This window comes from Streptomyces sp. JH34 (genome assembly GCF_029428875.1).
Taxonomy (GTDB): domain Bacteria; phylum Actinomycetota; class Actinomycetes; order Streptomycetales; family Streptomycetaceae; genus Streptomyces.
In genome coordinates this window covers 2,910,614-3,820,605 of record NZ_JAJSOO010000001.1, presented here as the reverse complement: position 1 = coordinate 3,820,605, position 909,992 = coordinate 2,910,614, and the positions used below count along the sequence as shown (strand labels likewise).

General features: G+C 70.6%; 833 protein-coding genes, 23 tRNA genes, 3 rRNA genes, 1 other RNA gene, 17 pseudogenes and 3 riboswitches (2 of these 880 running past the window's edge). Of the genes and pseudogenes, 473 read left to right on the top strand and 404 right to left on the bottom strand.

Annotated features, from left to right (window positions below; all coding sequences use genetic code 11):
* The 3 genes from LWJ43_RS16985 to LWJ43_RS16975 form a co-directional block, all read left to right on the top strand.
* Positions 1–231: the 3' end of a trypsin-like peptidase domain-containing protein gene (locus LWJ43_RS16985; RefSeq protein WP_277333082.1), read on the top strand. The gene continues 2,721 nt to the left of window position 1, outside the view; only the last 231 of its 2,952 coding nucleotides appear in the window; its start codon lies beyond the left edge, outside the window; the stop codon is at positions 229–231.
* Between the two features lie 370 nt (positions 232–601).
* Entirely contained in the window at positions 602–2,266 is a 1,665-nt protein-coding gene (locus LWJ43_RS16980; protein ID WP_277333081.1) for an ABC-F family ATP-binding cassette domain-containing protein, read from the top strand.
* Positions 2,267–2,345: 79 nt separating this feature from the next.
* Complete coding sequence (locus tag LWJ43_RS16975; protein ID WP_277333080.1) at positions 2,346–3,029, top strand: class E sortase; 684 nt, start codon at positions 2,346–2,348, stop codon at positions 3,027–3,029.
* Between the two features lie 13 nt (positions 3,030–3,042).
* Here the strand turns inward: LWJ43_RS16975 and LWJ43_RS16970 are convergent, their stop codons facing one another.
* The 3 genes from LWJ43_RS16970 to LWJ43_RS16955 form a co-directional block, all read right to left on the bottom strand.
* A complete protein-coding gene (locus tag LWJ43_RS16970; protein ID WP_277333079.1) occupies positions 3,043–5,472 on the bottom strand; it encodes a glycoside hydrolase family 65 protein in 2,430 nt (809 codons plus the stop codon).
* Positions 5,472–6,233 (bottom strand): HAD family hydrolase, encoded by a 762-nt coding sequence (locus LWJ43_RS16965; protein ID WP_277333078.1) that lies wholly within the window; start codon positions 6,231–6,233, stop codon positions 5,472–5,474. Before LWJ43_RS16965 ends, LWJ43_RS16970 begins: the two co-directional genes overlap by 1 nt.
* A gap of 434 nt (positions 6,234–6,667) precedes the next feature.
* Entirely contained in the window at positions 6,668–7,549 is an 882-nt protein-coding gene (locus LWJ43_RS16955) for a LysM peptidoglycan-binding domain-containing protein (protein WP_277333076.1), read from the bottom strand.
* Between the two features lie 125 nt (positions 7,550–7,674).
* Here LWJ43_RS16955 and LWJ43_RS16950 point away from each other — a divergent pair, with 125 nt between their 5' ends.
* Positions 7,675–8,040: a PH domain-containing protein gene (locus LWJ43_RS16950; RefSeq protein ID WP_277333075.1), complete on the top strand. Its 366-nt coding sequence runs from the start codon at positions 7,675–7,677 to the stop codon at positions 8,038–8,040.
* A gap of 3 nt (positions 8,041–8,043) precedes the next feature.
* Here the strand turns inward: LWJ43_RS16950 and LWJ43_RS16945 are convergent, their stop codons facing one another.
* Both LWJ43_RS16945 and LWJ43_RS16940 read right to left on the bottom strand, forming a co-directional pair.
* The gene (locus LWJ43_RS16945; RefSeq protein ID WP_277333074.1) at positions 8,044–8,799 is read right to left on the bottom strand and encodes a peptidoglycan recognition protein family protein; all 756 of its coding nucleotides are present in this window, start codon (positions 8,797–8,799) and stop codon (positions 8,044–8,046) included.
* 94 nt (positions 8,800–8,893) lie between these two features.
* Entirely contained in the window at positions 8,894–9,535 is a 642-nt protein-coding gene (locus LWJ43_RS16940; RefSeq protein WP_277333073.1) for a ScbR family autoregulator-binding transcription factor, read from the bottom strand.
* Positions 9,536–9,640: 105 nt separating this feature from the next.
* Between LWJ43_RS16940 and LWJ43_RS16935 the strand changes: the two genes are divergently transcribed.
* Positions 9,641–10,552, top strand: coding sequence for a ScbA/BarX family gamma-butyrolactone biosynthesis protein (locus LWJ43_RS16935; protein ID WP_277333072.1), 912 nt, complete (start codon positions 9,641–9,643; stop codon positions 10,550–10,552).
* Between the two features lie 15 nt (positions 10,553–10,567).
* Here LWJ43_RS16935 and LWJ43_RS16930 read toward each other — a convergent pair whose 3' ends face one another.
* Positions 10,568–11,332: an SDR family NAD(P)-dependent oxidoreductase gene (locus LWJ43_RS16930; RefSeq protein ID WP_277333071.1), complete on the bottom strand. Its 765-nt coding sequence runs from the start codon at positions 11,330–11,332 to the stop codon at positions 10,568–10,570.
* A 262-nt stretch (positions 11,333–11,594) separates the two neighbouring features.
* Between LWJ43_RS16930 and LWJ43_RS16925 the strand changes: the two genes are divergently transcribed.
* A complete protein-coding gene (locus tag LWJ43_RS16925; protein ID WP_277333070.1) occupies positions 11,595–12,503 on the top strand; it encodes a quinone oxidoreductase family protein in 909 nt (302 codons plus the stop codon).
* Between the two features lie 25 nt (positions 12,504–12,528).
* Positions 12,529–13,605 carry an acyltransferase family protein gene (locus LWJ43_RS16920; protein ID WP_277333069.1) on the top strand — a complete coding sequence of 359 codons (1,077 nt, stop codon included), beginning with the start codon at positions 12,529–12,531 and terminating at the stop codon, positions 13,603–13,605.
* 62 nt (positions 13,606–13,667) lie between these two features.
* Here the strand turns inward: LWJ43_RS16920 and LWJ43_RS16915 are convergent, their stop codons facing one another.
* The 3 genes from LWJ43_RS16915 to LWJ43_RS16905 all read right to left on the bottom strand — a co-directional run bounded on the left by LWJ43_RS16915 (position 13,668) and on the right by LWJ43_RS16905 (position 16,393).
* Positions 13,668–15,236 (bottom strand): DEAD/DEAH box helicase, encoded by a 1,569-nt coding sequence (locus LWJ43_RS16915; RefSeq protein WP_277333068.1) that lies wholly within the window; start codon positions 15,234–15,236, stop codon positions 13,668–13,670.
* Between the two features lie 304 nt (positions 15,237–15,540).
* Positions 15,541–15,744, bottom strand: a complete 204-nt coding sequence (locus LWJ43_RS16910; protein WP_014155340.1) for a cold-shock protein — start codon at positions 15,742–15,744, stop codon at positions 15,541–15,543.
* Positions 15,745–16,048: 304 nt separating this feature from the next.
* Complete coding sequence (locus LWJ43_RS16905; protein WP_277333067.1) at positions 16,049–16,393, bottom strand: MerR family transcriptional regulator; 345 nt, start codon at positions 16,391–16,393, stop codon at positions 16,049–16,051.
* 333 nt (positions 16,394–16,726) lie between these two features.
* Between LWJ43_RS16905 and LWJ43_RS16900 the strand changes: the two genes are divergently transcribed.
* Together LWJ43_RS16900 and LWJ43_RS16895 are read left to right on the top strand one after the other, a co-directional pair.
* Positions 16,727–17,311: a hypothetical protein gene (locus LWJ43_RS16900; protein ID WP_277333066.1), complete on the top strand. Its 585-nt coding sequence runs from the start codon at positions 16,727–16,729 to the stop codon at positions 17,309–17,311.
* Positions 17,312–17,488: 177 nt separating this feature from the next.
* Positions 17,489–17,668, top strand: a complete 180-nt coding sequence (locus LWJ43_RS16895) for a hypothetical protein (protein ID WP_277333065.1) — start codon at positions 17,489–17,491, stop codon at positions 17,666–17,668.
* 10 nt (positions 17,669–17,678) lie between these two features.
* Here the strand turns inward: LWJ43_RS16895 and LWJ43_RS16890 are convergent, their stop codons facing one another.
* The 3 genes from LWJ43_RS16890 to LWJ43_RS16880 all read right to left on the bottom strand — a co-directional run bounded on the left by LWJ43_RS16890 (position 17,679) and on the right by LWJ43_RS16880 (position 20,668).
* Positions 17,679–18,086: a YunG family protein gene (locus LWJ43_RS16890; protein WP_277333064.1), complete on the bottom strand. Its 408-nt coding sequence runs from the start codon at positions 18,084–18,086 to the stop codon at positions 17,679–17,681.
* Positions 18,087–18,169: 83 nt separating this feature from the next.
* Positions 18,170–19,864 carry a SpoIIE family protein phosphatase gene (locus LWJ43_RS16885; RefSeq protein WP_277333063.1) on the bottom strand — a complete coding sequence of 565 codons (1,695 nt, stop codon included), beginning with the start codon at positions 19,862–19,864 and terminating at the stop codon, positions 18,170–18,172.
* Positions 19,865–19,924: 60 nt separating this feature from the next.
* Positions 19,925–20,668 (bottom strand): alpha/beta hydrolase, encoded by a 744-nt coding sequence (locus LWJ43_RS16880; protein WP_277333062.1) that lies wholly within the window; start codon positions 20,666–20,668, stop codon positions 19,925–19,927.
* Positions 20,669–20,829: 161 nt separating this feature from the next.
* On the opposite strand from LWJ43_RS16880, the gene LWJ43_RS16875 reads away from it, so the two are divergent.
* From LWJ43_RS16875 to LWJ43_RS16850, 6 genes are all read left to right on the top strand, one after another.
* Positions 20,830–21,315, top strand: coding sequence for a peroxiredoxin (locus LWJ43_RS16875; protein WP_277333061.1), 486 nt, complete (start codon positions 20,830–20,832; stop codon positions 21,313–21,315).
* Positions 21,316–21,421: 106 nt separating this feature from the next.
* The gene (locus LWJ43_RS16870) at positions 21,422–21,943 is read left to right on the top strand and encodes a hypothetical protein (protein WP_277333060.1); all 522 of its coding nucleotides are present in this window, start codon (positions 21,422–21,424) and stop codon (positions 21,941–21,943) included.
* 77 nt (positions 21,944–22,020) lie between these two features.
* Positions 22,021–23,454, top strand: coding sequence for a flotillin family protein (locus tag LWJ43_RS16865; RefSeq protein ID WP_277333059.1), 1,434 nt, complete (start codon positions 22,021–22,023; stop codon positions 23,452–23,454).
* Positions 23,455–24,000: 546 nt separating this feature from the next.
* The gene (locus LWJ43_RS16860; RefSeq protein WP_277333058.1) at positions 24,001–24,414 is read left to right on the top strand and encodes an ATP-binding protein; all 414 of its coding nucleotides are present in this window, start codon (positions 24,001–24,003) and stop codon (positions 24,412–24,414) included.
* A 163-nt stretch (positions 24,415–24,577) separates the two neighbouring features.
* Entirely contained in the window at positions 24,578–25,048 is a 471-nt protein-coding gene (locus LWJ43_RS16855) for a cation:proton antiporter regulatory subunit (protein WP_277333057.1), read from the top strand.
* A 2-nt stretch (positions 25,049–25,050) separates the two neighbouring features.
* The gene (locus LWJ43_RS16850; RefSeq protein WP_014155328.1) at positions 25,051–26,298 is read left to right on the top strand and encodes a cation:proton antiporter; all 1,248 of its coding nucleotides are present in this window, start codon (positions 25,051–25,053) and stop codon (positions 26,296–26,298) included.
* A 45-nt stretch (positions 26,299–26,343) separates the two neighbouring features.
* Here the strand turns inward: LWJ43_RS16850 and LWJ43_RS16845 are convergent, their stop codons facing one another.
* Together LWJ43_RS16845 and LWJ43_RS16840 are read right to left on the bottom strand one after the other, a co-directional pair.
* The gene (locus LWJ43_RS16845) at positions 26,344–27,306 is read right to left on the bottom strand and encodes a M56 family metallopeptidase (protein WP_277333056.1); all 963 of its coding nucleotides are present in this window, start codon (positions 27,304–27,306) and stop codon (positions 26,344–26,346) included.
* Positions 27,307–27,317: 11 nt separating this feature from the next.
* Positions 27,318–27,794: a BlaI/MecI/CopY family transcriptional regulator gene (locus LWJ43_RS16840; protein ID WP_277333055.1), complete on the bottom strand. Its 477-nt coding sequence runs from the start codon at positions 27,792–27,794 to the stop codon at positions 27,318–27,320.
* Between the two features lie 134 nt (positions 27,795–27,928).
* Here LWJ43_RS16840 and LWJ43_RS16835 point away from each other — a divergent pair, with 134 nt between their 5' ends.
* A complete protein-coding gene (locus tag LWJ43_RS16835; RefSeq protein WP_147958667.1) occupies positions 27,929–28,384 on the top strand; it encodes a tellurite resistance TerB family protein in 456 nt (151 codons plus the stop codon).
* A gap of 48 nt (positions 28,385–28,432) precedes the next feature.
* Here the strand turns inward: LWJ43_RS16835 and LWJ43_RS16830 are convergent, their stop codons facing one another.
* Positions 28,433–29,500: a PucR family transcriptional regulator gene (locus LWJ43_RS16830; protein ID WP_277333054.1), complete on the bottom strand. Its 1,068-nt coding sequence runs from the start codon at positions 29,498–29,500 to the stop codon at positions 28,433–28,435.
* A 291-nt stretch (positions 29,501–29,791) separates the two neighbouring features.
* On the opposite strand from LWJ43_RS16830, the gene LWJ43_RS16825 reads away from it, so the two are divergent.
* The 4 genes from LWJ43_RS16825 (at position 29,792) to LWJ43_RS16810 (ending at position 39,670) form a co-directional block, all read left to right on the top strand.
* Positions 29,792–30,430 (top strand): hypothetical protein, encoded by a 639-nt coding sequence (locus tag LWJ43_RS16825; RefSeq protein ID WP_277333053.1) that lies wholly within the window; start codon positions 29,792–29,794, stop codon positions 30,428–30,430.
* Between the two features lie 103 nt (positions 30,431–30,533).
* The gene (locus tag LWJ43_RS16820) at positions 30,534–32,660 is read left to right on the top strand and encodes a flotillin family protein (protein ID WP_277333052.1); all 2,127 of its coding nucleotides are present in this window, start codon (positions 30,534–30,536) and stop codon (positions 32,658–32,660) included.
* 105 nt (positions 32,661–32,765) lie between these two features.
* The gene (locus tag LWJ43_RS16815) at positions 32,766–37,649 is read left to right on the top strand and encodes a DNA repair ATPase (RefSeq protein ID WP_277333051.1); all 4,884 of its coding nucleotides are present in this window, start codon (positions 32,766–32,768) and stop codon (positions 37,647–37,649) included.
* Positions 37,650–37,666: 17 nt separating this feature from the next.
* Positions 37,667–39,670, top strand: a complete 2,004-nt coding sequence (locus tag LWJ43_RS16810; RefSeq protein ID WP_277333050.1) for an NAD-binding protein — start codon at positions 37,667–37,669, stop codon at positions 39,668–39,670.
* Between the two features lie 68 nt (positions 39,671–39,738).
* Here the strand turns inward: LWJ43_RS16810 and trpS are convergent, their stop codons facing one another.
* Positions 39,739–40,797, bottom strand: coding sequence for a tryptophan--tRNA ligase (trpS, locus tag LWJ43_RS16805; protein ID WP_462100888.1), 1,059 nt, complete (start codon positions 40,795–40,797; stop codon positions 39,739–39,741).
* Between the two features lie 423 nt (positions 40,798–41,220).
* Between trpS and LWJ43_RS16800 the strand changes: the two genes are divergently transcribed.
* From LWJ43_RS16800 to LWJ43_RS16790, 3 genes are all read left to right on the top strand, one after another.
* Complete coding sequence (locus tag LWJ43_RS16800; RefSeq protein ID WP_277333049.1) at positions 41,221–42,321, top strand: LLM class flavin-dependent oxidoreductase; 1,101 nt, start codon at positions 41,221–41,223, stop codon at positions 42,319–42,321.
* A 5-nt stretch (positions 42,322–42,326) separates the two neighbouring features.
* On the top strand, positions 42,327–42,986 hold the full coding sequence (locus LWJ43_RS16795) for an FMN reductase (protein WP_277333048.1): 660 nt from the start codon (positions 42,327–42,329) through the stop codon (positions 42,984–42,986).
* 95 nt (positions 42,987–43,081) lie between these two features.
* A complete protein-coding gene (locus tag LWJ43_RS16790) occupies positions 43,082–43,504 on the top strand; it encodes a universal stress protein (protein WP_277333047.1) in 423 nt (140 codons plus the stop codon).
* A gap of 186 nt (positions 43,505–43,690) precedes the next feature.
* Here LWJ43_RS16790 and LWJ43_RS16785 read toward each other — a convergent pair whose 3' ends face one another.
* The gene (locus LWJ43_RS16785; protein ID WP_277333046.1) at positions 43,691–44,101 is read right to left on the bottom strand and encodes a hypothetical protein; all 411 of its coding nucleotides are present in this window, start codon (positions 44,099–44,101) and stop codon (positions 43,691–43,693) included.
* Positions 44,102–44,178: 77 nt separating this feature from the next.
* Between LWJ43_RS16785 and LWJ43_RS16780 the strand changes: the two genes are divergently transcribed.
* The 3 genes from LWJ43_RS16780 to LWJ43_RS16770 all read left to right on the top strand — a co-directional run bounded on the left by LWJ43_RS16780 (position 44,179) and on the right by LWJ43_RS16770 (position 46,393).
* Entirely contained in the window at positions 44,179–45,087 is a 909-nt protein-coding gene (locus LWJ43_RS16780) for a hypothetical protein (RefSeq protein WP_277333045.1), read from the top strand.
* A 94-nt stretch (positions 45,088–45,181) separates the two neighbouring features.
* A complete protein-coding gene (locus LWJ43_RS16775) occupies positions 45,182–46,123 on the top strand; it encodes an NADP-dependent oxidoreductase (protein WP_277335908.1) in 942 nt (313 codons plus the stop codon).
* A 24-nt stretch (positions 46,124–46,147) separates the two neighbouring features.
* On the top strand, positions 46,148–46,393 hold the full coding sequence (locus tag LWJ43_RS16770; protein ID WP_277333044.1) for a DUF2630 family protein: 246 nt from the start codon (positions 46,148–46,150) through the stop codon (positions 46,391–46,393).
* Here LWJ43_RS16770 and LWJ43_RS16765 read toward each other — a convergent pair.
* From LWJ43_RS16765 to LWJ43_RS16755, 3 genes are all read right to left on the bottom strand, one after another.
* The gene (locus LWJ43_RS16765; RefSeq protein WP_277333043.1) at positions 46,390–46,806 is read right to left on the bottom strand and encodes an RNA-binding S4 domain-containing protein; all 417 of its coding nucleotides are present in this window, start codon (positions 46,804–46,806) and stop codon (positions 46,390–46,392) included. The two genes, LWJ43_RS16770 and LWJ43_RS16765, sit on opposite strands and share 4 nt — an antisense overlap.
* A 37-nt stretch (positions 46,807–46,843) precedes the next feature.
* The gene (locus LWJ43_RS16760) at positions 46,844–48,520 is read right to left on the bottom strand and encodes a hypothetical protein (RefSeq protein WP_277333042.1); all 1,677 of its coding nucleotides are present in this window, start codon (positions 48,518–48,520) and stop codon (positions 46,844–46,846) included.
* Positions 48,521–48,687: 167 nt separating this feature from the next.
* Positions 48,688–50,748, bottom strand: a complete 2,061-nt coding sequence (locus LWJ43_RS16755; protein ID WP_277333041.1) for a PhoX family protein — start codon at positions 50,746–50,748, stop codon at positions 48,688–48,690.
* 291 nt (positions 50,749–51,039) lie between these two features.
* On the opposite strand from LWJ43_RS16755, the gene LWJ43_RS16750 reads away from it, so the two are divergent.
* Positions 51,040–52,731: a VWA domain-containing protein gene (locus LWJ43_RS16750; protein ID WP_277333040.1), complete on the top strand. Its 1,692-nt coding sequence runs from the start codon at positions 51,040–51,042 to the stop codon at positions 52,729–52,731.
* Here LWJ43_RS16750 and LWJ43_RS16745 read toward each other — a convergent pair.
* Entirely contained in the window at positions 52,665–53,927 is a 1,263-nt protein-coding gene (locus tag LWJ43_RS16745) for a sensor histidine kinase (RefSeq protein ID WP_462100887.1), read from the bottom strand. The two genes, LWJ43_RS16750 and LWJ43_RS16745, sit on opposite strands and share 67 nt — an antisense overlap.
* A complete protein-coding gene (locus LWJ43_RS16740; protein WP_277335906.1) occupies positions 53,924–54,577 on the bottom strand; it encodes a response regulator transcription factor in 654 nt (217 codons plus the stop codon). Before LWJ43_RS16740 ends, LWJ43_RS16745 begins: the two co-directional genes overlap by 4 nt.
* Positions 54,578–54,724: 147 nt before the next feature.
* On the opposite strand from LWJ43_RS16740, the gene metG reads away from it, so the two are divergent.
* Positions 54,725–56,329, top strand: coding sequence for a methionine--tRNA ligase (metG, locus tag LWJ43_RS16735; RefSeq protein WP_277333039.1), 1,605 nt, complete (start codon positions 54,725–54,727; stop codon positions 56,327–56,329).
* An 85-nt stretch (positions 56,330–56,414) separates the two neighbouring features.
* Here the strand turns inward: metG and LWJ43_RS16730 are convergent, their stop codons facing one another.
* The 3 genes from LWJ43_RS16730 to aspS all read right to left on the bottom strand — a co-directional run bounded on the left by LWJ43_RS16730 (position 56,415) and on the right by aspS (position 60,351).
* Positions 56,415–57,179: a hypothetical protein gene (locus tag LWJ43_RS16730; RefSeq protein ID WP_277333038.1), complete on the bottom strand. Its 765-nt coding sequence runs from the start codon at positions 57,177–57,179 to the stop codon at positions 56,415–56,417.
* 228 nt (positions 57,180–57,407) lie between these two features.
* Entirely contained in the window at positions 57,408–58,325 is a 918-nt protein-coding gene (locus LWJ43_RS16725; protein WP_277333037.1) for an intradiol ring-cleavage dioxygenase, read from the bottom strand.
* A 208-nt stretch (positions 58,326–58,533) separates the two neighbouring features.
* Positions 58,534–60,351 carry an aspartate--tRNA ligase gene (gene aspS, locus LWJ43_RS16720; protein WP_277333036.1) on the bottom strand — a complete coding sequence of 606 codons (1,818 nt, stop codon included), beginning with the start codon at positions 60,349–60,351 and terminating at the stop codon, positions 58,534–58,536.
* A 184-nt stretch (positions 60,352–60,535) separates the two neighbouring features.
* Here aspS and LWJ43_RS16715 point away from each other — a divergent pair, with 184 nt between their 5' ends.
* Positions 60,536–62,659: an ATP-binding SpoIIE family protein phosphatase gene (locus LWJ43_RS16715; protein WP_277333035.1), complete on the top strand. Its 2,124-nt coding sequence runs from the start codon at positions 60,536–60,538 to the stop codon at positions 62,657–62,659.
* On the opposite strand, the gene LWJ43_RS16710 is transcribed toward LWJ43_RS16715, so the two are convergent.
* The 3 genes from LWJ43_RS16710 to LWJ43_RS16700 all read right to left on the bottom strand — a co-directional run bounded on the left by LWJ43_RS16710 (position 62,654) and on the right by LWJ43_RS16700 (position 65,353).
* The gene (locus LWJ43_RS16710) at positions 62,654–63,730 is read right to left on the bottom strand and encodes an AI-2E family transporter (protein ID WP_277333034.1); all 1,077 of its coding nucleotides are present in this window, start codon (positions 63,728–63,730) and stop codon (positions 62,654–62,656) included. The two genes, LWJ43_RS16715 and LWJ43_RS16710, sit on opposite strands and share 6 nt — an antisense overlap.
* An 89-nt stretch (positions 63,731–63,819) precedes the next feature.
* Positions 63,820–64,776: a pirin family protein gene (locus tag LWJ43_RS16705; RefSeq protein ID WP_277333033.1), complete on the bottom strand. Its 957-nt coding sequence runs from the start codon at positions 64,774–64,776 to the stop codon at positions 63,820–63,822.
* A gap of 139 nt (positions 64,777–64,915) precedes the next feature.
* On the bottom strand, positions 64,916–65,353 hold the full coding sequence (locus LWJ43_RS16700; protein WP_277333032.1) for an SseB family protein: 438 nt from the start codon (positions 65,351–65,353) through the stop codon (positions 64,916–64,918).
* Between the two features lie 171 nt (positions 65,354–65,524).
* On the opposite strand from LWJ43_RS16700, the gene LWJ43_RS16695 reads away from it, so the two are divergent.
* From LWJ43_RS16695 to LWJ43_RS16675, 5 genes are all read left to right on the top strand, one after another.
* A complete protein-coding gene (locus LWJ43_RS16695; protein WP_277333031.1) occupies positions 65,525–67,351 on the top strand; it encodes an acyl-CoA dehydrogenase in 1,827 nt (608 codons plus the stop codon).
* A 164-nt stretch (positions 67,352–67,515) separates the two neighbouring features.
* Entirely contained in the window at positions 67,516–68,814 is a 1,299-nt protein-coding gene (locus LWJ43_RS16690) for a M18 family aminopeptidase (protein WP_277333030.1), read from the top strand.
* Positions 68,815–68,919: 105 nt separating this feature from the next.
* On the top strand, positions 68,920–69,141 hold the full coding sequence (locus tag LWJ43_RS16685; RefSeq protein WP_031090542.1) for a DUF6458 family protein: 222 nt from the start codon (positions 68,920–68,922) through the stop codon (positions 69,139–69,141).
* Between the two features lie 130 nt (positions 69,142–69,271).
* Positions 69,272–72,073, top strand: a complete 2,802-nt coding sequence (locus LWJ43_RS16680; RefSeq protein ID WP_277333029.1) for an AfsR/SARP family transcriptional regulator — start codon at positions 69,272–69,274, stop codon at positions 72,071–72,073.
* 211 nt (positions 72,074–72,284) lie between these two features.
* The gene (locus tag LWJ43_RS16675; RefSeq protein ID WP_277333028.1) at positions 72,285–73,001 is read left to right on the top strand and encodes a DUF4232 domain-containing protein; all 717 of its coding nucleotides are present in this window, start codon (positions 72,285–72,287) and stop codon (positions 72,999–73,001) included.
* 4 nt (positions 73,002–73,005) lie between these two features.
* Here the strand turns inward: LWJ43_RS16675 and LWJ43_RS16670 are convergent, their stop codons facing one another.
* Positions 73,006–74,817 (bottom strand): NHL domain-containing thioredoxin family protein, encoded by a 1,812-nt coding sequence (locus LWJ43_RS16670; protein WP_277333027.1) that lies wholly within the window; start codon positions 74,815–74,817, stop codon positions 73,006–73,008.
* A gap of 64 nt (positions 74,818–74,881) precedes the next feature.
* On the opposite strand from LWJ43_RS16670, the gene LWJ43_RS16665 reads away from it, so the two are divergent.
* Positions 74,882–75,388 carry an LURP-one-related/scramblase family protein gene (locus tag LWJ43_RS16665; RefSeq protein ID WP_277333026.1) on the top strand — a complete coding sequence of 169 codons (507 nt, stop codon included), beginning with the start codon at positions 74,882–74,884 and terminating at the stop codon, positions 75,386–75,388.
* Positions 75,389–75,488: 100 nt separating this feature from the next.
* Here the strand turns inward: LWJ43_RS16665 and LWJ43_RS16660 are convergent, their stop codons facing one another.
* The gene (locus LWJ43_RS16660; protein ID WP_277333025.1) at positions 75,489–76,286 is read right to left on the bottom strand and encodes a carbon-nitrogen family hydrolase; all 798 of its coding nucleotides are present in this window, start codon (positions 76,284–76,286) and stop codon (positions 75,489–75,491) included.
* A 199-nt stretch (positions 76,287–76,485) separates the two neighbouring features.
* Between LWJ43_RS16660 and LWJ43_RS16655 the strand changes: the two genes are divergently transcribed.
* On the top strand, positions 76,486–77,310 hold the full coding sequence (locus LWJ43_RS16655; protein ID WP_277333024.1) for a maleylpyruvate isomerase family mycothiol-dependent enzyme: 825 nt from the start codon (positions 76,486–76,488) through the stop codon (positions 77,308–77,310).
* 77 nt (positions 77,311–77,387) lie between these two features.
* Here LWJ43_RS16655 and LWJ43_RS16650 read toward each other — a convergent pair whose 3' ends face one another.
* Positions 77,388–78,695, bottom strand: coding sequence for an MFS transporter (locus tag LWJ43_RS16650; RefSeq protein WP_277333023.1), 1,308 nt, complete (start codon positions 78,693–78,695; stop codon positions 77,388–77,390).
* Positions 78,692–79,375, bottom strand: a complete 684-nt coding sequence (locus LWJ43_RS16645; protein ID WP_277333022.1) for a GntR family transcriptional regulator — start codon at positions 79,373–79,375, stop codon at positions 78,692–78,694. Before LWJ43_RS16645 ends, LWJ43_RS16650 begins: the two co-directional genes overlap by 4 nt.
* 194 nt (positions 79,376–79,569) lie before the next feature.
* Between LWJ43_RS16645 and LWJ43_RS16640 the strand changes: the two genes are divergently transcribed.
* Entirely contained in the window at positions 79,570–80,469 is a 900-nt protein-coding gene (locus tag LWJ43_RS16640) for a D-alanyl-D-alanine carboxypeptidase family protein (protein WP_277333021.1), read from the top strand.
* Positions 80,470–80,553: 84 nt separating this feature from the next.
* Here the strand turns inward: LWJ43_RS16640 and LWJ43_RS16635 are convergent, their stop codons facing one another.
* From LWJ43_RS16635 to pdhA (LWJ43_RS16625), 3 genes are read right to left on the bottom strand one after another with little or no spacing between them, the layout of a single operon-like run.
* A complete protein-coding gene (locus tag LWJ43_RS16635) occupies positions 80,554–81,954 on the bottom strand; it encodes a dihydrolipoamide acetyltransferase family protein (protein WP_277333020.1) in 1,401 nt (466 codons plus the stop codon).
* A 10-nt stretch (positions 81,955–81,964) separates the two neighbouring features.
* The gene (locus LWJ43_RS16630) at positions 81,965–82,945 is read right to left on the bottom strand and encodes an alpha-ketoacid dehydrogenase subunit beta (RefSeq protein WP_277333019.1); all 981 of its coding nucleotides are present in this window, start codon (positions 82,943–82,945) and stop codon (positions 81,965–81,967) included.
* Positions 82,946–82,947: 2 nt separating this feature from the next.
* Entirely contained in the window at positions 82,948–84,105 is a 1,158-nt protein-coding gene (gene pdhA / locus LWJ43_RS16625; protein WP_277333018.1) for a pyruvate dehydrogenase (acetyl-transferring) E1 component subunit alpha, read from the bottom strand.
* Between the two features lie 347 nt (positions 84,106–84,452).
* Here pdhA (LWJ43_RS16625) and LWJ43_RS16620 point away from each other — a divergent pair, with 347 nt between their 5' ends.
* The 3 genes from LWJ43_RS16620 to LWJ43_RS16610 all read left to right on the top strand — a co-directional run bounded on the left by LWJ43_RS16620 (position 84,453) and on the right by LWJ43_RS16610 (position 86,884).
* Positions 84,453–85,112, top strand: a complete 660-nt coding sequence (locus LWJ43_RS16620) for a response regulator (RefSeq protein ID WP_277333017.1) — start codon at positions 84,453–84,455, stop codon at positions 85,110–85,112.
* A 121-nt stretch (positions 85,113–85,233) separates the two neighbouring features.
* On the top strand, positions 85,234–85,803 hold the full coding sequence (locus LWJ43_RS16615; protein ID WP_277333016.1) for a pyridoxamine 5'-phosphate oxidase family protein: 570 nt from the start codon (positions 85,234–85,236) through the stop codon (positions 85,801–85,803).
* Positions 85,804–85,828: 25 nt separating this feature from the next.
* Positions 85,829–86,884 carry a phosphotransferase gene (locus LWJ43_RS16610; RefSeq protein WP_277333015.1) on the top strand — a complete coding sequence of 352 codons (1,056 nt, stop codon included), beginning with the start codon at positions 85,829–85,831 and terminating at the stop codon, positions 86,882–86,884.
* Between the two features lie 147 nt (positions 86,885–87,031).
* Here LWJ43_RS16610 and LWJ43_RS16605 read toward each other — a convergent pair whose 3' ends face one another.
* The gene (locus tag LWJ43_RS16605; RefSeq protein ID WP_277333014.1) at positions 87,032–88,639 is read right to left on the bottom strand and encodes a protein kinase domain-containing protein; all 1,608 of its coding nucleotides are present in this window, start codon (positions 88,637–88,639) and stop codon (positions 87,032–87,034) included.
* 294 nt (positions 88,640–88,933) lie between these two features.
* Here LWJ43_RS16605 and LWJ43_RS16600 point away from each other — a divergent pair, with 294 nt between their 5' ends.
* From LWJ43_RS16600 to LWJ43_RS16590, 3 genes are all read left to right on the top strand, one after another.
* Complete coding sequence (locus tag LWJ43_RS16600) at positions 88,934–90,556, top strand: protein kinase domain-containing protein (RefSeq protein ID WP_277333013.1); 1,623 nt, start codon at positions 88,934–88,936, stop codon at positions 90,554–90,556.
* A 465-nt stretch (positions 90,557–91,021) separates the two neighbouring features.
* Positions 91,022–91,258, top strand: coding sequence for a hypothetical protein (locus LWJ43_RS16595; RefSeq protein WP_277333012.1), 237 nt, complete (start codon positions 91,022–91,024; stop codon positions 91,256–91,258).
* A gap of 717 nt (positions 91,259–91,975) precedes the next feature.
* Positions 91,976–92,521: a bacterial proteasome activator family protein gene (locus LWJ43_RS16590; protein WP_385449656.1), complete on the top strand. Its 546-nt coding sequence runs from the start codon at positions 91,976–91,978 to the stop codon at positions 92,519–92,521.
* A 228-nt stretch (positions 92,522–92,749) separates the two neighbouring features.
* On the opposite strand, the gene LWJ43_RS16585 is transcribed toward LWJ43_RS16590, so the two are convergent.
* The 7 genes from LWJ43_RS16585 to pdhA (LWJ43_RS16555) form a co-directional block, all read right to left on the bottom strand.
* Positions 92,750–93,736: an NAD(P)H-quinone oxidoreductase gene (locus tag LWJ43_RS16585; RefSeq protein ID WP_277333011.1), complete on the bottom strand. Its 987-nt coding sequence runs from the start codon at positions 93,734–93,736 to the stop codon at positions 92,750–92,752.
* A 242-nt stretch (positions 93,737–93,978) separates the two neighbouring features.
* The gene (locus LWJ43_RS16580; RefSeq protein ID WP_277333010.1) at positions 93,979–95,121 is read right to left on the bottom strand and encodes a potassium channel family protein; all 1,143 of its coding nucleotides are present in this window, start codon (positions 95,119–95,121) and stop codon (positions 93,979–93,981) included.
* The gene (locus tag LWJ43_RS16575; protein WP_277333009.1) at positions 95,079–96,824 is read right to left on the bottom strand and encodes a molybdopterin molybdotransferase MoeA; all 1,746 of its coding nucleotides are present in this window, start codon (positions 96,822–96,824) and stop codon (positions 95,079–95,081) included. The genes LWJ43_RS16580 and LWJ43_RS16575 overlap by 43 nt, the downstream gene beginning before the upstream one ends.
* Positions 96,821–97,696 carry an NTP transferase domain-containing protein gene (locus LWJ43_RS16570; RefSeq protein ID WP_277333008.1) on the bottom strand — a complete coding sequence of 292 codons (876 nt, stop codon included), beginning with the start codon at positions 97,694–97,696 and terminating at the stop codon, positions 96,821–96,823. The genes LWJ43_RS16575 and LWJ43_RS16570 overlap by 4 nt, the downstream gene beginning before the upstream one ends.
* A gap of 94 nt (positions 97,697–97,790) precedes the next feature.
* Positions 97,791–99,221 (bottom strand): dihydrolipoamide acetyltransferase family protein, encoded by a 1,431-nt coding sequence (locus LWJ43_RS16565; protein WP_277333007.1) that lies wholly within the window; start codon positions 99,219–99,221, stop codon positions 97,791–97,793.
* Complete coding sequence (locus LWJ43_RS16560; protein ID WP_277333006.1) at positions 99,221–100,252, bottom strand: alpha-ketoacid dehydrogenase subunit beta; 1,032 nt, start codon at positions 100,250–100,252, stop codon at positions 99,221–99,223. Before LWJ43_RS16560 ends, LWJ43_RS16565 begins: the two co-directional genes overlap by 1 nt.
* Positions 100,249–101,421 carry a pyruvate dehydrogenase (acetyl-transferring) E1 component subunit alpha gene (pdhA, locus tag LWJ43_RS16555; protein WP_277333005.1) on the bottom strand — a complete coding sequence of 391 codons (1,173 nt, stop codon included), beginning with the start codon at positions 101,419–101,421 and terminating at the stop codon, positions 100,249–100,251. Before pdhA (LWJ43_RS16555) ends, LWJ43_RS16560 begins: the two co-directional genes overlap by 4 nt.
* A 208-nt stretch (positions 101,422–101,629) precedes the next feature.
* Here pdhA (LWJ43_RS16555) and LWJ43_RS16550 point away from each other — a divergent pair, with 208 nt between their 5' ends.
* A complete protein-coding gene (locus LWJ43_RS16550) occupies positions 101,630–102,154 on the top strand; it encodes an Lrp/AsnC family transcriptional regulator (protein ID WP_277333004.1) in 525 nt (174 codons plus the stop codon).
* 43 nt (positions 102,155–102,197) lie between these two features.
* Here the strand turns inward: LWJ43_RS16550 and LWJ43_RS16545 are convergent, their stop codons facing one another.
* On the bottom strand, positions 102,198–102,788 hold the full coding sequence (locus LWJ43_RS16545) for a TetR/AcrR family transcriptional regulator (protein ID WP_277333003.1): 591 nt from the start codon (positions 102,786–102,788) through the stop codon (positions 102,198–102,200).
* 123 nt (positions 102,789–102,911) lie between these two features.
* Here LWJ43_RS16545 and paaN point away from each other — a divergent pair, with 123 nt between their 5' ends.
* Entirely contained in the window at positions 102,912–104,612 is a 1,701-nt protein-coding gene (paaN, locus tag LWJ43_RS16540) for a phenylacetic acid degradation protein PaaN (protein ID WP_277333002.1), read from the top strand.
* Between the two features lie 54 nt (positions 104,613–104,666).
* Here paaN and LWJ43_RS16535 read toward each other — a convergent pair whose 3' ends face one another.
* Genes LWJ43_RS16535 through LWJ43_RS16525 form a run of 3 tightly spaced genes read right to left on the bottom strand, consistent with a single transcriptional unit; the run spans position 104,667 to position 107,565 of the window.
* Positions 104,667–105,377, bottom strand: coding sequence for a TrmH family RNA methyltransferase (locus LWJ43_RS16535; protein ID WP_277333001.1), 711 nt, complete (start codon positions 105,375–105,377; stop codon positions 104,667–104,669).
* Positions 105,374–106,645 (bottom strand): HTTM domain-containing protein, encoded by a 1,272-nt coding sequence (locus tag LWJ43_RS16530; RefSeq protein ID WP_277333000.1) that lies wholly within the window; start codon positions 106,643–106,645, stop codon positions 105,374–105,376. Before LWJ43_RS16530 ends, LWJ43_RS16535 begins: the two co-directional genes overlap by 4 nt.
* Positions 106,642–107,565, bottom strand: coding sequence for a DUF5819 family protein (locus tag LWJ43_RS16525; RefSeq protein ID WP_277332999.1), 924 nt, complete (start codon positions 107,563–107,565; stop codon positions 106,642–106,644). Before LWJ43_RS16525 ends, LWJ43_RS16530 begins: the two co-directional genes overlap by 4 nt.
* A gap of 88 nt (positions 107,566–107,653) precedes the next feature.
* Between LWJ43_RS16525 and paaA the strand changes: the two genes are divergently transcribed.
* From paaA to LWJ43_RS16500, 5 genes are read left to right on the top strand one after another with little or no spacing between them, the layout of a single operon-like run.
* Positions 107,654–108,673 carry a 1,2-phenylacetyl-CoA epoxidase subunit PaaA gene (gene paaA, locus LWJ43_RS16520; protein ID WP_277332998.1) on the top strand — a complete coding sequence of 340 codons (1,020 nt, stop codon included), beginning with the start codon at positions 107,654–107,656 and terminating at the stop codon, positions 108,671–108,673.
* Positions 108,670–108,960: a 1,2-phenylacetyl-CoA epoxidase subunit PaaB gene (gene paaB, locus LWJ43_RS16515; RefSeq protein WP_069171673.1), complete on the top strand. Its 291-nt coding sequence runs from the start codon at positions 108,670–108,672 to the stop codon at positions 108,958–108,960. Before paaA ends, paaB begins: the two co-directional genes overlap by 4 nt.
* A complete protein-coding gene (paaC, locus tag LWJ43_RS16510; RefSeq protein WP_277332997.1) occupies positions 108,957–109,658 on the top strand; it encodes a 1,2-phenylacetyl-CoA epoxidase subunit PaaC in 702 nt (233 codons plus the stop codon). The genes paaB and paaC overlap by 4 nt, the downstream gene beginning before the upstream one ends.
* Positions 109,652–110,152: a 1,2-phenylacetyl-CoA epoxidase subunit PaaD gene (gene paaD / locus LWJ43_RS16505; protein WP_462100886.1), complete on the top strand. Its 501-nt coding sequence runs from the start codon at positions 109,652–109,654 to the stop codon at positions 110,150–110,152. The genes paaC and paaD overlap by 7 nt, the downstream gene beginning before the upstream one ends.
* Positions 110,153–111,214: a 2Fe-2S iron-sulfur cluster-binding protein gene (locus tag LWJ43_RS16500; protein WP_277332996.1), complete on the top strand. Its 1,062-nt coding sequence runs from the start codon at positions 110,153–110,155 to the stop codon at positions 111,212–111,214.
* 473 nt (positions 111,215–111,687) lie between these two features.
* On the opposite strand, the gene LWJ43_RS16495 is transcribed toward LWJ43_RS16500, so the two are convergent.
* From LWJ43_RS16495 to LWJ43_RS16480, 4 genes are all read right to left on the bottom strand, one after another.
* Positions 111,688–112,032 carry a rhodanese-like domain-containing protein gene (locus tag LWJ43_RS16495; RefSeq protein ID WP_277332995.1) on the bottom strand — a complete coding sequence of 115 codons (345 nt, stop codon included), beginning with the start codon at positions 112,030–112,032 and terminating at the stop codon, positions 111,688–111,690.
* 45 nt (positions 112,033–112,077) lie between these two features.
* Positions 112,078–113,085, bottom strand: coding sequence for a J domain-containing protein (locus LWJ43_RS16490; protein WP_277332994.1), 1,008 nt, complete (start codon positions 113,083–113,085; stop codon positions 112,078–112,080).
* A 59-nt stretch (positions 113,086–113,144) separates the two neighbouring features.
* Positions 113,145–114,617 carry a DUF2252 domain-containing protein gene (locus LWJ43_RS16485; protein ID WP_277332993.1) on the bottom strand — a complete coding sequence of 491 codons (1,473 nt, stop codon included), beginning with the start codon at positions 114,615–114,617 and terminating at the stop codon, positions 113,145–113,147.
* A gap of 247 nt (positions 114,618–114,864) precedes the next feature.
* Positions 114,865–115,938: a hypothetical protein gene (locus tag LWJ43_RS16480; RefSeq protein ID WP_277332992.1), complete on the bottom strand. Its 1,074-nt coding sequence runs from the start codon at positions 115,936–115,938 to the stop codon at positions 114,865–114,867.
* Between the two features lie 82 nt (positions 115,939–116,020).
* On the opposite strand from LWJ43_RS16480, the gene LWJ43_RS16475 reads away from it, so the two are divergent.
* Complete coding sequence (locus LWJ43_RS16475) at positions 116,021–116,470, top strand: MarR family winged helix-turn-helix transcriptional regulator (RefSeq protein WP_277332991.1); 450 nt, start codon at positions 116,021–116,023, stop codon at positions 116,468–116,470.
* Between the two features lie 28 nt (positions 116,471–116,498).
* Here the strand turns inward: LWJ43_RS16475 and LWJ43_RS16470 are convergent, their stop codons facing one another.
* Complete coding sequence (locus tag LWJ43_RS16470; protein ID WP_277332990.1) at positions 116,499–116,843, bottom strand: winged helix-turn-helix transcriptional regulator; 345 nt, start codon at positions 116,841–116,843, stop codon at positions 116,499–116,501.
* Positions 116,844–116,999: 156 nt separating this feature from the next.
* Here LWJ43_RS16470 and LWJ43_RS16465 point away from each other — a divergent pair, with 156 nt between their 5' ends.
* Positions 117,000–117,611, top strand: a complete 612-nt coding sequence (locus LWJ43_RS16465) for an FMN-dependent NADH-azoreductase (protein WP_277332989.1) — start codon at positions 117,000–117,002, stop codon at positions 117,609–117,611.
* 467 nt (positions 117,612–118,078) lie between these two features.
* Here LWJ43_RS16465 and LWJ43_RS16460 read toward each other — a convergent pair.
* A tRNA-Leu gene (locus LWJ43_RS16460) sits at positions 118,079–118,161 on the bottom strand.
* Between the two features lie 314 nt (positions 118,162–118,475).
* On the opposite strand from LWJ43_RS16460, the gene LWJ43_RS16455 reads away from it, so the two are divergent.
* From LWJ43_RS16455 to pknB, 6 genes are all read left to right on the top strand, one after another.
* The gene (locus LWJ43_RS16455) at positions 118,476–119,330 is read left to right on the top strand and encodes an FhaA domain-containing protein (protein WP_277332988.1); all 855 of its coding nucleotides are present in this window, start codon (positions 118,476–118,478) and stop codon (positions 119,328–119,330) included.
* A 10-nt stretch (positions 119,331–119,340) separates the two neighbouring features.
* The gene (locus LWJ43_RS16450) at positions 119,341–119,856 is read left to right on the top strand and encodes an FHA domain-containing protein FhaB/FipA (RefSeq protein ID WP_099173299.1); all 516 of its coding nucleotides are present in this window, start codon (positions 119,341–119,343) and stop codon (positions 119,854–119,856) included.
* 129 nt (positions 119,857–119,985) lie between these two features.
* Positions 119,986–121,473: a Stp1/IreP family PP2C-type Ser/Thr phosphatase gene (locus LWJ43_RS16445; RefSeq protein ID WP_277332987.1), complete on the top strand. Its 1,488-nt coding sequence runs from the start codon at positions 119,986–119,988 to the stop codon at positions 121,471–121,473.
* A 21-nt stretch (positions 121,474–121,494) separates the two neighbouring features.
* Entirely contained in the window at positions 121,495–122,895 is a 1,401-nt protein-coding gene (locus tag LWJ43_RS16440) for an FtsW/RodA/SpoVE family cell cycle protein (protein ID WP_277332986.1), read from the top strand.
* Positions 122,892–124,346, top strand: coding sequence for a peptidoglycan D,D-transpeptidase FtsI family protein (locus tag LWJ43_RS16435; RefSeq protein ID WP_277332985.1), 1,455 nt, complete (start codon positions 122,892–122,894; stop codon positions 124,344–124,346). Before LWJ43_RS16440 ends, LWJ43_RS16435 begins: the two co-directional genes overlap by 4 nt.
* Before the next feature lie 172 nt (positions 124,347–124,518).
* Entirely contained in the window at positions 124,519–126,513 is a 1,995-nt protein-coding gene (gene pknB / locus LWJ43_RS16430; protein ID WP_277332984.1) for a Stk1 family PASTA domain-containing Ser/Thr kinase, read from the top strand.
* A 79-nt stretch (positions 126,514–126,592) separates the two neighbouring features.
* Here pknB and LWJ43_RS16425 read toward each other — a convergent pair whose 3' ends face one another.
* The 5 genes from LWJ43_RS16425 to LWJ43_RS16405 all read right to left on the bottom strand — a co-directional run bounded on the left by LWJ43_RS16425 (position 126,593) and on the right by LWJ43_RS16405 (position 130,397).
* Positions 126,593–127,321, bottom strand: coding sequence for a class E sortase (locus tag LWJ43_RS16425; protein ID WP_277332983.1), 729 nt, complete (start codon positions 127,319–127,321; stop codon positions 126,593–126,595).
* 26 nt (positions 127,322–127,347) lie between these two features.
* Complete coding sequence (locus LWJ43_RS16420) at positions 127,348–128,709, bottom strand: class E sortase (protein ID WP_277332982.1); 1,362 nt, start codon at positions 128,707–128,709, stop codon at positions 127,348–127,350.
* Positions 128,706–129,344 (bottom strand): aminodeoxychorismate/anthranilate synthase component II, encoded by a 639-nt coding sequence (locus tag LWJ43_RS16415; protein WP_277332981.1) that lies wholly within the window; start codon positions 129,342–129,344, stop codon positions 128,706–128,708. Before LWJ43_RS16415 ends, LWJ43_RS16420 begins: the two co-directional genes overlap by 4 nt.
* Positions 129,341–129,529, bottom strand: a complete 189-nt coding sequence (locus LWJ43_RS16410) for a hypothetical protein (RefSeq protein WP_277332980.1) — start codon at positions 129,527–129,529, stop codon at positions 129,341–129,343. Before LWJ43_RS16410 ends, LWJ43_RS16415 begins: the two co-directional genes overlap by 4 nt.
* 142 nt (positions 129,530–129,671) lie before the next feature.
* Positions 129,672–130,397 (bottom strand): DUF881 domain-containing protein, encoded by a 726-nt coding sequence (locus LWJ43_RS16405; protein ID WP_277332979.1) that lies wholly within the window; start codon positions 130,395–130,397, stop codon positions 129,672–129,674.
* A gap of 178 nt (positions 130,398–130,575) precedes the next feature.
* Here LWJ43_RS16405 and crgA point away from each other — a divergent pair, with 178 nt between their 5' ends.
* Entirely contained in the window at positions 130,576–130,830 is a 255-nt protein-coding gene (gene crgA, locus LWJ43_RS16400; protein ID WP_031090433.1) for a cell division protein CrgA, read from the top strand.
* A gap of 243 nt (positions 130,831–131,073) precedes the next feature.
* On the opposite strand, the gene LWJ43_RS16395 is transcribed toward crgA, so the two are convergent.
* Positions 131,074–131,985 (bottom strand): rhomboid family intramembrane serine protease, encoded by a 912-nt coding sequence (locus LWJ43_RS16395; protein ID WP_277332978.1) that lies wholly within the window; start codon positions 131,983–131,985, stop codon positions 131,074–131,076.
* Positions 131,986–132,140: 155 nt separating this feature from the next.
* Positions 132,141–132,668: a peptidylprolyl isomerase gene (locus LWJ43_RS16390; RefSeq protein WP_277332977.1), complete on the bottom strand. Its 528-nt coding sequence runs from the start codon at positions 132,666–132,668 to the stop codon at positions 132,141–132,143.
* A 348-nt stretch (positions 132,669–133,016) separates the two neighbouring features.
* Between LWJ43_RS16390 and LWJ43_RS16385 the strand changes: the two genes are divergently transcribed.
* The gene (locus LWJ43_RS16385; protein WP_277332976.1) at positions 133,017–133,733 is read left to right on the top strand and encodes a DUF5324 family protein; all 717 of its coding nucleotides are present in this window, start codon (positions 133,017–133,019) and stop codon (positions 133,731–133,733) included.
* A gap of 321 nt (positions 133,734–134,054) precedes the next feature.
* On the opposite strand, the gene LWJ43_RS16380 is transcribed toward LWJ43_RS16385, so the two are convergent.
* Positions 134,055–134,127, bottom strand: a tRNA-Ala gene (locus LWJ43_RS16380).
* 170 nt (positions 134,128–134,297) lie between these two features.
* Between LWJ43_RS16380 and LWJ43_RS16375 the strand changes: the two genes are divergently transcribed.
* Positions 134,298–134,846: a helix-turn-helix domain-containing protein gene (locus LWJ43_RS16375; protein ID WP_277332975.1), complete on the top strand. Its 549-nt coding sequence runs from the start codon at positions 134,298–134,300 to the stop codon at positions 134,844–134,846.
* A gap of 104 nt (positions 134,847–134,950) precedes the next feature.
* Positions 134,951–136,336, top strand: a complete 1,386-nt coding sequence (locus LWJ43_RS16370) for a serine/threonine protein kinase (RefSeq protein WP_277332974.1) — start codon at positions 134,951–134,953, stop codon at positions 136,334–136,336.
* Positions 136,337–136,342: 6 nt separating this feature from the next.
* On the opposite strand, the gene LWJ43_RS16365 is transcribed toward LWJ43_RS16370, so the two are convergent.
* A complete protein-coding gene (locus tag LWJ43_RS16365) occupies positions 136,343–137,680 on the bottom strand; it encodes a hypothetical protein (RefSeq protein WP_277332973.1) in 1,338 nt (445 codons plus the stop codon).
* Between the two features lie 527 nt (positions 137,681–138,207).
* On the bottom strand, positions 138,208–138,342 hold the full coding sequence (locus tag LWJ43_RS16360; protein ID WP_003958712.1) for a DLW-39 family protein: 135 nt from the start codon (positions 138,340–138,342) through the stop codon (positions 138,208–138,210).
* A gap of 281 nt (positions 138,343–138,623) precedes the next feature.
* Here LWJ43_RS16360 and LWJ43_RS16355 point away from each other — a divergent pair, with 281 nt between their 5' ends.
* Entirely contained in the window at positions 138,624–138,983 is a 360-nt protein-coding gene (locus LWJ43_RS16355) for a DUF6344 domain-containing protein (protein WP_277332972.1), read from the top strand.
* 234 nt (positions 138,984–139,217) lie between these two features.
* Here the strand turns inward: LWJ43_RS16355 and LWJ43_RS16350 are convergent, their stop codons facing one another.
* From LWJ43_RS16350 to dnaA, 10 genes are all read right to left on the bottom strand, one after another.
* Positions 139,218–139,355, bottom strand: coding sequence for a hypothetical protein (locus LWJ43_RS16350; protein WP_277332971.1), 138 nt, complete (start codon positions 139,353–139,355; stop codon positions 139,218–139,220).
* Between the two features lie 130 nt (positions 139,356–139,485).
* A tRNA-Ile gene (locus LWJ43_RS16345) sits at positions 139,486–139,562 on the bottom strand.
* Between the two features lie 71 nt (positions 139,563–139,633).
* Positions 139,634–140,212 (bottom strand): DUF3566 domain-containing protein, encoded by a 579-nt coding sequence (locus LWJ43_RS16340; protein ID WP_277332970.1) that lies wholly within the window; start codon positions 140,210–140,212, stop codon positions 139,634–139,636.
* A gap of 93 nt (positions 140,213–140,305) precedes the next feature.
* Positions 140,306–142,933 (bottom strand): DNA gyrase subunit A, encoded by a 2,628-nt coding sequence (gene gyrA / locus LWJ43_RS16335; protein WP_277332969.1) that lies wholly within the window; start codon positions 142,931–142,933, stop codon positions 140,306–140,308.
* A 46-nt stretch (positions 142,934–142,979) separates the two neighbouring features.
* Positions 142,980–145,049, bottom strand: a complete 2,070-nt coding sequence (gene gyrB / locus LWJ43_RS16330; RefSeq protein ID WP_277332968.1) for a DNA topoisomerase (ATP-hydrolyzing) subunit B — start codon at positions 145,047–145,049, stop codon at positions 142,980–142,982.
* 403 nt (positions 145,050–145,452) lie between these two features.
* Positions 145,453–146,013 (bottom strand): DciA family protein, encoded by a 561-nt coding sequence (locus tag LWJ43_RS16325; protein WP_277332967.1) that lies wholly within the window; start codon positions 146,011–146,013, stop codon positions 145,453–145,455.
* Entirely contained in the window at positions 146,010–147,140 is a 1,131-nt protein-coding gene (gene recF / locus LWJ43_RS16320) for a DNA replication/repair protein RecF (RefSeq protein WP_277332966.1), read from the bottom strand. The genes LWJ43_RS16325 and recF overlap by 4 nt, the downstream gene beginning before the upstream one ends.
* 86 nt (positions 147,141–147,226) lie before the next feature.
* Complete coding sequence (gene gnd / locus LWJ43_RS16315) at positions 147,227–148,105, bottom strand: phosphogluconate dehydrogenase (NAD(+)-dependent, decarboxylating) (protein ID WP_124277886.1); 879 nt, start codon at positions 148,103–148,105, stop codon at positions 147,227–147,229.
* A gap of 144 nt (positions 148,106–148,249) precedes the next feature.
* Positions 148,250–149,380 (bottom strand): DNA polymerase III subunit beta, encoded by a 1,131-nt coding sequence (dnaN, locus tag LWJ43_RS16310; protein ID WP_014155224.1) that lies wholly within the window; start codon positions 149,378–149,380, stop codon positions 148,250–148,252.
* 1,094 nt (positions 149,381–150,474) lie between these two features.
* On the bottom strand, positions 150,475–152,250 hold the full coding sequence (gene dnaA, locus LWJ43_RS16305) for a chromosomal replication initiator protein DnaA (protein WP_277332965.1): 1,776 nt from the start codon (positions 152,248–152,250) through the stop codon (positions 150,475–150,477).
* Between the two features lie 381 nt (positions 152,251–152,631).
* Here dnaA and rpmH point away from each other — a divergent pair, with 381 nt between their 5' ends.
* The 9 genes from rpmH (at position 152,632) to LWJ43_RS16260 (ending at position 159,548) form a co-directional block, all read left to right on the top strand.
* On the top strand, positions 152,632–152,769 hold the full coding sequence (gene rpmH / locus LWJ43_RS16300; protein WP_014047156.1) for a 50S ribosomal protein L34: 138 nt from the start codon (positions 152,632–152,634) through the stop codon (positions 152,767–152,769).
* Positions 152,770–152,787: 18 nt separating this feature from the next.
* Entirely contained in the window at positions 152,788–153,159 is a 372-nt protein-coding gene (rnpA, locus tag LWJ43_RS16295; RefSeq protein WP_277332964.1) for a ribonuclease P protein component, read from the top strand.
* The gene (yidD, locus tag LWJ43_RS16290; RefSeq protein WP_277332963.1) at positions 153,156–153,515 is read left to right on the top strand and encodes a membrane protein insertion efficiency factor YidD; all 360 of its coding nucleotides are present in this window, start codon (positions 153,156–153,158) and stop codon (positions 153,513–153,515) included. Before rnpA ends, yidD begins: the two co-directional genes overlap by 4 nt.
* Positions 153,516–153,518: 3 nt before the next feature.
* Positions 153,519–154,787 (top strand): membrane protein insertase YidC, encoded by a 1,269-nt coding sequence (gene yidC, locus LWJ43_RS16285; RefSeq protein ID WP_277332962.1) that lies wholly within the window; start codon positions 153,519–153,521, stop codon positions 154,785–154,787.
* 14 nt (positions 154,788–154,801) lie between these two features.
* Positions 154,802–155,311, top strand: a complete 510-nt coding sequence (locus LWJ43_RS16280) for a Jag family protein (RefSeq protein ID WP_277332961.1) — start codon at positions 154,802–154,804, stop codon at positions 155,309–155,311.
* Positions 155,312–155,410: 99 nt separating this feature from the next.
* Positions 155,411–156,127, top strand: a complete 717-nt coding sequence (gene rsmG, locus LWJ43_RS16275) for a 16S rRNA (guanine(527)-N(7))-methyltransferase RsmG (protein WP_277332960.1) — start codon at positions 155,411–155,413, stop codon at positions 156,125–156,127.
* 305 nt (positions 156,128–156,432) lie between these two features.
* Positions 156,433–157,527 carry a ParA family protein gene (locus LWJ43_RS16270; protein WP_277335903.1) on the top strand — a complete coding sequence of 365 codons (1,095 nt, stop codon included), beginning with the start codon at positions 156,433–156,435 and terminating at the stop codon, positions 157,525–157,527.
* Positions 157,524–158,624 (top strand): ParB/RepB/Spo0J family partition protein, encoded by a 1,101-nt coding sequence (locus LWJ43_RS16265; RefSeq protein WP_277332959.1) that lies wholly within the window; start codon positions 157,524–157,526, stop codon positions 158,622–158,624. The genes LWJ43_RS16270 and LWJ43_RS16265 overlap by 4 nt, the downstream gene beginning before the upstream one ends.
* A gap of 306 nt (positions 158,625–158,930) precedes the next feature.
* Entirely contained in the window at positions 158,931–159,548 is a 618-nt protein-coding gene (locus LWJ43_RS16260) for a GNAT family N-acetyltransferase (RefSeq protein WP_277332958.1), read from the top strand.
* 78 nt (positions 159,549–159,626) lie between these two features.
* Here the strand turns inward: LWJ43_RS16260 and trxA are convergent, their stop codons facing one another.
* The 7 genes from trxA to LWJ43_RS16225 form a co-directional block, all read right to left on the bottom strand.
* Positions 159,627–159,962: a thioredoxin gene (trxA, locus tag LWJ43_RS16255; RefSeq protein ID WP_014155214.1), complete on the bottom strand. Its 336-nt coding sequence runs from the start codon at positions 159,960–159,962 to the stop codon at positions 159,627–159,629.
* Positions 159,963–160,006: 44 nt separating this feature from the next.
* On the bottom strand, positions 160,007–160,978 hold the full coding sequence (gene trxB / locus LWJ43_RS16250) for a thioredoxin-disulfide reductase (protein ID WP_277332957.1): 972 nt from the start codon (positions 160,976–160,978) through the stop codon (positions 160,007–160,009).
* Between the two features lie 126 nt (positions 160,979–161,104).
* On the bottom strand, positions 161,105–162,070 hold the full coding sequence (locus LWJ43_RS16245) for an anti-sigma factor family protein (RefSeq protein WP_277332956.1): 966 nt from the start codon (positions 162,068–162,070) through the stop codon (positions 161,105–161,107).
* On the bottom strand, positions 162,067–162,771 hold the full coding sequence (gene sigM, locus LWJ43_RS16240) for an RNA polymerase sigma factor SigM (protein WP_277332955.1): 705 nt from the start codon (positions 162,769–162,771) through the stop codon (positions 162,067–162,069). The genes LWJ43_RS16245 and sigM overlap by 4 nt, the downstream gene beginning before the upstream one ends.
* A gap of 25 nt (positions 162,772–162,796) precedes the next feature.
* Positions 162,797–164,491 (bottom strand): serine/threonine protein kinase, encoded by a 1,695-nt coding sequence (locus LWJ43_RS16235; protein ID WP_277332954.1) that lies wholly within the window; start codon positions 164,489–164,491, stop codon positions 162,797–162,799.
* A 130-nt stretch (positions 164,492–164,621) separates the two neighbouring features.
* Complete coding sequence (gene murJ / locus LWJ43_RS16230) at positions 164,622–166,775, bottom strand: murein biosynthesis integral membrane protein MurJ (protein ID WP_277332953.1); 2,154 nt, start codon at positions 166,773–166,775, stop codon at positions 164,622–164,624.
* Positions 166,776–166,824: 49 nt separating this feature from the next.
* On the bottom strand, positions 166,825–169,119 hold the full coding sequence (locus LWJ43_RS16225; RefSeq protein WP_277332952.1) for a DUF6049 family protein: 2,295 nt from the start codon (positions 169,117–169,119) through the stop codon (positions 166,825–166,827).
* A 180-nt stretch (positions 169,120–169,299) separates the two neighbouring features.
* On the opposite strand from LWJ43_RS16225, the gene LWJ43_RS16220 reads away from it, so the two are divergent.
* On the top strand, positions 169,300–170,745 hold the full coding sequence (locus tag LWJ43_RS16220) for a CCA tRNA nucleotidyltransferase (protein WP_277332951.1): 1,446 nt from the start codon (positions 169,300–169,302) through the stop codon (positions 170,743–170,745).
* 128 nt (positions 170,746–170,873) lie between these two features.
* On the opposite strand, the gene LWJ43_RS16215 is transcribed toward LWJ43_RS16220, so the two are convergent.
* The 3 genes from LWJ43_RS16215 to LWJ43_RS16205 form a co-directional block, all read right to left on the bottom strand.
* Positions 170,874–172,163 (bottom strand): MFS transporter, encoded by a 1,290-nt coding sequence (locus tag LWJ43_RS16215; protein WP_277332950.1) that lies wholly within the window; start codon positions 172,161–172,163, stop codon positions 170,874–170,876.
* A 96-nt stretch (positions 172,164–172,259) separates the two neighbouring features.
* Positions 172,260–173,342 carry an inositol-3-phosphate synthase gene (locus LWJ43_RS16210; protein ID WP_277332949.1) on the bottom strand — a complete coding sequence of 361 codons (1,083 nt, stop codon included), beginning with the start codon at positions 173,340–173,342 and terminating at the stop codon, positions 172,260–172,262.
* Between the two features lie 61 nt (positions 173,343–173,403).
* Complete coding sequence (locus LWJ43_RS16205) at positions 173,404–174,105, bottom strand: PadR family transcriptional regulator (protein WP_277332948.1); 702 nt, start codon at positions 174,103–174,105, stop codon at positions 173,404–173,406.
* 662 nt (positions 174,106–174,767) lie between these two features.
* Here LWJ43_RS16205 and LWJ43_RS16200 point away from each other — a divergent pair.
* The gene (locus tag LWJ43_RS16200; RefSeq protein ID WP_277332947.1) at positions 174,768–177,170 is read left to right on the top strand and encodes a transglycosylase domain-containing protein; all 2,403 of its coding nucleotides are present in this window, start codon (positions 174,768–174,770) and stop codon (positions 177,168–177,170) included.
* A gap of 168 nt (positions 177,171–177,338) precedes the next feature.
* Positions 177,339–178,838, top strand: a complete 1,500-nt coding sequence (locus tag LWJ43_RS16195) for a glycosyltransferase family 87 protein (RefSeq protein WP_277332946.1) — start codon at positions 177,339–177,341, stop codon at positions 178,836–178,838.
* A 16-nt stretch (positions 178,839–178,854) separates the two neighbouring features.
* Here LWJ43_RS16195 and LWJ43_RS16190 read toward each other — a convergent pair whose 3' ends face one another.
* From LWJ43_RS16190 to LWJ43_RS16180, 3 genes are all read right to left on the bottom strand, one after another.
* On the bottom strand, positions 178,855–179,886 hold the full coding sequence (locus LWJ43_RS16190) for an alanine racemase (RefSeq protein ID WP_277332945.1): 1,032 nt from the start codon (positions 179,884–179,886) through the stop codon (positions 178,855–178,857).
* Positions 179,887–179,965: 79 nt separating this feature from the next.
* Positions 179,966–181,084, bottom strand: coding sequence for a lipid II:glycine glycyltransferase FemX (locus LWJ43_RS16185; protein ID WP_033296787.1), 1,119 nt, complete (start codon positions 181,082–181,084; stop codon positions 179,966–179,968).
* 183 nt (positions 181,085–181,267) lie between these two features.
* Complete coding sequence (locus tag LWJ43_RS16180; protein ID WP_277332944.1) at positions 181,268–181,621, bottom strand: hypothetical protein; 354 nt, start codon at positions 181,619–181,621, stop codon at positions 181,268–181,270.
* Positions 181,622–181,907: 286 nt separating this feature from the next.
* On the opposite strand from LWJ43_RS16180, the gene rpsF reads away from it, so the two are divergent.
* The 4 genes from rpsF (at position 181,908) to rplI (ending at position 183,632) form a co-directional block, all read left to right on the top strand.
* Complete coding sequence (rpsF, locus tag LWJ43_RS16175) at positions 181,908–182,198, top strand: 30S ribosomal protein S6 (protein ID WP_006604399.1); 291 nt, start codon at positions 181,908–181,910, stop codon at positions 182,196–182,198.
* Positions 182,199–182,269: 71 nt separating this feature from the next.
* On the top strand, positions 182,270–182,887 hold the full coding sequence (locus LWJ43_RS16170; RefSeq protein WP_030123074.1) for a single-stranded DNA-binding protein: 618 nt from the start codon (positions 182,270–182,272) through the stop codon (positions 182,885–182,887).
* Positions 182,888–182,930: 43 nt separating this feature from the next.
* A complete protein-coding gene (gene rpsR, locus LWJ43_RS16165) occupies positions 182,931–183,167 on the top strand; it encodes a 30S ribosomal protein S18 (protein WP_003967857.1) in 237 nt (78 codons plus the stop codon).
* Positions 183,168–183,185: 18 nt separating this feature from the next.
* Positions 183,186–183,632, top strand: coding sequence for a 50S ribosomal protein L9 (gene rplI / locus LWJ43_RS16160; RefSeq protein WP_014155197.1), 447 nt, complete (start codon positions 183,186–183,188; stop codon positions 183,630–183,632).
* Positions 183,633–183,736: 104 nt separating this feature from the next.
* Here the strand turns inward: rplI and LWJ43_RS16155 are convergent, their stop codons facing one another.
* A complete protein-coding gene (locus tag LWJ43_RS16155) occupies positions 183,737–185,074 on the bottom strand; it encodes an MATE family efflux transporter (protein ID WP_277332943.1) in 1,338 nt (445 codons plus the stop codon).
* Between the two features lie 476 nt (positions 185,075–185,550).
* Here LWJ43_RS16155 and dnaB point away from each other — a divergent pair, with 476 nt between their 5' ends.
* The 3 genes from dnaB (at position 185,551) to LWJ43_RS16140 (ending at position 189,177) form a co-directional block, all read left to right on the top strand.
* Positions 185,551–187,008 (top strand): replicative DNA helicase, encoded by a 1,458-nt coding sequence (dnaB, locus tag LWJ43_RS16150; RefSeq protein WP_277335902.1) that lies wholly within the window; start codon positions 185,551–185,553, stop codon positions 187,006–187,008.
* Between the two features lie 221 nt (positions 187,009–187,229).
* A complete protein-coding gene (locus LWJ43_RS16145; protein WP_277332942.1) occupies positions 187,230–187,541 on the top strand; it encodes an immunity protein TriTu family protein in 312 nt (103 codons plus the stop codon).
* Between the two features lie 256 nt (positions 187,542–187,797).
* Positions 187,798–189,177, top strand: a complete 1,380-nt coding sequence (locus LWJ43_RS16140) for a serine hydrolase domain-containing protein (RefSeq protein WP_277332941.1) — start codon at positions 187,798–187,800, stop codon at positions 189,175–189,177.
* 141 nt (positions 189,178–189,318) lie between these two features.
* On the opposite strand, the gene LWJ43_RS16135 is transcribed toward LWJ43_RS16140, so the two are convergent.
* The 3 genes from LWJ43_RS16135 to LWJ43_RS16125 are packed head-to-tail and all read right to left on the bottom strand — an operon-like array spanning position 189,319 to position 191,464.
* The gene (locus LWJ43_RS16135) at positions 189,319–190,482 is read right to left on the bottom strand and encodes a winged helix DNA-binding domain-containing protein (protein ID WP_277332940.1); all 1,164 of its coding nucleotides are present in this window, start codon (positions 190,480–190,482) and stop codon (positions 189,319–189,321) included.
* A gap of 42 nt (positions 190,483–190,524) precedes the next feature.
* Positions 190,525–190,977, bottom strand: coding sequence for a GNAT family N-acetyltransferase (locus LWJ43_RS16130; RefSeq protein ID WP_277332939.1), 453 nt, complete (start codon positions 190,975–190,977; stop codon positions 190,525–190,527).
* A gap of 28 nt (positions 190,978–191,005) precedes the next feature.
* Positions 191,006–191,464 (bottom strand): MarR family winged helix-turn-helix transcriptional regulator, encoded by a 459-nt coding sequence (locus LWJ43_RS16125; RefSeq protein ID WP_277332938.1) that lies wholly within the window; start codon positions 191,462–191,464, stop codon positions 191,006–191,008.
* 138 nt (positions 191,465–191,602) lie between these two features.
* On the opposite strand from LWJ43_RS16125, the gene LWJ43_RS16120 reads away from it, so the two are divergent.
* Positions 191,603–192,844 carry an MFS transporter gene (locus LWJ43_RS16120; protein ID WP_277332937.1) on the top strand — a complete coding sequence of 414 codons (1,242 nt, stop codon included), beginning with the start codon at positions 191,603–191,605 and terminating at the stop codon, positions 192,842–192,844.
* Between the two features lie 270 nt (positions 192,845–193,114).
* Here the strand turns inward: LWJ43_RS16120 and LWJ43_RS16115 are convergent, their stop codons facing one another.
* The 4 genes from LWJ43_RS16115 to LWJ43_RS16100 form a co-directional block, all read right to left on the bottom strand.
* The gene (locus LWJ43_RS16115) at positions 193,115–193,594 is read right to left on the bottom strand and encodes an NUDIX domain-containing protein (RefSeq protein WP_277332936.1); all 480 of its coding nucleotides are present in this window, start codon (positions 193,592–193,594) and stop codon (positions 193,115–193,117) included.
* A gap of 52 nt (positions 193,595–193,646) precedes the next feature.
* The gene (locus LWJ43_RS16110; protein ID WP_277332935.1) at positions 193,647–194,543 is read right to left on the bottom strand and encodes a LysR family transcriptional regulator; all 897 of its coding nucleotides are present in this window, start codon (positions 194,541–194,543) and stop codon (positions 193,647–193,649) included.
* Between the two features lie 273 nt (positions 194,544–194,816).
* Positions 194,817–195,941, bottom strand: coding sequence for a cystathionine gamma-lyase (locus LWJ43_RS16105; protein ID WP_277332934.1), 1,125 nt, complete (start codon positions 195,939–195,941; stop codon positions 194,817–194,819).
* Positions 195,942–196,004: 63 nt separating this feature from the next.
* Positions 196,005–196,382, bottom strand: a complete 378-nt coding sequence (locus LWJ43_RS16100; protein ID WP_277332933.1) for a phage holin family protein — start codon at positions 196,380–196,382, stop codon at positions 196,005–196,007.
* Between the two features lie 78 nt (positions 196,383–196,460).
* Between LWJ43_RS16100 and LWJ43_RS16095 the strand changes: the two genes are divergently transcribed.
* The 4 genes from LWJ43_RS16095 to LWJ43_RS16080 all read left to right on the top strand — a co-directional run bounded on the left by LWJ43_RS16095 (position 196,461) and on the right by LWJ43_RS16080 (position 198,745).
* Positions 196,461–196,778: a cupin domain-containing protein gene (locus LWJ43_RS16095; protein ID WP_277332932.1), complete on the top strand. Its 318-nt coding sequence runs from the start codon at positions 196,461–196,463 to the stop codon at positions 196,776–196,778.
* 157 nt (positions 196,779–196,935) lie between these two features.
* Complete coding sequence (locus LWJ43_RS16090; protein WP_277332931.1) at positions 196,936–197,151, top strand: DUF5326 family protein; 216 nt, start codon at positions 196,936–196,938, stop codon at positions 197,149–197,151.
* A gap of 287 nt (positions 197,152–197,438) precedes the next feature.
* Positions 197,439–198,206, top strand: coding sequence for an IclR family transcriptional regulator (locus LWJ43_RS16085; protein WP_277332930.1), 768 nt, complete (start codon positions 197,439–197,441; stop codon positions 198,204–198,206).
* A 101-nt stretch (positions 198,207–198,307) separates the two neighbouring features.
* Complete coding sequence (locus tag LWJ43_RS16080; protein WP_030123081.1) at positions 198,308–198,745, top strand: SsgA family sporulation/cell division regulator; 438 nt, start codon at positions 198,308–198,310, stop codon at positions 198,743–198,745.
* Between the two features lie 63 nt (positions 198,746–198,808).
* Here LWJ43_RS16080 and LWJ43_RS16075 read toward each other — a convergent pair whose 3' ends face one another.
* Positions 198,809–200,164: a YibE/F family protein gene (locus LWJ43_RS16075; RefSeq protein ID WP_277332929.1), complete on the bottom strand. Its 1,356-nt coding sequence runs from the start codon at positions 200,162–200,164 to the stop codon at positions 198,809–198,811.
* Positions 200,165–200,361: 197 nt separating this feature from the next.
* On the opposite strand from LWJ43_RS16075, the pseudogene thiC reads away from it, so the two are divergent.
* From thiC to LWJ43_RS16060, 3 genes and pseudogenes are all read left to right on the top strand, one after another.
* A pseudogene (gene thiC / locus LWJ43_RS16070) lies at positions 200,362–202,219 on the top strand (phosphomethylpyrimidine synthase ThiC).
* Between the two features lie 224 nt (positions 202,220–202,443).
* Positions 202,444–203,799 carry a hypothetical protein gene (locus LWJ43_RS16065; protein ID WP_277332928.1) on the top strand — a complete coding sequence of 452 codons (1,356 nt, stop codon included), beginning with the start codon at positions 202,444–202,446 and terminating at the stop codon, positions 203,797–203,799.
* Between the two features lie 66 nt (positions 203,800–203,865).
* On the top strand, positions 203,866–204,027 hold the full coding sequence (locus tag LWJ43_RS16060) for a hypothetical protein (RefSeq protein ID WP_277332927.1): 162 nt from the start codon (positions 203,866–203,868) through the stop codon (positions 204,025–204,027).
* Positions 204,028–204,084: 57 nt separating this feature from the next.
* Here LWJ43_RS16060 and LWJ43_RS16055 read toward each other — a convergent pair whose 3' ends face one another.
* The 3 genes from LWJ43_RS16055 to LWJ43_RS16045 all read right to left on the bottom strand — a co-directional run bounded on the left by LWJ43_RS16055 (position 204,085) and on the right by LWJ43_RS16045 (position 207,436).
* Positions 204,085–204,909, bottom strand: coding sequence for a hypothetical protein (locus LWJ43_RS16055; RefSeq protein ID WP_277332926.1), 825 nt, complete (start codon positions 204,907–204,909; stop codon positions 204,085–204,087).
* A 181-nt stretch (positions 204,910–205,090) separates the two neighbouring features.
* Positions 205,091–206,149: a metallophosphoesterase gene (locus LWJ43_RS16050; RefSeq protein WP_277332925.1), complete on the bottom strand. Its 1,059-nt coding sequence runs from the start codon at positions 206,147–206,149 to the stop codon at positions 205,091–205,093.
* 174 nt (positions 206,150–206,323) lie between these two features.
* Positions 206,324–207,436: a LacI family DNA-binding transcriptional regulator gene (locus LWJ43_RS16045; RefSeq protein ID WP_109881920.1), complete on the bottom strand. Its 1,113-nt coding sequence runs from the start codon at positions 207,434–207,436 to the stop codon at positions 206,324–206,326.
* Between the two features lie 414 nt (positions 207,437–207,850).
* Here LWJ43_RS16045 and hisC point away from each other — a divergent pair, with 414 nt between their 5' ends.
* From hisC to LWJ43_RS16020, 5 genes are all read left to right on the top strand, one after another.
* The gene (gene hisC / locus LWJ43_RS16040) at positions 207,851–208,930 is read left to right on the top strand and encodes a histidinol-phosphate transaminase (protein ID WP_277332924.1); all 1,080 of its coding nucleotides are present in this window, start codon (positions 207,851–207,853) and stop codon (positions 208,928–208,930) included.
* Positions 208,931–209,227: 297 nt separating this feature from the next.
* Entirely contained in the window at positions 209,228–210,736 is a 1,509-nt protein-coding gene (locus LWJ43_RS16035; protein WP_277332923.1) for a cytochrome ubiquinol oxidase subunit I, read from the top strand.
* 19 nt (positions 210,737–210,755) lie between these two features.
* On the top strand, positions 210,756–211,757 hold the full coding sequence (cydB, locus tag LWJ43_RS16030; RefSeq protein WP_277332922.1) for a cytochrome d ubiquinol oxidase subunit II: 1,002 nt from the start codon (positions 210,756–210,758) through the stop codon (positions 211,755–211,757).
* 44 nt (positions 211,758–211,801) lie between these two features.
* The gene (gene cydD, locus LWJ43_RS16025; protein ID WP_277332921.1) at positions 211,802–215,380 is read left to right on the top strand and encodes a thiol reductant ABC exporter subunit CydD; all 3,579 of its coding nucleotides are present in this window, start codon (positions 211,802–211,804) and stop codon (positions 215,378–215,380) included.
* A 62-nt stretch (positions 215,381–215,442) separates the two neighbouring features.
* On the top strand, positions 215,443–217,152 hold the full coding sequence (locus LWJ43_RS16020) for a sensor histidine kinase (RefSeq protein ID WP_277332920.1): 1,710 nt from the start codon (positions 215,443–215,445) through the stop codon (positions 217,150–217,152).
* A gap of 123 nt (positions 217,153–217,275) precedes the next feature.
* Here the strand turns inward: LWJ43_RS16020 and LWJ43_RS16015 are convergent, their stop codons facing one another.
* Together LWJ43_RS16015 and LWJ43_RS16010 are read right to left on the bottom strand one after the other, a co-directional pair.
* Positions 217,276–218,118, bottom strand: coding sequence for a Cof-type HAD-IIB family hydrolase (locus LWJ43_RS16015; RefSeq protein ID WP_277332919.1), 843 nt, complete (start codon positions 218,116–218,118; stop codon positions 217,276–217,278).
* A gap of 190 nt (positions 218,119–218,308) precedes the next feature.
* The gene (locus tag LWJ43_RS16010; RefSeq protein WP_277332918.1) at positions 218,309–219,220 is read right to left on the bottom strand and encodes an LLM class flavin-dependent oxidoreductase; all 912 of its coding nucleotides are present in this window, start codon (positions 219,218–219,220) and stop codon (positions 218,309–218,311) included.
* Positions 219,221–219,265: 45 nt separating this feature from the next.
* Between LWJ43_RS16010 and LWJ43_RS16005 the strand changes: the two genes are divergently transcribed.
* On the top strand, positions 219,266–219,505 hold the full coding sequence (locus tag LWJ43_RS16005; protein WP_277332917.1) for a hypothetical protein: 240 nt from the start codon (positions 219,266–219,268) through the stop codon (positions 219,503–219,505).
* Positions 219,506–219,520: 15 nt separating this feature from the next.
* Here the strand turns inward: LWJ43_RS16005 and LWJ43_RS16000 are convergent, their stop codons facing one another.
* Together LWJ43_RS16000 and LWJ43_RS15995 are read right to left on the bottom strand one after the other, a co-directional pair.
* The gene (locus LWJ43_RS16000; protein ID WP_277332916.1) at positions 219,521–220,060 is read right to left on the bottom strand and encodes an RNA 2'-phosphotransferase; all 540 of its coding nucleotides are present in this window, start codon (positions 220,058–220,060) and stop codon (positions 219,521–219,523) included.
* Positions 220,061–220,443: 383 nt separating this feature from the next.
* Entirely contained in the window at positions 220,444–222,234 is a 1,791-nt protein-coding gene (locus LWJ43_RS15995) for an SDR family oxidoreductase (protein ID WP_277332915.1), read from the bottom strand.
* Positions 222,235–222,482: 248 nt separating this feature from the next.
* On the opposite strand from LWJ43_RS15995, the gene LWJ43_RS15990 reads away from it, so the two are divergent.
* The 6 genes from LWJ43_RS15990 (at position 222,483) to LWJ43_RS15965 (ending at position 227,357) form a co-directional block, all read left to right on the top strand.
* On the top strand, positions 222,483–223,496 hold the full coding sequence (locus LWJ43_RS15990) for an ABC transporter ATP-binding protein (RefSeq protein ID WP_277335901.1): 1,014 nt from the start codon (positions 222,483–222,485) through the stop codon (positions 223,494–223,496).
* A complete protein-coding gene (locus LWJ43_RS15985; protein WP_277332914.1) occupies positions 223,486–224,394 on the top strand; it encodes an ABC transporter permease in 909 nt (302 codons plus the stop codon). The genes LWJ43_RS15990 and LWJ43_RS15985 overlap by 11 nt, the downstream gene beginning before the upstream one ends.
* Positions 224,391–225,302, top strand: a complete 912-nt coding sequence (locus LWJ43_RS15980) for an ABC transporter ATP-binding protein (RefSeq protein WP_277332913.1) — start codon at positions 224,391–224,393, stop codon at positions 225,300–225,302. The genes LWJ43_RS15985 and LWJ43_RS15980 overlap by 4 nt, the downstream gene beginning before the upstream one ends.
* A gap of 30 nt (positions 225,303–225,332) precedes the next feature.
* Positions 225,333–226,052, top strand: coding sequence for an ABC transporter permease (locus LWJ43_RS15975; protein WP_277332912.1), 720 nt, complete (start codon positions 225,333–225,335; stop codon positions 226,050–226,052).
* Between the two features lie 278 nt (positions 226,053–226,330).
* Positions 226,331–227,023 carry a hypothetical protein gene (locus tag LWJ43_RS15970; RefSeq protein WP_277332911.1) on the top strand — a complete coding sequence of 231 codons (693 nt, stop codon included), beginning with the start codon at positions 226,331–226,333 and terminating at the stop codon, positions 227,021–227,023.
* 248 nt (positions 227,024–227,271) lie between these two features.
* Positions 227,272–227,357, top strand: a tRNA-Ser gene (locus tag LWJ43_RS15965).
* A gap of 57 nt (positions 227,358–227,414) precedes the next feature.
* On the opposite strand, the gene LWJ43_RS15960 is transcribed toward LWJ43_RS15965, so the two are convergent.
* From LWJ43_RS15960 to LWJ43_RS15920, 9 genes are all read right to left on the bottom strand, one after another.
* Complete coding sequence (locus LWJ43_RS15960; RefSeq protein WP_277332910.1) at positions 227,415–228,230, bottom strand: HAD family hydrolase; 816 nt, start codon at positions 228,228–228,230, stop codon at positions 227,415–227,417.
* Entirely contained in the window at positions 228,227–229,504 is a 1,278-nt protein-coding gene (gene serS, locus LWJ43_RS15955) for a serine--tRNA ligase (RefSeq protein ID WP_277332909.1), read from the bottom strand. The genes LWJ43_RS15960 and serS overlap by 4 nt, the downstream gene beginning before the upstream one ends.
* Positions 229,505–230,092: 588 nt before the next feature.
* A complete protein-coding gene (gene pheA, locus LWJ43_RS15950) occupies positions 230,093–231,028 on the bottom strand; it encodes a prephenate dehydratase (RefSeq protein WP_277332908.1) in 936 nt (311 codons plus the stop codon).
* Positions 231,029–231,132: 104 nt separating this feature from the next.
* Positions 231,133–232,401: an iron uptake transporter deferrochelatase/peroxidase subunit gene (gene efeB, locus LWJ43_RS15945; protein WP_277335900.1), complete on the bottom strand. Its 1,269-nt coding sequence runs from the start codon at positions 232,399–232,401 to the stop codon at positions 231,133–231,135.
* 53 nt (positions 232,402–232,454) lie between these two features.
* Complete coding sequence (locus tag LWJ43_RS15940) at positions 232,455–234,377, bottom strand: copper resistance CopC/CopD family protein (protein ID WP_277332907.1); 1,923 nt, start codon at positions 234,375–234,377, stop codon at positions 232,455–232,457.
* A 14-nt stretch (positions 234,378–234,391) separates the two neighbouring features.
* Complete coding sequence (locus tag LWJ43_RS15935) at positions 234,392–234,838, bottom strand: copper chaperone PCu(A)C (protein WP_277332906.1); 447 nt, start codon at positions 234,836–234,838, stop codon at positions 234,392–234,394.
* Complete coding sequence (locus LWJ43_RS15930; protein WP_277332905.1) at positions 234,835–235,491, bottom strand: SCO family protein; 657 nt, start codon at positions 235,489–235,491, stop codon at positions 234,835–234,837. Before LWJ43_RS15930 ends, LWJ43_RS15935 begins: the two co-directional genes overlap by 4 nt.
* A 48-nt stretch (positions 235,492–235,539) precedes the next feature.
* Positions 235,540–236,268: a YcnI family copper-binding membrane protein gene (locus tag LWJ43_RS15925; protein WP_277332903.1), complete on the bottom strand. Its 729-nt coding sequence runs from the start codon at positions 236,266–236,268 to the stop codon at positions 235,540–235,542.
* A 104-nt stretch (positions 236,269–236,372) separates the two neighbouring features.
* The gene (locus LWJ43_RS15920) at positions 236,373–237,191 is read right to left on the bottom strand and encodes a hypothetical protein (protein ID WP_277332902.1); all 819 of its coding nucleotides are present in this window, start codon (positions 237,189–237,191) and stop codon (positions 236,373–236,375) included.
* A gap of 260 nt (positions 237,192–237,451) precedes the next feature.
* On the opposite strand from LWJ43_RS15920, the gene LWJ43_RS15915 reads away from it, so the two are divergent.
* Entirely contained in the window at positions 237,452–238,024 is a 573-nt protein-coding gene (locus LWJ43_RS15915; protein ID WP_277332901.1) for an ATP-binding protein, read from the top strand.
* Between the two features lie 52 nt (positions 238,025–238,076).
* Here LWJ43_RS15915 and LWJ43_RS15910 read toward each other — a convergent pair whose 3' ends face one another.
* Positions 238,077–239,540 (bottom strand): aminopeptidase P family protein, encoded by a 1,464-nt coding sequence (locus LWJ43_RS15910; protein ID WP_277332900.1) that lies wholly within the window; start codon positions 239,538–239,540, stop codon positions 238,077–238,079.
* A gap of 97 nt (positions 239,541–239,637) precedes the next feature.
* Positions 239,638–240,966 carry a PP2C family protein-serine/threonine phosphatase gene (locus LWJ43_RS15905; RefSeq protein ID WP_277332899.1) on the bottom strand — a complete coding sequence of 443 codons (1,329 nt, stop codon included), beginning with the start codon at positions 240,964–240,966 and terminating at the stop codon, positions 239,638–239,640.
* Positions 240,967–241,661: 695 nt separating this feature from the next.
* Between LWJ43_RS15905 and LWJ43_RS15900 the strand changes: the two genes are divergently transcribed.
* On the top strand, positions 241,662–242,345 hold the full coding sequence (locus LWJ43_RS15900) for a bifunctional DNA primase/polymerase (RefSeq protein ID WP_277332898.1): 684 nt from the start codon (positions 241,662–241,664) through the stop codon (positions 242,343–242,345).
* 751 nt (positions 242,346–243,096) lie between these two features.
* Here LWJ43_RS15900 and LWJ43_RS15895 read toward each other — a convergent pair.
* The 3 genes from LWJ43_RS15895 to LWJ43_RS15885 all read right to left on the bottom strand — a co-directional run bounded on the left by LWJ43_RS15895 (position 243,097) and on the right by LWJ43_RS15885 (position 245,742).
* Positions 243,097–244,062 carry a DUF5926 family protein gene (locus LWJ43_RS15895; protein ID WP_277332897.1) on the bottom strand — a complete coding sequence of 322 codons (966 nt, stop codon included), beginning with the start codon at positions 244,060–244,062 and terminating at the stop codon, positions 243,097–243,099.
* A 112-nt stretch (positions 244,063–244,174) separates the two neighbouring features.
* Complete coding sequence (locus LWJ43_RS15890) at positions 244,175–244,774, bottom strand: ATP-binding protein (RefSeq protein WP_277332896.1); 600 nt, start codon at positions 244,772–244,774, stop codon at positions 244,175–244,177.
* 140 nt (positions 244,775–244,914) lie between these two features.
* Positions 244,915–245,742: a glycerophosphodiester phosphodiesterase family protein gene (locus LWJ43_RS15885; RefSeq protein ID WP_277332895.1), complete on the bottom strand. Its 828-nt coding sequence runs from the start codon at positions 245,740–245,742 to the stop codon at positions 244,915–244,917.
* A gap of 197 nt (positions 245,743–245,939) precedes the next feature.
* On the opposite strand from LWJ43_RS15885, the gene LWJ43_RS15880 reads away from it, so the two are divergent.
* Both LWJ43_RS15880 and LWJ43_RS15875 read left to right on the top strand, forming a co-directional pair.
* Positions 245,940–247,430 (top strand): S1C family serine protease, encoded by a 1,491-nt coding sequence (locus LWJ43_RS15880; protein WP_277332894.1) that lies wholly within the window; start codon positions 245,940–245,942, stop codon positions 247,428–247,430.
* Positions 247,431–247,491: 61 nt separating this feature from the next.
* Positions 247,492–247,576, top strand: a tRNA-Ser gene (locus tag LWJ43_RS15875).
* Positions 247,577–247,695: 119 nt separating this feature from the next.
* Here the strand turns inward: LWJ43_RS15875 and LWJ43_RS15870 are convergent.
* Together LWJ43_RS15870 and LWJ43_RS15865 are read right to left on the bottom strand one after the other, a co-directional pair.
* On the bottom strand, positions 247,696–247,899 hold the full coding sequence (locus LWJ43_RS15870) for a hypothetical protein (RefSeq protein ID WP_277332893.1): 204 nt from the start codon (positions 247,897–247,899) through the stop codon (positions 247,696–247,698).
* Between the two features lie 234 nt (positions 247,900–248,133).
* On the bottom strand, positions 248,134–249,027 hold the full coding sequence (locus tag LWJ43_RS15865; RefSeq protein ID WP_277332892.1) for a bifunctional DNA primase/polymerase: 894 nt from the start codon (positions 249,025–249,027) through the stop codon (positions 248,134–248,136).
* 250 nt (positions 249,028–249,277) lie between these two features.
* Here LWJ43_RS15865 and LWJ43_RS15860 point away from each other — a divergent pair, with 250 nt between their 5' ends.
* The 3 genes from LWJ43_RS15860 to LWJ43_RS15850 all read left to right on the top strand — a co-directional run bounded on the left by LWJ43_RS15860 (position 249,278) and on the right by LWJ43_RS15850 (position 252,176).
* Positions 249,278–249,595 (top strand): hypothetical protein, encoded by a 318-nt coding sequence (locus tag LWJ43_RS15860; protein ID WP_277332891.1) that lies wholly within the window; start codon positions 249,278–249,280, stop codon positions 249,593–249,595.
* Between the two features lie 213 nt (positions 249,596–249,808).
* A complete protein-coding gene (locus LWJ43_RS15855) occupies positions 249,809–250,363 on the top strand; it encodes a SigE family RNA polymerase sigma factor (RefSeq protein WP_277332890.1) in 555 nt (184 codons plus the stop codon).
* Between the two features lie 166 nt (positions 250,364–250,529).
* Positions 250,530–252,176: a long-chain fatty acid--CoA ligase gene (locus tag LWJ43_RS15850; protein WP_277332889.1), complete on the top strand. Its 1,647-nt coding sequence runs from the start codon at positions 250,530–250,532 to the stop codon at positions 252,174–252,176.
* Between the two features lie 131 nt (positions 252,177–252,307).
* Here LWJ43_RS15850 and LWJ43_RS15845 read toward each other — a convergent pair whose 3' ends face one another.
* Both LWJ43_RS15845 and LWJ43_RS15840 read right to left on the bottom strand, forming a co-directional pair.
* The gene (locus LWJ43_RS15845; RefSeq protein WP_277332888.1) at positions 252,308–256,399 is read right to left on the bottom strand and encodes a response regulator; all 4,092 of its coding nucleotides are present in this window, start codon (positions 256,397–256,399) and stop codon (positions 252,308–252,310) included.
* Positions 256,400–256,743: 344 nt separating this feature from the next.
* On the bottom strand, positions 256,744–257,211 hold the full coding sequence (locus LWJ43_RS15840; protein WP_277332887.1) for an SSI family serine proteinase inhibitor: 468 nt from the start codon (positions 257,209–257,211) through the stop codon (positions 256,744–256,746).
* Positions 257,212–257,727: 516 nt separating this feature from the next.
* Here LWJ43_RS15840 and LWJ43_RS15835 point away from each other — a divergent pair.
* Positions 257,728–257,818: transfer RNA gene (locus LWJ43_RS15835), tRNA-Ser, on the top strand.
* A gap of 205 nt (positions 257,819–258,023) precedes the next feature.
* Positions 258,024–258,096, top strand: a tRNA-Arg gene (locus LWJ43_RS15830).
* A gap of 171 nt (positions 258,097–258,267) precedes the next feature.
* Here LWJ43_RS15830 and LWJ43_RS15825 read toward each other — a convergent pair.
* The 3 genes from LWJ43_RS15825 to LWJ43_RS15815 all read right to left on the bottom strand — a co-directional run bounded on the left by LWJ43_RS15825 (position 258,268) and on the right by LWJ43_RS15815 (position 261,447).
* Entirely contained in the window at positions 258,268–259,464 is a 1,197-nt protein-coding gene (locus tag LWJ43_RS15825) for an NAD(P)/FAD-dependent oxidoreductase (protein WP_277332886.1), read from the bottom strand.
* Between the two features lie 137 nt (positions 259,465–259,601).
* Positions 259,602–260,546: an RNA polymerase sigma factor SigJ gene (gene sigJ / locus LWJ43_RS15820; RefSeq protein ID WP_277332885.1), complete on the bottom strand. Its 945-nt coding sequence runs from the start codon at positions 260,544–260,546 to the stop codon at positions 259,602–259,604.
* 139 nt (positions 260,547–260,685) lie between these two features.
* Positions 260,686–261,447, bottom strand: coding sequence for an LppU/SCO3897 family protein (locus LWJ43_RS15815; protein ID WP_277332884.1), 762 nt, complete (start codon positions 261,445–261,447; stop codon positions 260,686–260,688).
* Positions 261,448–261,680: 233 nt separating this feature from the next.
* Here LWJ43_RS15815 and LWJ43_RS15810 point away from each other — a divergent pair, with 233 nt between their 5' ends.
* The 9 genes from LWJ43_RS15810 to LWJ43_RS15770 all read left to right on the top strand — a co-directional run bounded on the left by LWJ43_RS15810 (position 261,681) and on the right by LWJ43_RS15770 (position 273,303).
* Positions 261,681–262,568 (top strand): DUF2797 domain-containing protein, encoded by an 888-nt coding sequence (locus LWJ43_RS15810; RefSeq protein WP_277332883.1) that lies wholly within the window; start codon positions 261,681–261,683, stop codon positions 262,566–262,568.
* 66 nt (positions 262,569–262,634) lie between these two features.
* Entirely contained in the window at positions 262,635–263,516 is an 882-nt protein-coding gene (locus LWJ43_RS15805) for an amidohydrolase family protein (RefSeq protein ID WP_277332882.1), read from the top strand.
* Between the two features lie 378 nt (positions 263,517–263,894).
* Positions 263,895–264,506, top strand: coding sequence for a dihydrofolate reductase family protein (locus tag LWJ43_RS15800; protein ID WP_277332881.1), 612 nt, complete (start codon positions 263,895–263,897; stop codon positions 264,504–264,506).
* A gap of 165 nt (positions 264,507–264,671) precedes the next feature.
* A complete protein-coding gene (locus tag LWJ43_RS15795) occupies positions 264,672–265,409 on the top strand; it encodes a response regulator transcription factor (RefSeq protein WP_277332880.1) in 738 nt (245 codons plus the stop codon).
* 4 nt (positions 265,410–265,413) lie between these two features.
* Positions 265,414–267,162: a sensor histidine kinase gene (locus tag LWJ43_RS15790; protein ID WP_277332879.1), complete on the top strand. Its 1,749-nt coding sequence runs from the start codon at positions 265,414–265,416 to the stop codon at positions 267,160–267,162.
* A 26-nt stretch (positions 267,163–267,188) separates the two neighbouring features.
* Positions 267,189–268,505 (top strand): bifunctional glycosyltransferase family 2/GtrA family protein, encoded by a 1,317-nt coding sequence (locus LWJ43_RS15785; protein ID WP_277332878.1) that lies wholly within the window; start codon positions 267,189–267,191, stop codon positions 268,503–268,505.
* Complete coding sequence (locus LWJ43_RS15780; protein ID WP_277332877.1) at positions 268,502–270,664, top strand: ArnT family glycosyltransferase; 2,163 nt, start codon at positions 268,502–268,504, stop codon at positions 270,662–270,664. Before LWJ43_RS15785 ends, LWJ43_RS15780 begins: the two co-directional genes overlap by 4 nt.
* A 286-nt stretch (positions 270,665–270,950) precedes the next feature.
* Positions 270,951–272,450, top strand: coding sequence for an MFS transporter (locus LWJ43_RS15775; protein ID WP_277332876.1), 1,500 nt, complete (start codon positions 270,951–270,953; stop codon positions 272,448–272,450).
* Between the two features lie 79 nt (positions 272,451–272,529).
* Positions 272,530–273,303, top strand: a complete 774-nt coding sequence (locus LWJ43_RS15770; protein ID WP_277332875.1) for a TetR/AcrR family transcriptional regulator — start codon at positions 272,530–272,532, stop codon at positions 273,301–273,303.
* Between the two features lie 60 nt (positions 273,304–273,363).
* On the opposite strand, the gene LWJ43_RS15765 is transcribed toward LWJ43_RS15770, so the two are convergent.
* The 5 genes from LWJ43_RS15765 to LWJ43_RS15745 all read right to left on the bottom strand — a co-directional run bounded on the left by LWJ43_RS15765 (position 273,364) and on the right by LWJ43_RS15745 (position 278,849).
* Positions 273,364–274,311 (bottom strand): NAD(P)-dependent oxidoreductase, encoded by a 948-nt coding sequence (locus LWJ43_RS15765; protein ID WP_277332874.1) that lies wholly within the window; start codon positions 274,309–274,311, stop codon positions 273,364–273,366.
* 8 nt (positions 274,312–274,319) lie between these two features.
* Complete coding sequence (locus LWJ43_RS15760; RefSeq protein WP_277332873.1) at positions 274,320–274,790, bottom strand: PPOX class F420-dependent oxidoreductase; 471 nt, start codon at positions 274,788–274,790, stop codon at positions 274,320–274,322.
* 29 nt (positions 274,791–274,819) lie between these two features.
* A complete protein-coding gene (locus tag LWJ43_RS15755) occupies positions 274,820–275,635 on the bottom strand; it encodes a YceI family protein (protein ID WP_277332872.1) in 816 nt (271 codons plus the stop codon).
* Positions 275,636–275,817: 182 nt separating this feature from the next.
* Positions 275,818–278,235 (bottom strand): MFS transporter, encoded by a 2,418-nt coding sequence (locus LWJ43_RS15750; RefSeq protein WP_462100951.1) that lies wholly within the window; start codon positions 278,233–278,235, stop codon positions 275,818–275,820.
* 101 nt (positions 278,236–278,336) lie between these two features.
* Positions 278,337–278,849 (bottom strand): MarR family winged helix-turn-helix transcriptional regulator, encoded by a 513-nt coding sequence (locus LWJ43_RS15745; protein WP_277332870.1) that lies wholly within the window; start codon positions 278,847–278,849, stop codon positions 278,337–278,339.
* Positions 278,850–279,177: 328 nt separating this feature from the next.
* On the opposite strand from LWJ43_RS15745, the gene LWJ43_RS15740 reads away from it, so the two are divergent.
* Positions 279,178–279,393 carry a hypothetical protein gene (locus LWJ43_RS15740; RefSeq protein WP_277332869.1) on the top strand — a complete coding sequence of 72 codons (216 nt, stop codon included), beginning with the start codon at positions 279,178–279,180 and terminating at the stop codon, positions 279,391–279,393.
* Between the two features lie 258 nt (positions 279,394–279,651).
* On the opposite strand, the gene LWJ43_RS15735 is transcribed toward LWJ43_RS15740, so the two are convergent.
* The 10 genes from LWJ43_RS15735 to LWJ43_RS15690 form a co-directional block, all read right to left on the bottom strand.
* The gene (locus LWJ43_RS15735; protein WP_277332868.1) at positions 279,652–280,518 is read right to left on the bottom strand and encodes an RNA polymerase sigma factor SigF; all 867 of its coding nucleotides are present in this window, start codon (positions 280,516–280,518) and stop codon (positions 279,652–279,654) included.
* 234 nt (positions 280,519–280,752) lie between these two features.
* Positions 280,753–281,610 (bottom strand): RNA polymerase sigma factor SigF, encoded by an 858-nt coding sequence (locus LWJ43_RS15730; protein WP_277332867.1) that lies wholly within the window; start codon positions 281,608–281,610, stop codon positions 280,753–280,755.
* A 186-nt stretch (positions 281,611–281,796) separates the two neighbouring features.
* The gene (locus LWJ43_RS15725; protein WP_277332866.1) at positions 281,797–282,090 is read right to left on the bottom strand and encodes a Dabb family protein; all 294 of its coding nucleotides are present in this window, start codon (positions 282,088–282,090) and stop codon (positions 281,797–281,799) included.
* A gap of 10 nt (positions 282,091–282,100) precedes the next feature.
* Complete coding sequence (locus tag LWJ43_RS15720; protein WP_167359456.1) at positions 282,101–282,265, bottom strand: hypothetical protein; 165 nt, start codon at positions 282,263–282,265, stop codon at positions 282,101–282,103.
* Between the two features lie 384 nt (positions 282,266–282,649).
* Entirely contained in the window at positions 282,650–284,269 is a 1,620-nt protein-coding gene (locus LWJ43_RS15715) for an MDR family MFS transporter (RefSeq protein WP_277335899.1), read from the bottom strand.
* Between the two features lie 109 nt (positions 284,270–284,378).
* A complete protein-coding gene (locus LWJ43_RS15710; protein ID WP_277332865.1) occupies positions 284,379–285,026 on the bottom strand; it encodes a TetR/AcrR family transcriptional regulator in 648 nt (215 codons plus the stop codon).
* 118 nt (positions 285,027–285,144) lie between these two features.
* Positions 285,145–285,229, bottom strand: a tRNA-Ser gene (locus LWJ43_RS15705).
* Positions 285,230–285,297: 68 nt separating this feature from the next.
* Positions 285,298–285,726 (bottom strand): tRNA adenosine(34) deaminase TadA, encoded by a 429-nt coding sequence (gene tadA, locus LWJ43_RS15700; protein WP_277332864.1) that lies wholly within the window; start codon positions 285,724–285,726, stop codon positions 285,298–285,300.
* An 81-nt stretch (positions 285,727–285,807) separates the two neighbouring features.
* Positions 285,808–286,380 (bottom strand): tRNA adenosine deaminase-associated protein, encoded by a 573-nt coding sequence (locus tag LWJ43_RS15695; protein ID WP_277332863.1) that lies wholly within the window; start codon positions 286,378–286,380, stop codon positions 285,808–285,810.
* A gap of 216 nt (positions 286,381–286,596) precedes the next feature.
* Positions 286,597–286,833 (bottom strand): hypothetical protein, encoded by a 237-nt coding sequence (locus LWJ43_RS15690; RefSeq protein WP_030123136.1) that lies wholly within the window; start codon positions 286,831–286,833, stop codon positions 286,597–286,599.
* Between the two features lie 115 nt (positions 286,834–286,948).
* On the opposite strand from LWJ43_RS15690, the gene upp reads away from it, so the two are divergent.
* Entirely contained in the window at positions 286,949–287,584 is a 636-nt protein-coding gene (gene upp / locus LWJ43_RS15685) for a uracil phosphoribosyltransferase (RefSeq protein WP_277332862.1), read from the top strand.
* A 69-nt stretch (positions 287,585–287,653) separates the two neighbouring features.
* Here the strand turns inward: upp and LWJ43_RS15680 are convergent, their stop codons facing one another.
* The 6 genes and pseudogenes from LWJ43_RS15680 to LWJ43_RS15655 all read right to left on the bottom strand — a co-directional run bounded on the left by LWJ43_RS15680 (position 287,654) and on the right by LWJ43_RS15655 (position 292,293).
* Entirely contained in the window at positions 287,654–288,250 is a 597-nt protein-coding gene (locus tag LWJ43_RS15680; RefSeq protein ID WP_277335898.1) for a LytR C-terminal domain-containing protein, read from the bottom strand.
* A 141-nt stretch (positions 288,251–288,391) separates the two neighbouring features.
* Positions 288,392–288,688, bottom strand: coding sequence for a type II toxin-antitoxin system VapB family antitoxin (locus LWJ43_RS15675; protein WP_014155093.1), 297 nt, complete (start codon positions 288,686–288,688; stop codon positions 288,392–288,394).
* A gap of 264 nt (positions 288,689–288,952) precedes the next feature.
* Entirely contained in the window at positions 288,953–290,500 is a 1,548-nt protein-coding gene (locus LWJ43_RS15670) for a M20/M25/M40 family metallo-hydrolase (protein ID WP_277332861.1), read from the bottom strand.
* Between the two features lie 56 nt (positions 290,501–290,556).
* Positions 290,557–291,168 carry an HhH-GPD-type base excision DNA repair protein gene (locus tag LWJ43_RS15665; protein ID WP_277335897.1) on the bottom strand — a complete coding sequence of 204 codons (612 nt, stop codon included), beginning with the start codon at positions 291,166–291,168 and terminating at the stop codon, positions 290,557–290,559.
* 195 nt (positions 291,169–291,363) lie between these two features.
* Positions 291,364–291,826, bottom strand: a pseudogene (locus LWJ43_RS15660) (sigma factor); the annotation flags it as partial.
* Positions 291,827–291,864: 38 nt separating this feature from the next.
* Positions 291,865–292,293: a YciI family protein gene (locus LWJ43_RS15655; protein WP_277332860.1), complete on the bottom strand. Its 429-nt coding sequence runs from the start codon at positions 292,291–292,293 to the stop codon at positions 291,865–291,867.
* A gap of 181 nt (positions 292,294–292,474) precedes the next feature.
* On the opposite strand from LWJ43_RS15655, the gene cbiE reads away from it, so the two are divergent.
* A complete protein-coding gene (gene cbiE / locus LWJ43_RS15650) occupies positions 292,475–293,746 on the top strand; it encodes a precorrin-6y C5,15-methyltransferase (decarboxylating) subunit CbiE (RefSeq protein WP_277332859.1) in 1,272 nt (423 codons plus the stop codon).
* Entirely contained in the window at positions 293,743–294,492 is a 750-nt protein-coding gene (gene cobM / locus LWJ43_RS15645; RefSeq protein WP_277332858.1) for a precorrin-4 C(11)-methyltransferase, read from the top strand. The genes cbiE and cobM overlap by 4 nt, the downstream gene beginning before the upstream one ends.
* Before the next feature lie 37 nt (positions 294,493–294,529).
* Here the strand turns inward: cobM and LWJ43_RS15640 are convergent, their stop codons facing one another.
* Positions 294,530–295,648 carry a cobalt-precorrin-5B (C(1))-methyltransferase gene (locus tag LWJ43_RS15640; protein ID WP_277332857.1) on the bottom strand — a complete coding sequence of 373 codons (1,119 nt, stop codon included), beginning with the start codon at positions 295,646–295,648 and terminating at the stop codon, positions 294,530–294,532.
* 15 nt (positions 295,649–295,663) lie between these two features.
* Here LWJ43_RS15640 and LWJ43_RS15635 point away from each other — a divergent pair, with 15 nt between their 5' ends.
* Positions 295,664–296,413, top strand: a complete 750-nt coding sequence (locus LWJ43_RS15635) for a cobalt-precorrin-6A reductase (RefSeq protein WP_277332856.1) — start codon at positions 295,664–295,666, stop codon at positions 296,411–296,413.
* Between the two features lie 31 nt (positions 296,414–296,444).
* Here the strand turns inward: LWJ43_RS15635 and LWJ43_RS15630 are convergent, their stop codons facing one another.
* Positions 296,445–296,603, bottom strand: a complete 159-nt coding sequence (locus LWJ43_RS15630) for a hypothetical protein (RefSeq protein ID WP_277332855.1) — start codon at positions 296,601–296,603, stop codon at positions 296,445–296,447.
* Positions 296,604–296,921: 318 nt separating this feature from the next.
* On the opposite strand from LWJ43_RS15630, the gene LWJ43_RS15625 reads away from it, so the two are divergent.
* The gene (locus LWJ43_RS15625) at positions 296,922–298,451 is read left to right on the top strand and encodes an alpha-1,2-mannosidase (RefSeq protein WP_277332854.1); all 1,530 of its coding nucleotides are present in this window, start codon (positions 296,922–296,924) and stop codon (positions 298,449–298,451) included.
* A 205-nt stretch (positions 298,452–298,656) separates the two neighbouring features.
* Here the strand turns inward: LWJ43_RS15625 and cobJ are convergent, their stop codons facing one another.
* The 3 genes from cobJ to cobG all read right to left on the bottom strand — a co-directional run bounded on the left by cobJ (position 298,657) and on the right by cobG (position 302,179).
* Positions 298,657–300,180: a precorrin-3B C(17)-methyltransferase gene (gene cobJ / locus LWJ43_RS15620; RefSeq protein ID WP_277332853.1), complete on the bottom strand. Its 1,524-nt coding sequence runs from the start codon at positions 300,178–300,180 to the stop codon at positions 298,657–298,659.
* Positions 300,177–300,803, bottom strand: a complete 627-nt coding sequence (locus tag LWJ43_RS15615) for a precorrin-8X methylmutase (protein WP_147960648.1) — start codon at positions 300,801–300,803, stop codon at positions 300,177–300,179. Before LWJ43_RS15615 ends, cobJ begins: the two co-directional genes overlap by 4 nt.
* 74 nt (positions 300,804–300,877) lie before the next feature.
* The gene (gene cobG / locus LWJ43_RS15610; RefSeq protein ID WP_277332852.1) at positions 300,878–302,179 is read right to left on the bottom strand and encodes a precorrin-3B synthase; all 1,302 of its coding nucleotides are present in this window, start codon (positions 302,177–302,179) and stop codon (positions 300,878–300,880) included.
* A gap of 108 nt (positions 302,180–302,287) precedes the next feature.
* Positions 302,288–302,436, top strand: a riboswitch (cobalamin riboswitch).
* 64 nt (positions 302,437–302,500) lie between these two features.
* Here cobG and cobN point away from each other — a divergent pair.
* Together cobN and LWJ43_RS15600 are read left to right on the top strand one after the other, a co-directional pair.
* On the top strand, positions 302,501–306,100 hold the full coding sequence (cobN, locus tag LWJ43_RS15605; RefSeq protein ID WP_277332851.1) for a cobaltochelatase subunit CobN: 3,600 nt from the start codon (positions 302,501–302,503) through the stop codon (positions 306,098–306,100).
* A gap of 88 nt (positions 306,101–306,188) precedes the next feature.
* The gene (locus LWJ43_RS15600; protein ID WP_277332850.1) at positions 306,189–306,950 is read left to right on the top strand and encodes an IclR family transcriptional regulator; all 762 of its coding nucleotides are present in this window, start codon (positions 306,189–306,191) and stop codon (positions 306,948–306,950) included.
* 70 nt (positions 306,951–307,020) lie between these two features.
* Here LWJ43_RS15600 and LWJ43_RS15595 read toward each other — a convergent pair whose 3' ends face one another.
* Entirely contained in the window at positions 307,021–307,593 is a 573-nt protein-coding gene (locus tag LWJ43_RS15595; protein ID WP_277332849.1) for a TetR/AcrR family transcriptional regulator, read from the bottom strand.
* An 86-nt stretch (positions 307,594–307,679) separates the two neighbouring features.
* Here LWJ43_RS15595 and LWJ43_RS15590 point away from each other — a divergent pair, with 86 nt between their 5' ends.
* The 4 genes from LWJ43_RS15590 (at position 307,680) to LWJ43_RS15575 (ending at position 310,426) form a co-directional block, all read left to right on the top strand.
* On the top strand, positions 307,680–308,597 hold the full coding sequence (locus LWJ43_RS15590; protein ID WP_277332848.1) for an SDR family oxidoreductase: 918 nt from the start codon (positions 307,680–307,682) through the stop codon (positions 308,595–308,597).
* A 265-nt stretch (positions 308,598–308,862) separates the two neighbouring features.
* Entirely contained in the window at positions 308,863–309,477 is a 615-nt protein-coding gene (locus tag LWJ43_RS15585; protein ID WP_277332847.1) for a VOC family protein, read from the top strand.
* Between the two features lie 83 nt (positions 309,478–309,560).
* Positions 309,561–310,010, top strand: coding sequence for a helix-turn-helix transcriptional regulator (locus tag LWJ43_RS15580; protein WP_277332846.1), 450 nt, complete (start codon positions 309,561–309,563; stop codon positions 310,008–310,010).
* Positions 310,011–310,015: 5 nt separating this feature from the next.
* Positions 310,016–310,426, top strand: a complete 411-nt coding sequence (locus LWJ43_RS15575; protein WP_277332845.1) for a VOC family protein — start codon at positions 310,016–310,018, stop codon at positions 310,424–310,426.
* 113 nt (positions 310,427–310,539) lie between these two features.
* Here LWJ43_RS15575 and LWJ43_RS15570 read toward each other — a convergent pair whose 3' ends face one another.
* The gene (locus LWJ43_RS15570; RefSeq protein WP_277332844.1) at positions 310,540–311,664 is read right to left on the bottom strand and encodes a hypothetical protein; all 1,125 of its coding nucleotides are present in this window, start codon (positions 311,662–311,664) and stop codon (positions 310,540–310,542) included.
* Positions 311,665–311,915: 251 nt separating this feature from the next.
* Here LWJ43_RS15570 and LWJ43_RS15565 point away from each other — a divergent pair, with 251 nt between their 5' ends.
* The 4 genes from LWJ43_RS15565 (at position 311,916) to LWJ43_RS15550 (ending at position 314,368) form a co-directional block, all read left to right on the top strand.
* On the top strand, positions 311,916–312,509 hold the full coding sequence (locus LWJ43_RS15565) for a maleylpyruvate isomerase family mycothiol-dependent enzyme (RefSeq protein ID WP_277332843.1): 594 nt from the start codon (positions 311,916–311,918) through the stop codon (positions 312,507–312,509).
* A gap of 201 nt (positions 312,510–312,710) precedes the next feature.
* A complete protein-coding gene (locus LWJ43_RS15560; protein ID WP_277332842.1) occupies positions 312,711–313,205 on the top strand; it encodes a DUF4234 domain-containing protein in 495 nt (164 codons plus the stop codon).
* Positions 313,206–313,559: 354 nt separating this feature from the next.
* Complete coding sequence (locus LWJ43_RS15555; protein WP_277332841.1) at positions 313,560–313,886, top strand: hypothetical protein; 327 nt, start codon at positions 313,560–313,562, stop codon at positions 313,884–313,886.
* A 29-nt stretch (positions 313,887–313,915) separates the two neighbouring features.
* Positions 313,916–314,368 carry a hypothetical protein gene (locus LWJ43_RS15550; RefSeq protein ID WP_277332840.1) on the top strand — a complete coding sequence of 151 codons (453 nt, stop codon included), beginning with the start codon at positions 313,916–313,918 and terminating at the stop codon, positions 314,366–314,368.
* A 481-nt stretch (positions 314,369–314,849) separates the two neighbouring features.
* Here the strand turns inward: LWJ43_RS15550 and LWJ43_RS15545 are convergent, their stop codons facing one another.
* The 4 genes and pseudogenes from LWJ43_RS15545 to LWJ43_RS15530 all read right to left on the bottom strand — a co-directional run bounded on the left by LWJ43_RS15545 (position 314,850) and on the right by LWJ43_RS15530 (position 319,778).
* Positions 314,850–316,067 (bottom strand): MFS transporter, encoded by a 1,218-nt coding sequence (locus LWJ43_RS15545; protein WP_277332839.1) that lies wholly within the window; start codon positions 316,065–316,067, stop codon positions 314,850–314,852.
* A 404-nt stretch (positions 316,068–316,471) separates the two neighbouring features.
* Positions 316,472–316,867 (bottom strand): annotated as a pseudogene (locus LWJ43_RS15540) (phosphorothioated DNA-binding restriction endonuclease); the annotation flags it as partial.
* 94 nt (positions 316,868–316,961) lie between these two features.
* Complete coding sequence (locus LWJ43_RS15535) at positions 316,962–319,412, bottom strand: helicase-associated domain-containing protein (RefSeq protein WP_277335896.1); 2,451 nt, start codon at positions 319,410–319,412, stop codon at positions 316,962–316,964.
* Positions 319,413–319,690: 278 nt separating this feature from the next.
* Positions 319,691–319,778: transfer RNA gene (locus LWJ43_RS15530), tRNA-Ser, on the bottom strand.
* Positions 319,779–319,911: 133 nt separating this feature from the next.
* Between LWJ43_RS15530 and ffs the strand changes: the two genes are divergently transcribed.
* From ffs to LWJ43_RS15500, 6 genes are all read left to right on the top strand, one after another.
* Positions 319,912–320,006: signal recognition particle sRNA small type (ffs, locus tag LWJ43_RS15525), an RNA gene on the top strand.
* An 80-nt stretch (positions 320,007–320,086) separates the two neighbouring features.
* On the top strand, positions 320,087–322,330 hold the full coding sequence (locus LWJ43_RS15520; protein WP_277332838.1) for a DNA polymerase III subunit gamma and tau: 2,244 nt from the start codon (positions 320,087–320,089) through the stop codon (positions 322,328–322,330).
* 111 nt (positions 322,331–322,441) lie between these two features.
* Positions 322,442–323,695: a phosphoribosylamine--glycine ligase gene (purD, locus tag LWJ43_RS15515; protein WP_277332837.1), complete on the top strand. Its 1,254-nt coding sequence runs from the start codon at positions 322,442–322,444 to the stop codon at positions 323,693–323,695.
* A gap of 380 nt (positions 323,696–324,075) precedes the next feature.
* Positions 324,076–325,803 (top strand): M48 family metalloprotease, encoded by a 1,728-nt coding sequence (locus LWJ43_RS15510; protein WP_277332836.1) that lies wholly within the window; start codon positions 324,076–324,078, stop codon positions 325,801–325,803.
* A gap of 217 nt (positions 325,804–326,020) precedes the next feature.
* A complete protein-coding gene (locus tag LWJ43_RS15505) occupies positions 326,021–327,484 on the top strand; it encodes a N,N-dimethylformamidase beta subunit family domain-containing protein (protein WP_277332835.1) in 1,464 nt (487 codons plus the stop codon).
* Positions 327,485–327,691: 207 nt separating this feature from the next.
* Positions 327,692–328,618: a phosphoribosylaminoimidazolesuccinocarboxamide synthase gene (locus LWJ43_RS15500; protein ID WP_277332834.1), complete on the top strand. Its 927-nt coding sequence runs from the start codon at positions 327,692–327,694 to the stop codon at positions 328,616–328,618.
* A 41-nt stretch (positions 328,619–328,659) separates the two neighbouring features.
* On the opposite strand, the gene LWJ43_RS15495 is transcribed toward LWJ43_RS15500, so the two are convergent.
* From LWJ43_RS15495 to LWJ43_RS15475, 5 genes are all read right to left on the bottom strand, one after another.
* Positions 328,660–328,735, bottom strand: a tRNA-Gly gene (locus LWJ43_RS15495).
* A 503-nt stretch (positions 328,736–329,238) separates the two neighbouring features.
* Positions 329,239–330,498: a sensor histidine kinase gene (locus tag LWJ43_RS15490; protein ID WP_277332833.1), complete on the bottom strand. Its 1,260-nt coding sequence runs from the start codon at positions 330,496–330,498 to the stop codon at positions 329,239–329,241.
* Positions 330,499–330,665: 167 nt separating this feature from the next.
* A tRNA-Gly gene (locus LWJ43_RS15485) sits at positions 330,666–330,738 on the bottom strand.
* A gap of 79 nt (positions 330,739–330,817) precedes the next feature.
* A tRNA-Gly gene (locus LWJ43_RS15480) sits at positions 330,818–330,889 on the bottom strand.
* A gap of 152 nt (positions 330,890–331,041) precedes the next feature.
* Positions 331,042–331,377 carry a histone-like nucleoid-structuring protein Lsr2 gene (locus LWJ43_RS15475; protein WP_277332832.1) on the bottom strand — a complete coding sequence of 112 codons (336 nt, stop codon included), beginning with the start codon at positions 331,375–331,377 and terminating at the stop codon, positions 331,042–331,044.
* A 384-nt stretch (positions 331,378–331,761) separates the two neighbouring features.
* Between LWJ43_RS15475 and purS the strand changes: the two genes are divergently transcribed.
* The 9 genes from purS (at position 331,762) to purM (ending at position 341,988) form a co-directional block, all read left to right on the top strand.
* On the top strand, positions 331,762–332,013 hold the full coding sequence (gene purS / locus LWJ43_RS15470; RefSeq protein WP_014155066.1) for a phosphoribosylformylglycinamidine synthase subunit PurS: 252 nt from the start codon (positions 331,762–331,764) through the stop codon (positions 332,011–332,013).
* Complete coding sequence (gene purQ, locus LWJ43_RS15465; RefSeq protein WP_277332831.1) at positions 332,010–332,690, top strand: phosphoribosylformylglycinamidine synthase subunit PurQ; 681 nt, start codon at positions 332,010–332,012, stop codon at positions 332,688–332,690. Before purS ends, purQ begins: the two co-directional genes overlap by 4 nt.
* Positions 332,687–334,936 (top strand): phosphoribosylformylglycinamidine synthase subunit PurL, encoded by a 2,250-nt coding sequence (gene purL, locus LWJ43_RS15460; RefSeq protein ID WP_277332830.1) that lies wholly within the window; start codon positions 332,687–332,689, stop codon positions 334,934–334,936. Before purQ ends, purL begins: the two co-directional genes overlap by 4 nt.
* A 106-nt stretch (positions 334,937–335,042) precedes the next feature.
* A complete protein-coding gene (locus LWJ43_RS15455; RefSeq protein WP_277332829.1) occupies positions 335,043–335,567 on the top strand; it encodes an ArsR/SmtB family transcription factor in 525 nt (174 codons plus the stop codon).
* Between the two features lie 376 nt (positions 335,568–335,943).
* Entirely contained in the window at positions 335,944–337,131 is a 1,188-nt protein-coding gene (locus tag LWJ43_RS15450; RefSeq protein ID WP_277332828.1) for a hypothetical protein, read from the top strand.
* 47 nt (positions 337,132–337,178) lie between these two features.
* Positions 337,179–337,979, top strand: a complete 801-nt coding sequence (locus LWJ43_RS15445) for a maleylpyruvate isomerase family mycothiol-dependent enzyme (protein WP_277332827.1) — start codon at positions 337,179–337,181, stop codon at positions 337,977–337,979.
* A gap of 37 nt (positions 337,980–338,016) precedes the next feature.
* Entirely contained in the window at positions 338,017–338,862 is an 846-nt protein-coding gene (locus LWJ43_RS15440; RefSeq protein ID WP_277332826.1) for an META domain-containing protein, read from the top strand.
* A 465-nt stretch (positions 338,863–339,327) separates the two neighbouring features.
* Entirely contained in the window at positions 339,328–340,854 is a 1,527-nt protein-coding gene (purF, locus tag LWJ43_RS15435; RefSeq protein ID WP_277332825.1) for an amidophosphoribosyltransferase, read from the top strand.
* Positions 340,855–340,914: 60 nt separating this feature from the next.
* On the top strand, positions 340,915–341,988 hold the full coding sequence (purM, locus tag LWJ43_RS15430; protein WP_277332824.1) for a phosphoribosylformylglycinamidine cyclo-ligase: 1,074 nt from the start codon (positions 340,915–340,917) through the stop codon (positions 341,986–341,988).
* A 138-nt stretch (positions 341,989–342,126) separates the two neighbouring features.
* Here the strand turns inward: purM and LWJ43_RS15425 are convergent, their stop codons facing one another.
* Both LWJ43_RS15425 and LWJ43_RS15420 read right to left on the bottom strand, forming a co-directional pair.
* Complete coding sequence (locus tag LWJ43_RS15425; RefSeq protein WP_014155056.1) at positions 342,127–342,384, bottom strand: DUF3073 domain-containing protein; 258 nt, start codon at positions 342,382–342,384, stop codon at positions 342,127–342,129.
* A gap of 344 nt (positions 342,385–342,728) precedes the next feature.
* Positions 342,729–343,820, bottom strand: coding sequence for a Leu/Phe/Val dehydrogenase (locus LWJ43_RS15420; protein WP_277332823.1), 1,092 nt, complete (start codon positions 343,818–343,820; stop codon positions 342,729–342,731).
* Positions 343,821–343,997: 177 nt separating this feature from the next.
* Between LWJ43_RS15420 and LWJ43_RS15415 the strand changes: the two genes are divergently transcribed.
* Positions 343,998–344,840, top strand: coding sequence for a hypothetical protein (locus tag LWJ43_RS15415; protein ID WP_277332822.1), 843 nt, complete (start codon positions 343,998–344,000; stop codon positions 344,838–344,840).
* A 660-nt stretch (positions 344,841–345,500) separates the two neighbouring features.
* A complete protein-coding gene (bldC, locus tag LWJ43_RS15410) occupies positions 345,501–345,707 on the top strand; it encodes a developmental transcriptional regulator BldC (protein WP_277332821.1) in 207 nt (68 codons plus the stop codon).
* Between the two features lie 537 nt (positions 345,708–346,244).
* On the opposite strand, the gene LWJ43_RS15405 is transcribed toward bldC, so the two are convergent.
* The 3 genes from LWJ43_RS15405 to hrpA all read right to left on the bottom strand — a co-directional run bounded on the left by LWJ43_RS15405 (position 346,245) and on the right by hrpA (position 350,898).
* Entirely contained in the window at positions 346,245–346,616 is a 372-nt protein-coding gene (locus LWJ43_RS15405) for a DUF6274 family protein (RefSeq protein WP_277332820.1), read from the bottom strand.
* Between the two features lie 143 nt (positions 346,617–346,759).
* Positions 346,760–346,834: transfer RNA gene (locus tag LWJ43_RS15400), tRNA-Asp, on the bottom strand.
* Between the two features lie 116 nt (positions 346,835–346,950).
* On the bottom strand, positions 346,951–350,898 hold the full coding sequence (gene hrpA / locus LWJ43_RS15395; protein ID WP_277332819.1) for an ATP-dependent RNA helicase HrpA: 3,948 nt from the start codon (positions 350,896–350,898) through the stop codon (positions 346,951–346,953).
* 284 nt (positions 350,899–351,182) lie between these two features.
* Here hrpA and LWJ43_RS15390 point away from each other — a divergent pair, with 284 nt between their 5' ends.
* The gene (locus LWJ43_RS15390) at positions 351,183–351,989 is read left to right on the top strand and encodes a DsbA family protein (protein ID WP_277332818.1); all 807 of its coding nucleotides are present in this window, start codon (positions 351,183–351,185) and stop codon (positions 351,987–351,989) included.
* The gene (locus tag LWJ43_RS15385) at positions 351,986–352,828 is read left to right on the top strand and encodes a cytochrome c biogenesis CcdA family protein (RefSeq protein ID WP_277332817.1); all 843 of its coding nucleotides are present in this window, start codon (positions 351,986–351,988) and stop codon (positions 352,826–352,828) included. Before LWJ43_RS15390 ends, LWJ43_RS15385 begins: the two co-directional genes overlap by 4 nt.
* Positions 352,829–352,881: 53 nt before the next feature.
* Here LWJ43_RS15385 and LWJ43_RS15380 read toward each other — a convergent pair.
* The 4 genes from LWJ43_RS15380 to LWJ43_RS15365 all read right to left on the bottom strand — a co-directional run bounded on the left by LWJ43_RS15380 (position 352,882) and on the right by LWJ43_RS15365 (position 354,877).
* Positions 352,882–352,958 (bottom strand) — tRNA-Phe (locus LWJ43_RS15380).
* A 22-nt stretch (positions 352,959–352,980) separates the two neighbouring features.
* Positions 352,981–353,055, bottom strand: a tRNA-Asp gene (locus tag LWJ43_RS15375).
* Between the two features lie 39 nt (positions 353,056–353,094).
* Positions 353,095–353,167, bottom strand: a tRNA-Glu gene (locus tag LWJ43_RS15370).
* Positions 353,168–353,347: 180 nt separating this feature from the next.
* Positions 353,348–354,877 (bottom strand): metallophosphoesterase family protein, encoded by a 1,530-nt coding sequence (locus LWJ43_RS15365; RefSeq protein ID WP_277332816.1) that lies wholly within the window; start codon positions 354,875–354,877, stop codon positions 353,348–353,350.
* Positions 354,878–355,001: 124 nt separating this feature from the next.
* Between LWJ43_RS15365 and LWJ43_RS15360 the strand changes: the two genes are divergently transcribed.
* The 7 genes from LWJ43_RS15360 to LWJ43_RS15330 all read left to right on the top strand — a co-directional run bounded on the left by LWJ43_RS15360 (position 355,002) and on the right by LWJ43_RS15330 (position 361,201).
* On the top strand, positions 355,002–355,355 hold the full coding sequence (locus tag LWJ43_RS15360) for a metallopeptidase family protein (protein WP_015578045.1): 354 nt from the start codon (positions 355,002–355,004) through the stop codon (positions 355,353–355,355).
* Complete coding sequence (locus tag LWJ43_RS15355) at positions 355,352–355,849, top strand: fluoride efflux transporter FluC (RefSeq protein ID WP_277332815.1); 498 nt, start codon at positions 355,352–355,354, stop codon at positions 355,847–355,849. Before LWJ43_RS15360 ends, LWJ43_RS15355 begins: the two co-directional genes overlap by 4 nt.
* Positions 355,846–356,214, top strand: coding sequence for a fluoride efflux transporter FluC (locus LWJ43_RS15350; protein ID WP_277332814.1), 369 nt, complete (start codon positions 355,846–355,848; stop codon positions 356,212–356,214). The genes LWJ43_RS15355 and LWJ43_RS15350 overlap by 4 nt, the downstream gene beginning before the upstream one ends.
* A 135-nt stretch (positions 356,215–356,349) precedes the next feature.
* On the top strand, positions 356,350–356,904 hold the full coding sequence (locus LWJ43_RS15345; RefSeq protein WP_277332813.1) for a hypothetical protein: 555 nt from the start codon (positions 356,350–356,352) through the stop codon (positions 356,902–356,904).
* Between the two features lie 199 nt (positions 356,905–357,103).
* On the top strand, positions 357,104–359,377 hold the full coding sequence (locus LWJ43_RS15340; RefSeq protein WP_462100885.1) for a DEAD/DEAH box helicase: 2,274 nt from the start codon (positions 357,104–357,106) through the stop codon (positions 359,375–359,377).
* 103 nt (positions 359,378–359,480) lie between these two features.
* Positions 359,481–361,037, top strand: coding sequence for an amino acid permease (locus tag LWJ43_RS15335; protein ID WP_277332811.1), 1,557 nt, complete (start codon positions 359,481–359,483; stop codon positions 361,035–361,037).
* A 90-nt stretch (positions 361,038–361,127) separates the two neighbouring features.
* Positions 361,128–361,201: transfer RNA gene (locus tag LWJ43_RS15330), tRNA-Lys, on the top strand.
* 164 nt (positions 361,202–361,365) lie between these two features.
* Here the strand turns inward: LWJ43_RS15330 and LWJ43_RS15325 are convergent.
* The 3 genes from LWJ43_RS15325 to LWJ43_RS15315 form a co-directional block, all read right to left on the bottom strand.
* The gene (locus LWJ43_RS15325) at positions 361,366–361,560 is read right to left on the bottom strand and encodes a hypothetical protein (protein ID WP_277332810.1); all 195 of its coding nucleotides are present in this window, start codon (positions 361,558–361,560) and stop codon (positions 361,366–361,368) included.
* A gap of 64 nt (positions 361,561–361,624) precedes the next feature.
* A complete protein-coding gene (locus tag LWJ43_RS15320) occupies positions 361,625–361,945 on the bottom strand; it encodes an SCO4225 family membrane protein (RefSeq protein ID WP_277332809.1) in 321 nt (106 codons plus the stop codon).
* Between the two features lie 154 nt (positions 361,946–362,099).
* A complete protein-coding gene (locus LWJ43_RS15315; protein ID WP_277332808.1) occupies positions 362,100–362,498 on the bottom strand; it encodes a VOC family protein in 399 nt (132 codons plus the stop codon).
* Positions 362,499–362,603: 105 nt separating this feature from the next.
* Between LWJ43_RS15315 and LWJ43_RS15310 the strand changes: the two genes are divergently transcribed.
* Positions 362,604–363,596 carry a helix-turn-helix transcriptional regulator gene (locus LWJ43_RS15310; protein ID WP_277332807.1) on the top strand — a complete coding sequence of 331 codons (993 nt, stop codon included), beginning with the start codon at positions 362,604–362,606 and terminating at the stop codon, positions 363,594–363,596.
* A 48-nt stretch (positions 363,597–363,644) separates the two neighbouring features.
* Here the strand turns inward: LWJ43_RS15310 and LWJ43_RS15305 are convergent, their stop codons facing one another.
* Positions 363,645–364,100 carry a MarR family winged helix-turn-helix transcriptional regulator gene (locus LWJ43_RS15305; RefSeq protein WP_014155014.1) on the bottom strand — a complete coding sequence of 152 codons (456 nt, stop codon included), beginning with the start codon at positions 364,098–364,100 and terminating at the stop codon, positions 363,645–363,647.
* Positions 364,101–364,269: 169 nt separating this feature from the next.
* Between LWJ43_RS15305 and LWJ43_RS15300 the strand changes: the two genes are divergently transcribed.
* Both LWJ43_RS15300 and LWJ43_RS15295 read left to right on the top strand, forming a co-directional pair.
* Positions 364,270–365,721 carry an MFS transporter gene (locus LWJ43_RS15300; RefSeq protein WP_277332806.1) on the top strand — a complete coding sequence of 484 codons (1,452 nt, stop codon included), beginning with the start codon at positions 364,270–364,272 and terminating at the stop codon, positions 365,719–365,721.
* Positions 365,722–366,148: 427 nt separating this feature from the next.
* Positions 366,149–367,489: an ABC transporter substrate-binding protein gene (locus tag LWJ43_RS15295; protein WP_277332805.1), complete on the top strand. Its 1,341-nt coding sequence runs from the start codon at positions 366,149–366,151 to the stop codon at positions 367,487–367,489.
* A 20-nt stretch (positions 367,490–367,509) separates the two neighbouring features.
* On the opposite strand, the gene LWJ43_RS15290 is transcribed toward LWJ43_RS15295, so the two are convergent.
* From LWJ43_RS15290 to LWJ43_RS15280, 3 genes are all read right to left on the bottom strand, one after another.
* Entirely contained in the window at positions 367,510–367,731 is a 222-nt protein-coding gene (locus tag LWJ43_RS15290; protein ID WP_277332804.1) for a hypothetical protein, read from the bottom strand.
* A gap of 59 nt (positions 367,732–367,790) precedes the next feature.
* Positions 367,791–367,943 (bottom strand): hypothetical protein, encoded by a 153-nt coding sequence (locus LWJ43_RS15285; protein ID WP_277332803.1) that lies wholly within the window; start codon positions 367,941–367,943, stop codon positions 367,791–367,793.
* 207 nt (positions 367,944–368,150) lie between these two features.
* Entirely contained in the window at positions 368,151–369,536 is a 1,386-nt protein-coding gene (locus LWJ43_RS15280; RefSeq protein ID WP_277332802.1) for an FAD-binding oxidoreductase, read from the bottom strand.
* 363 nt (positions 369,537–369,899) lie between these two features.
* Between LWJ43_RS15280 and LWJ43_RS15275 the strand changes: the two genes are divergently transcribed.
* The 5 genes from LWJ43_RS15275 to LWJ43_RS15255 all read left to right on the top strand — a co-directional run bounded on the left by LWJ43_RS15275 (position 369,900) and on the right by LWJ43_RS15255 (position 374,942).
* Positions 369,900–369,973, top strand: a tRNA-Met gene (locus tag LWJ43_RS15275).
* Between the two features lie 114 nt (positions 369,974–370,087).
* Positions 370,088–370,834, top strand: coding sequence for a MerR family transcriptional regulator (locus LWJ43_RS15270; protein WP_277332801.1), 747 nt, complete (start codon positions 370,088–370,090; stop codon positions 370,832–370,834).
* A 133-nt stretch (positions 370,835–370,967) separates the two neighbouring features.
* Entirely contained in the window at positions 370,968–372,125 is a 1,158-nt protein-coding gene (locus LWJ43_RS15265; RefSeq protein WP_277332800.1) for a PP2C family protein-serine/threonine phosphatase, read from the top strand.
* Between the two features lie 233 nt (positions 372,126–372,358).
* Positions 372,359–372,511, top strand: a riboswitch (cyclic di-AMP (ydaO/yuaA leader).
* Positions 372,512–372,522: 11 nt separating this feature from the next.
* Complete coding sequence (locus LWJ43_RS15260; protein ID WP_277332799.1) at positions 372,523–373,563, top strand: M23 family metallopeptidase; 1,041 nt, start codon at positions 372,523–372,525, stop codon at positions 373,561–373,563.
* A 434-nt stretch (positions 373,564–373,997) separates the two neighbouring features.
* Entirely contained in the window at positions 373,998–374,942 is a 945-nt protein-coding gene (locus tag LWJ43_RS15255; protein ID WP_277332798.1) for an aldo/keto reductase, read from the top strand.
* Between the two features lie 49 nt (positions 374,943–374,991).
* On the opposite strand, the gene LWJ43_RS15250 is transcribed toward LWJ43_RS15255, so the two are convergent.
* The 4 genes from LWJ43_RS15250 to LWJ43_RS15235 form a co-directional block, all read right to left on the bottom strand.
* On the bottom strand, positions 374,992–376,422 hold the full coding sequence (locus tag LWJ43_RS15250) for a PrsW family intramembrane metalloprotease (protein ID WP_277332797.1): 1,431 nt from the start codon (positions 376,420–376,422) through the stop codon (positions 374,992–374,994).
* Positions 376,423–376,493: 71 nt separating this feature from the next.
* Positions 376,494–377,423 carry a tRNA (guanosine(46)-N7)-methyltransferase TrmB gene (gene trmB / locus LWJ43_RS15245; protein ID WP_277332796.1) on the bottom strand — a complete coding sequence of 310 codons (930 nt, stop codon included), beginning with the start codon at positions 377,421–377,423 and terminating at the stop codon, positions 376,494–376,496.
* The gene (lhgO, locus tag LWJ43_RS15240; RefSeq protein ID WP_277332795.1) at positions 377,416–378,672 is read right to left on the bottom strand and encodes an L-2-hydroxyglutarate oxidase; all 1,257 of its coding nucleotides are present in this window, start codon (positions 378,670–378,672) and stop codon (positions 377,416–377,418) included. Before lhgO ends, trmB begins: the two co-directional genes overlap by 8 nt.
* Before the next feature lie 140 nt (positions 378,673–378,812).
* Entirely contained in the window at positions 378,813–380,309 is a 1,497-nt protein-coding gene (locus LWJ43_RS15235) for a sporulation protein (protein ID WP_277332794.1), read from the bottom strand.
* 942 nt (positions 380,310–381,251) lie between these two features.
* On the opposite strand from LWJ43_RS15235, the gene LWJ43_RS15230 reads away from it, so the two are divergent.
* Positions 381,252–383,363: an asparagine synthase-related protein gene (locus LWJ43_RS15230; protein WP_277332793.1), complete on the top strand. Its 2,112-nt coding sequence runs from the start codon at positions 381,252–381,254 to the stop codon at positions 383,361–383,363.
* Between the two features lie 72 nt (positions 383,364–383,435).
* On the top strand, positions 383,436–383,603 hold the full coding sequence (locus LWJ43_RS15225) for a hypothetical protein (protein WP_277332792.1): 168 nt from the start codon (positions 383,436–383,438) through the stop codon (positions 383,601–383,603).
* Here LWJ43_RS15225 and LWJ43_RS15220 read toward each other — a convergent pair.
* The gene (locus LWJ43_RS15220) at positions 383,590–385,683 is read right to left on the bottom strand and encodes a sigma-70 family RNA polymerase sigma factor (RefSeq protein WP_277335895.1); all 2,094 of its coding nucleotides are present in this window, start codon (positions 385,681–385,683) and stop codon (positions 383,590–383,592) included. The genes LWJ43_RS15225 and LWJ43_RS15220 overlap by 14 nt on opposite strands.
* A 250-nt stretch (positions 385,684–385,933) precedes the next feature.
* Positions 385,934–386,746 (bottom strand): TetR/AcrR family transcriptional regulator, encoded by an 813-nt coding sequence (locus LWJ43_RS15215; protein WP_277332791.1) that lies wholly within the window; start codon positions 386,744–386,746, stop codon positions 385,934–385,936.
* 340 nt (positions 386,747–387,086) lie between these two features.
* Between LWJ43_RS15215 and LWJ43_RS15210 the strand changes: the two genes are divergently transcribed.
* Positions 387,087–388,520, top strand: coding sequence for an NAD(P)/FAD-dependent oxidoreductase (locus tag LWJ43_RS15210; protein ID WP_277332790.1), 1,434 nt, complete (start codon positions 387,087–387,089; stop codon positions 388,518–388,520).
* A 331-nt stretch (positions 388,521–388,851) separates the two neighbouring features.
* Positions 388,852–390,513, top strand: a complete 1,662-nt coding sequence (locus tag LWJ43_RS15205) for an ATP-binding SpoIIE family protein phosphatase (RefSeq protein WP_277332789.1) — start codon at positions 388,852–388,854, stop codon at positions 390,511–390,513.
* Positions 390,514–390,536: 23 nt separating this feature from the next.
* Here the strand turns inward: LWJ43_RS15205 and LWJ43_RS15200 are convergent, their stop codons facing one another.
* Positions 390,537–391,835, bottom strand: coding sequence for an MFS transporter (locus tag LWJ43_RS15200; RefSeq protein WP_277335894.1), 1,299 nt, complete (start codon positions 391,833–391,835; stop codon positions 390,537–390,539).
* 141 nt (positions 391,836–391,976) lie between these two features.
* Here LWJ43_RS15200 and LWJ43_RS15195 point away from each other — a divergent pair, with 141 nt between their 5' ends.
* The 4 genes from LWJ43_RS15195 (at position 391,977) to rrf (ending at position 398,394) form a co-directional block, all read left to right on the top strand.
* The gene (locus LWJ43_RS15195) at positions 391,977–392,534 is read left to right on the top strand and encodes a MarR family winged helix-turn-helix transcriptional regulator (protein WP_099173040.1); all 558 of its coding nucleotides are present in this window, start codon (positions 391,977–391,979) and stop codon (positions 392,532–392,534) included.
* 712 nt (positions 392,535–393,246) lie between these two features.
* Positions 393,247–394,772: ribosomal RNA gene (locus tag LWJ43_RS15190) — 16S ribosomal RNA — on the top strand.
* 300 nt (positions 394,773–395,072) lie between these two features.
* Positions 395,073–398,198, top strand: a 23S ribosomal RNA gene (locus LWJ43_RS15185).
* A gap of 79 nt (positions 398,199–398,277) precedes the next feature.
* A 5S ribosomal RNA gene (gene rrf, locus LWJ43_RS15180) occupies positions 398,278–398,394 on the top strand.
* The 16S, 23S and 5S rRNA genes sit together here, the layout of an rRNA operon.
* 47 nt (positions 398,395–398,441) lie before the next feature.
* On the opposite strand, the pseudogene LWJ43_RS15175 reads toward rrf, so the two are convergent.
* A pseudogene (locus tag LWJ43_RS15175) lies at positions 398,442–398,594 on the bottom strand (DNA-binding response regulator); the annotation flags it as partial.
* A 418-nt stretch (positions 398,595–399,012) separates the two neighbouring features.
* Between LWJ43_RS15175 and LWJ43_RS15170 the strand changes: the two are divergent.
* Entirely contained in the window at positions 399,013–400,293 is a 1,281-nt protein-coding gene (locus LWJ43_RS15170) for an LAETG motif-containing sortase-dependent surface protein (protein ID WP_277332788.1), read from the top strand.
* 139 nt (positions 400,294–400,432) lie between these two features.
* Positions 400,433–400,981, top strand: coding sequence for a GNAT family N-acetyltransferase (locus tag LWJ43_RS15165; RefSeq protein ID WP_277332787.1), 549 nt, complete (start codon positions 400,433–400,435; stop codon positions 400,979–400,981).
* A gap of 74 nt (positions 400,982–401,055) precedes the next feature.
* On the opposite strand, the gene LWJ43_RS15160 is transcribed toward LWJ43_RS15165, so the two are convergent.
* From LWJ43_RS15160 to LWJ43_RS15115, 10 genes are all read right to left on the bottom strand, one after another.
* A complete protein-coding gene (locus LWJ43_RS15160) occupies positions 401,056–402,651 on the bottom strand; it encodes a type IV secretory system conjugative DNA transfer family protein (protein ID WP_277332786.1) in 1,596 nt (531 codons plus the stop codon).
* Between the two features lies 1 nt (position 402,652).
* Positions 402,653–404,071 carry an ATP-binding protein gene (locus LWJ43_RS15155; protein ID WP_277332785.1) on the bottom strand — a complete coding sequence of 473 codons (1,419 nt, stop codon included), beginning with the start codon at positions 404,069–404,071 and terminating at the stop codon, positions 402,653–402,655.
* An 18-nt stretch (positions 404,072–404,089) separates the two neighbouring features.
* Positions 404,090–405,640: an SCO6880 family protein gene (locus LWJ43_RS15150; protein WP_277332784.1), complete on the bottom strand. Its 1,551-nt coding sequence runs from the start codon at positions 405,638–405,640 to the stop codon at positions 404,090–404,092.
* Positions 405,637–406,968, bottom strand: a complete 1,332-nt coding sequence (locus LWJ43_RS15145; RefSeq protein WP_277332783.1) for a hypothetical protein — start codon at positions 406,966–406,968, stop codon at positions 405,637–405,639. The genes LWJ43_RS15150 and LWJ43_RS15145 overlap by 4 nt, the downstream gene beginning before the upstream one ends.
* Positions 406,958–407,824 (bottom strand): hypothetical protein, encoded by an 867-nt coding sequence (locus LWJ43_RS15140; protein ID WP_277332782.1) that lies wholly within the window; start codon positions 407,822–407,824, stop codon positions 406,958–406,960. The genes LWJ43_RS15145 and LWJ43_RS15140 overlap by 11 nt, the downstream gene beginning before the upstream one ends.
* A gap of 186 nt (positions 407,825–408,010) precedes the next feature.
* The gene (locus LWJ43_RS15135; RefSeq protein ID WP_014047394.1) at positions 408,011–408,319 is read right to left on the bottom strand and encodes a hypothetical protein; all 309 of its coding nucleotides are present in this window, start codon (positions 408,317–408,319) and stop codon (positions 408,011–408,013) included.
* A 362-nt stretch (positions 408,320–408,681) separates the two neighbouring features.
* Complete coding sequence (locus LWJ43_RS15130; protein WP_277332781.1) at positions 408,682–409,383, bottom strand: ribonuclease FAU-1 family protein; 702 nt, start codon at positions 409,381–409,383, stop codon at positions 408,682–408,684.
* Complete coding sequence (locus LWJ43_RS15125; RefSeq protein WP_277332780.1) at positions 409,380–410,309, bottom strand: aldo/keto reductase; 930 nt, start codon at positions 410,307–410,309, stop codon at positions 409,380–409,382. The genes LWJ43_RS15130 and LWJ43_RS15125 overlap by 4 nt, the downstream gene beginning before the upstream one ends.
* A gap of 49 nt (positions 410,310–410,358) precedes the next feature.
* Entirely contained in the window at positions 410,359–412,932 is a 2,574-nt protein-coding gene (locus tag LWJ43_RS15120; protein WP_277332779.1) for a polysaccharide lyase family 8 super-sandwich domain-containing protein, read from the bottom strand.
* 179 nt (positions 412,933–413,111) lie between these two features.
* Positions 413,112–415,430, bottom strand: a complete 2,319-nt coding sequence (locus LWJ43_RS15115) for a hypothetical protein (RefSeq protein WP_277332778.1) — start codon at positions 415,428–415,430, stop codon at positions 413,112–413,114.
* Positions 415,431–415,585: 155 nt separating this feature from the next.
* On the opposite strand from LWJ43_RS15115, the gene LWJ43_RS15110 reads away from it, so the two are divergent.
* From LWJ43_RS15110 to LWJ43_RS15100, 3 genes are all read left to right on the top strand, one after another.
* On the top strand, positions 415,586–416,314 hold the full coding sequence (locus LWJ43_RS15110) for a DUF6333 family protein (protein WP_277332777.1): 729 nt from the start codon (positions 415,586–415,588) through the stop codon (positions 416,312–416,314).
* A 95-nt stretch (positions 416,315–416,409) separates the two neighbouring features.
* The gene (locus LWJ43_RS15105; protein WP_277332776.1) at positions 416,410–417,246 is read left to right on the top strand and encodes an alpha/beta fold hydrolase; all 837 of its coding nucleotides are present in this window, start codon (positions 416,410–416,412) and stop codon (positions 417,244–417,246) included.
* A gap of 22 nt (positions 417,247–417,268) precedes the next feature.
* On the top strand, positions 417,269–417,811 hold the full coding sequence (locus tag LWJ43_RS15100; RefSeq protein WP_277335893.1) for a TetR/AcrR family transcriptional regulator: 543 nt from the start codon (positions 417,269–417,271) through the stop codon (positions 417,809–417,811).
* Here LWJ43_RS15100 and LWJ43_RS15095 read toward each other — a convergent pair.
* Genes LWJ43_RS15095 through LWJ43_RS15085 form a run of 3 tightly spaced genes read right to left on the bottom strand, consistent with a single transcriptional unit; the run spans position 417,798 to position 419,074 of the window.
* Positions 417,798–418,037 (bottom strand): DUF397 domain-containing protein, encoded by a 240-nt coding sequence (locus LWJ43_RS15095; protein ID WP_277332775.1) that lies wholly within the window; start codon positions 418,035–418,037, stop codon positions 417,798–417,800. The genes LWJ43_RS15100 and LWJ43_RS15095 overlap by 14 nt on opposite strands.
* Positions 418,030–418,218 carry a DUF397 domain-containing protein gene (locus LWJ43_RS15090; protein WP_277332774.1) on the bottom strand — a complete coding sequence of 63 codons (189 nt, stop codon included), beginning with the start codon at positions 418,216–418,218 and terminating at the stop codon, positions 418,030–418,032. Before LWJ43_RS15090 ends, LWJ43_RS15095 begins: the two co-directional genes overlap by 8 nt.
* A 10-nt stretch (positions 418,219–418,228) precedes the next feature.
* Positions 418,229–419,074 (bottom strand): helix-turn-helix domain-containing protein, encoded by an 846-nt coding sequence (locus LWJ43_RS15085; protein ID WP_277332773.1) that lies wholly within the window; start codon positions 419,072–419,074, stop codon positions 418,229–418,231.
* A gap of 202 nt (positions 419,075–419,276) precedes the next feature.
* Between LWJ43_RS15085 and LWJ43_RS15080 the strand changes: the two genes are divergently transcribed.
* Positions 419,277–419,747 (top strand): ATP-binding protein, encoded by a 471-nt coding sequence (locus LWJ43_RS15080; RefSeq protein WP_277332772.1) that lies wholly within the window; start codon positions 419,277–419,279, stop codon positions 419,745–419,747.
* On the opposite strand, the gene LWJ43_RS15075 is transcribed toward LWJ43_RS15080, so the two are convergent.
* A complete protein-coding gene (locus tag LWJ43_RS15075; protein ID WP_277335892.1) occupies positions 419,735–421,312 on the bottom strand; it encodes an adenosine deaminase family protein in 1,578 nt (525 codons plus the stop codon). The two genes, LWJ43_RS15080 and LWJ43_RS15075, sit on opposite strands and share 13 nt — an antisense overlap.
* A gap of 89 nt (positions 421,313–421,401) precedes the next feature.
* Positions 421,402–422,034: a histidine phosphatase family protein gene (locus LWJ43_RS15070; protein WP_277335891.1), complete on the bottom strand. Its 633-nt coding sequence runs from the start codon at positions 422,032–422,034 to the stop codon at positions 421,402–421,404.
* A gap of 205 nt (positions 422,035–422,239) precedes the next feature.
* On the opposite strand from LWJ43_RS15070, the gene LWJ43_RS15065 reads away from it, so the two are divergent.
* From LWJ43_RS15065 to LWJ43_RS15040, 6 genes are all read left to right on the top strand, one after another.
* Positions 422,240–422,620: a hypothetical protein gene (locus tag LWJ43_RS15065; RefSeq protein ID WP_277332771.1), complete on the top strand. Its 381-nt coding sequence runs from the start codon at positions 422,240–422,242 to the stop codon at positions 422,618–422,620.
* Entirely contained in the window at positions 422,617–424,407 is a 1,791-nt protein-coding gene (locus LWJ43_RS15060) for an alpha/beta hydrolase (RefSeq protein ID WP_277332770.1), read from the top strand. Before LWJ43_RS15065 ends, LWJ43_RS15060 begins: the two co-directional genes overlap by 4 nt.
* Positions 424,408–424,508: 101 nt before the next feature.
* Positions 424,509–424,964 (top strand): hypothetical protein, encoded by a 456-nt coding sequence (locus LWJ43_RS15055; protein WP_277335890.1) that lies wholly within the window; start codon positions 424,509–424,511, stop codon positions 424,962–424,964.
* A gap of 115 nt (positions 424,965–425,079) precedes the next feature.
* Positions 425,080–426,069 carry a C40 family peptidase gene (locus LWJ43_RS15050; RefSeq protein WP_277335889.1) on the top strand — a complete coding sequence of 330 codons (990 nt, stop codon included), beginning with the start codon at positions 425,080–425,082 and terminating at the stop codon, positions 426,067–426,069.
* Between the two features lie 301 nt (positions 426,070–426,370).
* On the top strand, positions 426,371–427,102 hold the full coding sequence (locus tag LWJ43_RS15045) for a phosphatase PAP2 family protein (RefSeq protein WP_277332769.1): 732 nt from the start codon (positions 426,371–426,373) through the stop codon (positions 427,100–427,102).
* Between the two features lie 204 nt (positions 427,103–427,306).
* Positions 427,307–430,204, top strand: coding sequence for a tetratricopeptide repeat protein (locus LWJ43_RS15040; protein ID WP_277332768.1), 2,898 nt, complete (start codon positions 427,307–427,309; stop codon positions 430,202–430,204).
* 60 nt (positions 430,205–430,264) lie between these two features.
* Here LWJ43_RS15040 and LWJ43_RS15035 read toward each other — a convergent pair whose 3' ends face one another.
* On the bottom strand, positions 430,265–430,453 hold the full coding sequence (locus LWJ43_RS15035) for a hypothetical protein (RefSeq protein ID WP_277332767.1): 189 nt from the start codon (positions 430,451–430,453) through the stop codon (positions 430,265–430,267).
* Between the two features lie 154 nt (positions 430,454–430,607).
* Between LWJ43_RS15035 and LWJ43_RS15030 the strand changes: the two are divergent.
* Both LWJ43_RS15030 and LWJ43_RS15025 read left to right on the top strand, forming a co-directional pair.
* A pseudogene (locus LWJ43_RS15030) lies at positions 430,608–431,496 on the top strand (SCO4651 family lipoprotein).
* A 100-nt stretch (positions 431,497–431,596) separates the two neighbouring features.
* Positions 431,597–431,806, top strand: coding sequence for a hypothetical protein (locus LWJ43_RS15025; RefSeq protein WP_277332766.1), 210 nt, complete (start codon positions 431,597–431,599; stop codon positions 431,804–431,806).
* 60 nt (positions 431,807–431,866) lie between these two features.
* On the opposite strand, the gene LWJ43_RS15020 is transcribed toward LWJ43_RS15025, so the two are convergent.
* Entirely contained in the window at positions 431,867–432,214 is a 348-nt protein-coding gene (locus LWJ43_RS15020; protein WP_277332765.1) for a metal-sensitive transcriptional regulator, read from the bottom strand.
* Between the two features lie 221 nt (positions 432,215–432,435).
* Here LWJ43_RS15020 and LWJ43_RS15015 point away from each other — a divergent pair, with 221 nt between their 5' ends.
* Positions 432,436–433,056, top strand: a complete 621-nt coding sequence (locus LWJ43_RS15015; RefSeq protein WP_015578119.1) for a DUF47 domain-containing protein — start codon at positions 432,436–432,438, stop codon at positions 433,054–433,056.
* Between the two features lie 5 nt (positions 433,057–433,061).
* Positions 433,062–434,060, top strand: a complete 999-nt coding sequence (locus LWJ43_RS15010) for an inorganic phosphate transporter (RefSeq protein ID WP_277332764.1) — start codon at positions 433,062–433,064, stop codon at positions 434,058–434,060.
* Positions 434,061–434,198: 138 nt separating this feature from the next.
* Here LWJ43_RS15010 and pstB read toward each other — a convergent pair whose 3' ends face one another.
* From pstB to LWJ43_RS14950, 12 genes are all read right to left on the bottom strand, one after another.
* On the bottom strand, positions 434,199–434,975 hold the full coding sequence (gene pstB / locus LWJ43_RS15005) for a phosphate ABC transporter ATP-binding protein PstB (RefSeq protein WP_014154963.1): 777 nt from the start codon (positions 434,973–434,975) through the stop codon (positions 434,199–434,201).
* A gap of 37 nt (positions 434,976–435,012) precedes the next feature.
* A complete protein-coding gene (pstA, locus tag LWJ43_RS15000; protein WP_277332763.1) occupies positions 435,013–436,101 on the bottom strand; it encodes a phosphate ABC transporter permease PstA in 1,089 nt (362 codons plus the stop codon).
* Positions 436,098–437,087, bottom strand: a complete 990-nt coding sequence (gene pstC, locus LWJ43_RS14995) for a phosphate ABC transporter permease subunit PstC (RefSeq protein ID WP_277332762.1) — start codon at positions 437,085–437,087, stop codon at positions 436,098–436,100. The genes pstA and pstC overlap by 4 nt, the downstream gene beginning before the upstream one ends.
* A gap of 135 nt (positions 437,088–437,222) precedes the next feature.
* Complete coding sequence (gene pstS, locus LWJ43_RS14990) at positions 437,223–438,356, bottom strand: phosphate ABC transporter substrate-binding protein PstS (protein ID WP_277332761.1); 1,134 nt, start codon at positions 438,354–438,356, stop codon at positions 437,223–437,225.
* A 339-nt stretch (positions 438,357–438,695) separates the two neighbouring features.
* Positions 438,696–439,121 carry an NUDIX hydrolase gene (locus tag LWJ43_RS14985; RefSeq protein WP_277332760.1) on the bottom strand — a complete coding sequence of 142 codons (426 nt, stop codon included), beginning with the start codon at positions 439,119–439,121 and terminating at the stop codon, positions 438,696–438,698.
* Entirely contained in the window at positions 439,118–440,107 is a 990-nt protein-coding gene (locus LWJ43_RS14980) for a CHAD domain-containing protein (protein ID WP_277332759.1), read from the bottom strand. Before LWJ43_RS14980 ends, LWJ43_RS14985 begins: the two co-directional genes overlap by 4 nt.
* Complete coding sequence (locus LWJ43_RS14975) at positions 440,094–442,340, bottom strand: RNA degradosome polyphosphate kinase (RefSeq protein ID WP_277332758.1); 2,247 nt, start codon at positions 442,338–442,340, stop codon at positions 440,094–440,096. The genes LWJ43_RS14980 and LWJ43_RS14975 overlap by 14 nt, the downstream gene beginning before the upstream one ends.
* Before the next feature lie 279 nt (positions 442,341–442,619).
* Positions 442,620–443,597 (bottom strand): ABC transporter permease, encoded by a 978-nt coding sequence (locus tag LWJ43_RS14970; protein WP_277332757.1) that lies wholly within the window; start codon positions 443,595–443,597, stop codon positions 442,620–442,622.
* Positions 443,594–444,487 carry an ABC transporter ATP-binding protein gene (locus tag LWJ43_RS14965; RefSeq protein ID WP_277332756.1) on the bottom strand — a complete coding sequence of 298 codons (894 nt, stop codon included), beginning with the start codon at positions 444,485–444,487 and terminating at the stop codon, positions 443,594–443,596. Before LWJ43_RS14965 ends, LWJ43_RS14970 begins: the two co-directional genes overlap by 4 nt.
* The gene (locus LWJ43_RS14960) at positions 444,484–444,894 is read right to left on the bottom strand and encodes a GntR family transcriptional regulator (RefSeq protein WP_277332755.1); all 411 of its coding nucleotides are present in this window, start codon (positions 444,892–444,894) and stop codon (positions 444,484–444,486) included. Before LWJ43_RS14960 ends, LWJ43_RS14965 begins: the two co-directional genes overlap by 4 nt.
* Positions 444,895–444,986: 92 nt before the next feature.
* A complete protein-coding gene (gene mshD / locus LWJ43_RS14955) occupies positions 444,987–445,910 on the bottom strand; it encodes a mycothiol synthase (RefSeq protein ID WP_277332753.1) in 924 nt (307 codons plus the stop codon).
* Between the two features lie 80 nt (positions 445,911–445,990).
* Entirely contained in the window at positions 445,991–447,058 is a 1,068-nt protein-coding gene (locus tag LWJ43_RS14950) for a PDDEXK nuclease domain-containing protein (protein ID WP_277332752.1), read from the bottom strand.
* Between the two features lie 180 nt (positions 447,059–447,238).
* Between LWJ43_RS14950 and LWJ43_RS14945 the strand changes: the two genes are divergently transcribed.
* Positions 447,239–449,044 carry a bifunctional metallophosphatase/5'-nucleotidase gene (locus tag LWJ43_RS14945; protein WP_277332751.1) on the top strand — a complete coding sequence of 602 codons (1,806 nt, stop codon included), beginning with the start codon at positions 447,239–447,241 and terminating at the stop codon, positions 449,042–449,044.
* Between the two features lie 261 nt (positions 449,045–449,305).
* On the opposite strand, the gene LWJ43_RS14940 is transcribed toward LWJ43_RS14945, so the two are convergent.
* Complete coding sequence (locus LWJ43_RS14940) at positions 449,306–449,590, bottom strand: AbrB/MazE/SpoVT family DNA-binding domain-containing protein (protein ID WP_277332750.1); 285 nt, start codon at positions 449,588–449,590, stop codon at positions 449,306–449,308.
* 259 nt (positions 449,591–449,849) lie between these two features.
* Between LWJ43_RS14940 and LWJ43_RS14935 the strand changes: the two genes are divergently transcribed.
* The gene (locus tag LWJ43_RS14935) at positions 449,850–450,737 is read left to right on the top strand and encodes a phosphatidylinositol-specific phospholipase C domain-containing protein (RefSeq protein WP_277332749.1); all 888 of its coding nucleotides are present in this window, start codon (positions 449,850–449,852) and stop codon (positions 450,735–450,737) included.
* 7 nt (positions 450,738–450,744) lie between these two features.
* Here LWJ43_RS14935 and LWJ43_RS14930 read toward each other — a convergent pair whose 3' ends face one another.
* Positions 450,745–451,827, bottom strand: a complete 1,083-nt coding sequence (locus LWJ43_RS14930; protein ID WP_277332748.1) for a cell wall protein — start codon at positions 451,825–451,827, stop codon at positions 450,745–450,747.
* Between the two features lie 202 nt (positions 451,828–452,029).
* On the bottom strand, positions 452,030–452,545 hold the full coding sequence (locus LWJ43_RS14925) for an ATP-binding protein (protein ID WP_277332747.1): 516 nt from the start codon (positions 452,543–452,545) through the stop codon (positions 452,030–452,032).
* Positions 452,546–452,752: 207 nt separating this feature from the next.
* Here LWJ43_RS14925 and LWJ43_RS14920 point away from each other — a divergent pair, with 207 nt between their 5' ends.
* The 3 genes from LWJ43_RS14920 to LWJ43_RS14910 all read left to right on the top strand — a co-directional run bounded on the left by LWJ43_RS14920 (position 452,753) and on the right by LWJ43_RS14910 (position 454,189).
* Positions 452,753–453,610, top strand: a complete 858-nt coding sequence (locus LWJ43_RS14920; protein ID WP_277332746.1) for a helix-turn-helix domain-containing protein — start codon at positions 452,753–452,755, stop codon at positions 453,608–453,610.
* Between the two features lie 5 nt (positions 453,611–453,615).
* A complete protein-coding gene (locus tag LWJ43_RS14915; RefSeq protein WP_147958421.1) occupies positions 453,616–453,810 on the top strand; it encodes a DUF397 domain-containing protein in 195 nt (64 codons plus the stop codon).
* Positions 453,811–453,958: 148 nt separating this feature from the next.
* Positions 453,959–454,189 (top strand): excisionase family DNA-binding protein, encoded by a 231-nt coding sequence (locus tag LWJ43_RS14910; protein WP_277332745.1) that lies wholly within the window; start codon positions 453,959–453,961, stop codon positions 454,187–454,189.
* 58 nt (positions 454,190–454,247) lie between these two features.
* On the opposite strand, the gene LWJ43_RS14905 is transcribed toward LWJ43_RS14910, so the two are convergent.
* The 6 genes from LWJ43_RS14905 to LWJ43_RS14880 all read right to left on the bottom strand — a co-directional run bounded on the left by LWJ43_RS14905 (position 454,248) and on the right by LWJ43_RS14880 (position 459,846).
* Entirely contained in the window at positions 454,248–455,672 is a 1,425-nt protein-coding gene (locus tag LWJ43_RS14905) for a sensor histidine kinase (RefSeq protein ID WP_277332744.1), read from the bottom strand.
* Complete coding sequence (locus tag LWJ43_RS14900; protein ID WP_277332743.1) at positions 455,669–456,400, bottom strand: response regulator transcription factor; 732 nt, start codon at positions 456,398–456,400, stop codon at positions 455,669–455,671. Before LWJ43_RS14900 ends, LWJ43_RS14905 begins: the two co-directional genes overlap by 4 nt.
* A gap of 47 nt (positions 456,401–456,447) precedes the next feature.
* Positions 456,448–456,630: a hypothetical protein gene (locus tag LWJ43_RS14895; protein ID WP_277332742.1), complete on the bottom strand. Its 183-nt coding sequence runs from the start codon at positions 456,628–456,630 to the stop codon at positions 456,448–456,450.
* Positions 456,631–456,644: 14 nt separating this feature from the next.
* Positions 456,645–457,880: a S1C family serine protease gene (locus LWJ43_RS14890; RefSeq protein ID WP_277332741.1), complete on the bottom strand. Its 1,236-nt coding sequence runs from the start codon at positions 457,878–457,880 to the stop codon at positions 456,645–456,647.
* Between the two features lie 94 nt (positions 457,881–457,974).
* Positions 457,975–459,018 (bottom strand): LacI family DNA-binding transcriptional regulator, encoded by a 1,044-nt coding sequence (locus LWJ43_RS14885; protein WP_277332740.1) that lies wholly within the window; start codon positions 459,016–459,018, stop codon positions 457,975–457,977.
* 24 nt (positions 459,019–459,042) lie between these two features.
* The gene (locus tag LWJ43_RS14880) at positions 459,043–459,846 is read right to left on the bottom strand and encodes a response regulator transcription factor (RefSeq protein WP_277332739.1); all 804 of its coding nucleotides are present in this window, start codon (positions 459,844–459,846) and stop codon (positions 459,043–459,045) included.
* A 297-nt stretch (positions 459,847–460,143) separates the two neighbouring features.
* Between LWJ43_RS14880 and LWJ43_RS14875 the strand changes: the two genes are divergently transcribed.
* The 8 genes from LWJ43_RS14875 (at position 460,144) to LWJ43_RS14845 (ending at position 465,643) form a co-directional block, all read left to right on the top strand.
* On the top strand, positions 460,144–461,094 hold the full coding sequence (locus tag LWJ43_RS14875; RefSeq protein WP_277332738.1) for an alpha/beta hydrolase: 951 nt from the start codon (positions 460,144–460,146) through the stop codon (positions 461,092–461,094).
* 41 nt (positions 461,095–461,135) lie between these two features.
* On the top strand, positions 461,136–461,390 hold the full coding sequence (locus LWJ43_RS14870) for a MoaD/ThiS family protein (protein WP_277332737.1): 255 nt from the start codon (positions 461,136–461,138) through the stop codon (positions 461,388–461,390).
* 10 nt (positions 461,391–461,400) lie between these two features.
* Complete coding sequence (locus LWJ43_RS14865) at positions 461,401–462,633, top strand: hypothetical protein (RefSeq protein WP_277332736.1); 1,233 nt, start codon at positions 461,401–461,403, stop codon at positions 462,631–462,633.
* 157 nt (positions 462,634–462,790) lie between these two features.
* Entirely contained in the window at positions 462,791–463,486 is a 696-nt protein-coding gene (locus LWJ43_RS14860) for an LmeA family phospholipid-binding protein (RefSeq protein ID WP_277332735.1), read from the top strand.
* A 253-nt stretch (positions 463,487–463,739) separates the two neighbouring features.
* Positions 463,740–463,820: a putative leader peptide gene (locus LWJ43_RS33070; RefSeq protein ID WP_350310325.1), complete on the top strand. Its 81-nt coding sequence runs from the start codon at positions 463,740–463,742 to the stop codon at positions 463,818–463,820.
* Between the two features lie 152 nt (positions 463,821–463,972).
* Positions 463,973–464,812, top strand: a complete 840-nt coding sequence (locus LWJ43_RS14855; RefSeq protein WP_014154939.1) for a sulfurtransferase — start codon at positions 463,973–463,975, stop codon at positions 464,810–464,812.
* A gap of 48 nt (positions 464,813–464,860) precedes the next feature.
* Complete coding sequence (locus LWJ43_RS14850) at positions 464,861–465,148, top strand: DUF1416 domain-containing protein (protein ID WP_014154938.1); 288 nt, start codon at positions 464,861–464,863, stop codon at positions 465,146–465,148.
* Positions 465,149–465,268: 120 nt separating this feature from the next.
* Positions 465,269–465,643: a DUF3099 domain-containing protein gene (locus tag LWJ43_RS14845; protein WP_277332734.1), complete on the top strand. Its 375-nt coding sequence runs from the start codon at positions 465,269–465,271 to the stop codon at positions 465,641–465,643.
* A gap of 19 nt (positions 465,644–465,662) precedes the next feature.
* Here the strand turns inward: LWJ43_RS14845 and LWJ43_RS14840 are convergent, their stop codons facing one another.
* Complete coding sequence (locus tag LWJ43_RS14840; protein ID WP_277332733.1) at positions 465,663–466,025, bottom strand: DsrE family protein; 363 nt, start codon at positions 466,023–466,025, stop codon at positions 465,663–465,665.
* Between the two features lie 105 nt (positions 466,026–466,130).
* Between LWJ43_RS14840 and LWJ43_RS14835 the strand changes: the two genes are divergently transcribed.
* From LWJ43_RS14835 to ygfZ, 6 genes are all read left to right on the top strand, one after another.
* Positions 466,131–466,943 (top strand): hypothetical protein, encoded by an 813-nt coding sequence (locus tag LWJ43_RS14835; protein ID WP_277332732.1) that lies wholly within the window; start codon positions 466,131–466,133, stop codon positions 466,941–466,943.
* Positions 466,940–467,773, top strand: coding sequence for a flagellar basal body-associated FliL family protein (locus LWJ43_RS14830; protein WP_277332731.1), 834 nt, complete (start codon positions 466,940–466,942; stop codon positions 467,771–467,773). The genes LWJ43_RS14835 and LWJ43_RS14830 overlap by 4 nt, the downstream gene beginning before the upstream one ends.
* Entirely contained in the window at positions 467,770–468,657 is an 888-nt protein-coding gene (locus LWJ43_RS14825; RefSeq protein WP_277332730.1) for a hypothetical protein, read from the top strand. The genes LWJ43_RS14830 and LWJ43_RS14825 overlap by 4 nt, the downstream gene beginning before the upstream one ends.
* A 259-nt stretch (positions 468,658–468,916) precedes the next feature.
* On the top strand, positions 468,917–469,489 hold the full coding sequence (locus LWJ43_RS14820; RefSeq protein WP_147958406.1) for a heme-binding beta-barrel domain-containing protein: 573 nt from the start codon (positions 468,917–468,919) through the stop codon (positions 469,487–469,489).
* A gap of 64 nt (positions 469,490–469,553) precedes the next feature.
* A complete protein-coding gene (locus LWJ43_RS14815; RefSeq protein WP_277332729.1) occupies positions 469,554–470,012 on the top strand; it encodes a Fur family transcriptional regulator in 459 nt (152 codons plus the stop codon).
* Between the two features lie 30 nt (positions 470,013–470,042).
* A complete protein-coding gene (gene ygfZ, locus LWJ43_RS14810; RefSeq protein WP_277332728.1) occupies positions 470,043–471,008 on the top strand; it encodes a CAF17-like 4Fe-4S cluster assembly/insertion protein YgfZ in 966 nt (321 codons plus the stop codon).
* Positions 471,009–471,038: 30 nt separating this feature from the next.
* Here ygfZ and dtd read toward each other — a convergent pair whose 3' ends face one another.
* Positions 471,039–471,488, bottom strand: coding sequence for a D-aminoacyl-tRNA deacylase (gene dtd, locus LWJ43_RS14805; protein WP_147958403.1), 450 nt, complete (start codon positions 471,486–471,488; stop codon positions 471,039–471,041).
* 115 nt (positions 471,489–471,603) lie between these two features.
* Between dtd and LWJ43_RS14800 the strand changes: the two genes are divergently transcribed.
* The 3 genes from LWJ43_RS14800 (at position 471,604) to LWJ43_RS14790 (ending at position 474,632) form a co-directional block, all read left to right on the top strand.
* The gene (locus LWJ43_RS14800; RefSeq protein ID WP_277332727.1) at positions 471,604–472,278 is read left to right on the top strand and encodes an RsiG family protein; all 675 of its coding nucleotides are present in this window, start codon (positions 471,604–471,606) and stop codon (positions 472,276–472,278) included.
* Positions 472,279–472,330: 52 nt separating this feature from the next.
* Positions 472,331–473,308: an asparaginase gene (locus LWJ43_RS14795; protein ID WP_277332726.1), complete on the top strand. Its 978-nt coding sequence runs from the start codon at positions 472,331–472,333 to the stop codon at positions 473,306–473,308.
* Between the two features lie 70 nt (positions 473,309–473,378).
* Positions 473,379–474,632, top strand: coding sequence for a GNAT family N-acetyltransferase (locus LWJ43_RS14790; RefSeq protein ID WP_277332725.1), 1,254 nt, complete (start codon positions 473,379–473,381; stop codon positions 474,630–474,632).
* A 145-nt stretch (positions 474,633–474,777) separates the two neighbouring features.
* Here the strand turns inward: LWJ43_RS14790 and LWJ43_RS14785 are convergent, their stop codons facing one another.
* Together LWJ43_RS14785 and LWJ43_RS14780 are read right to left on the bottom strand one after the other, a co-directional pair.
* On the bottom strand, positions 474,778–475,551 hold the full coding sequence (locus LWJ43_RS14785; RefSeq protein ID WP_277332724.1) for an ABC transporter permease: 774 nt from the start codon (positions 475,549–475,551) through the stop codon (positions 474,778–474,780).
* Positions 475,544–476,512 carry an ATP-binding cassette domain-containing protein gene (locus tag LWJ43_RS14780; RefSeq protein ID WP_277332723.1) on the bottom strand — a complete coding sequence of 323 codons (969 nt, stop codon included), beginning with the start codon at positions 476,510–476,512 and terminating at the stop codon, positions 475,544–475,546. Before LWJ43_RS14780 ends, LWJ43_RS14785 begins: the two co-directional genes overlap by 8 nt.
* A 96-nt stretch (positions 476,513–476,608) precedes the next feature.
* Between LWJ43_RS14780 and LWJ43_RS14775 the strand changes: the two genes are divergently transcribed.
* Both LWJ43_RS14775 and LWJ43_RS14770 read left to right on the top strand, forming a co-directional pair.
* Positions 476,609–477,382, top strand: a complete 774-nt coding sequence (locus tag LWJ43_RS14775) for a TetR/AcrR family transcriptional regulator (protein WP_277332722.1) — start codon at positions 476,609–476,611, stop codon at positions 477,380–477,382.
* The gene (locus LWJ43_RS14770) at positions 477,379–478,020 is read left to right on the top strand and encodes a TetR family transcriptional regulator (RefSeq protein WP_277332721.1); all 642 of its coding nucleotides are present in this window, start codon (positions 477,379–477,381) and stop codon (positions 478,018–478,020) included. The genes LWJ43_RS14775 and LWJ43_RS14770 overlap by 4 nt, the downstream gene beginning before the upstream one ends.
* Here the strand turns inward: LWJ43_RS14770 and LWJ43_RS14765 are convergent.
* The 6 genes and pseudogenes from LWJ43_RS14765 to LWJ43_RS14740 all read right to left on the bottom strand — a co-directional run bounded on the left by LWJ43_RS14765 (position 478,001) and on the right by LWJ43_RS14740 (position 482,260).
* A pseudogene (locus tag LWJ43_RS14765) lies at positions 478,001–478,557 on the bottom strand (HAD-IA family hydrolase). The gene LWJ43_RS14770 and the pseudogene LWJ43_RS14765 overlap by 20 nt on opposite strands.
* Positions 478,558–478,612: 55 nt before the next feature.
* Positions 478,613–479,079 (bottom strand): annotated as a pseudogene (locus tag LWJ43_RS14760) (pyridoxamine 5'-phosphate oxidase family protein).
* Between the two features lie 37 nt (positions 479,080–479,116).
* Positions 479,117–479,446, bottom strand: a complete 330-nt coding sequence (locus LWJ43_RS14755) for a deoxyxylulose-5-phosphate synthase (protein ID WP_277332720.1) — start codon at positions 479,444–479,446, stop codon at positions 479,117–479,119.
* Between the two features lie 87 nt (positions 479,447–479,533).
* Positions 479,534–480,145, bottom strand: coding sequence for a DinB family protein (locus LWJ43_RS14750; protein WP_277332719.1), 612 nt, complete (start codon positions 480,143–480,145; stop codon positions 479,534–479,536).
* A complete protein-coding gene (locus LWJ43_RS14745) occupies positions 480,142–481,203 on the bottom strand; it encodes an NADP-dependent oxidoreductase (RefSeq protein WP_277332718.1) in 1,062 nt (353 codons plus the stop codon). Before LWJ43_RS14745 ends, LWJ43_RS14750 begins: the two co-directional genes overlap by 4 nt.
* Positions 481,204–481,567: 364 nt before the next feature.
* Positions 481,568–482,260 (bottom strand): SDR family oxidoreductase, encoded by a 693-nt coding sequence (locus LWJ43_RS14740; RefSeq protein WP_277332717.1) that lies wholly within the window; start codon positions 482,258–482,260, stop codon positions 481,568–481,570.
* 115 nt (positions 482,261–482,375) lie between these two features.
* On the opposite strand from LWJ43_RS14740, the gene LWJ43_RS14735 reads away from it, so the two are divergent.
* Complete coding sequence (locus tag LWJ43_RS14735) at positions 482,376–482,951, top strand: TetR family transcriptional regulator (RefSeq protein ID WP_277332716.1); 576 nt, start codon at positions 482,376–482,378, stop codon at positions 482,949–482,951.
* Positions 482,952–483,068: 117 nt separating this feature from the next.
* Here the strand turns inward: LWJ43_RS14735 and LWJ43_RS14730 are convergent, their stop codons facing one another.
* Complete coding sequence (locus LWJ43_RS14730) at positions 483,069–483,701, bottom strand: SMI1/KNR4 family protein (protein WP_277332715.1); 633 nt, start codon at positions 483,699–483,701, stop codon at positions 483,069–483,071.
* 579 nt (positions 483,702–484,280) lie between these two features.
* Between LWJ43_RS14730 and LWJ43_RS14725 the strand changes: the two genes are divergently transcribed.
* The 3 genes from LWJ43_RS14725 to LWJ43_RS14715 all read left to right on the top strand — a co-directional run bounded on the left by LWJ43_RS14725 (position 484,281) and on the right by LWJ43_RS14715 (position 485,931).
* Entirely contained in the window at positions 484,281–484,790 is a 510-nt protein-coding gene (locus tag LWJ43_RS14725) for a helix-turn-helix domain-containing protein (RefSeq protein ID WP_277332714.1), read from the top strand.
* A 28-nt stretch (positions 484,791–484,818) separates the two neighbouring features.
* Positions 484,819–485,481, top strand: a complete 663-nt coding sequence (locus LWJ43_RS14720; protein WP_277332713.1) for a hypothetical protein — start codon at positions 484,819–484,821, stop codon at positions 485,479–485,481.
* A 117-nt stretch (positions 485,482–485,598) separates the two neighbouring features.
* Positions 485,599–485,931, top strand: coding sequence for a DUF2516 family protein (locus LWJ43_RS14715; protein WP_277332712.1), 333 nt, complete (start codon positions 485,599–485,601; stop codon positions 485,929–485,931).
* On the opposite strand, the gene LWJ43_RS14710 is transcribed toward LWJ43_RS14715, so the two are convergent.
* The 3 genes from LWJ43_RS14710 to LWJ43_RS14700 all read right to left on the bottom strand — a co-directional run bounded on the left by LWJ43_RS14710 (position 485,913) and on the right by LWJ43_RS14700 (position 489,927).
* Positions 485,913–487,262: a PP2C family protein-serine/threonine phosphatase gene (locus LWJ43_RS14710; RefSeq protein ID WP_277332711.1), complete on the bottom strand. Its 1,350-nt coding sequence runs from the start codon at positions 487,260–487,262 to the stop codon at positions 485,913–485,915. The genes LWJ43_RS14715 and LWJ43_RS14710 overlap by 19 nt on opposite strands.
* Positions 487,263–487,703: 441 nt before the next feature.
* The gene (locus LWJ43_RS14705; protein WP_277332710.1) at positions 487,704–488,768 is read right to left on the bottom strand and encodes a C40 family peptidase; all 1,065 of its coding nucleotides are present in this window, start codon (positions 488,766–488,768) and stop codon (positions 487,704–487,706) included.
* Positions 488,769–489,144: 376 nt separating this feature from the next.
* Positions 489,145–489,927 (bottom strand): class I SAM-dependent methyltransferase, encoded by a 783-nt coding sequence (locus LWJ43_RS14700; RefSeq protein WP_277332709.1) that lies wholly within the window; start codon positions 489,925–489,927, stop codon positions 489,145–489,147.
* Positions 489,928–490,119: 192 nt separating this feature from the next.
* On the opposite strand from LWJ43_RS14700, the gene mshA reads away from it, so the two are divergent.
* Both mshA and LWJ43_RS14690 read left to right on the top strand, forming a co-directional pair.
* The gene (gene mshA / locus LWJ43_RS14695; protein ID WP_277332708.1) at positions 490,120–491,469 is read left to right on the top strand and encodes a D-inositol-3-phosphate glycosyltransferase; all 1,350 of its coding nucleotides are present in this window, start codon (positions 490,120–490,122) and stop codon (positions 491,467–491,469) included.
* 123 nt (positions 491,470–491,592) lie between these two features.
* Positions 491,593–492,099, top strand: coding sequence for a type III secretion system chaperone family protein (locus tag LWJ43_RS14690; protein WP_277332707.1), 507 nt, complete (start codon positions 491,593–491,595; stop codon positions 492,097–492,099).
* Between the two features lie 18 nt (positions 492,100–492,117).
* Here LWJ43_RS14690 and LWJ43_RS14685 read toward each other — a convergent pair.
* Positions 492,118–493,090: pseudogene (locus LWJ43_RS14685) on the bottom strand (phosphotransferase family protein).
* 220 nt (positions 493,091–493,310) lie between these two features.
* Here LWJ43_RS14685 and LWJ43_RS14680 point away from each other — a divergent pair.
* A complete protein-coding gene (locus LWJ43_RS14680; RefSeq protein ID WP_277332706.1) occupies positions 493,311–494,090 on the top strand; it encodes a hypothetical protein in 780 nt (259 codons plus the stop codon).
* A 301-nt stretch (positions 494,091–494,391) separates the two neighbouring features.
* Here the strand turns inward: LWJ43_RS14680 and LWJ43_RS14675 are convergent, their stop codons facing one another.
* Together LWJ43_RS14675 and LWJ43_RS14670 are read right to left on the bottom strand one after the other, a co-directional pair.
* On the bottom strand, positions 494,392–494,634 hold the full coding sequence (locus LWJ43_RS14675; protein ID WP_277332705.1) for a hypothetical protein: 243 nt from the start codon (positions 494,632–494,634) through the stop codon (positions 494,392–494,394).
* The gene (locus LWJ43_RS14670) at positions 494,631–494,879 is read right to left on the bottom strand and encodes a hypothetical protein (protein WP_277332704.1); all 249 of its coding nucleotides are present in this window, start codon (positions 494,877–494,879) and stop codon (positions 494,631–494,633) included. Before LWJ43_RS14670 ends, LWJ43_RS14675 begins: the two co-directional genes overlap by 4 nt.
* A gap of 464 nt (positions 494,880–495,343) precedes the next feature.
* Here LWJ43_RS14670 and LWJ43_RS14665 point away from each other — a divergent pair, with 464 nt between their 5' ends.
* Complete coding sequence (locus tag LWJ43_RS14665) at positions 495,344–495,706, top strand: DUF6193 family natural product biosynthesis protein (RefSeq protein ID WP_277332703.1); 363 nt, start codon at positions 495,344–495,346, stop codon at positions 495,704–495,706.
* Positions 495,707–496,217: 511 nt separating this feature from the next.
* On the opposite strand, the gene LWJ43_RS14660 is transcribed toward LWJ43_RS14665, so the two are convergent.
* On the bottom strand, positions 496,218–496,979 hold the full coding sequence (locus tag LWJ43_RS14660; RefSeq protein ID WP_014154899.1) for a phosphoglyceromutase: 762 nt from the start codon (positions 496,977–496,979) through the stop codon (positions 496,218–496,220).
* 220 nt (positions 496,980–497,199) lie between these two features.
* On the opposite strand from LWJ43_RS14660, the gene LWJ43_RS14655 reads away from it, so the two are divergent.
* Complete coding sequence (locus LWJ43_RS14655; protein ID WP_277332702.1) at positions 497,200–498,471, top strand: MDR family MFS transporter; 1,272 nt, start codon at positions 497,200–497,202, stop codon at positions 498,469–498,471.
* 100 nt (positions 498,472–498,571) lie between these two features.
* On the opposite strand, the gene LWJ43_RS14650 is transcribed toward LWJ43_RS14655, so the two are convergent.
* Together LWJ43_RS14650 and phoU are read right to left on the bottom strand one after the other, a co-directional pair.
* Entirely contained in the window at positions 498,572–498,712 is a 141-nt protein-coding gene (locus LWJ43_RS14650; RefSeq protein ID WP_014154897.1) for a hypothetical protein, read from the bottom strand.
* A gap of 282 nt (positions 498,713–498,994) precedes the next feature.
* On the bottom strand, positions 498,995–499,672 hold the full coding sequence (phoU, locus tag LWJ43_RS14645) for a phosphate signaling complex protein PhoU (RefSeq protein WP_277332701.1): 678 nt from the start codon (positions 499,670–499,672) through the stop codon (positions 498,995–498,997).
* 193 nt (positions 499,673–499,865) lie between these two features.
* Between phoU and LWJ43_RS14640 the strand changes: the two genes are divergently transcribed.
* Positions 499,866–501,134, top strand: a complete 1,269-nt coding sequence (locus LWJ43_RS14640; RefSeq protein WP_277332700.1) for a sensor histidine kinase — start codon at positions 499,866–499,868, stop codon at positions 501,132–501,134.
* Positions 501,131–501,811 carry a response regulator transcription factor gene (locus LWJ43_RS14635; RefSeq protein ID WP_014047499.1) on the top strand — a complete coding sequence of 227 codons (681 nt, stop codon included), beginning with the start codon at positions 501,131–501,133 and terminating at the stop codon, positions 501,809–501,811. Before LWJ43_RS14640 ends, LWJ43_RS14635 begins: the two co-directional genes overlap by 4 nt.
* 69 nt (positions 501,812–501,880) lie before the next feature.
* On the opposite strand, the gene LWJ43_RS14630 is transcribed toward LWJ43_RS14635, so the two are convergent.
* Entirely contained in the window at positions 501,881–502,552 is a 672-nt protein-coding gene (locus tag LWJ43_RS14630; protein ID WP_277332699.1) for a DUF461 domain-containing protein, read from the bottom strand.
* Between the two features lie 656 nt (positions 502,553–503,208).
* On the opposite strand from LWJ43_RS14630, the gene LWJ43_RS14625 reads away from it, so the two are divergent.
* The 10 genes from LWJ43_RS14625 to LWJ43_RS14580 all read left to right on the top strand — a co-directional run bounded on the left by LWJ43_RS14625 (position 503,209) and on the right by LWJ43_RS14580 (position 515,174).
* On the top strand, positions 503,209–503,691 hold the full coding sequence (locus LWJ43_RS14625) for a CarD family transcriptional regulator (RefSeq protein WP_006380568.1): 483 nt from the start codon (positions 503,209–503,211) through the stop codon (positions 503,689–503,691).
* A 385-nt stretch (positions 503,692–504,076) separates the two neighbouring features.
* A complete protein-coding gene (gene ispD / locus LWJ43_RS14620) occupies positions 504,077–504,841 on the top strand; it encodes a 2-C-methyl-D-erythritol 4-phosphate cytidylyltransferase (RefSeq protein ID WP_277332698.1) in 765 nt (254 codons plus the stop codon).
* Positions 504,831–505,349, top strand: a complete 519-nt coding sequence (gene ispF, locus LWJ43_RS14615; RefSeq protein ID WP_277332697.1) for a 2-C-methyl-D-erythritol 2,4-cyclodiphosphate synthase — start codon at positions 504,831–504,833, stop codon at positions 505,347–505,349. The genes ispD and ispF overlap by 11 nt, the downstream gene beginning before the upstream one ends.
* A gap of 165 nt (positions 505,350–505,514) precedes the next feature.
* A complete protein-coding gene (locus LWJ43_RS14610; protein WP_277335888.1) occupies positions 505,515–506,096 on the top strand; it encodes a GNAT family N-acetyltransferase in 582 nt (193 codons plus the stop codon).
* Between the two features lie 27 nt (positions 506,097–506,123).
* Positions 506,124–507,632: an ABC transporter substrate-binding protein gene (locus LWJ43_RS14605; RefSeq protein ID WP_277332696.1), complete on the top strand. Its 1,509-nt coding sequence runs from the start codon at positions 506,124–506,126 to the stop codon at positions 507,630–507,632.
* A gap of 4 nt (positions 507,633–507,636) precedes the next feature.
* On the top strand, positions 507,637–509,349 hold the full coding sequence (locus tag LWJ43_RS14600) for an ABC transporter permease subunit (protein WP_277332695.1): 1,713 nt from the start codon (positions 507,637–507,639) through the stop codon (positions 509,347–509,349).
* Complete coding sequence (locus LWJ43_RS14595) at positions 509,346–510,662, top strand: MFS transporter (protein WP_277332694.1); 1,317 nt, start codon at positions 509,346–509,348, stop codon at positions 510,660–510,662. The genes LWJ43_RS14600 and LWJ43_RS14595 overlap by 4 nt, the downstream gene beginning before the upstream one ends.
* 54 nt (positions 510,663–510,716) lie before the next feature.
* Entirely contained in the window at positions 510,717–512,117 is a 1,401-nt protein-coding gene (gene cysS, locus LWJ43_RS14590; protein ID WP_277332693.1) for a cysteine--tRNA ligase, read from the top strand.
* Positions 512,118–512,223: 106 nt separating this feature from the next.
* Positions 512,224–513,183: a 23S rRNA (guanosine(2251)-2'-O)-methyltransferase RlmB gene (gene rlmB, locus LWJ43_RS14585; RefSeq protein ID WP_277332692.1), complete on the top strand. Its 960-nt coding sequence runs from the start codon at positions 512,224–512,226 to the stop codon at positions 513,181–513,183.
* Between the two features lie 368 nt (positions 513,184–513,551).
* Positions 513,552–515,174 carry a DoxX family membrane protein gene (locus LWJ43_RS14580; protein WP_277332691.1) on the top strand — a complete coding sequence of 541 codons (1,623 nt, stop codon included), beginning with the start codon at positions 513,552–513,554 and terminating at the stop codon, positions 515,172–515,174.
* Positions 515,175–515,243: 69 nt separating this feature from the next.
* Here LWJ43_RS14580 and LWJ43_RS14575 read toward each other — a convergent pair whose 3' ends face one another.
* The 5 genes from LWJ43_RS14575 to LWJ43_RS14555 all read right to left on the bottom strand — a co-directional run bounded on the left by LWJ43_RS14575 (position 515,244) and on the right by LWJ43_RS14555 (position 519,524).
* Positions 515,244–515,963: a nucleotidyltransferase family protein gene (locus LWJ43_RS14575; protein WP_277332690.1), complete on the bottom strand. Its 720-nt coding sequence runs from the start codon at positions 515,961–515,963 to the stop codon at positions 515,244–515,246.
* A 36-nt stretch (positions 515,964–515,999) separates the two neighbouring features.
* Positions 516,000–516,413 (bottom strand): hypothetical protein, encoded by a 414-nt coding sequence (locus LWJ43_RS14570; protein WP_014154883.1) that lies wholly within the window; start codon positions 516,411–516,413, stop codon positions 516,000–516,002.
* Between the two features lie 223 nt (positions 516,414–516,636).
* On the bottom strand, positions 516,637–517,773 hold the full coding sequence (locus LWJ43_RS14565) for an ABC transporter ATP-binding protein (RefSeq protein ID WP_277332689.1): 1,137 nt from the start codon (positions 517,771–517,773) through the stop codon (positions 516,637–516,639).
* Positions 517,774–518,123: 350 nt separating this feature from the next.
* Positions 518,124–518,912: an RNA-guided endonuclease TnpB family protein gene (locus LWJ43_RS14560; protein ID WP_277332688.1), complete on the bottom strand. Its 789-nt coding sequence runs from the start codon at positions 518,910–518,912 to the stop codon at positions 518,124–518,126.
* 24 nt (positions 518,913–518,936) lie between these two features.
* Positions 518,937–519,524, bottom strand: a complete 588-nt coding sequence (locus tag LWJ43_RS14555) for an RNA-guided endonuclease InsQ/TnpB family protein (RefSeq protein WP_277332687.1) — start codon at positions 519,522–519,524, stop codon at positions 518,937–518,939.
* 155 nt (positions 519,525–519,679) lie between these two features.
* Between LWJ43_RS14555 and LWJ43_RS14550 the strand changes: the two genes are divergently transcribed.
* Positions 519,680–519,752, top strand: a tRNA-Thr gene (locus tag LWJ43_RS14550).
* 147 nt (positions 519,753–519,899) lie between these two features.
* Positions 519,900–521,987, top strand: a complete 2,088-nt coding sequence (locus LWJ43_RS14545; RefSeq protein ID WP_277332686.1) for a restriction endonuclease — start codon at positions 519,900–519,902, stop codon at positions 521,985–521,987.
* Positions 521,988–522,059: 72 nt separating this feature from the next.
* Here the strand turns inward: LWJ43_RS14545 and LWJ43_RS14540 are convergent, their stop codons facing one another.
* The 3 genes from LWJ43_RS14540 to LWJ43_RS14530 all read right to left on the bottom strand — a co-directional run bounded on the left by LWJ43_RS14540 (position 522,060) and on the right by LWJ43_RS14530 (position 524,810).
* On the bottom strand, positions 522,060–522,425 hold the full coding sequence (locus LWJ43_RS14540) for a hypothetical protein (protein ID WP_277332685.1): 366 nt from the start codon (positions 522,423–522,425) through the stop codon (positions 522,060–522,062).
* A 70-nt stretch (positions 522,426–522,495) separates the two neighbouring features.
* Positions 522,496–523,182 (bottom strand): TNT domain-containing protein, encoded by a 687-nt coding sequence (locus LWJ43_RS14535; RefSeq protein ID WP_277332684.1) that lies wholly within the window; start codon positions 523,180–523,182, stop codon positions 522,496–522,498.
* Between the two features lie 218 nt (positions 523,183–523,400).
* A complete protein-coding gene (locus tag LWJ43_RS14530) occupies positions 523,401–524,810 on the bottom strand; it encodes an NAD(P)/FAD-dependent oxidoreductase (protein WP_277332683.1) in 1,410 nt (469 codons plus the stop codon).
* Positions 524,811–524,900: 90 nt separating this feature from the next.
* Here LWJ43_RS14530 and LWJ43_RS14525 point away from each other — a divergent pair, with 90 nt between their 5' ends.
* Together LWJ43_RS14525 and LWJ43_RS14520 are read left to right on the top strand one after the other, a co-directional pair.
* Positions 524,901–525,782 (top strand): aminoglycoside phosphotransferase family protein, encoded by an 882-nt coding sequence (locus LWJ43_RS14525; protein ID WP_462100950.1) that lies wholly within the window; start codon positions 524,901–524,903, stop codon positions 525,780–525,782.
* 37 nt (positions 525,783–525,819) lie between these two features.
* A complete protein-coding gene (locus LWJ43_RS14520; RefSeq protein WP_277332681.1) occupies positions 525,820–526,296 on the top strand; it encodes a GNAT family N-acetyltransferase in 477 nt (158 codons plus the stop codon).
* A 56-nt stretch (positions 526,297–526,352) separates the two neighbouring features.
* Here LWJ43_RS14520 and LWJ43_RS14515 read toward each other — a convergent pair whose 3' ends face one another.
* Positions 526,353–527,549: an NAD(P)-binding protein gene (locus LWJ43_RS14515; RefSeq protein ID WP_277332680.1), complete on the bottom strand. Its 1,197-nt coding sequence runs from the start codon at positions 527,547–527,549 to the stop codon at positions 526,353–526,355.
* A gap of 109 nt (positions 527,550–527,658) precedes the next feature.
* Here LWJ43_RS14515 and LWJ43_RS14510 point away from each other — a divergent pair, with 109 nt between their 5' ends.
* Positions 527,659–528,366, top strand: a complete 708-nt coding sequence (locus LWJ43_RS14510) for a pentapeptide repeat-containing protein (RefSeq protein ID WP_277332679.1) — start codon at positions 527,659–527,661, stop codon at positions 528,364–528,366.
* A gap of 43 nt (positions 528,367–528,409) precedes the next feature.
* Here LWJ43_RS14510 and LWJ43_RS14505 read toward each other — a convergent pair whose 3' ends face one another.
* From LWJ43_RS14505 to LWJ43_RS14495, 3 genes are all read right to left on the bottom strand, one after another.
* Entirely contained in the window at positions 528,410–528,907 is a 498-nt protein-coding gene (locus LWJ43_RS14505) for a hypothetical protein (protein WP_277332678.1), read from the bottom strand.
* A gap of 116 nt (positions 528,908–529,023) precedes the next feature.
* Positions 529,024–529,656 (bottom strand): response regulator, encoded by a 633-nt coding sequence (locus LWJ43_RS14500; protein WP_277332677.1) that lies wholly within the window; start codon positions 529,654–529,656, stop codon positions 529,024–529,026.
* A complete protein-coding gene (locus LWJ43_RS14495; protein ID WP_277332676.1) occupies positions 529,653–531,011 on the bottom strand; it encodes a sensor histidine kinase in 1,359 nt (452 codons plus the stop codon). Before LWJ43_RS14495 ends, LWJ43_RS14500 begins: the two co-directional genes overlap by 4 nt.
* Before the next feature lie 264 nt (positions 531,012–531,275).
* On the opposite strand from LWJ43_RS14495, the gene LWJ43_RS14490 reads away from it, so the two are divergent.
* On the top strand, positions 531,276–531,833 hold the full coding sequence (locus tag LWJ43_RS14490) for a GlcG/HbpS family heme-binding protein (protein WP_277332675.1): 558 nt from the start codon (positions 531,276–531,278) through the stop codon (positions 531,831–531,833).
* Between the two features lie 185 nt (positions 531,834–532,018).
* Here the strand turns inward: LWJ43_RS14490 and LWJ43_RS14485 are convergent, their stop codons facing one another.
* Together LWJ43_RS14485 and LWJ43_RS14480 are read right to left on the bottom strand one after the other, a co-directional pair.
* Complete coding sequence (locus LWJ43_RS14485; protein ID WP_277332674.1) at positions 532,019–533,596, bottom strand: M4 family metallopeptidase; 1,578 nt, start codon at positions 533,594–533,596, stop codon at positions 532,019–532,021.
* A gap of 230 nt (positions 533,597–533,826) precedes the next feature.
* On the bottom strand, positions 533,827–534,402 hold the full coding sequence (locus tag LWJ43_RS14480; protein ID WP_277332673.1) for a TerD family protein: 576 nt from the start codon (positions 534,400–534,402) through the stop codon (positions 533,827–533,829).
* A 172-nt stretch (positions 534,403–534,574) separates the two neighbouring features.
* Here LWJ43_RS14480 and arfB point away from each other — a divergent pair, with 172 nt between their 5' ends.
* Complete coding sequence (arfB, locus tag LWJ43_RS14475; protein ID WP_277332672.1) at positions 534,575–535,009, top strand: alternative ribosome rescue aminoacyl-tRNA hydrolase ArfB; 435 nt, start codon at positions 534,575–534,577, stop codon at positions 535,007–535,009.
* 54 nt (positions 535,010–535,063) lie between these two features.
* Here arfB and LWJ43_RS14470 read toward each other — a convergent pair whose 3' ends face one another.
* Complete coding sequence (locus LWJ43_RS14470) at positions 535,064–535,570, bottom strand: flavin reductase family protein (protein ID WP_277332671.1); 507 nt, start codon at positions 535,568–535,570, stop codon at positions 535,064–535,066.
* Between the two features lie 347 nt (positions 535,571–535,917).
* Between LWJ43_RS14470 and cdgB the strand changes: the two genes are divergently transcribed.
* Positions 535,918–537,570, top strand: coding sequence for a diguanylate cyclase CdgB (cdgB, locus tag LWJ43_RS14465; protein ID WP_277332670.1), 1,653 nt, complete (start codon positions 535,918–535,920; stop codon positions 537,568–537,570).
* A 133-nt stretch (positions 537,571–537,703) separates the two neighbouring features.
* The gene (locus LWJ43_RS14460) at positions 537,704–538,681 is read left to right on the top strand and encodes a carbohydrate-binding protein (RefSeq protein WP_277332669.1); all 978 of its coding nucleotides are present in this window, start codon (positions 537,704–537,706) and stop codon (positions 538,679–538,681) included.
* Positions 538,682–538,760: 79 nt separating this feature from the next.
* Here LWJ43_RS14460 and LWJ43_RS14455 read toward each other — a convergent pair whose 3' ends face one another.
* The 3 genes from LWJ43_RS14455 to LWJ43_RS14445 form a co-directional block, all read right to left on the bottom strand.
* On the bottom strand, positions 538,761–539,693 hold the full coding sequence (locus LWJ43_RS14455; RefSeq protein ID WP_277332668.1) for a 1-phosphofructokinase family hexose kinase: 933 nt from the start codon (positions 539,691–539,693) through the stop codon (positions 538,761–538,763).
* 153 nt (positions 539,694–539,846) lie between these two features.
* Positions 539,847–541,001 carry an N-acetylglucosamine-6-phosphate deacetylase gene (nagA, locus tag LWJ43_RS14450; protein ID WP_277332667.1) on the bottom strand — a complete coding sequence of 385 codons (1,155 nt, stop codon included), beginning with the start codon at positions 540,999–541,001 and terminating at the stop codon, positions 539,847–539,849.
* Positions 541,001–541,894, bottom strand: coding sequence for an ROK family protein (locus LWJ43_RS14445; RefSeq protein ID WP_462100949.1), 894 nt, complete (start codon positions 541,892–541,894; stop codon positions 541,001–541,003). Before LWJ43_RS14445 ends, nagA begins: the two co-directional genes overlap by 1 nt.
* A gap of 249 nt (positions 541,895–542,143) precedes the next feature.
* On the opposite strand from LWJ43_RS14445, the gene LWJ43_RS14440 reads away from it, so the two are divergent.
* The 3 genes from LWJ43_RS14440 (at position 542,144) to otsB (ending at position 544,719) form a co-directional block, all read left to right on the top strand.
* Positions 542,144–543,421, top strand: a complete 1,278-nt coding sequence (locus LWJ43_RS14440; protein WP_277332665.1) for an ABC transporter substrate-binding protein — start codon at positions 542,144–542,146, stop codon at positions 543,419–543,421.
* Between the two features lie 43 nt (positions 543,422–543,464).
* Positions 543,465–543,710 (top strand): DUF3263 domain-containing protein, encoded by a 246-nt coding sequence (locus LWJ43_RS14435; protein ID WP_277332664.1) that lies wholly within the window; start codon positions 543,465–543,467, stop codon positions 543,708–543,710.
* Between the two features lie 151 nt (positions 543,711–543,861).
* Complete coding sequence (gene otsB / locus LWJ43_RS14430) at positions 543,862–544,719, top strand: trehalose-phosphatase (RefSeq protein WP_277332663.1); 858 nt, start codon at positions 543,862–543,864, stop codon at positions 544,717–544,719.
* Positions 544,720–544,722: 3 nt separating this feature from the next.
* On the opposite strand, the gene LWJ43_RS14425 is transcribed toward otsB, so the two are convergent.
* Together LWJ43_RS14425 and LWJ43_RS14420 are read right to left on the bottom strand one after the other, a co-directional pair.
* Positions 544,723–546,099: an alpha,alpha-trehalose-phosphate synthase (UDP-forming) gene (locus LWJ43_RS14425; RefSeq protein WP_277332662.1), complete on the bottom strand. Its 1,377-nt coding sequence runs from the start codon at positions 546,097–546,099 to the stop codon at positions 544,723–544,725.
* A gap of 70 nt (positions 546,100–546,169) precedes the next feature.
* Entirely contained in the window at positions 546,170–547,120 is a 951-nt protein-coding gene (locus LWJ43_RS14420; RefSeq protein ID WP_277335887.1) for a glucosyl-3-phosphoglycerate synthase, read from the bottom strand.
* Positions 547,121–547,273: 153 nt separating this feature from the next.
* A riboswitch (SAM riboswitch) is annotated at positions 547,274–547,401 on the top strand.
* Positions 547,402–547,419: 18 nt separating this feature from the next.
* Between LWJ43_RS14420 and thrC the strand changes: the two genes are divergently transcribed.
* The 4 genes from thrC (at position 547,420) to groL (LWJ43_RS14400) (ending at position 551,623) form a co-directional block, all read left to right on the top strand.
* Positions 547,420–548,718, top strand: coding sequence for a threonine synthase (thrC, locus tag LWJ43_RS14415; protein ID WP_277332661.1), 1,299 nt, complete (start codon positions 547,420–547,422; stop codon positions 548,716–548,718).
* Positions 548,719–548,746: 28 nt separating this feature from the next.
* The gene (locus tag LWJ43_RS14410) at positions 548,747–549,022 is read left to right on the top strand and encodes a MoaD/ThiS family protein (RefSeq protein WP_099174090.1); all 276 of its coding nucleotides are present in this window, start codon (positions 548,747–548,749) and stop codon (positions 549,020–549,022) included.
* A 443-nt stretch (positions 549,023–549,465) separates the two neighbouring features.
* The gene (locus tag LWJ43_RS14405) at positions 549,466–549,672 is read left to right on the top strand and encodes a cold-shock protein (protein WP_003967346.1); all 207 of its coding nucleotides are present in this window, start codon (positions 549,466–549,468) and stop codon (positions 549,670–549,672) included.
* A gap of 328 nt (positions 549,673–550,000) precedes the next feature.
* Positions 550,001–551,623, top strand: a complete 1,623-nt coding sequence (groL, locus tag LWJ43_RS14400; RefSeq protein WP_014154853.1) for a chaperonin GroEL — start codon at positions 550,001–550,003, stop codon at positions 551,621–551,623.
* 97 nt (positions 551,624–551,720) lie between these two features.
* Here groL (LWJ43_RS14400) and LWJ43_RS14395 read toward each other — a convergent pair whose 3' ends face one another.
* Positions 551,721–552,152: a hypothetical protein gene (locus LWJ43_RS14395; protein WP_277332660.1), complete on the bottom strand. Its 432-nt coding sequence runs from the start codon at positions 552,150–552,152 to the stop codon at positions 551,721–551,723.
* Between the two features lie 165 nt (positions 552,153–552,317).
* Here LWJ43_RS14395 and LWJ43_RS14390 point away from each other — a divergent pair, with 165 nt between their 5' ends.
* Complete coding sequence (locus tag LWJ43_RS14390) at positions 552,318–552,827, top strand: DinB family protein (protein WP_277332659.1); 510 nt, start codon at positions 552,318–552,320, stop codon at positions 552,825–552,827.
* A gap of 27 nt (positions 552,828–552,854) precedes the next feature.
* Here LWJ43_RS14390 and LWJ43_RS14385 read toward each other — a convergent pair whose 3' ends face one another.
* Entirely contained in the window at positions 552,855–553,727 is an 873-nt protein-coding gene (locus tag LWJ43_RS14385) for an SDR family oxidoreductase (RefSeq protein WP_277332658.1), read from the bottom strand.
* Between the two features lie 55 nt (positions 553,728–553,782).
* Here LWJ43_RS14385 and LWJ43_RS14380 point away from each other — a divergent pair, with 55 nt between their 5' ends.
* The 4 genes from LWJ43_RS14380 to LWJ43_RS14365 all read left to right on the top strand — a co-directional run bounded on the left by LWJ43_RS14380 (position 553,783) and on the right by LWJ43_RS14365 (position 558,026).
* On the top strand, positions 553,783–554,430 hold the full coding sequence (locus LWJ43_RS14380) for a TetR/AcrR family transcriptional regulator (RefSeq protein WP_277332657.1): 648 nt from the start codon (positions 553,783–553,785) through the stop codon (positions 554,428–554,430).
* Between the two features lie 1,646 nt (positions 554,431–556,076).
* Complete coding sequence (locus LWJ43_RS14375; protein ID WP_277332656.1) at positions 556,077–556,526, top strand: hypothetical protein; 450 nt, start codon at positions 556,077–556,079, stop codon at positions 556,524–556,526.
* 56 nt (positions 556,527–556,582) lie between these two features.
* Positions 556,583–556,966 carry a hypothetical protein gene (locus tag LWJ43_RS14370; protein ID WP_277332655.1) on the top strand — a complete coding sequence of 128 codons (384 nt, stop codon included), beginning with the start codon at positions 556,583–556,585 and terminating at the stop codon, positions 556,964–556,966.
* Between the two features lie 484 nt (positions 556,967–557,450).
* A complete protein-coding gene (locus tag LWJ43_RS14365; RefSeq protein ID WP_277332654.1) occupies positions 557,451–558,026 on the top strand; it encodes a hypothetical protein in 576 nt (191 codons plus the stop codon).
* A 63-nt stretch (positions 558,027–558,089) separates the two neighbouring features.
* Here the strand turns inward: LWJ43_RS14365 and LWJ43_RS14360 are convergent, their stop codons facing one another.
* On the bottom strand, positions 558,090–558,308 hold the full coding sequence (locus LWJ43_RS14360) for a hypothetical protein (RefSeq protein ID WP_462100884.1): 219 nt from the start codon (positions 558,306–558,308) through the stop codon (positions 558,090–558,092).
* A 24-nt stretch (positions 558,309–558,332) separates the two neighbouring features.
* Entirely contained in the window at positions 558,333–558,971 is a 639-nt protein-coding gene (locus tag LWJ43_RS14355; RefSeq protein ID WP_277332653.1) for a TetR/AcrR family transcriptional regulator, read from the bottom strand.
* A 59-nt stretch (positions 558,972–559,030) separates the two neighbouring features.
* Between LWJ43_RS14355 and LWJ43_RS14350 the strand changes: the two genes are divergently transcribed.
* Positions 559,031–559,984: an NAD(P)-dependent alcohol dehydrogenase gene (locus tag LWJ43_RS14350; RefSeq protein ID WP_277332652.1), complete on the top strand. Its 954-nt coding sequence runs from the start codon at positions 559,031–559,033 to the stop codon at positions 559,982–559,984.
* 146 nt (positions 559,985–560,130) lie between these two features.
* Here LWJ43_RS14350 and LWJ43_RS14345 read toward each other — a convergent pair whose 3' ends face one another.
* Positions 560,131–560,340, bottom strand: coding sequence for a DUF397 domain-containing protein (locus tag LWJ43_RS14345; protein ID WP_277332651.1), 210 nt, complete (start codon positions 560,338–560,340; stop codon positions 560,131–560,133).
* Positions 560,321–561,163: a helix-turn-helix domain-containing protein gene (locus LWJ43_RS14340; protein WP_277332650.1), complete on the bottom strand. Its 843-nt coding sequence runs from the start codon at positions 561,161–561,163 to the stop codon at positions 560,321–560,323. Before LWJ43_RS14340 ends, LWJ43_RS14345 begins: the two co-directional genes overlap by 20 nt.
* Positions 561,164–561,281: 118 nt before the next feature.
* On the opposite strand from LWJ43_RS14340, the gene LWJ43_RS14335 reads away from it, so the two are divergent.
* Complete coding sequence (locus LWJ43_RS14335) at positions 561,282–561,521, top strand: hypothetical protein (RefSeq protein ID WP_277335886.1); 240 nt, start codon at positions 561,282–561,284, stop codon at positions 561,519–561,521.
* A gap of 16 nt (positions 561,522–561,537) precedes the next feature.
* Entirely contained in the window at positions 561,538–561,747 is a 210-nt protein-coding gene (locus tag LWJ43_RS14330; RefSeq protein ID WP_385449950.1) for a hypothetical protein, read from the top strand.
* 35 nt (positions 561,748–561,782) lie between these two features.
* Here the strand turns inward: LWJ43_RS14330 and LWJ43_RS14325 are convergent, their stop codons facing one another.
* Positions 561,783–562,826 (bottom strand): hypothetical protein, encoded by a 1,044-nt coding sequence (locus LWJ43_RS14325; RefSeq protein ID WP_277332648.1) that lies wholly within the window; start codon positions 562,824–562,826, stop codon positions 561,783–561,785.
* Positions 562,827–563,062: 236 nt separating this feature from the next.
* Here LWJ43_RS14325 and LWJ43_RS14320 point away from each other — a divergent pair, with 236 nt between their 5' ends.
* Complete coding sequence (locus LWJ43_RS14320; RefSeq protein ID WP_277332647.1) at positions 563,063–563,668, top strand: Uma2 family endonuclease; 606 nt, start codon at positions 563,063–563,065, stop codon at positions 563,666–563,668.
* A 108-nt stretch (positions 563,669–563,776) separates the two neighbouring features.
* Here LWJ43_RS14320 and LWJ43_RS14315 read toward each other — a convergent pair whose 3' ends face one another.
* The 5 genes from LWJ43_RS14315 to LWJ43_RS14295 all read right to left on the bottom strand — a co-directional run bounded on the left by LWJ43_RS14315 (position 563,777) and on the right by LWJ43_RS14295 (position 568,124).
* On the bottom strand, positions 563,777–564,130 hold the full coding sequence (locus LWJ43_RS14315) for a PRC-barrel domain-containing protein (protein WP_277332646.1): 354 nt from the start codon (positions 564,128–564,130) through the stop codon (positions 563,777–563,779).
* A gap of 190 nt (positions 564,131–564,320) precedes the next feature.
* Positions 564,321–564,491, bottom strand: coding sequence for a hypothetical protein (locus LWJ43_RS14310; RefSeq protein WP_031093367.1), 171 nt, complete (start codon positions 564,489–564,491; stop codon positions 564,321–564,323).
* 123 nt (positions 564,492–564,614) lie between these two features.
* Positions 564,615–566,126, bottom strand: coding sequence for a PTS transporter subunit EIIC (locus LWJ43_RS14305; RefSeq protein WP_277332645.1), 1,512 nt, complete (start codon positions 566,124–566,126; stop codon positions 564,615–564,617).
* A 34-nt stretch (positions 566,127–566,160) separates the two neighbouring features.
* Entirely contained in the window at positions 566,161–567,129 is a 969-nt protein-coding gene (gene murQ / locus LWJ43_RS14300) for an N-acetylmuramic acid 6-phosphate etherase (protein WP_277332644.1), read from the bottom strand.
* Between the two features lie 77 nt (positions 567,130–567,206).
* On the bottom strand, positions 567,207–568,124 hold the full coding sequence (locus LWJ43_RS14295; protein WP_277332643.1) for a MurR/RpiR family transcriptional regulator: 918 nt from the start codon (positions 568,122–568,124) through the stop codon (positions 567,207–567,209).
* 102 nt (positions 568,125–568,226) lie between these two features.
* Here LWJ43_RS14295 and LWJ43_RS14290 point away from each other — a divergent pair, with 102 nt between their 5' ends.
* Together LWJ43_RS14290 and LWJ43_RS14285 are read left to right on the top strand one after the other, a co-directional pair.
* Complete coding sequence (locus LWJ43_RS14290; RefSeq protein WP_277332642.1) at positions 568,227–568,595, top strand: hypothetical protein; 369 nt, start codon at positions 568,227–568,229, stop codon at positions 568,593–568,595.
* Positions 568,592–568,861: a DUF4031 domain-containing protein gene (locus tag LWJ43_RS14285; protein ID WP_277332641.1), complete on the top strand. Its 270-nt coding sequence runs from the start codon at positions 568,592–568,594 to the stop codon at positions 568,859–568,861. Before LWJ43_RS14290 ends, LWJ43_RS14285 begins: the two co-directional genes overlap by 4 nt.
* A 63-nt stretch (positions 568,862–568,924) precedes the next feature.
* On the opposite strand, the gene LWJ43_RS14280 is transcribed toward LWJ43_RS14285, so the two are convergent.
* The 6 genes from LWJ43_RS14280 to LWJ43_RS14255 form a co-directional block, all read right to left on the bottom strand.
* The gene (locus LWJ43_RS14280; protein WP_277332640.1) at positions 568,925–570,202 is read right to left on the bottom strand and encodes a Cmx/CmrA family chloramphenicol efflux MFS transporter; all 1,278 of its coding nucleotides are present in this window, start codon (positions 570,200–570,202) and stop codon (positions 568,925–568,927) included.
* Between the two features lie 72 nt (positions 570,203–570,274).
* The gene (locus tag LWJ43_RS14275; RefSeq protein ID WP_277332639.1) at positions 570,275–570,958 is read right to left on the bottom strand and encodes an HD domain-containing protein; all 684 of its coding nucleotides are present in this window, start codon (positions 570,956–570,958) and stop codon (positions 570,275–570,277) included.
* Between the two features lie 79 nt (positions 570,959–571,037).
* Positions 571,038–572,078: a DUF2891 domain-containing protein gene (locus tag LWJ43_RS14270; RefSeq protein WP_277332638.1), complete on the bottom strand. Its 1,041-nt coding sequence runs from the start codon at positions 572,076–572,078 to the stop codon at positions 571,038–571,040.
* Between the two features lie 78 nt (positions 572,079–572,156).
* Complete coding sequence (locus tag LWJ43_RS14265; RefSeq protein WP_277332637.1) at positions 572,157–573,125, bottom strand: DUF979 domain-containing protein; 969 nt, start codon at positions 573,123–573,125, stop codon at positions 572,157–572,159.
* A complete protein-coding gene (locus LWJ43_RS14260; RefSeq protein WP_277332636.1) occupies positions 573,122–573,853 on the bottom strand; it encodes a DUF969 domain-containing protein in 732 nt (243 codons plus the stop codon). Before LWJ43_RS14260 ends, LWJ43_RS14265 begins: the two co-directional genes overlap by 4 nt.
* Before the next feature lie 262 nt (positions 573,854–574,115).
* The gene (locus tag LWJ43_RS14255; RefSeq protein WP_277332635.1) at positions 574,116–574,841 is read right to left on the bottom strand and encodes a GntR family transcriptional regulator; all 726 of its coding nucleotides are present in this window, start codon (positions 574,839–574,841) and stop codon (positions 574,116–574,118) included.
* A 238-nt stretch (positions 574,842–575,079) separates the two neighbouring features.
* Between LWJ43_RS14255 and LWJ43_RS14250 the strand changes: the two are divergent.
* The 5 genes and pseudogenes from LWJ43_RS14250 to LWJ43_RS14230 all read left to right on the top strand — a co-directional run bounded on the left by LWJ43_RS14250 (position 575,080) and on the right by LWJ43_RS14230 (position 579,785).
* Positions 575,080–575,830, top strand: a pseudogene (locus LWJ43_RS14250) (LamB/YcsF family protein).
* Positions 575,827–576,462 carry a 5-oxoprolinase subunit B family protein gene (locus LWJ43_RS14245; protein WP_277332634.1) on the top strand — a complete coding sequence of 212 codons (636 nt, stop codon included), beginning with the start codon at positions 575,827–575,829 and terminating at the stop codon, positions 576,460–576,462. The pseudogene LWJ43_RS14250 and the gene LWJ43_RS14245 overlap by 4 nt, the downstream one beginning before the upstream one ends.
* Positions 576,459–577,319, top strand: coding sequence for a 5-oxoprolinase subunit C family protein (locus tag LWJ43_RS14240; RefSeq protein WP_277332633.1), 861 nt, complete (start codon positions 576,459–576,461; stop codon positions 577,317–577,319). Before LWJ43_RS14245 ends, LWJ43_RS14240 begins: the two co-directional genes overlap by 4 nt.
* Before the next feature lie 156 nt (positions 577,320–577,475).
* Positions 577,476–578,918 carry a lipase family protein gene (locus LWJ43_RS14235; RefSeq protein WP_277332632.1) on the top strand — a complete coding sequence of 481 codons (1,443 nt, stop codon included), beginning with the start codon at positions 577,476–577,478 and terminating at the stop codon, positions 578,916–578,918.
* A 177-nt stretch (positions 578,919–579,095) separates the two neighbouring features.
* Positions 579,096–579,785, top strand: a complete 690-nt coding sequence (locus LWJ43_RS14230; protein ID WP_277332631.1) for a copper homeostasis protein CutC — start codon at positions 579,096–579,098, stop codon at positions 579,783–579,785.
* 246 nt (positions 579,786–580,031) lie between these two features.
* Here LWJ43_RS14230 and LWJ43_RS14225 read toward each other — a convergent pair whose 3' ends face one another.
* Positions 580,032–581,984 carry an APC family permease gene (locus LWJ43_RS14225; RefSeq protein ID WP_277332630.1) on the bottom strand — a complete coding sequence of 651 codons (1,953 nt, stop codon included), beginning with the start codon at positions 581,982–581,984 and terminating at the stop codon, positions 580,032–580,034.
* Between the two features lie 67 nt (positions 581,985–582,051).
* Positions 582,052–584,145 (bottom strand): HelD family protein, encoded by a 2,094-nt coding sequence (locus LWJ43_RS14220; protein ID WP_277332629.1) that lies wholly within the window; start codon positions 584,143–584,145, stop codon positions 582,052–582,054.
* 371 nt (positions 584,146–584,516) lie between these two features.
* Here LWJ43_RS14220 and LWJ43_RS14215 point away from each other — a divergent pair, with 371 nt between their 5' ends.
* Positions 584,517–584,708 carry a hypothetical protein gene (locus LWJ43_RS14215; protein WP_277332628.1) on the top strand — a complete coding sequence of 64 codons (192 nt, stop codon included), beginning with the start codon at positions 584,517–584,519 and terminating at the stop codon, positions 584,706–584,708.
* 28 nt (positions 584,709–584,736) lie between these two features.
* Here LWJ43_RS14215 and LWJ43_RS14210 read toward each other — a convergent pair whose 3' ends face one another.
* Positions 584,737–586,380: a DNA repair helicase XPB gene (locus tag LWJ43_RS14210; protein WP_277332627.1), complete on the bottom strand. Its 1,644-nt coding sequence runs from the start codon at positions 586,378–586,380 to the stop codon at positions 584,737–584,739.
* A gap of 237 nt (positions 586,381–586,617) precedes the next feature.
* Here LWJ43_RS14210 and LWJ43_RS14205 point away from each other — a divergent pair, with 237 nt between their 5' ends.
* The 4 genes and pseudogenes from LWJ43_RS14205 (at position 586,618) to LWJ43_RS14190 (ending at position 590,271) form a co-directional block, all read left to right on the top strand.
* Positions 586,618–587,976: an AAA family ATPase gene (locus tag LWJ43_RS14205; protein WP_277332626.1), complete on the top strand. Its 1,359-nt coding sequence runs from the start codon at positions 586,618–586,620 to the stop codon at positions 587,974–587,976.
* A pseudogene (locus tag LWJ43_RS14200) lies at positions 587,909–588,517 on the top strand (RloB family protein); the annotation flags it as partial. The gene LWJ43_RS14205 and the pseudogene LWJ43_RS14200, both read left to right, overlap by 68 nt.
* A gap of 100 nt (positions 588,518–588,617) precedes the next feature.
* On the top strand, positions 588,618–589,403 hold the full coding sequence (locus LWJ43_RS14195) for a uracil-DNA glycosylase (RefSeq protein ID WP_277332625.1): 786 nt from the start codon (positions 588,618–588,620) through the stop codon (positions 589,401–589,403).
* Between the two features lie 91 nt (positions 589,404–589,494).
* Positions 589,495–590,271 (top strand): flagellar basal body-associated FliL family protein, encoded by a 777-nt coding sequence (locus tag LWJ43_RS14190; RefSeq protein ID WP_277332624.1) that lies wholly within the window; start codon positions 589,495–589,497, stop codon positions 590,269–590,271.
* Between the two features lie 51 nt (positions 590,272–590,322).
* On the opposite strand, the gene LWJ43_RS14185 is transcribed toward LWJ43_RS14190, so the two are convergent.
* Positions 590,323–592,788 (bottom strand): helicase C-terminal domain-containing protein, encoded by a 2,466-nt coding sequence (locus LWJ43_RS14185; protein ID WP_277332623.1) that lies wholly within the window; start codon positions 592,786–592,788, stop codon positions 590,323–590,325.
* Between the two features lie 64 nt (positions 592,789–592,852).
* On the opposite strand from LWJ43_RS14185, the pseudogene LWJ43_RS14180 reads away from it, so the two are divergent.
* The 3 genes and pseudogenes from LWJ43_RS14180 to LWJ43_RS14170 all read left to right on the top strand — a co-directional run bounded on the left by LWJ43_RS14180 (position 592,853) and on the right by LWJ43_RS14170 (position 595,248).
* A pseudogene (locus LWJ43_RS14180) lies at positions 592,853–594,012 on the top strand (hypothetical protein).
* Positions 594,013–594,108: 96 nt separating this feature from the next.
* A complete protein-coding gene (locus LWJ43_RS14175; RefSeq protein WP_277332622.1) occupies positions 594,109–594,690 on the top strand; it encodes a sugar O-acetyltransferase in 582 nt (193 codons plus the stop codon).
* 12 nt (positions 594,691–594,702) lie between these two features.
* Positions 594,703–595,248, top strand: coding sequence for a TetR/AcrR family transcriptional regulator (locus LWJ43_RS14170; protein ID WP_277332621.1), 546 nt, complete (start codon positions 594,703–594,705; stop codon positions 595,246–595,248).
* 119 nt (positions 595,249–595,367) lie between these two features.
* Here the strand turns inward: LWJ43_RS14170 and LWJ43_RS14165 are convergent, their stop codons facing one another.
* From LWJ43_RS14165 to LWJ43_RS14155, 3 genes are read right to left on the bottom strand one after another with little or no spacing between them, the layout of a single operon-like run.
* Positions 595,368–596,222: an ABC transporter ATP-binding protein gene (locus LWJ43_RS14165; RefSeq protein WP_277332620.1), complete on the bottom strand. Its 855-nt coding sequence runs from the start codon at positions 596,220–596,222 to the stop codon at positions 595,368–595,370.
* Positions 596,219–597,304, bottom strand: a complete 1,086-nt coding sequence (locus tag LWJ43_RS14160) for a FecCD family ABC transporter permease (RefSeq protein ID WP_277332619.1) — start codon at positions 597,302–597,304, stop codon at positions 596,219–596,221. Before LWJ43_RS14160 ends, LWJ43_RS14165 begins: the two co-directional genes overlap by 4 nt.
* The gene (locus LWJ43_RS14155) at positions 597,301–598,311 is read right to left on the bottom strand and encodes a FecCD family ABC transporter permease (protein ID WP_277332618.1); all 1,011 of its coding nucleotides are present in this window, start codon (positions 598,309–598,311) and stop codon (positions 597,301–597,303) included. The genes LWJ43_RS14160 and LWJ43_RS14155 overlap by 4 nt, the downstream gene beginning before the upstream one ends.
* A 320-nt stretch (positions 598,312–598,631) precedes the next feature.
* Between LWJ43_RS14155 and LWJ43_RS14150 the strand changes: the two genes are divergently transcribed.
* Positions 598,632–599,249: an HAD family hydrolase gene (locus tag LWJ43_RS14150; protein ID WP_277332617.1), complete on the top strand. Its 618-nt coding sequence runs from the start codon at positions 598,632–598,634 to the stop codon at positions 599,247–599,249.
* A 140-nt stretch (positions 599,250–599,389) separates the two neighbouring features.
* Here LWJ43_RS14150 and LWJ43_RS14145 read toward each other — a convergent pair whose 3' ends face one another.
* Complete coding sequence (locus tag LWJ43_RS14145; RefSeq protein WP_277332616.1) at positions 599,390–599,626, bottom strand: hypothetical protein; 237 nt, start codon at positions 599,624–599,626, stop codon at positions 599,390–599,392.
* 167 nt (positions 599,627–599,793) lie between these two features.
* On the opposite strand from LWJ43_RS14145, the gene LWJ43_RS14140 reads away from it, so the two are divergent.
* On the top strand, positions 599,794–600,177 hold the full coding sequence (locus tag LWJ43_RS14140; RefSeq protein WP_277332615.1) for a cold-shock protein: 384 nt from the start codon (positions 599,794–599,796) through the stop codon (positions 600,175–600,177).
* A 36-nt stretch (positions 600,178–600,213) separates the two neighbouring features.
* Here the strand turns inward: LWJ43_RS14140 and LWJ43_RS14135 are convergent, their stop codons facing one another.
* The 4 genes from LWJ43_RS14135 to LWJ43_RS14120 are packed head-to-tail and all read right to left on the bottom strand — an operon-like array spanning position 600,214 to position 603,773.
* Positions 600,214–601,119 carry a 1,4-dihydroxy-6-naphthoate synthase gene (locus LWJ43_RS14135; protein WP_277332614.1) on the bottom strand — a complete coding sequence of 302 codons (906 nt, stop codon included), beginning with the start codon at positions 601,117–601,119 and terminating at the stop codon, positions 600,214–600,216.
* Positions 601,091–601,810: a futalosine hydrolase gene (locus LWJ43_RS14130; protein WP_277332613.1), complete on the bottom strand. Its 720-nt coding sequence runs from the start codon at positions 601,808–601,810 to the stop codon at positions 601,091–601,093. Before LWJ43_RS14130 ends, LWJ43_RS14135 begins: the two co-directional genes overlap by 29 nt.
* 25 nt (positions 601,811–601,835) lie before the next feature.
* A complete protein-coding gene (locus LWJ43_RS14125) occupies positions 601,836–602,318 on the bottom strand; it encodes a DUF2771 domain-containing protein (RefSeq protein ID WP_277332612.1) in 483 nt (160 codons plus the stop codon).
* A 27-nt stretch (positions 602,319–602,345) separates the two neighbouring features.
* Complete coding sequence (locus LWJ43_RS14120) at positions 602,346–603,773, bottom strand: MFS transporter (RefSeq protein WP_277332611.1); 1,428 nt, start codon at positions 603,771–603,773, stop codon at positions 602,346–602,348.
* A gap of 439 nt (positions 603,774–604,212) precedes the next feature.
* Here LWJ43_RS14120 and LWJ43_RS14115 point away from each other — a divergent pair, with 439 nt between their 5' ends.
* Both LWJ43_RS14115 and LWJ43_RS14110 read left to right on the top strand, forming a co-directional pair.
* Positions 604,213–605,145 (top strand): DUF3027 domain-containing protein, encoded by a 933-nt coding sequence (locus LWJ43_RS14115; RefSeq protein ID WP_277332610.1) that lies wholly within the window; start codon positions 604,213–604,215, stop codon positions 605,143–605,145.
* Positions 605,146–605,434: 289 nt separating this feature from the next.
* Positions 605,435–608,611 (top strand): sacsin N-terminal ATP-binding-like domain-containing protein, encoded by a 3,177-nt coding sequence (locus tag LWJ43_RS14110; protein ID WP_277332609.1) that lies wholly within the window; start codon positions 605,435–605,437, stop codon positions 608,609–608,611.
* Between the two features lie 18 nt (positions 608,612–608,629).
* On the opposite strand, the gene LWJ43_RS14105 is transcribed toward LWJ43_RS14110, so the two are convergent.
* Entirely contained in the window at positions 608,630–608,893 is a 264-nt protein-coding gene (locus LWJ43_RS14105; protein ID WP_277332608.1) for a hypothetical protein, read from the bottom strand.
* 269 nt (positions 608,894–609,162) lie between these two features.
* Here LWJ43_RS14105 and LWJ43_RS14100 point away from each other — a divergent pair, with 269 nt between their 5' ends.
* Positions 609,163–610,014 (top strand): DUF5707 domain-containing protein, encoded by an 852-nt coding sequence (locus LWJ43_RS14100; protein ID WP_277332607.1) that lies wholly within the window; start codon positions 609,163–609,165, stop codon positions 610,012–610,014.
* Between the two features lie 24 nt (positions 610,015–610,038).
* On the opposite strand, the gene LWJ43_RS14095 is transcribed toward LWJ43_RS14100, so the two are convergent.
* On the bottom strand, positions 610,039–612,447 hold the full coding sequence (locus LWJ43_RS14095; RefSeq protein WP_277332606.1) for an HAD-IC family P-type ATPase: 2,409 nt from the start codon (positions 612,445–612,447) through the stop codon (positions 610,039–610,041).
* 133 nt (positions 612,448–612,580) lie between these two features.
* The gene (locus tag LWJ43_RS14090; RefSeq protein ID WP_277332605.1) at positions 612,581–612,868 is read right to left on the bottom strand and encodes a DUF2530 domain-containing protein; all 288 of its coding nucleotides are present in this window, start codon (positions 612,866–612,868) and stop codon (positions 612,581–612,583) included.
* Between the two features lie 177 nt (positions 612,869–613,045).
* Between LWJ43_RS14090 and LWJ43_RS14085 the strand changes: the two genes are divergently transcribed.
* Positions 613,046–614,497 carry an NCS2 family permease gene (locus tag LWJ43_RS14085; RefSeq protein WP_277332604.1) on the top strand — a complete coding sequence of 484 codons (1,452 nt, stop codon included), beginning with the start codon at positions 613,046–613,048 and terminating at the stop codon, positions 614,495–614,497.
* Positions 614,498–614,537: 40 nt separating this feature from the next.
* On the opposite strand, the gene LWJ43_RS14080 is transcribed toward LWJ43_RS14085, so the two are convergent.
* Positions 614,538–614,753 (bottom strand): hypothetical protein, encoded by a 216-nt coding sequence (locus LWJ43_RS14080; protein ID WP_277332603.1) that lies wholly within the window; start codon positions 614,751–614,753, stop codon positions 614,538–614,540.
* Positions 614,754–614,887: 134 nt separating this feature from the next.
* Between LWJ43_RS14080 and LWJ43_RS14075 the strand changes: the two genes are divergently transcribed.
* The 3 genes from LWJ43_RS14075 (at position 614,888) to thpR (ending at position 617,453) form a co-directional block, all read left to right on the top strand.
* A complete protein-coding gene (locus LWJ43_RS14075) occupies positions 614,888–615,328 on the top strand; it encodes a MarR family winged helix-turn-helix transcriptional regulator (RefSeq protein ID WP_014154792.1) in 441 nt (146 codons plus the stop codon).
* A gap of 90 nt (positions 615,329–615,418) precedes the next feature.
* Positions 615,419–616,753, top strand: coding sequence for an MFS transporter (locus LWJ43_RS14070; RefSeq protein WP_277332602.1), 1,335 nt, complete (start codon positions 615,419–615,421; stop codon positions 616,751–616,753).
* 127 nt (positions 616,754–616,880) lie between these two features.
* Positions 616,881–617,453 (top strand): RNA 2',3'-cyclic phosphodiesterase, encoded by a 573-nt coding sequence (gene thpR / locus LWJ43_RS14065; protein ID WP_277332601.1) that lies wholly within the window; start codon positions 616,881–616,883, stop codon positions 617,451–617,453.
* A gap of 156 nt (positions 617,454–617,609) precedes the next feature.
* Here the strand turns inward: thpR and LWJ43_RS14060 are convergent, their stop codons facing one another.
* The 5 genes from LWJ43_RS14060 to LWJ43_RS14040 form a co-directional block, all read right to left on the bottom strand.
* Positions 617,610–618,605: an aldo/keto reductase gene (locus tag LWJ43_RS14060; protein WP_277332600.1), complete on the bottom strand. Its 996-nt coding sequence runs from the start codon at positions 618,603–618,605 to the stop codon at positions 617,610–617,612.
* Positions 618,606–618,650: 45 nt separating this feature from the next.
* On the bottom strand, positions 618,651–619,625 hold the full coding sequence (gene pip / locus LWJ43_RS14055) for a prolyl aminopeptidase (RefSeq protein ID WP_277332599.1): 975 nt from the start codon (positions 619,623–619,625) through the stop codon (positions 618,651–618,653).
* Positions 619,626–619,671: 46 nt separating this feature from the next.
* Positions 619,672–620,181, bottom strand: a complete 510-nt coding sequence (locus tag LWJ43_RS14050; protein ID WP_277332598.1) for a hypothetical protein — start codon at positions 620,179–620,181, stop codon at positions 619,672–619,674.
* Positions 620,182–620,438: 257 nt separating this feature from the next.
* Complete coding sequence (gene nadE / locus LWJ43_RS14045; RefSeq protein ID WP_277332597.1) at positions 620,439–621,269, bottom strand: ammonia-dependent NAD(+) synthetase; 831 nt, start codon at positions 621,267–621,269, stop codon at positions 620,439–620,441.
* Between the two features lie 142 nt (positions 621,270–621,411).
* Positions 621,412–621,996, bottom strand: a complete 585-nt coding sequence (locus LWJ43_RS14040; RefSeq protein ID WP_277332596.1) for a hypothetical protein — start codon at positions 621,994–621,996, stop codon at positions 621,412–621,414.
* 445 nt (positions 621,997–622,441) lie between these two features.
* On the opposite strand from LWJ43_RS14040, the gene LWJ43_RS14035 reads away from it, so the two are divergent.
* Positions 622,442–622,936, top strand: a complete 495-nt coding sequence (locus tag LWJ43_RS14035) for a hypothetical protein (RefSeq protein ID WP_277332595.1) — start codon at positions 622,442–622,444, stop codon at positions 622,934–622,936.
* 30 nt (positions 622,937–622,966) lie between these two features.
* Here LWJ43_RS14035 and LWJ43_RS14030 read toward each other — a convergent pair whose 3' ends face one another.
* Together LWJ43_RS14030 and LWJ43_RS14025 are read right to left on the bottom strand one after the other, a co-directional pair.
* Positions 622,967–623,620: a response regulator transcription factor gene (locus LWJ43_RS14030; protein WP_277332594.1), complete on the bottom strand. Its 654-nt coding sequence runs from the start codon at positions 623,618–623,620 to the stop codon at positions 622,967–622,969.
* 94 nt (positions 623,621–623,714) lie between these two features.
* Entirely contained in the window at positions 623,715–625,481 is a 1,767-nt protein-coding gene (locus LWJ43_RS14025) for a sensor histidine kinase (protein ID WP_462100883.1), read from the bottom strand.
* Positions 625,482–625,735: 254 nt separating this feature from the next.
* On the opposite strand from LWJ43_RS14025, the gene LWJ43_RS14020 reads away from it, so the two are divergent.
* Both LWJ43_RS14020 and LWJ43_RS14015 read left to right on the top strand, forming a co-directional pair.
* Positions 625,736–626,539, top strand: a complete 804-nt coding sequence (locus LWJ43_RS14020; RefSeq protein ID WP_346771987.1) for an ABC transporter ATP-binding protein — start codon at positions 625,736–625,738, stop codon at positions 626,537–626,539.
* Between the two features lie 3 nt (positions 626,540–626,542).
* Positions 626,543–627,883 carry an FtsX-like permease family protein gene (locus LWJ43_RS14015; RefSeq protein WP_277332592.1) on the top strand — a complete coding sequence of 447 codons (1,341 nt, stop codon included), beginning with the start codon at positions 626,543–626,545 and terminating at the stop codon, positions 627,881–627,883.
* 27 nt (positions 627,884–627,910) lie between these two features.
* Here the strand turns inward: LWJ43_RS14015 and LWJ43_RS14010 are convergent, their stop codons facing one another.
* Together LWJ43_RS14010 and LWJ43_RS14005 are read right to left on the bottom strand one after the other, a co-directional pair.
* Positions 627,911–628,540, bottom strand: a complete 630-nt coding sequence (locus LWJ43_RS14010; protein WP_277332591.1) for a GNAT family N-acetyltransferase — start codon at positions 628,538–628,540, stop codon at positions 627,911–627,913.
* A 131-nt stretch (positions 628,541–628,671) separates the two neighbouring features.
* Positions 628,672–628,977 carry a helix-turn-helix domain-containing protein gene (locus LWJ43_RS14005; protein ID WP_277332590.1) on the bottom strand — a complete coding sequence of 102 codons (306 nt, stop codon included), beginning with the start codon at positions 628,975–628,977 and terminating at the stop codon, positions 628,672–628,674.
* A 64-nt stretch (positions 628,978–629,041) separates the two neighbouring features.
* On the opposite strand from LWJ43_RS14005, the gene map (LWJ43_RS14000) reads away from it, so the two are divergent.
* The 3 genes from map (LWJ43_RS14000) (at position 629,042) to LWJ43_RS13990 (ending at position 631,644) form a co-directional block, all read left to right on the top strand.
* Complete coding sequence (gene map / locus LWJ43_RS14000) at positions 629,042–629,824, top strand: type I methionyl aminopeptidase (protein WP_277332589.1); 783 nt, start codon at positions 629,042–629,044, stop codon at positions 629,822–629,824.
* A 188-nt stretch (positions 629,825–630,012) separates the two neighbouring features.
* Positions 630,013–630,438: a hypothetical protein gene (locus LWJ43_RS13995; RefSeq protein WP_277332588.1), complete on the top strand. Its 426-nt coding sequence runs from the start codon at positions 630,013–630,015 to the stop codon at positions 630,436–630,438.
* 159 nt (positions 630,439–630,597) lie between these two features.
* Positions 630,598–631,644, top strand: a complete 1,047-nt coding sequence (locus LWJ43_RS13990) for a hypothetical protein (protein ID WP_277332587.1) — start codon at positions 630,598–630,600, stop codon at positions 631,642–631,644.
* Here the strand turns inward: LWJ43_RS13990 and LWJ43_RS13985 are convergent.
* Positions 631,632–632,243, bottom strand: a complete 612-nt coding sequence (locus tag LWJ43_RS13985) for a TetR/AcrR family transcriptional regulator (protein ID WP_277332586.1) — start codon at positions 632,241–632,243, stop codon at positions 631,632–631,634. The two genes, LWJ43_RS13990 and LWJ43_RS13985, sit on opposite strands and share 13 nt — an antisense overlap.
* Positions 632,244–632,354: 111 nt before the next feature.
* Between LWJ43_RS13985 and LWJ43_RS13980 the strand changes: the two genes are divergently transcribed.
* From LWJ43_RS13980 to LWJ43_RS13970, 3 genes are all read left to right on the top strand, one after another.
* Positions 632,355–633,383 (top strand): aldo/keto reductase, encoded by a 1,029-nt coding sequence (locus LWJ43_RS13980; RefSeq protein WP_277332585.1) that lies wholly within the window; start codon positions 632,355–632,357, stop codon positions 633,381–633,383.
* Positions 633,384–633,561: 178 nt separating this feature from the next.
* Positions 633,562–634,503, top strand: coding sequence for an NAD(P)-dependent oxidoreductase (locus LWJ43_RS13975; RefSeq protein ID WP_277332584.1), 942 nt, complete (start codon positions 633,562–633,564; stop codon positions 634,501–634,503).
* Between the two features lie 216 nt (positions 634,504–634,719).
* Positions 634,720–635,361, top strand: a complete 642-nt coding sequence (locus LWJ43_RS13970) for a TetR/AcrR family transcriptional regulator (RefSeq protein ID WP_277332583.1) — start codon at positions 634,720–634,722, stop codon at positions 635,359–635,361.
* Between the two features lie 71 nt (positions 635,362–635,432).
* Here LWJ43_RS13970 and LWJ43_RS13965 read toward each other — a convergent pair whose 3' ends face one another.
* Complete coding sequence (locus LWJ43_RS13965) at positions 635,433–636,404, bottom strand: endonuclease/exonuclease/phosphatase family protein (protein ID WP_277332582.1); 972 nt, start codon at positions 636,402–636,404, stop codon at positions 635,433–635,435.
* Positions 636,405–636,518: 114 nt separating this feature from the next.
* Here LWJ43_RS13965 and LWJ43_RS13960 point away from each other — a divergent pair, with 114 nt between their 5' ends.
* On the top strand, positions 636,519–637,373 hold the full coding sequence (locus LWJ43_RS13960; protein WP_277332581.1) for an SUKH-4 family immunity protein: 855 nt from the start codon (positions 636,519–636,521) through the stop codon (positions 637,371–637,373).
* A 19-nt stretch (positions 637,374–637,392) separates the two neighbouring features.
* Here the strand turns inward: LWJ43_RS13960 and LWJ43_RS13955 are convergent, their stop codons facing one another.
* Entirely contained in the window at positions 637,393–638,151 is a 759-nt protein-coding gene (locus LWJ43_RS13955; RefSeq protein ID WP_277332580.1) for a GDSL-type esterase/lipase family protein, read from the bottom strand.
* On the opposite strand from LWJ43_RS13955, the gene LWJ43_RS13950 reads away from it, so the two are divergent.
* Positions 638,150–639,139 (top strand): WD40 repeat domain-containing protein, encoded by a 990-nt coding sequence (locus tag LWJ43_RS13950; protein WP_277332579.1) that lies wholly within the window; start codon positions 638,150–638,152, stop codon positions 639,137–639,139. The genes LWJ43_RS13955 and LWJ43_RS13950 overlap by 2 nt on opposite strands.
* 86 nt (positions 639,140–639,225) lie before the next feature.
* A complete protein-coding gene (locus LWJ43_RS13945) occupies positions 639,226–639,894 on the top strand; it encodes a histidine phosphatase family protein (protein ID WP_277332578.1) in 669 nt (222 codons plus the stop codon).
* A gap of 70 nt (positions 639,895–639,964) precedes the next feature.
* On the opposite strand, the gene LWJ43_RS13940 is transcribed toward LWJ43_RS13945, so the two are convergent.
* Positions 639,965–640,366: a PPOX class F420-dependent oxidoreductase gene (locus LWJ43_RS13940; protein WP_277332577.1), complete on the bottom strand. Its 402-nt coding sequence runs from the start codon at positions 640,364–640,366 to the stop codon at positions 639,965–639,967.
* 165 nt (positions 640,367–640,531) lie between these two features.
* Here LWJ43_RS13940 and LWJ43_RS13935 point away from each other — a divergent pair, with 165 nt between their 5' ends.
* Together LWJ43_RS13935 and LWJ43_RS13930 are read left to right on the top strand one after the other, a co-directional pair.
* Positions 640,532–641,086 (top strand): GNAT family N-acetyltransferase, encoded by a 555-nt coding sequence (locus LWJ43_RS13935; RefSeq protein ID WP_277332576.1) that lies wholly within the window; start codon positions 640,532–640,534, stop codon positions 641,084–641,086.
* A gap of 90 nt (positions 641,087–641,176) precedes the next feature.
* Positions 641,177–642,913, top strand: coding sequence for a GAF domain-containing SpoIIE family protein phosphatase (locus LWJ43_RS13930; protein WP_277332575.1), 1,737 nt, complete (start codon positions 641,177–641,179; stop codon positions 642,911–642,913).
* 40 nt (positions 642,914–642,953) lie between these two features.
* On the opposite strand, the gene LWJ43_RS13925 is transcribed toward LWJ43_RS13930, so the two are convergent.
* The 8 genes from LWJ43_RS13925 to LWJ43_RS13890 form a co-directional block, all read right to left on the bottom strand.
* A complete protein-coding gene (locus LWJ43_RS13925; protein WP_277332574.1) occupies positions 642,954–643,568 on the bottom strand; it encodes a Uma2 family endonuclease in 615 nt (204 codons plus the stop codon).
* 149 nt (positions 643,569–643,717) lie between these two features.
* Positions 643,718–644,836, bottom strand: a complete 1,119-nt coding sequence (gene serC, locus LWJ43_RS13920; protein ID WP_277332573.1) for a phosphoserine transaminase — start codon at positions 644,834–644,836, stop codon at positions 643,718–643,720.
* A gap of 108 nt (positions 644,837–644,944) precedes the next feature.
* On the bottom strand, positions 644,945–646,153 hold the full coding sequence (locus tag LWJ43_RS13915) for a cytochrome P450 family protein (RefSeq protein ID WP_277332572.1): 1,209 nt from the start codon (positions 646,151–646,153) through the stop codon (positions 644,945–644,947).
* Complete coding sequence (locus LWJ43_RS13910; RefSeq protein WP_277332571.1) at positions 646,150–647,385, bottom strand: cytochrome P450; 1,236 nt, start codon at positions 647,383–647,385, stop codon at positions 646,150–646,152. The genes LWJ43_RS13915 and LWJ43_RS13910 overlap by 4 nt, the downstream gene beginning before the upstream one ends.
* Positions 647,382–648,023, bottom strand: coding sequence for a GTP-binding protein (locus tag LWJ43_RS13905; RefSeq protein ID WP_277332570.1), 642 nt, complete (start codon positions 648,021–648,023; stop codon positions 647,382–647,384). The genes LWJ43_RS13910 and LWJ43_RS13905 overlap by 4 nt, the downstream gene beginning before the upstream one ends.
* Complete coding sequence (locus LWJ43_RS13900) at positions 648,004–648,375, bottom strand: DUF742 domain-containing protein (RefSeq protein ID WP_277332569.1); 372 nt, start codon at positions 648,373–648,375, stop codon at positions 648,004–648,006. The genes LWJ43_RS13905 and LWJ43_RS13900 overlap by 20 nt, the downstream gene beginning before the upstream one ends.
* Complete coding sequence (locus tag LWJ43_RS13895; RefSeq protein WP_277332568.1) at positions 648,372–648,803, bottom strand: roadblock/LC7 domain-containing protein; 432 nt, start codon at positions 648,801–648,803, stop codon at positions 648,372–648,374. The genes LWJ43_RS13900 and LWJ43_RS13895 overlap by 4 nt, the downstream gene beginning before the upstream one ends.
* The gene (locus tag LWJ43_RS13890; protein ID WP_277332567.1) at positions 648,800–650,347 is read right to left on the bottom strand and encodes an ATP-binding protein; all 1,548 of its coding nucleotides are present in this window, start codon (positions 650,345–650,347) and stop codon (positions 648,800–648,802) included. The genes LWJ43_RS13895 and LWJ43_RS13890 overlap by 4 nt, the downstream gene beginning before the upstream one ends.
* Before the next feature lie 448 nt (positions 650,348–650,795).
* Between LWJ43_RS13890 and LWJ43_RS13885 the strand changes: the two genes are divergently transcribed.
* Together LWJ43_RS13885 and LWJ43_RS13880 are read left to right on the top strand one after the other, a co-directional pair.
* Positions 650,796–652,559 carry an LCP family protein gene (locus LWJ43_RS13885; RefSeq protein WP_277332566.1) on the top strand — a complete coding sequence of 588 codons (1,764 nt, stop codon included), beginning with the start codon at positions 650,796–650,798 and terminating at the stop codon, positions 652,557–652,559.
* Positions 652,560–652,650: 91 nt separating this feature from the next.
* The gene (locus LWJ43_RS13880) at positions 652,651–655,473 is read left to right on the top strand and encodes an FAD-binding and (Fe-S)-binding domain-containing protein (protein ID WP_277332565.1); all 2,823 of its coding nucleotides are present in this window, start codon (positions 652,651–652,653) and stop codon (positions 655,471–655,473) included.
* A gap of 51 nt (positions 655,474–655,524) precedes the next feature.
* Here LWJ43_RS13880 and LWJ43_RS13875 read toward each other — a convergent pair whose 3' ends face one another.
* The gene (locus LWJ43_RS13875) at positions 655,525–656,430 is read right to left on the bottom strand and encodes a LysR family transcriptional regulator (RefSeq protein WP_277332564.1); all 906 of its coding nucleotides are present in this window, start codon (positions 656,428–656,430) and stop codon (positions 655,525–655,527) included.
* 146 nt (positions 656,431–656,576) lie between these two features.
* On the opposite strand from LWJ43_RS13875, the gene LWJ43_RS13870 reads away from it, so the two are divergent.
* The 3 genes from LWJ43_RS13870 to LWJ43_RS13860 all read left to right on the top strand — a co-directional run bounded on the left by LWJ43_RS13870 (position 656,577) and on the right by LWJ43_RS13860 (position 658,378).
* Positions 656,577–657,524 (top strand): EamA family transporter, encoded by a 948-nt coding sequence (locus LWJ43_RS13870; protein WP_277332563.1) that lies wholly within the window; start codon positions 656,577–656,579, stop codon positions 657,522–657,524.
* Positions 657,525–657,612: 88 nt separating this feature from the next.
* Entirely contained in the window at positions 657,613–658,131 is a 519-nt protein-coding gene (locus LWJ43_RS13865; RefSeq protein WP_277332562.1) for a mycothiol transferase, read from the top strand.
* A 79-nt stretch (positions 658,132–658,210) separates the two neighbouring features.
* Entirely contained in the window at positions 658,211–658,378 is a 168-nt protein-coding gene (locus LWJ43_RS13860; RefSeq protein WP_186819227.1) for a hypothetical protein, read from the top strand.
* A gap of 13 nt (positions 658,379–658,391) precedes the next feature.
* On the opposite strand, the gene LWJ43_RS13855 is transcribed toward LWJ43_RS13860, so the two are convergent.
* Complete coding sequence (locus LWJ43_RS13855) at positions 658,392–658,826, bottom strand: PIN domain-containing protein (protein WP_277332561.1); 435 nt, start codon at positions 658,824–658,826, stop codon at positions 658,392–658,394.
* A complete protein-coding gene (locus tag LWJ43_RS13850) occupies positions 658,823–659,065 on the bottom strand; it encodes a ribbon-helix-helix domain-containing protein (protein WP_277332560.1) in 243 nt (80 codons plus the stop codon). The genes LWJ43_RS13855 and LWJ43_RS13850 overlap by 4 nt, the downstream gene beginning before the upstream one ends.
* Before the next feature lie 162 nt (positions 659,066–659,227).
* Here LWJ43_RS13850 and LWJ43_RS13845 point away from each other — a divergent pair, with 162 nt between their 5' ends.
* The 8 genes from LWJ43_RS13845 to LWJ43_RS13810 all read left to right on the top strand — a co-directional run bounded on the left by LWJ43_RS13845 (position 659,228) and on the right by LWJ43_RS13810 (position 669,565).
* Entirely contained in the window at positions 659,228–660,073 is an 846-nt protein-coding gene (locus LWJ43_RS13845; protein WP_277332559.1) for a TIGR03084 family metal-binding protein, read from the top strand.
* Positions 660,070–661,773, top strand: a complete 1,704-nt coding sequence (locus LWJ43_RS13840) for an acyclic terpene utilization AtuA family protein (protein ID WP_277332558.1) — start codon at positions 660,070–660,072, stop codon at positions 661,771–661,773. Before LWJ43_RS13845 ends, LWJ43_RS13840 begins: the two co-directional genes overlap by 4 nt.
* On the top strand, positions 661,770–663,365 hold the full coding sequence (locus LWJ43_RS13835) for an acyl-CoA carboxylase subunit beta (protein WP_277332557.1): 1,596 nt from the start codon (positions 661,770–661,772) through the stop codon (positions 663,363–663,365). The genes LWJ43_RS13840 and LWJ43_RS13835 overlap by 4 nt, the downstream gene beginning before the upstream one ends.
* An 8-nt stretch (positions 663,366–663,373) precedes the next feature.
* Positions 663,374–665,428, top strand: coding sequence for an acetyl/propionyl/methylcrotonyl-CoA carboxylase subunit alpha (locus LWJ43_RS13830; protein WP_277332556.1), 2,055 nt, complete (start codon positions 663,374–663,376; stop codon positions 665,426–665,428).
* The gene (locus LWJ43_RS13825) at positions 665,425–666,591 is read left to right on the top strand and encodes an acyl-CoA dehydrogenase family protein (protein ID WP_277332555.1); all 1,167 of its coding nucleotides are present in this window, start codon (positions 665,425–665,427) and stop codon (positions 666,589–666,591) included. Before LWJ43_RS13830 ends, LWJ43_RS13825 begins: the two co-directional genes overlap by 4 nt.
* A gap of 93 nt (positions 666,592–666,684) precedes the next feature.
* A complete protein-coding gene (locus LWJ43_RS13820; RefSeq protein ID WP_277332554.1) occupies positions 666,685–668,262 on the top strand; it encodes a 4-coumarate--CoA ligase family protein in 1,578 nt (525 codons plus the stop codon).
* A complete protein-coding gene (locus LWJ43_RS13815) occupies positions 668,259–668,999 on the top strand; it encodes an enoyl-CoA hydratase family protein (protein WP_277332553.1) in 741 nt (246 codons plus the stop codon). The genes LWJ43_RS13820 and LWJ43_RS13815 overlap by 4 nt, the downstream gene beginning before the upstream one ends.
* Positions 668,987–669,565, top strand: a complete 579-nt coding sequence (locus LWJ43_RS13810; protein WP_277332552.1) for a TetR/AcrR family transcriptional regulator — start codon at positions 668,987–668,989, stop codon at positions 669,563–669,565. Before LWJ43_RS13815 ends, LWJ43_RS13810 begins: the two co-directional genes overlap by 13 nt.
* 27 nt (positions 669,566–669,592) lie before the next feature.
* On the opposite strand, the gene LWJ43_RS13805 is transcribed toward LWJ43_RS13810, so the two are convergent.
* The 3 genes from LWJ43_RS13805 to LWJ43_RS13795 all read right to left on the bottom strand — a co-directional run bounded on the left by LWJ43_RS13805 (position 669,593) and on the right by LWJ43_RS13795 (position 671,999).
* The gene (locus LWJ43_RS13805; RefSeq protein ID WP_277332551.1) at positions 669,593–670,531 is read right to left on the bottom strand and encodes a MarR family transcriptional regulator; all 939 of its coding nucleotides are present in this window, start codon (positions 670,529–670,531) and stop codon (positions 669,593–669,595) included.
* 426 nt (positions 670,532–670,957) lie between these two features.
* On the bottom strand, positions 670,958–671,188 hold the full coding sequence (locus LWJ43_RS13800; RefSeq protein ID WP_277332550.1) for a DUF397 domain-containing protein: 231 nt from the start codon (positions 671,186–671,188) through the stop codon (positions 670,958–670,960).
* On the bottom strand, positions 671,175–671,999 hold the full coding sequence (locus tag LWJ43_RS13795; RefSeq protein WP_277332549.1) for a helix-turn-helix domain-containing protein: 825 nt from the start codon (positions 671,997–671,999) through the stop codon (positions 671,175–671,177). The genes LWJ43_RS13800 and LWJ43_RS13795 overlap by 14 nt, the downstream gene beginning before the upstream one ends.
* Before the next feature lie 422 nt (positions 672,000–672,421).
* Between LWJ43_RS13795 and LWJ43_RS13790 the strand changes: the two genes are divergently transcribed.
* From LWJ43_RS13790 to LWJ43_RS13780, 3 genes are all read left to right on the top strand, one after another.
* Positions 672,422–672,736, top strand: a complete 315-nt coding sequence (locus LWJ43_RS13790; protein ID WP_277332548.1) for a hypothetical protein — start codon at positions 672,422–672,424, stop codon at positions 672,734–672,736.
* A gap of 172 nt (positions 672,737–672,908) precedes the next feature.
* Positions 672,909–673,076, top strand: a complete 168-nt coding sequence (locus tag LWJ43_RS13785; protein WP_277332547.1) for a hypothetical protein — start codon at positions 672,909–672,911, stop codon at positions 673,074–673,076.
* A 540-nt stretch (positions 673,077–673,616) separates the two neighbouring features.
* On the top strand, positions 673,617–674,288 hold the full coding sequence (locus LWJ43_RS13780) for a DUF6461 domain-containing protein (RefSeq protein ID WP_277332546.1): 672 nt from the start codon (positions 673,617–673,619) through the stop codon (positions 674,286–674,288).
* Positions 674,289–674,463: 175 nt separating this feature from the next.
* On the opposite strand, the gene LWJ43_RS33065 is transcribed toward LWJ43_RS13780, so the two are convergent.
* The 3 genes from LWJ43_RS33065 to LWJ43_RS13770 form a co-directional block, all read right to left on the bottom strand.
* A complete protein-coding gene (locus LWJ43_RS33065) occupies positions 674,464–674,736 on the bottom strand; it encodes a transposase (RefSeq protein ID WP_462100882.1) in 273 nt (90 codons plus the stop codon).
* Entirely contained in the window at positions 674,640–675,020 is a 381-nt protein-coding gene (locus tag LWJ43_RS13775; protein ID WP_277332545.1) for a transposase, read from the bottom strand. Before LWJ43_RS13775 ends, LWJ43_RS33065 begins: the two co-directional genes overlap by 97 nt.
* Before the next feature lie 177 nt (positions 675,021–675,197).
* Complete coding sequence (locus LWJ43_RS13770) at positions 675,198–676,307, bottom strand: citrate synthase 2 (RefSeq protein ID WP_014154735.1); 1,110 nt, start codon at positions 676,305–676,307, stop codon at positions 675,198–675,200.
* Between the two features lie 259 nt (positions 676,308–676,566).
* On the opposite strand from LWJ43_RS13770, the gene pdxH reads away from it, so the two are divergent.
* Complete coding sequence (gene pdxH, locus LWJ43_RS13765) at positions 676,567–677,199, top strand: pyridoxamine 5'-phosphate oxidase (RefSeq protein ID WP_277335884.1); 633 nt, start codon at positions 676,567–676,569, stop codon at positions 677,197–677,199.
* Between the two features lie 13 nt (positions 677,200–677,212).
* On the opposite strand, the gene LWJ43_RS13760 is transcribed toward pdxH, so the two are convergent.
* Positions 677,213–677,836 (bottom strand): TetR/AcrR family transcriptional regulator, encoded by a 624-nt coding sequence (locus tag LWJ43_RS13760; protein ID WP_277332544.1) that lies wholly within the window; start codon positions 677,834–677,836, stop codon positions 677,213–677,215.
* 102 nt (positions 677,837–677,938) lie between these two features.
* Between LWJ43_RS13760 and LWJ43_RS13755 the strand changes: the two genes are divergently transcribed.
* Together LWJ43_RS13755 and LWJ43_RS13750 are read left to right on the top strand one after the other, a co-directional pair.
* Positions 677,939–678,724 carry an SDR family oxidoreductase gene (locus LWJ43_RS13755; RefSeq protein ID WP_277332543.1) on the top strand — a complete coding sequence of 262 codons (786 nt, stop codon included), beginning with the start codon at positions 677,939–677,941 and terminating at the stop codon, positions 678,722–678,724.
* Between the two features lie 379 nt (positions 678,725–679,103).
* Positions 679,104–680,498, top strand: coding sequence for a PAS domain-containing protein (locus tag LWJ43_RS13750; RefSeq protein ID WP_277332542.1), 1,395 nt, complete (start codon positions 679,104–679,106; stop codon positions 680,496–680,498).
* A gap of 142 nt (positions 680,499–680,640) precedes the next feature.
* Here the strand turns inward: LWJ43_RS13750 and LWJ43_RS13745 are convergent, their stop codons facing one another.
* A complete protein-coding gene (locus LWJ43_RS13745) occupies positions 680,641–681,396 on the bottom strand; it encodes an SIS domain-containing protein (protein WP_277332541.1) in 756 nt (251 codons plus the stop codon).
* Between the two features lie 207 nt (positions 681,397–681,603).
* Here LWJ43_RS13745 and LWJ43_RS13740 point away from each other — a divergent pair, with 207 nt between their 5' ends.
* Entirely contained in the window at positions 681,604–682,296 is a 693-nt protein-coding gene (locus tag LWJ43_RS13740) for a metal-dependent transcriptional regulator (protein ID WP_277332540.1), read from the top strand.
* Between the two features lie 650 nt (positions 682,297–682,946).
* The gene (locus LWJ43_RS13735; protein WP_277335883.1) at positions 682,947–683,840 is read left to right on the top strand and encodes an alpha/beta fold hydrolase; all 894 of its coding nucleotides are present in this window, start codon (positions 682,947–682,949) and stop codon (positions 683,838–683,840) included.
* Positions 683,841–683,890: 50 nt separating this feature from the next.
* Here LWJ43_RS13735 and LWJ43_RS13730 read toward each other — a convergent pair whose 3' ends face one another.
* Genes LWJ43_RS13730 through LWJ43_RS13720 form a run of 3 tightly spaced genes read right to left on the bottom strand, consistent with a single transcriptional unit; the run spans position 683,891 to position 687,071 of the window.
* Positions 683,891–685,534, bottom strand: coding sequence for a transporter (locus LWJ43_RS13730; protein ID WP_277332539.1), 1,644 nt, complete (start codon positions 685,532–685,534; stop codon positions 683,891–683,893).
* Positions 685,531–686,355 (bottom strand): ABC transporter ATP-binding protein, encoded by an 825-nt coding sequence (locus LWJ43_RS13725; RefSeq protein WP_277332538.1) that lies wholly within the window; start codon positions 686,353–686,355, stop codon positions 685,531–685,533. The genes LWJ43_RS13730 and LWJ43_RS13725 overlap by 4 nt, the downstream gene beginning before the upstream one ends.
* A gap of 38 nt (positions 686,356–686,393) precedes the next feature.
* Complete coding sequence (locus LWJ43_RS13720) at positions 686,394–687,071, bottom strand: bifunctional DNA primase/polymerase (RefSeq protein ID WP_277332537.1); 678 nt, start codon at positions 687,069–687,071, stop codon at positions 686,394–686,396.
* 256 nt (positions 687,072–687,327) lie between these two features.
* Here LWJ43_RS13720 and LWJ43_RS13715 point away from each other — a divergent pair, with 256 nt between their 5' ends.
* Both LWJ43_RS13715 and LWJ43_RS13710 read left to right on the top strand, forming a co-directional pair.
* A complete protein-coding gene (locus tag LWJ43_RS13715; protein ID WP_277332536.1) occupies positions 687,328–688,710 on the top strand; it encodes a transcriptional regulator in 1,383 nt (460 codons plus the stop codon).
* A gap of 160 nt (positions 688,711–688,870) precedes the next feature.
* Complete coding sequence (locus LWJ43_RS13710) at positions 688,871–690,346, top strand: PAT1 family protein (RefSeq protein WP_277332535.1); 1,476 nt, start codon at positions 688,871–688,873, stop codon at positions 690,344–690,346.
* A 59-nt stretch (positions 690,347–690,405) separates the two neighbouring features.
* On the opposite strand, the gene LWJ43_RS13705 is transcribed toward LWJ43_RS13710, so the two are convergent.
* Positions 690,406–691,665 (bottom strand): ABC transporter substrate-binding protein, encoded by a 1,260-nt coding sequence (locus tag LWJ43_RS13705; protein WP_277332534.1) that lies wholly within the window; start codon positions 691,663–691,665, stop codon positions 690,406–690,408.
* A 174-nt stretch (positions 691,666–691,839) separates the two neighbouring features.
* Between LWJ43_RS13705 and LWJ43_RS13700 the strand changes: the two genes are divergently transcribed.
* Both LWJ43_RS13700 and purU read left to right on the top strand, forming a co-directional pair.
* Positions 691,840–692,286 (top strand): SCO4402 family protein, encoded by a 447-nt coding sequence (locus LWJ43_RS13700; RefSeq protein WP_014154721.1) that lies wholly within the window; start codon positions 691,840–691,842, stop codon positions 692,284–692,286.
* Between the two features lie 28 nt (positions 692,287–692,314).
* A complete protein-coding gene (gene purU, locus LWJ43_RS13695) occupies positions 692,315–693,214 on the top strand; it encodes a formyltetrahydrofolate deformylase (RefSeq protein ID WP_277332533.1) in 900 nt (299 codons plus the stop codon).
* A 38-nt stretch (positions 693,215–693,252) separates the two neighbouring features.
* Here the strand turns inward: purU and LWJ43_RS13690 are convergent, their stop codons facing one another.
* Positions 693,253–694,518 (bottom strand): maleylpyruvate isomerase N-terminal domain-containing protein, encoded by a 1,266-nt coding sequence (locus LWJ43_RS13690; RefSeq protein WP_277332532.1) that lies wholly within the window; start codon positions 694,516–694,518, stop codon positions 693,253–693,255.
* On the bottom strand, positions 694,515–695,096 hold the full coding sequence (locus LWJ43_RS13685) for an RNA polymerase sigma factor (RefSeq protein ID WP_277332531.1): 582 nt from the start codon (positions 695,094–695,096) through the stop codon (positions 694,515–694,517). The genes LWJ43_RS13690 and LWJ43_RS13685 overlap by 4 nt, the downstream gene beginning before the upstream one ends.
* A 289-nt stretch (positions 695,097–695,385) precedes the next feature.
* Here LWJ43_RS13685 and LWJ43_RS13680 point away from each other — a divergent pair, with 289 nt between their 5' ends.
* The 3 genes from LWJ43_RS13680 (at position 695,386) to LWJ43_RS13670 (ending at position 697,449) form a co-directional block, all read left to right on the top strand.
* Positions 695,386–695,760, top strand: a complete 375-nt coding sequence (locus LWJ43_RS13680) for an STAS domain-containing protein (protein WP_277332530.1) — start codon at positions 695,386–695,388, stop codon at positions 695,758–695,760.
* Positions 695,761–695,842: 82 nt separating this feature from the next.
* Positions 695,843–696,379 (top strand): EF-hand domain-containing protein, encoded by a 537-nt coding sequence (locus tag LWJ43_RS13675; protein WP_277332529.1) that lies wholly within the window; start codon positions 695,843–695,845, stop codon positions 696,377–696,379.
* Positions 696,380–696,987: 608 nt separating this feature from the next.
* On the top strand, positions 696,988–697,449 hold the full coding sequence (locus tag LWJ43_RS13670) for an ATP-binding protein (protein ID WP_277332528.1): 462 nt from the start codon (positions 696,988–696,990) through the stop codon (positions 697,447–697,449).
* Positions 697,450–697,457: 8 nt separating this feature from the next.
* Here LWJ43_RS13670 and LWJ43_RS13665 read toward each other — a convergent pair whose 3' ends face one another.
* A complete protein-coding gene (locus LWJ43_RS13665; protein WP_277336071.1) occupies positions 697,458–697,643 on the bottom strand; it encodes a helix-turn-helix transcriptional regulator in 186 nt (61 codons plus the stop codon).
* 62 nt (positions 697,644–697,705) lie between these two features.
* Between LWJ43_RS13665 and LWJ43_RS13660 the strand changes: the two genes are divergently transcribed.
* The gene (locus LWJ43_RS13660) at positions 697,706–698,134 is read left to right on the top strand and encodes a ribosomal maturation YjgA family protein (protein WP_277332527.1); all 429 of its coding nucleotides are present in this window, start codon (positions 697,706–697,708) and stop codon (positions 698,132–698,134) included.
* Positions 698,135–698,268: 134 nt separating this feature from the next.
* Here LWJ43_RS13660 and LWJ43_RS13655 read toward each other — a convergent pair whose 3' ends face one another.
* The 5 genes from LWJ43_RS13655 to LWJ43_RS13635 all read right to left on the bottom strand — a co-directional run bounded on the left by LWJ43_RS13655 (position 698,269) and on the right by LWJ43_RS13635 (position 702,584).
* A complete protein-coding gene (locus tag LWJ43_RS13655; protein ID WP_277332526.1) occupies positions 698,269–699,456 on the bottom strand; it encodes a flavin-containing monooxygenase in 1,188 nt (395 codons plus the stop codon).
* Positions 699,457–699,549: 93 nt separating this feature from the next.
* Entirely contained in the window at positions 699,550–700,140 is a 591-nt protein-coding gene (pspAB, locus tag LWJ43_RS13650) for a PspA-associated protein PspAB (RefSeq protein ID WP_277332525.1), read from the bottom strand.
* A gap of 9 nt (positions 700,141–700,149) precedes the next feature.
* Positions 700,150–701,061, bottom strand: a complete 912-nt coding sequence (gene htpX / locus LWJ43_RS13645; protein WP_277332524.1) for a zinc metalloprotease HtpX — start codon at positions 701,059–701,061, stop codon at positions 700,150–700,152.
* 68 nt (positions 701,062–701,129) lie between these two features.
* A complete protein-coding gene (locus tag LWJ43_RS13640) occupies positions 701,130–701,795 on the bottom strand; it encodes a pyridoxine/pyridoxamine 5'-phosphate oxidase (RefSeq protein ID WP_277332523.1) in 666 nt (221 codons plus the stop codon).
* A gap of 141 nt (positions 701,796–701,936) precedes the next feature.
* A complete protein-coding gene (locus LWJ43_RS13635) occupies positions 701,937–702,584 on the bottom strand; it encodes a TetR family transcriptional regulator (protein WP_277332522.1) in 648 nt (215 codons plus the stop codon).
* A 424-nt stretch (positions 702,585–703,008) separates the two neighbouring features.
* Here LWJ43_RS13635 and LWJ43_RS13630 point away from each other — a divergent pair, with 424 nt between their 5' ends.
* Positions 703,009–703,803, top strand: a complete 795-nt coding sequence (locus LWJ43_RS13630; protein ID WP_277332521.1) for a VOC family protein — start codon at positions 703,009–703,011, stop codon at positions 703,801–703,803.
* A 204-nt stretch (positions 703,804–704,007) separates the two neighbouring features.
* On the top strand, positions 704,008–706,380 hold the full coding sequence (locus LWJ43_RS13625) for an outer membrane protein assembly factor BamB family protein (protein ID WP_277332520.1): 2,373 nt from the start codon (positions 704,008–704,010) through the stop codon (positions 706,378–706,380).
* A 3-nt stretch (positions 706,381–706,383) separates the two neighbouring features.
* Here the strand turns inward: LWJ43_RS13625 and LWJ43_RS13620 are convergent, their stop codons facing one another.
* On the bottom strand, positions 706,384–707,061 hold the full coding sequence (locus LWJ43_RS13620) for a hypothetical protein (RefSeq protein ID WP_277332519.1): 678 nt from the start codon (positions 707,059–707,061) through the stop codon (positions 706,384–706,386).
* A 214-nt stretch (positions 707,062–707,275) separates the two neighbouring features.
* Between LWJ43_RS13620 and LWJ43_RS13615 the strand changes: the two genes are divergently transcribed.
* On the top strand, positions 707,276–707,806 hold the full coding sequence (locus LWJ43_RS13615) for a hypothetical protein (protein ID WP_277332518.1): 531 nt from the start codon (positions 707,276–707,278) through the stop codon (positions 707,804–707,806).
* A 126-nt stretch (positions 707,807–707,932) separates the two neighbouring features.
* On the opposite strand, the gene LWJ43_RS13610 is transcribed toward LWJ43_RS13615, so the two are convergent.
* From LWJ43_RS13610 to LWJ43_RS13595, 4 genes and pseudogenes are all read right to left on the bottom strand, one after another.
* Entirely contained in the window at positions 707,933–708,106 is a 174-nt protein-coding gene (locus tag LWJ43_RS13610; RefSeq protein WP_277332517.1) for a hypothetical protein, read from the bottom strand.
* Positions 708,107–708,299: 193 nt separating this feature from the next.
* Entirely contained in the window at positions 708,300–711,266 is a 2,967-nt protein-coding gene (locus tag LWJ43_RS13605) for an AfsR/SARP family transcriptional regulator (RefSeq protein ID WP_277332516.1), read from the bottom strand.
* A gap of 178 nt (positions 711,267–711,444) precedes the next feature.
* Positions 711,445–711,720 (bottom strand): annotated as a pseudogene (locus LWJ43_RS13600) (GyrI-like domain-containing protein); the annotation flags it as partial.
* A 107-nt stretch (positions 711,721–711,827) separates the two neighbouring features.
* Complete coding sequence (locus tag LWJ43_RS13595) at positions 711,828–712,031, bottom strand: cold-shock protein (protein WP_003967102.1); 204 nt, start codon at positions 712,029–712,031, stop codon at positions 711,828–711,830.
* A gap of 285 nt (positions 712,032–712,316) precedes the next feature.
* Between LWJ43_RS13595 and LWJ43_RS13590 the strand changes: the two genes are divergently transcribed.
* The 4 genes from LWJ43_RS13590 to LWJ43_RS13575 all read left to right on the top strand — a co-directional run bounded on the left by LWJ43_RS13590 (position 712,317) and on the right by LWJ43_RS13575 (position 717,268).
* A complete protein-coding gene (locus LWJ43_RS13590; protein WP_277332515.1) occupies positions 712,317–713,195 on the top strand; it encodes a menaquinone biosynthetic enzyme MqnA/MqnD family protein in 879 nt (292 codons plus the stop codon).
* A 463-nt stretch (positions 713,196–713,658) separates the two neighbouring features.
* Positions 713,659–715,344, top strand: a complete 1,686-nt coding sequence (locus LWJ43_RS13585) for a serine/threonine-protein kinase (protein WP_277332514.1) — start codon at positions 713,659–713,661, stop codon at positions 715,342–715,344.
* A 72-nt stretch (positions 715,345–715,416) separates the two neighbouring features.
* Positions 715,417–716,616 (top strand): cyclic dehypoxanthinyl futalosine synthase, encoded by a 1,200-nt coding sequence (mqnC, locus tag LWJ43_RS13580; RefSeq protein ID WP_277332513.1) that lies wholly within the window; start codon positions 715,417–715,419, stop codon positions 716,614–716,616.
* A gap of 7 nt (positions 716,617–716,623) precedes the next feature.
* Positions 716,624–717,268, top strand: a complete 645-nt coding sequence (locus LWJ43_RS13575; RefSeq protein WP_277332512.1) for an imidazolonepropionase-like domain-containing protein — start codon at positions 716,624–716,626, stop codon at positions 717,266–717,268.
* Between the two features lie 13 nt (positions 717,269–717,281).
* On the opposite strand, the gene LWJ43_RS13570 is transcribed toward LWJ43_RS13575, so the two are convergent.
* Positions 717,282–718,106, bottom strand: coding sequence for a DUF3152 domain-containing protein (locus tag LWJ43_RS13570; RefSeq protein WP_277332511.1), 825 nt, complete (start codon positions 718,104–718,106; stop codon positions 717,282–717,284).
* A 492-nt stretch (positions 718,107–718,598) separates the two neighbouring features.
* Here LWJ43_RS13570 and LWJ43_RS13565 point away from each other — a divergent pair, with 492 nt between their 5' ends.
* Entirely contained in the window at positions 718,599–719,291 is a 693-nt protein-coding gene (locus LWJ43_RS13565) for a demethylmenaquinone methyltransferase (protein WP_277332510.1), read from the top strand.
* Between the two features lie 12 nt (positions 719,292–719,303).
* Here the strand turns inward: LWJ43_RS13565 and LWJ43_RS13560 are convergent, their stop codons facing one another.
* Positions 719,304–719,822: a GNAT family N-acetyltransferase gene (locus LWJ43_RS13560; RefSeq protein WP_277332509.1), complete on the bottom strand. Its 519-nt coding sequence runs from the start codon at positions 719,820–719,822 to the stop codon at positions 719,304–719,306.
* A gap of 97 nt (positions 719,823–719,919) precedes the next feature.
* On the opposite strand from LWJ43_RS13560, the gene LWJ43_RS13555 reads away from it, so the two are divergent.
* Positions 719,920–721,203: a geranylgeranyl reductase family protein gene (locus LWJ43_RS13555; RefSeq protein ID WP_277332508.1), complete on the top strand. Its 1,284-nt coding sequence runs from the start codon at positions 719,920–719,922 to the stop codon at positions 721,201–721,203.
* An 89-nt stretch (positions 721,204–721,292) separates the two neighbouring features.
* A complete protein-coding gene (mptB, locus tag LWJ43_RS13550) occupies positions 721,293–722,798 on the top strand; it encodes a polyprenol phosphomannose-dependent alpha 1,6 mannosyltransferase MptB (protein WP_277332507.1) in 1,506 nt (501 codons plus the stop codon).
* 61 nt (positions 722,799–722,859) lie between these two features.
* Here the strand turns inward: mptB and LWJ43_RS13545 are convergent, their stop codons facing one another.
* Complete coding sequence (locus tag LWJ43_RS13545; RefSeq protein ID WP_277332506.1) at positions 722,860–723,696, bottom strand: C40 family peptidase; 837 nt, start codon at positions 723,694–723,696, stop codon at positions 722,860–722,862.
* Positions 723,697–724,629: 933 nt separating this feature from the next.
* Here LWJ43_RS13545 and LWJ43_RS13540 point away from each other — a divergent pair.
* The 15 genes from LWJ43_RS13540 (at position 724,630) to recQ (ending at position 742,818) form a co-directional block, all read left to right on the top strand.
* On the top strand, positions 724,630–724,989 hold the full coding sequence (locus LWJ43_RS13540; protein ID WP_003992243.1) for an NADH-quinone oxidoreductase subunit A: 360 nt from the start codon (positions 724,630–724,632) through the stop codon (positions 724,987–724,989).
* A gap of 17 nt (positions 724,990–725,006) precedes the next feature.
* Positions 725,007–725,561, top strand: coding sequence for a NuoB/complex I 20 kDa subunit family protein (locus LWJ43_RS13535; protein ID WP_014154689.1), 555 nt, complete (start codon positions 725,007–725,009; stop codon positions 725,559–725,561).
* Positions 725,558–726,274, top strand: coding sequence for an NADH-quinone oxidoreductase subunit C (locus LWJ43_RS13530; RefSeq protein WP_277332505.1), 717 nt, complete (start codon positions 725,558–725,560; stop codon positions 726,272–726,274). Before LWJ43_RS13535 ends, LWJ43_RS13530 begins: the two co-directional genes overlap by 4 nt.
* Positions 726,274–727,596 (top strand): NADH-quinone oxidoreductase subunit D, encoded by a 1,323-nt coding sequence (locus tag LWJ43_RS13525; protein ID WP_147958981.1) that lies wholly within the window; start codon positions 726,274–726,276, stop codon positions 727,594–727,596. The genes LWJ43_RS13530 and LWJ43_RS13525 overlap by 1 nt, the downstream gene beginning before the upstream one ends.
* Before the next feature lie 29 nt (positions 727,597–727,625).
* Complete coding sequence (gene nuoE, locus LWJ43_RS13520; protein WP_277335882.1) at positions 727,626–728,495, top strand: NADH-quinone oxidoreductase subunit NuoE; 870 nt, start codon at positions 727,626–727,628, stop codon at positions 728,493–728,495.
* Positions 728,492–729,868, top strand: coding sequence for an NADH-quinone oxidoreductase subunit NuoF (nuoF, locus tag LWJ43_RS13515; protein WP_277332504.1), 1,377 nt, complete (start codon positions 728,492–728,494; stop codon positions 729,866–729,868). Before nuoE ends, nuoF begins: the two co-directional genes overlap by 4 nt.
* Positions 729,865–732,372, top strand: a complete 2,508-nt coding sequence (locus tag LWJ43_RS13510) for an NADH-quinone oxidoreductase subunit G (protein WP_277332503.1) — start codon at positions 729,865–729,867, stop codon at positions 732,370–732,372. The genes nuoF and LWJ43_RS13510 overlap by 4 nt, the downstream gene beginning before the upstream one ends.
* Positions 732,369–733,787 (top strand): NADH-quinone oxidoreductase subunit NuoH, encoded by a 1,419-nt coding sequence (gene nuoH / locus LWJ43_RS13505; protein ID WP_277332502.1) that lies wholly within the window; start codon positions 732,369–732,371, stop codon positions 733,785–733,787. Before LWJ43_RS13510 ends, nuoH begins: the two co-directional genes overlap by 4 nt.
* Positions 733,780–734,376: an NADH-quinone oxidoreductase subunit NuoI gene (gene nuoI, locus LWJ43_RS13500; protein ID WP_277332501.1), complete on the top strand. Its 597-nt coding sequence runs from the start codon at positions 733,780–733,782 to the stop codon at positions 734,374–734,376. The genes nuoH and nuoI overlap by 8 nt, the downstream gene beginning before the upstream one ends.
* The gene (locus tag LWJ43_RS13495; RefSeq protein WP_277332500.1) at positions 734,373–735,227 is read left to right on the top strand and encodes an NADH-quinone oxidoreductase subunit J; all 855 of its coding nucleotides are present in this window, start codon (positions 734,373–734,375) and stop codon (positions 735,225–735,227) included. Before nuoI ends, LWJ43_RS13495 begins: the two co-directional genes overlap by 4 nt.
* Positions 735,224–735,523 (top strand): NADH-quinone oxidoreductase subunit NuoK, encoded by a 300-nt coding sequence (gene nuoK / locus LWJ43_RS13490; RefSeq protein WP_014154680.1) that lies wholly within the window; start codon positions 735,224–735,226, stop codon positions 735,521–735,523. Before LWJ43_RS13495 ends, nuoK (LWJ43_RS13490) begins: the two co-directional genes overlap by 4 nt.
* A 12-nt stretch (positions 735,524–735,535) precedes the next feature.
* Positions 735,536–737,455, top strand: coding sequence for an NADH-quinone oxidoreductase subunit L (gene nuoL, locus LWJ43_RS13485; RefSeq protein WP_277332499.1), 1,920 nt, complete (start codon positions 735,536–735,538; stop codon positions 737,453–737,455).
* Positions 737,456–737,459: 4 nt separating this feature from the next.
* The gene (locus LWJ43_RS13480) at positions 737,460–739,031 is read left to right on the top strand and encodes an NADH-quinone oxidoreductase subunit M (RefSeq protein WP_277332498.1); all 1,572 of its coding nucleotides are present in this window, start codon (positions 737,460–737,462) and stop codon (positions 739,029–739,031) included.
* On the top strand, positions 739,028–740,692 hold the full coding sequence (gene nuoN / locus LWJ43_RS13475; RefSeq protein WP_277332497.1) for an NADH-quinone oxidoreductase subunit NuoN: 1,665 nt from the start codon (positions 739,028–739,030) through the stop codon (positions 740,690–740,692). Before LWJ43_RS13480 ends, nuoN begins: the two co-directional genes overlap by 4 nt.
* A 116-nt stretch (positions 740,693–740,808) precedes the next feature.
* A complete protein-coding gene (gene recQ / locus LWJ43_RS13470) occupies positions 740,809–742,818 on the top strand; it encodes a DNA helicase RecQ (protein WP_277332496.1) in 2,010 nt (669 codons plus the stop codon).
* 27 nt (positions 742,819–742,845) lie between these two features.
* Here the strand turns inward: recQ and LWJ43_RS13465 are convergent, their stop codons facing one another.
* The 5 genes from LWJ43_RS13465 to LWJ43_RS13445 form a co-directional block, all read right to left on the bottom strand.
* Positions 742,846–743,451 (bottom strand): Uma2 family endonuclease, encoded by a 606-nt coding sequence (locus LWJ43_RS13465; protein ID WP_277332495.1) that lies wholly within the window; start codon positions 743,449–743,451, stop codon positions 742,846–742,848.
* A 151-nt stretch (positions 743,452–743,602) separates the two neighbouring features.
* Entirely contained in the window at positions 743,603–744,274 is a 672-nt protein-coding gene (locus LWJ43_RS13460; protein ID WP_277332494.1) for a GOLPH3/VPS74 family protein, read from the bottom strand.
* On the bottom strand, positions 744,271–745,500 hold the full coding sequence (fahA, locus tag LWJ43_RS13455; RefSeq protein ID WP_277332493.1) for a fumarylacetoacetase: 1,230 nt from the start codon (positions 745,498–745,500) through the stop codon (positions 744,271–744,273). Before fahA ends, LWJ43_RS13460 begins: the two co-directional genes overlap by 4 nt.
* 110 nt (positions 745,501–745,610) lie before the next feature.
* On the bottom strand, positions 745,611–747,605 hold the full coding sequence (locus tag LWJ43_RS13450) for a CocE/NonD family hydrolase (RefSeq protein ID WP_277332492.1): 1,995 nt from the start codon (positions 747,603–747,605) through the stop codon (positions 745,611–745,613).
* A gap of 9 nt (positions 747,606–747,614) precedes the next feature.
* On the bottom strand, positions 747,615–749,114 hold the full coding sequence (locus tag LWJ43_RS13445; protein ID WP_277332491.1) for a peptide MFS transporter: 1,500 nt from the start codon (positions 749,112–749,114) through the stop codon (positions 747,615–747,617).
* A 156-nt stretch (positions 749,115–749,270) separates the two neighbouring features.
* Between LWJ43_RS13445 and LWJ43_RS13440 the strand changes: the two genes are divergently transcribed.
* From LWJ43_RS13440 to LWJ43_RS13420, 5 genes and pseudogenes are all read left to right on the top strand, one after another.
* Positions 749,271–750,281, top strand: a complete 1,011-nt coding sequence (locus LWJ43_RS13440; RefSeq protein ID WP_277332490.1) for a polyprenyl synthetase family protein — start codon at positions 749,271–749,273, stop codon at positions 750,279–750,281.
* A 269-nt stretch (positions 750,282–750,550) separates the two neighbouring features.
* Positions 750,551–751,774, top strand: a complete 1,224-nt coding sequence (locus tag LWJ43_RS13435; protein WP_277332489.1) for a LolA family protein — start codon at positions 750,551–750,553, stop codon at positions 751,772–751,774.
* Between the two features lie 150 nt (positions 751,775–751,924).
* Positions 751,925–752,911, top strand: a complete 987-nt coding sequence (locus LWJ43_RS13430; RefSeq protein WP_277332488.1) for an ABC transporter ATP-binding protein — start codon at positions 751,925–751,927, stop codon at positions 752,909–752,911.
* Positions 752,898–753,785: an ABC transporter permease gene (locus LWJ43_RS13425; protein ID WP_277332487.1), complete on the top strand. Its 888-nt coding sequence runs from the start codon at positions 752,898–752,900 to the stop codon at positions 753,783–753,785. Before LWJ43_RS13430 ends, LWJ43_RS13425 begins: the two co-directional genes overlap by 14 nt.
* 197 nt (positions 753,786–753,982) lie before the next feature.
* Positions 753,983–754,561: pseudogene (locus tag LWJ43_RS13420) on the top strand (TetR/AcrR family transcriptional regulator); the annotation flags it as partial.
* Positions 754,562–754,791: 230 nt separating this feature from the next.
* Here LWJ43_RS13420 and LWJ43_RS13415 read toward each other — a convergent pair.
* From LWJ43_RS13415 to LWJ43_RS13390, 6 genes are all read right to left on the bottom strand, one after another.
* Entirely contained in the window at positions 754,792–755,601 is an 810-nt protein-coding gene (locus LWJ43_RS13415; protein ID WP_277332486.1) for an HAD family hydrolase, read from the bottom strand.
* A 64-nt stretch (positions 755,602–755,665) separates the two neighbouring features.
* The gene (locus LWJ43_RS13410) at positions 755,666–756,115 is read right to left on the bottom strand and encodes a VOC family protein (protein ID WP_277332485.1); all 450 of its coding nucleotides are present in this window, start codon (positions 756,113–756,115) and stop codon (positions 755,666–755,668) included.
* Positions 756,116–756,179: 64 nt separating this feature from the next.
* Complete coding sequence (locus LWJ43_RS13405) at positions 756,180–756,629, bottom strand: hypothetical protein (RefSeq protein ID WP_277332484.1); 450 nt, start codon at positions 756,627–756,629, stop codon at positions 756,180–756,182.
* 12 nt (positions 756,630–756,641) lie between these two features.
* The gene (locus LWJ43_RS13400; protein WP_277332483.1) at positions 756,642–758,249 is read right to left on the bottom strand and encodes an FAD-dependent monooxygenase; all 1,608 of its coding nucleotides are present in this window, start codon (positions 758,247–758,249) and stop codon (positions 756,642–756,644) included.
* A gap of 70 nt (positions 758,250–758,319) precedes the next feature.
* On the bottom strand, positions 758,320–759,309 hold the full coding sequence (gene rarD / locus LWJ43_RS13395) for an EamA family transporter RarD (protein ID WP_277332482.1): 990 nt from the start codon (positions 759,307–759,309) through the stop codon (positions 758,320–758,322).
* A gap of 159 nt (positions 759,310–759,468) precedes the next feature.
* Entirely contained in the window at positions 759,469–760,329 is an 861-nt protein-coding gene (locus LWJ43_RS13390) for an SDR family oxidoreductase (protein ID WP_277332481.1), read from the bottom strand.
* A gap of 137 nt (positions 760,330–760,466) precedes the next feature.
* Here LWJ43_RS13390 and LWJ43_RS13385 point away from each other — a divergent pair, with 137 nt between their 5' ends.
* On the top strand, positions 760,467–760,871 hold the full coding sequence (locus LWJ43_RS13385; protein WP_277332480.1) for a winged helix-turn-helix transcriptional regulator: 405 nt from the start codon (positions 760,467–760,469) through the stop codon (positions 760,869–760,871).
* A gap of 10 nt (positions 760,872–760,881) precedes the next feature.
* Here LWJ43_RS13385 and LWJ43_RS13380 read toward each other — a convergent pair whose 3' ends face one another.
* The 5 genes from LWJ43_RS13380 to LWJ43_RS13360 form a co-directional block, all read right to left on the bottom strand.
* Positions 760,882–761,883 carry a 2-oxoacid:ferredoxin oxidoreductase subunit beta gene (locus LWJ43_RS13380; RefSeq protein WP_385448379.1) on the bottom strand — a complete coding sequence of 334 codons (1,002 nt, stop codon included), beginning with the start codon at positions 761,881–761,883 and terminating at the stop codon, positions 760,882–760,884.
* 55 nt (positions 761,884–761,938) lie between these two features.
* Entirely contained in the window at positions 761,939–763,894 is a 1,956-nt protein-coding gene (locus LWJ43_RS13375; protein ID WP_277332478.1) for a 2-oxoacid:acceptor oxidoreductase subunit alpha, read from the bottom strand.
* Positions 763,895–764,164: 270 nt separating this feature from the next.
* On the bottom strand, positions 764,165–764,824 hold the full coding sequence (locus LWJ43_RS13370) for a response regulator transcription factor (RefSeq protein ID WP_277332477.1): 660 nt from the start codon (positions 764,822–764,824) through the stop codon (positions 764,165–764,167).
* Positions 764,825–765,032: 208 nt separating this feature from the next.
* Positions 765,033–766,385: a sensor histidine kinase gene (locus LWJ43_RS13365; RefSeq protein WP_277332476.1), complete on the bottom strand. Its 1,353-nt coding sequence runs from the start codon at positions 766,383–766,385 to the stop codon at positions 765,033–765,035.
* A gap of 296 nt (positions 766,386–766,681) precedes the next feature.
* Complete coding sequence (locus tag LWJ43_RS13360; RefSeq protein WP_277332475.1) at positions 766,682–767,881, bottom strand: sensor histidine kinase; 1,200 nt, start codon at positions 767,879–767,881, stop codon at positions 766,682–766,684.
* Positions 767,882–768,085: 204 nt separating this feature from the next.
* Here LWJ43_RS13360 and LWJ43_RS13355 point away from each other — a divergent pair, with 204 nt between their 5' ends.
* The 14 genes from LWJ43_RS13355 (at position 768,086) to LWJ43_RS13290 (ending at position 780,697) form a co-directional block, all read left to right on the top strand.
* Positions 768,086–768,487, top strand: coding sequence for an NADH-quinone oxidoreductase subunit A (locus LWJ43_RS13355; RefSeq protein ID WP_014154653.1), 402 nt, complete (start codon positions 768,086–768,088; stop codon positions 768,485–768,487).
* A complete protein-coding gene (locus LWJ43_RS13350) occupies positions 768,478–769,113 on the top strand; it encodes an NADH-quinone oxidoreductase subunit B (RefSeq protein WP_277332474.1) in 636 nt (211 codons plus the stop codon). Before LWJ43_RS13355 ends, LWJ43_RS13350 begins: the two co-directional genes overlap by 10 nt.
* Entirely contained in the window at positions 769,005–770,531 is a 1,527-nt protein-coding gene (locus LWJ43_RS13345) for an NADH-quinone oxidoreductase subunit C (protein ID WP_462100948.1), read from the top strand. The genes LWJ43_RS13350 and LWJ43_RS13345 overlap by 109 nt, the downstream gene beginning before the upstream one ends.
* Positions 770,528–771,496 carry a complex I subunit 1/NuoH family protein gene (locus LWJ43_RS13340; protein ID WP_277332473.1) on the top strand — a complete coding sequence of 323 codons (969 nt, stop codon included), beginning with the start codon at positions 770,528–770,530 and terminating at the stop codon, positions 771,494–771,496. The genes LWJ43_RS13345 and LWJ43_RS13340 overlap by 4 nt, the downstream gene beginning before the upstream one ends.
* Positions 771,496–772,143 (top strand): NuoI/complex I 23 kDa subunit family protein, encoded by a 648-nt coding sequence (locus LWJ43_RS13335; RefSeq protein ID WP_277332472.1) that lies wholly within the window; start codon positions 771,496–771,498, stop codon positions 772,141–772,143. Before LWJ43_RS13340 ends, LWJ43_RS13335 begins: the two co-directional genes overlap by 1 nt.
* A complete protein-coding gene (locus LWJ43_RS13330; protein WP_277332471.1) occupies positions 772,140–772,754 on the top strand; it encodes an NADH-quinone oxidoreductase subunit J family protein in 615 nt (204 codons plus the stop codon). Before LWJ43_RS13335 ends, LWJ43_RS13330 begins: the two co-directional genes overlap by 4 nt.
* Positions 772,754–773,170, top strand: a complete 417-nt coding sequence (gene nuoK, locus LWJ43_RS13325) for an NADH-quinone oxidoreductase subunit NuoK (RefSeq protein ID WP_277332470.1) — start codon at positions 772,754–772,756, stop codon at positions 773,168–773,170. The genes LWJ43_RS13330 and nuoK (LWJ43_RS13325) overlap by 1 nt, the downstream gene beginning before the upstream one ends.
* Positions 773,167–775,167 carry an NADH-quinone oxidoreductase subunit 5 family protein gene (locus LWJ43_RS13320; protein ID WP_277332469.1) on the top strand — a complete coding sequence of 667 codons (2,001 nt, stop codon included), beginning with the start codon at positions 773,167–773,169 and terminating at the stop codon, positions 775,165–775,167. The genes nuoK (LWJ43_RS13325) and LWJ43_RS13320 overlap by 4 nt, the downstream gene beginning before the upstream one ends.
* A gap of 27 nt (positions 775,168–775,194) precedes the next feature.
* Positions 775,195–776,745: a complex I subunit 4 family protein gene (locus LWJ43_RS13315; protein WP_277335880.1), complete on the top strand. Its 1,551-nt coding sequence runs from the start codon at positions 775,195–775,197 to the stop codon at positions 776,743–776,745.
* Positions 776,742–778,277: an NADH-quinone oxidoreductase subunit N gene (locus tag LWJ43_RS13310; protein ID WP_277332468.1), complete on the top strand. Its 1,536-nt coding sequence runs from the start codon at positions 776,742–776,744 to the stop codon at positions 778,275–778,277. The genes LWJ43_RS13315 and LWJ43_RS13310 overlap by 4 nt, the downstream gene beginning before the upstream one ends.
* Before the next feature lie 129 nt (positions 778,278–778,406).
* Positions 778,407–778,871, top strand: a complete 465-nt coding sequence (gene mscL, locus LWJ43_RS13305; protein WP_277332467.1) for a large conductance mechanosensitive channel protein MscL — start codon at positions 778,407–778,409, stop codon at positions 778,869–778,871.
* Between the two features lie 221 nt (positions 778,872–779,092).
* The gene (htpX, locus tag LWJ43_RS13300) at positions 779,093–779,956 is read left to right on the top strand and encodes a zinc metalloprotease HtpX (RefSeq protein ID WP_277332466.1); all 864 of its coding nucleotides are present in this window, start codon (positions 779,093–779,095) and stop codon (positions 779,954–779,956) included.
* The gene (locus LWJ43_RS13295; RefSeq protein ID WP_277332465.1) at positions 779,953–780,345 is read left to right on the top strand and encodes a YccF domain-containing protein; all 393 of its coding nucleotides are present in this window, start codon (positions 779,953–779,955) and stop codon (positions 780,343–780,345) included. Before htpX (LWJ43_RS13300) ends, LWJ43_RS13295 begins: the two co-directional genes overlap by 4 nt.
* A 79-nt stretch (positions 780,346–780,424) precedes the next feature.
* Positions 780,425–780,697: a GlsB/YeaQ/YmgE family stress response membrane protein gene (locus tag LWJ43_RS13290; protein ID WP_277332464.1), complete on the top strand. Its 273-nt coding sequence runs from the start codon at positions 780,425–780,427 to the stop codon at positions 780,695–780,697.
* A gap of 98 nt (positions 780,698–780,795) precedes the next feature.
* On the opposite strand, the gene LWJ43_RS13285 is transcribed toward LWJ43_RS13290, so the two are convergent.
* Positions 780,796–781,284, bottom strand: a complete 489-nt coding sequence (locus tag LWJ43_RS13285) for a YajQ family cyclic di-GMP-binding protein (protein WP_014154639.1) — start codon at positions 781,282–781,284, stop codon at positions 780,796–780,798.
* 163 nt (positions 781,285–781,447) lie between these two features.
* On the opposite strand from LWJ43_RS13285, the gene LWJ43_RS13280 reads away from it, so the two are divergent.
* Both LWJ43_RS13280 and LWJ43_RS13275 read left to right on the top strand, forming a co-directional pair.
* Positions 781,448–781,529 (top strand) — tRNA-Tyr (locus LWJ43_RS13280).
* Positions 781,530–781,926: 397 nt separating this feature from the next.
* Positions 781,927–782,517 carry a hypothetical protein gene (locus LWJ43_RS13275; protein WP_277336070.1) on the top strand — a complete coding sequence of 197 codons (591 nt, stop codon included), beginning with the start codon at positions 781,927–781,929 and terminating at the stop codon, positions 782,515–782,517.
* A 312-nt stretch (positions 782,518–782,829) separates the two neighbouring features.
* On the opposite strand, the pseudogene LWJ43_RS13270 reads toward LWJ43_RS13275, so the two are convergent.
* From LWJ43_RS13270 to LWJ43_RS13230, 9 genes and pseudogenes are all read right to left on the bottom strand, one after another.
* A pseudogene (locus LWJ43_RS13270) lies at positions 782,830–783,126 on the bottom strand (hypothetical protein); the annotation flags it as partial.
* Between the two features lie 92 nt (positions 783,127–783,218).
* On the bottom strand, positions 783,219–783,596 hold the full coding sequence (locus tag LWJ43_RS13265; RefSeq protein ID WP_277332463.1) for a transcriptional regulator: 378 nt from the start codon (positions 783,594–783,596) through the stop codon (positions 783,219–783,221).
* Positions 783,593–784,420, bottom strand: coding sequence for a hypothetical protein (locus tag LWJ43_RS13260; protein ID WP_277332462.1), 828 nt, complete (start codon positions 784,418–784,420; stop codon positions 783,593–783,595). The genes LWJ43_RS13265 and LWJ43_RS13260 overlap by 4 nt, the downstream gene beginning before the upstream one ends.
* Before the next feature lie 298 nt (positions 784,421–784,718).
* Positions 784,719–785,951, bottom strand: coding sequence for an MFS transporter (locus LWJ43_RS13255; RefSeq protein ID WP_277332461.1), 1,233 nt, complete (start codon positions 785,949–785,951; stop codon positions 784,719–784,721).
* A gap of 101 nt (positions 785,952–786,052) precedes the next feature.
* Complete coding sequence (locus tag LWJ43_RS13250) at positions 786,053–786,697, bottom strand: response regulator transcription factor (RefSeq protein WP_277332460.1); 645 nt, start codon at positions 786,695–786,697, stop codon at positions 786,053–786,055.
* A complete protein-coding gene (locus LWJ43_RS13245; protein ID WP_277332459.1) occupies positions 786,688–787,911 on the bottom strand; it encodes a sensor histidine kinase in 1,224 nt (407 codons plus the stop codon). Before LWJ43_RS13245 ends, LWJ43_RS13250 begins: the two co-directional genes overlap by 10 nt.
* A 92-nt stretch (positions 787,912–788,003) precedes the next feature.
* Positions 788,004–788,666: a DedA family protein gene (locus tag LWJ43_RS13240; protein WP_277332458.1), complete on the bottom strand. Its 663-nt coding sequence runs from the start codon at positions 788,664–788,666 to the stop codon at positions 788,004–788,006.
* Between the two features lie 200 nt (positions 788,667–788,866).
* Entirely contained in the window at positions 788,867–789,523 is a 657-nt protein-coding gene (locus tag LWJ43_RS13235; RefSeq protein WP_277332457.1) for an SDR family oxidoreductase, read from the bottom strand.
* A 34-nt stretch (positions 789,524–789,557) separates the two neighbouring features.
* Positions 789,558–790,781 (bottom strand): amidohydrolase family protein, encoded by a 1,224-nt coding sequence (locus tag LWJ43_RS13230; protein WP_277332456.1) that lies wholly within the window; start codon positions 790,779–790,781, stop codon positions 789,558–789,560.
* Between the two features lie 296 nt (positions 790,782–791,077).
* On the opposite strand from LWJ43_RS13230, the gene LWJ43_RS13225 reads away from it, so the two are divergent.
* The 6 genes from LWJ43_RS13225 (at position 791,078) to LWJ43_RS13200 (ending at position 793,682) form a co-directional block, all read left to right on the top strand.
* A tRNA-Thr gene (locus LWJ43_RS13225) sits at positions 791,078–791,150 on the top strand.
* 45 nt (positions 791,151–791,195) lie between these two features.
* Positions 791,196–791,268: transfer RNA gene (locus tag LWJ43_RS13220), tRNA-Met, on the top strand.
* A gap of 89 nt (positions 791,269–791,357) precedes the next feature.
* Positions 791,358–791,522: a 50S ribosomal protein L33 gene (gene rpmG, locus LWJ43_RS13215; RefSeq protein WP_003956487.1), complete on the top strand. Its 165-nt coding sequence runs from the start codon at positions 791,358–791,360 to the stop codon at positions 791,520–791,522.
* Positions 791,523–791,634: 112 nt separating this feature from the next.
* Positions 791,635–792,090, top strand: coding sequence for a MaoC family dehydratase N-terminal domain-containing protein (locus tag LWJ43_RS13210; RefSeq protein WP_277332455.1), 456 nt, complete (start codon positions 791,635–791,637; stop codon positions 792,088–792,090).
* On the top strand, positions 792,087–792,515 hold the full coding sequence (locus LWJ43_RS13205; RefSeq protein ID WP_277332454.1) for a MaoC family dehydratase: 429 nt from the start codon (positions 792,087–792,089) through the stop codon (positions 792,513–792,515). The genes LWJ43_RS13210 and LWJ43_RS13205 overlap by 4 nt, the downstream gene beginning before the upstream one ends.
* Before the next feature lie 111 nt (positions 792,516–792,626).
* Positions 792,627–793,682, top strand: a complete 1,056-nt coding sequence (locus LWJ43_RS13200; protein WP_277332453.1) for a UDP-N-acetylmuramate dehydrogenase — start codon at positions 792,627–792,629, stop codon at positions 793,680–793,682.
* A 377-nt stretch (positions 793,683–794,059) separates the two neighbouring features.
* Here the strand turns inward: LWJ43_RS13200 and LWJ43_RS13195 are convergent, their stop codons facing one another.
* Together LWJ43_RS13195 and LWJ43_RS13190 are read right to left on the bottom strand one after the other, a co-directional pair.
* Positions 794,060–795,073: an adenosine deaminase gene (locus LWJ43_RS13195; protein WP_277332452.1), complete on the bottom strand. Its 1,014-nt coding sequence runs from the start codon at positions 795,071–795,073 to the stop codon at positions 794,060–794,062.
* 124 nt (positions 795,074–795,197) lie between these two features.
* Positions 795,198–796,424 carry a pyridoxal phosphate-dependent aminotransferase gene (locus LWJ43_RS13190; protein WP_277332451.1) on the bottom strand — a complete coding sequence of 409 codons (1,227 nt, stop codon included), beginning with the start codon at positions 796,422–796,424 and terminating at the stop codon, positions 795,198–795,200.
* Between the two features lie 214 nt (positions 796,425–796,638).
* On the opposite strand from LWJ43_RS13190, the gene LWJ43_RS13185 reads away from it, so the two are divergent.
* From LWJ43_RS13185 to LWJ43_RS13105, 17 genes are all read left to right on the top strand, one after another.
* Positions 796,639–796,711: transfer RNA gene (locus LWJ43_RS13185), tRNA-Trp, on the top strand.
* Between the two features lie 106 nt (positions 796,712–796,817).
* Entirely contained in the window at positions 796,818–797,105 is a 288-nt protein-coding gene (gene secE / locus LWJ43_RS13180) for a preprotein translocase subunit SecE (protein WP_277332450.1), read from the top strand.
* Positions 797,106–797,179: 74 nt separating this feature from the next.
* Positions 797,180–798,058, top strand: a complete 879-nt coding sequence (gene nusG, locus LWJ43_RS13175) for a transcription termination/antitermination protein NusG (RefSeq protein WP_277332449.1) — start codon at positions 797,180–797,182, stop codon at positions 798,056–798,058.
* Positions 798,059–798,235: 177 nt separating this feature from the next.
* Positions 798,236–798,670 carry a 50S ribosomal protein L11 gene (rplK, locus tag LWJ43_RS13170; RefSeq protein WP_018550660.1) on the top strand — a complete coding sequence of 145 codons (435 nt, stop codon included), beginning with the start codon at positions 798,236–798,238 and terminating at the stop codon, positions 798,668–798,670.
* Positions 798,671–798,752: 82 nt separating this feature from the next.
* Positions 798,753–799,475 carry a 50S ribosomal protein L1 gene (gene rplA, locus LWJ43_RS13165; RefSeq protein WP_277332448.1) on the top strand — a complete coding sequence of 241 codons (723 nt, stop codon included), beginning with the start codon at positions 798,753–798,755 and terminating at the stop codon, positions 799,473–799,475.
* A gap of 147 nt (positions 799,476–799,622) precedes the next feature.
* Positions 799,623–800,534 (top strand): SCO4651 family lipoprotein, encoded by a 912-nt coding sequence (locus LWJ43_RS13160; RefSeq protein WP_277332447.1) that lies wholly within the window; start codon positions 799,623–799,625, stop codon positions 800,532–800,534.
* 394 nt (positions 800,535–800,928) lie between these two features.
* On the top strand, positions 800,929–801,486 hold the full coding sequence (rplJ, locus tag LWJ43_RS13155) for a 50S ribosomal protein L10 (protein WP_147959041.1): 558 nt from the start codon (positions 800,929–800,931) through the stop codon (positions 801,484–801,486).
* Between the two features lie 83 nt (positions 801,487–801,569).
* Positions 801,570–801,953 carry a 50S ribosomal protein L7/L12 gene (rplL, locus tag LWJ43_RS13150; protein WP_147959042.1) on the top strand — a complete coding sequence of 128 codons (384 nt, stop codon included), beginning with the start codon at positions 801,570–801,572 and terminating at the stop codon, positions 801,951–801,953.
* Between the two features lie 612 nt (positions 801,954–802,565).
* Complete coding sequence (gene rpoB, locus LWJ43_RS13145; RefSeq protein WP_277332446.1) at positions 802,566–806,051, top strand: DNA-directed RNA polymerase subunit beta; 3,486 nt, start codon at positions 802,566–802,568, stop codon at positions 806,049–806,051.
* Positions 806,052–806,180: 129 nt separating this feature from the next.
* The gene (locus tag LWJ43_RS13140) at positions 806,181–810,080 is read left to right on the top strand and encodes a DNA-directed RNA polymerase subunit beta' (RefSeq protein ID WP_014154600.1); all 3,900 of its coding nucleotides are present in this window, start codon (positions 806,181–806,183) and stop codon (positions 810,078–810,080) included.
* Between the two features lie 472 nt (positions 810,081–810,552).
* A complete protein-coding gene (locus LWJ43_RS32905) occupies positions 810,553–811,056 on the top strand; it encodes a DUF3592 domain-containing protein (RefSeq protein WP_346772012.1) in 504 nt (167 codons plus the stop codon).
* Positions 811,057–811,104: 48 nt separating this feature from the next.
* Entirely contained in the window at positions 811,105–811,536 is a 432-nt protein-coding gene (locus LWJ43_RS13130; protein WP_277332444.1) for a DUF3592 domain-containing protein, read from the top strand.
* Positions 811,537–812,052: 516 nt separating this feature from the next.
* Positions 812,053–812,424, top strand: coding sequence for a 30S ribosomal protein S12 (gene rpsL, locus LWJ43_RS13125; RefSeq protein ID WP_003948652.1), 372 nt, complete (start codon positions 812,053–812,055; stop codon positions 812,422–812,424).
* Positions 812,425–812,426: 2 nt separating this feature from the next.
* Positions 812,427–812,897, top strand: a complete 471-nt coding sequence (rpsG, locus tag LWJ43_RS13120) for a 30S ribosomal protein S7 (protein ID WP_014154599.1) — start codon at positions 812,427–812,429, stop codon at positions 812,895–812,897.
* A gap of 38 nt (positions 812,898–812,935) precedes the next feature.
* Positions 812,936–815,065, top strand: a complete 2,130-nt coding sequence (gene fusA, locus LWJ43_RS13115; RefSeq protein WP_277332443.1) for an elongation factor G — start codon at positions 812,936–812,938, stop codon at positions 815,063–815,065.
* 158 nt (positions 815,066–815,223) lie between these two features.
* Complete coding sequence (gene tuf, locus LWJ43_RS13110) at positions 815,224–816,417, top strand: elongation factor Tu (RefSeq protein WP_014154597.1); 1,194 nt, start codon at positions 815,224–815,226, stop codon at positions 816,415–816,417.
* Positions 816,418–816,916: 499 nt separating this feature from the next.
* Complete coding sequence (locus LWJ43_RS13105; protein WP_277332442.1) at positions 816,917–817,126, top strand: hypothetical protein; 210 nt, start codon at positions 816,917–816,919, stop codon at positions 817,124–817,126.
* Between the two features lie 345 nt (positions 817,127–817,471).
* Here LWJ43_RS13105 and LWJ43_RS13100 read toward each other — a convergent pair whose 3' ends face one another.
* Together LWJ43_RS13100 and LWJ43_RS13095 are read right to left on the bottom strand one after the other, a co-directional pair.
* Positions 817,472–819,457 carry a PIG-L family deacetylase gene (locus LWJ43_RS13100; RefSeq protein ID WP_277335879.1) on the bottom strand — a complete coding sequence of 662 codons (1,986 nt, stop codon included), beginning with the start codon at positions 819,455–819,457 and terminating at the stop codon, positions 817,472–817,474.
* 263 nt (positions 819,458–819,720) lie between these two features.
* The gene (locus tag LWJ43_RS13095; protein ID WP_277332441.1) at positions 819,721–820,983 is read right to left on the bottom strand and encodes an amidohydrolase family protein; all 1,263 of its coding nucleotides are present in this window, start codon (positions 820,981–820,983) and stop codon (positions 819,721–819,723) included.
* A gap of 140 nt (positions 820,984–821,123) precedes the next feature.
* Here LWJ43_RS13095 and LWJ43_RS13090 point away from each other — a divergent pair, with 140 nt between their 5' ends.
* Entirely contained in the window at positions 821,124–821,627 is a 504-nt protein-coding gene (locus LWJ43_RS13090; protein ID WP_277332440.1) for a MarR family winged helix-turn-helix transcriptional regulator, read from the top strand.
* A gap of 147 nt (positions 821,628–821,774) precedes the next feature.
* Entirely contained in the window at positions 821,775–822,956 is a 1,182-nt protein-coding gene (locus LWJ43_RS13085; protein WP_277332439.1) for a hypothetical protein, read from the top strand.
* 79 nt (positions 822,957–823,035) lie between these two features.
* On the opposite strand, the gene LWJ43_RS13080 is transcribed toward LWJ43_RS13085, so the two are convergent.
* The 3 genes from LWJ43_RS13080 to LWJ43_RS13070 all read right to left on the bottom strand — a co-directional run bounded on the left by LWJ43_RS13080 (position 823,036) and on the right by LWJ43_RS13070 (position 825,699).
* Positions 823,036–824,016: a helix-turn-helix domain-containing protein gene (locus tag LWJ43_RS13080; protein ID WP_277332438.1), complete on the bottom strand. Its 981-nt coding sequence runs from the start codon at positions 824,014–824,016 to the stop codon at positions 823,036–823,038.
* Between the two features lie 267 nt (positions 824,017–824,283).
* Positions 824,284–824,814, bottom strand: coding sequence for a GNAT family N-acetyltransferase (locus LWJ43_RS13075; protein WP_277332437.1), 531 nt, complete (start codon positions 824,812–824,814; stop codon positions 824,284–824,286).
* Positions 824,815–824,826: 12 nt separating this feature from the next.
* On the bottom strand, positions 824,827–825,699 hold the full coding sequence (locus tag LWJ43_RS13070; protein WP_277332436.1) for a hypothetical protein: 873 nt from the start codon (positions 825,697–825,699) through the stop codon (positions 824,827–824,829).
* A 520-nt stretch (positions 825,700–826,219) separates the two neighbouring features.
* On the opposite strand from LWJ43_RS13070, the gene rpsJ reads away from it, so the two are divergent.
* The 31 genes from rpsJ to truA all read left to right on the top strand — a co-directional run bounded on the left by rpsJ (position 826,220) and on the right by truA (position 843,497).
* Positions 826,220–826,528 carry a 30S ribosomal protein S10 gene (rpsJ, locus tag LWJ43_RS13065; RefSeq protein WP_003948644.1) on the top strand — a complete coding sequence of 103 codons (309 nt, stop codon included), beginning with the start codon at positions 826,220–826,222 and terminating at the stop codon, positions 826,526–826,528.
* 14 nt (positions 826,529–826,542) lie between these two features.
* On the top strand, positions 826,543–827,187 hold the full coding sequence (rplC, locus tag LWJ43_RS13060) for a 50S ribosomal protein L3 (RefSeq protein ID WP_014154591.1): 645 nt from the start codon (positions 826,543–826,545) through the stop codon (positions 827,185–827,187).
* 4 nt (positions 827,188–827,191) lie between these two features.
* On the top strand, positions 827,192–827,842 hold the full coding sequence (rplD, locus tag LWJ43_RS13055; RefSeq protein WP_033297600.1) for a 50S ribosomal protein L4: 651 nt from the start codon (positions 827,192–827,194) through the stop codon (positions 827,840–827,842).
* On the top strand, positions 827,842–828,180 hold the full coding sequence (gene rplW / locus LWJ43_RS13050; RefSeq protein ID WP_031096361.1) for a 50S ribosomal protein L23: 339 nt from the start codon (positions 827,842–827,844) through the stop codon (positions 828,178–828,180). The genes rplD and rplW overlap by 1 nt, the downstream gene beginning before the upstream one ends.
* Before the next feature lie 38 nt (positions 828,181–828,218).
* Positions 828,219–829,055, top strand: a complete 837-nt coding sequence (gene rplB, locus LWJ43_RS13045; protein WP_147959073.1) for a 50S ribosomal protein L2 — start codon at positions 828,219–828,221, stop codon at positions 829,053–829,055.
* Positions 829,056–829,067: 12 nt separating this feature from the next.
* Positions 829,068–829,349, top strand: coding sequence for a 30S ribosomal protein S19 (gene rpsS, locus LWJ43_RS13040; RefSeq protein ID WP_003966956.1), 282 nt, complete (start codon positions 829,068–829,070; stop codon positions 829,347–829,349).
* Between the two features lie 43 nt (positions 829,350–829,392).
* Complete coding sequence (gene rplV, locus LWJ43_RS13035) at positions 829,393–829,740, top strand: 50S ribosomal protein L22 (RefSeq protein ID WP_004571827.1); 348 nt, start codon at positions 829,393–829,395, stop codon at positions 829,738–829,740.
* A complete protein-coding gene (gene rpsC / locus LWJ43_RS13030) occupies positions 829,740–830,576 on the top strand; it encodes a 30S ribosomal protein S3 (RefSeq protein ID WP_014047784.1) in 837 nt (278 codons plus the stop codon). Before rplV ends, rpsC begins: the two co-directional genes overlap by 1 nt.
* A 5-nt stretch (positions 830,577–830,581) precedes the next feature.
* A complete protein-coding gene (rplP, locus tag LWJ43_RS13025; RefSeq protein WP_014154587.1) occupies positions 830,582–831,001 on the top strand; it encodes a 50S ribosomal protein L16 in 420 nt (139 codons plus the stop codon).
* The gene (gene rpmC, locus LWJ43_RS13020; protein WP_033297602.1) at positions 831,001–831,225 is read left to right on the top strand and encodes a 50S ribosomal protein L29; all 225 of its coding nucleotides are present in this window, start codon (positions 831,001–831,003) and stop codon (positions 831,223–831,225) included. Before rplP ends, rpmC begins: the two co-directional genes overlap by 1 nt.
* Complete coding sequence (gene rpsQ / locus LWJ43_RS13015) at positions 831,225–831,509, top strand: 30S ribosomal protein S17 (RefSeq protein ID WP_014154586.1); 285 nt, start codon at positions 831,225–831,227, stop codon at positions 831,507–831,509. The genes rpmC and rpsQ overlap by 1 nt, the downstream gene beginning before the upstream one ends.
* Before the next feature lie 100 nt (positions 831,510–831,609).
* Positions 831,610–831,978, top strand: coding sequence for a 50S ribosomal protein L14 (gene rplN, locus LWJ43_RS13010; protein ID WP_003966950.1), 369 nt, complete (start codon positions 831,610–831,612; stop codon positions 831,976–831,978).
* A 2-nt stretch (positions 831,979–831,980) separates the two neighbouring features.
* Positions 831,981–832,304, top strand: a complete 324-nt coding sequence (rplX, locus tag LWJ43_RS13005) for a 50S ribosomal protein L24 (protein ID WP_014047788.1) — start codon at positions 831,981–831,983, stop codon at positions 832,302–832,304.
* A complete protein-coding gene (gene rplE, locus LWJ43_RS13000; protein ID WP_277332435.1) occupies positions 832,304–832,861 on the top strand; it encodes a 50S ribosomal protein L5 in 558 nt (185 codons plus the stop codon). The genes rplX and rplE overlap by 1 nt, the downstream gene beginning before the upstream one ends.
* Before the next feature lie 2 nt (positions 832,862–832,863).
* A complete protein-coding gene (locus LWJ43_RS12995; RefSeq protein WP_003948630.1) occupies positions 832,864–833,049 on the top strand; it encodes a type Z 30S ribosomal protein S14 in 186 nt (61 codons plus the stop codon).
* 223 nt (positions 833,050–833,272) lie between these two features.
* Positions 833,273–833,671 carry a 30S ribosomal protein S8 gene (gene rpsH, locus LWJ43_RS12990; protein WP_014154584.1) on the top strand — a complete coding sequence of 133 codons (399 nt, stop codon included), beginning with the start codon at positions 833,273–833,275 and terminating at the stop codon, positions 833,669–833,671.
* Positions 833,672–833,692: 21 nt separating this feature from the next.
* Entirely contained in the window at positions 833,693–834,232 is a 540-nt protein-coding gene (rplF, locus tag LWJ43_RS12985) for a 50S ribosomal protein L6 (protein ID WP_147959075.1), read from the top strand.
* A 3-nt stretch (positions 834,233–834,235) separates the two neighbouring features.
* Positions 834,236–834,619 (top strand): 50S ribosomal protein L18, encoded by a 384-nt coding sequence (gene rplR, locus LWJ43_RS12980; protein WP_277332434.1) that lies wholly within the window; start codon positions 834,236–834,238, stop codon positions 834,617–834,619.
* A 47-nt stretch (positions 834,620–834,666) separates the two neighbouring features.
* Positions 834,667–835,269: a 30S ribosomal protein S5 gene (rpsE, locus tag LWJ43_RS12975; protein WP_014047793.1), complete on the top strand. Its 603-nt coding sequence runs from the start codon at positions 834,667–834,669 to the stop codon at positions 835,267–835,269.
* Complete coding sequence (rpmD, locus tag LWJ43_RS12970; RefSeq protein WP_003966943.1) at positions 835,269–835,451, top strand: 50S ribosomal protein L30; 183 nt, start codon at positions 835,269–835,271, stop codon at positions 835,449–835,451. Before rpsE ends, rpmD begins: the two co-directional genes overlap by 1 nt.
* A 1-nt stretch (position 835,452) precedes the next feature.
* Positions 835,453–835,908: a 50S ribosomal protein L15 gene (rplO, locus tag LWJ43_RS12965; RefSeq protein ID WP_014047794.1), complete on the top strand. Its 456-nt coding sequence runs from the start codon at positions 835,453–835,455 to the stop codon at positions 835,906–835,908.
* A 221-nt stretch (positions 835,909–836,129) separates the two neighbouring features.
* Entirely contained in the window at positions 836,130–837,449 is a 1,320-nt protein-coding gene (gene secY / locus LWJ43_RS12960; protein WP_073744257.1) for a preprotein translocase subunit SecY, read from the top strand.
* Positions 837,449–838,108, top strand: a complete 660-nt coding sequence (locus LWJ43_RS12955) for an adenylate kinase (protein ID WP_277332433.1) — start codon at positions 837,449–837,451, stop codon at positions 838,106–838,108. Before secY ends, LWJ43_RS12955 begins: the two co-directional genes overlap by 1 nt.
* A gap of 122 nt (positions 838,109–838,230) precedes the next feature.
* Positions 838,231–839,067 (top strand): type I methionyl aminopeptidase, encoded by an 837-nt coding sequence (gene map / locus LWJ43_RS12950; protein ID WP_277332432.1) that lies wholly within the window; start codon positions 838,231–838,233, stop codon positions 839,065–839,067.
* Between the two features lie 201 nt (positions 839,068–839,268).
* A complete protein-coding gene (gene infA, locus LWJ43_RS12945) occupies positions 839,269–839,490 on the top strand; it encodes a translation initiation factor IF-1 (RefSeq protein WP_014047798.1) in 222 nt (73 codons plus the stop codon).
* A gap of 60 nt (positions 839,491–839,550) precedes the next feature.
* The gene (rpmJ, locus tag LWJ43_RS12940; RefSeq protein WP_003956441.1) at positions 839,551–839,664 is read left to right on the top strand and encodes a 50S ribosomal protein L36; all 114 of its coding nucleotides are present in this window, start codon (positions 839,551–839,553) and stop codon (positions 839,662–839,664) included.
* Between the two features lie 197 nt (positions 839,665–839,861).
* A complete protein-coding gene (gene rpsM, locus LWJ43_RS12935) occupies positions 839,862–840,242 on the top strand; it encodes a 30S ribosomal protein S13 (protein ID WP_014154579.1) in 381 nt (126 codons plus the stop codon).
* Between the two features lie 105 nt (positions 840,243–840,347).
* The gene (rpsK, locus tag LWJ43_RS12930; protein WP_003956432.1) at positions 840,348–840,752 is read left to right on the top strand and encodes a 30S ribosomal protein S11; all 405 of its coding nucleotides are present in this window, start codon (positions 840,348–840,350) and stop codon (positions 840,750–840,752) included.
* A gap of 136 nt (positions 840,753–840,888) precedes the next feature.
* Positions 840,889–841,911 (top strand): DNA-directed RNA polymerase subunit alpha, encoded by a 1,023-nt coding sequence (locus LWJ43_RS12925; RefSeq protein ID WP_003966937.1) that lies wholly within the window; start codon positions 840,889–840,891, stop codon positions 841,909–841,911.
* Positions 841,912–842,054: 143 nt separating this feature from the next.
* On the top strand, positions 842,055–842,561 hold the full coding sequence (gene rplQ, locus LWJ43_RS12920; protein WP_104788309.1) for a 50S ribosomal protein L17: 507 nt from the start codon (positions 842,055–842,057) through the stop codon (positions 842,559–842,561).
* A gap of 78 nt (positions 842,562–842,639) precedes the next feature.
* Positions 842,640–843,497: a tRNA pseudouridine(38-40) synthase TruA gene (truA, locus tag LWJ43_RS12915; RefSeq protein WP_277332431.1), complete on the top strand. Its 858-nt coding sequence runs from the start codon at positions 842,640–842,642 to the stop codon at positions 843,495–843,497.
* Here the strand turns inward: truA and LWJ43_RS12910 are convergent.
* Together LWJ43_RS12910 and LWJ43_RS12905 are read right to left on the bottom strand one after the other, a co-directional pair.
* Positions 843,463–845,355 carry a hypothetical protein gene (locus tag LWJ43_RS12910; RefSeq protein ID WP_277332430.1) on the bottom strand — a complete coding sequence of 631 codons (1,893 nt, stop codon included), beginning with the start codon at positions 845,353–845,355 and terminating at the stop codon, positions 843,463–843,465. The genes truA and LWJ43_RS12910 overlap by 35 nt on opposite strands.
* A 65-nt stretch (positions 845,356–845,420) precedes the next feature.
* The gene (locus LWJ43_RS12905) at positions 845,421–846,272 is read right to left on the bottom strand and encodes a hypothetical protein (RefSeq protein WP_277332429.1); all 852 of its coding nucleotides are present in this window, start codon (positions 846,270–846,272) and stop codon (positions 845,421–845,423) included.
* Between the two features lie 58 nt (positions 846,273–846,330).
* Here LWJ43_RS12905 and LWJ43_RS12900 point away from each other — a divergent pair, with 58 nt between their 5' ends.
* The 4 genes from LWJ43_RS12900 (at position 846,331) to glmM (ending at position 850,784) form a co-directional block, all read left to right on the top strand.
* On the top strand, positions 846,331–847,959 hold the full coding sequence (locus LWJ43_RS12900; protein ID WP_277335878.1) for an ABC-F family ATP-binding cassette domain-containing protein: 1,629 nt from the start codon (positions 846,331–846,333) through the stop codon (positions 847,957–847,959).
* A 228-nt stretch (positions 847,960–848,187) separates the two neighbouring features.
* Positions 848,188–848,631, top strand: coding sequence for a 50S ribosomal protein L13 (gene rplM / locus LWJ43_RS12895; protein ID WP_073744271.1), 444 nt, complete (start codon positions 848,188–848,190; stop codon positions 848,629–848,631).
* A 46-nt stretch (positions 848,632–848,677) separates the two neighbouring features.
* On the top strand, positions 848,678–849,205 hold the full coding sequence (gene rpsI / locus LWJ43_RS12890; protein ID WP_277332428.1) for a 30S ribosomal protein S9: 528 nt from the start codon (positions 848,678–848,680) through the stop codon (positions 849,203–849,205).
* Positions 849,206–849,425: 220 nt separating this feature from the next.
* Positions 849,426–850,784 carry a phosphoglucosamine mutase gene (glmM, locus tag LWJ43_RS12885; protein ID WP_277332427.1) on the top strand — a complete coding sequence of 453 codons (1,359 nt, stop codon included), beginning with the start codon at positions 849,426–849,428 and terminating at the stop codon, positions 850,782–850,784.
* Positions 850,785–850,814: 30 nt separating this feature from the next.
* On the opposite strand, the pseudogene LWJ43_RS33060 reads toward glmM, so the two are convergent.
* The 6 genes and pseudogenes from LWJ43_RS33060 to LWJ43_RS32900 all read right to left on the bottom strand — a co-directional run.
* Positions 850,815–850,988: pseudogene (locus tag LWJ43_RS33060) on the bottom strand (PH domain-containing protein); the annotation flags it as partial.
* Positions 850,979–851,311 (bottom strand): hypothetical protein, encoded by a 333-nt coding sequence (locus LWJ43_RS12880; protein WP_277332426.1) that lies wholly within the window; start codon positions 851,309–851,311, stop codon positions 850,979–850,981. The gene LWJ43_RS12880 and the pseudogene LWJ43_RS33060, both read right to left, overlap by 10 nt.
* Positions 851,312–851,414: 103 nt before the next feature.
* Positions 851,415–852,377: a DUF389 domain-containing protein gene (locus LWJ43_RS12875; RefSeq protein WP_277332425.1), complete on the bottom strand. Its 963-nt coding sequence runs from the start codon at positions 852,375–852,377 to the stop codon at positions 851,415–851,417.
* An 18-nt stretch (positions 852,378–852,395) separates the two neighbouring features.
* Positions 852,396–853,388, bottom strand: coding sequence for a type I pantothenate kinase (gene coaA / locus LWJ43_RS12870; protein WP_277332424.1), 993 nt, complete (start codon positions 853,386–853,388; stop codon positions 852,396–852,398).
* Positions 853,389–853,571: 183 nt separating this feature from the next.
* Positions 853,572–855,728, bottom strand: a complete 2,157-nt coding sequence (locus tag LWJ43_RS12865; protein ID WP_346772011.1) for an FG-GAP-like repeat-containing protein — start codon at positions 855,726–855,728, stop codon at positions 853,572–853,574.
* Between the two features lie 370 nt (positions 855,729–856,098).
* Positions 856,099–856,737: a hypothetical protein gene (locus LWJ43_RS32900; RefSeq protein ID WP_346771986.1), complete on the bottom strand. Its 639-nt coding sequence runs from the start codon at positions 856,735–856,737 to the stop codon at positions 856,099–856,101.
* Positions 856,738–857,258: 521 nt separating this feature from the next.
* Between LWJ43_RS32900 and LWJ43_RS12860 the strand changes: the two genes are divergently transcribed.
* Together LWJ43_RS12860 and LWJ43_RS12855 are read left to right on the top strand one after the other, a co-directional pair.
* Positions 857,259–864,989: a ricin-type beta-trefoil lectin domain protein gene (locus tag LWJ43_RS12860; protein ID WP_277332423.1), complete on the top strand. Its 7,731-nt coding sequence runs from the start codon at positions 857,259–857,261 to the stop codon at positions 864,987–864,989.
* 2 nt (positions 864,990–864,991) lie between these two features.
* The gene (locus tag LWJ43_RS12855; RefSeq protein WP_277332422.1) at positions 864,992–865,291 is read left to right on the top strand and encodes a hypothetical protein; all 300 of its coding nucleotides are present in this window, start codon (positions 864,992–864,994) and stop codon (positions 865,289–865,291) included.
* A 139-nt stretch (positions 865,292–865,430) separates the two neighbouring features.
* Here LWJ43_RS12855 and LWJ43_RS12850 read toward each other — a convergent pair whose 3' ends face one another.
* Genes LWJ43_RS12850 through LWJ43_RS12840 form a run of 3 tightly spaced genes read right to left on the bottom strand, consistent with a single transcriptional unit; the run spans position 865,431 to position 868,653 of the window.
* Positions 865,431–866,711, bottom strand: coding sequence for a tyrosine-type recombinase/integrase (locus tag LWJ43_RS12850; protein WP_277332421.1), 1,281 nt, complete (start codon positions 866,709–866,711; stop codon positions 865,431–865,433).
* Positions 866,711–866,899, bottom strand: coding sequence for a helix-turn-helix domain-containing protein (locus LWJ43_RS12845; RefSeq protein WP_277332420.1), 189 nt, complete (start codon positions 866,897–866,899; stop codon positions 866,711–866,713). The genes LWJ43_RS12850 and LWJ43_RS12845 overlap by 1 nt, the downstream gene beginning before the upstream one ends.
* On the bottom strand, positions 866,896–868,653 hold the full coding sequence (locus LWJ43_RS12840; RefSeq protein ID WP_277332419.1) for a replication initiator: 1,758 nt from the start codon (positions 868,651–868,653) through the stop codon (positions 866,896–866,898). The genes LWJ43_RS12845 and LWJ43_RS12840 overlap by 4 nt, the downstream gene beginning before the upstream one ends.
* Positions 868,654–868,975: 322 nt before the next feature.
* Between LWJ43_RS12840 and LWJ43_RS12835 the strand changes: the two genes are divergently transcribed.
* The 4 genes from LWJ43_RS12835 (at position 868,976) to LWJ43_RS12820 (ending at position 871,317) form a co-directional block, all read left to right on the top strand.
* A complete protein-coding gene (locus tag LWJ43_RS12835) occupies positions 868,976–869,395 on the top strand; it encodes a GntR family transcriptional regulator (protein ID WP_277332418.1) in 420 nt (139 codons plus the stop codon).
* A 395-nt stretch (positions 869,396–869,790) separates the two neighbouring features.
* Positions 869,791–870,066 (top strand): hypothetical protein, encoded by a 276-nt coding sequence (locus LWJ43_RS12830; protein ID WP_277332417.1) that lies wholly within the window; start codon positions 869,791–869,793, stop codon positions 870,064–870,066.
* Positions 870,063–870,473, top strand: a complete 411-nt coding sequence (locus LWJ43_RS12825) for a type II toxin-antitoxin system VapC family toxin (RefSeq protein ID WP_277332416.1) — start codon at positions 870,063–870,065, stop codon at positions 870,471–870,473. The genes LWJ43_RS12830 and LWJ43_RS12825 overlap by 4 nt, the downstream gene beginning before the upstream one ends.
* A 583-nt stretch (positions 870,474–871,056) precedes the next feature.
* The gene (locus LWJ43_RS12820; RefSeq protein WP_277332415.1) at positions 871,057–871,317 is read left to right on the top strand and encodes a hypothetical protein; all 261 of its coding nucleotides are present in this window, start codon (positions 871,057–871,059) and stop codon (positions 871,315–871,317) included.
* A gap of 103 nt (positions 871,318–871,420) precedes the next feature.
* On the opposite strand, the pseudogene LWJ43_RS12815 reads toward LWJ43_RS12820, so the two are convergent.
* Positions 871,421–871,867, bottom strand: a pseudogene (locus tag LWJ43_RS12815) (tyrosine-type recombinase/integrase); the annotation flags it as partial.
* Positions 871,868–872,129: 262 nt separating this feature from the next.
* Here LWJ43_RS12815 and LWJ43_RS33055 point away from each other — a divergent pair.
* A pseudogene (locus LWJ43_RS33055) lies at positions 872,130–872,441 on the top strand (hypothetical protein); the annotation flags it as partial.
* Between the two features lie 69 nt (positions 872,442–872,510).
* Here the strand turns inward: LWJ43_RS33055 and LWJ43_RS12805 are convergent.
* From LWJ43_RS12805 to LWJ43_RS12795, 3 genes are read right to left on the bottom strand one after another with little or no spacing between them, the layout of a single operon-like run.
* Complete coding sequence (locus LWJ43_RS12805) at positions 872,511–872,978, bottom strand: HIT family protein (RefSeq protein ID WP_277332414.1); 468 nt, start codon at positions 872,976–872,978, stop codon at positions 872,511–872,513.
* Between the two features lie 49 nt (positions 872,979–873,027).
* Positions 873,028–874,599 carry a M16 family metallopeptidase gene (locus LWJ43_RS12800; protein WP_277332413.1) on the bottom strand — a complete coding sequence of 524 codons (1,572 nt, stop codon included), beginning with the start codon at positions 874,597–874,599 and terminating at the stop codon, positions 873,028–873,030.
* A 4-nt stretch (positions 874,600–874,603) separates the two neighbouring features.
* A complete protein-coding gene (locus tag LWJ43_RS12795) occupies positions 874,604–875,557 on the bottom strand; it encodes a hypothetical protein (protein ID WP_277332412.1) in 954 nt (317 codons plus the stop codon).
* 299 nt (positions 875,558–875,856) lie between these two features.
* On the opposite strand from LWJ43_RS12795, the gene glmS reads away from it, so the two are divergent.
* The 8 genes from glmS (at position 875,857) to LWJ43_RS12755 (ending at position 883,409) form a co-directional block, all read left to right on the top strand.
* Positions 875,857–877,704 (top strand): glutamine--fructose-6-phosphate transaminase (isomerizing), encoded by a 1,848-nt coding sequence (glmS, locus tag LWJ43_RS12790; RefSeq protein ID WP_277332411.1) that lies wholly within the window; start codon positions 875,857–875,859, stop codon positions 877,702–877,704.
* A 16-nt stretch (positions 877,705–877,720) separates the two neighbouring features.
* Positions 877,721–878,089: a holo-ACP synthase gene (locus LWJ43_RS12785; RefSeq protein WP_277332410.1), complete on the top strand. Its 369-nt coding sequence runs from the start codon at positions 877,721–877,723 to the stop codon at positions 878,087–878,089.
* Between the two features lie 4 nt (positions 878,090–878,093).
* The gene (locus LWJ43_RS12780; protein WP_277332409.1) at positions 878,094–879,545 is read left to right on the top strand and encodes an NAD(P)H-hydrate dehydratase; all 1,452 of its coding nucleotides are present in this window, start codon (positions 878,094–878,096) and stop codon (positions 879,543–879,545) included.
* Between the two features lie 51 nt (positions 879,546–879,596).
* Complete coding sequence (locus LWJ43_RS12775) at positions 879,597–879,983, top strand: DUF488 domain-containing protein (protein ID WP_277332408.1); 387 nt, start codon at positions 879,597–879,599, stop codon at positions 879,981–879,983.
* Between the two features lie 61 nt (positions 879,984–880,044).
* Positions 880,045–881,199, top strand: a complete 1,155-nt coding sequence (alr, locus tag LWJ43_RS12770) for an alanine racemase (RefSeq protein WP_277332407.1) — start codon at positions 880,045–880,047, stop codon at positions 881,197–881,199.
* Positions 881,200–881,258: 59 nt separating this feature from the next.
* Complete coding sequence (locus LWJ43_RS12765; RefSeq protein WP_277332406.1) at positions 881,259–882,485, top strand: alpha/beta fold hydrolase; 1,227 nt, start codon at positions 881,259–881,261, stop codon at positions 882,483–882,485.
* Positions 882,486–882,504: 19 nt separating this feature from the next.
* On the top strand, positions 882,505–883,041 hold the full coding sequence (gene tsaE / locus LWJ43_RS12760; protein WP_277332405.1) for a tRNA (adenosine(37)-N6)-threonylcarbamoyltransferase complex ATPase subunit type 1 TsaE: 537 nt from the start codon (positions 882,505–882,507) through the stop codon (positions 883,039–883,041).
* Between the two features lie 170 nt (positions 883,042–883,211).
* Positions 883,212–883,409, top strand: a complete 198-nt coding sequence (locus tag LWJ43_RS12755; protein ID WP_277332404.1) for a hypothetical protein — start codon at positions 883,212–883,214, stop codon at positions 883,407–883,409.
* Between the two features lie 44 nt (positions 883,410–883,453).
* Here LWJ43_RS12755 and LWJ43_RS12750 read toward each other — a convergent pair whose 3' ends face one another.
* Positions 883,454–884,035, bottom strand: coding sequence for a hypothetical protein (locus LWJ43_RS12750; RefSeq protein ID WP_277332403.1), 582 nt, complete (start codon positions 884,033–884,035; stop codon positions 883,454–883,456).
* Between the two features lie 145 nt (positions 884,036–884,180).
* On the opposite strand from LWJ43_RS12750, the gene tsaB reads away from it, so the two are divergent.
* From tsaB to LWJ43_RS12705, 9 genes are all read left to right on the top strand, one after another.
* A complete protein-coding gene (tsaB, locus tag LWJ43_RS12745) occupies positions 884,181–884,828 on the top strand; it encodes a tRNA (adenosine(37)-N6)-threonylcarbamoyltransferase complex dimerization subunit type 1 TsaB (RefSeq protein WP_277335877.1) in 648 nt (215 codons plus the stop codon).
* Positions 884,825–885,316, top strand: coding sequence for a ribosomal protein S18-alanine N-acetyltransferase (rimI, locus tag LWJ43_RS12740; protein WP_277332402.1), 492 nt, complete (start codon positions 884,825–884,827; stop codon positions 885,314–885,316). Before tsaB ends, rimI begins: the two co-directional genes overlap by 4 nt.
* A complete protein-coding gene (tsaD, locus tag LWJ43_RS12735; protein WP_277332400.1) occupies positions 885,316–886,422 on the top strand; it encodes a tRNA (adenosine(37)-N6)-threonylcarbamoyltransferase complex transferase subunit TsaD in 1,107 nt (368 codons plus the stop codon). Before rimI ends, tsaD begins: the two co-directional genes overlap by 1 nt.
* Positions 886,419–886,688, top strand: coding sequence for a hypothetical protein (locus LWJ43_RS12730; protein ID WP_277332399.1), 270 nt, complete (start codon positions 886,419–886,421; stop codon positions 886,686–886,688). The genes tsaD and LWJ43_RS12730 overlap by 4 nt, the downstream gene beginning before the upstream one ends.
* Positions 886,689–886,833: 145 nt before the next feature.
* A complete protein-coding gene (locus LWJ43_RS12725) occupies positions 886,834–887,190 on the top strand; it encodes a YciI family protein (RefSeq protein ID WP_277332398.1) in 357 nt (118 codons plus the stop codon).
* Positions 887,191–887,266: 76 nt separating this feature from the next.
* On the top strand, positions 887,267–888,508 hold the full coding sequence (locus LWJ43_RS12720; RefSeq protein ID WP_462100881.1) for an RNA polymerase sigma factor: 1,242 nt from the start codon (positions 887,267–887,269) through the stop codon (positions 888,506–888,508).
* 72 nt (positions 888,509–888,580) lie between these two features.
* Positions 888,581–889,045: a VOC family protein gene (locus LWJ43_RS12715; RefSeq protein WP_277332395.1), complete on the top strand. Its 465-nt coding sequence runs from the start codon at positions 888,581–888,583 to the stop codon at positions 889,043–889,045.
* 77 nt (positions 889,046–889,122) lie between these two features.
* Entirely contained in the window at positions 889,123–889,395 is a 273-nt protein-coding gene (locus tag LWJ43_RS12710) for a DUF1876 domain-containing protein (protein WP_277332394.1), read from the top strand.
* Positions 889,396–889,452: 57 nt separating this feature from the next.
* Entirely contained in the window at positions 889,453–890,103 is a 651-nt protein-coding gene (locus LWJ43_RS12705; RefSeq protein ID WP_277332393.1) for a hypothetical protein, read from the top strand.
* 1 nt (position 890,104) lies between these two features.
* Here LWJ43_RS12705 and LWJ43_RS12700 read toward each other — a convergent pair whose 3' ends face one another.
* Positions 890,105–891,328: a THUMP-like domain-containing protein gene (locus tag LWJ43_RS12700; protein ID WP_346771984.1), complete on the bottom strand. Its 1,224-nt coding sequence runs from the start codon at positions 891,326–891,328 to the stop codon at positions 890,105–890,107.
* A 90-nt stretch (positions 891,329–891,418) separates the two neighbouring features.
* Here LWJ43_RS12700 and LWJ43_RS12695 point away from each other — a divergent pair, with 90 nt between their 5' ends.
* The 3 genes from LWJ43_RS12695 to groL (LWJ43_RS12685) all read left to right on the top strand — a co-directional run bounded on the left by LWJ43_RS12695 (position 891,419) and on the right by groL (LWJ43_RS12685) (position 894,779).
* Positions 891,419–892,360 (top strand): polysaccharide deacetylase family protein, encoded by a 942-nt coding sequence (locus LWJ43_RS12695; RefSeq protein WP_277332392.1) that lies wholly within the window; start codon positions 891,419–891,421, stop codon positions 892,358–892,360.
* Positions 892,361–892,747: 387 nt separating this feature from the next.
* Positions 892,748–893,056: a co-chaperone GroES gene (groES, locus tag LWJ43_RS12690; protein ID WP_003966899.1), complete on the top strand. Its 309-nt coding sequence runs from the start codon at positions 892,748–892,750 to the stop codon at positions 893,054–893,056.
* 97 nt (positions 893,057–893,153) lie between these two features.
* The gene (gene groL, locus LWJ43_RS12685) at positions 893,154–894,779 is read left to right on the top strand and encodes a chaperonin GroEL (RefSeq protein WP_015578397.1); all 1,626 of its coding nucleotides are present in this window, start codon (positions 893,154–893,156) and stop codon (positions 894,777–894,779) included.
* Positions 894,780–894,859: 80 nt separating this feature from the next.
* Here groL (LWJ43_RS12685) and LWJ43_RS12680 read toward each other — a convergent pair whose 3' ends face one another.
* Complete coding sequence (locus LWJ43_RS12680) at positions 894,860–895,633, bottom strand: SDR family NAD(P)-dependent oxidoreductase (RefSeq protein ID WP_277332391.1); 774 nt, start codon at positions 895,631–895,633, stop codon at positions 894,860–894,862.
* A 102-nt stretch (positions 895,634–895,735) separates the two neighbouring features.
* Entirely contained in the window at positions 895,736–896,410 is a 675-nt protein-coding gene (locus tag LWJ43_RS12675) for an MOSC domain-containing protein (protein WP_277332390.1), read from the bottom strand.
* Between the two features lie 82 nt (positions 896,411–896,492).
* Here LWJ43_RS12675 and LWJ43_RS12670 point away from each other — a divergent pair, with 82 nt between their 5' ends.
* Complete coding sequence (locus LWJ43_RS12670; RefSeq protein ID WP_277332389.1) at positions 896,493–897,383, top strand: LysR family transcriptional regulator; 891 nt, start codon at positions 896,493–896,495, stop codon at positions 897,381–897,383.
* A gap of 119 nt (positions 897,384–897,502) precedes the next feature.
* Here LWJ43_RS12670 and LWJ43_RS12665 read toward each other — a convergent pair whose 3' ends face one another.
* Positions 897,503–897,832 carry a WhiB family transcriptional regulator gene (locus LWJ43_RS12665; protein WP_277332388.1) on the bottom strand — a complete coding sequence of 110 codons (330 nt, stop codon included), beginning with the start codon at positions 897,830–897,832 and terminating at the stop codon, positions 897,503–897,505.
* A 434-nt stretch (positions 897,833–898,266) separates the two neighbouring features.
* On the opposite strand from LWJ43_RS12665, the gene LWJ43_RS12660 reads away from it, so the two are divergent.
* The 4 genes from LWJ43_RS12660 (at position 898,267) to LWJ43_RS12645 (ending at position 902,699) form a co-directional block, all read left to right on the top strand.
* A complete protein-coding gene (locus tag LWJ43_RS12660) occupies positions 898,267–898,878 on the top strand; it encodes a response regulator transcription factor (RefSeq protein ID WP_003948568.1) in 612 nt (203 codons plus the stop codon).
* Positions 898,879–899,255: 377 nt separating this feature from the next.
* Entirely contained in the window at positions 899,256–899,831 is a 576-nt protein-coding gene (locus LWJ43_RS12655) for a sigma-70 family RNA polymerase sigma factor (RefSeq protein WP_277332387.1), read from the top strand.
* Between the two features lie 135 nt (positions 899,832–899,966).
* Positions 899,967–901,469, top strand: coding sequence for an IMP dehydrogenase (gene guaB, locus LWJ43_RS12650; RefSeq protein WP_277332386.1), 1,503 nt, complete (start codon positions 899,967–899,969; stop codon positions 901,467–901,469).
* Between the two features lie 105 nt (positions 901,470–901,574).
* Positions 901,575–902,699 (top strand): GuaB3 family IMP dehydrogenase-related protein, encoded by a 1,125-nt coding sequence (locus tag LWJ43_RS12645; RefSeq protein WP_015578403.1) that lies wholly within the window; start codon positions 901,575–901,577, stop codon positions 902,697–902,699.
* A gap of 78 nt (positions 902,700–902,777) precedes the next feature.
* Here LWJ43_RS12645 and LWJ43_RS12640 read toward each other — a convergent pair whose 3' ends face one another.
* Entirely contained in the window at positions 902,778–903,380 is a 603-nt protein-coding gene (locus LWJ43_RS12640) for a hypothetical protein (RefSeq protein ID WP_277332385.1), read from the bottom strand.
* A gap of 115 nt (positions 903,381–903,495) precedes the next feature.
* Positions 903,496–904,758, bottom strand: coding sequence for a nucleotide sugar dehydrogenase (locus LWJ43_RS12635; RefSeq protein WP_277332384.1), 1,263 nt, complete (start codon positions 904,756–904,758; stop codon positions 903,496–903,498).
* Positions 904,759–905,013: 255 nt separating this feature from the next.
* Between LWJ43_RS12635 and LWJ43_RS12630 the strand changes: the two genes are divergently transcribed.
* The 3 genes from LWJ43_RS12630 to LWJ43_RS12620 form a co-directional block, all read left to right on the top strand.
* Positions 905,014–906,720, top strand: coding sequence for a glycerol-3-phosphate dehydrogenase/oxidase (locus tag LWJ43_RS12630; protein WP_277332383.1), 1,707 nt, complete (start codon positions 905,014–905,016; stop codon positions 906,718–906,720).
* Positions 906,721–907,537: 817 nt separating this feature from the next.
* Positions 907,538–909,583 carry a serine/threonine-protein kinase gene (locus LWJ43_RS12625; RefSeq protein ID WP_277332382.1) on the top strand — a complete coding sequence of 682 codons (2,046 nt, stop codon included), beginning with the start codon at positions 907,538–907,540 and terminating at the stop codon, positions 909,581–909,583.
* A 189-nt stretch (positions 909,584–909,772) separates the two neighbouring features.
* Positions 909,773–909,992: the 5' portion of a protein kinase gene (locus tag LWJ43_RS12620; RefSeq protein WP_277332381.1), read on the top strand. 2,612 nt of this gene lie beyond the right edge of the window; 220 of the gene's 2,832 nt are visible here — the first part of the coding sequence; the start codon lies at positions 909,773–909,775; its stop codon lies beyond the right edge, outside the window.

Genomic DNA, 909,992 nt, shown 5'->3' with positions numbered 1-909,992 from the left:
GCCGCCGACGCCGCCGAGCGTGCGGCCGTGTCCCTGCAGCTGGCCGGGGCGGTGGAGGCGGCCGCCGCGCAGGCGCTCACCCAGGCGGCCGAGGCGCTGTCCCGGCCGGCGCCGGATCCGCGGGCGGCGGGCGACGCCTTGCTCCGGGCCGCCGAAGGCACCGGGCGGAACGTCGAGATGGTCCGGCCGGCCTGGCTCGTCGAGGAGGCGGAGCGGCTGCGCGGAGCCTGAACGCGGGCGGACGCTGCGGACCGGGCGGGCCACCGCAGCGCCTCCGCGGGACTCGATCGCCAGCGGTCCGTGCGCGTTCCACCCCGCCCGGCCCCGGCGCGGTGTACATTTTTTGAGTCCTGTCGTCTCCGATAGAGGTGGACGTTGCGCATCTGAGGTCCGCGATCATCGCGCGGCACGGCCCCTGCCGTAGCCCGTCACGCCCTGTCGGCCTTCCTGCCGCCCCGTGACCCTCCGCGTGGATGCGACCTCGGTGCATGAGCCGTCCCCCGTGTCTCCGGAGGACCGCACCTCTGCCGTTCCCGGCCGGTCGCCGCGTGGTGCTCGCACACGAAGCCCCTGCTCTCACGCTTGCGACTGCGAGGACCACATGTCACATCCCACCACGCCCGCCGCATCCCTGACCTGCTCCGACCTGTCCTTCCGGTGGCCGGACGGCACGGAGGTCCTCGACGGACTCTCCCTGTCCGTCGGCCGGGGCCGCACCGGGCTCGTCGGGACCAACGGCTCCGGCAAGTCCACCCTGCTGCGGCTGCTGGCCGGCCAACTGAAGCCCTCCGGGGGCTCGGTGACCGTCGGCGGGCGCCTCGCCCACCTCCCGCAGAACCTCACTCTCGACACGGACCTCCGCGTCGAGGGCGCCCTCGGCATCACCGAGCGGCGTACCGCGCTGCGCGCGATCGAGGCCGGCGACGTCGCCACGGAGCACTTCGAGACGGTCGGCGACGACTGGGACGTCGAGGAAAGGGCCCTGGCGACCCTCGGATCGCTCGGGCTCGCCGACGTCGGTCTCGACCGCACCGTGGGACAGATGTCCGGTGGCGAGACCGTGCTGCTGCGGCTGGCGGCGCTGCTGCTGGAGCGTCCCGACGTCCTGCTGCTCGACGAACCGACCAACAACCTCGACGTGTTCGCGCGCCACCGGCTGTACGAGGCCGTCGAGTCCTGGCGCTCCGGTGTGCTGGTCGTGGTCAGCCACGACCGTGACCTGCTGGAACGCGTGGACCGCATCGCCGAGCTGCGTGCCGGATCGGTGAGCTGGTACGGCGGCGGCTGGTCGGCCTACGAGGAGGCGCTGGCCACCCAGCAGGAGGCGGCCGGACGCATGGTGCGGTCGGCCGAGTCCGACGTACGCCGTCAGAAGCGCGAGCTGGAGGAGGCCCGGATCAAGGTGGCCCGCCGCCAGCGGCACAACAAGAAGCTGGACGCCCAGCGGCGGGCGCCGAGGATCGTGGCGGGCGCCCACAAGAGGTCCTCGCAGGAGGCGGCGGGCAAGCTCCGAGGCCTGCACGAGGACCGGCTCCAGGATGCGCGGGAGCGGCTCGACACGGCGTCCGAGGTGATCCGGGACGACGCCGAGATCCGGGTACGGCTCCCCCACACCGCCGTCCCGGCAGGCCGTACGGTCCTGAGCGCGCGAGGGCTCCACCCCCGCTTCGGTTCCCTGCGCGACGGCACGCTGCACGTCCAGGGCCCCGAACGCATCGCGCTGATCGGGCGCAACGGGGCGGGAAAGACGACCTTGCTGCGCACCCTCACCGGGGAGCTCGCACCCAAGTCGGGCGAGGCCAGGGCGCACGTCCCGCTGCGCTTCCTGCCTCAGCGGCTCGATGTGCTCGACGACGGGCTGAGCGTCGCCGCGAACGTGGCCCGCGCGGCGCCCGGGACCACCGACAACGAGATCCGCTCCCAGCTGGCCCGCTTCCTTTTCAAGGGAGCACGCGCCGGACAGCCGGCGGGCACCCTCTCCGGCGGAGAACGCTTCCGCGCCGCCCTCGCGGCGACGATGCTCGCCACTCCGGCCCCGCAGCTGCTGATGCTGGACGAGCCGACCAACAACCTCGACCTGGCGAGCGTGCGGCAGCTGACGAGCGCCCTGGAGTCCTACGAGGGCGCGCTGGTGATCGCCGGACACGATCTGGCGTTCCTCGAGTCGGTCGGGATCACCCGCTGGCTGCTCGTGGGGGAGGAGCTCACGGAACTGACCGCGGAGGAGGTCCGGGCCGTGCTCGGCGCACCCGACACGATCGTCTGACCGGTGGTGTACTGGAAGGTGCGGGCCGTGCTCCGGGGCCCGCACCCTGTACCCACCGGCCACCGATCCGGATCCCGTCATGAACCCTTCCCAAGCTCTCCGAGGCGTCCCCCGGGCCGTGACGGCCGCGGCCGTCGTCCTGCTGGCCGCCGGGGGACCGGCCGCGGCGGCCGGTGCGGGACAGCCTCCCCCGGCCCCGGCGGCCACGGCGGCCCCCTCCGCCGTCCCGCCGTCCGACCGGACCGACCCGCGCACGGAGACGGCCGAGCTCACCGTCCCCGCGATCGGCGTGAGGGACCTGCGCGTCGTCCCGTACGAGGGGACGACGGACGACGGGCCGGGCACCGTCGTGCAGGACCGCGGTGAGGCGGCCGCGCCGTACGGTGGGCACGGCGGCGTAGGGCCGGGCGAGATCGGGAACTACCTGGTGACGGCCCACCGGCTGTCCGCCGGAGGCCCCTTCCGCGACCTGCCGTCACTGGACGAGGGGGCCAAGGTCCTCGTCACGGAGAGCGGCACGGTGTACGAGTACCGGATCACCGGCACCCGGCAGACGTCCTTCCGGTCCGAGCGCTCGCTCGCCGAGCAGCGCGCGGAGGTGCCGGGCGAGCCGGGCGAGAAGCCGTCCCGGGCGATGATCACTCTCTCCACCTGCGCGACCCCGGAGGACGACGCGGCCGGGAATTCCTGGCGCGACGCCCACCACAACCCGGAGCACCGCATCGACAAGATCGGCGTACTGGTGTCCTCCGGGCCCGCTTGAGCCCGACGGCCCCTCACCACCCGCCGGACGAGTCTTCGGGGAGCTCCAGCCACCGCGACGTGCCGGGATCGACGACGTACGCGCTGCCGTCCAGCCTGACGCGCACGCCCGGCCGTCGCGAGTCCGGCACGGCGATCCGCAGCCGCTCGGCGCGCAGCCGCAGGTCCACGTCCCAGTGCCGGCGGAAGCGGAGCCGCATCCGGAACTTCGAGAGCTGCGGCAGGGTGGCCGGAGCGAGCCACAGGGCGTCGTCACGGGTCTCCAGCCCGGTCATCCCGCGCTGCACGAAGTCGAGGGTGCCCGCCATCGCCCCCAGGTGGATGCCCTCCTCGGTCGTGCCGCCCTGGATGTCGACCACGTCGCCGATCAGCGCCTCCTCGCAGTACCGCCAGGCCTCGTCCCGGTTGACCCTGGCCAGGACCCAGGCGTGGACGAGGGAGCTGAGGGTGGAGCCGTGGCTCGTCCGCCCCACGTAGTAGTCGACGGTGGCCCGCCACGCCTCGTCGTCGAGGGTGTGGCCGAGCCGCCGGAACAGGGCGGCGAGTTCCTTCGGCGAGAAGAGGTAACCGAGCATCAGCACATCGGCCTGCTTGGACGCCTGGTAGCGGTTGGCCGTGTCACCCTCCGCCTCCAGGATCCGGTCGAGACGCCGGATGTCCCCGTACCGCTGCCGGTACCCCTCCCAGTCCAGCTCCTTCAGGTCCCCGTAACCGGCGAACTGGCTGATGACGCCCTGGTGGTGGGGCACGTACAGCTTCCGGGAGATGTCGTCCCAGCGGTCCGTCTCCGCCGGGTCCATCCGGATCTGGTCGAAGAGCTGCCGGCTGCGGCTCGCCGGCAGGTCACGGCAGAGCTCGCCGGCCCGCGCCAGCACCCAGGCCGCCGTCACGTTCGTGTACGTGTTGTCGTCGACGCCCGCCGCGTCGGAATCCGGATAGGCGTCGTGGTACTCGTCGGGGCCGACGACGCCCCGGATGCGGTACCGCTCCAGGCCGTCGTCCCACTCGGCGCTGTCCGCCCAGAAGCGGGCGATCTGCGTCAGCATCTCGGCGCCCTTGGAGTAGAGGTACTCCGTGTCACCCGTCGCCTGGCAGTACTGCCACACGTTGTACGCCACCGCCGAGCCGACGTGGTGCTGCAACCGTGACCGGTCGGGCAGCCAGCGCCCCGAGCGCGGGTTGAGATGGACCTCCTGGGTCTCCTCGCGCCCCTCGTCCGCGCTCTGCCAGGGGTACATGGCCCCCGCCCTGCCCGCGGCCTGCGCCGCCCCGCAGGCCGCGGGGAGCCGCCGGTGCCGGTAGTCGAGCAACCCCCTGGAGATCTCCGGGAGATGCATGTTCAGGAAGGGCAGGACGAACAGCTCGTCCCAGAAGACGTGCCCCCGGTACGCCTCCCCGTGCAGACCCCTGGCCGGTACCCCGACGTCGAGTTCCGCGGTGTGCGGGGACAGGGTCTGGAGCACGTGGAAGAGGTGCAGCCGCAGGATGCGTCCGGGCTCCCCCGGCACCTCCAGCTTCACCTGCTGCCACAGATCCGCCCAGGCCAGGCGGTGCGAGGACCGCAGCCCTGCGTACGTCGGCGCCTCACCCACCGCCGACACGGCGGCCCGCAGCGGGCTGCCGATCGCGGGGTCGCGGGAGGTGTAGAGGCCCACCGTCTTGTCGACGACGGCGTCGGAGTCCGGGGCGAGCGGGAGCAGCAGCGTCTGCTGGACCGCGCGCGGCTCCTGCCGGGGTTCCGCCCGGTGGTCGCCGTTGCGTTCGGGACCGCAGGAGGCCACGGTGCGGGCGGCCAGGGCGACGCCGATGTCCGACTCCACCGTGTGGCAGCGCAGCCACACCACGGCACCCGGTTCCGTGCCGGTCTCCCAGCCGGTGAGGTGGCGGTCGGCCAGTTCGCGGTAGCGCGCGACGCCGCTGTTGCGGACGTCTCCGTCGATCCCCGACTCCACCTCCAGTTCCCCCGACCACCCTTCGGCGGTGAACACCGTGTGCAGTGCCGCGAGATGGGGGTCGCCCATGTGCACCAGGCGCTCCTGCTCCACCGTCAGCCGCCGGCCCTCCCCGTCCTCGTAGACCGAGTGGCGGGTCAGGATGCCGCCCCGGAGGTCGAGCGACTGCCGGTGGTCCACGAGGTGGTCGTGGTCGGGGGTCAGCCATGGGCCGGGGAGGGCTCCGGGCGGACGGATGCGGTAGCGCAGCGGCAGCCAGTCGGGGAGGTTGACCATGTCCTCGTTCTCGACCTGGCGTCCCTGGACGGACGAGGTCAGCCGGTTGTAGCAGCCCGCCACATAGGTGCCCGGGTAGTGCGTCCCGCCCGCGGGAGTCTCGGGGGCGGCTCCCCGGGTCGCGAAGTAGCCGTTGCCGAGCGTGCACAGGGCTTCGCGCAGGCGCTCCTTCTCCGGTCGGTACCCCTCGTACGTCCAGATCCAGCCACGTGCCATCAGTCCTCCCCGGTGATCAGCAGGTCCCCGAGGTCGGCCACCACGAGGTCCGCGCCGTGACGGCGCAGACCGGCGGCGCCCTCGGGGCTGTCCGAGCGGTCCACCCCGACGACGAGCCCGAAGCCGCCCCGCCGTCCCGCCTCGACGCCGGCCAGCGCGTCCTCCACGACGGCCGTGTCCCCGGCCGGCACTCCCAGACGCCGTGCCGCCTCGGTGAACAGCGCGGGGTCCGGTTTGCCGGGCAGCTCCAGGCGCCGGGCCTCGTTGCCGTCGACCACCGCCGTGAACAGGTCCAGGAGACCGGCCCCCGCCAGCAGCTCCGTCGCGTGCCGGGACGCGGACGCGGCGGCGAGCGGCACACGCGCGTCGTGCAGCACGCGCAGGAGGCGGACCGTTCCCGGCCAGACGCCGACCGGACGAGCGCGGATGCTGCGGGTGAACTCCTCGTCCTTGCGGGCGGCTACGGCCGACACCGTCCCGGTGCCCGGTGGGTCGTCGGGGCTGCCTTCGGGAAGGTCGAGACCTCTGGACGTCAGGAACGCGGCGGCACCGTCCCCGCGTGATCTGCCGTCGACGTGGCGCCGGTAGTCCTCCACCTCGTCGAAGGGCCGCTGGTCCTCGTGGCGGGCCAGGCAGGCGTCGAAGGCCAGTTTCCAGGCCGCGGCGTGGATAGGGGCGGAGTCGGTGATCACACCGTCCGTGTCGAGGACGACGGCGTGCACGGAGAGCAGGACTGCGGCCGGTGACGGTGAGCGTGCCATGCCCGGGTGGTCCCTTCATCGACGCGGAACCTCGTTCCAGGTCTGGCAAAAAGTCGGAAAAGTTTCTCGATGTCCCCTTCGGGATTACCGTAAGAGCATGGCCAGAACCGAGCGTCAGACCGACAGGCAGGCGGAGTACGTGTGTCCGGCCTGCAAGCAACCCGTCGCGACCGTGACGGCGCGGCACAAGACCCTTGGCATCTTCGTCCCGCACTGGGGCCCGGGGCCGTGTCACAACTCCGAGTGCCGCCGCTACGAGGCCGCGTCGCCCGAGCCGTCCGGCTCCGTTCGTGGGGCTGACTCCGTCAGCCGGTGACGAGTGTCCGGGCCGGGCACCACGGCCGGTCCCACCGTCATGACCGCGCGTCCAGCTCGCGTGCTCCGCGTGGGGAAAGTACCTGTGCCGGGTCGGAAAGCCATCGTGACCTCGCGGTTCAGGCGTTCAGGCGCAGGCGCTGACCGGGGAAGATGAGGTGCGGCCCCTGGTCCAGGACCTCACGGTTCATCTCGTACAGCGCGTGCCACCCACCGGACACGTCCGCACGCTCGGCGATCACCGAGAGGCAGTCGCCCGACTCCACGACGTACGTCTTCTCGTCGGCGAGGTCCTCGGAGTGGTGCTTCACACCGGCGTCGCCGCCCGCGGAGCCGGCGTTCCCGTGCTCGTGCGTGCCGCCCGACGAGGAAGCCCCCGACGAGGAAGCGCCGGACGACGTGTTGCCGGAGGTCGCGCCGTCGGACGGGTTGCCGTTCGAACTGCCGGCCGACTGGCGAGAGGGAGCCGACTGGGACGTGTCACTGCGGTCGCCGCCGGAGGAGGACTGCCCGGAGGAGGACTGGCCGGACGAGGACTGTCCGGCGGAGGAGCTCGACGTACCGCTCGCACCGAGACGACCGCATGTCGGCCAGGCGCCCATTCCCTGTGAGCGTGCGACGCGTTCACCGACGGCGATCTGCTCGGACCGGGTGGCGAGGTCGGCGCGGGGCGCGTACTGCCCGCCGCCGTAAGCGCGCCAGGTGGAGGGGGCGAACTGCAGTCCGCCGTGGTAGCCGTTGCCGGTGTTGGTGTTCCAGCGGCCGCTGCTCTCGCACTCGGCGATGCGGTCCCAGTCCGTGCCCGCCGTGAGGGTCGGCGCGGTGACGGTCGGCGCGATGACGGCCCGGGCGGGGGCGGCCTGAGCCGGGACCGCCCGGGCGGGGGCCTGGGCCGGGGCGTCCGCGGCACTGCGGCCGGCGAGGCCGAGCACGCTCAGGAGGACGAGCAGAAGGGCGAGCACCGATTCGACGGGCCGCTTGGCGAGGGGTGATGCCGGCATGACGGTATTTCCTCCGCTGTGCTCGAGAGGTGTGCAAGGGCACGAACAGATAAGCCGCCGATAATCTTTTCTCGGGGCTTTGACGCGCTCGACGCCCGCACATTCACTCGGCTGGAGGCCCTTCCATGGCACTGTTCGGTAATGCGCACACCGTCGATCCGGCTGCGGCACAGCGTGACTACGCCCGCCTCCTGGGGCAGGGCGAGCAGGTGCACGCCGCGTACCTGCTGATCCGCGACACGATCCTCTTCACCGACCGCAGGCTGGTCCTCATCGACAAGCAGGGGATCACCGGCAAGAAGGTCGAGTACCACTCCGTGCCGTACCGGAGCATCACGCACTTCGCGGTGGAGACGGCGGGGACCTTCGACCTGGACGCCGAGCTCAAGATATGGGTCTCCGGCTCCGCCAGCCCGATCCAGAAGACGTTCACCAAGGGGGTGGACATCTACGAGGTGCAGGCCGTCCTCACCCAGTACGTCGCGGGATAGCCGTCAGGGGGACGGCCGGCCGCCAGGGCGTCCCACGTCCCTCAGCCGGGCCATCTCGGCCCGGATCGCGGGGAGTCGGGCATAGAGCGCCTCTCCGGGGCAGTACGTCCGGAAGGTGTCGCGGTGACCTGCGACGGCGTGGAGGTGAACGACCTCACCGCGCCTGTACAGGCTCTCGTCGTTCGTCGAGACCATCCGTACGAAGCCCCGGGGGTCGATGCTCCGGTCCAGCTTCCACGCGCCCACCTTCGCGATCCCCTCGATGAGCGCCTTCGGCACCGGCACACCGGGGTCGAAGGTGCCGAGGGCCGCGATCCCCACGCTGTGCGCGTTGAACCCGGTGGCGTGGGCTCCGCGCACGGACCGTCCGACACCGCCCGCCCTGCCCTCGTATACGGTCCCGCAGCGGTCGACGACGAAGTTGTAGCCGATGTCGTCCCAGCCCTCGCCCCGGACGTGCATCTCCTCCATCGCCCGGAGCATCTTCGGGGCGTCGGCGCAGTCGTACCTGTTGGTGTGGCCGGTGTGATGGACGAAGACGGCCCTCACCGTCCCCGTGTACACCGCGTCCTCCTTCACCAGGCTCTCGTCCGCGTGCCACTGCGCCCGGCTGACGATCACCGGCCGTGGGGCCGCGGCGGGCTCCGCCGGCTTCGCGGCGGCGCGCTCGGGCCCGACGAGCCGAACCGGCGCGTCCCGGAAGACCAGGAAGGCGAGCGGCACGACCATGGCACACACGACTGTTCGGCGAAGCCACATACGGCCACCATGCGTGCTGACCAGCCACGTCGCAGGCACCCCGCACCCGATCGGGTGACATGTGGCAGCGCGCCGCATGCCACCGCACGGGCGGTCAGGAGGCGGCGACCGCCTGCTGCTCCATGATCCGTGCCGCGCGGTGCGGGGACGTGTCCAGCCGCGCCAGCACACCGGGGACCGCGTTGTTGGGGAGGATGAGTTCGAAGAGTGCGGATATCTCGGCGACCAGGTCCGGCGGCTCGGCCATGGACTCGGTCACCAGCTGGACCCCGGTCCACGCGCCGACGACCAGCCGGGACGTGGCCTCGGGATCGACGTGCGGAAGGAGCTCTCCGCGCTCCTTGGCCTCGGTCAGCATCTCCGTCCCGAGAGCGATCCAGTCCGGCCAGCGGGTGCCGAAGAGTCCGCGCGCCCGCGGGTCGACGGAGAGCCGGATCGAGGCGCTGAGCAGGGGTTCCCGTGGCAGCCGGTAGGCGAGCAGGAGTGCCATGTCCACCCACTCCTGCAGCTTGAAGGTCTGCGGAGTGACTCCGTCCGAGGTCACCGCCTCCTGGAGGACACCACGGGCCAGCTCTTCCTTCGACGTGAAATGGAAGTAGAGAGCGCCCCGCGTGAGACCGGCCCGGTCGAGGATCGCGGCGATGGTGGCTGCGTCGTAGCCGTGCTCGTCGAAGACCTCGGCGGCGGCTTGCAGAAAGATGCGGCGCGTGCGGATCGCCCGTTGCTGTCGTGCCAACTCGCGCTCCCCTTTGAACGTGCATGACGCTACTTCAAAAAGTACCGGTGAACCGGTATCATATCAGCGCCGTAACATCTATTTTGCGCCATGTCCGGGAGGGCCGTGCCCGACATACCCGCTGTTCCGTGCCCGCCGCTCTCCGCGGCCGAGGGACGGGACGACATCCGTAAGGAGTACGTCCACCTGGGACGTTCCGACATGGTCCTCCTCACGTCCTGGTGGCGCAGGGAAGATGGCGAGTTCTCGTTGTCCGCGAGGTGGCCGGCCCCCGCCGCCGGCCTCGCGTACGACCACCGGATGCTCACCCAGACCGTCCGGCAGAGCGGTCTGACCATCGCGCATGCCGCGTACGGCGCACCCCTTTCCGATCACACCGTGCTGAGCTACTTCGACTTCACCGTCACGCCCGGGTTCGAAGTACCCCCTGACACGCCCTGCGACCTCACCGTCGAGGTCACCGTCAAGAACGCCAAGGAGCGCGGCCGGAAGGTCAGTTCGCTCGACATGGAGTTCCGCATACTCCAGGGTGGCAGCTTGGTGGCCCGCGCGGACTCCGAATTCGGCTGGCTCTCCACACGCGTGTACCGCCGCCTCCGTGGCGAACACTTCACCGTCGACTGGAACGCGTGGCCGCTGCCCGCTCCGGTCGATCCCCGCACCGTCGGCAGGAACGCGCCCGTCGACGTGGTCCTGTCGGCCGGTGACGGGCCCCGTCACTGGCAGCTGCGCAACGACGTGGAAAACGCCGTGCTGTACGACCACCCGGTCGACCACGTCCCGGGGCTCGCCCTGATGGAGGCGGCCCAACAGGCCGCGAACGCCGCCCTGTTCCCGGCGGTGTTCGAAGCGACCACCGTGACCAGCGCGTTCGAGCGCTACGCCGAGTTCGACAGTCCCTGCTGGATCCGTGCGGAGGTCCTGCCCGCCGCCTCCGGGGAGACCTCGGTCCTGGTCACGGTGGCGCAGGACGGGGAGACGGTCTTCCGGAGCCGGCTGAGCGGACCCTGCGGCTGATACCGGCCCGGCGCCCTACTGGTTGACGAACCCGCCGTCCACCGGCAGGACGGTGCCCGTGAGGAAGGGACAGCGGTCGCTGAGCAGCCAGGCGGCCGCGTTGGCGATCTCCTCGGGCTCCGCCGTACGCCCCTGCGGGGTGAGCCCGTTGACCATCTCCTCCAGGCCCGGATTGCGCCCGAACCAGTCCGCCGTGATCTCGCTGCGCGTCGTTCCCGGCGCAACGGCGTTGACCCTGATGCCCTGTTGGGCGTACTCGTCCGCGGCAGCCCTGGTGAGACCGACGACGGCGTGTTTGGCGGCTATGTAGGGCGCGGCCGCCGGTATGGCCACCAGCCCGCCCACACTGCTGTTGTTCACGATGGAGCAGCCTCCGGGGTTCTGCAGCATGGCCGCTATCTCGTGCCGGAGGCAGTTCCAGACGCCGCGCACGTTGGTGTCCATGACCGCGTCGTAGACGTCGTCACCCATGAGGTGGAGAGGGGTCCGGTCGCCGCCCAGCCCCGCGTTGTTGAAGGCCGAGTCCAGCCGCCCGTAGGTCTCGACCGTGAAGTCGACGGCCCGCGCGGCGTCCTCCGCGACCGTGACGTCACAGACGACGTAGGAGGCCTGGGCCCCCTTGTCCTTCAACTCCGTCACCAGCGAGGCCAGTCGGTCCTCCCTGCGCGCGGCCAGGACGACCGTCGCGCCTTCCTCCGAGAACACCCGGGCCGCCGACGCACCTATACCGCTGCTCGCCCCGGTGATCAGGACGACTCTGTCGTGGAGAAGATCGCTCATGGCGGCAGTCTGGCAGGACACCCCGCTCGTGGCCACGGCCGATCGCGTACCGCCCGGTCCTGCCGTGATCCGCCCCGGCTGCGGTGCGTGCGGGGCGGCGGGGCGTTACGGCATCTGCTGCCCGTTCCGTGCCCCGCCGACGTCGACCCGGAGCGACGACGAAAACAGACCGTTTGTGCTGTTTTTCATCTGATTCCTGACAGAAGACGGACGCGGAACGCGGGCACCCGGGCCCCCGGAGCGCCCCGCGGTACCGTGCCGCATGCTCGCTATCCAGTTCGACCACTTCGGTGGTCCCGAAGTACTCCGCCCCGTGGAACTGGCTCCCCCCGTGCCCGGCCCCGGAGAGCTGCTCCTCACCGTCGAGGCCGCCGGGGTGAACTTCGCCGACACCCACCAGACGGACGGCTCCTACCTCGGCGCCGACGCCCTCCCCCACGTCCCCGGCAGCGAGGTCGTGGGCCGCACACCGGACGGGAGGCGGGTACTGGCCCGGGTCTCGCACGGATACGCGGAGCAGGTGACCGCCAAGGAGTCCGCCGTCCTGGAGATCCCCGAGGACCTGGACGCGGCCCGGGCACTCGCCCTCATGGTGCAGGGACTGACCGCCTGGCACCTGCTGAGGTCCGCGGCCCGGCTGCGCAGCGGCGAGACCGTCGTCGTGCACTCCGCGGCGGGTGGCGTCGGCAGCCTCGCCGTCCAGCTTGCCCGCGAGTTCGGAGCGGGCCGGGTGCTCGCGCAGGTCTCCACCCCGGCCAAGGAGCGGCTCGCCCTGGGCCTCGGCGCGGACGCGGTGATCACCTACCCCCTCGCGGAGAAGGCGGACGTCGTCCTGGACGCCGTAGGCGGGGAGCTCTTCGACCAGGCCCTGGACTCGTTGGCGTCCTTCGGCCGGCTGGTCACGTACGGCAACTCCGCCCGCGCCGCCTTCACCCCGGTCGACCCGGCCCGCCTGGGCCGCCTCAACGCCTCCGTCGTCGGATTCTGGCTGCGTCCCACCCTCGCGGCCCCCGATGCGGTCGGCGGGCCCCTGAAGGAGCTCTTCGCCCTGGCCTCGGCGGGCCGCATCACGCCCGTGACCGGCGGCAGCTACCCGCTCGCCGACGCACGGCGGGCCCATGAGGACCTGCTCGCGCGCCGGACCACCGGGAAGCTGATCCTGACCCCCTGACGGGCGGCGGGACTAGGGTGTGCGGATGCCCTCGCTGATCTCACGTACCCCGGGACCCGCCGGAGCCGGGGCAGGAGCACCGGCGGCCGAGCCGTCCCGCCCCGGCCGTGACCCGTTCTTCGACAACGCGAAGTACCTGGCCATCGTGCTCGTCGCGATGGGGCACTCGTGGGAACCCCTGCCCGGCAGCGGACGCCTGGTGGAGACGTTCTACACGTTCGTCTACACCTTCCACATGCCGGTCTTCATCATCATCGCCGGGTACTTCTCGCGCGGTCTCGAACTGCGGTCCGACCGGGTGTGGAAGCTCGTCACCGGCCTGGCCGTGCCCTACGCGGTCTTCGAGGTCGGCTACACCCTCTTCGAGCGTCTCACCGGCTCCCCGCAGTTCCCGCTGAGTCCCCTCACCCCCTACTGGCTGCTGTGGTTCCTGCCCGCCCTGTTCCTGTGGCGCCTGACCACCCCGTTCTGGGAGACGGTCCGGTGGCCGGTGGCGGTGGCCCTGGTCGTCGCGGCCATGGGGGCGGTGACCAGCAACATCGGCGGGGACCTGCAGATGCAGCGGATCCTCCAGTTCCTGCCGTACTACGTCCTGGGCCTCCAGCTGCGGCCCGCGCACTTCGACTTCGTACGACGCCGGGCCGTGCGCATCGCGTCCGTCCCGCTGTGCCTGGTGGCCCTGGCCGCCGCCTACTGGGCGGTGCCGCGCTCGACGACCTCGTGGTTCTTCCGCCGGTACGGCGCCGAGCAGCTCGGTTCGCCGGCCTGGTCGGGTGCCGTGGTGACCCTGTGCCTGTTCACCTGCGCCGTGGTGCTCAGCGCCTGCTTCCTCGCCTGGGTCCCGAACCGCCGTCTCTGGATGACCGCGCTGGGAGCGGGCACGCTGTACGGATACCTGCTGCACGGTTTCGTCATCAAGGGCGCCGTCAAGCTCGGTCTCTTCGAGCTCGACGTCGTCTCCACCCCGCCGGGCCGGATCCTGGTGTCCGTCGTCGCCGCAGCCGTGGTCACGTTCCTCTGCAGCCCGCCCGTACGGCGCGTGTTCCGGTTCGCCGTGGAGCCCCGGCTCGGCTGGGCCAGGACGCCGAAGCGGACGGCCTGACGCACCGCACCCCCGGGCCGGACGGCCTCGGGGGTGCGGTGCGTGCGGGGAAGGACCGCCGGCTACGCGGCCTTGTTCGTCCGGCGCTGCGCCGCCGCGGCACGCGCCTCCGGCGTCGGGGTACCGGCGTTGGAACGTCGCCCCTGCCCGGGACGCGCACCACGCCGGCCGCGCGGACGGGAGCCGTTGCCCTTGCCCCGCTCCGCAACCGGCGAGCTGATGATCACGGGCACCCCGGACGGCGCCTGGGCCCCCGTGATGCGGTTCAGCTCGGCCTCGCCGGAACGGACCTGGGCGACCTGCGGCGTGATCCCCGCATCGGCCATCAGCCGGGTCATGTCGCGACGCTGGTTGGGCAGCACGAGCGTGACGACGCTGCCCGACTCCCCGGCGCGCGCGGTACGCCCGCCGCGGTGCAGGTAGTCCTTGTGGTCGCTGGGCGGGTCGACGTTGACGACCAGGTCGAGGTTGTCGACGTGGATGCCCCGGGCGGCGACGTTCGTGGCGACCAGCACCGTGACGTGACCGGTCTTGAACCGGTCGAGGGTGCGGGTGCGCTGCGGCTGCGACTTGCCGCCGTGCAGCGCGGCCGCCCTCACTCCGCTGTTCAGCAGGTGGTCGGTGAGCTTGTCCACGGCGTGCTTGGTGTCGAGGAACATGATCACCCGGCCCTCGCGGGCGGCGATCTCGGTGGTCGTCGCGTACTTGTCGGCTCCCTGGACGTAGAGCACGTGGTGCTCCATCGTCGTCACCGCACCGGCGGCGGGGTCCACCGAGTGGACGACCGGGTCGTGCAGGTAGCGGCGGACCAGCAGGTCGACGTTGCGGTCCAGGGTGGCCGAGAAGAGCATCCGCTGGCCTTCGGCGTTCACCTGGTCCAGCAGTTCGGTGACCTGGGGCATGAAGCCCATGTCGGCCATCTGGTCGGCCTCGTCGAGGACCGTGATGGCGACCCGGTCGAGCTTGCAGTCGCCGCGCTCGATGAGGTCCTTGAGCCGGCCCGGGGTGGCGACCACGACTTCGGCACCCCCGCGCAGCGCGCTGGCCTGGCGGCCGATCGACATGCCGCCGACGACCGTGGCGAGCCTGAGCCTGAGGGAGCGGGCGTACGGCGTGAGCGCGTCGGTGACCTGCTGGGCCAGTTCCCGGGTGGGCACGAGGACCAGGGCCAGCGGACGGCGCGCGTCGGCGCGGTTGCCCGCGGTCCGGGCGAGCAGGGCCAGACCGAAGGCGAGCGTCTTGCCCGACCCGGTGCGGCCTCGGCCCAGGACGTCCCGTCCGGCGAGCGAGTTCGGCAGGGTGGCCGCCTGGATGGGGAACGGCACGGACACGCCCTCGGCGGCCAGTGCCGCCAGCAGGGGCTCCGGCATGTCCAGGTCCGCGAAGGACTCGGCGGCGGGGAGGGCGGGGGTGATGGTCACCGGCAGGGCGAACTCACCCGTGACGGCGGAGGAGCGGCGGCCGTAGCCGCCGGAGCGCTTCGGCCCGCCGGAGCGGCCCTGCGACCCCGGGGCGCCCGGCCGGCCGGAACCCGCGGAGCGGAATCCGTTGGCGGTGCGGCTCCCGGCGGATCCGCCGGAGCGGGTCCGAGAAAATCGGTCATTCGTGCGAGCTGTGCGATCGCGGTTCAACTGGGAACCTTTCCCTCGAATGGCACGTATCGAGGGATTCTTTCCGGGCGGCTGCAGCCAAGTACGGCGCCAAGAATCGCAAGAACGAGCCGATGAAATAAAGAAGAACGAAGTCTGCCCACCGGATGAACATTCCGGATTCGGCACTCCATCATGACTGCATATAACCGCCGGGCCATGACCTGAACACACCAGGAATTCCTACTCCGTGGAGTGGACCGGCCCCGGCACGGCCGGGAAAACACAACGAGCTGGGACCCGCACCCCAAGGTGCGGGCCCCAGCTGCGTCGTACTACCTGACGATCAGGCAGGGGTGATGTTCTCGGCCTGCGGGCCCTTCTGGCCCTGCGTGACGTCGAAGTTGACCTTCTGGCCTTCCTGCAGCTCGCGGAAGCCCTGGGCAGCGATGTTCGAGTAGTGGGCGAAGACGTCGGCGCCGCCGCCCTCCTGCTCGATGAAGCCGAAGCCCTTTTCCGAGTTGAACCACTTCACGGTACCGGTAGCCATGTCTTTTCTCCTTCGGGGCGTTGCTCGTGGGCCCACACCGTGCGGGCCCTACGTCGCCGCAAATGATTGCCCCGTCCGGAAGAGACCGGAAATACAAAAGCGCGCCCACCGGAGTGAATCCGGCGAGTGCACTTGAAGTTTTGGGAACCACAACTGCAACTGAGATCAACAGTAGCACGATTCGGTCACAAGTGAGCTGTAGTCCATATCACTGCGGCACGCTCCGCCGAGAACGGTATAAACTCTCACCGCTCATTACGCGTATTTCTGTGCCCGCCGAAACAGATATGCGTCCGTGCGCCGCTCAGGAATCGGTGCCGCGCCGGCCGGCCGACGGCCGACGCAGTTCCTCGTTGAGGCGCAGGGCCTCCTCGAGCTGGTCCTCCAGGATGACGATGCGGCAGGCGGACTCGATCGGTGTGCCGGCGTCCACCAGCTCGCGGGCCCGGGCGGCGATGCGCAACTGATAACGCGAGTAGCGGCGGTGACCCCCCTCGGAGCGCAACGGGGTGATCAGTCGGGCCTCGCCGAGGGCCCTGAGGAAGCCTGGCGTCGCACCGATCATCTCGGCGGCCCGCCCCATGGTGTACGCGGGGTAGTCGTCGTCGTCGAGACGGTCTGTGGCACGCGACGGGGATTCCGGGGGCATCTGCACCTCTTCTGCTGCGCACCGGGCCACTGATATGACCTGGCTGCACGAGAAAGCCTAGGCGTACCGATAGGTCATGTCTATTGCCGCTGAATCAGGTTTCCTCCGTTCCCGTCGCCGCCCGGGCGTGAGCATGTGCGGTACGAGGCCCGCCGGCAGCGCTCCGTAGCGGCGGGAACACCCCAACAGGGCTGACCAGCCGGTCAGTTGTCGGCAGACCGGCGAGCGGTCATACTGCACGGGTAGCCCTTCACGCATCCCCCGTCGTGAAGGGCTACATCGACGCCCGGCCGGTGATGCAGCCCGGCGCGCGCGGACTGGAGCACACACGGCATGAGCGGCACCGGCACGACCACGACGGTGGCACGCACGGTCACCGACGTCCTGCAGCCCCGCAATGTGCTGCTCGTCGGCATGCTCGCCATCGGAGTGGCCTCGGCCGGTGACTGGACCGGCCTCCCCTGGGGTCTTCTCGGCGCCGTCTGCGCGGGCCTCGTCCCCGCCGGCTACATCGAGTGGGAGCGCGGGCGCGGCACCTGGGGCGACCGCCACGTGGTGGACCGGACCCAGCGGGCGCCCGTCTTCCAGGTGATCCTCGGTTCACTCGGCACCGGCGCGCTGATCATGGTCCTCGGCGACGCGCCCTCCGGCATCCTGATCGCGACGGTCTCGCTGTGGGTCATGACGACCGTGCTCCTGGCGGTCAACACGGTCTGGAAGATCTCGGTCGACTCGGCTGTCGCGTCGGCCGTCGTCGCCCTTCTCAGCGTCGCGCACTCCCTGTGGTGGCTGTGCGCGGGTGGGGCGGCCCTCGCCGTGTGCTGGTCGCGAGTGGCACTGCGCTACCACTCGGTGGCCCAGACGGTCGCGGGAGCCGCAGCCGGGGCGGCGACGGCCGCCGGCTTCCTCTTCGCCTGACCCACGTGGCCGGACAGCCGGGCCGCCCGCGCGGGCGCCCTTTCACCCTGGCACGCGGGACGGCCCCGATTGCGGTCCCGCCCGGAAGCCGGTTACGTGGGAGAAGGGGCCGCGCAGCTATGCGACCGGAGGCCATGGATGCCCAGGAGAGCCGCGAATTCCAGAATCGGCCTGCTCATGAGTCTCGGCAGCAGCGCGATCGCCGTGGTCCGCGCCGTCAGACAGCTGCGCAGGGCCCGGGGCGGCCAGGGCAAGCTGACCGCCGCGAACACCGCGGCTGGGCTTCTGCCCCTGGTCACATCCGCCGTGCTCGTCCTGCGGCGGCTGCGCGGGCGCTCCCGGCGGCCCTCGGGGTGACCGGCGGCCCTCAACGCGGCTCCCGCACCGCCCCGGCCCGCTCCCGCAGTGTCTCCATCACCCGGGCGCTCAGCAGCTCGTACTCCTCGCGGAGCCGTACGATCTCCGCCGGCCGTTCCACGGCGACGCCGCCGGTCACGATCTCGTGCGGGGCGAACTGCTCCCGGGTCAGGTCGATCTCCAGGATCCCGCCCAGGCGGTTCCACCAGTGGAAGTCGACGCGCTCGCCGTCGACCCGCACCTCGCCCCGGATCAACTCGCCGCCCAGCAGGTCGTTGACCACCAGGGCGGTGACACCGCACTGGTCACGGGCCGGATTCCCCGGATCCCAGTACTGCCGGTGCACGGGTGTGGTCGTGTCCGCGCTCCAGCTGCTGCGGACGGCGGCTTCGATGTCGGTGAGGAGCAGGGGTCCCATGCGGTGAATCCTCGCACCGGCCGCTGACAGCGCCCCGGGCGAAGGTTCCTCCCACCCGCGACTCCCTTACGCGGAGGGGGCGTTCAGCTCCTCCGGCTCCGCGAGACGAGTACCGCGATGTCGTCCTCGGCCGTGTCCGCGAACCGGTCCACGACCTCCCCCAGCAGGTCGTCGAGCCCGCCGCCGACGGGCAGCGTGAGCTGTGTGAGCCGCTCGATCGAGACGTCGATGTCCTCGCCCCGGCGTTCCACCAGCCCGTCGGTGTACATGAGCAGCACCGTCCCCGGGCCGCACGGCACCACGGTCGTCCGGTAGCCGCCGAAGCCCGTACCCAGCGGGGGCCCCGCATCCAGCGGCGCCACCCGTGCCCCGGACGCTCCCGGGTCGATGAACACCGGGGGCGGGTGGCCCGCGCTGGCCACCTCGCAGACCCCCTCCCGCCGGTCGACGACCGCGACTAGACAGGTCGCCGCCCGGTCCAGGCCTGACTGCTCCACCGCCCTGTCGAGCCGTTCGAGAACGCGGTGCGGCGGCTGGTCGTCCTCGGCCATGATGCGCAGCATCGAGCGGTAGTTGCTCATGGCGACCGCGGCCTCCACCCCGTGGCCCATCACGTCGCCCATCACCTTCAGGTGGCGCCCGCCCCGCAGCGGGATGGCGTCGAACCAGTCGCCACCCACCAACGCGCCCTCCCCCGCGGGCAGGTAGATCGACGCGATCTCGATGCCCGGGTCCGGCTCCCGGGGCTCGGAGAGCAGGGAACGCTGGAGCTCCCGGGCGATGCGGTGCTCGTGGGTGTAGCGGTGGGCGTGGTCCACGTCCACCGCGGTGCGGCCCGCGAGCGTCCTGGCAACGACGACGTCCAGTCCCTCGGTGAAGGGGGGAGAGGCGCCGGCCCGGAGCAGGCTGAGCACACCCAGCGGCCGTCCCCGCGTGGTGAGCGGTACGGCGACCGCCGAGTGCAGGCCGATGGCGCGGTAGGCGCCGACCCGTTCGGGGGTGGGCGCGGAGCGGCTGAGCTGCTCGTCCCCGTACAGGTTCTCGATCACCGGCTCGTCGGCGGCCAGGCAGCGGGGCACGGCCGCGTCCGCCTGGTAGTCGATGTCCGTGCCGGGTCCGCCGAACTGGGCGATGGGGTCGGCGAGTCCGGGGACGGAGGCCACTCCGGCCCGCCGCAGCCGCAGCACTCCGGACGGCGGTTCACGCCGGGGGTGCCCGTCGGTCCCGGGGATCATCTCCACGACGGCGACGTCGGCCATCACGGGCACCACGAAATCCGCGAGTTCCTGGCAGGTGGTCTCCGCGTCGAGCGTCGTACCGATGCTGACGGCCGCGTTGTCGAGGAGCCTCAGGTAGCTCCTGGCCCGCAGCAGTTCCTCCCGCTCGTCGCGGGTGGCGGTGATCTCCTGGGCGATCAGGATCAGCCCACGTGCCCGCCCGGCCTCCTGGAGGCGGTGGCAGGCGCCGCGCCAGCAGCGCCGCTTCACGACGGAGTCCGCCCAGGTCCGCCCGCTGGTGGTGAGGTCGCGGGGCCGTCCGTCGGCCAGCACCCGGCGCAGGACGTCCGGCCGGACGTCGACGTCCGGCAGGACCTCTCCGACGGTCCGGCCCAGATGCGCCGCGGCCGGCACGCCGTTGAGCCGTTCGAGTGCCGGGTTCACGTACACGTAGCGCAGTTCCTCGTCGAACACCGCCACCCCTGCCGGGCTCCCGCCGACGAGCGCGTCCAGCACCGCCACGTCGACGGGCGACGGGTCGGCGTGCTCTTCGGCCTGCAACGGAGCCTCCAGAGGGATGCGTACCCGGCGGGTGCGGAGAGGCCGGCCGGCGTCCGGCCCTCATCCTCTGCCGCCGCGCACCGCCCCGCATCTCCGCGGGCGCCGCCCGACGGCGTCGAGTCTGTCCAGGGACAGCGTGCCCTCGGAGGCCGCCGCGCCCGGCGGCAGCCCGAACGCCGCCTCGACCCGCCTGGGCACCGGTGCCATCCCCAGCAGCCCCGTGACCAGCAGCCCCGCCAGGTGGTGCCAGGCCGGAGCCCTGCGGATCATCGCGTGGTCACTGCCCGGGATCGTCACCAGGCAGGTGCGGGCACCCGCGCGGCGTGCCCGGGCCGTGAGCGACTGGGACGCCAGGGGACTCGTCACCCGGTCCCGGGTGCTGTGCAGCAGGACGACGTCGCGCCCCGACAGCTGCGTCACCGGATCGCCAGGCGGACACCACGGAGCGAGTCCGACCACCGCGCGGACCAGCGGATGCCCCGCGGCGTGGAGGGCGGCGCGGGCGCCCATGGAGTGGCCGAGGAGGACCACCGGGATGTCTCCCGCCTCGCGCCGGAGCGCGTCGAGCGCGTGTACGGCGTCGTGCAGCGGGTCCTCGCGGGACCCGTTCCAGCCGCGGTGCGTGTAGCGGACCCGCTGCACGCGTACGCCGGAGTCCCCGCGCACCGCGCGGGCCACGACGCGCGAGACCGGCAGCATGCGCAGACCGGGCAGGTTCAGGGCGCCGGGTGCCGGTGCCTCGAGGCCCGTCTCGTAGCCGCCGTGGAGGATGAGCACCGCTGCCGACGGCGTTCGTACGGCCACACGTACCTCCAGATCGAGGTGCCGGGCTCCGGCGCCCGCGCACTGCTCCATATTCGGTGCCGGACGGCGTACGGATGGGCCGAACGTGTCGATGCGTGGAAAGTGCCGTTCACTGTACGAGGCACGGAGATCCTCCCGTACGCGACCCAAGGAGCCACGACATGGCGTCAGGACCTCGAATCGGCAGCCCCGCACCGGACTTCACCCTTCCCGGAGGCGTACTCACCGACGACACCTTCGAGCGTCGCGACCACACGCTCTCCGCCGCGCGCGGCCGGGCCGTCGTCCTCGCCTTCTACCCCGGTGACAACACGGCGGTCTGCACCAAGCAGCTCTGCTCCTACTCCTCGGGCCTCGAGACCTTCGAGGGGCTCGACGCCGAGGTCTGGGGGATCAGTCCACAGGATGTGGACAGCCATGAGTCCTTCGCCCGCGGGCACGGGCTGCGCATGCCTCTGCTGGCCGACACGGGACGGGAGACGGCCCGGACCTACGGGGTCACGGCGCCCGGCATCGGGGTGCGCCGCTCCGTCTTCCTGATCGGGCCGGACGGTGTGCTGCGGTGGAAGCACGTCGCCCTGCTCGGCGCCACGTTCCAGTCGCTCGACACGCTCGCCGAGCAGCTCTCCGGCATCAGGAAGCCGTGAAGACTGCCGGGTTCCGGCAGTACCCCCGGCGGACACCGTATGGGACCATTCAGCCAGTTCGACGGAAATATTTCGGGGGATTTCCGAACACCGGGGGAGTGATCACATGACCGTCCTTCTCGGTCTGGGCATCGCGGGAATCGTTCTTCTCGCCCTCTCACTGATCTTCGACGGAATCCTCGAAGGCCTCCTCGGTGACGCGCTGGGCGGACTGCTGAACGGTTTCTTCGACGGTCTGCTGTCCCTGCCCGTCATCGCCGGCTTCCTCTCCATGCTCGGTTTCGGCGGCGCGATCGTCCTCGGCACCACGGACGTCGGCACCCCGGTGGCCGTCGCGGCCGGTGCCGCGGCGGGCGTCGTCGCGGCCTGGCTGACCTGGAAGTTCAGCCAGGCCCTGATGCGGGATCAGACCACGGCCACACCACGCGGCGACGACCTCGTCGGCACCTCGGGATCCGTCGTCACGCCGATCCCGGCCGACGGTTACGGCGAGGTCCTGCTGCGGCTCGCCGGCCAGACCGTGAAGTTCGCCGCGAAGAGCGCCGTCCCGGTCGAGCGAGGTGCCGAGATCTGGGTGGAGGCCACCCTCTCGACCTCCTCGGTCACGGTCCGCCCCGTCGAGCGCTGAGCACCACCGGGCCTCAAGCCCGTCCGAAAGCCGTACACACCGCCGTCCCTTCGGGAGGGCAAGGGGGAGCACCACCTATGAGTCCAGTAGTGATCGCCGTCATCGGAATCGTCGTACTCCTCGTGCTCCTGGCACTCGCCGTGATCACGCGGTACAAGGTCGCGGGGCCCAGCCAGGCCTTCATCATCACGGGACGCCGAGGCAAGAAGTCCACCGACCCGGTGACCGGCCGCACCAGCATCGACAACAGCGGCCAGAAGGTCGTCGTCGGGGGCGGCGTCTTCGTCGTCCCGTTCGTCCAGCAGAAGTTCACCCTGGACCTCTCCAGCCGGCACATCCCCGTCGCCGTACGCGGCGCCGTCACCCTGCGCGGCGTGAAGTCCAACCTCGAGGGCGTCGCGATCGTCAAGGTCGGCGGCAGCGAGGACGCGATCCGCGCGGCGGCACAGCGTTTCCTGCAGCAGCAGAACGGCATCGTGGGCTTCACCCAGGAAGTGCTGTCCGGAGCGCTCCGCGCCATCGTCGGCCGTATGTCCGTAGAGGACATCATCCGTGACCGCGCCGCGTTCGCCGGACAGGTCGCCGAGGAGGCGGAGGCCAGCCTCTCCGGCCAGGGCCTGATCCTGGACGCCTTCCAGATCCAGGACATCACCACCGAGGGCTCGTACCTCGAGGACCTCGGCCGGCCCGAGGCCGCCCGCGCCAAGCAGGAGGCCGACATCGCCGAGGCGATCGCCCGGCGTGCCTCCGAGCAGGCCCGGCTGAAGGCGGCCGAGGAGATCGCGATCGCCGAGCGGACGTTCTACCTCAAGCAGGCCGAGATCAAGGCCGAGACCGAAGCCGCCGCCGCCAAGGCCAACGCGGCCGGCCCCCTCGCCGAGGCGGCCCGTCAGCAGGAAGTCCTCGCCGAGCAGGAGAAGGTCGCCGAGCGGCAGGCGGCCCTGACCGACCGCGAGCTCGACACCAAGGTCCGCAAGCCCGCGGACGCGGCCCGCTACCGGGCGGAGCAGGAGGCGGAGGCCCGTCGCATCGCCCAGGTCAAGGAGGCGGAGGCCGACGCGGAGCGCTCCCGGCTCACCGGCCAGGGCGAGAAGCTCCACCGCTCGGCCCTCGCCGACGCCGTGCGCATCGAGGGCGAGTCCGAGGCCGCCGCCATCGCCGCGAAGGGCTCCGCGGAGGCCGAGGCCATGCAGAAGAAGGCCGACGCGTTCAAGCAGTACGGCGACGCGGCCGTCCTGCAGATGCTGGTCGAGGTGCTCCCGCAGGTCGTCGCCAAGGCGTCGGAGCCGCTGAGCGCCATCGACAAGATGACGGTGATCTCGACGGACGGTGCCGGCCAGCTGACCCGCACGGTGGCCGACAACGTGGCCCAGGGCCTCGAACTCCTCAACTCCACCACGGGTGTCGACCTCGGCGCCCTGCTGAAGAACCTGCAGACCGAGGCGGGCGGCACCGCGCCGGCAATCCCCGCGCCTGCGGCCGACGGCGAGAAGATCGAGATCAAGGACTGAACCACGCGTCCCGTGTGCCCGGCCGGTGGCCTTCCACCGGCCGGGCACATCCATGTCCGGTCCGGTCCTCGTCAGCCCTCGGGCCCGGCCGTCCCCGGACGGCCGTCATGTCGTACCGGGAGGGCCGGCCCTGGCGGGCCGGCCTTCCGTGTCCGCACGGGAGCGACTGCTCACCGTGCGCTGCCGGTGGCGGCCCCTGAGCGTGCGGGCCACCCGGTCCGGTCGTCAGCCCCGTCACCGTCCTGCGAACACCATGGCTCCGGAACTCCACCACCGCACCGTCCTGCGGGTACTGCCACCCGGCGGTCAAGCTCCTGCCGGGTGCCCCGGTCACTCGACCACGAAGGCGACACTAATCCGGCAGACAGTGGATGTCTATCGTCGCCACGACAGGTTTTCTGTCCGAACGGATGATGCACTTCTGCCGCCGTCGCTGTTCGAATTCGCGACCGGAACGGGTGCGGAAGTAGTAGATCCCGTCCCAGCGGGCAGGTGGTGTGTCCAGGCAACGAGTGGCACGACCGATCACAGGTGGGGTGTACGCGCATGACGCACACGAAGATCCCCGACACCTCGACGCCCTCCGCACGGACCGTGGTGGGCGACAGCACGGACAGCATCCACTGGGCACGCAAGGCCGCCCGCACGTTCACCGACCGGCTCTCCCCCGCCCCGGACCCGGCCCTGGCCGACACCCTCGTCCTCGTGGTCTCCGAACTGGCCACGAACGCGCTGCGCCACGGCGGCGGCCGGTTCACCCTCCGGCTCTCAGCCGGGCCCGGCACCGTGACCGCGGCGGTCAGCGACCCCAGCCCGGCTCCCCCGCACGCGCGGACGCCGGACCTCGACGGCGCCACCGGCGGCTTCGGATGGCACATGGTCCGCCGTCTCACGCAGGCCCTCACCGTCACGCCCGGCCCGGGGTCCGGCAAGACGGTTTGCGCCCACTTCGCGCGATAACGCCGCCTCCGCGTTCCCCGCGAGCGTTCCCTGCCCCCGCACGGCGTCCTCCCGATTCCCGTACGCACACATGGGCGGTTTTCGCGGCCGGATAAGGTAATGGGCGACTAAAGAGATCACCAAAAGCGTCGCCCCGCCGCCGCGCGCTTCTCGGGAGGAAGCCATGGGAACCCACCGCACGTCGCTGCCAGGAGTCGGCGTCCAGTACGACTACACCACCGAATCCGGCCAGCACATCTCCGTGGTCGTGCATCACGACGGGCGGCGCTTCCTGGGGTTCTACGAGAAGGACGACCCAGATTCGTGCCTGCTCTCCGTGCCCCTGACGACCACCGAGGCCACCGGCCTTGCACACCTCATCGACGCCGCGCCCATCGACGCCGTACGGACCGAGGGGATCGATCTGGTCACCGAGCACATCCCGCTCGGAACCCGGTCCCCGTACGGCGGGCGGCTGCTCGGGGACACCCGGGCGAGGACGCGGACGGGCGCCTCGATCGTGGCGGTGCTGCGTACACACAGCGCGCACCCGTCGCCGGGTCCGGACTTCCGGCTGGCCATCGGGGACACGCTCGTCGTTGTAGGAACGCGTGAGGGCGTCGACACGCTCTCCGAGATCATTGCGGAGGGCTGACCGTGCACGACACGACCGCACTGCTGGTGGAGCTGGGCTCCGTCATCCTGGGGCTCGGCATCATCGGCAGGTTCGCCGGGCGGATAGGCCTCTCGCCGATCCCCCTGTACCTGCTGGCCGGTCTCGCGTTCGGGGAGGGCGGTCTGCTGCCGCTCGGCGCCAGTGAGGAGTTCACCGCCATCGGGGCGGAGATCGGCGTCATCCTCCTGCTGCTCCTGCTCGGGCTGGAGTACAGCGCGTCCGAGCTCGTCACCAGTCTCAAGACGCAGTACCCGTCCGGGGCCGTCGACTTCGTACTCAACGCGACACCCGGCGCGGCCGCCGGCCTGATGCTCGGGTGGGGTCCCGTGGGGGCCGTCGCGCTCGCCGGGGTCACCTGGATCTCGTCCTCGGGCGTGATCGCCAAGGTGATGACCGACATGGGCAGACTCGGTAACCGCGAGACGCCCGTCATCCTCGGTGTCCTCGTCATCGAGGACCTGGCCATGGCCGTCTACCTGCCGCTGCTCACCGCGATGCTGGCCGGTGTCGGTCTGGCCGGCGGCAGCATCGCCCTGCTGATCGCGCTCGGCACCGTCGGTTTCGTGCTGTACCTGGCGCTGCGTCACGGCCGGCTCATCAGCCGCGCGGTGTCCTCCGACAACCCGGAGATGCTGCTGCTCGTCGTCCTCGGGCTCACCGTCCTGGTGGCCGGGGTGGCCCAGCAGCTGCAGGTGTCCGCCGCCGTCGGCGCCTTCCTCGTGGGCATCGCCCTCTCCGGCGAGGTCGCGGAGGGCGCGCGCAAGCTGCTGACGCCGCTGCGGGACCTGTTCGCCGCCGTGTTCTTCGTGTTCTTCGGGCTGTCCACGGACCCCGCCGAGATCCCGCCGGTCCTGCTCCCGGCGGCGCTGCTGGCGATCGTCACGGTCTTCACGAAGATCGGCACCGGCTGGTACGCCTCCCGGCGGGCCGGGATCGGGCCGCGGGGACGCTGGCGCGCGGGCGGCACGCTCGTCGCGCGCGGGGAGTTCTCCATCGTCATCGCCGGTCTGGCCGTGGCGACGGAACCCCGCATCGGTCCCATCGCGACCGCGTACGTGCTGATCCTGGTGATCGTCGGCCCCCTCACCGCCCGGTGGACGGAGCCGGTCGCCTCGAAGCTGCAGGCCGTACTGGCGGGCAAGGGGAAGAAGCCGGCCGTCGTGGACGACCGGCCGATGCCGTCGCACGACGACCTCACGCCGGAGCACGCCGGGCGCGACTCCGACTGAGAGCACCCCGCTCCGACCCTCCGGCCGAGGAACCCGGCCGGAGGGTCAGAGCGGGGTGGCCGCGTGGAGGATGCCGACGAGCGTCACCGTCGCGTTGAGCGACGACAGCGCCGAGGCCGCCGTACCCACCGTCGCGGTCACCGCCGCCACCGCCAGATGTGCCGAGGCCGGGGGCCACAGCCCGGCCGGGGGTTCCGGGTCGAGCAGCGCCGCCACCCGGCGCGGCACGGGGCCGGCGGCCGCCGCGAAGCCGGGGAGCACGGCGGGCCCCGGCTCCCGGTGCGCGGACAGGGCCGCCTTGCCGACCGCCGTGGCGACGTCCCGGCGGCTGCCGACCGCGTACGCCGCCTCCTCGTCCGCCCAGCGTTCCGTGCTGTACGCCACGGCGGTGCGCAGCGGCAGGAGGAACGGGTTGGCCCGCGCGGCCAGTTGCGTCGCCAGCAGGTAGCGGTGGTGACGGCCGGCCAGGTGGGCGCGCTCATGGGCGACGAGGGCCCGCCGTTCGCGGGGGTCCAGGCACTCCATCATCGCGGTGGAGACCACGACCCGTCCGTCGTACCCGCGCCCGCGCCGTCCCGGTAGGGCGTACGCGAACGGGTCGGGGGACGGAATGACGGCGAGGTCCCCGGTGCCGCCGCTCCCCGGCACCGGCCCCACCGCCTGGGCGGCGCGGATCCGGGCCCTCGTGTGTCGCAGCAGGGTGCTTCCGCAGGCCGCCAGGACCGCTCCCAGGACCCCGATCGCGATCAGGCCCGCCTTCTCCTCGTAGGGCACCGCGGCACGCACCTCCGGGTCCGACCACCCGTCGGGCAGCGGATTGCCGGGCAGCTGGGCCGTGCCCACCACCATGAGCAGGGCCAGGCACAGCGTGCTGCACAGGGCCAGCGTCGACCCCGTGACGGCCAGCAGGCGCGTGGCGCTCCTGGGGTGCAGGTGCTGCTCGGCGAGGCGCGCCATGGGCAGTGCGGTCAGCGGCAGGACGAGTGGCAGGTAGACGAAGACGCCCATCGTGGTGGCTCTCAGCCTTCCGGAGCCGCGGAGTCGCCGGGGTCGTCGAGGCCGTCCGGGCCGCCCGGGCCGTCATCGGAGGGGCCGACCGCGCGGGAGAGCAGCGCGCGGAGTCTGGCCTCGTCGCCCGGGGACAGCGCGGAGACGAAACGGGCCAGGACGGCCTCCCTGTCCCGTTCGCCGTCCAGGACGCGGCGCATGCGCAGGGCGGCGAGGCCCGCCTCGTCGGACGCCGGGGTCCAGACGTAAGAACGGCCCTGCCGGGTGCGGGTCACGGCCTTCTTGGCGTAGAGGCGGGAGAGGATCGTGATGACCGTGGTGTAGGCGAGATCGCCGTCGAGGTGCTCCTGCACCCAGCCGGCCGTCGCCGGGCCGCCCGCCGAGCTCAACACCGTCAGGACCTGGGACTCCAGCTGTCCCTGGGCGCGCCTGGGCAGCCGGGGCCCCTCCTGGGCGCCGCCGTCGTCCGTACCTGTGGGCCTGTTCATCCGCCGCATCCTACTGAGTGGCCGATTACCGCTGCGTCCTCCGTCGTGCGTCGGTTGTCCGCCCATACATCTTCTACACGGCTGTAGAGTTCGACCGGTCACCGCATCACTGGCAACGCACTTATGGAGACGTCATGGCCCTTTGGGATCGGATCAAGGAATCCGCGTCGACGATGCAGACGCAGCTGGAGGCGAAGAAGAACGACCTGAAGAGCGGGGCGTTCCGGGACGCGAGCATGGCCATGTGCGCCCTGGTCTCCGCCGCCGACGGTTCCATCGACCCGTCCGAGCGGCAGCGTGTCGCCACCCTGATCGCCACCAACGACGTGCTGCAGAACTTCCCCGCTGACGATCTCCAGCGCCGGTTCAACGACTACGTGAACAAGCTGACCGCGGACTTCGCCTTCGGCAAGGTCAGCGTGCTCCAGGAGATCGCCAAGGCGAAGAAGAAGCCCGCCGAGGCGCGTGCCGTCATCCAGATCGGCATCGTGATCGGCGGCGCGGACGGCGACTTCGACAAGTCGGAGCAGGCCGTCGTGCGCGAGGCGTGCTTCGCGCTGGACCTGCCGCCGCACGAGTTCGACCTGTAGGACCGTGACAGGGTGCGGCCCATGCCGACGGGCCGCACCCGCACCGGGTCAGAGCTCCTTCGCCGGCCAGTCCAGCAGCCGGGCGCCGATCACCGCCGTCTGCAGTGTGTAGCGGTGCATCGGGTCGGACGGATCGGATCCGGTCAGCTGGTGTATCCGCTCCAGCCGGTACGTCAGGGCGCGCACGCTGAGCGACAGCCGACGGGCGGTCTCGGCGGCGACGCAGCCCGCGTCGAAGTACACGGCCAGCGTCCGCAGCAGCGGTTCCGCCCCGCCCCGCGCCTCCTTGAGCGGGCCGAGCTCGCTGCGCACCAGATCGGCCATCGCCTGCCGGTCCCTCGTCAGTACCGGGTAGACCAGCAGGTCGGCGGCGTACAGGACGGGGTCGTCGAGCCCCATCCGCTGCGCCAGGTCGAGGGCGTCGAGCGCCTCGTCGTAGGAGTGGACCACCCCGCCGGGGCCGCGGTGCGGGCGGCCGACCGCGACCTGGTGGCCGTCCGTCGCGGCGTGGGCCTGCTTGGCGAAGTACCGCAGGACGTCCGGCTGACTGCCGGGAGCGATGCAGACGAGGCGCCCGTCCTTCGTGGTGAGCAGGATCTTCCGCCCGCTGAAGCGCGCGAGCAGGGCCGCCTCCACGTTCCGGGGCACGGCGTCCGACTCGGTGTACGCCTCGGGTCCCGCCGCCACCGCGACGGCGTGCGCGCGCGAGAGCCGCAGCCCGAACCGGGTGGCGCGCTCCGCGAGTCTGCCCAGGTCGCTGCGCCCGTACAGCAGGTCGTCGATGAACTCCCGCCGCGCCGCCTCCTCGCGCCGCACGGTCAGGCGCTGCGCCCGCTCGAAGCCCTCCGCGAAGGCGTCGACCACCTGCTCCACGGCGCCCAGCACGGAGTCGGTGGACGACGAGCGCGCCGTACCGTCCGGCCAGGCGGCGCGGGTCTCCGCGAGGTGGCGCCGCACCAGCGCCCGCAGCTGATGTCCCGCCTCCGCGGCCTCACGGCCGAGCGTGCGCCGCGTCTCCAGCTCCTCCCGGGTGAGCCGGCGACCGGTCTCCGCGACGTCGGACAGGATGCGGGCATAGCCCTCCAGGAATCTCTCCGAAATCTCGGGCTCCGCCACGACGCACTCCTCCGTACACGAACAAACTGTCCTCCCGTCAACGCACGGAGGCGGGTGCCGGTGCCCGGCAGGCGCGAACCGTCAACCCTGCCGGATTCCGGCAATGCGCCGGGACGGCCCCGGCTGGCACGATCGGCCCAGCAACACACGGGGGAAGGCACGGGGGTCACGGGGGACCACGGGGGAAGAAACCGGTTGCTGCGGGGCCGTTCGCGGCGTCGCGGCGCCGGTACCCCGGCCACCCGCGCACCCGGCCGTACGCAGTCAGGTGGAACGGGGGGGGCACGACCGATGAGCGAATTCCTTTCCGCGGCCACCACCTTCCCGGCCGTCGTCCTCGGCGCCGCACTGGTGGTCGTCGTCTGCTTCTGGCTGCTGGTGCTGGCCGGAGCGGCCGGGCCCGACTCCTTCGACACCGACCTCGACACCGAAGCGGTCGGCTTCGGCGGGGTGCCGGTCTCCGTGTCGGTTTCGCTGGTCGTCGTCCTCTCCTGGTTCACCTGCCTGACCGGCTCGGTCCTGGTGCTCAGCAGCGGAGTCACCGGCACCGCACGGGCGTTGCTCCACCTCGCCGTCCTGGCGGGGGCACTTCTGATCGCCTGGGGGGTGGTCCGCATGCTGGTACACCGGTTCCGCCGGTTCTTCCCCGCGGAACCTCCTCCATCCCGGCGGGACTTCGTGGGTCAGATCTGCACGGTCCGCACGGGATCCGTCAGCGCCGACTTCGGTCAGGCCGAGGTCGCGGCCGCCGACGGGTCGACCGCGATCGTGCAGGTACGGCAGGCGCAGGTGCCGTCCACGCCGGGTGAGGTGCTCACCTCCGGCAGCACGGGGCTCCTCTACGCCTACGACGCCGACGGCGAGTTCTTCTGGGTATCGCCGTACGACGCGGCGCTCGCCCCGCGCCCCCGGCCGCGCAAGGCCGTCTGACCCGCCTTCACGCTCTCCGGGCCCCCGGGCCCGTGGTTCCGCGTGCCGTCACACGGGTGCGCGCCTTCGACTCCGTATGTCCCACCAGCCGCCAAGGACTGTCATGGATGCCATCTCCTGGGGCATCGGCGTGCTCGTCGCCGTTGTCCTGCTCATCACCGTCGCTCTGGTCTTCGTCGTCACCCGTCTCTTCCGCAAGGTCGAGCAGGGGAAGGCGCTGATCATCTCCAAGACCAAGAAGGTCGACGTCACCTTCACCGGCGCGGTGGTCCTGCCGGTACTGCACAAGGCCGAGACCATGGACATCTCGGTGAAGACCATCGAGATCCGCCGGACCGGGCGTGAGGGCCTGATCTGCCAGGACAACATCCGCGCCGACATCCACATCACCTTCTTCGTCCGCGTCAACAAGACCGTCGAGGACGTCATCAAGGTCGCACAGGCCATCGGCACGGAGCGGGCGAGCGACAAGGCCGCCGTCCAGGAGTTCTTCGCGGCGAAGTTCTCCGAAGCCCTCAAGACCGTGGGCAAGCAGCTCGACTTCGTCGACCTGTACACGAAGCGTGAGGAGTTCCGGGACCGGATCATCAGGGTCATCGGGACCGACCTGAACGGCTATCACCTCGACGACGCCGCGATCGACTTCCTCGAGCAGACGCCCATGGCGCAGCTCGACGGCGCCAACATCCTGGACGCGCAGGGCATCCGGAAGATCACCGAGCTGACGTCGATCGAGCACGTGCGGACCAACGAGTTCCAGCGCACCGAGCAGAAGGAGATCACCCGGCAGGACGTCGACGCCCGGGAGACCATCCTGGAGCTGGAGCGCCGACAGGCCGAGGCCGAGATCAAGCAGCGCCGCGAGGTCGAGACGCTGCGGGCCCGCGAGGAGTCGGCCACCGCCCGGGTGCAGGAGGAGGAGCGGCTCGGTTCGCAGAGCGCGTTCATCCGGACCGAGGAGCAGCTGGGCATCCAGCGGGAGAACCAGGCCCGCGAGGTCGCCGTCGCGCAGAAGAACCGTGAGCGGGTCATCGCGGTGGAGAACGAGCGCATCGAGAAGGACCGGCTGCTCGAGGTCATCGGGCGTGAGCGCGAGACCGAGCTGAACCGGATCGCCGCGACGAAGGAGGTCGAGGCGGAGCGCCGTGAGGTCGCGGACGTGATCCGGGAGCGGATCGCGGTGGACCGCACGGTCGCCGAGCAGGAGGAGTCGATCCTGACGCTGCGGTCCGTCGAGGAGTCGGAGCGCACCCGTAGGTCCGTGATCATCGCGGCGGAGGCGGAGGCCCAGGAGAAGCTGGTCAAGGACATCAAGGCGGCGGAGGCGGCGGAGGCCGCGGCGGTCCATCTGGCGGCCGAGCAGCTGACGCTCGCGGACGCCCGGCTGAAGACGGCCGACCTCGACGCGCAGGCGAAGCTGCGGCTGGCGGAGGGCATCCAGGCGGAGAACGCGGCGGCCGGGCTCGCGGAGGTCCAGGTCCGTGAGGCCGAGGCCGAGGTCACCGAGAAGGCCGGCCTCGCGGAGGCGCAGGCCACGGAGGCCCGGCTCAGGGCCGAGGCGGAGGGAGCGCGTCTGAAGGCCCTGGCGGTCGCCGAGGGCACGCAGGCACAGGCGTCCGCGGACGCGGCGGTGATCGGAGAGAAGCTGAAGGCCGAGGCGGAGGGGCTCACGGAGAAGGCCGCGGCGATGGCGGCACTCGACGACGCCTCGCGGGGGCACGAGGAGTACCGGCTGCGGCTGGACGCGGAGAAGGAGATCCGGCTCGCGGAGTTCGAAGTCCGGCGCCAGGTCGCGGAGGCACAGGCGACCGTGCTGGCGACGGGTCTGGAGAACGCGGACATCGACATCGTCGGAGGCGACTCCGTCTTCTTCGACCGGCTGGTGTCCTCGGTCTCCCTGGGCCGGAGCGTGGACGGCTTCGTGGAGAACTCGAAGACCGTGCAGGCACTGGCGGGGCCGTGGCTCGACGGTCAGGGGTCGTTCACGGACGACCTGACCCGGGTCCTGGGATCCCTGTCCTCCGGAGACGTGCGGAACCTGACGGTGTCGGCCCTGCTCACCCAGCTGATGCGGTCGCCGGGGGCGGCCTCGGGGCAGGTGAAGCAGCTGCTCGCCGCGGCGGAGGAGCTGGGGCTGGCGGGCATGACGGTCTCGTCGCTCACCGGCGCGCCCTCGGCGAACGGGACGGCCCCCGTGCCGCCCGCGCGGAACGGGGCGGCCGCCGTGTAGGGGCCGGGCCAGGCCTCCGGGGGCCGCGGCCTTGGGAAGAGGGCCGCCCCGCGACGTGGGCGGGCGGCCCGGGTTGTCGGACACATCTCGTAGGGAGCAGTGCGCATGGACCGCGACATCACCTTCACCGATGCCGACGCGGATGCCTACGAGGTGCTCCGGCGAAGGCTCCGGGAGCAGGCGGACGAACTGGTCCGGCGGGCCGAGGCACTCGACGCGCGGCGGACCGGGGAGTTCGGCTCCGCCGGACTGCGACTGCTCGCCACCGAGCAGGTGCACACGGAGCACGCGTCGGTGGCCCGCGATCTCGTCCCCGTGGGCGGACGCCTGCTGTTCGGCTACGAGCGCGGCCCCGGCTCGCGCGAGGAGGCGGACGTCGGTGACGTGCTCGTCCTGCGCGAGCCCGGCCTGGAGGAGTCGGAAGCAGGTCTGCTGGACGACGAGGCCTTCGTGCGCGAGTTCTCCGGCCTGCACCGCTACTACCGCGACGCCCGGCTGCTCCGGCTGCGACGCGTCAACGGCCGGCTGCTGGCCGTGTTCCGCACCGGGGAGACCGCCGAGGACATCCGCGTCCTGCGCTGGGCGCTCGGCCCGGACGGTACGCCCGGGGCGTTCCTGGACGCCCGGGGCGAACGCGACCACGTCTTCCCGCCCTCGCACGACTTCGAGTGGACGCCTGCGGGCCGGGACGCCCACAGGCCCGGCAGGCACCCGCACATCGCCGTCCTGGACACGGTCTTCGTGGACACGCTGGGCGGCACCCTGACCGTCAAGACCGCCGACGACACCGAGTCCCCCGACGGCATCCACGAGGAGCCCGTCGACGAGCCGCTGCAGTCCCTGGCGGACGCCGCCGTCGAGTACGCCGTGGCGGGCCCGCTGATCCTGCTGCGGGTGCGCCCGTACAAGGAGGAGGCCTGGCGGCACCTGGTCTTCAACACCCTGCTGTCCACCGTGCTGCGGCTCGACGCGATCGGCCCGTCCTGCCTCCGGCTGCCCGAGGACCAGGGGATCATCTTCCCCGGCGGCTACTACCTCACCACCGGCAGGACCAAGACCTTCGACACGGCGGGGGAGTTCGGCGACCCCGTGCTCGAAGGCACCGTCCGCTCGCCCGACGGCGAGGACGTGCTCCACGTCTTCCGGTCCCGGGACGAGAACCGCACCCTCCTCCTCCCCTACAACCTGATCCGCCAGGAGGTCGCCACCCCGCTGCTCGGCCGGGGCCACGCCCTCCTCGACGACGGCACCCTGATCCTGCTCAAGGACGGCGCCGACGGCCCGGCGCGGGTTCACCCGCTGCAGCGCTGGCAGACCCCCTACGTCTCCGACACCTACGCCGCGTCCCGTCCCCCCGGCACGGGACCGATCGCCCGGACCGGCAACGCCGACCTGGTGCGCGGGATCTCCGACTGCCTGGCCCTGGCGCACGGCGTACGGGACATGACCCCGACGACCGCGGTGTACAGCAGGCTCGTCGCCGACTGCGTCCGCGCGGGAGACCGTTACCACTGGCTCGCCGATCCCGCACTGGGCGCGCTCGCCGAGCCGCTGGAGGAGCTGGGAGCCACCGCCCGCCAGATCCTGGCCGAGTTCGAGACGGTCCGGGAGCTGACCGGACAAGCCGCCGCCGCCCTCGACGAGGCGGAAACCGGGCTCGCCGCCCTGGTCCGCCGGATCCGGGGCGAGACCCCGAGCTCGGCCGCCGCGTGGATCGACGGACTCACCGAACTGCGCCGGTCCCACGGACGCCTGGCGACTCTGGCCGACCTGCGGTACGCCGACACGGACCGCGTCGCCGCGCTCCGCGAGGAGAACGGACGCGAACTGGAGTCGGCCGCACAGCGGGCCGTCGCCTTCCTCGCCGGCGAGGACGCGTTCGCCGGGTACCACGAGGACCTCGGACGGATCACCGGGGCCGCCGGAGGGCTGGAGACCGTCGCCGAGGCCACGGCGGCCGGGGACCGTCTGACGGAGATCACGGAAAGCCTCGGGACGGTGACGGACGTGGTCGCCGGGCTGGACATGGGTGACGCCACCGTCCGTACGTCGGTCCTGGAGCGGATCGCCGAGGTCCTGGGCGGGGCCAACCGCGCCCGGGCGACGCTCGGCGCCCGGCGCGGGGAGCTGGTGGCCCGGGAGGGGCAGGCCGAGTTCGCCGCGGAGTTCGCCCTGCTCGGACAGGCCGTCACGGGAGCGCTCGCCTCGGCGGACTCCCCCGACTCCTGCGACGAGCAGCTGGCCCGGGTCCTCCTCCAGCTGGAGAACCTGGAGTCGCGCTTCGCCGAGTCAGGCGACTTCCTGCTGCGGCTCGCCGAACGCCGTACGGAGGTGTACGAGGCGTTCTCGGGCCGGAAGCAGACGCTGCAGGACGCCCGGGCCGGCCGCGCGGAGCGGCTCGCGGAGTCCGCGGCCCGGGTCCTGGAGACCGTCTCGCGGCGGCTGACCACGCTGGAGGACCTGGACGCCGTCCACACGTACTTCGCCTCCGACCCCATGGTCGCCAAGGTCCGCCGGACCGCCGAGGAGCTCCGCTCCCTCGGCGACCCGGTGCGCGCCGACGAGCTGGACGGCCGGCTGAAGGCCGCCCGGCAGGAGGCGGGACGCGCCCTGCGCGACCGGGGCGAGCTGTACGCGGACGGCGGTTCGGTGCTCCGGCTGGGCCGCCACCGGTTCGCGGTGGACAGCGGGCCGTTCGATCTGACCCTGGTCCCGTCCGGGGACGGGATCGCCTTCGCGCTCACCGGCACGGACTACCGGGCGCCGGTCACCGACCCGGAGTTCGCGGCGACCCGTGCCCACTGGGACCAGCTGCTGCCCTCGGAGACGCCGGACGTCTACCGCGCCGAGCACCTGGCCGCCCGGCTCCTGGACGAGCACGGCGCGGACGCGCTCGCCGGAGCGGATCTCCCGGTGCTCGTGCGGGAGGCGGCAGCGGCGGCGTACGACGAGGGCCATCAGCGGGGTGTCCACGACGAGGACGCCCTCGCCGTCCTGACCGTCCTGCTGCGGCTGCTCGCCGGGGCGGGCCTGCTGCGCTTCCCGTCCTCGGTGCGCGCGGCGGCACAGCTGTTCTGGGCGCACGAGACCGACGACGACCTGCGGACGTCCTGGGCGCGTCAGGCCACCTCGCTGGCGCGCGCCCGCGACACCTTCGGCCTCGCTCCGGCCATCGCCACGCTCCAGGCGGAGTGGGCGGCGGCGATGGGGGCGCGGCACGAGGTCGCCGCGTACCTCTTCGAGGAGTTGGCCGGCGGTCCCGCCGGATTCGTCACGAGCGCCTCGGCCCGCACGCTCCTGGACAAGTTCCGCCGCGCCGTCGGTACTTCGGCGTACGACGAGGACCTGGCCGCACTCTCCGGGGACCTCACGGCCCGGCGCGGACTGGTGGAGGGCTGGCTCGGCTCGTACGCCGCCGCGAGCGGCCCGGACGTGGACGACGGGGACCTCGCGGAGGCGGTCGCCGTGGAGCTGTGCCCGGAGCTGGAGCGGTACGACTGCGACGCGCCGCTCACCGCGACCGTGGTGGGACTCCTCGGCGACCACCCGCGCGTGGAACGGGGGCGGCTTCGGGTCCGGCTGGACGAACTGCTCGCGCGCACGGCCGATTTCCGGGCCCGCACCGTGCCGTCCTTCCGCGCCTACCAGCGGCTGCGCACCACCCTGGTCGCGGCGGAACGCTCCCGGCTGCGGCTGGACTCCCTCCGGCCGCGCGCCATGGCCGCCTTCGTCCGCAACCGGCTGCTGGACGAGGTGTACCTCCCGCTCATCGGCGACAGCCTGGCCAAGCAGCTGGGCACCGCCGACGCGGACCGGCGCACCGACTCACAGGGCCTGCTGCTGCTCACGTCGCCGCCGGGCTACGGCAAGACGACCCTCGTGGAGTACGTCGCGGAGCGGCTGGGGATGGTCCTGGTCAAGGTCAGCGGACCGAACCTCGGTCACGGGGTGACGTCCCTCGACCCGGCGCTGGCGCCCGGCGCGACCGCCCGGCAGGAGGTCGAGAAGATCAACTTCGCGTTCGAGGCGGGCGGCAACACGCTCCTGTACCTGGACGACATCCAGCACACCTCGCCGGAGCTGCTCCAGAAGTTCATCCCGCTCTGCGACGCCACCCGTCGCGTCGAAGGGGTGTGGGACGGGCAGACCCGCAGCTACGACCTGCGGGGGAAGCGGTTCGCCGTGGTGATGGCGGGCAATCCGTACACCGAGTCCGGCGCGCGCTTCCGGATTCCGGACATGCTCGCCAACCGTGCGGACGTCTGGAATCTCGGCGACGTCCTGAGCGGCCGGGACGAGGTCTTCGCCCTGAGCTTCGTCGAGAACGCCCTGACCGCCAACCCGGTCCTCGCCCCACTCGCCGCCCGCTCCCGGAGCGACCTCGACCTGCTGGTGCGGCTCGCCGCCGGCGGTGTTCCCGCCGCGGGGGCCGGACAGCTGGAGCACCCGTACGCTCCTGCCGAACTGGACCGGATCCTCTCCGTACTGCGCCATCTGCTGACCGCCCGGGAGACCGTGCTCGCGGTGAACGCGGCGTACATCGCCTCGGCCGGGCAGTCGGACGCCGGCCGCACCGAGCCGCCGTTCCGTCTGCAGGGCTCCTACCGCGACATGAACAAGATCGCGCAGCGGATCGTGCCCGTGATGAACGACGAGGAGCTCGCCGCCGTCATCGACGACCACTACGCCGGGGAAGCCCAGACGCTCACCACGGGCGCCGAGTGGAACCTGCTCAAACTGGCCGAGCTCCGGGGCACGCTCACCCCGGACCGGGCGGAGCGCCGGCAGGCGGTCGTCTCCGCCTACCTGCGCGTCCAGGCCCTCGGCGGCCCGGAGGGCGATCCCGCCTCGCGTGCGGTCGGGGCGCTCGGGTTGCTGGCGGACCGGCTCGCGGCGGTCGAGGCCGCCATCGAGCGGGCCGCGGGCCCCCGCCGCCCGGACGCGGGTCCACGTCCCCGTCACGCGATGATCACCGACACGCCCGACTGAACCGGAGGTGGCAAGGCATGCTGGGTTCCGTGTCATCACTTCCTCCACAGCCCCAACGCCCCCCGATCAGCGGCCACATGGTGGTCTGCGGCGACGACACCCTCGCCCGCCGGCTCGCCGTCGAGCTGCGCTACGTCTACGGGGAGCGGGTGACGCTCCTCGTCCCGCCGGGGCGCGACACCCGCAGGCCGGAACTGCCGCTGACCCAACGGGCGCGCGCGGGGGCCCTGTTCGGCCGGATGTCGGCGGCCATGAGCCGTAACGGAGGCGGCGGGGACGGCGACACCAACGCCGGGGTCGAGGCCGTCCGCATCATGGAGGCGCACGAGCCCTCCGACGACGTGCTGGAGGAGGCGGGCGTCGACCGGGCCGCCGCGCTCGCGCTCGTCTACGACGACGACGAGCTGAACATACGGGCGGCCCTGACGGCACGTCGGCTCAATCCCCGTCTGCGCCTCGTCATCCGGCTCTACAACCGCAAGCTCGGCCAGCACCTGGAGACGCTCCTCGACCAGGCGGCCGCCGTCTCCGTGCCTGGCCTCGACCCCGCCACGATGGACGCCTCCACCACCGTCCTGTCCGACGCGGACACCGTGGCCCCCGCGCTGGCCGCCACCGCGCTGACCGGGAGCAGCAAGGTGATCCAGGCCGAGGGCCTGCTCCTGCGAGCCGTCGAACGCACCCCGCCGCGGCCGGGCGAACTGGCCGACCCCGGACTGTGCACGCTGGCCCTGCTCTCCTCCACCAGCCAGGACCCGGCCGGCGCCGAGGGCTCCGACAGCAGCGGCGACGAGGGGCCCCAGCTGCTGCCCGACCGGGCGACGGTGAACGCCGCCACCGGCCGGGGCACGATCGTCCTGGAGGCCATCAGCCAGGCGGGGCCCGACCGGGCGCCGACCCGGATGGGAGGCAGGGGCGCGCCGCTCGGCACCGTCTTCTCGCGACGCCTGCGGTGGTCGGCCCTCGGTGTCGCGGCGGCCGTCGTCGCCCTGGCGGTCGCCTCCGTGATCACCACGGGCGACAGCCCGGTGCACGCCGCCTATCTGACGATGCTCGACCTGCTGGCGATGGGGGACCCCGCGGTCGAGGACACCGACACCGACTCCCGCCAGGTCATCCAGCTGCTCTCCGGCATGGCCGGGCTCCTGCTGCTGCCGCTGCTCGTCGCCGCCGTCCTGGAGGCCTTCGGCTCGCTGCGCAACGCCTCCTCGCTGCGCCGCCCACCACGCGGTCTTTCCGGCCACGTGGTCCTGCTGGGGCTGGGCAAGATCGGCACGCGGGTCCTGGTGCGGCTGCGCGAGCTGGACATCCCGGTGGTGGTCGTCGAGGAGGACCCGGAGGCGCGCGGCATCCCGCTGGCCCGCAGTCTGCACGTCCCGACGGTCCTGGGCGACGTGACCCAGGAGGGTGTGCTGGAGGCGGCCAAGATCCGCCGGGCGCGCGCCCTGCTCGCCCTCACGAGCATCGACACCACGAACCTCGAGGCCGCGCTGTACGCCCGCTCGCTGAAGCCGGACCTGAGGGTGGCGCTGCGTCTGTACGACGACGAGTTCGCCACCGCCGTCTACCGCACCCTGCGCACGGCGCACCCGGGGGCCCTGACCCGTTCCCGCTCCGTGTCCCATCTGGCCGCGCCGTCGTTCGCGGTCGCCATGATGGGCCGGCAGATCCTGGGAGCGGTCCCGGTGGAGCGCAAGGTGATGCTGTTCGCCGCCCTGGAGGTGTCGGGTCACCCCCAGCTGGAGGGCCGGACCGTCGACCAGGCGTTCCGGGCGGGTGCCTGGCGGGTCCTGGCCCTGGACGCCACCCCGCCCGCCGACCGGCTCCCGGACCTGGGCGCCGTACCGCCGTACGACCCGCTCGACCCGGCGGGTCCGGGTGCCCCGGACCGTCCCTCCGGCCTGGTCTGGGACCTGCACCCGGGCTATGTGCTGCGTGCGGAGGACCGGGTGGTGATCGCTGCGACCCGGCGCGGTCTGGCCGAGCTGCTGCGCGGGCGGCGCTCGGTGGCCCGCCGCTGAGCCGTGGCGGCGGGCCGGGGGTGGGGGCACCGGTGGCGGCACGGGTGCCCCCACCGGTGCCGTGGAGGTCAGCGGGACATTCCCATCGCCTCCCGCACCTCCTCCAGGGTCGTCTCGGCCACGGCGTTCGCCCGCTCGTTCCCGGCACGCAGCACGCCTCGTACGTACCCCATGTCCTGCGCGTACTCGGCGCGCCGGGCGCGGATCGGGGCCATCGCCGCGTTGACGGCCTCCGTCACGGTCCGCTTGAGGCCGGCGGCGCCGCTGTTCCCGATCTCCTCGGCGACCGCGTGCGGGTCGCGGCCCAGGCAGAGCGCCGCCAGCAGCACGAGGCTCGACACCCCCGGCCGCCGCTCGGGCTCGTAGGTGATGTGCCGCTCGGCGTCGGTGGTGGCTCCCTTGATCAGCCGGGCGGTCTCGTCGGCACCGGCCCCGAGCGCGATGGAGTTGCCCCGGCTCTTGCTCATCTTGGTGGCGTCGGTGCCGAGCAGCAGGGGTGCGGCCGAGAGCAGTGCGTCGGGCTCGGGGAAGACCTTCCCGTACCGCTCGTTGAAGCGTCTGGCCACGGTGCGGGTGATCTCCAGGTGCGGCAGCTGGTCCTGGCCGACGGGTACGAGGTTGCCCTTGCAGAACAGGATGTCGGCGGCCTGGTGCACCGGGTAGGTGTACATGAGACCGCTGACGGCGGACTGCCGGGAGTGGGCGATCTCGTCCTTCACGGTGGGGTTGCGGCCGAGTTCGGCGACGGACACGAGGGACAGGAACGGCAGCAGCAGCTGGTTGAGCGCCGGGACCGCGCTGTGGTTGAAGACCGTCGCGCGGGCGGGGTCGATCCCGATGGCGAGATAGTCCAGCAGCAACCCCTCCACATGCTCGGTGAGCCGCTCGGCGACGTCGCGGTCCGTGAGGACCTGGTAGTCGGCGATGAGCACGAAGACGTCCACACCGAGGTCCTGGAGACGCACCCGGTTGTGGAGGGTGCCGAAGTAGTGCCCGAGGTGCAGCGCGCCGGTGGGCCGGTCCCCGGTGAGGACGCGGAAGCGGCCGGGGTCGCGGGCGAGCCGCGCCTCCAGCTCGGCGCTGCGGCGCGCGGCGGGGCTGACGGGCAGGTCGGTGGTCATGGTCACGGGGGTCTCCTCGCCGGTGGTCTACACGTGGAGGACGGCCCGCCATGGGGTGCCGGGGCAACAGAAAAGGGCCGTCCTCGTCGAACGGCCCTGGTTCCGCGCAGATGAAGGTGGCCGCTCCTAGGAGGAGCGCCACCAGTTCCGGCACGGTACGGAGGTCATGGCGCCGAGTGTAGCGTGCACCGGCCTTCGGAGACCGGGTCCGGCGTCGTTCGCGGCCGCGTCCCTGCCGTGCACGCAGGGGCTGGGAGCGGTCGCACGATCGCTGTCGGCCGGCGTGTCCTCCCAGGTGGAACGGGTATGCGGCGCGGTCGCGCGGCCCCTGGGGAGGCCAGCGGAATAGGTGACGGGGGGACTCCGTTGTAGGGTGTGTCCAGGTAGTTCAACGTTCAACCAAACGCATCACCTATGGAGGCGGGCGCCATGCAGTTCGGGATCTTCACCGTCGGGGATGTCACCACCGACCCCACGACCGGTACGACACCGAGCGAGAACGAGCGGATCAAGGCGACCCTGGCGATCGCGCTGAAGGCCGAGGAAGTGGGCCTGGACGTCTTCGCGACCGGTGAGCACCACAACCCGCCGTTCGTCCCGTCCTCGCCGACGACCACGCTCGGCTACATCGCCGCCCGCACCGAGAAGCTGATCCTCTCCACCTCCACCACGCTGATCACCACCAACGACCCGGTGAAGATCGCCGAGGACTACGCCACGCTCCAGCACCTGGCCGACGGCCGGGTCGACCTGATGATGGGCCGCGGCAACACCGGGCCGGTCTACCCCTGGTTCGGCAAGGACATCCGCCAGGGCATCCCGCTCGCGATCGAGAACTACGCGCTGCTCCACAAGCTGTGGCGCGAGGACGTCGTCGACTGGGAGGGGAAGTTCCGCACCCCGCTGCAGTCCTTCACCGCGACCCCGCGCCCGCTGGACGGCGTCCCGCCGTTCGTCTGGCACGGCTCCATCCGCTCCCCCGAGATCGCCGAGCAGGCCGCCTACTACGGCGACGGGTTCTTCCACAACAACATCTTCTGGCCCATGGAGCACACCAAGAAGATGGTCGACCTCTACCGGCGCCGCTACGCCCACTACGGGCACGGCACCGCCGAGCAGGCCATCGTGGGCCTCGGCGGCCAGGTGTTCATGAGGAAGAACTCGCAGGACGCGGTACGGGAGTTCCGCCCGTACTTCGACAACGCGCCGGTCTACGGCCACGGGCCCTCGCTGGAGGACTTCACCCAGCAGACCCCGCTGACCGTCGGCTCGCCGCAGGAGGTCATCGACCGGACGCTGTCCTTCCGTGAGGAGGTCGGCGACTACCAGCGCCAGCTCTTCCTGATGGACCACGCGGGACTGCCGCTGAAGACGGTCCTGGAGCAGCTGGACCTCCTGGGCGAGGAGGTCGTGCCCGTACTGCGCAAGGAGTTCGCCCGCCTGCGCCCGGCCGGAGTGCCGGACGCCCCCGTCCACCCGGCGGTCGCCGCCGCCCGTGCCGCCTCCACCGCGGACCCGAAGGAGCTCTGAGCCACGTGCAGACCACCGCCCCCCTGAGGATCGTCGCCGTCGCCGCCGGTCTCAGCAGCCCCTCGTCCACCCGGCTGCTGGCCGACCGGCTCGCCGAGGCCACCCGCGAGACGCTGGAGGCAGGGCAGGACCGGCGCGTCGAGATCGAGGTCGTCGAGCTGCGCGACCTGGCCGTCGACATCGCCAACCACCTGGTCACCGGCTTTCCGTCGGCCGCCCTGAAGAAGGCGATCGAAGCGGTGACCGGGGCGGACGGCCTGATCGCGGTGACGCCCGTGTTCACCGCGTCGTACAGCGGGCTGTTCAAGTCGTTCTTCGACCTGGTCGAGAACACCGCGCTGACCGGCAAGCCCGTCGTCGTCGCGGCGACCGGGGGGACCCCCCGGCACTCGCTGGTCCTGGAACACGCGCTGCGCCCGCTCTTCGCCTACCTGCGGGCCGTGGTCCTGCCGACGTCCGTGTACGCGGCGTCGGAGGACTGGGGCTCGCACGGGGACGAGTACACCGAGGGTCTGCCCTCCCGGATCCGGCGCGCGGGCGGCGAGCTCGCCTCCGCCGTCACCGGGCGGACCGTCTCCGGCGCATCCCGGGCCCTCACCCTCGACGACGGCGAGGACGCGGTCGTCCCGTTCGCGCAGCAACTCGCCGACCTGCGCATCAGCTGACCGGACGTCCGGGGGCCGACACGGCCCCCGGACGTTCCACTTGACTAGAGTTGATGCCGGTATGCCGTAAATGTTCGAGCACGCTGGAGGCAGACATGGGCAGGATCGTCGTGGGCGTCGACGGATCGGACGCATCGATCAAGGCGCTGCGCTGGGCCGTACGCCAGGCCGAGCTGACCGGCGACACCGTCGAGGCGGTCAACAGCTGGGAGTACCCCGCGACCAGCTGGGGCTCACTGATGCCGGGCCTGCCGGAGGACTTCGACCCGCAGGCGGTGGCGACCGTGGCGCTCAACGAGGCGCTGGAGGAGGCACTCGGCGCCGAGGGCGCTGCGGCGGTGGACAAGATCGTCGTGATCGGCAACCCCGCACTGTCCCTGCTGGAACGTGCCAGGGGTGCGAACCTGCTGGTCGTCGGCGCCCGTGGGTACAGCGGCTTCAAGGCCACCCTGCTCGGTTCGGTCAGTCTCCACGTCACCCAGCACGCCACCTGCCCGGTCACCGTCGTACGCGACTGACCGGCCGGAACCTCCCGACCCGCGGCCGGGCCCTTCGCGGGGCCCGGCCGGTCGTGTGCCGGCCCCGCGAGGTGATGCGGCTGATCACCCGGTCGAAGTCCTCCGTGGGTGAGAGGCCCACGAACGCGCAGTCCTCCAGGACCTCGGGCACGTGCCCCCGGCGATGCCGGCCACGGCAGCTGCGGGTCAGTCCTCGCGCGTGTAGTAGGCGTAGAACATCGTGCAGGACATCCCGGCGGCCAGTACGAGTCCGAGCAGACCCGACGCCAGCACGCTGTTGCCGTGCAGGCTGTAGAGGAAGCCGACCGTGCCCCCGGTCAGCACGCCGTACGCCGCGGCACGCAGCTCGCGCGGCAGGGACCACCTGGCCCGCACGAGTGCGTAGCAGAGCACCGCGAAGGCCACCCCGGAGATGACACCGAGCCAGATCTGCCCGTCGGTGGTCGCGCCGCCGTCCCGCTTGATGAAGAAGGCCCAGAAGCCGACGATCACACCCAGGACGAGGGGCATCGCCCAGGAGAGCGGGCCGTGCCCGTGGTGCGCCGGGGTGCTGGGCCGCGTCCGTCGGCGCGCCGGCATCGTTGCGTGTGCGGCCATGGCGCCCACTCCTTCCGTCCGCCCCCGTCCCTGTGTTCCTCCCAGCGCACACCCGGCCGGGCCGCCCGGCAACTCGAATGGCGTACGGCTCCCGGCGGCCCGGCCCCGCACGGGATTGGCTGGTGCCTGTGCGGACCTCCCTCTCAGCGGCCCTCTCGGCGGTGCTGCTCGTCCTGATCGGCGTGCTGGTCCCGTTCGGCGCGCTCTCGGCATGGGTCGACCTGGAACTCGACGACACCGACCGGTATGTCGCCGCCGTCTCTCCACTGGCCTCCGACGCCGAGGTGCGGGACACCGTGGCCGGCCTGGTCGCGGACGAGGCGTTGAAGAACATCGACCTCGGGCCCCTCCAGGACACGGCCGAGGAGTTCCTCCACGACACCGCCCGGTCGTTCACCACGACCGAGGCGTTCCGGCGCGCCTGGGACAGCGCGAACCGGACGGCGCACCAGGCCGTGGCCGCCTCACTGCACGGGGACGACGGACAGGCGGTCGTCATCGACCTGGCGCCGGTGATCGCGGAGGTCAAGAAGGAGCTGGTCGACGAAGGGGTGCCGTTCGCCGATCAGATCCCGGTCGTGGAGACCTCGATCACCGTGCTCTCCGCCGACCGGGCCGACGAGCTGCGGTCCTCGTTCCGGTGGCTTCGCTACTGCGGTGTCTGGCCGGCCGTCGGCACGGTGGTGCTGCTCGTCATGGTGCCGGGTCTCGCCTTCGTGCGCGGGGGCCGACGGGCGGGCCTGACGGCCGTGGCCGTGGCGGGCGGCGGCCTGGTGCTCGGCGCGGCCCTGCTGCGGATCGCCGTCGCCGTGGGACGCGACCGGGTGCTGGACCAGGTACCGGGTACCGACCGGGGCGCGGCCGCCGCCGTGTACGACGCCCTGACCGCCTCCCTGCGGACGACGGTGTGGATCGTGCTCCTCGTGGGGGCGGTCCTGGCCGTCGGCGGCGTGGTGGGGCGGGTCCTGACCGGCCGGCGGGGGTAGCCGGGCCCTCCTCCCCGGATCCGAAGTGCGGGGGTGCGCGGGCCGGGCGACAGTGGGATGCGTGAGAGCAGGGGGCGACTGGGAGGTCTGCCGTATGCGAGCCATCGCCGTCAGCGCGTTCCGTGCGGAGCCCGGCCTCGTCGAACTGCCGAAGCCCGGCCCCGAAGCGGGCGAGGTGCGTGTGAAGGTCGAGTACGCGGCGCTCAACCCGCTCGACTGGCAGACCGCGGACGGCACTGCGGACGGTGCGCTGACGCACGTGTTCCCGTTCGTCCTGGGCACCGACTTCGCCGGCCGGGTGGACATGATCGGCAGCGGCCACAACACCTTCCGGGTGGGTGACGCGGTCTTCGGCCGGGTGACGGCGCCTCCGCTCGGGCGGTGCGGTGCGTACGCCGAATACCTGTGCGTCCCCCAGGACTCCCCGATCGCCCTGGTCCCGCGCGACATGCCGCTCCAGGCCGCCGCCGCGCTCCCGTCGGCCGGGACGACCGCCGCGCAGATCCTGTCGAGCACCGCCGTGCGCGGCGGACTGAGCCTGCTCGTCGTCGGGGCGACGGGCGGTGTCGGCAGCTTCCTGACCCAGCTCGCGGCAGCCCGCGGGACGGCGGTCGTCGCCGCCGTACGGGGTGATGAGGAACGGCGCATGAGGACGCTCGGAGCCACCGCCACCATCGACACGACCTGCGGTCCCGAAGCGTCGGCGACCGCGGTGCGCGCTCTGTATCCGGAGGGGGTCGACGCGCTGGTCGACCTCGTCTCCACGGACACCGCCTCCTTCGCCGCGTACGCCGCCCTGCTGCGTGACGGCGGCGTCGCGGTCACCACCCGGAGCGTGGCGGCTCCGCCGGGTGTCGCCTGGTCCGACTACCGGCTCGCCCCCACCGCGGCGCTGCTGGACGAACTGGCCTCGGCGGTGGCACGCGGGGAGCTGGCCGTGCCTCTCGACATGGAGCTCCCCCTGGAGAAGGCGCCACAGGCACTGGCCCAGAACCGCGCGGGCGGTGCCCGCGGCAAGACCGTCTTCGCCGTCTGAAGGACACCGGACCGGGAGAGAACCATGGCCGACCAGGACATCTTCGAGAACATCGACGAACTGATCACCGAGGAACGCGCCCTGCGCGCCCGCTCCACCGCTGAGCTGGGCCTCTCCGCCGAGGAGCGTTCACGGCTGGGCGAGGTCGAGGTCCGGCTGGACCAGTGCTGGGACCTGCTGCGTCAGCGGCGCGCACTCAGCGAGTACGGCGAGGACCCCTCGGAGGCGAGGGTACGGCCCGCCGGCGAGGTGGAGGGCTACCGGAGTTAGGGGGCATCCGGATCGTGCCGGGCCCGCGGAGCCTGGAGACCTTCCATCTCGCGGCGGTCCCGCTTGGTCGGGCGGCCCGTGCCCCGGTCGCGGACCGGGACCTGGATCGCCGTCTCGCGCGGCGGCGGGGGCGGGCTGTTGTCGACGAAGCACTCGGCCGCCACCGGGGGCCCCACCCGCTTCCTCACGATCCTGGAGACGACCACGATCCGGTCCCGGCCCGCGTGCCGCAGCCGCACCTCGTCGCCCGTACGCAGGGCCTGGGCGGGCTTGGCCCGCTCGCCGTTGACCCGCACATGTCCCGCACGGCAGGCGGCAGCCGCCTGCGACCGGGTCTTCGTCAGCCGGACCGCCCAGATCCAGGCGTCGACCCGGACGCTTCCCTCCGCCTGCGGCGCCTCACCGGAAACCATGCGTACGACTCTAATGCGGTGAGGCGCCCCGGACGGGTCAGGAACCGAAGTCGCCGATGACCTCGGACATGTTGTAGCTGTACATCTCCCGCTTGCACGCGGGGCACGCGGTGGTCGGCGCGTGCTCCCCGAGGGAGTAGAGCTGCGGGGCGAAGCCGTCACCGCGGCCGTGGGCGAGGTAGAAGTCCTCCGGCCCGACCGAGGACTGCAGCACCTTCGGGTTCCCGGCCAGCTGTGGCGTACCGCCCACCGTCTGCTCGGTGGCCTGGAGCAGCCGCCCGTTGCTGGACGCGTTGCTGCGGTGGAAGTACCACTTGCCGTCGTACCGCGTCGCGCCCTGCATCTTGTGCCACAGGTCCTCGCCGTTGAAGACGGTGCCCGCCGGCAGCCCGTAGGCGAGGTCGGCACCGGCGGTCGTCCCGGCCGCGCCCTCGACGGCGGCGGTCAGAGCCGTCATCGGATAGGTGCCGACACGGCCCGTGCTGTCGCCGCCGTTGTTGTGGTTGCAGTACTCACCGAGGATCAGGTGATCCGTGTCCGTCCGGTCCAGCGAGATGTACGAGGCCTTCGGGCGACCGGTGGCGTAGCACTGGTTGCCCTTGGTGGTCCCGCCGTTCTTCGCCGTGGTGAACTTCAGCGTGGCGACCTGGGGCATGACGTACCGGTAGCCGTAGCCGTACCAGACGTTGCTCTGACGGCCGACCCGCTTCTTGTCCAGCACATCACTGACCAGGCCGTCCGGGGTCGGGTCGTTGACGTCGGCGTCGTTGTCCGGGTTGAGGTCCATGATCTTGCGCAGGTCGAAGACGCGCATGCCGTTGGCGGTGTCGGCGACGTAGAGGTGGTTGCCGTACCAGACCATGCCGCCCGCGTGGATGCCCTGCTGCGCCTTGCAGGAGTCCGTCACGGTGGACGTGCACGTGCCCTCACGGGCGTGCAGCGCGTCGAAGGAGATGTGGTCCTTGGAGTTGACGTAGGGCCAGACCAGCAGCACATGGCGGTACATCTGGGTGGCCTGGTTGAAGAAGCTGACCCTGATGCCCTTCTCGTTGCAGGCGTCGGAGGCGGATTCCTGGACGCAGTTGTCCCGGCCCGAGGTGAGGTCGCTGCGGCCCGGGTTGGAGTCGTCGTAACCGGCCACGGCGATCGGCTCGGCGTTCGACGAGCCCCAGTCCTCGTCCTCCTGCGCGTCCGAGACGCCGGTGATCGCCTGCGGGATCCACTCCGTGGACGTGGCGTCGTCGCTCTTCCAGCAGATGCGGTGGTTCACGGCGAGATCAGGGCCGTAGATGCCGGTGCTCCCGCATGCGCCCTCCCAGCCCGCGGGGCGGTTGGCCTGCTCCATGAGCTCGGTGAGGCCCTGCTTGGGCAGCGCGGCGTCCAGTTCGTTCACCAGGCCGGTGAGAGAGGAACCCGCGGCAAGCTTGAAGTCCCCGGCGCGGCCGGGGACCGGAGCCGGCAGCACCTCTGCGGGTGCCAGGCGGGAGGCGGACCCGTCGGGGCCGGCCAGGTCGTCCTGCTCGCCCTCGGGAGCGTCCTCGAATCCGTCGTCCGGCATTCCCTCGTGACCGGGCACGGGGTCGTCGGCGGCGATGGTGCCAGGGGCTCCGGCGGGCGTGGCGGCGGCACCCGCCGCCGGCACGAATGCCGAAAGCAGCGCGCCTGCCGCCACGGCACAGGCCGCGAGGCGTGTCCTGCGGGATGGTCGTCCCATGTGGGGGGCCCTTCGTGAGTGCGTACGGATCCGCCGGCGCACCTGATCCGTGATCAGGTGCGCCGGCCGGTCACGCTAGCAACGCGACTCGATCCCCCGTCCGCACATTTGGACGACACCCATCAGGCATGCACCTGACGGACACAGGCCGTAGGACCGCTTCCGCTTCAGACGCCGATGTCGCCGCCGTCCTTGCGCCAGACGGCGACGACCGACGGGCGGACGATCCTGCCCGGCCCGTCCGGCCAGGTGCTCGCCGGCTTCTCGACGGAGGCACCGTCGACCTCCCCCGGGTGCTGGACGGCGACGAGGACACGCCGGTCCTGGATCACCGGCCCGCAGGTCTCGGCGCCGGTGGGGACGGTCAGGAACTGCTTCAGCTCACCGCGCCGTTCGCCCAGCGTCGCGACGCCGAACAGGCCGTCGTGCGAACCGAGCTGGTTCCCGTCCGTCGAGATCCACAGGTTGCCGTGGTCGTCGAAGGCCACGTTGTCCGGGCAGGAGATGGGGCTGACCTTCTCCTTGGGGAAGCCGGAGAAGTACGTCGCCGGGTCCTCCGGGTCGCCCGCGACGAGGAAGAGCCGCCAGGCGAAGCCGTCACCCGCGGGGTCGTCCCAGTGCTCCGCGAGTTCCAGGATCTGGCCGTGCTTGTTGGCGTTGCGCGGGTTGGCCTCGTCCGCGCCCGCCTTGCCCGCCTTGCCGCGGTCGGTGTTGTTGGTCAGGGCGACGTAGACCCGGCCGGTGCGCGGTGAGGGCTCGACGTCCTCGGGGCGGTCCATCTTCGTCGCGCCGACCTTGTCACCGGCCAGGCGGGTGAAGACGTACACCTCCTCGGCCGTCATGCCCGGGACGTGCGAGGTCGTGCCCGTGGCGAGCGGTATCCACACACCGCTCCCGTCGAACTCGCCGTCGGACGGCAGCTTGCCCGTGCCGTCGAGCTCCGCGGCCGGGGAGTCCCCGGTCAGCTTGGCGACGTACAGCGTGCCCTCGTCCAGGAGCGTCAGGTTGTGCTCGCGGGCGGCTCGGGAGTCGCCCTTCTTCATCCGCTTGCTGGAGACGAACTTGTAGAAGTAGTCGAACCGTTCGTCGTCACCCATGTAGACCACGGGGCGGCCGTCCGCGGTCAGCCGGGGCTGCGCCGCCTCGTGCTTGAACCGGCCGAGCGCGGTCCGCTTGCGGGGGGTCGAGTCGGGGTCGTACGGATCGAGCTCGACGACCCAGCCGAAGCGGTGTGCCTCGTTGGGCTCCTGCGCCAGGTCGAAGCGCTTGTCGAACCGCTCCCACTTGCGCTCCGTCGCGGCCGTGCCGATGCCGTACCGCTTGTCGGTGTCGCTGGAACCGTTGGCGAAGTACTGGTTGAAGTTCTCCTCGCCGTGCAGCGTGGTGCCCCACGGAGTGGTGCCGCCCGCGCAGTTGTTGAGGGTGCCGAGCACCTTGCGGCCGGTGCGGTCGGCGGAGGTGCGGAGCAGCGGACTGCCCGCGGCCGGGCCGGTGACCCGGAATTCGCTGGTCGCGGTGAGACGGCGGTTCAACGGGTGGCGGCTGACCGGCGCGAGCTTGCCGGTGCGGTTCTCCTCCTGGACGACTACCACGGAGAGTCCGTGTGCCGCCCACGCGATCTCGACCTGCTCGCGGGTGGGGTCGGCCGGATCGTATCCACGGAACATCAGGATCTCGTCCGTGTACTCGTGGTTGGCGACCAGCACCTGCCGGCCGCGCTCCCCCCGGAGCGGGAGCAGCGAGAGGAAGTCGTTGTTGTAACCGAACTGGCCCGCCTGCGCCTTCGCGGACTGCTTGTCCGGATCGAAGGCGGGAGCGCCGCGCAGGATCGGCTCGCCCCAGCGGATCACGACGTTCTGGCCGTAGCCGTCGGGGACCGTGACCCGGTCGTCCTTGTTGGGCGCCACGGCGGCGAAGCGCAGGCCCCGGGCGCCCGGGGCGGTGGGCTTCGGCCTGCCGCCCGAACGGCCCGCGAGCGGTGCGGCCTCGGCGTCCGGAACGGCCGGACCTGCGAGAGCGGCGGTCCCGGCGGCGGTGGCCACGGTGACCACGGCCGCCGCCCGCATCATCGAACGGCGTGACAGGGCACCGGCGATGATGTCGCCGGCGTACTCGTTGTCGCTGGTGTTCGGGATCTCCTGGAAGCAGGCGTCACCGCAGCGGTAGCGGCAGGTCAGCGCAGAGCGCCCGCCCGGGTGCGAGCCAATGAGCGGCAGCAGGTTGCGCACGTTTTCGTCCCTCCGTCTGTGTGTCACGCGTGACGGTAGGTGCGGATCCACGCCATACGTGGGACTGCCGGTGAACAGAGGGTGAAGTCCGGGACACCGCTGCCCTTCCGGCCGTTGGGCGCCCGGTCGAGAACTCGGTGACGACTCGGTTGGAGCTCGGTTGACGCAGGGGCGGGCCGCGCCACCGAACGGCCGGATCCGGCCGCTAACCTTACGTATCCGCCCTGGCCAGGGATCAATTCCCGCAGTACGGACATTTATCGCACCCAACTCATGCGAAAGGCCTCGCCCATGGGCATTCGGAGCTTGCTGCGCAAGGTGTTCGGCCGGACGGAGCAGGACGAGCCGACCACGGCCACCGTCCCGCCCCAGGCCGAGCGCACCCAGCCCTCGGAGACGGAGCCGGACACCGCCGACACGGCGGCCGAGCCCGCGAAGGCCTCGGTACCGGCCCCGGCCTCCCCCTCGGACCGTTCAGCCGGTGCCGAGCACGACAGCGGCCAGGCATCGGACCTGGTGGCGGCGGCCTTCGACAAGGCGTCCGCGACGTCGGCGCCCACGACGACCTCCACACCGGCACCGAAGGTCCCGGCCCAGGGGTCGGACCCGGAGGCGAAGCCGGCCGCGGAGTCCGTGGACGCCGGAACGGAGGTCGGTACGGACGCCGGTAAGGACGTCACGGCGGAGACCGTCGTCGAGACCGAGCCGGCCGCCGCGGCGCCGATCACGATCGACATGGACCCGGAGCCGGAGACGGAACCCGAGCCGAAGGTGGAGGAACCGAAGCCGGAGCCGGAGGCGGCGCCCGTCGCGGCATCGCCTGCGGCGGACGAGCCGTCCGCTGCCGAGGCGGCGCCCGCCGCCGACGCGCCCGCCGCAGCGGAGAAGGCCGTGGCCGCTCCCGCACCGGCCGCCGTCGAGACTCCCGCCGCCGAGCCGGTGACCGAGCCGGAGCCGGTGGCCTCGCCCGAGGCACCGAAGGCCGACGTCGTGGAGCCGGTCGTGAAGCCGGTCGTGGAGCCGGTTGCCGAGGCCGTCGTCGCCACCCCGCCCGCCGCCGAAGCCGTACCCGAGGTGGCACCCGCCGCCGAGCCCGAGCCGGCGGCCGCCGCTCCCGTCGCTGCCGCCGAACCGGTCGCCGAACCGGAGCCCGTCGCCGCCGAACCGGTCGCCGAGCCGGTCACCGACGTCGCGCCCGCCGCCGCCGAACCGGTCACCCCCGTCGCTCCCGTCGCCGCCGCCGAGCCGGTCGCCGAGCCGGTCGCCGCGCCCGACGCCGTCGTCCCCACCGGGAAGCCCGCCGTCCCCCTCGCCCGGGTCAAGGCCGCGGCGCCCGGGCTCGTCGCCCCGTACAAGGCGGCACAGGCCGCGCTCAAGGCACACGGGCTGACCGGGCTGCGGGCCACCGTGTACCTGGTCCTCGACCGCTCCGGCTCCATGCGGCCGTTCTACAAGGACGGCAGCGCCCAGCACCTGGGCGACCGCACGCTGGCGCTCGCCGCGCACCTCGACGCCGACGCCACCGTGCCCGTCGTCTTCTTCTCGACCGACATCGACGGCACCGGTGCGGTCGACCTCACCGCCCACGAGGGCCGGATCGACGAGCTGCACGCGGGCCTCGGCCGACTGGGCCGCACGAACTACCACCGGGCCGTCGAGGAGATCGTCACGCACTACGAGAAGTCCGGGGCCACCGGCCCCGCTCTCGTGATCTTCCAGACGGACGGGGCCCCGGACGCCAAGGTGGCGGCCAAGCAGGCGCTGGCGGACGCGGCGCGGCTGCCGCTGTTCTTCCAGTTCGTCGCGTTCGGCGAGGAGGACTCGAAGGGCTTCGACTTCCTGCGCAGGCTGGACGTCGGGAACGCCGGGTTCTTCCACGCGGGCCCCGCCCCGCGCGAGGTGCCCGACGCCGCCTTCTACCGGGAGGTCCTCGCCGGGCTCCCCGCCTGGGCCGCCGCCCGCGGAGTGGTCGCGGAAGACTGATCCACCGGCAGCCGTACGGTCACGGCGAGCCCGCCCTCCGGGCCGGGCACCGCCGTGGCCGTACCGCCGTGGGCCAGCGCGATGGAACGCACGATCGACAGCCCGAGCCCCGAGCCCTGGCCCATCCGGTCCCGCCCCTCCCCGCGCCGGAACGGCTGGAAGAACCCGGCGATGTCCCCCTCCGCCACCGCGGGGCCCGTGTTGCGGACCACCAGGGCGCCGTCCGCCGACAGTGACACCTCCACCCGGCCCCCGGGCACGTTGTAGCGGACCGCGTTGGACAGCAGGTTCGCCACCAGTTGCGCGAGGAGCTGCCGGTTCCCGCGTACGACGCAGGGCTCCGCCGTGACCGTGACCTCCGGCCGGGACGCCGCTGTCCGCTCCGTCGCCGCCAGGGGCCGGGCGGCCTCCTCATCCACCACCCGCGCCAGGTCCACCGGCGTGCGCTCGCTCCTCGCGAGACCCCGTTCGCTGCGTGCCAGCACCAGCAGCCCCTCGATGAGCCGCTCACTGCGCCGGTTGTTGTCCAGCAGCGTCCGCCGGGTGCGTACGAGGTCCTCCGGTGACGGATCGTCGAGGCCGACCTGGATCGCCGCCCGCTGGGTGGCCAGCGGGGTCCGCAGTTCGTGCGAGGCGTTGGCGATGAACCGGCGCTGGCTGTCGAAGGCCTTCTCCAGCCGGGCCAGCAGCGCGTCGAGCGTCTCCCCCAGCTCCTTCAGCTCGTCGTCCGGACCACTGGACGCGATCCGCTCGTGCAGCGTGTGCTCGGAGAGCCGTCGCGCCTTCGCGGTCATCGCGTGGACGGGCCGCAGCACCCGCCCCGCGGTCCACCAGCCCACCCCGACGGCGCACCCCGTCATGACGAGCAGCGCGGCGGCCGACCAGTACAGGAGCTCCCTGCTCGCGGCGTCGCTGACGTCGTCGGTGAGGTCGTAGACCGTGGGCGGTCCGAGGCGGCCCCGCGCGTGCAGGGGGCCGTTGACCGCGAAGCCGGGCTGGGCGACCGCGGCGGACGTGGCGATGGCGCGCGCCTGCGAGTCCGTGCCGGCGCGCGAGGCCAGGTTGACCGTGGCGAGCAGCGCCGTACCGAGCACCAGGAAGACCCCGCCGTAGACGAGGGCGATACGCATCCGGATCGTCGAGTGCCGCACCTGGGAGGCCCCGGTCGCTCTCACCAGGCTCAGCAGCCGGCTCACAGGGCGTACCCGACGCCCTGCACGGTACGGATCAGCGCCGGCTCCCCCAGCTTGGCGCGCAGCTTGCTCATACAGACGCGCACGGCGCCCGTGAAGGGGTCCGCGTTGGCGTCCCAGGCCCGCTCCAGCAGTTCCTCCGCGCTGACGGTGGCCCCGTCGGCCTCCAGCAGCAGCTGCAGCACGGTGAACTCCTTCGGCGACAGATCCAGGTCCCGCCCGTCCCGGGTGGCGGCACGGCGCACGCTGTCGAGTCTGATGCCGTGTCTCTCCAGCTGCGGCGGGACGGGCCGGGCGCTGCGGCGCCGCAGGGCACGCACCCGTGACACCAGTTCGGGGAACTCGAAGGGCTTGCTCACGTAGTCGTCGGCGCCGAGGTCGAGCCCTTCCACCCGGTCCTCCATGGTCCCGGAGGCGGTGAGCATCAGGATCCTGGTGCGGGACCCGGCCGACACGAGCCTGCGGGCCACGTCGTCGCCGTGCACCCGGGGGAGATCACGGTCGAGGACGACCACGTCGTAGTCGTGGAGCCCCAGATAGGCGAGCGCGGCGTCCCCGCTGTACACGGTGTCCACCGCGAACCCGGCGCGCCGCAGCCCGGTCGCCACCAGTTCCGCCAGGATCTCCTCGTCCTCGGCGACCAGTACCCGCATCGTGTTGTCCCCTGCCTCGTGCACGCGTGCAAACTCCTCCCAGGATGCGTCTTTGGTACGGGAAAGGATGTTTCGCAAAGCTCTCCGCGGCCGGGGCCGCCGCAATCGATGTGAGTGGATCTCCCACGGGCCGTTAGGATTTCGACCATGGCGGCCACTGGATCCGAGAAGCAGGGGGCGAAGGCGTTTTACGTCTCGACCCCCATTTACTACGTCAACGACGCTCCTCACCTGGGCCACGCCTACACGACCGTCGCAGGCGACGTGCTCACCCGCTGGCACCGCCAGCGCGGCGAGAAGGTGTGGTACCTCACCGGCACGGACGAGCACGGTCAGAAGATCATGCGCACGGCCGAGGCGAACAACGTCACCCCTCAGGCTTGGTGCGACAAGCTCGTCGAGGAGGCCTGGAAGCCCCTCTGGGAGCACTTGAACATCGCGAACGACGACTTCATCCGTACGACGGAGAAGCGGCACACGGACCGTGTGCAGGAATTCGTGCAGGACCTGTTCGACAAGGACCAGATCTACAAGGGCGGGTACGAAGGCCCGTACTGCGTGGGCTGCGAGGAGTACAAGCTCCCCGGCGACCTGATCGAGGCCGAGGACGGCACGAAGCTGTGCCCGATCCACAAGAAGCCGGTGGAACTCCTCAAGGAGGAGAACTACTTCTTCAAGCTGAGCGAGTACGGCCCGAAGCTCATGGAGTTCTACGCGGCCAACCCGGACTTCATCCAGCCCGAGTCCGCCCGCAACGAGATCGTGAACTTCGTCAAGCAGGGTCTCCAGGACCTGTCGATCTCGCGTTCCACCTTCGACTGGGGCGTCCCGGTGCCGTGGGACCCGAAGCACGTCATCTACGTGTGGATCGACGCCCTGCTCAACTACGCCACGGCGGTCGGCTACGGCGCCAACCAGGAGAAGTTCGACGGCACCTTCCCGGCGGACGTCCACCTGATCGGCAAGGACATCCTGCGCTTCCACTCGGTCATCTGGCCGGCCATGCTGATGGCGCAGGGGCTGCCGCTGCCCGGCAAGGTCGTCGCCAACGGCTGGCTGATGGTCGGCGGCGAGAAGATGTCGAAGTCGAACCTGACGGGCATCAAGCCGCAGGACCTGACCTCGCACTTCGGCGTCGACGCGTACCGCTGGTACTTCCTGCGGGCCATCGCGTACGGCAGCGACGGTTCGTTCTCGTGGGAGGACTTCAGCGCCCGCTACACCTCGGAGCTCGCCAACGACTACGGCAACCTCGCCTCGCGCGTCGCGGCCATGGTCGGCAAGTACTTCGGCGGTGCGCTCCCGGAGGACCCCGCGGCCGGTGACGCGGAGCGGGCGGTCCAGGAGGGCCTGGCCCAGGCGGTCGCCACGGCGGACTCCAGGATCGGCGAGGAGCTGGACTTCCAGGGCGGCATCCTGGCGGTCTTCGACTTCGTGAAGCAGGTCAACGGCTACATCACCGAGCAGGAGCCCTGGAAGGTGGCCAAGGACACGTCGCCGGAGGGCCAGGCCCGGCTCGCGACCATCCTGTACACGGCGGCGGAGTCACTGCGCGGTGTCGCGGTCCTGCTGAACGCCGTCATGCCGGACACCTCGCAGAGGCTGTGGGACTCCCTGGGCGCCGAGGCGTCCCTGGGTGCCCTGGCCGACCAGCGGGTCCAGGACGCGGGCCGCTGGGGACAGCTGCCCGCGGGCGCGACGGTGACGAAGGGCGCGGTGCTGTTCCCGCGCCTGGAGGAGAAGCCCGCGTAAGCGGCGTACACGACGCGGGAGCCCGGGTCCCGATGTGTTCGGGGCCCGGGCTCCCGCGTGTGATGGGTCAGGGCGTCCGCCCGCGTCACCTGGCCAGCGACGCGGCGTCCCCCATCACGATCACGGGGTACTTGGCGGGGTCCAGGGCGAGCAGGAGTTCCCGCATCCTGTCCTCGGTCAGCGAGACGCAGCCCTGGGTGGGGCCGCCGTGGTCCACGTGGACCCAGATGCCGCCGCCCCGCTCCTCACCGAGGGGCCTCTCGCGGTCCAGCGGGGACGTGCCCGGGGTGCGGTTGTAGTTGATGGCGACGACGTAGTCGAACGAACCCTCCAGGGGCTCCCCGAGGAAACCTTCACCGCTGACCGCGAAGCGGGCCTCCTCGTCGTACGGGAGCAGGGCACCCGGGTCGGGCAGCCGGCCGCCCGCGTCGGTGAGGCCGAAGACCCCGGCGGGGGATCTGAGGTCGTCGGCGAGGTGGCGGTCGGTCCAGCCCTCCATGCCGTTGTGGGCGGGCCAGGGGCCCGCCTCGGGTCTCCAGCCGAGGGCCGGGTCGTCGAGGCTGTGGAGCACGACCGCGGAACGGTTGGAATCCGGGCCCTGCCCCGTCACCACCAGGGCCTGCCGGGCGGTGGCGGGAATCCGCGCCCGGGTCTGCGGACCCAGCCCCGGAATCTCCGACGGGCCGCGGGACGGCTCCACGGCAAGGATCCGCCCGTTCTCGGCGGCCCCGGAACCGGCGGCACCGTGGGGCGCGACCGGGTCGGAGGTCGGCACCGCCCCGGCGGAACAGCCGATGACCAGCAGGAACAGGACGACGAGCAGAAGAAAGGGGCGGCGCGGGACGGACACGGTGCGGAACTCCTCGGTTGAGGGGCGGACCAGCACTTCCCGTGCCGGTCCTTGCCCGCCCGGCGGCACCGAATCGGAACCGGGGCCATCGGGATGTACCCGGTTCCGGTACCCGAGGTCCGTGAAGTTCCGCATGGTCCACCCGTACGCAGGAAAGGAGCCCGGAGCCGTCGCGGCTCCGGGCCCTTCACCGGGGGGCCCTCGATGCCTCCGCCGGTCTCCGAGGCCTCAGAGACCGGTGCCGTCGTGGGTCTCGTCGGGGTCGACGCCCATCGTGATCGACCCGGTCACGCCGCGCGCCATCCCGCCCTTGCGGTAGGAGAGTTTCAGCAGGCCGCCCGTCACCCCGCTCTGGTCGTAGATGGTGTCCTCGGTCAGGGTCGTCCGAGTGGTGGTGCTCGTCGCGTACGGTTCCTCCTTCGCGGAGTCGAGGACCGCGGACTCGGCGAAGAAGAACTGGCCGGTGTGGCAGGTGTGGCCGCCCTCGTACCCGGCGTCGGTCATCTTCCCGCCGACGTGCACCTTGGTGTGGATGTGCACGGCACGGCCCTGGTACCAGCCCGGGAAGATCGTCGTGAACTCCACGAACCCGTGCCGATCGGTGAGCTGGGTGCCGCGCAGGTAGCGCTCGTCGTCGGTGGGTTCGCTGTGCCCGCCACCACCGCCCGGGCCACCGGAAGGGGGCGTCCCGGTGGGGGTCCCGGTCGGTGCGTCGGTGGGGGCGCCGCTCGGCGGGGTGCCGCCGCCGGGGCCGCCCTGGCTCATGCTCTCGTAGCCGGAGTAGATCCCCAGCGCGTCGCAGTGCCAGATGTCGACGGCCGCCTTCTTCAGCGGTTTGCAGGTGTCGGAGTCGATCACCTTGAGCCGGAGGGTCAGCGGGATGCCCTCCTTGTCCTCGGTGATGTCCTTCCTGATCTTGTCGGCGTCGATGTAGTACGGGCCCTCGGTGGTCTCCGAGGTCAGCCGGTAGCAGACCTCGGCCTGCCCGGCCTTCGTGCCGGAGGCGGCGCTCCCCTCCTCGCCGGCCGAGGCGGTCGCGACGACACCTGCCCCGACTCCGGCCGCTACGACGGCCGCTCCGCCGGCCAGGATCACCCTGCGCCGGGTCATGTCCCTCTTGTGTGCGGGTCCCTGATTCTCTGTCATGGACGGGGAGACTAGGCAGCCCGGCTGGGAGGGACATGGGTGCCGGCTGTGGGTTCCTGTGCGTGTGCCGTGACCCTCGCCGTGACCCTCGCCGTCGCCGTCGTCGTCGCCGGCGCCGCGACGAATGAACAGCCCGCATCGAAAAAACAGTCCCCGGCCGCGTGGCCGGGGACTGTTTCACGTGGAACCGGAGCGGAAGCGGTGACGCCTACTTCGCGCCGGTGTCCCTCGCCACGGAGTCCTTGGCATCGGCCTTCTCCTTGGCCGCCGCCGCGGGCTTGCGGAGCTGGATGTTCAGCTCGCGCAGCCGCGTCTCGTCCAGCACGGTCGGGGCACCCATCATCAGGTCCTGGGCGTTGCCGTTGAGCGGGAAGGCGATCGTCTCGCGGATGTTCGGCTCGTCGGCGAGCAGCATCACGATGCGGTCGACACCCGGAGCGATGCCACCGTGCGGCGGGGCGCCGAGGCGGAAGGCACGGAGCATGCCCGCGAACTCGTGCTCGACGGTCTCGCGGTCGTAGCCGGCGATCTCGAAGGCCTTGATCATCAGCTCGGGCTCGTGGTTCCGGATGGCACCGGAGGACAGCTCGATGCCGTTGCAGACGATGTCGTACTGCCAGGCGAGGATGTCCAGCGGGTCCTTCGTCTCCAGGTCCTCCAAGCCGCCCTGCGGCATCGAGAAGGGGTTGTGCGAGAAGTCGATCCGGCCCGTCTCCTCGTCCTTCTCGTACATCGGGAAGTCGACGACCCAGCAGAACCGGAAGACGCCCTCCTCGAAGTGCCCGGCGCGCTTGGCGGCCTCGACGCGGACGGCGGACATGATCTTGGAGACCTCGTCGAACTCGCCCGCGCCGAAGAAGACGGCGTGGCCGGGAACGAGGGAGAGTCGCTCGGTGAGCGTCTTGACGTCCGTCTCGGTGAGGAACTTGGCGATCGGTCCCGCCAGCGTGCCGTCCTCGCCCACGCGGACCCAGGCGAGGCCCTTGGCGCCGTGCTCGACGGCGTACTCACCGAGGCCGTCGAAGAACTTCCGGGACTGACCCGCGGTGTCCGGCACCGGCAGGGCACGGACGTGCTTGCCGGCGAACGCCTTGAACCCGGAGTCGGCGAACACGTCGGAGATGTCGACGAGCTCCAGCTTGGCCCGGAGGTCCGGCTTGTCGTTGCCGTACTTCAGCATCGACTCGCGGAACGGGATGCGCGGGAACGGCGAGGTGACGTGGCGGCCGTTGCCGAACTCCTCGAAGAGCTCGGTCATGAGCTTCTCGATCGGCTGGAAGACGTCCTCCTGCTCGACGAACGACATCTCGACGTCGAGCTGGTAGAACTCGCCCGGCGAACGGTCGGCGCGGGCGTCCTCGTCGCGGAAGCAGGGCGCGATCTGGAAGTACCGGTCGAAGCCGGAGATCATCAGCAGCTGCTTGAACTGCTGCGGCGCCTGCGGGAGGGCGTAGAACTTGCCGGGGTTCAGCCGGGACGGGACCACGAAGTCACGGGCGCCCTCGGGGGAGGTCGCGGTGAGGATCGGCGTCGCCATCTCGTTGAAGCCGAGGGCGACCATCTTGGAGCGGATGGACGCGATCACGGCCGAGCGCAGCATGATGTTGCGGTGCATGCGCTCACGGCGCAGGTCGAGGAAGCGGTACTCCAGGCGCCGCTCCTCGTTGACCCCGTCCTCGGTGTTGATCGTGAAGGGCAGCGGGCCGGCCTCGCCCAGCACCTCGACCTCGGTGACCTCGATCTCGATCTCACCGGTCGGGAGCTCCGGGTTGACGTTGTCGGTGCCGCGCGCGGAGACCTTGCCGTCGATCCGGACGACGGTCTCCTTGGTCAGCTTCGCCAAGGCGTCGTTGCCGGGGGTGCCGGGGCGGGCGACGAGCTGCACCAGACCGTAGTGGTCGCGCAGATCGATGAAGAGGATGCCGCCCAGGTCTCGGCGATTGTGCAGCCAGCCGCTCAGCCGGACGTCGGTGCCGACGTCAGAGGCGCGGAGCTCGCCGCAGGTGTGGGACCTGTACCGATGCATCGTCGTTCATCCAGTCTTCGCGGTCGGGGTGGATTGACACCCCAGGCTACCGCCCGTGGACGCACCGCTTCATTGGCATTGTGGCCGCACGGCTGTGCGGGACGTGATCGGCGGCCTCCGCGCTCGCTGCGCCGCCGCCGTCCCTCGGTGGCGTCGACATCGACAATCTTCCTAAAGTGGGGCAATGCGCACCGAGGAAGTCCTGGCTGCGATCGGGACCGGTCTGTGGAGCTGGGACAGCTCATCAGGCATGGTCACGTTCGACGCGGAGGCGGCACGGCTGGTGGGACTGCCCGCCGAGGCCACCGTCCGTCCCGGCGAGGAGGTGCGTCCCCGCTTCCACCCGGCGGACTGGAACGAGATCGACGGCATCGTGAACTTCGCGATCGCCGAGGGCACCCTCGCCGAGGCCCGGATGCGCATCGTGGACGAGGACGGGGAGGTCGTGCGCACGGTCCGCACCCGTTCCAAGCCGGTTCCGCTGAACACCCCGGGCCTCCACACCTACGTGCTGATGGGGATCCTCCAGGAGGTCGCCCCGCCCCCGGAGGCAGCCGCGGCGCAGACCCCGCTCACGGGCGACTGGCGGCGGTCACGCGAGGCGTTCCTGCTGGACGCCGGTCGGGCACTGGCCGAGGCAGTGTCCACCGAGGAGGTCCTCCGGGTCGCGGGATCGCTGTCCATGCCCGGGTTCTCGCCGGACGGCCTGGCCGTCTTCGGCGTCTCGGGCGAACGGCTGACGGTCATCGGCCACCACGGGCACCACGTCGGCGACGAGAAACCGTTCACGGACATGCTCCTGGAGACCGACTACCCCGCCGCCGAGGTCGTCCGGACCGGTCAGGCGATCTACCTCGCGTCGCCCGAGGAGTACCGGCAGCGCTTCCCCGCCACCTGGCCCCTCGCCAGCGGCTTCGGACGCCGGTCCTGGGCCTTCCTGCCGCTCATCTCGTCGGGACACACCATGGGCGCGTGGATGGCCGGGTTCCGCCACAACGTGGCCTTCTCGCCCGACGAGCGGTCCGTGCTGAACACGGTGGCGCGGATGCTGGCCCAGGCACTGACGCGCGCCGGCACCGCGGAGACGGAGCGAGAGCTGTCGCTGGGTCTCCAGAAGGCGATGAGGCCCTCCCTCGGCCCCGGCGTCCCCGGCCTGTCGGTGGCGGCGCGCTACATCCCGACGGGAGGGGGGCTCCAGGTCGGCGGCGACTGGTACGACATGATTCCCCTCCCCAACGGCCGTATCGCCCTCGTCATCGGGGACGTCCAGGGGCACGACGTGCGGGCGGCGGGTCTGATGGGCCAGCTGCGGATCGCCCTGCGCGCGTACGCGTCCGAGGGGCACCGCCCCGACGCGGTGCTCTCCCGGGCCTCGCGCTTCCTCTCCGGGCTGACGGAGTCGTACGACCTCACCGACGGCGAGGACCGGTCCGACGCGACACGTTTCGCGACCTGCCTGTACGCGGAGGCCGACCCCGAGGCCGGCACCCTCGACGTCGCCCGGGCGGGGCACCCCGACCCGGTGGTGATCAGCATCGACGGCACCGCGGTGATCCGGCAGACCGCCGGGGGACTGCCCCTGGGCGTCGAGGAGGACGCCGACTATCCGACCACCCGCGTCGTCCTGGGGCCCGGCGAGACGATCATGCTCTGCACGGACGGGCTCATCGAGACCGGAGGCCACGACATGGCCACCGGGTGGACCAGGCTCAGGCCGGTCCTGGAGAAGCCCGTCGGGGACCTGGAGGAGCTCGCGGACGCCCTCGTCCGGGCCGTCCACGGCCCGGACTCGCACTACACGACCGGCCCGCTGGTGGACCGCCGTGAGGACGACATCGCGGTCCTGGTGCTGCGTCGCGAGGGAGCGCGAGCACGCAGGGTCCCCGGACGGCGCTCGGCGATGACCGTCGCCCAGGCGGAGCCCGAGCGGATCGCGGTCGCCCGGCAGCAGCTGCGGGAGCTCCTGCACGACTGGACGGACGCGGAACAGGTCGACTCCGCCGAGCTGATGGTCTCCGAGATGGCCACGAACGTGCTCGTCCACACGGACGGGGACGCGCTGCTCGTGGCGGAGGTCACGGGTGAGCTGGGCGAGCGGCGGCTGCGCGTCGAGGTGGCCGACGCCAGCGACGAGCTGCCGCACAAGCGGCGGCCGGGGGAGATGGCGTCCAGCGGCCGGGGGCTGGTGCTGATGGAGATGCTCGCCGACGCATGGGGGGTGGACCCGAGGGGGGAGGGGAAGTCGATCTGGTTCGAGCTGTACGAGTCGGCGGAGCCGGCGGAACTCGGCGCCGTCGCCGGATCATGAGCGGTCGGTGACCGCGGGCCCCTCGCCACCGGCCGCGTACCCCTTGCGCAGCTCGCCGACCACCCCGACCGCCGCGGCGCACAGGGGCACCGCCAGCAGCATGCCCAGCAGCCCCGCGACACTCGCCCCCGCGGTCAGCGCGATCATGATCATGGCGGGGTGCATCTGGACGGTCCGGCTCTGGATGACGGGCTGGAGCACGTGCCCCTCCAGCACCTGCACCGCCACCACCACCCCCAGCGCCCAGAGCGCGATCACGATGCCCCGGTCCGCGAGCGCGACGAGCACGGCGACGGCACCGGAGATGAAGGCCCCCAGATAGGGGATGTAGGCGCCGACGAACACCAGCGCACCGAGCCCCGCCGCGCCCGGCACCCGCAGGATCAGCAGGCCCACCGTGATGCACAGGGCGTCGATCAGGGCGATGAAGGTGGTGCCGCGCATGAACCCCTCGACGGCCTCGAAGGCCCTGCGGCCCATGGCCTCCACGAGGTCACCCGTGCCGCGCGGGGCGATGCTGTGGGCGAACTTCGCGGCACGGTCGGAGTCGCGGAGGAAGAAGAAGGTGAGCAGCAGCGCCAGGATGCTGGTCGTCAGGAGCGACCCGATCAGGCTGATCCCGCTGAGAAGTCCGCCCGCCGCGCTCGCACCGAACTTCTCGACGAGCCCCTTGGCGTTGTCCGCGAGGTCGTTGACGTCGGCCACGCCCTCGATGTCGAAGTGGTCGACGACCCACTGCGCGGCGTCCTTCAGCGAGTCCACGATCTGCCCGCCGCTGTCGACGAGCGCGGTGACGACGATGTATCCGGCGCCCCCGACGACCGCGACGAGCGCGGCACAGGTGAGGCCGGCGGCCACCGACCGGTTCACCCTGTGCGCGGTGAGCCAGCGCTGGACGGGCCCGAGCAGCGCGGTGCCGAGCAGCGCCAGCAGGACCGGGGTGACCGCGGTCTTGAGCACCACGCTGAGCCAGACGGCCACCGCCGCGACGCCGGCGACCAGGAGCAGGACGCCGCACCAGGCGGCCGTCCGCCGCGCGGCGTCGGGCAGGAGGGGCTTCCGGGTGGACACCCTCCCACCCGATCACGGGCCGGCAGCGGTGTCCCTTCCGCGCGGGCGTACGGGTGACGGTCCGTCACCCGTACACCGGGCTGGACCGGTCACATGCCGTGGACGGCCGGGACCTTTCCGAGGCGTCCGGCCTGGAAGTCCTCGAAGGCCTGCTTGAGCTCGTCCTGGGTGTTCATCACGAACGGCCCGTAGTGCGCCATCGGCTCACGGATCGGGCGCCCGCCGAGCAGCACGACCTCCAGGTCGGGGGTGTTGCCGTCCTGCGACTCGTCGGCGCGGACGGTCAGCGAGGACCCCTTGCCGAAGACGGCCGTCTGCCCGAGGTGGACGGGGCGGCGCTCCGTGCCGACGCTGCCGCGCCCGGCCAGGACGTACGCGAGGCCGTTGAAGTCCTCGCGCCAGGGCAGCGTCACCTCGGCACCCGGACGGACCGTGGCGTGGACCATGGTGATCGGGGTGTGGGTGATGCCCGGGCCCTCGTGACCGTCCAGGTCACCGGCGATGACGCGGAGCAGCGCGCCGCCGTCCGGGGAGGCGAGGAGCTGGACCTGGCCGCCGCGGATGTCCTGGTAGCGGGGCGCCATCATCTTGTCGGCCTTGGGCAGGTTCACCCACAGCTGGAGGCCGTGGAAGAGACCGCCGGACATGACCAGCGCCTCGGGCGGCGTCTCGATGTGGAGAAGACCGGAGCCGGCCGTCATCCACTGGGTGTCGCCGTTCTCGATGGCACCGCCACCGCCGTGGCTGTCCTTGTGGATGAAGCTCCCGTCGATGATGTACGTGACGGTCTCGAAGCCGCGGTGCGGGTGCCAGGGGGTTCCCTTCGGCTCACCGGCGGCGTAGTCCACCTCGCCCATCTGGTCCATCATGATGAACGGGTCGAGGTGCCGGTAGTTGATCCCGGCGAAGGCGCGACGCACCGGGAAGCCCTCCCCCTCGAAACCGCTGGGCGCGGTCGTGACGGTCAGCACGGGGCGGGCCACGGCGTCGGCCGGGGCGGCGACCTTGGGCAGGGTCAGCGGGTTTTCGACGGTCACTGCGGGCATGGGAGCCACCTCCGGGAGTCTTCTGATCCCAATTTAGTTGAACGGTGAACATCTTGCAAGGCGGCATTCATTCCCGCCCGCCGCACAGCAACGAGGGCCCGCACCGAAACGGTGCGGGCCCTCGGGCGAGCTACGTCCCTCAGCCGTACATACGACGCATCGCGAAGTCCACCATCTGCTCGACGGCCTTGGCGTCGAAGACCATGCGGTGGTCACCCTCCATGTCCAGGACGAAGCCGTAGCCGGTCGGCAGCAGGTCGATCACCTCGGCCCCGGTGATCACGAAGTACTTGGACTCCTTGCCCGCGTACCTCCGGAGCTCCTTGAGCGTGGTGAACATGGGGATCACCGGCTGCTGGGTGTTGTGGAGCGCGAGGAAGCCGGGATTGTCGCCGCGCGGGCAGTACACCTTCGCCGTGGCGAAGATCTGCTGGAAGTCCTCCGCGGACAGCGATCCGGTCGTGAAGGCCCGTACCGCGTCGGCCAGGGACGGCGGCGAGGGCTCGGGGTACAACGGCTGCTCGCCGTAGCCGCCCATCTGCTGCTGTGCGCCCGGGTTCTGGTCGTAGCCATACATGCCGCAAAGAGTAATCGGACACATCTCCGGCTCGAGGGGTTGCGCCTTATTACTGACGGGTAGCATCATCGTGGGGGTCAGGTGACACACCCACGCCAGGCCGTCCGCCGTCCGACCTCCACTCCTCCCCGGGGCGCTGCGCGCCACTGCTATTGATTACGGAGCCTTCCCATGGGGCACTACAAGTCGAATCTCCGCGACATCGAGTTCAACCTCTTCGAGGTGCTCGGGCGCGACAAGCTGTACGGCACCGGTCCGTTCGCGGAGATGGACGTCGACACCGCGAAGAGCATCCTGGACGAGGTCACCCGCCTCGCCGAGAACGAGCTCGCCGACTCGTACGCCGACGCCGACCGCAACCCGCCGGTCTTCGACCCCGAGACCAACACCGCTCCGGTCCCGGCTTCCTTCAAGAAGTCGTACCAGGCGTTCATGGACTCCGAGTACTGGCGCCTGGGCCTCCCCGAGGAGATCGGCGGCACGACCTCCCCGCGCTCCCTGATCTGGGGCTACGCGGAGCTGCTGCTCGGCGCCAACCCGGCCGTCTGGATGTACTCCTCCGGCCCCGCCTTCGCCGGCATCCTCTTCGACGAGGGCAACGAGGCGCAGAAGAAGATCGCCGAGATCGCCGTCGAGAAGCAGTGGGGCTCGACCATGGTGCTGACCGAGCCGGACGCCGGTTCGGACGTCGGCGCCGGCCGCACCAAGGCGGTCGAGCAGGAGGACGGCTCCTGGCACATCGAGGGTGTGAAGCGCTTCATCACCTCGGGCGAGCACGACATGTCCGAGAACATCATCCACTACGTGCTGGCCCGCCCCGAGGGCGCCGGACCGGGCACGAAGGGCCTCTCGCTCTTCATGGTCCCGAAGTTCCACTTCGACTGGACCACGGGTGAGCTCGCCGAGCGCAACGGCGTGTACGCGACGAACGTCGAGCACAAGATGGGCCTCAAGGCCTCGAACACCTGCGAGATGACCTTCGGCGACCAGCACCCCGCCAAGGGCTGGCTGATCGGCGACAAGCACGACGGCATCCGCCAGATGTTCCGCATCATCGAGTTCGCCCGGATGATGGTCGGCACGAAGGCCATCGCGGCGCTCTCCACGGGCTACCTCAACGCGCTGGAGTACGCCAAGGAGCGCGTCCAGGGCACCGACCTGTCGCAGTTCATGGACAAGACGGCCCCCAAGGTCACCATCACGCACCACCCCGACGTGCGCCGCTCCCTCATGACGCAGAAGGCGTACGCCGAGGGCATGCGCTCGCTCGTGCTCTACACCGCCTCCGTCCAGGACGCGATCCAGGTGAAGGAGGCGGCGGGCGAGGACGCCAAGGCGCTCAACGGCCTGAACGACCTGCTGCTCCCGATCGTGAAGGGCTACGGCTCCGAGAAGTCCTACGAGCAGCTCGCGCAGTCGCTCCAGACCTTCGGCGGCTCCGGCTACCTCCAGGAGTACCCGGTCGAGCAGTACATCCGCGACGCCAAGATCGACACCCTGTACGAGGGCACCACGGCGATCCAGGGCCAGGACTTCTTCTTCCGGAAGATCGTCCGCGACCAGGGCGCCTCGCTGAACACCCTCTCCGAGGAGATCAAGAAGTTCCTCGCGGGTGCCCAGGGCCACGAGGAGCTGTCCGGCTCGCTGGACAACCTCGCCAAGGCCGCGGTGGACCTGGAGGCGATCGTCGGCACGATGATCACCGACCTCACCGCGACCGGTGAGGACGTCAAGAACATCTACAAGGTCGGCCTCAACACCACCCGCCTGCTGATGGCCTCCGGCGATGTCGTCGTCGGATACCTGCTGCTCAAGGGCGCCGTCGTCGCCTCCGAGAAGCTGCGCAACGCCTCCGCCAAGGACGCCGCCTTCTACCGGGGCAAGATCGCCGCGGCGAAGTTCTTCGCCACCGACATCCTGCCGGGCGTCTCCGCCGAGCGCGCGCTGGCCGAGACCGTCGACAACTCCCTGATGGAGCTGGACGAGGCCGCGTTCTAGTCCGCGCCGCGCTCCCCGCGCGGGAGACACGTCCGGCCCGCCCCCTCGCAGGGGCGGGCCGGAGCTGTGATGCAGGGGTCGGGGCGTCGCTTTCCGGACGACGGCCGTCGGCGGTCGCCGGACGGCGTGAAGCGTGCCCGTCGGGCGTCGTTACAGTGAAGAACATGAGCTCTCCCCTCCGCTTCGACCGCGGGCACACCGACGATCTGATGGCCTTCCTGATGGCCAGCCCCTCCCCGTACCACGCCGTGGCCACCGCCGCCGCGCGACTGGAGAAGGCCGGTTTCCGGCAGGTCGAGGAGACGGACGCGTGGGACGGCTCCACGGGCGGGAAGTACGTCCTGCGGGGCGGCGCGATCGTCGCCTGGTACGTGCCGGAGGGCGCGGGTGCCCACACCCCCTTCCGGATCGTGGGGGCCCACACCGACTCCCCCAACCTGCGGGTCAAGCCCCTGCCCGACACCGGAGCGCACGGCTGGCGCCAGGTGGCCGTCGAGATCTACGGCGGGACCCTCCTGAACACCTGGCTCGACCGGGACCTGGGCCTGGCCGGCCGGATCTCCCTCCGTGACGGCACGCACCGGCTGGTGAACGTCGACCGGCCGCTGCTGCGGGTGCCCCAGCTCGCCGTGCACCTGGACCGGTCCGCCAACCCCGACGGCCTCAAGCTCGACCGGCAGAAGCACATGCAGCCGATCTGGGGGCTCGGCGAGGTCGCGGAGGGCGACCTCATCCGTTTCGTCGCCGAGGAGGCGGGCGTCGGCCCCGAGGAGATCACCGGCTGGGACCTCATGCCGCACCCCGTCGAGCAGCCGGCCTACCTGGGCAGGGACCGTGAACTGCTCGCCGGCCCGCGCATGGACAACCTGCTCTCGGTGCACGCCGCCACGGCCGCGCTGGCGGCCGTGGCCGGGCTGCCGGACGACGAGATCCCGTACATCCCCGTGATGGCCGCCTTCGACCACGAGGAGAACGGCTCCCAGTCCGACACCGGTGCGGACGGCCCGCTGCTCGGCACGGTCCTGGAGCGTTCCGTGTTCGCCCGCGGAGGTTCCTACGAGGACCGTGCCCGGGCCTTCGCCGGGACCGTCTGCCTCTCCTCGGACACCGGTCACGCCGTCCATCCGAACTACGCCGAGCGGCACGACCCGACGCACCACCCGGTGGCCAACGGCGGGCCGATCCTCAAGGTCAACGTCAACATGCGCTACGCGACCGACGGCGGTGGCCGCGCGGTCTTCGCCGCGGCGTGCGAGAAGGCGGGCGTGCCCTGGCAGACGTTCGTCTCGAACAACTCGATGCCGTGCGGCACGACCATCGGCCCGATCACCGCGGCACGGCACGGCATCCGGACCGTCGACATCGGTGTGGCGATCCTGTCCATGCACAGCGCACGCGAACTCTGCGGCGCCGACGACCCGTACCTCCTGGCCAACGCGCTCACCGCGTTCCTCGCGGGCTGATCCCCCCGCCGTCCCAACCGCCGTCACGGACATGCTTGTTGCCGGGCCGGGTACGCGACCCGTACACCGGCCCGGACTCACCGGGCCGTCGAGGAGGCGGAAATCATGGGACTCGGAGGATGCATTCTCCTGATCGGTGCCGGGGCGATTCTGGCGTTCGCGACGGACTGGGAGATGGACACCGTCAACGTCGACCTGGTCGGCTGGATCATGATGCTCGTCGGCCTCGTCGGGGTCTTCGTCTACGTGAGCATCGCGCGTCGCCGCCGCATGGTGGTGCCGCCCACGACCACGGTCGTCACGGAGGACGAGCGCCGCTACCAGTGACCTGACGGCGGGTCGGGCACCCGCCCGCGGGGCGTCGGTGACTGCGCGTCGGCTCGGCGTGGGCCCGATATTCTGGGGACCTCTCCGTGCCCCCACCCCGGGTGCGTCCTGCCCGGAAGGAATGCCGCTCGTGGAGTTCCGGCTGCTCGGCACGGTCTCCGTCGACACCCGCCCCGGGCCACTGCCGCTCGGGCCCGCCAAGAGGCGCGGCCTGCTCGCCGCCCTGCTGCTGTCGGCCAATACCCCTGTGCCGGTCGCCCGGCTGACGGACTCACTGTGGGGCGAGGCTCCCCCCCTTCGCGCCCGCGGCGTCATCCAGGGCCACATCTCACGCCTCCGCGCCCTCCTGACCGGTGCGGAGGCGGAGGCGTACGGAGTGGAACTGCTCACACTCGACGACGCCTACGTGCTCCGCGTCCCGGAGACCCTGCTGGACTACCAGCGGTTCGAGGAACTGCTGATGCTGGCACGGCAGCAGCGCGGAGCCGCCGACACCGTACGCATGCTCGACGAAGCCCTGTCCCTGTGGCAGGGCCCGGCACTCGGCGGAGCCTTCACCGAAGGGCCGCTCCAGGCCGCGGCGCACACGCTGGAGGAGTCGCGGCTGGCGACCGTCGAGGAGCTGGCCCGGGCCTACGGGAATCTCGGCGAGCACCACCGGGCCGCGTCCGTGCTGCGGTCGGAAGCGGTCGCTCATCCGATGCGGGAATCGCTGGCGGCGGCCCTGATACTGGCGCTGTACCGGGCGGGACGCCAGTCGGAGGCCCTGGACTGGTTCCACCGTACGAGGCGGCTGCTCGCCGACGAGCTGGGCATCGACCCCGGACACGAGCTCGCCGACGCGTACGCGCTGATCCTGCGCGGCGGTCCCCGGCCCGGCGCGTCCCCCGGCGGCGGCCCGGGTGCGGCCGCACGTGAACCGGAACGGCCCGGGGGCGGTCCGGGGGTTCCCGGCACCGCTGCGGCCTCCGGCCCACCGCGTACCGCCGCCGCGCACGGGACCTCGCTGGTTCCGCACCCCACCGATCTGCTGCCCCGCGCCCCTCGTGGCTTCCACGGCCGCAACGCCGAGCTGGCGGCGCTCACCCGGGCGGCAGCCGGTGAGGCACCCGTCTGCCTGGTCACCGGCCCGGCGGGGGTGGGCAAGACGTCACTGGCCCTCCAGTGGGCGCACCACAACCCCGCCGCCTTTCCGGACGGACGGCTGTTCGCCGATCTGCGCGGCTTCAGCGAGACGGGCGAACCCGCTCTCATCGACGTCCTGCGCGAGTTCCTGCTGGCCCTCGGCGTCGCACCGCGCCGCGTCCCGGAGTCCGTGACCGCGGCGGCCGCGCTCTTCCGGGCCCTGACCGACCGTCGCCGGCTGCTCGTGGTCCTCGACAACGCCCGGGACTCCGCCACCGTCCGGCCTCTGCTCCCGGGCGGGACCGACTGCGTCACCCTCGTCACCAGCCGACACCGGCTGGAAGGCCTCATCGCCTCGGACGCCGCCCGGCCCGTCCCTCTCGACACCCTCGAACCCCGGGACGGCACGGCGCTGCTCGCCGGCGTGCTCGGTGAGGAGAGGATCCTCGCCGAGCCCGTGGCGGCCCGCCGGCTCGCCGAACTCTGCGGAGGGCTTCCGCTCGCCCTGCGTGTCACGGCGGCCCGGCTGGCCGGACGTCCGCAGTGGACGCTCGCCGGTCTGGCCGACGAGCTGGCCGACGAGCGCAGCCGGCTGACGTTCCTCGACGTGGACGACACCGGTGTCTCGGCCGCTCTTCGGCTGACCGTCCAACAACTCCCGGCGGACGCCGCACGGCAGTTGGCCCGGCTCGGCCACCATCCCGGCAGCCACTTCGACCCGTACACCTGCGCCGCTCTCGCGGGGACCGATCCCGTCTCCGCCACGGCGGCCCTGGAGCGTCTCGGCTCCGCGCACCTCGTCACCGAGACGGCGCCGGGACGCTGGGTGCTGCACGACCTGGTCCGCCTGTACGCCCGGGGCCTCGACCCGTCGTCCGGGCCCGAGGCGCTGATCAGCGTCCTCGACCACTACATCGCCACCGCACTCGCCGCCGCCGACACGGCCGAGCCCGGCGGTGAACCCTGCTTCGTCCTGCCGGAGGACCATCACCGGCCCGCCGCCGTGAGGGACTTCGCCGACCGGACCGCGGCGATGCGCTGGCTGGCCGCCGAACGCGACGACCTGGCGCGGGCGGCTGTGGCGGCCCGGAGCGCCCGCCTCCACGACCGGGCCTGGCGGATCATCCTGCTCCAGTGGCCGCAGGTGGTGTGGCGGGTGCGGGACAGCTGGGCCCCCCTGCTCGAGCTGGCGCTCGACTCCGCCCGGGCTGAGAAGGACCCGTACGCCGAGTCGCGGGTGCTGAATCTGCTGGGCTGGGTGCTGACCGAAGAGGGAAGGACCACTGAGGCCCTCACCCTCCTGGAGCTCTCACCGGGTCTTGCCCGGCGGGCCGGCGACCGGCTGGGCGAGGCGACGGCCCTGATCAACCTGGCCGTCGTCCAGGCCGGCCAGGGTGAGCTCGACAGGGCTCTGGAGGGCTGCGGCCGGGCCGTCACCCTGGCCCGGGAGGAGAAGGACCGGCACACGGAGATGCTCGCCCTCCAGCACCTGGCCCGGATGCAGCTCTCCGACCGCCGTCCGGAGGACGCACTCGAATCCGCGCACACCGCACTGGCCCTGGGGCCCGAGCAGGAGGAGGCGGCCCGCCGGTCCCTGCTGCTGGCCGTCACCGGTGAGGCACGTCTGGCGCTCGGCGAGCAGGAAGAGGGGATCCAGCTGCTGGACCGGGCGGCCGAGGAGGCGGAACGCGCCGGTTACGACGAGGGCGCCGTGCGGGCGCTGGAGGCCCTGCTGCGGGTGTCGGCGCGTGCGGAGTACCGGACACGGCACGCCCAGGCGCTCGGGCGGCTCACCGACGAGGGCTGACCCGGCGCGGCACCGGCGCGTTCCGGTCGCCCTGCCCCGGAGGCGGGACGGGGAGCACCTCGCGGGGGCCCGGGAAACGGACGTCAGCGGGACGGCAGCGGGACAGCAGCGGAACGTGAGCGGCGCACTCCAGACTCAGGGATGTCAGCAGCTCACCGGCGCTCCGGTCCCGACCGGCCGGCCGCCTCATCTTCACTCCGGGGGAGTCTCCATGCGTACCTTCCGCACCCGCACCACCGTTCTCGCCACCACGGCCACCGCCGTACTCGCCCTCTCCCTCACCGCCTGCGGTGACAACGGCACCGGCACGAAGTCCGCCGGCCCGGCGGGGAGCGGATCCACGGCGGCGGCCGCCGCCGTGAAGCCCGCGCAGAACGCGGGCTCCTCGGACGACGCGGGCTCCGCGGTGAACGACGGTGCGACGCAGGACTCCGGCGACGCGGGCACCGCGAAGACCACCAACAGCACGAAGACCACGGGCGGCACGAAGACCGGGAGCGGCGGCGACGTGGCGGCCTGCACCACCAAGGGCCTGGCGATCAGCGCCGAGGTCCAGGACGGCCCGCCCTACACCCACATCGTCCTGACCGCGAAGAACACCTCGGGCCACAGCTGCCTGATGCAGGGCTTCCCCGAGATCCGGTTCCTGGAGAACGCCCGTGGCGCCGTCCCGGCGGTCGCCAAGAGCAAGCCCGCCGGTCCGGTCGTGCTCGCCGCCGGCGCTCCCGCGTACGCGGCCGTGAGGCTGTCGGACGGCGGTATGGACGAGGACGTCGAGGCCGTGAAGGACTTCTCCGTGACGCTCCAGGGCAACGCCGGCATGGCCATCGTGAAGGCCCCCGGCGCCGAGGGCATCACCGTGGACCCCGCGAAGTGGGCGACCGGCTACTGGACGCCCGAGCTGCGCAACGGCGCCGACGAGTTCTGAGCCGTCAGCCCTGCTCGTCCATCCCCGCCAGCACCAGCGGGAGCCTGGACGTCCCCGTGGCGGTGACGCTCACGGGAACGCCCCAGTCCTGCTGGTGCACATGGCAGGCCGGGTACTCGTTCGCCGGGTCGTCGTCGCAGGACGCCGCCATCGCGGACACGTGCAGGACGCCCTCGGTGACACCGTCCGCAAGGACCAGGTCACGGCTCAGGTCCGTACCCGGGCCCGCCCCGTCGGCCAGCAGCTCCGGCGGGGTCGAGGAGACCAGCAGCCGGGTGGACGGACCGTACCGGGTGTCCAGCTTCTGCCCGGCGGGGGCCTGGAAGACGACGTCCAGCCGCAGCGTGCCGGCCGCCACCTCCGTGGCCGCTCGCTGGGTCCGGTGCGCCCGGCCCGCGACCCGCACGGCCTCCTCGGGTAGGCGGAGCCGGGTCAGCCTGTGCCGCGCGGACTCCACGACGACCAGGTCTCCGTCCACCAGGACGGCGTCGCTCGGCTCGCGCAGATCCGTGGCCAGCGTGGTGACCTCACCGCTCTCCGGGTCGTACCGCCGCAGCGCGTGGTTGTAGGTGTCGCTCACCGCGACGGAGCCGTCCGGGAGGGCCGTGACACCCAGCGGGTGCTGGAGAAGCGCCTGACCGGCGGCGCCGTCGCGGTGGCCGAAGTCGAAGAGACCCGTGCCGACGGCCGTGTGCACGGCGCCCTCCAGGTCCACGTAGCGCAGCGCGGAGTTCTCGGAGTCGGCGACCCAGAGACGGTCGCCGGCCGAGGCCAGGCCGGACGGCTGCGCGAACCACGCCTCGTCACCGGGCCCGTCGACCAAGCCCTCGTTGGTCGTCCCCGCGGCGACACCGACCGTCCCCTGCTCGGGGTCGTACGTCCACAGCTGGTGCACGCCCGCCATCGCGATCCACAGCCGGTCGCCGAACCAGGCGATGTCCCACGGAGACGACAGGTCCACCTCGGTGGCGGGGCCACGGGTCGCGGAGCCCTGCCACCACTGGCGGCCGGTCCCGGCGAGCGTGGTCGTCACGCCGGTCGCGAGGTCGAGCGCCCTGATCGCGTGGTTGACCGTGTCCGCGACGGCGATCCGGCCGTCGGGCAGCACGGCGAGGCCCTGCGGCTCGCTGAACCGGGCTTCCTCGCGGCCCCCGTCCGCGAATCCCCGCTCACCGGCGCCGAAGTGGCCGCGGACGGTCTCGCCGTCGGCCTCCAGCTCGACCAGGCGGTGACGGGTGCTGTCCGAGACCAGGAAGCCGCCGTCGGGAAGGGCGAGTGCCTTGCCGGGGAAGCGCAGGTGCGTCGCCACCGGCTCGGGAGCGACGTACGGTCCGTCGCCGCGGCGCAGGGTGCCCTTCGCGGCGTGCTCGGCCTCCAGCTCCTCGACCAGCTTCTCGATGGCGTGCGCGTGTCCCTCACCCGCGTGCTGGGCCACGACGTAGCCCTCGGGGTCCACGACGACGAGCGTGGGCCAGGCCCGGACGGCGTACTGCTTCCAGGTGGCCAGCTCGGGGTCGTCGAGAACGGGGTGGTGCACCTCGTACCGCTCGACCGCGTCGACCACGGCCTGGTGTTCGGCCTCGTGCACGAACTTCGGCGAGTGGACACCGATGATCACCACGGTGTCGCGGTGCTTCTCCTCCAGCTCGCGCAGCTCGTCGAGCACATGCAGGCAGTTCACACAGCAGAAGGTCCAGAAATCCAGGATGACGATGCGTCCCCGCAGGTCAGCCAGGGTGTACTGCCGGTCGCCTGTATTGAGCCAGCCGCCCTTGCCGATCAGTTCGGGGGCGCGGACACGTGCACGTGCTGTCATGTCACCAGTCAACAGCACCGTGGCCTGCGCGCATTCCGGCATGGCGTCGGGGAACCTGTGATCCATGAGACTTCTCGTACGTGAGCGCGTGTTCGGCATCGGTGACGACTACTGGATCGAGGACGCGGACGGGCGGAAGCTCTTCCTCGTCGACGGCAAGGCCATGCGGCTCCGGGACACCTTCGAGCTGAAGGACACCGACGGCCGGGTGCTGGTGGAGATCCGCCAGAAGCTGGTCAGCATCCGCGACACCATGCTCATCGAGCGTGACGGTGACGAGCTCGCCAAGGTCAAGCGGAAGCGGCTCTCCCTGCTGCGCAACCACTACCGGGTCCGCCTGGTGGACGGCACGGAGCTGGACGTCAGCGGCAAGATCCTGGACCGCGAGTTCGCCATCGACTACGACGGTGAGCTGCTCGCCCAGATCTCCCGACGCTGGCTGACGATCCGCGACACGTACGGGATCGACATCGTGCGGGAGGACGCGGACGTGCCCCTCCTCCTCGCAGTGGCGGTGTGCGTGATCGTCCTCGCGGACAAGGAGCACGACAAGGACCACGGCGAGGACTGAGGGACGCGTCGCCCCCCGAGCCCGGCGGCCCCTGGGGCATCCGGGCGACGGACGGCGCGGTTTCACGTGAAACCGCGCCGTCGGTGAGCGTGCGTTCCTCTCAGGCGAGACGCCGCGGGGCGAGCCCCAGCCGGCGGTCCTTGAGCGCGGGGAACTGTTCCCGGGTGGCGATGGCCTTGGCCGGGTCGAACTCCACGGTCAGCACCTCCTCGGCCGCCCCGGCCTCGGCGAGCACCTCGCCCCAGGGGTCGACGACGATGCTGTGACCCGCCTGCTCGACCCCCGCGTGGGTGCCCGCCGACCCGACCGCAAGGACGTACGCCTGGTTCTCGACTGCGCGGGCCTGCGCCAGCAGGGTCCAGTGCGAACGCCGGCGCTCCGGCCAGCCCGCCGCGACGACCAGCGTTTCGGCACCCGCGTCGACGAGCCCCCGGAACTGCTCGGGGAAGCGCAGGTCGTAGCAGGTGGCGAGGCCGAGGATGGTCTCCGGCAGAGCGACGGTGACGAGCTCCTCGCCCGCCCCCATCAGTACGGCCTCACCCTTGTCGAAACCGAAGCGATGGATCTTGCGGTACGCCGCGGCCCGCTCCCCTTCGGGCGAGAAGACCAGTGAGGTGTTGAAGAGGGTGCCGTCCTCGGCGCGCTCCACGAAGGACCCGGCGTGCAGCCAGACCCCCGCCTCGGCGGCCGCCTTCGCCATGATCCGATGCGTGGGCCCCTGGAGCGGTTCGGCCTCTTCGGCGAACGCGGTGTAGTCGAAAGCGCCGACCGGCCAGAGCTCGGGGAGGACGACCAAGTCCGCTCCCCGCTGGGCCACGACCAGTGAAGCCGCGCGCTCTCTACGGGAATTGACCGATTCATCCGGGTTTACTGCCATCTGGATGAGGGAGGCGTGCACACTACCACCGTCCTGGCATGGAAGCCGTCAACGCGGGCCTACGATCGTCACACGAAAGCACTGCCGGGGTGCCTGCTCGCAGCGTAACTTAGCGAGCGAACCTCCCACGCAGCCCGCAGACAGCACCGTCGGTGCCGGCCCTCCCGTCGGCACTCCCTGCTCTCCAGCCCATGCACCGCAGAACCGCACGAGGGGTCCCGTGACCGTCCATCCCAGCCTCCAGACCTATGCCGATGCCTGGACCCACTCCGTGGAGTCGATAGCCGAGCTGGTCAAGCCACTCGTCGAGGGGGAGTGGAACCGCCGGACGCCCTGCCCGGGCTGGTCGGTGCGCGACATCGTCTCGCACGTCATCGGCATGGAGTGCGAACAGCTCGGCGACCCCCGCCCCATCCACACGCTGCCGCGCGACCTGTACCACGTACAGAACGACCACCAGCGCTACATGGAGATGCAGGTCGACGTAAGGCGCCACCACACCGCGCCGGAGATGACGTCGGAGCTGGAGTACACGCTCATCCGGCGCATGCGCCAGCTGCGCAACGAGTCGCGTGCGCCCGAGACCATGGTCCGGGCCCCCCTCGGCGCCGAACAGACGCTGGAACTGGCGCTGCGCATGCGGGCCTTCGACGTATGGGTGCACGAGCAGGATCTGCGTACGACGCTGGGACAGCCCGGCAACCTGGATTCACCGGGCGCCCTCATCGTCCGGGACACGCTGCTGGTCGGACTGGCGAAGGTGGTCGCCAAGGACGCGGGGGCGCCGCCCAATTCGGCCGTGGTCTTCGATGTGCACGGCCCTCTGGAGTTCCTGCGCACGGTCAGGGTCGACGGCGAGGGCCGCGGCTCGGTCGACGGAGCGCCGTCACTGGGCCCCGTGGCCACCCTGGCGATGGACTGGGAGACGTACTACCGGCTGGCCTGCGGACGGGTCCGGGCCAAGGCCGTCGAGGACCGGATCAAGATCGACGGCGACCAGGAAGTCGCGGCCGAGATCCTGCGGCACTTCGCCGTGACCCCGTAGCAGCACACCCGCCGGCGCCCGTCCGGCGGCGGACCGGGACGGACGCCGCCGGACGGGCGGGGCCTCCGCAGCCGCCGTCAGGCGGGCACGTGCACGGCTTCGACCCGGCTGACCACGTGATGGTCGCGTTCCCGGTGCGTGGCGCGGGCGTGCAGCCGCAGGATCTGCACGACGCCGAGGGCCTCCAGGACGAAGACCGAGGCGAAGGCGACACGATAGTTGTCCCCGGTCGCGTCCAGCAGGACGCCCACCGCGAACAGCGTCGTCATCGAGGCGACGAAGCCGCCCATGTTGACGATGCCCGAAGCGGTGCCCTGACGCTCCGGCGGGTTGGCCGGCCGCCCGAAGTCGAAGCCGATCATCGAGGCCGGGCCGCAGGAGCCGAGCACCACGCACAGGGTGACCAGCAGCCACATCGGCGCGTGGTCGCCTGGGTAGAAGATCGTGGACGCCCAGAGCAGCGCGGTCAGCGCGACCGTGCCCAGGGCCAGCGGGGCGCGTGCCGCGTGGTGGCGGGCGATGACCTGCCCGTAGACCAGCCCCACCACCATGTTCGAGAGCACCACCAGGGTGAGCAGTTCACCCGCGGTACCCCGGCTGAGCCCCTGCGCCTCGACCAGGAACGGCATGCCCCACAGCAGCAGGAAGACCATGGCGGGGAACTGCGTGGTGAAGTGCACCCACATGCCGAGACGGGTGCCCGGCTCCCGCCAGGCGGCGGCGATCTGCTTCCGCACGTACGCCGCTCCGGCGTGCTCGACGGGCGGCGGCTCGTGGCCCTCGGGATGGTCCTTGAGGAAGAGCAGCAGCAGGACCAGCACCACCACGCCCGCCAGCGAGCTGCCGACGAAGGTCGTGGTCCAGCCGAGCCCGTGCAGCGCGCGGGCGATGACCAGGGTGGACACCAGGTTGCCCGCCATCCCGAAGAGCGCGGCCACCTGCCCGATCAGCGGACCGCGCCGGGCCGGGAACCACCGGGTACCGAGCCGTAGCACGCTGATGAACGTCATGGCGTCGCCGCAGCCGAGCAGTGCGCGGGAGGCGAGTGCCGTGCCGTACGAGGGCGAGAGCGCGAAACCCAGCTGCCCCACCGTGAACAGCACCACACCGATGGTGAGGACCTTCTTGGTGCCGAGCCGGTCGACCATGAGGCCGACGGGTATCTGCATACCGGCGTAGACGAGCAGCTGGAGTATGGAGAACGTCGACAGGGCCGAGGCGTTGACGTCGAACCGGTCGGCGGCGTCCAGCCCGGCGACACCCAGGCTCGTACGGAAGATGATCGCGACGAAGTAGACGGCGACGCCGATGCCCCAGACCCATGCGGCACGCCGGCCGCCGGGCGGGTCTCCGGGCAGGGAAAGGGTGGGGGAGGCGGAACTCACCGGTCATCCCCCCGGACCAGCACCTTGACCCGGCTGACGTGGCGCCGGACGACCTGCGCGGCGCCCTCGGCGTCCCCGGCCCTGATGGCGTCCAGCAGCTCACCGTGCTCCGTGATGTTGGCGGCGATCCTGCCGGGGTGTGCCTCCATCACCGCGACTCCCATCCGCAGCTGCCGGTCACGGAGCTGGTCGTAGAGGCGCGACAGGATCTCGTTGCCCGCGTTCTTCACGATCTCGGCGTGGAAGCAACGGTCCTTGACGGACACCGCGGCCAGGTCGCCCACCTCGGCGAGCTCCCGCTGCTCCTCCAGGAGCTGTTCGAGCCGGGCGATCAGCTGCGCCGACGCGGGCACGGCCTTGCGTGCGGCGAACTCCTCGACCAGCAGCCGGGTCTCCACGACGTCGGAGATCTCCTGCGCGGAGACCGCGAGCACCAGTGCGCCCTTCTTCGGGTAGAGCTTGATCAGCCCTTCGACCTCGAGGCGGAGCAACGCTTCGCGCACCGGGGTCCGGGACACGCCGACCGCCTCGGCCAGGTCGCCTTCGGTGAGGAGCGTGCCGCCCTCGTAACGGCGGTCCAGGACCGCCTTCTTGATGTGGGTGTACACACGCTCGGCTGCTGGCGGCGGCTTGGGGTCCGTCTTGCGGACGGTGGGCGAGGCTGGGGGCGCGACAGGCATGCACACAGCATAGATACAAGATGCGTGCGTCCGCTCCTCCGTCCGTGATCCGGACCCGATGTGACGCGAACCCGCCTGGAAAAATGACGCGACTCACTCGTTCGGGCGTACAGCCATTCGGCGCCCTCGCGAGTCTCTTGTCAGGGCGGCACTCCCGTGCGATCGCCCTTTCAGGACATTTGGGAGCGTCTCCTTTGACATACGGTATTTCGGGCACACGCCGCGTCTCCGTCGCGTCCGTCGTGGCCTTGACAGCGGGAGCCGTCCTCGCGACCGGAGCGTTCGCCTCCACGGCGCAGGCAGCGGCACCGCCCACGCCCACGATCACCGCCAAGGGCGGCTTCGTGATGAACAACGGCACCGCGAAGACGCTCTACGGCAAGAGCGCGGACACCCGTCGCTCCACCGGCTCGACGACGAAGATCATGACCGCCAAGGTCGTGCTGGCGCAGAAGAACCTGAACCTCGACGCCAAGGTCACCGTCCAGAAGGCGTACAGCGACTACATCGTCTCCAAGAACGCCTCGTCGGCCCGGCTGATCGTCGGCGACAAGGTCACGGTCCGTCAGCTCCTGTACGGCCTGATGCTGCCGTCCGGCTGCGACGCCGCCTACGCCCTGGCCGACAAGTTCGGCACCGGCTCCACGCGGGCCGCGCGGGTGAAGTCCTTCATCGGCAAAATGAACGCCTCCGCGAAGAGCCTCGGTCTGAAGAACACCCACTTCGACTCGTTCGACGGCATCGGCGGCGGCTCGAACTACTCCACCCCGCGCGATCTGACGAAGATCGCCAGCAGCGCGATGAAGAACTCCACGTTCCGCGCGATCGTGAAGACCAAGTCGACGAAGCAGAAGGTCACCACCAAGACCGGTGGCTACCGCTACATGTCGTGGGCCAACACCAACGCCATGCTGGGCAGCTACACCGGCATGATCGGTGTGAAGACCGGCTCCGGACCGACGGCCAAGTACTGCCTGGTCTTCGCCGCGACCCGGAACGGCAAGACGGTCATCGGGACCGTCCTCACCTCGACGTCCGCCACGACCCGGACGGCCGACGCGAAGAAGCTCCTGGACTACGGCTTCAAGAAGTGACCCGTACGCGCGAGAGGTGACCCGCGCACGCGGGAAGGGGGCCCGCCGCGTCATGCGGCGGGCCCCCTTCTTCCGTACGGCCTGTCAGGCCCAGGTGATCAGCCGCTTGGGCTGCTCCAGGACCGCCGCGACATCGGCGAGGACCTTGGAGCCCAGCTCGCCGTCGACCAGCCTGTGGTCGAAGGAGAGCGCCAGCGTGGTGACCTGACGTGGCTTCACCTTGCCCTTGTGGACCCAGGGCTGCAGCTTGATCGCCCCGACCGCGAGGATCGCGGACTCACCCGGGTTCAGGATCGGCGTCCCCGTGTCGACGCCGAAGACTCCGACGTTGGTGATGGTCACCGTGCCGCCGGCCATGGCCGCCGGGGACGTCCTGCCCTCGCGTGCCGTGGACACGAGCTCCCCCAGTGCCTCACCCAGCTGGGGCAGGGTCTTGTCGTGCGCGTCCTTGATGTTCGGCACGATCAGGCCACGCGGAGTCGCGGCGGCGATACCCAGGTTGACGTAGTGCTTCTGCACGATCTCCTGGTTGGCCTCGTCCCAGGCGGCGTTGACCGCCGGGTTGCGCCGGATCGCGACCAGGAGCGCCTTGGCGATGATCAGGAGCGGGTTGACCCGGACCCCCGCCATGTCCTTGTCCTCCTTGAGCTCCGCCACGAGCCTCATCGTGCGCGTGACATCGACGGTCACGAACTCGGTGACGTGCGGAGCCGTGAAGGCGCTGCCGACCATGGCCTGGGCGATGGCCTTGCGCACTCCCTTGACCGGGATGCGGGTCTCCCGGCCCGCCGGATCCGCGATCGTGGCGACCGGCGCGGGAACCGCGACGGCCTCCTCGGCCCGCACGGGAGCCTCGGCGGGAGCCGGTGCGGCGGCCGCGTGGACGTCGTCCCGGGTGATGACGCCGCCCTCACCGGTCGGGGTGACCGTGGCGAGGTCGATACCCAGGTCCTTCGCCAGCTTGCGCACCGGCGGCTTGGCGAGCGGGCGGCTCTCCGGGAGCTTCGTCCCGCGGCCGTTGAGCTCGGCCTGGACCGCGGCGGCCGCCGGCCCCGGTACCTGCGCGCCCTTGCGGGCGCGGCGCTTGGTGGAGGTCTCGGCGACGCCGTACCCCACGAGCACCGGCTGACGGCCCTTGGGCGCCTCCGGCTCCGCTTCGGGCGCGGCCTCCGCGACGGGCTGCTGCACGGTCTCGGCGGCGGGCACGTCACCGCTGCCCGGTGCCACGTCCACTGCGATGATCACCTCGCCGACGTCGACGGTCGTGCCCTCGGGGAAGCGCAGCTCGTGCACCACCCCGTCGAACGGGATCGGCAGCTCCACGGCCGCCTTGGCGGTCTCGACCTCGCACACGACCTGGCCGTCGGTGACGGTGTCGCCGGGCTGGACGAACCACTTGAGGATTTCCGCCTCGGTCAGTCCCTCGCCCACGTCGGGCATCTTGAACTCACGGAAACGAGCGGACGTTTCGGTCATCGTCGTCACGACCCTCTCCTCAGTACGCCAGCGAGCGGTCGACGGCGTCGAGCACCCGGTCGAGACCCGGCAGGTATTCGTCCTCGAGCCGGGCCGGCGGGTAGGGGGCGTGGTAGCCGCCGACCCTCAGCACCGGCGCTTCGAGGTGGTAGAAGCAGCGCTCGGTGATCCGGGCCGCGATCTCGGCCCCGGAGCCGTAGAACACCGGCGCCTCGTGAACCACCACGAGCCGGCCGGTCTTCTCGACCGAGGTCTGTACCGCGTCGAAGTCGATCGGGGACATCGACCGCAGGTCCAGGACCTCGACCGACTTGCCCTCCTCCTGCGCCGCGGCGGCGGCCTCCAGGCAGACCTTCACCATCGGGCCGTACGCGACGAGCGTGAGGTCGGATCCCGCACGGGCCACGGCGGCCTTGTGGAGCGGGCCGGGGATGGACTCGGTGTCGAGCTCCCCCTTGTCCCAGTAGCGCCGCTTGGGCTCGAAGAAGATGATCGGGTCGTCGCTCTGGACGGCCTGCTGCATCATCCAGTAGGCATCACTCGCGTTCGAGGGCGAGACGACCTTGAGGCCCGCCACATGCGCGAACAGGGCCTCGGGCGACTCGCTGTGGTGCTCGACGGCTCCGATGCCGCCGCCGTACGGGATGCGGACGACGACCGGCAGCTTGATCTTGCCGAGCGAGCGGGCGTGCATCTTGGCGAGCTGCGTGACGATCTGGTCGTACGCGGGGAAGACGAAGCCGTCGAACTGGATCTCGACGACCGGACGGTAACCGCGCAGGGCCAGGCCGATCGCCGTCCCGACGATGCCGGACTCCGCGAGCGGGGTGTCGATGACCCGGTCCTCGCCGAAGTCCTTCTGGAGTCCGTCCGTGATGCGGAAGACCCCGCCGAGCTTGCCGACGTCCTCCCCCATGATCAGGACCTTGGGGTCGGTCTCGAGCGCCTTGCGCAGCGACTCGTTGAGCGCCTTCGCGATGGACATCTTCTCAACGGCCATGGCTAGTTGCCCTCCTCGGCGAACGATGCCTGGTAGGCGGCGAACTGGGCGCGCTCCTCGTCGACGAGGGGGTTGCCGTCGGCGTAGGCGTGGTCGAAGATCGCCAGCCGGTCCGGCTCGGGCATGGCCCGCACCGCTTCACGCACCCGCTTGCCGAGGGCCTCGCTCTCCTCCTCCAGCGCGGTGAAGAACGCCGCGTCGGCGAGTTCCTGCTTCTCCAGGTACGTGCGCAGCCGCAGGATCGGGTCCTTCGCCTCCCAGGCCGCCCGCTCCTCGTCCGCCCGGTACTTGGTCGGGTCGTCGGAGGTGGTGTGGGCGCCCATCCGGTAGGTGAACGCCTCGACGAGGGTGGGGCCCTCGCCGCGACGGGCGCGCTCCAGCGCCGACCTGGTGACGGCCAGGCACGCGAGGACGTCGTTGCCGTCGACCCGGATCCCGGGGAAGCCGAAGCCCTGCGCGCGCTGGTAGAGCGGCACACGCGTCTGCTTCTCGGTCGGCTCGGAGATCGCCCACTGGTTGTTCTGGCAGAAGAACACGACGGGGGCGTTGTAGACGGCGGAGAAGGTGAAGGCCTCCGCGACGTCGCCCTGGCTGGAGGCGCCGTCACCGAAGTACGCGATCACGGCCGAGTCCGCGCCGTCCTTGGCGACGCCCATGGCGTAGCCGGTGGCGTGCAGGGTCTGCGAGCCGATGACGATCGTGTACAGGTGGAAGTTGTTGGTGTTCGGGTCCCAGCCGCCGTGGTTCACACCGCGGAACATGCCGAGCAGATTGGTCGGGTCGACGCCCCGGCACCAGGCCACACCGTGCTCGCGGTAGGTCGGGAAGACGTAGTCGTCGTCGCGCAGTGCCCGGCCCGAGCCGATCTGCGCGGCCTCCTGGCCCAGCAGCGAGGCCCACAGGCCCAGCTCGCCCTGGCGCTGCAGCGCGGTGGCCTCGGCGTCGAAACGACGGGTCAGGACCATGTCCCGGTAGAGCCCCCGGAGCTCCTCCGCGCTGAGGTCGATCTCGAAGTCCGGGTGCTCGACGCGCTCACCCTCGGGCGTCAGCAGCTGTACCAGCTGGGGGCCGGACCCCTCCGGCGTCTTCGCGGGCGTCTTCGCGCTGGTCCGCTTGCTGCTGCGTCGCGGTTTGCGCGCGGCAGTGCTCTCCACGGTCACGTGCGTGCTCCTCCGTCGGTCCGGCCCCCGGGATGGCCGGGAAGCCAGTGCGGCTCGCCTGTGTCCGGACCCGTGCACGGGGTGGGTGCCGCTCGGCCGGGAACAGGCGTGACAGGTGCCCCGGCGAGCGTCCTGTCATAAGCACGTTACCCAGTGCGTCGCATAACTGCGAAACACCTTGTGACCTGCGTTTTTGCTTGGATTTCCAAGTAAATCGCCAAAACGGCGAACTCTCGCTGGTCACAGCACTGGCAACGGCCTGGCAGGCGGCCGGAACAACGGCACGTTATCCCGGCCGGAAGGCGCAGGGAAGGGCATGGGACAAGGGAGTGTGTGAGACTGCGAATGTGCGCGAAGAAGGAAAAATCACTGTATTCCTGCTCGATGATCACGAGGTCGTCCGACGCGGAGTCCATGAGCTGCTGACCGCCGAGGCCGACATCGAGGTCGTCGGCGAGGCCGGCACGGCCGCGGACGCCCTCGCACGGATTCCCGCCACCCAGCCGGACGTCGCCGTCCTGGACGTACGCCTGCCGGACGGCAGCGGGGTGGAGGTCTGCCGCGAGGTCCGCTCACGGGACGAGGACATCAAGTGCCTGATGCTCACCTCGTACGCCGACGACGAGGCCCTTTTCGACGCGATCATGGCGGGCGCCTCCGGATACGTGCTGAAGGCCATCCGCGGCAACGAACTGCTGAGCGCCGTCCGCGACGTCGCTGCCGGCAAGTCCCTGCTGGACCCGGCGGCCACCGCCCGCGTGCTGGAACGACTGCGCGAGGGCAAGGAGGGCAAGGGCGACGACCGGCTGGCGGGGCTGACCGACCAGGAGCGCAAGATCCTCGACCTGATCGGCGAGGGACTGACGAACCGGGTGATCGGCGAGCGGCTGCACCTCGCCGAGAAGACCATCAAGAACTACGTCTCCAGCCTGCTGTCCAAGCTGGGCATGGAGCGTCGTTCGCAGGCGGCGGCATACGTGGCGAGGCTTCAGGCCGAGAAGCGCTGAGCGCGGCGGGACGGGCGCCCAGGGGCCCGGTCCCGCACGTCGGACCGCGGGACTTTGGTCCCGGGCCGTCGGGGGCCGCCGACCCTTACACGGCTCCTACCCGTGCCGGAGAGTGGGAGCCATGCTTTCATCCCGCCCCTCCTGCACCGGGACCGCTGAGGATCCCGGCGTCTCCGGGGCCTCGGATGCCTCCGGCCCTTCCGGCGTCTCCGGAGCCCCGGGCGCCTCCGGCCCTTCCGGCGTCTCCGGAGCCCCGGGCACCGCGGCCTCCTCCAGCTCCGACGGCGCGGACAAGCTCCGCGCCATCGAGCTGCTCGGCAGCGTCCGCTACGGGCGGCTGGCGATGAGCATGCGGGCCCTGCCCTTCCTCGCCGTGGCCCGGCACCTGGTGATCGAGGGCCGCGTCGTCCTGCGGATGCACAGGGGGCTCGGCTTTCACGAGTCCTGCGACGGAAGCGTCGTCGCCTACGGGGCGGACAACTTCAACTCCCCGGCCCCCTCCGGCACGGAGGGCCTCTGGTCCGTGCAGTTCACCGGCCCCGTCGAGATCATGGACCCGGGCCCGGGCCATCGTGCCCGCTTCGGGACCGGGCCGGCCGAGGTGAACGGCGAGCACTTCGATCCGGTGTATCTCCGGCTCGATCCCCGCCTGGCACACATGCACACTCTGGCCTTCGGCGCAAGTCCGTAAGGCCGGACACTTAGCGTCACCTAACATGTGTCGAGTGCTGCGCTCATCTGTGACCCTTCCGCCTGTTCCTCCGGTCGGCGAGGTCCTGCGCCGCTACCCGGACGCCGGTGAACCCCTTGCCTGCGAACCTCTCAGCAAGGGCCTGCTCAACCACGGTTACCGCGTCTCCACCACCCGGGGCTCGTACTTCCTCAAGCACCATCTCGACAAGCACCACCTCGACGACGCCAGTGGCGATCACGCCACGATCGTCCGGCAGCACCGGGCGACCCAGCAGCTGCACTCCCTCGGCGTGCCGGTGGTTCCGCCCCTCGCGGACACACAGGGTGACACGGTCACGGTGATCGACGGGGAGCGCTACGCCCTCCACCGCTGGGTGGACGGCCTCCACCGGGACGGCACCCAGCTGACGACCGCCCAGTCGCGTCGGCTCGGGGCACTCCTCGGAGCCGTGCACATGGGGTTGGAGAAGGTCATGGAGGCGGACCCGCCACCCCCGGTGCGGGGCCAGAGCCCCGACCCCGCCGACACGTTCACACTGATCGACGAGCTGCTGACGGCCGCACGGCACCTCGGCCCGCGGGACGCGTTCGACGAGCTGGCCGTGCACCGTCTCGTGGAGCGCCGTGCCCTGCTGGAGCAGCACGCGCACCGCCGCCCGCCGACGCCCGAGGGCTCCGCACGGGGATGGGTGCACGGGGACTTCCACCCGCTGAACCTGCTCTACCGGGGAGCCGATCCCGTCGCGATCGTCGACTGGGACCGGCTCGGGGTCCAGCCACGCGCCGAGGAGGCCGTACGGGCGGCGGCGATCTTCTTCGTCCGGCCGGACGGGAAGCTGGCACTGGAGAAGGTGAGGGCGTACGCCCGCGCCTACCGGCGGCAGGCAGGTGCGGGGGCGGCCGAGCTGGCGGCCGCGGTGCACCGGGTGTGGTGGGAGCGCCTCAACGACTTCTGGATACTGAGCTGGCGCTACAGCCTGCACGACCGCAGGGCCGACCCGCAGTTCCCTGCGGTGTCGGCCCTGGCGGTGTGGTGGACGCGGGAGTACGAAGCGGTCGGCGACGCCTTCACGGCGTGAAGTGCGGGGCGGTCTGCACGGCCTGAGTCTCCGGGTGGCCTTCCGGCGTGAGCTTCCGGGTGGCCTTCGCTCCCCGAGAGGGGCGGGGCGATCGGCGGAGGCCTCCACTGCGTGGAGGCCTCCGTCACCGCCCGGTGACGCCCGTCCTCATCCCGCGGTGGTTCCGGCCGCTCCGGCGGCGGTGCCCGCCGCGGCTCCGGCCGAGGTGCCGGCGGTGGTCCCCTCCGTCGTCGTCCCTCCCGTGTCGTCGCCGGTTCCGCCGTCCGTCGTCGCACCGCCGTCGGTGGTCCCGCCGTCGTCGCCGGTGCCTCCGTCCGTCGTCGCACCGCCGTCGCTCGTGCCCGGGTCGGGCGACGTGGGGGTCTCCGTCGGCTCGTCGGTCGGCTCGGTGGGCTTATGCGTCGGGGTCCACGTCGGATCGCTGGTGGGCCACGTCTGCCCGCCCGTGGAGGAGTCCGGGTCCTTGGTCTCCTCGGTCTCCTCGTCCGTCGGCTCCGGTGAGGTCGGGGTCGGCGAGGGGGAGACCGACGTGGTCGGCGACGTCGGGGTCTCCTTCTTGCCCTCGTCGCCGTTCGCCGCCTGGAGGGCGAACGCGACGCCCGCACCGATCGCGATCAGCGCGAGGAGGACGAACAGCCACATCTTGCCGCGGCCGCCACCGTTGCTGTGGTGGCCGCCGGTGTAACCGCCGTCGTCGGGGTTCATGGGGGGCAGGATGGGGCCCTGCGAGGTGTCCCCGTGCGCGGGGTATCCCATGGCCGCCGTGCCGCCGCCGACGTTCATCGCCGTCGTGTGACCGCCGTCGTGGGCGTTGACCGGGCCGGTGTTCCACGTACCCGTGTGCCCGCCCTGCACCTGCAGCATCTGCAGGCTGTACTGGACGAGGCCGCGCATCTCCTCGGCGCTCTGGAACCGGTCGTCAGGCTCCTTCGCGAGGGAACGCATGACGAGCCCGTCCAGCTCCGGCGGGACCTCGCCCGCGACCTGGGAGGGCGGAACCGGAATGTCCTGGACGTGCTGGTACACGACGGAGAGCGGGGTCTCGCCCGTGAACGGGGGTCTCAGCGCCAGCAGTTCGTAGAGCAGACAGCCGGTCGCGTACAGGTCGGAACGGTGGTCGACCGCCTTGCCGAGCGCCTGCTCCGGCGAGAGGTACTGGGGCGTGCCCATGACCATGCCGGTCTGGGTCATCGTCGACTGGGCGCCGTGCAGTGCGCGGGCGATGCCGAAGTCCATCACCTTGACGGCGCCGGAGTGCGTGATGATCACGTTCGCCGGCTTGATGTCACGGTGCACGATGCCGTGCTGATGGGAGTACGCCAGGGCTTCCAGAACGCCCGAGACGATGATCAGCGCCTGCTCGGGCGGCGGTGCCTCGGCCTCGAGCAGCAGATCGCGGATGGTGTTGCCCTCGACGAGCTCCATCACGATGTAGGGAACGGTCGAGCCGCCGACGACGTCCTCGCCGGAGTCGTACACGGCGACGATCGCGTGGTGGTTGAGCCCCGCGACCGACTGCGCCTCACGCGTGAAGCGGGCCTTGGAGACCGGGTCCTCGGCAAGATCGGAACGGAGCAGTTTCACTGCCACCGTGCGTCCCAGACGGACGTCCTCCGCGGCGTAGACCTCGGCCATGCCGCCGCGGCCGAGCCGGTGGGTCATGCGGTAACGGCCGTCTCCGACCACACCGCCGACACCCCAGGAGTCGGTGCCATCCGAGACTCCGCCGCCGTTTGCTTCGGAATCGGGTGCCATCAGTCCTCGCCGTCGTATCTGTCCGCGCGTCCGCGGGTTCTCACGGTGCTTTGCTGCATTGCCACGTCACGCTACAGCCTCTGCCCGGCACACCGGTTCCCAGAGTGACGGGCCATCCAATCGGCTCGCGCGCCTTACACGCAAATTCCATGCGTTTCCTGTAACGCTTCCGAGACGCTTCTTGTGCGTAGGGTCACGGAACGGGCACCTGGCTTGACGTGTCGTACCCCTCGGGCAGACTTGGCCCGTAATAGGGATGATCGCGTCCGTCGGGCGCCGAGGGGGATGCAAGTCATGAGCCACGACGGCGCACAGGGCAGGTACGCGGGCGGTTCTGTGGCCGGCGGCCGCTACCAGCTGCGCGACCTGCTCGGCGAGGGCGGCATGGCGTCCGTCTACCTCGCGTACGACTCGGCCCTGGACCGGCAGGTCGCGATCAAGACACTGCACACGGAGCTGGGGCGCGAGCAGTCCTTCCGCGAGCGGTTCCGGCGCGAGGCGCAGGCCGTCGCCAAGCTGCAGCACACCAACATCGTCTCGGTCTTCGACACGGGCGAGGACGAGCTCGGCGGCGCGCTGATGCCGTACATCGTCATGGAGTACGTCGAGGGGCAGCCGCTCGGCTCCGTGCTCCAGGCCGACATCCAGCAGCACGGCGCCATGCCGGCCGACAAGGCCCTCAAGGTGACGGCGGATGTACTCGCCGCCCTGGAGACCAGTCACGAGATGGGTCTGGTCCACCGCGACATCAAGCCCGGCAACGTGATGATGACCAAGCGCGGCGTCGTCAAGGTGATGGACTTCGGCATCGCCCGGGCCATGCAGTCGGGCGTCACCTCGATGACGCAGACCGGGATGGTCGTCGGCACCCCTCAGTACCTCTCCCCCGAGCAGGCGCTCGGCCGCGGCGTCGACGCGCGCTCCGACCTGTACTCGGTCGGCATCATGCTCTTCCAGCTGCTCACGGGACGCATCCCGTTCGACGCGGACTCCCCGCTCGCCATCGCGTACGCGCACGTGCAGGAGGAGCCGGTCGCCCCGTCGAGCATCAACCGTGCGGTCACACCCGCGATGGACGCGCTCGTCGCCCGCGCACTGAAGAAGAACCCGAACGAGCGCTTCCCGAGCGCAGCGGCGATGCAGGACGAGATCACGCGCGTGCTGAGCGCCGTCGGCCCCGCAAGCGCTCCGGTGATCGTCGGCGGCGGCGGTCCGGCGAACAGCGGCTCGGGCGTCGGCTCGGCGGTCTTCCCGCCCGTCGACCAGGCCACACCGGCTCCGCAGGGCGTGCAGACGCCGTACCAGCCGCAGCAGCACCAGCCGGGCCCCTACGGCCCGCCGACCCCTGCTCCCACGCCGGGCTACGGCTATCCGCAGGCGGCCCAGCCGTACGGGACTGCCGCGCACATGGGGCAGCAGACGCCTGCTCCGTACACGATGTCCCCGCAGACGGCGACGGGCTCCGGTGGAGGCGGCGCGTCCAAGAGCAACATGCCGGTCGTCGTGGGGTCGATCGTGGTCGCCCTGCTCGCGATCGGCGGTCTGATCGCCTTCCTGAACATGGGCGGCGAATCGGAGAACGGCAAGGGCGACGACCCGGGTTCGAGCGAGTCCGCCGTGGCCGGCGAACACAAGGCGCCGGAGCGCAACCGGACGATGGACACGGAGAAGTGCACCGACGCCGCGGAGGACACGAACGACCCGTCGAAGGTCCAGGCCCCGAACTTCGTCTACAAGGACATCCGGTCGGCCAAGGACTGCGCCGACGCGGCCGGCTGGACCATCAAGGTGGTCGAGGTGGAGGGCAACACCTACGCCGAGGACCAGGTGATCGACCAGTTCCCCTCGTCGGGCACCGCGGTCCCCGAGCAGGGCGCCGACTTCGAGTTGCGCGTGTCCACGGGTGACCCGGCCTGATCACGGCTGGTCCTCCCGTCGGTCTTCTCTTCCTTCCCGGTCCCTCCTGCCTCGTCTCGTTCCCGCCCTGCGCGACGTCCGCAGGGTCCGCGACGTTCGCAGGTTGTCCGGGTGGTCCCCGCGACATGGTGCGGGGAGGCTGCGGGGCCCTTCCGGGATGCCGGACGCATCCGGGCGTGTGACGCTGATCTCATGCCTCCAGGACTCCCGGCTTCACGGTCGTCACGGTGCGTCGTCTGTCTGGTGACGGCGATCGGGTTGGCACTCGGGCCCGCCGCCTGGGCCCACGAGGACGGCGGATCCCCATCTCCGGCACTCCTGGCACCCGCCAAGCCCTCGGGTTCCTCCGCCACCGAGGCTTCCCGCTCTCCCTCCGCCGGCTCCTCCGCGGAGGAGCCGCCCCTGGCCGGACGGTCGGCCGGGGAGGGCCGAGCGCGTCCGGGGAGGTCCCTCTCCCCTCTGGAAGTGGCGGACTCCGACGCCGCGGCGGACGAGATGCCGCCGGACCCCGATCCCGTCGAGGTACCCACCTTCGCTCCGCCCCCCGAGGCGTTCCCGGAAACCGGCAGGACACCTCGGCAACGGCAGGCCCTGAACGAGGCCTCCGCCCGGCAGGTGCGGGACGTGTCGCTGGGCAGCGGCATCACCCTGGTCGGGCTGGGGCTCGCATTTCTTGCCCTCCGGATGCGCCGCGCGGACTGATCCCGTCCTCGGCCGGGGCACGAGGCTGACAGCACGGTCGCCCGGGACGGGGAGAACGGCACTGGAAAGACGGGACCGGGAGAACGGGACCGGGAGGACGGGACCGGGAGGACGGGACCGGGAGGACGGGGCTGGAAGAACGGGGCTGGAAGAACGACGCCGATCACATGTCGCACTCGATCATGGAGGACAGGCGCACCGGGTGGAGGAGCTGGTCGGCATACAGCTTCTGAACCCCCCGGGATCCGCCCTCGGGAGCTGCTGCGATCTGGCGATCGCCCTGGTCGGGTCGGTCTCTGCCCGACCGGTGCGCCGTACCGGCGCGGTCTGGCCGACAGGCCACGATCGCAGGCGTCGGCGCTTCAAGGACCCGCCGTCCGGTCCTGGCGGGTGGTGTGGCGGTAGTTGTCACCGGCGGCACCACGGAGGGACACGATGCCGGCGGTCCGCGTGCTGCTCGGCACGGTGGCGGGCGGCACGATGCCGGCGGTCCGCGCCCTGATCGGCACGGTGGCGAGCGCCGTGCCGGCGGTGTCGCTGCGTCTGATCGATCTGCGCGAGGCGATGGAACCTGGCGCGACGCGCCGGGCGATCGGCCACGGACGAGGGGACGCCCCGGTGCCTGGCCGGTGCCTGGTGGTGGCCCCGGGGAAGGGTGATCATCCCTTTCCGGGGGCACCACCATGTGGTGAAGGCCGTGTGCGAGAGAATGGCGTCATGGAGATGCCGAGGAATGAACGGTCGCAGGAGCACCCCCAGGTCCTCGTAGTGGGGCAGGACGGAATGGCTATCGGCGGCGGCGGTGACGACGAGTCGCGCGAGGTCCCGGTGACGGAGATGGTCGAACAGCCCGCGAAGGTCATGCGCATCGGCAGCATGATCAAGCAGCTTCTGGAGGAGGTCAGGGCGGCTCCTCTCGACGAGGCGAGCCGGGTCCGGCTGAAGGAGATCCACGCGAGCTCGGTGAAGGAGCTCGAGGACGGTCTTGCCCCGGAACTCGTGGAGGAGCTGGAGCGGCTCTCACTGCCGTTCACCGAGGAGTCCGTACCGTCGGAAGCCGAGCTGCGGATCGCGCAGGCCCAGCTGGTCGGCTGGCTCGAGGGCCTCTTCCACGGCATCCAGACGGCACTGTTCGCCCAGCAGATGGCGGCCCGTGCACAGCTGGAGCAGATGCGCCGTGCCCTTCCTCCGGGCGTCGGCCATGAAGACGAGGAAGGCGTTGTCGACCCTCACGGTCCTGCGCGTTCCGGTCCCTACCTGTAACCCTCAGCGCTCACCGACTGTCCTACGCAACCGGGGCCCGGCACACGCGACGTGTGCCGGGCCCCGCCGTTTGCCGGTCCGCTTCTCCGCCCGGTCCGCCCGGTCCGCCCGGTGACGAGGAGCCGGGCAGCCGGGGAGCCGAGCAGCCGGCCTGGTAGATGCCACGTGCTTGGTTGGCCGTGCCGGGCTGCCCTTTGGGCCTCGGGCCTTCAGCTTCAGACCTTCGCGTCAGGCCTTCGGCGCAGCCAGGAGGATCTTCCCGATGTGGCTGCTGGACTCCATCAGCCGGTGGGCTTCGGCTGCCTCCGTCATCGGCATCGTGCGGTCCACGATCGGCTTGACGACACCGTCGGCGAGCAGGGGCCACACGTGCTCGCGAACTGCGGCGATGATCGCGGCCTTCTCCGCGAGAGGCCGCGCGCGAAGCGACGTCGCCGTGACAGCGGCCCGCTTGCTCAGAAGGGCACTCAGGTTGAGCTCGCCCTTGGCACCGCCCTGAAGGCCGATGATGGCGAGGCGACCGTTCACAGCCAGGGCCCGTACGTTCCGGTCGAGATACTTCGCCCCGACGATGTCGAGGATGACGTCCGCCCCCACGCCGTCCGTGGCCTGACGCAGCTCCTCGACGAAATCCTGCTCGCGGTAGTCGATGAGGATGTCGGCTCCGAGCTCCTGACAGCGCGCCAGCTTCTCGGGGCCTCCCGCCGTCACGGCGACGCGCGCGCCGACGGCCTTGGCGAGCTGGATCGCCATCGTGCCGATTCCGCTGGATCCGCCGTGGACCAGAAGGGTCTCGCCGGGGCGGAGGTGAGCCACCATGAAGACGTTGGACCAGACCGTCGCCGCCACCTCGGGCAATGCCGCGGCCTCGGTGAGGTCTACGCCGTCGGGCACCGGCAGCAACTGGCCGACGGGCACAGCCACCTTCTCTGCGTACCCGCCGCCCGCGAGCAGTCCGCACACCTCGTCGCCCACGGCCCATCCCGTGACTCCGGGGCCCAGCTCCGTGATGCGGCCCGCACATTCGAGGCCGGGGTAGGGAGAGGCGCCGGGCGGAGGGTTGTAGAAGCCCTGCCGCTGCAGGACATCGGCCCGGTTGACCGCACTGGACACGACCTCGACGAGGACTTCGCCCTCGCCTGGTACGGGATCGGGGACCTCGGCCCATACGAGCGCTTCGGGGCCGCCGGGTTCGGGGATCGTGATCGCATACATGGGCGCGAGGCTACTCCGTACACGGTCCCGGGCGGGGCAGACCTGCCTGCATGCGGGGCGGACCCGCTTGAGTTCGGGGGCCCTGTGCGCGGGCGATCTGCCTGTGTGCTGGGCGGACCCGCCGATGTACGGGGCGGACCCGCTGGTGTGTACGGAGAAGGACCCGCCGGTGTGTACAGAGGCGGACGTGCCGGTGTGTACAGAGGCGGACCCGCCGGTGTGCCGGGGCCCGACCGCTCCTGCTACGACCGCTGGCCGGGCGACTGAGGATGCTGCGTCGCAGACGTATGCAGCGGTGATGCACGCACGATGGTGATCACCCGGTCCGTCAGCTGCAGAGGGCTGGCCGCCGGATCGTCGTAACCCAGCAGCCTGTGGCCGCGCAGCACGCTCACCACCAGGTCGTCGGTCTCACGGACGCTCTTGCCCACCTCGGCCTTTATCACCGGTCGTTCGACGAGATCGAGCCCGCTGCCCTGCTGGATGAGATCCTCCATCACCGTGCCCGCGCTGGGGCTGAGGACGGAGAGACCGAGCAGACGTCCCGCCGCGCTCGCGCTGGTGATCACGGCGTCGGCACCGGACTGCCGCAGCAGTGGCGCGTTCTCCTCCTCACGGACGGCGGCCACGATCTTCGCACCGCGGTTGAGCTGACGCGCGGTCAAGGCAACCAGTACGGCGGTGTCGTCGCGCTGGGTGGCGATGATGATCTGGCGGGCCTTCTGGACCTCGGCCCGCAACAGCACATCACTTCGGGTCGCATCGCCCAGCACGCCCACGAAGCCTTCGGCGTTGGCTGCTTCGATCACCTTGCCGGCCGGATCGACGATGACGATCTGGTCCTTCTTCAGCCCGGTCGTACACAGCGTCTGGATCGCTGAACGGCCTTTCGTGCCGAAGCCGACGACCACGGTGTGTTCACGCAAGTTGCTTCTCCAACGGTTCAGCCGGAAATCCTCCCGGGTCCGTTCCGTCAGGACCTCGAGGGTGGTGCCGACCAGGATGATCAGGAAGAGCACACGCAACGGCGTCACCAGCACCACATTGACCAAGCGGGCCGGGTCGCTGTACGGGACGATGTCGCCGTAGCCGGTCGTCGACAATGTCACTGTCGCGTAGTAGACGGCGTCGAGGAAATCGACCTTGTTGTCGGCGTTGTCGTGGTAGCCGCCCCGGTCCGCCCAGACGATGAAGACCGTGGTGGCCAGCACCGTGAGAGCCATAGCCAGACGCTTGGCCACCTGCCGCAGCGGTCTGTCGACCACCCGCCGGGGCAGAAGCACCCGGGTGGGGACGACATGTTCGTCTGCGCGCCTGGCCATCGCATCGTGGCCGGGAAGTTTCACGTGAAACACCCTTCCGTCCACGGCGACGCCGAGGCCCACGGTAGATCGAGGATCTCCACCTCGGTGCCGGACCGTACCCCGCCGGGAGGTACCACGGCCAGCCCGTCCGCGGCAGCGATCCCCCGGAGCATGGCGGGGCCGTTGTAATGAAGAGGCACGACGCTGTCGTCGCGATGAACCACAGGGATGAGCCGCGTGTCGTGCGGGTGCCCCTGCACCTCGTCGTGGACAGGCGCACGGTACGGGTCCTGGGCAGTGCGACCAGCGATTCCCCGGAGCAGGGGCTCGGCCAGTGTCAGCAGTCCGGACACCGCGGCAAGAGGGTTGCCGGGCAATCCCACCAGGCAGGGGCCGCCCTCGGTGAGGCGTGCCAGGAGCATGGGATGACCGGGGCGTACGGCCACCCCATCGACGAGGAGATCGGCACCGATCTCGGCCAGCACCGGGTGCACATGGTCCACGGGGCCGGCGGCTGTCCCGCCCGTGGTGAGGATCAGGTCGGCATCGGAGGAGATGAGTGCCTGCCGGAGCGCCTCGGCATCGTCCCCGAGCCGTCGGGGCTCGGCCACCTCCGCTCCCAAAGCCCGGAGCCAGGGGACCAGCATGGGGCCGAGCGCATCCCGGATCAGTCCGTCGTGGGGAAGCCCCGCTGTGAGGAGTTCGTCGCCGAGGACGAAGACATCGACACGGGGCCGGGGTACGGCGACGAGCGCGTCGTACCCGGCGGCGGCCGCCAGCCCGAGTACGGGAGGAGTCACCACCGTCCCCACAGGCAGAAGCTCGTCGCCGGACCGGCACTCCTGGCCCCTGGGCCGGATGTCTTGGCCCGGAACCACCTCGCGGTCGGCGTGCAGAAGCCCCTTGGCCTCGTCGAAGTGCGCGTGCTCGGTGCGGATCACGGCCGTGGCATCCGCGGGAAGACGCGCACCTGTGGCGATCCTCAGCGCCTGCCCGTCGGGGAGCGGTTCCGTGGAACCGCGTCCGGCAAGCAGCCCTTCCCCCTCCCGGACGGCCCAGGGGCCCGGCCCCGCGACGGCCCAGCCGTCCATGGCCGAGGTGTCGAACGACGGCAGATCCGTGAGCGCTACGACCGCCTCGGCCAGGACGTGTCCGAGAGCACGGTCCAGTGGAAGCCGGTGGGCAGTCGGGGGAGTGGCGCGGCCGAGGCGTTCGGCCAGGGCACGCGCCGCGGCCCAGGCGGTGGCTTCGGCCCGGTGGGCGTGCGGGGAGGACACGGATCGGCCGGCCGATGAGCCCTCGTGGGGCCGGGAGGAACCCGAGGGAGGGACGCCTGGGATCGAGGCGCCCGGCCTCGGTGAAGTCGAGGCCGGTGAGTACGACGTCGGTGAGCTCGGGTTCGGTGAGCTCGGGTTCGGTGAGCTCGGGTTCGGTGAGCTCGGGTTCGGTGAGCTCGGGTTCCGTGAGCTCGGGTTCCGTGAGCTCGGGTTCCGTGAGCTCAGGTTCCGTGAGCTCAGGTTCGGGCCGGCGCTCGCGTTCGGCCTCGTCGGCGCCGACGAGGGCGTCGCCGGTGATGTCGATGTCGCCGCTGGCGGGGAATTCGGCTTGGGGGACGTCTCGCCGGGCCCCACCGGTGGGCGGTGCCCGGCCTGCGGCTGACGGCCGACGAGAGCCAGAGCCTGCTCGACGGCCCGCTCCTCCTCGGCGCGCTCTTCGTCGGCGCGCTCCTCCTCGGCCGACCGGCCTCCGTCAGCCGGCCGTTCCTCGCGTCCGTGCGCGGTCACGGCGTGCCGGGTCCGCTACCCGCCTCCGTTTCCTCGGCCCATCGGAGCGCGAGGGCAGTGGCCTTGCGGGAGAAATCTGCAACCGCGTCAGTCGCATCCTCCGGGCTTCTGCCGCTGCTCGCCATCGCAGCCGCGTACCCCACCAGGAAGGTGGTCAGTGGCGCGGCCGGCCGGGCGACGCCATGCGCCGCGTCGCGGGCGAGGTCGAGCAGGACGCCGGTATCGACGTCGAGTTCGATGCCCAGTTCGTTCTTGACTGTGGTGATCCATTCGTCCAGCACGGTCCCATGCTCCCTGATCCGCGCCCTGGCGGCAGCAATGTCTTCCCAGGTGTCGCAGTCGAAGGAAGCCAAAGGGCCGGCGGGGACCCGGGCCAGGTCCAGTTCGGCGGTCAGGTGGCGCAGAGGGAGTCCGGCCAGGCTGCCGTGCTCGGTGGCGAGAAGTGCGAGTTCACGGCGCAGCGGCTCGGCCCGGTACACCGCGACCAACGGCTGGTCCCGCCCGTCCCGGTCGGTGCACAGGGCGCCTTCGCGGGATCCCGGATCCGTCGCGGCCAGCAACGCGCGGATGGTCGCCTCCCCCAGGAACGGCAGGTCCGCGGAGAGCACCAGGACATTTTCCGCTTCCGTGTGCCGTACACCAGCATCGAGTGCGGCCAAAGGCCCGCCGCCTTCCGGCACTTCGCGAGTCCAGGTGACCGGACGCACGGTCGCCCTGCGCCCACCCACCACCACGGTGGACCCGGCGTCGGCACATACGGCCAGCACCCGGTCGAGCAGCGACCGGCCACCCACGTGGAGCCCTGGCTTGTCAGCTCCTCCGAGGCGCTTCGCGGCCCCTCCGGCAAGAACGATGGCGTCATACGCGGTCATGCCCCCGAGTATGCGGGCCCTCCGTCCCCGGCGGGCCCCCGGGGACCGAACTCACGAGAAGCCCGGGCCGGGGGCGCCATGCTCCCGTGCTCCGTCACAGAGTGCGCAACAACACCGCCGGCTGTTCCACACAGTCGGCCACGTACCTCAGGAAGCCGCCTGCCGTTCCGCCGTCGCAGACCCGGTGGTCGAAGGTGAGCGAGAGCTGCACGACCTGGCGAACAGCCAGCTCGCCCTCGTGCACCCAGGGTTTGGGCATGATCCGGCCGACGCCGAGCATGGCCGCTTCGGGGTGGTTGATGATGGGAGTCGAACCGTCGACTCCGAACACCCCGTAGTTGTTCAGCGTGAACGTCCCGCCGGTGAGCTGCGCCGGGGTCAGCTTCCCGTCCCGCGCCGCGCCGGTCAGGCGGGCGATCTCCGCGCCGATGGACTCCGCGTTCCTGGTATGCGCGTCACGGACGACCGGAACGACGAGGCCCCGCTCCGTCTGCGCGGCAAATCCCAGGTGCACCCCGGACAGCCGCACGATCTCCCGTGCGTCCGCGTCGACCGTCGAGTTGAGTTCGGGGAACCGCGCCAGAGCCGCCGTGCAGATGCGGGCCAACAGGGCGAGCACCGACACCTTGGGCCCGGCCGCGGAACCACCGGCCGCGTTCATGGCGGCCCGTGCCGCCATCAGCTCGGTGGCGTCTGCGTCGACCCAGCACGTGGCTTCGGGAATCTCACGCCGGCTGCGTGACAGCTTGTCGGCGACGGCGCCCCGGACCCCGCGCAGCGGGATCCGCTCGACGGACGGCTCCGCATCCGGCACGGTTACCGGCTGTCCCCCGGCAGCGGGTGCTTCCGCCGCCTTGATGGCGGACTCCACGTCGGTACGCAGAATCAGCCCGTCGCGTCCCGTACCGACGATCTGCCGGAGATCGAGGCCGTGCTGCCGTGCCAGCTTCCGAACCAGCGGGGAGATGACCGCAACGGGGCCCTGAGGCCGTACCACACCGAGTACCGGGGCCGAATCCATCGCCACAGCGGTGGTCGTCCCTGGCGCCGTGGATGTCTCCGCGGCCGACGCACCGATCCTGGTCGCGGGCGCCACGATCCCGGCCGCGGTCGCCGGTGCCGGGGACACGGCCGAGACGGGCGCGGGCCTCACCCGTCGCCTCCGAGCGGCAGGTGCACCCGTGCCGTAGCCGACCAGCACATTGCCCGACGCCCCGCTCTCGGCAGCACCGCCACCTGAGGACGTGACGGAACCCGCGCGCTCCGTGGTCCGCTCCACCGATCCGACCGCCACGGTCAGGAGCGGTGCGCCGACCGGGAGCTCCGCGCCCTCCTCGCCGTATCGTGCCGTCACCACGCCCCCGTAGGGGCAGGGCACCTCCACCATGGCCTTGGCCGTCTCGACCTCGACGACCGGCTGATCGACGGCGACCACGTCGCCGACCTCCACCAGCCAGCGCACGATCTCCGCCTCGGTCAGTCCTTCGCCCAGGTCGGGCAGCCTGAATTCCAGCACCTGCGCCATCAGCTCTCCGCCTCCCACTGAAGACGGGCGACCGCGTCGAGCACCCGGTCCACGCCCGGCAGATGGTGCCGCTCCTGCATCGGCGGCGGATAGGGGATGTCGAATCCCGCGACGCGCAGCACCGGCGCCTCCAGATGGTGGAAGCACCGCTCGGTGACCCGCGCCGCGATCTCTCCGCCCGGACCTCCGAACCCGGACGACTCGTGGACGACCACCGCACGACCGGTGCGGCGGACCGACGCGGCGACGGTCTCGTCGTCGAACGGCACCAGCGAGCGCAGGTCTACCACTTCGAGATCCCACCCCTCGGCCGTGGCCGCCTCGGCAGCTTCCAGACACACGGGGAGGGACGGCCCATAGGTGATCAGGGTCGCGCTGCGGCCGGGGCGCCGGACCACCGCCCGCCCTATCGGCTCGACCGACGCCGGCGCATCCGGTGACCAGTCGGCCTTGGACCAGTAGAGCCGCTTCGGTTCCAGGAAGACCACCGGGTCGTCGGAGGCGATCGACTCCCTCAGCAGGCCGTAGGCGTCGTCGACGGTGGCCGGCATGACGACGTGCAGGCCGGGTGTCGCCATGTAGTACGCCTCGGAGGAGTCGCTGTGATGCTCCACCCCGCCGATCCCGCCGCCGTACGGCACCCGCACCGTGATCGGCATAGGCATCGCCCCGCCCGTCCGGTTCCGCATCTTGGCGACATGGCTGACCAACTGCTCGAACGCCGGATAGGCGAAGGCGTCGAACTGCATCTCCACCACGGGCCGAAGCCCGTACATCGCCATTCCCACGGCCGCGCCGAGGATGCCCGCCTCGGCCAGTGGAGTGTCCGTGCAGCGCTCGTCGCCGAACTCCTTCGCCAGGCCGTCGGTGACGCGGAAGACGCCACCGAGTGTTCCGACGTCCTCCCCCAGGACGTGCACCGTCGGATCCTCAGCCATCGAGTCACGCAGTGCCCGCCCGAGGGCCTGCGCCATCGTGGCCGGTTTGGCCCTGCCGGTGCGTTCACCGGCGGTCGCGGCAGCGGTGCTCATCGGCCATCCCCCACGCCGTTCTCGTCGTTCTCGTCGTTCGGACCGTGCTCGGCGTCCAGCTCGACCCGCAACCGGTCCGCCTGCTCCCGTAGCTGCCCGGTCTGTTGCTCGTAGACATGGGCGAACAGGTCCATCGGGTCGAGCACCGGATCGGCGTTCATCTGCTCCCGCAGGCCCTCCGCCATCCGCTCGGCCCCCTCCCGCACCGTGCTCATGCCGTCCTCGTCCAGCAGTCCGCGCCCGGTCAGCTCCCGCTCGAGGAGCTTGATGGGATCATGCGCGCGCCACGTCTCCACCTCGCTGTCACCGCGGTAACGGGTGGCGTCGTCGGCGTTCGTGTGGGCGTCCATGCGGTACGTGACCGCCTCGACCAGAGTCGGTCCCTCCCCACGCCTGGCCCGTGCCACCGCTTCGCTCAGCACCTGGTGCATCGCGGCCGCGTCGTTGCCGTCGACCAGACGTCCCGGCATGCCGTATCCCACGGCCTTGTGGGCGAGGGACGGCGCCGCGGTCTGCTTCGCCAGCGGCACGGAGATCGCGAAACCGTTGTTCTGCACGAGGAACACGACCGGCGCACGCCAGACGGCCGCGAAATTCAGTGCCTCGTGGAAATCGCCCTCACTCGTCCCGCCGTCACCGACCATCGCGAGCGCCACCACATCGTCGCCCTTGAGGCGCGCCGCATGCGCCAGCCCCACGGCATGCGGCAACTGGGTGGCCAGTGGGGTGCACAGGGGGGCGATGCGGTGCTCACGCGGGTCGTACCCGGTGTGCCGGTCGCCCCGCAGCAGCGTCAGCGCCTCGACCGGATCCAGGCCTCGCGCCACCGCGGCCAGGGTGTCGCGGTAGCTGGGGAAGAGCCAGTCCCTGTCCTCCAGGACGAGAGCCGCCGCGATCTCACAGGCCTCCTGGCCGGTGCTCGACGGGTACACCGCGAGCCTGCCCTGCTTGGTGAGCGCCGTGGCCTGGGCGTTGTACCGCCGGCCGCGGACCAGCTCGGCGTAGAGCCTCAGCAGCAGCTCGGGGTCGGCACCCGCTGCGGCATCGGTACCGAGCACGCGGAACGGCTCGGGGTCCGGAAGCAGCGGCGCGGGATCGGTGAGCGGCTTCCAGGCCGGGGGCGGCGTGGGCCGGTAGACGGCTGCGCCGGGCAGCTCCTGGACCGTCATGACAAGCACCTCCTGGCATCGGGATACATCGGGGGTGTCGAAATCTGCAGAATGTCGGGGCGTGATCAGGCACTGGTGTGGCGTGCCTCACCTACCGATTGTTCGGTCGCGGGCGCAATTTGGCTACAGGCACCTTCAGCCTGTGGACAAACGGTTCTCCACAGCCTGGGATAGGGGCAGGTCGTCCACAACAGGGAGGCGCGGGCAGATGGCAGCTGAACAAATGGCCGACGGGGTCGTGGATCCGGGCCCCATTCCGCCCGCACGGCCGCTGGACTCCACCGATCGCGCCATCCTGGGCATCCTCCGGTCGGACGGCCGCGCCTCGATACGGTCGGTCGCCGAACGTGTCCACGTCTCGCGGGCCAATGCCTACGCCCGCATCAACAGGCTCGTCGAGGACGGGGTGATACGCGGCTTCAGCGCCCGCGTGAATCACGAACGGGCGGGGCAGGCCGCCTCCGCCTACATCACGCTCAAGATCGTCCAGAACTCCTGGCGCACCGTGCGCGAACAGCTCCAGGCGCTGCCCGGAGCCACCCACATCGCGCTGGTCAGCGGTGACTTCGACGTCCTGCTCCTCGTGCACACCCCTGACAACCAGGCGCTCCGTGAGCTGGTCCTGACGAGGATCCAGGCCATACCGGAAGTCCTGTCGACCCGCACCCTGCTGGTGTTCGAGGAGACCGACCTGGGCCCCCGGCCGGACCGCCCGGCGGAACTCAACGGGTGACCCGGCCGGGCGCCGCCCACGAAGGCGCGTCCGTGCGTGCCGGTCAGGCGGCCCGCATACCCTCGAAAGCGAGCCGGACGACGGTGTCGGCGAGCTGCTCCGCCTCCGGGGAGCCGTCCGGATGCGGGCGGTACCACTCGACCAGTGAATTCACCATGCCGAAGAGCAGCCGCGTCGCCAGGCGTATGTCCACGTCGGCGCGGAGGTCCCCCTCCGCCACCGCGGCCTTGAGCAGCTCGGACACCCGCTGGTCGAACTCACGCCGGCGCTCCAGGGCCCAGCGCTCCGTCCTGGTGTTACCGCGCACGCGCAGCAGCAGGGTGACGTACGGCAGCTCCGCCGTGAGCACCTCGACCGTGCGGCGCGTGACGTACTCGACCCGGGCGATCGCCCGCCCTTGTACCGCACCCGTCTCGTCGAGGATGCCGAAGAGCCCGTCGAGCGCCCGGCTCACCGCCCGCCTCAGGAGCTCTTCCTTGCCCGCCACGTGGTGGTAGATGGACGATTTGGAGATGCCCGCCGCCTTGGAGAGGTGCTCCATGGACGTGCCGTCGTAGCCGCGCTCGTTGAACACGCGGACGGCAACGGTCAGGAGTGTCTCCGGGGTGTACGTGTCCCGCTTGGCCGTGGTCATGACCGCGATCCTCCCCCATGAGTTGTCCACAGGTTCTTTGGGGCCCCTTGTCCCGACCGATCGTTCGGTTACTCTAACTCCGTCAGCACATCCCTGCCCGGCTCGACGAGGAGTTGGTCCGTCATGGCCGCCGAGCTTTCCCCCGAGAAGCTGTCCGAGATCCACCGCCCGACGCTCGACCAGGCTCTCGACGCCATCCGCACGCGCGCCTACTGGTCCCCGCACCCGGAGCACCCGAAGGCCTACGGCACGGAGGGCCTCCCCGGCAGCCTCGGCGCGGCCGAGGGCAAGGCCGCGTTCGACGCCGTGCTCAACACCCGGCTGGATCTCGGCCAGCCCGGCACCGACGGCTGGACCGGCGGCGAGGTCTCGCCGTACGGGCCGGAGCTCGGCGTCGAGTATCCGCATGCCGACCCCGACGTCCTGCTCCCCGCCATGAGTGCCGCCATGGGTTCCTGGCGTGCGGCAGGGCCGGAGACGAGGGCCCTGGTCTGCCTCGAGATCCTCGCCCGGATCAGCGCGCGTACGCACGAGCTGGCGCACGCCGTGATGCACACCAGCGGTCAGGCGTTCGTGATGGCCTTCCAGGCCGGCGGCCCGCACGCCCAGGACCGCGGACTGGAGGCCGTGGCGTACGCCTTCGAGGAACAGACCCGGACCCCGCGCAGCGCCGACTGGTCGAAGCCCCAGGGAAAGCGCGACCCGCTGCAGCTGCACAAGTCGTACACAGCGGCCGGGCGCGGCATCTCTCTGCTGATCGGCTGCAACACCTTCCCCACGTGGAACGGCTACCCCGGACTCTTCGCCTCACTGGCCACCGGCAATCCCGTTCTGGTCAAGCCTCACCCACGGGCGGTCCTGCCGCTGGCACTCACCGTCCAGCTGGCGCGCGAGGTGCTGAGCCAGGCGGGCTTCGACCCGAATCTCGTCGCCCTGGCGGCGGAGCGGCCCGGCGAGGGCATCGCCAAGACCCTCGCGGTGCGGCCCGAAGTGAAGATCATCGACTACACCGGCTCCTCCGCCTTCGGCGACTGGCTGGAGACCAACGCCCGGCAGGCCCAGGTCTACACGGAGAAGGCGGGCGTCAACACGATCGTCCTCGACTCCACCGACAACTACCGGGGCATGCTCTCCAATCTGGCCTTCTCGCTCTCCCTCTACAGCGGCCAGATGTGCACGACTCCGCAGAACCTGCTCATCCCGCGTGACGGCATCACCACCGACGTGGGCGCCAAGACCTACGAGGACGTGGTGGCGGACATCGCCGAGGCGGTGAACGGGCTCCTCGGCGACGACGCCCGGGCCAACGGCCTGCTCGGCGCTCTGGTGAACCCGGATGTGAAGGCCCGGCTGGAAGGCGCCTCCGCCCTGGGGGACGTCGCGCTCGCCTCGCGACCGGTCACCAACCCCGAATTCCCCGACGCCGTCGTCCGTACGCCGGTTCTCGTGAAGCTCGACGGCACCGAGCCCGACGACGGGGCTGCCTACCTCTCGGAGTGCTTCGGCCCGGTCTCGTTCGCGGTCGCCGTCGGCTCGACCGGCGAGGCACTGGACCTGCTGCGCCGCACGATCCGCGAGAAGGGCGCGATGACCGTCGGCGCCTACACGACGTCCCCCGAGGTGGAACAGGCGGTGGAGGAGGTCTGCTTCGACGAATCGGCTCAGCTCTCGCTGAACCTCACCGGCGGCGTGTACGTCAACCAGACAGCGGCCTTCTCCGACTTCCACGGTTCAGGGGGCAACCCGGCTGCCAACGCCGCACTCTGCGACGGGGCCTTCGTGTCCAACCGATTCCGGGTGGTGGAGGTCCGCCGCCAGGCCTGAGCAAGGACCTGCCGACGGCCGGGTGACCGGTGGAGCGGTCGGCCGCTCCACCGGTCACCCGGCCTGTGGGTCCGAAATGTCTGCGTACCGTTGCACCCAGGCGTGCATCGCGATCGCGGCCGCCGCGCCCGCGTTGATCGACCGCGTCGAGCCGAACTGCGCGATCGAGCAAACCATCGAGGCGTGTTCGCGCGCCTCCTCCGTCAGACCGGGCCCCTCCTGTCCGAACAGCAGCACGCAGCGGCGCGGCAGCTCCGTGCGCTCCAGCGGCACGGCCCCGGGAAGATTGTCGATACCGATGATCGGGAGCCCCTCGGCCGCCGCCCATGCGGTCAGATCCGCCGTGTCCGGGTGGTGGCGCACATGCTGGTAGCGGTCGGTGACCATGGCCCCACGCCGGTTCCAGCGCCTCCGGCCCACGATGTGGATCTCCTTCGCGAGGAAGGCGTTGGCAGTGCGCACGACGGAGCCGATGTTGAAGTCATGACCCCAGTTCTCCACCGCCACGTGGAAGTCGTGCCGCCGGGTGTCGAGATCGGCGACGATCGCTTCCCGCGTCCAGTAGCGGTAGGCGTCGCCCACGTTGCGCCGGTCCCCGTTCGCGAGGAGTTCGGGGTCGTAACGCTCCCCCTCGGGCCAGGGCAGCGGGTGCGGCCCGACGCCGATCACGGCGCCGTACCCGTCGTCGTACTGGATCGGCTCCGCGGACGGATCGGGCGCCACTGCCACCTGGGGCTCTTCTGTACTACCGGTCTCGCTGGTCACCCGATGAGCGTATGGCCACTGCCGTCGCCGCTGCGCGTGGCCTCCTCGTCGCCAGGCCCCTCCCTGCGCTGCCCCGGTAGCCGGAACCTGACCGCCGTCCTGGAGAACAGGCGCTGCCGGGCGAGCGACACCCTGTGTCCCAGCCAGAGCAGGAACACCGTCGGCAGGAAGACCGCGTCCGCGGCGATCATCGCCATGGAGAAGAAGGGCAGCCCCAGCAGGACCGCGATACCGGCGTGCTCGCCGATCATGAGGACCAGCAGGACGTTCTTGACCCGCCGGTTGAACAGTGTGAAGGGGAACGCGACCTGCACGATGACCGTGGCGTAGGTCAGCACCATGATCGCCAGAGCGCTGGATGCGACCAGCCCGGACAGCCCGGGCCACGGGGTGAAGTAGTCCAGCTTGAGCGGGTAGAAGATCGCGGTGCCGTCCTGCCAGCGGGAGCCCTGGATCTTGTACCAGCCGGCGGTCGCGTAGATCAGACACACCTCGGCCATGATCACGAAAAGCGCGGCGTTGTGGGCCAGGTTGGCCAGGACGTCGAACAGGGTGCGCAGTTCATGGCCCGGCGCATACCGGTCGAGGGCCCACCAGGCACCGTTCCCCAGCCACAGTAGCCACAGCACGGACTGCAGCCACCAGGTGCCGCCGAGCCCTCCCAGGAGCGTGGCGGGCACGAGGACACAGCCGAGGACCACCCACAGGACGATGCCCGTGATGTCACGAGCCGGGTTCCCGCTCCCGGTGGGGCGAGCTGCGTCCCCGGCTGCTCGGCGCGCGTCCAGGGACCAGACCCGGGCGCAGCGGGTGAACACCAGATAGAGCGCCATCAGGTGGATGACGTTGTCGCCGCCGTCGCCCATGAAGATGCTGCGGTTCTGCAGGGAGAGCACCCCGGCCATGAACAGGACGGACGTCGCCCGGGTCCGCCAGCCGACCGCCAGCAGCGCGGCCGACACCAGCGTGAGCACGTAGACGGTCTCGAACCAGAACGTGCTGTCCGACCACATCAAGGCGGTGAAGGCGTCGTTGTTGCCGATGAGCCGACGGGCCATGCCCCAGCTCCACGGCCCGTCGGGACCGTACAGCTCACGGCGGTGGGGCCACTCGCGCAGCAGGAACAGCAGACAGGTGACGGAGACGCCGATCCGGACGACGGCACTCTGATAGGTGCCGAGGGGTGAAGCCGTGGCGCGCTGGACGGCGCGGCCGAGCGACCGGCCGGCGGTCCCTGCACGGTCACGGACCGAGGCGGGAGAGCTCATTTCCCTGCCCTCCCGGTCTTCGGGGAGGTCCCGGCCTTCGGGGATCCGTCCGTCGCGTCGGCCTGCGGGAGGTCGGACGGAGTGATGTTCCACCACGGCAGTTCCCTGTACTCCGTCTTGGTACTGATCTTCTCGTCGCTCCACGTCGGGGCTCCGACGGAGCGTACGGCGGACCGCACCTGGACGCGTTCGACCGTGCCGCCGTAGCCGTGCTCGGCGAGGCGGAGCATCACGATGCGGCGGATGTAGCGCTCGGACAGTTCGCCGCGCAGACCGGCGGCCCGGTTCTCGCTGTCGTGCGACCCGGTGTAGAAGTCCCAGGCTCGGCGCAGTCCGTTCTGGTCGACATGGCTCGGGAGGAGGTTTCCCCGTATCGCCTCGCCGTCGTCATGCGAGAGATTGATCCAGTGGGTGACGCTGCTGCCGTCGGCACCGGTGCCGGTCAGCTCGGCCCGTACGTGCACGGAGATGTTCTGCTGGAGCGGATTGGGAGCGAACAGCTTCCAGTTCTGCTCGAACTCGGGATAGACCCAGTCGTCGACCACCTCGCCGTGCTGCTTCGTCAGCGTGTTGGACGGTGCGACGTGCAGAAAGATCATGGCTATGTGTGTGCAGGCCACCAGGCCTATGAGGGACAGCGCGAGCGCCGCGACGACCTGGTATCTCAGGGAGAGCGCGGCCATACCTGCACCCGGGCGGCTGCCGACGGCCCCGGGGGCGGCAGCCGTGGCCGGCGGTGCCGCGGCACCCGAGTCGGGGGGTGGGGCCGCCCTGTCCTCCGGTATTCCCGAAGGTGTGGACTCCGCGGCCTCGTCCGGCTCCGGGCGGTTCGTCACGCCGGGCATGGCGAGCTTGTTCTCGTCTCCGGTGCGCCCACCGTGGTCCCCGTCCATCCCGCCCCGATCGCCGTCGATCACCACTCAGTTATCCACAGGGTTGACACCCTACGGGCCTGCGACCCACCATTGAAGCCAAGGAACCGAACGATCGGTCGGTAGGGAGCCCGGGATGGCGGCAGTGACTGCGGACCAGAAGACGCAGGGGACGGCAGACACGGCGGAGGCGGAGCATCTGGCCGCATTCGACGCCGCGGTCGCAGCCGAGGACCGGATCGAGCCGCGGGACTGGATGCCTGAGGCGTACCGGGCCTCCCTGGTCCGCCAGATGGCGCAGCACGCCCACTCCGAGATCATCGGCATGCAACCCGAAGCCAACTGGATCTCGCGGGCACCCTCGCTCCGCCGCAAGGCCATTCTGATGGCGAAGGTGCAGGACGAGGCGGGGCACGGCCTCTATCTGTACAGCGCGGCCGAGACGCTGGGGACCAGTCGCGAGGAGCTCCTCGACAAGCTGCACGCCGGCCGGCAGCGCTACTCCTCGATCTTCAACTACCCCACGCTGACCTGGGCGGACGTCGGTGCCATCGGATGGCTGGTGGACGGCGCCGCGATCACCAACCAGGTCCCGCTCTGCCGCTGCTCCTACGGCCCGTACGCACGCGCGATGGTCCGGATCTGCAAGGAGGAGTCCTTCCACCAGCGCCAGGGATACGAACTGCTGCTCGCCCTCAGCCAGGGGACCCCCGCCCAGCACGAGATGGCGCAGGACGCGGTGAACCGCTGGTGGTGGCCCTCGCTGATGATGTTCGGTCCTCCCGACGACTCCTCGGCACACTCGGCACAGTCGATGGCCTGGAAGATCAAACGGCACTCCAACGACGAGCTCCGCCGGCGCTTCGTCGACATCTGCGTCCCGCAGGCGCAGGCGCTGGGACTCACCCTCCCCGACCCCGACATCCGCTGGAACGAGGACCTCGGCCGCCACGACTACGGAGCGGTCGACTGGACGGAGTTCCAGGAGGTCCTCAAGGGCAACGGCCCCTGCAACGAACAACGGCTCAACCAGCGGCGCACGGCCCACGAAGAGGGCGCCTGGGTCCGCGACGCGGCGGCGGCCTACGCAGACAAGCACGCGGCACGGACCGGTACAGCCGGAGCGGCCGCCCAGCCCGTGGAGGCGACCGCATGAGCAGCTCGACCGACTGGCCGCTGTGGGAGGTGTTCGTGCGCTCCCGGCGCGGGCTGTCCCACACCCACGCGGGCAGCCTGCACGCACCGGACGCCGAGATGGCGCTGCGTAACGCCCGAGACCTGTACACACGCCGATCGGAGGGAGTCTCCCTCTGGGTGGTCCCCTCGACGGCGATCACCGCCTCCTCGCCGGACGAGAAGGACTCGTTCTTCGAACCCGCTGGGGACAAGCCCTACCGTCACCCCACGTTCTACGAGATCCCCGAAGGGGTGAAGCACCTGTGACCGCGGCTCTCGCCCTCGGCGACGACGCGTTGGTGCTCTCGCACCGGCTGGGGGAGTGGGCCGGGCACGCCCCCGTCCTCGAGGAGGAAGTGGCCCTGGCCAACATCGCGCTGGACCTGTTGGGGCAGGCCAGGATGCTGCTCTCGTTCGTCGGTGACGAGGACCAGCTGGCCTACCTCCGCGAGGAGCGGGCTTTCCGCAACGTCCAGCTGGTGGAGCAGCCGAACGGCGACTTCGCCCACACCATCGCCCGTCAGCTCTACTTCTCCGTCTACCAGCACCTGCTGTACGAGCAGCTGGCAGCCGGCGAGGGTGAGTTCGCGGATCTCGCGGCCAAGGCCGTCAAGGAGGTCGCCTACCACCGGGACCACGCGGAGCAGTGGGTTCTGCGACTGGGTGACGGCACCGCGGAAAGCCATGAGCGCATGCAGCTCGCGCTCGACGCCCTGTGGCGGTTCACCGGGGAGCTGTTCGAGCCGGTCGAAGGAGTCGACGTGGACCGGGGCGCCCTGCGCGACGCATGGCTGTCCGCCGTCACGTCCGTGGTGAAGCAGGCCACCCTGGCCCTCCCGTCGGGGCCGCAGTCCGGGGCCTGGGCGGCCGGAGCGGGCCGGCAGGGCCTGCACACCGAGCCGTTCGGGCGAATGCTCGCCGAGATGCAGCATCTGCATCGCAGCCATCCGGGGGCGTCATGGTGACCACGGAGACCCCGCTGGAAGCGGAGCTCCACAGGCTGGCGGGCTCCGTGCCGGATCCCGAGTTGCCGGTCCTCACTCTGGACGAGCTAGGTGTGCTCCGCGGGGTGCGGATGGACCGGACGGACAAGGTCACCGTGCAGCTCACCCCGACATATACCGGCTGCCCGGCCATAGAGGCCATGTCCGCCGACATCGAGCGTGTGCTGCACGACCACGGCATCGCGGAGGTCTCCGTGGTCACGGTCCTCGCACCGGCCTGGTCGACGGACGACATCAGCGACGAAGGCCGCCGCAAACTCGCGGAGTTCGGCATAGCCCCGCCGCGTCCAGGCAGCGGGCCGGGCGGGCCTGTGCCGCTGACGCTCTCGGTGCGCTGCCCGCACTGCGGTTCCACGGACACGGAGCTGCTGAGCCGGTTCTCCTCCACGGCCTGCAAGGCCCTGCGCCGCTGCGTGGCCTGCCGCGAACCGTTCGACCACTTCAAGGAGTTGTAGATGTTCCATCCGCTCCGGGTCAGCGCGATCGAACGGATCACCGACGACGCGGTGACCGTCACCTTGTCGGTACCGCCCGAACTGCGCGAGACCTTCCGACACACCCCGGGCCAGCACCTGAATGTGCGCTACCGCGTCGACGGCACAGAAATCCGGCGCTCGTACTCGATCTGCGCACCCGCCACCGAACAGCCGCACGACCCCGTGGTCCGCGTGGGCATCCGCATGGTCGACGGCGGGACGTTTTCGACGTACGCCCTCAAGGAGCTGGCTGTAGGCGATCCGGTGGAGGCGATGCCGCCGACGGGCCGTTTCGTCCTCGATCCACGCCCAGGCCATTACGCCGCGATCGTCGGCGGCAGTGGCATCACACCCGTGCTGTCGATGGCGGCGACGCTGCTGGCACGCGAACCCCTGGCACGCTTCTGTCTGATCCGCAGCGACCGGACGGCCGCCTCGACGATGTTCCTCGACGAGGTGGCTGACCTCAAGGACCGCTATCCGGACCGCTTCCAGTTGGTGACCGGGCTCTCCCGGGAGGAACAGGCAGCAGGCCTTCCCTCGGGCCGGCTGGACCGCGAGCGGCTCACCGGGCTGCTGCCCGCGTTGCTGTCGGTGCCCGATGTGGACGGCTGGTTCCTGTGCGGGCCGCTCGGCCTGGTCCGGGAGGCTGAGAGCGCGCTGCGCGCGCTCGGCGCCGACCGGTCGCGCATCCACCAGGAGATCTTCCACGTCGCGGACGAGGGATCCGGTCCGTCTGCGGCCTCCAGGGTGTCCACATCGTCGGAGAGCAGGCTGACGGCGACGCTCGACGGCCGTTCGGGAAGCTGGCCGGTGGAGGACGGTGAATCGCTGCTGGACACGATGCTGCGAAGCCGGTCGGACGCCCCGTACGCCTGTAAGGGGGGTGTGTGTGGGACCTGCAGGGCCTTCCTGGTCTCCGGCGAAGTACAGATGGACCGCAACTTCGCCCTGGAGCCCGAGGAAACCGGTGCCGGGTTCGTGCTGGCCTGCCAGTCACACCCCGTCACGCCGGAGGTCGAGCTCGACTTCGACCGGTGACGGCCCGAGTGGGTTCCCCACTCGTGTCCCCTGCTGCCCTGGGCGTACGGGCACAGCCCGATGCCCGCACGTGCCGGCCGTTCCGACGCTTCGTGCCTCGTGGGCGCGGGCCCACGCAGGGTCCCGTCCGTGCTGGCCCACCGCAAAGAGCGACGTCGGCGTAAGCCGCGTCATCGAACTGCGCGGGCAGCACGGCGGTCACGGGGACATGCAGGTACGGAAAGACACAGGAACACGGCGGTGGGCAGAACGGCAGCCGCAGGGGCTTGTGCGGGCTCCCGGGGCTCCCGGGGCTCCCGGGGCTCCCGGGGCTCCTGCGGCAACCGGAAGGACGGGTTCGCCACGGCGGGCTCCCGGTACGGCGGCTGAGGTGGGCCGCGGCTCTGACCGACCGCCCGGAGCAATGTCAGGCGTCGGCGAGGGAACCCTCCTCGGGCATCCTCGGGCGACGGCGGAGGTCTGTAGCTGCAGCCTCAGAGGACGAAAGCCGAATTCCCGGTATCCGCGGTCATCGGACGCCCCGCGCCGTCCCAGGCCAACATGCCGCCGTTGATGTTCACCGCGTCGATGCCCTGCTGCACGAGGTACTGGGTGACCTGGGCGGACCGTCCTCCGACGCGGCACATCACATGCACGCGCCGACCGTCGTCGGCCGCCTCGGTCAGTTCGCCGAAACGGCCCACGAAGTCGCTCATGGGAATGTGCAGCGCATTATCGACGTGCCCGGCTGCCCACTCGTCGTCCTCACGGACGTCCAGCACGAAGCCGTCCGACGGAACCGCCGCGACGTCCACCGATGGCACCGGAGCGAAATTCATGGGTAAGCCTTCTCTCGTACGTACGCGCCAGAGTCATCCGGAACGCTACTGCACCAGCCCCGCCAGCTCGTCTTCCCGCTGGGCGACCTCTGCCAGAAGCTTCTCCCCGATGTCGTCCAGCAACGTGTCGGGGTCGTCCGGAGCCATCCTCAGCATCGAGCCGATCGCGCTCTCCTCCAGCTCCTGGGCCAGAACCGTGAGCAGTTCCTTACGGCGGCTCAGCCACTCCAGCCGCGCGTAGAGCTCCTCGCTCTCGCTCAAGCGCAGCTCGGACGCCACAGGGCCCGCCGCCCATTCGGCAGCCAGCTCCTTGAGCAACGCCACGTCGCCACGTCCGTAGGCCGCGTTCACACGAGCGATGAACTCATCCCGCCGTGTGCGCTCCTTCTCGTCCGGTGCCAGGTCCGGGTGGGCCTGACGGGCCAGCTCGCGGTAGAGCTTGCGAGCCTCCTCGCCCGGCCTGACCCGCTTCGGCGGTCGGACGGGCTGCTCGGTGAGCATGGCCGAAGCCTCGGGCGAGAGCCCGTCCGAGTCCATCCAGTCGTGGAAGAGCTCATCGACACCAGGCATCGGCATGACGATGGCCCGCGCCTCCTGCGCCTTGCGCAGATCCTCGGGATCGCCGGACTTCGCGGCCCGTGCCTCCGCGATCTGCGCGTCCAACTCGTCGAGGCGCGCATACATCGGACCGAGCTTCTGGTGATGCAACCGGGAGAAGTTCTCCACCTCGACCCGGAAGGTCTCCACCGCGATCTCGAACTCGATCAGCGCCTGCTCCGCGACCCGGACTGCCTTGGCGAGGCGCTCCTCGGGCCGAGGAGCACCGTTCTCACCAGTCGCCGCGTCACCGCTCACCCCGTCGCCCGCGCCGGCAGTGGGATCACCGGCGGCATCACCGGAGGCAGAAGCCGCCTGCTCCGCGCCGTGCGGATCCACGTGCAGGTCGTCTTCCCGCGCCGCGCCCTGCGCGTGCTGCGGGTCGTCCTGCCGGTCCTGGTTCTGCCGGTCTTCGTCGTTCCGGGAGGTGGGCACCCCGGCGGCTTCGTGGGTCACCCGTCCAGCGTATGGCCACGGAAGGCACCACGAACACACACGGTGGTGTCGGAACCCGCTCAGACGCCGAGCTCGGCCCTTATTCGCCCGGCTCGCACGGCCCGGACGAGCTCGGCGTGGTCCGCTTCCGTCCGGTCCGCGTACGCCACGGCGAAGTCCGCCACCGCCGTGTCCAGCTCGGTGTTCTTGCCGCAGTACCCGGCGAGCAGCCGGGGGTCGGCGCTGTGCGCGTGGGCCCGGGCCAGAAGCGCTCCAGTCATCCGCCCGTAGTCGTCCACCTGGTCCGCCGCGAGCGCGGCCGGATCCACACTGCCTTTGCGATTCCTGAACTGGCGCACCTGATAGGGCCTGCCGTCGACCTCGGCCCAGCCGAGCAGTATGTCGCTGACGACCTGCATCCGCTTCTGTCCGAGCACCACCCGACGCCCCTCGTGCGCCACCTCCGGCACCTCGAAACCGACCTGCGGAAGATAAGGGGAGAGCGCAGAGGGACGGGCTTCCTTCACCTGCAGCACCAGCGGCTCCCCGCGGTGGTCGAGCAACAGCACCACATACGACCGGGTCCCCACGCTCCCCGTGCCCACCACCCTGAACGCGACGTCATGGATCGCGTAGCGGGCGAGAAGCGGCGCCCTGTCCTCCGAAACGGTCCCGAGGTATCCCTCGAGCCCCGTCGCGACAGCGGCCGCTTCGGCGTCGGGCACACGGCGCAGCACAGGCGGTGCGTCGACGAACCGACGACCACCGTCCTCGCATTCCTCCGTGGACCGCGCCGCGAAGCGGGCGCTCGTGTTGTTGCGCGCCTTGGCGGACACCCGCTCCAGCGTCCCCAGCAGGTCTCGCGCGTCGGTGTGGGAGACGAGTTCCTCGTCAGCGATGGCGTTCCAGGCGTCGAGTGCGGAAAGCCTGGCCAGCAGACGCATCGTGCGTCTGTACGCGCCCACCGTGTCGTAGGCGCCCTGCCGGCAGGTGTCCTCGTCCGCCCCCGCTTCCCGGCCCGCGAGCACCAGAGAGGTGGCGAGCCGCTTGAGGTCCCACTCCCACGGGCCGAAGACGGTTTCGTCGAAGTCGTTGAGATCGATGACCAGATTGCCGCGCGCGTCCCCGTACAGGCCGAAGTTGGCAGCGTGCGCGTCACCACAGAGCTGGGCACCCACACCCGTGACCGGCGTGCCCATCAGGTCATGTGCCATCAAGCCTGCCGAACCACGCAGGAAGGCGAAGGGTGTTGCCGCCATGCGCCCCACCCGTATCGGCGTCAGACCGGGCACCCTGCCCTGATTCGACTCCTCGACCGCCTGTACCGCGTCCGGCCTTCCGGCGGGCAGGACCAGGGCACTGTGATCGGACCGGGACACCTTGAGCCTCAGTGCCTTGCCCGCCGCCTTCGGAGACCCCTCTGTCGGGGGCGTCGACCCGAGTCCGGACGACTTCACTCCGCCGGCCACGCGCCGTGCGAAGCCCCGGACAACCGGGATGCGCTCGTCCGACGCCGCCCGCTGTGCCGGCACCGTCGCTTCGACCTCGGCCATGGTGCGCCGCCTCCCCCGCCTTCGTCCGGCAGTTCTGTCCGACCGACATCAACTGCGGACGACGGTACAGCCGTGGCGCGACAACCGTCCTCCCCTGTGGACAGGTTGAGATCCTGACTGTGGACAACATCGCCGACGGGCCGCGAGTCCCCCGCGTGGTCCACACCGCCCAGCCTCTACCGCACTGCCCACACCGCACCGCCCGCCGCCCACACAGTCCGGCGGTCGGCAGGCCCCGGGACGGCGGTCACACCGCGACCGCCTCCTCCATCTCCTCCTCGGCTCCGGCGGCGGCGCGCAGGACGGCCGCGTCGTGTGCCCTCTCAGCAGCCTCGCGGCGTCGCCGCGCCTCGGCCAGGCCCGCCACCACCACGACTCCAAGCCCCGCCACGAACCACAGGAACAGCACCAGCAGATGCCCGCCAAGGGCATGCCCACCGAAGTACACGTGGCTGCGTACCCCTTCGACGAAACCCGCACCGTTCCAGAAGGAGTGCAGGGCTCCGAAGAACCCCGGCTGGAGTTCGGGCCGGAAGATGCCGCCCGAGCTCGTGAAGTTGAGCATGACGAAGAGCAGCATGACGCCGAGCGTGGTCCACCGCTTGAGGAAGGTGTGCAGTCCGACCCCGATCAGGAGGATGCCCGCCGAGTAGAGCCACGCCATCGCCCACAGGCCACCGAGCCCCTGGTCCACGAGGTTGAACACAGGCCCCGCGAACGCGGCGCCGATCGCGCTCACGACGAGCGAGGTGGCGATCGCCAGTCCGGCCCTGATCCGCAGCGCCAGCACCGCGCCCGCGCCGCCTATCACCGCGACCGACGCATAGGAGCCGATACTGACCGCCACCAGCAGGAAGAAGATTCCCTGCCCGGTCGGATCGCCGTCAGCCGTGGGCTCGACGTCCGTGACCTGGAGAGGCGCACCCTGAGCTGCGGCAACTTGGGTGAAGACCTTCTGGACGACCGTCGCGCTGGTGTCGGACGAGGCGGTGGCCACCATGAGTTCGGGCTCGCCGCCCGGCACGTAGGCGCCGTAGCTCTGCTGGGTCCTCAGGTGGTTCACCGCGATGTCGCGGTCCGCTACGGTACGCACACTCAACGCGCCGTGCCCCTTGTCCTGCAAGGTCTGCGCGAGCACCTGCGCGCTTGCTCCGGAGCCGACGACGTCCACCCGCAGGTCGTGCGGCGCCGGGGCGTGGAAGGCACCCAGATAGGCAAGCCCCATACCGACGCACATCAGCAGTGGCGTGACGAGATGACTGAGCACATGACGCAGCGCACCGGCGGTTGAGCCGGAGGCGGAGCTCGGACCTGCGGACATTCGACGACTCCTCCGATAGTTGGCTTTTACAACTCCCACATTCGTTGTAGCATACAACTACATTTTCGAGAAGGTGATCCATGTGACGGAGACTCCCCGGGACCGCGAGGAGGCGCTGGAAGTCATCCAGCGCGAGCTGACCGCTTTCGCACGCCGCGCACGGTCGACCGCAGCCCGGCTCCACCCGGATCTGCCACTGGTCCCGTACACGTTGCTCGCGCACATCGACTACCGGCACGGCTGCCGCGCGACCGATCTGGCCGCGCATTACATGCTGGACAAGTCGACGGTCAGCCGGCAGGTCGCGACGCTCGAGAAGCTCGGCCTGGTCGAGCGTCGCCCCGACCCGGACGACCAGCGGATCCAGGTGCTGCACCCCACCGCCGCCGGCACCGAGGCACTCGCATCCACCCAGGCCAGTCGGCGGGCCGCCTACAGGGAACGCCTCGGAGAGTGGACGTCGGGCGATCTCGAGCAGTTCGCGCAGTACCTGCTGCGCTACAACTCGACGGGGGAATCTCCTTCACCCTGATAGCCCCAGCCGGGGCTCCAGCGGCCGTTCAGCAACCCCCGGGCTCACCCAGATAGGCATCCGCCCACCGGCCGAGCTCCTTGAGCGCGGGCTCCATGGCGGCACCGGCCTCCGTCAGCCGGTAAGAGACCCTCAACGGGGGCCCTTCGTCGACCTCGCGCACCACGAGACCGGCAGCCCCCAGCTCGGACAACCGGTCCGAAAGCATCCGCTCACTGATGCCCGGAATCGCCCGGCGCAGATCCGCGAAGTGCACCGGCTGCCGCATCAGCACCGAGACGATCGGGCCCGTCCAGCGCTTCCCGAACAGCTCGAAGACGCGAGTGATGCTCGCATCCACCCGCCGACAGGCCTGCTCGCTGTGATCCGCCATGACCCCAGGGTACTGCGTCGACGTTGGGAGCTAATTAAAAGTAAGCAGCTATGTTATACATAGCTACGCACTTAAAAACGGACTCGCGCTCACGGTCGTGAAGACCGCCTTCCGGGAGCCTGCGCAGTCACTTTTCCGACTCCCACGGAGATCCCCATGGCCACGCTCCTGCACCTCGACTCCGCCGTCTTCCCTCAGGGCTCCACATCGCGCGAGGTCACCGCCGCCTTCGTCGCGGCATGGCGCGAGCAGCACCCCGACGGGAAGGTCGTGTACCGCGACCTCGCAGCCGACCCGCTGCCCCACCTGGACGCATCGGCAGTGGCTGCCGGCGCCGAGGACGCGCTGCGCGGGGAACTCTCCGCCGAACTGGCCGCAGCGGACGCCGTACTCATCGGCGCACCGATGTACAACTTCTCCATCCCGTCCACCTTGAAGGCGTGGCTGGACCAAGTGATCATCGTCGGCCACAACGCGGGCCCGGAGGGCCCTGTCGCCGGCACACCGATCACTGTCGTGGCCAGCCGCGGCGGTTCTTACGCCCCGGGCACCCCGCGCGAGGACTTCGAGTTCGTCCAGAACTACCTGGAGAAGGTACTGACCGGCATGCTCGGGGCCGAAGTGGACTTCATCGTGCCGGAGTTGACCCTGGCCCACTCGAAGCCCGAGATGGCCGAGCTCATCCCGCTCGCCGAGGCGTCCCGCACTCAGGCGTTCACCGACGCCGCGGAGAAGGCCAAGGCCCTCGCGGCACGCCTCGTCGCATGAAGCGGCATGAAGTCGCCTGAAGCCGCCTGAAGCCACGCCCGGAGTCGCCCGAACTCGCCTGCACGACGCCCCGGCAGCCGATCCGCGCCAAACACCCCTTTGGTGCGGATCCGGCGTGTTTCACGTGAAACAGCGGTCGACATCGCCCATGCTTCCGCACCAGGTGCGTGCTTCATCACAGCACCCGTGACGCACGCCCAGTCCGCCCGGCACCGTCAGGGAGCCGCCACGCATCACGGGCGTTTCCGATACAGCGAGCGGAGTCATCTCACAAGGCGCCCGAAGTGCACGCCGACCCGAACTCGCCGGCATCAGCCACATCGAAGAGTCTGCGGAAAATTCGCCTGCGCGGCCTGCGTACCGACACACGGCACGGTCCACCGCACAACGAAGAACCCCCGCACCGGATCTCTCCGGTGCGGGGGTTCTGTCGAACCAACCTGGTGGCCGCAAGCGACTACCCGTTGTGCGCGAGGGGGGATTTGAACCCCCACGTCCCTAAGGACACTGGCACCTGAAGCCAGCGCGTCTGCCGTTCCGCCACTCGCGCAAGAGTGGTGTTTTCAGACTCTCTCACCGTGTGGTGCGAGCGCCTGGCGACAACGGAAGATTAGCACGCTGGACTGGGTGGATTCACATCCGTTGTTTCGCCGGACTCGCGAGGGGAACCGGGAACGCGGAAAGCCCGGCCCCACTCCTCCTGAGTGCACCCGGAGTGCGGGACACTGTCAGGAGGCCACCTCTACGATCCGTGTGAGAGGTGACACTCATCCACTGTGCAGACAAGGGGAACCAGCCGATTTCCCGACGCGTGGATACGATCAGTAAGCAGTACAGGGACGACGACATCGGAGGAGGTGCCCCATGGGAGTCATGAAGCGTTTCGAGCAGCGTCTCGAGGGTCTGGTCAATGGCACCTTCGCCAAGGTCTTCAAGTCCGAGGTGCAGCCGGTCGAGATCGCAGGAGCCCTCCAGCGCGAGTGCGACAACAACGCCTCGATCTGGAACCGCGAGCGGACCGTCGTGCCCAACGACTTCATCGTCGAGCTCAGCACCCCGGACTTCGAGCGGCTCAGCCCGTACTCCGGCCAGCTCGGCGACGAGCTGTCCGGCCTCGTACGTGACTACGCCAAGCAGCAGCGGTACACCTTCATGGGACCGATCAAGGTCCACCTGGAGAAGGCGGACGACCTCGACACGGGTCTCTACCGCGTACGCAGCCGGACCTTGGCGTCGAGTTCGTCACAGGGTCAGCACGGCGGCCCCGCTCCCCAGGGCCAGCCGAGCCGGCCCGCACCGCAAGGACAGGGCGGTTACGGCTACCCGCCGGCTTCCGCCCCGCCCATGCCCCCGGCCCCGCCGCAGGGCGCCGGGCGTCCGAACGGCCCTTCCAGCGACCGGCGCCCGCCGGCCGCTTCCGGCCCCATGCCGGATGCCCAGGTGCGGCGCTGGATCGAGATCAACGGCACCCGCCATCAGATCTCCCGCCCGACGTTGGTGATGGGACGAAGCACCGACGCCGACGTGCGGATCGACGACCCCGGCGTATCGCGCCGGCACTGTGAGATCCGGACCGGAACGCCCTCGACGATCCAGGATCTCGGGTCTACCAACGGCATCGTGGTAGACGGGCAGCACACAACCCGCGCTACGCTCCGCGACGGCTCGCGGATCGTCGTGGGCAGCACCACCATCGTTTACCGGCAAGCCGAAGGGTGAAGCGGGGGCAATGTCAGAGCTGACCCTGACGGTCATGCGGCTAGGTTTCCTGGCTGTTCTGTGGCTATTCGTAATCGTGGCCGTCCAGGTCATTCGCAGCGACCTGTTCGGCACACGTGTCACGCAGCGCGGCTCACGCCGTACTGCCGCTGACACCCGCCCGCAGCAAGGGCGCCAACAACAAGCAGCGCCGCCTCAGCAGCGCCAGCAGTCCGGGCGCCAGCGCCGCGGGGCACCCACCAAGCTGGTCGTCTCCGAAGGCACGCTCACCGGAACCACCGTGGCGCTCCAGGGCCAGACCATCACCCTGGGCCGCGCACACGACTCAACGATCGTGCTGGACGACGACTACGCGTCCAGCAGGCATGCCAGGATCTACCCGGACCGTGACGGCCAGTGGATCGTCGAGGATCTCGGGTCCACCAACGGCACCTATCTCGACCGGACCCGGCTCACCACCCCGACACCTGTTCCGCTGGGCGCGCCGATCCGCATCGGCAAGACCGTCATCGAGCTGCGGAAGTAGTACGACAATGAGCGAGCGGAGCGAGCGAGCCGTGGCGGTCCTGACGACGGACCCGGCCCGGCTCCCGACCGGAGGGTGGGCAGTGTGGCTCGAGACCGGCTGTACCCCGAACCGACGGGCGAGGTGCGCATGAGCTTGTCCCTGCGCTTCGCCGCCGGATCGCACAAGGGCATGATCCGGGAAGGCAACGAGGACTCCGGCTACGCCGGCCCCCGCCTTCTCGCCATCGCCGACGGCATGGGCGGCCAGGCGGCCGGCGAGGTCGCCAGCTCCGAGGTGATCTCCACCCTCGTCCAGCTCGACGACGACGTGCCCGGCTCCGACATCCTCACGTCGCTCGGCACGGCGGTACAGCGGGCCAACGACCAGCTGCGCGTCATGGTCGAGGAGGACCCCCAGCTGGAGGGCATGGGCACGACGCTCACGGCCCTGCTCTGGACCGGTCAGCGCCTCGGCCTCGTGCACGTCGGCGACTCCCGTGCCTACCTTCTGCGTGACGGCGTCCTGACCCAGATCACCCAGGACCACACCTGGGTACAGCGTCTCGTCGACGAGGGCAGGATCACCGAGGAAGAGGCCACCACCCACCCTCAGCGCTCCCTGCTGATGCGGGCCCTGGGCAGCGGTGACCATGTGGAGCCCGATCTCTCGGTCCGCGAGGTACGCGCCGGTGACCGCTATCTGATCTGCTCGGACGGGCTCTCCGGCGTCGTCTCCCACCAGACGATGGAGGAGACCCTGGCCAGCTACCAGGGACCGCAGGAGACCATCCAGGACCTCATCCAGCTCGCCCTGCGCGGCGGTGGTCCCGACAACATCACCTGCATCGTCGCCGACGTCCTGGACGTCGACAGCAACGACACCCTGGCCGGGCAGCTCAGCGACACCCCGGTCGTCGTCGGCGCGGTCGCGGAGAACCAGGCCGCCCAGGCGAACGACGGCCGGGCCATGGAGACACCGGCGGGGCGTGCGGCGGGCCTCGGCCGTCCCGTACCACCGCCGGCCGGAGGCTTCGGCCCGCCCGGCAGCGGTGACGACATGGGCTACGGCTCCGGTCCGGACGACGCCTTCAACTCGTACACCGACGAAGACTTCGTGAAGCCCCGCGGCCGTCGCAGGTGGCTGAAGCGGTCGTTCTTCATCGTGCTCGCGCTGGCTGTGGTCGGCGGAGGTGTCTACGGCGGATACCGCTGGACCCAGACGCAGTTCTACGTGGGCACGAAGGACGACAACGTCGCGTTGTACCGCGGAATCAGCCAGGACCTCGCCTGGGTGTCCCTCTCGAAGGTCGAGGAGAACACCGAGATCGAGCTGAAGTATCTGCCGCCCTACTGGCGCAAGAAGGTCGAGGCGACCATCTCCCAGGGCAACCTCGCCGACGCGCGCAAGAAGATCAGCGAGCTCGACGCGCAGGCCTCCGCCTGCAAGAAGGACGCACAGCGCCGCGCGGCCGAGGCGGACGCCAACGCCGCCAAGGACCCGGACAAGGCCGGCGACGCCGCCGACAGCACTTCCGCCACGTCTCCCGCCAAGGGGACCAAGACCGCGACTCCCACTCCCGGCCCCAGCCTCTCGGAGGAAGAGAAGAAGCTGGCCCTGCAGTGCGGTAAGCAGTAAGCCGTAGGGGGCCTTCAGCACATGAGCGTTGTCACCAACACCACGACCATCGGCGCGATCGACGCGCCGAGCCGCCGTAACACCGAGCTGGCACTGGTCGCCTTCGCCGTCCTGATCTCGGTGTTCGCGTACGCCAACGTGGGCCTCGCCCTCCACGGCGAACTGCCCGCGGGCATGCTCGGCTACGGCCTGGGCCTCGCGCTGCTCGGCGGTGTGGCACACATCGCCGTACGGAGATTCGCCCCGTACGCCGACCCGCTGCTGCTTCCGCTGGCCACCCTGCTGAACGGACTGGGTCTGGCCCTCATCTGGCGACTGGACCAGTCGGAACGGTTCCAGTCGATCAAGACGTTCGCCCCTGCCGCCTCGAAGCAGCTGATGTTCTCGGCGGTCGGCGTCGCCCTGATGGTCGTCGTCCTGATCGCCCTCAAGGACCACCGCATCCTGCAGCGGTACACCTACATCTCCATGCTGGTGGCGCTGGTCCTGCTGATCCTCCCCATGTTCTTCCCCTCCGTGAACGGCGCCAAGATCTGGATCAAGATCCCTGGCGTCGGAACGATCCAGCCCGGTGAGTTCGCGAAGATCATCATCGCGGTGTTCTTCGCCGGCTACCTCATGGTCAAACGCGATGCGCTGGCCCTCGCCAGCCGCCGGTTCATGGGCCTCTACCTGCCCCGCGGCCGTGACCTGGGCCCGATCCTGATGGTCTGGGCGTTCTCGATCCTCATCCTGGTCTTCGAGACCGACCTGGGATCCTCGCTGCTGTTCTTCGGCATGTTCGTCGTCATGCTGTACGTCGCCACCGAGCGCACCAGCTGGATCGTCTTCGGTCTGTTGATGTCCGGTGCCGGCGCTGTGGGCGTCGCGACGTTCGAGCCGCACGTGCAGGACCGCGTCACCGCGTGGCTCGACCCCTTCGCGGGCTGGGGCAAGGAGGCGGCCAGCGAGCAGATGGCGAAGTCGCTCATGGCCTTCGGCTCCGGAGGCACCCTCGGAACCGGCCTCGGACAGGGCAACTCCGACCTGATCGGCTTCGCGGCCAACTCCGACTTCATCCTCGCCACCGTCGGCGAGGAGCTCGGGCTGGCCGGGATGATGGCGATCCTGCTCGTCTACGGTCTGATCGTCGAGCGCGGCGTCCGCACGGCGCTCGCCGCCCGGGACCCCTTCGGCAAGCTCCTCGCGATCGGCCTCTCCGGCTCCTTCGCCATCCAGGTCTTCGTCGTGGCCGGCGGTGTCATGGGACTCATCCCGCTGACGGGTATGACCATGCCGTTCATGGCGGCCGGTGGTTCGTCCGTCATCGCCAACTGGGCGCTCATCGGCATCCTGATCAGAATCAGTGACACGGCCCGACGTCCCGCCCCGGCCCCCGCACCGTCCCCGGACGCCGAGATGACCCAGGTGGTCCGACCGTGAACAAGCCGCTGCGCAGGATCGCGCTCTTCTGCGGGATCCTCGTCCTGGCCCTGCTCGTCCGCACCAACTACATCCAGTACGTGCGTGCCGACGAGCTCAACGCGAACGAGCACAACCGCCGCGTCCAGATCGAGCGCTACGCCCACGAACGCGGAAACATCATCGTCGACGGCGAGCCCGTCACGGGCTCCGTCGAGACGACGGACAGCGACTTCACGTACAAGCGTGTCTGGAAGAACGGCCCCATGTGGGCTCCCGTCACCGGCTACTCCTCGCAGGCCTTCGACTCCTCGCAGCTGGAGAGCATCGAGGACGGCATCCTCACGGGCAACAGTGACCAGCTGTTCTTCGACCGCACCCTGTCGATGTTCACCGGTGAGCAGAAGACCGGCGGGAACATCGTCACCACCCTCAACGGCGCCGCGCAGAAGGCCGCCTTCAAGGGGCTGGGCGACAAGAAGGGCGCCGTCGCCGCGCTCGACCCGCAGACCGGCGCCGTCCTCGCACTGGCCAGCACCCCGTCGTACGACCCCTCGGTCTTCGCGGGCAACTCCATGAAGGACTCCGACGCCCGGCAGAAGCTCCTGCAGGACAAGGACAAGCCGATGCTGAACCGGGCGCTGCGGGAGACCTACCCGCCCGGCTCGACGTTCAAGGTCGTCACGGCCGCGGCGGCACTGGAGAACGGCCTCTACACCGACATCGACGAGGAGACGGACTCCCCGCTCCCCTGGCGACTGCCCCTGTCGACCAACCTGCTGCAGAACGAGGGGAACATCCCCTGCGAGAACGCCTCGCTCCGGGAGGCCCTGCGCTGGTCCTGCAACACCGTCTTCGGCAAGATGAGCAACGACCTCGGCAACGCGAAGATGATCGAGCAGGCCGACAAGTTCGGTTTCAACAAAGAGGTCTTCACCCCGGTCCGCGCCGACGCGAGCGTCTATCCGAAGGACAACCAGCCGCAGAACGCCATGGCGGGCATCGGCCAGGCGTCCAACCGCGCCACGCCTCTCCAGATGGCCATGGTCGCGTCCGCGATCGCCAACGACGGCAAGCTCATGCAGCCGTACATGGTCGCCCAGCGCCAGGCACCCAACCTCGACGTGATCTACACGCACGAGAAGGAGCAGCTCAGCCGGCCGCTCTCGGCGGAGAACGCCCAGAAGGTGCAGCAGATGATGGAGACCGTGGTCGCGGACGGCACGGGAACCAACGCGCAGATCGCCGGCGTCACTGTCGGTGGCAAGACCGGTACCGCGCAGCACGGCCTCAACAACAGCGAGAAGCCGTACGCCTGGTTCATCTCGTACGCCAAGACCGACAGCGGCTCCCCGGTCGCCGTTGCCGTGGTGGTCGAGGACGGCAACGCCAACCGGGACGACATCTCAGGCGGCGGTCTGGCCGCACCGATCGCCAAGAACGTGATGAAGGCGGTACTCGACGGAAAGTAGTGACTCCCGTCACAACTTCTGTCCACACCAGCACATTGGGATACCGGTCGGATATCAGCTGACGGGTGCGGGCCGATCAAGCAGTGCGTGCCCGGTAGCGTATGCCGCGAACAGCGCACCGCCGGACCACACACGGGTGCGGTCGGGACTGACGGAGAGGGCTGGATCAGTTATGGAAGAGCCGCGTCGCCTCGGCGGCCGGTACGAGCTGGGCTCGGTGCTCGGCCGTGGTGGCATGGCCGAGGTCTACCTCGCACACGACACCCGGCTCGGCCGCACCGTCGCTGTGAAGACGCTGCGGGCCGACCTCGCCCGCGACCCGTCCTTCCAGGCACGGTTCCGCCGTGAGGCCCAGTCGGCCGCCTCGCTCAACCACCCCGCGATCGTCGCCGTCTACGACACCGGCGAGGACTACGTCGACGGTGTCTCCATCCCGTACATCGTGATGGAGTACGTCGACGGGTCGACGCTCAGAGAGCTCCTGCACTCCGGCCGCAAGCTGCTGCCGGAGCGTACTCTCGAGATGACGGTCGGGATCCTCCAGGCACTGGAGTACTCGCACCGCGCCCAGATCGTGCACCGCGACATCAAGCCGGCGAACGTCATGCTGACGCGCACCGGCCAGGTCAAGGTCATGGACTTCGGTATCGCCCGCGCCATGGGCGACTCCGGGATGACCATGACCCAGACCGCCGCGGTCATCGGGACCGCCCAGTACCTCTCCCCGGAACAGGCCAAGGGCGAACAGGTCGACGCACGCTCCGACCTGTACTCCACCGGCTGCCTGCTCTACGAGCTGCTCGCGGTCCGGCCCCCGTTCGTCGGTGACTCTCCGGTCGCGGTCGCGTACCAGCACGTACGTGAGGAACCGCAGCCCCCGAGCAACTTCGACTCCGAGATCACGCCTGAGATGGACGCCATCGTCCTGAAGGCACTGACCAAGGACCCCGACTACCGCTACCAGTCGGCCGACGAGATGCGCGCCGACATCGAGGCCTGCCTCGACGGCCAGCCGGTCGCGGCGACCGCGGCCATGGGAGCGGCGGGCTACGGCGGGTACGACGGCTACGGCAACGACCAGCCCACCCAGGCGCTGCGTTCGACGGACCAGGGCGGCGCCCAGACGTCGATGCTCCCGCCGGTCAACCCGGACGACGGCGGCTACGGCTACGACGACCGCCCGGACCGCCGACGTCAGAAGAAGAGCAGCACCTCGACGATCCTGCTGGTCGTCGCGGGCGTTCTGGTGCTCATCGGCGCGATCCTCATCGGCATGACGGTCTTCAGCGACAACGGCGACAGCGGCGGCGGGAAGATCGACGTGCCGAACATGGTCGGCTCGACGGTCGACCAGGCGCAGAAACTCGCGGACAACGCCGAGATCGTCCTGAAGGTCGGTTCGAAGGAACCCTGCGAGGCCCAGGAGAAGGACAAGATCTGCAGTCAGTCCCCCGGCTCGCAGGAGCAGATGGAGGCGGGCGAGACCGTGACGGTCGTCGTCTCCACCGGCGCCCCCAAGGTCGAGGTGCCGGACGTCCTGGAGAAGTCCGAGGACAGCGCACGCAAGGCCCTGGAGGACAAGGGCTTCACGGTGAACGTCGAGACCGCCGAGTCCGAGAAGACACCCGACTCGGTCATCTCGCAGGACCCCGAGGGTGGTTCGAAGGTCGAGAAGGACACCGAGGTCACGATCACGGTGGCCAAGGAGGCGACCGAGCCGATGCCCGACGTGCGCACCCGGCCCTACGACGCGGCCGTGCAACAGCTGAACGGCCTCGGGTTCACGAACGTGTCGCGGCAGGACGTCGACTCGGAGGAAGCCGCGGGGACGGTCGTCGACCAGACCCCGGGCGGCCCGAGCAAGCAGTCCAAGGACGTCCAGATCGTCCTCAAGGTGTCCAAGGGCCCGGCCCAGCCCGAGCAGGTCACCATCCCGGGCGACATCGTCGGCAAACGGTTCCAGGACGCGAAGTCCACGCTCGAAGGCCTCGGGCTCGTGGTCGCGCTCGCGCCCAACTCGTCGGACAAGCCCAACGCGCTGGTGATGCAGGCCGACCCGGGGGCCAACTCCCAGGTGCCCAAGGGGCAGACCGTCACCCTCACCACCTTTGGCGGCGGGGACGGCGGGGGCGGCGGCGGCTTCCTCGGCGGGGCGTCGGGGGACTGACCCGCGCGGCACCGCCACAACGAGCACGGGGCCCCGGTCACCTCAGCGGTGACCGGGGCCCCGTGCTTCGTCCGTGGTGCTAGCGCAGCTCCGCCGGCTTCGTGCGGTCCCGGTCCACCTTCTCGGTCCGCACCAGCTCACCCCACACGATGTAGCGGTACTTCGACGTGTAGACGGGGGTGCAGGTGGTCAGCGTGATGTAGCGGCCGGCCTTCGTCGCACCCGAGTCCTTGGGCACCGGGGCGATCGTGTCGACGTTGAACTTCGACGTCTCCGGAAGCTCCGCGAAGACCTTGTAGACGTACCAGGTGTCCTTGGTCTCGAAGACGACCGCGTCGCCCTTCTTCACCTTGTCGATGTTGTGGAACTTGGCACCGTGCCCGTCGCGGTGCGCGGCCAGCGCGAAGTTGCCCTGCGCGTCCGCGGGGAGGGCCGACTTCACGGGGTCCGTGTAGTACCCGGCGATGCCGTTGTTGAGGGTCTCGGTGTCGGTGCCCTTCTTGACCAGCACCTCGCCGTTCTTCATGGCGGGGACATGGAGGAAGCCGATGCCGTCCCTGGTGTCCAGCGCCCCGGGCCCACCCGCCCAGCGGTCGCGGACGGTGTTGCCCTGCTTGTCCGCCTCACGGTCGGCCAGCACGTTGGTCCACCACAGCGAGTAGACGACGAACAGGCCCAGCACCAGCCCTGCGGTGATCAGCAGTTCCCCGAAGAGGCTCACCGTCGTCGCGACGGGATGGCGGCTCCTGCGTCGCACCGGGGCCGCCGGCTCGTCGGTGCGCTCTTCGTGCTCGGTCCTCGCTGCCACCGCACCCGTCCCTGTCGTGATGATGTTCAGCCGACGAGCGCGTCGGGCTTCCCCTTGCTGCGCGGCCGTTCGTCGACCATTTTGCCCCACACGATCATTCGGTACGTACTCGTGAATTCCGGCGTGCACGTCGTCAGCGTGATGTACCTGCCCGGGCCGGTGAAGCCGGAGCCCGGGGGCACCTCGTCGATCACGGCCACGTTGGACGGCGACGTCTGCGGAAGGATGCTGGTCATCTCGTACGTGTAGTAGGCGTCCTGCGTCTCGACAACGATCGGATCGCCCGGCTGCAGCTTGTTGATGTAACGGAACGGCTCACCATGGGTGTTGCGGTGGCCCGCCACCGCGAAGTTCCCCTGCTCCGCCGAAGGCATCGCGGTCTTCAGCTTGCCCTCGCCGTAGTGACCGATCATGCCGCGGTCGAGGACCTTCTCCTTGTCGATGCCCTCGGCGATGGGTGCGACCACGTCCAGTTTGGGGATGTGCATGATGGCGAATCCCTTGCCGGGCTCGAAGACGCCCGGACTGCGCTCGCCGCTCGCCCAGTCGTCCTGGATCTTGTTGGTCTCGCGGCCGGCGATCTGGTCGGCGCGGACGTTGGTCCACCACAGCTGGTAGGTGACGAACAGGAGCATGAGCACACCGAAGGTGATGAACACCTCGCCGACGACCCGGCTGGCGACGACGGCGGGACTGTCCTTGGCGGCACGGGCCGCACGCCGGGCCTCCAGCCGGGACATCGGGACCGCGGGCTCCGCCGTCCCTGCCTCTGCTTCCGGAGTGCGCCGGGGCTCGGCACGCCGTCGTCCGCGCCCCTTGGCCGCACGCCTTCGCTCGGCCCGGCCTCCCGTCGGCAGCGGCTCGGGGTCCGGGTCCGGCCCGTCGGAGCCGGCGGGCCGCGACGCGCGCCGCGTATCGGCGGTCCGCAGCGCGACGGTCTCGTCATGGACCGGACCGGCCTCGCCGTGGGGCGGCACGAGGCCCGGGCCGGGTGCAGTCCGCGTGGAGGCGGGTCCGGGCGCCGCCGGGGCCGGGACCGGCGGCGCCGCCGGGGGACCGGATATCACCGCGGTTCCCTGGATCGTGGCGGCCACGGGAGCGGCCACCGGCCCCTGCTGCCCGTACCAGTCCCTCTGGTACCCCTCCGGGTCGTACCACTCACCCGTGGGCTCCATAGGCCCCTGAGCCGCCGTCTGGGGCATCTGCGGTGCCTCTTCTTCGGCACGGCCCGCCTCCCCCCTGCCCCAGGGCGAGGTGCGCTGTCCCGGCAGAGGATCGTTCAGCGGGTCCGCGAGTTGCTCCACCGCCGCCTCGAACGTGCCGTCGGGCTCGTACGCTCCCTGCGCGTACGGGCCCTCCTGGCCGGAGTCGGGGCGGAGTGAGGTCACGCGGCGGCCTTGCCCACCACCGGGGCGAGCCCCGCCGATCTCGCGACGGCACCCTCGTCGCCGCACTGTTCGAGCCAGTTGGCGAGCATGAGGTGGCCGTGCTCGGTGAGCACCGACTCGGGGTGGAACTGCACGCCCTCCACCGCCTTTTCACGGTGACGCAGCCCCATGATGATGCCGTCGGCGGTGCGCGCGGTGACTTCGAGCACGGGCGGAACCGTCGCGGGCTCCGCGGCGAGCGAGTGGTAACGCGTCGCGGTGAAAGGCGACGGAAGGCCGGCGAACACGCCCTTGCCCTCGTGCAGTACGGGCGAGGTCTTGCCGTGCAGCAGCTCGGGAGCCCGGTCCACCACACCGCCGTACGCGACGGCCATCGACTGCATCCCCAGGCAGACGCCGAAGACCGGCACGCCGCTCCGAGCGCAGTGGTGCACCATCTCGATACAGACACCCGCCTGCTCGGGTGTGCCCGGGCCGGGTGACAACAGGACCCCGTCGAAGCCGTCGTCGGCGTGCGCGGTGGTGACCTCGTCGTTCCTCACCACCTCGCACTCGGCGCCGAGTTGGTAGAGGTACTGGACGATGTTGAACACGAAGCTGTCGTAGTTGTCCACGACGAGAACGCGTGCGCTCACTGACCGGCTCCCGCTCCGCCGGCGCCTTCGCCGTCCAGCGTCGCGTCACCGAACGGGAGCAGCGGCTCCGCCCAGGGGAAGACGTACTGGAAGAGCGCGTAGACAGCGGCCAGGGCCAGCACGAGCGAGATGACGCCCCGCACCCATGCGTTGCCCGGCAGATGCCGCCAGATCCAGCCGTACATGCTGTTGCCTCCATTCGGTACGGCACCAGACTAAACGGCCGGGGCACAGACGTGGGTCAGCTGTGGAAAGCCGTCTTCCGGGGCGTGGCCCCACAAGGGCGCGCGCACCTCGGGGGAACCGAAGGGCCGGGCCCCCGGCCCGCTACCGCACAGGCTGTGCGTAATGGAGATCGACGGTGCCCGCGTAGCCGGGGAGCGTCAGCTTGTCGTCCTCCTCGACCTTCCACCCCAGCCCGTACGCCTTGACGTACAGCTGGTAGTTCTGGATCGCCGTGGAGTCGTTGAGCGCCTGCTTGAGCTCTCCCCGGTCACCGACTGCCGTGACCTTGTACGGAGGCGAGTAGACCCGGCCCTGCAGGATCAGCGTGTTCCCGACGCAGCGCACCGCACTGGTGGAGATCAGCCGCTGGTCCATCACCCGGATCCCGCGGGCACCACCCGCCCACAGGGCGTTGACGACGGCCTGCAGGTCCTGCTGGTGGATGACCAGGTCGTTGGGCTGCGGATCGGGGTATCCGGGATTGGCGGTGGCGTTCGGCGGGGCGTCGTTCAGCGTGACGGAGAGCGCCTCACCGGTGACCTCAGTGGTGCCGGCGGCCTTTTCCAGCGCGTCGAGTTTCGCGTCCTCGGCACGGGTGCTCCCGTCGTCACGACGAGCGAGGGTGTCGATGTCCGCGCGCACGGAAGCGGTCGATTCGTCCAGTTCCGCGTTCTTCTCGCTGCGCTGCTGGATGAGGTCGGAGAGCTTCAGCAAGGAGGAGTCCGTGCGGATATCGGTCCCCTTGGCCGTATTGGCGCTGGTCACGAAGATCAGTCCGGCCAGCGCGAAAACGGCAGCGGTGAGGGCCTGGACCGGTCGGCGGGACATACGCCGGACCGGGCCTCGAGGGGAGTCGGCAGAATTGCTCAACGTACCCTTATCTCCTTAGGCGCCACGGAAGCACTACGCTAACGGACGCCCCGGGGAGGCAGCATTCCCCCTCGCGCCCCGGCGCCAGCCACAGATCCCTGCGCGGTCACGCAGCGCATCGACAGGAGAGTCCCTCGTGCCGAAGTCACGTATCCGCAAGAAGGCAGACTTCACGCCTCCGCCGGCGAAGCAGTCGACGAGCATAAAGCTGACCAACCGCAGTTGGGTGGCGCCGGTGATGCTGGCGCTCTTCCTCATCGGTCTGGCCTGGATCGTGGTCTTCTACGTCACCGAGGGCGACCTGCCGATCGACGCCCTCGGCAACTGGAACATCGTCGTGGGCTTCGGCTTCATCGCAGGCGGCTTCGGCGTCTCCACCCAGTGGAAGTAGCTCTGCCCTGAAGTTACCCACAGAGTTATCCACAGGCGGGGGAAAAGGTCAGACGATCTGTGGATAACCTCCCTCGATGTTGACGCCGGTGTGACTACACACTTACGCATCACGGGCTGGTAGGCCCCTTGTCCGGACTGGAAAAACCCAGTTCAGCGACAAGGGGCACACTTGTTCCCCACGTCATGCACAAGATCCGGCACGCTCTGTGGACAACCGCATCCCAGGGGCAACGATGTTCGCTCAGGTGAGCACTGCCGTCCTGACGAGGACGACCGCCAGGACCGCGACGAGCACCAGGGCGCAGACGCCGTACTGCACAAGATTCCGGCGCTCGCGTGGTGCGTGGACCATGGCGACGGCGATCAGCGCTCCGGCGACCAGCCCGCCGACGTGAGCCTGCCAGGCGATCCCTCCCCACGGGTTGAAGGTGAAGATCAGATTCACCACGAGGAGCGCGATCACCGGACGCATGTCGTAGTGCATCCGGCGCATCAGTACGGCCGTGGCACCCAGCAGACCGAAGACGGAGCCCGACGCTCCGAGCGTGCCCTGTCCGGGGGCCGCGATCAGGTAGGTGAGCGCACTGCCCGCGAGCCCCGAGAGCAGGTAGAGCGCGAGGTAGCGTGCGCGTCCCAGGGCGGCTTCCAGAGGCCCTCCGAGCCACCACAGCCCCAGCATGTTGAAGGCGATGTGCCAGACCTCCTGGTGCAGGAACGTCGATGTCACCAGGCGGTACCACTGCCCCTCGGCGACGCCCTGGTAGCCGGCCGAACGGTTGTCGACATAGGCGCGGCCGAAGAGCAGGAGGTCGTCGCGAAGGGTGGGATGGGCCAGGACGCCCACGAAGACGGCGAGATTGATACCGATGAGGATCTTGGTGATCAGTCTGGGGTCGGCCACGACGCTGCCGCCCGCCAGGGTCCGCGGCCGGCTCGCCGCGGGGCGATGGCCCGTACCGGTCCCTTCGCGGACACAGTCCGGACACTGGAAGCCCACCGACGCCGGGATCATGCAGTCCGTACAGATCGGCCGCTCGCACCGCGTGCAGCGGATTCCCGTCTGCCTGCCCGGATGCCGGTAACACGTGGGTGACGTGGGTGGACCGCCCGCGGCCGCAGGCCCGTCCTGGTCTTCCGGCGGCTGCTGAACCATCCGTCACGGCCCCTTCGGTCCTCATCCGTGGAGGGGGCACACATGCGATCGCCCCACTCGCCCGTTATGTAGCAGTACGGACAAGCAGGGCGGTTGGTTCCCCACAGGGGCGGCGGCCGTCAGGTCAGCGGCCCCGAGGCCGGCCGCTCATCCGGTCAGCGGGTCTCGATGACGACCGACTCGATCACCACGTCCTGAAGCGGACGGTCGGTGCGGGGGTTGGTCGGAGCCGCGGCAATGGCGTCCACGACCTTCCTGCCCGCCTCGTCGGCGACCTCACCGAAGATCGTGTGCTTGCCGGTCAGCCAGGCGGTGGGCGACACGGTCACGAAGAACTGCGAACCGTTGGTACCCGGCCCGGCGTTGGCCATGGCCAGGAGATACGGCTTGGTGAACGCGAGGTCGGGGTGGAACTCGTCGCGGAACTCGTACCCGGGACCACCCGTGCCGTTGCCCAGCGGGTCGCCCCCCTGGATCATGAAACCGCTGATGACCCGGTGGAAGACAGTGCCGTCATACAGCTTGTCGGTGGACTTCCTACCGGTCTCCGGGTTGGTCCACTCACGCTCACCCCGGGCGAGCTCGACGAAGTTCTTGACCGTCTTGGGGGCATGGTTCGGCAGAAGCCGGATGGCGATGTCGCCCTGACTGGTCTTCAAGGTGGCGTAAAGCTGCTCGGCCACGATCTGCCTTCCGTAAGTCTTCGCTGGTGACCACAGATCCTCGCACGGGGCCCACTCTCCGCAGGGCGGCAACGGCCCGGAACGGTCGGCACTCACCTTGTTGCCCGGTTTCCTGCACCTTTCCCACACTTCCCCCGGGATGGATGCGACCAAGTGCCCGAGGGCGCGGCGCGCCCCGACACGAACCGTGACATCGTCGGCGACACCACCCCTCTTGCACCATTTTGACCGAGAATGACACCCATGACCCGGATGCCCGTCCCGCATGGCGCCCAAGGCACCAGCGGGCATGATTTCGAAATGGGTGGATAGGCGGAGTACCTACCCGCCACCAAGGAGGAGGATCCCGTGACCCGCATCGACAGCGTGCGCGCCGCAACCTACTCGGCGAAGGACAGCGCGCAGCACGCCGCGGAAGTGGTGGCGCCCTACGCCGACACGGCCAAGGAACAGGCCGCGCACTACGCGCAAGAGGCTCGTGCACGACTCGCGCCCAAGGTCTCGAAGGCAGCCGCGCAGGCCCGCGTCCAGTACGGCGCACATCTCGCACCACGTATCGAACAGGCATTGACGCATGTGCCCCCCAAGGTCGACGAGGCGGCGCACAAGGCCGCTGTGCGGACGCGCAGTGCCGCACGCACTGCCGCGGACTACACCGTGCCGCGCGTCGAGTACGCCGTGGCCGCGAGCCGGCCTGTCGCCGAGGAGGCCACAGCCCGCAGCACGGCGGCGTTGGCTGCCCTCCGCGGCCAGGTGACCGCCAAGGAGATCCAGAAGCTCGTCAGGAAGCATGAGCGTCGAGCCAAGGCAGGCCGGGCGGCCAAGGGCCTCCTCGTGCTGGGTGTCCTGGCCGGCGGGGCCCTCGCCGCCTGGAAGTGGTGGGACAAGCAGGCCAACCCGGACTGGCTGGTCGAGCCGCCCGCCCCGACCGAGGTGGACGACAGCCGCGCTCCTCTGACCTCGGTCGACGGCAGCGGGCAGACTGTGCTGGACCCGGAAGTCCGCGCCAAGCAGGACGAGACCGAGTCCGGTTCCGACCCGACGGACGGGACCGACCAACGCTGACCCGGACCCGCCGCCCGGTGGTGACGCCTGCGAGGGGCACCGGAAGACCTCACGGTCTCCGGCGCCCCTCGCTTTTTCACACGGGCTGTCTCGCCGGAGCACCGCTCCGGGGCGCCTCCTCTTGAGGTGCTGCTCTGCCCTTCGGCGCCTCGGTTTCACGTGAAACCGAGGCGCCGAAGGACAGCTCACGAAGCGCCTCCCCCCAGAGCCGATCCTGCCGGTCTGACGGACCAGCGGCTCGCGGTGGTGCCGCACCGTCCCGCCGCGGGCGACAAAAAAACCCTCCGCCTCTGCGATTCGCAGGTCGGAGGGTTTGTTCTGTGGAGCCTAGGAGATTCGAACTCCTGACATCTGCCTTGCAAAGGCAGCGCTCTACCAACTGAGCTAAGGCCCCGAAAACCGGACATCATCGGACACATTCGTGTCGCGACGTCCGACCCAGAACAGAGTACCGGGTGACCCCCCGAATCCTGCAAAAGGATTGGGGCTCCCGGCCCGCAACGGCTCTCCGTAAGATGCACGACGAGGTTCGCAGCAGCGAAGCCGCAGCGAAGGGGAGACGCAATGGACGCAGCGCAGCAAGAGGCCTCGGCTAGAGCCAGGGAGCTCCAGCGCAGCTGGTACGGAGAGCCACTGGGGGCGCTCTTCCGCAGGCTGATCGACGACCTCGGCCTCAATCAGGCACGCCTCGCGGCCGTACTCGGGCTGTCCGCTCCCATGCTCTCCCAGCTGATGAGCGGACAGCGGGCCAAGATCGGCAATCCCGCGGTCGTCCAGCGGGTCCAGGCGCTTCAGGAGCTCGCCGGTCAGGTGGCGGACGGCAGCATCAGCGCGGGAGAGGCCACGGACCGGATGGAAGAGATCAAGAAGTCGCAGGGTGGATCGGTCCTGACCAACACCGGTCAGACCTCCACCACCGGTGGGGCACCCACCGTGCGGCGTGTGGTCCGCGAGATCCAGTCGCTGCTGCGCTCGGTGGCGGCGGCCGGCGACATCATCGATGCGGCTGACTCCCTCGCCCCGGACCACCCGGAGCTGGCAGAGTTCCTCAGGGTGTACGGAGCGGGGCGCACCGCGGAGGCGGTCGCGCACTACGAGGGACACCAGAGCTAGGTCGGACCTCAAGGTCCGGGGGACGCCCCGGGCCGGCGGATCCGTGGCAGTATCCCGGCAGCCGGGGCACGAACCTCAACGGGAACGGGAGCGGGCGCAGCGCAATGGGTGAGGTCTTCGCTGGTCGGTACGAGCTGGTCGATCCGATCGGACGTGGTGGGGTCGGCGCGGTCTGGCGCGCTTGGGACCACCGGCGCCGCCGGTACGTGGCGGCCAAGGTCCTGCAGCAGAGCGACGCACACACGCTGCTGCGTTTCGTCCGTGAGCAGGCGCTGCGGATCGAGCACCCGCACGTTCTCGCTCCGGCCAGCTGGGCCGCGGACGACGACAAGGTGCTGTTCACCATGGATCTGGTCAGCGGCGGTTCGCTGGCCCACGTCATCGGCGACTACGGCCCGCTGCCCCCACGCTTCGTCTGCCTTTTGCTCGATCAGCTGTTGTCCGGGCTGTCCACGGTGCACGCCGAGGGGGTCGTGCACCGCGACATCAAACCGGCCAACATCCTGATGGAGGCCACCGGTACGGGCCGTCCGCATCTACGGCTCTCGGACTTCGGCATCTCGATGCGCAAGGGCGAGCCGCGGCTGACGGAGACCAACTACGTGGTGGGGACGCCCGGTTACTTCGCACCCGAGCAGATGATGGGCGCGGAACCCGACTTCCCGGCGGATCTGTTCGCCGTGGGGCTCGTCGCGCTCTACCTGCTCCAGGGCAGCAAACCGGACGCCAAGGCCTTGATCGAGTACTTCGCCGCACACGGCACCCCTGGCGCCCCCCAGGGGGTACCGGAGCCCTTGTGGCAGGTACTCGCCGGCCTGCTGCAGCCGGACCCGCACGCCCGCTTCCGTACAGCCACAGGCGCGCGCAAGGCGCTGACCGCGGCGGTCGAGATGCTGCCGGACGCAGGTCCGGACGACGAGCAGGTGGAGGTGTTCGACCAGATCGGGCCCCTGCCCGCGGGTTTCGGCCCCGACGGCCCCGAGACGCCCGCCAACGGGCCGCAGACGCCCGCGCAGGACGTCGGCGGCACGCCGCCCCCGCCTCAGCCGTCACAGCAGCTGTACGCGCCACAGGGGCCCGGGCAGCAGCCGGACGCACCGCAGGGGGCGCCGGGTCAACAGCCTTACGCAGCAACCCCGTCGATGTCGGAGACGGGCAGCTTCCATCTCGCGCCGCCCCCACAGCAGCCCTCTCCCCTTCCGCACCCGGCGCAGCCCCAGGCGCCCGGACCGGTTCCGGCGCACGCGGCGTCCCCCTATGCCGCCGACGCCTCCCAGGATCCCGCCCGTGCCGCCACGGCCGCCGTGCCGTACGGAGCACCGCCCACCCGCGCCTACACCGCCGAACACCTGCAGGACCCCCGGAACACGACACCGCGACAGCCGTTGCCCGTGAAGCGGCCGGGGCCGTCCCCGAAGGTGGCGGTCCCGGTGCTCGTGGTGGCGCTGATCTGCTTCGCGGTGGGCATCTGGGCGCTCACTCAGCCCTGAGGAGCCCTACCGGGCCTGCGGAGGCCCCCCGAGAGGCGGTTGGCCGCCCGCACCGGGCGGCGCGGCGACCGGTGCGGCTCGGCGCCTGGCCAGCAGCGTCCACGCCCCGAGCCCCAGTACCAGGACGGAGCCCGCACCGATACCGGCCGCGGCCACAACCTTCATCGTGCCGCTCTCCCCGGCTTCGGGCGCGCTCTGCCCGCTCTTGGCCATGTCCCTGTCGTCGTCCGAGACGCCGAAGATCCCGGCGTCCCCTTGGTAGGGCGACGGCTTGCGTTCGTTGACGACCTTGACCCTGAGCGTCAGCCCGATGGGATCGTCCCCGTAGTGCTCGGCCACCTCGGGCGAGAGCGTCACCGAGAGGTAGTACCAGCCGGCGAACCGCATGGCGCTGACGTCCGCCCCAGCGTCGTGACGGTTCTCGTAAGCCACCGGCGGAAGCGGGTCCAGGGCCACGGAACTCGGCGCGCCGGAGTACGACAGAGTCGCGTCGTCCACGTGGCCGTGCGCCGGGTTGTCCAGTGCCATGGCCAAGGCGTTGCCCAGATACTCCGTCGACTTACCGCTGTTGCTCAGCGCGGCCGTGGCGAAGATCTGCTGGCCCCAGTCCACGGGCACCCGGTAGAAGCGGGTCTGCCCGGGGGCGACGGAGTCCACCCATTCACCGGACTCCAGGCTGGTGGCGTCGTAGAAGCCGGTGCCACCGGTCCGCTCCTGCTTGCCCGTCGGCGGCACGGGCGAGGCGGAGGGCCAGTTCTCCGGAGCCTCGGTGGGCGGCGAGAGGCCCTCCTTCAGAGCCGGCTCACGCTCGTAGCGCAGCTCCAGATCCCAGGACCCGGGGGACGAGGTGGCCTTGCTCTCCCGCTCGATCAGAACGTTGTACGTGCCGCCCGCCGCACAGATGGTGCTGTCCTCGTCCACCGCCCGGTGGGCGTAGGCCGCGATCGGACGTGGGAACTCCGCCGACTCGAAGGCCGCGTCCCCGGAGCCGCACCGGGTGTCGTCGAGATCCCTGATGCTGATCGTGATGCCGTCCCCGTAGGCGACCTTCCCACCGGTCTTCGGGACGGCCACCGCGGAGACGTACGCGTCGGTCGTGTCGTCGAGTTGCACACGGTAGTAGAGCTTCTGCCCCTGCCCGATGGAACTCCTGTAGACCGAACCGGCCTTCAGCTCCTCCGCGTCGGCGTTCGTCTCCGCGCCCCGGACCGCCACCGCCGCAGGGTCGAAGGTGTACGGCGCGGGCTCGTCGGCCGCGCGTGCCTGACCCGGCACCGCCGCCACCGCGCACACCGCTGCGATCGTCGCGAGTATCGCCCGGCCCCTGTTGCGCTGCCTGTTCACGCGCTTCCCCTCGTCGTATGCGTGCCTGCCCCGCGCCACCCGCGTACCAGCAGGGCCCGGACATCAGGGCGATCACGGCGCCCGCTCGGGCAGCGGCCGTGATGCCGGTCCATCCTGCCCCGCCCGCACCGCCGCTGTCTGCGGCCCCCGCTCCGTCACCGGCACAGCCGCCCGGTGGCGCGTGCGGGGCGTCCGCCGGTGCCGCACAGGCGTCGAGCGGACCCAGGGCGGCTGTGCACCGGGAAGCGCGCCAGGATGAACAGCCGCGTCGCTCCGTACGGGTGCGCCGTGGAGCCCTCGACGGGCGGCTCGTCGCAGAACTCCGCACTTCACGCCGCCCGGTGAGTCCAGGGACCACGCACGCCCGTCGCTTTCTCGATCACCCATCCATCATTTCTTCACGAGTGCAATCAAGTGATTTACTTAGGCGAACCAAGGGCGGGCGGCCCCGGCCTGGCACCAGCGGATCCCGGACAGCAGAAAGCCCCGGCCGCTCGGCGGCCGGGGCTTTAGCAGACTGTTCCGTCTCACACACCTGAACCTGCGGGCACGGAGTCGGTCGCCTCCGTCCACAGATCCTGCTCGGCGCGATCCGCCTGGATCTGGCGGTACACGAGGAGCCCGCCGATGGCGGCCAGTGCGACCAGGAGAAGCTTCTTCACCGCGCGACCTCGTCTTTCCTTGACGTAAGGGACTTCTGCCGCCCGACTATACACACCGGCCGATACCGATCGGTGACCTCCCCGGAACCCGGCCGCCACCCGCTCCGGACCCCTTCCGGAGCCTCTGACCGCCCCTCTGAGCAGCTTTTCGAACCGGTTGAACCATACGAGTGGTGTTCATCAGAAGATCGGCGAACCGGGGGCGTCGGTCCCGGTTTCCACGGGCCGGATCCACATCATCAGAAAGGTAAGCAAACCGGACCACCTGAAAGCGAGGGGCCATGAGCACCTTCAGGGTCAAGAGCATCTGGACCGCCTTCGTCACCGCCTTCTTCGCGGTTCTCGCGTCGCTGGGGCTCGCCACCGCCCAGGCCACGGCCGCGGAGCCGACGGTCACGAGCCACGAGCACACGGCCGCCAAGCCGGCAACCGCGACCACGCCGTCGGTGCGATGGACCCTTCCGCGTGACAGGGCGCTGCCACCCACGATGAAGCAGCGCATCCGCGCCGAGGCGCACGGCTCCTCGCCCGCCACCCGCCAGCTGTCGTCCGACTCCACGGACGCCGTGCACGCGACGGACAGCACCCGCTCCGCCCACAGCGCCTCACCTGCCGGTGACTCGGCTCCCCTGCCACCCTGAGGGCGCTGAGAACGCCCTCCCGGCCCCTGGCCCGGTTCACACCGGCGGGGGCCTTTTCCATGTCGTCGGCAGGGAGGTGCGTCCCAAGGTTCGCTCAGGCCATCCTGCGGCACAGCCAGATCAGCATGATGGACGTCTGCACCCACGTCGCGGGCGACGGTGAGCGGGAAGCCGTGACGATGCTCGCGGAGCGACCGGAAGATCCACTGATCGGCTTGTCCTTCCGGCGAATGGTCAGCGGCTACGCCTGCCCCGCACCCAGATCACGCCGAGAGCCACTGCGGCGGCCACGGACAGGAAGATCGCCCCGAGGGCCGCGGTCACCCCGGCCGAGATCACCAGGATTCCCCACCACGGCGGATCGCCTTCCACAGTCCCCCTCACGAATCCGTGCGCACCAAGCACGACGGCTGAGGCACCGGGAACGGTTCCGTGACCGTCATCGACGTCAGCCATAAAACGTCGAAGACCCCCAGTCGTTGTCGACTGGGGGTCTTCTCGCTGGTGGGGCTAACAGGATTTGAACCTGTGGCCTCATCCTTATCAGGGATGCGCTCTAACCAACTGAGCTATAGCCCCGCCGCGCTGCTGCGCTGACTTCTGAAGATTAGCGCACGTCGGGGCCAGTCCCAAAATCGATACCCGGCGTCCTACTCGTCCTCGGCGAGAGTGAGCTCCACGCCACCCACGAAGCCGGCCGACAAGTTGTAGATGAAGGCGCCCAGCGTGGCCAGCGCGGTGGCCAGCACCACATCGATCACCGCGATGACCGAGGTGAAGATGAGGACGCGCGGCAGCGACAGGAACGACTGCAGATCGAAGCCGTTGCTCTCGTTCGACCCCGTGGCCTCGCTGATCGTGCCGCCCACGGTGGAGAAGACGCCCATCGCGTCCATCACCATCCACAGGACCGCTGCCGCGACCACCGTGCAGATTCCGAGAGCGATGGAGAGCAGGAAGCTGACCTTCATCACCGACCACGGATCCGCCTTCGCGACCCGCAGACGCGCCTTACGGGTACGCGGAGTGGTCCGCGCCCCCGTACGGGGCAGCCGGGTCGCCTTCCCGCCACCGCCGCCCTGTGTGCCGCCGCCCTGCGTACCGCCCGCAGGGGACGGATACGCCTGGGGCGGGTGGTAGGGCCCCGCCTGGCCCGTTGCGGGCTCCCGCTCACCGGGCAGAGGCCCGGTCGCGTACCCCTCGTACTGAGGTCCCCGAGTGTCCGTCACAGTTCCCCCTTGGGAGTCCGTGGCAGGGCCACGGGCGCCGTTCGCGCCTGCTCCGGAAGCGGCCGAACCTGCGCCCGTGGCTCCACTCACGCTCTACTCCTCGTGCTCCCCGGCCGAAGGCGCCGTGCCCTCGACTGTGCCCTCGACCACGGTCTCGGCATGAGCCTCGCCCGTGGCGCCTTCGGCCTCATCGGTCCCGTCGACCTCTTCGGCCTCACGACCGGCCTCGGCGTTGCGCGCGATGCCGACGACGGCATCCCGCTTGCCCAGATTGATCAGTTGGACGCCCATGGTGTCACGGCCCGTCTCCCTGACTTCATTGACTCGCGTACGAATCACGCCGCCGCCGAGCGTGATGGCGAGGATCTCGTCCGCTTCCTCCACCACCAGCGCACCGACGAGAGAACCGCGGTCCTCGACGATCTTGGCAGCCTTGATGCCCAGACCGCCACGACCCTGGACGCGGTACTCGTCGACAGCGGTCCGCTTCGCGTAACCGCCGTCGGTGGCAGTGAACACGAACGTACCGGGCCGGACAACATTCATCGAGAGCAGTTCGTCTCCCTCGCGGAAACTCATGCCCTTCACGCCCGAGGTGGCGCGGCCCATCGGGCGCAGCGCGTCGTCGGTCGCGGTGAACCTGATCGACTGGGCCTTCCTGCTGATGAGCAGCAGATCGTCCTCGGCCGACACCAGTTCAGCGCCGATCAGCTCGTCGTCGGCGCCGCTCTCCGTCTCCCGGAGGTTGATCGCGATGACGCCGCCGGAGCGAGGTGAGTCGTAGTCCTTGAGCGAGGTCTTCTTCACCAGGCCGCCCTTGGTCGCCAGGACCAGGTAGGGCGCGGCCTCGTAGTCGCGGATCGCCAGGATCTGCGCGATCTGCTCGTCCGGCTGGAACGCCAGGAGGTTCGCGACGTGCTGACCGCGCGCGTCCCGGCCGGCGTCCGGCAGCTCGTAGGCCTTGGCCCGGTAGACCCGGCCCTTGTTGGTGAAGAACAGCAGCCAGTGGTGCGTCGTCGACACGAAGAAGTGGTCGACGATGTCGTCTTCCCTGAGCTTCGTGCCGCGCACGCCCTTGCCGCCGCGCTTCTGCGAACGGTAGTCGTCCGTCTTGGTGCGCTTGACGTAACCACCGCGGGAGATCGTGACGACGATGTCCTCCTCGGCGATGAGGTCCTCGATGGACATGTCACCGTCGAACGGCACCAGCTTGGAGCGCCGGTCGTCGCCGAACTTGTCGACGATCGCGGCCAGTTCCTCGCTGACGATCTGACGCTGCTTCGCGGGGGAGGCCAGGATCCCGTTGTACTCGTTGATCTTCGCCTGGAGTTCGTCGTGCTCGGCGGTGATCTTCTGGTGCTCCAGCGCGGCCAGGCGGCGCAGCTGCATCTCCAGGATCGCGTTCGCCTGGATCTCGTCGATCTCCAGCAGGCCCATCAGGCCCTCACGCGCGATCTCCACGGTGTTGCTGCGGCGGATGAGCGCGATGACCTCCTCGATCGCGTTCAGAGCCTTGAGCAGGCCTCGCAGGATGTGCGCCCGCTCCTCGGCCTTGCGCAGGCGGAACTTCGTGCGCCGGACGATGACCTCGATCTGGTGCGTCACCCAGTGACGGATGAACGCGTCGATGGACAGCGTGCGCGGCACTCCGTCGACGAGCGCCAGCATGTTCGCGCCGAAGTTCGACTGCAGATCGGTGTGCTTGTAGAGGTTGTTCAGCACGACCTTGGCGACCGCGTCGCGCTTCAGCACGACGACCAGGCGCTGGCCCGTACGCGAGGACGTCTCGTCCCGGACGTCCGCGATCCCGCCGACCTTGCCGTCCTTGACCAGGTCGGCGATCTTCTGCGCGAGGTTGTCGGGGTTGGTCTGGAACGGCAGCTCGGTGACGACCAGGCACTGGCGGCCCTGGATCTCCTCGACCGCCACGACCGCGCGCATCGTGATGGAACCACGCCCGGTGCGGTACGCCTCCTCGATGCCCTTGCGGCCCACGACCAGCGCGCCGGTGGGGAAGTCGGGGCCCTTGATGCGCTCGATCAGCGCGTCCAGCAGCTCCTCGTGCGAGGCCTCGGGGTTCTCCAGGTACCACTGGGCACCGGCGGCGACCTCACGCAAATTGTGCGGCGGGATGTTCGTCGCCATACCGACGGCGATGCCGGCGGAGCCGTTGACCAGGAGGTTCGGGAAACGCGCCGGCAGAACCGTCGGCTCCTGGTTGCGGCCGTCGTAGTTGTCCTGGAAGTCGACGGTCTCCTCGTCGATGTCCCGGACCATCTCCATGGACAGCGGCATCATCTTGCACTCGGTGTACCGCATGGCGGCGGCCGGGTCGTTGCCCGGGGAACCGAAGTTGCCGTTGGAGTCCACCAGCGGCATCCGCAGCGACCACGGCTGCGCGAGGCGCACCAGGGCGTCGTAGATGGAGGAGTCGCCGTGCGGGTGGTACGTACCCATGACGTCACCGACGACGCGGGCGCACTTGTAGAACCCCTTCTCGGGGCGGTAGCCGCCGTCATACATCGCGTACAGCACCCGGCGGTGGACGGGCTTGAGGCCGTCCCGTACGTCGGGCAGCGCACGCGACACGATGACGGACATCGCGTAGTCGAGGTAGGAGCGCTGCATCTCCGTCTCGAGCCCCACGGGCTCGACACGCATGCCCACGCCCGGGACGGTGGGCTCCTCTTCGGGCATCACAGGGGTGTTCTCGTCGGCCATTGCTGGTCAAAGTCCTTTCGCACTGCGGCTTGCTTGTACGGCCGACTCAGATGTCGAGGAAGCGGACGTCCTTGGCGTTGCGCTGGATGAACGAGCGGCGCGCCTCGACGTCCTCGCCCATCAGCACCGAGAACAGGTCGTCGGCCTGCGCAGCGTCGTCCAGCGTGACCTGGCCCAGCACACGGTGGTCGATGTCCATCGTGGTGACGCGCAGCTCCTCGGCGTTCATCTCGCCGAGACCCTTGAAGCGCTGGATCGAGTCTTCCTTGATCCGCTTGCCGTTCTGCTTGCCGAGGGCCACGAGCGCGTCGCGCTCCCGGTCCGAGTACGCGTACTCGAAGTCGTCCCGGCCCCACTTGATCTTGTAGAGCGGCGGGCGCGAGAGGTAGACGTTGCCCTGCTCCACCAGCGGCCGCATGAAGCGGAAGAGGAAGGTGAGCAACAGAGTGTTGATGTGCTGACCGTCGACGTCGGCGTCCGCCATCAGAATGATCTTGTGATAGCGGAGCTTCTCGATGTCGAAGTCCTCGTGGACTCCGGTACCGAAGGCGGAGATGAGGGCCTGGACCTCGGTGTTCTGCAGGATCTTGTCGATCCGGGCCTTCTCGACGTTCAGGATCTTGCCTCGGATCGGCAGGATGGCCTGGTACATCGGGTTACGGCCCGACTTCGCCGAACCACCGGCGGAGTCACCCTCGACGATGAAGATCTCGCACTTCGTCGGGTCGTTGGACTGGCAGTCACTCAGCTTGCCCGGCAGCGAGGCACTCTCCAGGAGCCCCTTGCGACGGGTGAGGTCACGCGCCTTGCGGGCCGCGACACGGGCCGTGGAGGCCGCGATGCCCTTGCGGATGATGTCGGCGGCCTCGTTGGGGTTCCGGTCGAACCAGTCCGTCAGCTGCTCGTGGACGACCTTCTGGACGAAGGTCTTCGCCTCGGTGTTGCCCAGCTTCGTCTTCGTCTGGCCCTCGAACTGCGGCTCGCCCAGCTTCACCGAGATGATCGCCGTCAGACCCTCGCGGACGTCCTCGCCGGTGAGGTTGTCGTCCTTGTCGCGCAGCAGCTTCTTGTCGCGCGCGTAGCGGTTGACCAGCGAGGTCAGCGCCGCACGGAAGCCTTCCTCGTGCGTGCCGCCCTCGTGCGTGTGGATCGCGTTGGCGAAGGAGTAGACACCCTCGGTGTACTGCGTGTTCCACTGCATGGCGATCTCGGCCGAGAGGAGTCGGTCCTTGTCCTCGGCCTCGATGTCGATCACCGACTGGTGAATCAGCTCTCCCTTGCGGGAGTTGAGGTACTTGACGAAGTCGACGATGCCGTTCTCGTAGTGGTACGTGACCGTGCGGGTCGACTCCTCGTCGGGTACGTCGACCACCTCGGCGCTGTCCGCGCCCGCCGTGGCCTTCGCCTCCTCGCGCTCGTCGGTGAGCTTGAGGGTGAGTCCCTTGTTGAGGAACGCCATCTCCTGGAAGCGCCGAGAGAGCGTCTCGAAGGAGTAATCAGTGGTCTCGAAGACGTCGCCGTCCGCCCAGAAGGTGACGCTGGTCCCCGTCTCCTCCGTGGCCTCGTGACGGGCCAGCGGGGCGGTGGGGACACCGAGCTTGTAGTCCTGCGTCCAGCGGTAGCCGTCCGTCCTGACCTCGACGGAGACCCGCGTGGACAGGGCGTTGACGACGGACACACCGACGCCGTGCAGACCGCCGGAGACGGCGTAACCGCCGCCGCCGAACTTGCCGCCGGCGTGCAGGACGGTGAGCACGACCTCGACAGCCGGCTTGCCTTCGGACGGCACGATGCCGACCGGGATACCGCGACCGTTGTCGACCACACGCACCCCGCCGTCGGCGAAGATCGTGACGTCGATGGTGTCCGCGTGCCCGGCCATCGCCTCGTCGACCGAGTTGTCGACAACCTCTTGCACGAGGTGGTGGAGACCGCGCTCACCGGTCGACCCGATGTACATACCGGGTCGCTTGCGGACCGCGTCCAGGCCCTCGAGCACGGTGATCGCGCTGGCGTCGTACGAGGCGGTGACCTCTCCGGGCTCACCGGCTGTGGACGGGATGTTCTCGTTGGGGTTGCCGGAATCGGCCACGAAGCGCCCTTTCTGGCACAGCACAGGCCGTTCTCCGGCAGGCGGGAGCGGCTGCGTCGTTCGGCTTGTATCGACGACTCCCGCAAGGAAACGGGATTGTCCACCAGTCTACCGGTAGCGCTGACATGAATGGGGGTTTGCCGGTGCCTGAGTACGCATGTGCCGCCCTGAATGAGCGGCTGACGACTCCCCATATTCAGACAGGGGCCCCGGGGGGCTCACGAGGGCTTTGCGCGCTTCGGGCTGTCAACCTCCCGCTACGGTGAGGGACGCTTCACCATTCACGCACAACGCAAAGCGGGACACAGTCGTACAGATCGGAAGCACCGGGTGGTCGGCAAATCCTTACAGAAGTGGGTGATCCACCTTCCGGCCCTTCCCCGCCCGCGCCGACCCACGGAGACCGCAGCAGCAAGAAAGGCCCTGCTCAGCCGTAGGTGTCGCCCGGCCCTCTGCTCCCCGGAGTGCGGAGAGGGCCGAACCTGCGCTGCGGACCGCCCGGACCGAGAACCTTGATCATCCGTACGGTGCCGTGCCCCAGATCCGTGTTCAGCCGGGCCACCAGCTGAGGCGCCAGCAGCCGGAGCTGCGTCGCCCACGCCGTCGAATCGCACTGCACGGTCAGAACCCGCTCGGCCGGATCCTCGTCGTACCGCACGGGCACGCAGTGGTTGGCCAGGTCGTCACCGACGATCTGCGGCCAGCGGCCCATCACACCGCCGACAGCCGCAGGCGTCTCCCAGCCCCGCTCCGTGATCAGCCGGCTGATGGCCGAGCCCAGGGCCAGCGGATCGCGGCCGTCGGACCGGGCGCCCGACCGCAGACCACCCCCACGCCTGGCCTGGCTCTTCTGCTGCGCGGCCGCGCCCCGGGCGCGGGCCTGCTCCTTGGCGGCACGCAGCGCCACACGCGCCAGGTCCACACCCGAGACCTCCGGCTGCTGCGCCGGGCCCTGCGGGGCACCACCCTGATCGTCCTTGCCGCTCACAGCCGCTCCACCGCCCCGGCGGAGACCGCGTACCGCGCTCCGGCGAGCACACCCGGGACGTCGTCGTCCACAGCCGCCGTCACCAGCACCTGCTCACCGGGGGCCACCAGCTCCGCCAGCCGCTCGCGCCGGCGCGCGTCCAGCTCTGCGAACACGTCGTCGAGCACCAGCACCGGCTCATTGCCCTCGGTGCGGAGCAGATCGTACGAGGCCAGCCGCAGCGCCAAGGCGTACGACCAGGACTCGCCGTGGCTCGCGTATCCCTTCGCCGGCATTCCGCGCAGGCCCAGCACCAGGTCGTCACGATGCGGGCCGACCAGGGTCACTCCTCGCTCGATCTCCTGCTTGCGTGCCTGGGCCAGGGCCGCCATCACCTGCTCGTACAGCTCCTCGCGTGTACGCGCGGGCTCCACGTCGGCGCCGACCGAGCTGCGGTACTCCAGTGTCACGGGGCCGCCGCCCGGAGCGACGTCCGCGTAGGCCTTGTCCGCCAGCGGCTGCAGGGTCGCGATGAGATCCAGTCGCTGCGCCAGGAGTTCCGCCCCTACGCGGCCCAGATGCTGGTCCCACACGTCGAGCGTGGACAGGTCCATCGACCGGCCGCCGTGCCGACGGGCCATGGCGGCGGACTTCAGCAGGGTGTTCCGCTGCTTCAGCACCCGCTCGTAGTCGGAGCGGACTCCGGCCATGCGGGGGGAACGCGCCGTGATCAGCTCGTCGAGGAAACGCCGGCGCTCGCCCGGATCCCCCTTCACCAGGGCGAGGTCCTCCGGGGCGAAGAGCACCGTCCGCACTATCCCCAGGACATCACGAGGCCTGACCTGCGACGACCTGTTGATACGGGCCCGGTTGGCGCGGCCCGGATTGAGCTCGAGCTCGATCAGCTGCGACCGCTCGCCCTGAGTGACCGCGGCTCGTACGACGGCGCGCTCGGCGCCCATCCGCACCAGGGGGGCGTCGGACGACACCCGGTGGCTGCCGAGCGTGGCGAGATAGCCGACCGCCTCCACGAGGTTGGTCTTGCCCTGGCCGTTGGCCCCCACGAACGCGGTGACGCCCGGGTCGAGGGGTACCTCGACCCGGGCGTACGAGCGGAAGTCGGCCAGCGAGAGATGCGTGACGTGCATGGTCGCCGACCCTTCCGACTGCTTGCTCTGCTGTGTTCAGCTGTGCCGCGGGCCGGCTGCTGCCCGCGGCCCGCTCTCCTGCGGTCCTACTTCTTGTTCTCGACCGCGTGGCCGCCGAACTGGTTGCGCAGCGCGGCGATCATCTTCATCTGCGGCGAGTCGTCCTGCCTCGACGCGAAGCGCGCGAACAGGGAAGCGGTGATCGCGGGCAGCGGCACGGCGTTGTCGATGGCGGCCTCGACCGTCCACCGGCCCTCGCCGGAGTCCGCGGCGAAGCCACGGAGCTGGTCGAGGTGCTCGTCGTCGTCCAGCGCGTTGACCGCCAGGTCCAGCAGCCAGGAACGGATGACCGTGCCCTCCTGCCAGGAACGGAAGACCTCGCGCACGTCGGTGACGGAGTCGACCTTCTCCAGGAGCTCCCAGCCCTCGGCGTAGGCCTGCATCATGGCGTACTCGATGCCGTTGTGGACCATCTTGGCGAAGTGGCCGGCGCCGACCTTGCCCGCGTGGACGGAACCGAAGTCGCCCTCGGGCTTGAGTGCGTCGAAGACCGGCTGGACCTTGGCGACGTTCTCCTCGGTGCCGCCGTACATCAGGGCGTAGCCGTTCTCGAGGCCCCAGACACCGCCGGAGACACCGCAGTCGACGAAGCCGATGTCCTTGATGCCCAGCTCGACGGCGTGCTTCTCGTCGTCCGTCCAGCGGGAGTTGCCGCCGTCAACGACGACGTCGCCCGGGGACAGCAGATCGGCCAGCTCGTCGATGGTCGACTGAGTCGCGGCACCCGCCGGGACCATCACCCACACGACACGCGGGCCCTTGAGCTTGCCCACAAGCTCTTCGAGGCTGTGGACATCGGCGACGTCCGGGTTGCGGTCGTAACCGATGACCGTGTGCCCTGCGCGGCGGATGCGCTCGCGCATGTTGCCGCCCATCTTGCCGAGGCCGACGAGACCGAGCTCCATCAGAGATTCCTTAAGCGTTGTGCCGATTCGTACCCAGGACCGAGCCTACGCCCGGGCCGGGCAGCCCGGCGGGGTGCAGCACGGTGAGCCCGCTCGGCACTGAGCCTGCCCGCCGGAAACTGCCATGACAGGAACCACGCCGGATCAGCCGGAGAGGCGGACCGGCATGATCAGGTACTTGTACGCGTCGTCCGCCTCGGCGTCGACGGCCGGCCGGCCGCTGAGCAGCGCGGGCTTGGTCGACGTCGTGAAGGAGAGCTGGGCGACCGGGGAGTCGATCGCGCTGAGCCCGTCCAGCAGGAAGGTCGGGTTGAAGGCGATCGAGATGTCGTCGCCGTCGAGCACCGCGTCGACACGCTCCACAGCCTGTGCGTCGTCGCTGGAGCCGGCCTCGAGGATCAGCACGCCCTGCTCGAAGCTGAGCCGCACCGGGGTGTTGCGCTCGGCGACGAGGGCCACGCGCTTGACCGCCTCGACGAACGGGGCGGTCTCGATGACCGCGACCGAGTTGAATTCGGTCGGGAAGAGCGTCCGGTACTTCGGGAGGTCGCCCTCGAGCAGCCGCGTGGTCGTCCGGCGGCCGGCGCCCTCGAAACCGATGAGCCCCTCGCCCGCGCCCGAGCCGGACAGCGCCAGCGTCACCGTGTCGCCGCTCGTCAGCGCCTTGGCCGTGTCCAGGAGGGTCTTGGCGGGCACCAGAGCGACGGCCGAGGCCTCGGGGTTCTCCGGCTTCCACAGGAACTCACGGACGGCGAAGCGGTAGCGGTCGGTCGACGCGAGGGTGACGGTGTCGCCCTCGATCTCGATCCGGACACCGGTCAGGACGGGCAGGGTGTCGTCGCGCCCGGCCGCGATGGCGACCTGCGCCGCCGCGGAGGCGAAGACCTCACCGGGAACGGTGCCCGTGGCCGTCGGCATCTGCGGCAGTGCCGGGTACTCCTCCACAGGAAGGGTGTGGAGTGTGAACCGCGAGGAGCCGCAGACCACCGTGGCCCGTACACCGTCTGTGGAGATCTCCACCGGACGGTTCGGCAGGGCGCGGCAGATGTCGGCGAGCAGCCGACCGGAGACGAGGACGGTCCCGTCCTCCTCGATCTCGGCGTCCACCGAGACCTTGGCCGAGACCTCGTAGTCGAAACTCGAGAAGCTGAGGGCGCCGTCCTCAGCCTTCAGGAGAAGGCCCGCAAGAACGGGCGCCGGCGGACGGGCCGGGAGGCTACGGGCCACCCAGGCCACCGCCTCCGCGAGTACATCGCGCTCCACCCGGATCTTCACCGGAACCGCCTCCTGCTGTTGCTCGCTCGCCCTGCTGGCCATCGTCGTCTGAACGGGGCTCCCTGCCGAGAGGCTGGGGGAGACCGCCGGGGTCCAGTCTGACGTACGGCACCGACACTCGTTGCTGCTCGGGGTCAAGTCGCGCCAAGAGGCGTGCCGAGGTCGCCGCTCGAGTTGTGCACAGGCCCTGCTTCGAAGCTGATTCCTGGCTAACTCTGAGTGGTAGTAGTAGTAGGCCCTGTGGAAACCGTGGATAACGTCGTTTGCACAGGTCAGAAGCCATTTTTTGTCCACCGTCCCTGTGGGTGGCACCGGTGGACAACCATGCGTTTCTGTGGACACGCGAAAGTTCTGCACACCCGATGCACAGGGCGGGGGGACTTCTCCCCAGGCCTGTCCCCAGCTTTACCCCCGTTCCCCACAGCTCAATCCGGGGTCCTGGTGTGACGCCTTTCACTCGCGGCAGTGAAAGGCGGTGTCGGGTTGCCGAACAGTGGACAGGGGTGTGGAGAAGCTGGGGACAACGGCGACGTGCCTGTGGGCCGCCGGTGGACAACATCATCGAGTGCCTGTGGACGCAGATTCTGTCCACAGGCTGTGGATCATCGTTGACCACAAATCCCCAGGCATGTGACCTGGCCTGATGGAGTATCGACAGCAGACCCTGTGGACGCAATCTGGACAACTTCGCAGTCCCCAGGCTGTGGACGCCGGATTCCGGCCTCCACTGTGGAGAAGGGCTCATCAGGGGCCTGTATTCGAACACTCCACCTGGATTCAGCGGACTCGCGGATCTCCGAACCGAGTGGGAGACGGCTGCGTCGAGGGCCCCGGAGGGCGTCGAGGACTGCTGTGGGACCGCGCCCGGGCGGCTCAGGAACGGCTCAGGAACGGTTCAGGACAAGACTCCGGCGACGCCACAGGGCGTTCACCGCTCCCGGGCGCCGCCTTCTCGTCGGCTCAGGGCCGTGTCCGCTCAGGCCCACTGTCATGGGCTCCCGAACGAAGAAGGGCGCCTCACGAGGACGTCGTACGGTCCTCGTGAGGCGCCCTCGGGGCGTGGAGCTGCGGCCCTGAGCCGCCGTCGCGGCGCGTCAGCCGTTCTTGATGCGGTTGGTGAGCTCGGTGACCTGGTTGTAGATGGAGCGCCGCTCCGCCATCAGCGCGCGGATCTTCCGGTCGGCGTGCATCACCGTGGTGTGGTCGCGCCCGCCGAACTGGGCACCGATCTTGGGCAGGGAAAGATCCGTCAGCTCGCGGCAGAGGTACATGGCGATCTGGCGGGCGGTCACCAGGACGCGGCTGCGGGAGGATCCGCAGAGATCTTCCACCGTCAGCCCGAAGTAGTCCGCGGTCGCCGCCATGATGGCCGGCGCCGTGATCTCGGGGGCCGAGTCCTCGCCGCCCGGGATCAGGTCCTTGAGCACGATCTCGGTCAGACCGAGATCCACGGGCTGCCTGTTCAGGCTCGCGAAGGCGGTCACACGGATGAGGGCGCCCTCCAGCTCGCGGATGTTGCGCGAGATGCGCGAGGCGATGAACTCGAGAACCTCCGGCGGGGCGTTGAGCTGCTCCTGCACCGCCTTCTTGCGGAGGATCGCGATACGCGTCTCCAGCTCGGGAGGCTGCACATCAGTGGTGAGACCCCACTCGAACCGGTTGCGCAGCCGGTCCTCCAGCGTCACCAACTGCTTGGGCGGACGGTCCGAGGACAGCACGATCTGCTTGTTGGCGTTGTGGAGCGTGTTGAAGGTGTGGAAGAACTCCTCCTGCGTCGACTCCTTGCTCGCCAGGAACTGGATGTCGTCGACCAGGAGGATGTCCACGTCGCGGTACCGCTTGCGGAAGGTGTCGCCCTTTCCGTCGCGGATCGAGTTGATGAACTCGTTGGTGAACTCCTCGGAGCTCACGTACCGCACCCGGGTACCTGGGTAGAGGCTCCGTGCGTAGTGCCCGATGGCGTGCAGGAGGTGGGTCTTGCCCAGTCCCGACTCCCCATAGATGAAAAGGGGGTTGTACGCCTTCGCGGGGGCCTCGGCGACGGCGACGGCCGCCGCGTGCGCGAAGCGGTTGGACGCGCCGATCACAAAGGTGTCGAAGAGGTACTTCGGGTTCAGCCGGGCGTGCGGTTCGCCGGTTCCGGGCGGGGGCGCGGACTGGGTGCCCATGGGCCCGCCGCCGGCCCTCCCGGTGCCGGGACCGCTCTGGCGGTGCTGGTCCTGCAGATCGCGGCGGTCGCGGCTGTCCCGCTGCTGCTCGTAGCCCTGGTGCTCGGACGGCTGCGGACGGTAGTCGTGCTGCGGCTGCTGGGAGCGCGGGCTGGCGTAAGGGTCGCGGTCCTGGTACCCGCCGTGCCGGGGCTGCCAGGCGAGGTCCTCCTGGGCACGGGGCCAGGCGCCGGGCCCCGGGCGGTGCTGCTGGTAGTCCGGGTAGGCGGGGCGGGCCGTCGGCATGCCGTCGTCGGAGGGCCGGTGGCCGTAGCCGTCGTACCCGTCGTCGCGCGCGGGCTCGTCGTGCTGGGGCCCCTGATAGCGGTGCGACTGCTGCCCCTGGTGGGGCTGGTGCCTCGGGGGCGCGGGCGGGGCGGGAGGCTCGCCCGCCGAGTCGTCGACGGTGATCGCGATCCTGATCGGGCGTCCGCACTCACGTGTGAGGGTCTCGCTGATCAGCGGTGTGAGCCGCTCCTCGATGACACGCTTGCCCCACTCGTTGGGTACGGCCAGCAGGGCGGTGTCGGCGACGAGTGCCAGCGGCTGGCAGCGCTCGATCCACTGCTTGTCCTTCGGCTGGATGCCCTGCTGGCCCTCCCCGAGGAGGTGTTCCAGCACTCGCGGCCACACTGCGGCAAGATCGGCAGGTACATCAGCCACAAGGCACGCTCTCTCGCATGTCCCACGAATGTGTGCTTCTCGGGACGGGATGGGTCGGGTCGGGTGAGGCCCGGCAGGGAGGAAGGAAAAGAACCGGAGTTCAGCCACGGTAGTCAGCCCGACCCGCGTGGTTCAAGTTGTTGTCCACAGGCTGTGTACAGCAGGGGGTGGCGCGGACCCGGTTTGACCGGATGGCGTAGCCGCGCGTACCGTGACCAGGTCGAGTTGTCGATGGCTGCTGCCGCCTGCCTCCGATGGGCAAACATCACGATCTGTGATTGTGAAGCGGTGCACTAAGGCGTTTACGCGAGTTCCTCGTGGGCGCACGGTGACAGCCAGGCGATGTCCCGCCAACACACGAATCATTTCTGGAGCCCCCGAGTGAGCAAGCGCACCTTCCAGCCGAACAATCGTCGTCGCGCCAAGACCCATGGCTTCCGACTGCGTATGCGTACCCGTGCCGGCCGCGCGATTCTCGCGAACCGCCGTGGCAAGGGTCGCGCAAACCTGTCCGCCTGATCGCGGTCAGGTCATGACGTGCTGCCTACCGAAAATCGGCTGAGGCGGCGCGAGGACTTCGCAGTCGCTGTACGCCGGGGACGTCGGGCCGGACGCCCGCTTCTCGTCGTGCATCTACGCAGCGGTGCCACGGACCCGCACGTGACAGGGGAGAGTGCTCCCCCGCCACGTGCGGGTTTCGTTGTCAGCAAGCAGGTGGGTGGAGCAGTCGTACGCACGGCGGTGAAGCGCAGGCTTCGTCACCTGGTCCGCGATCGGCTTGCTCAGCTGCCCCCCGGTAGCCTTGTTGTCGTACGAGCGCTACCCGGATCGGGTGACGCCGACCATGCACAGCTGGCCCAAGACCTGGACGCCGCCTTCCAGCGGCTGCTGGGAGGGGGCGCGCGATGAAGTACCCGCTGCTGGCTCTCATCAAGCTGTATCAGTGGACGATCAGCCCGCTTCTCGGGCCTGTCTGCCGTTACTACCCGTCGTGTTCCCACTATGGATATACGGCGATCGACCGGCACGGTGCGATCAAGGGAACAGCGCTGACCGCATGGCGCATCCTGCGTTGCAATCCGTGGTCACCCGGCGGCGTGGACTATGTACCGCCACGCAAACGTCCGCGTTGGCACGAACTGCTGCGCACCTGGGTGCGTGGCGGCAAGGGCGGGGACTCCGCCGCCGATGTGCCTTCCGGGGGGTCGGTCTCCGAACCCCTGAGCCCGGCCACAGAGACCTCGTCCAAAGCTCAAGGAGCCTGATTAGTGGACACGATTGCCAGTCTGTTCAGCTTTATCACCACGCCTGTTTCATGGGTCATCGTCCAGTTCCACAAGCTGTACGGAGCGCTCTTCGGCGATGACACGGGGTGGGCCTGGGGCCTGTCCATCGTGTCCCTGGTGGTCCTGATCCGCATCTGTCTGATCCCGCTGTTCGTCAAGCAGATCAAGTCGACGCGGAACATGCAGGTGCTCCAGCCGAAGATGAAGGCGATCCAGGAGCGCTACAAGAACGACAAGCAGCGTCAGTCCGAAGAGATGATGAAGCTGTACAAGGAGACGGGCACCAACCCACTCTCCTCGTGCCTTCCCATCCTGGCGCAGTCACCGTTCTTCTTCGCCCTGTATCACGTGCTCTCGGCCATCGCCTCAGGCAAGACGATCGGCGTGATCGACCAGCCGCTGCTGGACAGCGCCCGCCAGGCACACATCTTCGGCGCGCCGCTGGCCGCGAAGTTCATGGACAGCGAAGAGAAGGTCTCGGCCCTCGGAGCCTCGCTGACCGATGTCCGTGTCGTCACCGCGATCATGATCGTGATGATGTCCGCGTCGCAGTTCTTCACGCAGCGCCAGCTGATGACGAAGAACGTCGACCTCACGGTGAAGACCCCGTACATGCAGCAGCAGAAGATGCTGATGTACATCTTCCCGGTGATCTTCGCGGTCATGGGTATCAACTTCCCCGTCGGTGTCCTCGTCTACTGGCTGACCACCAACGTCTGGACCATGGGTCAGCAGATGTACGTGATCAACCAGAACCCGACTCCTGGAAGCAAGGCGCAGGACCAGTACCTGAACCGCGTGCTGAAGAGTGTGACCTCGCACGGTGAGGTACGTGGCCGGACGCGACGCAACACAGTCAAGCGAATCGTCGCCAAGGGGTCCGATCGCAACGACATCGAGCGGAAGTTCATCACCGGTCTGAGCAAGCTCGGCCTCGCCGCTCAGGAGGACGGCACGGTGACGAAGAGCGACGCAGCTGTTCTGGAAGCCGAGGGCGGTGCTGCGCCCAAGCGTCAGCAGCCGAAGCGCCAGACCAAGGCGAAGCGCCACACCGCTGCCACGCCTCCCGGCACGGCGAAAAGCTCTGGTTCCACCGGCTCGGAAGCCAAGACGTCGCTGGAGAAGCAGGACGCCTCGCACGACGACAAGCCGAAGTCGGCGGACAAGCCCGCCGCGTCCGGCTCCTCACGCCAAGCCAAGTCCGGACAGCGCAAGGGCCCGCAGCGGCCCAAGCACCCGTCCAAGAAGTAAGAAGGAGTCCATCCGTGACGGAAGGCACCACCACCACGGCCGCTGAGGGCAGCGACACTCTGACCCGCCTCGAACAGGAGGGTGAGATTGCGGCTGACTACCTCGAAGGCCTGCTCGACATCGCCGACCTCGACGGCGACATCGACATGGACGTGGAGGCGGACCGGGCCGCGGTCTCGATCATCAGCGAATCGGCACGCGACCTGCAGAAGCTCGTGGGCCGTGACGGCGAGGTGCTGGAGGCGCTCCAGGAGCTGACGCGTCTGGCCGTTCACCGTGAGACCGGTGACCGGAGCCGCCTGATGCTGGACATCGCCGGCTTCCGTGCCAAGAAGCGTGAGGTTCTCGCCGCGCTGGGTGCCAAGGCCGTGGACGAGGTCAAGAGCTCGGGCGAGTCTGTGAAGCTGGAGCCGATGACGCCGTTCGAGCGCAAGGTCGTGCACGACGCGGTCGCGGCAGCGGGTCTGCGCAGTGAGTCCGAGGGCGAGGAGCCGCAGCGCTTCGTCGTCGTCCTCCCGGCCTGACCGGATCCTTGTACTGTCGGCCCCGTCTGTTCGCAGGCGGGGCCGATCTTTGTCAGCCTGATAGTCAGCGTGCTAGTGCGGTACGGAAGGACGGTCCCCGTGACGGAGGAAGCAGAGCTCCCTCAGGCGCCCAAGGAGGCGCAGGCGGTATTCGGTGAGTTCTTTCCAGAAGCTGTCAGGTATGCGGAGCTGCTCGCTGACGCGGGCGTCAAACGTGGGCTGATCGGACCTCGCGAGGTGCCACGCCTCTGGGAACGCCATCTGCTGAACTGTGCGGTGCTCTCCGAGGTGGTTCCCGAGGGTGTCACGGTGTGCGACGTGGGTTCGGGCGCCGGCCTTCCTGGAATTCCGCTGGCACTGGTGCGTCCCGACCTGAAGATCACGCTGCTCGAGCCGCTGCTGCGTCGTACGAACTTCCTCCAGGAGGTCGTCGAGCTGTTGGGGCTGGACCATGTGACGGTCGTCCGCGGCCGGGCCGAAGAGGTGCTTGGGACACTGCAGCCCGTTCATGTGGTGACGGCCCGGGCGGTTGCTCCCCTCGACCGGCTCGCCGGCTGGGGAGTCCCCCTGCTTCGCCCGTACGGCGAGATGCTGGCTCTCAAGGGCGGCACGGCCGAGGAGGAGATCCAGGGAGCTCGTGCTGCGCTGAGCAAGCTTGGGGTGGTGGACACCGAGGTACTGCACGTCGGTGAGGGCCTCGTTGATCCCACGTCCACGGTGGTTCGCGTGGTGGTCGGAGAGAGCCCCGGCGGTGTGAGGTTCGCCGCAAAGCGAGCCAAGGCCGCGAGGGCGGGTCGCGCCAGGCGGCGTCGCTGAGCGGAGCCGTTCCAGGGCCCGGCCAGGCAGACCATGTGTGCTCTTGGCACGCTTGATGCCTTTTTGCTTTGATGCTCCATGCATGCAGTGATATGTGCTGCATGCGGAGTGTCGGGAGCCCCCCGCTGGGCTGCGGAGGCATCGTGTTTCACGTGAAACGTCGCTCTCTGCTGCAGGGAATCATCGGTCGCGGTCGCGCGGCTGCCGCGCCGCGCGACCGCAAGCCCGTGCGGGCTACCGAGTTGTCCACAGAACCGGATTCATCCACAGAACAGTCGGCCTCGCTGGTTCACGACCCCGAAAGCATGGCAGGCTCTGTTCATTGCGAGCCTGAAGTCGAGGAGAGTGAATCCTTGCGGTCCGACGCCAACATCGCGGGACCGATGACCGATCCGGTCCCCGGTCCCCGTACCGAGTCCCTGGGAGACGGTGTTTCACGTGAAACACCGCCGCCCATGGACGACACACCCATTGGTCGTGCGGCCCAGCTGGCGGTCGAGGCCCTTGGCCGCGCCGGCGAAGGGCTGCCACGGCCAGACCGGACACGCGTCATGGTCGTCGCCAACCAGAAGGGCGGTGTGGGTAAGACGACCTCGACGGTCAACCTTGCCGCCTCGCTCGCGTTGCACGGCGCCCGCGTCCTGGTGGTGGACCTCGACCCGCAGGGCAACGCGTCCACGGCTCTGGGGATCGACCACCATGCGGAAGTCCCCTCCATCTATGACGTTCTGGTGGAGAGCATGCCGCTCTCCGAGGTGGTGCAGCCCGTCCCGGATGTCGAAGGTCTCTTCTGCGCGCCGGCAACCATCGATCTCGCCGGTGCGGAGATCGAGCTGGTGTCGCTGGTCGCAAGGGAAAGCCGACTGCAGCGGGCGATCCAGGCGTATGACCAGCCGCTGGATTACATCCTCATCGACTGCCCGCCTTCGCTCGGTCTGCTGACGGTCAATGCACTCGTGGCTGGAGCTGAGGTACTCATCCCGATCCAGTGCGAGTACTACGCGCTGGAAGGTCTCGGTCAGCTTCTTCGCAACGTCGACCTGGTTCGAGGCCATCTGAACCCTGACCTTCACGTATCGACGATCCTGCTCACCATGTACGACGGCCGGACCCGGCTTGCGTCACAGGTCGCGGAGGAGGTGCGCACCCACTTCGGCAAGGAAGTGCTGCGGACCAGCATTCCTCGTTCGGTACGGATCTCTGAGGCGCCGAGTTACGGGCAGACCGTCCTGACGTACGATCCGGGCTCCAGCGGGTCTCTGTCCTACCTTGAGGCGGCCCGTGAGATCGCGCTGAGAGGCGTCGGGATCCACTACGAGGCTCAGCACGCCCCGGCGGGCGAGCCTGCCCATACGGGCGTCCAGAACAGTCAGCAGAGTCATTCGGAGGGCATGCAGTGAGCGAGCGTCGTAGAGGGCTGGGGCGTGGACTCGGTGCGCTGATTCCCGCCGCTCCCCAGGAGAAGCAGATCGTCGGCCCCGCATCCGGCACGAACGCGGTGGCTGCATCCCCCACGATGACGGCAGAGCGTGGAGTGGCCGCCGCGAAACTGTCGGCGCTCCCGCCCGGCCCTCTGGTGCCGGAACCGACTTCACCTGTCGGGGAGAGGGAACTCGCAGCCGAACAGACCGATTCGGCTGGTGCGTACTTCGCTGAGGTCCCCCTCGACTCGATCACGCCGAACCCGAAGCAGCCGCGTGAGGTCTTCGACGAGGACGCACTGGCAGAGCTGGTCACCTCCATCAAGGAGGTCGGTCTTCTCCAACCCGTCGTCGTACGCAAGGTTGCTGAGGGCCGCTACGAACTCATCATGGGTGAGCGCCGTTGGAGGGCGTGCGGCGAAGCCGGCCTGGAGCGCATCCCGGCCATCGTCCGCGCGACGGATGACGAGAAGCTGCTCCTCGACGCCCTTCTCGAGAACCTGCACCGAGCGCAGCTCAATCCTCTGGAAGAGGCGGCAGCGTACGACCAGCTGCTGAAGGACTTCAAATGCACCCATGATCAGCTGGCGGACCGGATCGGAAGGTCCCGTCCCCAGGTGTCGAACACGCTGCGTCTGCTGAGGCTCTCACCGCCGGTGCAGCGCAGGGTCGCGGCAGGTGTCCTGTCGGCCGGTCATGCGAGGGCCTTGCTTTCGGTGGACGACTCCGACGAGCAAGATCGGCTGGCTCACCGCATCGTGGCCGAAGGACTGTCGGTGCGCGCGGTCGAGGAGATCGTGAACCTTCTCGGATCGGAGCCGACGAGTTCCGCGAAGCCGCGAGGGCCCAGAGCCGGTGGCAGGGTCTCGCCGGCTCTGACTGATCTTGCCTCGCGTCTCTCTGACCGGTTCGAGACACGGGTGAAGATCGATCTTGGGCAGAGGAAGGGAAAGATCGTCGTCGAGTTCGCCTCGATGGAGGATCTGGACCGCATTCTCGGAAGCCTTGCTCCGGGCGAAGGGCGCGTGCTGGAACGCAGTGTCGAGGAAGAGCAGGCTGACGCCGACGAGGCCTGATTCTGCTGAGCAGAGAAGGGCGGGCCGAGTTCCGGAAAGTTATCCGGAACTCGGCCCGCCCTTTGCCGTCTCTCGGTATCCCCATCACCTCTGGGTGGATACGATGCGTTCTGGTATGGCGTATCCACCACAGTGATCCACCTCAGAGGAGGCGGGGGCCGTGCGATCAGTGAATCGCAGCCACCTGGTGACAGTCGGGTTGGGACTTGGCGCTGTCGGGGGATTCGTCGGCAGCCTGTTCCGAGAACGGAGTGCGCTGGCCGCTGCACGCGATGTGGTGGCCGAGGGAAGTGAGGAACCGCCTACATGGGGCGTCGGCTCGTACCGCTCACACTGGACAACCTTCCGGATCTCCCAAGGCGCTGCCGCTCGTGTGTCTTCTGGGAACTTGATCCGGTCAGCGGGGAAGCCGCAGTAAAGTCCGGCAGACCTGAACTCGAGAAGGAAGCCTGGATCTCCGCAGTGTTGCTGGAGTGGGGCTCCTGTGGGCGGGTCGTCTACGTGGATGACGTCGCGGTCGGCTTCGTTCTCTACGCACCGCCTGCGTACGTTCCCCGTTCCACAGCGTTTCCCACCAGCCCTGTCTCTCCCGACGCCGTACAACTGATGACCGCGTTGATCGTGCCCGGATTCCAGGGGCAGGGGTTGGGCAGAGTGATGGTCCAGACAGTGGCCAAGGACCTGCTGCGACGTGGCTTCAAGGCGATTGAGGCATTCGGCGACGCCCGGTGGAAGGAGCCGGCGTGTGTGCTGCCCGCGGACCACTTGCTCGCGGTCGGCTTCAAGACGGTGCGCCCTCACCCCGTACATCCGCGTCTCAGGCTCGAGCTGCGTTCGACTCTTTCCTGGAAGGAAGACGTCGAGCTGGCGTTGGATCGTCTGCTGGGTGCCGTACAGAAAGAGCCGGCACTGCGGCCCCTCTGACCGTGGCTGCCGGTTGTTTAACATGCGAAACGGGCCCTCCCCGGGGGTAGGGCCCGTTTCACGTGAAACAGTCAGCTGTTACTTCTGGCCGATGAAGTTCTCGAGATCACGGAGAATCGCGGCCTTCGGCTTGGCGCCGACGATCGTCTTGGCGACCTCGCCGCCCTGGTACACGTTCAGCGTCGGGATGGACATCACGCCGTACTTTGCCGCGGTAGCCGGGTTCTCGTCGATGTTGAGCTTGACGATCTCGATCTCGTCACCGTGCTCAGCAGCGATGGCCTCCAGCGAAGGCGCGATCTGACGGCACGGACCGCACCAGGCGGCCCAGAAGTCCACCAGCACGGGCTTGTCGTTCTTCAGGACGTCCTCATCGAAGGAATCGTCGGTCACGTTCTTCAGGGCGCCGGCCACGGCGGCCTCCTTAACTTCGGGGGGTGGGGTTCGAGTGGAAGCGGTCAGACTGCCGGGGTCTTCTCCGGCTCGGCGGGCTGCTCGTCGGAGAGCGCTGCCAGGAAGCGCTCTGCGTCAAGAGCTGCCGAGCAACCGGTCCCGGCGGCTGTGATGGCCTGTCGGTAGGTGTGGTCGACGACGTCGCCGGCGCCGAAGACACCCTTCAGGTTGGTGCGCGTCGAGGGGGCTTCGACCTTGAGGTAGCCCTCGTCGTCGAGGTCGAGCTGGCCCTTGAAGAGCTCCGTGCGGGGGTCGTGGCCGACAGCGATGAACAGACCCGTCACCGGAAGTTCGGAGGTCTCACCGGTCTTGGTGTTGCGCAGGGTGAGGCTGGAGAGCTTCTGGTCCCCGTGAACCGTGGCCACCTCGCTGTCCCATGCGAACTTGATCTTCGGGTCGGCGAAGGCGCGGTCCTGCATGGCCTTGGAGGCTCGCAGGGAGTCCCGGCGGTGGACGATCGTGACGGACTTGGCGAACCGGGAGAGGAAGGTAGCCTCCTCCATCGCGGTGTCACCGCCGCCGATCACAGCGATGTCCTGGTCCTTGAAGAAGAAGCCGTCACACGTGGCACACCAGGAGACGCCCCGCCCGGAAAGTGCGTCCTCGTTGGGCAGGCCGAGCTTGCGGTGCTGGGATCCCGTGGTGACGATGACGGCCTTGGCGCGGTGCACCGTGCCCGCAGTGTCCGTGACGGTCTTGATCTCTCCGGTGAGGTCGACGGAGACCACGTCGTCGGGGATGAGCTCGGCGCCGAACCGCTCAGCCTGCGCGCGCATGTTGTCCATGAGCTCAGGGCCCATGATTCCGTCCTGGAAGCCCGGGAAGTTCTCCACGTCGGTGGTGTTCATCAGCGCGCCGCCGGCGGTGACAGCTCCCTCGAACACCAGCGGATTCAGCGACGCGCGAGCGGTGTACAGGGCGGCGGTGTAACCAGCCGGCCCGGAGCCGATGATGATCACATTACGGACGTCGCTCACGGGTTCTTCCTCGTCTCTGCAGACTGCCTACTGCCTACTGGGGTCGGTTCCACGACTCTCACCCCACCCAACGGATCCTACGGGGCATGCATTCCCGAAAGAGCGGCCCGGCTCCCGGCGTGGGCCTCAGGGGCGAGCGTAGGAGTGCGTAAGCAGCAGGTGGCCTTTTGTCACGGCCTTGGAATCCACACAGGTTGCATCGACGACGTAGGCCTGTACTCGGCTCGTGTCAGTCACATGAGGCAGCACGACCAGGAACGCGGCTGTTCCTTCGTAGCTGCCCTCCTCCACGGCCAGGGCGGGCGCGTTCCGGCCTGTGCCCTGTTGCACGCACGGTGGAACATCCACGATCGGTGCCAGCAGGCGGGTGCTGGGGGTCGCATCTCCCGGGGGCAGGTTTCCCGGGGACGATGTGGTGTCCAGTGGCGGTTCGGCCGGAGTGTGACCTGGACTCCCGGACGCCTTCGACTCGTTGAGGAGCGTGCGGACACGGCCCTCCAGCGTTCCTTCCGAATAGTCTCCGTGGCTCTTCTCGGCGGCGCTGACTCCGTGGTCGGCCATCGAGCCTGCCGAATCCTGGGACGACTGAAGGGACTGGAGTACGAAGACGCTCATTCCGATGGCCGCGGCCCCGAAGGCCGTACCAAGGACAATCGTGCGACGCCTACGGCGAGCCGGACTCCTGCCGGGGCCGGTGGCACCGCGAGGACGACCGGCCGGTCGGGGTGCGGTCATGCCATCCGTCGGCAGATCGTATGTTTCACGTGAAACAGAGGACGCTGCGGCCGGGCCCACGGTTACCTCTGTTTCACGGGCTGCCGCGTTCGGACCCGTGGCAGCAGACGCGGCTTCCTCTGCCAGCGCCGTGCCGATGCGGTGGGCGACGTCTTCCGGCATGGGCTCGGGAAGCGGTCCCACCGCCCCCAGCAGTGAGCGGATCTCCTCGAGCGACGCGTGGATGTCGCCACATTCAGCGCAGGATTCGATGTGGTGACGGACTTCTGCCGCGCGGGACGGCGGGAGGATGCCTTCCATGAGATCTGCGATCTCCGAGACGTCCGGGTGCTGAGCCGTGTCGGCTGTGGATGTCATGCGAGCCCACCTCCACCCTTGACGCCGGCAGGATCTCCGTCACCTGCTTTTCGTGGTCCTGACGCCGGTGGGACGGATGGCCCCTGCGTCCGGTTCCTTTCCATGCGGCTGTCCTTGCCGTCCCCTCTGTTGCTACGTAGATGGGTCAGCAGGGGAAGCAGTCTGGCCCGGCCTCGCGCACAGCGGCTCTTCACGGTGCCGGTCGGTACGTCGAGAATGCGGGCTGCCTCCGCTACGGGATAGGCCTGCATGTCCACGAGAACAAGGGCGGCGCGTTGTTCGGCCGGCAGCGTGGCGAGGGCGGCCACGAGTTCGCGGTGCAGATCCCGCCGCTCCGCGGGAGCTTCGGCGGATTCATGAGGTTCCATGAGTTGATCGAGCCGCTCGGTGTCGTCGACCGGCGCGGTTCTCCGGGAGGCCGTCTTGCGGGCACGGTCGAGACAGGCGTTCACGGTAATCCTGTGCAGCCACGTGGTGACCGCGGACTGGCCACGGAAGGTGTGGGCGGCGCGGAAGGCGGAGACGAGGGCGTCCTGCACCGCGTCAGCAGCCTCCTCTCGGTCCCCGAGCGTGCGCAGGGCCACTGCCCAGAGGCGGTCACGGTGCCGCCGCACGAGCTCACCGAAGGCGTCCGGTTCGCCTGCGACGTGCTGAGCCAGGAGATCCTGGTCGCTGGTGTCGGCGAATCTGGCGTCGTCCAACGGTGAGCCCCCTCCCCTGGTGCCGTCAGCTGGTGACCTTGATGTCCGAGATCTTGCCCCTGTAGTTCCCGTCGTCACTCAGAGGCAGTTCGGTCAGCCAGATCAGAAGGTACCGTGCCTGCACCGGCTTGTCGGGCTTGAGGGACACCTTTGTCCCGGAACCGCTCGCGGCTTTCGTGAAACCCCCCGGCAGCTGAGGGAAGGACGCGTCCTCGGTGCTCCTCAGCTCGACGGAAGTGTTTCCGCCGAGGAAGGACACATCGACGTTCCCCACCTGCTGAACCTTGCCGAGGTCGAGGACGATTCCGACGCCCTCCTTGAGCCGTCCGAAGTCGGCGCTGTAGTAGCCGTCCGTGTTCCAGTAGGAGCTTGTGTCACCGTCGTAGACGTTCTTCGTGGAGCCTGGCTTCTCGGAGCCGTCGCCGAGCGGGTCGTAGTCCTGGGTTCCCACGATGGTGACCGGCTTGCTGGGTTCGGCGGCATTGTTGTCGTCGCCCCCGTCGTCGGTGGTCTGGGTCGGGGTCGGCTCGCCTGAATCGTTCCCCCTGTTCAGGACGGTTTCCGCGAGCTGCCAGCTGCCCAGGCCAAGAGCTGCGATGAGCAGCGCGGACACTGCCCACTTGAGTGCTTTGCCGGTGCGACTCTGCAGAGGGGGCGGCGGGACGATGACAGGCTGCGTGGCCGAAGTGGGCCGTGCGGACGGGCGTCCGTAGGTGCCCTGCTGGTACGTCGTGCGCTGGTACTCCGGCGGCGCCGTGAATGTCGGCTCCGGGGGAAGGACCCGCGGCATGGCCGCGACCGCCTTCGCCAGCTCGTCCGGGGTGGTGCACGGCTGTTCCTGCCGTGACGCGGTAGCGCCGTCGTTGGCGAGCGCCCGCATGGCGAGCTCGGACAGACCCCGGTGGACGCCCGCCCGTACCTGGTCCGGGGGAATGAGTCCCAGGTCCTTGGGGAGCCCGGAAAGCCCGTACGCGTCGCTCTCGTAGGGCCAGCGCCGGGTCAGGGCGGCGTAGAGGAGCGCGCCGATCGATTCGGTGTCCGTGCGCAGAGGCTGATCGGCGGTGATTCCGCGCAGAGCGGCGTTCACGGCCAGACCACGGATTCTGTACTGGCCCGTCGAGCTACGCAGCACGGCACCCGGAGTGAGGCGCAGATGTGCGAGCCCTTCGCGGTGTGCGGCAGCCATGGCCTGGGAGATCTGGCTCACGAGCTGGTAGGCGTCGTGAGCTTCCAGGGGCCCGGCGGCCAGGAGCGCTGTGAGCTCGGTGGCGTCGGGGAGCCATTCGTGGACGACGTAGACGAGGTCGCCCTCCTCCACCGCGTCCAGGACCTGGACGAAGCGCGGGTCGCCGAGCAGCGCGGACGAGCGGGCCGCCGCCAGCACCGAACGGGCGCGAGGATGATCGGCGGGCAGCAGATGCACACCCACCGCGCGCCGCAACTTCTCGTCGACGGCACGCCAGCTGCTGAATCCGTCCAGCCGGGTGACGCACTCCTCGAGCCGGTAGCGTCTGGCCAACTTGTGGCCGCTGTGCAGGTCGGGGGACGCCGGCACCGCGTCGGAGCCGTCCTGCTCGCTCTCCGCGTCCTTCGAGCTTGCGCCCTTCACGTCCTTGCTTTGTGCCGTCCCGTCGGTCGTGGCCGCGTCCGCCTTGGCGGTCAGCGGCTCGTCGCCGCTGTTGTCGGCCACGTCGACAGCAGCCGTGCTACGTTCCGCCACCGTCGTTCCTGCCTCCCCATCCGTTGCGCGATGCCAGCCAGCTCTGCACAGTCACGCCAATTGTGCCCACACTCCGGCGCTATGCACGACACGCGGTGTCCAGCGATGGTTGTGCGGCACGGAGCGCGTATCAGCGTCCGAGACGTCCCCGGACCATGCCGACCATGCCGTTGAGCTCTTCGATACGCATCTTCTTCGCCGAGACGAAGAAGACACCCAGCAGGACGACGCTGCCACAGACCAGTGCCACAACAGAGCCGCCGGCTCCCTCACCGAGAGTCTTGAGGAGAGCGAAGCCCACCCCGCCGCCTACCACGGCTGCGGGGACCGCGGCCAGGCAGAGACGGGCGTAGGTGCGCACCACACGGGCGCCGTCGAGGTCGCCGCCCAGCCTGTGGCTCAGCCGTCGCCACGCGATGCCGACACCGACCGCGTACGCCAGCCCGTAGGCACCCGCCATACCCACGACTGCCCACTGGGCCGGAAGAATCACGTAGCAGAGGGCGGAGGCCGCCGCGTTGACAGCCGCGACGATGACCGTGTTGTAGAAGGGGGTACGGGTGTCCTCGTACGCGTAGAAGCCACGCAGCACGACGTACTGCACCGAGTACGGGATGAGGCCGAGGCCGAACGCCATCAGGATGAAGCCCATCGACCGCGCTGCCTCGGTGCCGCTGGAGGCGTAGAGCAGCGTGCACATCGGCAGTCCGAGCGCGAGGAAGGTGAAGGCGACCGGGACGATGGCCACCGCCGAATTGCGCAGACCTTGGGAGATGTCGTCCCGGACGGCCCCGGGGTCGTTGTCGTGGGCGGCGCGGGAGATGCGGGGAAGCAGGGCCGCCATGACCGAGACGGTGATGATGGCCTGCGGCATGCCCCAGATCAGCTGGGCGTTCGAGTAGGCGAGGAAGCCCGTGCCGTCCTTGCCCGACAGCTTGCCTGCCGAGGTCGCCAGCTGCGTGACGACGATGACCCCGGCCTGGTTGGCCAGGACGAAGAGCACCGTCCACTTGGCGAGCCTGACCGTCTTTCCGAGCCCGTGCCCCTTCCAGTCGAAGCGGGGACGGAAGCGGAACCCAGCCTCCCGGAGGTACGGGATCATGGCCAGGGCCTGGACGACGAGACCGAGCAGCGTACCGATGCCGAGCAGGCGGACGCCCTCGGCAGGGATCGTCTCCACGCCCATCCGGGATTCGGCGGAGGAGCCGTAGACCCAGATGAACAGGCCGAACGTCACGATCATGACGATGTTGTTGAGGACCGGGGTCCACATCATCGCGCCGAATTTCCCGCGCGCGTTGAGGATCTGCCCCATGACCACGTGCACGCCCATGAAGAAGATGGTGGGCAGGCAGTAGCGGGCGAAGGTGACGGACACGCTGTTCGCCGCGACGTCGTTCGCGATGGTCGGGGACATCATGTGGATGAGCCACGGAGCAGCGAGGACGGCGACCCCGACGATCAGGCCCAGGGCGACCATCACCAGCGTCAGCAGCCGGTTGGCGTACGCCTCGCCACCGTCCTCGTCGTCCTTCATGGAGCGGACGAGCTGCGGAACGAAGACGGAATTGAGTCCGCCACCCACCGTCAGGATGTAGATCATCGTCGGCAGGGTGTACGCGATGGTGAAGCTGTCCCCGAGCAGCGCCGCGCCCAGCGCCGCAGTGATCACGAGGCTGCGGACGAAGCCGGTCAGCCGCGACACCAAGGTGCCCGCCGCCATCAGCGCGCTGGACTTCAGTATCCCGGCGGCCCGTCCGCCGGACTTCGGCGGAGCCGGAGCCGCTTCAGGCTCGGCTGGAGGGCTCGCGGGGCGGCCTGACCCTTCCTGGTCGCGGAAGAGGTGCGCGAAGGCGTCCTGCTCCCCCCGGTCGTCGGAAGCCTGGGTGACCAGGTCGTCCACCCCTACGTACTGGGTGGTCGCGGCATTGTCGCCGTAGGGGAGGTGCCTGGAGGGGCCTGCGGGCTCCGGTGGCGGCGTCTGGGCCCAGATACGGGCGTCAGGGGCGTGCTGAGCCGCCGGGGGCTGCTGGTAGAGCGCCTGCGGTTCCTGGTAGGTACCCGGAGGCGGCGGGGGATGGGCGGCGCGGTCGTAGAGCGCCTCGGCCACCGGATCCTGAGCGGCGAGATCCTGGGCACGATACGGATCGTGGTCGTACGCGTGCTGCAGGTAGGGATCGGGTGTCTCGCCGTCCCGTCCTGGGCCAGGTGGCACCGGCGGACCGCTGGAAGACCCAGCTCCGCCCGCGCCCTGGCCGCGGTCACCGTCGTACGGCGCGTTCATCGAAACCCCACCTCATTGTCCCCGGCCGACAGGCCCCGACAGACATCGCTCAACGGTCCACTTTCTCACCCGGGCCCGATGGGTTACCGCTTTCCGGACCGGTGTCCGACTCCGGGTCACTCGGCTGCTCGGGTTCCCCGCCGCCCTCCGATGCGCCGCCCGCCACGGTGCGCTTGCGGTGGGTGTACATCCTGATGCCTGCCAGGACCAGCAGCAGCAGACCGCCGGCGATCACCAGGAGCACCGTCGGCGTGACCTCCGAGACCTTCACCGTGAAGGTCATCGCCTCGCCGTAGGGCGCACCGTCGGCCGTGAAGAGACGTGCAGTGACCTGCGCCTGTCCGTTGGCGTTGGCAGCGGCGTCGAATTTCACGGACTGGCTGTGCCCGCCCGCGATCTTGACCGGTCGCTCGGCGACCGCTCCGCCGTCGTTGAGGTTGAGCCGGGTGGCATTGCCCGACGTCAGACGGAGCACGAGGTGATCGACGCCCTGCACCAGTTTGTTCTGCACGGTCACCGGGATCGTGGCGCTCCGACCGGACAGCGTCACGTCCGACTTAGTGATCAGCTGGACCTCGTTGGTGAGCCCCTGCAGATAGGTGCGGACCGAGTCGCGGTAGCGCTGCGCTTCGAGCGGACTGCCGCGCCATGACGTCGACACTGAACGGTTGATCGCGTTCCCGAAGGGGGTCACCACCCGGTCGGGCTGCGTGAGGATGACCTGGAAGCTGTCGAGCGAGCCCTGCGTCGTCCGGATGTCCTGGAACGCCTGGGTCGGCAGTTCCTGGCTTCGAAGCTTCTTGGGGTACTGGGATGCCCTGGGTACCCGCGTCGTGGCCTGTGCGTCCGGCTTCCGTTCGGAAGCCTCCGTGAGGTCGAGAGGCTCCGTCCAGTGTTCGGCCGTAAGGGCCTGGAGAGCGCGCGCCATGGTCTGTGCCTGGGCGGCGGTGGGTGTCCGCTGCGGGGCGACAACGATGCTGCGCTGCTTGTCGGGGGCCTGCTCAGTCACTGCCAGCGTCTGCGCCAGGAACCTCTGGACCGCCAGCGTCGAGGCGCCGGCCTTGGTCATGTCGCCGGTGAACGCGGTGGAGAGCCGGTAGTCCGAGACCACAGCGGTGGTGCCCCCACCGATCGGCCGGGCCGAAGTCGGTGTGTAGAGCAGTCCGCCGGTCTCCTCGAGGCTGTCGCTTCGGGCGATCACCTTGTGTGCGCCCGCCGAGGTGGCGACATCGACGACCGAGGGATCGATCGCACCGTCCACCGGCCAGGCGAAGTCGGTGGACGGCTTCACATGAAGCACGGTCTCGACCGTCGTACCCGCGACCTCGGTCGCCGTCTGCAGGTGACTGAGGGCGCCGGAGACGTTCTTGCCACGGTGGGCGATGGAGGCCAGATCGGGGTCGGCGAAAGGCAGGGCGACCACCTTGCCGTCCTTCACGGCCGCCTGCAGATCCGTGAGCCACTTCTTGGCGATGGTCTGGTTCGTCCCGGCGACCGTGGTGTCACCGGCCTTGACCCGGTAGTTCTTCGTCATCGCGTCGACCGAGGCCAGTAGGTCAGGGTCGATCACCCATGTCACGGGGAGCTGGCGACCCAGCGAGACCAACTGTTCCAGGCGTCCGCCGGGGGCGAGCTCGAGGGCCAGATCATCATTGGCGAACACGGGCGTCTGCTGCTCGTCGGAGCCCGTCTCGGCGGTGACGTGCGCCGACGCGATGAGGGGCCAGAGGAAGGTGAGCTCGGTCTTGCTCTTGGTGTCTTCGGGCTGCCACGGAAGGAAGGTCCGCTGGATACCGAGGACCTGGTCGTAGGCGTAGTCGGCCGTCCGGCCTGTGAGGGACACCCCGAGCTGGTAGACGCCCTCGGTGCCCAGGTCCAGCTTGTCCACCGGGACGGCGAGGGTGAAGTCCTGGCTGACGCCGGACGCCAGCTTGGGGACCTTCAGTGTGTACGAACCGCCCAGCTTGGCCGGGTCACTACCGGGCAGGTAACCGGTGCGCTTGGCGGCCTGGTCGATGTCTCCTCGGCCGGACAGTCTCGGCCCGACGCGCAGGTCGACCTCGGCGTCCGTGACCGTCTTCTTCCCCTTGTTGGTCAGGGTGCCGGAGACGGTGAGGGTGTCGCCCTCGACAGGCGCGCTGGGGGCGAGCGTGTCCAGAGACACATCGACGGTGCGCGAGCCGGTCGGCGCCTTTGCCGGCCCCTCGGCATGTGCCGAGGGAGCCGCGGGGCCGGCCAGAAGGCCGGCGATCAGCGGCGCCCCGACGATCAAGGAGGCTGTGCGCCGGAGCCACCGGCGGGCAGGGGAGGTATTCATCCCCTGAAAGTCTGCCGCCTCGGCCACGCGCATCCGTCCCTCGTCGTCGTCAGCTGGTGCTGGTCCTGCCGGTCTCTGCGTCCACGCATGGTAACGATGTGCCCGATGTCTGAGTGCCGGGGACCGCGTCACATGATCGGGAGAGTCTCGCAGGGTCGCCGGAAACGATGACGCCCGGGCCGGTCCGGCCACGTACCCTTTTCTGTTGTGCCGAATGCCAACGAAGACAGCCCCCGTGCACTGAACCAGGTGCAGCACCGCGCAGTGAGCGAACTGCTGCGGGTGTCCCCCGTCGCCGACGACCTCGCCCTGCGATTCCACGAGGCCGGTTTCAGCCTCGCCCTGGTCGGCGGGTCGGTCCGCGACGCGTTGCTCGGCAGGCTCGGAAACGACCTGGACTTCACGACCGACGCCCTCCCGGAAGATGTCCTCAAGATCGTCCGCCCTTGGGCCGACTCGGTCTGGGAGGTCGGAATCGCGTTCGGCACCGTCGGCTCGCAGAAGGACGGCTACCAGATCGAGGTCACGACCTACCGGTCGGAGGCGTACGACAGGACCTCACGCAAGCCCGAGGTCTCGTACGGCGACTCGATCGAGGACGACCTCGTGCGTCGCGACTTCACGGTCAACGCCATGGCCGTCGCGCTGCCGCGGAAGGAGTTCATCGACCCGCACGGCGGCCTCGACGACCTGGCGCAGCGCGTTCTGCGCACGCCAGGCACGCCCGAGGCGTCCTTCTCCGACGATCCGTTGCGGATGCTGCGCGCAGCGCGGTTTGCCGCCCAACTGGGCTTCGAGGTTGCCCCTGACGTGGTCAAGGCCATGACGGACATGGCGGGACGTATCGAGATCGTCTCGGCCGAGAGGGTCCGTGAGGAACTGAACAAACTTCTGCTCTCCGGACACCCCCGCAAGGGGCTGGGGCTTCTCGTCGACACGGGCCTTGCCGACCACGTACTGCCTGAGCTTCCCGCCCTGCGCCTGGAAAGTGACGAGCATCACCGTCACAAGGACGTCTATGAGCACTCCTTGACGGTCCTGGAGCAGGCCATAGATCTCGAGGAGGACGGCCCCGATCTCGTTCTGCGTCTGGCCGCTCTACTCCATGACGTCGGTAAGCCGAGGACGCGGCGCTTTGAGAAGGACGGACGGGTCTCGTTCCATCACCACGAAGTGGTGGGGGCCAAGATGGCCAAGAAGCGGATGACCGAGCTGAAGTACTCCAACGACATGATCAAGGACGTGTCGAAGCTGGTGGAACTTCATCTGCGCTTCCATGGTTACGGCGACGGGGAGTGGACCGACTCCGCCGTGCGCAGGTATGTGCGGGACGCGGGACCACTGCTGGACCGGCTGCACAAGTTGACGCGCTCGGACTGCACGACGCGCAACAAGCGCAAGGCGAATGCCCTGTCGCGTACGTATGACGGGCTCGAGGAGCGCATTGCGCAACTGCAGGAGCAGGAGGAGCTGGAAGCTATCCGGCCCGACCTGGACGGCAACGAGATCATGCAGATTCTCGGCGTGGGGCCGGGCCCTGTGATCGGCGAGGCTTACGCGTTCCTGCTGGAGCTCCGTCTGGAGAACGGCCCGATAGAACGCGACGCCGCGGTCGCCGCGCTCAAGGAATGGTGGGCCGCACAGGAGGCCTGACGCCTGCTGTGGTGGGGCGAGTGGGAGATCTGAGGGAGCCACCGTGTTTCACGTGAAACACGACCGGTTCCCCGCGAGGGACCTGGAACAGTGAATGAGGGGCGTTGTTTCACGTGAAACAACTCCCCTCATTCCTTGATGCGGGCGCGTCGGACTGCTGTGTGCGTGTGCCGTCGGCGCAGCATGGACACCGAAACGATGGCGTAGAGCACGGCCACGGTGAGCACCACGACGACGGACCGCCCGTCTGGGGGCAGGACGAGGGCTGACATCGCTGCGGCGGCGACGAAGGCGGCATTGAACAGCACGTCGTAGAGCGAGAAGATCCGGCCCCGGTAGGCATCGTCCACAGAGGTCTGCACCTCGGTATCCGTGGCGATCTTCGTTCCCTGGGTCACGAGTCCGAGGATGAAAGCTGCCGCCAGCATCGGAGCGGGGGCGAACGGGAGCCCCAGCGCCGGCTCGAGGAGGGCGGCGGCTCCGGCGCAGCCGGCCAGCCAGCGGTATCGCCCGAAGCGTCCGACCGCCCACGGCGAGAGCAGGGCAGCCACGAAGTAGCCGGCGGCGGACGCTCCGAGCGCGAGGCCGAGGAAGGCGAGGCCGTCGGACTCGCCGTCGGACCAGGCGTAGCGGCACAGCATCAACACCATCACGGTCAGCGCTCCGTAACAGAAGCGGACCACCGTTATGGCGGCCAGAGCGTGCGCGGCGTCCCTCCGCTCAGCCAGATGGCGCAGCCCTTCGATGAGCCCTTGTGCTGTGGTGGTGAGGGCCTTCCGCACTGGCACATGGTGGAGGTTCCGGTCCGGCCCCAGGAGTGTGCGGGGCAGAGACGTGGCGGCCAATCCCGAGACAAGGTAGAGGACCGCGCCCAGCAGGACTACAGCGGCGTCCGACCCGTCCGTCAGTAGCCGGATGGCCAGGGCGAGACCCCCGCCGGCAGTGGCGGCCAGCGTGCCGGCCGTCGGGGAGAGGGAGTTGGCGAGGACGAGCCGTTCGGTGTCGACCACGCGCGGGAGTGCTGCCGACAGCCCTGCGAGCACGAAACGGTTGACAGCAGTGACGCACAGGGCGGAGGCGTAGAACAGCCAGTCCGGGACGGAGCTCAGGAGCAGCAAGGCAGTGCAGCAGGCCAGCGCGGCGCGCAGCAGATTTCCGTACAGGAAGACCTGCCGTCGGGGCCAGCGGTCGAGCAGGACTCCCGCGAACGGTCCGACGAGCGAATACGGGAGCAACAGCACCGCCATGGCTGAGGCGATGGCGCCGGGTGTCGTCTCGTTCTCCGGTGAGAAGACCACGTAGGTGGCGAGCGCGACCTGGTAGACGCCGTCAGCCGATTGGGAGAGGAGTCGTACGGCGAGTAGGCGACGGAAGTTCCGAAGGCGCAGGAGTACGCCCAGATCACGCACGACAGGCATGTGTGCAAGCGTCACACATGTGGGGGGCCTCCGGGCGGATTGCCCGGGGACCCCCCATATGGAGAAACAGCGTCACCGAAGCGGTGACGAGTTGGCTCAGCGCTCGACGTCGCCGTTGATGAACTTCTCGACGTTCTCGCGGGCCTCGTCGTCGAAGTACTGGACCGGCGGCGACTTCATGAAGTACGAGGAGGCGGAGAGGATCGGACCGCCGATACCGCGGTCCTTGGCGATCTTCGCGGCGCGCACGGCGTCGATGATGACACCGGCGGAGTTCGGGGAGTCCCAGACCTCGAGCTTGTACTCCAGGTTCAGCGGAACGTCACCGAAGGCACGGCCTTCGAGGCGTACGTAAGCCCACTTGCGGTCGTCAAGCCACGCCACGTAGTCCGAGGGGCCGATGTGGACGTTGTCCGCACCGAGCTCGCGGTCACGGATCTGCGAAGTGACGGCCTGCGTCTTCGAGATCTTCTTCGACTCCAGGCGCTCACGCTCGAGCATGTTCTTGAAGTCCATGTTGCCGCCGACGTTCAGCTGCATCGTGCGGTCCAGGACGACGCCCCGGTCCTCGAACAGCTTCGCCATCACACGGTGCGTGATGGTGGCGCCGACCTGGGACTTGATGTCGTCGCCGACGATCGGGACACCGGCCTCGGTGAACTTGTCCGCCCACTCCTTGGTGCCGGCGATGAAGACCGGGAGAGCGTTGACGAACGCGACCTTGGCGTCGATGGCGCACTGCGCGTAGAACTTCGCAGCCACCTCGGAGCCGACAGGCAGGTAGCAGACAAGAACGTCGACCTGCTTGTCCCTGAGGACCTGGACGACGTCGACGGGAGCCTCGGCGGACTCCTCGATCGTCTCCCGGTAGTACTTGCCGAGACCGTCGTGGGTGTGGCCGCGCAGAACGGTCACGCCGGTGTTCGGTACATCGGCGATCTTGATGGTGTTGTTCTCGCTGGCGCCGATGGCGTCCGCCAGGTCGAGGCCGACCTTCTTCGCATCGACGTCGAAGGCGGCGACGAACTCGACGTCGCTCACGTGGTAGTCGCCGAACTGGACGTGCATCAGACCGGGCACCTTGCCGGCCGGATCGGCGTCCTTGTAGTACTCGACGCCCTGCACCAGCGACGCGGCGCAGTTGCCCACGCCGACGATGGCTACGCGAACCGAACCCATGCCGATTGCTCCCTGTGTGTTCTCGGTGTTCCCCGATGACGCCTTGCGGCTCCGCGGGGTGTCACTTGGTGTCGTCGGGCGGATCCGGCCGGGTGTCGTCCCGGTGCCGGGGCAGGCCGCCCGTCTCTCCTGATGAGTCGTGCTGAGTGGAGCTCTCGGGCGAGGATCGTCGCCGATCCCGTCCCGACCGCTCGCTCTCGATGAGCTCGTTCAGCCAGCGCACTTCGCGCTCCACGGACTCCATGCCGTGTCGCTGCAGCTCAAGCGTGTAGTCGTCGAGTCGTTCGCGGGTGCGGGCGAGAGAGGCACGCATCTTCTCGAGGCGCTCCTCCAGCCTGCTGCGGCGGCCTTCGAGCACGCGCATCCGCACCTCGCGCTCCGTCTGTCCGAAGAAGGCGAAGCGAGCCGCGAAGTGCTCGTCCTCCCAGGAATCCGGACCGGTGTGCGAGAGCAGCTCCTCGAAGTGCTCCTTACCTTCTGCCGTCAACCGATAGACGATCTTGGCGCGGCGCCCGGCCAGCGAGGACGCCGGGGCGGTCCCACGGCCGGCTGTGGGCGGCAGGGCCGGGACACTTCCCGGTTCCTCGATCAACCAGCCGTTCGCGACCAGCGTCTTGAGGCAGGGGTAGAGCGTGCCGTAGCTGAAGGCGCGGAAGATGCCCAGCGAGGTGTTGAGTCGCTTGCGCAGCTCGTACCCGTGCATGGGGGACTCGCGGAGCAGGCCGAGTACGGCGAATTCGAGGATGCCGGAGCGTCTGCTCATCTTCGCCTCCTCCTCCGTGTGGCTGCCGGGGCTGCCGACTCCATCTTATGCCGCGCTGATGTATCGACTCGATACATCAGCACGATAGATCGGCTCGTGATGTTCGACAAGGGGATGGTTCGTGAGCGGCGTCACATCCCCGATTCATAGGGAGCGACTTGCGTAATTTGGGGTGAAGTTCGGTCCACGGAGGTTTTTGACCGTGCGTAGTCTGTGCGGCATGCAGACCACCGGGAACCGCGAGACGCCATCGTGCGTCCGTTATCGCGGACTGCCGGATGTACTGCGGGTGAGCCTTCCGCAGGGCTTGGCCGTAATTCGGGGGGACCGGAACTCAACTGCCGCTTCCAGGCGCTCTCGCCTGCCCGAGGAGTAGTCGTTCGATGAGCGAGCACCGTCGCAAAACGCCGCAACCGCAAGGTGGCGGGCGCGCAGCGGCCAGACGAGCCGCCCAACAGCCTGCTGGTCGCCGCGCCGACCCGTCACGCAGAGCAACGCATGAGTCACCTTCAGTGGAGCACGGTGAGGAGCCGTCGTCGTACGGCGGCCGCGCCGAGGCCCGTCGCGCCGCCCAGCGTGGCGGGGGCCGGCGGCGGGGAGGTGGCGACACAACCGGTCACGAAGGCCGCGGCCGGGGTCCGGAGGACTCCGGCAAGAAGCGCATGATCGACTACCCGCGTGCGGGGAAGTACGGCTTCCGGCGCTGGGTCCCGTCGTGGAAGCTCGTCTCCGGCCTGTGCCTGGGCTTCCTCGGGATCATGATGGGCGCGGCAGGCATCGCCTACGCACTGGTGGTGCCCCCCGAGCCCAAGGACCTCGCCACCGCCCAGAACAACGTCTACTACTGGGCCAACGACACCCAGATGGTCGCCACGGGTGGTTCCGTCAACCGGCAGTCGCTCGAGTACGCGCAGATTCCCGCAGCGATGCGGAACGCCGTCATCTCGGCCGAGAACAAGACGTTCGACGACGACAGGGGCATCGACCCCATGGGCATCGCCCGTGCCTTCTGGAACATGGCGCGGGGAGGTGACACCCAGGGCGGCTCGACGATCACCCAGCAGTACGTGAAGAACTCCATGCTCAGCCAGGACCAGACCGTGAGCCGGAAGGTCAAGGAGCTCTTCATCACGCTCAAGGTCGGTGGAACGGTCCCGAAGAACAAGGTCATGGAGGGCTACCTCAACGTCTCCTACTACGGCCGGGGCGCATCAGGTCTCCAGGCCGCCGCACGCGCGTACTACGGCAAGGACGCCACGGCCCTGAACCCGAGCGAGTGCGCCTTCCTGGCGACGCTGCTCAAGGGCGCGAGCTACTTCGACCCCGCGGGTGCCCCCGAGGTCGACCCGGTGAAGGCCTCCGCCAAGGAGAACACCCGGCGTGCCAAGGCGCGCTGGAGCTGGATCCTCGACGAAGAGGTCAAGGACGGCCGGATGAGCGCGGCCGAGCGGGCGAAGTACAAGACGTTCCCCATGCCCAAACCGCCGAAGAAGGACGCCAAGCTGGGCGGCCAGATCGGATACCTCGTCGACCTCGCCACGAAGTACTTCCTCGCGCACAACACGGAGGGCGTCACCGAGAAGGAACTGGCCCGGGGCGGCTACGAGATCCACACGACCTTCGTCGAGGAGAACGTCGAACAGCTCGAGAAGTCGATCAATACGGTGTACGACGCCAAGATCAACGCGAAGAAGCGCCCCGACAAGGACACACACGTCCAGTTCGGTGGCGCGTCGGTCGACACCAAGACGGGTGCCATCGTCGCCACGTACGGCGGCCGGAACGCGACGGAGCACTACACCAACAACGCGGACGCGACCGGAGCGCAGGTCGGCTCGACGTGGAAGCCGTTCGTGCTGGCGGCTGCCATGGAGTACGGCAAGCGGGACCCCAAGCTCGGTCCCGACCAGGGCGAGTCGGACCGCACGCCCGTCTCGCCGAAGAGCGTCTACGACGGCGACAACGCACTGACGATCAACCAGTACAACGGTGACGTGTGGCTGGACAAGGACGACAAGGAATGGCACCAGACCAACGACGGTGACAAGTCCTACGGCGACATCACGCTCAAATACGCCATGCAGGAGTCAGCCAACTCCCCGTACGTCCAGCTCGGCATGGATGTCGGCACCGACAAGGTGAAGCAGGCCGCCATGAGCGCGGGGCTCCGTGACGACGACTACATGGCGGACTCCAGCGTTCCCTCGTTCTCCATCGGTACCTCCTCGCCGAGTGCGATCAGGATGGCCGGCTCGTACGCCACCTTCGCCACCAGCGGCAAGCAGCGGGAGCCCTTCTCGGTCACCGAGGTCAAGCACAAGGGCGAGATCATCTATCAGCACAAGACGGAGACGAAGCAGGCGTTCCGGAACGTCATCGCGGACAACGTCACCGACGTGCTGAAGAACGTCGTCGAGAACGGGACGGGCACGCCCGCCCAGCTCCCGGGTCGGGACGTGGCAGGCAAGACGGGTACCACGGACGGCAACAAGTCGGCCTGGTTCGTCGGCTACACCCCGCAGGTCTCGACCGCCGTCAGCATGTTCCGGATGGACGACGACGAGACGCAGAAGAACCGTGAGTTCCTGGAGATGTACGGAACGGGCGGCGAGAAGTCGATCCACGGAGCCTCGTTCCCCGCGCAGATCTGGCACGACTACATGGCCGAAGCGATGAAGGGCAGGAAGGTCGTCAAGTTCCCGACGCCGGAGCCGTTCGGCGAGGTCGTCGGCGAGAAGCCCACCCCCAGCCCGACGCCCAGCCCGACGCCTTCGCCCTCGCAGACCACTGAGGAGCCCGCTTCCCCGTCACCCACCCCGACGACGCCGTCCCCCTCACCGAGCGAGACGTGCCAGCCGCTCGACTGGGAGTGCAAGAACAACCAGACCGGCGGGAACAGCAACGGCAGCAACAACGGGGGGACCACGGACGGGTCCACCGACGGTGGGACGGACGCCGGGACCACGGACGGCGGGACGGACACCGGAACGACCACAGGAACGACCGACGGCACGACGACGGGCGAGGAGAACGGCCGCGGCGGGATCTTCGGCGGCGGCGGATAGCACCCGCCCAGGGCGGCACCGATGAAGCGCCGCCCTCCGGGAAGCCCGTCGGAGAACGCCCGGACACGCGTATGAGGGCCGTCGACACCATCCAGGTGTCGACGGCCCTTCGTGTGTCCCGGACGCGGGCCACGCCCGCACACAGCGCCGTACGGCAGGATGTGCGGCATGCCAAGCGCAGAAGACACGAGCGTGCACCAGGAGCCGTCCGTCGTACCGCCCACGCGACAGGACGAGATCGCCGCGGCGGGCAGCGAGCTGATCGGCGGGCCCGCGGGCCGCTGGGCACGGTTCGGGTCCGGACCCCTCACACCTCTGCGCGTCATCGCGCTCGTGGCGATCGGGATGTTCGCACTCGGCATGGTGCAGAAGATCCCTTGCTACGACTGGGCATGGTTCCGCGGCACCAGTTCGCAGTACACGCACGCGTGCTACTCGGACATCCCGCACCTCTTCGTCGGACGTGGCTTCGCCGACGGCCTCGTGCCCTATTTCGATCGCCTCGACGGCGACATGGCCTACCTCGAGTACCCGGTCCTGACCGGTCTCTTCATGCAGATCGCGTCCTGGCTGACACTGACCCCGTCCTCGGACCCCGTCCAGCAGCGGGAGCAGATGTACTGGATGGTCAACGCCGGCATGCTGATGATCTGCGCGGTGGTGGTCGCGCTGTGTGTAGCCCGAACGCACCGGCGCCGGCCCTGGGACGGTCTCCTGGTCGCGCTCGCACCTGCGCTCGCTCTCACCGCGACGATCAACTGGGATCTGCTGGCCGTCGCGCTGACGGCCGTTGCGATGCTCATGTGGTCCCGCGGCAGGAATCTCGCCTTCGGTGTCTTCATCGGCCTTGCCACCGCCGCCAAGCTCTATCCCGTGCTGCTCCTCGGGCCTCTGCTGGTGCTGTGCTGGCGGGCCGGGAAGTGGCGCGCCTACGGGGTGGCGCTCTTCGGCGCGGCGGCGGCCTGGCTGCTGGTGAACGTCCCGGTGATGGCGTACGCCCCGGAGGGGTGGAAGAAGTTCTACACGTTCAGCCAGGAGCGGCAGATCGACTACGGCTCGTTCTGGCTGATCATCACCCAGCGCACCGGCCGGCCCATCGACGTGAGCACGGTGAACACGGCGTCGGTGCTGATGATGATCGTGCTGTGTGCCGGTATCGCCGGACTGGCTCTGACCGCCCGGCACCGGCCGCGCTTCGCCCAACTGGCGTTTCTCGTGGTGGCGGCCTTCATCCTGACGAACAAGGTCTACTCACCGCAGTACGTGCTCTGGCTGATCCCTCTGGCCGCGCTGGCCAGGCCCCGCTGGCGGGACTTCCTGATCTGGCAGGCCTGCGAGGTCATGTACTTCCTGGGGATCTGGTTCTACCTCGCGTACACGACGAGCGGGGACAAGCACCAGGGACTGCCGCAGGAGGGCTACCAGGTCGCGATCGTCCTGCATCTGCTGGGAACGCTCTACCTGTGCGGCGTGATCGTCAGGGACATCCTGCGGCCGGAGCGGGACCCCGTCCGTCGCGGCGGGTCCGACGATCCGTCGGGCGGAGTGCTCGACGGGGCGCCGGACCGTAGCGAACTCCCGAAGGCGCGCGCGCATTCCTCCCGGAACACGTCACCCGCGGTCGAAGGACCGCAGGTGACGTGGGGAACCACCCGCAGAGCGGGCTGAGAGAAGCCGGCTCCGTCTATCGGTCCACGAGCCTGTCGAACTGGGTGGTGGTGTGGCGCAGGTGGGCCACCAGTTCGTCGCCCACCTTGGGCTCCTGGGCGTCCGAGGGCACGAAGAGGATCGACACCTGCATGTGCGGCGGCTCGGCGAACCAGCGCTGCTTGCCCGCCCAGACGAACGGCGACAGGTTGCGGTTGACCGTGGCCAGCCCGGCGCGTGCCACGCCCTTGGCGCGCGGCATCACGCCGTGGAGGGCCTTCGGGGCCTCCAGACCGACACCGTGGGAGGTCCCCCCGGCGACGACCACCAGCCAGCCGTCGGACGCCGCCTTCTGCTGGCGGTAGCCGAAACGGTCCCCCTTGACGACGCGGGTGACGTCGAGGACCGCGCCGCGGTACTCGGTCGCCTCGTGGTCGCCGAGCCAGAGCCGCGTGCCGATGCGCGCGCGGAAGCGGGTCTGCGGGAACTGCTGCTGCAGCCGTGCCAGTTCCTCGGCCCGCAGGTGGCTGACGAACATCGTGTGCAGGGGCAGCCGGGCGGCACGCAGCCGGTCCATCCAGGCGATGACCTCCTCGACCGCGTCCGAGCCGTCCGTGCGGTCGAGCGGCAGGTGCAGCGCGAACCCTTCGAGGCGTACGTCCTCGATGGCTGCGTGCAGCCGGCCGAGCTCCTCCTCCTTCACCCCGTGGCGCTTCATCGAGCTCATGCACTCGATGACCACTCGCGCGCCCACCAGGGCGTGCACACCGTCGACCGACGAGACGGACCGGATGACGCGGTCGGGCAGAGGTACCGGCTCCTCGCCCCGGCGGAAGGGCGTGAGCACCAGCAGGTCGCCGCTGAACCAGTCCTTGACGCGGGCGGCCTCGTACGTGGTCCCGACGGCCAGCGTGTCGGATCCGAAACGGATCGCCTCGTCGGCCAGCCGCTCGTGTCCGAAGCCGTATCCGTTGCCCTTGCAGACGGGAACGAGCCCGGGGAACTGGTCCAGCACGGACTTCTGGTGCGCCCGCCAGCGCGCGGTGTCGACGTAGAGGGAGAGCGCCATGGCCGGCCCGGAACCTTTCTGGTGGCTGCGGTGTAAGTGAGAGAGAAGAGGAACTGATGGACGGGGGTTCGCGGTGCGGTCAACGACGGGACATGTACATATCCAGTGCCTTGTGCAGCAGCTTGTTGAGGGGGAAGTCCCATTCACCGACGTACTCGACGGCTTCGCCGCCGGTGCCGACCTTGAACTGGATCAGCCCGAAGAGGTGGTCGGTCTCGTCCAGCGAGTCGCTGATGCCACGCAGGTCGTAGACGGTCGCGCCCATCGCGTACGAGTCGCGGAGCATCCGCCACTGCATGGCGTTGGAGGGACGGACCTCGCGCCCGATGTTGTCCGAGGCGCCGTAGGAGTACCAGACGTGCCCGCCGACGACGAGCATCGTGGCGGCCGACAGGTTCACGCCGTTGTGCCGCGCGAAGTACAGCCGCATCCGGTTGGGGTCCTCGGAGTTGAGTACCGACCACATGCGCTGGAAGTACGAGAGCGGGCGCGGCCGGAAGTGGTCGCGCACGGCGGTGATCTCGTACAGCCGCTGCCATTCGGCGAGGTCCTCGTAGCCGCCCTGGACCACCTCGACGCCGGCCTTGTCGGCCTTCTTGATGTTGCGCCGCCAGAGCTGGTTGAAGCCCTTGAGCACGTCCTCGAGGGAGCGGTTGGCCAGAGGCACCTGGAACACGTAACGGGGCTGCACGTCGCCGAAGCCGGCACCGCCGTCCTCGCCCTGCTGCCAGCCCATCTTCCTCAGCCGGTCCGAGACCTCGAAGGCGCGCGGCTCGATGTGACTGGCTTCGACGTCACGCAACCGCTTCACATCGGGATCCTGGATTCCCGACTTGATGGCGGCCGAATCCCAGCGGCGGATGACCACAGGGGGGCCCATCTTCACCGAGAAGGCACCCTGCTGCTTCAGATGGGCGAGCATCGGCTGGAGCCACTCGTCCAGGTTGGGGGCGTACCAGTTGATGACCGGCCCCTCCGGGAGGTACGCGAGATAGCGCTTGATCTTGGGCAACTGGCGGTACAGCACCAGCCCGGCGCCCACCATCTCGCCGTTCTTGTCGAACCATCCCAGGTTCTCCGAGCGCCATTCGGTCTTCACGTCAGCCCACGCCGGGACCTGGCAGTGACTGGCCGAGGGCAGACTCTGGATGTACGCCAGATGCTGTTCTCGGCTGATGGTCCTCAGGGTCAGGCTCATGCGGGGCGCTCCTCGGCAGGTGTGTCCCCATCGGTCAGGGGCTCCGGCTCTCGCGCCGAAGCCTACTGTGACCGAAGGGCGCCCGGTCTGGCCCGTAGGGGCCGGACCGGACACCACCTGCTCGGGACCGCCCGGCTGTGCACTGCGTGGGACGGTCGACCTCGTCTGTTGCGGCTGTGCCGGTCAGGTGACGACGCCACCGAAGAGGCCGCCGTGCGCCATGCCCAGATAGAAGCCGACGGCGGACGAGCCGAGCCCCAGGATCAGAGCGAACCGCTCCCAGGTGGTCCTGGAGATGTACTGCCCGTATGCGCCGGTCAGGATGCCGATCAGACCGGCCCACGAGCTGATCAGGTGCAGGCTGTGGAACATCGCCGTGACGAACGCGAGGACGCCCAGGACGCCGGTCACGACCATCAGCGTTTCCTGCAGCGGATGCGGCTTGCCGTCCGTTGCGAAGAGAGATCCCGTGGCCGGACGGGCCCTGGACGAGCGGGCAGCGGTTCGGCTTCCGGCGGGACGGACTGTCTGTGCCATGGAGCACCTCCGGGCGGGAAGGGCGGTGCAATGTAGCGCCTCTCACACCGCATCTGTCTTGATTGTGCGCCCTGAACACCGGATTTCAACCGGAAGCCGGTCTGCGGGTACTCTGTACGGTCTGCACCGGTGTCTGCCTAGAGCCAGCGCTGCGGCCCCCTCGAATCTCAGAGACGGGCGTTGTCAGTGGTGGCTGTTTTACTCGGAGACACTGTTGCTTCACGCATCACGACCCTCCTGCCACGGAACGACCGTGGCCGCTGAGTCCAAAGGAGGTGGGTTCCACATGCGTCACTACGAGGTGATGGTCATCCTCGACCCCGATCTCGAGGAGCGCGCAGTCTCCCCGCTGATCGAGAACTTCCTCTCCGTCGTCCGTGAGGGCAACGGAAAGGTTGAGAAGGTCGACACCTGGGGCCGTCGTCGTCTCTCTTACGAGATCAAGAAGAAGCCTGAGGGCATCTACTCGGTCATCGACCTGCAGGCCGAGCCTGCGGTCGTCAAGGAGCTCGACCGACAGATGAACCTGAACGAGTCGGTCCTCCGGACCAAGGTCCTCCGTCCCGAGACCCACTGAGCATCTAGCTCAGCGGTCATCGGGTTCGAGTAGCAAGCAGCCAGAAGCAATCCCCGCCGAGAGGTTCACCCATGGCAGGCGAGACCGTCATCACGGTCGTCGGCAATCTCGTCGACGACCCCGAGCTGCGCTTCACCCCGTCCGGTGCGGCGGTCGCGAAGTTCCGTGTCGCGTCCACTCCCCGCATCTTCGACCGGCAGACCAATGAGTGGAAGGACGGCGAAGGCCTGTTCCTCACCTGCTCGGTCTGGCGTCAGGCGGCGGAGAACGTCGCGGAGTCGCTCCAGCGAGGCATGCGCGTCGTCGTGCAGGGCCGGCTGAAGCAGCGGTCCTACGAGGACCGTGAGGGCGTCAAGCGCACGGTCTACGAGCTGGACGTCGAGGAAGTCGGCCCCAGCCTGAAGAACGCCACGGCCAAGGTCACCAAGACCACGGGTCGAGGTGGCCAGGGCGGCGGCCAGGGTGGATACGGCGGCGGCCAGCAGGGCGGCGGCAACTGGGGCGGCGGTCCCGGTGGCGGTGGCCAGCAGGGCGGCGGCGGTGCTCCCGCCGACGACCCGTGGGCCACCAATGCTCCGTCCGGCGGCCAGCAGGGCGGGGGCCAGCAGGGCGGCGGGGGCGGCTGGGGCGGAAGCTCCGGCGGCTCCGGTGGGTCCGGCGGCGGCTACTCGGACGAGCCTCCCTTCTAGGGCTGCTCGTACCCCCACTTCTTGATCACACAGGAGAAACACAATGGCGAAGCCGCCTGTGCGCAAGCCTAAGAAGAAGGTCTGCGCGTTCTGCAAGGACAAGACCCAGTACGTGGACTACAAGGACACGAACATGCTGCGGAAGTTCATTTCCGACCGTGGCAAGATCCGTGCCCGCCGCGTCACCGGCAACTGCACGCAGCACCAGCGTGACGTCGCCACGGCAGTCAAGAACAGCCGTGAGATGGCGCTGCTGCCCTACACGTCCACCGCGCGATAAGGGAAGGGTGACCGAATCATGAAGATCATCCTCACCCACGAGGTCACTGGCCTCGGTGCCGCCGGCGACGTCGTGGACGTCAAGGACGGGTACGCCCGTAACTACCTGGTTCCGCGTGGCTTCGCCATTCGCTGGACCAAGGGTGGCGAGAAGGACGTGGCGCAGATCCGCCGCGCCCGCAAGATCCACGAGATCGCGACGATCGAGCAGGCCAATGAGATCAAGGCCAAGCTCGAGGCCGTGAAGGTCCGTCTGGCTGTTCGCTCCGGCGACGCCGGCCGCCTCTTCGGCTCCGTCACCCCGGCTGACATCGCCTCGGCGATCAAGTCTGCCGGTGGTCCGGACGTCGACAAGCGTCGCGTCGAGCTCGGCTCGCCGATCAAGACGCTGGGCGGACACCAGGTGTCCGTCCGTCTGCACCCCGAGGTTGCCGCGAAGCTCGGTATCGAGGTCGTTGCTGCCTAAGGGCACAGCACAGCAGAGTTAGGTGAAGGGCCGCACCCACGGGTGCGGCCCTTCGTCGTTTCACGTGAAACGACGAAGGTCCGGTCGCGGCTCCGCCAAGGAATTCACCGTGTGGCTCCGGTGACGACCCAACGTCCGGATCGGGTGCGCATCCACAAGGTCAGCAATCGGACGGTCATCATGAGCGTCATCGCCCCCCAGAGCGCGGTGAGACCTCCACCAAGGCTGGGGACGATGAGAGCGACCGGGGCAAAGACGGCCAGAGTCAGCACCATGGCCCAGGCGAGATAGCGGCCGTCTCCGGCTCCCATCAGCACTCCATCGAGCACGAAGACCACGCCGGAGATCGGCTGTGAAAGCGCTACGACCAGGAGCGCGGGCAGGAGAGTGTCCTGTACCGATGCGTCACTGGTGAACAGTGGGACGACGAGCGGCCTGGCGAGCAAAATCACTGCCCCCAGGACGGCCCCTGAGGCGAGCCCCCACTGAACCATTCGGCGGCATGCCTCTCGGGCTCCCTTGGGGTCGTTCGCACCCAGATAGCGACCGATGATGGCCTGCCCCGCGATGGCAATCGCGTCGAGCGCAAAGGCCATGAGGCTCCAGAGCGACAGGATGATCTGATGGGCGGCGATATCGGTGTCGCCGAGGCGGGCGGCGACGGCGGTGGCGATCATCAGAACTGCTCTCAGAGAGAGCGTGCGGATCAGCAGAGGTACGCCGGCTTGGGCGCAGGCCCGGATCCCCGCAGCGTCCGGGCGCAGTGAAGCCCCGTGCCGCCGGGCCCCACGAACCACGACGATCAGGTAAGCGAGCGCCATGCCCACCTGGGCGATGACGGTGCCCCACGCGGAGCCTGCGATGCCCAGCCCGGCGCCATAGACGAGTCCGGCATTAAGGGCTCCGTTGGCCGCGAATCCACCGATCGCGACGTAGAGCGGCGTCCGGGTGTCCTGAAGTCCGCGGAGCACTCCCGTTGCTGCGAGCACCACGAGCATCGCTGGAATACCGAGGCTGGAGATGCGCAGATATGTGGTCGCGTAAGGGGTCGCGGTGTCGGACGCCCCAAAGATGTCGACCAGCCACGGCGCCAGAGGCAGTGCGATGGCGACGACAGCGGCGCCGATCAGTAGAGCCAGCCAGATCCCGTCCATTCCCTGACGAATGGCGGAGACCAGATCTCCTGCTCCAACCTGGCGAGCGACCGCGGCTGTGGTGGCGTAGGCCAGGAAGACGAAAATGCTGACCGCGGTTGTCAGCAGGGCCGCCGCTACTGCCAGGCCGGCCAGTTGGGGCGTGCCGAGGTGACCGACGATGGCGCTGTCGACCATGACGAAGAGAGGCTCGGCGACCAGCGCGCCGAAGGCCGGCACGGCGAGAGCGATGATCTCGCGGTCGTGTCGGCGACGAGAGGGTGGCTGATCCGTTGGGACCTGGGTCATGGGGGCCAATCTAATCTTCCACAGGTAAGAGACGCAATCGGCCTGGGAGTCTTACTCTGGCGGCGTTTGCGGGTTCGGCGGCAGAGTGATTCCGATGATCTTGGCCGTAGGGTAAAAGTTTTTCTCCCCCACAGTCGGTGGATTGAGAAAGTGCAGGTCAGGTGCATCTTTCGTCGAGCCCTATGAGTTTGTCCACAGTGCTGTCCCCCGGTCCGTGCACAGGATCCGAGGGGTTCTCCACAGCATCTGGTCCGTCGTCCACATGCCCTGTGGATAACCAGATTGGCTGACGGTGCGGACCGGCCTACCGTGGAGCGGCGCCCGCACTCCGTTCCGGCTCGGAAGACCGCAGAACTTGACGCGCCGGAACCGGAGTCGGGCGTCTTGTTTGTCGGTGCCGTGCCGTAAGAAAGAGTGGCACGGCTAGGTCCGCGAAGCGGACGGGAGGAGGTGGCCCGGTGAGCATTCCCGAGCCTTTGGACGACCCCTGGGCCGATGTCGGTCCCAGCGACCGTCTGCCCGTTTCCCGTCAGCGCCGCGGAGAGGGCAAGGGACGCGAAGAGCAGCACGAGCGTGGCCGGGAAAGCGGCTGGGACGGTGGCTCGTCCGGCTTCGAGCGGGTGCCTCCGCAGGATCTCGACGCGGAGCAATCGGTGCTCGGCGGCATGCTGCTCTCCAAGGACGCCATCGCCGACGTCGTGGAGATCATCAAGGGCCACGACTTCTATCGTCCCGCCCACGAGACCGTGTTCACGGCGATCCTCGACCTCTACGCCAAGGGGGAGCCGGCCGACCCGATCACGGTGGCGGCCGAGCTGGTCAAGCGTGGCGAGATCACCAAGGTGGGTGGAGCGCCGTATCTGCACACCCTGGTCCAGTCGGTGCCGACCGCGGCCAACGCGTCGTACTACGCGGAGATCGTCCACGAGCGGGCGGTGCTCCGGCGCCTCGTCGAGGCCGGTACGAAGATCACGCAGATGGGATACGCGGCCGACGGCGATGTCGACGAGATCGTCAACTCGGCGCAGGCCGAGATCTACGCCGTCACGGAGCAGCGCACCAGCGAGGATTACCTGCCGCTCGGCGACATCATGGAGGGGGCTCTCGACGAGATCGAGGCCATCGGCTCCCGCAGCGGCGAGATGACCGGTGTACCGACCGGGTTCACCGACCTCGACGCCCTGACGAACGGCCTGCATCCGGGCCAGATGATCGTCATCGCGGCCCGCCCTGCCATGGGTAAGTCCACGCTGGCCCTGGACTTCGCCCGCGCCTGCTCCATCAAGGGCAATCTGCCCAGCGTGATCTTCTCCCTGGAAATGGGGCGGAACGAGATCGCGATGCGCCTCCTGTCGGCCGAGGCCCGTGTAGCCCTCCACCACATGCGTTCCGGCACCATGACCGATGAGGACTGGACGAGACTGGCCAGGCGGATGCCGGATGTGTCAGCTGCTCCGCTCTACATCGATGACTCGCCGAACCTGTCCATGATGGAGATCCGGGCGAAGTGCCGCCGCCTCAAGCAGCGCAACGAGCTCAAGCTCGTGGTCATCGACTACCTGCAGCTGATGCAGTCCGGCGGAGCCAAGCGGGCCGAGAGCCGTCAGCAGGAGGTATCGGACATGTCACGAAACCTCAAGCTCCTCGCCAAGGAGCTGGAGCTGCCGGTCATCGCGCTCTCCCAGCTGAACCGTGGGCCCGAACAGCGCACGGACAAGAAGCCGATGGTCTCCGACCTGCGTGAATCCGGCTCCATCGAGCAGGACGCCGACATGGTCATCCTGCTGCACCGCGAGGACGCGTACGAGAAGGAGTCACCTCGTGCGGGTGAGGCGGACCTGATCGTGGCCAAGCACCGCAACGGCCCGACGGCGACGATCACTGTGGCGTTCCAAGGCCACTACTCCCGCTTCGTCGACATGGCTCAGACCTGAGGGACCGTCCTGTAGGATCTCAGATTTCGCTGCACAGTCTCACGCTCCGCTTCATATCGGCTGTACTTATGAAGCGGTCGTGAGACGAGCAGGCCGCCGCGAGCATCCGCGAGGCACGGGCGCAGGGCTGGAATCCGACGAGCCCGGGTGTCCCCTTCATGCTCGACCAATCAGCGGCATTCATTCCCATGCCGTGAGGCTGCAACAAGAGGTAGAGCGGAATGAATGAGCTGCCGCAGATGCTCCATACCTGGTTTGCCGAGAACGAGGAGCAGCTGCGATCACGTGGGGTCTCGGGTGACATCCAACGATCACCTGATGACGGTCGCCCCAAGACCAGCGCATGGATGACGGTGGAGACTGACGGCCATGTCGCCATGCTCATCGTCTGGGACAGCGGCGAAGCCGAGCTGGAGTGCGGTGACTTGGCCAGTAGCCAGATCCGGCAAGAACATCGCGATCTCCGCACCCCGGACCAACTCCTCGACGCCATCGAGGCCCTTCTCGAATGGGCCCAGGCGAAGAGCGGATGACGGGCATCCCGCAGCCTGTTCCCTCTGACCGCCAAAGCCAGTCGCGAGGAAATGCCACGCGACTTGAGACACAAGCGCGTGGACATGGCCTGAGACGGTCATGGACCCGCTGGGCAGCGGGGTGCCATATGGTACGGGCGGCGAGATCCTACACGTCCCCGTACACACTGCGCACGGTGAAGGGTGCAGGTCACGCCGCGGGCCACCGGAGGGGAATACGGTCGTCAGACGATGGTCGCGCAGGTCATCCTTGGGCATGACCTCTTCCGAAGTCCTGCTCCCCAGCACACGGCGTGCCCTGCTCCATCGTGTCGCCACCGCGCAGTCCGAGGGCCGGGCCCCCTCCCTTGTCGCCGCGGTGCGACGGGACGGGCAGATCGCCTGGAGTGGGGCGCGCAGTTGCGTGGACGGCCATGAACCCGATGGCGAGACGCAGTTCAGGATCGGCTCCATCACCAAGACCTTCACCGCCGTACTGGTGATGCGCCTGCGCGACGAAGGTCTGCTGGATCTGGACGATCCCGTCGAGAAGTACCTGCCGGGCACGGACGCAGGGCAGGTGACCGTCTTTCAGCTGCTCGGTCACAGCGGGGGCTTGGGGGCGGAGACACCCGCCCCCTGGTGGGAGAGGACGCCGGGCACCACGCGGCCGCAACTGGCGGATGTGCTCGGCGAAAAACCTCTGATCCATCCGTCCGGTCACGGACATCACTACTCGAACCCGGGTTACACGCTGCTCGGCTCGCTGGTCGAAGCCCTGCGTGGCGACTCCTGGGCCGACGTGCTGCGTCGCGAGATCCTGGAACCCCTGGGGATGGACCGTACGACCCCGCACGCCCAGGCCCCGCACGCCGGGGGCTGGGCGGTTCATCCTTGGGCCGACGTCATGTTGCCCGAGCCGGCTGAGGACCTCGGACTGATGGCGCCGGCCGGTCAACTCTGGTCGACCACCAACGATCTTCTGCGCTTCGCGGCCTTTCTCGCGCAGGGGGATGAACGGGTGTTGTGCGCGTCCTCAGTCGCGGAGATGCGCGTCCCCGCCGCCCCGTCCGAGGCGGGTGACTGGGCCGGTACGTACGGCCTCGGCCTGCAGGCTCTGCTGCGTGCGAACCGTACGCTTCACGGGCACTCCGGATCGCTCCCCGGCTTTCTGGCGACGCTGTTGTTCAGTGTCGAGGACGATGTAGCGGCCGTCGTGCTTTCGAATGCCACCTCCGGCCCGCTGACCGGCACGGTCGCCGCAGACCTCATCCAGATCGTCGCCGACGCGGAGCCGAGGATGCCGGAACCCTGGCGACCGCTGCCCGAGGTCGACGGAGAGCTGCTGGCGTTGACCGGGCCCTGGTACTGGGGAACGCAGGTTCACGCCCTGAAGCTGCTCGCGGACGGGGGTCTCGAGTTCCAGCCGTTGCGAGGCATCGGTCGCGCGGCACGGTTCCGAGCACGCCCCGATGGCACGTGGGTGGGCCTCAACGGCTACTACGCGGGGGAGACGCTCCGAGTCGTGCGCGAAGACGACGGCACGATCGACCATCTCGATCTGGGATCCTTCGTCTTCACCCGGGAGCCGTACGACCGGAGCGCGGCCATCCCCGGTGGTGTGGATGCGGACGGCTGGAGGGGGCTCGCACCCTGAAGGGCGCGACGACCAGCGCGGTGAAGGGTTCGGACCGGCGTTTCACGTGAAACCTGAGTCGCCGCCCCGGCCCCGGAGTCGCCGCCCCGGCCCCGAATCCCGCGAAGCGACAGGCTGGCCAGCCCGCGAGGGCGTGAAGAATCACGCACTCAATTCACGTTCCAGCGGTGTGCGGAACCGGGGAGTGATCCGGGCGTCGCCGATCCATGCCGACATCCGTGCCGCCTCTGTCGCGATGAGTTGTGAAGCTTCCCTGCCTACGTCGGACAATAGGCGCCACACCGGCTCGCCGCCGGCGCCCTGGGCCCAGCCGCCCACGATCTGGCCGTTGAACCAGACCGTGGGGCCGACGTTGCCTGCGCGGTCGAAGAGGGCGGAACGGTGATCCGGGGGCAGCTGGAAACCGCGGTCGGCCCAGCCCATCGCGCTGGGGTCGAGACCGGGCAGCAGAGCCGCCCAGGGCTCCAGGGAAGGCTCGTCGGCGAGATCATCCGGGAGGACCCAGCCGACAGCGCCACTGTCGAGCAGTGCTTTCTCGGGGGCGAGCGCCGCCAAGGCGTTGCGTGTCTCACGGATGCCCCAGCCGGTCCACCATTTCAGATCACCTTCGGTCGCGGGACCGTAGGCGTGGAGCCAGCGGCGGGCCACTTCCACCCGGGCCTGGACAGGGTCCGAGGCGGGCCAGGGTTCGGAGACCGTCCAGCGGAACTGGCTGGAGGTCCATGAGCCACGTGGACGGTCTCTCCGGATCCGTCCATCGGCGGCCAGTACGCGGATCACCCGGGAGGCAACGCCTTGCACGGTCTCCTGCTTCTTCCCCGGGAACACCGTGATTTTGGTACGCAGCGCCGGCACGGCGGCCGAAAGCTCGCTTCCCGTCGCGCGGCCGCGTGAGGCCAGAACGGCGAGTGTCTGTCGCTCAACCTCGGCGAGCCACCGTTCGTCCAGTCCGTTCCCGTCCTCCCGTAGATGCGTGAGGAGTCTCTGGCGCTCCTTCGCCGCCACGAGCCGTGCGTTCGAGGCGTCGACGACAGGTGCGACCGCCCTGGACATCGTGAACAACGTGTTCCGCATGGAGAGGAGTCGCACCAGTGAGACGTCCTCATAGAGCGCCTGTTCCACCGCGCCGACGCCGGGGGCGGTGAGCCGTGCGCAGGCGGAGAGGTAGACCGTGGCGGCATCGGTCGCGTGCAGCGCGACGACTGCGTCAGCCACCGCGACGACGGAGGAGGCCCTGGCGGAGGGGGCGAGCAGATGCCGTCGGCCGATCCTGATCCTGCGCTGCTCGTCATCGATGCGGTACATGTGATACCTCCCGGGGCGCGGACCTGCTCGGAACTCTCCGGCTCAGAGGGCGAGTTTGAACCCCACATGGCTGGCGGTGAAGCCGAGTCGCTCGTAGAAGCGGTGGGCGTCGACACGGGTGGTGTCCGACGTCAGCTGCACCAACTGGCAACCCTGACGCCGGGATTCGTCGACCGCCCACTGGATCAGCTGGGTGCCGAGCCCACTGCCCCGCTCCTCAGCATGGACGCGGACACCTTCGATGACGGAGCGCGTCGCACCGCGTCGGGACAGTCCCGGAATGACGGTGAGCTGAAGGGTCCCCACGACATGACCCTCGCGTACAGCCACGACCAGATGCTGATTCGGGTCGTCGCACATCCGGCGGAACGCGGATCGATAGGGGGTCAGATCGTTCGGTGACTCGCGCTGCGCGCCCAGCGGGTCGTCGGCCAGCATGGCCACGACAGCGGAGATGTCGGCGAGTGCTGCGGGACGTATGTCGAGATCGCTCATGATCGGCAGACTACGCACACCCGCTGGTTCAAGCGGGGATCTTCAGCGCCTCGACGGTCCGGACCAGGGGGGCGAGCTCGGGGTTCTCGGCAGCTTCGTCGAGAGCGGCGCGGAGTGCGATGTCGTTGGTCGGCCTGGCCTCGTTCAGCAGCGTGAGGCCCGCTTCCGTGACGTCCGTGTAGATGCCCCGCCGGTCGGTGTCGCACAGGTACCGGGTGAGCAGCCCGCGGTCCTCGAGCCGGGTGACCAGTCGGGTGGTGGCGCTCTGGCTGAGCACCACGGCATCCGCCACCTGCTTCATCTGCAGGTGCCCGCCCGTGCCGCTGTGCTGGCGGCTCAGGACGTCGAGCAGGGAGAACTCCCGCGCGCTGAGGCTGTGGCGGGACTGGAGGGCCCGCTCGATGCGGGCTTCGATCTTCCCGTGGAGCAGGGAGAGGGCGCACCAGCTCTGCGCGAGGGATGTCAGTGCGGGATCTGTCGCTGTCACGGTCTCTCCTCCGTACGGGAGCTGCTTGCCTCCAGGATAGGGCACGGGCGCAATAGCCCGCGCTTGCAATTAGCAAGCGGCTGCAATTATTGTGGACGCCTGTAAGGGGCAGACACAATCTTTAGGAAGGTGGCATCCATGCCGCTCGCGCTCCTCGCCCTCGCCATAGGGGCATTCGGTATCGGCACCACCGAGTTCGTGATCATGGGGTTGCTCCCCGACGTCGCGGCTGACTTCCAGGTCTCGATCCCGACCGCAGGCTTCCTCGTCACCGGCTATGCCCTGGGCGTGGTCCTCGGCGCTCCCCTGATGACCGTCCTGGGTACCCGCGTGACCAGGAAGCGCATGCTGATGCTGCTGATGGGGCTCTTCATCGTGGGGAACGTGGTGTCCGCACTCGCCCCCGTCTTCGGCGTGATGCTCGCCGGCCGGGTCGTCGCCTCACTCGCCCACGGAGCCTTCTTCGGTATCGGATCGGTCGTCGCCGCGGACCTGGTCGCTCCGGAGAAGAAGGCCGGTGCCATCGCCATGATGTTCACCGGGCTGACCGTCGCCAACGTCGTCGGGGTCCCCCTGGGGACCTTCATCGGTCAGAATCTCGGCTGGCGCGTGACGTTCTTCGTCGTGGCGGGACTCGGAGTCCTGGGGCTTCTCGGTGTGGCGAAGCTCGTGCCGGAACAGCCGAAGCCCCAGGGCGTGCGGCTCAGCCACGAGCTGGCCGCATTCCGCAACGTCCAGGTGCTGCTCGCCATGGCGATGACGGTGCTGGGCTTCGGTGGCGTCTTCGCGGCGATCACCTACATCACGCCGATGATGACGGACACCGCGGGCTTCGCCTCGTCATCCGTCACCTGGCTGCTGGTCCTCTTCGGCCTGGGCATGGTCGGCGGGAATCTGCTCGGCGGCAAGTTCGCCGACCGCCATCTGATGCCGATGCTGTACGTGTCGCTCGGTGCGCTCGCCACGGTGCTGGCCCTGTTCACCCTGACCGCGCACAACAAGATCGCCGCGGCCGTGACCATCGTGCTCATCGGGGCGCTCGGCTTCGCGACCGTGCCACCGCTGCAGAAGCGTGTCCTCGACCAGGCGGCCGGCGCGCCCACCCTGGCCTCGGCCGTCAACATCGGGGCCTTCAACCTCGGGAACGCGCTGTCGGCGTGGCTCGGCGGCATCGTGATCGCGGCCGGGTTCGGATACACCGCGCCCAACTGGGTCGGTGCCGCACTCGCGGCGTCAGCGCTGCTCCTGGCGGTGCTTTCAGGTTCGATCGAGCGCCGGACGGTCGCTGGTGGCCTGGTCGCGGCACCCGCCCCCGGGCCTGCCGCAGATGCCGGCCCCGGCGAGTCGGTGCCCACGTCTCCAGTGCCGATATCGCGGTGATGACGGGGGCACGTGGCCGTGGCCACCGAGGTGCGCGACCAGATGGATGTCCGTCGCGCACCCCGCGCCGCGGCCTCGTCGCCGGCTCACAGACATCGCTGCACGGGCCACGAGGACGCTTAGGCGCACAGGCCGCTGAGCGGTTTCACGTGAAACACGCTGCCAAGCGTGCATCGGGCAGTCAGCCGTCAGGAGTACCCACGACCAATGGCCTGGGCGTACCGGGACAGCCAGGCCTATCCGCCTAACACGTCGTCCAGGAACCCGTCCTCAGCCCAGATCGGGCGCATGCATCGCCCGTACGCCCTCGATGTTGCCGTCCAGGTAGTGCCGCAACGACAGGGGTACGAGGTGTACGGCGGCGATTCCGACGCGGCTGAAGGGCACACGGACGATCTCGTACTCGCCGCAGGGCTCGTCGATCTCAGGCCCGTGCCGACGCGACAGATCCATCGATGCCAGTCGGCAGACGAAGAAGTGCTGCACCTTCACGCCTTTGACGCCGCCGCCGGCGATGTGCTCGACGGTGTCGACGAAGCAGGGCACCACATCGACCACCTTGGCGCCGAGTTCCTCGTCGACCTCCCGGTGCAGCGCCTCGACGACGGTGGCGTCCTCCGGCTCCACACCACCACCTGGCGTCAGCCAGTACGGGTCGACACCGGGCTTGGTGCGCTTGATCAGGATGAGGTCATCGCCGTCGAGCAGTACGGCGCGAGCGGTGCGCTTGACCACGGGTCGTTCGGTCATGGCAAGAGAGTGGCCCAGGAAACCCGATCTGAAACTCCTGTCGGCCCACCGGTCACCAGTCCACGGCAGCACGCACCAGCCACTCGTGCGCCCGCGCGATGTGAGGGAGACCGAGTGTGCCGGTCCTCGCTATGAGGAAATACGTGCGCAGTGGCGGCACCGGAGGTTCGAGCAGCGCCACGACATCACCCCTCTCCAGCGCGTCCTCGCAGAGATAGCGGGGCAGCACCGCGAGGCCTGCACCCGCTGCCGCGCACTCCAGAACCGCACGGAGGTCCGGTGCGATCACCGCGGCGGCAGCGGCCGGACGGCTGTCGAAGACGGTCGCCCAGTAGCGAGAGACAAGGGGGAGGCTCTCGTGCACCTCGACCACCGGTAGCTGTTCCAGGCGCACGGACCCCGTGTGCCGCAGCGCTCCAGGCCCCAGGTGTCCTGCCCAGCGCGGCGCTGCGACCAGAACGTGCTCCTCGTCGCAGAGAGTGGTCGATGTCATCAGACCACCCCGCGGACGGGCGGTGGTGATGGCCAGATCATGGTGTCCGGCTGCCAGCCCTTCCAGTGTGTCCCCCGCGTTCGCGACATAGGTGCTGCGCAGCGCGAGCCCCTGGGAGATCAGTGGCGTGAGGGCCGGGAGCGCTCGGACGGAGGTGAACTCCGGTGGACCGGCCAGGTGCAGTGTTCTCGTTCCCGACTCCTCGTCGAGTCCGGCCTCGACGATGTCGACCAGCGCGTCCAGGTGAGGGGCGGCCCGGTGGGCGAGTTCGTCGCCGACGGTGGTCGGGGTGACCCCGCGTGCCCTGCGCAGGAAGAGCGGGCGGCCCAGCTGCCGTTCCAGGGCGCGTATCTGCGAGGTGACGGCGGGCTGTGACAAGCCGAGCAGGGCGGCGGCCCGGGTGAATGATCCGGCCCTGTGCACCGTCACGAACGTCCGTAGCAGGGACAGGTCCACGGCTCGCCCTCTTCGGCTCGGCTGACGCTGCGTCGGCCCGCACCGTCCCTCTTGACCGACTCAACTATAAATATGTCGATAGGTTGCTGTCGTTACTGTGATTGGACACTGACGCACAGTCAATTAGCCTTGCCCAGACGGTTCTCGGCGCAGGAACCGGGGCGGTCCGAGCCACGAGGGGGGAGGCTCGGACCGCTCGTCCCGAGCGGGGCCGGTCCGGTGGAGAGGGACGCCTGTCCCGGACCGGCCCTGCCAGGACCACACGCGGACGCTTCAGCGCACCGACGTGTCCAGCGCCCGCTCCACGTCCGCCAGCAGGTCCTCGGGGTCCTCGGCGCCTACCGAGAACCGGACGAAGCCGGCCGGTACCGCGTCACCGCCCCAGCGTGCCCGCCGCTCGGCGGTGGAGCGTACGCCGCCGAAGCTCGTCGCGTCGTCGACCAGCCGCAGTGCGGCCAGGAAGCGTTCGGCGGTCTGCTCGTCCGCCAGCTCGAAGGAGACCACCGAGCCGAAGCGCCGCATCTGTCGTACAGCGATCGGGTACGAGGGGTCGGTGGGCAGCCCCGGGTAGCGGAGCCCCGTCACGTCGGCACGCCGGGCCAGGGCCTCGGCGAGCGCCAGAGCCGTGGTGCACTGGCGGTCGATCCGCAGTTGCAGGGTGGCCAGGGAGCGGTGTGCGAGCCAGGCCTCCATAGGACCGGGAATGGCGCCGACCACCTTGCGCCAGCGGCGTACCCCTGCCGAGAGCCGCGGGTCCCGGCAGCTCACATGACCGAGCAGGAGGTCACCGTGCCCGGTCAGGCCCTTGGTGTCGCTGGCCACCGAGAAGTCGGCGCCCAGCTCGAGGGGGCGCTGGCCGAGCGAGGTGGCCAGGGTGTTGTCGACCGCGACCAGGACGCCCACGGCGTGCGCGGCCTCGACGAGCCTGCGGACATCACAGACGTCGAGCCCGGGGTTGGAAGGAGTCTCGATCCACAGCAGCTTGGCGCCCTCCAGGAGCGACAGCTGGGCGTCGCCACCGGTCGGCGCCGTGCGTACCTCGACGCCGTACGCCTCCAGCTGCTCGCGCACGAGGGGGAGCGCCTGGTACCCGTCGTCCGGCAGGACGACGACGTCGCCGGTGCGCGCCTGGGACAGCAGCACGGCTGAGACGGCCGCCATGCCTGAGGCGAAGACCGTCGTCTCCACATCCTCCCCCGGTGCCTCCAGCTCGCCGATGGCCCGTTCCAGGTGGGTCCAGGTCGGATTCGTCTCCCGGCCGTAGGTGTAAGGGCCGACGGGCTCGCCGGACAGGTGGAAGTGCGCGGCGAAGACCGGACCGGGGAGAGTGGGCTCGTACTGTTCCGGTTCGGGCAGGCCCGCCCGTACAGCCCGTGTTCCGTCACCCATGGTGCTCATTTCCTACCTCGTCTCTCCCCGGTGTTCACCGGTCCGCTCCGCACTGTGTCATCAGGGGGTGGTTCAGTCCTCGTCGGGGAGCATCACGTTGAGCGCCCAGGAAGCGACCGAGATGATCAGGCCGCCCAGGACCGCGGTCCAGAAGCCGTCGACGTGGAAGTCCAGACTGACGACGCCGGCGAGCCAGGAGGTCAGCATCAGCATCAGGGCGTTGACCACGAGCGTGATCAGTCCGAGTGTCAGGATGAACAAGGGCAGGGTGAGCAGCTTCACGACCGGCTTGACGAGGAAGTTCACCAAGCCGAAGAGCAGCGCCACCAGTATCAGCGTGAGGATCTTGCGCCCGGTGTTGTCCCCGGTCAGCGTGATGTCCTGGAGCAGCCAGATGGCCACGGCCAGCGCACCCGCGTTGGCGATCGTCTTGACTACGAAATTCTTCATGTGTCTGATCGTGGCAGACATGATCGGTGGCGGGCACCGGCCGGGTGTACGAGCACAGGCGCGAGGGGCGGACGGACGATGAAGGCATTCAGACTGGACGAGCTGGAGGCGGAACGCGCCGCCAACGACGGGGCCTATCTGCAGTTCGTCCGGGAACGCAACATGTCCGTCGGCCTCTACGCCCTGGACGCCGGCGCGCTCGACCCCCAACAGCCGCACCAGCAGGACGAGGTGTACTTCGTCGTCAGCGGCAGGGCCTCGATCACGGTCGGCACCGAGACCACCCAGGTGGGACGGGGGAGCGTCGTGTACGTGCCCGCCGGGGTCGCCCACAAGTTCCACCACATCACCGAGGATCTCCGGGTGATGGTGATCTTCTCCCCGCCGGAGGGCTGAGCGTCGGTCTCCCATGATCTCCGCCGGTACCGGGAGCCCGGAGTCCCGACGTTCCCTAGGGGATCACTCAGGGGACTTCAAGGGCTCCCGGGCCCCCGACGGCCACCCCCTCGCCTCTAGCATCGGAGCAGGAACTCACAGAGACGAGGTAGCGGTGATGGCGGTGCGGGAGATTTTCGCGGGGATGCCCTGGTGGGTGAAGTGGATCGCGGTGCCCCTCATCGTGATCGTCGTGTTCGGAGGCCTGATCGCCAGCGTGGTCGGCTTCGTCATCGGGCTGCTGTTCAAGGTCCTGGTGCTCGTCGTCCTCGTGGGTGGCCTGATCTTTGTCGTCCGGAAGTTCACGTCCTCGTCCGGGGGCGGCGGCTGGTAGGAGTACGGCGCGGACACGTGGTCACAGCGTGTACGCGGAGCGGGTGACAGGTCACGTATTCGGCGATTAGCCCAGCTGAGCTAAGTCAAGGACGAAACCTCACTCGTGACTGAACGTGCGGATACAGTGACGTATCGCTGCCGCCAGCTGGGAAATGACGGTCTGTCACCATCCTGCCCAGTGGTTTGTGCGACCGTCCGGTCTCCGGACCCCAGGCTCGCGGCGGGCCCGTGGGGGCGGCCCCCGCGGGAGGGCTGACGGCCCGTCACCATGCCCGGGGGTGACCTGTGACCACGGCATCGAGTACCGCTGTCCCGACGTTGATCGGTTCGGTTCAGCGGGCGTTGAGACTTATGGAGGCCGTGGGTACCCATCGGGACGGGGCGCCGGCGAAGCAGCTCGCCCGTGAGGCCGGGCTCCCCCTCCCCACGGCCTACCACCTTCTGCGGACCCTGACCCACGAGGGATATCTCCGCAGGGAGAACGGCGTCTTCCTGTTCGGTGCCGCGGCCGAGCGGTTGGGTGGAGGTCCCGCCACTCCGCGCCCCGGAGTGATCGTCGACTCGCTCGCGCACTGGGCGCACGCCATCGGCGCCCCTGTGTACTGCGCCCTGTACAAGGACGGCGAGATCGAGATGGTCGCCGTTGCCGACGCTCCTGCCGCCCCCGCGGTGCGCGAATGGGCCTCGTTCCGCGAGACGGGCCACGCCCACGCCCTCGGGCAGTGTCTTCTCGGGCAGCTCGACGAGCGTGCGCGCGAGGATCATCTGGACCGGCACCCCGTCCGGCCGCTGACGCGGTACTCCGTTAGGGACCGTCAGGCGCTGCTGAACCGGCTGAGATCGATGAAACGTACCGAACCTGTCGTCGAACGGCAGGAGTACGCCATGGGGACGGTCTGTGCGGCCATTCCGATCACTGTCGGTTCCGCCGTCGCGGCCATGGCTGTTTCTCTTCCTCTGCACCAGGAAGAACGGTTGCTCCCCGCAGTCGAACAACTACGCTGCGAAGTGACCGACCTCTTGCGCTCGTTCGTGTTCTCTATCAGTATCTGAAAAATCACTCCTTGTGATCTGCTATCGCGTGCACCACGATGGCGTCAATAGGGCCATGGGGGATCATTCCTGGCCAGTTTCATCTACTGCGGGGTTGAACGATGCGCGAGTCGGTTCAAGCAGAGGTCATGATGAGCTTCCTCGTCTCAGAGGAGCTCTCCTTCCGTATTCCGGTGGAGCTCCGGTACGAGGTCAGCGATCCGTATGCGATCCGGATGACCTTCCACCTGCCCGGTGACGCCCCCGTCACGTGGGCCTTCGGCCGTGAGCTGCTGCTCGACGGCCTCAACAGCCCCAGTGGTGACGGCGATGTGCACATCGGCCCGATCGAGCCCGAAGGGCTGTCGGATGTACACATCCGCCTTCAGGTCGGCGCGGACCGAGCGCTCTTCAGGGCCGGCACGGCACCTCTTGTGGCCTTTCTCGATCGGACGGACAAGCTGGTCCCACTCGGGCAGGAGCACACGCTGGGTGACTTCGACGGCAATCTGGAAGAGGCGCTGGGCCGCATCCTCGCCAAGGAACAGAACGCCGGCTGAACACGAGGATCCGGCTGAACACCGAGTGCCGGCGACCCGGGTCCATACGTCCGGTGTCCCGGCTCATGCCTTGCGGCGTCGTCCCCTCCCGGTCCGTGCGGGTGCGGGAGCTCCGGCTTCCACGCCGAGCCCCGTGCGGTCCGCGGAGACCACCAGGGCCGCGAGCACCGTCGTCACCGGCACCGAGGCGACCAGCCCGATCGATCCGACCAGCGTCCGTACGATCTCCTCCGCGACCAGTTCGCTGTTCGCGACGGTGCCCACGCTGCTCTGCGCGATCGAGAAGAGCAGCAGCAGCGGAAGGGCCGCGCCCGCATAGGCGAGCACGAGCGTGTTGACGACCGAGGCGATGTGGTCGCGCCCGATCCGGATGCCCGCGCGGTAGAGCCGGCGCACGCCCATCGTCGGGTCGGCCTGGTGCAGTTCCCAGACCGCTGACGTCTGGGTGACGGTCACGTCGTCCAGTACGCCGAGCGAGCCGATGATCACACCGGCCAGGAGCAGGCCACTCATGTCGATGTCCGGATACAGCCCGTGGATGAGGCCGGTGTTGTCATCGGTGTTCCCGGACAGGCTGGCCCACCCGATGAAGAGCGAACCCAGCAGCCCGATCAGCAGCAGCGAGATGAGCGTGCCGATGACGGCGACGGAGGTGCGGGCCGTCAGTCCGTGGCAGGTGTAGAGGGCGATCAGCATGATCGCACTGGAGCCGATCACCGCCACGACCAGTGGATTCGATCCCTGAAGGATCGCCGGCAGGATGAACAGGGTCAGCACGCCGAAGGAGACGGCGAGAGCGATCAGCGCCATCAGCCCGCGCAGCCTGCCCACGGCGACCACCGCGAGGGCGAACATCCCGGCGAGCAGCGCCATCGGGACCGTGCGGTCCACATCGGTGACCGAGTACTGCAGGTCCCGGGGCGCGTCGGGCGCGTACGCCACGACCACGCCCTGGCCCTCGCGCAGTTGCCGGGGAGCATCGGGCTGGACGACCTCGACGAACGTACGGCCCTTGTCCTTGCCGGTCGTCACTTCGACGGTGGCCTTCTTGCACTGTCCCGACTGCTCGTTGACGGCCTCCCGTCCCGACGGTGTCGAGGTGTCGCCGGTCGGCGGTACCTGCGAGGCGTTGACGTCGGCGCAGTCGACCGACACGACCTTCGTCACCCGCCCGTCCTGGGTCTGCCGGTCGAACCCGACGCCGGTGCGTTCATGGGCGGGAGCGCCGCCGGGCCAGAACGCCACGAGGCCGACCAGAACGGCGGTCGCGAAGGGAATCACCACCGCCGCGATGACCTTGCGCAGGTGCTTGGATACGGGCGCGGCCGGACCGTGGTTGTGGCTGTGGGCGTGCACATGGCTCTGTGTGCTGCCTGTCGCGTGGCCGGTGGATTCGGGGGCGCTTCCGGGGGACGTCACCCGGCGATCATCCCAAGAACCGGGGAGGCCCTCTGGCCAGCACGCCAGAAAGGGGGCTAGCGTGGAGCCACATCTGTACACGCGGGAGCTCGGAGCACCGGGCTGAGAGGGCGCTGACCTCCGTACATCCATACGGAACACGCTGCGTCGACCGCCGAACCTGTTACCGGGTAATGCCGGCGTAGGGAGTAGGTCTCATGACCACAGCGGACGCACGCACGCCTGCCTCGATACGGAATGCGCACAATGCGCGGATCCCGACGGACGACGTGAACCCGGCGGACAGCGCCGGCACGGAGAGCGACGAGGCTCGGAAGTCCATCGGCTGGCACAAGGGTTACGTCCAGGGCTCACGCCCGGATCTCCGGGTGCCGGTCCGTCAGGTGCACCTCACCAACGGCAGCGACGTGACGCTGTACGACACGTCAGGGCCGTACAGCGATCCCGCCGTCGACACCGATGTGCGCCGTGGGCTCGCCCCGCTACGGGAGAACTGGATCATCGGCCGCGGAGACACCGAGGAGTACGCGGGCCGGCCCGCGAGGCCTGAGGACGACGGGCTGAAGCACACCTCGCCGCGCGGGGGCCTGCGCAACCTCGACGCGGTCTTCCCCGGCCGGCCGAGGCAGCCACGCCGCAGCCGTGACGGCCGGCCCGTCACCCAGCTCGCGTACGCCCGCCGGGGCGATATCACCCCGGAGATGGAGTACGTCGCGATCAGGGAGAACGTCGAACCCGAGGTCGTGCGCGAGGAGATAGCCGCGGGCCGGGCGGTTCTGCCGGCCAACGTCAACCACCCCGAGATCGAGCCGATGATCATCGGTAAGCGATTTCTGGTGAAGGTCAACGCCAACATCGGCAACTCCGCGGTCACCTCCTCCATCGAGGAGGAGGTGGACAAGATGACCTGGGCCACCAAGTGGGGTGCCGACACGGTCATGGACCTCTCCACCGGCCGCAACATCCACACCACCCGCGAGTGGGTCCTGCGCAACTCCCCCGTGCCGATCGGTACCGTCCCCCTCTACCAGGCGCTCGAGAAGGTCGACGGCCGGGCCGAGGAGCTGACGTGGGAGATCTACAAGGACACGGTCGTCGAGCAGGCGGAGCAGGGCGTCGACTACATGACGGTGCACGCCGGCGTCCGGTTGCCGTACGTTCCGCTGACAGCACGCCGCAAGACCGGAATCGTCTCGCGCGGCGGGTCCATCATGGCGGCATGGTGCCTGGCGCATCACAAGGAGTCGTTCCTGTACGAGCACTTCGAGGAGCTCTGCGAGATCCTGGCGGCCTACGACGTGACGTACTCGCTCGGCGACGGCCTGCGTCCGGGCTCGATCGCGGACGCGAACGACGAGGCGCAGTTCGCCGAACTCCGCACGCTCGGTGAGCTCAACACCGTCGCCAAGCGGTTCGGCGTCCAGACGATGATCGAGGGCCCGGGGCATGTCCCGATGCACAAGATCAAGGAGAACATCGACCTCCAGCAGGAGATCTGCGAGGAGGCTCCGTTCTACACACTGGGCCCCCCTCACCACCGATGTGGCCCCCGCGTACGACCACATCACCTCGGGCATCGGCGCGGCGATGATCGCCTGGTGGGGGACGGCCATGCTCTGCTACGTCACGCCCAAGGAGCACCTGGGGCTGCCGAACCGTGACGACGTGAAGACAGGCGTCATCACGTACAAGATCGCCGCACACGCGGCGGATCTCGCCAAGGGGCACCCCGGGGCGCAGGAGTGGGACGACGCGCTCTCGGACGCCAGGTTCGAATTCCGCTGGGAGGACCAGTTCAATCTGGCCCTCGACCCCGACACCGCGCGGGAGTTCCACGACGAGACGCTGCCGGCCGAGCCGGCGAAGACGGCGCACTTCTGCTCGATGTGCGGGCCCAAGTTCTGCTCGATGAAGATCAGCAGGAGCATCACCGAGCAGTTCGCCCCCGAGCTGCTGTCCTCCGCCTCGGACGAGGAGATCGAGGCGGGGATGCTGGAGAAGTCCAAGGAGTTCGCAGCGAGCGGTAATCGCGTGTACCTGCCACTGGCGGACTGACCTCCGCGGGCCGGCGCTGCTCCGAAGGGACCACTGCCTCCGGAGCGGCGCCGTCCGGCGCCTCGGGTTGCGGGACCGGTGCGGTCCGGCAGCCCCGCAGGCGTGTGTCCTCTGCCCCCTTGGGCCTTCTTCGGAGGCGCTACTCGATAGCATCCGCTGGCCCGCATGTTGCAGAAAACCGGGGAGGGCTTGCTGGCATGGGCCAGAAATCGAGACTTTTGGCGATGCGCGGAATCGCCACCGCAGTCGGAATGCTGTTGTTCGCGACGACCGGAACGGGGGCCGCACAGGCGGCGGAGCGGGGAAATCCGTTGCGTGTGACGGCGCTCTCCGTCACGCCGGATTCAGTCGATGCCACGTCGGATGACGCGACGGTCGACATCAACTGGACCGTGGCGGACGTGAACGCGGCTGCGACCGACATGACCGGGCACGTCACGGTGCAGCAGGTGGCTGCCGACGGACGTCCGAAGGGGGCGCCGCACGACATCAGCTTCAGCTTTCAGCCGCGGTGGCCCTATGAGGCGGATCCGACCGGTGGCACGATCGCGAAGGCCGACTACAGCCACGCGTTCCGCGTGCCGCAGTACTCCGACGCACCCGATGCCCGCTGGGCCGTCGTCCGTTTCACCGCCGAGGACGACCAGGGGGGCAGGCTCACACTCGGGTGGAAGAAGCTCGCCCGATTCGGTGCGGACTTCGAGGCCCGGTCACTGGTCGACGCGACAGGCCCCGGCCACAACTCGTTGGCGCTCCACTACGACGAGCAGGACTACGGGTACAACGCCGAGACCTCCGTCACGAAGCGGTACAGGATCAACGTGACCGACGCGGAGTCGGGTTTCCACGAAGGGAAGATCACTCTCCGTGGATCGGGAGGGGGCACGGTCGTCACCGGATTCGGTCTCGTCACGGATCAGGACGGCTACCTCATGTGCGGGGAGTGGCCTGCTTTCGACACGAAGGACGTGAGCTGCACCGTTGACGTCACCATCCCCGTCGGCGCACCGGCAGGGACTTGGTCCGTCACCGAGGTCGAGCTCGTCGACGCCGTGGGCAACGTGAGCACCTCGGGCGGCCTGACCAAGGGGCCCGTGCACGTGACGCAGAACAGCACGCTCTCGGCCACGGACTTCTCGGTCAGTCCGGAGGAGTACAACAACTGGAACGGCATGGCCCCGCTGACGGTCACCATGCGCCCCGTCGGCGCCCGGGCGGGCATCGCGTCCGTCACCGTGCTGCTGAGTTGCGGGGGATCGGTCACGGCGGACCCGGTGGTCGCGGCCGACGGCACGGTCTCGGTCAAGGCCAGTGTGCCGCCCGTCCATACCCGGGAGTGCGGCGTCACCGGAATCGGCATCACCGACGGCGCCGGGAACGCGGCGGCCTACGGCGCGGCCTTCCACGGGCCGGTCCTGGATCTGGTCGCCCGGCAGATAGCGGCCGGTGAGCCCCCTGTGGTCAGCTCCGCCCGACTGGCGACGAACACCGTGACCACGGCGTCGCTGCCGACGCGTGTACGGCTCACTCTCGATGTGAAGTCGTTCGTCGGGATCGGTCAGTTCAGCCTCACGATCTAAGACGCCGACCGCGCCTCGGTCGGTGGGGAGTCGGGTGGGCTCCACTCGGTCCCGAGCGGGGAGCTCGTGCTCAGCGTGCCACTGCCCGACGGGCTGGCCCCGGGGGACTACACGGTGGGCTTCACGCTCACGGACGTGGCCGGTCAGCGATCGCCGTACGGCTATCCCAGCGGCAACGGCTCACCCGTGCCGGGTGGGCCGCTGGTGATCACCGTGACCGAGGGCTGAGGAGGGCGGCTGCCGTGCGCAGCGATGTCGGCCCGGCACGGCGGTCGCCTTGCCGGGTCACTCCGGCCGGTGCTCGGGGCCGCCGAAGTCCGGGCTGGTGAAGTCGGGGCTGGTGAAGGTCGGACGGGGGCCGGCCGAGGGGCCGTTCCCCGGACCGGAGAATTCCGGTCTGCTGTAACCGATCTTCGGTATCCGGTCGGCCGAGCGATGCGGCGTCCGTGAGGCGGGGCCGGCGGTCGGGTCGGCCAGCGAGTCCCGGAGGAAGGGCAGGATGCCGCGCTCCAGCAGGGCGTGGCGCCAGGCCTCCCGGGCACGCGCCACGTCCTCGGGCAGTTCCTCCTCCTCGTCCACGGCGGGCAGCGCGTTGGCGCCGTTGCGCAGGGCGGTGACGAGGAGCCCGATCGCGGCCACGAGGATGGCGGCGGCGGCGACGGCAGCGAAGAACCACCCGGCGGCGACCATCGTCCCGGCGAAGGCCGGGGCGGGATCGAGTGCCTTCATGGAGTACCCGACCAGCAGGAATATCGAGGCGGCCGTGGCCGCGAGGACGGGAGCCAGGACGGCGATGACCGCGAGGGTACCGGCACCCGTGGCAGCGGCCTCGTCCGTGGCAGGTTCGAGGACGGAGGCGTGGGTTTCCGGGTCCTCCGGTCCGCGCGACTCGGCGCGGACCTTCACGTAGTGCTTGTACTCGGTGGCCGCGGCCGCGGTTATCAGGGGCGTGGCGTCGAGCGCCATCGTCCGCAGCTGTTCCGTGTTGAGGCGGTCGCCCACTCCGTCCAGATCCGGTCGTTCGTGAGCATGACGCAGTGCGTCGGCAAGGATCCGCTCGTATTCGGGGCGGTCCTCGGCCAGCAGGTGCGGAGCGCTTTTCATGTGCATCCCCCGATGCTCCGTAGGGCCTGACCGGCGGCGCGGCCGGGTGATCAGGCGGAAACGGAGGAGAGCCTGCTACTGATACGCCGATGGTAGAGCGCCTACCGCACAGGGTGACAGGGGGTTTCCGGAAATAGGCCCAACCCGCCGACGCTGTCGAGTCGTGAGGTGCCTTCCCCGACGACTGTCACGTATGCAGGGGGAGTTGGACGACCAGCAGCTTTCCGGCCATGGTCACTCCGCCGTCCATGGCGATGGCGAGCCCCTCCGCGTAGACGTGCGGACCGTCCACCACGGGCCGTGCGACGTCCTCGCCCTCCTCCGATCCGACCTCGCCGAGCAGGTACGGGATGGGGCTGTGGCCGTGGACGACGCGCTGCCCGCCGTAGGTCGCCATCAGTTCGCGAACGGCCTGTGCGCCGCCCTCGTCACGGAAGGCGAACCGCTTCGTGAGTTTGCGGAAGAGGTCCCAGCACTCGTCGGCGTCGTTCCGCGTGAGAATGGCGTGCACCGTGTCGTTGACGTCCTCGATGGTGGTCCCGTATTCGAGGTAGGCCGTGGTGTCGGAGTGCATGAGCAGATGCCCGTCCTCCTCGACGACCGCGTCGAGCCGGGCCATCCACTGCAGGTGGACGTCCTGGAGCCGTTCCATGTCCGTCTTCTGGCCGCCGTTGAGCAGCCACGCGGCCTGGAACGTCGCCGTCCCGGCCCCGGAGTTCACCGGGGTGTCGGCGAATCTCTTCGCGCCGAGCAGGAGCAGTTCGTGATTGCCCATGAGGGCCTTGCAGTACCCGCCGGCCGCCGCGGCCTCCGCGGAGAGTCGCATGACGAGGTCGATGACGCCGATGCCGTCGGGTCCGCGGTCGGTGAAGTCACCGAGGAACCAGAGCCTGGCGTTGCCGGCCGCCCACCGGCCGTCGGCGTCGACGAGGCCCTGCTCGCCCAGGGCGGCCATCAGCTCGTCGAGATAGCCGTGGACGTCACCGACGACGAACAGCGGACCGCGGCCCGATTCGCCGGCGGGCCGGGCGTCCGGAACGGACTGCACCTGGACGGTGTCGCCGCGGTTGATCACGGGCAGATCGCGCTCGGTGGGGGTGTACCCCTCCGGCGGTTCGTCGCCCACCGCGACGTTGCCGGGGTGCGGCAAGGGCGCCCCCATGGGCACCTGCGCATACGGCGGTACGCGGAAGTCGCGCAACGTCGCTGTCCGCACCACGGGTTCCTGACCGGCCCCCTGAGTCATCGACCCCTCCACCACCGTCGCGCCTCCGTACACCTGACGGTCCCTGCCTGGTAGAGGCTGTCCGCGGTGTCGTGCGCCCATCATAGGAATGCGGATCGTTCTGTGTGACGCACCAGGGGTGGTGAATCCGTGCGCACGCCTGGTTAATCGGCCGTTTGGTCCGGATTCGCCCGATCAGTCCCCGGCAGGGGATCGCGGAGCGCTGACCGTGGTGCGCGGTGGACGCCGTTGCGAGGACGTACGGATGATGAGCTCCGTCGGTATCACCTGCTCCACGGGACCGTCGTGTTCGACCCCTTCGATGGCGTCGATGAGGAGCTGGACGACCGCCGTGCCGATCCTGCGGGGCTTCAGCGAGAGCGTGGTGATGGGGGGTTCGGTCGACGCGTACACGGTGGATTCGCTGCAGCAGACGAGCAGCAGGTCCTCCGGGACCCGCAGGCCGTAGCGGCGTGCCGCGGCGAGCAGGTCCGTGCCGTTGGGGTCGAAGAGCCCGTAGACGGCGTCAGGGCGGTCCGGGCGGGCGAGGAGGCGGTCGGCGGCCACCGCTCCGGCGCAGGGGTCGTGAGCCGGATAGGACTCGTACACGGGGTCCTGACCGACCCGCTCGCACCAGTGGAGGTAGGCGGTGGTGGAGAGCCGGGTGTACGTGTCGGTGGTCGTTCCGGTCAGCAGTCCGATACGGCGGGCCCCTGCGGCCGCGAGATGGTCCAGGAGGTCGAGGACGGCGGCCCGGTGGTCGTTGTCGACCCAGGCGGTGACCGGAAGGGTGCCGGCCGGGCGTCCGTCGGAGACGACGGGCAGGCCCTGGCGCACGAGTTCGGTGACGACCGGGTCCTGGTCGGAGGGGTCGATGACGACCGTGCCGTCGAGTGCGACGTTCGACCAGACGTCGTGGCGCGAGGTCGCGGGAAGGATCACGAGGGCGTATCCGCGGGCCAGCGCGGCCGAGGTGGCCGCTCTCGCCATCTCCGCGAAGTACGCGAACTCGGTGAAGGTGAAAGGTTCATCCCCGTACGTGGTCACGGTCAGGCCGATGAGACCCGACTTTCCGGTACGGAGGGTTCGGGCCGCCGCCGACGGGCGGTAGCCCAGTCGCTCGGCGACCTCGCGGACATGTCTGCGGGTGGCGTCCGGGAGCCTGCCCTTGCCGTTGAGCGCGTCGGAAACGGTCGTGATGGAGACTCCGGCCGCCGCGGCTACGTCCCGGATCCCCGCCCGTCCCTGTCGGCCGCTGCGCCGGGGCGTCTCTGTCCGGCTCACCTGGTGCTTCCCTGCTGCTGTCATGGCGAGCCGATAGTAGGGCTCCGATGTCGGGTAGGGCCGGTCGCATATGCACCCATCGACAGGCACGTTTCTGCATGATCATAAAGGTGTAATTGCCTTTGTAATCACGGACGTTGAGGGCGTCAGTATTAATGTGTCATGCATCGACGCGCATGTACCTGCTGAATGGCCCATGTCTCGAAGAGGTCTCAACTCACCTGTTCGAGGGATGCGCGCCACGGAGTGAGCGACCGGCGCGCGGGGAGATGTGCAGTGCTCCCCCCTCTCAGGCGCCCGCCGACTCACGCCGGAGCGGTGCAAGCCGGGTCTTTCTGTCAGGAGAGGGCGATTTCGGATCCTGGCCGTTCGCACAGGTGCCCAATCCTCATATGGTGAGCAGTATTGATGTGTACGGATGGTCGAGGAGGACCTGCGGTGAGCGAGACGAGCCCCAAGCTGCGCGCCGAGCTGGACGGCGTCCCTGCGTATGTGCCGGGCAAGCCGGCGTCCGCGGAGGGACCGGTTGCCTTCAAGCTGTCCTCCAACGAGAACCCGTATCCCCCGTTGCCCGGAGTCATGGAGTCGGTGCTCTCCGCGGCCGCCGCCTTCAACCGGTACCCGGACATGGCCTGCACCGGCCTGATGAACGAGCTGGCCGACCGCTTCGGCGTGCCGGTCTCCCATCTGGCCACCGGGACGGGCTCGGTCGGTGTCGCCCAGCAGCTGCTCCAGGCCACGTCGGGCCCGGGGGACGAGGTCATCTATGCCTGGCGCTCGTTCGAGGCGTACCCGATCATCACGCAGATCAGTGGTGCTACGTCGGTCAAGGTGCCGCTGACCGGCGGTGAGGTGCACGATCTCGACGCCATGGCCGACGCGGTCACCGACCGGACGCGGATGATCTTCGTCTGCAACCCGAACAACCCGACCGGCACGGTGGTGCGCCGGGCGGAGCTGGAGCGGTTCCTGGACCGCGTCCCGGACGATGTGCTGGTCGTGCTCGACGAGGCGTACAGGGAGTTCATCCGGGACGCCGACGTGCCGGACGGCATCGAGATCTACCGGGACCGGCCCAACGTCGCGGTGCTCCGGACCTTCTCCAAGGCCTACGGTCTCGCGGGCCTGCGGGTCGGCTTCGCGGTGGCGCACGAGCCCGTGGCGGCGGCGCTGCGCAAGACCGCCGTCCCCTTCGGCGTCAGCCAGGTCGCCCAGGACGCCGCCGTGGCCTCCCTCCGGGCCGAGGACGAGCTGCTGGGGCGGGTCGGATCGCTGGTCGGCGAGCGTTCCCGGGTGTACGACGGGCTCGCGCGGCAGGGCTGGACCGTGCCGGAGTCCCAGGCGAACTTCGTCTGGCTGAGGCTCGGGGACCGCACGCTCGACTTCGCAGGCGTCTGTGAGCGCGCGGGCGTGGTCGTGCGGCCCTTCGCGGGTGAGGGTGTGCGGGTCACGATCGGGGAGGCCGAGGCCAACGACGTGTTCCTGAAGGTCGCGGAGTCCTTCCGCCAGGAGCTGTAGCCGCGAGGCCGTGTCGCGGCTCCGCCCGGTGGCCCCGTACCTCGATCGCCCGAGGTGCGGGGCCACCGCTGTTCCCGCGCCGGGCCGCCGGGCCCACACCTGAGGGGCGTGTCCGGTTTCGCCTGGCCCGACCGGGTCGGCCGGAAACCACCCCCCACCAGATGGCTTCGAAGACATGTGCGCAATAATGCTTGTGAATGTGAACGCGTTCACAAGCGCGCCCGTTACCTCCCGCGATCGGGTGGTTTCGACCGGGCGACCTGCGGCTGTGATCACGGCGACGTAAGGAGAAGAGTCGTGGACCTGGCTCTGGCACCAGAGACCCTGGCGCGATGGCAGTTCGGCATCACCACCGTCTACCACTTCCTGTTCGTCCCCCTGACGATCTCTCTCGCCGCGCTCACCGCCGGCCTGCAGACCGCCTGGGTGCGCACGGACAACGAGAAGTACCTCAGGGCGACCAAGTTCTGGGGCAAGCTGTTCCTGATCAACATCGCCATGGGCGTGGTCACCGGCATCGTCCAGGAGTTCCAGTTCGGGATGAACTGGTCCGACTACTCGCGGTTCGTCGGTGACGTCTTCGGCGCCCCACTCGCCTTCGAGGCGCTCATCGCCTTCTTCTTCGAGTCCACCTTCATCGGGCTGTGGATCTTCGGCTGGGACAAGCTGCCGAAGAAGATCCATCTCGCCTGCATATGGATGGTGTCCATCGGCACGATCCTCTCGACCTTCTTCATCCTGGCCGCCAACTCCTGGATGCAGCATCCGGTCGGCTACCGGATCAACGAGGAGCGCGGCCGTGCCGAGCTCACCGACTTCTGGAAGGTGCTCACCCAGGACACCGCGCTCACCCAGTTCTTCCACACCATCACGGCGGCCTTCCTCGTCGGCGGCGCCTTCATGGTCGGCATCTCCGCCTTCCACCTGGCCCGCAAGAAGCACATCCGGGTGATGCGCACCTCGCTGCGGGTCGGGCTGGTCACGGTGGTGGCCGCAGGCATGCTCACCGCGGTCAGCGGAGACACCCTCGGCAAGGTGATGTTCAAGCAGCAGCCGATGAAGATGGCCGCGGCGGAGGCGCTGTGGGAGGGCGAGGACGGAGCCCCCTTCTCGCTCTTCGCGGTCGGTGATGTCGCCGAGGGGCACAACGACGTGGAGGTCTCCATACCCGGAGTGCTCTCGTTCCTCGCGGACAACACCTTCACCTCGCACGTCCCGGGCATCAACGACATCAACAAGGAACTGCAGGAGACCTACGGACCCGGTGACTACCGTCCCAACATCCCGGTCGCCTTCTGGAGCTTCCGCTGGATGATCGGCTTCGGCATGGCGTCGTTCGGGCTCGGACTGTTCGGGCTGTGGCTGACGCGGCGGAAGTTCCTGTTGCCACCGGCGCTGCGCACCGGCGAGGACGAGGTGCCGAACCTCGTCCTGTTCAGGAACAAGGTGCTGAGCCCGAAGCTCGCCAAGCTGTACTGGATCACAGCCCTGTGGACCATGCTCTTCCCGCTGATCGCCAACTCCTGGGGCTGGATCTTCACCGAGATGGGGCGGCAGCCCTGGGTGGTGTACGGGGTGTTCCAGACCCGCGACGCCGTCTCCCCGGGGGTCTCGCAGGGCGAGATCCTGACCTCCATGATCGGCTTCACGGCGCTCTACGCGGTGCTTGCCGTCATCGAGGTCAAGCTCCTCCTCAAGTACGTCAAGGCCGGACCGCCCGAGCTCACCGAGGCCGACCTCAACCCGCCCACCCGGATCGGCGGTCACGATCAGGACGCCGACCGGCCGATGGCCTTCTCCTACTGAGATCAAGCGGAGCTGAGAGATGGAACTCCACGACGTCTGGTTCGTGCTCATAGCCTTCCTGTGGATCGGCTACTTCTTCCTGGAGGGATTCGACTTCGGTATCGGTGTCCTCACCAAGCTGCTGGCCCGTGACCGAAAGGAGCGCCGGGTCCTGATCAACACGATCGGGCCGGTCTGGGACGGGAACGAGGTGTGGCTGCTCAGCGCGGGCGGCGCGACCTTCGCTGCCTTCCCCGAGTGGTACGCCACCTTGTTCTCCGGCTTCTACCTGCCGCTGCTGCTGATCCTGCTCTGCCTGATCGTGCGCGGGGTGGCGTTCGAGTACAGGGCGAAGCGGCCCGAGGAGCGCTGGCAGGCGAACTGGGAGCACGCGATCTTCTGGACCTCGCTGATCCCGGCCGTTCTCTGGGGCGTGGCCTTCGGCAACATCGTCCGCGGCGTGAAGATCGACGCCGACATGGAGTACGTCGGCAACCTCTGGGACCTGCTCAACCCGTACGCCATCCTGGGCGGGCTGGTGACGCTGTTCCTCTTCACCTTCCACGGAGCGGTGTTCGCCGCGCTCAAGACCGTGGGGGACATCAGGGGGCGGGCCCGTGGGCTGGCCGTCAAGCTGGGCCTGGCCACCGCGGTGCTCGCGCTGGGCTTCCTCGTATGGACCCAGGCGGACAACGGCAACGCCCGGAGCCTCGTCGCGATGATCATCGCCGTGGTGTCGCTGGTCCTCGCCATCGGTGCCGTCTCGGCGGGTCGTGAGGGCTGGTCCTTCGCGTTCTCCGGAGTGACCATCGCCGCGGCCGTCGCGATGCTCTTCCTGACGCTCTTCCCGAACGTCATGCCGTCCTCGCTGAACGAGACCTGGAACCTCACGGTCTCCAACGCGTCGTCCAGCCCCTACACCCTGAAGATCATGACCTGGTGCGCCGGTATCGCGGCTCCGGTCGTGATGCTGTACCAGGGCTGGACGTACTGGGTGTTCCGGAAGCGCATCGGCACGCACCACATCGCTGACGCGCACTGAACCGGCCGAGTCAATGACATGAGCTCACTGGGGAGCTGTTTCACGTGAAACCGATCGACCCGCGTCTGCTCCGGTACGCCCGGGCCACCCGCTTCTTCCTCGCGGCCGTGGTGGCGCTGGGGCTGGTGGGGGCCGGTCTGGTCATCGTCCAGGCCATGCTCGTCGCCGAGGTGGTGGTGGGCGGGTTCGAGGACGGGCTGTCCGTCGCCGGACTCCGCACGCCGCTGCTCCTGCTCGCCGCCGTGGCACTGGGGCGGGCGGGCGTGGCCTGGCTGACCGAACTGGCCGCGTACAGGGCGAGTGCCGCGGTCAAGTCGGAGCTGCGCGGCCGGCTCACGGAACGGGCCTCCGAGCTGGGGCCGGACTGGCTCGGCGGGCAGCGCACCGGGTCGCTCATCGCGTTGGCCACGCGAGGCGTCGACGCCCTCGACGACTACTTCTCGCGCTACCTCCCGCAGCTGGGTCTCGCGGTCGTGGTTCCGGTGGCGGTCCTGGCCCGGATCGTCACCGAGGACTGGGTCTCCGCGGCGATCGTCGTGGTGACCCTTCCGCTGATTCCGCTCTTCATGATTCTGATCGGATGGGCCACCCAGTCCCGGATGGACCGCCAGTGGAAGCTGCTGTCACGGCTCTCCGGGCACTTCCTCGACGTGGTCGCCGGACTTCCCACGCTGAAGGTCTTCGGCCGGGCCAAGGCGCAGGCCGAATCGATCCGCAGCATCACCTCGCAGTACCGCCGGGCCACGCTGAAGACCCTCCGGATCGCATTCCTGTCCTCCTTCGCCCTGGAGTTGCTGGCGACTCTCTCCGTGGCGCTGGTCGCGGTGACGATCGGGATGCGCCTCGTCCACGGTGAGCTCGACCTGTACACGGGGCTGGTGGTGCTCATCCTGGCACCGGAGGCCTATCTGCCGATCCGCCAGGTCGGTGCCCAGTACCACGCGGCCGCGGAGGGGCTCTCCGCCGCGGAGGAGATCTTCGAGGTGCTGGAGACCGAGCCTGTGGCGGGCGGCTCCCAGGACGTTCCGCAGCAGTTGCGGCTGGAACTGGACGGCGTGACGGTCCGGCACCAGGGACGGACCGAGCCCTCGCTGGATGCCGCCTCCCTGGTGGTGGAGCCCGGGGAGACCGTCGCCCTGACCGGTCCCAGCGGGGTCGGCAAGTCCACGCTCCTCAGCGTGGTGCTGGGGTTCACGAGGCCGGACGAGGGACGGGTGCGGATCGGTGGGACCGATCTGTCCGACCTCTCCCCGGAACGCTGGCGCGAGCAGATCGCGTGGGTGCCCCAGCGGCCCCATCTCTTCGCCGGATCGATCGCGGACAACGTCCGGCTGGCCCGCCCCGACGCTGACGACGAGGCAGTCGTGGCCGCGCTGCGGGAGGCAGGGGCGTACGACTTCGTGGTCGCGTTGCCCGAAGGCGCCGCAACGCAGCTCGGCGAGGACGGCGCCGGTCTCTCCGCGGGCCAGCGACAGCGGCTCGCACTGGCGAGGGCCTTCCTCGCCGACCGGCCTCTGCTGCTGCTCGACGAACCGACGGCGAGTCTGGACGGCGAGACGGAGGCGGGCATCGTCGACGCGGTACGGAGGCTGGCCCGAGGCCGCACCGTGCTGCTGGTCGTCCACCGGCCGGCACTCCTCTCGGTCGCGGACCGGGTGGTGGCGCTGGAACCGGGTCCGGGCGGGCTGCCGGAGGGTAAGGCCCCGGGCGGTGCGACTGCCCCGGGTGCCCCGGACTCCTCCGATGCCGGTCCGGCGTTCCGGGACGGCGACACGCGGCCGGGCGGGGTGGAGCCCGCACTGATCGAGGACACCGCCGCGCTGCTCAGGTACACCGCTCCCAGGGCCGGCGGCCGTGTGCTCGCCCGGGTCAGGGAGGCCGCCGGTTCCCAGCACGGGAAGCTGGGACTGGCTCTTCTGCTGGGCAGCCTCGCCGTGGGGTCGTCCGTCGGTCTCATGGCCGTCTCCGGATGGCTGATCTCACGCGCCTCGGAGCAGCCTCCGGTGCTCTATCTGATGGTCGCGGTGACCGCCACGCGGGCCTTCGGTATCGGCCGGGCCGTCTTCCGCTATGCGGAGCGGCTGGTGTCCCACGACGCGGTGCTCAGGATGCTCGCCGAGCTCAGGGTGGCCGTGTACCGCGGCCTGGAGCGTGTGGCGCCCGCCGGTCTCCGGACCACGCGCCGTGGAGACCTGCTGTCCCGGCTGGTCTCCGATGTGGACGCGCTGCAGGACTACTGGCTGCGGTGGCTGCTGCCCGTCGGAACCGCGCTGGCGGTGGGGGCCGGGGCGGTGGCCTTCACCGGCTGGATGCTTCCGGAGGCGGGCACGGTCCTCGCCGCCGGACTGCTCCTCGCGGGCGTCGGCGTGCCGTGGCTCAGCGCCGTCTGCGCCCGCCGTGCCGAGCGCCAACTGGCGCCCGCCCGGTCCGCGCTGGCCGTCCGTGTCGCCGACCTGCTCGGCGGGACGGCCGAGCTCACCGTCGCGGGTGCGCTGCCCGCCCGCAGGGAGCGGGTGCGCACGGCGGACGGCGTCCTCACACGGATCGCCTCGCGAGCGGCGGCCGCCACCGCGCTGGGCGGCGGGCTCTCGGCCCTGATCTGTGGGCTCACCGTCGTGGGCGCGGCGATCTTCGCGCTGCCAGCGGTGTCGGACGGACGGCTGGCGGGTGTGGAACTCGCCGTGGTCGTCCTCACGCCCCTCGCCGCCTTCGAGGCGGTGACGGGACTGCCGCTCGCGGTGCAGTACAGGCAGCGGGTCGAGCGCAGCGCGGGGCGGGTCTTCGAAGTGCTGGACGCCCCCGTGCAGGTCGAGGAGCCGGCCGAGCCGGCTGACGTGCCCGCCTCCCCCTTCCCGCTCGACGTGCGCGGGCTGTCCGCCCGGTACGAAGGGGCGGAGCGCGATGCGCTGCACTCGCTGGATCTGACGCTGCACGCCGGCAAGCGGGTCGCTGTCGTGGGGCCGTCGGGTTCGGGAAAGACCACACTCGCCCAGGTCCTGCTCCGCTTCCTGGACGCCCGGGAGGGGACCTACCGTCTCGGCGGCACGGAAGCCTCCGCGCTGGACGGCGACACGGTCCGGACCTTCGTCGGGCTCTGCGCCCAGGACGCTCACGTCTTCGACAGTTCCATCCGTGAGAACCTGCGGCTCGCCCGCACCGGTGCCACCGACGCCCGACTGCGGGAGGCCCTCGCCGCGGCCAGGCTGCTGGACTGGACCCGATCTCTGCCCGACGGCCTCGACACGCTGGTGGGCGAACACGGGGCCCGGTTGTCCGGCGGTCAGCGACAGCGGCTGGCGCTGGCCCGTGCGCTCCTCGCCGACTTCCCCGTGCTCGTGCTCGACGAGCCCGCGGAACACCTCGACCTGGAGACGGCGGACGCCCTGACCGCCGACCTGCTGGCCGCCACCGAGGGACGTACGACCGTCCTGATCACCCATCGGCTGGTCGGACTCGAAGCGGTCGACGAGGTGCTGGTTCTGGACGGCGGGTGTGTGGTGCAGCAGGGGCCGTACGCCACTCTGGCCGAACAGGACGGTCCGCTGCGGCGGATGCTCGAACGGGAACAGGAGCCGCTGGATGCGGAGCCGGTCCGGACAGGGGCGGTGTCCGCGCGGGGCTGACGTCGGCCGGCTGCTTCGAATTCCGACTTTCCGGACCATGAGGCGCTCATTAGGCTCGGATCATGCCCGAGCCTGATCCGAAGGACACGCCCGGAGCCGTGCGGCAGACCCCCGGGAGTCTGCGGGGGCTCTCCGCCGAGCTGACCGCACGCGTGCCACACCTCCTGGAGGCGACGAGGTCCGTCGGAACGGGCCTCGAACTCCACTCCACCCTCGAGCGCATCTGTGAGACCGCCGCCGAACTCGCCCACGCCCGCTACGCGGCCATCGGCGTCGTGGAGGCGCCGGGCGAACCTCTCTGCGAATTCGTCACTTTCGGGATGTCCGAGGAGAACGCCCGGGCGATCGGCCGCCCGCCCGACGGGCACACCGGGCTGCTGGGCGCGCTGATCCAGGAGGGGGCGTCCATCCGGTCCGAGGATCTGCAGGCAGACCCGCGCTTCGCCGGATTCCCGGCGGTCCACCCGAGGATGCGCACCTTCCTCGGGGTCCCGATCCGGGTCCAGGGCCAGATCGTCGGCAATCTCCACGTGGCGGAGAAACAGGGCGGGGACGCGTTCGGCGAAGACGAACTGCACGTGCTGCGCGTGCTTGCCACGGAGGCGGGGATAGCCATCGGGCACGCGCGGACGTACGAGGCGGCCCGCAGGCGTGAACAGTGGATCGAAGGTTCGGTAGCCGTCACCACCGCTCTCCTCTCGGGCGGGGACGCCGACGAGGCACTCGCCGTCGTCGCCGAACAGGCGCGCCGTCTGGCCGACGCCGTGGTCGGCATCGTGCTGTTGCCGGCTGAGGGGGGAGGCCTGGAGATCGTCGCCGTTGCGGGAGACAGGCCTTCCGCGTCCCTCGGAGTGATCATCCCGCCGCAGAGCCCCGTGGTCGCCGCGCTCCTCCGGGGTGAGGAGGTGTTCCTGGACGACTCGGCGACCGACCCCCGGCTGGTCACCAGGCTGGCCGATCAGTTCGGTCCGCACATGCTGCTCCCCCTGCGCAGCGGTGGCCGGGTGCTCGGAGCCCTGTCCATCCCTCGGGTTCGGGGCGGCCGGCCGTTCACCCGGGCCGAGCGGACGCTGGCCACCCACTTCGCCGCGCAGGCCGCACTGGCTCTGAAGCTGGCCGAGGCGCAGCGAGACCGGGAGAGGCTCGCCGTCTACGAGGACCGCGACCGGATCGCCCGTGACCTCCACGATCTGGTCATCCAGCGCCTGTTCGCCACCGGGATCATGCTGGAGGGGGCGCAGCGGCGCTCCCCGGTCCCCACGGTGCAGGCCGGCATCGGACGGGCCGTCGACGAACTGGACGTGACCATCCAGGAGATCCGCACCGCCATCTTCGCGCTGCAGCAGGAACCGGCGGAGGCGCCGTCGGGACTGCGGACCAGGGTGCTGCGGGAGATCAACATGGCCGCGGTCCCTCTGGGCTTCATGCCCGCGCATCGCTTCCTGGGCCCGGTCGACTCGCTGGTGGGGGAGCTCGCGGGAAAGAACCTCATCGCGGCCCTGCGTGAGGCGCTGTCCAACACGTTCCGTCACGCGAGGGCCTCGCGCGTCGAGGTGACGGTGGACGCGACGGCGGTTCTGCCGGACGGGAGGGACGCGGTGCGGCTGACGGTCGCCGACGACGGGGTGGGGATCCCGGACGGCGGGCGGCGCAGCGGACTGCGCAACCTCGCCAGGCGGGCCGAGTCGCTCGGCGGTGCGAGCTGGTTCGGGCCGGGGGCCGGCCAGGGCAGCGGCAGCGGCACGACAGTCACCTGGGAGGTCCCGCTCTGACGGCACGGGCCGCACCTCCGGCGGTCGGCGCTTCGCGGGACCGTCGGAGGACGGGCGGCGCGGGGACAGCCGTCCGGCGTCCCGTCCCGGCGTGTGGCCGCGGCGTGCGGGCCGAGCGTGCCCTCAGCGCGTGGCGAGGATCCGCTCGATCACGACCGCGACACCGTCCTCGTCGTTCGTCAGCGTCACGCCGGATGCCGCTGCCACGGCGGCCGGATGGGCGTTGCCCATGGCGAAGGACGCACCGGCCCAGCTCAGCATCTCCACATCGTTGGGCATGTCCCCGAACGCGACGACCTCGTCCGGCGAGATCCCGCGCTCCGCGCAGCAGGCGGCGAGCGTGGCGGCCTTGGAGACCCCGAGCCCGCTGATCTCCAGCAGCGCGGTGGGGCTGGACCGGGTGAACGCCACACGGTCCCCGGCGATGTCCCGGGCCAGCGAGAGGAAGGCGTCCGGGGCGAGTTCGGGGTGGTGGGCGAGAACCTTCAGGACCGGCGTCCCGGTGCCCGGTACCTCCTCGTGGAGCAGCTTCTCCGCGACGGCGACCGTGGCGCCCGGGTCCATGTGGAACGGCGGGTAGGCAGGTTCGTAGTGGATGCCGGTGGCCAGCTCGACGGCGAAGGAGACTCCGGGAGCCGCCTCGCGCAGGGTGTCGACCACGGCCAGGGCGATCGCACGGTCCAGCGGATACACCTGGAGGAGTCCGCCGTCGCGGAGGTCGGCGACGGCTGCCCCGTTGGCGCAGATCGCCATGCCGTGGCCCTGCACGTGCGGGCTGACGACGTCCATCCAGCGGGCGGGCCTCCCGGTGACGAAGAAGACCTCGATCCCCGCCTCCTCCGCGGCCGCCAGTGCGGCTGTCGTGCGGTCCGACAGGGTCTTGTCCTCGCGAAGGAGGGTGCCGTCCAGATCGGTGGCGATCAGCCGGGTCACGGCAGGCAGAGGCGAGTCGATAGCTGAGGTCACCCCGTCATTCTCCCGTACGGAGTCGCACGGGCGTGCAGAGGGGCGCACATCTGAGAGCGCGAGCCGCTGAGCTGCGGTACATGACAGATGCATATGCCAAAGGCCGCGACGGGCGAATTCTCTGTGCCTGAGGCGTTGTCCGGCCGTCCGTGGTGTCCCCGCCCCCGCCCGGAGGCGGGGACGCGAGCGGTCAGGCCACCTGGGCCAGGGCCTCGGTGGCGATCCGCTCGAACACCTGGGTGTCCAGGGCGAAGACGGAGTCCGGCACGGGCCAGTGGACGACGATCTCGGTGAATCCGAGCTCGAAGTGCGTTCCCGCGAAGTCCACGAACGCGTCGAGGGACTCCAGGGGGCTGCCGGGGGTGAATCCGGTCAGCAGGATCTTGTCGAGTCCGGAGACGTCGCGGCCGGCTTCCTCGCAGGCCGCGCCGAGCCGTGCGATCTGGCCGCGTACGGCTTCCACGGACTGAACGGGTGTCCCGGATTCGTAGAGTTTCGGGTCGCCCGTCGTCACCCAGGCCTGGCCGTGCCGGGCGGCGAGCTTCATCCCGCGCGGTCCGGTCGCGGCTACGGCGAACGGCAGCCGGGGACGCTGTACGCAGCCGGGGATGTTCCGGGCCTCGTTCGCGCTGTAGAACCGGCCTTCCTGCGTGACGGTCGGCTCCCGCAGCAGCCGGTCGAGCAGCGGGACGAACTCCTCGAAGTGGTCGGCGCGTTCACGCGGGGTCCACGGCTCCTCGGTGCTCCCCCGCAGGGTGGTGGCGTCGAACCCGTTTCCGCCGGCTCCGATCCCGAGTGTGATCCGTCCGTCGGAGACGTCGTCCAGGGTGATGAGCTCCTTCGCGAGCGTCACCGGGTGCCGGAAGTTGGGCGAGGTCACGAGCGTGCCCAGACGCAGCCGCTCAGTGGCCGCGGCAGCCGCCGTCAGAGTAGGTACGGCTCCGAACCACGGGCCGTCGCGGAACGTCCGCCAGGCCAGGTGGTCGTAGGTGTAGGCCGCGTGGAAGCCCAGCTCCTCGGCGCGTACCCACAGCGGCCGGCCGCCCTGGTTCCAGCGGTGGATGGGCAGGATCACGGTGCTCAGTCGACGGGAGGAGGTCATGGTCACGACTCTACGGCGGTCCTCCGAGGAGCCTGTCGGCCGCCGGTGAGCGACGGGCGTGGGACGAACGCCTCCGGCGGGGTCGTCGAGCAGCTCAAGCCCGAAGCGGCCTACTGCACCCTCCAGAACGGCCGGCGGGCCTGCCTCATGGTGTTCGACATGCAGGACGCCGCCCAGATGCCACCGACCTTGGAGCCCCTGTTCCACGCGAACTCCACACTGTCCCTCCAGCCCGTCATGAACCTCGACGGCCCGCGCGCGGGCCTGACGGGAACGGGACGCTGATTCCCATCGCGCGTCCTACCGCAGGCGCAGGTAGGGCGGTGGCACGAGGTCGGTGAGCCAGACCCCGTTGGCCGTGACGTGGAAGAGGTGTCCTGCCCGGTGCATGGCCCCCGAGTCCACGGAGATGACGACCGGGGCCCCGCGCCGGGCGCCGACCCGGACCGCGGTCCCGCGGTCGGGTGACAGGTGGACGTGGTGCCGGTTCATGGGACGGAGCCCTTCGGCGCGGATGGTTTCCAGTGCCCGTGCCACTGTCCCGTGATAGAGGTACGCGGGCGGCTCCGCCGCGGGCAGGCCCAGGTCCACGGTGACCGAGTGGCCCTGGTTCGCCCGGATGCGATCGCCGTCCACGGCGAAGCGCTGCTTGTCGTTGGACGCCACCACGTGGTCGAGTTCGTCCCGGGTGACGACGAAGCCCTGTCGGGCGCAGGCCCGCAGCAGCTCGTCCACGGACACCCAGCCTTGTGCGTCGAGACGGATCCCGATCCGGTCGGGCTCATGCCGGAGATGCTTCGACAGGTACTTGGACACCTTGACGGTGCGTCGTTCGTCCATCTCGTCAGGGTGCCCGCGCGACGTCTCCCGGTGCACCTCGATTTCATCCGGCGGAGGCGGTACTTTTCGACGCCGTCAGGTTTGATCCACAACCAACTCGGCTTATCCACAGGGCTTTTGACGAATCTGTGGACAAGTGATGTGCGTGTTGGGGCCTTTGTGTAACTCCGGGTTCCGCTAGGTATTTTGAGGCGTATCGCTTGAATGTCTTGTTCTCGATGAGCGTGACCGTCAACGGAGATGATCAAATCCGGGCGTCCGTGACGGACATGGGCAACCGCAGGCCGCGGCACCGGCCTTGCGGCGGCGGACGTCGCGCTCCGGGCAAAGCGGCCGGCGCACGCCGGGGTTGCCGCACGACAGTGCCCAACTCCTGGTCGCCGTCAGAGTGGTGGTCTCAGGCGTGCGATGCCTCGCCGTATCCGTGGACTGATCTGTGACAGCAGTCGTGTGCCGCGGGCCTCAGGGGTGACCGGTACCACCGCCCGGTTGTGCACCACGGCTTCGAGGATCGCCCTGGCCACCTTCTCCGCAGGATAGTTGCGGAGCGAGTACAGCCGGGCCGTCCGCCTACGCAGACGCTCCTGCTCCGCGTCGTCGGCCCCTGCGAAGCGCGCGGTCCCGGTGATTCCCGTGTCGATGAATCCAGGGCATATGGCACTGACCCCGATCGACCGGTCGGCCAGTTCCGCGCGCAGGCACTCACTGAGCATCAGCACGGCGGCTTTCGAGGTGCTGTACGCCGGCAGCACCCGCGACGGCTGATAGGCCGCCGCCGAAGCGACGTTGACGATATGGCCGCCTTGCCCGCGGTCGGCCATCTGCCTGCCGAAGATCCGGCAACCGTGGATGACGCCCCACAGATTGACGTCGAGGACGTTCCGCCAGTCCTCGCTCGTCGTGTCGAGGAAGGAACCCGACAGTCCGATACCCGCGTTGTTCACCAGGACGTCCACGACACCGCATTCGGCGGCGACCTTCTCCGCGAGCTTCTCCATGGCCTGTTCGTCCCCGACGTCCACCGTTTCGGCCCATGCGGCGGACGCGCCGACCTGGCGCGCGGTCTCAGCCGTCCGGGCGACGCCCTCGGCGTCCCGGTCCACGGCCACCACCCGTGCCCCGGCGCGTGCGAACGACAGCGCCGTGGCGCGTCCGATCCCCGAGGCGGCGCCCGTCACCAGCACCAACTGCCCGCCGAAGCGCTCCGCATGGATACCCGTGGCAGCCGGCGCCGTCGATCGCGAGGCGTCGGAGTCACCGGGGCCGCCCTGCCCACCGGATTCGCGGTCGCCGACGAACTCACTGATCCACGCGGACAGCTGGTCGGGCCTGGTGCGCGGGACCCAGTGCTTCGCCGGCAGTGCGCGGCGCACCAACCTGGGCACCCACGTCTCCAGGTCGTCGTAGAGCGAGGGAGAGAGGAAGGCGTCACCGGTCGGTGTGATCAGCTGCACCGGCACGTGGGCGTGGGCGTCCGGGCGCGGTCGGCGCAGCCGGGTCCGGATGTTGTCACGGTAGAGCCAGGCTCCGTGCGCGGCGTCCTGCGGGAGCGACGCCGTCGGATATCCGTCCGCTGGCACCTTCTCCATCCGCCGCAGGATCCGTGGCCACTGCCTGCCGAGCGGCCCGCGCCAGGCCATCTCCGGCAGAACGGGTGTGTGCAGCGCGTACACGTACCAGGACTTGGCTCCCTGTCCGAGCAGTTGTCCCAGGCGGCGGGGGCTCGGCCGGGACGCCCGCTGTTTGATCCAGTGCCCGAAGTGGTCGAGGGACGGCCCGGACATCGACGTGAACGAGGCGATGCGGCCTTTTGTCCGCTCCACCGTCGCGAACTCCCAGGACTGGACCGAACCCCAGTCGTGGCCGACCACGTGGACCGGCCGGTCCGGGCTCACGGCGTCCACGACGGCCAGGAAGTCGTCGGTCAGCTTCTCGAGTGTGAAGCCGCCGCGCAACGGTCTGGGAGCCGTCGACCTGCCGTGGCCCCGCACGTCGTAGAGCACCACGTGCCAGCGCTCCGCCAGCCGCCGGGCGACCTCGGACCAGACCTCCTTGCTGTCCGGATAGCCGTGCACCAGCACGATCGTCGGCTGCGAGGGGTCGCCCAACTCGGCCACGCACAGCTCGATTCCACCGGTACGCACCCAGCGCTCACGTGCGCCTCGCAGATCCACGCCGCCTCCCGATCCCGTGCCCGACGTCGCGGTACGCGTCCGTGACGTGACACCGCTGAATGTGGCAACCGGGGGACGGCCGCGTCAAGGGACCGTCCGGACCTCGGCCGCGCACCCCGTCGGCGCGGGAGCCGGTGTCCTCCCCCGTGGGGTCCCCCTACGGGTACGTACGCCTGGAGGCGGACGCGGATCCAGCCGCCTGGTCTGACGACTCCTGTGGCGCCGCCACTACCTTCGACAACGTGACTGTGATCGCAACCGAAAGCCTGAGCAAGCGGTTCCCGAGGGTGACCGCGCTTGACCGGCTCTCCTTGGACATCGGACCGGGCGTGACCGGCCTGGTGGGTTCCAACGGGGCCGGCAAGTCCACACTGATCAAGATCCTGCTGGGTCTGTCCCCCGCCACCGAGGGCCGGGCCGCGGTGCTCGGGCTCGACGTGGCCACCGAGGGCGCCGCGATCCGGGAGCGGGTCGGGTACATGCCCGAGCACGACTGTCTGCCTCCCGACGTCTCGGCGACCGAGTTCGTCGTCCACATGGCGAGGATGTCCGGGCTGCCGCCCACCGCCGCGCGTGAGCGCACCGCGGACACCCTGCGGCACGTCGGTCTGTACGAGGAGCGCTACCGCCCAATCGGCGGCTACTCGACCGGCATGAAGCAGCGGGTGAAGCTGGCCCAGGCCCTGGTCCACGACCCGAGGCTGGTCCTCCTCGACGAGCCGACCAACGGCCTGGACCCCGTCGGCCGGGACGAGATGCTCGGTCTGATCCGCCGTGTCCACACCGATTTCGGCATCTCGGTGCTGGTCACCTCGCACCTCCTGGGGGAGCTGGAGCGGACCTGCGACCACGTCGTGGTCATCGACGGCGGCGCACTGCTGCGGTCCAGCTCGACCAGCGACTTCACCTCGGTCACGACGACCCTGGCGGTCGAGGTGACCGACAGCGACGACCATCCGGACGGTACGGACGCCCTCCGCAAGGCCCTGACCGAGGCCGGGATCACGCTCGTGGGCCATGACGGACTCGATGGCGAGGGGCTGCCGGGAGCGGGCCACATCCTCCTGGTCGAGGCGACGGGCGAGGAGACCTACGACCTGGTCCGCGACAGTGTCGCCGGGCTCGGACTGGGTCTCATCCGGATGGAACAGCGGCGCCACCGCATCGCCGAGGTCTTCCGCGCCGGAGAGGCGCACCGGGCGGCTCCGGCCGCGACAGCCGGCGTCGGACAGCAGAAGGGGAGCGGTCACCATGAGCACTGAGACCGGGACCGTGGCCGGGAGCGACGCCTCCCGCATTCACAACATCGGATACCGCTCCTACGACGGGGTCCGGCTGGGCCGGGCCTACGCCCGCCGTTCCCTCTACTCGCAGTCCTTGCGGGGCTCGTTCGGGCTGGGGAGGTCCGCGAAGTCCAAGGTGCTGCCGATGCTCCTGTGCGGCGTGATGTGCCTGGTGGCGCTGATCCTCGTAGCGGTCGCCATCGCCACGCCCAACATGACGAAGCTCCCGATCAAGTACACGGACTTCGCGATCTACCTGCAGGCCGTGATCGGGCTCTTCATCGCCTCCCAGGCACCGCAGTCCGTGTCCAGGGACCTGCGCTTCAAGAGCGTGCCGCTGTACTTCTCGCGGCCGATCGAGCGGGCCGACTACGTCGTCGCGAAGTACGCCGCCATGGCGTCCGCCCTCCTCGTCCTGACCGGGCTGCCCCTCGTCATCCTCTATGTGGGTTCGCTGCTCGCGAAGTTCGACTTCGCCGACCAGACCAAGGGCTTCGGGCAGGGAATGGTCTCGGTGGCACTGCTCTCCGTGCTGTTCGCCGGGCTGGGCCTGGTCGTCGCCGCCCTCACGCCCCGCCGGGGCTTCGGGGTCGCCGCGGTGATCGCGGTCATGACCATCACCTACGGCGCGGTCTCCACGGTCCAGGCGATCGCCTGGCAGACGGGCTCGGCCGACGCCATCACCTGGCTCGGGCTGTTCTCCCCGATCACACTGATCGACGGGGTGCAGACCGCGTTTCTCGGTGCCGCGTCCGCCTTCCCCGGCGGTGAGGGCCCCGGAGCCGCGGTCGGCGTCGTCTATCTGATCGTTGTCCTCGCGCTCGTCGCCGGCTCGTACGCCGTACTGATGCGCCGCTACCGGAGGGTCGGGCTGTGACCACCATCGAGATCGACCACACCTCGCGCTGGTTCGGCAACGTGGTCGCCGTCAACGACATCAGCATGACCGTGGGTCCGGGAGTCACCGGGCTGCTCGGCCCCAACGGTGCCGGCAAGTCCACGCTGATCAACATGATGGCCGGCTTCCTCGCTCCGTCGACCGGCGAGGTGACGCTCGACGGCACGCGGATCTGGCGCAACGAGTCGGTCTACAAGGCCATCGGGATCGTCCCCGAGCGGGAGGGCATGTACGACTTCCTGACCGGCCGCGAGTTCGTCGTCGCCAACGCGGAGCTGCACGGACTGGGTGGCGCGGCCGCGGCGAAGGCGCTGGCCACGGTCGAGATGGAGTACGCGCAGGACCGCAAGATCTCCACGTACAGCAAGGGCATGCGCCAGCGCGTGAAGATGGCGTCCGCCCTGGTCCACGACCCCTCGGTGCTGCTGCTGGACGAGCCGTTCAACGGCATGGACCCGCGGCAGCGCATGCAGCTCATGGACCTGCTGCGCCGGATGGGAGCGGAGGGGCGCACGGTGCTGTTCTCCTCCCACATCCTGGAGGAGGTCGAGCAGCTCGCGTCGCACATCGAGGTGATCGTGGCGGGCCGCCACGCCGCGTCCGGCGACTTCCGGAAGATCCGCCGGCTGATGACGGACCGGCCGCACCGCTACCTCGTGCGGTCCAGCGACGACCGGGCGCTCGCCGCGGCGCTCATCGCGGACCCCTCGACCGCGGGGATCGAGGTCGACGTCACGGAGCGGGCCCTGCGCGTCCAGGCGGTCGACTTCGGCCGCTTCACGACCCTGCTCCCGAAGGTCGCGCGTGAGCACGGCATCCGGCTGCTGACCGTGTCCCCGTCCGACGAATCCCTCGAATCGGTTTTCTCCTATCTCGTAGCGGCCTGAGTAGCGGCCTGAAAGGAGCTGTGAAGCGTCATGTACGACCCCACAGTCGCCCGGCTCACCTACCGGGCCCTGCTCGGCCGGCGCCGGGCCGCCATCCTGTTCGTCCTGCCGGTCCTGCTGGTGGCCATCGCGGTCGCGGTGCGGGCGTTCGCCGGTGCCGATGACGGTGTGGCCTCCGGCGTACTGGGCGGGTTCGCCATCGCCACGATGGTCCCGCTCATCGGTGTCATCGCGGGGACCGGAGCCATCGGGCCCGAGATCGACGACGGCTCGATCGTCTATCTGCTGGCCAAGCCGGTGAAGCGGCCCACCATCATCTTCACCAAGCTCATCGTGGCCATCGGCGTGACGATGCTGTTCTCGGCCCTGCCGACACTGATCGCCGGCCTGATCCTCAACGGCAACGGCGGGCAGATCGCCGTGGCCTACACGATCGCGGCGCTGGTCGCCTCCATCGCGTACAGCGCGTTGTTCCTCCTGCTCGGCACGGTCAGCCGGCACGCGGTCGTCTTCGGCCTCGTGTACGCCCTCGTGTGGGAAGCCCTCTTCGGCAGCCTGGTACCGGGCGCGCGGACGCTCAGCGTGCAGCAGTGGTCCCTCTCGGTGGCCGAGAAGGTCGCCGGGGACGGCCTGGTCACCTCGGACGTCGGTCTGCCGCTGGCGACCGTCCTGCTGGCCGGTGTCACGGTCGTCGCCACGTGGTACGCGGGTCAGAAGCTGCGCGCGCTGAAGCTCGCCGGTGAGGAGTGAGACCTCTCGCCTCCGGACAACCCCTGCCCCTGGGGCGGGGGTTGTCTCATGCCCGGTGACGGACGGCGTGTCCGCCCGCCGGCCCGCTCGTTGTGCGGGGTGCGTGGAGGCAACTGGAATCCGTGACGTCGAGCTTTCGTGAATCAGGGGAATGCCGGCATCGGCGAGGCACCGCCCGCCGACCGGTCATCGAGCAGGTGGCAACCGTGAGCGCCCTCCACCCCTGCGGCCCGGGGACAGGGCAGCCCTTGTCGTTCCCGCGCACGAAAGGCACACCCATGCCCACCGAAGTCGCCCTGCTCGAATCTCCGGCCCTCCGGGTCGAGCAGATGGGGCGCGTCGAAGCCCTCGACAAGGTCAAGAGCCTTGTCATGCTCCCCGACGGAATTCACCTTCGCACAGAGGATGTGGCTCGCTATTTCGAAGTATCCACAGCCTCGGTCAGGCGGCTGACCGACCGGCACCAGCCGGAGTTGGCCGGCAACGGGATGAGGGTGCTGCGAGGCGCTGAGCTGCAAACCTTCCATAGCGACATCCTGTCGCTATGGAAGGGTGACAGGCCCGGAAGTTATCCACAGGCGAGCACGCAGCTGCGGCTGTACACCCGCAGGACCGTCCTCAACGTCGCCATGCTTCTTCGCGACAGCGACATCGCACGCAGCGTCCGGACCCATCTCCTCGACGCCGAGGAGGACCTTCGGGCGTCGTACGTCTCCCTCGAACGTCGGGTCACCCGGATCGAGGGCTGCCTCCTCGGAGTGGGAAGCGCGCTCCAGGAACTCGGCCCCGTGCTGGGGCGGATGTCGCAACGGCTGGACTCGCTCGACCGGAAGCTCGACGTCACCCATCAGGTCGTCGGTGCGATCAGCCTCCGGCTCGCCGACGTCTCGCAGGACGTCGTCCGGCTCGACGCGCGGATGGACGACCTCGCCCGGGGGCTGAGGGATCTCAGCGGCCGCACCGGGGGCTGAGGGACCGCCCGGGGCCGCCCGGAGAAAACGGGTGGCCCCGGACACCGGTCCGGGGCACAGTGAAGGGAACGGCGCGAACGACGGCGTCCGTGAGGACCGGGAGAGGAGCACGGCGATGCCCAGTGGTACGAGTCCGTCGAGTTCCCTGCAGGGTGGTCCGCAGCCGGTGCCCCGGTAGCCTCATCAGCTGCCCGGCGCCGCAGCAGGACCCCCGGGTGGCCCTTCAGCGCACAGCGCGGCCACTTCCCGGAGGATTGGCCGAGTGGTAAGGCAGCGGCTTGCTGAGCCGTCGTCGGGGCGTCCCCCCGCGCGCGTTCGATCCGCGCATCCTCCGCACACGGCGTACCGGCGTCGGAACCCGGCGGCCGGTTCCGGGAGCGTCCCGCGCATTCTACGCGCGCGGGGCCGTCCGGAGCAGTTCCTCCAGCACGATCGCGATGCCGTCGTGCTCGTTCGACGCGGTGATCTCGTGCGCCACGGCCTTCAGGTCGTCGTGCGCGTTGGCCATGGCGACACCGTGCTGCGCCCAGCCGAACATGGGGATGTCGTTGGGCATGTCACCGAAGGCCACGGTGTCCGCGGCCTTGAGCCCCAGACGGCGTGCCGCCAGCGAGAGACCGGTCGCCTTGCTCAGACCCAGCGGCAGGATCTCCACGACACCCGGGCCCGCCATGACCACGTTCACGAGGCTGCCGACGGCCTGCCGCGCGGCGTGCGCGAGGGCGTCGTCGTCGAGTTCCGGGTGCTGTATGTAGACCTTGTTCAGCGGAGCGGTCCACATCTCGGCGGGGTCGTTCATGTAGACGGCGGGCAGGGGCCCGTCCTGCACCTGGTACCCCGGCCCGACCAGGACCTCGCCGTCGAGACCGTCACGGCTCGCCGCCAGCGCGAGAGGACCGACCTCCGCCTCGATCTTGGACAGGGCGAGACCAGCGAGCTGCCGGTCCAGGGTGAGGGAGGTCAGCAGCTTGTGCTCACCCGCGTCGTAGACCTGCGCGCCCTGCCCGCACACCGCGAGACCCCTGTAACCCAGGTCGTCCAGGATGTGCCGGGTCCACGGCACCGCGCGTCCGGTGACGACGATGTGCGCGGCCCCGGCCGCGGTGACCGCGGCCAGGGCCTCGCGCGTGCGCTCGGAGACCGTGTGGTCGTCGCGCAGCAGGGTGCCGTCCAGGTCGGTCGCGACCAGCTTGTAGGAGAAGGTCACTTGGAGACCGGCTCCAGCAGTTCGCGCCCGCCCAGGTACGGACGGAGGACCTCGGGCACACGCACCGAACCGTCGGCCAGCTGGTGGTTCTCCAGGATCGCCACGATCGTGCGCGGTACTGCACAGAGGGTGCCGTTCAGCGTCGCCAGCGGCTGGACCTTCTTGCCGTCCCGCATACGGACGGAGAGCCGGCGCGCCTGGAAGCCGTCGCAGTTCGACGCGGAGGTCAGCTCGCGGTACTTGCCCTGGGTCGGGATCCACGCCTCGCAGTCGAACTTCCGCGAGGCCGAGGAGCCCAGGTCCCCGGTGGCGACGTCGATCACCTGGAACGGCAGCTCCAGGCCGGTGAGCCACTGCTTCTCCCAGTCCAGGAGCCTGCGGTGCTCGGCCTCGGCGTCCGCCGGGTCGACGTACGAGAACATCTCGACCTTTTCGAACTGGTGGACACGGAAGATGCCCCGGGTGTCCTTGCCGTAGGTGCCGGCCTCGCGGCGGAAGCACGGCGAGTAGCCGGCGTACCGCAGGGGCAGCTGGTCGGCGTCGATGATCTCGTCCATGTGGTACGCGGCGAGGGGTACCTCGGAGGTGCCGACCAGGTAGTAGTCGTCCTTCTCCAGGTGGTAGACGTTCTCCGAGGCCTGGCCGAGGAAGCCCGTGCCCTCCATGGCGCGCGGGCGCACCAGGGCCGGGGTGATCATGGGGACGAAACCGGCCTCGGTGGCCTGCGCGATCGCCGCGTTGACCAGGGCCAGTTCGAGCAGTGCGCCGATGCCGGTCAGGTAGTAGAAGCGTGATCCGGAGACCTTGGCCCCGCGCTCCATGTCGATGGCGCGCAGCGCCTCGCCGAGCTCGAGGTGGTCCTTGGGCTCGAAGCCCTCCGCGCCGAAGTCGCGGATCGTGCCGTGCGTCTCCAGGACGACGAAGTCCTCCTCGCCGCCCACCGGCACGTCCTCGTGGACGATGTTGCCGAGCTGCAGGAGCAGCCGCTTGGCCTCGGCGTCCGCCTCGTCCTGCGCGGCGTCGGCGGCCTTGACCTCGGACTTGAGCTGATCGGCCTTCTTGAGGAGCTCGGCGCGTTCCTCGGGTGTGGCCTTGGGGATCAGCTTGCCGAGCGACTTCTGCTCGGAGCGGAGTTCGTCGAAGCGGATGCCGGACGACCTGCGCAGCTCGTCGGCGGAGAGAAGGGCGTCGACGAGCGCGACGTCCTCTCCACGGGCGCGCTGGGAGGCGCGAACACGGTCGGGGTCCTCACGGAGCAGGCGAAGGTCAATCACCCCTCAAGGCTACCGGTGCCGGGATCCACCGCTCGAACCGATATCGACGAGCGTGGCGCTTTGCCCGGATTGCCGGAATTGGCAATCCTGGGGATTCGAGAGGCGGGGCGCGGGGTGGAGATCTTCGGCAGAGAGGCTCATTGCCTCGAAAAGGCATCGCGCACGGCTTTCGTTCGCTGTATCGCCGGTCGTGGCGGGGGAGTTGAGGGCGTCGGGCAGCCGGGTTGTCCACAGGTCATGGTGGACCCGATTAGTTATCCACAGGCTGTGAAGAAGATCTGTGGATGCCGGAAGGGATAGTTCCGAAAGCGGCACGAAGGGGCAGGGATTCGCAACTCAAACCTCGTCCGCGCACTCTTTCGGGTGGGTATTCCCCGCCCCAATGAGTTGATCAATGGAATTGGAGTGACACGTGGGGGCCTGGGGGCCCGTGAGGGGTCCACGGCGAGTGGGCGATTTGTCGACCATGTCGCCTTGCGGTGTCGACTTGTCCCCAGGTTGGGGCCGCGCCCTGTGGATAACTCTGTGTGGGGTGTGAAAATACGCAGGTGGGACCGGCGGGAGCGCGGCCGACTCGTCCCGGGGACGTCAGACCCGGCCGTCCTGGCTGCGGGCCAGCCAGTCGGACGCCTCGGTGAAGTCGGTGTCCGACGTCCCGATCCGCAGGGGCCCCACCTCTTCGGGCGTCACTCCCGCGCGCGGATACGAACCGAGGAACCGCACATTCGGGCAGATCCGCTTCAGCCCCATCAGCGCCTCACCGACGCGGCGGTCGGCGACGTGCCCCTCCGCGTCCACGGCGAAGCAGTAGTTCCCGATGCCCTCCCCGGTGGGCCGGGACTGGATCAGCATCAGGTTGACCCCGCGGACGGCGAACTCCTGGAGCAGTTCGAGCAGCGCCCCAGGGTGGTCGTCGCCGAGCCAGATGACCACCGAGGTCTTGTCGGCTCCCGTGGGCGCGGACGGCCTGGCCGGGCGCCCGACCAGTACGAATCGGGTCTGGGCGTTCTCCGCGTCGTGGATCTCCGTCACCAGCGGTTCCAGCCCGTAGGTCGCCGCCGCGAACTCACCGGCGAAGGCGGCGTCGTAGCGCCCCTCCTGGACCAGCCGGGCGCCGTCCGCGTTCGAGGCGGCCGACTCCCACACCGCGTTGGGCAGATGCGCCGCCATCCAGTTGCGCACCTGGGGCTGAGCGGCGGGGTGGGCCGTGACTGTCTTGATGTCCGAGAGCTTCGTCCCGGGGCGCACCAGCAGCGCGAACGTGATGGAGAGCAGTACCTCGCGGTAGATCATCAGCGGGGCGCCCGTGGTCAGCTCGTCGAGCGTCGCGCTGATCCCGCCCTCCACGGAGTTCTCGATGGGGACGAGCGCCGCCGCGGCCTCCCCGTTGCGTACCGCGTCCAGAGCGGCCGGCACGGAGACCATCGGGACGAGTTCGCGGGTGGCGGCTTCGGGGAGCGTACGGAGGGCCACCTCGGTGAAGGTGCCTTCGGGGCCGAGGTAGGCGTAGCGCGTGGCTGACATACGGTCACCCTAATGTGCCGGCGGAAGGGGGCGTGTGCCTCACGCCGGCCTTGGGACGGGCCCGCTGGTCCCGCGCCGTGCGACGGGGGCGAGGGCCGTGCCGCTCATGCCTCCAGCAGGCGCTGCCCCACGTACTCGCCGTCCCCGGCGCCCCCCGGGACGGCGAACAGGCCGCTCGCCTCGTGCCGGACGAACGGCGAGAGAGCGTCCCCGCGGTCCAGTTTGCGCTGGACCGGGATGAAGCCCTTGAACGGGTCGGCCTGCCAGCAGACGAAGAGCAGTCCGGCGTCCGGGGTGCCGTCGTCGGAGATGCCGTCGTGGTACGAGAACGGGCGCCGCAGCATCGCGGCACCACCGTTCTTCTCGGGGGAGGAGATCCTGGCGTGGGCGTTGGCGGGGATCAGCAGCTTGCCGTCCGGTCCCGCCTTGTCCAGGTCCATCGCGGTGTTCTCCGAGCCGCCGCTGAGCGGGGCGCCGTCCGCCTTGCGCCGTCCGATGACCTGTTCCTGGCGCTCGACCGTGAGCTCCTCCCAGTCGTCCAGGAGCATCCTGATCCGCCGGACGACGGCGTACGAACCGTTCGCCATCCAGTCGGACGCCGACGCGTCGTCGGACGGCACGAAGATCCGTTTCCCGAAGTCGCTCTCGGACGGCCGGGGGTTGTTGGTGCCGTCGACCTGTCCCATCAGATTGCGTGCGGTCATCGGCCGCGCCGTGGCACCCGGCGTGCGGTTGAAGCCGTTCATCTGCCATCGCACCCGGGCCGTGGATCCGGCCTCCTTCTGGAGGGCGCGCAGGGCGTGGAAGGCGACGAGCGCGTCGTCGGCACCGATCTGTACCCAGAGGTCGCCCTCGGACCGCTTGGCGTCGAGGTGATCGGAGGAGAACGCCGGCAACGGGTCCAGCGCGGCCGGACGCCGACCGGTCAGACCGGTGCGTGTGAAGAAGGTGCGTCCGAAGCCGAAGGTGACGGTCAGGGAGGACGGACCGGCGTCCAGGGCCACCCCGGTGTCATGACCTGCGCCGCTCTCCGCCGCCTCACCGGCCATCAGCCGTTTCGCCACCGCCGACCAGCGGCGCATCAGGGCGGCCGCCTCCGTACGCCCCGCGCCGGGTGTCAGATCGAAGGCGACCAGGTGTCCGCGGGCCTGAAGCGGAGTGGTGATCCCCGCTTGATGTTTCCCGTGAAACATCGCTTCGGTCGAGCCGACCGCGGTCAGCGCGGTCGGCTCCTCCTCCCGTGTCGCGGCGTAGGTGCCCGCGCCGCCGGCCGCGCCGAGCACGAGGCCTGCCGCTCCGGCCGCTCCCGCGCTGCCGATCAGCCGCCGCCGTGAGACCACTCCGGCGCTGCCGGCATGTGACTCCTCGCGGATCTCCGCGGTGGGGCCGCTCTTCCTGAGGCCGTCCTTCTTCTTGCTCACCCTGCTCAGCCGATCTTCACGTTCTTGTCGATGGTTGTCTGGTCGATCTCCGACGTACGCACCGTCACGGCGACCTTCCAGTCGCCCGCCATCGGGATCTGCACGCCGCTCGCGGTCCAGTGCCCCTCGGTGAGGCGGTCGGGGGCGACAGGCAGCGGGCCGATGTCCTTGGACTCCAGAGTGAAGGCGAGCTTCACCTCGGGGACGTCCAGCGGACGGCCGTCGGGCCCGTCGATCCACAGGTGGACGCTGTTCGCGCCGGTTCCGCCGGGTGAGATGTCCAGGCGCACCGTGCCCTTCTGACCACCGGTGTCGAAGGGCAGGCTCAGATTCACCTGCCCGCCGGTCACCGGCGCCGCCGCGGCGGTGTTGCCGCGGGCGGCCTCCTCCTCCGTGCGTCCGGGCTCCGTGGACGTCAGGATCGTCGTGACGACGAGCAGCACCACGGCGACGCCCGTCTCCACCATCACGGAACGCCGCAGCCCCGAGCGCTCCGGATCGGCGTCGCGGGCGCGCTTCTCCTTCGTCGCCGTCAGGGCGGCGCGCTGACGGGAGAGCTGCGCGGCGCGCTCCGGAGCCACCTCCTCGTGGGGTTCGGCGGTCGACGAGTCCGCTTCCGCAGGCTCCGCCGAGCCCACGGCAGAGTTTCCGGACGGCCCGGTGCGTTCGGTCAGCCGTGCGGTCCACCGCCGGGATATCCACGCGACCCCGACGAGCACGGCGACGAGCGCCACCTTGACGAGCAGCAGCTGCCCGTACCGCGTACCGGTCAGGGCCGACCACGAACCGACCTGACGCCAGGACTGGTAGAGCCCGGTCGCGGCGAGGACGAGCACACTGCCGAACGCCACTCGTGAGAAGCGCCGTACCGCGCCGCTGGTGACATCGGTCGTGCGGTGGAGGGCGACCAGCAGCGCGGCGAGTCCGCCGAGCCAGGCGGCGACGGCGAGCAGGTGGAGCACGTCCACGGGCATCGCGATGCCCGGCTGGATCCCTGTCGAGGCGTGCTCGGCCAGGGCCCACGTGCCGGCGATCCCGGCGGCGATGACGGCTCCGCCCATCGCGAGCCCGAAGGTGAGGTCCTTCTTCTCCTTCTCGTCCTCGCGCTTGGCGTAGGCACCGAACAGGACGGCGATGAAGAGGGCGGAGGCGCCCAGGAGCAGCAGCCGGGAGACCAGCGCGGCCCCCGGTTTGGTGTCGAGCACGGACTGGAGGCCGTCGAGGTCGAAGGCGTCGGCGAGTTCGCCCGATCCGGTGTACGGGTTGCGCAGGAGCAGCATGGCCAGGGTGGCCGCGGTGAGGGTGACCCAGCCGCGTACGACGAGCCGCTGCAGCGGTCGCGCGCCTGCCCCCTGCTGCCAGCAGGCGAGCACGAAGGCCGAACCGCCCGCGAGCAGGATGAATCCCGCGTACGCGGCGTAGCGTGCGATGCCGTAGAGCACACCCACGAGACCGCCGCCGGCTTCGCCCGAGGGCAGCGCCACGGTGGTTTCCGACGGGGCGCCCACGGAGAAGGTGAAGGCCCCCGCGACCGGGTGGCTGTCGGCGGACACCGCCTGCCAGGCCACCGTGTACGTGCCGTCGGGCAGACCGCTGTGGAGCTGGACGCCGTACCGCACGGCACCGCCGCTCGTGAGATCACGCGGTGCGCCGGTGTCGGCCCGCTTCCCGCTCGGGTCGAGGACACGGATCGAGTCGTCGCCCATGGCGATCTGCTCGGAGAAGGTGAGCGTGACGTCCGTGGGTGCGGTGGCGACCACCGCCCCGTCCTGCGGATCGCTCCCGGTGAGGGCGGCGTGCGCGGACGCGGGGCTCGCGCCCGCCAGCACCAGGCCGAACAGCATGCTGATCAGCGCGGCGAGGAGCGCGACCGCTGCGAGTGGCCGTCGTGCAGGGGAGGGCCCGAAGCGCGGGGCGGTGGCCGTCATGGGGTGTCAGTACCTCACTGCTTCTTCGGGTTGTAGGTGGTCTCCTTCACGGGGATGTCGACCGTGATGGGGTCGGCCTTCTCGAAGTGCAGCTCCACGGAGACCGTCTCTCCCCGCTTGGGCCGCTGCTTCAGCTCCGTGAACATGATGTGGTTTCCGCCGCGTTCGAGGTCGAGCTCGCCACCGGCGGGCACCTCGAACGACGTCACCATCCGCATCGTGTTGTTCTTCGTCTCGTGGATGGAGACGTTGTCCGACAGCGAGCTGGTCACCGACGTCAGCCGGTCGGTGGTCTCACCGCTGTTCTTCACGAGGAGGAAACCGGCCGCCATGTCGCTGACGGGCTGCGGCATGAAGGCGCCGGTCACCTCGAGCTGCGGCACGCTGTCGGAGGAACACGCCGTCAGCGCCAGGCCGGTGGTGAGGGCCAGGGCGCCGGCGACGGCCGTGCGGCGGTTCACGGGGTCTCCCCCTTGACGAGCTTCGGGAGGTCCTCTGTGTAGTCCTCGGCGGTGGTGTCCTCGCTGTAGAGCACGTAGCCCTTGTCCGTCCTGGGGGAGAACGCGATGACTTGGGCCCCGTGCATCGAGACGACCGTGCCGTCCTTCTCCTTCTTCGGCGGATCGATGCCGATGCCGATCTGCCGCGCCCCCGCCTGGATGGCCGGGAAGTCGCCGGTGAGGCCGGTGAAGCCGGGGTCCTGGGCCTTGAGCCAGCTGCCCAGCGACGCCGGGGTGTCCCGCTCTGGGTCCGTCGTGACGAAGACGACCTGGAGCTTCTCCCGGTCCGCCTCGGGCAGGGCGCGCTTGGCGACGGCGATGTTGCTCATGGTCAGCGGGCAGACGTCGGGGCAGTTGGTGTAGCCGAAGTAGATCAGGGTGGGCTTGCCCTTGGTCTGCTCGCGCAGGTCGTACTTCTCGCCGTGCGTGTCGGTGAGGACGAGATCGGGTTTGGTGAACGGCTGGTCGAGCACGGTCGCGGGATCGGACCCGGTCCCGGAGGAGACCTCGGCGACCGAACCGTCCGCCGAGCCCCCTTCGCTGCCGCAGGCCGACAGGGTCAGTGCGGCCACGGCGGCGAACGCCGCGGCCAGCACCGTCTTCTTGCTGTACATGGAGCTGAGTTCCTGATCTGTGGTGACGGGTTGGGGGTGCCGGAGGGATCAGGCGTTGCGGCGGCGGCCGGCGAGGACACCGAACGCGACCCCGGCGACGCCCACGACGATGCCGACGACGCCCAGGACACGGGCGGTGCTGTCGCTGTTCGACGAAGAGGCGTCGTCCGAGGACGCCGTCGTCTCCTCGGCCGCCTCGCCGCTCTTGTCGTCGTCGGCGGCAGCACCGTGCGCGTCGGCCGCCGGGGCGGTCAGCGCCAGGACGGGGGCGGGGCTCTCGGGCTCCTCGCCGCCCTCGGTGGGCTCCTCGATCCAGCGGACGACTTCCTTGTCGCTGTACGTCTGGAGCGCCTTGAAGACCATCTGGTCGGTGTCCTCGGGCAGCTGCCCGACCGAGAGCGGGAACTGCTGGAAGAAGCCGGGCTCGATCCCCTTGGCGTCCGCGGTCCAGGTGACCTTGGAGACCGCCTCGTTGATCTTCTTCCCGTGTACCTCGAGCGGCTTGGCCAGCTTGCTCCTGGTGACGTCGATCTTCCAGCCGGCCACCGGCTGCGGGCTGACGGATGCCAGCGGGTGGTCGGTCGGGAAAGTGACCTCGAGCTTGACGGTGGAGGCGTCGTCGCGCTCGTTGGGGACCTTGAAGTTGACGGTGGCGTAACCGCCCTTGGCGGCCTCGCCCTGCGGCTGCACGCTGACGTGCGCGGAGGCGGTGCCGGCGAGCAGCAGGACGGTCGACGCGGCGACGCCGCCGGCGAGGGCGATGCGGGAAACGTTCATGGCAGGGATCACTCCACAAGGCATGAGGAAGAGGTGGTCCGGCGCGCGGAGGCGCGACGGCATCACGACCACCTCATGACCGGAATCCCGGCGGAGGGGTCGCGTCAGGCTGCGCGTACGTATACGGGCGGCGGGCCGCGCCTGATCACCATGTGCTGAAGGGGGTCCCCGGTGGCCGGCAGGGAAGCGTCGACGGCGCTGCGGGATACACGCGGCCCGGTCGTGGGCCGCCCGGGAAGTCCCGCACGCAGTGCGCGTACGAGTGCCATCGCCGCCCGCAGCGCGCGCAGCCGGGCCCCGGCCGCGAGCTGCCGTCCGCCCTGCGCCGAGAGCCTGGCCAGCCGGAAGAGCGCGATCTCGCCGCGTCGCAGCAGCCAGCCGGTGGCGACCGCGGCGAGCAGGTGCCCCAGGAACATGGGCAGGCCGGGCAGGCCGGACATGACCGTGGCCAGGAGCGTCGGGTCGGCCGCGCCGGCCGCCGCCTCCGCTCCGAGGTGGGTGTGTCCCTGGGCCACCGTCGCGGGGTCCAGACCCGCGGTGGTCACGATGCGGTGCGCCTCACCGGCGCTCAGCTGCGCCGGTCCGGCACCGCACACCAGCCCGGCCGCGAAGCGGATCAGCGCGTCGTCCCCCGGCCCCGTCGCGGCGGCCGTCGCGTGACGCCCGAGCCCGAAGAGGACGTGCAGGGCGATCTGCCCGGCCGCGAGGGCGGCGGTGATCGACAGGAGGGTGCGCTCACGCCCGGCGAGGAGCGCGGCGGCGGCGAAGACTCCGGCGAAGCCGGCCAGCAGACTCCGGCCGGGCACGCTCACGCCCGCTGCGAGGCCATGTCCGGCGGAGGCGAGCACGACGCAGACCGCGGTGAACACCGCGGTCCTCAAAAGCCGCATACCGGCTCCGGCGCGTGCGACAGGCATAGACATGGCCGAGTCATCATCCCACTGGGCACCCGGTCTCCGTACGGCAGGTCCGGAAGGTCGGCATCCGTCCCCATCGGGGAGTGATCAGGGTGTGTTGCACCTGTTCATGCGTGCTTCTCGGCCGTGATCAGAGCACGTCATACACCGGCGAGCGGAATATCCGCATCCGCCGAATGAGCGCTGTCACGCCGGATCCGTGCTTACGACGCGCTCATCGCGGCAATACGTATCGGTATGTCGAGCCGCAGCCAGGAGGCTGGAGCATGAGCATGTGGTGGTCACTCCATTTGCGGCGCGAAGCTGCGAGCGTTCCGCTCGCCCGGCGTTTCCTGCTCGGCACGATGGAGACGGCGGGCGTGGATCCGGACATCTCCTACGACCTCTCGGTCGCACTCAGCGAAGCCTGTGCGAACGCCGTCGAACACGGCGGGGACCAGGGGGAGACGGGCGCGGACCTCGCCCCCGTCGGTGGCAGGCACTCCGGGCGGCCCTGCGGACAGTACCGGGTGACGGCGTATCTGGACGGCGAGAAGTGCCGTATCGAAGTCGCCGACTCCGGGCCCGGGTTCCCGTCCCGGCGCGCGCTTCGCACCGCCGCACGGTCATCCGCCGGGTGTCCGCCGGATCCGCAGGCGTCCGGCCCGCATCCGACGGGCGACCCTTCGCGCGCGTCCGCGACGCATCCTCCGGCCACGGCCGAGAGCGGTCGTGGGCTCTGCCTGATCGAGGAACTCGCCGACCACGTGCACTTCGGCAACCGGCCGGGACGCGGCGCGGTGGTGAGCTTCGACAAGGTCCTGAAATGGCGGGAGGGCGCGCTGCTCATGGTGTCCTGAGCAGCGCGCCCTCCCGCCGAACGGGGAGCGCGGGTCGTCCGCGCCGGCCGTGTCAGCCCTTGAGCCGGGCCATCCAGGCCTCGACGTCGTCGGACCGGCGCGGCAGCGCGGCGGACAGGTTCCGGTTGCCGTCCTCGGTCACGAGGATGTCGTCCTCGATGCGCACGCCGATGCCGCGGTACTCCTCGGGCACGGTCAGGTCGTCGGCCTGGAAGTACAGCCCGGGCTCGACGGTGAGGCAGACCCCGGGCTCCAGGGTGCCGTTGACGTACGACTCCGTCCGCGCGGCGGCGCAGTCGTGGACGTCCATGCCGAGCATGTGGCCGGTGCCGTGCAGCGTCCAGCGGCGCTGCAGACCCAGCTCCAGGACCTTCTCCACGGACAGGTCGCCCAGCAGGCCCCACTCGACCAGCTTCTCGGCGAGGACGCGCTGGGCGGCGTCGTGGAAGTCGCGGAATTCGCCGCCGGGCTTCACCGCGGCGATGCCCGCCTCCTGGGCCTCGTAGACCGCGTCGTAGATCTTCCGCTGCAGCGGCGAGAACGTGCCGTTGATGGGCAGCGTCCGGGTCACGTCGGCGGTGTAGTACTCGTCGGTCTCCACCCCCGCGTCGAGGAGCAGGAGTTCACCGGAGCGGACCGCGCCGTCGTTGCGGACCCAGTGCAGCGTGGTGGCGTGCGGGCCGGCCGCGCAGATCGAGCCGTAGCCGATGTCGTTGCCGTCGACGCGGGCACGCAGGAAGAAGGTGCCCTCGATGTAGCGCTCGCTCGTGGCCTCGGCCCGGTCGAGGACCTTCACGACGTCCTCGAAGCCGCGCGCCGTGGCGTCGCAGGCCTTCTGCAACTCGGCGATCTCGAAGGCGTCCTTGACCAGGCGGGCCTCCGAGAGGAAGACGCGCAGTTCCTCGTCACGCTCCGCGGTGACCTTGTCGGTGAGGGCGGCTTCGACACCCGCGTCGTGCCCGCGGACGTTGCGCACCGGACCGGTGGCCTCGGCCAGCGCGGCGGGGAGCTCGCGGACGTCCTTCGCCGGGATGCCGAGCAGCTGCTCGGCCTCGGTGAGGGAGTGGCGGCGGCCGACCCAGAGCTCGCCCTGCCCGTCGAGCCAGAACTCGCCGTTCTCGCGGTCCGAGCGGGGCAGCAGGTAGATGGTCGCCTCGTGTCCGCCGTCCGCCGGCTCCAGGACCAGGACGCCGTCCTGGGTCCGGTCGCCGGTGAGGTACGCGTACTCGGTGGAGGCGCGGAAGGCGTACTCGGTGTCGTTGGAGCGGGTCTTCAGGTTGCCCGCGGGGACGACGAGCCGCTCGCCGGGGAAGCGCGCGGAGAGCGCGGCGCGGCGGGCGGCGGTGTACGAGGCCTGGGCGACCGGCTCCAGGCCGTGCAGCTCGGTGTCGGCCCAGCCGGACTTCATGTTCTCGGCGAGCTCATCGGAAATGCCCGGGTACAGGCCGTTCTTCCGCTGCTTGATCGGCTCTGCTTCTGCTGTTTCCGGGGTCTCCGGGGCGAGCTCCTCAGACACGTTTTGTCCTCCTTGTACGACACTGGACCATCCCCATCGTACGGGCGTACGGAAGGGGGCCCAGTGCGGGAAGACCTCTTACCTGCAGCGAGCCGCGTCAGTCGAAGCGCACGGCCAGCAGAGCGACGTCCTCCGTGCCGCCGCTCCGGTCCCGGCCGTCGGGCAGGACGACCTGCAGGACGTGGTCCGCGACGGCTCCGGGATCCTGGCGCAGGACCTTCGGCACACCGGCCGCTGCCGAGTGCAGCCGCGCGAAGGCCCGGTCCGTGCTGTCGCCGGTACGGCGCAGCAGCCCGTCGGTGTAGAACAGCACCGTCTCGCCGGGGAGGGGTGTGAACTCCACGCTGGGCGCCTCCCAGCAGGACAGCATGCCCAGGGGTGCGGAGAGCGTCGTCTCCACGAACTCGGTGCGCCGGTCGCCGGTCACCAGCGGCGGGGTGTGCCCGGCGCCGGCGAGCAGGATCGTGCGCCGGTCCGGTTCGCAGTACGCGTAGAGGGCGGTCGCCGAGGCGGCCGGTTCCGTCAGCCGCAGCAGCAGCTCGAGGTCGGAGAGCACGGCGACGGGGTCCTCGCCCTCCATCACGGCGTAGGCGCGCAGGCCGGCGCGGAGGCGGCCCATGGCCGCCAGGGCTGACGGCCCCGAGCCGCCGACCGAGCCGACGGCCAGGCCGAGGGCGTCGTCCGGGAGGGACAGCGCGTCGTACCAGTCGCCGCCGCCCCCTGGCGCGGACAGATGGCGGGCGGCCAGACGCACTCCGGGAACCCGGGGCAGTCTGCCGGGGAGGAGCTCCTCGGCGATCGCGGCGGCATCCGCCCTGGCGCGCTCCAGCTCGAGGAGGCGGGCCAGGTGTTCGGCGGCGTAGCGGGCGTACACCCCGACGAGATGGCACTGGCGCTCCAGCGGCTCGGCGGGTTCGTCGTACAGCCAGACCGCCGCGCCCAGCCGGCCCGTGGCCCCGGTGGTGAGGGGCTGCGTGTAGGAGGCGGCGTACCCGAGGCGGGCCGCGACCTCGCGGCAGCGGGGGTCGAGGCCGGTGTCGCCGAGGATGTCGGGGCTGGCCAGGGGGCCGTCGGTATCCGGGAGGCCGTCGAGGAACCGGCCGTACGCGGTGGCGCCGCGTGGCACCGTCTCGATGTGGCCCAGTTCGGAGTGGGCGAGGCCGAGTCCGATCGTGCGGGAGGGCCCGCCGCCGTCGGAGGGTTCCAGGACGAGGAGTCCCCGGCCGGCTCCCACGAGGGCCGCCCCGGCGCTCAGGAGTTCTCGGAGGGCGCTGTCCAGCGTGCTGGTCCCGGCCAGTCGTTCGGTGAGTTCGTGCAGTGTGGTGAGGTCGGACACCCACCCGGCCAGCCGGTCCTGGATGAAGGCGCCCGGTGCTGCGGTCGCCCCTTCCAGAGGTGCGGCAGTGTGCGTTGAAACGGGAACCATGGAATCGATTCCAGCCACTTTCGGGGGATGGGGGGCGCTCACGGTAGTCGGCTTTCCGACCGGTGTGTTTTGTCCAATAGCATGGCAAACCCCCATGTCGTGCTGCGCCGCTATCGGTGCAACCACATGTAGACGCCCCCACATGTACACGCAAAAGTAAGGCGATGTCCAGCATTGTCCTTCCGGTGTTCACGGTGTCCATGAGACGGTTAACTTGGCTGAAAAATGCACCCCCGGGCCGCTTTTTGCGGTCGACTGGGGGCGCTTGACAGGGGCACCCTCGGGGTGAAATGCCGGAGGGAGCGTCATCCCGGGCATGCTGGGTACGTAATCGTGGATGGCCAGGGGTGGTTGCGACCGCCCCGGAACCCGACAGCGAGCCCGGGCGTCCACATACATGACGGCTGCCCGCCCACCCCCGAGTCGCGGGGTTGCACAAGGGACGGCACGCGCGATGCGCACGCCGACCGCGCGATGTACTGACTGGACTCGGCTCGGCTCAACCCGGTTCGACTCGGATCAGCTCCATTCTGTTCGGTTCCACTCTGCTCTGCTCGGTTCACGCTCGGCACCGACCAACCGTCCGTACCGCAGTCCCGATGAGCGAGCGCGCACAGCGAAGAGACGCACACGTGGTGTAACGAACGCGTGGTGCGATGTGGACCTCGGCGTTCAACGGAAAGGAACGAGCGCTCATGCGCGAGATCCTCGGAAGGCGACGCAGGCGACGGCCCCGGCGCAAGGGAAGTTCCGCCCAGCTCGACGCGGCGCTGATCTGTGCCACCGCTTGGAAGTGGCCCGTGCTCCCCGGAGCAGGGCTGGCGACGGGAGCCGTACGCGGCGAACGCGGCCGCGGCTGTGCCTGTCCCGACCCCGAGTGCGCCGTACCCGGCGCGCACCCCTTCGATCCAGGGCTCCTCGCGGCGACCACCGACGCCCGCATGGTGCGCTGGTGGTGGACCAACCGGCCCAGCGCCCCCGTCGTCCTGGCCACCGGTGGTCAGGCACCCTGCGCGCTGAGCCTGCCGGCCGTCGCGGGCGCCGTGGCGCTGACCGCCCTCGACGGCATGGGGCTGCGGCTCGGCCCCGTGGTGGCGACGCCCACCAGGTGGTCGCTGCTTGTCGCCCCCTACACCCTGGAACGCCTGGGCGAAATGCTGCACGCCAAGGACCGGGTGCCCAGCTCGCTGCGGTTCCACGGGGAGGGCGGCTACCTCGTCCTGCCTCCGTCCGAGGTGGGTGCGGGGCAGGTGCGCTGGGAGCGCGCGCCGGAGGCCGGGAACGCCGTGCCGTGGCTCCCGGATGTGGAATCCGTCCTGGACGCGCTCGTCGAGGCGAGCAACAGCGCGCCGGACGGCGGCAGTCGGCTCACGTACTGAGCGGTCAGGGATCACCGACGCGGGAACAGCGGGCGGCTCACCCCCGCAGGGGGCACGGTGCCGCCCCGTTCCGCGTGACCGAACGGGTGGTGCGGCCCGTCCGGGTGACCGAACGGGTGGCGCGACTCGTACGCGTGACCGAACGGATGGGGCGGGCCTTCCGTGTAATTGCATATCCCGTAAAGCGGGAGCTCGCAGACTTTCTGACAGCTATTCGCGCATTTGACGAAACGGGGTCGTCGGGTGCGGCAGCGCCGCCACGCTTCACTCGGTGCAAGGGGAAACGGTGCCTGCGGTGCCGCCGTTGTGAATGTTTCTCCCGTACCGGGGGCTCATTCGCGGGGCCGGCAAGGAGACCGGGTTTCTGTCCGAAAGCGAACGCCGGTACGAGCGAGGGGTGCGCGGTGCGCAGTCCATGGCGCGGAGTGCGCGATCAGCCCGGGGCCCGGCGGTCGTCACGCGTGGACCTGGGACGGGACGGTTGCGCGAGGGGCGGGGCCGACGCGGGGCAGGGTGCACGCGCAGGCCCGCCGGTATGCCGAGTGCCCCGGCGTGCGCCCCAGCCGTCCGGTCCCGGAAACGCAGACGCCCGGCCGCTGGCGACGGGGGATGCACCAGCGACCGGACTTCCAGAACCGTAACAAGAGATCTGCCGTTAGCAAATTCGATCTCGCCTATTCGGACAGCGATTTACCGACGGGTACGGGGAGTTGTGACGGGAGTCACCGTCACTTCCCGGCTCTCGTCACTGTCAGCTGAGCGTCACTTGTCGGTTGGTGAGCCCACCACGTGCACGGCGCTCCTCGCCCGTCAGCGGAACGTCCGAGGCGAGGGCCTCGACGAGCCGCTCCGCGAACTGCGCCGCGGGCTTCTCGCACTCCTCGGCACCCATCGCGCTCGGCAGGTCCCACACCGGGACCATCAGCCCGTGGGCGCGGAAGGACCCCACCAGGCGGGTCCCCTCGCCGAGCGAGGAGGTCCCCGCCGCGTGCAGCCGGGCCAAGGCGTCGAGCAGCTGCTCCTCGGGGTGAGGCATCACCCAGCGCAGGTGGTTCTTCTCCGGCGTCTCGCACCAGTAGGCCGCGTCCACTCCGGCGAGCCGGGTGGTCGGGATGGCCGCCGCGTTGGCGCGCTCCAGGGAGGCGGACACCTCCGCCGTGGCGTTCTCCGCGTCGGGGACCCAGAATTCGAAGCCGGAGTGCACGGCGGGCTCGAACGCGGCGTCGGGGTCGAGGACGTCCTGCAGGCGCGGGCCGTCGGCGGGTACCCGGCGGGCGGCCACCGGCGAACCGGGCTCGGCCTCCAGGGCGCGCTGCAGCGTGTCCGCGAGATCACGGCTGAGGTCGCCGGACGAGGTGTCGTTCTGCAGCGCGAGCAGGACCGAGCCGTCGTCCCGGCGGAGCGCCGGCCAGGCCATCGGCAGCACCGTGGCGAGCGACACGGACGGCACGCCCTCGGGAAGACCGCCCTTCAGCGTCAGCTCGACGGTGGCGGCGGGGACCAGCTCGCGCAGCGCGATCCAGTCGCACTCCCCTGCGATTCCCTCGAAGGGACGCTGGACCAGTTCGGTCACGGCCTGGGCGGCGGCGCGTCCGTGACATGCCTTGTAACGGCGGCCCGAACCGCACGGGCAGGGCTCACGAGCTCCTACGACCGGGATTTCACCGTCCTTGAGCTGCGGCTTCCCGGCCTTGGACTGAGGGCGCTTCTTGGCCATGGTGGGCGTTCTCCCGATTGCGACAGTGCGGTCTCGGGCGCGAGCCTAGCCGCCCCCGTCGTCGTCGGGGCACTCCTGCCGCGGCACCCGCGGCAACGCGCGTCCGCCGCTCTCAGCCCGCGTCGTCGAAGGCGTCGAGAACGTCGGCGAGCTCCAGACCGTCGAGCGAGCCGAAACCGCTCATGCCGTGCAGCCCGTCCAGCCCTGGTCGCCCACGGCGGGAGGGCCTCGCGGGACCCGGGGCCGCCGTCGGGAAGCCGCCGTGTCCGTGCCGGCCCGAGGAGACCAGGGCCCAGACGGTGACCTCGCCGACCGTGTCGTCCCGCACCCCCCACTTCTGGGCCAGGGCGCTGATGATGTTCAGTCCGCGTCCGCCGCGCGCCGTGACCGACGGTGTGGAGGGGACCGGCCTGGTCGGCCCGCCGCCGTCCGTGACCTCGACGGTCAGGTCGCCACGTCGGTCCACGCGCCACGCGGCGCGGATGTCGCCGTCGCCCATCTCCGTGTGCTTGCCCAGCGGCCTGCCGTGCCGGCAGGCGTTGCTGAGCAGTTCGGAAAGGATCAGTACAGCGTCGTCGACCACGGTGTCCGAGACTCCGTTGCTGCGCAGTTGCTCACGCATACGGTGCCGCGCCTGACCCACGCCCGCAGGGCCATGGGGTACGGCCATGCTCGACGACGTCGGCACTTCCTGTGCCACCACAAACGCCACCCCCGAGACCTCCTTTGCCCCACGCCACGGATTGGATGCCCTCCTGGACTGCGCCGGAAACCGGACACACCTGTGTCAGTGATGCACTCGTAACGATCGATTGCGGAGTGAATGCGCCGGTGCACCCCCTGTAACTGATGTTAAGAACGACCAAGTTGCGACAGCACCTGTTTCGGGCGGTTCGTGATGATCGCTTCCACGCCCAGGCGCATGCACAGGTCCACGTCCTCCGGCTCGTTCACCGTCCAGACGTGCACCTGGTGTCCCGCCCGGTGCAGCCGTTCGATGTAGCCCGGGTTGTTGCGTACGATCCGCATCCCCGGACCCGCGATCCGGGCCCCCGCGGGGAGCCGTCCGTCGCGCAGCCTCGGTGAGACGAACTGCATCAGGAACACGGTGGGAAGGGCGGGTGCGGCGGCCCGTACGCGGTACAGGGACCGGGCGGAGAAGCTCATGACGCGCACGGGCGGCGGTCCCTCCGCGGTGGGTGTGTCCAGGCCGAACCGCTTGAGCAGATGGAGCAGCCGTTCCTCGACCTGTCCCGCCCAGCGTGTGGGGTGCTTGGTCTCGATGGCCAGCTGGATCGGCCGGCCGGTGGCGCGGACGTCGTGGGTCAGTTCGAGGAGGCGTTCCAGGGTGAGCACGGACGTGAGCTCACCCGGCACGGGGTCCCAGTCAGGGGACTCCTCGTGGTCCTTCCAGGAGCCGAAGTCGAGGGCGGCGAGGTCGGCCAGCTCCAGTGCGGAGACGGCGCCGCGGCCGTTGGACGTGCGGTTCACCCGGCGGTCGTGCACACAGACGAGATGCCCGTCGGCGGTGAGGCGGACATCGCACTCCAGGGCGTCCGCACCGTCCTCGATGGCCTTCCGGTACGCGGCCAGCGTGTGCTCGGGGGCGTCGTCCGAGGCCCCGCGGTGGGCGATGACCTGGATGGGAGGCTGTGGTGAGGGTAGGCGTGCGTCGGTCACCGCGTCATCGTGTCACCGAGACGCGTCGGCCGCCGACACCTTGTTGCGTACGACCGTTTTGCCTGATGTAAAGATTGGTGTGCGGATGCACAGGTCCTGCTTACAGTGGTCTGACGTGCTGTGGGAAAAGCTGACTGCAGACACGTGCACAGCGGATCTCTTGCCGAATGCCGAGTGGAACCGAGGAGTAAAGAGCTGTGAGCACCGAGAACGAGGGCAACGAGGGCAACGCGGTTCCGGCCGCGCCGTCTGTTCCGTCCGCACCTCCCGTGCCGGCTGCCGCTCCCGAAGGCACCCCGCAGGGAGCCCCGCCCGCGCCGCAGGCCCCGCCTGCCGCACCCGCGGACGCACCGACGACCCAGATCCCCGGCGCGACGCACCACGAGGGCGCCGGCCCGTCCACCACCGCGCACGAGCAGTACCCGTACGCGCCGCCGTCCCCTCAGCAGCCCCCGGCCGATTCGGCCGCCTGGCCGCCGCCCCCGCCCGCCGTCCCCTCGTACGCCGACGGCGGCAGCCCCCCGGCCTGGGGAGCTCCGGTGCCCTCGGAGCCCGAGCGGCCGCGTAAGCGCCGCGCGGGCGGCCTGGTCGCCGCGGTGGCGGTGGCCGCGCTGGTCGCCGGCGGCGTCGGCGGAGCTCTCGGTTACTGGGCCGCCGACAGCAGCGGCTCCGGCTCCTCGGGGTCGACCACGGTCGCGGCCTCCAACAGCCCGAAGGACTTCAAGCGCGAGGCCGGCACGGTCGCGGGCGTGGCGGCGAGCGCCCTGCCCAGCGTGGTCACCATCGACGCGAAGTCCGGCGACGGCGAGGGCGGCACGGGCACCGGTTTCGTGTACGACAAGGAGGGCCACATCCTCACGAACAACCACGTGGTGGCCTCCGCGGCGGACAGCGGTCAGCTGACCGCGACGTTCTCGAACGGCAAGAAGTACGACGCCGAGGTGATCGGCCGGGCCCAGGGCTACGACGTGGCCGTGCTGAAGCTGAAGAACGCCCCGGACGGACTGACCCCGCTGGCCCTGGGGGACTCCGACAAGGTCGCGGTGGGCGATTCCACCATCGCGATCGGAGCCCCGTTCGGCCTCTCCAACACGGTCACCACCGGCATCATCAGCGCGAAGAACCGTCCGGTGGCCTCCGGCGACGGCTCCAGCAACAAGAACTCGTACATGAGCGCCCTGCAGACCGACGCCTCCATCAACCCGGGCAACTCGGGCGGGCCGCTCCTGGATGCGGGCGGTGCGGTCATCGGCATCAACTCCGCCATCCAGTCCACCAGCGGAGGTGGCGTCGGCCAGTCCCAGGCCGGTTCCATCGGCCTCGGCTTCGCCATCCCGGTCAACCAGGCCAAGAACGTCGCCGAGCAACTGATCAAGACGGGCCAGCCCGTCTACCCGGTGATCGGCGCGACCGTGACGATGGAGGAGAAGACCGGCGGCGCCGTCATCTCGGACGAGGGCGCGGGCGGCACCCCGGCGGTCACCCCGGACGGCCCCGCGGCCAAGGCCGGGCTGAAGGCCGGCGACGTGATCACCAAGTTCAACGACACGGCGGTCGAGAGCGGGCCGACGCTGATCGGCGAGATCTGGACCCACAAGCCGGGCGACCAGGTCACGCTCACCTACAAGCGCGACGGCAGGACGGCGACGGCCGAACTCACCCTGGGCGAGCGCAAGGGCGACAGCTGACCGGCTAGGCTGTTCCACGCATCGAGCCGCCCCCGGCATCCGGGGCGCGGCGACGACGCGGGGTGGGTTGCCCGAGCGGCCTAAGGGAACGGTCTTGAAAACCGTCGTGGCGCGAGTCACCGTGGGTTCAAATCCCACACCCACCGCAGCAGGTTGAAGGCCCCTGACCAGCAACACTGGTCGGGGGCCTTCGCTTTACGCGCGGTCCGCGAGTGACCGTCGTTCCCCGGTGTTCCCCGCTCGATCGGGCGCGCCGGGGGCACGGTCAGCCTTCGACGGGACTGGGCGCCGTGGGGTCAACCCATGTCCACGGCCTGTGGTCCCAGTCGCGCACCTTGCCTATGACCAGGGCGACGGTCGCCCCCACGGGCGGCAGGTCCTGCACGAGTCGCTTCACTCCCGGCTCGCTTCTGCGGCGAACCGCGTCCAGCGAGGCACCCACGGGCTCGTACTTGTTGAGCTCTGCCATGAGGCCCCATGGCTCGTGACCAGTGATCGTTGCTTGGACTGTCCCGCCCTGCCGAAGCTCGCCGAGGGGGCGTCTCGGTTCATCCGTCATGGCGGCATGCTCCCCCTCGACCGACCACTCTCCCCAGCTCCCGTCCCGTCCGCCGATGACCTCGTGAGGGCGAGGGCAGGGGGAGCCGTGCATGGCCGATGTGCTCCTCGCGGCCCCAGGGACCGGCAACGAGGAGCTCTCCTCTCAGGGGTTCGGCCGCTGGGTGGTCAGGCGTGCGGCCGAGGCGATCGCGGCGCGGGCCTCCTGCTGGGTGAGGCCGGTGGCGATCGCCGCCTCGGTGAGGGCTTCGGCGAGGTCGTCGCCGAAGCCGTGTTCGTACGCGCGGCAGGCCGCCCAGAACAGCCGGGTGTTGCGCTGGCCCTCGTGCGCCGCGCGTACGAACTGGACCAGGCCCTGTCCCTGCTGGGCCTGCTGTCCGGAGAATGCCGGGCCGGTGGCGGAGCGGCGGGGGCGTGGCGGCGGTGTGAGCAGGCGCAGGAGGGCCCGTGGGCAGGGGGCCGGTGCCAGGTGTGCCGTGCCCGGGGCGAGCCGGTACCTGCCGTGGGTCGTGACCGAGCCGGGGCCGACGAGGTAGCCGCCCGCTCCGCGTACGTCGATGCCGGGAGCGAGCCGACCCGCGGAGTTGGGCACGGAGACCCCGGACGGCCCCGTCAGCCAGAGGTGCCGCCCGCCGCTGGGAGTGAGCACGGTGACGGTGGGCGGGATGGTGAACAGGTGCTGGAGGGCCAGCTGTTGCAGTGCGGCCACGGAGTCGTTGCCGTGCGTGGTGTCGATGTCGAGGTCGATGCCGATCAGGCGGTACGGCTGCCGTCCACAGGCGATGCCGTACCCGGTGGCCCTGGGCGCCGCCGCGAAGAGCGCGCGGACGGCGGCCGGGTCGGTGGTGGCGTCGTGGACCCCGTGGCCAGGAAGTCCGCAGGCACCCCGGCAGCGGACAGGAGGGTCCTCGTCCCGGTGCGGTGAGCGCAGTGCGGGGAGCTTGGTGGCGGACAGCGGGAAGACGGGGAGCCCGCGCTCGGCGGCGGAGAGCGCATGGGCCAGGGCCAGGGTGGCGGTCTGCCGGTCAGTGGTGGCCATGGAGTCATTTTCGTACATGCGTTCGAAGAAGGGAAGGGGGGTGGGCCGGTCGCGGCGCCACGGTCACTCTCGCGGGAGGTTTGCCGGGTGGTTCTCATACGTGCGGGGGAATTGCGTGTCACGGGCGGTTCGCGTCGGATGTGGTGGGCAGTTCTGCACCCGCGACGTCGTGACCAGTACCGGAGCGGTCGGCCAACTGCTTCGGAACCAGCTGTATCAAGCCGCATTTCCGGTTCCTGGAGGAATTGACATGGCAAGCATCCGTACCGCTCGCGCCCTCGCCGCCGTCGCCGCTCTGCCTCTGGCCGCAGCCCTGTTCGGGGGAGTCGCCGCAGCCGACAACGGTGCGTTCGCGAGTGGCGGATCGAACGCGGGGGTGGCGACCATCGGGTCCGGCGGCGTCGGCGGGGACAACTCCGGCAACTCATCCACATCGCAGCAGCAGGCCGTCGGCGCCGGTGCGTCCAACCACAGCAACACCGTCCAGGTGAGCCAGTCGCCCTTCGCCTACATCGATCAGTCCACCTACAACGTGTACGTGATCTTCACGCCGCTCTGGGTGAACTGACCGGGGGCCCGTGCGGCGGCGTAACCACCGCTGTCGCGCGGGCCGTCCACGCCGGCGCAGGGAGCGCCCGCCCCGGGGTGGGACCCTGAGGGGGGTGCGCCGCCCCTCCACCTTCAGGAGGTGGGGCCCGCCCGCCCCCTACAACCTGAGGCGGACGCGGCTTCGGGACCTGGGGCCGATCCCCTCGTCCGCGCCCGCTCCTAGCGTGGAGATATGACCACGCCAGTCTGCACCGGCGCCTCCAGGGCGGCCGCTGCCTCCGCCGGACACCGCCGCTACCCGTCGTTCTCGTCGTACGTGCGCGCCAGGGGCCCCGTACTGCTGCGCACCGCGCGTTCCCTCACCGCGAACCCGAGTGACGCCGAGGACCTGCTGCAGACCGCCCTGACCAAGACGTACGTCGCCTGGGAGCGGATCGAGGACCACCGGGCGCTCGACGGGTACGTCAGACGGGCCCTGGTGAACACCCGGACCTCGCAGTGGCGCAAGCGCAAGGTCGACGAGTTCGCCTGCGAGGAGCTGCCCGAGAAGGAGGCTGCGCCCGCCCCCGACCCGGCCGAGCAGCAGTCGCTGCACGACGCGATGTGGCGTGCCGTGCTCAAGCTCCCGGACCGGCAGCGGGCCATGGTCGTCCTGAGGTACTACGAGGACCTCAGTGAGGCGCAGACGGCCGAGGTGATGGGCGTGTCCGTCGGTACGGTCAAGAGCGCCGTGTCCCGGGCGCTCGGGAAGCTCCGCGAGGATCCGGAGCTCAGCCCGGTCCGGTGACCGGTGCCGGCGGTGCGGGTGATCCACGGTCCTCCCGGAGCCCGTCCTGGCCTTCCTTCTGCCGGACGACACCGATTCGTACTCCCGGAAGTAGTGACATACCGCTTGGTATGTGAGCAGAATCAGCGCACTCTTACCGCCGCGTAGCGCCCACCGGGAGGACGCCGTGCTGAGCACGATGCAGGACGTACCGCTGACTGTGACCCGCATCCTGACCCATGGGATGACCATTCACGGGAAGTCGCAGGTGACGACCTGGACCGGCGAGCCGGAGCCGCACCGGCGCAGTTTCGCCGACATCGGGGCCCGCGCCTCACAACTCGCGCACGCCCTGCGTGACGAGCTGGGTGTCGACGGCGACCAGCGAGTCGCGACCCTCATGTGGAACAACGCCGAGCACGTCGAGGCGTATCTGGCGATCCCCTCGATGGGCGCCGTGCTGCACACCCTGAACCTGCGGCTTCCGGCCGAGCAGCTGGTCTGGATCGTCAACCACGCCGACGACAAGGTCGTCCTCGCCAACGGTTCGCTGCTGCCGCTGCTCGCACCGCTGCTCCCCCACCTGCCCTCCGTCGAGCACGTGGTCGTGTCAGGCCCCGGCGACCGCTCCGTACTCGACGGCCTGGCGCCCACGGTGCACGAGTACGAGGAACTGATCGCCGGCCGTCCCACCTCCTACGCCTGGCCCGAGCTGGACGAACGCCAGGCGGCGGCCATGTGCTACACCTCCGGGACCACGGGGGACCCCAAGGGCGTCGTCTACTCCCACCGCTCCATCTACCTGCACTCCATGCAGGTCAACATGGCCGAGTCGATGGGGCTGACCGACAAGGACACGACGCTGGTCGTCGTGCCCCAGTTCCATGTGAACGCATGGGGGCTGCCGCACGCGACGTTCATGACCGGCGTCAACATGCTGATGCCCGACCGTTTCCTGCAGCCGGCCCCGCTCGCCGAGATGATCGAGCGGGAGCGTCCGACGCACGCCGCGGCCGTCCCCACCATCTGGCAGGGGCTGCTCGCCGAGGTCACCGCCAAGCCGCGTGACCTCTCCTCCATGGCCAGCGTCACCATCGGCGGCGCCGCCTGTCCGCCTTCCCTGATGGAGGCGTACGACAAGCTCGGCGTGCGCCTCTGCCACGCCTGGGGCATGACGGAGACGTCGCCGCTGGGCACCATGTCCAACCCGCCCGCCGGACTGACCGACGAGCAGGAGTGGCCCTATCGCATCACCCAGGGCCGGTTCCCGGCCGGTGTGGAGGCGCGTCTGGTCGGCCCCGGGGGCGAACACCTGCCGTGGGACGGCGAGTCCGCGGGCGAGCTGGAGGTGCGGGGCGCCTGGATCGCCGGCGCGTACTACGGCGGTGCGGACGGCGAGGACCTGCGGCCCGAGGACAAGTTCAGCGAGGACGGCTGGCTGAAGACCGGCGACGTCGGAGTGATCAGCACGGACGGGTACCTCACACTCACCGACCGGGCCAAGGACGTCATCAAGTCCGGTGGCGAGTGGATCTCCAGCGTCGACCTGGAGAACGCCCTCATGGCCCACCCGGACGTGGCCGAGGCCGCGGTCGTCGCGGTGCCCGACGAGAAGTGGGGCGAGCGGCCCCTCGCGACGGTCGTCCTCAAGGAGGGCGCCACCGCCGACTACGCGGCGCTCAGGACCTTCCTCGCCCGGTCCGTCGCCAAGTGGCAGCTGCCCGAACGCTGGACGATCATCCCGGCGGTGCCGAAGACGAGCGTGGGCAAGTTCGACAAGAAGGTGATCCGCAGGCAGTACGCCGACGGGGAGCTGGACATCACCCAGCTCTGAGCCGGCGGCCCGGCGCCACGACGCACGACGAGGGCGGTACGGATCTTCCCGTACCGCCCTCGTCGTGCGTCGTGGTGTGTGCCGCGTGGCACCGCGCTGCCCGCGTCGTGTGCGTCGGAGGACGGACGGCGTCAGTTCGTCCCTATCTTCGCCAGCAGGTCCACGATCCGTGCCTGCACCTCGTCGCTCGTGGAGCGCTCGGCGAGGAAGAGCACCGTCTCACCGGAGGTGAGCCTCGGCAGGTCCGCCTCCTCCATGCCGGCCGAGGTGTAGACGACCAGCGGCGTGTGGTTCAGGGCGCCGTTCGCGCGGAGCCAGTCGATGATCCCGGCACGTCGGCGGCGTACCTGCATCAGGTCCATCACCACCAGGTTCGGCCGCATCCGGGTGGCGAGGTCGACCGCCTCGCTGTCGCCCGACGCCCGGGCGACCTGCATGCCGCGGCGCTCCAGCGTCTCCGTGAGCGCCAGCGCGATCTCCTCGTGCTCCTCGATGACCAGGACCCTCGGCGGGTGCTGGTCGCTGTCGCGCGGGGCGAGCGCCTTGAGCAGCACGGCCGGGTCGGCGCCGTACGCCGCTTCCCTGGTCGCCTGCCCCAGACCGGCCGTCACCAGCACCGGGACCTCCGCGGCCACGGCCGCCTGACGCAGTGACTGCAGCGCGGTGCGGGTGATCGGCCCGGTCAGAGGGTCGACGAACAGGGCGGCGGGGAACGCCGCGATCTGCGCGTCGACCTCCTCCCGGGAGTGCACGATCACCGGACGGTAGCCGCGGTCGCTGAGCGCCTGCTGGGTGGAGACGTCCGGGGCGGGCCACACGAGAAGCCGGCGCGGGTTGTCCAGCGGCTCCGGGGGCAGTTCGTCGTCCGCGGGCTGCGGCTGCGGGCGGTTGGCCACCTCGACGGCGCCACCGGGGCCGTCCAGCGGCTCCGGTCCCTCAGCGCCCTCGTCGGGGGCCCCGATCGCGTACGCGCGCCCCTCGGAAGCGGGCGCGGACATGAGACGGCCGGTGCCGGAACCCTGCACGGTGCTGCCCTGCGCGCCGACGGGCTGCGGCGGAACAGGTGCCGGGGCGGGCTGGGGCGGCACGGGGGCCATGGCGGGCGGGGCCGGCCGCTCGGCGTCGGGCGGAGCGGCGAGCTTGCGGCGCCGCCCGGCACCGCCGAGCGTCTGGTTCTGCTGATGCGCGAGGTGCTGCGCGAAGGGCACGCCCTGCCCCAGCGTCCGCACGCTGAACGCACGGCCCTGCGTCGAATCCGGGGAAGCCTCCATGGGGGCCTCGGCGGGCAGCGGCTGGCGCCGCGCGTCCGGGACGGGCGCGGGGGCGTCGTCGTCGGCCGGGTGAGTTTCGGGTTGCGGCGCGGGCACGGGAGCGGCGGGGGCGGCGATGGTTCCCGTGGTGTGCGTGGTGCTGCCGGGAACCGCCCAGGGCTCGTCACCTGCCGGGTCCACGTCGTCCTCGTGCCCCGACGCGAGGGCACCCGGCACCGGGGCGCCGTCCTGCGCCCAGTCGGGCTGCGGGGGAACGGCGGGCAGCGGCTGCCCGGGAACGGGGTGGCCCGGCCGGGCCACCCGCTCCGGAGCCTCCGCGGGCCGTGCCCTCCGGCGGCCGGACGGCGCGGGGTGCGGCAGTGGCGGGGTGTGGTCCGCCTCCGGAGCGGTGCGTACGGCGTCGTGGCGCTCGGGCAGCGGGCCGTCCCCGGCCGGGGCCTGCTCAGCACTCGAAGGGACCGGCTGCGGCCTGGCCGCGGGCACCGGCCCAGGGGCGGGCGAGGCCGGGGCGGCGACGGCGGCGGGCGGTGCCACGACGGGCGAGCCGGGAGCCGTCGGCGGGATCCGGTCCGCCGCGGCGGGCGGCAGGGCGAACGCGGTACGAGGACCCGAGGGCTCGGCGGCGGTGGCGCGTTCCTGCGCGGCGGCGAGGGCCCGGCGGGCCCGCCGCCCTGCGGGCTGCTGTCCCTGCGGCTCCGGGCGTGGATGTTCCTGCCCCGGGGTCCCGGCAGAGGGGAGGGCGGGCAGTGCGGGCTGGGCCCCGCCCTGACGTCCTGTCCGGCCGGAGGGGTTCTGCGGGACGCCCTGGGGCGGCACCGTCGGTCCGAGCTGCGGTCGGCCGGCACCTCCCTGCGCGCCCTCGGCCGCCGTGACCACGGACCCCTCGGAGGGGGCGGAGGCAGCCGCCGGGAGAGCCAGCGCCTGGCGGGGCTGCTCGGCCGGGGGCTCCGCACCCGCCTCCGCAGGGCTGGGCCGGCCGCGCCTGCGACCGGAACCCTCACTCGGCCGATGCGCGGTCATGCCGTGTTCCTGGTCCTGCTGCTCCTGCGGGTCCGCCGACCCACGACGCGCCCTGCGTCGGCCGGTCGGCTCCGCGGCCGCCGTGTCACCGGACTCCGGGGCCGCCGCCCCTCCGTCGGCCGGGCTGTCCAGGAACGCGTCCGTCGAAGCCCTGCGCGCCCGGCGCCGGCCGCCCTGCGTGGGCTGCGGCGCGGGCTCGGGTACGGGTGTCTCCTGTTGCACCGGGAGCGGCTCGGGCGTGATGGTCCCGGCACCCGTGCCGAGCGGCACCTCGAGGACGTACGCGCTGCCGCTCATCCCCGGCATCTCGTGCGTCTGCAGCACACCGCCGTGCGCGCGGACGATGCCGCGCACGATCGGCACGTGCACCGGGTCGCCCCCGGCGAACGGCCCGCGCACCTCGATGCGTACGACCTCACCGCGCTGCGCCGCGGCCACGACGACCGTGGAGTCGACGTAACCGCCGCCCGGCACCTGCCGGGCCTTGCCCGTCGAGTCGACACCGGCCACGTCGGCGACGAGGTGCGCGAGGGCCGTGACCAGCCGGCCGGCGTCGACCTCGGCCTCGATCGGCGGCGCGTGCACCGCGAACTGGGCTCGTCCGGGACCGATCAGCTCGACCGCCCCGTCGATGCCCGCGGTCACCACGGCGTCGAGCAGCACCGTCTGCTTGACGAGTTCCTCCGTGCCGGTGTCCAGCCGCTGGTAGCTCAGCACGTTGTCGACGAGCGTGGTCATGCGCGCGTAGCCGGCGGCGAGGTGGTGCAGGATCTGGTTGGCCTCGGGCCAGAGCTGGCCGGCCGGGTCCGCCGCCAGGGCCGAGAGTTCGCCCCGCAGCTCCTCCAGCGGCCCGCGCAGGGACTCGCCCAGCACGGCCGTCAGTTGGGTGTGCCGGTCGCCGAGGCTCGCGAGACGCTCCGCCTGCTCCTCCAGTTCGGAGGCGTACCGCTCGGTCCGGTCGGCGGCCTCGGCGGCGTGCTGCTCGGTGAGCGCCTCGACTTCGGCCCGGTGCTTCCCGGTGAGCTCGGCGATCTCGGCCGCATGCCGTTCGGTGAGGCCGGAGACCTCGTCGGTGTGCCGTTCGGTCAGCCCGGAGACCTCGTCGGTGTGCTGCTGGGCCAGCTCCTCGTAGGGCCTGCGGTCGGTGAACGTCATGACGGCGCCGACCAGCTGGTCCCCGTCCCGCACCGGGGCGGTCGTCAGGTCCACCGGCACCTGGGCACCGCTCTTGGACCAGAGGACCTGGCCGCGCACCCGGTGCTTGCGGCCGGACCTGAGGGTGTCGGCGAGCGGCGACTCGTCGTACGGGAACGGGCCGCCCTCCGCACGCGAGTGCAGGATCAGCGGGTGGAGTTCCTGGCCGCCGAGGTCGCTGGCGCGGAAGCCGAGGATCTGGGCGGCGGCGGGATTGACCAGGACGACCCTGCCGTCCGTGTCCGTGCCCACGACGCCTTCGGAGGCGGCCCGCAGGATCATTTCCGTCTGCCGCTGCGAACGGGCCAGTTCGGCCTCGGTGTCGACGGTGCCGGAGAGGTCCCGGACGACGAGCATGAGCAGCTCGTCACCGGTGTAGCTGGAGTGGATGTCGTTGTAGCCGGCCTGGCCGCTGTCCAAGGGGGCGCTGGTGACCTCGACGGGGTACTCGGTGCCGTCGGTCCGGCGCGCGGTCATCCGCGTCGGCTTGGTCCTGCCCTGCTCGTCCACAGCGTCGGGCCTCCGCATCGACCCCGGGATCAGCCTGGAGTCGAACTCCGGAAGCAGATCGAGCAGTCCGCGCCCCACGAGCGCGGTGCCCGGGGTCTCGAACATCTCGAGGGCGATGGTGTTGGCGTTGACGACCGTGCCGTTGCAGTTGACGAGCAGGAGCCCGTCCGGGAGGGCGTCGAGTATGGCTGCGAGGCGAGCAGCGCCTCGGGATGGCCTGCTGCTCACGAGACGCTTCCTCCCTGAATACCGCACCTTGCCGACAGCGGGCCCCATCCTGCCCCTCGGGCCTCAGGCTGTCACTGGACGAGTCTAAAGGCAGGAGCGCGCGACGGGCGGCGGATGAGGGGGAGCTCTCACCAAGGTTCTGTGCACACGGTGTACGCCGGTGGTCCGTGGTGTGACCGTGAGCGCCCCCTCTGACGTGCCCCGATGTGCTCGGAGGAGAGTCGGTACTCCGCCCCAACCAACCCTGGAACGTGCGCCCGAGGCCCTCAGGCGGCGGCGTGCGCGCGCCCCTGCGCGCGCCGTCCACCCCGGCCGAACTCCCGGCGCACGCCCCGCCGAACCGGCTACCGCGCGGAGGGCAGCACCGGCACGAGGTTGTTCCAGCGCGCGATCTCGCAGCCGTTGGCCCGGCTGAAGCGCGCGTCGACGTCCTCCCCCTGCCAGATGCCCTGTACCCGGGCCGCGGCGGGCCCGCCGGCCTGCTGGGTGCACATGGCGTTGCGGTCCGTGGCCACGAACGGGTTGTCCCCCGCCTCCGCGGCCTCGTCCAGCAGGTCGCAGGCGTGCTGCGCGTCGGGGTGGCTGCCGCCCGCCGGGCCGCACTCCAGCTCGAAGACCCCGTCGGCCGACGGATCGCCGGACTGCGAGACCGTGACCGTCAGCCGGGTCTCCGTGTCCTGCGCCGTCGGCCAGTCGCCCTGGAGCAGGGGGAGCGGAGGCAGCGGTACAAGAGGGGAGGCGGTGGCGGCGGGCACGACGGCGGACAGCGCGGCGAGGGACACGACGGCGGTGAGGGCGATACGGCGCAGCATGCGGGCTCCTGTTGCTCCGGCGCGCCGTGGAGCGCGCCTGCCTGCTCGGGCGGAGCGCCGGGTGGTGGCGCCCGCCGGGCACACGGGGGGTGACGGACGGAGGGCGGAGCCCTCGTACTCTCTAACGCTCCTTACGCCCGCACGTTGCGCAACTCATGGGGGGCCGACCGGAAGAGGCGCCCCGGAGAACCCGACCGGCCGCCCGGGCGATGTGGCCGGGCACGAGAGGACCTCACGCGGTACGACGAGGATCTCGCCTCGCCGGGGAGCGGGAGGGGGATGCTGATGGGGCTACGAGGGATGCCAGGCGTGACCGGGCGACGAGGGGTGCCATGCCGTGACCGGGCCACGAGGGGGACCGCCGGCCGGCAGAGTCCCGCTGACCCGGGTGGACAACCGCCGCAGGGCGCTTTGCCTCGCCGCCCACCTGCCTAGTACCGTGGGCGGCGATTGGTGACACCGCGCTCGTCTGTGTCATCATCTGCACGCACCACCCGCGCTCGCGTGGGGTGTGCTGGAGGCGTCGCCTAGTCCGGTCTATGGCGCCGCACTGCTAATGCGGTTTGGGTCTTAAAGCCCATCGAGGGTTCAAATCCCTCCGCCTCCGCAGAACCCGAAGCCCCGTGCCCCAGGCACGGGGCTTCGGTCGTCCCCACGTCTGGAAACCTGCCTCAAAAGAGCGTTTCCGCAGTTCAGGGCGGGTGCGGCTAATGGATTTCGCGTCACGGCGCAGGTCATGTAATGTTGTTCTCGCAACGCCGACCGGGGAGAAAAAAACCGGAAAGCGGGACCGAGGCTCAGGCCGAGGACAGGCACTCGTAGCTTAACGGATAGAGCATCTGACTACGGATCAGAAGGTTGCAGGTTCGAATCCTGCCGAGTGCACAGCAGGCCAGAGGCCCTCAGGAGAGATCCTGGGGGCCTCTGTCGTGTGTCGGGGCCGGTTGTGTCTCGACGGCTGTGGGGCGTGGATGAGTTGGGGCCGGTGGCACAAGGCCTGTTCCGTGGCCGGGGCCCGAGTCGGCGCCCCGGCTCCGCGGTGGCCCGGTCCGGATGTCAGGCCGATTCGTGGACGGCCTGGGTCGTCCCGGACCCGTCCCGAGTGAGGCGGCGGCCCCGGGTCGGCATCCCCAGCATCGGGTTGACGACGCCCCAGGCCGCGCCCTTGCAGACCAGTTCCTTGTAGAGGGCGGCGAACCGTCCGGTCAGCGCCGCCCGGACGGAGCGGTCGTCCGCGGTGACGTACTGGATCAGGCCGTCCCTGCGGCCCAGCGAGATGCACTGGTTGAAGTAGCGGAGCGGCATGGCCGGGAGCTTTCCGCCGGTCAGGCGTGCGGCGATGGAGTCGGCGGCCTGCCAGGCGGAGGGGGTGCCCGAGGCGCACGACATCCGCAGCGGTTTGTCGCCGGGGCCCATGGCCATGGCCGCGTCTCCGATGGCGTAGACGTCGGGGTGCGAGACCGAGCGCATGGTTCCGTCGACCACGATCTGGCCTGTGCCGTTGACCTCCAGGGTGGTGGCCTCGGCGATCGGGTGGACCGCGAAGCCGGTCGTCCACACGGTGACGGCGGCCGGGACGGAGACGCCGTCGGCGGTGGTGACGTGGTCGGCTTCCACGCCGGTGACGGCGGTGTTCTCGTGCACGGTGATGCCGAGCCCGGCGCAGACCTTCCGCACGTGCGCGCGGCCCTTGGGCGAGAGCCAGTCGCCGAGCGTGCCGCGGGCGGCGAGGGCGACGTCGAGGTCGGGGCGGGCCTCGGCGATCTCGGTCGCCGCCTCCAGTCCGGTGAGGCCGCCGCCCACGACGACCACGGGCGCTCCGGAATCCAGGCCGGCCAGGCGTTCGCGCAGCCGCAGTGCTCCGGGGCGGCCGGCGATGTCGTGGGCGTGCTCGGCGGTGCCGGGAACGCCCTGGGTGTTCCAGCCGCTGCCGAGGGCGTACACGAGGCTGTCGTATGTCAGCTCCTGCGCACCGTGCGCGTCGGTGACGGTGACGGTCCTGGTGTCGACGTCGATGCCGGTGACCTTCGCGAGCCTCAGTTCGACGCCGGTGCCGGCGAACATCTCGCTGAAGGGCCGGGGGCGGAGGTCCTGGCCTGCCGCCAGCTGGTGCATCCGGACCCGCTCGACGAAGTCGGGCTCGGCGTTGACGAGGGTGATGGCGACGTCATCGGCGTGCAGTCGCCGGGCCAGGCGGCCGGCGGCGACGGCTCCGGTGTATCCGGCTCCGAGAACGATGATGCGGTGCTGCATGTCCCTGCTCCTGTCTGACGCGGGTTCGCCCCTTGAACCGGGCAGCCCTCCGTTTCCTGACAGGACCGTCGTGTGAAGCACCTCACAGTGGCGGTGCCGCCGGGCCGGCCGCGTCGCGTGCCCACCTCGCGCGTCGGTCAGAAGAGGACGTGCAGGGGCTCCCCGTGATCCGAGGCCGCCCATCGCCGGGTAGCGCGTTCGAGCTTGTCCGGGTTGACCTGGCTGCGGAGGCCGGAGACGCCGTCGGTTCCGATTTCCATGCATACGACCGCGATGACCCGGCCGTCGAGGACAGCCACGAAGGCGGGGGCGTTGTTGGCCGTCGTGGCGAAGACCTCCGGGGAGCCGCCCGTCAGGGCGCGCTTGGCCGGACCGGGCTTGAACAGGCCCCGCAGGAACTTCGCGACGGCGAGGGCACCCTCGACGGTCCTGGCGCGTGCCGGGATCTTCCCACCTCCGTCGCCGATCGCGACGGCGTCGTCGGTGAGCAGCCGGACGAGGGGTTCGGTCCGGCCGCTGGTGGCAGCCGCGAGGAACTCCTCGACGATGCGCCGGGCGGCGGCCTCGTCGACCTCGGTCCGTGCCTTGCCTTCCGCGACGTGCTTCTTGGCGCGGTGGAAGATCTGCTGGCTGGCGGACTCGGTGATGTCGAGGATCTCCGCGATCCTCCGGTGCGGGTAGCCGAAGGCCTCACGCAGCACGTACACCACCCGCTCGTTGGGGGCCAGGCGTTCCATGAGGGCGAGGACGGCGTACGAGACGGATTCGCGCTGTTCGGCGGTGTCCGCGGGGCCGAGCATCGGGTCCCCGGCGAGCAGCGGCTCGGGGAGCCACTGGCCCACGTAGGTCTCGCGCCGTGCGCGGGCGGAGGTGAGCTGGTTCAGGCACAGGTTGGTCAGGACCTTGGTCAGCCAGGCCTCGGGGACCTCGATGCGGTCGATGTCCGCGGACTGCCAGCGCAGGAAGGTGTCCTGCACCGCGTCCTCGGCATCGCTCGCGGAGCCGAGGAGGCGATAGGCGATGGCTTCCAGGCGGGGCATGGAGGCCTTGAACCGGTCCATGTCGTTCATGGTCAGAGCCATGGCCCGGATCCTAGCCCTCGGGGCGCACGACCGGCCGAGGACCGAGAGGGCGGCGCGACGGCGGAGCGCTTCGGGCAAGGGCAGTCCCGCGCCGGCGGCTCACAGCCGACAGCCGACCGGTCACGGGCGGGCCAGGGTGTCAGCGTGCGTACGAGCCGAGGCCGATCAGGCAGTACACGTACTCGTTCACGGTCGCCCCGTTGAGGGTGTAGCGGTACGAGAAGGCGTACTGCGTATCGGAGTTGGCGTCACACCTGCTCATGTCCGACGTGAAGGGGATCGTCTGGATCACCTGGTAGTGGGCGTCGGTGGCCGAGCAGGAGACCTCGTCGACGCCGCTGACCTCCTGGGCGGTCGTGGAATCCGGCAAGGTCCCGTTCAGGCAGGTGCCGGACTCGTACGGGTCGGGGGCTTCCTCCCCGGTGTCGTACGGGTCCTCCGCGAACGGGTCCTCGGTGGAGGTGTCTTCAGGCTCTTCGGTCTCTTCGGACTCGTCGCCGTCGTAGGTCGTCTCCGAGGTGCTGGGGTCCTCGGTGTAGGTGTCCTCGGTCTCCTCGGCGTACGGGTCCTCGGTCGAGGGGTCGTACGTCGACGAGGAGGCCGGGGCGCCGTCGGAGGAGTTCTTGTCCTCGGCCCCGAGGACGCCCAGCATCACCACGAACCCGATCACGGCGGCGATACCGAGGAGCGCCGCCCAGGGGAAGCTGTCCGACGAACCGCTGCCGGTGACGCGGATGCGCAGCAGCACCTCCTGTTCGCCGACCCGGGCCCGGACGAGATCGCCGTCCTGGGAGGGCGGGATGCGGATGCGGGTGGTGCCGGTCGGCAGGGGGACGGTGACGATGTCGCCGTCGGCGGCCTGCCGTGACGTGAGCGAGAGTGGAATCTCCGTGGAGGACACGCGGTCAGTGTGGACCGGCACCGGCCCGAGTGGAGGCTTTTTCTAGAAACTTGCTCTAGAAACACATGGTGACGACGCGATTCCAACGTGTTCCCGGGCAGAGGGATGGCGAGCCCGCGTCGCACGGTGGCCGGAGCGGAGGCGTGGATCCGGCCGGGACGCCCGGTTCGCTAGGGTCGTCCCGGCCTTACCTCAGGGGTGCGGCCGCTGCCGCGAGAGCCGGGAGGGGCGTGATGAGCAACTGGCGGTGTACCGGGCTGCGCTGGCCCGACGGCGAGCCCGTCCTCGGCTGGGCGCGGGGCGACGGGTCCGGGCAGCGGCGGGCGAGCGTCCTGGCCTACGGGAAGGAGCTCGGCTTCCGGGCCGAGGGTGAGCGGCACTGCGTGGGGGCGCGTGGAAACCCGTGCCCGGTCCGGGCCGTGGTGCCCGTACGGAGCACGGGCGCGCGGTGTCCGGAGTGCGCGCGGCTGGACCGTGCGCACTCGGTGGCCGCCGACACCATCGCCGACGACCCGCGGACGTACCGCGTCTATCTGGCCTGGTTCGGGCCGGGCATGCTCAAGGTCGGGATCACCGGAGAGGCGCGGGGCGCCGCGCGGCTGCGGGAGCAGGGGGCCGTGGTGTTCAGCTGGCTGGGGCGTGGCCCGCTGATGGCGGCGCGGCGTACTGAGGAGTTGCTGCGCTCTGCGCTCGGGGTGCCCGACCGGATCCCGTACGCGCGCAAACGCGCGGTTCGGGGCGACCTGCCGGGGCCGTCGGAGCGGGCGGCCGAGATCGAAGGGCTGTACCGGCTGGCCGGGGCCCTGGAGGGCGCGGGGTGGCCGGAGGCTCTGGAGAGGCTTCCGTTCGAGGCGGTCGACCATGCCGGGGTGTTCGGCCTCGGCGGTGCGGGGGCCGCGGCGCGGGTGGTCACCGGGCTGGCGGACGGCGGAGTGGTGGCCGGGCGGCTGGTGACGGCGGCCGGTCCCGACCTGCATCTGGAGACCGTGGACGAGGGGATCGTCGTGCTGGACACGCGGCTCGTCACCGGCTGGGACCTGGTGGGGGCCGACGCGCGGGCCGGGATGAGCGTGCCGGTCGTGGCGCTCGGGGGCGGTGGAGTGCAGGACGGGCTGTTCTGAGATCGTCGCCGGGGAACGGGAACGGGAACCGACGCGCACGAGGCGTATGAGGCAGGGGTGGGGCGGATGGACAGCGACGACCGTGACCGTGACGACGTCGTCCGGTTCTGGCAGAGGCTCGGGCTGCCGGGCATCATCGACGTCCACACGCACTTCATGCCGGAGCGGGTACTCAGCAAGGTGTGGGCCTACTTCGACTCGGCCGGCCCGCTGACCGGGCTGGAGTGGCCGATCACCTACCGGCGGGACGAGGACGAGCGCCTCGCGCTGCTCCGCTCGTTCGGGGTGCTCCGGTTCACCTCGATGCTCTACCCGCACAAGGCCGGGATGGCAGCCTGGCTCAACGGGTGGGCGGCCGGATTCGCGGCGCGGGTGCCGGACTGCCTGCACACCGCGACCTTCTTCCCGGAGGACGGTGCGGAGACCTATGTGCGTGAGGCGGTCGAGGCCGGGGCGCGCGTCTTCAAGTCGCACCTCCAGGTCGGGGGTTACGACCCCAACGATCCGTTGCTCGAGCCCGTGTGGGGGCTGCTGGCGGAGGCCGGGGTCCCGGTGGTGACGCACTGCGGGTCCGGCCCGGCCCCCGGCAGGTACACCGGTCCGGAGCCGATCGGCCGGCTGCTGGCCCGCCACCCCCGGCTGAAGCTGGTGGTGGCGCACATGGGGATGCCGGAGTACGCGGAGTTCCTGGCGCTGGCGGAGGCGTACCCCGGCGTGCGGCTCGACACGACCATGGCGTTCACGGACTTCACCGAGGACCTCACACCGTTCCCCGCGGACGAGATCAAGCGCCTCGGCGATCTGGAGGACCGGATCCTCCTCGGCACGGACTTCCCGAACATCCCGTACCCGTACGTCCATCAGCTGCACGCCCTGGAACGGCTGGGGCTGGGGGACGCGTGGCTGCGGGCGGTGTGCCACGGGAACGCGAGCGAGCTCTTCGGCTGACACCCGTCCGGGCGGTCCCACCGCCAGGGCTTGACCTCAAGTCTGGTCGAGGTCTCAGGGCGATGCGCATGGACATCGAACCCGTGTACACGGCAGACACGGCAGACACGGCAGACACGGCAGACACCGAAACCGTGGACCTCGCAGCCGTCGCTTCGACGCGATCGGAGGTCTACCACGCGCCGGAGGGCGAAACGGAGGGCGCTCCGCTCCACGTCGTGACGAAGCAGGGTGACGGGAGGTGGCTGCTGCACGTGTGCCGAACACCGAAGTGCGGGTTGCATAGAAGCGCGGGACGACCGATGACTTTCCGCACGTCACACAGTCCGGAAGGGCAGGGCGTACGTCTCCCCGCCCGAGAGAGAGAAGTGGTGCGCGATGAGGTTGGTGCTGCAGGAGTTCCTGTCACTGGACGGTGTTTCCCAGGGGCCCGGTTCCCCGGACGAGGACACCAGCGACGATTTCGTCCGGGGCGGCTGGTTCGTGCCGCACCTGGACGAGGCGTTCGACCGGGTGGCCACCACCTGGCTGAGCGGGGCCGACGCGTTCCTGTTCGGCCGTCGTACGTACGAGAACTTCGCCCGGGACTGGCCGCGGATGACCGACCATCCGAACGCCCGCATCCTGAACGACTCGCCGAAATACGTCGCCTCCCGGAGCCTGACCCGTGCGGAGTGGGAGCCGGCCACCATCCTGTCCGGTGACGTCCCCGCCCAGGTCGCCGAGCTGAAGCGGAGGCCCGGCCGTGAGCTCCAGATCCACGGCAGCGCCCGGCTGGGCCGGTCCCTGCTGGCCGCAGGGCTGATCGACGAGCTGCGGCTGGCGATCGCCCCGGTGGTGGTGGGCGGCGGACGGCGGCTGTTCCCGGACGGCGGTGCCTCGGCCGGGCTGCGCCTGCTGCACAGCGAGACGACTCCGAGCGGTATCGCGGTGCACGTCTACGAGCCGACGGGACGGCCTGACTTCGGGACGTACGGGGCCGACGCGTAGCCGCCCCACCGGGCTGCACGGATCCGTCGCCGGGTGCGGCCCCTCACCCGGCGACGGGTCACCCAGGGGCGGTCCGCCCGGGAGCGGAGGGCCCGCGGTGTGTTTCTCAGGAAATTCACAGGTAGCCGAAAGCTGTCTCTCACGGCCGTCTCACAGGCTTGAGCCATGACGACGACCTCGCCCCAGGGGCGTACAGAACTGCTCAGACCGGACCGCAGCCCCGTTCGCGTGCTGGTCGTGGACGATGAGGCTCCGCTCGCCGAGCTGCTCTCCATGGCCCTGCGCTACGAGGGGTGGGAGGTGCGCAGCGCGGGTGATGGTGCGGGTGCCGTCCGTACCGCGCGTGACTTCCGGCCCGACGCGGTGATCCTCGACGTGATGCTCCCCGACATGGACGGGCTCGCCGTGCTCGGCCGGCTGCGGCGCGAACTCTCCGACGTGCCGGTGCTGTTCCTGACCGCGCGTGACGCGGTGGAGGACCGGATCGCCGGGCTCACGGCGGGCGGCGACGACTACGTCACCAAGCCGTTCAGCCTGGAGGAGGTCGTGGCACGGTTGCGCGGGCTGATACGCCGGTCCGGCACGGCTTCGGTGCGCAGCGAGTCGACGCTCGTCGTCGGTGACCTCGTCCTGGACGAGGACAGCCACGAGGTGAGCAGGGGTGACGACTCGATCCACCTCACCGCGACCGAGTTCGAGCTGCTGCGCTTCCTGATGCGCAATCCGCGCCGGGTGCTCAGCAAGGCGCAGATCCTCGACAGGGTCTGGAACTACGACTTCGGCGGCCAGGCCAACGTCGTCGAGCTGTACATCTCCTACCTGCGCAAGAAGATCGACGCGGGGCGCACCCCGATGATCCACACCCGGCGCGGGGCGGGATACCTGATCAAGCCCGGTGACTAGCCGCGTGAGCAGGAAGAGGACGCGTCGCCCCTGGACGCTCCGGACCCGGCTCGTCGTGTACGCCGTGACACTCATCGCGGTCGTCGCGGCGGTGATCGGTTCGGTCACCGCGATCGCCTTCCACGAATACATGTACGGGAAGCTGGACGGGCAGCTGCACGACATCGCGATGCGGGCCGAGGCGCGTCCGCCCGTCGGCGACAAGCCCGTCCCGGGCGGTCTCGGGAATGAGGATCCGCTGGACTTCATCGGAATCGGCCAGCCCTTCAAGACGGTCGGTGCCGTGTCCGTCGGCGGTTCCGTCACCGATTCGAAGTACCTGAAGGACGGTGGGCCGGGCGCGCAGGAGAGCGCGGAATCCCTGACCGCCGAGCAGAAGAAGGCCCTGCAGACCGCGCAGGTCACGGTGGGCGACGAGCCGCGTGACGTCGAGCTGCCCGGGCTGGGTGGCTACCGCGTCGAGGCGGTCCACGCCCCCGCCGGCACGACCGTCCTCGTCGGCATTCCCACGGCGGAGGTGGACAAGGCCGTCACCACCCTGATCCTCGTCGAGGTCTGTGTCACGGGGGCCGGGCTCATCGCCGCGGGGATCGCCGGTGCCGCGATGGTCGGCGTGGCTCTGCGCCCGCTGCGCAGGGTGGCGGCCACCGCGACCCGGGTCTCCGAAATTCCGCTGCACAGCGGGGAAGTAGACCTCTTCGAGCGGGTCCCGGAGGCCGAGGCCGATCCGCGTACCGAGGTCGGCCAGGTCGGCGCGGCCCTCAACCGGATGCTGGGCCACGTCGGTTCGGCACTGGACGCGCGGCAGAAGAGCGAGACACGGGTGCGCCAGTTCGTGGCGGACGCCAGCCACGAGCTGCGCACGCCGCTGGCCTCGATCCGCGGTTACGCCGAACTGACCCGGCGCGGAGGTGAGATGACCGGCCCCGACACCCGCCATGCCCTCGGTCGCATCGAGTCCGAGGCCGAGCGGATGACGGGCATGGTCGAGGACCTGCTGCTCCTGGCACGACTCGACGCGGGCCGGCCGCTCTCGTACGAGTGCACCGATCTCTCGCCGCTCGTCATCGACGCGGTGAGCGACGCCCGTGTGGCGGACCGCGACCCCGGCGGATCGTCCGGGGCGGTCCACCACTGGCGGCTGGAACTGCCCGAGGTGCCGGCGACCGTGCTCGCCGACCCGACCAGGATCCAGCAGGTGCTGGTCAACCTCCTGGCGAACGCCCGGACGCACACGCCGCCGGGGACCACCGTCACGGTCCGCGTGCGGCAGGCGCGCGGGGAGCTGCCCTGGGTCACCCTGGAGGTCCAGGACAACGGTCCCGGGATCCCTGCCGAGCTGCAGCCACGCGTCTTCGAACGGTTCGCCCGCGGTGACGCCTCGCGTTCCCGGCACGCCGGATCGACGGGGCTCGGCCTCGCCATCGTGCAGGCCGTCGCGGCCGCGCACGGCGGTCTGGCCGAGGTGCGGTCGGTGCCCGGCGACACGGTGTTCGCCGTCCACCTGCCGGCGGCCGCGGCGCACGGGCAGGTGACGGACGGCAGCACGGCCGGTGCCGCTGCGTCGCCGTGGGGGGACGGCGCCACGGCCGGTGCCGCTGCCGCGCCGTGGACGGGCGGTCCCGTCGTCGGCGGGCCGTCCGAGCTGTTGTCGAACGGCTTCGGCAGCGGGCCTGTGAGCGGGGAGAACGGTGCGGATGTCAGCCCCGTGCGGCACTCACAGGCGGACCACAGGCTCAGCACACGGATGTGACAGCGCGGTTGGCGAGTGTCGTGGTCATGCGAACCGACACTCCTTGGAGCACCCTGCCGGCCCGGGAACACCTCCCGGCCGCGGCGGTCGGCGCTGCCGGCGCTCCCGCACTCGTTCCCGTACTCGACGTAGTGATCCCCGTGTACAACGAGGAGAAGGACCTCGAAACGTGCGTGCTGCGCCTGCGCGACCACCTGGCGCGGACGTTCCCCTACGGCTTCCGGATCACCGTGGCGGACAACGCGAGCACCGACCGCACGCCCCAGGTGGCGGCACGGCTCGCCGATCTCATCCCCGAGGTGCGGTCGTACCGACTGGAGGAGAAGGGGCGGGGGCGGGCGCTGCGGACCGTCTGGTCCCAGTCGGACTCCCCGGTCCTCGCCTACATGGACGTCGATCTCTCGACCGACCTCAACGCCCTGCTGCCGCTGGTCGCCCCACTGATCTCGGGCCACTCCGACCTGGCCATCGGCTCGCGTCTGGCCCGCAGTTCGCGGGTGGTGCGGGGCTCGAAGCGGGAGTTCATCTCGCGGGCCTACAACCTGATACTCCGCTCCTCCCTGGCCGCCAGGTTCAGTGACGCCCAGTGCGGCTTCAAGGCCATACGGCGCGAGGTCGCGCAGCGGCTGCTGCCGATGGTCGAGGACACCGGCTGGTTCTTCGACACCGAGATGCTGGTCCTCGCCGAGCGGGCAGGGCTGCGCATCCACGAGGTGCCGGTCGACTGGGTGGACGACCCGGACTCCACCGTCCACATCGTGAGGACCGCGACCGAGGACCTCAAGGGCGTCTGGCGGGTGGGCCGGGCCCTGGCCACCGGGGCGCTGCCGCTGGACCGGCTGGCGCGGCCCTTCGGGGACGACCCGCGCGACCGGGCCGTGCCCGGGGTGCCGCGCGGACTCGCCCGGCAACTGGTCGGCTTCTGCGTCGTCGGCGCGCTCTCGACCCTGGTCTACCTCGCCCTGTACTCCCTCTTCCGGCTGGGCGTCGGCCCGCAGTTCGCCAACGCCGCGGCCCTTCTCGTCTCCGCGGTGGCCAACACGGCGGCGAACCGGAGGCTCACCTTCGGCGTACGCGGCCGGGGCGGCGCCGTGCGTCATCAGGCGCAGGGGCTCGTCGTCTTCGCGATCGGGCTCGCCCTCACCAGCGGTTCGCTCGCCGCCCTGGGCACCGCGTCCGCGTCGGCGTCGCACGGCACGGAACTCGCCGTGCTGATCGCGGCCAACCTCGCGGCGACGGTGCTGCGGTTTCTGCTCTTCCGTGCCTGGGTCTTCCCCGACCGGCGCACCGACCACCAGGACGCCCGCAAGGGTGCCGCACACGAACTGAGGAACGTCCGATGACCGCCGCCACACACGCCGACCACCTCCAGGCCGCGCCCGACACCCCAGGGCCGCCCGCGCACGCCGCGGGCGGCCGGGAGCCGCTGGCGCGCCGCATCCGCCGCGGCAGGCCCGAGGACCCGCGCTGGGCGAGGCCCGCCTTCCTCGGGATGCTGCTGGTCATCGCGCTCGCGTACCTGTGGAATCTGAGTGCTTCCGGATACGCCAACTCGTTCTACTCCGCGGCCGTTCAGGCCGGCAGCCAGAGCTGGAAGGCCTTCTTCTTCGGCTCGCTGGACGCCGCGAACGCGATCACCGTCGACAAGCCCCCGGCCACGCTCTGGCCGATGGCCCTGTCGGTGCGGATCCTCGGCCTGAGTTCCTGGGCGATCCTCGCGCCCCAGGTGCTGATGGGTGTGGCCACGGCAGGCGTCCTGTACGCGGCCGTCCGCCGCCGCTTCAGCGCCGCCGCCGGGCTGATCACGATGGCGGTCTTCGCGCTGACACCGGTGGCCGCGCTGATGTTCCGCTTCAACAACCCGGACGCGCTGCTCGCGCTCCTGATGACCGTCACCGTCTACTGCGTGCTGCGCGCCTTCGAGGGCGGCCGGACGAAGTGGCTGGTCTGGGCAGGCGTAGCGGTGGGTCTCGCGTTCCTGTCGAAGACCCTCCAGGCCTTCCTGATCCTTCCGCCCCTGGCCGTGCTGTACGCGGTGTTCGCGCCGGTGCCGGTGCGGAAGCGGTTCGGGCAGCTCGGTCTGGCGGCGCTGGCGATGATCGTGTCCGGTGGCTGGTGGGTCGCGATCGTCGAGCTCTGGCCCGCCTCCTCACGTCCGTACATCGGCGGCTCGCAGAACAACTCCTTCCTGGAACTCACCTTCGGTTACAACGGACTCGGCCGGATCAACGGTGAGGAGACCGGAAGCGTCGGTGGCGGCGGAGGCGGCGGTCAGGGCGGCGGGTGGGGCGAGACCGGCATCGGCCGGATGTTCAACTCCGAGATCGGCAGCCAGATCTCGTGGCTGCTGCCCGCCGCGCTGATCCTGCTGGTCGCGGGGATCTGGCTGACCTGGCGGGCGAAGCGGACCGACACGGCCCGCGCGGCGTTCCTCGCCTGGGGCGGGTCGCTGCTGATGACGGCGTTCGTCTTCAGCTTCATGGCCGGCATCTTCCACCAGTACTACACCGTGGCGCTGGCGCCCTACGTCGCGGCGCTCGTCGGCATGGGCGCCTCGGTCCTCTGGGAGGAGCGGGGCAAGTGGTGGGCGGGCGCCGCACTCGGCGTGACGGCCGCGGCGACGGCCGTCTGGGCGTACGTCCTGCTGGCGCGCACGCCGGACTACGTCCCGTGGCTGCGCTGGGCCGTGCTGGCCGGCGGCCTCGTGGCCGCGGTGGGGCTGCTGCTCGCGGCCCGGCTCGGCCGGGCACTCGCGCTGGGCGTGGTGGGTCTCGGCCTCGCGGCCTCGCTGGCCGGGCCGACGGCGTACACGATCAGCACGCTGAACACCGGGCACCAGGGCTCGATCGTCACCGCGGGCCCGTCCGCCGGCGGCATGGGCGGCCCCGGCGGCGGCATGGGTGGTGGCGGCCGGGGCGGCGGCGGAGCCCCCGGCGGCGGGGGACAGCCCCCCGGTCAGGGCACCCAGCAGGGCGGTCAGGCCCCGGGCAACGCCCAGGGCGGCGGCTTCCCGGGCGGCGGGACGCCCGGCCAGGGGCAGCAGGGCCAGGGCCAGGCGCCCGGTGGTCAGCAGGGGGGCATGCCCGGTGGCGGCACGGGAGAAGGCGGCATGGACGGCGGAGGCGGCGGCATGGGTGGCCTGCTCAACGGTGCCTCCGTCGACTCCGAGGCCAAGACGCTCCTCGAGCAGAACGCCGACGCCTACACCTGGACCGCCGCGGCCATCGGTTCGCAGAACGCCGCGAGTTACCAGCTCGCCACCGGGGACCCGGTGATGGCGATCGGCGGATTCAACGGCAGCGACCCGTCCCCGACACTCGCCCAGTTCAAGAAGTACGTGGAGGACGGAAAGATCCACTACTTCATCTCCGGCGGCATGGGCGGTGGGGGCATGGGCGGCGAGGGCGCCTCGTCCCAGATCTCGACGTGGGTGGAGGAGAACTTCAAGGAGGTCACCGTGGGCAGCGCGACCTTCTACGACCTCACCCGGCCGACGAGCTGAGACCAGGGTGACTGAGCGGCGACAGCGGTAGGCGACCTCAGGGGGCCGACGACAGACAGAACGACGGAACGGCAGAACGACACAACGTCAGAACGGCCGAGCGACAGAACGGCTGCCGGCAGGGCGGCAGGGCGGTGGCACCGGGGCAGAGGCTCCGGGGTTACCGCCCTGCCGTGTCGCGGGCGGCGGTGCTCCCCAAATCGTTGTACGGCGTACAGGAAATGCTCTACGGTACCTGTGAACGCATCCCATACACCGTACAAGAGCACCGGAACCAGGAGTCCGAATGACGGCGACCACCGCCGAGCAGAACGACCTCGCCCCCGGGGGCGGCCATGCGCAGCGCTGGCTGATCCTCGGGGTCATCTGCCTCGCCCAGCTCACCGTGCTGCTCGACAACACCGTCCTGAACGTGGCGATCCCCTCGCTCACCGCGGATCTCCACGCCTCCACCGCCGATGTGCAGTGGATGATCAACGCCTATGCGCTGGTCCAGTCCGGGCTCGTGCTCACCGCGGGCAGCTCCGCCGACCGCTACGGCCGCAAGAAGATGCTGGTCACGGGGCTCGCGCTGTTCGGCGTCGGCTCGCTGGCGGCCGGGCTCGCCCAGTCGTCCGGCCAGCTGATCGCCGCCCGCGCGGGGATGGGAGTCGGCGGCGCGCTGCTGATGACGACCACCCTCGCCGTCGTGGTGCAGATCTTCGACGACGCCGAGCGCGTCAAGGCGATCGGCATCTGGTCCACCGTCAGCTCCCTGGGGTTCGCCGCCGGTCCGCTGATCGGAGGGGTGATGCTCGACCACTTCTGGTGGGGCGCGATCTTCCTGGTCAACATCCCCGTGGCGGTCATCGGCCTGATCGCCGTCGTCCGGCTCGTCCCTGAGTCCAGGGACTCCCGGAGCGACCGCCCCGACCTGGTGGGGGCGGTGCTCTCCACCCTCGGTATGACTGCCGTGGTGTACGCGATCATCTCCGGCCCGGAGCACGGCTGGAGCTCCGGTCAGGTCCTGCTGACCGCCTTCGCCGGGATTGCCGTCCTCACCGGATTCGTCCTGTGGGAGCTCCACGTCCCGCACCCCATGCTGGACATGCACTTCTTCCGCAACCAGAGGTTCACCGGAGCGGTCGCGGGAGCGATCCTCGTGGCCTTCGGGATGACGGGTTCGCTCTTCCTGCTCACCCAGCACCTGCAGTTCGTCCTCGGATACGAGCCGCTCGAGGCGGGGCTGCGCACGGCCCCGCTGGCCCTCACCGTCGTCGCGCTCAACCTCACGGGCCTCGGCGCCCGGCTCGTCGTGAAGCTGGGGACGCCCACCGTCATCGCCGCGGGCATGAGCCTGCTGGCCGCCGGGCTCGCGGCGATCGCGCTGCTCGGCGGACGGGACTACGGAGGCATGCTGCTGGGTCTCCTCGTCATGGGAGCGGGCGTCGCCCTCGCCATGCCCGCGATGGCCAACGCGATCATGAGTGCCATCCCGCCGGAGAAGGCCGGCGTCGGCGCCGGGGTGAACGGCACGCTCGCCGAGTTCGGCAACGGGCTCGGGGTCGCCGTGCTCGGCGCCGTCCTCAACTCCCGTTTCGCCGCGCTCGTGCCGGGTGCGTTGGGTGCCGCCTCACTGCCCGCCGCGCTCGCCGCCGCGGACGGGGCGGCGGAACGCGAGCGCGTCACGGACGCCTTCGCCTCCGGCCTGGAGACCAGCCAACTGGTCGGCGCGCTGGCGGTGCTGGCCGGCGGACTGCTGGCCGGCGCACTGCTGAGGAGGGCCGAGCGCACGCAGGCGGACTGAGAGGCGCAGGTGACGGGCATAGCATCGGGCAGGGGTGCCGGTACGCAGGAGTGCCACCGCAAGACAAGGAGCGTGCGCCATGGGGTCCGCGGCAGACCGTGTGAAGAACCCTTCCCGGGTCAGTGTGTGGCTGGACCGGCGCCCACCCTCGCGGACGCGCAAGGCGGACCAGCCGGCCGGTCTCGACCGGGACAGGATCACGGCGGCGAGCGTCCGGCTCCTGGACGCCGACGGCCTCGCGAAGTTCTCCATGCGGCGGCTCGCCGCCGATCTCGACGTCACGGCGATGTCCCTGTACTGGTACGTCGACACCAAGGACGACCTGTTGGAACTCGCCCTGGACACGGTCTTCGGCGAGATTCCGGCCACGTCCGAGGACGTCGGATGGCACGACAGGCTGCGCGAACTGGCCACGAACTACCGGCGGATGCTGGTGCGTCACCCCTGGGTGCCGACGCTGATCGGCAGCTTCCTGAACATCGGGCCGCACTCGATGTTGTTCTCGTACGCCGTCCAGGACGTCGTCCGGGCCACCGGACTCCCCCTGGCGAACCGGACGGGCGCGATGTCGGCCGTCTTCCAGTTCGTCTACGGATTCGGCACCATCGAGGGGCACTTCGTGCAGCGCACGGAGGAGGCGGGGCTCAGCCAGGACGAGTACTTCCGCCAGGTGATGGGCACGATCCGCGCGGACCCCGAGATCAAGCGGGCCATGGAGCCCTCGGAGAGCCTGATGGAGGCACGGGGCGGGAACACCGTGGAGGAGATGCGCGAGCGGGACTTCGTGTTCGCGCTGGACCTCCTGATCGCGGGCATCGAAGCGATGTGCGACCGCGCGGCACGCCCCGCGTGACGGCCGTCCGAGACCCGTGGCCCGCGGCGTGCCCCCGCTGACGGACGCCCCGGGCGCTGCTCAGTAGCCGCGTCGGGTGTCCACGGCCAGCGCGGGCGTACGCCCCTCGGCGACGGCGTCCCAGCACGCCTCGAAGTCGCCGACCACGTCCTCGTCGGCCGTGATGCCGGCCGAGTGCGACGTGATCACCGTGCGCGGCAGCCTCCAGGCCCGGTCCCCGGGACCGGCGGGTTCGTCCGGCAGCACGTCGAGTACGGCCCGGCGCACCGCTCCGCTCCGCAGCGCCGTCTCCAGTGCGGCCATGTCGACGGTCGCTCCCCTGCCCACGTTGACGAAGGTGGCGCCCCGCATCGCGGTGAGTCTGGCGTCGTCGAAGAAGCCCTCCGTCGCGGCGGTCAGGGGAAGCGTGGAAACCACCCACCGGGCGTCCGCCAACTCGGCTGTCTCCTCCTGCGAACCGGCCTGAACGACTCGGTCGAAGCCCGCCGACAGTGCCCCGGGGCTACGGGACACACCGACGGTGCGCACGGAGCAGGCCCGCAGCAGGACCGCCACGGCGGAACCGATCTGCCCGGTGCCGTGGATGACGCCGGTCCGGCCGGCGGCGAGTTCGGACGGCAGACGGCGCCACTCCGACCGTGCGTGCTGCGCGGTGTGCTCCGGGACGGACTGGCACTCGGCGAGCACCCAGGCCAGCGTGTACTGGGCGATCCGCTCACCCATCCGCCCCACCGTCCGGGTCAGCAGGGCGTCCTCGGGCCAGGGCCCGGCGGAGAGCAGGGCGTCCGTACCCGCGTTGACGCTGTGGAACCACAGCAGCGACGGCGTCCGCAGCACCTCGGGCAGCGTGTCCCCCACGTACACGAAGGGGGTGTCGGGCGCGGTGGCGTGAGCGGGTACGGCCGGTCGCCCGGTGATGCGTTCCAGCTCACGGACCACGGCGGGGCCCACGGACGGGGAGGTCAGCAGCCGGGCACGTGCGAGCGGGCCCGGGTGGGGCGGCTTCATCGGTACGGTCAGCTGCCGCCGGCCAGGTGAGCGGGGAAGCCGCCGGTGGCGACCGGGCTCCAGCGCTCAGGAGTGATCCGGATGATGGACTTGCCCTGCTTGAGCATGGCCGCCCGGTACTCGTCCCAGTCGGGGTGCTCCCCGGAGATGTTGCGGAAGTACTCGACGAGCGGCTCGACCGAATCCGGTGAGTCGATCACCTCGGCCGAGCCGTCGACCTGGACCCACGGGCCGTTCCAGTCGTCCGACAGGACGATCACACTGACCCGTTCGTCCCGCTTCGCGTTGCGGGTCTTGGCCCGTTCGGGGTAGGTCGAGACGACGATGCGTCCGGCGTCGTCGACGCCGCAGGTGAGCGGGGAGCCCTGGGGGCGGCCGTCGGCCCGGGTGGTCAGCAGGATCGCCCGGTGCCGGGGCCGCACGAAGTCCAGGAGTTCCCCGAGTTCCACGGCTGTGTTGGTCGCGATGTTGGGTGCCATACGACCAACCCTAGGCCCTCCCGACGGACTTATCCGGGGACGGAATCGCCCTGGACCGCCTGGATGTCGAGCTCCACCCGCAGGGTCGTGCCGATCGCGGAGATGCCCGCCTGCAGGACCTGGTTGTAGTTCATGGCGAAGTCGTCGCGGCGCAGCTCGGCCGTGGCGTGGAAGGCCGCGCGTACGCCGCCCCACGGGTCGGGGCCGGTGCCCAGGTAGCTGAGGTCGAGGTCGATGTCCCGTGCGATGCCGTGCATGGTCAGCACGCCGTGCACCGTCCAGCGGTCGGGGCCCGCGGGGGTCAGCGCGCGGGACCGGTAGGTGATCTCCGGGAAGACGTCCACGTCCAGGAAGTCCGCCGAACGCAGGTGCTTGTCCCGCATGGCGTTGCCCGTGTCGATGCTGGTGGTTGAGATGAACGCCTCCACCCGGGAGTGCTGGACGTCCTCGGCGATCTCGATGCGGCCGCCGAACTCGGTGAACCGGCCGTGCACGCTGGAGATCCCCAGGTGCTGGGCGACCGCGGCCACCGAGGAGTGCACCGGGTCCAGTGACCAGGTGCCCGGAGGCGGCAGTTCCACGCCGCCCTGCCGGGCCAGGACGACGGTCCCGGCCTCGACCCGGCCGCTGGCCGTGACGAGCGCGGTGGACGCGGCGGGGGCGTAGCCCACCGCGGTGACGATCACCGTGTACGCGCCGGCCTGGAGGAGGTCGTCGGTGCGGACGGCCCCGTTCTCGTCGGCGGCGGCCCGGAGCACCTGGGTGCCCGTCATGTCGGTCACCGTCACGACCGCGTGCTGGACCGCCCAGCCGTCCCGCGTGCGTACCTGTGCGCGAAGTCCCATCCCGTGTTCTCTCCTTGCTCAAATCACTCGTGAAGCAGCGACTCAATGAGTCGGGCCCCGGGTGGGATCGGCAGGCCGTCCCCTGCCTGCCGATCCCACCGCGGGGCCCATTTCCGCCGACGGCCACAGCCTCTCCGCTCGAAGCGCTGTACCGCCAGGGGTCTTTGTGTAACTTCCGGTTCTTACTCGCCCGGGTGGGCGAGCTCGATGTCGTGACCGTCGACTCCGCCGCCGCTCACGGTCAGCGAGCCGGCCACCGGCGGGTAGCCGGTCGCGATCACGGAGTACTCACCGGCGTCCAGGTCGGTGAAGGCGTAGGCGCCGTCCTCCCCGGTCGTCGACGTGGCGACCACGTTGCCCGCCGCGTCGATCAGCGTGACCCGGGCGTCGTTCAGCGGTGCCCGGCCGGAGCCGGCCCTGACGACGCCCTGGACCAGCGCACCGGAGCGCAGGGCCACGTCGACCCGGGTGACACCCTGGCCGCCGACCTCCACCGGCAGCGCCAGCGGACGGTAGCCCGCGGCCGTGACGGCGACGGTCACCGAGCCGGGGATCAGCTCACCGAAGGTGAACTCACCCGTCTCGCCGGAGACACCCGTGGCCAGCACGTCGCCGCGCACATCGGTCACCACGACCACGGCGCCCTGGACCGGGGCGTTGCCCTCGTCGGTCCGCACGGTCCCGGAGAGACCGCTCGTGCCGGCGAGCAGGATGTCGAAGGCCAGCGGTTCGTCACCGACGACCACGGTGGACGCCTGCGGCTGGAAACCGTCCGCGGAGGCGATCAGGACGTAGCTGCCGGATCCCGGCGCGTCCAGTACGTAGCCGCCGTCGGCCTGGGCGACGGAGCGGCCCAGCTGCCGGCCGCCCAGCGAGATCAGTGTGACCGCCGCACGGGCGACGGGTGCGCCTTCGGCGCCCCGCACCACACCGCGTACGGGCGTGCCCTGGACGGCCGGCAGGCCGGTGGCGGCCGTCTCGTCGGAGGTGGCGACCGAGGTGACCCCGGCCGTTCCCTCGGCGATCAGCGCGGTTCCGGTGGTGGCCTCGACGGACTCCGTCGCGGCGGACACCCCGGCCGGGGTGTCGTCGTTGCCGGCCCTCGTCTTCAGGGCGACCTCCTTGATGAAGAGGGTCAGGACGAAGGCGACCAGCGCGGCGGGTGCCGCGTACAGGAAGACGTCGGCGACACCGTGGCCGTAGGCGACCTCCATGACCGTGCGGAACGGGGCGGGGAGCTTGTCCAGGTCGGGGATGCCCCCGCCGCCCGTACCGCCGTGGCCGAAGGCCGCGCCCTCGGGGCCGAGGTCGGCGAGGCCGTCCTTGACGTAGTGGGTGACGCGGTTGCCCAGGACGGCGCCCAGCGCCGATACGCCGATCGCACCACCGAGGGAACGGAAGAACGTCACGACGGAGCTGGCCGCGCCCAGGTCGGCGGGAGCCACCTGGTTCTGCGTGGCGAGCACCAGGTTCTGCATCATCATGCCGATGCCGAGGCCCATGACGAACATGAAGATCGCGATGTGCCAGTACTCGGTGTCGTACCGGATGGTGCCCAGAAGCCCGAGACCCGCGGTGAGCAGGAAGCCACCGGAGACGAGCCAGGCCTTCCAGCGGCCCGTCTTGGTGATGATCTGGCCCGACACGGTCGAGGACAGGAACAGTCCGGCGATCATCGGGATGGTCATGACGCCGGACATCGTCGGCGACTTGTCCCGCGCCAGCTGGAAGTACTGGCTGAAGAAGACGGTGCCCGCGAACATCCCGATGCCGACGAACAGCGAGGCCGCGGAGGCCAGCGTGATCGTGCGGTTACGGAAGAGGCGCAGCGGGATGATCGGTTCGCGGGCCTTGGACTCGATCAGCAGGAACAGCGCGGCGAGGACGACGGTGCCGCCGAGCATCGTCCAGGTCTGCCAGGACACCCAGTCGTACTTGTCGCCCGCGAAGGTCACCCAGAGCAGCAGCAGCGAGACCGCGGCGCTGATGAAGAACGCGCCGGACCAGTCGATCTTGACTCCCTCGCGCTTGACCACGGGGAGCTTCAGCGTCTTCTGGAGCACGATCAGGGCGATGATCGCGAACGGGACACCCACGTAGAAGCACCAGCGCCAGCCCATCCAGCTGGTGTCGGTGATGACGCCGCCGAGCAGCGGGCCGCCGACGGTGGCGACGGCGAAGACCGCGCCGAGGTAGCCGCTGTAGCGCCCGCGCTCGCGCGGGGAGATCATCGCGGCCATCACGATCTGGGCGAGGGCGGAGAGTCCGCCGACGCCGATGCCCTGGACCACACGGCAGATGATGAGCATGCCGCTGCTGGTCGACAGGCCGGCGACTATGGAGCCGCCCACGTAGATGAGCAGGGCGATCTGGACCAGCAGCTTCTTGCTGAACAGGTCCGCGAGCTTGCCCCACAGCGGGGTGGTGGCGGTCATGGCCAGCAGCGAGGCCGTGACGACCCAGGTGTAGGCGCTCTGACCTCCGCCGAGGTCGGAGATGATCTCCGGCAGGGCGTTGGAGACCACGGTCGACGACAGGATCGCGACGAACATGCCGAGCAGCAGCCCGGTCAGCGCTTCCATGATCTGCCGGTGTGTCATCGGCGCGCCGGAGGGGGCTTCGGCAGCCCCGTGCTTGGCGTGGCCGCCCCGCACACCGGATGGTGTGGTCGTAGCCATTTCAATCCTTGTCTTTGCTTCTGTTACATGGGTGTACGGGTGTGTGACTCGTCGGAGTGTCCGGCGCGGCAGTCGCCGCTGTGCCTCCCGGGGGGACATCCACCGGAGCCGCGGCAGGAGAAGCTGTCGCGCAGCCGGGACAACAACGTGTTGAGCTGTCCGACATCGTCGTCGGACCAGTCGTTGAGGTTGTGGGCGAACATCTCTGTGGTCCGCCGGGTCAGCTCGTCGAGCAGTTCGTCACCCGCGGGGGTCAGCCGCAGGATGCGGGACCGCTTGTCCGCCGGATCGGGGAACCGTTCGACCCAGCCGCTCTCCACCGCGTGAGTCACATGGCGGCTGGTCACCGACATGTTCACGGCCAGGAGCTCGGCAAGCCGGGTGATCCGCATCTCGCCGTACTTGGCCAGCAGCGTCAGCACGCCGGCAGTGCCACCGGGGCACTCGGCGGGCAGGATGCGGACGAGCCCCCGTTTGACGGCTCCGACGGCGCTGAGCTGCCGGGCCAGTTCTTCGTACTGGCTCCGTGCTGCCACCGACCCTCCAGGACGTCTCGCGAGGTCATCTTGTTGCTTAGGGCAACGATAGAAGCGGTTGGTTGCTGCAGGCAAACGAAATGGACCTTGCAGAAGTAAAGGAACGCAAAAGCCTGCGTAGGGGCTCGGTCAAGCGCGCAGCGCACGGGGGGTGAGCCGCGCCGACTGTGTTCCTCGTCACCGGGTGAGTAACGCGCGGAGAGGCCGTGGGGGAGGTGCGGAAGGCGCGGGCGGACCGTCGGGGAGCGGGTGGCCGTGGCGCAGGAGCATCGACCGCCAGGGGCCCGGGGGTTGGGCGGAAGGCCTGGGTTCGCTAGGGTCCTGGACCATGGCACACAACCCCCACGCCCCGCAGCCGGGCCCCGAGGGCACTCACGACCCGGCGGGCAGCACGCAGATGTTCCGCGCCTTCGTCGACGAGGGCGAGCCGCAGCGCGGTCCGCAGCCCGCAGCGACCTCGTCCGGCTCGAAGAACGGGGTGATCCTGGCCGTCGTCGCGGTCGTCCTGGTCCTCGGCGCGGTCGCCTGGCTCGCGCTCGGCTGACCTCCCGTCCCGGCCGGCCTCCTCGCCCCTGCCGGGCGTCCGGGGCCTGCCCGGTGTCCACGCGCGCGTGGACACCGCCTTCACGCACCGCTCCCGTGTCGCCTCGCCGACGCGGGAGCGTTCGCTTTCCCGCGTGGGGCGCAGGCCTCCCCGGACGCGGCTTCGGCTTCCCCGGACGGGGCGAGGCCGCCGGGGAAGCGCTGGCGCTGCCCCGGCGGCCGGTGAGTCCCGTGTGCCGTACGCACGGACCCGAGAGGGTCAGTCGGCGACGAGCCCTTCCCTGAGCTGGGTGAGCGTCCGGGTCAGCAGCCGGGAGACGTGCATCTGCGAGATGCCGACCTCCTCGCCGATCTGCGACTGCGTCATGTTGGCGAAGAAGCGCAGCATGATGATCTGCCGCTCGCGCGGGGCGAGCTTGGCCAGCAGCGGCTTCAGGGACTCGCGGTACTCCACGCCCTCCAGTGCCGCGTCCTCGTAGCCCAGGCGGTCCGCCAGCGAGCCCTCGCCGCCGTCGTCCTCGGGGGACGGTGAGTCCAGGGAGGAGGCCGTGTAGGCGTTGCCCACGGCCAGGCCGTCGACCACGTCCTCCTCGGAGACCCCGAGCGCCTTGGCCAGCTCCGGCACCGTCGGCGAACGGTCGAGCTTCTGTGCGAGCTCGTCGCTGGTCTTGGTGAGGGCGAGCCGCAGCTCCTGGAGCCGGCGCGGCACCCGCACCGACCACGAGGTGTCGCGGAAGAAGCGCTTGATCTCCCCCACGACGGTCGGCATCGCGAACGTGGGGAACTCCACGCCCCGTTCGCAGTCGAAGCGGTCGATCGCCTTGATCAGGCCGATCGTCCCGACCTGGACGATGTCCTCCATCGGTTCGTTACGGCTCCTGAACCGTGCCGCCGCGTACCGCACCAGCGGGAGGTTGAGCTCGATGAGTGTGTCCCGCACATAGGCCCGCTCAGGGCTGTCCGTTCCGTCGGGACCCGAGGCGGGGCCCAGCGCGGCGAGCCGCAGGAACAGGGAGCGGGACAGGGTGCGGGTGTCGATGGCTTCCGGCGAGCTGGTGAGCACGGCAGGTGCCGGCACGCTCTTCGTGAGCGTGAGCACCTTCGAGCTGCCCTGTTCTGTGGACATGCCACCCCCTTGAGGTCGCGGACGGTCGCGGTGGCCACGACCATCGGAGGAACGCAGCCTCCACCTGAATACCGGAGGTGGAGCTGCGGCAAACGCGGTTCCAGCAGAATGTCACATGTCGGCAACACGCTGTAGTGACATGTCGACAAGTCAGCGCCGAAACTGCGCAGGAAACAGGGGGTGTGCGGCTTTTACGCCCCCGGATCCAGCCCTCCAGGGGTCTACCCGTTCTGGTTACGCCTCGATCCTGTTTGCTGATCGCAGTCGGGCGAAACTTCTGGCCAGAAGCCTTGACACATGCATCTGGGAGACGCCCAGTTCGGCGCTGATCTGTGACTGCGTCAGGTTGTTGTAGTAGCGCAGCAGCAGGATCCGCTGCTCACGCTCGGGCAGTTGTACGAGCAGGTGCCGCACCAGGTCGCGGTGTTCGACCCCGGCGAGCGCAGGGTCCTCGTAGCCGAGCCGGTCCAGCAGTCCGGGCAGCCCGTCGCCCTCCTGGGCCGCCTCCAGCGAGGTCGCGTGGTACGAGCGGCCGGCCTCGATGCAGGCGAGGACCTCGTCCTCGGAGATCTTCAGGCGCTCGGCGATCTCGGCCGTGGTCGGTGAGCGCCCGTGAGCCGTCGTCAGGTCCTCGGTGGCGCCGGTGACCTGCACCCAGAGCTCGTGCAGCCGTCGCGGCACGTGCACGGTCCGCACGTTGTCCCGGAAGTAGCGCTTGATCTCGCCCACCACGGTGGGCATGGCGAACGTGGGGAACTGGACTCCGCGTTCCGGGTCGAAGCGGTCGATGGCGTTGATCAGCCCGATGGTGCCGACCTGGACCACGTCCTCCATCGGCTCGTTGCGGCTGCGGAAGCGGGCCGCCGCGTAGCGTACGAGCGGCAGGTTCGCCTCGATCAGCGCGGTGCGCACCCTGTGGTGCTCCGAGGTGCCGGGCTCGAGGCCCTTGAGCCGGCCGAACAGGACCTGGGTCAGGGCCCTGGTGTCCGCACCCCGGGTTCTGGCGGGTGTGGTGGGGTCGGGGGTCTCGGTCTGGATGTCGTCCGTCTGGACGGTCTGGGGAGGGACTTGAGGCGCTGTACTGGCCGGCACGGTGTCGCCACCCCTTTGCGGTCAACTACGGTCAACTCATTCGTCAAAAGCGGTCATAGCATCACAAGACATGTCCACTGTGTGCAAGCACCGCATGGAGCCGTGTTGAGGGTGTTGGGGTTTAAACATGCCGAAAAGCCCCTCCCCGCAGGGGGAGGGGCCGGCGGGACCGGAGATCCGAAAGGGTCAGAAGGGGTAGTCGGCGATCACCCAAGTGGCGAACGCGCGCCACTGGCCGGCCGCGGCCTGGTGGTCGGGGTGCTCGATGTACCGCTTGAGCGCGTCCTCGTCGGCGACCGCCGAGTTGATGGCGAAGTCGTAGGCGATCGGCCGGTCGGTGATGTTCCAGGCGCACTCCCAGAACTCCAGCTCGGGGATCTTCCCGCCGAGCTCCCGGAAGGCCTCCGCGCCCGCGACGGCCCGCGGATCGTCCCGCTCGACGCCGTCGTTCAGCTTGAACAGGACCAGGTGGCGGATCATGGTGGGTCTCCTAGTTCACGAGCTCTGACATGAAGTCCCCGACGCCCTGGGCGGCGCTCGAAATGCCTTCGAACCCTATTTGAACCAGATCGGCGCTCCGCTTGGGCGAGGTGATGATCGTGTACAGCACGAAGACCACGAACATGTAGAGCGCGATCTTCCTTGCTTGCGCCACAGCCCCGCCCCTCCCCTTCGATCACCTGTGCAGTCGGGTGATTCTAGCCGCACGAATGGCCGTATCCGCTGGCCGTTTCCGATCACTGATGTGGCTTTTAGGGTCGAAGGGCCCGTCGATTCGGGCCCTTTGTCGGCAGGCGCGGCTTACGACAGGGAGGAGTATGGGCAGTGGGCCTGCCGCACCGGCAGGAATGCGCGGGCCCAGGAACGGGACCTCCACGAGGTCCGCACCGCGTGATTCCCCCCTGACCGCGGAGAGGACCTCCGGTCCCCGTTCTCACCGGGGGAAGCGGCTTGTCCCCCCGATGCCGCTTCCCCCGACCTGACGACCGAAGGGCCCGGCGCAGCGCGCCGGGCCCTTCCTGCTGTGCGTCCCCGCAGATCAGTCCTTCGTCAGGCCGACCGTGCCGGGGGTGGCGTCCTGGGAGCCGGGGCCCGCACCGTCCCGGGGCGCCGGGACGGTCGTGGCGGTGACCACGGCGGCGTCCTCGGCGGCCAGACGCTCCATGCCGCTCGTCGTCTTGAGGGGCTTCTCCTTGATGAAGAGCACCGCGATGAGTCCCAGGAAGGCGAACGGGGTGGCGATGAGGAAGAGGTCGCCGGTCGCGACGCCGTAGGCGTGCTCGACGATGCCCTTCAACGGCTCGGGCAGCTTGGTCATGTCGGGCACGGCGCTGCCGTGTCCGCCGCCGCCGGTCGCCGGGATCCCGTTCTCCGCGAGGCCCTTGCTCATCTCGCTGGCCACCCGGTTGGCGAGGATCGCGCCGAGCACGCTGGTGCCGATGGTGCCGCCGAGGCTGCGGAAGAAGGACAGCACCGAGGTCGCGGCGCCCAGCTCGTGTGCCGGGACGTCGTTCTGCGCGGCGAGCACGAGGTTCTGCATGAGCATGCCGACGCCGATGCCCATGAAGGCCATGTAGACGCTGAGCAGGCCGAAGTGCGTGTCCGCGTCGATGGTCGAGAGCAGGCCGAGGCCGGCCGTCATGACCACGCCGCCCGCGATCAGGTAGATCTTCCACTTGCCCGTGGCGGAGATGATCTGTCCGGCGACGGTCGAGGAGACCAGCAGACCACCGATCAGCGGAAGGCTCATGAGGCCCGCGACGGTCGGGGACTTGCCCAGCGAGATCTGGAAGTACTGGGACAGGAACACGGTCCCGGCGAACATCGCGATACCGACGAAGAAGCTCGCCAGGGTCGTGAGCGACACCGTGCGGTTGCGGAAGATGTCCAGCGGGATGACCGGCTCCGCTGCCCTGGACTCGACGAAGACCGCCGCCACCAGGAACACCACTCCGGTGGTCACCAGTGCGGCCGTCTGCCAGGACGCCCAGGCGAAGCTGTTGCCCGCGAGCGACGTCCAGATCAGGAGCGCGCAGACGCCGGCCACGATCAGGAAGGCGCCCAGCCAGTCGATCCTGACCTGACGGCGTACGGTCGGCAGCTTCAGGGTGCGCTGGAGCAGCACGATCCCGGCCAGTGCGAACGGCACACCGATGAAGAAGCACCAGCGCCAGCCGAGCCACGAGGTGTCCACGAGGACTCCGCCGATCAGCGGACCGGCGACCGTGCCCACGGCGAACACCGCACCGAAGATGCCCGCGTACTTGCCGAGCCGGCGGGGCGGAATGATGGCGGCCATCACGATCTGGGCCAGGGCCGTCAGACCACCGGCGCCGACGCCCTGGATGACGCGGCTGATGATCAGTGTCACGACGTCCTGTGAGAAGCCGGCCACGAGGGAGCCGACCACGAACAGGCCGAGCGAGAGCTGGAGCAGCAGCTTCTGGTTGAACAGGTCGGCGAGCTTGCCCCAGAGCGGCACCGTGGCCGTCATCGCGAGCAGCTCGGAGGTCACGACCCAGGTGTACGAGGACTGGCTCGCACCGAGGTCGGCGATGATCCTCGGCAGGGCGTTGGCCACGACCGTGCCCGCGAGGATGGCGACGAACATGCCCGCCATCAGGCCTGACATGGCCTGCAGTATCTGACGGTTGGACATGGAGGTGGGCGCCTGCTCAGGCGCCTCGGTTGCGGTCACGGTGTCCTTCTTGGGTTCTGGGTCAGAGCAGGATCGGTGGTGCGCGGAGCGTTCACCGGAGGCCGGACGCCTACGCCGGCGGCCGGGGCAGGCCCTGCGCCAGCTGCGCGAAGACCTCCTGGAAGGTGTCCGCGAGTACGTTCTCGCCGGGGTGGTCGCACCAGTGCTCGATGGCGACCCGCAGGGAGGTCTGGCAGACGGCGGCGAGGAGGCGCGGGAAGACGCCGGCGTCGGCCGGCTCCTGGGTGCCGGGGCGGGTGGCGTCGAGCCAGTCGGTGATGGCGACGGCCAGCGCCCGTTCCTCGGCCACGTGGGCCTTCAGACCGCGGTGGATGAGGTGCGGTGACCGCTGGAGCACCTTGGACTGGAGGGCCCAGAGCTCCTGGCGGCCCTCGAACCCGTCGAGTTCGGTGACGAGGGCCTCGCGTACGACGTCGAGCGGCGGCCGGTCGGCGGGGGCGCGGCGCACGGACTCCCTGATCCGCTCGCCCACCTCGTCGTCGACCAGGACGAACGCGTCGTCATGGCTCGGGAAGTAGTTGAAGAACGTCCGGGGTGAGACGCCGGCGGCCTCGCTGATGGCCTCGACGGTGACGTTCTCGACCCCGTGCTCGGCGGCGAGCCTCACGGCCGCCTCGGCGATCGCCCTGCGCGTGGCCTGCTTCTTGCGCTCCCGCAGCCCGGGTACGGATGTCGTCGTCTTCGCCACAACGTGCATAGTAGGCAAAGATGCACATCCTGCAAAATTATTTGCGGCGGGCGGCGCAGGCCCGTAAATCCGCCCCGGAACGCAGTGAAGGGACCGACCCTGACGGGTCGGTCCCTTCATCTCGCTGCGGTAGCGGAGGGATTTGAACCCTCGGTGAGTTTCCCCACACTCGCTTTCGAGGCGAGCTCCTTCGGCCGCTCGGACACGCTACCGAGAGAGAGCTTAGACCATGCCGGGCCCTGGTTCGAAATCCGATTCCCGGCGGCGGTCGCCGGCGCCCTCAGCGGTCTCGGAAGAACGCCGTCAGCAGGTCCGCGCAGTGGTCCTCCAGGACGCCGTGGACCACCTCGGGCCGGTGGTTCAGCCTGCGGTCGCGTACGACGTCCCAGAGCGAACCCGCCGCCCCGGCCTTCTCGTCCCGCGCCCCGTAGACCACCCGGGCGACCCGGGACTGGACGAGCGCGCCCGCGCACATCGTGCAGGGCTCCAGGGTGACGACCAGGGTGCAGCCGGTCAGCCGCCAGGAGCCGAGGGCGGCGGACGCCCGGCGCAGGGCGAGCACCTCGGCGTGGGCCGTCGGGTCGTGGGACGCCTCGCGCTCGTTGTGGCCGGTGGCGAGGAGGGCACCGTCCGGGCCCAGCACGACGGCGCCGACCGGCACATCGCCGGCCGACGCCGCCTGCGCGGCCTCGTCCAGGGCTCGGCGCATGGGTGCCTGCCACGGGTCCCGGACGGGATCGGGGGGAGGCGGTGAGGAGGGTGTGGGTGGTGGAGCGTTCACCCGCGGACCCTAACGGACGGCCTCCAGGACCTCGGATGCCCCGAGCGCGTCCGCGATCTCCACCAGTGCGTCGGTGCGCAGGGTCAGCAGATCCTTCTCGGACAGCCCGAGGTCGGCGAGGACCCCGAGATCTCCGAGCGGCCCCGCCGGCACGGCGTCGGGGTCGTGATCCAGGTCGGGTTCGCTGACGGCGTCACCGGCGCCGCCGGTATCGGACGGGGACTCGTCCGGCTCGCCGTCCTCCGTGCCGTCGAGGTCGACGAGCTCCTCGAGTGCGGCGATCTCGTCCTCGGCACCCGGTTCGCGGCCGAGCAGTTCATCGGTGAGCAGGATCTCCCCGTACGAGGAGCGGGCGGCGGCGGACGCGTCCGAGACGTAGATACGGGGGTCCTCCTCACCGTCCACCCGGACGACGCCGAACCAGGCGTCCTCCTGCTCGATGTAGACCAGGACCGTGTCCTCGTCCACCGAGGCCTCGCGGGCCAGATCCGTCAGATCGGACAGGGTTTCCACATCGTCGAGCTCCGTGTCGCTCGCTTCCCACCCGTCTTCGGTGCGCGCGAGCAGTGCGGCGAAGTACACCGTGATTCTCCCACTGGTCTTAGGCGAATCGGTCCGACGGGAGGGCAGTCGGTGGTCCGGCTGCTCTGGGCCCCGCCCAATCGGCATCGTGGCAGAAACGAGCGCGATGCGAGACCTCTTCGACCGTTGCGTCGGCATCAGTTACCCGAGTGCGCGTCGACCGTCCGCGCTCCAGCGGCTCCTCCGGCGGACCGTCCGGCCACCCGGGGGCCGCCCTCACCAGCGGAACGTACGCATCCGCATCTGTTGGCGCATACGGGCCGCCCGGGCCCGGCGCGGCTGGACGCGATCGCGCAACTGCTTCGCCTCGTGGAGCTCACGGAGGAACTGCGCCCTGCGCCTCCGGCGCGCCGCTTCACTCTCCTGCGCGTCCGGCACATCGTCCGGAGCGTCGGGCAGGTCGCGCGCGTCGCGCCCGGCCTGCCTCTGATTCCGCTGCTCCCCGTCGGGCAATCCACACACCACCCCAAGCCTGGGTCCGTATGGACCCACCTTCCCTCCGAACGCGTGCTTGATGCCAGTGCAGACTGGCGGGAAGCCTGTCCGGGCCCCGGTTACTGTTGACGGCATGCGGATCCACGTCGTCGACCACCCGCTGGTGGCGCACAAACTCACCACACTGCGCGACAAGCGCACCGACTCCCCGACCTTCCGGCGGCTCGCCGACGAACTGGTCACCCTCCTCGCGTACGAGGCCACCAGGGATGTGCGGACCGAGCAGGTCGACATCGAGACCCCGGTGACGCCCACGACCGGTGTGAAGCTGTCGCATCCGCGCCCTCTGGTCGTCCCGATCCTGCGTGCCGGGCTCGGCATGCTGGACGGCATGGTGCGGCTGCTCCCGACCGCCGAGGTCGGCTTCCTGGGCATGATCCGCAACGAGGAGACGCTCCAGGCGGAGACGTACGCCACGCGGATGCCCGAGGACCTCTCCGGCCGTCAGGTCTACGTCCTGGACCCGATGCTGGCCACCGGCGGCACGCTCGTCGCGGCCATCCGCGAGCTGATCAAGCGTGGTGCGGACGACGTCACCGCGGTCGTGCTTCTCGCGGCGCCCGAGGGCGTCGAGGTCATGGAGCGCGAGCTGGAGGGCACGCCGGTCACGGTCGTCACCGCCTCGGTGGACGAGCGGCTCAACGAGAACGGCTACATCGTGCCGGGACTCGGCGACGCCGGTGACCGGATGTACGGCACCGCCGACTGACCCTGCTGTTCCCCGTCCGGCCCGGGAGGTCCCGGACCGGTCCAGCCGCCCCGCGCCCGTCCTGCGGCTTCAGCAGGAGGACGGTGCCGGGGCGGGCTTCGTCAGGGCCGTGAGTGCCGTCGCCGCCGCCGCGGGGGTGCTGAACGCCTTGAACTTCGTACCGATGATCAGATCGACGTCCGCCGTCCTGCGCGCGTCCGTCTTCTGCGCGGCCCCCGGCAGCTGTGTGGCGAGCACCGGGAAGGAGCCGTTCATGGCCGCCGGGCCGCCGAGCAGCATCCCGGTGCCGGGCACCTTCTTGTCGTACGCGGCCGGGGCGTTGTCCACCTTGCCGATCGCGAAGCCGCGCTTCTTCAGCTCGTCGGCGGCGGCCTTGGCCAGCCCGCTGCGGGGCGTCGCGTTGTAGATGTTGACCTTGATGGTGGCCGGCTTCGGGAGTACCTTCGCGGCCGCCGAGGCGCTCGGGGAGGGGCAGGCCTTCGGGCGGTCCGCCGCGTTGGCCTGCTTGTTGCCGCCGGTGAAGACGTCGACGATCTGGAGTGTGCCCCAGCCGGCCAGCCCGAGGGCCACCACGGCGGCGGTCGCCGAGAGGGCCAGCTTGCGGCGATGGCGGGGCCGGCGCATGCGGGGATACGTGTTACCCGTGATGCGGTACTTTCCGCCCATGCCGGGAGGGGTCAGCATGCTCATGGGCGCAGCGTAGTGCGACCTGGTGATGATGCCTACTAAACGATCAACCTATGGCACCCGTACGAGCATAAAAGCACCCGAAAGGCCCGAAATGCTCCACGGGTGGGAGTGGCGGGGTCAGCCCATTTCGAGCACGCGTGCGTGCAGCACCTGGCGCTGCTGCAGTGCGGCCCGCACGGCACGGTGCAGCCCGTCCTCGAGGTAGAGGTCGCCCTGCCACTTCACGACGTGCGCGAACAGGTCGCCGTAGAACGTCGAGTCCTCGGCGAGCAGGGTCTCGAGGTCGAGCTGGCCCTTGGTGGTCACCAGCTGGTCCAGGCGGACCGGACGCGGCGCGACATCCGCCCACTGTCGGGTGCTTTCCCGGCCGTGGTCGGGATATGGCCGACCATTTCCGATGCGCTTGAAGATCACACGGAAAGCCTACCGGGCAAGGGGCTCCGGGCGCAGCCGGGCAACAGGACTGTGATGCCCCGCAAATCCGTATGAATCAGCATGAAGCGCCGCACGGTCTGTCATGTTTGTGAGGCATGTTTGTGAGGGTGCACCGGATTGCCGTGCGGCAGCCTCCCGGTTGCGGCCGGGTGGCGCGCCGGTGGGCCGTCCCACGGGCGTGGCGTGGCCGGCCCCCCCCCGTACTCCGCGGACCGCCCGCGGAGTACGGGGACGCGCGGTGCGCTACTCGGTGACGCCGTGGGTGTGCCCCCTGCGAGGGACGCCGCCGCCGCGGGGCTCGCCCGCGGCGGACGCCGTCGGGGCGCGGCGGGGCAAGGAGCCCAGGTCGAAGGCGTAGGTGCCCGCCAGGTGGGCGATCACATCGATGTTGGTGTCGAAGTGCCCCATGCCGATGTTGCCCAGGTCGTCGCACGCCGCGTGGTAGCAGGGGTCGTACGCGACGCCGGCCTTTCCGCCGTACGTCTCGGCCTGGGCTGCCGTCTTGACGCCCTCGGCGCCCGTGTCCGTGCCGCCGGACGGGATCCCCGTCTCGATGAACGGCCCGTAGTCGGAGCGCCCGGTGAAGTCCGTGCCGGTGTGCGGCTTGCCCTCGCCGTCGAGGAAGGCGTTGATGTCGCGCTCGAGCCGGTCGGATCCGTCGGGGCCCGGCCCTTCGCCCTCACCGTCCGAGTCGTCGCCGTCGAGGACGAACTGCGCGCCGTTCGGGGAGGCGATCATGTCGAAGTTGAGATAGAGCGCGATCCTCTCGCGCTGTGCCGCCGGGAGCCCCGCGAGATACGCCTCCGAGCCGAGCAGACCGTTCTCCTCCGCCGACCACCAGGCGAACCGCACCTTGTTGACGGGCGTGCGGCCGGACTGGGCCAGCTTCAGGGCGACTTCGAGCAAACCGGCGGACCCGGACCCGTTGTCGTTGATGCCGGGACCGTCGGTGACGGAGTCGAGGTGCGCCCCGAGCATGACCGTCCTCGCGGCGGCCCCGCCGGGTGTCTCGGCGACGACGTTGTGGGTGGTGCGCTCCTCGCGGGACTCGCGGATCTCCAGGGAGACCTTCACCTCGCCCTTCGCGAGGTCCGCCACGAGCTTCTTCCCTTCGTCCTGGGTGACTCCGCCGGTGGGGATCTTCCCCGACCCGGCGTCGCCCAGGGTGCCGGACAGGGCCCCGTCGGTGTTGTTCCAGATCACCGCGCCGGTCGCGCCCGCCGCCGCTGCCGCCGCCTGTTTCTGTGCGAAGGAGCAGCCGCCCCGCTTGATCAGGGCGATCCTGCCGGTGAAGCCGTCCGGTGCGTAGTCGGCCGCCTCGCAGCCCGTGGTGTCGTCGGCGGGGACGGCGGCGAGGGGCGCCGTGATGCCGCCCTCCCCGGTGGAGGCGGTGTACGTCATCGCGCTGATCGAGACCTCGCGGGGTGTGGGGGAGACCACGGAGAGCTTCTCGGCGAGGGTCTCGGTGTAGACGAAGTCGAACGCCTGCTGTTCGACCCGGTAACCGGCCTTCCGGAGCAGCCGCTGGACGTACGCGGCCGAGGCGTCGTACCCGGGCGAGCCGGCCGCGCGGTGGCCGTCCGCCGCGTCGGCCATGGCCTGGAACCGTTCCAGGTGCCGGTGGGCGTCGTCGGCGGACGAGCGGTCGACCAGCTGCCGTGAGAACTCGGCGGCGTCCCGGCCGGGGTCGGGCGGCGCCTGTCCGTGGTCCGGGGACGCGGCGAGGAGGAGCGGTGTTGCCAGAGCGGTGGTGGCGACGACGGCCACGGCTCTGCGACAGGTCGCGTACACGGGTGTCCTTCCGGGGCGAACGCTGGTGGAGGAGGGCCTGCGGCCGGCCGGCGCGGTCACGCGGACCGGGACGCCGCCCTGGCCGCCGCCTTGGCCTGCTGCTTGTACGCCCGGACCTCGGCGAGCGAGTCGGGGCCGGTGATGTCGGCGACCGAGCGGTGCGAGCCCTCTTCGCCGTACGCCCCGGCGGCCTCCCGCCAGCCCGTCGGGCGCACGTCGAACTGCTTGCCCAGCAGGGCCAGGAAGATCTGGGCCTTCTGGGCGCCGAAGCCGGGCAGTGCGTGGAGCCGTCGCAGCAGCTCCGCCCCGGTGGAGGCGTCCTCCCAGACGGCTTCGGCCCGCCCGTCGTACTCCGCCACCAGGTACTGGCAGAGCTGCTGCACGCGCTTGGCCATGGAACCCGGATACCGGTGGAGGGCCGGCTTGTCGGTGAACAGCGCGGTGAAGGCGTCCGGGTCGTACGCGGCGATCTTCCGGGCGTCCAGATCGTCCGACCCCATGCGCCGCGCCAGCGTGAACGGGCCGGTGAACGCCCATTCCATGGGGACCTGCTGGTCCAGCAGCATGCCGACGAGAGAGGCCAGCGGGCTGCGGCCCAGCAGTTCGTCGGCGGCGGGCTCCTGGGCGATCCGTACGCTGCGGGCCTTGCCGTTGTCACTCTTGGTCATGCATCCGATGATCGCGAGAGTGTCCGGGATCGGCGACTCGGTGCGACTCCGTGCGGTCTCCCGCCCACCCGGCGGGCCGCGGCGGGAGCCGGTCGGCCCGCGTCCGCGGATAGCGGGCCTCGGGTGCGCTGAGCGTGTGATCCGCCGCCTGCCGGCAGGCGGAGCGCGCAGCCTCCCCGGCCTCGTCCAGGGGGGGACCCCCATCCCCATGGTCGCCTCGGGCACGAGATGAGCCGGGCGATCTCGGCCGTCGTCAGACCGCCGACCGCGCGCAGGGGCAGCGCGATCTGCGCGGCGGGGGACAGCTCGGGGGGCAGCAGAGGAAGAGCGGGGTGAGCGTGTCGTCGGCGGCCGGTGCGCGGCTCTCCCCCGGCGGCGGGGCCGTGAACGCGTCACGGGGGTGAGGGCGGCGGCCCTCTCCTCGCGACGCTGCCGTGCGGTGTCCCTGCGCAGTTGGTCCGTCAGCCGCCTGGAAGCGGTCCGGATGCGCCGGCCGCGTGGATTGTCCGGCCGGCCACTGCGGGGACGCGGCTAGCAGCGCCTCCTGCACGGCGTCCTCCGCCGCGTCGAGGTGGCCGTAGCGACGCACGAGCGTGCCGAGGACCCGCGGCGCGTGGTGGCGCGGCAGATCCTCGATTCCGGTCGGCCCGCCGTTCACACGTCCCCCTCTCACCCGTGCCGGGGAGGACCCGCGTCCTACTCGGGGGCGCCCGCGGGCTCGCAGTCGCCCTCGTCGATCGGCCGGATCAGCACCGGGTAGACGGGCGCGCCCTCGGGCTGCGGACACCGGGCGACGCGTGCGGCGATCTCGGTGACCCTCTCCAGACTCTCGCAGTCGAGCACCCAGTACCCGGCGAGTTGCTCCTTCGTCTCCCCGTAGGGACCGTCCGTGATCACGGGGCGGCCGTCGGTGCCCGCCAGCACCGCGCGGGTCCTGGCGGGCTCGACCAGGCCGTTGGCGTCGACCATCTCGCCGGACTCGGCCAGCTCGTTGTTGATGCCCTCCATGAAGGCGAACATCTCCTGCATGTCCTTCTTGCTCCAGACCGGGCTCCCGTCGGACGACTCGCCGCTCATGGCCGCGTAGTCGGCCTGCGAACCCTGGACCATCACGAGGTACTTCATGGTTCCCTCCTCGGCTCCTGCTCGCCGCCCCTCGTGGGCGACTTCCACAGGGGACGTCGAAGCCCGTGGCGGGTTCTCGACACCACGCGGGAGGATTTCCGAAATCACTCCGCCGCGCAGGCCGGGAAGCGGCCCCCGTAGAGTTCGGCTGCGTTGTCCGACCAACCCCGAGGTGCCGGCCGTGTCCCCCGCATCACCCCTGCCCGCCGTCCCCGTGCCCGCGTCCGCCGTGAGCGTTGTGGGGATCGGTGCCGACGGCTGGGCGGGCCTGCCGGAGACCGCGCGCGCGGTGCTCCTGGACGCCGAGGTCCTGATCGGTGGTGAGCGCCAGCTGGGGCTGCTCCCGCCGGAGTGCGTGGGCCGGCGCGTGTCCTGGCCCTCACCTCTGCGGCCCGCCGTACGCGGTCTGCTCGCCGATCACGCGGGGAGCCGGACCGCCGTGCTGGCCAGCGGCGACCCCATGTTCTACGGCATCGGCCGGGCGCTCACCGAGGAGTTGGGCCCCGGCGCGCTCCGCGTGCTGCCACACCCGTCCTCGGTGTCGTACGCCTGCGCCCGGCTCGGCTGGCCGGTGGAGGACACCTCGACCGTCACCCTCGTCGGCCGTCCCACGGCCCGGCTGGCCGGAGCGCTGCACCACGGGCGTCGGCTGCTGGTGCTGTCCGCGGACGCGACCACACCCGCCGCGGTGGCCGCCGTGCTGCGGGACCACGGCTTCGGGCCCAGCCGGATGCGAGTGCTCGAACAGCTCGGCGGCACGGACGAGGACTGCCTGGACGGCACCGCCGACGCCTGGGCGCATCAGCCCGGCGACCCGCTCAACATCATCGCGGTGGACTGCCGGAGCGCCCCGGACGCCTTGCGCCTGGGCGCCGTACCCGGGCTGCCCGACGAGGCGTACGAGCACGACGGCCAGCTCACCAAGCGCCATGTCCGGGCGGCCACGCTCGGTGTGCTCGCGCCGGCACCGGGGGAGCTCCTGTGGGACGTCGGCGGCGGTTCCGGTTCGATCGCGGCGGAGTGGATGCGGACCCACCCGTCCTGCCGCGCCGTCACCGTGGAACGCGATCCCGAACGGGCACGCCGCATCGCCCGCAACGCGGACCGGCTCGGCGTCCCCGGGCTGCAGGTGGTCACCGGCCGCGCACCGGACGCCCTCGCCGGACTGCCCGTACCCGATGCCGTGTTCATCGGAGGCGGTCTGACCGCACCGGGGCTGCTCGACGCCTGCTGGGAGGCGCTGCCCGCGGGCGGACGTCTCGTCGCCAACACGGTCACCCTGGAGTCGGAGGCGCTGCTCACCGAGTGGTACCGGCGGCTCGGCGGTGATCTGGTCCGCCTCGCGGTGGCCCACGCCGTACCCGTCGGCGGGTTCACCGGCTGGCGTCAGGCCATGCCCGTCACCCAGTGGTCCGTACAGAAAACCTCGCACGCTCCAGGAGACGACAGATGACCGTGTACTTCATCGGGGCGGGCCCCGGCGCCGCCGACCTGATCACGGTGCGCGGCGCCCGCGTCCTCGCCGCCAGTCCGGTCTGTCTGTACGCGGGCAGTCTGGTGCCCCGTGAACTGCTCGCCGAATGCCCGCCGGACGCCCGGCTCGTGGACACGGCCCTGCTGGACATCGACCAGATCACCGCCGAGCTGGTGCGGGCCCACGGCGAGGGCCACGACGTCGCCCGGCTGCACTCCGGTGACCCTTCGGTCTTCAGCGCCGTGAACGAGCAGATGCGCCGGCTCGACGAGGCGGGCGTGCCTTACGAGGTGGTGCCCGGGGTACCCGCATTCGCCGCTGCGGCCGCGGCGCTCAAGCGGGAGTTGACGGTGCCCACGGTCGGCCAGACCGTGATCCTCACCCGGATCGCCCAGCGGGCCACGGCGATGCCCGAGGGCGAGGACCTGGCCACGCTGGGCCGCAGTGGCGCCCTGATCGTGCTGCACCTCGCCGCGCGGTACGTGGACCGGGTGGTCGACGAGCTGCTGCCGCACTACGGGGCCGACTGCCCCGCCGCCGTGGTCGCCATGGCCTCGCGCCCGGACGAGATCATCCTGCGCGGCACCCTGGACTCCATCGCCGAGCAGGTGAAGTCGGCGGAGGTGATCCGGACAGCGGTGATCATGGTCGGCCGGACCCTGGGCGCGGAGCAGTTCCGCGACAGCCATCTGTACTCCCCGGAGCGGGACCGCCACACCTGCTGACGGGCGAGGCGGGACGGGGTGCCGCCCCGCCTTCCGCTCAGCGCGCCTCGCTGCGCCCCACGACGGCGCCCGCCCGGTCGATGCAGATGACGTCCACCGCCACCGGAGCTCCCCGCAGCACCGACAGCGCCTCGTCCCGGGCCGCGGCCGCCACGAGGTCGCCGAGTGGTACGCCGGCCGCCATGCACAACTGCAGTGCCGCGAGCCCGGTGTTGGCGACCTCGATCTCGGCCGCCAGCGTCTCGCCGGCGCCCCCCTGACGTGCCAGTCGAGCCAGGAACGGCTTGTCGACCTGGGAACGGCCCGAGTGCAGGTCCAGATGACCGGCGGCCAGCTTGGACAGCTTGGCGAAGCCGCCGCAGATGGTCAGCCGCTCCACCGGGTGCCGGCGCACGTATTTCAGCACCGCGCCCGCGAAGTCCCCCATGTCCAGCAGGGCGATCTCAGGCAGCCCGTACTCCGCCACGACCGTCTTCTCCGAGGTCGAGCCCGTGCACCCCGCGACATGGCGGTGTCCGGCCGCGAGGGCCACATCAACCCCGCGGCGGATCGAGTCGATCCAGGCCGAGCAGGAGTACGGCACCACGATGCCCGTGGTGCCCAGGATCGAGATTCCGCCCAGGATGCCCAGGCGAATGTTCCACGTGAAACGTGCGATCTCCTCACCGTCGTCCACCGAGACCGTGATCTCGACGTCGCCGGTGCCACCGTGTTCCGCCGCCACCCGCGCGATGTGGTCCCGCATCATCTGCCGGGGGACGGGGTTGATCGCGGGCTCCCCGACCTCCAGCGGCAGCCCGGGAAGCGTCACCGTTCCGACGCCGGACCCCGCCCGGAACACCACCCCGGACCCCGCGGGCAGCAGCCGTACGGTGGACCGCACCAGGGCGCCGTGGGTGACGTCGGGATCGTCGCCCGCGTCCTTGACCACGCCTGCCGAGGCCTGCCCCTCGCCGAGCTCTTCCACCGCGAGGGCGAAGGCGGGGGTCTGGCCCTTGGGCAGGGTGATGGTCACCGGGTCGGGGAACTCGCCGGTCAGCAGCGCGGTGTACGCGGCCGTGGTCGCCGCCGTCGCGCAGGCCCCGGTCGTCCATCCCGGCCGCAGACCGGTGTGCTTGAGTTGGGCGGCGCGCCCGCCCTGCGCCTCACTGCTCATGGATGGACCGATCGGATGCCCCTGCACGTACTCGTCCTCGGCGGTACGACGGAGGCACGCCGGCTGGCGGAGTCCCTGGCGGCCCTGGACGGGTTCCGGGTGACCAGCTCGCTCGCCGGTCGCGTCGCCCGGCCGAAGCTGCCGCCCGGCGAGGTGCGTGTCGGCGGCTTCGGTGGTGCCGAGGGCATGGCCGGGTGGCTCCGCGCACACCATGTGGATGCGGTCATCGACGCCACCCATCCCTTCGCCGGAACGATCAGTTTCAACGCGGCCTCGGCCGCCGCCGCTGTCCATGTTCCCCTGCTGGCTCTCCGGCGGCCCGGCTGGGTGCCCGTGGAAGGCGACCGGTGGCACCTCACCGACTCCCTCGAGGGTGCGGCGGAGCTGCTGCCCGGGCTGGGGTCGCGCGTCTTCCTCACCACCGGGCGCATGGGCCTGGCGGCGTTCGCCGCCCTGGACGCGCTGTGGTTCCTGATGCGCTCGGTGGACGCCCCCGAGGCCCCGCGTCCCGCGCGGATGGAGGTCCTGCTCGACCGGGGCCCGTTCTCGCTGGAGGGCGAGCGGGAGCTGATCCGGCGGCACCGTGTCGACGTCCTCGTCACGAAGGACAGTGGCGGTGATGCGACCGCACCCAAGTTGACAGCCGCCCGCGAGGCGGGGATCCCCGTGGTCGTGGTCGGACGTCCTCCGGTCCCGCCGGGCGTTCCGGTGGCTGGGACGCCGGAGGAAGCACTCGCCCTGCTGCGGACCCTTACGGGCGGCTGAACCGTCGGGAGGGCCCGGTCGGCACCGGTTCTCACCGGCCGGGACGAGGCCGCTCGTGGACCCGGCGGGCGAGGTGGACGGTGACGTCGGCCGTGACCTCGATCGCCTCGGGCAGAACCCTCATGATCTGCCCGAGCACCTGCTCCCGTGCCGGCTCGGTCGCGGTGACCTCGATCCCCCGTCCGGCCAACAGCCGGGTGGCCTTGCCCGTCCCGGCGCCGATCTCGAGGGCCGTCCGGACGGTCTGATCCGCATACTCCAGAACCCTGTCGACGAGTTCCGCGGAGTATCCGGGCCGGAAGCGTTCGTACGCCTCCGCGATCGGGCCGGAGCCCAGTGCGCGATCAGGGCGTCAGACATGGCGGACATCCCGGCACGGACGGGGACTCCGGTGGGCGTGGTCAGCCGTCCACCGCTGGGACACCGGACTGTCAGTGGTCGGGATTAGCGTCGTCCGTACATCCACTGACGGGCGCCCCGGGGCGTGACGCACCACCAGGAGACCTCCATGCAAGCGACGTTCGCAGACTTCTCCGCCACGCCGGCCGGTGTGTCCAACGCGGGGATCAGGTATCGCCACTGCCACAAGGCCTCCTCGCATCTGGCGATGGGTGCTGACGCGAGCACCGAGCTGGACTTCGAGATCGACGGCCAGGAGCGGATCGCCGAAGCGACGCTGAAGGTGACCGCGCTGGTCTCCAAGCTGGGCGGGTCCCCCGGGTACGCCCCGGTCGACGTGCTGGTGAACGGCAAGGCCCTCGTCGAGGGGTTCACCGTGCCCGGCGGCGGTGACCTGCCGCAGGACAACGTGCTCGCGGTCCCGGGCGAGCTGCTGCGGCCGGGCACCAACACGCTGGAGATACGCACCGGTGCCGACGCGCGCAGCATGCTCTGGCTCTACCGCGTCACCCTCGACTCCGTGTACGAGCGTGGCCGCTCCGAGCGCGCGATGGCCGCGGAGGCGGCCCGTGACACGGTCTTCACCTACACGACGGAGCGCCGCCTGCCGTTCACCTCGTCCTGGCGGCCCGGGCCCCGGCTGCTGTTCCACGTTGACCGGGGCGAGCGGTCGCTGCCCGCCCAGTTGGGCTGGCGCGGTCAGGACGGTGCGGAATCGGCGATCAGCTTCCAGTCGAACATGTCCGACTTCCACGGCCATCACCGCGCCGCCGACGGCACACTCGCCGAGTTCCGCGGCCGCGTCACAGGGCGTGGACCGTTCCCGGAGGGGACCGAGGGCCTCCGTGTACACCGTTTCCTCACCGAGGAGGGCTGGGGCGGTGCCTGGCACTCTTCCGGAGAGCTGAGGCTTCTGGTGGAGGACGGCTCCGGACCCGTGGAGCGGGTGACCTGGCGTGATCAGCGGGGCAACTCCGGTACGGCCGCGCTGAGCATCGCCGACAGGCTTCCCGGAGCGGCACAGGACGTCACCGAGGAGGCGACCGTCGCCGAGGTCAGCGACGAGTTCGAGGAGGCCGGGGAGGTCGCGGAGAATCTGCTGCGGGACTCCCGGAAGAAGTGGCTGGCGGGTGAGTGCGAGGCGACCGTGGAATTCGCCTTCGGCCGGCCCACCGCCCTCACCGGCTACACCCTGATATCCGCCAACGACTTCCCCGACCGCGATCCCCGGGACTGGACCCTGTCCGGCTCGCAGGACGGCGTCCACTGGACCGAGCTGGACTCCCGGACCGGGCAGGGCTTCGACAGGCGCTTCGAGAGCAGGAGTTTCGGGATCGGCGCGGCCCCGGCGTCCTACTCCCGCTACCGCCTCGACATCACCGGCAACGGGGGCGCGGGCGAGATACAGCTCTCCGGTGTGCGGTTCGCGGGGTTCGCCTCGGACCACTTCAGCGGTTACTACCAGCGCCACAACGAGGGCCCCATCGGATACCGGGGCACGGCCGTCGCCGTCCAGGACGACGTCGCGGCGGGCGAGCGGACGGCGCGTCTCGCCGTGGAGCTGGAGCGGGCGGCCCGCAGTCTGGCCGAGGCGGCCCGGTCCATCGGCAAGCTGGCCGAACAGGTCCGGGAACGCTGATCCGGACGCCGGCCGGCCTCGGGCCTCGGGCCTCGGGACCGGCCTCGGGCCTCGGGGCCGAGCTCGCGCCTCGGGACCGGCCTCGGGACCGAAGACGGGGCAGGGGCCGGGGCCGGGCTCGGGCCTCGGGACCCGGAGCTGGGACCGGCCGTGGAACCGACCCCGGACCGGCCCCAGACCTCGGCCCGCCCCGGTCCCGGCGGCGTCAGTCCTCCGGGTAGCGGCGTGGCGTCCAGACGATCTGCCGGCCCCCACCCCGGTGCACCCACCGGGTCTGCGAGGAGCCGACGATGAGGATCGTCCGCATGTCCACCTCGGCCGGGTCCAGGTCGCCCAGCCGCACCGTGCGCACGCTCTCCGCCGGGCCTCCGACGTCACGGCCGAGCACCACGGGCGTGTCCGGGGAGCGGTGCTCCAGCAGCAGGTCGCGGGCCTTGCCGACCTGCCATGTCCGGCTGCGTGAACCGGGGTTGTACAGCGCCATGACGAGGTCGGCCGTGGCCGCCGCGCGCAGCCGGCCGGCGACGACCTCCCAGGGCTTGAGCCGGTCCGAGAGCGAGATGGTGGCGTAGTCGTGACCCAGTGGCGCACCGGCCCTGGCCGCGGCGGCGTTGGCCGCGGTCACCCCGGGCAGCACCCGCACGGCGACGTCCGCGTACGCGTCCTGCGAGGCCACTTCCAGGACCGCGGTGGCCATCGCGAAGACCCCGGGGTCGCCTCCGGACACCACGGCGACACGGTGTCCGCGGCGCGCCAGGTCGAGGGCGAATTCCGCGCGCTCGGACTCCACCTTGTTGTCGGACCCGTGGCGCCGCTGGCCGGGACGGACGGGCACCCGGTCCAGGTACGTCGTGTAGCCGACCACGTCGTCGGCTGCGGCCAGCGCCCCACGGGTCTCGGGCGTCAGCCACAGCGGTCCGGCCGGCCCGGTGCCGACCACGACGACCTCGCCGGTACCGGGGCTCCGCTCGGGGCGGGGCGCGTCGATCCGGCTCGGCAGCACGGCGACGGCGAAGTACGGCACGGAGTCCGCGTCGGTGTCGGCGAGGTCGCCGGTCCGTTCGCCGGCCATGGTGGCGCGCTCGACGTACCGCGCCTCGGGGAGCCGCCCCGACGCCTCGAACGCGCGGCGCACGGCGGGGAACGTCCGGCCCAGCTTCATCACCACGGCGGAGTCCGTGGCCGCCAGACGCGCGGTCAGTTCCTCCTCCGGCAGGGTGCCGGGAAGGATCGTCAGCACCTCCTCGGCCTCGACGAGCGGCGTGCCGAGACGGGCGGCGGCGGCGCTGACCGAAGTGACGCCCGGGATGACCTCGGTGTCGTAACGGTCCGCGAGCCGCTTGTGCATGTGCTGGTACGAGCCGTAGAAGAGCGGGTCGCCCTCGGCCAGCACGGCGACGGTGCGTCCCGCGTCGAGGTGGACCGCGAGGCGGGCCGCGGCCTCGGCGTAGAACTCGTCCAGCGCGCCGCGGTAGCCGCCGGGGTGGTCCGTGGCCTCCGTCGTGACGGGGTAGACCAGCGCCTCCTCGATGTGGTCGGCGCGGATGTACTGCGCCGCGATCGAGCGGGCGATGGAACGGCCGTGCCGGGCGGAGTGGTACGCGACGACATCGGCCTCGCCGATGATCTGCACCGCCCGCACCGTCATCAGGGCCGGGTCGCCGGGGCCGAGCCCGACGCCGTACAGCCGGCCCGTGCCGCCTGCGCGCTGCTGCTCGGGCACGCTCACTCCTCCTCGCTGGCGATCGCGTTGAGGGCGGCGGCGGCTATGGCGCTGCCCCCACGCCTGCCCCGTACGACGAGGTGCTCCAGCCCGGACGGGTGGGAGGCCAGGGCCTCCTTGGACTCGGCGGCCCCGATGAAACCGACGGGCACTCCGATGACGGCGGCGGGGCGCGGGGCGCCCTCCTCGATCATCTCCAGCAGCCGGAAGAGGGCGGTGGGCGCGTTGCCGACGGCGACGACCGCGCCCTCCATCCGGTCCCGCCACAGCTCCAGGGCGGCCGCGCTGCGGGTGGTGCCCAGCTCTGCGGCCAGCCCGGGGACGGCCGGGTCGGAGAGGGTGCAGATCACCTCGTTGTCCGCGGGCAGCCGCTTGCGGGTGACGCCGCTGGCGACCATGGCCACGTCGCACAGGATCGGTGCGCCGGAGCGCAGGGCCGCGCGGGCGTCGGCCACCACGTTCGGCGAGAAGGCGAGATCGCGTACGAGGTCGACCATGCCGCAGGCGTGGATCATGCGGACGGCGACCTGGCTCACGTCGGCGGGCAGCCCTGCCAGATCCGCCTCCGCGCGGATGGTGGCGAAGGACTGGCGGTAGATCGCCGGTCCGTCCTTCTCGTACTGGTGCACAGTGCTGTCGCTTTCTTCGTCTTCCCCGCCGAACAGGTCGGAGAGGGGGCCGGACAGGGGGTCATGCGTGGTGGTCAGGTGCGTGCGCCCCGGGCCGTCGCCACGGCCGCTGCCAGCGCCGCCGGGTCGTCCCGTACCGTCGCCGTCGCGGTGGCCAGGTCCCCCCGGACGTGGGAGATCCGGTGTCCGCCCGGGGTGGCGACCACGTCGATCCACTCCCCGTGCGGATGGCCGCAGCGGCGTTCGCACCCGGACCAGTACACAGGGAGCCGTCCGGCAGGTCCGACGGCGGCCCCCGCCTCGGTCCGCACGTCGGCCAGCGATTTCGCGCAGCCGGGCCGGCCGATGCAGGCGCCTACCCCGGCCCACGGGGAGCCGGGCCCGGTGATCAGGCCGGCGTCGGCGAGGCGGGCCGACATGCTGTCCGCCCGGCCGGGGCCGATGCCGGTGACGACGATTCCGCGCCACGGGGTGAGGCGCAGTTCCCCGGCGCCCGACAGCAGCCGCCACTGGGCCGGTACCAGCCGGCCCAGCGGCACACCGACGGACAGGGCGGCCTCGCGGTGGCTGCCCGGAACCGGCCCGTGGGCCGGGGGCAGGGCTTCGAGGGGGCGGGGTCGGCGGCCCGTCGTGACGGTGGTCCCCGTCCGCCGCAGCCGGCGGAGGACCTCGGCGGGCAGCGCGGCGGCGGCTGCGTCCGGCAGGTCCTTCACCCGCCAGGCGCCGGTCTCCCGGGCGGAGTCGAGGAAGGCCTCGGCGGCGGTCAGCGCGGCGCGGGGGCCCTCGGCGGCGGGGAGGCGGAGTACCTCGTCGACGTGCCCGACGCGCAGCAGGGCGTCGCCGTCGTCCTGGCCCAGCAGGGTGAGGTCGGCTCCGAGGGCGTCCACATCGCCGCGGCCGTCGTCGAGGGCGAACAGGAAACGTCCGGAGAGCGCCGTCGCGCCCGCGCTTCCGCACAGCAGACGGTCGAGGCCGGTCAGCCACGGTCCGACGTCGACGGACCCGAGGCCGTCGAGCCCGGAGAGCGGGGACGCGACGACGTTGCGCACGCGTTCATGACGTTCGGAGGGGAGCAGTCCGGCCTCGTGCAGAAGCCCGGCCAGCTCGGCACCGCAGTCCGGCGCGAGCCCGCGCAGCTGCACGTTTCCGCGGGAGGTGAGATGCAGCTCACCGTCACCGAGGCGCTCGGCGGCCTGTCCCAGCGCATCTGCCTGGCGGGGCGTCAGCACCCCGCCGGGTATGCGGATCCGCGCCAGCGCACCGTCGTCCGCCCGGTGCAGACGCAGCGCGCCGGGGCAGGCGTCACCGCTGCTCCGGGCACACGCGTCGCCCGGAGAACGGGGCGGAAGGGGGGAGGCGGACATGGCGGCGAGCATACCGACCGTGACCGTGACGCACCCCTACGGTCACTGTGACCTACGGGACACCGGCCCCCTGTCCGGGGCCCGGGCGGGGGCCGTCTGGTCAGGACCCCCCTCCTCCCGCCTACTATGCCTAGCGGCGGTCCGTTCGGTCCGCCATCGCCGTACGGCGACTTGGGAGGAAGCCCGGTGAGATTCCGGCGCGGTCCCGCCACTGTGAGCCCGGCCCACCGGCCGTGCGAGTCAGGAACTCCCTTTCCCAGGCTCTCGGTCCCGCCCGAGCAGCTGATCCGACACTGCCCGGGGCGTGGACACCCCGAGGAGGGCTGACGCCGCATGATCCTGCTCCTGTCGACGTCCGACACCGACCTGCTGAGCGCCCGTGCCGCGCAGGGACCGGTCAGCTACCGCTACGCCAACCCCTCCCGGCTCGCCCTCGACGACCTCCCGCAGCTGCTGGAGGAGGCCGACCTCGTCGTCGTACGCCTCCTCGGCGGTGTCCGTGCCTGGCAGGAGGGGCTGGACCAGGTGCTGGCCACCGGCAGGCCCGTCGTCGTGCTGACAGGTGAACAGGCCCCCGACGCCCAGCTGATGGCCGCGTCGACCGTGCCCATCGGCATCGCGGCGGAGGCGCATGCCTACCTCGCGCACGGCGGACCCGCCAACCTGGAGCAGCTGGCCCGCTTCCTCTCCGACACCGTGCTGCTCACCGGCCACGGCTTCGAGCCGCCCGCCCCGGCCCCCGCGTGGGGCCCGCTGGAGCGGACCGCCCGTGACGTCACCGGCCCGACCGTCGCGGTGCTCTACTACCGCGCCCACCACATGAGCGGGAACACCGCGTTCATCGAGGCGCTCTGCGCGGCCGTGGAGGACGCGGGCGCCCGCCCCCTCCCGCTGTACGTCGCCTCGCTCCGGTCGCCCGAACCGGAACTCATCGACGAACTCCGTGCAGCGGACGCCATAGTGACCACCGTCCTCGCGGCCGGTGGCACCAAGCCCGCGACCGCGTCGGCCGGCGGGGACGACGAGTCCTGGGACGCGGGCGCCCTCACCGGCCTCGACGTCCCGGTCCTCCAGGCGCTCTGCCTCACCAGCCCGCGTGCCGCCTGGGAGGAGAACGACGAGGGTGTCTCCCCGCTCGACGCGGCCACCCAGATCGCGGTGCCGGAGTTCGACGGGCGTCTGATCACCGTGCCGTTCTCCTTCAAGGAGATCGACGAGGACGGTCTGCCCGCGTACGTCGCCGACACCGAGCGCGCCGCCAGGGTCGCCGGGATCGCCGTACGCCACGCGCGGCTCCGCCACATCCCGGCGGCCGAGAAGCGGATCGCGCTGGTCCTGTCGGCCTACCCGACCAAGCACTCCCGCATCGGCAACGCGGTCGGCCTCGACACCCCCGCCAGCGCCGTCGCCCTGCTGCGCAGGCTCCGCGAGGAGGGCTACGACTTCGGCCCCGAGGAGGAGATCCCCGGCCTGGTCTCCGGCGACGGCGACGAGCTGATCTACGCGCTCATCGAGGCCGGCGGCCACGACCAGGAGTGGCTCACCGAGGAGCAGCTGGCCCGCAACCCGGTCAGGATCCCCGCGGCCGACTACCGCCGCTGGTTCGCCACGCTGCCCGCCGAACTGCGCGAGGCCGTGGAGGAGCACTGGGGCCCGGCGCCCGGCGAGATGTTCGTCGACCGGTCCCGCAACCCCGAGGGCGACATCGTGCTCGCGGCCCTGCGCCGCGGCAACCTGCTCATCCTCATCCAGCCGCCGCGCGGCTTCGGCGAGAACCCGATCGCGATCTACCACGACCCTGACCTGCCGCCCTCGCACCACTACCTGGCCGCGTACCGCTGGATCGCCGCGTCCGCCGACGACAACGGCTTCGGCGCGGACGCGATGATCCACCTCGGCAAGCACGGCAATCTGGAGTGGCTGCCCGGCAAGAACGCAGGCCTCTCCGCAGCCTGCGGCCCCGACGCCGCACTGGGGGACCTGCCGCTGGTCTACCCGTTCCTGGTGAACGACCCGGGCGAGGGCACCCAGGCCAAGCGCCGGGTGCACGCCACCCTCGTGGACCACCTCGTGCCGCCGATGGCCCGCGCCGACAGCTACGGCGACATCGCCCGCCTCGAACAACTCCTGGACGAGCACGCCCAGATCGCCGCGATGGACCCGGCGAAGCTCCCGGCGGTACGCGCCCAGATCTGGACCCTCATCCAGGCGGCGAAGCTCGACCACGACCTGGGCCTGGAGGACCGGCCCGAGGACGAGGGCTTCGACGAGTTCATCATGCATCTCGACGGCTGGCTCTGTGAGATCAAGGACGTCCAGATCCGCGACGGCCTGCACGTCCTGGGTAGTGCCCCGGCCGGCAAGGACCGCGTCAACCTGGTCCTCGCGGTCCTGCGCGCCCGGCAGATCTGGGGCGGCACGGCCTCGCTGCCGGGCCTGCGCGAGGCACTTGGCCTGGACGAGTCGGCGGCGACCCGCACCGCGGCGGACGAGACCGAGGAGAAGGCCCGCGCGCTGGTCCAGGCGATGGACGACGCGGACTGGGACCCGGCGGCCGTCGCCGTGGTGGCCGCCGGGCACCCGCAGGCCGTCGCCGACATCCTCGACTTCGCCGCCCGCGAGGTCGTGCCCCGCCTCGCCGCGACGACGGACGAGCTGGACCACGCGGTCCACGCGCTGAACGGCGGCTTCGTTCCCGCCGGCCCGTCCGGCTCCCCGCTCCGCGGTCTGGTCAACGTCCTGCCGACCGGCCGTAACTTCTACTCCGTCGACCCGAAGGCCGTCCCGTCCCGCCTCGCCTGGGAGACCGGCCAGGCCCTCGCCGACTCGCTCCTGGAGCGCTACCGCGCGGACAACGGTGACTGGCCCACCTCGGTCGGCCTCTCGCTCTGGGGCACCAGCGCGATGCGCACGGCCGGTGACGACATCGCCGAGGCGTTCGCGCTGCTCGGCGTCCGCCCCGTCTGGGACGACGCCTCGCGACGCGTCACGGGTCTGGAGGCGATCCCGTACGAGGAACTGGGGCGCCCGCGCATCGACGTCACGCTGCGGATCTCCGGCTTCTTCCGCGACGCCTTCCCGCACACCATCGGCCTGCTCGACGACGCCGTACGCCTGGCGGCCTCGCTCGACGAGCCCGCCGAGCGGAACTTCGTACGCGCCCACACGCAGGCCGACCTCGCCGAACACGGCGACGAGCGGCGCGCCACCACCCGTATCTTCGGCTCGCGCCCGGGGACGTACGGGGCGGGGCTGCTCCAGCTCATCGACTCGCGCGACTGGCGGACGGACGCCGACCTCGCCGAGGTCTACACGGTGTGGGGCGGCTACGCCTACGGCCGTGAGCTGGACGGACGTCCGGCCCGCGACGAGATGGAGACCGCCTACAAGCGGATCGCGGTGGCGGCGAAGAACACCGACACCCGTGAGCACGACATCGCGGACTCGGACGACTACTTCCAGTACCACGGCGGCATGGTCGCGACCGTGCGCGCGCTGAAGGGCTCCGCTCCCGAGGCGTACATCGGGGACTCGACCCGCCCCGAGACGGTCCGTACGCGCACGCTGGTCGAGGAGACGTCCCGGGTCTTCCGCGCCCGGGTGGTCAACCCCAAGTGGATCGAGGCGATGCGCCGCCACGGCTACAAGGGCGCCTTCGAGCTGGCCGCGACGGTCGACTACCTCTTCGGTTACGACGCGACGACGGGCGTCGTCGCGGACTGGATGTACGACAAGCTGACCGAGACGTACGTCCTCGACCCCACGAACCGCGAATTCCTCCAGCAGGCCAACCCCTGGGCCCTCCACGGCATCGCCGAGCGCCTCCTGGAGGCGGAGTCCCGGGGGATGTGGGAGAAGCCCGACCCGTCGGTGCTCGAAGCGCTGCGCCAGGTGTTCCTGGAGACCGAGGGCGATCTCGAGGGCGAGGACTGAGCGGGGCGCGCGCCGGCCGGGGAGCACTCCGGTCGGCGCGCCGCCGCCCTGTCTTGCCGCCTCCCGGCAGCGGGTCCAAGCTTGTGGCATGGGTGACCGAGAGGGCCACGCGCCCATGAACTCTGTCCAGCAGGCGTTCCGCCTGTTGGACGTCGTCGCGGCGCACGAGGGGGGCGCGTCGGCGGAGCGACTGGCGCTGGAGGCCGAACTGCCTCTTGACGAGGCCCTTCGAGTGCTACGGGCCCTCACGAAGGACGGCTATCTCCGCAGGATCGAGGACGGCGGTTTCGTGCTGGGCGACGGCCTGGGCGCGGACCTGGGCGGCGACCACGCCGGGCTGGACCTCCTGAACCGGGTCCGCCCCGCCCTCGTCTCACTCCGGGACGACCTGTCGGCCGCCGCCTACCTCACCTTCTACGAGGAGGGCGAGATCAGGATCGCAGAGATCGTCGACGGCCCGCAGACGCCCCGGGTCGACCTCTGGGTGGGATTCGAGGACGCGGGGCACGCCACGGCGCTCGGCAAGTGCGTCCTGCGTGAGCTGGACGACGACGCCCGGGCCGAGTACCTCTCACGGCACACCCTCGCCGATCTCACTCCCCGCACGATCACGCACCGGGAGGAGCTGGTCCGGCAACTCGAATCGTCGTTCCCGGCGCCCGCGGTGATGGACCGCGAGGAGTACGACCTCGGCACGACGTGCATCGCGGTGCCCGTGTACCAGGGCGCCACGATCGGGTCGCTCGGCGTCTCGTTCCGGGCGGACCGGATGTACCGGACCAGTCAGGTCCGCGCAAGCCTGCTGTCGTCGGCGGACCGTGTGACCAGGGGCCTCTCGCTCGGCAGCTGAGGAGGCGACGGGCCAGGGAACCCCGGGAAGCAAGGCCGGGCGCGGCTACGAGCGGTGTGACGGGACACGGCTACGAGCCGTGTCCGCCCCCGGCCACGGTCTTGAGTTCGTCCAGCAGCTCCCGCATCACGGGCGACATCCCGCGTTTCTCGGACTCCGCGATCCAGCGTTCGAAGCCGACCTTGAAAACGGCGATCCCCGCTTCGGCGGTCAGGCTCGCGGCCGGCTCCGGCACGCCCCGCCGGCGCAGGGTCGCGGCGAGCGCGGCCGACAGCGAGGCGAGCTTGATCAGCTCGCGCTCCTGGAGTTCCGCGTTCGCCAGGATCACGGCCTGACGTTTCCGTGCGTGCGCCCGCCGGTCCTCGAACATCTCGGAGACCGCGTCGAGGCCCACCGCGAGTACGTCGATCGGAGCCAGGGACTCCGGAGCGTCGGCGGCCGCCCCGACCAGCAGGTCCTGCAGCTCGGAGCCGCCGAAGAGAACCTCGCGCTTGTCGGCGTAGTGCCGGAAGTAGGTCCGTTCGGTGAGCCCGGCCCGTCCGGCGATCTCCGCCACGGTGGTCTGCTCGAAACCGCGTTCGCTGTAGAGCTCCAACGCCGCCTCCGCCAGGCGTCCGCGCGCGTTCGGCTCCCATCTACCCATGCCCCGATCCTACGTGATGGCAGGGGCTGACATCGCGGTGCTACGGTTGATGTCAGTCAATGACATCAACAGTTCCGGAGTTCCTCATGCGTATCTTCGTGACCGGTGCGTCCGGCTGGATCGGTTCCGCCGTCGTGCCCGAGCTCCTCGAGGCGGGCCACCAGGTGGTGGGGCTCGCCCGCTCGGAGGCGTCCGCCGCCGCGCTCACCGCTGCCGGGGCCGAGGTGGTCCACGGCACCGTCGACGATCTCGACGTCCTGAGGGACGCGGCCGCCGCGACCGACGGCGTCATCCACCTCGCCTTCAAGCACGACATCGCCTTCACGGGTGACTTCCTGGGGGCCGCGGAGGCCGACCGTCGTGCCGTCGACGCCTTCGGCGACGTACTGGCGGGCACCGGCCGTCCCCTCGTCATCGCCTCGGGCGTCGCAGGTCTCGCCACCGGGCGCGTGGTCACCGAACGGGACATGCCGACGATCGACGGTTCCCCCACCTCGGTGCGGGCGGCCACCTCCCGGGCGGTGCTCGCCCTCGCCCCGCGGGACATCCGCGCCTCCGTGGTGCGGCTCTCCCCCACCTGCCACGGGGAGGGGGACAACGGCTTCGTGGCGAGCCTGGTCGCCATGGCCCGTGCCCACGGTGTCTCCGGCTACATCGGTGACGGTGCCAACCGCTGGCCGGCGGTCCACCGGCTGGACGCCGCACGACTGTTCCGGCTGGCCGTCGAAAAGGCACCTGCAGGCTCGGTACTGCACGGCGTCGCGGAGGAGGGCGTCGCGATCCGCGACATCGCCGAGGTGATCGGCCGCCACCTCGACGTGCCGGTGTCCTCCGTCGCCCCGGCCGACGCTGCCGAGCACTTCTCCTGGCTGGGCGGGTTCCTCGGGCTCGACGCCCCGGCGTCGCACACCCTCACGGGCGAACTGCTGGGCTGGCAGCCGACCCGCCCCGGTCTGGTCGAGGACCTCGACGAGGGCCACTACTTCCGCGCTCCCGCCGCCTGAGCGCACACGGGGCCGCCCCGCCCGGGCGGTCGGCGGCTTCCGGGGCCGGACACGGTTTCCCGGGGCCGGACAAGGGTTTCGGTTCGGGCGCTGTTTCCCGGGGCGGGACACGGCCCCCGGCTCCAGAGCCGGTTTTCCGGCGCGGCACCCGGTCCGGTACGCGGTGACCGGTCCGGAGGCCCGCGGCGCCGTACCGCCCGGCCTCGATCCCCGACCGGTCAGGAATCGAGAAGCGCGCGGCGCGGGGCGGCCATAGCTTCGTCACATGGCTTCCATCGCATCCGTCACCCTCGAGGTGGCCGACCCCACCGCCGCCGAACACTTCTACGCCACGGCCTTCGGCCTGGGCCCCGAGCTCCGCGTGCGGGTTTCGGAGGCGCCGACGAGCGGCTTCCGCGGCTTCACGCTGTCCCTCACGGTCTCCCAGCCGTCCACGGTCGACGCCCTCGTCGACTCCGCGCTCACGGCCGGGGCCTCGTCGGTGAAGCCGGCCAAGAAGTCCCTGTGGGGTTACGGAGGCGTCGTACAGGCCCCCGACGGGACACTCTGGAAGATCGCCACATCGGCCAAGAAGGACAAGGGCCCGGCCACCCGGGAGATCGACCGCCTCGTGCTCCTCCTGGGAGCCGATGACGTGCTCGCGAGCAAGCGGTTCTACGTCGACCGGGGCTTCACCGTGGGGAAGAGCTTCGGCCGGAAGTACGTCGAGTTCGACATGCCTTCGAGCCCCGTCACACTGGCGCTCTACGGCCGCCGCGCCCTGGCCAAGGACGCAGGGGTACCGCCGGACGGCACCGGGTCGCACAGGATCGTGCTCACCGGCGACAGCGGCCCCTTCGCCGACCCGGACGGCTTCGAGTGGGAGAAGACATCGCACTGACCAGCCCCGCAGCCGTCGCGTCACCCACGCCTGATCGGCGGAACGCGCCCGGCGGGACGGAGCGGCGTGGCACGATCGCACACGTGACGAGCAGACCGTCCGAGTCCCAGCACCTGCGCGACCTGGCGCTGCTGCGCCGGGTCCGCGACCGGATGGACCGGGAGTACGCGCAGCCCCTGGACGTCGAGGCGCTCGCCCGGGGCGTGAACATGTCGGCAGGGCACCTCAGCCGCCAGTTCCGGGCCGCCTACGGCGAATCACCGTACGGCTATCTGATGACGCGGCGCATCGAGCGGGCGATGGCCTTGCTGCGCCGTGGAGACCTCAGCGTCACCGAAGTCTGCTTCGCCGTCGGCTGTTCGTCACTGGGCACCTTCAGCACGCGCTTCACCGAACTGGTCGGCATGCCGCCCAGCACCTACCGGCGCCAGGCGGTGGGCGGGGCGGCGGGAGTGCCGCCGTGCGTGGCGAAACAGGTGACCAGACCGGTCAGGAATCGAGAAGTCCGCGCTGTCGAACCGCCGCTAGCGTGACCGGCATGGACATCACCATTCACACGAGCGTCCTCCCGCACGACGACCCGGACGCCGCTCTGGCCTTCTACCGCGACACCCTCGGATTCGAGGTCCGCAAGGACGTCGGGTCCGGCACGATGCGCTGGATCACGGTCGGCCCCGCCGGTCAGCCCGGCACGTCGATCCTGCTGGCGCCGCCGGCCGTGGACCCCGGCATCACCGAGGACGAACGCCGCACCGTCGTCGAGATGATGGCCAAGGGCACCTACGGCTGGATCCTCCTGGCGACCAAGGACCTCGACGCCACCTTCGAGAAGGTGCAGTCAGGCGACGCCGAGGTCGTCCAGGAACCGACCGAGCAGCCGTACGGCATCCGGGACTGCGCCTTCCGCGACCCCGCGGGCAACCTGATCCGTATCCAGGAACTGCGCTGACCCCACGGCCCCGCCCGCAGCCGTGACCGGCGGCGGGCGGGGCCGTCCGGGCCCAGGTCAACGGGGAGCGGCATCGGCCAGGAGGCCTCGCCGACCTCCTCGGCGATCTCGTGTCAGCCGGACGGCGTACCGGCAGGCGTCGTCGACCGCTCGATCAGGCCGTTGACCGTCTGGTCGCCGTGCGAGTCCATGGGCGTGGAGTAGTCACCGACGGCCCAGAACTCGCCGGAGGTCCCGGCCGGGGCCAGATCGTAGAAGGTGTACGAGGGCCACCGGGTGTCTCCGTCGGGAGCCGCTGCCCCTGCCCCCTTGGTCCAGGTGGCGCCGTCGAAGTGCCAGAAGACCGCCTCCGAGTGGGCGGGTTCGGCCTGGTCGTTGCCCGTCACCCAGAGCCCGCCCCGCCCGTCGGGGGCGATCGCGTGGAGGTACAGGTCGGAGAGCTCCCCCGTGATGTCCTCCCAGGCCGTGCCGTCCCAGTGCGCGACGCTCGGCACGGGCGGGTCGGCGTCGGGACCGTCGGCCCACCCGGCCACGTAGACGTCGTCCGGGGCGACGGCGGTGATCTTCGCGGTGTCCGTGCCGGTGCGCACGGGAGGCCGGTCCATCAGCGTCCAGGTCTCGCCGTCCCAGTGGTACGTCACCGGGTGGCCGCCGTCCACCGGGTACCGCATGCCGGTGGCGTAGGCGTCGTCCGCCGAGATCGCGTCGATGTCCCTGATGTCGACGCGGGCCGGCAGCGCGAAGGTCCGCCATGCGCCGTCCGAGTAGGTGTAGAGCGCGTTGCCGCCCTTGAAGAGCCGGCCGGGGACGGCGTCGAGCGGTACCTCGGGCCAGGAGTCGTCCGCGGGCCCGGCCGCGGCGACGCTGTTCCAGCGCTCGCCGTCGTAGTGCACGAGGGCCTGGTCCCGCCCCACCGTGCCGTAGGCCCAGACGTCGTCGGCGGACACGGCGCTGACGGACGACCACTGCCAGACGTCGGGAAGCCCCGGAGCGGTGTCCTCGCTCCACTGCTCGCCGTCCCAGCGCATGATGACGCCGTTACCGTCCTTGCGTCCGACCGCCCAGGCGAGATCGTCGTCGACCGAGGACACGGACATCAGGGATCCGGCCGGGCTGTCCCCGGAGAGGGAGACCTCCCAGCCGGGTACCTCGGCCGCCCCGGCGCCACCGGCCATGAGCAGGGTGGAGGCGAGAGCCAGTGAGACGGCCGCGGTGCGCGTGAGGTGCCGTACATGCATCGGTGAGCGGTCCTTTGCGGTGAGAGAGACTCCCTGGACGCCGACGAGGCCCATGGCCGGCCGGCTACGGACCAGACTCCCGGCGGCACCCGATGGTTGTAGGGGGGCCGCGACCGGGTGCGCGCTCTCGGGAACGGCTCCCCCGACGACCGAACTGCCCGGTCAGGAGCTAGTCCGCGAGGAGACCGGGCGGGTTCTCCGCACCCGGAACTGAAGCGGATATTCCCGCCATCGGCCGCTACGATCCGCGCATGACAGGCATCCATACGTGGTCCCTCCTGCTGGCGGCGCACGACCTCCTGCGCGCGGCGGTCGCCTCGATTCCCGCCGACGGCCGGCAACGTCCCACGCCGGCCGCGGAGTGGAACGTCGTCCAGGTCGTCCAGCACGCGGCCGGTGACCAGCTCGCCTTCGCCTCTACGCTGACCGGCCGTCCGGGCCCCGCCCAGGACCCGTTCGCCCCCTCGCCCGCCTGGGACGGCGAGCTTGCCGAGCTGCTCGACGCCGCGCTGACGGCATCGGCGGAGGCGTTCGCCGCGCTCGACCCGTCCAGGGACGCGGTGCCGGTCCCGCTGCCGCCCTTCGAGGTCACTGCGGCGACGGCGGTGGGAGCGGCCGCGTTGGACGCGGCGGTCCACGCCTGGGACATCGCCGTGGCGACCGGCCGGCCCTCTCCGCTCACCGACGAACTGGCACGCCGGCTCGCTCCGGCGGCAAAGGAACTGGTCGAGCCGCTCCGGGGGTTCGCCTACGGCCCCGCCATCGAGGCGGCTCCGGGCGTGGGCGATGCGAGTGCGCTACTCAACCACCTCGGCCGCGACGCGGGGTGGCGGCCGGAGGGCTGACGGGTCCCGCGCGGTCTTCGTCCGCCAGATCACCTGAACGCCCGTGCCGAAGCACGAGAGTTGACTTCTGCCCTGATCGCCCGACACTCATCACGCTGTGGATACGAAAGCACCACGGAATCCGCAACGTGCTTAACAATTGCTCCACTTACTGCAACGCTGCTCCGTCCGGAACCAGAACCAGTAGATGGAGCACCTCACATGGCTGAAATCCAGCCCACCACCACCTCCGGCCCGAGTGCCGCCGCCCAGGCCGGAGGCGTGGTCGCGACCGGAACACCCGGTACGGTCGGGCTGCCCGGACTGGCCATGAAGCGTCGCGGGCCCGTGGCGGTGTGGCTCGGTCTGCCACTCGTCACTCTCGGGATCTACCAGCTGGTCTGGTACTACAAGATCCACAAGGAGCTGCAGCAGTTCGACCGGCGCCAGACCCTCAACCCCGGCGGAAGCGTGCTGGTCCTGATCTTCCTCGGGTGGACCTTGATCGCTCCGCTGATCTCCTTCCGCAACACCGGCAGGGCCATAGCGGACGCCCAGCGAGCGGCCGGCCTGCCGGTGACGTGCAGCCCCGCCGCCAGCATGTGGCTGGTCTTCGTCTTCGGTCTGAACACCTGGTACATGCAGCGCCAGCTCAACCTGGTCACCGAGGCCTACCCGGGCGTCACGGAGGGCACCCAGGTCCCCCTCGCCGCCTGAAGGCCCTGAACGCCGAGGGCTCCGCGACGTCTCGCGGGGCCCTCGGCGCGGCCCTGGCGTCCTGATCGGTGAGAGCGACGGCGGAGCTGGATTCGAACTCGTGAGGAGTTGCCCCCGACATGCTTTCCACGTCTCGCCCGGACGTCCGGAGGCAGTCAGGCGAGTATCGACCTGCGACGGTTCAGGGGACTGCCGCACAATCGGCGCCGTACAGAGGTGAATCAGACCGAACCGAGACCACGAGCCTTGTCGGGCGGAGTTCGGACGGTCGTGGGTGAGGCAAGGCAGCGTGCGTGGCCGCTCTGCTCAGGACAGGTGCTGGCGGAGGCGTAATCCGCGTCATGCACTGCCGGTATGCCGAAGACAAGGATCAGCATCAGCCTGGACAGTGAGCACGACGAGCGCATCCGGACCCACGCGGAGCGGGCCGGAATGGATGTGTCCGCTTACCTCGTCAACGCTGCGACCCGGCAGATGGCCGAGGTGGAAGCGGCGGAGGCACAGTTCGCCCGACTCGACGAGGTTATCGCGGCGGCTGAGGCAGAGGCTGCCGGACTGGCACCGCTGCCTGAAGTCGCCGACGACGACCTCACGGAGCAGGAGCGGCAGGAGGTGCAGGAGGCCATGGGGCTCATCCATGGTGCCGAGGGTCCTGCTACCCGATCCGGTAACGCGGCGTGACTGTCCGGGTGCCGGTCTACGACACCGGCATGCTGATCGCGCTCGCGGACCGCAAGGCGAAGGCGGTGCGTCTGCACGCCGGTCTCCGGGAGACGCCGCATCGGGCGCTCGTGCTCGGACCGGTACCGGCGCAAGTCTGGCGGCCCAGTCCCGCCACTGTGCATGCCCTGACCGGGGTGATGAAGGATTGCACAGTGCCTCAGGCTCGCAGTTCGGCCCCAGCCATGCGCCCTGCCGGCGTGGGGCAGACGGCATGCATCATGTGTGCCACTGGTCCGGACATCACCGAGCGGCAACGCATCGGGAGCGCACTCGGTTCAGCAGAGCTGCCCCCGAACAAGCGGCCGGACGCTGTGGATGCCTTGGTGGCCCTCACGGCCGACCGGCACGGCAGTGCCGTGGTCTTCACCAGTGATCCGGCGGACCTCGACGCCTATCTGAAGGCACTGGATGCCCAGGACGTGCACATGGTGCAGATCTGAGCAGCGGTCAGTAGTCGGTCAACGTCGAAGGCCCCCAAGCCGCGGCCCTTCAACGTATTGCCCGGTGTGAGCAATGGCGGAGGATACGAGATTTGAACAAAGACCAGAACAACGATCCGGGTGGCTCACGCGTTAGAGCCAGGGGTACCGAGGAGGCGTGCACACGAGCGGAAGATCCCAGACGTGGACACACCATCCTTCACTCTTCGGCGATTACAACGGTCACGCGCTCCTGCGGATGAAGAAGCACCTGACGTGCCACAGCGGCGAACGCGGCGCGCTGCACTCGCAGGTATCCCTCACCACATAGGACACGGTCTTAGGTAGGCGATCGTGAGCACCTGGCTCATCGAGGTGGTCCGAGAAAGGGAAGTGGAGGCACCTCTCGCCGGGCCGGCCCGCTGGTGCGGGCGCGACCAGACGAGAGGGGAAAGCGTGGGGCAGGTGACCGAGGCGGACGGCCGCCCCGGTCACGGTGTGGCTAGGAGGACGTCGGCCAGGTAAACCTCCCCGCCCAGTGGGCCCAGGCCACGAGGACCATCAGGACGGCCGCCAGCCCGCCCAGCACCATCACCGTGGAGGGCGAGGAACGGTCGAGGACGGCCCCTCCCACCAGGGCCCCGATGGAGATGGTGGCCTGGAAGGAGGCCGTGAAGAGGACAGAGGACGCCTCGGGGGAGTCAGGGGCGGCCTTGGAGAACCACGTCTGGGAACAGACCGGGACGGCACCGTAGGCGACGCCCCAGACGACCAGCAGCGCCACCGCGCCGGCGTCCGACTGTCCCAGGGCGGGCAGGAGTAGGGCCGCGGCGGCGATCAGGGCCGCCGCCGCGGCGAAGGTGGCCCGCGGATAGCGACCCACCGTGGATCCGCCGAGGAAGTTACCGGCGATGCCGGCCGCACCGTAGATGAGCAGGTAGATCGTGATGAGACCCGAACTGACGTGGGTCACCTGCTCCAGGAAGGGGGTGACATACGTGTACGTGCCGAAGTGAGCGAGCACGACGAGGAAGGTCATGACCAGGGCGAAGCGGGTGTTGATGCTTCGGAGCGTGCTGCCGAGGACATCGAGGCGCGTCGCCTGGTCGGAAGGGAGGGGCGGGAGGACTACGAGTAGCAACACGAGGACGGCCAACGTGAAGCCGCCCATGACGAGGAACGCCGTCCGCCAGCCCGCGATGTCGCCGATGAACGTGCCCAGCGGTACTCCGAGTACGGAGCCGAGCGGTACGGCGGAGAAGATCACCGAGGTCGCGCGGCCCACGGACTTCGCGGGAACCAGCTGACCAGCGAGTCCGGCCCCGATGGACCAGAAGCCGCCGATGGTGACGCCCACCATGACGCGGGAGACCAGGACCAGCCAGTAGCTCGACGCGGCGGCGGCAAGAAAGTTGGCCAGCGACAGCAGAAGGATGAACACGCCCAGCATGACGCGCCGGTCGATACGTCCTGTGGCCACCGTGACCACAGGGGCCGAGGCCGCGGCGAGGAATCCTGGCATGGTCATCATGAGACCAGCCATTCCGTCCGAAATAGTGAAACTCGATCCGATCGACGTAAGAAGGCCGATCGGGAGAATTTCGGTCGTGACAATGGAGAAGATCCCCAGCATTATCGAAATTACGGCCAGCCAGGAGATGAAAGGCGAGCGGTCCGGCGATGCGGGAGATTGGACAGAAGGGGTGGTTGCTGTGGACATGAATCCCGTCCTGAGTTGGCCATCACATGGCGAGTGTGACCTCCAGTCCAGCAGGAACGGGCACTATCTTCTGGCAGATTCCCGACGCCAACAACCGGCTCCGTCGACGCGGTGCACGGAAGGCCCTGCTTGATCCGCGACGACCTTAGGGCCGGCAGAAACTAGGGCTCATCTTCGCACTTACGTACGACAGTCGTGGTGTTCTTTGAGCCACACAGCGCTCGCGTGGCCGACTCTGAGCATGGTGCAAGTCCCATCGACCTGCCACCGACTCCCCGGAGGACATCACCCCGGTGGGTGCGCAGGCCCCCCGCACCGCTATTCACCCCAGCTTCCATCCCGTCCGCCTTCGACCCACACACCGTGGAGCGGGCGTGGTTCAGGGCGTCAAGGTGGAGCTCGGAGTCCAGATCGAGGAGTACGCGTGTCATTCGGCTGAGCAGGGGCGGATCCCGCCGCAGCGCCGCCCGTAGCTCCGGCGTCAGCCGCCCAGCGGCGCCGGTTGCGCGCAGCTCCCTGACCCCGGTCCCGGGGCTGCCCGGACCGCGCTCGGTGCGCACCTCCCACACGCCGTCACTCACCAGATGATGGAAGGGATAGGCGGGCGTCGTCCGGTTCCCAGGACCGTACTCGGCGAGCAGCCGCCGCAGGTCCTGCTCCACCGTGCTGTACCGCAGCTCGTCGCCGGCGTCCTGCTGGAACCGGCTGAGCGCGTACAGGAACAGCAACGGCTTGTGCGGAGCCCGCGCCCCGCTCCTGGTCCACTGCCTCAACTGCGCGGTGCGCTCGACCCAGTCCATGGTCGGCGATCGTAATGGCGCCTCGTCGCAGTGCTCGGTGGCGGGGCAGGGCCGCAGTGACCGGCCGAACACAGAGCCACGACGCGGATCCCGGCTACCCGGGCATGATGCCGTGGATGCGGGAGAGGGTGAAGACCCGTTCGTCGTCGCGCAGGTGGCACCAGGCGTACAAGTAGGGCGGGTCGAGCACGAGCTCGCTGAGGATACGTACGGTCCGGTTGCCCGAGGCGGCGACGTACTCGACCGTGATGGCTGTGCCGACGTCGACGGCATGGGCGAGCTGGCGGACATCGCTGTACGCCAGGTTCTTCGCGTACGCGGCGACGATCTCCTCGGTGTCCGTGCCGTAGGGGACCCCGGTGCCGAACGGGTCGGGAGCCGGGAGTGTCGGCGGGGCGGCCCGCAGCCTGGCGGCCAGCGTGCTCAGGCCGACGGTAACCGGAGTCATCTGAGTCACCGTCGGCACGGACCGCTGCCGCTGGCCTGGGAGTGGGGGGACCGGGACCGGGGCGGCGGCACGTCGGCGCCGGGTCTTCTCGACGCGTACGGTCCCGTCGGCCCTCTCGGCGACGGGGGCGTAGCCGGCGGCCCGGAGCGCGGCGAGGGTCTTGTCGAGTGGGATCCGGCTGACCAGCACGGTCGGTGCCAACACGCGTAGGCCGAGGGCGGCGAGCTTTCTGTGAGAGACGAGTTCGGCGAGGAGGGCGGCTTCTTCGCCATGGATCACACAGGCAGCGGGGGCGATGCGCACACGGCCGTGAGTGCGTGCGGAGTCGTTGAGCAGGTACAACAGCGGTTGAGGGAGGGCGCCGACCGCGACGGCGCCCAGATCGGCCGCGATGGCATCCGCCGTGCGGCCCGTGTCCAGGGCACGGCGAACGGTTGTGGGGCTGAACCGCCACACCGATGCCGTGCCACCGACTTCCTTGTCCGCGACGGTGTCCAGCAGTGCGGCGAGGCGGGCGGACGGTGTGCCGGTGACAACGGCGGTGAGGTCCGCGCCGAAACGGGCTGCCCTGGTGGCTGCCGGCAGCAGCCGCTCACAGGCAGCGGCGAGCGTTTCGGCGGCTTCGGTGTCGTCGGCCCGCAGAGCGGCACCGATGGGGGACAGGCAGCCGCGGGCGACGACCCCGAGCAGTTCCGCTTCCCGGATCGCGGTGGCGAAGGGCGTGGTGTCCTGGGGGAGTTGTTCAGCGAGCGGGCGGTGCCAGGCGACCATCGGCCCGAGTTCCGCGGGGCTGTGCACTCCCCGGTGCGCCGGGAGCTGCGCTGCGGCGGCGAGGAGCCCCTCTCGGGCCTGTACACAGCCGCCGCAGGGCGGAGTTCCGGCGAGCGCGGGCAGTACCTTGCCGTCCTCGTCACGGGCCTGGGCCGGAGTCAGCGGCAGCGTTCGCCAGGTGTGGAGAAGCGCGGTGAGCTGCTCCGCCGGTTCTCGTTCCGCCCAGGTGTCGTATCCGTTCGTTGCCGCGACCCGGTCGCCGTCCCGGGCCAGCAGCCCGGCGTCGTACGCCGTCTCCAGAACAAGGCGTACGACGATGTCGTCGCACTGCGCCGCCTTGCTGATCCGGGACAGCTCACGTGCTCCGACCCCGCCGGACTTCAGCAGGGCCGGCGGAGCAGCGGAGCACGTCGCCAGAACCGACGCGGCATGTGCGGCGAACGCCGTGGCGGCTGCCGCCGCCTCCCGGTCCACTTCCGCCGAGGTGACGGACGCCGTCCGCACGACGGGCGGGACGGGCTCGAAGGGGGCGTGCCAGCCGGCTCCGCGCAGTGCGAGCGCCACCTCGGCGGGCATGCGTGTGGATCCGTACCCGGAGTACCGGTCCTGGACCAGCAGTCCCCGCTCCAGTGCCCAGCGCGCACCCGGCTCGGAGTCGGCCGACGGGGCCCTGAACGTGATCAATGGCGCCGGTGATCGATCCTGTTCACCCTGGTGAGACGCTCGCCGCTCAAGCAGCTTCCGGGTGGACGCAGGTGCCGAAGTGATCACCGCGGTCACCCGTTCCGGATTGCTGTGGTGTTCCAGCAGGGCGGTCAGCCGATGCTTCTTGGTGGTGCCGGGCGACGGGATGCCCAGGGCCACCAGCATGCGGCGCAGTTCCTCGGAGGTCGTGTCCGCCAGTAGCCGGGTGAGCGGAGCGTCCAGCCCCAGCGGCGAGTCCCACGCCTGCCGCAACGGCGCCGCCATGCGCAGCAGCCCTTCGCCGTCCGGCCAGACGAGTGCGCGGTCGGCCAGCGCCTCCAAGGCCGCGTCCAGCCCGCGAATGCTCTCCGTTCCGGTCGCATCCAGCAGATCGGCCAGGGCAGCACATGGAACGGGCCCCGATGCCGCCAGTGCCTCGGCTACCTGCAGGTGCGGCAGCGCGAGCCCGGGCAGCACCGGGGCAACCGACGCCGGGCGCTGAAGGCGGTCCGCGAGTTCGCCGAACGATCGTGGTTCCGGCGGGGACACTGCATCCGGGCGAGCTGCCAGGACCCGCTCGAGCCGGTCGACTTCCAGATCACTCAGCCACGTGGCCAGAGTTGATCCGCTGGGCTTGCCGATGGGGACACCTCACAAAGACGAGTGCCGGTGGTCTCCGACCGGAATCGGTCCCGCACGGACCCAGAATGGCGGATCGCGGGGGACGCCTGCGTCCTGAGTCGGCAGAAACCCGCTTCTGAGTGAAGGCGATGTCCTGTGACTCGACCCGTCGACGGCAAGTCGGCGGAATGAAATGTCTCCTATGTCGGAAGTAAATGAGACCAGAACTGAGACCGGCAACGTCGAAGGGCCCCACCGCAAGCGGTGGGGCCCTTCGACGTATTGCCCGGTGAGAGCAATGGCGGAGGATACGAGATTCGAACTCGTGAGGGGTTGCCCCCAACACGCTTTCCAAGCGTGCGCCCTAGGCCACTAGGCGAATCCTCCGCGGCAAACAATACAAGACGTTGGAGGGTGCTCGCGAACACGTTCCCCGGAGATCGTTCCGGACCGTCCTCCGGGAGCGGTCGGGTGAGGAGGCGGGTGGACGACAGGGGGCTGGGATCGGCTAAGGTGGGCGTCAGCCCCTCACGTGGCGCTATCTGACTGAACTCCCCCAGGGCCGGAAGGCAGCAAGGGTAGGTTGGCTCTGGCGGGTGCGTGGGGGGCCCTTGTGTGTCCGGGGTGTGGTGTCCCGCCGGGCGCTCGGTCCGGGGCGGGACCGGTTGTCGGTGCGCCCCGATAACCTCGTATGTGTGTCGTCCCTTGCGCTCTACCGCCGCTACCGCCCCGAGTCCTTCGCCGAGGTCATCGGGCAGGAGCATGTCACTGACCCGTTGCAGCAGGCCCTGCGGAACAACCGGGTCAATCACGCGTACCTCTTCAGCGGGCCGCGCGGCTGCGGAAAGACGACCAGCGCGCGCATCCTCGCCCGCTGTCTGAACTGCGAGCAGGGCCCCACGCCCACGCCCTGCGGGGAGTGCCAGTCCTGCCAGGACCTCGCGCGCAACGGGCCGGGTTCGATCGACGTCATCGAGATCGACGCCGCGTCGCACGGTGGCGTGGACGACGCCCGTGACCTGCGGGAGAAGGCGTTCTTCGGGCCTGCGTCGAGCCGGTACAAGATCTACATCATCGACGAGGCGCACATGGTCACCCCGGCCGGGTTCAACGCCCTGCTGAAGGTGGTCGAGGAGCCGCCGGAGCACCTCAAGTTCATCTTCGCGACCACCGAGCCCGAGAAGGTCATCGGCACGATCCGGTCGCGTACGCACCACTACCCCTTCCGGCTGGTCCCTCCGGGGACGCTGCGCGGTTATCTCGCGGAGGTGTGCGACAAGGAGGGCAGCGTCGTCGAGGACGGTGTGCTGCCGCTCGTGGTGCGGGCCGGTGCGGGGTCCGTGCGTGACTCGATGTCCGTCATGGACCAGCTGCTGGCCGGCGCGGGCGACGACGGTGTGACATACGCCATGGCGACGTCGCTCCTCGGTTACACGGACGGGTCCCTGCTGGACTCGATCGTGGACGCCTTCGCGGCGGGCGACGGCGCGGCGGCGTTCGAGGTCGTGGACCGGGTGATCGAGGGCGGCAACGACCCCCGGCGCTTCGTCGCCGACCTGCTGGAGCGGCTGCGCGACCTCGTGATCCTGGCCGCCGTGCCGGACGCGGGGGACAAGGGGCTCATCGACGCGCCCGCCGACGTGGTCGAGCGGATGCAGGCACAGGCGTCCGTCTTCGGCGCCGCGGAGCTGAGCCGCGCCGCCGATCTCGTCAACGAGGGGCTCACCGAGATGCGTGGGGCGACCTCGCCCCGGCTGCAGGTGGAGCTGATCTGCGCCCGGGTGCTGCTGCCCGGCGCCTTCGACGACGAGCGTTCGCTCCAGGCCCGGCTGGACCGGCTGGAGCGCGGTGCTTCCTTCGCCGCGGCCTCCGGACCCGCCATGGGGTACGTACCGGGGCCTGAGGCCCATGGAGCCGGCGTCGGGATGCCTCCCGCTGGCGCGGGGGGTGCCGGAGGCCACGCCGCGGCCCGCGCCGCGGAGGCGGTGGCCGCCCCGGAGTTCCAGCAGCCCCAGCCCCAGCAGCCCCAGCCTCAGCAAGCAGCACCGCGGGAAGCGCCACAGGCCCAGCAGCCTCAGCCCCAGCAGCCCTCGGCGCCCGTCGGCCAGCGTCCCGGGGCCTGGCCCTCGGCGGCAGGCGCCGGCAGTGGCGCGGCCGGCGCGGGCGGTGCGGAACCGGCACGCAGGCCCGGTGGCTGGCCGACCGCCTCCGCACCCGGTGGCGGCGTACCGCAGGCTCCCGTGCCTGCCGCCGCCCCGGCTCCGGCTGCCCCGGTCCCGGCTCCCGCCGCGCAGGCGCCCGCCCCCGGCGGGCAGGGCATGGCGCAGGGCGCCGCCCAGGTGCGGAACATGTGGCCGGACATCCTGGACGCGGTGAAGAACCGACGCCGGTTCACCTGGATCCTGCTCAGCCAGAACGCCCAGGTCACCGGCTTCGACGGCAGCACCTTGCAGATCGGATTCCTCAACGCCGGTGCTCGTGACACCTTCACGAGCAGTGGCAGCGAAGAGGTGCTCAAGCAGGCCCTCGCCGAGCAGTTCAACGCCAAGTGGCGCGTCGACGCGGTCGTCGACCCGTCGGGCGGCGGTGGCGGCCAGCCGCCGCAGACCGGCGGTGGCGGTGGTGGCGGCAGGCCCCCGGCCGCTCCGTACCAGCCCGCACCCGCGCCTCCGCCCCCGGCTCCGTCCTACGAGTCCCGGCCGGCCGCCCCCGAGCCGGCCGCGCAGCCCGCTCAGCAGCCCCCGCCGCAGCAGCCCGGGCGGCCCGAGCCGTCCTCGTACGAGCGCGAGCGCGCCCCCGAGCCGCCGCGGGCCGTTGCACCCGAGGACGACACCGCAGAGGCGGACGATCCCGACCTGGTCGACTCCGCGCTCTCCGGGCACGACCTGATCGTCCGCGAGCTGGGCGCCACGGTCGTCGAGGAGTTCACCAACGAGTAGCGGGGCTCGTGCTCCCCGGGCCGCCCGTCTGCCGTCCCCGCCCGGTCCAGGGGCTGTCCACGGAGCGGCGCCCGTCGAGGCCTCCGGCCACCGGCGGTTAGGCTGCACCCCGTGAAGGTCCTCGTCATCGGCGGCGGCGCCCGCGAACACGCCCTGTGCCGCTCTCTCTCCCTCGACCCCGATGTCACCGCTCTGTACTGCGCGCCCGGCAACGCCGGTATCGCAGAGGTGGCCGAACTCCACCCGGTCGACGCACTCGACGGTGACGCCGTCGCGCGCCTCGCCACCGAGCTGGACGCCGAGTTGGTGGTCGTCGGCCCGGAGGCCCCGCTTGTCGCCGGTGTCGCCGACGCCGTGCGCGCGGCCGGCATCCCTTGCTTCGGCCCCTCGCGCGAGGCGGCCCAGCTGGAGGGATCCAAGGCGTTCGCCAAGGACGTCATGGCCGGAGCCAACGTCCCGACCGCCCGTAGCTACGTCTGCACGACGCCCGCCGAGATCGACGAGGCGCTGGACGCCTTCGGCGCCCCGTACGTCGTGAAGGACGACGGTCTCGCGGCCGGTAAGGGCGTAGTCGTCACGGACGACGTCGAGGCCGCGCGTGCCCACGCCCTGGCCTGCGACCGCGTGGTCATCGAGGAGTTCCTCGACGGCCCCGAGGTGAGCCTCTTCGCGATCACCGACGGCACCACGGTGCTGCCCCTCCAGCCGGCCCAGGACTTCAAGCGCGCCCTGGACGGCGACGAGGGCCCGAACACCGGTGGCATGGGCGCTTACTCCCCGCTCCCGTGGGCGGACCCGAAGCTGGTCGACGAGGTCATGCAGACCGTCCTGCAGCCGACCGTCGACGAGCTCCGCCGACGCGGGACCCCGTTCTCCGGGCTGCTGTACGCGGGTCTCGCGATCACCTCGCGCGGTGTGCGGGTCATCGAGTTCAACGCCCGCTTCGGTGACCCCGAGACCCAGGTGGTCCTGGCCCGGCTGAAGACGCCGCTCGCCGGGGTCCTGCTCGGTTCCGCCAACGGCACGCTGGACGTCGTGCCCGCGCTGAACTGGCGCGACGACGCCGCCGTCACCGTGGTCATCGCCTCGCACAACTACCCGGACACGCCGCGGACGGGAGACCCGATCGAGGGTCTCGCGGATGTGGTGGCGCAGGATGCGCCGGACGCGTTCGTCCTGCACGCCGGCACCCGGCAGGACGGCGACGCCGTCCTCAGCGCAGGAGGCCGCGTGCTCTCCGTCACGGCGACCGGCAAGGACCTCGCGCAGGCCCGGGAGCGGGCCTACACCGCCGTGGGCCGGATCCGGCTCGACGGCTCCCAGCACCGTACGGACATCGCCCGCAAGGCGGCCGAAGAGGCCTGAGGCCCGCTCGTCCCTGTGCCCGGCCCTCCACGGAGGTGCCGGGCACAGGCGTGTCCGGGTGTCCGTGGAGGTGCCGGGCACAGGCGTCTCAGGGTCTCCGTGGAGGTGGGCCACAGGGGCAGTCCCGGCCATCCACGGAGGCGCCGGGCAAGGGCTGCGGTATCACCGAACACCTGCACACCAGCCCGTCAGCAGCTTTACCCAAAGCCATTCCATCGGGTGACGACTCGGCCATCCGGATGACGCCCGCCGAGGCCCCAACTAGGGTGCGGCGCAAGCGTTCGGGCACTTGGCCCACCGGCATTGCGATGTCGGTGACGGGTGCCACAGTGGGGGAGTGACCAACACCGTCGCGGGGGCAGAGGGGGTGACCTACGGCCGTGTCCGGTACCGGTTCGGTTGAGGAGCTGGGTGCGCACGCAGCGCGGGCCAGGGCCGTGGCTCTGCTGCGCATCCGCAGCAGAGCCACGGCCCTGGCGATCCTGCCGGCGGCCGCATCGGTCGTGCTGCTCGTCGCGGTCGCCCAGGGGCACATCGGCCCGGGGGTCTGGTCCACGGTCAGCTGGGCGGTGACGGCCTGCGCCGTCGTGGTTCTGCTGATCGCCGCGGCGGTCGCCGTCGCGGTGGCGCGGGCGAGGCCGGCGGTCAGCCCGACCGTGCCCCTCACCGAGACCGCGGCCCCCGATCTCTACCGGCTGGTCCGGGATCTCGCCGACCGGCTGGACGTCCCCGCGCCGTCGGCCATAGCGCTCACCCCGGACTGCGACAGCTGGCTGGAGGACCGTACGCACCCCGCGGCCCAGCCGCGGGGGAAGGACACCGAGGGGCAGACCGGGATCCGGCGGGGCCGCCGGATCCCGGCGGCCCCCGTCCTCGTGATCGGGTCGCCCTTCCTGTGGTGGATGAGGGTCGCCGAGCTGCGGGCGGTGCTCGCCCCGGTCGTCGCGGGCACCGGGCCGTCGGCGCACCCGGACATAGCCGCCGCCCGCCGTTTCGTCCGTGGCCTCGACGCCGCTGTCGCCGACGCCGACCTGCCAGGGCAGGGATTCGTGCGCAGGGCCCCCACGGCCTTCGTGGGGTGGGTCGCCAAGGTGCTGCTGCGCGGCTGCCGCGGACACGCGGCGGAGATGGAGCGCTGCGTCGCCGCCGCCGCGTCGGGGCGCGCCCACGAGGTGGACCACGGGCTGCGGACCGTCGCCCAGGAGCAGGTCGGCCTCGCCTACGCGGGCTGGGACCGCCTGCTGACCCGGGTCGCCCTTCCGGCCTGGCGGATGGGGCGCTGGCCCTCCCGGCTCGACGCGGGTGTCGTCTCCGCGCTCACGGAGCTCTCGCGGCGCGACCGGCTGGCGGAGGGCTTCACCTCGCGCCTGGGTGAGCGCCCGGCCTGCGATCTGATCGAGGAACCCGGCGCGGCCGACGAGGCCGCTTCGCTCCTGGCGGCCAGGCTCTTCCACGGGGGGCCGGCCGAGACCGGTCCCGGCTGGTCTCCGGTCGACTGGCAGCAGTATCCGGAAGAGGTCGTGGACCGGAAGTGGCGTACGGAGGCAGCCCGTCTGCACCGGGTGCTCGACGCCATGGGCGTGGCCACCGCGGTTTCCGTGGGAGGCCCCGAGACGTCAGGCGCCGACGGCGTCCCCACGCTGGCCCGGGTGATCGGCCACCTCGCGGCACCGGGCGCCGACAGCGAGGCGCTCGCGGCCGGGATCGGCGCCGCCGTCGCCCGCGACGAGGAGGAGACGGCGCCACCTCCCGGGACCGGCGCGGGCAGCGCCCCGGCGGACGGTTCGTCGTCGGGAGCGGGTACCGGCCCCCTCGACCTCTGGGGCCCCGTACCGCTCCCGCTCTTCCCCCTCCAGCCCCCTCGTACGGGCACGGAGCTGCTCGCCGACCACGTCGTGGCGATGGTCTGCTGCGCCGCCGTGGACACGGCGGGGGCCGCGCCCGGGCTCGACTGGCTCGACGGCCCCGCGCTGCTGGTCGACGGCGGTCGCAGGTCGGACCTCGGAGCCCCGGTGCTGAGCCTCGTCGAGGACGGGGACGCGGAGCCGCTGCTCTCCTGGCTCACCGCGGTCGGGGTGCGTACCGACAAGCCCGTACGCCTGGGCTGAGAGGTGCGCGGGGGTGGGCGTTGCACCTGAGCGCACGGCCGTTCGTCCACTTAGATAGTGAAATGCGCCATACCTTCCGGCAATATCCGGAAGATCGAGCTTTGTTCACATCGATTAGCGACGAACGGTAACGGAGTGCATGCGTGATGTGATGTGCTGGGGGTGGCGCCGGTAGGCGGCGCACCAGAGGTGTCGGGGGACGAGGGAGGGGAGCGGGATGGGGGCGGAGCATATCCGGCGCTGGGAATCGGGTGCCCTCGCGCATGCCGTGAGCGACCCTTTCGGACAGGGCCCGCTGCCTTGGCTGCGCGGCAGTGAGAACTACCTGGACGACACCGGCCAGGTCGTCCCCTGGTACACGGACGCGGCCCTCGGCCGCGGTGGCACCGGCGGCGGCACGCGTGCGGCCGACGACGTGCGCCAGCAGATCAAGGGCTTCGCCTCCCCCGGAGCGGCGGCGCCCGGCGAGGCGATCGACTTCCACATCACCGTGGACCCGCCCCAGCAGTTCTCCGTCGACGTCTACCGCATCGGCCACTACGCGGGCGACGGTGCCGCCAAGATCACCACCAGCCCACGCCTCTCCGGCATCGTCCAGCCGGCGCCGCTGGCCGCGGAGCGGACGGTCTCCTGCCATCACTGGTGGCTCTCCTGGCGACTGCAGATCCCCGGCTACTGGTCGGTCGGGGCGTACGTCGCCGTGCTCACCACCGCCGACGGCCACCGCTCGCACGTCCCCTTCACCGTCCGCGACGATCATCCGGCGGACCTGCTGCTCCTGCTTCCCGATGTCACCTGGCAGGCCTACAACCTCTATCCGGAGGACGGCCGCACGGGCGCGAGCCTCTACCACGCCTGGGACGAACAGGGCAGGCTGCTGGGCGAGGAGGACGCCGCGGTCACCATCTCCTTCGACCGCCCCTACGCGGGCGCCGGGCTGCCCCTCCACGTCGGCCACGCCTACGACTTCATCCGCTGGGCCGAGCGCTACGGCTACGACCTCGCGTACGCCGACGCCCGCGACCTGCACGCCGGACGTGTCGATCCCAGCCGTTACCGGGGCCTCGTCTTCCCCGGGCACGACGAGTACTGGTCGCTCCCGATGCGCCGGACCACCGAGCTCGCCCGGGACACCGGCACCTCGCTCGTCTTCCTCTCGGCCAACACCATGTACTGGCAGGTCGGCCTCGGCCCGTCGCCCTCCGGCGTCCCCGACCGCCTGCTCACCTGCCGCAAGCGCCGAGGACCGGGGAAATCCGCGCTGTGGCGTGAGATGGACCGCCCCGAGCAGCAGCTGCTGGGCATCCAGTACGCGGGCCGGGTCCCCGATCCCCACCCCCTGGTCGTGCGGAACGCGAGCCACTGGCTGTGGGAGGCCACGGGCGCGGCCGAGGGGGACGAGATCGACGGACTGGTCGCGGGAGAGGCCGACCGGTACTTCCCGCGTACGACGCTGCCCGAGCACGAGAGCCGGATGCTCCTCGCGCACTCCCCGTACGCCGACAGCGACGGGGCCACCCGGCACCAGGAGACCTCGCTGTACCGCGCACCGTCGGGCGCGCTCGTCTTCGCCTCGGGCACCTTCGCATGGTCCCCGGCCCTTGACCGGCCCGGCCACGTCGATCCCCGCATCCAACGGGCCACGGCCAATCTGCTCGACCGGATCTGCAAGAGGGACTGACCCGAGGGGGCAGGGCCCCGGCGGAGAAGCGCGTCGGGGACGCCGGACGGCGAAGCGGGCCCGGCACCCTGCCGCGCGCCGGTCCCCACCGAACCTGGCCCCACCCCGGCGGGCCCCACCCCGTCCACGGTGCGACCCCCGGCGGCGCGGCTCCTTCGCATGCGGGACAATCGGAACGACTCCTGGATCAACCTACGCGGAGGCAGCGTGTCCGGTTTCGTAGAAAAGCCCGAGCCTGTGCAGGTGCCGGGGCTCACCCATCTGCACACCGGCAAGGTGCGCGACCTGTACCGGAACGAGGCGGGGGACCTCGTGATGGTCGCCAGCGACCGCATCTCCGCGTACGACTGGGTCCTTCCCACCGAGATCCCCGACAAGGGCCGTGTGCTCACCCAGCTGTCGCTGTGGTGGTTCGACCAGCTCGCCGATCTCGTCCCCAACCACGTGCTGTCGACGGAGCTTCCCGCCGGGGCACCCGCCGACTGGGCCGGCCGGACCCTGATCTGCCGTTCGCTGCGGATGGTCCAGGTCGAGTGTGTGGCGCGCGGTTATCTCGCCGGCTCCGGCCTGGCCGAGTACAACTCCACCCAAACGGTGTGCGGGATCGGTCTGCCCGACGGGCTCGTCGACGGCTCCGAACTGCCGGGGCCTGTCTTCACCCCGGCCACGAAGGCCGCGGTCGGCGATCACGACGAGAACGTCTCGTACGAGGAGGTCGCCCGCGAGGTCGGCCCCGAGACGGCGTCCCTGCTGCGCCGGACGACGCTGGACGTCTACGGCCGCGCCCGGGACATCGCCCGTGAGCGCGGGATCATCCTCGCCGACACGAAGTTCGAGTTCGGTTTCGCGCCCACCGAGGACGGCGGCGAGGAGCTGATCCTGGCGGACGAGGTGCTGACGCCGGACTCCTCCCGCTTCTGGCCGGCCGAGGTCTGGGAGCCGGGCAAGGCGCAGCCGTCGTACGACAAGCAGTTCGTGCGCGACTGGCTGACCTCGCCGGCCTCCGGCTGGGACCGGCACGGCGAGCAGCCGCCCCCGCCGCTGCCGCAGGCGATCGTCGACGCGACCCGGGCCAAGTACCTGGATGCGTACGAGCTCCTGACGGGCCTGAACTGGTCGGATCAGCAGCTGTAACGGCGGAAGGCCCCGGTCACGAGGACCGGGGCCTTCTCACATGGAGCGGACGACCAGGTTCGAACTGGCGACCTCAACCTTGGCAAGGTTGCGCTCTACCAACTGAGCTACGTCCGCATGCGCCGCAGCGCGCTGCCAACTATACCCAACCTCTCGCCCGTGCGGGACGCGCTGCCGGGTGACGGTTCTCCGTACCGGGGGCGGAGACGGCCGACGGCAGGTGGTCGCCCGCCGTGCCCAGGTGCGGCGACGCCGTTTCGCGATCTCCGCGACCGGTGTCCGTCCGTGGCCGGCTCCAGTGCTTCGGCCTCGCGTTCGGTCGGCGGCGAGCCTCCGCGAAGTTCGCGTGCGCGGCCAACTCCGTTCTCCCACAGCGGTTTCCCGCAGGCACCGTGCGGATGATCCCGGCCGGCCGCCGGGTGCCGGGTGTGTGCGACGAGCTCCCCGACGTACGTCTCCGGAGCGCGCTTCGGATCGCAGCGCGGGCCATGGCTCGTCACGATCACGCCCCGGCGGCCGTGGAGGGCGGACCGCGTCGATGTGGCGACCTTCACACCGTCCGGCATCCCGAGGTCCAGGACGGCCATGGCGGGCCGGTGCGGGTGTCAGCTCTTCGGGTGTCAGCCCGTCTCCGGCGGGGCGGTCGCGGTGGTCCGGGGTGAGGGCAGCGGTACGGCGGCGGTCAGATGGAACGCCCCGTCACCCGTCGGTCCCGCCTCCAGTGAACCGCCGACCGCGGCCAGCCGTTCCCGGAGCCCGTGGAGCCCGGAGCCGCTGCCGGGGACGACGGCCGTGTCCGGCGTCACCCCGTCGTTCTCCACGACCAGCCGGACGGATCCCCGCGCCGTCTCCAGCCGGATGTCGCACCGCCGGGGGTCACCGTGCCGCAGCACGTTGGTGGCCGCCTCGCGTACGGCCCAGCCGAGAGCCGACTGCACCGGTGAGGGAAGCTCGTCGCCGTCGCCGTGGACGGCGCACGCGATGCCGGCCGCCCGCAAAACCCCCTGGGCGCCCAGTAGTTCCGTACGGAGATCGGCCTCGCGATAGCCCCGTACGACGTCCCGGACCTCCTGCTGCGAGGCGCGTGCGATGCGCTGTACCTCGACCATCTGGTCCGTCGCCGAGGGGATCCCGCGCTCCGCCAGTTCGACCGCGAGCTCGCTCTTCAGCGCGATCACCGCGAGGTTACGGCCCAGGACGTCGTGCATGTCCCGGCCGAAGCGCAGGCGTTCCTCGGCGACCGCCAGCCGGGTCTGCACGTCCCGGGCGTCACGGAGCTTCTGCGTGATGCCGAGGGTCCAGGCGGAGAGCCGCACGGTGCTCGCGACCAGCGCTCCGCCGAGACCGATCCCCGCCAGGGTGGTCAGGGCGAAGGACCCGGTGGCTCCGGCCAGCAGGGCGCCGCCGGTCATGCCACCCGCGATCGCCGCGACGCACACCGCGGACACCCACACCGGTACGGCGAGGACGAGAGGGGTGAGGAAGGGCAACGTCACACTCCCCAGCGCCACCGGGAGTTCGGGGTACTCCTCGGTGCCGGTGAACCAACCGAGCGTCAGCAGACATGCGGCGTTCGCGAGGAACAGGACGGCCGAGAGGAAGATCAGCCGGCCGGTGACGGCCTCGCGGCCGAGGTAGCCGCCGAGGGCCCGGGGGACCAGCGGCACCGAGCAGACGCCCTGTGCGACGGCGGTCAGGACCGTACCGGCGATCAGGGCGACGGGGGCGTCGGAGTCCCGCACCGGGTGGGTCACCGACAGCAGCGAAACGCACAGAACCGTCCCCCAGACCGTGGAGTGCAGGGTCCCGCGCGTGTAGAGATCGATCTTGTCGAACCCGTCGCGGCGCTTCCACTTGAGCACCTGTGCCCGTACCCACACGTTTCTCGCTCCCCCTGCAGCCCGCGGACCTCTTGTGCCAGGACTTCCGCCGGATCACGGCCGCGACCGGTGCGTGGTGGCCTCACTGCTCATGACGAGCGGCATGCGTCGATATCCGGAAACGTCAAAGGCCCCGGTCGAAAATCGACCGGGGCCTTTGAATCAAGAGCGGACGACCAGGTTCGAACTGGCGACCTCAACCTTGGCAAGGTTGCGCTCTACCAACTGAGCTACGTCCGCATTGCTGCCACTCGGCTTTCACCGGTGGAGCGCTCACTACTCTACCTGATCCACTGAGTGGTCCGGTAAGGCAGTGCAGAGCGGGTGACAGGAATTGCACACTGCGCCTTCCCCCTGGAAGGGGGATGTTCTACTACTGAACTACACCCGCACGCTGCGTCGGACCCGGCTTTTCGGCCTTGCCCTTCGGCGTGCTCCAGACTCTAGCCGACCTGCAGGGGTGTTGTGCAAGTCGGCTCCCCGAGGTGTCGCTCCGGCAGGCGGCGGGCCACTGAACGGAACGGAACATTCCGGGCGTCGGCCTCAACTGGCGGCGTTGAACGCCTCGTAGACCTTCTTGGGGATCCGGCCGCGGGCCGGCACCTCCATCCGGTGAGAGCGGGCCCAGGCGCGCACGGCCGCGGGGTCCGGCGCCAGCGACGTGTGGTGGTAGGAAGCCGGAGCCCTGCCGCGCTTGCCGGTGTTTGTCTGCTTTCGGCCGGCCGCCACGTACGGGGCCAGGGTCTTACGCAGTTTCTTTGCATTGGCGGGATTGAGGTCGATCTCGTACGACTTCCCGTCCAGGGCGAAGGAGACCGTTTCCTCCGCTTCTCCCCCGTCGATGTCGTCGGAGAGCGTAACCACTACGCGCTGAGCCACGGATATCGGTCCTTTCCTTCGGCATCGTCGCGCCTGACATGCGTCGATGCCGGCCTTCCGGCGGCTGGGTGGATACGGATCGACTGGTGTCGACTGTTCCGGGGCAATCGTGCTTTCCTGCGTATTCATTTGTACAGCGGGGGGAGCCGCATTGTGAAGCCCGGCCAATTACATCCGCGTGTTGCCGCCGTGTCCCGGCGTGCAATCCGGGTGAAGATTTTTCCCAGGATTTTCCCTGGGCGTCGTTGCCGCCGATATCTCGCCGTGATCAGGGCGAGGCGATATCTACCCGCGTAGAATTTCTGGCCAGGTACGCTGAGTGGACCCGCGGGGATCTGGGGAACCCCTCGGAGACACAGCCGCACCACACCACCGGGAGTGCCAGTGGCACGCGTCGTAGTCGACGTCATGCTCAAGCCGGAGATCCTCGACCCGCAGGGACAGGCTGTGCAGCGCGCACTGCCCCGTCTCGGCTTCGACGGAATCGCGGACGTTCGTCAGGGAAAGCGTTTCGAGCTCGAGGTCGAGGGGCCGGTCGACGACGCCGCCCTCGCCCGCATTAACGAGATCGCCGAGACCTTCCTCGCCAACACCGTCATCGAGGACTTCACCGTCACGGTGGAGGAGGAGAAGTGACCACCCGTATTGGAGTCGTCACTTTTCCCGGCACGCTCGACGACCAGGACAGCCTGCGGGCCGTACGGATCGCGGGTGCCGAACCCGTATCCCTCTGGCACCGCGACAAGGACCTCCGCCAGGTCGACGCCGTCATCCTGGCGGGCGGATTCAGTTACGGCGACTATCTGCGCGCCGGCGCCATCTCGCGTTTCTCGCCGGTGATGGAGACCGTCATCGAGCAGGCGAAGGCCGGTCTGCCGGTCCTCGGTATCTGCAACGGTTTCCAGATCCTGACCGAGGCACACCTGCTGCCCGGGGCGATGCTGCGCAACAACCACCTCCACTTCATCTGCCGCGACCAGAAGCTGCGGGTGGAGAACGCGGAGACGGCCTGGACCTCGGACTACACGGCGGGCCAGGAGATCTCCGTACCGCTGAAGAACGTGGACGGCAGGTACACCGCCGACGAGCGCACGCTCGACGAGCTGGAGGCCGAGGGCCGCGTCGCCTTCCGTTACGCCGACGTCAACCCGAACGGCTCGCTGCGCGACATCGCCGGCATCACCAACGCCGCGGGCAACATCGTCGGTCTGATGCCGCACCCGGAGCACGCCGTCGAGCCGCTGATCGGCACCGGACGCACCGACGGCCTGGGTTTCTTCACCTCGATCATCAAGAAGCTGGTCAACGCATGAGCCTGGACACGGTCAAGCACGCGGCCGAAACTCCGGACGCCGGACAGCCCTGGAAGGAGCTCGGCCTCAAGGAGGACGAGTACGCCCGGATCCGCGAGATCCTGGGCCGCCGTCCCACCGGCGCCGAGCTCGCCATGTACTCCGTGATGTGGTCCGAGCACTGCTCCTACAAGAGCAGCAAGGTCCACCTCAAGCAGTTCGGCGAGAAGGTCCCCGAGAACGACGCGATGCTCGTCGGCATCGGCGAGAACGCCGGTGTGGTCGACGTCGGTCAGGGTTACGCGGTGACCTTCAAGGTCGAGTCGCACAACCACCCCTCGTACATCGAGCCCTACCAGGGCGCGGCCACCGGCGTCGGCGGCATCGTCCGCGACATCCTGGCCATGGGCGCCCGCCCGATCGCGGTCGTCGACCCGCTGCGCTTCGGTGCGGCCGACCACCCCGACACCCGGCGCGTCCTGCCGGGCATCGTCGCGGGCATCGGCGGCTACGGAAACTGCCTCGGCCTGCCGAACATCGGCGGCGAGGTCGTCTTCGACGCCTGCTACCAGGGCAACCCGCTCGTCAACGCCGGCTGCATCGGCGTGATGAAGCACGAGGACATCCACCTGGCCCAGGCCTCCGGCCCCGGCAACAAGGTGATCCTGTACGGCGCCCGCACGGGCGGTGACGGCATCGGCGGCGTCTCCGTGCTGGCCTCGGAGACCTTCGACGACACCAAGCCCACCAAGCGCCCCGCCGTCCAGGTCGGCGACCCGTTCCAGGAGAAGCTCCTCATCGAGTGCACCCTGGAGATCTTCAAGGAGAAGCTCGTCGCGGGCATCCAGGACCTCGGCGGCGCCGGGCTCTCCTGCGCCACGAGCGAGCTGGCCTCCGCGGGCTCCGGCGGTATGCGTGTCGAGCTGGACACCGTGCCGCTGCGCGACTCCTCCCTCTCGCCCGAGGAAATCCTCATGAGCGAGTCGCAGGAGCGCATGTGCGCGATCGTCGAGCCGCAGCACGTGGACCGCTTCATGGAGATCTGCGAGAAGTGGGACGTCATCGCCACCGTCATCGGTGAGGTGACCGAGGGCTCGCAGCTGGAGATCTTCTGGCACGGCGAGCAGATCGTGGACGTACCGCCGCGTTCCGTCGCCCACGAGGGCCCGACGTACCACCGGCCGTTCGCGCGGCCCTCCTGGCAGGACGCGCTGCAGGCCGACGACGCCGGCAGGCTGGCCCGCCCGGCGAACGGCACGGAGCTGCGTGAGCAGGTCCTCAGGCTGGTCGGTTCCCCGAACCAGGCCTCCAAGTCCTGGATCACCGACCAGTACGACCGCTTCGTGCAGGGCAACACCGTGCTCGCGATGCCCGAGGACGCCGGCATGGTCCGGATCGACGAGAAGTCGAACCTGGGCGTGGCCATGGCGACCGACGGCAACGGCCGCTACGCCAAGCTCGACCCGTACACGGGTGCGCAGCTGGCCCTCGCGGAGTCCTACCGCAACGTCGCCGCGTCCGGCGCCAAGCCGCTCGCCATCTCGGACTGCCTGAACTTCGGTTCGCCCGAGGACCCGGACGTCATGTGGCAGTTCGCCGAGGCCACCCGTGGTCTCGCCGACGGCTGCCTGGAGCTGGGCACCCCGGTGACCGGCGGCAACGTGTCGCTGTACAACCAGACCGGCGAGACGGCGATCCACCCGACGCCCGTCGTGGCCGTCCTCGGTGTGATCGACGACGTCACCCGGCGCACGCCGGTCGCGTTCGCCGAGGAGGGCCAGCTGCTATACCTCCTGGGCGACACCCGCGAGGAGTTCGGCGGCTCGGCCTGGTCCGAGGTCGTCCACCAGCACCTCGGCGGCATGCCGCCCAAGGTCGACCTGGGCCGCGAGAAGCTGCTCGGCGAGATCCTGATCTCGGCCTCCCGCGACGGCATGATCGACGCGGCGCACGACCTGTCCGACGGCGGTCTGATCCAGGCGGTCACCGAGTCCTGCCTGCGCGGCGGGAAGGGCGCCCGGCTGGTCGTCCCGGACGGTCTGGACGCGTTCACCTTCCTGTTCTCGGAGTCCGCGGGACGTGCGGTCGTCTCGGTTCCGCGCAGCGAGGAGCTCCGCTTCACCGACATGTGCGGCGCCCGGGGTCTTCCCGTCGCCCGGATCGGTGTCGTGGACGGCGAGGAGATCGAGATCCAGGGCGAGTTCAGCATCCCGCTGAGCGAGCTGCGCACGGCGCACGAGGGGACCCTGGAGGGTCTGTTCGCCTAAATTCGGCCTGTACCGAAGCCCCCGTCCGGGTTGACCGGACGGGGGCTTCGGCGTCCTCACACGAAACAGTTGATGGATGTTACGTAATTACGTAAGGTTGGGTTCTGTGAAGCTTGAGGAGCGTGTCGCCGAGCTGGAGCGCCGCCTCGCGGTGCTGGAGCGGGCGGCGGAGGGCGGCAAGCCCGGTCTGGGCGACGGGGACTTCTGGGCACTGGACGGGCTGAAGGAGCAGCTCGAACAGGTCGGGGAGGCCGCCGCCGACGGCGGGGTGCTGTTCACGGGAGCGGTGAGACTGCCGGCCGGTGAGCACTACGAGTGGCAGTACGGCGCGCTCACCGCGGGGCTCCTCGGCACCGAGGAGGAACGCCCCGACTGGGCGGAGGCCGCCGAGCCGCTCGCCGCGCTGGGCCACCCCGTACGGCTGCGGCTGCTCCGCGAGATCCTCGGCGGCTGCCGCACCGCCGCCGAACTGGCGGGGCTGGACGACACGGGCACGACCGGCCAGATCTACCACCATCTCCGCCAGCTGACCGGCGCGGGCTGGCTGCACACCACGGGGCGCGGGCGTTACGAGGTGCCGGGTTCCCGTGTGGTGCCGCTGCTGGTGGTGCTCACGGCCGCCCGGCCGTGAGACCCGCACGCGGTGGCTGTGGCCGGCCGCCCGGCCCGACCGCGACGTCCCGGTCTTCGGTGCCCGCCGGTAGCGACGGCGGGCGGCACCGTCGCGCAGGCGGGCGGCGGCCGGCGTGATCACCTCAGCGGGGACTCCGGTCCGCGCGCACGCCCGGCGCGCCCCCCTCCAGGTGAAGGCGGGGGCACGGTCCGGGGGAGGGACAAGTCCGGCCGACAGCGAGGCCTGCGTGGTCGAGGAGGCTGTCGGCGGCGACTGATAACTTGCGGGGCGCCACGGGTGGTCGATGTGACGGGGGCCGATGATGGACGACGGAACGCACGGAGCCGGGGACGGGTCTGCCGGCCGGGGGCGTCTGCGAGGGATCCTGAACACGGTGTTCGTGCTGGTCGCCGTGGCGGGCATCGGCCTCAGTGTCTGGGCGCTCGTCAGTGATGTGCTCGATCTCCGTACCCGGGCCGAGAGCCGCGACCTCATAGAGGAGGGGTGCGGCGGTCTCGTCGACCCCGACCGGGTGCTCGCGCTGAACGGGGGTGTCGACCGGGTGACACTCTCCGACCGCCACCACATCAGCACCGCGCGGAGTGACAGCAGTTGTGTCGTCCACCGGGTGGGTGAGCCGCGGGCGGCCTACGGGCGCTTCTCGCTCGACCTCACGCTGTACCCGGCCGCCCCGAACGCCGACGAGCGCATGACAGAGGCCGACCATGAGCCCTTCGACTACTTCACCACCCGGAACAGGGACGACGTCACGGCTGCCGCCCAGTACACACTGCCGCATCCGCTGGGCGACGGCGGGCTGGGCGAGTACGACGCCGACACGGTGACGGTCAGGGCCCTCTGCGCGGACGGGGGCCGGATCTCCTCCGTCAGGGCCGAGGCCTCGGCCCTGTACGACGGCCCCGTCACGTCCGGGGACCGCCGCGACCTCACGGCTCTGGCACGCCAGGCGGCGCAGCGGGCCGCCGCGAAGAAGGGCTGCCGGGCCGAACTCCCCCCTGTGCCCACCGCGTTCCCCGAGCCGAGGACCGCCCTCGTCCCCGCCGCGAAAGCGGGCGGCACCTGCGCCTGGTTCGGACGGCACACCGCCGCCCGCGGGCAGGGCGAGCTCCCCGACCGGGCGCTCGCCGCACCGGCCGGGAAGGCCAGTGCCCATGACTCCTGCCTGCTGGCGATGAGCCCGGAAGGGACCGAGAGGATCTGGCCGGCCTACGAGAAGACCCACCCGGACGGCAGGGATCTCGACAAGGTCCTGACCCTGTCCCCGCTGTGGATGCAGACGGACACACTGGTGGGCGACGGCACCAGGGGGCTGCGCGCCGGCGTGGGGAACGGGACCCCGGTCGACTCCTCTTCGGCGGGATCGGCCGACGGCATCTGGTGGGCCTCCTCCGTCTGCGGCGGCAGGCCCGCCCTGCATCTGATGCAGGTGTCCTTCCCGTACGACGACGTACTCGGGGACCGGCTGGAGCCCCTGTTCCGGGCGTACGTCGAGGACGCCACCGCTCGCCGGGGCTGCACCGGTGTCACCTATCCCGCGGCCTCGGACTTCGCCGGGAGCTGAGCCCGCGTGAGGAGCCCTTGTCACAGGCGCCGGTTAGTCTCCCCTTCATGCCCCCGGCCAAGAAGCGCCCACGCTCCTACGACCTCAGCCGGACCCGCACGGCGGTCCTGGCACAGTTCGCCCACGTACAGGCCGCCGTCCGCGCCCTGACGCCGGAGCAGCTGTCCGGCCCGTCCGGGCTGGGGGAGTGGACCGTGCGGGACCTCGCGGCACACGTGACCACGGTGCTGGAGCGGGTCAGCCGTGAGCTGGAGCTGCCCGAGCCTTCCGGCGCCAAGCCACAGCTCACCCTGCTGGAGTGGCCTCCGTCCACGGTGGGGCGGGACGAGGGGATCACGGACGACGCCAGGACCCTGGCCGCGGCACGGCCCGGTCTCGGCGCGTTGTACGAGGAGACGGCCGAGCGGTTCTCCCGGCTCGTCGCGGGGAGCCCGGGGGAGCGGCTGGTGACGACGCGGGCGGGCACCATGCGGCTCGGTGACCTCCTGGTCACCCGCACCGTGGAACTCGTCGTCCACACCGACGATCTCCACCGGGCGACCGGTCTCGACCTCCCGTACGACCGTCAGGCACTCGCCGCCTGCACCCGGCTGCTCGCGGACGCGCTCGCGGACAAGGCGCCCGGCGGCTCGGTCGAGGTGCGCGTCCCGCCCTTCGCCGTCGTCCAGTGCATCGGCGGCCCCAGACACACCCGGGGCACCCCGCCCAACGTCGTCGAGACGGATCCGCTCACCTGGGTCCGGCTGGCGACCGGCCGTACGCGGTGGACGGAGGCCCTCGACGAGGCGCAGGTCAGCGCCAGCGGTGAGCGGGCCGATCTCGCCCCGCTGCTCCCGCTGACGGGCTGAACGGAACCGGATCGGCCGGTCGTTCCGTCCCATGGCCATGCGCACACAACGTATGTCCGTCAGCGCCCTTGCCGTCCTGGCCACCTTCACCCTTGCCTCCTGCGGTACGGAGTCGGGCTCCGGAGCGGGATCCGGGGACTCCGGGGACGGCAGCGGCACCGTACGCACGGAACCGAAGGTGACCGGGGTCCGATGGAACGTGTCGTCCCTGACCGTCGGCGGGAAGAAGACCTCCGCCCCCGACGGCGCCCACGTCGAGATCGACTCCGAGGGGAAGGCCACGGGCAGCCTCGGCTGCAACCGCTTCTCCGCCGACGTCCGCCTCGACGGCGACAAGGTCACCGTCGGGCGGGGCACCACCACACGGATGGCCTGCGCCAAGGAGGTCCAGGGGTTCGAGAACGCGATGGGCAAGGCCTTCCACGGCGAGCTCAAGGCCGCCGAGGCGGGTCAGGGCAAGGCGAAGGCCCTGACCCTGACCACCGCGCACGGCGACTCCATCGCCCTCACAGCGGAGCCGCCGGCCCCGCTCACCGGCACCGCCTGGAAGGTCACCGGACTCGTGTCCGGCAGCGTCGCCTCCTCCCTGCCCGCCGGTACGGAGGGCAAGGCGCACCTCACCTTCGGCGAGGACGGATCGGTGGAGGGGAACCTCGGCTGCAACTCGTTCCACGGCAAGGCGACCGTCTCCGGCTCCACGCTCACCTTCGGTCCGCTCGCCTCCACCCGGAAGATATGCCCCGGCGCCGAGATGCGGCTGGAGCGCGCGCTGCTCGGTGTGCTGGAGGGGGAGACGTCGTACGAGATCGATCACCGCTCCCTGTCGATCGAGGCGAAGGGCGGCAAGGGCCTCGACGCGTCCGCTCCGGCGGCCGAGGACTGACCGGCCGGTGCGGCGCCGATCCGTCCGGGGGCCCGGGGGCGGGATTCCGTCCGCCCGCGTTCGGGTCCCGGCGCACCCGCCGGGCCGGAACGGGGGGCACGCCGGGGCCGCTGAAGGCATCACGGGGGCTTCGGCCGGGCTCCGCGGTGTGAGGCTCACCACGGAACGAGGGCTCGGACGCCACCCGCCCGCAGGGCCTCCCCGGCTCACCGAGCGCCACGAGCGGGGCGATTCCGGTGCGGGGGTGCCCACTTGCCGGACCGGCCGGTAACCGCCGCCCATCCCGGGCGTCGGCGGCCCCGAGGCCTTCCGGGGCGGGGGCGAGGCATCCTGCGTGATCACCCGGAGTGATCGTCCGACCTCGCCCCCGGTCGTTGCGGGGAGCGCTCCCGCGCCTCGTCCGCAGCCCCTGCCGGGTGGTCACCCAATTCGGACCGGTGGTCGATCTCGCCTACACTCGGTGGCGTGCCTCGTGGTGATGGACGACTCAACCACGACCTGCTCCCCGGAGAGAAAGGCCCCCAGGACGCTTGCGGCGTCTTCGGTGTCTGGGCTCCGGGTGAAGAGGTCGCCAAGCTCACCTATTTCGGACTGTATGCCCTGCAGCACCGTGGACAGGAGTCCGCGGGCATCGCAGTGAGCAACGGGTCCCAGATCCTGGTCTTCAAAGACATGGGACTGGTCTCGCAGGTCTTCGACGAAACGTCTCTGGGTTCGCTCCAGGGCCATATCGCGGTCGGTCATGCCCGCTACTCCACCACCGGTGCCTCGGTGTGGGAGAACGCGCAGCCGACGTTCCGTGCCACCGCGCACGGCTCGATCGCCCTGGGTCACAACGGCAACCTGGTCAACACGGCCCAGCTCGCCGGGATGGTCGCCGACCTTCCGCGCAAGGACGGCCGTGCGACCCAGGTCGCGGCGACGAACGACACCGACCTGGTGACCGCGCTGCTCGCCGGCCAGAGAGACGAAGACGACAAGCCGCTCACCATCGAGGAGGCCGCCGCCAAGGTGCTTCCCGAGGTCAAGGGTGCCTTCTCGCTGGTCTTCATGGACGAGCACACGCTCTACGCCGCCCGTGACCCGCAGGGCATCCGCCCGCTGGTCCTCGGCCGGCTCGAGCGTGGCTGGGTGGTGGCCTCCGAGTCCGCCGCCCTCGACATCTGCGGTGCCAGCTACGTCCGCGAGATCGAGCCGGGCGAGCTCGTCGCCATCGACGAGAACGGCCTGCGCACCTCTCGCTTCGCAGAAGCGAAGCCCAAGGGCTGTGTCTTCGAGTACGTCTACCTGGCCCGCCCCGACACCGACATCGCCGGTCGGAACGTCTACCTCTCCCGTGTGGAGATGGGCCGGAAGCTGGCGGCCGAGGCTCCCGTCGACGCGGATCTGGTCATAGCGACGCCGGAATCGGGAACCCCCGCGGCGATCGGTTACGCGGAGGCGAGCGGAATTCCGTTCGGAGCCGGGCTGGTCAAGAACGCCTATGTCGGCCGGACCTTCATCCAGCCCTCGCAGACCATCCGTCAGCTGGGTATCCGGCTGAAGCTCAACCCCCTCAAGGAAGTCATCAAGGGCAAGCGCCTGGTGGTCGTCGACGACTCGATCGTCCGCGGCAACACCCAGCGAGCCCTGGTGAGGATGCTCCGCGAGGCGGGCGCCGCCGAGATCCACATCCGGATCTCCTCGCCGCCCGTGAAGTGGCCCTGCTTCTTCGGCATCGACTTCGCGACGCGCGCCGAGCTGATCGCCAACGGCATGTCCGTGGACGAGATCGGCACCTCCATGGGGGCCGACTCCCTCGCGTACATCTCGCTCGACGCGATGGTCGAGGCGACGACGATCGCCAAGCCGAACCTCTGCCGCGCCTGCTTCGACGGCGAATACCCGATGGAGCTCCCGGACCCGGAACTGCTCGGCAAGCAGCTGCTGGAGACCGAGCTGGCGGCCGGCCCCGCCGCGACCGCGGCGGCCGACGCGCTGCGTCGTCCGTGACCCGGACCGACCGGCTGCTTCCCCACCAGCCCCGTACTCCCACACGAAAGATCCCGGGCAATGTCTGAGACAACAGGTGCTTCCTACGCTGCGGCGGGCGTCGACATCGAAGCCGGTGACCGCGCCGTCGAGCTGATGAAGGAGTGGGTGAAGAAGACGCAGCGCCCCGAGGTCGCGGGCCTCGGCGGCCTCGGCGGTTTCGCCGGCCTCTTCGACGCCTCGGCGCTCAAGCGTTACGAGCGCCCCCTGCTCGCCTCCGCCACCGACGGCGTCGGCACGAAGGTCGATCTGGCCCGGCAGATGGGCGTGTACGACACCATCGGGCACGACCTCGTCGGCATGGTCGTCGACGACCTGGTCGTGTGCGGCGCGGAGCCGCTCTTCATGACCGACTACATCTGCGTCGGCAAGGTGCATCCCGAGCGTGTCGCGGCCATCGTGAAGGGCATCGCCGAGGGCTGCGTCCTCGCCGGCTGCGCCCTGGTCGGCGGAGAGACGGCCGAGCACCCGGGCCTGCTGGGTCCGGACGACTTCGACGTCGCCGGTGCCGGGACGGGTGTGGTCGAGGCCGACCTCCTGCTCGGTCCGGACCGTATCCGTAAGGGTGACGCCGTGATCGCGATGGCATCGTCCGGTCTTCACTCGAACGGGTACTCGCTCGTGCGCCACGTGGTCTTCGACCGGGCCGGCTGGACCCTGGACCGGCAGGTCGAGGAGTTCGGCAGGACGCTCGGCGAGGAGCTCCTGGAGCCCACCAGGATCTACTCCCTGGACTGTCTGGCGCTGACCCGCACGACCGAGGTGCACGGCTTCAGCCATGTCACCGGCGGTGGCCTGGCCAACAACCTGGCCCGGGTGATCCCGGACGCGCTGCACGCCACGGTCGACCGTTCCACCTGGACGCCGGGCGCCGTCTTCGACCTCGTCGGCAAGGCCGGGCAGGTCGAGCAGCTGGAGCTGGAGAAGACGCTCAACATGGGCGTCGGCATGATCGCCGTCGTCCCGGCCGATTCGGTGGACGTCGCTCTGACGACGCTGGCCGACCGGGGTGTCGACTCCTGGGTCGCCGGTGAGATCACCGAGCGCGGTGACCACGCCACGGGCGCCGAGCTGACCGGCAGCTACGCACGGTAGGACGTCATGACCGCCGGCCCGTCACACCACCGGGCCGGCGGGGGCGCCTCATCGACGCGGGGCGGGGACGCTCCGTGCCCGGACAGCACAGAACCCGGTCCGGGCAGGCCCGGACCGGGTTGATGTGTCAGCGCGAGGTCAAGCGCCGCGGCGCTGTGACGACGGACCGGACTGGTCGTCCTCGTCCGCGTCCTCGTCGTCGTTGTACAGATCCGCGTACTGTGCGTACGGGTCATCTTCCTCGTCGTCGTCCTCGAACGGCTCGGCGTTCGGTGGTTGACTCGAAGGCGATGCGCCCAGCTCATTGGCCAGACGTGACAGGTCAGTCCCGCCGCTGCTGTACTTCAGCTGGCGGGCGACCTTGGTCTGCTTGGCCTTTGCCCGGCCGCGCCCCATGGCTCGACCCCCTCGGTGACGGGGCTCGACGGCCCCAGAGTCTTGACACGCGTTCATGTTTCGGGACGGACTCTCGGCTGAGAGACCGCGCCCGTGGCTTTAACCGTACCTGCTTCCTCGGCCATACGGTACGCCGCCCGCATCACGTGCCGCTGTGCAGGACCGAAGAGGAGCCCGTCCTCGCTGGTCAACCCTGATTTTAACCTCTTGTGGACGGCCGACCCGCCGACCGGAGTGAGTCTTGTCTCCCTGTGGACGGCCCGCCGTCCTCCCCGCCCGTACAGGGGCCCGCCACCGGGCTCATGGACAGCTCGGTGACGGGCGCCGGACACCTCCGCGACGTGTCAGGGACGGCGGGCGTCCGCCATCCGCTGCTCGGCGATCCGGTCGGCCGCGGCGGCCGGCGGAATTCCGTCCGCCTTCGCACGTGCGAATATGGCCAGCGTGGTGTCGAAGATCTTCGTGGCCTTCGCCTTGCACCGGTCGAAGTCGAAACCGTTGAGCTCGTCGGCGACCTGGATGACGCCACCGGCGTTCACCACGTAGTCCGGTGCGTACAGAACCGATCGGTCGGCAAGGTCCTTCTCGATGCCCGGGTGCGCGAGCTGGTTGTTGGCGGCACCGCACACCACCTTGGCGGTGAGCACCGGCACGGTCTCGTCGTTCAGCGCGCCGCCGAGCGCGCACGGGGCGTAGATGTCGAGTCCCTCGGTGCGGATCAGCGCGTCGGTGTCCGCGGCGACGGAGACCTCGGGGTGCAGGTCGGTGACCCGGCGTACGGACTCCTCGCGGACGTCCGTCACCACGACCTCGGCACCGTCGCTCAGCAGGTGTGCGACCAGGTGGTGGCCGACCTTGCCGACCCCCGCGACGCCGACCTTGCGGCCACGCAGTGTCGGGTCTCCCCACAGGTGCTGTGCGGAGGCCCGCATCCCCTGGAAGACGCCGAACGCGGTGAGGACGGACGAGTCGCCGGCGCCGCCGTTCTCGGGGGAGCGGCCGGTGGTCCAGCGGCACTCGCGGGCGACGACGTCCATGTCGGCGACGTACGTGCCGACATCACAGGCGGTCACATAGCGTCCGCCGAGGGACGCCACGAACCGGCCGTAGGCCAGGAGCAGTTCCTCGGACTTGATCAGGGCGGGGTCGCCGATGACCACGGCCTTGCCGCCGCCGTGGTCCAGGCCGGCCATGGCGTTCTTGTACGACATGCCGCGCGACAGGTTCAGCGCGTCCGCGACGGCCTCCTCCTCGGAGGCGTACGGATAGAAGCGGGTCCCTCCGAGGGCCGGGCCCAGGGCGGTGGAGTGGATGGCGATGACGGCCTTGAGACCGCTGGCGCGGTCCTGGCAGATCACGACCTGCTCATGGCCTCCCTGATCCGAGTGGAACAGGGTGCGGAGCACGTCGACGGGTACGCCGGTCACATCGGTCACGGTGGTGACTCCCAAGTACGAAGCGGCGGAAGACCCTCCTGAAGGTGGGGAGGGTCCCGGACCGACCGGCACCCGGCCGGTCGACTGGGCAAGAGCGTAAGTCCTCGCGACGCGCAGATCTGTTCCCCTCCCCGGCATCACCCCCCTGTGGAGTACGGCCGTGACACGATCTACCGCATGTCGGTGGTGTCTTCGGTGCTCGTCCCTTACGCGTCCTACCTGCGGGTGTACGAGCCGCTCGCCGCCTTCGGTGAACCCGAACGGGGCCACTGGACGCGTTACGCCCGGCGCGTGGACCTCCCCACGGCCCAGGACGAGCTGCGCGGCTCGCTGGCCGGCCTGGTCCCCACCCCTCCGGTGGCGGTGCCCGTGCACGAGAGCGGGGACGCCTTCGTCGCTGTGGTCGACGGGGTGATCTGCGTCTGCCCGTGGAGGACCCGGATGCGCGGCTGGCTGGCGATGAGCGAACTGGGAGGTCTGTTTCCGGCCACTGTGCTGGACGCGGTTCTGCCCCCGGTGGTGCGGGGGCAGGCGACGGCGGACCACGAGCGGTGGACCGAGAGGAATCCGGACGCACGTCCCTGGATCCGGACCACGGTGTGGCACGTGCCGGTGCGCTGGTTCGTCCTGTTCGACGACGAGGAACGGGAGTGCGTGACCGGCGGCAGCGCCGAGGGCCGGCTGCTCCGCTACCGGACGCCGATGGTGCAGGCGCGGCGACGGTTGGCCCGGGCGCTGCGGACCCTGCGGGAGACCGTCGACGAAGGGCCGCTGACCGAGGGGCTGGTGGAGGTGGGCCGCTGGCTGGAGGAGTTCCACCCCCGCGCCATGGTCGAGCTGGACTACGGCGGGCTGGTTCACGCCCTGAGCGCCGAGCAGCTCACCGGTGACCGGTCGGCCGCCGATGTGGCCGAGGGCATCGCGGCGCTGCGTGAGGGGGACAACGACGCGGCGGGTGTCGCCTACGGGCGGCTCGCGGCACGCTGGCGTGCGGTGCGCGACCTACAATCCTCCAACTAGCCCGAAGCGGTGCCAATCGCAATGCAACGCCGCATAGAGGCGCTATCGACAGGGAAGAGACATCCTGTGAGGTGTCCGACATTCGAGGACGCCGAGGGAGTCCGGCGGAGGTGAACGGAGATGTCCTGACGGCAACTGACGGGCCGTGAACCCGACCCGGGTGTGATGCGTGTGACAGGTGGGGCGAGAATCCGTTCGTGGGGCGTGGGACCTACGTCCCGAACCGGGCCTTTGCCTCAAGCGTGACGGATAGCACTAACGGGGCCCTTGCGCCCTTCCCTACTCCTCATGCCAAAATAGGACAAGGAGTCCGGGGAGGACTCTGTCCGCCCAACTATGGGTGGAATGCTCAGCATTGCACGCTATGGGGGGTCTGACGACTTCTGACGACTCCTGGTTGTCCTGTGACTGATCGTTACTGGGGCGTGACTGTCCGCTATGGCATGGTCCATCGGCTTCCGTCGCTGATGAACACCTGGGAGGGCAATTCCATCGGTTTGGCCGACGTGGCTGGACGGATGGTGTAGTTGTAGTGCCGAGGACAAGCCGTTCGTCCTATAACCGACTCGGCCCGCGTCCGCCATTTCGGGCAACGCGGGTCAAGGTGCAGAATTTAGAGGAAAGAACCGAGAAGGTTCGGTTCTCCCGAGGAGGCCGCTCATGACCGCTCGCACCCCTGATGCCGAGCCGCTGCTGACCCCGGCTGAGGTCGCCACGATGTTCCGCGTGGACCCGAAGACGGTCACCCGTTGGGCGAAGGCTGGCAAGCTCACGTCCATCCGCACGCTCGGTGGGCATTGCCGATACCGCGAGGCAGAGGTCCGCGCACTGCTTGCGGGTATTCCGCAGCAGCGCAGCGAGGCCTGACACACCCCCTGCCGCCGCAAGCCACAGCAGGGCGCCGAAGGGTCCCCCAACCCCCGGTGATCCCACTCATAGCTCCATACGACGGGTGCCCGCCCCAACGGGCTCCATGCCTGTGAACATGCGGGTACGTCGTTCGATCGCGCTGGACTCCGCCGGGTCCAGCGCGATCTTTTTGTGTCCGGGGGGTGTTCCGGACGGTGCCCCGTCGGCGCCCGGGGTGTGCTCGGAGGCGTCCGCACCGCTCGAGCGGCCGCCCGAACCTGCCGACGGGTCGGTTTGTGAGGAGGCCGCGTGCGACTGTGGGCGGGGTTGTTCGGGACTGTTCGCCCGGGTCCCGGGTGTCGTGGGGCGGCTCGGGTGGAACGGTCCGGGATGTACTTCCAGGGCAGTGCAATTGCACATATTAAATTCGCCAGTTGTAGGAAGTGCGTAAAGTGCCCACCGCCCAAAACTGGTTGGGTGACTCCCGTCACACCTGCAGAGCCCTGCCGACTACGAGCCTGCCACTGCGCGGGGGCGGTTGGCTGCGGCGGATGGTCATGTCGTGGGAGGACTTTTGTCCCCGGGGCGAACGTCGGGGCGACCCCGGGGGCCGGCTCCGGAGGGGGCCGCGTGAGCCTCCGCGCCGGCCTCGGTGCCGACCGCACGCGGCCGGGCCGCGCGGGGCGGCGCCCCGGTGTCCCTCACGGGGGTGCCGGGGGGCGTGTCGGGGGTCGGTGGCGCCTCGGCCGCATTGTCGGCCTCCTGGGTCCTGTACGGCTCCTGTGGGGCCGTCAGGGGCTCCGTGGCGAGCCGCAGGAGGCGGTGGCAGATCGGACAGCGGTGGGTGAGGTGGCGGTAGCCGGAGGCGGCCGCCAGGTGGGCGCGCAACAGCGCGCGGGTCTCGTGCTTTTCCGTGGGCGCAGACATGCGTGCGGCCTCCCGGTGGACCCGGCCGCCCCGCGTCGAGGGAAACGGGTGCGGACTCCGTCCTACGGAGTTACCCGCGCAGGGAGCGCGGCGTCAAGACGCGCGAAAGCCCGGATCCAGAGGATCCGGGCTTTCGTCTACTGCGGTCCTGACGGGATTTGAACCCGCGGCCTCCACCTTGACAGGGTGGCGAGCACTCCAAACTGCTCCACAGGACCAGGTTTTCGCTGCCTGCCTTGCGGCCTGCTGCGAAGCAAGACTGTACAGGAGGTCCGGCGGCCAGGTCGAACTCACTCACAGTGCGGTTCCCGTCACGCCTTCACGGGGGGTCCGTTCACGGCGCCGCCGCGTCGATCGCCTTCACGATCCGCTTGTCCGAGACGGGCTGCGCGGTGCCCAGCGCGTGCGCGAAGTAGCTCACGCGCAGTTCCTCGATCATCCAGCGGATGTCCAGCACCGCCTGGGGCACGGGCCGCCCCTGCGGGAGCTGTTCGAGCAGCCAGGCGTACTCGTCCTGCATCTCGTGGACCTTCTCCATGCGCGTGGTGTCGCGCTGGACGTTCGTCGGCATCTGCTGGAGCCGGCGGTCCTCGGCGACGAGATAGCGCATCAGGTCGGGCAGTCTGGGCAGCCCGGTCGCCGTGACGAACCCGGCCGGGACGAGTCGGGCCAGGTGGTCCCGCACGTCGGTGACGTTGTTGATCAGGACCAGGCTGTTCGTCGACTTCAGCCGGCGCTCACAGGCCTGCCAGGCCGCCAGGATCTGCTGCACCTGGCCGATCGTGCGGACGGTGAGGTCCACGAGGTCGGCGCGCACCTTGTCGTACAGCTTCCGGAACGACGCCTCGTCCCAGGCCGGGCCGCCGTGCGCGGCGATCAGCCTGTCGGCCGCCGCCGTCGCGCAGTCGTCGAACAGCGCCTGGATGGAGCCGTGCGGATTGCGGGACAGGGCCAGCTTCTGCTGGTTGGTGAGCTTGTCCGAGGCGAACTTGGCCGGATTCACCGGGATGTTCAGCAGGATCAGCCTGCGGGTCCCGCGCCACATCTGCTGCTGCTGTTCGGCCTCCGTGTCGAAGAGCCGTACGGCGACGGTCGCGCCCTGGTCGACGAGCGCCGGGTACGCCTTCACGGGCTGGCCGGCCCTCCGGGTCTCGAAGACCCGGTCCAGGGTGCCGATCGTCCAGTCGGTGAGGCCCGAACGCTCGATGGACTCGCCCGAGGGCCCCGCGGTGGCCGCGGCGGCCTTGGAGAGGGCCTGGCGGGCCTTGGGGCGTAGCTGGATCTTCAACGCCTCCAGGTCCTTGTCCTCGGCGACCTTCCGGCGCCGCTCGTCGGTGATCCGGAAGGTGACCTTCAGGTGGTCCGGGACGCGTGACAGGTCGAAGTCGTCCGCCGTGACCGGGACGCCGACCATCCGCTGGAGCTCACGGGCGAGCGTCAGCGGAAGCGGCTCCTGCAGGGGGACCGCACGGTCCAGGAACTTCGTCGCGTAGTCCGGGGCCGGGACGTAGTGCCGGCGGATCGGCTTGGGCAGCGAGCGGATGAGCTCGGTGACGACCTGGTCCCGCAGGCCCGGGATCTGCCAGTCGAAACCCTCGGAGGTGACCTGGTTGAGGACCTGGAGCGGGACGTGGACGGTCACACCGTCGGCGTCGGCGCCCGGCTCGAACTGGTAGGTCACCCGGAATTTGAGCTTCCCCTGCCGCCAGGAGTCGGGGTAGTCGTCCTTGGTGACGGCCCCCGCCTTCTCGTTGATGAGCATCGAGCGCTCGAAGTCGAGCGCGTCCGGCTCGTCGTGGCGCTTGTGCTTCCACCAGGAGTCGAAGTGCGCCCCCGAGACGATGTGCTCCGGGATCCGCCGGTCGTAGAAGTCGAAGAGCGTCTCGTCGTCCACGAGGATGTCGCGGCGCCGGGCCCGGTGCTCCAGCTCCTCGACCTCGCCCAGCAGCTTGCGGTTGTCGTGGAAGAACTGGTGGTGCGTGCGCCAGTCCCCCTCGACCAGCGCGTTGCGGATGAACAGATCGCGTGACGCCTCCTGGTCGATGCGGCCGAAATTGATCTTGCGCTGGGCGACGATCGGTACCCCGTAGAGCGTGACCCGCTCGTACGCCATGACCGCGGCCTGGTCCTTCTCCCAGTGCGGCTCGCTGTAGGTGCGCTTCAGCAGGTGCTGGGCGAGCGGCTCGATCCACTCCGGCTCGACCTTCGCGTTGACGCGCGCCCACAGCCGGGACGTCTCGACCAGCTCGGCCGACATCACGAACCGGGGCTGCTTCTTGAACAGCGCGGAACCCGGGAAGATCGCGAACTTGGCGCTGCGGGCACCCAGGTACTCGTTCTTCTCGGTGTCCTTCAGCCCGATGTGCGACAGGAGGCCGGCCAGCAGCGAGGTGTGCACCGCCTGTTCCGGGATGCCGGCGTCAGCCTTGGGCTCCTCGACGGTGATGCCCATCTGCTTGGCGACCGTACGCAGCTGCGCGTAGATGTCCTGCCACTCGCGGATCCGCAGGAAGTTGAGGTACTCCTGTTTGCACATCCGGCGGAAGCTGGAGGAGCCGCGCTCCTTCTGCTGCTCGCGGATGTAGTTCCAGAGGTTCAGGAACGCCAGGAAGTCCGACGTCTCGTCCTTGAAGCGGGCGTGGTTCTGGTCGGCCTGGGTCTGCTTCTCCGAGGGGCGCTCGCGCGGGTCCTGGATGGAGAGCGCCGCCGCGATGACCATGACCTCGCGGGCACAGCCGTTCTTGTCGGCCTCGAGGACCATGCGGGCCAGCCGCGGGTCCACGGGCAGCTGGGAGAGCTTGCGGCCGAGCGGGGTCAGCCGCTGTCCCCGCTTCCCCTCCTCGGGGGACTTCTCCGCCGCCTCCAGCGCGCCGAGCTCCTGGAGCAACTGCACGCCGTCACGGATGTTGCGGTGGTCCGGCGGGTCGATGAAGGGGAACTTCTCGATGTCGCCGAGGCCGGCCGCGGTCATCTGGAGGATGACGGAGGCGAGGTTGGTCCGCAGGATCTCCGGATCGGTGAACTCCGGGCGGGTCAGGAAGTCGTCCTCGGAGTACAGCCGGATGCAGATGCCGTCCGACGTACGGCCGCAGCGGCCCTTGCGCTGGTTGGCGCTGGCCTGCGAGATCCGCTCGATCGGCAGCCTCTGGACCTTGGTGCGGTGGCTGTAGCGGGAGATGCGGGCGTTGCCCGGGTCGATCACGTACTTGATGCCGGGGACGGTCAGCGAGGTCTCCGCGACGTTCGTCGCCAGGACGATCCTGCGACCGGTGTGGCGCTGGAACACACGGTGCTGCTCGGCGTGCGACAGGCGGGCGTAGAGGGGGAGCACCTCGGTGTGTCTGAGGTGGCGCTTGTTCAGCGCGTCCGCGGTGTCGCGGATCTCCCGCTCGCCGGAGAGGAAGACCAGGACGTCGCCGGGGCCCTCGTGGTCCAGTTCGTCCACCGCGTCGCAGATGGCGGTGATCTGGTCCCGGTCCGAGTCCTCGCTGTCCTCCTCGAGGAGGGGCCGGTAGCGCACCTCCACGGGATAGGTCCTGCCGCTGACCTCCACGATCGGCGCCTCGCCGAAGTGCTTGGCGAAGCGCTCCGGGTCGATGGTCGCCGAGGTGATGACGACCTTCAGATCGGGCCGCTTGGGCAGCAGCCTGGCCAGATAGCCCATCAGGAAGTCGATGTTCAGCGACCGCTCGTGGGCCTCGTCGATGATGATCGTGTCGTAGGCGAGGAGCTCGCGGTCCGTCTGGATCTCGGCCAGCAGGATGCCGTCCGTCATCAGCTTCACGAAGGTCGCGTCCGGGTTCACCTGGTCGGTGAAGCGCACCTTCCAGCCGACCGCCTCGCCCAGCGGGGTCTTCAGCTCGTCCGCGACACGCTCGGCGACCGTGCGCGCCGCGATCCGACGGGGCTGGGTGTGCCCGATCATGCCCCGGACGCCACGTCCCAGCTCCATGCAGATCTTGGGGATCTGCGTGGTCTTGCCCGAGCCCGTCTCACCGGCGACGATCACGACCTGGTGGTCGCGTATCGCCTCCAGGATCTCGTCCTTCTTCTGGCTGACCGGGAGCTGCTCCGGGTACGACAGCGCGGGCACCCGCGCGGCGCGCCCCGCGAGCCGTTCGGCTGCCTTCCCGGCCTCGGCGGAGATCTCGTCCAGTACGGACTGGCGGGCCTCCGGCTTGCGGATGCGGCGGGCACCCTCCAGACGGCGGCCGAGCCTGTGCGCGTCGCGGAGCGGGAGCTGCCCGAGCAGGGACTGGAGATCGGCGAAGGAAGTAGACATACGGACCCCAGGATCTCACCCGCGCGCGAGGAGTGGCGAACGCATTTCGGTCCTGGCCGCGTCGCACCGCTTTCAGAGGGAGACGCCGCGGACATCGGTCACCGAACGGGAGTGAGCGATCACAGCGCGTACCATTCCGGGCAACGGATCACCCTTCCCCGCGCAAGGCGGCCCGTGTTCCGGGACGTGCCCGCGCCGCCGGGTGCCGAAGAGCGCGGGCGCCTCCCGCACCCCGTGGAGATCCCCCCAGACCCCGCTCACCCCCCACCCGCACGGAGCGCCGTATGCCCACGCCCCCTCGCCCCTCGTCCACGGTGAAGAAGCCGTCGGCGAGGAAGCCGTCCCCGAAGAAGGGCGCCTTCTCGAAGAAGCCGGTGTTCTTCGGCCTCGTCGTCGTTCTCGCCGCCGGACTCCTCGGCTTCGTCTCCTACCGGGCGACCGCCCCGGACGGATCCGCCGCCCGCACCCCGGCCGCCGCGGCCACCGAGCCGGACCCCGGCGTCCACCGGGAACTGGCCGGACTCGCCCGGCGTGACGCGGGCGACGAGCAGGCGCGGGGCCGCACCGACGCCCCCGTCGTCCTCATCGAGTACGCCGACTTCCAGTGCGGCTACTGCGGGAAGTTCGCCCGGGACACCGAACCCGAACTGATCAAGAGGTACGTCGACGACGGCACCCTGCGCATCGAGTGGCGCAACTTCCCGATCTTCGGCGACGCCTCCGAGGCCGCCGCCCGCGCCTCCTGGGCGGCCGGCCGGCAGGGGCGTTTCTGGGCCTTCCACCGGGTCGCGTACGCCGAGGACGCCAAGGCGAAGGGCTTCGGCAAGGACCGTCTCAGGGCCCTCGCCCGGCAGGCCGGCGTGAAGGACCTCGCCCGCTTCTCCCGCGACGCCGGCAGCGCGGCGGCCACCGAGGCGGTCGGCGCCGACCGGCAGGAGGCGTACCGGATCGGCGCCACGTCCACCCCGTCCTTCCTCATCAACGGCCGCCCCCTGGCCGGAGCCCAGCCCACGGCGGTCTTCACCCAGGCCGTCGAGGCCGCGGCGGCGGAGGAAGCGAATGTGGGCAGCGCCGGGGACCCGGCGAAGTGACCCCCGACATCGGCTACTTCGCCGCCCTGCTCGGCGGTCTGCTCGCCCTGGTCAGCCCGTGCAGTGCCCTGCTGCTCCCGGCCTTCTTCGCGTACTCCGTCGGCTCCGCCTCACGGCTCCTGGCGCGCACGGGTGTCTTCTACGCGGGGCTCGCCACCACCCTCGTCCCGCTCGGCGCCGCGGGTTCGTACGCAGGACGGCTGTTCCACGGGCACCGTGACGCGCTCGTCCTCGGCGCGGGCTGGCTCATCATCGGGCTGGGGGTCGCCCAGATCGCCGGGCTGGGCTTCGCCAGCCGGAGGATCGCCGCACTCGGTGGCCGGATCCGGCCCACGACCGCCGTCTCCGTCTACGCGCTGGGCGCGGTCCACGGTCTGGCCGGCTTCTGCGCGGGCCCGATCCTCGGCAGCGTCCTCACGGTGGCGGCGGTCAGCGGCAGCCCCGTCTACGGCGGACTGCTGCTCGCGGTCTACGCGCTGGGCATGGCCGTTCCGCTGTTCGTGCTCGCCCTGCTCTGGGACCGATTCGACCTCGGTCGCCGGCCCTGGCTCCGCGGCAGGCCGCTGCGTGCCGGCCGCTTCGGGACGCACAGCACCTCGCTGGTCTCCGGCCTCCTCTTCATCGGGCTCGGGACGCTCTTCCTCGTGTACGACGGGACGACCGCACTGCCCGGACTCCTGGACGTGGACGAGTCGTTCGCCGTCGAGCAGTGGGCCCGGCGGCTCGGTGCACGGGTGCCGGACGTGGCGGCGCTGACGGCGGTGGTGGCCGCGGCACTGCTCGGGCTGACCGTCCACGTGCTGCGGCGGCGCCGTGACGGCCGGACGGGAACGGGCTGAACCGGAGAGGGGCGGCACGACGAAGGCCCCGTCCACGGGACGGGGCCTTCGGGTGGTGGCTGGGGCCGGGATCGAACCGGCGACCTATCGCTTTTCAGGCGATCGCTCGTACCAACTGAGCTACCCAGCCACGCAGCTCGTACGGGCTGCAGCGGTCCTGACGGGATTTGAACCCGCGGCCTCCACCTTGACAGGGTGGCGAGCACTCCAAACTGCTCCACAGGACCTAGCTAATGTGCGAGACAAGTCTCGCACACGGTAAAGCGTGCCCCCAACGGGATTCGAACCCGTGCTACCGCCTTGAAAGGGCGGCGTCCTGGGCCACTAGACGATGAGGGCTAAGGGCCCACCTGCGCGCTTTCCAGCGCGTCGGGGACGTGAGAAGCATATGGGATGCGAGGAGGTATCGCCAAAACGGTTTGGCTTCTCGTTCGGATCAGGCCGGGCTCGCGTGCCCTGGCACCGCGCCTCGCCGCGTGGGACCCGCTCCCTGATCCGGCCTGATCCGAGCGAGAGGTCCTACGGGGAGGGCGTCGGGACGCTAGGGGAGGGGGAGGGACTCTTCAGGTTCTCCTCCGGGAGATGGCGGCTCACCTCGGCGGTCGTGAGACCGAGACCGCCGAGGGTGATCTCGTCCCAGGCCTGCAGATGCCGGGTGGGGCGGTCCAGGTAGAGCACCGACGCGCGCACCTTCTCGGGCTTCTGGTTCTGCACGGCGCGCAGACCGCCGCCGCCCGTGGAGCCCTCGACCTTCAGTCGCGTCCCGAACGGCAGCAGTTCGTTCACCCGGTGGTGCACATGGCCGGCCAGGACCAGCGGAACCGTTCCGTCCGTCTCGCGCGCCGCGTTCGGGTCGTGCGCCACCGCGATGTCCACCGGGGTGCCCGCCCGCTTCTGGTCGCGCAGGGCCGAGGCGAGCCGCATGCCGGCGAGCTGCTCGGACGCCTTGCCGCCGGTCGGGCGCGAGCGGTCCGGGGTGAACTGGGGGTCCCCGGTGCCGGCGATCCGCAGCCCGGCCACGCTCACCGCTTCGCCCTCGTCCAGGACGTGAGCGTTCTTCGTCTTCCGCAGATGGGCCTGGGTCTGCTTCGAGTCGTGGTTGCCCCTGACCCAGACGTAGGGCGCGCCGAGGCCGCGGACCGGGTCCAGGAAGCCGTTCTCGGCGGCGGTGCCGTGGTCCATCGTGTCGCCCGAGTCGATGATCACGTCGATCTCGTACTGCTCGACGAGCGAGGCGATGATGTGCCAGGCGGCCGGGTTGAGATGGATGTCGGAGACGTGCAGGACCCGGATGGTCCCGGGGTCCGGCTGGTACACGGGCAGCGTGGACGTGGCGTCGTACAGCTTGGTGACGTTGGTGACCAGACGGGCGAGTTCCTGCTGGTAGACGTCGAACTCGGTGACGATCGAGCGGGCGTCGCCGACGACCGACGGGGCGCTGGACAGCAGTCCGGAGAACTTCGGCTCCAGGACGGACTTCGGGTTCCAGGTGGCGTACGCGCTGACCCCCGAGGCGGCCAGCAGCGCCAGGGCGAGGCCTCCGGCGGCGAGGGCGCGGCGCGGGCGCCGGTAGACGACGAGTCCGAGGGCGGTGGCACCGGAGACCACGGCCACGCAGGAGCGGAGGGCCAGCTCGCGGGTGCCGGCGGCGACGTCGTCGGTGACCTCGTCCTGGAGACCGGAGAGGCGTTCGGGGTGTTTGACCAGGGCCTGCGAGCGTTCCGGGTCCAGCTGGTCGACGTCCACGTCCAGGCGGACCGGGGCGTGGTGGGAGTCCAGCTCCAGGGCGCCGAGCGGCGACACGTTGATCTTGGTGCCGCCGCTCACCGAGGGCCGCAGGGTCATGGTGGTGTCCATGGGGCCCACCGGCGTACGCACACTGCCGACGACCAGCAGCCCCAGCCAGGCGCCCAGTACGACCACGGCCAGCAGGCCGAGCGCGCGTTTCCAGGGGTGCGCGGCGGGGACGAGGCCGCCGGCGGGGGCGGCGGCGCGCGAGCGGGAGAGGCGGCGGACACGGACGGCTGCGGCGTGGAACGGGCGTGCCATTGGGCGCGTATGCCCCGTTCGGGCGGCGGACATGCGGGGCGGCGTGAAGGCATGGGCCGGGCGGGTGGGTCCCGGGGCGGGTGCGGCCCGCCCCCTCCGGACCGGCGTACGTGACAATGGCGGTGTGCTGGAGATGACGCGCGAGGAGTTCGAAGAGCTGGTGAGCCTGGCTCTTGACCGGGTCCCGCCGGAGCTGATGCGGCTGATGGACAACGTCGCGGTGTTCGTGGAGGAGGAGCCCGAGGACCCGGAGGACCGGGAGCTCCTCGGCCTCTACGAGGGGACGCCGCTCACCGAGCGCGGCGAGTGGTACGCCGGGGTCCTGCCGGACCGGATCACGATCTACCGGGGGCCGACTCTGCGGATGTGCGAGACCCGCGAGGACGTGGTCGCCGAGACCGAGATCACCGTGGTCCACGAGATCGCCCACCACTTCGGCATCGACGACGAGCGGCTGCACGAGCTGGGGTACGGGTGAGCACCCAGGATCCGCCGCCCCGCAGGCCGTCCGTCGACCCGGACGTCGACCTCTCCGTACCCGCGCAGCGCGCCGAGACCGAGGGGCCCGGCCGGTGGCGGGTCCTGGCCGTCATCGCCGCCGGCGGTGCCCTGGGGGCGACCGCGCGGTACGCGGCCTCGCTCGCCTGGCCGACGGCCGAGGGCGGCTTCCCCTGGACGGTCTTCGCCGTCAACGTGTCGGGCTGCGCCCTGATCGGGGTGCTGATGGTGCTGGTCGCGGAGCGGGGCGTCGTCGCGCGTCCGCTGGTGCGGCCGTTCTGGGGTGTCGGGGTGCTCGGCGGGTTCACCACGTTCTCGACGTACGCCGCCGACGTGTCGAAGCTGCTGGCCCGTCAGGAAGTGGCGACGGCCATGGGATACGCGGCGGGGACGGCCGTGGCGGCGCTCGGCGCGGTCTCGGGCGCGACCGTGCTCACCCGGGTGCTGGTGGACGGGCGGGGGAGGCCGTCGTGACCTGGCTGCTGGTCGCCCTCGGGGGTGCCGTCGGGGCGCCGCTGCGCTATCTGACGGACCGTGCGGTGCAGGCGCGGCACGGTTCCGGGCTGCCGTACGTGTTCCCGTGGGGGACGTTCACGGTGAACGCGGCGGGCAGTCTGCTGCTCGGTGTGCTGACCGGCGCCACGGTGTCCACTCCCGTGTACGCGTTGCTGGGGACGGGCCTGTGCGGGGCGCTGACGACGTACTCGACGTTCTCGTACGAGACCCTGCGCCTGGCCGAGGCGGGCCGGGGTTTCCTCGCCGGGGCGAATCTGCTGGCGTCCCTGCTGGTGGGGCTCGGGGCGGTGTTCCTGGGGGCGGAGCTGGCGGGGGGCTTCTGAGCCTCCCGCGGAGCGGCCGGCCGGCCGCTCCGTGTGCGGGTGTTGTGTCCGGGCGTGTCCCCGGTGGGGGCGGGGGAGTTGGACACATCGCTCTCCCGTACCCGCCGTCCCTCTCCTCCCCGGAGGTGCCATCCCGTGCGCCAGTTGTCCCCCCGCGTCCGCTGGGCAGCCGTCACCGCGCTGACGATCGCCGCGTCCACAGGCTGTGTGAGCGTCGGCGACGACGTTGGGAAGCCGACCCCCTCGCGTTCCGCGGACCGGAAGGGCGCGTCCGCCCTGCCCGACGGGGGCACCGTGTCCGGCACCGGCCGGTCCGGCTCCGGTGGTGGCCGTGCCGAGGCGCAGTCCGACCGGGCGGCCTCGCGCAAGCCGGACGCGAGGGCCTCGGGCCGCACCCCGTCGGCGGAGCCCGGGAAGGCCGTGCCGGTGCCCGCCGGCCCCGGCTCCCCCGCGCCCTCGCACGGAGGCCCGTTGCCGACCCCGGAGCCCAGCGCCCCGGGCCCGGGGGAGCCGCCGCCTCCGCCGGTCACCGAGGAGCCCCCGGCCTCGCCCGAGCCGGAGCCCTCGCCGCCGCCGGAGCAGCCCTCGGCCTCGCCGGCGGCGCAGTCCCGCACGGATGCGGCGGGGACGCCGGGGCGGGTCGGCATGTGGCCCACTCCGCGGGTATCACCGCAGGTCGCACCGGTGTGAGGGGGGCCGGTTTGCGCGAAGTGGGGGAGGGTGCGTATGGTAGTAGATCGTTTGATCCCATTGCCCGGCGCCGACACAGAAGAGCGCCGTGTGGCGCGTACTCTCCCTTGCCGTGGCTGGACCGCATTGAGGCGGTCGAAATTGCGAAAACACGGAGTTACGGGCGCGTGCCGAGACTCCGGAAGGTTTCGCATTTCGCATGTCAATTTCCAGTTCTGACAACACCGTCATGTCCGAGAACGACGTCGAGAACATCGAGGTCGTCGAGGCAGCCGAGGCCGTAGTGGCCCAGGCCGACGAGACCCCCGTCGCGGAGCCCTCCGCCGCGGTCACCTCCGACGAGGCCACCTCCGACGACGAGGTCACCTCCGCCGCGGACACCTCGGAAGAGGTCGCCGAGGACGCCGAGCCGAGCATCACCTTCGCCGAGCTCGGGCTGCCCGAGGGCATCGTCCGCAAGCTCGCGCAGAACGGTGTGACGGCCCCCTTCCCGATCCAGGCCGCGACCATCCCGGACGCCCTGGCCGGCAAGGACATCCTCGGCCGTGGCCGCACCGGCTCGGGCAAGACGCTCTCCTTCGGTCTGCCGACCCTGGCCGCGCTGGCCGGCGGGCACACCGAGAAGAAGAAGCCCCGCGCGATCATCCTCACGCCGACCCGTGAGCTGGCCATGCAGGTGGCGGACGCGCTGCAGCCCTACGGCGACGTGCTCGGCCTGAAGATGAAGGTCGTCTGCGGCGGTACGTCGATGGGCAACCAGATCTACGCGCTGGAGCGCGGTGTCGACGTCCTCGTCGCCACCCCGGGCCGGCTGCGCGACATCATCAACCGCGGCGCCTGCTCCCTCGCGAGCGTCCAGGTCGCGGTCCTCGACGAGGCCGACCAGATGTCGGACCTGGGCTTCCTGCCCGAGGTCACCGAGCTGCTCGACCAGATCCCCGGTGGCGGCCAGCGCATGCTCTTCTCCGCGACGATGGAGAACGAGATCGGCACGCTCGTCAAGCGCTACCTGAGCAACCCGGTCACCCACGAGGTCGACAGCGCCCAGGGCAACGTCTCGACCATGTCGCACCACGTCCTCGTCGTGAAGCCGAAGGACAAGGCGCCGGTCACGGCCGCGATCGCCGCCCGCAAGGGCCGCACGATCATCTTCGTCCGCACCCAGCTGGGCGCCGACCGCATCGCCGAGCAGCTCATCGAGTCGGGCGTGAAGGCCGACGCGCTGCACGGCGGCATGACGCAGGGCGCCCGTACCCGCGTCCTCGAGGACTTCAAGAAGGGCTACGTCAACGCCCTCGTCGCCACCGACGTCGCCGCCCGCGGCATCCACGTCGACGGCATCGACCTCGTCCTCAACGTGGACCCGGCCGGCGACCACAAGGACTACCTGCACCGCTCGGGCCGTACCGCCCGTGCCGGAAAGTCCGGTGTCGTCGTGTCGCTGGCGCTTCCGCACCAGCGCCGCCAGATCTTCCGCCTCATGGAGGACGCGGGCGTCGACGCCTCGCGCCACATCGTCCAGGGCGCCGGCGTCTTCGAGCCCGAGGTCGCCGAGATCACCGGAGCACGTTCGCTGACCGAGGTCCAGGCCGACTCCGCGAACAACGCGGCCAAGCAGGCCGAGCGCGAGGCCGCCGACCTCACCAAGCAACTGGAGCGCGTCCAGCGCCGTGCCGTCGAGCTGCGCGAGGAGGCCGACCGCCTGGTCGCCCGTGCCGCCCGCGAGCGGGGCGAGGACCCGGAGGCGGCGGTGGCAGAGGTCGCCGCCGAGGCCGAGGCCGCGCTCGTCGCCGCCGCGTCCGTCCCCGAGCAGCCGGCCGCGCGCGACGACCGTCGCGACGACCGGGGCAACTACGCCCGGCGTGACGACCGTGGCGGCGACCGCCGTGACGACCGCGGTGGATACCGCGGCAGCAACGACCGCGTCGGCGAGCGCAGTGGCCGTCCCTCCGGCGGCAACGGCTACCGCGGCAGCAACGACCGTCCGTCCTTCCGCGGCAGCAACGACCGTCCCTCGGGTGGCTTCCGCTCCGGCGGCGGCGACCGTCGCGACGACCGTGGCGACCGTCGTGACGACCGTGGCGGCCGTTCCTTCGAGCGTCGTGACAACGACCGCCCGGCGTTCAACCGTGACCGTCGTGACGACCGTCCCTCCGGTGGCTTCCGCTCCGGTGGCGGCGACCGTCGTGACGACCGTGGCGGCCGTTCCTTCGAGCGTCGTGACAACGACCGCCCGGCGTTCAACCGTGACCGTCGTGACGACCGTCCCTCCGGTGGCTTCCGCTCCGGTGGCGGCGACCGCCCGTTCAACCGTGACCGTCGTGACGACCGTCCCTCGGGCGGCTTCCGCTCCGGTGGCGGCGACCGTCCGCACGGCCGTCGTGACGACCACCGCGGTGGCACCGGCACGGGTACGGGCACCGGCACCTTCGGCCGCCGTGACGACAAGCCGCGCTGGAAGCGCAACGGCTGAGTCCGGCTGACTTGACGCCCGGCCCTCGGGGCCCGTACGGCACTTCGGTGCCCTACGGGCCCCGAGGCGTTTCCGGAGGGCCCCCGAGGGCATCGCTGGGGACATGACAAACGACGAAGCGGTGGCCGCCGAGCCACCACCGGACGCCCTCCGAGGCCCTCAGGCCGCTCTCTCCGACGAGGAACGGCTGGCCGAACTCGGCTACACCCAGGTGCTCGCGCGCCGGATGTCCGCCTTCTCCAACTACGCGGTCTCGTTCACGATCATCTCGGTGCTCTCCGGCTGTCTGACGCTGTACCTCTTCGGCATGAACACCGGCGGGCCCGCCGTCATCACCTGGGGCTGGGTCGGCGTCGGGCTGATGACGCTGTTCGTCGGGCTGGCCATGGCGGAGATCTGTTCGGCCTATCCGACGTCCGCGGGCCTGTACTTCTGGGCCCACCGCCTCGCCCCGCCGCGCTCGGCGGCCGCGTGGGCCTGGTTCGCCGGCTGGTTCAACGTGCTCGGCCAGGTGGCCGTCACCGCCGGCATCGACTTCGGGGCGGCGTCCTTCCTCGGGGCCTATCTGAACCTGCAGTTCGGCTTCGAGGTCACTCCCGGCCGTACGATCCTGCTCTTCGCGGCGATCCTGGTCCTCCACGGCCTGCTGAACACCTTCGGCGTCGGCATCGTCGCCTTCCTCAACAACGTCAGCGTGTGGTGGCACGTGGTCGGGGTCGCCGTCATCGTGGGCGCGCTCACCTTCGTGCCGGACTCGCACCGGTCGGCGTCGTACGTCTTCACCGAGTTCGTCAACAACACCGGCTGGGGCAGCGGCTTCTACGTCGTGATGATCGGCCTGCTGATGGCGCAGTACACCTTCACCGGGTACGACGCCTCCGCCCACATGACGGAGGAGACCCACGACGCGGCCGTGGCGGGCCCGCGCGGCATCGTGCAGTCCATCTGGACGTCCTGGATCGCCGGCTTCGTGCTGCTGCTGGGCTTCACCTTCGCCATCCAGTCGTACGACGGCGCCCTGAACTCCCCGACCGGGGCCCCGCCCGCGCAGATCCTGCTGGACGCGCTCGGCGCCACCACGGGCAAGCTCCTGCTGCTCGTCGTGATCGGGGCGCAGCTCTTCTGCGGCATGGCTTCCGTGACCGCCAACAGCCGCATGATCTACGCCTTCTCGCGCGACGGGGCACTGCCCTTCTCCCGCGTCTGGCACACGGTCAGCCCCCGCACGCGCACGCCCGTCGCGGCGGTCTGGCTGGCCGCCCTCGGCGCCCTGGCCCTCGGCCTGCCGTACCTGATCAACGTCACCGCGTACGCCGCGGTGACGTCCATCGCGGTCATCGGCCTCTACATCGCCTACGTCATCCCCACCCTGCTCAGGCTGCTGCGCGGCGACGACTTCGTCCGGGGCCCCTGGCACCTGGGCCGCTGGTCCCGGCCCATCGGCGTCGTCGCGGTGACCTGGGTCGGGGTGATCACGGTGCTCTTCATGCTGCCCCAGGTGTCCCCGGTCACCTGGGAGAGCTTCAACTACGCCCCGCTGGCCGTGCTGGTGGTGCTCGGCTTCGCCGCCGTGTGGTGGCTGGTCTCGGCCCGGCACTGGTTCCTCAGGCCGACCGCACCGGTTCACAAGCGCACGATCACGGACGAATCCACGGACTGACCGGCTCGGTCCCGGCCACGACAGGGCCCGGCACCGATACCCGATCGGCTGCCGGGCCCGGGGCAGCTATGCTCGGGGGTGATCGATCCGGGGCCGTTAGCTCAATTGGTCAGAGCAGCGGACTTTTAATCCGTTGGTTGTGGGTTCGAGTCCCACACGGCCTACCGATCGCGGGGCGAGGAAACACCCTCCGACCTGCGACTGAGCGCCTCGACCGGCTTCGGCCGGTCGAGGCGCTCAGTGGTTTCCGGACATCCGTGTGAGCGGGTGGCGCTTGCGACGAGTCATCTGCACCATCGCACGACCGCATCACGATGAGTCACTCCGGTCAGCCGATCGCACGCAGCGCCAGCCGCACCATGGTCATGACGCCTCGCCCGATCCAGCCGAGCAGTCCCAGTTCCGCGGCCAGTTCGGCGGCCTCCACGGCCGTTTCCGCCCGGTCCGAGGATCCGGTACGGCACCGGGAACAGGAGCGGGGCCAACGGCGCTTCCGCGCCCCGCACTTCTTGCACTTCGCCATGGCCTCAAACCTCGTTCGCGCGGGCGCCGCGGTCGGCGCCCGGGTGTCGGTCGATGATGCCTGCTCAGGCGGTGGCGGTGCGCCGCGTGGTCCGGCCGATGACCCAGCGGTAGGCGGCGCCGAGCGCCAGCGCCTGGATGACGGCTCCGACGGCGACACCGGCGAACGGGAGCACGCCGGGAAGGGCCAGGAACAGCATCGAGGTCGGGGCGGTCACGAGGAACAGCCAGACCCCGGCGAGACTGGCGTCCGCCCGCTCGACCAGGAGCGCGTCCAACCCGACCCATACGCCGACTGCGGCCACGACGGCCAGGTAGCCCAGGGCGGCCGGGTTCAGCAGGTACCGGCGAAGGGACAGGGACAGGGTGCGAGGCGAGGCAGCCATCTTCAACTCCGATGTGAGGAAACCGTGTTGCTCGGTGTGAGACACACGATGCCGTCGGGGCTGCGGCAGCGGCATGAGTACCCATACCCATGTTCGTATGGTGACGTCCGCCTCGGCCTCCTGGGTGCGGCGCGGCGGGAGCGGCTGTGTCTCCTCAGCGGGCGAACTTCTCCACGGCCTCCGGGGTGACGGGGGTGAAGAAGTTGACCAGGTTGCCGTCCGGGTCCCGGAACAGCAGCGAGCGGTTGCCCCAGGGCATCGTGGTGGGCTCGGCCACGAGGTCGGTGACGACGTCCGCCAGGTTCCGGTGCACGCGGTCCACGTCGTCGACGAGGAACTCGGTGATCACGCTGTGGTTCTCCGCCGGGCGGGCGGAGCCGGGGGCGAACAGGGGGACGGTGCGGGTGCTCGCGATCGCGAGGGTGGCGGCGGGTGTCCTGAGTTCGGCGAAGTCGTCGTTGGCCCACTCCGCCCGCACCTCCGTGACCCGCTCGTAGAAGGTGACGAGGCGTGCGACGTCACTGGTGATGATGCGGATCGAGACGAAGTTCATGAGGGCCTCCCAGGGTCGTGACGACGTCGTGCCGGCGTCGTGCATGTCGGAGGCTAGGGGAGATAGTGGACAGTTTCCGTCCTGTATCGGTTCTAGGCTGTAGCCATGACCCGACCCGCCGGCCGTGTGCTGACACTCCTGGAGCTGCTGCAGTCCGGCGGCACGCGCACGGTGGCGGAGCTCGCCGACCGGCTCGGCGTCGACGGGCGGACCGTGCGGCGGTACGTGGACCAGCTGATCGACCTCGATGTGCCCGTGGAGTCGGTGCGGGGCCGGTACGGCGGATACAGGCTCGGCGCCGGGTACCGCCTGCCGCCCCTCATGCTGAGCGACGACGAGGCGCTGGCCGTGCTGCTCGGCCTGGTGGCGGGGCGCAGGGCGGGACCGGCGGCAGGGCACACGGCGAGCGAGACGGCGTCCGCCAAGATCCGGCGCGTGCTTCCCAGGCACCTCGCGGGCCGGCTCGACACGCTCCTCGAATCCCTCGCCTTCACGGACGGGCCCGGCGGGTTCGCCGCCCCGGACACCGGGGTCCTGCTCACGATCGCCGACGCGGTGCGTCACAGCCGACCGGTCACGATGAGATACACCGGCGGCGACGGCCGGCGCGGCGAACGCACGCTGCACGCCTACGGGATCGTCGCCCACGCGGGCCGGTGGTACGTCACCGGCAGGGACCCCGGGATCGGCGAGGACCGGACCTTCCGGCTCGACCGCATCACCGACGCGCGGGCCCTCCCCGGATCGTTCGAGGTGCCCGCGGGTACCGATCCGGCCGCGCGCGTGCTGTCGGGCTTCGCCACGGCCGGGTACCGGCACGAGGTGACCCTGCGGATCCACGGAACGGCGGAGGCGATCAGGGCCCGGCTTCCCGCAGCCGTCGCGATCCTGGAGGCGGAGGAGGGACCCGCGGCCTGCGACGCCCCGACGCCCGGACGCTGGTGGCGTGTCGGTATCAGGGCGGAGCGGCTCGGCTGGCTGCCTCCGGTGCTGGCCGCGCTCGACCGGCCCTTCGTCATCGAGCGCCCGGACGAACTGCGCGACCTCGTCGCCGAGCTCGCCGATCGCCTCGCGTCCTCCGCCCGCCGGGTTCCGTGAGGCACAGCCGCCGGGGACGGGCCCTCGCGGCTTCTTCCGGCCGGTGGCTCAGGGGCGCGGCCAGGGACGGCCGCCGATGCGCTCGATGTCGGAGTTGAAGCGACGCAGGTAGCCGGCGAAGGCGGAGATGTCCTCGTCGGCCCAGTCGGCCATGACGCGCTCCAGGGAGCTGACCATGCCCTCGCGTTCCGCGTCGAGGGTCCTCGCCCCCTCCTCGGTGATGCGGAACTTGCGGGCCATGCCCCCGTCCGGATCGGGGATGCGTTCCACGAATCCGGCGCGCATGACCGCGGCGGTCTGCCGGTTGAGGGTGGAGACGTCGAGATCGAAGGCCTCGCTGAGCTCACCGACGGACATGGGGCCCTGTACGCGGATGCGGCTGAGCAGGACGTACGCGCTGCGCTCCAGGAGGCCGTCCTTGCGGCGCCCCTTCCTGTGGGTCAGCAGGCCGTGCCGGCTGAGCAGCATCTGCTCGTACTCGACCTCATGCGTTGCCCTTTTCATGCGCGGGCACCTCCTGCTTCCTGCCGGGCGGGCCGGTGTGTCGTCGTGCGTGCTGACTTCATCGTATGTTTACGCAGACTTGCATAGACCACAAGATGTGCATGATGCAATAGGAATGTACGATGCCAAGTCTCCCATCGAACCGACCGGATAGCCGAGGACCCGCGATATGGACGCACCCCAGCCCACAGCCCGCGCAGGCGGTGTGATCACCACGCTGGCACTCGCCGGCACCGTCGCCGCCGTGATGCAGACGCTGGTGACCCCGCTGATCGCGGAGCTGCCGCGGATTCTGGACACCTCTTCGTCGAACGCGGCCTGGGTGGTCACCGTCACCCTCCTGGTCGCGGGCGTGTGCGTGCCGGTCACCGGCAGGCTCGGTGACCTCCTCGGCAAGCGCCGCATGCTGCTGGCCTGCGCGGTCCCGCTGATCGTCGGGTCGGTCGTGTGCGCGCTGGCCTCCTCCGTCGTCCCGATGATCGTCGGACGAGGTCTCCAGGGCATGGGCATGGGCATGGTGCCGCTGGGCATCGCGCTCCTGCGCGACGTGGTGCCCGCCGAGAAGCTCAGCGGCTCCATCGCCCTCGTGAGCGCCTCCATGGGCATCGGTGGCGCGCTCGGTCTGCCGATCTCCGCCGCCGTCGCCGAGTACGCCAGCTGGCGCGTGCTGTTCTGGGGTTCCGCGGTCCTGGCGCTGATGATCGCCGTACTCATCTACCTCTTCGTCCCGGACGTCCCGGCCGGCGCCAAGGGGCAGCGGTTCGACGCCCCCGGCGCGATCGGGCTCGCCGTCGGCCTGGTGTCCCTCCTGCTGGCGATCTCCAAGGGCGCCGACTGGGGCTGGGGCTCCGGCACGACGCTCGGCCTGTTCGCGGTCGCGGTCGTGGCCCTGGGTGCCTGGGGGTTCTACGAGCTGCGTACCCGTGACCCGCTCGTCGATCTGCGCACCACCGCCCGTCCGCGCGTGCTGCTGACCAACGTCTCGTCGATCCTGGTCGGCGTCGGCATGTACTCCTTCATGCTCATCGCCCCCCAGCTGCTCCAGTTCCCCGAGGCCACGGGGTACGGCCTCGGGCAGTCGATGCTGGCCGCGGGTCTGTGGATGGCTCCCGGTGGCGTGATGATGATGATCGTCTCCCCGCTCGGCGGGAAGCTGATCAACGCACGTGGGCCCAAGATCGCACTCGTCCTCGGTGCGCTCGTGATCTCCCTCGGCTACGGCCTCTCCCTCTTCCTCATGGGCTCCGCCTGGGGCCTGATGATCGTCGGAATCGTCATCAACAGCGGCGTCGGCCTGGCCTACGGCGCGATGCCCGCCCTGATCATGAGCTCGGTCCCGCTCTCGGAGACCGCGGCGGCCAACGGGTTCAACACCCTGATGCGTTCCCTGGGGACGACCATCGGATCGGCCGTCATCGGTGTCGTACTGGCGCAGATGACCATGGACCTCGGCGGCTTCTCGCTCGCCTCCGAGGACGGGTTCCGCGTCGGCCTGATGATCGGCTGCGGTGTCGCCCTCGTCGCCGCGGCGGTCGCCGCGCTCATCCCGGGCCTCGTCCGCACCTCGGCCGACGGTGATCGGACCGGCTCCTCGGCGGACAAGGCGACCGTGCAAGCCTGACCACGCCGACGGAAGCGCCCCGGCCTCCGGAACTCGAGTTCCGAAGGCCGGGGCGCTTCCGCGTTCCCGGACCCGGGAACTTTCTGCTGCACGGGCATTGACCGGGGGAGTGGGCCGACTTACGTTCTTCGCGTTGTCCTTCGTATGTCATATATCAGACGCCATATGAGAGCCGAGCGCCGTATGCAGCCAGCCCCGAGCCCTCTCCCCTGCCGCCCCCGGCGCCGCGGGAGACGCTGAAGGACCCCCGCCCACCCGTCCCGCCCGTGTGCCCCGGCCCTGGCGGCGGTGACGTGCCCGCCCGACGCTCCGCAGGACTGCCGGAGCTCCGCGCTTTCCCGAAGGACCTTCATCCCCGCACGGTTCACGCTGCGGCGCCCTGCCGCGCAGCGCCCCGCCGGTGAGCACTCAGAGAAGAGAGCCGACCATGATCAAGCCCCGCAACAGCCGTCTCGCCGCCGCGATATCCCTGGTCTCCGCCCTGGCCCTCACGGCCACCGCCTGCGGTGACGACGGGAGCGGCATGACCGGCGCGAAGGGCGCCGAGGGCTCGGGAACCGGGAAGATCGTGTTCTGGGACGAGAACGGCGGTGTCCGCACGGCGATCTGGAAGGAGATCATCGCCGACTTCGAGAAGGCGAACCCGGACATCGACGTGCAGTACGTGGGCATCGCCTCCACCGAGGCCCAGTCGAAGTACGACACCGCCATCCAGGGAGGGGGGCTGCCGGACGTCGGTGGTGTGGGCGCCGCGATGGTCGCCGGGATCACCGCGCAGGACGCCCTGGAGCCGCTGGACGACCGGATCGAGAAGAGCTCCCTCAAGGGCAAGCTCAACGAGGCGATGGTCGAGAACGTGCGGAGTGCCGCCGGCCGGGACGAGATGTACACGGTGCCGATCTCCGCGACGAACGGCGTCCTGTACTACCGCACGGACCTGTTCGAGAAGGCCGGGCTGGGCGAGCCGGACACCTGGGACGAGTTCTACGGGGCCGCGGCGAAGCTGACGGACAAGAAGAAGAACCAGTTCGGCTACACCATCCGCGGCGGCCCGGGTTCCATCGCCCAGGCACTGGACGCGATGTACGGGCAGTCCGGCATCGACTCGTTCTGGGACGAGTCACAGACGAGCACGACGGTCAACGATCCGAAGAACGTCGCGGCACTGGAGAAGTACGTCGGGCTGTACAGGAAGGCCACCCCTGAGGCCGACCTCAACAACGACTTCACCAAGATGGTCGCCCAGTTCGACTCCGGCGGCATCGCCATGCTCAACCACAACCTGGGTTCCTACCAGGACCACGTGAGCTCACTCGGCACCGACAAGTTCCGTGGCATCCCGCAGCCGGAACTCGCCGACGGGACCCGGGTGATGGTCTCCAACCCCGTCTCCGGCCTAGGCCTCCTCAAGTCGTCCGAGAACAAGGCGGCCGCCTGGAAGTTCATCGAGTTCGCCGCCTCCCACGCCTCGAACTCGAAGTTCAGCGAGTCCGCAGGCCTGATCCCGGCCAACAAGGAAGCGGCCGAGGACCCCTGGCTCGACAAGGCCGAGACCACCAAGCTCGGCGCGGAGGCGCTGTTCTCCGGCGACACCAAGATCGTCCAGCTCCCCTACTACCTGCCGGACTGGAACACCCTGTCCAAGGCCGACAGCGAGGCCGGCTTCCAGAAGGTGCTGCTCGGCAAGGCGAGCGCCAAGGACTTCCTGGACACGCTCGCCGCAAACCTCGACGAGGCCCAGGCGGAGTGGAAGGAACAGCAGGGCTGAGCCGGACCGGGGGCCTGGACCTAGTCCAGGCCCTCCTCCCGCAGCTGGTACATCAGGAGGAACGTCCGGTAGGTCTCCGAGGACACGTCGAGGCACACCTCCGGACGGTTGGTCCACGTCGACAGGTTGTCGAGGGCCCGTCGGCAGGCCGCCTCGGTCTCTGCCCCGGACGGGATGTTCGAGATGAACGCGGCGATCAGCAGGACCACTGCGAGGACGACCACGCCGATACGGATGCGCATGGTCTCCCAACGACCGTCCGGCCGGGCCGGTCACTCAGGGGCGGTCGCGGGTCCCCCGGTCACTCGGATTCGTCGGTGAACGGCGGCAGGTCGGGCTCGATGAACAGACCCGCGTACTGCGGCGTGGGCAGCGGATCCGCAGCGCCCGTGTCGGCGGTCACAGTCGCGCTGTCGGCGCGCCGCTGGATCGTGCGGGCAGGCATGTCGGTCATCTCAGGTGTCCTGTACGTAGGTGTGGTGAGAGCCCCGTGACCGAGCTGCCGCGCTGGATGCCGGGCTGGTCCCGACCGGTACGGCGACGAAGTGCCACTACCGGTTCGCGCCGCTCCGGGGGCGTCCGGATCATTGTGCGGCGGTCTACGCAGACTGTAACCCTCTCAGCACTGCTTTCCCTCGGTATTGCGGGCCCGGCGTGACGGTCAGTGCGGCGGTGCGGGCTCGATGTTCTGGTTTGCGCGGAAGAGGTTGTGCGGATCGTACGTTCCCTTGGCCTCCGCGAGCCGGTCGTAATGACCGCGGTAGGTGGCCCTGACCCGGTCCTGGGACTCGTCGGTGCCGATGAAGTTCACGTAGCCGCCGCCCATGGAGTGCGGGTGCAGCGCCTCCCAGTAGCCGACGGCCCACTCCCGCAGCGCCGCCGCGTTGGCCGGGTCGGGGTCGATGCCGGCGATGACGCCCGACCAGTGGGCGTCGCGGTAGGCCCAGGCGGTGTCGTCGGGGCCGACACGGCCCGCCGCACCGTCGACCGGGTACAGGTGCATGGTCGACAGCCCGGTGGGGAGCTTCTCCGCGAAGGAGGCGTGCACGTCGACGGCGTCGTCCGTGATCCGGTCGAAGAAGTCACCGCGCCAGTACCACTGGAGACCGGCCGGCATCAGCGCGTCGAACATGCTCTGCAGGACCGGGTAGGGCATCGGGGCCGTGAAGTGGAAGGCGGGCGGGCCGGGTTCGTTCACGACGGCGAGGGTCTCGCCCAGGGATTCCGGGTCCGCCGTCGAGGACCAGATGACCCCGCACATCTTCCGGCCGTGGATCTCCTCGGGGAAGGGCGGCCCGGGCGGGACCGTGAGCGACGCGAAGAAGCCGTACAGGTCGTCCGGTGCCTGCGGCAGGAAGTCGCGGTACCACCGGATGACGTCGCGGAAGAGCTCCAGGGGCCACAGGGTGATGGCGACGCCCACCGTGTCCACGGGGTGCAGCTCGAAGTCGAACGACGTGACGACACCGAAGTTCCCGCCGCCGCCCCGGAGCGCCCAGAACAGGTCGGAGTGCTCGCTCGGGTTCGCGGAGACGAAGGTGCCGTCGGCCAGGACCACGTCCGCGGAGACCAGGTTGTCCACCGAGAGGCCGTACTTGCGGGTGAGGTATCCGTGGCCGCCGCCGAGGGTGAGTCCACCGATCCCGGTCGTGGACATGATGCCCGCCGGAGTGGCGAGGCCGAACGCGTGGGTGGCGTGGTCGAAGTCGCCCAGCGTCGCACCCCCGTCGGCCTGGGCGGTCTGGGTGGCCGGGTCGACCCGCACGCCGCGCATGGGGGAGAGGTCGAGCGTGACCGCGCCGTCGGCGAGGCAGAGCCCGGGGCCGCTGTGCCCGCCGCCCCGGACGGCCACGTCCAGGCCGTTCTCGCGGACGAACCTCACGGCCTCCATGACGTCCGCCGTGTCGTGGCACATGACGACGGCCGCCGGTTTCTTGTCGATCATGGCGTTGTACACCGTGCGGGCCTGCCCGTACTCCTGGTCGTCCGGGCCGATGACCGGGCCTCGCAGAGCGGTTCCCATCGCCTCGAGGAGGGCGCCGTCCATGATCGTCTCCTAGTGCGCGTGCGCCCGGCCGCTCCGGCACCACCTCAGGGGGTCGCCGGCCGACGCCGGCACCGCGGACGGGACCGGACACCGAAAAAGCTTGCCCCTCCAGCGTCCCGCCGCTCCGGGGGCCGCGCAATCGCGGAGCGGCGGGATGCGGACCGGTACGGGCGGGCTGCGGGATCGCGAAGTGCGGCAGCAATTCTGATCATGCGCTGATCTCCTTCAACTCCGTTCGCCCGAAAGGGGGTTGATCCATCGGAGACATCCGGGAGACTCCCGGTGACGTGAGGCGTGCGGGGCGCGACGGGCATGCGTGGTCGGAGCACCCTCCCGGATGGCGTAGAGTTGTTCTCACAACGACGCGGGGTGGAGCAGCTCGGTAGCTCGCTGGGCTCATAACCCAGAGGTCGCAGGTTCAAATCCTGTCCCCGCTACTGAAGACAGAGGCCCGGATCCTTCCAAGGATCCGGGCCTCTGTCGTATGCCGTCGCCCGGTCGGTGGTGACGGGCTTGACCTTGACGTCGCGTAAAGATCTAGCGTTTCCGGCATGGAGTGGTCCATACAGGAAATCGCCCGGCGGGCCGGCACCACGAGCCGGACCCTCCGGCACTACGGAGACGTCGGTCTCCTCGTGCCGAGCCGCACGGGCGCCAACGGCTACCGCTATTACGACCAGGAGGCCCTGGTCCGTCTCCAGCGCATCCTGCTGCTGAGGGAGCTGGGACTCTCGCTGCCCGCGATCAAGGACGTACTCGAAGGGCAGCGGGACACCTCGGCGGCTCTCCGGGCTCATCTGCGGCTGCTGGAGCAGGAGCGGGAGCGCATCGGGCGGCAGATCGCCTCGGTGCGGACCACTCTCCACAGGACCGGGAGAGGAGAGGAACTCATGGCCGAGGAAGTGCTCGACGGCTTCGATCACACGGCGTACGAGGAGGAGGTCACGGAGCGCTGGGGCCGGGAGGCGTACGAACGGAGCGGCCGGTGGTGGCGTGGCCTGGGCGAGGCCGGGCGCGCCCGTTTCCAGGCCGTGCACGAGGACATCGCCCGGGACTACGGGGCGGCCAGGGCGGCCGGCCTGGAGCCCGGCGGTGAGGAGGCGCAGGACATCGCGCGGCGGCACTGCGCCTGGCTGTCGGCGACGGCCGAGGTGACCCGTGCGTATGTGACGGGGCTCGGGGAGACGTACGTCGCCGATCCGCGCTTCGGGAGGAACTACGATCGCCACGGAGACGGAACTGCCGTCTTCGTACGGGATGCACTGACGATCTACGCGCAGCGCCGGCTCTCCGACTGACCTCCGGGGTGCGGGGCTCCGGCGCGCTCCTCCCTTCGGCCGATGGCGAGCCGCCGTCCGGCGCGGCTCCGGGCGGCCGGGGCGGGGCGCGGTACCGTCCGCAGCCGTGGGTGGACCGGGCGGGAGTACACAGGTGGGGAAGCGGGACGGACGGCGAGGGGGCGTTGCCGGGTACTCGCGTTCCCGGCGGTTCGTGCGCGCGCTGCCCGCCCTGATGATCTGTCTCGGGGTGGCCTTCGACATCAGTACGCCGGTCGAGGTCACCGCGGTGCCGCTCTTCGCCGCCGCCCCGCTGATCGCCGCCCCCTTCTTCTCGCTGGCCGGCACCGTCCGGGTCGCAGCGGCGGCGATCCTCGTCGTGCTCGCCATCCGGTTGTCGGACGGCGTGATCGCCGGGGTCGTACCGATCACTGATCTGCTCACCCTGGTGACCGTCGCCGCGCTCTCCCTCGTCATCAACCGCGTCGTGCGCCGCGGGAACGAGCAACTGGCCTCGGCCAGGGTCATCGCGGAGACCGCGATGCGCGCGGTGCTGCCGAAGCCCGAGGACCGGATCGGCGGGATGCTGGTCGCGGCGCGGTACGAGGCGGCCCAGGCGGACGAGTTCGTCGGCGGCGACCTGTTCGCCGTCGCGGACACGCCGCACGGGGTGCGCCTGGTCGTCGGGGACGTCCGGGGCAAGGGGCTGGACGCCGTGGCGGCGGTGGCCGTGGTGATCGGGGCGTTCCGGGAGGCCGCCGAGCAGGAGAGGTCGTTGGAGGGGGTGGCCCAGCGGCTTGAGCGGGCGCTGGCCCGGGAGGGCTCGCGGCGGGGCGGGCTCGACTCCATGGAGGGGTTCGTCACCGCCGTCCTGGCGGAGCTCCCGGTCGGCTCGGACACGCTGCGGGTCATCAACCGCGGACACCCGGAGCCGCTCGTGCTGCACCCGGACGGGGCGCTCGAGGTACTGGCGCCGACCACGCCCGCCCTGCCCCTCGGGATGGGGCTCGGCGCGTGGCCCGACCGTTCCGACGAGTGGACCCTGCCGGCCGGGGCGATGTTCCTGGCGTTCACCGACGGGCTCTCCGAGGCGCGGGACGGGGCGGGGGTCTTCTACGACCCGGCGGACCGGCTGCGCGGCCGGCTCTTCCCGGGGCCCGAGGAGCTGCTGTCCGCGCTCACCGACGACGTACGGCTGCACACGGGCGGACGGTCGACGGACGACCTGGCGCTGCTCGCCGTGGCCCGTCCGGCGAGGGGCCAGCAGGGGCGCCGGACCACCGTGAAGATCGTGCGGCGGGACAGTGAATGACCGGTCGCGACGGTCGGTAGTCGAAGGACCCCGCTCCGCATAACATTTGACGCACCGTCAGAAAGTGGCGGCCGGATCATGCGCACGCAACTCGCCCGTTTGCGCCCGTTTGACCCCTGTAAGTCCAGGCCAGGGGCGTGAACGATCTGTGGGAACAGCTTGGAATCGGACCCGGGTGTCTATTAACGTTCGATAACGCAGCGCGGTTGTACCCGCCGTCGCAAGAGACGGCACCGTGCGCAGCGCCGAATTCCGCAAGGGAACCGGGGAACCACCTACATGGGGTGAATCGGACACCTGTGTCTCGTGAGGGACGAAGGGGTCCGTAGGAGACCTTCCTGCTCCGAACCCGTCAGCTAACCCGGTAGGCGAGAAGGAAGGAAAGGAGTGCGCCCACGTGGCGTCCAATCAGCCTGCCCCCGAGGCCCCGTCACCCTTCAGGACCGACAGCTTCGGTGATGAGGGCAGGACTTGGGAGGAATGGAACCCCACCGAGGAGTCCATCCGTCCCGTACGCGGCCGGCATCGCGTAGCCAAGCAGCGCGGCCTCGCCCGTAGCTCCACCGTCCTCGGCGTCGGGGTCATCGCGGCCGTCGGCGCGGGTGGCATGGCCACCGCGCAGAGCAAGCCCCCGGTCTCCATCTCTCTTCCCGATTCCATCGCGGACAATCTTCCTGACGCCAAGTCCCTGCCCGGCGTGGGTGCGTTCATGTCCGGCGACTCCGACTCGGACCACGAGACGGTCGCCGCGGCCTCCCCCCTCACCACTGCGGGCATCACCGCAGCCGAGGCGGAGACGGGGACCACCGACGCGGGCGAGGCGCTGCGCGCCCGGATCCTCCAGCAGGCCGAGCAGCAGCAGGCCGGAGCCGACGCCGAGGCCAAGGCCGCGGAGGAGAAGGCCGCGGTCGAGGCGGCCGCGGCCCAGGCGGCGAAGCAGCAGAGCGTGGCCGAGGCCGAGGCAGCCGCCAAGAAGAAGGCGGCCGAAGAGGCGGCGAAGAAGAAGGCGGAGGCCGAGCGCCTCGCCAAGCTCGCAGCCAGCTACGCCGTCCCGACCTCGTCGTACTACATCAGCTCGACCTTCGGTCAGGCCGGTTCGATGTGGTCCTCCGGCCACCACACCGGGCTGGACTTCGCGGCCCCGACCGGGACCCCGGTCAAGGCCGTGCACAGCGGCACGGTGAAGTCGGCCGGCTACTCCGGTTCGTACGGCTACCGCACGGTCCTGGAGCTCGACGACGGCACCGAGGTCTGGTACTGCCACCAGTCCTCGATGGACGTGACCGCGGGCCAGAAGGTCACCACCGGCCAGACGATCGGCCGTGTCGGCGCGACCGGCAACGTGACGGGCGCTCACCTGCACCTGGAGATCCACACCGCGGACGGCGCGGGCATCGACCCGATGGCGTGGCTCCGCGGCAAGGGCCTCACGATCTGACTCCCGGGCCCTCCCGTCGGACCCGGACGGGGCGCACATGCCCGGCCCGGTCCGGGATCGCGAGCCACGGTCGGTCCTGGGTTTGCTCTCAGGGTCCGGTCCTGGGCTCGTTCCCCTGGTCCGGTCCCGCGCTCGGTCTCACGTTCCGCGGCCGCGCGCCGGTTCCGGGAAGGCCCGGTGGCGCGGGCACCTGGGCCGAACCGGATCACACATGCCCGGCGCGAGCCCGACCCGGTACGGACGCGACGCCCGGCAACGGCGATCGCCGCACCAGAACCCCGGCGGCCCTGACGCACAACCCCCCGACGTCAGGGCCGTCGGCCTGTCCGGGACCGCGGATCGAGAGCCCCGGCGCGGGCGGCCCGTGCGGGAGGCCCCGGGCGCGGCGCCGTCGGAACGGAATAGTTGCCTCCGCCCGCTGGTTGTCCCTGGGCATGACGTCTTTGCGCCCGCTCGGTTCCTCGAGCCTTCAGGTCTTTCCCCTCGCCCTCGGCGGCAACGTCTTCGGCTGGACCGCCGACGAGGAGCGGACGTTCGCCGTCCTCGACGCGTACGTCGCGGCCGGCGGCAACTTCATCGACACCGCCGACTCCTACTCCGCCTGGATCCCGGGCAACGAGGGCGGTGAGTCGGAGACTCTCATCGGCAGGTGGCTGGCGGCCCGCTCCCGCCGCGACGACGTCGTCATCGCCACCAAGGTCGGTGCCCACCCCTCGTACAAGGGGCTCTCGGCCACCACGATCAAGGCGGCGGCCGAGGCGTCGCTGCGCCGGCTCGGAACCGACCACATCGATCTGTACTACACGCACTTCGACGACGAGAGCGTCCCCGTCGAGGAGATCATCACGGCGCTCGACCAGCTGGTGAAGGCAGGGACGGTGCGGGAGATCGCCGCCTCCAACATCAGCCCCGAGCGCCTCCGGGCCTCCCTGGACTTCTCCGAGCGCGAGGGTCTGGCGCGTTATGTCGCGCTGCAGCCGCACTACAACCTGGTCTCGCGCGACACCTACGAGGGCCCCCTCCAGGACACGGCGGCCGCCGCCGGTCTCGCCGCGGTCCCGTACTTCGCGCTCGCCGCCGGATTCCTCACCGGCAAGTACCGGCCGGGGACGGCCGTCGAGAGCGCTCGGGCCGAGGGCGCCGGCAAGCACCTGGAGACCGAGCGCGGCCGCAAGGTGCTCGCGGCGCTCGACAGGATCGCTCAGGAGCACGACGCCGAGATCGCCACGGTCGCCCTCGCCTGGCTCGCCTCCCGGCCCACCGTGGTCGCGCCGATCGCCTCCGCGCGCACGGTGGAACAGCTGCCCGCGCTCGTGGCGGTGGCCGGCCTGCGGCTGACCGGGCCGGAGCTCGCGGAGCTGACCGAGGCCTCCGCCTGAGGCCACCCGCGCGGACGCCCCTGTGCGGGCGGCGGTGTTCGCCGTCCGCCTAAGGGCTGTCCCTGTAGGGGTTGTGGCCCCCGTAGTGCCGGTGCGGTGCGGGAAGCTGCCGCGGCGGCGGGCCGCCGTGGGGGTGGTGGCGCGGGAACGGGGGCGGCACGGGCGGCCGGTGGACGCGTAGCAGGCCCGTCGCGTGGGCCGCGTACGACAGGGCCGGTCCCGCGATCTCCCGGCGCTGCCAGAGGTGGTGCAGCAACTCCTGCTCGCGCAGGGCGAAGTCCGGGCCCGCGCCGTCGTGGCGGGCCCTCCGGCGCAGCATGGCCAGGGACGTCGCGAACGATTCGTACTCGGCGACGGCCCGGGCCGCGGCCTTGCCCCGGGCGCGGTCCGTATGGCTGTTCCAGTGCCTGGCCATGTCACGCGCCATGCCCCGTGCCCGCATCGAGGCCAGGGCGAGCGGCTCGGCGGGGGCCAGCCAGCCGGCCGCCGCGTACACCGGCAGCTCGGTGGAGAGCGTGCGCAGCTCCCGCCGGCGCGATGAGACCGCCAGCCAGGTCACCAGGCCGAAGGACGGCATCATGAAGGCGCCGTACACGAGGTAGAACCCGTACGGCCCGAAGGCCGACGAGCCGTTCCACAGGGCGTGCGTGCCCATGGCGAGGACGAGCCCGACCAGGGGCAGGACGACGCGGCGCACCCGGTGACGCGCGCCGCCGAGCGCGGCGATGCCGAAGCCGATCCCGGAGAGCACGGTGAACAGGGGGTGGGCGAACGGCGACATCACCACGCGTACGAAGAACGTCCCGGCGGTCACGGAGGCGAAGCCCGTGGTGCCGAGCTGCTGGTCCTCGCCGAAGGCGTTGCCCAGGTAGAGGATGTTCTCGGTGAAGGCGAAGCCGGTCGCGGTGAAGCCGGCGACCACGATGCCGTCGACGATTCCGCCGAACTGCCGTCTGCGGAAGAGGAAGATCAGCAGGATCGCGACGGCCTTCGCGCTCTCCTCGACGACCGGGGCGACGAGCGTGGCCCCGAGGGTGTCGGCGCTCGCCGGATCCGCGGTCGCCGTGGCTATCCACCGGGTCGCGAACGAGTTGGCGATGATGGCCACGAGCGCGGCTGCGCACGCACCCCAGGCGAAGGCGAACAGCAGGTTCCGCCACGGGCCCGGCTCCACCCGGTCGAGCCAGCGGAAGGCCGCCATCAGCAGCGGCACGGGCAGCACCGCCAGCCCGAGACCCACCAGGAATCCCTCGGTGCCCGTCTGCTGACGCACCAGCGCGAGGATCACCAGACCGCAGAGCGCGAGCACCGTGATCACCGCACCGGCACGGAACGCCTTGCTGCGCCAGACCATGCCGACGCGGCGGGGCCGGTAACGCCACTGGCCTCGCTCCGGGACGGCACCCAGGAACTCGTCGAGCTGCTGCCCCTCGAGAACCGGGACGGCCGGCTGCTGGTGCTGCACGGACCCCTCGGACATCCGACGACCCTAACGAGGGCGACTGACACCTGGCCACGCCGCGGGGGGCGGGGTGCCCGGTCGATGGCTGATCAGCGACGGGTGAACAGCACGTCGTGCACGACGTGCCCCTTGTCCAGGCCTTGGCCCTCGAAGCGGGTCAGCGGCCGGAACGCGGGCCGCGGCGCGTAGCCCCCGTCCTCCTGGGTGTTCTCGAACAAGGGGTGTGCCGACAGGACTTCCAGCATCTGTTCGGCGTACGGCTCCCAGTCCGTCGCGCAGTGGACGACCGCGCCCGGCTTCAGCCGCCGCGCCACCAGGTCGAGGAACTCCGGCTGGATCAGCCGGCGCTTGTGGTGCCGCTTCTTGGGCCACGGGTCGGGGAAGTACACCCGGAGCCCGTCCAGGGCGGCCGGTTCCAGCATCTCGCGGAGCAGGATGATCGCGTCGCCGTTGGCGACGCGGACGTTGGAGACCCCTGCCCGCTCCGCGAGACCCAGCAGGTTCCCCTGGCCGGGCGTGTGCACGTCGACGGCGAGGATTCCGGTGCCCGGGTCGTCGGCCGCCATCTGGGCCGTCGCCTCACCCATGCCGAAACCGATCTCCAGGACCACCGGGAGGCCGTCGAACAGCGTGGGGAGGTCGAGGACACTGCGGCCGTCGATGTCGAGGCCCCACTTGGGCCACAGCCGCTGAAGGGCGTCCTCCTGGCCGGTGGTGACCCGGCTGCGGCGCGGCTGGAAGCTGCGGATCCGGCGCTCGTGGTGCGAGCCCGCCGGGTCGGCAGCGGGGCCGCCGGGGAAGCGGGGCTCCTGGCGCAGTCTCCGCTGGCGCTCGAAGGAGGCGGCACGGCGCGCCGCCGCGTCCGCTTCGGCGTCGGTGGCGGCATCCGTGCCGGCATCCGTGCCGGAAGGGGCCGGCGCGACGTCGAGGCCGGCGCCGGGCGCGGTCTGCGGCGTCGGGCCGGGCGTTTCCGGGACGGGGCCGGGCGTCTCTGGGGTGGGGTTCAGGGGCTCAGACACAATGACCCGATTCTACGGCGGGAGGCGTCCACCCCGTCGCGCGTGCCCGCAGCAGGGCCCGTCGCGCCACCTCCCTCCCGATGGGCAGGGACGCGGTGGCCGCGGGGGACGGGGCGTTCAGCACGTGCACGGTGTGCGGGGCGTCCCGGATCAGGAAGTCGTCCACCAGGGTGCCGTCCCGCAGGACCGCCTGGGCCCTGACGCCGGCCGGGGAGGGCCGCAGATCGGCCTCCGTCACCTCCGGCAGCAGACGCCGGACGGCCCGGGTGAACGCGCTCTTCGACAGGGATCTGTGCATCTCGCCGGCTCCGTACCGCCAGTGGCGCCGGGCGATCCGCCAGGAGCCGGGCCAGGCCAGGGTGGCGGCCAGCTCGCCCGGGCGGACGACCGTCCGGCCGTATCCCTCGCGGGCCAGTGCCGGCACGGCGTTGGGCCCGACGTGGACCGAGCCGTCGACGCCCCGGGTCAGATGCACGCCGAGGAAGGGGAACGCGGGGTCCGGTACCGGATAGACGAGGCCGCGCACCAGCTCGGGCCTGGCCAGCTCGTAGTACTCCCCGCGGAACGGCACGATGCGGGCCCCCGGCTCGTCGCCCGCGAGCAGCGCGATCCGGTCGCTGTGCAGTCCCGCGCAGTTGACCAGCACACGAGCCCTGACCACCTGGCCGTCGGCCGAGCGCACCGCGACACCCCATGGGCGCCGGTCGACGGCGACGACCTCCGCGCCGTAACGGATCTGCCCGCCGGAGGCGGTCACCTCGGCGGCGAAGCGGACGGCCACCGCGGTGAAGTCGCACACCCCGGTCGTCCCGACGCGGATCGCCGCCAGACCGCGCACCCGCGGCTCGTACTCCGTGATCTGGGCGGGGCCGAGCTCCCGGACCGGCAGGCCGTGCGCCCGGCCGCGCTGCACCAGGGAGTGGAGCCGGGGCAGCTCCGCGCTGTCCGTCGCGACGATCAGCTTGCCCGTCACCGCGTGGTCGATCCCGTGCTCCGCGCAGAACTCCACCAGCTCGGCGGCGCCCCGCACCGCGTAGCGCGCCTTGAGCGAGCCCGGCGGGTAGTAGATGCCGCTGTGGATCACCCCGCTGTTACGCCCGGTCTGATGCCGGGCCGGGCCCCACTCCTTCTCCAGCACCGTGACCCGGGTGCCCGGCGCGGTGCGCGTGATCGCGTACGCGGTCGACAGACCGACGATTCCGCCACCGATCACCAGCACGTCGCAGTCGTACGCCGCGTGCGTCATCATCACGCCACCTCCCACCCCGATAGTGCACTGACCCACTGACAGCGGGCTCAAACCAGAGACGGCGCGCGCGTGGCGAAACGTTTCGCGCCCGGACCCGGTGAAACCGGGGCGTACCGGCGGCACCGGGTGCGGCGTGCGGATCAGGCGGGGGAGACGAGGAGGGGACGGGCCCGCTCCCGCAGCTCGGCCACCCGGGGCTCGTCCCCGTACGGCTCGAGGCGGTGCAGCAGGTCGCGTACGTACTCCGTGGTGCGCGCCGAGGAGATACGGCCGGCCACCTCCACCGCCCGGGTCCCCGCGGCGCAGGCCGCGTCGAGGTTGCCCGACTCCAGCTCGGCGACCGCGGACACGACGAGCCGCAGCCCGTGGGAACGGACGAACTCGTCGGTGGGTTTCGACAGGGCCTGCTCGGTGAAGCGCCGCACCTGGCGCGGCGCCTTGAGGTCGCGGTAGCACTCGGCGGCGTCGGCGGCGAACCTGTCGTACGAGTAGAACCCGAGCCACGCCGGGTCGGAGTCTCCGGTCCGGGAGCGCTCCAGCCAGCTCTCGGCGGCCCGGAGCGCGGCCCCCGCGGCCGGTGCGTCGCCGGCCTTGGCGTGGGCGCGCGCCTCCACGAGCCGGAAGAAGCTCATGGTCCGTGCGGTGGCGAGCCCGCGGTTGCGTTCGACGGCGGCCTGGGCGAGGTCGACGCCCTCGTCGGCGAATCCCCGGTAGGTCGCCTGCAGGGACATCGACGCCAGCACGTAACCGCCCAGGGGTACGTCGGCGGCGGCGCGGGCCAGGCGGAGCGCCTGGATGTAGTAGCGCTGGGCGGCCTCCTGCTGACCGGTGTCGAAGGCCATCCACCCGGCGAGCCTGGTCAGCTCGGCGGAGGCGCCGAAGAGCGCCCTGCCCACCTCGTCGCTGTAGGAGCCCAGCAGGAGCGGTGCGGCGTCGACCCGTAAGCACTCCGGGACCATGGAGGAACGCCAGTCGCCACCGCCGTACTTGGAATCCCACCTGCGCGCGTCCTGAGCGGCCTCGCGAAGCTTGCTCACGTCGCTGTGGCCGACACGCAGCAGCGTGCCGTCGGCCGCTCCCGCGGCGTCCGGGCCCGGCTGGACGGGAATCTGCGCCCCGGGTGCGCCCTCCGGGCCGAGAAGCGCGGCCTGGGCGGCCGCCGGGTCCCGTGCCACCGACGGATCGGCGGGGGTTATGAGCCACCGGGACGCGGGGGTCGCATAGGCGCTCACCGCGAAGGAGCCGGCCAGCGACTGCCAGATCCCGCCGCCGCCCCGGCGGCCCGCGAGGTCCAGCCGGTACAGATCCGTCGCCGACCGCACCGCCTCACCCACGTCGCGGGGGAAGGCCAGGCCGATCTCGGGGGTCGGATCGGCGTCGGCGAGCCCGATCTCGTGCAGCGGCACGGGACGGCCGAGTTTGGCCCCTATCGCCGCCGCGATGAGATGGGGCGCCGCGCCCTGCGGCACCATGCCCTTGGCGACCCACCGGGCCACCGACGTCTTGTCGTAACGAAGTGTCAGACCACGCTGCGCACCGAGGTCGTTGACCCGCCGGGCGAGCCCGGCGTTGCTGATTCCCGCGAGGGCGAGAACCGTGCCGAGCTTCTCGTTCGGCCCGCGTTGCTCCCTGGACATGGCCACCCCTCGACACACAGACGGCTGCCGCGTCACCGTCGGGCGCGCGGCATTCGTACCGTGTTCTCCCCAGCTACGGTCCCGGGCACTCCGGCCGCACACGCATTTGGCCAGGCCCCGTGGAATATGCCGCCCTGCCGAGAACATCGGTAAACCCAGCGTAGTTCGCCGCATCCCCACCGTTAAGGGGCAGACCTCCGTATGGCGGGAATGTTGCCCGTGCGGTGCGAGGCGCCGAGGAGCCGTGCTCCGGATGTGTGGCCGTGCGCCCGGCCGTGCGCTCTGCCCCGGCCGAATCGCAAGCGCTTCGATGGGTCCTGCGTGGGTCGGCCCGCCGAACTGGACTCGGCGGGCTGGGGGAGACCGCCGCCCCAATCCCCGCGGGCGGCGAACCGGTCCGGGAGGTGATGACACCTCCCGGACTGTGCGCCGCACGGGCGGGGGTTCGGGAAGCGGACGTGCGGGCCGGCGCACCGGGGGGATGCGCCGGCCCGCACGCCGCGGCACCCGGGAGGACCGTCGCGGGGTGGTTCCGTGAGTCCCGGGGAAGGAACGCCGGCGGCCGGGGGGGAAGCCGTGCGCGGGTGTCCTCGGCGTGTCGGCGGGGGCGAAACGCGCGGTTCCTCCGCGATCGGAAAATGGCCGGAAAGTGCCCGTCGGGCAAGGCTCTGCGCGGCCGCCCGACTATGGCCGGATTACGTGGGTTCCTCGACGCGGCCGAGGCGGGGCCGTCTCCGGGGCCGGCTGCCGCAACTCCCCGAAGATCCCATTCCGTTGCGGGGGATCCCCCGGAGCCGTGGCCAGGCCTTTGCCAGGGGCGCATGCACATCCGGTGTGCGCCGCCCGTACCCCCTCCCGGGCGCCGTTGTCGTGGCAGCATGTCCCGCGACGGCGTTCCCGTGTCCTGGCACGCCGGTTCGTCCACAGCCTGTGGAGGCGGCGATGCGTTGGTTGGTGGGGTGGAGCAGTATCGCCGCGAGTTTCGGCACCGTGGGCGCGGTCGGCCACCACGGGGAGGGGCGCACCGTGCACCCGGTCGGCTCCCAGCTCCTGTGGGGCGATCCGGATCCGCTCTGGGCCGTCGGTGACTGGCGTCCCGACGAGATCCGCGTCATCACGGTCGCGACCCCCGAAGGGGCGCCCACCACCCGCCTCGCCGTTCTCGGCTGTTGCGGGGCCACCGACGAACAGCTCCGCGTCGGGCTGCTTGCCGCCCGCGGCGGGGCACTGCGGCATCTCACGGCGTGGTCCGGCAGTTACACGGCCGTCGTGCAGATCGGCCGTCGCATCACCGTCGCCGGGGACCTCGCCGGCGCGCGCCCCGTCTTCCACACGCCGTGGGCCAACGGCACCGCCTACGCCACCGCCGCCCTCCCCCTCGCCGACCTCATCGAGGCGCAGCTGGACATCGGTCATCTCGCCGCGCTGCTCGCCTGCCCCGAGACCCCGGAGGCGCTGGGCGACGGCACCCCGTACGCGGGGGTGAAGCGGATCCCGCCCGGGCACGCGCTGATCCTCCGGGAGGGATCGCGCGAGATCACCGGGTACGAAGCGGTGGCCTCGCTCGCCGTCGCGGCCCCCCAGGCCGACCCGGTGAGCGCGGTCGAGGGCGTACGGGACGCGCTCGTCGAAGCCGTGCGCGCACGGCTGACGGCCCCGCGCCACGCCCCGGAGACGCTGCCGCCCGACCCCGGACCCGTCCCCGGCATGGGGCCCGCCGAACGCCGTGCGGCCCGTGGGGCGCCCGTCCCGGGCATCGGCTCCGACCTCTCCGGCGGCAGTGCGTCCGCCACGCTCGCCCTGCTCGCCTCGGGGCTGCCCGGACTGCCGGGCACCGTGCTGGGCCACGGCACGGGCGCGGGCGAACGACTGCTGGCCGTCACGTTCAACGACCTCTCCGCGCAGGGCCACGAGGACGAAATGGAGCGCGCCAGGGTCATCGCCGCCAACCCCCGTCTGCACCACGTGGTCGTGGCGGCGGGTGAGGAGGCCCTGCCGTACGCGTCGCTGGAGAGCGGCCCGCTCACCGACGAACCGTCCCCCTCCCTCGTCGTCGCCGAACGCCACCGCCGCCGGCTGTCCGCGGGCAGCGCGGACCACTTCGTCGGTCACGGTGCCCGGCAGGTCATGGACGCGCACCCGGCCCGGCTGGCCGATCTCCTCATGGACCGGCGCAGACGCCACCTCCTGCGGCCCGTCGCCGCCCTCGCCAGAGCCGAAGGCCCCTCCACCCACTCCCTGTTCGTCCCGCTGGCCGTCTACCGGGCCGCCCGCCGACTGGCCCGTACGTCGTACCGCACCGGGCTCGAGACGGCCGCGTCCCTGCTGCCCGACGCCAATCGGGACGCCCCCGACCTGGACACCCCTGCCGACGCCTCGCTCGCCTCCCTCGCCTGGTCACGCCCCGGCCCGGCCGCGCGGTGGCTCACCGGGGAGGCCCTCGCGGAAGTATCGGTTCGTCTCCAGGAGGCGGCGATCCGGCCCGCCTCCGTCCAGCGCCCCGGAGAGGCCAGGGCCCGTGCGGCACTGGCACGGCACGCGGCGGACCAACGGATCCTGGAACAGGCGGCGGAGATCCGCAGCCAGCGGCTGCACGCCCCCTACCTCGACAACCAGGTCGTGCGGGCGGCCCGCGCCCTCCCCGAATCACTACGCGTCCAGCCGGGGGCGCGCGCCGCGATCCTGCGTCGGGTCCTGTCGGGCGCCGGGATCCACGACCTGCCGCCCGGCTGGGGCACCCCGTCGCAGGCCACGTCCACCGCGGCCGGGCGCATCGGCCTGCGTGCCGCCCTGCCCGACCTGATCGCACTCTTCGACGCCCCGCTGCTCGCCGACGCGGGCCTCGTCGAGGCGCGCGTCGTACGCAAGGCGCTGCGCGCGGCCTCCGAGGGGGAGCCCCTCCCCCTGGACGGCCTGGCCGAGCTGGCGTCCACGGAGCTGTGGCTCCGCCGCCTGGTCACCCGCCGGGGCACCTGCTGGACCGGTACGGCGGCCCCGCGGCAACGGGCGGTCGCGGGCGGCGTCGTCCCGGCCCGCCGCACCCTCCAGCCGTAGCCGTCCGCCGCGCCCTTCAGCAGTTCCGGCCCGCGGCACCCTTCAGCCGTCCCGTCCGGCATCCGCGACACCATGGCCGAGGGGGCAGCCGTGGCGCTGCGGCTGCGGCTGCGGCTGCGGCTCCGCGCGGAGCTGGGGGCCGGGCGGTACGCGAAGGAGAGCGCCCAGGGCCGCGGCCTGACACCCCGGGACGTCCTCGGTCTCCTGGACGGCGTCGCCCGGGAGTTCAGCGGCAGCTGATGCGCGATTCCGCCCAGTCCGCCAGCGCGACGTCGCCGAGCGGGCCCGACGGCTCCACGACAAGCCGGATCGTCCGCCTGCCCTCGATGCCGACGCTCACCGGCACGGCCGGCTCACCGCCGCGCACCACGGGGGACTGCCACAGCCGTGCCCCCTCGCCGTCGTACACGGAGAAACGCACGGCGCCGAGCCCCAGCGTCAGGTCGTCGACCCCGGCCAGTGCGTCGTAGCGGCTGCACGCCCGGTTGAGCTGGACGGTGACCGACGAGCGGGAGGGGGCGGTGACCCCGTGGGCGTACGTCGTCGAGGCGACCGAGAGCCCGCCGCGCTGCCAGAACACACCGCTGCTCGCACCGAGCAGGATCTCGGGACCGGTGTGGTCACCGGTGACGGAGTACGCGATCTCGTTCACCTGGTAGACCTTCGGCGCGGGCTCCTTCGGGGCCGGCGTCGGGGTGGGCGTGGGCGCCGGCGTGGGTTCGGCCGGGGTGGGCTCCGGGGTGGGCCCCGGTGCCGGCTGCTTCGGAGTGGGGGGCGGGGTGGGCGTCGGACCGGGCGTCCGTGTCGGCTCCGGCGCGGGCGGCGCCTCGGGGGCCGGTGACGCGGGCGGGGCAGACGGCTTCGGGGCCGGTTCCGCCCTCGGCGGCGTGGGTGCGGGGGCCGCGGGCGCGGTGACGGGTGGCTTGGCGACGGGCTTCTGCTCCGGCGCCGGCCGCTCGTCGCCCACCAGGGCCCACAGGAGACCGGCGGCGGCCGCCACGGCCACCGCGGCGGCGATCCCGGCCTTCAACGGAGCGCCGAGCCCTTCCGACGCCGCCGCTCCTCCCGCCGTGCCGCCCCCGGAGGACGCGCTGCCCGTGGCCGCCGCGGCGGCTCCGGCACCCGCCGCCCCCACGGCGCCGCCCGCCACGACGCCGGCCGCCTTGACCGCGTAACCCGCCGCGAACCAGCCGATGACGGCGACCGGAAGCAGTGCCGGGATGCCGGCGTTCACGCGGTCCAGCTCACCGGCGGCGACCCGGCACCTCGCGCACTCGTCGAGATGCTTGCGCAGCCCGCGTTCCGCCCGGGTCCGCAGACCGCCCCGGGCATGGGCGCCGAGCCGGTCGGCGTACTGAGCGCAGTCGCCGCCGGCCGTCAGCGACTGGCTCACATGAGCCTGCAGATAGGCCTGTTTGAGCCCCTCACGCGCCCGGACGGCCAGGACCGCCGTGGCATTGGCCGTCAGCCCGAACAACGGGGCGACCTCGCTCGGCGACTCCTCCTCCACGGTGGTGTGCCACAGCACGGCCTGCCAGCGTTCCGGCAGGCTGCGGAAGGCCTGCATGGCCATCGACCGGTCCGCCTCGTGCATGGCCAGCACATCGGCGCCGAGGTCGAGTGTGTCGGCCTCCGACAGCTCGGCGGAGCGGGTGGCCTGCGCTGCGAACACCGCGAAGTCGTCGACCAGGTGCTCGCGCTTCGCACTCCTGGTCCACGCGGCGGCGACGTGCCGGACGGCCGTCATGAGGTAGGCCCGGACGGCCTCCTGCGGCCCCTTCCCGCCGCGCACCGCCTGCAGCGTCCGGGCGAACACCTCGGCCGTCAGGTCGTCGGCGGTGTGCGCGTCCCGGCAACAGGTACGGGCATAGCGGCGCACGGCCCCGGAGTGGCGCCGGAACAGTTCCTCGTACGCCCGGTCGTCCCCCGCACGCATGCGCTCGATCAACTGGGCGTCGGAGGGGCCGAGATCGGCGGATCCCGCACGCCCCTCACGCTGGAGCGGGACCGCGTAGGCGGAATCGGGCCTGTCGCCGGGATCCTGCCGTGCCGCCCCGTCGTCGGTCGATGCGGGCGGCCAGGGCCCGGGCAGCACCGTGCCACCGGCGGCATCGTCCAGCCGCACGGCCCCCGAGCCGGTACCGCCCGAGGCGTCAGGCTGCCCGGTCCCGGCGGAACGGTCGGGCGGGGGCGTCCGGTTCGGCATCCTGCCGGGTTCCCGGGCGGACGCCGGACCGCCGGGCTCCGCCTCCGTGCCTCCGCCGTTTCCCGCGGAAGCGACACCGTCGGCCGGCTCTTCCTGCTGCGCCTCACCGCTCATCGCGGAAGCCCCCGTAGACACCCTCGGACCCGAATACGGGGGAAAGAGTGTCACAGAGCCGCGCCACGACGAACCCTGAGCACCGGCAACCACTCGTCCGGGGTGTCTTCCCCCGCCCGGGCGGTGTGACATCACGCTCCGGGGGAAGGAGCAACGCCCCTCGGCCGCACGGGAGTCCGGCCGGCGGGAGCCGTGTCCCACCGGCCGCGGCTCCCGCGCACCGGGTGCGTGGCCCGCCCCCTGCCACCACCTACACCGGGCGGGAGCGGAGGCCCTCCAGCAGGATGTCGAGCAGCCTGGCCGAAGCGGCGGCCTGCTGAACGGGATCCGGCAGCGCCGGCGCCGCCGTGGCGATGACCAGCAGCACGTCGGCCACCGTCACATCGCTCCGCAGCTCACCCGACTCGCAGGCGCGGTCCACCAGCCGGCCGACCACCTCGAGCAGCTCGGCCGCCCCCGAGTCGCTGTCGAAGCCCTCCTCGACGGCCGGGCGTCGGGCGTCGAGGAGGGGGGCGGCCTGCTCCACACCCTGCCTCTGGTGCGGGACGCGCGTCTCACCGTCGCTGGTACCCGCCACCGCTGCCGGCGGCTGTTCGTCCTGCTCCGCCCCGACGCGCAGCACCTGAGGCGGCAGCAGCCGCCCCGCGCCCGATGCCACCGAGGTCCGCAGGAAGCGTGAGAGCGCCGACCACGGCTCGTCCTCCTGGCCGAGGGCAGAGCGCGCCTGATCGGTCAGCCGCGCGGTCTCCTCCTCGGCTATCCGGCGGACCAGCACGTCCTTGCTCGGAAAGCGCCGGTAGACCGTACCGACGCCGACCCGGGCGCGGCGCGCCACGTCCTCCATCGGTGCGCCGTATCCCAGCTCGCCGAACACCTCACGCGCGGCGCGCAGGACGTGTTCGAGATTGCGCTGTGCGTCCACGCGGAGCGGCGCCGAGCGGGCGGTGCCGCCCGTCGCTCCAGCCGCCGCGACGGTCCCGACCGTGCCGACGGGAGTCAGCCGCCCACGGTCCTCAACAGAAGGGGCGACAGCGCTCGGCCCCTGCAGATCCTGAATGTGCATGACTTCCCCCGGTTATGACGTCTCCCCCCGGAGACTTCCCCACCCGTGTCTCTCGGCGTGTGGACCTCAGTCCGAATCCGACACCCCGACGGGATACGAACATAGTTGAGCCCGGGTCAATTCAGAAGGGGGTTGTTCCGCACGGAGCGCCCCCCGATCGGAGCAAGGACCGTTCCGCCCCTGTTTCGCACCCCGCGTGCGGGCCCGCCCGCCGCACCTGACCTGCACAGCTCCGGGGCAGGAGAAGGGCAGCGGGTCGTCGGATGATCGAAGTGCTCCGGTCACACAATTTGCCGTGCCTGTGGACAAACGCGGGACTCCGTTGCGTCATGGGATGGTGATGGGACCAGATTCCCGGGGAGCGCTCCCCGGCACCCGGCCAAGTGTGCGCATTCTCGTCGTCGGCGGCGGCTACGTCGGGATGTACACCGCCCTGCGTCTCCAGCGGAAGCTGCGGCAGAGACTGAGAAGCGGCGAGGCCGAGATCGTGGTGGTCACGCCCGAGCCCTACATGACGTACCAGCCGTTCCTGCCCGAGGCCGCCGCAGGTTCGATCTCACCGCGCCATGTCGTCGTGCCCCTGCGCAGGGTCCTCAAGCACTGCACGATCGTCATCGGCGAGGCGGAGCGCGTCGACCACGCCAAGCGCACGGCGACGGTCACCACGCTCGCCACCGGTGAGGACGGCACGGGGGCCCTCGAGATCCCGTACGACGAGATCGTCCTCGCGCCCGGATCCGTGTCACGCACCCTGCCCGTCCCCGGCCTCGCCGACTTCGGTATCGGTTTCAAGACGGTCGAGGAGGCCATCGGCCTCCGGAACCACGTCATCGAGCAGATGGACATCGCCTCCGCCACCCGGGACCCCGCCATCCGCGACGCGGCCCTCACCTTCGTCTTCGTGGGCGGGGGATACGCGGGAGTGGAGGCGCTCGCCGAACTCGAGGACATGGCCCGGTACACCTCGCGGTACTACCACAACATCAAGCCCTCCGACCTGCGGTGGATCCTGGTCGAGGCGACCGGGCGCATCCTGCCCGAAGTCGGCGAGGCGATGGGCAGGTACGCCGTCAGGGAGCTGCGGGGACGCAACATCGACGTCCGGCTCGACACCCGGCTGGACAGCTGCGAGGGCCGGATCGCCGTGCTCAGCGACGGCTCACGCTTCCCGACCCGCACCCTGGTGTGGACCGCGGGCGTCAAACCCGCGCCGATCCTCGCCGCCACCGACCTCCCCCTCACGGACCGGGGCCGGATCCGCTGCACCGCCGCGCTCTCCGTCGACGGCGCCGAACACGCCTGGGCGGCCGGCGACGCGGCGGCCGTCCCGGACCTCACCTCGTCCGAACCGGGCACGGACACCGCGCCCAACGCCCAGCACGCGGTGCGCCAGGCCAAGGTCCTCGCGGACAACATCGTGGCCGCCCTCGCCGGCCGGCCGGCCGAGGACTACCGGCACTCCTACGCCGGGTCCGTCGCCTCTCTCGGCCTGCACAAGGGCGTCGCCCATGTCTACGGACGCAAGCTCAAGGGCTATCCGGCCTGGCTGATGCACCGCGTCTACCACCTCAGCCGCGTCCCCACGTTCAACCGGAAGGCACGTGTCCTTGCCGAGTGGACCCTGGCCGGGCTCTTCAAACGGGAGATCGTCTCCCTCGGTTCGCTCGAACACCCGCGTGCCGAGTTCGCCCTCGCCGCCCGTGGACACGTACATCCGGGGCCGCCCGAGGACACTCGGCCGAAGGACGACAGGCCGCCGGACGCGGCAGGTTGACCCGCGGCCCGCCGGCTCCCGTCGGCTGCCGGGAGCACGGCATCGATTCAGCCGCTGGACCGACTGCCGTAGGGCAACTGTCAGTACGGTCGGTCACACTGGACGTGTGACCATAGGTGGGCTCACACCTGCACAGAGTCACCCGGCAGGCAGTCACCTACAGTGACCGGCAGCGACGACCGACAGCATCAAGAGGCCAGGCAGCGCGTTCCCGGAAGCCCGGCCCCGGCACCCCGGCCCGGAATGAGGACCGGCAGGGGACCGGACCCGGACCAGCACAAGAAGCAGCTCGCCCGAGCGGACCAGACCGACACACGAGGCCAGAAATTCCGTGAACTTCACGCGCTGGAGTGCCCGCTTTCCCGGAACGCAACGTCGAGCCGCCGCGCGGGACGACCACGGTTCCGTACCCGCCGCCCGCGTCGAGTCCGTACGGCCGAAGGCGGTCACGCCGACGGACGACGCCTCGGAACCCTCCGCCGACGGCCCCTCGCCGGAAGCGCTGTCCGCCGGTGAACTCCTCGGCCGGCTCCCCGCCCCCGTCGCGCTGCTCCACGGCCCCGAGCACCGCATCACCTACGTCAACGCGGCCTACACGTCGGCCTTCGGCCCCCGTCCGTGCGGCGTGCCCGCGGCCGAGGCCATGCCCGAGCTCGCCGAGCTCAGCCTGCTGCCGCTGATGGACCAGGTCCTGCGCACCGGCACCCCGCGCACGGTCAAGTCCCGCAAGGTCCTGGCCGGCAACTCGTACACGGTGACCTGCACCCCCGTGGCCACCGGCGACCCGGACGCACCCGACGGAGAAGCGGGCGTCCTCGTCTACGCCACCGATGTCACCGACCACGCCGAAGCGGCGGAGCGGCTCCGTGCCAGCGAACGCCGCCACCGCGAGACGGCCGTGACGCTTCAGCGTTCCCTGCTCCCGCAGGAGCTCGAACAGCCCGACGACCTGCGCATCGCCGCCACGTACCAACCGGGCGGCACGGACGCGGCGGTCGGCGGCGACTGGTACGACGTCATCACCCTGGGCGCCGGCCGGACCGCGCTCGTCATCGGCGACGTGATGGGGCGCGGTGTGCGAGCCGCCGCCGTCATGGGACAGCTGCGTACGGCGGTCCGCGCCTATGCCCGTCTCGACCTGCCACCGCACGAGGTGCTCCAGCTCCTCGACGTCCTCGCCGCAGAGATCGACGCCAGCCAGATCGCCACGTGCGCCTACGCCGTCCACGACCCCAACGAGGGGCATCTCGTCTACGCCTCCGCCGGACACCTCCCGATCCTCGTGTGCGACGAGGACGGCACGGTCCACCGCGCCGAGGAACCGACCGGGCCCCCGCTCGGCACGGGCGGCTGGGTCCACACCTCCGGGACGATCCCCCTTCCGCCCGGCTCCACGGCCGTCCTCTACACGGACGGTCTGGTCGAACGCCGCAGCGAGGACATCGACGAGGGCGTCGCCGCTCTGGAGCGCGCCCTGTCCGGAGCCAAGGGATCACCCCAGGTGGTCTGCGACCGGCTCATCCGTTCCCTGGGCGTCACCGCGGAGCACGACGACGACGTGGCGGTGCTCGTGGTGCAGCACCCCGCCCGCACGGGAACGAGCGCGGAGCTGTTCCACAACGCCTCGCTCGAACTGCTCGGCGGCATCGAGGCCGCCCCCAGGGCCCGCGCCTTCGCCACGGGCGTCCTGGCTTCCTGGCGTTTCCCCATGGAGCTCTGCGACCTCGGGGTGCTCGCCGCGAGCGAGCTCGTGGCGAACTCCCTTCAGCACGGCACCCCGCCCATGCGCCTGGGGCTGCGCCGGACCGACCGCCGCCTGATCATCGAGGTGACGGACGGGGACGACCACCTGCCGCGCCGTCGCCGCGCGGAGCCGGCGGACGAGGCGGGACGCGGCATCTCCATCGTCGCGACCATCGCCTCGTCCTGGGGCAGCCGCCGCACTCCCGGCGGTGGCAAGGCGGTCTGGTGCGAATTCGCACTGCCCGGCTGACCCGCTCCCGCGGGTGATCCGCCTCAGCGCACGACGGTCGGAGCGGTGACCGGCTCGCTCCCCGGCACCGACACGGCCACCACCCGCGACGGCACCGCCGCGAGCGAGGGCTTGTCCTGCGCGGGGCTGAGGTGACGCCCCAGCTTCAGTGCGAGCACGCTGATGCCCAGCGAGAACAGCACGAAGGTGACGATGTACGGCCCGTGCAGTGACGCCCCCATGGGCCCGCCCACGGCAGGCCCGACGGCCAGCGCGAGCTGCTTCACCAGAGCGAACGCCGAGTTGTACTGGCCGACCATGGCCTCCGGCGCCAGATCCGCGACGAGCGGGGCCACCGTCGGCGACAGCATGGCTTCACCCAGTCCGAAGAGGGCGTACGTCGAGATCATCGCGGCCGTGGCCATGGTCTGGCTGCCGTGCCCGAGACCCGCGTAACCGGCCACGATCCAGGCGAAGGCCCAGATCAGACCCACCCACGCGATGACGCGGCTGCGACGCCGGCGCTCCACCAGCCGGAGCACGACGAACTGCGCGACGACGATGACCGCCGTGTTGGCCGCCAGCGCGACACCCAGGGTGGACGGATCGATGCCGGCGGCCTCGGTGCCATAGGCGGCGAGTCCGGACTCGAACTGTCCGTAGCAGGCGAAGAAGATCACGAAGCCCAGCACGCACAGCTGCACCATCGCCCGGTGCGAGAGCAGCACGCGCATCCCGGCCTTGGGCGCCGTGCCGTCGGCGGGCACCGTCCCGGCGAGGGAGGGGGCACGCGGCATGCGCACCGTGGCAGCGACCACGCCCAGCACCACGAACATCACCGCCTCGATGAGGAACAGCAGGGTGAAGCTCGACGGACGGTCGACGTCCACCAGCTGCCCGCCGACCAGTCCGCCGATGCCGAGCCCGAGGTTCTGCAGGAAGAACTGCATGGCGAAGGCACGCGTACGGGTCGCGGCGCTCGAGCACCACACCAGCATCGTGGCGAGCGCCGGCTGCATGACGGCGGTGCCCGCGCCGAGGACGGCTGCGGACAGCACGGCGGACGTCACGCCGTTCGAGACGCCCAGGGCACAGGCGCCCACAGCGGCCGCGGCGGCGGCGACGATCAGCACGGGCAAGGGGCCCCGCCTGTCGATGGCCCGGCCCGTGAACGGCAGCACGGCCAGCGCGGCCATGGCGAAGACAGCCAGCACGACACCTGCCGTACCGGCACCGAGATCCCGCACCTGCGCCACGTAGACATACAGATACGGAACGGTGAATCCGAGGCCGAACGCGCTCAGCGCACTCCCCAGCTGGATCCGCCGCAGCGCTGCGCCCATCTCCCTGGTCACACTCACCTACCTCAAGACACGAAAAACCTTCAAGTACACAGACTCGTAGACTTTAGCACTAAAGTTAGAGACTGAACTCTTCACCATGAAGGACTTCGAAGGCGATGGGGGCGTGCCATACTGCCCGCCATGTCTGACACCACCGAGCAGCCCGAGCTCCAGGAGCCGAGCCTCGACGAGCAGATCGCGGCCTACCAGCGCGAGTTCAGGGACCTCGACCCCCAGGTCGAGCAGATCGTCTCCGCACTGGGCAGGCTGAACCGCCGTATGAACGTCGCCTACGGCAGACAGGTCGCCGCTCTCGGCATCAGCAACGCCGAGTGGGAGGTCCTCAAGACGCTCGTCCTGTCAGGCACCCCGTACCGGCTGGGGCCGGGCGAACTCGCGAAGCGCCTCGGGCTCACCCCCGCCGCGATGACGCACCGCATCGATCGCATGGCGGGCGAGGGCCTGGTCACCCGCGACCGGGACGAGAACAACCGGGTGCGCGTCATCGTCGAGCTGACGGACGAGGGGCGTACGAAGTGGCTCGAGGCGATGCGGATGGCGACCACCTTCGAGGAGGACCTGCTCCAGGACCTCTCGGGCGACGAGCGCGGAGCGCTGGGCGAGATCCTGATCAGGCTCCTGCGCCGTGTGGAACACGAGCAGCCGGACGCCGGCGGACGCCTCACCGACCTGGACTGAAGGCCGGGGACGGGGCCGGCGGGCGGGGCCTGGAGCCAGGGACGAGGCAGGGTTGACACGCCCTCCTCCCATCCGTAAGGTTCTTCGAGTTGTCACGGAGCCCGCACGGTCCGGCGACAGCCGATCCCGCCGCTCAAGCGGCAAACAAACTCTGTACGACCTCCCACCGGGGAGAATTTCGGCATGCCGAAATTCAATTCGATGACTCGATTATGAGTCGCCGGGAGAATCCGCTAGAGTTTGAGACGTCGGAACGGCCCAACAGCCCGGAAGACGAAACCCGCTGACTGGGAATCAGGCCCGAAAGGATCTGATAGAGTCGGACTCGCCGGAAAGGGAAACGCGAAAGCGAAGAACTGGAAAGCACGGTGGTAAATTAACCGCCAAGCAGTAACCCGCTTCGGCCGGGAAATCGGACACGAAAGAGTCTGATAGAGTCGGAAACGCAAGAACGAAGGGAAGCGCCCGGAGGGCCCCGGTGAAACGGGACCGAAGGAAGCGTCCGTTCCTTGAGAACTCAACAGCGTGCCAAAAGTCAACGCCAGATATGTTGATACCCCGGCCTGCATCACGCAGGTTGGTGGTTCCTTTGAAAAGTCCTGCACGATCTTCGGGTCGGGTAGGCAACAACAGCGAGGACGCTGTGAACAACCGGTCATATTCCGACCTGGTTGTTCCGCTCTCGTGTTGTGATCCCGATTACGGGAAAACATTCACGGAGAGTTTGATCCTGGCTCAGGACGAACGCTGGCGGCGTGCTTAACACATGCAAGTCGAACGATGAAGCCCTTCGGGGTGGATTAGTGGCGAACGGGTGAGTAACACGTGGGCAATCTGCCCTTCACTCTGGGACAAGCCCTGGAAACGGGGTCTAATACCGGATAACACTCTGTCCCTCATGGGGCGGGGTTAAAAGCTCCGGCGGTGAAGGATGAGCCCGCGGCCTATCAGCTTGTTGGTGGGGTAATGGCCTACCAAGGCGACGACGGGTAGCCGGCCTGAGAGGGCGACCGGCCACACTGGGACTGAGACACGGCCCAGACTCCTACGGGAGGCAGCAGTGGGGAATATTGCACAATGGGCGAAAGCCTGATGCAGCGACGCCGCGTGAGGGATGACGGCCTTCGGGTTGTAAACCTCTTTCAGCAGGGAAGAAGCGCAAGTGACGGTACCTGCAGAAGAAGCACCGGCTAACTACGTGCCAGCAGCCGCGGTAATACGTAGGGTGCGAGCGTTGTCCGGAATTATTGGGCGTAAAGAGCTCGTAGGCGGCTTGTCACGTCGGATGTGAAAGCTCGGGGCTTAACCCCGAGTCTGCATTCGATACGGGCTAGCTAGAGTGTGGTAGGGGAGATCGGAATTCCTGGTGTAGCGGTGAAATGCGCAGATATCAGGAGGAACACCGGTGGCGAAGGCGGATCTCTGGGCCATTACTGACGCTGAGGAGCGAAAGCGTGGGGAGCGAACAGGATTAGATACCCTGGTAGTCCACGCCGTAAACGTTGGGAACTAGGTGTTGGCGACATTCCACGTCGTCGGTGCCGCAGCTAACGCATTAAGTTCCCCGCCTGGGGAGTACGGCCGCAAGGCTAAAACTCAAAGGAATTGACGGGGGCCCGCACAAGCAGCGGAGCATGTGGCTTAATTCGACGCAACGCGAAGAACCTTACCAAGGCTTGACATATACCGGAAAGCATCAGAGATGGTGCCCCCCTTGTGGTCGGTATACAGGTGGTGCATGGCTGTCGTCAGCTCGTGTCGTGAGATGTTGGGTTAAGTCCCGCAACGAGCGCAACCCTTGTTCTGTGTTGCCAGCATGCCCTTCGGGGTGATGGGGACTCACAGGAGACTGCCGGGGTCAACTCGGAGGAAGGTGGGGACGACGTCAAGTCATCATGCCCCTTATGTCTTGGGCTGCACACGTGCTACAATGGCCGGTACAATGAGCTGCGATGCCGCGAGGCGGAGCGAATCTCAAAAAGCCGGTCTCAGTTCGGATTGGGGTCTGCAACTCGACCCCATGAAGTCGGAGTTGCTAGTAATCGCAGATCAGCATTGCTGCGGTGAATACGTTCCCGGGCCTTGTACACACCGCCCGTCACGTCACGAAAGTCGGTAACACCCGAAGCCGGTGGCCCAACCCCTTGTGGGAGGGAGCTGTCGAAGGTGGGACTGGCGATTGGGACGAAGTCGTAACAAGGTAGCCGTACCGGAAGGTGCGGCTGGATCACCTCCTTTCTAAGGAGCATCTAGATTCTCTTCGGGGAGTCCAGAGGCCATTTCGTCGGCAAATGTTCGACGGTGGTTGCTCAAGGGTGGAACGTTGACTATTCGGCACGATGAGCACGGTTTTGTTAGTACTGCTTCGGCGTGGAACACAGGATTGGGTTGATCGGGTCGGGCACGCTGTTGGGTATCTGAAGGTACGGCCGGTTATGGTCGCCTTCGGTTGCCGGCCCCAGTGCACTCACCTGTAAGGGTGGGGTGATGGGTGGCTGGTCGTTGTTTGAGAACTGCACAGTGGACGCGAGCATCTGTGGCCAAGTTTTTAAGGGCGCACGGTGGATGCCTTGGCACCAGGAACCGATGAAGGACGTGGGAGGCCACGATAGTCCCCGGGGAGCTGTCAACCAAGCTTTGATCCGGGGGTTTCCGAATGGGGAAACCCGGCAGCCGTCATGGGCTGTCACCCGCTGCTGAACACATAGGCAGTGTGGAGGGAACGAGGGGAAGTGAAACATCTCAGTACCCTCAGGAAGAGAAAACAACCGTGATTCCGGGAGTAGTGGCGAGCGAAACTGGATCAGGCCAAACCGTATGCGTGTGATACCCGGCAGGGGTTGCGCATGCGGGGTTGTGGGATCTCTTTTTCACAGTCTGCCGGCTGTGAGGCGAGTCAGAAACCGTTGATGTAGGCGAAGGACATGCGAAAGGTCCGGCGTAGAGGGTAAGACCCCCGTAGCTGAAACATCAACGGCTCGTTTGAGAGACACCCAAGTAGCACGGGGCCCGAGAAATCCCGTGTGAATCTGGCGGGACCACCCGCTAAGCCTAAATATTCCCTGGTGACCGATAGCGGATAGTACCGTGAGGGAATGGTGAAAAGTACCGCGGGAGCGGAGTGAAATAGTACCTGAAACCGTGTGCCTACAAGCCGTGGGAGCGTCGCTGTATGTGCTTGCACATGCAGTCGTGACTGCGTGCCTTTTGAAGAATGAGCCTGCGAGTTAGCGGTGTGTAGCGAGGTTAACCCGTGTGGGGAAGCCGTAGCGAAAGCGAGTCCGAATAGGGCGATTGAGTTGCACGCTCTAGACCCGAAGCGGAGTGATCTAGCCATGGGCAGGTTGAAGCGGAGGTAAGACTTCGTGGAGGACCGAACCCACCAGGGTTGAAAACCTGGGGGATGACCTGTGGTTAGGGGTGAAAGGCCAATCAAACTCCGTGATAGCTGGTTCTCCCCGAAATGCATTTAGGTGCAGCGTCGTGTGTTTCTTGCCGGAGGTAGAGCACTGGATAGGCGATGGGCCCTACCGGGTTACTGACCTTAGCCAAACTCCGAATGCCGGTAAGTGAGAGCGCGGCAGTGAGACTGTGGGGGATAAGCTCCATGGTCGAGAGGGAAACAGCCCAGAGCATCGACTAAGGCCCCTAAGCGTACGCTAAGTGGGAAAGGATGTGGAGTCGCAGAGACAACCAGGAGGTTGGCTTAGAAGCAGCCACCCTTGAAAGAGTGCGTAATAGCTCACTGGTCAAGTGATTCCGCGCCGACAATGTAGCGGGGCTCAAGCGTACCGCCGAAGTCGTGTCATTCACACATATAGGGCCAACGCCTGTGTGGATGGGTAGGGGAGCGTCGTGTGCCGGGTGAAGCAGCCGCGGAAGCGAGTTGTGGACGGTTCACGAGTGAGAATGCAGGCATGAGTAGCGATACACACGTGAGAAACGTGTGCGCCGATTGACTAAGGGTTCCTGGGTCAAGCTGATCTGCCCAGGGTAAGTCGGGACCTAAGGCGAGGCCGACAGGCGTAGTCGATGGACAACCGGTTGATATTCCGGTACCCGCTTTGAAACGCCCAATACTGAATCAGGCGATGCTAAGTCCGTGAAGCCGGCCCGATCTCTTCGGAGTTGAGGGTAGTGGTGGAGCCGACGAACCAGACTTGTACTAGGTAAGCGATGGGGTGACGCAGGAAGGTAGTCCAGCCCGGGCGGTGGTTGTCCCGGGGTAAGGGTGTAGGACGCACGGTAGGCAAATCCGTCGTGCATATAAGTCTGAGACCTGATGCCGAGCCGATTGTGGTGAAGTGGATGATCCTATGCTGTCGAGAAAAGCCTCTAGCGAGTTTCATGGCGGCCCGTACCCTAAACCGACTCAGGTAGTCAGGTAGAGAATACCGAGGCGTTCGGGTGAACTATGGTTAAGGAACTCGGCAAAATGCCCCCGTAACTTCGGGAGAAGGGGGGCCATCACTGGTGAGGGAACTTGCTTCCTGAGCTGGGGGTGGCCGCAGAGACCAGCGAGAAGCGACTGTTTACTAAAAACACAGGTCCGTGCGAAGCCGTAAGGCGATGTATACGGACTGACGCCTGCCCGGTGCTGGAACGTTAAGGGGACCGGTTAGCTGACTTTCGGGTCGGCGAAGCTGAGAACTTAAGCGCCAGTAAACGGCGGTGGTAACTATAACCATCCTAAGGTAGCGAAATTCCTTGTCGGGTAAGTTCCGACCTGCACGAATGGCGTAACGACTTCTCGACTGTCTCAACCATAGGCCCGGTGAAATTGCACTACGAGTAAAGATGCTCGTTTCGCGCAGCAGGACGGAAAGACCCCGGGACCTTTACTATAGTTTGATATTGGTGTTCGGTTCGGCTTGTGTAGGATAGGTGGGAGACTTTGAAGCAGCCACGCCAGTGGTTGTGGAGTCGCCGTTGAAATACCACTCTGGTCGTGCTGGATGTCTAACCTGGGTCCGTGATCCGGATCAGGGACAGTGTCTGATGGGTAGTTTAACTGGGGCGGTTGCCTCCTAAAGAGTAACGGAGGCGCCCAAAGGTTCCCTCAGCCTGGTTGGCAATCAGGTGTTGAGTGTAAGTGCACAAGGGAGCTTGACTGTGAGACCGACGGGTCGAGCAGGGACGAAAGTCGGGACTAGTGATCCGGCAGTGGCTTGTGGAAGCGCTGTCGCTCAACGGATAAAAGGTACCCCGGGGATAACAGGCTGATCTTCCCCAAGAGTCCATATCGACGGGATGGTTTGGCACCTCGATGTCGGCTCGTCGCATCCTGGGGCTGGAGTCGGTCCCAAGGGTTGGGCTGTTCGCCCATTAAAGCGGTACGCGAGCTGGGTTTAGAACGTCGTGAGACAGTTCGGTCCCTATCCGCTGTGCGCGTAGGAATATTGAGAAGGGCTGTCCCTAGTACGAGAGGACCGGGACGGACGAACCTCTGGTGTGCCAGTTGTCCTGCCAAGGGCATGGCTGGTTGGCTACGTTCGGAAAGGATAACCGCTGAAAGCATCTAAGCGGGAAGCCTGCTTCGAGATGAGTATTCCCACCACCTTGAGTGGTTAAGGCTCCCAGTAGACGACTGGGTTGATAGGCCAGATGTGGAAGCCCGGTAACGGGTGGAGCTGACTGGTACTAATAGGCCGAGGGCTTGTCCTCAGTTGCTCGCGTCCACTGTGTTAGTTCTGAAATAACGAACGGCCGTGTTTTTGCCCGGTGTTGGTTAATTTCATAGTGTTTCGGTGGTCATTGCGTTAGGGAAACGCCCGGTTACATTCCGAACCCGGAAGCTAAGCCTTTCAGCGCCGATGGTACTGCAGGGGGGACCCTGTGGGAGAGTAGGACGCCGCCGAACAATTATTCCGGGAAAGCCCCGTGCCCTTGTGGCACGGGGCTTTTCTGCGTTCCGGGTACGGGGCCTGCCGCGTCCAGCAGCCGGCGGGTGGAGCTCGGGGCGAGGACTGCGTCGCCGCTCGCGTCGGCCCGGATGCCGGAGAGGCGCTCCTGCGGCATCGCGTCCTTGACGAGGAATCCGCTGGCTCCGGCCCGTTGACCGGTTCGTCGAGGATGAGGGTCGCCGGGGCGCCGAGGAGTGCGGGGGAGGCCGTGGGTGCGGGCGAGCGCCATGGGGTCGTTGAGGGCGGTGCGGCCCGGGTGGACCGTGCCAGGCGGGCACACGCCAAGAGCGCTCCGTCGCCTGTTGGTTGACGGCCCGTGTGGCCGCTGCGGGTGCCTCGACACGTCGGCGGCGCGCTTCACGGTGTATGGCGTTCCTCACAGCGAAAGCACAGGAAGTGAACGCAACTGCACCCATTCGTCTTTTCTGTCTGCCCGGGTGTCGTTGTTCCGGTCGGAATCCGTGAAAAACCCGTGACGGCATACCGATGTCCGGCTCTACGATCACTTCGAGTCGCACTTGCGTGCCCCGTCCGCTGCGACCCCTTCTTCTCTTTCCGGACCTCGAAGGGCTCATGTGAAGATCCGCCGAATTCTTGCCACAGCTGTTGCCGCCGCAGTGACCACGCCTGCCCTCGTGCTGTCGGTCACTCCCGCGTTCGCCGATGCCAAGCCGGCGTCGCAGACGCAGGAGAAGCCGTCCATCGCGGAACTGGAGAAGGCCGCCGCCGCGGCGAAGGCGGTGTACGACGACGCCCTTGCGGCTCAGGAGGCCGCCTACGCGGTGGTCGAGGTCGTCATGTCCGACACCAATCCGCTGGCGCTGGCCGCAGCGGAGGCCAAGACCGAGGCGGACGCGGCGGCCGCCGCGAAGACCGCCGCAGACCAGGCGGTCGTCGACGCCCAGGCCGTGGTCGAGGCCCTTAAGGACGACGACACCGCCGAGGTCAAGGAGGCCGCGCAGGCGGCTCTCACCAAGGCGCAGGCCGACGCCCTAGCCGCCGACACGGTGAATACCGCAGCGGACACCAAGCTCGAGGAAGCCCAGAAGGCCCGCGACGACGAGCGGGTCGACGCACTCCGGACGCTGCACCTGGCGAAGGAGGCCACCAAGGCGGCGCTCGCCGACAAGAAAGCCGCCGACGATGCCCTGGCCAAGGCGAAGGAGGATGCGGCCGAGGAGGGCGAGGACGACGAGGACTGCGTTCCCGAGCCCAAGCTCACCACGGTCGTCACGGGTCTGCCGTCCACGGTCGTCGCCGGCACGAAGGTCAACTTCAAGCTCCGGGTCACCAACGGCACCGACAAGACGATGGACGAGGTGTATCCGTTCGCCTATGTCCACGCCACGGACAAGAGCGGACTCAACAGTCTCGACGACCAGGTGCACGTGCAGTGGTCGTCCGGTTCTTCCTCGAAGTGGGAGAACGTCGACAACGAGAACTACATGGACCCCATCAGCTCGCTGAAGGGCGGCGCGCACGTCGACGTGAAGATGCGCCTCACGATCGACGCGTCGGCCCCCGCGGGCAACGGCGTCACCTTCGTCGCCGGCGACTACTGGAACGACAACGGCAGCTGCGGCGGAAGCCCGGACCTCGAGGGCTACGAGTTCCTGATCGCGGCGGCGGGCACCAAGCCCGGCAAGGTCGAGGACGCCAAGCCCGGCCCGACCAAGCCGAACACCTCGGACGTCAAGCCGCAGAGCGGCTCGTCGTCCACCCCGGTGGGCAGCCTCGCCGCCACGGGCTCGTCCGACGCCACGTCGCAGCTCGCCCTCGCGAGCGGGGCGGCCCTGGCGATCGGCGCCGGTGCGGTGTTCGTCGTACGCCGTCGCAAGGCGGGCTCCCACGCCTGACGCATGAGGCGGGGTGCCGGCCAGGTACCCCGACCGTCCGACGGGCCCGGCACCGGAAGGTGCCGGGCCCGTCGCCGTGGCACGACGGACCCGGCATATCCCGTTTGCCGTGGTGGGGACGGCGGTGCACGATCGGCGGATGGACTACGTCGTGCGTGCGGTACGGGCCGAGGAGTGGGAACGGGCCAAGGAGATCCGGTTGGCGGCCCTCAGGGATCCGGCTGCCCCGATCGCCTTCCTGGAGACCTACGAGCATGCGCTGACGAAGCCCGACGAGTTCTGGCAGGAGCGCACGGCGGGGGCCGCCACGGGGGAGCACAGCCGTCAGTTCATCGCGGAAGGGCCCGACGGCCCATGGGCGGGAACGGTGTCGGTACTCGTCGAGCGGCCCGCGGGCGAGCCGGGCTTCGGGGAGGCGGCCACGGTCGACCAGGCCCACCTGGTGGGGGTGTTCGTCCGGCCGGGGCACCGGGGGCACGGAGTGGTGGACGCGCTGTTCCGTGAGGCGATCCACTGGTCCTGGTCGCTGACCGGACCGCCGCTGGAACGTGTGCGGCTCTACGTCCACGAGGCCAACGCGAGGGCCGAGGCCTCCTATCGCCGGATCGGCTTCGTCCCCACCGGGCGGACCCTGCCGATGGAGGGCGATCCGACGGCACTGGAGCTGGAGTACGAGATCCGCCGCTAGCCGCTGGCTGCGCCGGCAGACGGAACCGGGGCCGATCCGGAGACGGGATCGGAACTGGGCGCGAACAGGATCGGTCAGTGTGGTCCGGGTGCCGGCAGCCGCTCCCGCCAGCGGGCCCGGGCCTGTTCCTCGGAGCGGAGCAGGACCAGGGTGGTCATTCCCTGGCCCTCACCGGCCGACAGCAGCTCCGGAAGCTGGGGAAGCGGAGCCACGGCCGCGACGTCGTCGAGGACGAGCGTCATTGGTGGGTCGAGCCGACCGTCGGTTGACCGTGCGGCCATGCGGCGGCCGTGCTCGACCACGTGCGAGGCGAGTGCGGTGAGCAGGGGCATCGCACCGGGGTGGTGGCGGGGATCCTCGATGGGTTCACCGACCACATAGAGCGTTCCCCCTTCGCGTGCAAAAGAATCCAGTACGAGCGCATCCGCTCGGTTGGGTGTGCACGCTTCACGGACGTGGACCGAGGAAAGGGCCGTGAAGGCACGCACGATCAGTTCCTGCGCCACCTCCCGGCGTTCGGGGTACGCGGTGAGTGCGGACTCCAGGAGTCCCGCGAGCCCTGAGGCGGCCTTGGGGTGAGTACGGAGCAGCCGCACCGGTTCGTGGCCCCCGGCGCCGGAGGCCCAGCGGTGGACCTGGCGGAAGGGCCGGCCGTCCACGGCGGCGGCGTGCAGCCAGCACCGGAGCAGGGTCTCGGCGGTGTCCGCGACAGCCGCGTCGACACGGGCCAGGGGGCGCACCGGGGTGAGGAGAGCGGCGGCCCTCGAGGCCGCGGTGGCGGGGTCTTCGCAGCCTGCCGTGGGCGCCCAGTGGAGGCGTGCCGGGGTGTCGCAGAGGTGGCCGGGATCGTAGACGAGGACGGGTCCGAGCTTGCTGCGGGCGTCCTTCGTGCCGGCCCAGACGGTCGGGTCCGAGGTCACGACGAGAGCGGGGCCGTCGGCGTCACGGATGGCCTGGACGGCGACCGGACGCCGGGTGGCGGACGCCCCGTAGAGGACGTGGGGGGTGCGGGGCGTGGGGACCAGCGGGGCGGTCTCCCGCGCGTACGTCCCGAGAGCTTCCACGGGAGCGGTCTCTGCGCTCTGCCGCGCGTGGGGCGCGATGGACGCGGGCACCGGGGCAGTCTCCACGGAGGTCGCAGAGGGAGTCGGTGCCGGCACCGGCGCGGGGGCCGCTTCGGCCGGGGCGGGAGCGGGCGTCCTGGCCGCTTCGGCGGGCGGCGCGTCCCGCCTGGGGTCCTGGGCCGCCTCCTGCGGTGGGGGAACGGGGCCGTAGGACGTCCTGGCCGCGTTCCGCTGTTCACGGACGAGCCTCCAGCGCGTCACCACGCCCATCGCGAACACCGTCAGGACCAGCAGCACCATCACTTCGCCGATGAACAGACCCCAGAACAGTCCGTATCCGGAGAGGTCGCCCGGAGGGGTGTCCGGCCAGGCGCCCGGCAGATCCGTCGGCTCGACCACAAGGGCACGGAGCGCCAGTGGTGTCCGCGTGAACGTGACGGCGTCCGGCCAGCCCCCGTGGGTGAACAGCCCCGCCAGACCCGTCGCCGTCCAGGCCAGGACGGTCAGTCCGGCCAGGAAGGCGAGGAGCCCGATCAGCAGCCCGTCGGGGATTCCTCCCTGGCCCTCTCCGCCGCGTCCCGAACCGGCTGGTGCCTGGCGTGCCATGTCATGCCACCGTTGACTCGGACGACTCGTTCAGCCGTTGCTGGTGCTCGATGCGCGCCGCCCGCTGCTCCGCCTCCAGCTCCGCGGCCCGCACGTCGTCGGGGAGCAGGTCCACGGCGGATCCCTCGGTCATCGCGCGGTCGGTGAAGACCAGGGGGCGTTCGGCCTCGGTGATCAGGTGTTTGACGACCTGTACGTTGCCGTTGACGTCCCATACGGCGATGCCCGGGGTCAGCGTCGGGATGATCTCGACCGCCCATCTGGGCAGGCCGATCACCTTGCCCGTCGCTCTGGCCTCGTCCGCTTTCTGCGCGTAGATCGTCCGGGTGGAGGCCATCTTCAGGATGGCCGCCGCTTCCTTCGCCGCCGCGCCGTCGACGACGTCGCTGAGGTGGTGGACGACCGCGACGAAGGAGAGGCCGAGACGGCGTCCGAACTTCAGCAGGCGCTGGAAGAGCTGGGCGACGAAGGGTGAGTTGATGATGTGCCAGGCCTCCTCGACCAGGAAGATGCGCTTCTTCCGGTCGGGCCTGATCCAGGTGTGCTCCAGCCAGACGCCGACGATCGCCATGAGGATCGGCATCGCGATGGAGTTCCGGTCGATGTGTGAGAGGTCGAAGACGATCAGCGGTGCGTCGAGGTCGATGCCGATCGTGGTCGGCCCGTCGAACATACCGCGCAGGTCACCGTCGACGAGGCGGTCCAGGACGAGGGCGACGTCCAGGCCCCAGGCCCGTACGTCGTCTATGTCGACGTTCATCGCCTCGGCCGACTCGGGCTTCGGGTGGCGCAGTTGTTCCACGATGTCCATCAGGACCGGCTGGCGCTGGGTGATGGTGTCGCTGACGTACGCGTGGGCGACCTTGAGTGCGAAGCCGGAGCGCTCGTCGAGGCCATGACCCATGGCGACCTCGATGATCGTACGGAGCAGGGCCAGCTGCCCGGTCGTGGTGATCGAAGGGTCGAGGGGGTTGAGCCGGATCCCGTCGTTCAGCGCGGCCGTCGGGTCGAGCCGGATGGGTGTGATGCCCAGTTCCTCGGCGATGAGGTTCCACTCGCCGACGCCGTCCTCACCCTGGGCGTCCAGGACGACCACCTGGCGGTCGCGGAAGCGGAGCTGGCGGAGCACATAGGTCTTCTCCAGCGCCGACTTGCCGTTGCCGGACTCGCCGAGGACCAGCCAGTGGGGGGCGGGGAGCTGTTGCCCGTACAGCTGGAAGGGGTCGTAGATGTAGCCCTTGCCCGAATACACCTCACGCCCGATGATCACGCCGGAGTCGCCGAGGCCGGGCGCGGCGGTCGGCAGGTAGACGGCCTGGGCCTGGCCCGTCGACGTACGCACCGGAAGCCGGGTCGTCTCCACGTTCCCGAAGAGGAAGGCGGTGAAGGCATCCGACAACGCGGACAGCGGATCTCGCATGGCGTGACTGCCCTCTCGTTAGCGACGGATGCCGGTGGCGAACGGCAAGGTGTTCACAAAGGCGCGGTGGTGCTCCCGGTCGCACCACTCCAGCTTCAGATACGACTTGCCGGCGGAGGCCCGGATCGTCCGCTTGTCGCGGGCGAGAGCCTCGGGGGACCGGGACGACACGGTGATGTACCCCACCAGATTCACCCCGGCCGCGCCGCTCGCCAGATCTTCACCCCGCTGGTCGAGCCGCCCGTGGGCGGCGATGTCGCGGGGGTCGACCGTGCGGTTCATCTTGGCCTGGCGGCTCGCCTCGGCGTCGTCGTTGGTCTTCTCGGTCAGCATCCGCTCGATGGCGATCTCGGTGGGTTCGAGGTCCATGCAGACGGCCACGGTGCGGATCACGTCGGGCGTGTGGACGAGGAGGGGCGCGAGGAAGTTCACGCCGACCGGTGTCATCGGCCATTCCTTCACCCAGGCCGTGGCGTGGCACCAAGGGGCGCGCGTAGTCGACTCACGGGTCTTGGCCTGCAGGAACGTCGGCTCCACCGCGTCGAGTTCGGCCGGCCAGGCGTTGCGCTTCGTCATCGCCTGGATGTGGTCGATGGGGTGGTCCGGGTCGTACATCGAGTGCACGAGGGAGGCCAGCCGGCTCTGCCCGAGCGGCTGGCGGACCCGGATGTCGGCCTCGGCGAGCCGGGCGCAGATGTCGGTCAGCTCGCGTGCCATGACGACGGCGAGGCCTGCGTCGCGGTCGACCTTGCGGCCGCCCTGGGGGCGCATGGCCCGGGCCATGGCGTTGGCTTCGGCGGCCAGGTCGCGGCTGTAGTGCATGCAGGCGACGAGGTAGGCGCGGTGCTGCTCGCTGGAGGTGGAGACCATCGACTGGAGCTGGTCGTAGGAGTCCTGGAGCCAGCCGGGCGCGGACCTGTCACCGCGCTGGGCGACGTCCTTGGCGTGCGCGTCCGGGTCGGCGGGCAGTGTGCGGGCCAGCATCTGGAGGCGCGTCACGAAGCCGTCGCCGTTGGCCACGTGCTTGAGCAGCGTGCCGAAGCGGTCGACCAGGGCTTCCTGGTCCTCGCTGTCGCGCAGGCCGACGCCGGGGCCCTCGATCTCGATGGCGGCGGTGACCGTACGCCGGTCGGCGTGCAGCAGTACGGCGATCTCGTCGGGGCCGAACGGTGCGGCGAGCCAGCTGATCCGGCCGATGCCGGGCGGGGGCCCGATCTCCACCTCGCGTCCGGCGGTGCTGACGCCGGCCTCCATGGCGGAAGAACGGTAGGCCGTGCCGCGGCGCAGGGTGCGCTTGAAGCTGCGGTTGATCTCGAACCACTTGTAGAAGGTGCGGCCCTTGTAGGGGACGTACACGACGGCCAGGGCCAGCATGGGGAAGCCCATGAGCGTCACGATCCGCAGGGAGAGGACCGGGACGAGGAGCCCGCTCATCATGCCGAGGAACGCCCCGGCGATGATCAGCGCGATCTCGCCCGTCTCACGGTTCTTGCCGATGATCGCGTTCGGCCGGGCGCGGCCGATGAGATACGTACGGCGGGGCGCGATCGTGTGGGACTGGGTCGTCAACGCCCCCCACCTCCTGTGTTCGTGCTACCTGTGCTGCCTGGACCGCTTCGTGAGGAGCGGGTGCCGTGGGGGGTGCCGGAGGTGGGTCCGGCACCACTGCGGGGCGACGGGGCGGAGCCGCCCCCTCCGCCCGGGTTGCGGGAGCTGTGGGCGGCGACACCGCCGCTGACCGGGTTGGAGGGCCGTGCGCCGCCACCGCCACCGCCTTCACCGCCGCCACCGCGGCCGCTGTGGGTCTTGATGCCCTGCGAGACGAGCGCGGCGGGCGAGCTGATCATCGCGGCGGCCTGGGAGCCGTCGGTGGCCTGCTTGCGGTTGGTGCGGGCGCCCTGGATCTCGTCACCGAAACCGGGGACGAAGCGGTAGATCATGGCGGAGGCGAAGATGGCCAGCAGGATGATGGCGAGGCCGGACACGACGGCCGAGAATGCGTTGGGGCCGTCGTCGGCGGAGAGCGCCCCGGCGAGCCCGAGCACGATGACGATGACGGGCTTCACCATGATCACGGCGATCATGATGCCCGCCCAGCGGCGGACGTGGCCCCACATGTTCTTGTCGACGAGCCCGGAGTACACGACGACACCCAGCAGGGCGCCCACGTAGAGCAGGGCGGCCCGGATCACGAGCTCCAGCCACAGGATGCCGGCGGCGAGGATCGAGACGAGCGAGACGACGATCAGCATGATCGGTCCGCCGCCGATGTCGTTGCCCTTCTTGAGCGCCTCGGCGAAGGACCCGAAGAAGACATCGTTCTGTCCGCCTGTCGCGGCGGAGATGACTTCCGTGACGCCGTCGGTGGCGGAGACGACCACGTACAGGATGAGCGGGGTGAAGGCCGAGGCGAGGACCGTGAGCCAGAGGAAGCCGATGGCCTCGGACATCGCCGTCGTGAACGGCACACCCCTGATGGCGCGCTTGGCCACGGCGAAGAGCCACAGGACCAGAGTGAGGATGGTGGACGCCGCGAAGACGACGGCGTACTGGGTGCGGAACGTGGAGTTGGTGAAGTCGACGGTCGCGGTGCTCTCCACGGCCTCACTGAGCTTGCCCACGAGGTAGGCGGCGGCGTCGGCGCAGCCGCGGGCGAGCGAGGTGAGGGGGTCCATGGCGTCGTCGGTGACGGTGGGCGTGCTGCGGGCACCGGAGCCGGCTTCGCCCTCGCAATAATCCTTGGCGGGGCCGACGATGAGGTCACACTTGTCCTGATTGGACGGCGTAGGTGTCGGCGAGGGAGCCGCTGCGGCACGGGCGGCCAGGATGACGACGGTTGCCTGGAGACTCGCTAGGACAGCGCCGGTCCTCAGCGTTAGGCGTGCACTAGCGGGCATAGGTGAACCCTCCGTACTCCTCGACAGCCTTGGCGATCTCATCGGCATTGGAGGCTGTGCGGTCGGTGTTCACAGGGGCGGGGCCGTCCTTTTGCGAAAAGCTGTCGACTCTCCAGTCACCGTCGGCCCACCGGAGCGCCAGGGTCATGGTGAACCAGTCGTTACTCACGGGGTTGGTCGAGCTGACACCGGCGGTACCGAAGACGCCGGTGCACCAGACTTCAACCGTCGCTGAGCCCGCTGCATAGGCAGCCGTTTTCGTTCCGACAGGTGCAGTTCTGGAAACGTAGGTCATCCCCGGAGCCGCGTTGCCCTTGGCGTCAAGGCCGACCTTGTCCAGGAAATCTCTGTCATATGCCTGGTTGAACCGTGTCTCCAACTCGTTCACTCGGTCCGCGACGAAGATTCGTCGGACGATGTCGCCGCGACGCTCAGGCTGGAGAATCTCTGCGGAGACCAGCGCCACCGCGTAGTTCGCAGCCGCGCTCTGCGCCCCCTGCTCGTCATGTGCGAAGCCCGACGCGATCGTGCCGTTCTTGCCCTGGACCGGCTTCGTGCCCGTCGCGGCCGTCGGGCCCGCGCCCGCCGCGTCCGACTTCTTCTCCTTGCCGCCGTCCGTGCCGCCGCCCCCGCCCTGGTTCGCGAACGCGATCGCCGCGATCAGCAGCACGACCACACCCACCACCATGATCAGCGAGCGGGAGTTCCGGGCGGGCCGGCGGGCGTAGCCCTCGCCCTCGTCACCGCCGGGCAGGCGCGTGCGTGTCTGCCGCGTCCCGCCGAGGGTGCTGTACGCGTCGTCGTTGCGGTTTCCCGGCTCGTGACCGCCGTAACCGCGTTCGTCGCCCTGGCTCATGCCGCGTACGCCCCCTCAGCCGTGTGCAGTTCCGCGCAGTACGACGGTAGCGCTGCTGGTTTCCGCGTGGACGCGGTCTGGTGACTCGACATCAGGGGAGGCAACCTCTGCCGGTGGGCACGACGGACGGGTGGTGTGGGGGTGGGCCGGGGAGGGGCCGGGGCAGGGTGCTGGTCCGACCGTGGGTCAGACAGCCATTCCGTACACGATGGTGAACAGCGTGCCCAGCGATCCGATGATGAAGACGCCGGTCAGCCCTGCCACGATCAGGCCCTTGCCCTGTTCCGCGCTGAAGGTGTCGCGCAGCGCCGTCGCGCCGATGCGCTGTTTCGCGGCGCCCCAGATCGCGATGCCGAGACAGAGGAGGATGGCGACCGCCATCACCACCTCGATCATGATGCGCGCCTCGTTGCCCAGGGTCCCGAACGGCCCCCAGTTCGGGGCGATTCCGCCGATGATGGTGGTGATGTCGCCCTTTTCCGCTGCCAGGATCATGTAAGTCACCGCCCCTGTTGGGTAATTCGCAGCCCATGCCGTGCGACACGGGTCGGTCTCTATCTTCGCTGATGAAACCGGCATCGCACGACGCCTTCCCGGGTCTCTTTACCCGGATCTCGCACGTTTGACCGGAGGAGCCGCCCTGACCTGCGGCTCACTTCGGATTCCGCCCGCATATGCATGGTTACTCTGTGTATCACGCTCTGTGACCGCTAGCAACGACGGTGGCCATGGGTTCCGGGTGCGGTGGGTGCGTTCACCGGCCGTCGGGCATTCGTACGCGCTGTTCGAGAGCCGTGTGCGCGCCGGTGGCTTCCGGCCGAGGTGCCGTCAGGTGCTGTGCGAGGAGCAGCGTGTGGCTACGGGGATCGGAGCACGGTGCGTACGGGTGCGGGGCCCCGGGGTGGGGTCGTCCAGTGCGGTGGTGGCTTGAATTCGCACCAGGAGCCGTCGAACGGGAACGCTCCGGTCTCGGCGAGACGGGCCAGACGTCGTCCTTCGGTGCGTATGGCCGCCGCCTCCTTCGCGGACCAGTAGGCGGGGTGCCCGGTCTTCTCGGCGAACGACCGCTCGTCCTTCCATTGCCAGTTGCGGTCCGGTGCCACGAGGACGTCCAGCTCGTGATCGGTCACGTCGATGTCCTCGCCGTGATGGGTCCGGTGTTCCAGGTTCACGTACCAGCCGCGGAACTTCTGTCCGCGGCCGAAGAACCAGAACACCGCGTGAGCGGCTCCGGCCGGCTGGTGGATGAGGGCACTTCCCCGGGGCCACCGGCCGGCCCTGGCCGGATAGCCGTGCGGCGGCCGGGTCTCGGGTGCGATGTCCCGCAGGTGTGTCCGGCGGGGCAGTTCCGTCCGCCACATCGGGGTGCCGGACTCCAGCCACACCCACTGGCCCTCGTCCGTCCGTTCGACCAGGCGTACGGGTACGGAGGAGCTCAGGTGCCCACCGATGAAGAGGTTCCAGCGGAGGATCTGCCCCGTGTCTGAGCCCGCACTCTCCCCGTACCGGCCCGCGCCCGCCGCAGCCGAGCTCCCGCCCCCGTTCACGGCCCTGGTCATCGGGCGAGGAGTGCCAGGTCCTCGTCGGTGAGCCGCAGCGCTCCGGCGGCCACGTTCTCGACGAGATGGTCGGGGTTGCCGGTGCCGGGGATGGCCAGGACGTGCGGTCCCTGGTGCAGTGTCCAGGCCAGCCGTACCTGGGCCGGGGTCGCCCCGTGTCCGCGTGCGACCTTGAGTACCGCCTCGTCGTGGGTGCTGCTCGCGCCTCCCTCTCGCCCGGCGCCCGCGATGGCGAAGAACGGTACGAAGGCGATGCCCTGTTCGCCGCAGGCACGCGGGAAGGCGTGGGCCTCGGCGGGGGAGTCGATGCCGTAGGCGTTCTGCACGCAGACCACGGGTGCGATGCGCCGGGCCTCGGCGAGCTGTTCCGGTGTGGTGTTGGAGATGCCGAGGTGGCGGATGAGGCCGGCCTCGCGGAGCTCGGCCAGGGCGCCGAAGTGGTCGGCGACGGAAGCGGACGCCTGGCTGCCCGCGAGGCGCAGGTTCACCACGTCCAGGTGGTCGCGGCCGAGCTGGCGCAGGTTCTCCTCGACCTGGCCGCGCAGCTGCTCCGGCGTGGCCCATACGAATGCGCCGGAGGGGTCCCGGCCGGGGCCGACCTTGGTCGTGATGACCAGGTCCTCGGGGTAGGGGGAGAGCGCGCTGTTGATGAGTTCGTTGGCGGACCGCAGAGGCGAGAAGTAGAAGGCCGCGGTGTCGATGTGGTTCACGCCGAGTTCGACGGCGCGGCGCAGGACGCCCATGGCACGGTCCCGGTCGCTGGGTGCCCGGTCGGCGAACGCCTCACCGTTCTGCGGGAGGCGCATCGAGCCGAAGCCGAGGCGGTTGACCGTCAGGTCACCCAGTTTCCAGGTGCCGGACGCCGCTGCCGATACGGATGCCGATACGGATGCCGATGCGCTGATCGTTTCCGATGAGGAGTGCATCGTCGGATTGTTCCACCGGTCCGGTTGCCGCGGTTGCCGATGCGCCGTCTCAGGCCCTCCCCTTCAGCGTCGCCGTGAAGCTGCGGCCGTAGGCGTGGTGGGTCGTGACGTCGAGGCGGGTGCCGCCGGGGACGTGGTGCACGCGGACCCCGGTGTCGGCCGAGACGCTCCGCAGGGGACGGCCGTGGAGGGTGACGGACACGGTGCGCCGTGTCGTCGTGGGGTCGGACACCGCGACGGAGTACGAGCCGTCCTCGGTGCGGCGCAGCAGGACGCTCGCCGGGCCGTCGATGGAGAGGCGCCCCGCCCGGTGTGTACCGGGGGTGAAGGCGTTGGCGGCGGTGATGGCCAGGTGGGTGTGCGTCGCGGCCTGCAGGCGCTCCGTGTTGGACAGCACGGACAGCGGGCCGTGGGAGTAGGACGCCAGTTGCCGTGCGGAGGCGTTCGGGACGAGGGCGTGCGCCATGGAGGTCGGTCTCGCTCCGGCGGTCTGCTCGTAGGAGAGGGTGAAGAGCTGCTTGGTCACCGGGGTGTCGGCGTTGGTGAGGCGTACGAGGCGTCTGCTGCGCGTGACCGTGTCGAGTGCGACGACCGGCGGTGGGCCGGACAGGAAGACGTATCCGACCGCGGTCCTCTGCCCGGCGTCGGAGTAGCGCAGCCAGGCCGGCGGGGCGGTGCCGGTCCGCTGCCAGGGCGACCCGTCGCGGAGGCCGCCGGTGACGGCGACGGGTGAGGAGGGGTCGGCGATGCGGCTGTCGACGGTCGTCGTCACCGCGCGGCCCGCCGACCCGGTCACGCCCGCGGAGAGTACGAGGATCTCGTCGTCGAACATGAACCAGGACCTGGTGGCACGCGCCGCGCGGTAGGCCACGAAGTCCTCGGGCAGCGTGCCCGCCTGCCGGGCGGCGTAGGCGGCGTCGTCGGACAGCACGAGGCCCGCGGCCCCGTAGGCGCCGAGGCGGGCGCCGCCGGAGAACTCCTCGGTGGCGCGCGGGAAGTAGACGTAGGTGTTCTGTGCTTCGGAGGAGGAGGTGAAGCCGTGCTCGGGGTTGTCGTACCAGAGGGTGCCGTAGAGCTCCGGGACGGTGTGCCGGGTCTCGGCGGGGGCGGTGACGCCCGCGAGCCGGTGGGGCGGGACGGAGGTGAAGTAGTCGACGCCGAACGCCTGCCGCTGGTCCGTGCCGGACAGGTACAGGTAGTGGGCGCCGGTGCCCTGGAACCACGGCATCAGGTTCTCGCCGCTCATGTACTCGTACATGCTGACGCGTGCGGAGCTGCGGGCGAGCGCGAAGGCGTAGCCGGGCCGGCGGTGGACGGTCCGGTCCATGGCGTTGTACGCGGTGTGGGAGGCGGCGGGGCCGATATCCCTCGCGGGCACGGAGGAGCTGAGGATGTCGGCGTAGCGGGCGATGCTGACGGGGGACGCGAAGGCGGTGGGGTCGAGGCTCGCCTTCGAGGTCTGCCGGACGTGTTTGACGTAGCCCTGGAGGGCCTCTGCGTCGCTGCTCGCCGTGTGTGCGGAGAGGTCGACGACGGCCTCGACGACGGCGGTGACGTCCGCGTACCCCGTGCCGGTCCGTGAGACGGCGCGCCCCTTGACGATCTCCATCATCCAGCCCTCGAAGACGAGCGGGGCGAAGCCGGCGGTGATCCAGCCCTGTACGACACCGGGCAGGCCGTCGTCGGGGACGTAGCCGCTGCCGTCGAGGATCTTGATGGTCTGGACGATCCGGGTGAGCAGTCCCTTGCCGTAGGAGCCGGTGTAGGCGACGGAGCCGTGCTGCACGAAGGAACCATCGGCGTAGAAACCGTCGGTGACCCCGTGGCGCGGCTGGTAGGGGTCGACCGTGGCGAAGACGGTCAGCTGATCGGCGAGGGCCTTGGTGATGCGGGCCTCGTCGCCGAGCAGGGCGCCCTGGAGGATCCGGTTCGTCGTGATGTCGGCGAGGTTGGCGCCGGTGTGGAAGCGGGAGTCGAGATCGACGTCGCCGTCCTTGCCGTTGCGCAGGTAGGCGTCCATGGAGGCGATGTAGGTCGCGGTGAGTTCCGGGCGGTGCCCGGCGACGTCGTCCCGGAGGAGGACCAGGGTCCTGGTGGCGTAGCCCGGTATCCCGATCTCCCAGTGGAACCAGTTGCCGTAGTAGCCCTGGGACTGGTCACCGAAGCAGTCGTCGTGGAGCCGGGCCAGACCGTCGACGACGCGGCGGCGGACCGTCGCGTCGGCGTACGCGCCGGGGCCCTCGGTGCCGGGGAGGCAGGTGGCCAGGGCGATCTCGTAGAGGTACTGGTACGACGTGCTGAGGTTGGGGTCGCTGGTGCCGAGCGGTACGCCCTCGAAGAGCTCGTCCTCCCCGGCGCGGTCCATCGCCGCGAGCCGGGCCCGTGCCGTCGCCCGCAGTGCGGCGAGTTTCGGGGCGACCTCGGGGCGGGCGTTGGACTCGGCGGTGCCGGCGAGGACCGCGACGGTGTTGCGGAGGAGGGTGGCCGCATCCGCCGGTACCGAGGTCGCGGGGGCGCCGGTCGGACCACGGCGGGGCTCCGCCTCGGCCCTCAGGGCCTGGGACATCGCCCACAGTGTGGCTGCGGGGATCACGGACAGTGCGGAACGACGCGAGAGCTCCACCAGCACGCTCCAAAGTCCGGCCCGTCAGCGCTTGTTGCCTCCGGTCCCAGCCACGGTCCCAGCCAACCAACGGTCTCTCCCGGGTGTCAACGGCGGGGTGACGGCTCGTGGCAGCGGCTCCGCACCCGTGGGCCGGGTGCGGAGCCGCCTGTGGTGTGCCGGTCAGGTGGGCTACCGGGTCAGCTCTGCCGCACCCGGCGCCGGCGCATCCACCAGGTCAGGGCTCCACCGGCTGCCGCCAGGACGGCTGCGATGGCGGTGATGAGGCCGACGGGGGTGTCGGAACCGGTGCCGGCGAGGTTGCCGTCGGGGTTCTGGGCGGGTGGCGTGGGCTTTCCGTCGTTGCCACCCGGTGCGGTGGAGGGTGACGGGGTGCCTGTCGGCTTGTCGGTCGGTTCGTCGGTGGGCTTGTCTGTCGGGGTGGGTGTGGGAGCGGGGTCCTCGTCGCCGCCGGTGGACTCTCCGGCGGTGTTCCCGCCGAGCATCACATTGCCGTCCTGGTCCGCGTCGTCGGTCATCTGCCCGACGGCGAACTGCGCGGTGCGGGGCTTGTACGGGTGCTCGGCCTTGAAGCGCACCGGGTCCAGGTTGCGCTTGGGCTGCTTGGAGAAGTCGACTCCGCCGACGATGTAGACCATCACGCCCTCGTCGGTGTCCACGTCGTACTGGAACTCCCCGTCGAGGAAGATCTTCCGGTACTCCTGGAACAGTTCGTTCTTGTCCCAGTCCTGGTGGGGGGCGCGCAGCGGCCACTTGGACACGTCGTTGCCGTTGATGACGTCGTGGTAGTCGGTGGCGGACCCGGCGTCCTGCTGGCGGATGTACTCGGCGGCCACCCGGGCGGTGTAGACGCTGCGCAGGTCCGCGTACTGCGGTGCCGTGTTGATGGTCTTCTCGACCTCGGGGACGATCATCCGGTCGATGACCTGCTGTGCCTGGTCCCGTTCCGCCTCGGTCGGGTCGCAGATCTGCTCACCGCCGGGGTCGGTGTCGAAGTCCTGCGGTGTGGACTTCAGCCGCAGGGGGGCGTCGAGGATGTAGATGCCGCCGTCCTGCTCGCGGACCGACGCGGTCTTCGGCTCGATCCAGTTGCGGATCCCCGTGAAGCAGGGCCGGCCGTTCACCTTCGGCAGGGACGCCCAGAACTGTTCGCCGAGGTCGGTCTCGGGGTCCATCGCCTTGAAGAAGTCGTGCTTCATCTGGAGGTCGGCCTCGAGGAGGACCCGGCCGGCGTCGGTCTTCCCGAACGCGGAGTCCATCACCCGGTCGGGCTCGTCCGGGTTCAGGTTCACCCAGAACTTGTCCGGAGTCAGCGCCAGCCAGGTGAAGAACGCGTCCGAGATGAGCTGCGCCTTCTCCTGGCCTCCCCAGCCGGCCGCGTACTCGTCGTCGACCTTCTTCGCGGAGAAGGCGTAGTTCAGGCCCTCGCCCTTGACGGGTTCGCCGATGTACCGCAGGTCCAGCGTGGAGAAGTCGATGCCGCCGGGGCCCCTGGGCATCCGGCCCTGGGGGTCGTTCGCCCTGATGCGGTCGAGCTGGTCCTTGAGGGTCTTCGGGTTGGGCGGCGACTGCCGGATCAGGTCGTTGCCGCCGCCCCGCGATCCGGTGTTCTTCCCCGCGCCGTTGGACAGGAACTGGTCGTTGCGCCGGTAGGGGCCGTTCTGGGCCGCCTTGGGCGCCTGCGGTTTGTGGTCGGAGTGGAAGTTGTACTCCCGCACCCGCTCACGACCCACCGCGTCCTTGCCCGCGGTCTGCTTCATGTCCTTCATGAAGGTGCGGGCTTCGCTCTTCTGCTCCTCCCCGAAGACGAAGGTGTACTTGTAGGACTTCCAGCCCTTGTGACGGGCCCAGGCCTTGTCGGCGGGGGTCTGGGACGCGTCCGGCTTGCCGTTCGACTTCATCTCGACGATCTCGCGGGACTTCTTGTTGTACGCGTCCAGGACCCGCTTGTGGCGCTCGCCGGTGTCCGGGTCGGTGAAGTACACCTCCTTCTGGCAGATCCAGTCCGGGCCGGTGAGGCCCATCTCCTTGACGACCTTCTTCTCGAACGCCTCACCGCGTGGGTCGTTGCCCTGGTTGGGGATGTACTGCTTGGTGAGGTAGTCGTCGAAGTTCGTCCACCGCTTCTGGGCGTTGAAGCGGGCGTAGATGCGACGCGGGTCGCTGTGCGGGTACTTCTTGTAGTCCTTCCCGGCGGCTTCCAGCTCCTGCTGGGTGGGGTTGAGCCCGTCGAACTCCATGCCGGGGTTCACGTACGGGTACTGGTCCCACAGGTCCTTGACGCGCGAGGCGTCGGCCTGGGGGAGCTGCTTGGCGGGAGTTCCCTTGAGGCCGAACAGCTCGTCGCATCGTTTGCCGGGCTTGAGCGCCGGCGGCTTGGCCGCCTCCGCGGTGCCGAGCGAGGGAAAGCCGGTCATGGTCATGACAGCTGTACAGGCCAGGGCGAGGACGCCGCGGGCCCATACGCGCCGTTGCGGCAGTCGTATGAACTGGGTCACGTCGAATTCTCCTGGGGGGCCCAGGATGGGATGGGCCGGGTCGGTGGCCCCCGTGGTCGTCGACGCCGGCCGCGCCAGACTAGAGCGCAACTGGCCCTGGACGCACGGGGTTTCGGCCGGTGTGTCGTCGGATTCACGACGTTACGGTTGCGGGCATGACGGAAACCAGTTTCTGGACCTGCCCGTCGCACGCACGGGTGCGCGGGTCGGGCCGGCACACGATCACGGTGGTGCTGCCGCCGTTCCCGGACCTCCCGGACGGCATGCCACCCAACGACGCCGATGGCGCACGGGAGTTCGCCGCCTCGTTCGGAACGGTCGACGAGGTCCTGGAGTGCGACGGGGAACGGAACATCAGCGACGGGCTCTCTCCGGCCACCCGCGACGACCTGGACCGGATCCAGGTCGGACGGTGGGGCGACGTCATCGGCATCTCGGACCCCGCCCTGGCGGACGACGGGAACACGTGGCCGGTGCTGGAGCAGGTGAGGGCGCTCGCGGAGCGCTTCCCCGGGGCGAAGGTCATCGGCGGGGCCGTGACCGACCGCGGGGAGACCCATGAAGAGGTGGCCTGGGCGGTGCCCGGCTTCGAGGTGGTGCACTCCGAGGGCTGGCCGGGCGAGGACGACCCGTCGCGCTGGACGCTGGAGGGCGACCCGCGGGCCGTCCTGGACGCCTGCGGCGTGACCGGGCAGGCCGCGAAGGACGCCGATGTCGCCTACGACCCGGACGACCCCGCCGCGACGTACTGGGGCGGCCTCGGGGAGCTGATCCTCGGTGTCCACCGCCCGTGGAGGCGGAGGAAGGTGCGGACGTCGGTGTTCCGCGTCCGCCACACCCGCGCCGCCACGGATCTCATGGAGGAGATCTGGATCTCCGGCTGAGGATCCCCGACCGGCTCCGGGCTCGCCGTTGACAGTGGGGGCTAATGACATTAGCTTTTAGCTAAGAACATTAGCCAAGCGCTCTGGGGGACGTCGTGACCGAATTCCTTGCCGTCGACGGCGGCACGATCGCTTACGAGGTGTCGGGGTCCGGCCCGCTGATCGTCCTCGCGCACGGCATGGGCGACAGCCGTGCCGCGTACCGCGAGGTGATCCCGGCGCTGGTGGCGGCGGGGCATCGCGTCGCCGCGGTCGATCTGCGCGGCTGCGGCGAGTCGAGCGTCGACTGGCCGGCCTGGGACCGCACCGCCATCGCCGGTGACCTGCTCGCCGTGGTCCGCCACCTGGGTGGGCCGGCCGTGATCGTCGGGCACTCGGTCTCCGGCGGCGCCGCCACCATTGCCGCCGCCCGGGAGCCCTCCCTGGTCACCGGCGTCGTCGAGTTGGCGCCCTTCACCCGCAAGCAGTCGATCGCACTCGGCGATCTGAAGGTCAGGCGCTTCAGGCAGGGCATGCTGCGGCTGCTCGGCGCGGGGCTGTTCGGCAGTGTGCCGCTCTGGCGCTCGTACCTCGACGTGGCCTACCCCGGCGTGAAGCCGGCCCACTGGTCCGAGCGGCTCGGCCGCATCGAATCCCGGCTGCGTGAGCCCGGCCGGATGAAGGCCATGCAGGGCATGGGCCGCAGCGCCCCGGTCGACGCCGGAGCGCAGCTCGGCAAGGTCCGCTGCCCGGTCCTGGTCGTGATGGGCACGCTCGACCCCGACTGGGCCGACCCGCACGGCGAGGGCTCCGCGATCGTCGACGCCCTGCCGTCCGGACTCGGGCGCCTCGAGATGATCGAGGGCGCCGGGCACTACCCGCACGACCAGTTCCCCGACCAGGTCGTCTCGCTCGTGCTCGGCTTCCTCCGGTCGGACGCCGCCCGTGCCTAGGGCCGGCCTGGACCCGGCGGCCGTGGTCGCGGCCGGTGCCGCACTCGCCGACGAGGTGGGCCACGCCGGCCTGACGATGGGCCTGCTGGCCGAGCGGGTGGGTGTGCGCACCCCGTCGCTGTACAAGCACGTCAGCGGCCTGGAGGACCTCAACCGGCGGATCGCGGAGCTGGCGATGGCCGAGGCCGCCGAGGCCGTCGGCGTCGCGGTGCAGGGGTATGCGGGCCGCGACGCCCTCGCCGCCGCCGCGCGCTCCTTCCGTGCCTTCGTCGTGGAGCACCCGGGCCGTTACGCCGCGACACTCGGACAGGAGCCTTCCGGACCGGACGATCCGCTGGCCATCGCGGGCCGACGGCTGCTCGACGCGTTCACGGCGGTCCTGCGCGGCTACGAGATCGCCGAGCCGGACGTGGACAACGCCCTGCGGACGCTCCGCAGCCTCTTCCACGGGTTCGCCACGCTGCAGGCGGGAGGCGGGTTCCAGTGGAGCGCCGACATCGACGAGAGCTTCGAGTGGCTGATCGACTTCGCCGACCGGGGCCTGCGGAGCGTCAGCCGTCCGTGAGGGGGGCTTGGGCCTCGCCGAAGTGATCGAACTCGCCCGCCACGACGCCCTTGGCGAACGCCTCCCACTTCTGTGCCGTGGTGGTGACCACCGTCCCGGGATCGCCGGTCCCGCGCAGGTACACGAGTTCCCCGGGGCCGAACGCGATCTCGATCCAGGGGCCGGGCCCCTCGGCGTCCTCCGGCGCGGCACGGGTCCAGGTGAGGCCGGCGGGGACGTCAGGCACGGTCCTGGTGCTCCTTGACCGTGCGGATCAGGGCCGCCCAGGCGGCGGGGCTCGTCCGGAGTATCGCGCCGCTGGGGTCGCCGCTCTCGGTGAGGGCCACGGAGCCGTGGTCGGTCGCGACGTGTACACACGAATTGCCTTGGGCGCAGTAGGACGACTTCTGCCATGCGAGTGCGGACATCATGGATCCCTCACAGATTTCGGGCGACGGTATGGATGAAGTCGCGTGACGTCTCGGGTGCGAGCGCGATGGCCTCGATCCGGCTCAGCAGGACGCGGTACTTCTGCAACTGCGTTTCCTCGTCCAGGAAGACGGGACCGTGGGACTGATCCAGGTTGACGCTGTCGAGCTGCGGTACAGCACCGTGGATGTAGTAGATCGACTGCCCTGATCCGGCGAAGGCTCCGGCCGAGAACGGGAGGACCTGGAGCACGACGTGATCGAGCTCGCTCATCTCCACCAGATGCCCCAGTTGGCGACGCGTCACCTCCGGCCCGCCGAACTGCATCCGCAACGCTGCCTCATGGATGACGACGTGCTGGGCGGTCGGGGCATCCCGGAACAGCACGGCCTGCCGTTTGATGCGGTACGAGACACGGTGCTCGATATCGGGAGGCGATAGTTCCGGGGCGTCCTGGCGGAAGATCTCCCGGGCGTGCTCCGGTGTCTGGAGGAGCCCGGGAATGTGGACGGTGACCGCAGTGCGCAGCCCTTCCGCGTGGTGCTCACTCTCCGCGAGATCCAGAAGCGGCGCGGGCAGGATCTCCCGGTACTCCTCCCACCAGCCGCGTGTGCGGTCGGCGGTCATGTCACAGAGGGCCGCGACTACTTCTGTGTCCGCGCACCGGTAGTGGCCGGCGAGCGTGCGGACCCTCTCCGGGCTGACGCCCACGCGCCCGGCTTCCATGTTGCTGATCTGGTTCTGCTTCACGCCCAGCAGCTGGCCTGCCTGTGTCGCGGTCAGGCCCGCGCGTTCACGGAGCTTGCGCAGTTCGCAGCCGAGACGCAGTTGGCGGCCTGTCGGATTGGTTCTCATCGGTCGGCTCGCCCCCTCGAACGCCTCGTCACCCGGACGAGTGGTAGTTCACTCATTACTCAGCTTTCGGTTAATGCATTATCCAGAGCTGGCTACGTTGGACCCAGGCCACCCGCCCGGAAGTACCCCGCTCGACGGAGCGGTCTCGTCACCGGGCCCTGCGAGACACACCTCCACCGCTCCTCCGTGAACGGAGACTTCCATGGTTCTGGCCACCGTAACGCCGCCTTGGGCGTACACCCTCCAACTTCCGCCGGATCCGCGCGGGCCCGGGATCGCGCGGGCGACTCTGCGGACCGTCCTGCGGGTGCACGGGATGAGGGATCTCATCGACACGGCCGAGCTGTTGGCGAGTGAGCTGGTCACCAACGCGTACCGGCACTCCTCGGGGCCGTACTCGCTCCGGCTGCGCGGGGCGGGGCGGAACCGGGTGCGGGTCGGGGTGTGGGACAGCAATCCGCAGATCCCCGCTCCCTTCTGCGGCGGCGACCCGGACGAGCCGGACGTCCTTGCCGAGCGGGGGCGCGGGCTCCATCTCGTACGGGAGTGCGCGGAGAGCTGGGGCGCGTACCCGATCAGGGGCGGACTGCCGGGGCAGGGCGGAAAGGTGCTGTGGGCGGAGTGCACCGTGCCGCCCTGCCCCGGGCCGGGGTGGGGGCGTCAGCCGGAGTAGCGGGCCTCGAAGGCGCGGAAGGACTGTTCCTGGCGCCATTCCAGGCGGGCCTTCGGGCTGTTCGCGAGCAGTCGGGCGCAGCGCGCCGACTGCGGTGCCTGGCACTCCTGGACCGTACGCCAGCCCTGGCGTACGGGGTCGGGACGCCACAGGCTGCGGCCCGGCAGGAAGGCGTACTCCAGGGAGGCCCGGGCCAGGTCCTTCAGCTCCGGGTAGCCCAGTCCGTAGGTGCGGGCGGCCCGGCGGTACTCCTGGCCGATGTCACCGCGTGAGATGCCCGGGTCGTCGGTGGACAGCACGACGGGTACGCCGTACTTCCGGTAGACGGGGAACGGGTGATCGTCGCCGTCGACCTGGAGGATCTGCGCGTTGCTGGTGAGCGGGACTTCCACGGCGACCTGGCGGCGCGCCATGTCACGGGCGAGCTTGCGCCAGTCGTCCTCCTGTACGAGGTCGACGCCGTGGCCGATGCGCTCGGCCTGGCCGGTGCGCACGGCGTCGTCGATGTGGAAGGTGAGGTCCTCGGGCTTCACCAGGCCTGGGACGAGTTCGCCGGCGTGCAGGGTGATGTGGGCGCGGGGGTAGACGCCGTGCAGGTAGTTCAGCATCCGCATGTGCAGCCGGTAGTCCCGCAGGGAGATCTCGCCGTCCTCCGGCTGGACCAGGTTCACGGCGACGAACCGCTCGTCGCGTTCGGCGAGGCGGAGGCCCAGGGCGATCTGGGTGAAGACGCGTTCCGGGACGCTGTTGCGGGACACCTGGGAGATCCAGCGCACCGTGATCCGGCATGCGGGACGGGGGTTCGCGGTCGCGCAGGCCGCGGTGTCGCGGAACTCGGCGTCCGCCGTGTCGGCTTCCTTCCCGGCATCCGTCACCAGTTGGTCCAGCCGTCCACCGGCGAGCAGTTTGCGGTGCATGGAGGCCAGGTCCGCGTCCCAGCCCACGTCGGTCGCCAGCTGCCGGGCTCCCGCCGAGGCGGGGCTGACCATGGTCTCCAGATACGTCTGGTTCTGGGCCGCGGCGGTGCCCGCCACGTCGGCCAGCATCTTCCCGCGGTGCGAAGTCGCCGCGCTGAACTTCCCGAAGGTCGCGAAGAAGTGGTCATGGCCGGACTCGGCCTGCGGGAAGTCCTGCATGGACCAGGCCCGGACGATCTTCTGCCGGAAGGCGGCATCGGTCAGGGCGTCCGCGGCCGGGCGGCTGCCGGTGCCGCACGGCGGGGCGACGGCGGTCGTCGTGGCGTCGATACAGAGGTTGTCGTCGGCCGCGAGCTGGATGAGGTACTCGGTCTGCACCGCGCCGGAGAGGTGATTGTGCAGGTCACCACCCTTGGGAAGGTCCCGGAAGAACTGTCCGGGCTGCTGCGGGTGCGCCTCGAGCCACGCGGCGGTGCGGGTTTCGGCTGCGGTCGCCGGCCGTGGTGGCGAAACGAATGCGGGGGCGGCGGCCCGGGCGGCTGCCCCGGCGGGAAGGGAAGCGGCCAGGGCGGCTGCGACGAGTCCTGCGGCCGTCAACAACCTTCGGACGCGCGCTGAGTTGTGGGATACGGAGATCACGTCTTGCATGATCACGAAGAGCGGCTCGCGTGACGCCGGGCCGCGTGGACGCTGCCCCCTAAACCATCCTTCCGGGGGAACCGTCCGCCTCGGCCGCCTCAGACGTGGAGTTCGGGTGGGAAACCGGTCCAGCGGAGCTCGGCGGGGAGGTGGCTCATGTCGTTGACCACGAGCAGGGCCGGGGGCCTGCCGGGGGTGTACCGGATGACGGTCAGCGCGGCATTGGCGTGGTTGAGCCCCAGCCAGCGCCACGCGGGGGCGTCGAGGGCATCGCGTACGAACCAGGCGGCCAGGAAGGCGTGGGTGACGACCAGTTCGTGGCGGGGCTCGCCGTCGGCCGTCACGCCGGTGAACCGCGCCAGCGCGGCATCAGCCAGCTTCGGACCCTGGGTGCGTTCGTCCTCCGGGAACTGCTCCAGGAAGCCGAGGAACCCGTCGGCCGACTCCTTGGGAAGCTCCTTCCGGCTCGGGACGTACGGGACGTAGTCCCCGGCCTCCTCCGCGACCCGCAGGGGGACGTCCTGCCGCAGCTGCTCGTGGACCAGGCGGGCGGTCTGTGCGGCACGGGGGAGCGGGCCGTGGTGGACGGCTGAGAGCGGTATGCCCCGGAGACGCTCTCCGAGGAGGGCCGCCTGGCGTCGGCCCCGTCCCGTCAGTTCGGTCTCGTCGGGGGATGCCTCCCCGTGCCGGGCGATGTAGAGGAAACGGGTCGAGGTCCTTGCCGTGGTCATGAGGCCCTTCCAGCTGGTCCGGTGGATGTCGGGGTGGACGGTGCCCGTCATCGGCTGGTTCCGGGTCGCGCGTTCGGGTGATGTCGGCGCGGGCCGTTCCTTATGGGGCCCGGGGTCCGGCCCGCGCCGCCGGCACGCCCGGCGTGTCGGGTGCGCGGCGTTTGGGACAGTGCCGCTCCGTGATCAAGGAACGGGGTGAGCGGGCATGACTGTGGTGCACGGACTGAGTGACCGGGTGGGACCGCCGTCGGGCGGGGGCGACTGCGGGCAGACGCTGAGACACAGCGACGGACCGTGGCTGCGGGCCGCCGGCGGTGCGGATGAGCTGGTGACCCATCTGGGACCGGTACGGCATGAGTTGGACCTGGCTCACCAGGGGCTCATGGCGGGTGCGGGGCGTCTGACCGCCCTCGCGGAGCTGGCGGCCGTGCGGGACTCCTGGGAGCGGAGGATCCAGGCGGCGCAGGGGGAGTGCGGCAGCCTGGCGGCCAAGCTGCGGGACGTCGCACGCATCCAGGGCGGCACGAACACGGCCGTCGGGTCGTCCTTCGACTCGGTACGGCTGTGCGAGGGGGAGAAGCGGTGACGCCGAACCTGACCTGGGCGCAGGTACGGGATCTGAAGTGCGCCGAGTTGGAGGGCGCGGCCGACGGGTGGGGCAGGTCGAGCAACCGGGCCGACGCTGCGCGGGACCGCATCGAGCAGCAACTGCTCACCGGACTCCGCGAGACCCAGGAGGGCGAAGCCGCACAGGCGGCGGTCGCACGACTGCGGCAGCTGGGGCGGAACTTCCAGTACGTGTACACGGAGTGCGGGCTCCTCCGTACGACGCTGAACTCCCTGGCCCATGAGATGAGGACCCAGCAGCGGGCGCTGACGGATGCGCTGGACGACGCCGCCGCACGGAAGTTCACGGTGCACGCGGACGGGTCGGTGACGTACCCGTCGGGAGGCGAAGGGCTGGTCGACGGGGCGCCGCTGCGGGGCGGTACCGCGTCGTCGAGCGCGTCCCCGGGCCTGGTCCCGCCTTCGGGCCTGGTCGCGCCGAACCCCCACTCGGCCAAGGCGCAGGACATCGCTGACCGGGTCTGCGGAGCGGTACGTGCGGCGGCCGAGATCGACTGGCGGTACGCGGGGATCCTGCGCCGGCTGAAGGCGGAGGAGGGGCTGAAGGTCCCGGCCTCCACATGGAAGGACGCGGCAGGCGACGCCGCGGAGGTGCGGGACGCGGCGGGGGCGTATCTCAAGGACGCCATCCCGCGCGACGCGTCTCCCGCAGCTCGGCGCGACTGGTGGGCAGGACTGACGCAGGAGCAGCGGGAGGAATACCTCGCGGTGTACCCGGACCAGATCGGGAACCTGGACGGAATCCCCGCCCTGGTCCGCGACGCGGCCAACCGGGACAACCTGCAACTGCTGATCGGCAAGCTGGAGGGCCGGGACGACGAGAAGTCGATGACGCAGCTCGCGGGACTGCGGGAGATCGACCGGCAGTTGGGGGCTGCGGCCAAGCCCGGGGAGCCGCCGATGTTCCTCTTGGGGGTCAGCGACGAGGGGAACGGCCGGGCGATCGTCTCCTACGGAAATCCGGATACGTCGAAGAATGTGGCTGCGTATGTGCCGGGGCTGAACACGTCGCTGGATGAAGACTTCGCGAAGAATGACCTGAAGCGTGCGTTGGACACGGCGAAAGGATCACGCTATCTCGACGCATCCAGTGCTGCAATCGCCTGGCTTGGCTACGATGCGCCGCAGCTTGTCGATGGGTTCAATAGCCTAGACGTGGCAGGTGAAAGTAGAGCTGTTGAGGGCGGTAGACGCTTCAGTGAGTTTACTGATGGACTGGCCGCGACGAACGAGCATGAAGATCCTCACCTGACAGCCATTGGGCATTCTTACGGGTCACGTACCGTGGGTGCGGCCGCTCAGCAAGGTGGCATCCCTGGAGTTGATGACATCGTTCTGGTGGGGAGTCCCGGAGTGGGTGTGGATCGTGCGGAGCAGCTCGGGGTGGGTAAGGAACACGTATTCGTTGGAGCGGCAGAAAACGATGTGGTGACAAAGCTACCAGCGAAGCAGCAAGTGGCTGCTGGAGCCATGGCGGCTCTGTCGGGTCCTTTCGTCTACGTCGTTGGAGATGTGGCGGACCAGGGTGATGACGACCTTTGGTTCGGTAAAGATCCGGCGAGTGAAGCATTTGGTGCCAGGCGGTTCCGTGTGGATGACGGCCCGGGTGTAGTCAGTTCCGATGGGTTGTCCATCGACGCTCATTCTCAGTACTTCGACCCGAAGAGAGATGCGGCATCTGCCCATAATATTTCACTCATCGCGGCAGGGCGGCCAGAGAAGATTAGATCGCAGGAGTATCGGTAGTGCACAAGATTCTCAGAATTATGGCCACCTTGGCGATTTCTATCTCGCTAGCCGGGTGTGCAAGTGACGTTGATTCCATTGGTGGCAGTGAAGGGGGCGGCATGGATATGCAGCAAGCTGCCGAACGGGCAGATGAAATCCTGGATGATGTTCTGGGGCGTATCGATCCAGAGGTCAGGTGGACTCACGACACCACTAGCATCGGTAGCTGCGACGTAACCAGAAGGCGCGCTGTCATGACCATCGTTTCCCCGGAGCGCAGGGGCAACTTCTTGGGTGTGGTTGATCGAGCCTGGCGCAGCAGCGGGTACCGGATGAAATCCATCAACAACGACCCGGACGTTCCTGCCATCTTCGCCCAGACGGAGGACGGGTTCGGCGTGAGTCTGATTGTCGGAGGTGAGGGGCAGGTGTTCTTCGAGGTCGACACCCCCTGCGTAGAGGAGTCCGAGGTAGCCGAGTCCACCACTCAGGCCACCGCACCCACCTACGAGGGCATGGAGAACATCCCCCGCCCCAACATCCGCTCCCCCTTCTGGTCCGACGGCGCCCCCTGACCCCTCCCAGCCGCCCCTGACGCCCCCTCATGCGCCCATCCACCCGTACACACCAGCGAATCGTGCGGTGAAGAGCGCCCGAATGGGGGATGGTTGGGGGGTGCGGAAATACTGGGTGTTCGTCGGCGGTGGGATCGGGCTGGGCCTGTGCTTCATCGCCCTGCTCGTCGTCGGGACGTACTCCGCCGCTGCCGGGATGGCCGGGGCGAGCGGGGCCGTCGGGCTGGCCAAGGGGGCGGTGCCCGCGCGGTACCAGCCGCTCGTGGAGAAGTGGGGCACCCTCTGTCCTGCGATCAACCCAGCTTTGCTGGCGGCCCAGTTGTACCAGGAGAGCGGTTGGAATCCGCGCGCCCAGAGCCATGCCGCCGCGCAGGGCATCGCGCAGTTCATCCCCGGTACGTGGGCCTCGCACGGTATCGACGGGGACAAGGACGGCGACCGTGACGTCTGGGACCCGGCCGACGCGATCCCGTCTGCCGCGTCCTACGACTGCGAACTCGCCGGGTACGTCAAGAAGGTGCCGGGCGATCCGACCGACAACATGCTCGCCGCGTACAACGCGGGCGCCTACCGGGTGATCCAGTCGGGTGGAGTGCCCGGCATCAGCGAGACCCAGAACTACGTCAAGATCATCCGTTCCCTGGAGAAGAGCTTCGCCAGGCCGGTCGGCAGGGTGCAGCCCTCGCAGCAGGCCGCCGGGGCGATCTACTTCGCACAGAAGAAGCTCGGTACCCCCTATCTCTGGGGCGGGAACGGAACGGCCGACCAGGGAGGCAGGTTCGACTGTTCCGGGCTGACGCAGGCCGCGTACCGGACGGTCGACATCGAGCTGCCCCGGGTCGCCAACGACCAGTACAACGCGGGGCCGCACCCTTCCCGGGAGGAGCTCCTCCCGGGCGACCTGGTGTTCTTCTCGGACGATCTCAACAATTCGCGGGCCATTCGGCACGTGGGGCTCTACGTCGGCGGCGGGTACATGATCAACGCTCCGTACACGGGTGCGGTGATCCGGTTCGACAAGATCGACACTCCGGACTACTTCGGTGCGACAAGAGTCACGAAGGACGGCGCCGCGGCGCTCCCGACCGCGCTGCCGGAGAGCTGACGACCAGTCGGCCATGGCCGGAACTCTCCGTGAAGCCCGGGCCCTGAGCTGCGACGATGAGTCACTCTTCGATAACGTCATGGTGATCATTCGGTGGAGACCGGAACGCAGGCAGCCGGCAGGTCGTTCCCTGGACTGGGACAGCATGCGCACATGACCATGCGTGACTGCCCGGACCAGTCGGGCGTGACGGCATCATGGCGTGACGCGGCACTGAATCCGCACCGACCACGGGGGTCAGACCAAGGCGGCGCACGCCCATGTGCGTCGCAGCAGCAGACAAGGCAAGGGGCCGTGGCAGATGGCTGGACTCGCACTCGATGGGTCGAACCCCGATGTCAGCCTGCTCTACGACATCAATGGGCTGGCGAAGGCCGCTCCGACCTGGTTCGACCGGGTCATGGAGTTCGTCGGTGAATTCGGGATCATGTTCGCCATGGTCCTGGTGGTCCTGTGGTGCTGGTGGAGCGTGCGCCGACGCGGGACGACCGAGGACTCGGTGACGGCGGTCGCCGGGCTGGTGTGGGCGCCTCTCGCCGCCGGGATCGCGTTGCTGATCAACATCCCGATCCGCGGCTTCGTGGAGCGGCCGCGCCCGTTCCTCGACCACAAGGGCCTCGAAGTCCTGGTGCAGGGCAAGACGGACTTCTCCTTCGTGAGCGACCACGCGACGATGGCGATGGCGATCGCGGTGGGGCTCTTCGTGGCCAACCGGAAGTTCGGCCTGATGGCGATCGCGCTTGCTCTCCTCGAGGGCTTCTGCCGCATCTACATGGGCGTTCACTATCCGACCGACGTGATCGGCGGCTTCGCCCTCGGCACCGCCGTGGCGCTGCTGCTCGCCCCGCTCGCGATGATGCTGCTGACCCCTCTGGTGGGCGCTGTCGCCCGCGCCGGGGTGGTCGGCCGGCTCGTCCGCTCGGAGGGTGACGTCGTGGCCGCTGACGGGCGCGGCGAGTCGCGCGGGATTCCCGAGCCGAGCCGGGGTGCCGGCCGCGGCGGCGCGCCCGACGAGAAGGACCTCGCCGCCTAGGCGGAGCGTTCACCGAACATGAGTGAGGGGGTGTCCCACGGGGCACCCCCTCACTCATGTTCCGATGATTGGCTGATTTCTTTCCTTCCGTCCTCGTCACTTCGGTGACGGGGCATCATGTGCGGGGACGCGGGGGTGGTGCGGGTGGCCGGTCGGCGGCCGTCACGGCAGGAAGTCAACCGGCGGCGCGAGCGCACGGGGTTCGTGGGGCGTCGCGGTGAGCTGGCCGTCTTCCGGGAGACCTTCGCCAGGGATCCGGAAGAGGCCGACTTCCCGTTCCTCTTCCATGTGCGGGGCAACGGTGGGGTGGGCAAGTCGACACTGGTCCGGCAATGGGAGTCCACCGCCCGCGAGCAGGCCTCGGTCGTCACGGCGTACGTGGACGACGAAGTGCATGACGTGCTCGAGGCGATGGAGGCCGTCAGCGCCCGGCTCGGCCGCCAGGGGCATCCCCTGAAGAGGTTCGACAAGCAGCTGACCACCTACCGTCAGCGCAGGCACCAGGCCGAGAGCGCGGCCTCCGCCCCGCAGCCCGGACCCGGTGAGCCCGGAGTGGCGGCAGCCGTACCGTCGACGTCCAGCACCGTGGCGGCCCAGGTGGGCCTGGCCGGCCTGGGAGCGCTGGTGCCCGGGGCCGCGTTGATCACCGGGGCCGTCGACCCGCAGCAGGTGGCGCTGGGCGCGGACCGGGTGCGGGCGATTCTCAACACACGCCTGCGCAGCCACGACGACGTCCAACTGGTGATGAACCCGCTCGTGGGCCTCGTCCCCGTCTTCCTCGACGACCTCGCGGATGTCGCCGAACGGTGCGAGCGGGTGGTGCTGTTCTTCGACGTGTACGAGAGGACCGGGCCGGTCCTCGACTCCTGGCTGCGGGCCATCGCGTTCGGGGACGAGTACGGCAGCCTGCCCGTCAACGTGCAGATCGTGCTGGCGGGTCAACTGCGCCTGGACGCCCGGGTGTGGGGTGACCGGCTGAGCCAGGTCACCGAGGTGTCCCTGGAGGTCTTCTCCGAGGAGGAGGCGCGAACGCTCCTCTCCACCCACGGGGTCACCGACGAACCCAGCGTCGAACTGGTGCTGCGCCTGTCGGGGCGGCTCCCGCTGCTCGTCGACATGCTGGCCCGGAGCGAGCCGGGAGCGGGCGCGGCCATGGGCGATCCCTCCGAGACCGCGGTCGAGAGATTCCTGAAGTGGGAGCCCGACCAGGAGCGGCGCGAGGCCGCCCTGGCCTGTGCGCTGCCCCTGCAGACCGACGAGGACATCTACCGCGCGATCGTCCCGGAGTCCGCGGCCGAGAGCTACGCGTGGCTGCGCGGACTGGCCTTCGTCTCTCCTCAGGGCGGCCGCTGCCGGTACCACGACGTCGTGCGCGCCGCGATGCTGCGTCTGCAGCGGACCCGGTCACCCGCCCGCTGGCAGCAGGCGCACACCCGGCTGGCCGACGTGTTCCAGCAGCGGCGGCTCGCGGTGGAGGCGGACCTCGGTACCGACCTCGAGGACCTCTGGAAGGAGGCCGCCTGGCGGGAGCACCGGCTGAACGAGACGTATCACCGGCTGTGCGCGAATCCTCGTACGGCCCTTCCCGAAGCTCTCTGCCAGAGCGTTCACGCCATCGGCCTCGACGTCGCCACGTTGCGCCGCTGGGCCCAGATCCTCGGCGGCGCGGGAGTCGACACCGACGCCGCTGCCCTCGTGTCGTGGGGTGACCGGCTGGAGGCCGCCGCGGAACAGGAGCAGCCGGGCGCCGTCGTGCTGACCCTGCTGCTGCACGCTCCCGAACTCGACGCCCCCGGAAGGGCCTTGGCCTACACCGTCCGGGCCGAGGAGTACAGGCACCTGGGTGATCCCGAGAGCGCGCTGACGGACTGCGAGGAGGCAGTCGCCCTCGCGCCGGACGCGGCCCGTCCCCATGCGGGGCTGGGTGAGACCTACCGGGTGCTGGGCCGTCACGAGGAGGCGGTCGCCTCCTGCACCCGCGCGGTGGAGATCGACCCGCGGTACGTCCTGGCGTACGGCAGCCGTGGTGATGCCCACCGGAACCTCGGGCGCCACGACGAGGCCTTCGCGGACTTCGCCCGGGCCATCGAGATCGACCGGGGATACGCCTGGGCGTACGGCAGCCGCGCGCGGGTGCATGAGGCCCTGGAGCGGCACGAGGAGGCGCTGGCCGACTACGACCGTGCCGTGGACATCGACCCGCTGTACGAGTGGGCCGTCGGGAGCCGTGCCCAGCTCTTCGAGCGGATGGGGCGGTACGAGGAGGCGCTGGCCGACTACGACCGTGCGGTGCGGATGGACCCGCAGTACGCATGGGCCGTCGGGGGCCGGGCGCGCGTCAAGAGGGAGTTGGGCCGCTCGGAGGAGGCCCTCGCCGACTACTCCCGGGCCGTCGAGATCCGGCCCGACTACGCCTGGGCCTTCCAAGGCCGCGCGCAGGTGAACCTCGCGCTGGGCCGCCACGACGAGGCCCTGGCCGACTTCACGCGGGCCCTCGACCTGCGACCCGGGTACGGCTGGGCCGCGGGCAACCGTGGGGAGCTGTACGAGAAGCTCGGTCGTTACGAGGAGGCGCTGGCCGACTTCACCCTGGCCATCGAGATCGACCCGTCCTCCGACTGGATCCTGGGCGCCCGTGCCCGGACGTATCTGCGCCTGGGCAGGCACGCGGACGCCGTCGCCGACTGCGCCCGGACCGTCGAGATCGATCCGCGGGACGGCTGGAACCAGATGCTGTACGGCGTGGTGCTGCGTGCGGCGGGCGATCCCCGGGGAGCCGAGGCGCGCTTCACGGACGCCCGGCGCATCTTCACCTCTGCCGCTACGGGAGACAGGGACGCGGCCGTGGACGCCCGTCAGGGCCTCCTAGTCCTCCACTGCGCCCTGTTCGACCACGATGCCGCGGCCGCCGGGTGCGAGGCGCTGATCGCTCTTGGGCCCGGGCGGAGCCTGATCGGCGAGGCCGTCGAGGACCTGTCCGTCCTTCGCGCGCTGTCTCCCGAAGCGGGACCGGGCATCGATCCGGTCGTGCGGATGCTGCGGCAGACGCTCCAGGAGCACGGAGTGCCGATCGCGGCCCCTGCGAGTGACCCCCGCGTCTGACCCGGCGCGTCCGACTACCGCGTCTGACTTCCGCGCGTTCCCACCCTCCGGTGACGGGCCCTAGACCTGTGCGTCCGGTACCTCGAGGTGCTCCCGTGCGTCGGCGCGGGCCCGGTCGCGGGCGCGCCGGGCGGGTCCTGACCAGCCGCAGCTGCAGCGTGCCAGGCAGAACGAGCCCCGTTCGACGGTCGTGGTGGTGTGTCCCGGAGAGGGGCGGTGGACGGGGGAGTCCGAGGGGTCCTGATACACGCGTCCACGGTACCGGGGGCGCCGTACGGAGGTCGGCGAGTGGGCCGATCGGCTGCCGTGAGGGGGGGCCCTGGCGTGACGGGGCGCCCCGGCAGTCGTTAGGCGAGGCGGGCGGGGAACCGGTCAGGTGTACGTCGTTGGGGGTTGGCAGGCGATGGTGGTGCGACAGCACAGGTGCGGAGGCGGGGCACTCGCTGTGTGCGCCCTGGCCGTCGCCGGCGTGATGACGACGGGCAGCGGCTGCTCAGCTCCGGGCGGTGACGCCGGTGACGGGGCCGGTGGGCACGCCGTCACCCGGGCCGACACGGCCGGCTCTCCCGTGGCCGTGGTCCGTCGGGCGGCCGAGGCGCTGGCCGGTGCGGGCAGCGCCGGGACGCGTACGTCGATGGAGACCGCGGCCGGCGGTACCCGGGTGACCATCAGGGGCGAGGGGGCGTACGACTTCCGCAGGCAGCTGGGCCGGATCAAGGTCGTCCTGCCGAAGGACGCCGCGGGTACCGACGGGCACCGGCCGATCACGGAGCTGCTTGCACCCGGCGCGCTGTACATGAAGAACCGGGGCGCCGGGGTGCCCGACGACAAGTGGGTGCGGATCGACACCACCACCCTGGAGGACGGCAATCTGGTCACCGGCGGTGTCACCGATCCGATGGCCGCCGCCGAACTGCTTCGCGGCGCGGACGAGGTGAGTTACGTCGGCACGACGGCACTGGCCGGGGTCACGGTCCGGCACTACCGGGGGGGTCGCGGACATCGGGCGGGCGGCGCGTGCGGCCTCGCCGTCCTCGCGCGGGGCCCTCGGCGCCGCGGCGAAAGGGTTCAGCACGCGCTCGGTGCCGTTCGACGCCTACCTGGACGACAAGGGGCTGTTGCGGAAGGTGCGCCACCGCTTCAGCTTCGCGACCGAGGGGCCGGCGGTGGCGGTGGTGTCGACGATGCTGCTCTTCGGCTTCGGCGTACCGGTCCCGGTGGAGCTGCCGACCGGGACGGACCTCTACACCGGGCAGGTCGAGCAGGGTCGGAGTGGCCCGGAAGCGCCGTAGGGGAGGGGGCCGAAATGGTCCTTCCGTGCCATGCGCGGCGCATGCCGTCCTCCCTACGCTAGGGAGTCGGTGCGCCAGGAGTCGGCGACAGCAGAGAGAGGTGACGCAGGTGGTGACGCTCAGCGCTCCGAACGCTCAGGACTGTGTGGCCCTCGCCGAGATCGAACTGTGCGGCGAGCTCATGATCGCGGCGGCGGACGCACGGGAGGACCGGCTCAGTCCGGACCGTATCGACGAGGTGCTCAAGGTCAGGGCGGACACCGCCGAGTCCGCGCCGACGATTCCCCGGCAGGCCCGCCACCGGGGATGACCCGTCCCAGCGCGCGCCGTCGTCCGTGCACGCGTCACCGCCCCGTCGTCCGCGCCGGCGTCACGTACGCAGGAGGCGCGCGATCGCCTTGGTGGCCTCCTCGACCTTCGCGTCGATCTCCTCGCCGCCCTTGAGCGCGGCGTCCGCGACGCAGTGGCGCAAATGCTCCTCCAGCAGCTGGAGCGCGAAGGACTGCAGGGCCTTCGTGGAGGCCGAGACCTGGGTGAGTATGTCGATGCAGTAGACGTCCTCGTCCACCATCCGCTGGAGGCCGCGGACCTGGCCCTCGATGCGGCGCAGGCGCTTGAGGTGCTCCTCCTTCTGGTGGTGGTAGCCGTGGATTCCGCGGTCGTGGTCGGTGACGACCGCGTCCGTACCGGCCGCGTCGGCGGCCTCGGTGGTGGTCATGGGGTCCCTCCGTTGTCCTCTTGGCCTGCGGTGAGCGTGCCGTTCTGTGCCGTCTACATACCCCTGCCGGGTATATCGTACCGAATCGAGCCGAAACGTGACCGGGGGGCCGTGCTGATCACTGTGCCCGATGCGCGACACTGAAGAACGCCGGTTAGCCGTGGCCGGATGATGCGCCTAGCATCAGCCTGACCGAATCCAAAGCACCCCGAGGACCCCACGTGCGCTTTCGTCTGACCCCCAGGGAGACGAGCTTCTACGACATGTTCTCCGCATCAGCGGACAACATCGTCACGGGCTCGAAACTCCTGATGGAACTGCTCGGGGCGGATTCTGCCTCCCGAGTCGAGATCGCGGAGCGTATGCGGGCAGCGGAGCACGCGGGGGACGATGCCACCCACGCGATCTTCCACCAGCTGAACTCCTCCTTCATCACGCCGTTCGACCGCGAGGACATCTACAACCTCGCGTCGTCGCTCGACGACATCATGGACTTCATGGAGGAGGCCGTCGACCTGGTCGTTTTGTACCAGATCGACGAGCTCCCCAAGGGTGTCGAGCAGCAGATCGAGGTCCTGGCCAGGGCGGCGGAACTGACCGCCGAGGCCATGCCGAGTCTGCGGACCATGGAGAACCTCACCGAGTACTGGATCGAGGTCAACCGTCTGGAGAACCAGGCCGACCAGATCCACCGCAAGCTGCTGGCCCAACTGTTCAACGGCAAGTACGACGCCATGGACGTGCTGAAGCTCAAGCAGATCGTGGACGTGCTGGAAGAGGCGGCTGACGCGTTCGAGCACGTCGCCAACACCGTGGAGACCATCGCGGTCAAGGAGTCCTGAACCTCGTGGACACCTTTGCGCTGATCGTGACCATCGGTGTCGCGCTCGGCTTCACGTATACGAACGGCTTCCACGACTCGGCGAACGCCATCGCCACCTCGGTCTCCACCCGGGCGCTGACCCCGCGTGCGGCTCTGGCGATGGCCGCTGTGATGAACCTCGCAGGCGCCTTCCTGGGCCAGGGGGTCGCCAAGACCGTCAGCGAAGGCCTGATCGCCACGCCCGAGGGCCAGAAGGGGATGGGCATCCTCTTCGCGGCGCTGGTCGGCGCGATCATCTGGAACCTGGTCACCTGGTACTACGGCCTGCCGTCGTCGTCCTCGCACGCGCTGTTCGGCGGCATGGTCGGCGCGGCACTGGCCGGCGGGACGATGGTCCACTGGGACGGGGTGCTCGACAAGATCGTCATCCCGATGTTCCTGTCCCCGGTCATCGGCCTGATCGGCGGCTATCTGGTGATGGTCGTGATCATGTGGATATTCAGGAAGGCCAACCCGCACAAGGCCAAGCGCGGCTTCCGGATCGCGCAGACGGTCTCGGCGGCGGGTATGGCCCTCGGGCACGGTCTGCAGGACGCCCAGAAGACGATGGGCATCGTGGTGATGGCCCTGGTCATCGCCGACGTCGAGGGCCCGAACGACGAGATCCCGGTCTGGGTGAAGATCGCCTGTGCGGCGATGCTCTCCCTCGGGACGTACGCGGGCGGCTGGCGCATCATGCGGACGCTGGGTCGCAAGATCATCGAGCTGGACCCGCCGCAGGGCTTCGCGGCCGAGACGACCGGCGCGTCGATCATGTTCGGCTCGGCGTTCCTTTTCCACGCACCGATCTCCACGACTCACGTGATCACCTCGGCGATCATGGGCGTCGGAGCGACGAAGCGGGTGAACGCGGTCCGCTGGGGCGTGGCCAAGAACATCATCCTGGGGTGGTTCATCACGATGCCGGCCGCGGCGCTGGTCGCCGCGGCGAGTTACGGGATCGTCGTGCTGCTCTTCGGCTGAGCCGAATCCCGGCGGCGTCCGGCCGCCGCCGCCCGTAGGACACGGAATGGGTCCGCCCCTGCTCTCCACAGAAGAGCAGGGGCGGACCCTTTCGCCTTGCGGTGGCACCGCCATGCAGCACCCCAAGGCCGTCTGTGGTTATCCGAAGCGGCCCGAGATGTAGTCCTCGGTCGCCTGTACCGACGGGTTGGAGAAGATCCGCTCCGTCTCGTCGATCTCGATCAGCCGGCCCGGCTTGCCCACCGCGGCGAGGTTGAAGAAGGCCGTACGGTCCGAGACGCGTGCCGCCTGCTGCATGTTGTGCGTCACGATGACGATCGTGAAGCGCTCCTTCAGCTCGCCGATCAGGTCCTCGATGGCGAGGGTCGAGATCGGGTCGAGCGCCGAGCACGGCTCGTCCATCAGCAGCACGTCCGGCTCGACCGCGATCGCGCGGGCGATGCACAGGCGCTGCTGCTGGCCGCCGGAGAGACCGGAGCCCGGCTTGTTCAGGCGGTCCTTGACCTCGTTCCAGAGGTTGGCGCCCTTGAGGGACTTCTCGACGATGTCCGACAGCTGGCTCTTGCGGTAGGAACCGTTCAGCCGCAGGCCCGCCGCGACGTTGTCGAAGATCGACATGGTCGGGAAGGGGTTCGGACGCTGGAAGACCATGCCGACCGTGCGGCGCACGGTGACGGGGTCGACACCGGGTCCGTACAGGTTCTCGTCGTCCAGCAGCACCTTGCCCTCGACGCGGCCACCGGGGGTGACCTCGTGCATGCGGTTCAGGGTGCGCAGGAAGGTGGACTTGCCGCAGCCGGACGGGCCGATGAAGGCGGTCACGGAGCGGGGCTCCACCGTCATCGAGATGTCCTCGATGGCCTTGTGGGAGCCGTAGTAGGCGGTGAGTCCGCCGATGTCGATGCGCTTGGCCATGTGAATCACTGCTTCTTTCGGGTCGCTGATGGCCGCGTCAGCGACCGGTCTTGGGGGCCTTCCAGCGGGCGATGCCGCGGGCCACCAGATTGAGGATCATGACGAAGGCGATCAGGACCAGGGCTGCCGCCCAGGCACGGTCGTAGGACGCGGCCTCGCCGATCTTGTACTGCTCGTAGATGTAGAAGGGCAGCGAGGACTGGGCGCCTTCGAAGGGGTTCGTGTTGATCAGCTGGCTGCCGAAGACCAGCAGGATGATCGGTGCCGTCTCTCCCGCGATGCGGGCGATGGCGAGCATGACACCGGTGGTGATGCCGCCGATCGCGGTGGGCAGGACCACCTTCAGGATGGTGCGCCACTTCGGGATGCCGAGGGCGAGGGAGGCCTCGCGGAGCTCGTTCGGGACGAGCTTGAGCATCTCCTCGGTGGAGCGGACCACGACGGGGATCATCAGGATCGTCAGGGCCAGCGCGCCCATCAGTCCGGAGGGCTCGATGCTGCCGATCAGCATGATCGACAGGATGAAGAGACCGGCCACGATGGACGGGATGCCCGTCATGACGTCGACGAAGAAGGTGACGGCCTTGGCGAGCGTGCCCTTGCCGTACTCGACCAGGTAGACGGCGGTCAGCAGTCCCAGGGGGGCGGAGATGACGGTGGCGATCCCCACCTGTTCCAGGGTGCCGATCAGTGCGTGGTAGACACCGCCGCTGGCCTCGGAGCCGAGGACTCCGGCCATCGAGTGGCTGAGGAAGTATCCGTCGAGGCGCTCGGAGCCGCGGCTGACCGTGGTCCAGAGCAGTGAGGCGAGCGGGACGACGGCGACGAGGAAGCACACCCAGACGATGCTGGTGGCGAGGCGGTCCTTGGCCTGGCGCTGGTTCTCGACCACGGTCGTCGCGACGTACGAGACGGCCAGGAAGAGCAGGGCGGAGAGCAGGCCCCACTGGACGCGGCTGTGCCAGCCGGCCGCCAGGGAGATCCCCACACCGAGGGCGATACCCAGGGCGGCGAAGCCGATCGGGGCCCAGCGGGGGAGGCTGCGGCTGCTGAGGCCGCCCTTGCGGGGTTCCGGCGAGGTCTGCGGACGCTTGTCCTGGACGTCGGTGGTGGTGGCGTTGCTCATGCGTTGGCCCCCGAGTACTCCTTGCGGCGGGCGATGATGAGCCGGGCCGCGCCGTTGACCAGCAGGGTGAGGACGAAGAGGACGAGGCCCGAGGCGATCAGGGCGTCCCGTCCGAATTCGTCGGCCTCACCGAACTTGGCCGCGATGTTCTGTGCGAAGGTCCCGCCGCCCGGATTGAGCACGTGCAGCGAGATGAGGAAGCTCGGCGACAGGACCGTGGCGACGGCCATCGTCTCGCCGAGCGCCCGGCCCAGGCCCAGCATCGAGGCGGAGATGATGCCGGAGCGTCCGAACGGCAGGACCGAGAGGCGGATGACCTCCCAGCGGGTGGCCCCGAGGGCGAGCGCGGCCTCCTCGTTCATCTTCGGGACCTGGAGGAAGACCTCGCGGCTGACGCTGGTCACGATCGGCAGGATCATGATCGCGAGCAGGATGCCGACGGTGAAGAGCGAGCGGGCGACGCCGACCTCGGTCTTCTCGAAGACGTACGTCCATCCGAAGAACTGGTCGAGCCAGAGGTTCAGGCCCTCCAGGTACGGGACGAGGACGAGGGCGCCCCAGATGCCGTAGACGATGCTGGGCACCGCCGCGAGCAGGTCGATCACGTAGGCGAGGGGTGCGGCCAGCTTGCGCGGCGCGTAGTGCGAGATGAAGAGGGCGATGCCGACAGCGATCGGAACCGCGATGAGCATCGCGATGATCGAGCTGACGACCGTGCCGAAGAGCAGGACCGCGATGCCGAAGACCGGCGGGTCACCGGCCGGGTTCCAGTCGAAGGTGGTGAGGAAGTTGCCCTCGTCCTTCGATATGGCGATCACGGAGCGGTAGCTGAGGAACACGGCGATGGACGCCATGATCACGAGCAGCAGGATGCCTGAGCCCCGGGAGAGGCTCAGGAAGATCTTGTCGCCGGCGCGCCCGGTGGACCTGGGGCCGCGCGGGACCGGCGGCGCCGGTGGGAGGTCGAGCGGTGTCGTGGAAGCCATAATCTTTCCGGTCTGTGTGGGGGAGCGGCTGGCTCCCCTGGCGGCGGTGCACCGGATGGGTCGGGCGGTGGGGGCCGGTCCGGAGGGGTGTGCCGGACCGGCCCGCCTGTGCGTGTGCGTCGTGCGTCGGTCCCGCTACGAGAGGCCGGCGACGGTCTCGCGGACCTTGGCGTTGATCGCCTCGGGGATCGGGGCGTAGCCGGCCTCGGTGAGGACCTTCTGGCCGTCCGCGGAGGAGGTGTAGTTCAGGAAGGACTTGACCGTCCCGAGGGTGTCGGCCTTGTTGCCGGTGTCGCAGACGACCTCGTAGGTCACCAGGACCAGCGGGTACGCGCCCTCGGCCTTGGTGGTGTAGTCGAGGTCGAGCGCCAGGTCCTTGCCGGTGCCCTTGACCTTGGCGGCGGCGATGGCCTTGGAGGCGTTCTCCGAGGTGGCCTCGACGGGGGCCGCGCCACCCGTGTTGATGTCGACGGTGGTGATCTCCTGCGACTTGGCGTACGACAGCTCGAAGTAGCCGATGGAGCCGTCGACGGCCTTCACCTGGCTGGCGATGCCGGAGGACCCGGACGCGGCCTGGCCACCGGGGGCGGGCCACTTCTTCTCGGCCTCGTACTTCCAGTCGCCCGGGGCGGCGGCGTTCAGGTACTTGCCGAGGTTCTGCGTGGTGCCGGAGTCCTCGGAGCGGTGGAAGGGCTGGATCGGCTTGTCCGGCAGCTTCACGCCGTCGTTGAGCTTGGCGATCGCCGGGTCGTTCCACTTCTTGATCTTGGTGTCGAAGATCTTGGCGAGCGTGGGGGCGTCCAGCGTGAGCTTGTCGACGCCCTCCAGGTGGAAGCCGACCGCGATCGGGCCGCCGACCATGGGGAGGTTGATTCCCTGGCCGGTCTTGCAGATCTTCTTCGAGGCGGCGACCTCTTCGGGCTTCAGGGCGGAGTCCGAGCCGGCGAAGCCGACGGTGCCCTGGTTGAAGGCGACGATGCCCTCGCCGGACGAGGAGGAGCTGTAGTTGACCTCCACGCCGGAGCAGGCGGCCATGTAGTTCTTGACCCAGAGGTCCATCGCGTTCTTCTGGGCGCTGGACCCGGAAGCGCGCAGCTGGCCCTTGGCGCCGTCGCACTTGATGTTCGACGCCGCGGCGGTGGTCTTGTCGCCGCCCGCGTCGGCGCCGGTGTTGTCGTCCGAACCGCACGCCGTGAGGACCAGGGCGCCGGAGACGGCGAGGGCACCGAGCGCGGTGGCACGAAGCCGGTTCTTGCGCTGAAGCTTCACTTTCGGGGTGTTCCTTCCAGGAGCCGCCGCGGCTGGTGGGGACGAGGCGGCGTGCGACGGAGTGGTGCGTGGCTTGGTGCCGTGCACCGGGTACGTCCGAAATTAGGCAGAACAGGTGAAGCGCCCTACGGGGCAGAGTGAACGGCAGGTGAACCGTGCCGGGCGGGCTGGTTCCGCTGGTAATGCGCCAGGGCAGGAGCGTGCCGTGGCTGCCCTGTCAGGGGCCGGTCCGGCGCGGCCGGGGCCCCACGGGGTGGCGCGGCACGGCGGCCGGGGCGTCGTCAGGCGTTGCCACGGCCGTGCGCGCGGGTGCGGGCGCCTTCGGTGCGGGCCGTGGTCTCAGTCGCCGGACGGGCCTGAATCCGGCGGTCCGGTGTGCAGGAAGGCATCCAGCTGGACACGATCGCCGGGGCGGGACAGCCGGTCGCGCGCGGTCCCCGGAACCAGCCACGCCAGCCGGTCGACCTCGTCGTTGGGCACGAAGGTGCCGTCGGTCGCCTCCGCCGCCCAGTAGCTGACCTCCTTGGGGCGCCCGTTCGCCATGTAGAGGGCGGTCGGCAGGGCGGCTCCCGGCACGCAGTGGTGTCCCGTCTCCTCCAGGACCTCGCGCAGGGCGGCCTCCAGCGGCGTCTCGCCGCGCTTCAGCTTGCCTTTGGGGTACGACCAGTCGTCATAGCGGGGCCTGTGGACGAGGCAGATCTCCAGGCCGCCGCCCGCGGAGCGGCGCCAGAGCACGCAGCCCGCGGCCAGGACGGTGCCGCTCATGACGCGGTCACGGCCGCAGCGTGCGGCCAGGTCTGCCGGAAGACCCCGCGCGCCGCCTCCACCTCGTGCCGCTGGTCGGCGTGCAGCACGCCCAGGGCGTACGCCGTCGCGGGGGCGATGCGTGGGGTGCGCGCGGCCTCCGAGGCGGCGGCCGCGGCCTCCGACGCGTCCCGGTGCAGGTCCAGCGCGTGCCCCGGCCCGACGAGCGCCGGATCGGGCGCGCCCCGCAGCAGCTCGTGCGCGTACCGGTGCAGCCGCAGCAGCTGACGGGCCTGGTGCCAGAGGGCGTCGTGGGCCGCGTTGTACGGTCCCACCGCCTCGGGCGCCAGTGCGGCCACCGCGTCCAGCATCCGCTGCTCGGCGAGCTCGGCGGGGGCGTGCAGCACCAGGCCGGCCGGGTCCGCGGCGGAGGGTGCCAGGGGGACCTCCGAGGCGAGCAGGGCGACCGCGTCCGCGAGGGCGTGGAAGCGGGAGGAGCCCAGCGCCTGGAGCGCCGCCGAGTGGGCGCGGGTCCGTGCGAGGGTCAGCCGCCGTTCCAGGAGGGCCCCGGCGCGGGCCGCGCCGACGCCGAGCGCGGCCCGCTCCTTCTCGGTTTCGGCGGGGCCGTCCCCGGAGGGTGTCCGGGCCGCCGGGAGCGAGGCCCCGGAGAGCTGGTGCAGCGCCTCCAGGAGCCGGCCGAGGCGGGTGGTGTAGGCGTGCTCGCGGGCCAGCGTGCCGGAGAGCCAGGCCAGTTCGGCACGGAGCTGGTCGGCCCAGACGGGTTCGAGCGCTCCCCGGAAGGTGTGCAGCGTGCCGCTGATCCGGCGTGCCGCGTGGCGCAGCGCGCGGGCGGCCTCGTCGGCGCGCTGCGTGCCGGCGTCCGCGGGCGCGCTGTGTTCGCGTTGCAGCCGGAGGCCCCGTAGGAAGGAGGCGGCCTGTTCGCGCAGGTAGGGCGCGAGGACCGCTTCCGCGGTGAGGGTCGTCGTCGGGTGGTCAGGGCGTCGCACGCCGGCGCCTCCGGGCGTCAATGAGCATCTCTTGTACGTGCCGCAGCGGCTGCCCGTCCGCGTCCGTGGAGTGCCGGGTCCAGTTTCCGTCGGGGCCCAGGTGCCAGGAGGAGGTGGTGTCGGACATCCCTGTCTCCAGGAGCCTGCTGAGGGCGGCGCGATGCGCGGGGTCGGTGACGCGGACCAGTGCTTCGATCCGGCGGTCGAGGTTGCGGTGCATCATGTCGGCGCTCCCGAACCACACTTCGGGTTCGCCGCCGTTGCCGAAGGCGAAGACCCGGGAGTGTTCGAGGAAGCGGCCCAGTATCGAGCGGACCCGGACGTTCTCGGAGAGGCCGCTGACGCCGGGGCGGATCGCGCAGATCCCGCGCACCCAGATGTCGACGGTCACCCCGGCCTGCCCCGCCCGGTAGCAGGCGTCGATGACCGCTTCGTCGACCATCGAGTTGACCTTGATGCGCACGTAGGCGGGGCGGCCCGCGCGCTGGTGGGTGATCTCCTTGTTGATGCGGGCGACCAGCCCGTCGCGCAGGGACTTCGGGGCGACCAGCAGCCGGCGGTAGGTCTCGCGGCGGGAGTAGCCGGAGAGCCGGTTGAAGAGGTCGGAGAGGTCGGCCCCGACCTGCGGGTCGGCGGTCAGCAGGCCGAGGTCCTCGTAGAGCCGCGCCGTCTTGGGGTGGTAGTTGCCGGTGCCGACGTGGGAGTAGCGGCGCAGGGTGTCGCCCTCCTGGCGGACGACGAGGGACAGCTTGCAGTGGGTCTTGAGGCCGACGAGTCCGTAGACGACGTGGCAGCCGGACTCCTCCAGCTTGCGCGCCCACTTGATGTTGGCCTGCTCGTCGAAGCGGGCCTTGATCTCGACGAGGACGAGGACCTGCTTGCCGGATTCGGCCGCGTCGATCAGGGCGTCCACTATCGGTGAGTCGCCCGAGGTCCGGTACAGGGTCTGCTTGATCGCGAGGACGTCCGGGTCGCCCGCCGCCTGTTCCAGGAACGCCTGGACGGAGGTGGAGAAGGAGTCGTAGGGGTGGTGCAGCAGCACGTCGCGTTCGCGCAGGGCGGCGAAGATGTCGGGTGCCGAGGCGGACTCGACCTCGGCGAGGTCGCGGTGGGTGCCGGCGATGAACTTGGGGTACTTCAGCTCTGGCCGGTCCAGCGAGGCGATGCCGAACAGTCCGGTGAGGTCGAGCGGTCCCGGCAGCGGGTAGAGCTCGGTCTCGGAGATGTTCAGCTCGCGCACGAGCAGGTCCAGGACGTACGGGTCGATGGACTCCTCGACCTCCAGGCGCACCGGCGGGCCGAAGCGGCGCCGCATGAGCTCCTTCTCCAGGGCCTGGAGCAGGTTCTCGGTGTCGTCCTCCTCGACCTCCAGGTCCTCGTTCCTGGTGACCCGGAACATGTGGTGCGCGAGTACCTCCATGCCCGGGAAGAGCTCTTCGAGGTGGGCCGCGATGATGTCCTCTATGGGGACGTAACGCTGCGGGGACGCCTCCAGGAAGCGGGTGAGCAGCGGCGGGACCTTCACGCGGGCGAAGTGCCGGTGGCCGCTGACGGGGTTGCGCACGACGACGGCGAGGTTCAGCGAGAGCCCGGAGATGTACGGGAACGGGTGCGCGGGGTCGACGGCCAGCGGGGTCAGCACCGGGAAGACCCGCTGCCGGAAGAAGGTGAAGAGGCGGGCCTGTTCCTTCTCGGTCAGGTCGGGCCAGCGGACCAGCTGGATGCCCTCGTCGGACAGGGCGGGGGCGACATCCTGCTGGTAGCAGGCGGCGTGCCGGGCCATGAGCTCACGGGAGCGGGTCCAGATCAGGTCGAGGACCTCGCGGGGCTGCAGGCCGGACGCGGACCGGGTGGCGACACCGGTCGCGATACGGCGCTTGAGTCCGGCGACCCGGACCATGAAGAACTCGTCCAGGTTCGAGGCGAAGATGGCGAGGAAGTTAGCCCGTTCGAGTAGTGGGGTGGCGGGGTCCTCGGCGAGTTCCAGAACCCGTTCGTTGAACGCGAGCCAACTGCGCTCCCGGTCCAGGAAGCGGCCCTGCGGCAGCTCGTCGTCCTCCGTCCCGGGCCCGTACGCGTCGGCGTCGTTGTCCAGGTCGGGGTCCAGGTCGGCGGCCGTGGACAGGCCCGTGGGCACGGAGCCCGCGACGGCGTGCGGCCGATGGGAGGCGAGGGAGCCGACCGACGGCTGGACGGGCGGGACCGGGACCTCGGAGCTGGGCTGCTGGCTCATGGACCTATTCTTCCGCGCCTTCGGCTCCTCAGGCGCGTCGGAGCCCGTAAAGATCGCGGGAGCGGCGGAAGTCGGTCCCGGGCCGGGGCCGCTCCCGTTGCGGGGGGTGGGCACAGCTGGCTGCATCCCGTGAGGGTCGCAAGCCAGTCTGAATGGCCGGTAACGATGACATGACGTACAGGAAGCGGTGTGGCTGCGGGGGCGTCCCCGTCCTTCCGGTCCTCACCGTAGGTGAACCCCCTGCCCGGACTCCCCCCGGGGCCCGGACAGGGGTGGCTCTCAGACGGTGCGGCGGCGCAGGACGCGGAAGGCGACGATGACGGCCACGGCGGCGAGGGCGAGCAGGATGCCGGTCTCGACGAGCTGGAGGGGCCAGAAATGGGAGGCGGGGTGGTAGTCGATGAACGGCGTCACTCCGCCGCGGGCGCGCATGCAGGCCACATGGTCGGTGAATCCGTCCATGGTGAGGCAGTCCTCACGGCCCACCTCCTGCCCCGAGGCGGTGAGCATCCCGGAGTCCAGGTGCCAGATGGAGCCCTGTGGATGCGCGTCCCCGGTGAGCCTTACCGACGGCCAGAGGCGGTAGCGCAGCTTGCCCATAGCGAGTGCCACCAGCCCGAACAGGAGGAGGGTGGCCGACACGGCGACCAGCGTGCGGCGCACGACCATGGCGCAGAGCGCCCCGAGCGCCACGGCGAGAACCGTGTACCCGAGGGCAACGGGCCCGAGGGCGGGATAGACGCCTTTCGCGTACCAGTCGAGGCCGAAGGCGAGCGGGAATTGGTCCACGGCCGAGCGACCCCAGCGGTAGACCAGCATCAGGACGACGGTGCCGGCGGTGGCGAGAGCCATGGGGGTGGCGAGGCGTGCCGCCAGCCATCGTGCAGGCCGGACCGACTGGGCCCAGGCGAACCGGAACGTGCCGCTTTCCAGCTCGCGGGCGATCAGCGGCCCGGCGACGAAGACGCCGACGAGTGCGGCGAGCAGCAACATCGCCGACCCGCCGTCCGCCAGGAACACCTCGGTGGAGGTGCGGGCGTAGGTGCTCAGGTAGACGGCGTCGCCGCACGGGGTGACGTCACCGTCCGCACACAGCTCCTCGGAACTGCTTACGGCGATCCAGACGCGCAGGGCCACCACGAAGCCCATGCCCAAGAGCATCAGGGCGAGGGCCGCCCACAGGGCCCGGCGGTGCTGTCGCAGCAGGACCCGGACGGGTCCGCGCAGGGAGGGGCGCGTGGGCGTGAGGGTGCTCATGCCGCGGTCACCTCCTCGCGGGCGTGCGCGCTGGGGGTGAGGAGCGGCGGTGCCTCCGGTGAGCGGAGGTGGGCCAGTAGCAGTTCCTCCAGGGAGGGCTCCGTGACATCCCAGACCGCGGCGTCGACCGGGCCTTCCCTCCGTACCAGTGCCGTGAGCTGACGTCCCGTCGTGCGCGACTCGACGACCGTGTGCGGGGCGAGGTCGCGGGCCTGTCCGGTGACCAGGGCGTGCGCGGCCATGATGTCCTCGCTCTCACCGCCGAGACGCACCCGGCCGCCGTCCACGAAGAGGAGGTAGTCGCAGGCGCCCTCCAGCTCGGCCAGGATGTGCGACGACATCACGATGGTGGTGCCGTGCTCGGCGGCCTCGGCCATCAGGACGCCCATCAACTGGTGGCGGGCCAGCGGGTCGAGGTCGGCCATCGGCTCGTCCAGCAGCATCAGTTCGGGCCGCTTGCCCAGTGCGAGCGCGAGGGCGAGACGGGTGCGCTGCCCGCCGGAGAGCCTCCGGACCTTCGCGTCCTGGGGGAGCGGGCCGGCGATTCGGTCGGCGGCCGCACGGTCCCAGGTGGCGGGGTTCAGCTCGGCCCCCGCCCACAGGGTGTCGGCCACCGTGAGCTGCGGGTACAGCGGCTTGTCCTGGGAGACGTACGCGATGCGGGGCCGTGCCGCGCCGGGGTCGGCGCCGAGCACCCGTACGGATCCCTCGGAGGGCCGGAGCAGGCCGGCCGCGAGGGAGAGCAGGGTGGACTTCCCGGCGCCGTTGGGCCCGACGAGGGCGCAGATCCGTCCGGCGGGCAGCCGGAACGAGCAGCCGCGCAGCGCCCGTCCGCCCTTTCGCCCGTAGGTCATACCGAGGCCGTTCGCCTCGATCGCGGCACCTGTCATGAGTGCTGGTCCCCCTTGAATGTGCTGTCCAGTACGTCGGTGAAGAGCGCGCTCACGTCGTCCTTGTCCAGTCCGGCGGCGCGGGCCCTGCGGGTCCATTCGGTGAGCTCGGCACGCAACGGCGGGTCGGTCGTGACCGCCGCGCTGCCGAGGGTCCGGCGGACGAAGGTGCCGAGACCGCGGCGGGCCTCGACGAGTCCTTCGCGTTCCAGCTCGCGGTAGGCCTTGAGCACGGTGTTCGGGTTGATCGCCGTGGCCTCGACGACCTCACGGGCCGTGGGCAGGCGGTCACCCGGCTCCAGCACGCCGAGACGGAGTGCCTGCTTGGTCTGCTGCACGATCTGGAGGTAGGTGGCGACGCCGCTGCGCCGGTCGATACGGAACTCGACCGCTGCGGACTCTGCCATGTCCACCACCCTTTCACTAATTGAGTAGTGAAAGGGTGGCCTAAGGGAGGGGCGGCGTCAAGTGACGCCGCCCCTGAGGTCGTCGGTGCTGCTCAGGACTCCGTGCGGTACATCAGGTCGACCTCGTGCGTGGCGAAGCCCATCCGCTCGTACACCGCGAGAGCCGCCGGATTGTCGGCGTCCACGTAGAGCATGGCCGTCGGAAGCCCCCGGGAGGCCAGGTGGCGCAGGCCGATCGCGGTGAGCGCCTTGCCGAGGCCGCCGCCCTGGGCGTCGGGCCGGATGCCGACGACGTAGACCTCGCCGATCTCGTCCTCGGCATGCACCTTCGTCCAGTGGAAGCCGATGATCTCGCCGTCGCGCTCGGCCAGGAAGAAGCCCTTCGGGTCGAACCAGGGCTCGGCCTTGCGGTCGTCCAGGTCCCGCTGGGTGAGGGAGCCCTGCTCCGGGTGGTGCGCGAACGCGGCACTGTTGACGGTGAGCCAGGCCGTGTCGTCCTGTCCCGGCACGAAGGTCCGGACGGTGACGCCCGGCGGCAGGGCCGGCTCGGCGATGTCGAGGGTGTCCAACGGGCGGCGGAGCTGGCGCAGTTCGCGGAAGAGGGAAAGGCCGAGCACCTGCGCCAGGTGGCGGGCGGCCGACATGCCTCCGTGCGCCCAGACCCGCAGGCGCTTGCCGGTCGCGGCGAGGAGCGCGGCACCCATCGCCCTGCCGTGTCCACGGCCGCGGTGGGAGGGGGACACGACCAGTTCCGCGGCGGGGGCCTCGACGGGGTCGACGTCCTCCAGCTGCGCGTAACCGGCCAGGACGCCGTTGACGGTGAGCAGGAAATGCCGTACGCCCTCACGGTGACCGCCCCTCAACTGCAACCGCCCCTGCTCGGAGACGGCCTGCCGGCCATCGGTCCCGGCGGCCTCGCCGAGGAGGGCGAGGACGGCGTCGGCCTGCTCGGGGGTGAGCGCGTCGAGGGTCTCGATCTCGCGCCCGGGGGAGGGGAGGGGTGCGTCAGTCGTCATGGGTACGAGCGTACGGCGCGGAGGTGGGGCGCCGGGGCAGGCTGTCGCACGGTCCGCCGGGGCGCCGTCCACCCGCCCTGTCAGCCGCCGGCCCCGCGGTGCAGGACTTCACGAGCGATGCGGGAGAGGTCGCCCGTGGTGGGCATCAGTTCCCGTACGCCCGGGGGAAGGTCTGTGTACGTGCTGACCGCGAGCGGCTGGCTCTGCGACTGGAGGGCGAATTCGACGGTCGTCGCGTCCTGGCTCTCCGCGATGAGGATGCCGAGTGTCCGGTCGTCCCGCTCCGGGTCGCGCAGGAGGCGGTCCACCGCGGTGACGTAGAAGCTGAGCTGCCCGAGGTGCGAAGGGTGGGCCTTGGTGGTCTTCAGCTCGACCACCACGAAGCGGTGCAGCCTGAAGTGGTAGAAGAGCAGGTCGATACGGAACTCCGTATCGCCCACGGTGAGGGGGTACTGGCGGCCGACGAAGGCGAACCCGAAGCCGAGCTCGGTGAGGAACTGGATGATCTTGTCCGTCAGCGCGTCCTCGAGCTCGCGCTCGGCGGCGGTGTCCGACAGCTGGGTGAACTCCAGGCGGTACGGATCCTTGAAGATCTGCGTCGCGGCCTCGGACTGCTCCGGGATGGTGACGTCGAAGTTGTTGGCTGCCGCGCCCTGGGCCAGATGGAGCTCGCTGCGGATGTGCGTGGTGAGGCGGTCGCGGGACCAGCCGTGGTACACGGCGTGCTGTGCGTAGAAGTCCAGCTCGAAGCGGGTTCTGCACTTGTCCATGAGGACGACGATGTGGCCCCATGGCAATTGGCCAACAGCTTGTTGGCCAATTGGGTCGGGCCATGTTCGAGCCATCTGCTGCATGTACTTGAGGTTGGTGCGGCTGAACCCCCGCTGGTTCGGGAACTCGGTCCGCAGCTCCGTGGCGATGCGGTCGACGACCTTCGTCCCCCACTTCTCACCGCCCTGCTTCTCCAGGATCGTCCGCCCGATCTGCCAGTACATCAGGAGCATCTCGGTGTTCACCTTGAGCTGTGCGCGCACGTGCGCGCCCCGCACGATCGACTTGAGGTCGTCGAGCATGTCGTGGAAGCCAGGGGGCAGTTCGCCCCGGTGCTGGGCCGGTACCACTGCCTCGCCCGTGAGTTCGTTGTTCACGAGTGCAGGATTCCGGCACGTATGACTGCGGTGACGTTTCTGCTCGTAAATGTACGTCCTACGGGTGATCAGCCCGTTTTCGAGTGCCATGCAACCAGTTCGTAACCCCGGACACCTGTCGCGCTACGCGCGTTGACTCTAGGCTGCGGCACGCAGGATCCAGAGAATCGAAGGGGACCGATGTCAGCGACTCCGCAGAAGAACCGTGTGCCCCGGCGGGTGCTCGCCGCCACCGCCGGGCTCGTCACCGTTGGCGCGCTCGTCGCCGCGATGCCGGCCGGCGCGCACGACAAGGGCCACGGCCACCACCCGTCGTCCCGCACGGTAGACGTGCAGCTGCTCTCCTTCAACGACCTGCACGGCAACCTGGAGCCGCCGGCCGGTTCCGCGGGGACGGTCAGTGAGAAGCAGGCAGACGGCACGGTGAAGTCGGTCCCGGCCGGGGGCGTCGAGTACCTCGCGACCTCGCTGCGCACCGCGCGCAAGGGCAACCCGTACTCCGTCACGGCGGCCGGCGGCGACATGGTGGGCGCGAGCCCGCTGCTGTCGGGGCTGTTCCACGACGAGCCCACCATCGAGGCGCTCAACGGGCTCGACCTCGATGTCACGGCCGTGGGCAACCACGAGTTCGACGAGGGGGCCACGGAGCTGGGCCGTCTGCAGAACGGCGGCTGCCACCCGGTCGAGGGCTGCTACGAGAAGGGCAAGAAGTTCGAGGGCGCGGACTTCCCGTACCTCGCGGCCAACGTGACGAGCGAGAAGACCGGCAAGCCGGTCCTCAAGCCGTACACGGTCTGGAAGAAGAACGGCGTCAAGATCGGCTTCATCGGGGTGACCCTGGAGGGCACGCCGAACATCGTCACGGCCAACGGCGTCAAGGGGCTGAAGTTCCACGACGAGATCGAGACGGTCAACAAGTACGCCAAGGAGCTGGACCGCCAGGGCGTCAAGTCCATCGTCGCGCTGATCCACGAGGGCGGGGCCCCTGCCTCCTCCTCGTACAACTACGACTGCGACAGCCCGGGCGCCGGTGACGGCATCTCCGGGCCGATCGTCGACATCGCCAAGGGCATCACGCCGAAGGTCGACGCGCTGGTCACGGGCCACACCCACCAGGCGTACGTCTGCACGGTCCCGGACCCCTCCGGCAAGCCGCGCATGGTCACCTCGGCGTCGTCGTTCGGCAAGCTCTACACGGACACGACCCTCACCTACGACCGCCGCACCAAGGACATCGTGCGCACGTCGGTGGAGTCGGCGAATCACATCGTCAGCCGGGATCAGGCCAAGGCCACCGACATGACGGCGCTGATCGCCCGCTGGAACACGCTCGCCGCCCCCGTCGCCGGCCGGCCGCAGGGCTTCATCTCCGCCGACATCAACGGCCGCGGCTCCACGGCCCCCGAGAAGCCGCTCGGCAACCTCATCGCCGACGCCCAGCTGGAGGGCCTGGCCCCCGCGGACAAGGGCGGCGCGGTCGTCGCGTTCATGAACCCGGGCGGTATCCGCTCCGACCTGGTGTACAAGGCGTCCGGCGGCGAGGGCGACGGAGTGGTGACCTACGGCGAGGCGTTCACGGTCCAGCCGTTCACCAACATGATGAACGTCGTCGACCTGACCGGCGCGCAGCTGGTCACCGCTCTTCAGCAGCAGGTCAGCGGCTCCAACGAGGCGTCGCCGAAGATCCTCCAGGTCTCGAAGGGCCTCACCTACACGCTGGACATGACGAAGTCGGGCGCCGACCGCGTGGTCGCCTCCTCGATCCTGCTCAACGGTGAGGCGATCGACCCGGCGAAGTCGTACCGCGTCGCGATGAACGAGTTCCTCGCGGGTGGCGGCGACGGCTTCGCGGCCCTCGGCCAGGGCACGGACAAGCTGGTCGGCGCTTCCGACCTGGACCTGTTCAACGCCTACCTGGCGGCCCACTCCACGGCTTCCGCACCGCTGGCCCCGCCGGCCACGGACCGGATCACGATCGTGCAGTAACGCCGTCACACGGGAGCGTCCCGCTGCTCCCGTCCGGCCCGGAGACCGATGGTCCGCCACGCCACGTGGCGGACCATCGGCTTGTTCAGGCCGGCCCGGGGACGAAGATGTCGTGGCCCCCCACTCGGCGCCACAGGATGTGCGTCACCCCTGGGCGGACTTCGTCTCCGTACTGCCAGGTGGCACGACGAACCGGCTTGACCCGGAGTCCGGGTCGGAACTGGCCCAAAAGTGGGCAATCGGGCCTCCCGGTGTCAGGGGTCAGTCTTCGTCGAGGTGCGCGAACATGCTGTCCGTGTCCTCGTGGACGGCGGTGCGACCGGCAGCGATGTCCTCGCTGGTTCTGCGCTCGCCCTCCTGCCACTCCGGAGTCCAGAACCAGGCCTGGTCGGAGCGGATCTTGGTGAGTCCGTGCACCGTCACTTCACCGGCGCGGGTGATCTCGAACTCGATCTCGTCGCCCTGGTTCACCCCGAGGGCTGCCCGAATGGCCTTGGGCAGTGTGATCTGCCCGTTCGTTCGCAGTAGGGCTGTGGCTCCAGTCACGCAATGACCTCCTACCTCTGTCGCCATCCTTGCCAAGGTGGCACGAAGTGCGAATATTGCAAGTTTGAGAAATTCGCAATCTTGCATTCTGCTGCTTGGCGCCAAGGTTTTCGTCCTGTGCGTGTGGTGGGGGTGGGGCGGTCGGACGGTGGTCGACGGGTTCCGGCCACGCGGGCGTCGATGGCGAGACGACCCTGTTCCGTCATTGAGGTGTGCCCGACATAATTCGAGCCCCCACGGCCCCCGGAGGCACACCCCCATGAGTTCGTACACCGCCACCCGCCGGAGCTTCCTCACCGGCTCGCTCGCAGTCACCGCCGGGGTACTCCTCGGCGGGACGTCCGCAGCCGCCTCCCGCGCGCTCGGCACGCAGGACTGGATGGGCGGCATAGCCGACTCCACCCCGCTGCGACGCCTCACGATCCCGGGGACGCACAACGCCGGTGCGCGCTTCGGCGGCCCCTGGACGGCGTGCCAGAACACGACGGTGGCCCAGCAACTGGACAGCGGCATACGTTTCCTCGACGTCCGGTGCCGGATCAGCGGTGACGCGTACGCGATCCACCACGGGGCCTACTACCAGAACCTGAATTTCGACGACGTGCTGGGTGCCTGCCGGGACTTCCTGGCCCGGCACCCTTCGGAGACCGTGCTGATGCGCGTCAAGCAGGAGTACTCGGAGGAGAGCGACGCCGCGTTCCGGCGGATCTTCGACATCTACCTCGACGGCAAGGGCTGGCGTCCGCTCATGCGCCTCGACTCCACCCTCCCGGACCTCGGCGGTGCCCGCGGCAAGGTCGTCGTCCTCGCCGACAACGGCGGCCTGCCCGGGGTCCGGTACGCCGACCCGGCGGTCTTCGACATCCAGGACGACTACATGGCCGAGCCCTTCGGCAAGTACCCCAAGATCGAGGCGCAGTTCCGCAAGGCCGCGCAGCAGCCCGGCAAGCTGTTCATGAACTACGTGAGCACCGCGGCCCTGCTCCCCCCGCGCTCGAACTCGGACCGGCTCAACCCGCAGGTGCACTCGTTCCTCGACGGATCGGAGGCATCGGGCTGGACCGGCCTCGGGATCGTCCCGCTGGACTTCCCCGCCACCCGGGCCGGGCTGGTGGAGTCGCTGATCCGGCACAACCCGGCCGGTTGAGGGGGCCCTACGCCGAGGGTGCGGCCCGTTTGACGGCGTAGGCGCACAGCCGGGTCCCGTAGAGGTCCAGTGCGTCGTCGGGGTCCTCGTCGTAGTGGGCCGCCACCTCGCGCCACCGGTCCCACGAGTGGAGCCGGGCGCGGCGGCGGTCGTCGTCCGTGCGCGGCAGGTCCTCGACCCGGCGGCTACGCAGCCACCGCTGCCATTCCTGGTGGGCGGCGGGGTCGGCCGCGAGGTCCTCGTCCGCCCGGCGGGCCGCCTCGGCCCGCCGGTCCCGGGTGAGGACTGCGGTGATGTACGCGGCCGGCCGCGCGGGGCGCCAGTCGATTGCCAGGCCGACGAGCTCCGCGGCGATGTCATGAGGCCGCAGGCCCCGGTCGATCAACGGGCGGAGGGCGAACGCCAGGCGGCGGAGCCCTTCCCGCTGGGTCCAGCCGACGAGTGGCCGGACCTGGCGGGCGACCTCGATGTCGTGGGCCACCTGCCACGGGCCGCGAGACGACGTACCGCAGCCGTTTCTGGCCTTCCGGGGAGTTGCCGCCCTCGCGCGCGTCGCGCAGGTGCGCGAGGTGTAGTTCAACCACCCATCCGGATCAGCGACGGATGAGTCGGGGTACGGCCCAGAAGAATGGGGTGCACGCCCTGCCTGACCGTGTGCGCCCGGCCGCTCGTCGTCCACAGGGTGCGGCTTCCTGTGGACGGTTTTCTGCATGAGCGCCCGCCCCTCGTCGGTCACCCCGACCACGCGGGCGCTGTACCCGGTGCCGTCGAGCCGGTGCCCCTTCGCACGGTCGTACGCTGCCGGAATCGTCGCCGCGTAGATCGTCGCGGTAGCCGTGTACGGGCGGCCCGGGAGCTGAAGGTTCCTCTTCGTACCGTGTCTCCGCCACGCCAGCGCACCCAGCTCCCGCAGCACCCGGACATGCCGCTTCACCGTCGCCGTCGACGTTCCGCACCGGGCGGCCGTGCCTTCGAGGTCGTACAGCACGAAGCCCAGCCGGTAGTCCATCCGTATCGCGAGGTCCCGGGCCACGGTCAGCGTCGTCTCCCCCGCGCGCGGGTGCAGGCCGGCGCCGATCAGCCACGTCACGGCGGACAGCCACGGACGCGGACGGGCATGCCGGGCAGGGGTCGAGTCCCACTCCTGGAGGGCGCGGGGAACGGGGTCCCACACCGGATCGGGGCATGGCGGAGGAGCGCAGCGCGAAGCCGCGCCGGTGGTACGACGCATCAGGGTCCGTCGGGGTAGGGCAGGCCGACGGCCGGGCCTGCCAGTGGATCTCAGCGGGTGGTCAGGCCTGAATCGCCGTGCGGGGGCGCGCAGAAGGCTGTGCGGAGGAGGCCACCGCATCCACGGCGAGCGTGAACCACACCGCCTTGTGGCTGGGAGAGCAGCACCCGCAGACGTCCGACCCCCAGGCCAGGGCGAGTTCCTCCAGGAGGAAGAGCCCCCGCCCGCACTCCTGCGCGTGACCCGTGCGGATCAACCCGTCGGACGTGGCGCCTGCCGCAGGCGCGGTCCAGGGCGTGTCGTCGGCGACGGACACGGTCACCTGCTCCCGGCCGACCGTCACATGCACACGGATCAGTGAAGTGCGGGTGTGCCGATGGGCGTTGGCCACGACCTCGGTCACACAGAGGCGGGCGTCGTCGAGGATGCCGCTGTGCGGGGTGCCGGTGAGCAGTGAGGCGACGAAGTGCCGGGCGATCCCGGCGGAACGCGCGGTGTTGGGCAGGGAGAGCCGGTAGCTCTCGCCGTCCTGACAGTGCGGTGATGCGGAGGGTGCGGTGGCGTTGACGCTGGTCATGTCGTTCTCCCCACGTGATGCGATCCGAACGCGCACACGGCTCGTTGACCGGGGTGACGGTCGTGCGGCGAGGGCTGACGCGCTGTACCGAGGTGACAAACGAACGTACCCATAGCTCATAACTAGTGATACGGCTCGATGTCGTGAGTAACGAACACCCAGTGGTTCGGGTACGGCCACACTGGGATTCGACAGGAGGGGATCCATATGCCGCCGAGGAAACTGCTCACGGTGCGCCAGCGCCGACTGGGCACCGAGCTGCGCAGACTCAGGGAGCATGCGGGCCTGACGCTTGCCCAGGCCGCCGAGCGGTTGGGGGCGGACCGCACCACCATCAGTAACACCGAGTCGGGCCGATTCGGCGTGAGCCCTCAGCGGGTGCGGGCGTGGGCCGACCACTACAAGTGCCCTGACGAGGCGTACGTCGATGCTCTCGTCGCCATGGCTTCGGAGCGGGGCAGCGGCTGGTGGGAGCACTACCGCGGTGAGCTGGCCGAAGATGCTCTCGACCTTGCCGAGTTGGAGCATCACGCTGCGGCCATCCGGTCGGTGCAGGTCATGTATATGCCGGGTCTTCTTCAGACCGAGGCCTATGCGCGCAGCGTCTTCGGGGAGAGCGTCCCGCCCCCGAGCCCGACGCGTCAACGTCGTCTGCTGTCACATCGGTTGCAACGCCGTGATGTCCTCGACCGGCCGGACCCGCCGACCTGTACGTTCCTGATTCACGAGGCGGCGTTGCGCATGACGTACGGAGGCCCGGCAGTCGCGCGTAGCCAACTCGTACATCTCCTGGAGGAATCGGAGCGTGGCAACGTAGCCATCAGAGTGATCCCCTTCGCAGCCGGCGGTTTCCCGTTCGCGAGCAGTTCGGCACACTACGTGTACGGGGTCGTCCCGCAGCTCGACACCGTGCAGGTGGACACCGCGACGGGGTCGTCATTCATCGACGCCGAAACGAGCCTGGTGAACTGGCGAGTCGCGCTGGACCGGACGGAGGAGAGGTCGCTGGACCCGGACAGATCGAGGGGCTTCATCCGTGACATCGCGCAGAGCATGGAGGTGTGAGGATCATGGAAATCCAGTGGCGCAAGTCGTCGAAGTCGTCGAATGCAGAGGGCTCCGACTGCCTCGAACTCGCCGAACACGAAGGCGAGATACTGCTGCGCGAGAGCGACAACCCGGACGTGGTCGTGCGCACCACCCGGGCCAAGCTCCGTGCCTTCCTCGGGGGCGCGAAGGAAGGTGAGTTCGACGACCTGGCCTGAACCGAGCCGTGGTGCATCCGCCGACCGGTGCTGGACCTCGGACCCGGAGGTGACGAGCCGCACAGGAAGCGTGCGTGACCGCTCGCACCACGGCGACGGGTGCCGTCTGCCGTGTCTGTCCGAGGGCAAGGCAGTGACCGTCGCGCCGGTGAACACCACGCTCACCACACAAGAGGCCGCAGACCTGCTGGGGATCAGCCGAGCCACGTTCGTCAAGATCCTCGACGAGGGAGGAGTTCCGTTCTCGCGCCCGGGCAGGCACCGCCGGGTGCTGCTGACCGACGTACTCCTTTACGGGGAAGAGAGGCGTTCGCGGCGCAGACGGGGGTTGGACGAGTTGGTCCTGCTGACCGAGGACGCGGATCTGTACGACAGCTGAGCGGCGCAGACCGGCAGCTGTCGCCGAGTTCCGTCGTCGGCTCTGATTCCGGCCCGGCTCACACCTCCGGCGGCGGCGTCGGCGCCCCGGGCAGCCGGATCGACGCCACCGTGCCGCCGCCCTCCGCCGGGGTCAGCGCGATCTCGCCGCCCGCCTGCTGGACCGTGCGGGCGACGATGGACAGGCCGAGACCCGAGCCGGGCAGCTGGCGGGCGGACGGGGAGCGCCAGAAGCGGTCGAAGACGTGCGGGAGGTCCTCGGCGGGGATGCCGGGGCCGTGGTCCCGTACGGTCAGTTCGCCGCGGTGCAGGACGACCTCGATCGTTCCGCCCGCGGGGCTGAACTTCACCGCGTTGTCCAGCACGTTGACGACCGCCCGCTCCAGCGCGGCGGGTTCGGCGCGTACGTACCAGGGGGCCAGCTCGGCGGTGATGGTCAGCTCCGGGCCGCGCAGCCTGGCGCGCTGCAGGGCGGTGCGGGTGATGTCGTGCAGCGCCACCACCTGGAGGGGGCCGGGCTGGGCGGCGTCGGGGCGGGAGAGCTCCTGGAGGTCGCCGATGAGCGCGGCCAGCTCCGTCATCTGAGCCTTGACCGAGGACATCAGGGCCTTGCGGTCGTCCGGCGGGATGGCGCGGCCCGTCTCGTCGCTGCGGGCGAGCAGCTCGATGTTCGTACGGAGCGAGGTGAGCGGGGTGCGCAGCTCGTGGCCGGCGTCGGCGATGAGCTGCGACTGACGGTCCCGGGACGTGGCCAGGGAGCTGGTCATGGCGTTGAACGAACGCGAGAGCCGGGCGATCTCGTCCTCGCCCTCCGCGGGGATCCGGACGGTCAGGTCCTCGGTCTCGGCCACGTGCTCGACGGCGCGCGCGAGGTCGTCGACGGGACGCAGGCCGGTACGGGCGATCCACAGGCCCGCCGCGCCCGCGCCGACGACGCCTATGCCGGACACGAGGAGCAGGACCCAGGCGAGAGTGGAGAGCGGGTCGGTCACATCGCTCATGGGGCGCGCGACGGAGACCCCCAGCGTGGTGTCCGTGCCGGGGCCGGGCCGGTCCAGCCTGATCTGGTAGGTGTACACGCGCAGCTTGGCACCGTCGGTGTCGGTGACGGTGTGCAGGACGCTGTCCCTGTCACCGCCCGCCACGGCGATGTCCTCGTCCGTCGTGGGGAAGGGCGCCCGCCGGGGCGGGGCGGCGCACGGATCGCCGTTGGTGGCGACGATCTGCACGCTGTACGAGCCGGGCGCGGGGCGCTGGCGGGCCGCGGTCCCCGCGCACGCGTTGAGCAGGTTCTGGACGTACGTCTCGTCGATCGCCGTCGAGTTGCGCAGTGACTCGTCCAGCTGGTGCTCCAGCTGTTCCCGCGTCACGAACCAGCAGGCCGCGGCCACCGCTGCCACCGCCGCCGCGACCGCTGCGGCGACCAGCAGGGCGAGCCGCGAGCGGAGCGGGAGGGCGCGGAGCCGGCGGGGGAGGCCGGTCACCCGTCACCCCCGCCGGAGCGCAGGGCGTACCCGACGCCCCGCACGGTGTGCACGAGGCGCGGCTCTCCGCCCGCCTCCGTCTTGCGGCGCAGGTACATCACGTACACGTCCAGGGAGTTGGAGCTGGGTTCGAAGTCGAAGCCCCAGACGGCCTTGAGGATCTGTTCGCGGGTGAGCACCTGCCGGGGGTGGGCCAGGAACATCTCGAGGAGGGTGAACTCGGTTCGGGTCAGCTCCACCCGGCGCGTCCCACGGGTGACGTCGCGGGTGTTCAGGTCCATGCGGAGGTCGGCGAAGGACAGTACGTCGTCGTCGGGTACGGCGCCGCCCGCCGCGACCGCGTAGGAGCTGCGGCGCAGCAGGGCGCGGATGCGGGCGAAGAGCTCGTCCAGCTCGAAGGGCTTGACCAGGTAGTCGTCGGCACCGGCGTCGAGGCCGGTGACCCGGTCGCCGACGGTGTCGCGGGCGGTGAGCATCAGGATGGGCGTGGTCGATCCCGTGGACCGGATGCGCCGGGCGGCCGTGAGGCCGTCCATGCGGGGCATCTGGATGTCCAGGACGATCAGGTCGGGGGCGTAGGACTCGGCCTTGGCGAGGGCGTCGTAACCGTCCACGGCCACCTCCGTCCCGTAGCCCTCGAACGCGAGGCTGCGCTGCAGGGCCTCGCGTACGGCGGGCTCGTCGTCGACGATCAGGACACGCTGCGGATCGTCTTCGGCGGGGCTCATCGCTTCTTCGTCCTCTTCCTTCGGGCCGGGTGGTGGGGGCTCGGCTCTCAGCCTCGCACGGCCGCCGCACGACGTCGCGCGGCACGTCGCCCGCGGCCGGTGCCGCTGCGGATCTCGGGCGGGCGGGGTGCGGAGGCGGCGGGGGCCGAGGCGGCCAGTTCGGCGGCCAGGGCGAGCGGGAGGGCCAGGCCGGACGGGCCGACGGCCATGGTCGTGGTGTCGGGGTTCATGGAGACCTTCCTCGTCAGGAGCCGTTGCCGGCGCGCAGGGTGTCAAGGTCGGCCTTGACGGTGTTGACCGGGATGGCGAAGCCGAGGCCCACGCTGCCCGCCGCCGAGCTTCCCGAGGTGCTGGACGAACTGGGCGAGTACATCGCGGAGTTGATGCCGATGATCTCGCCGTTCATGTTGATCAGTGCGCCACCGGAGTTGCCGGGGTTGAGCGAGGCGTCGGTCTGCAGGGCCTTGTACGTCGTCTTGGACGAACCGGTGTCACCGTTGAACTGCTGGCCGCCGAACTCGAACGGCCAGTTCTGACCGCCCTGTTGTTGCTGTTGCTGCTGGCTCTGGTCCTCGTCCTTGGCGACCGTGACGTCGCGGTCCAGGGCGGACACGATGCCGCTGGTGACCGTGCCGGTGAGTCCCTCGGGCGAGCCGATGGCCACGACCTGGTCGCCGACCTTCACCGAGGAGGAGTCGCCGAGCGAGGCCGTCTTCAGTCCGCTCGCGCCCTGGAGCTTGATGAGCGCCAGGTCCTTGTCGGCGTCGGTGCCGACGACGTCGGCGGTGTACGTCTTGCCGGTGCTGAGGGCGACCTCGACCTTGGAGGCGCCGGAGATGACGTGGTTGTTGGTGACGATCTCGCCGTCCGCCGTGATGACGACCCCGGAGCCGGTGGCCTCGCCCGCAGAGGACGTCGCGCTGATCTCGACGATGGCCGGTGACACGGCCGTCGCCACGCCGGAGACGGTGCCGGCGCTGCTCTGCGAGACGGTGGTACCGCTGACGACACCGCTGGAGCCGGAGCTGCCGGAGCTGCCACCCGCGAGCTCGCCGATGAGGGTGGCGGTGCCGCCGCCGACCGCCGCGGCGGCGATCGCCACGGCCGCGAGCAGCGCGAACGGGCGCTTGACCCGGCGCTCGGACCTGGGGACGTCCGTGGCGGGACCGGCCTGGGCGGGCTGCGGAGCCGGCCAGGCGTATGCGGCGGCGGGCACCTCGGTGGTCTGCCGCCCGGGCTCGTGGGCCGGGGGCGGCGGGTAGGCCGCCGCGCCGCCGCCGTACGAGCCGCCGCCGTACGCGCCACCCTCGTGCCCGGCGCCGCCGTACGCGCCGCCACCGTGCTCAGCACCGCCGTACGAACCGCTGCCGTACGGACCGCTGCCGTACGCACCGCTGTCGTGCGAACCGTTGTCGTGCGAACCGTTGTCGTGGGAGGGGGACGTCGGGTACTCGCCGCTCGGGCGGTGGCTGTCGGTCATGTCTACGAGAGTGGCCAGCGAACATGAGAGCAGCCTGAGTACGTCCTGAGAAGCCCGGCAGAACCGTGTATGCCCGAAATAAGGAAGCGCTCCGCTACAGCGGGGTCACCGTCGGTTCGCCGCAGCCGCACGACCGGCGCACCACCAGCGCGGAGGGGAACTGCTTCAACCGCTCGCGCCGCGACCCCGTGACCCGCAGCGAGTCGTCGAGGACGAGGTCCACGGCTGCCCGGGCCATCGCCGGACGGTCCGAGAAGACCGTCGTCAGCGGCGGATCGGTCAGCCCCGCCTCCTTCACGTCGTCGAAGCCCGCGACCGCGAGCTCACCCGGTACGTCGATCCGCAGCTCGCGCGCGGCCCTCAGCACCCCGATGGCCTGGTCGTCCGTGGAGCAGAAGATCGCCGGGGGCCTGTCGGGGCCGGAGAGCAGCTTCAGGGCCACCTGGTACGCGTCGTAACGGTTGTACGGGGCGTGGAAGAGCCGGTCCTCCGTCGACCGCCCCGCCTCCTGCATCGCCCGGCGCCAGCCCTCGATGTGGTCGGCGACGGGGTCGCCGACCACCGGGGTCGACTCCATGCCGCCGAGGCACGCCACGTAGGCGTTGCCGTGCTCCAGGAGGTGGCGGGTGGCGAGCTGGGCGCCGCCGATGTCGTCCGTGACGACCGCGACGTCGTCGATCGCCTCGGGGCGTTCGTGCAGCAGGACCACACGGGCGTCCCAGGCCTCGATCTCGGCGGCGGCCCGCTCGCTGGGACCCTGGGAGACCAGGATCAGCCCCGAGACCCGCATGCCGAGGAAGGCCCGCAGATAGTGGACCTCGCGCTCGTCGCGGTAGTCGGAGTTGCCGACGAGCACCATCTTCCCGCGCTCGGCAGCCGCCTGTTCGACCGCGTGAGCCATCTCCGCGAAGAACGGCTGCCGGGCGTCCGGCACGATCATCCCTATGAGGTCGGTGCGCCGCGAGGCCATCGCCTGGGCGACCCGGTCGGGCCGGTAGCCCAGCTCCTTGATCGCGGCGAGCACCCGCTCGCGCGTGGCCGGGGCGACCGGCCTGGGTCCGTTGTTGATGACGTAGCTGACGACCGCTGTCGAGGTCCCCGCCAGTCTCGCCACATCGTCCCGCGTCACCTTGGCCACGCGCGGCAGTCTACGCGGATGGACCTACCGGTTGGCAGGCCGTACCGGGGCTTCTTCGGTGCTCTCGACCTCCGCCGGCTGCTCCGAACGGGCGACAAGATCATCCGCTTGCTTCGACGCCGCCCTGGCCTTGGCCTCCTCGGCGGCCCGGTCCACCTTCTCGGGGGTGACGAAGCGGTAGCCGACGTTGCGTACGGTGCCGATCAGCGACTCGTGCTCGGGGCCGAGCTTGGCGCGCAGCCGGCGGACGTGGACGTCGACCGTGCGCGTGCCGCCGAAGTAGTCGTAGCCCCAGACCTCCTGGAGCAGCTGGGCGCGGGTGAAGACCCGGCCGGGGTGCTGCGCGAGGTACTTGAGCAGCTCGAACTCCTTGAAGGTCAGGTCGAGGACCCGGCCCTTGAGCTTGGCGCTGTAGGTCGCCTCGTCGACCGAGAGGTCGCCGTTGCGGATCTCCATGGGGGAGTCGTCGGTGGTGATCTGCTGGCGGCCGGTGGCCAGCCGCAGCCGGGCCTCGACCTCGGCGGGACCCGCGGTGTCCAGCAGGACGTCGTCGATGCCCCAGTCGGCGGTGACGGCCGCGAGGCCGCCCTCCGTCACGACGAGGATCAGCGGACAGCCGGGTCCTGTGGACCGCAGCAGCTGGCAGAGCGAGCGCACCTGGGGGAGGTCCCGGCGGCCGTCGATGAGAATGACGTCGGCACCCGGGGTGTCGACGAGAGCGGGTCCCTCGGCGGGGGCGACCCGCACGCTGTGCAGCAGAAGGCCGAGGGCGGGGAGCACCTCCGTCGACGGTTGAAGGGCATTCGTCAGAAGCAGCAGTGAACTCATCGCCGCCCACCTGCCTGGGTCGTCGGTCGATCGTGCACGTTCAGCTCGCCCATTACGTCGGTCCTCCTCGTTCCCTGCGAGAGGGGCACTCCCGGGTCGGACCCGGGGGAGTATGCGGCACTGCTTCGTACTCCCGTACGGCCATCACCTGCGACGGCCGTCATACGGTTTTTACTGTGCGGCCCCGCACCCGGGGACCGCTGAGCTTGTCGAAACGTCGCCGTAACAACGCTCGGAAAGCACAAAAGGACCCGGGGGCTGCTTTGCCCGGATCCTCTTCGCAGCAGAATAACCCACATGAGTTCTGTGTCCGAGGGTCGTTTCCCGAGTTCTTCTGTTCCCTCGATCACGCCGGTGCCCCGGCGCGCCACGTTGCTGACCGGTGACGGGGTCCGTATCGAGGCGGTGTACACCCCGTGTACGGCGGGTGCCGGGGGCGCCGGACGCGGTGTGCCGGAAGGGCCCGCCGTCGTCCTCGCACACGGCTTCACCGGCGCCGCGGACCGGCCGGCACTGCTGCGGGCCGCCGGGGTGTTCGCCCAGCGTGCGGCCGTGATCACGTTCTCCTTCAGGGGGCACGGAAGGTCCGGCGGACGGTCGACCGTGGGCGACCGCGAAGTACTGGATCTGGCGGCCGCGGTCGCCTGGGCGCGGTCGCTGGGGCACCGGCGGATCGTTACGGTCGGTTTCTCGATGGGCGGCTCCGTGGTGCTCCGGCACGCCGCTCTGTATACGGCGCCGGAATCCGCGGAATCCGCGAAGAAGGAATTCGAGCCGTCCGCGCCCGATCGGGTGGAGCCGCGCGCCGGGGCGCGGAAGGAACACCAGGGGCGCTCGGAGGCGCATTCCCGTATCCCTGCGGACGCCCACACGGACGCGGTCGTCGCCGTCAGCGCTCCGGCCCGCTGGTACTACCGCGGGACGGCACCGATGCGCCGCCTGCACTGGGTGGTCACCCGGCCCGCAGGCCGGTTCGTCGGTCGCTACGGCTTCCGCACCCGCATCCACCGGGAGGACTGGGACCCCGTGCCACTCTCGCCCGTGGAGGCGGTCCCGCTGATCGGGGTGCCGCTCCTGATCGTGCACGGCGACCAGGACCCGTACTTCCCCGTCGACCACCCGCGGATGCTGGCAGGAGCCGCGGGCGACGGGGCGGAGCTCTGGCTGGAGCACGGCATGGGCCACGCGGAGAACGCCGCGGACGAGGAACTGCTGACCCGCATCGCCGACTGGACGGAGTCGGCGTGATCCATGATGGACAGCCGACGTACGACGAAAGGGGGTGCCGCATGGCAGCGGGAACGATCCGCTACTGGGCCGCGGCCAAGGCCGCCGCGGGGACCGCGGAGGAGCCGTACAGGGCGGAGACGCTCGCCGAGGCTCTCGACGGGGTGCGCGAGCGGCATCCCGGTGAACTGACGCGCGTACTGCTCAGATGCTCGTTCCTGATCGACGGGAATCCCGTGGGGACCCGCGGGCATGAGACCGTACGGCTTGCCGAGGGCGGCACGGTCGAGGTGCTCCCGCCGTTCGCAGGAGGGTGAACCGCAGACCATGAGCGACAACGATCAGCAGTATCCGTACGACCCCGGACACGGGCAGCAGCACCAGGGCCAGGAGCCGTACGACCCCGCGTACCGGCAGCAGCCGTACGACCCGTACGCGCAGCCGCAGAACCAGCAGCCGTACGACCCGGCGTACGTGCAGCCGCAGAGCGAGCCGCAGTCCGCCTACGTGCAGCCGCAGCCGTACGGGCAGCAGCCCGCCGCCCACCCGGAGCAGGGCGCCTTCCGGACCCAGCCCGCCGACCAGGGCGTGGCCCAGACGTGGCAGGGGCAGACCTGGGACACCCAGTACCAGCCGACGATCCAGCCGCAGCACCACACCGGACCCGCCGCGCCCTCCGCGCATCCACTGCCGCCCGAGGCCCCGGCGCCGCAGCCGCAGTCCGCTCCGCCCGCCCGGTCCGCTCCGGCGGCCGCTTCCGACGACTCCGGCTACAGCGCGCCGACCACTCTGGGCAACAGCCGGATCACCGACGCCCAGCGCGCCCGTGCCGAGGGGCGTTCGCCGATCATCGCGCCGGGGATGCAGCCCGCCGCGATCACGGCGGGCCTCGGTCTGCTCCTCTCCCTCGGCGCGGCGATCGGGGCCTACGCCCTGCTCGTCCCCCTGGTCCTGCTCCAGGCCGTGACGGCCGCGGGCTGGTTCCGGCTCAACGGCATGTGGCCGGCCCGGCAGGGCATCGCGCTCGCCTTCGCCGGCGGTGTCGTCGCCGACGCCGTGCTGCTCGCCGCCGGCCGGAGCAACGCCCCGGCGGCCATCCTCGGCACGCTCGGTGTCTGGGTGCTGCTCACCCTCGTCCTCCAGCTGCGCAGTCATGCCGGTGCCGACGAGCGGATGTACGGCCTGACGGCGACCGTCGCGTCGGCCGCGCTCGCCGTGCTGGCGGCCGGGCACCTCGCCGCCGTTCCCGACGCGGTGACGGTGGGCGGTATCGCGGTCGCCGTGGGCGTCCTCGTGAGGGCCCTGCCCCTGCCCGGAGCGGTCTCGGTCGTCGTGGCGCTGCTCGCCTCGGCGGGGGCGGGCCTGGCCGCCGGAGTGTTCACGGACTTCGGGGCGCAGGCGGCGTTCCTCGGGTTCGCGGCCGGTGGCTGCGCCCTGATCGGCCTGAGGGTCGCGAGCTACGACTACCCGTCCCGCTTCGTGCACATGACGGCGGGAGTGGCGCTGCCGCTCACGGCCGCCGCACCCGCCGTCTATCTGATCGGCCGTGCGATCGCCTGATTTCCCGGGCGTGACCGGTGTTCCCCCACCTCCCCGGCCCCGGACCGGTGGAACCGACCGGGCCCCGTGCTCGTCGATCACTCCGGGCGCGCCGCACCGCGGCAGTAGGCTCACGTGCGCCAAGGGTCCGGTCGGTCCGAGTGGGAGAACAACAGGCATGCGAGCACTGCGAATACTGCTGATCATCGCCGTGGTCCTGGGCGGCGTCTTCGTCGCCGTGGACCGCGCCGCCCTGTACTTCGCCGAGTCGGAGGCCGAGGGCCGGATCGCCTTCGGCGACGCCGAGGCCGGTTCGACCGAGGTCTCGATCAAGGGTTTCCCCTTCCTGACCCAGGTGGTGGATTCGGAGCTCGACCGTGTCGACGTCACGGTCAAGGACATCCGCGCCAGCGCCGCCGGGCGGGAGATACGCATCAGCGAGATCCAGGCCCGGCTGAGCCGGGTGACGCTGGGCGCCGGGTACAGCAGCGCGACGGCCTCCCGTGCGACCGGGACGGCCGTCATCCCGTACGCGGCCCTCACCGAGGCGGCCGACGACGGTGTCACCGTCGCCTACGGCGGCGACGGCAAGGTGAAGGTCACGGGCTCGGTCGAGATCCCGCTGCTGGGCCGGACGCTCACGCGCAGCGTGCTCTCCACGGTCACACTGGTCGACGGCGACACCGTGAAGGTGCGCGCCGACGAGGTCCCGGGTGAGGGCATCCCCGGCCTCGAGAGCCTGGTCAGGAAGAAGACCGACTTCGAGCGCGGGATCGGCGGCCTGCCGGAGGGCCTGGAGCTGCAGAAGATCGAGGTGGCGCCGGGCGGCCTGGAGATCTCGGTGACCGGCGCGGACGTCCGGCTCGCGGGCTGACGCCGCGACACCGCCCAGCCGCGGACAGGGCCTGGACGCGCGGGGTAGGGGCTCCGCGGGGCGGCCGACCGGACGGCTGATCCAGATAGTGAGACGGGCCCGTCCGTTCCGTAGATGGCCGTCGAGTGCCGGGCGTCCGGATCCCTGTCGCCGCGAGGTCCGACCGGATGCGTGTCTCGTATCGCGGACGATCGTGTCTCATCATTCGACACGACGGTGACATCTCCACCCGTACCTCCCTACGATCGGACGCATGAAGCGACAGGCGGACCTCACGAAGCGGCGGGCAGTAGACCTGTGCCGCGTCGCCGCCATGCTCTGTCGCACCTTCTGAGCGGGACCTCTCCCGTTTCCCGCCGGCCCTTCGACGACGTCAGGGCCGAACCCGTGCCCTCCGTACGCGTTCCGCTCCAAGCACCTGCGCGTACACACCGGCACCCAGCACTCCGCACCACCCCGCCGCAGACTGCCCCGGAGGAGAAACACATGAGCCGCGCAGACGTACTGGTCGACGCCGACTGGGTCGAGGCCCACATCGACGACCCGCAGGTCGCCATCGTCGAGGTCGACGAGGACACCTCGGCGTACGAGAAGAACCACATCAAGAACGCGATCCGGATCGACTGGACGAAGGACCTCCAGGACCCGGTCCGCCGTGACTTCGTCGACCAGGCCGGCTTCGAGAAGCTCCTGTCGGAGAAGGGCATCGGCAACGACACGCTGGTCGTCCTCTACGGCGGCAACAACAACTGGTTCGCCTCGTACGCCTACTGGTACTTCAAGCTGTACGGCCACGAGAACGTCAAGCTGCTCGACGGCGGCCGCAAGAAGTGGGAGCTCGACTCCCGCGACCTGACCGACGCCGTCCCGGCGCGCCCGGCCACCGAGTACAAGGCCAAGGCCCAGGACGAGTCGATCCGCGCCTACCGCGACGACGTCGTGAAGGCCATCGGCAGCCAGAACCTCGTCGACGTGCGTTCGCCCGACGAGTTCAGCGGCAAGCTGCTCGCCCCGGCGCACCTCCCGCAGGAGCAGTCGCAGCGCCCCGGCCACGTGCCGAGCGCCCGCAACATCCCGTGGTCGAAGAACGCCAACGACGACGGCACCTTCAAGTCGGACGACGAGCTCAAGGCCCTCTACGAGGACGAGCAGGTCGACCTGTCGAAGGACACCATCGCCTACTGCCGCATCGGCGAGCGTTCGGCCCTGACCTGGTTCGTCCTGCACGAGCTGCTCGGCCAGGAGAACGTCAAGAACTACGACGGTTCCTGGACCGAGTACGGCTCCCTGGTTGGCGTGCCGATCGAGCTCGGCGCCAACAAGTAATCCCGCAGGACCTGATCAGCAGGACCCCGACCAGAAGGACAGAACACCATGTGTGGAGCACAGGCCGGCGGCCCCGACGCTTCGACGATCAAGCCGGGCGAGACGACCATCCAGGGCAGCGTGACCCGCGACGGCGAGCCCGTCACCGGCTACGTCCGACTGCTGGACTCGACCGGTGAGTTCACCGCCGAGGTCCCGACCTCGGCGACCGGGCAGTTCCGCTTCTACGCGGCCGAGGGCACCTGGACGCTCCGCGCCCTGGTCCCGGGCGGCACCGCCGACCGTACGGTCGTGGCGCAGACCGGTGGCCTCGCCGAGGTCGCCATCGCCGTGTAGTTCACGCGCACGTACGGCCGGAGGGCCGCACCCCAGGGGGTTGGACGCCACCTGAAGCGGGGTGCGGCCCTTCGTGCCGTCCGGGTGCGCATCCGCGCCGGTGAGCCCTACGCTGGAATCATGTACGCCCGGCGCAGGCGCGTCTATTTTCTGATGATGGGCGGATGCCTCTTCCTCTTCGTCTCCGCCTGGGCCTTCGTGCGTCTGTGGTCCATCCCCGCGGCCGTGGCGATGTGCGTGGTCGCCATGGTCATTCCGCCCGTCGCGGCGATCGTCGCCAACCGGCGTGGACCGGAGGACCGTTGGTGGGACGATCCCTCCTCGGGGTCCCGGGCGTCGGGCTCGCGGCCCGAGGGCTCCCCGCCCGACCTCTCCCGGCCCCCGAAGTCCCCGCCCCCCGCCTCCCGGCCGCGCTCGCCGCAGCAGGCCCCCACGGGCGATCCGACGTCCGACCGCTGGTGGGACGAGCTCGACGGCAGGGACAACCGCCGGTAGGCCGCCGGCCGCCCACGGATCAGTAGACGAGGGCCTGGGTGCCGTCCGCCATGGCCTCCTGCACGAACACCTGGGCGCCGGCGATCCGCACGCCCTCCAGGACGTCCTTCTCCGTGATGTCGCGCCGCGCCGCGCACTGGGTGCAGAGCGTGACCCCGCCACCCGCCAGGATCGAGTCGATCAGGTCGGGCAGGGGAGCGGAGTGCGGCAGTTCGAACTCGGCGGCGCGCCCCGGCAGGGCGAACCAGGCGGACTCGCCGGTCAGCCACAGCGAGACCTCGACACCACTGGCGACGGCTACGGCCGCCACGGTGAAGGCCTGCGAGCAGCGCTCGGCTGCGTCGGCTCCGGCGGTCACCTTGATCACGAGCTTCTTCGACATGTACCGAACTGTAATCCTCGGCCGCGCAACCTCCCCTGTGACCTGTGGGTCTGCTGTGTGCGCGGGTGACGGAACCTGCGCCTCAGGTCTCATGGGGGGACCCTTTTGGAACCGAACGACACCCTTTCCGGCGTACCGCCGCAGGCACCGCCGCAGACGCCGGCAGAGGCATCGGCCGCCCCGGTGCGCACCCGCCCTCGCGGCCGTACGGCCCTGCTGATCACCGCCGCGGCCCTGCTCGGCATCTCCGGCGGCACGGCGATCGGCTACGGCATCCAGGCCGAGCGGCCTCCGTCGAAGTTGCCCGCACTGTCGCAGACGGAGCTGGTCTACCCGGCGAAGGCGCTTCCCCCGGACGAGGTCCCGGCCCCGCTGCCCGCCTCGCAGGACCGGCAGGTCAAGACGGACGGCGACCTGCGCAAGCTGCTCATCGACCGCCCGGCGGGCTGGAGTGACGACGAGGACGCGCTCCTGGTGGACGACGGCTGGATGAGCGTGGGGGACCTCGCGCGCGGCTACAAGGACGAAGGGCACATGTTCGAGTACCTCCAGGAGTTCGGCATCCGCCGTGTGGCGGGAGCCGCCTGGAAGAAGGGCGAGTACCGGGAGGCGACGGTCACGCTCGCCCAGTTCCGCCCCGGGGCGGAGGCGGCGGCAGCCGACTACGCCAACGGCCAGCGCTCCTACATGGTCTCGGACGAGTACGCGGGCAACGACGGCGAACCGCTCAAGGGCAGCGGAGGTGGCCGCTACTACCTCTACGACGTCGATCGGAAGCCCGGCTATCTGCCGTCCTACCAGGCCAGGGCCCTCGTGCACCGCGGCGACATCATGATCGAGATCAACATCTACGACACCCGGCCGATCAGCAAGAAGGACATCCGGACGCTGGCCGAGCGACAGCTGGAGCGCGTGTGAACGACATGACCCCGCCCGGTCCCTCCGGCACGGCACCGCTCCCCGGACCGCTCGACGCCCCGGACACCGCTGATGCCCCCGCGCGATCCGGCCGGGCCCGGCGGATCCTGCTCACGGCCCTTCCCTTCGCGCTGGTGCTGGGCGCCGTCGGAGGGGCCGCCGCCTACACGAAGGCCACGGTCGACGGCGCGGACCGCACCGTGGAGACCACGTACTGGGAGGTGTCCGAGCGCAAGCCCGGCAACGACCCAGCGGGTGACATCGACCGGGGCCGTTCGGACACCGAGCTCAGCAAGCTGCTGCTGCCGGTGCCCAAGGGCTACCGGCTCGGTCCGGACGACGGTGAGCACGGCAACGACGACGAGGTGGACGGCAGGCGGGCCGTCGCCGCGATGAAGGAGTCCAGCCGGGGACTCGCGGGCAAGAAGCGCCGGGAGTACGAGAAGCGGATCGACAAGCTCCGCGTGCAGGGCCTCGCTCTCCGCTCGTACGTCTCCGAGGCCAACGACCTGGAGGTGCACGCCGAGATCGTGCGGATGAAGGACAAGAACGCCGTCCGGAACTTCTACACCTTCCAGACCGAGCTGTTCGATCTCGTCGGGATCTTCCGCGACGGCCCGAAGGTCAAGGGCCACACCAGTAAGGCGACCTGCTACCTGCAGCCCAAGGACGGCGAGAGCGACATCGAGGACATGGTGTGCGCGGCGTACGACGGTGAGCTGGGCATCACCTACCGGGCGACCGGCATCAAGCCCGTCGACAAGGCCGCCGTCGCTGAACTGCTGAAGGACCAGCTGGACCACATCACGTCCCCGGGGGAGTACATATGACCGAGCAGACGGCCCCGCCGGCCGACGCGGCCGTTGCCGCCACGACCACCCTCCCGCCCGTCCCGCAGACTCCTCCGCCCCCTCCCGTGCAGGAGGAGGACCCCGCGCCCGCCACACCCCGGCCGCCGCGCCGTGTCCTGCGGGCCGCCCTCCGGTGGACGGCCGCCGTGCTCGTCATGGGAGGGCTGGGAGCGGGCACGGTCGCCGGCATCACGTCGATGAAGCGCACGGACGTTCCGGGGCTCGCCACCGAGGACGACGGGCGCTGGGACTACCCGGTGCTGAGCCTGCCCGCGCTGCCCGCCGACGCGCCCCGCCCGTACAGCGATCCCAACGTCGCGGAGATCCACCACGCGGACCTGCGGCGCCTGCTGCTTCCCGCACCGGCCGGGGCCACGGTGGACAAGGAGCTCGACGGTGGCTGGGTGGACAGCGCCCGTTACACCGCCGAGTACGGCAAGGACGACCGGGCCGTCCTCGACCAGCGCCTCAAGGACTCAGCCCTGCGGCACGTGGCCGCCCGCGGCTGGACCATGAAGGACGGCACGTCGTCCCGGGTCTATCTGCTCCAGTTCAGCTCGGTGGCGTACTCCACCGCCTTCCTCGACGAGCTCTACGCCGACAGCCAATCGCTGCCGATCCCCCTCGCAGGGGAGGACGAGGCGACGTACGACGAGGACTGGAGTGCCACAGCCGGAGTGCAATTCACCACGGCGCACGCCTACTCCGAGCCCGAGCCCCACGGCGCCGAGCAGGTCCGCCACGCCTATGTGCTGGCCGGGGACACCCTCGCCCTGCTCGTCCACAGCCGCAAGGGGGAGGCGGGCACGGAAGCGGTCCCGTTCCACCAGACGCTGATCCTGCAGAACCAGCTCCTGGGCTGATCCGGCCGCGCCCGGGGGAAACCCCGGGCCGCAGGGCCGGGCCCCCACCCATTAGGCTGGGGGCCCGGCCGCCTGCTGCCGTCATGTCGTTCGTCCCGAGGAGCTCCCGTGCTTGAGGCTTTCTTCTCCGCTCTGCTGGTCCTGGTCTGCGTCGGCGTGCTCGCCTTCGCCGCCGTGACCGTGAAGAAGCTGTACCAGGGCCAGCGCTGACCCTCGCCGAACACCTCCCGTACACCCTCACAGATCGTCTGAGCCGCTCATGATCGAGATTCCGTCCGACCTCCACCCGGACCTCGTGCCGCTGGCCTTCCTCCTCGGCAACTGGGCGGGTGCGGGCGTCTCCGACTTCCCCGGCGCCGAGAAGTGCAACTTCGGCCAGGAAGTCACCTTCAGCCACGACGGCCGCGACTTCCTCGAGTACGTCTCGCACTCCTGGGTGCTGGACGCCGAGGGCAACCAGGTCAAGCCGCTGGAGTCCGAGTCCGGCTACTGGCGCATCGACAAGGACCGCAAGGTCGAGATCGTCATGGTGCGCGACCAGGGCGTCGTCGAGGTCTGGTACGGCGAGCTGGCCAAGCAGAAGCCGCAGATCGACGTCGTCACCGACGCGGTGGCCCGCACCGCCGCCTCCGGCCCGTACAGCGGCGGCAAGCGTCTCTACGGCTACGTGCACAGCGACCTGATGTGGGTCGGCGAGAAGGCCACCCCCGACGTGGAGCTGCGGCCGTACATGTCGGCGCACCTGAAGAAGGTCGTCACCCCGGGCGAGGTCGCCGAGATGGCGAGGGGCCTCGGAGACCTGCCGGACGACGGCATCGCCTTCTTCAAGTAGCCGGACCGGGCCCCGTTCCGCACGGACCCGGGGCCCCGCGCCCGCCCCGCCCTACACTGGGGCTGTGGTGAGCACCGACTGGAAGACCGATCTTCGGCAGCGTGGCTACCGGCTGACGCCTCAGCGCCAGCTCGTCCTGGAAGCCGTCGACAAGCTGGAACACGCGACCCCCGACGACATCCTCTGCGAGGTGCGCAGGACGGCGTCGGGCGTCAACATCTCCACCGTCTACCGGACCCTGGAGCTCCTCGAGGAGCTCGGGCTGGTCAGCCACGCCCACCTCGGGCACGGTGCCCCGACCTACCACCTGGCGGACCGCCACCACCACATCCACCTCGTCTGCCGCGACTGCACGGACGTCATCGAGGCCGATGTCGACGTGGTCGCCGACTTCACGGCGAAGCTGCGGGGCGCCTTCGGCTTCGAGACCGACATGAAGCACTTCGCGATCTTCGGGCGCTGCGCCGACTGCGCGGCGAAGGCGGCTCAGGACGGGCCCCCGGAGAGCGCCGGCGGTCGGTAGTCCGAGCCGTACGAGTCGTACGCTGGTCGCATGAAGAGCCCTCTGCTGTCCCTGCCCGGTGCCGTCCCCGCCGAGGGGCGTGACGAAGGCGTCGCCGCGCACTACGGCGACCTGTTCCGTGAGCAACGCGCACTCGCCGACGGCAGCGGTCTCGTCGACCTCTCGCACCGCGCGGTCGTCACGGTGACCGGCGACGACCGGCTGGCCTGGCTGCACCTGCTGCTCACCCAGCACGTCAGCGACCTCGCGCCGAACCAGGCGACCGAGGCGCTGATCCTCTCCGCCAACGGGCACATCGAGCACGCCCTCTACCTGGTCGACGACGGCACGACGGTGTGGATGCACGCCGAGCCCGGGACCCAGGACGACCTGATCGCGTACCTGGAGTCGATGAAGTTCTTCTACCGGGTCGAGGTCGCCGACCGCACCGAGGACTTCGCCGTGGTGCACCTGCCGGCCGGTTCCATCGCCGAGGTCCCGGACGGGGTCGCCGTACGGGAGACGGCCCACGGTCGCGATCTCTTCCTGCCCCGCGCCGATCTGGAGGCGTACGCGGCCGCGCACGGCCCGGTGGCCGGGATCCTGGCGTACGAGGCGCTGCGCGTGGAGGCCTACCGCCCGCGCCTGGGCTTCGAGACCGACCACCGCACCATCCCGCACGAGCTGGGCTGGATCGGCAGCGCCGTGCACCTCCAGAAGGGCTGCTACCGAGGGCAGGAGACGGTCGCCCGTGTCCACAACCTGGGGAAGCCCCCGCGCCGCCTCGTCTTCCTGCACCTCGACGGCAGCGAGGTGCACCTGCCCGGCCACGGCACGCCGGTCCGGCTCGCCGCCGACGGCCAGGAAGGCCGCCAGCTCGGCTTCGTCACCACCTCGGCCCGTCACCACGAGCTGGGGCCGATCGCCCTGGCGCTGGTGAAGAGGAACGTCGCGGTGGACGCGGAGCTCATCGCGGGTGACACCGCCGCGGCCCAGGAGACGGTCGTCGAGCCGTAGAGGGACCACGCGCGCCGTCCGGCCGCGCCGCTACACCTCGACCAGGACGGTGAACGGGCCGTGATTCGTGAGCGAGACCCGCATGTCCGCCCCGAACCGGCCCGTCTCCACCTGTGCGCCGAGCGCGCGGAGCTGTGCGACCACCTCGTCGACCAGCGGTTCGGCGACCTCGCCGGGCGCGGCGGCGTTCCAGGTGGGCCGGCGGCCCTTCCTGGCGTCCCCGTAGAGAGTGAACTGGGAAATGACCAAAAGCGGTGCATTCACGTCCGAGCAGGACTTCTCGCCCTCCAGGATGCGCAGCGTCCACAGCTTGCGGGCGAGCTGCGCCGCCTTCTCCGCCGTGTCGCCGTGAGTGACCCCCACCAGCACACACAGCCCCTCGCCGACGATCTCGCCGACCGTTCCGGTCCCCGACGGGTCGTCCGCGGCGCCCGCCACGGTGACGCTCGCGCCGTCCACCCTCTGTATCACTGCACGCATACAGACCAACCTATCTTGGGCTGAACGGGTACAGAGCACCTGCATGAACACCGTGCGTAGTGGCACGATGCACGATGTCGGTGTGCCGACGCACCGGTCGAGGGGACGGAACATCATGACGACACGTGGAACCGGGCCATCGCCCGGTGCCGTACCGGGGACGCGTACCGCCGGCCTGCGGTCGCCGGTCCAGCGGACCGGTGCCGAGCCGGGGCAGTCGCCCACCCCGCCGCCCGTACACCTGCCCGGAGCGGTGTCCGTGCCCGGGCAGACCGGGGGCGGTGCGGTCGAAGGGCTGGCCTCCGTGCGGCCGCAGCCCGAATTCGGCGGGCTGCGACTGCCGGAACTGCGCACCCTGCGCCGTGACACCCAGCGCGACGAGGCGGACCTCAGTTACGTACGCCGTCTGGTCCAGGGCCGGATCGACATCCTGCGGGCCGAGCTGGCCCGGCGTGTGGACCCCGAGTCACCCGTCGTGGACAGGCTCTCCGAGATCCTCGCCGACACCCCGTCGGTCCACCGGTCCTCGGCGCGGCACGTCAGCCTCACCACGCCGCGCAGCGACGAGTACCGGCAGCTGGCGGCGGCCACCCTGGCGGAGGTCGAGCTCTCCGATCTCGATGCCCGGACGGACGAGGAGCTCCTCACGGCCATGGGGCGGCTCGTCCGCTACGAGCAGCAGGTGTCGCGGCGCCGCCACAGGCTCCAGCGCACCGTGGACGATTGCAGTGCGGAGATCGCCCGCAGGTACCGTGACGGGGAAGCACAAGTAGAGGACCTGCTCGCCTGAAGCGACCCTTCCGGGGGCGGGTCACGCCCGTCCCCGGAAGGCCACCCGCCCCATGACCTCCTTCACAGCCCCGTCGTCGACCCCGTCCCCCGAGCTGCCGGTGCTGGCCGAGGTCGTACGGTCCGGTTTCACCGAGGGCCGCCACCGGGGGTCGCTGGTCGTCCTGGCCGCGGACGGGAGCGTGGAGTTCGCGCTCGGGGACCCGTCCGCCCCGGTCTTCCCCCGCTCGTCCAACAAGCCGATGCAGGCCGCCGCGATCCTGCGGGCCGGGCTGGACCTCTCGGGGGAGCGGCTGGCGCTGGCCGCCGCGAGCCATTCGGGGGAGGGCTTCCACCTGGACCTGGTGCGCACGATGCTCTCCGAGCACGGCCTGAAGCCCGACGACCTCCGGACCCCGCCGGATCTGCCGTTGGACCCGGTCGAGGCGGAGGCGTACCTCGCGTCCGGGGGTGTCCGCGAGCCGCTCACCATGAACTGCTCCGGCAAGCACGCGGCGATGCTCGCCGTCTGCGTACGCAACGGGTGGGACACCGCCACCTATCTCGACCCGGCCCACCCCCTGCAGCTGCTGGTCGGCGAGGTCGTAGCGGAAGCGGCGGGCGAGCCCGTCGCGGCGGTCGGCACGGACGGCTGCGGGGCCCCGCTGATGGCGATCGGGCTGGTGGGCCTGGCCCGGGCGTTCCGCTCCTTCGTGCTGGCGGAGCCGGGATCGGCGGAACGCCGGGTCGCGGACGCGATGCGGGCACACCCGGAGTACGTCGCGGGCACGCGGAGGCCGGACACCTGGCTGATGCGGGAGGTGCCGGGCACGCTCTCCAAGATGGGTGCGGAGGCGGTGCAGGCTGTGGCCCTCCCCGACGGCAGGGCACTGGCGTTCAAGATCGACGACGGTTCCACCCGCGCCCTGGGCCCGGTACTGGCGAGGGCGCTCGGGCTGCTCGGCGTGGACGCCCCCGTGGTGTCCCGGATCGGGCGGGCGCCGCTGCTGGGAGGTGCCACCGAGGTGGGCGGCATCCGGGCGGCGTTCTGAGCGGGCCCGTGCTCGGGGCGGCGGGAAATACGCGCGACATCACGTGCGGTCCGTGCCTAGCGTGGGCCGTATGAGCCTTGATCCGCGTACCGTGACCGCCGGTGAGTACCCCGACTGGCTCCGTGCCGTGGGGACCGGGTTCCTCCGGGCGGCCGGGGCTCCCGGTGAGGAGGAGGTCGCGGTGCGCCTGGCGCATACCGATCTCGCGCGTGTCCAGGGCGTGTTCGACGCCGGGCGATGTGTGGCGACCTTCCGCTCGTTCGCGCAGGAGCTCACCGTCGTCGGCGGGGCGAGGGTGCCGGCCGACGCCGTCACCGCCGTGACGGTGACCCCCACGCACCGCCGGCGCGGGCTGCTGAGCCGGATGATGGCCACGGACCTGGCCGCGGCGAAGGAGCGCGGCGACGTGGTCGCCTCGCTGATCGCCGCCGAGTACCCGATCTACGGACGGTACGGATTCGGGCCGGCCGCCTGGTCCACCGAGTGGGAGATCGACGTGCCCCGCGCGGGCCTGGACCCGCGCGCGAGGATCCCCTCCGAGGCGGACGGCGGCCGGATCGAGCTGGTCGACGGAGCCGACGTACGGAAGCTGGGGCCCGAGCTCCACGGCCGCCTCGCGGCCCGGCAGCACGGTGTGGTCTCCCGGGACGAGCGCTGGTGGCAGCGCAGCACCGGGGTGGACGTCCCGGCGTTCGAGACGTGGACGGAGCCGTTCCACGCGGTGTACCGGTCGGCGGACGGGGAGACGGAAGGGCTGATCACCTACCGCGCCGACGACCGCTGGGGCGACGGGAAGCAGCCGCTCAACAAGGCGACGGTGGCCGGCATGATCGCCGTGACCCCGGCGGCGGAACGCGCGTTGTGGCGGTTCGTCTGTTCCATCGACTGGATCACCACGGTCCGTACGGGCTACCGGGCCCCGGACGACCTGGTGCCGCTCCTCCTCCCGGACCCGCGCGCGGCGCGTGTCGTGACGCAGGCGGACTGGCTGTGGCTGCGGGTCCTGGACGTGCCCCGGGCCCTGGAAGCGCGTACGTACGCGGCCGGGGCCGCCCTGGTACTGGAGGTCAGGGACACCGCCGGCCTCGCGGGCGGCCGCTTCCTGCTGGAGGTGTCGCCGTCGGGCGCCTCCTGCGTCCCGACGACGCGGGACGCCGATCTGGCCCTGGACGTGGGGGAGTTGGGGGCGCTGTACCTGGGCGACGAGTCGGCGCTGCGGCTCGCCGCGCTGGGCCGGATCGAGGAGCGCCGTGCGGGAGCGGTGGCCAAGGCCGACGCGGTGTTCCGGGCGCCGCGGCGGGCGTGGTGCCCGGACGTCTTCTGAGGCTTCACCCTCGCCGGGACGAACCGGGAATCGTATCTTCACGGCGTGACGACTCATGGTTCCGGTCAAGCTCGACGTCTTCTCGATGACGACGGAGTCGCTCGCGGGGCTGTGGGCGGGTCCCTTCCGCCACCGGTTCGCGCCGTCACCGTGTCCGGACCCTGAAGAGCACCCCCGACAGGGCGACGGCCACCAGCAGGATTGCCGCCGCCCAAGTGAGCGCGATCCAGGGTGTGTTGCCCACCGGCTGGTCCAGGAGGAGTCCCCGGAGGGTTTCGATGGCCGGGGTGACCGGCTGGTGGTCGGCGAAGCCGTGGAGCCAGGCCGGCATGCTGTCGACCGGGACGAACGCGCTGCTCGGGTAGGGCAGGAACGACATGAAGAAGGTGAACCCGCCCGCCGCTTCGGGCGTGCGGGCGAGCAGGCCGATCGCCGCGGAGATCCAGGACAGGGCCACGATGTAGGCGAGCAGCACGGTGGCGACGGCGAGCCAGCCGGCGGGGGTGGCCGCGGGGCGGAAGCCGATGAGGACGGCGACCGCGAACACGATGGTGGTGGAGACCAGATTGCGGACGGTGCTCGCCACGACGTGGCCGGCGAGGATCGGCATCCCTCCGATGTCCAGGGAGCGGAAGCGGTCGATGATGCCGCCCTTCATGTCCTCGCTCACGGCGACCGCGGTGGTGGCCGAGCCGAAGCCCGCGCACAGGAACAGGACGCCGGGGACGACGTACATGACGTACGAGTCGTAGGCGGTGCCCGTGTCGATCGCGCCGCCGAAGAAGTAGACGAAGATCAGCATCAGCAGGACCGGCAGCATCATCGAGGTGATGACGGCGTCGATGTTGCGGCGGCTGATGAGGAGGCTGCGGCCCGTCATGACCGTGGCGTGGGTCAGGGCTCCGGGTGCGTCAGACATGGGCCGGTGCCTCCGTCGTCGCGGTGGTGAGTGCGAGGAACACGTCGTCGAGGGTCGCGCTGTGCACCGAGAAGCGGTCGACGTCGGTGCGGTGCGGGTCGATGTCGTCGAGCAGGGCGCGGGCGTGGGCGGCGGTTCCGTCCGTGGGGATGCCCAGGGTGAGGGTCTCGGGGGAGTGGTGGACCGCGCGGGTGGCGTGCCGGAGATAGGCCTCGCGGGTGCTGAGGACCAGGTCGAGCCGGTGCCCGGAGACGCGTGACTTCAGGGTCTCCGGGGTGCCTTCGGCGACGATGCCGCCCTTGTCGAGGACGGTGATGCGGTCGGCGAGCTGGTCGGCCTCCTCCAGGTACTGGGTGGTGAGCAGGACGGCGGCGCCCCGGCCGGCGAGGTCGCGGACCACCTGCCAGAGTTCGCGGCGGCTGCGGGGGTCGAGTCCGGTGGTGGGCTCGTCGAGGAAGAAGACACCGGGCTCGGGGGAACCGACCAGTCCCGCCGCCAGGTCGAGGCGCCGCCGCATCCCCCCGGAGTACGTGCGGGCCTGGCGGCGGGCCGCGTCGCCGAGACCGAAGCGGAGGAGGAGCTCCTCGGCGCGCTCTCGGGACCGGGCCCGGGACAGGCCGGACAGCCGCGCCATCATCCGCAGGTTCTCCTCGCCGGTCAGTGTCTCGTCGACGGCGGCGAACTGTCCGGTCAGGCTGATGGCGCGGCGCACCCGGCGCCGGCCGGTGACGACGTCGTGGCCCGCGACCCGTGCCGTGCCTGAGTCGGCGGTGGTGAGGGTGGCGAGTATCCGCACGGTCGTGGTCTTGCCCGCGCCGTTGGGGCCGAGCAGTGCGTGGATCCCGGCGCGGGCGACCCGGAGGCCGACGCCGTCCAGGACCCTGACCCGGGCGGCCGGTTTCCCGTAGGACTTGGTCAGGCCCTCCGCCTCGATCATGACGTCGTTCATGGCCGTACTCATGACGATCCCCCTTCTGCGTATGAGTTACGCGTTACTGTGTAAGCATTACGCAAACCTAGGATGGTGGCAAGCCAGTACTGGGGAAGGCGGCTTCGGGTGACGGAGAAGAGCAGTGCGTCGGGCGGCACCGGTCTGCCGCCCAGCATCGAGGCGGCGTGGGGGCTGCGCGACCGTCCGGTCAAGGGCCCGAAGCCCGGTCTGACGCTGGACCGCATCGTCGCCGCCGCTGTCACGGTCGCCGCGTCGGAAGGGCTCGCGGCCGTGTCCATGGGCCGGGTGGCCAAGGAGCTGGGTGCCTCCACGATGGCGCTCTACCGCTACGTGTCCGCGAAGGAGGAGCTGTACCTCCTCATGCAGGAGGCGGCCATGGGCGCCCCCGACCCCCTGCCGGCGCTGGAGGACGGAGCGGGCTGGCGGGAGGCCCTCGGTCAGTGGGCGTGGGCCCAGCGCTGTATGTTCCACCGCCACCTGTGGGCCCTGCGCATCCCGATCGCGGGCCCGCCTGCCAGCCCTCATTCGATCGCCTGGTGGGAACAGGGACTGCAGGCACTGGAGGACAGTGGCCTGAACGAGGGCGACAAGATCTCCGTCGTACTCCTCGTCGGGGGCTTCGTGCGCAACGAGGCCCTGCTGATGAGCGATCTCGCCGTCGCCGTAGAGGCGAAGGGCCTCTCGCCCCAGCAGGTGATGGCGCAGTGGGAGCGGACGGTGCAACGGCTCACCGATCCGGTCCGCCATCCGGCACTGTCCCGGCTGCTCGCCTCGGACGTCATGAGTCAACCGGACGAACCGGACTACGAGTTCGTGTTCGGTCTCGAACGGGTCCTCGACGGTGTCGAAGCGCTGATCAAGAAGGGCGCGTCGTCATGAGCACCGGGCGGACCGAGAGGATCAGCCTGCGGGAACGCAAGAAGCAGCTGACCTACCAGGCGGTCTCCGACGCCGCGATCGCGATGTTCCTGGAACGCGGCTTCGACAAGGTCTCCGTGGCCGAGGTGGCGGCGGCGGCCGGCATCTCGAAGCCGACGCTGTTCCGGTACTTCCCGGCCAAGGAGGACCTGGTCCTGCACCGGTTCGCCGACCACGAGGACGAGGCGGCCCGTGTCGTCTCCGGCCGGCCGGACGGCATGTCACCGCTGGACGCGTTGCGCCACCACTTCCTCATCGGCCTGGACGACCGCGACCCGGTGACCGGTCTCTGCGACGTCCCGCAGGTGCTGGCCTTCCACCGGCTGCTGTACGGGACCCCGTCGCTCGTCGCCCGGCTGCACGGCTACCAGAGCCGCTCGGAGGCGGCGCTCGCCCGCGCCCTGGACCCCGTGGCCCCGGTGGCGGCGCGACTCGCCGCCGGTCAGATCGTCGCCGTCCTGCGGATCCTGGCCGAGGAGAACTGGCGGCGGATCGACGCGGGCGAAAGCGCCGGCCAGGTGTACGCAGACGCGGTCGAGGCGGCCCGCCTCGCCTTCGCGCAGCTGGGGCGCGGGTTGTTCACACGTCCTGCGGGCTGATGCCGAACGGTGCGTGCAGATCGGCCGGTTCCCCGAAACGCTTGCCGGTCATGCCGAGCGCGACGGCGGCGGCGACGTTCTCCGCGCTGTCGTCGACGAACAGGCACCGGCCCATCGGGACCCCGGCCCGCGCGGCGGCGATCCGGTGGATCGCGGGAGCTGGCTTCGCGACCCCTTCGACGGCGCTGCTGACCACGTGGTGCGCCAGGTCCGTGAGCCCCGGCTCGGCGAGGTCCTCGAACAGCCAGGGGGTGGCGTCGGTGACCAGGACCAGCGGGACGTGGTCCCGTATCCGTCGCAACAGGGCGACCACCGCCCCGTCCGCCCGGGAAGGTGCGTCCGCCATGGCCTGGGCCAGTTCGTACGCCTTCACCGTGCCGACCCGGCCGACGAGTTCGCCGGCGACGGCCTCGACCCGTTCGTCCCGGGCGATCCGGCCCAGGAGGAGCGGCAGATCGATCCCGGGGCGCAGGCGATGTCCTCCGTGGTGCCCTCGGGCAGGCCGGCAGCCCGTTCCGGTGCGGCCAGGCGCGTCATGTCGTAGAAGCGGACCACGTTGTCGAGGTCGCACAGCACGGCGTCATGAGGCAGATCAAGCGGCACCGGCCGGGCCCGTCATGTCCAGTGCGGCTCCGTAGAGACGTGACACGCGGATCCGGATCACCACACGCTGTTCCGCGACCGCCTCCTCCAGGAAGGCGCGTTCCTTCGCCGGGTCGTCGAACCCTGGTGTCAGAGAGAGGAGTTCGCGACCGGTCCGGTCACCGGCGCCGGTGGTCGGCTCCGACACCTCCGCGAGCCCTTCCGCCACGGCGAACGACCAGATGTCATCGCCCCGGACATGCAGGGAGGCATGCGGATCGCGCCGAAGGAGGCGGGCCTTGAGGCGGTCCACGGTGGTGGAGATCAGCAGGACGCGCTCGTCCTCGTCCGCGGGTGCCCCGTGGAACGGACGGCGGCGAGCACGCCGAACCGCTGGTCCCGCAGCATCCCGGAGAGCGCCGAATCGTCCAGGGGCCGGGGAGCGGGTTTGTCGCCGGTGTCTTCCGAGGCCTTCACGGTGTGCCTTTCGGGTTGTGGGCCACGGGGGACGTCGTCACGGCAGTTCGGGCCGGACCAGGGCGCTCGCGAACGGCTCCCCCGTGCGCTCGGCGTGCACCATCCGCTCCTTCACCTCGCTCAGCGTGCGAGGACGGTAGCCCGACCCCGTGCTGCAGCCCATGTGGAATCGGACGCCCGCGTTCAGCAGGACCGAGAGCGTGCGCCACGCCGCGGTGTCCCGTCGGCGTGGCGCCGCGAAGGCGGCCCCGGCGTGGACCAGCGTCCCGGCGCACCGGGGGCAACGGCGGGGCTTCTCCCCGCCGCCCGGCTGCTTGTAGGAGGCCCGGCACGGCAGGCAGACGAAGGAGCTCTTGGCGGGAGGCATGCGGCGAGAGTAGGTCGCGCACACCGGCGACTCGACAGGATTACGAGGGTCCCGCCCAGCGCCCATGAGAAGGGGCCGGCACGTCACTCATGCACCCGGCACCACCGGGCGGGCCCGGTCCGCGTCGCGGGCAGCGTGCTCCAGACGGCTCCGGTGCGCCTCCCAGAAGGACGCGTCGCCGGGCGGTACGGCCACGTTGTCCTCGCGCATGCCCACGGCGCCGTCGATCAGCTCCCGGACGATGTCCGCGTGCCCGGCGTGCCGCTGCGTGTCGGCGATCACGCGCACCATGGCGTGATGCAGCGTCACCTCGGCCCGATGGGGCGGCCACCACGGAACCGTGCCGACCGCGTCGAGGGGCAGGACCTCGATCGTCGCGTCCGCGTGTGTCCAGGAACGCCGGTAGAGCTCCACGATCTGCTCGCGTGACTCGTCGGCGGTCGCCCACATGTCCGCGTTGGACTCCGCCCCTTCGTCCACCCACGGCAGCGGCTCGCCGGACGGCCGGCCGAACGTGTCGCCGAGGTAGCCGAATTCGACGCCTGCCACGTGCTTGACCAGACCCAGCAGGTTCGTGCCGGTCGGCGTCAGTGGACGCCTGGAGTCGTACTCCGAGAGGCCTTCGAGCTTCCACAGCAGGGCGTCACGGGCCGACTGGAGATAGAAGTGGAGGTCGGCCTTCGCGTCAGGGGGAGTCATGGAGTCAGTCTGCCCCCGCGGGTGTCCACGGGCACTGCCTTTTCGCCGCCCGGCCAGGCCATCGCGACGACGACCTTGCCGGCCTTCGCACGGCCCTTCTCGACGTACTCCATGGCGTGAAGGGTCTCGTCGAACGGGAAGACGCGGTCGACGACGGGGCGGATCTTCCCGGCGTCGATGAGTGCCGTGAGCTCCCGCAGTTGGGCGCCACTGGCCTTCATGAACAGGAAGGAGTACGTCACCCCGCGGCGCTTGGCGCTGCGCCGGGTCCTGAAGCTCAGCGCGGTCATGGCCAGGCGGAGCAACGGGTTCGCGCCGATTTCGCGGGCGAACGCCGGGTCGGGCGGGCCCGCGACGCTGATGACCTGACCGCCGGGCTTGAGCACACGCAAGGACCTGGCCAGGTTGTCGCCGCCCAGGGAGTCCAGGACGACGTCGTAGCCGTCGAGCAGGTCGGTGAAGTCCTGGGTGCGGTGGTCGACGGCGACGTCCGCGCCGAGTTCCTTGACCAGGTCGACGTTGCCGGTGCTCGCGGTGGTGGCCACGTGCGCGCCGAGCGCCTTGGCCAGCTGGACGGCGATGGAGCCGAGGCCGCCGGCTCCTGCGTGGATGAGTACCCTCTGGCCCGGTCGCACCCGGGCCCTCTCGACCAGTGCCTGCCATGCGGTCAGGGCGACAAGGGGGAGGGAGGCGGCCTCGGTCATGGTGAGGGCGGCGGGTTTGGGTGCCAGGTCGTCCTGATGGACGGCGATGAGCTCGGCGAACGTACCGATGCGGTCCTTGCCGGGCCGGGCGTAGACCTCGTCGCCCACCGCGAACCGGGTGACGGAGGTGCCGACTCGGAGGACCTCTCCGGCGAGGTCGTTGCCCAGGACGAGCGGGAGACGGTAGGGCATGAGCGTCCTGAAGTCCCCGTTGCGGATCCTGAGGTCCAGTGGGTTGACGCCGGCCGCGTGGATCTTGACGAGGACGTCGTCGGCGCCGACCTGGGGGTCGGGTACCTCTGCGGCACGCATCCCGGCTCGGTCGCCGTACTTCTCGACCGTGAAGGCCTTCATCGTCGTCTCCGTTCCGATTCCCGTCCGTGACAGGGCGGGGTCTCCGTTCGTCCCGGTCTTCCGCCGGTACGAGATCGTCGGTGCCGCTGTTCCGGCCGAGGCGTGGGCGCCACGCGTCCTCATCCGTGTCCACCGGTCATGTCACCGGCGTGGCCGGGGCGTTGACGCCGTGGCGGGCGCCTCCCCGGAGGCGGTCCGGAGAAGTCGGGCAGGGCGAGGTCGGGCGGGCCGGTGATCGGGGTGGGCGTGGCCAACGAGCGAGTGGCGGGCTCACGCGACCAGACCACCGCCACCTGGGCAGGCGGTACAGCCGTCTCCTGGGCGATGGGCAGGAGAGGCGTGCCGCAGCGGAGGCGGGCGAGCCTCAAGCCGCGTTCGTCTGCGGCGTCGCGGCCAGGCTCTGCTTGACCTGCCGGGTGATCTCGTCGGCGACGATCTCAGGCCGGCCCGCCTCGATGCCGCGCAGGGCCTGGGCCGCGACGGCGGCGGCGGCGGTCTTCTGGTCGGCGGGGACGCCTGCGGCCATGTCGGTGTCCATGTAGCCGACGTGCAGCGCCGAGACGGCGATGCCGCGGGACGCCAGTTCCTCGCGGGTCGCGCCGGTCAGAGCCCAGGCGGCGGCCTTGGACGCGGCGTAGGAACCGAGCGCGGCCGGGTGCATCCAGGACAGGACGGACAACACGTTGAGCACGGTGCCGCCGCCGTTGCCCTCGATGACGGGGGCGAAGGCCCGGGTCACGGCGAGCGGGCCGAAGAAGTTGGTCTCCATCTCCCCGCGCACGTCGCCCAGGTCGCCTCCGATCAGCGGTGCACCGGTGGAGACGCCCGCGTTGTTGATGAGCAGCGTCGCGTCCGACGCGATGCGGGCCGCCTCGCGTATCGACTCCTGGTCCGTGACGTCCAGTCGCAGGGGGGTGACGCCCGGCAGGTCGACCGTCTCGGGGCGGCGGGCCGCCGCGTACACCTTGGCGCCGTGCTCGACGAGCTGGGCGGCTAGGTGCCGCCCCAGACCCCGGTTGGCGCCGGTGACCACTGCGACCGCGTTCTTCAGTTCCATGCCTGCTCCTGGTCCTGGTGGGGGGCCGTCGGGCCACCCGGTAATTAGATTACGTATCCAATCTAAGCATCGAGTTACGATAGATGCCAGTCGACATCCAAAATGGGAGGCGGTCATGGGCCGCGTATCGCAGGCACAGGCGGAGGAGAACCGCAGGCGGGTGGTGGACACCGCCTCCCGGTTGTTCCGGGAGCAGGGCACCCACGTGAGCGTTGCCGACCTCATGAAGGCGGCCGGTCTCACCCACGGCGCCTTCTACAAGCAGTTCGCCTCAAAGGAGGCGCTCGTCGATGAGGCCACCACCCACGCGTTCGACGAGCAGACCCGGCGCCACGCGGTCGGCCTCGAGCGGTACGAAGGGCAGCGGGACACCGCTCAGCGAGCCCTGATCGACGCCTATCTCTCCGTCGAACACCGTGACGACGCGGCGGACGGCTGCCCGGTTGCAGCCCTCGCCGTCGATGTCGCGCGCGGCGGTGAGGGCCGAGAGGCCCGCCGCGCCTACACGGAGGGCGTGGCCGACTTCGCCGCATTCCTCGCCCCGGCGGACGCGTCCGGTGGGAGTGAGGAGGGCATCGCCCGACTGTGCACCTTGTTCGGTGCGTTGGTGCTCTCCCGGGCCACCCAGGGTTCCCCGCTCTCCGAGGAGATTCTCGCCGCCGCGCACGCGACCCTGACGAAAACCGGCTGACCGGGGCTCCCGCGCCGGGCGTCATGCGGCGTATGCGCGCCGGCCGCACTCATGGGTGACGCGCGCCGGACCGGTCCGCTGTGACTCCCAGCCTTAGCTGTCACCAGCGCGGACCTCTCACCTGGGACTCGTTCGCGGGATTCCAGGGTCGGCTACCTCCCAGACCAGATCGCCGGCGTCGTCGACGCGAGCGGCGCACGCCTTTTCGGTGCCACCCGAGGCGGCGTGCCGGAGCAGGGCGGGAGTCCCTGATTCGAGAGCGGCAGCGATGTCCTGGAGCATGGAGGCCACCGAACCCCACAGCGGCACCCCGAGCACCCACGTCTCGTGGTCCCACAGGAAAACCGCGCCATAGGAATCACCGAACCGCAGGTCGACGATGAGTCCGTCACCGCCAGGGCTCATCGCGATCGGCAGGAACGACGGCAGGAACCGCGGTTCCGGTTCGCCGTTCGCGGCGGACGAGGCCCCTTCCTGTTCCGCGACCAGCAACCAGATCTCTCTCGTTTCCAGGGCGTCCTCCAAGCCCACCGGAGCAAACGATCCAGGGATCCAGTAGTCGGCGCTGACGCGGTCCAGGGTCCACCAATCGTGCACTTCGGTGGGGAGTGCTGCCCCGATGTCTGCCTCGAAGGCGCCCAGCCGACCCCCGTCCGCAGCAGCCCTCACCGGCGCCCGGTGGAGATGATCTCCCAACCAGGCGTCGATGCGGTCCCACGACTTCCGCACTCCGTGATCGATCGAGGTCATGGCCGGAAGTCTCTCAAGGAGCTCTGACAGGTGCGTTCCGTGCCCGCGGAGCCTGGGGCGGCGCTGTCCTCAGGGAAGTCGATCTCTCCGCAGCCAGTCCGAGAGGACGAGCGCCTCGTCGGAGGTGAGCTTGATGATGATCGGGTGTCGACAGCCAGGCGATGCCACGCGTGGCCGCAACCGCCGGAGCAGAAGCGCTCTCTTCACCGTCTCCACCTCCCCCTCCGTGAAGTCGCACGAATATACGAGTGAGACCCGGCTCACATGCACTTGGATTTTGACCCACAGCAGCTCTGACCAGGCACTGGAGTAAGAGCGGACGGCCGCTCAGGACGCTACGAAAGAGAATTCGACAGCACGAACGAGAACGAGTGGGCCGCCGGTTCCAGAGAGACAGGACGACAGGACGGCCGACTTCGCCGGGACTCCGCCAAGTCGTTCGCCAGAGGCGCTGGGACTCGCCACATCTACTGGGAACGGACACTTTCGCTGCGAGTCACCTCCGCGTCCACCGTGGGGTGGAACACTTTTGCAAGCACCCGCTTGCAAAAGTTAGCAAGGGTGGTGCACCATCGAGGCATGGCATCACTCAACGTCGGCAATCTCGGCGAGTACCTGCGTGAGCAGCGGCGTACCGCGCAGCTCTCCCTGCGGCAGCTCGCCGACGCCGCCGGGGTGTCCAATCCGTATCTCAGCCAGATCGAGCGCGGTCTGCGCAAGCCGAGCGCCGAGGTGCTCCAGCAGGTAGCGAAGGCCCTGCGGATCTCCGCCGAGACGCTCTACGTGCGGGCCGGGATCCTCGATGAGCGGGAGCGGGAGGAGCTGGAGACACGGGCGGTCATATTGGCCGATCCGTCGATCAACGAGCGGCAGAAGAACGTACTGCTCCAGATCTACGACTCCTTCCGCCGGGAGAACGGTTTCGATGTCGCGCCCGACACCGGGTCCGAGTTCCACGGCCCCGCCGACGCGAAGAGCAGAATCGATGCCGATGCGGAAAGCGGTGCCGGGGACGAGAACGGCGCCGGTCCGGATGCCCGCGGCCCCCGCACGGCCGGCGGCAGTGATGCAGACCCAGCAGCGAACTGACTTCTGATGATCCGGGAGGACCACAGTCATGGCCATCACCGATGACCTGCGTAAGACCCTCACCGACCCGACCCCCCTCTACTTCGCCGCCGGCACGGCCGACCTCGCCGTGGAGCAGGCGCGCAAGGTCCCGGCTCTGATCGAGCAGCTGCGGGCCGAGGCGCCCGAGCGGATCGAGGCGGTGCGCAACACCGACCCGAAGGCCGTGCAGGAGCGGGTCACCACGCAGGCCAGGGAGGCCCAGGCCACCGTGCAGGCGAAGGTGACCGAAGTCTTCGGGACGCTGGACACCGACCTCAAGAAGTGGGGCGAGACCGCCCAGGACCTCGCGCTGCGGAGCGTGGGTGTGGCCGCCGAGTACGCCGTCAGGGCGCGGGAGACGTACGAGAAGGTCGCCGAGCGCGGCGAGCAGTCCGTGCGCACCTGGCGTGGCGAGACGGCCGAGGAGATCGTGGAGATCGCCGCCGTCGTCGAGGCGGAGCCGAAGTCCGTCCCGAAGCAGAAGTCCGAGGCTGCCGCGAAGCCCGCCACGCCCGCGAAGCCGGTGGCGTCCGCGAAGCCGGCGGCCCCCGCCGCGAAGAAGCCCACGCCGAAGGCCGCGCCCTCCAGGACGACGCCCGCCGCGACGGCGAAGAAGCCGGCGCCTGTGCGCAAGCCCGTCGCGAAGAAGACGACCCCGCCCGCCAAGTAGGCGGAGGCGGTCCCAGGATTGCCGGAAGAGCGGGCCGGGCACCTTTCGGGGTGCCCGGGTCGTTGTCCCGGTACCTTGGCCGCGAGGCGCTCATCCACTGACTAGGCGGTGTTCACCGTGTTGCTCGAAGCATTCGGCTCGATCCTCCAGCTGCTGTACCTGGCCATGCTCGTCCTGGCCGTGGTCGCGCTGGTCTTCGCCGTGACGGCGCGCGAGGACGCCTACCGGGCCGCGGACAAGCAGAAGAAGTCCTTCTGGTTGATCATCCTCGGGATCACCGTCTTCGTGAACCTCGTCATTCCGATCCTGTTCCTGCAGATCGCGGGCGTGATCGCGTCCATCGTCTTCATGGTGGACGTGCGACCGGCGATCAAGGCGGTGTCGGGCGGCGGCCGTCGCGGAGGCTCCAGCAGCGACGGACCGTACGGCCCCTACAACGGCGGGCGCTGAGCGCCCGCCGACGAGGCGGCACCGGGGCGGGAGCGCGTCGCGTTCCCGCCCCTCCGGTGTGTCCGGGCCTCGTCGCGTTCCAGCAGCAGGACCGCCACGTCGTCGGTCAGCTCGCCGCCGTTCAGCTCCTGGACCTGGGTGACCGCGGCCTGCAGCAGTGCTTCGCCGCCCAGCCCCTGGTCCAGTCGGCCGTTGACCATGGCGACCATGCCGTCCTGGCCGAGCCGCTGGGTCCCGGTCGCGCCGACGCGTCCCTCGATCAGCCCGTCGGTGTACATCATCAGGCTCCACGAGCCGCCCAGCTCCACCTGGCGGCGGGGCCACCGGGCATGTGGCAGCAGGCCGAGGGCCGGGCCGCCGTCCTCGTACGGCAGGAGGTGCGCCGCCCGCCCCTGGCGGGCGATCAGCGGCGCCGGATGACCGGCGATGCACAGACCGGCGCGGCGGCCGTCGGGGGCGATGTCGACGGTGCAGAGCGTCGCGAAGATCTCCTCGCTCTGCCGCTCGTGCTCCAGGACCTGCTGCAGCGTGGAGAGCAGGTCGTCGCCGCAGAGCCCGGCCAGCGTCAGAGCGCGCCACGCGATGCGCAGCTCGACGCCGAGCGCCGCCTCGTCGGGGCCGTGGCCGCAGACGTCGCCGATCATCGCGTGGACCGTGCCGTCGGGCGTGCGGACCGTGTCGTAGAAGTCGCCGCCGAGCAGGGCACGGCTGCGGCCCGGCCGGTAGTGGGCGGCGAAGGCCAGGTCGGAGCCGTCGAGGAGCGGAGTCGGCAGCAGCCCGCGTTCCAGACGGGCGTTCTCCTGGGCACGCAGCCGGGACTCGGTCAGCTGGTGCTGGGCGATGTCCGCACGTTTGCGCTCCACGGCGTACCGGATGGCACGGCTGAGGAGGCGCCCGTCGAGTTCGCCGCGGAAGAGGTAGTCCTGGGCCCCGACGCGTACCGCCTCGGCCGCGCGTTCGGCGTCGTCCTCCGCGGTGAGGGCGAGCACGGCGTGGCGCGGTGCGATGCGCAGGATGTGCTTGAGGGCCGCGAGCTCGTCGGGGCGGCCGGGCCCGTCGTCATGGCCGTCGGCGCGCGCGCCGGAAGGCAGCGAGGCCGCTTCGAGGTCGAGGTCGAGCAGGATGCAGTCGACGTCGTCGGTGAGCAGCCGGCCGGCCTCGGTGAGGTTGCGGGCGGTACGTACGCGGACCCGTGCCCCCGCGGTGGACGACAGCTCGGGGACGGCGAAGGTGCCCGCAGGGTCGTCCTCGATCACCAGGAGTGTGAGGTCGGCGCCATGAGTGGTCTCCGCAGCGGGAACGGCACGTTGCTGCGGTACGGGTACGGGCATCGGTTCGGGTTTCCTTCCCTCCCCCCGAGGGCGCGGCGGATCGACGAACGACGAACCGCCGACGGGGACGATAGCGGTCCGTGGCGGGGGAACGGAATGGCGCCCGGCGGTCATCCTCCGCCGTGTGTGCGGCCATAAGCCGCGTCCTGCCACGGATCCGGCGTGACGGGTGCGCGCGAATCGGACATGAGGTCATGACGAACATCACGCGCCCGACACGTCTCGCGCACATTCGCCGGGACGCTTCCGGTGAGCTCTGCGGTACGTGTCACGTGCCACCCGCGGCGGGGTGTCTCCCGCCGGGCGCTCCGTCACCGAGCGTACGGTCCGGACGGGCCCGGAGCCTGTCCGTGCGGACGAGCCCATCTGCCCGGTCGGGCCGGGCTCTTGTCCGGACGGGCCCATCTGCCCGGTCGGGGCCGGGTCCTCGCCCGGACGGGCCTACTTGTCCGGCCGGACCACGCCCAGGATCTGCATGGATCCCGCGCCTGTCAGCGTGACGTGCCGACCCGGCCGGGGTGCGTGCACGATCTGGCCGTCGCCGACGTACATCCCGACATGGCTGGCGTCGCTGTGGTAGATGATCAGGTCGCCGGGGCGCATGTCCTGGACGGGTATGCGGGGAAGCTGTCGCCACTGCTCCTGGGAGGTCCGCGGGATGGGCTGTTTCGCCGCCGCCCAGGCCTGCGAGGTCAGTCCCGAGCAGTCGTACGAGCCGGGGCCCTCGGCCCCCCAGACGTACGGCTTGCCTATCTGCCCGGTCGCGAAGGCCACCGCCTGCTTGCCGGCGGCGCTCGCCTCGCGGTTGATCTCCTTCAGTGCGCCGGAGGAGAGCCAGGCCGCCTGCGCCGTGGACGCGGCGTCCTGCTCCAGCGTCAGGAGTTTGGCGCGCTCCTCCTTCGCCAGCTGCGATTCGAGCTTCTCCGCCGCCTCGATCTGTGCGTCGATGCTCTTCTTGGCCTTGGCCTGCTTGACGCGATTGGCCTCGATCTTCTCCCAGTTGAGGCTGGCGTCCTGGGTGTACGTCTCCAGGTCCTCCTGGGCCTGCTCCAGTTCGGTCAGCATTCCCTTGGTGGCCTGCTGGCCCTGCCTGGCTTGGTTGACGCCGTCCATGAAGAGGTCCGGGTCGCCGCTCAGCACCAGCTGGGAGCCCGGGGGCAGCCCGCCGTTGCGGTACTGCTCGCGGGCCTGGGCGCCCGCCCTGTCCTTGAGTTCGGCGATCCTCGTCTGCCCGTCGGCGATGGACTTGGTCAGCCGGACGATCTCGCCGGACTGCTTCTCCGCCTGTTCCTCGGCGAGGTTGTACGCGTCCGTGGCCGCCCCGGCCTTGCGGTAGAGGGTGTCGATCTCCTCGCGGACCTGCTCGAGGCTCTTCTTCGCGGCGGGCGCGGTGGCTGTCGGGCCGGGCTCCGGGATCGGAGCGGCCATGGCCTGGACCGGCGCGGTCAACAGGGCCAGAGCGCAGACCAGAGTGATCGCGGCACTGGCACAGTGGCGTCGGTTCACGAGCTCCCCCTCCGGGCGAATGGCAACGAAGGCCGTATCGCGGACATCTGACTTACCGTCAGTAACTTTTGGGTGACGACGCGATCGTGTCATGTCGTCCCGTAAAGCAACAGAGGTCTGTGTCACCGTCCCGTCACACCGCCCCCGTCCACTGAGGGGGACGAACGGTGATCCCCCTGTGTTCCCGGATCCGGCCGTGCCCCCCGATCGGGTCCGCGCGGCGCCGATCGGGTCCGCGGCGCCGATCGGGTCCGCGCGGCGCTGCCCGGCGGTGCCGCCCGACTGGTGTCGCACGGTAGGCGCCGCCTTGCGGGTGCCGACCGGCGGGTCTCGACCGGTGGGTGGCCGGCGGGCGCCGCCCGCGGGGTGCCCATCGTCAGGTGGCGGGCCGCAGGGCGGACCAGCGCACGGTGATCTCGCCCTGCCTCCAACGCCGTACACCGTCCGTCAGGGGCCAGTCGGCCGAGACCGCGCGGGCCGCCGCGATCCAGCGCTGCCGCGCGCCCAGCGACGCGTACGGGGAGGCCGTGGCCCACGCGCGGTCGAGGTCCCGAAGGAAGGCGTGCACCGGTTCGCCCGGCACGTTGCGGTGGATCAGGGCCTTCGGGAGGCGCTCGGCGAGGTCCGAGGGGCGCTGCAGGGAGCCGAGCCGGGTCGCGAAGGTGACGGTGCGCGGGCCCTCCGGGCCGAGGGCGACCCACACGTGCCGACGCCCGATCTCGTCGCAGGTGCCCTCGACCAGCAGCCCTCCGGGGGCCAGCCGGGCGCACAGCCGCTGCCAGACCGCGGTGACCTCCCCCTCGTCGTACTGGCGCAGGACGTTCGCCGCCCGGATGAGAGCCGGCCGGCCTGCGGTGGGAATCTCGAAGCCGCCGTGCACGAAGGTGAGGCCCTCGCGTTCGTACGGCTGCGCCGCCGCGACCCGTGCGGGGTCGATCTCGACGCCCACGACGGCCGTGCGTGGCTCGGCGGCGCGCAGCCGCTCCAGTAGTTCGACGGCGGTCCAGGGCGCGGCGCCGTAGCCGAGGTCGACCGCGACGGGCGACTCGCTGCGGCGCAGGGCGGGGCCGTGGGTGGCGGCGATCCAGCGGTCCATGCGGCGCAGCCGATTGGGGTTGGTCGTCCCGCGGGTCGCGGTGCCGATGGGGCGCTGGTGCATGAAAGGGAGCGTATGCGACGCGTCGGCGGTCACACGCGGAGCGGGTGGAGGGGGCGGGTGCCTTCCGGCACGCCGTGGGCATCGCAATGATTTGGCAAAGTGGAAATGAAAGGCTGAGTTCCGCTGTTCTGGAGCTTCGAAGGGGCCGTGTGCCCCGTACGTGTCATGCCCTGAGCGAGGAGGAGCGGACCCGTGAGCCAGTACGTCTCCCGGCTCGGCAGCAGCCGTGCGGCACCCCGTATCCGCTTCCCGGGCGGTTTCGCCGGACACCGCAAGCCGCGCCGTGTGGCGATGCTCTCCGTGCACACCTCTCCGCTGCACCAGCCCGGCACCGGCGACGCGGGCGGCATGAACGTCTACATCGTCGAGCTGGCCAAGCGCCTCGCCGCGATCGGCATCGAGGTCGAGATCTTCACCCGGGCCACCACCGGCGGGCTGCCTCCCACGGTCGATCTCGCGCCCGGAGTCCTCGTCCGGCACGTGGACGCGGGGCCGTACGAGGGCCTCGCCAAGGAGGAGCTGCCCGCTCAGCTCTGCGCCTTCACCCACGGCGTGATGCAGGCCTGGGCAGGCCAGCGGCCCGGTTACTACGACCTGGTCCACTCCCACTACTGGCTGTCCGGCCAGGTCGGCTGGCTCGCCGCCCAGCGCTGGGGCGTTCCCCTCGTCCACGCCATGCACACCATGGCGAAGGTCAAGAACGCCGCGCTCGCCGAGGGCGACACCCCGGAGCCCGCCGCACGCGTCATCGGTGAGACACAGATCGTGCACGCCTCCGACCGGCTCATCGCGAACACCGCCGGCGAGGCCGACGAGCTCATCCGCTTCTACGACGCGGACCCCGCGTCCGTCGCCGTCGTGCACCCCGGGGTCAATCTGGACCGGTTCCGCCCCGGCGACGGCCGTGCCGCCGCGCGGGCCCGCCTCGGTCTGCCGCAGGACGCGCTGATCCCCCTGTTCGCGGGCCGCATCCAGCCGCTCAAGGCCCCGGACGTGCTGCTGCGGGCCGTCGCCGTGCTGCTGGACCGTGATCCCTCGCTGCGCTCGCGCATCCTCGTACCCGTCGTCGGAGGCCCCAGCGGCAGCGGGCTCGCCAAGCCGGAGGGCCTGCACAAGCTGGCCGCGCGCCTGGGCATCGCCGACGTCGTACGGTTCCACCCGCCGGTCGGGCAGGACCAGCTCGCGGACTGGTTCCGTGCGGCGTCCGTGCTGGTCATGCCGTCGTACAGCGAGTCCTTCGGGCTCGTCGCCATAGAGGCCCAGGCGGCAGGCACGCCGGTCGTCGCGGCAGCGGTGGGCGGCCTTCCCGTCGCCGTGCGGGACGGAGTGAGCGGCTTCCTGATCCCCGGGCACGACCCGGAGGCGTACGCACAGGCGCTGGGCCGGTTCGCGGACAGCGCCGAACTGGCCGGCCGGATGGGCGAGGCGGCGGCCGCGCACGCCCAGTCGTTCGGCTGGGACACGGCGGCGTCCGCAACCGCCGATGTCTACACGGCGGCGATGCACGACCACCGGCGCAGGGCCCGCTCGCACCACGGCTGACGGGTGCCTCGCGCCACGGCCTCGCGCCACGGCTGAACGGGTGCCTCGCGCCACGGCTGACGAACCGGCCCCCGCTGCCGCACCCCGGCTGAGCGCCCGGGCGGGCTGTCGTACGCTCGCACCATGGCTGACGTACCGGACGAGGCAGCAGCGGCGCAGGTCATCGAGGCGGCGCTGGACGACGCGGAGCTCGAGTGGGAGAGCCCCGGGCCAGGCAACTACGTCGTGAAGCTGCCGGGCACCCGCAAGCTGTCCACGACCTGCTCCCTGATCGTCGGGCAGCACTCCCTCTCCCTCAACGCGTTCGTCATCCGGCACCCGGACGAGAACGACGCGGCCGTGCACCGCTGGCTGCTGGAGCACAACCTCCGCCTGTTCGGCGTGAGTTACGCCATCGACCCGCTCGGCGACATCTACCTCGTCGGCAGGCTCCCGCTCTCGGTCGTCACGCCCGAGGAACTGGACCGGCTGCTGGGGTCGGTCCTCGAGGCGGCGGACGGTGCCTTCAACCCGCTGCTCGAACTGGGCTTCGCGAGCGCGATCCGCAAGGAGTACGCCTGGCGGACGGAGCGCGGCGAGTCGACCCGCAACCTCGACGCCTTCGCGCACCTGACGCGGCGCCCGTCCTGAAGCCACCGCGGCGTCCGGCTACAACTCGGCCAGGGCCCTGACGAGCCGCGGTGCAACCGCCTCCCACGTCCCGGCCACCACCTCGGGACCGGAGCCGCGTGGCACGGTCTCGGTGAGCATGATCAGGTAGAGGTAGCTGCGGTACAGGTCGAGTCTGCGCCGCAGGGACGGGGTGAACACGAGGGGTGTGCCGGTGGCGGCCGCGTAACCGGCCAGGAAGTCCACATCCGCCTCCGGGTCGCCGAACAGGGACGTGGAGACGAGATCGGCGACCGGGTCCCCCCAGAACATCCGCTCGCCGTCGATGATCCCCCCGATGCGCCGCGCCCCGGGCTCCCCGGCCACCAGGAGGTTCCCCTCCCACAGGTCGAAGTGGACCAGGGCGGGCCGGGTCACCTCGTCCAGGACGTCCGACGCCCCGGCGATCGCCGCACGTATCCGGTCCACCGGGCACGGCAGTTGTGCTCCGTACCTCTCGGCGTCCGCCAGCACAGCGTCGGTCATCGCGGTGAACGCCTCGCGCCAGGTGGGGGAGAGCGGTCCGAGGGCTTCGCCCGGATACCCGAACCCGGCCGGGCCTGTCACGCCGTGCAGTCGGCCGACCAGGTTCCCGAACTCCGTACGCAGCGCGCGGGTCTCGTCGGCCGTCAGGTCATCGGCGACCACGCTCCAGGGCCGCCCCGGGCGCGTGGTCGTGACGACGTACGTCCCCGCCCTGCGCCTCCGGGGCGAGCTCCCTGTGTACGACCTGCGGGATCGTGTCACCGGCCCCGGCGGCGGCGCCGTAGAAGGTGACCTCGTTGACGAGGAGGTGCTGTTCGTAGGTCAGTCCGGTGGCGTGCGCCGGAGGGATCTTCACCACCCAGTCCCTGCCGTCCCCGAAGGTGACGCGGGTGACGGTGTTGTACGTGCCGCCGGTGAGCGATTCGAGGGCCATGGGCTCGCCGGCCCCGACCGTTCTCAGCACGGCGTTGATCGCGTCGACGGACATGGACGGGCTCCCATGGCTCAGTTGTCGGGTGAGCACCTCACAGGCGCTTCACAGGGTGATCACGACGGAGTCACGATCACATCCCGTGACCGCTCGGGGTGATGGTCGGACGGGTGCCCGATCGTAGAGTGTGGCGCACTGCGACAGCCCCACCGTGCCCGGCCGAATCTCGTGCCGCAGCCGCGCTGTTGCTCCTTCCGTACGGAGAGATGAACCCACCATGCGCGCCACCGTCGTACGCCGTTCCGCCCTTGCCGCAGCCGTGGCGTCCCTGACCCTGCTCGCCACCGCCTGCAGCGGTTCGGAGTCCGACGCCAAGGGCGACGACGGCGCCTCCGGGGGCAAGGGCGAAGCCTCGACCAAGCCCTCGGCGGTCAAGGCGCTGTCGTCGGCCGAACTGGAGAAGGTGTCGCTGGAGCAGGGCGACGTCGCCGGTCACAAGATCACGAAGACCGGGCCGGAGGACATCGCCAAGCCCGACGAGGTCACCGTGGACAAGAAGGAGTGCGAGCCCATCGGGTTCGCCTTCTACGGGGTGGAGCGCGGCGACCCGGTCGGAAACGCCGGGCGCAAGGCCGTCCAGGAGCCGAAGAAGGACGAGACCGCCGACCCCGAGGACCTGCTCGCCGGAATGCTCGACGTGACGTCGTCGCTGGTCACGCTGGCCTCGTACGACGGTGACGGCGCGGCGAAGAGCCTCGCCGAGCTCCGCGACTCCGCCGCCAAGTGCGCGACCGGTGGCTTCACCCTGTCGGTCAAGGGCTCGAAGCAGAAGGTCACCAAGCTGACCGAGGAGAAGGCGACCGGCGGCGAGGAGGCACTCGCCTGGCGGGTGCAGATGGGGGAGGGGGACGAGGCCGCTCCCTTCAAGCTCGTGACCCTGCGTCAGGGTGGAACGGTCGCCACGTTCTTCTCCTTCAACCTCGGCAAGACCGGCGCGGACGCCGACTTCGCCCTCCCGACCGCGCTGATCGACGCGCAGGCCAAGAAGCTCGGCTGAACAGCCGACGGCGTGAGGGCGGGGGCGCGGAGACCGGCTCCCGCCCCTGTCGTGCCGGGGGAGGCCTGCCCCGTATGGCGCTGATGCGGTCGGCCATGGTCACGTCCGACGCGGTCACGCAGCGACTGGACCGGCTGGAGGCAGGGAGGGGAGTTCGTCGTACACACCCACCGGACGGGGGGCGGGTCGCGGACGACCTGCGCGGCATCCTGGAATCTGCTAGGACAACGCACGCCATTTCAGGCCCGGGTGACGGATCGCCTCATGACGTGGAGGGCGGGACCGGTGACGGCGGCCCGTGTCACGGCAGCGGTACGAGTCTGACCACGGTGACCGTCAGCACGGACCCGGAGACGTAGTAGAGGACGATGGCCCCGTACACCGTCGCCTCGCGCCGGTCGCGTTCGCTCTTCACAGCGGTCGAGGCATGTCCGTACGGATCAGAGCCCAGAGTGCGGGCCATCTCGTCGCGGAACGAGTCGGCGTCGCGCATCTTGGCGAGGGTGTCGTCGGCGGGCGGCGCGAAGGAGAGGCGGAAGCTCAAGCGACGTTCCGCCTCTCGGCCTCGTCCTGAGCGAGCCGGTCGAGGATCTGCTCGGCCTCGGGATCGGGTACGGCCTCGAGCATCCAGTGGCGCATGACGGCCTGGATCTCGTGCACCCCGGCCTCGTTGATCGCGTCGTCGAACTCCGCGCGTCTCTCCTCGGGCAGCGCGGCACGGATCGCGGGAATGCTGTTCGGCACCTCGACCTCGGTACCGCCGACGAAGGTCTTCAGAGACTCGCCCATGATCGCTCTCCCCGATCTCCTTGCTCCCCACACCCCGCCGGCCCGAGCCGCGAGAGGTGCGCTCCGGGGTAACAGGCAGGTGTAAGGCTCACGTTAGCCGGTGCCGCTGTCTTCGTCTCCCGCCTGCTCCCGGCTCTTCAGGGCCAGATGGACATCGAGTGCGGCGTCCCGGTCGGCCTGCAGAGCAGGTCCACCGCGTCAACAGGACCCCACTAGAGCTTCGTTGGGCTCCGCAGCGACAAGATATGCGGTGCATCGCCCGTCACCAGCGCCCTGTACCCGCGCTTTCGATCAGACGTCGACACGAACTCCACCGAGCCGACGACCGCAGGGCGGCATCGGCCGGTTCGTGCCCGCGCTCCTCCAACAGCTGCGGACGGAGGGGTCGCTGCGGTCGCGGTACCGCAGTGGCGTGCCGACACGGGGAACTTGCCAGTAGCCGGCAGGTGCAGGATCGTACGATCATGGCTGAGGCTCCTGACGTCGAGACCGCGTGGACATGGCTGCTGGAGCGCCGGCCAGGGACCCGAGGCTGGTTCGACGACACATTGCCGCCCGTCGCGGCTGCCGCATACGCGAAGCCCGTGCTGCGCGGCCTGTTCCCCTTCCACACCCACGGCACGCTCAAGTTCATCCGTGAGGCCCCTCCGTGGCACGAGCCGACGGCCGACGATCTGCCGTACGTGGTGCTGGGCGAGCCGCCGTACAGCGTCCACACGGCGGGTTACGCGACCCGCCTCGGCGAGGCGGCGACGGCCGAGGACGCCATCGACCTGGTGATGGCCCACCTGCCTCCGGAACTGAGCGGCGACGCGGCAGGCCGGTAGTCCTGAACCCCGGCGTGGCACCAGGCCGGGATCCAGCTGAAGGACGCCCGTCGAGTAGGGCCACCCGGGCCGGGTATCCGTCTGGGCATGCTCGCTCTGACCTACACCTCGCGCAGCACTGCAACGACGCTGTGGGCCTTTGCGGTAAGCATCCTTATCGTGCTGGCAGTGGCTTGGTACGTCCGACGACGGAGGTAGGTTCGACGCTCGCTTCAGGGGTTCGATCTGAGTCTGCTCCGGCAGCTGCGGGTCTACGCGCACCTCATGCCGCCGAGCCAGGAGCGCACCCGCAAGGGTGTGGCCGCTGTCTTCGGGCCCGACCTGCGCCAGTGCGCCCGCCGCTCGCAGATCCGTGACAGCTGCCTCAGCGTCTGAGGGAACAGCCGGAACCGGACTTCCTCAAGCCTGGAGACGGAGCCGATCGACCGGCTGACAGCCCACACGGCCCAGCGCACCAAAAAGCCCCCCACCGTGCGGAAAACCCGCAGGTGGGGGGCTTCTTCAGCTCTGCTTACTTCTTCTTGCCCTGGTTCTTCACAGCCTCGATCGCTGCCTTGGCCGCGTCCGGGTCCAGGTACGTGCCACCCGGCTTCAGGGGGCGGAAGTCGGCGTCCAGCTCGTATGCGAGCGGGATGCCGGTCGGGATGTTGAGGCCCGAGATGGCGTCGTCGGAGATGCCGTCCAGGTGCTTCACCAGACCGCGCAGGCTGTTGCCGTGGGCGGCGACCAGCACGGTCTTGCCGTCGAGGAGGTCCGGGACGATGCCGTCGTACCAGTACGGCAGCATGCGGATGACGACGTCCTTGAGGCACTCCGTGCGCGGGCGCAGCTCCGGCGGGATCGTCGCGTAGCGCGGGTCGGCGCTCTGCGAGAACTCGGTGCCGTCCTCGAGCGCCGGCGGCGGGGTGTCGTACGAACGGCGCCAGAGCATGAACTGCTCCTCGCCGAACTCGGCGAGCGTCTGGGCCTTGTCCTTGCCCTGGAGGGCGCCGTAGTGGCGCTCGTTCAGGCGCCAGGAGCGGTGTACGGGGATCCAGTGGCGGTCGGCGGCTTCCAGCCCGAGCTGGGCGGTGCGGATCGCGCGCTTCTGGAGGGAGGTGTGCACGACGTCGGGGAGCAGGCCGGCGTCCTTGAGCAGCTCACCGCCGCGCACCGCCTCCTTCTCGCCCTTGTCGGTGAGGTCTACGTCCACCCATCCGGTGAACAGGTTCTTGGCGTTCCATTCGCTCTCGCCGTGGCGGAGGAGGATCAGCTTGTACGGTGCGTCGGCCATGGGTCCGAGCGTAATCGAACCCGCGTGGCCACCGCGCGGCCGGTCAAGGGGCGGACCGGGATCCGGCCGGGGTGTGTCCGGGACCGGACGATTGACGGGTGGCGTCAATTGGGTGGCGGCCGGGGAACACCTCTTCGTAATGTTCGGAACATCGCCGGGCCACTTACACATGCAGGGTCGGCGCTCGTTCCGTACCTGCACGTAGCCCCGGGGGGAATCCATGTCTGTCGCCGGTCTCAGAAAGGCGGCACACGAGACGGTCGCCGGTCTCCCCAGGGAGTTCTGGTGGCTCTGGACCAGCACGCTGGTCAACCGGCTCGGTGCGTTCGTCGCCACGTTCATGGCGCTCTACCTCACCCTGGACCGTGGCTACTCGGCTTCGTACGCCGGTCTCGTCGCGTCCCTCCACGGGCTCGGCGGGGTCGTCTCCTCGCTGGGTGCGGGCGTGATGACGGACCGGCTCGGGCGACGCCCGACGATGCTGATCGCGCAGCTCTCCACCGCCGTGTCCGTGGCGGTGCTCGGCTTCATGGTCCATCCGGTGGCCATCGCGGGCGTGGCGTTCGTCGTGGGCATGGCCAGCAATGCGTCCCGGCCTGCCGTGCAGGCGATGATGGCCGACATCGTCCGGCCCGAGGACCGGGTCAGGGCCTTCTCACTCAACTACTGGGCCATCAACCTGGGGTTCGCGGTCTCGTCCGCGGCGGCGGGATTCATCGCCGAGTACAGCTATCTCGCCGGCTTCATGGGCGAGGCGGCCCTGACGCTGCTGTGCGCGGTCGTCGTCTTCCTCAAGGTGCCCGAGTCCCGGCCCGAGGCGGCGCCCCGGGCCGCCGGAACACCCGCGCCCGAGGACGTGAAGCTGACCACGGTCCTGCGCGACGGGCGCTACATGGGCGTCGTCGGGCTGTCGTTCGTGGTCGCGTTGATCTTCCAGCAGGGTTACGTGGGCCTGCCGGTGGCCATGGGCACGGACGGGCTGTCCAGCTCGGACTTCGGCACGGCGATCGCCGTCAACGGCGTTCTGATCGTGGCCCTGCAGATCCCCGTGACCCGTTTCATCCAGCATCGCGACCCGCGCCTGCTGCTGGTCCTCTCCTCCCTGGTCGCGGGCTACGGCTTCGGACTGACGGCCTTCGCCGGATCGGTCGGGGTGTACGCGCTGACGGTGTGCGTCTGGACCCTCGCCGAGATCGTCAACGCGCCCACGCAGACGGGCATCGTCGTGCAGCTGTCCCCGGCCCACGGCCGGGGGCGCTACCAGGGCATGTACACGATGTCCTGGTCGGTGGCGGCGCTCGTCGCCCCGCTGATGTCAGGCTTCGTGATCGACCGCTACGGGGCCGCCTGGCTCTGGGGGACGTGTGCGGTGCTCGGCACGGTGGCGGCGTTCGGCTACTGGCTGCTGATGCGGAACCTGCAACTGCCGGAGCCGGTGGTGGCCGCATCGCCCGCGTCCGAGGAACGGGCGGTCGCCGAACCCGCGGTCTGAGGTGCGCACAGCGTCGGTGCCCGGCCGGGGACGCGTGTCCGCGCCGGTGCCCTGCCACGGACAGGCGTCCGTGGCAGGGCACCGCCACATCCGACCAGGCTCAGCCGCCGCACTGGCACGGCGCGCCGGACTGGCAGCCGCAGCCGCAGCCCGAGCCGCAGCCGCAGGCTCCCAGCAGGGGCAGGTGCACCACTTCGGTCGGGGTCTCCTGCTGGGGTTCGGTCATGGGTGAATCGGCCATGGTCCCTCCTCAGGGCGTACGACTCGACGGCGTACAGCACATGCGTGGGCACACATGCCGACGACGGGGGCCGCGGGCATGCCGCACCGCCCCCGCACCCATTGCATGCCCAGCCCGGAGGGCGCATCAACGGCGCACCGGCGCCGGAACTGAGGTGTGGCCGTGGTGACGACTGCGCCCCTCGCGCCCCTCCCTCGTCGCCGTCGCCTTGATCAGGTCCCCGTCGCTGGTGCCGCCGGCCTTTCTTCAGGCCCTTGGGCAGGCCGCTGTTCAGGCCGCTGTTCAGGCCCCGTCCACCGGCGCCGCCGCCTGGATCTCGTCCGCGTGCTCACCCGTGACCAGGTAGACGACGCGCTTGGCGACCGACACGGCGTGGTCGGCGAAGCGCTCGTAGTAGCGGCCGAGCAGGGTGACGTCGACGGCGGTCTCGATGCCGTGCTTCCAGCGGTCGTCCATCAGGTGCTGGAACAGCGTCCGGTGCAGCAGGTCCATCTCGTCGTCGTCCTGCTCCAGCTGGAGCGCCAGGTCGACGTCCTTCGTGATGATCACCTCGGCGGCCTTCGCCATGAGCCGCTGGGCGAGCTGTCCCATCTCCAGGATGGTCGCGTGCAGGTCGTGCGGCACCGCCGACTCGGGGAAGCGCAGCCGTGCCAGCTTGGCCACGTGCTGGGCGAGGTCGCCCGAGCGCTCCAGGTCGGCGCTCATCCGCAGCGAGGTGACCACGATCCGCAGATCGGTGGCGACCGGCTGCTGGCGTGCCAGCAGCGCGATGGCGCGGGCCTCCAGGTCGTGCTGCAGGTCGTCGACCTTCTGGTCCGCGGCGATCACGCTCTCGGCGAGCTTGAGATCGGCGTCGAGCATGGACGTCGTGGCCCGTCCGATCGCCGAGCCGACGAGCCGGGCCATCTCGACCAGGCCCTCGCCGATCGAATCGAGTTCCTCGTGATAAGCGTCGCGCATGGAAGTCCCTCTCCAGATCCTTGCTGAGGCCGGGGTCTCGACCCCCACGCTGCCACGGTGCGGGGCCAACGCGTCGGGATCCGTCCCCCGAAGTGAACCGTCACTATCCCCTTGGTGAACTCTGGGCGACGAGTGTTCGAGATGGCACCCGGATGGCTGGGAGAGTGTCGGCGCACCCGCATAACCTTGAAGCATGGACGTGAACGCGGCGGTCGCCGCAGCTGCCGCGATCGCCGGGCTCTGCACCGGTGTGATCGCCATGCTGGCGTTCCGCTGGAGCGAACGCGAGCAGAAGCGCCCGACGCGTACATCGCTGCGCCCCGACAGCAACGCCGCGCTCCCCCCGGGGGTGGACACGGTCCTCTCCGTGCTCAGCTCGTCCGCCGTCGTGCTCGACGAGAGCGACAGCGTCGTCAAGGCCAGCTCCGCCGCCTATGCGCTGGGCCTGGTCAGGGGCGGGCGTCTGGCGGTCGAGCCGATGCTGCACATGGCCAGGGACACCCGGCGCGACGGTGAGATACGACAGGTCGAGCTGGACCTCCCGCGTCGCGGTACGGGCCGGGGCGAGGCCCTGGCCGTCTCGGCGCGGGTCGCCCCGCTGGGCTCGCGCCTGGTCCTGCTGCTGGTCGAGGACCTCACGGAGGCCCGTCGCATAGAGGCGGTGCGGCGCGACTTCGTCGCCAACGTCAGTCATGAGCTCAAGACCCCGGTCGGCGCGCTCTCCCTGCTCTCCGAGGCCGTCATGGACGCTTCCGACGACCCGGAGGCGGTGGAGCGGTTCGCCGGCCGCATGCAGATCGAGGCGACCCGGCTGACCAATCTCGTGCAGGAGCTCATCGACCTCTCCCGGGTGCAGAACGACGATCCGCTCGAGGACGCCGAGCCCGTACGGGTGGAGGAGCTGGTCGACGAGGCCGTCGACCGGTGCCGTCAGCAGGCCGGTTCGAAGCAGATCACCATGGCCTCGGGCGGTACCGCGGACCTCTTCGTCTGGGGAAACCGGAGCCAGCTCGCGGCCGCCCTCGGCAATCTCGTGGAGAATGCCGTCAACTACAGCCCCGCCCGCACCCGTGTCGGCATCGCCGTGCGGAAGATGGCCGCACCGGGCGGGGATCTGATCGAGATAGCCGTGACCGACCAGGGCTTCGGCATCTCCGAGAAGGACCGCGAACGCGTCTTCGAGCGGTTCTACCGCGTCGACCCGGCCCGCTCACGGGCCACCGGTGGCACCGGTCTCGGCCTCGCCATCGTCAAGCACGTGGCCGCCTCGCACGGCGGGGAGGTCACCGTATGGAGCTCTGAGGGACAGGGCTCCACGTTCACCCTGCGGCTGCCCGAGTCGGGCGTCGTTCGGGGCCGTACCACCGGCGGATCCCTGGTCGTCAACGACGCTGTTGACGGCGACGGGCCGTACGAGACCGATTCTCTTGAACCATTCCCCGCCCCGGAGGCTCTTCCGTGACCCGAGTGCTTGTCGTCGAGGATGAGGAATCCTTCAGCGACGCCCTGTCCTACATGCTCCGCAAGGAAGGCTTCGAGGTGGCCATCGCGGCCACCGGCCCGGACGGCCTCGACGAGTTCGAGCGCAACGGCGCCGACCTCGTGCTGCTCGACCTGATGCTGCCGGGCCTGCCCGGTACGGAGGTCTGCCGACAGCTGCGTGTCCGGTCAAACGTCCCGGTGATCATGGTCACCGCGAAGGACAGCGAGATCGACAAGGTCGTCGGCCTGGAAATAGGAGCCGACGACTACGTGACCAAGCCCTTCTCCTCGCGGGAGCTGGTGGCCCGCATCCGAGCGGTCCTGCGTCGCCGCGGCGAGCCGGAGGAGGTCACCCCGGCCGCCCTGGAGGCCGGCCCGGTCCGGATGGACGTGGACCGCCACGTCGTCACCGTCTCCGGTGGCAAGGTCGACCTTCCGCTGAAGGAGTTCGACCTTCTCGAGATGCTCCTGCGCAACGCCGGTCGCGTGCTGACGCGCATGCAGCTGATCGACCGGGTCTGGGGCGCCGACTACGTAGGCGACACCAAGACCCTGGACGTCCACGTCAAGCGGCTGCGCGCCAAGATCGAGCCCGATCCCGGGGCGCCGCGCTACCTGGTCACGGTGCGCGGTCTGGGCTACAAGTTCGAGCCGTAGACCGCGGGCCGCGGGCTACGTGGGGGGTGTCTCCGCCGGAGACGCCCCCCACGCGCGCGACGCACACGATCAGTGGTCGGCGGCGGCTTCGCCCGTCTCCGTGGCCGAGGGGCTCTCGGAACCCTCACCCGGCGACTCGGAGCCCTCGTCGGAGGTCTCCGAGGCCGAGCCCGCCGCGGAGCCCGACGCGGACTCGGAGGGCTTGGCCGTGGGCTTGGCCGACGGCAGCGCGCTCGGCCCGAAGCCCTCGAAGAAGCTGGTCGCCGGGACGATGGCGGCGCCGAGCTCGATCTCGCCCGTCTCGCTGAACGTGAAGGCGACAGCCTGCACATTGCCGTTGGCGCCTGCCTTGCGGCCGTCCTCGATCACGGCCGAGGCGTTGTTCTTCCCGCCGATGACGACCCGACCGCCGGCCGGGACCACGAGCGGTCCCTTGCCCTTGGCGGCCTGCAGCTTCACGGTGGTCCCGGTTCCGGGGAGGGCGATCTTCTCGACGACCTCCTGCTTCGTGCCGTCGTTGAAGAGCGTGGCGGCGACGACCGCCGGGCCCTCGGCGTCAGCCTCGGGCTGGGTGATGATGTTCAGGTTCTGGATCTTGATGTTGTCGACAGCGGTGGCTGCGTTGTCCGGCCTGACCTGAAGCGTCTGCGCGTCGTTGCCGGCACTGCACGCGGACAGTGCGGCGATCGAGAACACGAGGGCAGTGGCGGCGAGGGCGCCGTGTCGAAGGCTGCGGCTCACGGCGGCGGCAACTCCTTGAACGTTCGGACTGCGGACTTCGGACTCTGCGGACAGGAAGGCCCGAGCGGCCGTAAAGCCGCCCTAAGTGTGTGTCAGCGGGCTCAGGTTACCGAGCCGTCGTCCCGGGCCCGCACCCGACCCGCCCCTGAGGCCGTCCGAGCTGTGGACCGGCACCCTCCGCCCGCGGCCCGGACATCCCGTCGCGGCGGTCCGGTCGACAGCGAGGATTCGCACGGCGTTCACAAATCGAGGCTGATCGGTGCGTTGATCAGCCGATGATCGATTTCCGGACCGCGGCGCATTTCTCGCACCTATTTCCACCCCGACCCAGGTCGTTGATCAATTTCATGGGCCATCGACGCTAAGGGCCGTACGAGTGATCGACGTCCGAACGGAGTACGGAAAGTTCACCATCCGGAAACCGGCAAAACGGGACGTTCGGCCCCTTCTGGAGGTCTTCCGGCATGTGTGACGCGCGTGTTTCAGGTCGGCCGCACGCCCGCTCCGACCTGCGAATATCGCCTTCCGGAAGGCTCCCGCAGCACGTTCGTGTTGCAGTTGTCAAGCCCCGAGATATGCCCTGACCTGCGAAAACGCCATTCAGGAGATGCTGTTCTCGTGTTACTCTGGATAGCCACGGAAGGGGTACCTGTCACATGACGTTCAAGGTTGGCGACACCGTGGTCTATCCCCATCACGGGGCCGCGCTGATCGAGGCTATCGAAACTCGCCAGATCAAAGGCGTGGACAAGACCTACTTGGTGCTCAAGGTCGCCCAGGGCGACTTGACGGTTCGCGTACCGGCAGACAATGCGGAGTTCGTCGGTGTGCGTGACGTAGTCGGGCAGGAAGGCCTGGACCGGGTCTTCGAGGTGCTGCGCGCACCGTATGCCGAGGAGCCGACGAACTGGTCCCGGCGCTACAAGGCAAATCTTGAGAAGCTCGCCTCCGGCGACGTCATCAAGGTCGCCGAAGTGGTCCGCGACCTGTGGCGTCGCGAGCGCGAGCGTGGCCTCTCCGCAGGTGAGAAGCGCATGCTTGCCAAGGCCCGCCAGATCCTGGTGAGCGAGCTCGCTCTCGCGGAGAACACGAACGAGGACAAGGCCGAGGCCCTGCTTGACGAGGTCCTCGCGTCCTGAACCGGACGACACCGGTGACCGGATGACGCCGGCGAACCGAATCCGGTCGTAGATGATGTGCCGCGGTGCCCGCTGACCAGCCGTCTGTACGGTGAGTCGTCGGGCGCTGCGGCATGTTCGGATCCGAACGGAAGATCCACGCGGACGTGTCCGGTGGATCCCTTCGCTACCGGATCCACCCGGAGTGTCGTCCGGTACGCCCCTCGTCCCCTCAGCCACATCCACCGAGCCCCGCTGCGGCCCGGCCGACCAGGGTTCACGGAAGGGGCCCGGTCAGGTCGAGCTGTCGCGCATGGCTCATCCCCCGGCCTGTGGTCGGGGTACGCCCAGGCCATACCCATGTCGGCGGTGGAAACAAACCTGCCGAAGCTTCGGAGTGCAACCGATGTCATCGATGTCACCGACGCCTGCTGAACCGAGCCCCTCGCGCACCGCCGCGGTGATCCCTGCTGCGGGTCGCGGCGTCCGACTGGGCCCCGGTACCCCGAAGGCGCTGCGCGCGCTCAGCGGTACGCCCATGCTGATCCACGCCGTGCGCGCCATGGCGGCCTCCCGGGCCGTCACCCTCGTGGTCCTGGTCGCGCCCCCGGACGGTGCGGCCGAGGTCAAGAACCTGATCGACGGTCACGCCCTGCCCGAGCGCACCGACTACGTCGTCGTGCCCGGCGGAGCGACGCGGCAGGAGTCCGTGAAGCTCGGCCTCGACGCCCTGCCGGACGACGTCTCCGTCGTCCTCGTCCATGACGCGGCCCGGCCCCTCGTGCCGGTCGACACCGTGGACGCCGTCATCGAGGCCGTACGGGACGGGGCTCCGGCCGTCGTCCCCGCGCTTCCCCTCGCCGACACCGTCAAGGAGGTCGAGCCGGGGGAGCCGGGCGCACCCGAGCCGGTCCTCTCGACCCCCGTACGAGCACGGCTGCGGGCCGTTCAGACGCCCCAGGGCTTCGACCGGGACACTCTCGTCCGGGCGCACGAGAGTGTGGCCGTCGACGGTGAGGGCGCGACCGATGACGCGGGCATGGTCGAGCGCCTGGGCTCGCCGGTCGTCGTCGTGCCCGGCCACGAGGAAGCGTTCAAGGTGACCCGGCCCCTGGACCTGGTCCTGGCGGAGGCCGTTCTCGCGCGCCGGAGGGCGAACGATGGATTCTGAGACAGCGGAGCAGCAGCGGCCGGCCCCCGTGATCCCGCTCGTGGGCATCGGGACGGACATCCACGCCTTCGAGGAGGGCCGCGAACTCTGGTGCGCCGGGCTGCTGTGGGAGGGCGAGGGCCCCGGCCTCGCCGGGCACTCCGATGCCGACGTCGTGGCCCACGCGGCCTGCAACGCCCTGTTCTCCGCCGCCGGTCTCGGTGACCTGGGTCAGCACTTCGGCACCGGCCGCCCGGAGTGGTCGGGCGCGTCCGGCGTCACCCTGCTCACGGAGGCCGCCCGGATCGTGCGCGCCGAGGGCTTCGGGATCGGCAACGTCGCCGTGCAGGTCGTCGGTCTCCGGCCGAAGATCGGCAGGCGGCGCGGGGAGGCCCAGAAGGTGCTGTCGGACGCGGTCGGCGCACCCGTCTCGCTCTCCGCCGCCACCTCGGACGGCCTCGGCTTCACCGGCCGGGGCGAGGGCATCGCGGGCATCGCGACGGCCCTGGTCTACCGCGCCGAGGGCTGACGCGGGGGAGGCGGGGCCGGGATGTGGCGGTGCGCACCGCTCCGTGAGGCCCCGCCCCCTTATTGCACATTGCTTGCACGTACGCTGATGCGGCAGGTGATGTGCCGTAGGGGCCGAGAGCGAGGGTGAACGTCAGTGGTGAGCGCGACCGCCGGGGCGACGAGGATGCCGGACGCGCGGGCCGGTGCGGACGGCTACGTCCTGCGGACCGCCACCGCGCAGGACGTCGGTGGTGCGCGGGCCGTCATGCTGGACACCGTCTACCACGACCTGCGCTCGGGCTACGTGCCCCGCTGGCACGCCGACATCATCGACCTCGAGGGTGCCTATCTGCGCCCCGCACGCTGCACGCTCATGGTCGTCGTGCGCGACGGCGAGGTCGTGGCGACGGGCGCGGTACGGGACCGGGGCCCTCAGGCGCCGCCCAACCCGCAGTGGGTCGCCGACCGCTTCCCCTCCGGTTCGACGGCCCAGCTCTGCCGGATCTACGTACGCCCCGGACACCGCAGGCACGGCCTGGCCCGCATGCTCGTGCGCGAGCTCGGGGACTTCGCCGCGCGGGCCGGTGGCTACACCTCGCTCTATCTGCACACCGATCCGGCCGTGCCGGGCGCCGAACCGTTCTGGCGGTCGCTCGCCCTTGAGGTCTGCGACGAGCGCGCCCTGCCGGACGGAGGTCAGGGCATCATCCACTTCGAGCTGCCGATGCCTGTGCGCACAGGGCTGATCACATCAAATATCGGATGATAATCGTTTTCATATAGGGTCTCCGTCATGCCTACGTCCCGCCGCTTCCCGCTGCCGGTGGCCGCCGCCACCGCCGCCCTGCTCCTCCCGCTCGCCGCATGTTCGTCGAGCGGCTCCGGAGCGTCCGGCGACGCGCAGCGGCTCCGGGTCGTCATGGCCTTCCCTCCCGCGCAGGCCATGTCCCCCTACGGGGACGACGCGGTCACCCTCAGCCGCCTCGCCGTCATCGAGGGCCTCACCACCCTCGACAGGAACGGCACCGCCGAGCCCGCCCTCGCCACGTCCTGGAAGCGGGACAACCCCACCACCTGGACGTTCACCCTCCGCGACGCCGTCTTCCAGGACGGCGCGAGGGTCGACGCGGACGCCGTCGTCCGCTCCCTCACCGCCGCCGGCAAGGCGTCCCCGCTGCCCCGCGTACTGTCCGACACCCCCCTGACGGCCACCGCCACCGGCCCGGACACCGTACGGATCGTCACGAAGGGCGAGGACCCCCTGCTCCCGCAGCGGCTCGCCAACCCGTCCCTCACGATCCTGTCCGCCGGCGCCTACGAGAACGGCAAGGTGAACCCCGCCGGGCACGCCACAGGACCGTTCACCCTGGCCGGCGTCAAGGGGGCAGTCTCCGCCACCCTCGAGCGCAACGACGACTACTGGGGCGACAAGGCGAAGGCCCCCGGCATCGACGTCACCTTCGCCGCGGACGGCACGGCCCGCGCCAACGCGCTGCGCACGAAGGCCGTCGACGTCGCCGAGTACGTGCCGATCGCACAGGCGTCCCTGCTCGGTGACTCCTACGTCCACGAATTCCCGTCCGCCCGGACCAACGGCCTCTCGCTCAACACCGGCAACGGGGTCTTCGCCGACCCGGCGATGCGCGCCGCCGCCCGCGAGGCCATCGACTCCAAGGCCCTGGTCGACGGGGTGTACGAAGGTCGGGCGGACACCGCGCAGGGGCTCCTCGGGCCCGGCATTCCGTGGGCCGCCGGGAAGCGCACGCCGCCCACCGGACGCACCCCCGCCGCGAGCCGCGAGGAGGTGACGAAGACGAAGGAGATCGTCCTCGCCACCTACACCAACCGGCCCGAGCTCCCCGAGGTCGCGACGCTCGTCCAGCAGCAGCTCGAGAAGCGCGGCTTCACGGTCGAGCAGGTGGTCCGCGACTACGCGCAGATGGAGGCCGACGCGCTCGCCGGGAAGTACGACGCGTTCATCCAGGCCCGCAACACCCTGCTGGACACGGCCGACCCCGTCTCCTACCTCGCCTCCGACTTCACCTGCGACGGCAGCTTCAACATCTCCCAGCTGTGCGACAGGAACGTCGACGCGGCCGTGGACAAGGCCGCCTCGCTGACCGCCGCCGACGCCCGCCAGGGCGCCGGGATGACAGCCGAAGCCGCGGTACTCGGCGCGGACGCCCTCGTGCCCCTCGTCCACGAGCGCTTCGTCCAGGGCTACGACGACTCCCGGGTCGAAGGCGTCGCCCTCGACCCGATGGAACGCACCCTGATCACCGCCGACACCCACCTCGGGTGACCGGATGAAGTACCTGGCCGGACGGCTCGGCGCGCTCCTGGCCGTCGTCGCCGTCATCGGCCTGCTGCCCAGGCTGACCCGCACCGATCCGGCGCTGACCATCCTGCACGCCCGCTACGCCGACCGTCCGCCCACACCGGCCGTGCTCGACGCGATCCGCGCCGGGACCGGACTCGACGGCGGTCCGCTGCACGTCCTCGGCGCCTGGGCGGCCGGACTGCCGCGCGGCGACCTGGGGGAGTCCTGGGTCTCCGGGCAGCCGGTCGGCCCCGACGCGACGTCCGCGCTCGGCGTCTCCCTCACCCTCATGGGCGCCTCGCTCGCCGTCGCGGTCCTCCTGGCGCTCGCCCTCGCCGCCGGAACGCTCCGGCGCGGCGCCCACCGCCGGCTCGTCACCGCCCGGGCGGGCGTCGGGGCCGCCGTGCTCGCCGCCCTCCCGGAATTCCTCCTCGCAGCCGTACTGGCCGCAGTCCTCGCCGTGCAACTGGGCTGGTTCCCCGCACTCGGCTGGGGCGGCGCCGACCAGCTCGTCCTGCCCGCCCTCGCCATGGGCGTCCCCGCCGGCGCGCTGCTCGGGCGGCTCCTGGACGACGCGCTGCCCGCCGTGTTCGCGGAGCCCTGGGCCCGCGCCGCCACCGCCCACGGCATACCCGCCCGCAGGATCGCCGCCCACGCCCTGCGCCGCGCCCTGCCCGCCCTGCTGCCCCAGACCGGCCTCGTCGTCGTCGGGCTCACCGGCGGCGCCGTCGCCGTCGAGACGCTCTACGCCATACCCGGCCTCGGAGGTACCGCCCTCGCCGCCGCCCTGGCCCAGGACCTGCCCGTCCTCCAGGCCTGCGTGCTGCTCCTGCTCCTCCTGGGCGTCGCCGCGGGACTCGCGGCCCGGCTCGCCTCCAAGGCCCTGCTCGGCCCCGCACGGGCCGACGGCGCCCTGCCCCCGCTCGTCACGCCGAAGCTCCCCGCGCGCCGCACCGTGACCGTCGGGGCGGTCGGGCTCGGCGCGCTCCTCGTCGCCGTCGTCCTCACCGGCCTGCTGCGCGACCCCCTGTACGCCGACGCCGCCGCCCGCCTCGCCCCACCCTCGGCGGTACACCCGCTGGGCACCGACTCCCTGGGCCGCGACGTGCTCGCCCGCCTCGGCCACGGCGCGGCCAGGACCGTGCTCACCGCCGTCGCCGTCGGCGCCGTCACCCTCCTCCTGGGCCTGCTCGCCGGAGCAGCCCGCGCCGGAGCCCTCACCGAGACCGCCAACGCCCTGCCCGCGGTCCTGGCCGGCCTCGTCGTCGCGGGGATCGCCGGTCCCGGAGCCTGGGGCGCGGCCGTCGCCGTCGCCGCCGTCGCGTGGGCCCCGCTCGCCGCCCACACCTCCGCGCTGTTCGCCCAGGAGCGCGCCGCCCCGCACATCACCGTGGCCCTCGCCCTCGGCGCCGGACCGTGGCACCGGCTGCGCCGCCACATCCTGCCGGGGGTCCTGCCCCCGGTCGTACGCCATGCCGTCCTGCGGGTCCCCGCCATCGCCCTGGCGCTCGCCTCCCTCGGCTTCCTCGGCCTCGGGACGCCCGCCCCGGCACCGGAGTGGGGGCGCATGCTCTCGGAGAACATGCCCTACGCCGAACGCGCCCCCTGGGCCGTCCTGGCCCCCGCCGCCGCGCTCGCCGCCCTCGGCGCGCTCGCCGTGCTGACATCGGCAGCCGTACGCGGCCGGGGTCGCCGATGACGACGGACGCGCCGGACACCACGGGCACCACAAGCACCACGGGCACCTCGGGCACCTTGGGCACCACGGGCACGGGCACCGGCGCCGGCGTGGAGCTCAGGCCCTACCTCCGGCTCCTGACCGCCACCCAGTTCGCCTTCAACACCGGCTTCTACGCCGTCCTGCCCTACCTCGCCACGCACCTCGGCGACGGGCTCGGCATGGCGGGATGGCTCGTGGGACTCGTGCTCGGGCTGCGCACCTTCAGCCAGCAGGGCCTCTTCGTCGTCGGCGGAGCCCTCACCGACCGCTACGGCCCGCGGCCCGTCGTCCTCACCGGCTGCGTCCTGCGCATCGCCGGCTTCTGCTGGCTCGCCCAGGCCGGCACCACCGCGGGCGTCATCGGCGCCGTCCTGCTCATCGGCTTCGCCGCCGCCCTCTTCTCACCCGCCGTCGAGTCCGAGACCGCCCGGGCCGCCGTCGCCCACGAGACCGAGACCGGCACACCGCGCGCCCAGGTGCTGGCCGTGTTCTCCGCCGCCGGCCAGGCCGGAGCGTTCCTCGGCCCCCTTATAGGCAGCCTGCTGCTCCTCCTGGGCGGCGGCTTCCGGACCGCGTGCCTGGCCGGGGCGCTGGTATTCGTCGGCGTACTCGCCGGACACGCCCGCCTCATGCCCCGCCGGCCGCGCCGCGTCCGGCCCGCCCGAACGCGGACCGCCCTGCCCCGACAGGTCTTCGCCAACCGGCCGTTCCTCGTCCTGTGCCTCGTGTACAGCAGCTACCTCGTCTCCTACAACCAGCTCTACCTCGCCCTGCCGGCCGAGGTGGAGCGGGCCACCGGAACCCAGAGCGCGCTCGGCGGGCTCTTCGCCCTCTCCTCCCTGCTCGTCGTCGTCGCACAGCTGCCACTGACCCGATGGTCCGCCCGCCGGGTCGCGCCCCGCACCGCCCTCGTCGCCGGGCTCGCCGTCGTCGCCGCCGGATTCGCGGCCGTGCCCCTCGCACCCGACGGACCCGCCGGGCTGCTCCCCGGCGCCGCGCTCGTCGTCCTGCTCACGCTCGGTCAGATGCTGCTGGTCCCCGCCGCCCGCGGGCTCGTGCCGGACCTCGTCGACGACGACCGGCTCGGTCTCGCCACGGGAGCCCTGTCCTCCGTGTCGGGCCTCGCCGTCCTGGTGGGCAGCGCCGCCACCGGAACACTCCTCGACACACCCGGACCCGTCCTGTGGGGAGTGCTCGCCGCGGTCCCCCTGGCGGGCGCGGCACTCGCCCTGACCCTGTCCGCGGGACGACGGGCGCCGCAGCCCGGGACCACCGTCTCCGATCAGTTGTGACACGTTTTCCACAGGGGGCGCTGGGCACTGGTGCGGGCCCACTACCCTTGAGGCGTGACTATTCGCCTGCATGACACCAACGCCCGGCAGATCCGTGACTTCGCCCCGCTCACCGCGGGCTGTGTCTCGATCTACCTCTGTGGCGCGACTGTCCAGGCCGCCCCGCACATCGGGCACATCAGGTCCGGACTGAACTTCGACATCATGCGCCGCTGGTTCGAATACCGCGGCTACGACGTGACGTTCATCCGGAATGTCACCGACATCGACGACAAGATCATCAAGAAGTCGGCCGAGCAGAACCGCCCCTGGTGGTCCATCGGCTACGACAACGAGCGCGCCTTCAACGACGGCTACGACGCCCTGGGCTGCCTCCCGCCCACGTACGAACCGCGCGCCACCGGCCACATCACCGAGATGGTCGAGATGATGCGCGGCCTCATCGAGCGCGGCCACGCCTACGAGGCCGACGGCAACGTCTACTTCGACGTCCGCTCGTACGAGGGGTATCTGGAGCTCTCCAACCAGGACCTCGACGACCTGCGCCAGCCGTCCGGCGACAACGAGACCGGCAAGCGGGACAAGCGCGACTTCGCCATGTGGAAGGCCGCCAAGCCGGGCGAGCCCAGCTGGGAGACCCCGTGGGGCCGCGGCCGCCCCGGCTGGCACCTGGAGTGCTCCGCGATGGCCCACAAGTACCTCGGCACCGCCTTCGACATCCACGGCGGCGGCATCGACCTGATCTTCCCGCACCACGAGAACGAGATCGCCCAGGCCAAGGCCTTCGGCGACGACTTCGCGAAGTACTGGGTGCACAACGGCTGGGTCACGCTGTCCGGCGAGAAGATGTCGAAGTCCCTGGGCAACTCCGTCCTGGTCACCGACATGGTCAAGCAGTGGCGCCCGATCGTCCTCCGCTACTACCTCGGCACCCCGCACTACCGCTCGATGATCGAGTACAGCGAGGAGGCCCTGCGCGAGGCCGAATCCGCGTTCGCGCGTATCGAGGGCTTCGTCCAGCGCGTGGTGGAGAAGGCCGGCGGGCCGGTCGAGGCCGCCTCCGAGGTCCCGCCCGCGTTCGCCGAGGCCATGGACGACGACCTCGGTGTCCCGCAGGCACTCGCGATCATCCACACCACCGTCCGGCAGGGCAATTCCGCCCTCGCCGCCGACGACAAGGAAGCGGCCGTCGCCCGCCTCGCCGAGGTGCGCGCGATGCTCGGCGTCCTCGGACTCGACCCCCTCGACCCCCACTGGGCGGGCGAGAGCGACCGGGGTGAGGACCTGCACGGCGTCGTCGACACCCTCGTACGACTCGTCCTCGACCAGCGCCAGTCCGCCCGTGAACGCAAGGACTGGCCCGCCGCAGACGCGATCCGGGACCAGCTCAACCAGTCCGGCCTCGTCATCGAGGACAGCCCCACCGGACCCCGCTGGACGCTCGGACCCCGCTGAGCGGGCCTTCGCACCATGCGTGAGCAGCGCAAATGTGCCGCCCGGCCATCCGGGCGGCACACTTTCACTTGACGACGTTTTTCTGAAGCAACGAAACAGGTAGGTCATGGCCGGGAACAGCCAGCGCAGGAACCGCCGCACGTCCAACAAGAAGGGCATGCAGGTCGGCAGCGGCGGTAACCGACGCCGTGCTCTCGAAGGCAAGGGACCGACGCCGCCCGCCTCCGCCCGCAAGGGACACAAGAAGAACAGGGTGGCGAACGCCCAGGCCAAGCAGGCCGCGGCACGCCGCCCCGCCCCGCGCCGCGGTGGCGTCAAGGGCACGTCGGAGATGGTCGTCGGCCGCAACCCGGTCTTCGAGGCGCTGCGCGACGGCGTCCCCGCGACCACCCTCTACGTCCAGCAGTACATCGACAACGACGAGCGGGTCCGCGAGGCCCTCCAGCTCGCCGGTGAGCGCGGCAACATCAACCTCATGGAGGCCCCGCGCCCCGAGCTCGACCGGATGACGAACGGCCTGAACCACCAGGGCCTCGTCCTCCAGGTCCCGCCGTACGAGTACGCGCACCCGGAGGACCTCACCGCCGCCGCGTACGACAGCAACGAGGACCCGCTGATCGTCGCCCTCGACGGCGTCACCGACCCCCGCAACCTCGGCGCGATCGTCCGCTCCGTCTCCGCCTTCGGCGGCCACGGCGTCGTCGTCCCCGAGCGCCGGGCGGCCGGTATGACCGCCGGAGCGTGGAAGTCCTCGGCGGGCACGGCGGCCCGTACTCCCGTCTCGCGCGTCACCAACCTGACCCGCGCCCTCGAGGGCTACCAGAAGGCGGGCCTCACCGTCGTCGGCCTCGCGGCGGACGGCGAGCACACCGTCGAGGACCTCGAGGCGCTGGAGGGCCCCGTCGTCATCGTCATCGGCAGCGAGGGCAAGGGCCTGGGCCGCCTCGTCGGCGAGACCTGCGACTACCGGGTCCGGATCTCCATGCCGGGCGGTGCCGAATCCCTGAACGCCGGTGTCGCCGCCGGCATCGTCCTCTACGAAGTGGCACGCCGCCGGGCCGTGTGACATCCCGGGCCGTCGCCGGGCGTGACACCCCGGGCCGTCGCCGGGGCACGCTCCGGGTCCGCAAGGGCTCCCGAGGCAGACCGTCGACGCGCCCCGGCCTCCCCGGCGCGGGCGCGGAACGCCGTCGCGTCCGCCGGCCGCACGCCCCCGGACGCGGCCGGTGCCCGGGGCGTGCGGCCCGGGGGCAGAGACCTTGGGCCGGCCGGCACAGGGCGCCCCATCAGCGAGGAAGCCGTCCCGGTGGGCGCGCCGACCCCCTCTCCGCGTCCCCGGCGTACGCCGACGGGTGTGAAGGGGAGGACGGTTGACGGGTCCTGGACACTCTGGACGCGTCAAGGCAGTGTCCTAATCACACATCACTCGGTTAGATGAGTGTGGACACCAGAACGCCTCGGTTCGACGACCAACCCGCCCTGAGCATGACGAAGGTGGACAGCGACCCCGCGCAGGTCATCGTCAGCCACGCTAGCTTCCGGGTGCAGCTCGCCCCCGGCCAGCGCACCCGCCTTCGCCCCGGCGGCGCCGGACGGGCCAGGATTCCCGCCATGAGCGGTCCGGGCGGTCGCAGGCGGGCCCCCGTCGTCTGGAGCGGCAGGTCGGAGCCGGGCGACCCCGGAGCGACCGGACTCCTGCAGGCGGTACGGAACTCCACCGCCGGCCACCTCGACGCCCGCCCCGGCGACGCGGGCCACGACGACGCGGGCGGCGGCACACAGGTCATCCCGCGCCTCGACGAGACCCAGCCCAACCCCGTGGTCCCCGCGCCCCACCGGCACGGAGGCGGCCGCACCGGACCGCTGCTGCCCCCCATGCGGCGGGCCGTCGGTGCCTACGACGCCGTCGACACGCCGGCTCACGACGCGTACGACGTGACCTACGACGACGACCCCGGGACCGAGGGCCGGGACGGCACCTCCGAAGGCGACCGGCGCCAGGCCGGCGACACCGTCCGGCACGCCTACTACCCCGGCCGCCGGATGAACCTCGGCGTCGTCCTCCTCCCGCTGCGCGTCATCCTCGGCTTCCTCTCCATCTACACCGGCATGGGCAAGCTCTGCGACCCCGCCTACTTCGACGGCGGCGACCGCGGCTCGATGGTCAAGTGGCTGACCTCGCTGCACCCGTGGACAGCCGCCGAACCCCTGCGGGACCTCGCGCTCTCCCACCCCGTCGCAGCCGGTCTCTGCGTCGCCTTCCTCCAGGTCGTCGTCGGTGTCCTCACCGTCCTCGGGCTCTGGCAGCGGTTCGCCGCGGCCTTCGGCGTCCTGCTCTCGGCCGCCCTGCTGGTGACGGTCAGCTGGCGCGGCGCCGCGGCGTACGACACCCCCGACATCATCCTGCTCGCCGCCTGGAGCCCCCTCGTCATCGCGGGTGCCCCCGTCTACTCCCTCGACGGGCGCCTCTCCGGGGAGGCCTGGCGCACGCTCGGCCCCCGCTCCGCGATCTGGGACCTGCGGCGCCGGGTACTGCGTCGCGGCACCGCGGTCGCCACCGTGGTCGTCGGCCTGACCCTGCTCGTCGGCTCGATGCTCGGCGGGGCCGTCCGCTCCACGCAGGTCGTCACCGTGCCGGGCCCCGACAGCTACCCGACCAACCAGCTGCCCGGCTCCCCGCTCCCCGACAAGTCCGAGGGCAAGAAGCGCGAGCCCTCCAGTACCCCGGACAACCGGGCGCCGGAGACGTCGCCCTCCAGTGCGCCGGGCACCCCGTCGGCCGAGGAGTCCACCCCGGGCTCCGGGCCCGGGCGTGAGTCCGGCCCGACGGCAGGGGCGAGCACGGGACAGCCCAGCCAGACCCAGGGCACCGGCCAGGCACCCCCGCAGGAGCCCGCGCCGCAGGAGCCCCCGGCGGACGACGCGGGCCCCAGCTCGTCGGGTTCCGCCTCCTCGGGCGGATCGGACGGAGGGTCGGACGGCGGCTCCGACGGGGGGTCGGACGGGGGCTCGTCCGGCGGCGCCGGCCAGAACCCCATCGGCGGCCTCCTCGGCTGACCCCGCCACACACCGCGAGGGCGGTCACCGGACATCCGGTGACCGCCCTCGCGCACGTCCGGGCCGGCCTCAGCCGCCCACGTGGGCGCCCAGCTCCTTCGCCGCCTCCGTGAGGTCCTTCGCAGTGTCGATGGCCCGCCAGTACGCCCCGTGGGGCAACGGGAAGCCGGCCAGGCGGCGCTCACGTGCCAGCCTGGGGAACGTCGTCCGCTCGTGGTCACCGCGGTCGGGCAGCATCCCGGTGAACGCGGGCGCGAAGACGTACACCCCGGCGTTGATCAGGTACGGGGAGGGCGGGGACTCGATGAAGTCGGTGATGTGGCCGAACGCGTCCGTCTCCACGGCGCCCCACGGGATCCGCGGGCGGGCCAGCGCGAGCGTCGCGGTGGCGTCCCGCTCGGCGTGGAAGGCGGCCATCTCCCGCAGCGAGAAGCGGGTCCAGATGTCGCCGTTGGTCGCGTACCAGGGCTCCGACGGATCGGGCAGCCGCGTCGCGGCATGCTTGAGACCGCCGCCCCGGCCCAGGGGCTCGGTCTCGACGACGGTCGTGACACGCAGCGGAAGGTCGGCCGAGGCCAGCCACTCCTGCAGCACATCGGCGAGATGGCCGCACGAGATCACGGCGTCGGTGACGCCCTCGGCGGCCAGCCAGGAGAGCTGATGGCCGATGATCGGGGTCCCGGTCCCCGGGATCTCGACCATCGGCTTCGGACGGTCATCGGTGTACGGGCGAAGCCGCGAGCCCTGACCACCCGCCAGGATCACGGCCTGCGTCGGAAACGTATGCATGCCAGGCACGATATGCCGTGCCCGGACACACCCGGCTCAGCTGAACTGTGCGACGCCCGAGGCGAAGGAGGTGTCGCAGACCGGGCGGGAGAAGCGGTGGGCGCGCGTCGGACCGTACTGGTCCACGGCGGCCTTGCCGAGCGCCTTCGCGATCGACATGCAGTGCTTCGCCAGCGAGGGGCGCCCCTCGACGGTGCGCTGGAGGCTCGTCAGGGCGGCACCCGGGTCCTTCTCGCGGAGCTCCAGCAGGAGCTTGTCCCGCAGAACGTCCTGAGGAGCCGGGGCCTTCGCCTGCTTGGACACGGTCTCCGAGGAGGCCGTCAGCAGCTGGGTCTCGGTGTCCTGCCCCGACCACTGCACACGGGTGACCGCGAGGGTCCCGGACAGAACCATGACGACGGGCAGTACGAGGGCTAGGGTTCGGCCGATTCGGCGCGCGGTGTGGGTCACGCAGCGAGCGTAGCGGGCAGTGACGGCCTGGCGACATTTCGTCACCCCTGCGGGGGATGGTTCGAGTGGTCTTTTCGAATCACACGTTGACAGGCCGGGGTGAATTGACCGGTGTGCCAGGGTATTTGAAGCCCGCCGGATCCGAAACCCGATCCCGCCCACGACACGCGAACGGCCCCGCGTCCTCGAAGGGACGCGGGGCCGTGCAGCGGTACCGGACGGATCAGGCGGTCAGGCGCTCACCGGTCGAGGTGGCGAAGACGTGCAGCTCGTCCGGGCGCGGGACGACGTGCAGCTCGGTGCCCTTCTCCGGGACGGCGCGGCCGCCGACACGGACGACCAGGTCCTTGTGCTCGCCACCGACCTGCGCGGCACCGTAGACGAAGCCGTCGGCGCCGAGCTCCTCGACGACGTTGACGGAGACGGCCAGACCGGCCGGGGCGTCGGAGGAGGCCTTGGAGAGGCCGGTCGCGGCGGCGCCACCGTGCTCGACGATGTCGAAGTGCTCCGGGCGGATGCCGACCGTGACGGTGGTGTCACCACGGTTCGCAGCGGCGGTGAGCGCCTCGCGGGAGACCGGGACGACGCTGTTGCCGAACTTCACGCCACCGTCGGTGATCGGGACCTCGACGAGGTTCATCGCGGGGGAGCCGATGAAGCCGGCGACGAAGAGGTTCGCCGGGCGGTCGTACATGTTGCGCGGCGAGTCGACCTGCTGGAGCAGACCGTCCTTGAGGACCGCGACGCGGTCACCCATGGTGAGGGCCTCGACCTGGTCGTGGGTGACGTACACGGTGGTGATGCCGAGGCGGCGCTGCAGCGAGGCGATCTGCGTACGCGTCGAGACACGGAGCTTGGCGTCGAGGTTCGACAGAGGCTCGTCCATGAGGAAGACCTGCGGCTCACGCACGATCGCGCGGCCCATCGCCACACGCTGACGCTGACCACCGGAGAGCGCCTTCGGCTTGCGGTCGAGGTAGTCGGTGAGGTCCAGCATCTTGGCGGCCTCTTCGACCTTCGCCCGGATCTCGGTCTTGTTCACACCGGCGATCTTGAGGGCGAAGCCCATGTTGTCCGCGACGGACATGTGCGGGTAGAGCGCGTAGTTCTGGAACACCATGGCGATGTCCCGGTCCTTCGGGGGCAGGTGCGTGACGTCGCGGTCACCGATGCGGATGGCACCGCCGTTGACGTCCTCGAGACCCGCGAGCATGCGCAGGGAGGTCGACTTGCCACAACCGGAAGGCCCGACGAGGACGAGGAACTCACCGTCCGCGATCTCGATCTCGAGCTGGTCCACAGCCGGCTTCGTGGAGCCGGGGTAGACGCGGGACGCCTTGTCGAACGTGACACTGGCCATGGCGATTCTTCTCCTCCACCGGCAGGAACGTGCCGGACGATCCGAGTAAGGGAGTGGTGTGGTCCACTGGAGTGAACCTGAGGTGACGCTACCTGGCGTTCTCGAATATGTCAGTAGTCCGAAGGGCATGAAACAGTCCGAGGCCGTGTGAAATTCGCCGGCAGAGCAACGCACTTTTGACCGTGTGCAAGCCACGGCAGAACTCCGTCTCCGGGTCCCGTGCCGTTCGCTGCACTTCCTGCTTCAGCGCCCGCTGCCGATCGGACGCATCCCTGGGGGATGCGCCCGCCCGGTCCTACATGGGCTCCACAGGCATCACGGCCGACGGCCCGTCGGTCCGTAACGCTCCCTCACGCGGCCGGCAGCACCGCCGGCAGCTCCGACGCCTTGATCACAGGCGGAGGTACGCGCCCCGACGGCAGCGCGCACGACACCAGCCGGTAGAGCCGCATCCCTTCCTCCCTGAGGTTTCGCGCCGCATTCACATCCCGGTCGTGCCACGCGCCGCACTCTGGGCACAACCACTCCCGGACCGACACGTCGAGGGGCGCCCCCTTGGCATGGCAGTCGGCGCACCGCCGTGTCGAGGGGAAGAAGCGGTCGACGATCACCAGCGTGCGCCCGTACCACGCGCACTTGTACCGCAGCTGCCGCAGCAGCTCGCCCCAGGCCGCGTCCTGGATCGACCGGATCAGTCCGGCCTTACGCCGACGCCCTCTCCCCGTGGCGGGCCGCAGCAGGTTTGTGATGGCCAGATCCTCCACCACGAGCACTTGGTTCTCGCGCACGAGGCGGGTGGTCAACTGGTCCAGCATGTCCTTGCGCGCGTCACTGATCAGCGCGTACAGCCGGGCGATGCGTTCCCGGGCCTTCTCCCGGTTCGACGAGCCCTTCTTCTTCCGGTGCAGCCCCCGTTGCAGCCGCGCCAGTTCCTTCTCGTGCTTCCGCATCAGGCGCGGATGATCAGTCTTCGTCCCGTCGTCCAGCGTCACCAGCGCCGCCAGACCCAGGTCGATCCCCACCGCCCTCGGCTCACGCCCACCTGGCAGGAACACAGCAGGCAACGGCTTGATCCGCTCCTCCACCAGCACCGAGACGAAATGGCGCCCCGCCCGGTCTCGTGTCACCGACAGTTTCACCGGGTCCGCACCCTCCGGCAGCGGTCACGACCACCGCACGTCGAGCGGCTCCGACTGCTTCGCCAGCGTCAGCCGCCCCGTGCCCGGCAGTTCGGGGTCCTCCATCCAGCGGAATCCCGTGCGCACGTACGTCGCCGAGTTCCGCGAGCGGTGCTTCGTCTTCCGCTGCGGATATTTCGCCGACTGCTTGAAGAAGCGCGTGAACGCTCCGTCCAGATGACGGAGCGACTGCTGCAGCACCGTCGACGACACCTCCCGCAGCCAGCTCGTCCCTGACGCCTGCCGCCACCCCGTCAACGCACGGCACGACTCGGCGAACCCCACCGACACGCGATGCTGCTCCCAGGCGCCGACGCGCAGGGCCAGAGCCTCGTTGTAGACCCAACGGCAGGCCCCGAAGGTCTTCCCCAGCTGCTCGGCCTGTGCCGGGCTCGGATAGAAGCGGTAGCGGTACACACGCTGCTGCGTGCCGGCCTCCTTGGCCCGACTTCTCGGAACCCCGCGTGTGCTGCCGTGGTCCGTCCTGCGGTCGGCGATGCCGAGGGCCTCCCGCTTGATGCGTCTCGCCTCTTCGCCTGTCACCCGTACCGGCTTGTCCACCGTGTCCGTCATGCCCGCCCTCCGGCTGTCCGATATGCGGAGCAGCACGTCAGTCCTCTTAACGCACGGGTGGTCGGAGGGTCACGGCGGTGGCGAAACTTCGTGGAGCGCGGCGCGCGCTGCTGTGTAGAGTGAGGGCTTGCGCGCGCGGTTTCGGCGTGCGCTGTGCCGCCTTAGCTCAGTTGGCAGAGCGGTTGCCTTGTAAGCTCCAGGTCGTCGGTTCGATTCCGACAGGCGGCTCGAAATGCCAGGTCAGCATCATGCTGGCCTGGTTTTTTGTTGCCCGGGCCGCGATATCGGCTCAGATCCACCACTCCCGGGACGCGGACGTTTCCGCGCGTGTAAGAAATGTGCAGGAAGCGTAGGGGCGGGTGGGGAGAGCGATAGATGAGTCGTCGGTCCAACGGTCTGGTCGGTGCGTGGGCGGAGGCCCAGCGGCAGCTTCAGCGCCAGCACGAAGCGCAGCATCGTGCGGCCGTTCAGGGAGCACGCGAGCAGGAGCGGTTGCAGCGGGCCCACGAGCGCGACATGGCGCGGCTGCACCGGGAGCAGCAGGCCGAGTACCGGCGCAGGCGTGAGGCGGATGCGAGACGGCGTACGGAGGAGCTCGAAGCTCGGGTCGGTGTGCTGGAGGGTCTGCTGGCGGCCGGCTCCCGGGAGTCTGCGTTCCGGATGGCGTCGCTGGGGCGGGCTGAGGAGATCGAGCCGTTCGCCCCTGGGCAACTGGCGTATCCCGTACCCATGCCTGACGTGAACCGGTACCAGGTGCAGGGCGGCTGGACCGCCGGGCGGCGGGCGCAGGCGCAGCAGGAGGCGCACGCGAGGTACCAGCAGGACTGGCGGGCCGCGCAGGCGGCGGAGGCGCAGCGGCAGCAGCAGCTCGCGGCATATCGGCGTCAGTACGACGACTGGGCGCAGGGGCAGTTGAGCGAGATCCGGCGGCACAACGCGGGGGTCTCCGAGATGGCGGTGGCGCTGCGACGAGGTGATGCGGGTGCTGTGGTGGAGTACTTCTCGGCTGCGTTGTACTCGTCATCGGCCTGGCCGGCGGAGTTTCCCCGTCAGGTGACCGTCGCGTTCGATCCGGCGGGTCGGCAGCTTGTGCTGGACTGGGAGTTGCCGGGCTTCACGGTGGTTCCCGAGTCGAAGATCGTGCGGTATCTGGTGGGCTCGGACACGGAGAAGGAAACGCCGCGGCCCGTGGGCCGGCGAAGGGCCCTCTACCGGGACGTGCTGGCTCAATGCATGCTGCTCGTGTTGCGGGACGTTTTCGCGGCGGACGAGTTCGAGGTCGTGGAGTCGGTGGCGCTGAACGGCTTTGTGCATGACATCGATCCGGCGACGGGGCGCCAGGCGTCGGTCTGCCTGAGCACGACGATGGTCTCGCGGACCGAGTTCGGCGGGTTGAACCTGGAACAGGTGAGTGCGGTGGACTGCCTGACGGACGCGTTGCGAGGGCAGCTGTCGGCTCGTCCCGATCAGCGCGTGGCCGTCCGGCCGGGCAGGGTCCCGGCGGAGCTGGAGTCGGGCTCGGTGCACGGCGGCGGTGCTGAGCCGGATCTGCTGGAGATGGACCCCATCGAGTTCGAAGGGCTGGTCGCCGAGCTCTTCCGGGCGCGAGGGATGCATGCGGTGACCACGCAGCGTTCCAACGACGGTGGTGTCGATGTCGAGGCCATGGATCCGGACCCGATCAGCGGCGGCAAGATCATCGTCCAGGTGAAGCGCTACCGGAACACGGTTCCTCCGAGTGCCGTGCGTGATCTCTACGGCACGGTCCAGGGAGCTGGGGCCAACAAGGGTGTGCTGGTGACGACGTCAGGCTTCGGTCCCGGCTCATACACCTTCGCCGAGGGCAAGCCGCTGACTCTTGTGTCGGGTACGGAGCTGGTCGACCTCCTGGGGCGCTGTGGGCTGCGGGGGAGGCTGCCGGGTGGAGGCGGGGCCGGGGTACCGGCTCAACGGTCGTCGCCCGAGGGTGAACCCGACGGTGAATACAGTGTGCTGGGTATGACGTGGTCGGGCGTCGTGGCCCTGGATGTGTGCGCACTGGTGTGCCGGGGCGGGCGGGTGCTGAGTGATGACCACTTCGTCTTCTTCAACAATCCGCGGACTCCCGATGGCGCTGTGCGGGCTGTGCCGGGGTTCGCGGAGGACCGGGCGGCGTTGAGTGTGTCGTTCGACGCGCTTCCCGCTGAGGCTGACCGTGTGGTGCTCGTGGCCGCTGTGGATCCGGACGCTGAGCCTGCCGGTGATCTCGCGGGGTTCACGCAGGCCTCCATCCGGCTGCGGGATGCCCGGGGCGTGGAGCTCGACCGACTGGAGGTGTCCGACGGCAGGGCGGGGGAGGTGGCGCTGGTCCTCGGCTCGTTCAGGCTGCGGGGTTCCGGTGACTGGGAGTTCGTGTCGGGAGGAAAGGGATACGCCGACGGGTTGGGGGCCTTGCTGCGGGAGTACGGCATCGAGGTCGCATAAGGGGCTGCCGCCCCTCGCTGCCCCGTGCCGACTATCGCGGTTCCACACGGGTCGGGGCCCCGGAGCCCCGGTTCAGACACCCCCAGTCCCGCCGTCCTCCCGGTCCGGGGCCCGTTCGAAGTCCTCCTCCGCCCGGCGCTGGATGTCGTCGGCGTCGGCCAGGAGCCGGTCGATCCGTTCCGCGCCGCCGGGGCCGGGCGGGGGGACGTCGGTCAGGGTGTCGTACAGGTAGCCGCACGCCTCCTCCTCGCTCCCGAAGCGCGCGATGACTTCCTCCTGGCCCCGCTGGCGCAGGAGGACCGGCCAGGCGTCCCCTTCCGGGCGCAGGACGTAGTAGGCGTCGAGCTGGACGGGTACGCCGTGGACGCCCGGGATCTCGTAGAGCGCGTCCGGTACCTCCTCGCGGCGGAGCCGCTCGGTGAGTTCGGTCCTGTTCATCGGGTCCCCTCGCATGCGCCTGGGCGGGCCCCGGCCGTGCCGGGGCCCGCCCAGGGGAGTGCGGTCGTGATCAGTTCAGGGCTTCGAGCTTTTCGGCGTTGACGAGTTCCGAGACCCGCTGGTTCGTCTTGTACTGGATCCCCAGGCCGGGCTGCCCGAACCAGGGGCGGATGCGGCCGGCCTCCACCGTGAACGCTTCGTTGACCCGGTACAGGTGGTAGCTGTACGGGTAGTCGTTCGTGTACTTCACGAGGTTGCTCGGCGGGATGGCGCGCTTGGCGTACGGGGTCCCGGCGGGGGCGAGGAAGTTGCCGCGGCCGCTGCCGAAGAGATCGACCAGCTGCCCCACGCGGAGGGTCAGGTTCTTCTTCACCGGATTGCCCGCGCGGTCGAGGAGGAAGCCGTCGTTGTCCGGGTACCACCAACCGGACTCGCCGGTCGTCGGGTTGGTCTGCCAGTAGCACCCGAGGAACCAGTACACCGAGGTCGGGCCCGTGCGGTGGTAGTCACGCAGCATCGCACCGATGGCGCCGGTCCTCGGGAGGACCTCGGGGCCGAGGCGCCAGTCGTCGAGGTAGTACTCCTCGAGGGGTGTGGTGGGTGCCCCGTTGGTTCCGCGTGTGCGTGCGTCCGTCGGGCAGTGGGTCCCGGGGCGAAGGTTGTCGCCGGTGTCGGCGTGGGCGGCCGTGGGCGTCAGCCCGACGAGGAGGAGCAGCGAGGCGATTGCGCCCGATGCGATGTTCCGCAGCACCCGCATTGAGGTGGTCCCTTCTCATGGCCCGCGTCGGCCACGAGGGGCAGGCGGACGTCGAGTTCGCGTCACGGCGCCTGTGTGGAGGGCGCCGTGGTGTGGTGACCCTCAGTCAATTGCGGTTGTGGCGGCGCGCGGGGACGGGGGTACGCGCCGTCACTCGTACGGAGCTGTGCTTTCTCCTGATCGGCCTAGGGGTGTCGCCGCCCGCTGACGGTCGGGGGTCAGTGCCGGCCCGAGAGGCGGTCCGCCGCCTTCGCGACAGGGTCCGTGGTGGGGGAGGAGGAGGCGGCTTCGCGGCGGTCGGCGGTGCGGTAGGCGGCGTAGAGGGCGTGGACGCCGAGCCAGCGCAGCGGTTCGGGTTCCCAGCGGCGGACCTTGTGGTTGACCCAGGGCAGGGCGGTGAGGTCGGTGGGGCCCGCCTGGCCGGAGTCCTGCTGGATGAGGTCGCGCAGGGTGCGGGCGGCGAGGTTGGCGGTGGCGACGCCGGAGCCGACGTAGCCGCCGGCCCAGCCGAGGCCGGTGCTGCGGTCCAGTGTGACGGTGGCGCACCAGTCGCGGGGGACTCCGAGCACGCCGGACCACGCGTGGTCGATGCGGGCACCCGCGGTGGTGGGGAAGAAGCGGACGAGCAGGTCGCGCAGGGCCTCGACGGTGGCGGGCCGGGTCCGGGCCGTTCCGTGGACGGTGGCCGCGGCCGATCCGTAGCGGTAGGGGACGCCGCGGCCGCCGAGGGCGATGCGGTCGTCGGCGGTGCGCTGGGCGTACATGTAGGCGTGGGCCATGTCGCCGAGGGTTTCGCGGCCGTCCCAGCCGATGGTGTCCCAGACGGCCTCGGACAGCGGCTCGGTGACGATCATGGAGGAGTTCATGGGGAGCCAGGTGCGTCGGTGGCCCTTGAGGCCCGCTGTGAAGCCTTCGGTGCAGCGCAGTACGTAGGGGGCGCGGACGGTGCCGTACGGGGTGACGGCGTGCTTGGGCCTGATCTCCGTGACGGGGGTCGACTCGTGGATCGTGACGCCGAGTGCTTCGACGGCGTCGGCGAGGCCGGTGACCAGTTTGGCGGGGTGCAGGCGCGCGCCGTGCGGGGTCCAGGTGGAGCCGACGGCGCCGGACACACGGATGCGTTCGGCGGTCTCGCGGGCGCCGCGCAGGACGCGGTCGGTCTCGCCGAAGGCGATCTCCACGGAGTGGAAGTCCTTGAGGCGGGCGAGCTGGGAGGGGGTGTGGGCGACTTCGAGGACGCCGCCGTGGTGGATGTCGGCGTCGATGTCCTCCTCGCCGGCGACGCGTATGACCTCGCCGACGGTGTCGTTCATGGCTTTCTGCAGGCGGACGGCCGCGTCGTGGCCGTGCAGCTTGGCGTAGCGGTCGCGGCCGGCGATGCCGTTGTAGAGCCAGCCGCCGTTGCGGCCGGAGGCGCCGTAGCCGCAGAACTTCGCCTCCAGGACGGTGATGTTGAGGAAGGGGACCGCCTTCTTGAGGTAGTACGCCGTCCAGAGGCCTGTGTAGCCGCCGCCGACGATGCAGACGTCGGCGGCGGTGTCGCCGGGCAGGGGCTCGCGGGGCGTGGGGGTGCCCTGGTTCGCGTACCAGAACGAGATGCCGCCGTTGACGGTACTGACGGTGTTCATGTGTCCCCTGCTTGTCCGTGTGCAGCCCAGTCGCTGGAGGGACGGTACCTCTAGGCTCGCGGTGTGATCGACGTTCCGGACGACCTGGTCATGAATCTGGGGATGCACAGCGGTGCGGCGGGGCGGGAGTTCGCCGACGCGCTGCCCGCTCTGGCGGGGAGGTGTCTGGAGGAGTGGGGGCTGCGGCCCGACGGGGCCCCGATGAGCGGGATGTGCGCGCTGGTGCTTCCCGTGGTGCGGGAGGCGGACGGCCGGCGGGCGGCGCTGAAGCTTCAGCCGGTGGACGAGGAGACGGTGGGGGAGCCGGTCGCGCTTCGGGTCTGGGGTGAGGCCGGTGCGGGGGTGGTGGGTCTGCTGGATCACGATCCGGCGACCGGGGTGATGCTGCTGGAACGGCTGGACGAGCGGCGCCCGTTGACGGGGATGGCCGATGCGCGGGCCGCGGTGCGGGTCCTCGCGGAGTCGTTGGCCCGGCTGGTCCGGGTGCCGGCTCCGCCGGGGATGCGGCGGCTCGGGGACGAGGCCGTCCGGATGCTGGAGGAGGCGCCCGGCGCTGCGGCGAGGCTGGGCGACGAGGGCGAGCGGCGGTTGTTGCTGGACTGCGCGGCCGCGGTGCGGGAGGTGGCCGGGGAGCCGGGTGACCGCCTGCTGCACTGGGACCTCCACTACGACAACATCCTGGCGGGACGGGCGGAGGACGGGCGGGCGGGGGAGTGGGTGGCGCTGGATCCCAAGCCGTTGGGCGGGGATCCGGGGTTCGAGCTGTTCCCGGCGCTGGACAACAGGTTCGACGCGTCCGAGGTGTTGTGGCGGTTCGATCTGCTGTCCGGGGTGCTGGGGCTGGACCGGGAGCGGGCGCGGGCGTGGACCCTGGGGAGGGTGCTGCAGAACGGGTTGTGGATCCGGGGCGGGGGACGACGGCTTCCCGTGCACCACGCGGAGATCGCGCGGCGGTTGCTGGGGCGGAGCTGAGGGGCGCGTGGTCGGACCGCCTGTCTAGGCTGCCCCCATGATTCGTACAGCCACGTCCGAGGACGTCCCCGCCATCCACGCCATGGTCCGTGAGCTCGCGGACTACGAGAAGGCGCTCGACGAGGCGAACGCCACCGAGGAGCAGTTGCGCGAGGCGCTGTTCGGCGAGCGGCCCGCGGCGTACGCCCATGTCGCGGTGTCGGACGACGACGGTGAAGTGGTCGGTTTCGCGCTGTGGTTCCTCAACTTCTCCACGTGGCGCGGGGTGCACGGCGTCTATCTGGAGGACCTGTACGTCCGTCCGGAGAGGCGTGGTGGCGGCTACGGGAAGGCGCTGTTGACGGAGCTGGCGCGGATCTGCGTGGAGCGCGGTTACGGGCGCCTGGAGTGGTCGGTGCTGGACTGGAACGCCCCGTCCATCGCGTTCTACGAGTCGCTGGGTGCGCGTCCGCAGGACGAGTGGACGGTGTACCGGCTGACGGACGGGGCGCTGGCGGAGCTCGGGGCGGCCTGAGCGGGGTCGGGGCGGCGTCTTGGCTCGCGGGCGGCACCTCCCGGTTCTGCCCGAGGTCAGGGGGTTTCCGCCGTGCGGGGGGCGTCCGGTGCCGTACCGCCGAGCAGCCGTACCGCCAGGACCGCCGCTTCGATGCCGCTGTTGAACGCGACCTCGCTGAGGAGCCCCGGGGCGGCGACCTGGTCGCCCGCGAGCAGGATGCCGTCGCCGCGGTCGACGGCGGGCCGGTCGCGCCAGGTCGTGCCCGGCTGGTCGACGGCGCCGGTGCGGCCGGACGCGAGGGCTTCCCGGCGCCAGGTGGTGCGGTCGCGCCAGCCGGGGAAGCCGAGGTCGAGCAGGTCCTCGGCGCGGCGCAGGGCGTGGGCGCGCGGCGTGCCGGGGGCGAGGGGGATCTGGGCCTGGACGAGTTGTTCGCCGGGCGGGGCGAGTGTCGGGTCCTGGGCGGTGAAGCGTTCGATCCAGCCGGGGGCGTCGAGGTCGGAGATGATGAAGGGGTCGCCGCGCCGGGTGCGCAGGGCCAGGTCGAGCAGGGCGGTCCGGCCGCTGTCCCAGGTCAGGGCGGGGTCCTCCAGGAGGACGCGGGCGGAGTCCAGCTGGGTGGCGACGATCACGGGGCCGCCCCGGCTCAGTTCCGCCAGCTCGTGGGGGCCGACGCGTGCGTCGGTCCTGAGGTGTACGCCGAGGTCCCAGGCGCGGGCGGCCATCCGGTCGACGAGCCGCGCCCAGCCTCCGACGGGGTAGCGGGCCTCCGGGGGCAGTGCGGCGGCGCGGCGCAGCCGTTCCTGGACGAACGCGGCGGACAGCGAACCGGGGTCGTGGTGGAAGAGGGCCACACCCATGTAGTGGGCCGCCGCGCGGGCGCCCTCCTCGCCCACCTGGCCGACGGCCCAGCTGTGGAAGTCGGTGTCGACGGGTGCCAGGCGGGGGTTGCGGCGGGTGAGGCGCAGCATGGCGAGGGGCGGGGTCCTGCGTAGTGCGCCGTCGCGGTGGAAGAGGAAGCGGGCGCCTTCGAGCGGTGGTACGGAGGCGGACGGGCCGAGCAGTCCGCGTTGTCCGAGCCAGGTCCAGTGGGGGCCGCGGCGGTAGAGGGCGTGCGGTCCTTCGTTGGTGAGGTAGGGGCCGTCCGAGGTCCTGGCCCGTCCGCCGAGCGTGTGGTGGGCCTCGTGGAGGGTGACCTGCGCCCGGGATTCGGCGGCGGTGATGGCGGCGGTCAGCCCGGCGAGACCGCCGCCGACGATGTGGATGCGCTGCATGGCTGGGTCTCCTCGCGGTGGGCGCTGTTGCAGGGAGGACGGTTCGGCCGGCCGGTTCCGTGACACCGGGACCCGGGCATCAGCATCAATGTCAGTGGTGTGCGCCACGATGGGGGGCATGGCACGTACAGGCAACAGGAGCGGCAGGGGCGCGGGGGCGAAGGACGGGGTGGCACGGGCGAGGCGGCCGGAGGTGCGACTGCCGCAGCTCGTGGAGTACGACGGGGCGGGCCTGGAGCCAGACGGGGATTACGACGGGGTGCGGTTCGCGGGGACGGACCTGGCCGACGCGTCGGGTCCCGGGGCGCGGTTCATGGACTGTGAGCTGCGGGAGTGTGCCCTGGACCGTGCGGAGCTGGTGCGGGCGAGATTCATCGACTCGGTGCTCAGGGGCGTACGGGGCGTGGGCACCGATCTCGCGGGGGCGTCGCTGAGGGACGTGGAGGTCCTGGACGCGCGGCTGGGCGGGGTGCAGCTGCACGGTGCGGTGCTGGAGCGGGTGCTCGTGCGGGGCGGGAAGATCGATTATCTGAATCTGCGCACGGCACGGCTGAAGGACGTCGTGTTCGAGGGGTGTGTGCTCTCGGAGCCGGATTTCGGGGAGGCTCAGCTGGTGCGGGTGGAGTTCCGGGACTGCGTGCTGAAACGTGCCGACTTCAGTTCCGTGCGGATGGAGTCCGTCGATCTGCGCGCGGTCGCCGAGCTCGACATCGCGCGGGGTGTGGAGCGGCTGGCGGGGGCGGTGATCAGCCCGTCCCAGCTGATGGAGCTGGCTCCGGCGTTCGCGGCGCAGATCGGGGTGCGAGTGGAGGCGTAGACGGTGGGCCCGTCCCCGTCTCCGTCTCCGTCTCCGAAGGCTTTCAGAGGCGGGGGAAGCGTGCCTGCAGGTCCCAGATGATCGGGTTGTCGGCGAGGCCTTCGTGCATGTCGGCCAGGTCGGCGATCAGGTCGTGCAGGAAGTCGCGGGCCTCGCGGCGCAGCAGGGAGTGGCTGAAGGTCAGCGGGGGCTCCTCGCCGGGCATCCAGTCGGCCTCGACGTCCACCCAGCCGAAGCGCCGTTCGAAGAGCATGCGGTCGGACGACTCGGTGAAGTCGAGCTCGGCGAACTGCCGGCGGTGCGAGCGGTTGCCCCGGGGGTCGCGGTCGATCTGCTCGACGATGTCGCAGAGTGCCCAGGCGAAGTCGAGCACGGGGACCCATCCCCAGGCTGTGGATACTTCGCGGTCCTCCTTGGTGTCGGCGAGGTAGACGTCCCCGGAGAACAGGTCGTGCCGCAGGGCGTGGACGTCCGCGCGGCGGTAGTCGGTCTGCGGGGGGTCCGGGAAGCGCCGGGAGAGGGAGTAGCCGATGTCGAGCACGGTTCGATGGTGTCATGCCGCGTGGGGCGTCCGCGCCGTCCCGGGGACGGGGGTGCGTGACCGAGACGGCGGGGCCCCGGGGTGCGTGACCTGACCGGCAGGCGGGACAGCCCCTGTCAGGGGAGCAGGCGTTGTTCCTTGGCTACGGCGACCGCTCCCGCCCGGGTGTCCACGCCGAGCTTCTCGTAGATCCGGCCCAGGTGGGTCTTGACGGTGGCCTCGCTGATGAAGAGGGCCCGTGCGATGTCACGGTTGCCGAGGCCCTGTGACAGCTGGCCCAGGATGTCGAGTTCGCGTTCGGTCAGGGTGGGACGGGGGCTGCGCATCCGGGCCATGACACGGCTGGCGACCGGCGGGGAGAGCGTCGTGCGGCCCTGCGCGGCGGCCCGGATGGCGGCGAAGAGTTCCTCGGGGCGTTCGGCCTTCAGCAGGTAGCCGGTGGCTCCCGCCTCGATGGCGCGGGTGATGTCCGCGTCGGTGTCGTACGTCGTGAGGACGAGCACGTGGACCGCACCTGCCCCGGCGCTCGTGATGCGGCGGGTCGCCTCTACGCCGTCGATGCCGGCGCCCAGCTGGAGGTCCATCAGGACGACGTCGGGCCCGAGCCGTGCGGTGAGGGCGACGGCCTCCTCGCCGCTGCCCGCCCCGCCCACGACCTCGATGTCGGGTTCGCCGCCGAGGAGGGCGAGCAGTCCGGCCCGTACGACGGCGTGGTCGTCGCAGAGCAGGATCCGTACGGGCGGGGTCATGCGCGTTCCTCCGGAGCGGGTGGGGCGGGTGGGGCGGACGAGGTGTGTTGCCCGGACGCCGGGCCGGGGGCGCCCGGGTGCGCGGCCAGGGGCACGGCGGCGGACAGCACGGTGCCTTCGCCGGGCGCCGATTCGATGGTCAGCGTGCCGCCGAGCTGCTGGACCCGGGCCCTCATCGCGGGCAGCCCGTGGCCGCGTACGCCGCCGGCCGGTCGGGGTTTCTGCCGCTCGGGGCTGAAGCCGCGGCCGTTGTCGGCGACGTCGAGGACGACGCGGTCGTCCAGGTGGGTCAGCGTCAGCGCGGCGACGGTGGCATCCGCGTGCTCGGTGACGTTGGCGAGTGCGCCCTGCGCGATCCGCAGGAGCGCGGACTGCACCCGGTCGGGAAGCGGGAGGGCCGGGGTGCCCTCCACATGGCAGCGGACGGTGAGGCCTCCACGAGCCTGGGCGGTCTCCCGGGTGGCGAGCGCGTGCAGCGCCGCTTCCAGCCCGCCGCCCTCCGCCAGGTCGGCCGGCGCGAGGTCGTGCACGAAGCGGCGGGCCTCCGCGAGGTTGCGCTCCGCGATGCCGGTCGCCGTGAGGACGTGGCGGCGGGCGGTTGCCGGGTCGGCGTCCCAGGAGCGGTCGGCCGCCTGGAGCAGCATCTGCTGGCTGGAGAGCCCTTGGGCCAGGGTGTCGTGGATCTCCATGGACAGCCGCTGGCGTTCGGCGAGGGTCCCCTCCCGGCGCTCGGTGGCGGCCAGTTCCCGCCGGGTGCGGAGCAGATCGTCGATCAGCTCGCGCTGACGTACGGCCAGGTCCCGTTGGCGTACGGCCTGGCGCTGCATGTGGACGAAGACGGCGGTGGCGACGGCCGCGACGGCGGGCGGTGCCAGGACGAGGTTCGGGTCGAAGCCGGTCGCGAGCCGTAGCTGCGCGGCGACGACGAACGCGGTGAGCAGGGAGACGAGCGCCAGGGCGGCGCGCGGCGGCAGGATCCGCAGGCCCGTGTAGAAGAGCGGGACGGCGCACCACGCGAAGCTCGGCGCGAGGACGACCAGGACCATCCACACCAGGACGAGGGCGCCGAGCCAGGTCAGCCGGCGGGGCGTGGGTCGCGAGCCGAGCACCGGTCCGAGGAGGTACAGCGCGGCGAGCACGGCCGACAGCCCGATGATCCAGGGGGTACGGGTCTCGCCGGGGTGGCGCATGAGGAAGCGTGCGAGGGAGGCGCCGAGCAGCAGGAAGAACGCGGCGTGCATGAGGAGGGCCGGCCACCGTGCGTCCGGGTCGCCCGCCGCACCCCCGCGGTGTGTGGTGCCCGAGTCGGCCGACGCCGCTCGCTCCGGGGCCTGCCCGGTTCGGTTCCGCCGCACGTCGTACCCCGCGCTCCCTCGGTCTGTCCTGCGCTCTCGCGTCGCCGCGCAGCCGCTGACCTGCGTGGACATCCCATGGTCGCCCCTGCGGGCCACCTCCGCATCAACCGATCGGCTGACGGGGGCGTCGGCCGACACGGGTGCGGCTTCGAGCCGGTACGCCGACGGACCGGGCCCGGTTCCGGCCGGAGGATCGATACCGGAAGCCGAAACCCGAAGCCGGACGGTTCGAGACCGGGCCGGCACTCACCCCAGGAGCCCACCATGAAGAAGATGTCCCTGCGCAACCGTGTCCTGACCGGTGCCGTCGCCGCCGCGGCGCTGGGTGCCGGAACCTTCGGCGCGATGTCCGCGAACGCGTCCACCCCGGCCGCCGCGCCCGCCGCCGTCGTGAAGGCCGACGCCGCGGACCGGAACCTCCAGCAGTCCACGCACCTGACCGTCGCCGCCGCGTCCAAGGCCGCGCAGGCCGCCCTGGACGCCGCGAAGAAGGAGAACCAGCGCGTCTCGGTCGCCGTCGTCGACCGCGACGGCAACACCGTCGTCACGCTGCGCGGCGACGGCGCGGGCCCGCAGTCCCCCGAGTCCGCCGTGAAGAAGGCGTACACCGCCGTCTCCTGGAACGCGCCGACGTCCGAACTGGTCAAGCGTCTGGAGCAGGCCCCGAACCTGAAGGACATCCCCGGCACCCTGTTCCTGGCCGGCGGCTCGCCCGTGCAGGTCAAGGGCGCCCCCCTGGCGGGCATCGGAGTCGCGGGCGCGCCGAGCGGCGACCTCGACGAGAAGTTCGCCGCGGCGGGTGTCGCCGCGCTCAGCCGCTGACGGCCGGCCCGGCGAGGGCGGCAGTAGGGGGTTCCGGATGATCGCGAGGCGGGCGAAGGCTCCGCCACAGGTAGCAACGGCGTGGTCGAGGTCGTCCTCGTGATGCGCCCGGAACGGTCCAAGGGTCCTGCGACACGCGGAAGCCGGCCCGCCGAAGGCGGACCGGCTCCGGAACAGGGCGGGTGTTACTTGACGTTGACCCCGGCCCAGGCCGCGTCGACGGCCTTGAGTTCGGCGCTGTCGGCCCCGAACAGGTCGGTGGCGGCCTTCTCGGTCGCGACCCGGGCGCCGGCGTAGTCGGTGCTCGACGTCATGTAGACGGAGAGCGCCTTGTACCAGATCTGATAAGCCTTCTGGCGGCCGATGCCGGTGACCGTGGAGCCGTCGGCGGTCGGGGAGTCGTAGTCGACGCCGCCGATGGTCTTGGCGCCGCTGCCCTCGGCCAGCAGGTAGAAGAAGTGGTTGGCGACGCCGGAGGAGTAGTGCACGTCGAGGTCGCCGACGCCGGCGTCCCAGTAGTCCGCCGAGCCGCCGTCCTTGCTCGGCTTGTCCATGTAACGCAGGGGAGTTCCGTCGCCGTTGATGTCGATCTTCTCGCCGATGAGGTAGTCCCCGGGATCGGTGGTGTTGTCGGCGAAGAACTCGACGGAGGAGCCGAAGATGTCGCTGGTCGCCTCGTTGAGGCCGCCGGACTCGCCGGAGTAGTCGAGGTTGGCGGTGGCGGCGGTCAGGCCGTGGCTCATCTCGTGGCCGGCGACGTCGATCGCGGTGAGGGCGCTCTTGTCGTCGGCCCCGTCGCCGTAGGTCATGCAGAAGCAGCTGTCGTCCCAGAAGGCGTTGACGTAGCCGGTGCCGTAGTGGACGCGGGAGTACGCGGCCTTTCCGTCCCCGGCTATGCCGTCGCGGCCCAGCTCGTTCTTGTAGAAGTCCCAGGTCGTCGCCGCGCCGTAGTGGGCGTCGACCGCCGCGGTCTGGCGGTCGCCGCCGGTGCCGTCGCCCCAGGTGTCGTCGGTGTCGGTGACGAGGTCTCCGGTGCCGTTCTGCTTCTGGTCGAGGTCGTACGTCTTGTGGCCGCCCCGGTCGCCGTCGGTCAGCTCGAAGCCCGAGGCGCCCTTGGTGGTCGACAGCGTCACCTGGCCGCTGTACTGGCTGTTGCCGGTGCCGGTCTCGACGGCCTCGAAGCTGTGCAGCTTCTTGCCGGTCGTGGCGTCGGTGATGATGTGCAGCCGGCTGGGCGTGCCGTCCTTCTGCACTCCCTCGCGCACGGTCTCGAAGGCGAGGGCCGGCTTGCCGTGGCCCGCCCAGACGACCTTGCGGGCGCTCGCCGCGGCCTTCAGCTCCGGCTGCGTCGACGGCACGGATATGCGGGCGTCCGTGGCCTTGTCCACGCCCTTGGACTTCCCGTCCGCCGCGGTGTGGGTGACCAGGTCGCCGCCGAGGACCGGGAGCCCGGCGTAGGTGCGCTCGTAGCGGGTGTGGACCGTGCCGTGCGCGTCCTTGATCACGTCACGGACGATCAGTTTCTCCTGGCCGCCCAGCCCGAGGGCCTTCGCTGCGGCCGGGGCGTCATCCTGCGCGGTGCGCAGGGCGCCGGTGCGCTGAGCGGCGGAGTTCACGCCGAGGGTGGTGGCGCCGGACGAAGAGGCCTTGCTGTCACCGGTTCCGGTACCGGCCGTGGCGGTACCGGTCTGGACGCCGACGACGACCATCGCGGCAACTGCGGTCAGGGCAGCGGCGCGACGGGTGTTCATGTGGGGGGTCATGCCTTCTCCGTTGCTCGTTCCTGTGGGGGGTACGAGCGGAGAGCGTGCCACCGAATGAACCCTTTTGACGGGTCGCCGACAATTACCTCACAAGTTTTTGACCAGTTCTTGTCCGACTGGGATGCGTTCGTGTCCGCTATCTGGCGTGTGCGGAGGGGCGGGTGACGCGGACGCACGGGAGCCCCCGCCGACCGGAGTCGGGCGGGGGCTCCCGTGGGAAAGCCGTCGCGTCAGAGGTTGACGCCGAAGTCCTGGGCGATGCCGCGCAGGCCCGAGGCGTAACCCTGGCCGACCGCGCGGAACTTCCACTCGGCGCCGTTGCGGTAGAGCTCGCCGAAGACCATCGCGGTCTCGGTGGCGGCGTCCTCGCTCAGGTCGTAGCGGGCGATCTCGGTGCCGCCGGCCTGGTTGATGATGCGGATGAAGGCGTTCCGCACCTGGCCGAAGTTCTGGCTGCGCGACTCGGCGTCGTAGATGGAGACCGGGAACACGATCTTGTCGATGTCCGCCGGGAGGCCCGCCAGGTTGACGTTGATCTGCTCGTCGTCGCCCTCGCCCTGGCCCGTGACGTTGTCACCGGTGTGGACGATGGTCTGGTCCGGCGTCGCCTTGTTGTTGAAGAAGACGAAGTGGCCGTCGGAGTAGACCTTGCCGGCGGTGTTGACCGCGATCGCCGAGGCGTCGAGGTCGAAGTCGGTGCCGGTGGTGGTGCGGACGTCCCAGCCGAGGCCGACCGTGACGGCGGTCAGGCCCGGGGCCTCCTTGGTGAGCGAGACGTTGCCGCCCTTGGACAGGCTTACAGCCATGGGAAGTCCCTTTCCTCGTCGTGTGCGGGCTTCGTGCCATCACGAAAGCTACCGTCACCCGTCCTAACGCAGACAAGAGACCACGAGGTTCCTGCTCGCTTTACTTTCTTTGCCGAACTTCTGGCCGAACGCTCGCAAAACAAGGTGACGAACGGGCGGTGGGGCGGGGAACATGGGTGTCATGTCCGGGCCCTATGTCATCCGCGGTTCGGTCTCCCTGCCGGAGGCCGAACTCATGTGGCGTTTCTCGCGGTCCTCGGGGCCCGGCGGGCAGCACGTCAACACGAGCGACTCCCAGGTGGAGCTCCGCTTCGACCTCGCGGCGACCGAGGCCCTGCCCGAGGTGTGGAAGGCCCGGGCCCTCGAACGGCTCGCGAGCCGGCTGGTCGGCGGTGTGGTGTCCGTACGCGCCTCGGAGCACCGCTCCCAGTGGCGCAACCGTGAGACGGCCGCCGTGCGGCTCGCGGCCCTCCTGGCGGAGGCCACGGCGCCGCCCCCGAAGCCTCGCCTCAAGAAGAAGATCCCGCGCGGCATCAACGAGCGGCGTCTGCGCGAGAAGAAGCAGCGCGGCGACACGAAGCGCGGACGCTCCGGCCGCGACTGGTGAGTCCCGCCGCGAGGTCCGGGGCGGTTCAGCCCCGGGCGTGAGGTCCGGCCCGGGTCAGCCCAGCTGCCGGTAGCGGCCCTTGAAGTAGGTGAGCGGCTCGCCGTCCGCGTTCGGCAGCGAGGCCGACAGCACGCGGCCGATCACCAGCGTGTGGTCACCTGCCGGGACGCGCTGCTCCGTGCGGCACTCCAGGTTGGCCAGCGCCCCCTCCACCAGGGGCGCTCCCGCGATCTCGCCCCGTGTGCAGGGGACGTCCTCGAACAGCAGCCGGTCGCTGATCCGGTTCTTCATGGCGAACCGCGCGGCGATCTGCCGCTGCCCCTCCGTGAGTACGGACACCGCCCACAGGGGCTGTTCGGCCAGCAGGTCGTCCATCCGTGAGTCGTTGCGCAGGCTCACCATGACCAGGGGCGGGTCCAGGGAGACCGACATGAAGGCGGTGGCCGTCATCCCGACGTCCTCGCCCCGGCCGTGCTCGTCGAGCGGCGGCTCCTCGGCGGTGACCAGCACCACGCCCGCCGCCAGGCGGGAGAGGGCGGCGCGGAATTCGTCGTTGCTCACCCCCTCAGCATGGGGGACGGCTTCGGGGCGCGGGGCGGGGGGAGTCTTCTGCAGCACACCGGGCACGCTAGTGCCGCCGGGCGCGGCGTCGCATCGGACCAGGGGACCAGCCGGGTCCTAGGACTCCGGAACCATGTGCGCCGCTTTGCGATCGCCACGCAACAGGGGTGTCTGGAGGTGCCCGGGGCGGTCTTTGCCAAGTCTTGTGACTTGAGTCACAGAGAGCAATATTTGTTGACCCTGTGTACCGGGTGCACAGCTCACTGTGATTCAGTGGCCGTGACAGTGCAACAAGTACGTCGATATGAAACCTGGAGTTGCTGTCGAGGTCTCAGGGAGTGCGAGCAATGGAGGCCGAGTCGGAACCGTACGTCCGTCTTGCGACCATGCGGCAGTTGCACCAGGCCGTCGCTGATCTCAACACGGCGCGGAGCCTGGCGGACACGCTGCAGTCGGTGGCCGACGGCATCGTCGGCGGCCTCGGTTACGAGCTGGGCTGCGTGAACCTCGTCCGCCCGGACGGTGACCTCGTCGTCGCCGCGTTCGCCGGCAACAGCGCCGCGGAATCCCTGATCACCGGCCGTGTCGGCTCCCGCGAGTCGTGGGAGCGCAGGCTGTCGATGGGCGAGGCCTGGGACGAGCTGCGGTTCATACCCCACACCGAGGGCTGGGTGCTCCTCGACGACGACGTGCCGCAGTGGCACACCGAGGGGCCGGAGCCACGCTTCGAGGACGAGTGGCACCCCCTGGACCGCCTCTACGCACCCATGTACGCCTCCGGCGGAGGTCTGGACCTCCTGGGCGTCATATCGGTCGACAGGCCGCGCAACGGCCGCCGGCCCGGCGCCTGGGGTCGCGAGGCACTCCAGATGTACGCCTCCCAGGCGGCCATTGCGATCAGTAACGCTCGCCTCCGAGCAAACATGCAGCGCGCCCTGGTCAGGCTCGAACGCGAGCAGCAGGCGCTGCGGGCCAGCGAGGAATCCTTCCGCCAGGCCTTCGAGTACGCCCCCAGCGGCATGGCCATCGCCGAGATGGGCGGTGACCAGCACGGCAGGCTGCTGCGCACCAACGACGCGCTCTGCCGTCTCCTGGGGCGCCCCGCCTCCGTCCTGCGCCGCTACTCCTTCGCCGACCTCGTCCACCCCGAGGACATCGGCACGCTGCTGCGCACGTCCGCCGAGGGCGGGCGGGCCGAGCTCCGGCTCGGGCGCAGGGACGGCACCTACCTCTGGGTCTCCCTGCGCAACTCCGTCGTCGCCGACACCACCGACGGGCCGCGTTTCCTGCTCACGCACGTCGAGGACATCGAGGAGCGCAAGCGCAACGAGCTGAATCTCGCGCACCGTGCCTCGCACGACGCGCTGACCGGTCTTCCCAACAGCGCCGAACTGCGCTCCCGGCTCGGGTCGCGGCTGTGTGAGAGGCCTCACTCGGTCGCCTCCTCCGCGATCGAGGCACTGGACGCGGCGTACGGCGACGTCGAGAGCCCGGCGCACGGCTACCGGGCGGACGGTTACGAGGGCGAGGTCGCGCCGGGCATCGGCCCCTACGACCACCACGTGCACAGCGTGGCGCCCGACCCGGACCGCGACGACGGGACCAAGGGGCTCGCGGTGCTCTTCTGCGACCTCGACGGCTTCAAGTCCATCAACGACCGTTTCGGGCACCACGCGGGTGACGCGGTTCTCATCGAGGTCGCCCGGAGGCTCACGACCTGCGTACGGGACGGTGACACGGTCGCGCGGCTCGGGGGTGACGAATTCGTCGTCCTCGCGGACGGTCTCGGGGCGGCAGATGCCGCGGATCTGGCCGTACGCTTGCGTAACGCCATCATTCCGCCCATCCGGGTGGACGGCCGGGCAGTCAGGGTCGGGGCGAGTTTCGGTATCGGCTGGGCCGAGTGCGGAATGACCGAGGAAGAGGTCCTGCACTCCGCGGACCAGCGGATGTACGTGGAGAAGCGGTCCCGATCGAAGGTTCACCGCAGAGCCGGCTGACGTTCACGGCCTGGCTGTCCCCGTACAGCGCCCGGGTTTTCCGGGGGACCGAGGGCAATTCGACGCGTGCTCCGTTCGGGGTAGGCTCGGCCGGTCGGCGACGGCTGGCGACATGGTGAGGAGTGACCCAGGGATGACGGCCGGGAACAACGGCGCGAGCAAGCCCGAGGACGACGATCCGTTCGGCTATCTGTACGCGGACGGGCAGGCGGCGGGCGCACAGCCGCCCGGGCAGGGTGGCTACGGCTACCCGGGTCCGGCAGCGCAGCCCGGCAGGCCCAGAACGTCGTACAACCAGGTGCGGGCGGTCGGGGAGCGCCAGTACGGACAGGTGCCGCCGCAGCAGGCGTACGGCCAGCAGCCCCAGCAGCAGTACGGCCAGCCGAACGCGCAGTACGCGGCGCCGGAGACCTACCCCGGTGGCGCGCCGACCGCGCAGTCGGCGTCCGTGGGCCACGGCGGCGGCAGGAACGGCGGGCCCGGCCGTGGCGGACCCAACACCAAGGCGCTGCTGATCGCGGCCGTCGCCGTGGTCGCGGTGGTGCTCATCGGTATCGGTGCCGCGCTGATGACGGGCGACGACAACGACGACAACAAGGACCAGGCCGGTTCCACCCAGGGCCCTGCCGACGAGGTCCAGGAGTCCCCGAAGCCGGAGAAGTCCGCCAAGGAGTCCGACGAGCCCGTCCAGCTGCCCGAGCAGGACGCGGCGACGCTGACCCTCGGTGGCACGGCGTCGCTGGACAACACGGTCAAGGGCGCCAAGAGCGCCAACGGCCAGTACATCAGCCTCAACGAGGTCGGCCGTTCGGCCACCTGGACGGTCGATGTGCCGGAGAGCGGCCCGTACACGCTGTACGTGACGTACGGCGTACCGGGCAGGGACGCCAAGACGTCCCTCACGGTCAACGACCAGGAACCGCGCTCCATCAACATGACGAACTTCGCGCACGCCGCCGAGGGCGACCTGGAGAAGGGCTGGACGAACACGTACGCGTACGTCCAGCTCGAGAAGGGGTCGAACAAGCTGATGCTGTCGTGCAACGAGGGTGACTCGTGCGACGCGAACCTCGACCAGTTGTCGCTGAAGTCGGGTCACGTCAAGGGCTGACCCGCCGCTGCAGGAACCCAGCACCACCGTCGTCCCGGCCTCGCCCAGCGAGCCGGGACGCGGTCTTTCCGGGGTCCGTTCAGGCGGCCGGTGCGTGCTGTTCGACGGTGACGCGCGCCAGCAGGTCCTCGTAGGCCCCGCGGTCGAACTCGCCTGCCGCCGGGGCCATTACGGTCGCCGTCGACAGGGCCACCGCGCGGGTCAGCCGGTCCTGCCAGCCCAGCCCTTCGGCGAGGGCGGACAGCAGGCCGGCCACGACGGAGTCGCCCGCGCCCGTCGGGTTGCCCCGCACGGCGGACGGCGGTGCGGCCCGCCAGATGCCGTCGGGAGTGACGGCGAGGAGCCCGTCCGGGCCGAGCGAGGTGACGACGCTGTGCGCGCCGCGGCGGCGGGCGTCCCGGGTGGCGCGCAGGGGTTCGCGGGCGCCGGTGAGCTGGGCGAGCTCGTCGGCGTTCGGCTTGACGAGGTCGGGACGGGCTGCGATGCCGCGGCGCAGGGGTTCGCCCCCGGTGTCCAGGAGTACGGGCACGCCGGCGGAGCGGGCGAGCCGTACGAGTTCCGCGTACGCGCCGACGTGGACGCCGGGAGGGAGGCTGCCGCAGAGGGCGACGGCCTCGGCCTGGGGGAGCAGTTCCCCGAACGTCCCCAGGAGGGCGGCCCATTCACCGGCACCTATGTGCGGGCCCGGTTCGTTGAGCTGCGTGGTGTCCCCGCTGGAGCGGTCGACGACGGCGAGGGTGCGGCGGGTGTTCCCCGCGACGGTCACGAGCGCGTCGGTGGGGCGGTGGGGGAGCGCGCCGAGGAGTTCGCGCAGGACGGCTCCGGTGGCGCCGCCGGCGAAGCCGGTGACGACGGTGTCGTGGCCGAGGGCGGAGAGCACGCGGGCCACGTTGACGCCCTTGCCGCCCGGGCGTTCGGCCACTTCCTGGACGCGGTGGCTGGAGTGCGGGACGAGGACGGGGACGGCGTACGTCAGGTCGAGTGCCGTGTTCAGCGTCACGGTCAGTATCACCTGTACCGGCCCCCGGTTCCTTGGTTGTCCGCTCCCGCGCCGTCTCCCTGCGGCGCCGTCCCCGGTGATCATGCCAAAGAGGCGGCGGTCGTCCCAGGTCTCCCGGACAACCGCCGTCTCTTCGTTATTTGTTCACCCGGTCATGACGTGCCGTCAGCCGAGGGAGGGTTCCACGATCCACTCGCCGCGGCGCATGACGCCCTTGAGCGCGAAGTCCGCGTCCAGGACCACCAGGTCGGCGTCCTTGCCCGGGTCCAGCGAGCCGACCCTGTGGTCCAGGCCGAGGAGCCGGGCCGGGTTGGCGGAGATGGAGCGGACGACGTCCTCGACGGGGATCCTGTCGATCGTCACGGCCCTGCGGAACGCGGTGTCCAGGGTGAGGGTGGAGCCCGCGATCGAGCCGCCCTCGACCAGGCGCGCGACACCGTCCCTGACCTCGACGGCGAGCGGCCCGAGCTCGTAGAGACCGTCGCCCGCGCCGGCGGCGTCCATGGCGTCGGTGATGAGGGCGACCCGGTCGGCGCCCGCGTGGTGATAGGCGAGTTCCAGGGCGGCGGGGTGCAGGTGCGTGCCGTCGTTGATCAGCTCGACGGTGATCCGCTCGTCCTCCAGGAGGGCCGCGACCGGCCCCGGGGCGCGGTGCCCGATGGCGGGCATCGCGTTGTAGAGGTGGGTCGCGACGGTGGCGCCCGCGTCGATGGCCTCGACGGTCTGCTCGTACGTCGCGTCCGTGTGGCCCACGGCGGCGATCACGCCGTGCTCGGCGAGCAGCCGCACGGACTCGATGCCGCCCGGAAGTTCGGTGGCGAGGGTGACCATCCTGGCGCTGCCGCGCGCCGCGTCGAGCAGCTTGCGGACCTCGGCGGGGTCGGGGTCGCGGAGCAGTTCCTCGCTGTGGGCGCCCTTGCGGCACGGCGAGATGAAGGGGCCCTCGAAGTGGATCCCGGCGAGCTCGCCCTGTTCGACCAGTTCGGAGAGCAGGCCTGCCTGACGGGCCAGGAAGTCCATCTCGCCGGTGACGGTGGACGCGACGACGGTCGTCGTGCCGTGTGCGCGGTGCGCCCGCACCCCGGTCAGGACGTCCTCGGCGGTGCCGGTGGCGAAGGACGCGCCGCCGCCGCCGTGGTTGTGGATGTCCACGAACCCGGGGACCACCCAGTGGCCCGAGAGGTCGACGGTCCGGGCGCCCTCGTGCGTGCTGCCGGCGATCCGGGTGCCCTCGACGATCACCCGGCCGTTCTCGACGGTCCCGGTGGGAAGCACCACCCGGGCACCTGCGAGAACCGTGCTGTCTGCGCGTCCGGCCATCAGGCGGATACCTCCGTGGAGAGTAGATCCCAGGCGAGCAGCCCTGCGCCCAGGCATCCGGCGGTGTCCCCGAGGGCCGCCGGGACGATGTGGGGCAGCTTCTGGAACGTGACCCGTTCCTCGACGGCCGCACGCAGTGGTGTGAACAAGGTTTCCCCCGCCTCGGCGAGACCGCCACCGATGATGAGCGTGCGGGGGTCCAGCAGGGTGAGCGCGGTGACGAGCCCGGCGGCGAGCGCGTCGACGGCGTCCTGCCAGACGCGCAGGGCCGCCGGGTCGCCCGAGGCCACGGCCTTCGCGCAGTCCGCCGCGTCCGCGTCGGGGTCACCGGACGCGGCGGCCCAGGCCCTGGACACCGCGGCGGCCGAGGCGAGGGTCTCCAGACATCCGCGCTGTCCGCAACCGCAGTCCGGGCCGTCCGGCCGGACCACGATGTGGCCGATTTCGCCCGCGTAACCGTGCGCGCCCGCCTCGATGGTGCCCGCGATGCCGATTGCGCCGGCGATCCCGGTGCCGAGCGGCACGAACAGGAAGCGGTCCGCGTCCCGGCCGGCGCCGATCCGCCCCTCGGCGAGGCCGCCGGTGCGGACGTCGTGGCCCAGTGCGACGGGTACGCCGCCGAGCCGCTCGCCGAGCAGCTTCCGCAGCGGCACGTCGCGCCAGCCGAGGTTGGCGGCGTAGACGGCGATCCCGCGTTCCGCGTCGACGATGCCGGGGACCGCGACCCCGGCGGCGACGGCGCCTTCTCCGAGGTGTTCCTCGCCGTAGGCGTACAGATCCGCGGCGAAGCCCAGGATGGTCTCCACGACGGCGTCGGCACCGCGGTCCCGGCCGGTGGCCCGGCGCGCCTCGTGGAGCAGGGTGCCGTCGGCCCCGACCAGAGCGGCCTTCATTCCTGTGCCGCCCACATCGAGGGCGATGACGTGTCTCACGGAGACAGTTTCGCCCGACGACCCCTAAAAGGTCTAGTCCACTATCGCGGGTTTGTTGAGCACCCATACAAAGCGGTCCTGCTAGATTGCCGAGTCGCCGCACAGGTGGTGTAGACCTTCGTGTGGTGCAGACCTCCGACCGGAGGTGAGGCTGGATCGCGGACCCGGCGCAGGAACGGCGGCGTCCGCACCGATGGATGTGATGTGGGGATGGGCAGGGCTGTGCAGCGGCGCTTGGTTGGTCTGACCGCGGTAGTGGCCGCACTCGGTATGACGGCGACGCTGTCGGGGTGCGGTTCGGGCACCGGGGGCGGCGACGTCACCCTGAAGCTGGTCGCGGCCGACTACGGCACCGGCGCCGAGAACAGCTCCCAGAAGTACTGGGACGACGTCGCCGGAAGGTTCGAGAAGCAGAACCCCGGCATCGAGGTCGAGGTCAGCGTCTACTCCTGGAAGGACGTCGACCGCAAGGTCGCGGAGATGGTGAAGGCGGGCGAGGCCCCCGACATCGCACAGATCGGCGCGTACGCCGACTACGCGAAGGCGGGCAAGCTCTACACCGCCGACGAGATGATCGCCATCCGTACCGTGTCCAACTTCCTGCCCTCGCTCACCGACGCGGGTGAGGTCGACGGCAATCTGTACGGCCTGCCGTTCGTGGCCAGCACTCGGCTCCTCTTCTACAACAAGGGCCTCTTCGCCAAGGCGGGCCTCGGGGCCCCGCAGACCTGGGACGACATCCGGAACGACGCCACCACGCTCGAGAAGCGCGGGGTGACCTACCCCTTCGCCCTGCCGCTCGGCCAGGAGGAGTCCCAGGCCGAGACCCTGATGTGGCTGCTCAGCGGGGGTGGCGGCTACACGGACGAGGTCGGCAACTACGCCATCGACTCCCAAGCCAACATAGCGACGTTCGAATGGCTGAGGGACAACCTCGTCGGCAAGGGGCTCACCGGCCCCGTCGCCCCCGGGAAGCTCGACCGGGCGACGGCCTTCGACGCCTTCACCAAGGGCGAGGTGGGCATGCTCAACGGCCACCCGACCCTGATGCAGGAGGCCGAGAAGAAGGGGGTCGAGGTCGGCATGGTCCCGCTCCCCGGGATCGACGGGCCGACCAAGGGCTCGATGGGCGTCGCCGACTGGATGATGGGCTTCAAGCAGAACGGCCACCGGGTGGAGACGGGCAAGTTCCTCGACTTCGCCTACCAGGACGACAACGTGCTGTCCTTCGCCGACCAGTACGACCTGCTGCCCGTGACCAGCAGCGCCTCCACCGCGATGGAGGCCGACGACAAGCACGAGGCGCTGCACGAGTTCCTCTCGGCGCTGCCGAACTCGCAGCTGTACCCGTTCGGCAAGACGTCATGGGCGCAGGCCAGCGAGATGATCAAGGAGAAGATCGGAACCGCGGTCGAGCCCGGCGGCAACCCGGAGAGCATCCTCGTGGACATCGCGGCCAAGGCCCGGCAGGCGGAGAGCGCGGAGTAAGGGGCTGTCCGTGGCCGCGACGGACCTGGGTAGGTTGGTTCATATGACCGCCGCCGATCCCACCGACCCGCTCCCCGACCGGCACCGCGCCGTGCTGGCCCTGGAGCGGCGGTCCTGGCCGGGTCCCGGCGCGAAGGAGCGGGCGATCCGGGAGGAGCTGGGGATCTCGCCGGTCCGCTACTACCAGCTGCTCAACGCCCTCCTCGACGACCGGCGTGCGCTGGAGGAGGACCCGGTCACCGTGAACCGCCTCCGCCGGGTCCGCGAGGCGAGGCGCGGCCGCCGCTGAGCGCGTCCGGCCGCGCGGCGGGCACGACCCCGCCCGGCCGGAAGCCGGGCGGGGGACATGAGCCCCGCGGGCCGGAGGCCGGGCGGCGGACATGCTCCCCCAGGGGCCGGAGGCCGGGCGGCGGGGCGGCCCGCCCGCTACGCTCACCCGCATGGGTAACCCGGCACACTCCCTCCCGACCCCGTCCACCCAGGCCGGCCGCGAAGGCCTCGCCGCACTCCTCGCCCGCCCGGCCCGCGCGGTCGTCGCGCTGGACTTCGACGGCACGCTCGCCGACATCGTCCCGGACCCGGAGCAGTCCCGCGCCCACCCCGACGTCGTCCCGGCCCTGTCCGCGCTCGCGCCCCGAGTCGCCGCCGTCGCGGTGATCACCGGCCGCCCGGCCGGCACCGCCGTGCGGTACGGCGGCTTCGCCGGGGCTGCGGGCCTGGACCACCTCGTCGTCCTCGGCCACTACGGAGCCGAACGCTGGGACGCCGTCACCGCCGCCGTCCACGCCCCCGACCCCGACCCCGGGGTGGCGGCCGTCCGGGCGGAGCTCCCCGCCGTGCTCCGGGAGACCGGTGCCGACAGTGGCACCTGGATCGAGGAGAAGGGCGACCGCGCGGTCGCCGTGCACACCCGTCGGGCCGCCGACCCGCAGGCCGCCTTCGAGGTCCTGCGCGCCCCGCTGGGCAGCCTGGCCGCCCGCCACGGTCTGATCGTCGAACCGGGCCGGCTGGTCCTGGAGTTGCGGCCGCCCGGCATGGACAAGGGCGTGGCACTGGAGGAGTACGTCAAGGAGGTCGGAGCCGAGACGGTCCTGTACGCCGGTGACGACCTCGGCGACCTCGCCGCGTACGCCGCCGTGGAGAAGCTCCGCACCCGGGGGATCAACGGCCTGCTGGTCTGCAGTGGCACCGAGGTCCCCGAACTGGCGGACCGCGCCGACCTGTTGCTGCCCGGCCCGGCGGCGTTGGCCGAGCTGCTCGGAACGCTCGCGCGGAAGCTGGCCGACGCCGACGCGTGAGGGTCAGTCCCTCAGCGCGTCCAGCTGGTCCAGGAACCACTGCTGCGGCGGCAGCGCGGTCGATGCGGCGGCCAGGCGCTTCGAGCGGGCGCTCCGCTCGCCGGACTCCATCGTGAGCGCCTCGTGCAGCGCCGCCGCCGTGGCCGAGACGTCGTACGGGTTGACCACGAGGGCGTCCTCGCCCAGCTCCTCGTACGCGCCCGCCTCGCGGGACAGCACGAGTGCGCAGCCGTCGTCCGAGACGACCGGGACCTCCTTGGCGACCAGGTTCATGCCGTCACGGATCGGGTTGACCAGGGCCACGTCCGCCAGCCGGTACGCCGCCAGGGAGCGGGCGAAGTCGTCGTCGACGCGGAGCAGGACCGGGGTCCAGCCGTCCGTGCCGTACTCCGCGTTGATGCCGTCGGCGACCCGCTGGACCTCGGCCGTGTAGTCGCGGTAGACCGAGAGGTCCTGCCGCGAGGGGTAGGCGAAGGCGATGTGGACCACGCGCTCACGCCACTCGGGGCGCTCCTCCAGCAGCGCGCGGTAGGCGTGCAGCCCGCGGACGATGTTCTTGGAGAGTTCCGTGCGGTCCACCCGCACGATCGTCCGCCGGTCGGCGCCGACCTGCTCCCGCAGCATCTCCATGCGCTCGTCCACGTCCGCCTCGCGCGAGCGGCGGCGCAGGAAGTCCGCGTCGGCGCCCAGTCCGTGCACCCCGATCCGGGTGCGGCCGGTGCCGCCGAGGATCTCCGTGCAGCAGCCGATGAAGGCGTCGGCCCAGCGGCGGGTCAGGAACGCGGCGCGGTCGGCGCCCAGGATGCCCTTGAGCAGCTGCTCGCCGATGTCGTCGGGCAGCAGCCGGAAGTAGTCGACGGGCGCCCAGGGAGTGTGTGAGAAGTGGCCGATCCGCAGGTCGGGGCGCAGCTCGCGCAGTATGCCGGGGACCAGTGAGAGGTGGTAGTCCTGCACCAGGACCGCGGCCCCCTCGCCCGCCTCCTCGGCCAGGGCCTCGGCGAAGGCCTGGTTGTACGCCTCGTAGGAGGCCCACTGCCGGCGGAACTCCGCGTCGAAGACGGGCTCCACCGGGGTCTGGTAGATCATGTGGTGGACGAACCAGAGCACCGAGTTGGCGATGCCGTTGTAGGCGTCCGCGTGGACCCCGGCGTCGATGTCGAGCATCCGGACACCGGGCTCGGACACCCCGTGTCGCACCGCCTCGCGGTCTCCGTCGCTGAGGGCGGCGCACACCCACAGCTTGTCCTCGACGGCGCTGAGGCCGGAGACGAGCCCGCCGCCGCCCCGTTTCGAGTCGAGCGTGCCGTCGTCCCGTCGTGTGTACGACACCGGGCCGCGGTTGGACGCGACGAGTACCTGGGCAGCGTGCTCGGAGACCATGTACCCGAACCTAGCCCGTTCGGGAACCCTCCAAACGTGGAGCGGGGGCCGAGCCCGGCGCGAGGGACCGTCACGCCGCGTCGCGGGCCGCGTACTCCGCTATGTCCCGCATCGGCGGCCGTTCCTCGGTGTCCACCGCATGGGTGCGCGGGACGAACCCGTCGGGCCCTCGCTCGAACTGGGTGATCTCGGGCCGTACGAGCGGTCCGCGGGAGAGCCGCAGCTGTGCCGTGCGGTAGATCGTGGCCGCCATCCGGCCGAGGGCCTGGCCGTCCTGATGGCGGTGCTTGCGCACGCCGACGTCCACCTGGGCCAGTGCGTCCAGGCCGACCGTGTGCAGCGCGTCGACGAGCAGTCCCAGCTCCACTCCGTAACCGACGGGGAAGGGGAGCTGCTCCAGCAGCGAGCGCCGCACCGCGTACTCGCCGCCGAGCGGCTGGACGAATCCGGCCAGTCGCGGCCAGTGCAGGTTGAGCAGCGGGCGGGCCACCAGTTCGGTCACCCGTCCGCCCTGTCCTGCGGTGTCGCCCAGCGGCCGGTCGTACATGGCCTTGACGAACTGGACCTGGGGGTCGGTCAGCAGCGGGCCGACGATCCCGGACACGAAGTCCGCGGAGAAGTCCTTGAGGTCGGCGTCGACGAAGCAGACGATCTCCCCGGTGGTCACCAGCAGCGACCTCCAGAGGACCTCGCCCTTGCCGGGGAGGGCGGGTATCCGGGGAAGTACGGAGTCCCGGTGCACGACCCGGGCGCCGGCCCGGCGCGCGACCTCGGCCGTGGCGTCGGTGGAGCCGGAGTCGATCACCACCAGTTCGTCGACGAGCCGGACCTTCTCCATCAGCTCGCGGCGGATCTCCGCCACGATCGCCCCGACCGTCGCCTCCTCGTTCAGCGCGGGCAGGACGACGCTCACGCGCGAGCGGTGCGGATCCTTCGCCCGGGCGGCCGCGAGGCGGTCGAGCGGGCGGTCGGCAGCAGACCAGGAACGCCTGCTCAGCCAGCGTTCCACCTCTTCCAGCACGGTCGATACTCCCTGTATGTGATCCATCTCGCGGTTCGGACGACTATCTCAACCGTCCAGTGCTTCGGTTACAGTCTTGAACAACGCGGATGACCCTCGCATGTCGGGGTCGGTCCGCGAATAAACGCCCGGATCCATGGTCCGGTGCCATAGCGCTCATCCAGAGGGACTGAGGGAACGGCCCGTTGAAGTCCCGGCAACCCTCCTGCCGACCGCGAGGTCACGGTGGGGAAGGTGCCAATTCCGTCTTGCGGCGAAATACGTCGTGAGGAAGATGAGGAGAAAGGGCCTCCGCCATCATGGCCGTGCAGACAGTTGCAGAGAACACCGATTCTTCCGCCGTGGACCTCGGTCCCGCCGCAGCACTTTCCTGTCGCGAATGCGGCGAGCGTTTCGAGCTCGGCCCCATTTTCGCCTGCGCGTCCTGTTTCGGGCCGCTCGAAGTGGCGTACGACCTGCCGAGCGGCTCCCCCGAAGAGCTGAAGAAGCGCATCGCCGAGGGCCCGGACAACATCTGGCGCTACGCGCCGCTGCTGCCCGTCCCGTCCGATGTGGCGGACAAGCCCAACATCAACCCCGGCTTCACGAAGCTGGTCAAGGCCGACAACCTCGCACGTGAGCTGGGCGTGACCGGCGGTCTGTACGTCAAGGACGACTCCGGCAACCCGACGCACTCCTTCAAGGACCGTGTCGTCGCCATCGCCGTCGAGGCCGCCCGTGCCTTCGGGTTCACCACCCTCTCCTGCTCCTCCACCGGCAACCTGGCCGGTGCGGTGGGTGCCGCCGCGGCCCGCGCCGGTTTCCGCTCCTGCGTGTTCATCCCGCACGACCTGGAACAGGGCAAGGTCGTCATGGCCGCGGTGTACGGCGGCGAACTGGTCGGCATCGAGGGCAACTACGACGACGTCAACCGCTTCTGCTCGGAGCTCATCGGCGACCCGCTCGGCGAGGGCTGGGGCTTCGTCAACGTCAACCTGCGGCCGTACTACGGCGAGGGTTCCAAGACCCTGGCGTACGAGATCTGTGAACAGCTCGGCTGGCAGCTGCCCGACCAGCTCGTCATCCCCATCGCGTCCGGCTCGCAGCTCACGAAGATCGACAAGGGCCTGCAGGAGCTGATCAAGCTCGGCCTCGTCGAGGACAAGCCGTACAAGATCTTCGGCGCCCAGGCCGAGGGCTGCTCCCCGGTCTCCACCGCCTTCAAGGCCGGCCACGACGTGGTGCGCCCGCAGAAGCCGAACACCATCGCCAAGTCCCTGGCGATCGGCAACCCGGCCGACGGCCCGTACGTCCTGGACATCGCCCGGCGCACCGGCGGCGCCGTGGAGGACGTGAACGACGAGCAGGTCGTCGACGCGATCAAGCTGCTGGCCCGCACCGAGGGCATCTTCGCGGAGACCGCGGGCGGGGTGACCGTCGGTGTGACGAAGAAGCTCATCGAGGCCGGTCTGCTCGACCCGTCCCTGACCACCGTCGTCCTGAACACCGGAGACGGCCTGAAGACGCTCGACGCGGTCGCCCCGACGACCGGACTGTCGGCGACGATCCGGCCCAGCCTGGACGCGTTCCGCGACGCCGGCCTCGCCGCCGCGAGCTGACCACCCGAGACCGAAGGAAGGCACCCACATGAGCGTCAAGGTCCGTATCCCCACCATCCTCCGCACCTACACGGGCGGTCAGGCCGAGGTCCCGGCCGAGGGGGCGACCCTCTCGGAGGTCATCGCGTCCCTGGAGCAGAACCACCCGGGCATCGGCGCCCGCGTCCTGGACGACCAGGGCAAGCTGCGCCGTTTCGTCAACGTGTACGTCAACGACGACGACGTGCGCTTCGAGGGCGGTCTGGACGCGGTCACCCCGGACGGCGCCGGCGTCTCGATCATCCCGGCCGTCGCCGGAGGCTGACGGCGGGACGGTGCGGGCCGCTCGTCGCGGTCCGGCCGCACGGCATTCACACGATGGCCCCCTCCACGGGAAACGGAGGGGGCCATTCTGCATGGTTGAGCACGGTACAGTTGGGGAAGTCCCCGCAGTTGCCCGCGCTGTCCGCATACGGAAATGCGCCCTGCCGCGACAAGAAGTAGCCAAAGTGCGTGAACGCCTTGAGGCATAAGTCTCCTTTGTCAGGCCCGACTTGCCCTGGAATCCTATGAATTCCCCCTATGCGTGCGGTCGCCGGTGCCCAGAATTCTCGTCCGATTGACCTGTTGCAGAGGGCAGTTGGGCAGATACATTCGGCCGCGGTCGACGCGTTCCGGCGCACGCCACCCTCTCCTGTCGAGGGTGAGTTCTGACCCGGGCCCGCGAAGTGCGGTCTCGTGCAAGGGCCAGTAATAGGGGAGTTGGGCATGGCTCAGGGCACCGTCAAGTGGTTCAACGCGGAGAAGGGGTACGGCTTCATCGCGGTCGACGGTGGTGCGGATGTTTTCGTCCACTACAGCGCGATCCAGATGGACGGGTACCGCACCCTCGAAGAGGGTCAGCGAGTTGAATTCGAGATCTCGCAAGGCCAGAAGGGGCCGCAGGCGGACATGGTCAAGCTCGCCGTCGGCTGAGCTCGGCACGGTCGGCCAACGACACTCACACGCGCGAGGCCCGTACCCCCCACCGGGGGACGGGCCTCACGTGCGTCTCCGGGCCCCCCGTCGCGACCTGCGGCGGAGCCCCGAGGTTGTCCACATCCCGAAGAGGACGCTTGCACTCGCAGGGGTCGAGTGCTAATCATTGGCGTTAGCACTCTCCAGGTGAGAGTGACAGAAACTTGGACCGGGCCGGTGAGGCCCGCAGGCTTGGTGGGGCAAGGAACCACCTGGCACGCTGGCCGTCCGTCGCGGGCGCCTCTCGGTCCGGAGAATCCACCCCTGTCCGGGAGGACCACTTCACATGGCCAAGATCATCGCGTTCGACGAGGAGGCACGGCGCGGTCTCGAGCGCGGGATGAACCAGCTCGCCGACGCCGTCAAGGTCACCCTCGGCCCCAAGGGCCGTAACGTCGTCCTCGAGAAGAAGTGGGGCGCGCCCACGATCACCAACGATGGTGTTTCCATCGCCAAGGAGATCGAGCTCGAGGACCCGTACGAGAAGATCGGTGCGGAGCTGGTCAAGGAGGTCGCCAAGAAGACGGACGACGTCGCCGGCGACGGTACGACCACCGCCACCGTTCTCGCCCAGGCGCTCGTCCGCGAGGGCCTGCGCAACGTCGCCGCGGGTGCCAACCCGATGGCTCTGAAGCGTGGCATCGAGAAGGCCGTCGAGGCCGTCTCCGCCGCTCTGCTGGAGCAGGCGAAGGACGTGGAGACCAAGGAGCAGATCGCTTCGACGGCCTCCATCTCCGCCGCCGACACCGAGATCGGCGCCAAGATCGCCGAGGCGATGGACAAGGTCGGCAAGGAAGGCGTCATCACCGTCGAGGAGTCCCAGACCTTCGGTCTGGAGCTCGAGCTCACCGAGGGTATGCGCTTCGACAAGGGCTACATCTCGGCGTACTTCGCCACCGACATGGAGCGTATGGAGACGTCGTTCGACGACCCGTACATCCTGATCGTCAACTCCAAGATCAGCAACGTGAAGGACCTCCTTCCGCTGCTCGAGAAGGTCATGCAGTCGGGCAAGCCCCTGCTGATCATCGCGGAGGACGTCGAGGGCGAGGCTCTGTCGACGCTGGTCGTCAACAAGATCCGTGGCACCTTCAAGTCCGTCGCCGTCAAGGCTCCGGGCTTCGGTGACCGTCGCAAGGCCATGCTCGGCGACATCGCCATCCTCACCGGTGGCACCGTCATCTCCGAGGAGGTCGGTCTCAAGCTGGAGAACGCCGGCCTGGACCTGCTCGGCAGCGCCCGCAAGGTCGTCATCACCAAGGACGAGACGACGATCGTCGACGGTGCCGGTGACAGCGACCAGGTCCAGGGTCGCGTCAACCAGATCCGTGCCGAGATCGAGAACTCCGACTCGGACTACGACCGCGAGAAGCTCCAGGAGCGCCTCGCGAAGCTGGCCGGCGGCGTGGCCGTCATCAAGGCCGGCGCCGCCACCGAGGTGGAGCTCAAGGAGCGCAAGCACCGCATCGAGGACGCGGTGCGCAACGCCAAGGCCGCCGTCGAGGAGGGCATCGTCGCCGGTGGTGGCGTGGCTCTGCTCCAGGCCTCGGCCGTCTTCGAGAAGCTCGACCTGACGGGCGACGAGGCCACCGGTGCCAACGCCGTCAAGCTCGCGCTGGAGGCCCCGCTCAAGCAGATCGCCGTCAACGGTGGTCTCGAGGGTGGAGTCGTCGTCGAGAAGGTGCGCAACCTGCCGATCGGTCACGGCCTCAACGCCGCGACCGGCGAGTACGTCGACATGATCGCCGAGGGCATTCTCGACCCGGCGAAGGTCACGCGCTCCGCCCTGCAGAACGCCGCGTCCATCGCCGCGCTCTTCCTCACCACCGAGGCCGTCATCGCCGACAAGCCGGAGAAGGCCTCTGCGGCCGCTCCGGGCGGCATGCCGGGCGGTGACATGGACTTCTGATCCTCGGATCAGTCGCTCCAGGCAGTACCCGCAGTATCCGTGCGACGCCGGCCCCCGGGATTCCTCCCGGGGGCCGGCGTCGTCGTACGTGCCGCCCTCACCTCGCGGGAGCGGTCAGTATGCAGAGCGGCCGCCCCTCGTCGGGGTCGCCGACGTAGGTCCAGAGCTTGAGCGTGCCGCCCTTGCGCAGCGCCTCGTAGGCGAAGCTCTCGTCATCGGTCCCGAACGACACATGGACGCGTGTCCCTTCCTCCCCGTCCTCGCTCTCCCAGGTGCCCGGACCGGACCTGGGCTCCGCCGTGCCGTCGACGATGTCGAAGTCGCTGCAGACGTGGTGGGCGGCTGTTGTCCCGTCCGCCTTCAGCTCCAGCGTGCCGCCCTCGGCGTCCGTCCACGTCGTGGCCGCCCGGGACGGGGAGAGCAGGACCGGCTCGCCGCCGGGTACCGGCGGGACGGCGAACCGGCCGCAGGAGACGAGGCTGAGGGCGAGCGGGACGAGGACCAGGAGGGACCGGCAGGAACGCGACACACGCCACCTCGGCACTTGTGCGGGGCACGGGCGCGAGCGGCCGGTGCGGGAGGAGAGTAAGGCAGGCGCCGGAGCCGGTCCGGCCCGGGGGCGGTGCCGCCGCGTACGACTGCGAAGTGGATCCGGATACTGAACACTTCCTGCCATCGTGAAGGAGAGTGACCGGTGACCACCGACGTGCGTACAGGGCCGCCCACCGCGGGCGGCGAGCGGGAGACGCTGCGGGCCTTTCTCGACTACCACCGCGCCACCCTCGCCATGAAGTGCGAAGGGCTGGACGACGAACAGTTGCGGCAGCGGTCGATGTCCCCTTCGGCGCTCTCCCTCCTCGGATTGGTGCGCCACATGGCCGAGGTGGAACGTGCCTGGTTCCGGCGGGTGTTCGAGGACCACGACGCGCCCATGGTCTGGTCGGACCGGATCGACTTCCAGGCGGCGTACGACGCGAGTGCCTCCACGCGGGCGGAGGCGTTCGGCGCCTGGGAGGCCGAGGTGGAGCGCTCGCGCCGTATCGAGCGGCAGGCCGAATCCCTGGACCTGACGGGGCTCCAGCCGCGCTGGGGTAAGGACGTCTCGTTGCGCATGGTGATGGTGCACGTGCTGCTGGAGTACGGCCGCCACAACGGGCACGCGGACTTCCTCCGGGAGGGCGTCGACGGAACGGTGGGCGCCTGACCGCCGCGTGCCGGTCCCGTGTGTTCGTCAGCCGATGGCCTCCTTCGGGTAGTGGCGACGCAGGTTGGCCGCGAGGACGCGGTCGACCGTGCGGTCGGACAGCACCCGGCCCAGACGGATGATCAGGGCGGCGTCCCGGCCGGCGGTGTAGCGGGTGCGCGGACGGCGGACCGTCACGGCCTTCGCGATGACCCGGGCGGCGGCGTCGGCGGTCAGCCCCGATGCGGTGCCCGAGGCCATCAGCCCGTTGTTCGCCCGGACCAGGCCGCCGTAGCGCTCCTCCTGGTCCGGAGTCATCAGGGTGGCCAGACGGTTCGCCGTCGCGACCCCGCGGGCGGCCATCTCCGTGCGGACGCCGCCGGGTTCGACCACGACCACCTGTACGCCCATCGGCGCGACCTCCCGGCGGAGCGAGTCGCTCACCGCTTCCAGGGCGAACTTCGCACCGGCGTACGCGCCGTACGTGGCCATGGCGAACTTTCCGCCGATCGAACTGATGTTGATCACGCGGCCCTTGCCGCGCAGCAGTGCGGGCAGCAGCGCCTGGGTGACGGCGATGTGGCCGAACAGGTTGACCTCGAACACCTGCCGCCACTCCGCCACCGGCAGGACCTCGACCGGCGCGTTCACCTGGACACCGGCGTTGTTGACGAGGGCGTGCAGGGGGCGCGTGTCGTCGGTGACCCGCTCGGCGAGTGCCTCCACGTGCGCGGGGTCGGTGATGTCGAGGGTGACCGGCTCGATGCCGGTCGCCCGGAGGGCGTCCGCGTCACGGTCACGACGCACACCTGCCAGGACGTGGAAGCCCCGGCGGGCCAGTTCACGAGCGGTTGCCGCGCCCATGCCGGTGGAGGCTCCGGTCACGACGATCAGCTTCTGATTTTCGGATGACGTTGTCACCTTGATCACGGTACAAGCTCAGATGACGCTGTCAACTTTAGGTAGGATGGGTGCCATGGTCACCCGAGCCGAGTCCGCCGCCGCCACCCGCCGCGCGCTGCTCGACGCCGCCGCCGAGCTCCTCGACCTGGGAGGCCCCGAAGCGGTCACCCTGCGGGAGGTGGGTGCGCGCGCAGGCGTGTCGCGGGGGGCGCCGTACCGGCACTTCGCGGGCAAGGACAGCCTGTTGACCGCCGTCGCGGGGGAGGGCTGGGAGCGGATCGGTGACCAGGTCCGGGCCCTGCGGGCCGACCCGGCCCTGTCGGCCACCGAGAAGCTGAGTGGCGCCCTCCGTGCCCTGACAGGCGTCGGCCGCGCGCAGCCGCACCTCTACCAGTTGTTGTCCATGCGGCGCGGGGACCGTCCTGAGGAGCTCGGTGACGGGATCGAGCGCGTGCGGCGTCAGCTGTGCGGGCCGGAGGGGGACCCGGAGGCGGCCGCCCGTGAGGCCGGGCGTTTCCAGGAGGAGTTCCTGGCCGTCGTCACCGGCCTCGTGGGGGAGCGGAACGCGCAGCGCTACGGCGCCCTGCTGCTGGCCGGCGCCCACGGTGTCGCCGGCATGGAGCTCAACGGGCACCTCGGTGCGGACGCGTGGCACACCACCGCCGACGAGCTCGTCGACACCCTCGTCCGCATGGTCGCGGACGCCCGGGAAGCGGCGTAGCGGCACCCCTTCGCCCTTGTCGGCGGTGCGCACCCCCTCCCCGCATCGGTGGGGGCCACGGCCGAGGCGTTGTCCCACGTCCCCTTCAGCAGAGCCACATGGCGCCCGGGATCCCTGCTGAGCAACCCGGCCGGCACGGGAGTGCCGTTGTGGCGCGAAGCGCTTGGACGTGCGCCGCACCTCCAGCAGTACGTCCTGCATGACCTCCTCCGACTGCGCGGAGTCCCGCAGGACCTTACGGACCATGCCCATGACCGGTCCGGCCACCGTGGCGTGGACGGTCGCGAAGGCGTCTGGCCAGGCATGCGGCGTGCGGATCGCACGGGCGAAGAGCTGGGGCCGCCTGCCGAATGTAGGCACCCGGCCCGGCCCCGGGCCTCTTGTGAGCAGCCGAACGGTCGTTACCCGGCGGTAGACGTGCCGGGTCCGTACGGACGTTCCTGTGTCGCCCGCCCTCGTGACGCCCCGTGCCCGGTCCGTCCGCCCGGACCGGGGGACGAGGCCCGCCCGGACGGTTGCCATCCGGTGCTTCCAACGGTTGCAGTCGGCACACGCCGGTACAAGGTTCCACCAGACGTCAGTTCCGTCTGACAACCCGAACGTTATCCCCCTACCCCCGCGCCGGATCCAGCGCAGAAAAGCCGTCGGCGGCCTCCTTGGCGAGTACCGCCGGGCAGGCTGACCACTCGACATATCCGCTGGTCAAAACAGGTGAAGCAATATTTAAGCGGTACGGGAAACGCTGAAAACGTTCGGTCACTCCCGGATCACACCAGTCCGGCCACCTGTGGAATCAGGATAAGACGATTTCAGTGGTTGAACTTTCCATTTGACCGCCGCGCCAAGACCATGCAAATAAGCACCTGCACGCCATGTAGATGGCTGCATCACCCACTTGCAGTGGCTACCCTGGAAGCACGTGCGCAGTAGTTTTTGAGGTGCTTGAAATGCAGAATGTGCAACCAAAATCGACACCCCCAAGCAATCAACCCAATACAAGCCAAACACACCCCGCCAACGAGGGCCGCTACCAGCAGGCCGGCAAAGAACTCGGCGAGGCGGTAGGCAAAACCGGCGGCGAGTGGGCAGGGGAGAAGGCGGGCGGCGCGAGCGGCAAGTTCCTCGGGGGGCAGGTCGGTAAGGAGCTTGGCGGAATGGCCGGTTCGGCAGGCGGGGCTGTAGCCGACACCTTCGGCAGCGTGGAGGACAGCTCTGACCTGCCGTCGACACCGGACCCCAAGGACGCCGGAGCGCCGTCCGCGCCTAATGCGCAGGGCGGTGGCACCTCCAGTCCTGGCACCGGCGGTACGGGGGGTATGTCCTCCGCTGGAGGTCCGTCTTCGAATCCCGGAGCATCCTCCAGCTCCGGCACTGCGCCCTCCAATCCGGGCATGTCCGGCGTATCCGGTGGCGGGACTTGCAGCCCTGGCACCGGCGGTACGGGGGGTGTGTCCTCCGCTGGAGGTCCGTCTTCGAATCCCGGAGCATCCTCTAGCTCCGGCACTGCGCCCTCCAATCCGGGCATGTCCGGCGTATCCGGTGGCGGCGTTTCCAGCCCAGGCGCGGGTGGCGCGGGCGGGATGAGCAGCCCAGGCACGGGTGGCGCGGGCGGGATGAGCAGCCCAGGCACGGGTGGAGCGGGCGGGATGAGCAGCCCAGGCGCCGGTGGCACGGGCGGGATGAGCAGCCCAGGTACCGGTGGCACGGGCGGGATGAGCAGCCCAGGTACCGGTGGCACGGGCGGGATGAGCAGCAACACATCCTCGAACCCGTTCAATTCCGGCGGTGGTGCATCGTCCTCGAACCCGTTCAATTCCAGCGGTGGTGCATCGTCCTCGAACCCGTTCAATTCCAGCGGTGGTGCATCGTCCTCGAACCCGTTCAATTCCAGCGGTGGTGCATCGTCCTCGAACCCGTTCAATTCCAGCGGTGGTGCATCGTCCTCGAACCCGTTCAATTCCAGCGGTGGTGCATCGTCCTCGAACCCGTTCAATTCCAGCGGTGGTGCATCGTCCTCCAACTCGTTCAATTCCAGCGGAAATTCTTCGAGCCATAATTCATCCGGTGGTTCAGGCAGCGCGTCCGGGGGGCTGTAGTTCCACTCCCCCCGGGGGGCGTCAAACCCAGGAGGGTTTGTAAAGGAGGTTCGACGATGGTGACCGGCCAAGTAACCATGTTTCAGGAGCGATACGAACGAAGGGCGACAAGCAACGATCCAGTCACGGTGTGGAGTTTCCGTCTGGAACGCCAAGACGAGCGTGGACAGCCGCTGCCACGGGTCGGCGTCGAGATGCGGGGCACAGGGTTCGACGGAACGCTCGCGCAGGGCGACTGGGTTCGCATCGACGAGGCCTGGCAGCCGGGGACGACGCTGCAGACCAGGCAGATCGCCAACCTCTCCACCAACTCCACGGTGCGCGCCCGCGGCGAAGGGTCGGCAACCAAGGCCGGCAGGACCGTCGCCTTGGTGCTGTTCGTCCTGTTCTTCCTGGCAGTCGCAACCTTCATTGTCGTCGGTTGGGTCACGTCGATGTGACGCTCGCAGGACCTCAGCGTCAGCACCAGCACATGACGATGGCTGCTCTCCTCCCGACTGAACCATGTAGGACACGGCCTAAGCCGGTCGACAGCCATCAGATCGCCTTTCTGGTTCACGATCGAGTCTTCAGACCCCTGTCAGGTGTTCCCGCACCGACGGGGGTCGTCTCGTGGTCGGCACGCCAGAACGTCGCGATGGTCCCTGGCCAGTCGGTCACAAACGGTCAACTGGGCCGATGGGGAGGGCGGGTGGGTGGGAAGAGACCCTCCACCCAATCCACTGGAAGAGCGCTCGGACTCCAAGGCTTGAGCGCCGGGGGTCAACGCGTCAGGCCCGCGGCCCCCGATCGGATGGCGTCCGCCGCACGGTCGGGCGTGGCGCGACCGCGGATCGCCAGGATGACCGGTGACGGCGCCCTGACCAGCAGGTCCGGAGGCAGGGGCACGTGCATGCCGTCGACCGATCCGAGCAGGGAGAGACCATGGCGGACGAGCTGAAGTACGGCGACAGCATCCACCTGCAGAACGGCTACAACGGATGGACGGGCGGCTACCTGGACACCAACGGCCACAGCACCGACTCCGGCGGCAAGTACGCCGTCTCGACCGCCGAGTCACCCACCCGTGGGGAGGGCACCGGCACCTGGGAGATCCTCTCGCCGAACGGCAAGGCGGTGGGCACCCCCGTGGTCAGCGGTGACGTGATCCAGCTGCGCAACCTCTACGGCGGGGACGGCGGTTACCTCGACACCAACGGCCACGCCACGGCGGACCAGCGCAACGCGGGCGCCAAGTACAACGTCTCCACGTCCAAGGACCGGGACCGCGCGCCCGGCTCCGGCACCGGCCGCTGGCGCATCACCGCGCGGACGTCCACGCCGGCCGACGGGAACATCCGCCCCGGCGACGTCATCCAGCTGTGGAACCTCTACGCCGACAACGGCGGCTTCCTGGAGACCAACGGCGGCGGCCCGGTCGGTGGCAAGTACGACATCTGCACCAACGCCTACGCCAACCGCTCCTCGGACGTTGCCTACTGGAAGGCCCAGCGCCCGTAAGCGGTCGACGGCGTGAAGTCCCGTCATGGGGGCCGCCGCTCAGCCGACGGCCCCTGCGTCACCTCAGCGTGTACGGATCGAGTGGTGCGTCCCCTTGCCGGCGGCCCCCAGCTTGTCGGGGTCGGCGATGCTGTGGATGGCGGAGATCCGGCCCTCGGCGGCGAAGTCGAAGGTCACCGTGGCGATCACACGGTCCGGTGCGCTGAAGACCATGCCCGTCCCGTCGTTGATCCCGACGAGCTCGGCACGCGCGTCGGAGGGCTCGACGCCCTGGTACGACACCGTCCCGATCTCCGAGAACCTCGGCTACGCGGGGAGCCGGTCGAGTCCGAGCGGTGCGGGAGGCGGCAGAGGCGCTGCCGCCTCGGCCCGGAAGGACTGGAGGAGGTAGCCGACCAGCCGCCGGGTCGCGGCGGGCGCGTCGTCACCAGCTCCCGCGGTGGCGCCGCAGTTGGCGAGCATCAGCAGCGTGATGTCGCGCACGTCGAAGTCCTGGCGCAGGCGTCCGCAGTCCTTGGCCCGCCCGATCAGCAGGGCGAGGCCCTCCTCGGCGCGGCTGCGTTCCCCGGCGAACTCGGCGTGGTCGGGGAATCGGGACAGGAACGCCTCGGTGAAGCCCCGCTCGGTCGCCTGCATCATGCAGACCTTCTCGACGACCGAGCAGAAGCCGCGCCAGGGGTCGGGGTCCTCCAGCCCCTCGTCGAGGAGAGCGACGCAGTGGGCGAGCTGTTCGGAGAAGGCCTCGGCCACCAGCGCGGCCCGTGTCGGGAACCGCCGGTAGAGCGTGGCGACCCCGACCTTCGCGCGCCGGGCGATCGCCGCCATGGGCACGTCGATCCCCTGGAGGGCGTACGCCTCGCGGGCCGCGGCGAGGATGCGCTCACGGTTCTCCCGGGCGTCGGAGCGCAGTGCCTCGGGGGCTTTCCGATAGGCCTGGTCAGGCATGTTTCTCACTTTGCTCCAAATGGAGGGTGCCATCCACTTACCCGTTTAGCGTGGGACGTATGGACGATATGCGAGCGGCGCTCTACGACAGCTACGGCCCTCCCGAGGTGCTCTACGAAGGCCGGGTCCCCGTCCCGCAACTCCGACAGGGCGAGGTGTTGGTCCGTGTCCACGCGCTCAGCGTCAACGGGGGCGAGCTGTACGGCCGGGCCGGACGCGTCCGCCTGGTGACGGGCAGCCGCTTCCCCCTGCGTACGGGAATGGACTTCGCCGGCGAGATCGCCCGCGTGGACGGCGCGGTGAAGGGGCTGCACGAGGGCGACCGGGTGTGGGGGCTCCTGGGCCGCACCTTCGGAAGCGCCGCCGAGTACGTCGCGGTCCGGCCACGCCAACTCTCCTACGCCCCGGCGAACGTCTCGCTCGTCGAAGCCGCGTCACTGCCCGCCGGGACGACCGCCATCACCGCTCTGGAGACCAAGGCCCGGCTGAAGGCGGGCGAGCGCCTGCTCGTACGCGGCGCCGGCGGCGGGATCGGCAGCGTCGCCGTCCAGCTCGGCAAGGCGCTGGGGGCCCATGTGACCGGCCTGGCCGGCGGGAAGAACCTCGACTTCGTACGTGAACTGGGGGCGGACGAGGCGTTCGACTACAGGACCACGGGGCCGGAGGACCTGGGCCCCTTCGACGTCGTCCTGGACACCGCCGGCACCGAACACCGGGCCTTCCGGCGGCTCCTGGCCCCCGGCGGACGCATGGTGTCGATCGCCTTCGACATCGACCACCTGGCCGCGAGCCTCTCCTATCTGCTCGCGTCCACCGTCCACGGGCCGCGCCGGGTCCGCTTCTTCAGCGGCAACCCGAAGCACGACCTCTTCGCCAAGCTCACCGCCTACGTGGAGAGCGGCGCGATCCGCCCCGTGGTGGACACCGTCCACCCGCTCTCCGACATCGCCGCCGCGCACCGGGCACTGGAGGCGGGGGGCGTGCGGGGGAAGCATGTGGTGCGGGTGGTGTGAGGCGGGCGGGTCACGGGCTGCCCCTGCTTCGGGGGCTCTTCGTCCACGCCTGCGGGCTCGTCGACGAGGGTGCCGAGGACGTCGAACACGACGACATCGATCTCCAACTCCGACACGGTGAACCCTCCTGGGCGGGATGCGGTCGGCTACGGGCGCTTGAGGTCTGCGACGAACGCGGACCAGGCGGCTGTCCGGAACACGAGCGCGGGGCCGTCGGTCACCTTGGAGTCGCGGACGGGGACGATGTCGGGGTTGCCGGTGGCGACTTCGAGGCAGTCGCCGCCGCTGCCGCCACTGTATGAGGACTTGTGCCAGGCCGCCGTGGCGAGGTTGTAGTCAGAGCTGCTGATCTTCATGGGCGTAATCCTCCGCCACGGATTCGATCAGGGCCAGGGATGCATCAGGTGACAACGCGCTGGCTACGACCAGATCGTAGGTCAGTTCGTACTGCTTGACCGTAGCCGGATCGTCCCGCAACTGTCCTGTACCCAGCCCTTGAAGATAGGCGAGCGGAGGAGCGCCCGAGAAGGACATCAGTTTGACGGGACCTTCGAGAGCCATGTGCGCTCCGGCGGAGAACGGCAGGACTTGCACGATCACCCGATGAAGCCGCGCCAGTGAGGCGACGTGCCCGAGCGCTTCCGCCATCACCGCATTGCCACCCGTCCGGCGACGCAGGACGGCCTCATCGAGAACTGCCCAAACCAGTGGTGTTGTTGGATCAGCCAGCAGTTGAGCCCGCTCCAGCCTCGCGACCACCAACTCATCGATCACGTCCTCCGGGGCTGTCGGCTGGTACGCCCGGAATACGGCGCGCGCGTAGGCATCGGTCTGAAGCAGGCCAGGAACGAGAAGCGGGGCGTACTCCTTGATGGTGGTCGCTTCCCGCTCCGCCTCAGCCGCTTCCGCGAAGTGGTCCGGGTACTTCGACGCCTTCAGCGCCGCGCAGTTCCGTACGAAGAACCCGTCCGCACCCAGCACCTCGTCGAGCCTCTGGGCCTGGTCCGCCTGCATGCGGCGGGTGCCGGCCTCCAGCTGTCCGACGAAGGAACCGCTGACGAACAGGGGCGTCCCCAGGTCGTCCTGAGACAGGCTCGCGGCCTCCCGACGATGGCGGAGTTCGGCGCCCAGGAGGGCGCGGGGGGAGGCGGAGGGGTCCAGCTTCTTCGGTCCGGGCAAAGCGACTCCCAGTGGCACACGTGCGGATGTTGGAACTGCACCTCTTCCACGGTAGCGACGAATTGGCCACGCTGAGTAGGCATAGCCACTACTCAGCGTGGAAATGGGGAAGATCATGATGACGGCTACGGAACGGCGCCAAGAGGCAGCGGGCAGAGTGCGGGCGGCAGAGGACGCGGTGGCCCGGCTGCGGTCAGGGCTCGCAGGGGTCGGTGTGAAACTGCCCTCGCTGCGGATCGACCCGGTGTCGTGCGCGGGCAACGAGCCGGCACCGCTCGTCGACCTCGGCCGGTGCTCGATCGAGACGGCGCTGCGGCTCAGTGCGCAGCTGGAAGCGGCGGCGGCCCATGACAGTTGAAGGTCTGGAGCCGTGTATGCCGGAGCCCGGAACGTTCGCGGTGGACGGCCGGGACGGTCGGGTGGGACGGGTCATGGGCCGCGTCGGGCCCTATGTACAGCTACGGCCGCCGGGTGGCGGCGCGGAGTGGGACTGCCCGCCGGAAGCCGTCCGGCCGGCCTCGGCGGGGCTCGTGCTGCGGGCCCGGGTGACGGAGATCAACCGCGAGGGCAGGCTGCCGTCCTGAGCGGTCGGCGCCTGCCGTGAGGTCCGGCCCGGTGGTCACGCCGGGTCGGCCGCCGTGTCCGGGGACTGCCGCTCCCCGGTCCGGGAGAGCCGCCGGTGGAGGGCCACCAGGACGGTGTGCGCCGGCGGAAGGATCAGGGCGCCGGTGAGCAGCAGGGCGGTGGCGATCGGGGCGAGGACCCCGGCCACGTAGGCGCCGTAGGTGTTGTCCGGACCCCACTCCAGGAACAGGGAGGCCGCCCAGGAGCGCGTCGGCCGGGCGGCGGCCTCGAGCAGCAGGTACAGGCCGACGGTGAGTCCGCCCAGTGGCAGAGCGACGGCCAGGGCGCGGAACCAGGAGGTGGCCCGGCCCCAGGTCAGCGACCAGGAGCGGCGCAGCGCGGCCAGGGGTCCGAGGCCTTCGTTCGCGGAGGCAGCGGGAGCCAGGGCCCAGCCGAACCGGAGCAGCAGCGTCAGGGCCAGGCCCAGCAAGGGCGGGCCGTAGGTCAGCAGGGGATTCAGGTTGGGGTACTCCCACAGCGGGACGAGCACGGTGTAGTCCCTGAACAGAGTGGTGGTGAAGTACTCCTCCACCAGGATGCCGATCACCGACGGGGCCCACACGAACACCCCGCGCACCGCGTACACCCCCAGAACCGTACGGAAACGGCCACGCGGGCCGCTCCCTCCCGGTTCGGCGGCGGCTCGGGCGCACGCCGTCTGGAGGGAGGTGCACGCCAGGTCCAGCAGCAGGATCAGGAACGGGAGGCAGGCGAGCAGGATGAGCCACATGGTGTTCACGCTGCGGCCGTCCGGGGCGTAGGAGTCCTCGTATTCGCGGGCCTGTATCGCGCCCAGGCGTATCTCGTCGAACTCGTGCCAGGCGGCGACGAACCCCACGACGGTCAGCAGCAGTCCGCCCAGGGCGACCAGGCCGGTGACGAGGGCCGCCCGGCCGTAGAGGCGGCCCCCGTCGCGGCGCATGACGGCGAGTGCCGTGCGGGCGATGCCGCGTCGCGAGCCGTGCGCCTCCTCCGCCTGCCGCTCCTCGTCCGGGGCCGTCCGGTGGGTGCTGCCGCCAATCGCCTGGCCGTTCGTCATGTCTACCGCCTCTCGCTGTCCGGGGGGACGCTGCCCAGCACTCGAAGATCAACGTCTCAGGGGAGAGATGCGTGAGGACGGGCGGCCGGTTCCTCGGGCACGACGAGCGCGGGGACACCTGCGGTGAGGTCACTGCGGGCGTCACACGATCGTGGGACGCTGATGGGACCTGCGATGACCGCCGCGAACAAGTCGATCTACGCTCCCGCGTACGGCCACAGGAGGAGGGACCTGCGATGACCGCCGCGATGGTCGAAAGCGATCAGGGCTCTGAAGGCCGCCCGTGGGACTACCTGCTGCGCACATGGCAGGAACTGGACGTGCCCGAGGGGTGGCGCGCCGAGATCGACGAAGGGCAGATCGTCTTGGTGCCGCCACCTCATGCGCAGCACTACGGCATCGCCGCGAAGGTGCAGCGAAGGCTCTACACGAATCTGCCGGAGGAACTGGAGATCTACCAGACGCTCGGTGTCCACGTCGCGCCTCTCGACAAGCTGTACGTCCCGGACCTCGTCGTGATGCCGGCAGAACTGATCGAGGCTGCTGACCCGGAGACTAATGCCCCGATGGATGCGTCGGAGGCCTTGCTGATCGTCGAGATCACCTCCAAGGGGAACGCCCGGGAGGACAGGACGAAGAAGTACCGTGCCTACGCGCGCGCCGGGGTCCCGATGTATCTGCTGCTGGACAGGTTCGACACCCGTGGGGCGACGGCGACGCTGTTCACCGAGCCGAACGAGGACGGAACGTACAAGCGTTCCGACCCCGTGCCCTTCGGGAAGCCGCTCCTGCTGCCCGCGCCCTTCGACGTCACCCTGCTCACGGACGGCTTCCCGGTCTGAATCCTCGCCGCCCGGGGTGGTCAGGACCTGGGGCCGCGCCTTCGGGCACCGACAGCGGGGTCGGCTCCAGGGGAGCCGGCCCCGCCTCTGTTCGTGGAACTGCCGGGATCAGACGATGCGGTAGCTGTCGTAGTAGCCGCCGATCTGGGCGTGGTAGCCCGGATCGTTCGCATGCGTGTGCTTGTCGAACTCCGGGGAGTCCTTGATCTGATCCTTGGTCAGGTCGACGAAAACCGTCCGGTGTTCCGTGTCGATCCTCTTGACCGTGCCTGCCGGGAGCAGGACGTCCTTGCCGAAGATCCAGACACCGGTGTCGACGACCAGGTAGGCGGAGCCCACGTCGTCGGAGTGCTTGTCGACCTTGCCGATGCTTCCGTCCGTCGCCTCGACCGAGAATCCGGTCAGATCGGCGCCCGCGGTGTGACCGCTCGATGGCTGGTAGCCCCACAGGTTGTCGCTCATGATCGGCTCCTTCCTCGACGGTTCATTCGGCACGGCGAATCCCATCGTGATGAGGATGAGTGCCGCTCAGTATTCGGCTGCCCGGCCATTTCCGGTCCATGCCCGGCGAATTCGGTGAAGTACGGAAAAACGCGGGTGGCGCACGGTCCGAGGACCGTGCGCCACCCGCGTCAGTACTGGTCGGGGCCGTTTACCAGCGGTACCACCGGCCACGCTTGCCGCCGCCGGCTGCGGGACGTACGAAGAATCCGATGAGCCAGACCACGAGTACGATCACCGCGATCCACCACAGTGCCTTGAGTGCGAAACCAGCACCGAAAAGGATCAGGGCGAGCAGAAGAACGAGAAGCAGGGGAACCATAGTTATCAACCTCCGTGACATCAGGTGCCCAGCAATCAATTTCCTACACACACGTGTGTGTACGGAAAACGCCGCGTACTTCTCGTGACCGTTCGTGGCCTGCGCGTCACGGCGGAGGCGGGGTCAGACCCCGGCGGGCTCCTTCGCCGGGTTGCCGCCCGAGGCGGCGGCCGGGCCGGTGGCCGCGACCGTGGAAGGGGCCGGCTCCTGGGAGACGTTGAACTCGGCCAGCAGGGACTTGCTGAAGCCGAAGAAGTAGGTGGCGACGAATCCCGCGACGTAGCCGACCAGCAGACCGCCGGCGTAGATCGCGATCGTGGAGCCGAGGCCGTGGTTGCCGTCGAGCAGTGGGAACAGGGCCCAGCCCGACGGGCCGATCGCGGTGGAGCCGACCGAGTCGCCGAGCTGGTTGAACAGGCCCACGAAGCCGCCGCCGAACGCGCCGCCCACACAGGCCGTGATGAAGGGGCGGCCCAGGGGGAGGGAGACGCCGTAGATCAGGGGCTCGCCGACGCCCAGCAGGCCTGCGGGCATCGCGGACCTGATGGTCCTGCGGATCGACTCGTTGCGCGGGAGGCGCAGGTAGACCGCGGCCGCCGCACCGACCTGGCCGGCTCCGGCCATGGCGAGGATCGGGAGCAGGACCGTGAAGCCCTGCTGCTCGATCAGCGTCGTGTGGATCGGGATCAGGGCCTGGTGCAGGCCCAGCATCACCAGGGGCAGGAAGAAGCCGCCGAGCAGGAAGCCCGCGCCCGCGCCGCCCGTGGAGAGCAGCCAGTCGGCGAAGGTGCCGATGGCGGAGGAGACCTCACCGGCCACGTACATCAGGCCGAAGATCGTGACCAGGCCGGAGATCAGCACCGTGAGCGTCGGTGTGACCAAGACGTCCAGCGCCTCGGGCACCCAGCGGCGGCACCACTTCTCGACGTACACGGCGAGGACCGCGGCACCGAGGGCGCCGAGGACACCGCCCTGGCCGGGGGAGAGGGTCTGGCCGAAGGCGTCGATGTTCGCGACACCGGGGAAGACGATGATCGCCGCGACCGCGCCGCCGAGGATCGGCGTGCCGCCGAACTCCTTCGCCGTGTTGTAGCCGACGAAGACCGCGATCAGGGCCATGAAGCCGGAGGCCATCGCCGCGAGGGCGGGGGTCACCGAGGTCAGCCAGCCGAGGTTCACCAGCAGCCCGTTGAGACCGGCGATGATGCCGCAGCCGATCAGGGCGGGGATCAGCGGGACGAAGATGTTCGCGATCCTGCGCAGGAACAGCTTGAAGGGCGTCGAGTTCTTCGCCTTCTGCTGTGCCTTGAGGGCGGCGCCCTTGCCGGCCAGCTCCTCGGCCGTGTGGGCGGGCGCCGCGGGTTCGGACGCCCTGCCCTCCTCGACCAGCTGCTCGAACTCCGGGGTGACCCGGGCGACGGTGCCGGGGCCGAGGACGATCTGGTAGGTGTCGTCCTCGACCACGCCCATCACTGCGGGGACCGCCTTGAGTGCCTCGTCGTCGACGAGGGAACGGTCGTGCAGGCCCAGCCGGAGCCGGGTCATGCAGTGGGCGATCGAGCTGACGTTCGCAGCGCCACCGACGAGCGGCAGGATCGCGGCGGCAGTGGCGCGGTTCTTGTCTTCAGTAGCCATGTGCGTGGTGCCTTGCTGTGCGAGGAGTGGTGCGTCAGGTGGTGCGGACCGCCGCGAGGGCGGCGCGGAGGTGGCCGTGGGAGTCGGCCAGGAGCGTGGCGGCGGTGGGGCCGTCGACCCCGCCGAGGATGGTGAGGATGGCGTTCTTGACCTCTCCGCCGGTGGCGGCGAGTGCCGTCTCGATCTCCTCGTCGGAGGCGCCCGTCGCGAGGGAGACGATCCGGCGGGAGCGGGCGCGCAGCTTCTCGTTGGATGCGCGCACGTCGACCATGAGGTTTCCGTACGTCTTGCCGAGCCGGATCATCGTGATCGTCGAGAGCATGTTGAGGACGAGCTTCTGCGCCGTCCCCGCCTTGAGGCGGGTCGAGCCGGTGAGCAGCTCGGGACCGACGACGATCTCCAGACCGTGCTCCGCCGCGGCGGCGAGACCGGAGTCCGCGTTGCAGGAGAGCCCGATGGTGAGCGCGCCCCGGCCGCGGGCGTGCTCGACGGCGCCGATGGCGTACGGGGTGCGGCCTGAGGCGGAGATCCCGACCACCGTGTCGTCGGCGGTGAGACCCAGGGCGTCGAGGTCGGCGGCGGCCAGCTCCTTGCTGTCCTCGGCGCCCTCGACGGCCTTGACCATGGCGGAGGGCCCACCCGCGATCAGGCCGACGACCTCGGACGGGTCGGTGTTGAAGGTGGGCGGGCACTCGCTGGCGTCGAGCACTCCGAGACGGCCGGCGGTGCCGGCGCCCGCGTAGATCAGCCGTCCGCCACGCGCCATGCGCTCGGCAGTGGCGTCGATCGCGGCGGCGATCTGCGGAAGCCTCTCGGCCACGGCGGCGGGGACGGTGGTGTCCTCGCCGTTCATGATGCGGGCTATCTCCCGCGTCGGCAGCTGGTCGATCTCGGCGAGCTCCGGCCGGAACGCCTCGGTGGTGAGGGTGTCGAGCTGCGCGCGCAGTTCGCCGTAACCGTCGGGGGTCGGGGCGTCGGCGTTCGCGTCGGTGGTGGAGGTCATGGACAGCGGCTCTGCTTTCTCGGGTTTCACGGGCGGGCTCGTACGGTTCGGCGGGTACGGGGCGGGGGCTGCCGGGGTCAGCGGCTGCGCGGGGTGTGGCGGTGGGCGAGCGCCTCATAGGAGGCGGACAGGGCGGGGGCGGCCGTCTCGTACGTCCGCTGGGCCACCCCTATGAACAGGCAGTCGACGACGAGGAGCTGACTCGTGCGGCTCGACATGGCCGCGGGCCGCAGCTCGCTCTCCCGGGCGGTGGACGTCGTCAGCACGTGGTCGGCGTACTGCGAGACCGGACCGTCGGGGCGGCCGGTGATCGCGACCGTCGTCGCGCCGCGGTCGAAGGCGACCCGGAGCGGCTCGATGACGTCGCCCGTGGAGCCGGAGTGCGTGATCGCGATGGCCACGTCGCCGGAGCGGAGCTGCACCGCGTTGGTCACGGCGAGGTGCGGGTCCATGTGGGCGTGGGCTATCAGGCCGATGCGGAGAAGCTTCTGCGCCAGGTCCTGGCCGACGAGGGAGGACGCGCCGACGCCGTAGATGTCGATGCGGCGGGCGGTCGCGGCGGCGGCCACGGCGGCCCCGAGCTGCACGGTGTCGAGGCCGGCGGCCGTGTCGGCGAGGGTCTGCTGCTCGTCGTAGGCGAGCTTCGTGACGACGTCCGCGATGGGGTCGTCGACCGCGATGTCGGCGGTGACCGCCGGTGCCCTGCCGGACTGCTGATGGGCGGCGAGGCCGGCGAGCGCGAGACGCAGGTCCCGGTAGCCCGGGTAACCGAGGAGGCGGGCCGTGCGGACCACGGTCGCCTCACTGGTGCCGGTCAGCTCGGCGAGGCCGGTGACGGTGAGGGCGGCACACCCGGCGGGGTCACCCGCGACCGCTTCGGCGACCCGCTGCATGGAACGGGTCATGGACGGAGCGAGGGTCCGCACCTTGGCCGCGAGGGCCGCGGGGGCGGGCGGGGAGTCCGGATTGAAACTTTCCTTCACGTCATTGGTCACATTTGAAAGATATTTTCACGGGTGAATCCCGTCAACCCCCCTTTGGTCCCTGCCTCTGGAGGACCACACCCGGCCGCGCGGGCGGCGGGGGACAATGGGGCCATGGAGTTGAACAGCCTGGAGCAGGAGCTGCACACCGCGCGTGCGCTGGTGATGGCCGATCTCGTCGCGGGCGATGTGGCCGATGCCGGGATCGTCTCGATGGTCGAGGACGCGATAGTCCACCGCCGCTGGTGGGTCGAGCAGTGGCCGGAGGGCGTGGCCTTCGTCACCGGGCTCGTGGCGCAGGACGTCCAGGACGCTCTGCTCGAACAGCACGGGCGGTGGCCGCTGTGCCCGGTGTGCACCGGGGAAGGGCCGCACGCCCTGGACGTCGAGCCCGAGCTCGGCCCAGACCCGCACTGGGTCTGCACGAAGGCGACGGTGTCCGTCGCACGGGTGGGATCGCTCGCCGAGGCGCTCGGCCGGTGACCGTCTACATCGACCCGCCGACCTGGCCGGGGCACGGCCGCATGTGGTCGCACCTCGTCAGCGACGTGTCCTTCGAGGAACTGCACGCCTTCGCCGCGACCATCGGCTGCCCGCCCCGCGCCTTCGAGCGCGACCACTACGACGTGCCTGAGGCGCGTTACGCCGACGCGGTGCGCGCCGGGGCGCTGGAGATCGGGTCGAAGGAGATCGTGCGCCGGCTCACCGACGCCGGACTGCGCCGGCCGAAGGGCCGGCCCGCCCCCTGAGGGGTACCGGCTCCCGCCGGGCCCACGGCCCGCGCTCCTTGAGGGGTACCCGCGAAGTTCCGCCTAGCCCGCGGCCCGTTCCGAGGCGACGGTCCGCCCCCGACCGGCGGCCTGTTCCGGAATCACGGCCTTCTCCGCGCCGGCAGGCCGCTCCCCGTCGGCGTGCGCCGGTGCGCCGGCGATCCTGCGGGACGGCGTACCGTCGCGCAGCCGCAGCGAGACCGTCACGGCCGCCAGGCCGAGCACCAGCATCGCGGCACCCGCCCAGGCCGTCGCCCGGAAGCCGAAGTCCGCGTCGATCACCGCGCCGCCCAGCCACGGGCCGCTCGTGTTGCCCAGGTTGAACGCGGCCGTGGTCGTCGCCCCCGCCAGCGTCGGGGCGACCCCCGCGACGTTGAACATCCGGGCGTTGAGCGCGGGGGCCGTGTAGAACGCGGACAGCCCCAGCAGGAACGCGAGGACGACGACGGCGACCTGGTTCGACGCGAAGAGGGCCAGTGCGACGAGGAAGACCGTCGAGGCGCTGATACCGCTCAGCAGCACCCCGAAGAGGTGGGCGTCCGCGACCCGCCCGCCGATCGTCGTACCGATCAGCGCGCCGACACCGAACAGCCCGAGCACCCACGGGACCCAGCCCGAATCCAGTCCAGCCACGTCCGTGAGCAGCGGTGCGAGATAGCTGAACGCGCAGAACACGCCGCCCGCCGCGAGGGCCGTGATCACGATGGACAGCCACACCTGGCGGTCCCGGTAGATCGCGACCTCGCGCTTGAGCTGCGGCTTCTCGTCCGGCAGCGGAATGCGCGGGATACGGGTGACGACGCCCACGAGGGCGATCGCCGACGCGGCACCCACCGCCCAGAACGCCGAACGCCAGCCGAAGCTCTCCCCGAGGAACGCCCCCAGCGGCACCCCGAGCACGTTCGCGATCGACAGTCCGCCGATCATCACGGCCATCGCCCTGGCTCGCGCGTTCACCGGCACCATCGCGATGGCGACCGCCGCGCCGACCGCCCAGAAGCCGGCGCACGCCAGCGCGCTCACCACCCGGGAGACGAACAGCACGTCGTACGTCGGTGCCAGCGCGCCCGCGACCTGGCCCAGCCCGAAGACGGAGATCAGCGCGATGAGCGTCGTGCGGCGCGGCAGCCGCAGCGTGGCGACGGCGAGCAGCGGGGCGCCGACCACCATGCCGATCGCGAAGGCGGATATGAGGAGTCCGGCCTTGGGGATGGACACGTCCATGTCGTCGGCGATGGGCGGCAGCAGCCCGGACAGCATGAACTCACTGGTACCGAGGGCGAAGACCGAGAGGCCGAGGATGTAGACGGCCATCGGCATACGGGGACGGCTGGGAGCAGAATCGGGCATGACAGTGGCCAACAGTGCTTTCGTCCCTGTCATTCCCCTGTCTCACCGGCTGAGAAGCTCCAGTTCGGTGGTCAGGTTATGCCGCGCCCTCGGTTCCCACTCCCGCGCACCGTGGGGCGTGCGGAACAGCCGGGGCAGCTCCAGCAGCTGTCGCAGGACCGCGGAGCGCCCCTCGCGGAACGCGTCGTCCGGGACGAAGCCGTACTCCTCGCGCACCCGCGCCGCGTATGCCGCGTACTCCTTGGGCGGCGACGCGAGGATCGCGAGGTCCGCGTCGCACAGGACCTCGCCGTTGGTGTCGCCGTCCGCCGGGTCGTGCGTGACGGTGAGCCGGACCAGCCGGGCGACCTCGGCCGTCGCGGCGTCGGGGACGCCGGCCTCGGGCAGGGCGCGCTCGGCGAGCGCCGCGCTGCGCTCCTCGTTCTCGGAGCGGTCGGGGCGGTAGACCGCGTCGTGGAACCAGACGGCGATCCGCACCAGTTCCGGGTCGGAGGCGTGGCCCGCCAGGGTGTCGACGCGGTCGAGGACCTGAGCCAGATGGGCGGTGGTGTGGTAGCGCCGCTGGGGTTCGGCCCAGCGGACCAGGAGGTTGTCGGCGTAGGGCATCGGGTCGGGGCCCGCCCCGCCGCGTACGGCGAGCAGGGTCTCGCGCCAGCGGTCACGGAGGGCGCCGACGGGGGGCGGATTTTCGGAGGGGCCGGTCTCGGAGGTGCCGCTGTCGCTCATACGCCGAGGGTAGGGCGTACGCCCGGTGCGCAGGGCCCGTCCCCGGCGCGAAGGCGCGGGCCGGGGACGGCGCCACCGCTCAGTGACCGGGTGCCGTGTCCAGGGCGAGGGCCGCGTACGTCGCCAGCCAGTGGTCCGAGGAGAAGTCCCCGGAGGACACCGTCGGCAGGCCGCGCGCGAGGTGGGCCTCGGCCGAGGCCAGGAGCGCGTCGCGGGCGGGGCCGTCGGGGAGCGCGCCGGCGATCGTCCGGAGGGCGGCCGCCCGGCTCAGGGTGAGACCGAGGAGGTGTCCGATCTGGGGGTCGGCGTGGTCGGAGACCACCGGCGGGTCGAGCAGCGTGGAGTCGGGCGCCGTGGAGACCAGGGCCGGCAGGAACGTGGCGATCCAGGTGCGGAACTCCGCCACGGGCAGCACCCGGCGCATCGCGTCGGCCTCGACCAGGGCCGGGGAGAGGAAGTCCTGACCGGAGGGTTCCCAGTGGGCGGGGGCGTCGTGGTCGTCGGTGAACCAGGTCCGCAGCCGGTCCGTCGCCGCGTCGAGGACCGGTGCCGGCAGCCCGGCGGCGGTGCCCGCGTCGAGGATCAGGCCCAGACCGAACGCGCTGTTGTTGTGGACGCCGTGCCGGACGGGGTACGTCGCCTTGGGCAGCCACGCGGCGAGCAGGTCGCCGACCGCCTCCACACCGGGGGCCAGGGCGTCGGCCCAGCGGTCGCCGTCGGGCGTGCCGAGGGTCCGGCACTCCCCGGCGAGCGCGATCAGCCAGGCCCAGCCGTAGGGACGCTCGAAGTGCGTGCGGCCGCGCAGGTAGGACGCCTCGACGTCGATGTTCTCGCGGGTCAGGTGGGTGTCGAGCACCTCGCGGACACGGGTGACGAGGGTCGCCGGAAGGTCGCCCGTGGTGGAGAAACGCCGCATGAGGCGGACGAGCAGCCAGTGCATGTGCACCGTGGAGTGCCAGTCGTAGCCCCCGTAGAACGCGGGGTGCAGGGTGCGCGGCGCCACGAGTTCCTCGGGCCCGGCGTAGAGGTGGGCGGGCGCGTTGGGGTACTCGCGTACGACGTTGGCGAGGGCGAGTTCCGCGAAGGGGACGGCGTACGCGGCGGGGAGCGCGGGGGACATCGGGGTCACTCCAGAGAGGTGTCTCGGGCCGAGGGGACGGGGGCCGGTTCGGGGGGTGTCGGGGCGGGGCGCCTCGGGTCAGAAGGCGAAGAGCGCCATGATCACGACGTTGCAGACCAGCAGGGCCGCCGCCGTGGGGAGCTGCGCCTTGATCGGGCCGTACTGGTCCTTGAGTTCGAGGAGTGCCGCCGGGACCAGGTTGAAGTTGGCGGCCATCGGCGTGACGAGCGTGCCGCAGAAGCCGCACAGCATGCCGACCGCGAGGACGGCGGGCGCGTTGCCGTTCATCTGCTCGATGAGGACGGGCCAGCCGATCGCGGCGGTCATCACCGGGAACGCCGCGAAGGCGTTGCCCATGACGATGGTGAACAGCGCCATGCCGCAGCAGTAGACGGCGACGGCCACGAGCCTCTGACCGTCCGGCAGCACCGCCTCGGTGATCCTGCCGACCTGGTCCCCGACACCGGCGGTCTGGAAGATCGACCCGAGGACGGAGAGCAGCTGGGGGAGGAGCAGCGCCCAGCCCATCGACTCGAGCATGTTGCGACCCGAGTGCAGCGGTACGGAGAGCTTGCGCTCGCGCAGCAGAACCATGCCCACGGCCAGCGCGGCGATCGCGCCGACGCCCAGCCCGAGAATGGTCTCGTAGCCCGGTTCCAGGACCGGTTCGCCACCGATCTTCCAGTTCTTCACGAGCGTCGCGCAGATCATCGCGACCACGGGGATCGTGAGGGCAGGAAGGAACAGCTTGTTGCCGAAGCGGGCTGCCGAGGCCGCGCGCTTCTCACGGGGCGGTGTGTGCGACTCGCCCTTGCCGGTGAGACCGAAGCCGCCCAGGACGATCAGCACCAGGACGGCGACGCCCAGCGGTTCGGCGGGGAGTGACGTGTCGACGACACCGGTGGAGTAGAAGAACGCGGCGCCCAGCAGACCCCAGAATGCGGCGGAGCCGAAGCGCTTCGGGTTGGTGCGGTCCATGGCCATCTGCGCGGCCATGACGAGGAACACCGTGCCGACCAGCCAGAAGAAGTACTCGGACTTGATCACTTGGCGTCCTCCGTGCGGATCCCGGCGTGCGCCGCCAGATCGTTCTCGGCCGCTGTGACGGCGAGTTCGCGCTCCAGCTGCCGGTCCAGGTTGAGCAGGCGGGCCCCGTGGATCAGGAAGGCGCAGATCGCGGAGGGGATCGCCCACAGGGCCAGGTGCAGCGGTTCGAGGTGCTGGTCGTACGTCGAGTTCACAAAACCGGTGATCAGCAGGATCGATCCGATGGCGATGAAGCAGTCCTCACCGAAGAACACGCCGATGGTGTCGGCGCCGGACGCGTGCGAGCGGACCTTCTCACGCAGCTTCTGCGGCAGCGGACGGCCCGCCTTGGCCTCGGCGGCCGCCTCGGCCATCGGGGCGATCAGCGGCCGCACGCTCTGCGCGGGGCCACCGATGCTGGTGAGCCCGACGGAGGCGGTGAGCTGCCGTATCAGCAGGTAGAGGGTCAGGAATCGGCCGGTGGTCAGCTTGCCGAGCTTGCCGATGAGGCTACGGGCCTGCTCCTGGAGTCCGTAGCGCTCCAGGAGCCCGATGACGGGCAGCGTGATCACGAAGACGGTCACCGAACGGGCGGAGGCGAAGCTGTTGCCGAACGAGGCCAGCACCTCCTGCGGCGAGAGCTTGCCGAGCAGCCCCGTGATGATGCCGGCGGCACCCACCACGAGCAGGGGATTGCGGCGGGTGGCGAATCCGAGGATCACCACGAGCACGCCGAGGAGAACGATCACGCGTCGGCCTTCTTCCGCGCAGGGACGTGGCGGTGCACGGTCCTGATCAGACGGGGGTAGTACGCGAGACCTTAGGGTGTTGTTCAACAATCTCACAAGAGTGCGGGATGCATTGATCTGGATCGGTGGCGTGGGACGCCGCTGGAGTGGGGCACCTGTCGGTAAACGCCCGCATTCAGGGGGGAATGCGGGCGTACAGGGAGCGCTGGAACGGGGCGTGGATCATCGAACGATCCGGGTGCACCGCACGGCCGGTCAGGGGCTACCGCTCGGTGAGCCGTTGCGCGTAGGCCTCCGCCAGCTGGCGCCGGGAGTCCTCCAGGTAGAAGGCGAGCATCCGCTCGGCACCGGCCGCGTCCCCCTTGGCCAGCCTGTCCGTGATCTCACGGTTGCGGGTGAGGTAGGGCTCGTGGAAGCGGCGGGGGTCGGCCATCACGTGGAAGGCGAGCCGCAGTTCGGCGAGGACGTTGCGCATCAGTTCGTCGGTGCGGGGGCTGCTCGCCAGGCCGGCCAGCGCCTGGTGGAAACGGATGTTGGCGGTGGAGCAGGAGGGCCAGTCGTCGCGGAGCGCGGCCTGCTCGCCCGACGACACCGCGGCCTCGACCGCGCTCAGGTCGAACGGGGGCTCGCCCAGGGCCCGCAGGGCCGCGCACTCGACGAGGAGCCGCACCCGGTAGATGTCCACCAGGTCGTCCACGGCCAGGATGCGGACGAACACGCCCCGGTTGAGGCGGTGCTCCAGGAGGCGTTCGTGGGACAGCAGGCGGAACGCCTCGCGCAGCGTGTTGCGGGACACGGCGAGGGCGCCGCTGATGCTCTCCTCGGAGAGGCGGCTCCCCGGCGGGAAGTAGCCCTCGGTGATCCGGTCCCGCAGGACGGCGGCGACCCGCTCGGCCGTTCCGGACCGTTCCAGGGAGGTGCTGTGCGCCGCCAGTTCGGAGAGGTCCGGTGTCCCGCCGGTCCGCCCGCCGCCCGATGTTCCCGCCATGCCCCGTCCCCTGCCTGTCGCGCCTGACGCGCCCGCCGTGCCTGCTGTGACTGTCGTACCGCCGCTCCCGCCGCGTGCCCGCCGTGCCTGATGTCCCGTCGGCCGCACACGGTGCGCGCAGTTCTCAGTGAACCGTACGAGGGTCTCAGGCGGCGGGCGGGCCCTTGTCAGATTGTTGAACAATCGCTAGCGTGCGCCCGTGACGGATCTGACGAGTGAGACGCGCCCGGCGCGGCCGATGGACCTCAACGCGGACCTGGGTGAGGGGTTCGGACGCTGGACCCTCACCGAGGACGAGGCGCTGCTGACCTGTGTCACCAGCGCCAATGTGGCCTGCGGCTTCCACGCCGGCGACGCCTCCGTGATGCGGCGGGTCTGCGACACGGCGGCGGAGCGGGGGGGTACGCATCGGGGCCCAGGTCTCCTACCGCGACCTGGCCGGATTCGGGCGCCGCTCCATGGACGTACCGGCGGCCGAGCTGACCGCCGAGATCGCCTACCAGATCGGTGCCCTGCGGGTCTTCGCGGAGGCGGCCGGCTCCACCGTCTCGTACGTCAAGCCGCACGGCGCCCTCTACAACCGGGTCGTCCGGGACGAGGAGCAGGCCGCCGCGGTCGTCGCGGGGGTGCTGCTCGCGGGCGGCCGTCCGGCGGTCCTCGGGCTGCCCGGTTCGCGGCTGCTCGCCCACGCGGAGGCGGCGGGCCTGACCGCCGTCGAGGAGGCCTTCGCCGACCGCGCGTACACCCCGCAGGGCACGCTCGTGCCGCGGGGCGAGCCGGGAGCCGTGGTGCACGACGCGGACGAGGTCGTGCGCCGCAGCGTCGGCATGGCCGTCGACGGAGCTGTGACGGGGGTGGACGGGAGCCGGATAGCGGTCAGGGCCCGGTCCCTCTGCGTCCACGGGGACACCCCCGGCGCGGCCGCGCTGGCGCTGCGGGTCCGCACGGCGCTGGAAGAAGCCGGCGTCCGCGTGCGGGCGTTCGCGTGAGCGGCATCAGGGTGCTGGAGGCCGGGCCCCGCGCCCTGCTCGTGGAACTGGCCTCGGGCGAGGACGCGGAGGCCTTCCACGCGGAGCTGCTCCGCCGCCGCGCCGCAGGAGAGCTCCCCGTCGTGCGCGAGATCGTCCCCGGGGCGCGGACCGTGCTGCTGGACGGGGTGGAGGACCGCACGCTCGCGGGGCGGCTGAGGTCGTGGACGGTCCCGCCGCTCGACAGGGGAGAGGGGGCGGCCGTCGAGATACCCGTCGTCTACGACGGCCCGGACCTCGCCGATGTCGCCGAGGCCTGGGGGGTCGCCGCCGACGAGGTGCCCCGCCTCCACGCCCGTACGGAATTCCGGGTCGCCTTCTGCGGGTTCGCGCCCGGCTTCGGATACCTCACGGGACTGCCGGGTCACCTGAGCGTGCCGCGCCGGACCACGCCGCGCACCCGGGTGCCCGCCGGTGCGCTGGCCCTCGCCGGCCCGTACACCGGGGTCTATCCGCGCACGTCGCCCGGTGGCTGGCAGCTCATCGGGCGGATGCCCGGGCCGGAGGCGCTCTGGGACCCGGAGCGCGAACCGGCGGCGCTGCTCGGGCCCGGGACCCGGGTGCGCTTCGTGCCGGCGGAGGTGCGCGGATGAGCGCGGGGATCGAAGTGGTCAGGGCGGGCGCCCTGACCACCGTGCAGGACGACGGCCGTACCGGCTGGGCGCATCTCGGTGTGCCCCGGGCCGGGGCGCTGGACGGGCCGGCCCGGCGGCTGGCCAACCGGCTCGTCGGCAACGCCCCGGACGCGGCGGTGCTGGAGACCACGCTCACGGGCTGCGCGGTCCGGGTGACCGGAGCCCGGCCGGTGTGGGCCGTCGTCGGCGGGGCGTCGTGCCGGGTCACGGTGGACGGCCGCCCCGTCGCGTGGGGCGCACCCGTCCGCGTACCCGTGGGCGCGGTGCTGGACGCCGGCCCCGCGGCGCACGGAGTGCGCGGCTACCTGGCGTTCGCGGGCGGCCTGGTGCCCGAACCGGTGCTGGGCAGCAGATCCGCCGACCTGCTCTCCGGGCTGGGGCCACCGGTCCTGCGCGAGGGGGACGTCCTGCCGCTGGGCCGGCCGGGCGAAGCCCCGTGCGCCGGCCCGGTGCCATGGCCGGGCGCCCCCGCCGAGCTGGTGCTGCCGGTGCACATGGGCCCGCGGGACGACTGGTTCACGGACGAGGCGCTGCGCACCCTCACCACGGCCGCGTACCGGGTCTCCGAGCGGAGCAACCGCATCGGGCTGCGCACGGAGGGCCCCGCCCTGCGCCGTGCGCGGGACGGTGAACTGCCCAGCGAGGGCGTGGTGCTGGGAGCCGTCCAGGTGCCGCCGGACGGGCTCCCCGTGGTGTTCCTCAACGACCATCCGACGACCGGGGGTTACCCGGTCGTGGGCGTGGTCGCCGAATCCGCGCTGGCGGGGGCGGCGCAGGCGGCCCCGGGGACACCGGTGCGGTTCGTCCGCGCGTGACGACGGCAACCGGGATCCGGGGCATCGGCCGACAGGGGGGCGACCGGGCCCGCCCCGCCACGTTACCGAAGCGTAACTTACCGGTGAGTTACCTCAGGTAACGCCTCGGTGCTAGCTTGCGCTCACCCTTCATCGGAGCAGAGCGAGGAGTGAGCCGTGAGTCCGCGCAAGACCGCCCGTTCGAGCTCGATCACGAACGCCCCCCATCCCCCGGCATCCCGCCCGCCGGCGTCCCGCCTCCCGGAACCCCGTCGTCGCCAGGGAAGCCGCACGGGTCGCCTGCTCGCCGCATCGGTCGCCGCCGCCGCGTGTCTGGGCGCGTCGGCCGTGCCGGCCTCGGCCGCCACCCCCGCCGGGTCGGAACCGGTGGTCTCCCGGGGAGTGACCATCCCCGCCTTCTACAACCCGCCGGCACAGTTGCCCGCCGCCGACGGGTCGCTCGTCCGCTCGGAGCCCCTGCCCCTCGGGCTGAGCCTCCCCGGTCTGGACGGCCGTCGGCTGCCAGGCACCGCGACACGGCTGATGTACAAGTCCACCGACGCGGGCGGCGGGCCCGTCGCCGTCACGGGCGCGTACATCGAACCGGCCGCCGCGTGGAAGGGCGACGGCCCCCGCCCCCTGGTGGCGCTCGCCTCGGGGACGATGGGTCAGGGCGACCAGTGCGCCCCCTCGCTGTCGCTCCAGCACCCGCTGACCGTCGGCGAGGGCACGGTGTCCATCGGCTACGACAACATCGCGGTCTACCGCTTCCTCGCCGCCGGTGCCGCCGTCGTCGTCACCGACTACGCCGGCCTCGGCACGACCGACCGGCTCCACACCTACGTCAACCGGGTCGACGAGGGCCACGCCCTCCTGGACGCGGCGCGCGCGGCCCGCTCCGTCACCGGCGCGTCGGTCACCTCGGCCTCGCGCGTCGGTCTCTACGGCTACAGCCAGGGCGGCGGGGCCAGCGCCTCGGCCGCCGAGCTGCAGTCCTCGTACGCCCCCGACGTGAACCTCGCGGGCACCTACGCGGGCGCCCCGCCCGCCGACCTCACCGAGGTCATGAAGGGCATCGACGGAAGCGCCCTGGCCGGCGCGCTCGGCTGGTCCATCAACGGCTTCGCCCAGTCCGACCCCTCCCTGAAGGCGGTCGTCGACGCGAACACCAACGACGTCGGCAAGGCCGCGCTGAAGGACACCTCGACCATGTGCGTGGGCGACGCGATCCTCGGACACGGCTTCACCGACAGCAAGAAGTGGACCGCGAACGGAAAACCGATCGCCGACGTCATCGCGGCCGAACCGAAGCTCCGGGCGGTCCTCGCCCAGCAGCGCATCGGCACCCTGAAACCGACGGCCCCGGTGCGCCTCGTGACCGGGGTGCACGACGACATCGTCGGACACGAGCAGGCCAGGCAGCTCGCGGTGGACTGGTGCCGCAAGGGTGCCGACGTGACGTACGAGGCCGTCCTTCTGCCCAACCTCGGCGACAAGATCCTCACCAACCACCTCGCGCCGCTCCTCACCGACCAGGGCGCCGCCATCTCCTGGCTGACCGACCGTCTCTCCGGCAGGGCGACGTCCTCCAACTGCTGGTCGATGCCGATGCAGCCCTGACGTCCCCCACCCGTGACCACCGAGGCCGCGGTGGCGTCCACTCCCGGGACGCCGCCGCGGTCTCGCGTTCCCTCACGTACGCGTTCACATGGAGAGCTGCGCCCCGGGTGACCGACCCGTAGTCTGGTTATTGGACTAGACCTGTAGTCCGCAGCCGCTCCGAGGGAATGGAACACCATGAGCAACCGTGCAGTTCTGGAGGTGATCGCTCTCGACGCGGAGGACGCGGTCGCGGCGCAGGCGGGCGGTGCGGACCGCCTCGAACTGGTCACCGACATGGCGGCCGACGGTCTGACGCCCCCGCTCGAGGTCTTCGAGAGCATCCGGTCCGCCGTCGACATCCCGCTCCGGGTCATGCTCAGGGTCGCGGACGGCTTCGCGGCGGGCGACATCGACGTCCTGGTGGAGAAGGCCCGTACCCTGCGCGCCGCGGGGGCCGGGGAATTCGTCCTGGGCTTCCTGGACCAGGACGGGCACGCCGACCTGGTGGCCGTCGAGCGGCTCGTCGCCGAGCTGAACGGCTGCCCGTGGACCTTCCACCGCGCCATCGACAGGGCCGCCGACCGCGACGTGCTGCGCAAGCACCTCGCCGACCTGCCGGGCCTCGACACCTACCTCACGGCAGGTTCTCCGCAGGGTGTCGACGCCGGCATGGGCACCCTGCTCGACGAAGCGGCGCGCGCCGGTCTGCCGGGCTACGAACCGCAGATCATGGTGGGCGGCGGGCTGCGCCTCGACCACCTGCCGCGGCTGCGGGCCGCTGGCGTCGAGGCCTTCCACATCGGAGGGGCCGCACGGCCCGGCGGCTGGAGCGGACCGGTGGACACCGCGGCGGTACGGGAGTGGCGCGCGGCCCTCGACGGCTGACGGGCGCCCGGGGCGGGTGTCACCCGTTCTCCCATCCCGGCGTGCCCCCCGGGGCCGGGACCGGCTTTGAACGCTGCTGAGTGTTCCATTTGCCCGGCCCCGTCCGTGACGACGCTGCTCGGCCGGGCCGCCCGGTGGACGCCCGCGGTGGCTGGACCGGATCCTGCCGCACCTCGACGCGGAGGGCTCCGGGACGGCCGACGGACCGAGGACGTCCCGGGGCCCGTGACGGAGGCGTGCGCGCCGTCAGTCCAGCGGGGGCGCGTGGCCCGACTCCAGCACCCGCAGCGCGCGTGACGCGTCGAACGGCAGGATCGTCACCGCGACGTGCGGCAGCTGACCCAGCGCCCTGGCCATCTTCTCGCCGGTGCCCCGGTGGAGCAGTTTGCCGAGGGCGTGGGCGTACATCCGCCGCGGCACCAGCACCGTCAGCGAGGTCTCCCCGTCCTCGGTGGTGCGGACGGCCAGCTCCCGCATCGCGTGCCGCAGCCTGCGGTCCGGACACGCGACGAGTTCCAGCGGCACCGAGGTCGCCGACGTCTCCTCCCAGGCGGCCGACAGCCGCCGGGCGTGCGCCTCGTCGATCGCGAAGTGCACCGCCCGTACCGTGTCGGGCCGCAGCTCGTGGGCGTACCGCAGCCCCTTCAGCGCCGCCAGGTCCAGCGTGTCGACGAGCACGAACACCTCGTGCCGGCGGTCACGCGGCCGGTCCGTGCCCAGGGGTAGCCGTTCCAGCGCGCCGGCCTCCTGCCGGTACTCCCGGTTGATCCGCGTCAGCCCCCAGACCCCGAGCGGGAAGATCACCACGACCAGCCACGCGCCCTCGGTGAACTTGGTGACCGCGAAGATCAGCACCACGGCCGCGGAGACGACCGCCGCGAGCGCGTTGACCGTGATCTTCAGCCGGCGCAGCGGCTCGCGCCGGCGCAGGTGGTACGCCGTGAGACCGGCCCCGGCCATCGTGAAGGCGGTGAACACCCCGATCGCGTACAGGGCCACCAGCTTGTCCACGCTGGCTCCCGTCGCGAGCAGCAGCGCCAGCGAGACGCCGGTCAGCGCGATGATTCCGTTCGAGAACGCGAGCCGGTGACCGCGCCGGGTCAGCACCCGGGGCAGGAACCGGTCCTCCGCGACGAAGCTGGCCAGGAAGGGGAAACCGGTGAAGGGGGTGTTGGCGCCCGTGTAGAGGACCAGGGCCGTCGCCAGCTGCACGAAGACCAGCCCCGCCGTCCCCAGTGGCCCTCCGCCGAACACGAGCCGGGCCTCCTGCGCGATGACGGTCGGCGTGCCGTCGGTGTAGGGGACGGCGTGGGTGTAGTGGGCCAGCGTCGAGACGCCCAGGACCAGCACGGCGAGCACACAGCTCATGGTGATCAGGGTGCGCCGGGCGTTGCGGCCCTGCGGCTCACGGAAGGCGGAGATGCCGTTCGAGATCGCTTCCAGCCCGGTCAGGGACGAACCGCCGTTGGCGAAGGAACGCAGCACGATGAAGAGCGAGGCGCCCTGGAGCCAGCCGTCGCCGGGAGTGCCCAGCGGGACCACACCCGCGGCGTGCAGATCGGCGCGCGGCAGCTCCCCGGTGATCCCGCGCACGGCCGCCGCGAGGAGGACGAGCCCGACGGCGGCCATGAAGAGGTACGCGGGGAGCGCGAACATCCGGCCCGCCTCCCGGACGCCGCGCAGATTCCCGTACGCGAGCAGGACGATCACCGCCACGGAGACCGGCGTCTGGAGGTGGTCCAGGCCCGTCCAGTTGCCACCGGCCAGATGGGCCAGTGAGATCAGGGCGTTGGTGCCGGCCGAGACCTGGACGGCGACGGTGACGATGTAGTCGACGAGCAGCGCCACGGCGGCGATCTGCGCGACGTTCGGACCGAAGTTCTCCCGCGCGACCACGTAGGAGCCGCCGGCCCGGGTGTAGATGCCGACGACGTCGCTGTAACAGAGCGTCAGGAGCAGCAGGACCAGCAGGATCGCACCGGTCAACGGCATGATCATGGTGAAGGCGGCAGCCCCCACCACGGGCACCAGGACACGCAGCATCTCCTCGGAGCCGTACGCCGACGAGCTGATGCAGTCGGAGGCGAGCACCCCGAGCGCCGTCCGGTTGCTCAGCTTCTCGTCGCTGATGTGCTCCGTCGTGAGCGGCTTCCCGAGGAGGCGCCGTTTGACGCGGTAGGCCGGCCTGTCGAGGGTCATGCCCTCCATCACAACGGGCGCCCGCCCGGGGGCCGGGCAGGCGCCACGGGCGGGCACCCGGACGGTGTCAGCCGAGCTGCTCCGGGAGCGGAGACGCGTGCAGGACGGTGAGACCCGAGACCGCACGGGTCAGCGCGACGTACAGGCGGCGCAGGCCCGTGCGTTCGTCGGGTTCGCCGTCGACCACGGCCGCCGGCTCGTCCAGGACGACGTAGTCGTACTCCAGACCCTTCGCCAGCGAGGCCGGGACCAGGGTGAGCCGGGACTCCGCCGTCGTCTCCTCACCGGGGGAGAGATGACTGTGTCCGGCCGCCGAGAGGGCCGCCGACAGGGCGGGGAGACGGGCGTCGGCCGCGATCAGACCGATCGATCCCTCCTGGTGCAGCGACTCCTCGCACGCCGCGACGACCGCGGCGTCCAGCTCCCGCGCGGACGCCACCTCCCGCACCACGAGGGAGCCGGGCGTCTCACGCACCGATTCCACGGGGGCGAGACCGGGCGAGATCGCGGGGAGCAGCCGGGAGGCGTACGCGATGACCTCGCGCGGCACACGGAAGCCGGCCGTCAGCTCCTCGACGACGGCGTCCTGCTTGCCCAGGTGGAACAGCGCCTGCTCCCAGCTCCGCGTCGACCACGGTGTGGTCCCCTGCGCCAGGTCGCCGAGCACCGTCGCCGAGCCGGTCGAGCAGCGCCGGCCCACCGCCCGGTACTGCATCGGGGAAAGGTCCTGGGCCTCGTCGATGACGACATGGCCCAGCGAGTGCGTCCGGGCCACCATGTCGGCCGCCTCGTCGATGAGGACGGCGTCCGCCGCCGTCCACCTCGCCGACTTCACGCTCCGGGCCGGCTTGGCCATCAGCACGTGCTTCTGCTCCTCGTCGGTGAGGATCCCGTCCGCGTGCGCGGCCAGGAAGTCCGCGTCCGTCAGGAGCCGCAGTACGAGCTTCGCCGGGTCCACGGCCGGCCAGATCGCCTTGACGGCCGCCTTCACCGCCGGATTGCGCGCCACCGCGTTCTGCACCCGGTCGTCGGGGGCCTCGCCCGCCTCCTCCATCCGTACGAGCACGGCGTGCGCGATGCGCTGCGGGAGGGCCTCGTGGGCGGCGCCGTACCGCATGTCGCGGGCCAGCAGCTCGGCGACCATCTCCTCGACCTCGTGGGCGGGGACGCGCCAGCGGCGGGAGCCGCGCACCACCACGACGCCGTCCACCGGCAGGGTGACGTGCGAGCGGATCGCCCGCCGCAGGACGTCGGCCATCCGCGCGTCGCCCTTGATCACGGCGGCGGCGGCCTCGTCCGTGCCCCGCACCTCGACGCGCGCCGCCACCAGGTCCTCGACGGTGGCCTGCTGCACCTCCAGCTCGCCGAGCGCGGGCAGGACCTGCTCGATGTAGTGGAGGAACGACCGGTTCGGGCCGATGACGAGGGTGCCGGTGCGGGCGAGGCGCTCGCGGTGCGCGTACAGGAGATAGGCGACACGGTGCAGGCCCACGGCGGTCTTCCCGGTGCCGGGCCCGCCCTGGACGCAGACCGTCCCGCCGAGACCGCTGCGGACGATCTCGTCCTGCTCGGGCTGGATCGTCGCCACGATGTCGCGCATCGGGCCCACACGGGGGCGCTCGATCTCCGCCTGGAGGAGCTTACTGGTCTGCTCCTCCTCCGCCGGGTCGCTGAGCCGTTCGTCCTCGTACGCGGTCAGGTCCCCGCCGGTGTAGCCGAAGCGACGGCGGCGGTCGACGTCCAGCGGGTTCTTCCTGGAGGCCTGGTAGAACGGCTGGGAGACCGGCGCCCGCCAGTCGATGACCATGGGGTCGCCGTGCGCGTCGTGGACGTGTCGGCGCCCGATGTAGAACTGCTCGCCACCCCCGGCCGAGGCGCCGCGCGCCGCCCCTCGGGACGCGCCCTCCGCCTTGTCCGCGCCGACCTCGTGCAGGTAGTCGAGGCGGCCGAAGAACAGCGGGGTGTGGGAGAGATCGGCGAGCGCCTTGATGCGGTCGTCGATCTGGGCCTGCAGCACGGCGGCGTTGACCCAGTTCGCCGTGACGTCACGGATGTCGAGGGCCTGCACGTCCTCGCGCATGGCGCGGAGCGCGGCACGGGACGCGGCGAGATGGTCCCGCTCCCTGACCAGTGGATTGCTTGACTCTTCGTGCGCGGGCACGGTGTTGCCTCCGGCTTTTCGACGCAGGACGGCGGACAGGGCTCACCGCCCGGTCCGCTCGGGGACGTTCACACGCAGATGCGCACGCGCAGGTGGGCGCGTGCGGCTGTTGTCGTCGGCCGGTTTCCGTCCGGTCGGCGGCGCTCCCCCGGCTGCCGGCCGCTCGGAAGGGGCTGGCCGGTACCACGGTTCGGGAGGCGGGCAGACCGGCGATTGTATAGACCCCGGCCCCCGGGGGCGAGCGGAATACGGGCTGCGTCGCCGTCCCTCCCGTAGGGGACCGCATGCGACTTCCGGCCGATGAGGGCGCCCGCGGGCTTCGGCCCGCAGGCCGATGCCGGGGCACCGGGCGCCGGAGCACCATGGAAAGCATGAGCACCGTTCATCTGAACCCGCACAGGACCGGCCCCGCGCACGGCGCGACCGCGGCGACCGGTCATCCTCGCAGTCACCGCCTGGGCGACGCGGTGCGCGCCGTGTCGGTCTTCGCACGCACCGCGTTCGGTGTGGCCGTCCTCGGCGAGTACGCGGAGGAGGCGGGCGTCGTCCGCCGCCACCGCTGAGCCCGCGCGGACCCCGCCCCGGCCCCTGTCAGCTCTCCGTCAGCAGCTCGTCCGCGTCGACGATCCGGTACGCGTAGCCCTGCTCGGCCAGGAACCGCTGGCGGTGCGCCGCGAAGTCCTGGTCGATCGTGTCGCGGGCGACCACCGAGTAGAACCGGGCCTCGTGCCCGTCCGCCTTCGGCCGCAGCACCCGGCCGAGCCGCTGCGCCTCCTCCTGGCGCGAGCCGAACGTCCCGGACACCTGGATCGCGACGGTCGCCTCCGGCAGGTCGATCGAGAAGTTCGCGACCTTCGAGACGACCAGCACGCTGATCTCGCCCGCACGGAACGCGTCGAACAGCTTCTCGCGCTGCGCGTTGCTGGTCTCGCCCTTGATCACCGGGGCGTTCAGGTGCTCACCGAGTTCGTCGAGCTGGTCGATGTACTGCCCGATGACGAGGGTCTGCTCGCCCTGGTGCTTGCGCACGAGCGCCTCGGTGACCTTGCGCTTGGTGTCGGTCGTCGCGCAGAACCGGTACTTCTCCTCGGCCTCGGCCGTCGCGTAGGCGAGCCGCTCCGAGTCCGTGAGGTTCACACGGACCTCGACGCAGTCGGCGGGCGCGATGTAGCCCTGCGCCTCGATCTCCTTCCACGGCGCGTCGAACCTCTTGGGCCCGATGAGCGAGAAGACGTCCGACTCGCGCCCGTCCTCGCGCACCAGCGTCGCGGTGAGTCCGAGGCGGCGGCGCGCCTGGAGGTCGGCGGTGAACTTGAAGACGGGCGCGGGGAGCAGGTGCACCTCGTCGTAGATCACGAGACCCCAGTCGCGGGAGTCGAACAGCTCCAGGTGCGGGTAGACGCCCTTACGGCGCGTGGTCAGCACCTGGTACGTGGCGATGGTGACCGGCCGGATCTCCTTGCGCGTCCCGCTGTACTCGCCGATCTCGTCCTCGGTCAGCGAGGTCCGCTTCACCAGCTCGTGCTTCCACTGCCGGGCGGAGACGGTGTTGGTGACCAGGATCAGCGTGGTCGCCTTGGCCTCGGCCATCGCACCGGCCCCGACCAGCGTCTTGCCCGCGCCGCAGGGGAGCACGACGACGCCCGAGCCACCGTGCCAGAACCCGTCGACGGCCTGCCTCTGGTAGGGGCGCAGCGCCCAGCCGTCCTGGTCCAGCTCGATCGGATGCGCCTCGCCGTCGACGTAACCGGCGAGGTCCTCGGCCGGCCAGCCCAGCTTCAGCAGCGTCTGCTTGATCTGCCCCCGCTCGGAGGGGTGCACGGCGACGGTGTCCGGGTCGAGGCGTGCCCCGACCAGCGGCTGGACCTTCCTCGAGCGGAGGATCTCCTCCAGCACCGGCCGGTCGTTGGACGTCAGCACCAGCCCGTGGACCGGGTGCTTGGACAGGGTGAGGCGGCCGTACCGCGCCATCGTCTCGGCGATGTCGACGAGGAGCGCGTGCGGCACGGGGTAGCGCGAGTACTCCACGAGCGCGTCGACGACCTGCTCGGCGTCGTGCCCCGCGGCACGGGCGTTCCACAGGCCGAGCGGGGTCAGCCGGTAGGTGTGGATGTGCTCGGGGGCACGCTCCAGCTCGGCGAAGGGCGCGATGGCACGGCGGCAGGCCTCGGCCTGGTCGTGGTCGACCTCGAGGAGAAGCGTCTTGTCGCTCTGGACGATGAGGGGTCCGGTCACGCGCGTCGGCCCTTTCCGGCGTGGGGTGGCCGCCCGGGTGCGAACGGCCAAACGTCCAGTGTGCCGCATCGGGGGCGTGGGCGGGGGAGCCGTGCACCGAGAGGGCACCGGCCTCCAGTCCGGACCACAGACCCGGAAGGGTGACAACCCTATGCGATGTCGTTTGGTGGTCTGTATCGTCAGAGTCTGACGATACAGACCACCAAACGACATCAAGGGATGCTTGGAGGGGCCGTCATGCTGCTTCGGTTCCAGGTGGCGAATCACGCCTCGCTCCTCGACGAACAGGAGCTCTCGCTGGTCGCTGCGGACCGTCACGACACGAGAGCTGAGGTCGCGGCGCCGGGCGGGGAGCTCAGCGCGGTGCCTGTGCTCGCCCTGTACGGGACCAACGCGTCGGGCAAGTCGAACGTCCTCGATGCCATCGTCTGGATGCGGACGGCGGTGTTGTCGTCGTTCCGCCACTGGGACCCCGACGGAGGCGTGCCGCGCGCGCCCTTCGCGCTGGGTGGCCGGAGCGCGGAGCAGCCGAGCTCGTTCGCCGTGGACTTCGTCGTCGAAGGCGTACGCCATCAGTTCGGATTCTCCGTGGACGACACCCGCGTGACCGAGGAGTGGCTCTACTACTACCCCGAAGGACGGCAGCGTCGTCTCTATGAGCGTGACGCGGCAGACGTCGTCACCTTCGGCCGCTGGCTCACAGGCCGCCGGAAGGTGATCGCCGAGCTGCTGCGGCCGAACAGCTTGTATCTGTCCGTCGCCGCGGCACAGGGGCACGATCAGCTCCACCGGGTGTTCCAGTGGTTCAACTCCGGCCTGCGGGTGGCTACGGACCACAACTTCTCCCAGCGGCTCGACCGCACGGTCCAGCTCTGCCTCGCCGGAGGAAGCGAGCCGTCACCCGTCATGACGCTGCTCCGTTTCGCCGACCTCGGAGTGTCCGGGCTGGAGATCGAGGAGTGGGACGACGCTGTTCTGGAGGACCAGAAGCGGATCTCACGTGTTCTCCAGGAGGCACTGGGAGGCAAGGCCAAGATCGAGGTCAACAGCAAGCAGCGGGTGCGGGTGGAGCACCGGACGGCCGAGGGGACGTTCGCCCTCGACCTGGCGCAGGAATCGAGCGGTACCCGGACGTGGATCGGACTGGTCGGCCCCGTCGTCACGACACTGGCCGAGGGCGGGGTCCTGTGCGTGGACGAGATCGATGCGCGCCTGCATCCCCACCTGGTGGATGCGTTGGTGGGGATGTTCCAGTCCCGCGAGACCAACAGGAACGGAGCTCAACTGGTCTTCACGACGCACGAGGCGGCTCTGCTGGGACGGAATGTCCGGACCGAACTCTTCCGGGACCAGGTGTGGTTCACCGAGAAGGACCCCGGCACGCTCACGACGAGGCTCTTCCCGATGACGGAGTTCTTCGTGCGGGAATCCGTCGACAACCTTGAGAGGCGGTACCTGGGCGGACGCTTCGGCGCGGTCCCGCATCTGGAGGACGAATCGCTGCGGGACATGGCCGCGGCTCTCAGCCATGGGGGTGGCAGTGAAGCGGGGAAGGCCGCTGAAACGGACGAAGGGCGTACGCCAGGAGCAGCGTAGGTACCTCATCTACTGCGAGGGGGAGTGCACGGAGGTCCAGTACTTCCAGGGCTTGAAAAACGAGTTGCGGGCTCTCCCCGTGTCGATCCGCATGGGCGGTGAACACGGTGAACCCACATCACTCGTCCGGGCTGCGATCGCGCACAAGAAGAGGGCGCCACGCTCGCCCGAGGACCGCCGCACGGAGTACGACGAGGTCTGGTGCGTGATCGACGTGGAGGCGCCCAGACCGCACGCCGGACTGGAAGAGGCGCTGGCACTGGCGCGGCGCGAAGGTATCGAGGTGGTGCTCACGAACCCGTGCTTCGAGTTGTGGATCCTGCTGCACTTCAGAGATGTCTCGGGGCCTCACACCTCGGAGGCCGCACAGAAGGCGTTGGAGAAGCTGGGAATCGGTGGCTACACCACGAGCCGGAAGCACTTCGGTTTCGAGCATGTCCGGGAGCGCTTTCCTGACGCGGCGGACCGTGCGCACCACCTGAGGCGACGCAGTGCGGTGCCCGGCCATGCGAACAATCCGTGGACGGACGTGGACCGGCTCGTGAGGCGGCTCAAGGCGGCACGGCAGAAGCCTGGGGGGACACCCGGGCGCACGCCTCGGGACTCCTCCGGCACCGTCCGCGGAGCCGTAGCGTGGAGGGATGGACGGAGCGGAGGCCCCGGGCCCCTACGACCGGGCGTTCCCCGCCCGCCGGGCGCCGGGGTGCGGCAGCCTCGGCGAGCTGGACGCGCTCGTCACGCGGTGCCGGGCCTGTCCCCGGCTGGTCGCCTGGCGGGAGGAGGTCGCCGAGGTGAAGCGCGCCGCCTTCCAGGACCAGGAGTACTGGGGGCGGCCCGTGCCCGGGTTCGGGCCCGCGGACGCGACGGTGGCGGTGGTCGGGCTCGCGCCCGCCGCGCACGGGGGCAACAGGACCGGCCGGATGTTCACGGGCGACGCCGCCGGTGACTTCCTCTTCGCCGCACTGCACACCGTGGGGCTCGCCTCGCAGCCGACGTCCGAGTACGCCGGGGACGGGCTGACGCTGCGCGGGGTGCGGCTCACCTCGCCCGTGCACTGCGCGCCCCCGGACAACAAGCCCACCCCCGGGGAACGCGACACCTGCCGGGCCTGGCTGTCGGCCGAGCTGGACCTGCTCAGCCCGGGGCTCCGCGCGGTGGTGGTCCTCGGCGGTTTCGGCTGGCGGGCCCTGCTCCCGGTGCTTGCCGAGGCGGGCTGGCAGGTGCCACGCCCGCGGCCCGTGTTCGGCCATGGCTCCCGTGTCGTGCTGCCCGCCACGGAACGCAGACAGGAACTGCACCTGCTGGGCAGCTACCACCCGAGCCAACGCAACACGTTCACGGGCCGGCTCACCATGCCGATGCTCGTCGACGTGCTGCGGGAGGCCGCCGCCCTCGGCGGGCTGCCGGTCTCCCCCGAGGTCTCCTGACCGGCCTCTCCCTCGGCCGACGGGCAGTCAGGAGCGGCTGATAGAAAAGAACGCTCGGCCGGCAGCGTGCCGGCCGCGGGGGAGGAACACCATGACCCAGCCACCGCCCTGGCCGCCGCAGCAGCCGTCGGGCGCCCAGCCGCCCGTGCCGCCGCCCACGCAGTCGCCCTACGTTCCGTCGCAGGCCGGGTACGGGAACCCGCACGGCGGGCAGCCCGTGCCGGACAACCCCTACGCCACCGGGCCCCAGCAGCCCCAGCAGACCTCGCCGTACGGCGCCCACCCCCTGCCGCCGCAGTACGGACCGGCGGGGGCCCCGCCCCCGGCACCGGGGAAGCGGCGTACCCCCCTGGTCGTGGGGGCCGGTCTCGTGGCTCTCGTCCTGATCGGCGGAGGGCTCTGGTTCGCGCTCGGCGCCGACGGCGACGAGCCCGCGGCGCCCGTCGCCAAGGAGAGCCCTTCCGTCTCCGCCTCCCCCGACCCCGATCCCGGCCCGACGGAGGACGAGCCCGTGGAGCCCTCCACGGAGCCCGCCGTGCCCACGCCCACCGGGACCGGGCTGCAGGCCGTGTGGCAGGTCTCCGGCTCCACGCTGGGGCTGGGCGAGGAGCACCTCGACGAGCCTGCCCGGGTCAACGCGATCCTCACCACCACCGACGGCCTGGACTGCGAGGGACGGTGGCAGAAGGACGAGAGCGGTGACTTCCTGGAGATGGCCCTGCTCTGCAAGGAGGACGGGGTCCGGGTCGCGGACAAGGACCGGGTCGGCAACCTGGAGCAGAACGGGAACACCCTGACCGTCGAGTGGAAGAAGGGCGCCACCGGCACGGAGACGTTCACGCGCGTCCGGGACATGGATCCTGCCTGAACGCGCTCCCCTCCAGGCCGTCAGCCGGTCAGCCCGTCAGGCACCGGCCCGTCAGTTCGTCTGCTCGTCGGCGAGCTCCGCGACGCCCGTGATCCGGTGCAGCGGATACGTCCGGACCTCGTCGGCCGTGTGGTCGTACGCCGTCACGAAGCCGCCCTCCACCTTGACCGGGGCGATCACCCGCTGGCTGGCCGCGCCGTCCGCGTTGACGTAGCCGATCCAGACCGCCGAACCGGTCATCGCCGCCGCCTGCACCGTGGCCAGCGTCTCGGCCGGGGCCGTGCGGGGGAGGGCGCCCGTCGTCGCGGTGTCCGTCGTGTCCTTGTGGACGGCCCTGGCCGCCGTGTCACCGGCCCTGACGGCCCGGACCGCGGCTGCCAGCAGTGTGGCGTCGGGGACCGGAGGGCCCTCGGGGACGGGCACGGGCGGCGTACGGGGCGGGGTGCGACGCGCGCCGGCACGGGTGATCAGGACGTCGCCCTCGGCGGATTCGGCGGCCGGGGCGTACCCCATCTCGCGGAGCCCCTCGAGCAGTGACCCCGGATCGGCCTGCGCGGCCAGGACGGTCGGGGCGAGCCTGCGGAGCCGCAGGGTCGCCGAGCGCTTGTCGGCCAGGATCTCGTTGAGCACCGCCTCGTCGTCGCAGCGCACGTAGGCGGAGGCGGCGCCGATCCGCAGATGGCCGTGGCGGCGCGCCACGTCGTCGATGAGGTAGCTCAGCGGCTGTGGTACCGGGGTGCGGCTGTGGGTGGCGAGGAAGGCGTGGAGGTCGGTCGCGGCCCGCCCGGCGTCGAGCGCGCGGCGCACGGAACCCGGGGTGAAGCGGTAGACCGTCGCGCCGCCCTTGGACTCGACGTCCGCGAGCACCGAGAGCATGTCGGCGAGCGGGCGTTCCAGCGGACCGGGGGCGACCGCCGTCAGATCGGCCTGGAGCAGCACGTGGTCCAGGGGTTCGGGGATCAGCGGGGCGAGACGGGCGGCGGCCGCGGCGGGGCCCTCGTCGAGGAACGCCCGGGCCTGGGATGAGAGGGCACCGCGGCCGGTGATCCCGAGCTGCTCCGCCTCGTTGGCCGTCCACAGGGCGATCCGGGAGCGGAGGTCGGAGGCGTCGCCGGGGGCCGTCGGCCCGCCCGGTCCGGTCGCGCGCAGCGGCCGTTCCCAGCGGAGCCGGGCGAGCAGGGTCTGCGGATCGGGTGCGGTGCCCGGCGGGAGCCCGGCGAACAGGGCCAGGACCCGGCGGCGTACCTCGGGCGCGGCCGAGCGGTCCAGGTCGGGGCCGAGTGCCGACAGGGCCCGGCCCTTGGAGTCCTGGCCGCCGATCAGGCCCGCGGTGCGCGTGGCGGCGAGCCAGGCGGTGACGAGGTGGGTCCAGCGGTCCTGGGCGGGCAGGTCGAGCCACTCGTCGGACGCGGGCGTCGGGGCGTACCGTTCGTCGGTCTCGCCGTCGGAGGCCAGCAGGCCCGCCGCGTAGGCGAGTTCGATCCAGAACGCGGCGACGCGCTCGGTGACGTCGAGCGCTCCGGCGGTCCGCTTCAGGTCGCGCACGCTCAGCCCGCCCGCGCGGAGGATGGCCGGGCCGCCGTCGTTCCACAGCTTCAGCAGGTCCTCGACGGTGGACAGTGCCATGAAGCCCTGGCCGGCCGCCGCCCTGTCCACAGCCTGGGGATCCCGCTCGGCCGACGCCACGAGTTCCGGGGCGACGGGCTCGGGCACACGGTGGGCGCGGCCCGCCCGAAGGTGCAGCGCGGCCTCGCGCGGCAGGACCACCGTGCGTGTCGACACGGGCAGCAACAGCCCGCGGTCGCGCAGCCATTGCACGGGGGGTGCGGGATTCGGTGTGACCTCCCCGTACGGCGGCCCCCAGACCAGCCGGTCGAGCACGGCCAGCGCCTCGACCGGTGCGGTGTCCAGCAGCTCCGCCATCCTGGTCCGGTCCGTGAACAGCCCGCTCAGCGCGGCGACGGCGGACACCGGGTCGTGGGTGGCCGGCAGCCCGGCGGCGGCCAGGATCTCCTGCAGCCTGCCGGGCGACATCCCGGCCGTGGCCTCGGCGACGGTCGGGCCGAGGCCCGTGGGGGAGGGGTGCTGCGGGGACGGGGCGAGCAGCTCGCGCGCGGTGCGTACGAGGTGCAGCGCGGTGTCCTCGCCCCAGACCAGGGCCTGTTCGCGCAACGTCGCCAGGGCGTCGGGCAGTGCGGCGGTGATCGCCGCGCCCGCGTCGTCGCGCGCGTCGCCGTCGTCCTGGCCGTCGCCGGTGAGGAGCGCGAGCAGCGTGTCGTACGGAGCCGGGTCCGGCGCAACGGCCAGCGCCTCCGCGGTCTGCAGGGCGAAGCGGTCGAGGTGCTCCAGCGCACGGACGACGGAGGCGCGCGTGCCGGCACGCGTCGCCAGCTGGGTGATGTCGTTCGGCACGGGGCTGAGCAGGTCGGGGCGCGCGCGCAGCAGCCCTGCCAGCGATTCGTCGCCCCGGGCGCGCAGAGCTTCGGCGAGCGTACGCGGTGGTGTGGTCGTCCCCATCCGTCCCACGGTAGCCGCTGGAACGCTACCGTCGGGGCAGGGCGGGTGGAGGGAGAACCATCGCGTGGGCATCGAGAGCGACCAGCTTGTCTTCGACTATCTCAGCCGGGTCGGTGACCTGGCGCAGCAGCAACAGCTGTCCTCGGGCGCCCGGATGAGACTCGTCGCCACGCTGCGGGGCGAGATCGACCGGCAGCGCGGCACCGACGGTTCGGACTCCCCGGCCGTGGTCCGGCGCATCCTCGGCAAGCTCGGCGCACCCGGTGAACTCGTCTCCGCGGCGGCCGAGTCGGGCGACGGCGCGGTGCCGCTGCCGTCCCCCCGGGGCGACGGTGCCGGGGGGACGGCTGACGCGCGCGCGGTGCCGCGGGCGCGGCGGGGGATCCTCCGGAAAGACGCGTCACGCAAGGGCGCGTCGCAGGGTGCCGAGGAGCACGGGCCCCCCGGTTCCGCGCGTCCCGGGCCGGCGGTCGCGGAGCCCGGGCCCGAGGAGCACGGCGCCGGGGAGCCGGCCCCGGACTGGCCGTCGGCGTCGGCCCCGCACATGGCGGGCCTGGGCCAGGCGCCGTCCGAGGGCGAACCCGAGTGGTGGCGGATCGAACCGGGGCCCTTCGGCGAGGGTGGCCAGGGGTCTTCGGGCATGCCGGGAGCCATGGGGCCGGGTACGGCCGTGCCGGGGTTCGTGGGCGGGCTGGAGAGCCCGGAGCTGTTCGGGCTGCCGAGCACCCCGAAGCCCCCGGGGCCGCGCGCACCGGTGGAGGCGGAGGAGCCCGGGCCGGCGGCGGGTGGCGAGGAGCCGGTGGCGCCCGTGCCTGCGCCCCGCCGGAAGCTGCGGCTGCGCCGCCCCCGGCGGGCCGTCGTGGACGGCGGGCCCGCCGCGAGGCCCCGGCTGTCGAACCCCTTGCTGCTGCTGGCCGCCGTGCTGCTCGTGGCCGGTGCCGTGCTCGGTTCGTGGCTGGCGCTCGCGGGCGGCTGGCTGCTGGCGTACAGCTCGCGGAAGTTCTCGCGGGCGGAGGCGAAGTGGGTGGCGATGGGCCTGCCCGGCGTCGTCGTGGCCGGCGCCTTCGTCTGGCTGTGGGGCGCATGGACGGCCGCTGGGGCGAGCCCCTGGCGGAGGGCGCGGTGGGCGACGCGATGTCGGAGGTCTGGCCCGTGGTGGTGCGGGTGGCGGCGGTGGCGTCGGCGCTGTACCTGGTGTGGCGGGCGCGCAGGCTGCCGGGGTGAGGACGCGGCGGAGGTGCGGGCCGCCCGGGTGAGGCCGCGGCAGTGGACCCGACAGGGGAGTGTACGTTCGTACATCTCGGGGGTACGATCGTGCGCATGCCGACGGACTACTTCCCGGACGATCCGCGCACCAACCACGAACGCATGCTCGCGGGCGACCTCTACATCGCCGACGATCCCGAGATCGCCAGGCAGCAGCAGCGGGCCATGCGTCTCATGGCCCGCTACCAGGCCGCCCACACCGAGGACGCGGACGCCGCCAGGGCGGTCCTCGCGGAGCTGCTGGACTCCGTGGGCGAGGGCGTCGACCTGCGTCCGCCGCTGTACGTCGACTACGGCAGCAACATCACCATCGGTGCCCGTACCTTCGTCAACTACCACCTGACCGCCCTGGACGTCGCGCGCATCACCATCGGCGAGGACTGCCAGATCGGCCCCAACGTCCAGTTGCTCACCCCGACCCACCCCGTGGAACCGGGGCCGCGGCGCGACAAGCTGGAAGCCGCGCTCCCCATCACCATCGGTGACAACGTCTGGCTCGGCGGCGGCGTCATCGTGTGTCCCGGCGTGACCATCGGCGACAACTCCGTGATCGGCGCGGGTGCGGTGGTCACGAAGGACATCCCCGCCGACGTCGTCGCCGTGGGCAACCCCGCCCGAGTCGTCCGCGGCGTCTGATACTTCTGTCCCATGGCCACCGGACGTACGGATCCGCACCGGCGCGAGCGCATTCTCGCCGCCACCCTCGACCACATCGCCGAGGAGGGCGTCGCGGGTGTCTCGCACCGCAAGATCGCCGTACGCGCCGACGTCCCGCTGGGCTCGATGACGTATCACTTCGGTGGCATGGACGACCTGCTGCGTGAGGCCTTCACCCGCTTCGCCGATCACATCGTGGCCGTGTTCGAGCTGCACCTGGGCCGGGTCGACACCCCGGAGCAGGCGCGTGAGGCCGTCGTCGACCTCATCCACGTGCTCTCCGAAGGGCCCCGCCGGGACCTCGTCCTCACCCAGGAGCTCTACACCCTGGCCGCCCGGCGCGACGAGTACCGCGAGCTCACCCACGCCTGGATGAACCGCAGCCGCCGCCTCCTGGAGCAGCACTTCGACCCGGACACCGCCCGCACGCTGGACGCGCTGATCGAGGGGCTGGCCCTGCACCGGTCGCTCGACACCGAGCCGCAGAGCCGCGAACTGACACGGCTGGCGGTGCGGCGGATGACGTCCGGCACCTGAGCGGACCTCCCGTCGGGCGGCGCCTCCGGTCGTACGACCCCTGAACCGCCCGTCGTACGACCCCTGAACCGCCTGTGGGGCGCGGACCTGACACCGCGCCCCACAGGCACACCCGCCCGCTACTCCGTCGGATCGGCCGGGGTGGGAGCCCAAGGCGCGCCGGGCACGACGAGCGGCGAACCCGTGACCGGGTCCGGGACGACGACGGCCTCCAGGCCGAAGACCTCACGCACCAGCTCGGCCGTGACGACGTCACCGGGCCGTCCCTCGGCGACGATGCGGCCCTCCTTCATGGCGACGAGGTGGTCGGCGTACCGGGCGGCCTGGTTGAGGTCGTGCAGGACGGTGACGACGGTCCGTCCGCGGGTGCCGTCCGCCGCCGGGGCGGCGAGCCGGCGCACCAGGTCCAGTACCTCGACCTGGTGCGCGATGTCGAGGTACGTCGTGGGTTCGTCGAGCAGCAGCAGATCCGTGTCCTGCGCGAGCGCCATCGCGATCCACACGCGCTGGCGCTGGCCCCCCGACAGCTCGTCCACCGGCCGGTCGCCGAGCGTCGTGACGTCCGTGCGCTCCATGGCCTCCGTCACCGCGCGCTCGTCGTCGTCCGACCACTGCTGCCACCAGCGCTGGTGCGGCTGGCGGCCCCGGGCGACCAGGTCCGAGACGGTGATCGCCTCGGGGGCGACGGGCGTCTGCGGGAGCAGCCCGACCGACTGGGCGATCGTGCGGGTGGGGATGCGGGAGAGCTCCGTGCCGTCCAGGAGCACCGACCCGCCGGCCGGCTTCAGGAGCCTGCCTAGGGCCCGCAGGGTCGTTGACTTGCCGCAGGCGTTCGGGCCGACGATCACGGTCACGCACCCGTCGGGAACGGCCAGGTCCAGTTCGTGCACGACGGTGCGGTCGTCGTAGGCCAGCGTCAGGGCGCGTGCCGCGAGCCTGGACGTGGTGCTGTGTTCGGTACGGGTGGTCGTCATGCGTCGCCTCCAGCGCGGCCGCCGTGGCCACGGATGATCAGCCAGATCAGATACGGGGCGCCGACCGCCGCCGTCAGCACGCCCACCGGGAGCTCGGTGGGGGAGAAGAGCCTGCGGGCCAGCAGATCCGCGAACACGACGATCACGGCGCCGAGCAGTGCCGAGCACAGCAGCGGGATCTGTGCCGTACGCGTCACCCGGCGGGCGATCTGCGGGGCCAGCAGCGCCACGAAGTCGACCGGCCCGGCCGTCCCCGTCGCCACGGACGCCAGGACCACCCCGAGGGCGACGAGCCCCAGCCGTACGCGCCCGAGGCGAACGCCCAGCGCCGTCGCGGTGTCGTCGTCCATCGAGACGGTGCGCTGCGCCCGCGCCGCCCACAGCACGGCGGGCAGCAGGACGAGGAGCGCCCAGCCGATCGGGGCGGCCTCGTCCCAGCCCCGGCCGTTGAGGGAGCCCGTCATCCAGATCTGCGCCTGCTGGGCGACCAGGTAGTCGCCCTTCGTCAGGAACAGGGTCGTCACCGACCGCAGGGCGATCGCGAAGCCGATCCCGATGAGGACGAACCGGGTCGCGTGGAGCCCGCCGCGCCACGCGAAGACGTACACGAGGGCCGCGGCGGCCGCACCGCCGACGATCGAGAGGTAGGGCAGGACGGTGTACGAGGTGAGGCCGAAGGTCATCGCGCCCACCGTGAGCGCGCTCGCTCCCTGGCTGACGCCGATGATGTCGGGGCTGGCGAGCGGGTTGCGGGCCACGGTCTGGATCAGTGCCCCGGCGACCCCGAACGCCGTGCCCACGAGGAGTCCGACCACCATGCGGGGCAGCCGCAGCGTGCCCACGACCAGTTCGTCCGGGGACGGCTGCCCGAGGACGACCCTCACGACCTCCGCGGGTGCCACGAAGCTCTCGCCGACGCACAGGTACGCGACGCAGACCGCCGCCAGGAGGACGGCCAGGGCCGCCGCGACGAGCCCCGCCCGCCGGTGGACCAGGAAGCGGCCCCGCTTCCCGACCCGCACGACCCGGTAACCGGCGGGCCGGACCGGAGCGCGTACGGGCACTGCCGTGTCCGCGCTCATGCGGGCACCGCCTTCCGGCGTACGAGGGTGACGAGGAACGGGACGCCGATCAGGGCCGTCATGACGCCTGCCGGGACCTCGCCGGGCGGGAACAGGACCCGGCCGACGACGTCGGGGACGAGGAGCATCACCGGGCCCACGAGCGCGGCCATGGGCAGCACCCAGCGGTGGTCGCTGCCCACGATCGCGCGGGCGATGTGGGGGACGGCGAGGCCGACGAAGGCGATCGGCCCGGCCGCCGCGACGCCCGCGCCGGTGAGTACGGTCGCCCCGATGCCGCCGACGATCCGGACCGCCGCGACGTTCTGCCCCAGGCCCTTCGCGACGTCCTCGCCGAGTGCCAGCGCGTCGAGTCCGCGCGCCACGGACACCACGAGGACGGTGCCGATCAGGAGGAACGGCCAGATCTGCTGGGCGACCTGGGCCTCGCGTCCGGCGATCGAGCCCACCTGCCAGAAGCGGAACTCGTCGAGGGCCGAGGCCTTCGTGGTGAGGACCGCCATCGTGACCGACACCAGCAGCGCGTTGATCGCGGCCCCGCCCAGCGCGAGCTTCACCGGGGTCGCGCCGCCACGGCCCCGGGAGGCGATGGCGTACACGGCCACGGACGCGACGGCGGCCCCGCCGAAGGCGAACCACACATAGCCGGTGAGGGTGTGGATCCCGGCGTACGCGATGGCCAGCACCACGGCGACCGAGGCGCCCTGACTGATCCCCAGGATCCCGGGGTCGGCGATGGGGTTGCGGGTGATGCCCTGGAGCACCGTGCCGGCCAGGGCGAGTGCCGCGCCGACCATCAGTCCGATCACGGTGCGCGGCACCCGCATCTGCCGGATCACCTCGGCGGCGTCCGAGTGCCCACCGTGCAGCAGGGCGTCGAGGACGGCGGACGGCGCGATGGTCCTCGCCCCCACGGCGAGGCTGAGCAGGACGGACAGCAGCAGGGCGACGACGGCCGCGGCGGTCGCGAGCGCGCGTCTGGACAGGCGTGGAGCGGCGGCTGCCATCGGGACCAATCGGGTGGGCGAGGACCGGGATCCGGCACGGGACGGGACATTGCGAGGTAAGGCTTGGCTAAGTCTATGCGGGCCCTGTGCGCCCCGGCAGAGCGCCTCCGGCCGCCGTCCCCGCCGCAGGCCCACGTCGCGCGCTCCACGGGCGACGGGGAGTACGGGGGTACGGGGCCGAGGCACGGGGTCGGCTCCGGTCCCCCGGCAGGAGCGGGCGGGTGCCGTGAGTCCGCACGCCGCCGACCGGCCCCGGACCCCCGGGCCCCGCCGTCGGCGGGCCGGACACCGGGGCCGGGGCGGTCGGCACAATGGGGAGCATGTCCTCACACACCTTGACGGTCGGCTTCGACCTCGACATGACGCTCATCGACTCCCGGCCCGGCATCAAGGCCGCCTACGGGAGGCTGGCCGCCGAGACGGGTGTGTACATCGACACCGACCTGGTCGTCAGCCGCCTCGGGCCGCCGCTCGAGGACGAGATGTCCAACTGGTTCCCGGCCGACGCGGTCGCCGAGGCCTGCGACCGGTACCGCGCGATGTACCCGGACACGGCGATCGCGCCGACCACCGCGCTCCCCGGTGCCAGGGAGTCCGTGGATGCCGTGCGGGCGCTCGGCGGGCGGGCGGTGGTCGTCACCGCCAAGTACGAACCGAACGCCAAGCTCCACCTCGCGCACCTCGGCATCGCGGCGGACGTCCTGGTCGGCGGCCTCTGGGCCGAGGGCAAGGCGGAGGCGCTCCTGGAGCACGGCGCGCGCGTCTACGTCGGCGACCACACCGGGGACGTACGCGGGGCGCACGCCGCGAACGCCCTGTCCGTCGGTGTCACCACCGGCCCGTGCGACGAGGAGGAGCTGCGGGCGGCGGGAGCCGACGTGATCCTTCCGGACCTCACGGCGTTCCCCGCCTGGCTGAGGACCTTCGCGGGCGCCTGACGCGCCGGGGAAGGGGGCCGGGCCCGCGGTGCGGGCACCGGATTCACGCCATTGTCCGGCGGCGGCCCGGCTCCCTCGGGAGCGCGCACACGGGGATCACGCGCGGGAGTGGCGGGCCGGACAGCGGGAGGCGCGGCCGGTCACTCAGCGGCGGCGCGCTTCGGGGAGCTCTTCCACACCGAGCGCACCACCCCCGCGCCCGCGATCAGGAAGCCCAGCCCCATCAGCATGCACACCGCGTAGGCGACGGGCGGGAAGGGGTCGGTGCCCAGGAACAGGGGGGCGACGGTGACGAGGGTGGCCAGTGCGCCGATGAAGAAGACGACCGCGCCGACCTGTACGAGCCGGTCGCCTGCGCCGGAAGGAGTAGTACTCACCCGGCCAGGGTAGTTCCCAGCTCGGCGGAACCCTTCGGCGACGTCTTGTGTCCGGCCCCTGGGCCATTAGCCTGGGGCACGGCGGGTCACGGACCCGCTGTACTGCTATCCGGAGCCGTTCTCCGCGGCTCCCCCGCGCACCGACGAGATCGAGGACGAGGACAGACGTGCCCACGGGTAAGGTCAAATGGTTCAATTCGGAAAAGGGCTTCGGCTTTCTTTCCCGCGACGACGGCGCCGACGTCTTCGTCCACTCCTCCGTTCTCCCGGCCGGCGTCGACGCGCTGAAGCCCGGTCAGCGCGTCGAGTTCGGTGTGGTCGCCGGCCAGCGCGGTGACCAGGCGCTCTCCGTGGTGATCCTCGACCCCACGCCGTCCGTCGCCGCCGCACAGCGGCGCAGGCCGGACGAGCTCGCCTCGATCGTGCAGGACCTGACGACCCTCCTGGAGAACATCACGCCCTCGCTGGAGCGGGGCCGTTACCCCGACAAGGCCGCCGGCGCGAAGATCGCCGGACTGCTGAGGGCGGTCGCCGACCAACTCGACGTCTGACGGGCTGCCGGGCCCCCGCGGCCCGGCAGCACGCGGTCAGCGTCCGGTGACGGAGAATGCGTCCGGGGCCAGCGCCGGCACGAGGCCCTCGGCCGCCGCCCGGGTCAGCAGCCCGCGGATCGCCGCGTAGCCGTGCTCGCCGAGGTCGGCGGTGAACTCGTTGACGTACAGCCCGATGTGCTGGTCGGCCACGGCCGGGTCCATCTCCTGGGCGTGCTCCAGGACGTACGGACGCGAACGCTCCGGGTCGTCCCAGGCCATCCGCACCGACGTGCGGATCGAATCCGAGAGCCGGTTCAGCGTCTCCTCGCCCAGTGAGCGCCTGGCGATGATCGCGCCGAGCGGGATCGGCAGGCCGGTGGTCGACTCCCAGTGCTCGCCCATGTCGGCAAGGCTGTGCAGGCCGTAGTTCTGATACGTGAAGCGGGCCTCGTGGATGACCAGACCGGCGTCCACCCGGCCGTCGCGCACCGCGGGCATGATCTCGTCGAACGGCATGACGACGATCTCGCCCACCCCGTCCGGCACGGCCTCGGCCGCCCACAGCCGGAACAGCAGGTAGGCGGTGGAGCGCTCGCTCGGCACGGCGACGGTCTTCCCCGTCAGGTCCGCGCCCGCCTCCTTCGTGAGGACCAGCGGGCCGCAGCCGCGCCCGAGGGCTCCGCCGCACGGCAGCAGCGCGTACTCGTCCAGCACCCAGGGCAGGACGGCGTAGGACACCTTCAGCACGTCGAACTCGCCGCGCTCGGCCATGCCGTTGGTGAGGTCGATGTCGGCGAAGGTGACGTCGAGGGCGGGCGCGCCGGGGACCCTTCCGTGCGCCCAGGCGTCGAAGACGAAGGTGTCGTTCGGGCACGGCGAGAAGGCGATGCGCAGCGCGGGGAGCGGTGCGCCGACCGGGTCTGTCGCGGTGTCAGTCACGGTGTCGGTCGAGTCGGTCATGCCGGGTCCAACTTTCCACTACGGGTGCGGTCTTCCCGAACGCCTCGGTGAGCGCCGCCAGCGCGTCGCCGATACGCCAGGCCTCGCGGTCGCGCGGCCCCACGGTGTTCGAGACGGCCCGGAGCTCCAGCGTCGGCACGCCGAACCGGTCGGCTGCCTCCGCGACGCCGAAGCCCTCCATGGCCTCGGCGACGGCTCCGGGATGTGCGGCCAGCAGCTCGGCGGTGCGGGCCGCGCTGCCGGTCACGGTGGATACGGTGAGGACGGGGCCCGGCACGGCGCCGGTGGCCTCCGCCACGTCCCGTACGAGTGCCTCGGGCGGCAGGAAGGTGTCCCTGCCGAAGCCGAGACCGGTGACGGGCACGAATCCGGCCGGGGTCTCGGCGCCGAGGTCGGCGGCGACGATGCCGGTCGCCACGGCGAGGGAGCCGACGGGCGCCGCGGGTGCGAACCCGCCGCCGACACCGGCCGAGACGACGAGCGCGTACGGCTCCCCCGCGGGCGCGCCGGCGAGGGCGAAGGCCGTGGCGGCCGCTGCTGCGGCGGGACCCACGCCGCCCGCGAGGACGTCGAACGGGCCGGCGCGGTGCACTTCGCCGCCCGGCACCTCACGCACCCGCGGTCCGGCCCCGAACGCACGCGTGACCGCGTCCCGCTCGGCCGGGACGGCGGTCACGACAAGCACCCGCACAGCGGTGGTCCTCGGGGTCAGGGGGTCAGGACGTCTTCGTGAGCTGGAAGTGCCAGACGCCGGTGAGCTTCTGACCCTTGGTCTCGACGATGCTGATCTGCGTCTTGTCCGCCGTGGTCTCGCCCGTCTGGCTCGCGAAGAAGGCGCTGCCGGGGATCGAGCGGTAGGTCTTCTTGTACGGCTCCTGCTCGGCCTGCTGGCCGTTGATGAACAGGGTCCATCCGTTGTCCGCGACCTCGGGGTCGACGCCGAAGCGGACCTTGTCGTCCATCGCGACCTTGACGGACTTCTCCGCCTTCTTGTTGAGGCAGCCCTGGACCTCGGACTCCTTGAGGGCGTTGCCGTCGTTGTAGCAGGCGGCCTCGGTGCTCACCGAGTTGTCGCCGACCGTCACGGTGGCGAGCGGCGTCGGCTTGTCGCAGGCGGACAGGACGAGGAGTCCCGCGGACACGGCACCGAGGGCGACGCCGATTCGACGGCTCTTACCGGAGAAGAACGGAACGGTCATGCGCCGAAGGTTATCGGTCGGTGCCGCTCACGCCACGCGGGGGTGCGGTGAGCCGCGCCGCGCGGCCCCCAGGAGTCCCCGTACGGAGGCGCCCGCGCCCAGCGCGAGGATCCCGGCGGCGACCGACATGCCGACTACGCCGTTGAGGGGGAGCGCGATACCGATCGCGCCGCCCACCACCCAGGACATCTGGAGCAGTGTCTCCGACCGGGCGAAGGCCGACGTGCGCACCTCCTCCGGGACATCGCGCTGGATCATCGCGTCCAGCGACAGTTTCGACAGGGCCTGGGTGAAACCGGCGACCGCGGTGAGCGCGGCCACCATCACCGTGCTGAAGAAGACCGCGGCGAGCACCGCCACCCCCAGGGCGAGCCCCAGCACCGTGGCGACGATCAGTTCGGGGCCGCGGGCCCTCAGCCACGAGCCGACCGCGGTGCCGCAGGCGTTGCCGACGCCCGCCGCCACGCCGACGATGCCGAGGGAGACCGCGGCGCTCTGCCCGGCCAGCGGGTGCTCACGCAGCAGGAACGCCAGGTAGAAGATCAGGAACCCGGAGAGCGCGCGGTGCGAGGCGTTGGCCTGGAGACCGTGCAGGACGGACGGCCCGACGGAACGCAGTCCCGGTGGTTTGTCCCGTCCCCTCCTCCTGCCGGTCCTGGTGCTCCCGCCGCCCTTGGTGACGGGTGCGGGGGCCGGTGGAAGGGCCGCGTCCTCGTGCGGGACGACGAGCCGCGCCTTACGTTCCCCCTTCGCGGAGTCGACCTTGTGGGGGAGCGTGAAGGCGAGGACGGTCCCGCCGAGGAAGATCGCGCAGGCGCCGTAGAGGGGCCAGGGGGAGCCGATGCTCTGCAGCCCCGCCCCGATCGGCGCCGCGACGCCGGTCGCCAGCAGACCCGCCAGGGTGACCCGTGAGTTCGCCTTCACCAGGGAGAAGCGGGGTGGCAGCAGGCGCGGAACGACGGCGCTGCGCACCACCCCGTACGCCTTCGAGCAGACCAGGACGCCCAGAGCCGCCGGATAGAGCTCCAGGCCGCCCGTGGCCACCGCGCCCGACATCGTGATCGCGAGGACGGCCCGCGCGAACATGGCGCCGGCCATCGCCGCGCGGCGGCCGTGCGGCAGCCGGTCCAGGAGCGGGCCGACCACCGGGGCAAGCAGGGTGAAGGGAGCCATCGTGACCGCGAGATAGAGGGCGACGCGCCCGCGCGCCTCGTCGGTCGGTACGGAGAAGAACACCGTGGAGGCCAGAGCCACGGTGATCATGACGTCACCGGCGCCGTTGACCGCGTGCAGCTCGATCAGCTTGCCGAGGCCGGACTCGCCCGCCCCGTGGGCGTGGGTCGCCTTCCGGATCCCCCGCGCGGTGCCGGTGAAGGGGGCGCGCAGGGCACGGCCCATCGCCCGGCCCGCCCTGCGGAGCGGGCCGGATCGGTCGGACGACCTGGCGGCGGCCACGTGGTCATAGTGCCCCACCCCCCGCCGGGACGAACCCATGATCGCCCGGGGCGCGGTCCGGGCCGCTCCGTCGGGTGAGTCCTCCCGGCCGGAAAAAGGCTGGGACACACCAGCGGTCCCGGGCGTTTCCGCCCCGGCGGGGCGTCGGAGGCGTGACCGGTCCGCAAGCGTTCCGAACCTGTTTGGGACGGGCAGGTGGGCTGGGAGCGGCGGAGAGGGTAGCGTGCACTCACGCGCCACCGGCGGTTGTTCTTGGCCGCGCGCCTCTCCGCGATCCCGCAGAATGGGTGGCAGAAGGCGCGCCCGAGGCAGGCACAACGGGTGTGGACGTCGACGCGGCCCCCAGGTCCGCTCCGCCCACAACTGTCATGGCCGAAATCGGACATCGATGGAGCTGCTGGCGCGCTCGTGAGACGGCGTATGGAGAGAAGCGAGACCTGTGAGTGCTGCGACGACGCGAAGCCGTACGGCCCGTACCCCCGCCCCTGACCGTCTGTGCGCCGAGGCGGTAGACCTCGCACGCGCGGCGGCGGAGGAAGCTGCCGCGCCAGGAGTGGTGGGTGAGCACGTGGCCCTGGTCTCCGAGGGGGACCGGGTCGTCACGCACTACTTCGAGTCCAAGGAGCCCGGCTACCGGGGCTGGCGCTGGGCGGTGACGGTCGCCAGGGCCTCCCGCGCCAAGAACGTCACGCTTGACGAAACGGTGCTGCTGCCCGGGTCCGACGCGCTCCTCGCCCCCGAGTGGGTGCCCTGGAGCGAGCGGCTGCGGCCCGGTGACATGGGCCCCGGCGACCTCCTGCCGACCGAGGCGGAGGACCCGCGCCTGGAGCCCGGCTGGACGGGCGAGGACGAGCCCCTGCCGAACTCCGCCGTCTCCGACGTGTCGCAGGAGCTGGCCGCCCTCGCCGACGCGGAGGACGCGGAGCTGACGACGCTGCCCGGGACGGTCCGCGGCTCGATCGCCTCGGTCGCGGAGGAGCTCGGCACGCGCCGTGCGCGGGTGCTGTCCCGTTACGGGCTGGGGCTCGCGGCGGACCGGTGGGACGAGGAGTTCGGCGCGAGGACGCCCATGGCGCAGGCGGCGCCGGCGTCGTGCGTCAGCTGTGCGTTCCTGGTGCCGATGACGGGCTCGCTGAGGCAGGCCTTCGGGGTCTGCGCGAACGAGTTCGCCCCGGCGGACGGCCGGGTGGTCTCCCTGTCGTACGGCTGCGGTGGTCACTCCGAGGCGGCGGTCATGCCGAAGCCGCCGAAGCCGGCGCCGCACGCGCTGGACACGATGCGGGTGGACGACTACCAGCTGCGTCCGGCGGACGACTCGGGTTCGGTCCCGGCCCAGCCCGACGGCTCGACGGAAGACCTCGGCCACTCCTGACCCTCCCGCCCGCTGCGGGGTCCGGCACCGTGCCGGACCCCGGGCCCCGCCGTGCGCTCCTGCGCGGTCCCCGGCACTCCCGGGGATCTCCTCCGGGGGACATCCCGCGGCCCCGAGCGCCGACGGCCGCGCGCTCGTGGCCCGCCGCGGTCCGGTGGACCGCGTCCCGGTGGATCCGGGGCCGGGGTGCTGCCCGGGGACGGGGCGCTGCGGGGGTTCCCGGTCGCGGTACCTTCGGGCGCACACTGGGCGTCACGGGTCACCGGAAGAGCGGAGTACGAGCGTGGGCATGAATGCGACCGAGGGGGCCGATCCGTTCGGGACGGCGCGACTGCGGCGCGGCGTGCTCGACGCCTGGGGCGCGGGTCCCGCCCGCTTCCGGGAGGACGCCAACGCCGAGGAGGACCTCGCGCTCGGCGGCTACCGTGACCGGCTGGTCGTCGAACTGGCGCAGAACGCCGCCGACGCCGCCGCCCGCGCCGGGGTACCCGGCAGGCTCCGCCTCACCCTGCGCGCCGCGTCCGGTGACGGCCCCGCCGTCCTGGCCGCCGCCAACAGCGGTGCCCCGCTCGACGCCACCGGCGTCGAGTCGCTGAGCACGCTGCGCGCCTCGGCCAAGCGTGAGGGCCACGAGTCGGCCGTCGGCCGTTTCGGCGTCGGCTTCGCCGCCGTGCTGGCCGTCAGCGACGAGCCCGCCGTGATCGGACGCCACGGAGGCGTCCGCTGGTCCCTCGCGGAGGCCCGCGACCTCGCGCGCCAGGCGGCCGTCGGAAGCCCCGGCCTCGGTGACGAGCTGCGCCGCCGCGACGGGCACGTACCGCTGCTCCGGCTCCCGCTGCCCGCCGAGGGCACCGCGCCCGACGGGTACGACACCGTCGTCGTCCTGCCTCTCCGGGACGGCGTCGCCGAGGACCTCGTGGGCAGGCTGCTCGACGGGGTCGACGACGCGCTGCTGCTCACCCTGCCCGGCCTCGACGAGGTCGTGATCGAAACGCCCGACGGCGCACGGACGTTGCGTCGCTCGCAGCACGGCCCTTACACGCACGTCGACGACTCCGCGCGTGGCCTCCACCGCTGGCGCACCGCCGCAGGCAGCGGCTCGCTGGAGCCCGCGCTGCTGGCCGACCGGCCCGTCGAGGAGCGGCTGCGTCCCTACTGGTCGGTGACGTGGGCCGTTCCCGTCGACGAGGACGGGGCGCCCCAGCACCCCCGTACGGCGCCCGTCGTGCATGCCCCGACCCCCACCGACGAGCCCCTCGGCGTCCCCGCCCTGCTGATCGCCTCGCTGCCGCTGGACACCACCCGCCGGCACCCCGCGCCCGGCCCGCTGACCGACTTCCTGGTGGAGCGCGCGGCCGACGCGTACGCGGAGCTGCTCGCCGGGTGGGAGCCCGTCTCCGTCGCCACGATCGCGCTGGTGCCCGGCGCGCTCGGCAAGGGGCGGCTCGACGGTGCCCTGCGTGCCGCGATCCTCGAGCGGCTGCCCCGCATCGCGTTCCTGGAGCCCGCGGCTCCCCGGGACCCCGCCGAGGCGGCGGGTCAGTGGGACGACTGGGACGGCGCGGGGACGCCGGGCCGGGACACGGCCGCGCTGCGGCCGGTCGAGGCCGAGGTGGTCGAGGGCGCGGGCGCGGAGACCGTACGGGTCCTCGCCGAGGTCCTTCCCTGTCTGCTGCCCGCCGGGCTGGAGCGCCGCACCGAGCTGCGCACCCTCGGCGTCGCCCGGGTCCCGCTGACCGAGGCCGTCGACCGGCTGGCCGGCCTGGAGCGTGACCCGGAGTGGTGGCGGCGGCTGTACGACAGCCTGGCCGGTGTCGACCCCGACCGGCTCTCAGGGCTGCCCGTCCCGCTCGCGGGGCCGGCGGACGCGCCCCGGACCACCATCGGCCCCCGCCAGGTCCTCCTGCCGCTGCCGGACGCGCCGGGCTCGCCCGTCCTCGACAAGCTGGCCCGGCTCGGGCTGAAGGTGGCCCACCCCGACGCCGCCCACCCCCTGCTGGAGAAGCTGGGCGCGCTGCCCGCCACCCCCCGGGCCGTCCTGACGACCCCGCAGGTCCGTGCCGCCGTCGCCGGTTCGCTGGACGCGGGCGAGATCTGGGACGAGGACGCCCTGGACGCGGACGAGCTCGCCGAGACCGTCCTCACCCTCGTGCGCGACGCGGACCTCGCACCCGGCGACGAGCCCTGGCTGGGGGCGCTGGCCCTGCCCGACGAGGACGGCGAACCGGCGCCCGCCGGTGAACTCGTCCTGCCGGACAGCCCGTTCGCCCAGGTGATGCGTGAGGGCGAACTCGCCCTGTGCGACGCCGAGCTGGCCGCGCGCTGGGGCGAGCAGCCCCTGACCGCCTGCGGGGTGCTGGCCACCTTCGCACTCGTACGGGCCACCGACGTCGTCCTGGACCCGGACGAACTGGAGCCCCGGGACAGCGACTTCGCCGAGCCCGACGACGCCGGTCTGCTCGACGCGGTCGACGTGTGGTGCGAGGACGTCCTGGACCAGCTCCCTGACACCCCGGTCCCCCCGGTCGCCACGGAGCTCGTCGCCGTACGCGACCTGGACCTCGTCGACGACGACGCCTGGCCGCAGGCCCTCGCCATGCTGGCCCGTCCACCGCTGCGCGACGCGCTGACCCAGCCGGTACGGGTGCTGCTCCCGGACGGTACGACGCAGTCGGTGCGGCCCTACACCGCGTGGTGGCTGCGGGACCACCCCGTGCTCGACGGCCGCCGCCCGGCCGGCCTCCGCGCGGCGGGTGGCGACCCGCGCCTGGAGGGTCTGTACGACTCCGCCGACGCCACCGGTTTCGACGACGCGCAGGTGCTGCGCGCACTCGGCGTACGGACCTCGGTGGCGGCGCTGCTGGACGAACCGGGCGGGGCGGCCGAACTGCTGGGGCGGCTCGCGGACGAGGAGCGTCCCGTCGGTCCGGTGCAGCTGCACTCGCTCTACACGGCGCTCGCCGAGCTGGACCCCGAACAGGTCACGCTGCCCGACGAGTTGCGGGCCGTCGTAGGCGACGAGGTGCGGGTCGCCGACGCGGCGGACGTCGTGATCGCCGACGCCCCCGACCTGCTGCCGCTGGCCGGAGGCCTCCCGCTGCTCCCGGTGGCCCCGGCGCGTGCGGCCGAGCTGGCCGACCTGCTCCAGGTGCGGCGGCTCGGCGAGAGCGTCGAGGCCGCGGTGACGACGGAGGGCGAGGAGCACCGGGTGCCGGACTCCGTGCGGATCCTGCTCGGCGCCGGAACCCCCGGCAGCTACGTCGAGCACGGGGAACTGCGCGCGGGCGGTGTGGAGCTGGACTGGCGCCGCACTCCGGACGGGGTGGTCCACGCCTCCACGCTGGAGGGCGTGGCGGCCGGTCTCGCCTGGGCCGCCGGCCAGTGGCCGCGCCGCTTCGAGGTGGCCGCGCTGCTGGAGGACCCGTCGCGCACGGAGGAGCTGGCCCGGGACCGCTGGTTCGACTGAGCGGCCCGGTGCCGGGGGTCACAACTCCTTGACGTACCGGTGCGCGTGGGCGAGCGAGGCGAGGGGGTGGCGGTCACGGACGACCTTGACCGCGGCGATCTCGCCCCGCGCGGCGAGTACGGCGCGCACCTCGTCCCCGTCCACCTGGGTCCGGAATCCCTCGTAGGTCCCGTAGTGGTCCCGGAACGCACGCTTCCGACGGCGGAGGACCCGGTCGGAGGCGAAGGCCAGCGCCGCTCCCACGGCGGCCACGACGGCCACTCCGGTGAGCGGATCGATCATCGGTGCCCTCCTCCTGGATCCACGGGGTCATGCCCTCTGCCGGAGGCGTCGGCACGAAGGCGCGGCCCGTGAGGGCCCGCCGTCGCATCTCAGCATCTCAGCCAAGAGGCCGCACAGTTGATGTGATCTTCACAGAAAAGTCGCCCTGTGGGCACAACCTTTCACGGGCGCGCCCCGTCTGGATCTGTGGAGTCAGCAGACTCACAGACCACATGGGGACCGTTGGACGTGGGACTTGCCACGGGCCCCCTTCTCCACTTGGGGAACACATGCGTATTCGTGCCACTGTCGCCGCTGTTTCCGGCGCCCTGGCCCTGTCCGCTCTCGCCGTTCCGGCGGCGCAGGCCGACGACGGCCGCACCTGGACGCCGGACTTCGGGTTCAACGCCCCCGAGCGGCCGACCGGTCGCCTGGCGGCTCGTGCGGTCACCTCGAACAGCGACCTCAAGATCACCAAGGCTGTCGTCAACGGTGGCAAGGCAATCGTGGTGGGCACCACCGCTCCGAAGAAGGTCACCGTCGCCATCACGGCGACGGACGACTCGGGCATCGCCGACGCGGGAACGATCCTGTGGATCGGCAGCGACCTCGAATCCGACGACAGCTTCGGGTTCGCGCAGAACGAGGACGCCGCCAAGTGCAAGGCGGTCAACGCCACGACCTCCACCTGCACCCTCACCGTCACCGTCGACCCGGGGTGGCTGATCAACTCCGACGCGACCAGCTGGAAGGTCGGCGCCGCGGTGCGCAGCAAGGACGGCCAGGTCGTCCAGAAGGACGCCTTCGCCAGGACGAAGCTCCAGCGCCTCTCCAAGATCACCGTCAACGCCGCCCCGGAGCCCGTCAAGAAGGGCAAGACCATCACGGTCACCGGCAAGCTCTCGCGTGCCAACTGGGATCTCGGTACGTACAAGGGCTACGCCACCCAGGCCGTCAAGCTGCAGTTCCGCAAGAAGAACAGCAGCACCTACACCACCGTCAAGACCATCAAGTCGAGCAGCACCGGCGCGCTGAAGACCACCGTCAAGGCGTCCGCGGACGGCTACTGGCGCTACAGCTTCGCCGGTACGTCCACCACCCCGGCCGTCACGGCCGCGGGTGACTTCGTCGACGTGAAGTAGCCGAAGGGCGACACCTTCACGGATCTACGTGGGGAAGCGGCGGCCGACCAGCCTCCAGGCCAGTTCCAGGACGGCCGCCGCGACCGCCGCGATCCCGACCGCGGCCCACGGCATGGTCGTCCCGACCAGCCTCAGGGCGAAGAAGTCCTGGAGCCACGGCACCGCGAGCACGATGAGGAAGCACAGGCCCATCGTCGCCACCAGGGCGATCCGCCACCATGTGTACGGGCGGGCGATGATCGCCAGGACCCACATGGAGACCAGGAACAGCGTGAGCGTCGCCGCGCTCGTCTCCGCGTCCAGCGCCCCCGTCCCGGCGTAGTGGTGGCGGGCCAGCAGGTAGGTGACGAAGGTCGCCGCCGCCGCGATGACCCCGGAGGGGACCGCGTACCGCATGACGCGGCGCACGAAGTGCGGCCTGGCGCGCTCCTTGTTGGGAGCGAGTGCCAGGAAGAACGCGGGAACACCGATCGTCAGGGTGGACAGCAGCGTCAGGTGGCGCGGCAGGAACGGGTACTCCACCTGGAAGCAGACCACCAGGATCGCCAGCAGCACCGAGTAGACGGTCTTCGTCAGGAACAGGGTGGCGACCCGGGTGATGTTGCCGATGACCCGGCGGCCCTCGGCCACGACCGACGGCAGCGTCGCGAAGCTGTTGTCCATCAGCACGATCTGGGCCACCGCGCGGGTCGCCTCCGAGCCCGAGCCCATCGCGACCCCGATGTCGGCGTCCTTCAGCGCGAGCACGTCGTTGACGCCGTCGCCGGTCATCGCGACGGTGTGCCCCCGGGTCTGGAGCGCGGCGACCATGTCGCGCTTCTGCTGCGGGGTGACCCGGCCGAACACCGCGTTCCGCTCGATCTCCGTGGCCATGTCGTCGCGGTCCTCGGGCAGCCGGCGCGCGTCCAGGGGGTGTTCGGCGCCCGGCATCCCGAGCTTCTGCGCCACCGCCCCGACCGAGACGGCGTTGTCGCCGGAGATGACCTTCGCGGCCACGTCCTGGTCGTCGAAGTAGGCCAGGGTCTCCCCGGCGTCCGGGCGCAGCCGCTGCTCCAGGACGACGAGCGCGGTCGGTACGGCCTCGGCGGCGGCGTCCGGGGCGTCCAGTTCGCCCCGTACCCGGGCGAGGAGCAGGACCCGCAGCCCCTGTTCGTTGAGCTGGCCGGTCTCGGCGAGGGCGGGGTCGTCGGAGGCCAGCAGCACGTCGGGGGCGCCGAGGAGCCAGGCGGAGGTCTCGCCGTTCCCCTCGCTGAAGGAGGCGCCGCTGTACTTGCGGGCCGAGGAGAAGGGCATGGTCCGGGTGACGTCCCAGCCCGCGCCGTCCGGGTAGGCGTCGATGATGGCCTGGAGGCTGGCGTTGGGCCGGGGGTCGGAGGCCCCGAGGGCGCCCAGGACGCGGTGCACGTGGTCCTCGTCGGAGCCGTCCAGCGGACGGACCTCGGTGACGTCCATGCCGCCCTCGGTGAGGGTGCCGGTCTTGTCCAGGCAGACGATGTCGACGCGGGCCAGTCCCTCGATGGCGGGCAGCTCCTGCACGAGGCACTGCTTGCGGCCGAGCCGGATGACGCCGATCGCGAAGGCGACCGAGGTGAGCAGGACCAGGCCCTCGGGGATCATCGGGACGATGCCGCCGACCGTGCGGGCCACCGAGTCCTTGAAGTTGTCGTTCTTGACGACCAGCTGGCTGATGATCAGCCCGATCGCGGTCGGCACCATCATCCACGTCACGTACATGAGGATCGTGCTGATCCCGCTGCGCAGTTCGGACTGGACGAGGGTGAAGCGGGACGCCTCCTCGGCGAGCTGGGCGGCGTAGGCCTCGCGGCCGACCTTGGTGGCGGTGAACGCGCCGCCCCCGGCGACGACGAAGCTGCCGGACATCACCGGGTCGCCGGGCCGCTTCACCACGGGGTCGGCCTCGCCGGTCAGCAGCGACTCGTCGATCTCCAGGCTGTCGGCCTCGGCGACCGTGCCGTCGACGACGGCCTTGTCCCCGGGACCCAGCTCCACCAGATCACCGAGGACGATCTCGGACACGGAGACCTCGGCGGCGCTTCCGTCCCGCCGCACCGTCGGTCTGGCCTCGCCGATCACCGCGAGGCTGTCCAGGGTCTTCTTGGCCCGCCATTCCTGGACGATGCCGATCCCGGTGTTCGCGATGATCACGAAGCCGAAGAGGCTGTCCTGGATCGGTGCGACGAACAGCATGATCGCCCAGAGCACGCCGATGATCAGGTTGAACCGGGTGAGGACGTTCGCGCGGACGATCTCGGTGACCGACCGGGACGAGCGGACCGGTACGTCGTTGACCTCGCCCCGTGCCACCCGTTCGGCGACCTCGGCGGTGGTCAGACCGCCCGGTGGCACGGGGGCGGGAGAGGTCCCTGCGGAGTCCGGTCGCTCACCGGAGGAGTCGAGTGCCCGCTGCGTCATGAATCCGACCGTACGGGTGGGCGGGACGGTTCACCCGCCGGGCGCCGGAAGATCGGACCGTGGGAGGAGCGGAATGGTCCCGTGGTCGCACGCGGTGGTCCCTCCCGCCGGGGAGGACGGCCTTGCGGAGCCGTCAGTGGTGCGCGGTGTCCGGAGCGGTCCCCTCGGCGGCGGCCCGTGCGGAGGCCCGCTTGATCGCCGCGTCACGCCCGCGGACGTACCAGATGCCGATCAGGCCGAGTCCCGCGCCGGCCAGGCAGACCCAGATCCACCAGGCGTGCCCGCGGTCGTCGAACCAGCCGTAGAAGGGGACCTGGACGAGGAAGAGGACGAACCAGAGGATCGTGCCGCCGGTGACGGTGGCGACGACCGGCCCCTCCAGGGGCTCGGGTGCCTCGTGCTTGGGTGTCCACTTCTCCATGCGATCAGTCTAGCCGGGGGTGCCGCGGGCCAGACGGCCCAAGGATCTACGCGCGGAGATAGCGATCTTCGACTTATGTATTCATACTGAATCTGCTTGCGGATGACTCGAATTATTCGTGTGAACATCCAAAGCTTGACTGTTTTCCTCCCCTCGATGCACGACTGAAGGTCATACATGTCCTCCTCGGCCACCGCTCCGGTCGATCAGCCTCCGATGCCGCAGCAGCCGCACGGTGTCCTCGATCGTTACTTCAAGATCTCCGAGCGGGGGTCGACGGTCGCTCGCGAGATCCGGGGTGGCTTCGCCACCTTCTTCGCGATGGCGTACATCATCGTGCTGAACCCGATCATCCTCGGCAGCGCGAAGGACATGTACGGGCACCAGCTCGACGGTGGTCAGCTCGTCACGGCCACCGTGCTGGCGGCCGCCTTCTCCACGCTGCTGATGGGCGTCATCGGCAACGTGCCGATCGCGCTCGCCGCCGGCCTGGGCGTCAACACGGTCGTCGCCCTCCAGCTCGCCCCCCGCATGAGCTGGGCGGACGCGATGGGCATGGTCGTCCTGGCGGGCATCGTCGTGATGCTGCTGGTCGCGACCGGGCTGCGGGAGCGCGTGATGAACGCGGTGCCGCGCTCGCTCCGGAAGGGCATCGCGATCGGCATCGGCCTCTTCGTGCTGCTGGTCGGCCTGGTCGACTCGGGCTTCGTCTCCCGCATCCCGGACGCCGCGCACACCACGGTGCCGCTGCAGCTCGGCAGTGACGGTCACCTCAACGGCTGGCCCGTCCTGGTCTTCATCCTCGGCACGCTGCTGACCCTCGCGCTGATCGTCCGCAAGGTCCCCGGCGCGATCCTGCTCTCCATCGTCGTGATGACGGTCGTCGCGCTGGTCATCGACGCCGTCGCGGACCTGCCGGCCGACGCCTGGGGCCTGACGGTCCCGGCGTGGCCGGGAAACCCGGTGTCGTCGCCGGACTTCGGGCTGATCGGCGAAGTGAGCCTGTTCGGCGGCTTCGGCAAGGTCGGCCTGCTGACGGGCATCCTCTTCGTCTTCACCGTGCTGCTGTCCTGCTTCTTCGATGCGATGGGCACCATCCTCGGCGTCGGCGACGAGGCCAAGCTGATGGACAAGGACGGCAACTTCCCGGACATCAACAAGGTCCTGCTCGTCGACGGTGTCGCCGTCGCCGCGGGTGGCATCACCTCCTCCTCGGCCTCGACCTGCTTCGTGGAGTCCACGGCGGGCGTCGGCGAGGGAGCCCGTACGGGCCTCGCGAGCGTGGTGAGCGGCCTGCTCTTCACGGTGGCGCTGTTCCTGACGCCGCTGGCGACGATGGTCCCGTCGCAGGCGGCCACCCCGGCGCTGATCGCGGTCGGGTTCCTGATCCTCGCGGGCAATGTGCGGGACGTCGACTGGGGCGACATGACCCTCGCGATCCCGGCGTTCCTCGCGATGCTGATGATGCCGCTCACGTACTCGATCACCAACGGCATCGGCATCGGCTGCATCGCCTTCAGCGTGATGCGCCTGGCCGCCGGCCGCGGCCGTGAGGTCCCGGCGGCCATGTACGTGGTGTCCGCGGTCTTCGTCTTCTACTACGCGATGCCGGCGCTCGGCCTCACGTAAGCGCGTACGGACGTCTCCACCCCCGCGGGGCGGAACCCCGTCATGTGATCCGGTCGGCCGGGTCCGCGTGACGGGGTTCCGCCCCGTAGAACTTCTCCGTCTCGTCGACGGCGGCGTGGAAACGCTCGTCGAAATCGTCGCGGACGAGCGTCCGGACCACGTAGTCCTGGACGGTCATGCCGCGTCTGGCGGCGTGCCGGCGGAGCCGGTCGAGCAGCTCACCGTCTATGCGCAGGCTGAGCACTGTCGATCCCATGCCAAGCAGGGTCGCGGCACACACGGCCCTCTCGCGCACCTTTCCGCCCCATACTCACTCGTTCGGGTGATCAGTTTCTCGCGCGTGTACCACCCGGTGGTATTTAGCATTGCTAATGAGTTACGCTAAGGAACATGCCTGACCTGATCCACGACGGCGACAGTGCCGCCGCCGTGAGCTCCCTCCGCTCCGCCGTGATGCTGCTGGGCCGTCGCCTGAAGCACCAGCGAGTCGACGAGTCGCTGAGCCCCACCGAGATGTCGGTGCTGGGCACACTCGCCCGTTGCGGTTCCGCCACTCCCGGTGAGCTGGCCCGCAAGGAGCACGTGCAGCCGCCGTCGATGACCCGGATCGTCGCGCTGCTGGAAGCCAAGGGCCTGGTCAGACTGGAACCGCACCCCGATGACCGTCGGCAGAAGATGGTCAGCCGGACCGAGCAGGCGGAAGCCATGCTCGCCGAGAGCCGCGACAAGCGGAACGCCTGGCTGGCCGACCTCGCCGAGGGCCTGGACGAGGAGGAGTGGGAGAAGCTGCGGGCCGCCGCGCCCGTGCTGGAGAAGCTCGCCCACCTGTGACAGCGGCGGGGCGCGCGGGTCGGCAGCCCGCGGGGCCCCGCTCCCTCCCGTCAGTCCGAACGCCGCATACGCCCGAGGAGGCGAACCCTTTTGAGTACGGGATCCGGAGCAGACTCCGCCCCCGCACCGACTTCCACCCACGAGAGCAAGACCGGCGGGACCTTCTCGTCGCTGAAGATCCGTAACTACCGCCTGTTCGCCACGGGCGCCGTGATCTCCAACACCGGTACCTGGATGTCCCGCATCACGCAGGACTGGCTCGTCCTGAGCCTCACCGGGTCCGCCGCCGCCGTCGGTATCACCACGGCCCTCCAGTTCCTCCCGATGCTCCTCTTCGGCCTGTACGGCGGCGTCATCGCCGACCGGCTCCCGAAGCGGCGGCTGCTCCTCATCAGCCAGGCAGCGCTCGGCCTGTGCGGCATCGCACTCGCCGTCCTGACCCTCTCCGGCGTCGTCGAGGTCTGGCACGTCTACCTGGTCGCCTTCCTCCTCGGCATGGTGACCGTCGTCGACAACCCCGCCCGCCAGTCGTTCGTCTCCGAGATGGTCGGCCCCGCGCAGCTGCGCAACGCGGTCAGCCTGAACTCGGCGAACTTCCAGTCCGCCCGGCTCATCGGCCCCGCCGTCGCGGGTGTCCTGATCACCACGGTGGGCAGCGGCTGGGCCTTCCTGCTGAACGGCCTGTCGTTCGCGGCGCCCCTCATCGGCCTGATGATGATGCGGACGAACGAGCTCTACCCGTCCGTGACGGTCAAGCGCGCCAAGGGCCAGCTGCGCGAAGGACTGCGCTACGTGTCGGGCAGACCCGAGCTGATCTGGCCGATCGTCCTGGTCGGCTTCGTCGGCACCTTCGGCTTCAACTTCCCGATCTGGCTGACGGCCTTCGCCGACGAGATCTTCCACGGCGGCGCGGGGATGTACTCGTTCTTCAACATCCTCATGGCGGCCGGCTCCCTCGCCGGAGCCCTGCTCGCCGCCCGCCGCCGGTCCTCGCGGCTGCGCATGCTGGTGGCCGCGGGCACCCTGTTCGGTGCCCTGGAGATCGCCGCGTCGCTGTCGCCGTCCGTCTGGCTGTTCTCGCTGCTGCTCGTCCCGATCGGCATGATCGGTCTGACCACGAACATAAGCGCCAACACGAGCGTCCAGATGGCCGCGGACCCCGCGATGCGGGGCCGGGTGATGAGCCTCTACATGATGGTCTTCGCCGGGGGCACGCCCGTGGGCGCCCCGATCGTCGGCTGGATCAGCGATGCCTACGGCGCCAGGACCGGCATGGCGGCCGGCGGGGCGATCTCGTTGCTGGCCGCTCTCGGTGTCGGCTTCGCCCTGACCCGCGTCGGCGGCCTGCGGCTGAAGCTCGACCTGCGCCCCGGCCGCCCGCACGTGCGGTTCGTCCCGCGCGACCAGCTGGCCACGGCTGCCTGAGCACCGCCCGCGTACGCCGCCCCCTCCTCGCCGGAGGGGGCGGCGTTCCCGTTCCCACCGCGGGAGAACGGACGACGACAGGCCGGGACTCCCCCCGGACACATGGGGACGCTGGGACACTCGCGGCATGAGCAGCCAGAGACTCTTCGCCGCCGTCCTGCCGCCCGCCCCCGCGGCGGACGAGCTCGCCGGGGCCGTCGCCCGGCTGCGGCGGCTGCCCGGAGCCTTGGACCTCCGCTGGACCGCGCGTGCGGGCTGGCACTACACGCTGGCCTTCCTCGGGAGCGTCGACGAGGAACTGCTGCCCGAGCTGTACCCGCGTCTGGCGCGGGCCGCGCACCGCACCGAGCCGTTCCCCCTCCGCATCCGCGGCGGCGGCCGGTTCGACGGACGGGCGCTGTGGGCGGGGGCGGAGGGCGACCTCGGCACCCTGCGGCTGCTGGCGCGGCGTGCCGCCGCCGCCGCGCGGAAGTCCGGGATCCCGATGGAGGAGCACCGCCGACACACCCCGCACCTCACCCTGGCCCGCAGCAGGTCCGGGGCCGACCTGACCCCGTACACGGAGGCGCTGCGGGGCTTCGAGGGCACGCGGTGGGAGGTCGGGGAGATCGGTCTCGTACGCAGCGATCTGCCGGTGGGCGGGGTGCCGGGGGAGCAGCCGCGGTACGAGGTGGTGCGGGCCTGGCCGCTGGGCAGGTGAGCGGGCCGGTTACGCTCGTCGGGTGGATCCCAAGACCAGAAACCGCATCATGGCCGCCGTGCTCGTGCTGATGTTCGTCGTCGTGGCGGCGGCCTCCGCCCTCGGAGGCTGAACCCCGGGGGCGGAGGCCGCGCACGCCTCGTGCTCCTGCCGTTCCTACCAGGCGAAGTTCTCCGGCGACGGGCCCGGGCCGGGGAAGATCTCGTCCAGGGCCGTCAGCACCTCGTCCGACAGCTCCAGCTCCACCGCGCGCAGCGCCGAGTCGAGCTGCTCCTGGGTGCGCGGGCCGGAGATCGGGCCCGTGACGCCGGGCCGGGTCAGCAGCCAGGCCAGGCCCGCCTCGCCGGGCTCCAGGCCGTGCTTCTCCAGCAGGTCCTCGTACGCCTGGATCTGCGCCCGCACCTTCGGGTCGGCCAGCGCGTCGCCGGACCGGCCGGAGGTGGACCGGGCGCCGCTGCCCTCGCGCTCCTTGCGGATCGCGCCGCCGAGCAGCCCGCCGTGCAGCGGGGACCACGGGATGACTCCGAGGCCGTACTCCTGGGCGGCCGGGATGACCTCCATCTCGGCCCCGCGCTCCATCAGGTTGTAGATGCACTGCTCGCTGACGAGGCCGTAGCTGCCCCGCCGGGCGGCCCGCTCGTTGGCCTGGGCGATCTTGTAGCCCGAGAAGTTGGAGGAGCCGGCGTAGAGGATCTTGCCCTGCTGGACCAGTACGTCGATGGCCTGCCAGATCTCGTCGATCGGGGTGTCCCGGTCGACGTGGTGGAACTGGTAAAGGTCGATGTGGTCCGTCTGCAGCCGCTTGAGGCTGGCGTCGACGGCCCTGCGGATGTTCAGGGCGGACAGCTTGTCGTGGTTGGGCCATGCCTCGCCGTCGGCACCCATGTTGCCGTAGACCTTGGTGGCGAGGACGACCTTGTCGCGGCGGTCGCCGCCCTGGGCGAACCAGGTGCCGAGGATCTCCTCGGTGCGGCCCTTGTTCTCACCCCAGCCGTAGACGTTCGCGGTGTCGAAGAAGTTGACGCCCGCCTCCAGGGCGGCGTCCATGAGCGCGTGGCTGTCGCTCTCGTTGGTCTGGGGGCCGAAGTTCATCGTCCCCAGCACGAGGCGGCTGACCTTGAGTCCGGTGCGTCCGAGCTGCGTGTACTTCATGGGCCCAACCCAACTCCTTCGAGCACGCTCGAAGCAAGCGTCGTCTCATACGCGCCGCGCGAACCGGTCCAGTGCGGCCAGGACCGCCCGGGAGGTCGCCGGGCCGCCCAGGTGGCCCGCGGCGTCGATCACCGTCAACTCGGCGTCCGGCCAGGCTTTCGCCAGTTCCCAGGCCGTGGTCAGCGGTCCGCCCAGGTCGAAGCGCCCGTGCACCAGGACGCCCGGGATTCCCGCGAGGCGGCCCGCGTCGCGGATCAGCTGCCCTTCCTCCAGCCAGGCGGCGTGCGCGAAGTAGTGCGCACAGATGCGCACGAACGCCAGCCGGTCGCGTCCTGGCCGGCCGGCGTAGGGGGGCGGGCCCGTGTACGCCTCCATGGACAGCACCGCGTCCTCCCACGCGCACCAGTCGGCCGTCGCCTTCGCCCGGACCTCCGGGTCGGGGCTCTCCGTCCGGCGTGCGTACGCGGCGACGAGGTCACCGGGCCCGCCGGCCTCCGGGACGCCCGCCCGGAACAGGTCCCACGCCTCGGGGAAGATCTGCCCCGCTCCCCGGTACAGCCAGTCGATCTCGCTGCGCCGGGTCGTCGTCACGGCGGAGATCACGATCTCCGAGACGCGCTCCGGGTGCTGTTCGGCGTAGGCGAGGATCAGCGTGGAGCCCCAGGAGCCCCCGTACAGCAGCCACTTGCCGATGCCGAGGTGCTCACGCAGCAGCTCCATGTCCGCGATCAGGTGAGCCGTCGTGTTGTGCGACAGGTCGGCGGCCGGGTCGCTCGCGTGCGGGGTGGAGCGGCCGCAGTTGCGCTGGTCGAAGAGCACGACGCGATAGCGGTCCGAGTCGAAGTACTGCCGGGGGCGGGTGCCGCATCCCGAGCCCGGCCCGCCGTGGACGACGAGGGCGGGCTTGCCGGCGGGGTTGCCGCAGACCTCCCAGTGGACGAGGTTGCCGTCGCCGACGTCCAGCAGCCCCTGGTCGTAGGGCTCGATCGGCGGATACTTCTCGTCGGGCTTCCTGTCCACGGCGGCGGTTCCCTGTCGGTCGGCGGTGCTACTCGGAGTACCGGTCCTACTCGGTGTAGGTGAACGGGGTGTCGGCCGTGTTGTTCGCGTCCACGTCGTCGACGCTCCACACGCGGAACATGGGGCTGTCGTGCCCCGAACCCACCTCGACGGGTACGCGTACCTCCACGGCCAGACGGCCGTCGGGCTCCGCGGTGACGTCGCGCACGTCCTTCTCGACGGACCCGCTGTCCGTGAAGGTGATGCGGACCCGCTCTCCCGGTGCGAAACCGCTGGCCTCGATCGTCACCGTGTCGCCCGCGGCCGCCATGTAGGGGGTCACGCTCACGCGCGGCTTGGAAGCCCGAGCCGGGGTGCCTGTCGCGGGCAGAGTCTGCAGCGGGGGATCGGACGGTCCGTCCGACGGGCCTTCCGAGGCGCCGGCCTCCTCGGTCGAGGCGGGTGCCGTCACGGATGTCGCCGGGGGTCCGGCCCGCAGGGCGTCCGAGGGGGAGTCGCCGCCGGACGCCACGGCGGCGATGACGGCGGCCGTGATCGTCGCCACCGCTGTGATCACGGCGGCGACGACCGGAACCCGGTGGTTCCCGCCCTGCGGAGCCGGAGGACCCGGGGCCGGGGGGTTCGGCGGCGGAGGCGGTGCAGGGGGGCCGGAGGGCCGGGGCGGGGGTGGTGTGGGGCTGGACACGCGTGGATCCCCCTGTGGGCTCGTACCAAGACCGGTGGCGCCGCTCAGGATACTGACCGTGGCATGGCGTGCGCTGCCCAATTCCCTCCGGCACAAGCTGAATTGGCGTGCCGATGGGGTCCCGCGTGTCAGGGCGCGATGGGCAGCCGGCGCTTGTGGTCGGTGAGGCGGTAGCGGCCGACGACGGTGTCGAAGGTCTGCTCGTCCACCGGCCTGCCCTCCAGGAAGTCGTCGATGGCGTCGTAGGTGACCCCGAGCGCGTGCTCGTCCGCCTTGCCGGGGGCGAGGGTCTCCAGGTCGGCCGTCGGCACCTTCCCGACCAGCCCGGCGGGTGCGCCCAGCGTCTCGGCGACGGCCCGCACCCGTCGCTTGGTGAGCCCGGTCAGCGGGACCAGGTCGGCGGCGCCGTCGCCGAACTTCGTGAAGAAGCCGGAGACCGCCTCCGCCGCGTGGTCCGTGCCGACGACGAGGCCGTTGTGCGCGCCGGCCACCGCGTACTGGGCGATCATGCGCTGCCGGGCCTTGACGTTGCCGAGCACGAAGTCCTGGTGGTGGGGGTCACGGAAGGCGACGTCGCCGGTGAGCAGGGACTCCTGCATGGCGTCGGTCGCGGGCTTGATGTCCACGGTCAGCACGTGGTCGGCCTGGATGAAGGAGAGGGCGAGCTGGGCGTCGTGCTCGTCGGCCTGGACCCCGTAGGGCAGCCGCATCGCGTAGAACCGCGCCTCGTGGCCCGCGGCCCGGGCGCGCTCGACGGCGAGCTGGCACAGCCGGCCAGCGGTGGTGGAGTCCACGCCTCCGCTGATGCCGAGCACCAGGGCGCGCAGACCGGTGGAGGTCAGCCGCTCGGTGAGGAACGCCACGCGGCGTTCGATCTCCTTCTCGGCCTCAAAGGTCTCCGCGACCTCGAGCTCACGGGCGATCTCCTGCTGCAGGGCGATGGCCGCCGACTCGCTCACGTCTGTTCCTCGTTCCGGTTCGCGATGGGCTGTCGCGCCCACCCTACCCAGCGGCTTCCTGTCAGGGACGGGCGGCGGCGGGCCGGGGCGCGCGCCGAACCGGAGGACCGCGTGGGCACCGGGTGCCCGCCGCCGGTGGCCGTCAGCCCTTGACGGCCACGTGGTACGCGGACGCCCACAGCGTCACGGCGGAGGCCAGGCCCACCACGGCGCGCACGCCTTCGTCCGAGAGGCCCGCCGCGATGAGCGCGAGGCCGAGGGCACCGACGGTGCACAGCAGCGCGGCCGTGCCCTTGTACTGCCACTGGTCGTAGAGACGGGCGAGCGGGACGAAGTGCAGGCCGACCACCAGCGCGATGCACGGAGGGATGAACGCGGGGTGGCCCGACGCATTGGACGCGGCGATCACCGCGAAGACCGCCGCGAGTTCGACGACGTTGACGATGCCGACCGAACGCGCCCAGTTCCCGGGCAGGTCGACCGTGCGGGGTGACGGGGCGGCGCCCTTGCGGTAGGCGAGGTAGACCGCCGCCGCGGTGACCGGCGCGGCAAGGATTTCGACGGTCAGGGCCGCGCCCCGGGACGCGAGCCCCGATGCCCCGGCGAAGGCCCAGACGAGCGCGAACACCGAGAGGACGACGGTGCCCCGGCGGCGCAGCGTCCGGGTGAGCGCGACGCACTCGTCCGCGTCCGGGACCGGGGCTGTCGAAGGCGTCGGCTGGATCATGGAGCGAGAGTACAGCGGCCGCCGGGGCTCGTTCGGTGGATTCGGGCAGGAGGGCGCAGGCCTCCACTTACGGAGGCCGTTCGTCCGCCCGCTGCCTCCTGACCAGCGGCTTTCACGGTACGAGGGCGAGCCGTCCCCCTGCCCCGTCCCCTCACGTCCGCCGTCGCGTCCGCGTCGACGACGGCCGCGTCCGGTACGAGTGCTTCGTCGGCCGGGCCGTCCCGCGACGGCGATCCCGGCCCACGGACCCAGGAAGAATTAACCTCTCCTGGTAAGTACGTACTTCGAGGTGCGTCAGCCACCCACAGGCAGGACCGGAGGCAGAGCCCATGGCCACCCGCACCGCGGCCCAGCGCCGCGAGGAAGCCCGATCCGCGTACGGCGCCTCCCCCGTGGCGTGCCCGGCCGGCCGGCTGCCCGTCCGCTACGACGAGGAGGCCGCCGCGTGAACGCCACTCCGCAGGTCCTGGCGGTGCTGGACGAGGTCCTCGCCTCCGCCGCCCCCGGTGAACGCGGCGCGCTCTGGCGCCTCGTCGAGCAGGGGCGGGAGCTGGACGCCAATGTGGTCCGACTGCCGCCGGGCGCGGATGTCGGTGAGCACCAGGAGGACGTCCTGGACGTGCTCCTGGTCGTCCTCGCGGGCACGGGCAGCCTGCGTACGGGCGCCGGGGACACCCTGTCCCTCGTCCCGACGACGGTCACCTGGCTGCCGCGCACCTCGCGCCGCTCCCTGGAGGCGGGGCCCGAGGGGCTGGCCTATATCACGGTGCACCGCCGGCGCCCCGGGCTCGCGGTCAAGCCCGCCGTGCGCGCTCCCGCGTACGAGGGCGGTGAGGCGCCCTGCATGCTGGACCTGGTGTGCCCGGAGTGCGGGCGGCTGTCGGCCGACCGGGCGCCGAAGTTCTGCAGCGCGTGCGGTGAGGCGTTCCCGAAGCGCTGACGGGGCGGGAGGCGGCGAGGTCCGGCGCCGTCAGGTCCCGAGGCCCGCGTCGCGTGCCAGCAGTGCGGCCTGCACCCGGTTCTCGCACTCCAGCTTGGCGAGGATGCGGCTGACGTAGGTCTTGACCGTCGCCTCGCTCATGTGGATCCGCTGCCCGGCGTCCGCGTTGGACAGGCCCTCGCCCAGCAGGGACAGGACGTCCCGTTCGCGGCCCGTCAGCTTCTCCAGCCGCAGGCGCGCCCGCTCCGCACGGTCCGCGGTCCCCCCGGACGCCAGGGAGTCGACGACGTGCCGGGTGGCGCCGGGCGACAGGTAGGCCTCTCCGGCCGCCGCCGCCCGCACCGCCCGCATGAGTTCCGCGGGTGCCGAGTCCTTCAGCAGGAAGCCCGCGCTTCCCGCGCTCAGGGCCCGCAGGACGTTCTGCCGCTCCCCGAACGTCGTCAGGATCAGCACCCGCACCTCGGGGGCCGACCTGCGCAGCTCGGCCAGGGCCGTCAGGCCGTCCATGACCGGCATCTGGATGTCGAGCAGTGCGACGTCCACGCGCTGCGACCGGGCGATGTCGACCGCCTCGCGGCCGTTCGCCGCCTCCGCGACGACGTCCATGTCGTCGGCCGAGGAGAGGATCATCCTGATGCCCGCCCGAATGAGCGGCTCGTCATCCGTGACAAGAACCCTGATCACGACTCTCCTGCACGGTCCTGTGCGGTCATACCTGCGGGCACCCCGTCCTCATCCCCGATCCGGCCGGCGCGCCGGACGCCGAGGGGCCGGCCCCTCAGCTCTCGATCTCGAAGGTCTTCTTCTCGATCAGTCTGCCGTCCTTGAAGCAGAACCGGAACACCGGTTCGGTCTGCATGCTGCTCCCGAACTCCGTGGAGAGGAGGACGAGGCAGGTCGAACCCTCGGGTTCGGCCGGCGCGTCCGCGAGCGACCCGGGGCGCAGGAGGGAGTCTCCGCCCGGAAGTTGAGCGCGTACCTCCGCCTCGGACTGGCCGACCTTCACCGCGTCGTACTGCTTGGGCTCGATCATGCCCTTGTCCGCCTCACGCATGAGGTAGATCCCACCGGCGACCAACGCGCCCACCAGCACGACACCGGCCAGGGCCGCCACCCCGCAGCCGATCGCTATTCCGTTGCCCCTCTTGGTCCTGCTCACTGCTCTGGCCAACTCCTTCGGGAGACCGTTCCGTTCGATGACCCCTTCACTGTCGCCCGGTCGGCCTGCCGGATTCTGCGCCCGAAAGTCGTCCGTGGCAGCGACGAACGTCGTCAGCGCGTCGTCGTGCGAAGGGCTCGCGGGGTCGCCGCCCTGCGCGGTGTACGGCAGCACGGCAGCCAGCCGGAACCCACCGTCAGGCGTGGGGCCCACATGCACCATGCCGCCCACCAGCCGGGCCCGTTCCTCCAGCCCGGTCAGTCCCTGGCGCCCGCTCGGCACACCGCTCACGGGCTCCGCCGCCGGGCCGTTGGTGACCTCCACGACGAGCGAGTCCGGCTCGTAGAGCAGCCCCACGACGATGGACGCGCCAGGGGCGTGCTTGTGCGCGTTGGTCAGGCCCTCCTGGACCACGCGGTACGCGGCCTGGCCGGTGGTCGGGGCGAGCGGGCGGACGTCCCCCGACCGCCGCAGCACGACGGCCGCCCCCGCCCTCCGCGACGCGTCCACCAGGCTGTCGACGCCCGCCACCCCGCGCGCCGGCGTACCGGGGTCCTCGCCGGACGCGGCCGTGTCCTGGCCTCCGGCCTCGACCCCGTCCCTCAGTACGCCCACCACGTCCCGCAGTTCGTGCATCGCGGCCACCGACGCCTCGCGCAGTACACCGACGGCCTCCCGCTGCACCGCCGTGAGTTCACGGTCCACCTCCAACGCCCCGGTGTGGACCGCGATCAGAGCGAGCTGGTGGCCCAGGCTGTCGTGCATGTCCTGGGCGATGCGCTGGCGCTCCCGGATCCGGGCGTGCCCGGCGATCATCACGCGCTCACGCAGGAGTTGGGCGTTGTACTCGTCGAGGGTGTCGGTCAGGGTCCTGCGCTGCGACCAGTAGCGGCCCGCGAGCCCCGGCAGCAGGAGCGGGACCAGCAGCAGCAGTCCGGCGAAGGCGGTGAGCGACAGCGAGAAGTGCGGCAACTCCGCCAGGACCGAGAGGCCCAGGAGGAGGCTGTAGGCGAGGGAGAAGACGCCGGCCGCCCTGCCGAGCCCGTCGATCCGGCGCCCGGCCGACCAGGACGCGACGACGAGGAGCGGTACGAAGCCACTGACCACCGCACAGCCGACGGCGGCCGCCAGCAGCACCGTCGCGGGCAGCACCCGGCGCAGCGCCGACAGGAGCGCGGCGCCGAGCCCGATGCCGACCGCCCCCGCCGGACCGTGGTGCTCCATGGCCCCCATGCCCGCCGCCAGCAGGGCCAGGACGAGGCTCAGGAGTGATTCGCCGACGACGCGCCGGGCCGGCCACATGTTGGCGGCGAAGAGGGCCCGCCCCGGCACGGCCGGGAACGGCCTCACCGCCGGCTTCCGGTCGGACGGTGCTGGAGAGGTCATGGTTTCCACACGAGTCACGCGGCCACGGTAGGGCCCCCGGGCCGGGCACCGCTGTGGCCGTTGGTCGCGACCGGGGACGACGAAAGTCGTTGCCCGGTGGGCAGCCCGTGCGCGTCCCGGGCGGCTCCCCCCGGATGAGGTGTACCCAGCGCCACCCGTCACTCCGGGGCGTACGCCCAATGTGCCCGCCCGCTCCCGTCCGTAGCGTCGTGGAGGTGGCGCAGGGTGCGTCCGGCGAGCAGAGGGTGATGACCATGTCCGATCGTGAACGGCGGCCTTCGGGCCGGGCCGCGGAGGCCCTGCGGCTGGTTTCGGTGAGCAAGGTGTACGGGGCCGGGGACGGCGCGGTGACCGCTCTGGACGGCGTGACGCTGAGCCTGCCCGCGGGGAGCTTCACCGCGGTCATGGGCCCCTCGGGTTCCGGCAAGTCCACGCTGCTCCAGTGCGCGGCGGGCCTGGACCGGCCCGACCGGGGGCAGATCCTCGTGGACGGCGAGGAGATGCGCGGTGGCAGCGAAGCGGCCCTGACGAGGTTCCGGCGCGACCGGATCGGCTTCGTCTTCCAGCAGTACAACCTGCTGCCCACCCTGACCGTCGAGGAGAACACCGCGCTGCCGCTGCGGCTGGCCGGCCGGAAGGCCGACCGGGAGGGCGTCCGCGCACTCCTCACCCAGGTGGGGCTCGGTGAGCGTCTCGGGCATCTCCCCGAGGAACTGTCGGGCGGGCAGCGCCAGCGCGTCGCGATCGCCCGCGCCCTGGTCACGCGGCCCGCCGTGATCTTCGCGGACGAGCCGACCGGCGCCCTCGACACGCGCAGCGCGCGCGATGTGCTGAGCCTGCTGAGGGAGACCGTCCGCAGGCACGGCAGCACCGTCGTCCTCGTCACCCACGACCCGGTGGCCGCCTCCTACGCAGACTCGGTGATCTTCCTCGCGGACGGGCGGCCGGCGGGACACCTCACCGCGCCCACCGCCGAGGCCGTCGCCGAACGCATGACCCGTCTCGGGGACCGTGCGGCCGGACGGCGCGCGGACAACGGCTCCCTGATGGAGGTGTGAGCGATGTTCTTCCTGGCCGTACGCTCGGTCCGCAAGCGCCCCGGGCGCTTCCTCGCCACCCTGCTCTCGGCGTTCCTCGGCGCCGTGATCATCATGACGTTCGGATCCCTGCACGACACGGCGGCTGCTCCGGGGGTCGACGAGGTGAGCGCGGAGTCCATGACCGTCGCCGCGAGCGTCGTCGGCGGATACGGCTCCCTCCTCGTCTTCTTCGCCATCGCCTCCACGCTCACCGTCGCCGTCCGGCGTCGCGCCGAGGAGATCCGTCTGCTGCGCTGCACCGGTGCCACTCCCGGGCAGATCACGCGCATGGTCGTGGGTGAGTCCGCCGTGGTGGCGCTGGGCGGCGCGGTGCTCGCCACCGGGCCTGCCGTGCTCGGCGGCCGTCTCCTGCTCGACCTGTTCCAGGACAGCGGCCAGGTCGCCCCCCGGGTCACCCCGGCCTTCGGCGCCATGGCGCTCGGTTCGGGCTTCGGCGTCGCGCTGCTCGCCTCCGTCGGCGCCGCGTTCCTCGCCGTACGCCGCGCCACCAGGGCCGCCGCGGGAGTCCGCGGCCCCTCCCGCCGCCGGGCCCGCACCCTGGCGGGCTGCGCCGCACTGGTGGCCGGGACCGGGGGAGTCCTGAGCACGTACGCCGTCGACAGCACCGACGAGATGCTGATGGCCTTCCCCGCCTACGGAGCCATCCTGCTCTCCGTCGGCTTCGCCGTCCTCGCCCCGTCGCTGCTGGGCCGGGTGCTGGACCTCCTGCGGGGGCCGCTCGCGGCGGTGGGCGGGGCGGGCGGCTATCTGAGCGCCCGTAACCTGCGCCGGCGGGGCACCGAACTCGCCGGAGTGCTCATGCCGTTGATCATCTTCACCGGCGTCGCCACCGCCACCCTCTACATCCAGGGGGTGGAGAGCGACCGGGTCACCGGCTCCGGCCTGGCCAAGTCCGTCGAGGACAAGAACGTGGAGACCCTCAACCTGGTCGTCGTCGGGATCATCGTGGTCTTCTCCTGCATCATGCTCGCCAACACCCTGTACGCGGAGACCTCGTACCGGAGCGGCGAGTTCGGCCGGCAGCGGCTCGCCGGGGCGACCCCCGGCCAGGTCCTGCGCGTGGTCGGCTGGGAGTCGGTGATCCTCACGCTGACCGGGCTGGTCCTGGGAACCGTGGCGGCGACCGCGGGGATCATCTCCTTCACGACGGTCCGCACCGACCAGGTCCTGCCCGACCGGGGACCGGGCACCTGGCTGGCCGTCATGGCCGTCGCCACGGTGGTCACCCTCGGCACGAGCCTCGGGACCGCACGCAGGACGCTCCGTACACCGGCCGTCGACGCGGTCGCCGTCGCCGCGTGACACGGAGCCGCGGACTGCCCCGGGCCCTCAGGGGGCACCACGTCGTCGGTCACGCGGGCCGGGGCGCAGATCGAGGATCATGTCGAGCGACCGGGACCCGTCCGCCTCGCGGAAGGAGCCGACCTGCCGGAACCCGTGCTTCTCGTAGTAGCGGATGCCCTGGTGGTTGTCGGAGCGGACGCCGCCCCACAGGATGATCCTCGCCTTCCCGAGCCGCCGCGCGGCGTTGACGGCGAGCGGGAAGACGGATGTCCCGACGCCACGCCCCTGGTGGTCGTCGGCCAGAGTGGCGCCGAAGCGGCAGTCGGCCCCCGTCAGGAGGATGCCCGCCTCCCGGTAACGGGCCACATCCGAGGGGACCGTGTCGAGGCTGAACTCGAGCAGCCCCACGATGCGGCCGGACGCCACGTCCTCCAGCACCAGCCTGAGCTTGTCGTGGCGCGCGATCGCCCCGCACAGTTCGCGGGCGGTCGCGAGGCCGTACCCGTCGAACGTGCTGAAGCGCCTCGACCCGGCGGACTGAGCCTGGAGGAAGCCGGCCAGCCGCCCCACGTCGGTGTGCGCCAGAGGACGGAAGACGGCCTCCGAACCGTCACCGAGTGTCAGACGTCTCGTCAGGGACAGCGGATTCTCAGCGATGTCCCTCAGCGTGAGCACAGCAGCGCCTCCGTCCCCGTACGGTCCGGTCCGGTCCCGCCTCGGCCACGCGGGCAGGACAACTCCTCACCCGGGCCGCCCTGTAGGCAGCGCACCCGCTTCGGGTACCTGTGGCTGCTCCGGGCGCGGAGCTACGAAGCCAGCGACGCCTGCCGTGCGACCCGCAGGACCGACTGATCCTCCGTGGCGCGCTCCGGCCGGCTGATCTCGGCCCAGACCGTGTCGAGGGACAGGCCCAGGGTGTCGGCGATCGCCGCGATGGTCGGGAAGGCGGGGGTGGCCACGCGGCCGGATTCGATCTTCCGGAGAGTCTCCGGCGAGATCTGCGAGGCGAGTGCCACGTCGAGCATCGAGCGGCAGCCCCTGGCTTGGCGGAGCAGCGCGCCGAGGCGCTGTCCGCGTTCTACCTCGGCGGGGGTGAGCGGCAACCTGACCATGGACACCATTCTAATACCGGTACAGTTAGACCGGTATTGTTATTGGACATACGGGAGAGGCCCCATGATCGAGATCCTGAACTCCGCGCGGCTCGAGCGGGCGAGGGACACCGGCGCCCTGGTCGGAGACATCCTGCACACGATGAAGCAGCGCAGCGTGGTCGGGACGAACCTGCTGGACATCGACCAGTGGGTCAAGGAGATGATCGCCGAGGCGGGAGCGCAGTCCTGTTACGTCGACTACGCGCCCTCCTTCGGGCGTGGTCCCTTCGGTCACTACATCTGCACGGCCGTCAACGACGGCGTGCTCCACGGGCGGCCCCACGACTACAGGCTGGCCGACGGGGACCTGCTGACCCTCGACCTGGCCGTCGCCCGGGGCGGTGTGGCCGCGGACGCCGCGATCAGCTTCCTGGTGGGCAAGGCCAGGCCCGCGGAGAGCGTCGCCATGATCGAGACGACCGAACGGGCGCTCGCCGCCGGCATCGCCGCCGCGAAGCCTGGGGCGCGCATCGGCGACCTCTCCCACGCCATCGGCACGGTCCTCGGCGAGGCGGGCTACCCGGTCAACACCGATTTCGGAGGGCATGGCATCGGCTCGACCATGCACCAGGACCCGCACGTCCCGAACACCGGACGGCCCGGCCGCGGATACAAGCTGCGCCCCGGCCTGCTGCTGGCCCTGGAGCCCTGGGTGATGGCCGACACCGCCACACTCGTCACCGACGCCGACGGCTGGACGCTGCGCAGCGCGACGGGCTGCCGGACCGCGCACAGTGAGCACACCATCGCCATCACCGACGACGGAGCCGAAATCCTCACCCTGGCCCCGCAGGCACGGCTGTAGGGGAGCCCTCCCCGGTGTGCGGGACCGCGCCCGGCTCCCGCGCGGTGGCGACGTCGTACGCGCCGGACCTCTACGCGATACCACCTCCGGGCTCACCGGAGTGCGCAACTCCACCCCCGGAGTACACGACAGTGCGCAGTCGTGCTGTGACGCTGGTCACTTCGCCCGTTCGTCGGCACGCTTGGTCCATGGATCAGAGAAGTTCACCGGGTCCGGTCCCTTGCTGGGTTCCCGCGAGCGGGCACGCGCTCCGGCATGTGGGCGTCCACTTCGACGCCGTACGCGTCATCGGGTCGGCGGGCGACGAAGTGGCGTACGAGCTGATGCAGTTCACCGACTTCCGGGCGGGCCCGATCGTGCGGTCGGGGGTCGGTGACAGGAGTACGTACTTCCTGCTGCCGCCACGGAGTGCCGCCGGCTACCGGTGGCCGATCGGGGCGCGGCTGATAGGGCGGGAGATGCCGTGCGACGCGTTCGTCGGGATTCCGGCGCTGGGCGGCAGGACGTGGCCCCTGGACTGGCGCTCGCGTCCCACCGGGGAGGCGCCGTTCGTGGAGGCGAAACTGCTGCACGAGGTGGCGGTCGCCGTACTCACGGGCCGAGTTGGCCCGTGAGCGGTACATCGGGGCATATGCGAAAAGGTGCCCACGGGGTGCGGTAACGTAATCGCGTCATCACGTTCTGTGCGCACACGGTGCGCGGGCGGCCCCCGGGAGTGCTACCAACACTCGACCGGAGGCCTTCACCCACGAGTGGATCAGGAGTCCACCGAGATGCTTCGGCATGCTATCGCGCCCTCCCGGCGCTACACGAAGGCTTCGCACGACGTCGTCCGCCATGCGCGGCTGACCAGTGACGCGAAGATCCTGCTTCTCGCCGTGCAGGGGCTCCCCGACGGACAGGCCGGCCTGCCGCTGAGCGAGCATGCGCGGCAGCTCGGCATCACGGGGCGGGCGTATCAGAAGTCCAAGGAACTGCTGGTCGCGCACGGTTACGTCCACGAGTGGCGCGATCAGGGGGAGCGCGGCCGCTGGGTGACGGAGCAACTGCTGTCCAACGTACCCCTCACACCCGAGGAGGCCGCCGTGCTGCGCGGCGGCCGGGCGGAGGCGCCTCCGAGTGCCCGGAAACCGACGGTCGGTGAACCAGCCGGTCGGGTGGCCGGTCGTCAACTACCGGTAGGCGAAGAACGAGAGAAGAACATTCCCCACCCACCCTCCGAAGCCGAGCCCGAGGTCGAAGTCGAGCCCGAGGCCGAGCCCGGGCCCGCAGTCGGGTCCGCGGCCGAGCTCCCTCCCGCGCTCAGCCCGGAGGCGGCCGAGGGGGAGCGTGTCCTGCTGTCGCTGCGCCATGTGCGGCGGGAGCTCTACCTCGGGGTGAGGGAGGCGAGGGGGCTCGCGGAGCTCGCCGCCCGCTGGCTGCTGCGCGGGGTCTCGGCCGGTGAGCTGCGGCTCGCGCTGACCAGTGAACTGCCGGGCGACGGAGTGCGGTCGGCGGTCGGCTTCCTGCGGTTCAGGCTGCTGCACAAGATGCCGCCGGAGCTTCCCGTCGCGGCCTCCCCGCAGCCCCCTGCCGCGCCGCTATGCGTCCCGGAACTGATGGCGTGCACGGCGGTCGGCCCCGAGGGCGACGCACATGTCTTCCGGCCGCTCGCCGACGAGACCGAGTGCGGCCCCTGCCGTCGTCGTGCCGCACGCGAACGCTGGGAGACGCAGAGGGCCCTGGCAGAGGCCGAGCCCGGCCCCCTGCCGTGGCGGGAGCGCTTCGCGAAGCTAGGTGCGCACGGCGTCGCGGGTGACGTGGCGGCTCACCGCGCCTGATAGCGCAGCCCGTCCACGAGCAGGGCGATCATCCGCTGTGTGTGCCCGTTGTCGTCCTCGCCCGCTGGAACGGTCAGGTTGCGGGTCGCCACCAGCAGGTCGTCGGGCGTGACGTCGGAGCGGATCTCGCCCGCCCCGGCCGCCGCGTCGATGAGCCGGGTGAGGGCGGGCATGAAGCGCTGCTCGAAGTAGGCGGGCAGGCTGTCGTAGGTCGAGTCCCCCGAATGCAGCGCGGCGCTGAGGCCGCGCTTCGTCGCGAAGAAGAGCGCGAGGCGCTGCAGCCACCTGGTGAGCGCCTCGGCGGGCGCGTACTCCTCGGCGAGGGCGGGAGCGGCGTCGGCACAGGCGTCGACCTCGTGCCGGAAGACTGCGGCGATGAGGTCCGAGCGCTGCGGGAAGTGGCGGTAGAGGGTGCCCGCGCCCACGCCCGCCTTCGCGGTGATCTGGCGTACCGGCGCGTCCACGCCCGAGGTCAGGAACACCTCCGCCGCCGCCGTGAGCAGGGCGTCCGTGTTGCGGCGCACGTCGGCGCGCACCCGCTTCGGGGGCAGGCCGCCGGCGGTGCCGGTGCCGGTTCCCCGGGTCGTGTCCTCGCGCACGGCGATCCCCTTGCTAAACGGAACACTGTTCCGTATTGTCGATCCTGAACGTTGTTCCGTTTATCCAGCCTAACGCCCGCACAGGGCGTCGACCAAGGGGCGAGGACCGCTATGAAGTACCGCACACTGGGCAGGACCGGCATCAAGGTCAGCCCGTACTGCCTGGGCGCGATGATGTTCGGCGCCATGGGGAATCCCGACCACGACGAGTCCGTCCGGATCATCCACAGGGCGCTCGACGCGGGCATCAACTTCGTCGACACCGCCGACGCGTACTCACGCGGCGAGTCGGAGGAGATCGTGGGGAAGGCGCTCAAGGGCCGCCGGGACGAGGTCGTGCTGGCGACCAAGGCCCACCTTCCGATGGGTGACGACCCCAACCAGCGCGGGAACTCGCGCCGTTGGCTGGTCCGCGCGCTGGAGGACTCCCTGCGCCGCCTGGGCACCGATCACGTCGATCTGTTCCAGGTCCACAGGCCGGACCCGGACACCGACGTGGAGGAGACGCTCTCCGCGCTCACCGACCTCGTGCGTGCCGGGAAGGTCCGGCACATCGGCGCCTCCACCTTCCCCGCCTCGGACATCGTCGAGGCGCAGTGGGTCTCCGAGCGGCGCGGCCTGGAGCGGTTCCGCACCGAGCAGCCGCCGTACTCCATCCTCAACCGGGGCATCGAGCGCGAGGTCCTGCCCGTCTGCGAGCGCTACGGCATGGGCGCCCTGGTCTGGAGCCCGCTCGCCGGCGGTCTGCTGACGGGCCGCTACCGCAAGGGCCGGACGGCCGACACCCACCGGTCCGCCTACGGTTTCAAGCACATGAGCGACGAGCGCAGGCTCGACGCGGTCGAGCAGTTGATCCCCGTCGCCCAGGACGCCGGGATGTCGCTGACGCACCTGGCGACGGCCTTCGCGATCGCCCACCCGGGCGTCACCTCGGCGATCATCGGCCCGCGCACCATGGACCACCTCGACGACCTCGTCGCGGGAGCGGAGACCGAGCTGGGTGACGACATCCTCGACCGGATCGACGCCGTCGTGCCTCCCGGCACCGACATCGGGGCGCTCGACATGGCGTACAACCCGCCTGCCGTCGGGCAGGCCCGTCTGCGCCGTCGCCGGCCCGAGGAGCGCTCGGCCGCCTGAGCACCGATGCCGCGGTCGCGGTCGCGGTCGCGAGGAGAGGTTCGGCCCCGCTGCGAACGGGGCTGCGCCTGGCGGGATTCACGCCTCGGCCCCCGACCTGCTCGCTCACCCCGGGGTAACCCACCCACCAAAAAGTGGGTTCTTGATCGCCGACGCCGCCGGGGCGAGCCTGATCGGCATGACACGGAACACGATCGAGAAGGCCCCCGTCACCCTGCTCGGACTCGGTGCGATGGGTACGGCGCTGGCCCGCGCCTGGCTCGCCGCCGGGCACCCGCTCACCGTCTGGAACCGCACGCCGGTCCGCGCCGCGGCCCTCGTCGCGGAGGGGGCGGAGGTCGCGGACAGCGCGGCCGAGGCCGTCGCGGCGAACACCCTGGTCGTCGTCTGCCTGCTGGACGACCACTCCGTCGACGAGGCGCTGGCCGGTACCGAGCCGGCCGGCCGGGACCTGGTCAACCTGGTCACCAGCACCCCTGCGCAGGCACGTGCCCGCGCAGTGTGGGCCCACGAGCGCGGCGCCCGCTACCTGGACGGAGGGATCATGGCGGTCCCTCCGATGATCGGTGTCCCGGAAGCCGGAGGCTACGTCCTCTACAGCGGCTCGCGGGAGCTGTTCGAGGAGCACCGGCAGACACTGGGTGTCCCGGCCGGCACCACCTACGTCGGTGAGGACGCGGGCTTCGCGGCCCTCCACGACGTGGCTCTGCTCAGCGCCATGTACGGGATGTCCGCGGGAGCGGCACACGCCTTCGCCCTGATCCGCAAGGAGGGCATCGACCCCGCGGCACTCGCACCTCTCCTGGCCGACTGGCTCGTCGCGATGGCACCGGCAGTCCATCTGACCGCCGACCAGCTGCGGAGCGGCGACTACACCAAGGGTGTCGTCTCCGACCTGGCCATGCAGGTGGCCGGGGTGCCGACTTTTCTGAGGACCGCCGAGGAGCAGGGTGTGAGCCCGGAACTGCTCTCCCCCTACTTCGCGTTGATGCGGAGGCGACTGGCCGAGGGCGGCGCCGGTGAGGACCTCACCGGGGTGGTCGATCTGCTGACGCGCTGCCCCCCCCGCCGCATGAACCCTCGGCGCCGGCGTGACGCGGTGTGGCACGCGCACCGGTGACACCTGCCGCTGACCAGGCAGTTCCGGTACACCTGTGCGAGCAGTCACCGGTCCTGGCGGTCTGTGCGCCCGACGGCGCGGCGCGGGACGTCCGCTCCGGTGCGCACCGGGACAATGGCGCACGCGCCATCCAGAGGCGCCCGACGCTCCCCGGCCCACACGGCACGCTCTCCGGCGGCCGTGCGCACCGGGTAGCCGGCAGACCAAGGAGGACCCGTGGTGGATGTCCCGGTGGACCAACTGACCGGCGCGGTCGACGGTGTGCGCGCGCGGGCTCGTGGGCAGCTCGTCGAAGCCGGCCTGGAGCTGTTCGGGGTGTACGGCTACGCGCAGACGTCGGAGCAGGACCTGTGTGACATGGCCGGGGTGCCGGAGGAGGTGCTCTGGGAGGAGTTCGGCTCCCGGGAGGGCCTGTTGATGGCCCTGCACAACCAGATCACGACGGCCGGACTGCGGGCCTCCGAAGTGGCCCTGCTCTCCGAGGGGATGGACGACTGCCCCCTGGAGCAGCGCTTCCGGCGGCTCTTCCACGCGTACGTGTCGGCGGTGACCCGGGACCTGCGTGAGGCGCGGGTGACGTTCGTCGAGGTCCTGGGCGTGAGCCCCGCGGTGGACGCGCACTGCAAGCGGTGGCGTGACCTGTGGACCGACTTCCTGACCGGCGAGGCCGAACGCGCCGCGGTTCGCGGCGAGGTGGAGGAGCGGGACCACCGGGTCGTGGTGATGGTGATGGTGGGCACGGTCCACGAGCTCATGGCCCACCACGCACGCCGTCCGCGCAGGGCCCGGCCCGACGAGGTGACGGAGGAACTGACCAAGCTGGGGCTCGCGATGCTCGGCGTGGAGATGGCGAGCTGACCGGGCACGGGCCCTGACCGCGGTGGGCCGTGCGCCGCCCGGTGCGGCGCCGAGGGGGCGGGGACCGTCGCTCAGAGCCTGATGTCCGCCGCCACGGGCAGGTGGTCGCTGCCGGTGGCGGGCAGGGACCGGACACCGGTGACCGTCGCCGAGCGGGTCAGTACCTGGTCGATCCGGGCCACCGGGAACCTCGCGGGCCAGCTGAACGCGAGTCCGGGCCCCGGTCGTTCCATCAGCGAGGTGACCGGCTCCAGACCCCGGTCGTCCAGTGTGCTGTTGAGGTCGCCGAGCAGGATCACGCGCTTCAGGGGCTCGGCGGCGAGGGCCTCGGCCAGGAGCGCGGCGCTCTCGTCCCGCCGTCCGGACGTGAGCCCGGTCGTCGGGCCGATCCTGACCGACGGCAGGTGGGCGACGTACACGGCGATCTCGCCCCGCGGTGTGCGGGCCGTCGCCCGGAGCGCCCGGTCCCAGCCCTCGCCGACATCCCTCGGCCTGATGTCCACCAGGCGTACGGCGGTCAGGGGGTGCTTCGACCAGAGGCCGACCGTGCCCCGCGTCGCGTGATGGGGGTAGTCACCGGCCAGGGCCGTCTCGAAGGCCGGCAGGGCCGGGGCCGTCAGCTCCTCGACGGCGATGAGGTCGGCGCCCGTCGCGGCCAGTGCGCGTGCGGTGGCGCCGGGGTCGGGGTTCACATCGCTGACGTTGTGCTGGACCACCGTGAACGCGCCGTCCGGGGCCCTGCCCGCGGGGAACAGCAGGGGCCCGAACAGGACCGACCAGGTGACGACGGGCAGCAGGAGCGCGGCCACCGCCAGGAACGAGCGGCGCAGGAGCGCCCCGGCCAGCAGGACCGGCACGGCCAGGCCGAGCCAGGGAAGGAAGGTCTGCAGCAGACTGCCCACCCGGCCGGGGGTGTTGGGCACCAGGCGGGGGAAGACGAGAAGGACGGCGACCAGGAGGCAGAGCAGGCCGAGCACACGGCCCCGCCTCCAGCCCCGCCCCCAGCCCCGGCCCCGCTTCTCCGCGTCCCGCTTCCCGGCCACTCCGCACTCCCGTCCGGGCGCCGCCCGTGACACCCGCCCCGCAGGAGAACGCCCTGGCCCTCGATCCGGTTCCGGCAGCGGCTGTCGGGCCAGATGTCAGTGGCCCTCCCTACTGTGGGCACACAGGCGGTCGGTGAACTCACCACGCTGACCGGCCGGTTCGCGCACCTGCAGGGCCGTTTCGGCGGTCCGGTCGTCGAGGAGGCGTCGGCGCTCCTGCGCTCGGTGCTCACCGACGAGATCTGGGGCGAGGACGGCTGGGGAGACGTGGAGTGGGAGGGCGAAATGCCGTCCTTCTGGCGGACGGCCGCGCTGATCCGCCCCCTGGCCCTGGTCGCGGCGCCGGGCAGGGGCCTGCGGCTCGATCTGCCGGCGGATTTCATCGAGGAGGAGTTCGGCGCGGAGGGAGTCGTCCGGCTGTCTCCCGGGGACCTGCCCGACGCCCTGGAGCACGAGCCGACCCGGCGGTTCCTCGTCGAGGTCGGACTGCCCAGGGACGGCCTGCTGTTCGGGGCGGAGGCTCGCGAAGACATCCTGAATTCGATGACCGCCGTGTGCGCGGAGAGGATGGAGAACCCTGCCCTGCGACACCTCGGCATCGCCGGGACCCTGCCGGAGGACTCGGACCACCTGCTGCTCATCGGCGGCCTGATGCACGACTTCGACACCGTCGTCGACGGCCGTACGGGCCTGGTCCACTACACGCTCATCGACGACGACACGGTGACCCCGGTCAACGCCGACGTGTCGACCCTGGCGTTCACGGTCTGGATGCACAGCCGGCAGCGCAAGCTGGAGGAGGAGTACGAACTGACGGGCGACATGGGGGAGTTCTACCACCAGGTCGCCGACACGATGGTCGCCGTGCTGGCCACGGCCGACCCGGTCGCCTGCCTCCCCGCCACCGGCCCCGACGACTACCGGTACTGGCCGGAGGTGTTCCACGACGAGGCGGGGGGCGTGCTGTGACCGCGTGTCCCCCGGGAGCTCAGGCCGCCGCCAGCGCTCCCGCGTAGGGGCCGCCGACGCCCCACGCCTGGTGCATGGCGTCGGCGAAGGCCCCGGCCAGCTTGTGCTCCCCGGTGGGGCCGGGGTGGGTTCCGTCGTAGGTGTCCGTGTGGATGTCGTAGCCGGCGGGGTGCGCCGCCAGCAGGACCGGGGAGGCGGGCGCGTGCAGGTCGGCCACCGCCTGTGCGAGCAGGGCGTTGAAGCGGTCGCACTCGGCGGCGAAGGGGGCGTCGGACTCCGCCCGGACATTCGGTATGACGGGGAGCAGCACCAGTTTGATCCGGGGGTTCGCGGTGCGGGCCGCCGTGATGAAGGCCCGCGCGTTCGCGGCCGTCTGCGTGCTGTCCGTGTAGAAGCCGAGGTCTATCAGGCCGAGCGAGACCAGCAGGACGTCGGCGCGCGCCGCCGTGACCGTGTCCGCGATGACGGGGGCCATATGGAGCCATCCCTCGCCCCAGCCCGCAAGGTGCCGGCGCGCGGGCGCGGGGAAGGCAGCGTCGCCGTACGCATGGGAGAGCGGGGCGTTCGCCTCGGTGTCGTACAACTCGCTGCGCGGGCCCGTGATCGCGTACCCGCCGTCGCCTAGGGTCGCTTCCAGGTGCTGCCACATGCGGTAACGCCAGGTGAAGTCGCCGGCCTTGCCCACGGTCATGCTGTCGCCGACGAAGAGAAAACGCATGGCGACATCATGGCCGATCACCGCTCCGGCCTGCGACGTGACAGTGGACACTTGTCCCATGAGATCGTTGCTGCCCGTCTCCGCCGCCGCCGTCCTCCTGTTCCTGACGGGGACGGTGCCCGCCGTCGCGGACGACGGGGACGGGGCGGACCGGACCTTCACGATCGAGGACCCCCGGATCACCGAGTCCAGCGGCCTCGCCGCCAGCCGGATCCACCCCGGCGTCTACTGGACGCACAACGACAGCGATGACGGGCCGTACGTCTACGCCGTCGACTCCCGGACCGGGAAGACCGTGGCGACGATCACCATGGAGGGCGTCGGGGAGCCGCGTGACGTGGAGGCGATCTCGCTCGGGCCCGACGGGAACCTCTACGTCGGTGACATCGGCGACAACCTCGACGGATCCTGGGACCACGTCTGGATCTACCGCTTCCCGGAGCCGAAGCGGCTCGCGGACGCCACGGTGCGGGCGACGCAGTTCGACGTGACGTACGCGGACGGGGCGCGGAACGCCGAGGCGCTGATGGTCCACCCCGTGACCGGACGGGTCTACATCGCCTCCAAGAACGAGGACGGCGGCGGTCTCTACGAAGGCCCGCAGAAGCTCACGACCGGCGGGAACAACGTCTTCCGGCGCGTCGGCGAGGTGCCGTGGGTGACGGACGGTGCGTTCTCGCCGGACGGCGGGGACCTGGTGCTGCGGTCCTACTTCAGCACCCGTGGCTACACCTTCGAGAACGGCAGGCTCGGCGACGACCACGCCGTGAGCGTGCCCCTCCAGGGACAGTCCGAGTCGGTGACGTACACCGCGGACGGCTCGGCGATGATGTTCGGCTCCGAGGGCGAGCGCAGCGAAGTGGTGCGCGTGGAGGTGGAGGGCGGCAGCGGGGACAGGCGGACCACCCCCAGCGGCGGGGGCGGCGGGACGTCGTCCGGGGACGGCGGGGACGACGGCGGACCGACGAAGAGCACCGCGACGGGTGGTGCGGTGGCTGTCGTCGTCATCGTGCTCGCGCTGCTCGCGGCGAAGCGCCGCCGGGGGTAGCCCCGGCCCCTGCCGCACCGTGAAGGACGGGACTTCGCAGTGGCAGAGTGGAAGACAGCCCCCCGACACCCGGAGACAGGTCCTTCATGCGGCTGCTGCTCATTCGCCATGGTCAGACCCCGTCCAACGTCAAGCACGTGCTGGACACCGCCGAACCCGGCCCCGGCCTGACCCCCCTGGGCCAGGAACAGGCGGCAGCCCTGCCGGACGCGCTGGCGGCGGAGCGGATCGACGTGCTCTACGCCTCCACCCTGCTGCGCACCCGGCTCACCGTGGCGCCCCTGGCGGCGCGTACGGGGCTGGAGGTCCGGGTGCGGGACGGCATCAGGGAGCTGACCGCCGGTGACCTGGAGATGCGCGGGGACGACCAGGCGGTCGAGACGTACATGACCACCGCCTTCGCCTGGTCGGCAGGGAACACCGGGCTGCGTATGCCGGGCGGCGAGAACGGGGTGGAGGCGCTGCGGCGCTACGACGCGGTCATCGGGGAGGCCGCTGCCACCGGAGCCGGGACCGTGGCCATGGTCAGCCACGGCGCCGCCATCCGCATGTGGGCGGCCGCCCGGGCCGAGAACATCGACGTCCGCTTCGCGTCCGCCCACGCCCTGGCGAACACCGGAATCGTCACCCTCGACGGCGCTCCCGGTGAGGGCTGGCGGGTCCTCCACTGGGAGGGCCGGGCGATCGGTGCCGGGGACAGTGCCCTCGGGGCGAGCGGCCCGGCGGGCGAGACCGTCGCGGGCCTGGACGGCTGACCCCTCCGCCCCGGATCGTGCGACCGCGTCGGGCCGACCCGATGCCGGGTGGCGTGGGACTTCCGCTCCCTCAGATGTCGTCGACGACCGGCCGCAGCTCGTAGTGCAGCGTGCGGTCACGCTTCAGCCGGTGGGCGAGCGGTACCGCCACGCCCTGGAGCGCCGGATACTTCCGCGACATGGTCCGGGAGGCGTGGAGGTTCTCCTTCGATCCCTCCTGCAGGAGCCGCGCCCAGGCCTTCACGGGGGGTCCCGTCGGTGCACCCCGGACGGTGCAGGGGGCGATCTCCACCACGGGGTGGTTGCGCATCCGGTCGACCTTCCAGGCGGAGGAGAACGTACGGATGTAGGCGTGGTCCCCCTCCACGGCGATGCTGACGGGGGTATGGGCAGATGACCCGTCCGGCCTGCGACTGCTCAGCAGGACGGTGTACTGCTTCACGAAGGGCTCCAGCTCATGGATCGTCTCCATGTATTCCATGGTGCAGCAAAAATGGGCGATCCGGGCTTTTCGAACCTCGATCCGTGCGCTGCCGCAGCAGTGCCTTTCAGCCGTCAGCTGCGCGGCGCCGGTCTTCCCGCGGCGGTGCGCGGGCTTCCGGCCCCGGGCGGGGGTGGGGCGGCTAGGCTCCGCCCCATGCAGGTCAACGGTGCCCTCGAGCCCTTCGCCACTTCCCGCCTCGACGCGCTGCCGCTCGACGTCGCACACGCGCGGGAGATGGCCGCCGCCCTCTTCGACCCCGCCCTGCACACCTACACGGGAGGCACCCCCGAGGACCCGGAAGCCCTGCGCGCCCGCTACGAGCGCCAGAGCGCCGGGTCGCCCGACCCCGCCGAGCTCTGGTGGAACTGGGTGCTCCGGGTGCGCACCGACGGATGCCTGGCCGGATACGTCCAGGCCACCGTGCGCGGGGCGCGGGCGGAGCTGGCCTGGGTGGTCGGGACACCCTGGCAGGGCAGGGGCTACGCGAAGGAGGCGGCGGCGGGTCTGGTCCGGTACCTGCGGGAGCGGAGCCCCGTCACCACCTTCGTCGCCCACATCCATCCGGACCACGTGGCCTCCGCCGCCGTGGCCTCCGCGGCGGGGCTGCTGCCGACGGATGAGTGGGAGGACGGCGAGGTGTGCTGGCGGCGCGACGTCTCCCGGGAGGTCGCGCCGGGAAGGGCGGCGGAGCTCGGGTACCGCCCCTGATCACGACATGGCGGGAATTGTCTTATACCGTCGTAGTGAGTGGTGCGCGGACACCGCGGCTCCTGCCAGGCGAACGACGGAGGCCTTGGGGTGGGTGATTTCGGGAGGCTGGAGGCCCTGCGGCTCGCAGGGTTGTCAGCGGCGCCCGATCCCGGTATGGACCGGTTCGCCCGGCTCGTCTCCCGGCTCCTGAACGTCCCGGTCGCCATGGTCTCGCTGCTGGAGACCGACCGGCAGGTCTTCCCCGGCATGATCGGCCTCGACGAACCCTGGGCAGCGCGGCGTGAGACCCCGCTGAGCCACTCGTTCTGCCAGCACGTCGTCATCGACGGCCGGCCACTGATCCTCGCCGACACCCGGCTGCATCCCAACACCTGCGCCAGCCTCGCCATCCCCGACCTCCGGGTGATCGCGTACGCGGGCCTGCCGCTCACCGACGCCGACGGACACGTCCTCGGCTCGCTCTGCGCCATCGACCACGCGCCCCGGGAGTGGACCGCGGACGAAATGCAGGACCTCGAGGACCTCACGGCGGCCTGCTCGGTGGAGCTGCGCATGAGGATCGCCACCGAACTGATGCGCCGGGACCGCGACCACGCCGCCCTCCTGCTGCGCGCCTCGGTCGAACTCGCTCACGCGCGTGACCTGACGGACCTCACCCGCCGCCTGCGCAACCTGTTCCGAGGGCCCGCCGAGCCGTCCTTCGTCGGCCTGCTCCTCGCGGACGGCCAGGGGCTGTGGCGTGTGGTCGACCCGGACGACGTGCGTCCGGTGGAGGCCGAGGTGGACCGCCTGGACCTGGGCGCCGGTTTCCCCAGCGCCCAGGCCATGCGGGAACAGCGCACCCTCTTCGTGCCCGACCACGACGAACTCGTGGCCGGCTACAGCCCCGAGGCCGTCGCCGGGTACGACTCGCTGGGGCTGAGGTCCGCCCTGTGCGTTCCGCTGCTGAACGGCCGCGGGGTGCTGACGTGGTGCTGGTCCCGCACGCACGTCCTGGCGCTGACGGAGGAGGCTGTCCTCACCGCGGTGGCCGGATACGTGAGCCAGGCGGTGGAGCGCACCAGGTTCGTGGCGAACCGGCTCAGCACCGCCGAACAGCTCCAGGCCTCCATGCTGACCGATCTGCCGACCGTGCCGGGCCTCGACATGGCCGCCCTGTACCTCCCGGCCACCGACCAGGACATGGTGGGGGGCGACTGGTACGACGCCTACCAGCTGCCACCGTCCCCGGCCGCCACGCAGCCCGCAGTGATGCTGTCCGTCGGCGACATCATCGGACACGACGTCCAGGCCGCCACCGTGATGGGCCAGGTCCGCAGCATGCTCCGCCAGGCCAGCCTCGACCACCGCACGCACTCACCCGCCGTCGCGCTGGACGCGGTCGACCGCGCCCTGGAAGTGCTGCCCCTGGGCCCCGGCGCCACCGCGGTGCACGCCCGCCTCGACCCCGACGGCGGCCGGTGGCGACTGACCTGGTCCAACGCCGGACATCCGCCGCCGCTGCTGCGCGCACCCGACGGCCGCGTCTCGGCCCTGGGCGAGCACGACCTCCTCCTCCTCGGCGCGTCGAACTACCTGGCCCGGCACGACCACACCCACGACCTTCCCCGGGACAGCGTGCTCCTGCTGTACACCGACGGGCTGGTCGAGCGCCGCGACGAAGACATCGACGTGGGCATCAGGGAGACGGCCTCCGCCCTCGCCGAACACGGCGACAAACCCCTGCCGCTGCTCCTGGACGCGCTCTCCCACGGACTGAGGGACGCCCCGCAACGCGACGACGTGGCGGTGCTCGCCGTCCGCGTGGTCCAGGGCGAGCGCTGACGCTTGGAGCGGGCGCGATCCCCGGCGAGCCGTAGCGCCCTCACGTGCGGGGGCGGCCCGCCTCGACCAGCTCGGCGACGTCCAGAGTCAGGTCCGCACCGATCGACGGGGGGAGCTCGGCCGACTGGCCGGGGGCGTACACCTCGTGACTGTCGTACGTGCAGCCGGTGGGTTCCGTCAGGACGTGCAGGCGCCCGTGGCGCCGGTCCAGGACCACGTACACGGGAACCTTCGCCTCGGCGTACGCGGAGACCTTGTGCCGCAGGTCGCTCTTGTAGTTTCCGGACGTCACCTCGAGGACGAGGCGGAAGACGGCCGGGTCGTAGCAGTTGTTCTCGACGAGATGCTCGTCGAAGTCCGCGTCCACGACGGCGAGATCCGGGATGGCGTAGTCCTCCGGGCCGCCGGGCAGCCACAGGCCGATCGCCTGGAGGACGCGGGTCTCCTCGCCGTGCAGGCCGGCGGCCAGAATGGGGATCATGAGTGTGGTCAGCGCATTCGCGTGCGGGCCGTCCGGGGGTGGGGCCACGGTGATGACGCCTCCGATGATCTCGACGCGATGACCCGGAAGCTGCCCCATGAGACGGTTCGCCGTCACGAGCATGGGTTCCGGCTCATCGTCACAGGGGTGCTCGACTGCTGCTGCTGCAGACATTGCGGGCCTCCTGGGACGGCTGGTGTCGAGAGCATCATCGTAGGACGGCGGGCCCCCGAGGGGCGTCCTGCGAAGGCGCCACCCTGGCGAGTGAAGCAGAAACGGCCCCGCACACCGGAGTGTGCGGGGCCGCCTCGTGCGGGTGACCGTCAGAGCTTGTCGATCACGTAGTCGATGCAGGCGGTGAGTGCCTGGACGTCCGCCGGGTCGATCGCCGGGAACATCGCCACGCGCAGCTGGTTGCGGCCCAGCTTGCGGTACGGCTCCGTGTCGACGATGCCGTTGGCGCGGAGCACCTTGGCGACGGCCGCCGCGTCGATGCCGTCCTCGAAGTCGATCGTGCCGATGACCTGCGAGCGCTTCGCCGGGTCGGTGACGAACGGGGTGGCGTACTTGGAGTCCTCGGCCCAGCCGTACAGGGCCTGCGAGGAGGCCGCCGTGCGGCCGGTCGTGAATTCCAGGCCGCCCTGCGAGTTCATCCACTTCAGCTGCTCGTTCAGCAGGAAGAGGGTGGCCAGCGCCGGGGTGTTGTACGTCTGGTTCTTCAGCGAGTTGTCGATCGCCGTGGGCAGCGAGAAGAACTCCGGGATGTGCCGGCCCGAGGCGTGGACGCGCGCGGCGCGCTCCAGGGCCGCCGGGGAGAACACGCCGATCCACAGGCCGCCGTCGGAGGCGAAGGACTTCTGCGGGGCGAAGTAGTAGACGTCCGTCTCGGTGATGTCGACCGGCAGGCCGCCCGCTCCGGAGGTCGCGTCCACCAGGACGAGGGAGCCCTCGTCGGCGCCCGCGACCCGCTTGACGGGTGCGGCGACACCGGTGGAGGTCTCGTTGTGGGTGAAGGCGTAGACGTCGACGCCGGCCTCGGCCTCCGGGTCCGGGTGGGTGCCCGGGTCCGAGGCGATGACGGTCGGGTCGGCCAGCCACGGGGCGAGCTTGGCGGCCTTCGCGAACTTGGACGAGAACTCGCCGAAGTTCAGGTGCTGGGACTTGTTCTCGATCAGACCGTGCGTCGCGACGTCCCAGAAGGCGGTGGAGCCACCGTTGCCCAGGATGACCTCGTAACCCTCGGGGAGGGAGAAGAGGCCGCGTACGCCGTCACGTACCTCGCCGACCAGGTTCTTCACCGGAGCCTGGCGGTGGGACGTACCGAGGAGAGAGGTGCCGGTCGCGGCCAGCGCGTCGACCGCCTCCGTCCGCACCTTGGAGGGCCCGGCGCCGAAACGTCCGTCGGCGGGCTTGAGGTCAGCGGGAATCTGGATGTCAGCCACGGTCCGGAGCGTAGTCCCTCCAGGAAGCGGTCGAGGACCGTGTCCGTCGGATGAGACACACGCTCCGGACCGCGGGCGACGCGTGCGGCCGGAGGGAGAGGTGGGGGATCAGCCCAGATCGACGGGCAGCTCGTGCAGGTCGTTCTGGGTCACGATCGGCTTGTTCCGCAGCTCGGAGGCCGGTACCGCGAGGTCCAGGTCCGGGAAGCGCTCGTACAGCGCGGGCAGGGCGACCCCGGCCTCCAGCCGGGACAGCGCGGCGCCCGGGCAGACGTGCGGACCGTGGCCGAAGGCGATGTGCCGGTTCGGGGAGCGGGTGATGTCGAACTCACCGGCGGTCGGGCCGTACTGCTGCTCGTCGCGGCCCAGTGCCCCGAAGGAGACGATCAGGCCCTCACCCTTCGGCAGGACCTTGTCACCGACCTCGATGTCCTCGGTCGCGAAGCGGATCAGGACGTGAGAGGTCGGGGTGTTCCAGCGCAGCGTCTCCTCGATCACGTTCTCCCACGGCACCTCGCCGCTCAACACCCGCCTGCGCTGCTCGGGGTGGGTCTGGAGCGCCTCGACGACGTTGACGACCAGGCTGATCGTGGTCTCGTGACCGGCCGCGATGATGAGCTGCAGCGTGTTGACGATCTCCTCGTCGGTGAGGTGGTCGCCGTCCTCGGACGCCGCGATCAGGGCGCTGGTCAGGTCGTCGCCCGGGTTCGCCCGCTTGTCGTCGACGATCTTCGTGAAGAGCGTGCCGAGGTCCGCCATCATCTGCGGGACCTCCTCCGGCGGGGTCTGCGTCGAGAAGAACTTCTCGAACAGCTCCTTGAGCCGGGGGTGGTCGGACGCGTCCACGCCCATCAGCTCGCTGATGACGTTCATCGGCAGCGGGTACGCGAACTCCGCCTTCAGGTCAACCGGCTCGCCCTCGGGCAGTGCCGCGAGCCGGTCCAGGGAGGCGTTCGTGAGCGCCTCGATGCCGGAGCGCAGCCGCTCCACCCGCTTCACCGTCAGCGCCTGGGCGATCAGGGTGCGCAGCCGGCGGTGGTCGGCGCCGTCGACCGTCAGCATGGAACGGCCCGGGTTCACGAGACCGATCAGCGGCCAGTCCATCGGGATCTCGCCGCGCTGCCAGGCGTTCCAGACGTTGATGTCCTTGACCACACGGCTGTCGGTCAGCAGCTGACGGGCCTCCGCGTGACGCGTCACCGCGTAGCAGTGCACACCGCCGGGGAGCTCCACCTCGGCCAGCGGGCCGGCGGCGCGCAGCGCGGCACTCTCGCCGTCGAGGTCGGCGACGAGGGGATCGAGGGCGATCCGGGTCATTTCTGGCCTCCGAGCGCAGGGGTGGGCGTGAAGTGCACAGGCAGGTCCGTCAGCCCGCGCAGCCACGGGGACGGGCGCTGGGTCAGCTGGTTCTCGGGGACGTCGAGGTCGATGTCCGGGAGCCGGTCCAGGAGTACCTCGATGCCCGTACGGGCGATGACCTCGGCGGTCTCCTGGGCCGGGAACGGGCAGCGGTGCTCGCCGTGGCCGAAGGAGAGGAAGGCGTTGTTGCCGCCGGTCAGCGTGGAGCCGTCGGTGCGCACCTGCGGGTCGGCGTTGGCCGCTGCGATGCCGAGGAGCAGCATGTCGCCCGCGCGGATGTGGCGTCCGCCGAGGTGGGTGTCGCGGGACGCCCAGCGGCCGGCCACGTTCTGCGTCGGGGTGTCCTCCCAGAGGACCTCGTTCATCGCCTCGGCGACGCTGTGCCGGCCGCCGGAGAGCGAGGCGGCGAAGCGGTCGTCGACCAGCATCAGCCGCAGCGAGTTGCCGATCCAGTCGGCGGTGGGCTGGTGGCCGGCCGCCATCATGACCATGAGGTCCTGGGCGATCTCCTCGTCGCTGAAGCCGCCGGGGTCGTCCAGCATCCTGGTCACGACGTCGTCGTCGGGCTCGGCGTGCTTGTCGGCCAGGAGCTGGTACATCGCCGTGCCGAGGTGCTGCTGGCCGGCCAGGGCCCGCTCACGGCCGTCGATCATGTCGTTGAGCGCCCCCACGAGCGGACCGCCGACCTCGTCGCTGAAGCCGTAGAGCTTGGCCAGGACACGGGCGGGGAGCAGCATCGCGTACTCGGCGATGATGTCGGTCCGCCCGGTCGCGCAGAACCGGTCGATGAGGCCGTCGGCGAACTCCTCGGCGTACCGCTTCAGCGTGAACGGGTCGACGGCCTCCAGCGCGTTGCTGATCATGGCCGCGCGAACGGTGTGGCGCTCACCGACGGTGTAGAGGATCGACGGCTGCTTGCGGCCGATCATCGGTCGCAGCGGCCAGCCGTCCGGGATGTTGTCCCACTGGTTCCACAGGTCCGAGTCCCGGCTGAAGAGCACCGGGTCGTTGGTGACCTGGTGCAGTTCGCGGTAACCGACGATCAGCCAGGCGGGTATGTCCCCGTCGAGCACGACCGGGGCCACGGCGCCGTGGTCGCGGCGCATCTCCCGGTACACCTGCACGGGGTCGGTCTGGAACCGTGGCCCGGCCAGGGGAACGGAACCGTGGGGCACGGGGCACTTGGTCACGGCGTGGGCTCCGGGGTCTTTGCGGCGGCCAGGGCCGCGTCCGCGCCCTCGTTCCGGGCGACGGAGAGTGCGTAGAGGTGCTCGACCAGCGTGATCAGGACGTACTTGCTGGACGAACGGTCGCGGGCGTCGCACTCCACGAGCGGGACGTCGGGGGAGAGGTCGAGGGCCTCGCGGATCTGCTGCTCGGTGTGGAACGAACCACCGAAGTCGTTGCACGCGACGATGAACGGGGTGCCGTGGTGCTCCAGCCGGTCGATCGCGTACCAGGAGTCGGCGAGCCGACGCGTGTCGACGAGGACGACGGCGCCCAGGGTGCCGGAGAACAGGCGGTCCCACAGGAACCAGAAGCGTTCCTGTCCGGGTGCGCCGAAGAGGTAGAGGACCGAACGCGCGTCGAGCGTGATGCGGCCGAAGTCGAAGGCGACCGTGGTGGACGTCTTGGACTGCACGCCGTCGAGGTCGTCGACGGCCTCGCCCGCACGGGTCATGGTCTCTTCCGTGTTGAGCGGACGGATCTCGCTCACGGATCGGACCATGGTGGTCTTGCCGACCCCGAAGCCGCCGACGACGACGATCTTCAGTCCGTTGTCGGCCGTCGCCTGCAGGGCGGCACGGTCAGAGGTTGCGGAGTCCAACGAGCACCTGTTCCAGGGTGTCGGTGTCGGGGAGCCGGTCCGCGACACGTGCAGTACGGGGGTGGCGGGCGCTGATCCGGCCGGTGTCGAGCAGGTCGCAGAGCATGATGCGGACGATGCTGACGGGCAGATTCAGGGTGGCCGAGATCTCGACGACCGCGGTGGGGCTGTCGCACATCCGCAGGATCGCGACATGCTCCGACTGCATCCCGGGGTTCGGTTCGCACTCGGCGACGACGAGCGTCACCAGGTCGAACGCGGCGGAGTCGGACCGGCTGCGGCCCCCCGTGAGGGTGTACAGCCTGTCCGGGTCGTCGTCGCGTCCGGGCCGGGGGCGCGGTACGGACGTCATACGTCCGCGGTTTCCGTGGCCGGGGCCGCCGTGTCACGCGGCGGGGCGACGAGGTACTCACCCAGCTGCTCGACGAGTTCGCTCATGTTGTGGCCGACGAGGCCGACGTCCGAGTCCTCCGCCGCCACGACCGCGAGGTGGGCGCCCGCCCCCGCCTCGACGATGAACAGCACACCGCCGTAGAACTCGGTCATCGCGGACCGTACGCCGCCGGTGCCGTCACCGAACTCGATGGACGCGCCGTGCGACAGGCTCTGGATGCCCGCGGAGATCGCGGCCAGCTGGTCGGCCTGGTCCACGGAGAGTTCGGGGGTACGGCACAGCTTCAGGCCGTCCCGGGACAGGACAAGGGCGTGCCGGGCGCCGGGCGTGCGGTCGAGCAGCCCCTCCAGCAGCCAGTTCAGCTTCTCGTCGGTGGTCGCGCTCATCGGGTGTTGCCTTCCGGGTGCGGGGAATTGGCTCGTACCGCCTGGCTGAAGGTGCTGAAGCGGGCAGCCTGGACCTTCGGGTCGGTGGAACGGGGCCGGGGGGATTCGGCTTCGCCGGGGGCGGCTTTGCCGGTACGTGCTTCGGCGGCGGCCAGGGTGCGGCCGCGACGCCGCTTGGGCAGACCGCTGTCGCCGAACTGGGGGACCGCACCGGTGGACTCGGACGCCGACTCCGGCTCCCCGGGGTGGGCCTCCGCACGGGATCCGGCACCGGCTTCCGCGGGTGCCACGGGGCGTGAGCCGGCGGGTGCCGCCGGACGGGAGTCCGCCGTCGCGGCGGCCGGGGCCCGGTCGTCCCTGCGCGGCGTCGCGTGGTCCGGCTCGGGCTCGGGGCGCCGTGCGGACTCCGGGAGAGGAGCGGGCGTCCGGGAGATGAGTTCCTGCGGCAGCATCATCAGCGCGCCCGTGCCGCCGCGCGCCGACGGCCGGAAGGAGACGGTGAGGCCGTGCTTCCTGGCCAGCCGGCCGACGACGGCGAGGCCGAGCCGGGTGCCGGAGATACCGGTCAGGTCCTGGTTGTCGGCGGAGACCGCCCGCTCGGCACGGCGCAGCTGCACATCGCTCATCACGAGGCCGCTGTCCTCGACGGTGACGACGATGCCCGCCGGCACCTCCTCGACGTAGACGTGCACCTCGGCGGTGGGCGGCGAGAAATTGGCGGCGTTGTCGAGGAGTTCGGCCAGGGCGTGCATGATGCCCTCGGCTGCGTGCCCCGCGATCGCCACGTCACTGGTCGAGTGCAGGCGGATGCGCTGGTAGCCGCCGATACGGCCCATCGCGCCGCGCAGGATCGACTCCATCACGATCGGCTTGGCCCAGCGGCGTCCGGACCGCGCACCGGTCAGCACGGCGATGGAGTCGGCGAGGCGGCCACCCTGGGCCGTGCGGTGGTCCAGGTGCAGGAGGTCGCCGAGCACGTCCTCCGCCGTGTGGCGGTGCTCCATCTCGCGCAGGTCGGCGAGCATGCTCGTGGACAGGGCCTGCATCCGGCCGGCGGCGTTGGCGCAGGCGGCGATCGCCGCGGAGCGCTCGTTGTCGGCACGCCGGGCACGGGCGGTGAGCCGGGCGGCCTCCGCGGTGAGCCGCTCGTACTGCTCGGTGGCCTCGACGGTGACGCGGGCGACCTTGTCGTCGGCCTCGGCGGTGACCCTGGCCGCCTCGGCGGAGGCGGCCGCCCTGATGCGGGCCGTCTCCGCGGTGAAGCGTTGCGCCTCGGCGGCAGAGGTCGAGACGAGCCGCGAGGTCTCGGCGGTGAAGCGCTCTGAGTCGGCGGCCCGCAGGGCGCGCAGGTTACGGGCGGTGGCGATCGTGTGGACGGTGACGGCCACCGCGACGCACAGCAGCACCGCGGCGCCCCCCGCCCCCCAGGAGAGCGGCGTCCGTACCGAGGCGGGAGCGGCGGCGACCGCCCACAGGCACAGAGCACCGGTAACGGCTGCCGAGATCAGCAGGGCGAGTGCGGTCGGCCGGAGTGAAGGGCGCAATCGGAGTCCTCGGGGCGGACGGTGCGGAGGGAGGGACAGGTGCTGACGGTGGGAAAATCGGGGCATTCCGGTGTGGTGGTGGTGAAAGGCCCACAACTGGAGCTGATTGTTCCTGACCAAGTCACGGCCACTATAGGAGAATTGGCGAGTTGTTTGGGGATTCCTTGTGGCCACTTCTGTTTGAAATTTGGCTTGAAACGACTCCTTCGAGGTTCCGAGACGGGCGTGATCCGGGTCGAGAGGCGATACGGGAGGGTGAGTAGTGGTGAATGTCGCCTTATGTCCCGTGTGTGAGGCTTGATTTGTCACGATCGTCGCCCGTAGGCCGGTGGCCAGCTAATGTGAGCGCTCCGGTGCGCCGGCTCTCCAGGCCGGCACCGCCGTAAGACACACCGCGCGCCTTGAAGGGGGAGGCGCCGCGTGGCCCCGACGGAGGACGCAGGCAACCGTGGACGCGCAAGGCCGTGGGCGGGACGAGGGCATCGACCCCGCAGACCAGTGGGTACTCAACCCTGACACCGGTGATTACGAACTGCGACTGACCCCCTCCTCAGGGCGATCATCCGCAGCGGCCGGTACCACCGATGCCAGAACCCCCGGACCGCGCCGCAGGTCGAAGCCGGAGACGCCGCCGTCCGGCGACCGGGCCTCCGTGCCCGGTCAGCGCGGCGGGCGCCGGGCGGCCGGTGGCGGACGCGGGGACAGGGACGAGACGCGGAAGCCAGGGAGCCGCGCGGCGGCGCCCGCCGCCGGACGCCGCAAGGCGAAGCCGAAGAAGGCGGCCAAGAAGAAGGTCCTGGTCTGGACCGGCGGTGCGCTCGCCTTCCTGCTGGTGGGCGTCGGCACCACGGGCTACTTCGTCTACCAGCACTTCAACGCCAACATCACCGCCGTCTCCACCGACGGTGCCAGTACCGGCGGCTTCAGCAAGGACCGCGCGATCAACGTCCTGGTCATCGGGACCGACAAGCGGACCGGCGACGGCAACGAGGGCTACGGCGACGCGGGCAGTGTCGGCCACGCCGACACCAACATCCTCTTCCATGTCTCCAAGGACCGCACCAACGCGACCGCTCTGAGCATCCCGCGTGACCTGATAGCCGACATCCCGAACTGTCCGACGAAGCTGGAGAACGGCGAGGAGAAGGACATCCCGGGGACGGCCGGCGGCCGCTTCAACACCAGCCTCGGGCAGTCCGAGCGCACCCCCAGCTGCACCATGCGGACGGTCACCGAGCTCACCGGCATCACGCCCGACCACTTCATGGTGGCCGACTTCAACGCGGTCAAGTCCCTGACGACCGCCGTCGGCGGTGTGGACGTCTGCCTCGCCAAGGACATCGACGACAAGGACTCCCACCTCAAGCTGTCCAAGGGGGAGCACACCATCGAGGGCGAACAGGCCCTGTCCTTCCTGCGCACCCGGCACTCCGTGGGATTCGGCAGCGACCTGAGCCGCATCGAGATCCAGCAGCAGTTCCTGGCCTCGCTGATGCGCAAGCTGAAGTCCAACGACACCCTGACCAGCCCCACCAAGATGTGGTCGCTCGCCGAGGCGGCCACCAAGGCGCTCACCGTCGACGAGAAGATCGGTGACATCAACCAGCTCCGCAAGCTGGGCATGGAGCTCGCGTCGGTCGACCCCAAGAACATCACCTTCACCACGGTCCCGGTGCGGGACAACCCGGATGACAAGGCCACCGTCATCCTCGACAAGTCCAAGGCGCCGCAGGTGTTCTCGATGATGCGCGAGGACGTCTCCTTCACCGCGGTGGAGAAGCAGGAGAAGGCCGCGGCGAAGGCCAAGGCGGACGCCAAGCTGAAGGGCGAGATGGCGGCCGCGGCCGACGTGCGGGTCGACGTCTACAACGGCGGCGCCCCCGCGGGCTCCGCGCAGAACGCCCTGGACTGGCTGCAGAACGAGAAGGGCGTGCTGAAGTCCACGAACCAGGCGAACGCGCCGGCGAACGTGAAGAAGACCCAGCTCGTCTACGCCCCCAACCAGGCCGACCAGGCCCGCCGGCTGGCCGACCTGATGGGCATGTCGGCCTCAGCCCTCAAGCCGACGACGACGGACGCGGGCGAGATGGACCCGATGGTGCTGACCCTCGGGCCGGACTTCACCGAGGCGGGCAGCCCGCTCTCCGCCCCGACGAAGGCACCGGACGAGATCCAGCGCGTGGAGGCCGACAAGGCGGTCTGCGCGAAGTAGACGCGAACCGGCCCCGCGGCAGCCCGCCGCGGGGCCGGCCGTCCGGCGCTCCGGCACCCTCGTCCGGGGCCAGGACCGGCATGCTGGGCCCATGCCCGCCACCGACCTCGTCCGAGCCCTGGCCCAGGCCGTCCGCGGCGACGTGGAGTCCGACGCGACCGCCCGCGCCCTGACGACCATGGACGCCTCCAACTACCGCCGCGTCCCGCGAGCGGTCGTGGCCCCACGCGATGCCGACGACGTCGCCGAGGCGCTGCGCGTCTGCCGGGAGCACGCCACCCCCGTCGTGCCCCGGGGCGCCGGCACCTCCATCGCCGGTCAGGCCACCGGCACCGGTGTCGTCCTGGACCTCACCCGCCACATGCGGCGCATCGTCGAGCTGGACCCCGCCTCCCGCACCGCCGTCGTCCAGCCCGGCGTCGTCCTGGACGACCTGCGGGCAGCCGCCGCCCCGCACGGGCTGACCTTCGGCCCCGACCCGTCCACCCACAGCCGCTGCACGCTCGGCGGCATGATCGGCAACAACTCCTGCGGCGCCCACTCCGTCGCCTGGGGCACCACGGCCGACAACCTCCGCAGCCTGCGCGTCGTGCGCTACGGGGGAGGCGAGGCCCTGCACGTCGGACGCGGGATGCCCGACGCGCCACCCGGCCTCGACGGGTTCGCCGCCGGCCACCTCGCCCTCCTGCGCACCGGCTTCCCCGAACTCCCGCGCCGCATCTCCGGTTACGCCCTGGACGCACTGCTCCCCGAGAACGGACCCGACCACGCCCGCGCCCTCTGCGGCAGCGAGGGAACACTCGCCGTGGTCACCGAGGCGACCGTCCGCCTCGTCGGGACGCCCGCCGCCCGCGCACTCGCCGTCCTCGGCTACACCGACGAGGCGGCCGCCGCCGAAGCCGCCCCCGGCCTCCTCCCGTACGGCCCGCTCACCGTCGAGGGCATGGCCGCCGACCTCGTACGCGAACCGGCCGGTCTGCCGCGCGGCGCGGCCTGGCTGTTCGTGGAGACGGGCGGCGACACCCCCGCCGAGGCCCGTGACCGTGCGAACCGCATCCTGCGCGCGGCCGACGCCCTGGACGGCACCGTCGTCACCGACCCCGCCGCCATGCGCACCCTGTGGCGCATCCGCGAGGACGCCGCCGGCACGGCGACCCGGATGCCGGACGGCACGGAGGCGTGGCCCGGCTGGGAGGACTGTGCGGTACCCCCCGCCCGGCTCGGCCCCTACCTGCGCGACTTCCGGGCCCTGCTCGCCGGACACGGGCTGCGCGGCACCCCGTACGGGCACTTCGGCGACGGCTGCATCCACGTACGCATCGACTTCGACCTGCTGACCGAGCACGGCGTGGCCCGCTTCCGCCGCTTCTCCGAGGACCAGGCCGCCCTCGTCGTCGCGCACGGCGGATCTCTGAGCGGCGAACACGGCGACGGGCAGGCCAGGGCCGAGCTGCTGCCCCGGATGTACGGAAACGACATGGTCCACCTGTTCAACCGCTTCAAGGACCTCTGGGACCCCGACGGCGGACTGAACCCCGGCATCCTCGCCCGCCCCGCACGGCTCGACGAGAACCTCCGCTTCGCGGTGCTCCCCCGCCGCCCCGTGGACGTCACCTTCGGCTACCCGCACGACGGCGGTGACTTCTCGGCAGCCGTAAGCCGCTGTGTCGGGGTCGCCAAGTGCCGTACGGCGAAGCCGGGTCCGGACGTCATGTGCCCCTCCTTCCGCGCGACGGGGGAGGAGGCCCACTCGACCCGGGGCCGCGCCCGGCTGCTCCACGAGATGCTCGCCGGCGAGGTGATCACCGACGGCTGGCGGTCCACGGAGGTGCGGGACGCGCTCGACCTCTGCCTCTCCTGCAAGGGCTGCCGCACCGACTGCCCGGTGGGCGTCGACATGGCCACGTACAAGGCGGAGTTCCTCCACCACCACTACAGGAACCGGCTGCGCCCGGCGGCGCACTACGCGATGGGCGGTCTCCCCCGCTGGCTGCGCGTGGCGGCCCCCGTCGCCGGGGTGCTCAACGCCCTCGCGCGGATCGGACCGCTCGCCGCCCTCGCACGGAGACTCGGCGGCATCGATCCGCGCCGGGCGCTCCCGGTCCTGGCCCGGCGGACGCTGCGGTCCTGGGTGCGTGCCCGCCGGACACCGGTGACCGGGGAGACCGTCGTCCTCTGGCCGGACACCTTCACCGACCACCTCTCCCCGGAGACCGGCCGCGCCGCGGTCCGGGTCCTCGAGTCGGCCGGGCGGACACCGGTGCTGCCCGCCCGGGGCGTGTGCTGCGGCCTCACCTACGTGTCGACGGGCCGGCTCGACGCGGCCCGTGCCGTCATGCGCCGCACCCTGGGCCGGATGGGCCCGGCGACCGGCGCCCCGGTCGTCGTACTCGAACCGAGCTGCGCCGCCACCCTGCGCACGGATCTGCCGGAGCTCCTCCCCGACGACCCGCGTGCCGCGGCACTCGCCGCATCCGTCCGCACCCTGGCCCAGTACCTGGAGGAGTACGCCCCCGACTGGACGCCGCCCCGCCTGGACCGCCGCGTCGCCGGCCAGACCCACTGCCATCAGCACGCGGTCCTCGGCGACGCGGCCGAGCGCAGGCTCCGCGAGAGAGCGGGCCTGACCGGAGAGCTGAGCGGCGGCTGCTGCGGTCTGGCAGGCAACTTCGGCTTCGAGAAGGGGCACTGGGACGTCTCGGTGGCCTGCGCCGAGGACCAGCTGCTGCCCGCCGTGCGGGAGGCGGAACCCGGCACGGAGCTGCTGGCCGACGGTTTCTCCTGCCGCACCCAACTGGACCAGCTGGCGGGGCGGAGGGCCCGGCACCTCGTGGAGGTCCTGGCGGAGGGGCTGCCGCCGGAGACCGGGGAGGCGCCGCCCGGCAGGGCGGCGCGACGACGGGGGCGGCCGTAGGTTCCCGACTCGCCTGTAGCGCAGGGGCGTTCCCCGACGTCCGACGGAAGTTCAGGGCCGATCCCGCTGTGCGCGCGCCACGATCTCCCGGGCCAGCGCGGCCAGTCGGGGCAGCGCCGGGTGACCGGGGCCGTCCCGGCGGGCGAGCAGGACGGGGAGCGGAGGGGCGTCGTCCAGCGGGACGTAGGCGACCCCGGCGTGCGGATGCATCTGGGCGGTGGAGTTCCCCGAGACCCCGGTGCCCCGTCCGGCCGCGATGGCGGTGAGCCAGTCGTCGGTGTTGGCGACGGTGAGCGTGGCGGCCGGGCGCGACCGCGGGGGCCACAGATCCAGAGTGGTGGCGCCCGAGACGGTGTTGAGGACGACCGCGCCGCAGGTCAGGTCGGCCAGTGACAGGGAGGTGCGGGTGGCGAGCGGGCCGTCGGCGGCCACGGCCGCCACCCGTACCTCGGTGAACAGCACCTCGGTGACGAGTCCGGGCGTGTCCACGGGTCCTCGGAGGAGGGCCGCGTCCACCTCGCCCCGGGTCAGACCGGCCGTGCGGTCGTCGATGCGCAGCAGTTCGAGCGGGGTCTGCGGGTACCGCTGCTGCCAGGTCCGCAGCAGTGGTGTCGTGTACGGGCCGAACGCGGACCAGGCGTGCCCGAGCCGCAGCGGCCAGTCGCGCAGCCTGCCGGGGTCGAGGGCCTCGTCGAAGGCGGCGACCGCCGCGGCGGCCTTGTCGCGGAAGGCGACGCCCTCGGGGGTGAGGACGAGGTGGTGGGTGGACCGGTCGACGAGCCGGACGCCCAGGTGCCGCTCCAGGGCGGCGAGCGTGCGGGACACGACTGGCTGGGTGACCCGGAGCCGGGTGGCGGCGCGGGTGACGCTGCCCTCGTCGGAGATCGCGAGGAAGGCCCGCAGATGCCGGACCTCGATACCGCGGCCGCCGTTCCCGGTGCGCTGTCCAGTGCTCATGCGTCCGGAGCATAACGGGAGCGCAATGGGCATTTCACGGGAGCCGCGCCGCTCTCTACGGTGAGGGTGTCAGCCACTCTTCCGTGGTGCCGTACCGTGGACCGGTAAGTGCATTGGAATGAACTGAACCGAAGGAAAGGTGTCCGGTGGACGACCCCCGCGTTGTCGCAGAGTCGGCCGCAGCCGTCACCGTCCCCGAGGCGGTGTCCGCGCTCGACGGGACGGGCCGCGGCCCGTCCCGCCGCGCGGCCGCGCTCGGCCCGGTGGCGCTGGTGGTGGCGGGCGGCCTGTCCGTGCAGTTCGGCGCGGCGGTCGCCGTCCTGCTGATGCCGAAGGCGGGCGCACTCGGCGTCGTCACCCTGCGCCTCGCGGCGGCCGCACTCGTCATGCTGGTCGTCTGCCGGCCGAAGCTCCGCGGGCACTCGCGCGCGGACTGGGGCACCGTGGTGGCCTTCGGCATCGCGATGGGCGGGATGAACACGCTCTTCTACCAGGCCGCCGACCGCATCCCGCTGGGCGCGGCCGTCACCCTGGAGGTACTGGGCCCGCTGGTGCTGTCCGTCGTCGCCTCCCGCCGCCTGGTCAGCCTCGTCTGGGCGGCGCTGGCACTCTGCGGCGTGTTCCTGCTCAGCGGCGGAGGCTTCGACCGTCTGGACCCCGTCGGGGTGGCGTTCGCCCTCGGCGCGGGCGTCATGTGGGCGCTGTACATCCTCTTCAGTGCCCGCACCGGACGCCGCTTCCCGCAGGCGGACGGACTGGCCCTGGCCATGGTGGTGGCGGCGGCCCTCTCGCTGCCCCTCGGCATCATGGAGTCCGGCTCGAAGCTCGTGGTGCCGTCCACGCTGGGGCTGGGCATCGCCGTGGCGCTGCTGAGCTCGGTCCTCCCGTACACCCTCGAACTCATGGCCCTGCGCCGCCTGCCCGCCCCCACCTTCGCGGTCCTCATGAGCCTCGAACCGGCCATCGCGGCCACGGCCGGCTTCCTCATCCTCGACCAGGCCCTCTCCACCACCGACGCCCTCGCCATCGCCCTGGTCATCGGGGCGAGCATGGGAGCGGTGCGCAGTCAGACACGGGGCCCGCGGAAGCGTTGAGCCCGTAGCCCCGGGGGACGCGTCCGTTCCGCTGCGCGGCCGGGCGTCCGATCCTAGGGTGGGCGTGACGGCCGATCTGGAGGAACCCATGCCTGAACGCGACGACCTGCTCGCCCTCGTGACCGATCAGCGCACCAACTTTCTCTACACCGTCGCCGGACTGGACGACGCGGGGGCCCGCGCCCGGACGACGGTCAGCGAGCTGACCCTCGGAGGGCTCCTGAAGCACCTCGGTCTCGTGCAGCGCAGCTGGCTGGACGTCGTCGAGGGCACCGCTCCCGCCGAGGTCGGCTGGGCGGACCTCGACCCCGACGGCAACCGGATGACCGACACCGAGACGGTGCCCGATCTGCTGGAGGCCTTCCACGCGGCGGCGGCCGCGTTCGACTGCGCGGCGCGCGAGGAGGCCGACCTCGACCGCGAGGTCACGCTGCCCACCTACCCCTGGTCGCCCCCGGAGCCGGTCGTCTGGACCGTCCGTCGCGTCCTGTGGCACATCTTCCGGGAGATCGCCCACCACAGCGGCCACGCCGACATCATTCGCGAGGCCCTCGACGGTGCCAGCACCACGGCGAGGATGGCCGAGGCGGCGTCGAAGGGGCAGTAGCAGGGCGCCACGGGCGCGGCCGTGCCGGGAGCGGGCGCGCGAGGCACGATGGAAGGGAGCGGAGGAAGGAGGCGCGCGCATGGGATCCGCAAAGGGAACCGACGAGTACGCCGGGCTGTACTCGCACACCCCCTCACAGGCCGAGGGCGAACGGGACGAGCCCGCCGCGCGGGGCAGCGCCCTGGAGACACACCCCGACGTCCCCCGGACCGAACCCTCCCAGGCCGAGGGAGACCGTACGGAGTAGGGGGCGGGGCGGTTCAGCCGTCGGCCGGAAGGATCCGGAACGCGCTGAACCCGGGGGTCAGGGGTTTGACGGCCCTGAAGTTCCGCTGGTCGAGAGTGAAGACGCGGTCGGTCCTGTACCGGTCGGCGAGGACGACTCCCACCGCGTCCGCGAGGTCCAGCCGCAGCCCCCCGTAGTCGCGGCGTACCGTGTGCGCCGCGACCAGGTCGGCGGGTCTCAGGTCCGCGAGTCTGTACTGGCCGTCCGTGACGCGCGCGTTGAGGGCTTCCATGACCCGCATGGCCGCCGGGAAGCCGAGGTCCCGGTGGACGAGGTGGTCCAGCTCCGTGAGCACCAGCGGAGAGATGGCCAGTCTCTCGTACTCCAGGATCTTCGCTGCGCCGGAATGCTCAGGCTGCGCGCTGTCGAACGCCGCGTACAGGGCGGATGTGTCGGCGACGATGATCAACGGCGCGCTGCTCGTTCCTTGATGTGCTCGTACACCACGTCGTCCATCGCCTCGGGGCTGAGCGGGCGCCCGCTGTCGAAGACCGGGAGATCTCCGCTGCGCTTGGGCCGCTCCGCGTGGTCCAGGATCATGGCGACGCCCCTTCTGATGAGCTCCGCCTTGCTGACCCCCGTCGCGGACGACTCGGCGTCCAGCCGCACTTCCAGTTCCTCGGGAAGGTACACCGTGGTCTTTTTCATGCCTCCAAAATACCACCCTGCCCTACGTAGGGCAGGGTGGTGGAAGGCTCTCCGCCGTCAAGGAGTCCGCCGTTCCGAATAAATCATGCAAGCATGCTTGCTTGTTTTATGGGGCGCTGGCATGCTCCGGGGCACACCGCCACGCCCCGAGGGGAGCGCACCGTGCCCGACGCATCGGCCGTGACCGCCGCCGTGCTCGACGACATGCGTGAGGAGAGCGACGAACTCGACCTGCTGGTAGCGGGGTTGAGTGCGCAGGAGTGGACCGCACCGACCCCTGCCGAGGGGTGGACCGTCGCCCACCAGATCGCCCACCTCAACTGGACCGACGAGGTGGCCCTGGTCGCCGCCACGCAGCCCGACTCCTTCTCCGCCGAGGTGGAGAAGGCGCTCGCGGCCCCCGAGACCTTCGTCGACGAGGCGGCCGAGGAGGCCGTCGCCGCCCTGACGCCCGCGGACCTGCTCGTGGAGTGGCGGGAGGGGAGGGCGCGGCTCCAGGAAGCGCTCCGCGCGGCGCCGGACGGAGCGAAACTGCCCTGGTACGGCCCGCCCATGAGCGTCGCCTCGATGGCGACCGCCCGCCTCATGGAGACCTGGGCGCACGGCCAGGACATCGCCGACGCGCTCGGGGTGACCAGGAGGCCGACCGCACGGCTGCGGCACGTCGCCAGGATCGGTGTCCGGGCCCGGGACTACGCCTACTTCGTGCGGGGCCTGCGACCTCCCGCCGAGCAGTTCCGGGTGGAGCTGCGCGCGGAGGACGGCGGGTTGACGGTGTACGGGCCCGAGGACGCAGGTCAGCGGGTCACCGGGCCGCTCCTCGACTTCTGTCTGCTCGTCACCCAGCGCGCCCACCGGGACGACCTCGCCGTCGAGGCGGTGGGCCCGGACGCCGGGCAGTGGCTGGACATCGCGCAGGCCTTCGCCGGGCCCGCCGGACCCGGGCGCCCCCGGAAGGCGGACGCCGGGCCCGCCGGACCCGGGCGCCCCCGGAAGGCGGACCGGTGACCCGGCCCCTGCGCATCGGCAACGCCTCCGGCTTCTACGGTGACCGCTTCGACGCCGTGCACGACATGCTCACCGACGGCCCGCTGGACGTCCTGACCGGTGACTACCTCGCCGAACTCACCATGCTCATCCTGGGCCGCAGCCGCCTCAAGGACCCGAAGCGCGGATACGCCTCGACGTTCCTCCGGCAGCTGGAGGAGAACCTCGGACTCGCCCACGAGCGGGGCGTGAAGATCGTCACCAACGCCGGCGGCCTCAACCCGGCCGGGCTCGCCGACGCCGTGAGGGCGCTGGCGGACCGGACCGGCATACCCGTGCGCGTCGCCCATGTGGAGGGCGACAGCCGCCCGGTGCCCGACGGCTGCCTCACCGCCAACGCCTACCTCGGCGGTGGAGGCATCGCCGCATGTCTGCGGGGCGGGGCCGACATCGTCGTCACCGGCCGGGTCACCGACGCCGCCCTCGTCACCGGCCCCGCCGCCGCCCACTTCGGCTGGGGTCCCGGCGACCACGACGCGCTCGCCGGGGCCGTCGTCGCCGGGCACGTCCTGGAGTGCGGGACGCAGGCCACCGGCGGGAACTACTCCTTCTTCGGCGACCACGACGTCCGCCGGCCGGGCTTCCCGCTCGCCGAGATCCACGCGGACGGAAGCAGCGTCATCACCAAGCACGACGGGACGGGCGGCGTCGTCGACATCGGCACCGTCACCGCCCAACTGCTGTACGAGACCGCCGGCGCCCGCTACGCCGGACCCGACGTCACCGCCCGGCTCGACACCGTGCGGCTCACCCAGGACGGGCCCGACCGGGTGCGGATCAGCGGTGTACGCGGAGAGGCGCCGCCCTCCACGCTGAAGGTCGGCGTCAACCGGCTCGGTGGCTGGCGCAACGAGGTCGTCTTCGTGCTGACGGGACTCGACATCGACGCCAAGTCCCGTCTCGTGAAGGACCAGTTCGCCGACGCCCTCGACCGCGCGGGCTCTAAGCCCGCCGAGGTGCGGTGGGAGCTCGCCCGTACCGACCGGGCCGACGCCGGCACCGAGGAGACGGCGAGTGCCCTGCTCCGGCTGGTCGTGCGCGACCCGGACGCGGAGGCGGTCGGCCGCGCCGTGTCCGGAGCGGCGGTCGAGCTGGCACTCGGCAGCTACCCGGGCTTCCACGTGACCGCCCCGCCCGGCAAGGGCGCTCCGTACGGGGTGTTCGAGGCCGCGTACGTACCGGCCGGCGAGGTCGAGCACGTCGCCGTGCTGCCGGACGGGTCACGGGAGGCTGTACCGGCCGCCGGGTCGTACAGAGAGCTCGACGCGGTGGCGGAACCGGACCTGCCCGAACCGCTGCCCGCCGGTCCCACACGTGCCGTCCCCCTCGGGCGGATCGCGGGCGCCCGCAGCGGCGACAAGGGCGGGGACGCCAACGTCGGGGTGTGGGTCCGCTCCGACGACGCCTGGCGGTGGCTGGCCCACGAACTGACCGTCGCCCGCTTCCGGGAGCTCCTTCCGGAGACCGCCGGACTCACCGTCGTACGCCATGTCCTGCCCCGGCTGCGGGCGCTCAACTTCGTCGTCCGCGGCCTCCTCGGCGAGGGCGTCGCGGCGCAGGCACGGTTCGACCCGCAGGCGAAGGCGCTGGGGGAGTGGCTGCGGTCCCGGCACGTCACCGTCCCCGTGCAGCTGCCGGCCGATCCGGAGGTGATCGCATGACCGTCCTGCCCACCGCGCTCGACACCACGGGCCCCGACTACGCCGCCCACCGCGAGGCGATGCTCGCGAAGCTCGCCGAGCTGGAGACCGAGCACGCCAAGGCCCTCGCCGGCGGCGGCGAGAAGTACACGGCCCGCCACCGGAAGCGCGGAAAGCTCCTCGCCCGCGAGCGGATCGAGCTGCTGGTCGACCCGGACACCCCGTTCCTGGAGCTGTCCCCGCTGGCGGCCTGGGGCAGCGACTACGCGGTGGGTGCCTCGCTCGTCACCGGCATCGGGATCGTGTCCGGCGTCGAGTGCCTGATCACCGCCAACGACCCGACGGTACGCGGCGGGGCCTCCAACCCGTGGACCTTGAAGAAGGCGCTACGGGCCAACGAGATCGCCTTCGCCAACCGGCTGCCCTGCATCAGCCTCGTGGAGTCGGGCGGGGCCGACCTGCCCTCCCAGAAGGAGATCTTCATCCCGGGCGGGGCGCTGTTCCGCGACCTGACGCGGCTGTCCGCCGCCGGGATCCCCACCGTCGCCGTGGTGTTCGGCAACTCCACGGCCGGAGGCGCGTACGTCCCCGGCATGTCCGACCACACCGTGATGATCAAGGAGCGGTCCAAGGTCTTCCTCGGCGGACCGCCCCTGGTGAAGATGGCCACCGGCGAGGAGAGCGACGACGAGTCCCTCGGCGGCGCCGAGATGCACGCCCGCACCTCCGGTCTCGCCGACCACTACGCCCTCGACGAGCACGACGCGCTGCGCCAGGCCCGCCGGATCGTCGCCCGGCTCAACTGGCGCAAGGCACACCCGGATCCGGGCCCCGCCGAGCCGCCGAAGTACGACGAGGACGAACTCGTGGGGATCGTGCCCGGCGACCTCAAGGTCCCCTTCGACCCGCGCGAGGTCATCGCCCGGCTGGTCGACGGCTCGGACTTCGACGCCTTCAAACCGCTCTACGGCACGAGCCTGGTCACCGGCTGGGCGCGCCTGCACGGCTACCCCGTCGGCATCCTCGCCAACGCGCAGGGCGTGCTGTTCAGCGAGGAGTCGCAGAAGGCCGCGCAGTTCATCCAGCTGGCCAACCAGCGCGACATCCCCCTCCTCTTCCTGCACAACACCACCGGCTACATGGTCGGCAAGGAGTACGAGCAGGGCGGCATCATCAAGCACGGCGCGATGATGATCAACGCGGTGTCCAACTCCAAGGTCCCGCACCTCTCCGTGCTGATGGGCGCCTCCTACGGCGCCGGGCACTACGGCATGTGCGGCCGGGCCTACGACCCCCGCTTCCTGTTCGCCTGGCCCAGCAGCAAGTCCGCCGTCATGGGAGCCCAGCAGCTCGCCGGCGTCCTCTCCATCGTCGCCCGCGCCTCCTCCGCCGCGAAGGGGCTGCCCTACGACGACGAGGCCGACGCCGGGCTGCGCGCCATGGTGGAACAGCAGATCGAGTCCGAGTCGCTGCCGATGTTCCTCTCGGGGCGGCTGTACGACGACGGGGTCATCGACCCCCGCGACACCAGGACCGTCCTCGGGATGTGCCTGTCCGCGATCCATACGGCACCGGTCGAAGGCGCGCGCGGCTTCGGCGTCTTCCGGATGTGAGGCATCGGATGATCACCACACTGCTGGTCGCCAACCGGGGCGAGATCGCCTGCCGGATCTTCCGCACCTGCCGGGAACTGGGCATCGCCACCGTCGCGGTGTACTCGGACGCGGACGCCGGAGCCCTGCACGTACGGGAGGCCGACACCGCCGTACGCCTGCCGGGCGCCGCACCCTCCGACACCTACCTGCGCGGCGACCTCGTCGTCGCCGCCGCGCTCGCCGCGGGGGCCGACGCCGTGCACCCGGGGTACGGCTTCCTCTCGGAGAACGCCGGGTTCGCCCGGGCCGTGCAGGACGCCGGCCTCCTCTGGGTGGGGCCGCCGGTCAAGGCCATCGAGCTGATGGCGTCCAAGACCCGCGCCAAGGAGCTGATGGCCGCCGCCGGTGTTCCCCTGCTCGCCCCGGTCGACCCGGGGAGCGCCACCACCGCCGACCTGCCGCTGCTGCTCAAGGCGGCGGCGGGCGGCGGAGGGCGCGGGATGCGGATCGTGCGGGACCTCGCCTCGCTCCCCGGCGAGCTGACCGCCGCCTCCGCCGAGGCCGCCGGTGCCTTCGGGGACGGTGAGGTCTTCGCCGAGCCGTACGTCGAACGGGGCCGGCACGTCGAGGTCCAGGTCATGGCCGACGGACAGGGCACGGTGTGGGCGCTCGGCACCCGCGACTGCTCCCTCCAGCGCCGCCACCAGAAGGTCGTCGAGGAGGCCCCCGCGCCCGGCCTCGACGACGGACTGCGCCGGCACCTGCACGACGCGGCCGTGGCCGCCGCGCAGGCCGTCGGCTACCGGGGCGCGGGCACCGTCGAGTTCCTCGTGTCGGCCGAGGGGCGGCCCTTCTTCCTGGAGATGAACACCCGGCTCCAGGTCGAACACCCCGTCACGGAAGCCGTGTTCGGACTCGACCTCGTCGCCCTGCAACTGCAAGTCGCGGAAGGCGGACCGCTCCCCGCGACCGCCCCGCCCGAACCGCGCGGCCACGCCGTCGAGGCACGGCTGTACGCCGAGGACCCGGCCCGTGACTGGCAGCCGCAGACCGGAGCACTGCTCTCGCTCGACGTGCCGGAGGCGCCCGGACTGCGCCTCGACACCGGATACGCGGGCGGAGACACGATCGGCGTGCACTACGACCCGATGATCGCCAAGGTCATCGCCCACGCCCCCACCCGCACCGAGGCCGTACGCCTCCTCGCCCGCGCCCTGGAACGCGCCCGCATCCACGGCCCGATCACCAACCGGGACCTCCTCGTGCGCTCGCTGCGCCACCAGGACTTCGTCGCGGCACGCCTCGACACCGGCTTCTACGACCGGCACCTGACCGCACTGACGGCGACCGCCGCACCCGGCGCGGACTCCGCCCGCCGCCTCGCCGCCACCGCCGCCGCACTCGCCGCGGCCGGGCCCTCCCCGGCGGGGAGCACCACGGGCCCGGCCCGCTTCGGGGCCTGGCGCAACCTCACCTCGCAGCCGCAGACCCGGAGCTACCGCAGCGATCCCGACGGCACCGAGTACGAGATCGCCTACCGCACCGGCCGGGACCGCATCCCGGCCCCGGAGACCGGCGAGCGGGTCGTCGCCGTACGCCCCGGCTCGGTCTCCCTCGAGACCGGCGGTGTCACACGGCACTTCACCGTCACCATCCACGGTGACCGGACCCATGTGGACACCTCGTCCGGCTCGTACGCCTTCACCGTGCTGCCCCGCTTCACCGACCCCGCCGAACGCACCGAACCCGGCTCCCTGCTCGCCCCCATGCCCGGCACCGTCGTCCGCCTCGCCGAGGGGCTCGCACCGGGCACGGCCGTCGAGGCCGGGCAGCCGCTGATCTGGCTGGAGGCGATGAAGATGGAGCACCGCATCCTCGCCCCCGCCTCCGGCACCCTCACCGCGCTCCACGCCGCCCCCGGACTCCAGGTAGAGGTCGGCGCACTGCTCGCCGTCGTACAGGACGCACCCGCGGACGCCCCAGCGCCCGTATCCGCGAACGCCCCCGCGCCTGACCCCGCGCCTGACCCCGCGAACGCCCCCGTGCACGCACCCGCGCACCAGGAGGAGACGACCCCATGAGCACCGTCCTCGAAACCGAAGAGCACAAGGCACTCCGCTCCGCCGTCGCCGCCCTCGGCAAGCGCTTCGGCCGCGGCTACACCACTGACCTGTTCCGCGACGGCGAGCACCCCCGCGAGCTGTGGGAGGAGGCGGGCAAGCTCGGCTACCTCGGCGTCAACCTCCCCGAGGAGTACGGCGGCGGGGGCGGCGGCATGGCCGAACTCTCCATCGTCCTGGAGGAGCTCGGCGCCGCGGGCAGCCCCCTCCTCATGATGGTCGTCTCCCCGGCGATCTGCGGCACCGTCATCGCCCGCTACGGCACCGAGGAGCAGAAACGGGCCTGGCTCCCCGGCCTCTCCGACGGCTCCCTGAGCATGTCGTTCGGCATCACCGAGCCCGACGCCGGGTCGAACTCCCACCGCATCACGACGACGGCCCGCCGCGACGGCGAGGACTGGATCCTCACCGGCCGCAAGGTCTTCATATCCGGCGTCGACATCTCCGACGCCACCCTGATCGTCGGCCGCACCGAGGACGCCGGGTCCGGCAGCCTCAAGCCCTGCCTCTTCATCGTCCCCCGCGACACCCCCGGCTTCACCCGCACCCAGATCGACATGGAACTGCACGCCGCCGAGAAGCAGTTCGAGCTGGTCCTCGACGACGTCAGGCTGCCCGCCGGGGCGCTCGTCGGCGAGGAGGCGGACACGGGGCTGCTCCAGCTCTTCGCCGGACTGAACCCGGAACGCATCATGGGCGCCGCCTTCTCCATCGGCATGGGCCGCTACGCCGTCGAGAAGGCGGTGGACTACGCGAGGACCCGCACCGTCTGGAAGGGCGCGCCCATCGGCTCCCACCAGGCCATCGCCCATCCGCTCGCCCAGGCGCACATCGAGCTGGAGCTCGCACGGCTGATGATGCAGAAGGCAGCGAGGCTCTACGACGACGGCGACGACATCGGCGCGGGCGAGGCCGCCAACATGGCGAAGTACGCCGCGGCCGAGGCCTGCGTCAGGGCCGTCGACCAGGCCGTCCACACCCTCGGCGGCAACGGCCTCACCCGCGAGTACGGGCTCGCCTCGCTGGTCACGGCCGCGCGTGTCTCCCGTATCGCACCCGTCAGCCGGGAAATGATCCTGAACTACGTCTCCCACCAGACCCTGGGCCTGCCGAAGTCGTACTGACGCCGCCCTCACGCGTCCGGCCGCGTCCCAGGTCTCCCCATCCGCCCCCGCAGGGGCGATTCTGGCTCTCCACCCGCGTCGAAGGGGACCGCCATGGTGTTCCACAGCGAGTACGCAGACGTCCAGCCCCTCGAAACACCCATCCACGAAGCGGTCCTCGGGAACGCCGCGGACTTCGGTGACACACCCGCGCTGATCGACGGCACCAACGGGATGACCGTCACCTACGGCCAGCTCGACACCTTCCACCGGCGTATCGCCGCTCACCTCGCCGAGGCCGGACTGCGCAAGGGCGACGTGCTCGCCCTGCACAGCCCCAACACGATCGCCTACCCGGCCGTCTTCTACGGGGCGACCCGGGCCGGCGCCACCGTCACCACCATCCACCCGCTCGCCACCGCCGAGGAGTTCGCCAAACAGCTCGGGGACTCCGCCACCCGCTGGATCGTCACCGTGTCCCCGCTCCTCGACGTCGCCCGCCGCGCCGCCGAACTCGCGGGCGGTGTCGAGGAGATCTACGTCTGCGACCAGGCCGAGGGCCACACCTCCGTACTCGACATGCTGGGATCCACCGCGCCCGAGCCCGACATCGCCTTCGACCCGGCCGAGGACATCGCCGTACTCCCGTACTCCTCCGGGACCACCGGCACCCCCAAGGGCGTCATGCTCACGCACCGCTCCATCGCCACCAACCTGGAGCAACTGCGGCCCTTCGTCCCACTCGGCGAGCGCGACCGCATCCTGGCCGTGCTGCCGTTCTTCCACATCTACGGGCTGACCGCCCTCATGAACGGGCCGCTGCGCTACGGCGCCACGGTCGTCGTCCTGCCCCGTTTCGACCTCGCCCAGTTCCTGGAGACGATCCAGACCCACCGCATCACCGGCCTGTACGTCGCCCCGCCCATCGTCCTGGCCCTCGCCAAGCACCCGATCGTCGGCGACTACGACCTCTCGTCGCTGGAGTACATCGTCAGCGCCGCGGCGCCCCTGGACGCCGACCTCGCCGCCGCATGCTCCACCCGCCTCGGTGTCCCCGCCGTACGGCAGGCCTACGGCATGACGGAACTCTCGCCCGGCACCCATGTGGTTCCCCTCGACGCGGAGAACCCGCCGCCGGGCGCCGTCGGGAAGCTGCTGCCCGGCACCGAGATGCGGATCGTCTCGCTCACCGATCCCGGCATCGACGTGGACTCCGGAACCGACGGCGAGATCCTCATCCGCGGCCCCCAGGTGATGAAGGGCTACCTGGGCCGCCCCGACGCGACCGACGCCATGATCGACGTCGACGGCTGGCTGCACACCGGGGACGTGGGACGGGTCGACGCGGACGGCTGGCTGTACGTCGTCGACCGGGTCAAGGAACTCATCAAGTACAAGGGCTACCAGGTCGCCCCAGCCGATCTGGAGGCGATCCTCCTCACCCACCCCGAGATCGCCGACGCCGCCGTCATCGGGGTCTACGACGCCGACGGCAACGAGGTCCCGAAGGCCTTCGTGGTCCGCAGCCCCGGAGCGGGGGACCTCACCGAGGAGGACGTCCTGACACACGTCGCCGAGCGCGTCTCGCCGTACAAGAAGATCAGACGGGCCGAGTTCATCGAGGCCGTGCCCCGCGCGGTGTCCGGCAAGATCCTGCGGCGCGAGCTGCGCGACCGGGAGAAGCAGCGATGACCCTTGCACCCCCGTCCCACGACCGGGGCATCACCACCCTCACCCTCGACTCCCCGGCCAACCGCAACGCGCTCTCCGCGACGCTGGTCGGTGAGCTGACCGAGGCGCTGGCCGGGTGCGCGGGCGACGACGTGGTGCGTGCGGTCGTGCTCACCCACACCGGCAACACGTTCTGCGCGGGCGCCGACCTGACCGCACCACCCGAACCGGCGGCCTTCGTCGGGCTGATGCGGGCGATCGTCGCCCTGCCCAAGCCCGTCGTCGCCCGCGTCACCGGCCACGTCCGGGCCGGCGGCCTCGGGCTCCTCGGCGCGTGCGACGTCTCGGTGGCGGGACCCGACGCCACCTTCGCCCTCACCGAGTCCCGGCTGGGCCTAGCCCCCGCAGTCATCTCCCTGCCCCTGCTGCCCCGCCTCGACCCGCGCGCAGCCGCCCGCTACTACCTCACCGGGGAACGCTTCGACGCGGCGGAGGCCGCCCGCATCGGCCTCATCACCCTGGCCGCCGGGCCCGAGGACGTGGACAAGGCGCTCGTACCGGTACTCGACGGACTCCGCAGGGCGTCGCCCCAGGGGCTGGCGGCGTCGAAGGAGCTGGTCACGGCTAGTGTGCTGAGGAGTTTCGACCAGTACGCAGAAGACCTCATCGCCCGTTCGGCAGCGCTCTTCGCCTCCGACGACGCACGGGAGGGGATGACGGCCTTCCTGGAACGACGGGATCCCGCATGGGTGCTGTGACGCCCCCGAAGCAGGACAGGAGCCGCGCCACCCGGCAACGGCTCCTGGCGTCCGCGGTGGCCTGCCTCGCCGAACACGGCTGGGCGGGCTCCACGGTCACCGTCGTCGCCGAACACGCGGGGGTCTCACGGGGCGCCGCCCAGCACCACTTCCCGACCCGCGAGGACCTGTTCACCGGCGCCGTCGAGTACGTCGCCGAGGAACGCTCCGCCGCCCTGCGCGCCCTGCCCGTCCAGGGCCGCGCGGCGGTGATCGCCGCCCTGGTCGACCTCTACACCGGCCCGCTCTTCCGCGCCGCCCTCCAGCTCTGGGTCGCCGCCTCGAACGAAGCCCAGCTGAGGCCCCGCGTCACCGAACTGGAGGCCCGCGTCGGCCGGGAGACCCACCGGATCGCCGTCGAACTCCTCCGCGCCGACGAAACCCGCCCCGGCGTCCGCGAGACGGTCCAGGGCATCCTCGACATGGCTCGCGGCCTGGGCCTCGCCAACGTCCTCACGGACGACAGGGCACGGCGGGAAAGGGTGGTCGCGCAGTGGGCGGCCCTGCTGGACGAGGCGCTGGGCTGACGCGTGGTGGGGGACGGGCACCCGCACTCAGCGGGACCTGAGCAGCTCCCTCACGTGGCCCGCGAGGGCGCGGACCTCGGACTCGGCGAGTCCTCCGGCGGGACGGCCCTCGGGCTCCGCCGCTTCGGGCCGGCCGCAGGGGCGGCAGAGCCCGTCGGGCAGGGCCTCCGGGCGACCGGCAGCGCCGCACTTGACGCACTCCATCATCGCGCGCCGGACGCCGCCTCCTGGCGTGTGCGGCGTGGTGGCCTGCGGAACGTACGGCGGGATCTTGTCGGCGAGACGGCGGCGGACCAGCCCGACGGGCGAACCGACCTGGGCGGGCAGCCCTGAGGTGAGGGCGTGCGTCAGGTAGTCGGTGCTCACGCCCCGGGCCAGCCACTCGGCGGCCGGTGCCTCCAGCACCGCGCAGTCGGCCGCGGACAGGGCCAGGCGTGGTTCGGTACGGCCGAGCTGCGCCAGGGCCAGATAGGCGGGCGAGGGGACGGGGTCCGCGGCCGGGGCGGGCTCCGGGCCCCGCTGCTGCGGCACGACCGGCGCTGCGGGCGGTTCGGCCACGGGGGCCGGTTCCGCCTTCGGTACCCAGGAGGGCGGCTGCTGTACGGAGGACGGGGCCGCCTCTCGCTGCTCCGGGGCGAGGCGGGCACCCCACCACTCGTTGTCGCGCGCGGTACGGGACCAGAACGTCCGGAAGACCCAGCGGACCTGTTCGCCCTCACCGACCAGGCAGCGCACGCGACGCAGATAGCCCGCCACGGACAGGGTCCGCAGGGCCGAGCCGACCGCCTGCTGGCCGTAGAGCGGCAGCTGCTTGGCGAGGCTCTTCACGTCCATCGAGGCGCCGTCGGGAAGGTGGTCGATAAACCCGGCGATGCAGCGCTCGCGCGGCGGCAGGAGCGTGAAGTCGTCGGCGCACGCGGGGGACTGGTCCGGCATGGACCGCTTGCCGTAACCGGGATTCGCCATCGGGTACGGGCGGGAGAGTGCGGGGGTGCTGAGGGCAGGACTAATGTGCTGGGTAGCCACGGGATCGCCTTTTCGATCGTGGGGTGAGACCCCGGCCGGTGCTCTAACACCGTGTCGGGGTCGTTCGTTTGGTCGCACCGTAAGCAGTCGTGACGCTTCGCCGCAAGCCGATCACGATTAGTCATACTTGCTGGCCGTGACGGGGAGGGGAGGTGGGGGAGGTTTCCCAAAACCCTTCTTTTCCCTACCGGTTGAAAGAAGGAGCTCGAATCCCGGCGCCCGGGTCCCGGCACCCGGATCCCGAAGCTCAAGCTTCGGGCGCACCCTCCTCCACGTACACCCGGAGGAGTGAACGTGCCGATCTCGGGGCTCGCGACGCGAGATCCGAGCTTCGGGCCGCGCCTGGTGGCCCGTGGGGAGGACCGGTCAGGCGTCGAGGTCGAGTGAGCCGTTCCTGACGGCTGTGACGAAGGCCGACCAGCTCGCCGTGGACGCGATCACGGCCGGTCCGTGGGAGACCTTGCTGTCCCGTACGGGGACGACGTCGTAGCCGCGGGCCACCTCAAGGCATTCGCCCTGGCTGCCGCCGCTGTAGCTGGACTTGTACCACCGAGCGAGCGTGGACGAGTCGGATACGCAGTGCTCAGTGCTGGCCATCTCTGTGTTCCTCCGCTGCCGCCCGGACGGCGGTCAATGATTCGCGCCGCGACATCGCGTCACTCAGCGCAAGAGCGTAGGCGGTCTGACTGGTACTCACCAGTGAGGGATCGTCGAGAAGGCTCCCCGAGAGGAAGCCCTCGACGTATGCCACGGGTGCGGAGTCCCGAAAGCTCATGAGAGTGAGCAGCCCCTCCTGGAGCGCGTACGCACCGGCTCCGAATGGCAGTACGTGCAGACGGAGGCGCCCGGAGGCGGCCATATCCGCGATCTTGTCGAGCTGCTCTGCCATGACCTGAGGTCCTCCTACCTGGCGGCGGAGCACGGCTTCGTCGAGGATCGTCCAGACGACTGGCTTGATCGGCCCGTCAAGCACTTGGGCACGCTCTGTTCGGATGACGACGTCTCTGTCAAGCTCCGCAGATTGGTGGTTCGGCCGGTAGGCGGAGAACAGTGCGCGGGCGTAACCCTCGGTCTGGAGGAGCCCGGGGACGAGGGCTGGGGCGAACTGCCGAATCTCCGTCGCATGCCGTTCCAGCTCGGCCACCGCCGCGAAGTGGTCGACGAACTTCGTGTCCAGATCCTCCAGCCACCGGGCGAAGAACCCGTCCGTGCTCAGCGCCCGGTCGATCCGCTGGGCGTCATCCGGGTTGGGCAGCCGACGGCCCGCCTCGAAGTGGCTGATGAGGGTCGGCGAGCACACGATCTGCTCGCTCAACGCCTCCTGGGTCAGCCCCGCCGCCGTGCGCCTGAGCCGCAGCTCCTCGCCGTACTTCACCCGTGCCGTGCGTGGCCTGTGATGCGACGTCATGCGACCAACTCCCCAGGATGACAGGCGCGCTGTCAGGCGTGAACCCCTGGCAGCGTACCGAGCGACGACCTCATTCTGTGAAGAGTTGAGCACGGAGCGCAGTCGTTCGCTCCTTCGTGTGGCGTGGCCACGAAATCCGCAGGAAGCAGGAAGCAGGAAGCCATGAGGGACCGCATCGCCCGGATCTTCGAGCTGCTGGCGAGACGGCCGGCGTCGGGAGCAGGGCATCCCCCGAGCGCGTGCACTCGCCCCGACGGGATCACGAGACACTGCACCGGCAAACGTCCGCCGCGTGGCGAGGACAGCCCACTGGTGCGCCCCTACTACGTGGCGCACGAAAGGGAGCGGGAAGCCCGCAGGATCGCGGAGCTGAGGCGGCGGCGTGCGCTCGTGGACATCCCGCGTGGGTGGGAGGCGGCGGCGTGAGGGCGGAGTCCGGAGAAGCGCGGCTGCTCCCGTGGACGACGGCGGGCGGCGAGCCCTGCTATCTCCTCGGGGACGGCGCGGGCACGGTGTCGCGGATGGCGGACCGGGTCGAGAGTGCGCAGCTATCCATGGCCGGGGATCTGCTCGGCCACGCGGCGGACCTGCTGGGCGACCGACGGGCCACCGGCCCCCAGGTGCACTACCTCGCGTGCCGCCTGGCCGAATCGCTGGGGGACGTACGGCGTGTGGCCGAGAGCCGGGGGCGACGGCTGGACGGCACCTCTGACGAGCTTGCGTCCGTCGGCGAGTGATACCCCGTCAACCCCACGGACACGGGCATGGCCTGGTGGTGGGCGTCGACTGGACGCGGGCGGTTGCCGGCCCCGCCAGGACGGGGCGAGAAGTGGCCGGACTGCTCGCGGATGACCCAACCGCCGGAGTGGACACGGCTTCAACCGTGAGCCCGGGGGCACCCTGAACTCCATGACCCGTGGGGGGAAGAACTACCACCTGACCGACGCACTCGGTTCTGTGGTCGCGATGGTCGACGAGACCGGCGCGAAGGTCAACACGGCTGCAGCCCTCGCGGTGTTCTCCCCGTACCACTACCAGCGATTCCGTGCCCCAGCCCTACCGGTCACCGGTGGCTAAAAGGAGACAAGGTGGTCAGCATGTCGGAGCCGCACGTCGGATGGACGATGGAACAGCGGGCTGCCGTTAAGCGATACGTGCAGATCGCCGCCGTGTTCATAGTCCTGGGAGTCGCCTTTTCCATTTTCCTGATTGCTTACGGGAACAGTGGAGGGTGGGCGCTTCTGGGAATTGTCGGGTGCATTTCTGTGGTGGGATGCTTTTTCATTCAGAGAGGTAAGAACGGGCGAACGTGAAAGCGGAGCCCGCTGGCTGGGTCTGTACTTCACCGTCAAGCGCACCCGGCAGGCTCAGCCCTAGGAGCTCGTAACAAGATCTTGTTGAGGCGTCCTGGTCGAGCGTGACAGGCAGCTGATGCTCGCGCCCCCTTCTTGCATCCAGTTCACCGGGCAAGCCCCCGGGACATCCTGCCCGGTACCTATCCCGTCGGATGAACCAGGCATTATGGTCCGGGCTCCTCGCCGTGCTTGGCACACTGCGGAGAGCCTGGAAGGCTCGCCCCTGATAAGCGATGCCCGGTGTCAATCACGGAGGCAGATTATGGACACAGACGCGGAAGCGGGTTCGCTGGACTGGGCGAGGGCCTGGATGTGCGCTACTTTCACTCGCGGTCTCGTCCCCGAGGAAGTGTTCGCCCGCTACGGGGCCGATCCGGACCAGGCGCAGCTGCTCGGCTGCGAGGCAGCCTCAGATCTACCCTCGGGTGAATCGGGTGACGGGATGGTCTCGCTGCTGCGGGCCGGCAGCATCGGTGGGTGGGCCTTCTGCGTCGAGGAGGACGGCGGCATCGGCTTTGGGGAAGAATCGCTCGCGGAGTTGTCTCGGGGAACTGAGACGTACAGCGTGGCGACTACCGAGGGAATCGACGTCTTCCAGTACTGGCGCGACGGCGAGTGTGTCGAGTACTTCGAGCCCGGCATGGAACACAGCCGGTCCGAACCGCTCGGCCCCTGGTGGGATCGAGTGGAAGAGGCACTCGCCGCACACAAGGGTGAGGGCGCCGGGATGGCGCCGGTGGTGGCGCTCGTACTCGATCACCTCGGCATTACTCTGGACGATGCAGCCCTCGCCGGGCCTTGGCCCAGCCTGACGCTCGCCGACGACGACGCACCAGCGGCACGGCTGGGCAATACCTACGCGGGTTACGCGGGTGAGGGTCCGGTCCCGCCTGGGACCGTCCTGGATTTCGGGCCTTCAAGTGGACTGTCCTGAACGGCAGAATCGCCCTTCGCTGCCCTGGGCCGCGACCAGCGCTTGGCCAACGTGACGGGTGGCGACCGGAGAAGACCAGCGACACGGCGACCGATCTGAGGGCAAGGCCAACGCGTATCAGCCCGAATGTTCGTGACGCGATCAAATCTGGCCTTCTTGAGGCGTCTCCAACAGATCAAGCCGCAGGCGAGTGAGACGAAGTCGTAGCCCGTGTCGCCGAGCAGGGCGTCGGGTCGCCGGCGGGGCCGGCCGGGGGTGGGATGCCGTCGACCAAGGCGAGGGTCTGGGTGACGTCGTTGACGTTGGCCGCGGTGGTGATGACCTTGAGCGGGGTGCCGCGGCCGACGCAGATCAGATGGTGTTTGCTGCCCGTCTTCCGCCGGTCGAGCGGCGACGGACCGGTGTCGGATCCCCCTTTTTCGCGCGGAAGTGGGAACCATCCACACACGCCCGCGACCAGTCGAGCTCGCCCGCCGCGTTCAGCTCAGCGAGCAGGACTCTGTGCAGCTGGTCGAAGACTCCTGCCTTCTGCCACCGGTCCAGCCGGCACCAGCACGTCTGTCCCGAGCCGAACCCCAGTTCCAACGGCAGAAGTTGCCAGGCTATGTCGTTGTAGAGGACGAACAGGATGCCCTGCAGACAGAGTCGGTCCGACACCGGCCGCGGCCCCGGCGACCGCTCCGGCCACGGCGGCAGCAACGGCTCGATCAACGCCCACAACTCATCGTCCACGATCCACGGTCGACTACCCACACCTCACGAACGGCCGAATCGTCACATCGGTCACGCCCGGCCAGGGAATCCCAACAAGATCGTGTTACGAGCTCTAGGCAGGGGCGGCACGGCACGGTGCGGTCCCGGCCGAGCGCAGGGCGAGGCGGTACGTCCCGTACCGCCTCGCCCCGCCCGTCAGTTGCCCAGGTCCGCCAGCTGGTCGTAGCCCGGGATCGAGCGCGGGTCGCGCGTGCCCGGGCCGACGTACGTCGCCGAGGGGCGCACCAGGCGGCCCGTCCGCTTCTGCTCCAGGATGTGCGCCGACCATCCCGCGGTGCGGGCGCAGCTGAACATCGACGTGAACATGTGGGCCGGGACCTCGGCGAAGTCCAGGACGATCGCCGCCCAGAACTCCACGTTCGTCGCCAGGACACGGTCCGGCCGGCGGGCGTGGAGCTCCTCCAGGGCCGCCTTCTCCAGGGCCTCCGCCACCTCGAAGCGCGGGGCGGCCAGCTCACGGGCCGTGCGCCGCAGGACGCGGGCGCGGGGGTCCTCGGCGCGGTAGACGCGGTGGCCGAAGCCCATCAGGCGCTCACCCTTGTCCAGGGCCTGCTTCACGTACGCCGTCGCGTCGCCCGTCCGCTCGATCTCCTCGATCATGCCGAGGACCCGGGACGGGGCACCCCCGTGGAGGGGGCCCGACATGGCGCCCACCGCCCCGGACAGCGCCGCCGACACGTCCGCGCCGGTCGACGCGATGACACGGGCGGTGAAGGTCGAGGCGTTCATGCCGTGCTCGGCGGCCGACGTCCAGTAGGCGTCGACAGCCTTGACGTGCTTGGGGTCCGGCTCGCCGCGCCAGCGGATCATGAACCGCTCCACGACGGACTCCGCCTTGTCGATCTCGCTCTGCGGGACCATCGGGCGGCCCTGGCCGCGGGCCGACTGGGCGACGTACGACAGGGCCATCACGGCCGCCCGCGCCAGGTCGTTGCGCGCGGTCTCCTCGTCGATGTCGAGCAGGGGTTTCAGGCCCCACACCGGGGCCAGCATGGCGAGCGCCGACTGCACGTCGACCCGGATGTCACCTGAGTGCACGGGGATCGGGAAGGGCTCGGCGGGCGGCAGGCCGGGGTTGAACGCCCCGTCCACCAGCAGGCCCCAGACGTTGCCGAACGACACATGGCCGACGAGGTCCTCGATGTCGACGCCGCGGTAACGGAGCGAGCCGCCTTCCTTGTCGGGTTCGGCGATCTCCGTCTCGAACGCGACGACTCCTTCAAGTCCGGGTACGAAGTCGGACATCGGGCGGCTCCCTCGACTCGGCTGCTGTGTGCAGGCCACAAAGGCCCGCACACGATACTGGCGGGTTACCACGACGCGGGGAAGGGTGACGTCCGGCACAGCCCGAGTGGCGCGCGGGCCGGCGATCGCGGCCCTCCCTCTCGGCGGAACCGGTCCGCTGCGGCAGGATGGCCCCGTGCCCACAGCAGATGCCACTTCGTCCTCCGCTTCCGCCTCCTCTCGCGTCCCGTCATCCGATTGCACCACCGATCCGGCCGTGATGCGCGAGCAGTACCGCTCCGAGGACTTCACCGAGAAGGATCTAGCCGCGGACCCCATGGACCAGTTCGCCGACTGGTTCCGCCAGGTCGCCGGGGGCGGCGCGCTGCACGAGCCGAACGCGATGGTGGTCTCCACGGCCGACTCGCGGGGCAGGCCGTCCTCCCGGACGGTGCTGCTGAAGCACTACGACGCGCGCGGCTTCGTCTTCTTCACCAACTACGGCTCCCGGAAGGGCCGGGAACTGACGGCGAACCCGTACGCCTCGCTGCTCTTCCCCTGGCACCCGCTCGCCCGCCAGGTCATCGTCACAGGTACCGCCGTCCGCGTCGGACGCGAGGAGACGGTGGCGTACTTCCGCACCCGCCCGCACGGCTCCCAGCTGGGCGCCTGGGCGAGCGACCAGTCGGCGGTGGTCGGCTCCCGGCAGGAGCTGGTCGACCGCTACGAGGAGCTCGCGGCCCGGTACCCCGAGGGCGAGAAGGTCCCGGCGCCCCCGCAGTGGGGCGGCTTCCGCGTCGTGCCGGACGCGATCGAGTTCTGGCAGGGGCACGAGAACCGGCTGCACGACCGGCTGCGGTACGTGCGGGAGAGTCCGGAGGCGGGCTGGCACGTGGAGCGCCTCTGCCCCTGATGCCCCGGGGGCCTCAGCCCGTCCCGGCGCCCGACGCCCCGGGAGGCCCCTCGCCGGGCCGCCCCGGCAGCAGCCGTACGAGGCCGAGGAGATCGGCCTCGGTGATCTCCTGGCCCAGGAACACCGTCCGGTACACGACGTAACCGGTCCAGCTGTCCACGATCGTGTCCAGGGGCAGCCCCTCCGGCAGCCCGCCCCGGGCCACGCCGTTGCGCAGCAGCAGCGCGGCCCGCTCGGCGTGGGCGCGCAGGAGGTCCCGCAGATCCGTCCGCCCGGCCTCCCCGCGCTCGGTCAGCGCGCCCGTCACGACACTGGGGTCGCCCAGGAGCGTCAGGGTCCGCACCAGGTTCCGCAGCCAGAGCAGCGCGTCCTCGCGCACGTCACCCGTGTCGGGGGCCGGCCCGGGGGCGAGCCGGTCGGCGACCGCCTCGGTGATCACGGCCGCCTTGTTCGGCCACCAGCGGTAGACCGTCATCCGGGCCACCCCGGCCCGTGACGCGATGCGCTCCATCGTCACGCCCTTGTAGCCGAGCTCGGCCACCAGCTCCCGCGTGGCCGTCAGGACCGCCTCATGGGCTTCCGGGTCGCGGTGCGGGCCGCGACGAGGGCGTGGGGCGGCGGGGCGTTCGTCGTCCATGGAACCTCCTGAGCCGCACGATACGGGCACAGCGGAATATTTAGACTGTACGTACTGTCTAGGCTAATGCCATCCGGTACATCTCAGCGTGGAGGTTCAGTCATGGAAGACCGGTTCAGCGGCAAGGTCGTCCTCATCACCGGCGGCGGCTCGGGTCTCGGCCGCTCGGCGGCCGTGCGGGTCGCGGCCGAAGGCGCCAGGCTGGCGCTCGTCGACGTCAGCGAGCAGGGTCTCGCCGCCACGGCGGCCGAGGTGGAGAAGACCGCCCCCGGCGCCGAGGTCCTGCGGATCACCGCCGACGTCAGCTCCGAGGAGGACACGCGGCGGTACGTCTCCGCCACGGTCGAGGCCTACGGACGCATCGACGGCTTCTTCAACAACGCCGGCATCGAGGGCAAGCAGAACCTCACCCAGGACTTCGGCTCCGACGAGTTCGACCGCGTCGTCTCGATCAACCTCCGCGGCGTGTTCCTCGGCCTGAAGTACGTGCTCCCGGTCATGAAGGGCCAGGGCTCCGGCTCCGTCGTGAACACGGCCTCCGTCGGCGGCATACGGGGAGTGGGCAACCAGTCCGGCTACGCGGCGGCCAAGCACGGCGTCGTCGGTCTCACCCGCAACTCCGGCGTGGAGTACGGACAGTTCGGCGTCTCGGTCAAGGCGATCGCCCCCGGCGCCATCATGACCCCGATGGTCGAGGCCTCGCTCAAGCAGATCGACGCGGACAACTGGGAGAAGGCCGGCGAGGCCTTCGTCAGCGTCAACCCGATGAAGCGGTTCGGCAGGCCCGAGGAGGTCGGCAACCTGGTCGCGTTCCTGCTCTCCGAGGAGTCCGGCTTCATCAACGCCACCGTCGTCCCGATCGACGGCGGCCAGTCCGAGCAGTACTGAGCTGCCCGGAGAACGCAGGAACCCGCAGGCTCTGGTTCCTCCTCGCGGAGGAGCCGGCCGGACTTACCGGCGAGCCTGCGGGTCGGTGACTGCTTGGGTTTCGGCAGGCAGCCTGCCGAGGTGCACGGTGTGCGACGACGGGCTGTCAGCCCGCAGCCACCTCACGAATCCGATAAGACTGCACTTTTCGGATCACCTCCTTTCAGCGTGTGCCCACAGCCTAGGAACACCCGCGCGGCCGCACAAGCGAATTAACGGCGCCCCGGGTGGACACCGGATTTCCGGGAAGTGGCTGTGTGGTGGCTCACGTTCGAGTTCAATGGTCTGACGTGCGGCAATGCGGAACGCGAAGCGGAACACGCCCTGCGGGAGGTACGGAGTGAGTGCTTCCAGGAGCACCGGGACCACCGACGCGCTCGGTCCCGATGAGGACCCGGGGCGGGAGCCTTCGACGACGACGGCGGCGGTCCCGGGTTCCCGGCTCCTCGCCGCGCTGCTCGACGGGATGGACGCCGCGCTCTGCGCGTTCGACGCGCACGGCACCGTCACCCACTGGAACCGCGAGGCCGAGCGGATCCTCGGCTGGAGTGCCGCCGAGGCCGTCGGCCGACGCGGTTTCGCCGGGTGGGCCGTGCGGCCCGCGGACGCGGTGGACGTGCAGCAACGGCTGCTGTCCGTCATGGACGCGCCCGGCCGCCAGGTCCACGAGTTCGCGCTGCTGCGCAAGGACGGCGGGCGAGTCCTGGTGCGGACCCAGTCGTCGGGGGTCCGGGGCGAGGACGGGAAGCCCGCCGGGGTGTACTGCGCGTTCAGCGAGGTGCACGCGCAGATCGACCTGGAGCGCTCCATCGCGCTCAGTGAAGCCCTGTTCGAGGACGCGTCCTGGGGCGTGGTCGCCGTCGACGTCGACCTGCGTCCCACCGTGGTCAACGCCTACGCCGCCCGTGCTCTGGGCGGCGGGCGCACCACCCTGCTCGGACGCCCGCTGGGCGAGCTGGTCGTCCAGGGCGTCGAGGACCTGGAGAGCGCGCTGCAGCACGTCCTCGCCGAGGGGGCGCCGCCCGCCCCGGCCGAGCTGTGGGTGACCCTGCGCACCGCCGAGGGGGACCGGCGGCGCTGCTGGCGCAGCGGATTCCTGAGGCTGACCTCGCCGCTCGCCGAGGAACCGGTCCCGCTCGGGGTCGGCTGGCTGTTCCGCGACGTCACCGCGGCGAAGCTCGCGGAGCAGGACGCGGACCGGGTGCGCTTCCGTGCGAAGCAGCTGCACCGGGCGGCCCGTCAGACCGCGGAGTGCGAGGACCCGATGGAGGCGGCGACCACGTCGCTGGACTACGCGCTTGCGGGGTTCGCCGACCATGTGGTCGTCGATCTGCTGGCCGGCCTCGCGGTGGGGGAACGGCTCGTACGGGCCGCGGCCACGCCGTCCGACGCGCCGGGGCCCTGCCTGCCGGTCTCCGGCGGCCCGCTCCCGGTGCGGTACGCGCCGGGGCACCCGGCCCTCCAGGCCGTCGAGCGCGCGGACTCCGTCCGGGCCGCCGCGCCGGCCGGCGCGGGCGGGGCGTGGGCGGTCGGGCACCAGTGGCCGGGCGGCTCCGCGTACGCCCTGTGCGCGGTGCTGCGGAGCCGGGGGAGGACGCTGGGCGTGGTGACGTTCCTGCGCGCGGCGAACCGCGGCGCGTTCGAACGCCCCGACGTGATGTACGCGGAGAGCGCGGCGGCCCGGGTCGCCACGGCGGTCGACCTCGCCCGGCTGACGGGCGTGCCGGAGGCCTGAACCCGGGTGGGCGCCTGAAGCCGGGCCGGGCGCCTGAACCCGGCGGGCGGGCCGGGCTTCGAACCCGGCCGGGGCCGGGCGCGCCGGGCGCCGGCCGCTCGGTGCTGTACGCCGCGTGCCGCTCGGTGCCGCTCAGTGCCGCTCAGTGCCGGTAGAAGACGCGGTCGCCGTACTCCCGCATCACGCGCCCGTTCCACTCGTGTCCGCCGTCCACGTTGCCCGAGCGCAGCAGCGGAGGTTCGATTCCGCGGGCGACGAGTTCCTCGGCCGCGGTGGCCATCATGGCCTGCATCAGCGCGCTGGTGACGACCGTCGACGCGGGCGCGAAGGGTGCCTCGACGCCCTCCGTCCGCAGTTCGGCGTCACCGATCGCGATCTTGCTGTCCAGCACGATGTCGCAGTGGTCGCGGAGGAATCCGCCCGACACGTGCCGCGACCTGGTGCCCGTCGTGTAGGCGACGGAGGTGACCCCGACGACCGTGAGCCCGAGCGCACGCGCGTTCTGCGCCATCTCCACGGGCAGTGCGTTGCGCCCGGACAGCGAGATGATCACGAGGAGATCGCCCGCGCGGGCCGGGCTGGAGTCGAGGACGGCGCTCGCGAGGCCGTCCACCCGCTCCAACGCCGAGCCGAGCGTGGCCGGCATGACGTCGACGCCGACGGTGCCGGGCACCGCCAGAAGGTTCATCAGGGCCAGTCCGCCCGCACGGTAGACGACGTCCTGCGCGGCGAGCGACGAGTGCCCGGCACCGAAGGCGAAGAGCCGGCCTCCCGCGGCGACGGTGTCGGCGATCGCGGCCCCCGCGGCGGCGATCGATCCCGCCTCCTCGTCGCGCACCCGCTCCAGCAGGCCGATCGCTGCGTCGAAGAACTGACCGGCGAGCTTGCTGTCGCTCATCGAGGAGGCCTTTCCGGTGAAGTGGGGTCCGTGCGGTGCCCGTGTCGCGGATCACGTTGCGGTCCGGACCACTGGGCTGTCAATAGCGCCCGGAACCGCCCGTCCGCACGGACTGCCGACGGCAGGGCACGGTTGTCGGTGCCATGCGTCAGAATTGGTGGAGGGCCATCGCACGACGACTTCATGTCACAGCATCGAGGGGCACGTATGTCCGGACTGATCGACACCACGGAGATGTATCTCCGCACCATCCTCGAGCTCGAAGAGGAAGGCGTGGTCCCCATGCGCGCCCGGATCGCCGAACGGCTGGACCAGAGTGGTCCGACGGTCAGCCAGACCGTGGCGCGCATGGAGCGGGACGGTCTGGTCCAGGTCGCGGGCGACCGCCATCTGGAGCTGACCGAGGAGGGACGCCGGCTGGCGACCCGGGTGATGCGCAAGCACCGGCTGGCCGAGTGCCTGCTCGTCGACGTCATCGGCCTGGAGTGGGAACAGGTCCACGCCGAGGCGTGCCGCTGGGAACACGTGATGAGCGAGGCCGTGGAGCGCCGGGTGCTGGAGCTGCTGCGGCACCCGACGGAGTCTCCGTACGGCAACCCGATCCCGGGTCTGGAGGAGCTGGGCGAGAAGGCCGAGGCCGATCCGTTCCTGGACGAGGGCATGGTGAGCCTGGCCGAGCTCGACCCGGGCGCCGAGGGCAAGACCGTGGTGGTGCGCCGGATCGGTGAGCCGATCCAGACCGACGCACAGCTGATGTACACGCTGCGGCGGGCGGGCGTACAGCCCGGGTCCGTCGTCAGTGTGACCGAGTCGGCCGGCGGCGTGCTGGTCGGTTCCAGCGGGGAGGCGGCCGAGCTCGACTCCGAGGTCGCCTCGCACGTGTTCGTCGCGAAGCGCTGACCAGCGGTTGTGCCCGCGTCGGCGCCCTGACACACGTGCAGGCGCCGATGCGGATGCACGTGCAGATGTGAGCCGGTAAGCCCGCTTTCTGTTTTCCGCCCGGAATCGCAGCGCCCGGGCGAAACGCGTGCCAGGCTGTGGCCAGGCATATGACCTGAGGGCGCCGGCGGAACCCGCCGGGCGGTCGGGGAGGGAGCAGGGAATGCGCCCGTCGCACTGGCACGTGCACCATGAGGTGGCTGCCGTGCTTTCCGACGCCCTCACGCTTCCCCGGGCCTTCAGGGCCCTGCGGGATGTTCGATTCTCCCGATTCTCCGGGGTGCCGCTCCGTGCCGCCCCGACGGTCCGCCGCGAGCGCGGACCCCTGCGTTCCCGGACACGTTGCGGCCCCGGCGCCCGAAGGTGCCGGGGCCTGTCCTCCCCTGCGCTGACCTGGAGCCCCGAGCTCTCGAGGTCAGTCCCCGCGGACCCCTGTCCCCGAGTGGTCCGCTTCCCGGAGAAGGTCTCCCCAGGGCGACCGTCATCAATCCTGAACCGCTGTCACTCAAACGTGGGATGTTGCGAGCCGGAAGCGGGTTTTCGAATAAGAGTTCGATAGTCTGGCGCGCACGCACACGGTGATCGAGGACCAGAAGGGGGTGCCAGAACCTATGGTGCGGCGCATCGATGTGACCGGATCGGACGGCGTACGCCTCGCGGCGTGGGAGTTCGCCGACCGGCCCAAGGATCCCGCGGAGGCCGGGCAGGCCCCCGGGATCTTAATGCTCCACGGCCTGATGGGACGGGCCACGCACTGGGCGTCCACCGCCCGCTGGCTCTCCGAACGCCACCGGCCGGTCGGCCTCGACCAGCGTGGCCACGGGCGCAGCGACAAGCCGGCCGACGGCCCGTACACCCGCGACGCCTACGTCGCGGACGCCGAGACCGCGATCGAGCAGCTGGGCCTGGCCCCGGTGACCCTCGTCGGACACTCGATGGGCGCGCTCACCGCGTGGCAGCTCGCCGCGAAGCGCCCCGACCTCGTCAAGGCGCTGATCATCTGCGACATGCGGGCCTCCGCGATCGGTGCCGCCTCGCAGCGCGAATGGGCGGACTGGTTCACCACCTGGCCGCTGCCCTTCGCGACGCTCGCCGACGTGCGGAAGTGGTTCGGCGAGGACGATCCCTGGGTGGAGCGGCCCAACCCCGCGCGCGGCGAGTTCTTCGCCGAGGTGATGGCCGAGAGTTCCGACGGCTGGCGGCCCGTCTTCTCCCAGGAGCAGATGCTGACGTCGCGGGCCACCTGGGTCTTCGACGCCCACTGGGAGGAGCTGGCGCAGGTGCGCTGCCCCACCCTGGTCCTGCGCGGGATCGACGGGGAGCTGGGCAGGGCGGAGGCCCAGGAGATGGTCCGCGTGCTGCCGCGCGGGCAGTACGCGGAGGTGGAGGACGCCGGCCACCTCGTCCACTACGACCGTCCGGATGGCTGGCGCAGGGCGGTGGAGCCCTTCCTGGAACAGCTCGCCGAGGGACGCCGGGACGACCGGGAGCCCGTCAGCCCCTGACCCCGGACGCCCCGCCCTCGTGGGCCCGTACCCTCCCGCGTCCTGGCCCGTCAGCCCTTGCTGACCGCCGCCAGGATCTCCGGGAGTCGCTGCGCGGTGCGCGGAGCCGCGAGCCGTACCCCCAGCCACCCGATGAACGCCCCGTACACCGCGCCCACCGGCAGCAGCAGCCACAGCAGGTCACGATGGTCCGCCACGTGCAGCCAGACCGTCAGCCCGATCACGGGACCGCTGAGCACCGCGGCGCCCACCACCCCGCCGAGCATGGAGATCCAGGCGAGCCCGGCCTGCCCCGGCACGACGTTCTTGAACGCCCCGTCCTGCGGAATCGAGTACGGGAACAGCGCCGACGCCAGAGCGCCCGTCGCCAGCATCGCGCCCAGCAGCGCGAACGACAGGCCCATCACCCCCGGAAGGGCCGCCCAGTCGCCGAGGACCGCCGTGGTCACCACCGTCACCAGGACCGTGTACGGCAGGGTGATCAGCAGCAGGGCCAGCGCACGCGCCCGCAGTTCGAGGAAGGCGTCCCGGGTCGAGGACACCGACAGCGCCACCATCCAGAAGGCGGAGGTGTCCTGCCCGAACTGGTTGTACATCTGCATGCCGAGCATTCCGGCCGCGAAACACGCGAAGTAGGCCGACCCGCCGCCCTGCACCGCGTTGAGCACCGGCACGATCAGACCGATCGCCAGCGCCGTCACCCAGGCCGCCTTCGTCTTCGGGTCCCGTACGACGTACCGCAGGCTCCGCTCCATCACCGTGCCCGTACGCCCCTCCGGAAGCAACGAGAACAGACCGGAACGGCCCGCGCCGGAGCGCCCCGAGGACGGTTCGGCGGCCGCGATCGTGGAGCCGTCCGGCGACGTCATCAGCTTCACGAGGCTCCGCTGCCACAGCCACAGCACGCCGCCCAGCGCGAGCACCGAGAGCAGCAACTGCCCGAACGCCGTCCCGTACGCCCCCTCGGAGGCCGACCCCACCGCGCCGAGAGCCGAGGCCGGCGGCAGCCAGCGCACCACGTCCGCGACCGGCTCGAGCGAGGACAGCCCGCCCGCCCGGCCCAGGCGCTGCGCCCCGAAGTTGACGAACTGGATGCCCACCGCGATCACCAGCCCGCTGAGCACCGCGAGGTCGCGGCCCTTGCGCGAGGTCAGCAGCCGGGTGTTGGCCGTGGTGACCGACCGCGCCAGCGCCACACAGACCAGCAGCGTCAGGGGCACGGCGATCACCCCGAACACCACCGCGACGGCTCCGTGCGCCAGAGCGATCACCGAGCCGAGGACCAGGGCGAGCGTGAAGAGCGGCCCGATACCGATCAGCGAAGCCGTCAGCAGGGCGCCGATCAGCGGCCGCGGCCGCAGCGGCAGCATCACCAGCCGGGTCGGGTCCAAGGTCTCGTCCCCGCTCGGGAAGAACAGCGGCATCACCGCCCAGCCCAGCGCCAGGACCGCGGTCAGGAGCACCACCAGGGTGCTCGCCTGCGCGTGGCCGCGCAGTGCGACCAGGCCGATCAGCTGGCCCACCGCGAGCAGCAGCGTCACGACGAGGGACGCGATGTAGGCGGCCCTCCGCCCGGACGACTGGCGCAGCCCGTTGCGCAGCAGCGCCAGCTTGAGGCGTGCGAACACGGGGACCAGACCCTGGCCGCGTACGGCCGGGACGGCGGCTCCCGCGGGGGCGTCCAGCACCGTCATCGGGCACCGCCCAGCCAGTCGAGGGACTCCCCGGTGTCCCGGGCGCCCGCGCCGACGAGTTCGAGGAAGGCGTCCTGCAGGGAGGCCGCCTCCCCGCGCACCTCGGTCAGCGTGCCGTGGGCCCGGATCCGCCCCGCCGCCAGGACGGCCACCCAGTCGCAGAGCGACTCGACGAGCTCCATCACATGGCTGGAGAAGACCACGGTCGCGCCGGAGCGCGTGTAGCGCTCCAGGACGCCGCGGATGGTCTGCGCCGACACCGGGTCGACGCCCTCGAACGGCTCGTCGAGGAAAAGGACTTCGGGGTTGTGCAGCAGTGCGGACGCCAGCCCGATCTTCTTGCGCATCCCGGTCGAGTAGTCCACGACCAGCTTGTGCTGCGCCCCCGCGAGATCCAGGACGTCGAGCAGCTGGGTGGCGCGCTTGTCCACCTCGGCGCCCGGCAGCCCGCGCAACCTGCCGGTGTAGCCGAGCAGTTCACGACCGGAGAGCCGTTCGAAGAGCCGCAGCCCCTCCGGCAGCACCCCGATCCGGGACTTCACCTCGACCGGGTCCCGCCACACGTCGTGGCCCGCGACCTCGATCCGGCCCATGTCGGGCCGCAGGAGTCCGGTCACCATCGAGAGCGTCGTGGTCTTCCCCGCGCCGTTGGGGCCCACCAGACCGATGAACTTCCCCGCGGGCAGCTCCAGATCGATCCCCGCGACCGCGACCTGTTCCCCGAACCGCTTCCACAGCCCCTCCACCCGCACGGCGGGTGGAGGCGCCGAAGCCGCACCCGCCGTGTTCGTCCCGCCCGTATGCTCCGCCTGGTCCGGCATGGCACTGCCTTTCGAAGTCCCCGCTTGTGGGGGCCACCCTACGAAAGACGGATCCGGGCGTCGGCGGCTTCCCGGGCACAGGCGTACGCGAGCGGGCCGATCAGCTCGTCGGCGTCCGGCAGCCACAGGTTGGCGCGGGACGGGCGGCGGGCCCACTGCACGGCCCCGCGCCCGGCCATCCGGGTCGGCGGCCCGGCCACGTAGTCGCCCTCACCTCGCCCCACCATGCGGATCGCCTCGGCGTCCCAGCCCAGTCCGCGGACCAGCTCGGGCGCCTTGGCCGCGGCGCCCGGCAGCGCGAGGAACGCCATCCGGCGGTTTGGGGTGCGGGTCACCGGGCCGAGCGTCAGGCCCATCCGCTCCATCCGGGCCAGGGCCAGGAAGCCGGCGGCCTCCGGCACGTCCAGGGCGTCGAAGGTCCGGCCGGTCGGCAGGAGGACCGCGGAACCGGGACGCCCGGCCCACATCCGGCGTGCGGCGGCGGCGCTGCCGGTCACCTGGCCCGCCCAGTCCGCCCGGGCGGGATGTGCCCCGGGGGCCGCGCAGCCGGCGTCACCGCACGAGCAGTGCTCCGTCCCTCCGGCGGCCTCGAGCCAGGTGCCCGGGAACACATCCCAGTGCCGCTCCTGGGCGTACCAGGCGGCGGCCTCGAGCAGCTGGTCACTCCGCTGCCGGGGGACCTCGGCGGCTTCCGTCACTCCGATGGGCTCTTCCACTCCCCGCTCAACTCCCGGCACCACCGGGGGTTACGGGCGCACGGGCACCCGTCGGGACGGATCGGTCCGGCACATGGGGCGCACGGGTGCACTGCCGGGGGCGCGTGGGAGGAAGCGCGACGGTGCGCGGGTAGGCACACGCAGGATTGTGCCAACTCACCACCACGCGTACCCGATACAGATGAATATGCGCATTTCTCGTGCCGTGCCGGGCAGTGATGCCTTCACCGGAATCACTGCGGTCTCAGGGGGAAATATGGCAGCCAGGCCTCTCGTCGCCCGCCAGCCGAACGAACGTCTCCAGACGCTCATCCAGGAGGCGGCGTGCTCCAACGCCGGCCTCGCACGCCGGGTCAACATGGTCGGGGCGGAACGGGGGCTCGACCTCCGCTACGACAAGACCTCCGTGGCCCGCTGGCTGCGCGGACAGCAGCCACGCGGCAGGGCGCCGGGCATCATCGCCGAGGCGATCGGGCGCAAGCTCGGACGCACGGTCACGATCGACGAGATCGGCATGGCCAATGGCAAGAGCCTGGCCTCCGGGGTCGGTCTGCAGTTCGCGCCCACCGTGCTCGGCGCCGTCGAGCAGGTCTGCGAGCTGTGGCGCAGCGACGTGGGCCGCCGCGACCTGCTGTCCGGATCGGCCGTGGCCGCCTCGGCCCTGGTCGAGCCCAGCCGGGACTGGCTGATCACGGGCGCCGACCCGCAGGTGGCGCGGACGGCCGGGAGCAGGGTCGGTTCGCCGGACGTGGCGGCGGTGCGGGCGATGACAGCCGCGCTCGTGGACCTCGACCACCGTTTCGGCAGCGGGCACGTGCGGCCCGTGCTGGTGCACTACCTCAACAGCGTGGTGTCCGGGCTCCTTTCGGGGTCGTACCGCGAATCGGTCGGCCGCGAGCTGTTCGGAGCGGTCGCCCGGCTCACCGAGCTCGCCGGGTACATGGCCGTCGACACGGGTCAGCCGGGGCTGGCCCAGCGGTACTACATCCAGGCGCTGCGCCTGGCCCAGGCCGCGGGCGACCGTGCGTACGGGGGCTATGTGCTGGCCGCGTCGATGAGCCATCTCGCGGCCCAGCTCGGCAACCCGCGCGAGATCGCCCAGCTGGCGCGGGCCGCCCAGGAGGGCGCGCGGGGTCGGGTGACCCCGAGGGCGGAGTCGATGTTCCACGCCGCGGAGGCCCGGGGCCACGCGCTCATGGGCGACGCCCGCACCTGCCAGGCCGCGGCGGGCCGGGCGCTGTCCGCCCTGGAACAGGCCGACCCGGACGCGGGCGACGACCCGGACTGGATCGCGCACTTCGACTCGGGCTACCTCGCCGACGAACTGGCCCACTGCCACCGTGACCTGGGACAGGCGGAGCCGGCCGCCCGCCGGGCGAAGGAGGCCCTCGCGGCCCTTCCGGAGTCCCGGGCCCGGCGCCGGGGCATCGGCCTGGTGCTGCTGGCCTCGGCGCAGGTGCAGCAGCGTGAGGTGGAGCAGGCCTGCCACACGGGGCTGCGGGCGATGGAACTGCTGGGAACCGTGCGCTCCAGCCGGGGTGCCGAATATCTCGACGACCTCCAGCAGCGGTTCGAGCCGTTCGCCGACGAGCCCTCGGTCCGTGAGTTCGGCGCGAGGCTGGAGCTCCAGGCCGCCTGACCACCGTGCGCGGGGAGTTGACCATGATCAGCGCCACGGGTGCCTCAGGTGTCACCCGCGGTGTGAAGGGGTCGTGAGCGCTCCCGGGCGCTTGGCGCCGGGCTCCGGAGACCCGGTAGCGTGAGCCGACGATTCCATAGGTTCACACGTAGGAGTCCCGGTGACGCAGAGCGGACAGGGTGACGAGCGGCAGCTTCCCGCTGCACGGCCCGCGCACGAGGGTGTCGTGCTGCCCGCGGAGGGTGGTGCCCCCTGGTACCCGGGGGGTCCGGCGAGCGGGCAGCCGGACCAGGCCACCCCCGCCGGCGGCCAGCCGTGGGGCCAGCCCTGGGGGCCGCAGGCCGGGCCGCAGGACGGCCCGCCACCGGGGCAGCTGCCCCCCGAGCAGCACCAGCAGCAGGCGTACCAGCCGCAGCACGGGCAGTACCAGCAGCCCGCGCAGCAGCACTACGCGCCTCAGCCGGACTCGTACCAGCAGAGCCAGAACCAGTACCACCAGCCGCAGCCGTACGCGCAGCCGCTGCCTCCCGAGGCCGGTCCCGCGGGGGGCGCGGGCCAGGGCGGGGACGCGGACGCCACGCAGTACATCGCGCCCGTACCCGGCGGAGCCCTCCCCGGCGGGATGCCGCCCGAGCGCCCGGCGGAGTCCACCCAGTACCTGGGGCACAACGCCGCGCCCGCGCAGCAGTCCGACGCCGACGCGACCCAGTACATACCCCCGGTGCCCGGCGGCGCTCCGTACGGGATACGGCCGGGAGCCCCGGGTGACCGGCAGCCGCCCGCGGAGTTCGACAGCCTCTTCCGCAGCGAGGAGCCCGCGGGCGCCACCCAGCAGATGCCCCGTTTCGCGGGGCAGCAGCAGCCCCCTCGGAGCGGGCAGCAGCCGCCGCAGGGCGCGCAACCCTACCGATCGGGCCCGCAGGGCGTCCGGAACGGGGACGGCCGGGACGGCGGCCACGGCGGCTACGCGGGACAGGAGCCGGACCAGGGCGGTGAAGCCCCGCGCAGACGGTCCGCCGCGGTCCCGCTGATCGCGGCCGTCGTCATCGGCTGCGCCGTCATCGGACTCGGCGCCGGCGCCCTGATGAGCGGCGGGGACGACAGCCCCTCGGACGACAAGAAGACGGTGGCCGCCCAGAGCCCCACCGCGGACCCCTCCTCGGGGGAGGCGGCCGATCCCGCGAAGCCCCAGGCCGAGGAGCTCGACAAGCTGCTCGCGGACAGCAACAACAGCCGCTCGGCGGTGATCAGCGCCGTGGAGAAGATCAAGAGCTGCCGGGCGCTCGACCAGGCGGCCACCGACCTGAAGGGCGCGGCCCAGCAGCGCCGCGACCTGGTGACCCGGCTGGAGGCGCTGAGCGTGGACAAGCTCCCCGCCAACGCCGAGCTGACGACCTCCCTGACCGACGCCTGGCAGGCGTCCGCGGAGGCCGACGACCACTACGCGGCGTGGGCCGGCCAGGCCAAGGACGGCAAGAAGGTCTGCAAGGGTGGCAAGGCCCGCCAGACCGACGAGACCGCCAAGGCCAACGCGTCGAGTGGCGAGGCCACCACGGCAAAGCGCAAGGCCTCGGGGCTGTGGAACTCCATCGCGCGGAAGTACGGGCTGACCGAGCGCGCCCCCACGCAGCTCTGACGTGACACCCCCACCGGTCTCCGCCCCGTTCGCCGGGGAGGGAGGCCGGTGCACGCGTGTCAGCCGGAGTCGGCGAGGGTCTCCGTGACGTCCACGAAGCCCTTCCTCTCCGCCGTCAGACGCCCGTCGCGGACCACCTGGAACGTCACCCGGCCGTTGACGACGCGGCCGTAGGCGGCCGTGCCGACCATGTCCTGGAACCGCCAGCGCAGGACCGGGGTGAGGCCGCCGGTGTCCACCTCGGTGCCGCGGTTGAGGCTGACGGAGATCCCGCCCGCGGTGATGTCGGGCCGGTCCATCGCCTCGACCACGGCCTTGAGCACGGTGTACGCGATCCAGGTGGTCTGCACGCCCGCGTCGGCCGGATCGATCCGGTCGTCCCCGAATGCGTACCTGCGGATCATCTCCCGCATCTCGTTCCAGCGGGCGTCGCCCGACTCCGGGTACCAGCCGGTGACGAGGGCCCCCTCGAACGGGCTGTCCGGTCCGCCCGTGCGGTCGATGAGGCCTTGGCCGACACTGCCGAGGACCGACGAGATCCGTACCTCGCTGTCCTCCGGCTCCAGCCGGCGGAAGGAGTCGAAGAACGTCTCCGTGCCCTCGCCGAGCACCGCCGTCACACAGCCGTCGCCGGCCTCGCGGAGGGCCTTGGCCGCCTCCGTCTCGTACGAGGTGGCCGCCTCGGTCGTGCTGATGTCGTAGGACGCGGGCCGGTCGCTCCGGCTGAGGCCCGCGTCGAGGAGCCCGGGCATGGTGTCGCCCACCAGGGTGTCGGGCCGCACGAGCGACACGCGCGCGCAACTGGCGGCCAGCTGCTCGCCGTTGCCCGCGACGAGCGCCGACTGGCCGCCGTTGACCGGGTAGGAGAGGTAGCTGGTGAACTCGTCGGCCGAGGCGCCGTACCCGCCGATGTACGGGATCCCGGCGGCCTCCAGCGGAGCCAGGAACGCCCGGCCGTACCGGCTGTACGAGCCGACGACCGCCGCCACGTCCTCTTCGGCCGCCCGCCGGGCGCACTTCGACGCCCCGGCCGCGGTGTCCTGCTCGTTGCAGGTGAGCACCCGGAGCTCGTGGCCGCCGATCCCGCCCTTCTCGTTGACCCAGCGGGCGTAAGCCTTCGCCATGGCCGGCATGCCGGCCATGTTCACCGCGTCGGCCGCGGTGGTGTCCGGAGCCCAGGTCATCACGGTGACGGGCTCCCTGGAGTCCTCCGACGTCCCAGGGAGCACACCGCAGCCGGACATCAGCAGCGCCCCGGCCGCCACCGATGTGAGGAGCTTGTAGGGGCGGGGGGAGGTGAGGCGTCGCCATCCGGTCATGGTCATGAACTTTCGCGGTTCAGGGGTAACGCAGCAGCGTGCCGCGTTCAACGCAGAGTGACGTGGAGGTGAATTGCGGGGGGCCGCGTCCGGCCGCCGGGAGGGAACGTACGATCGGCAACCGTGCAGCAAGGTTCGGAGAACACTTCCCGTCGCGGCCGTCGCTCCTCCACCATGGGCGGCATGCCGCTCAACGACATGCCCTGGTGGCGCTGGCGCAGCAACGTGCGCTCGGCGCTGCACATGCTCTCCGACCCCGTCTTCCACCACGAGTGCTGGCTGGCCGGCCGGGAAGGGTACGGCGACGTCACCGACGCCGTGTACCGCCTGGTAGAGGACACCTGGCTGGACAACTGGTCCGCCGAGAAATACGTGGGGACGATCTTCCGCGACTCGGCCGAGGCCGCCCTCGTGGACGTCGCCGCCCTGCGGGTCCTGCGGATCATGCACCAGATAGGTGCCGACGCCCCCGTGTCCGCCTATCTGGAACATCCCGGGTGGCAGGAGGCGGTCATGGCGGCACGCGAGGCCCATGTGATGCTCGCCACCAACGACGCGGAGGACCCGGACACCCCGCCGCGCTCCCTGGACGTGCTCCGCATCATGACCAGATCCGCGTGACCACCGGGCGGTGTGGCACCCTGACGGGATGACCGCGCCGCAGCCCGCCGAAACCGCATCCGCTGCCTCGGAGACCGCCTCCGAGCAGTACGTCCTCACGCTCTCCTGCCCCGACAGGCAGGGCATCGTGCACGCCGTGTCGAGCTACCTCTTCATGACCGGCTGCAACATCGAGGACAGCCAGCAGTTCGGTGACCACGACACAGGTCTCTTCTTCATGCGCGTCCACTTCTCGGCGGACGCCACGGTCACCGTGGACAAGCTGCGCGCCAGCTTCGCCGCGATCGGGGACTCCTTCCGGATGGACTGGCAGATCCACCGGGCGAGCGACCGGATGCGGATCGTGCTGATGGTCAGCAAGTTCGGGCACTGCCTCAACGACCTGCTGTTCCGCTCCCGCACCGGTGCCCTGCCGGTCGAGATCGTGGCGGTCGTCTCCAACCACACGGACTTCGCCGAGCTCGTCGCCTCCTACGGCGTCCCCTTCCGGCACATCCCCGTGAACAAGGAGAACAAGCCGGAGGCCGAGGCGCAGCTGCTGGAGCTGGTCCGCGGGGAGAACGTCGAACTCGTCGTCCTGGCACGCTACATGCAGGTGCTCTCGGACGACCTGTGCAAGCAGCTGAGCGGCCGGATCATCAACATCCACCACTCCTTCCTGCCGAGCTTCAAGGGCGCGAAGCCGTACCACCAGGCCCACGCCCGCGGTGTGAAGCTGATCGGTGCGACGGCGCACTACGTGACAGCCGACCTCGACGAGGGGCCGATCATCGAGCAGGAGGTCGAGCGCGTCGGGCACGGCGTCACGCCCGACCAGCTCGTCGCTGTCGGCCGTGACGTGGAGTGCCAGGCACTGGCCCGCGCCGTCACCTGGCACGCGGAGCGGCGCATCCTGCTCAACGGCCGCCGTACGGTCGTCTTCCCGTAAGACCCCGCCCCAGGGGCACGGGCCCTCCGGGAGCAGGTCTACAGCCGGCTGAGGGAGGCCGCGGCGAACAGGACGTCGCGGATCGCCTCGCGGTCGCCCTCCTGACCGGCCGCCGCCTCGACCGGCGGCACATGACCCGCGACCAGCCGGCAGAACTCCACCCCGTCGAGCGCGACCTGCGCGACCGTGTGGGCGGGGGAGCCCAGCGCGGCCGGTGAGTCCAGCGCGATGTACCAGTCGCCGCCACCGCGTCCCTCGACCTCCAGGTGGAGCGAGCGGCCCGGGGACCCCGCGGTCACCAGGTGGCGGGCAGGTGAGGCCAGCCCCGCGCGGCGGCGCCCGGCGAGGACGCCGGGGAGCAGCCGGGCGGCCAGGTCGATCATGCGGTGCAGATGGGCGGCGGCGGGCGGCTCGTAGGGGTAGTCCACCGCGTCCGCGATGTCTCCGCCGTGGATCCAGCACTCGAAGGCCCGCTCCAGGAGCGAGTCCTGCAGCGGCAGGGCGAAGTCCCCGTACGGCACGGAGAGTTCCTCGACGCCGCGGCCGGCGAACGACACCGCGCGGACGAGCGAGTGGCTCTGGTCACGCCAGGGCTCCCGTACGGTCCGCGTGGGCGGGAGGCGCGCGGCGGACCAGTACGCCTCGGTGCGCCCGGTCGGTGTCGGCGGCACGGAGCCGTCCGCCTTCCCGAGCGGGTCGTCCAGACCGAGCGCCGCGGACACCAGGCCGTCGACGGCGGTCAGATGGCTGATCACCCCGGCGACCGTCGTCCTGCGGTTCGTCTGACGGTCGGCCTCGAACCACTTGAGCCGCACCGGCGCGTGCCACTCCGCGTCGCCGATGTCCCGCAGCAGCGCGTCGAGCCGTGCGGTCTCCGTGTCGTAGGGCGCGGCCCACGACGGGACGGGGATGCGCGCCGGACGGCGGCCCAGACAGCCCTCCAGGACCCGCGAACGCAGCATCGGGTCCAGGTCCAGGGTGCCGTCGGTGTGCAGCAGCCCCACGGCGTCGCGCAACCGCAGCCCCTCGTCGGCGCAGGGCGCGCACGAGGTGAGGTGTTCCTCGACGGCCGCGGCCTCCTCGGCGGAGCAGGCGGCCAGGGCCCAGGCTCCGAGGAGGGACTTGAGCACCTGGTGCGGGAACGGCGGCCCGGTCCGGCCGGGTTCGGGGGGCTTCGCCGGTTCCTGGACCCCGGGCCGTGCCGGGGGCAGCGTCTCCTGGTCGTCCGCGGCCGGCCGGGGCCCCGGTATGCGGCGTTCCACCGGCTTCTCCCCGTCGAGGCCGCCGCCGTGGCCGCCGGTCACGGCGTCGGTCCGTAGCCGGGAGGGGCGGAGCCCGCCGACGGCCGGGTGTTCGCGGTGGAGAGCAGCTGGAGGCCGAGGCGCAGCCGTCGCCTCGCCTCGTCCTCGGTGACTCCGAGGTCGGCGGCGGCCTGCCGGTAGTCCCGCCGCTGGACGTACGCGAGCTCCAGGGCGGCGCGCAGCGGGGCGGGCATGGAGGCGACGATGTAGTCGGCACGGGCGGCGGCGGTCGCCTTGAGCACCCGGTGCTCCAGTTCCTCGGTGCGCGCCCCGCCCCCGGGCCCCTCGGCCCCGTCGTGGGCGTCGCGGAGTCTCTGCACGGACCGGCGGTGGGTGAGCCGCGCCACCCAGGAGCGCATCGAACCGTGCTTCGGGTCGTACGCGCCGGGGTTCTCCCAGACGTAGCCGAAGACCTCGCGCGTCACCTGGTCCGCGGCGTCCTCGTCGTCCAGCATGCGGTGGGCCTGGCTGTGGACGAGAGCGGCGAACCTGTCGTAGAGCTCGCCGAGTGCCGCCGCCTCGCCACGGGCCAGCCGCTGCTGCATGCGGCGGTCCCAGCGCGGTGGTGCGTCCTTCGCCATCCCGCCCCCAGCCCTGTGCCTCTCGTCACGTCGAATGTAGTCGGCGGCATCCTCCGAGCACGCACCTTTCGGCTAAGTACGTCCCTGGAGTGGCGCCGGATGATAGGGAATGCTTCACCCCTTGTCCCTTCCCGACCGCGTAAGCGGTCCTCCAGTGATCGTTTACGGATGCATCCTGTGTCAGGCTGATGGGCGGGCGGGTGTTTCGCGGGCGCGTGAGCGGGCAGCCGCGAGGAGGAACGGAAACCTCCGGATCCTCCGGAGACCCCGGAACGAGAGGCCGAGTCGCGTGACGCTGAAGGTGTACGAGACCGAGCAGGACGCGTGGACGGTGCTGCGGATCCACGGCGAACTCGACCTCGTGAGCTCACCCGTCGTGCGCCAGTCCGTCCACGGGGCCGTGGCGGCGGGACGGCACGACGTGGTCCTCGACCTCTCCGGCGTCCTCTTCTGCGACTCCAGCGGTGTCAACGTCCTGATCGCCGCCAGACGTCTCATGAAGTCCTGCGGCGGACGGCTGAGGCTGATCCTCCCGGCCCGCGGCGCGGTCGACGGCTCGCACGTCAACAAGGTGCTCGGCGCCCTGGGCGTGCGGCGGCTCTTCGACGTCTACCCCGACGCCGGCGCGGCCACCGACGACACGTCCCAGCCGCTCACCGCCTGACGCGCCGCTCCGGAACGAGGTCGTCACACCTCCGAAGGCCGTCGGTGACACGTGACGCCTCCGGGCGTCGTACGCTCCCCGCATGGACAGCGCAGAGTACGAGCGCAAGATCGCGCACCGCTTCGCCGCCTTCGACCAGGACGGCAACGGCTACATCGATCGCGCCGATTTCAACGCCGCCGCGGCCCGTCTGCTCACCGAGTTCGGTACGACGGCCCGCTGCGACCGCGGCCAGTCGCTCTACACCGGAGCCGAGGCCTTCTGGCAGGGCATGGCGGGTATCGCCGACGTGGACGGGGACCAGCGCGTCACCCGGCAGGAGTTCGTCGGCGGGGCCGTGAAGCGGCTGCGGGACAATCCCGAACGCTTCGCGGAGATCGCGCGGCCCTTCCTGCGCGCGGCGCTCGCCGTCGCCGCGGGCGCGGACCCGGAGGGCAACGCGCCGGCCTCCGCCCCGGTCGACCGGGTGGAACGCGCCCTGCGGGTGCTGGGGGCCGAGGACGACATCGCGAGCGTCGCGGCGCGAAGCCTGGACGACGACCAGGACGGGCGGATCGCCGAGGCGGAGGCGGTCGCCGCCTTCTCCGCGTACTTCACGGTCGTCGAACCCGACGCGTGACCGCCGGGGCCGCGACGGGCGCCCGCCCCGCGCCCTTCCCGAGCCCTTCCGGATGTGGGGTCCGCGGCAACACGCGTGACGGAACGAGTAGTTGACGCCCTCCTTCGACCCGTCCCCGGGCGCTCCGGGGCCGGGCCGGGGCGCCGGACCGGGGGCGGTCATGGCTGACCGGGGGCGTACGGAAGGTGTGCCGCGGGTGACGCAACGCATCCGAAAGCCGGGTGCGCCCCCGGAACGGCCCGTCACCGGGCGGAGTCACGGGCGTGGGCTCGGGTACGCTCCGTGGGATGCGAGTGGTACGGGAACCGGAGGATCCGGGTACGGCCCCCACGGCCGTCCCGGGTGGTGCGCGGTGTCCTGCTCGCGGCCCACGGAGCTGCGGCGGGCCTTCCGGGGACTCGGTCCCCGGGGTGCCGGACGGCTTCTGTTCGACTCTCCGCGGCGCGCGTCGCACAGTATGGACCACGCGTACTCCTTCGCGATGGAATATGCCCGAAGCGCTTGTTGCGGTGACTGTACGTCAACCATGCTGTCCCTCAGGGGAGTCACGTTCCGTGACCCTGAGGAGGCGCGAGGCGATGTGTCCGCCGGTTCGGATGGTGTGAGCGGTGCAGGTGCTTCAGGTTCAGCTGGAGGTCGGGCCGGATCCCGCGGAGGTGGGGCGAGCCCGCAGATGGGCGCGGTCGAGGCTGATCGGGTCGGGGATGGAGGACGACGAGCCCCTCGCGGAAACGCTCATCCTGCTGATCTCGGAGCTCGTCACCAACGCGGTGGTCCACACGGGCTGTCCGGCCGTGCTGCGGATGCTGTTCGGCTCCGCGAGCCCGGCCGGTTCGGCGGGGACGGTGCGCGTCGAGGTGGCCGACACCAGCTGCCGTCCGCCCCGGCCGCGTCACGCGGAGGGTGAGGACACCAACGGCCGCGGCCTGGAGCTGGTGGACGGCCTGGCGGACCGCTGGGGCTGGCAGCCGGAGGGCGCGGGCAAGCGCATCTGGTGCGAGATCGACCGCGGCGGCCCGGTGATGCTCCCGGCGGTCCAGGAGCAGCCCGGCGAGCGGGCCCGTCTCTGAGGAGCCCCTCAGCGTCCCGCGGCCGCCGACCGGAACGTCCGCCGGCAGCACTGCCCCGGGCTGATCCCGACCTCCTCGCGGAAGCGCCGGGTGAAGGTGCGCACGCTCATCGACCGGCCGAAGATCCCCTGCGGGAAGCCCAGTTCGAAGGGAAGCACCCCGTCGAGGGCGAGGACGACCACACGGTGGCTCATCTGGACTCCTGCTCTCCCGCGGATTGGGCCGAACCGCCCGCGTCCTGATAAACGTACCGGTCATGAGGAAGACACCGACCGCCCGCGCCGCCTCCGCCCCCGGGACGGCCGTCGTCCGGCTGACCGCCGCGGCGGCGGCTCTCGTGACCGTCGCCGCGGGTCTCGGTGTCCGCTCCGCGGCGGGCGGGGACGTGGCGAAGTACGCGGGCGACGCCCTCTACACGGTCCTGATCCACATCCTGGTGGTCCTCGTCGCGCCCCGGGTGCGGCCGAAGGCGGCCGCAGCCGCCGCGCTGGCCTTCAGCTGGGCCGTGGAACTGGCCCAGCTCACGGGCGTCCCGGCCGACCTGGCCCGGCAGAGCACGGTGGCACGGCTGGTGCTCGGCTCGACGTTCAACGCGCCGGACCTGCTCTGGTACGTGGTGGGGGCGGCCCTCGCCTGGGCCGTCCACAGCCGCCTGCCGTCCCGGCGGTCACTCGCACGGGCCTGATCCGGCCGGCCTCCGGCGGCGGTCCCCCTGCCCGGCCTCCTCATCGACCCCCTCCACACCTGGTTCGCGTGATGATGCTTCGGGGTGCTTGAGGGCGGCCTTGCGTCTCCGCTGGTTCCCAGGTCGGGGCCGGCTCAGCCCGTCTTCGCGACGCGGGCCGCTATCCTCCGCGCGTCCAGGGCGATCTCGCGGAGCATCCCGCTGATCGGGTTGGTGAAGCCCGTGAAGTACAGGCCCGGCGCCCCGTGCGGGGTGCGGGCGCCGTGCACCACGGGGCGGCCCCTCGGGTCCAGTACCCCGAGATGACCGACCAGGCCCTCCAGGGCGCGTTCGTAACCGGTCGCCGCTATCACGGCGTCCGGGGTGATCCGGGTCCCGTCCGCCAGCACCACCGCGTCCCCGTCGAACGAGGCGACCGTGGCCACGGGGACCACCGTGCCGCTCCTCACCGCGTCGATCAGCCCGACGTCCTGGACGGGGATCGCGCCCTCCTTGACCCGGGAGTACAGGCCGGTGTCCGGGCGGGGGAGGCCGTGTTCCGCCAGATCGGGGACGGAGACCCGGCACATCAGGCGGCCCGCCCGGTCGACGAGCCGGACCGGCAGCCTGCGGACCAGGACGGCGGTGGCCTGGGCGGGCCAGCCGGCCGTCGAGCGGCGCACGATGTGCGGGACCGTGCGGACCGCGATCCGCACCCGGGACGCCCCGCCCTCGACCAGGTCCACGGCGATCTCCGCGCCGGTGTTGCCGATGCCGACGACCAGGACGTCCTTGCCCGCGTACGGGGCCGGGGAGCGGTACTCCGCCGCGTGCACCAGCTCGCCGGTGAAGTCCTCGCTCCCCGTCCACCGGGGTATCCGCGGCGTGTGGTTGAAGCCGGTGGCCACCACCACGGCACGCCCGGTCAGCACCCGGCCGCCGGTCGCGCTCAGCTGCCAGCCGGTGCCGTCGTCGGTCCGGTCGATCCGGGAGACCTCGACACCCGTCACCACCTCCAGCTCGTGCTGCTCGGCGTACTTCTCCAGGTAGCGCACCATGTCGTCGCGCGACACCCAGCGCCCGAAGCGGCGGGGCATGGCCAGCCCCGGCAGGGCGGACCAGCGCCGGACCGTGTGGAGGTGCAGACGGTCGTAGTGGCCGCGCCAGGACGACCCGACGCGGCCGGACTTCTCCAGCACGACCGCCCGTACGCCCTGTTCCCGCAGGGCCGCGGCGGCGGCGAGACCACCCGGGCCCCCACCGATCACATAGACCGGCCGGCCGTCGGTGCGGTCGATGGAGGCGGGCAGGGCGTCATCGGCGGTGGGGGTGCTTTCGGGCATGCTTCGGAGCGTAATAGGACATGAACATGATGGGTTCCGGGTCCGGACGGGAATCGGTTGCGAAATGATCACGGGGCCGGCGCACGGGCCCGTTCAGAGGCCGGGAGCGCCCCACACCGGGAACCACCGCGAGAGATCGCCCTCCACCCGCAGGTCGTCGCCGAGCACGGCCCGCACCTGGAGCTCCAGCTGGTTGTCGCGCCTCTCCCCGCCTCCCGGGGCCGGGGCGAACGGGTAGAACGTGCCCCGCTTGTAGAGGTAGACCAGGGCGAGCGCACGCCCCTCCGGGTTCCGGAACCCGACCATCGAGCAGAGCAGGTGCGGGCCGAAGCCACCGTCCTGGAGCAGGGTGTTGACCGCGTGCAGGTCGTTGACCAGGGCGGCCGTGCCGTCGGCCCCGGTCTCCTGACGGGCGAGCAGCCAGGTGTAGCCGTAGGAGTCCCGGCTGAACTCGACGGGGACCCCTCCCCGCCCCGTGTCCGCGTCGAGCAGTTCGCGTACGTCCTGCTGGATGCGGGCGAACGTGCCGCCCTCCACCCCCGCGAAGCACACCGATCCGGCCCCGGTCGGTGTGAAACCGGTGCCGGCCTGGAGGGTCAGCGCGGCGGAAGGGACGGCGAAGAGCTGGTCGAGGTCGGGGCGGACCGGTTTGCTGCGCCCCAGGATGCTGTCGAGCAGGCCCACGGAAACTCCTTACGGGTGAGACAGGCCGGCGGAGATGCGGGCCAGCTGGTCCAGACGCTGTTCGAGGGTCGGGTGGGAGGAGAGCAGCCGGCCCAGGCTCTCCTTCGAGGCGAAGGCGGGCACGAAGTAGAAGGCGTTGTACGGCTCCGCCTTGCGGAGGTCCTCCGTCGGGATCCTGGCCATCTGCCCGCTGACCTTGGTGAGGGCGGAGGCCAGCGCCGAGGGGCGGCCCGTCAGGAGTGCGGCCGTGCGGTCGGCCGAGAGCTCGCGGTAGCGGGAGAGCAGCCGGGTCAGCAGGAAGCTGAGGGCGTACACGACCGCGCTGATCAGCGGGATCAGCATGATGATGATGCCCGCCGGGTCGTTGCCCCGGCTGTTGCGGGCGAAGCCGCCCCACAGGGCGACCCGGGTGACGACGCCGGCGAGGACCCCGAGGAACGACGCGATCGTCATCACGGCGACATCGCGGTGTGCGACGTGCGACATCTCGTGGGCGAGGACGCCCTCGAGCTCCTCGGGCTCCAGTCTGCGCAGCAGCCCGGTCGTGGCGCAGACCAGGGCGGTCCTCTCGCTGCGGCCGGTCGCGAAGGCGTTCGGCACGTCGCTGCGCGCGATGGCCACGCGGGGTTTCGGCATGTCGGCGAGGGCGCAGATCCGGTCGACCGCCCCGTGGAGTTCCGGCGCCTCCCGCGGGGTGACCTCCCGGGCGCCCATGCCGTACGCCGCGATGCGGTCGCTGAACCAGAACTGGGCGACGAACATCCCGCCCACCAGGATCAGGATGATGGGCCAGGCGCCGCGCAGGACGGCCAGAAGCACGCCCACGAGGACCACGTACAGCAGGCCGATGAAGAACATCGTGCTCACCATGCGGGTGGTCAGACCGCGGTCGGGGGCGTAGCGGGAACGGGTCCGTGCCATGGGTGCCTCCAGTAGCTCACCTGACTCCCATAGTGCCCCTTTCATGCAAAAGCCGTATAAGTAAGCGTTCAGGGCCAGAGGAGCTCGCGGCTCCAGCCCGCACCGTCACGGCGGTAGCGCAGCCGCACATGCCGGCGCCGGTCGTCGCCCTGGAAGAACTCCACCTCCCACGGCTCGACCGCGTACCGCGTCCAGGTCTCCGCCTCCGCGTCCGGCTGTGCCCGCGCGCGCTCCCAGGCCGCCTCGGAGGCGCGTACGAGCTCCTCCCGTGAGGGCAGCACCTCGCTCTGCGAACCGGTCAGCGCGGCGGCCAGCGCGCCGGTGGACCTGGCGCCCAGATCGGCCCGGCTCTCCTCGCGGCCCGCGGGGGTGACCGCGCCCCGCACCCGCACCTGCCTGCCCTGGGCGGGCCAGTAGAAGCCGAGCGCCGCGTACGGGCGGGCGGCGAGCTGGCGGCCCTTCGCGCTGGTGGCGTGCGTGGCGAAGTGCCAGCCGCGCTCGTCCGCGTCGTGCAGCATCAGCGTGCGTACGTCGGGCCGGCCTTCGGGGTCCGCGGTCGCCAGGGTCATGGTGTGCGGTTCCGTCTGGCCGGCGGCCACCGCCTCGGCGAACCAGGCGTGGAAGAGGGGCAGCGGGGTGGCGGGCGCGGTGGACGGGTCGAAGCGGGGGAGGGGCACGTCCCAGACGCGCTGCGCGTGGAGCAGGTCGCGGAAGTCCTTCTGTGCATCGCTCATGGGTCCATTCCACAGCGTCCGGCGCCGGTGCGGAAACGCCGACGGCGGACCACACGGGTGGTCCGCCGTCGGTGAGACAGGACAGGGGGAGCCGTGCGAGGGCGCGGCGCCCGGTGGGTGCGGTGGTGTCCTGGCCGGCGCCTACCTGACCGGCTTCTTGCCGGTGATGCCCAGGTGGACCAGCAGGGCGAGGTTGGGGCGGAGTTCGGCCTGCTTCACGCCCCAGGTGGTGAAGCCCTTCTGGTGCGAGGCGACCCCCGCGAGCATGACGACCAGGGAGCCCGCCACCGCGCCGGGACTGACGTCCTTGTCCACCCTGCCCTTGGACTGGAGCTCCTTGACCGCGTCCGTCAGGGAGTTGGTGACCGAGTTCAGGACCTTCATGCGGATCTTGTAGAACCGCTTGTCGCCCTCGGCCGCGCCGAGATCGACGACGCGGAGGATCGCGTCGTGCCGTCGCCAGAAGTCGAGGAAACCCTCGACCAGTTCCTCGGAGGCCTGCCAGCCGGCCTTGCCGACCCAGGAACGCCCGCCGACCAGTTCGGTCAGTCCGGTACCTTCCTTGACCATTTCCTCGGCGAGTTCGAGAACGGCGCCCTCGACGTCGGGGAAATACTGGTAGAAAGTCGCGGGTGAAGTCCCCGCCTTCCGGGCCACGTCGATGACTTTGACGTCCCGGTACGGCGAGGAGCTGAGCATCTCGCTGAGGCAGTCGAGCAGCTTCTGCCGCGTCGCCTGACCTCGCCGACCAGCCACGCGGCCGTCGACGGTGCGCACTTGTCCTGTCATGCCGTCAGCTTACCGAGGGGTGATCCGAGCGCGATCTGACCGACTGCAAATGGGGAACGCCCCAGTGCGGACAGGGTGGACGGTGAATTCCCGGGGGTGGGTGAGTCGCTATTTCGCGCGAACCCGAGCGTTTATGGAATTTCCCTCCGGCCGCACTCGGAGTGCCCCGGTGCGATGTTGTTATCAACAGCCTGTGGATAACTTCGGTGGACAACTCCTGTCCACGGGCCGGGGGAAAGCTTCACGATTCGGGCAAAGGTTCTATTCGCCCCCTCGGGGCGCGCCCCGGGTCTCCCGACGCTACGTTGAGTGTGACGGACGTCACGGCCGCCCCCACGTGGTGGTCCGCCGCGATCCACAGCGCCACCGCCGTGTCGTCGTCGAGGCGCCGTCACGACCCCACAGCGACGGAAGGACCCCGGCCATGGCCGTATTCGCGCAGTCCGCTCCGTGCTGGGTGGACGTGCAGCTCTCCGACCTGGAGGCCGGCAAGCGCTTCTACGGCGGGCTCTTCGGCTGGACCTTCCGCGCGGGTGACGGCATGCCCTTCGCCGACGCCTACAGCGACGGGCGGCTCGTCGCCGCGCTCGCCGCCAAACAGGACGGCCGTATGCCCACGACCTGGGGCGTCTACTTCTCCACCGACGACATCCTCGCCACCGTCGCCCTGGTCCGGAAGGCGGGCGGCCAGGTCATCACCGACCCGGTGAGGGCCGGCGCCGCCGGGGTACTCGCCCAGGCAGCAGACCCCGGCGGCGCGGTCTTCGGCCTCTGGCAGGCGGGCGAGCGCGCGGGTTTCGAGAAGCGGAACGCCCCGGGATCCTTCTGCTGGACGGAGGTCCACACCCGGCAGCCGGAGCGCGTGGACGCCTTCTACGCGGAGGTACTCGGATTCCTGGGCACCGACATCGAGCTGCCCGGTCCCGCCGGGACGGTGGAGCCCTTCCGGGTCTGGTCACCCGCGGGGACCGAACCGGGCGAGGACACGGCGGTCGGCGGACGCGCGGTCATCACGGACGCGTTCCCCGAGATGCTGCCCAGCTACTTCCTGACCTACTTCGCCGTCGCCGACTGCGACCGCGCCGTCGAGACCGCCACCCGGCTCGGTGGCCGGATCACGGCCCCGCCCCTCGACATCCCGTACGGGCGCACGGCGGTCCTCCAGGACGACCAGGGTGCGGCTTTCGCCGTGCTCCAGCCGGCGGAGCCGATGCCGTAGCCGGCCGACGGCGGTTCTGCGGCTGTCCTGAAAGGGATGGAGTGCCACACAACACCCCGACTCGCCCCCGGGTTCGCAACCAGGCCCCGGGACAGGAAGAATCAGGGTGCGCACCGCCAAATGGTGCCCACTGGTGAGACGCTGCACAGGGCGGGAATTCGCGGGCTTCTGATCCAGAGGCCCGTACGGGGAGGTGGCAGGCAAGTGGAGCAGCTGACGCAGCATGACCCGAGGCGGATCGGCCCGTTCGAGGTGCTGGGACGGCTCGGGGCCGGCGGCATGGGGCTGGTCTATCTGGCGAGGTCGGCGTCGGGCCGACGGGTGGCGATCAAGACGGTCCGGACGGAACTGGCGGAGGACCAGTTGTTCCGGGTCCGCTTCACGCGTGAGGTGGAGGCCGCTCGCGCGGTCAGCGGTTTCTACACCGCCGCCGTGGTCGACGCCGACCCGAGGGCGGCCGTGCCCTGGCTGGCCACCGCCTACGTACCCGCCCCCTCCCTCGAGGAGATAGTGAGTGAGTGCGGGCCGATGCCGACGCAGGCCGTGCGCTGGCTGGCCGCCGGCATCGCGGAGGCCCTCCAGTCGATCCACGGGGCGGGCCTCGTCCACCGCGACCTGAAGCCGTCCAACGTCCTCGTCGTCGAGGACGGGCCGCGGGTGATCGACTTCGGGATCGCGTCCGGGGTCTCCAACACCCGGCTGACCATGACGAACGTGGCGGTGGGCACGCCCGCGTACATGTCTCCGGAGCAGGCGCGCGACTCGCGAAGCGTGACGGGGGCCAGCGACATCTTCTCGCTCGGCTCGACCCTGGTCTTCGCGGCGACGGGACACGCGCCCTACCACGGGGCGAACCCGGTCGAGACGGTGTTCATGCTGCTGCGGGAGGGCCCCGACACCGAGGGTCTGCCCGACGACCTGCGCCCGCTCATCGAGTCCTGCATGCAGATGGACCCGACCCGGCGGCCCAGCCCGGCGGACCTGCAGTCCCAGCTGGCCCCGCACCTGTTCGCCTCGGGCAGCGACGACAGCGGTACGGCGTCGGCCTGGCTGCCGACCGTGGCGACCGCGATGATCGAGCAGCGCCGCGGTGGTGGCCGTGCCGTCACCGTCGCGCCCGCCCCCATGGCCGTCCCCCCGCCTCCGCAGCGACCGCCGGCGGGTGACGACCGGGACGGGGCGTGGCGCGGCGGCGGCGGTGACCTGCGGACGGCACCGGCCCCCGCGCCGGTGTCGGCGCCCGCTCCCGACGGCGGTCCTGTACGGCTGCCCGGCGCGAAGGTGCCGATCGGACCCGGGCCTCGCCCCGTGGACGTACGCGGTCCCGCGGCGGCGCACGCCGATCCGGCCACCGGCTGGGTGCGCCCGCCCGGCGGGCACACCACGGCCGCTCCGGTGCCCGCCCCCGCGCCGGCCCCGGACGCGGCGCCCGCCGCGCCGGAGCGCTGGCGCCCGTGGCGCTTCCGCATGTCGAACGATGTGTGGGGCACCCCGGTCGTGGTCGGCGACCTGCTGTACGTGACGTCCTTCGAGGTCCACGCCCTCGACGTCGGCAACGGGCGCCGTCAGTTCAAGACCCGGGACGTGGCATGGTCGATGGCCGTGGACGGAGGCCGGATCCACGCCTCGGACGGCCCGTCCCTGTACGCGCTGGACGCGACGACGGGCGCCGAGCGGTGGCGCCTCCAGACCGATGCCTGGGTGTACTCCCTCAAGGCCGACCGAGGCACCGTCCTGACCGGGACACGGGGCGGCGGCGTACAGGCGTGGGAGGCGTCCGGCGGCGAGAAGCTGTGGGAGACCACGGGCGTCCAGACGGACTTCGAGACGGCCGAGGCCGGTCCCGTCATCCACGACGGCACGGTGTTCCTGTGGCAGGACGCCCGGCTGCGGGCCGTGGACGCGCGCACCGGCACCGAGCGGTGGTCGTACCCCGTCGGCGACGCCGCCTCCTGCGGCGGGGTCCCGGTCCGGGTCGCCCCCGCGCCCGACGGCTCCGTGTACGTCGTGGCGGGGAACCGGGTGCTCGCCGTGGACACCGTCTCGGGCCGGGTGCGCTGGCACTTCGAGTCCCCGGCCGTCTTCCTGTCACCGCCCGCGTTCGCCCCGGGCCCGGCGGTCACGGGCGGCGGTGTGTACCTCGCCGACTACCTCGGCACCGTGTACGCCCTGGACGCATCGACCGGCAAGGACCGGTGGCGGATCGCGACCGAGGCCCGGCAGTCCGTCGAGCCCGTGCTGGTCACGGCGGGCAACGTACACGTCGGCAGCGGCAGCGCGCTGTACACCCTGGACGCGGTGACCGGCACTCCGAAGTGGCGCTTCGCCGCGGGCGGCGACGTGGTCGGCGCCCCGGTGGTCGCCGACGGCCGGGTCCACTTCGGTTCGGCGGACCACGTGCTCTACACGCTGGACGCGGCGGGTGGCCAGCTCCGCTGGAAGCTGGCCACGGGTGGCGAGATCACGGGCTCCCCGGTGGCGCAGGCAGGCGTCGTGTACGCGTGCAGCAAGGACCGCTGCGTGTACGCCCTCGACGCCCTGAAGGGCACCGGGACGGGGAACAGGGCCCGGGGCTGACGCTCACGGATGGGGCGGGTGGTACCGGTCCCGCTCCCGCTGCTCGCCCTGGACGGGGTGGGTGCTCCCGTCCTGGACCGGGGACTCCGCGGTGTCCTCGTCGTCCCGGGCCGCCCGGTGCCGCCCGGGGCCCGTGTACGGGTCGGCCTCGGGCTCCGGTCCGGGGGACGTGTACGCGGCCGGTCCCGGCTCCTGGGTCGGCGGCCAGGTGTCGGGGCGGTCGTCCGGCGGCGTGGGATACGGCTCGGCGCCCCGCCTCTGCCGTACTCCGCGCCGGCCCGACATCACCAGCGCGCCCAGCAGCAGCAGGACACCGCCCGCCAGCGCCTGCGCGACGCCCCAGCGGAGTCCGGAGCCGTCGCCACCGACCGTCAGGCTCCCCGCGGCCTGACCCAGCCGCACCATCCACAGGACGGTGAAGCCGATGACGACCAGGCCCGCGACGGCCACCACCCAGCGCGAGCGGAGCACGACGCCGACAAGCGTCACCAGCGCGGCGAAGAGGAACGGCGCCAGCATCGAACCCAGCACGGACGACGAGACCCCCGTGATGCCGTCGAACAGGTCCTGCACGCGGTAGTCCCGCCCGAGGCGGTCGTTGTACCAGGTGTGGAAGGGGCTCTGTACGGCCGCCGCCGCTCCCACGAGGGCGACGACGGAACCGAGGACGTTGCGGATCATCGACAGCCTCCCGGGCCAAGGGCGCACGGCTGTGCGCACCGCTCCCCGCCTCGACGCTACGCCCGGCCCGATCCTCCTGCCATCGGAGACCATGACGAGACCGTGACAGGGTCATGACCGCACCATGGGTGAGTGGGCGGAATGCTGTGGGTTACGGTGTCGCGCGGTCGTGCGACGGCCGAAGAAGCCGGCAACAGCTAGGGGGGCTGCATCGATGGTGCGGCGACAGATGAGGTTCGCGGCGGTCCTGGTCGTGGTGGTGCTCGCGCTCACCGGGTTCTCGACATCCAGCCACGGCGGGAAGAGCGGGAAGAGCCGCAGCTCCGGCGGCTCCGGCGGTGGCTGCTCCAACTCCAAGAAGAGCAACAACGGCTACCGCGACTACGACGACGACAACGACAGTTCGTCCGGCTCGTCCGGCGACTCCGCCTACGAGTCGCCCACCCCCGACCCGACCGCGTCGGAGGCCCCCGGACTGCGCGTCGTCCGCTGCGCCCAGCCCAAGAAGGGCAAGCGCAAGGCGAACACCTCCTCGTCGATCGAGGTCAGCTCGAACGCGACGGGCACGCATGTGTACGAGGTCGACGTGACCTTCGTCGACGCCAAGGGCCTGACCGTCGACACGGGTGAGACCGAGGTCGAGGTCGACGCGGGCGAGTCCAGGATCGTCGCCGTCCGGATGGACAGTCCGCGCTCGGTCTCCCGCGTGAAGCGCTGCCTGGTCACGGCGGAGCTGCGGTACTGACGGACGAGGCGACGAGCGAGGGCCCGAGCGGAAGCTCGGGCCCTGCTCCGTGTGCGCGGACGTGCGGCGGCCGCGACGGCTCCCCCTCCGCGCCGCCGCGGCCGCCCGCCCCCGTGCGGGTGAGGTCTACTTGGACGGCTCGCTCGTGGCGTGGGCGTCCTGGGTGGTGAGCTCCTCGCCGGTGGCGTGCGCGTCCGCCGGCTTGAGGGGCGTACCGGTGGCGTGGGCGTCCTGGGTGGTGAGCTCCTCGCCGGTGGCGTGCGCGTCCGCGGGCTTGAGGATGTCGCTCTTCTCGGCCATGAAGTTCAGCTCCTGAAAGGGGTGGTGACTGTGGATGAGGAGTCCGCCCGGCGGTTCCCCCGTGGATCGCCGGGCGGGCTCCTGGGGCCGATCACCCTGACGGTGAGGCCTCTCGCCGATCCGTCTGCCCCCCGACGCGACGGATCGATGAGTAGAGAGTGCCGTCCGGCGATAAACGAATGATGAACGCCGGTCAGGAGGCCCTGGCGACCGGGGTCGGGGTCAGGAGCTCACGCACGGAGGCGGCCTCGGGTGAGGCGAGGTTGTCGAAGATCGAGAGCGCCTCGTTCCAGCAGACGTGGGCACGGTCGGTCTGGCCGATGCCCGCGAGGCCACGGCCCAGGGCGGTGAGCACGTTCGCGCGGCGCCACTCACCACCGATACCGCGCAGGATCGCGAGCGCCTGCTCGGCGTGCGACGCCGCGTGCGCGGGCTGACGGATGGCCAGGTACAGCTCGGCCAGGCGGAAGAGGGTCATTCCGTGCCAGAGCTGCTGCCGGCTGTCGCGGAATATCGACATCGCCTCGGTCAGTGCCTCCTGGGCGGCGGCCGTCCGCCCGGTCCCCGTGAGCGCCAGCCCCAGGGCGTACTTCCCGTTGGCGAGGCGCAGGGCCAGACCCGAGGCGTCCGCCTCGTAGATGCCGACGCCCTGCTGGGCGAGGTCCACGGCGCTCGTCGTCCTCCCTGTGGCCAGGTGGACGCGCGAGAGGTTGCACAGGGCCGACGCCTCGCCGGGCTTGTTGCCGTCCGCCCGGAAGGCGGCGAGCGCCTCGCGAAGGTGGTTCTCGGCGTCGGAGTGCCGGTTCTCGTACAGGGCGATGATCCCGAGCTGGTTGGGGACCTGCCCGAGTGAGACGGGGTCGTCGGCCAGCCGGCCGAGCTCCAGCGCGCACCGGGCCTCGGCCTCCGCGAACCGCCCGGAGACGCTGAGGGCGTGGGTCAGCATCGTGCGGGCCCGGCCCTCGGCCTGTGCGTCGCCCGCTGCCCGAGCCGCCTCGCTCACGGACTTCGCCGCGGTGGCGAACTGGTGCGAGTTGGCGCCCGACTCACCCAGGTCCACCACCGCCATGAGCAGATCGGCGGCGCGACCCGGCATGCCGGATCCGGCCGACTGCCTCGCACAGGCCAGCAGTCCGTTGGACTCCGAGAAGAGCCAGTCCAGTGCGGTCTCGCGCACCTGGAAGGTGAGCCCTGGGTACGCGGTCCGTGTGAAGTGGTCGAGCACCCGCTCCCCGGGCCGCTCCAGCGCGTACACCCCCGCGGCCGTGGCCAGGTAGAAGTCCAGCAGCCGTGAGAGCGCCAGTTCCTTCTCCACCGGCGGCTGCTCGTCCCGTTCCGCGCACGCACGCGCGTAGAGGCGAACCAGGTCGTGGTAGCGGTAGCGGCCCGGGGCCGCCGACTCCAGCAGGCTGGTGTCGACCAGCGACTCCAGGAGGTCCTCCGCCGTGTGGGGGGCGAGGTTCAGCAGGGCGGCGGCCGCCGCGAGGGAGATGTCCGGGCCGTCCGCCAGGCCGAGCAGGCGGAAGGCGCGGGCCTGGGCCGGCTCCAGCTGGCCGTAGCCGAGCTCGAAGGTGGCCTTCACGGCGAGGTCGCCGGCCTGGAGTTCGTCGAGGCGGCGGCGTTCGTCGGCGAGCTTCGCGGCCAGTACCGAGACCGTCCAGGTCCGGCGGGCGGCCAGCCGGGACGCGGCGATGCGGATCGCCAGCGGCAGGAAGCCGCACGCGGCCACCACGTCCAGGGCCGCCTCCCGCTCCGAGCGGACGCGTTCGTCGCCGACGATACGGGTGAAGAGCTGCAGGGCCTCCTCGGGCGACATCACGTCCAGGTCCACCAGGTGCGCTCCGGCCAGGTCGACCATGCGGACCCGGCTGGTGACGAGCGCCACGCAGCCCTCGGTGCCGGGCAGCAGCGGGCGGATCTGGGCCGCGTCGTGGGCGTTGTCGAGCAGGACCAGGACGCGCCGGCCGTCGAGGATGGAGCGGTAGAGGGCGGCCCGCTCGTCCAGGGAGTCCGGGATCGCGGAGTCGGCGGTGCCCAGCGCGCGCAGGAACGCGCCGAGGACGGTCTCGGGGGCGGCAGCGGTGTTGCCCGCGCCCTGCAGGTCGACGTACAGCTGGCCGTCCGGGAAGTGCGGGCGTGCCCGGTGGGCGATGTGGACGGCGAGGGTCGTCTTGCCGACGCCGCCGATGCCGGCCAGCGCGGAGACCGCCATGACGGAGCCCTCGGCGCTCACCAGCCGGTCACCCAGCTCGCGTACGAACGCGGCTCGGCCTGTGAAGTCCGGGACGTTGGCGGGGAGCTGGGCAGGGCGGACCGGTACGGAGGCGGGAGCGGGTTCGTCGGCCGGCCTGGCCAGCTCCTCGTCCGCCCGGAGGATCCGCTGCTGGAGCTGGGACAGTTCGGGGCGCGGGTCGACGCCCAGTTCCTCCGCGAGCAGCCGACGCGTGTCGGCGTACACCGCCAGCGCCTCGGCCTGCCGGCCGCTGCGGTACAGGGCGACCATCAGCAGTTCGCGCAGACGCTCGCGCAGGGGCTGTGCGGCTGTCAGCGCGGTGAGTTCGGAGACCGCCTCCGCGTGGCAGCCCACCTCCAGGTCCAGGTCGAGCCGGGTCTCGGTGAGCTGGAGACGCCATTCCTCCAGGCTGGTGCGCTGGTTCTCGGCGTACGGGCCGGGGAGTGAGGCGAGGGCCTCGCCGTCCCAGAGGCCGAGCAGCTTGTTGATCAGCGTGCGGGCCTTGAAGCGGTCCCCGCCGCCGCGCGCCTTCTCCGCCTCCGCCGCCAGGTCCTGGGCGAGCGTCAGGTCGAGCGCCTCGCGCGGGATCCGGACGGCGTAGCCTCCCGCCTCGCTGACGAGGGTGTCCTGGCCCAGGGTCTTGCGGAGCCTGGACGCGTACGTCCGTACCGTGGCCAGTGCCTGGGAGGGGGGCTCGTCGCCCCAGAGGGCGTCGATGAGCTCGGCGGCGGTGGCCGTGCGCCCGTAGCGCAGCAACAGGGCTGCCAGCAGGGCGCGTTGCTGCGGGGAGCCCGAGGGGAGGGCCTCGCCGCCGCGCCAGACGCGTACCGGGCCGAGCACGGTGAAGCGCAGATCGGTGCCGGACGCTCGTTCCCACGGCGTCCGTTGCTCCGGAACGCGCACGCCGGGTCCGTTGTCGCGGTCCATGATGCCCCCCTGTCCTGCTCGCCCCGCCGGTCCTGCTGATCCCGCTCTGCTTCGTACCGCTGGTATCGCGGTCAACAGTCTGCCTTGTTATGGGCGGGCTCGTCAGTATCGGGTGGCGCTCTGCACAGGCCCTCGACAAGAACGAGGGCCGGGGGCCCGTGCGGCGGGTGACGTCAGGTCAGCCGACGAGGGGAAGCTGGAGTTCGGTGACCCACTTCTCGCGGTCCTCCGGGCACTCCGGAGAGACCTCAGGGGCGTGACCGGCCGGCCGTCGTCCGTGGTCGCCGACCCAGCGGGCCAGGGTCTGATCCGTCGCCAGGACGTGGTCCATGGAACCCCGGTGCACGATGGTCGCCGCCTCGAAGGCGGGCAGTTCGACGACCGTGACGCCCGTGTCTCCGAGCGGGCCTGCCGGGGCCCCGACGGTCACACCGGCGTGGACGGTGACCGCGCCTCACCGGAACCGGACCGGAAAGGCAGGAGCCCCGCTCCTCCGCCGAAGCGGGGGAGCGGGGCTCCTTGGGTACTGCTCACTCGGCCGCGATCGGCCGACCCGGGCAACTAGGCCGGGGTGACGTTCTCAGCCTGCGGACCCTTGGGTCCCTGAGTGACGTCGAAGTTCACGACCTGGTTCTCCTCGAGGGAGCGGAACCCGGACGCGTTGATCGCGGAGTAGTGGACGAAGACATCCGGGCCGCCGCCGTCCTGGGCGATGAAGCCGAAGCCCTTTTCAGCGTTGAACCACTTGACGGTTCCGGTAGCCATAAGCCCTCCTTGGGCCAAAGGGTTGCCCTGCTCCAGAACCTGCAAACAAGTCTGAAAACTACAAAAGCCTGCGGGTTACATGCTCCGCAGGCTCTGTACTGCAAGGGAAACCAAACTGCAACTTGCGGGCGAGCCTAGCACGCAGTCTGTGGGGAGCGGTAGAGGGAAAGATCACTTCACCCGGATGTTTGATTGGGCCCCCGGAGAGCTGACGGACAAGCCCCCCGCGGGGCAGTCGGGCGCCCCGATGACGTCGGCCGAGAGGGACGGGTCTAGCCTCGCGATGTGGACAATTCAACCGTCTCTCCCGTAGAAGGCGACGACCGTCGCAGCAGGCCGCGCGTCGGCCACATCCAGTTCCTGAACTGCCTCCCCCTCTACTGGGGCCTGGCACGCACCGGGACCCTGCTCGATCTGGAGCTCTCGAAGGACACCCCGGAAAGACTCAGCGAGCAGCTGGTCAGGGGGGACCTCGACATCGGTCCCGTCACCCTGGTCGAGTTCCTGCGCAACGCCGACGACCTGGTCGCCCTCCCCGACATCGCCGTCGGCTGCGACGGCCCCGTCATGTCGTGCGTGATCGTGTCCCAGCTCCCGCTGGAGCAGCTGGACGGAGCCCGGGTGGCCCTCGGCTCGACCTCGCGCACCTCCGTACGGCTGGCCCAGCTGCTGCTCGCCGAGCGGTTCGGCGTCACACCCGACTACTACACCTGCCCGCCCGACCTCGGCCTGATGATGCAGGAGGCCGACGCGGCCGTCCTCATCGGGGACGCCGCGCTGCGGGCGAACCTGCACGACGCGCCCCGGCTCGGACTGCGGGTCCACGACCTGGGCGAGATGTGGAAGGAGTGGACGGGGCTGCCCTTCGTCTTCGCGGTCTGGGCGGCGCGCAAGGACTACCTGGCCTCGCACCCCGACTACGTGGAGAAGGTCCACGAGGCGTTCCTCGCCTCCCGTGACCTCTCGCTGGAGGAGGTCGCCAAGGTGGCCGAGCAGGCGGCGCGCTGGGAGTCCTTCGACGCCGAGGTGCTGGAGCGCTACTTCACCACGCTGGACTTCCGCTTCGGCCCCGACCAGCTCGCCGGGGTGCGTGAGTTCGCCCGGCGGACCGGACCGACGACCGGGTTCCCGGCGGACGTGAAGGTGGAACTGCTCGGCGGATGACCGCCGGCGGCGGCCGGGGCCGTGGGCCGGCGTCCGGCGACGGGGAACGGGAATGCGTGCCGGAGGAAAGGTGAATCCTGCACCATCCCGGGCCCCGCTTCTCCGCGCCGCGCTTTACCCCCGACGTGTGACTCCGGCATTCCGTTCCCCTGAAAGGCTACGAATGTCGGAGTTCTGTCGTGCGACCCCTCTCGGCATCCCCCTCGGCATCCCTCTCGGCGCATCCCTCCATACGCCTCTTCATGGAGGGCGGGCGAATAGCGGTCGTATCGCGGAACGCCTTCCGGTTTCCCTGTCGTGAACCCCGATCGGCACGGACGGACGACGTATTCGCGCCTTTCCGTGTGGCGAAATCCCTGCTTCGTGCCCATAGGGGCGATATCGGCGGAAGGGGTCTTCGTGACCGTGCGACGCGGGCGGCCTAGGCTGCCGTCCGAGTCCCGGGTCCACAGGGGGAGACCGTATGCAGCCGCTGGAAGCCGGCGAACCGCACACCATCGGCGCCTACCGGCTGCTCGGCAGACTCGGCGCCGGCGGAATGGGCCGGGTCTACCTGGGCCGCAGCACGGGGGGACGCACGGTCGCGGTCAAGGTCGTACACCCCCACTTCGCCCTGGACGAGCAGTTCCGCGCGCGGTTCCGGCGTGAGGTGGACGCCGCCCGGCGCCTCGGCGCGCGGTGGACGGCCCCGGTCCTGGACGCCGACCCCGACGCGGCCGTGCCCTGGGTGGCGACCGGGTACGTGGCCGGGCCGCCGCTGTCCGACGCCGTGACCCGTCACGGTCCGCTGCCCGAATACGCGGTACGGGCGCTGGGGGCGGGGCTCGGCGAGGCACTCGACGCCGTACACGCACACGGCCTCATCCACCGGGACGTGAAGCCCTCCAACGTCCTGCTCGCCCTGGACGGCCCCCGGCTGATCGACTTCGGCATCGCCCGGGCGCTGGGGGCCACCGTCTCCCTCACCTCCACCGGCGTCTCCGTCGGCTCGCCCGGCTACATGGCGCCGGAACAGATCCGCGGCCTGGACATCTCCGGCGCGGCCGACGTGTTCTCGCTCGGGGCGGTCCTCGCCTACGCGGCGACCGGCACCGCGCCCTTCCCCGGCGACTCGTCCGCCGTACTCCTCTACAAGGTGGTGCACGAGGAGCCCGAACTCGGGGACCTGGAGGGCGAACTGCGTGAGCTGGTCGCCCGGTGCCTCGCCAAGGACCCCGCCGACCGGCCCACCCCCGCCGAGCTCGGACGCACGCTCGCGCCCGGCGGCGCGGCGGCACTGGTGGCGCCGGGCTGGCTGCCGGGTCCGCTGGTCCGTGAGGTCAGCCGTTCGGCGGTGGCCCTGCTGGACCTGGAGCCGCAGGACGCCCCGGTGCAGTCCGGGCCCGTGCCGTTCAGCAACGCCTCACTGGGGAGCGCGGCGATCGGCACCTTCGGTCCTCCGCTGCCGCCCCCGCCTGCCGGGCCGCCGGTCACCTCGGACACGCCGGGGGAACGCGGCACGGGCGGCCCCCGTGTCGCCGTCACCGTGGACGCCGGCCCGCGGTCCGGCGCACCCCGGGGCCGGCGGGTCAGCTGCACCGTCGCGCTGGCGGTCGCCGGGGCGCTCGCCGCGGTCACCGTCGGCGCCGCGATGACGGGGGACCTGTTCACGGGCGACCGCGGCGACAAGGACCACGGGAACGACGCCGCACAGCCTCCCGCGTCCACCGGCTCGCAGGACCCGTCGGACTCCGGGGGGCCGTCCCCGTCGGCCACCTTCCCGGGGGCCGCCCAGGTGAGCGCGCTGCCGAAGGCGTTCGCCGGCACGTGGAAGGGCTCGGCGACCGAACGCAGCGGCGCGCCGCACGGCACGGTCACCGCCGTCTTCGTCGAGGGGAAGAAGGGCGAGGAGGTGGTCCGGCTGTCGTACCGCTTCGACGCGCTCGGGACGACCGTCGTCTGCAAGGGCGTCGGCACGCTCGTCTCCGGCACGGCCACCGAGCTGAAGATCCGGGAGCGCGCCGACCCGGACGCCCGCACCGGGGCGATGTGCACGGGCGGCGACGCCGACCTGGACTTCACCCTCACCTCCGAGGGCACCCTGCGCTACGAGTCCCACGAGGAGGCCGCCGGCACCCCGAAGGGCACACTCACCCGGTCCGACGGCTGACCCCGGCAAGGGCTGGCGTACGCTGGATCGGTCCGTGGAACAGCAGAAGAACCGCCGAAAGGTGACAGCCCGGTGACCGAGAAGGCCGACCTTCAGCCCGTCCTCGACCGCGCCGCCGAAGGCGGGCGGATCTCCCCGGAGGAGGCGCTCGACCTGTACAGGTCGGCTCCGCTGCACGCGCTGGGAGCCGCGGCGGACGCCGCGCGCCGACGCCGTTACGCCGGTACGGAGCACATCGCGACGTACATCATCGAGCGCAACATCAACTACACGAACGTCTGCGTCACCGCCTGCAAGTTCTGCGCCTTCTACGCACCGCCCAAGGACACCGGCAAGGGCTGGTCCCGGGACCTCGACGACATCCTGCGCCGCTGCGCGGAGACCGTCGAGCTGGGCGGCACCCAGATCATGTTCCAGGGCGGCCACCACCCGGACTACGGCGTCGAGTACTACGAGGAGCACTTCTCCGCGATCAAGAAGGCGTTCCCGCAGCTGGTCATCCACTCGCTGGGCGCCTCCGAGATCGAGCACATGGCCCGGATCTCCGGCGTCTCCGCGAAGGAGGCGATCGAGCGGATCCACGCGGCCGGTCTCGACTCCTTCGCCGGCGCGGGCGCCGAACTGCTGCCCGCCCGGCCGCGTACGGCGATCGCCCCGCTCAAGGAGTCGGGCGAGCGCTGGCTGGAGATCATGGAGATCGCCCACGGCCTCGGTGTCGAGTCCACCTCCACCATGCTGATGGGAACCGGCGAGACCAACGCCGAGCGCATCGAGCACCTGCGGATGATCCGCGACCTGCAGGACCGCACGGGCGGCTTCCGCGCCTTCATCCCGTACACCTACCAGCCGGAGAACAACAAGCTGAAGGGACAGACGCAGGCCACGCTCTTCGAGTACCTGCGGATGATCGCCATCGCCCGGCTGTTCCTCGACAACGTCGCCCACATCCAGGGCTCCTGGCTGACCACCGGCAAGGAGGTCGGCCAGCTCTCCCTGCACTACGGCGCGGACGACCTCGGCTCGATCATGCTGGAGGAGAACGTCGTCTCCTCGGCCGGCGCCAGGCACCGCTCGAACCGGCTCGAGATCATCGACCTGATCCGCAAGGCGGGCCGCGTCCCCGCCCAGCGCGCCACGACCTACGAGCACCTCGTCGTCCACGACGACCCGGCGAACGACCCGGTCGACGAGCGGGTCGTCTCGCACATCTCCTCGACCGCGATCGACGGCGGCACGGCGCATCCGGAGCTCAAGCTCCTCGACGCCAACTGAACCGCCCGTGCTGACCGTTCACGCCGCGCCACTGGTCCTTCCGGTCGGTGCGGCGGGCGTGGACGACGGAGCGGTCGCGGTGGACGGCGACCGGATCGTGGCCGTCGGGCAGTACGACGCGGTGACGGCCGCCCATCCGGCCGCCCGGATCCGCCGGTGGCCGGGCGTCCTCACGCCCGGGCTGCGCCAGTGGAACGGCGTCCCCCTGCTGACCCGCTGCTACCACCCCGACCCGCGCGAGGCGGACGAACTCGGCGAACAGCCCCTGACCGGGGAGGACTTCGAGCGGCTTGCCGCACGGATGGACGAGCCCCGCAGAGCCGGCAGCGTACGCCGCGGGCTCCAGCGCATGCTGCGCCACGGCACCACCCATGTCGCGGGCGGGTTCACCGATGCCGCCGTACGCACCGCCGTGGGACGCGCGGGTCTGACGGTGGTCCCGCCGGCCGGGGCCCCGGCCGGCGAGCCGGACCTGGACCCCTTCGCCGGAGGCCGCGACCTGGCGGGATCCGTGCACGGCCCGCTCACGGCCGGCGGCCGGGCCGACCTCGCGGTCTTCGACGTGCCGGACGAGGCGGCGCTGTGCGCGGCGGGCGCCCTGACCTGCGTGGCGACCGTCCTCGGCGGGCGGCTGGTGTACCGGCGCAGGTGACCGGCCCCGTCCCCTACGGCACGGACGGACCGCCCAGGTAGCGGCCCTTCGCGTCGTAGGGCCAGGCGTTCGACACACAGCCCTTGAGCCCCTTGATCTGCTGCATCATGGCGGGGGCCCGCTTACCGGCACCGGGGCAGGTCTCGTGGCCGTGGCCCAGCCAGTGCCCCACCTCGTGATTGATGATCAGGGCCCGGTACTCGGACGCGGTCCCGTCGAACGTCGGTGAACCCAGCTGCCACCGGGCGAGATTGACCATGACGTTCTTCCCCCCGCGGCAGTTCACCTCGCCCCTGGTGTTGAGGCCGTACTGCCCGCAGAGCCGGTCGGTGGTCTTCGGAGTCCCTATCCGGATCACCAGCCCCGCCGATCCGTCGTCGACCTGCCGGAAGGTACGGCTTCCTCCCTTGCCCCAGCCGCGGGGGTCGGAGAGTATCCGCGCGATGTCCTCGGCGGCGCTGTCCGGGTCCACGCCGATGCCGTCCTCCACCTCGACGCGGTAGCGGCTGCCGCCGCCCGCCCCGACTCCCTCGCGCGCCACCGTGAACGTGCCGGGACCCGAGGCCGGTACGGAAGCCGCGTCCACGGACTCCTCCTCCTCGTCCGACGACCCCCCGGTGCCCGGCGAGCTCCCGGCGGACTCCGCGGAATCCGGGCTCACCGACGCCTCCGGCACGGACGGGACGGGGGCCGGGGACGAGACGGTGCCGGACGGCTCCCGGCCGACGGCGGCCGCGTCCCCGCCGTCCCGCCACGGCGGGGAGAAGTGGAGGAACGCCGCCGCGGCGGCCGCGAGCGCCGCCCCGGTGAGGAACGTGCGGCGGCGCCGCAGGCGCATCCTGCGGGCGGCGGACCGCCCCCGGGACCTGACGCCCGGGGGCCGCGTGCCCGGCGAGGGCTTCCCGGCCCCCCGGCCGCGGCCGGTCGCGCTCGCGCTCCGTGTTCTGTGTATGTCGTCACTTCGCATGCTGTGGTGGATTTCCGTGCTCTCGGTGTGGCCGCCCGGGACGGAAGGATCATCCGTCCCGCGCGCTGACCTGCTTCTCGGGCACCGGGTGCCCGTTCGTATCCGCACGATGTCCAGCGCCCGCTCTCCCCTGCCTCGTACGGGAGTTGCTGCGGGTCACCGGAGCGGAAACCCCTTTCCCTCGTCCCGTGAGACGACGATCGAGGCGGCGCTGTTCCCGAAAAAGCAGATGATCGATGTGGACGCCGCCTCCGCGGGCCGGTGGCGCACGGCGGACGGGGCGAGGTCACCGCACGTGGGAAAACGCCGGAGCCGTTCCACGCCGCCGTGAGGCAGCGGAGGCCGGGCTGCTTGAATGGGAGGGTGACCCGAGCATCCCTGGACAAGCAGCCGCACGAAGTCGCCTCGATGTTCGACGACGTGGCGGCGAACTACGACCTCACCAACGACGTGCTGTCGCTCGGACAGGCGCGGCTGTGGCGCAAGGAGGTCGCCCGGGCCGTCGACGCGCGCCCGGCGCAGAAGATCCTCGACCTCGCGGCCGGCACGGCCACCTCCTCGCAGCCGTTCGCCCGGGCCGGTGCCTACGTGGTGCCCTGCGACTTCTCGATCGGCATGCTCAGGGTCGGCAAGAAGCGCCACCCGTGGATGCCGTTCACCGCGGGCGACGGCATGAGGCTCCCCTTCAAGGACGAGACCTTCGACGCGGTCACGATCTCCTTCGGGCTGCGCAACATCCAGGACACCGGTGCCGCGCTGAGCGAGCTGTACCGGGTCACCAGGCGCGGCGGCCGGGTCGTGATCTGCGAGTTCTCCCAGCCGACGTGGACGCCCTTCCGGACCGTCTACACCGAGTACCTGATGCGGGCGCTGCCCCCGGTGGCGCGCGCGGTGTCGTCCAACCCCGACGCCTACGTCTACCTCGCCGAGTCGATCCGCGCCTGGCCCGACCAGGCCGGCCTGGCGACGCTGCTGCAGAAGGCCGGCTGGTCGGACGTGGCCTGGCGCAACCTCACCGGTGGAGTGGTGGCACTCCACCGGGGCGTGCGCGCCTGACCCCGCCGGGGATCAGAGCTCCAGCCGGAAGCAGTACGCCTCCTGCTTCGTCACCGGGCTCGTGTACGTCTCGGCCCGGCGCATGCCCAGTCGCACGGCGACCGCCACCGAGCGGGCGTTCCGCACGTCGATCATCGCCACGACCTCCCGCAGGCCGAGCGCCCTCGTCCGCTCCAGCGTGGCGCGTGCGGCGGCCGTCGCGTACCCCTGCCCCCAGGAGGCCCTGCCCAGCCGCCAGCCGATCTCGACCTCGCCCACCGGGCCGAACGACGCGTGCGGCCACGGCTGGGCGCCCGTGAAGCCGAGCACCGAGCCGGTGTCGTCGAGCACCGTCCACAGACAGTGGCCGAGCTCGGCGTCGTGCCGGCGCTGGCGGGCGGTCAACTCCTCGTACACGGAGTACTCCGCCCTGCGGCCGCCGTGGAACTCCATGACCTCCGGATCGTCGAACACCCGGTACCAGGCCAGGGCGTCCTCGTCGGTGGGGACGCGCAGATGTACGGACGGGGTCGAGCCAGGTGCGTGCGTCATCGGGGAGCCCTTCCGGAGGTTGATCAGCAGGCACCCATAGACTGCACGCGACATGTGCCGCGCGGCACGCGAATTCGAGTCTTCGGGAGATCCGACCGTGACCGAGCCCCTCTCCGAACACAGCGCGGACGTGATCGTCGTCGGAGCGGGCCCAGCCGGCTCCACGACCGCGTACTACCTCGCGAAGGCCGGACTCGACGTCCTCCTCCTGGAGAAGACGGCCTTCCCGCGTGAGAAGGTCTGCGGCGACGGTCTGACCCCGCGCGCCACCAAGCAGCTCGTCTCCATGGGCATCGACATCTCCGAAGAGGCCGGCTGGCTGCGCAACAAGGGCCTGCGCATCATCGGCGGCGGCGTCCGCCTCCAGCTGGACTGGCCGGATCTCGCCTCGTACCCGGACTACGGTCTGGTCCGCAAGCGCGACGACTTCGACGAGCAGCTGGCCCGGAACGCGCAGAAGGCGGGCGCGCGGCTGTACGAGCGCTGCAACGTCGGGGAACCGGTCAAGGACGAGCGCACCGGCCGCATCACCGGCGTCCACGCCAAGCTCGGCGAGGAGAAGACCCCGGTCACCTTCCACGCCCCGCTCGTGGTCGCCGCCGACGGCAACTCCACCCGGCTGTCCCTCAACATGGGCCTGCACCGCCGGGAGGACCGGCCGATGGGTGTCGCGGTCCGCACCTACTTCACCTCGCCCCGCCACGACGACGACTACCTGGAGTCCTGGCTGGAGCTGTGGGACCGCCGCGGCGCCGAGGACCGCCTGCTGCCGGGCTACGGCTGGATCTTCGGCATGGGCGACGGCACGTCCAACGTCGGTCTCGGCATCCTCAACTCCTCGGCGGCCTTCAAGGAGCTCGACTGGCGCGAGGTACTCAAGGCCTGGTGCGCCTCCATGCCGGAGGACTGGGGCTACACGCCCGAGAACATGACGACGCCGATCCGCGGGGCCGCGCTCCCGATGGCGTTCAACCGCCAGCCGCACTACACCAAGGGCCTGCTGCTCGTCGGTGACGCGGGCGGGCTCGTCAACCCGTTCAACGGCGAGGGCATCGCCTACGCCATGGAGTCGGGCCAGATCGCCGCGGACGTCATCGTGCAGGCGCACGCCCGCGCGACCCCGGCCCAGCGGGAACTGGCCCTGCAGCACTACCCGAAGATCCTCAAGGACACCTACGGCGGCTACTACACGCTGGGCCGCGCCTTCGTGAAGATGATCGGGAACCCGAAGGTCATGAAGATCGCCACCCAGCGCGGTCTGACCCACCCCGTCCTGATGAAGTTCACGCTGAAGATGCTCGCCAACCTCACCGACCCGACGGGCGGCGACGCCATGGACCGCATCATCAACGGCCTCTCCAAGGTCGCCCCGAAGGCCTGAGCGGACGGGCCCGGAGGCCTGAGCGGACGGGCCCGGAGGAGACCCCGGGCCCCGGTCGCCGCCGGTCCGCCCTGCGATAGGTTCGGCCCATGGGGGCAACAGGCACATGGACCACCGGCGGTTTCCGACGACTCGGCGCTGCCGGGTCGGTGGCGGTCGCGCTGGGCGGCTGGGCCGTCGGCACGCTTCCGGCCCACGACCCGTGGGGCCTGTGGGTGTCCCACGGCCCCGCGGTGAGAGCCGCGGGCTACGCACTGGCCTACGGCGGGCTGACGGTGCTCGTCGTCGCCTGGTGGCTGTACGGGAGGGCCGGAGCCTCCGTGCGCGACACCCTCGTCACCCTCGGATGGTGGACGGCGCCGCTGGTCCTCGCGCCCCCGCTGTACAGCGCCGACGTCTACAGCTACATCGCGCAGGGTGCGATGGTCCTCGAAGGACACGACGTCTACAGCGTGGGACCGTCCGTCCTCGACCCCGACGGGCCGGGCGGCGACGCCGCGGCCAGTGTCGGCGGCCACTGGACCGACACCCCGGCCCCGTACGGCCCGTTCTTCCTCCTCCTCGCACGCGGCGTCGCGTGGGCGACCGGCGGCACCCTCGTGCCCGCCGTGCTGGGGATGCGCCTGATCGCCCTGTGCGCGCTCGTGCTGATCGTGTGGGCCCTGCGGAACCTCGCCCGGGAGCACGGCCGCAGCGAGAGCGCCGCCCTGTGGCTCGGGGCGCTGAACCCGCTGCTGCTCATCCACGTCGTCGGCGGCGTCCACAACGACGGGCTGATGACCGGCCTCATGCTGGCGGGCGTGCTGTTCGCCCTGCGTGGGAGGTGGATCACCGGGGCGGCGCTCATAGGGCTCGCCATGATGGTGAAGTCACCCGCGGCGGTGGCACTGCTGTTCGTCGGTGTCGTGGTGGGCAGGGCCGCCGGCGGCCCGGTGGTGCGGCGGGTGGCGAAGGGACTGCTGGCCCCCGGGCTGGTCGCCGTGGCGGTCGTCGTCGGCGTGACGTTCCTCGGCGGCACCGGCTTCGGCTGGATCGGGACGCAGGGCGTCGCCGGGCGCATCCACACCGCACTGTCCCTCAGCAGCGACCTCGGCCTGGGCCTGGGGGAACTCCTGCGCCTGCTGGCCGGGACCGACCCGGACCCGGTCAAGTCGGCCGTGCAGAACCTCGGCCTGCTGATCGCACTGGTGCTGATCGCACGTCTCGCGTGGCACGCGACGACCGGACGCACGGAACCCGTGCGCGCCCTGGGCCTCGCGCTGCTGGCCCTGGTCGCGCTCTCGCCGATGGTGCAGCCCTGGTACCTGCTGTGGGCGACGGCGGTGATCGCCGCCACCGCGAGCGGCGGCCGGGCCCTGGGCGCGGTGACCGTGCTCTCGGCCGCACTCGTGTACGAGACCCAGCCCTCGGGCTCCACCCCTCCGTACGGCTTCGTGCTGGCGGCCCTGGTGTGCGTCGCGGGCGTGCTGCTCCTGCGCGGGGACGGGGCCGGAGCCACACGCGGACACGTGCCGGAAGAGCCCCGTCCGGAGGGGGCGGCCATTGGGGCGGTCTCGGTGGAAGCCGTGGATGAGGACGCGCCCACCGCACGATGACGGGCCGTCACTCCGAACGGTGGAGTGACGGCCCGCGGTCGTGTTCAGGCGTGCTTGTGAATCAGAGAACGCGGACGGCGCCCGACGGCGGGTCGTAGTCCAGGGACTTCTGCACGACGCCGGTGCTGGAGTTCTGCGCGCCGACGAACTGGCCGCCGCCGACGTAGATCCCGACGTGGTAGGCGCTGCCCGCGCCGCCCCAGTACAGGATGTCGCCGGGCTGGAGGTTGTCGAGCGAGACCTGGGTGCCGGCCGTCGACTGGCTCTGCGAGACACGCGGCAGGTCGACACCCACCGTGCGGAAGGCGGCCTGGACGAGACCCGAGCAGTCCCACGAGTTCGGGCCGGTGCCGCCGGAGACGTAGGCGTCGCCGACCTGGGACTGCGCGAACGCGACGACGGACGCGGCGGACCCGGTGGCGCTCGAGGACGAGGAGGAGGACGAGGACGAGGAGGAGGACGAGTCGGAGGAACCGGTGGACGCGCTGAGCGTGGTGCGCTCGGCGGAACGGGAGGCGCGCGCGGCGGCCTCCTCCGCCTTGGCCTCGGCGGCTGCTTCGGCCTTCTTCTTGGCCTCCGCCTTGCGAACGGCCTCGGCCTTCGTCTTCTTTGCGGTCTTGGCGGCGGTGGCCGCTGCGGCGTCCTCGGCGGCCTGCGTCTCGAGGTCGAGAGCGACGGCCTGGGTCGCCTGCGCGGACGCGGCGACGGAAGTGGAGAGCCCGGCCGTGATGGTGGGCATCTCGATGGTCTGGGTCACCGGCTCGGCCTGAGCCGGACCGGCGGCACCCGCGACCGCGATGGTGCTGAGGACGCCACCGGCAACTCCTGCCCGCAGCGCCGTCTTCGAGGCGCTTCGGCGGGGCTTCCGGTGGCTGGGTATGTGAGCGGTGTGGGACATGAGTACTAGCGCTATCAGGGCTGTAGGGGTCCCATCAAGAAACGTGTGTTGCGACACAGTTACGTTCGGAATCAGCGAATCCGCTTATTCCGGGCCCTTATTGACGCCCTAAGGGGCAAAACGGTCATGCTTCTGCACCGCTGTGATCACGGCGTTCTTTCAATAGGTCCGAATTGCCCGTCGCTTACCATCTGTTCACACGGTTGGCCAAGCCCGCTTGTCTTGGAGCATCCATGGGGTGACGCAGGTCACAGTGTGGCTCTCCTGTGAGAGGCAACCGCGCGACCGCGCGCCGCGTGCCGTGCGCGACCTGCCGTGGATCGCGGACGGTGTGACCTATTGGCGAGTCATGTCCGATTCCATGGCCGCCCGTCGAGGTCCTGCGGTGATCCGTCCGGCGCCGGCCCGGCGATGCCGTGCTGAGTGGGGGTGGAGCGGGCCGGGGTCCGTGGCCGACCCCTGTCGTCCCGTCGGAGCGTCCGCCCGCCCGGCCGTCGGTCCGTCCGGAAGATCGTGAATGCGCGCGCAATGTCCACATCGGTACCGGGCGCCCCTCGTCCGGGTGGCCTCCGTCTGAAGCGGCCCCCCATACCACCTGACCGGTGTCCACCGCCAATTTGCTTGTACGTGCCGTCGATTGATAAAGCCATCGGCCTTTGACCAGCGATAACGGCGCGAGATGTCACGTCTCGTAACCGCTCGGCCGCTTCGAGTATGAAGATCACCGCTCATCCGACTTCATGATTGTTCGTCAGGTGGTGGAGATCACAAAGACGTTGGTGTACCCCGTGTCGCAGATCACAGGACGGCAGGCATAGGATGCGGGGCAGTCGGGCTTGTGAACTGCCTCACATGTGCACGATCTTGATGAGGTGGCGAGCCGGTCGCCCGATGCGGTCCAACGGTCAAGGACGACTGGAAGGAGCGAGGAGCGTGAATGCCTACGCGCCCATCCTCGTGCTCGGCGCCCTCGGGGCAGGGTTTGCGATCTTCTCCGTGGTCATGGCCACGCTAATCGGCCCAAAGCGGTACAACCGAGCAAAGCTCGAAGCGTACGAGTGCGGTATCGAACCCACCCCCACGCCAGCCGGAGGCGGCCGTTTCCCCATCAAGTACTACCTGACGGCGATGCTGTTCATCGTCTTCGACATCGAGATCGTCTTCCTCTATCCCTGGGCGGTCACCTTCGACGCCCTGGGGATCTTCGGGCTCGTGGAGATGCTGCTCTTCGTGCTCACCGTCTTCGTCGCCTACGCGTATGTGTGGCGCCGGGGCGGCCTGGAATGGGACTGAGGGGCTGAGGGGCACACATGGGACTCGAAGAGAAGCTGCCGAGCGGCTTCGTGCTGACCACTGTCGAGCAGGCCGCCGGCTGGGTACGGAAGTCCTCCGTCTTCCCCGCCACCTTCGGCCTCGCCTGCTGCGCCATCGAGATGATGACGACCGGCGCCGGGCGGTACGACCTGGCCCGTTTCGGGATGGAGGTCTTCCGCGGTTCGCCGCGGCAGGCGGATCTGATGATCGTCGCGGGGCGGGTGAGCCAGAAGATGGCGCCCGTCCTGCGGCAGGTCTACGACCAGATGCCGAGCCCCAAGTGGGTCATCTCCATGGGGGTTTGTGCGTCATCGGGTGGAATGTTCAATAATTACGCCATTGTTCAGGGTGTTGATCATATTGTTCCGGTCGACATCTATCTGCCGGGATGTCCGCCCCGTCCCGAGATGCTGATCGACGCCATCCTCAAGCTCCACCAGAAGATCCAGGGCTCCAAGCTCGGGGTCAACGCGGAGGAGGCCGCCCGCGAGGCGGAGGAGGCGGCCCTCAAGGCACTCCCCCTGATCGAGATGAAGGGGCTGCTGCGATGAGCGACGAACGGAACACCAACAGCGGCCAGGTACCCACCCCCCGGGACGACACCGGCGAGGTCATCGGCGTACGCAAGGGCATGTTCGGTGCAGACAACGGCGGTGACACCTCCGGCTACGGGGGACTCGTCCGCACGGTGAGCCTCCCCGGCGCCACCTCGCGGCCGTACGGCGGCTGGTTCGACGAGGTCGCCGACGAGCTCGAAGGGGCGCTGGAGGAGCAGGACCTGGTCCCCGGGAACGCCGTCGAGAAGACGGTCGTCGACCGGGGCGAGATCACCTTCTTCGTCGCGCGCGAGCACCTGGTCCAGGTCGCCCGCACGCTGCGCGACGACCCGGCCCTGCGCTTCGAGCTCTGCACGGGCGTCAGCGGCGTCCACTACCCGGGGGACAAGGGGCGCGAGTTGCATGCGGTGTACCACCTGCGCTCGCTCACCCACGGGCGGCTGATCCGTCTCGAGGTGTCCGCCCCGGACAGCGACCCGCACATCCCGTCGCTCGTGGGGGTCTACCCCACCAACGACTGGCACGAGCGCGAGACCTACGACTTCTTCGGCCTGATCTTCGACGGGCACCCCGCCCTGACCCGGATCATGATGCCGGACGACTGGCAGGGCTTCCCGCAGCGCAAGGACTACCCGCTCGGCGGCATCGCCGTCGAGTACAAGGGCGCCCAGATCCCGGCTCCGGACCAGCGGAGGTCGTACAGCTGATGACCACTCCCCATGCAACGCCCCGTGCCACGACCGAGGGGACTGTATACACAGTCACCGGCGGCGACTGGGACGAGGTCGTCGAGTCCGCCGCCAAGTCGGACGACGAACGCATCATCGTCAACATGGGTCCCCAGCACCCCTCCACGCACGGAGTGCTGCGGCTGATCCTGGAGATCGACGGCGAGACCGTCACCGAGGCCCGCTGCGGCATCGGCTACCTCCACACCGGCATCGAGAAGAACCTCGAATTCCGCAACTGGACGCAGGGCACCACCTTCGTCACGCGCATGGACTACCTGACCCCCTTCTTCAACGAGGCGGCCTACTGCCTCGGGGTCGAGAAGCTGCTCGGCATCGAGGACCAGATCCCCGACCGGGCCACCGTCCTGCGCGTGCTCCTGATGGAGCTCAACCGGATCTCCTCGCACCTGGTGTGCATCGCCACCGGCGGCATGGAGCTCGGCGCCACGACGATCATGATCTACGGGTTCCGCGATCGTGAACTGGTCCTCGACCTCTTCGAGCTGATCACCGGGCTCCGGATGAACCACGCGTTCATCCGCCCCGGCGGACTCGCCCAGGACCTTCCCATGGGCGCGATCGACCGGCTCCGCGAGTTCGTGAAGACCATGAAGAAGAACCTGCCGGAGTACGACAAGCTCGCGACCGGCAACCCCATCTTCAAGGCCCGTATGCAGGACGTCGGATACCTCGACCTCACCGGCTGCATGGCGCTCGGCGCCACCGGCCCGGTCCTCAGGTCCGCCGGACTCCCGCACGACCTGCGCAAGACCGATCCGTACTGCGGCTACGAGACGTACGACTTCGACGTGCCGACCGCGGACACCTGCGACGCCTACGGGCGCTTCCTCATCCGCCTCGAGGAGATGCGCCAGTCGCTCAGGATCGTGGAGCAGTGCCTGGAACGGCTGGAGCCGGGCCCGGTCATGGTCGCCGACAAGAAGATCGCCTGGCCCGCGCAGCTCGCGCTCGGGCCCGACGGCCTCGGCAACTCGCTCGACCACATCAAGAAGATCATGGGCACCTCCATGGAGGCCCTGATCCACCACTTCAAGCTGGTGACCGAGGGCTTCCGGGTCCCGGCCGGGCAGACGTACACGGCCATAGAGTCCCCCAAGGGCGAACTCGGCGTGCACGTCGTCTCGGACGGCGGCACGCGCCCCTTCCGGGTCCACTTCCGCGACCCGTCCTTCACCAACCTGCAGGCCATGGCGGCGATGTGCGAGGGCGGCCAGGTCGCCGACGTCATCGTCGCCGTCGCGTCCATCGACCCCGTGATGGGAGGCGTCGACCGGTGACCGCATCCAACCAAGAAGTCAGCCTGGGGATGCCGCAGCTCCCCGCCCCCGCCTACCCGGCCGAGGTGCTCGCCCGGCTCGAAGCGGACGCGAGGGAGGTGATCGCCCGCTACCCCGGCAGCCGCTCCGCGCTGCTGCCGCTGCTGCACCTCGTGCAGTCGGAGGAGGGGTACGTCTCCCGCACGGGCATGGCGTTCTGTGCCGACCAGCTCGGCCTCACCACCGCCGAGGTAACCGCGGTCGCCACCTTCTACACGATGTACCGGCGCCGGCCGAGCGGTGACTACCAGGTCGGGGTCTGCACCAACACCCTGTGCGCGGTCATGGGCGGCGACGCGATCTTCGACCGGCTCAAGGACCACCTCGGCGTCGGCAACGACGAGACGACCGCCGACGGCAAGGTCACCCTCGAACACATCGAGTGCAACGCGGCCTGCGACTTCGCGCCCGTGGTGATGGTCAACTGGGAGTTCTTCGACAACCAGACACCGGAGAGCGCGACGCGGCTCGTCGACGACCTGATCGCCGGCCGCACCGTCGAGCCCACGCGCGGCGCGCCCCTGTGCACGTACAAGGACACCGCCCGCATCCTGGCCGGCTTCCCGGACCCGCGCCCCGGCGCCGTCGAGGCGAGCGGCGGAGCGGGAGCCGCGTCGCTGATCGGCCTGAAGCTGGCCAAGGGCGAGGTCGCTCCGCACGTGCGCGTGGTCGGGCAGCGGGGCGAGGCACCCCAGGACGCACAGCCGGAGAAGGGCGCCGAGCACCTCAGCTCGCACGCCCGCCCGTCGCCCGACCACCACCCCTCAACGAATCCCTCCGGGATGCCGAATACCTCGCAGCAGACGTCGGCCTCCGACCCGGAGCACCCGGCCGGGCCTGCCGCCGAGGAGGGGGAGTGATGACCTTGGCAGCCGAGATCGACAAGAACGGGACGAGCCCGGAGAAGCTCCTGTCCCCGGTCCTCTCCTCCTTCTGGGACGAGCCGGAGTCCTGGACGCTGGACACCTACCACCGCCACGACGGGTACGAGGGTCTGCGCAAAGCCCTTGCCATGGAACCCGACGACCTCATCGCCTACGTCAAGGACTCCGGTCTGCGCGGACGCGGGGGCGCCGGCTTCCCCACCGGGATGAAGTGGCAGTTCATCCCGCAGGGCGACGGCAAGCCGCACTACCTCGTCGTCAACGCCGACGAGTCGGAGCCCGGCACCTGCAAGGACATCCCGCTCCTCTTCGCGAACCCGCACAGCCTCATCGAGGGCATCGTGATCGCCTGTTACGCGATCCGCTCCTCGCACGCCTTCATCTATCTGCGCGGCGAGGTCGTGCCCGTGCTCCGCAGGCTGCATGAGGCCGTGCGCGAGGCGTACGAGGCGGGTTACCTCGGGACGAACGTCCTGGGCTCGGGGCTCGACCTGGAGCTCACGGTCCACGCGGGCGCGGGCGCCTACATCTGCGGAGAGGAGACCGCGCTCCTCGACTCGCTCGAAGGACGGCGCGGACAGCCCCGGCTGCGGCCGCCCTTCCCCGCGGTCGCCGGCCTGTACGCCTGCCCCACCGTGGTGAACAACGTCGAGTCCATCGCCTCGGTTCCCGCGATCCTGAACAAGGGCAAGGACTGGTTCAAGTCGATGGGCAGCGAGAAGTCCCCGGGCTTCACGCTGTACTCGCTCAGCGGGCACGTCACCAGCCCCGGCCAGTACGAGGCACCGCTCGGCATCACCCTGCGCCAGCTGCTCGACATGAGCGGCGGCATCCGGGAGGGGCACCGCCTCAAGTTCTGGACCCCGGGCGGCTCCTCGACCCCGATGTTCACCGACGAACACCTCGACGTCCCCCTGGACTACGAGGGCGTCGGCGCCGCCGGATCCATGCTCGGCACCAAGGCGCTGCAGTGCTTCGACGAGACCACCTGCGTCGTGCGCGCCGTCACCCGCTGGACCGAGTTCTACGCCCACGAGTCCTGCGGCAAGTGCACGCCGTGCCGCGAGGGGACCTACTGGCTCGTCCAGTTGCTCCGCGACATCGAGGCTGGCAAGGGGCAGATGGCCGACCTCGACAAGCTCAACGACATCGCCGACAACATCGACGGCAAGTCGTTCTGCGCCCTCGGGGACGGTGCCGCATCGCCCATCTTCTCCTCGCTGAAGTACTTCCGCGAGGAGTACGAGCAGCACATCACCGGCAAGGGCTGTCCCTTCGACCCGGCCAGGTCGACCCTCTGGGCCGACGACAAGGACGACAAGAACACTCACCGGGGGGTGAACGCATGACAGTCACCACGAGTGCGCCCTCCGGGGGCGGCGAGGCGGCCGTTCCGCCCGAGGACCTCGTCACGCTCACGATCGACGGCATCGAGATCAGCGTGCCCAAGGGCACCCTCGTCATCCGTGCCGCCGAACTCCTCGGCATCGAGATCCCGCGCTTCTGCGACCACCCGCTCCTCGACCCCGCCGGCGCCTGTCGCCAGTGCATCGTCGAGGTCGAGGGGCAGCGCAAGCCGATGGCTTCCTGCACCATCACCTGCACCGACGGCATGGTCGTGAAGTCGCAGCTCACCTCGCCCGTCGCGGAGAAGGCCCAGAAGGGGGTGATGGAGCTCCTCCTCATCAACCACCCGCTGGACTGCCCGGTCTGCGACAAGGGCGGCGAGTGCCCCCTGCAGAACCAGGCGATGTCGCACGGTGGCGCCGACTCCCGCTTCGACGGGAAGAAGCGCACCTTCGAGAAGCCCGTCCCCATCTCCACCCAGGTGCTGCTGGACCGCGAGCGGTGCGTGCTCTGCGCCCGCTGCACCCGGTTCTCCAACCAGGTGGCGGGCGACCCCATGATCGAGCTGCTGGAGCGCGGCGCGCTCCAGCAGGTCGGTACGGGCGAGGGTGACCCCTTCGAGTCGTACTTCTCGGGGAACACCATCCAGATCTGTCCGGTCGGGGCGCTCACCTCGGCGGCGTACCGCTTCCGGTCCCGGCCCTTCGACCTGGTGTCGACGCCCTCCGTGTGCGAGCACTGTGCCGGCGGCTGTGCGACCCGGACCGACCACCGGCGCGGCAAGGTCATGCGGCGGCTCGCCGCCAACGACCCCGAGGTCAACGAGGAGTGGCTCTGCGACAAGGGCCGCTTCGGCTTCCGCTACGCCCAGCAGCGCGACCGGCTCACCACCCCGCTGGTCCGCAGCGCCGAGGGCGTGCTGGAACCCGCGAGCTGGCCCGAGGCACTGGAAGCCGCGGCGGCCGGCCTCTCCGCCGCCCGCGGCCGGACCGGGGTGCTCACCGGAGGCCGGCTGACCGTCGAGGACGCCTACGCCTACAGCAAGTTCGCACGGGTCGCCCTCGACACCAACGACATCGACTTCCGGGCCCGGGTCCACAGCGGTGAGGAGGCCGACTTCCTCGCCTCGCGGGTGGCAGGCCGCGGCCGCGACCTGGACGGCAGCGGAGTCACGTACACCGCTCTGGAGAAGGCCCCGGCCGTCCTGCTGGCCGGCTTCGAGTCCGAGGAGGAGGCGCCCGGCGTCTTCCTGCGGCTCCGCAAGGCCCACCGCAAGCACGGGCAGCGGACGTTCGCGCTGGCCTCGCACGCGAGCAGGGGCCTGGAGAAGGCGGGCGGCACCCTGCTCCCCGCCGCGCCCGGCACCGAGACCGAATGGCTGGACGCCCTCGCGGGCGGGGTCGGCCTTGAGGGTGACGGGGCCGTCGCGGCCGAGGCGCTGCGCGGCGAAGGCTCCGTGATCGTGGTGGGCGAACGCCTCGCCGCGGTGCCCGGCGGATTCACCGCCGCCCTGCGCACCGCCGCCGCGACCGGCGCCGCACTGGTGTGGATCCCGCGCCGGGCCGGCGAACGCGGCGCGCTGGAGGCGGGCGCGCTCCCGTCGCTGCTGCCCGGCGGCCGTCCTGCCACGGATCCCCGGGCCAGGGAGGAGGTGGCGTCCGTCTGGGGCGTCGCCGAACTCCCGGCCCGCTTCGGCCGTGACACCGGCCAGATCGTCGAGGCCGCGGCCACCGGTGAGCTGGGCGCGCTGCTGGTCGCGGGGGTCGACCCCGAGGACCTGCCCGACCCGGCGGGAGCGCTGCGGGCCCTGGACGAGGTCGGCTTCCTGGTCTCCCTGGAGCTCAGGCCCGGCGCGGTCACCGAGCGCGCCCACGTGGTCCTTCCCGTCGCCGCCGTCGCCGAGAAGCCGGGAACCTTCCTCAACTGGGAGGGCCGGGCGCGGATGTTCGAGGCCGCGCTGAAGCCCGAGCAGATGCCGAGGACGCTCTGCCCGACCGACGCGCGGGTGCTCCACATGCTGGCCGACGCCCTCGACGTGCACCTCGCACTGCCCGACCTGCGGGCGGCCCGCCGTGAACTCGACCGTCTCGGCGGTTGGCAGGGCGGTCACGCCGACGACCCGCGGGTCACGTCCCGTCCGGTGCCCCGGCCCGGTGACGGCGAGGCGGTCCTCGCCGGTCACCGGATGCTGCTCGACCGCGGCCGGCTCCAGGAGGGCGACGAGGCGCTGGCCGGTACCCGGCACGCGGCCGTCGCCCGGCTCTCCCCGGTCACCGCGGCGGAGTCCGGGGTGAAGGACGGCGACCTGCTCGCCGTCACCGGCCCCGCCGGAACCACCGAACTCACGCTGACGGTGACCGAGATGCCGGACCGGGTGGTCTGGGTGCCGCTCAACTCCGTCGGCCGGGGCGTCCCCGCCGACACCGGCGCCCAGCCGGGCGGACTGGTCCGGATCGGTCCGGCCGCCCCGGGTTCCCACGTCGTGACAACGGAGGTAGGAGAGTGACCGGCCTCGAACGGCTCGCCGCGGCGCCGCAGAGCGCCGTCCTCGCAGCCGGGGACCTCTCGATGTTCGGCACGGACCCCTGGTGGCTCGTCGTCGTCAAGGCGGTGTTCTGCTTCGCGTTCCTGATGGTGACCGTGCTCTTCTCCATCGTGTGGGAGCGCAAGGTCGTCGCCTGGATGCAGCTGCGCATCGGCCCCAACCGGCACGGCCCCTGGGGCATGCTCCAGTCGCTCGCCGACGGCATCAAGCTGATGCTGAAGGAAGACGTCGTCGTCAAGCGCGCCGACAAGGTCGTCTACATCCTGGCCCCGATCGTGGCCGCCGCCCCGGCGTTCATGGCGATCGCGGTGATCCCGTTCGGCCCGGCCGGCAACGAGGTCTCGATCTTCGGCCAGCGCACGACGATGCAGCTCACCGACCTGCCCATCGCGATGCTGTACATCCTGGCGGTCGCCTCCGTCGGCATCTACGGCATCGTGCTGGCGGGCTGGTCCTCCGGATCGACGTACCCGCTGCTCGGCGGTCTTCGCTCCTGCGCCCAGATGATCAGCTACGAGATCGCGATGGGCGCGGCGTTCGCCTCGGTGTTCCTCTACTCCGGCTCGATGTCGACCTCGGAGATCGTGGCGGCGCAGCAGGACCGCTGGTTCATCCTGCTGCTGCCGGTCTCCTTCATCATCTACGTCATCACGATGGTCGGGGAGACCAACCGCGCGCCGTTCGACATGCCCGAGTCCGAGGGCGACCTGGTCGGCGGCTTCAACACCGAGTACTCCTCGATCAAGTTCGCGATGTTCATGCTCGCCGAGTACGTCAACATGGTCACCGTCTCCGCGGTCTCCGTGACCCTCTTCCTGGGCGGCTGGCGGGCCCCGTACCCGGTCAGCACCTTCTGGGAGGGCGCCAACCACGGCTGGTGGCCGCTCCTCTGGTTCGTCATCAAGGTGCAGCTCCTCCTCTTCTTCTTCATCTGGCTGCGCGGCACGCTGCCCCGCGTCCGCTACGACCAGCTGATGAAGCTCGGCTGGAAGGTCCTGATCCCGGTCTCCGTGGTCTGGCTGATGCTGGTCGCCACCGTCAGGGCGCTGAACAACGAGGGGTACGACTACTCGAAGATCCTGCTGTACGTCGCGGGAGCCGTGATCGCGGTCCTGCTGGTCTCCTTCGTCGCCGACATGTTCCGCGACCGGAAGGCCAAGGCCGCCGGGGAGGCGGCAGGACCGGAGCCCGCGTTCGACCCGATGGCGGGCGGATTCCCCGTGCCGCCGCTGCCCGGCCAGGCCCTGCCGCCGGTGCCGCGCCGCGGTCCGCGCCGCGAGCGGGAGCTCGTTGTCAGTGGCGGACCGGATACTCAGAGTGACGACCATGTGGGTGCGGGAAGTTCGAGTGACGGAAGGGAGGCCGACGGTGTCTGAGTCGTCAGAACCCTCAGGGGAGAAGTTCCAGAATCCTGTGGCCGGCTTCGGCGTGACCTTCAAGGCCATGTTCAAGAAGCGGCTGACCGAGCAGTACCCGGAGACGCAGAAGGTGACGGCGCCGCGCTTCCACGGCCGGCACCAGCTCAACCGTCACCCCGACGGCCTGGAGAAGTGCGTCGGGTGCGAGCTCTGCGCCTGGGCGTGCCCGGCGGACGCGATCTACGTCGAGGGCGCCGACAACAAGGACGAGGAGCGGTACTCCCCGGGCGAGCGATACGGCCGCGTCTACCAGATCAACTACGCACGCTGCATCCTGTGCGGGCTCTGCATCGAGGCGTGCCCCACCCGGGCGCTGACGATGACCAACGACTTCGAGCTCGCCAACACCACCCGCGAGAGCCTCATCTACACCAAGGACGAGCTGCTCGCGGGCCTGGAGGACGGCATGGTCGACAGCCCGCACGCGATCTTCCCCGGCATGGACGAGCAGGACTACTACCGCGGTCTGGTGACCGAGGCAGCGCCCGGCACGGAGCGTCAGGTCGCCGTGTCCAAGGGAGAAGCGGACAAGGGGGTGGACGCATGACCGCCGGCCTGGCCGCAGCGGCCACCGCGACCTCGACCGGCGAGGCCGTCCAGTTCTGGATCCTCGGCACCGTCGCCGTCGTCGGCGCCCTGTCCACCGTCCTGATGAAGAAGGCGGTGCACAGCGCCCTCTCGCTCGCCGGCACCATGATCGTGCTGGCGGTCTTCTACCTCGCCAACGGCGCGTACTTCCTGGGCATCGTCCAGGTCGTGGTCTACACCGGCGCGATCATGATGCTGTTCCTCTTCGTGGTCATGCTCGTCGGTGTCACGGCGGCGGACTCGCTGAAGGAGACCCTCAAGGGGCAGCGCTGGCTGGCCGCCGCCTGCGGACTCGGCTTCGGCACCCTGCTGATCGCCGGCATCGGACAGGCGTCCCTGAGCTCCTTCAACGGTCTGGGGGCGGCGAACGCGCGGCACGGCGGAAACGTCGAGGGCCTCGCCAACCTCATCTTCACCAAGTACGTCTTCGCGTTCGAGATCACCGGCGCCCTGCTGATCACGGCGACCGTCGGCGCGATGCTGCTGACGCACCGGGAGCGCACCGAACGCGCCAGGACGCAGCGCGAACTCTCCCAGGAGCGGGTGCGCAGCAGTCATCTGCCGCCGCTGCCCGCCCCCGGTGTCTACGCCCGGCACAACGCCGTGGACATCGCGGGCCTGCTCCCGGACGGCACCCCGTCCGAACTCACCGTCATGCAGACGCTCCGGCAGCGCGGCCAGATCCGCGACGTGTCCGGCGAATCGCTCGCCGAGCTCAAGGCGCTGGAACAGCGCTCCGGGGAGCGGCTCGGCCGTGACCGCGGACCAGCCCGTGACCATGCGGAAGAAGAGGAGGAGGTCGCCAAGTGAATCCGGTCAACTACCTCTACCTCGCGGCCCTTTTGTTCACGATCGGCGCCTCCGGCGTACTGATCAGGCGGAACGCGATCGTGGTGTTCATGTGCGTCGAGCTGATGCTCAACGCCTGCAACCTCACGCTCGTCGCGTTCTCCCGGATGCACGGCAACCTCGACGGCCAGATCATCGCGTTCTTCACGATGGTCGTCGCCGCCGCGGAGGTCGTCATCGGTCTCGCGATCATCGTGTCGCTCTTCCGCTCCCGCCACTCGGCCTCGGTCGACGACGCCAGCCTGATGAAGCTGTAAGGGGTCGGAATCGTGGAAAACCTGATTGCGCTGCTGGTCGCGGCGCCCCTGCTCGGAGCGGTGGTCCTGCTCTGCGGCGGCCGCCGGCTCGACCGGGCCGGACACTGGATCGGCACGGCGCTCGCCGCCGCGTCCTTCGTCATCGGTGCCGTCCTGTTCACCGACATGCTGGGCAGGGGTGCCGAGGACCGCACCCTGCGCCAGCACCTGTACAGCTGGATCCCCGTCGAGGGTTTCCAGGCCGACGTGGCCTTCCAGCTCGACCAGTTGTCGATGACGTTCGTCCTGCTGATCACGGGTGTGGGCACGCTGATCCACGTCTACTCCGTCGGGTACATGGAGCACGACGAGCGTCGCCGCCGCTTCTTCGGCTACCTGAACCTCTTCCTCGCGGCGATGCTCATCCTGGTCATCGCCGACAACTACCTCCTGCTGTACGTCGGGTGGGAGGGCGTCGGTCTGGCGTCGTACCTGCTCATCGGCTTCTGGCAGCACAAGCCCAGCGCGGCCACCGCAGCGAAGAAGGCCTTCCTGGTCAACCGCGTCGGCGACATGGGCCTGTCCATCGCGATCATGCTGATGTTCACCACCTTCGGCACGTTCGCCTTCGGGCCGGTGTTCGAAGCCACCGGGGACACGAGCGAGGGCAAGCTCACCGCGATCGGCCTGATGCTGCTCCTCGCCGCCTGCGGCAAGTCGGCCCAGGTGCCGCTGCAGTCCTGGCTCGGTGACGCGATGGAGGGCCCGACCCCGGTCTCGGCCCTCATCCACGCCGCCACCATGGTCACCGCCGGCGTCTACCTCATCGTCCGCTCCGGCGCCGTCTTCAACGGGGCGCCCGACGCACAACTGGTCGTCGTGGTCGTGGGTGCCGTCACGCTCCTCTTCGGTGCGATCGTCGGTTGCGCGAAGGACGACATCAAGAAGGCCCTCGCCGGGTCGACGATGTCGCAGATCGGCTACATGATCCTCGCCGCGGGCCTCGGCCCCATCGGTTACGTCTTCGCGATCATGCACCTGGTGACGCACGGCTTCTTCAAGGCCGGGCTCTTCCTCGGCGCCGGTTCGGTCATGCACGGCATGAACGACGAGGTGGACATGCGGAGGTACGGCGGCCTGCGGAAGTTCATGCCGGTCACCTTCGTCACCTTCGGCCTCGGGTACCTCGCGATCATCGGCTTCCCCGGCCTGTCCGGCTTCTTCTCCAAGGACATGATCATCGAGGCGGCCTTCGCCAAGGGCGGCACCGAGGGCTGGATCCTCGGTTCGGTCACGCTGCTGGGCGCCGCGATCACCGCGTTCTACATGACGCGCGTGATGCTGATGACGTTCTTCGGCGAGAAGCGCTGGCAGCCGACTGCATCCGATGGCGGCTCCGCCGCGGGCGAGGGCCACGAGCCCCACCCGCACGAGTCACCGAAGTCCATGACGATCCCGATGATCGTGCTGGCCTTCGGGTCGGTCTTCGCCGGAGGCTTCTTCTCCATCGGCGACCGCTTCCTGCACTGGCTGGAGCCCGTCACCGGACACGACCACGGACACGCCCCGGTCAGCGCCACCACCGTCACCGCCGCCACCATGGTGGTGCTCGTCATCGGTGTCGCCGTCGCCTGGGCCATGTACGGGCGCAGGTCCGTCCCGGCCGTCGCCCCGCGCGGTTCCCTGCTCACCAGGGCGGCCCGGCGGGACCTCCTCCAGGACGACTTCAACCACGTGGTCCTGGTCCGCGGCGGCGAACACCTCACCCGCTCCCTGGTCTACGTCGACCACACCCTGGTCGACGGAGTCGTCAACGGCACGGCCGCCTCGATGGGCGGGCTCTCCGGCCGGCTGCGCAAGCTGCAGAACGGCTACGCCCGCTCCTACGCGGTCTCGATGTTCGGCGGTGCGGCGGTCCTCATCGCCGCGACCCTGCTGATGAGGGCGGTCTGATCACATGTCCTTTCCCCTCCTGACAGCGACGGCGGCGCTCCCGGCGATCGGCGCGATCGCCACCGCCGCCGTCCCGGCCGCACGGCGCACGGCGGCGAAGTGGCTCGCCCTGGCCGTCTCGCTGGCCACACTCGTCCTGGCCGGCATCGTGTTCGCCCGCTTCGAACCGGGCGGTGACCGCTACCAGCTCACCGAGTCGCACGCCTGGATCAAGGACTTCGGCGTCCGTTACGAACTGGGCGTCGACGGCATCGGGGTGGCGCTCCTCGCGCTCACCGCACTGCTGATCCCCTTCGTGATCCTGGCCGGCTGGCACGACGCCGATCCCCTGGAGACGAACAGCTCCCGGTGGCGTCCCACTCAGGGCTTCTTCGCCCTGATCCTGATGGTCGAAGCGATGGTGATCCTGTCCTTCGTGGCCACCGACGTCTTCCTCTTCTACATCCTCTTCGAAGCCATGCTCATCCCGATGTACTTCCTCATCGGAGGCTTCGGGGACCGCGCGCACTCGGGCAGCGACGAGAACGCGGCGGCGCAGCGCAGCTACGCCGCGGTGAAGTTCCTCCTCTACAACCTGGCCGGCGGGCTCATCATGCTGGCCGCCGTCATCGGGCTCTACGTCGTCGCGGGGAGCTTCTCGCTCTCGGAGATCGCCGCGGCGCGGGCCAACGGCTCGCTGGACATGGCGACCTCCACCGAGCGGTGGCTGTTCCTCGGGTTCTTCTTCGCCTTCGCGGTGAAGGCCCCGCTGTGGCCGCTGCACACCTGGCTGCCCAACGCGATGGGGGAGGCGACCACCCCGGTGGCCGTCCTGATCACCGCGGTCGTCGACAAGGTCGGCACCTTCGCGATGCTCCGCTTCTGCCTCCAGCTGTTCCCGGAGGCCAGCAAGTGGGCGACGCCGGTGATCCTCGTCCTGGCGCTGATCTCCATCGTCTACGGCGCCCTGCTCGCCGTCGGCCAGCGCGACATCAAGCGGCTCATCGCCTACGCGTCGATCTCGCACTTCGGCTTCATCGTGCTCGGGATCTTCGCGATGACCAGTCAGGGCCAGTCGGGCGCCACGCTCTACATGGTCAACCACGGTCTCTCGACGGCCGCGCTGATGCTGGTCGCCGGATTCCTGATCACCCGGCGGGGTTCGCGGCTCATCGCCGACTACGGCGGGGTGCAGAAGGTGGCTCCCCTCCTGGCGGGGACCTTCCTCATCGGCGGACTGGCGACGCTCTCGCTGCCGGGCCTCGCCCCGTTCGTCAGTGAGTTCCTGGTCCTGGTCGGTGCGTTCAGCGCGTACCCGGTGGCCGGCATCATCGCCACCGTCGGCATCGTGCTCGCCGCGCTGTACGTCCTCGTCCTCTACCAGCGGACGATGACGGGGCCGGTCAGGGAAGGGATCGGGGGCATGCCCGACCTCAAGGTCCGCGAACTGGCGGTGGCCCTTCCGCTGATCGCCCTGCTGATCTTCCTGGGTGTCTTCCCGCAGCCGCTGACCGACGTGGTCAACCCGGCGGTCCAGCACACCATGCACGACGTACAGAAGAAGGACCCCCAGCCCGAGGTGGAGGCCGCCAAGTGAGCGCAACAGCTGTCCACAGCCTGTGGACGAAGGCGGGCGAGGTGACGACGGCAGCGCCGGGCGACAGGTTCACCGCACCGACCATCGAGTACGCCCAACTGGCACCCGTCCTGATCGTGGTCGGTGCCGCCGTCCTCGGGATCCTGGTGGAGGCGTTCGTCCCGCGACGGGCCCGCTACACCACCCAGGTGTTCCTTACGGTCGTCGCGATCGCGGCGGCGTTCGCCGCGGTGATCGGGCTCGCCGCCGACGGTTACGCCGCGAAGAACGCCCACATCGCGGCCATGGGCGCCATCGCCGTCGACGGACCGGCCCTGTTCCTCCAGGGCACCATCCTGCTCGTCTCGGTGGTCTCCGTCTTCACCTTCGCCGAGCGGCGCCTCGATCCGGCCTCGCACGGCAACCGCGTGGACTCCTTCGCCGCCCAGGCGGGGGCGGTGCCCGGCAGCGACGGGGAGAAGGCCGCGGTCAAGGCCGGTTTCACCACGACCGAGGTCTTCCCGCTGGCCCTCTTCTCCGTGGCGGGCATGCTGGTCTTCCCCGCGGCCAACGACCTGCTGACGCTCTTCGTCGCGCTCGAGGTCTTCTCCCTCCCGCTCTACCTCCTGTGCGCCGTCGCCCGCCGCAAGCGGCTGATGTCACAGGAGGCCGCCGTGAAGTACTTCCTGCTCGGCGCGTTCTCCTCGGCCTTCCTGCTCTTCGGGATCGCCCTGCTCTACGGATACGCGGGAACCGTCTCGTACGCGGGCATCGGAGACGTCGTCGACGGCAGCGTCCAGCAGATCGACCCGGCGCTCGCCTCCACCATGGGCAACGACGCGCTGCTGCTGATCGGCGGGGCGATGATCCTCATGGGCCTGCTCTTCAAGGTCGGCGCCGTCCCGTTCCACATGTGGACCCCGGACGTCTACCAGGGCGCCCCGACCCCGGTCACCGGCTTCATGGCCGCCGCCACCAAGGTCGCCGCCTTCGGTGCGCTGCTGCGCCTGCTCTACGTGGTGCTGCCCGGTCTCACCTGGGACCTGCGCCCCGTCATGTGGGGCGTCGCGATCGTCACGATGCTGGGCGGGGCGATCGTCGCGATCACCCAGACCGACATCAAGCGGCTCCTGGCCTACTCCTCGATCGCCCACGCGGGATTCATCCTCGCGGGTGTCATCGCGGCCAGTCCGGAGGGCATCTCGTCCGTCCTCTTCTACCTGGCCGTGTACTCCTTCGTGACCGTCGGCGCCTTCGCCGTCGTCACCCTGGTGCGGGACGCCGGCGGCGAGGCGACCCATCTGTCGAAGTGGGCCGGTCTCGGCCGGCGCTCGCCGCTGACGGCGGCGGTCTTCGCGGTGTTCCTGCTGTCCTTCGCCGGTATCCCGCTCACCTCGGGCTTCTCCGGCAAGTTCGCCGTCTTCAAGGCGGCGGCGGACGGCGGCGCGAGCGGGCTCGTGGTGGTCGGTGTGATCTCGTCGGCCATCGCCGCGTTCTTCTACATCCGGGTCATCGTCCTGATGTTCTTCAGCGAGCCGCAGGCGGACGGCCCCACGGTCGCCGTCCCGTCCCCGCTGACGATGACCACGATCGCGGTCGGGGTCGCCGTGACCCTGGTGCTCGGCCTGGCCCCGCAGTACTTCCTGGACCTGGCGAGCCAGGCCGGAGTGTTCGTGCGGTAACGAAGGGAACGCGCCGCGGCGCCGGACGGCCTTGGAAAGTCAAGCCCGTCCGGCGTTGTCGTACGCGGCGCCTATGGTTGCTGTAGACGGGTGAAGACGGACGGACGGGCGCGACCATGAGTGTGACGACCGAGAGCGCTGCGCAGCAGACGCTGCACAAGGTCTTCGGGTACGAGGCGTTCCGCGGCGAGCAGGGCGCGGTGATCGAGCACGTCGTCGGGGGCGGCGACGCGGTCGTGCTCATGCCCACCGGTGGCGGCAAGTCCCTCTGCTACCAGATCCCCGCGCTGGTCAGGCCGGGCACCGGCATCGTGATCTCCCCGCTGATCGCCCTCATGCAGGACCAGGTGGACGCCCTGCGCGCCCTCGGCGTCCGCGCGGGCTTCATGAACTCCACGCAGGACTTCGACGAGCGCCGCTCGATGGAGGCCCAGTTCGTCGCCGGTGAGCTCGACGTGCTGTACCTCGCCCCCGAGCGGCTGCGTCTGGACTCGACGCTCTCCCTGCTCGCCCGCGGCGAGATCTCCGTCTTCGCCATCGACGAGGCACACTGCGTCGCCCAGTGGGGCCACGACTTCCGCCCCGACTACCTGGCGCTCTCCGTGCTCGGCGAGCGCTGGCCCGACGTGCCCCGCATCGCGCTGACGGCCACGGCGACCGAGGCCACGCACAAGGAGATCACCCAGCGGCTCGGTATGCCCGAAGCCCGCCACTTCGTGGCCAGCTTCGACCGGCCGAACATCCAGTACCGCATCGTGGGGAAGTCCGACCCGAAGAAGCAGCTGCTCACCTTCCTGAAGGAGGAGCACGCGGGGGACGCGGGCATCGTCTACTGCCTCTCGCGCAACTCCACCGAGAAGACCGCCGAGTACCTCTCCCGCAACGGCGTCGAGGCCGTGCCGTACCACGCGGGCCTGGACGCCTCGACGCGCGCCGCCCACCAGTCGCGCTTCCTGCGCGAGGAGGGCCTGGTCGTCGTCGCGACCATCGCCTTCGGCATGGGCATCGACAAGCCCGACGTCCGCTTCGTGGCCCACCTGGACCTGCCCAAGTCCGTCGAGGGGTACTACCAGGAGACCGGCCGTGCGGGGCGTGACGGGGCGCCGTCGACGGCCTGGATGGCGTACGGACTCCAGGACGTCGTGCAGCAGCGCAAGCTGATCCAGGGCGGCGAGGGCGACGAGGCGTTCCGGCGTCGCGCGGCCTCGCACCTCGACTCGATGCTGGCGCTCTGCGAGACCGTGCAGTGCCGCCGCGTCCAACTCCTGACCTACTTCGGCCAGGAGCCCGGGGAGCAGGTCTGCGGCAACTGCGACACCTGCCTCGCCCCGCCCGAGACCTGGGACGGCACGGTGGTCGCCCAGAAGCTGCTGTCCACCGTGGTCCGGCTGAAGCGCGAGCGGAACCAGAAGTTCGGGGCCGGGCAGATCATCGACATCCTGCTGGGCCGCAAGACGGCCAAGGTCATCCAGTTCGACCACGACCAGCTCTCGGTCTTCGGCATCGGCGAGGAGCTGGCCGAGGCGGAGTGGCGGGGCGTCGTGCGCCAGCTGCTGGCTCAGGGGCTGCTCGCAGTCGAGGGCGAGTACGGCACGCTGGTGCTGACGGAGGCGAGCGGCACCGTGCTCGGCAGGGAGCGCGAGGTGATGCTCCGCAAGGAGCCGAAGCGGCCCACGACCCGGTCGTCGTCGGGCGGCGAGCGCAAGGGCAAGGCCGCAGCGGTGGCGGAGCTGCCTGCGGAGGCCGTACCGGTCTTCGAGGCGCTGCGCGCCTGGCGCGGTGCCCAGGCCAAGGAGCTGGGCCTCCCGGCGTATGTGATCTTCCACGACGCGACGCTGAGGGAGATCGCCGCACTGCGACCCGGTTCCCTCGCGGAGCTGGGAGGCGTCAGCGGGCTCGGCGAGAAGAAGCTGGCGACGTACGGCGAGGGGGTGCTGGAGGTGCTGGCCGGGCTGGGGGACACGGGCCCGTCGGCCGTCGCACCGGAGATGTCCTCGCCGGACGCTTCGCAGAGCCCCGCGCCGGTCCGGGCGTCCGGACCGGCGCCGGTGGCCCGGCCCGCCGCCCGGGTCCCGGACCCTGACCCGGAGTTCGGCTGGGACGAGGAGCCCCCGGAGTTCGACTGATCCTCGGGTGGGCCGCGCTCTCCGGCCCTACCTGTCGGTCGCCCGGCGTCGTGAGACGATCGCGGTCAGGTCGAGATCGACGGGAAAGGGCGTGGACACCTTCATCCGGTCGTGGAAGATCCCGGTCGAGGTGTAGGCGCCGGTGGCGGGCTCCAGCTCGAAGGCGTACACGACCGCCCTGCCGTCCTTGTTCTCCACCCGCCAGTAGTGCGGGATCCTCGCCCGCGCGTACTTCAGGGGCTTGGTCTCCCGGTCCCGGGTGACGGACTCGTCCGACACGACCTCGACAGCGAGCAGCACACTGCTCGCGGGGAACCGTGTCTGCCGCAGACTCTCGACCGCGTCCGCACGTACGACGACGACATCGGGTTCGGGCCGGTTCTGGAAGTCGACGTCGATGGTGAATTCGCGGAAGACTTCGAGCTCAAGCGGTGCGAGCGACTGCAGTTGCCACTTGAGGTAGTCGATCGCACGCTCATGAAACACGGTCTGCGGACTCACGAAAACCAGACTCCCGTCGATCAGCTCCGTGTGCGGAGGCAGATTCGGGAGTGTGTCCAGGTCATCGGCGGTCCAGCCGCCCACGGGCGGGACCGCCCACCGCGGCTCGGGGGCCTCGGGTTCGATGCTCATCAGTGCTCCCATGGGAGGCAGTCTCGCGGGCCTCCTCAGCGTATCCGCAGGGAACGCGATGAGGTCCCCCCGAACGTGTGACCACCTGCCGTAACGCTGACCACCGCGCCCCGCGTCACCGGGGCGCGCCCGCCGCGGACGACCCGCGGGGTCAGTCCCCGCCCCCGCTTCCCCCGCCGTCCCCGCCACCGGTGTGGGACGCCTTGTCCTGGCGCACATTGCGGTGCACGGCTTGCGCCGGCCACTCCTGGCGCACCAGGGCCCGCGTCGCGGCACGCGTGCGGCGGTCGCCGCCCCGCACGACCGCCGGCAGCTCCACCGCCGCCGCCAGCGCCGCGAGCAGCCGGCCCCTGCGGTCGGGGTGACCCGCCGCCCGGGACTCCTCGAAGCGCTGCCGCACCTGTTCCGCCGTGGAGGCGGAGCCCGCCGGGTGGCGGTGGTAGGGGAGCAGGCCGAGGAAGCGGCGGGTCTCCCTGCGCAGGACGCCACGCTCCACCAGGGCGTCCAGATACAGCCCCTCGGCCCGCCGCCCCGCCTGCCGCACCCAGCGCCGGGCCGACGCCCCGGAGAGGAACCCGCCCTTGCCCGGAGGCGGGAGGCTGTGCAGGAACACCGCGAGCAGCGGGTCGGGCGGGTCCAGCGGATTCACGACCACCACCCGGCCCCGTTCCTCGGCGATCCGTCCCTGGAGCTCCAGCTCCGCCAGGGCGGCCCCGGCGATGCCGTACTCCAGGAACCTGCCCCGGCAGTACGGCTTTCCGCGTACGGGGTCCAGGGCGAGCAGCAGCAGTTCCTCGGGGAGCGTGGGGGCGGCGTCGTTCACTGCCGCGCCGTGATCCGGCCCGTGACCTCGCCGAGCCCGACCCGGGTGCCGTGCGGACCGGGCGCCCAGGCGGTCAGGGTCACGGTGTCCCCGTCCTCCAGGAACGTCCGCTTGCCCTCGGCCAGTTCCAGCGGGTCACGGCCGTTCCAGGTGAGCTCGAGCAGGGAGCCGCGCTGAGCGGGCTCCGCACCGCTGACGGTGCCCGAGCCGTACAGGTCGCCCGTGCGCAGCGAGGCACCGTTCACCGTCATCTGCGCCAGCTGCTGGGCCGCGGTCCAGTACATCGAGGAGAACGGAGGCTCGGAGACCGTCTGTCCGTTGATCTCCACCGAGATCCGGATGTCGAAGCCGCCCGGCTCCTCGTCGTCCGCGTCCTCCAGGTACGGGAGCAGGTCCTCGTCACGGGCCGGCGGAGCCGTGCGGGCCGCGTCCAGAGCCTCCAGCGGGGTCACCCACGCCGAGACGGAGGTCGCGAAGGACTTGCCGAGGAACGGGCCCAGCGGCACGTACTCCCAGGCCTGGATGTCCCGCGCTGACCAGTCGTTGAGCAGGGACAGCCCGAAGACGTGCTCACGGAAGTCGCCGAGGGCCACGGGGGACCCCTGCTCCGAGGGGACGCCCACGACGAAGCCGACCTCGGCCTCGATGTCCAGCTTCACCGAGGGGCCGAAGACCGGGACGGGGTCCGACGGCGCCTTGCGCTGCCCGGAGGGGCGCACCACGTCCGTGCCGGAGACGACGACCGTGCCGGCCCGCCCGTGGTAACCGATCGGCAGGTGCTTCCAGTTGGGCGTGAGAGCCGCCCCGTCCGGGCGGAAGATCCGCCCCACGTTGGTGGCGTGGTGCTCGCTGGCGTAGAAGTCGACGTAGTCCGCGACCTCGTACGGCAGGTGCAGGGTCACCGACTCCAGCGGGTGCAGCAGCGGCTCCAGCTCCGGGCGGTGGGAGGGGACCGTCACCCACGCCGTCAGTGCCCGCCGCACGTCCCGCCACGCGGTGCGCCCCGCCGCCAGCAGCGGCATCAGGTTCGGCTGCGCCAGCAGTCTGGCGTACGGCGAACCGAGTGCGTGCGCCGCCGCCCCGGCGTCCAGTACATGTCCGCCGACGCGGACTCCCACCCTTCGGCCCTCGGGGTGTCCGGGGATGGAGAACACACCGTACGGAAGGTTGTGCGGACCGAAGGGATCGCCCTCGGCCAGATCGAGCGGGCTGCCATGCTCGGGCATCTGTCGCTGCCCCTTTCCAGTCGCTTGAGGAACACGGTACGTCGGCGTCGCCGGTCGGCGGCAGTACCTCAAGTAGGCGTAATGCCCGGAAGGTTATGGGATAACCCTGGTCAGCCGGCCGTCCGCGGGATCCGCTTCTCCCAGGTCCGGTGGAAGACGATCTCGTCACCGTCCCTGCACACGACCTCGTTGGAGGTGATGAAGTCGTCCGCGTCCGCGCTCAGCTCCGAGCGGGTCTCGACCCGCACGTCCCAGGACATCTCCGGCCGGTGCAGCCTGATCGTCCAGTCCGAACGGGCCCGGGCCGACAGCGGGTCGTCCTGCTGGACCGTGTACGTCTCCAGGGCGTCCTCGGTGAACTCCAGACCGTCCGGGTAGACACGCGTGCCGCCGTACCGCGGATCGACCTCCAGCCGCCATTCGCCCTTGGCGACGTCACGGACCACCAGGCGCTCCGGGCGCTGCTCGTCGAGCGTGGCCGGATACACGACGCCGAGCGGCTCCGCCTGCTCCGGTTCGCCGAAGGTGATGCCCGGGTCCTCGGTGTGCCGGCGCACCGGGAGCTCGACGAGGCTGCCCTCCGCCTCGAGCGTGAAGCCCGCCGAACCGGCCTGGGGCCAGATCCACGGCCAGTACGAGGAGGAGACGGCGAGCCTGATCCGGTGGCCGGGCGGGAAGGTGTGCCCGACGCCGTTCAGCTCGAAGGTCACGTACTCGGTCTGCCCGACGGGCCAGTCCTCCGCGCGGTCGCGCCCGTGACGGGTGGCGAGGTTGAGGGCCCCGCGCGTCACCAGGGTGGAGGCCCCGTCCGGGGCCACGTCGCAGAGCCGGGCGATCGCCTGGCCGCGCGGTACGTCCATCCGGACCAGGAGGGTCACGCGGGGGCGGCCGAGGATCTCGACGGGGGCGTCCGTGACGGGGAACTCGAAGCACACCGATTTGGCGTCCTCGTCCCGCTGGTCGGGCGGCAGGTCGGCGTCGTTGCCGAACGGGAAGAAGCGGCCCGCGTCCAGCCCGGTCTGCTGCGGTGAACGCACGGTCTGCGGTCCGCCCTCCAGGCCGTACGTGACCGGAGCGACGTTCTCGGACGGCCAGGCCGCGTCGCCGACCCAGCGGCCGGGCAGCGTCTCGTAGACCGTGGCGGGGCGGTGCGAGCCGCTGATCCAGGACCGCAGCAGGGGCTCGTTCATCACCCCGGTGTCCTCGTCCTTGAGGTGCTGGTCCCACCAGCGCAGCGTCTCCTGGAGGAAGCCGATCGCCGGGCCCGGTGGCAGCCCGCGGTCGGGGTACTGGTGCGACCAGGGGCCGATCAGTCCGCGTACCTGCCCGGGGTCCAGGTGCTCGACGAGTCTCAGGACGGTGTCGCGGTAAGGGTCGTGCCAGCCGCCCACCGCCAGGACCTTCGCCCGGATGGCGCCGTAGTCCTCGCAGACGCTGCCGTGCTTCCAGTAGTCGTCGCGGGTCTGGTGGGCCAGCCACGTGTGGATGAGGGGTTCGACCTTCTCCAGCCGCCGCAGCCACATGTCCCGCCAGTCGTCGCCCACGTCGGCCGGGTCCGGGGGCCGCGACACGAAGGCCAGCATGGTGGAGGCCCAGGCGTGCATGTCCACGCCCAGGACGGAGCCGCCCATGTAGTGGACGTCGTTGTCGTAGCGGTCGTCGGCCGAACAGACGGTCACGATCGCCTTCAGGGGCTCCGGTGCGAGCGCGGCGATCTGAAGCGAGTTGAAGCCGCCCCAGGAGATGCCGAACATGCCGACCCGGCCCGAGCACCACTCCTGCTGGGACAGCCAGTTCACGACGGCGACCCCGTCGGCGAGCTCCGTCGCGTCGTACTCGTCGCCCGGCATGCCCTCGCTGTTGCCGTGCCCGCGCACGTCGACCCGCACCGAGGCGTACCCGTGGCCCGCGTACCAGGGGTGGCGCTGCCAGTCGCGCGGCGCCGTCCAGTCGCTGAGCCGGTAGGGCAGGTACTCCAGCAGGGCGGGCACCGGTTCGTCGGTGACCGGCCGCCAGATCCGGGCGTACAGCTGGGTGCCCCCGGCCAGGGGGATGTAGAGGTCCTCGTGGGTGGTCTCGTACGGGAAATCGGTGCGGATGCGCATGGCGGTACCTCAGTGGACGGGGTGCATGGTGCGCTTGAGCCAGGGAGCGGCGGCGATGACGGCCACACCGGCCGCCACCGCGATGGCGCCATTGACACCGAAGTAGGCGGGGTTGGAGACCTCGCCGTAGAGCTTCACGATCTGTGCCTGGATGCCGTTGGCGAGGGCCAGGGACAGGAACCACAGCGCCATCGTCTGGCTGGCGAAGGCCCTGGGGGCGAGCTTCGTGGTGGCGGACATGCCGGAGGTCTCCAGCAGGATGTCGCCCAGGCCGAGCAGCAGGTAGGAGCCGACGATCCACCAGGCGGCCATCTCGTAGGTCCCGTCGGCGTGACCCGAGGTGGGCAGGACCATCAGCAGGAAGGACAGACCGCCGAGGATCACCCCGATCGCGATCTTGTTTGAGGCGTGCGGCTGGCGCGGGCCCATCCTGGCCCACACGGCGGCCACGACGGGCGCCAGCGCGACCTCGAAGGCGCCCAGCGCGGAGGCGTACCAGCTCGCCGGGAAGTGGAAGCCGAAGATCTCCGCACGGGCGTTCGTCGAGGCGAGCAGGATCATGGTCGAGTAGGCCTGGAACAGGATGAAGTTGAAGACGACGGACGCCAGGAACAGCACGACGTACGGCCGTAGCCTGCCGCGCTCCTCCGCGGTGACCCGGGGGCTCCTGAACATCACGGCGAAGTAGACGGCGGGCGCGATCACCGAGACGAGGGTGAGGACGTCGACGAAGCGGTCCATCGTGAGCCGGCCGGCCAGCGCCAGGGCAGTCGCCACCAGGGCGACCACCACGGTTCCGGCCACGATCGTCAGCACGGCCCGGCGCATCGGCCCGGGCGCGAGCGCGTACTCCGCCGCGTGCTTTCGCCCGGCCAGGTGACGCCGGCCGGCGACGTACTGCACCAGGCCGAGCGTCATGCCGAACGCGGCGGCCGAGAACCCCCAGTGCCAGCTCGCGTGCTCACCGAGCCAGCCGGTGACCAGCGGGCCCGCGAAAGCGCCGATGTTGATGCCCATGTAGTACAGCGCGAAGCCCGCGTCGCGGCGGTCGTCCTCGGTGCCGTAGAGCTTGCCGACCATCGAGGCCACGTTGGGCTTGAGCAGCCCTGTGCCCGCGCTGATCAGGCCGAGGCCGACCCAGGTCATCGTGGCCGTCGGCACGGCCATGGCGTAGTGGCCGCAGGCGATGAGGATGCCGCCGTACAGGACGGCACGGTACGAACCGAGGATCCGGTCGGCCAGCCAGCCGCCCGCGACGGACACGAGATAGACGAGGGTGCCGTAGGCGGCGGACACGGACGCCGCGGTACCCGGATCCATCCCCAGACCGCCGTCGGACACCTGGTCGGCGAAGAAGAGGACCAGGATGGCCTGCATCCCGAGGAACGAGAAACGCTCCCAGACCTCCAGTCCGGACAGGGTCATCAGGCCCCGTGGCTGCCCGAAGAACGCGTGATCGTCTCCGGGCGGTGGCAGGGCCGGATCGGCACCGGTCGCGGTGTGGGACAAAACGACAACTCCTGATCGTATGAGCTGATGCCGAACATACCGGCGGTGGCGGGAAGGCGCCCACGGTGATCCAAAGGGGACCGGATACGCTGACTCGAGTGAGGACAGCGACACATCGACATTCCGTGTGATCGTCAGCAGACAGGAGATCCCCTCGTGACCGTCGTCGGGCCGTTCGGACTGAGCGTGCGGGACCAGGCTCTTGAGGCCGATGTCCAGGCCGGTTTGGCCGCTGTCGAGGCGGGGCTGCTGGATGCCACCAAAAGTGAGGTCCCGTTCATCACGGAGGCCGCGCAGCACCTCGTCAGTGCGGGGGGCAAGCGTTTCCGGCCCCTGCTCGTGATGCTCGCGGCCCAGTTCGGTGACCCCGACGCACCCGGCGTCGTCCCCTCCGCCGTGGTCGTCGAGCTGACGCACCTGGCGACGCTGTACCACGACGACGTGATGGACGAGGCGGACGTACGCCGCGGGGTGGACAGCGCCAACACCCGCTGGGGCAACTCCGTAGCCGTCCTGACGGGCGACTTCCTCTTCGCCCGGGCCTCGCACATCCTGGCCGACCTCGGCCCGGAGGCCGTCCGCATCCAGGCGCAGGCGTTCGAGCGCCTGGTCACCGGTCAGATCCTGGAGACCGCGGGCCCGCGCGACGGACGAGACCCCGTCGACCACTACATGGACGTGCTGGGCGGCAAGACCGGCTCGCTGGTCGCCGTGTCCGGCAGGTTCGGCGCCCTGATGGCGGGGGCCGACGACTCGGTCGTCGACATCCTCACCCAGTACGGCGAACGCCTCGGCATCGCCTTCCAGCTCGCCGACGACGTCCTCGACATCGCCAGCGACTCACACGAGTCGGGCAAGACACCCGGCACCGACCTGCGCGAGGGCATCCCGACCCTCCCGGTCCTCCACCTGCGCGCGCGTGCCGCGGCCGACGGCAGCCCGGAGGACAAGGAGCTCGTGGAACTGCTCGACGGCGACCTCGCCGACGACGCCCGGCTCGCGGAGGCGCTGCGCCGGCTCCGCGCCCACCCCGCGCTCGAACAGGCACGGCGCGACACCGTCCGGTACGCCCAGGAGGCACGGGCGACGCTGGCACCGCTGCCCGAGTGCTACGCGAAGGCCGCGCTCGAAGAGCTGTGCGACGCCGTGGTGCACCGGGCGGGCTGACGCCCGGACGCCCCGCCGCCGTCCGGCGAATCCTCGGGCCCCCGGTCGGCCCACAGCCGTCCGCCGAACCCCTAGGGGCTCGGCGGGCCCCCAACCCCCGGGGTCATCCCGGAGAGGTACGCACAGTTGCTCCCGAGGACTGACGCTTGTCCTCGCCCGATTTGGTCAGATGGATGACAACCACTCCTGACCACATCGGGTGAGAATGGCGGCGGGGAGTGGACGAGTGCAACGGGATGGCAGCCGCCGACCACGGAGGTAGAGCACACATGGCACCGAACGACAGCGCGGAGACCAACGAGGCCACGGGCACTGTCGTGGGCCGCCGTAAGGCGGCGCGCTACATCGTCCCGTTCGCTGTGGCGGGGGTGGCGGCGGCGACGATCGGACTCGTCCCCGCGCTCGCGGACTCCGGCGACCCGGACCTCCCGGACATCACCGCGCAGGAACTCATCGAGAAGATCGCCGCGTCGGACGAGCAGCAGCTCTCCGGCACGGTGAAGGTCAGCACCGACCTCGGGATCCCGTCGCTCGGCGGACTCGCGGGCTCCTTCGCGCCGGGCGCGGGACCGGCGGAGTCGAGTGCGGCCCCCGAGAGCAAGCTGATGGACCTCGCCTCGGGGACGCACACCCTCCGGGTCGCGGTCGACGGCCCCGAGAAGCAGCGACTCTCGATCCTCGGCGAGGGCTCGGAGTACAGCCTCGTCCACAACGGGGACGACGTCTGGGGCTACGACAGCGCGAGCGACGAGGTCTACCACGCGGAGTCCGGGGGGAACGAGCGCGCGGGCGGCAAGGCCGACAAGGCGCCGAAGGGCGTTCCGGGAACCCCGAAGGAGCTCGCCGAGGAGGCCCTCGCCGCCGCGGACGACACCACGTCCGTCACGGTCGACGGCACGGCGCAGGTGGCCGGGCGCGACGCCTACAAACTCGTGATCAAGCCGAAGCAGTCCGGTTCCACGATCGGCTCCGTCACGGTCGCGGTCGACGCGTCGACCGGTGTACCGCTGAAGTTCACGCTTGCCCCGAGCAGCGGCGGCAAGGCCGCGGTCGACGCGGGCTTCACCCAGGTCGACTTCGCGAAGCCCGACGCCTCCTCCTTCTCCTTCACCCCGCCCAAGGGTGCCAAGGTGACCGAGGCCGACGAGATGCAGGCCGAGGCCGAGAAGAAGGGCGCCGCGGACAAGGCGCGGAAGGACCTGGGCGCGCTGGAGGACTTCCAGGGCCTCAACGTCATCGGCAAGGGCTGGAACGCCGTCGCCGAAATCGACGTCCCGGGCGGGGCGGGCCTCCCCGCCACGGGCTCCGGCGACGTACCGGCGCAGGCGCAGCAGTTCCTGGACGCCCTCGGCGACAAGGTCACCGGCGACTTCGGATCGGGCACGGTCTTCAAGACGCGCCTGGTCAACGCCCTGCTGACGGACGACGGCAAGGTCTACGTCGGCGCGGTCACGAAGGACGCGCTGGTGAAGGCGGCCGACGCCGCCAAGTAGACGCGCAGATGACGGCGGCCGACACCGCCGAGCAGGACGCACCACACGCCCCGCCCCGTCGTACGCTCCGTACGGCGGGGCGGTTCGTGCGACAGGCAGCCCCGTCGGGCACGGGGCGCCGGACACGGCGGGACAGGACCGGGAGTGCGCATGACCGACACGGCGGCAGCGACGGCGGGGCCCGGGACCGGGCCGGAGCAGGGCACGGTGATCGCGACGCGCGGGCTCACCAAGCGCTACCGGGGCGGGCAGTTGGCCGTCGACGGCCTCGACCTCGCAGTCCCCTCCGGCAGCGTCTTCGGCTTCCTGGGACCCAACGGCTCCGGCAAGACCACCACCATCCGGATGCTCATGGGGCTCATCGACCCGACCTCCGGCACCGCACACGTCCTGGGCCGTCCCATGCCGGCAGCCGCCCGCACGGTGCTCCCCCAGGTCGGCGCGCTCATCGAAGGGCCCGCGCTGTACGGGTTCCTGACGGGTCGCGACAACCTCGTGCGCTTCGACTCCGCCGACCCGTCGTCCGATCCGCGCACCCGGCGCGCACGCGTCGGCGACGCCCTCGACCGGGTCGGGCTCGCCACGGCGGCGGGCAGGAAGGCCAAGGCGTACTCGCTCGGGATGAAGCAGCGCCTCGGACTGGCCGCCGCTCTCCTCCGGCCGCGCCGGCTGCTCGTGCTGGACGAACCGACCAACGGCCTCGACCCGCAGGGCATGCGTGAGATCCGCTCCCTGGTGCGGGAGCTCGCGGCCGAGGGCACCACCGTCTTCCTCTCCTCCCACCTCCTCGACGAGATCGAACAGGTCTGCACCCACGCGGCGGTGATGGCCCGCGGCCGGCTCCTCGTCCAGGGCCCGGTCGCCGCCCTGGCCTCGGGAGCCCGGGGCCGGCTCGGCGTGACCACCCCGGACCCCGGCGCCGCGGCCGGCATCCTCGCGGCACACGGGGCGACGGGCCTCGTGACCGAGGGGGACAGGGTGAGCGCCGACGCGCCACCGGGCGAGGTGGAACTCGCGGAGCTCAGCGCCGCCCTGGTGCACGGCGGCGTCCGCGTACGCGCCTTCGGCGTCGAGAGGGCCTCGCTGGAGGACGCCTTCGTCGCACTCACCGGAGAGGGATTCGATGTCGCAGGCTGAACTCACCGCGGTCTCCGCGCCCCGCACACCGCGCCGGGCGCTGTGGACCCTCGGGCTCCTCCGCTCCGAGCTGACCACCATGTTCCGCCGGTGGCGCACCCTGGCCCTGCTCGGAGTGCTGGCGGCCGTTCCCGTCCTCATCGGGATCGCCGTCCGGATCGAGACGGGCGACGGCTCGCGGGGCGGGCCCGGCGGCGGGAGCGGCCCCGCCTTCCTCCCGCAGATCACCGGCAACGGTCTGTTCCTGGTCTTCGCCGCTCTCTCAGCGACCCTCCCGGTCTTCCTCCCGATGGCGGTCGGCGTCATCGCGGGGGACTCCGTCGCGGGCGAGGCGAGCGGCGGCACCCTGCGCTACCTGCTGGTGGCACCGGCGGGCCGCACCCGGCTGCTGCTCGCGAAGTACGCCTCCGTACTGACGTTCTGCCTGGCCGCCACCCTTGTCGTGGCGGCCTCGGCGCTGGCGGTCGGGGCGCTTCTTTTTCCCGTCGGGGAGGTCACGACGATCTCGGGGACGAGGATCGGCTTCGGCGAAGGACTGCTGCGGGCCCTGCTCGTCGCGGTCGCGGTGGCGGCTTCCCTCGTGGGCTTCGCGGCACTGGGCCTCTTCGTCTCGACCCTCACCGACAGCGGTGTCGCGGCGATGGCGGCCACCGTCGGGGTGCTGATCACCGTCCAGATCCTGGACACGATGCCGCAGCTCGAAGGGATCCACCCGTATCTCTTCCCGCACTACTGGATGTCCTTCACGGACCTGCTGCGCGAGCCGGTCTACCGGGACGAGATCGTCAGTAACCTGGGCCTGCAGGCGCTGTACGCAGCGGTGTTCGGCTCTGCGGCCTGGGCGCGCCTCACCACGAAGGACATCAGCGTCTGAGGGGTCCGGCACCGGCCGTCCGTACCGTCGGCCGGTCGAGCCGTCCCCCGATCGGCTCGTCGCGGCACGAACGGCACGAACGGTGTGCTGCACGGAACGTCACGACACGGTACGTTCCGTTTCCAGCCTGGTCATTGTTCGACTTTTGGCGACGACCTGTCAACAAGCGGTGGGGAGAATCCCCCTATGCTCACCGAATGATCACATCGCCGAGTTCCCTGCGTCGCAGCGAGAGGTCACGACGGGCGACGCTGGACGCCGCCCTGGAGCTCTGTACGGAGAAGGGGTACGGCCGGGTCACCGTCGAGGCGATCGCCGCCCGCGCCGGCGTGAGCAAGAAGACGATCTACCGCTGGTGGCCGTCCAAGGGCGCGGTGATGCTGGAGGCCTTCGCCGAGATGCTCGCCGGTGCCACGCCGTTCGTCGACACCGGTGAGATCGAGGCCGATCTGCGGACGCACGTCAACGGTCTCGTGAGGCTGATCTCGACACCGCCGTACGGGCCTGCCTACAGCGGGATCCTGTCGGAGATGCACCACGACGACGACCTCGCGAAGGCCGTCCGTGAACAGCTGGTCGGCCCACGCGTCGAGGCGGCCGTGGGGCGCCTGCGCCGGGCCCAGGGCCAGGGGCAGATACCGGAGGGCGCCGACCTCCCGCTCGCGGTGGAGATGCTCTACGGCCCGGTCTACTACCGCCATGTACTGCGCAAGCCGGCCCAGGACGAGGCGACGGTCGCCGCGCTGGTCGCCCACGTGCTCCGGTCCCTGTCCGCCGGGTCCGCCGGTTCCGCCGGTTCCGCCGGTTCCGCCGGTTCCGCCGGGTCCGCCGGTTCCGCCGCGGAGGAGCGTGCTCCGGCGGGCGGAGCGGGTGAGGGTCCGGGGCGTCCGGGGCCGGGTGGTGCCCCCGCGCCGGGGCACGTCAGCTGAAGTGGTCCGTGCCCGGGCGAGGTCCGTGGTGCCGGACGTACGTCCTCGGGTGGGGAGCCGTTCGACGGCCGTACTCCTCAGGCGAACAGCCGCTCCAGGACCACCGCGACGCCGTCCGCCTCGTTCGAGAGTGTGATCTCGTCCGCCTCCGCCCGCAGTTCCGGGTGTGCGCCGGCCATCGCCACCCGGTGTCCCGAGCGGCGGAACATGGGCAGGTCGTTGGGCATGTCCCCGAACGCCACCGCTCCCGCGGGGTCGCGGCCCAGCAGCCCGGCGGCCAGCGCGATCCCGGTTCCCTTGTCCACGCCGTACGGCGCCAGTTCCACCGTGCCGGGACCCGCCATCGTGACGGACGCCAGGTCGCCCACCGCCCCGCGGGCGGCGGAGGCCAGTTCGTCGTCCGTGAGCGCGGGATGGCGTATCAGGACCTTGATGACCGGCGCTGCCCACAGGTCCGCGCGACGCCCGGCACGCCGGGCGGGGAGCGAGGGATGCGGCATGCGGTAACCCGGCTCGATGAGGGTCCGGCCGTCGGGGCCGTCCTGGTCCACGGCGGCGAAGACCTGCCCCACCTCGGCCTCGATCTTGCCGAGCGCGGTGTCGGCCAGGTCCCGGTCCAGGGTCACCGAGTTCACCATGCGGGCCGACCCGGCGTCGTACACCTGCGCGCCCTGCCCGCAAACCGCGAGGCCGTCGTAGCCGAGGTCCGCGAGCAGGGCGCGTATGCCGGGCACCGGCCGGCCCGTGACGATCAGGTGCTGTGCTCCGGCCGACGCGGCACGGGTGAGGGCCGCGCGGGAGCGGGGGCTCACGGAGTCGTCGGAACGCAGCAGTGTGCCGTCCAGATCCGTGGCGACGAGGGTGTATGCGGCGGGTGGCGTGAACATGTGGTCAGCCTAGAGAGATCGCCTTTCAGCCGTACGCCGCTGACCTGCGAGGACGGTCCGACGCTCAGTGGACGCAGAACTCGTTGCCCTCCGGGTCCAGGAGCACCTGCCACGATCCGCCCGGCTGCTCGACGACGCGCAGCACGCCGGCGCCGAGCTCCACCAGCCGTTCCACCTCGGCCTCGCGCTGTCCGGGAGCGGTGTGCACGTCCAGATGGAGGCGGTTCTTCACCGTCTTGGGCTCCGTCACGCGCTGGAAGAGCAGCCGGCGCCCGAGGCCGGTCCCGCTCTTCGGGTCGTACGGATCGTCCGGGTGCCGCACCGCGGCGAGATCGCGCCAGGCGCGATGTCCGTGGGGCTCGACGGTGGCGGCCTCGGTCACGACTCCCGCGCCGAGCAGTTCCTCGATCAGGACGCTGTTGTCCTCCACGACGTAGCCGAGGGCCTCGGCCCAGAAGTCGGCCTGGGCATGCGGGTCGTTGGCATCGATGACGACCTTCCAGTGCAGAGTCATGAAAACCGTTTGTACTGGTTGTCCGACCGCTGCGGCAACGGGCGCGCCGGGACCGGTCCGTCCGTCATCGGGGCGGGCAGGCCGCGCAGACGTGGCCGCCGCACGCGGTGAGGAGCTCCCCGGCCGCCGCGCTCACCGCCGGGTCGCCGTCCGCGGTCAGCCGCTCGGCCGTCGTCCGGCCGGCGAGGACCGCGAGATGCGCGTCCCTGGTCCACTCAGGGTGGTGCGCGTGGCCGTGGGCGAGGATGGTCCCCAGCAGGCCGAGCACGCCCGCGCGGTCCCTCACGGTCTCCATGGCGGCGAGTTCCCACAGGAAGGGCACCGCGGCGACCGTCGCGTCGAACACGGCCAGGGCGGCGATCCACTGACCCAGATCGCTCAGCGCGTCCTCGGCGGACTCGGTGTCGCCCCAGGCTATGCGCGACAGCATCCCGGGGACCTGGGACGCGGAGCCCTGGGCATGGCGCAGCTCATGCCACTGAACGTGCCTCATGTCCTTCAGGATCGTCCCCATCCGCGCACTCAATCAGCCTTTGCGGGTGCCGTCCACCATGCCTGCCCCACACATCCGGTCCGCCTCCCGGGCCCTGTCCAGCACGGCCAGATACCGGAGTGCGGCACCGTGGTCCTCCGCGTCCGCGATCAGCCCCACGTGGTTGTCGGGCCGGATCACGACGACGGTGTCCCCGGTGACGCCATATGCCGTGCGGGCGTGTCCGTCCCGGTCGTGCAGTGCCCCGGGCAGAGGGGAGGCGGGGGCGGTCCCCGCGTCGTACACCCGGAAGGCCCGCACGATGCCGTCGTGGGCTGCGGCTGCCTCCCGGAGCACGTGTTCCGTTCCCGGGCCGAAGCCCAGCACGGTGATGTGCGGGCCGGCCAGGACACGGAAGAGGCGGGTGGGCGTGCCGGTGCCCGCGTCGGTACAGGGGGCGTCCGGGGCGCGGTCGCCGGACCGTAGGCCCCGGTGGCCCCCGGGGCGGGCGAGGGAACTCCACCGGTAGCCCTGGTCGAGTCCCGTCGTCGACGGGGTGACCGCGGTGTCGAGTCCGCCGCCCGGCTTCCTGATCGCCTCCAGCGTCGCCCGGAGCCGCTCCGAGGCGAGGTCCAGCGTCCAGGCGGCGACCGGCAGCCGTTCCTCCTCGTAGGTGTCCAGCAGCTCGTCCCCGGCCCGCCCCCGCAGCACCTGGGCGAGCTTCCAGCCGAGGTTGAACGCGTCCTGGATGCCGGTGTTCATGCCCAGCCCGCCCGCGATCGCGTGCACATGGGCCGCGTCCCCGGCGAGGAGGACCCGGCCGAGCCGGTAGCGGTCCGCCATGCGCACGTTGACGCGGTACGTCGAGAGGAGGGTCGCGCCGGTGAGGTGAGCGGAGGGAAGCCGGGTGTGCCGGGCGAAGAGCCGCCGGAAGCCCTCCAGGGAGGGGGCGAGTGGCCGCCCGTCCCCGTCCCGCTCCGGGCCCGACTGGAACCACCAGCCCGTCTGTGTACCGGGTATCGGGCAGAGCATGACGGCCCCGTCCTCGTCGAACCACTGGTGCCAGATGCCCCGGTCGAGGACGCCGGGGGTGATCTCGACGTCGCCGCAGACCATCTGCTGTGCCTCGTCCGTCTCGCCGTCGAACGGGATGCCGAGCAGCTTCCGCACGCGGCTGCGGGCGCCGTCGCACCCCACCACGTAGCGCGCGTCCGCGCCGGAGCCGTCAGCGAGGGCGACGGCCACCGAGGCGCCTCGGTCGGTGAGGCCCACGACCTCGGTGCCCGTCTCCACGGTCACGCCGAAACCCGCGAGCCGGTCGCGCAGGATCTCCTCCAGCCGCCACTGGGCGACGAGCCTGCCCCGGTCGTAGGGCGCGTCCGGCGTCGGTGAGGAACCGGCATACGGGTCGGCGTCGGAGACCGGCACGCCGTCGCGGTACTTGCGCATCGGTAGCGGCGCCGAACCCGCCGCCAGCACCGCCTCGACGACACCCAGGTCCTCCAGGACCTCCAGGGAACGGGGATTGGGCCCCTTGGCGCGCGAGCTGCGCGGGTACTCCGGCGACTTGTCCACGACCCGGACGCCGATGCCGCGCCTGGCCAGATCGCAGGCCAGTGTCAGTCCCGTCGGGCCCGCGCCCACGATGAGTACGTCGGTCATGCCTGCTCCTCGGTCAGCGCGTCCTGAGGACCAAGGACAACGCAACCGAGTCAAAAAAGCAACTGGGTAACTATTTTTTGACCGGAGTGTTCGCGTCCGGGTCGGACGCCGAGGCCGTCGCGACGGGCGCCACGGCCTCCGCGGCCCGCACCGCCATGCGCAGGGCCTCCGCCCTCGTGCGCCGTGCCGTCCGCAGGGCGTCCCAGGTCAGCACGATCAGCGCGACCCAGACCAGGGCGAATCCGGCCCAGCGCTCCGGCGGCATGGCTTCGTGGAAGTACAGGATGCCCAGTGCGAACTGGAAGACCGGTGCCAGGTACTGCAGCAGGCCCAGGACGGACAGCGGCACCCGGATCGCCGCCGCGCCGAAGCAGACGAGCGGGATCGCGGTGACGAGCCCGGTCGCGGCGAGCAGGGCCCCATGACCCGCGCCCCCGGTCAGGAACGTCGCGTCGCCGCTCGCGCCGAGCCACAGCAGGAAGCCGAGCGCGGGCACGAACAGCACGGCGGTCTCGGCGGCCAGGGACTCCAGGCCGCCCATGTTGACCTTCTTCTTCGCCAGGCCGTACGTCGCGAAGGAGAAGGCCAGCACCAGCGAGATCCACGGCGGCTGCCCGTAGCCGACCGCCAGCACGAGCACCGCGGCGAAGCCGGTGGCCACCGCGGCCCACTGTGCGGGCCTCAGCCGCTCGCCGAGCAGCAGGACGCCCATGGCGATGGTGACGAGCGGATTGATGAAGTAGCCGAGCGACGCCTCGACGACGTGTCCGTTGTTCACGGACCAGATGTAGAGGCCCCAGTTGACCGAGATCACGGCCGCGGCGACCGCTATCAGCCCCAGTCGCCGGGGCTGCCGCAGCAGCTCGCCGATCCACGCCCAGCGGCGCAGGACCAGCAGGGCGATGCCGACGACACCCAAGGACCAGACCATGCGGTGGGCGAGGATCTCCACCGCTCCCGACGGTTCGAGCAGAGGCCAGAAGAGGGGCACGAGGCCCCACATCCCGTACGCGCCGACTCCGTACAGCAGGCCTGCCCGCTGCTCGTTCTTCCCCTTCACGGGCCCTCCCGGCGATCCTGGTGCCGGCGGTCGGCCGACTGCACGACGGTAGCGCCGGAAAGGCCCTCTGTCATTGCCGTCTCACGGAAACGGTCGTGACAGGCGCTGGCGCGCCCCGGGGTGCCCGTTCGGGCGGCGAACCGCCGCGGGGGCACGCGTTCAGGAGGCCGCGACCGCCGCGGCGACCGTGTCGGCCAGGGGGGTGGTGGGGCGGCCGATCAGGCGGGCCAGGTCGCCGCTCGTCGCGGCGAGCGCGCCGCGCGCCACGGCCTCGTCCACGTCGACGAGGATCGCGGCGAAGGGCTCGGGCAGCCCGGCTCCGGTGAGGATCTCCTGGTGCACCGAGGCCGGCACGTTCCTGTACGTGATCTCCTTGCCGGTCGCCTCGGCCACCACGGCGGCGTACTCGGCCAGCGACCAGGCCACGTCACCGCTCAGCTCGTACGTGGCGCCGATGTGGCCGTCGCCCGTCAGTACGGCGGCGGCCGCGTCCGCGTAGTCGGCCCGCGTGGCGGAGGCGACGCGCCCCTCGCCCGCGTTCGCGACGACCGCGCCGTGCTCCAGGACGGGCGCCAGGTTCGCGGTGTAGTTCTCCGTGTACCAGCCGTTGCGCAGGAAGGTGTGGGGGAGGCCGGAGTCGAGGATCAGCTGCTCGGTCACCTTGTGCTCGGCGGCCAGCTGGAAGTCCGCGTCCGGTCCGCCCAGTACGCCGGTGTAGGCGAGCTGTGCCACTCCCGCCGCCTTGGCGGCGTCGATCACGGCGGTGTGCTGGGGAACGCGCCTGCCGACCTCGTTCGCCGAGATCAGCAGCACCCGGTCGCCGGCGCGGAACACGCCGGTCAGGGTCTCGGGCCGGTCGTAGTCGGCGACCCGGAGCTCCACGCCCCGGGCGGCGAGCGGCGCGGCCTTCTCCTTGTCGCGGACGACCGCCGCGACCGACTCGGCGGGGACCGTGGCGAGCAGCCTCTCGACGACGAGGCGGCCGAGCAGGCCGGTGGCTCCGGTGACGACGATGCTCATTGTTTCCTCCTGGTGTACCGGCCGGGTCCGCCGGCCGGTCGCGCTGATCCTGGGGACGTGGTCCCTGAACTCTTCGCACTCACTCTAGGAGGTGCACTGTCGATGCGAAAGTACCCACTTTGGAGTAAGGTACTGGCATGAGCGTAAGCGGTGTCCGGGTCCCGGGTGTGAACCAGCCGATGTGTCCCTCCCGGCTGGTGCTGGAACACGTCACCAGCCGCTGGGGCGTGCTGGTGCTGGCCGCGCTGCTGGAGCGCCCGTACCGCTTCGGCGAGCTGCGCCGCACCGTGGGCGGGGTCAGCGAGAAGATGCTCGCCCAGACCCTGCAGACGCTGGAGCGCGACGGATTCGTGCACCGCGACGCCAAGCCGGTGATCCCGCCGAGGGTGGACTACTCGCTCACCCCGCTCGGCAAGGAGGCCGCCGAGCAGGTCTGGGGCCTGGCACGGTGGGCGGAGCGGCGGGTGGAAGCGGTGGAGAGCGCCCGCGAGACGTACGACGGGGCCCGGAGCCAGGCGGCTCCGGGCCCCGTCGGGCGGTGACGACGGCGGATCAGCCGACCACGGTCCAGGTGTCGTTCCCGGCCAGCAGGGTGCTCAGGTCGCCCTTGCCGTGCTGCTCGATCGCGGCGTCGAGCTGGTCGGACATGAGCGAGTCGTAGACCGGGCGCTCCACACTGCGCAGGACCCCGATGGGGGTGTGGTGCAGGGTGTCCGCGTCGGCCAGCCGCGACAGCGCGAACGCCGTCGTGGGGCTGGGGTTGTGGGCGTCGTGGACGAGGATCTGGGACTGGTTGTCCTCGGTGACCGCGACGACGGACAGGTCTCCGGTGAGGGGGTCGCGGACGACGCCCTTGGAGTCTTCGGATCCGAAGCGGATCGGCTTGCCGTGTTCGAGGCGGATCACCGCCTCCTCGGCCCGTTCCTTGTCCTTCAGCACCTCGAAGGCGCCGTCGTTGAAGATGTTGCAGTTCTGGTAGATCTCCACCAGCGCGGTGCCGGGGTGGTCGGCCGCCGCGCGCAGCACGCTCGTGAGGTGCTTGCGGTCGGAGTCCACGGTGCGGGCGACGAAGGAGGCCTCCGCGCCCAGGGCGAGTGAGACCGGGTTGAAGGGGGCGTCGAGGGAGCCCATCGGCGTCGACTTGGTGATCTTGCCGACCTCTGAGGTGGGGCTGTACTGCCCCTTCGTCAGCCCGTAGATCCGGTTGTTGAACAGCAGGATCTTGAGGTTCACGTTGCGGCGCAGGGCGTGGATCAGGTGGTTGCCGCCGATGGACAGCGCGTCCCCGTCGCCGGTGACGACCCAGACGGACAGGTCGCGGCGGGAGGTCGCCAGCCCCGTGGCGATGGAGGGGGCGCGGCCGTGGATCGAGTGCATCCCGTACGTGTTCATGTAGTACGGGAAGCGGGACGAGCAGCCGATGCCGGAGACGAAGGTGATGTTCTCCTTGGCCAGGCCCAGTTCGGGCATGAAGCCCTGCACCGCCGCGAGGACCGCGTAGTCACCGCAGCCCGGGCACCAGCGCACCTCCTGGTCGGACTTGAAGTCCTTCATGGACTGCTTGCCCTCGGCCTTGGGAACCAGCTGGAGGAGCTCGTTGGCGTTGGCGTCAGGCACCGATGGCCTCCTTGAGGACTGTGGCGAGCTGCTCGGCCTTGAAGGGCATTCCGTTGACCTGGTTGAAGCTCTGTGCGTCCACGAGGTACTTGGCTCTCAGGAGCAGGGCGAGCTGACCCAGGTTCATCTCCGGGACGACGACCTTGTCGTAACGCCGTAGGACCTCGCCGAGATTGGCGGGGAAGGGGTTGAGGTGGCGCAGGTGTGCCTGGGCGATCGTCTCGCCGGCCGCGCGGAGACGGCGCACCGCCGCGGTGATCGGCCCGTACGTCGAACCCCAGCCCAGGACCAGCGTCGTCGCCCCGGCCGGATCGTCGACCTCCAGGTCGGGGACCCGGATGCCGTCGATCTTGGCCTGGCGGGTGCGGACCATGAATTCGTGGTTGGCCGGGTCGTAGGAGATGTTCCCCGTGCCGTCCTGCTTCTCGATCCCCCCGATCCGGTGCTCCAGACCCGGGGTGCCCGGTACCGCCCACGGGCGGGCCAGCGTCTCGGGGTCCCTCTTGTAGGGCCAGAACACCTCGGTGCCGTCCGCGAGTTCGTGATTCGGACCGGTCGCGAACTGTGTCCGCAGGTCCGGGAGGCTGTCGGCCTCGGGGATCCGCCACGGCTCGGAGCCGTTCGCGAGATACCCGTCCGAGAGCAGGAAGACCGGGGTGCGGTAGGTCAGCGCGATCCGGGCCGCGTCCAGGGCGGCGTCGAAGCAGTCCGCCGGGGTCCTCGGTGCCACGACCGGAACCGGTGCCTCACCGTTGCGCCCGTACATGGCCTGAAGCAGGTCGGCCTGTTCGGTCTTGGTCGGCAGACCGGTGGAAGGGCCGCCGCGCTGGATGTCGATGATCAGCAGCGGCAGCTCCAGCGACACCGCCAGACCGATCGTCTCCGACTTCAGCGCCACACCCGGACCCGACGTCGTCGTGACGCCCAGTGAACCACCGAACGACGCCCCCAGCGCCGCCCCGATCCCGGCGATCTCGTCCTCCGCCTGGAAGGTCCGCACACCGAAGTTCTTGTGCTTGCTCAACTCGTGCAGGATGTCGGACGCCGGAGTGATCGGATACGAGCCGAGGTACACCGGCAGGTCCGCCTGCCGGCCCGCCGCGATCAGCCCGTACGACAGCGCCAGATTCCCTGAGATATTGCGGTAGGTGCCCGTCGGGAAGGCCTGTGAGGCGGGTGCGACCTCGTAGGAGACAGCGAAATCCTCCGTCGTCTCACCGAAATTCCAGCCCGCACGGAACGCCGCCACATTCGCCTCGGCGATGTCCGGCTTCTTGGCGAACTTCGACCGGAGAAACGTCTCCGTCCCCTCGGTCGGACGGTTGTACATCCACGACAACAGCCCGAGCGCGAACATATTCTTCGACCGCTCGGCCTCCTTGCGGGAAAGTCCGAACTCCTTCAACGCCTCGATCGTCAATGTCGTCAACGGCACCGGATGCACGTTGTATGCCTCGAGAGAACCGTCCTCCAGAGGAGACTCGGTGTATCCGACTTTCGCCATCGGACGCTTGGTGAACTCATCCGTGTTCACGATGATGTCCGCCCCGCGCGGAACATCGTCGATATTCGCCTTCAATGCCGCGGGATTCATCGCGACCAGCACATTCGGAGCGTCGCCCGGCGTCAGGATGTCGTGGTCGGCGAAATGCAGTTGGAACGACGAGACGCCCGGCAGGGTTCCGGCGGGCGCCCGGATCTCGGCAGGGAAGTTGGGCAGCGTCGACAGGTCGTTGCCGAACGACGCCGTCTCCGACGTGAAGCGGTCGCCCGTCAACTGCATACCGTCACCCGAGTCACCCGCGAAACGGATGATCACCCGGTCCAGACGGCGGATTTCCTTCTCGGCGGCACCCGCACGAACAATGTGCGGGGCGCGCTGTTCCCCGACGACAGCCTCGCTGGCCTCATCGGACTTTCCGGCTGGGCTACTGACCTGGCTGGTCACTGAACTGGACCTCCCTCGGGGCGGCGGCTCGGGACCGGCCGGCCCGCCGGCGGTCCAGGCCCCACCCTACTTCTGTAAGGGTCGCCTTCCTCGGACCGGTCATATGGTGGACGCGTTTCCGACAATGAATACGTCACGCTCTGCCACATTTCCCGGGCCCCCTCAGCCGACGTCCGAACCCCCTCGTACTCATCCTTTCGTCCTAGGTCCCGGGGAATCGTTCGACTGCGGGTGGATCATCCAGATGATCACAGATAGATCATCGCGTCGTCATGAGTTCAGATAAGTGAGAACGGCGAGAACGCGTCGGTGATCCCCGTCACTGGGGGACAGGCCGAGTTTCAGGAAGATGTTGCTGACGTGCTTCTCCACCGCTCCGTCGCTGACCACCAGCTGCCGGGCCACGGCCGAATTCGTACGCCCCTCCGCCATCAGACCGAGGACCTCCCGCTCGCGTGGCGTGAGTCCCGCCAGCACGTCCTGCTTGCGGCTGCGGCCCAGGAGTTGCGCCACCACCTCGGGGTCCAGCGCGGTCCCGCCCCGCGCCACCCGCACCACGGCGTCCACGAACTCCCGTACCTCCGCGACCCGGTCCTTGAGGAGGTAGCCCACCCCGCGGCTGCTGCCGGCCAGCAGTTCGGTGGCGTACTGCTCCTCGACGTACTGCGACAGGACCAGCACCCCGATGTCCGGGTGGTCCTTGCGCAGCCGCACCGCCGCCCGCACGCCCTCGTCGGTGTGGGTCGGCGGCATCCGCACATCGGCGACCACCACGTCCGGCAGGGCGTCCTGCCCCGCGAGGTCGCTCACCGTCTTGATCAGCGCCTCGGCGTCCCCGACCCCCGCGACGACGTCGTGCCCGAGATCGGTCAGCAGCCGGGTGAGTCCCTCCCGGAGCAGCACCGAGTCCTCGGCGATGACGACTCGCACTCTTTCCTCCACGACGTTGTGTCCCCCACTGTCGGTGTTGCGTGTGTACGCGCTCCCGCGCGCCGCTCGTGTGTCCAGCATTCCAGCTTCGGCGCCCCCGTGAGCGTGGACCAGTGGTTCCGGCACCGCCGGTACGCACCGCAGTGCCCCGGACGCCGTGGTGGCGTCCGGGGCACTGCGGGTCCGGCCCGTGCACGGGGCCCGGGGCTCAGCCCCGCCAGGGCAGTTCGGCCGTGATCGTCGTCGGGCCGCCCGCGGGGGAGTCGACGACGAGGACGCCGTCCACCGCGTCCAGCCGCTCCGTCAGCCCGGCCAGCCCGCTGCCCGTCGACACCCCGGCGCCGCCCGTCCCGTCGTCCCGTACCTGGAGCATCAGCCGGTCCTCCGTCCGCCACACGTCGACGGAGGCGCGGGTGGCCCGGGCGTGCTTGCTGACGTTCTGGAGTAGTTCGGAGACCGTGAAGTACGCGATGCCCTCGATGGCCTGCGCGGGCCGTGACTCCAGATCCACGACGACCTTCACGGGGACGGCGCAGCGGGAGGCGATGGCTGAGAGTGCGGCGTCGAGGCCGCGGTCGGTGAGGACGGCGGGGTGGATGCCGCGGGCGAGGTCGCGGAGTTCCTGGAGGGCGACCTTGACCTCTCCGTGTGCTTCGTCGACCATGCGGGCCGCGGCTTCCGGGTCGTCGGTGAGCTTCTCCTTCGCCAGCCCCAGGCCCATGGCGAGGGCGACGAGGCGGGCCTGTGCGCCGTCGTGGAGGTCGCGCTCGATGCGGCGCAGGTCCGCGGCGGCCGTGTCCACGACCACACCCCGGTCCGACTCCAGCTCCGAGACCCTGGTGGCCAGCCGGGAAGGACCGAGGAGACCCAGGACCATGACCCGGTCCACGGCCACCAGACCGCGGACGATCCACGGCGTGACCAGGACGACCGCCAGGCCCGACGCGCTGGTCACCGCCATCTCGAAGGAGGAGTCCAGATAGACCTGGTGCGTCCGGTCGCCGTACAGCTGGATGCCGTCGATGCCCGCGTACGCCGGGAAGACCCAGCGCCAGAGCGGATAGGTGAACGCCGCCCAGCCGTAGGCCCAGAGGTTGACCGCGACGACGAACGCGAACGTCGCCCACGGCATGTGCAGCACCGCGTAGAGGAGATGCCGCCAGGACACCCCGCTCTTCAGCACGGCACCGACCCAGGACATCAGGCCGCCCTGCCCGCGCATCGGCGCGGGATCCGCGATGTCCAGCCCCAGCAGAGCGCGTGCCCGGGCCCGCTCCACGGCACCGAAACCGCGGCACACCGCCAGGCCGGCCGCGAGTATCGGAATGCCGAGGAAGGTGATCAGCATGCCCAGTCCCAGCGACACCATGGTCACCGCGAAGCAGAACAGCACCAGGCTGATCGGCAGGCTCAGGAGCACGTAGCCCAGTTCCCGCCACGTACGCGCCTCGAAGGGCGCGCGCAGCGCCGCCGGCAGGAGGTGCTTCGCCGGGGGGCGGCTCCCCGCCCCGGTACCGGGCCTGTGGCGGTCCCGCGTGTCCGGTCCGTATGCCGTGGCCATCAGTGGCGTCCGTCCGTTTCTTGTGGGCGGGGACTCCCCGCGGGTCTTCGTGGGGAGGATGCCCCCGTAGGTTCCTGCGGGCCGGTGCTCCCCGCGGGCCGATCAAAGGGCTGATGTCTCAAGACTGCTGTGCCGGGAGCCACCGCACCATGAGGGCGGTCTCCGTATCCGGCAGGGGGTTTTCCCCACCATCGGGCGCCCCTGGCCGAAGCCGGGGGGAGCCGCTCCCCGCGGCGGTGCGGGGAGGGCCCGCGTCGCCGTACGCGCGGTGTGGTCGCGGGGCGCGGGCTGCCGGTTCACGCCGCGCCGACCCGCTCGGTCCCGGTGCCCGCGCGGTCGCGCCACGGCAACTCCGCGGTGACCGTGGTGGGGCCGCCCTCGGGGGAGTCCAGGACGAAGAGCCCGTCGACGGCTCCCAGACGCTCCGCCAGCCCCGACATGCCCGTGCCGCCGTCCAGCCGGGCGCCGCCCGTCCCGTCGTCCCGTACCTGGAGCATCAGCCGGTCGCCCGTCCGCCACACGTCGACGGACGCGGCGCGGGCGCGGCTGTGCTTGCTGACGTTCTGGAGGAGTTCGGAGACCGTGAAGTACGCGATGCCCTCGATGGCCTCGGCCGGCCGGTCCGAAAGCGTCACGGTCACGGTCACGGGGACGGTGCAGCGGGAGGCGATGGCTGAGAGTGCGGCGTCGAGGCCGCGGTCGGTGAGGACGGCGGGGTGGATGCCGCGGGCGAGGTCGCGGAGTTCCTGGAGGGCGACCTTGACCTCTCCGTGTGCTTCGTCGACCATGCGGGCCGCGGCTTCCGGGTCGTCGGTGAGCTTCTCCTTCGCCAGCCCCAGGCCCATGGCGAGGGCGACGAGGCGGGCCTGTGCGCCGTCGTGGAGGTCGCGCTCGATGCGGCGCAGGTCCGCGGCGGCCGTGTCCACGACCACACCCCGGTCCGACTCCAGCTCGGCGATCCTGCGCTCCAGTTCGTCGGACGGCGAGAGCAGACCCCGCGCCATCGCCCGGTCCGCGTTCGTCAGACCGCGCACGATGAACGGGAGGACGGGCCAGAGGACGAACAGGCCCACCAGCGTCACGACGAACGTCGCCACACCCCACGGCAGCCGGATGAACGAATACAGCAACGCCCGCCAGCCCACCGGATCCTTCAGCCCCGCCCACAGCCAGGTGAAGAAGCCCTGGTCCCGGCGGCTCCGAGCCATGGGGCTCGGCTCCTCGATCCGCACCCCCAGCATCCCCCGCGCCCGGCCGCGCTCCACCCGGCCGAGCCCGCGCGCCCCTTGCAGCCCCAGGGCGAGCAGCGGCAGACCGACCACCGTGACGGAGAGCCCGGCACCCACGCCGATCAGGAACACGGTGTACACGAACCCGGCGACGGCCATCGGCAGGTTGGCCAGGAGAAACGCGATCTCCTTCCACGTCCACCGGTCGAAGGCGAAGCGCGCGGGCGGCGGCCGGTCGTTGTCCGGCACGGAGGGGCTCATGGTCATGGGACCAGCGTGCCGGGCCGGACGAGCCCACGCCATGGGGTTCGTGGGTGGGGCCGAGTAGGGATAACCCCACCTCGCCCCGTGCCTCCTCGGTCCCCTCCTGCCCCACCCGTTCTGCCACGGGGCTGCTGACCCTCTCTTTGACAGGGCCTAGACTCCCGTGCGTACAGACCGTCGAACAGGTTGAGGGAGCGAGGGACGGACGTGGCGGACGTGCCGGGACCGACCGTTCTCGCGTCGGACTACTTCCAGAGCTACTCAGTGGTCGGACTGCTCGCCCTGGTGGGCGTGCTGTTCGTCGCCGTCGCCTTCGGGGCCGGCCGGCTGCTGAGGCCCGTGGTCCCGACGCCGGAGAAACTCCTCACGTACGAGTGCGGTGTCGACCCCGTAGGGGAGGGTTGGGCCCACACCCAGGTTCGCTATTACGTGTACGCCTTCCTGTACGTGATCTTCGCCGTCGACTCGATCTTCCTGTTCCCGTGGGCGACGGTGTTCGCGGCCCCGGGATACGGGGCGACGACGCTGGTGGAGATGTTCATCTTCCTCGGTTTCCTGGCCGTGGGACTGCTCTACGCATGGAAGAAGGGCGTCCTCGAATGGACGTGACGAGCCGGTCGAACCCCGAACCCCCCGTGCCGCTGCCCGATCCGACGACACTGCCCGAGCCGAAGAGGCTCGGAGTGCTGTCCCGGCTCGCGCCCGAGCCGATGAAGGTGGTCCTCAACTGGGGCCGCCGCTACAGCCTGTGGGTCTTCAACTTCGGACTCGCCTGCTGCGCCATCGAATTCATCGCGGCCTCCATGGCGCGGCACGACTTCATCCGGCTCGGCGTCATCCCGTTCGCGCCCGGGCCCCGGCAGGCCGACCTGATGGTCGTGTCCGGCACGGTGACGGACAAGATGGCCCCGGCCGTGAAGCGGCTCTACGAGCAGATGCCCGAACCCAAGTACGTCATCTCCTTCGGCGCCTGCTCCAACTGCGGGGGCCCGTACTGGGATTCGTACTCCGTGACGAAGGGCGTCGACCAGATCATCCCCGTCGACGTCTACGTACCCGGCTGCCCGCCCCGGCCCGAGGCGCTCCTCCAGGGCATCCTCAAGCTCCAGGAGAAGATCGCCCGCGAATCGCTCGCCGAGCGGTACGCCACCGAGAGCACCGGCCGGCCCTCGGCAGCGGCCCTGCGCAGCGGTCTCGTGGCAGCCCCGAAGGCGCCGGGGGAGGAGCGGAAGTGACCGCCTCGGACGCCTCGGGCCCCTCGGACGCCTCGGGCCCCTCGGACGCCTCGGGCCCCTCGGACGCCTACGACCGGCTGCCCGACGCCGTCACCGACGTCTTCGGCGCCGACGCCACCGCCGCGCACGCGTACGACCTGCTCACCGTCGACGTTCCCGCCGCCTCCTGGGTCAGGGCCCTGGAAACGGCGCGCGACGAGCTGGGCTGCACCTACTTCGACTGGCTGAGCGCCGTCGACGAACCGGGCACCGGCTTCCGTGTCTGCGCCCACGTCGCCGCCCTCGGCGGCGGCACGGTCCGCCGTCTGCTGCTCCGTACGACCGTCCCGCACGAGGCCGCCGGCCTGCCCACCGCCGTCGGCGTCTACGCGGGCGCCGCCTGGCACGAGCGCGAGACGCACGAGATGTTCGGCATCGATTTCGCGGACCACCCCCACCTGGTCCCGCTGCTGCTGCCCGACAGCTTCGAAGGCCACCCGCTGCGCAAGGACTTCGTCCTGGCGGCCCGGGTCGCCAAGGCCTGGCCGGGGGCGAAGGAACCGGGCGAGTCGGAACACGGCGGGCCCAAGCGGCGCACGATGCTGCCGCCGGGCGTCCCGGACCCCAACGAGTGGGGCCCGCTCAAGGGGCAGCTCCCGCCCGCTCCGGCCCGGCCGGCGCGGGCGGCCCGTGCGGCGGGCGACCGCCCGGTGCGCCGGGCGCGCAGCGCGAGCGAGGGCTCGGCGGCGCAGCGGACGGACGCTGCTGAGACCCCGCAGACGGCACCGCCGCGCCGCACCCGCAGCGCCTCCCAGGGATCGGCGAGCCAGGCCACCGGCTCGGCCCCCGAGACTCCCGCAACCACGCCTCCGGCAGCCACGCCTCCGGCGGGTACGACGGAGTCGGGTACGGAGGAGTCGGGTACGGAGGAGTCGGGTACGACGGACATAGGTACGACGACGGACTCAGGTACGACGGGTGCCGGCAAGACGAAGGGCGGCGGCGACGCGACACGCGCGAAGGGAGCGGCCGGCAGCGCGGACGCGCCCTGGCACGACGCGCAACCCGCTTTCGGCGACGCACCCGAGCAGCCCGCCCCGGAGCAGCCTGCCCCGAAGCAGTCCGCCCCGGTGGAGCCCGGGCAGCCGTCGCAACCCGAGCCCGAGCGGCCGGCAGCGCCTGAGCCCGAGCAACCGCCGGTGTCCGAGCCTGAGGCGAAGCCGGAGCGGCCGTCGGCCCCCGGGCCCGAGCAGCCTGAGCCCGAGCAGCCCGCGCAGCCGTCGCAGCCTGAGCCCGAGCAGCCCGTGTCCGAGCCGGAGCCCGAGCAACCGTCGCAGCCCGCGCCCGAGCAACCGCCGGTGTCCGAGCCTGAGCCCGACCCGGATTCCCCCGGAGATTCTCCCGGACCCGACCGACCCACCGGAGGCGATGCCGCGTGAACGACGTACTCGACGTCGCCCTCCGCCTCCTCATCGTCTTCGCCGTGTTCATGGTGGTCCCGCTCGTCGTGGGGCAGGCCGAGCACAAGGTGATGGCCCACATGCAGGGCCGCCTCGGCCCCATGTACGCGGGCGGCTTCCACGGCTGGGCCCAGCTCGTCGCGGACGGGGTGAAGTTCGCGCAGAAGGAAGACGTCGTACCGGCCGAAGCGGACCGCCGCATCTTCCAGATGGCCCCCGCCGTCGCCCTGCTCCCGTACCTCCTCGTGATCGTCGCCATCCCGATCGGCCCCGGGGAGGGAGCGGTCGGCCAGGTCGTCGACGCGGGCATCTTCTTCGTGCTGGCCGTCATGGGCGTCGGTGTGCTCGGCTCGCTGATGGCGGGCTGGGCCTCGGCCAACAAGTTCTCCCTCCTCGGCGGTCTGCGGACCGCCGCGCAGCTGCTCGCCTACGAACTACCGATGCTGCTCGCCGCCGCGTCCGTGGCCATGGCGGCCGGCACCGTCTCGCTCCCCGGCATCCTCAACGCCTTCGAGTGGTGGTGGCTGCCCTGGCAGATCGTCGGCGCCCTGGTCTTCTTCGTGGCGGGGCTGGCCGAACTCCAGCGCCCGCCCTTCGACATGCCGGTCGCCGACTCCGAGATCATCTTCGGCGCGTACACCGAGTACACGGGTCTCCGCTTCGCCCTGTTCCTGCTCGCCGAGTACGCCGGCATCGTCGTCCTGTGCGGTCTGACGACCGTCCTCTTCCTCGGGGGATGGCACGGGCCGTTCGGCGCCGACGGGCTCGGGTGGGTGTGGACCCTGCTCAAGACCGGTGTGCTCGCGTTCGTCGTCATCTGGCTCCGGGTCACCTATCCCCGCCTGCGCGAGGACCAGCTGCAGAAGCTCGCCTGGACCACGCTCATCCCCCTCGCCCTCGCGCAGATCGCGCTCACCGGCATCGTGAAGGTGGCGATCAACTAGTGCCCCCGATCCCCGGCTCAGGCCTGGCCAAGGGCCTCGCCGTCACTCTGCGGACCATGACGAAGCGGACGGTCACCGCGCAGTACCCGGACGTCCAGCCCGAACTGCCGCCCCGCACCCGGGGCGTCATCGGACTGTTCGAGGAGAACTGCACGGTCTGCATGCTCTGCGCCCGTGAATGCCCCGACTGGTGCATCTACATCGACTCCCACAAGGAGACGGTGCCCCCGGCCGCCCCCGGCGGCCGAGAGCGCAGCCGCAACGTCCTGGACCGCTTCGCGATCGACTTCGCCCTGTGCATGTACTGCGGTATCTGCATCGAGGTGTGTCCCTTCGACGCCCTCTTCTGGTCGCCCGAGTTCGAGTACGCGGAGACGGACATCCACGAACTGACCCACGAGCGCGACAAGCTCCGCGAGTGGATGTGGACCGTTCCTGAGCCGCCCGCTCTCGACCCTGGGGCCGAGGAGCCCAAGGAGATCGCCGCCGCGCGCAAGACCGCCGACAAGCTCCGGGCCCAGGAGGAACGAGAGGCCCAGGAAGCCCGAGAGGCCCAGGAAACCCGCGAGACCCAGGAAGCCCGCGAGGCCGCAGAATCGCCGGAAGACCGGTCGGACCGGGCAGCGGAACAGGAGGGGCAGGAGTGATCCTCTCGGCCACCGCCGGCCACCCCGGCTTCCTCTCACCGACCGGCGTCGAGATCGCCTTCCTCCTGGTCGGGCTCGCCACCTTCGGCGCAGCCGTCGTCACCGTCACGACCAGGCAACTCGTGCACGCCGCACTGTGGCTCGTCGTGGCGCTCGGCGGCATAGCTGTGGAGTACCTCCTGCTCACCGCCGAATTCATCGCGTGGGTGCAGGTCCTGATCTACGTCGGTTCCGTCGTGGTCCTCCTCCTCTTCGGGCTGATGCTCACCAGAGCCCCCATCGGCCGCTCCCCGGACGCCGACTCGGGCAACCGGTGGATCGCACTCGGAGCGTCCGTCGCCGCGGCCGGCGCACTCGTCTGGGTCGTCGTGGACGCCTTCCGCACGACCTGGATCGATCTGGACGGCCCCGCCCAGGGCTCCACCAAGGCGTCCGGGGAATTCCTCTTCCGGAACTGGGTGCTCCCCTTCGAAGCGCTCTCCGTCCTGCTGCTCGCCGCGCTCGTCGGCGCGATCGTCCTGTCCCGCAAGGACCGTCAGGACACCCGGGCCGGCCGAACCGGCCCCGACCGCACGGAACGGCCCGTCGCCGACCGGGAGGACAAGAGCTGATGCACCTCGCCTATCCCGCCGTCCTCGCCGTCCTCCTCTTCTGCACGGGGCTGTACGGAGTGCTCGCCCGCCGCAACGCGATCCTCGTCCTGATGTCCGTCGAGCTCATGCTCAACGCCGTCAACCTCAACCTCGTCGCCTTCGACGTCTGGCTCCGCGACGCACTCCACGGAGGGCAGGCCCTGACCCTCTTCACGATCGCCATCGCCGCTGCCGAGATCGGCATCGGCCTCGCGATCGTCCTGGCGGTGTACCGCAACCGCGGCAGCTCCGACATCGACCGCCTGCGCGACACCGCGGAGACCGACGACGCCGAGACGCTCCCCGACGGCGACGGCGACGACGCCCGGGACACCACCGCAGACCAGGCCACTGCTCCGGCAGGGAAGGCAAAGAAGGCAGAGGCCACCGCGTGACCACCACGACCCTCGCCGTCCTCGTCCCCCTCCTCCCCTTCCTGGGGGCCGCCGCAGGACTCCTCCTGGGCCGCACCGCGCCCGGCTTCGTCCGCCCCCTCGCGGTGCTGCCGACTCTCGCCGCCGCCGTCCTCGCGGTCCTCGTCGCGTCACGCCAGGGCGGCGGCCGGCCCATCGACGCCGTGACCCGGCTGACCCCCACCGGCTCGGTCCCGATCGACCTGGCCCTGCACCTGGACGGCTTCGCCGTCCTCGTCGCCGTCCTCGTCGGGCTCGTCGCCACCTGCGTCCAGGTCTACTCGACGGCGTACCTCAAGGACGACGCCCGCTACCCCTCGTACGCGGCCCTCGTCTCCCTGTTCACCTCCGCGATGCTGCTCGTCGTCTACTCCGGCGACCTCATGGTGCTCCTGGTCGGCTGGGAGATCATGGGCATCTGCTCGTACTTCCTCGTCGGCCACTACTGGGAGACCCCCGAGGCGCGCGCGGCCTCCCTCAAGGCCTTCCTCGTCACCAAGCTCGGCGACGTGCCCTTCCTCATCGGCCTGTTCGCACTCGCCGCGGACACCGGTACGTTCCGCATCACCGGCATCCTGGCCGCCGTCGGCAACGGCGGGCTCGACCACCCCACCCTCATCGCCCTGCTGCTCCTCGCCGGGGTCGCGGGGAAGTCCGCGCAGTTCCCGCTGCACACCTGGCTGCCCGACGCGATGGCCGGCCCCACCCCCGTCTCCGCGCTCATCCACGCCGCGACGATGGTCGCCGCCGGAATCTACTTCGTGGCCCGGCTCCTCCCCGTGTTCGCCGCCTCCGGCGCCGCCCTCGTCGTCCTCGCGGCGATGGCCGCCGTCACGATGATCGGCTCCGGACTCGCCGCACTGGCACAGGACGACATCAAGCGTGTGCTCGCCTACTCGACCATCGGCCAGCTCGGCTACATGTCCGGCGCCCTGGCCGTCGGCGACCGCGGGGCCGCCGTCTTCCACCTCATCTCGCACGGTGCGTTCAAGGCCGTCCTGTTCCTCGCGGCCGGTGTCGTCATCCACGCGGCGGGCACCAACTCACTCGCCGCCATGTCCCGCATGAGCGGCCTGACCAAGCGCATCCCCGACGCCTTCTGGACGATGACCGTCGCGCTCCTCGCGCTGGCCGCCATCCCTCCGTTCGCCGGCTTCTTCTCCAAGGAAGCCGTCCTCGTCGCCGCCGAGCACACCGCCTTCGGAGACCGCGACGTCGCCCCGGCGGCAGCCGGCTGGCTGGTCCTCGTCGCCGGACTCGCCGCCGCGGTCCTCACCGCCGCCTACGCCACCCGGCTGTGGCTCCTCGCCTTCCGGGGCCGCGGTCCCGAGGCCGCCGACCACGGCAGGCAGCCCCTCGCGATGACCTCCGTCCTCTGGGTACTGGCCGTCCCCACGATCGCCTTCGGCCTCACCACCGGTGTCCTCATCGACTGGTTCGACGGACACAGCCTCGCCCCCTCCCTCACGACCGCCGTCCTCTCCACCGGTGTCGGGCTCGTCGGCGGGCTCGTCACCTACGGGGCATGGCGCCACACCACAGCGCTCGCCGAACGTCCCCCGGTCGGCGCGGTCGCCGCCCACCCCGACGCCGAACCCGCCCTCGTGGAGGCCGAGGCGATCGCCTCGCACACCGCGGCGTACGGCACCATCGCGGGCGCCCCGGACCCGTCGGACCCCGGCAGGCTCCTGCTGGGCCCGCTGCACCGCCACGCGGTCACCGGCTTCCACCTGGACGCCCTGTACACGGCACTGTTCGTCCGCCCCACGGCCGCCGCCGCGCAGCTGGTGCGCTTCCTGGACCGTGAGGTGGTCGACACCTACGTGCGCGGCTCGGGCGGCATCGCCCGCGGACTCGGCACCCTGGTCCGCCGCGCCCAGACCGGCAACGTGCAGACCTACCTGGGCGCGCTGCTCGCCGGAACCCTTGTCCTGGCGATCGCCGCCGTCGTCTTTGCCAACGTCTACGCCGGGGCGTGAGCCGTGTTCGATATCAGCGCATCCGTGATGCAGTTCCTTCTGGCGTTCGTCGTCGTCGCCCCGCTCCTCGGCGCGGTCGCCGCGCTCCTGCCCGCCCCTCCCGGGCTCAAGGGCAGGAACCCCGACCAGGCCGTGCTGCGCCACGGCGTGACCGTCACCGGCGCCGTGCTCGTCGCCGCGCTCGTCCTCGCCGCGGGATTCGACCACGACCACCCGTCGAAGATGCAGGCCACCACGGACATCAGCTGGATCCCGGCACTCGACGTCCGGATCCACCTCGGCACCGACGGCATCTCGCTCCCCCTTCTCGTGCTGACCGCGCTGCTGACGTTCCTCTGCGCCCTCTACAGCTACTTCAAGCCCCCCGCAGGCCCCTCCCCGAAGGCCTTCGTCGCACTCGTCCTCGTCCTCGAGTCCGGCACCCTGGCCACCTTCGCCGTCCTCGACCTGCTGCTGTTCTTCCTGGCCTTCGAGATGGTCCTCATCCCGATGTACTTCCTCATCGCCCGCTGGGGCGGCGACCGGAAGCAGCCCGCCGCCTGGAAGTTCATCCTCTACACCCTGCTCGGCTCCGTGGTCATGCTGCTGGGGCTGCTCCTCATCGGACTGGAGAGCGGCACCTTCGACATGGTGGCACTCGCCACTGACAACGGCCGCGGCCTCACCGCATCCGTGCAGGTCATCGCCGTACTGGCGGTCGGCGTCGGGCTGGCCGTGAAGACCCCGATGTGGCCCCTGCACAGCTGGCTGCCCGACGCCCACACCGCAGCCCCGACCGTCGGCTCCGTCCTCCTCGCAGGCGTCCTGCTGAAGATGGGAACGTACGGCTTCGTCCGTATCCTGCTCCCCGTCGCCCCCGACGGGATGCAGACCTTCGCGCCCTACCTCGCGGCGTTCGCGGTCGTCGGCATCATCTACGGCTCCCTCGCCTGCCTAGCCCTCGCCCGGCCCGGAGCCAAGGGCGACCTCAAGCGCCTCATCGCCTACTCCTCCGTCGGCCACATGGGCTTCGTGCTCCTCGGCATCGCGACCATGACCCCGACCGGTGTGAACGGCGCACTGTTCGCGAACATCGCCCACGGCCTCATCACCGGACTGCTGTTCTTCCTGGTCGGCGCCGTCAAGGACCGCTACGGCACGGCGGACCTCGACACCCTGTCCGGGGCCACCGGCGCCGCCCTCTACGGCCGCGCGCCCCGGCTCGGCGGCCTCCTCGCATTCGCGGCCGTCGCCTCCCTCGGGCTCCCCGGCCTCGCCGGGTTCTGGGGTGAGATGCTCACGCTGTTCGGCGCCTTCGACCCCGCCGAGGGACTCAGCCGCCCCGCCTTCCTCACCTTCATGTCCATCGGAGCCCTCGGCACCCTGCTCACGGCCGCGTACATGCTGATCGTCGTACGCCGCGTCTGCATGGGCGAGCAGCGTGAGCAACCCCACCCGGTCGCCGACATCCAGCACTACGAGATCGCCGCCTGGACGCCGCTCGCCGCCCTGACCGTCCTCGCCGGACTCTGGCCCGCCGTCCTCCTCGGCCTCACCGACCCGGCCGTGCAGAAGCTCCTCGCAGGAGGCAAGTCGTGACCGTGGCAGCCGACAGCGCAACCGGGGCGGCGAGCCTCGTCCAGTCCGTCGACTGGCTCGCGATCGCGCCCCCCGTCATCGCGGCGTCCGTGGCCCTGATCGTCCTCGTCGCCGACCTCTTCGTGGCCGGACGGCACAAGCCGCTCCTCGGCTACGGGGCCGTCGCGGGACTCGTCGCCGCCCTCGCGGCGCTCGTCCCGCTGCGGGCCGGCGACCGGTCCACCTTCTGCCTCACCGACGGGTCGCAGGCCTGCAGCTACACCGCCGACCACTTCGCGCTCGTCATCCAGGCCCTCGTACTCGGCGGAGCCCTGCTCACCGCCCTGCTCTCGATCGGCGACACCCGCAAGCTCCCCGCCGGCGAATTCTGGTTCCTCCTGCTCGCCTCCGCCTCGGGCGCCGCCCTGCTGCCCGCGGCCCGGGACCTCACCACCCTCGTCATCGCCCTCGAAGTCGCCTCGCTCCCCGCGTTCGCGCTCGTCGGCATCAAGCGTGGCGACCGGCGCTCCTCCGAAGCGGCCCTGAAGTTCTTCCTCTCCTCCGTCGTCGCCACCGCCGTCATGCTCCTGGGCGTCAGCTTCGTCTACGCGACGACCGGGACCATGCACCTCACGGAGATCGCCGCCCGCCTCGACGACGTACCGGGCAGGTTCTCCACGCTCGCCGAAGCCGGCGTCGTGCTCACCCTCGTCGGCTTCGCCTTCAAGACCGCCGCCGCGCCGTTCCACTTCTGGGTCCCCGACACCTACGTGGGAGCGCCGCTCCCCATCGCCGCCTACCTCTCGGTCGTCGGCAAGGCGGTCGGCTTCTCGGGCCTCGTCCTCGTCACGGTGATCGGCTTCCCGTCGTACGCCGACGTCTGGGGGCCCGCGCTGGCCGTCCTGGCCGCGCTCACCATGACCATCGGCAACGTCGCGGCGCTCCGGCAGACCGCCACCCGCGCCCGCAGCGCCGTACGCCTCCTCGCCTGGTCGTCCGTCGGCCAGGCCGGCTACCTGCTCGTGCCGATCGCCGCCGCCGCGTACTCCAGCGACGAGCAGATCGGCTCCACCGTCGCCTACGCCCTGATGTACGCCGTGGTGAACCTCGGGGCCTTCGCCGTGGCCGCGCTCGTCGCCCGCAGCCACCCCGGCAACCGCCTGAGCGACTATCGCGGCCTCTACGCCGCCCGCCCCCTGGCCGCGCTCGCCATGGGCTTCTTCCTGCTCTGCCTGGCGGGCCTGCCGCCCGGCATCATCGGCCTCTTCGCCAAGGTCACGGTCTTCTCCGCGGCCGTCGACGCCGGACTCGGCTGGCTCGCCGTCGTCATGGCCGTCAACGTGGTGATCGCGCTCTACTACTACCTCCGGTGGACCGCCGCGCTCTTCGTGGCCCCGGAGCCGGACACGGCGGCCGGGGCGGCGTCCCCCGCACCCCGGCACAGGGCCCCCGCCCCGCTCACCCTGGCGATCGCCCTCACCGCCGTAGCCGGAATCACACTGTCGGGCGCGCCCCAGCTCATCCTCCGATTCGCCGCCGTCAGCCTCTTCTGACCAGCCCCGACCGGCTTGCCCGTGGAGCCGTGCACAGGGCATGGTCTTGCGTGCACAGGTCACGTAACAGCGCACGCAAGACGAGCACGTATGAAGAGCACGCACGAAGAGCACAGAGGAGTCAGAGCGGTGCTGAACGGTTTCAAGGACTTCATCCTCCGCGGGAACGTCATTTCCATGGCCATCGGCCTCGCCGTGGGAGCCGCCTTCACCGCCGTCGTCACCGGCTTCAGCAACGCGTTCATCGTGCCGCTGATCGGTCTCTTCACACGGGGTACGGGCGACTTCAGCAAGGCCTCCTACACCGTCGACGGCGTGGAGTTCCCCTACGGCCTCTTCATCAGCGCCGCCATCGCCTTCATCATCACCGCAGCGGTCCTCTACTTCCTGGTCGTCCTGCCGATGGCCAAGGTCCAGAACCGCTTCACGGCTAAGGAGGAGGAGCAGAAGGCGGACATCAAGGCCGCCCTGCGCGACTGCCCCCGCTGCTTCACCGAGATCCCCGCCGTCGCCACCCGCTGCGCGCACTGCACCAGTGACGTGGAGCCGGACGCCGAGGCCCGCGCCCTCGCGGGACTCCCCGCGCAGCGCTGACGCACCGCCGCGGGGGTTCCACCCGTCCGCGGCGGACAGGCCACCCGTACGGCCCAGGGGCGGATCCGACCGGATCCGCCCCTTCTGCCTGTGCCCCCGGCCACCTCGCACAAGGGAACTAGCTTCCCTCGCCTCGCGTTGACCAGTACGGGAGGCTCCACTGGGGAGTGGAGCACCACCGAGCAAGGGTTCCCCTGCTGCACCACTTAGGAGGGCGTACCGTGCACCGCCGGCACAACGGGCTGAAAACCGCTGTACTCCTCGGGGGCCTCTCGGCCCTCATCATCGTCATCGGCAGCTTCTTCGGACGGACCGGCCTCGTCGTGGCCGTTCTCGTCGCGCTCGCGACCAACGCCTACGCGTACTGGAACAGCGACAGGCTCGCCCTGCGCGCCATGAGGGCACGACCGGTCAGCGAATTCGAGGCCCCGCAGCTCTACCGCACCGTGCGCGAGCTCTCGACGGCGGCCCGTCAGCCCATGCCCCGGCTCTACATCTCCCCGACCCAGGCGCCCAACGCCTTCGCCACCGGCAGGAACCCGCGCAACGCCGCCGTGTGCTGCACCGAGGGGATCCTCCAGATCCTCGACGAGCGTGAACTGCGCGGCGTCCTCGGGCACGAGCTGAGCCACGTCTACAACCGCGACATCCTCATCTCGTCCGTCGCGGGCGCCCTCGCCTCGGTCGTGATGTTCCTCGTCAACTTCGCATGGCTCATCCCCGTGGGCCGGTCCGACGACGACGACGGCCCCGGCCTCCTGGGGATGCTCCTCGTCATGATCCTCGGCCCGCTCGCCGCCTCCGTGATCCAGCTCGCCGTGAGCCGCTCCCGTGAGTACCAGGCCGACGCGTCCGGCGCCCAGCTCACCGGTGACCCCCTCGCCCTGGCGTCCGCCCTGCGCAAGCTCGACGCCGGGACCAAGCAGCTTCCGCTCCCACCCGAACCACGGATCGAGACCGCGAGTCACATGATGATCGCGAACCCGTTCCGTCCCGGCCAGGGCATGTCCAAGATGTTCTCCACCCATCCGCCCATGGCCGATCGCATCGCCCGACTCGAGCAGATGGCAGGTTATCGACCGTGAAGACAATCCTGAACGTCATATGGCTGGTCCTGTGCGGGCTCTGGATGTTCCTCGGCTACATGGCCGCGGGACTCCTGCTCTGCATCACGATCATCGGCATCCCCTTCGGCGTCGCCGCGTTCCGCATCGGCGTCTACGCCCTCTGGCCCTTCGGCTACACCGTCGTCGACCGTCACGACGCCGGCGGCGGCTCCCTCATCGGCAACGTCCTGTGGGTGATCCTGGCCGGCTGGTGGCTCGCGCTCGGCCACATCTTCACCGGCATCGCCCTGTGCGTCACGATCATCGGAATCCCGCTGGGCATCGCGAACTTCAAGCTGATCCCCGTCTCTCTGATGCCCTTCGGCAAGGAGATCGTCCGCACCGACCAGCCGTTCGCCACCCGCTGACAGGACGGCCCGGCCGGAACCCGCCCGCCCGCGCAGGCGTCTTGGCTTGCAGGAACAAGCGACGGGTAGGAACGCGAACATGAGCATCATCAGCTGGATCATCCTGGGGCTGCTGGCCGGCGCCATAGCCAAAATCCTTCTGCCGGGCCGCGACCCCGGCGGCATCGTCGGCACCACCCTCATCGGGATCGTGGGTGCCTTCCTGGGCGGCTGGCTGTCGTCCCGCTTCCTCGACCGCCCCATCAGCACGGACTTCTACGACACGGCCACCTGGGTGGCCGCCATCGCCGGCTCCCTGGTCCTGCTGATCGCCTACCGGCTGCTCTTCGGCAACTCCCGCGACCGCCGCTGACCGCGCCCCGCGCGGCCCCGCGCACGGCGACGGGGCGGGCCGTGCCACCCGGCACGCCCCGCCCCGCCCGCGACATGCTGCACTCGGCAGCGAACGCCCTACCGGTAGTTGGCGAACTGCACGGCGAAGTCGAGGTCCTTGCCCTTGATCAGCGCCTGCACCGCCTGCAGGTCGTCCCGGCTCTTGGAGCTGACCCGCAGCTCCTCGCCCTGGACCTGCGCCTTGACACCCTTCGGGCCCTCGTCCCGGATGATCTTGGCCACCTTCTTGGCGTTCTCCTGGGAGATGCCCTCCTCGATCGTGGCGAAGATCTTGTACTCCTTGCCGGAAAGCTGCGGCTCACCCGCGTCCAGCGACTTCAGGGAGATCCCGCGCTTGATCAGCTTGGACTGGAAGATGTCGAGGATCGCCTTGACCCGCTCCTCGCCGTTCGCCTCCATCAGGATCTTCTCGCCGGACCAGGAGATCGACGCGCCCGTGCCCTTGAAGTCGTAGCGCTGGGAGATCTCCTTGGCGGCCTGATTGAGGGCGTTGTCGACCTCCTGCCGCTCGACCTTCGAGACGATGTCGAAACTGGAGTCGGCCATGACGTGTGGCTCCTTGCGTCGTATGCGTTGGGTACGGCACAAAGCCTAGCCACCCGCGCTCGTGCCCGGTGCTGATCAACCGGGTGGCGTAGCACCCCCGGGTATCGGGTATCGTTTACGTCGTCGCCAAGGAGCCCTGACGGGGATCCGAGGCGTCGTTCCAGGCGGTGTGCCCGAGTGGCCAAAGGGAGCAGACTGTAAATCTGCCGGCTCAGCCTACCCAGGTTCGAACCCTGGCGCCGCCACAGGACGGGAAACCCCGTCCGACCTGCTTTAACCGCAGGTCGGGCGGGGTTTTTTCGTGCGTGGACGGTGGGCCGCGGAGTACAGCCACCCGAAGAACGGGCTGTCGGTTCCGTAGTGAGAGGCGCTCGGGTTCGCCCCCGACGCGTCAGGCAGGATGAGGGCTCCAGTCGCGTGGGAGGGGCCTGGGGTGGGTTAGGTACTGCAGGTGGTAACCGCGGGGGACGAGCTGCGCAGTGGCGTCGGCGGGCAGCGAGCCGCCGTCCGGGCTGACGGGGCACTGGTGCTGGGGCCGCTGGATGCGCCGACGAAGAAGCGGTCCCCAACAGTCAGCCCGAGCTCCCGGCCCCTGGGGCGGTTGGGCGCGCGAAGGGCCTGGGTAAGGACGAGTTCGAGGCCGTGGAGCTGGACCGTCACCGTGACAACGAATGCCTGATCTCGTCCAGCACCGGCCAGGCCGTCTCCTTCGGATCACCGACGGGCAGACTGGGCGTCATCCAACGGCTGGAAGCAGACAGCGTGCAATCCGACATATTTCGCATCGGCGCCAGCCTCGCGACTGCCACCGTGCTGGCATTCGCCCCGTCCGCTTGCGGGACAGCCGAACCCGCCCCCACTCCGAAGGCCGTCACTCATGCCGAACTGGTCGGCCGGTGGGACGGGGAGGGGGAATGCGGGTCACCGATCGTCCGGCTACGCGACGACTACACCTTCTCCAGCAACGACTTTCCGGTCCAGTGGGACGGCCCCGTGCCGGACTCGCAGGTGACGCGTCTTTCAAGCGACGGGATATGGCATGGGGTCAACAACGACCCCGGCCTGACGCCTTATCTGGTGCTCAGTTTCAAGAATCACAGCGACTATCAGTCTCTGCCGTTCTATCTGGAGCACGGAAAGCTGTGGATGGACGGGACGGTCCGCGCGGACGGCGGGGACCCCTATCCCTACACATGCCACTACAAACGCACTTCCGTCGACCCTGAGGCCTAGGCCTGCGTGGGGTCGACAGTGAAGCGCTCGGGAGAGGCCGCGCGGACGTAGGGGTCGGTGACGGAGCGGACACCGCACCTGCCACGCGCATCCGGCTGCCGGGCTCAGGCTCGGTGGTTTGGTGGAGCCGGCCGTCGAACCAGACGACCAGGCGGACCCCCTCGCCACCGTGCAGGTTCGCCAGCAAGAGTCGGTCGCCGTCCGGCCACTCGGTGTCCTCGGGGTAGGGGCTGCCCGCGGAGGGGAACTGCCGGGCGTCGGTGAGGCCGGAGAGTTCCGCGAAGCGGGTGAGGCCGGAGTTGCGTCCCTGCAGGCGCCCGTCGCCTCGATCCTGCCGAACTGGGCCACCGCGGCCCCGAAGGCGAACAGGCCTCCACCGGCGGCGAACGCACCCGCCCCGAGGGCGTTCAGCCTGCGGAGACGAGCCACCGACACGGTGTCCGCGCTTCGCGGACGGGACTCCGGTTCGCCTGCGGCCCGCACGGTGAGGCGGCCGCGCTTGCGTGCCGCTCGTGATTCCCAGACAGCGGTGCTTCCGTCGCTGAGGTGCCACGTCAGCCGGGTGGTGAACGGCCCCGCGCCCTCGGCGGTCTCCTCGGTTCGGGTCACCCGGTGACTTTAGCCTTGTGATGCGCATTCATCCCGATTCATGCGCCGGTCCGTTGCTGCAGGCGGGGTCGGGTGGACCGTCGACGCATCAGCTACGAGCCGAGCGTCCCGGGGGGAGCCGCGTGCGGGCTTTCCAGGCGGAGGACGAGTGCGCGCAGGGCGCTGAGCTCGGCTTCCAGGGCCTGAGCGCCTTCACGGGTGAGGGAGATCCATGTCCTGGGGCGCCGGCCCGCGTAGCCCTTCTCGAGGGAGATCAGTTCCGATTCCTCGAGTACACGCAGGTGCCGTGAGAGGTTTCCGTCGGTGACGGCCAGGTGCTTCTTCAGGAAGCCGAACTCGACCCGGTCGGCCTCTCGGGCGATGGCGAGGACACCCAGCCGCACCCGTTGATGGACGGTGTCGTCCAGTGACCGGGTGGGGTGGAGTTCCTCCTGGTCGTCCCCCGTGGCGGCCGCGCCTCCGACACTCATGCGGCAACCGTACCCGCCCCCGCGCCGGCCGCTGCGGCCCGACGGCGGGAGGCGGCCCACTCGGCCGTGCCTGCGAGGAGCAGGACGGCGGCGAGCACGAGTGCCTTGGCCTGTGGTCCATCGGTCCAGCCGGGGTCGACGGGGTGCTGCCAGGGGAGCCAGCCGCTGCCCCAGGAGGCACCGAGGTAGCCGGTGAGCAGCAGTGCGTGAGTGATGCCGGCTGCCGCGGCGATCCAACTGCGCTCGGCCAGCCCGAGGGCGACGAACCCGATACCGACGAGATACCACGGGGAGGCGTACTGGTTCTCCAGCACGACGGCCTCCCACGGCTGGTTCCTGCCGAACAGCAGCGCCAGCAGCGCGGCCGCGATCGCCACGGTGGCTGCCGCGGTGATGCGGATCCACGCCCTGCGGGGGACTACGCCCCTGGACTCGCCTCGCACGCGGTACCAGCGAGCCACGGCGAACCACGCCAGGGGCAGGAGCCCGAACCAGACGCCCCAAGCGACGAAACGCAGGACAGCACCGTCGAACTCGCCCTGCAGGCAAGGGGATCCGGGTTCATGGACGACGCACAGGCCCGTCAACTCGGCGTACGCGAAGGCCGGATAGGAGTCGATGCTGCGGCCGTGGGCGCCGAAGTTGAAGGCGTACCTGGCGATCGGGGCCGCCGCCAGGGCGAGCAGTCCGAACACGAGAAGGGATGTCCAGGAGCCGTTCAGCTGCGCGCGGGTCCTGGCCCTCAGGCCTTCCGTCGCGGCCAGCAGGTCGGCCGCCCGCGCCCTCGGTTCCCGTCCCGCGCTGTCCGTCGACGGTGTTCCCATGATGCCCCCTTGTGCGGTCGCGCTTCGGCAGCGCAGGCCAACGGCGGCCGGTCAGGCCGCTCCCAGGAATCACTTTGTAATGCAAAGTGCACGGCAGTCAAGAGTTATTGGCCGAACAGCTGCTCCGGTCCGCGTCCGGCCCCGCCGGAAGAACGGAACGGACGAACGGATCGGTCGAAGAGAACGGCAGTACGGAGCGGCAGTACGGAGCGGACGTGCGGAGGAACACGGAAGGCTGAGCGAGAGGCGGTGCGCAGGACGTAGCGGAAGGTGGAGCGGACAACCTGACGGGCCCTGATCAGCGGGAACGCTGCCCGTCGGTTCGGCGGGCAGGTTCGTCCCCGGTTCCGGGCGGGCGCCGCAGCAGGTAGACGCCGGCGCACGTGACCAGGACGGCCATACAGGCGATGAAGACCAGCCCCGCGTCCTGCAGGCCGACGTGGCCGGACAGGACGCCCACGCCGATCACCGGCAGCGAGATGCCCGCGTACGCCACCACGAACAGCGTCGAGATCACCGCCGCCCTCCGGTCAGCGGGCGAAGCCGCGGCCACCTGTGACAGGGCAGCCCGGAAAGCCAGCCCCTGGCCTCCGCCGCCGAGGACCGCGCTGAGGACCACCAGGGGCAGCAACTGCCACCACAACGCGCCCGCGAGCAGCGCCAGTCCGCCGAGAAGGCCCGCGCAGCCGAGCGGCAAGGACCGCCGCTCGCCGATCCGGCCGACAGCCGACTGCCCGGCGATCGAGGCGAAGAAGGCCAGCGCGACGATCAGCCCGCTCACCGCGTGGTCGTCCACGTCCAGGAATTCTGAGAGGAACGCCGGGCTGACCGAGGTGAATACCCCGAACAGTGCGAAGCCGACGAAGGAGGCGAGCGCCGCGGGTCCGAACACCGCTCTGACCTCGGGTGGGAGCCCCGGCCTCCGCGGACGGACGGTGTTCAGGGGCCGTCGCTCGCGCACGGTCTCCCGCAGGCCGAACAGGACGGCCGCCGAGACGGCCAGCAGCACCAGGTGCACGACGAAGGGCAGGTACAGCGGCCACGGGGCGTACTGGGCGAGGATCCCGGCCAGCAGCGGCCCGCAGCCCAGACCGCCCATGTTGGCCGCCGTCGCCACGAACGAGGCCCGGGGGGAACCCTTGCCGGGCGCCAGCTCCATGACGTACGCGGTGGCCGCCCCGGTGAACAGCCCGGCCGACAGGCCCGACAGGAGCCGCCCCGCGTAGAGCCAGACCAGAGCGGTGGCGCACAGGAAGCAGACGGCACTGGCTGCCGCGCAGGCCAGGCCCCCGAGCAGTACGGGGCGTCTGCCCACCGCGTCGGAGGCGTTCCCCGCCAGCAGCAGCACCCCGATGACGCCGAAGGCGTACACGGCGTACACCACGGTGACCGTCAGCTCGGAGAACCCGAGCTTGGCCTGGTAGAGGCCGTAGAGCGGGGTCGGCAGGGTGGTCCCCGCCATGCACACGGCGAACACCGCCCCGCTGAGAAAGCAGGGGAGCCAACCTCGGCGAGCAGGGTCACCGTCCATGCGGCCGACGCTATCCCGCGGACGCTCCGGCGGACCGGAACGCCTCGCCCCGTGGACCCGGGGGCGGACGCCGGCGTCGGGGAGCGGCGGTCGTGCCGCGCCTACGACTCCAGGTACCTCAGGACCGCCAGGATCCGCCTGCTGTGACCGGTGGTGCGCGACAGCTCCAGCTTGTCGAAGATCGCGTTGAGGTTCTTCTCCACCGCGCTCACCGAGATGTGCAGTCGTCTCGCGATCGCGGTGTTGGTGAGTCCCTCGGCCAGAGGTTCCAGGACACTGCGCTCGCGCGGTGTGAGACGGCCCAGAGGATCCCCGTGCGTGGAGCGGATGACCAGTTGCCGCACCACCTCGGGATCGAGCGCGGCGCCACCCGCCTGGATGCGCTCCAACGCCTCCAGGAACTCGTCGACCTGGGCGACCCGGTCCTTGAGCAGATACCCCACCCGTTCCGCGCCGGAGGCCAGCAGTTGGGCCGCGTAGTGGCGCTCGATGTGCTGGGACAGCACCAGCACCCCGGTCTCCGGCCACCGTTCGCGGATCTCCAGCGCGGCACGCAGCCCTTCGGTGGTGTGCGTCGGAGGCATCCGGATGTCGAGGACGACGACGTCCGGCTGCCGCGTCCCCATCTCGTGCAGCAGGGACACCGCGTCACCGAATGAGGCCAGGACCTCGTGCCCCTCCTCGACGAGGAGCCGGACCAGGCCCTCCCGCAGCAGGGTCGAGTCCTCGGCGAGCATCAGACGCATGGAAGCTCCGCGGTCACCATGGTGGGTCCCCCCTCGGGGCTGTCGATGTGCAGGGCTCCGTCCAGTGTGTCCACCCGGCTGCGCAGGCCGCTGAGGCCGACGCCCGCAGGGTCCGCGCCGCCCTTGCCGTTGTCCCGGACACGCACCGTGAGTACCCGGCCGTCGAGCAGCACGTGAACCGATACGGCTGTGGCGCCCGAGTGCTTGGCCGCGTTGGTCACGGTCTCCGACACCACGAAGTACGCGGCGGTCTCCACCGGCCGTGGCAGCGGCCCGTGGACGGCGAATTCCGTACGGACCGGGATGCCGCAGCGCTCGGCCACCCCACCCAGCGCCTCTTCCAGCCCCAGGTCGTCGAGCGCCGAGGGGTAGACCCGCCAGGCCACTTCGCGCAGCTCCGCGAGCACCTCCCTCGACTCCTGGTGCGCCTGGTGGAGCAGAGCGTCCGCCTGCTCGGGGTCGCGCCCCCTGCGTGCCCGGCCGAGCAGCATGGCCAGGGCCACCAGCCGCTGCTGGATCCCGTCGTGGATGTCCCGTTCGATGCGCCGGCGTTCGGCGTCCACCGCCCGCACGACGGCAGCCCGGCTGACGGCCAGTTCGTCGATGCGCCGGTGCAGCAACTCCTGTTCGGAGGGGCCGAAGCACCCGCGGGCGAGCCGGGAGTCCAGAGCGACGAGGGAGCGGAGCCCCTGCAGGCCGAGGAAGAGCAGTACACCGCCGAGGAGTGCCTGCGTCAGCAGTTCGTCCCACCGGAGCGACCCCTGGACCGCGCCTCTCAGCAACAGGCCCGCCAGGACGGCTCCGAAACCCAGCAGTCCGATCACCGCACCGCACAGCAGCCCGGTACCGCCGCGGACCGCCAGGTAGTGGAGGATCTTCCGGTCGCAGGACTCGTAGTGTTCCGGGAACCGGTCGCCGAAGAAGAGGGATCTCCGCATCCGGTCGATTCCCGCGAGCCTTCGGGCTCCGACCATGAGAAGGCCGAACGCCCCGGGCCGGGCGCGTGGCCACAGCAGGAACGGCCCGAGAACGACACCGGCGAGGAGGACGGCGAGGACTCCGGCCGAGGCGGTCGCACAGCCGAGGAGCACTCCCGTCACCCTGAGCGCCCAGGAGGGTGTCCGGCCGTCCATGTCCTCGTCCGCGCCGGAGCCTTCCTGTCCCGGCCGGCCGGGGAGGTGACGGGTGGCGGCACCTGCTGGGTCCCCCTGCACGACGGCGGAGCCTAGTACGGCCGTGAGACCGCAGCAAGATCGTCCGGAGGGGTGCGAAGGCCGCGCCGTGGCCCGTGGTCGCCCGGGGCAGGTCATGAACTACGGCGGTGCTGGGCGTGGTCGGCGCCTCGCAGACGCAGGACCACGAACGTCGCGACGGCCGCGACCACCGCGACCAGAACGGCCTTGGAGGCGAACCCCACGTAGGTCTCCACCGACTCCCACCGGTCGCCCAGCCAGTAACCGGCCAGCACCAGTACGGAGTTCCAGATCAGGCTGCCCAGCGTGGTCAGTACGGCGAAGAGGTGCAGCGGCATGCGCTCGACCCCGGCGGGGACGGAGACGAGGCTGCGGAAGATCGGCACCATGCGGCCGAGGAGGACCGCCTTGGTGCCGTGCTTCGTGAACCACTCCTCCGTGCGCACCAGGTCGGAGGCCTTCACCAGCGGCAGCTTCCCCCAGAGGGTGTGCATGCGTTCGCGGCCGAAGACCATGCCGATCCAGTACAGGACCACGGCACCCGTGACAGAGCCGAGAGTCGTCCAGAAGAGGGCGGAAGCCAGGCTGATGACCCCCTGCCCGGCGGCGAACCCGGTCAGCGGCAGGATCACTTCGCTCGGCAGCGGAGGGAAGAGGTTCTCCAGCGCGATGGCCAGGCCGGCTCCGGGGCCGCCCATGGCCTCTACGAGTCCGGCCGCCCAGCCCGCGATGCCGCCCGCCGGTTCCTGGAGCGGGGCCGCGTACGTGAGATGCATGAGAAGTCTCCAAGTGGCAGGGGCATCGTCCCGGGGCGTGTGCCCCGATCGCCCTCCACGTTAGAAACCGCAGCTCAGCGGCGGTATGCGGATGCCCGTCCGGTCCGGTGCGGCTCTCCGCAGGTGAGACCTGAGGAAAACCGCACCCCCGGGCGGCCGCCGCGTCGGCGGGCCGGCCGCCTCGGCCCGGACCACCGCGCTCAGTTGCCCGCGATGTCCTTCACCGCGACCGTCACCGGTTTGTTCCCGCTGATCAACTCCAGCGTGAGACCCGCCGTCGCAGGGGTGTCCAGCAGCTCCACCAGCACCGCCGCCACATCGTCCCGGGGGACCGGGCCGCGGCCCGTCGAGGCGGCGAGCAGGATCTGGCCGGTGCCCGCGTCGTTCGTCAGCATCCCTGGGCGCAGGATCGTCCAGTCCAGGGCGCTCCTGGACTGGACGTACGCGTCCGCCTCGCCCTTCGCCCGCTGGTAGACGTCGAAGACCTCGTCACCCCGGTTGTCCGGGTCGGCGCCCATGGAGGACACCACGACGTAGCGTCGCACTCCCGCCCGTTCCGCCGCGTCCGCGAAGAGCACGGCCGCTCCCCGGTCCACCGTGTCCTTGCGGGCCGAGCCGCTGTTCGGGCCCGCTCCGGCCGCGAAGACCACGGCATCGGCCCCGCGCAGCACCTCCGCCGTCTCCTCGACGGACGCCGATTCGAGGTCGAGCACGACGGGCTCGGCGCCCGCCGCCCTCAGGTCCTCGCCCTGCTGCGGGTTGCGGATGACGCCCACCGCCTCGTCACCGCGCGCGGCGAGCAGCCGCTCGAGCCGCAGCGCGATCTGACCATGTCCACCTGCAATGACAATGCGCATGCCTTCGACCGTACGCCGCATGGGCCGCTCGCGCTCAAGGCCCGCCGCCGTAACCGGAATCGGCCCGTCCCTGGCGCGGGAGGTCGAGGGCCGCCGCCGCGGCCCCGGAGTCGAGGTACTCGCGTACGGCGCTGGTCCGCGCCACCACGCGTCCGCGGTGCACCACGATCCTGCTGTAGGCGAGGGAGAGAGCCCCGGCCAGACCGTCCCCGCGTACGGCGAGCAGCTCTGCGGGGAAACCGGCCTCGACGCGCACCCCCGGCAGTCCCAGGGCCGCCCTGGCGGCTCCCGAGACGGCGTCGTAGGCGCTCTCGGGGGCGAGGCCGTCCTGCGAGGCCAGCAGGTACGCCGCCTCCAGGGGGTCCCCCCGCCCGACCGGGTTGGAGGTGTCGCGCAGGGCCCCGCTGCCCGCCGCCACCCGTACCCCGGCGGCGCGCAGCAGTCCCACCGGCGGGATTCCGCGGAGCCCGGCGCAGGAGCAGCCGCCCTGGGGGAGGCAGACGACGGTCACGGCGGCGGCGGCGAGCCGGTCGGCGGTGCGGGCCGCCTCGTCGCCGGGAAGCCGTGAGAGGCCCGCACAGGGGCCGAGACAGACGCCGGGGCGGAAGCCTCCGGCCATGGCGGCCAGCCGGGCGAGGAGGGCCGGGTCGCCGCCGTCCGTGTGCAGGTCGACGGGGCGGCCCCGGTCGGCGGCGAGTGCGAGCACGGCGTCGGCGTGGCCGGCCGGGTCGGGGTCGATGTCGGGACGGCCTCCGATCACACCCGCACCCATGTCGACGGCGTCCCGGAGCGCGGCGAGACCGTCCGCGCCCGCGACGCCGGTGAGGAGCCGGGGGACGGCCACCGCGGTCAGCTCGGTGAGTCCGCGCAGGGAACGGCCGGCGGCCAGGACCCCTTCCAGGGCGCCGAGGCCCTTGACGCCGCCGACCCGCACGTGGGCGCGCAGTGCGGTGGCCCCGTGGCCGAGCTGCAGCAGCGCGGCCTCGGTGGCGCGGCGCCGGACGTCCACGGGCCGGTGGGGCGGCGGGCCCTCCGCGGCGCTCGTGAGCGCCGTGTCGGCGTGGGCGTGGGGTTCGGCGGGAGCGGGCAGCAGGAGGTGGCCGCGCAGGTCCAGGCGGGTCCCCTCGACCGTCAGGCTGCCTGCGGCCCCGACCGCCTCGATGCGGGCCCCACCGATCCGCACGTCGACGACGCGGCCGTCCGCCAGTCGTGCCCCGCCGAGGAGGAGCGCGGAGGCGTCACCGGTGTTTTCGGGCATCGCGCCGCTCCTGGGGGACGAGCAAGATCACGCAGAGTGCGCCGAGCCTAGGCGTGGGCCCGGCACGCTCCTGGGAAGGCCGAATTAGTCGTACGAATGTGGCCTTGCGAGGCAGGTGCGGGCAGAGGTGCGGCGGAGGCCCGTGGGACGGCCCGCGGAGTCGGCGTACGGGCTGATCAAGGGCCTGATCAGGGGGGCGCCCGCAGGGGTCGCGCGGAGGCGGGAGTGGTCCCGGTGTGGGCGGCGGAAACGGATTTGGGCGATCGGCGACAGACCGTGTAATGTCTTCCTCGCTCGCCCCAATAGCTCAGTCGGTAGAGCGTCTCCATGGTAAGGAGAAGGTCTGCGGTTCGATTCCGCATTGGGGCTCTGGTGATCGGGTGAACCCGCTTCGGCGGGGGATCTCGGCATCAAAGCGGTGTAGCTCAGTCGGTAGAGCAAGCGGCTCATAATCGCTGTGTCACCGGTTCAAGTCCGGTCACCGCTACTAACGGTAGCCGATTGTTGGGTCGGTCCTTCGATCGGCTACTCTTTTATGCGTTCATCCGTCCATCCGTCCGTCCAAGGAGCACTCACGTGGCTGCCACCGACGTCCGCCCGAAGATCACGCTGGCCTGCGTGGAGTGCAAGGAGCGGAACTACATCACCAAGAAGAACCGGCGTAACAACCCGGACCGTCTTGAGATGAAGAAGCACTGCCCGCGCTGCAACTCGCACACCGCGCACCGCGAAACGCGCTGAAACAGGCTCGTACACGAGGCCGTCCCCACTGGGGGCGGCCTCGTGTCGTTTTATGTGGTGGCTAGGGCTGTTCTTCGGCCTATTCGACATTTCACCAGGAGGTACCGGGCTCATGGCGCTCGACCAGTCCTTCGTGGGGCGGACCTATCCGCCCACCCCGGCGTACGAGGTCGGCCGGGAGAAGATCCGGGAGTTCGCGGAGGCGGTGGGTGACACCAACCCCGCCTACACCGATCCGGAAGCCGCCAAGGCTCTGGGACACCCGGACGTGATCGCTCCGCCCACGTTCGTGTTCTCGATCACTTTCAGGGCGGCGGGCCAGGTGATCCAGGACCCGCAGCTGGGGCTGGACTACAGCCGTGTGGTGCACGGCGACCAGAAGTTCGCCCATGTGCGTCCCGTGCGGGCGGGGGACCGGCTGACGGTCACCTCGACCATCGAGGGCGTCAAGTCGATGGCGGGCAACGACATCGTGGACATCCGCGGTGAGGTGCACGACGAGTCCGGTGAGCACGTCGTGACCGCGTGGACCAAGCTGGTGGCGCGTGCCGCCGAGGAGGCGTCATGACGGCGACCATCGCATACGGAGCGGTCGAGGTCGGTACGGAACTGCCGGCGCGGTCGTTCCCGGTGACGCGGGCGACCCTGGTGCAGTACGCGGGCGCCTCCGGAGACTTCAACCCGATCCACTGGAACGAGAAGTTCGCGCGCGAGGTCGGTCTGCCGGACGTGATCGCGCACGGCATGTTCACCATGGCCGAGGCGATCAGGGTGGTCACGGACTGGACCGGCGACCCGGGCGCGGTCGTCGAGTACGGCGTCCGCTTCACCAAGCCGGTGGTCGTGCCCAACGACGACACCGGGGCCCTGATCGAGGTCAGCGGCAAGGTCGCGGCGAAGCTGGACGACAACCTCGTGCGGGTCGACCTGACGGTGACGAGCGACGACAAGAAGGTGCTGGGCCTGTCCCGCGCCGTCGTCCGCCTGGCCTGACGTACGGCCGCCTCTGCCGGGCCGGAGGGGCGCCCTCCCGAGGAGGGCGCCCCTCCGCGCGCTCGGTGGCCCCGCTGGGGCGGCACGGCCACGGACCGTACTCTTGTCCCCGTGCAGGAATTCCACGACGCCCCCCTCGCCCCCCTGACCACCTTCCGGCTCGGCGGTCCGGCCAACCGTCTCCTGACGGCCACCACTGACGCCGAGGTGGTCGCCGCCGTACGCGAGGCCGACGACAGCGGCACGCCGCTGCTGATCATCGGCGGCGGCTCCAACCTGGTCATCGGCGACAAGGGCTTCGACGGAACAGCCCTGCGCATCGCGACCGAGGGCTTCGAGCTCTCCGGTACGGCGCTCGAACTGGCCGCCGGTGAGGTCTGGACCGATGCCGTGGCCCGTACGGTCGAGGCGGGGCTGGCCGGCATCGAATGCCTCGCCGGGATCCCCGGATCCGCCGGGGCGACGCCGATCCAGAACGTCGGCGCCTACGGGCAGGAGGTGTCCTCGGTCATCACCGAGGTCGTCGCCTACGACCGGCACACCCGGGAGACGGTCACCCTCCCCAACGAGGCGTGCGCGTTCTCGTACCGCCACAGCCGATTCAAGGCCGAGCCCGACCGTTTCGTCGTGCTGCGGGTCCGGTTCGGTCTCGAGGACGCGGGCGGACAGTCGGCGCCCCTCCTCTACCCCGAGACGGCCAGGACCATGGGCGTCGAGCAGGGTGATCGCGTTCCCGCCGCCTCCGCCCGCGAGACCGTCCTCCGGCTGCGGGCGGGCAAGGGGATGGTGCTCGACCCGGAGGACCACGACACCTGGTCGGCCGGGTCCTTCTTCACCAACCCGATCCTCGACGAGGCGGAGCACGCGGCGTTCCTCGCCCGCGCGGGCGAGCGCCTCGGTGCCGACGTCACGCCGCCCGTCTTCCCCGCGGGCGGCGGGCGGGTGAAGACCTCGGCCGCCTGGCTCATCGACAAGGCGGGCTTCACCAAGGGGTACGGCACGGGCCCGGCGCGCATCTCCACCAAGCACACGCTCGCCCTCACCAACCGGGGCGGCGCGACCACCGAGGACCTGCTGGCACTGGCCCGCGAGGTCGTCGCCGGGGTCCACGAGGCCTTCGGGGTCACGCTCGTCAACGAACCGGTCACGGTCGGCGTCAGCCTGTAGAGGTGCCGGCGTCAGTGGGCGACGCCCACGACCGTGCGGTACGTCCCCGGCCGAGGGCCGTTCGTCAGCTTCGGCGGCCGTACCGACGCGCGGCCTCCATGCGCGTCAGATCGGCGTACACCGCCTTGAGGACGGAAGGCGGGAGGGATCGCGGACCCGCCGCCGTCACCTCGTGCGCCGCCGCGGACGCCTGCCGCACGATCTCCTGGCCGACCCCTCGTCTGCGAGCCGAGCATCGTGCGGGCCGTGGACGCCCGGGCCGGCGCCTGCGCGGCAGCCCCGCCGCTGTGTAGGTGTCTCCGCCTCCGAGACCCGCGGTGCCGGGAAGCCGCCGGACGACCTCGCCGAGTCGCTCGCGCGCACCCTGCCGGCAGGCGTCAGCCGGCCAGCCACGCGTCGATCCCGCCGAGCAGCTTCTCGCGCACCTCGACGGGTGCCACCGACCCCCGCACGGACTGCCGGGCCAGCTCGGCCAGTTCCTCGTCGGTGAAGCCGTGGTGCCGGCGCACGAGGTCGTACTGCGCGGCCAGCCGCGAGCCGAAGAGCAGCGGGTCGTCCGCGCCCAGCGCCATCGGTACCCCGGCGTCGAACAGAGTGCGCAGGGGTACATCGGTGGGCTTCTCGTAGACGCCCAGTGCCACGTTGGAGGCCGGGCAGACCTCGCAGGTCACCCCCCGCTCCGCGAGCGTGCGCAGCAACCGGGGGTCCTCGGCCGCCCGGACGCCGTGCCCGATCCGGGCCGCGTCGAGGTCGTCCAGGCAGTCCCGGACGCTGGAGGGGCCGGACAGCTCACCGCCGTGCGGGGCGGCGATCAGGCCGCCCTCGCGGGCGATGGCGAAGGCCCGGTCGAAGTCACGGGCCATCCCGCGGCGCTCGTCGTTGGAGAGCCCGAAGCCGATGACGCCCCGGTCCGCGTACCGCACGGCGAGCCTGGCCAGCGTCCGGGCGTCCAGCGGATGCTTCATCCGGTTCGCGGCGATGACCACCCGGATCCCCAGCCCGGTCTCCCGTGCCGCACGGTCCACGGCGTCCAGGATGATCTCGATCGCCGGGATCAGCCCGCCGAGCAGCGGGGCGTACGAGGTCGGGTCGACCTGGATCTCCAGCCACCCGGAGCCGTCCGCGACGTCCTCCATGGCCGTCTCGCGCACCAGGCGCTGGATGTCCTCGGGTGAGCGCAGACAGGACCGCGCGATGTCGTAGAGGCGCTGGAAGCGGAACCAGCCGCGCTCGTCAGTGGCCCGCAGCTTGGGCGGCTCACCGCCGGTCAGTGCCTCGGGGAGGCGAACACCGTACTTGTCCGCGAGTTCGAGCAGGGTCGTCGGCCGCATCGACCCGGTGAAGTGCAGGTGCAGATGGGCCTTTGGCAACAGCCGTACGTCACGCTCCATTGAAGGATCTTGCCGCACCGAGGGGGTGCGGCGGTAGCTGGATCCCCCTGTGAGTTACCCCTCGAACAAAAAGGTGACCCCCGGGCGGAACCGGGGGTCACCTTCACAGCACGGGTGCTCCGCGTCAGTCGCGGGCCTCGCCCAGCAGCTTCTGGAGCCGCGAGACGCCCTCGACGAGGTCGTCGTCGCCCAGGGCGTAGGACAGCCGCAGGTAACCCGGGGTGCCGAACGCCTCGCCCGGGACCACGGCCACCTCGGCCTCGTCCAGGATGAGGGCCGCGAGCTCGACGGAGTCCGCCGGGCGCTTGCCGCGGATCTCCTTGCCGAGCAGGCCCTTCACCGACGGGTAGGCGTAGAACGCGCCCTCGGGCTCGGGGCAGAGCACGCCGTCGATCTCGTTGAGCATGCGCACGATCGTCCGGCGGCGGCGGTCGAAGGCGGTCCGCATCTCGGCGACCGCGTCCAGGGGGCCGGAGACGGCGGCCAGCGCGGCGACCTGCGCGACGTTGCTGACGTTGGAGGTGGCGTGCGACTGCAGGTTGGTCGCCGCCTTCACCACGTCCTTGGGCCCGATGATCCAGCCGACCCGCCAGCCGGTCATGGCGTACGTCTTGGCGACGCCGTTGACCACGATGCACTTGTCGCGCAGCTCCGGCACGACCGCGGGGAGCGAGGCGGCGGCCGCCCCGCCGTAGACCAGGTGCTCGTAGATCTCGTCGGTCATGACCCACAGGCCGTGCTCCACGGCCCAGCGGCCGATGGCCTCGGTGTCGGCCTCGTTGTACACGGCGCCGGTCGGGTTCGACGGGGAGACGAACAGGACGACCTTGGTGCGCTCGGTGCGCGCGGCCTCCAGCTGCTCGACCGAGACCCGGTAGCCGGTGGTCTCGTCGGCGACGACCTCCACCGGGACACCGCCGGCGAGACGGATGGACTCCGGGTAGGTGGTCCAGTACGGCGCGGGGACGATGACCTCGTCGCCCGGGTCGAGGATCGCGGCGAAGGCCTCGTAGATGGCCTGCTTGCCGCCGTTGGTCACCAGGATCTGGGACGCGTCGACCTCGTAGCCGGAGTCGCGCAGCGTCTTCTCCGCGATGGCGGCCTTGAGCTCGGGAAGCCCGCCGGCGGGGGTGTAGCGGTGGTACTTCGGGTTGCGGCAGGCCTCGACCGCGGCGTCCACGATGTAGTCGGGTGTCGGGAAGTCGGGCTCACCGGCGCCGAAGCCGATCACCGGACGCCCGGCGGCCTTGAGGGCCTTCGCCTTGGCGTCGACGGCGAGGGTGGCGGACTCGGAGATCGCACCGATGCGGGCCGAGACCCGGCGCTCGGACGGAGAAGTTGCAGCGCTCATGCCCCCCATGCTCGCAGACCGGAAAAGCCCCCGGCACAGGGGTTTCAGGGACCGGACAGGACTCGGACAGCATCCGGACAGGACCGGTCGGTTGTGGTCTGTTCGACGCGGCGCCCCTGAGCACGTACACTCACCTGTCGTTGGCCTTCATCAGCCACACCGTTTTCCCAACCGGCCCACCGGGGAGGATGCGGTAGGTTGGTGGAAACCACAAAGGGTCGTAGCTCAATTGGTAGAGCACTGGTCTCCAAAACCAGCGGTTGGGGGTTCAAGTCCCTCCGGCCCTGCTACACACTCCTTCGCCAGGATGTGTGCGCATGTACGTACTTCAATGCACCGCCGTGCGGCTCCACCGGGCGCGGCACGGCCATGACCCGGAATCAGGTGAGTAGCGTGACGGACGCCGTGGGCTCCATCGACATGCCTGATGCCGAGGACGAAGCTCCCGAGTCGAAGAAGAAGACCCGGAAGGGCGGCAAGCGCGGAAAGAAGGGCCCTCTGGGCCGTCTCGCGCTGTTCTACCGCCAGATCATCGCCGAGCTCCGCAAGGTTGTCTGGCCGACGCGTAGCCAGCTGTCGACCTACACGGCCGTCGTGATCGCGTTCGTGGTCGTGATGATCGGTCTCGTCACCGTGATTGACTTCGGATTCGCGCGGGTCATCAAGTACGTCTTCGGCTGATCCCCGCGGAGGGCGCCTCATCGGCGCCCCTTTCGCATGTTCCACCCATATGTATCCAGGAAGAAGCAGCCATCGTGTCTGACCCGAACCTGAACGACGACGCCGAGCCCACGGCGAGCGCCGTCGAGTCCGCCGAGGACGAGCTCGACATCGTCGAGGCGGCGGATGCCGTGGCCCCGGACCAGGTCGACGCTGCTGACGCCGCCGCGGGCGAGCCCGCCGAGCAGGACGCCGTGCGTGCCGAGTCCGAAGAGGACGACGAGGCCGTCGAGCCCGCCGAGGACGACGAGTCCGCCGAGGAGGAGTCCGACGAGGAGGCCGAGCCGGCCGCCCCCGTCGACGCCGTCGCCGCCCTGCGCGAAGAGCTGCGCGGACTTCCCGGTGAGTGGTACGTCATCCACACGTACGCCGGTTACGAGAAGCGCGTGAAGGCCAACCTGGAGCAGCGCGCCGTCTCGCTCAACGTCGAGGACTTCATCTACCAGGCCGAGGTGCCCGAGGAAGAGATCGTCCAGATCAAGAACGGTGAGCGGAAGAACGTCCGTCAGAACAAGCTCCCGGGATACGTCCTGGTGCGCATGGACCTGACGAACGAGTCCTGGGGTGTTGTCCGCAACACGCCCGGCGTCACCGGCTTCGTGGGCAACGCCTACGACCCGTACCCGCTGACCCTGGACGAGATCGTCAAGATGCTCGCCCCCGAGGCCGAGGAGAAGGCGGCCCGCGAGGCGGCCGAGGCCGAGGGCAAGCCGGCTCCGGCCCGCAAGGTCGAGGTCCAGGTCCTGGACTTCGAGGTGGGCGACTCGGTCACCGTCACCGACGGCCCGTTCGCGACCCTGCAGGCGACGATCAACGAGATCAACGCCGACTCGAAGAAGGTCAAGGGCCTCGTCGAGATCTTCGGTCGCGAGACCCCGGTCGAGCTCAGCTTCGACCAGATCCAGAAGAACTGACGGCTTTCCGCCCGTTCCTGGACACATGCCTACCGAGCAGGTCAGACAGGCTTCGCAGCCCGTCTGACCTGCTCGGTTTTTGGTCGCGCAGCTATACCCGTTATCGTTGCGCGGTATGCCTCCATCCGGACGACCGGAATGGCGGCGAAACACTCTCACTAGGACCCGGAGAGAGCAATGCCTCCCAAGAAGAAGAAGGTCACGGGGCTTATCAAGCTCCAGATCAACGCCGGTGCGGCCAACCCGGCGCCGCCGGTCGGTCCCGCACTGGGCCAGCACGGCGTCAACATCATGGAGTTCTGCAAGGCCTACAACGCCGCGACCGAGTCGCAGCGTGGCATGGTCGTGCCGGTGGAGATCACGGTCTACGAGGACCGCTCCTTCACCTTCATCACCAAGACTCCGCCGGCCGCCAAGCTGATCCTCAAGGCCGCGGGTGTGGACAAGGGCTCCGGCGAGCCGCACAAGACCAAGGTCGCCAAGCTCACGGCCGACCAGGTCCGCGAGATCGCCACGACCAAGCTCCCCGACCTGAACGCCAACGACCTCGACGCCGCGTCGAAGATCATCGCTGGCACCGCCCGTTCCATGGGCATCACGGTCGAAGGCTGAGTCAGCCCCGTAGCCCCACAGTGGTAGGACCAAGCGCTGGTCCGCACCACGACTCCACACTCTGAAAACCACAGGAGTAGATGTGAAGCGCAGCAAGAACCTCCGCGCTGCGGACGCGAAGATCGACCGGGAGCGTACCTACGCCCCGCTCGAGGCCGTCCGTCTCGCCAAGGACACCGCCGCCACCAAGTTCGACGGCACCGTCGAGGTCGCGTTCTGCCTGGGTGTTGACCCTCGCAAGGCCGACCAGATGGTCCGTGGCACCGTGAACCTCCCGCACGGCACCGGCAAGACCGCCCGGGTCCTGGTCTTCGCGACCGGTGACCGTGCTGCGGCCGCGGAAGCCGCGGGCGCCGACATCGTCGGCGCCGACGAGCTCATCGACGAGGTGGCGAAGGGCCGTCTGGACTTCGACGCCGTCGTCGCCACGCCGGACCTCATGGGCAAGGTCGGCCGCCTGGGCCGCGTGCTCGGTCCGCGTGGTCTGATGCCGAACCCGAAGACCGGCACCGTCACCCCCGATGTCGTCAAGGCTGTCAACGACATCAAGGGCGGAAAGATCGAGTTCCGCGTCGACAAGCACTCGAACCTGCACTTCATCATCGGAAAGACCTCTTTCGATGACACGAAGCTGGTCGAGAACTACGGCGCGGCCCTGGAGGAGATCCTCCGTCTGAAGCCGTCCGCCGCGAAGGGTCGCTTCATCAAGAAGGCGACCATGAGCACGACGATGGGCCCCGGCATCCCGCTGGACTCCAACCGCGTGCGTAACCTCCTCGTCGAGGAGGACCCGGCCTCCGTCTGAACATGACGGTGGTCGCGGATCGCGTGACCTTAAAACCGTCCCCCCGCTGCTCTCCGGAGCGGCGGGGGGACGGTTTTTTTCATGCGGCGGGCTGTCAATGGGGTGGGTTACCGTTCAACGGTTCGACAACACACACAGGGGTGGGGCATGAGCATGTCGGCATGGAGACGGGTGGGCGTCTCGCTGACGTTGGCGGTCGTGGTCGCTGGGGTCGCGGGCTGCCAGGGCGGCGAGAAGAACCCGGCGGCGGAGGCACCGAAGGCGGGGGCGCCGGTGACAGAGGTGCTGACGGCCGCGTACAAGAAGACCGCGGCCGCCAAGTCGGCCAAGGTGCACATGACCCTGGACAGGCCCGACGCCGCCGGTGGCGGCACGATGGAAATGGACGGCACGATGGGCTGGGGGCCTACCGTGATGGACATGACCATGAAGGGTGAAGCGCTTCAGGCCGCTCCGAACGCTCCGGAGCAGATCCGCGTGGTCATGGCAAACAACGTCATGTACATGGACATGGGTGCCTCGGCCGCCGCCGAGATGGACGGCAAGCGCTGGATGAAGATGGACCTCGGTGCCATCGCGGGGGCGTCCGGAAACGCCGGTGCCCAGCAGCAGATGTCCCGTGGACTGGGCGGCGTGAACCAGGATCCGGCTCAGCAGATCGCTCTGCTCCTGGAGTCCCCGGACGTCAAGCGCGTCGGTGCGGAGAAGCTCGGCGGCGTCGACACGCAGCACTACAAGGGCTCCATCTCGTTCGACGAGATGCTGAAGGCCAACGACTCGCTCGGACTCCTTACGCAAGAGCAGCGGAAATCCCTGCTGGCCAACGGGAAGAGGAACGGGATCACGGGCTACGACACAGAGATGTGGGTCGACGAGGACGGCTACCCGAGGCGTATGGACGTCGGTGTGGGAACTGCCCAGGGTGAGATCACGATGGTCGTCGACTACTCGGACTACGGCACCGGCGTGGCCGTCGAGGCGCCGCCTGCGGGGGAGACCTTCGACCTGATGGAGATGCTCAAGGGGATCGGGCAGGCCGCGGACCCCGCGACCACCTGATCCAGTTGCGACGTACGAGGGGCGGGCCCCGGCAGCCTCTTCGGAGACTGCGGGGCCCGTCCTCGTACGCCGGCTTGGGGCGGCTCAGGCGCCGCCCGTGAGCCCTCCGACAGGCTCCTAAACCTCTCGCGCGGGGCGGACCAGGACGGATTTGCTCCGGATGGCCCCGGTCGCGTACTCTCCATGAGAAGCCAAAGACCGCTGGTCGTTGCCGCGCTCTCGTAAGGGAGACGGTGACCGAAGGTTCCGCTAGATCGGACGACCTGCGCAGGTGACTGTGGATCGCTCCCGGACTCTGTCCGGTCGAGCTGCGCCCTGGCACTTGTGCTGGGGCGTTTCGTCTTTCCCGGCCCCTTCTGAGCGGTCCTCATCACCCGGAAGGAGGCCGACGCTCATGGCAAGGCCCGACAAGGCTGCCGCGGTAGCCGAGCTGACGGACCAGTTCCGCAGCTCGAACGCCGCCGTGCTGACCGAGTACCGGGGTCTCACCGTGGCGCAGCTCAAGACGCTGCGTCGTTCGCTCGGTGAGAACGCCCAGTACGCCGTGGTGAAGAACACGCTGACCAAGATTGCGGCCAACGAGGCCGGGATCGACACGCTGGACGACCTGTTCGCAGGTCCGACGGCGGTTGCCTTCATCACCGGTGACCCGGTGGAGTCGGCGAAGGGTCTTCGTGACTTCGCCAAGGACAACCCGAACCTCATCATCAAGGGCGGTGTCCTTGACGGTAAGGCGCTGTCCGCCGATGAGATCAAGAAGCTCGCGGACCTCGAGTCCCGCGAGGTTCTGCTCGCCAAGCTGGCCGGTGCCATGAAGGGCAAGCAGACGCAGACTGCGCAGCTCTTCCAGGCTCTGCCGTCGAAGTTCGTCCGCACCGCGGAAGCGCTTCGCGCCAAGAAGGCCGAGCAGGGCGGTGCCGGTACGCCGGCTCCCGCCGAGGCTGCCGAGTAATTTCGCTCAGCGGTCCAGCGGGCACCACGTACGCCCGCCGACATATACAACCGGCACCAGCCGAATAGTGGAAGGACGCCATCATGGCGAAGCTCAGCCAGGAAGACCTGCTCGCCCAGTTCGAGGAGCTCACCCTCATCGAGCTCTCCGAGTTCGTTAAGGCGTTCGAGGAGAAGTTCGACGTCACCGCCGCCGCGGCCGTCGCCGTCGCCGCCCCGGGTCAGGGTGGCCCCGCCGCCGAGGCCGAGGCCGAGCAGGACGAGTTCGACGTCATCCTCACGGGTGCCGGCGAGAAGAAGATCCAGGTCATCAAGGTCGTGCGTGAGCTGACCTCGCTGGGTCTCAAGGAGGCCAAGGACCTCGTCGACGGCGCCCCGAAGCCCGTCCTCGAGAAGGTCGCCAAGGAGGCCGCCGAGAAGGCTGCCGAGTCCCTCAAGGGCGCCGGCGCCTCCGTCGAGGTCAAGTGACTTCGAGAGTCCTCTGACTCTTCCGAGGGCGCTCACGCCGCACGGCGCTGAGTGACCTCAGCCAAGGGCGATCACCCATCCGGGTGGTCGCCCTTCGGCATGCCCCCGGAGGCTGCCTTGATCTTCGGCGTGCGACGAGTAGGGTGATCTTCGCCGTGCGTTTCTCCAGGAGTGCCGTGAGGCGTCAACCGGCGTCCTCCGGGCGCAGGTGAAGATCGCCGGACGTCCGCCGGGGCCCGCGGGGCCTTGACGAACCGCACGCGGCGCGCAATTCTCAGGACGCGTCGTCATCTCGATCCGCTTCCGAGGCATGGATCGAGAGCGAAGAGGGCAGTAAAGAAGAGCGCACCCCGCGCGAGGGCTATTCATAGGTGTTGAGAACAGCTGTTGAGAGCAACGTGGGTCTCTGAGAACCCCGACTGGACATCAGTGTGCCGCTTGGCTACACTGACCCTTTGCGCTGCCTGTTAGCTGCCTCCTGCCCGTCACCAGGGGCATGCCCACGCTTAGCACCGATGGCCGGACCTTCCCTGACCTTGGGATTTCTGTCTCCGTGTGCGGCTTGGGGCCGGTACGCGCGTAGTGAGTCCGAGCCCTCGGAAGGACCCCCTCTTGGCCGCCTCGCGCAACGCCTCGACCTCGAATACGAACAACGGTGCCAGCACCGCCCCGCTGCGCATCTCTTTTGCAAAGATCAAGGAGCCCCTCGAGGTTCCGAACCTCCTCGCGCTGCAGACCGAGAGCTTTGACTGGCTCCTCGGCAACGCCGCCTGGAAGGCTCGCGTCGAGGCTGCTCTGGACAGCGGACAAGATGTCCCCACCAAGTCCGGCCTGGAGGAGATCTTCGAGGAGATCTCTCCGATCGAGGACTTCTCCGGGTCGATGTCGCTCACGTTCCGCGACCACCGCTTCGAGCCCCCGAAGAACTCGATCGACGAGTGCAAGGAGCGCGACTTCACGTTCGCCGCGCCGCTCTTCGTCACGGCCGAGTTCACCAACAACGAGACCGGCGAGATCAAGTCCCAGACGGTCTTCATGGGCGACTTCCCGCTCATGACCAACAAGGGCACCTTCGTCATCAACGGCACCGAGCGTGTCGTCGTGTCGCAGCTCGTGCGCTCGCCGGGTGTCTACTTCGACTCCTCCATCGACAAGACGTCCGACAAGGACATCTTCTCTGCCAAGATCATCCCCTCCCGGGGTGCCTGGCTCGAGATGGAGATCGACAAGCGCGACATGGTCGGTGTCCGCATCGACCGCAAGCGCAAGCAGTCCGTCACCGTCCTCCTGAAGGCCCTCGGCTGGACCACCGAGCAGATCCTGGAGGAGTTCGGCGAGTACGAGTCCATGCGCGCCACCCTGGAGAAGGACCACACCCAGGGCCAGGACGACGCGCTGCTCGACATCTACCGCAAGCTGCGCCCGGGCGAGCCGCCCACGCGCGAGGCCGCTCAGACGCTGCTCGAGAACCTCTACTTCAACCCGAAGCGCTACGACCTCGCGAAGGTCGGCCGCTACAAGGTGAACAAGAAGCTCGGCGCCGACGAGCCGCTCGACGCCGGTGTCCTCACCAGCGACGACATCATCGCCACCATCAAGTACCTGGTGAAGCTGCACGCCGGTGAGACCGAGACGGTCGGCGAGTCCGGCCGTTCGATCATGGTCGAGACCGACGACATCGACCACTTCGGCAACCGCCGTATCCGTAACGTCGGTGAGCTGATCCAGAACCAGGTCCGTACGGGTCTCGCCCGTATGGAGCGTGTCGTGCGTGAGCGCATGACCACCCAGGACGTCGAGGCGATCACGCCGCAGACCCTGATCAACATCCGGCCGGTCGTCGCCTCCATCAAGGAGTTCTTCGGCACCAGCCAGCTGTCCCAGTTCATGGACCAGAACAACCCGCTGTCGGGGCTGACGCACAAGCGTCGTCTGAACGCCCTCGGCCCGGGTGGTCTGTCCCGTGAGCGGGCCGGCTTCGAGGTCCGTGACGTTCACCCGTCGCACTACGGCCGCATGTGCCCGATCGAGACGCCCGAAGGCCCGAACATCGGTCTGATCGGCTCGCTGGCCTCCTACGGGCGCATCAACCCGTTCGGGTTCATCGAGACGCCGTACCGCAAGGTCGTCGAGGGTGTCGTCAGCGACGACGTCGACTACCTGACGGCCGACGAGGAAGACCGCTTCGTGATCGCCCAGGCGAACGCGACGCTCTCCGAGGACATGCGCTTCACCGAGGCCCGCGTCCTGGTCCGCCGTCGTGGCGGGGAGATCGACTACATCCCCGGTGACGACGTCGACTACATGGACGTCTCGCCGCGCCAGATGGTGTCGGTCGCGACCGCGATGATCCCGTTCCTCGAGCACGACGACGCCAACCGTGCCCTCATGGGCGCGAACATGATGCGTCAGGCGGTCCCGCTCATCAAGAGCGAGGCGCCGCTGGTCGGCACCGGCATGGAGTACCGCTGTGCCACCGACGCCGGCGACGTGCTCAAGGCCGAGAAGGCGGGTGTGGTCCAGGAGGTCTCCGCGGACTACATCACCGTGACGAACGACGACGGCACGTACACCACGTACCGCATCGCCAAGTTCTCGCGCTCCAACCAGGGCACCTCGGTCAACCAGAAGGTCGTCGTCTCCGAGGGCGACCGCGTGATCGAGAGCCAGGTCCTCGCCGACGGGCCCGCCACCGAGAACGGTGAGATGGCGCTCGGCAAGAACCTGCTCGTGGCGTTCATGCCGTGGGAGGGTCACAACTACGAGGACGCGATCATCCTGTCGCAGCGCCTCGTGCAGGACGACGTCCTCTCCTCGATCCACATCGAGGAGCACGAGGTCGACGCCCGTGACACCAAGCTCGGCCCGGAGGAGATCACCCGGGACATCCCGAACGTCTCCGAAGAGGTCCTCGCCGACCTCGACGAGCGCGGCATCATCCGTATCGGTGCCGAGGTCGTCGCCGGCGACATCCTCGTCGGCAAGGTCACGCCCAAGGGTGAGACCGAGCTGACCCCGGAGGAGCGTCTGCTCCGCGCGATCTTCGGCGAGAAGGCGCGCGAGGTGCGTGACACCTCGCTCAAGGTCCCGCACGGTGAGATCGGCAAGGTCATCGGCGTCCGCGTCTTCGACCGCGAAGAGGGCGACGAGCTGCCGCCGGGCGTGAACCAGCTGGTCCGCGTCTACGTCGCGCAGAAGCGCAAGATCACCGATGGTGACAAGCTCGCCGGCCGTCACGGCAACAAGGGCGTCATCTCGAAGATCCTCCCGATCGAGGACATGCCGTTCCTGGAGGACGGCACCCCGGTCGACATCATCCTGAACCCGCTGGGTGTCCCGTCCCGAATGAACCCGGGACAGGTCCTGGAGATCCACCTCGGCTGGCTCGCCAGCCGCGGCTGGGACGTCTCCGGTCTCGGTGACGAGTGGGCCCAGCGCCTGCAGGCCATCGGCGCCGACCAGGTCGCCCCCGGCACCAACGTCGCCACGCCCGTCTTCGACGGCGCCCGCGAGGACGAGATCACCGGCCTCTTCCAGGCCACGATCCCGAACCGCGACGGCGACCGGCTGGTCCTGCCCTCGGGCAAGGCCAACCTGTACGACGGCCGCTCCGGCGAGCCGTTCCCGGACCCGGTCTCGATCGGGTACATGTACATCCTCAAGCTGCACCACCTGGTCGACGACAAGCTCCACGCTCGTTCGACCGGCCCGTACTCCATGATCACGCAGCAGCCGCTGGGTGGTAAGGCACAGTTCGGTGGGCAGCGATTCGGTGAGATGGAGGTGTGGGCCCTTGAGGCTTACGGCGCCGCATACGCCCTCCAGGAACTGCTGACGATCAAGTCCGACGACGTGACCGGCCGCGTGAAGGTCTACGAGGCGATCGTCAAGGGCGAGAACATCCCCGAGCCCGGCATTCCCGAGTCCTTCAAGGTGCTCATCAAGGAAATGCAGTCGCTCTGCCTCAACGTGGAGGTGCTGTCCTCGGACGGCATGTCCATCGAGATGCGCGACACGGACGAGGACGTCTTCCGCGCGGCGGAGGAGCTCGGTATCGACCTGTCCCGGCGCGAGCCGAGCAGCGTCGAAGAGGTCTGACGGGTTGCCCGGCCGGATCCTCGTGATCCGGCCGGCCCTCCCCGGACCCGTTCAGACCATTGCTGAAGTGCCCCGATTTCTCGCGTGAAGCGAGGGGGCTCGAACCCCCGAAAGAGGGATTGACGACAAGTGCTCGACGTCAACTTCTTCGACGAGCTGCGGATCGGCCTTGCCACCGCGGACGACATCCGGACCTGGTCCCACGGCGAAGTGAAGAAGCCGGAGACCATCAACTACCGCACGCTCAAGCCCGAGAAGGACGGACTCTTCTGCGAGAAGATCTTCGGTCCGACCCGGGACTGGGAGTGCTACTGCGGCAAGTACAAGCGTGTCCGCTTCAAGGGCATCATCTGTGAGCGCTGTGGCGTAGAGGTCACGCGCGCCAAGGTGCGCCGCGAGCGCATGGGTCACATCGAGCTTGCCGCTCCCGTCACCCACATCTGGTACTTCAAGGGCGTCCCGTCGCGCCTCGGATACCTGCTGGACCTCGCGCCGAAGGACCTCGAGAAGGTCATCTACTTCGCTGCGTACATGATCACGTTCGTCGACGAGGAGCGCCGCACGCGTGACCTCCCGTCGCTGGAGGCGCACGTCTCCGTCGAGCGCCAGCAGGTCGAGAACCGCCGCGACTCGGACCTCGAGAACCGCGCCAAGAAGCTCGAGACCGACCTGGCCGAGCTCGAGGCCGAGGGTGCCAAGGCCGATGTGCGCCGCAAGGTGCGCGAAGGCGCCGAGCGTGAGATGAAGCAGCTGCGCGACCGTGCGCAGCGCGAGATCGACCGTCTCGACGAGGTGTGGAGCCGCTTCAAGAACCTCAAGGTCCAGGACCTCGAGGGCGACGAGCTGCTCTACCGCGAGCTGCGTGACCGCTTCGGCACGTACTTCGACGGCTGCATGGGCGCCGCGGCGCTGCAGAAGCGCCTGGAGTCCTTCGACCTCGACGAGGAGGCCGAGCGCCTCCGCGAGATCATCCGTACCGGCAAGGGCCAGAAGAAGACCCGGGCGCTCAAGCGCCTCAAGGTCGTCTCCGCGTTCCTGCAGACCAGCAACAAGCCCAAGGGCATGGTGCTCGACTGCGTGCCGGTCATCCCGCCGGACCTGCGTCCGATGGTGCAGCTGGACGGTGGCCGCTTCGCGACCTCCGACCTGAACGACCTGTACCGCCGTGTGATCAACCGCAACAACCGCCTCAAGCGTCTCCTTGACCTCGGTGCCCCCGAGATCATCGTGAACAACGAGAAGCGGATGCTGCAGGAGGCCGTCGACGCGCTGTTCGACAACGGCCGCCGTGGTCGCCCGGTCACCGGTCCCGGTAACCGCCCCCTGAAGTCCCTCAGCGACATGCTGAAGGGCAAGCAGGGTCGTTTCCGTCAGAACCTCCTCGGCAAGCGCGTGGACTACTCCGCGCGTTCCGTGATCGTCGTCGGTCCGCAGCTCAAGCTGCACCAGTGCGGTCTGCCGAAGGCGATGGCGCTGGAGCTCTTCAAGCCGTTCGTGATGAAGCGCCTGGTGGACCTGAACCACGCGCAGAACATCAAGTCGGCCAAGCGCATGGTCGAGCGTGGCCGCACCGTCGTGTACGACGTCCTCGAAGAGGTCATCGCCGAGCACCCGGTGCTGCTGAACCGTGCGCCCACCCTGCACCGCCTCGGCATCCAGGCCTTCGAGCCGCAGCTGGTCGAGGGCAAGGCCATCCAGATCCACCCGCTCGTCTGCACCGCGTTCAACGCGGACTTCGACGGTGACCAGATGGCCGTGCACCTGCCGCTCTCCGCGGAGGCGCAGGCCGAGGCCCGCATCCTGATGCTGTCCTCGAACAACATCCTGAAGCCGGCCGACGGTCGTCCCGTCACCATGCCGACCCAGGACATGGTGCTGGGTCTCTTCTTCCTCACCACGGACGAAGAGGGCCGCAACGTCAAGGGCACGGACCGCGCGTTCGGCTCCACGGCCGAGGCCACCATGGCCTTCGACGCCCGCGAGCTGTCGCTCCAGGCGAAGGTCGACATCCGCTTCCCGGTGGGCACCATGCCCCCGCGTGGCTGGGTGCCGCCGGTCGCCGAGGAGGGCGAGCCCGAGTACCAGCCGGGTGACACCTTCCGCCTGCGTACGAGCCTGGGCCGCGCGCTCTTCAACGAGCTGCTGCCCGAGGACTACCCGTTCGTCGACTACTCGGTGGGCAAGAAGCAGCTCTCCGAGATCGTCAACGACCTGGCCGAGCGCTACCCCAAGGTCATCGTGGCGGCGACGCTCGACAACCTGAAGGCGGCCGGTTTCCACTGGGCGACCCGCTCCGGTGTGACCGTGGCCATCTCCGACGTCGTCGTGCCCGAGGCCAAGAAGGCCATCGTCAAGGGCTACGAGGAGCAGGACGAGAAGGTCCAGAAGCAGTACGAGCGCGGTCTCATCACCAAGGACGAGCGCACGCAGGAGCTCATCGCGATCTGGACCAAGGCGACCAACGAGGTCGCCGAGGCGATGAACGCGAACTTCCCGAAGACGAACCCCATCTTCATGATGGTCGACTCGGGTGCCCGAGGAAACATGATGCAGATGCGTCAGATCGCGGGTATGCGTGGTCTGGTGTCGAACGCCAAGAACGAGACGATCCCTCGTCCCATCAAGGCGTCCTTCCGCGAGGGCCTCACCGTTCTGGAGTACTTCATCTCCACGCACGGTGCCCGTAAGGGTCTGGCGGACACCGCCCTGCGTACCGCCGACTCGGGTTACCTGACCCGTCGTCTGGTGGACGTCTCGCAGGACGTCATCATCCGCGAGGAGGACTGCGGCACCGACCGCGGCCTCAAGCTGAAGATCGCCGTCAAGGGTGCGGACGGTGTCCTGCGCAAGACGGAGGACGTCGAGACCTCGGTCTACGCCCGCATGCTCGCCGAGGACGTCGTCGTCGACGGCAAGGTCATCGCGCCTGCCAACGTCGACCTCGGTGACGTCCTGATCGACGCCCTCGTGGGCGCCGGCGTCGAGGAGGTCAAGACCCGCTCGGTCCTGACCTGTGAGTCCGCGGTCGGCACCTGTGCCTTCTGCTACGGACGCTCGCTCGCCACCGGCAAGCTGGTCGACATCGGTGAGGCGGTCGGCATCATCGCCGCCCAGTCCATCGGTGAGCCCGGTACCCAGCTGACGATGCGTACCTTCCACACCGGTGGTGTGGCCGGTGACGACATCACGCAGGGTCTGCCCCGTGTCGTCGAGCTCTTCGAGGCGCGTACCCCCAAGGGTGTCGCCCCGATCTCGGAGGCCAAGGGACGGGTCCGGATCGAGGAGACCGAGAAGACCAAGAAGCTCGTCGTCACCCCGGACGACGGCAGCGAGGAGACGGCGTTCCCGATCTCCAAGCGTGCCCGTCTCCTGGTCGGCGAGGGCGACGCGGTCGAGGTGGGCCAGAAGCTCACCGTCGGTGCCACGAACCCGCACGACGTGCTGCGGATCCTCGGTCAGCGCGCGGTCCAGGTCCACCTGGTCGGCGAGGTCCAGAAGGTCTACAACTCGCAGGGTGTGTCGATCCACGACAAGCACATCGAGATCATCATCCGGCAGATGCTGCGCCGTGTGACGATCATCGAGTCCGGCGACGCGGAGCTGCTGCCGGGCGAGCTCGTCGAGCGCTCGAAGTTCGAGACCGAGAACCGTCGTGTGGTCACCGAGGGCGGTCACCCCGCCTCCGGCCGTCCGCAGCTGATGGGTATCACCAAGGCCTCGCTCGCCACCGAGTCGTGGCTGTCGGCGGCGTCCTTCCAGGAGACGACCAGGGTCCTGACCGACGCGGCTATCAACGCCAAGTCGGACTCCCTGATCGGCCTCAAGGAGAACGTCATCATCGGTAAGCTCATCCCGGCCGGTACGGGTCTGTCCCGCTACCGCAACATCCGGGTCGAGCCGACCGAGGAGGCCAAGGCCGCGATGTACTCGGCCGTCGGCTACGACGACATCGACTACTCGCCGTTCGGCACGGGCTCCGGCCAGGCCGTGCCGCTGGAGGACTACGACTACGGTCCGTACAACCAGTAGCAGTGAGTGAGAAGGGCGCCCACCCCCGTCGGGGGGTGGGCGCCCTTCTGCGTGCCGCGGCCGGTCCGTGCGGCCCGCGGGACGTGCGCCGCCCCCGGTGCCGGTCAGTGCATGTCGCTGCGCTGCACCAGCGGCGCCAGCCCCGTTCCAGAAGGCGTCGCAGGGGCCGCACCGGCGGCCCGGCCGGGCGCGTCGCAGTGTGGCGGGCTCGGTGCGTGCGGGGGCGGCGGTACGGCCGCCACGGGGCGCCTGTACGCCGGACGGGCCGGAGAGCCGGCACCCCGTGGAGACGCGCCCCCGTTGAACCGCTGGGGGCGGTTGTGGCGAGATCCTGCTGGACCGGTGCACCGGAGGCACCCCCACCCCTCACGGTCCGTCGAGCAGGGCCCTCGGCCTGAAACCCGATCGTTTTGAGCAGTCCCTCGACGGTGGAACTTTCGACTTTCCCCCAAGGAACTCCTTGATTCCTGCGATGTCGTCGGCGAGCCTCTCATTTTTGGGTCCTGTCATAGCCTCTCCGACATCTTGTCCGGACAGGTGTGGTGTGATGTGGTGCGTCGTTTCCGCACTGTTTTCGAGGGAGCTGCGCGTGGACTCGGAGGTCCTGCTTTTCATACCGCCACTTCTCGGCCTTATCGCCATCATCTGGATAACTCGGCGAAGGCTGCTGTTGCGGGCTCGCGGTGTCGAGGCCGAGGCGCGTTGTTACGACCGGGAGTGGCGTACTCAGGGGGGCGGGCCCACGTTCCTCCTGAGCTTCCCCCTGGTGGACGGCCGCCGGATGACCTGTTCCGCGGATGAGGGCGATGTGCCGGCGGGGACTCGAGTGGGAGACACCGTGACGGTCCTTTATGACCCGCAGGCGCCCGGCCGGGTGGAGACGGCTCTCTCCGCTCACAAGCCTCTGTGGAAACGCATGGACCTGATCACGCTCACGCTGGTCGAGGCCGTGTTCGTCGTCCTCGCCCTCAGTTAGGGCGGGGCCGGACGGGCACGGAGTACGCCTGACTCAGGCGAAAGCGGCATGAGTATCGACAACGTTCGGGGGCTTCCTGTGCTGGCGATAAGAATTTTCCTCTTTGTTATGGTGTGCGCTTCTTCTCTCGTGTTGATCACCAACCTCTATGCCTTGCGAAAGGCGAAGCGCCTCGAATCCTCCGGTATGCGCGTAGAGGGCGAATGCGTCGGCCATTACTGGCCCAGTGGTGGGTATGTGGGCGTGGTCTGCGCGTATTCCACGAGAGACAGGAGCGACCTGTCCGTCCGTTCGTCGCGATACTCCGTCGCACCCGTGGAGATCGGTGACGTCGTGGAAGTCGTCTACGACCCGCAGAGCCCGGAGCGCTCGATGCTGTCGTTCGAGGTGGACAAGCGGGTGGGGTTCGACACGGGGCTGTCCGTCGTCGTGGGGACACTGGCGGCAGCGGCCATGGCGGGGATTATCCTCACGCTGTGAGCCGGGTCGTGAGCCCGACCGGAACCGGCCCGTGGGCTGGGCCGGCCTGTCCCCCCGCTCGAGCAGGCATGCACGCAGTGCCCACGATCCCGCGCCTGCGGCCTTCGCCACGTCCTCCGCCGCGCCGCCCGGCGGGATAAGCGGCCCGTCACACCCGACGGCGGACCCCGGTGACGCGGGTCACGGGTTCACGGACATGTCCGCCGACGGGTCCACGGAGCGGGTTCGTGCGACGTGCGCCCGGTGTCGGGCGCCGCCTCCGACGAGGGGTGGCCGTCTCCCGGGCATTTGTTTTGACCCAGCTCCATGAGGTAGGTACGCTCAAGCCTTGTGCCTGGGGTGTGCCTGGGCTCGGGTGCGTGTCCTCAACCGCACGGCGAGTCCGTAAGTGGCCACCGCAATCTGCGTATCTCCTGCCTCACCGCAGGGGCGTGCAGTATTCGACACACCCGACCGCGTGGGTCGGTGGGTGTTCCAGGTTAGTTTCACGAACGGCACACAGAAACCGGAGAAGTAGTGCCTACGATCCAGCAGCTGGTCCGGAAGGGCCGGCAGGACAAGGTCGAGAAGAACAAGACGCCCGCGCTCGAGGGTTCGCCCCAGCGTCGCGGTGTCTGCACGCGTGTGTTCACGACCACCCCGAAGAAGCCGAACTCGGCGCTCCGTAAGGTCGCGCGTGTGCGTCTGACCTCCGGTATCGAGGTCACGGCCTACATCCCGGGTGAGGGGCACAACCTGCAGGAGCACTCCATCGTGCTCGTGCGTGGTGGCCGTGTGAAGGACCTGCCGGGTGTTCGTTACAAGATCATCCGCGGTTCGCTCGACACCCAGGGTGTCAAGAACCGCAAGCAGGCCCGCAGCCGCTACGGCGCCAAGAAGGAGAAGTAAGAATGCCTCGTAAGGGCCCCGCCCCGAAGCGCCCGGTCATCATCGACCCGGTCTACAGCTCTCCTCTTGTCACCTCGCTGATCAACAAGATCCTCCTCGACGGCAAGCGTTCCACCGCCGAGCGGATCGTGTACGGCGCCATGGAAGGCCTCCGCGAGAAGACCGGCGCTGACCCGGTCATCACGCTGAAGCGCGCGCTTGAGAACGTCAAGCCCTCGCTCGAGGTCAAGTCCCGCCGTGTCGGTGGCGCCACCTACCAGGTGCCGATCGAGGTCAAGCCCGGTCGCGCCGCCACGCTCTCGCTGCGCTGGATCGTGGGTTACTCCCGCGCCCGTCGTGAGAAGACCATGACCGAGCGCCTCATGAACGAGCTGCTCGACGCCTCCAACGGTCTTGGCGCTGCCGTCAAGAAGCGCGAGGACACCCACAAGATGGCCGAGTCCAACAAGGCCTTCGCGCACTACCGCTGGTAGTCGCTACCCCCATCGAGACCGAGAGAAGATTGAGCCTTATGGCCACCACTTCGCTTGACCTGGCCAAGGTCCGCAACATCGGGATCATGGCCCACATCGACGCGGGCAAGACGACCACCACTGAGCGGATCCTCTTCTACACCGGCGTTTCGTACAAGATCGGTGAAGTCCACGACGGCGCAGCCACGATGGACTGGATGGAGCAGGAGCAGGAGCGCGGCATCACGATCACGTCCGCCGCGACGACCTGTCACTGGCCGCTCAATGATGTTGACCACACCATCAACATCATCGACACCCCGGGTCACGTCGACTTCACCGTCGAGGTGGAGCGTTCGCTCCGCGTCCTCGACGGTGCCGTCACCGTGTTCGACGGTGTGGCCGGCGTCGAGCCGCAGTCCGAGACCGTCTGGCGTCAGGCGGACCGCTACGGCGTGCCGCGTATCTGCTTCGTCAACAAGCTCGACCGCACCGGCGCCGAGTTCCACCGTTGTGTCGACATGATCGTCGACCGCCTCGGTGCGGTTCCGCTCGTCATGCAGCTCCCCATCGGTGCCGAAGCCGACTTCAAGGGCGTCGTCGACCTCGTGTCGATGAAGGCGTTCGTGTGGTCGGACGAGGCCGCCAAGGGTGAGATGTACGACACCGTCGAGATCCCCGACACGCACAAGGAGGCCGCCGAGGAATGGCGCGGCAAGCTCCTTGAGGCCGTCGCGGAGAACGACGACCAGATGATGGAGCTGTACCTCGAGGGCAACGAGCCCACCGAGGAGCAGCTGCACGAGGCGATCCGTCGGATCACCCTCGCGTCGAAGGGCTCGGCCGACTCCGTCACCGTGACCCCCGTCTTCTGTGGCACGGCGTTCAAGAACAAGGGTGTCCAGCCCCTGCTCGACGCGGTCGTCCGCTACCTGCCTTCCCCCCTGGACGTCGAGGCCATCGAAGGCCACGACGTCAAGGACCCCGAGCTGGTCGTCAAGCGCAGGCCTTCGGACGACGAGCCGTTCTCCGGCCTGGCGTTCAAGATCGCGAGTGACCCGCACCTCGGCAAGCTCACCTTCGTCCGGATCTACTCCGGTCGCCTCGAGGCCGGCACCGCGGTGCTGAACTCGGTCAAGGGCAAGAAGGAGCGCATCGGCAAGATCTACCGCATGCACGCGAACAAGCGTGAGGAGATCGCGTCGGTGGGCGCCGGTGACATCGTCGCCGTCATGGGCCTGAAGCAGACCACCACGGGTGAGACGCTGTCCGACGACAAGAACCCGGTGATCCTGGAGTCCATGGACTTCCCGGCGCCGGTCATTCAGGTCGCCATCGAGCCCAAGTCCAAGGGTGACCAGGAGAAGCTGGGTGTCGCCATCCAGCGCCTCTCGGAGGAGGACCCCTCCTTCCAGGTGCACTCCGACGAGGAGACCGGCCAGACCATCATCGGTGGTATGGGCGAGCTTCACCTCGAGGTGCTCGTCGACCGCATGAAGCGCGAGTTCCGCGTCGAGGCGAACGTCGGCAAGCCCCAGGTCGCCTACCGCGAGACGATCCGCAAGACCGTCGAGCGCATCGACTACACGCACAAGAAGCAGACTGGTGGTACCGGCCAGTTCGCGAAGGTGCAGATCGCCCTCGAGCCCATCGAGGGTGGCGACGCCTCCTACGAGTTCGTCAACAAGGTCACCGGTGGCCGCATCCCCCGTGAGTACATTCCCTCGGTGGACGCGGGTGCTCAGGAAGCCATGCAGTTCGGCATCCTGGCCGGTTACGAGATGGTCGGCGTCCGCGTCACCCTTCTCGACGGTGGTTACCACGAGGTCGACTCCTCGGAGCTCGCCTTCAAGATCGCCGGTTCGCAGGCGTTCAAGGAGGGTGCCCGCAAGGCGTCCCCCGTGCTCCTCGAGCCGATGATGGCCGTCGAGGTCACCACGCCCGAGGACTACATGGGCGATGTCATCGGCGACCTCAACTCCCGCCGTGGCCAGATCCAGGCCATGGAGGAGCGCAGCGGCGCTCGCGTCGTGAAGGGCCTCGTGCCCCTCTCGGAGATGTTCGGCTACGTCGGAGACCTCCGCAGCAAGACCTCGGGTCGCGCAAGCTACTCGATGCAGTTCGACTCCTACGCCGAGGTTCCGCGGAACGTCGCCGAGGAGATCATCGCGAAGGCCAAGGGCGAGTAACTCTTCCGAGCTCACGCTTTAGGCTTGTCACCGGAGCCCGGTCGGGCATTCGTCGCAGTGCGTAAGCAGCGCGGCGAATGCCTCCGGCACCGGCATTCCAGCAAAGATCACCTGGCGCCGATGAAGCAAGGCGTACAGAACCACTCAGGAGGACCCCAGTGGCGAAGGCAAAGTTCGAGCGGACTAAGCCGCACGTCAACATCGGCACCATCGGTCACATCGACCACGGTAAGACGACCCTCACGGCCGCCATTACCAAGGTGCTGCACGACGCGTACCCGGACCTGAACGAGGCCTCGGCCTTCGACCAGATCGACAAGGCTCCTGAGGAGCGCCAGCGCGGTATCACGATCTCGATCGCGCACGTCGAGTACCAGACGGAGTCGCGTCACTACGCGCACGTCGACTGCCCGGGTCACGCCGACTACATCAAGAACATGATCACGGGTGCGGCGCAGATGGACGGCGCCATCCTCGTGGTCGCGGCCACCGACGGCCCGATGCCGCAGACCAAGGAGCACGTGCTCCTGGCCCGCCAGGTCGGCGTTCCGTACATCGTCGTCGCCCTGAACAAGGCCGACATGGTGGACGACGAGGAGATCCTGGAGCTCGTCGAGCTCGAGGTTCGTGAGCTCCTCTCCGAGTACGAGTTCCCGGGCGACGACCTTCCGGTCGTCAAGGTCTCGGCGCTCAAGGCTCTCGAGGGCGACGCCGAGTGGGGCAAGACCGTTCTCGACCTGATGAAGGCCGTGGACGAGAACATCCCGCAGCCCGAGCGTGACGTCGAGAAGCCGTTCCTCATGCCGATCGAGGACGTCTTCACGATCACCGGTCGCGGTACGGTCGTCACCGGCCGCATCGAGCGTGGTGTCCTCAAGGTCAACGAGACCGTTGACATCGTGGGCATCAAGCAGGAGAAGACCACCACCACGGTCACCGGCATCGAGATGTTCCGCAAGCTGCTCGACGAGGGCCAGGCCGGTGAGAACGTCGGTCTGCTCCTCCGTGGCATCAAGCGCGAGGACGTCGAGCGCGGCCAGGTCATCATCAAGCCCGGTTCGGTCACGCCGCACACCGAGTTCCAGGCCCAGGCCTACATCCTGTCGAAGGACGAGGGTGGCCGTCACACCCCCTTCTTCAACAACTACCGCCCGCAGTTCTACTTCCGTACCACGGACGTGACGGGCGTTGTGACCCTTCCCGAGGGCACCGAGATGGTCATGCCGGGTGACAACACCCTCATGGACGTCGCGCTGATCCAGCCGGTCGCCATGGAAGAGGGCCTGAAGTTCGCCATCCGTGAGGGTGGCCGGACCGTGGGCGCCGGCCAGGTCACCAAGATCGTCAAGTAATCACCTGACTGTCTGACCTGGTTGCTCCGCACAGAGCACCAAGAAGGGCCCCGCACCTCGCGAGAGGTGCGGGGCCCTTCGGCATGTGCGGCGCGTGTACGAGGCTCCGCCCAGCCGCGCAGGCGTCGTGGCCGCCGACGTACGAACGGGCAGGGGCAGGGGCAGGGGCAGGGGGACGGCGGGGGCGGTCAGGCCGTGGGCAGGAGTGCCTCGACGGTGAACGAGTCGTCCTCCCGGCCGGCGACGAGCGTCCCGCCCAGCGTGTGGGTCCGGTACCCGAGTCCGGCCAGGCCGGTTCGCCGCCGCCCGTGCTTGTCCGCCGGCCCGTCCAGGGCGAGGGCCCGTGGTTACGGAGGAGCAGCCGGATCCCGGAGGCGTCGGAGCGCAGGTCTGTCTCGCACACGGCGGCGCGACTGTGCTGGAGCACGTTCCCCACCGCCTCGCGCAGCACGAAGCGGAGGCACGCTCACCGGCAAGACACGGCAGAATGAGAGAACCCATGCGCAACTACCGACTGACCTCGCTGCTCTTCTTCGTCCCGTTCATGGCCGTCAGCGGGATCGACCGGGTCCAGGAGGCCGGTTGGGCCCGGCTCTGGGGCACGGCCGAGATCCTCCTGGCCGTCTGCATCCTGGCGGGTGCCGCCAGGGAGATCCGCACCGGCCTGGTCCGCAGGAAAGAGGAGCGGACCACCAGCCCGAGCGATTGAGCTGGTGCACGGGGCGGCCCTCGTGGCGGTGGTGGCCGCCGGGCCACGCGCACTGGTGTGGTTCCTGCCGGCCGTGCTCGGCTCATTGGTGGCCGTCCGGTGGGTGCGCCGGGGAATCGCGGGAGCCGGGACGGGAGCGGCAGGAACGGAGCCCACAGTTCCGGAGCCACGCGTTCCGGGCAGGCCCGGCGGTGTTCGGGTCCATGATCAAGGTGCTGGTGGTTGACCACGCCCGCACACTGGTCGACGCCGTCCGGATCGCGGAGGGCCACGGCTGGCTGTAGCCGCGCGCGGGCAAGCCTGCGCGGTACCTTTCCCCGCCTGCCGGGTGACTCCGGTTCCTCTCTACGGCCGCCAGGCGAAGGGGAGCGCGTCCGGGCCCAGGCCCACCACCACCGGGCGCCCGTCGTCGAGCTGGAGCGTGGCCCCGTCGAGCGCGACGGGCCCCTGCGAGCGGTGGGACAGACGCGTGCCCGTCAGGACCTGGAGCAGGCCCTCTGCGGTGCGGCCGAGCAGGGCAGGACCGCAGGCGGCCAGTTCCCCGTACCCGTCGAAGCCGACGAGGTCCGTGGCCACCCCGTCCCGTACGGCGGTCGTCACGGCCCGCGCCTGTGCCCGGTAGAACAGGTCCACGGAACCGTCGGCAGCCGGCAGCCCCGCGGGTGCCCCGCCCGGTACGGGGCCGGCGTCGATCTGCGTCCGGGCGGTGAGCTCGGCGCCCGGCGCGTCCTGGGTCCAGTGGTGCACGGCGCGATGACCCGCCGCGTGGACGTGGACGCGGCCGGCACGGTCCACCACGGCACTCAGGCCGTCCTGGACCTCGCCCCCACCCATGTCGCGCCATTCGCCCCACGTCCTGTCGGCCTCCCGGACCCGTGTGCTGACTCCCTTCTCCGCGTTGCGTACGAAGAGGTGGATCCGGCCGTCCGGTGCGCCCACGGCGACGGGCGCACCGATGCGACGGCCCTCGTCCCGGCGGGGGGAAGGATTACCGAGACCCCGCCAGGCGAGGAAGCCGCTGTCGGGAGCGGTCTGCTCCAGCAGCACGATCTCGCGCTCGTTGTCCGCCCCGTGCCCGCGGAGTGCCGCGAAGCGCAGCCCGAACAGCAGCAGTGTGCCGTCGCCCGCGGTGGCCGACCCCAGCACCGGGGCGAGCGGGCCGCCCCCGAGGTCCTCCGTCGGGCCCCACACCCCGCCCGTCGGCTCGGTCTCGCGCCACCGGACCAGGCGGAGCCCGACCACGGCGTACGCGTCGAGCCGGCCACCGGGTCCGGGGGTGACGACGGTCCGGTGACCCGGATAGCGGTGGTGGGTCGAACGGACCCAGCCCTTCTTGTTGGTCAGCGGCCGGTCGCCGCCGACGTTGTAGTCCCCGCAGCCCGACGGGTTACCGCACTCCCAGTCGGGCGAACCGCCGTAGGGCACGAGGTGGGCGGCCTTCTCCGCGAGCACACCCGGCGGCAGGTTCTTGGGCCAGTGCCGGTTGTAGTACCCGCGGAACGAGGTGACCGCGAAGCCCGGCACACGGCCGCCGCCACGGGTGCTCCTGGCGACCCACCGGATCATCGCCGCCCAGGCGAAGCAGGCGGCGGCCGTGTGGTCGGCGTGATCCGAGTACCCGGGCTGTTCGCTGTCCCGGCGCCGGGCGGCCTCCGTGCTGTGCTGGATGTCCGGATCGGGGTCCAGGGTGTGCACGACGGTCGGCCGGTGGCGCTCCAGCAGCCCGACGAGGACGTCGACGAGCCCGTCGTAGGTGTACGCGCCCGGGCGCTCCAGGGGTGAACCCTCGGCGACGACCGTGCGCAGGGAAAGCCGCCGGTCGTGCCACAGGCTGGGCAGTCCGAGGCGGTGGCGGGTGGTGTGCATGGCCGTGTCGATGAAGACCAGCTCGACCCTGCGTCCCCCGGCGGCCAAAGTGTCGACCTCGGCCCGGTGCCCGTCGCCGAGCTCGGCGACGGATATCTCCCAGGGGGTGAACTTCTCCAGCCCGAGCAGGGTCGCGTAAGCCTGCCGCAGCCCCTGGTGGCGCGACGACGAGTACGCCGCCTTGTCCGGTACGGGGCGGGGGCGGCCGGGGATCTTGTTGAGGCCGTCGGCCTCGCCCGCCGTGAGGTACACGCAGACCAGCGGCGTCCCGGCGTCCAGCGCGCGCTGGGTGTCCGGGTTCATGAAGTACAGGTCGTCGTCCGGGTGGGCGAGGATCTGCATCAGCAGCGCTCGTCGCGCGGTGTTTACGGGCATGCCGGGTGCGGGGTCCGGTGGGGGGTCGGAACGCCGGGGAGCCGGGACCGAGCAGGCGCTGAGCGCCAAGCCGGCGACGGCTGTGGTCATGACGGCGCGTCGTCGCACACCGTTTCCGGGCAGGGCCGATCGATCCGTCACGCCACGCACTCCGTCCGCGTCCCCCCGCAGCGGGCGGGTCGGTGCCCTGAGCTGCGTGCTGTTGGTCAGTGCAGGTCAGGGCTGTGTGCCTGCTCCTGCGGGGGGATAGACGGGGAACCGGGCGGCCGGGTTGCCCGGAGGGACGCGCCGCTCGGGCCGTGACTCCGGACGGACCACGTCCGGTTCTGTGTGCGGACCGGCCGGCGTGCCGGTCAGGCCGCGAGGCGGGTGAGCGTGCCGCGGCGCCAGACCGCGCGGAGGTTGAGGGTGTCGCCGATGGTGGTGGTGGGGTCGCCCTCCACCAGGAGCAGGTCGGCGCGGAGTCCCTCGGCGATGCGTCCGCGGTCCGCAAGTCCGAAACGCCGTGCCGGGGTGAGGGTGGCCGCGCGCAGGGCCTGGACCGGCGTGAGGCCGGCCCGGACGAGGTACTGCAGCTCGTGGTGGACGCTCGCGCCGTGGATCATGCCGCCCAGGAACGGCAGCGGCATGGGTGCGGCGTCGGTGCCGGCGAGGAGATCGACCCCGGCGTCGTGCAGTGCCCTGACCGAGGCCAGGACGTCCTCCAGCTTGCCCTGGGGGTAGCGGTCGTAGCTGCTGCGCAGGGTCTCGTTCCAGGCGGGGGTCAGGCGTGAGCCGACGCGCGGGTCGTCGGCGAGGTCCGAGCCCGTGATGCCCGTCATCGAGGCGTTCAGGACGACGCAGGGTGCGACGAACGCGCCGGAGGCGGCGATGAGGTCGATGATCTCGTCGGTGTGCGGCTGGTCCATGAACAGGTGGGCGAAGCCGTCGATGCCTGCTTCGACCGCCATCCGCGTCGCCTCGACGGTCAGGGTGTGGGCGATCGTGAGCATCCCGTGCCGGTGCGCCTCGGCGACCCCGGCGGTCAGGGTCGCCTGGTCGAGCATGGGCAGACCGGGGTGCCCCTCGACGGAGCCGTCGTCGACCATGAACTTGATGTAGTCCGAGCCGGCGGCGACGAGCCGCGGGACGAAGGCGACCGCTTCGGCCGGGGTGCTGGAGAACGGCATCAGCGGAGCCGGACCGTGCGCCCCCCGGTCACCGTGACCCGAGTCTCCGGGGTCCTGGTCTCCGTGGCCTCCCGGCTCGAAGTCCTCGGGGAGCAGTTCGCTGGGGTGTCCGCCGGGCGGGGTGATGCCGAATCCCGAGGAGCGGACATCGGCGACGGAGTCGTCGCCGAGCAGGTGCTCACGGGCGTCCCTGGTGTACATGCCCTGCATCTCCAGCTCCGTGGTGACGCCGAACCGCAGCGCCAGCGCGAGCCCGTCCTCGGAGGTGTGGACGTGGGAGTCGATCAGGCCGGGCAGGAGCGTCGCGCCCGAGACGTCGACGATGTCCGCCCCGGCGGGCGCCTCCCCGCCGATCGCGGCGATGCGGGTGCCGTCCAGCAGGACGGTGGTCTCCTCGCGGACGCGCTCGCCGTCGAACACACGGGCGTTGGTGATGGCCGTAACCATGCTGCTCCACCTCTCTTCGCGGGCCCGGGGGCCCGGTGCGGCGAACGTCGTCACCGCGTCGGTCAGGTCAATGCTACGTGCAACTCCATGCTTTTTTGCACGCAACTGCTGTTTGCAAGCTTTTGGGGTAAGGTCGTGGCGTGACGTACTCCGATGCCTCCACCCCGCAGGGAGAGGCCCTGCTGGATGCCGTGGGCACGGCTTTCGCCCGACTTCGGCGGCGCACCATGCAGGCCCCTGTCGACCCCCCGGTGGGCCGCAAGGACCTCAAGCGCAATCTGGTCCTCAACCTCGTCGACGAGGCGACCGAGGCCGGGAGGGACATCACGGTCGGCGGGCTCGCCGACCTCCTCATGGTCGATTCGTCCGTGGCCAGCCGGATGGCGAGCGACTGCATCACCCACGGCTATCTGGTCCGCACCGCCTCGCAGCAGGACGGCAGGCGCACCGTGCTCCGGCTGACCGAGGACGGCATCACCCTGCTCGGCCACTTCCGCAGTCAGCAGCGTCAGGCCTTCGAGCACATCACCCGTGACTGGCCCACGGCCGAGCGCGTCGAATTCGCGCGGCTGCTCCTGAAGTACGCCGACGCCACGGCCCAACTCCCCACGCCCGGCGGCGAGGACACCTCCTCCGCGCGGTGACTTCTCCCCTCCGGCAGCTCTTGCCGCGGAATGTCCAGGGCGAGAGCGTCACGTGATCGTCACCGTTCCTCTCGCACTCTTGTCCGCGCGCTGCTCGGCGACATGAACTGGTGGTGGCAGAGTCGCGTGGGGGAGTGGAAGAGAACAGTGAGCACCAGAACGCCGGCAGGCGAGCCGTCCGAGCGTCCGGATGAGGGGAGCGCCGTCTCCGACGAGCAGTGGGCGGAACTCGTCCGGCAGGCCGAGAGCGGCGGGGGTGACGCGCCCAAGGAGCCCTCGGCCCGGGCCCGGATGGTCACCGCGCGGCTCCGCGCGCTGGACGAGGAGGCCGCCGCGAGCGGGCGGCGCCGGGGCTGGAGGAACAAGCCGGCCGAACCGTGGCAGCCGGACGGATGGCGCACCGGCCCCTCGCAGCACACGAACGACCGCCGACAGAAGCGGAAGCGTCTCGTCGGGGTCCTGGGCTTCGTCGTGGTCCTGGGGGTCCTGGTGGTCACCATGCGCCCGAGTCTGCTGACCGACCACCTTCCCGGAGCCGGAGACTCCGTGGACGCCGCGCCACTGCCCGCCGAGACCGCACCTCCGACCGCCGCGCCGGCGGACGGGACGGATCCGGAGCGGCCGACACGGGAGGAACCCTTCCGGGGTTCTCCCGCCCTCCGATGGGCGGACGGGGCGGCGGGGATCGAGACGCCCGCCGCCGAGGCGGTCGGAGGGATGAGCAAGGACGAGGTCGAGCAGGCCCTTCGGGCCACCCGGCAGTTGCTCGTCGCCGCCAACCTCGACCCGGCCACCCTGCGCGGGGAGAAGCCCGAGGAGGCGCTGGAGCTGCTCGACCCCCTGCAGAAGGGGGAGCGGACACGCCTCGAGCGGTCACTGGCGGAACCGGGTGAGGGACAGGACCCGCTGATGCTGTTCAGCCGGTTCGACCCCGACGAGACCCGGCTGGTGGGGGACGTCGTCAAGACGCGCGGACGGATGACCTTCGAAGCCGGTCCCACCGGCTCCGTGGAGGTGCACGCCGACTACACCTTCGTCTACCCGCTGATGAGAACGGGCGGGGACGAGGTGGCGCGCACGATCGTGCGGCGGAAGCTCACGACGGCGCTGCACGACCCGGAGCGGTTCGTGGCGACGCCCGGCAAGCTCTCCGTCGTCACCTCTCAGCAGAACGTCGGCAACACCGCCTGCGAGGTGAACGACGGCTTCCTGCACCCGTCCTTCCCGAGTGACCGCACGGACCCGGAACGGAAGGGCCCGGACGTGGACCCCTACGACCGCAGCGAATGGCAGCCCGACGGATCGTGCGGGACGGTCACCCGTACGTGAGGTGGGCCCGTACGGTTCCGGGCCGCCGCTCCGGCCCTCGGTGAGGATCGCCTCCACGGAGGTGGCGCTCGCGGCGCGGTCAGGCGGCCTCGCGGGCACCCGTGCCGCAGTCACGGCAGTGTCCGGGGTGGCGCGAGCGGAAGGCGCGGTCGCAGAGGTCGCAGTTCTGGAGCGGGATGACGATCCTGCCGGGGCGCGGGGGCACCAGGTCCTGGGCCCCGGGCAGCGGTGGCGGCAGCAGCGCGGTGATGCGGTGGCGCAGGAGCTTGGCCGGGTGCTTCAACGGGAGCGGTAGGTCGGACGTCAGCGCCCGGCGGACGGTGTCCGGGTGGGCGTCACGCTCCAGCCAGGTGACGACTCCCGGCACGAGTGCCTCGATGTCCCGCTCGGACAGGGTGAGTTGGGGTGCCGTGCGGCGCAGGTCGGCCAGGAGTGCCGCTGCCGACCGGTGGAGTTCGGGGTCGGCGTCCTGAGGCCGTGGCAGCGGCGGCGGCGGTGCCGTACGCGCGGTGGGAGCGGGCAGGGGGACGGGCGGCGGTGCTGCTGCGGGCGGCTGCTCCGGCACGGGCCGGTGCGTCACCGGTGCCGGACCCGGTACGGCGGGCGGGGGCATCGGCGGAGGCGTGGCCGGTGCGACGCGGGTCTCCCGCTGCCCGGTTCCGGGCCGGGGGATCGTGACGGCGGGCGCTTCGGCGCCGGGCCGGTTGTACGAGACGGTCCGGGTGACGATGCGGCCGTCGGGCAGGCGTACGCGGCTGCGGCGCAGGTAGCCGGTCGCCTCCAGCTCACGCAGGGCGACCGCGATCCGGGCCTCGCTCTCGGGGAAGCGTGCGGCGAGGTGCTTGATGCTGATCCGGGCCCCGTCGGGCAGCGACTGGATGTGCACCGCGAGCCCGATCGCCAGCAGCGACAGTGTTCGGTGCCGGGTGAGGTGGTTACCGACGACGGTGAACGCCGTGGTGTGCCGGACGCTGACGTGGAGGACACCGGGCGACGGCGTGGGGCCCCCGGACTCGGGGGACGGGGCGCACGGGGGCGCGGTAACCTGCTGGATACCCATCGGGAAGCTCCTACTTCCTCGGTGGTCAGGCCCTCGGTCGGGATTGGCGTCTCGTCGGGGGCCGTCTCATGTCTGTGGTTGTCGCGGCGAGCATATGCCCGGCAACCTGTCCCAAATCCAGCCCAGTTGCCATATGTCACCCGCGCGAGTGACCAGGCGGCCGGGGCGGGTCGGGTTGGGGTGGGGAGGGTTCTTTCCCACGTACTCAAAAGCTTTTGGTGCCGTGGGCCACCGGGTCGCGGGCCGCCGCGACCCGGTGCGGGCGGTTCACCGCGCCGGGCCCGGTTCGGCCCAGCCGGTCCTGCGCGGGGAGGCGTCGGCGACACCTGCCGTGCGTGTCCGCGCGCGGGGCGGACGGACCATGAACACGTCCACCGGGTCCTCCCGCTCCGGGGCGAAGCCGTGCCGTTCGTACAGGCCGCGGGCGGCACTGCCCTGCAGGACGTTCAGCCGGACCGTCACCCCCTCGGCATCGGTGCGGGCCAGGAGCCCGGCCAGGACGGCCGTGCCGATGCCCCGGCCCTGTACTTCCGGTGCGAGGTAGAAGTGCTCCAGCCAACAGCAGTCCTCGGAGGGCCGCAGAGCGACGCAGCCCGCGACGGCTCCGCCCGCCTCCACCACGGAGGTGTGCTCGGGCACGTAGGCGTCGCGCAGCCGCTGCCGCACCCGGTGCTCGTCGTACCGGCCCAGACGCTCCAGGTCGAGGCGCATGGCCGACGCCCGGATCTCGACTATCGGCTCGACGTCCTCTGAGGTGGCCGGCCGCAGGCGCCAGCCCTGGAGGGTGCTCGTTGACATGGCCGGATTCTGTCAGGCGTCCACGAACAGCTCCTCGGCCCTCTCCGCCGCGAGTGCCCGCGCCAGCCAGCGGGCCAGTGTGTCGGCGTCCGCGCACCCGTTGATACGGGCCCTGACACTGTCGGTGACGGTGATGCCGCGCTGTTCCAGTACCTGGACCACCGCCTCCGCCTTGCCTTCCGCCTTGCCTTCCGCGCGCAGTCGCTGTGAGGACTCCGAGCGGAAGAACGAGAGGTCGATGGCCATGAGGTCCCTCCAGATCTGGGCGGCCGGGGTGTTGCCCAGCCCGAGTTCGGTGAGCTCGCTGAAGATGATCGCGGTCTCTTCGTCAACGGTCTTCAGTGCGGTGGCCAGCGCTTCGAGTATGGCAGCCGCATTCGGATTCTTACCATGTGTAATCGCCGAAAAAGCGGCGAGTGGGACATCGAGCGCCGCCACCGACGGGTCGGTCACGGCCGGGACGTTGTGGGGGCCCAGTGCCAGGGGGCGGACGGTCAGCGACGGCCATTCCGGAGGACCGATCCGGATGGGACGGGCAGCCCACCGTGCCGTCGACTCGTCCTGGCAGACCACGAGGAGAACGGGGTCGATGCCGTACTTGGCGTGGAGGTGGGCGAGGTAGTAGGTCCAACTGCTGGGTTTCGCCGGGTCCTTGCGGCCTTGGGACTCGACAGCCAGGAGATAGGGCCTGCCGTCGGCGGTCTCCACCCTCAGCAGGGTGTCGAGGCGGCGCTCCAGCGGCTGGGTCTCGGTCAGGTCGGTGGTCAGTACCGACACCTCGACGGTCTCGGGGAACGGGATGCCCAGGGTTCTGAATGTCCGTGTGAAGATGCCCGGGTCCTCCTGGAAGATCCGGTGCATCGCTTCGTGCGACGAATTGACCATGATCCGGACGTTAGGGCCGGCATCCCAAGGGCATATGCCGTAGGCGGCGGCTTCACCCCATCCGTGGATGTCCCGAACGGTTCTGCGACCCCGCGGTGCAGGAAGCTCCCGGACCTTCGCGTCGGCGCCCGCGTTTGACCGGTCCCTCGCAGGGGGTAAGATCCCGGACCCGATTGGCCAGGCCCCTGAGCCGTATGGCACACTGGCCAGGTTGCTCGGTTGAGTGTCAATGCTGCGCGCCTCCCGCCGGGAGGACCGGAAGCGAGTCCCACAGTACTCGTCGACCCCCAGGGTCGGACGTACGGGAATCTTCCGGGAAGTGTCAGTGGGGCGCTGACCAGGCACCCGGTGGGGTTTCGCCCCCGGCAGCGCGGTTTCGGCCCGCACACCCTTGGTTGGGAAATCCTTCGGGAGATCTACGTAGAGGGGATGCGACACGCCCGACCGCGTGGGTCGGAGGCGGAGTTACGAGAACCGCTGGGTTCCAGAGCGTTATTGAGAGACAGGACTACTAGTAGCCATGGCGGGACAGAAGATCCGCATCCGGCTCAAGGCCTACGACCACGAGGTCATCGACTCCTCGGCGAAGAAGATCGTCGAGACGGTGACCCGCACTGGTGCGTCGGTCGCAGGCCCGGTGCCGCTGCCCACTGAGAAGAACGTGTACTGCGTCATCAAGTCGCCGCACAAGTACAAGGACTCTCGCGAGCACTTCGAGATGCGCACGCACAAGCGCCTCATCGACATTCTCGACCCCACCCCGAAGACGGTTGACTCGCTGATGCGTCTCGACCTGCCGGCTGGCGTCGACATCGAGATCAAGCTCTGAAGGGACGGGCCGAGATGAGCAAGAACATCAAGGGCGTCCTGGGCGAGAAGCTCGGCATGACCCAGGTCTGGGACGAGAACAACCGGGTTGTCCCGGTGACCGTCGTCAAGGCCGGTCCGTGCGTCGTGACGCAGGTCCGTACGAACGACAGCGACGGCTACGAGTCGGTCCAGATCGCCTTCGGCGAGATCGACCCGCGCAAGGTGAACAAGCCCCTCAAGGGCCACTTCGCCAAGGCTGACGTGACCCCGCGCCGCCACCTGGTGGAGCTCCGCACCCCTGACGCCAGCGAGTACACGCTGGGCCAGGAGGTCACTGCCGAGGTGTTCGAGTCCGGCGTCAAGGTCGACGTCACGGGCAAGAGCAAGGGCAAGGGCTTCGCCGGTGTCATGAAGCGTCACAACTTCAAGGGCCTCGGCGCCGGCCACGGCGTCCAGCGCAAGCACCGTTCCCCCGGTTCGATCGGTGGCTGCGCCACCCCTGGGCGTGTCTTCAAGGGCATGCGCATGGCCGGTCGCATGGGTAACGAGCGCGTCACCACCCAGAACCTGACCATCCACGCGGTTGACGCGGAGAAGGGTCTGCTCCTCATCAAGGGCGCAGTCCCCGGTCCGAACGGCGGCCTCGTCCTGGTCCGTACCGCGGCCAAGGGGGCTTGAGGTAATGAGCACCATTGACATCCTTTCGCCGGCAGGCGACAAGGCCGGTACCGTCGAGCTCCCCGCGGAGATCTTCGACGCGAAGACCAGCGTCCCGCTGATCCACCAGGTCGTCGTCGCACAGCTGGCAGCTGCCCGTCAGGGCACGCACAAGACCAAGACCCGCGGCGAGGTCCGTGGTGGTGGGCGCAAGCCGTACCGCCAGAAGGGCACCGGCCGCGCGCGCCAGGGTTCGACCCGCGCGCCGCAGTTCGCCGGCGGTGGCGTCGTCCACGGCCCGCAGCCGCGTGACTACTCGCAGCGCACCCCGAAGAAGATGAAGGCCGCCGCCCTGCGCGGTGCCCTCTCGGACCGGGCGCGTCACTCCCGCATCCACGTCGTCACCGGCGTGGTCGAGGGTGGGATCTCCACCAAGGCCGCCAAGACGCTGCTCGGCAAGATCTCGGAGCGCAGCAACCTGCTCCTGGTCGTCGACCGCGCCGACGAGGCCGCGTGGCTGTCCGCTCGCAACCTGCCCCAGGTGCACATCCTGGAGCCGGGCCAGCTGAACACGTACGACGTGATCGTCTCTGACGACGTGGTCTTCACCCAGGCCGCTTTCGAGTCCTTCGTGTCTGGCCCCCAGACCGCTGAGACCGAAGGGAGCGCCGCCTGATGAGTGAGGCGACCGTTACCAGCTCGACCATCACGAGCAAGACCTACTCGGACCCGCGCGACGTTCTCGTCAAGCCGGTTGTCTCCGAGAAGAGCTACGCGCTGCTCGACGAGAACAAGTACACGTTCATCGTCGCGCCCGGCTCCAACAAGACCCAGATCAAGCAGGCCGTGGAAGCGGTCTTCTCGGTCAAGGTCACCGGGGTCAACACGATCAACCGTCAGGGTAAGCGCAAGCGCACCAAGACCGGTTTCGGCAAGCGCGCCGACACGAAGCGCGCCATCGTGACCCTCGCCGAGGGCGACCGTATCGACATCTTCGGCGGCCCGACCTCCTAGTGAGGTCGAGTCGTCCGGAATCGGACGAGGACTGAGAAATGGGTATCCGCAAGTACAAGCCGACGACCCCGGGCCGTCGTGGCTCCAGCGTCGCCGACTTTGTCGAGATCACGCGGTCCACGCCGGAGAAGTCGCTGGTCCGCCCTCTGCACAGCAAGGGCGGCCGTAACAACGCCGGTCGTGTGACCGTTCGCCACCAGGGTGGTGGCCACAAGCGCGCCTACCGCGTGATCGACTTCCGTCGTCACGACAAGGACGGCGTGCCGGCCAAGGTCGCGCACATCGAGTACGACCCGAACCGCACCGCGCGCATCGCGCTGCTGCACTACGCGGACGGCGAGAAGCGTTACATCGTCGCTCCCCGTGGCCTGTCGCAGGGTGACCGTGTCGAGAACGGTCCGGGCGCCGACATCAAGCCGGGCAACAACCTGGCGCTGCGCAACATCCCGGTCGGTACGACCATCCACGCCATCGAGATCCGCCCCGGCGGCGGCGCGAAGTTCGCCCGCTCCGCGGGTGCCTCCGTGCAGCTGCTGGCGAAGGAGGGCACGATGGCCCACCTTCGTATGCCGTCCGGTGAGATCCGGCTGGTCGACGCCCGCTGCCGCGCCACGATCGGCGAGGTCGGCAACGCCGAGCAGTCGAACATCAACTGGGGCAAGGCCGGCCGCATGCGCTGGAAGGGCGTTCGCCCGACCGTCCGCGGTGTCGCGATGAACCCGGTTGACCACCCGCACGGTGGTGGTGAAGGCAAGACCTCCGGTGGACGTCACCCGGTCTCGCCGTGGGGTCAGAAGGAGGGTCGTACTCGCTCGCCGAAGAAGGCATCGAGCAAGTACATCGTCCGCCGCCGCAAGACGAACAAGAAGCGCTAGGAGCGGGTTTAGATGCCGCGCAGTCTCAAGAAGGGGCCCTTCGTCGACGGCCACCTCATCAAGAAGGTGGACGTACAGAACGAGGCAGGCACCAAGAACGTCATCAAGACCTGGTCCCGTCGCTCGATGATCGTCCCGGCCATGCTGGGTCACACCATCGCGGTGCACAACGGCAAGATCCACGTCCCGGTGTTCGTCACCGAGTCGATGGTCGGCCACAAGCTCGGCGAGTTCTCGCCGACTCGCACCTTCCGCGGCCACGTCAAGGACGACCGGAAGTCGAAGCGCCGCTAACCGCGGGGTGGAAACGACTATGACTTACACCGAAGGGACAACCATGGAAGCCAGGGCCCAGGCGCGGTACATCCGCGTCACGCCCATGAAGGCCCGCCGCGTGGTGGACCTCATCCGTGGCATGGATGCCACGGAGGCTCAGGCGGTCCTGCGTTTCGCCCCGCAGGCCGCGAGCGTGCCGGTTGGCAAGGTGCTTGACAGCGCCATCGCCAACGCTGCACACAACTACGACCACACCGACGCCTCTTCGCTGGTCATCAGCGAGGCGTACGTGGACGAGGGCCCGACCCTGAAGCGGTTCCGTCCGCGTGCTCAGGGCCGTGCCTACCGGATCCGTAAGCGGACCAGCCACATCACCGTGGTCGTCAGCAGCAAGGAAGGAACCCGGTAATGGGCCAGAAGGTAAACCCGCACGGGTTCCGACTCGGCATTACCACGGACTTCAAGTCCCGTTGGTACGCCGACAAGCTGTACAAGGACTACGTCAAGGAAGACGTCGCCATTCGTCGCATGATGACGAAGGGCATGGAGCGGGCCGGCATCTCCAAGGTGGAGATCGAGCGCACCCGCGACCGCGTCCGCGTTGACATCCACACCGCCCGCCCGGGCATCGTCATCGGCCGCCGCGGCGCCGAGGCCGACCGCATCCGTGGCGAGCTGGAGAAGCTGACCGGCAAGCAGGTCCAGCTGAACATCCTCGAGGTCAAGAACCCCGAGGTCGACGCTCAGCTGGTGGCCCAGGCCGTCGCCGAGCAGCTCTCCTCCCGCGTCTCCTTCCGTCGTGCCATGCGTAAGAGCATGCAGAGCACGATGAAGGCCGGCGCCAAGGGCATCAAGATCCAGTGCGGCGGTCGCCTCGGCGGCGCCGAGATGTCCCGCTCGGAGTTCTACCGCGAGGGCCGCGTGCCCCTGCACACGCTCCGTGCGAACGTCGACTACGGCTTCTTCGAGGCCAAGACGACCTTCGGCCGCATCGGTGTGAAGGTCTGGATCTACAAGGGCGACGTCAAGAACATCGCCGAGGTTCGCGCCGAGAACGCCGCGGCCCGCGCCGGCAACCGTCCGGCTCGTGGCGGCGCCGACCGCCCGGCCGGCCGTGGTGGCCGTGGTGGCGAGCGTGGCGGCCGCGGCCGCAAGCCGCAGCAGTCCGCGCCGGCAGCGGAGGCCCCCAAGGCCGACGCTCCCGCCGCCGCTGCTCCGGCTGAGAGCACCGGAACGGAGGCCTGACCGAAATGCTGATCCCCCGTAGGGTCAAGCACCGCAAGCAGCACCACCCGAAGCGCAGCGGTATGTCCAAGGGTGGCACGCAGGTTGCGTTCGGCGAGTACGGCATCCAGGCGCTGTCCCCGGCGTACGTGACGAACCGCCAGATCGAGGCAGCTCGTATCGCGATGACCCGCCACATCAAGCGTGGCGGCAAGGTCTGGATCAACATCTACCCGGACCGCCCCCTGACGAAGAAGCCTGCCGAGACCCGCATGGGTTCCGGTAAGGGTTCTCCCGAGTGGTGGATCGCGAACGTCAAGCCCGGTCGGGTGATGTTCGAGCTGTCCTACCCGAACGAGAAGATTGCTCGTGAGGCGCTCACCCGCGCTGCTCACAAGCTTCCGATGAAGTGCCGGATCGTTCGGCGCGAGGCAGGTGAGTCGTGATGTCGGCCGGTACCAAGGCGTCCGAGCTGCGCGAGCTGGGCGGCGAGGAGCTCCTCAACAAGCTCCGCGAGGCCAAGGAAGAGCTGTTCAACCTCCGCTTCCAGGCGGCGACGGGGCAGCTCGAGAACCACGGTCGGCTCAAGTCCGTCCGTAAGGACATCGCCCGGATCTACACCCTGATGCGCGAGCGCGAGCTGGGCATCGAGACGGTGGAGAGCGTCTGATGAGCGAGAAGACTGTGACTGAGACCAACACCGACCGCGGTTTCCGCAAGACCCGTGAGGGTCTGGTCGTCAGCGACAAGATGGACAAGACCGTCGTCGTCGCTGTCGAGGACCGCGTCAAGCACGCGCTGTACGGCAAGGTCATCCGCCGTACGAACAAGCTCAAGGCCCACGACGAGCAGAACGCTGCTGGCGTCGGCGACCGCGTCCTCATCATGGAGACGCGTCCGCTGTCCGCCTCGAAGCGCTGGCGCATCGTCGAGATCCTCGAGAAGGCCAAGTAATCCCTGAGGGGGTCTCCCCTCAGGCCAGTTCCGCCAGGCTCGGCAGGGGCTCCCGCAACGGAGCCCCTGCCGGGAACCGGCAGACGATCAGGAGATAGACGTGATCCAGCAGGAGTCGCGACTGCGCGTCGCCGACAACACGGGTGCGAAGGAAATTCTCACCATCCGTGTTCTCGGTGGCTCGGGTCGCCGCTACGCGGGCATCGGTGACGTCATCGTCGCCACCGTGAAGGACGCGATCCCCGGTGGCAACGTGAAGAAGGGTGACGTCGTCAAGGCCGTCATCGTTCGCACCGTCAAGGAGCGTCGCCGTCAGGATGGCTCGTACATCCGCTTCGACGAGAACGCCGCTGTCATTCTCAAGAACGACGGCGACCCCCGCGGCACCCGTATCTTCGGCCCCGTGGGCCGAGAGCTGCGCGAGAAGAAGTTCATGAAGATCATCTCGCTCGCGCCGGAGGTGCTGTAAGCATGAAGATCAAGAAGGGCGACCTGGTTCAGGTCATCACCGGTAAGGACAAGGGCAAGCAGGGCAAGGTCATCGTTGCCTTCCCCGCCCAGGACCGTGTCCTCGTCGAGGGTGTCAACCGGGTCAAGAAGCACACCAAGGCCGGTCAGACGGCTCGCGGTTCGCAGACGGGTGGCATTGTCACCACCGAGGCCCCGATTCACGTCAGCAACGTGCAGCTGGTCGTGGAGAAGGACGGCAACAAGGTCGTCACCCGCGTCGGCTACCGCTTTGACGACGAGGGCAAGAAGATCCGCGTTGCCAAGCGGACCGGTGAGGACATCTGATGACGACCACCACTGCGCCGCGTCTCAAGACGCGCTACCGCGAGGAAATCGCCGGCAAGCTGCGTGAGGAGTTCTCGTACGAGAACGTCATGCAGATCCCCGGTCTGGTCAAGATCGTGGTCAACATGGGTGTGGGCGACGCCGCCCGCGACTCCAAGCTGATCGACGGTGCGGTCAAGGACCTCACCACGATCACCGGCCAGAAGCCCGCCGTCACGAAGGCCCGCAAGTCGATCGCGCAGTTCAAGCTGCGCGAGGGGCAGCCGATCGGGTGCCACGTCACCCTCCGTGGTGACCGCATGTGGGAGTTCCTGGACCGTACGCTGTCGCTCGCGCTGCCGCGTATCCGTGACTTCCGTGGTCTGTCGCCGAAGCAGTTCGACGGCCGTGGCAACTACACCTTCGGTCTCACGGAGCAGGTCATGTTCCACGAGATCGACCAGGACAAGATCGACCGGGTCCGGGGCATGGACATCACCGTGGTCACCACGGCTGTCAACGACGACGAGGGTCGTGCCCTGCTTCGTCACCTCGGCTTCCCGTTCAAGGAGAACTGACCGTGGCGAAGAAGGCTCTGATCGCTAAGGCCGCCCGTAAGCCGAAGTTCGGCGTGCGCGGGTACACCCGCTGCCAGCGCTGCGGCCGGCCCCACTCCGTTTACCGCAAGTTCGGCCTGTGCCGCGTGTGCCTTCGTGAGATGGCTCACCGTGGCGAGCTGCCGGGCGTGACCAAGAGCTCCTGGTAATTCTCCTTCGCCCCTAGGGGCTTGGGAGGACCAGAAAGCTCTCGGTAAGTATCTGGTCGGCAGGAGCCCCGCTTTTCATGCCGTAGGCTTGAAGGGTTGGGCGCCTGCCGCCCTGACCGACTTACTACGCCGTAGGTCCCCGCACCGCACCCGTCCCGCCACTGAGTGGGGAGAGGGATGGCGCATACAGGAAACCCCGGCGAGAGAGGCCGAAGGCCAACTCATGACCATGACTGATCCCATCGCAGACATGCTCACGCGTCTGCGCAACGCGAACTCGGCGTATCACGACGATGTCGCAATGCCGCACAGCAAGATCAAGTCGCACATCGCGGAGATCCTCCAGCAGGAGGGCTTCATCACCGGCTGGAAGGTCGAGGACGCCGAGGTCGGCAAGAGCCTCGTTCTCGAGCTGAAGTTCGGGCCGAACCGCGAGCGTTCGATTGCCGGCATCAAGCGCATTTCGAAGCCGGGTCTGCGTGTATACGCAAAGTCCACCAATCTGCCGAAGGTTCTCGGCGGCCTGGGCGTGGCGATCATCTCCACGTCCCACGGTCTCCTGACCGGCCAGCAGGCCAGCAAGAAGGGCGTAGGTGGGGAAGTCCTCGCCTACGTCTGGTAGTCGGGAACGGAGGAACAGCTCATGTCGCGAATCGGCAAGCTCCCCATCCAGGTTCCCGCCGGTGTGGACGTCACCATCGATGGCCGCACGGTCGCGGTGAAGGGCCCCAAGGGTTCCCTCTCGCACACCGTCGCAGCGCCGATCGAGGTCACCAAGGGTGAGGACGGCGTGCTCAACGTCGTCCGCCCGAACGACGAGCGTCAGAACAAGGCCCTTCACGGCCTGTCCCGCACGCTGGTGGCGAACATGATCACCGGCGTGACCGCGGGATACAGCAAGGCGCTCGAGATCAGCGGTGTCGGTTACCGCGTCCAGGCGAAGGGCTCCAACCTGGAGTTCGCCCTGGGCTACAGCCACCCGATCCTCATCGAGGCCCCCGAGGGCATCACCTTCAAGGTCGAGTCGCCCACGAAGTTCAGTGTCGAGGGCATCGACAAGCAGAAGGTCGGCGAGGTCTCGGCGAAGATCCGCAAGCTGCGGAAGCCTGACCCGTACAAGGCCAAGGGCGTCAAGTACGCCGGCGAGGTTATCCGCCGCAAGGTCGGAAAGGCGGGTAAGTAAGCCATGGCATACGGTGTAAAGATCGCCAAGGGCGACGCCTACAAGCGTGCCGCCCTCAAGCGCCGCCACATCCGCGTGCGCAAGCACATCTCCGGTTCGCCGGAGCGGCCGCGCCTGGTTGTGACGCGTTCCAACCGTCACATCGTCGCCCAGGTCATCGATGACGTCGCGGGCCACACGCTCGCGTCGGCGTCGACCCTGGACACGTCGATCCGTGGTGCGGAGGGTGACAAGAGCGCCCAGGCCAAGCAGGTCGGCGCCCTGGTCGCCGAGCGCGCCAAGGCCGCAGGCGTCGAGGCCGTCGTGTTTGACCGCGGTGGTAACCAGTACGCCGGGCGGATTGCCGCTCTGGCTGACGCCGCCCGTGAAGCCGGGCTGAAGTTCTAAGCCCCGGTTCCAACGCACAGCGGACGTAACAGAGAGAGGTAAATCCAATGGCTGGACCCCAGCGCCGCGGAAGCGGTGCCGGTGGCGGCGAGCGGCGGGACCGGAAGGGCCGTGACGGTGGCGCTGCCGCCGAGAAGACCGCGTACGTCGAGCGCGTCGTCGCGATCAACCGCGTCGCCAAGGTAGTGAAGGGTGGTCGTCGCTTCAGCTTCACCGCGCTGGTCGTGGTGGGCGATGGTGACGGCACCGTCGGTGTCGGATACGGCAAGGCCAAGGAAGTTCCCGCGGCCATCGCCAAGGGCGTCGAAGAGGCGAAGAAGAGCTTCTTCAAGGTCCCGCGTATCCAGGGCACCATCCCTCACCCGATCCAGGGCGAGAAGGCTGCGGGCGTCGTCCTGCTCAAGCCTGCTTCCCCCGGTACCGGTGTTATCGCCGGTGGCCCGGTGCGCGCCGTTCTGGAGTGCGCCGGCGTTCACGACATCCTGTCGAAGTCGCTCGGTTCTTCGAACCCGATCAACATCGTGCACGCGACCGTGGCGGCCCTCCAGGGCCTGCAGCGTCCCGAGGAGATCGCGGCCCGCCGCGGTCTGCCCCTCGAGGACGTCGCCCCCGCGGCTCTGCTCCGTGCGCGTGCGGGAGCGGGTGCGTAATGGCTCGCCTCAAGATCACGCAGACGAAGTCGTACATCGGCAGCAAGCAGAACCACCGCGACACCCTGCGTTCGCTCGGGCTCAAGCGCCTGAACGACTCGGTTGTCAAGGAGGACCGCCCCGAGTTCCGCGGAATGGTTCACACCGTCCGCCACCTCGTGACGGTTGAGGAGGTTGACTGATATGGCGGAGAACAGCCCGCTGAAGGCCCACAACCTCCGGCCTGCCCCGGGCGCCAAGACCGCCAAGACCCGTGTGGGTCGTGGTGAGGCGTCCAAGGGTAAGACCGCAGGCCGTGGTACCAAGGGTACGAAGGCTCGTTACCAGGTTCCGGAGCGCTTCGAGGGTGGCCAGATGCCCCTCCACATGCGTCTCCCGAAGCTCAAGGGCTTCAAGAACCCGTTCCGCACGGAGTACCAGGTCGTGAACCTGGACAAGCTCGCGACGCTCTACCCCGAGGGTGGAGAGGTCACGGTGGCCGACCTGGTCGCCAAGGGCGCTGTGCGTAACAACCACCTCGTCAAGGTCCTCGGACAGGGCGAGATCTCCGTGGCGCTGCAGGTTTCGGTTGACGCCGTCTCCGGCTCCGCCAAGGAGAAGATCGCCGCCGCAGGCGGCACCGTCACCGAACTCGTCTGAGACAACTCGGACAGGGCTGTGGCCTGAACACCCGACCGGGGATGCCTCTCATTTGGGGCATCCCCGGTTGGTCGTTCCTAGGGGGGCATGTCCGCCGGTAAGGTGGCGTGCGTTGCTGTGGTAAGTCCTGGGCAAACGCCCGGGGTCCTTTGGCTGTTACGTAATCGTCGATCCTCAAGACCGTCACCTCACGCTTTTGCGCGGGGGTCGCAGGAGGCACCGTGCTCACCGCGTTCGCCCGGGCGTTCAAGACGCCCGACCTGCGCAAGAAGCTGCTCTTCACGCTCGGCATCATCGTGCTCTACCGTCTCGGGGCGCACATTCCCGTACCGGGGGTGAGCTACGAGAACGTCCAGACCTGTGTTGATCAGGCCAGCAAGGGCAACAACAGCCTCTTCGGTCTGGTCAACATGTTCAGCGGTGGTGCACTGCTGCAGATCACGATCTTCGCGCTCGGCATCATGCCGTACATCACGGCCAGCATCATTCTTCAGCTGCTGACCGTCGTCATCCCCCGGCTCGAAGCCCTCAAGAAGGAGGGGCAGTCGGGCACGGCCAAGATCACGCAGTACACGCGTTATCTGACCGTGGCGCTGGCCATCCTCCAGGGCACCGGCCTGGTGGCGACCGCCCGCAGCGGCGCGCTCTTCAGCGGCTGCCCCGTCGCCGACCAGATCGTCCCGAACCAGTCGATCTTCACGACCATCGTCATGGTCATCACCATGACCGCCGGCACCGCCGCAGTCATGTGGCTCGGTGAGCTCATCACCGACCGCGGCATCGGCAACGGCATGTCGATCCTCATGTTCATCTCGATCGCCGCCAGCTTCCCCGGCGCCCTCTGGGCCATCAAGCAGAGCGGCAAGCTGGCCGACGGCTGGATCGAGTTCATCACGGTCATCCTCATCGGCTTCGTGATGGTGGGCCTCGTCGTCTTCGTCGAGCAGGCCCAGCGCCGTGTCCCGGTGCAGTACGCGAAGCGGATGATCGGGCGTCGGTCGTACGGCGGTACGTCCACTTACATCCCGCTGAAGGTGAACCAGGCGGGTGTGATTCCCGTCATCTTCGCTTCTTCGCTGCTCTACATTCCTGCTCTAATCGTTCAGTTCTCCAACTCCACCGCGGGCTGGGCGACCTGGATTCAGGACCACTTCGTCAAGGGCGACCACCCGTACTACATCGCGACGTACTTCCTGTTGATCGTGTTCTTCGCATTCTTCTATGTGGCGATCTCGTTCAACCCCGAGGAAGTCGCCGACAACATGAAGAAGTATGGTGGCTTCATCCCGGGTATCCGGGCAGGTCGACCTACCGCCGAGTATCTGAGCTACGTGCTCAACCGGATCACTTGGCCGGGCTCGCTGTACCTGGGCCTGATCGCTCTGGTGCCGACAATGGCGTTGGCAGGCTTCGGCGGTGCCAACCAGAACTTCCCGTTCGGCGGGACGAGCATCCTGATCATCGTGGGTGTGGGTCTGGAGACCGTGAAGCAGATCGAGAGTCAGCTCCAGCAGCGCAATTACGAAGGGTTCCTCCGCTGATGCGAATCGTCCTCGTCGGGCCGCCCGGTGCCGGCAAGGGAACGCAGGCTGCGTTCCTTGCCAGGAATCTCTCGATTCCGCACATCTCCACGGGCGACCTCTTCCGCGCCAACATCAGCCAGGGCACCGACCTTGGCAAGCAGGCCCGTGCCTACATGGACGCGGGCCAGCTGGTGCCGGACGAAGTCACCATCGCGATGGCCAAGGACCGCATGGCCCAGTCGGACGCCGAGAACGGTTTCCTCCTGGACGGCTTCCCCCGCAACGTGGGGCAGGCCGTGGCGCTCGATGAGATGCTTCTCGGCGAGGGCGTCAAGCTGGACGCGGTTCTTGACCTCGAGGTCCCCGAGGACGAGGTGGTCAAGCGCATCGCGGGCCGCCGCATCTGCCGTAACGACAGCTCGCACGTCTTCCACGTGACGTACAACGCTCCGAAGACCGAAGGCGTCTGCGACGCCTGCGGCGGCGAGCTGTACCAGCGTGACGACGACACCGAGGAGACCGTGCGCACGCGTCTCGAGGTCTACCACACGCAGACCGAGCCGATCATCGACCACTACCGGGCACAGGGCCTGGTCGTGACGATCTCCGCGCTCGGCAAGGTCACCGAGGTGACCGACCGGGCCATGGAGGCCCTCAAGAAGTCCGACGAGGGCTGATCCCCGCGCTCCACCACTGCAGCCGGCCGCGGCGCCCTCGGGCGTCGCGGCCGACTGTTTGCGCCGTATCGTGGAGTACGGCCGCAGACCGTTCCCCTTCGTACGCAGAGAGGCGCCCAGAGATGGTGCAGATCAAGACCCCCGAGCAGATCGCGAAGATGCGCGAGGCGGGCCTCGTGGTCGCTGCCATTCACGCCGCCACCCGCGAGGCGGCCGTCCCCGGCGCCACCACGAAGGATCTCGACGAGGTCGCACGCAAGGTCATCGCCGACCACGGCGCGAAGTCGAACTTCCAGGGCTACGGCGGGTTCCCGGCGACCATCTGCACCTCGGTCAACGACGTCGTGGTCCACGGCATCCCGGACGAGAAGACCGTCCTCAAGGACGGCGACATCATCTCGATCGACGCCGGCGCCATCATCGACGGCTGGCACGGCGACGCCGCGTACACCGCCTTCGTGGGCACCGGTCACGCGCCGGAGCTCGTCGAGCTCTCCCGGGTGACCGAGGAGTCCATGTGGGCCGGTATCGCCGCGATGAAGGTGAACAACCGGCTCGTCGACATCTCGAAGGCCATCGAGTCCTACATCCGCCGCCAGCCCCGCCCGGCGACCGGCAAGTACGGGATCATCGAGGACTACGGCGGCCACGGCATCGGCACCGAGATGCACATGGACCCGCACCTGCTGAACTACGTCTCGCGCAAGCGCGGCAAGGGCATCAAGCTCGTCCCGGGCGTCTGCCTGGCCATCGAGCCGATGGTCTCGCTGGGCACGGCGCAGACGAAGGTCCTCTCCGACGAGTGGACGGTCCTCACCACGGACGGCACCTGGTCCTCGCACTGGGAGCACTCGATCGCCCTCACCGAGCAGGGCCCCCTGGTCCTGACCGCCCCGGACTGCGGCCGGGCGAGGCTGGCCCCGTACGGCGTCGAGGTGGCGCCGGACCCGCTGGGCTGACCGTCCACCGGCGGGTCGGCGGGCCGACGCCCGCAGGACTGTCCGGCTGATCCATGTCTAAGGATCAGGGCAAGTGGGCAAACTTGACGGATTCGTCTTTTGGAGTCCGCTGACGTAGACTGACTCGTCGGCTCTCGTGCATCCCTGTGTCCACATGCGATGGCGCGAGTCGATCAAGGTAGCCGATTCGAAAGGCGAAGCGTGGCCAAGAAGCAAGGTGCCATCGAAATCGAGGGCACCGTGATCGAGTCCCTCCCGAACGCCATGTTCAGGGTGGAACTCCAGAACGGTCACAAAGTCCTCGCGCACATCAGCGGCAAGATGCGGATGCACTACATCCGCATCCTCCCGGATGACCGGGTCGTCGTGGAGCTCTCCCCGTACGACCTGACGCGTGGTCGGATCGTCTACCGCTACAAGTAGATCTTGCCGCCACCTCGCTCCGGCGTGGTGAGGGCACTGACCCGGAGAACCTGACATCCCATGAAGGTCAAGCCGAGCGTCAAGAAGATCTGCGACAAGTGCAAGGTGATCCGCCGTCACGGCCGGGTCATGGTCATCTGCGACAACCTGCGCCACAAGCAGCGCCAGGGCTGACGCACGACCGCCTGCATCTCGCAGTTCTTCGCGCGACGCACGTAAACGTACATACGCAGTGCCCGTCCAAGCTTCGGCTGACGACACCTCCGGCGGGGGCCGGGGACCCGGGCGTACCACCCTTTCCCATGTGGGCGGGGTCGGCGTTCGGGAGTGGCACTGCGGAAGACCCCCGAAATAACAACTGGAGCCATTGAATGGCACGCGTTTCAGGTGTTGACATCCCGCGCGAAAAGCGCGTGGAGGTTGCCCTCACCTACGTCTTCGGTATCGGGCGCACCCGGTCCAAGGAGATCCTCGCCGCCGCCGGCGTGAACCCCAACACCCGCGTTCGTGACCTGGCCGAAGAGGACCTGGTCAAGATCCGCGAGTACGTGGACGCCAACCTCCGCACCGAGGGTGACCTTCGCCGCGAGATCCAGGGCGACATCCGCCGCAAGATCGAGATCGGCTGCTACCAGGGCATCCGGCACCGCCGCGGTCTGCCGGTCCACGGTCAGCGCACCAGCACCAACGCGCGTACCCGTAAGGGCCCGCGTCGCGCCATCGCCGGTAAGAAGAAGCCGGGCAAGAAGTAGTCCTCAGCGGACGTACTGCGGGTGCCCGGGTCACCGGACGTCCGTGGAAACCAGCGGTCTTCGCTGTAGGACCGATCACCTCCCCTCTCCATCTGGAGTCAAGACATGCCCCCCAAGGGTCGTCAGGGCGCAGCCAAGAAGGTGCGTCGCAAGGAAAAGAAGAACGTCGCTCACGGGCACGCCCACATCAAGAGCACGTTCAACAACACCATCGTCTCGATCACGGACCCCTCGGGCAACGTGATCTCCTGGGCCTCCGCCGGCCACGTCGGCTTCAAGGGCTCGCGCAAGTCCACCCCCTTCGCCGCGCAGATGGCCGCCGAGTCGGCCGCCCGCCGCGCGCAGGAGCACGGCATGCGCAAGGTCGACGTCTTCGTCAAGGGTCCCGGCTCCGGCCGTGAGACCGCGATCCGCTCCCTCCAGGCCACGGGCCTCGAGGTCGGTTCGATCCAGGACGTCACCCCGACGCCGCACAACGGCTGCCGTCCGCCGAAGCGTCGCCGCGTCTGATCCGCTACGGCCGGTGACGGTCGTGCGTCAGTAGCGTAGGTCCGGGCGGTATGTCCCTTCGGGGGCGTGCCGCCCGTACCCTTGTTTCATCTGTCGGGCATCAAATAGTGGGTGCCCACGACTGAAGGATCACCACATGCTTATCGCTCAGCGTCCGTCGCTGACCGAAGAGGTCGTCGACGAGTTCCGCTCCCGGTTCGTGATCGAGCCGCTGGAGCCGGGCTTCGGTTACACCCTCGGCAACTCCCTGCGTCGCACGCTCCTCTCCTCGATCCCCGGTGCCGCTGTCACCAGCATCCGGATCGACGGTGTCCTGCACGAGTTCACCACCGTGCCGGGCGTCAAGGAGGACGTGACCGACCTCATCCTCAACATCAAGCAGCTGGTCGTCTCCTCGGAGCACGACGAGCCGGTCGTGATGTACCTGCGCAAGCAGGGCCCCGGCCTGGTCACCGCTGCTGACATCGCCCCGCCGGCCGGTGTCGAGGTCCACAACCCGGACCTGGTCCTGGCCACGCTGAACGGCAAGGGCAAGCTGGAGATGGAGCTGACCGTCGAGCGCGGTCGCGGCTACGTCTCCGCCGTCCAGAACAAGCAGGTGGGCCAGGAGATCGGCCGGATCCCGGTCGACTCCATCTACTCCCCGGTGCTCAAGGTCACGTACAAGGTCGAGGCGACCCGTGTCGAGCAGCGCACCGACTTCGACAAGCTGATCGTCGACGTCGAGACCAAGCAGGCCATGCGTCCCCGTGACGCCATGGCGTCGGCCGGTAAGACCCTGGTCGAGCTGTTCGGTCTGGCGCGTGAGCTCAACATCGACGCCGAGGGCATCGACATGGGCCCGTCCCCGACGGACGCCGCGCTCGCCGCCGATCTGGCGCTGCCGATCGAGGAGCTCGAGCTCACGGTCCGTTCGTACAACTGCCTCAAGCGCGAGGGCATCCACTCCGTGGGTGAGCTCGTGGCCCGCTCCGAGGCGGACCTGCTCGACATCCGCAACTTCGGTGCGAAGTCGATCGACGAGGTCAAGGCGAAGCTGGCCGGTATGGGCCTGGCGCTGAAGGACTCGCCTCCCGGCTTCGACCCGACCGCCGCCGCCGACGCCTTCGGCGCCGACGACGACGCGGACGCCGGTTTCGTGGAGACCGAGCAGTACTGATCCGCTTCCCGGCCAGGGGCGCCCGCCGACGCGGTCGCCCCTGGGCCGGTCGCGGACCATCAAGGACTTCCGCGGGGCGGCCGCCTCGCGGGAACTGACACCGGTACCTGATACGGCCGGTGCAGCACACAAGGAGAAAAACCATGCCTCAGCCCGCCAAGGGTGCCCGTCTGGGCGGCAGCGCTGCGCACGAGAAGCTTCTTCTCATCAACCTCGCGAAGTCGCTGTTCGAGCACGGCCGCATCACCACGACCGAGGCCAAGGCCCGCCGCCTGCGTCCGGTCGCCGAGCGTTTCATCACCAAGGCCAAGAAGGGCGACATCCACAACCGTCGCCTGGTGCTGCAGTCGATCACGGACAAGGGCATCGTTCACACGCTCTTCACCGAGATCGCCCCGCGGTACGAGAACCGCCCCGGTGGTTACACCCGCATCACCAAGATCGGCAACCGTCGTGGCGACAACGCCCCGATGGCCGTCATCGAGCTGGTCGAGGCGCTGACCGTGGCCCAGCAGGCCACCGGTGAGGCCGAGGCCGCGACGAAGCGCGCCGTCAAGGAAGACGCCCTCAAGAAGGACGAGGCTCCGGCCGAGACCGTCGAGGACGCCAAGCCGGCCGACGCCGCCGCTGAGGAGTCCAAGGACGCCTGAGCGTCCTGAGACCCACGTACGGGCCCGCATCTCCCTTCGGGGCGGTGCGGGCCCGTTCGCTTTTGAGAGGATCTTCGGGTGAGTGACGAGGCAGAGCCCGGATTCGTACGGGTACGGCTGGACCTTTCCTACGACGGCAGGGATTTCTCCGGCTGGGCGAAGCAGACCAGCAGACGCACCGTGCAGGGCGAGATCGAGGACGCGCTGCGCACCGTGACGCGGTCGTCGGTGACGTACGACCTGACGGTCGCCGGGCGGACCGACGCGGGGGTGCACGCGCGCGGGCAGGTGGCGCACGTCGACCTGCCCGCGGAGGTGTGGGCCGAGCACGAGGAGAAGCTGCTGCGGCGGATGGCGGGGCGCCTGCCGCTGGACGTACGGATCTGGCGGGCGGCCGAGGCCCCGGCGGGGTTCAACGCGCGATTCTCCGCGTTGTGGCGGCGGTACGCGTACCGGGTGGGGGACCGGCCGGGCGGTGTGGACCCGCTCACCCGGGGCCACGTGCTGTGGCACGACCGCCCGCTCGACCTGGACGCGATGAACGAGGCCGCCGCCCTGATGACGGGGGAGCACGACTTCGCGGCGTACTGCAAGAAGCGTGAGGGCGCCACGACCATCCGCACGCTGCAGAGACTGCACTGGGTGCGGGAGGCGGAGTCGGGTGTACTGACGGCGACCGTGCAGGCCGACGCGTTCTGCCACAACATGGTGCGGGCGCTGATCGGCGCGGCCCTGTTCGTCGGGGACGGACGCCGCCCGGCGGCGTGGCCGGCGGAGGTGCTGGCGGCGAAGGTGCGGGATCCCGCGGTCCACGTGGTGCGGCCGCACGGACTGACCCTGGAGGAAGTGGCCTACCCGGCCGACGATCTGCTGGCGGCCAGGGCCCAGGAGGCGCGGAACGTCAGGACGCTGCCGGGGGCGGCGGGGTGCTGCTGACCCGCCGGCGGCGCAGAGCGCGGATCAGTTTCGCGGCGAAGTACAGGGCGAGGGTGCTGGACACGGTGGAGCGGAACCAGCCGATGTCCGGGGTCCACCAGGCGTAGACCGCCGCCGCGGTGAAGAACAGCAGGGCCGCGGTCCGCAACACCCACCAGCGGACCGGGTGCGGTTCCTCCTGGGGAGGCGCTTCGGGGTGGACGCCGTCCTTCGTGGTCATGGTGTCCCGCATGCCCGCGAGGAATCCCCGCCGGGCCAGCACCCGGGCGCCGGGGAGCTCCGCGAGGGTCTCCTGCTCGCCGCCGAAGCCGGAGGGCAGCGGGGGGAGACCCAGGGCGGCGACGAGTTCGCCCTGATGGCGGGCGGGGTCGCCGGTGGCCCGCAGGATGTGGGCCACCGGGCGCGGGTCGGTCAGCCCGTAGGCGCGGGCGAGCGCGCCAGCCGTCGTGGTCGCCTCCGTGTGGTCGGTGGCGGGGGCGGCGGTCTCCCAGGCGTGATCCGTCACCTTCCTGCCCCGGTGCACGAGCGTGATGCTGCTGCGTTCCGGTGTGCGGCGCAGGACCAGGGCCGGCCAGTCCTCGGCGGTGGTGAAGCTGGCGGCCGCCGAGGTGAGGGGGTCCTGGGGGAGCAGTGCCGCGCGCTTGCCCCGCACCACGTCCGGGACGATCTCGACGTATGTGTGGCGGCTGCCGGCCGGGGCCGTGCGGAGGCTGTGCCCGCAGATCAGAGCGGCCTGGGCCACCTCGGTGGGGCCGGTGGAGGCGATGGCCAGCGACCGCGGTGCCAGCTCGCGCTCCCAGTCGGGTGTTCCGGCGGCCGGGGGCCCGGGGGTGGCCCGGAAGAAGGGGATCCTCATCGCCAGCTCGATGCGGGTGTCGGATCGGGCCTCCAGGAACTCCTCGCGGGCCTCGCCGAAATAGGTCCACGGGAAGGTGGTGGCGTGCACCCCGATGCTGCGGAAGGCGGTGAGCGCCTCCTCGTAGCGGTTCAGCGACCACAGGACGAGGGCCAGGTGGTTGCGGAAGCCGGCGGCCTCCCGGTCCCCCGGGGCGTAGCTGTCCGACAGCGCCTGCGCGCGGGTCACCGCCGCCTCGACGCGCGGGGTGTACGGGTCGGGGTCGGGCGTCTCCTCGTCGGCGATCAGGTACTCCACGACGGCCTGGAGCGGCAGCGCGTGGAGCCGGGAACCGGGAGGTGCCTGGCCGGCCGCACGCTCGGCGAACGCGAACATCTCCTCGTGCGAGCCGTACCACTTGGCGCAGAGGTACTGGAGCGCCTGGACGTGGCAGCCCTCGTGGTGCGGATCACGGGCGTTCGCCTCGGACAGATAGGTGTCGAAGACCTCGCGCGGTGCCTGGATGCCCCGGGCCTGGGTCAGCGCGATGCGCCAGGGGACCGGGTCGTCGGGGTTGAGCTCGGCGGCGGCGGAGATCACCGGCACCGCGTCCCGCAGTACCGCGTGGAACGCCCGGAACTGGTCGGCCTCGACGTGCTTGGCGCGGGCCCCGGTCCGTATCTCCCAGGCCTGGTAGATGTACTGGTCGGCCTTGACCAGGACGGCGTCGGGATCCTCGGGGGACTCGTCGAGCCAGCTGTCCAGCCAGCCCGGGTGATGCAGCGAGGCCCGCGCGAGGCGGGAGACACAGGTGTCCCTGCGCTCCCACTGGGAGTGTTCGCGGGTGCCCGCGAGCAGCTCGGCGGCCGGGGCGTGATCGCCCGACGCGGCGGCTGCGAGGGCGGTCCGCAGCGAGGAGTCCGGGGCATCGAGGACCACGGCGTCGTCCGGGGGCAGGTCGGCGCCGATCGCGTCGCTGTGGCGCAGGACGCGCGGGATGGTGAAGAGGGTGGTCAGACGCACGGCGGGCGGGTCCTCGTTCGAGGGGAGGGGACGGGGCTGGTGCGTGGGGGGAGGCGCGGGGCCCGTCAGGTGACGGGTGCCCCGGCGGCCGCCGAGGCCTGGACCTCGCCGCGGTGGCGGATCTGGCGGAAGGTGAAGTCGGTCAGGTCGTCGCCGACCGCGTACACGTCCTTGGCCGCCGTGGTCACGTTCTTCCCGCTGATGAAGCCGCCGACGGTGAAGTAGGCATAACGGCCGTAGGAGTTGGCGGTCCGGCGGCACACGGATCCGCCGCGGCAGAAGGTGGGGACGCCCGAGCCGCTGAGCGAGGCGAGACCGCCGGACGCCTGCTGGGCGGCCTTCCTGGCCTCCTTCTCGGTGCCGAAGACGGCGAGGCCGATGGTGACCGCGATGCCGTCCTTGCTGTACGTGGCGCGGATCACCTGGTCGCAGCCGTTGCCGTCGAGGACCGAGCCGAGGGCGCCCTGGGTCGTCGTGGCGCAGGCGGCCGTGCGCGCGGTCGCGTTCTTGGCGTAGACGCGGTCGCCCATCGTGAGTTTCCTGCCGGGGAAGAAGGCGTCCACGGTGACCGGGGACGTGTCCTTCTTCTCGTCGGCTATGTAGTCCTTCGGGTCCGGCGGGGGCGGCGGCGCGACCGAGGAGAAGGAGGGCCCCGGTGTGGACTCCGAGGGCAGGTCGGCGGGGGCCGGCAGCTTGCTCGCGCCGCTCTCCGGTCCCGAGGCCCCGCCGCCACCGTCGGCGGTGATCACGGCGGTGGCCACGATCGCGGCCACCGCAGCGGTGGCCAGCGCGCCGCCGCCGATCAGCAGCCACTTCCTGCGCCTGCCGCGCGCCGCGGAGGCGTCCGCCAGTGCCGCCCAGTCCGGAGTCCGGCTGTCTCCCGGCCCCCAGGAGGGCCCCCCTTGCCCAAAGCTCATGCGGCGAATCCTAGACCGACCGTAATCCGGTTGGGCCAACGGTTCGGCTGCCGTGACAATGCTGTGCATGGGACATCTCGAAGCGGGCCACCTGGAGTACTACCTACCGGACGGACGGGTGCTGCTCGGCGACGCTTCCTTCCGGGTGGCCGACGGTGCGGTCGTCGCCCTCGTGGGCGCGAACGGTGCGGGCAAGACGACACTTCTGAAGCTGCTCTCCGGGGAGATCCAGCCGCACGGCGGCTCGGTCTCGGTGAGCGGCGGCCTGGGCGTGATGGCCCAGTTCGTGGGCTCGGTACGGGACGGGCGGACCGTCCGCGACCTGCTGGTGGCGGTGGCCCAGCCCCGGATCAGGGAGGCGGCGAAGGCCGTCGACGCGGCCGAGGAGCGCATTCTCACCGTGGACGACGAGGCCGCGCAGATGGCCTACGCGCAGGCGCTGAGCGACTGGGCCGAGGCACGCGGGTACGAGGCCGAGACGCTGTGGGACGTCTGCACCATGGCCGCACTCGGCGTGCCCTACGAGAAGGCGCAGTGGCGCGAGGTGCGCACGCTCAGCGGGGGCGAGCAGAAGCGGCTGGTCCTGGAGGCGCTGCTGCGAGGCCCCGACGAGGTGCTGCTCCTGGACGAGCCGGACAACTACCTGGACGTCCCCGGCAAGCGGTGGCTGGAGGAGAGGCTCAAGGAGACCCGTAAGACGGTGCTCTTCGTCTCCCACGACCGGGAACTGCTCTCGCGGGCCGCCGAGAAGATCGTCAGCGTGGAGCCCGGCCCGGCCGGGTCGGACGTCTGGGTGCACGGCGGCGGGTTCGGCACGTACCACCAGGCCCGCAAGGAACGCTTCGCGCGCTTCGAGGAACTCCTGCGGCGCTGGGAGGAGGAGCACAAGCGGCTGAAGGCGCTGGTCCTGCGGATGCGGCAGCAGGCGGCGAACAGCCCCGACATGGCGAACCGCTACCACGCGATGCAGACCCGCTTCAAGAAGTTCGAGGAGGCCGGCCCGCCGCCGGAGCCGCCCCGCGAGCAGGACATCCGGATGCGGCTGCGCGGCGGGCGGACGGGGGTGCGGGCGGTGACGTGCACCGGTCTGGAGCTGACCGGCCTGATGAAGCCGTTCGACCTGGAGGTCTACTACGGGGAGCGGGTCGCGGTGCTCGGCTCCAACGGGTCGGGGAAGTCGCACTTCCTGCGGCTGCTGGCGGGTGAGCCCGTCGAGCACACCGGCGAGTGGAAGCTCGGCGCGCGGGTCGTGGCCGGCCACTTCGCCCAGACCCACGCCCACCCGGAGCTGCTCGGCAAGACGCTCGTCGAGATCCTGTGGACGGAGCACGCCAAGGACCGTGGCGGCGCGATGTCGGTGCTGCGGCGCTACGAACTGGAGCGCCAGGGCGACCAGGCCTTCGAGAGGCTGTCCGGCGGACAGCAGGCGCGCTTCCAGATCCTGCTCCTGGAGCTGGCCGGCACGACGGCGCTGCTGCTGGACGAACCGACGGACAACCTCGACCTGGAGTCGGCCGAGGCCCTGCAGGAGGGCCTCGAGGTGTACGACGGGACGGTCATGGCCGTCACCCACGACCGCTGGTTCGCGAAGTCCTTCGACCGATACCTGGTCTTCGGCTCCGACGGGGTGGTCCGGGAGACCACGGAGCCGGTCTGGGACGAGCGGAGGGTCGAGCGGAAGCGGTAGGGACGGCGCGTTTTGACCCGTCCGGGGCGGGGCGGGTAGTCTCGGTCTTTGTTATACGTATCGGCTTCGTCGTTCTCACGCGAAGAGCCCTTACGTAGGTTCTCTGGAGCAGTTACCAGTGGCTCGCATACGGGCATCGTCCCCGGCATTTGCGGGCCCCAGCTGCATGATCGCTTCAGGGGTGCCATGTGTCTGGACCTCATCCACTGAAGAAGCGAAGGCTACGAAGTGCGTACGTACAGCCCCAAGCCCGGCGATGTCACTCGCCAGTGGCACATCATCGACGCCGAGGACATCGTCCTGGGCCGTCTGGCCACCACGGCTGCGAACCTCCTCCGCGGTAAGCACAAGGCGATCTACGCCCCCCACATGGACATGGGCGACTTCGTCATCATCATCAACGCCGAGAAGGTTCACCTCTCCGGCAACAAGAAGACCCAGAAGATGGCGTACCGCCACTCGGGCTTCCCGGGCGGTCTCCGCTCGGTGCGTTACGACGAGCTCCTCGCGAAGAACCCCGAGAAGGCCATCGAGAAGGCCATCAAGGGCATGATCCCCAAGAACACCCTGGGTCGTCAGATGATCTCGAAGCTCAAGGTCTACGCGGGCGACCAGCACCCGCACGCTGCGCAGCAGCCGGTCCCGTTCGAGATCACCCAGGTCGCGCAGTAGTTCCGGCCTCCCCCCTAAGACGTCAAAGAAAGATCTGAGGAGAATCGTGGCCGAGACCACTGCAGAGACGCCCGTCGAGGGCACCGAGAGCGAAGAGACCTTCGCCGAGGTGACCACCTTCGAGTCGGAGGTCCCCGTCGAGGGTGAGTACACCTCCGAGTCGCTCGCGGGCCGCTTCGGCGACCCGCAGCCCGCCGCCGGCCTTGGCCGTCGCAAGAACGCCATCGCCCGTGTCCGGATCGTCCCGGGCACCGGCAAGTGGAAGATCAACGGGCGCACCCTTGAGGACTACTTCCCCAACAAGGTGCACCAGCAGGAAGTCAACGAGCCCTTCAAGGTGCTCGAGCTCGACGGCCGCTACGACGTCATCGCCCGCATCTCGGGTGGCGGCGTCTCCGGCCAGGCCGGTGCCCTGCGCCTCGGTGTGGCCCGTGCGCTGAACGAGGCGGACGTGGACAACAACCGCGCCACGCTGAAGAAGGCCGGCTTCCTCTCCCGCGACGACCGTGCGGTCGAGCGCAAGAAGGCCGGTCTCAAGAAGGCCCGTAAGGCCCCGCAGTACAGCAAGCGCTAAATCGCCTGCTCGTCTGCATTACACGTTCGCCCCGGCGGCACACACCGTGTCGCCGGGGCGTTCGTTTATCAGCCCTCGCGGGCGTATAACGGCTTAAGACGTTTGCATGTTTATCGGTCTGACAGCCTCAGGCGCGCCCTTCTTTGCTGTGCCTTGTCTTGTCATGCCCGGTTTTGCTTACTTTGGTTTTGCGGTTTCGGAGCACTTTCGGAGGACACCAGTGGGACGACTCTTCGGCACGGACGGCGTACGCGGTGTCGCCAACGCGGATCTGACAGCCGAGCTCGCGCTCGGTCTCTCGGTCGCGGCGGCACACGTGCTGGCCGAGGTGGGCACCTTCGAGGGCCATCGGCCGACCGCCGTGGTGGGTCGCGACCCCCGCGCGTCCGGAGAGTTCCTGGAGGCCGCCGTCGTGGCAGGGCTGGCCAGCGCCGGCGTGGACGTGCTGCGCGTCGGGGTGCTGCCCACTCCGGCCGTCGCGTACCTCACCGGCTCGCTCGGCGCCGACATCGGTGTCATGCTCTCCGCCAGCCACAACGCGATGCCGGACAACGGCATCAAGTTCTTCGCCCGCGGTGGGCACAAGCTCGCCGACGAGCTGGAGGACCGCATCGAGTCGGTCTACGAGCAGCACCGCACCGGGGAGCCCTGGGAGCGCCCGACCGGCGCGGGCGTGGGACGCGTCACCGACTACACCGAGGGCTTCGACCGCTACGTCGCCCACCTCATCGCCGTCCTCCCCAACCGGCTGGACGGCCTGAAGGTCGTTCTCGACGAGGCCCACGGTGCCGCCGCCCGTGTCTCGCCCGAGGCGTTCGCCCGGGCCGGGGCCGAGGTCGTCACCATCGGTGCGGAACCGGACGGCCTGAACATCAACGACGGCTGCGGCTCCACCCACCTCGACCTGCTGCGGGCCGCCGTCGTCGAGCACCGCGCCGACCTGGGCATCGCCCACGACGGTGACGCGGACCGCTGCCTGGCGGTGGACGCGAACGGCGAGGAGATCGACGGCGACCAGATCCTGGCCGTGCTCGCCGTCGCGATGCGCGAGGCCGGCCACCTGCGCAAGGACACCGTCGTCGGCACGGTCATGTCGAACCTCGGCTTCAAGACGGCCATGGAGCGGGAGGGCATCCAGCTCGTCCAGACCGCCGTCGGCGACCGCTACGTCCTCGAGTCGATGAAGGCCGAAGGCTTCGCGCTGGGCGGCGAGCAGTCCGGCCACGTCATCGTCCTGGACCACGCCACGACGGGTGACGGCACGCTGACCGGGCTCATGCTCGCGGCCCGCGTCAGCGCCACCGGGCGCACGCTCGCCGACCTGGCCGGCGTCATGCAGCGCCTCCCGCAGGTCCTGGTCAATGTGCCGGACGTCGACAAGTCCCGCGTGGACACCTCGCCCGAGGTGGCCAACGCGGTGTCCCGTGCCGAGCACGAGCTGGGTGACACCGGGCGCGTGCTCCTGCGCAAGTCGGGCACCGAGCCGCTCGTACGGGTCATGGTCGAGGCCGCCGACCTGGAGCAGGCGCGTGCCGTGGCCGGGCAGCTGGCCGACGTGGTCAAGTCCGCTCTCGGCTGATCTGCCGTCAACTCCCGGACGGGCCCGGCCTCACGGCCGGGCCCGTCCGGCGCCGTGAGGCCCGCGGCTCCGCTCCAGCTCACGGATGATGCGGGTCAGGTCGTCCGGGGCGGCGGCGAGGCGGACCGGTGTGCCCGCGTCGTCGAGCTCGGCGACGTGCCAGCTCCTGTGGACGGTGTCGCCGTCACTGCCCCTCAGACGCTGACACGGTGGATCTCCTGGTTACGCCCGTACTGGATGTACGTACGCAGGTCCGCGACGTCGGACCACGGCATGCTCCGGCGGCGCAGCAGCGTCCAGGAGCGCAGACCGTGGACACCGGCGCTCACCCGGGCGGTCGCGGCGTACAGGCAGACGAGACCCAGTACCGCGAGCAGCAGGCCCACAGCCGCCGCCGGGTCCGGGAACCCGGCCACGTACGCCAGGCGTATCGCTGCCAGGCCGGTCCCGGCCGCTCCGAGGGCTACGGAGCACCACAGGGCACGTCTGTTCCTGGGATTCAAGATCAGATCCGGGGTGTCGGTCATGCCGGGATCGTGTCATCGGCGCTGCCGCTGCCGCCTGTACCCGGTACGGCAGTCTCCGCGCCCGTGAAGCTGCCGGTTCGTCACCCCTTCGACAGGGCCGCGGTCACCTGGGAACGCCCGGTGCCCGCCGGACGGCCGGAACCGTCCGGCGCCGCATGTTCCACACGGCCCGCTGCACCAGCAGTGTCAGCGTCCCCGCGAGCACGATGCCGCCGAGGTTGGCCAGCAGCTGTACCGACGACCCCCAGGTCTGCTGGAGGTCCTGATAGCTGAACGCGACCGCGGCGTTGGCGGCCGCCGGAACCGTGGTCACCGAGATCGCCACACCGATCAGCGCACCCGACTTCGCCGAGGTCAGCGAGAGCGTCCCCGCGATGCCCGCCAGCAGCGCGACCACGAACGACATCCAGTCCGGGTGCCAGATGAAGCCGGTGTTGGGCCGCTCCGCCGTGACCATGTCCTCGGTGAACAGGCCCAGCAGGTCCATCAGCCAGGCGAAGCCCGCCGTGATCGCCATGGCCGCGGCGAAGCCGCCGATCAGCGCCCACAGCGACCGCCCCACCAGCCGGGGCGCCCGCTGCACCAGCGCCGTCGAGATACCCGCCAGCGGCCCGAACTCCGGCCCCACCGCCATGGCTCCCACGATCAGGACCGCGTTGTCCAGCATCACCCCGCACGCGGCGAGCATCGTCGCGAGGGCCAGGAAGGCCACATAGGTGACGCTGAACGTCGACTCCTCGTGGGTGACCTCGCTCAGCTCTTCCCAGAGGACCGCGTCCGCGCCTTCTCCCGGCGCTGCCCGTTCGGCCTCGTCGGCGTGCCGGGAGAGGGTGAGGTCCATGTTCTCGACCGTGATCGAGCCGACGCTGTCGATGTCCATCCGCCGCAGGGCGCCGATCAGTTCGTCGCCCGCCTCGCGCGCCACGTCGCACATGACCACATCGCCCGCCGGGTTCCGCGCGGCGCCCGCGAGCACCGCGACGTGGGTGGTGCCCACGGTCCGCCCGATCAGCTCCAGCACCTCGTCGGTGCGGTCGGCGGGCACGATGAGGCGCAGATGCAGCACGGTGCACCCTTTCCGGGATCAGAGCTTGCGCAGTGACAGGCGCTGGACCTTGTGGTCCGGCCCCTTGCGCAGCACCAGAGTGGCACGGCCGCGCGTCGGCGCCACGTTCTCCAGCAGATTGGGCCGGTTGATGGTCCGCCACATGGTGCGCGCGTAGTCCAGCGCCTCCTCCTCGGAGACCTGCGTGTACTTGCGGAAGTACGAGAACGGGTTCTGGAACGCCGTCTCACGCAGCCTGCGGAAGCGGTGGAGGTACCAGGTCTCGATGTCCTCGGCGCGGGCGTCGACGTACACGCTGAAGTCGAAGTAGTCCGCGAGCCCGACCCTGGTCCGGCCGTCCTTGCCGGGCAGCGCGGGCTGCAGCACGTTCAGCCCTTCGACGATCAGGATGTCGGGGCGGCGTACGGTCAGCCGCTCGCCCGGCACGATGTCGTAGATCAGGTGCGAGTAGACGGGAGCCGTCACCTCGTCCTTGCCGGCCTTGATGTCGGCGACGAACCGGGTCAGCGCCCGCCGGTCGTACGACTCGGGGAACCCCTTGCGGGACATCAGGCCCCGCGACTGGAGCTCCTTCATGGGCAGCAGGAAGCCGTCGGTCGTCACCAGCTCCACCCGGGGGTGCTCCGGCCACCGTGCCAGCAGGGCCTGAAGGATGCGGGCGGTGGTGGACTTGCCCACGGCGACACTTCCGGCGACCCCTATGACGAACGGGGTGCCGCGCTGCTCGCCGTGCCCGTTGCCCGCGTCACCCAGGAAGGTGTTCAGGGCGCCGCGCAGGCCGGAGGTCTTCTGGACGTAGAGGTTGAGCAGCCGTGAGAGCGGCAGATAGACGTCCCGGACCTCGTCGAGGTCGATGACGTCACCGAGGCCTCTCAGCTTCTCGACCTCCTCGGCGGTCAGGGGCAGCGGGGTCTTGTCACGCAGCGCGCTCCACTCCGCCCGGGTCAGGTCGACGTAGGGCGTCGGCGCGTGCTCGGTGCGGCGGGGGCTCCGTGCGGACGAGGTGATCACGTGTTCATTGTTGCGGGAGTTTGAACGGAGTGGGGGGTGGGGTCGGTCACGTGGGGGAGAGGGCGGTGCTCCCGTCCGGGACGACACGGGACGGAACGAGCCGGAAGCCCGAACGCCGAGGAGCCGGCAAGCCCGGGCCGCACAGCTGCGGTCCGGGCTTCCCGGCTCGATCCGGCCACGACGTCAGCCGAAGGCCTTGACGTCGCCCCAGCCGCCGGAGATCACGGTCTTCGCGGGCCCGTTGGTGTTGGTCTTGGACGGGTGGTAGACCTTCACCGATCCGTCGACCGTGAAGCGCGCCCATATATCGGGGATGCGGTCGTTGTTCACGTCCGGGATACCGATGGCGGTGTCGATGGCGGCGCCGGTCCACGAGTTCCCGTACGGGGTGTCGATGCCCTCGCGGGAGGCCGCCGCCGTTTTCAGGGAGGCCAGGTCCACGCTGCCGGCGACCGTTCCGGGCTTGCCGTGCCGTACGTACACGTTCCCGTTGGAGGTGTTCCTCCAGAGGAGGTCGGGGGTTCCGTCGAGGTCGATGTCGGCGACGTTGACGATGTCGCGTATCGCCCACGCGTCGGGATTCATCCGGACGGCTTCCTGGAAGGAACCGCCCGTGTAGCCGATCAGCGCCCAGTAGGCGTCGCCGGTGCGCAGGAACACTTCCGGCCGCTGGTCGCCGGTGATGTCACCGACGGCCTTGAGCTGGACCCAGCTCGCCGGGTCCGGGGAGCCGGCGGGCAGGCGGACCGCCAGCCGCTTGTCGACGTCGAAGCTGCCGTAGCCGTCGCCCGGGTACAGCCAGAACCCGCCGTCGGGGGTGCGGGCGAAGAGGTCGGTGACACCGTCACCGGGGTAGACGTCGGTGTGGTGGGAGATCAACGCGGCCTTGTCGGTTGCGGGGGCGTACCAGTGGCCGGTCGGGTTCAGTGCCCCGCCGGAGGCGTATCCGGCGGTGAGGGAGACGTAGAGCTCACCGTCGGGCAGGCCGGAGTAGGAGCGGAGGTTGCCGCTCGCGTTGATGGTGAGCAGGTCGGCGCGGCCGTCACCGCTGAGGTCTCCCGGAGCGTCCGCGGTGTCCCGCGGCGGCACGTAGAAGAGGTAGTCGGTGTACTCCTTCGACTTGTTGCCGACCGAGTCGTAGGCGTAGACGCGCATGCTGTTGGGCCCTGCGCTGGGCGGGGTCAGGGTGAGGGAGAGCACACCGACGGCGTTGCCCGACTCGTCCGTGGTGAGGGTGGCGGCTTTCTCGGTGTACGTGGCGCCGACGAGCGTGTAGGCGAACTTGGTGGCACCCGGTGAGCTGAAGGTGAAGGTGCCGCTCAGGCCGAACTTCTTCTCGGACCAGGTCAAGCCGTCCGACGTCGCCTCCGGGAAGTCCACGCTGGTCACGTCGGGCCGCGGTGGTGCGGAGGCGTCGACGGTGAACTGGCAGGGCTGGTCACCGGGTGGGAAGTAAGTGGAGTCCGCGCCCTCGCTGTCCTCCGCCCGGACGTCCCACCGGTAGGTGGTCTTGTCGGTGAGGCTGCTGGACGGAATGGTCAGCGTCGCCTTGCCGCCGCTGTTGGGGGTGACCAGGGTGCCCGAGGGCACGGTGGCGCCCGACTTCCACCACCGGAAGCGCAGCTTGGAGAGGTTCTTGTCCGGGTCGGTCGCCGTCGCGGAGAGCACGATGTTCGTCTTGGCGACGGGTCGGCTGGACGGGGCTGCCAGGCAGGCGCCGCCCGGGGTGGTGGTGCCCGCCGTGGGCTCGTTGGGCTTGCGGTTGTACTCCACGTAGAGGGTGGCCGACGTGGCGCGGAACTTGCGCCAGGTGTACTCATCGCTCTCGGCGTCGGCCCGCATCCCCAGGGTGAGGGTCGACGCGCCGGCGTTGGCCGCGTACTGGGCGCCTGCCTGCACGTTCCACAGCACGTAGTCGTCGGAACAGGTCTTGTACCCGTGGGCGAACGACTGCGACTGCAGGAGCGACGACCAGCTCGGCTGCTTTGCCCAGGTGGTGCCGGAGGAAATCGCCCCGGTGCGGTACAGGTGGAACTTTCGGGCGTCGCACGACCAGGAGTGGTTGTTGAGCACCTTGAACTGCGCCTTGGTGACGGTGGCGCCCTTGAGGCTGCTGGAGAAGCCCATCCGCCAGAAGGAACGGGCCGTGCCCCTGGTCTCGTTCTCGTGACCGACACGGGCGTCCGATGTGCCGGAGCTGAAGTTGGTGCCGTTGTAGAAGCTGGAGTTCGGGTAGGGCTTGTACGCGACCGTCCAGGCCTTCCAGGGGGGCTGGATCGACGGATCGATGAACAACGGATAGCGCACGTCGTCACTCTTCAGAAGACCTGTGGCATCCATGTCCAGGCCGAGGCGGGCGCCGCCTTCCTCCTTGGTCAGGCTGGTCTTCAGCGCACTGCTCCGCGCGCCCGGCTCGATGCCGGACAGACCGGAGAGCCCCAGCACCTCATCAGCGTCTCCGGTAGCTGTGCGGACCTCGGTGCCCGGCTCCAGGTCGGGGTCCTTGCCGGAGGAGTCCCAGGCGAAGGGGGTCGGCACGGAACCGATCTCCCTGCCCTTCTGCGAGTCGAGCACGCGGACCGTGTCGGTGGTGCGGTCATGTTCGAACTCGGCAGTCTCGGAACGCAGTCCGAAGGTGAGCGTCTCCAGGGCCTCGTTCCGTGCCGCCTCTGGCGTCTTGACGATCAGCAGTTGCGCGAAGCCGCCCTCCTCACGGGCGACCAGCAGGAGGTCCACGCCCGGGAAGACCTCCTCGTACAGCGCCCGCGCGCCGTCGAGCACCGGCTCGGGCAGTGTGCCGGGCCAGGTGTAGGCCACGGTGTGGCCCTCCAGCTCGACCTCGGCCAGCACGCTGTCCCCCGCCGTCGGCGTGCTCCGGGGGGGCGTCGCGGTCGGCTCGTTCCTGGCGGTCACCGGCCGAGAAACGGACCGGTACCACGACGTTGACGGGGAGGATGCCGTCCTTGGTGCGGCGCAGCTCCGTGTCGATCTTCGCCCACTCGCCGTCGGCGTTCCTCGCCCGCTGCGGGGTGGCGTTGATCTGCTGACGCGTCTTCCCGTCGGGCAGCGCCCAGGTGAGGGTGGTGGGGGTGGTGGCCGCTTCTACGAGGACCTTCTCGCCGGTGTGGCGGGCCGCGGCGGCGGCCTGCTCGTGGGTGCGGGGGCGATCACCCGCCGGTGACGCCTTCGTACTGCCCCCCTGGGCCTGCGACGAGGCGTTCTCGTCGCCCGGCCAGCCGGTGAACCACGGCAGCAGGGATGCGGTGAGCGCGGCCACGAGCAGGCCGAGGGTGACGGACAGCCGTGCGCGGCTACGCACGAACGGTCTGAGCAGGCGTGGCACGGTCACTGAGCTTCTCCGAGGGGACCGAACGGACGGGCGGGGGTCGACAGGTCTGGCCCGCGCTCCACCGGCCGCGGACACATGCGCCCGCACGATCGCATGTGCTTGCGACAACTGCCTAAGTAAAGAAATTTATCGATCCGTGATCGAAACGCAGTGTGATGAGGCGAGAAGGTCAAATTTTTGATCATGGATGCCCGGGCGGGGAGAAAAGCTCTGACATTGCGGAGATCTTGTGAAACCCCCGCTCCCGACCGCCTGATGGGAGCGGTTCCTGTTTGTCCCGTGGTGAAGATCACTTTTCGCATTCACCGGTCACTCTGCGTTCCTTGATCATTCCCCTCGCGTGTCGCAAGATTCCCGGCGCGTGCGCCCAAGTCGGGCGCGCTGCGCGGTATTTCAAAGTTCCGCTGTTCTTTGCGCAAGGTGGGAGTCGACGCATGCGTGCAGCAGGTCCGGGGTCCTGGTGGGGGCTCGGCCGGCCGGCCTCGGCCGGAAGGAGTCGGCAGAGACGCCGCCGTCTCCGCATGACGGTGGTCGTCTCGCTGACGTCGGCTCTCACCTGGGGCAGCCTGTCGCTGGAGGCCGCAGCCATCCCGCCGAAGCCGCGCGAAGAGATGGCGGTCGAACTCCCCGAACTGCCGGAGAGCGCGCGCACGGAGCAGGACGAAAGTGCCGAGAGGCACCTGACCACGGCGCCGGAGGTGCCGACCACCCCCTACGCCCCCGTGGCCGTGGAGGAGTGGGCGCCGGGTGTGGGTACGGCTGACCTGACGGAGGCCGAGCCGGGGAAGTCGGTCCCGGTCGAGAACGTGCCGACGGTCTCGCTCGGAGTACCCGAGGACGGCGACCCCGCAGGTCTGGCAGGCGAGTGGACCGTCGACCTGAAGGCTCCGGCGGACTCGCAGACCGCCGATGTCGACGGGCTGCTGATGGAGATCACCCCGCCTGCCACCGCCGACCCGGCGGCCGAGGTCATCGTCGGGGTCGACTACACCGCATTCGCCGACCTGTACGGTCCGCAGGCGGCCGACCGGTTCGGTGTCGTCCTGCTGCCCAACTGTGTGATCGACGCGCCGACCGAGGGCGAGTGCGCCCCGGAGCCGCCGGCCGAGGAGACGCCGGACGGCGCGGCGGTGTCGATGCAGCCTATGGCCAGCGAGATCGAAGTGGTCCACCCGAAGGCCGACGCGAAGCTGCGTGCGGCCGCGGCGAACGAGGGCGAGACCCTGCAGACCCGCCGGGTGGTCTCCGCCGGTGTTCCGGTCGCCGAACTCCTCGGCGTGGAAGCCGGCTCGGAGGCGTCCGGTCTCGCGCGGGCCTCCGCCGCGGACGGGCCCGGCTCACGTGCGGTCGGCGTGCTGGACACCGGAGCGTCGGCGGCGGGAGACTTCACAGCGACCCCACTGCAGTCGTCCGGCGCCTGGGCATCCGGTTCGTCCTCCGGTGCTTTCACCTACGGCTACCAGGTCCAGGTGCCCGAAGCACCCGGCGGGCTGACCCCGAAGGTGGGACTGTCCTATTCGTCCCAGTCGGTCGACGGTCGGACCTCGTCCACCAACAACCAGGCCTCCTGGATCGGCGACGGCTGGGACTACAACGCCGGCTCCATCACCCGTACCTACGCCTCCTGCCGCGAGGACGCCAAGAAGACGGGCGCCAACAACGCCACCCACAAGACGGGTGACATGTGCTGGGGCTCGGACAACGCCACACTGACACTGGGCGGGGCCACGACGGAGCTCGTCTGGGACGCGGACGACAAGCAGTGGTTCACGGCCAACGGAGACGGCTCCCGGATCCAGGTCGTCATGGACACCGGCAAGGGCAACGGCGACGCCGACGGCGAGTACTGGATCGTCACCACCAACGACGGCACCAAGTACCACTTCGGCATGAACAAGCTGCCGGGATGGTCCGAGGGCGACCCCGTCACCAACTCGGCCCTCACAGTGCCGGTGTTCGGGAACCACGCCGACGAGCCCTGCTACAAGGCCGGTGACTGGAAGGGCTCCGAGTGCAAGCAGGCCTGGCGGTGGAACCTCGACTATGTCGAGGACGTCCACGAGAACGCCATGTCCCTGTGGTGGAAGAAGGACACCAACCACTACGCGAAGAACTTCAACTGGAAGGCCCCGGTCACGTACGACCGTGACGGCTACCTCACCCACATCGACTACGGCCAGCGCAAGAACAGCATCTTCGGCGCCGAAGCCCCCGGCCGCGTTCTCTTCACCGTCGCCGAACGCTGTTACGCCGAGGGCTCCCTCGAGTGCAGCGACGCGAACTTCACCTCCAAGGACCCCGGTAAGTACCGCATCTGGTACGACACCCCGGCTGACCTGCGATGCGCCTCCGGCAAGATGTGCTGGAACGCGGCGCCGTCCTTCTGGTCCACCAAGCGCCTGGACACGATCCAGACGTCCGCGCAGCGGCGCACCGGCACCGATGCCCGCCAGGTGGTGGACCGCTATCAGCTCAAGCAGTCCTTCCCAGTCCTGCGCACCGGTCCGAACACCGCCCTGTGGCTGGAGTCGGTCACCCGCACCGGCTACGCCCAGAAGGGCTCCACCGACGCGAGCGTGACGCTGAACCCGGTCCGGTTCGAGCCGAACGTGGACGACATGCCCAACCGCGTGATGCGGGGGGACCAGGACCCGCGCCCGGGCTTCTCCCGACTGCGCATCGGCCGTGTGATCAGCGAGTACGGCGGCGAGACCGTCGTCACCTACAAGCAGCCGGCAGGGCAGTGCGCCACCGGCCAGGACCTGCCCGGCAAGTCCGAGAAGGACGCGCTGAAGAGCAACACACGCCTGTGCTACCCCTCCTACTGGCATCCGGACCCGGAGAAGGAGGACATCGACTGGTTCCAGAAGTACGTGGTCCAGGAGATCGAGGAACTCCCCAACGTCGACGGTGCCTACTCGACCAGCACGAAGTACACGTACGGCACCGCCGGCTGGCGGATGGCCGAGCAGGAGTTCACGAAGAAGTCGACGCGGACGTACTCGCAGTTCGCGGGCTTCGACCAGGTCGCCGTAGTCACGGGCGCCGACGATCCGGTGATCGGCAGCAAGCGGACCAAGGCCGTCACACGGTACTTCCGCGGTATGGGCGACAACGTGTCCGTCAAGGACACGGCCGGTGCGCACATCGCGTACGACCGCGAACCGTTCGCCGGGCGCATAGCCGAGGAGCTCACATACGCCGAGGCAACCGTTGCCGACGCGGCCTGGCTGACCCGTTCCGTCACCGTGCCGGAGGCCACCGAACTGGCCTCCCGCGATCGGGGCGACAGCCTCGACCCGCTGAAGGCCTGGCGGGTCACCGAACCGCGTCAGCTCGCCTACAGCAAGGACGGCGACGGCGACGTCCGCACGTCGGAGACGAAGACCACCTTCGAGACGAAGTACGGCCTGCCGGTCCGGATCGAGACCCTTGAGGACAAGGCCGACCCGGGACTCGTCGGTGACGTCTCCTGCACCGAGCTGGAGTACGTCCACCACACGGGCAAGAACCTCATCGGTCTGACCAAGCAGAGCCTGAGCACCGCCACCCCGTGCGCCACGGCCGACTTCACCAAGACGGCGAAGCTCGCCTCCGGCTCCCGCACCGCCTACGACGGAGGCGGGTACGGCGCCGCACTGACCGACTCCACGCGGGGTCTGGCCACCCGGACCTGGTCGCTCAAGGCCGACGGATCAGGCTTCCAGGCCGACGGCACCGTCGAGTTCGACTCCCGCGGCCGTGTGGTGAAGACCACCGACCCGGACGACAAGTCGTCGACCACGACCTACCGCATGGAGGGCGGCCAGACGTTCGGAGTCACCGAGACCAACTCCCTGGGCCAGAGCTCCATCCAGGAGATCGAGCCCGGGCGCGGGACCGCCCCCAAGAGCACCGACGCCAACGGACACGTCACGCAGTCCGTGTTCGATCCGTTGGGCCGGCTCGTCGAGGCGTGGGCCCCGGGCCGGACCTCGTCGTCGTCCTCCGTGCCGGACTTCGCCGCCGAGTACCACATCCCGGAGATCGACCCCGAGGAACCGGACCGCCTCCCGCCCTACGTCGTCACCAAGGCCCGCGGGCACGAGAACCGTGTCGAGTCCTCCGTCACCGTCTACGACGGCCTGGGCCGGGAACGGCAGACCCAGGAGGAGGCGACCGGCGGCGGCCGGCTGATCACCGACACCCTCTACAACAGCTCGGGCGAGGTCTGGCAGACCAACAACGCCTACCTGGCCACCGGCAAGCCGAGCGGTCAGCTCTTCACCCCGCTCGCCGAGACCGCCGTGCCCAACGCGACCCGCTACACCTACGACGGTCTGGGCCGCGTGGTGAAGGAATTGCCGGTCCTCAACGGCAGCGAGATACAGGCGCGTTCGACGCGGTACGAGTACGGCGCCGACTGGTCCACGGTCATCAACCCCTCCGGCGCGGCCTCCTATCGAGTCCGGACCGACTCGATGGGCCGCACCACCCAGGTCGACACCTTCACCGACGCCGAACGCACCGAGTACACGTCGGTGAAGTACGAGTTCGACGACCTCGGTCAACTCGTGAAGGCGTACAGCGCACAGAACTCCGCGCGCACATGGACGTGGAAGTACGACCAGCGCGGCCGGATGGTGTCCGCAACCGACCCGGACGCCGGAACCACCCTCACGACGTACGACCACCGCGACCGGCCGCTCACCACGACCAACGCGCGCGGTGTCACCGTCTGGACCAAGTACGACGAGCTGTCCCGGCCGACCGAGCAGCGTCTCGACGGCTCCGCCGGTGACCTGGTCGCCCGGAGCACGTACGACACCGCGCCGGGGGGCAAGGGCCTGCCGGCCAGTTCGGTGCGCGTCACCGACGGCCAGGAGTACACGATGACGGTCGGCGGGTACACCGCCGACTACCAGCCGCGCTCCACCACGCTGTCGCTTCCGGACGCCCTCGCCACCACCTGGGGCCTGCAGAAGTCGTACACCTCCACCTACAACTACAGCGACACGGGCCTCCTGCTGGACGGCACCATCCCCGCGGCAGGGGCGTTCGACAGCGAGAAGCTGGTCGTCCGCTACAACGAGGAAGGCCTGCCGCTCTCCATCTCGGGCAAGGACTGGTACGGCTCCGAGGCCGCGTACTCCCCGTACGGCCAGCTGCTGCGCTCGACGCTGGGCGCTCAGCCCCACCGGGTGTGGTCCTTCTCGAGCTTCGACGACGCCTCCGGGGCACTCACCGACCAGCAGGTGTACCGGGAGCAGAACGGCGACACCGCGGTGGTCGCCGGCAAGCTCGCCTCCCACCGGTCCTACTCGTACGACGACGCGGGCAACGTCACGGGCATCCAGGAGCGCTCGACCGGCATCCAGGAACGCCAGTGCTTCACCTACGACCCGATCGGCCAGCTCACCGAGGCGTGGACCTCCGCCGACCTCGACCACTGCGTCGACGGCCCGGTCAAGGAGGACGGCGCCCTCAACGTGACGGCCGGCCCGGACGGCTCCGGCTACTGGCAGCAGTACGAGTACGACCTGCTCGGCAACCGTAAGAAGCTCACCGAGAAGGACCTCGCCGGCGCCACCGCCAAGGACTCGGTGACGAGTTACGCCTACGGCAAGGCGGACGGCTCACAGCCACACACCCTGACCAAGGTGACCAAGAAGTACACCACCCCGGCCGGCGCCCAGGTCACCGCGGAGGCCGAGCGGCTCCACGAGCTCACGGGCGAGACCAAGCAGGTCACCTCGCTCGGGAACGGCGACACCCAGGACCTCACCTGGACCTGGGACGGCCAGGTGGAGCGCCTCAGCGGCGAGGGCGGCGGCGGCAGGTCCCCCTATGTCGGCCTCGCCGACAAGTGCCTGGACCTGAGCGGCGGCACGGCGGCGGAGAACACGCCGGTCAACCTCTCCGGCTGCAACGGATCGGCCGCTCAGAAGTGGTCCTTCCGGGAGCAGCCCGGCCAGTCGGACCCGGACCTGGGCACCATGACCGTCTACGACGACAAGTGGTGCATCGAGCCCGGCTCGCCCTCGGCGGGTTCCGGTCTGCAGCTCCACGCGTGTGACGGATCGGCCAACCAGAAGATCAAGCGCAACGCGTCGGGCCAGCTGATCCACGCCGACACCGGTCTGTGCATCGCGGTCAGGGACGGAGCCACGGCCAATGGCACGTCCACCGTCCTCGCCACCTGCTCGGCTTCCTCGGCGGCGCAGAAGTGGGAGGCGCAGGACGAGACCCGTTACATCTACGGTCCGGACGGCAGCCGTCTGCTGACGGTCCAGGGTAAGCAGGCCACGCTGCATGTGGGGGAGACCGAGGTCACCACGCAGGCGGCGGGCAAGCTGGTCTCCACGCACCGCAGCTACGATGCGCCGGGCGGCAGTGTGCTGCGCTACCAGTACGGCTACAACAAGACCAGCACCTTGGTCGCGCAGGTCGGTGACCATCAGGGCAGTACGTATGCCGAGGTCGCCATGACCGACGGCATGCCGGTCCGCGTCCGCAAGCAGGACCCGTTCGGAAACGAGCGCGGCGCGTCCACGTCCGGTGCGGGCCGGCAGACGCATGCGGCGTTCCTGGGCATGACCCCGGACGATGCCTCGGGTTACACGCAGCTTGGTGCCCGTATGTACGACCCGGCGGTGGGGCGCTTCCTGTCCGCGGACCCGGTGCTGGACCTCGCGGACCCGATGCAGGCCAACGGGTACGCCTACGCCCACAACAACCCGGTGACGCTGTCCGACCCGACGGGTCTGGCTGTCTCCCTGACGGCGTCGGAGACGGCGGCTGCCCTGGCCGGGGCTGGCTTGTCGGCGGCGCAGGTGTCGCAGGCACAGTCGACCATGGGCAAGTCCGTCACCTCGGTGATCCTGTCGGCCGCCGGGGAAGCGCTGTGGGGCTTGATCGGCGGCGGCGACGTCATGGGCTGCTTCGGGGGCAGCGTGATGTCCTGCGTCAGCATGGTTGTCGGAGCAGTTCCCTTGGGCAAGCTCGCTCGGATTCCCTCCCTCGTCAAGGCCGTTCACCGTACGTTCAACGCCATCCAGGCGCTCAACAAGGCGAAGAAGAAGGCCGAGGCGGTCCTTGCCGCGGCCAAGGCGGCGCAGCAGAAGGCGCTCGCGGCGAAGAAGGCGGCGATCGAGAAGGCCAAGAAGGCGGCGCAGGCCGCGAAAAAGAAGGCGGCGGAGAAGAAACAGACAACCAGTAACAAGGCTGTCAACGAGACGAAGAAGACGGGCAGCCCGGTCCAGAAACAGGCCCAGGCCAATTCGGCGCCGAAGGTGTCCTCTGCTTCGGCCACCCACAAGAGCTCGGGTGGCACCAAGGCCGGCGCGGGTAAACCCGGTGGCTCTTCCGGTGGTTCCTCACGGAGCAACGGCGGCAGCAGTGGTGGCGGAGGCTCTGGCAAGCCGGGCGGTTCCTGCCCGACCAGCAACAGCTTCGTCCCCGGGACCAAGGTCGTGATGGCCGACGGCTCGACGAAGGACATCGAGGACGTCGAGGCCGGCGACAAGGTCCTGGCCACCGACCCGGAGACCGGGGAGACGACGGTCGAGACGGTCACCGCCGAGATCAAGGGCGACGGCCTCAAGCACCTGGTCAAGGTCACCATCGACACCGACGGCGACCGGGGCGACGAGACCGCCTCGGTCACCGCGACCGACGGCCATCCCTTCTGGGTCGAGGAACTCGGCGACTGGATCGATGCCACGGACCTCCGCTCCGGCCAATGGCTCCGCACCAGCGCCGGCACCCACGTCCAGATCAGTGCCATTCAACGTTGGACCGCAGCCGGCGAAACCGTCCACAACCTCACCGTCAGTGACACCCACACGTACTATGTGCTGGCGGGGGCCACGCCGGTTCTGGTTCACAACTGTGGTAGCAGGCCCGATGGACCGGATCCCGACGGAAATATCGTCTACCGTGCGCTGGCTGAGAATGATGACCCTGCAATGGGATTGACGGCTCGGGCTCCCGGTAATGCAGGGGTCAGTCCTCTGTCGCATGTTGCCGGAAAAAAGCTGACGCCATGGATCTCGACAACCAAGAACCCCGGCATTGCATTCGATAAGTACAATCAAGGCCATGGGGTGGTTGCGATCGACCTGAGGCGCACTCCATATAGCTACGTGGATATCTCTTCTGGTCCGTTTCCGTCGAGCAGGAGGCATAGCGCCTACGCCAGGAAGGACTCAGAAGTTTTGATCTGGCAGAATATCCCGGCGGAAGCGATCGTCGGACACTGGCCTGGAGGGTGAACATGGATGACCTGCTGGAACGTCTAGACGAAGCATGGGATGACGAGTCTGGATTTCTCGGAAAGCTTCGGTCTGGGAAATTTGATCCCGATGCTGGTGAAGCGTACGTAGCGCTACTCTCTCGGATTCCTCCGATCGGCGAGACCGTGGAAGCGAGACTCGTACAACTCATCTGGTTCGCACCGATGTTCATCGAATGGCAACTGGAGCGAGCTGCCAAGAGCGAGGATGAGCTTAAGCAGCTAACTCGCATTGCGACTCAGGTGCACGAAGCGGTGTCCGACGTTCTCGGGATTCCGTAAGTCAATTCACTTCTTCTGGTCTGTAAGTAAGTACCAGGCAGTGAAGGGGAAGTGCTGCGGAAAATGTCAAACAGAGAGCCCTGCCGGACGCAGTCCAGCAGGGCTCTCTGGGCGCTTGACGGCAACGCTGACGGCAACGTCAGCGGACGGCTGCTGCGTCGGATGGGTCGTCAGGGTCGTCGTTGGCCAGGCCGAGGGCGGTGCCCAGGGCGTTGATGGCTTGGCGCTGGAGGCGGAGGCGTACGTGGGCGTAGACGCCGGCGGTGACGCCAATGTGGGCGTGGCCGAGCAGTTCCTTGATCACGACGAGGTCGATGCCCTGTTCCAGGAGCAGGGTCGCGGTCGAGTGTCGGAGGTCGTGGAAGCGGATGGTCCGGAGCTGCGCGCGGTGGAGGAGACGGCGGAAGCGGCGGGTGAGGTTGGTGGGATCGAGAGGTTTACCGGTGGGGGTAGTGAAGACGAGCCCGTTGTCTGCCCAGCCTGCTCCGGCAGCTTCGCGTTCTTCATGCTGTCGTTCCGGGTGGGTCTTGAGGGAGTTGATGCATTCGGTGGGGAGGGCGATGCGGCGTTCGGAGGCGCGGGTCTTGGTGTGAAGGATGGTCAGGCCGCCGGTGGGCGTGCGCTGGAGAGAGCGGTGGATGCTGGCGGTGCCACTGTCGAGATCGAGGTCCTCCCAGTGCAGCCCGAGGAGTTCGCCCTTGCGGAGTCCGGTGCGCAGGGCGAGTTCGTACAGGGCGTGAAGCCGGTCGCTGCTGGCTGCGTAGAGGAACTGCCGGGCCTCGCTCGCGGTGAAGGGCTTGAAGCGCCGGGGGCGGGGTGCGGGGGTCTTGACGTTGCGGGCGACGTTGCGGGGCAGGTCGTCTTCGCGGACGGCGTGTTCCAGGGCGGACTTGAGGACCGAGTGGACGTAGGTCACGGTCAGCGGGGAGAGCCGCTTGTTGCAGCACTGGCCGATGGCGCAGCAGAAGTGCCGGTCGGTGTCGCGTCCCTGGGCACAGCACTGGCAGGCGGCGCGGAGGTGGTCGAGGAAGGTGCGGACGTCGCGGGCGGTGAGTCGGGCGAGCTTCTTGGCGCCGAGGCCGGGGATGAGGTGGAGGCGGATGCAGGCGGCGTAGCGGGTGTGGGTGTTCTCCCGGACTTGGCGGACGGCGACGCCGTTCAGCCAGTACGTGAGGTAGTCGCTGACGGTGCTGTCGGCTGTCGCGACGGGCAGGCCGAGGTTGCTGGCGGCGATCTTCTCGGTGAGCTTGGTCAGGGCTTCCTTGCGGGTGGTGCCGTAGACGCGGATGCGTTTGCGGGTGTTGCCGGGGGCGAGGACGTATCCGGCGGCTTCCCAGCGGCTGTCCTTGCGCTTGTAGACGGTTCCGTCGCCGTTGGCGCGGGTGCGGCGGGAGGCGGGGGTGTCGCGGGGCGTGGTCATCAGGCGGCTTCCTGTTCGAGGCGGGTGCAGATGAAGTCGGCCAGCGCGTGAGTGGGGATGCGGCGGGCGCGGCCGAGGGTGATCGAGGCGAGCTGCCGGGTGCGGAGCAGGTCGTAGACGGCGGAGCGGCCGAGCTGGAGGCGGGCCATGACCTGGGGGACGGTGAGGAGTTCCGTGCCGGCGGTCACGCGACGGTCCCAGGGCGGGCAGCACTGGTCAGCCGATCGGTGGAGTGACCGACCGGGTGGCCGGCGCGGTCGCCGGAGCGCTTCGAGCGTCGGGTTCGGGTCGGTTGCTCGGGTCGGGTCTGCCGTTTCGTGGCCAGGAGGTCGGCGAGGTGTTCGAGTTCGGGCAGGAGGCCGGTTCCGGCGTACTGCCAGTGGGAGATGACCAGCGTCGTGTCCGAACCGTCGGGCCGTGCGGCGATATCGCTGTGACCGGGTCGGTGACCTGTGGAATGACCGTGACCGGGTCGGTGACCAGCGGCCAGGTCAGTGGAGTGTCCGGCGCGGTCACTGACCGGCGTGCCGTCCGTCTGGTCGGCCTGCGTCTCAGCCGATGCCGGGGCTGGGGTCTGGGTGTCGGGTCGGCTGGTTCGCCAGGCGGTGCGTTCGGCTCGGAGGTGGGCGAGGGTGGTGGAGTAATGACGGGTGCGGGTGGAGAAGTGGCCTCGGAAGCCGAGCATGTGGGCCCATTGGCGCAGGCGGAGGTGGGCGTGCTGGGCGCGGGTGGCGAGGTGCCAGGCGGTGTGGATCATGCGGCGGGCATGGTCGGTGATGTCGTACTTGTGCAGCTCGGCGAGGAAGCGGAGTCGGCGGTCGAGGGTGCCGGTGGTGGTCTCGGCTCCCTTGGTGGCGTACTTGGCGATGTAGGCGGCGACGTGCCGGTCGGTGACCGGGCCACCGCCGCTGAAGTCGGTGCCGCGGATCGCCCGGACGTCGATCTGCCGCCCGAACCGAAACACCAACCGCCCACCCCGATGTGAGTTTTGGGGCTGGGGCGCGGGGATGTCCCCGGCAAGCTGCGGTTGCTTCGGCGGTTCGCCCTCGTGGTGGACGCGGGTGCGTGCGGCGGCGGCGCGGACGGCGTGGTCGAGGAGCTGGGTGGTGGCCCAGGCGGGCGGGGTACTGCCGGGGCCGGTGGGTCCGTCGAGGCGGATGACGGCGTGGAAGTGGACCTGGCCCCGTTTCTGGTACTCGGCGACCTTCGCGTACGAGAGCGTGGCGTGGTCCCGCAGGACCCGCTGTGTCAGCCCTGCCGCCTTGGCGATCTCCCGTCGCAGGTGGGTGGTGAAGCGTGCCCACAGGGCTGGGGCGTGCGCGTTCCACAGCACCGCGCCCGCGTAGTCGTAGCGGTCGGGATCGAGCGGGGTGCCGAGGAGCGGGTCGTCGTCGGGGTGGGTGTGGCCGCAGTGGCAGCGGCCGGTGTCGGGCTGGTTGTGGACGGGGCCGAAGCCGGGTGCGGTGAGGGTGGCGAAGACGCGGGGGTGTGCGGCGACGCTGGTGGGGACGGTTTTGCCGCCGCGAAGGCCGGCGGCGATGAGTTGGTAGGTGTCGTAGCGGTAGATGGTGGAGCAGGCGGGGCAGCGGGTGGCGCGCCGGTTGCCGCAGCGGACCAGCAGCTCGCCCGCCGGGAGTTGGCCGGAGTCGAAGTGGTTGAGGATCTCGCCGGTTGCGGTGTCGAGGTGGGTGCGGTGCCCGGTGAGGCGGATCGGGTGCGCGCACCCGCCGAGCGTGCTGATCTGTCGTGCGAGGGGTGCGAGGTGGCCGGTGGCGGCGAGTTTCGCCAGCTTGGCGGTGAGCCTGGCGCGGCGCTGCAGCGTCGACCGTCCTGCCGCCGAGGCGGTGACGTCCTCCGGGCAGGCCGGGGTCGTGAACGCCGGCGACGGACGCGAGGCGGCTGGAACGGTCGCGGGGTAAGGGAGTTGGAGCTGTGCGGGCATGCGGGACGGGGCCTTTCGGCGGGAGTGCGGAAGCGGTACGGCGCGGGGCGGCGTGGGCAGGCCGAAGTGATCGGCTCACAGGGGAACGGGGCGCCTCGAAGTTGGGCGCGGGGGCCGGACCAGTGGGGGCTTGGTCGGCGGGGCGCGGTGGTGATCACCGGCGGGTGCGTGACGTTAACATCGCACCACCGGCGCATTCAAGTGCATCCCTCCTGATTCCTTTCTGGTGGGTGGTGGGACGCGGGTAGTGTGAGGGCGGTTTCCCGGTTTGGACGGGCCGGATTGTGCTGGTAGTGGGCGTGGAAAGCAGGGGTGACCGGGCGTGGTGGTGGGGCGGCGCGGGCGGAGGCCGGCGGGCAGCGGGGTGCCGCTGACGTTCGAGGTGATCGCCGAGGCTCTGCGGGAGCGGATCCGCTCCGGCGGGCTGCAGCCGGGGGACGCATTGCCGACGCAGGCCGTGCTGATGCGGGAGTTCGGGGCATCGAGCCTGACCGTGCAGAAGGCCATGACCCTGCTGAAGCAGGAAGGATGGGCGGTCTCCCGCCCCGGCAAGGGTGCCTTCGTCGCCCACCACGACCACCCCGACGACCTCGACGGCCCGGAGGCGACCGCACCCGCCGACGGCACGACGGCCCGCGTCGAGGCGCTGGAACGGGCACTGGCCGACGCCGTCGAGCAGCTGGCCGACCTTCGTGGCCGCGTCGAGGCCCTGGAGTCGAACGGCGGCAAGCGGGGCCGCTGACCCGCCGCGCCGGGTGGCCCGGAGCGTGCGTTCAGATTTTCTCTACGAGGTTCAAGGCGGCCCCCGCCCGCCAAGGCTGGCCGCCGTCGCCGGCAAGCCCCACCGTCTACTCCCGCGATCACGCGCTACTGGAGGCACCGAGCCGACGCGGCGGCCGGGCTGCGGGAGCGGCAACCGGCCAGATCGCCGGGATGACCGGAGCCGGGCTCCTGGCGGAGCAAGCTATCGCCTACGACCGTCCTACGGCCGGATCGCAGGCAAGGGCCGACCAGGGGGCCGCCCCTTCACGCGCGTCGCGCAGGCTCACCGGGGGCGGTGGCCGACACCACGCCAGCGGGGATGAAACTCTGCCGATCCGGCTGTCCGAGGCCGCGGGGCCGTCCTACACTGCTTGCGTGACCGCTGCATACGACTACGAGGACATGCACCACCTGGTGGACCGGCTCACCCCGACCCAGGTGCGACGCCTGCGCCTGCTCGTCACTCAGGATGAGGAACTGTCCCAGGTTGCCCAGTCGCTGCCGGCGGTCGACGCGGGCGAGGACGAGGAGTCGGTCCCGGCCGGGCTGCTGGCCCTGATCGGCAGCGTGAATGGCCCAGAGGATCTGGCTGAACGGCACGACGACTACATCCGCGAGCGGATGCGCGAGCGCTTCGGCGACTCGGCGTGATCGCCACGGTCCTGGACACCGGACCCCTGGCTGCGGCGTTCAACGCGGCCGACCGGCGTCATCCGGAGTGTGCCTCCCTGCTGACGTCGCTGACCGGGCGCCGTCTGCTGCCCAGCCCGGTCATGACCGAGGTCTGCTGGCTGCTGGAGCGCTGGCCCCAGGTCGAAGCGGCGTTCCTCACCGAGGTCGCACGGGGAACATTCGAGCTGGTCCACCTCACTCCCGCCGACCTGGCGCGCATGGGTGAGCTGGTCCTCCAGTACGCCGACTTCCCGCTCGGCGGGGTCGACGCCTCGGTCATCGCGGTGGCCGAGCGCTTTGGCGTGGACCGGGTAGCCACCCTCGACCGGCGGCATTTCAGCGTCGTCAAGCCCGCCCACGTCCCCGCGCTGACACTCCTGCCGTAGCTCGATCCGCGGTCTATGCCTCTGACGGCAGTACTGACGGCAACAAGCGCGGACACCAGGGCACAGCCACGGACGCCAGCGGAGCGCGAAACCGCCGATGACCTGCGAAAACGCAGGTGGGGAGGGGGCGCGTAGCACACGTACTATGTGCTGGCGGGCGCCACGCCGGTCCTCGTACATAACTGCGGAGTTACGCGTGGTGGTAACGAAAGCACTTATTCTATCTCGCATGATGCGAGTGGAAGTGGCGTGATTGCCGACCTCGATAGTGACGGCATTCTGACCATGATGATGCACAACAATCCCGACAAGGGTTCACCGCTGCGGGGGGTAAGGCGATGTTCGACGAAGTTATGGGCCACTTCGGGGACCGAGTTCAGGGTGTCCAGGGGATCTGGGTCTACGGAGATAACCTTGGAGGCTTCAATGAAGCCGTCCGTGGTGGTGCAAGCCTTGTGTCGGCAGCCAAGGGAACCTGGACTGGAAGGCAGGCAGCCAGATATGGCTTCACTCGTGCGAGGATCGATGAAGCAGTTCCGAGGCTCGACGGGGACTTCCAGCAAGTCCTTGCCACATTCCGAAGATGAGGGAACTGATGGACGAGGAAATTGAACGATTGGCGCGCTTGGCCGTCGAGTACCACGGAATTGGGTGCAGCATCGCAGAGATCGCTGATCTCCTAATCGACAAGCATCCAAACTTGAGGTTGGCGCCGTTCCGGCTGGCCCAAGTTCTTCGATCGGCCTTCGGTCTTTCGGTTCATGACCTGCAATACGTCACGGCATGGGTGCAAGGTGAGATTTCACTGGAAACACTGGAGGAGCGCCTTCAGGTGACTTGGTAAGTCAGCCTCAGTCCATAACATGCTGTGGACATTTCGAGAGGCCCCACCGAATGGATATTCGGTGGGGCCTCTCGGGCGTTTGACGGCAACGCCGACGGCAACGTCAGCGGACGCCTGCCGCGGCGGGTGGGTCGTCCGGGTTGTCGTTGACAGGGCCGAGGGCGTCGTTCAGGGTGTCGATGGCTTGGCGTTGGGGGCGGAGCCTTACGTGGGCGTAGACGCCAGCGGTGACGCCGATGTGTGCGTGGCCCAACAGCTCCTTGATCACAACGAGGTCCACGCTTTGCTCCAGGAGTAGCGTCGCGGTCGAGTGGCGTAGGTCGTGGAAGCGGATGCGGCGGAGTCCGGTTCGGTCGAGGAAGCTACGGAAACGGCGGGTGAGGTTGGCCGGGTCGAGCGGGCCGCCAGTCGGGGTGGTGAAGACGAGGCCGCTGCCTCTCCAGTCCGGTTCTGCCGTCTCACGCTCCTTGCCCTGCCGCTTCTTGTGTTCCTTGAGGGAGCGGAGACATTCGGTGGGGAGGGCGATGCGGCGTTCGGAGGCGCGGGTCTTGGGCTTTTACCACGGCACGACCGCGGCCAAGGGGGCAGTGAGCGGCGGGCTCCGTACGGGCATCTACACCTGTTACCCGACGACTCCCCGGCTCGCGGACTGCGAGGGCAGCCTGTACATCGATCCGCGTTACGACCTCGACTCGAACAACCTTGCCACCACTTGGAAGATCGGCGTCCTGACGCAGCTCTGGAAGCCCAGTGGCGGGCTCAAGGCGGAGAAGGTGATCACCGCTTCCGGCACCGTGAAGGTCAAGCGTTGGGCCAAGGCCACGGTCAACGCCTCGCCCGAACCGGTGACCAAGGGCAAGACGATCACCGTCACCGGCAGCCTCAAGCGGGCGGACTGGGGGAAGCACACGTACACCGGTTAGGCCGGTAAGACGGTCAGCCTGCAGTTCCGTAAGAAGGGCAGCTCCGTCTACTCCACCGTCAAGACGGCCACGTCGTCCAGCACGGGCGCGCTGAAGACCACCGTCAAGGCATCGGTCGACGGCTACTGGCGCTGGACGTTCGGCGGTTCGTCCACCTCGGGCACCGCCACCGCCGCCGGCGACTTCGTCGACGTGCGCTGAGCAGGGCCGTGCCGGCGTCCCGCCTCCTGAGGGGCGGGGCGATGGCACGGCAGCGCCGGGCTCCGGACGTCACACGCCGTCCGGATGCTCACCGAGCCGGGCCCGGAGGGCCAGGGCCATCCGGTCCGCCTGGTCGGCCGTCACACGCTCGGACTCCGGAGCCCGTAGCAACTCGAATATCCCCGGCCCCCGTTGCTCCTGCGGCAGCTCCGCCGTACGCGGGACGATGTGGAAGTGCACATGGGCGAAGCCCTCGGCCTCGGCGAACTGCACGACGTAGGTCTTGTCGCAGCCGGTCACGTCGCGGAGCGCCCCGGAGAGGCTGACCTGCCACGTCCCCAGCGTGGCGGCCTCCGCGTCCGTGAGGTCGTGGACTGCCGTGACGTGGCGGCGCGGCAGCAGCACCAGCCAGCCCGGGAGCGCGGTGCCGAAGGCGTGGGCCACCCTCCAGTGCCGGTCGGAGGCCACATGCTCCCGGGGCGGCAGTGAGTCGAACTGTGCTTCCTTGGCGCACGGGTAACACTCGGCTGTCGTCATGGACCGAGAGCGTAGGACCGCCCGGCCGGGTACGCACCGGGTTACGCCGTCATCCCCTCCGCCGTCCGAAGAGCTTGCCCAGCCGGACGGAGGCCGTATGCCGTACCCTGCCGCGTCGCTCGGGTCGGGGGATGTCCTCCGGGTCGCGGGGAGGCATGCGGACGACCGCGGCCGACGGTACAGCGGAGTCGATGACCGCCGTGCGGTCCGGGGTGAGGCCCTTGTAGAGGGTGGGCTCCACCTGGATCAGGAAGCCGTCCAGGCCGGTGAGGTGCCGGCCGCCGTCGGGGTGGACGAGGAGGGCGGCGCAGTCGGCGTAGCGGATGACGACCTGGCCGGCGGGCGTGGTCAGGGACACCGCGTCGGGCGCCACGGTCAGCACCTGGGAGCCGTCCTCCCGGGAGGGATGCCGGCTGCCCGGGGCGGTGGGAGTGTCGGTCGACCACCGTGGCGCCGCCGTGAATCCCGCCCATTCCACGCCCCGGCCGGGGACCTGGAGCAGAGTGGTGGAGTGCAGTTCGCGCGCGACCTCGCGCAGGTCGTCGAGGGTGACGGCGGCGAGTTCGGCCCGGTGCACCTCGTCGGTGATGCTGGGGTGTCCGGTCAGCAGGTTCAGGGCGTACGAGGGCAGTTGGGCGGCCGCGACGTCAGGGAGGTCGTACTGCTTGAGGATCTTGGCCCGGGCCGAGTCGAGTTCCGCCTGCTGGATGGAGCCGGCCCGCAGCCGGGCCAGGACGTCGACGAAGCCGCCGACCACCGCGTCCTGCTTGCTCGGAAGCGCGTCGGCGAATGCGGTGACCGCCGCGAAGTCGCGGTCGCGCGGGGTGTAGTCGGCGTCCGCCGTGTAGGAGTAGCCGCCCTTCTGCCGCAGGTCCGTGAAGAGCGCACGGCTGAGTACCTCCGCGAAGACGGAGGCCGCTGTCGAACGCCGGACGATGCCGTCCATGACCACACCGCCGTTGCCGCCGGTGAGGTACGCCGGGGTGACGGGGAGGGCCGAGGTCGGGGCGGGCGGCGGGTGAGGGACGCCCGCCGGGAGGGTGAGGTCCAGCCCTTCGGGAACGGTGTCGGCGGTGATCCACAGGACCGCGTTGTCGCGGGTGAACCGAGTGCGCGCCCAGTCGCGTACCGCGTCGGCCGTCAGATGCCAGGTGCCGTTCTCCTCGTAGCTGCTGAGCCCGTAGCCCTGGGCGCCGTAACGCCACAGCGGCAGTTGCCGGCCGGGGCGGCGGCTGCGTCCCGCCGCCTCGGTGCGCAGGATCTCGCGCTCGGTCTCCAGCCGCTCCATCGGCAGGTCACGGAGAGCCTCGCAGACACCGTTGAGGTAGGTGACGACCTCCTGGGGCGTGCCGGTGGCGTGGAAGAGGGTGTACGTGGCGCCGGTGGCGCCGTTGTAGTGCAGGTCGGACAGGCCGTGGCGGTGCAGGGCGAGGTGCTCGACGAGATGCGTGATGCCCGTGGTGGCGAGCGTCTCGTCGGCGACGCCGACCCGGAAGAGGAGCCCTGCCGTCACCGGCCCGGAGGCGGCGGCGAGCACGGTACGGATGCCGTCGACCTCGGTCCTGCGGACGGGGGGCGTGGTGGGGCCGTGGCCCTGACTCGTCGGTGACATCTGAGACATCGCTTCAGCCCTTCGCCAGCGCGGTTCTGCGGTGCTTGAGGAACTGGATCTCCTTGTCGCCGACGTGCTGCCAGGGCGACTCGGTGGCCTTGTTGCCGAGGGTGCGGAAGAACGGCGCGGCCTCGCGGTGGTGGCCGCCCAGGCAGAGCGCCCCCGCGAACGTGTTGTGGTCGGCGATCCAGTCGAAGCCGGGCCGGTAGTCCGGGTGTTGCACGGACCGGGCGGCGGCGGCCAGGATCTCGTCCCTGACCTCCGCCGAGCGCAGGTAGTCGCTGGGGCTGATGTCGGAGTCGTCCAGCCAGCGCTCCAGGTGTACTTCGGCGACGAGCCGGCCCGCGTGGCTGCCCGGGGGCGCCGACTCCAGGCACGCCCGGGCGAACGCGTGGGCCTCCTCCCAGCTTCCGCCCCACTTGGGGCACAGCCGCTGGAGCAGCGAGGACTGTGCGGAGATGTGGTGCGGGTGGTGCTCGGCCAGCCGCTCGTAGCGCCGTCGCACCTCACTCGCCCCGAGCCCGAGCCCCCGCGCGGTGGTCAGCCGGGCCGCCCAGGCCATCGCGTACGTCGGATGCTCGGCGCACACGTCGATGAGCAGCTGCTCCGCGCGCCGCAGCCACTCGTGGAACTCCCGGAACTGGTCACGTGAGACGTGTTCGGCGGTGTGAGCACCGCGGATGTCCCAGCCGATGACGATGAAGCGCCTGGCGAGCAGGGTGCGGGCGAGCGCGGAGCGCGGCTGTGCGGCCACCGCGCGTTCCAGGAGGCGCTGGGAGGTGCTCAGGCGGTCGACGACGCCGGCGGCGACCGCGCGGTCGTCCTCGTGGTCGATGAAGTCGAAGTACGCCTCCACCGTCTCCCAGTCGTCGTTGCGCAGGGCCGCCCGCAGATCGGCCAGGGAGGGTAGGGCGACGCACGGGTCGAACTCCGCGCGTATCGGGGGAGCGGTGGGAGACATGGCCATCCTCGGAGCGGACGCGGCCGTTGCCGCACAGGCTCGAACGGATCGAGGGACGTGGGCACGCAGACGGGTGGCGGGCAGCAGCGGTGAGGGGGGAAGCCGCAGGTTAGCAGCGTCCGCCGGCAGGGGCACAGCCACTTATGGGCGCGGGTGTCCGGGGCGAGTGCGTGGGACACGATCAGGGCTGCCACGGCGGAGTCCTCGCGACTGGCGGCACCGCTCGCGGCCGGCCGGACACTTTTGGCGCAGTGGCAGGCGCTTTCGCGCCGCCCCGGCCGAGGGCACGGCCTTATGGTGCCGATATGTGCGGAATCGTGGGTTACGTCGGAACGCAGTCGGCGCAGGATGTCGTTGTCGCGGGGCTGAAGAGGCTGGAGTACCGGGGGTACGACTCCGCCGGGGTCGCCGTCCTCGCGGACGGGGGGCTGGCCTCCGCGAAGAAGGCCGGGAAGCTCCTCAACCTGGAGAAGGAGCTCAAGGACCGGCCGCTGGCGGCCGGGAACACCGGGATCGGGCACACCCGTTGGGCCACGCACGGCGGGCCCACCGACACCAACGCCCACCCGCATCTCGACAACGCGGGCCGGGTCGCCGTCGTGCACAACGGGATCATCGAGAACTTCGCCGCCCTGCGCGAGGAGCTGACCGGGCGGGGCCACGACCTGACCTCCGAGACCGACACCGAGGTGGTCGCCCATCTGCTCGCCGAGGCGTACTCGTCGGGCGGCGACCTGACGGAGGCCATGCGACAGGTGTGCCGGCAGCTGGAGGGCGCCTTCACCCTGGTCGCCGTGCACGCGGACGAGCCCGACGCGGTGGTGGGGGCACGGCGGAACTCGCCGCTGGTGGTGGGGGTGGGGGACGGCGAGATGTTCCTGGCCTCCGACGTGTCCGCCTTCATCGCGCACACCCGCTCGGCGATCGAGCTGGGCCAGGACCAGGTCGTCGAGCTGCGGCGGGAGGGGGCCACGGTCACCGGTTTCGACGGCCGGCCCGCAGACGTGAGCGAGTACCACGTGGACTGGGACGCGTCGGCCGCCGAGAAGGGCGGCTACGCCTCCTTCATGCTCAAGGAGATCGCCGACCAGCCCAAAGCGGTCGCCGACACGCTGCTCGGACGCGTCGACGGCTCGGGCACCCTCCACCTCGACGAGGTGCGCATTCCACAGACCGTGCTGCGCGAGGTCGACAAGGTCGTCGTCGTCGCCTGCGGGACGGCCTTCCACGCCGGGATGATCGCCAAGTACGCCATCGAGCACTGGACCAGGCTCCCTTGCGAGACGGAGCTCGCCAGCGAGTTCCGCTACCGCGACCCGATCCTGGACCAGCGCACCCTCGTCGTCGCCATCTCGCAGTCGGGCGAGACGATGGACACCCTGATGGCGGTCCGGCACGCACGTGAGCAGGGGGCGAAGGTCCTCGCCATCTGCAACACCAACGGCTCGACCATCCCCAGGGAGTCCGACGCCGTCCTCTACACGCACGCCGGGCCGGAGGTCGCCGTCGCCTCCACCAAGGCGTTCCTGACGCAGCTCGTCGCCTGCTACCTCGTCGCGCTGTATCTGGGACAGGTGCGCGGCACCAAGTGGGGTGACGAGATCCGCACCGTCGTGCGCCAGCTCTCCGAGATGTCGGGCGCCGTCGAACGCGTCCTCGGGACCATGGAGCCGGTGCGCGAACTGGCACGCTCCCTGGCCACCCACGACACCGTGCTCTTCGTGGGCCGGCACGTGGGCTACCCGGTGGCCATGGAAGGGGCGTTGAAGCTCAAGGAGCTCGCCTACATGCACGCCGAGGGGTTCGCCGCCGGGGAGCTCAAGCACGGGCCCATCGCGCTGATCGAGGAGGGCCTGCCGGTCGTCGTGATCGTGCCGTCGCCCCGCGGCCGTTCCGTGCTGCACGACAAGATCGTGTCGAACATCCAGGAGATCAGGGCCCGCGGAGCCCGTACCGTCGTCATCGCGGAGGAGGGCGACGAGGAGGTCGTCCCGTACGCCGACCACCTCATCAGGATCCCGGCCACGCCTACGCTGCTCCAGCCGCTGGTCGCCACGGTGCCGTTGCAGGTCTTCGCCTGCGAACTGGCTACCGCCCGGGGCAACGAGGTGGACCAGCCGCGCAACCTGGCGAAGTCCGTGACAGTCGAGTGAGTGAGTGAGTGAGCGCGTGATCATTGGGGTCGGGATCGATGTGGCGGAGATCGAGCGCTTCGGCGCCGCGCTGGAGCGTACGCCCCAGCTGGCCGATCGGCTCTTCCTGGAGAGGGAGTTGCTGTTGCCGGGCGGGGAGCGGCGGGGAATCGCGTCGCTGGCGGCCAGGTTCGCCGCGAAGGAGGCCCTGGCCAAGGCGCTCGGCGCGCCGGCCGGGCTGCTCTGGACCGACGCCGAGGTGTGCGTCGAGGCGAGCGGCCGGCCCCGGCTGGAGGTGCGCGGCACCGTCGCGGCACGGGCGGCCGAGCTCGGCGTACGGAGCTGGCACGTCTCGCTCAGCCATGACGCGGGGGTGGCGTCGGCCGTGGTGATCGCGGAGGGTTGACCGTATGCGACATGCCTACAGCGTCGAGACCGTACGGGCCGCCGAGAAGGCGCTCATGGAACGGCTGCCGGAGGGGGCGCTGATGCAGCGCGCCGCCGCCGGACTCGCGGTGGCCTGCGGTGACCTGCTCCGGCGCAACGGGCGGGTCTACGGGGCGCGGGTCCTGCTCCTCGTGGGCAGCGGCGACAACGGCGGGGACACCCTGTACGCGGGAGCCCGGCTGGCCCGTCGGGGAGCCGGCGTCCGGGCCCTGCTGACCTCGCCGGACAAGGTCCACCGGCAGGCGCTGGCCGCCCTGCTGGCGGCGGGCGGGCGGGTAATCGGCGGATCGCCGCCCGGCGCCTTCGGCCCCGTCGACCTCGTCGTCGACGGCATCACCGGGATCGGGGGCCGCGGCGGACTGCGGCCCGAGGCGGTGGAGCTCCTGCGGGCGGTCACCGCGGGCCACGCGCCCGTGCTCGCCGTGGACCTGCCGAGCGGCGTGGAGGCGGACACCGGCCAGGTGCTCGGCGAGGCCGTGCGGGCCGACGCGACGGTCACCTTCGGCACGTACAAGCCGGGACTGCTGATCGACCCGGCCGCCGGACACGCGGGCGCGCTCCGGCTCGTCGACATCGGCCTGACGGGGGAGCTGCCCGCCCGGCCGGACCTGGAGGCCCTCCAGTACGCCGACGTGGCCGCCCTGCTGCCCGTGCCCGGCGCCGAGAGCGACAAGTACCGGCGCGGGGTCGTCGGAGTGACCGCGGGCTCGGAGCGGTACCCCGGCGCTGCCGTCCTCGCGGTCGCCGGGGCGCTGCGCGGCGGTGCGGGAGCCGTGCGTTACGCGGGCCCCGGTGCCGAAGCGGTGATCGCCCGCTTCCCGGAGACGCTGGTGCACCCCGGCCCGCCGTCGAAGGCCGGGCGGGTGCAGGCCTGGGTCGTCGGCCCGGGACTCGGCGACTCCTCGGCGTCGGCGGAGGCCGTGGCCGACGTGCTGGCCGCGGACGTCCCGGTGCTGGTCGACGCGGACGGGCTGCGGCTGATGGACGCCGCGGTCGTGCGCGCGAGGACCGCCGCCACGGTCCTCACCCCGCACGCCGGCGAGGCCGCCGCGCTGCTCGGGGTGGGGCGCGAGGAGGTCGAGGCGGGACGGCTCGCCGCCGTACGGGAGCTCGCCGCCCGCTACCGGGCCACGGTGCTCCTGAAGGGCTCGACGACCCTTGTGGCGGACCCCGGGGACACACCCGTGCGGGTCAACCCGACCGGCACGTCCTGGCTGGCCACGGCGGGCAGCGGCGACGTGCTGTCCGGGCTGACCGGCTCGCTGCTCGCCGCGGGCCTCGCACCCCGCGACGCCGCCTCCGTGGGCGCCTACCTGCACGGACTCGCGGCACGCCGGGCAGCGGACGGGGCGCCGGTCGCCGCGCAGGACGTCGCGGACGCCGTGCCCGCGGCGTGGCGGGACGTCCTCGCCTGATCCACGCTGGGAAGCGGAGGCCGGAGCGACGGGAAGGGCCGGTGATCGGTCATGGGCAGCGGCAGCGGCATTCGCGTACGCAGGGTGTACGACCCGCCGGAGGACGACGACGGCACCCGTGTGCTGGTGGACCGGCTCTGGCCGCGCGGGATCTCCAAGGAGCACGCGGCGGTCGACATGTGGGCCAAGGACGTGACGCCGTCGAAGGAACTCCGCACCTGGTACCACGAGGACCGCTCGGGCGGCCGGTACGACGACTTCGTGGACCGCTACCGCACCGAGCTCGGCGACCCCGCCCACACCGAGGCCGTGGAGTCCCTGCTCGCGCTGCTGCGACGGGGCGGGCCCGTCACCCTGGTCACGTCCGTGAAGGACGTCCCGGCCAGCCACGTACCTGTCCTCGTCGACCATCTGGAACATGCCCTCGACCACCGGTGACCGCCTCACCGCGCACGGGAGGTCGAGGGCACAGGCGTACGGCTCTGAGACACTGGGCGCGATGAACGAGACAGCGACCCTGAGAGCCCGTGCCGAGATCGACCTCGCCGCGCTGCGCGCCAATGTGCGTGTCCTGCGTGCGCGGGCGTCCGGGGCGCAGCTCATGGCCGTGGTGAAGTCCGACGCGTACGGGCACGGTGCGGTGCCCTGCGCCCGGGCGGCGCAGGAGGCCGGCGCGGCCTGGCTGGGCACCGCCACCCCGCAGGAGGCCCTGGCGCTGCGTGCGGCCGGCATCCGGGGCCGGGTGATGTGCTGGCTGTGGACGCCCGGCGGCCCCTGGCGCGAGGCGGTCGAGGCCGACATCGATGTCTCGGTGAGCGGGATGTGGGCGCTCGACGAGGTCGTCGCCGCCGCCACGGACGCAGGCGTTCCGGCGAGGGTCCAGCTGAAGGCGGACACGGGTCTGGGGCGCAACGGCTGCCAGCCCGCCGACTGGCCCGCGCTCGTGTCGGCCGCCCGCGCCGCCGAGGAGGCGGGCGTCCTGCGCGTCACCGGTCTCTGGTCTCACTTCGCCTGCGCGGACGAGCCCGGCCACCCGTCGATCGCCGCCCAGCTGAACGTCTTCCGCGACATGGTGGCGTACGCGGAGAAGGAGGGCGTCCGGCCCGAGGTGCGGCACATCGCCAACTCCCCGGCGACGCTCACGGTGCCGGAGTCGCACTTCGACCTCGTGCGCACCGGGATCGCGATGTACGGCATCTCGCCCAGCCCCGAGCTGGGCACGTCCTCCGACTTCGGACTGCGGCCGGTCATGACCCTCGCCGCCTCCGTCGCCCTGGTCAAGCAGGTGCCCCCGGGGCACGGCATCAGCTACGGGCACCACTACACGACCCCGGCCGAGACGACCCTCGCCCTGGTGCCCGTCGGCTACGCGGACGGCATCCCGCGCCACGCCTCGGGCCGGGGCCCCGTCCTGGTCGGAGGCGCCGTCCGCCGGATCGCGGGCCGGGTCGCGATGGACCAGTTCGTGGTCGACCTCGGGGGAGACGTCCTGCAGGCGGGCGCGGAAGCGGTGCTGTTCGGGCCGGGAGACCGGGGCGAGCCGAGCGCGGAGGACTGGGCGCGGGCGGCGGACACCATCGCGTACGAGATCGTCACACGCATCGGTGTACGCGTCCCACGCGTCCATCTCCACGAGGACTCCGGCAGGGACTGAACCCTGCCGGAGCGGATCACGGTCCGACGACGACAACCACGACGAAGGAGCACTGCACGGTGAGCGAGACCAGCGCGGAGGACGTGGTGGCGACGGCGGCCGTCGCGGCGGCCGGCTGGCGCCGGGCGGGCATCGCCGGAGCGGCGATAGGCGTCATCGCCGCGGGCGCCGCCGCCGGCGTGGCCGTCGAGCGGCTCACCGTGGGCCGGGGCATGCGCAAGAAGGCCCGGATCGCGCTGGACGCCTCCGGCCCGTACGGCTCCCTGCGGGGGCTGCCCGGCCGGGCGGTCGCGGACGACGGCACCGAGCTGTACTACGAGATCGACGAGATCGAGCCGGACGGCGGTACGAGCCGTGCGGGCGGACGCCCCGGGGCGGGGACCCCCGCGGGCACCGGGTCGCGCCGTCGCAGGCTCTTCGGCAGCAAGGACCCCGCGCCGCTGACCGTCGTCTTCAGCCACGGCTACTGCCTCGGCCAGGACTCCTGGCACTTCCAGCGAGCCGCGCTGCGCGGACTGGTCCGCACGGTCCACTGGGACCAGCGCAGCCACGGCCGCTCCGAACGGGGCAGGGCGCAGGCCGAGGGTGTGCCGGTGGGCATCGACCAGCTGGGCCGCGACCTCAGGGCGGTCATCGACGCGGCGGCCCCCGAGGGCCCGCTGGTGCTGGTCGGGCACTCCATGGGCGGCATGACGATGATGGCGCTCGCCGACCGGTACCCGGAGCTGATCCGCGACCGGGTCGCCGCGGTCGCGTTCGTCGGGACGTCGAGCGGCAAGCTCGGTGAGGTGAACTTCGGTCTGCCGGTGGCGGGGGTGAACGCGGTGCGCCGGGTGCTGCCCGGGGTGCTCAAGGCGCTCGGCTCGCAGACGGAACTGGTGGAGCGCGGCCGCCGGGCGACCGCGGACCTGTTCGCGGGGCTGATCAAGCGGTACTCGTTCGGATCGCGGGACGTGGACCCGGCGGTCGCCCGGTTCGCGGAACGGCTGATCGAGTCCACACCGATCGATGTCGTCGCCGAGTTCTACCCGGCCTTCACCGAGCACGACAAGAGTGGTGCCCTGCCCGCCTTCCGTGACATCCCGGTGCTGATCCTGGCCGGTGACAAGGACCTCGTGACGCCGAGCTCGCACAGCGAGGCCATCGCGGACGAGCTTCCGGACGCGGAGCTGGTCATCGTGCCGGACGCGGGCCACCTGGTGATGCTGGAGCACCCGGAGACGGTGACCGACCGGCTCGCGGACCTGCTGGTGCGGATCGGAGCCGTTCCGGCCGGGACGCGCTGATCCTCTACCGTTGGTCGGCATGGAAGCAGCGCACAACGGCCCGGTGGCCGGCACCGTCGCACCGGGCACCGTCACCCTGGACGTCGCAGTCGAGTCCCCCGAAGAGATGAAGGAGCTGGGCCGCCGGATCGCCGGAGTTCTGGCGCCCGGAGACCTCGTGATGCTCACCGGCGAGCTCGGTGCGGGCAAGACCACTCTCACCCGGGGCCTCGGCGAGGGCCTCGGCGTGCGCGGTGCCGTCACCTCGCCGACCTTCGTCATCGCCCGGGTCCATCCGCCGCTGGGCGGGGGCCCCGCCCTGGTCCACGTCGACGCGTACCGCCTGGGCGGAGGGCTCGACGAGATGGAGGACCTGGACCTCGACGTCTCGCTCCCGGAGTCGGTGATCGTCGTGGAGTGGGGCGACGGCAAGGTCGAGGAGCTGTCCCAGGACAGGCTGCGCGTGGTGATCGACCGGGCGGTCGGTGACACCGACGACGAGCGTCGCACGGTGACCCTGATGGGGATCGGCTCCCGCTGGGCCGGACTCGGCGCCGAGCTGTCGGCCCTCGGGTAGCCGGCCCCGTGCGGTGATGTCCGTGCCCCGGCTTCCCGACGCGTCCCGTCGCTTTCCGACAGGACGTCGGTAAAATGTTGCGTCGGGGAGCCCCGTCGTGGTCACATGGGGTACAGGTACTGGTTAGGTCTACCTAACCACGCCTCTCGCCGAAGCCCGAGGAGGCATCCATGCCGGCACCCGAGCGTGAAGTGCAGCCGCAGTCGTCGCAGGCGGAGCCACCGTCGGTGTCCGCGGTGTCGATGAAGGACCTGCTGGCCTCCTGTGCGGCCGCGACAGCGGTGTCGACGCCGCCCCGCGAGACCGAGCACGCGGACGCGGACGAGGACGTGGACGACACCGACGACGCGGGCCCCGCTGCGGCGTGACCCCGCCCGGGCCGGTCCCGCCCGGTCGTCGGGCGGGACGTGCCTCAGGGGACGACGACGACCTTCACACCGACCGTGGCGAAGGTCCACAGCACGTCGCCGTCGGCCCTCTTCATCCGCACGCCGCCGGTCTTCATCGTGGGGTCGGGGCTCTGCATCGAGCCGTCCTGGGCGGCGCTGAAGCCCACGGACACGTCGTCGACGTTCGCGAAACGCACCACGTGTTCGATCAGCACACCGTCGGAACCCTTGATGGTGCCCGAGCGTGAGGTCACCGTGTAGACGCCCGGCAGAGGGCTCACCGAACTCGGCATGACGGTGAACGTCCGGAGGGTCTTCTCCTTGTCGTCCACGATCCAGACCCGGCGGTCCTTCAGCGCGTACACGACGCGGGCACCGGTGTCGGAGTCCGCGGGGACCGCGAGCGGCTCCTTCGTCGCCTCCGGCGTCGCGGACGGCTTCACCGGCGCGCTGGAGGGCCCGGCCGAGGGAACGGCGACGGAGTCGGGCGCGTTCGCCGACGCCTGGTAGGCGAGGAAACAGACCGCGGCCACCGCCGCGGCGGTGAGCCCGGCCACGATTCCCGAGCTGCCCCGTGCCACCGTGAGGTCCCCTTTCACATGCATTCCGTCGCATGTCGTACAAGCATTTACGTCGTACACGCGTATACCCGGCGACGGTACCAGCAGCGGAAGGGGAGACCGGGACGCTGCACGGGCCGCCGTGGCCGAGTCGGCGGAGCCGTAGGCTGTTTGTGTGCTGCTGCTCGCCATGGATACCGCCACCCCCGCCGTCACCGTCGCCCTCCACGACGGGACCTCCGTCGTCGCCGAGACCGGCCAGGTCGACGCCCGGAGGCACGGGGAGCTTCTCCTCCCCGCCGTCCACCGGGTCCTCGCCGAGGCCGGGGTGAAGCTCGACGCCGTGACCGATGTCGCCGTCGGGGTCGGCCCCGGCCCGTACACAGGGCTGCGTGTCGGTCTGGTCACCGCCGCCACCTTCGGCTCCGCCCTCTCCGTGCCGGTGCACGGGGTGTGCACCCTCGACGCCCTCGCGTACGCCGCCGGCCTGGACGGCCTCGAAGGCCCCTTCGCTGTCGCGACCGACGCGCGCCGCAAGGAGGTCTACTGGGCGCGCTACGCGGACTTCCGCACCCGGGACGGCGAGCCCTCCGTCGACCGGCCCGCCGACGTCGCGGACCGGCTCGCCGGACTGTCCGTCGCCGGCGCGGGCGCGCTGCTCTACCCCGAGGCCTTCCCGGACGCCCGCGGTCCGGAGCACGTCTCCGCCGCGGCGCTCGCCGCCCTGGCCGCCGAACGGCTGGCCGCCGGCGCCGCACTGCTGCCGCCCCAGCCGCTCTACCTCCGCAGGCCCGACGCCCAGGTCCCGAAGAACTACAAGGTGGTCACCCCCAAGTGACCACCGCGACCGCTGTGCTCCGCGAGATGCGCTGGTGGGACATCCAGCCCGTGCTGGAGCTGGAACACGAGCTGTTCCCCGACGACGCCTGGTCGGCGGGCATGTTCTGGTCCGAACTGGCCCGCACCCGCGGACCGGGTTCCACCCACCGCTACGTCGTCGCCGAGGACCCCGCCGACGGCCGGATCGTCGGCTACGCGGGCCTGGCGACGGCCGGCGACCTCGCCGACGTCCAGACGATCGCGGTGGGCCGGCACCGGTGGGGCGGCGGCCTCGGCTCCGAACTGCTGACCGACCTGCTCCGGCACGCCACCGCCCTCGAATGCGCCGCGGTGCTCCTCGAGGTCCGCGTCGACAACACCCGCGCCCAGAAGCTCTACGAACGCTTCGGCTTCGAGCCCATCGGCTTCCGGCGGGGCTACTACCAGCCGGGCAACATCGACGCACTCGTCATGCGCCTGACCGTACAAGGAACAGAGACAGACTGATGGCTGACGAACCGCTCGTACTGGGCATCGAGACCTCCTGCGACGAGACCGGTGTCGGCATCGTGCGAGGGACCACGCTCCTCGCCGACGCCGTCGCCTCCAGCGTCGACACGCACGCCCGTTTCGGCGGTGTCGTGCCCGAGATCGCCTCCCGCGCCCACCTGGAGTCGATGGTCCCCACCATCGAGCGCGCCCTGAAGGACGCCGGGATCAGCGCCCGTGACCTCGACGGCATCGCGGTCACGGCCGGCCCAGGGCTCGCCGGTGCCCTGCTCGTCGGCGTCTCGGCGGCCAAGGCGTACGCGTACGCCCTGGACAAGCCGCTGTACGGCGTGAACCACCTCGCCTCGCACATCTGCGTCGACCAGCTGGAGCACGGCCCGCTGCCCGAGCCGACGATGGCGCTGCTGGTCAGCGGCGGGCACTCCTCGCTGCTGCTGGCCCCGGACATCACCAACGACGTGCGGCCGCTCGGCGCGACCATCGACGACGCGGCGGGCGAGGCCTTCGACAAGATCGCCCGGGTGCTGGACCTCGGATTCCCCGGCGGTCCGGTCATCGACCGGCTGGCCAGGGAGGGCGACCCGAAGGCGATCGCCTTCCCGCGCGGCCTGAGCGGGTCCCGCGACCCCGCGTACGACTTCTCCTTCTCCGGGCTCAAGACGTCCGTGGCGCGCTGGATCGAGGCCAAGCGCGCGGCGGGCGAGGACGTTCCCGTACGGGACGTGGCGGCGTCCTTCCAGGAGGCCGTCGTGGACGTCCTCACCCGCAAGGCCGTCCGGGCGTGCAAGGACGAGGGTGTCGACCACCTGATGATCGGCGGCGGCGTCGCGGCCAACTCGCGGCTCCGCGCGCTCGCCGAGGAACGGTGCGGGAAGGCCGGGATCAGGCTGCGGGTCCCCCGGCCGGGACTCTGCACGGACAACGGCGCGATGGTCGCCGCCCTCGGCGCGGAGATGGTGGCGCGCAACCGCCCGGTGTCCGATCTCGGCCTCTCGGCGGACTCCTCCCTGCCGGTCACGGAGACCCATGTGCCGGGCGCGCACAGCCACGACCACGGCCATGACCACGTCCACGAGATCAGCAAGGACAACCTCTACTCATGACCGTCGCCCTGATGTGGGAGGCCCGCGCCCCGGAGGGCCGGGGTGCGGAACTGCTGGAGTGGGCCGGGGCGAGGGCGGCCGAGCTGTCCCCGAAGCCGCTGCGCAGTGAGCTGCTGCGCGCCCCCGAGGACCGGGTGCTCGTGCTGACCTGGTGGGACGCGGGATACGACGACCAACTGCCGGAGCTGCCGGAGCCGGACGCGGGGCTGATCACCCGCGCCGTCCACCGGTGGCGCTTCGAGTCCCTCGGCCCGGCGGGCGGCTGATCCGGGGGCGGGGAGCGCCGGACCGGACGACCCCCGGAGAGGAATCCCGAAGAATCTTCCCGGACGTGTCGATCCGGGCCCCTCCCGTTCGACGCATGGGTGAGAGGTGGGGAACAGCCCCGCTTCCGAAGTCTGAGGAGACACCGTGCCGCGCTATCTGACGATGGTCCGGATCGACGAGAAGAACGCCCCGGCCGAGGGCCCCAGCGAGGCGCTGATGGAGCGTATGGGGGCGCTCATCGAGGAGATGACCAAGGCGGGTGTCCTGCTGGACACCGCGGGCCTCACCCCGACCTCCGAAGGCACCAGGGTCACCTGGTCGAACGGCGAGTTCACCGTCACCGACGGACCGTTCACCGAGACCAAGGAGGTCATCGGCGGCTACGCCCTCATCCAGGCCAAGGACAAGGCCGAGGTCCTGGAGTGGACCAAGCGCTTCCTCGCCGTCCACGAGCCGTACTGGACGATCACCTCCGAGATCCGCGAGATCGCCGAGGGCTGACGGGTACGGCGGGCAGCGACCGGGGCGGGTGGCGGATTCTTGCCGCGCCCGCCCCCGGCTGCTCTGATGTGTGCCCGTGACAGCAACGAGCAGCGCCGTCGAGGCCGTGTACCGCATCGAGTCGGCCAGGATCATCGCCGGCACGGCGCGCATCGTGCGGGACGTCGGGATCGCCGAGGAGATCGCGCAGGACGCACTCGTCGCCGCGCTGGAGCAGTGGCCCGAGGACGGCGTCCCGGACCGCCCCGGGGCCTGGCTGATGGCCACCGCCAAGCACCGGGCGATCGATCTCGTGCGCCGCAGGGAGACCTACGCCCGCAAGCTGGCCGAGGCCGGCAGGGCGCTGGAGGACGTGCCGTCGCCCGAACCGGCCGACCCGGACGGCATCGACGACGACCTGCTCCGGCTGATCTTCACGTCGTGCCATCCGGTGCTCTCCACCGAGGCGCGCGTCGCACTCACCCTCCGCCTGCTCGGCGGCCTGAGCACGGACGAGATCGCCCGCGCGTTCCTGGTCCGGGAGTCCGCCGTCGCCCAGCGCATCGTCCGCGCCAAGCGGACCCTCGGGCGTGCGGGCGTGCCCTTCGAGGTGCCGTCGGGCCCGGAACGCTCCGCCCGGCTCGGCCCGGTGCTCGACGTGATCTACCTGATCTTCAACGAGGGGTACGCGGCCACCGCCGGCGACGACCTGCTGCGCCCCGCGCTCTGCGAGGACGCGCTGCGGCTCGCACGACTGCTGGCGGGCCTGATGGACCGGGAACCGGAGGTCCACGGGCTGGCCGCCCTCCTGGAACTCCAGGCGTCCCGGACCCGCGCCAGGACGGGCGCCGACGGCACGCCGCTCCTGCTGGCCGAACAGAACCGGGGCCGCTGGGACCAGCTGCTGATCCGGCGGGGCTTCGCCGCCCTGGAACGGGCGCACGCGCTGGGCGGCGCCCCGGGGCCGTACACGCTCCAGGCCGCGATCGCCGCCTGCCATGCCCGCGCCGTGCGGTATTCCGACACCGACTGGCCGGTGATCGCCGCCCTCTACGGCCGGCTCGTGGGGGTCGCCCCGTCGCCGGTGGTGGAGCTGAACCGGGCGGTGGCCGTCTCGATGGCCGAGGGGCCGGAGGCCGGCCTCGCCCTGACCGACGCACTCGTGGGCGACCCGGCCCTCTCGGGTTACCACCTGCTGCCGAGCGTGCGCGGCGACCTGCTGGAACGGCTGGGACGCGGCGAGGAGGCGCACACCGCGTTCGTCCGCGCGGCCGAGCTGACCCGCAACGCGCGGGAGAGGGAACTGCTGCTCGCACGTGCCGAGCGCGTGTCCCGATGAGTTCCGGGCCCCGCCGCGGTCTACCTTGCACAGCGTTCCGCGGAGCAGCGCGGCGAGTGGAGGAGAAGGACCATGCAGAAGATCAGGCCCTGTCTGTGGTTCGACGGCCAGGCCCAGGAGGCGGCGGAGTTCTACGTATCGGTCTTCGGCGGCGACTCCCGCGTCGTCGAGGTCACCCGCACCACGGAAGCGGCGCCGGGGCAGACCGGCACGGTCCTGACGGTGGACTTCGTGCTCGCGAGCCAGGAGTACCTCGGACTCAACGGCGGCCCCCAGTTCCACTTCAGCGAGGCCGTCTCGCTGAGCGTGGACTGCGTGGACCAGGAGGAGGTCGACAGGCTGTGGGCGAAGCTCACCGAGGGCGGTGAGGAGAGCATGTGCGGCTGGCTGAAGGACAGGTACGGCCTGTCCTGGCAGATCGTCCCGCGTGCGCTGCCCGAACTGCTCTCCGGTCCTGACCGGGCCAGGGCGGACCGGGCGATGAAGGTGATGATGGGGATGCGGAAGCTGGACGTACAGGCCCTTCTGGACGCCTGAGGCGCGGGTCCGCACGCCGTGCGGGGGCGGGACGACGGGCGCACCCTGGAGACAGGAGACCCCGGGAGGTGACCGTCATGATGGAGACGACCGTCGGATGGCATGTCGAGCTGGAATTCGAGGAGGACACCCATCGCACCCGTGCGGCCGCGATGGTACGGCTGAGCGACGGGACCGAGGTGCGGGCCCACGGTTACGCCAGCCGGCACCCCTCCGACTCGCAACAGCCACGGGTGGGCGAGGAGATCGCCGGGGCCCGTGCGCTCAACGAACTCGCCATGAAACTGCTCACCAAGGCACACGACGAGATCGACGAGGCGTCGGGCCGGGCGTCGTACCCGCTGACCTGACCGGCCACGGCGTTCCACCGGCGCGGGGCGACGCGCGGACTCGGTAATGTCTGGGCCATGCCCAGTCGTTCGCCACTCCCGCCCTCGCCCCCACCCGTGGAGATACGCGCATGGCCCGGCCGGGAGGACCTGTTGAGGGACCGGGCGGTCGTCCTCGGTGAGCTGGTGAAGATGTTCATCGGGCCCGCGCGGCTCGGGATCCTCTGGATGTGGGCGGGTGTCGCCGCACTGGGCTGGTCGGTCGTGGGGACGGCCCTCCTCATGTTCGAGGACTCCTACGACGCCCTCAGCGCGGTCCCGGCCGTCGTCTGCCTCGCGGGCGGTGCGGCCGTGCTGGTCCCCGCCGTCGCCCTCCTCGCCGTCGGTGTGGCCAGGGACCTGCGGGTCCACCGGCTCCTCGTGGAATGGGGCGGGCTGGACCGCGATCCGGCGGGGGACGCGCCCCTGCGCATGCCGCGGGCGAGTCTCCTCTGGCTGCTGATGTCGTTCGCGCTCTGCGCAGTCGGCCTGTTCACCTGTGTCGTCGTCCCGGCGACCGCCAGGGCCGGCGAGGAGACGTACGGCTTGGTGACCCTGTTGATGGGGCTCGGATTCCTCGCGTGGCTGACCGGACTGACCGGCCTCGTCAAGGCGTTCGCGCATCGCCGCTGGGTGCTCCGGGTGATCCTCGGAGTGCCCGCGGACCCGCTGGTCACGGTGGAAGGCTGAATCAGGGCCGCTTCACCGGCTGCCCGATCAGCATCGTGGGGGCCCCGGCCACCCGGGTCAGGAAGACCGTGGCCTCGTGCGGCCCCTGGAGCTTCATCTTCCGCCGCAACTCCTCCGGTTCGACCGCCGAGCCGCGCTTCTTGACGGTCAGGACACCCACCTGACGCTCCCTCAGCAGCGCCTTCAGCTTCTTCATGTTGAAGGGCAGCTGATCGGTGATCTCGTACGCGGCGGTGGCGTCGGACTCGTACGGCACGTCGCTCGTGACGTACGCGATCGTCTCGTCGATCAGCCGCCCCCCGCACGCCTCCACGATCCGGGCCACCAGATGGGCGCGGATCACGGCGCCGTCGGGCTCGTACAGATACCGGCCGACGGGCCCGACCGGCGGGGCGGGCAGCGGGCCGTCCGAGGTGAGGGTCGTGCGGGACGGGAGCAGCGTGGCCCGGAAGGCCCCGGGGGTGAAGCCCTCGCCGAACCAGAGCACGGCCTCCTTCACGTCGCCGCCGTCCGAGATCCACTCGGCCTCGGCCTGAGGTCCGATCGCCTCGTGGGGGACACCGGGGGCGATCTTCAGTGCGGCGCGGGGGGCCTTCAGCGCGGCCCCGGTCGCCCAGGAGAGCGGTGGCGAGTAGGCCTCGGGGTCGAAGATCCTGCCGCGCCCGCCGCGCCGCGCCGGGTCGACGAAGACGGCGTCGTAGGGGGTGGTGTCGATCTCGGTGACGTCGGCACACCGCACCTCGACGAGGTCCTGGAGGCCGAGCGCCTCGGCGTTGGCACGGGCCACCTGTGCGGTGAGCGGATCCCGGTCGACGGCCAGGACCGGGATGCCCGCCCGGGCCAGGGCGATCGCGTCGCCGCCGATCCCGCAGCACAGGTCGGCCACGCTCCGCACGCCGAGCTCCGCGAACCGCCCGGCGCGGTAGCCGGCGACCGAGGTGCGGGTCGCCTGTTCCACGCCGTTCGGGGTGAAGAACATGCGGTACGCGTCCTCGGCCCCGAACTTCGCCTCCGCGCGCTGCCGCAGCCGGGCCTGACCGAGCGCGGCCGACACCAGGGCGGCGGGGTGGGCACGGCGCAGCCGGGTCGCCGTCGCCAGTTCCCGGGCCGGGTCGTGGTCGCGCAGCTCGTCCAGGAGCGCGGCCCCCTCGGGGGTGCGCAGGGCGGCGAAAGAGGCGAGCGGATCGGCGGGGTCGGTCCGGGCGTCGGGGGGAATGGCGTTCACGGCTCCATTGTGAGCCAGCCGGGGGACGCGCCCGGTCCGCCGGAGGTGTCGAGGCGGGAGGCCGGTGCCCCGGTGGCAGGATGCGGCGCCATGCAGCTAGTAAGACAAAAAGAAAAATTCGGCGTCAAGCGTCACAGAACGGTCTGCGCGGTCCTGGCCGCCCTGATGATCGGCGCGACCGCATCCGGGTGCGCCGACGGTGGGGACGAGGGGGCCGGCCGCCCCTCGGAGCCCGTCGCCGGTCAGCCGGGAGTCGCGGCCGCCCGGCAGGGCGCCGTCGCGGCCGAGGCGAAGGCCCGGCGTCTGAAGCGGGAGCAGGCCGCCCGCGTCGCCGCCGCGAGGAAATGGGGGCTGGCGAAGATGCCGCTCGCAGCCCCCGCGCCACCCGCCGTGAAGCCGCGCATCACGACCCGGGAGGGATTCGAGGTGGAGGGCGGGAAGACGTTGCCGCCGGTCTTCACCACCGTGCCCACCAAGGAGCGGATCGTCTTCCTGACGATGGACGACGGGGCGGAGAAGGACCCCGAACTGCTGCGGATGATGACCGAGCTGAAGATCCCGTACAGCGCCTTCATCAGCGACTACGTGGTCAGTGACGACTACGGCTACTTCAAGGACATGCAGGCCCGGGGGGTCACCCTCAACAACCACACGCTCAACCACCGTTACCTCCCGGGGCTTTCGAAGGAGGACCAGCGGCGGGAGATCTGCGGCGAGCAGGACAAGCTCGAGAAGTACTTCGGGAAGAGGGCCACCCTCTTCCGGCCGCCGTACGGCAACTACAACGGCGACACCCTGCGCATCGCGAAGTCCTGCGGCATCAAGGCCGTGCCCCTGTGGGCGGCCGAGGCGTTCCCCGACCACATGGAGTGGCGCGAGTGGGACCAGGACCTGCACCCCGGCGACATCATCCTGACCCACTTCCGCGGCGAGGAGGACTGGAAGGGAACCATGCCCGACATGATCCGCCGCGTCATGAAGACGGTCACGGACAAGGGGTACGCCGTGGCCAGGCTGGAGGACTACGTCTGACGGGCGAGGCCGGCGCGGGAGCGGACCTCATGACGGGGCGTCCGCCCGCCCGTGCGGCTTCCCCGCCCGTGCGGCTTCCCTGCCCGTGCGGCTCCCCCCCGGTGCGGTCCGTGTGTCCGCCCCGACCGCACCGGAACGCCGCGCCCCTCTCCCGCGTTGATCCGGGCGTGCGCCGGTCCCTCCGACGCCACGCGAGGGTGGTCAATTGGCACTCCGCTTGACCGAGTGCTAATCGCGGTCATAGTCTCTGTGCTGGCACTCACCGATGGAGAGTGCCAGCACAACCGCGCGACAGGGCAGGTCCGGCACCCGCGACGACGGATCGGTCTGGTCGCCACCCCACAGACTGTTAAACCCCGTGAGATCTCCGAAGGGGGAGACCGGATCGTGTCGACCACCAGCTCCAAGGTTGCGATCAAGCCGCTCGAGGACCGCATTGTGGTCCAGCCGCTCGACGCCGAGCAGACCACGGCTTCCGGCCTGGTCATTCCGGACACCGCCAAGGAGAAGCCCCAGGAGGGCGTCGTCCTGGCCGTGGGCCCGGGCCGCTTCGAGAACGGCGAGCGCCTTCCGCTCGACGTCAAGACCGGCGATGTCGTTCTGTACAGCAAGTACGGCGGCACCGAGGTGAAGTACAACGGCGAGGAGTACCTCGTCCTCTCGGCGCGCGACGTTCTCGCGATCGTCGAGAAGTAGTTCACCCACGTTTGCTTCTGTTCTGCGCCCCTGGCCCCCTGCGAAAAACTAGCCGGGTGGCGAGGGGCGCAGTTCGTTTGAGAGGACAGCTCAGCCCATGGCGAAGATTCTGAAGTTCGACGAGGACGCCCGTCGCGCCCTTGAGCGCGGCGTCAACAAGCTTGCCGACACGGTGAAGGTGACGATCGGCCCGAAGGGCCGCAACGTCGTCATCGACAAGAAGTTCGGCGCCCCCACCATCACCAACGACGGTGTCACCATCGCGCGCGAGGTCGAGCTCGACGACCCGTACGAGAACCTCGGTGCCCAGCTGGTGAAGGAGGTGGCGACCAAGACCAACGACGTAGCGGGTGACGGCACCACCACCGCCACCGTGCTCGCCCAGGCCCTCGTCCGCGAAGGCCTGCGCAACGTCGCCGCGGGCGCGTCCCCGGCCGCCCTGAAGAAGGGCATCGACGCCGCCGTGAAGGCCGTGTCCGAGGACCTCCTCGCGACCGCCCGCCCGATCGACGACAAGGCCGACATCGCCGCCGTGGCCGCGCTCTCCGCGCAGGACCCGCAGGTCGGCGAGCTCATCGCGGACGCGATGGACAAGGTCGGCAAGGACGGTGTCATCACCGTCGAGGAGTCCAACACCTTCGGTCTGGACCTCGAGTTCACCGAGGGCATGGCCTTCGACAAGGGTTACCTGTCCCCCTACATGGTGACCGACCAGGAGCGTATGGAGGCCGTCCTCGACGACCCGTACATCCTGATCCACCAGGGCAAGATCGGCTCCATCCAGGAGCTGCTCCCGCTCCTGGAGAAGGTCATCCAGGCGGGTGGCTCCAAGCCGCTGCTGATCATCGCCGAGGACGTCGAGGGCGAGGCGCTCTCCACCCTCGTCGTCAACAAGATCCGTGGCACCTTCAACGCCGTCGCGGTGAAGGCCCCCGGCTTCGGTGACCGCCGCAAGGCCATGCTCGGCGACATCGCCACGCTCACCGGTGCGACCGTCATCGCCGAGGAGGTCGGCCTCAAGCTCGACCAGGCCGGTCTGGACGTGCTCGGCACCGCCCGCCGCGTCACGGTCTCCAAGGACGACACGACCATCGTCGACGGCGGCGGCGACTCCGCCGACGTCAAGGGCCGCGTCAACCAGATCAAGGCCGAGATCGACGCCACGGACTCCGACTGGGACCGCGAGAAGCTCCAGGAGCGCCTCGCGAAGCTGGCCGGCGGCGTGTGTGTCATCCGCGTCGGTGCCGCCACCGAGGTCGAGCTCAAGGAGAAGAAGCACCGTCTGGAGGACGCCATCTCCGCGACCCGCGCCGCGGTCGAGGAGGGCATCGTCTCCGGTGGTGGCTCCGCTCTGGTCCACGCCGTCAAGGTCCTCGAGGGCAACCTCGGCAAGACCGGCGACGAGGCCACGGGTGTCGCGGTCGTGCACCGCGCCGCCGTCGAGCCGCTCCGCTGGATCGCCGAGAACGCGGGCCTCGAGGGCTACGTCATCACCTCGAAGGTCGCCGAGCTCGACAAGGGTCAGGGCTTCAACGCCGCGACCGGCGAGTACGGCGACCTGGTGAAGGCCGGCGTCATCGACCCGGTCAAGGTCACCCGCTCCGCCCTGGAGAACGCCGCGTCCATCGCGTCGCTGCTGCTCACGACCGAGACCCTGGTCGTCGAGAAGCCGGCCGAGGAAGAGGCCGACGCCGGTCACGGCGGCCACGGCCACTCCCACTAGTACGGCTCCGTACGCCACCGAGGCCCGGTACCCCCGTCGCGGGGGCACCGGGCCTCGGTGTCGGTGCGGGGCACGTCCGGCTACTTGGGGCCGTACGTCCGGCCCGCGCGGGAGGTGACTCCTCCCAGGAGGCTGCGGGGCGTCAGCCTCACCAGGCCCATCAGCGCCTTGTAGCGCGGGTCCGGGATCGACACGGACCTGCCGCGGGCCAGGTCCTCCAGGGCCGCTGCCACCAGCTTGTCCGCGTCGAGCCACATCCAGTCCGGGATGTTTCCCGTCCCCATCCCGGCCCGCTGGTGGAACTCGGTCCGCACGAAGCCGGGGCACAGCGCCATCAGCCGCACGCCCGTACCCGCCAGGTCCTTCGCCACCCCCTGGGTGAACTGGACGACCCACGCCTTCGACGCCCCGTACGTCCCCCGCGGCAGGAAGGCCGCGACCGAGGCCACGTTGACCACTCCGCCACGGCCGCGTTCCCGCATCGAGCCCGCCGCGGCCGAGGTCAGTCGCAGCACCGCCTCGCAGTGGACCTTGAGCATCGTCAGCTCGTCGGCGACGGACACGTCCAGATAGCGCCCCTTGTTGCCGAAGCCGGCGTTGTTGACCAGGAGGTCGACCGGGCTCACACGATCCGTCAGCCGTGCGGCGACCGCCTCGATCCCGGCATCCGTGGACAGGTCGGCGGTGAGCACCTCGGCCTCGATGCCGTGCCGGTCGTGCAGCTCGGTGGCCTGGACCCGGAGCCGCTCCGTGTCGCGGGCCACCAGCACCAGATTGTGCCCGTCACCCGCGAGCCGCCGTGCGAAGGCGGCCCCGATCCCCGCCGTCGCGCCCGTAATCAGTGCAGTCGTCATAAGCGGCACGTTAGCGTCCGCCCGGGCGGGGCCCCGACCCGCCTTCTCCCTCGGCCCTGAGCGACCCGGGACGGAGGGCCGCACCGGTCCGGCCGGCGGGCCCTAGGAGACGGGGCTCTGCTTCGCCACCCAGGCCCGCGCCGCGCGGAGCGTCTCCGTGTGCAACGCGTCCCCGGCGTCGAGCAGGCGGGGCAGCAGTTCCCGCTCCGTGGTCGTCGCCCGGAACTCCAGGGCGGCCGTGATGTCGTGGTCGGGCACGTGCACCACCTCGACCGGGTCCCCGGAACGGATCGTGCCCGGCACGACCACGCGGAGATACGCGCCCGTGGCCCCCTCCCGCGTGAACCGCTTCACCCAGCCCCGCTCACCCAGGTGGCCCGCGAACGTACGGCAGGGAATGCGACCCGAGGTCACCTCGAGGACCAACTCGTCGCCGATCCTCCAGCGCTCCCCGATCCGCGCGTGGCTCACCGTGACACCGAGGGTCGTCAGGTTCTCGCCGAACACGCCGTTGGGCAGAGGACGGCCGAGCTGCTCCTCCCAGGCGTCGAGCTCCTCGCGGGCGTACGCGTACACCGCCTGGTCGGTGCCGCCGTGATGGCGGAGGTCGCACACCGCGTCGCCGGACAGACCGCTGCCCCCGCTGCCCTTGGGGCCGGGGTCGGCGACTCGCACCGGGACGCCGGACGGCTCCTTGCCGATCCCGGTGAGGCCGTCGGCGGCGTCGGAGTGCGCGGAGGGGGTGGGACGGCCGAGATTCACGGTGAGCACCTTCATAACCGGACAGGTTAACCGCGAAGCTCTCAAAGCCGCTCATGGTTAATCGACCGATACTGCAAGAGTCCCTTATGGTTGAAGGGTGATCGAAGCTCGTCATCTCCGTGTCCTGCGCGCCGTGGCCACCACCGGCTCCTTCTCCGCCGCCGCGCGGGAGCTGGGCTGCACCCAGCCCGCCGTCAGCCAGCAGATGAAGGCGCTGGAGACCTCCGCCGGCACCCCGCTGCTGATCCGCACGGGACGCGAGATGCGCCTCACCCAAGCGGGTGAGGCGCTAGTGAGGCACGCCTCCGGCATCCTCGCCGGACTGACCGCCGCCGAGGAGGAGGTCGCCGCGATCGCCGGGCTGCGGGCCGGCCGGGTCCGACTCGTGTCGTTCCCCAGCGGAAGCTCCACCCTGGTACCCGGCGCCCTCGCCGCCCTGCGTGCCGCGCACCCCGGAACACAGGTCTCGCTCGTCGAGGCGGAACCGCCGCGTTCGGTGGAGATGCTGCGCGACGGCGACTGCGACATCGCGCTCGCGTTCCGCTACGGGACGGCCACCGGCGAATGGGACGACCTGGTCGTGCGCCCGCTGCTCAAGGACCGGCTGATCGGCCTGGTGCCCGAGGGGCACCGGCTGGCGGGGACGGACGCTGTGGGCATCGGGGAACTGGCCGACGAGCCGTGGATCGCCGGGTGCCCGCGCTGCAGGCGTCAGCTGGTGGAGGTCTGCGAGTCCTCCGGCTTCACCCCCCGCATCGACTTCGCCACCGACGACTACCCGGCGGTGATCGGCCTCGTGGGGGCGGGGCTCGGCGTCGCCGTCCTGCCCGGGCTCGCCCTCGAGTCGGTACGGCCCAAGGGGGCCCGCACGGTGACGGTGGAGCCTGCGGTGGAGCGGGAGATCGTCGCCCTCACCCTGCCCGACCTCGCCCGTGTGCCGGCGGTGGCGGCGACCCTGGACCAGCTGTCCCTGGCGGCCGCACGCTGAGCGGCCCGTTCCCAGCCGCACTGCGGCGGGCCCGGCCCGCCGCACCCGGCCGAGCGGGTCCGACGGCGGGCGTGCGGTTGTGAAGAAACGTTTCTTTTCTCGGTGATCCCTGCGGAGCGTCAGGTGCGACCGGCGTCCGGCGGCGGACCCGAGTGGGCGGAGATCAGGCGGTTGCGGGCGCGGCCCATGAGCTCCTCGCGCTCGTCCTCGGTCAGGCCGCCCCAGACGCCGTAGGGCTCGCGCACCGCGAGTGCGTGAGCCGCGCACTCGGCGCGTACCGGGCAGCGCATGCAGACCTCTTTGGCCGAGGTCTCACGGGCGCTCCTGGCCGCTCCTCGTTCTCCTTCGGGGTGGAAGAACAGCGAACTGTCGACCCCACGGCAGGCGGCCAGCAGCTGCCAGTCCCACAGGTCCGCGTTCGGCCCTGGAAGGCGGGAGAAATCTGCCATTGCGTGTCCCCTCGAAACCTTGCTGGTTCGGAAACGGCATCCTCGACCGTTGTCGCTCGTCACGTGCTCGACGGTGACCGGAGTCCCGACGGTACATCTACGGTCTTAGTAGATGTAAATATGACTGATTGCGAATCTAGCCACAGACGTCACCAAAAGGGAAGAAAACCCGCTAAATGGGGCAGGTCGTCGAGTGGAAGGTCGATCGGGGGGCGAGTGATCCCGTGTCGCTCTTCTCCGTGCACGCCCCCTCACTTAGAGTGCCGAACCGGATGCTTTGGCCCGTAACTCTTTCGAGTGACCGTCGTTGATGAGGGGGAGGCGGTTGACGGAGAACGAGCTCGGGCACATGTCCGAGGGGGTCAACCGCACAGGTGACGACTTGTACCAGCCTGGAGGCTCAAGGTGACGCGCATCAGCTGCGGAGGACGGTCATGACATCCGTCCTCGTCTGCGACGACTCCCCGCTTGCCCGAGAAGCGCTCCGCCGCGCGGTTGCGACCGTGCCCGGCGTCGAGCGTGTGACGACCGCGGCCAACGGGGAGGAGGTCCTCCGCCGCTGGGGAGCGGATCGTTCGGATCTGATTCTGATGGACGTACGCATGCCCGGTCTCGGGGGTGTGGAGACGGTCCGGCGGCTGCTCTCGGCCGACCCCGGGGCCAGGATCATCATGCTGACCGTCGCGGAGGATCTCGACGGGGTCGCGCTCGCGGTCGCCGCCGGGGCGCGCGGCTATCTGCACAAGGACGCCTCGCGTGCCGAACTGCGCGCCACCGTGACCCAGGCGCTCGCCGATCCGACCTGGCGGCTCGCCCCGCGCAGGCTGCGGTCCGCGGAGATGGGCGCGGCGCCGACGCTCACGGCCCGGGAGATCCAGGTGCTCGAAGGGATGAGCCACGGCCGGTCCAACGCGGAGATCGGGCGCGAGCTGTTCCTCTCCGAGGACACGGTGAAGACGCACGCGCGGCGGCTGTTCAAGAAGCTCGGCGCCTCGGACCGCGCGCACGCCGTCGCGCTCGGATTCCGCTGGGGCCTGGTCCGCTGACACCGCGGCGCGGCCGACAGCCGTGCGATCCCGTCCGCACGCCGGCGGACGGGGCGACGGTGGCGGCGGACCCGCGGCCGGGCCGTCCCCACCAGCGCTATGTGACGCTTCCTGGCCGATGCCGCATCCTTGGGGTGGTGGAGTTCCTCGGGGAACATTCGGTCGAGCGGAAGGGGAGGGCGCAGGACATGACATCCGGCGCACCCGCTCAGAACGCTGGAGCACTCACTCACCACGCCGACGGCGCACCGGCCGGCGCGCCCGCCGATGGTGCCGACGTGTCCGTCGGCGACACGGAAGCGGCCGCTGATAACGCTTCGGTGCACAACTCGGGACGCGATGCATCGGATCGGACGCCGTCAAGGCACCATGGTCCGATGCGTGAGGACGGGACGACGGTGATCGGTGCTCTGGTGCACCGCGCCGTCGACGGCGACGCGCAGGCCACCCACGACCTGCTGGCGCACGTCCACCCCCTCGCCCTGCGCTACTGCAGGTCCCGGCTGAACCGGCTTCCCGGTGATGCCCGTCACTTCGTGGAGGACCTCGCGCAGGAGGTCTGCGTGGCGGTGCTGATGGCGCTGCCGAGGTACAAGGACACCGGCAGGCCGTTCGAAGCCTTCGTCTTCGCCATCGCGGGCCACAAGGTCGCCGACCTCCAGCGCGCCGCGATGCGGTACCCCGGTTCGACGGCCGTGCCCTCCGACGAGATGCCGGAGCGGCCCGACGACTCACTCGGCCCCGAGGAGCGGGCCCTGCTCAGCAGCGACGCCGCCTGGGCGAAGAAGCTCCTCGCCAACCTTCCGGAGAACCAGCGAGAACTGCTGGTCCTGCGGGTCGCCGTCGGCCTGACCGCCGAGGAGACCGGGCAGATGCTCGGAATGTCCCCGGGCGCCGTCCGGGTCGCCCAGCACCGCGCGCTGAGCAGACTGCGGGCCCTCGCAGGCCAGTAGGGACCGGCCCCCGAGGCTCCCGCGGTGTGGAGGAAGCCACAGAACCCCTAGGTGATCTTGATCGTGGAATGAGACACCCCGTGAGCCCGTTAGCATGGACATCCGCACCGATCAAGACCATTTGGGGAAGGTGTCATGACTGCAAACGTCGACGGAGTGCCTGAGAAGTTCGCGACGCTCGGGCTGACATACGACGACGTGCTGCTGCTGCCGGGCGCGTCCGAGGTCCTGCCCAACGCGGTCGACACCTCGTCCCTCATCTCGCGCAACGTGCGGGTGAACATCCCCCTGTTGTCGGCTGCCATGGACAAGGTGACCGAAGCCCGGATGGCCATCGCCATGGCCCGTCAGGGCGGCGTCGGCGTGCTGCACCGCAACCTCTCCATCGAGGACCAGGTGAACCAGGTCGACCTGGTCAAGCGGTCCGAGTCCGGCATGGTCACCGACCCGATCACCGTGCACCCCGACGCCACACTCGGCGAGGCGGACGCGCTCTGCGCGAAGTTCCGCATCAGCGGAGTGCCGGTCACCGACCCCGCGGGCAAGCTCCTGGGCATCGTGACCAACCGTGACATGGCCTTCGAGTCGGACCGGTCGCGCCAGGTGCGCGAGGTCATGACGCCCATGCCGCTCGTCACCGGGCGGGTCGGCATCTCCGGTGTGGAGGCCATGGAGCTGCTGCGACGCCACAAGATCGAGAAGCTTCCGCTGGTCGACGACTCGGGCGTCCTGAAGGGCCTGATCACGGTCAAGGACTTCAAGAAGGCCGAGCAGTACCCGAACGCCGCCAAGGACGCCGAAGGCCGTCTGCTGGTCGGCGCGGCCGTCGGCGCCAGCCCCGAGGCGCTGGACCGCGCGCAGGCGCTCGCGTCGGCGGGTGTCGACTTCCTCATCGTCGACACCTCGCACGGGCACAACCGCAACGCCCTCGACTGGATGGCGAAGATCAAGTCGAGCGTCGCCATCGACGTCATCGGCGGCAACGTCGCCACCCGTGACGGCGCCCAGGCGCTGATCGACGCGGGTGTCGACGGCGTGAAGGTGGGCGTCGGACCCGGCTCGATCTGTACGACCCGCGTGGTCGCCGGTATCGGTGTCCCGCAGGTCACCGCGATCTACGAGGCGGCCCTCGCCGCCCGTGCCGCCGGTGTCCCCGTGATCGGCGACGGTGGCCTCCAGTACTCCGGAGACATCGGCAAGGCCCTGTCCGCCGGGGCTGACAGCGTGATGCTGGGCAGCCTCCTCGCGGGCTGCGAGGAGTCCCCGGGCGAGCTGATGTTCATCAACGGCAAGCAGTTCAAGTCGTACCGCGGCATGGGCTCGCTGGGCGCCATGCAGTCCCGCGGCCAGGGACGGTCCTACTCCAAGGACCGCTACTTCCAGGCCGAGGTGTCCTCGGACGACAAGCTCGTGCCCGAGGGCATCGAGGGGCAGGTGCCCTACCGCGGCCCGCTGGCCAACGTCCTCCACCAGCTGGTCGGCGGCCTCCGCCAGACCATGGGCTACGTCGGCGCCGCGACCGTCGACGAGATGGAGAGCAAGGGCCGCTTCGTCCGGATCACCTCGGCGGGTCTCAAGGAGAGCCACCCGCACGACATCCAGATGACGGTCGAAGCACCGAACTACAGCAGGAAGTAAGGCATCAGCGCAGGTGAGGGGCGGACCGGTGTTCCCGGGACCGCCCCTCACGCGTGCGTCGGGGATACTGGTCAGCGCAGACGTAGAGGGAAAGGCCACACCATCGTGACTGAGATCGAGATCGGGCGCGGCAAGCGCGGCCGCAGGGCATACGCGTTCGACGACATCGCTGTCGTGCCGAGCCGGCGCACCCGTGACCCGAAGGAGGTCTCGATCGCCTGGCAGATCGACGCCTACCGTTTCGAGCTGCCGTTCCTGGCCGCGCCCATGGACTCGGTGGTCTCACCGCAGACCGCCATCCGCATCGGTGAGCTGGGCGGCCTCGGTGTCCTCAACCTCGAGGGGCTGTGGACCCGGCACGCCGACCCGCAGGCGCTCCTCGACGAGATCGCCGAGATGCCCGTCGAGACCGCCACCCCGCGGCTCCAGGAGATCTACTCCGCCCCCATCCAGGAGGAGCTGATCGGGCAGCGCATCAAGGAGGTGCGCGACTCCGGTGTCGTCACCGCCGCCGCGCTCTCCCCGCAGCGCACCGCGCAGTTCTCCAAGGCCGTCGTCGACGCGGGCGTGGACATCTTCGTCATCCGCGGTACGACGGTCTCCGCCGAGCACGTCTCCGGCGCGGCCGAGCCGCTCAACCTGAAGCAGTTCATCTACGAGCTGGACGTCCCGGTGATCGTCGGCGGCTGTGCCACGTACACCGCCGCCCTGCACCTGATGCGCACCGGCGCGGCGGGTGTCCTCGTCGGCTTCGGCGGCGGCGCCGCGCACACCACGCGCAACGTCTTCGGCATCCAGGTCCCGATGGCGACCGCGGTCGCCGACGTGGCCGGGGCCCGCCGCGACTACATGGACGAGTCCGGCGGCCGGTACGTGCACGTCATCGCGGACGGCGGCGTCGGCTGGTCCGGCGACCTGCCCAAGGCGATCGCCTGCGGTGCGGACGCCGTGATGATGGGCTCCCCGCTGGCCCGTGCCACGGACGCGCCCGGCCGCGGCCGGCACTGGGGCATGGAGGCCGTCCACGAGGACGTGCCGCGCGGCAAGCTGGTCGACCTCGGCTCCGTCGGCACGACCGAGGAGGTCCTGACCGGCCCCTCGCACACGCCCGACGGCTCGATGAACATCTTCGGCGCGCTGCGCCGCGCGATGGCCACCACGGGCTACAGCGACCTCAAGGAGTTCCAGCGCGTCGAGGTGACGGTGGCGGACTCGCAGCACCGCCGCTGATCTCCGCGGAGCACACGCGACGGCCCGGACCTCTCGGAGGTCCGGGCCGTCGCGTGTGACGCGGTGACGCGCCGCTGGTTACGCGGCCTTCCTGGCCCCACCGAAGGCGGCGACCGGACCCAGGAGGAGGAAGAGGTACGTCATGAAGTCGGCCTCCTGCTTCCAGACGTCGATGACGTCGCCGAAGTGCTCGAAGAAGACCTCGGAGAAGCCGACGCCCAGACCGTCCGCGAGGATCATCGACATGGCGACGAGCTGACCGAGGAAGACGGCGCCCAGGGAGAAGAGGGCACTGGCCGCGCCGATGGCCGGGAGGGGACCGCCGACCTTGCTCGCCGCGAAGCCGACGAGGAAGCCGACGCCGATGGCCGCGTAGCCGACCTCGCGCTCGATGGAGCCGGCTATGACGCCGTACAGGATCGCCGCGACGATCGCCGTACCGAAGGCGGTCAGCACGCCGAGGCCCACATTGCCGCGCGGGGCCGGAGGGGCGGGCGGGAAGCCGCCGCTGAACTGCCCGGGCTGCTGGCCCGCGAACGGGTTGCCCGTCGGGGCAACGGGCTGCTGACCGGCGTAGGGGTTTCCGGGCGTGGGCTGCTGACCCGCGTACGGGTTGCCCTCGGCCGGCTGGCCGCCGTGGGGCTGCTGCGGCGGGTTCGGTGGCTGTACGGGCTGGCTCATACGGGTGTTCCCCCTGGGGCGGTGCGCACGGCTGTGCGAGAAGTGACGCCGCAGGCTAGCAGCCCGCGCCGACACGGCCCACCGGGAATTCCGGGGGCCCGTCCGGGGACACGCGTCACAGCCGGTGGGCGGCTCCCGCCGGGGTCGCTCCCCGGGTGTCCAGGAGGAGCTGGGCCTTCACCGCGAGGCCCTGGAGGTCGTAGGTGCGGTGGTGCTGGAGCAGCACCGTCAGATCGGCTCCGGCGGCGGCCTCGTAGAGCGAGTCGGCGCGCGGTACGGGAAGGTCGCGCACCCGCCAGTCCAGGACGTGCGGGTCGTGGTAGCCGATCTGGGCGCCCATGTCCATCAGCCGGGTCGCGATCTCGCGGGCGGGTGAGGACTCCTGGTCGGCGAGGTCCGGCTTGTACGTGACGCCGAGCAGCAGGACCCTGGCCCCCCGGACGGACTTGCCGTGCTCGTTCAGCAGGGTCGCGCAGCGCTGGATGACATAGCTCGGCATCCGGTCGTTGATCTCCTTGGCGAGCGAGACCATGCGCAGGGGGTGCCCGGGCGTACGGCTGCTGTACGGGAAGTAGCCGGGGTCGACCGGGGCGCCGTGGCCGCCCACACCGGGGCCGGGGCGGAACGGCTCGAAGCCGAACGGCTTCGTCTCGGCGCACCTGATGACGTCCCAGAGGTCGACACCGAGGTCGTGGCAGAGCACCGCCATCTCGTTGACCAGCGCGATGTTGACGTGGCGGAAGTTGGTTTCGAGGACCTTCGTCATCTCCGCCTCGCGCGGCCCGCGGGCCCTCACGACCTTGTCGGTGAGCCGTCCGTAGAACGCGGCGGCGGACTCGGTGCACGCGGAGGTGAGGCCGCCGATGACCTTCGGGGTGTTGCCGTACACGTGGACGCGGTTGCCGGGGTCGAGGCGGCCGGGGGAGTGGGCGAGGTGGAAGTCCCGTCCGGCGCGCAGCCCGGAGCCCTCCTCCAGCAGGGGGCGTACGACGTTCTCGGTGGTGCCGGGCGGGACCGCCGACTCCACCAGGACGGTGGTGTGCGGCCGCAGCCGGGCGGCGAGCGCGCGGGCCGCGTCGGTGACCGCGCCGAGGTCGAGGGTGCGGTCCGGGCCGAGGGGCGCGGGGGCGCAGATCGCGGCGGTGCGTACGCGGCCCAGTTCGGCCGGGTCGGCGGTGGGGCGGAAGCCGCCCGAGAGCATCCGGCGGATGTCGGACGCGCTGAGGGATCCCTCGACCGGAGTACGGCCCGCCGAGAGTTCGGCGAAGGGGCGTGGGTCGGTGTCGTAGCCGACGGTGTGGATCCCCACGCCGACGGCTGCTTGGGCGAGGGGCAGGCCGAGGTGACCGAGTCCGATGACGGCGAGGTCTGCGGGCATGTGGGCCGTCCTTTCCCTAAGACCAAGAGACAGAAAGTGCAACTGCTGTGGACAGCGCTATGTCAGACTAGGCGTAAATATGACCTATATGTCGCATTCTGTGACTCTTGTGAGGCGGGTGTTGTCCACAGGCGGTGGCTGAAGTCGTGGACCGCGGACAGAATCGAGAGGTGGGCACGGACGCCCGGCCCCCCGGCCGGTCCCCGAACCCGTGCCGTACCACCCCCGATGCACCGGGATTACCGGGAGGCAGCAGTGAGGACAGCGATACTGGGACCTGCGGAGCGCGCCGAGGCGCTGACCGCGATGGCCGAGCGCGAACTGGACGTGCTGGTCGTGGGAGCGGGCGTGGTCGGCGCCGGGACCGTGCTGGACGCGGCCACCAGAGGACTTTCCACCGGGCTGGTCGAGGCGCGCGACTGGGCGTCCGGCACGTCCAGCAGGTCGAGCAAGCTGATCCACGGCGGACTGCGCTATCTGGAGATGCTGGACTTCGCACTCGTGCGGGAGGCGCTGAAGGAGCGCGGGCTGCTCCTGGAGCGGCTGGCGCCGCACCTGGTGAAGCCCGTCCCCTTCCTCTACCCCTTGCAGCACAAGGGCTGGGAGCGGCTGTACGCAGGCTCGGGCGTCGCGCTGTACGACGCGATGTCGGTGTCGTCCGGGCACGGCCGCGGACTGCCCGTGCACCGGCACCTCACCCGCCGCCACGCCCTGCGGGTCGCTCCCGCCCTGCGTAAGGACGCCCTGGTCGGAGCCCTGCAGTACTACGACGCCCAGATGGACGACGCGCGGTTCGTCGCGACCCTGGTGCGCACCGCCGCGGGGTACGGCGCGCACGTGGCGAACGGCGCGCGGGTGACCGGCTTCCTGCGGGAGGGCGAGCGGGTCGTCGGCGCGCGGGTGCAGGACGTCGAGGGGGGCGCCGAGTACGAGGTCCGGGCCAAACAGGTCGTCAACGCGACCGGGGTGTGGACCGACGACACCCAGGCCCTCATCGGCGAGCGCGGACAGTTCCACGTCCGGGCGTCGAAGGGCATCCACCTCGTCGTCCCCAAGGACCGCATCCACTCCACGACCGGGCTCATCCTGCGGACCGAGAAGTCCGTGCTCTTCGTGATCCCGTGGGGACGGCACTGGATCATCGGCACGACCGACACCGACTGGGACCTGGACAAGGCCCATCCGGCAGCCTCCAGCGCCGACATCGACTATCTGCTGGAACGCGTGAACTCGGTGCTGAACACCCCACTGGGCAGGGACGACGTCGAGGGCGTCTACGCCGGACTCCGGCCCCTGCTGGCGGGTGAGTCGGACGCCACCAGCAAGCTCTCGCGTGAACACACGGTGGCCCACCCGGCGCCGGGGCTCGTCGTCGTGGCGGGCGGCAAGTACACGACGTACCGGGTGATGGCGAAGGACGCCGTCGACGAGGCCGTGCACGCGCTGGACCAGCGGGTCGCCGACTGCGTCACCGAGGACATCCCGCTGCTGGGTGCCGAGGGCTACCGCGCCCTGTGGAACGCCCGCGCCAGGATCGCCGCCCGCACCGGGCTGCACGTCGTGCGGGTGGAGCACCTGCTCAACCGGTACGGGGCGATGACCGAGGAACTCCTGGAGCTCGTGAAGGGCGACTCCTCGCTGGGAGAGCCGATCGCGGGAGCCGAGGACTACCTGCGCGCCGAAGTCGTCTACGCCGCCTCGCACGAGGGCGCCCGCCACCTCGACGACGTCCTGACCCGACGCACCCGGATCTCCATCGAGACCTTCGACCGGGGCACCCGCTGTGCCCGCGAGTGCGCGGACCTGATGGCGCCGGTGCTCGGCTGGGACACCGACCGGGTCGAACGGGAGGTGGAGCACTACCGCAAGCGGGTGGAGGCGGAACGCGAGTCCCAGCGGCAGCCGGACGATCTGACGGCCGACGCGGCGCGGCTGGGGGCGCCGGACATCGTGCCGCGCTGAGACGGCCCCAGCGGTCCTCGGAGCGGGCCGGCGGGACGAACTCCGCCTCCGGCGGGCCCGCTTCCAGGTCCTTGCCGGGCCGTGCGTTCGGTGCTCCCCCGGACGGTGTGGACGTGCCGGCCGTCGCGGGTCGCGGCGGTCCGGACGCCACTGCCGGTGATGTACCCGTCGTGCCCCGACGGTGACCACGCAGGGAAGACCGTCGTGCCCCGGACGGTGAATCAGCAGGGGAGACCGTCGTGCCCCGGACGGCAAATCAGCAGGGGAGACCGTCGTGCCCCGGACGGCAAATCAGCAGGGAAGACCGTCGTGCCCCCGGACGGTGAATCCGCAGGGGAGCCGCCGGGTAGGGCGTGCTGCCGTATCTCGGTGGCGTACGGACGTCCCTGCCCAGGCGCAGCCCTTCCTCCCGGCCGAGTCGGAGGACCACCACCATGACGGACGTCGTGGTGAGGCCGCCTGCCCGGAGGCGGTCGGCCGCCCCGATGCCGCGGCCCGCGGAGTCGTACGCCTCCCGGCCTCAGGGGGGCACCGCGGTGCCCCGGAACGGCCGCGGCGGGGGTGCGGCCGTCGACGACGAACCGGGGGAGGTAGGACGATGCAGCCGAGAGGTGTGGTTCGCTGGGCAGGTTCGCGGACAGCGCCGCGAGCAGAGTCAGCAGCAGCGGGGCGGTGAGCAGCGCCCTGAACATCGGCAGGGCAGGGGGTTCCTCCCTCCGGCCGCATCGTGGCCGACCCCGGACCCGGCACCACGACCGGTCCCGGGGTGAGGGACAATGAACGCTCTGCCAGGGCGGGTTGATCGCAGAGGGGACGCATGTCGGAGGCGCAGCAGTCGCGGGAGCCCCAACGGGACAAGGACGGACGCCTTCTCGCGGGGCGTTACCGCCTCGGGGAGGTGCTCGGCCGGGGCGGCATGGGCACGGTCTGGCGTGCTGCCGACGAGACGTTGGGGCGTACGGTCGCGGTCAAGGAACTCCGGTTCCCGTCGTCCATCGACGAGGACGAGAAGCGGCGTCTGATCACGCGAACGCTGCGTGAGGCGAAGGCGATCGCGAGGATCCGCAACACCAGCGCGGTGACGGTCTACGACGTGGTCGACGAGGACGACCGGCCGTGGATCGTCATGGAGCTCATCGAGGGCAAGTCCCTCGCCGAGGTGATCCGTGAGGACGGCACCCTGACGCCGAGGCGCGCGGCGGAGGTCGGCCTCGCCATCCTCGACGTGCTCCGCTCCGCGCACCGTGAGGGCATCCTGCACCGGGACGTGAAGCCGTCCAACGTGCTGATCTCCGAGGACGGCCGTGTCGTCCTCACCGACTTCGGCATCGCCCAGGTCGAGGGCGACCCCTCCGTCACCTCCACGGGCATGCTCGTCGGCGCCCCCTCCTACATCTCGCCCGAGCGCGCCCGGGGTCACAAGCCGGGGCCGCCCGCCGACCTGTGGTCGCTCGGCGGGCTGCTGTACGCGAGCGTCGAGGGCCGCCCGCCGTACGACAAGGGCTCGGCCATCGCCACGCTCACGGCGGTGATGACGGAGCCCGTCGAACCGCCGGCCAACGCGGGAGGGCTGGAGGAGGTCATCTACGGCCTGCTGGCCAAGGACCCCGACGAGCGACTGGACGACGCGGGGGCGCGCGTCCTGCTCAACGCGGTGATCAACTCCCCGGAGAAGCCCGTCGCACCGCCGGCCGACCGCACCCAGGTCATGGCGCTGCCCTCGATCGGTGACTCCGGGAGCGGCAAGGGCGGGAACGGCAGGAAGGACACCAAGGGCAGGAAGGCCGCCGCGGCAGCCCCTGCCGTGGGCGTCGGATCCGCTGCCGCCGCGAGCTCCGGGAGACCGGCGGCCGTCACCCCGGCCCCCGAGGGCCCGGCCTCCGGAGCCGCCGCCACGTCCGTGACCCCCTCCGCCGGGATCGGCGAGAGCACCCGGGACCGGCTGCGCGGCGCACTGAAGTCCGTCCGGAACGCGAAGTCCCCGGCTGCGGGCGCCGTTCCGTCGCGCACCACCTCCGCCACGGCGTCGGTGTCCGGGACCGCCGGTCCTGCGGGCAGGCCGGCCGTCCCGCGCGCGTCGATCACCGACGTCGTGCCGCGCCGCACCCTGGCGGTCATCGCCGGTGTCGTCGTGCTCGCCGTCCTCGGCACGGTCCTTGCGCTCACCCTCGGCGACAGTGACGCGGGCGACCAGGGCGGGTCCAAGGGTGGCGAAACCGCCGCCTCGTCCGGTGCGACGGCGGGCGGCGACGCCGAAGCCTCCACCGGAGGCGGCTCGGGCAAGGACGAGGTCACCGGCGCGCAGGACGGCGGCAAGGAGAGCCAGGGGCAGGACGAGGGACAGGCCTCCACCGACCCCTCGCCCTCGAAGGGGACCGGCGAGGCGAGTCCCGGCCCGGACGCGCTGCCCGCCGGGTACAAGAAGGTCGCCGACGAGCGGTTCCACTTCACGATGGCGATGCCCGAGAGCTTCAAGCGCAACGCCATAGCGGGAAGCAACTCGGGCGGCATCTACAACGAGAACGGCGGCTTCCCACGCGTCCAGGTCGACTACAACAGCTCGCCCGGGAACGACGCGGCCGCCGCGTGGCGCAGCCTGATGGGGGCGGTGGCCGCGAGCAGCAACGGCTACAAGCACATCGGGATAAAGAAGGTCGAGTACAACGGCTACCCGACCGTCGCCGACTGGGAGTTCACCCGTAAGCAGCAGGGCAAGACGATCCGGGTCCTCAACCGGGGCTTCAAGGCCGACGCCACCCACGGTTACTCGATCATGATCAGCTGCGAGGCCGACGCATGGGACGGGGAGGAGTGCCGGACGCTGCGCGAGACGGCCTTCGCCACGTTCGAGCCGAAGGACTGACCCGTCCCGAGGCAGGCCGGGCGGCCGGGTTGCCCTGACCCGGCCGCGCGGCCGCGACTTGCCACGTATGGTGAGAGGCCGAGGACCGTACGCAGCCGGAATGACGGGTCAATTGCACGGCAAGTGACCGCAACTGACGGATTCACGCGGTCTCGGTGACCGGGGGACAGCGCGCTCTGGGGAGGCGTCGTGGACGACTACGCGGGTCGGGTGCTTGCCGACCGCTACCGCCTTCCGCTGCCTCCGTCCGATGCGTACGAGCTGGCGGAGACCCGGGCGTTCGACACGTACAGCGGGCAGGAAGTCCTGGTGCGGCAGGTGCCGTTGCCGGAGGTCGTGGACGCGGAGGTGCTCGACGCCGACGGTCTGCCCTCGGCCAGACGCGCCGCCGGGCGCACGGTGCGGCGCC

Coding starts and splice junctions, on each gene's coding strand:
- LWJ43_RS16980 (WP_277333081.1), top strand. CDS start 602: ATGTCACATCCCACCACGCCCGCCGCATCCCTGACCTGCTCCGACCTG.
- LWJ43_RS16975 (WP_277333080.1), top strand. CDS start 2,346: ATGAACCCTTCCCAAGCTCTCCGAGGCGTCCCCCGGGCCGTGACGGCC.
- LWJ43_RS16970 (WP_277333079.1), bottom strand. CDS start 5,472: ATGGCACGTGGCTGGATCTGGACGTACGAGGGGTACCGACCGGAGAAG.
- LWJ43_RS16965 (WP_277333078.1), bottom strand. CDS start 6,233: ATGGCACGCTCACCGTCACCGGCCGCAGTCCTGCTCTCCGTGCACGCC.
- LWJ43_RS16955 (WP_277333076.1), bottom strand. CDS start 7,549: ATGCCGGCATCACCCCTCGCCAAGCGGCCCGTCGAATCGGTGCTCGCC.
- LWJ43_RS16950 (WP_277333075.1), top strand. CDS start 7,675: ATGGCACTGTTCGGTAATGCGCACACCGTCGATCCGGCTGCGGCACAG.
- LWJ43_RS16945 (WP_277333074.1), bottom strand. CDS start 8,799: ATGTGGCTTCGCCGAACAGTCGTGTGTGCCATGGTCGTGCCGCTCGCC.
- LWJ43_RS16930 (WP_277333071.1), bottom strand. CDS start 11,332: ATGAGCGATCTTCTCCACGACAGAGTCGTCCTGATCACCGGGGCGAGC.
- LWJ43_RS16925 (WP_277333070.1), top strand. CDS start 11,595: ATGCTCGCTATCCAGTTCGACCACTTCGGTGGTCCCGAAGTACTCCGC.
- LWJ43_RS16920 (WP_277333069.1), top strand. CDS start 12,529: ATGCCCTCGCTGATCTCACGTACCCCGGGACCCGCCGGAGCCGGGGCA.
- LWJ43_RS16910 (WP_014155340.1), bottom strand. CDS start 15,744: ATGGCTACCGGTACCGTGAAGTGGTTCAACTCGGAAAAGGGCTTCGGC.
- LWJ43_RS16905 (WP_277333067.1), bottom strand. CDS start 16,393: ATGCCCCCGGAATCCCCGTCGCGTGCCACAGACCGTCTCGACGACGAC.
- LWJ43_RS16900 (WP_277333066.1), top strand. CDS start 16,727: ATGAGCGGCACCGGCACGACCACGACGGTGGCACGCACGGTCACCGAC.
- LWJ43_RS16895 (WP_277333065.1), top strand. CDS start 17,489: ATGAGTCTCGGCAGCAGCGCGATCGCCGTGGTCCGCGCCGTCAGACAG.
- LWJ43_RS16890 (WP_277333064.1), bottom strand. CDS start 18,086: ATGGGACCCCTGCTCCTCACCGACATCGAAGCCGCCGTCCGCAGCAGC.
- LWJ43_RS16875 (WP_277333061.1), top strand. CDS start 20,830: ATGGCGTCAGGACCTCGAATCGGCAGCCCCGCACCGGACTTCACCCTT.
- LWJ43_RS16870 (WP_277333060.1), top strand. CDS start 21,422: ATGACCGTCCTTCTCGGTCTGGGCATCGCGGGAATCGTTCTTCTCGCC.
- LWJ43_RS16865 (WP_277333059.1), top strand. CDS start 22,021: ATGAGTCCAGTAGTGATCGCCGTCATCGGAATCGTCGTACTCCTCGTG.
- LWJ43_RS16860 (WP_277333058.1), top strand. CDS start 24,001: ATGACGCACACGAAGATCCCCGACACCTCGACGCCCTCCGCACGGACC.
- LWJ43_RS16855 (WP_277333057.1), top strand. CDS start 24,578: ATGGGAACCCACCGCACGTCGCTGCCAGGAGTCGGCGTCCAGTACGAC.
- LWJ43_RS16845 (WP_277333056.1), bottom strand. CDS start 27,306: ATGGGCGTCTTCGTCTACCTGCCACTCGTCCTGCCGCTGACCGCACTG.
- LWJ43_RS16840 (WP_277333055.1), bottom strand. CDS start 27,794: ATGAACAGGCCCACAGGTACGGACGACGGCGGCGCCCAGGAGGGGCCC.
- LWJ43_RS16835 (WP_147958667.1), top strand. CDS start 27,929: ATGGCCCTTTGGGATCGGATCAAGGAATCCGCGTCGACGATGCAGACG.
- LWJ43_RS16825 (WP_277333053.1), top strand. CDS start 29,792: ATGAGCGAATTCCTTTCCGCGGCCACCACCTTCCCGGCCGTCGTCCTC.
- LWJ43_RS16820 (WP_277333052.1), top strand. CDS start 30,534: ATGGATGCCATCTCCTGGGGCATCGGCGTGCTCGTCGCCGTTGTCCTG.
- LWJ43_RS16815 (WP_277333051.1), top strand. CDS start 32,766: ATGGACCGCGACATCACCTTCACCGATGCCGACGCGGATGCCTACGAG.
- LWJ43_RS16810 (WP_277333050.1), top strand. CDS start 37,667: ATGCTGGGTTCCGTGTCATCACTTCCTCCACAGCCCCAACGCCCCCCG.
- LWJ43_RS16800 (WP_277333049.1), top strand. CDS start 41,221: ATGCAGTTCGGGATCTTCACCGTCGGGGATGTCACCACCGACCCCACG.
- LWJ43_RS16790 (WP_277333047.1), top strand. CDS start 43,082: ATGGGCAGGATCGTCGTGGGCGTCGACGGATCGGACGCATCGATCAAG.
- LWJ43_RS16785 (WP_277333046.1), bottom strand. CDS start 44,101: ATGGCCGCACACGCAACGATGCCGGCGCGCCGACGGACGCGGCCCAGC.
- LWJ43_RS16780 (WP_277333045.1), top strand. CDS start 44,179: ATGGCGTACGGCTCCCGGCGGCCCGGCCCCGCACGGGATTGGCTGGTG.
- LWJ43_RS16775 (WP_277335908.1), top strand. CDS start 45,182: ATGCGAGCCATCGCCGTCAGCGCGTTCCGTGCGGAGCCCGGCCTCGTC.
- LWJ43_RS16770 (WP_277333044.1), top strand. CDS start 46,148: ATGGCCGACCAGGACATCTTCGAGAACATCGACGAACTGATCACCGAG.
- LWJ43_RS16765 (WP_277333043.1), bottom strand. CDS start 46,806: ATGGTTTCCGGTGAGGCGCCGCAGGCGGAGGGAAGCGTCCGGGTCGAC.
- LWJ43_RS16760 (WP_277333042.1), bottom strand. CDS start 48,520: ATGGGACGACCATCCCGCAGGACACGCCTCGCGGCCTGTGCCGTGGCG.
- LWJ43_RS16750 (WP_277333040.1), top strand. CDS start 51,040: ATGGGCATTCGGAGCTTGCTGCGCAAGGTGTTCGGCCGGACGGAGCAG.
- LWJ43_RS16740 (WP_277335906.1), bottom strand. CDS start 54,577: ATGCGGGTACTGGTCGCCGAGGACGAGGAGATCCTGGCGGAACTGGTG.
- metG (WP_277333039.1), top strand. CDS start 54,725: ATGGCGGCCACTGGATCCGAGAAGCAGGGGGCGAAGGCGTTTTACGTC.
- LWJ43_RS16725 (WP_277333037.1), bottom strand. CDS start 58,325: ATGACAGAGAATCAGGGACCCGCACACAAGAGGGACATGACCCGGCGC.
- aspS (WP_277333036.1), bottom strand. CDS start 60,351: ATGCATCGGTACAGGTCCCACACCTGCGGCGAGCTCCGCGCCTCTGAC.
- LWJ43_RS16715 (WP_277333035.1), top strand. CDS start 60,536: ATGCGCACCGAGGAAGTCCTGGCTGCGATCGGGACCGGTCTGTGGAGC.
- LWJ43_RS16705 (WP_277333033.1), bottom strand. CDS start 64,776: ATGCCCGCAGTGACCGTCGAAAACCCGCTGACCCTGCCCAAGGTCGCC.
- LWJ43_RS16700 (WP_277333032.1), bottom strand. CDS start 65,353: ATGTATGGCTACGACCAGAACCCGGGCGCACAGCAGCAGATGGGCGGC.
- LWJ43_RS16695 (WP_277333031.1), top strand. CDS start 65,525: ATGGGGCACTACAAGTCGAATCTCCGCGACATCGAGTTCAACCTCTTC.
- LWJ43_RS16690 (WP_277333030.1), top strand. CDS start 67,516: ATGAGCTCTCCCCTCCGCTTCGACCGCGGGCACACCGACGATCTGATG.
- LWJ43_RS16685 (WP_031090542.1), top strand. CDS start 68,920: ATGGGACTCGGAGGATGCATTCTCCTGATCGGTGCCGGGGCGATTCTG.
- LWJ43_RS16675 (WP_277333028.1), top strand. CDS start 72,285: ATGCGTACCTTCCGCACCCGCACCACCGTTCTCGCCACCACGGCCACC.
- LWJ43_RS16670 (WP_277333027.1), bottom strand. CDS start 74,817: ATGACAGCACGTGCACGTGTCCGCGCCCCCGAACTGATCGGCAAGGGC.
- LWJ43_RS16665 (WP_277333026.1), top strand. CDS start 74,882: ATGAGACTTCTCGTACGTGAGCGCGTGTTCGGCATCGGTGACGACTAC.
- LWJ43_RS16645 (WP_277333022.1), bottom strand. CDS start 79,375: ATGCCTGTCGCGCCCCCAGCCTCGCCCACCGTCCGCAAGACGGACCCC.
- LWJ43_RS16630 (WP_277333019.1), bottom strand. CDS start 82,945: ATGGCCGTTGAGAAGATGTCCATCGCGAAGGCGCTCAACGAGTCGCTG.
- LWJ43_RS16615 (WP_277333016.1), top strand. CDS start 85,234: ATGCTTTCATCCCGCCCCTCCTGCACCGGGACCGCTGAGGATCCCGGC.
- LWJ43_RS16610 (WP_277333015.1), top strand. CDS start 85,829: ATGTGTCGAGTGCTGCGCTCATCTGTGACCCTTCCGCCTGTTCCTCCG.
- LWJ43_RS16605 (WP_277333014.1), bottom strand. CDS start 88,639: ATGGCACCCGATTCCGAAGCAAACGGCGGCGGAGTCTCGGATGGCACC.
- LWJ43_RS16600 (WP_277333013.1), top strand. CDS start 88,934: ATGAGCCACGACGGCGCACAGGGCAGGTACGCGGGCGGTTCTGTGGCC.
- LWJ43_RS16590 (WP_385449656.1), top strand. CDS start 91,976: ATGGAGATGCCGAGGAATGAACGGTCGCAGGAGCACCCCCAGGTCCTC.
- LWJ43_RS16585 (WP_277333011.1), bottom strand. CDS start 93,736: ATGTATGCGATCACGATCCCCGAACCCGGCGGCCCCGAAGCGCTCGTA.
- LWJ43_RS16570 (WP_277333008.1), bottom strand. CDS start 97,696: ATGACCGCGTATGACGCCATCGTTCTTGCCGGAGGGGCCGCGAAGCGC.
- LWJ43_RS16565 (WP_277333007.1), bottom strand. CDS start 99,221: ATGGCGCAGGTGCTGGAATTCAGGCTGCCCGACCTGGGCGAAGGACTG.
- LWJ43_RS16560 (WP_277333006.1), bottom strand. CDS start 100,252: ATGAGCACCGCTGCCGCGACCGCCGGTGAACGCACCGGCAGGGCCAAA.
- pdhA (WP_277333005.1), bottom strand. CDS start 101,421: ATGACGGTCCAGGAGCTGCCCGGCGCAGCCGTCTACCGGCCCACGCCG.
- LWJ43_RS16550 (WP_277333004.1), top strand. CDS start 101,630: ATGGCAGCTGAACAAATGGCCGACGGGGTCGTGGATCCGGGCCCCATT.
- LWJ43_RS16545 (WP_277333003.1), bottom strand. CDS start 102,788: ATGACCACGGCCAAGCGGGACACGTACACCCCGGAGACACTCCTGACC.
- paaN (WP_277333002.1), top strand. CDS start 102,912: ATGGCCGCCGAGCTTTCCCCCGAGAAGCTGTCCGAGATCCACCGCCCG.
- LWJ43_RS16530 (WP_277333000.1), bottom strand. CDS start 106,645: ATGAGCTCTCCCGCCTCGGTCCGTGACCGTGCAGGGACCGCCGGCCGG.
- paaA (WP_277332998.1), top strand. CDS start 107,654: ATGGCGGCAGTGACTGCGGACCAGAAGACGCAGGGGACGGCAGACACG.
- paaB (WP_069171673.1), top strand. CDS start 108,670: ATGAGCAGCTCGACCGACTGGCCGCTGTGGGAGGTGTTCGTGCGCTCC.
- paaD (WP_462100886.1), top strand. CDS start 109,652: ATGGTGACCACGGAGACCCCGCTGGAAGCGGAGCTCCACAGGCTGGCG.
- LWJ43_RS16500 (WP_277332996.1), top strand. CDS start 110,153: ATGTTCCATCCGCTCCGGGTCAGCGCGATCGAACGGATCACCGACGAC.
- LWJ43_RS16495 (WP_277332995.1), bottom strand. CDS start 112,032: ATGAATTTCGCTCCGGTGCCATCGGTGGACGTCGCGGCGGTTCCGTCG.
- LWJ43_RS16485 (WP_277332993.1), bottom strand. CDS start 114,617: ATGGCCGAGGTCGAAGCGACGGTGCCGGCACAGCGGGCGGCGTCGGAC.
- LWJ43_RS16480 (WP_277332992.1), bottom strand. CDS start 115,938: ATGTCCGCAGGTCCGAGCTCCGCCTCCGGCTCAACCGCCGGTGCGCTG.
- LWJ43_RS16470 (WP_277332990.1), bottom strand. CDS start 116,843: ATGGCGGATCACAGCGAGCAGGCCTGTCGGCGGGTGGATGCGAGCATC.
- LWJ43_RS16465 (WP_277332989.1), top strand. CDS start 117,000: ATGGCCACGCTCCTGCACCTCGACTCCGCCGTCTTCCCTCAGGGCTCC.
- LWJ43_RS16455 (WP_277332988.1), top strand. CDS start 118,476: ATGGGAGTCATGAAGCGTTTCGAGCAGCGTCTCGAGGGTCTGGTCAAT.
- LWJ43_RS16450 (WP_099173299.1), top strand. CDS start 119,341: ATGTCAGAGCTGACCCTGACGGTCATGCGGCTAGGTTTCCTGGCTGTT.
- LWJ43_RS16445 (WP_277332987.1), top strand. CDS start 119,986: ATGAGCTTGTCCCTGCGCTTCGCCGCCGGATCGCACAAGGGCATGATC.
- LWJ43_RS16440 (WP_277332986.1), top strand. CDS start 121,495: ATGAGCGTTGTCACCAACACCACGACCATCGGCGCGATCGACGCGCCG.
- pknB (WP_277332984.1), top strand. CDS start 124,519: ATGGAAGAGCCGCGTCGCCTCGGCGGCCGGTACGAGCTGGGCTCGGTG.
- LWJ43_RS16410 (WP_277332980.1), bottom strand. CDS start 129,529: ATGTACGGCTGGATCTGGCGGCATCTGCCGGGCAACGCATGGGTGCGG.
- LWJ43_RS16405 (WP_277332979.1), bottom strand. CDS start 130,397: ATGTCCCGCCGACCGGTCCAGGCCCTCACCGCTGCCGTTTTCGCGCTG.
- LWJ43_RS16395 (WP_277332978.1), bottom strand. CDS start 131,985: ATGGTTCAGCAGCCGCCGGAAGACCAGGACGGGCCTGCGGCCGCGGGC.
- LWJ43_RS16375 (WP_277332975.1), top strand. CDS start 134,298: ATGGACGCAGCGCAGCAAGAGGCCTCGGCTAGAGCCAGGGAGCTCCAG.
- LWJ43_RS16370 (WP_277332974.1), top strand. CDS start 134,951: ATGGGTGAGGTCTTCGCTGGTCGGTACGAGCTGGTCGATCCGATCGGA.
- LWJ43_RS16355 (WP_277332972.1), top strand. CDS start 138,624: ATGAGCACCTTCAGGGTCAAGAGCATCTGGACCGCCTTCGTCACCGCC.
- gyrA (WP_277332969.1), bottom strand. CDS start 142,933: ATGGCCGACGAGAACACCCCTGTGATGCCCGAAGAGGAGCCCACCGTC.
- recF (WP_277332966.1), bottom strand. CDS start 147,140: ATGCACGTCACGCATCTCTCGCTGGCCGACTTCCGCTCGTACGCCCGG.
- gnd (WP_124277886.1), bottom strand. CDS start 148,105: ATGGAGCTCGGTCTCGTCGGCCTCGGCAAGATGGGCGGCAACATGCGC.
- yidD (WP_277332963.1), top strand. CDS start 153,156: ATGAAGTACCCGCTGCTGGCTCTCATCAAGCTGTATCAGTGGACGATC.
- LWJ43_RS16270 (WP_277335903.1), top strand. CDS start 156,433: ATGGCAGGCTCTGTTCATTGCGAGCCTGAAGTCGAGGAGAGTGAATCC.
- LWJ43_RS16260 (WP_277332958.1), top strand. CDS start 158,931: ATGGGGCGTCGGCTCGTACCGCTCACACTGGACAACCTTCCGGATCTC.
- LWJ43_RS16245 (WP_277332956.1), bottom strand. CDS start 162,070: ATGACATCCACAGCCGACACGGCTCAGCACCCGGACGTCTCGGAGATC.
- murJ (WP_277332953.1), bottom strand. CDS start 166,775: ATGAACGCGCCGTACGACGGTGACCGCGGCCAGGGCGCGGGCGGAGCT.
- LWJ43_RS16215 (WP_277332950.1), bottom strand. CDS start 172,163: ATGCCTGTCGTGCGTGATCTGGGCGTACTCCTGCGCCTTCGGAACTTC.
- LWJ43_RS16210 (WP_277332949.1), bottom strand. CDS start 173,342: ATGGGTTCGGTTCGCGTAGCCATCGTCGGCGTGGGCAACTGCGCCGCG.
- LWJ43_RS16205 (WP_277332948.1), bottom strand. CDS start 174,105: ATGAGCAGACGCTCCGGCATCCTCGAATTCGCCGTACTCGGCCTGCTC.
- LWJ43_RS16200 (WP_277332947.1), top strand. CDS start 174,768: ATGATCGACTACCCGCGTGCGGGGAAGTACGGCTTCCGGCGCTGGGTC.
- LWJ43_RS16195 (WP_277332946.1), top strand. CDS start 177,339: ATGCCAAGCGCAGAAGACACGAGCGTGCACCAGGAGCCGTCCGTCGTA.
- LWJ43_RS16190 (WP_277332945.1), bottom strand. CDS start 179,886: ATGGCGCTCTCCCTCTACGTCGACACCGCGCGCTGGCGGGCGCACCAG.
- LWJ43_RS16185 (WP_033296787.1), bottom strand. CDS start 181,084: ATGAGCCTGACCCTGAGGACCATCAGCCGAGAACAGCATCTGGCGTAC.
- LWJ43_RS16180 (WP_277332944.1), bottom strand. CDS start 181,621: ATGGCACAGACAGTCCGTCCCGCCGGAAGCCGAACCGCTGCCCGCTCG.
- rpsF (WP_006604399.1), top strand. CDS start 181,908: ATGCGTCACTACGAGGTGATGGTCATCCTCGACCCCGATCTCGAGGAG.
- LWJ43_RS16170 (WP_030123074.1), top strand. CDS start 182,270: ATGGCAGGCGAGACCGTCATCACGGTCGTCGGCAATCTCGTCGACGAC.
- rpsR (WP_003967857.1), top strand. CDS start 182,931: ATGGCGAAGCCGCCTGTGCGCAAGCCTAAGAAGAAGGTCTGCGCGTTC.
- rplI (WP_014155197.1), top strand. CDS start 183,186: ATGAAGATCATCCTCACCCACGAGGTCACTGGCCTCGGTGCCGCCGGC.
- LWJ43_RS16155 (WP_277332943.1), bottom strand. CDS start 185,074: ATGACCCAGGTCCCAACGGATCAGCCACCCTCTCGTCGCCGACACGAC.
- LWJ43_RS16145 (WP_277332942.1), top strand. CDS start 187,230: ATGAATGAGCTGCCGCAGATGCTCCATACCTGGTTTGCCGAGAACGAG.
- LWJ43_RS16140 (WP_277332941.1), top strand. CDS start 187,798: ATGACCTCTTCCGAAGTCCTGCTCCCCAGCACACGGCGTGCCCTGCTC.
- LWJ43_RS16135 (WP_277332940.1), bottom strand. CDS start 190,482: ATGTACCGCATCGATGACGAGCAGCGCAGGATCAGGATCGGCCGACGG.
- LWJ43_RS16130 (WP_277332939.1), bottom strand. CDS start 190,977: ATGAGCGATCTCGACATACGTCCCGCAGCACTCGCCGACATCTCCGCT.
- LWJ43_RS16120 (WP_277332937.1), top strand. CDS start 191,603: ATGCCGCTCGCGCTCCTCGCCCTCGCCATAGGGGCATTCGGTATCGGC.
- LWJ43_RS16115 (WP_277332936.1), bottom strand. CDS start 193,594: ATGACCGAACGACCCGTGGTCAAGCGCACCGCTCGCGCCGTACTGCTC.
- LWJ43_RS16105 (WP_277332934.1), bottom strand. CDS start 195,941: ATGAGCACCATGGGTGACGGAACACGGGCTGTACGGGCGGGCCTGCCC.
- LWJ43_RS16100 (WP_277332933.1), bottom strand. CDS start 196,382: ATGAAGAATTTCGTAGTCAAGACGATCGCCAACGCGGGTGCGCTGGCC.
- LWJ43_RS16095 (WP_277332932.1), top strand. CDS start 196,461: ATGAAGGCATTCAGACTGGACGAGCTGGAGGCGGAACGCGCCGCCAAC.
- LWJ43_RS16090 (WP_277332931.1), top strand. CDS start 196,936: ATGGCGGTGCGGGAGATTTTCGCGGGGATGCCCTGGTGGGTGAAGTGG.
- LWJ43_RS16080 (WP_030123081.1), top strand. CDS start 198,308: ATGCGCGAGTCGGTTCAAGCAGAGGTCATGATGAGCTTCCTCGTCTCA.
- LWJ43_RS16065 (WP_277332928.1), top strand. CDS start 202,444: ATGCGCGGAATCGCCACCGCAGTCGGAATGCTGTTGTTCGCGACGACC.
- LWJ43_RS16055 (WP_277332926.1), bottom strand. CDS start 204,909: ATGCACATGAAAAGCGCTCCGCACCTGCTGGCCGAGGACCGCCCCGAA.
- LWJ43_RS16050 (WP_277332925.1), bottom strand. CDS start 206,149: ATGACTCAGGGGGCCGGTCAGGAACCCGTGGTGCGGACAGCGACGTTG.
- LWJ43_RS16045 (WP_109881920.1), bottom strand. CDS start 207,436: ATGACAGCAGCAGGGAAGCACCAGGTGAGCCGGACAGAGACGCCCCGG.
- cydB (WP_277332922.1), top strand. CDS start 210,756: ATGGAACTCCACGACGTCTGGTTCGTGCTCATAGCCTTCCTGTGGATC.
- LWJ43_RS16020 (WP_277332920.1), top strand. CDS start 215,443: ATGCCCGAGCCTGATCCGAAGGACACGCCCGGAGCCGTGCGGCAGACC.
- LWJ43_RS16010 (WP_277332918.1), bottom strand. CDS start 219,220: ATGACCTCCTCCCGTCGACTGAGCACCGTGATCCTGCCCATCCACCGC.
- LWJ43_RS16000 (WP_277332916.1), bottom strand. CDS start 220,060: ATGGACGAACGACGCACCGTCAAGGTGTCCAAGTACCTGTCGAAGCAT.
- LWJ43_RS15985 (WP_277332914.1), top strand. CDS start 223,486: ATGAGCACTGAGACCGGGACCGTGGCCGGGAGCGACGCCTCCCGCATT.
- LWJ43_RS15975 (WP_277332912.1), top strand. CDS start 225,333: ATGTACGACCCCACAGTCGCCCGGCTCACCTACCGGGCCCTGCTCGGC.
- LWJ43_RS15970 (WP_277332911.1), top strand. CDS start 226,331: ATGCCCACCGAAGTCGCCCTGCTCGAATCTCCGGCCCTCCGGGTCGAG.
- pheA (WP_277332908.1), bottom strand. CDS start 231,028: ATGTCAGCCACGCGCTACGCCTACCTCGGCCCCGAAGGCACCTTCACC.
- LWJ43_RS15940 (WP_277332907.1), bottom strand. CDS start 234,377: ATGACGGCCACCGCCCCGCGCTTCGGGCCCTCCCCTGCACGACGGCCA.
- LWJ43_RS15930 (WP_277332905.1), bottom strand. CDS start 235,491: ATGTACAGCAAGAAGACGGTGCTGGCCGCGGCGTTCGCCGCCGTGGCC.
- LWJ43_RS15925 (WP_277332903.1), bottom strand. CDS start 236,268: ATGAACGTTTCCCGCATCGCCCTCGCCGGCGGCGTCGCCGCGTCGACC.
- LWJ43_RS15920 (WP_277332902.1), bottom strand. CDS start 237,191: ATGTCTATGCCTGTCGCACGCGCCGGAGCCGGTATGCGGCTTTTGAGG.
- LWJ43_RS15915 (WP_277332901.1), top strand. CDS start 237,452: ATGAGCATGTGGTGGTCACTCCATTTGCGGCGCGAAGCTGCGAGCGTT.
- LWJ43_RS15905 (WP_277332899.1), bottom strand. CDS start 240,966: ATGGTTCCCGTTTCAACGCACACTGCCGCACCTCTGGAAGGGGCGACC.
- LWJ43_RS15900 (WP_277332898.1), top strand. CDS start 241,662: ATGCGCGAGATCCTCGGAAGGCGACGCAGGCGACGGCCCCGGCGCAAG.
- LWJ43_RS15895 (WP_277332897.1), bottom strand. CDS start 244,062: ATGGCCAAGAAGCGCCCTCAGTCCAAGGCCGGGAAGCCGCAGCTCAAG.
- LWJ43_RS15870 (WP_277332893.1), bottom strand. CDS start 247,899: ATGGCAGAGCTCAACAAGTACGAGCCCGTGGGTGCCTCGCTGGACGCG.
- LWJ43_RS15865 (WP_277332892.1), bottom strand. CDS start 249,027: ATGGCCACCACTGACCGGCAGACCGCCACCCTGGCCCTGGCCCATGCG.
- LWJ43_RS15860 (WP_277332891.1), top strand. CDS start 249,278: ATGGCAAGCATCCGTACCGCTCGCGCCCTCGCCGCCGTCGCCGCTCTG.
- LWJ43_RS15855 (WP_277332890.1), top strand. CDS start 249,809: ATGACCACGCCAGTCTGCACCGGCGCCTCCAGGGCGGCCGCTGCCTCC.
- LWJ43_RS15840 (WP_277332887.1), bottom strand. CDS start 257,211: ATGCTGCGCCGTATCGCCCTCACCGCCGTCGTGTCCCTCGCCGCGCTG.
- LWJ43_RS15825 (WP_277332886.1), bottom strand. CDS start 259,464: ATGCAGCACCGCATCATCGTTCTCGGAGCCGGATACACCGGAGCCGTC.
- sigJ (WP_277332885.1), bottom strand. CDS start 260,546: ATGGCTCTGACCATGAACGACATGGACCGGTTCAAGGCCTCCATGCCC.
- LWJ43_RS15810 (WP_277332883.1), top strand. CDS start 261,681: ATGAGCAACTGGCGGTGTACCGGGCTGCGCTGGCCCGACGGCGAGCCC.
- LWJ43_RS15805 (WP_277332882.1), top strand. CDS start 262,635: ATGGACAGCGACGACCGTGACCGTGACGACGTCGTCCGGTTCTGGCAG.
- LWJ43_RS15800 (WP_277332881.1), top strand. CDS start 263,895: ATGAGGTTGGTGCTGCAGGAGTTCCTGTCACTGGACGGTGTTTCCCAG.
- LWJ43_RS15795 (WP_277332880.1), top strand. CDS start 264,672: ATGACGACGACCTCGCCCCAGGGGCGTACAGAACTGCTCAGACCGGAC.
- LWJ43_RS15785 (WP_277332878.1), top strand. CDS start 267,189: ATGCGAACCGACACTCCTTGGAGCACCCTGCCGGCCCGGGAACACCTC.
- LWJ43_RS15780 (WP_277332877.1), top strand. CDS start 268,502: ATGACCGCCGCCACACACGCCGACCACCTCCAGGCCGCGCCCGACACC.
- LWJ43_RS15775 (WP_277332876.1), top strand. CDS start 270,951: ATGACGGCGACCACCGCCGAGCAGAACGACCTCGCCCCCGGGGGCGGC.
- LWJ43_RS15770 (WP_277332875.1), top strand. CDS start 272,530: ATGGGGTCCGCGGCAGACCGTGTGAAGAACCCTTCCCGGGTCAGTGTG.
- LWJ43_RS15765 (WP_277332874.1), bottom strand. CDS start 274,311: ATGAAGCCGCCCCACCCGGGCCCGCTCGCACGTGCCCGGCTGCTGACC.
- LWJ43_RS15760 (WP_277332873.1), bottom strand. CDS start 274,790: ATGGCACCCAACATCGCGACCAACACAGCCGTGGAACTCGGGGAACTC.
- LWJ43_RS15755 (WP_277332872.1), bottom strand. CDS start 275,635: ATGGGACTTCGCGCACAGGTACGCACGCGGGACGGCTGGGCGGTCCAG.
- LWJ43_RS15750 (WP_462100951.1), bottom strand. CDS start 278,235: ATGACACACCGGCAGATCATGGAAGCGCTGACCGGGCTGCTGCTCGGC.
- LWJ43_RS15740 (WP_277332869.1), top strand. CDS start 279,178: ATGGCACACAACCCCCACGCCCCGCAGCCGGGCCCCGAGGGCACTCAC.
- LWJ43_RS15735 (WP_277332868.1), bottom strand. CDS start 280,518: ATGTCCACAGAACAGGGCAGCTCGAAGGTGCTCACGCTCACGAAGAGC.
- LWJ43_RS15725 (WP_277332866.1), bottom strand. CDS start 282,090: ATGATCCGCCACCTGGTCCTGTTCAAGCTGAACGACGGCGTCGAGCGG.
- LWJ43_RS15715 (WP_277335899.1), bottom strand. CDS start 284,269: ATGTCCAACCGTCAGATACTGCAGGCCATGTCAGGCCTGATGGCGGGC.
- LWJ43_RS15710 (WP_277332865.1), bottom strand. CDS start 285,026: ATGCACGTTGTGGCGAAGACGACGACATCCGTACCCGGGCTGCGGGAG.
- tadA (WP_277332864.1), bottom strand. CDS start 285,726: ATGCGCCGAGCCCTGGACGAGGCCGCGCAGGCGGCGTCGGCCGGCGAT.
- upp (WP_277332862.1), top strand. CDS start 286,949: ATGCGGATCCACGTCGTCGACCACCCGCTGGTGGCGCACAAACTCACC.
- LWJ43_RS15680 (WP_277335898.1), bottom strand. CDS start 288,250: ATGGGCGGAAAGTACCGCATCACGGGTAACACGTATCCCCGCATGCGC.
- LWJ43_RS15665 (WP_277335897.1), bottom strand. CDS start 291,168: ATGACCAAGAGTGACAACGGCAAGGCCCGCAGCGTACGGATCGCCCAG.
- LWJ43_RS15655 (WP_277332860.1), bottom strand. CDS start 292,293: ATGAAGTACCTCGTGATGGTCCAGGGTTCGCAGGCCGACTACGCGGCC.
- cobM (WP_277332858.1), top strand. CDS start 293,743: ATGACCGTGTACTTCATCGGGGCGGGCCCCGGCGCCGCCGACCTGATC.
- LWJ43_RS15640 (WP_277332857.1), bottom strand. CDS start 295,648: ATGAGCAGTGAGGCGCAGGGCGGGCGCGCCGCCCAACTCAAGCACACC.
- LWJ43_RS15635 (WP_277332856.1), top strand. CDS start 295,664: ATGCCCCTGCACGTACTCGTCCTCGGCGGTACGACGGAGGCACGCCGG.
- LWJ43_RS15625 (WP_277332854.1), top strand. CDS start 296,922: ATGCAAGCGACGTTCGCAGACTTCTCCGCCACGCCGGCCGGTGTGTCC.
- cobG (WP_277332852.1), bottom strand. CDS start 302,179: ATGCTCGCCGCCATGTCCGCCTCCCCCCTTCCGCCCCGTTCTCCGGGC.
- cobN (WP_277332851.1), top strand. CDS start 302,501: ATGATCCTGCTCCTGTCGACGTCCGACACCGACCTGCTGAGCGCCCGT.
- LWJ43_RS15600 (WP_277332850.1), top strand. CDS start 306,189: ATGGGTGACCGAGAGGGCCACGCGCCCATGAACTCTGTCCAGCAGGCG.
- LWJ43_RS15595 (WP_277332849.1), bottom strand. CDS start 307,593: ATGGGTAGATGGGAGCCGAACGCGCGCGGACGCCTGGCGGAGGCGGCG.
- LWJ43_RS15590 (WP_277332848.1), top strand. CDS start 307,680: ATGCGTATCTTCGTGACCGGTGCGTCCGGCTGGATCGGTTCCGCCGTC.
- LWJ43_RS15585 (WP_277332847.1), top strand. CDS start 308,863: ATGGCTTCCATCGCATCCGTCACCCTCGAGGTGGCCGACCCCACCGCC.
- LWJ43_RS15575 (WP_277332845.1), top strand. CDS start 310,016: ATGGACATCACCATTCACACGAGCGTCCTCCCGCACGACGACCCGGAC.
- LWJ43_RS15570 (WP_277332844.1), bottom strand. CDS start 311,664: ATGCATGTACGGCACCTCACGCGCACCGCGGCCGTCTCACTGGCTCTC.
- LWJ43_RS15565 (WP_277332843.1), top strand. CDS start 311,916: ATGACAGGCATCCATACGTGGTCCCTCCTGCTGGCGGCGCACGACCTC.
- LWJ43_RS15560 (WP_277332842.1), top strand. CDS start 312,711: ATGGCTGAAATCCAGCCCACCACCACCTCCGGCCCGAGTGCCGCCGCC.
- LWJ43_RS15555 (WP_277332841.1), top strand. CDS start 313,560: ATGCCGAAGACAAGGATCAGCATCAGCCTGGACAGTGAGCACGACGAG.
- LWJ43_RS15550 (WP_277332840.1), top strand. CDS start 313,916: ATGCTGATCGCGCTCGCGGACCGCAAGGCGAAGGCGGTGCGTCTGCAC.
- LWJ43_RS15545 (WP_277332839.1), bottom strand. CDS start 316,067: ATGTCCACAGCAACCACCCCTTCTGTCCAATCTCCCGCATCGCCGGAC.
- LWJ43_RS15505 (WP_277332835.1), top strand. CDS start 326,021: ATGGGGGCGGAGCATATCCGGCGCTGGGAATCGGGTGCCCTCGCGCAT.
- purL (WP_277332830.1), top strand. CDS start 332,687: ATGAGCCTGGACACGGTCAAGCACGCGGCCGAAACTCCGGACGCCGGA.
- LWJ43_RS15445 (WP_277332827.1), top strand. CDS start 337,179: ATGCCCCCGGCCAAGAAGCGCCCACGCTCCTACGACCTCAGCCGGACC.
- LWJ43_RS15440 (WP_277332826.1), top strand. CDS start 338,017: ATGCGCACACAACGTATGTCCGTCAGCGCCCTTGCCGTCCTGGCCACC.
- purM (WP_277332824.1), top strand. CDS start 340,915: ATGTCTGAGACAACAGGTGCTTCCTACGCTGCGGCGGGCGTCGACATC.
- LWJ43_RS15425 (WP_014155056.1), bottom strand. CDS start 342,384: ATGGGGCGCGGCCGGGCAAAGGCCAAGCAGACCAAGGTCGCCCGCCAG.
- LWJ43_RS15415 (WP_277332822.1), top strand. CDS start 343,998: ATGTCGGTGGTGTCTTCGGTGCTCGTCCCTTACGCGTCCTACCTGCGG.
- bldC (WP_277332821.1), top strand. CDS start 345,501: ATGACCGCTCGCACCCCTGATGCCGAGCCGCTGCTGACCCCGGCTGAG.
- LWJ43_RS15405 (WP_277332820.1), bottom strand. CDS start 346,616: ATGTCTGCGCCCACGGAAAAGCACGAGACCCGCGCGCTGTTGCGCGCC.
- hrpA (WP_277332819.1), bottom strand. CDS start 350,898: ATGTCTACTTCCTTCGCCGATCTCCAGTCCCTGCTCGGGCAGCTCCCG.
- LWJ43_RS15390 (WP_277332818.1), top strand. CDS start 351,183: ATGCCCACGCCCCCTCGCCCCTCGTCCACGGTGAAGAAGCCGTCGGCG.
- LWJ43_RS15365 (WP_277332816.1), bottom strand. CDS start 354,877: ATGGCACGCCCGTTCCACGCCGCAGCCGTCCGTGTCCGCCGCCTCTCC.
- LWJ43_RS15340 (WP_462100885.1), top strand. CDS start 357,104: ATGTCAATTTCCAGTTCTGACAACACCGTCATGTCCGAGAACGACGTC.
- LWJ43_RS15335 (WP_277332811.1), top strand. CDS start 359,481: ATGACAAACGACGAAGCGGTGGCCGCCGAGCCACCACCGGACGCCCTC.
- LWJ43_RS15325 (WP_277332810.1), bottom strand. CDS start 361,560: ATGGCGAAGTGCAAGAAGTGCGGGGCGCGGAAGCGCCGTTGGCCCCGC.
- LWJ43_RS15320 (WP_277332809.1), bottom strand. CDS start 361,945: ATGGCTGCCTCGCCTCGCACCCTGTCCCTGTCCCTTCGCCGGTACCTG.
- LWJ43_RS15315 (WP_277332808.1), bottom strand. CDS start 362,498: ATGAACTTCGTCTCGATCCGCATCATCACCAGTGACGTCGCACGCCTC.
- LWJ43_RS15310 (WP_277332807.1), top strand. CDS start 362,604: ATGACCCGACCCGCCGGCCGTGTGCTGACACTCCTGGAGCTGCTGCAG.
- LWJ43_RS15305 (WP_014155014.1), bottom strand. CDS start 364,100: ATGAAAAGGGCAACGCATGAGGTCGAGTACGAGCAGATGCTGCTCAGC.
- LWJ43_RS15300 (WP_277332806.1), top strand. CDS start 364,270: ATGGACGCACCCCAGCCCACAGCCCGCGCAGGCGGTGTGATCACCACG.
- LWJ43_RS15295 (WP_277332805.1), top strand. CDS start 366,149: ATGATCAAGCCCCGCAACAGCCGTCTCGCCGCCGCGATATCCCTGGTC.
- LWJ43_RS15290 (WP_277332804.1), bottom strand. CDS start 367,731: ATGCGCATCCGTATCGGCGTGGTCGTCCTCGCAGTGGTCCTGCTGATC.
- LWJ43_RS15285 (WP_277332803.1), bottom strand. CDS start 367,943: ATGACCGACATGCCTGCCCGCACGATCCAGCGGCGCGCCGACAGCGCG.
- LWJ43_RS15280 (WP_277332802.1), bottom strand. CDS start 369,536: ATGGACGGCGCCCTCCTCGAGGCGATGGGAACCGCTCTGCGAGGCCCG.
- LWJ43_RS15270 (WP_277332801.1), top strand. CDS start 370,088: ATGGAGTGGTCCATACAGGAAATCGCCCGGCGGGCCGGCACCACGAGC.
- LWJ43_RS15255 (WP_277332798.1), top strand. CDS start 373,998: ATGACGTCTTTGCGCCCGCTCGGTTCCTCGAGCCTTCAGGTCTTTCCC.
- LWJ43_RS15250 (WP_277332797.1), bottom strand. CDS start 376,422: ATGTCCGAGGGGTCCGTGCAGCACCAGCAGCCGGCCGTCCCGGTTCTC.
- lhgO (WP_277332795.1), bottom strand. CDS start 378,672: ATGATGACGCACGCGGCGTACGACTGCGACGTGCTGGTGATCGGTGGC.
- LWJ43_RS15235 (WP_277332794.1), bottom strand. CDS start 380,309: ATGTCCAGGGAGCAACGCGGGCCGAACGAGAAGCTCGGCACGGTTCTC.
- LWJ43_RS15230 (WP_277332793.1), top strand. CDS start 381,252: ATGCGTTGGTTGGTGGGGTGGAGCAGTATCGCCGCGAGTTTCGGCACC.
- LWJ43_RS15225 (WP_277332792.1), top strand. CDS start 383,436: ATGGCCGAGGGGGCAGCCGTGGCGCTGCGGCTGCGGCTGCGGCTGCGG.
- LWJ43_RS15220 (WP_277335895.1), bottom strand. CDS start 385,683: ATGAGCGGTGAGGCGCAGCAGGAAGAGCCGGCCGACGGTGTCGCTTCC.
- LWJ43_RS15215 (WP_277332791.1), bottom strand. CDS start 386,746: ATGCACATTCAGGATCTGCAGGGGCCGAGCGCTGTCGCCCCTTCTGTT.
- LWJ43_RS15210 (WP_277332790.1), top strand. CDS start 387,087: ATGGGACCAGATTCCCGGGGAGCGCTCCCCGGCACCCGGCCAAGTGTG.
- LWJ43_RS15200 (WP_277335894.1), bottom strand. CDS start 391,835: ATGGGCGCAGCGCTGCGGCGGATCCAGCTGGGGAGTGCGCTGAGCGCG.
- LWJ43_RS15195 (WP_099173040.1), top strand. CDS start 391,977: ATGTCTGACACCACCGAGCAGCCCGAGCTCCAGGAGCCGAGCCTCGAC.
- LWJ43_RS15165 (WP_277332787.1), top strand. CDS start 400,433: ATGGACTACGTCGTGCGTGCGGTACGGGCCGAGGAGTGGGAACGGGCC.
- LWJ43_RS15160 (WP_277332786.1), bottom strand. CDS start 402,651: ATGGCACGCCAGGCACCAGCCGGTTCGGGACGCGGCGGAGAGGGCCAG.
- LWJ43_RS15155 (WP_277332785.1), bottom strand. CDS start 404,071: ATGCGAGATCCGCTGTCCGCGTTGTCGGATGCCTTCACCGCCTTCCTC.
- LWJ43_RS15145 (WP_277332783.1), bottom strand. CDS start 406,968: ATGCCCGCTAGTGCACGCCTAACGCTGAGGACCGGCGCTGTCCTAGCG.
- LWJ43_RS15140 (WP_277332782.1), bottom strand. CDS start 407,824: ATGAGCCAGGGCGACGAACGCGGTTACGGCGGTCACGAGCCGGGAAAC.
- LWJ43_RS15135 (WP_014047394.1), bottom strand. CDS start 408,319: ATGATCCTGGCAGCGGAAAAGGGCGACATCACCACCATCATCGGCGGA.
- LWJ43_RS15130 (WP_277332781.1), bottom strand. CDS start 409,383: ATGACCAGGGCCGTGAACGGGGGCGGGAGCTCGGCTGCGGCGGGCGCG.
- LWJ43_RS15125 (WP_277332780.1), bottom strand. CDS start 410,309: ATGCACTCCTCATCGGAAACGATCAGCGCATCGGCATCCGTATCGGCA.
- LWJ43_RS15110 (WP_277332777.1), top strand. CDS start 415,586: ATGACGGAAACCAGTTTCTGGACCTGCCCGTCGCACGCACGGGTGCGC.
- LWJ43_RS15090 (WP_277332774.1), bottom strand. CDS start 418,218: ATGTCCGCACTCGCATGGCAGAAGTCGTCCTACTGCGCCCAAGGCAAT.
- LWJ43_RS15085 (WP_277332773.1), bottom strand. CDS start 419,074: ATGAGAACCAATCCGACAGGCCGCCAACTGCGTCTCGGCTGCGAACTG.
- LWJ43_RS15080 (WP_277332772.1), top strand. CDS start 419,277: ATGGTTCTGGCCACCGTAACGCCGCCTTGGGCGTACACCCTCCAACTT.
- LWJ43_RS15075 (WP_277335892.1), bottom strand. CDS start 421,312: ATGCAAGACGTGATCTCCGTATCCCACAACTCAGCGCGCGTCCGAAGG.
- LWJ43_RS15070 (WP_277335891.1), bottom strand. CDS start 422,034: ATGACCACGGCAAGGACCTCGACCCGTTTCCTCTACATCGCCCGGCAC.
- LWJ43_RS15065 (WP_277332771.1), top strand. CDS start 422,240: ATGACTGTGGTGCACGGACTGAGTGACCGGGTGGGACCGCCGTCGGGC.
- LWJ43_RS15055 (WP_277335890.1), top strand. CDS start 424,509: ATGGATATGCAGCAAGCTGCCGAACGGGCAGATGAAATCCTGGATGAT.
- LWJ43_RS15045 (WP_277332769.1), top strand. CDS start 426,371: ATGGCTGGACTCGCACTCGATGGGTCGAACCCCGATGTCAGCCTGCTC.
- LWJ43_RS15020 (WP_277332765.1), bottom strand. CDS start 432,214: ATGACCACCACCGAGGCCGCCGACGCGGCCGGTACGGACGCGGTCGTC.
- pstB (WP_014154963.1), bottom strand. CDS start 434,975: ATGGCCAAGCGCATCGACATCGGCGGACTCACCGCCTACTACGGCTCC.
- pstA (WP_277332763.1), bottom strand. CDS start 436,101: ATGAGCAACGCCACCACCACCGACGTCCAGGACAAGCGTCCGCAGACC.
- pstC (WP_277332762.1), bottom strand. CDS start 437,087: ATGGCTTCCACGACACCGCTCGACCTCCCACCGGCGCCGCCGGTCCCG.
- LWJ43_RS14985 (WP_277332760.1), bottom strand. CDS start 439,121: ATGAGCGGCACCGTCCTGGCCGCGGGCTGCGTGCTCTGGCGCCGCTCC.
- LWJ43_RS14975 (WP_277332758.1), bottom strand. CDS start 442,340: ATGAGCCAGCAGCCCAGCTCCGAGGTCCCGGTCCCGCCCGTCCAGCCG.
- LWJ43_RS14970 (WP_277332757.1), bottom strand. CDS start 443,597: ATGAGCACCCTCACGCCCACGCGCCCCTCCCTGCGCGGACCCGTCCGG.
- LWJ43_RS14965 (WP_277332756.1), bottom strand. CDS start 444,487: ATGACAGGTGCCGCGATCGAGGCGAACGGCCTCGGTATGACCTACGGG.
- LWJ43_RS14960 (WP_277332755.1), bottom strand. CDS start 444,894: ATGGCAGAGTCCGCAGCGGTCGAGTTCCGTATCGACCGGCGCAGCGGC.
- mshD (WP_277332753.1), bottom strand. CDS start 445,910: ATGACGACTGACGCACCCCTCCCCTCCCCCGGGCGCGAGATCGAGACC.
- LWJ43_RS14945 (WP_277332751.1), top strand. CDS start 447,239: ATGTCAGCGACTCCGCAGAAGAACCGTGTGCCCCGGCGGGTGCTCGCC.
- LWJ43_RS14935 (WP_277332749.1), top strand. CDS start 449,850: ATGAGTTCGTACACCGCCACCCGCCGGAGCTTCCTCACCGGCTCGCTC.
- LWJ43_RS14925 (WP_277332747.1), bottom strand. CDS start 452,545: ATGACCAGCGTCAACGCCACCGCACCCTCCGCATCACCGCACTGTCAG.
- LWJ43_RS14920 (WP_277332746.1), top strand. CDS start 452,753: ATGCCGCCGAGGAAACTGCTCACGGTGCGCCAGCGCCGACTGGGCACC.
- LWJ43_RS14915 (WP_147958421.1), top strand. CDS start 453,616: ATGGAAATCCAGTGGCGCAAGTCGTCGAAGTCGTCGAATGCAGAGGGC.
- LWJ43_RS14900 (WP_277332743.1), bottom strand. CDS start 456,400: ATGAGCCCCGCCGAAGACGATCCGCAGCGTGTCCTGATCGTCGACGAC.
- LWJ43_RS14895 (WP_277332742.1), bottom strand. CDS start 456,630: ATGAACCCCGACACCACGACCATGGCCGTCGGCCCGTCCGGCCTGGCC.
- LWJ43_RS14890 (WP_277332741.1), bottom strand. CDS start 457,880: ATGACCGACAGCCACCGCCCGAGCGGCGAGTACCCGACGTCCCCCTCC.
- LWJ43_RS14880 (WP_277332739.1), bottom strand. CDS start 459,846: ATGAGTTCACTGCTGCTTCTGACGAATGCCCTTCAACCGTCGACGGAG.
- LWJ43_RS14875 (WP_277332738.1), top strand. CDS start 460,144: ATGAGTTCTGTGTCCGAGGGTCGTTTCCCGAGTTCTTCTGTTCCCTCG.
- LWJ43_RS14870 (WP_277332737.1), top strand. CDS start 461,136: ATGGCAGCGGGAACGATCCGCTACTGGGCCGCGGCCAAGGCCGCCGCG.
- LWJ43_RS14865 (WP_277332736.1), top strand. CDS start 461,401: ATGAGCGACAACGATCAGCAGTATCCGTACGACCCCGGACACGGGCAG.
- LWJ43_RS14860 (WP_277332735.1), top strand. CDS start 462,791: ATGCGAGCACTGCGAATACTGCTGATCATCGCCGTGGTCCTGGGCGGC.
- LWJ43_RS33070 (WP_350310325.1), top strand. CDS start 463,740: ATGAAGCGACAGGCGGACCTCACGAAGCGGCGGGCAGTAGACCTGTGC.
- LWJ43_RS14855 (WP_014154939.1), top strand. CDS start 463,973: ATGAGCCGCGCAGACGTACTGGTCGACGCCGACTGGGTCGAGGCCCAC.
- LWJ43_RS14850 (WP_014154938.1), top strand. CDS start 464,861: ATGTGTGGAGCACAGGCCGGCGGCCCCGACGCTTCGACGATCAAGCCG.
- LWJ43_RS14845 (WP_277332734.1), top strand. CDS start 465,269: ATGTACGCCCGGCGCAGGCGCGTCTATTTTCTGATGATGGGCGGATGC.
- LWJ43_RS14840 (WP_277332733.1), bottom strand. CDS start 466,025: ATGTCGAAGAAGCTCGTGATCAAGGTGACCGCCGGAGCCGACGCAGCC.
- LWJ43_RS14825 (WP_277332730.1), top strand. CDS start 467,770: ATGACCGAGCAGACGGCCCCGCCGGCCGACGCGGCCGTTGCCGCCACG.
- LWJ43_RS14820 (WP_147958406.1), top strand. CDS start 468,917: ATGATCGAGATTCCGTCCGACCTCCACCCGGACCTCGTGCCGCTGGCC.
- ygfZ (WP_277332728.1), top strand. CDS start 470,043: ATGAAGAGCCCTCTGCTGTCCCTGCCCGGTGCCGTCCCCGCCGAGGGG.
- dtd (WP_147958403.1), bottom strand. CDS start 471,488: ATGCGTGCAGTGATACAGAGGGTGGACGGCGCGAGCGTCACCGTGGCG.
- LWJ43_RS14800 (WP_277332727.1), top strand. CDS start 471,604: ATGACGACACGTGGAACCGGGCCATCGCCCGGTGCCGTACCGGGGACG.
- LWJ43_RS14795 (WP_277332726.1), top strand. CDS start 472,331: ATGACCTCCTTCACAGCCCCGTCGTCGACCCCGTCCCCCGAGCTGCCG.
- LWJ43_RS14790 (WP_277332725.1), top strand. CDS start 473,379: ATGAGCCTTGATCCGCGTACCGTGACCGCCGGTGAGTACCCCGACTGG.
- LWJ43_RS14785 (WP_277332724.1), bottom strand. CDS start 475,551: ATGTCTGACGCACCCGGAGCCCTGACCCACGCCACGGTCATGACGGGC.
- LWJ43_RS14780 (WP_277332723.1), bottom strand. CDS start 476,512: ATGAGTACGGCCATGAACGACGTCATGATCGAGGCGGAGGGCCTGACC.
- LWJ43_RS14770 (WP_277332721.1), top strand. CDS start 477,379: ATGAGCACCGGGCGGACCGAGAGGATCAGCCTGCGGGAACGCAAGAAG.
- LWJ43_RS14755 (WP_277332720.1), bottom strand. CDS start 479,446: ATGCCTCCCGCCAAGAGCTCCTTCGTCTGCCTGCCGTGCCGGGCCTCC.
- LWJ43_RS14750 (WP_277332719.1), bottom strand. CDS start 480,145: ATGACTCCCCCTGACGCGAAGGCCGACCTCCACTTCTATCTCCAGTCG.
- LWJ43_RS14745 (WP_277332718.1), bottom strand. CDS start 481,203: ATGAAGGCCTTCACGGTCGAGAAGTACGGCGACCGAGCCGGGATGCGT.
- LWJ43_RS14740 (WP_277332717.1), bottom strand. CDS start 482,260: ATGGAACTGAAGAACGCGGTCGCAGTGGTCACCGGCGCCAACCGGGGT.
- LWJ43_RS14735 (WP_277332716.1), top strand. CDS start 482,376: ATGGGCCGCGTATCGCAGGCACAGGCGGAGGAGAACCGCAGGCGGGTG.
- LWJ43_RS14730 (WP_277332715.1), bottom strand. CDS start 483,701: ATGACCTCGATCGATCACGGAGTGCGGAAGTCGTGGGACCGCATCGAC.
- LWJ43_RS14725 (WP_277332714.1), top strand. CDS start 484,281: ATGGCATCACTCAACGTCGGCAATCTCGGCGAGTACCTGCGTGAGCAG.
- LWJ43_RS14720 (WP_277332713.1), top strand. CDS start 484,819: ATGGCCATCACCGATGACCTGCGTAAGACCCTCACCGACCCGACCCCC.
- LWJ43_RS14710 (WP_277332711.1), bottom strand. CDS start 487,262: ATGCCCGTACCCGTACCGCAGCAACGTGCCGTTCCCGCTGCGGAGACC.
- LWJ43_RS14700 (WP_277332709.1), bottom strand. CDS start 489,927: ATGCACCAGCGCCCCATCGGCACCGCGACCCGCGGGACGACCAACCCC.
- LWJ43_RS14690 (WP_277332707.1), top strand. CDS start 491,593: ATGGCTGACGTACCGGACGAGGCAGCAGCGGCGCAGGTCATCGAGGCG.
- LWJ43_RS14680 (WP_277332706.1), top strand. CDS start 493,311: ATGCGCGCCACCGTCGTACGCCGTTCCGCCCTTGCCGCAGCCGTGGCG.
- LWJ43_RS14670 (WP_277332704.1), bottom strand. CDS start 494,879: ATGGGCGAGTCTCTGAAGACCTTCGTCGGCGGTACCGAGGTCGAGGTG.
- LWJ43_RS14665 (WP_277332703.1), top strand. CDS start 495,344: ATGGCTGAGGCTCCTGACGTCGAGACCGCGTGGACATGGCTGCTGGAG.
- LWJ43_RS14660 (WP_014154899.1), bottom strand. CDS start 496,979: ATGGCCGACGCACCGTACAAGCTGATCCTCCTCCGCCACGGCGAGAGC.
- LWJ43_RS14655 (WP_277332702.1), top strand. CDS start 497,200: ATGTCTGTCGCCGGTCTCAGAAAGGCGGCACACGAGACGGTCGCCGGT.
- LWJ43_RS14650 (WP_014154897.1), bottom strand. CDS start 498,712: ATGGCCGATTCACCCATGACCGAACCCCAGCAGGAGACCCCGACCGAA.
- phoU (WP_277332701.1), bottom strand. CDS start 499,672: ATGCGCGACGCTTATCACGAGGAACTCGATTCGATCGGCGAGGGCCTG.
- LWJ43_RS14640 (WP_277332700.1), top strand. CDS start 499,866: ATGGACGTGAACGCGGCGGTCGCCGCAGCTGCCGCGATCGCCGGGCTC.
- LWJ43_RS14625 (WP_006380568.1), top strand. CDS start 503,209: ATGACGTTCAAGGTTGGCGACACCGTGGTCTATCCCCATCACGGGGCC.
- ispD (WP_277332698.1), top strand. CDS start 504,077: ATGTCATCGATGTCACCGACGCCTGCTGAACCGAGCCCCTCGCGCACC.
- ispF (WP_277332697.1), top strand. CDS start 504,831: ATGGATTCTGAGACAGCGGAGCAGCAGCGGCCGGCCCCCGTGATCCCG.
- LWJ43_RS14610 (WP_277335888.1), top strand. CDS start 505,515: ATGCCGGACGCGCGGGCCGGTGCGGACGGCTACGTCCTGCGGACCGCC.
- LWJ43_RS14605 (WP_277332696.1), top strand. CDS start 506,124: ATGCCTACGTCCCGCCGCTTCCCGCTGCCGGTGGCCGCCGCCACCGCC.
- LWJ43_RS14600 (WP_277332695.1), top strand. CDS start 507,637: ATGAAGTACCTGGCCGGACGGCTCGGCGCGCTCCTGGCCGTCGTCGCC.
- LWJ43_RS14595 (WP_277332694.1), top strand. CDS start 509,346: ATGACGACGGACGCGCCGGACACCACGGGCACCACAAGCACCACGGGC.
- rlmB (WP_277332692.1), top strand. CDS start 512,224: ATGGCCGGGAACAGCCAGCGCAGGAACCGCCGCACGTCCAACAAGAAG.
- LWJ43_RS14580 (WP_277332691.1), top strand. CDS start 513,552: ATGAGTGTGGACACCAGAACGCCTCGGTTCGACGACCAACCCGCCCTG.
- LWJ43_RS14575 (WP_277332690.1), bottom strand. CDS start 515,963: ATGCATACGTTTCCGACGCAGGCCGTGATCCTGGCGGGTGGTCAGGGC.
- LWJ43_RS14565 (WP_277332689.1), bottom strand. CDS start 517,773: ATGGCCAGTGTCACGTTCGACAAGGCGTCCCGCGTCTACCCCGGCTCC.
- LWJ43_RS14555 (WP_277332687.1), bottom strand. CDS start 519,524: ATGACGGACACGGTGGACAAGCCGGTACGGGTGACAGGCGAAGAGGCG.
- LWJ43_RS14545 (WP_277332686.1), top strand. CDS start 519,900: ATGAGTCGTCGGTCCAACGGTCTGGTCGGTGCGTGGGCGGAGGCCCAG.
- LWJ43_RS14540 (WP_277332685.1), bottom strand. CDS start 522,425: ATGAACAGGACCGAACTCACCGAGCGGCTCCGCCGCGAGGAGGTACCG.
- LWJ43_RS14535 (WP_277332684.1), bottom strand. CDS start 523,182: ATGCGGGTGCTGCGGAACATCGCATCGGGCGCAATCGCCTCGCTGCTC.
- LWJ43_RS14530 (WP_277332683.1), bottom strand. CDS start 524,810: ATGAACACCGTCAGTACCGTCAACGGCGGCATCTCGTTCTGGTACGCG.
- LWJ43_RS14525 (WP_462100950.1), top strand. CDS start 524,901: ATGAATCTGGGGATGCACAGCGGTGCGGCGGGGCGGGAGTTCGCCGAC.
- LWJ43_RS14520 (WP_277332681.1), top strand. CDS start 525,820: ATGATTCGTACAGCCACGTCCGAGGACGTCCCCGCCATCCACGCCATG.
- LWJ43_RS14515 (WP_277332680.1), bottom strand. CDS start 527,549: ATGCAGCGCATCCACATCGTCGGCGGCGGTCTCGCCGGGCTGACCGCC.
- LWJ43_RS14510 (WP_277332679.1), top strand. CDS start 527,659: ATGGGGGGCATGGCACGTACAGGCAACAGGAGCGGCAGGGGCGCGGGG.
- LWJ43_RS14500 (WP_277332677.1), bottom strand. CDS start 529,656: ATGACCCCGCCCGTACGGATCCTGCTCTGCGACGACCACGCCGTCGTA.
- LWJ43_RS14490 (WP_277332675.1), top strand. CDS start 531,276: ATGAAGAAGATGTCCCTGCGCAACCGTGTCCTGACCGGTGCCGTCGCC.
- LWJ43_RS14485 (WP_277332674.1), bottom strand. CDS start 533,596: ATGACCCCCCACATGAACACCCGTCGCGCCGCTGCCCTGACCGCAGTT.
- LWJ43_RS14480 (WP_277332673.1), bottom strand. CDS start 534,402: ATGGCTGTAAGCCTGTCCAAGGGCGGCAACGTCTCGCTCACCAAGGAG.
- arfB (WP_277332672.1), top strand. CDS start 534,575: ATGGGTGTCATGTCCGGGCCCTATGTCATCCGCGGTTCGGTCTCCCTG.
- cdgB (WP_277332670.1), top strand. CDS start 535,918: ATGGAGGCCGAGTCGGAACCGTACGTCCGTCTTGCGACCATGCGGCAG.
- LWJ43_RS14460 (WP_277332669.1), top strand. CDS start 537,704: ATGACGGCCGGGAACAACGGCGCGAGCAAGCCCGAGGACGACGATCCG.
- nagA (WP_277332667.1), bottom strand. CDS start 541,001: ATGGCCGGACGCGCAGACAGCACGGTTCTCGCAGGTGCCCGGGTGGTG.
- LWJ43_RS14445 (WP_462100949.1), bottom strand. CDS start 541,894: ATGAAGGCCGCTCTGGTCGGGGCCGACGGCACCCTGCTCCACGAGGCG.
- LWJ43_RS14440 (WP_277332665.1), top strand. CDS start 542,144: ATGGGCAGGGCTGTGCAGCGGCGCTTGGTTGGTCTGACCGCGGTAGTG.
- LWJ43_RS14435 (WP_277332664.1), top strand. CDS start 543,465: ATGACCGCCGCCGATCCCACCGACCCGCTCCCCGACCGGCACCGCGCC.
- otsB (WP_277332663.1), top strand. CDS start 543,862: ATGGGTAACCCGGCACACTCCCTCCCGACCCCGTCCACCCAGGCCGGC.
- LWJ43_RS14425 (WP_277332662.1), bottom strand. CDS start 546,099: ATGGTCTCCGAGCACGCTGCCCAGGTACTCGTCGCGTCCAACCGCGGC.
- thrC (WP_277332661.1), top strand. CDS start 547,420: ATGGCCGTGCAGACAGTTGCAGAGAACACCGATTCTTCCGCCGTGGAC.
- LWJ43_RS14410 (WP_099174090.1), top strand. CDS start 548,747: ATGAGCGTCAAGGTCCGTATCCCCACCATCCTCCGCACCTACACGGGC.
- LWJ43_RS14405 (WP_003967346.1), top strand. CDS start 549,466: ATGGCTCAGGGCACCGTCAAGTGGTTCAACGCGGAGAAGGGGTACGGC.
- groL (WP_014154853.1), top strand. CDS start 550,001: ATGGCCAAGATCATCGCGTTCGACGAGGAGGCACGGCGCGGTCTCGAG.
- LWJ43_RS14380 (WP_277332657.1), top strand. CDS start 553,783: ATGGTCACCCGAGCCGAGTCCGCCGCCGCCACCCGCCGCGCGCTGCTC.
- LWJ43_RS14375 (WP_277332656.1), top strand. CDS start 556,077: ATGAGCAGCCCAGGCGCCGGTGGCACGGGCGGGATGAGCAGCCCAGGT.
- LWJ43_RS14370 (WP_277332655.1), top strand. CDS start 556,583: ATGGTGACCGGCCAAGTAACCATGTTTCAGGAGCGATACGAACGAAGG.
- LWJ43_RS14365 (WP_277332654.1), top strand. CDS start 557,451: ATGGCGGACGAGCTGAAGTACGGCGACAGCATCCACCTGCAGAACGGC.
- LWJ43_RS14355 (WP_277332653.1), bottom strand. CDS start 558,971: ATGCCTGACCAGGCCTATCGGAAAGCCCCCGAGGCACTGCGCTCCGAC.
- LWJ43_RS14350 (WP_277332652.1), top strand. CDS start 559,031: ATGGACGATATGCGAGCGGCGCTCTACGACAGCTACGGCCCTCCCGAG.
- LWJ43_RS14345 (WP_277332651.1), bottom strand. CDS start 560,340: ATGAAGATCAGCAGCTCTGACTACAACCTCGCCACGGCGGCCTGGCAC.
- LWJ43_RS14335 (WP_277335886.1), top strand. CDS start 561,282: ATGACGGCTACGGAACGGCGCCAAGAGGCAGCGGGCAGAGTGCGGGCG.
- LWJ43_RS14330 (WP_385449950.1), top strand. CDS start 561,538: ATGCCGGAGCCCGGAACGTTCGCGGTGGACGGCCGGGACGGTCGGGTG.
- LWJ43_RS14325 (WP_277332648.1), bottom strand. CDS start 562,826: ATGACGAACGGCCAGGCGATTGGCGGCAGCACCCACCGGACGGCCCCG.
- LWJ43_RS14320 (WP_277332647.1), top strand. CDS start 563,063: ATGACCGCCGCGATGGTCGAAAGCGATCAGGGCTCTGAAGGCCGCCCG.
- LWJ43_RS14315 (WP_277332646.1), bottom strand. CDS start 564,130: ATGAGCGACAACCTGTGGGGCTACCAGCCATCGAGCGGTCACACCGCG.
- LWJ43_RS14310 (WP_031093367.1), bottom strand. CDS start 564,491: ATGGTTCCCCTGCTTCTCGTTCTTCTGCTCGCCCTGATCCTTTTCGGT.
- LWJ43_RS14305 (WP_277332645.1), bottom strand. CDS start 566,126: ATGGCTACTGAAGACAAGAACCGCGCCACTGCCGCCGCGATCCTGCCG.
- murQ (WP_277332644.1), bottom strand. CDS start 567,129: ATGACCTCCACCACCGACGCGAACGCCGACGCCCCGACCCCCGACGGT.
- LWJ43_RS14290 (WP_277332642.1), top strand. CDS start 568,227: ATGGAGTTGAACAGCCTGGAGCAGGAGCTGCACACCGCGCGTGCGCTG.
- LWJ43_RS14280 (WP_277332640.1), bottom strand. CDS start 570,202: ATGCCGATGGCCGTCTACATCCTCGGCCTCTCGGTCTTCGCCCTCGGT.
- LWJ43_RS14275 (WP_277332639.1), bottom strand. CDS start 570,958: ATGAGCGACAGCGGCACCTCCGAGACCGGCCCCTCCGAAAATCCGCCC.
- LWJ43_RS14270 (WP_277332638.1), bottom strand. CDS start 572,078: ATGTCCCCCGCGCTCCCCGCCGCGTACGCCGTCCCCTTCGCGGAACTC.
- LWJ43_RS14255 (WP_277332635.1), bottom strand. CDS start 574,841: ATGGCGGGAACATCGGGCGGCGGGCGGACCGGCGGGACACCGGACCTC.
- LWJ43_RS14240 (WP_277332633.1), top strand. CDS start 576,459: ATGAGCGCGGGGATCGAAGTGGTCAGGGCGGGCGCCCTGACCACCGTG.
- LWJ43_RS14230 (WP_277332631.1), top strand. CDS start 579,096: ATGAGCAACCGTGCAGTTCTGGAGGTGATCGCTCTCGACGCGGAGGAC.
- LWJ43_RS14225 (WP_277332630.1), bottom strand. CDS start 581,984: ATGACCCTCGACAGGCCGGCCTACCGCGTCAAACGGCGCCTCCTCGGG.
- LWJ43_RS14215 (WP_277332628.1), top strand. CDS start 584,517: ATGAGCACCGTTCATCTGAACCCGCACAGGACCGGCCCCGCGCACGGC.
- LWJ43_RS14205 (WP_277332626.1), top strand. CDS start 586,618: ATGCTGCTTCGGTTCCAGGTGGCGAATCACGCCTCGCTCCTCGACGAA.
- LWJ43_RS14195 (WP_277332625.1), top strand. CDS start 588,618: ATGGACGGAGCGGAGGCCCCGGGCCCCTACGACCGGGCGTTCCCCGCC.
- LWJ43_RS14190 (WP_277332624.1), top strand. CDS start 589,495: ATGACCCAGCCACCGCCCTGGCCGCCGCAGCAGCCGTCGGGCGCCCAG.
- LWJ43_RS14185 (WP_277332623.1), bottom strand. CDS start 592,788: ATGGGGACGACCACACCACCGCGTACGCTCGCCGAAGCTCTGCGCGCC.
- LWJ43_RS14175 (WP_277332622.1), top strand. CDS start 594,109: ATGCCGACGGACTACTTCCCGGACGATCCGCGCACCAACCACGAACGC.
- LWJ43_RS14170 (WP_277332621.1), top strand. CDS start 594,703: ATGGCCACCGGACGTACGGATCCGCACCGGCGCGAGCGCATTCTCGCC.
- LWJ43_RS14165 (WP_277332620.1), bottom strand. CDS start 596,222: ATGACGACCACCCGTACCGAACACAGCACCACGTCCAGGCTCGCGGCA.
- LWJ43_RS14160 (WP_277332619.1), bottom strand. CDS start 597,304: ATGAGCGCGGACACGGCAGTGCCCGTACGCGCTCCGGTCCGGCCCGCC.
- LWJ43_RS14155 (WP_277332618.1), bottom strand. CDS start 598,311: ATGGCAGCCGCCGCTCCACGCCTGTCCAGACGCGCGCTCGCGACCGCC.
- LWJ43_RS14150 (WP_277332617.1), top strand. CDS start 598,632: ATGTCCTCACACACCTTGACGGTCGGCTTCGACCTCGACATGACGCTC.
- LWJ43_RS14135 (WP_277332614.1), bottom strand. CDS start 601,119: ATGACCGACTCGACCGACACCGTGACTGACACCGCGACAGACCCGGTC.
- LWJ43_RS14125 (WP_277332612.1), bottom strand. CDS start 602,318: ATGACCGTTCCGTTCTTCTCCGGTAAGAGCCGTCGAATCGGCGTCGCC.
- LWJ43_RS14110 (WP_277332609.1), top strand. CDS start 605,435: ATGAATGCGACCGAGGGGGCCGATCCGTTCGGGACGGCGCGACTGCGG.
- LWJ43_RS14105 (WP_277332608.1), bottom strand. CDS start 608,893: ATGATCGATCCGCTCACCGGAGTGGCCGTCGTGGCCGCCGTGGGAGCG.
- LWJ43_RS14100 (WP_277332607.1), top strand. CDS start 609,163: ATGCGTATTCGTGCCACTGTCGCCGCTGTTTCCGGCGCCCTGGCCCTG.
- LWJ43_RS14095 (WP_277332606.1), bottom strand. CDS start 612,447: ATGACGCAGCGGGCACTCGACTCCTCCGGTGAGCGACCGGACTCCGCA.
- LWJ43_RS14090 (WP_277332605.1), bottom strand. CDS start 612,868: ATGGAGAAGTGGACACCCAAGCACGAGGCACCCGAGCCCCTGGAGGGG.
- LWJ43_RS14085 (WP_277332604.1), top strand. CDS start 613,046: ATGTCCTCCTCGGCCACCGCTCCGGTCGATCAGCCTCCGATGCCGCAG.
- LWJ43_RS14080 (WP_277332603.1), bottom strand. CDS start 614,753: ATGGGATCGACAGTGCTCAGCCTGCGCATAGACGGTGAGCTGCTCGAC.
- LWJ43_RS14075 (WP_014154792.1), top strand. CDS start 614,888: ATGCCTGACCTGATCCACGACGGCGACAGTGCCGCCGCCGTGAGCTCC.
- thpR (WP_277332601.1), top strand. CDS start 616,881: ATGAGCAGCCAGAGACTCTTCGCCGCCGTCCTGCCGCCCGCCCCCGCG.
- LWJ43_RS14060 (WP_277332600.1), bottom strand. CDS start 618,605: ATGAAGTACACGCAGCTCGGACGCACCGGACTCAAGGTCAGCCGCCTC.
- LWJ43_RS14040 (WP_277332596.1), bottom strand. CDS start 621,996: ATGATCCAGCCGACGCCTTCGACAGCCCCGGTCCCGGACGCGGACGAG.
- LWJ43_RS14025 (WP_462100883.1), bottom strand. CDS start 625,481: ATGACCTCTCCAGCACCGTCCGACCGGAAGCCGGCGGTGAGGCCGTTC.
- LWJ43_RS14020 (WP_346771987.1), top strand. CDS start 625,736: ATGTCCGATCGTGAACGGCGGCCTTCGGGCCGGGCCGCGGAGGCCCTG.
- LWJ43_RS14015 (WP_277332592.1), top strand. CDS start 626,543: ATGTTCTTCCTGGCCGTACGCTCGGTCCGCAAGCGCCCCGGGCGCTTC.
- LWJ43_RS14005 (WP_277332590.1), bottom strand. CDS start 628,977: ATGGTCAGGTTGCCGCTCACCCCCGCCGAGGTAGAACGCGGACAGCGC.
- map (WP_277332589.1), top strand. CDS start 629,042: ATGATCGAGATCCTGAACTCCGCGCGGCTCGAGCGGGCGAGGGACACC.
- LWJ43_RS13995 (WP_277332588.1), top strand. CDS start 630,013: ATGGATCAGAGAAGTTCACCGGGTCCGGTCCCTTGCTGGGTTCCCGCG.
- LWJ43_RS13990 (WP_277332587.1), top strand. CDS start 630,598: ATGCTTCGGCATGCTATCGCGCCCTCCCGGCGCTACACGAAGGCTTCG.
- LWJ43_RS13980 (WP_277332585.1), top strand. CDS start 632,355: ATGAAGTACCGCACACTGGGCAGGACCGGCATCAAGGTCAGCCCGTAC.
- LWJ43_RS13975 (WP_277332584.1), top strand. CDS start 633,562: ATGACACGGAACACGATCGAGAAGGCCCCCGTCACCCTGCTCGGACTC.
- LWJ43_RS13950 (WP_277332579.1), top strand. CDS start 638,150: ATGAGATCGTTGCTGCCCGTCTCCGCCGCCGCCGTCCTCCTGTTCCTG.
- LWJ43_RS13955 (WP_277332580.1), bottom strand. CDS start 638,151: ATGGGACAAGTGTCCACTGTCACGTCGCAGGCCGGAGCGGTGATCGGC.
- LWJ43_RS13945 (WP_277332578.1), top strand. CDS start 639,226: ATGCGGCTGCTGCTCATTCGCCATGGTCAGACCCCGTCCAACGTCAAG.
- LWJ43_RS13940 (WP_277332577.1), bottom strand. CDS start 640,366: ATGGAGACGATCCATGAGCTGGAGCCCTTCGTGAAGCAGTACACCGTC.
- LWJ43_RS13935 (WP_277332576.1), top strand. CDS start 640,532: ATGCAGGTCAACGGTGCCCTCGAGCCCTTCGCCACTTCCCGCCTCGAC.
- LWJ43_RS13925 (WP_277332574.1), bottom strand. CDS start 643,568: ATGTCTGCAGCAGCAGCAGTCGAGCACCCCTGTGACGATGAGCCGGAA.
- LWJ43_RS13915 (WP_277332572.1), bottom strand. CDS start 646,153: ATGACCCGGATCGCCCTCGATCCCCTCGTCGCCGACCTCGACGGCGAG.
- LWJ43_RS13900 (WP_277332569.1), bottom strand. CDS start 648,375: ATGACGTCCGTACCGCGCCCCCGGCCCGGACGCGACGACGACCCGGAC.
- LWJ43_RS13895 (WP_277332568.1), bottom strand. CDS start 648,803: ATGAGCGCGACCACCGACGAGAAGCTGAACTGGCTGCTGGAGGGGCTG.
- LWJ43_RS13880 (WP_277332565.1), top strand. CDS start 652,651: ATGCCCGCCACCGACCTCGTCCGAGCCCTGGCCCAGGCCGTCCGCGGC.
- LWJ43_RS13875 (WP_277332564.1), bottom strand. CDS start 656,430: ATGAGCACTGGACAGCGCACCGGGAACGGCGGCCGCGGTATCGAGGTC.
- LWJ43_RS13865 (WP_277332562.1), top strand. CDS start 657,613: ATGCCTGAACGCGACGACCTGCTCGCCCTCGTGACCGATCAGCGCACC.
- LWJ43_RS13860 (WP_186819227.1), top strand. CDS start 658,211: ATGGGATCCGCAAAGGGAACCGACGAGTACGCCGGGCTGTACTCGCAC.
- LWJ43_RS13850 (WP_277332560.1), bottom strand. CDS start 659,065: ATGAAAAAGACCACGGTGTACCTTCCCGAGGAACTGGAAGTGCGGCTG.
- LWJ43_RS13835 (WP_277332557.1), top strand. CDS start 661,770: ATGACCGTCCTGCCCACCGCGCTCGACACCACGGGCCCCGACTACGCC.
- LWJ43_RS13830 (WP_277332556.1), top strand. CDS start 663,374: ATGATCACCACACTGCTGGTCGCCAACCGGGGCGAGATCGCCTGCCGG.
- LWJ43_RS13825 (WP_277332555.1), top strand. CDS start 665,425: ATGAGCACCGTCCTCGAAACCGAAGAGCACAAGGCACTCCGCTCCGCC.
- LWJ43_RS13820 (WP_277332554.1), top strand. CDS start 666,685: ATGGTGTTCCACAGCGAGTACGCAGACGTCCAGCCCCTCGAAACACCC.
- LWJ43_RS13815 (WP_277332553.1), top strand. CDS start 668,259: ATGACCCTTGCACCCCCGTCCCACGACCGGGGCATCACCACCCTCACC.
- LWJ43_RS13810 (WP_277332552.1), top strand. CDS start 668,987: ATGGGTGCTGTGACGCCCCCGAAGCAGGACAGGAGCCGCGCCACCCGG.
- LWJ43_RS13805 (WP_277332551.1), bottom strand. CDS start 670,531: ATGGCGAATCCCGGTTACGGCAAGCGGTCCATGCCGGACCAGTCCCCC.
- LWJ43_RS13800 (WP_277332550.1), bottom strand. CDS start 671,188: ATGGCCAGCACTGAGCACTGCGTATCCGACTCGTCCACGCTCGCTCGG.
- LWJ43_RS13795 (WP_277332549.1), bottom strand. CDS start 671,999: ATGACGTCGCATCACAGGCCACGCACGGCACGGGTGAAGTACGGCGAG.
- LWJ43_RS13785 (WP_277332547.1), top strand. CDS start 672,909: ATGACCCGTGGGGGGAAGAACTACCACCTGACCGACGCACTCGGTTCT.
- LWJ43_RS13780 (WP_277332546.1), top strand. CDS start 673,617: ATGGACACAGACGCGGAAGCGGGTTCGCTGGACTGGGCGAGGGCCTGG.
- LWJ43_RS13770 (WP_014154735.1), bottom strand. CDS start 676,307: ATGTCCGACTTCGTACCCGGACTTGAAGGAGTCGTCGCGTTCGAGACG.
- pdxH (WP_277335884.1), top strand. CDS start 676,567: ATGCGCGAGCAGTACCGCTCCGAGGACTTCACCGAGAAGGATCTAGCC.
- LWJ43_RS13760 (WP_277332544.1), bottom strand. CDS start 677,836: ATGGACGACGAACGCCCCGCCGCCCCACGCCCTCGTCGCGGCCCGCAC.
- LWJ43_RS13755 (WP_277332543.1), top strand. CDS start 677,939: ATGGAAGACCGGTTCAGCGGCAAGGTCGTCCTCATCACCGGCGGCGGC.
- LWJ43_RS13745 (WP_277332541.1), bottom strand. CDS start 681,396: ATGAGCGACAGCAAGCTCGCCGGTCAGTTCTTCGACGCAGCGATCGGC.
- LWJ43_RS13740 (WP_277332540.1), top strand. CDS start 681,604: ATGTCCGGACTGATCGACACCACGGAGATGTATCTCCGCACCATCCTC.
- LWJ43_RS13735 (WP_277335883.1), top strand. CDS start 682,947: ATGGTGCGGCGCATCGATGTGACCGGATCGGACGGCGTACGCCTCGCG.
- LWJ43_RS13730 (WP_277332539.1), bottom strand. CDS start 685,534: ATGACGGTGCTGGACGCCCCCGCGGGAGCCGCCGTCCCGGCCGTACGC.
- LWJ43_RS13725 (WP_277332538.1), bottom strand. CDS start 686,355: ATGCCGGACCAGGCGGAGCATACGGGCGGGACGAACACGGCGGGTGCG.
- LWJ43_RS13715 (WP_277332536.1), top strand. CDS start 687,328: ATGGCAGCCAGGCCTCTCGTCGCCCGCCAGCCGAACGAACGTCTCCAG.
- LWJ43_RS13705 (WP_277332534.1), bottom strand. CDS start 691,665: ATGACCGGATGGCGACGCCTCACCTCCCCCCGCCCCTACAAGCTCCTC.
- LWJ43_RS13700 (WP_014154721.1), top strand. CDS start 691,840: ATGGGCGGCATGCCGCTCAACGACATGCCCTGGTGGCGCTGGCGCAGC.
- purU (WP_277332533.1), top strand. CDS start 692,315: ATGACCGCGCCGCAGCCCGCCGAAACCGCATCCGCTGCCTCGGAGACC.
- LWJ43_RS13685 (WP_277332531.1), bottom strand. CDS start 695,096: ATGGCGAAGGACGCACCACCGCGCTGGGACCGCCGCATGCAGCAGCGG.
- LWJ43_RS13675 (WP_277332529.1), top strand. CDS start 695,843: ATGGACAGCGCAGAGTACGAGCGCAAGATCGCGCACCGCTTCGCCGCC.
- LWJ43_RS13665 (WP_277336071.1), bottom strand. CDS start 697,643: ATGAGCCACCGTGTGGTCGTCCTCGCCCTCGACGGGGTGCTTCCCTTC.
- LWJ43_RS13660 (WP_277332527.1), top strand. CDS start 697,706: ATGAGGAAGACACCGACCGCCCGCGCCGCCTCCGCCCCCGGGACGGCC.
- LWJ43_RS13655 (WP_277332526.1), bottom strand. CDS start 699,456: ATGCCCGAAAGCACCCCCACCGCCGATGACGCCCTGCCCGCCTCCATC.
- htpX (WP_277332524.1), bottom strand. CDS start 701,061: ATGGCACGGACCCGTTCCCGCTACGCCCCCGACCGCGGTCTGACCACC.
- LWJ43_RS13640 (WP_277332523.1), bottom strand. CDS start 701,795: ATGAGCGATGCACAGAAGGACTTCCGCGACCTGCTCCACGCGCAGCGC.
- LWJ43_RS13635 (WP_277332522.1), bottom strand. CDS start 702,584: ATGACAGGACAAGTGCGCACCGTCGACGGCCGCGTGGCTGGTCGGCGA.
- LWJ43_RS13630 (WP_277332521.1), top strand. CDS start 703,009: ATGGCCGTATTCGCGCAGTCCGCTCCGTGCTGGGTGGACGTGCAGCTC.
- LWJ43_RS13620 (WP_277332519.1), bottom strand. CDS start 707,061: ATGATCCGCAACGTCCTCGGTTCCGTCGTCGCCCTCGTGGGAGCGGCG.
- LWJ43_RS13615 (WP_277332518.1), top strand. CDS start 707,276: ATGGTGCGGCGACAGATGAGGTTCGCGGCGGTCCTGGTCGTGGTGGTG.
- LWJ43_RS13610 (WP_277332517.1), bottom strand. CDS start 708,106: ATGGCCGAGAAGAGCGACATCCTCAAGCCCGCGGACGCGCACGCCACC.
- LWJ43_RS13605 (WP_277332516.1), bottom strand. CDS start 711,266: ATGGACCGCGACAACGGACCCGGCGTGCGCGTTCCGGAGCAACGGACG.
- LWJ43_RS13595 (WP_003967102.1), bottom strand. CDS start 712,031: ATGGCTACCGGAACCGTCAAGTGGTTCAACGCTGAAAAGGGCTTCGGC.
- LWJ43_RS13585 (WP_277332514.1), top strand. CDS start 713,659: ATGCAGCCGCTGGAAGCCGGCGAACCGCACACCATCGGCGCCTACCGG.
- LWJ43_RS13570 (WP_277332511.1), bottom strand. CDS start 718,106: ATGCGCCTGCGGCGCCGCCGCACGTTCCTCACCGGGGCGGCGCTCGCG.
- LWJ43_RS13560 (WP_277332509.1), bottom strand. CDS start 719,822: ATGACGCACGCACCTGGCTCGACCCCGTCCGTACATCTGCGCGTCCCC.
- mptB (WP_277332507.1), top strand. CDS start 721,293: ATGGGGGCAACAGGCACATGGACCACCGGCGGTTTCCGACGACTCGGC.
- LWJ43_RS13545 (WP_277332506.1), bottom strand. CDS start 723,696: ATGTCCCACACCGCTCACATACCCAGCCACCGGAAGCCCCGCCGAAGC.
- LWJ43_RS13535 (WP_014154689.1), top strand. CDS start 725,007: ATGGGACTCGAAGAGAAGCTGCCGAGCGGCTTCGTGCTGACCACTGTC.
- LWJ43_RS13530 (WP_277332505.1), top strand. CDS start 725,558: ATGAGCGACGAACGGAACACCAACAGCGGCCAGGTACCCACCCCCCGG.
- LWJ43_RS13525 (WP_147958981.1), top strand. CDS start 726,274: ATGACCACTCCCCATGCAACGCCCCGTGCCACGACCGAGGGGACTGTA.
- nuoE (WP_277335882.1), top strand. CDS start 727,626: ATGCCGCAGCTCCCCGCCCCCGCCTACCCGGCCGAGGTGCTCGCCCGG.
- LWJ43_RS13510 (WP_277332503.1), top strand. CDS start 729,865: ATGACAGTCACCACGAGTGCGCCCTCCGGGGGCGGCGAGGCGGCCGTT.
- LWJ43_RS13495 (WP_277332500.1), top strand. CDS start 734,373: ATGACCGCCGGCCTGGCCGCAGCGGCCACCGCGACCTCGACCGGCGAG.
- LWJ43_RS13480 (WP_277332498.1), top strand. CDS start 737,460: ATGTCCTTTCCCCTCCTGACAGCGACGGCGGCGCTCCCGGCGATCGGC.
- recQ (WP_277332496.1), top strand. CDS start 740,809: ATGAGTGTGACGACCGAGAGCGCTGCGCAGCAGACGCTGCACAAGGTC.
- LWJ43_RS13465 (WP_277332495.1), bottom strand. CDS start 743,451: ATGAGCATCGAACCCGAGGCCCCCGAGCCGCGGTGGGCGGTCCCGCCC.
- fahA (WP_277332493.1), bottom strand. CDS start 745,500: ATGCCCGAGCATGGCAGCCCGCTCGATCTGGCCGAGGGCGATCCCTTC.
- LWJ43_RS13450 (WP_277332492.1), bottom strand. CDS start 747,605: ATGCGCATCCGCACCGATTTCCCGTACGAGACCACCCACGAGGACCTC.
- LWJ43_RS13435 (WP_277332489.1), top strand. CDS start 750,551: ATGGCACCGAACGACAGCGCGGAGACCAACGAGGCCACGGGCACTGTC.
- LWJ43_RS13430 (WP_277332488.1), top strand. CDS start 751,925: ATGACCGACACGGCGGCAGCGACGGCGGGGCCCGGGACCGGGCCGGAG.
- LWJ43_RS13425 (WP_277332487.1), top strand. CDS start 752,898: ATGTCGCAGGCTGAACTCACCGCGGTCTCCGCGCCCCGCACACCGCGC.
- LWJ43_RS13415 (WP_277332486.1), bottom strand. CDS start 755,601: ATGTTCACGCCACCCGCCGCATACACCCTCGTCGCCACGGATCTGGAC.
- LWJ43_RS13410 (WP_277332485.1), bottom strand. CDS start 756,115: ATGACTCTGCACTGGAAGGTCGTCATCGATGCCAACGACCCGCATGCC.
- LWJ43_RS13405 (WP_277332484.1), bottom strand. CDS start 756,629: ATGGGGACGATCCTGAAGGACATGAGGCACGTTCAGTGGCATGAGCTG.
- LWJ43_RS13400 (WP_277332483.1), bottom strand. CDS start 758,249: ATGACCGACGTACTCATCGTGGGCGCGGGCCCGACGGGACTGACACTG.
- LWJ43_RS13390 (WP_277332481.1), bottom strand. CDS start 760,329: ATGAGCATCGTCGTCACCGGAGCCACCGGCCTGCTCGGCCGCCTCGTC.
- LWJ43_RS13385 (WP_277332480.1), top strand. CDS start 760,467: ATGAGCGTAAGCGGTGTCCGGGTCCCGGGTGTGAACCAGCCGATGTGT.
- LWJ43_RS13380 (WP_385448379.1), bottom strand. CDS start 761,883: ATGAAGGACTTCAAGTCCGACCAGGAGGTGCGCTGGTGCCCGGGCTGC.
- LWJ43_RS13365 (WP_277332476.1), bottom strand. CDS start 766,385: ATGGCCACGGCATACGGACCGGACACGCGGGACCGCCACAGGCCCGGT.
- LWJ43_RS13360 (WP_277332475.1), bottom strand. CDS start 767,881: ATGACCATGAGCCCCTCCGTGCCGGACAACGACCGGCCGCCGCCCGCG.
- LWJ43_RS13350 (WP_277332474.1), top strand. CDS start 768,478: ATGGACGTGACGAGCCGGTCGAACCCCGAACCCCCCGTGCCGCTGCCC.
- nuoK (WP_277332470.1), top strand. CDS start 772,754: ATGCACCTCGCCTATCCCGCCGTCCTCGCCGTCCTCCTCTTCTGCACG.
- LWJ43_RS13315 (WP_277335880.1), top strand. CDS start 775,195: ATGCAGTTCCTTCTGGCGTTCGTCGTCGTCGCCCCGCTCCTCGGCGCG.
- LWJ43_RS13290 (WP_277332464.1), top strand. CDS start 780,425: ATGAGCATCATCAGCTGGATCATCCTGGGGCTGCTGGCCGGCGCCATA.
- LWJ43_RS13285 (WP_014154639.1), bottom strand. CDS start 781,284: ATGGCCGACTCCAGTTTCGACATCGTCTCGAAGGTCGAGCGGCAGGAG.
- LWJ43_RS13265 (WP_277332463.1), bottom strand. CDS start 783,596: ATGAGTGTCGGAGGCGCGGCCGCCACGGGGGACGACCAGGAGGAACTC.
- LWJ43_RS13260 (WP_277332462.1), bottom strand. CDS start 784,420: ATGGGAACACCGTCGACGGACAGCGCGGGACGGGAACCGAGGGCGCGG.
- LWJ43_RS13255 (WP_277332461.1), bottom strand. CDS start 785,951: ATGGACGGTGACCCTGCTCGCCGAGGTTGGCTCCCCTGCTTTCTCAGC.
- LWJ43_RS13250 (WP_277332460.1), bottom strand. CDS start 786,697: ATGCGTCTGATGCTCGCCGAGGACTCGACCCTGCTGCGGGAGGGCCTG.
- LWJ43_RS13240 (WP_277332458.1), bottom strand. CDS start 788,666: ATGCATCTCACGTACGCGGCCCCGCTCCAGGAACCGGCGGGCGGCATC.
- LWJ43_RS13235 (WP_277332457.1), bottom strand. CDS start 789,523: ATGCGCATTGTCATTGCAGGTGGACATGGTCAGATCGCGCTGCGGCTC.
- LWJ43_RS13230 (WP_277332456.1), bottom strand. CDS start 790,781: ATGCCCGAAAACACCGGTGACGCCTCCGCGCTCCTCCTCGGCGGGGCA.
- LWJ43_RS13210 (WP_277332455.1), top strand. CDS start 791,635: ATGGCGCTCGACCAGTCCTTCGTGGGGCGGACCTATCCGCCCACCCCG.
- LWJ43_RS13205 (WP_277332454.1), top strand. CDS start 792,087: ATGACGGCGACCATCGCATACGGAGCGGTCGAGGTCGGTACGGAACTG.
- LWJ43_RS13195 (WP_277332452.1), bottom strand. CDS start 795,073: ATGGAGCGTGACGTACGGCTGTTGCCAAAGGCCCATCTGCACCTGCAC.
- LWJ43_RS13190 (WP_277332451.1), bottom strand. CDS start 796,424: ATGAGCGCTGCAACTTCTCCGTCCGAGCGCCGGGTCTCGGCCCGCATC.
- rplK (WP_018550660.1), top strand. CDS start 798,236: ATGCCTCCCAAGAAGAAGAAGGTCACGGGGCTTATCAAGCTCCAGATC.
- LWJ43_RS13160 (WP_277332447.1), top strand. CDS start 799,623: ATGAGCATGTCGGCATGGAGACGGGTGGGCGTCTCGCTGACGTTGGCG.
- rplJ (WP_147959041.1), top strand. CDS start 800,929: ATGGCAAGGCCCGACAAGGCTGCCGCGGTAGCCGAGCTGACGGACCAG.
- rplL (WP_147959042.1), top strand. CDS start 801,570: ATGGCGAAGCTCAGCCAGGAAGACCTGCTCGCCCAGTTCGAGGAGCTC.
- LWJ43_RS32905 (WP_346772012.1), top strand. CDS start 810,553: ATGTCGTCGGCGAGCCTCTCATTTTTGGGTCCTGTCATAGCCTCTCCG.
- LWJ43_RS13130 (WP_277332444.1), top strand. CDS start 811,105: ATGAGTATCGACAACGTTCGGGGGCTTCCTGTGCTGGCGATAAGAATT.
- rpsG (WP_014154599.1), top strand. CDS start 812,427: ATGCCTCGTAAGGGCCCCGCCCCGAAGCGCCCGGTCATCATCGACCCG.
- fusA (WP_277332443.1), top strand. CDS start 812,936: ATGGCCACCACTTCGCTTGACCTGGCCAAGGTCCGCAACATCGGGATC.
- LWJ43_RS13105 (WP_277332442.1), top strand. CDS start 816,917: ATGCGCAACTACCGACTGACCTCGCTGCTCTTCTTCGTCCCGTTCATG.
- LWJ43_RS13100 (WP_277335879.1), bottom strand. CDS start 819,457: ATGACCACAGCCGTCGCCGGCTTGGCGCTCAGCGCCTGCTCGGTCCCG.
- LWJ43_RS13095 (WP_277332441.1), bottom strand. CDS start 820,983: ATGGTTACGGCCATCACCAACGCCCGTGTGTTCGACGGCGAGCGCGTC.
- LWJ43_RS13080 (WP_277332438.1), bottom strand. CDS start 824,016: ATGGGTATCCAGCAGGTTACCGCGCCCCCGTGCGCCCCGTCCCCCGAG.
- LWJ43_RS13075 (WP_277332437.1), bottom strand. CDS start 824,814: ATGTCAACGAGCACCCTCCAGGGCTGGCGCCTGCGGCCGGCCACCTCA.
- LWJ43_RS13070 (WP_277332436.1), bottom strand. CDS start 825,699: ATGGTCAATTCGTCGCACGAAGCGATGCACCGGATCTTCCAGGAGGAC.
- rpsJ (WP_003948644.1), top strand. CDS start 826,220: ATGGCGGGACAGAAGATCCGCATCCGGCTCAAGGCCTACGACCACGAG.
- rplC (WP_014154591.1), top strand. CDS start 826,543: ATGAGCAAGAACATCAAGGGCGTCCTGGGCGAGAAGCTCGGCATGACC.
- rplD (WP_033297600.1), top strand. CDS start 827,192: ATGAGCACCATTGACATCCTTTCGCCGGCAGGCGACAAGGCCGGTACC.
- rplW (WP_031096361.1), top strand. CDS start 827,842: ATGAGTGAGGCGACCGTTACCAGCTCGACCATCACGAGCAAGACCTAC.
- rplB (WP_147959073.1), top strand. CDS start 828,219: ATGGGTATCCGCAAGTACAAGCCGACGACCCCGGGCCGTCGTGGCTCC.
- rpsS (WP_003966956.1), top strand. CDS start 829,068: ATGCCGCGCAGTCTCAAGAAGGGGCCCTTCGTCGACGGCCACCTCATC.
- rplV (WP_004571827.1), top strand. CDS start 829,393: ATGGAAGCCAGGGCCCAGGCGCGGTACATCCGCGTCACGCCCATGAAG.
- rpsC (WP_014047784.1), top strand. CDS start 829,740: ATGGGCCAGAAGGTAAACCCGCACGGGTTCCGACTCGGCATTACCACG.
- rplP (WP_014154587.1), top strand. CDS start 830,582: ATGCTGATCCCCCGTAGGGTCAAGCACCGCAAGCAGCACCACCCGAAG.
- rpmC (WP_033297602.1), top strand. CDS start 831,001: ATGTCGGCCGGTACCAAGGCGTCCGAGCTGCGCGAGCTGGGCGGCGAG.
- rpsQ (WP_014154586.1), top strand. CDS start 831,225: ATGAGCGAGAAGACTGTGACTGAGACCAACACCGACCGCGGTTTCCGC.
- rplX (WP_014047788.1), top strand. CDS start 831,981: ATGAAGATCAAGAAGGGCGACCTGGTTCAGGTCATCACCGGTAAGGAC.
- rplE (WP_277332435.1), top strand. CDS start 832,304: ATGACGACCACCACTGCGCCGCGTCTCAAGACGCGCTACCGCGAGGAA.
- rpsH (WP_014154584.1), top strand. CDS start 833,273: ATGACCATGACTGATCCCATCGCAGACATGCTCACGCGTCTGCGCAAC.
- rplF (WP_147959075.1), top strand. CDS start 833,693: ATGTCGCGAATCGGCAAGCTCCCCATCCAGGTTCCCGCCGGTGTGGAC.
- rplR (WP_277332434.1), top strand. CDS start 834,236: ATGGCATACGGTGTAAAGATCGCCAAGGGCGACGCCTACAAGCGTGCC.
- rpsE (WP_014047793.1), top strand. CDS start 834,667: ATGGCTGGACCCCAGCGCCGCGGAAGCGGTGCCGGTGGCGGCGAGCGG.
- rpmD (WP_003966943.1), top strand. CDS start 835,269: ATGGCTCGCCTCAAGATCACGCAGACGAAGTCGTACATCGGCAGCAAG.
- rplO (WP_014047794.1), top strand. CDS start 835,453: ATGGCGGAGAACAGCCCGCTGAAGGCCCACAACCTCCGGCCTGCCCCG.
- LWJ43_RS12955 (WP_277332433.1), top strand. CDS start 837,449: ATGCGAATCGTCCTCGTCGGGCCGCCCGGTGCCGGCAAGGGAACGCAG.
- map (WP_277332432.1), top strand. CDS start 838,231: ATGGTGCAGATCAAGACCCCCGAGCAGATCGCGAAGATGCGCGAGGCG.
- rpmJ (WP_003956441.1), top strand. CDS start 839,551: ATGAAGGTCAAGCCGAGCGTCAAGAAGATCTGCGACAAGTGCAAGGTG.
- rpsM (WP_014154579.1), top strand. CDS start 839,862: ATGGCACGCGTTTCAGGTGTTGACATCCCGCGCGAAAAGCGCGTGGAG.
- rpsK (WP_003956432.1), top strand. CDS start 840,348: ATGCCCCCCAAGGGTCGTCAGGGCGCAGCCAAGAAGGTGCGTCGCAAG.
- LWJ43_RS12925 (WP_003966937.1), top strand. CDS start 840,889: ATGCTTATCGCTCAGCGTCCGTCGCTGACCGAAGAGGTCGTCGACGAG.
- rplQ (WP_104788309.1), top strand. CDS start 842,055: ATGCCTCAGCCCGCCAAGGGTGCCCGTCTGGGCGGCAGCGCTGCGCAC.
- LWJ43_RS12905 (WP_277332429.1), bottom strand. CDS start 846,272: ATGAGCTTTGGGCAAGGGGGGCCCTCCTGGGGGCCGGGAGACAGCCGG.
- LWJ43_RS12900 (WP_277335878.1), top strand. CDS start 846,331: ATGCTGTGCATGGGACATCTCGAAGCGGGCCACCTGGAGTACTACCTA.
- LWJ43_RS12880 (WP_277332426.1), bottom strand. CDS start 851,311: ATGACCGACACCCCGGATCTGATCTTGAATCCCAGGAACAGACGTGCC.
- LWJ43_RS12865 (WP_346772011.1), bottom strand. CDS start 855,728: ATGGATGCCACAGGTCTTCTGAAGAGTGACGACGTGCGCTATCCGTTG.
- LWJ43_RS12860 (WP_277332423.1), top strand. CDS start 857,259: ATGACGGTGGTCGTCTCGCTGACGTCGGCTCTCACCTGGGGCAGCCTG.
- LWJ43_RS12855 (WP_277332422.1), top strand. CDS start 864,992: ATGGATGACCTGCTGGAACGTCTAGACGAAGCATGGGATGACGAGTCT.
- LWJ43_RS12850 (WP_277332421.1), bottom strand. CDS start 866,711: ATGACCACGCCCCGCGACACCCCCGCCTCCCGCCGCACCCGCGCCAAC.
- LWJ43_RS12840 (WP_277332419.1), bottom strand. CDS start 868,653: ATGCCCGCACAGCTCCAACTCCCTTACCCCGCGACCGTTCCAGCCGCC.
- LWJ43_RS12820 (WP_277332415.1), top strand. CDS start 871,057: ATGAGGGAACTGATGGACGAGGAAATTGAACGATTGGCGCGCTTGGCC.
- LWJ43_RS12805 (WP_277332414.1), bottom strand. CDS start 872,978: ATGACGACAGCCGAGTGTTACCCGTGCGCCAAGGAAGCACAGTTCGAC.
- LWJ43_RS12800 (WP_277332413.1), bottom strand. CDS start 874,599: ATGTCTCAGATGTCACCGACGAGTCAGGGCCACGGCCCCACCACGCCC.
- LWJ43_RS12795 (WP_277332412.1), bottom strand. CDS start 875,557: ATGGCCATGTCTCCCACCGCTCCCCCGATACGCGCGGAGTTCGACCCG.
- glmS (WP_277332411.1), top strand. CDS start 875,857: ATGTGCGGAATCGTGGGTTACGTCGGAACGCAGTCGGCGCAGGATGTC.
- LWJ43_RS12780 (WP_277332409.1), top strand. CDS start 878,094: ATGCGACATGCCTACAGCGTCGAGACCGTACGGGCCGCCGAGAAGGCG.
- LWJ43_RS12775 (WP_277332408.1), top strand. CDS start 879,597: ATGGGCAGCGGCAGCGGCATTCGCGTACGCAGGGTGTACGACCCGCCG.
- alr (WP_277332407.1), top strand. CDS start 880,045: ATGAACGAGACAGCGACCCTGAGAGCCCGTGCCGAGATCGACCTCGCC.
- tsaE (WP_277332405.1), top strand. CDS start 882,505: ATGGAAGCAGCGCACAACGGCCCGGTGGCCGGCACCGTCGCACCGGGC.
- LWJ43_RS12755 (WP_277332404.1), top strand. CDS start 883,212: ATGCCGGCACCCGAGCGTGAAGTGCAGCCGCAGTCGTCGCAGGCGGAG.
- LWJ43_RS12750 (WP_277332403.1), bottom strand. CDS start 884,035: ATGCATGTGAAAGGGGACCTCACGGTGGCACGGGGCAGCTCGGGAATC.
- tsaB (WP_277335877.1), top strand. CDS start 884,181: ATGGATACCGCCACCCCCGCCGTCACCGTCGCCCTCCACGACGGGACC.
- tsaD (WP_277332400.1), top strand. CDS start 885,316: ATGGCTGACGAACCGCTCGTACTGGGCATCGAGACCTCCTGCGACGAG.
- LWJ43_RS12730 (WP_277332399.1), top strand. CDS start 886,419: ATGACCGTCGCCCTGATGTGGGAGGCCCGCGCCCCGGAGGGCCGGGGT.
- LWJ43_RS12715 (WP_277332395.1), top strand. CDS start 888,581: ATGCAGAAGATCAGGCCCTGTCTGTGGTTCGACGGCCAGGCCCAGGAG.
- LWJ43_RS12710 (WP_277332394.1), top strand. CDS start 889,123: ATGATGGAGACGACCGTCGGATGGCATGTCGAGCTGGAATTCGAGGAG.
- LWJ43_RS12705 (WP_277332393.1), top strand. CDS start 889,453: ATGCCCAGTCGTTCGCCACTCCCGCCCTCGCCCCCACCCGTGGAGATA.
- LWJ43_RS12695 (WP_277332392.1), top strand. CDS start 891,419: ATGCAGCTAGTAAGACAAAAAGAAAAATTCGGCGTCAAGCGTCACAGA.
- groL (WP_015578397.1), top strand. CDS start 893,154: ATGGCGAAGATTCTGAAGTTCGACGAGGACGCCCGTCGCGCCCTTGAG.
- LWJ43_RS12680 (WP_277332391.1), bottom strand. CDS start 895,633: ATGACGACTGCACTGATTACGGGCGCGACGGCGGGGATCGGGGCCGCC.
- LWJ43_RS12675 (WP_277332390.1), bottom strand. CDS start 896,410: ATGAAGGTGCTCACCGTGAATCTCGGCCGTCCCACCCCCTCCGCGCAC.
- LWJ43_RS12665 (WP_277332388.1), bottom strand. CDS start 897,832: ATGGCAGATTTCTCCCGCCTTCCAGGGCCGAACGCGGACCTGTGGGAC.
- LWJ43_RS12660 (WP_003948568.1), top strand. CDS start 898,267: ATGACATCCGTCCTCGTCTGCGACGACTCCCCGCTTGCCCGAGAAGCG.
- LWJ43_RS12655 (WP_277332387.1), top strand. CDS start 899,256: ATGCGTGAGGACGGGACGACGGTGATCGGTGCTCTGGTGCACCGCGCC.
- guaB (WP_277332386.1), top strand. CDS start 899,967: ATGACTGCAAACGTCGACGGAGTGCCTGAGAAGTTCGCGACGCTCGGG.
- LWJ43_RS12640 (WP_277332385.1), bottom strand. CDS start 903,380: ATGAGCCAGCCCGTACAGCCACCGAACCCGCCGCAGCAGCCCCACGGC.
- LWJ43_RS12635 (WP_277332384.1), bottom strand. CDS start 904,758: ATGCCCGCAGACCTCGCCGTCATCGGACTCGGTCACCTCGGCCTGCCC.
- LWJ43_RS12625 (WP_277332382.1), top strand. CDS start 907,538: ATGTCGGAGGCGCAGCAGTCGCGGGAGCCCCAACGGGACAAGGACGGA.